The organism is Polynucleobacter necessarius (genome assembly GCF_900095205.1).
Lineage (GTDB): Bacteria > Pseudomonadota > Gammaproteobacteria > Burkholderiales > Burkholderiaceae > Polynucleobacter > Polynucleobacter necessarius_E.
The window spans coordinates 402,300-1,318,083 of record NZ_LT606951.1 but is presented as its reverse complement, the minus strand read 5'-3'; the positions used below and the strand labels follow the sequence as shown (position 1 = coordinate 1,318,083).

954 protein-coding genes, 23 tRNA genes, 3 other RNA genes, 199 pseudogenes and 3 riboswitches (2 of these 1182 only partly in view) are annotated in these 915,784 nt (G+C 44.7%); of the genes and pseudogenes, 520 read left to right on the top strand and 659 right to left on the bottom strand.

The features are described from left to right. On the bottom strand, positions 1-448 hold the 5' portion of the coding sequence (locus DXE37_RS07220; protein WP_114637038.1) for an enoyl-CoA hydratase/isomerase family protein. 332 nt of this gene lie to the left of the window's left edge; the window shows 448 of its 780 coding nt (coding positions 1-448); it begins with the start codon at positions 446-448; the stop codon falls past the left edge of the window. Between the two features lie 94 nt (positions 449-542). On the opposite strand from DXE37_RS07220, the gene DXE37_RS14375 reads away from it, so the two are divergent. The 11 genes from DXE37_RS14375 (at position 543) to DXE37_RS12710 (ending at position 6,360) form a co-directional block, all read left to right on the top strand. Further along, entirely contained in the window at positions 543-701 is a 159-nt protein-coding gene (locus tag DXE37_RS14375) for a DUF5993 family protein (RefSeq protein WP_415066886.1), read from the top strand. A 6-nt stretch (positions 702-707) separates the two neighbouring features. Beyond that, positions 708-1,271 (top strand): disulfide bond formation protein B, encoded by a 564-nt coding sequence (locus DXE37_RS07215; protein WP_114637566.1) that lies wholly within the window; start codon positions 708-710, stop codon positions 1,269-1,271. A gap of 38 nt (positions 1,272-1,309) precedes the next feature. Further along, positions 1,310-1,705, top strand: coding sequence for a Bug family tripartite tricarboxylate transporter substrate binding protein (locus DXE37_RS13570; RefSeq protein WP_269460309.1), 396 nt, complete (start codon positions 1,310-1,312; stop codon positions 1,703-1,705). Beyond that, positions 1,660-2,229, top strand: a complete 570-nt coding sequence (locus tag DXE37_RS13565) for a tripartite tricarboxylate transporter substrate-binding protein (RefSeq protein ID WP_269460308.1) — start codon at positions 1,660-1,662, stop codon at positions 2,227-2,229. Before DXE37_RS13570 ends, DXE37_RS13565 begins: the two co-directional genes overlap by 46 nt. Positions 2,230-2,481: 252 nt before the next feature. Then, positions 2,482-2,973, top strand: a complete 492-nt coding sequence (locus tag DXE37_RS11595; protein WP_197713151.1) for a COG3014 family protein — start codon at positions 2,482-2,484, stop codon at positions 2,971-2,973. Continuing rightward, entirely contained in the window at positions 2,952-3,410 is a 459-nt protein-coding gene (locus tag DXE37_RS11590; protein WP_197713150.1) for a COG3014 family protein, read from the top strand. Before DXE37_RS11595 ends, DXE37_RS11590 begins: the two co-directional genes overlap by 22 nt. Beyond that, positions 3,389-4,153 (top strand): COG3014 family protein, encoded by a 765-nt coding sequence (locus DXE37_RS11585; protein WP_197713149.1) that lies wholly within the window; start codon positions 3,389-3,391, stop codon positions 4,151-4,153. Before DXE37_RS11590 ends, DXE37_RS11585 begins: the two co-directional genes overlap by 22 nt. 88 nt (positions 4,154-4,241) lie before the next feature. Beyond that, complete coding sequence (locus tag DXE37_RS07200) at positions 4,242-4,577, top strand: YcfL family protein (protein ID WP_231971229.1); 336 nt, start codon at positions 4,242-4,244, stop codon at positions 4,575-4,577. A gap of 64 nt (positions 4,578-4,641) precedes the next feature. Then, positions 4,642-5,232: a penicillin-binding protein activator LpoB gene (gene lpoB, locus DXE37_RS07195; RefSeq protein ID WP_114637036.1), complete on the top strand. Its 591-nt coding sequence runs from the start codon at positions 4,642-4,644 to the stop codon at positions 5,230-5,232. Between the two features lie 68 nt (positions 5,233-5,300). Then, positions 5,301-5,753: a hypothetical protein gene (locus DXE37_RS12715; protein WP_231971228.1), complete on the top strand. Its 453-nt coding sequence runs from the start codon at positions 5,301-5,303 to the stop codon at positions 5,751-5,753. A 31-nt stretch (positions 5,754-5,784) separates the two neighbouring features. Then, positions 5,785-6,360, top strand: coding sequence for a hypothetical protein (locus DXE37_RS12710; RefSeq protein WP_231971227.1), 576 nt, complete (start codon positions 5,785-5,787; stop codon positions 6,358-6,360). Between the two features lie 36 nt (positions 6,361-6,396). On the opposite strand, the pseudogene DXE37_RS07185 reads toward DXE37_RS12710, so the two are convergent. The 5 genes and pseudogenes from DXE37_RS07185 to trxA all read right to left on the bottom strand — a co-directional run bounded on the left by DXE37_RS07185 (position 6,397) and on the right by trxA (position 12,009). Further along, a pseudogene (locus DXE37_RS07185) lies at positions 6,397-7,722 on the bottom strand (MATE family efflux transporter). A 78-nt stretch (positions 7,723-7,800) separates the two neighbouring features. Continuing rightward, positions 7,801-9,519, bottom strand: coding sequence for an ArnT family glycosyltransferase (locus DXE37_RS07180; protein ID WP_114637035.1), 1,719 nt, complete (start codon positions 9,517-9,519; stop codon positions 7,801-7,803). A gap of 89 nt (positions 9,520-9,608) precedes the next feature. Further along, on the bottom strand, positions 9,609-9,956 hold the full coding sequence (locus DXE37_RS07175) for a type B 50S ribosomal protein L31 (protein WP_114637034.1): 348 nt from the start codon (positions 9,954-9,956) through the stop codon (positions 9,609-9,611). Between the two features lie 193 nt (positions 9,957-10,149). Beyond that, positions 10,150-11,412 carry a transcription termination factor Rho gene (gene rho, locus DXE37_RS07170; RefSeq protein WP_114637033.1) on the bottom strand — a complete coding sequence of 421 codons (1,263 nt, stop codon included), beginning with the start codon at positions 11,410-11,412 and terminating at the stop codon, positions 10,150-10,152. Positions 11,413-11,682: 270 nt separating this feature from the next. Further along, positions 11,683-12,009: a thioredoxin TrxA gene (trxA, locus tag DXE37_RS07165; protein WP_114637032.1), complete on the bottom strand. Its 327-nt coding sequence runs from the start codon at positions 12,007-12,009 to the stop codon at positions 11,683-11,685. Between the two features lie 132 nt (positions 12,010-12,141). Between trxA and DXE37_RS07160 the strand changes: the two genes are divergently transcribed. The 4 genes and pseudogenes from DXE37_RS07160 to DXE37_RS07145 all read left to right on the top strand — a co-directional run bounded on the left by DXE37_RS07160 (position 12,142) and on the right by DXE37_RS07145 (position 20,158). Next, on the top strand, positions 12,142-15,132 hold the full coding sequence (locus DXE37_RS07160; RefSeq protein ID WP_114637031.1) for a PD-(D/E)XK nuclease family protein: 2,991 nt from the start codon (positions 12,142-12,144) through the stop codon (positions 15,130-15,132). Beyond that, positions 15,132-18,656, top strand: coding sequence for a UvrD-helicase domain-containing protein (locus tag DXE37_RS07155; protein ID WP_114637030.1), 3,525 nt, complete (start codon positions 15,132-15,134; stop codon positions 18,654-18,656). The genes DXE37_RS07160 and DXE37_RS07155 overlap by 1 nt, the downstream gene beginning before the upstream one ends. Positions 18,657-18,782: 126 nt before the next feature. Continuing rightward, positions 18,783-19,610 (top strand): tetratricopeptide repeat protein, encoded by an 828-nt coding sequence (locus tag DXE37_RS07150; protein WP_231971226.1) that lies wholly within the window; start codon positions 18,783-18,785, stop codon positions 19,608-19,610. Between the two features lie 42 nt (positions 19,611-19,652). Then, a pseudogene (locus DXE37_RS07145) lies at positions 19,653-20,158 on the top strand (DUF1993 domain-containing protein). Between the two features lie 257 nt (positions 20,159-20,415). On the opposite strand, the gene DXE37_RS07140 reads toward DXE37_RS07145, so the two are convergent. From DXE37_RS07140 to DXE37_RS07135, 3 genes and pseudogenes are all read right to left on the bottom strand, one after another. After that, positions 20,416-21,030, bottom strand: coding sequence for a tripartite tricarboxylate transporter substrate binding protein (locus DXE37_RS07140; RefSeq protein ID WP_269460307.1), 615 nt, complete (start codon positions 21,028-21,030; stop codon positions 20,416-20,418). Beyond that, on the bottom strand, positions 20,981-21,391 hold the full coding sequence (locus tag DXE37_RS13560) for a type 2 periplasmic-binding domain-containing protein (protein ID WP_269460306.1): 411 nt from the start codon (positions 21,389-21,391) through the stop codon (positions 20,981-20,983). The genes DXE37_RS07140 and DXE37_RS13560 overlap by 50 nt, the downstream gene beginning before the upstream one ends. After that, positions 21,388-22,456 (bottom strand): annotated as a pseudogene (locus DXE37_RS07135) (tartrate dehydrogenase). Before DXE37_RS07135 ends, DXE37_RS13560 begins: the two are co-directional and overlap by 4 nt. Before the next feature lie 205 nt (positions 22,457-22,661). Between DXE37_RS07135 and DXE37_RS07130 the strand changes: the two are divergent. The 5 genes from DXE37_RS07130 (at position 22,662) to DXE37_RS10975 (ending at position 24,755) form a co-directional block, all read left to right on the top strand. Then, a complete protein-coding gene (locus DXE37_RS07130) occupies positions 22,662-23,162 on the top strand; it encodes a LexA family protein (protein ID WP_114637029.1) in 501 nt (166 codons plus the stop codon). Positions 23,163-23,165: 3 nt separating this feature from the next. Continuing rightward, positions 23,166-23,741, top strand: a complete 576-nt coding sequence (locus DXE37_RS11580; RefSeq protein ID WP_197713148.1) for a Y-family DNA polymerase — start codon at positions 23,166-23,168, stop codon at positions 23,739-23,741. A gap of 16 nt (positions 23,742-23,757) precedes the next feature. After that, a complete protein-coding gene (locus DXE37_RS11575) occupies positions 23,758-24,327 on the top strand; it encodes a DinB/UmuC family translesion DNA polymerase (protein WP_197713147.1) in 570 nt (189 codons plus the stop codon). After that, positions 24,327-24,485 carry a DUF4113 domain-containing protein gene (locus DXE37_RS11570; protein ID WP_231971374.1) on the top strand — a complete coding sequence of 53 codons (159 nt, stop codon included), beginning with the start codon at positions 24,327-24,329 and terminating at the stop codon, positions 24,483-24,485. The genes DXE37_RS11575 and DXE37_RS11570 overlap by 1 nt, the downstream gene beginning before the upstream one ends. Before the next feature lie 126 nt (positions 24,486-24,611). Continuing rightward, positions 24,612-24,755, top strand: a complete 144-nt coding sequence (locus DXE37_RS10975; RefSeq protein WP_174221035.1) for a hypothetical protein — start codon at positions 24,612-24,614, stop codon at positions 24,753-24,755. Between the two features lie 95 nt (positions 24,756-24,850). Here DXE37_RS10975 and DXE37_RS07120 read toward each other — a convergent pair whose 3' ends face one another. Together DXE37_RS07120 and DXE37_RS12705 are read right to left on the bottom strand one after the other, a co-directional pair. Further along, positions 24,851-25,138, bottom strand: a complete 288-nt coding sequence (locus DXE37_RS07120; RefSeq protein WP_114637028.1) for an XRE family transcriptional regulator — start codon at positions 25,136-25,138, stop codon at positions 24,851-24,853. Continuing rightward, positions 25,135-25,254, bottom strand: coding sequence for a type II toxin-antitoxin system RelE/ParE family toxin (locus tag DXE37_RS12705; protein ID WP_231971373.1), 120 nt, complete (start codon positions 25,252-25,254; stop codon positions 25,135-25,137). The genes DXE37_RS07120 and DXE37_RS12705 overlap by 4 nt, the downstream gene beginning before the upstream one ends. A 365-nt stretch (positions 25,255-25,619) precedes the next feature. On the opposite strand from DXE37_RS12705, the gene DXE37_RS07110 reads away from it, so the two are divergent. The 6 genes from DXE37_RS07110 (at position 25,620) to DXE37_RS07090 (ending at position 28,256) form a co-directional block, all read left to right on the top strand. Continuing rightward, positions 25,620-26,162 (top strand): TIGR00645 family protein, encoded by a 543-nt coding sequence (locus DXE37_RS07110; protein ID WP_114637027.1) that lies wholly within the window; start codon positions 25,620-25,622, stop codon positions 26,160-26,162. Between the two features lie 164 nt (positions 26,163-26,326). Beyond that, positions 26,327-26,497, top strand: coding sequence for a YkgJ family cysteine cluster protein (locus DXE37_RS07105; protein WP_114637026.1), 171 nt, complete (start codon positions 26,327-26,329; stop codon positions 26,495-26,497). Between the two features lie 116 nt (positions 26,498-26,613). Continuing rightward, the gene (locus DXE37_RS07100) at positions 26,614-27,516 is read left to right on the top strand and encodes a thiamine pyrophosphate-binding protein (RefSeq protein WP_114637025.1); all 903 of its coding nucleotides are present in this window, start codon (positions 26,614-26,616) and stop codon (positions 27,514-27,516) included. Positions 27,517-27,581: 65 nt separating this feature from the next. After that, entirely contained in the window at positions 27,582-27,890 is a 309-nt protein-coding gene (locus DXE37_RS10840; protein WP_162786110.1) for a hypothetical protein, read from the top strand. Then, entirely contained in the window at positions 27,871-27,936 is a 66-nt protein-coding gene (locus DXE37_RS14370; RefSeq protein ID WP_415067134.1) for a hypothetical protein, read from the top strand. Before DXE37_RS10840 ends, DXE37_RS14370 begins: the two co-directional genes overlap by 20 nt. Continuing rightward, positions 27,936-28,256 carry a hypothetical protein gene (locus DXE37_RS07090; RefSeq protein WP_114637023.1) on the top strand — a complete coding sequence of 107 codons (321 nt, stop codon included), beginning with the start codon at positions 27,936-27,938 and terminating at the stop codon, positions 28,254-28,256. The genes DXE37_RS14370 and DXE37_RS07090 overlap by 1 nt, the downstream gene beginning before the upstream one ends. A 42-nt stretch (positions 28,257-28,298) precedes the next feature. Here DXE37_RS07090 and DXE37_RS07085 read toward each other — a convergent pair whose 3' ends face one another. Continuing rightward, the gene (locus tag DXE37_RS07085) at positions 28,299-28,958 is read right to left on the bottom strand and encodes a putative quorum-sensing-regulated virulence factor (RefSeq protein WP_114637022.1); all 660 of its coding nucleotides are present in this window, start codon (positions 28,956-28,958) and stop codon (positions 28,299-28,301) included. A gap of 189 nt (positions 28,959-29,147) precedes the next feature. Here DXE37_RS07085 and DXE37_RS11565 point away from each other — a divergent pair, with 189 nt between their 5' ends. The 3 genes from DXE37_RS11565 to DXE37_RS07080 are packed head-to-tail and all read left to right on the top strand — an operon-like array spanning position 29,148 to position 30,596. Next, positions 29,148-29,441, top strand: a complete 294-nt coding sequence (locus DXE37_RS11565; RefSeq protein ID WP_197713145.1) for a hypothetical protein — start codon at positions 29,148-29,150, stop codon at positions 29,439-29,441. Then, complete coding sequence (locus DXE37_RS14365) at positions 29,416-29,652, top strand: DUF1254 domain-containing protein (protein WP_197713144.1); 237 nt, start codon at positions 29,416-29,418, stop codon at positions 29,650-29,652. Before DXE37_RS11565 ends, DXE37_RS14365 begins: the two co-directional genes overlap by 26 nt. Continuing rightward, complete coding sequence (locus DXE37_RS07080) at positions 29,565-30,596, top strand: DUF1214 domain-containing protein (protein WP_197713143.1); 1,032 nt, start codon at positions 29,565-29,567, stop codon at positions 30,594-30,596. The genes DXE37_RS14365 and DXE37_RS07080 overlap by 88 nt, the downstream gene beginning before the upstream one ends. On the opposite strand, the gene DXE37_RS07075 is transcribed toward DXE37_RS07080, so the two are convergent. Further along, a complete protein-coding gene (locus DXE37_RS07075) occupies positions 30,593-30,943 on the bottom strand; it encodes a hypothetical protein (protein ID WP_162786221.1) in 351 nt (116 codons plus the stop codon). The genes DXE37_RS07080 and DXE37_RS07075 overlap by 4 nt on opposite strands. 849 nt (positions 30,944-31,792) lie before the next feature. Between DXE37_RS07075 and DXE37_RS07065 the strand changes: the two genes are divergently transcribed. The 8 genes and pseudogenes from DXE37_RS07065 to DXE37_RS07025 all read left to right on the top strand — a co-directional run bounded on the left by DXE37_RS07065 (position 31,793) and on the right by DXE37_RS07025 (position 36,211). After that, a complete protein-coding gene (locus DXE37_RS07065; RefSeq protein ID WP_231971225.1) occupies positions 31,793-32,011 on the top strand; it encodes a CapA family protein in 219 nt (72 codons plus the stop codon). Beyond that, positions 31,983-32,630 (top strand): annotated as a pseudogene (locus tag DXE37_RS14360) (CapA family protein). Before DXE37_RS07065 ends, DXE37_RS14360 begins: the two are co-directional and overlap by 29 nt. 323 nt (positions 32,631-32,953) lie before the next feature. Continuing rightward, the gene (locus DXE37_RS07045) at positions 32,954-33,265 is read left to right on the top strand and encodes a hypothetical protein (protein ID WP_231971224.1); all 312 of its coding nucleotides are present in this window, start codon (positions 32,954-32,956) and stop codon (positions 33,263-33,265) included. Between the two features lie 33 nt (positions 33,266-33,298). Further along, on the top strand, positions 33,299-33,469 hold the full coding sequence (locus DXE37_RS10835; protein ID WP_162786217.1) for a hypothetical protein: 171 nt from the start codon (positions 33,299-33,301) through the stop codon (positions 33,467-33,469). A 78-nt stretch (positions 33,470-33,547) separates the two neighbouring features. Then, positions 33,548-34,057 carry a hypothetical protein gene (locus tag DXE37_RS07040; protein WP_114637014.1) on the top strand — a complete coding sequence of 170 codons (510 nt, stop codon included), beginning with the start codon at positions 33,548-33,550 and terminating at the stop codon, positions 34,055-34,057. A 114-nt stretch (positions 34,058-34,171) separates the two neighbouring features. Continuing rightward, positions 34,172-34,693 (top strand): spermidine synthase, encoded by a 522-nt coding sequence (locus DXE37_RS07035; RefSeq protein WP_114637013.1) that lies wholly within the window; start codon positions 34,172-34,174, stop codon positions 34,691-34,693. Positions 34,694-34,992: 299 nt separating this feature from the next. Beyond that, positions 34,993-35,346, top strand: a complete 354-nt coding sequence (locus DXE37_RS07030; RefSeq protein ID WP_114637012.1) for a hypothetical protein — start codon at positions 34,993-34,995, stop codon at positions 35,344-35,346. A 457-nt stretch (positions 35,347-35,803) separates the two neighbouring features. Next, positions 35,804-36,211 (top strand): surface-adhesin E family protein, encoded by a 408-nt coding sequence (locus tag DXE37_RS07025; RefSeq protein ID WP_231971223.1) that lies wholly within the window; start codon positions 35,804-35,806, stop codon positions 36,209-36,211. Between the two features lie 114 nt (positions 36,212-36,325). On the opposite strand, the gene ffs is transcribed toward DXE37_RS07025, so the two are convergent. Further along, positions 36,326-36,424: signal recognition particle sRNA small type (ffs, locus tag DXE37_RS07020), an RNA gene on the bottom strand. A gap of 32 nt (positions 36,425-36,456) precedes the next feature. Between ffs and dnaX the strand changes: the two genes are divergently transcribed. From dnaX to DXE37_RS06950, 19 genes and pseudogenes are all read left to right on the top strand, one after another. Continuing rightward, the gene (dnaX, locus tag DXE37_RS07015) at positions 36,457-38,187 is read left to right on the top strand and encodes a DNA polymerase III subunit gamma/tau (RefSeq protein ID WP_114637564.1); all 1,731 of its coding nucleotides are present in this window, start codon (positions 36,457-36,459) and stop codon (positions 38,185-38,187) included. A gap of 67 nt (positions 38,188-38,254) precedes the next feature. After that, a complete protein-coding gene (locus tag DXE37_RS07010; RefSeq protein ID WP_114637010.1) occupies positions 38,255-38,578 on the top strand; it encodes a YbaB/EbfC family nucleoid-associated protein in 324 nt (107 codons plus the stop codon). A 30-nt stretch (positions 38,579-38,608) separates the two neighbouring features. After that, on the top strand, positions 38,609-39,223 hold the full coding sequence (gene recR, locus DXE37_RS07005; protein ID WP_114637009.1) for a recombination mediator RecR: 615 nt from the start codon (positions 38,609-38,611) through the stop codon (positions 39,221-39,223). A gap of 1 nt (position 39,224) precedes the next feature. Continuing rightward, positions 39,225-39,440 (top strand): TA system antitoxin ParD family protein, encoded by a 216-nt coding sequence (locus DXE37_RS07000; RefSeq protein ID WP_114637008.1) that lies wholly within the window; start codon positions 39,225-39,227, stop codon positions 39,438-39,440. A gap of 243 nt (positions 39,441-39,683) precedes the next feature. After that, positions 39,684-39,917, top strand: a complete 234-nt coding sequence (locus tag DXE37_RS11555) for a hypothetical protein (RefSeq protein WP_197713142.1) — start codon at positions 39,684-39,686, stop codon at positions 39,915-39,917. A gap of 6 nt (positions 39,918-39,923) precedes the next feature. Then, on the top strand, positions 39,924-40,484 hold the full coding sequence (locus DXE37_RS06995; RefSeq protein WP_197713141.1) for a hypothetical protein: 561 nt from the start codon (positions 39,924-39,926) through the stop codon (positions 40,482-40,484). Between the two features lie 13 nt (positions 40,485-40,497). Beyond that, positions 40,498-40,701: a TolC family protein gene (locus tag DXE37_RS11550; protein WP_197713140.1), complete on the top strand. Its 204-nt coding sequence runs from the start codon at positions 40,498-40,500 to the stop codon at positions 40,699-40,701. A 7-nt stretch (positions 40,702-40,708) separates the two neighbouring features. Further along, a complete protein-coding gene (locus DXE37_RS11545) occupies positions 40,709-40,864 on the top strand; it encodes a hypothetical protein (protein ID WP_197713139.1) in 156 nt (51 codons plus the stop codon). Between the two features lie 9 nt (positions 40,865-40,873). Then, a complete protein-coding gene (locus DXE37_RS11540) occupies positions 40,874-41,077 on the top strand; it encodes a hypothetical protein (RefSeq protein ID WP_197713138.1) in 204 nt (67 codons plus the stop codon). Further along, a complete protein-coding gene (locus DXE37_RS06985; RefSeq protein ID WP_231971221.1) occupies positions 41,062-42,147 on the top strand; it encodes an efflux RND transporter periplasmic adaptor subunit in 1,086 nt (361 codons plus the stop codon). Before DXE37_RS11540 ends, DXE37_RS06985 begins: the two co-directional genes overlap by 16 nt. Then, positions 42,148-42,537, top strand: a complete 390-nt coding sequence (locus DXE37_RS13555) for an efflux RND transporter permease subunit (protein ID WP_269460305.1) — start codon at positions 42,148-42,150, stop codon at positions 42,535-42,537. A gap of 28 nt (positions 42,538-42,565) precedes the next feature. Continuing rightward, positions 42,566-43,837, top strand: a complete 1,272-nt coding sequence (locus DXE37_RS13550) for an efflux RND transporter permease subunit (protein WP_269460304.1) — start codon at positions 42,566-42,568, stop codon at positions 43,835-43,837. Next, positions 43,725-45,227 (top strand): annotated as a pseudogene (locus tag DXE37_RS13545) (efflux RND transporter permease subunit); the annotation flags it as partial. The gene DXE37_RS13550 and the pseudogene DXE37_RS13545, both read left to right, overlap by 113 nt. Positions 45,228-45,258: 31 nt before the next feature. After that, positions 45,259-46,047, top strand: a complete 789-nt coding sequence (gene surE / locus DXE37_RS06975; protein ID WP_114637007.1) for a 5'/3'-nucleotidase SurE — start codon at positions 45,259-45,261, stop codon at positions 46,045-46,047. Positions 46,048-46,076: 29 nt separating this feature from the next. Continuing rightward, a pseudogene (locus DXE37_RS06970) lies at positions 46,077-46,704 on the top strand (protein-L-isoaspartate(D-aspartate) O-methyltransferase); the annotation flags it as partial. Between the two features lie 34 nt (positions 46,705-46,738). Beyond that, the gene (locus DXE37_RS06965; protein ID WP_114637006.1) at positions 46,739-47,497 is read left to right on the top strand and encodes a peptidoglycan DD-metalloendopeptidase family protein; all 759 of its coding nucleotides are present in this window, start codon (positions 46,739-46,741) and stop codon (positions 47,495-47,497) included. A 53-nt stretch (positions 47,498-47,550) separates the two neighbouring features. Continuing rightward, positions 47,551-48,101 (top strand): annotated as a pseudogene (locus DXE37_RS06960) (3'-5' exonuclease); the annotation flags it as partial. After that, positions 48,094-49,532 (top strand): annotated as a pseudogene (rlmD, locus tag DXE37_RS06955) (23S rRNA (uracil(1939)-C(5))-methyltransferase RlmD). The pseudogenes DXE37_RS06960 and rlmD, both read left to right, overlap by 8 nt. Before the next feature lie 319 nt (positions 49,533-49,851). After that, a complete protein-coding gene (locus DXE37_RS06950) occupies positions 49,852-50,205 on the top strand; it encodes a hypothetical protein (protein WP_114637005.1) in 354 nt (117 codons plus the stop codon). 160 nt (positions 50,206-50,365) lie between these two features. On the opposite strand, the gene DXE37_RS06945 is transcribed toward DXE37_RS06950, so the two are convergent. Then, positions 50,366-51,067: a Bax inhibitor-1 family protein gene (locus DXE37_RS06945; RefSeq protein WP_114637004.1), complete on the bottom strand. Its 702-nt coding sequence runs from the start codon at positions 51,065-51,067 to the stop codon at positions 50,366-50,368. 277 nt (positions 51,068-51,344) lie between these two features. Here DXE37_RS06945 and ndk point away from each other — a divergent pair, with 277 nt between their 5' ends. The 18 genes and pseudogenes from ndk (at position 51,345) to DXE37_RS06850 (ending at position 70,999) form a co-directional block, all read left to right on the top strand. Further along, entirely contained in the window at positions 51,345-51,770 is a 426-nt protein-coding gene (ndk, locus tag DXE37_RS06940; RefSeq protein ID WP_114637003.1) for a nucleoside-diphosphate kinase, read from the top strand. Positions 51,771-51,800: 30 nt separating this feature from the next. Further along, a complete protein-coding gene (rlmN, locus tag DXE37_RS06935) occupies positions 51,801-53,033 on the top strand; it encodes a dual-specificity RNA methyltransferase RlmN (RefSeq protein ID WP_269460303.1) in 1,233 nt (410 codons plus the stop codon). 12 nt (positions 53,034-53,045) lie between these two features. Beyond that, positions 53,046-54,314: a flavodoxin-dependent (E)-4-hydroxy-3-methylbut-2-enyl-diphosphate synthase gene (gene ispG, locus DXE37_RS06930; RefSeq protein WP_114637002.1), complete on the top strand. Its 1,269-nt coding sequence runs from the start codon at positions 53,046-53,048 to the stop codon at positions 54,312-54,314. Positions 54,315-54,361: 47 nt separating this feature from the next. After that, the gene (gene hisS, locus DXE37_RS06925) at positions 54,362-55,702 is read left to right on the top strand and encodes a histidine--tRNA ligase (RefSeq protein WP_114637562.1); all 1,341 of its coding nucleotides are present in this window, start codon (positions 54,362-54,364) and stop codon (positions 55,700-55,702) included. Positions 55,703-55,750: 48 nt separating this feature from the next. Continuing rightward, positions 55,751-56,410 (top strand): YfgM family protein, encoded by a 660-nt coding sequence (locus DXE37_RS06920; RefSeq protein ID WP_114637001.1) that lies wholly within the window; start codon positions 55,751-55,753, stop codon positions 56,408-56,410. Then, on the top strand, positions 56,410-57,555 hold the full coding sequence (gene bamB / locus DXE37_RS06915; protein ID WP_114637000.1) for an outer membrane protein assembly factor BamB: 1,146 nt from the start codon (positions 56,410-56,412) through the stop codon (positions 57,553-57,555). Before DXE37_RS06920 ends, bamB begins: the two co-directional genes overlap by 1 nt. Next, the gene (gene der / locus DXE37_RS06910) at positions 57,552-58,916 is read left to right on the top strand and encodes a ribosome biogenesis GTPase Der (RefSeq protein ID WP_114636999.1); all 1,365 of its coding nucleotides are present in this window, start codon (positions 57,552-57,554) and stop codon (positions 58,914-58,916) included. Before bamB ends, der begins: the two co-directional genes overlap by 4 nt. A 203-nt stretch (positions 58,917-59,119) precedes the next feature. Beyond that, positions 59,120-59,362, top strand: a complete 243-nt coding sequence (gene hfq / locus DXE37_RS06905) for an RNA chaperone Hfq (protein ID WP_114636998.1) — start codon at positions 59,120-59,122, stop codon at positions 59,360-59,362. Between the two features lie 70 nt (positions 59,363-59,432). Next, positions 59,433-60,601 (top strand): annotated as a pseudogene (hflX, locus tag DXE37_RS06900) (GTPase HflX). Then, the gene (hflK, locus tag DXE37_RS06895; RefSeq protein WP_114636997.1) at positions 60,591-62,114 is read left to right on the top strand and encodes an FtsH protease activity modulator HflK; all 1,524 of its coding nucleotides are present in this window, start codon (positions 60,591-60,593) and stop codon (positions 62,112-62,114) included. The pseudogene hflX and the gene hflK overlap by 11 nt, the downstream one beginning before the upstream one ends. Further along, positions 62,114-62,983: a protease modulator HflC gene (gene hflC, locus DXE37_RS06890; RefSeq protein WP_114636996.1), complete on the top strand. Its 870-nt coding sequence runs from the start codon at positions 62,114-62,116 to the stop codon at positions 62,981-62,983. The genes hflK and hflC overlap by 1 nt, the downstream gene beginning before the upstream one ends. A 20-nt stretch (positions 62,984-63,003) precedes the next feature. Further along, positions 63,004-64,167, top strand: a complete 1,164-nt coding sequence (locus DXE37_RS06885; RefSeq protein WP_114636995.1) for an ATP phosphoribosyltransferase regulatory subunit — start codon at positions 63,004-63,006, stop codon at positions 64,165-64,167. 60 nt (positions 64,168-64,227) lie between these two features. Beyond that, entirely contained in the window at positions 64,228-65,568 is a 1,341-nt protein-coding gene (locus DXE37_RS06880; RefSeq protein ID WP_114636994.1) for an adenylosuccinate synthase, read from the top strand. Between the two features lie 66 nt (positions 65,569-65,634). Further along, complete coding sequence (locus DXE37_RS06875) at positions 65,635-67,848, top strand: malate synthase G (protein ID WP_114636993.1); 2,214 nt, start codon at positions 65,635-65,637, stop codon at positions 67,846-67,848. Positions 67,849-67,928: 80 nt separating this feature from the next. Continuing rightward, positions 67,929-68,426, top strand: a complete 498-nt coding sequence (locus DXE37_RS06870; protein ID WP_114636992.1) for a hypothetical protein — start codon at positions 67,929-67,931, stop codon at positions 68,424-68,426. Positions 68,427-69,021: 595 nt separating this feature from the next. Beyond that, entirely contained in the window at positions 69,022-70,173 is a 1,152-nt protein-coding gene (locus DXE37_RS06860) for an MFS transporter (protein ID WP_231971220.1), read from the top strand. Next, positions 70,125-70,421, top strand: coding sequence for a dienelactone hydrolase family protein (locus DXE37_RS06855; RefSeq protein ID WP_197713136.1), 297 nt, complete (start codon positions 70,125-70,127; stop codon positions 70,419-70,421). The genes DXE37_RS06860 and DXE37_RS06855 overlap by 49 nt, the downstream gene beginning before the upstream one ends. Positions 70,422-70,498: 77 nt before the next feature. Continuing rightward, positions 70,499-70,999: a hypothetical protein gene (locus DXE37_RS06850; protein ID WP_114636991.1), complete on the top strand. Its 501-nt coding sequence runs from the start codon at positions 70,499-70,501 to the stop codon at positions 70,997-70,999. Here the strand turns inward: DXE37_RS06850 and DXE37_RS06845 are convergent. Next, a complete protein-coding gene (locus tag DXE37_RS06845; protein WP_231971219.1) occupies positions 70,985-71,245 on the bottom strand; it encodes a hypothetical protein in 261 nt (86 codons plus the stop codon). The two genes, DXE37_RS06850 and DXE37_RS06845, sit on opposite strands and share 15 nt — an antisense overlap. 41 nt (positions 71,246-71,286) lie before the next feature. Beyond that, positions 71,287-72,270: an APC family permease gene (locus DXE37_RS06840; RefSeq protein WP_231971218.1), complete on the bottom strand. Its 984-nt coding sequence runs from the start codon at positions 72,268-72,270 to the stop codon at positions 71,287-71,289. Positions 72,271-72,551: 281 nt separating this feature from the next. On the opposite strand from DXE37_RS06840, the gene DXE37_RS06835 reads away from it, so the two are divergent. The 5 genes from DXE37_RS06835 (at position 72,552) to DXE37_RS12695 (ending at position 75,686) form a co-directional block, all read left to right on the top strand. Then, positions 72,552-72,809 carry a hypothetical protein gene (locus DXE37_RS06835; RefSeq protein ID WP_162786215.1) on the top strand — a complete coding sequence of 86 codons (258 nt, stop codon included), beginning with the start codon at positions 72,552-72,554 and terminating at the stop codon, positions 72,807-72,809. Further along, on the top strand, positions 72,809-73,279 hold the full coding sequence (locus tag DXE37_RS06830) for an amidohydrolase family protein (protein ID WP_114636987.1): 471 nt from the start codon (positions 72,809-72,811) through the stop codon (positions 73,277-73,279). Before DXE37_RS06835 ends, DXE37_RS06830 begins: the two co-directional genes overlap by 1 nt. Continuing rightward, a complete protein-coding gene (locus DXE37_RS06825; RefSeq protein ID WP_231971217.1) occupies positions 73,230-74,246 on the top strand; it encodes an amidohydrolase in 1,017 nt (338 codons plus the stop codon). Before DXE37_RS06830 ends, DXE37_RS06825 begins: the two co-directional genes overlap by 50 nt. Before the next feature lie 563 nt (positions 74,247-74,809). Next, positions 74,810-75,082 (top strand): hypothetical protein, encoded by a 273-nt coding sequence (locus DXE37_RS12700; RefSeq protein WP_231971216.1) that lies wholly within the window; start codon positions 74,810-74,812, stop codon positions 75,080-75,082. A 49-nt stretch (positions 75,083-75,131) separates the two neighbouring features. Continuing rightward, a complete protein-coding gene (locus DXE37_RS12695; RefSeq protein ID WP_231971215.1) occupies positions 75,132-75,686 on the top strand; it encodes an amidohydrolase family protein in 555 nt (184 codons plus the stop codon). A gap of 513 nt (positions 75,687-76,199) precedes the next feature. Here the strand turns inward: DXE37_RS12695 and DXE37_RS06815 are convergent. Next, positions 76,200-76,286 (bottom strand) — tRNA-Leu (locus DXE37_RS06815). A 147-nt stretch (positions 76,287-76,433) separates the two neighbouring features. On the opposite strand from DXE37_RS06815, the gene rnr reads away from it, so the two are divergent. The 6 genes from rnr (at position 76,434) to DXE37_RS06790 (ending at position 82,069) form a co-directional block, all read left to right on the top strand. Further along, positions 76,434-78,821 (top strand): ribonuclease R, encoded by a 2,388-nt coding sequence (gene rnr, locus DXE37_RS06810; RefSeq protein WP_114636985.1) that lies wholly within the window; start codon positions 76,434-76,436, stop codon positions 78,819-78,821. A gap of 21 nt (positions 78,822-78,842) precedes the next feature. Beyond that, positions 78,843-79,610 (top strand): 23S rRNA (guanosine(2251)-2'-O)-methyltransferase RlmB, encoded by a 768-nt coding sequence (rlmB, locus tag DXE37_RS06805; protein WP_415066861.1) that lies wholly within the window; start codon positions 78,843-78,845, stop codon positions 79,608-79,610. 15 nt (positions 79,611-79,625) lie between these two features. Next, positions 79,626-79,811, top strand: coding sequence for a YgaP family membrane protein (locus DXE37_RS06800; RefSeq protein WP_114636983.1), 186 nt, complete (start codon positions 79,626-79,628; stop codon positions 79,809-79,811). A gap of 221 nt (positions 79,812-80,032) precedes the next feature. Continuing rightward, positions 80,033-80,833 carry a hypothetical protein gene (locus tag DXE37_RS06795; RefSeq protein WP_162786214.1) on the top strand — a complete coding sequence of 267 codons (801 nt, stop codon included), beginning with the start codon at positions 80,033-80,035 and terminating at the stop codon, positions 80,831-80,833. Between the two features lie 406 nt (positions 80,834-81,239). Further along, positions 81,240-81,575 (top strand): linear amide C-N hydrolase, encoded by a 336-nt coding sequence (locus DXE37_RS13540; protein WP_269460302.1) that lies wholly within the window; start codon positions 81,240-81,242, stop codon positions 81,573-81,575. Beyond that, positions 81,551-82,069: a linear amide C-N hydrolase gene (locus DXE37_RS06790; RefSeq protein WP_269460301.1), complete on the top strand. Its 519-nt coding sequence runs from the start codon at positions 81,551-81,553 to the stop codon at positions 82,067-82,069. The genes DXE37_RS13540 and DXE37_RS06790 overlap by 25 nt, the downstream gene beginning before the upstream one ends. Positions 82,070-82,282: 213 nt before the next feature. Here the strand turns inward: DXE37_RS06790 and tal are convergent. Beyond that, positions 82,283-83,262, bottom strand: a pseudogene (gene tal / locus DXE37_RS06785) (transaldolase). Between the two features lie 98 nt (positions 83,263-83,360). On the opposite strand from tal, the gene rpiA reads away from it, so the two are divergent. After that, complete coding sequence (rpiA, locus tag DXE37_RS06780) at positions 83,361-84,071, top strand: ribose-5-phosphate isomerase RpiA (protein WP_114636981.1); 711 nt, start codon at positions 83,361-83,363, stop codon at positions 84,069-84,071. A 234-nt stretch (positions 84,072-84,305) separates the two neighbouring features. Here rpiA and DXE37_RS06775 read toward each other — a convergent pair whose 3' ends face one another. After that, a complete protein-coding gene (locus DXE37_RS06775; RefSeq protein WP_114636980.1) occupies positions 84,306-84,581 on the bottom strand; it encodes an oxidative damage protection protein in 276 nt (91 codons plus the stop codon). A gap of 33 nt (positions 84,582-84,614) precedes the next feature. After that, positions 84,615-85,979: an amino-acid N-acetyltransferase gene (argA, locus tag DXE37_RS06770; protein ID WP_114636979.1), complete on the bottom strand. Its 1,365-nt coding sequence runs from the start codon at positions 85,977-85,979 to the stop codon at positions 84,615-84,617. A 65-nt stretch (positions 85,980-86,044) separates the two neighbouring features. Here argA and hrpA point away from each other — a divergent pair, with 65 nt between their 5' ends. From hrpA to DXE37_RS06695, 20 genes and pseudogenes are all read left to right on the top strand, one after another. Beyond that, on the top strand, positions 86,045-90,049 hold the full coding sequence (gene hrpA / locus DXE37_RS06765; protein ID WP_197713223.1) for an ATP-dependent RNA helicase HrpA: 4,005 nt from the start codon (positions 86,045-86,047) through the stop codon (positions 90,047-90,049). Between the two features lie 123 nt (positions 90,050-90,172). Beyond that, positions 90,173-91,045 (top strand): annotated as a pseudogene (locus DXE37_RS06760) (YVTN family beta-propeller repeat protein). After that, positions 91,036-91,278: a polysaccharide deacetylase family protein gene (locus DXE37_RS13535; protein WP_331852138.1), complete on the top strand. Its 243-nt coding sequence runs from the start codon at positions 91,036-91,038 to the stop codon at positions 91,276-91,278. The pseudogene DXE37_RS06760 and the gene DXE37_RS13535 overlap by 10 nt, the downstream one beginning before the upstream one ends. Continuing rightward, complete coding sequence (locus tag DXE37_RS12690; protein ID WP_231971214.1) at positions 91,239-91,439, top strand: hypothetical protein; 201 nt, start codon at positions 91,239-91,241, stop codon at positions 91,437-91,439. Before DXE37_RS13535 ends, DXE37_RS12690 begins: the two co-directional genes overlap by 40 nt. Continuing rightward, positions 91,423-91,833, top strand: a complete 411-nt coding sequence (locus DXE37_RS12685; protein ID WP_231971213.1) for a polysaccharide deacetylase family protein — start codon at positions 91,423-91,425, stop codon at positions 91,831-91,833. Before DXE37_RS12690 ends, DXE37_RS12685 begins: the two co-directional genes overlap by 17 nt. A gap of 174 nt (positions 91,834-92,007) precedes the next feature. Beyond that, positions 92,008-92,811, top strand: coding sequence for a sterol desaturase family protein (locus DXE37_RS06750; RefSeq protein ID WP_231971212.1), 804 nt, complete (start codon positions 92,008-92,010; stop codon positions 92,809-92,811). 27 nt (positions 92,812-92,838) lie between these two features. Then, the gene (locus tag DXE37_RS06745) at positions 92,839-93,711 is read left to right on the top strand and encodes an EI24 domain-containing protein (protein WP_114636977.1); all 873 of its coding nucleotides are present in this window, start codon (positions 92,839-92,841) and stop codon (positions 93,709-93,711) included. A 114-nt stretch (positions 93,712-93,825) separates the two neighbouring features. Beyond that, positions 93,826-94,565: pseudogene (locus DXE37_RS06740) on the top strand (competence/damage-inducible protein A). A gap of 206 nt (positions 94,566-94,771) precedes the next feature. Next, positions 94,772-96,187: a type I glutamate--ammonia ligase gene (gene glnA / locus DXE37_RS06735; protein WP_114636976.1), complete on the top strand. Its 1,416-nt coding sequence runs from the start codon at positions 94,772-94,774 to the stop codon at positions 96,185-96,187. Positions 96,188-96,278: 91 nt separating this feature from the next. Further along, positions 96,279-97,343 (top strand): annotated as a pseudogene (glnL, locus tag DXE37_RS06730) (nitrogen regulation protein NR(II)). Further along, positions 97,340-98,794, top strand: coding sequence for a nitrogen regulation protein NR(I) (gene ntrC, locus DXE37_RS06725; RefSeq protein ID WP_114636975.1), 1,455 nt, complete (start codon positions 97,340-97,342; stop codon positions 98,792-98,794). Before glnL ends, ntrC begins: the two are co-directional and overlap by 4 nt. Further along, a complete protein-coding gene (xth, locus tag DXE37_RS06720; RefSeq protein ID WP_114636974.1) occupies positions 98,787-99,635 on the top strand; it encodes an exodeoxyribonuclease III in 849 nt (282 codons plus the stop codon). The genes ntrC and xth overlap by 8 nt, the downstream gene beginning before the upstream one ends. Positions 99,636-99,822: 187 nt before the next feature. Further along, on the top strand, positions 99,823-100,671 hold the full coding sequence (locus DXE37_RS12680; RefSeq protein ID WP_231971211.1) for a lipase family protein: 849 nt from the start codon (positions 99,823-99,825) through the stop codon (positions 100,669-100,671). Between the two features lie 151 nt (positions 100,672-100,822). Beyond that, positions 100,823-101,098 carry a lipase family protein gene (locus DXE37_RS12675; RefSeq protein WP_231971210.1) on the top strand — a complete coding sequence of 92 codons (276 nt, stop codon included), beginning with the start codon at positions 100,823-100,825 and terminating at the stop codon, positions 101,096-101,098. A gap of 194 nt (positions 101,099-101,292) precedes the next feature. Beyond that, entirely contained in the window at positions 101,293-101,847 is a 555-nt protein-coding gene (locus tag DXE37_RS11535) for a thiamine pyrophosphate-binding protein (protein ID WP_197713222.1), read from the top strand. Then, positions 101,832-102,143 (top strand): hypothetical protein, encoded by a 312-nt coding sequence (locus DXE37_RS11530; RefSeq protein WP_197713135.1) that lies wholly within the window; start codon positions 101,832-101,834, stop codon positions 102,141-102,143. The genes DXE37_RS11535 and DXE37_RS11530 overlap by 16 nt, the downstream gene beginning before the upstream one ends. Before the next feature lie 181 nt (positions 102,144-102,324). Next, positions 102,325-102,816: a thiamine pyrophosphate-dependent enzyme gene (locus DXE37_RS11525; protein ID WP_197713134.1), complete on the top strand. Its 492-nt coding sequence runs from the start codon at positions 102,325-102,327 to the stop codon at positions 102,814-102,816. Continuing rightward, positions 102,816-103,292, top strand: coding sequence for a twin-arginine translocation signal domain-containing protein (locus DXE37_RS06705; RefSeq protein WP_114636973.1), 477 nt, complete (start codon positions 102,816-102,818; stop codon positions 103,290-103,292). The genes DXE37_RS11525 and DXE37_RS06705 overlap by 1 nt, the downstream gene beginning before the upstream one ends. Positions 103,293-103,301: 9 nt before the next feature. After that, positions 103,302-103,586 (top strand): hypothetical protein, encoded by a 285-nt coding sequence (locus tag DXE37_RS06700; protein WP_114636972.1) that lies wholly within the window; start codon positions 103,302-103,304, stop codon positions 103,584-103,586. A 75-nt stretch (positions 103,587-103,661) separates the two neighbouring features. Beyond that, a complete protein-coding gene (locus DXE37_RS06695) occupies positions 103,662-103,925 on the top strand; it encodes a hypothetical protein (protein WP_114636971.1) in 264 nt (87 codons plus the stop codon). A gap of 39 nt (positions 103,926-103,964) precedes the next feature. On the opposite strand, the gene DXE37_RS06690 is transcribed toward DXE37_RS06695, so the two are convergent. From DXE37_RS06690 to DXE37_RS06670, 5 genes and pseudogenes are all read right to left on the bottom strand, one after another. After that, positions 103,965-106,091, bottom strand: a complete 2,127-nt coding sequence (locus DXE37_RS06690; protein ID WP_114636970.1) for a M3 family metallopeptidase — start codon at positions 106,089-106,091, stop codon at positions 103,965-103,967. A 51-nt stretch (positions 106,092-106,142) separates the two neighbouring features. After that, entirely contained in the window at positions 106,143-106,997 is an 855-nt protein-coding gene (gene folD / locus DXE37_RS06685; RefSeq protein ID WP_114636969.1) for a bifunctional methylenetetrahydrofolate dehydrogenase/methenyltetrahydrofolate cyclohydrolase FolD, read from the bottom strand. Between the two features lie 15 nt (positions 106,998-107,012). Continuing rightward, positions 107,013-107,662 (bottom strand): annotated as a pseudogene (locus DXE37_RS06680) (response regulator transcription factor). Between the two features lies 1 nt (position 107,663). Beyond that, positions 107,664-108,365, bottom strand: coding sequence for an ATP-binding protein (locus DXE37_RS06675; RefSeq protein ID WP_162786212.1), 702 nt, complete (start codon positions 108,363-108,365; stop codon positions 107,664-107,666). Then, positions 108,349-108,534 (bottom strand): hypothetical protein, encoded by a 186-nt coding sequence (locus tag DXE37_RS06670; RefSeq protein ID WP_162786211.1) that lies wholly within the window; start codon positions 108,532-108,534, stop codon positions 108,349-108,351. The genes DXE37_RS06675 and DXE37_RS06670 overlap by 17 nt, the downstream gene beginning before the upstream one ends. A gap of 765 nt (positions 108,535-109,299) precedes the next feature. Between DXE37_RS06670 and aceE the strand changes: the two genes are divergently transcribed. The 3 genes from aceE to lpdA (DXE37_RS06655) are packed head-to-tail and all read left to right on the top strand — an operon-like array spanning position 109,300 to position 115,098. Further along, entirely contained in the window at positions 109,300-111,996 is a 2,697-nt protein-coding gene (gene aceE, locus DXE37_RS06665; RefSeq protein ID WP_114637560.1) for a pyruvate dehydrogenase (acetyl-transferring), homodimeric type, read from the top strand. A 15-nt stretch (positions 111,997-112,011) separates the two neighbouring features. Continuing rightward, a complete protein-coding gene (aceF, locus tag DXE37_RS06660) occupies positions 112,012-113,310 on the top strand; it encodes a dihydrolipoyllysine-residue acetyltransferase (protein ID WP_114636966.1) in 1,299 nt (432 codons plus the stop codon). A gap of 9 nt (positions 113,311-113,319) precedes the next feature. Continuing rightward, a complete protein-coding gene (gene lpdA, locus DXE37_RS06655; RefSeq protein ID WP_114636965.1) occupies positions 113,320-115,098 on the top strand; it encodes a dihydrolipoyl dehydrogenase in 1,779 nt (592 codons plus the stop codon). A 111-nt stretch (positions 115,099-115,209) separates the two neighbouring features. On the opposite strand, the pseudogene DXE37_RS06650 reads toward lpdA (DXE37_RS06655), so the two are convergent. Beyond that, positions 115,210-115,511, bottom strand: a pseudogene (locus DXE37_RS06650) (phasin family protein); the annotation flags it as partial. A gap of 197 nt (positions 115,512-115,708) precedes the next feature. Between DXE37_RS06650 and DXE37_RS14355 the strand changes: the two are divergent. Both DXE37_RS14355 and DXE37_RS06640 read left to right on the top strand, forming a co-directional pair. Next, a pseudogene (locus tag DXE37_RS14355) lies at positions 115,709-116,601 on the top strand (DMT family transporter). Positions 116,602-116,722: 121 nt separating this feature from the next. Continuing rightward, the gene (locus DXE37_RS06640) at positions 116,723-117,742 is read left to right on the top strand and encodes a serine hydrolase (protein WP_114636964.1); all 1,020 of its coding nucleotides are present in this window, start codon (positions 116,723-116,725) and stop codon (positions 117,740-117,742) included. Between the two features lie 2 nt (positions 117,743-117,744). Here DXE37_RS06640 and DXE37_RS06635 read toward each other — a convergent pair whose 3' ends face one another. The 16 genes and pseudogenes from DXE37_RS06635 to DXE37_RS06575 all read right to left on the bottom strand — a co-directional run bounded on the left by DXE37_RS06635 (position 117,745) and on the right by DXE37_RS06575 (position 128,873). Beyond that, positions 117,745-118,563, bottom strand: coding sequence for an IclR family transcriptional regulator (locus DXE37_RS06635; RefSeq protein ID WP_114636963.1), 819 nt, complete (start codon positions 118,561-118,563; stop codon positions 117,745-117,747). Between the two features lie 90 nt (positions 118,564-118,653). Further along, a complete protein-coding gene (locus tag DXE37_RS06630) occupies positions 118,654-119,688 on the bottom strand; it encodes a quinone-dependent dihydroorotate dehydrogenase (protein WP_114636962.1) in 1,035 nt (344 codons plus the stop codon). A 9-nt stretch (positions 119,689-119,697) separates the two neighbouring features. Next, the gene (locus DXE37_RS06625) at positions 119,698-120,444 is read right to left on the bottom strand and encodes an arginyltransferase (protein ID WP_114636961.1); all 747 of its coding nucleotides are present in this window, start codon (positions 120,442-120,444) and stop codon (positions 119,698-119,700) included. Between the two features lie 54 nt (positions 120,445-120,498). Continuing rightward, entirely contained in the window at positions 120,499-121,179 is a 681-nt protein-coding gene (gene aat / locus DXE37_RS06620) for a leucyl/phenylalanyl-tRNA--protein transferase (RefSeq protein ID WP_114636960.1), read from the bottom strand. 9 nt (positions 121,180-121,188) lie between these two features. Then, positions 121,189-121,749: an NUDIX hydrolase gene (locus DXE37_RS06615; protein WP_114636959.1), complete on the bottom strand. Its 561-nt coding sequence runs from the start codon at positions 121,747-121,749 to the stop codon at positions 121,189-121,191. 9 nt (positions 121,750-121,758) lie between these two features. Continuing rightward, the gene (locus DXE37_RS14350; RefSeq protein ID WP_197713221.1) at positions 121,759-122,028 is read right to left on the bottom strand and encodes an aminotransferase class IV; all 270 of its coding nucleotides are present in this window, start codon (positions 122,026-122,028) and stop codon (positions 121,759-121,761) included. Positions 122,029-122,071: 43 nt separating this feature from the next. After that, positions 122,072-122,275, bottom strand: coding sequence for a hypothetical protein (locus tag DXE37_RS11515; RefSeq protein WP_197713133.1), 204 nt, complete (start codon positions 122,273-122,275; stop codon positions 122,072-122,074). A gap of 134 nt (positions 122,276-122,409) precedes the next feature. Beyond that, positions 122,410-123,222, bottom strand: a complete 813-nt coding sequence (locus tag DXE37_RS11510) for a chorismate-binding protein (protein WP_197713132.1) — start codon at positions 123,220-123,222, stop codon at positions 122,410-122,412. Positions 123,223-123,246: 24 nt separating this feature from the next. Continuing rightward, a complete protein-coding gene (locus DXE37_RS06605; protein ID WP_114636958.1) occupies positions 123,247-123,822 on the bottom strand; it encodes a peptidylprolyl isomerase in 576 nt (191 codons plus the stop codon). An 84-nt stretch (positions 123,823-123,906) separates the two neighbouring features. Continuing rightward, the gene (locus DXE37_RS06600) at positions 123,907-124,434 is read right to left on the bottom strand and encodes a DsbA family protein (protein WP_269460354.1); all 528 of its coding nucleotides are present in this window, start codon (positions 124,432-124,434) and stop codon (positions 123,907-123,909) included. A 136-nt stretch (positions 124,435-124,570) separates the two neighbouring features. Then, positions 124,571-125,849 (bottom strand): annotated as a pseudogene (locus tag DXE37_RS06595) (replication-associated recombination protein A). Positions 125,850-125,888: 39 nt separating this feature from the next. Continuing rightward, positions 125,889-126,059: a hypothetical protein gene (locus DXE37_RS11505; protein ID WP_197713130.1), complete on the bottom strand. Its 171-nt coding sequence runs from the start codon at positions 126,057-126,059 to the stop codon at positions 125,889-125,891. A gap of 139 nt (positions 126,060-126,198) precedes the next feature. Continuing rightward, positions 126,199-126,378 carry a DUF3429 domain-containing protein gene (locus tag DXE37_RS11500; RefSeq protein WP_197713129.1) on the bottom strand — a complete coding sequence of 60 codons (180 nt, stop codon included), beginning with the start codon at positions 126,376-126,378 and terminating at the stop codon, positions 126,199-126,201. Between the two features lie 27 nt (positions 126,379-126,405). Further along, complete coding sequence (locus tag DXE37_RS06585; RefSeq protein ID WP_114636957.1) at positions 126,406-127,260, bottom strand: 3-hydroxybutyryl-CoA dehydrogenase; 855 nt, start codon at positions 127,258-127,260, stop codon at positions 126,406-126,408. 1 nt (position 127,261) lies between these two features. After that, positions 127,262-127,655 (bottom strand): annotated as a pseudogene (locus DXE37_RS06580) (hypothetical protein). 17 nt (positions 127,656-127,672) lie between these two features. After that, positions 127,673-128,873, bottom strand: a pseudogene (locus DXE37_RS06575) (pyridoxal phosphate-dependent aminotransferase). An 85-nt stretch (positions 128,874-128,958) separates the two neighbouring features. Between DXE37_RS06575 and yaaA the strand changes: the two are divergent. Further along, the gene (yaaA, locus tag DXE37_RS06570; RefSeq protein WP_114636956.1) at positions 128,959-129,735 is read left to right on the top strand and encodes a peroxide stress protein YaaA; all 777 of its coding nucleotides are present in this window, start codon (positions 128,959-128,961) and stop codon (positions 129,733-129,735) included. Continuing rightward, positions 129,735-130,946 (top strand): DUF2863 family protein, encoded by a 1,212-nt coding sequence (locus DXE37_RS06565; protein ID WP_114636955.1) that lies wholly within the window; start codon positions 129,735-129,737, stop codon positions 130,944-130,946. The genes yaaA and DXE37_RS06565 overlap by 1 nt, the downstream gene beginning before the upstream one ends. Before the next feature lie 95 nt (positions 130,947-131,041). Here the strand turns inward: DXE37_RS06565 and DXE37_RS06560 are convergent, their stop codons facing one another. Both DXE37_RS06560 and DXE37_RS06555 read right to left on the bottom strand, forming a co-directional pair. Continuing rightward, positions 131,042-131,353, bottom strand: coding sequence for a hypothetical protein (locus DXE37_RS06560; protein ID WP_231971208.1), 312 nt, complete (start codon positions 131,351-131,353; stop codon positions 131,042-131,044). Between the two features lie 81 nt (positions 131,354-131,434). Beyond that, on the bottom strand, positions 131,435-132,424 hold the full coding sequence (locus DXE37_RS06555) for a malate dehydrogenase (protein ID WP_114636954.1): 990 nt from the start codon (positions 132,422-132,424) through the stop codon (positions 131,435-131,437). A gap of 295 nt (positions 132,425-132,719) precedes the next feature. Between DXE37_RS06555 and DXE37_RS14050 the strand changes: the two genes are divergently transcribed. The 26 genes and pseudogenes from DXE37_RS14050 to DXE37_RS06435 all read left to right on the top strand — a co-directional run bounded on the left by DXE37_RS14050 (position 132,720) and on the right by DXE37_RS06435 (position 155,164). After that, positions 132,720-132,959: a GntR family transcriptional regulator gene (locus DXE37_RS14050; protein WP_331852133.1), complete on the top strand. Its 240-nt coding sequence runs from the start codon at positions 132,720-132,722 to the stop codon at positions 132,957-132,959. Beyond that, on the top strand, positions 132,925-133,314 hold the full coding sequence (locus tag DXE37_RS14045) for a GntR family transcriptional regulator (RefSeq protein ID WP_331852132.1): 390 nt from the start codon (positions 132,925-132,927) through the stop codon (positions 133,312-133,314). Before DXE37_RS14050 ends, DXE37_RS14045 begins: the two co-directional genes overlap by 35 nt. Before the next feature lie 147 nt (positions 133,315-133,461). Further along, positions 133,462-133,884 (top strand): succinate dehydrogenase, cytochrome b556 subunit, encoded by a 423-nt coding sequence (sdhC, locus tag DXE37_RS06545; RefSeq protein WP_114636953.1) that lies wholly within the window; start codon positions 133,462-133,464, stop codon positions 133,882-133,884. A 24-nt stretch (positions 133,885-133,908) separates the two neighbouring features. After that, on the top strand, positions 133,909-134,274 hold the full coding sequence (gene sdhD, locus DXE37_RS06540; protein WP_114636952.1) for a succinate dehydrogenase, hydrophobic membrane anchor protein: 366 nt from the start codon (positions 133,909-133,911) through the stop codon (positions 134,272-134,274). A gap of 3 nt (positions 134,275-134,277) precedes the next feature. Next, on the top strand, positions 134,278-136,056 hold the full coding sequence (gene sdhA, locus DXE37_RS06535; protein WP_114636951.1) for a succinate dehydrogenase flavoprotein subunit: 1,779 nt from the start codon (positions 134,278-134,280) through the stop codon (positions 136,054-136,056). A gap of 17 nt (positions 136,057-136,073) precedes the next feature. Next, entirely contained in the window at positions 136,074-136,778 is a 705-nt protein-coding gene (locus DXE37_RS06530) for a succinate dehydrogenase iron-sulfur subunit (RefSeq protein ID WP_114636950.1), read from the top strand. Continuing rightward, positions 136,775-137,044, top strand: coding sequence for a succinate dehydrogenase assembly factor 2 (locus tag DXE37_RS06525; RefSeq protein ID WP_114636949.1), 270 nt, complete (start codon positions 136,775-136,777; stop codon positions 137,042-137,044). The genes DXE37_RS06530 and DXE37_RS06525 overlap by 4 nt, the downstream gene beginning before the upstream one ends. An 83-nt stretch (positions 137,045-137,127) precedes the next feature. Beyond that, positions 137,128-138,441 (top strand): citrate synthase, encoded by a 1,314-nt coding sequence (gltA, locus tag DXE37_RS06520; RefSeq protein WP_114636948.1) that lies wholly within the window; start codon positions 137,128-137,130, stop codon positions 138,439-138,441. An 18-nt stretch (positions 138,442-138,459) separates the two neighbouring features. Continuing rightward, positions 138,460-139,869, top strand: coding sequence for a 3-isopropylmalate dehydratase large subunit (leuC, locus tag DXE37_RS06515; protein ID WP_114636947.1), 1,410 nt, complete (start codon positions 138,460-138,462; stop codon positions 139,867-139,869). A gap of 30 nt (positions 139,870-139,899) precedes the next feature. Further along, positions 139,900-140,085, top strand: coding sequence for a hypothetical protein (locus DXE37_RS06510; protein ID WP_114636946.1), 186 nt, complete (start codon positions 139,900-139,902; stop codon positions 140,083-140,085). 23 nt (positions 140,086-140,108) lie between these two features. After that, complete coding sequence (gene leuD, locus DXE37_RS06505) at positions 140,109-140,756, top strand: 3-isopropylmalate dehydratase small subunit (protein WP_114636945.1); 648 nt, start codon at positions 140,109-140,111, stop codon at positions 140,754-140,756. Positions 140,757-140,779: 23 nt separating this feature from the next. Further along, positions 140,780-141,850: a 3-isopropylmalate dehydrogenase gene (leuB, locus tag DXE37_RS06500; RefSeq protein WP_114636944.1), complete on the top strand. Its 1,071-nt coding sequence runs from the start codon at positions 140,780-140,782 to the stop codon at positions 141,848-141,850. A 78-nt stretch (positions 141,851-141,928) separates the two neighbouring features. After that, complete coding sequence (gene asd, locus DXE37_RS06495) at positions 141,929-143,086, top strand: aspartate-semialdehyde dehydrogenase (RefSeq protein WP_114637558.1); 1,158 nt, start codon at positions 141,929-141,931, stop codon at positions 143,084-143,086. 34 nt (positions 143,087-143,120) lie between these two features. Beyond that, positions 143,121-144,506 carry a FimV/HubP family polar landmark protein gene (locus tag DXE37_RS06490; protein ID WP_231971207.1) on the top strand — a complete coding sequence of 462 codons (1,386 nt, stop codon included), beginning with the start codon at positions 143,121-143,123 and terminating at the stop codon, positions 144,504-144,506. Positions 144,507-144,508: 2 nt separating this feature from the next. After that, positions 144,509-145,339 (top strand): tRNA pseudouridine(38-40) synthase TruA, encoded by an 831-nt coding sequence (gene truA, locus DXE37_RS06485; protein WP_114636942.1) that lies wholly within the window; start codon positions 144,509-144,511, stop codon positions 145,337-145,339. A 26-nt stretch (positions 145,340-145,365) separates the two neighbouring features. After that, positions 145,366-146,043: a phosphoribosylanthranilate isomerase gene (locus DXE37_RS06480; protein ID WP_114636941.1), complete on the top strand. Its 678-nt coding sequence runs from the start codon at positions 145,366-145,368 to the stop codon at positions 146,041-146,043. Between the two features lie 30 nt (positions 146,044-146,073). Continuing rightward, a complete protein-coding gene (trpB, locus tag DXE37_RS06475) occupies positions 146,074-147,267 on the top strand; it encodes a tryptophan synthase subunit beta (protein ID WP_114636940.1) in 1,194 nt (397 codons plus the stop codon). A gap of 22 nt (positions 147,268-147,289) precedes the next feature. Then, positions 147,290-148,087, top strand: coding sequence for a tryptophan synthase subunit alpha (trpA, locus tag DXE37_RS06470; protein ID WP_114636939.1), 798 nt, complete (start codon positions 147,290-147,292; stop codon positions 148,085-148,087). Positions 148,088-148,092: 5 nt separating this feature from the next. Further along, positions 148,093-148,980: an acetyl-CoA carboxylase, carboxyltransferase subunit beta gene (accD, locus tag DXE37_RS06465; RefSeq protein ID WP_114636938.1), complete on the top strand. Its 888-nt coding sequence runs from the start codon at positions 148,093-148,095 to the stop codon at positions 148,978-148,980. Positions 148,981-148,984: 4 nt separating this feature from the next. Beyond that, a complete protein-coding gene (gene folC / locus DXE37_RS06460; RefSeq protein WP_174221034.1) occupies positions 148,985-150,310 on the top strand; it encodes a bifunctional tetrahydrofolate synthase/dihydrofolate synthase in 1,326 nt (441 codons plus the stop codon). A gap of 3 nt (positions 150,311-150,313) precedes the next feature. After that, the gene (locus tag DXE37_RS06455) at positions 150,314-151,144 is read left to right on the top strand and encodes an SPOR domain-containing protein (RefSeq protein WP_114636937.1); all 831 of its coding nucleotides are present in this window, start codon (positions 150,314-150,316) and stop codon (positions 151,142-151,144) included. Next, positions 151,144-151,710 carry a CvpA family protein gene (locus DXE37_RS06450; RefSeq protein WP_114636936.1) on the top strand — a complete coding sequence of 189 codons (567 nt, stop codon included), beginning with the start codon at positions 151,144-151,146 and terminating at the stop codon, positions 151,708-151,710. Before DXE37_RS06455 ends, DXE37_RS06450 begins: the two co-directional genes overlap by 1 nt. Positions 151,711-151,714: 4 nt before the next feature. Next, positions 151,715-153,253, top strand: coding sequence for an amidophosphoribosyltransferase (gene purF / locus DXE37_RS06445; RefSeq protein ID WP_114636935.1), 1,539 nt, complete (start codon positions 151,715-151,717; stop codon positions 153,251-153,253). 60 nt (positions 153,254-153,313) lie between these two features. Beyond that, positions 153,314-154,524: pseudogene (locus DXE37_RS06440) on the top strand (O-succinylhomoserine sulfhydrylase). Next, a complete protein-coding gene (locus tag DXE37_RS12670; protein ID WP_231971206.1) occupies positions 154,508-154,735 on the top strand; it encodes a hypothetical protein in 228 nt (75 codons plus the stop codon). The pseudogene DXE37_RS06440 and the gene DXE37_RS12670 overlap by 17 nt, the downstream one beginning before the upstream one ends. Next, complete coding sequence (locus tag DXE37_RS06435) at positions 154,736-155,164, top strand: class I SAM-dependent methyltransferase (protein ID WP_231971205.1); 429 nt, start codon at positions 154,736-154,738, stop codon at positions 155,162-155,164. It abuts the gene before it with no gap. A 117-nt stretch (positions 155,165-155,281) separates the two neighbouring features. On the opposite strand, the gene DXE37_RS11495 is transcribed toward DXE37_RS06435, so the two are convergent. From DXE37_RS11495 to DXE37_RS06420, 3 genes are read right to left on the bottom strand one after another with little or no spacing between them, the layout of a single operon-like run. Beyond that, on the bottom strand, positions 155,282-155,899 hold the full coding sequence (locus tag DXE37_RS11495) for an ABC transporter ATP-binding protein (protein WP_331852166.1): 618 nt from the start codon (positions 155,897-155,899) through the stop codon (positions 155,282-155,284). Positions 155,900-155,925: 26 nt separating this feature from the next. Then, positions 155,926-156,225 (bottom strand): P-loop NTPase family protein, encoded by a 300-nt coding sequence (locus DXE37_RS11490; RefSeq protein ID WP_114636933.1) that lies wholly within the window; start codon positions 156,223-156,225, stop codon positions 155,926-155,928. Between the two features lie 56 nt (positions 156,226-156,281). Further along, complete coding sequence (locus DXE37_RS06420) at positions 156,282-156,938, bottom strand: molybdate ABC transporter permease subunit (RefSeq protein ID WP_114636932.1); 657 nt, start codon at positions 156,936-156,938, stop codon at positions 156,282-156,284. Between the two features lie 114 nt (positions 156,939-157,052). Between DXE37_RS06420 and DXE37_RS06415 the strand changes: the two genes are divergently transcribed. The 24 genes and pseudogenes from DXE37_RS06415 (at position 157,053) to DXE37_RS06325 (ending at position 170,594) form a co-directional block, all read left to right on the top strand. Continuing rightward, positions 157,053-157,388, top strand: coding sequence for an ArsR/SmtB family transcription factor (locus tag DXE37_RS06415; protein WP_114636931.1), 336 nt, complete (start codon positions 157,053-157,055; stop codon positions 157,386-157,388). Between the two features lie 35 nt (positions 157,389-157,423). Next, a pseudogene (soxC, locus tag DXE37_RS06410) lies at positions 157,424-158,822 on the top strand (sulfite dehydrogenase). Further along, positions 158,815-159,009: a hypothetical protein gene (locus tag DXE37_RS12665; protein ID WP_231971203.1), complete on the top strand. Its 195-nt coding sequence runs from the start codon at positions 158,815-158,817 to the stop codon at positions 159,007-159,009. The pseudogene soxC and the gene DXE37_RS12665 overlap by 8 nt, the downstream one beginning before the upstream one ends. Positions 159,010-159,020: 11 nt before the next feature. Further along, positions 159,021-159,623: a c-type cytochrome gene (locus DXE37_RS12660; RefSeq protein WP_231971202.1), complete on the top strand. Its 603-nt coding sequence runs from the start codon at positions 159,021-159,023 to the stop codon at positions 159,621-159,623. 338 nt (positions 159,624-159,961) lie between these two features. Continuing rightward, the gene (gene soxY / locus DXE37_RS06400; protein WP_114636930.1) at positions 159,962-160,414 is read left to right on the top strand and encodes a thiosulfate oxidation carrier protein SoxY; all 453 of its coding nucleotides are present in this window, start codon (positions 159,962-159,964) and stop codon (positions 160,412-160,414) included. Between the two features lie 56 nt (positions 160,415-160,470). Continuing rightward, positions 160,471-160,779, top strand: coding sequence for a thiosulfate oxidation carrier complex protein SoxZ (gene soxZ, locus DXE37_RS06395; protein ID WP_114636929.1), 309 nt, complete (start codon positions 160,471-160,473; stop codon positions 160,777-160,779). A gap of 170 nt (positions 160,780-160,949) precedes the next feature. Beyond that, positions 160,950-161,285 (top strand): hypothetical protein, encoded by a 336-nt coding sequence (locus DXE37_RS14040; RefSeq protein WP_331852131.1) that lies wholly within the window; start codon positions 160,950-160,952, stop codon positions 161,283-161,285. Positions 161,286-161,311: 26 nt separating this feature from the next. Further along, positions 161,312-161,500 carry a hypothetical protein gene (locus tag DXE37_RS14035; protein ID WP_331852130.1) on the top strand — a complete coding sequence of 63 codons (189 nt, stop codon included), beginning with the start codon at positions 161,312-161,314 and terminating at the stop codon, positions 161,498-161,500. 3 nt (positions 161,501-161,503) lie between these two features. Continuing rightward, the gene (locus DXE37_RS14030; RefSeq protein WP_331852129.1) at positions 161,504-161,647 is read left to right on the top strand and encodes a hypothetical protein; all 144 of its coding nucleotides are present in this window, start codon (positions 161,504-161,506) and stop codon (positions 161,645-161,647) included. Positions 161,648-161,666: 19 nt separating this feature from the next. Then, on the top strand, positions 161,667-161,915 hold the full coding sequence (locus DXE37_RS12655; protein WP_231971201.1) for a hypothetical protein: 249 nt from the start codon (positions 161,667-161,669) through the stop codon (positions 161,913-161,915). Positions 161,916-161,924: 9 nt separating this feature from the next. Beyond that, complete coding sequence (gene soxX / locus DXE37_RS12650; protein WP_231971200.1) at positions 161,925-162,305, top strand: sulfur oxidation c-type cytochrome SoxX; 381 nt, start codon at positions 161,925-161,927, stop codon at positions 162,303-162,305. 47 nt (positions 162,306-162,352) lie between these two features. Next, positions 162,353-164,025 (top strand): annotated as a pseudogene (gene soxB, locus DXE37_RS06380) (thiosulfohydrolase SoxB). Between the two features lie 99 nt (positions 164,026-164,124). Then, entirely contained in the window at positions 164,125-164,259 is a 135-nt protein-coding gene (locus DXE37_RS12645; RefSeq protein WP_331852128.1) for a hypothetical protein, read from the top strand. A 59-nt stretch (positions 164,260-164,318) separates the two neighbouring features. Then, on the top strand, positions 164,319-164,570 hold the full coding sequence (locus DXE37_RS12640) for a hypothetical protein (protein ID WP_231971198.1): 252 nt from the start codon (positions 164,319-164,321) through the stop codon (positions 164,568-164,570). Beyond that, on the top strand, positions 164,567-165,211 hold the full coding sequence (locus DXE37_RS06370; protein WP_231971197.1) for an MBL fold metallo-hydrolase: 645 nt from the start codon (positions 164,567-164,569) through the stop codon (positions 165,209-165,211). The genes DXE37_RS12640 and DXE37_RS06370 overlap by 4 nt, the downstream gene beginning before the upstream one ends. Before the next feature lie 58 nt (positions 165,212-165,269). Beyond that, positions 165,270-165,587, top strand: a complete 318-nt coding sequence (locus DXE37_RS06365) for a hypothetical protein (RefSeq protein WP_114636928.1) — start codon at positions 165,270-165,272, stop codon at positions 165,585-165,587. Positions 165,588-165,606: 19 nt separating this feature from the next. Continuing rightward, positions 165,607-166,728 carry a YeeE/YedE family protein gene (locus DXE37_RS06360; RefSeq protein ID WP_114636927.1) on the top strand — a complete coding sequence of 374 codons (1,122 nt, stop codon included), beginning with the start codon at positions 165,607-165,609 and terminating at the stop codon, positions 166,726-166,728. A 23-nt stretch (positions 166,729-166,751) separates the two neighbouring features. Then, a pseudogene (locus DXE37_RS06355) lies at positions 166,752-167,178 on the top strand (YeeE/YedE family protein). A gap of 12 nt (positions 167,179-167,190) precedes the next feature. Continuing rightward, positions 167,191-167,648, top strand: a pseudogene (locus DXE37_RS06350) (DUF6691 family protein). Between the two features lie 43 nt (positions 167,649-167,691). Continuing rightward, positions 167,692-168,036, top strand: a complete 345-nt coding sequence (locus tag DXE37_RS06345) for a protein tyrosine phosphatase family protein (RefSeq protein ID WP_114636926.1) — start codon at positions 167,692-167,694, stop codon at positions 168,034-168,036. Positions 168,037-168,054: 18 nt separating this feature from the next. Beyond that, positions 168,055-168,474: an acyl-CoA thioesterase gene (locus tag DXE37_RS06340; protein ID WP_114636925.1), complete on the top strand. Its 420-nt coding sequence runs from the start codon at positions 168,055-168,057 to the stop codon at positions 168,472-168,474. Positions 168,475-168,480: 6 nt separating this feature from the next. Then, positions 168,481-169,554 (top strand): tRNA 2-selenouridine(34) synthase MnmH, encoded by a 1,074-nt coding sequence (gene mnmH, locus DXE37_RS06335; RefSeq protein ID WP_114636924.1) that lies wholly within the window; start codon positions 168,481-168,483, stop codon positions 169,552-169,554. Positions 169,555-169,687: 133 nt separating this feature from the next. Next, positions 169,688-170,353, top strand: coding sequence for a 3-oxoacyl-ACP synthase III family protein (locus DXE37_RS06330; RefSeq protein WP_114636923.1), 666 nt, complete (start codon positions 169,688-169,690; stop codon positions 170,351-170,353). 13 nt (positions 170,354-170,366) lie between these two features. Then, a complete protein-coding gene (locus tag DXE37_RS06325; protein WP_114636922.1) occupies positions 170,367-170,594 on the top strand; it encodes a 3-oxoacyl-[acyl-carrier-protein] synthase III C-terminal domain-containing protein in 228 nt (75 codons plus the stop codon). An 84-nt stretch (positions 170,595-170,678) separates the two neighbouring features. On the opposite strand, the pseudogene DXE37_RS06320 reads toward DXE37_RS06325, so the two are convergent. Beyond that, positions 170,679-171,860: pseudogene (locus DXE37_RS06320) on the bottom strand (acyl-CoA dehydrogenase). A 104-nt stretch (positions 171,861-171,964) separates the two neighbouring features. Here DXE37_RS06320 and DXE37_RS06315 point away from each other — a divergent pair. Together DXE37_RS06315 and DXE37_RS06310 are read left to right on the top strand one after the other, a co-directional pair. Beyond that, positions 171,965-172,677: pseudogene (locus DXE37_RS06315) on the top strand (queuosine precursor transporter). A gap of 106 nt (positions 172,678-172,783) precedes the next feature. Continuing rightward, positions 172,784-174,380: pseudogene (locus DXE37_RS06310) on the top strand (ABC-F family ATPase). 45 nt (positions 174,381-174,425) lie between these two features. On the opposite strand, the pseudogene DXE37_RS14025 reads toward DXE37_RS06310, so the two are convergent. The 4 genes and pseudogenes from DXE37_RS14025 to DXE37_RS06290 all read right to left on the bottom strand — a co-directional run bounded on the left by DXE37_RS14025 (position 174,426) and on the right by DXE37_RS06290 (position 178,008). After that, a pseudogene (locus DXE37_RS14025) lies at positions 174,426-174,698 on the bottom strand (DUF1289 domain-containing protein). Further along, positions 174,695-175,868: pseudogene (locus DXE37_RS06300) on the bottom strand (GNAT family N-acetyltransferase). Before DXE37_RS06300 ends, DXE37_RS14025 begins: the two co-directional pseudogenes overlap by 4 nt. A gap of 2 nt (positions 175,869-175,870) precedes the next feature. Beyond that, a pseudogene (gene gloA / locus DXE37_RS06295) lies at positions 175,871-176,261 on the bottom strand (lactoylglutathione lyase). A 76-nt stretch (positions 176,262-176,337) separates the two neighbouring features. Then, positions 176,338-178,008 (bottom strand): electron transfer flavoprotein-ubiquinone oxidoreductase, encoded by a 1,671-nt coding sequence (locus DXE37_RS06290; protein ID WP_114636921.1) that lies wholly within the window; start codon positions 178,006-178,008, stop codon positions 176,338-176,340. Between the two features lie 158 nt (positions 178,009-178,166). On the opposite strand from DXE37_RS06290, the pseudogene DXE37_RS06285 reads away from it, so the two are divergent. The 17 genes and pseudogenes from DXE37_RS06285 to DXE37_RS06200 all read left to right on the top strand — a co-directional run bounded on the left by DXE37_RS06285 (position 178,167) and on the right by DXE37_RS06200 (position 193,611). Next, positions 178,167-178,869 (top strand): annotated as a pseudogene (locus DXE37_RS06285) (CoA transferase subunit A). 33 nt (positions 178,870-178,902) lie between these two features. Beyond that, positions 178,903-179,571: a CoA transferase subunit B gene (locus tag DXE37_RS06280; RefSeq protein WP_114636920.1), complete on the top strand. Its 669-nt coding sequence runs from the start codon at positions 178,903-178,905 to the stop codon at positions 179,569-179,571. Positions 179,572-179,643: 72 nt separating this feature from the next. Beyond that, positions 179,644-181,362, top strand: a complete 1,719-nt coding sequence (locus DXE37_RS14020) for an alpha/beta fold hydrolase (RefSeq protein ID WP_331852126.1) — start codon at positions 179,644-179,646, stop codon at positions 181,360-181,362. Between the two features lie 115 nt (positions 181,363-181,477). Further along, on the top strand, positions 181,478-183,505 hold the full coding sequence (locus DXE37_RS06270) for a RelA/SpoT family protein (protein ID WP_114636919.1): 2,028 nt from the start codon (positions 181,478-181,480) through the stop codon (positions 183,503-183,505). Between the two features lie 18 nt (positions 183,506-183,523). Beyond that, positions 183,524-183,600, top strand: a tRNA-Val gene (locus tag DXE37_RS06265). 125 nt (positions 183,601-183,725) lie between these two features. After that, positions 183,726-185,648 (top strand): threonine--tRNA ligase, encoded by a 1,923-nt coding sequence (thrS, locus tag DXE37_RS06260; protein ID WP_114637556.1) that lies wholly within the window; start codon positions 183,726-183,728, stop codon positions 185,646-185,648. A 33-nt stretch (positions 185,649-185,681) separates the two neighbouring features. After that, positions 185,682-186,215, top strand: a complete 534-nt coding sequence (gene infC, locus DXE37_RS06255) for a translation initiation factor IF-3 (protein WP_415067130.1) — start codon at positions 185,682-185,684, stop codon at positions 186,213-186,215. Positions 186,216-186,344: 129 nt separating this feature from the next. Further along, the gene (rpmI, locus tag DXE37_RS06250; protein WP_011902674.1) at positions 186,345-186,542 is read left to right on the top strand and encodes a 50S ribosomal protein L35; all 198 of its coding nucleotides are present in this window, start codon (positions 186,345-186,347) and stop codon (positions 186,540-186,542) included. Positions 186,543-186,567: 25 nt separating this feature from the next. Further along, positions 186,568-186,933: a 50S ribosomal protein L20 gene (gene rplT, locus DXE37_RS06245; RefSeq protein ID WP_114636917.1), complete on the top strand. Its 366-nt coding sequence runs from the start codon at positions 186,568-186,570 to the stop codon at positions 186,931-186,933. Positions 186,934-186,959: 26 nt separating this feature from the next. Then, positions 186,960-188,006 (top strand): phenylalanine--tRNA ligase subunit alpha, encoded by a 1,047-nt coding sequence (gene pheS, locus DXE37_RS06240; protein ID WP_114636916.1) that lies wholly within the window; start codon positions 186,960-186,962, stop codon positions 188,004-188,006. 32 nt (positions 188,007-188,038) lie between these two features. Continuing rightward, the gene (pheT, locus tag DXE37_RS06235) at positions 188,039-190,495 is read left to right on the top strand and encodes a phenylalanine--tRNA ligase subunit beta (protein ID WP_114636915.1); all 2,457 of its coding nucleotides are present in this window, start codon (positions 188,039-188,041) and stop codon (positions 190,493-190,495) included. Positions 190,496-190,544: 49 nt separating this feature from the next. Beyond that, entirely contained in the window at positions 190,545-190,868 is a 324-nt protein-coding gene (locus DXE37_RS06230) for an integration host factor subunit alpha (RefSeq protein ID WP_114636914.1), read from the top strand. Next, positions 190,846-191,139: pseudogene (locus tag DXE37_RS06225) on the top strand (MerR family transcriptional regulator); the annotation flags it as partial. The gene DXE37_RS06230 and the pseudogene DXE37_RS06225, both read left to right, overlap by 23 nt. An 84-nt stretch (positions 191,140-191,223) precedes the next feature. Next, positions 191,224-191,300 (top strand) — tRNA-Pro (locus DXE37_RS06220). Between the two features lie 1,040 nt (positions 191,301-192,340). After that, on the top strand, positions 192,341-192,691 hold the full coding sequence (locus DXE37_RS06210; RefSeq protein WP_114636912.1) for a hypothetical protein: 351 nt from the start codon (positions 192,341-192,343) through the stop codon (positions 192,689-192,691). 71 nt (positions 192,692-192,762) lie between these two features. Beyond that, positions 192,763-193,176 carry a PaaI family thioesterase gene (locus tag DXE37_RS06205; RefSeq protein WP_114636911.1) on the top strand — a complete coding sequence of 138 codons (414 nt, stop codon included), beginning with the start codon at positions 192,763-192,765 and terminating at the stop codon, positions 193,174-193,176. Positions 193,177-193,365: 189 nt separating this feature from the next. Next, positions 193,366-193,611: an H-NS histone family protein gene (locus DXE37_RS06200; RefSeq protein WP_114636910.1), complete on the top strand. Its 246-nt coding sequence runs from the start codon at positions 193,366-193,368 to the stop codon at positions 193,609-193,611. A 76-nt stretch (positions 193,612-193,687) separates the two neighbouring features. Here DXE37_RS06200 and DXE37_RS11485 read toward each other — a convergent pair whose 3' ends face one another. Both DXE37_RS11485 and DXE37_RS11480 read right to left on the bottom strand, forming a co-directional pair. Next, positions 193,688-193,972 (bottom strand): hypothetical protein, encoded by a 285-nt coding sequence (locus DXE37_RS11485; protein ID WP_197713128.1) that lies wholly within the window; start codon positions 193,970-193,972, stop codon positions 193,688-193,690. Between the two features lie 58 nt (positions 193,973-194,030). Next, on the bottom strand, positions 194,031-194,198 hold the full coding sequence (locus DXE37_RS11480) for a hypothetical protein (protein WP_197713127.1): 168 nt from the start codon (positions 194,196-194,198) through the stop codon (positions 194,031-194,033). 492 nt (positions 194,199-194,690) lie between these two features. Between DXE37_RS11480 and DXE37_RS06190 the strand changes: the two genes are divergently transcribed. The 9 genes from DXE37_RS06190 (at position 194,691) to bamC (ending at position 206,104) form a co-directional block, all read left to right on the top strand. Continuing rightward, on the top strand, positions 194,691-197,546 hold the full coding sequence (locus DXE37_RS06190; protein WP_114636909.1) for a 2-oxoglutarate dehydrogenase E1 component: 2,856 nt from the start codon (positions 194,691-194,693) through the stop codon (positions 197,544-197,546). A 44-nt stretch (positions 197,547-197,590) separates the two neighbouring features. Continuing rightward, positions 197,591-198,793 carry a 2-oxoglutarate dehydrogenase complex dihydrolipoyllysine-residue succinyltransferase gene (odhB, locus tag DXE37_RS06185; RefSeq protein ID WP_114636908.1) on the top strand — a complete coding sequence of 401 codons (1,203 nt, stop codon included), beginning with the start codon at positions 197,591-197,593 and terminating at the stop codon, positions 198,791-198,793. 12 nt (positions 198,794-198,805) lie between these two features. Continuing rightward, positions 198,806-200,242 carry a dihydrolipoyl dehydrogenase gene (gene lpdA / locus DXE37_RS06180; RefSeq protein ID WP_114636907.1) on the top strand — a complete coding sequence of 479 codons (1,437 nt, stop codon included), beginning with the start codon at positions 198,806-198,808 and terminating at the stop codon, positions 200,240-200,242. After that, positions 200,243-201,346 (top strand): cell division protein ZapE, encoded by a 1,104-nt coding sequence (gene zapE / locus DXE37_RS06175; protein ID WP_114636906.1) that lies wholly within the window; start codon positions 200,243-200,245, stop codon positions 201,344-201,346. It abuts the gene before it with no gap. Between the two features lie 9 nt (positions 201,347-201,355). Continuing rightward, positions 201,356-202,207 carry a 3',5'-nucleoside bisphosphate phosphatase gene (locus DXE37_RS06170; protein ID WP_114636905.1) on the top strand — a complete coding sequence of 284 codons (852 nt, stop codon included), beginning with the start codon at positions 201,356-201,358 and terminating at the stop codon, positions 202,205-202,207. Positions 202,208-202,236: 29 nt separating this feature from the next. Continuing rightward, entirely contained in the window at positions 202,237-203,439 is a 1,203-nt protein-coding gene (locus DXE37_RS06165) for a tryptophan--tRNA ligase (protein ID WP_114636904.1), read from the top strand. A 130-nt stretch (positions 203,440-203,569) separates the two neighbouring features. Next, positions 203,570-203,851, top strand: a complete 282-nt coding sequence (locus DXE37_RS14010; protein ID WP_331852125.1) for a methyltransferase domain-containing protein — start codon at positions 203,570-203,572, stop codon at positions 203,849-203,851. 235 nt (positions 203,852-204,086) lie between these two features. Then, positions 204,087-204,959, top strand: a complete 873-nt coding sequence (dapA, locus tag DXE37_RS06155) for a 4-hydroxy-tetrahydrodipicolinate synthase (RefSeq protein WP_114637555.1) — start codon at positions 204,087-204,089, stop codon at positions 204,957-204,959. Positions 204,960-204,973: 14 nt separating this feature from the next. Next, entirely contained in the window at positions 204,974-206,104 is a 1,131-nt protein-coding gene (gene bamC, locus DXE37_RS06150; protein WP_231971195.1) for an outer membrane protein assembly factor BamC, read from the top strand. Between the two features lie 21 nt (positions 206,105-206,125). Here the strand turns inward: bamC and DXE37_RS10825 are convergent, their stop codons facing one another. The 3 genes from DXE37_RS10825 to DXE37_RS12615 form a co-directional block, all read right to left on the bottom strand. Next, the gene (locus DXE37_RS10825; protein ID WP_162786109.1) at positions 206,126-206,266 is read right to left on the bottom strand and encodes a hypothetical protein; all 141 of its coding nucleotides are present in this window, start codon (positions 206,264-206,266) and stop codon (positions 206,126-206,128) included. 143 nt (positions 206,267-206,409) lie between these two features. Then, positions 206,410-206,697: a hypothetical protein gene (locus DXE37_RS12620; protein ID WP_231971194.1), complete on the bottom strand. Its 288-nt coding sequence runs from the start codon at positions 206,695-206,697 to the stop codon at positions 206,410-206,412. Positions 206,698-206,731: 34 nt separating this feature from the next. Beyond that, a complete protein-coding gene (locus DXE37_RS12615) occupies positions 206,732-207,319 on the bottom strand; it encodes a cupin domain-containing protein (protein WP_231971193.1) in 588 nt (195 codons plus the stop codon). 344 nt (positions 207,320-207,663) lie between these two features. Between DXE37_RS12615 and DXE37_RS06140 the strand changes: the two are divergent. Next, positions 207,664-208,207 (top strand): annotated as a pseudogene (locus DXE37_RS06140) (FKBP-type peptidyl-prolyl cis-trans isomerase). A gap of 102 nt (positions 208,208-208,309) precedes the next feature. Here DXE37_RS06140 and cysE read toward each other — a convergent pair. Together cysE and DXE37_RS06130 are read right to left on the bottom strand one after the other, a co-directional pair. Beyond that, positions 208,310-209,072, bottom strand: a pseudogene (cysE, locus tag DXE37_RS06135) (serine O-acetyltransferase). A gap of 23 nt (positions 209,073-209,095) precedes the next feature. Further along, positions 209,096-209,848, bottom strand: a complete 753-nt coding sequence (locus DXE37_RS06130; RefSeq protein WP_114636902.1) for an RNA methyltransferase — start codon at positions 209,846-209,848, stop codon at positions 209,096-209,098. A gap of 166 nt (positions 209,849-210,014) precedes the next feature. On the opposite strand from DXE37_RS06130, the gene DXE37_RS06125 reads away from it, so the two are divergent. Next, complete coding sequence (locus tag DXE37_RS06125; protein WP_114636901.1) at positions 210,015-210,803, top strand: inositol monophosphatase family protein; 789 nt, start codon at positions 210,015-210,017, stop codon at positions 210,801-210,803. Positions 210,804-210,836: 33 nt separating this feature from the next. Here the strand turns inward: DXE37_RS06125 and DXE37_RS06120 are convergent, their stop codons facing one another. From DXE37_RS06120 to DXE37_RS06110, 3 genes and pseudogenes are all read right to left on the bottom strand, one after another. Then, on the bottom strand, positions 210,837-211,643 hold the full coding sequence (locus DXE37_RS06120; RefSeq protein ID WP_231971369.1) for a UDP-2,3-diacylglucosamine diphosphatase: 807 nt from the start codon (positions 211,641-211,643) through the stop codon (positions 210,837-210,839). Continuing rightward, positions 211,629-212,116: pseudogene (locus DXE37_RS06115) on the bottom strand (peptidylprolyl isomerase); the annotation flags it as partial. The gene DXE37_RS06120 and the pseudogene DXE37_RS06115, both read right to left, overlap by 15 nt. Further along, complete coding sequence (locus DXE37_RS06110) at positions 212,091-212,972, bottom strand: tetratricopeptide repeat protein (protein WP_231971192.1); 882 nt, start codon at positions 212,970-212,972, stop codon at positions 212,091-212,093. The gene DXE37_RS06110 and the pseudogene DXE37_RS06115, both read right to left, overlap by 26 nt. Positions 212,973-213,061: 89 nt before the next feature. Between DXE37_RS06110 and cysS the strand changes: the two genes are divergently transcribed. From cysS to DXE37_RS06070, 9 genes are all read left to right on the top strand, one after another. Then, a complete protein-coding gene (gene cysS / locus DXE37_RS06105) occupies positions 213,062-214,486 on the top strand; it encodes a cysteine--tRNA ligase (protein WP_114636899.1) in 1,425 nt (474 codons plus the stop codon). Further along, the gene (locus tag DXE37_RS06100; RefSeq protein ID WP_197713126.1) at positions 214,486-215,187 is read left to right on the top strand and encodes a DNA-3-methyladenine glycosylase family protein; all 702 of its coding nucleotides are present in this window, start codon (positions 214,486-214,488) and stop codon (positions 215,185-215,187) included. Before cysS ends, DXE37_RS06100 begins: the two co-directional genes overlap by 1 nt. A 9-nt stretch (positions 215,188-215,196) precedes the next feature. Further along, positions 215,197-216,168 (top strand): acetyl-CoA carboxylase carboxyltransferase subunit alpha, encoded by a 972-nt coding sequence (locus tag DXE37_RS06095; RefSeq protein ID WP_114636898.1) that lies wholly within the window; start codon positions 215,197-215,199, stop codon positions 216,166-216,168. Beyond that, complete coding sequence (gene tilS / locus DXE37_RS06090; protein WP_114636897.1) at positions 216,134-217,447, top strand: tRNA lysidine(34) synthetase TilS; 1,314 nt, start codon at positions 216,134-216,136, stop codon at positions 217,445-217,447. The genes DXE37_RS06095 and tilS overlap by 35 nt, the downstream gene beginning before the upstream one ends. Before the next feature lie 62 nt (positions 217,448-217,509). After that, on the top strand, positions 217,510-218,763 hold the full coding sequence (locus DXE37_RS06085) for an aspartate kinase (RefSeq protein WP_114636896.1): 1,254 nt from the start codon (positions 217,510-217,512) through the stop codon (positions 218,761-218,763). A 75-nt stretch (positions 218,764-218,838) separates the two neighbouring features. Further along, a tRNA-Ser gene (locus DXE37_RS06080) sits at positions 218,839-218,933 on the top strand. 221 nt (positions 218,934-219,154) lie between these two features. Continuing rightward, positions 219,155-219,328: a hypothetical protein gene (locus tag DXE37_RS10820; RefSeq protein ID WP_162786210.1), complete on the top strand. Its 174-nt coding sequence runs from the start codon at positions 219,155-219,157 to the stop codon at positions 219,326-219,328. A gap of 3 nt (positions 219,329-219,331) precedes the next feature. Further along, a complete protein-coding gene (locus DXE37_RS06075; protein WP_114636895.1) occupies positions 219,332-220,114 on the top strand; it encodes a PAS domain-containing protein in 783 nt (260 codons plus the stop codon). Between the two features lie 162 nt (positions 220,115-220,276). Continuing rightward, the gene (locus DXE37_RS06070) at positions 220,277-221,098 is read left to right on the top strand and encodes an HD-GYP domain-containing protein (protein ID WP_114636894.1); all 822 of its coding nucleotides are present in this window, start codon (positions 220,277-220,279) and stop codon (positions 221,096-221,098) included. Positions 221,099-221,853: 755 nt separating this feature from the next. Here the strand turns inward: DXE37_RS06070 and DXE37_RS06065 are convergent. From DXE37_RS06065 to DXE37_RS06045, 5 pseudogenes are all read right to left on the bottom strand, one after another. Beyond that, positions 221,854-222,674, bottom strand: a pseudogene (locus DXE37_RS06065) (SDR family NAD(P)-dependent oxidoreductase). 11 nt (positions 222,675-222,685) lie between these two features. Beyond that, a pseudogene (locus DXE37_RS06060) lies at positions 222,686-223,433 on the bottom strand (SDR family oxidoreductase). Positions 223,434-223,435: 2 nt separating this feature from the next. Beyond that, positions 223,436-224,165: pseudogene (locus DXE37_RS06055) on the bottom strand (citryl-CoA lyase). A gap of 52 nt (positions 224,166-224,217) precedes the next feature. Continuing rightward, a pseudogene (locus DXE37_RS06050) lies at positions 224,218-225,718 on the bottom strand (class I adenylate-forming enzyme family protein). A 47-nt stretch (positions 225,719-225,765) separates the two neighbouring features. Then, positions 225,766-226,759 (bottom strand): annotated as a pseudogene (locus DXE37_RS06045) (tripartite tricarboxylate transporter substrate binding protein). A 402-nt stretch (positions 226,760-227,161) separates the two neighbouring features. Between DXE37_RS06045 and DXE37_RS06035 the strand changes: the two are divergent. Genes DXE37_RS06035 through DXE37_RS06015 form a run of 5 tightly spaced genes read left to right on the top strand, consistent with a single transcriptional unit; the run spans position 227,162 to position 228,990 of the window. Continuing rightward, positions 227,162-227,461 carry a hypothetical protein gene (locus tag DXE37_RS06035; RefSeq protein WP_114636892.1) on the top strand — a complete coding sequence of 100 codons (300 nt, stop codon included), beginning with the start codon at positions 227,162-227,164 and terminating at the stop codon, positions 227,459-227,461. Positions 227,462-227,482: 21 nt separating this feature from the next. Next, the gene (locus DXE37_RS06030; protein WP_114636891.1) at positions 227,483-227,983 is read left to right on the top strand and encodes a Smr/MutS family protein; all 501 of its coding nucleotides are present in this window, start codon (positions 227,483-227,485) and stop codon (positions 227,981-227,983) included. 12 nt (positions 227,984-227,995) lie between these two features. After that, positions 227,996-228,337 carry an ElaB/YgaM/YqjD family protein gene (locus tag DXE37_RS06025; RefSeq protein WP_114636890.1) on the top strand — a complete coding sequence of 114 codons (342 nt, stop codon included), beginning with the start codon at positions 227,996-227,998 and terminating at the stop codon, positions 228,335-228,337. A gap of 6 nt (positions 228,338-228,343) precedes the next feature. Further along, complete coding sequence (locus DXE37_RS06020) at positions 228,344-228,712, top strand: phage holin family protein (RefSeq protein ID WP_114636889.1); 369 nt, start codon at positions 228,344-228,346, stop codon at positions 228,710-228,712. Further along, positions 228,709-228,990, top strand: a complete 282-nt coding sequence (locus DXE37_RS06015) for a YqjK family protein (protein WP_114636888.1) — start codon at positions 228,709-228,711, stop codon at positions 228,988-228,990. Before DXE37_RS06020 ends, DXE37_RS06015 begins: the two co-directional genes overlap by 4 nt. An 11-nt stretch (positions 228,991-229,001) precedes the next feature. Here DXE37_RS06015 and DXE37_RS06010 read toward each other — a convergent pair whose 3' ends face one another. After that, positions 229,002-229,520 carry an adenine phosphoribosyltransferase gene (locus DXE37_RS06010; RefSeq protein WP_114636887.1) on the bottom strand — a complete coding sequence of 173 codons (519 nt, stop codon included), beginning with the start codon at positions 229,518-229,520 and terminating at the stop codon, positions 229,002-229,004. A gap of 11 nt (positions 229,521-229,531) precedes the next feature. Between DXE37_RS06010 and DXE37_RS06005 the strand changes: the two genes are divergently transcribed. Further along, positions 229,532-229,903, top strand: a complete 372-nt coding sequence (locus DXE37_RS06005; protein ID WP_231971191.1) for a phosphorylase family protein — start codon at positions 229,532-229,534, stop codon at positions 229,901-229,903. A 9-nt stretch (positions 229,904-229,912) separates the two neighbouring features. Next, positions 229,913-230,092: a phosphorylase family protein gene (locus DXE37_RS12610; RefSeq protein WP_269460299.1), complete on the top strand. Its 180-nt coding sequence runs from the start codon at positions 229,913-229,915 to the stop codon at positions 230,090-230,092. Between the two features lies 1 nt (position 230,093). On the opposite strand, the gene DXE37_RS06000 is transcribed toward DXE37_RS12610, so the two are convergent. Then, positions 230,094-230,276, bottom strand: coding sequence for a DUF2147 domain-containing protein (locus tag DXE37_RS06000; protein WP_162786208.1), 183 nt, complete (start codon positions 230,274-230,276; stop codon positions 230,094-230,096). A 5-nt stretch (positions 230,277-230,281) separates the two neighbouring features. Continuing rightward, on the bottom strand, positions 230,282-230,554 hold the full coding sequence (locus tag DXE37_RS05995) for a DUF2147 domain-containing protein (RefSeq protein ID WP_114636885.1): 273 nt from the start codon (positions 230,552-230,554) through the stop codon (positions 230,282-230,284). A gap of 291 nt (positions 230,555-230,845) precedes the next feature. Here DXE37_RS05995 and DXE37_RS05990 point away from each other — a divergent pair. Further along, positions 230,846-232,516: pseudogene (locus DXE37_RS05990) on the top strand (AMP-binding protein). A gap of 11 nt (positions 232,517-232,527) precedes the next feature. Here the strand turns inward: DXE37_RS05990 and DXE37_RS05985 are convergent. From DXE37_RS05985 to DXE37_RS05965, 5 genes and pseudogenes are all read right to left on the bottom strand, one after another. Then, positions 232,528-234,272: pseudogene (locus DXE37_RS05985) on the bottom strand (IlvD/Edd family dehydratase). A 359-nt stretch (positions 234,273-234,631) separates the two neighbouring features. Beyond that, a complete protein-coding gene (locus tag DXE37_RS11475) occupies positions 234,632-235,018 on the bottom strand; it encodes a transporter (protein WP_197713125.1) in 387 nt (128 codons plus the stop codon). A 226-nt stretch (positions 235,019-235,244) separates the two neighbouring features. Then, positions 235,245-235,592 (bottom strand): hypothetical protein, encoded by a 348-nt coding sequence (locus tag DXE37_RS12605; RefSeq protein ID WP_231971190.1) that lies wholly within the window; start codon positions 235,590-235,592, stop codon positions 235,245-235,247. A 206-nt stretch (positions 235,593-235,798) separates the two neighbouring features. Beyond that, positions 235,799-237,103 (bottom strand): peptidase U32 family protein, encoded by a 1,305-nt coding sequence (locus DXE37_RS05970; protein ID WP_114637552.1) that lies wholly within the window; start codon positions 237,101-237,103, stop codon positions 235,799-235,801. 167 nt (positions 237,104-237,270) lie between these two features. Next, positions 237,271-237,582, bottom strand: coding sequence for an EF-hand domain-containing protein (locus DXE37_RS05965; protein WP_114636884.1), 312 nt, complete (start codon positions 237,580-237,582; stop codon positions 237,271-237,273). Between the two features lie 560 nt (positions 237,583-238,142). Between DXE37_RS05965 and DXE37_RS05960 the strand changes: the two genes are divergently transcribed. Next, complete coding sequence (locus DXE37_RS05960) at positions 238,143-239,168, top strand: DUF2252 domain-containing protein (RefSeq protein ID WP_269460298.1); 1,026 nt, start codon at positions 238,143-238,145, stop codon at positions 239,166-239,168. After that, complete coding sequence (locus DXE37_RS13530; RefSeq protein ID WP_197713122.1) at positions 239,165-239,320, top strand: DUF2252 family protein; 156 nt, start codon at positions 239,165-239,167, stop codon at positions 239,318-239,320. The genes DXE37_RS05960 and DXE37_RS13530 overlap by 4 nt, the downstream gene beginning before the upstream one ends. Before the next feature lie 72 nt (positions 239,321-239,392). Here the strand turns inward: DXE37_RS13530 and DXE37_RS05955 are convergent. After that, a tRNA-Asn gene (locus DXE37_RS05955) sits at positions 239,393-239,468 on the bottom strand. A 21-nt stretch (positions 239,469-239,489) separates the two neighbouring features. Here DXE37_RS05955 and DXE37_RS14005 point away from each other — a divergent pair. Both DXE37_RS14005 and DXE37_RS14000 read left to right on the top strand, forming a co-directional pair. Next, a complete protein-coding gene (locus DXE37_RS14005; RefSeq protein WP_331852124.1) occupies positions 239,490-239,960 on the top strand; it encodes a bifunctional hydroxymethylpyrimidine kinase/phosphomethylpyrimidine kinase in 471 nt (156 codons plus the stop codon). After that, positions 239,935-240,366: a bifunctional hydroxymethylpyrimidine kinase/phosphomethylpyrimidine kinase gene (locus DXE37_RS14000; RefSeq protein ID WP_331852123.1), complete on the top strand. Its 432-nt coding sequence runs from the start codon at positions 239,935-239,937 to the stop codon at positions 240,364-240,366. The genes DXE37_RS14005 and DXE37_RS14000 overlap by 26 nt, the downstream gene beginning before the upstream one ends. A gap of 11 nt (positions 240,367-240,377) precedes the next feature. Here the strand turns inward: DXE37_RS14000 and thiE are convergent, their stop codons facing one another. The 10 genes and pseudogenes from thiE to DXE37_RS14345 all read right to left on the bottom strand — a co-directional run bounded on the left by thiE (position 240,378) and on the right by DXE37_RS14345 (position 249,067). Further along, the gene (gene thiE, locus DXE37_RS05945; protein ID WP_197713121.1) at positions 240,378-241,004 is read right to left on the bottom strand and encodes a thiamine phosphate synthase; all 627 of its coding nucleotides are present in this window, start codon (positions 241,002-241,004) and stop codon (positions 240,378-240,380) included. A 51-nt stretch (positions 241,005-241,055) separates the two neighbouring features. Next, a complete protein-coding gene (locus DXE37_RS11460; RefSeq protein WP_197713120.1) occupies positions 241,056-241,304 on the bottom strand; it encodes a hypothetical protein in 249 nt (82 codons plus the stop codon). A gap of 29 nt (positions 241,305-241,333) precedes the next feature. Next, positions 241,334-242,140: pseudogene (locus DXE37_RS05940) on the bottom strand (thiazole synthase). A gap of 222 nt (positions 242,141-242,362) precedes the next feature. Then, on the bottom strand, positions 242,363-243,499 hold the full coding sequence (locus tag DXE37_RS05930) for an FAD-dependent oxidoreductase (RefSeq protein ID WP_114636883.1): 1,137 nt from the start codon (positions 243,497-243,499) through the stop codon (positions 242,363-242,365). 13 nt (positions 243,500-243,512) lie between these two features. After that, positions 243,513-245,437, bottom strand: a pseudogene (thiC, locus tag DXE37_RS05925) (phosphomethylpyrimidine synthase ThiC). A gap of 37 nt (positions 245,438-245,474) precedes the next feature. Then, positions 245,475-245,585, bottom strand: a riboswitch (TPP riboswitch). Positions 245,586-245,661: 76 nt separating this feature from the next. After that, positions 245,662-246,495, bottom strand: a complete 834-nt coding sequence (locus DXE37_RS05920; RefSeq protein ID WP_114636882.1) for an NUDIX hydrolase — start codon at positions 246,493-246,495, stop codon at positions 245,662-245,664. A gap of 228 nt (positions 246,496-246,723) precedes the next feature. Continuing rightward, positions 246,724-246,798, bottom strand: a tRNA-Arg gene (locus tag DXE37_RS05915). Positions 246,799-246,997: 199 nt separating this feature from the next. Then, positions 246,998-247,844 (bottom strand): annotated as a pseudogene (locus DXE37_RS05910) (MFS transporter). A gap of 55 nt (positions 247,845-247,899) precedes the next feature. Continuing rightward, positions 247,900-248,895 (bottom strand): annotated as a pseudogene (locus DXE37_RS05905) (CaiB/BaiF CoA transferase family protein); the annotation flags it as partial. 4 nt (positions 248,896-248,899) lie between these two features. Beyond that, on the bottom strand, positions 248,900-249,067 hold the full coding sequence (locus DXE37_RS14345) for a CoA transferase (protein ID WP_415066814.1): 168 nt from the start codon (positions 249,065-249,067) through the stop codon (positions 248,900-248,902). Positions 249,068-249,146: 79 nt separating this feature from the next. On the opposite strand from DXE37_RS14345, the gene DXE37_RS05900 reads away from it, so the two are divergent. Together DXE37_RS05900 and parC are read left to right on the top strand one after the other, a co-directional pair. Next, positions 249,147-251,135 (top strand): DNA topoisomerase IV subunit B, encoded by a 1,989-nt coding sequence (locus tag DXE37_RS05900; protein ID WP_114636881.1) that lies wholly within the window; start codon positions 249,147-249,149, stop codon positions 251,133-251,135. A 143-nt stretch (positions 251,136-251,278) separates the two neighbouring features. Beyond that, positions 251,279-253,576 (top strand): DNA topoisomerase IV subunit A, encoded by a 2,298-nt coding sequence (gene parC / locus DXE37_RS05895; RefSeq protein WP_114637551.1) that lies wholly within the window; start codon positions 251,279-251,281, stop codon positions 253,574-253,576. Between the two features lie 4 nt (positions 253,577-253,580). On the opposite strand, the gene DXE37_RS12600 is transcribed toward parC, so the two are convergent. Continuing rightward, positions 253,581-253,892 carry an XdhC family protein gene (locus DXE37_RS12600; RefSeq protein ID WP_231971189.1) on the bottom strand — a complete coding sequence of 104 codons (312 nt, stop codon included), beginning with the start codon at positions 253,890-253,892 and terminating at the stop codon, positions 253,581-253,583. Then, on the bottom strand, positions 253,856-254,503 hold the full coding sequence (locus DXE37_RS05890; RefSeq protein ID WP_231971188.1) for an XdhC family protein: 648 nt from the start codon (positions 254,501-254,503) through the stop codon (positions 253,856-253,858). The genes DXE37_RS12600 and DXE37_RS05890 overlap by 37 nt, the downstream gene beginning before the upstream one ends. Positions 254,504-254,856: 353 nt before the next feature. On the opposite strand from DXE37_RS05890, the gene DXE37_RS11455 reads away from it, so the two are divergent. After that, positions 254,857-255,252 (top strand): nucleotidyltransferase family protein, encoded by a 396-nt coding sequence (locus DXE37_RS11455; protein WP_197713119.1) that lies wholly within the window; start codon positions 254,857-254,859, stop codon positions 255,250-255,252. 8 nt (positions 255,253-255,260) lie between these two features. Here the strand turns inward: DXE37_RS11455 and DXE37_RS05880 are convergent, their stop codons facing one another. From DXE37_RS05880 to DXE37_RS05870, 3 genes and pseudogenes are all read right to left on the bottom strand, one after another. Next, complete coding sequence (locus tag DXE37_RS05880; RefSeq protein WP_114636880.1) at positions 255,261-255,719, bottom strand: RidA family protein; 459 nt, start codon at positions 255,717-255,719, stop codon at positions 255,261-255,263. 110 nt (positions 255,720-255,829) lie between these two features. Further along, positions 255,830-257,007 (bottom strand): annotated as a pseudogene (locus tag DXE37_RS05875) (vWA domain-containing protein). 27 nt (positions 257,008-257,034) lie between these two features. Continuing rightward, positions 257,035-257,903 (bottom strand): annotated as a pseudogene (locus DXE37_RS05870) (AAA family ATPase). A gap of 196 nt (positions 257,904-258,099) precedes the next feature. Here DXE37_RS05870 and DXE37_RS05865 point away from each other — a divergent pair. Both DXE37_RS05865 and DXE37_RS12595 read left to right on the top strand, forming a co-directional pair. Further along, positions 258,100-258,438, top strand: a pseudogene (locus tag DXE37_RS05865) (c-type cytochrome). 179 nt (positions 258,439-258,617) lie between these two features. Beyond that, a complete protein-coding gene (locus DXE37_RS12595; RefSeq protein ID WP_231971187.1) occupies positions 258,618-258,824 on the top strand; it encodes a c-type cytochrome in 207 nt (68 codons plus the stop codon). A 76-nt stretch (positions 258,825-258,900) separates the two neighbouring features. Here DXE37_RS12595 and DXE37_RS05855 read toward each other — a convergent pair whose 3' ends face one another. After that, positions 258,901-259,476 (bottom strand): GntR family transcriptional regulator, encoded by a 576-nt coding sequence (locus tag DXE37_RS05855; protein WP_231971366.1) that lies wholly within the window; start codon positions 259,474-259,476, stop codon positions 258,901-258,903. Between the two features lie 157 nt (positions 259,477-259,633). Here DXE37_RS05855 and DXE37_RS05850 point away from each other — a divergent pair. The 8 genes and pseudogenes from DXE37_RS05850 to DXE37_RS05815 all read left to right on the top strand — a co-directional run bounded on the left by DXE37_RS05850 (position 259,634) and on the right by DXE37_RS05815 (position 268,457). Then, positions 259,634-261,534 (top strand): annotated as a pseudogene (locus DXE37_RS05850) (methylmalonyl-CoA mutase). 14 nt (positions 261,535-261,548) lie between these two features. After that, positions 261,549-262,577, top strand: a pseudogene (gene meaB, locus DXE37_RS05845) (methylmalonyl Co-A mutase-associated GTPase MeaB). Positions 262,578-262,587: 10 nt separating this feature from the next. After that, positions 262,588-264,122: pseudogene (locus DXE37_RS05840) on the top strand (acyl-CoA carboxylase subunit beta). Between the two features lie 27 nt (positions 264,123-264,149). Further along, a pseudogene (accC, locus tag DXE37_RS05835) lies at positions 264,150-266,178 on the top strand (acetyl-CoA carboxylase biotin carboxylase subunit). 8 nt (positions 266,179-266,186) lie between these two features. Next, positions 266,187-266,663 (top strand): annotated as a pseudogene (locus DXE37_RS05830) (VOC family protein). 33 nt (positions 266,664-266,696) lie between these two features. Then, positions 266,697-267,413 carry a tRNA (adenosine(37)-N6)-threonylcarbamoyltransferase complex dimerization subunit type 1 TsaB gene (gene tsaB / locus DXE37_RS05825; protein WP_114636879.1) on the top strand — a complete coding sequence of 239 codons (717 nt, stop codon included), beginning with the start codon at positions 266,697-266,699 and terminating at the stop codon, positions 267,411-267,413. Beyond that, complete coding sequence (gene rimI, locus DXE37_RS05820; RefSeq protein WP_114636878.1) at positions 267,406-267,936, top strand: ribosomal protein S18-alanine N-acetyltransferase; 531 nt, start codon at positions 267,406-267,408, stop codon at positions 267,934-267,936. The genes tsaB and rimI overlap by 8 nt, the downstream gene beginning before the upstream one ends. Then, positions 267,933-268,457 (top strand): uracil-DNA glycosylase family protein, encoded by a 525-nt coding sequence (locus DXE37_RS05815; RefSeq protein ID WP_114636877.1) that lies wholly within the window; start codon positions 267,933-267,935, stop codon positions 268,455-268,457. The genes rimI and DXE37_RS05815 overlap by 4 nt, the downstream gene beginning before the upstream one ends. A 14-nt stretch (positions 268,458-268,471) precedes the next feature. Here DXE37_RS05815 and lplT read toward each other — a convergent pair whose 3' ends face one another. Then, a complete protein-coding gene (lplT, locus tag DXE37_RS05810) occupies positions 268,472-269,791 on the bottom strand; it encodes a lysophospholipid transporter LplT (RefSeq protein WP_114636876.1) in 1,320 nt (439 codons plus the stop codon). A 74-nt stretch (positions 269,792-269,865) separates the two neighbouring features. Here lplT and alr point away from each other — a divergent pair, with 74 nt between their 5' ends. Then, entirely contained in the window at positions 269,866-270,957 is a 1,092-nt protein-coding gene (gene alr / locus DXE37_RS05805; RefSeq protein ID WP_114637550.1) for an alanine racemase, read from the top strand. A 112-nt stretch (positions 270,958-271,069) separates the two neighbouring features. Here alr and DXE37_RS05800 read toward each other — a convergent pair whose 3' ends face one another. After that, on the bottom strand, positions 271,070-271,957 hold the full coding sequence (locus DXE37_RS05800; protein ID WP_114636875.1) for an outer membrane protein assembly factor BamD: 888 nt from the start codon (positions 271,955-271,957) through the stop codon (positions 271,070-271,072). Positions 271,958-271,979: 22 nt separating this feature from the next. On the opposite strand from DXE37_RS05800, the gene DXE37_RS05795 reads away from it, so the two are divergent. From DXE37_RS05795 to DXE37_RS05765, 8 genes and pseudogenes are all read left to right on the top strand, one after another. After that, positions 271,980-273,020, top strand: coding sequence for an RluA family pseudouridine synthase (locus DXE37_RS05795; RefSeq protein WP_197713118.1), 1,041 nt, complete (start codon positions 271,980-271,982; stop codon positions 273,018-273,020). 67 nt (positions 273,021-273,087) lie between these two features. Further along, a pseudogene (locus tag DXE37_RS13995) lies at positions 273,088-273,246 on the top strand (laccase domain-containing protein); the annotation flags it as partial. Positions 273,247-273,319: 73 nt separating this feature from the next. After that, complete coding sequence (locus DXE37_RS13990) at positions 273,320-273,772, top strand: purine nucleoside phosphorylase YfiH/LACC1 family protein (protein WP_331852122.1); 453 nt, start codon at positions 273,320-273,322, stop codon at positions 273,770-273,772. Positions 273,773-273,887: 115 nt separating this feature from the next. After that, positions 273,888-275,519: pseudogene (phaC, locus tag DXE37_RS05785) on the top strand (class I poly(R)-hydroxyalkanoic acid synthase). A gap of 32 nt (positions 275,520-275,551) precedes the next feature. Further along, positions 275,552-276,283, top strand: a pseudogene (locus tag DXE37_RS05780) (3-ketoacyl-ACP reductase). A 117-nt stretch (positions 276,284-276,400) separates the two neighbouring features. After that, positions 276,401-276,961 carry a polyhydroxyalkanoate synthesis repressor PhaR gene (phaR, locus tag DXE37_RS05775; RefSeq protein WP_114636874.1) on the top strand — a complete coding sequence of 187 codons (561 nt, stop codon included), beginning with the start codon at positions 276,401-276,403 and terminating at the stop codon, positions 276,959-276,961. Between the two features lie 2 nt (positions 276,962-276,963). Beyond that, positions 276,964-278,321: pseudogene (gene rimO, locus DXE37_RS05770) on the top strand (30S ribosomal protein S12 methylthiotransferase RimO). A gap of 70 nt (positions 278,322-278,391) precedes the next feature. Continuing rightward, positions 278,392-279,577: pseudogene (locus DXE37_RS05765) on the top strand (acetyl-CoA C-acyltransferase family protein). 35 nt (positions 279,578-279,612) lie between these two features. Here the strand turns inward: DXE37_RS05765 and serB are convergent. Both serB and mfd read right to left on the bottom strand, forming a co-directional pair. After that, positions 279,613-280,503, bottom strand: coding sequence for a phosphoserine phosphatase SerB (gene serB, locus DXE37_RS05760; RefSeq protein WP_114636873.1), 891 nt, complete (start codon positions 280,501-280,503; stop codon positions 279,613-279,615). Between the two features lie 21 nt (positions 280,504-280,524). After that, positions 280,525-284,067 carry a transcription-repair coupling factor gene (gene mfd / locus DXE37_RS05755; RefSeq protein WP_114636872.1) on the bottom strand — a complete coding sequence of 1,181 codons (3,543 nt, stop codon included), beginning with the start codon at positions 284,065-284,067 and terminating at the stop codon, positions 280,525-280,527. Between the two features lie 23 nt (positions 284,068-284,090). Here mfd and ispD point away from each other — a divergent pair, with 23 nt between their 5' ends. The 9 genes from ispD to DXE37_RS05710 all read left to right on the top strand — a co-directional run bounded on the left by ispD (position 284,091) and on the right by DXE37_RS05710 (position 293,349). Beyond that, entirely contained in the window at positions 284,091-284,840 is a 750-nt protein-coding gene (ispD, locus tag DXE37_RS05750; RefSeq protein ID WP_114637548.1) for a 2-C-methyl-D-erythritol 4-phosphate cytidylyltransferase, read from the top strand. Between the two features lie 9 nt (positions 284,841-284,849). Then, a complete protein-coding gene (gene ispF, locus DXE37_RS05745; protein WP_114636871.1) occupies positions 284,850-285,353 on the top strand; it encodes a 2-C-methyl-D-erythritol 2,4-cyclodiphosphate synthase in 504 nt (167 codons plus the stop codon). A gap of 78 nt (positions 285,354-285,431) precedes the next feature. Beyond that, positions 285,432-285,518 (top strand) — tRNA-Leu (locus DXE37_RS05740). Positions 285,519-285,575: 57 nt separating this feature from the next. Then, on the top strand, positions 285,576-286,913 hold the full coding sequence (gene tig / locus DXE37_RS05735; RefSeq protein WP_114636870.1) for a trigger factor: 1,338 nt from the start codon (positions 285,576-285,578) through the stop codon (positions 286,911-286,913). 30 nt (positions 286,914-286,943) lie between these two features. Continuing rightward, positions 286,944-287,573, top strand: a complete 630-nt coding sequence (gene clpP, locus DXE37_RS05730; RefSeq protein WP_114636869.1) for an ATP-dependent Clp endopeptidase proteolytic subunit ClpP — start codon at positions 286,944-286,946, stop codon at positions 287,571-287,573. Between the two features lie 28 nt (positions 287,574-287,601). Beyond that, positions 287,602-288,963: an ATP-dependent Clp protease ATP-binding subunit ClpX gene (gene clpX / locus DXE37_RS05725; protein ID WP_114636868.1), complete on the top strand. Its 1,362-nt coding sequence runs from the start codon at positions 287,602-287,604 to the stop codon at positions 288,961-288,963. A 191-nt stretch (positions 288,964-289,154) separates the two neighbouring features. Continuing rightward, entirely contained in the window at positions 289,155-291,587 is a 2,433-nt protein-coding gene (gene lon / locus DXE37_RS05720; RefSeq protein ID WP_114636867.1) for an endopeptidase La, read from the top strand. 106 nt (positions 291,588-291,693) lie between these two features. Further along, positions 291,694-291,769, top strand: a tRNA-Val gene (locus DXE37_RS05715). Between the two features lie 113 nt (positions 291,770-291,882). Continuing rightward, the gene (locus DXE37_RS05710) at positions 291,883-293,349 is read left to right on the top strand and encodes a SurA N-terminal domain-containing protein (RefSeq protein WP_114636866.1); all 1,467 of its coding nucleotides are present in this window, start codon (positions 291,883-291,885) and stop codon (positions 293,347-293,349) included. 139 nt (positions 293,350-293,488) lie between these two features. Here the strand turns inward: DXE37_RS05710 and DXE37_RS12585 are convergent, their stop codons facing one another. Next, positions 293,489-293,806 (bottom strand): SGNH/GDSL hydrolase family protein, encoded by a 318-nt coding sequence (locus DXE37_RS12585; RefSeq protein WP_231971185.1) that lies wholly within the window; start codon positions 293,804-293,806, stop codon positions 293,489-293,491. Next, entirely contained in the window at positions 293,697-294,017 is a 321-nt protein-coding gene (locus DXE37_RS13985; RefSeq protein ID WP_331852165.1) for an SGNH/GDSL hydrolase family protein, read from the bottom strand. Before DXE37_RS13985 ends, DXE37_RS12585 begins: the two co-directional genes overlap by 110 nt. A 14-nt stretch (positions 294,018-294,031) precedes the next feature. Here DXE37_RS13985 and DXE37_RS12575 point away from each other — a divergent pair. From DXE37_RS12575 to DXE37_RS05690, 3 genes and pseudogenes are all read left to right on the top strand, one after another. After that, positions 294,032-294,708: pseudogene (locus tag DXE37_RS12575) on the top strand (ABC transporter ATP-binding protein). 21 nt (positions 294,709-294,729) lie between these two features. Then, positions 294,730-298,764, top strand: a complete 4,035-nt coding sequence (purL, locus tag DXE37_RS05695) for a phosphoribosylformylglycinamidine synthase (protein ID WP_114636865.1) — start codon at positions 294,730-294,732, stop codon at positions 298,762-298,764. A 1-nt stretch (position 298,765) separates the two neighbouring features. Then, on the top strand, positions 298,766-299,539 hold the full coding sequence (locus DXE37_RS05690; RefSeq protein ID WP_231971184.1) for a spermine/spermidine synthase domain-containing protein: 774 nt from the start codon (positions 298,766-298,768) through the stop codon (positions 299,537-299,539). Between the two features lie 87 nt (positions 299,540-299,626). Here DXE37_RS05690 and DXE37_RS05685 read toward each other — a convergent pair whose 3' ends face one another. Then, positions 299,627-302,212, bottom strand: coding sequence for a bifunctional aconitate hydratase 2/2-methylisocitrate dehydratase (locus DXE37_RS05685; protein WP_114636864.1), 2,586 nt, complete (start codon positions 302,210-302,212; stop codon positions 299,627-299,629). A 207-nt stretch (positions 302,213-302,419) separates the two neighbouring features. Further along, a complete protein-coding gene (locus DXE37_RS05680; RefSeq protein WP_114636863.1) occupies positions 302,420-302,608 on the bottom strand; it encodes a superinfection immunity protein in 189 nt (62 codons plus the stop codon). A 108-nt stretch (positions 302,609-302,716) separates the two neighbouring features. Between DXE37_RS05680 and DXE37_RS05675 the strand changes: the two genes are divergently transcribed. Genes DXE37_RS05675 through ftsB form a run of 4 tightly spaced genes read left to right on the top strand, consistent with a single transcriptional unit; the run spans position 302,717 to position 306,896 of the window. Next, positions 302,717-304,378 carry a CTP synthase gene (locus tag DXE37_RS05675; RefSeq protein WP_114636862.1) on the top strand — a complete coding sequence of 554 codons (1,662 nt, stop codon included), beginning with the start codon at positions 302,717-302,719 and terminating at the stop codon, positions 304,376-304,378. Positions 304,379-304,387: 9 nt separating this feature from the next. Beyond that, entirely contained in the window at positions 304,388-305,251 is an 864-nt protein-coding gene (gene kdsA / locus DXE37_RS05670; RefSeq protein ID WP_114636861.1) for a 3-deoxy-8-phosphooctulonate synthase, read from the top strand. Between the two features lie 41 nt (positions 305,252-305,292). Continuing rightward, on the top strand, positions 305,293-306,579 hold the full coding sequence (gene eno / locus DXE37_RS05665; RefSeq protein ID WP_114636860.1) for a phosphopyruvate hydratase: 1,287 nt from the start codon (positions 305,293-305,295) through the stop codon (positions 306,577-306,579). A gap of 11 nt (positions 306,580-306,590) precedes the next feature. Then, entirely contained in the window at positions 306,591-306,896 is a 306-nt protein-coding gene (ftsB, locus tag DXE37_RS05660) for a cell division protein FtsB (protein ID WP_114636859.1), read from the top strand. Between the two features lie 4 nt (positions 306,897-306,900). Here ftsB and DXE37_RS13525 read toward each other — a convergent pair whose 3' ends face one another. Together DXE37_RS13525 and DXE37_RS13520 are read right to left on the bottom strand one after the other, a co-directional pair. Further along, positions 306,901-307,176: an Hsp33 family molecular chaperone HslO gene (locus DXE37_RS13525; protein ID WP_269460353.1), complete on the bottom strand. Its 276-nt coding sequence runs from the start codon at positions 307,174-307,176 to the stop codon at positions 306,901-306,903. Between the two features lie 94 nt (positions 307,177-307,270). After that, the gene (locus tag DXE37_RS13520; protein WP_269460297.1) at positions 307,271-307,597 is read right to left on the bottom strand and encodes an Hsp33 family molecular chaperone HslO; all 327 of its coding nucleotides are present in this window, start codon (positions 307,595-307,597) and stop codon (positions 307,271-307,273) included. A 321-nt stretch (positions 307,598-307,918) separates the two neighbouring features. On the opposite strand from DXE37_RS13520, the gene gltX reads away from it, so the two are divergent. The 4 genes from gltX to DXE37_RS05635 all read left to right on the top strand — a co-directional run bounded on the left by gltX (position 307,919) and on the right by DXE37_RS05635 (position 309,706). Next, a complete protein-coding gene (gene gltX / locus DXE37_RS05650; RefSeq protein ID WP_114636858.1) occupies positions 307,919-309,316 on the top strand; it encodes a glutamate--tRNA ligase in 1,398 nt (465 codons plus the stop codon). Between the two features lie 78 nt (positions 309,317-309,394). Continuing rightward, a tRNA-Ala gene (locus DXE37_RS05645) sits at positions 309,395-309,470 on the top strand. A gap of 32 nt (positions 309,471-309,502) precedes the next feature. Then, positions 309,503-309,578 (top strand) — tRNA-Glu (locus DXE37_RS05640). A 51-nt stretch (positions 309,579-309,629) separates the two neighbouring features. Further along, positions 309,630-309,706, top strand: a tRNA-Asp gene (locus tag DXE37_RS05635). A 36-nt stretch (positions 309,707-309,742) separates the two neighbouring features. Here DXE37_RS05635 and DXE37_RS13510 read toward each other — a convergent pair. The 3 genes and pseudogenes from DXE37_RS13510 to DXE37_RS10810 all read right to left on the bottom strand — a co-directional run bounded on the left by DXE37_RS13510 (position 309,743) and on the right by DXE37_RS10810 (position 310,674). Then, on the bottom strand, positions 309,743-309,985 hold the full coding sequence (locus DXE37_RS13510) for a sterol desaturase family protein (protein ID WP_269460296.1): 243 nt from the start codon (positions 309,983-309,985) through the stop codon (positions 309,743-309,745). Continuing rightward, positions 309,937-310,176 (bottom strand): annotated as a pseudogene (locus tag DXE37_RS14340) (sterol desaturase family protein); the annotation flags it as partial. The gene DXE37_RS13510 and the pseudogene DXE37_RS14340, both read right to left, overlap by 49 nt. Before the next feature lie 333 nt (positions 310,177-310,509). Next, entirely contained in the window at positions 310,510-310,674 is a 165-nt protein-coding gene (locus DXE37_RS10810) for a hypothetical protein (RefSeq protein ID WP_162786207.1), read from the bottom strand. Between the two features lie 1,085 nt (positions 310,675-311,759). Here DXE37_RS10810 and DXE37_RS05615 point away from each other — a divergent pair. From DXE37_RS05615 to DXE37_RS13505, 4 genes and pseudogenes are all read left to right on the top strand, one after another. Continuing rightward, complete coding sequence (locus DXE37_RS05615) at positions 311,760-311,996, top strand: acyl carrier protein (RefSeq protein WP_114636854.1); 237 nt, start codon at positions 311,760-311,762, stop codon at positions 311,994-311,996. A 6-nt stretch (positions 311,997-312,002) separates the two neighbouring features. Then, positions 312,003-312,629 carry a beta-ketoacyl synthase N-terminal-like domain-containing protein gene (locus DXE37_RS05610; protein ID WP_231971183.1) on the top strand — a complete coding sequence of 209 codons (627 nt, stop codon included), beginning with the start codon at positions 312,003-312,005 and terminating at the stop codon, positions 312,627-312,629. Beyond that, on the top strand, positions 312,518-312,784 hold the full coding sequence (locus tag DXE37_RS14335; RefSeq protein WP_415067126.1) for a beta-ketoacyl synthase N-terminal-like domain-containing protein: 267 nt from the start codon (positions 312,518-312,520) through the stop codon (positions 312,782-312,784). Before DXE37_RS05610 ends, DXE37_RS14335 begins: the two co-directional genes overlap by 112 nt. Next, positions 312,774-313,217 (top strand): annotated as a pseudogene (locus DXE37_RS13505) (hypothetical protein). Before DXE37_RS14335 ends, DXE37_RS13505 begins: the two are co-directional and overlap by 11 nt. A 38-nt stretch (positions 313,218-313,255) precedes the next feature. Here DXE37_RS13505 and DXE37_RS10805 read toward each other — a convergent pair. The 3 genes from DXE37_RS10805 to DXE37_RS11445 all read right to left on the bottom strand — a co-directional run bounded on the left by DXE37_RS10805 (position 313,256) and on the right by DXE37_RS11445 (position 314,228). After that, positions 313,256-313,474 carry a hypothetical protein gene (locus DXE37_RS10805; protein WP_162786206.1) on the bottom strand — a complete coding sequence of 73 codons (219 nt, stop codon included), beginning with the start codon at positions 313,472-313,474 and terminating at the stop codon, positions 313,256-313,258. Positions 313,475-313,730: 256 nt separating this feature from the next. Next, positions 313,731-314,072 (bottom strand): hypothetical protein, encoded by a 342-nt coding sequence (locus DXE37_RS11450; RefSeq protein ID WP_197713117.1) that lies wholly within the window; start codon positions 314,070-314,072, stop codon positions 313,731-313,733. Positions 314,073-314,087: 15 nt separating this feature from the next. Then, positions 314,088-314,228: a hypothetical protein gene (locus DXE37_RS11445; RefSeq protein WP_197713116.1), complete on the bottom strand. Its 141-nt coding sequence runs from the start codon at positions 314,226-314,228 to the stop codon at positions 314,088-314,090. A 165-nt stretch (positions 314,229-314,393) separates the two neighbouring features. On the opposite strand from DXE37_RS11445, the gene DXE37_RS05585 reads away from it, so the two are divergent. Together DXE37_RS05585 and DXE37_RS05580 are read left to right on the top strand one after the other, a co-directional pair. Next, positions 314,394-314,981: a YqiA/YcfP family alpha/beta fold hydrolase gene (locus tag DXE37_RS05585; RefSeq protein WP_114636849.1), complete on the top strand. Its 588-nt coding sequence runs from the start codon at positions 314,394-314,396 to the stop codon at positions 314,979-314,981. 81 nt (positions 314,982-315,062) lie between these two features. After that, positions 315,063-315,632: an HNH endonuclease gene (locus DXE37_RS05580; RefSeq protein WP_415066799.1), complete on the top strand. Its 570-nt coding sequence runs from the start codon at positions 315,063-315,065 to the stop codon at positions 315,630-315,632. Between the two features lie 1,012 nt (positions 315,633-316,644). On the opposite strand, the gene DXE37_RS11440 is transcribed toward DXE37_RS05580, so the two are convergent. From DXE37_RS11440 to DXE37_RS12560, 7 genes are all read right to left on the bottom strand, one after another. Continuing rightward, on the bottom strand, positions 316,645-316,791 hold the full coding sequence (locus DXE37_RS11440) for a hypothetical protein (protein ID WP_197713115.1): 147 nt from the start codon (positions 316,789-316,791) through the stop codon (positions 316,645-316,647). A gap of 338 nt (positions 316,792-317,129) precedes the next feature. Beyond that, complete coding sequence (locus DXE37_RS05565) at positions 317,130-317,837, bottom strand: ankyrin repeat domain-containing protein (RefSeq protein ID WP_114637545.1); 708 nt, start codon at positions 317,835-317,837, stop codon at positions 317,130-317,132. Beyond that, entirely contained in the window at positions 317,837-318,625 is a 789-nt protein-coding gene (locus DXE37_RS05560; RefSeq protein ID WP_114636847.1) for a TatD family hydrolase, read from the bottom strand. The genes DXE37_RS05565 and DXE37_RS05560 overlap by 1 nt, the downstream gene beginning before the upstream one ends. A gap of 32 nt (positions 318,626-318,657) precedes the next feature. Further along, the gene (locus tag DXE37_RS05555; RefSeq protein WP_114637544.1) at positions 318,658-319,782 is read right to left on the bottom strand and encodes a DNA polymerase III subunit delta'; all 1,125 of its coding nucleotides are present in this window, start codon (positions 319,780-319,782) and stop codon (positions 318,658-318,660) included. Positions 319,783-319,794: 12 nt separating this feature from the next. Continuing rightward, a complete protein-coding gene (gene tmk, locus DXE37_RS05550; protein WP_114636846.1) occupies positions 319,795-320,433 on the bottom strand; it encodes a dTMP kinase in 639 nt (212 codons plus the stop codon). A 7-nt stretch (positions 320,434-320,440) separates the two neighbouring features. Then, positions 320,441-320,794: an endolytic transglycosylase MltG gene (mltG, locus tag DXE37_RS12565; protein WP_231971181.1), complete on the bottom strand. Its 354-nt coding sequence runs from the start codon at positions 320,792-320,794 to the stop codon at positions 320,441-320,443. A 313-nt stretch (positions 320,795-321,107) separates the two neighbouring features. After that, entirely contained in the window at positions 321,108-321,425 is a 318-nt protein-coding gene (locus DXE37_RS12560; RefSeq protein WP_231971180.1) for an MltG/YceG/YrrL family protein, read from the bottom strand. Between the two features lie 232 nt (positions 321,426-321,657). On the opposite strand from DXE37_RS12560, the gene ygfZ reads away from it, so the two are divergent. Then, positions 321,658-322,545, top strand: coding sequence for a CAF17-like 4Fe-4S cluster assembly/insertion protein YgfZ (gene ygfZ, locus DXE37_RS05540; protein ID WP_231971179.1), 888 nt, complete (start codon positions 321,658-321,660; stop codon positions 322,543-322,545). Between the two features lie 7 nt (positions 322,546-322,552). Then, positions 322,553-323,410 carry an NRDE family protein gene (locus DXE37_RS05535; protein ID WP_114636844.1) on the top strand — a complete coding sequence of 286 codons (858 nt, stop codon included), beginning with the start codon at positions 322,553-322,555 and terminating at the stop codon, positions 323,408-323,410. 5 nt (positions 323,411-323,415) lie between these two features. Here the strand turns inward: DXE37_RS05535 and DXE37_RS05530 are convergent, their stop codons facing one another. Then, positions 323,416-323,739, bottom strand: a complete 324-nt coding sequence (locus DXE37_RS05530) for a PaaI family thioesterase (protein WP_231971178.1) — start codon at positions 323,737-323,739, stop codon at positions 323,416-323,418. 214 nt (positions 323,740-323,953) lie between these two features. Between DXE37_RS05530 and DXE37_RS05525 the strand changes: the two genes are divergently transcribed. The 6 genes from DXE37_RS05525 to DXE37_RS05505 all read left to right on the top strand — a co-directional run bounded on the left by DXE37_RS05525 (position 323,954) and on the right by DXE37_RS05505 (position 327,568). Further along, positions 323,954-325,003 carry a protein adenylyltransferase SelO family protein gene (locus DXE37_RS05525; protein ID WP_231971177.1) on the top strand — a complete coding sequence of 350 codons (1,050 nt, stop codon included), beginning with the start codon at positions 323,954-323,956 and terminating at the stop codon, positions 325,001-325,003. Between the two features lie 105 nt (positions 325,004-325,108). Then, entirely contained in the window at positions 325,109-325,417 is a 309-nt protein-coding gene (locus DXE37_RS12555) for a protein adenylyltransferase SelO family protein (protein WP_231971176.1), read from the top strand. 37 nt (positions 325,418-325,454) lie between these two features. Beyond that, positions 325,455-325,868, top strand: a complete 414-nt coding sequence (gene msrB, locus DXE37_RS05520) for a peptide-methionine (R)-S-oxide reductase MsrB (RefSeq protein ID WP_114636843.1) — start codon at positions 325,455-325,457, stop codon at positions 325,866-325,868. 22 nt (positions 325,869-325,890) lie between these two features. Beyond that, positions 325,891-326,439 carry a septation protein A gene (locus tag DXE37_RS05515; protein WP_114636842.1) on the top strand — a complete coding sequence of 183 codons (549 nt, stop codon included), beginning with the start codon at positions 325,891-325,893 and terminating at the stop codon, positions 326,437-326,439. After that, the gene (locus DXE37_RS05510; protein ID WP_114636841.1) at positions 326,436-326,723 is read left to right on the top strand and encodes a BolA family protein; all 288 of its coding nucleotides are present in this window, start codon (positions 326,436-326,438) and stop codon (positions 326,721-326,723) included. The genes DXE37_RS05515 and DXE37_RS05510 overlap by 4 nt, the downstream gene beginning before the upstream one ends. Before the next feature lie 50 nt (positions 326,724-326,773). Beyond that, the gene (locus DXE37_RS05505; protein ID WP_114636840.1) at positions 326,774-327,568 is read left to right on the top strand and encodes a peptidylprolyl isomerase; all 795 of its coding nucleotides are present in this window, start codon (positions 326,774-326,776) and stop codon (positions 327,566-327,568) included. 47 nt (positions 327,569-327,615) lie between these two features. Here DXE37_RS05505 and DXE37_RS12550 read toward each other — a convergent pair whose 3' ends face one another. The 5 genes and pseudogenes from DXE37_RS12550 to DXE37_RS12540 form a co-directional block, all read right to left on the bottom strand. Then, a complete protein-coding gene (locus DXE37_RS12550) occupies positions 327,616-328,170 on the bottom strand; it encodes an MFS transporter (protein WP_231971175.1) in 555 nt (184 codons plus the stop codon). Between the two features lie 238 nt (positions 328,171-328,408). Then, complete coding sequence (locus DXE37_RS12545) at positions 328,409-328,681, bottom strand: MFS transporter (RefSeq protein WP_231971174.1); 273 nt, start codon at positions 328,679-328,681, stop codon at positions 328,409-328,411. A 72-nt stretch (positions 328,682-328,753) separates the two neighbouring features. Then, a complete protein-coding gene (gene aroC, locus DXE37_RS05495) occupies positions 328,754-329,869 on the bottom strand; it encodes a chorismate synthase (protein WP_114636839.1) in 1,116 nt (371 codons plus the stop codon). Positions 329,870-329,912: 43 nt separating this feature from the next. Continuing rightward, positions 329,913-330,368, bottom strand: coding sequence for a CBS domain-containing protein (locus tag DXE37_RS05490; RefSeq protein WP_114636838.1), 456 nt, complete (start codon positions 330,366-330,368; stop codon positions 329,913-329,915). Positions 330,369-330,447: 79 nt separating this feature from the next. After that, positions 330,448-331,285, bottom strand: a pseudogene (locus tag DXE37_RS12540) (YhjD/YihY/BrkB family envelope integrity protein). A gap of 22 nt (positions 331,286-331,307) precedes the next feature. Between DXE37_RS12540 and wrbA the strand changes: the two are divergent. The 4 genes from wrbA to ppk2 (DXE37_RS05455) all read left to right on the top strand — a co-directional run bounded on the left by wrbA (position 331,308) and on the right by ppk2 (DXE37_RS05455) (position 335,270). Further along, on the top strand, positions 331,308-331,922 hold the full coding sequence (gene wrbA / locus DXE37_RS05480; protein ID WP_114637543.1) for an NAD(P)H:quinone oxidoreductase: 615 nt from the start codon (positions 331,308-331,310) through the stop codon (positions 331,920-331,922). Between the two features lie 9 nt (positions 331,923-331,931). Then, entirely contained in the window at positions 331,932-332,321 is a 390-nt protein-coding gene (locus DXE37_RS05475) for a DUF2069 domain-containing protein (RefSeq protein ID WP_114637542.1), read from the top strand. Next, the gene (locus DXE37_RS05470) at positions 332,318-333,736 is read left to right on the top strand and encodes an FAD-binding oxidoreductase (protein WP_114636837.1); all 1,419 of its coding nucleotides are present in this window, start codon (positions 332,318-332,320) and stop codon (positions 333,734-333,736) included. The genes DXE37_RS05475 and DXE37_RS05470 overlap by 4 nt, the downstream gene beginning before the upstream one ends. A gap of 760 nt (positions 333,737-334,496) precedes the next feature. Continuing rightward, on the top strand, positions 334,497-335,270 hold the full coding sequence (gene ppk2, locus DXE37_RS05455; protein ID WP_114636835.1) for a polyphosphate kinase 2: 774 nt from the start codon (positions 334,497-334,499) through the stop codon (positions 335,268-335,270). 2 nt (positions 335,271-335,272) lie between these two features. On the opposite strand, the pseudogene DXE37_RS05450 reads toward ppk2 (DXE37_RS05455), so the two are convergent. The 4 genes and pseudogenes from DXE37_RS05450 to DXE37_RS13495 all read right to left on the bottom strand — a co-directional run bounded on the left by DXE37_RS05450 (position 335,273) and on the right by DXE37_RS13495 (position 337,123). Continuing rightward, positions 335,273-336,170, bottom strand: a pseudogene (locus DXE37_RS05450) (alpha/beta fold hydrolase). A gap of 60 nt (positions 336,171-336,230) precedes the next feature. Then, a complete protein-coding gene (locus tag DXE37_RS05445; RefSeq protein WP_114636834.1) occupies positions 336,231-336,494 on the bottom strand; it encodes an EF-hand domain-containing protein in 264 nt (87 codons plus the stop codon). Positions 336,495-336,503: 9 nt separating this feature from the next. After that, complete coding sequence (locus tag DXE37_RS13500) at positions 336,504-336,749, bottom strand: hypothetical protein (protein ID WP_269460351.1); 246 nt, start codon at positions 336,747-336,749, stop codon at positions 336,504-336,506. Positions 336,750-336,805: 56 nt separating this feature from the next. Continuing rightward, complete coding sequence (locus DXE37_RS13495; protein ID WP_197713112.1) at positions 336,806-337,123, bottom strand: DUF3313 family protein; 318 nt, start codon at positions 337,121-337,123, stop codon at positions 336,806-336,808. A 190-nt stretch (positions 337,124-337,313) separates the two neighbouring features. On the opposite strand from DXE37_RS13495, the gene DXE37_RS13490 reads away from it, so the two are divergent. After that, complete coding sequence (locus DXE37_RS13490) at positions 337,314-337,448, top strand: hypothetical protein (RefSeq protein ID WP_269460295.1); 135 nt, start codon at positions 337,314-337,316, stop codon at positions 337,446-337,448. 327 nt (positions 337,449-337,775) lie between these two features. Here DXE37_RS13490 and DXE37_RS05435 read toward each other — a convergent pair. Both DXE37_RS05435 and DXE37_RS05430 read right to left on the bottom strand, forming a co-directional pair. Beyond that, a tRNA-Arg gene (locus DXE37_RS05435) sits at positions 337,776-337,852 on the bottom strand. Positions 337,853-337,897: 45 nt separating this feature from the next. Then, positions 337,898-337,974: transfer RNA gene (locus DXE37_RS05430), tRNA-Pro, on the bottom strand. 550 nt (positions 337,975-338,524) lie between these two features. Between DXE37_RS05430 and DXE37_RS11410 the strand changes: the two genes are divergently transcribed. The 4 genes from DXE37_RS11410 to DXE37_RS12530 all read left to right on the top strand — a co-directional run bounded on the left by DXE37_RS11410 (position 338,525) and on the right by DXE37_RS12530 (position 340,305). Continuing rightward, positions 338,525-338,854 (top strand): TonB-dependent receptor plug domain-containing protein, encoded by a 330-nt coding sequence (locus DXE37_RS11410; protein WP_231971173.1) that lies wholly within the window; start codon positions 338,525-338,527, stop codon positions 338,852-338,854. Positions 338,855-338,932: 78 nt separating this feature from the next. After that, a complete protein-coding gene (locus DXE37_RS11405; RefSeq protein WP_231971172.1) occupies positions 338,933-339,154 on the top strand; it encodes a hypothetical protein in 222 nt (73 codons plus the stop codon). 140 nt (positions 339,155-339,294) lie between these two features. Further along, entirely contained in the window at positions 339,295-339,705 is a 411-nt protein-coding gene (locus tag DXE37_RS11400) for a hypothetical protein (protein ID WP_197713109.1), read from the top strand. A gap of 30 nt (positions 339,706-339,735) precedes the next feature. Continuing rightward, the gene (locus DXE37_RS12530) at positions 339,736-340,305 is read left to right on the top strand and encodes a TonB-dependent receptor domain-containing protein (protein WP_197713108.1); all 570 of its coding nucleotides are present in this window, start codon (positions 339,736-339,738) and stop codon (positions 340,303-340,305) included. Positions 340,306-340,574: 269 nt separating this feature from the next. Here the strand turns inward: DXE37_RS12530 and DXE37_RS05420 are convergent, their stop codons facing one another. The 5 genes and pseudogenes from DXE37_RS05420 to DXE37_RS05400 all read right to left on the bottom strand — a co-directional run bounded on the left by DXE37_RS05420 (position 340,575) and on the right by DXE37_RS05400 (position 343,925). Further along, positions 340,575-341,099, bottom strand: coding sequence for a chromate transporter (locus DXE37_RS05420; RefSeq protein ID WP_114636833.1), 525 nt, complete (start codon positions 341,097-341,099; stop codon positions 340,575-340,577). Beyond that, on the bottom strand, positions 341,096-341,668 hold the full coding sequence (locus DXE37_RS05415; RefSeq protein WP_114636832.1) for a chromate transporter: 573 nt from the start codon (positions 341,666-341,668) through the stop codon (positions 341,096-341,098). Before DXE37_RS05415 ends, DXE37_RS05420 begins: the two co-directional genes overlap by 4 nt. Positions 341,669-341,674: 6 nt before the next feature. Further along, positions 341,675-341,986, bottom strand: coding sequence for a hypothetical protein (locus DXE37_RS05410; RefSeq protein ID WP_114636831.1), 312 nt, complete (start codon positions 341,984-341,986; stop codon positions 341,675-341,677). Between the two features lie 175 nt (positions 341,987-342,161). After that, positions 342,162-343,047, bottom strand: a pseudogene (gene ppk2 / locus DXE37_RS05405) (polyphosphate kinase 2). A gap of 92 nt (positions 343,048-343,139) precedes the next feature. After that, entirely contained in the window at positions 343,140-343,925 is a 786-nt protein-coding gene (locus DXE37_RS05400; RefSeq protein ID WP_231971171.1) for a lysophospholipid acyltransferase family protein, read from the bottom strand. Positions 343,926-344,034: 109 nt separating this feature from the next. Between DXE37_RS05400 and DXE37_RS05395 the strand changes: the two are divergent. From DXE37_RS05395 to DXE37_RS05380, 4 genes and pseudogenes are all read left to right on the top strand, one after another. Further along, positions 344,035-344,843 (top strand): annotated as a pseudogene (locus tag DXE37_RS05395) (UDP-2,3-diacylglucosamine diphosphatase); the annotation flags it as partial. After that, positions 344,840-345,803, top strand: a pseudogene (locus DXE37_RS05390) (glycosyltransferase family 4 protein). The pseudogenes DXE37_RS05395 and DXE37_RS05390, both read left to right, overlap by 4 nt. An 11-nt stretch (positions 345,804-345,814) precedes the next feature. Then, positions 345,815-346,219 (top strand): diacylglycerol kinase, encoded by a 405-nt coding sequence (locus DXE37_RS05385; RefSeq protein WP_114636830.1) that lies wholly within the window; start codon positions 345,815-345,817, stop codon positions 346,217-346,219. A 215-nt stretch (positions 346,220-346,434) separates the two neighbouring features. After that, positions 346,435-347,143, top strand: a pseudogene (locus DXE37_RS05380) (GNAT family N-acetyltransferase). Positions 347,144-347,165: 22 nt separating this feature from the next. Here the strand turns inward: DXE37_RS05380 and DXE37_RS05375 are convergent. From DXE37_RS05375 to DXE37_RS05315, 14 genes and pseudogenes are all read right to left on the bottom strand, one after another. Beyond that, positions 347,166-348,241 (bottom strand): annotated as a pseudogene (locus DXE37_RS05375) (Ppx/GppA phosphatase family protein); the annotation flags it as partial. 99 nt (positions 348,242-348,340) lie between these two features. After that, on the bottom strand, positions 348,341-348,472 hold the full coding sequence (locus DXE37_RS14330) for a hypothetical protein (protein ID WP_415066786.1): 132 nt from the start codon (positions 348,470-348,472) through the stop codon (positions 348,341-348,343). A gap of 98 nt (positions 348,473-348,570) precedes the next feature. After that, the gene (locus DXE37_RS14325; RefSeq protein WP_415066784.1) at positions 348,571-348,672 is read right to left on the bottom strand and encodes a GDCCVxC domain-containing (seleno)protein; all 102 of its coding nucleotides are present in this window, start codon (positions 348,670-348,672) and stop codon (positions 348,571-348,573) included. Between the two features lie 283 nt (positions 348,673-348,955). Next, the gene (locus tag DXE37_RS05365; RefSeq protein ID WP_231971170.1) at positions 348,956-349,720 is read right to left on the bottom strand and encodes a phosphate regulon sensor protein PhoR; all 765 of its coding nucleotides are present in this window, start codon (positions 349,718-349,720) and stop codon (positions 348,956-348,958) included. 64 nt (positions 349,721-349,784) lie between these two features. Then, positions 349,785-350,498, bottom strand: a pseudogene (phoB, locus tag DXE37_RS05360) (phosphate regulon transcriptional regulator PhoB). Positions 350,499-350,515: 17 nt separating this feature from the next. Then, positions 350,516-351,224: pseudogene (gene phoU / locus DXE37_RS05355) on the bottom strand (phosphate signaling complex protein PhoU). 13 nt (positions 351,225-351,237) lie between these two features. Then, positions 351,238-352,042 (bottom strand): annotated as a pseudogene (locus DXE37_RS05350) (phosphate ABC transporter ATP-binding protein). An 8-nt stretch (positions 352,043-352,050) separates the two neighbouring features. Further along, positions 352,051-352,917 (bottom strand): annotated as a pseudogene (gene pstA / locus DXE37_RS05345) (phosphate ABC transporter permease PstA). Beyond that, positions 352,914-353,906, bottom strand: a pseudogene (gene pstC, locus DXE37_RS05340) (phosphate ABC transporter permease subunit PstC). Before pstC ends, pstA begins: the two co-directional pseudogenes overlap by 4 nt. Positions 353,907-353,993: 87 nt before the next feature. After that, positions 353,994-354,458, bottom strand: a pseudogene (locus DXE37_RS05335) (type 2 periplasmic-binding domain-containing protein); the annotation flags it as partial. 272 nt (positions 354,459-354,730) lie between these two features. Further along, a complete protein-coding gene (gene glmM, locus DXE37_RS05330) occupies positions 354,731-356,074 on the bottom strand; it encodes a phosphoglucosamine mutase (RefSeq protein ID WP_114636829.1) in 1,344 nt (447 codons plus the stop codon). A gap of 133 nt (positions 356,075-356,207) precedes the next feature. Next, on the bottom strand, positions 356,208-356,765 hold the full coding sequence (locus DXE37_RS05325) for a dihydropteroate synthase (RefSeq protein WP_197713107.1): 558 nt from the start codon (positions 356,763-356,765) through the stop codon (positions 356,208-356,210). Positions 356,766-356,788: 23 nt separating this feature from the next. After that, the gene (gene ftsH / locus DXE37_RS05320) at positions 356,789-358,669 is read right to left on the bottom strand and encodes an ATP-dependent zinc metalloprotease FtsH (RefSeq protein ID WP_197713106.1); all 1,881 of its coding nucleotides are present in this window, start codon (positions 358,667-358,669) and stop codon (positions 356,789-356,791) included. A gap of 143 nt (positions 358,670-358,812) precedes the next feature. After that, a complete protein-coding gene (locus DXE37_RS05315; RefSeq protein WP_114636827.1) occupies positions 358,813-359,487 on the bottom strand; it encodes an RlmE family RNA methyltransferase in 675 nt (224 codons plus the stop codon). 126 nt (positions 359,488-359,613) lie between these two features. On the opposite strand from DXE37_RS05315, the gene DXE37_RS12525 reads away from it, so the two are divergent. Further along, a complete protein-coding gene (locus DXE37_RS12525) occupies positions 359,614-359,832 on the top strand; it encodes a YhbY family RNA-binding protein (protein WP_415066780.1) in 219 nt (72 codons plus the stop codon). 442 nt (positions 359,833-360,274) lie between these two features. Here DXE37_RS12525 and DXE37_RS05305 read toward each other — a convergent pair whose 3' ends face one another. From DXE37_RS05305 to gloB, 7 genes and pseudogenes are all read right to left on the bottom strand, one after another. Continuing rightward, positions 360,275-360,739, bottom strand: coding sequence for a DUF4149 domain-containing protein (locus DXE37_RS05305; RefSeq protein WP_114636826.1), 465 nt, complete (start codon positions 360,737-360,739; stop codon positions 360,275-360,277). A gap of 7 nt (positions 360,740-360,746) precedes the next feature. Then, positions 360,747-361,223, bottom strand: coding sequence for a transcription elongation factor GreA (greA, locus tag DXE37_RS05300; protein ID WP_114636825.1), 477 nt, complete (start codon positions 361,221-361,223; stop codon positions 360,747-360,749). 58 nt (positions 361,224-361,281) lie between these two features. Then, positions 361,282-364,548, bottom strand: a complete 3,267-nt coding sequence (gene carB, locus DXE37_RS05295) for a carbamoyl-phosphate synthase large subunit (protein WP_114636824.1) — start codon at positions 364,546-364,548, stop codon at positions 361,282-361,284. After that, positions 364,548-365,735, bottom strand: a complete 1,188-nt coding sequence (carA, locus tag DXE37_RS05290) for a glutamine-hydrolyzing carbamoyl-phosphate synthase small subunit (RefSeq protein ID WP_114637540.1) — start codon at positions 365,733-365,735, stop codon at positions 364,548-364,550. Before carA ends, carB begins: the two co-directional genes overlap by 1 nt. A 259-nt stretch (positions 365,736-365,994) precedes the next feature. After that, positions 365,995-367,867: pseudogene (locus DXE37_RS05285) on the bottom strand (propionate--CoA ligase); the annotation flags it as partial. 35 nt (positions 367,868-367,902) lie between these two features. Continuing rightward, the gene (locus DXE37_RS05280; RefSeq protein WP_114636823.1) at positions 367,903-369,342 is read right to left on the bottom strand and encodes a transglycosylase SLT domain-containing protein; all 1,440 of its coding nucleotides are present in this window, start codon (positions 369,340-369,342) and stop codon (positions 367,903-367,905) included. Then, a complete protein-coding gene (gene gloB / locus DXE37_RS05275) occupies positions 369,342-370,151 on the bottom strand; it encodes a hydroxyacylglutathione hydrolase (protein WP_114636822.1) in 810 nt (269 codons plus the stop codon). Before gloB ends, DXE37_RS05280 begins: the two co-directional genes overlap by 1 nt. Before the next feature lie 99 nt (positions 370,152-370,250). Here gloB and DXE37_RS05270 point away from each other — a divergent pair, with 99 nt between their 5' ends. The 6 genes and pseudogenes from DXE37_RS05270 to dnaQ all read left to right on the top strand — a co-directional run bounded on the left by DXE37_RS05270 (position 370,251) and on the right by dnaQ (position 376,326). After that, positions 370,251-370,976, top strand: coding sequence for a class I SAM-dependent methyltransferase (locus DXE37_RS05270; RefSeq protein WP_231971169.1), 726 nt, complete (start codon positions 370,251-370,253; stop codon positions 370,974-370,976). Between the two features lie 4 nt (positions 370,977-370,980). Next, complete coding sequence (gene rnhA, locus DXE37_RS05265; RefSeq protein WP_114636821.1) at positions 370,981-371,433, top strand: ribonuclease HI; 453 nt, start codon at positions 370,981-370,983, stop codon at positions 371,431-371,433. Positions 371,434-371,740: 307 nt separating this feature from the next. After that, positions 371,741-372,034: an efflux RND transporter periplasmic adaptor subunit gene (locus DXE37_RS11385; protein WP_231971168.1), complete on the top strand. Its 294-nt coding sequence runs from the start codon at positions 371,741-371,743 to the stop codon at positions 372,032-372,034. Positions 372,035-372,310: 276 nt separating this feature from the next. After that, entirely contained in the window at positions 372,311-372,526 is a 216-nt protein-coding gene (locus tag DXE37_RS11380) for a hypothetical protein (RefSeq protein WP_197713104.1), read from the top strand. Beyond that, a pseudogene (locus DXE37_RS05255) lies at positions 372,523-375,616 on the top strand (efflux RND transporter permease subunit). The gene DXE37_RS11380 and the pseudogene DXE37_RS05255 overlap by 4 nt, the downstream one beginning before the upstream one ends. After that, a complete protein-coding gene (gene dnaQ / locus DXE37_RS05250; RefSeq protein ID WP_114636820.1) occupies positions 375,616-376,326 on the top strand; it encodes a DNA polymerase III subunit epsilon in 711 nt (236 codons plus the stop codon). Before DXE37_RS05255 ends, dnaQ begins: the two are co-directional and overlap by 1 nt. A 93-nt stretch (positions 376,327-376,419) precedes the next feature. Here dnaQ and DXE37_RS05245 read toward each other — a convergent pair. Together DXE37_RS05245 and DXE37_RS05240 are read right to left on the bottom strand one after the other, a co-directional pair. After that, positions 376,420-377,038, bottom strand: a pseudogene (locus tag DXE37_RS05245) (isocitrate/isopropylmalate family dehydrogenase); the annotation flags it as partial. A 40-nt stretch (positions 377,039-377,078) separates the two neighbouring features. Further along, positions 377,079-377,750: a SprT family zinc-dependent metalloprotease gene (locus tag DXE37_RS05240; RefSeq protein ID WP_197713103.1), complete on the bottom strand. Its 672-nt coding sequence runs from the start codon at positions 377,748-377,750 to the stop codon at positions 377,079-377,081. A gap of 79 nt (positions 377,751-377,829) precedes the next feature. On the opposite strand from DXE37_RS05240, the gene DXE37_RS10800 reads away from it, so the two are divergent. The 4 genes and pseudogenes from DXE37_RS10800 (at position 377,830) to DXE37_RS10795 (ending at position 379,025) form a co-directional block, all read left to right on the top strand. Further along, entirely contained in the window at positions 377,830-377,967 is a 138-nt protein-coding gene (locus DXE37_RS10800) for a hypothetical protein (RefSeq protein WP_162786205.1), read from the top strand. Positions 377,968-377,986: 19 nt separating this feature from the next. Continuing rightward, a pseudogene (locus tag DXE37_RS13485) lies at positions 377,987-378,400 on the top strand (amidase family protein); the annotation flags it as partial. Further along, the gene (locus DXE37_RS13480; protein WP_162786204.1) at positions 378,388-378,735 is read left to right on the top strand and encodes a hypothetical protein; all 348 of its coding nucleotides are present in this window, start codon (positions 378,388-378,390) and stop codon (positions 378,733-378,735) included. The pseudogene DXE37_RS13485 and the gene DXE37_RS13480, both read left to right, overlap by 13 nt. Continuing rightward, on the top strand, positions 378,720-379,025 hold the full coding sequence (locus tag DXE37_RS10795; RefSeq protein ID WP_162786203.1) for a hypothetical protein: 306 nt from the start codon (positions 378,720-378,722) through the stop codon (positions 379,023-379,025). The genes DXE37_RS13480 and DXE37_RS10795 overlap by 16 nt, the downstream gene beginning before the upstream one ends. 125 nt (positions 379,026-379,150) lie before the next feature. Here DXE37_RS10795 and DXE37_RS05220 read toward each other — a convergent pair. Both DXE37_RS05220 and DXE37_RS05215 read right to left on the bottom strand, forming a co-directional pair. After that, positions 379,151-380,127 (bottom strand): annotated as a pseudogene (locus tag DXE37_RS05220) (Bug family tripartite tricarboxylate transporter substrate binding protein). 29 nt (positions 380,128-380,156) lie between these two features. Beyond that, positions 380,157-381,279 (bottom strand): annotated as a pseudogene (locus DXE37_RS05215) (NADH:flavin oxidoreductase/NADH oxidase). Positions 381,280-381,440: 161 nt separating this feature from the next. Here DXE37_RS05215 and DXE37_RS05210 point away from each other — a divergent pair. After that, a pseudogene (locus tag DXE37_RS05210) lies at positions 381,441-382,971 on the top strand (CoA-acylating methylmalonate-semialdehyde dehydrogenase). Between the two features lie 206 nt (positions 382,972-383,177). Here DXE37_RS05210 and DXE37_RS11375 read toward each other — a convergent pair. From DXE37_RS11375 to rpsO, 30 genes and pseudogenes are all read right to left on the bottom strand, one after another. Further along, positions 383,178-383,423 (bottom strand): ABC transporter permease subunit, encoded by a 246-nt coding sequence (locus DXE37_RS11375; RefSeq protein WP_269460350.1) that lies wholly within the window; start codon positions 383,421-383,423, stop codon positions 383,178-383,180. Further along, positions 383,407-383,562, bottom strand: a pseudogene (locus DXE37_RS14320) (ABC transporter permease subunit); the annotation flags it as partial. The pseudogene DXE37_RS14320 and the gene DXE37_RS11375, both read right to left, overlap by 17 nt. A 147-nt stretch (positions 383,563-383,709) precedes the next feature. Continuing rightward, positions 383,710-383,871, bottom strand: a complete 162-nt coding sequence (locus tag DXE37_RS10790) for a hypothetical protein (protein ID WP_162786202.1) — start codon at positions 383,869-383,871, stop codon at positions 383,710-383,712. Beyond that, positions 383,868-384,342: pseudogene (locus tag DXE37_RS14315) on the bottom strand (ATP-binding cassette domain-containing protein). Before DXE37_RS14315 ends, DXE37_RS10790 begins: the two are co-directional and overlap by 4 nt. A 151-nt stretch (positions 384,343-384,493) precedes the next feature. Continuing rightward, positions 384,494-384,907 carry an ABC transporter permease subunit gene (locus tag DXE37_RS05190; RefSeq protein ID WP_197713102.1) on the bottom strand — a complete coding sequence of 138 codons (414 nt, stop codon included), beginning with the start codon at positions 384,905-384,907 and terminating at the stop codon, positions 384,494-384,496. A 140-nt stretch (positions 384,908-385,047) separates the two neighbouring features. Continuing rightward, positions 385,048-385,374, bottom strand: coding sequence for a type 2 periplasmic-binding domain-containing protein (locus DXE37_RS11365; RefSeq protein ID WP_197713101.1), 327 nt, complete (start codon positions 385,372-385,374; stop codon positions 385,048-385,050). Further along, positions 385,341-385,586 (bottom strand): substrate-binding periplasmic protein, encoded by a 246-nt coding sequence (locus tag DXE37_RS14310; RefSeq protein ID WP_197713100.1) that lies wholly within the window; start codon positions 385,584-385,586, stop codon positions 385,341-385,343. Before DXE37_RS14310 ends, DXE37_RS11365 begins: the two co-directional genes overlap by 34 nt. Further along, a complete protein-coding gene (locus DXE37_RS11355; RefSeq protein ID WP_197713099.1) occupies positions 385,583-385,801 on the bottom strand; it encodes a hypothetical protein in 219 nt (72 codons plus the stop codon). Before DXE37_RS11355 ends, DXE37_RS14310 begins: the two co-directional genes overlap by 4 nt. An 84-nt stretch (positions 385,802-385,885) precedes the next feature. Further along, positions 385,886-386,371: a DUF1178 family protein gene (locus tag DXE37_RS05180; protein ID WP_114636814.1), complete on the bottom strand. Its 486-nt coding sequence runs from the start codon at positions 386,369-386,371 to the stop codon at positions 385,886-385,888. Between the two features lie 65 nt (positions 386,372-386,436). Continuing rightward, a pseudogene (locus DXE37_RS05175) lies at positions 386,437-387,043 on the bottom strand (NUDIX domain-containing protein). A 122-nt stretch (positions 387,044-387,165) separates the two neighbouring features. Beyond that, positions 387,166-388,668 carry an NADH-quinone oxidoreductase subunit NuoN gene (nuoN, locus tag DXE37_RS05170; RefSeq protein WP_114636813.1) on the bottom strand — a complete coding sequence of 501 codons (1,503 nt, stop codon included), beginning with the start codon at positions 388,666-388,668 and terminating at the stop codon, positions 387,166-387,168. 10 nt (positions 388,669-388,678) lie between these two features. Next, positions 388,679-390,145 carry an NADH-quinone oxidoreductase subunit M gene (locus tag DXE37_RS05165; RefSeq protein WP_114636812.1) on the bottom strand — a complete coding sequence of 489 codons (1,467 nt, stop codon included), beginning with the start codon at positions 390,143-390,145 and terminating at the stop codon, positions 388,679-388,681. Between the two features lie 24 nt (positions 390,146-390,169). Then, complete coding sequence (gene nuoL / locus DXE37_RS05160) at positions 390,170-392,227, bottom strand: NADH-quinone oxidoreductase subunit L (RefSeq protein ID WP_114636811.1); 2,058 nt, start codon at positions 392,225-392,227, stop codon at positions 390,170-390,172. Between the two features lie 2 nt (positions 392,228-392,229). After that, entirely contained in the window at positions 392,230-392,538 is a 309-nt protein-coding gene (nuoK, locus tag DXE37_RS05155) for an NADH-quinone oxidoreductase subunit NuoK (protein WP_114636810.1), read from the bottom strand. After that, entirely contained in the window at positions 392,535-393,182 is a 648-nt protein-coding gene (locus DXE37_RS05150) for an NADH-quinone oxidoreductase subunit J (protein ID WP_114636809.1), read from the bottom strand. The genes nuoK and DXE37_RS05150 overlap by 4 nt, the downstream gene beginning before the upstream one ends. A 20-nt stretch (positions 393,183-393,202) precedes the next feature. Further along, the gene (gene nuoI, locus DXE37_RS05145) at positions 393,203-393,694 is read right to left on the bottom strand and encodes an NADH-quinone oxidoreductase subunit NuoI (protein WP_114636808.1); all 492 of its coding nucleotides are present in this window, start codon (positions 393,692-393,694) and stop codon (positions 393,203-393,205) included. Positions 393,695-393,705: 11 nt separating this feature from the next. Then, entirely contained in the window at positions 393,706-394,779 is a 1,074-nt protein-coding gene (gene nuoH / locus DXE37_RS05140) for an NADH-quinone oxidoreductase subunit NuoH (protein ID WP_114636807.1), read from the bottom strand. A gap of 8 nt (positions 394,780-394,787) precedes the next feature. Then, on the bottom strand, positions 394,788-397,106 hold the full coding sequence (gene nuoG, locus DXE37_RS05135) for an NADH-quinone oxidoreductase subunit NuoG (RefSeq protein WP_114637537.1): 2,319 nt from the start codon (positions 397,104-397,106) through the stop codon (positions 394,788-394,790). Positions 397,107-397,138: 32 nt separating this feature from the next. Continuing rightward, positions 397,139-398,437, bottom strand: a complete 1,299-nt coding sequence (nuoF, locus tag DXE37_RS05130) for an NADH-quinone oxidoreductase subunit NuoF (protein ID WP_114636806.1) — start codon at positions 398,435-398,437, stop codon at positions 397,139-397,141. Further along, a complete protein-coding gene (nuoE, locus tag DXE37_RS05125; protein WP_114636805.1) occupies positions 398,434-398,937 on the bottom strand; it encodes an NADH-quinone oxidoreductase subunit NuoE in 504 nt (167 codons plus the stop codon). The genes nuoF and nuoE overlap by 4 nt, the downstream gene beginning before the upstream one ends. A 23-nt stretch (positions 398,938-398,960) precedes the next feature. Continuing rightward, the gene (locus DXE37_RS05120; protein ID WP_114636804.1) at positions 398,961-400,214 is read right to left on the bottom strand and encodes an NADH-quinone oxidoreductase subunit D; all 1,254 of its coding nucleotides are present in this window, start codon (positions 400,212-400,214) and stop codon (positions 398,961-398,963) included. A 3-nt stretch (positions 400,215-400,217) separates the two neighbouring features. Next, positions 400,218-400,817 carry an NADH-quinone oxidoreductase subunit C gene (locus DXE37_RS05115; RefSeq protein ID WP_114636803.1) on the bottom strand — a complete coding sequence of 200 codons (600 nt, stop codon included), beginning with the start codon at positions 400,815-400,817 and terminating at the stop codon, positions 400,218-400,220. Positions 400,818-400,820: 3 nt separating this feature from the next. Then, positions 400,821-401,303 (bottom strand): NuoB/complex I 20 kDa subunit family protein, encoded by a 483-nt coding sequence (locus tag DXE37_RS05110; protein ID WP_011902891.1) that lies wholly within the window; start codon positions 401,301-401,303, stop codon positions 400,821-400,823. A gap of 5 nt (positions 401,304-401,308) precedes the next feature. Next, entirely contained in the window at positions 401,309-401,668 is a 360-nt protein-coding gene (locus tag DXE37_RS05105) for an NADH-quinone oxidoreductase subunit A (RefSeq protein WP_012357790.1), read from the bottom strand. Between the two features lie 103 nt (positions 401,669-401,771). Then, a tRNA-Leu gene (locus DXE37_RS05100) sits at positions 401,772-401,856 on the bottom strand. An 85-nt stretch (positions 401,857-401,941) separates the two neighbouring features. After that, on the bottom strand, positions 401,942-402,286 hold the full coding sequence (gene secG / locus DXE37_RS05095; RefSeq protein WP_114636802.1) for a preprotein translocase subunit SecG: 345 nt from the start codon (positions 402,284-402,286) through the stop codon (positions 401,942-401,944). Between the two features lie 22 nt (positions 402,287-402,308). Next, positions 402,309-403,067 (bottom strand): triose-phosphate isomerase, encoded by a 759-nt coding sequence (gene tpiA / locus DXE37_RS05090; protein WP_114636801.1) that lies wholly within the window; start codon positions 403,065-403,067, stop codon positions 402,309-402,311. 17 nt (positions 403,068-403,084) lie between these two features. Then, positions 403,085-404,082: pseudogene (locus tag DXE37_RS05085) on the bottom strand (NAD(P)H-quinone oxidoreductase). A gap of 24 nt (positions 404,083-404,106) precedes the next feature. Continuing rightward, positions 404,107-406,275, bottom strand: a complete 2,169-nt coding sequence (gene pnp, locus DXE37_RS05080) for a polyribonucleotide nucleotidyltransferase (RefSeq protein WP_114636800.1) — start codon at positions 406,273-406,275, stop codon at positions 404,107-404,109. A 267-nt stretch (positions 406,276-406,542) separates the two neighbouring features. Next, positions 406,543-406,812, bottom strand: a complete 270-nt coding sequence (gene rpsO, locus DXE37_RS05075) for a 30S ribosomal protein S15 (protein WP_114637536.1) — start codon at positions 406,810-406,812, stop codon at positions 406,543-406,545. Positions 406,813-407,024: 212 nt separating this feature from the next. Here rpsO and DXE37_RS05070 point away from each other — a divergent pair, with 212 nt between their 5' ends. Further along, a complete protein-coding gene (locus DXE37_RS05070) occupies positions 407,025-407,345 on the top strand; it encodes a lipid-binding SYLF domain-containing protein (RefSeq protein WP_197713098.1) in 321 nt (106 codons plus the stop codon). A gap of 111 nt (positions 407,346-407,456) precedes the next feature. Here DXE37_RS05070 and DXE37_RS05065 read toward each other — a convergent pair whose 3' ends face one another. From DXE37_RS05065 to DXE37_RS05040, 6 genes are all read right to left on the bottom strand, one after another. Then, positions 407,457-409,004 (bottom strand): 2-isopropylmalate synthase, encoded by a 1,548-nt coding sequence (locus DXE37_RS05065; protein ID WP_114636799.1) that lies wholly within the window; start codon positions 409,002-409,004, stop codon positions 407,457-407,459. A gap of 224 nt (positions 409,005-409,228) precedes the next feature. Further along, on the bottom strand, positions 409,229-410,092 hold the full coding sequence (gene pssA / locus DXE37_RS05060) for a CDP-diacylglycerol--serine O-phosphatidyltransferase (protein WP_114636798.1): 864 nt from the start codon (positions 410,090-410,092) through the stop codon (positions 409,229-409,231). A gap of 28 nt (positions 410,093-410,120) precedes the next feature. Continuing rightward, positions 410,121-410,768, bottom strand: coding sequence for a phosphatidylserine decarboxylase (locus tag DXE37_RS05055; RefSeq protein WP_114636797.1), 648 nt, complete (start codon positions 410,766-410,768; stop codon positions 410,121-410,123). A gap of 42 nt (positions 410,769-410,810) precedes the next feature. Next, positions 410,811-411,827: a ketol-acid reductoisomerase gene (gene ilvC, locus DXE37_RS05050; RefSeq protein WP_114636796.1), complete on the bottom strand. Its 1,017-nt coding sequence runs from the start codon at positions 411,825-411,827 to the stop codon at positions 410,811-410,813. A 50-nt stretch (positions 411,828-411,877) separates the two neighbouring features. Then, positions 411,878-412,369: an acetolactate synthase small subunit gene (gene ilvN, locus DXE37_RS05045; RefSeq protein WP_114636795.1), complete on the bottom strand. Its 492-nt coding sequence runs from the start codon at positions 412,367-412,369 to the stop codon at positions 411,878-411,880. Continuing rightward, the gene (locus DXE37_RS05040) at positions 412,369-414,156 is read right to left on the bottom strand and encodes an acetolactate synthase 3 catalytic subunit (protein ID WP_114636794.1); all 1,788 of its coding nucleotides are present in this window, start codon (positions 414,154-414,156) and stop codon (positions 412,369-412,371) included. Before DXE37_RS05040 ends, ilvN begins: the two co-directional genes overlap by 1 nt. 191 nt (positions 414,157-414,347) lie before the next feature. On the opposite strand from DXE37_RS05040, the pseudogene DXE37_RS05035 reads away from it, so the two are divergent. The 5 genes and pseudogenes from DXE37_RS05035 to DXE37_RS05015 all read left to right on the top strand — a co-directional run bounded on the left by DXE37_RS05035 (position 414,348) and on the right by DXE37_RS05015 (position 416,556). After that, positions 414,348-414,952: pseudogene (locus tag DXE37_RS05035) on the top strand (RNA polymerase sigma factor). 50 nt (positions 414,953-415,002) lie between these two features. Then, the gene (locus DXE37_RS14305; protein WP_415067122.1) at positions 415,003-415,218 is read left to right on the top strand and encodes a hypothetical protein; all 216 of its coding nucleotides are present in this window, start codon (positions 415,003-415,005) and stop codon (positions 415,216-415,218) included. Then, on the top strand, positions 415,181-415,372 hold the full coding sequence (locus DXE37_RS13475) for a DUF3619 family protein (protein ID WP_269460294.1): 192 nt from the start codon (positions 415,181-415,183) through the stop codon (positions 415,370-415,372). The genes DXE37_RS14305 and DXE37_RS13475 overlap by 38 nt, the downstream gene beginning before the upstream one ends. A 289-nt stretch (positions 415,373-415,661) precedes the next feature. Further along, positions 415,662-416,021 carry a DUF3106 domain-containing protein gene (locus DXE37_RS11350; RefSeq protein ID WP_197713097.1) on the top strand — a complete coding sequence of 120 codons (360 nt, stop codon included), beginning with the start codon at positions 415,662-415,664 and terminating at the stop codon, positions 416,019-416,021. Then, positions 416,008-416,556 (top strand): RDD family protein, encoded by a 549-nt coding sequence (locus DXE37_RS05015; RefSeq protein WP_114636791.1) that lies wholly within the window; start codon positions 416,008-416,010, stop codon positions 416,554-416,556. Before DXE37_RS11350 ends, DXE37_RS05015 begins: the two co-directional genes overlap by 14 nt. Here the strand turns inward: DXE37_RS05015 and DXE37_RS11345 are convergent. The 12 genes and pseudogenes from DXE37_RS11345 to DXE37_RS04975 form a co-directional block, all read right to left on the bottom strand. Further along, positions 416,542-417,117 carry an FtsX-like permease family protein gene (locus tag DXE37_RS11345; protein ID WP_197713096.1) on the bottom strand — a complete coding sequence of 192 codons (576 nt, stop codon included), beginning with the start codon at positions 417,115-417,117 and terminating at the stop codon, positions 416,542-416,544. The genes DXE37_RS05015 and DXE37_RS11345 overlap by 15 nt on opposite strands. An 11-nt stretch (positions 417,118-417,128) precedes the next feature. After that, positions 417,129-417,773: an ABC transporter permease family protein gene (locus tag DXE37_RS11340; protein WP_197713095.1), complete on the bottom strand. Its 645-nt coding sequence runs from the start codon at positions 417,771-417,773 to the stop codon at positions 417,129-417,131. Then, positions 417,757-418,986 (bottom strand): ABC transporter permease, encoded by a 1,230-nt coding sequence (locus DXE37_RS11335; RefSeq protein WP_231971167.1) that lies wholly within the window; start codon positions 418,984-418,986, stop codon positions 417,757-417,759. Before DXE37_RS11335 ends, DXE37_RS11340 begins: the two co-directional genes overlap by 17 nt. A gap of 41 nt (positions 418,987-419,027) precedes the next feature. Then, positions 419,028-419,812 (bottom strand): annotated as a pseudogene (locus DXE37_RS05005) (SDR family oxidoreductase). Between the two features lie 30 nt (positions 419,813-419,842). Then, positions 419,843-420,740, bottom strand: a pseudogene (locus DXE37_RS05000) (tripartite tricarboxylate transporter substrate binding protein BugE); the annotation flags it as partial. 114 nt (positions 420,741-420,854) lie between these two features. Then, the gene (locus DXE37_RS12510) at positions 420,855-421,190 is read right to left on the bottom strand and encodes a hypothetical protein (protein ID WP_231971166.1); all 336 of its coding nucleotides are present in this window, start codon (positions 421,188-421,190) and stop codon (positions 420,855-420,857) included. Positions 421,191-421,491: 301 nt separating this feature from the next. Further along, positions 421,492-422,121, bottom strand: coding sequence for an MlaD/PqiB family protein (locus tag DXE37_RS04990; RefSeq protein ID WP_197713091.1), 630 nt, complete (start codon positions 422,119-422,121; stop codon positions 421,492-421,494). Between the two features lie 11 nt (positions 422,122-422,132). After that, positions 422,133-422,249: an MlaD family protein gene (locus DXE37_RS11325; RefSeq protein WP_197713090.1), complete on the bottom strand. Its 117-nt coding sequence runs from the start codon at positions 422,247-422,249 to the stop codon at positions 422,133-422,135. A gap of 12 nt (positions 422,250-422,261) precedes the next feature. Continuing rightward, complete coding sequence (locus DXE37_RS11320) at positions 422,262-422,405, bottom strand: hypothetical protein (RefSeq protein ID WP_197713089.1); 144 nt, start codon at positions 422,403-422,405, stop codon at positions 422,262-422,264. Beyond that, complete coding sequence (locus tag DXE37_RS04985) at positions 422,402-423,178, bottom strand: ABC transporter ATP-binding protein (RefSeq protein ID WP_114636790.1); 777 nt, start codon at positions 423,176-423,178, stop codon at positions 422,402-422,404. Before DXE37_RS04985 ends, DXE37_RS11320 begins: the two co-directional genes overlap by 4 nt. Then, positions 423,178-423,945 (bottom strand): annotated as a pseudogene (locus DXE37_RS12505) (MlaE family ABC transporter permease). Before DXE37_RS12505 ends, DXE37_RS04985 begins: the two are co-directional and overlap by 1 nt. 498 nt (positions 423,946-424,443) lie before the next feature. Further along, positions 424,444-424,520, bottom strand: a tRNA-Arg gene (locus DXE37_RS04975). An 18-nt stretch (positions 424,521-424,538) separates the two neighbouring features. On the opposite strand from DXE37_RS04975, the gene greB reads away from it, so the two are divergent. Further along, positions 424,539-425,039 carry a transcription elongation factor GreB gene (gene greB, locus DXE37_RS04970; protein ID WP_114636789.1) on the top strand — a complete coding sequence of 167 codons (501 nt, stop codon included), beginning with the start codon at positions 424,539-424,541 and terminating at the stop codon, positions 425,037-425,039. A gap of 4 nt (positions 425,040-425,043) precedes the next feature. On the opposite strand, the gene DXE37_RS04965 is transcribed toward greB, so the two are convergent. Genes DXE37_RS04965 through DXE37_RS04950 form a run of 4 tightly spaced genes read right to left on the bottom strand, consistent with a single transcriptional unit; the run spans position 425,044 to position 429,257 of the window. After that, positions 425,044-427,434, bottom strand: a complete 2,391-nt coding sequence (locus tag DXE37_RS04965; RefSeq protein ID WP_114636788.1) for a RelA/SpoT family protein — start codon at positions 427,432-427,434, stop codon at positions 425,044-425,046. Positions 427,435-427,449: 15 nt separating this feature from the next. Continuing rightward, entirely contained in the window at positions 427,450-427,653 is a 204-nt protein-coding gene (rpoZ, locus tag DXE37_RS04960) for a DNA-directed RNA polymerase subunit omega (protein ID WP_011902918.1), read from the bottom strand. Positions 427,654-427,697: 44 nt separating this feature from the next. Continuing rightward, positions 427,698-428,336, bottom strand: a complete 639-nt coding sequence (gene gmk / locus DXE37_RS04955) for a guanylate kinase (protein ID WP_114636787.1) — start codon at positions 428,334-428,336, stop codon at positions 427,698-427,700. 12 nt (positions 428,337-428,348) lie between these two features. Continuing rightward, on the bottom strand, positions 428,349-429,257 hold the full coding sequence (locus DXE37_RS04950; protein ID WP_231971165.1) for a YicC/YloC family endoribonuclease: 909 nt from the start codon (positions 429,255-429,257) through the stop codon (positions 428,349-428,351). A gap of 89 nt (positions 429,258-429,346) precedes the next feature. Between DXE37_RS04950 and rph the strand changes: the two genes are divergently transcribed. The 3 genes from rph to hemW are packed head-to-tail and all read left to right on the top strand — an operon-like array spanning position 429,347 to position 431,869. Then, positions 429,347-430,087 (top strand): ribonuclease PH, encoded by a 741-nt coding sequence (gene rph, locus DXE37_RS04945; protein WP_114636786.1) that lies wholly within the window; start codon positions 429,347-429,349, stop codon positions 430,085-430,087. A gap of 11 nt (positions 430,088-430,098) precedes the next feature. Beyond that, positions 430,099-430,704: an RdgB/HAM1 family non-canonical purine NTP pyrophosphatase gene (gene rdgB, locus DXE37_RS04940; protein WP_114636785.1), complete on the top strand. Its 606-nt coding sequence runs from the start codon at positions 430,099-430,101 to the stop codon at positions 430,702-430,704. Beyond that, a complete protein-coding gene (gene hemW / locus DXE37_RS04935; protein ID WP_114636784.1) occupies positions 430,682-431,869 on the top strand; it encodes a radical SAM family heme chaperone HemW in 1,188 nt (395 codons plus the stop codon). The genes rdgB and hemW overlap by 23 nt, the downstream gene beginning before the upstream one ends. Positions 431,870-431,880: 11 nt before the next feature. On the opposite strand, the gene DXE37_RS04930 is transcribed toward hemW, so the two are convergent. The 5 genes from DXE37_RS04930 to DXE37_RS04915 are packed head-to-tail and all read right to left on the bottom strand — an operon-like array spanning position 431,881 to position 433,677. Then, positions 431,881-432,501 carry an enoyl-CoA hydratase-related protein gene (locus DXE37_RS04930; RefSeq protein ID WP_231971164.1) on the bottom strand — a complete coding sequence of 207 codons (621 nt, stop codon included), beginning with the start codon at positions 432,499-432,501 and terminating at the stop codon, positions 431,881-431,883. A gap of 9 nt (positions 432,502-432,510) precedes the next feature. Then, on the bottom strand, positions 432,511-432,681 hold the full coding sequence (locus DXE37_RS12500; RefSeq protein ID WP_231971163.1) for a hypothetical protein: 171 nt from the start codon (positions 432,679-432,681) through the stop codon (positions 432,511-432,513). Positions 432,682-432,688: 7 nt separating this feature from the next. Beyond that, entirely contained in the window at positions 432,689-432,889 is a 201-nt protein-coding gene (locus DXE37_RS04925; protein ID WP_114636783.1) for a hypothetical protein, read from the bottom strand. A gap of 4 nt (positions 432,890-432,893) precedes the next feature. Then, positions 432,894-433,157 (bottom strand): tripartite tricarboxylate transporter substrate-binding protein, encoded by a 264-nt coding sequence (locus DXE37_RS04920; RefSeq protein ID WP_114636782.1) that lies wholly within the window; start codon positions 433,155-433,157, stop codon positions 432,894-432,896. After that, a complete protein-coding gene (locus DXE37_RS04915) occupies positions 433,126-433,677 on the bottom strand; it encodes a Bug family tripartite tricarboxylate transporter substrate binding protein (RefSeq protein WP_114636781.1) in 552 nt (183 codons plus the stop codon). Before DXE37_RS04915 ends, DXE37_RS04920 begins: the two co-directional genes overlap by 32 nt. A gap of 243 nt (positions 433,678-433,920) precedes the next feature. Here DXE37_RS04915 and DXE37_RS13465 point away from each other — a divergent pair. The 3 genes and pseudogenes from DXE37_RS13465 to trpR all read left to right on the top strand — a co-directional run. After that, positions 433,921-434,174, top strand: a pseudogene (locus DXE37_RS13465) (CoA transferase); the annotation flags it as partial. Positions 434,175-434,212: 38 nt separating this feature from the next. Then, positions 434,213-434,986 (top strand): annotated as a pseudogene (locus DXE37_RS04910) (CaiB/BaiF CoA transferase family protein). Positions 434,987-435,070: 84 nt separating this feature from the next. Further along, positions 435,071-435,355: a trp operon repressor gene (gene trpR, locus DXE37_RS04905; RefSeq protein WP_114636780.1), complete on the top strand. Its 285-nt coding sequence runs from the start codon at positions 435,071-435,073 to the stop codon at positions 435,353-435,355. A gap of 1 nt (position 435,356) precedes the next feature. Here trpR and DXE37_RS11305 read toward each other — a convergent pair whose 3' ends face one another. The 11 genes and pseudogenes from DXE37_RS11305 to DXE37_RS11270 form a co-directional block, all read right to left on the bottom strand. Further along, positions 435,357-435,527: a hypothetical protein gene (locus tag DXE37_RS11305; RefSeq protein WP_197713086.1), complete on the bottom strand. Its 171-nt coding sequence runs from the start codon at positions 435,525-435,527 to the stop codon at positions 435,357-435,359. 96 nt (positions 435,528-435,623) lie between these two features. After that, positions 435,624-435,926, bottom strand: a complete 303-nt coding sequence (locus DXE37_RS11300) for a flavodoxin family protein (protein ID WP_197713085.1) — start codon at positions 435,924-435,926, stop codon at positions 435,624-435,626. 103 nt (positions 435,927-436,029) lie between these two features. Beyond that, a pseudogene (locus DXE37_RS04895) lies at positions 436,030-436,613 on the bottom strand (anthranilate synthase component II). Continuing rightward, positions 436,598-436,723, bottom strand: coding sequence for a hypothetical protein (locus DXE37_RS14300; protein ID WP_197713083.1), 126 nt, complete (start codon positions 436,721-436,723; stop codon positions 436,598-436,600). The pseudogene DXE37_RS04895 and the gene DXE37_RS14300 overlap by 16 nt, the downstream one beginning before the upstream one ends. Before the next feature lie 32 nt (positions 436,724-436,755). Beyond that, positions 436,756-437,445 (bottom strand): chorismate-binding protein, encoded by a 690-nt coding sequence (locus tag DXE37_RS11285; protein WP_269460348.1) that lies wholly within the window; start codon positions 437,443-437,445, stop codon positions 436,756-436,758. A gap of 260 nt (positions 437,446-437,705) precedes the next feature. Then, positions 437,706-438,068: a hypothetical protein gene (locus DXE37_RS04885; protein WP_114636779.1), complete on the bottom strand. Its 363-nt coding sequence runs from the start codon at positions 438,066-438,068 to the stop codon at positions 437,706-437,708. Between the two features lie 166 nt (positions 438,069-438,234). Further along, positions 438,235-439,977 (bottom strand): alkyl/aryl-sulfatase, encoded by a 1,743-nt coding sequence (locus DXE37_RS04880; RefSeq protein ID WP_231971160.1) that lies wholly within the window; start codon positions 439,975-439,977, stop codon positions 438,235-438,237. Positions 439,978-440,066: 89 nt separating this feature from the next. Continuing rightward, a complete protein-coding gene (locus tag DXE37_RS12495; RefSeq protein WP_231971159.1) occupies positions 440,067-440,345 on the bottom strand; it encodes a hypothetical protein in 279 nt (92 codons plus the stop codon). Between the two features lie 120 nt (positions 440,346-440,465). Next, a complete protein-coding gene (locus tag DXE37_RS11280) occupies positions 440,466-440,759 on the bottom strand; it encodes an ATP-binding protein (RefSeq protein WP_231971363.1) in 294 nt (97 codons plus the stop codon). A gap of 15 nt (positions 440,760-440,774) precedes the next feature. Next, positions 440,775-441,422, bottom strand: coding sequence for a histidine kinase dimerization/phospho-acceptor domain-containing protein (locus DXE37_RS11275; RefSeq protein ID WP_197713081.1), 648 nt, complete (start codon positions 441,420-441,422; stop codon positions 440,775-440,777). Between the two features lie 22 nt (positions 441,423-441,444). Next, complete coding sequence (locus tag DXE37_RS11270) at positions 441,445-441,897, bottom strand: hypothetical protein (RefSeq protein WP_197713080.1); 453 nt, start codon at positions 441,895-441,897, stop codon at positions 441,445-441,447. A 46-nt stretch (positions 441,898-441,943) separates the two neighbouring features. Here DXE37_RS11270 and DXE37_RS12490 point away from each other — a divergent pair, with 46 nt between their 5' ends. From DXE37_RS12490 to DXE37_RS12480, 3 genes are all read left to right on the top strand, one after another. Beyond that, complete coding sequence (locus DXE37_RS12490; protein ID WP_231971158.1) at positions 441,944-442,168, top strand: hypothetical protein; 225 nt, start codon at positions 441,944-441,946, stop codon at positions 442,166-442,168. Positions 442,169-442,233: 65 nt separating this feature from the next. Further along, positions 442,234-442,515: a hypothetical protein gene (locus DXE37_RS12485; protein ID WP_231971157.1), complete on the top strand. Its 282-nt coding sequence runs from the start codon at positions 442,234-442,236 to the stop codon at positions 442,513-442,515. Beyond that, positions 442,508-442,885: a hypothetical protein gene (locus DXE37_RS12480; protein ID WP_231971156.1), complete on the top strand. Its 378-nt coding sequence runs from the start codon at positions 442,508-442,510 to the stop codon at positions 442,883-442,885. The genes DXE37_RS12485 and DXE37_RS12480 overlap by 8 nt, the downstream gene beginning before the upstream one ends. Positions 442,886-442,953: 68 nt before the next feature. Here DXE37_RS12480 and DXE37_RS04865 read toward each other — a convergent pair. Next, positions 442,954-444,035 (bottom strand): annotated as a pseudogene (locus DXE37_RS04865) (rhodanese-like domain-containing protein). A 56-nt stretch (positions 444,036-444,091) separates the two neighbouring features. Next, on the bottom strand, positions 444,092-444,550 hold the full coding sequence (locus tag DXE37_RS04860; RefSeq protein WP_231971103.1) for a YqhA family protein: 459 nt from the start codon (positions 444,548-444,550) through the stop codon (positions 444,092-444,094). A 310-nt stretch (positions 444,551-444,860) separates the two neighbouring features. On the opposite strand from DXE37_RS04860, the gene DXE37_RS04855 reads away from it, so the two are divergent. Both DXE37_RS04855 and DXE37_RS14295 read left to right on the top strand, forming a co-directional pair. After that, complete coding sequence (locus DXE37_RS04855) at positions 444,861-445,082, top strand: lysozyme inhibitor LprI family protein (protein ID WP_114636778.1); 222 nt, start codon at positions 444,861-444,863, stop codon at positions 445,080-445,082. Beyond that, positions 445,033-445,284: a lysozyme inhibitor LprI family protein gene (locus DXE37_RS14295; RefSeq protein ID WP_114636777.1), complete on the top strand. Its 252-nt coding sequence runs from the start codon at positions 445,033-445,035 to the stop codon at positions 445,282-445,284. The genes DXE37_RS04855 and DXE37_RS14295 overlap by 50 nt, the downstream gene beginning before the upstream one ends. Before the next feature lie 137 nt (positions 445,285-445,421). On the opposite strand, the gene DXE37_RS04845 is transcribed toward DXE37_RS14295, so the two are convergent. Both DXE37_RS04845 and DXE37_RS04840 read right to left on the bottom strand, forming a co-directional pair. Further along, positions 445,422-445,508 (bottom strand) — tRNA-Ser (locus DXE37_RS04845). Between the two features lie 35 nt (positions 445,509-445,543). Next, a pseudogene (locus DXE37_RS04840) lies at positions 445,544-446,682 on the bottom strand (NAD(P)/FAD-dependent oxidoreductase). 99 nt (positions 446,683-446,781) lie between these two features. Here DXE37_RS04840 and pgi point away from each other — a divergent pair. The 4 genes and pseudogenes from pgi (at position 446,782) to DXE37_RS04815 (ending at position 451,447) form a co-directional block, all read left to right on the top strand. Continuing rightward, positions 446,782-448,275 carry a glucose-6-phosphate isomerase gene (pgi, locus tag DXE37_RS04835; protein WP_114636776.1) on the top strand — a complete coding sequence of 498 codons (1,494 nt, stop codon included), beginning with the start codon at positions 446,782-446,784 and terminating at the stop codon, positions 448,273-448,275. Between the two features lie 46 nt (positions 448,276-448,321). Next, a complete protein-coding gene (locus tag DXE37_RS04830; protein ID WP_114636775.1) occupies positions 448,322-449,707 on the top strand; it encodes a phosphomannomutase/phosphoglucomutase in 1,386 nt (461 codons plus the stop codon). A 1-nt stretch (position 449,708) separates the two neighbouring features. Further along, a pseudogene (locus DXE37_RS04820) lies at positions 449,709-450,839 on the top strand (ABC transporter substrate-binding protein). Beyond that, positions 450,794-451,447: a trimeric intracellular cation channel family protein gene (locus tag DXE37_RS04815; RefSeq protein WP_331852164.1), complete on the top strand. Its 654-nt coding sequence runs from the start codon at positions 450,794-450,796 to the stop codon at positions 451,445-451,447. Before DXE37_RS04820 ends, DXE37_RS04815 begins: the two are co-directional and overlap by 46 nt. Before the next feature lies 1 nt (position 451,448). Here the strand turns inward: DXE37_RS04815 and DXE37_RS04810 are convergent, their stop codons facing one another. From DXE37_RS04810 to DXE37_RS04595, 50 genes and pseudogenes are all read right to left on the bottom strand, one after another. After that, a complete protein-coding gene (locus DXE37_RS04810; protein WP_114636771.1) occupies positions 451,449-452,342 on the bottom strand; it encodes a Crp/Fnr family transcriptional regulator in 894 nt (297 codons plus the stop codon). Between the two features lie 7 nt (positions 452,343-452,349). Further along, on the bottom strand, positions 452,350-452,892 hold the full coding sequence (locus DXE37_RS04805; RefSeq protein ID WP_162786199.1) for a mechanosensitive ion channel domain-containing protein: 543 nt from the start codon (positions 452,890-452,892) through the stop codon (positions 452,350-452,352). Then, positions 452,889-453,116, bottom strand: a complete 228-nt coding sequence (locus DXE37_RS12475; protein ID WP_231971101.1) for a lysozyme family protein — start codon at positions 453,114-453,116, stop codon at positions 452,889-452,891. Before DXE37_RS12475 ends, DXE37_RS04805 begins: the two co-directional genes overlap by 4 nt. A gap of 16 nt (positions 453,117-453,132) precedes the next feature. Beyond that, entirely contained in the window at positions 453,133-453,486 is a 354-nt protein-coding gene (locus tag DXE37_RS12470) for a transglycosylase SLT domain-containing protein (protein ID WP_231971099.1), read from the bottom strand. A 31-nt stretch (positions 453,487-453,517) separates the two neighbouring features. Next, on the bottom strand, positions 453,518-454,099 hold the full coding sequence (locus DXE37_RS04795) for a type II secretion system F family protein (protein ID WP_162786198.1): 582 nt from the start codon (positions 454,097-454,099) through the stop codon (positions 453,518-453,520). Next, on the bottom strand, positions 454,092-454,436 hold the full coding sequence (locus tag DXE37_RS04790; RefSeq protein WP_114636768.1) for a type II secretion system F family protein: 345 nt from the start codon (positions 454,434-454,436) through the stop codon (positions 454,092-454,094). The genes DXE37_RS04795 and DXE37_RS04790 overlap by 8 nt, the downstream gene beginning before the upstream one ends. A gap of 164 nt (positions 454,437-454,600) precedes the next feature. Next, positions 454,601-454,762: a hypothetical protein gene (locus tag DXE37_RS10780; RefSeq protein WP_162786197.1), complete on the bottom strand. Its 162-nt coding sequence runs from the start codon at positions 454,760-454,762 to the stop codon at positions 454,601-454,603. Beyond that, positions 454,734-455,939, bottom strand: a pseudogene (locus DXE37_RS04775) (GspE/PulE family protein). Before DXE37_RS04775 ends, DXE37_RS10780 begins: the two are co-directional and overlap by 29 nt. 156 nt (positions 455,940-456,095) lie before the next feature. Further along, positions 456,096-456,596 (bottom strand): GspE/PulE family protein, encoded by a 501-nt coding sequence (locus DXE37_RS04770; protein ID WP_114636764.1) that lies wholly within the window; start codon positions 456,594-456,596, stop codon positions 456,096-456,098. A 2-nt stretch (positions 456,597-456,598) separates the two neighbouring features. Next, the gene (locus DXE37_RS04765) at positions 456,599-457,066 is read right to left on the bottom strand and encodes a hypothetical protein (protein WP_162786196.1); all 468 of its coding nucleotides are present in this window, start codon (positions 457,064-457,066) and stop codon (positions 456,599-456,601) included. Further along, positions 457,032-457,412, bottom strand: coding sequence for a hypothetical protein (locus DXE37_RS04760; RefSeq protein WP_415067118.1), 381 nt, complete (start codon positions 457,410-457,412; stop codon positions 457,032-457,034). Before DXE37_RS04760 ends, DXE37_RS04765 begins: the two co-directional genes overlap by 35 nt. Then, on the bottom strand, positions 457,382-458,104 hold the full coding sequence (locus DXE37_RS04755; protein WP_231971094.1) for a secretin and TonB N-terminal domain-containing protein: 723 nt from the start codon (positions 458,102-458,104) through the stop codon (positions 457,382-457,384). Before DXE37_RS04755 ends, DXE37_RS04760 begins: the two co-directional genes overlap by 31 nt. Positions 458,105-458,166: 62 nt before the next feature. Continuing rightward, positions 458,167-458,361 (bottom strand): hypothetical protein, encoded by a 195-nt coding sequence (locus DXE37_RS10775; RefSeq protein ID WP_162786195.1) that lies wholly within the window; start codon positions 458,359-458,361, stop codon positions 458,167-458,169. Between the two features lie 16 nt (positions 458,362-458,377). Next, on the bottom strand, positions 458,378-458,620 hold the full coding sequence (locus DXE37_RS04750) for a hypothetical protein (protein WP_114636760.1): 243 nt from the start codon (positions 458,618-458,620) through the stop codon (positions 458,378-458,380). Positions 458,621-458,677: 57 nt separating this feature from the next. Then, the gene (locus DXE37_RS04745; protein ID WP_114636759.1) at positions 458,678-459,403 is read right to left on the bottom strand and encodes a hypothetical protein; all 726 of its coding nucleotides are present in this window, start codon (positions 459,401-459,403) and stop codon (positions 458,678-458,680) included. Positions 459,404-459,457: 54 nt separating this feature from the next. Next, positions 459,458-459,835, bottom strand: a complete 378-nt coding sequence (locus tag DXE37_RS04740; protein ID WP_114636758.1) for a PilN domain-containing protein — start codon at positions 459,833-459,835, stop codon at positions 459,458-459,460. 204 nt (positions 459,836-460,039) lie between these two features. After that, positions 460,040-460,666, bottom strand: coding sequence for a type IV pilus biogenesis protein PilM (gene pilM / locus DXE37_RS04735; protein WP_162786194.1), 627 nt, complete (start codon positions 460,664-460,666; stop codon positions 460,040-460,042). Continuing rightward, positions 460,653-460,853, bottom strand: a complete 201-nt coding sequence (locus DXE37_RS10770) for a hypothetical protein (RefSeq protein ID WP_162786193.1) — start codon at positions 460,851-460,853, stop codon at positions 460,653-460,655. The genes pilM and DXE37_RS10770 overlap by 14 nt, the downstream gene beginning before the upstream one ends. Before the next feature lie 274 nt (positions 460,854-461,127). After that, complete coding sequence (locus tag DXE37_RS12465; RefSeq protein WP_231971092.1) at positions 461,128-461,505, bottom strand: hypothetical protein; 378 nt, start codon at positions 461,503-461,505, stop codon at positions 461,128-461,130. 452 nt (positions 461,506-461,957) lie between these two features. Then, on the bottom strand, positions 461,958-462,215 hold the full coding sequence (locus DXE37_RS04730; RefSeq protein ID WP_162786192.1) for a hypothetical protein: 258 nt from the start codon (positions 462,213-462,215) through the stop codon (positions 461,958-461,960). Positions 462,216-462,241: 26 nt separating this feature from the next. Continuing rightward, positions 462,242-462,589: a PilC/PilY family type IV pilus protein gene (locus DXE37_RS13460; protein ID WP_162786191.1), complete on the bottom strand. Its 348-nt coding sequence runs from the start codon at positions 462,587-462,589 to the stop codon at positions 462,242-462,244. A 5-nt stretch (positions 462,590-462,594) separates the two neighbouring features. Then, the gene (locus DXE37_RS13455; protein ID WP_114636754.1) at positions 462,595-463,029 is read right to left on the bottom strand and encodes a PilC/PilY family type IV pilus protein; all 435 of its coding nucleotides are present in this window, start codon (positions 463,027-463,029) and stop codon (positions 462,595-462,597) included. A gap of 24 nt (positions 463,030-463,053) precedes the next feature. Then, positions 463,054-464,442 carry a hypothetical protein gene (locus tag DXE37_RS04715; RefSeq protein WP_114636753.1) on the bottom strand — a complete coding sequence of 463 codons (1,389 nt, stop codon included), beginning with the start codon at positions 464,440-464,442 and terminating at the stop codon, positions 463,054-463,056. Positions 464,443-464,445: 3 nt separating this feature from the next. Continuing rightward, a complete protein-coding gene (locus DXE37_RS04710) occupies positions 464,446-465,054 on the bottom strand; it encodes a PilX N-terminal domain-containing pilus assembly protein (protein ID WP_114636752.1) in 609 nt (202 codons plus the stop codon). A 237-nt stretch (positions 465,055-465,291) separates the two neighbouring features. Continuing rightward, entirely contained in the window at positions 465,292-465,735 is a 444-nt protein-coding gene (locus DXE37_RS04705; RefSeq protein ID WP_114636751.1) for a PilW family protein, read from the bottom strand. Positions 465,736-465,805: 70 nt separating this feature from the next. Continuing rightward, the gene (locus tag DXE37_RS04700) at positions 465,806-466,192 is read right to left on the bottom strand and encodes a type IV pilus modification PilV family protein (protein ID WP_114636750.1); all 387 of its coding nucleotides are present in this window, start codon (positions 466,190-466,192) and stop codon (positions 465,806-465,808) included. Beyond that, on the bottom strand, positions 466,192-466,752 hold the full coding sequence (locus DXE37_RS04695; RefSeq protein ID WP_114636749.1) for a pilus assembly FimT family protein: 561 nt from the start codon (positions 466,750-466,752) through the stop codon (positions 466,192-466,194). Before DXE37_RS04695 ends, DXE37_RS04700 begins: the two co-directional genes overlap by 1 nt. Next, positions 466,749-466,961: a hypothetical protein gene (locus DXE37_RS12455; protein WP_231971091.1), complete on the bottom strand. Its 213-nt coding sequence runs from the start codon at positions 466,959-466,961 to the stop codon at positions 466,749-466,751. Before DXE37_RS12455 ends, DXE37_RS04695 begins: the two co-directional genes overlap by 4 nt. Beyond that, on the bottom strand, positions 466,961-467,173 hold the full coding sequence (locus DXE37_RS13450; protein WP_269460292.1) for an ATPase, T2SS/T4P/T4SS family: 213 nt from the start codon (positions 467,171-467,173) through the stop codon (positions 466,961-466,963). The genes DXE37_RS12455 and DXE37_RS13450 overlap by 1 nt, the downstream gene beginning before the upstream one ends. Beyond that, the gene (locus DXE37_RS13445; RefSeq protein WP_269460291.1) at positions 467,142-467,327 is read right to left on the bottom strand and encodes an ATPase, T2SS/T4P/T4SS family; all 186 of its coding nucleotides are present in this window, start codon (positions 467,325-467,327) and stop codon (positions 467,142-467,144) included. The genes DXE37_RS13450 and DXE37_RS13445 overlap by 32 nt, the downstream gene beginning before the upstream one ends. A 5-nt stretch (positions 467,328-467,332) precedes the next feature. Then, positions 467,333-467,752, bottom strand: a complete 420-nt coding sequence (locus DXE37_RS11260) for a hypothetical protein (RefSeq protein WP_197713079.1) — start codon at positions 467,750-467,752, stop codon at positions 467,333-467,335. A gap of 28 nt (positions 467,753-467,780) precedes the next feature. Further along, complete coding sequence (locus tag DXE37_RS04685; protein ID WP_114636748.1) at positions 467,781-468,662, bottom strand: prepilin peptidase; 882 nt, start codon at positions 468,660-468,662, stop codon at positions 467,781-467,783. A 20-nt stretch (positions 468,663-468,682) separates the two neighbouring features. After that, positions 468,683-469,129, bottom strand: coding sequence for a hypothetical protein (locus DXE37_RS04680; RefSeq protein ID WP_114636747.1), 447 nt, complete (start codon positions 469,127-469,129; stop codon positions 468,683-468,685). Between the two features lie 54 nt (positions 469,130-469,183). Further along, on the bottom strand, positions 469,184-469,420 hold the full coding sequence (locus DXE37_RS04675; protein ID WP_231971088.1) for a hypothetical protein: 237 nt from the start codon (positions 469,418-469,420) through the stop codon (positions 469,184-469,186). A 409-nt stretch (positions 469,421-469,829) separates the two neighbouring features. Further along, positions 469,830-470,957 carry a FecR family protein gene (locus tag DXE37_RS04670; RefSeq protein WP_114636745.1) on the bottom strand — a complete coding sequence of 376 codons (1,128 nt, stop codon included), beginning with the start codon at positions 470,955-470,957 and terminating at the stop codon, positions 469,830-469,832. Positions 470,958-470,989: 32 nt separating this feature from the next. Further along, entirely contained in the window at positions 470,990-471,442 is a 453-nt protein-coding gene (locus DXE37_RS04665) for a hypothetical protein (protein WP_162786190.1), read from the bottom strand. After that, on the bottom strand, positions 471,394-471,810 hold the full coding sequence (locus DXE37_RS04660) for a tetratricopeptide repeat protein (protein ID WP_162786189.1): 417 nt from the start codon (positions 471,808-471,810) through the stop codon (positions 471,394-471,396). The genes DXE37_RS04665 and DXE37_RS04660 overlap by 49 nt, the downstream gene beginning before the upstream one ends. Positions 471,811-471,929: 119 nt before the next feature. Beyond that, positions 471,930-472,859 (bottom strand): hypothetical protein, encoded by a 930-nt coding sequence (locus tag DXE37_RS04655; RefSeq protein WP_231971087.1) that lies wholly within the window; start codon positions 472,857-472,859, stop codon positions 471,930-471,932. Further along, positions 472,856-473,107: a hypothetical protein gene (locus DXE37_RS04650; protein WP_114636741.1), complete on the bottom strand. Its 252-nt coding sequence runs from the start codon at positions 473,105-473,107 to the stop codon at positions 472,856-472,858. Before DXE37_RS04650 ends, DXE37_RS04655 begins: the two co-directional genes overlap by 4 nt. Continuing rightward, on the bottom strand, positions 473,107-473,514 hold the full coding sequence (locus DXE37_RS12445) for a hypothetical protein (protein WP_231971085.1): 408 nt from the start codon (positions 473,512-473,514) through the stop codon (positions 473,107-473,109). Before DXE37_RS12445 ends, DXE37_RS04650 begins: the two co-directional genes overlap by 1 nt. Positions 473,515-473,647: 133 nt before the next feature. Then, positions 473,648-473,989, bottom strand: coding sequence for a hypothetical protein (locus DXE37_RS04640; protein ID WP_162786186.1), 342 nt, complete (start codon positions 473,987-473,989; stop codon positions 473,648-473,650). Further along, on the bottom strand, positions 473,952-474,227 hold the full coding sequence (locus DXE37_RS04635; RefSeq protein ID WP_114636738.1) for a hypothetical protein: 276 nt from the start codon (positions 474,225-474,227) through the stop codon (positions 473,952-473,954). Before DXE37_RS04635 ends, DXE37_RS04640 begins: the two co-directional genes overlap by 38 nt. Positions 474,228-474,399: 172 nt before the next feature. Next, positions 474,400-474,561 carry a helix-turn-helix domain-containing protein gene (locus DXE37_RS14290; protein ID WP_415067116.1) on the bottom strand — a complete coding sequence of 54 codons (162 nt, stop codon included), beginning with the start codon at positions 474,559-474,561 and terminating at the stop codon, positions 474,400-474,402. 45 nt (positions 474,562-474,606) lie between these two features. Beyond that, the gene (locus DXE37_RS04625) at positions 474,607-474,855 is read right to left on the bottom strand and encodes a hypothetical protein (protein ID WP_114636736.1); all 249 of its coding nucleotides are present in this window, start codon (positions 474,853-474,855) and stop codon (positions 474,607-474,609) included. Next, a complete protein-coding gene (locus DXE37_RS04620; protein WP_114636735.1) occupies positions 474,836-475,813 on the bottom strand; it encodes an HlyD family efflux transporter periplasmic adaptor subunit in 978 nt (325 codons plus the stop codon). The genes DXE37_RS04625 and DXE37_RS04620 overlap by 20 nt, the downstream gene beginning before the upstream one ends. A gap of 39 nt (positions 475,814-475,852) precedes the next feature. Continuing rightward, positions 475,853-476,134 (bottom strand): hypothetical protein, encoded by a 282-nt coding sequence (locus DXE37_RS04615; protein ID WP_231971083.1) that lies wholly within the window; start codon positions 476,132-476,134, stop codon positions 475,853-475,855. Between the two features lie 255 nt (positions 476,135-476,389). After that, a complete protein-coding gene (locus DXE37_RS04605) occupies positions 476,390-478,288 on the bottom strand; it encodes an ABC transporter transmembrane domain-containing protein (RefSeq protein WP_114636732.1) in 1,899 nt (632 codons plus the stop codon). Positions 478,289-478,474: 186 nt separating this feature from the next. After that, entirely contained in the window at positions 478,475-479,368 is an 894-nt protein-coding gene (locus tag DXE37_RS04600; RefSeq protein WP_162786184.1) for a TolC family protein, read from the bottom strand. An 83-nt stretch (positions 479,369-479,451) separates the two neighbouring features. Then, positions 479,452-479,745, bottom strand: a complete 294-nt coding sequence (locus tag DXE37_RS10765; RefSeq protein ID WP_162786183.1) for a TolC family protein — start codon at positions 479,743-479,745, stop codon at positions 479,452-479,454. Next, positions 479,669-479,932 carry a TolC family protein gene (locus DXE37_RS04595; protein ID WP_114636730.1) on the bottom strand — a complete coding sequence of 88 codons (264 nt, stop codon included), beginning with the start codon at positions 479,930-479,932 and terminating at the stop codon, positions 479,669-479,671. The genes DXE37_RS10765 and DXE37_RS04595 overlap by 77 nt, the downstream gene beginning before the upstream one ends. 499 nt (positions 479,933-480,431) lie before the next feature. Here DXE37_RS04595 and DXE37_RS12440 point away from each other — a divergent pair, with 499 nt between their 5' ends. The 4 genes from DXE37_RS12440 to DXE37_RS12425 are packed head-to-tail and all read left to right on the top strand — an operon-like array spanning position 480,432 to position 482,059. Continuing rightward, complete coding sequence (locus DXE37_RS12440) at positions 480,432-480,866, top strand: hypothetical protein (protein WP_231971410.1); 435 nt, start codon at positions 480,432-480,434, stop codon at positions 480,864-480,866. After that, complete coding sequence (locus DXE37_RS12435; protein ID WP_231971360.1) at positions 480,758-481,045, top strand: GAF domain-containing protein; 288 nt, start codon at positions 480,758-480,760, stop codon at positions 481,043-481,045. Before DXE37_RS12440 ends, DXE37_RS12435 begins: the two co-directional genes overlap by 109 nt. Beyond that, positions 481,020-481,550 carry an HD-GYP domain-containing protein gene (locus DXE37_RS12430; protein WP_231971081.1) on the top strand — a complete coding sequence of 177 codons (531 nt, stop codon included), beginning with the start codon at positions 481,020-481,022 and terminating at the stop codon, positions 481,548-481,550. The genes DXE37_RS12435 and DXE37_RS12430 overlap by 26 nt, the downstream gene beginning before the upstream one ends. Positions 481,551-481,561: 11 nt before the next feature. After that, a complete protein-coding gene (locus DXE37_RS12425) occupies positions 481,562-482,059 on the top strand; it encodes an HD-GYP domain-containing protein (protein WP_331852163.1) in 498 nt (165 codons plus the stop codon). Positions 482,060-482,108: 49 nt separating this feature from the next. Here the strand turns inward: DXE37_RS12425 and DXE37_RS04585 are convergent, their stop codons facing one another. From DXE37_RS04585 to DXE37_RS10760, 5 genes are all read right to left on the bottom strand, one after another. Continuing rightward, positions 482,109-483,329: an adenylate/guanylate cyclase domain-containing protein gene (locus DXE37_RS04585; protein ID WP_114636729.1), complete on the bottom strand. Its 1,221-nt coding sequence runs from the start codon at positions 483,327-483,329 to the stop codon at positions 482,109-482,111. After that, entirely contained in the window at positions 483,319-483,567 is a 249-nt protein-coding gene (locus DXE37_RS04580) for a MerR family transcriptional regulator (protein ID WP_114636728.1), read from the bottom strand. Before DXE37_RS04580 ends, DXE37_RS04585 begins: the two co-directional genes overlap by 11 nt. A 279-nt stretch (positions 483,568-483,846) precedes the next feature. Then, entirely contained in the window at positions 483,847-485,025 is a 1,179-nt protein-coding gene (locus DXE37_RS04575; RefSeq protein ID WP_114636727.1) for a putative bifunctional diguanylate cyclase/phosphodiesterase, read from the bottom strand. 55 nt (positions 485,026-485,080) lie between these two features. After that, entirely contained in the window at positions 485,081-486,331 is a 1,251-nt protein-coding gene (locus tag DXE37_RS04570) for a PAS domain S-box protein (protein WP_231971077.1), read from the bottom strand. After that, entirely contained in the window at positions 486,240-486,665 is a 426-nt protein-coding gene (locus DXE37_RS10760) for a hypothetical protein (RefSeq protein ID WP_162786181.1), read from the bottom strand. The genes DXE37_RS04570 and DXE37_RS10760 overlap by 92 nt, the downstream gene beginning before the upstream one ends. Before the next feature lie 305 nt (positions 486,666-486,970). Here DXE37_RS10760 and nadA point away from each other — a divergent pair, with 305 nt between their 5' ends. Together nadA and nadC are read left to right on the top strand one after the other, a co-directional pair. After that, positions 486,971-488,098, top strand: a complete 1,128-nt coding sequence (nadA, locus tag DXE37_RS04565; protein ID WP_114637535.1) for a quinolinate synthase NadA — start codon at positions 486,971-486,973, stop codon at positions 488,096-488,098. Between the two features lie 27 nt (positions 488,099-488,125). Next, a complete protein-coding gene (gene nadC / locus DXE37_RS04560; RefSeq protein ID WP_114636725.1) occupies positions 488,126-488,983 on the top strand; it encodes a carboxylating nicotinate-nucleotide diphosphorylase in 858 nt (285 codons plus the stop codon). A gap of 20 nt (positions 488,984-489,003) precedes the next feature. Here the strand turns inward: nadC and nadB are convergent, their stop codons facing one another. The 9 genes and pseudogenes from nadB to DXE37_RS04515 form a co-directional block, all read right to left on the bottom strand. Beyond that, positions 489,004-490,659: an L-aspartate oxidase gene (gene nadB, locus DXE37_RS04555; protein WP_114636724.1), complete on the bottom strand. Its 1,656-nt coding sequence runs from the start codon at positions 490,657-490,659 to the stop codon at positions 489,004-489,006. Between the two features lie 101 nt (positions 490,660-490,760). Next, positions 490,761-493,659 (bottom strand): annotated as a pseudogene (gene fdhF / locus DXE37_RS04550) (formate dehydrogenase subunit alpha). Between the two features lie 40 nt (positions 493,660-493,699). Beyond that, positions 493,700-495,500, bottom strand: a pseudogene (locus DXE37_RS04545) (NAD(P)H-dependent oxidoreductase subunit E). Positions 495,501-495,675: 175 nt separating this feature from the next. Further along, the gene (locus tag DXE37_RS04540) at positions 495,676-495,879 is read right to left on the bottom strand and encodes a hypothetical protein (RefSeq protein WP_114636723.1); all 204 of its coding nucleotides are present in this window, start codon (positions 495,877-495,879) and stop codon (positions 495,676-495,678) included. Between the two features lie 120 nt (positions 495,880-495,999). Continuing rightward, positions 496,000-496,464 carry a hypothetical protein gene (locus tag DXE37_RS04535; RefSeq protein WP_114636722.1) on the bottom strand — a complete coding sequence of 155 codons (465 nt, stop codon included), beginning with the start codon at positions 496,462-496,464 and terminating at the stop codon, positions 496,000-496,002. A 4-nt stretch (positions 496,465-496,468) separates the two neighbouring features. Next, on the bottom strand, positions 496,469-497,005 hold the full coding sequence (locus DXE37_RS04530; protein WP_114636721.1) for a DUF748 domain-containing protein: 537 nt from the start codon (positions 497,003-497,005) through the stop codon (positions 496,469-496,471). A 380-nt stretch (positions 497,006-497,385) separates the two neighbouring features. After that, complete coding sequence (locus DXE37_RS04525; RefSeq protein ID WP_114636720.1) at positions 497,386-497,577, bottom strand: hypothetical protein; 192 nt, start codon at positions 497,575-497,577, stop codon at positions 497,386-497,388. 170 nt (positions 497,578-497,747) lie between these two features. Then, on the bottom strand, positions 497,748-497,996 hold the full coding sequence (locus tag DXE37_RS04520; RefSeq protein WP_114636719.1) for a GAF domain-containing protein: 249 nt from the start codon (positions 497,994-497,996) through the stop codon (positions 497,748-497,750). A gap of 195 nt (positions 497,997-498,191) precedes the next feature. Next, positions 498,192-498,392, bottom strand: a complete 201-nt coding sequence (locus DXE37_RS04515) for a hypothetical protein (RefSeq protein ID WP_114636718.1) — start codon at positions 498,390-498,392, stop codon at positions 498,192-498,194. Between the two features lie 138 nt (positions 498,393-498,530). Between DXE37_RS04515 and DXE37_RS04510 the strand changes: the two genes are divergently transcribed. Then, positions 498,531-498,719, top strand: coding sequence for a hypothetical protein (locus DXE37_RS04510; protein WP_114636717.1), 189 nt, complete (start codon positions 498,531-498,533; stop codon positions 498,717-498,719). Between the two features lie 271 nt (positions 498,720-498,990). On the opposite strand, the gene DXE37_RS04505 is transcribed toward DXE37_RS04510, so the two are convergent. From DXE37_RS04505 to acs, 3 genes are all read right to left on the bottom strand, one after another. Beyond that, the gene (locus DXE37_RS04505) at positions 498,991-500,055 is read right to left on the bottom strand and encodes a glycosyltransferase family 2 protein (RefSeq protein WP_231971076.1); all 1,065 of its coding nucleotides are present in this window, start codon (positions 500,053-500,055) and stop codon (positions 498,991-498,993) included. Positions 500,056-500,245: 190 nt separating this feature from the next. Continuing rightward, positions 500,246-500,336: transfer RNA gene (locus DXE37_RS04500), tRNA-Ser, on the bottom strand. A 58-nt stretch (positions 500,337-500,394) separates the two neighbouring features. After that, positions 500,395-502,368 (bottom strand): acetate--CoA ligase, encoded by a 1,974-nt coding sequence (gene acs / locus DXE37_RS04495; protein WP_114636716.1) that lies wholly within the window; start codon positions 502,366-502,368, stop codon positions 500,395-500,397. A gap of 188 nt (positions 502,369-502,556) precedes the next feature. Here acs and DXE37_RS04490 point away from each other — a divergent pair, with 188 nt between their 5' ends. From DXE37_RS04490 to DXE37_RS04470, 7 genes and pseudogenes are all read left to right on the top strand, one after another. After that, positions 502,557-504,104 (top strand): fumarate hydratase, encoded by a 1,548-nt coding sequence (locus tag DXE37_RS04490; RefSeq protein ID WP_114636715.1) that lies wholly within the window; start codon positions 502,557-502,559, stop codon positions 504,102-504,104. 3 nt (positions 504,105-504,107) lie between these two features. Next, positions 504,108-504,908, top strand: a complete 801-nt coding sequence (gene murI, locus DXE37_RS04485) for a glutamate racemase (RefSeq protein ID WP_114636714.1) — start codon at positions 504,108-504,110, stop codon at positions 504,906-504,908. Continuing rightward, positions 504,905-505,237, top strand: coding sequence for a hypothetical protein (locus DXE37_RS12420; protein WP_231971075.1), 333 nt, complete (start codon positions 504,905-504,907; stop codon positions 505,235-505,237). The genes murI and DXE37_RS12420 overlap by 4 nt, the downstream gene beginning before the upstream one ends. A 169-nt stretch (positions 505,238-505,406) precedes the next feature. Further along, positions 505,407-505,532, top strand: a complete 126-nt coding sequence (locus DXE37_RS12415; RefSeq protein ID WP_231971074.1) for an energy transducer TonB — start codon at positions 505,407-505,409, stop codon at positions 505,530-505,532. A 173-nt stretch (positions 505,533-505,705) separates the two neighbouring features. Continuing rightward, the gene (locus DXE37_RS13980) at positions 505,706-506,143 is read left to right on the top strand and encodes a MotA/TolQ/ExbB proton channel family protein (protein ID WP_331852121.1); all 438 of its coding nucleotides are present in this window, start codon (positions 505,706-505,708) and stop codon (positions 506,141-506,143) included. Continuing rightward, a complete protein-coding gene (locus DXE37_RS13975; RefSeq protein ID WP_331852120.1) occupies positions 506,140-506,295 on the top strand; it encodes a hypothetical protein in 156 nt (51 codons plus the stop codon). Before DXE37_RS13980 ends, DXE37_RS13975 begins: the two co-directional genes overlap by 4 nt. A 2-nt stretch (positions 506,296-506,297) precedes the next feature. Continuing rightward, a pseudogene (locus DXE37_RS04470) lies at positions 506,298-506,710 on the top strand (ExbD/TolR family protein). A 3-nt stretch (positions 506,711-506,713) separates the two neighbouring features. Here the strand turns inward: DXE37_RS04470 and DXE37_RS04465 are convergent. The 8 genes and pseudogenes from DXE37_RS04465 to DXE37_RS04425 form a co-directional block, all read right to left on the bottom strand. Then, entirely contained in the window at positions 506,714-507,166 is a 453-nt protein-coding gene (locus tag DXE37_RS04465; RefSeq protein WP_231971073.1) for a hypothetical protein, read from the bottom strand. 86 nt (positions 507,167-507,252) lie between these two features. Next, positions 507,253-507,927, bottom strand: a complete 675-nt coding sequence (locus DXE37_RS04460) for an EAL domain-containing protein (protein ID WP_162786179.1) — start codon at positions 507,925-507,927, stop codon at positions 507,253-507,255. A gap of 71 nt (positions 507,928-507,998) precedes the next feature. Then, positions 507,999-508,502, bottom strand: a pseudogene (locus DXE37_RS04455) (diguanylate cyclase domain-containing protein). Between the two features lie 34 nt (positions 508,503-508,536). Beyond that, the gene (locus DXE37_RS04445; protein ID WP_231971072.1) at positions 508,537-508,881 is read right to left on the bottom strand and encodes a PAS domain S-box protein; all 345 of its coding nucleotides are present in this window, start codon (positions 508,879-508,881) and stop codon (positions 508,537-508,539) included. A 2-nt stretch (positions 508,882-508,883) separates the two neighbouring features. Continuing rightward, positions 508,884-509,078, bottom strand: coding sequence for a hypothetical protein (locus DXE37_RS04440; RefSeq protein WP_114636709.1), 195 nt, complete (start codon positions 509,076-509,078; stop codon positions 508,884-508,886). Between the two features lie 70 nt (positions 509,079-509,148). After that, positions 509,149-509,412: pseudogene (locus DXE37_RS04435) on the bottom strand (FIST C-terminal domain-containing protein); the annotation flags it as partial. 73 nt (positions 509,413-509,485) lie between these two features. Next, a complete protein-coding gene (locus DXE37_RS04430; protein WP_114636707.1) occupies positions 509,486-510,052 on the bottom strand; it encodes an FIST signal transduction protein in 567 nt (188 codons plus the stop codon). Between the two features lie 247 nt (positions 510,053-510,299). Then, positions 510,300-510,388: transfer RNA gene (locus DXE37_RS04425), tRNA-Leu, on the bottom strand. Positions 510,389-510,762: 374 nt separating this feature from the next. On the opposite strand from DXE37_RS04425, the gene DXE37_RS12410 reads away from it, so the two are divergent. The 5 genes from DXE37_RS12410 to DXE37_RS04415 all read left to right on the top strand — a co-directional run bounded on the left by DXE37_RS12410 (position 510,763) and on the right by DXE37_RS04415 (position 513,483). After that, a complete protein-coding gene (locus DXE37_RS12410) occupies positions 510,763-511,065 on the top strand; it encodes a penicillin acylase family protein (RefSeq protein ID WP_231971071.1) in 303 nt (100 codons plus the stop codon). A 16-nt stretch (positions 511,066-511,081) separates the two neighbouring features. After that, positions 511,082-511,759 (top strand): penicillin acylase family protein, encoded by a 678-nt coding sequence (locus tag DXE37_RS12405; RefSeq protein ID WP_231971069.1) that lies wholly within the window; start codon positions 511,082-511,084, stop codon positions 511,757-511,759. Between the two features lie 137 nt (positions 511,760-511,896). Further along, positions 511,897-512,745 carry a penicillin acylase family protein gene (locus DXE37_RS12400; RefSeq protein WP_269460290.1) on the top strand — a complete coding sequence of 283 codons (849 nt, stop codon included), beginning with the start codon at positions 511,897-511,899 and terminating at the stop codon, positions 512,743-512,745. A gap of 14 nt (positions 512,746-512,759) precedes the next feature. Continuing rightward, positions 512,760-512,987, top strand: coding sequence for a penicillin acylase family protein (locus tag DXE37_RS13440; RefSeq protein WP_269460289.1), 228 nt, complete (start codon positions 512,760-512,762; stop codon positions 512,985-512,987). A 91-nt stretch (positions 512,988-513,078) separates the two neighbouring features. Continuing rightward, positions 513,079-513,483 (top strand): surface-adhesin E family protein, encoded by a 405-nt coding sequence (locus tag DXE37_RS04415; protein ID WP_114636706.1) that lies wholly within the window; start codon positions 513,079-513,081, stop codon positions 513,481-513,483. 95 nt (positions 513,484-513,578) lie between these two features. On the opposite strand, the gene DXE37_RS04410 is transcribed toward DXE37_RS04415, so the two are convergent. Further along, complete coding sequence (locus DXE37_RS04410) at positions 513,579-513,899, bottom strand: hypothetical protein (protein WP_114636705.1); 321 nt, start codon at positions 513,897-513,899, stop codon at positions 513,579-513,581. Positions 513,900-513,925: 26 nt separating this feature from the next. Between DXE37_RS04410 and purU the strand changes: the two are divergent. Next, positions 513,926-514,780: pseudogene (gene purU / locus DXE37_RS04405) on the top strand (formyltetrahydrofolate deformylase). Positions 514,781-514,913: 133 nt separating this feature from the next. On the opposite strand, the gene soxA reads toward purU, so the two are convergent. From soxA to DXE37_RS04375, 9 genes and pseudogenes are all read right to left on the bottom strand, one after another. Further along, complete coding sequence (gene soxA, locus DXE37_RS04400; protein WP_231971068.1) at positions 514,914-515,564, bottom strand: sulfur oxidation c-type cytochrome SoxA; 651 nt, start codon at positions 515,562-515,564, stop codon at positions 514,914-514,916. Next, a complete protein-coding gene (locus DXE37_RS04395) occupies positions 515,561-515,890 on the bottom strand; it encodes a thiosulfate oxidation carrier complex protein SoxZ (RefSeq protein WP_114636704.1) in 330 nt (109 codons plus the stop codon). The genes soxA and DXE37_RS04395 overlap by 4 nt, the downstream gene beginning before the upstream one ends. Beyond that, positions 515,887-515,997: a hypothetical protein gene (locus tag DXE37_RS14285; RefSeq protein ID WP_415066729.1), complete on the bottom strand. Its 111-nt coding sequence runs from the start codon at positions 515,995-515,997 to the stop codon at positions 515,887-515,889. Before DXE37_RS14285 ends, DXE37_RS04395 begins: the two co-directional genes overlap by 4 nt. After that, the gene (locus DXE37_RS04390; protein WP_269460288.1) at positions 515,990-516,382 is read right to left on the bottom strand and encodes a thiosulfate oxidation carrier protein SoxY; all 393 of its coding nucleotides are present in this window, start codon (positions 516,380-516,382) and stop codon (positions 515,990-515,992) included. The genes DXE37_RS14285 and DXE37_RS04390 overlap by 8 nt, the downstream gene beginning before the upstream one ends. After that, entirely contained in the window at positions 516,372-516,650 is a 279-nt protein-coding gene (locus DXE37_RS04385) for a cytochrome c family protein (protein WP_197713078.1), read from the bottom strand. Before DXE37_RS04385 ends, DXE37_RS04390 begins: the two co-directional genes overlap by 11 nt. Before the next feature lie 195 nt (positions 516,651-516,845). Continuing rightward, on the bottom strand, positions 516,846-518,135 hold the full coding sequence (locus DXE37_RS12395; protein WP_231971067.1) for a molybdopterin cofactor-binding domain-containing protein: 1,290 nt from the start codon (positions 518,133-518,135) through the stop codon (positions 516,846-516,848). Positions 518,136-518,167: 32 nt separating this feature from the next. Then, entirely contained in the window at positions 518,168-518,713 is a 546-nt protein-coding gene (locus tag DXE37_RS12390; RefSeq protein ID WP_231971066.1) for a hypothetical protein, read from the bottom strand. Further along, complete coding sequence (locus tag DXE37_RS12385) at positions 518,668-518,859, bottom strand: hypothetical protein (RefSeq protein WP_231971065.1); 192 nt, start codon at positions 518,857-518,859, stop codon at positions 518,668-518,670. The genes DXE37_RS12390 and DXE37_RS12385 overlap by 46 nt, the downstream gene beginning before the upstream one ends. Positions 518,860-519,005: 146 nt before the next feature. Continuing rightward, a pseudogene (locus tag DXE37_RS04375) lies at positions 519,006-519,454 on the bottom strand ((2Fe-2S)-binding protein). Between the two features lie 126 nt (positions 519,455-519,580). On the opposite strand from DXE37_RS04375, the gene DXE37_RS04370 reads away from it, so the two are divergent. From DXE37_RS04370 to DXE37_RS04335, 8 genes and pseudogenes are all read left to right on the top strand, one after another. Continuing rightward, positions 519,581-519,931, top strand: a complete 351-nt coding sequence (locus DXE37_RS04370; protein WP_114636702.1) for a CidA/LrgA family protein — start codon at positions 519,581-519,583, stop codon at positions 519,929-519,931. Continuing rightward, positions 519,924-520,652, top strand: a pseudogene (locus DXE37_RS04365) (LrgB family protein). Before DXE37_RS04370 ends, DXE37_RS04365 begins: the two are co-directional and overlap by 8 nt. Before the next feature lie 117 nt (positions 520,653-520,769). Beyond that, positions 520,770-521,342 carry a M20/M25/M40 family metallo-hydrolase gene (locus DXE37_RS04360; protein WP_162786177.1) on the top strand — a complete coding sequence of 191 codons (573 nt, stop codon included), beginning with the start codon at positions 520,770-520,772 and terminating at the stop codon, positions 521,340-521,342. Further along, positions 521,335-521,694: a peptidase dimerization domain-containing protein gene (locus DXE37_RS04355; protein ID WP_114636700.1), complete on the top strand. Its 360-nt coding sequence runs from the start codon at positions 521,335-521,337 to the stop codon at positions 521,692-521,694. Before DXE37_RS04360 ends, DXE37_RS04355 begins: the two co-directional genes overlap by 8 nt. A 192-nt stretch (positions 521,695-521,886) precedes the next feature. Next, positions 521,887-523,225 (top strand): annotated as a pseudogene (aptA, locus tag DXE37_RS04350) (omega-aminotransferase AptA). Between the two features lie 2 nt (positions 523,226-523,227). Then, positions 523,228-524,493, top strand: a pseudogene (locus DXE37_RS04345) (Zn-dependent hydrolase). Positions 524,494-524,507: 14 nt separating this feature from the next. Further along, a pseudogene (locus tag DXE37_RS04340) lies at positions 524,508-526,080 on the top strand (M81 family metallopeptidase). Next, the gene (locus DXE37_RS04335; RefSeq protein WP_231971061.1) at positions 526,050-526,676 is read left to right on the top strand and encodes a LysE family translocator; all 627 of its coding nucleotides are present in this window, start codon (positions 526,050-526,052) and stop codon (positions 526,674-526,676) included. Before DXE37_RS04340 ends, DXE37_RS04335 begins: the two are co-directional and overlap by 31 nt. On the opposite strand, the pseudogene DXE37_RS04330 reads toward DXE37_RS04335, so the two are convergent. The 3 pseudogenes from DXE37_RS04330 to DXE37_RS12380 all read right to left on the bottom strand — a co-directional run. Beyond that, positions 526,665-527,649, bottom strand: a pseudogene (locus DXE37_RS04330) (ABC transporter ATP-binding protein). The gene DXE37_RS04335 and the pseudogene DXE37_RS04330 overlap by 12 nt on opposite strands. Positions 527,650-527,689: 40 nt before the next feature. Further along, positions 527,690-528,649 (bottom strand): annotated as a pseudogene (locus tag DXE37_RS04325) (ABC transporter ATP-binding protein). A gap of 3 nt (positions 528,650-528,652) precedes the next feature. Then, a pseudogene (locus DXE37_RS12380) lies at positions 528,653-529,151 on the bottom strand (ABC transporter permease); the annotation flags it as partial. A 117-nt stretch (positions 529,152-529,268) separates the two neighbouring features. Here DXE37_RS12380 and DXE37_RS04315 point away from each other — a divergent pair. Next, positions 529,269-530,855: pseudogene (locus DXE37_RS04315) on the top strand (gamma-glutamyltransferase family protein). A gap of 1 nt (position 530,856) precedes the next feature. Here DXE37_RS04315 and DXE37_RS13435 read toward each other — a convergent pair. The 8 genes from DXE37_RS13435 to DXE37_RS04275 all read right to left on the bottom strand — a co-directional run bounded on the left by DXE37_RS13435 (position 530,857) and on the right by DXE37_RS04275 (position 536,868). Beyond that, on the bottom strand, positions 530,857-532,191 hold the full coding sequence (locus tag DXE37_RS13435; protein WP_114636699.1) for an ATP-dependent DNA helicase: 1,335 nt from the start codon (positions 532,189-532,191) through the stop codon (positions 530,857-530,859). Between the two features lie 163 nt (positions 532,192-532,354). Next, positions 532,355-532,786 (bottom strand): SUMF1/EgtB/PvdO family nonheme iron enzyme, encoded by a 432-nt coding sequence (locus tag DXE37_RS04305; RefSeq protein WP_114636698.1) that lies wholly within the window; start codon positions 532,784-532,786, stop codon positions 532,355-532,357. A 252-nt stretch (positions 532,787-533,038) separates the two neighbouring features. After that, positions 533,039-533,114: transfer RNA gene (locus DXE37_RS04300), tRNA-His, on the bottom strand. Positions 533,115-533,185: 71 nt separating this feature from the next. Next, positions 533,186-534,253, bottom strand: a complete 1,068-nt coding sequence (gene dusA / locus DXE37_RS04295) for a tRNA dihydrouridine(20/20a) synthase DusA (protein WP_231971059.1) — start codon at positions 534,251-534,253, stop codon at positions 533,186-533,188. Between the two features lie 96 nt (positions 534,254-534,349). Then, positions 534,350-535,516 carry a DUF1501 domain-containing protein gene (locus DXE37_RS04290; RefSeq protein WP_114636697.1) on the bottom strand — a complete coding sequence of 389 codons (1,167 nt, stop codon included), beginning with the start codon at positions 535,514-535,516 and terminating at the stop codon, positions 534,350-534,352. A 142-nt stretch (positions 535,517-535,658) separates the two neighbouring features. Next, complete coding sequence (locus tag DXE37_RS04285) at positions 535,659-536,096, bottom strand: DUF1800 family protein (protein ID WP_162786175.1); 438 nt, start codon at positions 536,094-536,096, stop codon at positions 535,659-535,661. 158 nt (positions 536,097-536,254) lie between these two features. Further along, positions 536,255-536,518, bottom strand: coding sequence for a hypothetical protein (locus DXE37_RS04280; RefSeq protein ID WP_114636695.1), 264 nt, complete (start codon positions 536,516-536,518; stop codon positions 536,255-536,257). Positions 536,519-536,535: 17 nt separating this feature from the next. Further along, positions 536,536-536,868: a translational machinery protein gene (locus DXE37_RS04275; protein ID WP_231971058.1), complete on the bottom strand. Its 333-nt coding sequence runs from the start codon at positions 536,866-536,868 to the stop codon at positions 536,536-536,538. Positions 536,869-537,066: 198 nt separating this feature from the next. Here DXE37_RS04275 and DXE37_RS04270 point away from each other — a divergent pair, with 198 nt between their 5' ends. Beyond that, a complete protein-coding gene (locus DXE37_RS04270) occupies positions 537,067-538,701 on the top strand; it encodes an FMN-binding glutamate synthase family protein (RefSeq protein ID WP_114636693.1) in 1,635 nt (544 codons plus the stop codon). A gap of 218 nt (positions 538,702-538,919) precedes the next feature. Here DXE37_RS04270 and DXE37_RS12365 read toward each other — a convergent pair whose 3' ends face one another. Next, positions 538,920-539,429 (bottom strand): pseudouridine synthase, encoded by a 510-nt coding sequence (locus DXE37_RS12365; protein ID WP_231971056.1) that lies wholly within the window; start codon positions 539,427-539,429, stop codon positions 538,920-538,922. A 359-nt stretch (positions 539,430-539,788) separates the two neighbouring features. After that, positions 539,789-539,980, bottom strand: a complete 192-nt coding sequence (locus DXE37_RS04260) for a hypothetical protein (RefSeq protein WP_114636692.1) — start codon at positions 539,978-539,980, stop codon at positions 539,789-539,791. 202 nt (positions 539,981-540,182) lie between these two features. Here DXE37_RS04260 and DXE37_RS14280 point away from each other — a divergent pair, with 202 nt between their 5' ends. The 10 genes and pseudogenes from DXE37_RS14280 to DXE37_RS13960 all read left to right on the top strand — a co-directional run bounded on the left by DXE37_RS14280 (position 540,183) and on the right by DXE37_RS13960 (position 547,150). After that, on the top strand, positions 540,183-540,473 hold the full coding sequence (locus DXE37_RS14280; RefSeq protein WP_415066722.1) for a transglutaminase N-terminal domain-containing protein: 291 nt from the start codon (positions 540,183-540,185) through the stop codon (positions 540,471-540,473). Between the two features lie 58 nt (positions 540,474-540,531). Then, positions 540,532-543,104: pseudogene (locus tag DXE37_RS04255) on the top strand (transglutaminase family protein). Continuing rightward, a pseudogene (locus DXE37_RS14275) lies at positions 543,073-543,368 on the top strand (transglutaminase family protein). Before DXE37_RS04255 ends, DXE37_RS14275 begins: the two co-directional pseudogenes overlap by 32 nt. Continuing rightward, entirely contained in the window at positions 543,319-543,519 is a 201-nt protein-coding gene (locus DXE37_RS14270) for a transglutaminase family protein (protein WP_415066720.1), read from the top strand. The pseudogene DXE37_RS14275 and the gene DXE37_RS14270 overlap by 50 nt, the downstream one beginning before the upstream one ends. 11 nt (positions 543,520-543,530) lie before the next feature. Further along, positions 543,531-543,788, top strand: a complete 258-nt coding sequence (locus DXE37_RS12360; protein ID WP_231971054.1) for a hypothetical protein — start codon at positions 543,531-543,533, stop codon at positions 543,786-543,788. 31 nt (positions 543,789-543,819) lie between these two features. Then, positions 543,820-544,997: pseudogene (locus tag DXE37_RS14265) on the top strand (circularly permuted type 2 ATP-grasp protein). 16 nt (positions 544,998-545,013) lie between these two features. Beyond that, entirely contained in the window at positions 545,014-545,502 is a 489-nt protein-coding gene (locus DXE37_RS13430) for an alpha-E domain-containing protein (protein WP_269460287.1), read from the top strand. Next, complete coding sequence (locus DXE37_RS13425; protein ID WP_269460286.1) at positions 545,450-546,148, top strand: alpha-E domain-containing protein; 699 nt, start codon at positions 545,450-545,452, stop codon at positions 546,146-546,148. The genes DXE37_RS13430 and DXE37_RS13425 overlap by 53 nt, the downstream gene beginning before the upstream one ends. A 7-nt stretch (positions 546,149-546,155) precedes the next feature. Continuing rightward, complete coding sequence (locus DXE37_RS04245; protein WP_331852117.1) at positions 546,156-546,914, top strand: transglutaminase family protein; 759 nt, start codon at positions 546,156-546,158, stop codon at positions 546,912-546,914. 47 nt (positions 546,915-546,961) lie between these two features. Further along, positions 546,962-547,150, top strand: a complete 189-nt coding sequence (locus DXE37_RS13960; RefSeq protein WP_331852116.1) for a hypothetical protein — start codon at positions 546,962-546,964, stop codon at positions 547,148-547,150. On the opposite strand, the pseudogene DXE37_RS13415 reads toward DXE37_RS13960, so the two are convergent. From DXE37_RS13415 to scpB, 10 genes and pseudogenes are all read right to left on the bottom strand, one after another. Further along, a pseudogene (locus DXE37_RS13415) lies at positions 547,147-548,135 on the bottom strand (tripartite tricarboxylate transporter substrate-binding protein). The gene DXE37_RS13960 and the pseudogene DXE37_RS13415 overlap by 4 nt on opposite strands. Positions 548,136-548,236: 101 nt before the next feature. Beyond that, a pseudogene (locus tag DXE37_RS04235) lies at positions 548,237-550,584 on the bottom strand (Tex family protein). Between the two features lie 92 nt (positions 550,585-550,676). Further along, positions 550,677-552,494 carry a translational GTPase TypA gene (gene typA / locus DXE37_RS04230; RefSeq protein WP_114636691.1) on the bottom strand — a complete coding sequence of 606 codons (1,818 nt, stop codon included), beginning with the start codon at positions 552,492-552,494 and terminating at the stop codon, positions 550,677-550,679. A 37-nt stretch (positions 552,495-552,531) separates the two neighbouring features. Next, complete coding sequence (gene truB, locus DXE37_RS04225) at positions 552,532-553,443, bottom strand: tRNA pseudouridine(55) synthase TruB (protein WP_114636690.1); 912 nt, start codon at positions 553,441-553,443, stop codon at positions 552,532-552,534. A 5-nt stretch (positions 553,444-553,448) separates the two neighbouring features. Next, positions 553,449-553,817, bottom strand: a complete 369-nt coding sequence (gene rbfA / locus DXE37_RS04220) for a 30S ribosome-binding factor RbfA (RefSeq protein WP_114636689.1) — start codon at positions 553,815-553,817, stop codon at positions 553,449-553,451. Positions 553,818-553,822: 5 nt separating this feature from the next. Continuing rightward, a complete protein-coding gene (gene infB / locus DXE37_RS04215) occupies positions 553,823-556,582 on the bottom strand; it encodes a translation initiation factor IF-2 (protein WP_114636688.1) in 2,760 nt (919 codons plus the stop codon). Positions 556,583-556,595: 13 nt separating this feature from the next. Further along, positions 556,596-558,077: a transcription termination factor NusA gene (nusA, locus tag DXE37_RS04210; RefSeq protein WP_114636687.1), complete on the bottom strand. Its 1,482-nt coding sequence runs from the start codon at positions 558,075-558,077 to the stop codon at positions 556,596-556,598. Continuing rightward, on the bottom strand, positions 558,074-558,565 hold the full coding sequence (rimP, locus tag DXE37_RS04205; protein ID WP_114636686.1) for a ribosome maturation factor RimP: 492 nt from the start codon (positions 558,563-558,565) through the stop codon (positions 558,074-558,076). Before rimP ends, nusA begins: the two co-directional genes overlap by 4 nt. A gap of 172 nt (positions 558,566-558,737) precedes the next feature. Next, positions 558,738-560,462 carry a pseudouridine synthase gene (locus tag DXE37_RS04200; protein WP_114636685.1) on the bottom strand — a complete coding sequence of 575 codons (1,725 nt, stop codon included), beginning with the start codon at positions 560,460-560,462 and terminating at the stop codon, positions 558,738-558,740. Positions 560,463-560,468: 6 nt separating this feature from the next. Further along, entirely contained in the window at positions 560,469-561,218 is a 750-nt protein-coding gene (scpB, locus tag DXE37_RS04195; RefSeq protein ID WP_415066714.1) for an SMC-Scp complex subunit ScpB, read from the bottom strand. Positions 561,219-561,512: 294 nt separating this feature from the next. On the opposite strand from scpB, the pseudogene DXE37_RS14260 reads away from it, so the two are divergent. Further along, positions 561,513-562,311: pseudogene (locus DXE37_RS14260) on the top strand (patatin-like phospholipase family protein). Between the two features lie 35 nt (positions 562,312-562,346). On the opposite strand, the gene DXE37_RS04185 reads toward DXE37_RS14260, so the two are convergent. The 5 genes from DXE37_RS04185 to DXE37_RS04165 all read right to left on the bottom strand — a co-directional run bounded on the left by DXE37_RS04185 (position 562,347) and on the right by DXE37_RS04165 (position 568,724). Beyond that, positions 562,347-562,949, bottom strand: coding sequence for a C40 family peptidase (locus tag DXE37_RS04185; RefSeq protein WP_415066712.1), 603 nt, complete (start codon positions 562,947-562,949; stop codon positions 562,347-562,349). Between the two features lie 174 nt (positions 562,950-563,123). Further along, positions 563,124-564,761 (bottom strand): ABC transporter ATP-binding protein, encoded by a 1,638-nt coding sequence (locus DXE37_RS04180; RefSeq protein WP_114636683.1) that lies wholly within the window; start codon positions 564,759-564,761, stop codon positions 563,124-563,126. Next, positions 564,758-565,783, bottom strand: coding sequence for an ABC transporter permease (locus tag DXE37_RS04175; protein ID WP_114636682.1), 1,026 nt, complete (start codon positions 565,781-565,783; stop codon positions 564,758-564,760). Before DXE37_RS04175 ends, DXE37_RS04180 begins: the two co-directional genes overlap by 4 nt. Then, complete coding sequence (locus tag DXE37_RS04170) at positions 565,780-566,844, bottom strand: microcin C ABC transporter permease YejB (RefSeq protein ID WP_174221032.1); 1,065 nt, start codon at positions 566,842-566,844, stop codon at positions 565,780-565,782. The genes DXE37_RS04175 and DXE37_RS04170 overlap by 4 nt, the downstream gene beginning before the upstream one ends. A gap of 11 nt (positions 566,845-566,855) precedes the next feature. Further along, a complete protein-coding gene (locus tag DXE37_RS04165; RefSeq protein WP_114636680.1) occupies positions 566,856-568,724 on the bottom strand; it encodes an extracellular solute-binding protein in 1,869 nt (622 codons plus the stop codon). Positions 568,725-568,774: 50 nt separating this feature from the next. Here DXE37_RS04165 and fabI point away from each other — a divergent pair, with 50 nt between their 5' ends. The 9 genes and pseudogenes from fabI to DXE37_RS04135 all read left to right on the top strand — a co-directional run bounded on the left by fabI (position 568,775) and on the right by DXE37_RS04135 (position 575,102). Further along, positions 568,775-569,560 carry an enoyl-ACP reductase FabI gene (gene fabI / locus DXE37_RS04160; RefSeq protein WP_114636679.1) on the top strand — a complete coding sequence of 262 codons (786 nt, stop codon included), beginning with the start codon at positions 568,775-568,777 and terminating at the stop codon, positions 569,558-569,560. Further along, positions 569,557-570,884: pseudogene (chrA, locus tag DXE37_RS13410) on the top strand (chromate efflux transporter). Before fabI ends, chrA begins: the two are co-directional and overlap by 4 nt. A gap of 22 nt (positions 570,885-570,906) precedes the next feature. Then, a pseudogene (locus tag DXE37_RS04150) lies at positions 570,907-571,792 on the top strand (HTD2 family dehydratase). Between the two features lie 8 nt (positions 571,793-571,800). Beyond that, positions 571,801-572,019, top strand: a complete 219-nt coding sequence (locus DXE37_RS12335; protein ID WP_231971052.1) for an MmgE/PrpD family protein — start codon at positions 571,801-571,803, stop codon at positions 572,017-572,019. Further along, a complete protein-coding gene (locus tag DXE37_RS12330; RefSeq protein ID WP_231971051.1) occupies positions 571,985-572,722 on the top strand; it encodes an MmgE/PrpD family protein in 738 nt (245 codons plus the stop codon). Before DXE37_RS12335 ends, DXE37_RS12330 begins: the two co-directional genes overlap by 35 nt. Positions 572,723-572,727: 5 nt before the next feature. Next, positions 572,728-573,189: pseudogene (locus tag DXE37_RS12325) on the top strand (hypothetical protein). A gap of 13 nt (positions 573,190-573,202) precedes the next feature. Further along, on the top strand, positions 573,203-573,439 hold the full coding sequence (locus DXE37_RS11245) for an aldolase/citrate lyase family protein (RefSeq protein ID WP_197713075.1): 237 nt from the start codon (positions 573,203-573,205) through the stop codon (positions 573,437-573,439). 53 nt (positions 573,440-573,492) lie between these two features. After that, the gene (locus DXE37_RS11240) at positions 573,493-573,939 is read left to right on the top strand and encodes an HpcH/HpaI aldolase/citrate lyase family protein (RefSeq protein ID WP_197713074.1); all 447 of its coding nucleotides are present in this window, start codon (positions 573,493-573,495) and stop codon (positions 573,937-573,939) included. 185 nt (positions 573,940-574,124) lie between these two features. Next, a pseudogene (locus tag DXE37_RS04135) lies at positions 574,125-575,102 on the top strand (tripartite tricarboxylate transporter substrate-binding protein). A gap of 60 nt (positions 575,103-575,162) precedes the next feature. Here the strand turns inward: DXE37_RS04135 and DXE37_RS04130 are convergent. Genes DXE37_RS04130 through DXE37_RS04120 form a run of 3 tightly spaced genes read right to left on the bottom strand, consistent with a single transcriptional unit; the run spans position 575,163 to position 578,733 of the window. Then, positions 575,163-575,777, bottom strand: coding sequence for a hypothetical protein (locus DXE37_RS04130; RefSeq protein WP_114636678.1), 615 nt, complete (start codon positions 575,775-575,777; stop codon positions 575,163-575,165). Then, entirely contained in the window at positions 575,774-577,015 is a 1,242-nt protein-coding gene (locus DXE37_RS04125) for a sialidase family protein (protein WP_114636677.1), read from the bottom strand. Before DXE37_RS04125 ends, DXE37_RS04130 begins: the two co-directional genes overlap by 4 nt. Further along, positions 577,012-578,733 (bottom strand): ArnT family glycosyltransferase, encoded by a 1,722-nt coding sequence (locus DXE37_RS04120; RefSeq protein WP_114636676.1) that lies wholly within the window; start codon positions 578,731-578,733, stop codon positions 577,012-577,014. The genes DXE37_RS04125 and DXE37_RS04120 overlap by 4 nt, the downstream gene beginning before the upstream one ends. Positions 578,734-578,952: 219 nt before the next feature. Between DXE37_RS04120 and DXE37_RS04115 the strand changes: the two genes are divergently transcribed. The 3 genes from DXE37_RS04115 to DXE37_RS04105 all read left to right on the top strand — a co-directional run bounded on the left by DXE37_RS04115 (position 578,953) and on the right by DXE37_RS04105 (position 581,102). Then, entirely contained in the window at positions 578,953-579,255 is a 303-nt protein-coding gene (locus DXE37_RS04115) for a c-type cytochrome (RefSeq protein WP_231971049.1), read from the top strand. 11 nt (positions 579,256-579,266) lie between these two features. After that, positions 579,267-580,541: an NAD(P)/FAD-dependent oxidoreductase gene (locus DXE37_RS04110; protein WP_114636674.1), complete on the top strand. Its 1,275-nt coding sequence runs from the start codon at positions 579,267-579,269 to the stop codon at positions 580,539-580,541. 108 nt (positions 580,542-580,649) lie between these two features. Beyond that, positions 580,650-581,102, top strand: coding sequence for a phosphate-starvation-inducible protein PsiE (locus DXE37_RS04105; protein WP_114636673.1), 453 nt, complete (start codon positions 580,650-580,652; stop codon positions 581,100-581,102). 52 nt (positions 581,103-581,154) lie between these two features. Here DXE37_RS04105 and DXE37_RS11235 read toward each other — a convergent pair whose 3' ends face one another. From DXE37_RS11235 to DXE37_RS11225, 3 genes are all read right to left on the bottom strand, one after another. Further along, a complete protein-coding gene (locus DXE37_RS11235) occupies positions 581,155-581,541 on the bottom strand; it encodes a hypothetical protein (protein ID WP_197713073.1) in 387 nt (128 codons plus the stop codon). Next, on the bottom strand, positions 581,534-582,022 hold the full coding sequence (locus DXE37_RS11230; protein WP_197713072.1) for a type 2 periplasmic-binding domain-containing protein: 489 nt from the start codon (positions 582,020-582,022) through the stop codon (positions 581,534-581,536). The genes DXE37_RS11235 and DXE37_RS11230 overlap by 8 nt, the downstream gene beginning before the upstream one ends. 81 nt (positions 582,023-582,103) lie before the next feature. Further along, positions 582,104-582,325, bottom strand: a complete 222-nt coding sequence (locus DXE37_RS11225; protein ID WP_231971048.1) for a hypothetical protein — start codon at positions 582,323-582,325, stop codon at positions 582,104-582,106. 286 nt (positions 582,326-582,611) lie between these two features. Here DXE37_RS11225 and DXE37_RS04095 point away from each other — a divergent pair. The 4 genes and pseudogenes from DXE37_RS04095 (at position 582,612) to DXE37_RS04080 (ending at position 586,310) form a co-directional block, all read left to right on the top strand. After that, positions 582,612-583,315, top strand: a pseudogene (locus DXE37_RS04095) (pirin family protein). Positions 583,316-583,366: 51 nt separating this feature from the next. After that, positions 583,367-584,920 (top strand): annotated as a pseudogene (locus DXE37_RS13950) (UxaA family hydrolase). Between the two features lie 61 nt (positions 584,921-584,981). After that, positions 584,982-585,969, top strand: a pseudogene (locus DXE37_RS04085) (DnaJ C-terminal domain-containing protein). 5 nt (positions 585,970-585,974) lie between these two features. After that, positions 585,975-586,310, top strand: coding sequence for a chaperone modulator CbpM (locus DXE37_RS04080; RefSeq protein ID WP_114637531.1), 336 nt, complete (start codon positions 585,975-585,977; stop codon positions 586,308-586,310). Here the strand turns inward: DXE37_RS04080 and DXE37_RS04075 are convergent. Continuing rightward, a pseudogene (locus DXE37_RS04075) lies at positions 586,307-588,225 on the bottom strand (ATP-binding cassette domain-containing protein). The gene DXE37_RS04080 and the pseudogene DXE37_RS04075 overlap by 4 nt on opposite strands. 197 nt (positions 588,226-588,422) lie before the next feature. Between DXE37_RS04075 and DXE37_RS04070 the strand changes: the two are divergent. Further along, positions 588,423-588,884 (top strand): ATP-binding protein, encoded by a 462-nt coding sequence (locus DXE37_RS04070; protein ID WP_331852114.1) that lies wholly within the window; start codon positions 588,423-588,425, stop codon positions 588,882-588,884. Positions 588,885-588,947: 63 nt separating this feature from the next. On the opposite strand, the gene DXE37_RS04065 is transcribed toward DXE37_RS04070, so the two are convergent. The 3 genes and pseudogenes from DXE37_RS04065 to DXE37_RS04055 form a co-directional block, all read right to left on the bottom strand. Continuing rightward, entirely contained in the window at positions 588,948-589,571 is a 624-nt protein-coding gene (locus DXE37_RS04065; protein ID WP_174221031.1) for an OmpW/AlkL family protein, read from the bottom strand. A gap of 168 nt (positions 589,572-589,739) precedes the next feature. Further along, positions 589,740-591,157: pseudogene (gene hemN / locus DXE37_RS04060) on the bottom strand (oxygen-independent coproporphyrinogen III oxidase). 17 nt (positions 591,158-591,174) lie between these two features. Beyond that, positions 591,175-592,366, bottom strand: a pseudogene (locus tag DXE37_RS04055) (NAD(P)/FAD-dependent oxidoreductase); the annotation flags it as partial. A gap of 61 nt (positions 592,367-592,427) precedes the next feature. On the opposite strand from DXE37_RS04055, the gene DXE37_RS04050 reads away from it, so the two are divergent. Further along, on the top strand, positions 592,428-592,973 hold the full coding sequence (locus DXE37_RS04050; protein WP_114636672.1) for a YaeQ family protein: 546 nt from the start codon (positions 592,428-592,430) through the stop codon (positions 592,971-592,973). A 19-nt stretch (positions 592,974-592,992) separates the two neighbouring features. Then, positions 592,993-593,421, top strand: coding sequence for a putative toxin-antitoxin system toxin component, PIN family (locus DXE37_RS04045; RefSeq protein WP_231971047.1), 429 nt, complete (start codon positions 592,993-592,995; stop codon positions 593,419-593,421). Between the two features lie 8 nt (positions 593,422-593,429). Here the strand turns inward: DXE37_RS04045 and DXE37_RS04040 are convergent. Further along, positions 593,430-594,433, bottom strand: a pseudogene (locus DXE37_RS04040) (LLM class flavin-dependent oxidoreductase). Between the two features lie 29 nt (positions 594,434-594,462). Between DXE37_RS04040 and DXE37_RS04035 the strand changes: the two are divergent. From DXE37_RS04035 to DXE37_RS04025, 3 genes are read left to right on the top strand one after another with little or no spacing between them, the layout of a single operon-like run. Beyond that, positions 594,463-594,669, top strand: coding sequence for a hypothetical protein (locus tag DXE37_RS04035; protein ID WP_114636671.1), 207 nt, complete (start codon positions 594,463-594,465; stop codon positions 594,667-594,669). A 31-nt stretch (positions 594,670-594,700) separates the two neighbouring features. Further along, positions 594,701-594,898, top strand: coding sequence for a SlyX family protein (locus tag DXE37_RS04030; RefSeq protein ID WP_114636670.1), 198 nt, complete (start codon positions 594,701-594,703; stop codon positions 594,896-594,898). Positions 594,899-594,954: 56 nt separating this feature from the next. Beyond that, positions 594,955-595,302, top strand: coding sequence for a phage holin family protein (locus DXE37_RS04025; protein WP_114636669.1), 348 nt, complete (start codon positions 594,955-594,957; stop codon positions 595,300-595,302). Positions 595,303-595,316: 14 nt separating this feature from the next. Here DXE37_RS04025 and DXE37_RS04020 read toward each other — a convergent pair whose 3' ends face one another. Continuing rightward, positions 595,317-595,622: a hypothetical protein gene (locus tag DXE37_RS04020; protein ID WP_114636668.1), complete on the bottom strand. Its 306-nt coding sequence runs from the start codon at positions 595,620-595,622 to the stop codon at positions 595,317-595,319. A gap of 59 nt (positions 595,623-595,681) precedes the next feature. Next, positions 595,682-597,052 carry an AsmA family protein gene (locus DXE37_RS04015; protein ID WP_114636667.1) on the bottom strand — a complete coding sequence of 457 codons (1,371 nt, stop codon included), beginning with the start codon at positions 597,050-597,052 and terminating at the stop codon, positions 595,682-595,684. Positions 597,053-597,191: 139 nt separating this feature from the next. Between DXE37_RS04015 and DXE37_RS04010 the strand changes: the two genes are divergently transcribed. Beyond that, the gene (locus DXE37_RS04010; protein ID WP_114636666.1) at positions 597,192-597,536 is read left to right on the top strand and encodes a zinc ribbon domain-containing protein YjdM; all 345 of its coding nucleotides are present in this window, start codon (positions 597,192-597,194) and stop codon (positions 597,534-597,536) included. Positions 597,537-597,575: 39 nt separating this feature from the next. Here the strand turns inward: DXE37_RS04010 and DXE37_RS04005 are convergent, their stop codons facing one another. Beyond that, a complete protein-coding gene (locus DXE37_RS04005) occupies positions 597,576-597,791 on the bottom strand; it encodes a YdcH family protein (RefSeq protein ID WP_114636665.1) in 216 nt (71 codons plus the stop codon). 220 nt (positions 597,792-598,011) lie between these two features. Continuing rightward, complete coding sequence (locus DXE37_RS12320) at positions 598,012-598,239, bottom strand: hypothetical protein (RefSeq protein WP_162786174.1); 228 nt, start codon at positions 598,237-598,239, stop codon at positions 598,012-598,014. A 151-nt stretch (positions 598,240-598,390) separates the two neighbouring features. On the opposite strand from DXE37_RS12320, the gene DXE37_RS12315 reads away from it, so the two are divergent. Beyond that, on the top strand, positions 598,391-598,663 hold the full coding sequence (locus DXE37_RS12315; RefSeq protein WP_162786173.1) for a hypothetical protein: 273 nt from the start codon (positions 598,391-598,393) through the stop codon (positions 598,661-598,663). A gap of 22 nt (positions 598,664-598,685) precedes the next feature. Continuing rightward, positions 598,686-598,838: a hypothetical protein gene (locus DXE37_RS12310; RefSeq protein WP_162786172.1), complete on the top strand. Its 153-nt coding sequence runs from the start codon at positions 598,686-598,688 to the stop codon at positions 598,836-598,838. A 24-nt stretch (positions 598,839-598,862) separates the two neighbouring features. Here the strand turns inward: DXE37_RS12310 and DXE37_RS03995 are convergent, their stop codons facing one another. Further along, on the bottom strand, positions 598,863-599,126 hold the full coding sequence (locus tag DXE37_RS03995) for a hypothetical protein (RefSeq protein WP_114636664.1): 264 nt from the start codon (positions 599,124-599,126) through the stop codon (positions 598,863-598,865). A gap of 115 nt (positions 599,127-599,241) precedes the next feature. Here DXE37_RS03995 and DXE37_RS03990 point away from each other — a divergent pair, with 115 nt between their 5' ends. Further along, positions 599,242-599,580 carry a YcgJ family protein gene (locus tag DXE37_RS03990; RefSeq protein ID WP_114636663.1) on the top strand — a complete coding sequence of 113 codons (339 nt, stop codon included), beginning with the start codon at positions 599,242-599,244 and terminating at the stop codon, positions 599,578-599,580. A gap of 66 nt (positions 599,581-599,646) precedes the next feature. On the opposite strand, the gene DXE37_RS03985 is transcribed toward DXE37_RS03990, so the two are convergent. From DXE37_RS03985 to DXE37_RS03940, 10 genes are all read right to left on the bottom strand, one after another. Continuing rightward, positions 599,647-600,162: a mechanosensitive ion channel family protein gene (locus DXE37_RS03985; RefSeq protein ID WP_231971357.1), complete on the bottom strand. Its 516-nt coding sequence runs from the start codon at positions 600,160-600,162 to the stop codon at positions 599,647-599,649. A 130-nt stretch (positions 600,163-600,292) separates the two neighbouring features. Further along, entirely contained in the window at positions 600,293-600,562 is a 270-nt protein-coding gene (locus DXE37_RS03980; RefSeq protein ID WP_162786170.1) for a hypothetical protein, read from the bottom strand. 68 nt (positions 600,563-600,630) lie between these two features. Beyond that, complete coding sequence (locus DXE37_RS10740; RefSeq protein WP_162786169.1) at positions 600,631-600,774, bottom strand: hypothetical protein; 144 nt, start codon at positions 600,772-600,774, stop codon at positions 600,631-600,633. A gap of 18 nt (positions 600,775-600,792) precedes the next feature. Then, a complete protein-coding gene (locus DXE37_RS03975; RefSeq protein WP_231971046.1) occupies positions 600,793-601,239 on the bottom strand; it encodes a hypothetical protein in 447 nt (148 codons plus the stop codon). Positions 601,240-601,289: 50 nt separating this feature from the next. Beyond that, positions 601,290-601,838 carry a hypothetical protein gene (locus DXE37_RS03970; RefSeq protein ID WP_114636659.1) on the bottom strand — a complete coding sequence of 183 codons (549 nt, stop codon included), beginning with the start codon at positions 601,836-601,838 and terminating at the stop codon, positions 601,290-601,292. A 170-nt stretch (positions 601,839-602,008) separates the two neighbouring features. Further along, a complete protein-coding gene (locus tag DXE37_RS03965; RefSeq protein ID WP_269460279.1) occupies positions 602,009-602,593 on the bottom strand; it encodes a DUF6134 family protein in 585 nt (194 codons plus the stop codon). 64 nt (positions 602,594-602,657) lie between these two features. After that, complete coding sequence (locus tag DXE37_RS03955) at positions 602,658-603,605, bottom strand: autotransporter outer membrane beta-barrel domain-containing protein (protein WP_114636656.1); 948 nt, start codon at positions 603,603-603,605, stop codon at positions 602,658-602,660. Next, positions 603,602-604,144, bottom strand: a complete 543-nt coding sequence (locus DXE37_RS03950; protein ID WP_114636655.1) for a hypothetical protein — start codon at positions 604,142-604,144, stop codon at positions 603,602-603,604. Before DXE37_RS03950 ends, DXE37_RS03955 begins: the two co-directional genes overlap by 4 nt. Before the next feature lie 209 nt (positions 604,145-604,353). Then, the gene (locus DXE37_RS03945; protein ID WP_114636654.1) at positions 604,354-604,977 is read right to left on the bottom strand and encodes a hypothetical protein; all 624 of its coding nucleotides are present in this window, start codon (positions 604,975-604,977) and stop codon (positions 604,354-604,356) included. 188 nt (positions 604,978-605,165) lie between these two features. After that, positions 605,166-605,378, bottom strand: a complete 213-nt coding sequence (locus DXE37_RS03940) for a hypothetical protein (protein WP_114636653.1) — start codon at positions 605,376-605,378, stop codon at positions 605,166-605,168. 50 nt (positions 605,379-605,428) lie between these two features. On the opposite strand from DXE37_RS03940, the gene DXE37_RS03935 reads away from it, so the two are divergent. Together DXE37_RS03935 and DXE37_RS03930 are read left to right on the top strand one after the other, a co-directional pair. Beyond that, positions 605,429-606,013 (top strand): TetR/AcrR family transcriptional regulator, encoded by a 585-nt coding sequence (locus DXE37_RS03935; protein WP_114636652.1) that lies wholly within the window; start codon positions 605,429-605,431, stop codon positions 606,011-606,013. A 64-nt stretch (positions 606,014-606,077) separates the two neighbouring features. After that, positions 606,078-606,620: a hypothetical protein gene (locus DXE37_RS03930; protein WP_162786167.1), complete on the top strand. Its 543-nt coding sequence runs from the start codon at positions 606,078-606,080 to the stop codon at positions 606,618-606,620. A gap of 35 nt (positions 606,621-606,655) precedes the next feature. Here the strand turns inward: DXE37_RS03930 and DXE37_RS03925 are convergent, their stop codons facing one another. The 5 genes and pseudogenes from DXE37_RS03925 to DXE37_RS13935 all read right to left on the bottom strand — a co-directional run bounded on the left by DXE37_RS03925 (position 606,656) and on the right by DXE37_RS13935 (position 609,688). Continuing rightward, positions 606,656-606,976: a helix-turn-helix domain-containing protein gene (locus DXE37_RS03925; RefSeq protein ID WP_114636650.1), complete on the bottom strand. Its 321-nt coding sequence runs from the start codon at positions 606,974-606,976 to the stop codon at positions 606,656-606,658. Between the two features lie 161 nt (positions 606,977-607,137). Further along, a pseudogene (locus tag DXE37_RS03920) lies at positions 607,138-608,792 on the bottom strand (gamma-glutamyltransferase family protein). A 7-nt stretch (positions 608,793-608,799) separates the two neighbouring features. Beyond that, the gene (locus DXE37_RS13945; protein ID WP_331852113.1) at positions 608,800-609,084 is read right to left on the bottom strand and encodes a tripartite tricarboxylate transporter substrate-binding protein; all 285 of its coding nucleotides are present in this window, start codon (positions 609,082-609,084) and stop codon (positions 608,800-608,802) included. Next, complete coding sequence (locus DXE37_RS13940) at positions 609,059-609,313, bottom strand: tripartite tricarboxylate transporter substrate-binding protein (protein WP_331852112.1); 255 nt, start codon at positions 609,311-609,313, stop codon at positions 609,059-609,061. The genes DXE37_RS13945 and DXE37_RS13940 overlap by 26 nt, the downstream gene beginning before the upstream one ends. Continuing rightward, positions 609,279-609,688: pseudogene (locus DXE37_RS13935) on the bottom strand (Bug family tripartite tricarboxylate transporter substrate binding protein). Before DXE37_RS13935 ends, DXE37_RS13940 begins: the two are co-directional and overlap by 35 nt. Before the next feature lie 167 nt (positions 609,689-609,855). Between DXE37_RS13935 and DXE37_RS14255 the strand changes: the two are divergent. The 3 genes and pseudogenes from DXE37_RS14255 (at position 609,856) to DXE37_RS03890 (ending at position 613,278) form a co-directional block, all read left to right on the top strand. Further along, positions 609,856-610,146, top strand: coding sequence for a VOC family protein (locus DXE37_RS14255; protein WP_114636649.1), 291 nt, complete (start codon positions 609,856-609,858; stop codon positions 610,144-610,146). A 461-nt stretch (positions 610,147-610,607) separates the two neighbouring features. Next, a pseudogene (locus DXE37_RS12305) lies at positions 610,608-611,536 on the top strand (tripartite tricarboxylate transporter substrate binding protein). A gap of 43 nt (positions 611,537-611,579) precedes the next feature. After that, positions 611,580-613,278 (top strand): annotated as a pseudogene (locus DXE37_RS03890) (thiamine pyrophosphate-binding protein). A 120-nt stretch (positions 613,279-613,398) separates the two neighbouring features. On the opposite strand, the gene DXE37_RS03885 reads toward DXE37_RS03890, so the two are convergent. From DXE37_RS03885 to DXE37_RS03840, 11 genes and pseudogenes are all read right to left on the bottom strand, one after another. After that, on the bottom strand, positions 613,399-614,175 hold the full coding sequence (locus DXE37_RS03885; RefSeq protein ID WP_231971045.1) for an NAD(P)-dependent oxidoreductase: 777 nt from the start codon (positions 614,173-614,175) through the stop codon (positions 613,399-613,401). Between the two features lie 296 nt (positions 614,176-614,471). Next, a pseudogene (locus DXE37_RS03880) lies at positions 614,472-615,469 on the bottom strand (lipase family protein). After that, positions 615,406-615,768 carry a hypothetical protein gene (locus tag DXE37_RS12300; RefSeq protein WP_231971044.1) on the bottom strand — a complete coding sequence of 121 codons (363 nt, stop codon included), beginning with the start codon at positions 615,766-615,768 and terminating at the stop codon, positions 615,406-615,408. The pseudogene DXE37_RS03880 and the gene DXE37_RS12300 overlap by 64 nt, the downstream one beginning before the upstream one ends. Positions 615,769-616,202: 434 nt before the next feature. After that, positions 616,203-616,406 carry a hypothetical protein gene (locus DXE37_RS03875; protein WP_114636646.1) on the bottom strand — a complete coding sequence of 68 codons (204 nt, stop codon included), beginning with the start codon at positions 616,404-616,406 and terminating at the stop codon, positions 616,203-616,205. A 113-nt stretch (positions 616,407-616,519) separates the two neighbouring features. Beyond that, on the bottom strand, positions 616,520-617,110 hold the full coding sequence (locus DXE37_RS03870; RefSeq protein ID WP_162786166.1) for a carboxylesterase family protein: 591 nt from the start codon (positions 617,108-617,110) through the stop codon (positions 616,520-616,522). Further along, positions 617,079-617,474 (bottom strand): carboxylesterase family protein, encoded by a 396-nt coding sequence (locus tag DXE37_RS13380; protein WP_114636644.1) that lies wholly within the window; start codon positions 617,472-617,474, stop codon positions 617,079-617,081. Before DXE37_RS13380 ends, DXE37_RS03870 begins: the two co-directional genes overlap by 32 nt. A 53-nt stretch (positions 617,475-617,527) precedes the next feature. Then, positions 617,528-617,617, bottom strand: a tRNA-Ser gene (locus DXE37_RS03860). A gap of 54 nt (positions 617,618-617,671) precedes the next feature. Further along, positions 617,672-618,076, bottom strand: coding sequence for a hypothetical protein (locus DXE37_RS03855; RefSeq protein ID WP_114636643.1), 405 nt, complete (start codon positions 618,074-618,076; stop codon positions 617,672-617,674). A 33-nt stretch (positions 618,077-618,109) separates the two neighbouring features. Continuing rightward, positions 618,110-619,420, bottom strand: a complete 1,311-nt coding sequence (serS, locus tag DXE37_RS03850; RefSeq protein ID WP_114636642.1) for a serine--tRNA ligase — start codon at positions 619,418-619,420, stop codon at positions 618,110-618,112. A 41-nt stretch (positions 619,421-619,461) separates the two neighbouring features. Next, the gene (locus DXE37_RS03845; RefSeq protein WP_114636641.1) at positions 619,462-620,145 is read right to left on the bottom strand and encodes an outer membrane lipoprotein carrier protein LolA; all 684 of its coding nucleotides are present in this window, start codon (positions 620,143-620,145) and stop codon (positions 619,462-619,464) included. A 6-nt stretch (positions 620,146-620,151) separates the two neighbouring features. Beyond that, on the bottom strand, positions 620,152-622,464 hold the full coding sequence (locus DXE37_RS03840) for a DNA translocase FtsK (RefSeq protein ID WP_114636640.1): 2,313 nt from the start codon (positions 622,462-622,464) through the stop codon (positions 620,152-620,154). A 39-nt stretch (positions 622,465-622,503) separates the two neighbouring features. On the opposite strand from DXE37_RS03840, the gene trxB reads away from it, so the two are divergent. Continuing rightward, positions 622,504-623,460: a thioredoxin-disulfide reductase gene (gene trxB, locus DXE37_RS03835; protein WP_114636639.1), complete on the top strand. Its 957-nt coding sequence runs from the start codon at positions 622,504-622,506 to the stop codon at positions 623,458-623,460. 97 nt (positions 623,461-623,557) lie between these two features. On the opposite strand, the pseudogene DXE37_RS03830 reads toward trxB, so the two are convergent. After that, positions 623,558-625,522: pseudogene (locus DXE37_RS03830) on the bottom strand (sodium-translocating pyrophosphatase). 284 nt (positions 625,523-625,806) lie between these two features. Between DXE37_RS03830 and ppa the strand changes: the two are divergent. The 3 genes from ppa to DXE37_RS03815 all read left to right on the top strand — a co-directional run bounded on the left by ppa (position 625,807) and on the right by DXE37_RS03815 (position 628,408). Then, complete coding sequence (ppa, locus tag DXE37_RS03825) at positions 625,807-626,343, top strand: inorganic diphosphatase (RefSeq protein ID WP_114636638.1); 537 nt, start codon at positions 625,807-625,809, stop codon at positions 626,341-626,343. A 35-nt stretch (positions 626,344-626,378) separates the two neighbouring features. Beyond that, positions 626,379-627,998, top strand: coding sequence for an NAD+ synthase (locus tag DXE37_RS03820; protein ID WP_114636637.1), 1,620 nt, complete (start codon positions 626,379-626,381; stop codon positions 627,996-627,998). Positions 627,999-628,069: 71 nt separating this feature from the next. After that, entirely contained in the window at positions 628,070-628,408 is a 339-nt protein-coding gene (locus tag DXE37_RS03815) for a P-II family nitrogen regulator (RefSeq protein WP_114636636.1), read from the top strand. Positions 628,409-628,433: 25 nt separating this feature from the next. Here DXE37_RS03815 and DXE37_RS03810 read toward each other — a convergent pair whose 3' ends face one another. The 3 genes from DXE37_RS03810 to DXE37_RS11215 all read right to left on the bottom strand — a co-directional run bounded on the left by DXE37_RS03810 (position 628,434) and on the right by DXE37_RS11215 (position 630,177). Then, on the bottom strand, positions 628,434-629,462 hold the full coding sequence (locus DXE37_RS03810; protein WP_162786165.1) for a helix-turn-helix domain-containing protein: 1,029 nt from the start codon (positions 629,460-629,462) through the stop codon (positions 628,434-628,436). A gap of 78 nt (positions 629,463-629,540) precedes the next feature. Then, positions 629,541-629,789, bottom strand: a complete 249-nt coding sequence (locus DXE37_RS11220; RefSeq protein ID WP_197713070.1) for a response regulator transcription factor — start codon at positions 629,787-629,789, stop codon at positions 629,541-629,543. A 175-nt stretch (positions 629,790-629,964) separates the two neighbouring features. Then, on the bottom strand, positions 629,965-630,177 hold the full coding sequence (locus tag DXE37_RS11215) for a response regulator (protein ID WP_197713069.1): 213 nt from the start codon (positions 630,175-630,177) through the stop codon (positions 629,965-629,967). Positions 630,178-630,402: 225 nt separating this feature from the next. Between DXE37_RS11215 and ilvD the strand changes: the two genes are divergently transcribed. Continuing rightward, positions 630,403-632,094: a dihydroxy-acid dehydratase gene (ilvD, locus tag DXE37_RS03795; RefSeq protein WP_114636633.1), complete on the top strand. Its 1,692-nt coding sequence runs from the start codon at positions 630,403-630,405 to the stop codon at positions 632,092-632,094. A 78-nt stretch (positions 632,095-632,172) separates the two neighbouring features. On the opposite strand, the gene DXE37_RS03790 is transcribed toward ilvD, so the two are convergent. The 17 genes and pseudogenes from DXE37_RS03790 to DXE37_RS03705 form a co-directional block, all read right to left on the bottom strand. After that, positions 632,173-632,643, bottom strand: coding sequence for a copper chaperone PCu(A)C (locus DXE37_RS03790; RefSeq protein ID WP_114636632.1), 471 nt, complete (start codon positions 632,641-632,643; stop codon positions 632,173-632,175). A 39-nt stretch (positions 632,644-632,682) separates the two neighbouring features. Continuing rightward, entirely contained in the window at positions 632,683-633,162 is a 480-nt protein-coding gene (locus DXE37_RS03785) for a TlpA family protein disulfide reductase (protein ID WP_114636631.1), read from the bottom strand. After that, entirely contained in the window at positions 633,159-633,488 is a 330-nt protein-coding gene (locus DXE37_RS03780) for a sialidase family protein (protein ID WP_114636630.1), read from the bottom strand. Before DXE37_RS03780 ends, DXE37_RS03785 begins: the two co-directional genes overlap by 4 nt. Before the next feature lie 27 nt (positions 633,489-633,515). After that, on the bottom strand, positions 633,516-634,121 hold the full coding sequence (locus tag DXE37_RS03775; RefSeq protein ID WP_162786164.1) for a sialidase family protein: 606 nt from the start codon (positions 634,119-634,121) through the stop codon (positions 633,516-633,518). Further along, positions 634,108-634,362 carry a hypothetical protein gene (locus DXE37_RS03770; protein ID WP_114636628.1) on the bottom strand — a complete coding sequence of 85 codons (255 nt, stop codon included), beginning with the start codon at positions 634,360-634,362 and terminating at the stop codon, positions 634,108-634,110. Before DXE37_RS03770 ends, DXE37_RS03775 begins: the two co-directional genes overlap by 14 nt. A gap of 45 nt (positions 634,363-634,407) precedes the next feature. Then, a complete protein-coding gene (locus DXE37_RS13930; RefSeq protein ID WP_114636627.1) occupies positions 634,408-634,617 on the bottom strand; it encodes a TonB-dependent receptor in 210 nt (69 codons plus the stop codon). 18 nt (positions 634,618-634,635) lie between these two features. Continuing rightward, positions 634,636-635,514 carry a TonB-dependent receptor domain-containing protein gene (locus tag DXE37_RS03760; protein WP_162786163.1) on the bottom strand — a complete coding sequence of 293 codons (879 nt, stop codon included), beginning with the start codon at positions 635,512-635,514 and terminating at the stop codon, positions 634,636-634,638. 495 nt (positions 635,515-636,009) lie between these two features. Next, a complete protein-coding gene (locus DXE37_RS03755) occupies positions 636,010-636,600 on the bottom strand; it encodes a TonB-dependent receptor (protein WP_114636625.1) in 591 nt (196 codons plus the stop codon). Positions 636,601-636,681: 81 nt separating this feature from the next. Beyond that, positions 636,682-637,053, bottom strand: coding sequence for a DUF2946 domain-containing protein (locus DXE37_RS03750; RefSeq protein ID WP_114636624.1), 372 nt, complete (start codon positions 637,051-637,053; stop codon positions 636,682-636,684). Between the two features lie 99 nt (positions 637,054-637,152). Continuing rightward, positions 637,153-638,113: pseudogene (locus tag DXE37_RS13375) on the bottom strand (tripartite tricarboxylate transporter permease). Between the two features lie 347 nt (positions 638,114-638,460). Further along, complete coding sequence (locus DXE37_RS13925) at positions 638,461-638,721, bottom strand: hypothetical protein (RefSeq protein ID WP_197713068.1); 261 nt, start codon at positions 638,719-638,721, stop codon at positions 638,461-638,463. After that, a complete protein-coding gene (locus DXE37_RS03735) occupies positions 638,691-638,996 on the bottom strand; it encodes an adenylate/guanylate cyclase domain-containing protein (protein WP_162786162.1) in 306 nt (101 codons plus the stop codon). The genes DXE37_RS13925 and DXE37_RS03735 overlap by 31 nt, the downstream gene beginning before the upstream one ends. Before the next feature lie 178 nt (positions 638,997-639,174). Further along, positions 639,175-639,546, bottom strand: coding sequence for a hypothetical protein (locus tag DXE37_RS03730; RefSeq protein WP_162786161.1), 372 nt, complete (start codon positions 639,544-639,546; stop codon positions 639,175-639,177). A gap of 95 nt (positions 639,547-639,641) precedes the next feature. Further along, on the bottom strand, positions 639,642-640,262 hold the full coding sequence (locus DXE37_RS03725; protein ID WP_162786160.1) for a PDC sensor domain-containing protein: 621 nt from the start codon (positions 640,260-640,262) through the stop codon (positions 639,642-639,644). A gap of 353 nt (positions 640,263-640,615) precedes the next feature. Beyond that, a tRNA-Thr gene (locus DXE37_RS03715) sits at positions 640,616-640,691 on the bottom strand. A 15-nt stretch (positions 640,692-640,706) separates the two neighbouring features. After that, positions 640,707-641,175, bottom strand: a pseudogene (locus tag DXE37_RS03710) (cyanophycin metabolism-associated DUF1854 family protein). Beyond that, positions 641,172-641,783 (bottom strand): annotated as a pseudogene (locus DXE37_RS03705) (ATP-binding cassette domain-containing protein); the annotation flags it as partial. The pseudogenes DXE37_RS03710 and DXE37_RS03705, both read right to left, overlap by 4 nt. On the opposite strand from DXE37_RS03705, the pseudogene DXE37_RS03700 reads away from it, so the two are divergent. Together DXE37_RS03700 and cphA are read left to right on the top strand one after the other, a co-directional pair. Next, positions 641,768-643,495 (top strand): annotated as a pseudogene (locus tag DXE37_RS03700) (ATP-binding protein); the annotation flags it as partial. The pseudogenes DXE37_RS03705 and DXE37_RS03700 sit on opposite strands and share 16 nt — an antisense overlap. Next, positions 643,496-646,065: pseudogene (cphA, locus tag DXE37_RS03695) on the top strand (cyanophycin synthetase). It abuts the pseudogene before it with no gap. Positions 646,066-646,163: 98 nt separating this feature from the next. On the opposite strand, the gene DXE37_RS03690 reads toward cphA, so the two are convergent. From DXE37_RS03690 to DXE37_RS03675, 3 genes are all read right to left on the bottom strand, one after another. Next, a complete protein-coding gene (locus DXE37_RS03690; protein ID WP_114636619.1) occupies positions 646,164-647,144 on the bottom strand; it encodes a class 1 fructose-bisphosphatase in 981 nt (326 codons plus the stop codon). Between the two features lie 87 nt (positions 647,145-647,231). Then, entirely contained in the window at positions 647,232-649,841 is a 2,610-nt protein-coding gene (gene pepN / locus DXE37_RS03685) for an aminopeptidase N (RefSeq protein ID WP_114636618.1), read from the bottom strand. Positions 649,842-650,203: 362 nt separating this feature from the next. Continuing rightward, positions 650,204-650,959, bottom strand: coding sequence for a tRNA threonylcarbamoyladenosine dehydratase (locus DXE37_RS03675; protein WP_114636617.1), 756 nt, complete (start codon positions 650,957-650,959; stop codon positions 650,204-650,206). Between the two features lie 24 nt (positions 650,960-650,983). Between DXE37_RS03675 and pdxH the strand changes: the two are divergent. Next, a pseudogene (gene pdxH / locus DXE37_RS03670) lies at positions 650,984-651,621 on the top strand (pyridoxamine 5'-phosphate oxidase). A gap of 14 nt (positions 651,622-651,635) precedes the next feature. Here pdxH and msrA read toward each other — a convergent pair. Next, positions 651,636-652,210: pseudogene (gene msrA / locus DXE37_RS03665) on the bottom strand (peptide-methionine (S)-S-oxide reductase MsrA). A gap of 50 nt (positions 652,211-652,260) precedes the next feature. Here msrA and DXE37_RS11205 point away from each other — a divergent pair. Then, positions 652,261-652,961, top strand: a pseudogene (locus DXE37_RS11205) (aldehyde dehydrogenase family protein). Further along, positions 652,958-653,599: an aldehyde dehydrogenase family protein gene (locus DXE37_RS11195; protein WP_197713212.1), complete on the top strand. Its 642-nt coding sequence runs from the start codon at positions 652,958-652,960 to the stop codon at positions 653,597-653,599. The pseudogene DXE37_RS11205 and the gene DXE37_RS11195 overlap by 4 nt, the downstream one beginning before the upstream one ends. 7 nt (positions 653,600-653,606) lie before the next feature. Here the strand turns inward: DXE37_RS11195 and leuE are convergent, their stop codons facing one another. Next, positions 653,607-654,287 carry a leucine efflux protein LeuE gene (leuE, locus tag DXE37_RS03655; RefSeq protein WP_114636616.1) on the bottom strand — a complete coding sequence of 227 codons (681 nt, stop codon included), beginning with the start codon at positions 654,285-654,287 and terminating at the stop codon, positions 653,607-653,609. Between the two features lie 253 nt (positions 654,288-654,540). Between leuE and DXE37_RS03650 the strand changes: the two genes are divergently transcribed. Together DXE37_RS03650 and DXE37_RS03645 are read left to right on the top strand one after the other, a co-directional pair. Beyond that, the gene (locus DXE37_RS03650) at positions 654,541-655,917 is read left to right on the top strand and encodes a DEAD/DEAH box helicase (protein ID WP_114636615.1); all 1,377 of its coding nucleotides are present in this window, start codon (positions 654,541-654,543) and stop codon (positions 655,915-655,917) included. Between the two features lie 2 nt (positions 655,918-655,919). After that, positions 655,920-656,492: a chorismate--pyruvate lyase family protein gene (locus DXE37_RS03645; protein ID WP_114636614.1), complete on the top strand. Its 573-nt coding sequence runs from the start codon at positions 655,920-655,922 to the stop codon at positions 656,490-656,492. 37 nt (positions 656,493-656,529) lie between these two features. On the opposite strand, the gene DXE37_RS03640 is transcribed toward DXE37_RS03645, so the two are convergent. Both DXE37_RS03640 and hemC read right to left on the bottom strand, forming a co-directional pair. Continuing rightward, complete coding sequence (locus DXE37_RS03640) at positions 656,530-657,354, bottom strand: uroporphyrinogen-III synthase (RefSeq protein WP_114636613.1); 825 nt, start codon at positions 657,352-657,354, stop codon at positions 656,530-656,532. A gap of 13 nt (positions 657,355-657,367) precedes the next feature. Then, a complete protein-coding gene (gene hemC / locus DXE37_RS03635; RefSeq protein WP_114636612.1) occupies positions 657,368-658,345 on the bottom strand; it encodes a hydroxymethylbilane synthase in 978 nt (325 codons plus the stop codon). Positions 658,346-658,388: 43 nt separating this feature from the next. On the opposite strand from hemC, the gene argH reads away from it, so the two are divergent. The 4 genes and pseudogenes from argH (at position 658,389) to DXE37_RS03620 (ending at position 661,901) form a co-directional block, all read left to right on the top strand. Continuing rightward, the gene (gene argH / locus DXE37_RS03630) at positions 658,389-659,807 is read left to right on the top strand and encodes an argininosuccinate lyase (RefSeq protein WP_114637528.1); all 1,419 of its coding nucleotides are present in this window, start codon (positions 658,389-658,391) and stop codon (positions 659,805-659,807) included. Positions 659,808-659,885: 78 nt separating this feature from the next. Next, entirely contained in the window at positions 659,886-660,365 is a 480-nt protein-coding gene (locus tag DXE37_RS03625) for a TRAP transporter small permease subunit (protein ID WP_114636611.1), read from the top strand. Next, positions 660,362-660,760 (top strand): TRAP transporter large permease subunit, encoded by a 399-nt coding sequence (locus DXE37_RS12275; protein WP_231971041.1) that lies wholly within the window; start codon positions 660,362-660,364, stop codon positions 660,758-660,760. Before DXE37_RS03625 ends, DXE37_RS12275 begins: the two co-directional genes overlap by 4 nt. Continuing rightward, positions 660,669-661,901 (top strand): annotated as a pseudogene (locus DXE37_RS03620) (TRAP transporter large permease subunit). The gene DXE37_RS12275 and the pseudogene DXE37_RS03620 overlap by 92 nt, the downstream one beginning before the upstream one ends. Positions 661,902-661,951: 50 nt before the next feature. Here DXE37_RS03620 and DXE37_RS03615 read toward each other — a convergent pair. The 7 genes and pseudogenes from DXE37_RS03615 to DXE37_RS13905 form a co-directional block, all read right to left on the bottom strand. After that, positions 661,952-664,219, bottom strand: a complete 2,268-nt coding sequence (locus DXE37_RS03615; RefSeq protein WP_114637527.1) for an arginine/lysine/ornithine decarboxylase — start codon at positions 664,217-664,219, stop codon at positions 661,952-661,954. Between the two features lie 373 nt (positions 664,220-664,592). After that, the gene (locus tag DXE37_RS03610; RefSeq protein WP_269460345.1) at positions 664,593-664,895 is read right to left on the bottom strand and encodes a potassium channel family protein; all 303 of its coding nucleotides are present in this window, start codon (positions 664,893-664,895) and stop codon (positions 664,593-664,595) included. Between the two features lie 196 nt (positions 664,896-665,091). After that, positions 665,092-665,658 carry a dCTP deaminase gene (gene dcd / locus DXE37_RS03605; protein WP_114636609.1) on the bottom strand — a complete coding sequence of 189 codons (567 nt, stop codon included), beginning with the start codon at positions 665,656-665,658 and terminating at the stop codon, positions 665,092-665,094. Between the two features lie 41 nt (positions 665,659-665,699). Next, a complete protein-coding gene (locus DXE37_RS13920; protein WP_331852111.1) occupies positions 665,700-665,858 on the bottom strand; it encodes a formate dehydrogenase accessory sulfurtransferase FdhD in 159 nt (52 codons plus the stop codon). Between the two features lie 97 nt (positions 665,859-665,955). Next, positions 665,956-666,162, bottom strand: a pseudogene (locus DXE37_RS13915) (formate dehydrogenase accessory sulfurtransferase FdhD); the annotation flags it as partial. Continuing rightward, the gene (locus DXE37_RS13910) at positions 666,111-666,386 is read right to left on the bottom strand and encodes a formate dehydrogenase accessory sulfurtransferase FdhD (RefSeq protein WP_331852161.1); all 276 of its coding nucleotides are present in this window, start codon (positions 666,384-666,386) and stop codon (positions 666,111-666,113) included. The gene DXE37_RS13910 and the pseudogene DXE37_RS13915, both read right to left, overlap by 52 nt. Before the next feature lie 8 nt (positions 666,387-666,394). After that, positions 666,395-666,535: a hypothetical protein gene (locus DXE37_RS13905; protein WP_331852110.1), complete on the bottom strand. Its 141-nt coding sequence runs from the start codon at positions 666,533-666,535 to the stop codon at positions 666,395-666,397. 154 nt (positions 666,536-666,689) lie between these two features. On the opposite strand from DXE37_RS13905, the gene metG reads away from it, so the two are divergent. The 4 genes from metG to panC all read left to right on the top strand — a co-directional run bounded on the left by metG (position 666,690) and on the right by panC (position 670,386). Further along, the gene (metG, locus tag DXE37_RS03595; protein WP_114636608.1) at positions 666,690-668,360 is read left to right on the top strand and encodes a methionine--tRNA ligase; all 1,671 of its coding nucleotides are present in this window, start codon (positions 666,690-666,692) and stop codon (positions 668,358-668,360) included. Between the two features lie 103 nt (positions 668,361-668,463). Then, entirely contained in the window at positions 668,464-668,652 is a 189-nt protein-coding gene (locus DXE37_RS03590; RefSeq protein WP_114636607.1) for a DUF3460 family protein, read from the top strand. Beyond that, positions 668,645-669,535 carry a segregation and condensation protein A gene (locus DXE37_RS03585; protein ID WP_114636606.1) on the top strand — a complete coding sequence of 297 codons (891 nt, stop codon included), beginning with the start codon at positions 668,645-668,647 and terminating at the stop codon, positions 669,533-669,535. Before DXE37_RS03590 ends, DXE37_RS03585 begins: the two co-directional genes overlap by 8 nt. Then, positions 669,532-670,386 carry a pantoate--beta-alanine ligase gene (gene panC / locus DXE37_RS03580; protein WP_114636605.1) on the top strand — a complete coding sequence of 285 codons (855 nt, stop codon included), beginning with the start codon at positions 669,532-669,534 and terminating at the stop codon, positions 670,384-670,386. The genes DXE37_RS03585 and panC overlap by 4 nt, the downstream gene beginning before the upstream one ends. Positions 670,387-670,399: 13 nt before the next feature. Here panC and DXE37_RS10730 read toward each other — a convergent pair whose 3' ends face one another. The 11 genes from DXE37_RS10730 to DXE37_RS03535 all read right to left on the bottom strand — a co-directional run bounded on the left by DXE37_RS10730 (position 670,400) and on the right by DXE37_RS03535 (position 675,354). Then, on the bottom strand, positions 670,400-670,537 hold the full coding sequence (locus DXE37_RS10730) for a hypothetical protein (protein WP_162786159.1): 138 nt from the start codon (positions 670,535-670,537) through the stop codon (positions 670,400-670,402). 5 nt (positions 670,538-670,542) lie between these two features. After that, positions 670,543-670,980, bottom strand: coding sequence for an autotransporter domain-containing protein (locus DXE37_RS03575; RefSeq protein WP_162786158.1), 438 nt, complete (start codon positions 670,978-670,980; stop codon positions 670,543-670,545). Further along, positions 670,944-671,429, bottom strand: coding sequence for a hypothetical protein (locus DXE37_RS03570; RefSeq protein ID WP_231971039.1), 486 nt, complete (start codon positions 671,427-671,429; stop codon positions 670,944-670,946). The genes DXE37_RS03575 and DXE37_RS03570 overlap by 37 nt, the downstream gene beginning before the upstream one ends. Continuing rightward, the gene (locus DXE37_RS03565; RefSeq protein ID WP_114636602.1) at positions 671,386-671,943 is read right to left on the bottom strand and encodes an autotransporter-associated beta strand repeat-containing protein; all 558 of its coding nucleotides are present in this window, start codon (positions 671,941-671,943) and stop codon (positions 671,386-671,388) included. Before DXE37_RS03565 ends, DXE37_RS03570 begins: the two co-directional genes overlap by 44 nt. Before the next feature lie 342 nt (positions 671,944-672,285). After that, positions 672,286-672,723 (bottom strand): hypothetical protein, encoded by a 438-nt coding sequence (locus DXE37_RS03560; RefSeq protein ID WP_114636601.1) that lies wholly within the window; start codon positions 672,721-672,723, stop codon positions 672,286-672,288. A gap of 14 nt (positions 672,724-672,737) precedes the next feature. Beyond that, positions 672,738-673,028, bottom strand: a complete 291-nt coding sequence (locus tag DXE37_RS03555; protein WP_114636600.1) for a hypothetical protein — start codon at positions 673,026-673,028, stop codon at positions 672,738-672,740. A gap of 153 nt (positions 673,029-673,181) precedes the next feature. Then, complete coding sequence (locus tag DXE37_RS03550; RefSeq protein ID WP_114636599.1) at positions 673,182-673,838, bottom strand: hypothetical protein; 657 nt, start codon at positions 673,836-673,838, stop codon at positions 673,182-673,184. Between the two features lie 38 nt (positions 673,839-673,876). Continuing rightward, a complete protein-coding gene (locus tag DXE37_RS03545) occupies positions 673,877-674,422 on the bottom strand; it encodes a TAXI family TRAP transporter solute-binding subunit (protein WP_162786155.1) in 546 nt (181 codons plus the stop codon). A 70-nt stretch (positions 674,423-674,492) separates the two neighbouring features. After that, positions 674,493-674,783 carry a hypothetical protein gene (locus DXE37_RS03540; protein ID WP_114636597.1) on the bottom strand — a complete coding sequence of 97 codons (291 nt, stop codon included), beginning with the start codon at positions 674,781-674,783 and terminating at the stop codon, positions 674,493-674,495. Between the two features lie 15 nt (positions 674,784-674,798). Continuing rightward, on the bottom strand, positions 674,799-674,969 hold the full coding sequence (locus DXE37_RS10725; protein ID WP_162786153.1) for a hypothetical protein: 171 nt from the start codon (positions 674,967-674,969) through the stop codon (positions 674,799-674,801). Between the two features lie 52 nt (positions 674,970-675,021). Beyond that, positions 675,022-675,354: a TAXI family TRAP transporter solute-binding subunit gene (locus DXE37_RS03535; RefSeq protein WP_114636596.1), complete on the bottom strand. Its 333-nt coding sequence runs from the start codon at positions 675,352-675,354 to the stop codon at positions 675,022-675,024. A 350-nt stretch (positions 675,355-675,704) separates the two neighbouring features. Between DXE37_RS03535 and DXE37_RS12270 the strand changes: the two genes are divergently transcribed. The 7 genes from DXE37_RS12270 (at position 675,705) to DXE37_RS03495 (ending at position 680,528) form a co-directional block, all read left to right on the top strand. Further along, a complete protein-coding gene (locus DXE37_RS12270) occupies positions 675,705-675,899 on the top strand; it encodes a hypothetical protein (RefSeq protein WP_114636594.1) in 195 nt (64 codons plus the stop codon). Between the two features lie 139 nt (positions 675,900-676,038). Next, positions 676,039-676,494 carry a hypothetical protein gene (locus tag DXE37_RS03520; RefSeq protein WP_114636593.1) on the top strand — a complete coding sequence of 152 codons (456 nt, stop codon included), beginning with the start codon at positions 676,039-676,041 and terminating at the stop codon, positions 676,492-676,494. Further along, positions 676,485-676,802, top strand: coding sequence for a hypothetical protein (locus DXE37_RS12265; protein WP_114636592.1), 318 nt, complete (start codon positions 676,485-676,487; stop codon positions 676,800-676,802). The genes DXE37_RS03520 and DXE37_RS12265 overlap by 10 nt, the downstream gene beginning before the upstream one ends. A 78-nt stretch (positions 676,803-676,880) precedes the next feature. Next, the gene (locus DXE37_RS03510; RefSeq protein WP_162786151.1) at positions 676,881-678,029 is read left to right on the top strand and encodes an ABC transporter substrate binding protein; all 1,149 of its coding nucleotides are present in this window, start codon (positions 676,881-676,883) and stop codon (positions 678,027-678,029) included. A 69-nt stretch (positions 678,030-678,098) separates the two neighbouring features. Continuing rightward, complete coding sequence (locus tag DXE37_RS03505) at positions 678,099-678,830, top strand: hypothetical protein (protein WP_114636590.1); 732 nt, start codon at positions 678,099-678,101, stop codon at positions 678,828-678,830. A gap of 4 nt (positions 678,831-678,834) precedes the next feature. After that, positions 678,835-679,647 carry an MFS transporter gene (locus tag DXE37_RS03500; protein WP_114636589.1) on the top strand — a complete coding sequence of 271 codons (813 nt, stop codon included), beginning with the start codon at positions 678,835-678,837 and terminating at the stop codon, positions 679,645-679,647. Between the two features lie 17 nt (positions 679,648-679,664). Next, positions 679,665-680,528: an MFS transporter gene (locus DXE37_RS03495; protein WP_231971038.1), complete on the top strand. Its 864-nt coding sequence runs from the start codon at positions 679,665-679,667 to the stop codon at positions 680,526-680,528. A 48-nt stretch (positions 680,529-680,576) separates the two neighbouring features. On the opposite strand, the gene DXE37_RS03490 is transcribed toward DXE37_RS03495, so the two are convergent. The 5 genes and pseudogenes from DXE37_RS03490 to DXE37_RS03475 all read right to left on the bottom strand — a co-directional run bounded on the left by DXE37_RS03490 (position 680,577) and on the right by DXE37_RS03475 (position 685,348). Continuing rightward, positions 680,577-681,227 (bottom strand): methionyl-tRNA formyltransferase, encoded by a 651-nt coding sequence (locus DXE37_RS03490; RefSeq protein ID WP_231971036.1) that lies wholly within the window; start codon positions 681,225-681,227, stop codon positions 680,577-680,579. Between the two features lie 85 nt (positions 681,228-681,312). Further along, positions 681,313-681,471, bottom strand: coding sequence for a hypothetical protein (locus DXE37_RS12260; RefSeq protein WP_231971035.1), 159 nt, complete (start codon positions 681,469-681,471; stop codon positions 681,313-681,315). 1 nt (position 681,472) lies between these two features. Further along, a pseudogene (frc, locus tag DXE37_RS03485) lies at positions 681,473-682,726 on the bottom strand (formyl-CoA transferase). An 88-nt stretch (positions 682,727-682,814) separates the two neighbouring features. Beyond that, a pseudogene (gene oxc / locus DXE37_RS03480) lies at positions 682,815-684,533 on the bottom strand (oxalyl-CoA decarboxylase). Positions 684,534-684,729: 196 nt separating this feature from the next. Further along, positions 684,730-685,348: pseudogene (locus DXE37_RS03475) on the bottom strand (Crp/Fnr family transcriptional regulator). An 80-nt stretch (positions 685,349-685,428) separates the two neighbouring features. Continuing rightward, positions 685,429-685,645: riboswitch (cobalamin riboswitch) on the top strand. Between the two features lie 133 nt (positions 685,646-685,778). Here DXE37_RS03475 and DXE37_RS03470 point away from each other — a divergent pair. From DXE37_RS03470 to DXE37_RS03445, 7 genes and pseudogenes are all read left to right on the top strand, one after another. After that, positions 685,779-686,111 (top strand): hypothetical protein, encoded by a 333-nt coding sequence (locus tag DXE37_RS03470; protein ID WP_114636587.1) that lies wholly within the window; start codon positions 685,779-685,781, stop codon positions 686,109-686,111. 8 nt (positions 686,112-686,119) lie between these two features. Next, positions 686,120-686,188 (top strand): annotated as a pseudogene (locus DXE37_RS12255) (hypothetical protein); the annotation flags it as partial. 57 nt (positions 686,189-686,245) lie between these two features. Then, positions 686,246-687,211, top strand: coding sequence for a TonB-dependent receptor (locus DXE37_RS03465; RefSeq protein WP_231971034.1), 966 nt, complete (start codon positions 686,246-686,248; stop codon positions 687,209-687,211). A gap of 90 nt (positions 687,212-687,301) precedes the next feature. Continuing rightward, on the top strand, positions 687,302-687,652 hold the full coding sequence (locus DXE37_RS03460; RefSeq protein WP_162786150.1) for a hypothetical protein: 351 nt from the start codon (positions 687,302-687,304) through the stop codon (positions 687,650-687,652). Positions 687,653-688,103: 451 nt separating this feature from the next. Further along, positions 688,104-688,298, top strand: a complete 195-nt coding sequence (locus tag DXE37_RS14250) for a hypothetical protein (protein ID WP_415066674.1) — start codon at positions 688,104-688,106, stop codon at positions 688,296-688,298. 294 nt (positions 688,299-688,592) lie between these two features. Beyond that, positions 688,593-688,811, top strand: a non-coding RNA gene (ssrS, locus tag DXE37_RS03450) — 6S RNA. Continuing rightward, positions 688,812-689,633, top strand: a pseudogene (locus tag DXE37_RS03445) (sulfite exporter TauE/SafE family protein). On the opposite strand, the pseudogene DXE37_RS03440 reads toward DXE37_RS03445, so the two are convergent. From DXE37_RS03440 to DXE37_RS03400, 9 genes and pseudogenes are all read right to left on the bottom strand, one after another. Further along, a pseudogene (locus DXE37_RS03440) lies at positions 689,634-691,156 on the bottom strand (malonate--CoA ligase). It abuts the pseudogene before it with no gap. Positions 691,157-691,196: 40 nt separating this feature from the next. After that, positions 691,197-692,181 (bottom strand): annotated as a pseudogene (locus DXE37_RS03435) (Bug family tripartite tricarboxylate transporter substrate binding protein). Between the two features lie 162 nt (positions 692,182-692,343). Then, positions 692,344-693,672, bottom strand: a complete 1,329-nt coding sequence (locus DXE37_RS03430) for a malonyl-CoA decarboxylase domain-containing protein (protein ID WP_114636584.1) — start codon at positions 693,670-693,672, stop codon at positions 692,344-692,346. Positions 693,673-693,936: 264 nt separating this feature from the next. Continuing rightward, the gene (locus tag DXE37_RS13370) at positions 693,937-694,224 is read right to left on the bottom strand and encodes a LysR substrate-binding domain-containing protein (RefSeq protein WP_162786148.1); all 288 of its coding nucleotides are present in this window, start codon (positions 694,222-694,224) and stop codon (positions 693,937-693,939) included. 10 nt (positions 694,225-694,234) lie between these two features. After that, positions 694,235-694,528, bottom strand: a complete 294-nt coding sequence (locus DXE37_RS13365; protein ID WP_114636582.1) for a LysR substrate-binding domain-containing protein — start codon at positions 694,526-694,528, stop codon at positions 694,235-694,237. 41 nt (positions 694,529-694,569) lie between these two features. Then, a complete protein-coding gene (locus tag DXE37_RS14245; protein ID WP_114636581.1) occupies positions 694,570-694,713 on the bottom strand; it encodes a helix-turn-helix domain-containing protein in 144 nt (47 codons plus the stop codon). A gap of 8 nt (positions 694,714-694,721) precedes the next feature. Then, complete coding sequence (gene lgt / locus DXE37_RS03410) at positions 694,722-695,510, bottom strand: prolipoprotein diacylglyceryl transferase (protein ID WP_114636580.1); 789 nt, start codon at positions 695,508-695,510, stop codon at positions 694,722-694,724. A gap of 5 nt (positions 695,511-695,515) precedes the next feature. Beyond that, positions 695,516-695,980, bottom strand: a complete 465-nt coding sequence (locus tag DXE37_RS03405) for a DNA polymerase III subunit chi (RefSeq protein WP_114636579.1) — start codon at positions 695,978-695,980, stop codon at positions 695,516-695,518. 48 nt (positions 695,981-696,028) lie between these two features. Further along, entirely contained in the window at positions 696,029-697,636 is a 1,608-nt protein-coding gene (locus tag DXE37_RS03400) for a leucyl aminopeptidase (RefSeq protein ID WP_415067109.1), read from the bottom strand. A gap of 166 nt (positions 697,637-697,802) precedes the next feature. Between DXE37_RS03400 and lptF the strand changes: the two genes are divergently transcribed. From lptF to DXE37_RS03385, 3 genes are all read left to right on the top strand, one after another. Further along, positions 697,803-698,918 carry an LPS export ABC transporter permease LptF gene (gene lptF, locus DXE37_RS03395; protein ID WP_114636577.1) on the top strand — a complete coding sequence of 372 codons (1,116 nt, stop codon included), beginning with the start codon at positions 697,803-697,805 and terminating at the stop codon, positions 698,916-698,918. After that, entirely contained in the window at positions 698,915-700,069 is a 1,155-nt protein-coding gene (lptG, locus tag DXE37_RS03390) for an LPS export ABC transporter permease LptG (protein ID WP_114636576.1), read from the top strand. Before lptF ends, lptG begins: the two co-directional genes overlap by 4 nt. Positions 700,070-700,130: 61 nt before the next feature. Further along, the gene (locus DXE37_RS03385; protein WP_114636575.1) at positions 700,131-701,072 is read left to right on the top strand and encodes a CysB family HTH-type transcriptional regulator; all 942 of its coding nucleotides are present in this window, start codon (positions 700,131-700,133) and stop codon (positions 701,070-701,072) included. A 37-nt stretch (positions 701,073-701,109) separates the two neighbouring features. Here DXE37_RS03385 and DXE37_RS03380 read toward each other — a convergent pair. Beyond that, positions 701,110-701,194: transfer RNA gene (locus tag DXE37_RS03380), tRNA-Leu, on the bottom strand. Between the two features lie 149 nt (positions 701,195-701,343). On the opposite strand from DXE37_RS03380, the gene DXE37_RS03375 reads away from it, so the two are divergent. The 9 genes and pseudogenes from DXE37_RS03375 (at position 701,344) to DXE37_RS14480 (ending at position 707,914) form a co-directional block, all read left to right on the top strand. Further along, on the top strand, positions 701,344-702,063 hold the full coding sequence (locus tag DXE37_RS03375) for a YebC/PmpR family DNA-binding transcriptional regulator (protein ID WP_114636574.1): 720 nt from the start codon (positions 701,344-701,346) through the stop codon (positions 702,061-702,063). Between the two features lie 56 nt (positions 702,064-702,119). Then, a complete protein-coding gene (purD, locus tag DXE37_RS03370) occupies positions 702,120-703,397 on the top strand; it encodes a phosphoribosylamine--glycine ligase (RefSeq protein WP_114636573.1) in 1,278 nt (425 codons plus the stop codon). A 44-nt stretch (positions 703,398-703,441) separates the two neighbouring features. Beyond that, positions 703,442-704,353 (top strand): oxygen-dependent coproporphyrinogen oxidase, encoded by a 912-nt coding sequence (hemF, locus tag DXE37_RS03365; protein ID WP_114637526.1) that lies wholly within the window; start codon positions 703,442-703,444, stop codon positions 704,351-704,353. 10 nt (positions 704,354-704,363) lie between these two features. Then, complete coding sequence (gene nadD, locus DXE37_RS03360; RefSeq protein ID WP_114636572.1) at positions 704,364-705,062, top strand: nicotinate (nicotinamide) nucleotide adenylyltransferase; 699 nt, start codon at positions 704,364-704,366, stop codon at positions 705,060-705,062. A gap of 37 nt (positions 705,063-705,099) precedes the next feature. After that, a complete protein-coding gene (rsfS, locus tag DXE37_RS03355; RefSeq protein WP_231971032.1) occupies positions 705,100-705,462 on the top strand; it encodes a ribosome silencing factor in 363 nt (120 codons plus the stop codon). A 51-nt stretch (positions 705,463-705,513) separates the two neighbouring features. Further along, a pseudogene (gene rlmH, locus DXE37_RS03350) lies at positions 705,514-705,960 on the top strand (23S rRNA (pseudouridine(1915)-N(3))-methyltransferase RlmH). A gap of 4 nt (positions 705,961-705,964) precedes the next feature. Further along, positions 705,965-706,541 (top strand): annotated as a pseudogene (locus DXE37_RS03345) (Maf family protein). Positions 706,542-706,728: 187 nt separating this feature from the next. Beyond that, on the top strand, positions 706,729-707,478 hold the full coding sequence (locus DXE37_RS14485; RefSeq protein WP_462803979.1) for a ribonuclease E/G: 750 nt from the start codon (positions 706,729-706,731) through the stop codon (positions 707,476-707,478). Next, positions 707,444-707,914: a ribonuclease E/G gene (locus DXE37_RS14480; RefSeq protein ID WP_462803978.1), complete on the top strand. Its 471-nt coding sequence runs from the start codon at positions 707,444-707,446 to the stop codon at positions 707,912-707,914. The genes DXE37_RS14485 and DXE37_RS14480 overlap by 35 nt, the downstream gene beginning before the upstream one ends. Positions 707,915-708,063: 149 nt before the next feature. On the opposite strand, the gene msbA is transcribed toward DXE37_RS14480, so the two are convergent. Beyond that, positions 708,064-709,827 carry a lipid A export permease/ATP-binding protein MsbA gene (msbA, locus tag DXE37_RS03335; RefSeq protein ID WP_114637525.1) on the bottom strand — a complete coding sequence of 588 codons (1,764 nt, stop codon included), beginning with the start codon at positions 709,825-709,827 and terminating at the stop codon, positions 708,064-708,066. Positions 709,828-709,837: 10 nt separating this feature from the next. Here msbA and DXE37_RS03330 point away from each other — a divergent pair, with 10 nt between their 5' ends. From DXE37_RS03330 to DXE37_RS03320, 3 genes are read left to right on the top strand one after another with little or no spacing between them, the layout of a single operon-like run. Then, positions 709,838-710,596 (top strand): glycosyltransferase family 2 protein, encoded by a 759-nt coding sequence (locus DXE37_RS03330; RefSeq protein WP_114636571.1) that lies wholly within the window; start codon positions 709,838-709,840, stop codon positions 710,594-710,596. Beyond that, on the top strand, positions 710,597-711,376 hold the full coding sequence (locus DXE37_RS03325) for a glycosyltransferase family 2 protein (RefSeq protein ID WP_114636570.1): 780 nt from the start codon (positions 710,597-710,599) through the stop codon (positions 711,374-711,376). Positions 711,377-711,390: 14 nt separating this feature from the next. Next, positions 711,391-712,551 (top strand): glycosyltransferase family 9 protein, encoded by a 1,161-nt coding sequence (locus tag DXE37_RS03320; RefSeq protein WP_114636569.1) that lies wholly within the window; start codon positions 711,391-711,393, stop codon positions 712,549-712,551. Between the two features lie 23 nt (positions 712,552-712,574). Here the strand turns inward: DXE37_RS03320 and dnaE are convergent, their stop codons facing one another. Next, positions 712,575-716,195: a DNA polymerase III subunit alpha gene (dnaE, locus tag DXE37_RS03315; RefSeq protein ID WP_114636568.1), complete on the bottom strand. Its 3,621-nt coding sequence runs from the start codon at positions 716,193-716,195 to the stop codon at positions 712,575-712,577. 133 nt (positions 716,196-716,328) lie between these two features. Between dnaE and DXE37_RS12235 the strand changes: the two are divergent. After that, positions 716,329-716,991 (top strand): annotated as a pseudogene (locus tag DXE37_RS12235) (glutamate--tRNA ligase family protein); the annotation flags it as partial. A gap of 164 nt (positions 716,992-717,155) precedes the next feature. On the opposite strand, the gene DXE37_RS03305 reads toward DXE37_RS12235, so the two are convergent. The 3 genes and pseudogenes from DXE37_RS03305 to DXE37_RS03295 form a co-directional block, all read right to left on the bottom strand. Further along, complete coding sequence (locus DXE37_RS03305) at positions 717,156-718,604, bottom strand: DEAD/DEAH box helicase (protein WP_114636567.1); 1,449 nt, start codon at positions 718,602-718,604, stop codon at positions 717,156-717,158. A 6-nt stretch (positions 718,605-718,610) separates the two neighbouring features. Beyond that, the gene (locus DXE37_RS03300; protein ID WP_114636566.1) at positions 718,611-719,018 is read right to left on the bottom strand and encodes a GlcG/HbpS family heme-binding protein; all 408 of its coding nucleotides are present in this window, start codon (positions 719,016-719,018) and stop codon (positions 718,611-718,613) included. Positions 719,019-719,210: 192 nt separating this feature from the next. Then, positions 719,211-720,338 (bottom strand): annotated as a pseudogene (locus DXE37_RS03295) (pyridoxal-phosphate-dependent aminotransferase family protein). Positions 720,339-720,541: 203 nt separating this feature from the next. Here DXE37_RS03295 and DXE37_RS03290 point away from each other — a divergent pair. Together DXE37_RS03290 and DXE37_RS03285 are read left to right on the top strand one after the other, a co-directional pair. Further along, positions 720,542-721,231: a GntR family transcriptional regulator gene (locus DXE37_RS03290; protein WP_114636565.1), complete on the top strand. Its 690-nt coding sequence runs from the start codon at positions 720,542-720,544 to the stop codon at positions 721,229-721,231. 79 nt (positions 721,232-721,310) lie between these two features. Then, positions 721,311-724,312: pseudogene (locus DXE37_RS03285) on the top strand (FAD-binding and (Fe-S)-binding domain-containing protein). 17 nt (positions 724,313-724,329) lie between these two features. Here DXE37_RS03285 and DXE37_RS03280 read toward each other — a convergent pair. From DXE37_RS03280 to queG, 3 genes are all read right to left on the bottom strand, one after another. After that, positions 724,330-724,617, bottom strand: coding sequence for an AzlD domain-containing protein (locus tag DXE37_RS03280; protein WP_231971030.1), 288 nt, complete (start codon positions 724,615-724,617; stop codon positions 724,330-724,332). A gap of 73 nt (positions 724,618-724,690) precedes the next feature. Beyond that, positions 724,691-725,476 (bottom strand): AzlC family ABC transporter permease, encoded by a 786-nt coding sequence (locus tag DXE37_RS03275; RefSeq protein ID WP_114636564.1) that lies wholly within the window; start codon positions 725,474-725,476, stop codon positions 724,691-724,693. Positions 725,477-725,509: 33 nt separating this feature from the next. Then, complete coding sequence (gene queG, locus DXE37_RS03270) at positions 725,510-726,610, bottom strand: tRNA epoxyqueuosine(34) reductase QueG (protein ID WP_114636563.1); 1,101 nt, start codon at positions 726,608-726,610, stop codon at positions 725,510-725,512. Positions 726,611-726,653: 43 nt separating this feature from the next. Here queG and tsaE point away from each other — a divergent pair, with 43 nt between their 5' ends. From tsaE to DXE37_RS03255, 3 genes are all read left to right on the top strand, one after another. Then, a complete protein-coding gene (tsaE, locus tag DXE37_RS03265) occupies positions 726,654-727,193 on the top strand; it encodes a tRNA (adenosine(37)-N6)-threonylcarbamoyltransferase complex ATPase subunit type 1 TsaE (RefSeq protein WP_114636562.1) in 540 nt (179 codons plus the stop codon). A gap of 2 nt (positions 727,194-727,195) precedes the next feature. After that, the gene (locus DXE37_RS03260; RefSeq protein ID WP_114636561.1) at positions 727,196-728,542 is read left to right on the top strand and encodes an N-acetylmuramoyl-L-alanine amidase; all 1,347 of its coding nucleotides are present in this window, start codon (positions 727,196-727,198) and stop codon (positions 728,540-728,542) included. A gap of 86 nt (positions 728,543-728,628) precedes the next feature. Further along, positions 728,629-728,704, top strand: a tRNA-Lys gene (locus DXE37_RS03255). Positions 728,705-729,010: 306 nt separating this feature from the next. On the opposite strand, the gene infA is transcribed toward DXE37_RS03255, so the two are convergent. From infA to DXE37_RS03235, 4 genes and pseudogenes are all read right to left on the bottom strand, one after another. Then, positions 729,011-729,271 (bottom strand): translation initiation factor IF-1, encoded by a 261-nt coding sequence (gene infA / locus DXE37_RS03250; RefSeq protein WP_114636560.1) that lies wholly within the window; start codon positions 729,269-729,271, stop codon positions 729,011-729,013. Between the two features lie 85 nt (positions 729,272-729,356). Continuing rightward, positions 729,357-729,560 carry a cold-shock protein gene (locus DXE37_RS03245; protein ID WP_114636559.1) on the bottom strand — a complete coding sequence of 68 codons (204 nt, stop codon included), beginning with the start codon at positions 729,558-729,560 and terminating at the stop codon, positions 729,357-729,359. A 330-nt stretch (positions 729,561-729,890) separates the two neighbouring features. Further along, a pseudogene (locus DXE37_RS03240) lies at positions 729,891-731,378 on the bottom strand (fumarate hydratase). Further along, positions 731,378-731,851, bottom strand: a pseudogene (locus DXE37_RS03235) (CaiB/BaiF CoA transferase family protein); the annotation flags it as partial. The pseudogenes DXE37_RS03240 and DXE37_RS03235, both read right to left, overlap by 1 nt. A 110-nt stretch (positions 731,852-731,961) precedes the next feature. Between DXE37_RS03235 and DXE37_RS13900 the strand changes: the two are divergent. Together DXE37_RS13900 and DXE37_RS03230 are read left to right on the top strand one after the other, a co-directional pair. Then, entirely contained in the window at positions 731,962-732,228 is a 267-nt protein-coding gene (locus DXE37_RS13900; protein ID WP_331852109.1) for a helix-turn-helix domain-containing protein, read from the top strand. After that, positions 732,158-732,868, top strand: coding sequence for a LysR substrate-binding domain-containing protein (locus DXE37_RS03230; RefSeq protein WP_331852108.1), 711 nt, complete (start codon positions 732,158-732,160; stop codon positions 732,866-732,868). Before DXE37_RS13900 ends, DXE37_RS03230 begins: the two co-directional genes overlap by 71 nt. 57 nt (positions 732,869-732,925) lie before the next feature. Here DXE37_RS03230 and DXE37_RS14235 read toward each other — a convergent pair whose 3' ends face one another. The 4 genes from DXE37_RS14235 to DXE37_RS13360 all read right to left on the bottom strand — a co-directional run bounded on the left by DXE37_RS14235 (position 732,926) and on the right by DXE37_RS13360 (position 734,377). After that, positions 732,926-733,114: a DUF1214 domain-containing protein gene (locus DXE37_RS14235; RefSeq protein WP_415066663.1), complete on the bottom strand. Its 189-nt coding sequence runs from the start codon at positions 733,112-733,114 to the stop codon at positions 732,926-732,928. 96 nt (positions 733,115-733,210) lie between these two features. Then, entirely contained in the window at positions 733,211-733,327 is a 117-nt protein-coding gene (locus DXE37_RS12230; protein WP_231971028.1) for a DUF1214 domain-containing protein, read from the bottom strand. A gap of 56 nt (positions 733,328-733,383) precedes the next feature. Continuing rightward, positions 733,384-734,250, bottom strand: coding sequence for a DUF1254 domain-containing protein (locus DXE37_RS11185; RefSeq protein ID WP_197713064.1), 867 nt, complete (start codon positions 734,248-734,250; stop codon positions 733,384-733,386). A 1-nt stretch (position 734,251) separates the two neighbouring features. After that, a complete protein-coding gene (locus tag DXE37_RS13360) occupies positions 734,252-734,377 on the bottom strand; it encodes a hypothetical protein (RefSeq protein WP_269460278.1) in 126 nt (41 codons plus the stop codon). Positions 734,378-734,537: 160 nt separating this feature from the next. Here DXE37_RS13360 and DXE37_RS03220 point away from each other — a divergent pair. After that, positions 734,538-734,964, top strand: a pseudogene (locus tag DXE37_RS03220) (PAS domain-containing protein). A 17-nt stretch (positions 734,965-734,981) separates the two neighbouring features. On the opposite strand, the pseudogene mmsB reads toward DXE37_RS03220, so the two are convergent. After that, positions 734,982-735,876: pseudogene (mmsB, locus tag DXE37_RS03215) on the bottom strand (3-hydroxyisobutyrate dehydrogenase). Positions 735,877-736,021: 145 nt separating this feature from the next. On the opposite strand from mmsB, the gene DXE37_RS03210 reads away from it, so the two are divergent. Continuing rightward, complete coding sequence (locus tag DXE37_RS03210) at positions 736,022-736,330, top strand: hypothetical protein (protein WP_162786147.1); 309 nt, start codon at positions 736,022-736,024, stop codon at positions 736,328-736,330. Beyond that, positions 736,327-736,581 (top strand): GNAT family N-acetyltransferase, encoded by a 255-nt coding sequence (locus DXE37_RS03205; protein WP_162786146.1) that lies wholly within the window; start codon positions 736,327-736,329, stop codon positions 736,579-736,581. Before DXE37_RS03210 ends, DXE37_RS03205 begins: the two co-directional genes overlap by 4 nt. Before the next feature lie 74 nt (positions 736,582-736,655). Here DXE37_RS03205 and DXE37_RS03200 read toward each other — a convergent pair whose 3' ends face one another. The 5 genes and pseudogenes from DXE37_RS03200 to DXE37_RS12225 form a co-directional block, all read right to left on the bottom strand. Beyond that, positions 736,656-737,915, bottom strand: a complete 1,260-nt coding sequence (locus DXE37_RS03200; RefSeq protein ID WP_114636556.1) for a D-amino acid dehydrogenase — start codon at positions 737,913-737,915, stop codon at positions 736,656-736,658. 150 nt (positions 737,916-738,065) lie between these two features. Next, a riboswitch (glycine riboswitch) is annotated at positions 738,066-738,152 on the bottom strand. 14 nt (positions 738,153-738,166) lie between these two features. Then, positions 738,167-739,335, bottom strand: a pseudogene (locus DXE37_RS03195) (M20 aminoacylase family protein). Between the two features lie 12 nt (positions 739,336-739,347). Beyond that, positions 739,348-739,713, bottom strand: coding sequence for a tripartite tricarboxylate transporter substrate-binding protein (locus DXE37_RS13355; RefSeq protein ID WP_269460277.1), 366 nt, complete (start codon positions 739,711-739,713; stop codon positions 739,348-739,350). Between the two features lie 17 nt (positions 739,714-739,730). Beyond that, positions 739,731-740,066: a tripartite tricarboxylate transporter substrate-binding protein gene (locus tag DXE37_RS13350; protein ID WP_269460343.1), complete on the bottom strand. Its 336-nt coding sequence runs from the start codon at positions 740,064-740,066 to the stop codon at positions 739,731-739,733. A gap of 22 nt (positions 740,067-740,088) precedes the next feature. Then, complete coding sequence (locus DXE37_RS12225) at positions 740,089-740,244, bottom strand: hypothetical protein (protein WP_231971027.1); 156 nt, start codon at positions 740,242-740,244, stop codon at positions 740,089-740,091. Between the two features lie 202 nt (positions 740,245-740,446). Between DXE37_RS12225 and DXE37_RS03185 the strand changes: the two genes are divergently transcribed. Then, positions 740,447-741,343 carry a LysR family transcriptional regulator gene (locus DXE37_RS03185; protein ID WP_114636555.1) on the top strand — a complete coding sequence of 299 codons (897 nt, stop codon included), beginning with the start codon at positions 740,447-740,449 and terminating at the stop codon, positions 741,341-741,343. 56 nt (positions 741,344-741,399) lie between these two features. Here the strand turns inward: DXE37_RS03185 and DXE37_RS12220 are convergent, their stop codons facing one another. The 17 genes and pseudogenes from DXE37_RS12220 to DXE37_RS03110 form a co-directional block, all read right to left on the bottom strand. Then, the gene (locus DXE37_RS12220; RefSeq protein WP_231971026.1) at positions 741,400-741,540 is read right to left on the bottom strand and encodes a hypothetical protein; all 141 of its coding nucleotides are present in this window, start codon (positions 741,538-741,540) and stop codon (positions 741,400-741,402) included. Positions 741,541-741,554: 14 nt separating this feature from the next. Further along, the gene (locus DXE37_RS03180) at positions 741,555-742,628 is read right to left on the bottom strand and encodes a porin (RefSeq protein WP_231971020.1); all 1,074 of its coding nucleotides are present in this window, start codon (positions 742,626-742,628) and stop codon (positions 741,555-741,557) included. Between the two features lie 191 nt (positions 742,629-742,819). Continuing rightward, positions 742,820-743,026 (bottom strand): type 2 periplasmic-binding domain-containing protein, encoded by a 207-nt coding sequence (locus tag DXE37_RS03175; RefSeq protein WP_114636554.1) that lies wholly within the window; start codon positions 743,024-743,026, stop codon positions 742,820-742,822. Positions 743,027-743,038: 12 nt separating this feature from the next. Further along, positions 743,039-743,725, bottom strand: coding sequence for an MFS transporter (locus DXE37_RS03170; RefSeq protein WP_114637524.1), 687 nt, complete (start codon positions 743,723-743,725; stop codon positions 743,039-743,041). A gap of 220 nt (positions 743,726-743,945) precedes the next feature. Further along, positions 743,946-744,428, bottom strand: a complete 483-nt coding sequence (locus DXE37_RS03165) for an alpha/beta fold hydrolase (protein ID WP_231971019.1) — start codon at positions 744,426-744,428, stop codon at positions 743,946-743,948. A 112-nt stretch (positions 744,429-744,540) separates the two neighbouring features. Further along, positions 744,541-745,749 (bottom strand): 3-oxoadipyl-CoA thiolase, encoded by a 1,209-nt coding sequence (pcaF, locus tag DXE37_RS03160; protein WP_269460276.1) that lies wholly within the window; start codon positions 745,747-745,749, stop codon positions 744,541-744,543. 3 nt (positions 745,750-745,752) lie between these two features. Continuing rightward, positions 745,753-746,397: a 3-oxoacid CoA-transferase subunit B gene (locus tag DXE37_RS03155; RefSeq protein WP_114637522.1), complete on the bottom strand. Its 645-nt coding sequence runs from the start codon at positions 746,395-746,397 to the stop codon at positions 745,753-745,755. A gap of 13 nt (positions 746,398-746,410) precedes the next feature. After that, positions 746,411-747,068: pseudogene (locus DXE37_RS03150) on the bottom strand (3-oxoacid CoA-transferase subunit A). After that, a complete protein-coding gene (locus DXE37_RS13345; RefSeq protein ID WP_269460275.1) occupies positions 747,061-747,324 on the bottom strand; it encodes a benzoate/H(+) symporter BenE family transporter in 264 nt (87 codons plus the stop codon). Before DXE37_RS13345 ends, DXE37_RS03150 begins: the two are co-directional and overlap by 8 nt. Positions 747,325-747,355: 31 nt before the next feature. Then, on the bottom strand, positions 747,356-748,054 hold the full coding sequence (locus DXE37_RS03145; RefSeq protein ID WP_269460274.1) for a benzoate/H(+) symporter BenE family transporter: 699 nt from the start codon (positions 748,052-748,054) through the stop codon (positions 747,356-747,358). Between the two features lie 76 nt (positions 748,055-748,130). Next, positions 748,131-748,909, bottom strand: a pseudogene (locus tag DXE37_RS12215) (1,6-dihydroxycyclohexa-2,4-diene-1-carboxylate dehydrogenase). Further along, positions 748,909-749,932: pseudogene (gene benC / locus DXE37_RS03135) on the bottom strand (benzoate 1,2-dioxygenase electron transfer component BenC). The pseudogenes DXE37_RS12215 and benC overlap by 1 nt, the downstream one beginning before the upstream one ends. 18 nt (positions 749,933-749,950) lie before the next feature. Next, the gene (gene benB, locus DXE37_RS03130) at positions 749,951-750,442 is read right to left on the bottom strand and encodes a benzoate 1,2-dioxygenase small subunit (RefSeq protein ID WP_114636553.1); all 492 of its coding nucleotides are present in this window, start codon (positions 750,440-750,442) and stop codon (positions 749,951-749,953) included. Further along, positions 750,439-751,809 carry a benzoate 1,2-dioxygenase large subunit gene (benA, locus tag DXE37_RS03125; RefSeq protein ID WP_114636552.1) on the bottom strand — a complete coding sequence of 457 codons (1,371 nt, stop codon included), beginning with the start codon at positions 751,807-751,809 and terminating at the stop codon, positions 750,439-750,441. Before benA ends, benB begins: the two co-directional genes overlap by 4 nt. 46 nt (positions 751,810-751,855) lie before the next feature. Then, positions 751,856-752,776: pseudogene (catA, locus tag DXE37_RS03120) on the bottom strand (catechol 1,2-dioxygenase). Positions 752,777-752,843: 67 nt separating this feature from the next. After that, positions 752,844-753,135, bottom strand: a pseudogene (gene catC / locus DXE37_RS03115) (muconolactone Delta-isomerase). A 12-nt stretch (positions 753,136-753,147) separates the two neighbouring features. Continuing rightward, positions 753,148-754,313: pseudogene (locus tag DXE37_RS03110) on the bottom strand (muconate/chloromuconate family cycloisomerase). A gap of 100 nt (positions 754,314-754,413) precedes the next feature. Between DXE37_RS03110 and DXE37_RS03105 the strand changes: the two are divergent. Beyond that, positions 754,414-755,327 (top strand): annotated as a pseudogene (locus DXE37_RS03105) (LysR family transcriptional regulator). Positions 755,328-755,370: 43 nt separating this feature from the next. Here DXE37_RS03105 and DXE37_RS03100 read toward each other — a convergent pair. From DXE37_RS03100 to DXE37_RS03055, 13 genes and pseudogenes are all read right to left on the bottom strand, one after another. After that, positions 755,371-755,658 (bottom strand): P-II family nitrogen regulator, encoded by a 288-nt coding sequence (locus tag DXE37_RS03100; RefSeq protein WP_197713063.1) that lies wholly within the window; start codon positions 755,656-755,658, stop codon positions 755,371-755,373. After that, a complete protein-coding gene (locus DXE37_RS13340) occupies positions 755,655-755,891 on the bottom strand; it encodes an efflux RND transporter permease subunit (RefSeq protein ID WP_269460273.1) in 237 nt (78 codons plus the stop codon). Before DXE37_RS13340 ends, DXE37_RS03100 begins: the two co-directional genes overlap by 4 nt. Next, complete coding sequence (locus DXE37_RS13335; protein WP_269460272.1) at positions 755,851-756,864, bottom strand: efflux RND transporter permease subunit; 1,014 nt, start codon at positions 756,862-756,864, stop codon at positions 755,851-755,853. The genes DXE37_RS13340 and DXE37_RS13335 overlap by 41 nt, the downstream gene beginning before the upstream one ends. Further along, positions 756,845-758,239, bottom strand: a pseudogene (locus DXE37_RS13330) (efflux RND transporter permease subunit). The gene DXE37_RS13335 and the pseudogene DXE37_RS13330 overlap by 20 nt, the downstream one beginning before the upstream one ends. 86 nt (positions 758,240-758,325) lie before the next feature. Beyond that, a pseudogene (locus DXE37_RS03090) lies at positions 758,326-759,132 on the bottom strand (efflux RND transporter periplasmic adaptor subunit); the annotation flags it as partial. A 15-nt stretch (positions 759,133-759,147) separates the two neighbouring features. Next, positions 759,148-759,468, bottom strand: coding sequence for a biotin/lipoyl-binding protein (locus tag DXE37_RS03085; protein ID WP_162786145.1), 321 nt, complete (start codon positions 759,466-759,468; stop codon positions 759,148-759,150). A gap of 33 nt (positions 759,469-759,501) precedes the next feature. Beyond that, positions 759,502-759,708: a hypothetical protein gene (locus DXE37_RS03080; protein ID WP_114636549.1), complete on the bottom strand. Its 207-nt coding sequence runs from the start codon at positions 759,706-759,708 to the stop codon at positions 759,502-759,504. After that, positions 759,705-760,472, bottom strand: coding sequence for a TolC family protein (locus DXE37_RS03075; protein ID WP_114636548.1), 768 nt, complete (start codon positions 760,470-760,472; stop codon positions 759,705-759,707). The genes DXE37_RS03080 and DXE37_RS03075 overlap by 4 nt, the downstream gene beginning before the upstream one ends. Positions 760,473-760,479: 7 nt before the next feature. Continuing rightward, complete coding sequence (locus tag DXE37_RS03070) at positions 760,480-760,974, bottom strand: TolC family protein (protein ID WP_162786144.1); 495 nt, start codon at positions 760,972-760,974, stop codon at positions 760,480-760,482. Between the two features lie 407 nt (positions 760,975-761,381). Then, positions 761,382-761,603 (bottom strand): hypothetical protein, encoded by a 222-nt coding sequence (locus DXE37_RS03065; RefSeq protein WP_114636546.1) that lies wholly within the window; start codon positions 761,601-761,603, stop codon positions 761,382-761,384. A 159-nt stretch (positions 761,604-761,762) separates the two neighbouring features. After that, positions 761,763-761,993 (bottom strand): annotated as a pseudogene (locus DXE37_RS03060) (universal stress protein); the annotation flags it as partial. Between the two features lie 78 nt (positions 761,994-762,071). After that, positions 762,072-762,269 carry a hypothetical protein gene (locus DXE37_RS10710; protein ID WP_162786143.1) on the bottom strand — a complete coding sequence of 66 codons (198 nt, stop codon included), beginning with the start codon at positions 762,267-762,269 and terminating at the stop codon, positions 762,072-762,074. Next, positions 762,241-763,029, bottom strand: a complete 789-nt coding sequence (locus tag DXE37_RS03055; RefSeq protein WP_114636544.1) for a TerC family protein — start codon at positions 763,027-763,029, stop codon at positions 762,241-762,243. The genes DXE37_RS10710 and DXE37_RS03055 overlap by 29 nt, the downstream gene beginning before the upstream one ends. A gap of 131 nt (positions 763,030-763,160) precedes the next feature. On the opposite strand from DXE37_RS03055, the gene DXE37_RS12210 reads away from it, so the two are divergent. From DXE37_RS12210 to DXE37_RS03045, 3 genes are all read left to right on the top strand, one after another. Further along, on the top strand, positions 763,161-763,571 hold the full coding sequence (locus DXE37_RS12210; RefSeq protein WP_231971015.1) for a LysR family transcriptional regulator: 411 nt from the start codon (positions 763,161-763,163) through the stop codon (positions 763,569-763,571). A gap of 70 nt (positions 763,572-763,641) precedes the next feature. Further along, complete coding sequence (locus tag DXE37_RS12205) at positions 763,642-764,043, top strand: LysR substrate-binding domain-containing protein (protein ID WP_231971014.1); 402 nt, start codon at positions 763,642-763,644, stop codon at positions 764,041-764,043. A 65-nt stretch (positions 764,044-764,108) separates the two neighbouring features. Next, a complete protein-coding gene (locus tag DXE37_RS03045; protein WP_114636543.1) occupies positions 764,109-765,077 on the top strand; it encodes a sodium-dependent bicarbonate transport family permease in 969 nt (322 codons plus the stop codon). Positions 765,078-765,110: 33 nt separating this feature from the next. Here the strand turns inward: DXE37_RS03045 and DXE37_RS03040 are convergent, their stop codons facing one another. Together DXE37_RS03040 and DXE37_RS03035 are read right to left on the bottom strand one after the other, a co-directional pair. Continuing rightward, entirely contained in the window at positions 765,111-765,440 is a 330-nt protein-coding gene (locus tag DXE37_RS03040; protein ID WP_114636542.1) for a DMT family transporter, read from the bottom strand. A 140-nt stretch (positions 765,441-765,580) separates the two neighbouring features. Continuing rightward, entirely contained in the window at positions 765,581-766,093 is a 513-nt protein-coding gene (locus tag DXE37_RS03035; RefSeq protein ID WP_197713062.1) for a glutathione S-transferase N-terminal domain-containing protein, read from the bottom strand. A gap of 257 nt (positions 766,094-766,350) precedes the next feature. Between DXE37_RS03035 and DXE37_RS13895 the strand changes: the two genes are divergently transcribed. The 5 genes and pseudogenes from DXE37_RS13895 to DXE37_RS03010 all read left to right on the top strand — a co-directional run bounded on the left by DXE37_RS13895 (position 766,351) and on the right by DXE37_RS03010 (position 768,652). Then, positions 766,351-766,644, top strand: coding sequence for a hypothetical protein (locus DXE37_RS13895; protein WP_331852107.1), 294 nt, complete (start codon positions 766,351-766,353; stop codon positions 766,642-766,644). Further along, positions 766,635-766,934 carry a hypothetical protein gene (locus DXE37_RS03025; RefSeq protein ID WP_114636540.1) on the top strand — a complete coding sequence of 100 codons (300 nt, stop codon included), beginning with the start codon at positions 766,635-766,637 and terminating at the stop codon, positions 766,932-766,934. Before DXE37_RS13895 ends, DXE37_RS03025 begins: the two co-directional genes overlap by 10 nt. A 172-nt stretch (positions 766,935-767,106) precedes the next feature. Then, positions 767,107-768,227, top strand: a pseudogene (locus DXE37_RS03015) (DUF3300 domain-containing protein). Between the two features lie 62 nt (positions 768,228-768,289). Beyond that, positions 768,290-768,442 (top strand): hypothetical protein, encoded by a 153-nt coding sequence (locus DXE37_RS12200; protein WP_231971012.1) that lies wholly within the window; start codon positions 768,290-768,292, stop codon positions 768,440-768,442. A gap of 3 nt (positions 768,443-768,445) precedes the next feature. After that, entirely contained in the window at positions 768,446-768,652 is a 207-nt protein-coding gene (locus tag DXE37_RS03010) for a Rap1a/Tai family immunity protein (protein ID WP_114636537.1), read from the top strand. A 71-nt stretch (positions 768,653-768,723) separates the two neighbouring features. Here the strand turns inward: DXE37_RS03010 and DXE37_RS03005 are convergent, their stop codons facing one another. From DXE37_RS03005 to DXE37_RS14225, 6 genes and pseudogenes are all read right to left on the bottom strand, one after another. Further along, positions 768,724-769,023, bottom strand: coding sequence for a hypothetical protein (locus DXE37_RS03005; RefSeq protein WP_114636536.1), 300 nt, complete (start codon positions 769,021-769,023; stop codon positions 768,724-768,726). Between the two features lie 25 nt (positions 769,024-769,048). After that, entirely contained in the window at positions 769,049-769,276 is a 228-nt protein-coding gene (locus DXE37_RS03000; protein WP_114636535.1) for a DUF2256 domain-containing protein, read from the bottom strand. A gap of 155 nt (positions 769,277-769,431) precedes the next feature. Next, positions 769,432-770,648 (bottom strand): annotated as a pseudogene (locus DXE37_RS02995) (cryptochrome/photolyase family protein). Further along, the gene (locus DXE37_RS13325) at positions 770,624-770,773 is read right to left on the bottom strand and encodes a hypothetical protein (protein WP_269460271.1); all 150 of its coding nucleotides are present in this window, start codon (positions 770,771-770,773) and stop codon (positions 770,624-770,626) included. The pseudogene DXE37_RS02995 and the gene DXE37_RS13325 overlap by 25 nt, the downstream one beginning before the upstream one ends. A gap of 44 nt (positions 770,774-770,817) precedes the next feature. Further along, positions 770,818-770,892: pseudogene (locus DXE37_RS14230) on the bottom strand (TIGR03643 family protein); the annotation flags it as partial. A gap of 28 nt (positions 770,893-770,920) precedes the next feature. After that, positions 770,921-771,088: a TIGR03643 family protein gene (locus DXE37_RS14225; protein WP_231971008.1), complete on the bottom strand. Its 168-nt coding sequence runs from the start codon at positions 771,086-771,088 to the stop codon at positions 770,921-770,923. 75 nt (positions 771,089-771,163) lie between these two features. On the opposite strand from DXE37_RS14225, the gene DXE37_RS02985 reads away from it, so the two are divergent. Then, positions 771,164-771,514 carry an HNH endonuclease gene (locus DXE37_RS02985; RefSeq protein ID WP_174221029.1) on the top strand — a complete coding sequence of 117 codons (351 nt, stop codon included), beginning with the start codon at positions 771,164-771,166 and terminating at the stop codon, positions 771,512-771,514. A gap of 803 nt (positions 771,515-772,317) precedes the next feature. Here DXE37_RS02985 and DXE37_RS02975 read toward each other — a convergent pair. Next, positions 772,318-772,545: a hypothetical protein gene (locus DXE37_RS02975; protein ID WP_114636533.1), complete on the bottom strand. Its 228-nt coding sequence runs from the start codon at positions 772,543-772,545 to the stop codon at positions 772,318-772,320. A gap of 84 nt (positions 772,546-772,629) precedes the next feature. Next, positions 772,630-773,856 (bottom strand): dicarboxylate/amino acid:cation symporter, encoded by a 1,227-nt coding sequence (locus tag DXE37_RS02970; protein ID WP_114636532.1) that lies wholly within the window; start codon positions 773,854-773,856, stop codon positions 772,630-772,632. 182 nt (positions 773,857-774,038) lie between these two features. Here DXE37_RS02970 and DXE37_RS02965 point away from each other — a divergent pair, with 182 nt between their 5' ends. Both DXE37_RS02965 and DXE37_RS02960 read left to right on the top strand, forming a co-directional pair. Then, complete coding sequence (locus DXE37_RS02965) at positions 774,039-774,554, top strand: hypothetical protein (RefSeq protein WP_231971007.1); 516 nt, start codon at positions 774,039-774,041, stop codon at positions 774,552-774,554. An 88-nt stretch (positions 774,555-774,642) separates the two neighbouring features. Continuing rightward, positions 774,643-775,305: an alpha/beta hydrolase gene (locus DXE37_RS02960; protein ID WP_114636530.1), complete on the top strand. Its 663-nt coding sequence runs from the start codon at positions 774,643-774,645 to the stop codon at positions 775,303-775,305. A gap of 26 nt (positions 775,306-775,331) precedes the next feature. Here DXE37_RS02960 and DXE37_RS11180 read toward each other — a convergent pair whose 3' ends face one another. The 4 genes and pseudogenes from DXE37_RS11180 to pmbA form a co-directional block, all read right to left on the bottom strand. Continuing rightward, entirely contained in the window at positions 775,332-775,799 is a 468-nt protein-coding gene (locus tag DXE37_RS11180) for a sulfite exporter TauE/SafE family protein (protein ID WP_231971352.1), read from the bottom strand. A 32-nt stretch (positions 775,800-775,831) separates the two neighbouring features. Next, the gene (locus tag DXE37_RS11175; protein WP_197713060.1) at positions 775,832-776,095 is read right to left on the bottom strand and encodes a hypothetical protein; all 264 of its coding nucleotides are present in this window, start codon (positions 776,093-776,095) and stop codon (positions 775,832-775,834) included. 165 nt (positions 776,096-776,260) lie between these two features. Then, positions 776,261-777,347: pseudogene (locus tag DXE37_RS02950) on the bottom strand (TRAP transporter substrate-binding protein). A gap of 33 nt (positions 777,348-777,380) precedes the next feature. Then, the gene (gene pmbA / locus DXE37_RS02945) at positions 777,381-778,682 is read right to left on the bottom strand and encodes a metalloprotease PmbA (RefSeq protein ID WP_415067105.1); all 1,302 of its coding nucleotides are present in this window, start codon (positions 778,680-778,682) and stop codon (positions 777,381-777,383) included. Between the two features lie 71 nt (positions 778,683-778,753). On the opposite strand from pmbA, the pseudogene mog reads away from it, so the two are divergent. Further along, positions 778,754-779,377: pseudogene (mog, locus tag DXE37_RS02940) on the top strand (molybdopterin adenylyltransferase). Between the two features lie 44 nt (positions 779,378-779,421). Here mog and orn read toward each other — a convergent pair. Beyond that, positions 779,422-780,009 carry an oligoribonuclease gene (orn, locus tag DXE37_RS02935; RefSeq protein ID WP_114636528.1) on the bottom strand — a complete coding sequence of 196 codons (588 nt, stop codon included), beginning with the start codon at positions 780,007-780,009 and terminating at the stop codon, positions 779,422-779,424. A gap of 15 nt (positions 780,010-780,024) precedes the next feature. Here orn and DXE37_RS02930 point away from each other — a divergent pair, with 15 nt between their 5' ends. Continuing rightward, positions 780,025-781,278 (top strand): M48 family metallopeptidase, encoded by a 1,254-nt coding sequence (locus DXE37_RS02930; protein WP_114637520.1) that lies wholly within the window; start codon positions 780,025-780,027, stop codon positions 781,276-781,278. A gap of 2 nt (positions 781,279-781,280) precedes the next feature. Further along, positions 781,281-782,294 (top strand): ribosome small subunit-dependent GTPase A, encoded by a 1,014-nt coding sequence (gene rsgA / locus DXE37_RS02925; RefSeq protein WP_114636527.1) that lies wholly within the window; start codon positions 781,281-781,283, stop codon positions 782,292-782,294. On the opposite strand, the gene DXE37_RS02920 is transcribed toward rsgA, so the two are convergent. From DXE37_RS02920 to rpsP, 6 genes are all read right to left on the bottom strand, one after another. After that, on the bottom strand, positions 782,239-783,198 hold the full coding sequence (locus DXE37_RS02920; RefSeq protein WP_114636526.1) for a CobD/CbiB family protein: 960 nt from the start codon (positions 783,196-783,198) through the stop codon (positions 782,239-782,241). The two genes, rsgA and DXE37_RS02920, sit on opposite strands and share 56 nt — an antisense overlap. After that, a complete protein-coding gene (locus DXE37_RS12190; RefSeq protein ID WP_231971006.1) occupies positions 783,195-783,539 on the bottom strand; it encodes an NUDIX hydrolase in 345 nt (114 codons plus the stop codon). Before DXE37_RS12190 ends, DXE37_RS02920 begins: the two co-directional genes overlap by 4 nt. Positions 783,540-784,006: 467 nt before the next feature. Continuing rightward, entirely contained in the window at positions 784,007-784,402 is a 396-nt protein-coding gene (gene rplS, locus DXE37_RS02910) for a 50S ribosomal protein L19 (protein WP_114636525.1), read from the bottom strand. 133 nt (positions 784,403-784,535) lie between these two features. Further along, complete coding sequence (trmD, locus tag DXE37_RS02905; RefSeq protein ID WP_114636524.1) at positions 784,536-785,282, bottom strand: tRNA (guanosine(37)-N1)-methyltransferase TrmD; 747 nt, start codon at positions 785,280-785,282, stop codon at positions 784,536-784,538. A 35-nt stretch (positions 785,283-785,317) separates the two neighbouring features. Continuing rightward, on the bottom strand, positions 785,318-785,884 hold the full coding sequence (rimM, locus tag DXE37_RS02900; protein ID WP_114636523.1) for a ribosome maturation factor RimM: 567 nt from the start codon (positions 785,882-785,884) through the stop codon (positions 785,318-785,320). A 92-nt stretch (positions 785,885-785,976) separates the two neighbouring features. Next, positions 785,977-786,222, bottom strand: a complete 246-nt coding sequence (gene rpsP, locus DXE37_RS02895) for a 30S ribosomal protein S16 (protein ID WP_114636522.1) — start codon at positions 786,220-786,222, stop codon at positions 785,977-785,979. A 223-nt stretch (positions 786,223-786,445) separates the two neighbouring features. Between rpsP and DXE37_RS02890 the strand changes: the two genes are divergently transcribed. Further along, positions 786,446-786,970, top strand: coding sequence for an META domain-containing protein (locus DXE37_RS02890; protein ID WP_114636521.1), 525 nt, complete (start codon positions 786,446-786,448; stop codon positions 786,968-786,970). Between the two features lie 26 nt (positions 786,971-786,996). Further along, entirely contained in the window at positions 786,997-787,443 is a 447-nt protein-coding gene (locus tag DXE37_RS02885) for a hypothetical protein (protein ID WP_114636520.1), read from the top strand. 63 nt (positions 787,444-787,506) lie between these two features. Here DXE37_RS02885 and DXE37_RS02880 read toward each other — a convergent pair. The 5 genes and pseudogenes from DXE37_RS02880 to DXE37_RS02860 form a co-directional block, all read right to left on the bottom strand. Beyond that, a pseudogene (locus tag DXE37_RS02880) lies at positions 787,507-789,303 on the bottom strand (acyl-CoA dehydrogenase). A 70-nt stretch (positions 789,304-789,373) separates the two neighbouring features. Continuing rightward, positions 789,374-790,309, bottom strand: coding sequence for an electron transfer flavoprotein subunit alpha/FixB family protein (locus DXE37_RS02875; RefSeq protein WP_114636519.1), 936 nt, complete (start codon positions 790,307-790,309; stop codon positions 789,374-789,376). After that, positions 790,310-791,065, bottom strand: coding sequence for an electron transfer flavoprotein subunit beta/FixA family protein (locus DXE37_RS02870; RefSeq protein ID WP_114636518.1), 756 nt, complete (start codon positions 791,063-791,065; stop codon positions 790,310-790,312). 55 nt (positions 791,066-791,120) lie between these two features. Next, positions 791,121-792,788, bottom strand: a pseudogene (locus DXE37_RS02865) (acyl-CoA synthetase). Positions 792,789-792,832: 44 nt separating this feature from the next. Next, positions 792,833-793,754: pseudogene (locus DXE37_RS02860) on the bottom strand (histone deacetylase family protein). Positions 793,755-793,837: 83 nt separating this feature from the next. Between DXE37_RS02860 and DXE37_RS02855 the strand changes: the two are divergent. Then, positions 793,838-795,091 (top strand): lytic murein transglycosylase, encoded by a 1,254-nt coding sequence (locus tag DXE37_RS02855; protein ID WP_114636517.1) that lies wholly within the window; start codon positions 793,838-793,840, stop codon positions 795,089-795,091. 13 nt (positions 795,092-795,104) lie between these two features. Here the strand turns inward: DXE37_RS02855 and cysM are convergent, their stop codons facing one another. The 15 genes and pseudogenes from cysM to gyrA all read right to left on the bottom strand — a co-directional run bounded on the left by cysM (position 795,105) and on the right by gyrA (position 812,451). After that, complete coding sequence (cysM, locus tag DXE37_RS02850; RefSeq protein ID WP_114636516.1) at positions 795,105-796,019, bottom strand: cysteine synthase CysM; 915 nt, start codon at positions 796,017-796,019, stop codon at positions 795,105-795,107. Between the two features lie 25 nt (positions 796,020-796,044). Continuing rightward, the gene (locus DXE37_RS02845) at positions 796,045-796,485 is read right to left on the bottom strand and encodes a ComEA family DNA-binding protein (protein ID WP_231971002.1); all 441 of its coding nucleotides are present in this window, start codon (positions 796,483-796,485) and stop codon (positions 796,045-796,047) included. Positions 796,486-796,574: 89 nt separating this feature from the next. Continuing rightward, entirely contained in the window at positions 796,575-797,594 is a 1,020-nt protein-coding gene (rfaD, locus tag DXE37_RS02840) for an ADP-glyceromanno-heptose 6-epimerase (protein WP_114636515.1), read from the bottom strand. After that, positions 797,591-798,520, bottom strand: coding sequence for a D-glycero-beta-D-manno-heptose-7-phosphate kinase (rfaE1, locus tag DXE37_RS02835; RefSeq protein ID WP_114636514.1), 930 nt, complete (start codon positions 798,518-798,520; stop codon positions 797,591-797,593). The genes rfaD and rfaE1 overlap by 4 nt, the downstream gene beginning before the upstream one ends. Before the next feature lie 32 nt (positions 798,521-798,552). After that, positions 798,553-799,917 carry a UDP-glucose dehydrogenase family protein gene (locus DXE37_RS02830; RefSeq protein WP_114636513.1) on the bottom strand — a complete coding sequence of 455 codons (1,365 nt, stop codon included), beginning with the start codon at positions 799,915-799,917 and terminating at the stop codon, positions 798,553-798,555. 64 nt (positions 799,918-799,981) lie between these two features. After that, positions 799,982-801,193, bottom strand: a complete 1,212-nt coding sequence (gene lapB / locus DXE37_RS02825) for a lipopolysaccharide assembly protein LapB (protein WP_114636512.1) — start codon at positions 801,191-801,193, stop codon at positions 799,982-799,984. A gap of 69 nt (positions 801,194-801,262) precedes the next feature. Then, positions 801,263-801,601: pseudogene (locus tag DXE37_RS02820) on the bottom strand (integration host factor subunit beta); the annotation flags it as partial. A 52-nt stretch (positions 801,602-801,653) separates the two neighbouring features. Continuing rightward, positions 801,654-803,327 carry a 30S ribosomal protein S1 gene (rpsA, locus tag DXE37_RS02815; protein ID WP_114636510.1) on the bottom strand — a complete coding sequence of 558 codons (1,674 nt, stop codon included), beginning with the start codon at positions 803,325-803,327 and terminating at the stop codon, positions 801,654-801,656. A 136-nt stretch (positions 803,328-803,463) separates the two neighbouring features. Then, entirely contained in the window at positions 803,464-804,126 is a 663-nt protein-coding gene (cmk, locus tag DXE37_RS02810) for a (d)CMP kinase (RefSeq protein ID WP_114636509.1), read from the bottom strand. A gap of 4 nt (positions 804,127-804,130) precedes the next feature. Then, positions 804,131-805,459 carry a 3-phosphoshikimate 1-carboxyvinyltransferase gene (gene aroA / locus DXE37_RS02805; protein ID WP_114636508.1) on the bottom strand — a complete coding sequence of 443 codons (1,329 nt, stop codon included), beginning with the start codon at positions 805,457-805,459 and terminating at the stop codon, positions 804,131-804,133. Next, complete coding sequence (locus DXE37_RS02800) at positions 805,459-806,340, bottom strand: prephenate dehydrogenase (protein ID WP_114636507.1); 882 nt, start codon at positions 806,338-806,340, stop codon at positions 805,459-805,461. The genes aroA and DXE37_RS02800 overlap by 1 nt, the downstream gene beginning before the upstream one ends. 15 nt (positions 806,341-806,355) lie before the next feature. After that, positions 806,356-807,480, bottom strand: a complete 1,125-nt coding sequence (gene hisC, locus DXE37_RS02795) for a histidinol-phosphate transaminase (RefSeq protein ID WP_114636506.1) — start codon at positions 807,478-807,480, stop codon at positions 806,356-806,358. 53 nt (positions 807,481-807,533) lie between these two features. Then, positions 807,534-808,613: a prephenate dehydratase gene (gene pheA / locus DXE37_RS02790; RefSeq protein ID WP_114636505.1), complete on the bottom strand. Its 1,080-nt coding sequence runs from the start codon at positions 808,611-808,613 to the stop codon at positions 807,534-807,536. Next, positions 808,613-809,710: a 3-phosphoserine/phosphohydroxythreonine transaminase gene (gene serC, locus DXE37_RS02785; RefSeq protein WP_114636504.1), complete on the bottom strand. Its 1,098-nt coding sequence runs from the start codon at positions 809,708-809,710 to the stop codon at positions 808,613-808,615. Before serC ends, pheA begins: the two co-directional genes overlap by 1 nt. A 26-nt stretch (positions 809,711-809,736) precedes the next feature. Beyond that, entirely contained in the window at positions 809,737-812,451 is a 2,715-nt protein-coding gene (gene gyrA / locus DXE37_RS02780) for a DNA gyrase subunit A (protein ID WP_114636503.1), read from the bottom strand. A gap of 154 nt (positions 812,452-812,605) precedes the next feature. Between gyrA and ompA the strand changes: the two genes are divergently transcribed. The 4 genes from ompA (at position 812,606) to ssrA (ending at position 815,077) form a co-directional block, all read left to right on the top strand. After that, positions 812,606-813,175 (top strand): outer membrane protein OmpA, encoded by a 570-nt coding sequence (gene ompA / locus DXE37_RS02775; protein ID WP_114636502.1) that lies wholly within the window; start codon positions 812,606-812,608, stop codon positions 813,173-813,175. 101 nt (positions 813,176-813,276) lie between these two features. Beyond that, positions 813,277-813,966, top strand: a complete 690-nt coding sequence (gene ubiG, locus DXE37_RS02770) for a bifunctional 2-polyprenyl-6-hydroxyphenol methylase/3-demethylubiquinol 3-O-methyltransferase UbiG (protein ID WP_114636501.1) — start codon at positions 813,277-813,279, stop codon at positions 813,964-813,966. 7 nt (positions 813,967-813,973) lie between these two features. Beyond that, complete coding sequence (locus DXE37_RS02765) at positions 813,974-814,654, top strand: HAD family hydrolase (RefSeq protein WP_114637519.1); 681 nt, start codon at positions 813,974-813,976, stop codon at positions 814,652-814,654. A gap of 64 nt (positions 814,655-814,718) precedes the next feature. Continuing rightward, positions 814,719-815,077, top strand: a transfer-messenger RNA (tmRNA) gene (gene ssrA / locus DXE37_RS02760). Between the two features lie 153 nt (positions 815,078-815,230). Here the strand turns inward: ssrA and DXE37_RS14220 are convergent. From DXE37_RS14220 to DXE37_RS13305, 10 genes and pseudogenes are all read right to left on the bottom strand, one after another. Then, a complete protein-coding gene (locus DXE37_RS14220) occupies positions 815,231-815,461 on the bottom strand; it encodes an O-linked N-acetylglucosamine transferase family protein (protein ID WP_415066633.1) in 231 nt (76 codons plus the stop codon). Then, positions 815,451-815,744: pseudogene (locus DXE37_RS11165) on the bottom strand (O-linked N-acetylglucosamine transferase family protein); the annotation flags it as partial. The gene DXE37_RS14220 and the pseudogene DXE37_RS11165, both read right to left, overlap by 11 nt. Positions 815,745-815,851: 107 nt before the next feature. Next, on the bottom strand, positions 815,852-816,871 hold the full coding sequence (locus DXE37_RS11160) for an O-linked N-acetylglucosamine transferase family protein (RefSeq protein ID WP_231970996.1): 1,020 nt from the start codon (positions 816,869-816,871) through the stop codon (positions 815,852-815,854). Between the two features lie 9 nt (positions 816,872-816,880). Then, the gene (locus tag DXE37_RS02740) at positions 816,881-817,066 is read right to left on the bottom strand and encodes a tetratricopeptide repeat protein (RefSeq protein WP_114636500.1); all 186 of its coding nucleotides are present in this window, start codon (positions 817,064-817,066) and stop codon (positions 816,881-816,883) included. Positions 817,067-817,102: 36 nt separating this feature from the next. Continuing rightward, positions 817,103-818,273 (bottom strand): annotated as a pseudogene (locus tag DXE37_RS02735) (methyltransferase). Beyond that, positions 818,274-819,131, bottom strand: a pseudogene (locus DXE37_RS14215) (pirin family protein). 21 nt (positions 819,132-819,152) lie between these two features. Further along, on the bottom strand, positions 819,153-819,704 hold the full coding sequence (locus DXE37_RS02725; protein ID WP_114636499.1) for a carboxymuconolactone decarboxylase family protein: 552 nt from the start codon (positions 819,702-819,704) through the stop codon (positions 819,153-819,155). Positions 819,705-819,729: 25 nt separating this feature from the next. After that, positions 819,730-820,134 (bottom strand): annotated as a pseudogene (locus DXE37_RS13315) (tripartite tricarboxylate transporter substrate-binding protein). Positions 820,135-820,247: 113 nt separating this feature from the next. After that, positions 820,248-820,406, bottom strand: a complete 159-nt coding sequence (locus DXE37_RS13310; RefSeq protein ID WP_269460270.1) for a tripartite tricarboxylate transporter substrate-binding protein — start codon at positions 820,404-820,406, stop codon at positions 820,248-820,250. Further along, a complete protein-coding gene (locus tag DXE37_RS13305; RefSeq protein ID WP_269460269.1) occupies positions 820,403-820,516 on the bottom strand; it encodes a tripartite tricarboxylate transporter substrate-binding protein in 114 nt (37 codons plus the stop codon). Before DXE37_RS13305 ends, DXE37_RS13310 begins: the two co-directional genes overlap by 4 nt. Positions 820,517-820,829: 313 nt before the next feature. On the opposite strand from DXE37_RS13305, the gene DXE37_RS02715 reads away from it, so the two are divergent. The 4 genes and pseudogenes from DXE37_RS02715 to DXE37_RS02705 all read left to right on the top strand — a co-directional run bounded on the left by DXE37_RS02715 (position 820,830) and on the right by DXE37_RS02705 (position 824,121). After that, positions 820,830-821,606 (top strand): sulfurtransferase, encoded by a 777-nt coding sequence (locus DXE37_RS02715; protein ID WP_114636498.1) that lies wholly within the window; start codon positions 820,830-820,832, stop codon positions 821,604-821,606. Between the two features lie 73 nt (positions 821,607-821,679). Beyond that, positions 821,680-821,988, top strand: coding sequence for a hypothetical protein (locus DXE37_RS12185; protein ID WP_231970994.1), 309 nt, complete (start codon positions 821,680-821,682; stop codon positions 821,986-821,988). Continuing rightward, the gene (locus DXE37_RS02710; RefSeq protein ID WP_231970987.1) at positions 821,985-822,686 is read left to right on the top strand and encodes a Bug family tripartite tricarboxylate transporter substrate binding protein; all 702 of its coding nucleotides are present in this window, start codon (positions 821,985-821,987) and stop codon (positions 822,684-822,686) included. The genes DXE37_RS12185 and DXE37_RS02710 overlap by 4 nt, the downstream gene beginning before the upstream one ends. Before the next feature lie 56 nt (positions 822,687-822,742). Then, positions 822,743-824,121 (top strand): annotated as a pseudogene (locus DXE37_RS02705) (MmgE/PrpD family protein). A 117-nt stretch (positions 824,122-824,238) separates the two neighbouring features. Here the strand turns inward: DXE37_RS02705 and DXE37_RS12180 are convergent. Then, the gene (locus DXE37_RS12180; RefSeq protein ID WP_231971409.1) at positions 824,239-824,544 is read right to left on the bottom strand and encodes a hypothetical protein; all 306 of its coding nucleotides are present in this window, start codon (positions 824,542-824,544) and stop codon (positions 824,239-824,241) included. Here DXE37_RS12180 and DXE37_RS13300 point away from each other — a divergent pair. The 5 genes and pseudogenes from DXE37_RS13300 to DXE37_RS12170 all read left to right on the top strand — a co-directional run. Then, positions 824,498-824,593: pseudogene (locus tag DXE37_RS13300) on the top strand (hypothetical protein); the annotation flags it as partial. The gene DXE37_RS12180 and the pseudogene DXE37_RS13300 overlap by 47 nt on opposite strands. A 113-nt stretch (positions 824,594-824,706) precedes the next feature. Next, positions 824,707-825,126 carry an NAD(P)-dependent oxidoreductase gene (locus DXE37_RS13295; RefSeq protein WP_269460268.1) on the top strand — a complete coding sequence of 140 codons (420 nt, stop codon included), beginning with the start codon at positions 824,707-824,709 and terminating at the stop codon, positions 825,124-825,126. A 118-nt stretch (positions 825,127-825,244) separates the two neighbouring features. Beyond that, a pseudogene (locus tag DXE37_RS02695) lies at positions 825,245-825,685 on the top strand (chromate transporter); the annotation flags it as partial. Beyond that, positions 825,685-826,206: a chromate transporter gene (locus tag DXE37_RS02690; protein ID WP_114636497.1), complete on the top strand. Its 522-nt coding sequence runs from the start codon at positions 825,685-825,687 to the stop codon at positions 826,204-826,206. The pseudogene DXE37_RS02695 and the gene DXE37_RS02690, both read left to right, overlap by 1 nt. A 305-nt stretch (positions 826,207-826,511) precedes the next feature. Beyond that, positions 826,512-827,015, top strand: coding sequence for a Bug family tripartite tricarboxylate transporter substrate binding protein (locus tag DXE37_RS12170; RefSeq protein WP_231970986.1), 504 nt, complete (start codon positions 826,512-826,514; stop codon positions 827,013-827,015). Between the two features lie 234 nt (positions 827,016-827,249). Here DXE37_RS12170 and crcB read toward each other — a convergent pair whose 3' ends face one another. The 4 genes from crcB to DXE37_RS10705 form a co-directional block, all read right to left on the bottom strand. Next, positions 827,250-827,624, bottom strand: coding sequence for a fluoride efflux transporter CrcB (gene crcB, locus DXE37_RS02680; protein WP_114636496.1), 375 nt, complete (start codon positions 827,622-827,624; stop codon positions 827,250-827,252). A gap of 241 nt (positions 827,625-827,865) precedes the next feature. Then, positions 827,866-828,117 (bottom strand): DODA-type extradiol aromatic ring-opening family dioxygenase, encoded by a 252-nt coding sequence (locus tag DXE37_RS12160; RefSeq protein ID WP_231970983.1) that lies wholly within the window; start codon positions 828,115-828,117, stop codon positions 827,866-827,868. Between the two features lie 312 nt (positions 828,118-828,429). Then, a complete protein-coding gene (locus tag DXE37_RS10930; protein WP_174221028.1) occupies positions 828,430-828,567 on the bottom strand; it encodes a hypothetical protein in 138 nt (45 codons plus the stop codon). 44 nt (positions 828,568-828,611) lie between these two features. After that, positions 828,612-828,782, bottom strand: coding sequence for a hypothetical protein (locus DXE37_RS10705; protein WP_162786140.1), 171 nt, complete (start codon positions 828,780-828,782; stop codon positions 828,612-828,614). A 28-nt stretch (positions 828,783-828,810) separates the two neighbouring features. Between DXE37_RS10705 and DXE37_RS02670 the strand changes: the two genes are divergently transcribed. Both DXE37_RS02670 and DXE37_RS02665 read left to right on the top strand, forming a co-directional pair. Further along, positions 828,811-829,473 (top strand): site-2 protease family protein, encoded by a 663-nt coding sequence (locus DXE37_RS02670; RefSeq protein ID WP_114637518.1) that lies wholly within the window; start codon positions 828,811-828,813, stop codon positions 829,471-829,473. Positions 829,474-829,537: 64 nt separating this feature from the next. Continuing rightward, positions 829,538-829,990 (top strand): c-type cytochrome, encoded by a 453-nt coding sequence (locus DXE37_RS02665; RefSeq protein ID WP_114636495.1) that lies wholly within the window; start codon positions 829,538-829,540, stop codon positions 829,988-829,990. A 16-nt stretch (positions 829,991-830,006) separates the two neighbouring features. Here the strand turns inward: DXE37_RS02665 and DXE37_RS02660 are convergent, their stop codons facing one another. Further along, positions 830,007-830,687 carry a cytochrome b/b6 domain-containing protein gene (locus DXE37_RS02660; protein WP_114636494.1) on the bottom strand — a complete coding sequence of 227 codons (681 nt, stop codon included), beginning with the start codon at positions 830,685-830,687 and terminating at the stop codon, positions 830,007-830,009. 258 nt (positions 830,688-830,945) lie between these two features. Here DXE37_RS02660 and DXE37_RS14210 point away from each other — a divergent pair, with 258 nt between their 5' ends. From DXE37_RS14210 to DXE37_RS12150, 3 genes are read left to right on the top strand one after another with little or no spacing between them, the layout of a single operon-like run. Next, positions 830,946-831,452, top strand: coding sequence for an MFS transporter (locus DXE37_RS14210; protein WP_415067103.1), 507 nt, complete (start codon positions 830,946-830,948; stop codon positions 831,450-831,452). Continuing rightward, entirely contained in the window at positions 831,403-831,525 is a 123-nt protein-coding gene (locus tag DXE37_RS13285) for a hypothetical protein (RefSeq protein WP_269460266.1), read from the top strand. Before DXE37_RS14210 ends, DXE37_RS13285 begins: the two co-directional genes overlap by 50 nt. Beyond that, positions 831,522-831,941, top strand: a complete 420-nt coding sequence (locus tag DXE37_RS12150; RefSeq protein WP_231970981.1) for an MFS transporter — start codon at positions 831,522-831,524, stop codon at positions 831,939-831,941. The genes DXE37_RS13285 and DXE37_RS12150 overlap by 4 nt, the downstream gene beginning before the upstream one ends. 100 nt (positions 831,942-832,041) lie before the next feature. On the opposite strand, the gene DXE37_RS02650 is transcribed toward DXE37_RS12150, so the two are convergent. Further along, positions 832,042-832,926, bottom strand: a complete 885-nt coding sequence (locus DXE37_RS02650) for a 3-hydroxyacyl-CoA dehydrogenase family protein (RefSeq protein WP_114636493.1) — start codon at positions 832,924-832,926, stop codon at positions 832,042-832,044. An 84-nt stretch (positions 832,927-833,010) separates the two neighbouring features. Between DXE37_RS02650 and DXE37_RS13280 the strand changes: the two genes are divergently transcribed. From DXE37_RS13280 to DXE37_RS02630, 7 genes are all read left to right on the top strand, one after another. Next, positions 833,011-833,133, top strand: a complete 123-nt coding sequence (locus DXE37_RS13280; protein WP_269460265.1) for a hypothetical protein — start codon at positions 833,011-833,013, stop codon at positions 833,131-833,133. Beyond that, the gene (locus tag DXE37_RS11155) at positions 833,111-833,491 is read left to right on the top strand and encodes a Rossmann-fold NAD(P)-binding domain-containing protein (protein ID WP_197713056.1); all 381 of its coding nucleotides are present in this window, start codon (positions 833,111-833,113) and stop codon (positions 833,489-833,491) included. Before DXE37_RS13280 ends, DXE37_RS11155 begins: the two co-directional genes overlap by 23 nt. Before the next feature lie 142 nt (positions 833,492-833,633). Then, entirely contained in the window at positions 833,634-833,942 is a 309-nt protein-coding gene (locus DXE37_RS11150) for an NAD(P)-dependent oxidoreductase (protein WP_197713055.1), read from the top strand. A 12-nt stretch (positions 833,943-833,954) separates the two neighbouring features. Beyond that, a complete protein-coding gene (locus DXE37_RS02640) occupies positions 833,955-834,644 on the top strand; it encodes a dihydrodipicolinate synthase family protein (RefSeq protein WP_269460264.1) in 690 nt (229 codons plus the stop codon). Continuing rightward, on the top strand, positions 834,622-834,882 hold the full coding sequence (locus DXE37_RS13275) for a hypothetical protein (RefSeq protein ID WP_269460263.1): 261 nt from the start codon (positions 834,622-834,624) through the stop codon (positions 834,880-834,882). The genes DXE37_RS02640 and DXE37_RS13275 overlap by 23 nt, the downstream gene beginning before the upstream one ends. Before the next feature lie 31 nt (positions 834,883-834,913). After that, on the top strand, positions 834,914-835,864 hold the full coding sequence (locus DXE37_RS02635) for a TAXI family TRAP transporter solute-binding subunit (RefSeq protein WP_114636492.1): 951 nt from the start codon (positions 834,914-834,916) through the stop codon (positions 835,862-835,864). Between the two features lie 83 nt (positions 835,865-835,947). Further along, positions 835,948-837,960 carry a TRAP transporter permease gene (locus DXE37_RS02630; RefSeq protein WP_114636491.1) on the top strand — a complete coding sequence of 671 codons (2,013 nt, stop codon included), beginning with the start codon at positions 835,948-835,950 and terminating at the stop codon, positions 837,958-837,960. A 110-nt stretch (positions 837,961-838,070) separates the two neighbouring features. Here DXE37_RS02630 and DXE37_RS13270 read toward each other — a convergent pair. Further along, positions 838,071-839,205 (bottom strand): annotated as a pseudogene (locus DXE37_RS13270) (mandelate racemase/muconate lactonizing enzyme family protein). 105 nt (positions 839,206-839,310) lie between these two features. Here DXE37_RS13270 and DXE37_RS11145 point away from each other — a divergent pair. From DXE37_RS11145 to DXE37_RS02615, 3 genes are read left to right on the top strand one after another with little or no spacing between them, the layout of a single operon-like run. Beyond that, entirely contained in the window at positions 839,311-839,862 is a 552-nt protein-coding gene (locus DXE37_RS11145; RefSeq protein ID WP_197713054.1) for a 3-hydroxyacyl-CoA dehydrogenase family protein, read from the top strand. Between the two features lie 15 nt (positions 839,863-839,877). Further along, on the top strand, positions 839,878-840,234 hold the full coding sequence (locus DXE37_RS11140) for a 3-hydroxyacyl-CoA dehydrogenase family protein (protein WP_197713053.1): 357 nt from the start codon (positions 839,878-839,880) through the stop codon (positions 840,232-840,234). 32 nt (positions 840,235-840,266) lie between these two features. Beyond that, the gene (locus DXE37_RS02615; RefSeq protein ID WP_197713052.1) at positions 840,267-841,736 is read left to right on the top strand and encodes a M23 family metallopeptidase; all 1,470 of its coding nucleotides are present in this window, start codon (positions 840,267-840,269) and stop codon (positions 841,734-841,736) included. A gap of 92 nt (positions 841,737-841,828) precedes the next feature. Here the strand turns inward: DXE37_RS02615 and DXE37_RS02610 are convergent, their stop codons facing one another. After that, on the bottom strand, positions 841,829-842,131 hold the full coding sequence (locus DXE37_RS02610; protein WP_269460262.1) for a universal stress protein: 303 nt from the start codon (positions 842,129-842,131) through the stop codon (positions 841,829-841,831). Then, entirely contained in the window at positions 842,023-842,262 is a 240-nt protein-coding gene (locus DXE37_RS13265; RefSeq protein ID WP_269460261.1) for a universal stress protein, read from the bottom strand. Before DXE37_RS13265 ends, DXE37_RS02610 begins: the two co-directional genes overlap by 109 nt. Positions 842,263-842,342: 80 nt before the next feature. Here DXE37_RS13265 and DXE37_RS12130 point away from each other — a divergent pair, with 80 nt between their 5' ends. The 3 genes from DXE37_RS12130 to DXE37_RS02600 are packed head-to-tail and all read left to right on the top strand — an operon-like array spanning position 842,343 to position 844,394. After that, entirely contained in the window at positions 842,343-842,534 is a 192-nt protein-coding gene (locus DXE37_RS12130) for a DUF2177 family protein (protein ID WP_231970975.1), read from the top strand. Continuing rightward, on the top strand, positions 842,477-842,746 hold the full coding sequence (locus DXE37_RS02605; RefSeq protein WP_231970974.1) for a DUF2177 family protein: 270 nt from the start codon (positions 842,477-842,479) through the stop codon (positions 842,744-842,746). Before DXE37_RS12130 ends, DXE37_RS02605 begins: the two co-directional genes overlap by 58 nt. A gap of 22 nt (positions 842,747-842,768) precedes the next feature. Beyond that, a complete protein-coding gene (locus DXE37_RS02600) occupies positions 842,769-844,394 on the top strand; it encodes a SulP family inorganic anion transporter (RefSeq protein WP_114637517.1) in 1,626 nt (541 codons plus the stop codon). On the opposite strand, the gene DXE37_RS02595 is transcribed toward DXE37_RS02600, so the two are convergent. Continuing rightward, entirely contained in the window at positions 844,391-845,110 is a 720-nt protein-coding gene (locus tag DXE37_RS02595) for a sulfite exporter TauE/SafE family protein (RefSeq protein ID WP_114636489.1), read from the bottom strand. The two genes, DXE37_RS02600 and DXE37_RS02595, sit on opposite strands and share 4 nt — an antisense overlap. 76 nt (positions 845,111-845,186) lie before the next feature. Between DXE37_RS02595 and fnr the strand changes: the two genes are divergently transcribed. Next, positions 845,187-845,933 (top strand): fumarate/nitrate reduction transcriptional regulator Fnr, encoded by a 747-nt coding sequence (gene fnr / locus DXE37_RS02590; RefSeq protein ID WP_114636488.1) that lies wholly within the window; start codon positions 845,187-845,189, stop codon positions 845,931-845,933. Positions 845,934-845,957: 24 nt separating this feature from the next. Here fnr and DXE37_RS02585 read toward each other — a convergent pair whose 3' ends face one another. The 11 genes from DXE37_RS02585 to DXE37_RS11130 all read right to left on the bottom strand — a co-directional run bounded on the left by DXE37_RS02585 (position 845,958) and on the right by DXE37_RS11130 (position 855,157). Further along, complete coding sequence (locus DXE37_RS02585) at positions 845,958-846,218, bottom strand: hypothetical protein (RefSeq protein WP_114636487.1); 261 nt, start codon at positions 846,216-846,218, stop codon at positions 845,958-845,960. After that, positions 846,215-846,418 (bottom strand): FixH family protein, encoded by a 204-nt coding sequence (locus tag DXE37_RS02580; RefSeq protein ID WP_114637516.1) that lies wholly within the window; start codon positions 846,416-846,418, stop codon positions 846,215-846,217. Before DXE37_RS02580 ends, DXE37_RS02585 begins: the two co-directional genes overlap by 4 nt. Positions 846,419-846,445: 27 nt before the next feature. After that, on the bottom strand, positions 846,446-847,903 hold the full coding sequence (gene ccoG / locus DXE37_RS02575) for a cytochrome c oxidase accessory protein CcoG (RefSeq protein ID WP_114636486.1): 1,458 nt from the start codon (positions 847,901-847,903) through the stop codon (positions 846,446-846,448). Positions 847,904-847,915: 12 nt separating this feature from the next. Further along, positions 847,916-848,842 (bottom strand): cytochrome-c oxidase, cbb3-type subunit III, encoded by a 927-nt coding sequence (ccoP, locus tag DXE37_RS02570; protein WP_114636485.1) that lies wholly within the window; start codon positions 848,840-848,842, stop codon positions 847,916-847,918. Continuing rightward, positions 848,839-849,006, bottom strand: a complete 168-nt coding sequence (locus DXE37_RS02565) for a cbb3-type cytochrome oxidase subunit 3 (protein WP_114636484.1) — start codon at positions 849,004-849,006, stop codon at positions 848,839-848,841. Before DXE37_RS02565 ends, ccoP begins: the two co-directional genes overlap by 4 nt. Positions 849,007-849,026: 20 nt before the next feature. Continuing rightward, a complete protein-coding gene (ccoO, locus tag DXE37_RS02560; protein WP_114636483.1) occupies positions 849,027-849,671 on the bottom strand; it encodes a cytochrome-c oxidase, cbb3-type subunit II in 645 nt (214 codons plus the stop codon). 10 nt (positions 849,672-849,681) lie between these two features. Further along, positions 849,682-851,124: a cytochrome-c oxidase, cbb3-type subunit I gene (ccoN, locus tag DXE37_RS02555; protein WP_114637515.1), complete on the bottom strand. Its 1,443-nt coding sequence runs from the start codon at positions 851,122-851,124 to the stop codon at positions 849,682-849,684. Positions 851,125-851,309: 185 nt separating this feature from the next. Continuing rightward, complete coding sequence (gene ccoS / locus DXE37_RS02550; RefSeq protein ID WP_114636482.1) at positions 851,310-851,471, bottom strand: cbb3-type cytochrome oxidase assembly protein CcoS; 162 nt, start codon at positions 851,469-851,471, stop codon at positions 851,310-851,312. A 9-nt stretch (positions 851,472-851,480) separates the two neighbouring features. Then, positions 851,481-853,910 (bottom strand): heavy metal translocating P-type ATPase, encoded by a 2,430-nt coding sequence (locus DXE37_RS02545; RefSeq protein ID WP_114636481.1) that lies wholly within the window; start codon positions 853,908-853,910, stop codon positions 851,481-851,483. Between the two features lie 8 nt (positions 853,911-853,918). Then, the gene (locus tag DXE37_RS11135) at positions 853,919-854,440 is read right to left on the bottom strand and encodes a hypothetical protein (protein ID WP_197713051.1); all 522 of its coding nucleotides are present in this window, start codon (positions 854,438-854,440) and stop codon (positions 853,919-853,921) included. A 150-nt stretch (positions 854,441-854,590) separates the two neighbouring features. Beyond that, positions 854,591-855,157 (bottom strand): MFS transporter, encoded by a 567-nt coding sequence (locus tag DXE37_RS11130; protein WP_197713050.1) that lies wholly within the window; start codon positions 855,155-855,157, stop codon positions 854,591-854,593. 85 nt (positions 855,158-855,242) lie between these two features. Here DXE37_RS11130 and DXE37_RS12125 point away from each other — a divergent pair, with 85 nt between their 5' ends. Genes DXE37_RS12125 through DXE37_RS12115 form a run of 3 tightly spaced genes read left to right on the top strand, consistent with a single transcriptional unit; the run spans position 855,243 to position 856,237 of the window. Continuing rightward, positions 855,243-855,473 carry a hypothetical protein gene (locus DXE37_RS12125; protein ID WP_231970968.1) on the top strand — a complete coding sequence of 77 codons (231 nt, stop codon included), beginning with the start codon at positions 855,243-855,245 and terminating at the stop codon, positions 855,471-855,473. Beyond that, positions 855,445-855,981: a Bug family tripartite tricarboxylate transporter substrate binding protein gene (locus DXE37_RS12120; protein ID WP_231970966.1), complete on the top strand. Its 537-nt coding sequence runs from the start codon at positions 855,445-855,447 to the stop codon at positions 855,979-855,981. The genes DXE37_RS12125 and DXE37_RS12120 overlap by 29 nt, the downstream gene beginning before the upstream one ends. Continuing rightward, on the top strand, positions 855,905-856,237 hold the full coding sequence (locus DXE37_RS12115) for a Bug family tripartite tricarboxylate transporter substrate binding protein (RefSeq protein WP_331852160.1): 333 nt from the start codon (positions 855,905-855,907) through the stop codon (positions 856,235-856,237). The genes DXE37_RS12120 and DXE37_RS12115 overlap by 77 nt, the downstream gene beginning before the upstream one ends. A gap of 13 nt (positions 856,238-856,250) precedes the next feature. Here the strand turns inward: DXE37_RS12115 and DXE37_RS02530 are convergent, their stop codons facing one another. The 8 genes and pseudogenes from DXE37_RS02530 to DXE37_RS12090 form a co-directional block, all read right to left on the bottom strand. Continuing rightward, positions 856,251-856,577 carry an AtuA-related protein gene (locus tag DXE37_RS02530; protein ID WP_114636480.1) on the bottom strand — a complete coding sequence of 109 codons (327 nt, stop codon included), beginning with the start codon at positions 856,575-856,577 and terminating at the stop codon, positions 856,251-856,253. A 6-nt stretch (positions 856,578-856,583) separates the two neighbouring features. Then, entirely contained in the window at positions 856,584-857,876 is a 1,293-nt protein-coding gene (locus tag DXE37_RS02525) for an acyclic terpene utilization AtuA family protein (protein ID WP_331852104.1), read from the bottom strand. 86 nt (positions 857,877-857,962) lie between these two features. Beyond that, positions 857,963-858,717: pseudogene (locus DXE37_RS02520) on the bottom strand (2OG-Fe dioxygenase family protein). 171 nt (positions 858,718-858,888) lie between these two features. Further along, positions 858,889-859,128 carry a tripartite tricarboxylate transporter substrate-binding protein gene (locus DXE37_RS12110; RefSeq protein WP_231970965.1) on the bottom strand — a complete coding sequence of 80 codons (240 nt, stop codon included), beginning with the start codon at positions 859,126-859,128 and terminating at the stop codon, positions 858,889-858,891. Further along, a complete protein-coding gene (locus DXE37_RS12105; RefSeq protein ID WP_231970964.1) occupies positions 859,094-859,549 on the bottom strand; it encodes a tripartite tricarboxylate transporter substrate-binding protein in 456 nt (151 codons plus the stop codon). The genes DXE37_RS12110 and DXE37_RS12105 overlap by 35 nt, the downstream gene beginning before the upstream one ends. A gap of 193 nt (positions 859,550-859,742) precedes the next feature. Next, positions 859,743-859,958 carry a hypothetical protein gene (locus DXE37_RS12100; protein WP_231970963.1) on the bottom strand — a complete coding sequence of 72 codons (216 nt, stop codon included), beginning with the start codon at positions 859,956-859,958 and terminating at the stop codon, positions 859,743-859,745. Between the two features lie 412 nt (positions 859,959-860,370). After that, positions 860,371-860,628: a TAXI family TRAP transporter solute-binding subunit gene (locus DXE37_RS12095; RefSeq protein ID WP_231970961.1), complete on the bottom strand. Its 258-nt coding sequence runs from the start codon at positions 860,626-860,628 to the stop codon at positions 860,371-860,373. Positions 860,629-860,644: 16 nt separating this feature from the next. Further along, positions 860,645-861,040, bottom strand: a complete 396-nt coding sequence (locus DXE37_RS12090; RefSeq protein WP_231970959.1) for a TAXI family TRAP transporter solute-binding subunit — start codon at positions 861,038-861,040, stop codon at positions 860,645-860,647. A 211-nt stretch (positions 861,041-861,251) separates the two neighbouring features. Between DXE37_RS12090 and DXE37_RS02505 the strand changes: the two genes are divergently transcribed. Then, positions 861,252-861,920, top strand: a complete 669-nt coding sequence (locus DXE37_RS02505) for an SDR family oxidoreductase (protein WP_231970957.1) — start codon at positions 861,252-861,254, stop codon at positions 861,918-861,920. A gap of 2 nt (positions 861,921-861,922) precedes the next feature. Here the strand turns inward: DXE37_RS02505 and ccmI are convergent, their stop codons facing one another. From ccmI to DXE37_RS02385, 29 genes and pseudogenes are all read right to left on the bottom strand, one after another. After that, complete coding sequence (ccmI, locus tag DXE37_RS02500; protein ID WP_114636479.1) at positions 861,923-863,122, bottom strand: c-type cytochrome biogenesis protein CcmI; 1,200 nt, start codon at positions 863,120-863,122, stop codon at positions 861,923-861,925. After that, positions 863,119-863,589, bottom strand: a complete 471-nt coding sequence (locus tag DXE37_RS02495; RefSeq protein WP_114636478.1) for a cytochrome c-type biogenesis protein — start codon at positions 863,587-863,589, stop codon at positions 863,119-863,121. The genes ccmI and DXE37_RS02495 overlap by 4 nt, the downstream gene beginning before the upstream one ends. Beyond that, entirely contained in the window at positions 863,586-864,116 is a 531-nt protein-coding gene (locus tag DXE37_RS02490; RefSeq protein WP_114636477.1) for a DsbE family thiol:disulfide interchange protein, read from the bottom strand. Before DXE37_RS02490 ends, DXE37_RS02495 begins: the two co-directional genes overlap by 4 nt. Next, positions 864,113-866,032: a heme lyase CcmF/NrfE family subunit gene (locus tag DXE37_RS02485; protein ID WP_114636476.1), complete on the bottom strand. Its 1,920-nt coding sequence runs from the start codon at positions 866,030-866,032 to the stop codon at positions 864,113-864,115. Before DXE37_RS02485 ends, DXE37_RS02490 begins: the two co-directional genes overlap by 4 nt. Further along, the gene (ccmE, locus tag DXE37_RS02480; protein ID WP_114636475.1) at positions 866,029-866,463 is read right to left on the bottom strand and encodes a cytochrome c maturation protein CcmE; all 435 of its coding nucleotides are present in this window, start codon (positions 866,461-866,463) and stop codon (positions 866,029-866,031) included. Before ccmE ends, DXE37_RS02485 begins: the two co-directional genes overlap by 4 nt. Continuing rightward, a complete protein-coding gene (gene ccmD, locus DXE37_RS02475) occupies positions 866,460-866,648 on the bottom strand; it encodes a heme exporter protein CcmD (RefSeq protein WP_114636474.1) in 189 nt (62 codons plus the stop codon). Before ccmD ends, ccmE begins: the two co-directional genes overlap by 4 nt. Beyond that, complete coding sequence (locus DXE37_RS02470; RefSeq protein WP_114636473.1) at positions 866,648-867,418, bottom strand: heme ABC transporter permease; 771 nt, start codon at positions 867,416-867,418, stop codon at positions 866,648-866,650. The genes ccmD and DXE37_RS02470 overlap by 1 nt, the downstream gene beginning before the upstream one ends. Continuing rightward, the gene (gene ccmB, locus DXE37_RS02465; RefSeq protein WP_114636472.1) at positions 867,415-868,080 is read right to left on the bottom strand and encodes a heme exporter protein CcmB; all 666 of its coding nucleotides are present in this window, start codon (positions 868,078-868,080) and stop codon (positions 867,415-867,417) included. Before ccmB ends, DXE37_RS02470 begins: the two co-directional genes overlap by 4 nt. Next, on the bottom strand, positions 868,077-868,724 hold the full coding sequence (gene ccmA / locus DXE37_RS02460; RefSeq protein WP_197713049.1) for a cytochrome c biogenesis heme-transporting ATPase CcmA: 648 nt from the start codon (positions 868,722-868,724) through the stop codon (positions 868,077-868,079). The genes ccmB and ccmA overlap by 4 nt, the downstream gene beginning before the upstream one ends. Before the next feature lie 194 nt (positions 868,725-868,918). Then, positions 868,919-869,071: a YceI family protein gene (locus DXE37_RS13875; protein WP_331852103.1), complete on the bottom strand. Its 153-nt coding sequence runs from the start codon at positions 869,069-869,071 to the stop codon at positions 868,919-868,921. Further along, positions 869,011-869,319: pseudogene (locus DXE37_RS13870) on the bottom strand (YceI family protein); the annotation flags it as partial. The gene DXE37_RS13875 and the pseudogene DXE37_RS13870, both read right to left, overlap by 61 nt. A 47-nt stretch (positions 869,320-869,366) precedes the next feature. Beyond that, a complete protein-coding gene (locus DXE37_RS13865) occupies positions 869,367-869,492 on the bottom strand; it encodes a hypothetical protein (RefSeq protein ID WP_331852102.1) in 126 nt (41 codons plus the stop codon). A gap of 46 nt (positions 869,493-869,538) precedes the next feature. Beyond that, positions 869,539-870,126, bottom strand: coding sequence for a YceI family protein (locus DXE37_RS02450; RefSeq protein ID WP_114636471.1), 588 nt, complete (start codon positions 870,124-870,126; stop codon positions 869,539-869,541). Then, complete coding sequence (locus tag DXE37_RS02445; RefSeq protein WP_174221027.1) at positions 870,116-870,664, bottom strand: cytochrome b; 549 nt, start codon at positions 870,662-870,664, stop codon at positions 870,116-870,118. The genes DXE37_RS02450 and DXE37_RS02445 overlap by 11 nt, the downstream gene beginning before the upstream one ends. After that, the gene (locus DXE37_RS02440) at positions 870,664-871,218 is read right to left on the bottom strand and encodes a flavodoxin family protein (protein WP_114636470.1); all 555 of its coding nucleotides are present in this window, start codon (positions 871,216-871,218) and stop codon (positions 870,664-870,666) included. The genes DXE37_RS02445 and DXE37_RS02440 overlap by 1 nt, the downstream gene beginning before the upstream one ends. A 25-nt stretch (positions 871,219-871,243) precedes the next feature. Further along, the gene (locus DXE37_RS02435) at positions 871,244-871,660 is read right to left on the bottom strand and encodes a MarR family winged helix-turn-helix transcriptional regulator (RefSeq protein ID WP_114636469.1); all 417 of its coding nucleotides are present in this window, start codon (positions 871,658-871,660) and stop codon (positions 871,244-871,246) included. Between the two features lie 4 nt (positions 871,661-871,664). After that, positions 871,665-872,732 (bottom strand): Bug family tripartite tricarboxylate transporter substrate binding protein, encoded by a 1,068-nt coding sequence (locus DXE37_RS02430; RefSeq protein ID WP_162786139.1) that lies wholly within the window; start codon positions 872,730-872,732, stop codon positions 871,665-871,667. A gap of 40 nt (positions 872,733-872,772) precedes the next feature. After that, on the bottom strand, positions 872,773-873,279 hold the full coding sequence (locus DXE37_RS02425) for a type 2 periplasmic-binding domain-containing protein (RefSeq protein ID WP_114636467.1): 507 nt from the start codon (positions 873,277-873,279) through the stop codon (positions 872,773-872,775). A 265-nt stretch (positions 873,280-873,544) separates the two neighbouring features. Further along, positions 873,545-874,222: a metal-dependent hydrolase gene (locus DXE37_RS02420; protein ID WP_231970956.1), complete on the bottom strand. Its 678-nt coding sequence runs from the start codon at positions 874,220-874,222 to the stop codon at positions 873,545-873,547. Continuing rightward, a complete protein-coding gene (locus DXE37_RS12085) occupies positions 874,215-874,400 on the bottom strand; it encodes a hypothetical protein (RefSeq protein ID WP_231970954.1) in 186 nt (61 codons plus the stop codon). Before DXE37_RS12085 ends, DXE37_RS02420 begins: the two co-directional genes overlap by 8 nt. A gap of 100 nt (positions 874,401-874,500) precedes the next feature. Next, complete coding sequence (locus DXE37_RS02415; RefSeq protein WP_197713048.1) at positions 874,501-874,776, bottom strand: hypothetical protein; 276 nt, start codon at positions 874,774-874,776, stop codon at positions 874,501-874,503. A 219-nt stretch (positions 874,777-874,995) separates the two neighbouring features. Further along, positions 874,996-875,373, bottom strand: coding sequence for a zinc-binding dehydrogenase (locus DXE37_RS14205; RefSeq protein WP_415066605.1), 378 nt, complete (start codon positions 875,371-875,373; stop codon positions 874,996-874,998). Positions 875,374-875,393: 20 nt separating this feature from the next. Then, positions 875,394-875,807, bottom strand: coding sequence for an alcohol dehydrogenase catalytic domain-containing protein (locus DXE37_RS14200; protein WP_415066603.1), 414 nt, complete (start codon positions 875,805-875,807; stop codon positions 875,394-875,396). Further along, entirely contained in the window at positions 875,808-875,984 is a 177-nt protein-coding gene (locus DXE37_RS14195) for a hypothetical protein (protein ID WP_415066601.1), read from the bottom strand. A 25-nt stretch (positions 875,985-876,009) separates the two neighbouring features. Further along, positions 876,010-876,444 carry a DUF2452 domain-containing protein gene (locus DXE37_RS02405; RefSeq protein ID WP_114636466.1) on the bottom strand — a complete coding sequence of 145 codons (435 nt, stop codon included), beginning with the start codon at positions 876,442-876,444 and terminating at the stop codon, positions 876,010-876,012. Positions 876,445-876,480: 36 nt separating this feature from the next. Then, positions 876,481-876,771: pseudogene (locus DXE37_RS12080) on the bottom strand (superoxide dismutase family protein); the annotation flags it as partial. A 313-nt stretch (positions 876,772-877,084) separates the two neighbouring features. Beyond that, complete coding sequence (locus DXE37_RS02395; RefSeq protein ID WP_114636465.1) at positions 877,085-877,633, bottom strand: DUF3833 domain-containing protein; 549 nt, start codon at positions 877,631-877,633, stop codon at positions 877,085-877,087. A gap of 3 nt (positions 877,634-877,636) precedes the next feature. Further along, positions 877,637-877,981: a chalcone isomerase family protein gene (locus DXE37_RS11125; protein ID WP_197713047.1), complete on the bottom strand. Its 345-nt coding sequence runs from the start codon at positions 877,979-877,981 to the stop codon at positions 877,637-877,639. Positions 877,982-878,183: 202 nt separating this feature from the next. After that, positions 878,184-878,588, bottom strand: coding sequence for a thiol-disulfide oxidoreductase DCC family protein (locus tag DXE37_RS02385; RefSeq protein WP_114636464.1), 405 nt, complete (start codon positions 878,586-878,588; stop codon positions 878,184-878,186). Between the two features lie 61 nt (positions 878,589-878,649). On the opposite strand from DXE37_RS02385, the gene DXE37_RS02380 reads away from it, so the two are divergent. Then, positions 878,650-879,024, top strand: a complete 375-nt coding sequence (locus DXE37_RS02380) for a DUF2237 family protein (RefSeq protein WP_114637512.1) — start codon at positions 878,650-878,652, stop codon at positions 879,022-879,024. Next, positions 879,021-879,922: pseudogene (locus DXE37_RS02375) on the top strand (histone deacetylase family protein). Before DXE37_RS02380 ends, DXE37_RS02375 begins: the two are co-directional and overlap by 4 nt. 27 nt (positions 879,923-879,949) lie before the next feature. Here the strand turns inward: DXE37_RS02375 and DXE37_RS02370 are convergent. From DXE37_RS02370 to DXE37_RS02360, 3 genes are all read right to left on the bottom strand, one after another. Continuing rightward, positions 879,950-880,501: a phasin family protein gene (locus DXE37_RS02370; RefSeq protein ID WP_114636463.1), complete on the bottom strand. Its 552-nt coding sequence runs from the start codon at positions 880,499-880,501 to the stop codon at positions 879,950-879,952. Between the two features lie 150 nt (positions 880,502-880,651). Next, complete coding sequence (locus tag DXE37_RS02365; RefSeq protein ID WP_231970952.1) at positions 880,652-881,170, bottom strand: lipid-binding SYLF domain-containing protein; 519 nt, start codon at positions 881,168-881,170, stop codon at positions 880,652-880,654. Positions 881,171-881,289: 119 nt separating this feature from the next. Further along, complete coding sequence (locus DXE37_RS02360; RefSeq protein WP_114636462.1) at positions 881,290-881,475, bottom strand: hypothetical protein; 186 nt, start codon at positions 881,473-881,475, stop codon at positions 881,290-881,292. 136 nt (positions 881,476-881,611) lie between these two features. Here DXE37_RS02360 and DXE37_RS02355 point away from each other — a divergent pair, with 136 nt between their 5' ends. Then, positions 881,612-882,088: a DUF1345 domain-containing protein gene (locus tag DXE37_RS02355; protein WP_114636461.1), complete on the top strand. Its 477-nt coding sequence runs from the start codon at positions 881,612-881,614 to the stop codon at positions 882,086-882,088. A gap of 37 nt (positions 882,089-882,125) precedes the next feature. Then, positions 882,126-882,284: a DUF1345 domain-containing protein gene (locus tag DXE37_RS02350; RefSeq protein WP_415067100.1), complete on the top strand. Its 159-nt coding sequence runs from the start codon at positions 882,126-882,128 to the stop codon at positions 882,282-882,284. Between the two features lie 85 nt (positions 882,285-882,369). On the opposite strand, the gene DXE37_RS02345 is transcribed toward DXE37_RS02350, so the two are convergent. The 26 genes from DXE37_RS02345 to DXE37_RS13250 all read right to left on the bottom strand — a co-directional run bounded on the left by DXE37_RS02345 (position 882,370) and on the right by DXE37_RS13250 (position 894,372). After that, entirely contained in the window at positions 882,370-882,549 is a 180-nt protein-coding gene (locus DXE37_RS02345) for an amidohydrolase family protein (protein WP_231970950.1), read from the bottom strand. Continuing rightward, positions 882,536-883,225 (bottom strand): amidohydrolase family protein, encoded by a 690-nt coding sequence (locus DXE37_RS02340; RefSeq protein ID WP_162786137.1) that lies wholly within the window; start codon positions 883,223-883,225, stop codon positions 882,536-882,538. The genes DXE37_RS02345 and DXE37_RS02340 overlap by 14 nt, the downstream gene beginning before the upstream one ends. Continuing rightward, positions 883,182-883,412, bottom strand: coding sequence for a hypothetical protein (locus tag DXE37_RS10700; RefSeq protein WP_162786136.1), 231 nt, complete (start codon positions 883,410-883,412; stop codon positions 883,182-883,184). Before DXE37_RS10700 ends, DXE37_RS02340 begins: the two co-directional genes overlap by 44 nt. Next, the gene (locus DXE37_RS02335) at positions 883,413-884,030 is read right to left on the bottom strand and encodes an amidohydrolase family protein (RefSeq protein ID WP_162786135.1); all 618 of its coding nucleotides are present in this window, start codon (positions 884,028-884,030) and stop codon (positions 883,413-883,415) included. 14 nt (positions 884,031-884,044) lie between these two features. Then, positions 884,045-884,167: a hypothetical protein gene (locus tag DXE37_RS13260; RefSeq protein ID WP_269460260.1), complete on the bottom strand. Its 123-nt coding sequence runs from the start codon at positions 884,165-884,167 to the stop codon at positions 884,045-884,047. 140 nt (positions 884,168-884,307) lie between these two features. Further along, positions 884,308-884,673: an amidohydrolase family protein gene (locus DXE37_RS02330; RefSeq protein WP_162786134.1), complete on the bottom strand. Its 366-nt coding sequence runs from the start codon at positions 884,671-884,673 to the stop codon at positions 884,308-884,310. After that, entirely contained in the window at positions 884,648-884,950 is a 303-nt protein-coding gene (locus DXE37_RS02325) for an amidohydrolase family protein (protein ID WP_114636455.1), read from the bottom strand. Before DXE37_RS02325 ends, DXE37_RS02330 begins: the two co-directional genes overlap by 26 nt. Positions 884,951-885,089: 139 nt before the next feature. Then, on the bottom strand, positions 885,090-885,305 hold the full coding sequence (locus DXE37_RS13255; RefSeq protein WP_114636454.1) for an Ntn hydrolase family protein: 216 nt from the start codon (positions 885,303-885,305) through the stop codon (positions 885,090-885,092). After that, a complete protein-coding gene (locus DXE37_RS02315) occupies positions 885,302-886,069 on the bottom strand; it encodes a linear amide C-N hydrolase (protein WP_114636453.1) in 768 nt (255 codons plus the stop codon). The genes DXE37_RS13255 and DXE37_RS02315 overlap by 4 nt, the downstream gene beginning before the upstream one ends. A gap of 69 nt (positions 886,070-886,138) precedes the next feature. After that, positions 886,139-886,822 carry a response regulator transcription factor gene (locus DXE37_RS02310; protein ID WP_114636452.1) on the bottom strand — a complete coding sequence of 228 codons (684 nt, stop codon included), beginning with the start codon at positions 886,820-886,822 and terminating at the stop codon, positions 886,139-886,141. A 135-nt stretch (positions 886,823-886,957) separates the two neighbouring features. Then, positions 886,958-887,917 carry a sensor histidine kinase gene (locus tag DXE37_RS02305; protein ID WP_162786133.1) on the bottom strand — a complete coding sequence of 320 codons (960 nt, stop codon included), beginning with the start codon at positions 887,915-887,917 and terminating at the stop codon, positions 886,958-886,960. 38 nt (positions 887,918-887,955) lie between these two features. Further along, positions 887,956-888,648, bottom strand: a complete 693-nt coding sequence (locus DXE37_RS02300; RefSeq protein ID WP_162786132.1) for a 7TMR-DISMED2 domain-containing protein — start codon at positions 888,646-888,648, stop codon at positions 887,956-887,958. Positions 888,649-888,744: 96 nt separating this feature from the next. Further along, positions 888,745-889,026 carry a hypothetical protein gene (locus DXE37_RS02295; protein ID WP_114636449.1) on the bottom strand — a complete coding sequence of 94 codons (282 nt, stop codon included), beginning with the start codon at positions 889,024-889,026 and terminating at the stop codon, positions 888,745-888,747. Continuing rightward, entirely contained in the window at positions 889,016-889,318 is a 303-nt protein-coding gene (locus DXE37_RS02290) for a hypothetical protein (protein WP_114636448.1), read from the bottom strand. Before DXE37_RS02290 ends, DXE37_RS02295 begins: the two co-directional genes overlap by 11 nt. Before the next feature lie 109 nt (positions 889,319-889,427). Then, a complete protein-coding gene (locus DXE37_RS02285) occupies positions 889,428-889,619 on the bottom strand; it encodes a hypothetical protein (RefSeq protein WP_114636447.1) in 192 nt (63 codons plus the stop codon). A 19-nt stretch (positions 889,620-889,638) separates the two neighbouring features. After that, positions 889,639-890,064 (bottom strand): hypothetical protein, encoded by a 426-nt coding sequence (locus DXE37_RS02280; protein WP_162786131.1) that lies wholly within the window; start codon positions 890,062-890,064, stop codon positions 889,639-889,641. After that, positions 890,057-890,446, bottom strand: a complete 390-nt coding sequence (locus DXE37_RS02275) for a hypothetical protein (protein WP_162786130.1) — start codon at positions 890,444-890,446, stop codon at positions 890,057-890,059. Before DXE37_RS02275 ends, DXE37_RS02280 begins: the two co-directional genes overlap by 8 nt. A 25-nt stretch (positions 890,447-890,471) precedes the next feature. Further along, on the bottom strand, positions 890,472-890,798 hold the full coding sequence (locus tag DXE37_RS02270) for a hypothetical protein (protein WP_162786129.1): 327 nt from the start codon (positions 890,796-890,798) through the stop codon (positions 890,472-890,474). 307 nt (positions 890,799-891,105) lie between these two features. Further along, a complete protein-coding gene (locus DXE37_RS02265; protein ID WP_114636443.1) occupies positions 891,106-891,414 on the bottom strand; it encodes a hypothetical protein in 309 nt (102 codons plus the stop codon). Then, positions 891,415-891,909 carry a hypothetical protein gene (locus tag DXE37_RS02260; RefSeq protein WP_114636442.1) on the bottom strand — a complete coding sequence of 165 codons (495 nt, stop codon included), beginning with the start codon at positions 891,907-891,909 and terminating at the stop codon, positions 891,415-891,417. An 11-nt stretch (positions 891,910-891,920) separates the two neighbouring features. Further along, the gene (locus DXE37_RS02255) at positions 891,921-892,850 is read right to left on the bottom strand and encodes a hypothetical protein (protein WP_231970949.1); all 930 of its coding nucleotides are present in this window, start codon (positions 892,848-892,850) and stop codon (positions 891,921-891,923) included. Positions 892,851-892,873: 23 nt separating this feature from the next. Beyond that, a complete protein-coding gene (locus tag DXE37_RS12075; protein ID WP_231970948.1) occupies positions 892,874-893,164 on the bottom strand; it encodes a patatin-like phospholipase family protein in 291 nt (96 codons plus the stop codon). Beyond that, positions 893,118-893,369: a hypothetical protein gene (locus DXE37_RS12070; RefSeq protein ID WP_231970946.1), complete on the bottom strand. Its 252-nt coding sequence runs from the start codon at positions 893,367-893,369 to the stop codon at positions 893,118-893,120. Before DXE37_RS12070 ends, DXE37_RS12075 begins: the two co-directional genes overlap by 47 nt. 98 nt (positions 893,370-893,467) lie before the next feature. Continuing rightward, a complete protein-coding gene (locus DXE37_RS12065; protein ID WP_231970943.1) occupies positions 893,468-893,623 on the bottom strand; it encodes a COG4315 family predicted lipoprotein in 156 nt (51 codons plus the stop codon). 11 nt (positions 893,624-893,634) lie between these two features. Continuing rightward, on the bottom strand, positions 893,635-893,865 hold the full coding sequence (locus tag DXE37_RS12060) for a COG4315 family predicted lipoprotein (RefSeq protein WP_231970941.1): 231 nt from the start codon (positions 893,863-893,865) through the stop codon (positions 893,635-893,637). A gap of 27 nt (positions 893,866-893,892) precedes the next feature. Further along, the gene (locus DXE37_RS13250; protein ID WP_114636441.1) at positions 893,893-894,372 is read right to left on the bottom strand and encodes an OmpA/MotB family protein; all 480 of its coding nucleotides are present in this window, start codon (positions 894,370-894,372) and stop codon (positions 893,893-893,895) included. Positions 894,373-894,733: 361 nt separating this feature from the next. Here DXE37_RS13250 and ahpC point away from each other — a divergent pair, with 361 nt between their 5' ends. Both ahpC and ahpF read left to right on the top strand, forming a co-directional pair. Then, positions 894,734-895,297, top strand: coding sequence for an alkyl hydroperoxide reductase subunit C (ahpC, locus tag DXE37_RS02240; protein WP_114636440.1), 564 nt, complete (start codon positions 894,734-894,736; stop codon positions 895,295-895,297). Between the two features lie 95 nt (positions 895,298-895,392). Then, a pseudogene (gene ahpF, locus DXE37_RS02235) lies at positions 895,393-896,963 on the top strand (alkyl hydroperoxide reductase subunit F). 181 nt (positions 896,964-897,144) lie between these two features. Here ahpF and DXE37_RS13860 read toward each other — a convergent pair. Then, the gene (locus DXE37_RS13860; RefSeq protein ID WP_331852101.1) at positions 897,145-897,387 is read right to left on the bottom strand and encodes a DUF1622 domain-containing protein; all 243 of its coding nucleotides are present in this window, start codon (positions 897,385-897,387) and stop codon (positions 897,145-897,147) included. A gap of 150 nt (positions 897,388-897,537) precedes the next feature. On the opposite strand from DXE37_RS13860, the pseudogene DXE37_RS02225 reads away from it, so the two are divergent. The 4 genes and pseudogenes from DXE37_RS02225 to DXE37_RS02210 all read left to right on the top strand — a co-directional run bounded on the left by DXE37_RS02225 (position 897,538) and on the right by DXE37_RS02210 (position 900,069). Continuing rightward, positions 897,538-898,171, top strand: a pseudogene (locus DXE37_RS02225) (NAD(P)H-dependent oxidoreductase). A gap of 91 nt (positions 898,172-898,262) precedes the next feature. Then, positions 898,263-898,973 (top strand): amidohydrolase family protein, encoded by a 711-nt coding sequence (locus tag DXE37_RS02220; protein ID WP_114636439.1) that lies wholly within the window; start codon positions 898,263-898,265, stop codon positions 898,971-898,973. Positions 898,974-899,333: 360 nt separating this feature from the next. Next, positions 899,334-899,639, top strand: a complete 306-nt coding sequence (locus DXE37_RS02215; RefSeq protein WP_114636438.1) for a hypothetical protein — start codon at positions 899,334-899,336, stop codon at positions 899,637-899,639. A 124-nt stretch (positions 899,640-899,763) separates the two neighbouring features. Continuing rightward, positions 899,764-900,069, top strand: coding sequence for an amidohydrolase family protein (locus tag DXE37_RS02210; RefSeq protein ID WP_114636437.1), 306 nt, complete (start codon positions 899,764-899,766; stop codon positions 900,067-900,069). A 71-nt stretch (positions 900,070-900,140) separates the two neighbouring features. Here DXE37_RS02210 and DXE37_RS12050 read toward each other — a convergent pair whose 3' ends face one another. From DXE37_RS12050 to DXE37_RS02155, 12 genes and pseudogenes are all read right to left on the bottom strand, one after another. Continuing rightward, a complete protein-coding gene (locus DXE37_RS12050) occupies positions 900,141-900,371 on the bottom strand; it encodes a hypothetical protein (RefSeq protein WP_231970939.1) in 231 nt (76 codons plus the stop codon). 28 nt (positions 900,372-900,399) lie between these two features. Further along, positions 900,400-900,714: a phasin family protein gene (locus DXE37_RS12045; RefSeq protein ID WP_231970938.1), complete on the bottom strand. Its 315-nt coding sequence runs from the start codon at positions 900,712-900,714 to the stop codon at positions 900,400-900,402. A 255-nt stretch (positions 900,715-900,969) separates the two neighbouring features. Then, entirely contained in the window at positions 900,970-901,197 is a 228-nt protein-coding gene (locus DXE37_RS14190) for an alpha/beta fold hydrolase (RefSeq protein WP_415066587.1), read from the bottom strand. Further along, positions 901,161-901,439: a hypothetical protein gene (locus DXE37_RS02195; protein WP_114636435.1), complete on the bottom strand. Its 279-nt coding sequence runs from the start codon at positions 901,437-901,439 to the stop codon at positions 901,161-901,163. The genes DXE37_RS14190 and DXE37_RS02195 overlap by 37 nt, the downstream gene beginning before the upstream one ends. Beyond that, positions 901,417-901,683: an alpha/beta fold hydrolase gene (locus DXE37_RS02190; RefSeq protein WP_162786128.1), complete on the bottom strand. Its 267-nt coding sequence runs from the start codon at positions 901,681-901,683 to the stop codon at positions 901,417-901,419. The genes DXE37_RS02195 and DXE37_RS02190 overlap by 23 nt, the downstream gene beginning before the upstream one ends. A 201-nt stretch (positions 901,684-901,884) precedes the next feature. Continuing rightward, positions 901,885-902,580 carry a nitroreductase gene (locus DXE37_RS02185; protein WP_114636433.1) on the bottom strand — a complete coding sequence of 232 codons (696 nt, stop codon included), beginning with the start codon at positions 902,578-902,580 and terminating at the stop codon, positions 901,885-901,887. A 16-nt stretch (positions 902,581-902,596) separates the two neighbouring features. Next, a pseudogene (locus tag DXE37_RS02180) lies at positions 902,597-903,059 on the bottom strand (OsmC domain/YcaO domain-containing protein); the annotation flags it as partial. A gap of 308 nt (positions 903,060-903,367) precedes the next feature. Next, positions 903,368-904,755: pseudogene (locus DXE37_RS02175) on the bottom strand (FAD-binding oxidoreductase). Positions 904,756-904,891: 136 nt separating this feature from the next. Then, positions 904,892-905,593, bottom strand: a pseudogene (budA, locus tag DXE37_RS12035) (acetolactate decarboxylase). Positions 905,594-905,660: 67 nt separating this feature from the next. Further along, positions 905,661-906,221, bottom strand: a complete 561-nt coding sequence (locus tag DXE37_RS12030) for a hypothetical protein (protein ID WP_231970937.1) — start codon at positions 906,219-906,221, stop codon at positions 905,661-905,663. A gap of 31 nt (positions 906,222-906,252) precedes the next feature. Continuing rightward, the gene (locus tag DXE37_RS12025) at positions 906,253-907,059 is read right to left on the bottom strand and encodes an exonuclease domain-containing protein (RefSeq protein WP_231970935.1); all 807 of its coding nucleotides are present in this window, start codon (positions 907,057-907,059) and stop codon (positions 906,253-906,255) included. Positions 907,060-907,189: 130 nt separating this feature from the next. Continuing rightward, complete coding sequence (locus DXE37_RS02155) at positions 907,190-907,663, bottom strand: RrF2 family transcriptional regulator (RefSeq protein WP_114636430.1); 474 nt, start codon at positions 907,661-907,663, stop codon at positions 907,190-907,192. A 34-nt stretch (positions 907,664-907,697) separates the two neighbouring features. Between DXE37_RS02155 and DXE37_RS02150 the strand changes: the two genes are divergently transcribed. After that, the gene (locus tag DXE37_RS02150) at positions 907,698-908,243 is read left to right on the top strand and encodes a DUF4149 domain-containing protein (RefSeq protein ID WP_114636429.1); all 546 of its coding nucleotides are present in this window, start codon (positions 907,698-907,700) and stop codon (positions 908,241-908,243) included. Here DXE37_RS02150 and DXE37_RS02145 read toward each other — a convergent pair. After that, entirely contained in the window at positions 908,235-908,663 is a 429-nt protein-coding gene (locus DXE37_RS02145; protein WP_114637511.1) for a DUF2244 domain-containing protein, read from the bottom strand. The two genes, DXE37_RS02150 and DXE37_RS02145, sit on opposite strands and share 9 nt — an antisense overlap. 314 nt (positions 908,664-908,977) lie before the next feature. Between DXE37_RS02145 and DXE37_RS02135 the strand changes: the two genes are divergently transcribed. Beyond that, a complete protein-coding gene (locus tag DXE37_RS02135) occupies positions 908,978-909,589 on the top strand; it encodes an LON peptidase substrate-binding domain-containing protein (protein ID WP_114636427.1) in 612 nt (203 codons plus the stop codon). A gap of 37 nt (positions 909,590-909,626) precedes the next feature. After that, entirely contained in the window at positions 909,627-910,487 is an 861-nt protein-coding gene (locus tag DXE37_RS02130; RefSeq protein ID WP_114636426.1) for an oxygenase MpaB family protein, read from the top strand. 5 nt (positions 910,488-910,492) lie between these two features. Here DXE37_RS02130 and DXE37_RS02125 read toward each other — a convergent pair whose 3' ends face one another. Continuing rightward, positions 910,493-910,684 (bottom strand): hypothetical protein, encoded by a 192-nt coding sequence (locus tag DXE37_RS02125; RefSeq protein WP_114636425.1) that lies wholly within the window; start codon positions 910,682-910,684, stop codon positions 910,493-910,495. 146 nt (positions 910,685-910,830) lie between these two features. Here DXE37_RS02125 and DXE37_RS13855 point away from each other — a divergent pair, with 146 nt between their 5' ends. The 3 genes from DXE37_RS13855 to DXE37_RS02115 all read left to right on the top strand — a co-directional run bounded on the left by DXE37_RS13855 (position 910,831) and on the right by DXE37_RS02115 (position 912,682). Beyond that, a complete protein-coding gene (locus DXE37_RS13855) occupies positions 910,831-911,037 on the top strand; it encodes a hypothetical protein (RefSeq protein ID WP_331852099.1) in 207 nt (68 codons plus the stop codon). Then, entirely contained in the window at positions 911,025-911,390 is a 366-nt protein-coding gene (locus DXE37_RS13850; protein ID WP_331852098.1) for an SDR family NAD(P)-dependent oxidoreductase, read from the top strand. Before DXE37_RS13855 ends, DXE37_RS13850 begins: the two co-directional genes overlap by 13 nt. 161 nt (positions 911,391-911,551) lie before the next feature. Continuing rightward, positions 911,552-912,682, top strand: a complete 1,131-nt coding sequence (locus DXE37_RS02115) for a DUF3095 family protein (protein ID WP_162786126.1) — start codon at positions 911,552-911,554, stop codon at positions 912,680-912,682. 25 nt (positions 912,683-912,707) lie between these two features. Here the strand turns inward: DXE37_RS02115 and DXE37_RS02110 are convergent, their stop codons facing one another. The 7 genes and pseudogenes from DXE37_RS02110 to DXE37_RS13235 all read right to left on the bottom strand — a co-directional run. Continuing rightward, positions 912,708-913,166: a cupin domain-containing protein gene (locus DXE37_RS02110; RefSeq protein WP_462803981.1), complete on the bottom strand. Its 459-nt coding sequence runs from the start codon at positions 913,164-913,166 to the stop codon at positions 912,708-912,710. Between the two features lie 270 nt (positions 913,167-913,436). After that, positions 913,437-914,216 (bottom strand): annotated as a pseudogene (gene otnI / locus DXE37_RS02105) (2-oxo-tetronate isomerase). A 198-nt stretch (positions 914,217-914,414) separates the two neighbouring features. Then, on the bottom strand, positions 914,415-914,795 hold the full coding sequence (locus DXE37_RS02100; RefSeq protein ID WP_114636423.1) for a hypothetical protein: 381 nt from the start codon (positions 914,793-914,795) through the stop codon (positions 914,415-914,417). A 158-nt stretch (positions 914,796-914,953) separates the two neighbouring features. Then, entirely contained in the window at positions 914,954-915,274 is a 321-nt protein-coding gene (locus DXE37_RS02095) for an acetoacetate decarboxylase family protein (RefSeq protein ID WP_269460259.1), read from the bottom strand. Then, positions 915,187-915,405 (bottom strand): acetoacetate decarboxylase family protein, encoded by a 219-nt coding sequence (locus DXE37_RS13245; protein WP_269460258.1) that lies wholly within the window; start codon positions 915,403-915,405, stop codon positions 915,187-915,189. The genes DXE37_RS02095 and DXE37_RS13245 overlap by 88 nt, the downstream gene beginning before the upstream one ends. Before the next feature lie 4 nt (positions 915,406-915,409). After that, positions 915,410-915,535 (bottom strand): acetoacetate decarboxylase family protein, encoded by a 126-nt coding sequence (locus tag DXE37_RS13240; RefSeq protein WP_269460257.1) that lies wholly within the window; start codon positions 915,533-915,535, stop codon positions 915,410-915,412. 91 nt (positions 915,536-915,626) lie between these two features. Continuing rightward, on the bottom strand, positions 915,627-915,784 hold the final stretch of the coding sequence (locus tag DXE37_RS13235) for a linear amide C-N hydrolase (RefSeq protein WP_197713046.1). The gene runs 256 nt beyond the window's last position; only the last 158 of its 414 coding nucleotides appear in the window; the start codon falls outside the window, past its right edge — the gene reads right to left on this strand; it ends in the stop codon at positions 915,627-915,629.

Here is a 915,784-nt window from a genome sequence, read left to right as displayed (position 1 = left end):
ACAGATTGCTGGGAGATAAACAGTTGCCCAATGTCTTCGCAACTGGAATGCCGAAGCGCGCTTCAATCGTAGAGATTCGAAAATCACAGGCAGTTGCCATTAATAATCCACTGCCTACCGCTAAGCCTTCAATCATTGCTATTGTTGGCATGAGAAGTTGTTGGAGTGAGGCAAAAATCTGATCGACAGCCACTTCATATGCCTCATCTTTTTGAAGATCAACGAACTGTTGAATATCGCTGCCAGAAACAAATGCCTTATCTCCAGCTCCTCGAAAAATCACTACGCGAATATCTATATTTTTCGCAAGCGCATCACAAATGATTTTGAGCTCTTCGTACATTGGCCAAGTCAAAGCATTGCGTGCCGCTGGGTTATTGAAAGTAACCCATGCCAAATTTCCTGTGATCTCAAGATCTAAGCATGGCGGGGTAGATTTAGTGCTCATAAGTGCATTCTAAACAAAAGGCCTAAAGACCTTACAAGCTCTGAATTAACAGAATTCATCTCGCGCCAAGAGTGTCCTGCGCTAAAATTCTGTCATGTATATGTTTCTACCATTTCTGATGGCTTTTATCGGACTTGTTTTAGTCTGGTTTGAGAAGCGCCTTGCAGGCTTGATAGTTTTAGCAATCACAGTTGGTACCCTGATGCTTTGGTTCCGTGCGCATGCAACATCTCACCTCAATATCAGCCTGTAAGTGATTGTGAGTAGAAACTCTTTTCCCTCTTTAGCGGCGCTGGGCAATCAGCTTGCATTGTTGGCGATCATTGGCATGCTTTCCTATGCCTTCTTTGATCAATTTTATTTTGGTGAGCTTCCTTGCCCCTTGTGCTTAATGCAACGCATGGGCTTTGTGATCATTGGCTTTGCTTTAGTCCTGAATATTCGTTGCGGTGCGCACTCGGCTCATTATGGTTGGGGAATCATTGGTGGCTTAGTTGGAATGATGGTTTCCCTTCGCCAAGTGTTCTTGCACATCCTCCCTGGTGATAAAGGATTTGGTAAAACATTTTTAGAGCTCCATTTTTGTACTTGGGCTTATGTAGGGTATACCGGTCTCTTGGTAGGGCTGGCAGTTCTATTAATGCTCCCCAATCGCGATGTGCGTTCACGCTCATGGTTTGCAAATACGCTGATCATTCTTTTTATTCTCTTGGTTTTAGGCAAGCTGATTTCTACCTTGTTGGAATGTGGCATTGGGCCTTGTGCTGATGACCCTGTGAAGTATGAGGGCTGGCTCTGGCTGCGCTCTCGTTTTGGCATTTAAAATGTAGACCGCTTGGTCCACTTCTCAATTGAAAGAGTATGCAATTCTTAAGAGTGCTTAAGCGCTATTTGGCTGTTCTGATTCTATGGTCGCTGGGACTTTCTGTATGCGCCCAAGAGATCTCATCAAAAAATAACTCTCCTTGGCCAAAACAATCTATACGCATCATCGTCACCTTCACTCCTGGAGGTGCGCCTGATATTTTGGCTCGTGTGTTGGCAGAGAGTTGGCAGCAAAATTTAGGTGTACCAGTGTTAGTGGAAAACCGACCTGGGTACGGTGGCAATATTGGCGCAGACCTCGTTGCTAAGAGTGAACCGGATGGCTACACCTTATTGATTGGTACGGGGTTGGTATTCATGCGATTAATGGCGCGCTCTATGAAAAGATGTCGTTTGATCCTGTCAAAGACTTCACACCTATCAGTTTTTTAGCAAGCACGCCGAATGTGCTGATCGTCAATAAGAAACTAGGGGTTAATAATCTGCATGAACTCATTGAGTTAGCAAAAGCAAAACCGAATGAGCTGACTTTTGGTTCATCTGGTATTGGCACTTCATTGCATATGTCTGGTGAATTGTTTAAAGAAATAGTAGGAGTACAAATTCGCCATATTCCCTATAAAGGTCGTGCGCAATCTTTGCCCGATCTTCTGAGTGGTCGAATCTCTATGCTGTTTGATAATCTTTCTTCTTCTTTGGTTTTGATTAAAGCGGGGGAAGTACAGGCACTAGGGGTCACTACACTCAAACGCTCGCAAGCCGCCCCTGAAATACCCGCTTTGGCTGAACAAGGGTTAACGGGATTTGAGGCAGTCTCGTGGTTCTCTTTGATGGCGCCAGCCAATCTACCACCCTCTATCCAAAAGCATTTAAATCAGATGGTTCGGCAAACCTTGAGCAATCCAGACGTTAAATCACGTCTTTTAGCGGGCGGTCTAGAGCCAGCCCCAGGGTAGCCCTAGGGATCTCTCACGGCTGATTGCTTCAGAGGCGAATAAATGGGGTAGGGTGGTAAAACAATCAGGGGCAAAATTAGAGCAATAAATGAGATGAATGTGGAATTTCTTTGTCAGCCTCGTCCTATATACAAGCGTTATAGGTATTAGAACTAAATAAAAAACCTTCTTGGAGCTCAGTCGGGTAAATAATCCCTTTGTATTCGCTTGAAAGCACCAATCATTTCCTCTCTAGTCACTCAGACTCGCAGATTGCCTAAATTTTCAGCATTTGATTTCTCTCCATTTGCTGCGACATTGGCTGTATGTTTATTGGCGGGTTATGCAACCCAAACCCAACAAGTGCGGATGAACGAATCTAAGGAGCAGTTTAAAAACGGTGATTTGCAGAATACTGTAGCGACTATTCAGGGGGTTTTTAAGGATAAAAATACGCTCTATTACATGGAGTTAGGTGAAGTGCAGCACTTACAAGGTCCTGCGCAGATTCCGAGTTGCACTCAAAATCTATTGGCTGCTGATCAATTGGTTGAGCAGTGGGAGGTCAGTACGAGCGATAGACTTAAGCGTTCAGCATCCAATATGAGCTCTTATATTTTATCAGAAGGTCTCAGTAGTAATTACGATCCTAAACCGTATGAAGTGAGTTTTTTGAGTCAAACCTTAGCGCTGAATCATCTTGCGCAAGGTCGCTGGAATGACGCTATGGTGGAAGCCAAAAAATGGCGCAGCGTGAAAAAGTGATTGAGGCGTTGATTCAAAGCAAGGTGGTTGCAGTCTCAAAGGCTGAGCAGGATCAACAATCCAATCCTAATACTCGGAACGTGACTAGCCGTATTGAAAATATCAATGGCTATTCTGTCAATTTGTTGGATGATGAAGAAACGCGAAGTCTCAAGAATACTTATCAAAATCCCGCAGCCTATTACTTGTCGGGCTTTATCCATGAATCACAAGGGGAGACTAGCTTAGCTGCGCCTGGATATCGGTTGGCTATTGAGTTGCGTCCACAGGTCGATTTTTTTAAAACCAGCATTACTAAGTTAGATTCAAATATCGCCAATCGCGACAAAAAATCGTTTGCCGATACTTTGGTCGTGATTGATACAGAGGCTACACCCCTAAAATTATTCCTTATCAAATTAGCCAGTCTGTTCCTATGGGTGGTAATTCAAAATTAATTACACTCACCTTCCCGGTGATTGATAGATCTACTGAACGTTATAGACCATCATTCGTACAATTGGGTGACAAGGTCGCTAATCCCGAATTGGTTGCCAATCTGGATGCGGTGGCTCGAAAAAATCTCCGCGACGAAATGCCTGCTTATGTTTTAAGAGCTACATCGCGTGCACTAGTTTCTCTAGCTGCACAATATGCTGCAGATCAAGCGGCGCAGCAAGCCGCTAATAGACGCGGTCAGAACAATCAAAACAATAGCGCTGCACTGATAGGTGCGATTGCTGGAATGATTGCTAGTTATGGCCTTCAAGCGATTAATGTGACCGATGTACGTCACTGGTCAACTTTGCCGGCGCAGACGTATATGGCCAGAATGGGTTTGCCAATTGGACCGAATGTGTTGAGGTACACATTACCATCTGGAGTTACCGCTGCTCAAACGGTCAATCTTGTGGGTGGCTATAACGTAGTCTATATCCGCATGTTCAGAAATAAAGCTACCGTTCTGACATCGAATGATCCGGCCGCTCTCCCACCTAAAGCGCCAGCCATTATTCCTCCCGTTGCTACCACTCCAGTCATTGTTGCGCCAGCCCCAGTAAATCTGCCTGCTGATGTGCCTGTAACAGTGCCTATAGCAGCGCCAATACTCAAAACGGAATCTGCGTCCGTACCGATTCCTGCATCTAACCCAGTTTCTAACCCCAACAACACGCTGCTAGCGGTAATATGGAAGGCGTGAGTTCTTATGAACCGCCCAGCCTGCTCAATAGCCTGCAGCAGCTTTTTAATTAGGAAGATCTAAATGAAAAAAATACCTTGCAATCCTTTTGACGACACTAGCTTTAGTAGCTTGTAGCTCTACGCCTTCCATCAAGGATATGGCGGTGCGTATGGGAGACACGGACAGCATTCAAATTATGGATATGCGCAGTATCATTGTGCGCAATGGGGTGTTGACCGCTCAAGTCACTATTCAAAATGACAGCAAATCAAATTTAGTTTCTTATCGATTTAGATGGCTTGGTAAAAATGGCATGACAGTAACAGACGAAGAGGCTTGGAAGCCTGTGACCGTAGGTAAAGGCCAGTCGACCGTTATTATGGGTATAGCCCCTACGCCTGATGCTACCGACTTTCGTTTCAAGTTAAATCAATACAAGTAATTTATAGATAACTTCACGCAACCTATAAGTAATTGCTAGTTAAAAGACATTAGGACCGATCAAAATGAATATGAACTCTAAATTTCTCTATTTAACAGCCATCCTATTATCCGTAGCAGCACTTACTGCATGCTCTGGGCCGCAGGTTCGATATGGTGATGCGAAGGCAGTTGAGACTGTGAACGCCGATTGTAGGTCTACTGATCTGCAGATGATTGCAGAGTCTATGACGAGATCACTTCTACAGACGAAAGCGATCTCTGGCAGCAAAGATGCGTCGATTGTGACGCTCGCGGATGTAAAGAATAAGACCTCTGAATATATTGATACCCGCGTCATTACGGATAAGATTCGTACGCAACTCATGAAGAGCGGCCAAGTGCGATTTGCAGTCAGCGTTTCTGAAATGCAAAATCAAACAGATGAGCTAAAACGCCAGAATCAGTCTGGGCTTTACAAGAACAGCACTATTGCCAAGACCGGCAATATGCAAGGAGCCCAATATCGTATTGAGGGATCTATTGCATCAATCGTAAAAAATACCAAAGATGTAAAAGATGTTTACTACGTCTTTAACTTGAACCTCATTAATAACGAGGCTGGTTTGCTCGAGTGGGCCGATGAAAAAGAGATTCGTAAAACGGCTACTCGCTAATACGATGCAATTCACTGTTAGATACAGCAAATGATTGAGAGTAATTCACTGTTAGATACAGCAAATGATTGAGAGTAATTCATGAAAAAAACTTTTTAGTTTATGCAAGCGCAGGTTTAGTCGCATTAGCCGGTTGCGCCTCTAAGCCTCCTGCACCAGTAGTCAAGCCTACTGTGATTGGTCAAGTTCCAGCTGATTCACCAAAGAATCCTGTGATCAATGCTGAAGCGCTGAAATCAGAATCGAAGTCGATTGCGGTAACCGATATTTACTTTAAAAAAGAGGGTAAGAACCTCACTTATATCGAAGAAACCAGAACGACGACTGACAACAGCATTACTTCTACGCTCACTCCTAAGACAATTGAGGTAGATGCCGATAAGGCCAATGCCTCTGCATTGACTGGTGGCCCAAATTCTTCTGTGTTCCCTGTAAAGTTCACGGATCTTTCAGACCCGAAGGCAACCAGCCCAGGTACAGCAGTCCCAGCCACACCGGCCAGCAGAAGTAGCGCCAAGTAATAGCTCTACAACTGCAAATACCCAAAGCAGCATGAAGAAATCGGGTTACCAAAGTAACAATGAGTATGGTGAGCTGCGCTATCTGGCAAACCCCATCCGTGGTCTGCTGATTAAATCAGGTTATAAAGTTGTGCACGCTAAGTCTAGTGTGGCAACGCCTAATCAAGGTGATGAATACTTTGATATCGTCAAGCGCATTAAGGCAGGTGATTTTGGTGATGCTAACTATGTTCTATATGGCGTACTGACCGAAATCTCTAGTATCGATAATGTTGATGAAATCCCCGGAACAAAATCGACTGCGCAACAAGTGTCACTAGAAGTGACTGTGGATTTCCATATAGTTGATACCAAGACCACGCAAATTGTGGCTTCCTTTATTGCTTCTGGCGAAGGCAAAGAGGTCAGAATCGCTGGCAAAGACAATAACTTTAAGCCAAGTACGGCGAAGTTGATGAAGTTAGCTTCTTTGGATCTAGCTGAAGATGTGCGCAAGCATTTAGCAGACCAGAATTTCATTACCAATCATCCTGGATCCGCTGGTCAGGCGCGTAATCTCAAAAGACGCTTGGATAATGATACTACTACTTTGAAGGTGTATAAGTAAAAAGTAAGTAGTGCGGTCGTTGGTAAAGCAGGTTTTCTAGGCTTCTACTGGCGGATGCGTTTTCTCATAGCGCTCCGCCGTTCTTCTAAACAGATAAAGTAAAAAGCAGGCTGCTAATCCTAAGCTCAGGCTGTTACCTGCCCAAAATCCATTGGCGCCTTGTAAGAAGGTCGGTGTATTGCCAAATACATTAAAGCCCATGAGGTAGCCGCCACCAAGTCCAACGCCCCATAGTGAACCAGCATAAATCACCATCGGCCAAAAAGCGATGTGGTAGGCACGCAAAATAAACGCCGCTGTGACTTGTAGGGCATCAAAGATTTGATAGAAGGCGATAAATAAAATAGTGGCATTGAGAAGGCTTTGACTTCAGTAGGCGGATCATATAAATCTAATAATTGCATTCTGAAAGTCCATACTGCGATACCAATCGTGATGCAAAGTCCGGTAGTAAAAAAGACCGACGACCAACCTATCTCTTCAGCACGCTCTGGTTTATTGGCGCCAATCGATTGTGATACTAAGGGCATAGTGGCAATCGAAAGGGAGAGGGGCACCATATAAATGATGGCTCCCATATTGGCAACAATTTGGTGGCCTGCTAATGCGGTAGTTCCTAGACGCACAATAAAGAGTGACATAAATGTGAATGAGGTCACTTCAATGAGGTAGCTAAAGCCGATAGGTGTTCCAAGCCTGAGCAAGGTCCAAATGCGATGCCAGTCAGGCATGCTAAAGCGTGCAAAGATCTTAAATGGTCTATAAAAGCGATCAAATAAGACAAAGCCCAGAGTCATTAATAGCCATGACCAATTAATGATGACGGTAGCCATTGCACAACCCCTGGGCCACCCATGCCTTCAAAGCCTAAACCACCATAGATAAATAACAAGTTGAGGGGCAATTCGAGGGCTAAGCCAATAATTTGTACAACAGTAATCATGGTAGGGCGTGATACGGCGTTATGTTATGAAGTGCCATTAAGACACGCATTCCCATACTTGCTAGCAAACCTAATGCTAAGGTACCGAGATAGAGCTTTGCCTTATCTTCAATAACCACATTGACCTGTGAGATAGTCAATAGATGGTCTGCGTTGAGTAAGACAAAGCAACCCAGTACGGTGAGTCCCAATGCTAGCCAGGTTGCTTGGCGTACTTCCTCGCCGATTTCTGAAAAACGCTTCGCCCCAAAGAGTTGACCTGCAATTGGTACGAGGGCAGAGATCACACCTGTTAGACCAACATACACACTGATAAAAATTGCGGAAGCCATTGCTAGTGCAGCTAAATCATCGGCTGAGTAGCGTGCTGTCATCGCGGTATCTAGGACGCCAAAAGCAATCCCTGCGAGCTGACCAATGAGTAAAGGGCCTGCTTAGAGTTTTAATAGAGAGGGAATATCCTCGCGTAGACGCGATAGCTTAAAGTGCAGCACGATTTATTTTGGAATGACTTCATAAAGGCGTAAGCGTTCGTCGTGGTCAGCTGCGCGGCGATCTTCCCAAAGCAGGGTGAGCTTCTTGTTATTTAATTGCGCGAATGCCTTTGCCTCAAATTGGCTATGAGTGAGCATCCATGGGCAGTTCGGGTCATCGCGTAACTTCAGCTTAGTAAAGTATTCAAAAGATGCTAGCTGCGCAAAACCTAAGCTACTTGTATCGATGCAACCGCCACCAGATGGAATCACCTGAACTAAACGAGCCGAAACATGACGATAGGTTTTGGCATAGTTAATGGTGGGTAGCCAAAGAGTCATCAAGAGAACCCACATCAATGTGGTGCCAGATGCAGAAATAATCAGACAACGCCAAATTTCTTTGGGTGCACGAGAAGTTCTCCAGCGCACAACAGCGAGCCACACTCCTGTAATAGCGAGGGCTATGATAAAGGCTAAGACATTGAATTGACTTTCAAAACCAGGGAGTAGCCGGGCAATATTAGCTGCACTAGTTTCTGGGTAGCCTGTCACTTTAGCTAGCCAAATAATCCAAACGGCTAGAGCAACGAGTGTGAAGCTAAACATCGCGAACCAATCAATGAAGCTAATGACACTGCGCTTGAGGACTGGTAAGCTAAATGCAGCCACAATGGAAAGGCTAGGAATCAAAATCATTAAATCATGTTCGTTTGCTTCAAGGCGGAACAAAACATAAATGAAGCTTCCAATAAATAAGCTCATTGGAATGCAAAGATGCGGTGCGCGCCATGCGCCGGAATCTGTATTACGTCCCCAGTGCGCCAAGGAGACGATAGCTAATGGCCAAACTGGCCAAGCGTAAGCCCAGAAGTTCGCGCTTAAAAACCTTAGCGACTCAAGTGAAGGAGTTGCGCACATCTCTGGCATATTGCGCCAGCCTTCTTCAGCAATGTGTCGCCAGTGCACAGGAAGATCTGCCAAATACCAAACAATGGGCCAGATTGCAAAATCGATTAAACCTAAAACAGTGCTTGTGAGTGTCCAACGAAAGCGTAATTTAGCATTGCTAGTGATGACGGCAATGATGGTCGAAGAGACGATGATGAGACTGAGCGTGAGGTTGCTTGAGAGTGCAACAATGGCGATGCCAAGTCCCGTCCAGAGACCGCCTTGCCATGGTTTATCTAAACCGCGCACAGCGCCATACAACACAATACTGATGCCCATCAGCTGTGCCATCATCGGCGTTGTCTCATGAGCACGTTGAGCTAAACCAACGCATGCTAAGAAAATGAGTAGCGCGCCATCGGCTAAGGTCATGCCATAGCTCTTCATATCTGGTTGACCACCAACAGCGAGAGCCATTGGTTGGACTTCACGACAACGTCCCAATAAATAGGTGGCGTACCAAATGGCTAAAGCAGCAGAGAAGAAGCAGATTGCCGCATATAAGCGGGCTGCATTGGTGGCGCCAATGAACGGACCAAACCATTCGATGAGAGTAGCTCCCATCCAATAGGGCAGAGGCGTTCCAAGAGAAATGTCGCGACCGGTTAAGTGCGGAACTACCCAATCAATGGAGTTGCCGCGAAAGAATGACCACATGCCACCAAAGCCGATTGCATCTTCGTTCTTCCAAGGGTCCCGAAAGAACAAACCTGCAAAACCATAAACCAAAGTCAGCGCAAAAATAATAATGCGGGGAATGGATTTAGTGGTGGCGGCGGTAAGTTTGACCATGGATGAAGTTCAAAATAATCAAGGCAGCAAACGCTGCCTTGATTATTTTGCAGAGTAGGTATTTCACATACCCTGCGAATAGAAGTGGATTAAGCCTTCTTCTTAGCTGTTTTTTCAGCAGCTTTAGCTTCTGCAGCAGCAGCTTTTTTCTCAGCTGTTTTAGCAGCGCCATCACCGGTAGCTTTAGCAACCGCTTTAGTACCGAACTTCTGACGGAATTTCTCAACACGACCAGCGGTATCCATAATTTTTTGGGTACCAGTGTAGAAAGGGTGTGATTCAGATGAAGTCTCGATCTTGGCTAATGGATATTCATTGCCATCTTCCCACTTGATTGTCTCTTTAGTAGACATAGTGGAGCGAGTCTTGAAGCTGAAGTTATTAGAAACGTCTACAAAGACGATTTCACGATATTCGGGGTGAATGCCAGGTTTCATGTTGAGTCCTATGAGCGGGTAGCCGTTTGAGCCAAATTGACTTAAATACTTTCCCAGGTTTTAAAAGCAAGTTGTTAATGGTGCAGCAAAGGCGAAATTATGCCATGAAATCAACAACAAAGCGCTGTTTAGGTGTGCAAAAGGGGCTAAAACAGCCCCTTTTATCTTTAAATAGCCCCTAAGGGCATCTAAATTAGCCTCCGCGACGCATCAAGTCGAAGAATTCACCATTATTTTTGGTGGATTTGAGCTTATCGACAATGAAGTTCATCGCCTCGATATCGTCCATATCGGCCAACAATTTACGCAATACCCAGATCTTCTGGAGGTTCTCAGCTTTAACCAAGAGTTCTTCACGACGGGTGCCAGACTTATTGAGGTTGATCGATGGGTAGACACGACGTTCAGCCAAGCGACGCTCGAGATGAACTTCCATGTTGCCAGTACCTTTGAACTCTTCATAGATGAGGTCATCCATACGGCTACCGGTTTCAATCAGGGCGGTGGCGATGATGGTTAATGAGCCACCTTCTTCAATATTACGTGCCGCACCAAAGAAACGTTTTGGACGTTGTAGCGCATTCGCATCCACACCACCAGAAAGTACTTTGCCTGATGAAGGCACTACGGTGTTGTATGCGCGAGCAAGACGAGTAATGGAGTCCAACAAGATGATGACATCTTTGCCCATCTCGACTAAACGTTTTGCTTTTTCAATCACCATCTCAGCAACTTGTACGTGACGAACTGCAGGTTCATCGAAAGTGGAGGCGACCACTTCACCACGTACTGAGCGTTGCATTTCAGTTACTTCTTCAGGGCGCTCGTCGACGAGCAACACAATCAGAATGGCTTCAGGATTGTTTGTGGCAATTGCATGAGCAATGTGCTGCATTATCACGGTCTTACCGGATTTTGGAGAAGCTACGATCAACCCGCGTTGGCCGTAGCCAATTGGCGAGATCATATCGATAATACGACCGGTTAAATTCTCTTCAGCCTTGATATCACGCTCTAAGCTAATTACACGGTTCGGGTGTAATGGCGTTAAGTTTTCGAACATGATGCGGTTCTTGAGGGCTTCTGGAGCCAAACCGTTGATCTTGTCTACCTTTACCAATGCAAAGTAACGCTCACCATCTTTAGGGGTGCGTACTTCGCCTTCAACGCTATCGCCTGTATGTAAATTAAAGCGGCGGATCTGCGCTGGAGAAATGTATATGTCATCAGGTGAAGCTATGTATGAGGCTTCAGGAGAACGCAAGAAACCAAAGCCATCTGGCAATACTTCCAAGGTGCCGTCACCGAAAACGGTTTCACCAGCCTTCGCACGTTTTTTCAGAATGGCAAACATCAATTCTTGTTTGCGCATCCGTTGAGTGTTTTCAATCTCCAAGCTAGCTGCCATTTCAAGCAGAGCGGATACGTGAAGGCCTTTGAGTTCAGTTAATTGCATGTGGTTCTCGGGTGTAAATAAAAGGAAAAATCAGAATGGTTTGAATTTGATTTGAGGTATCGCTGTCTTGAGATCAGACAAACAGATGTGAAAAACGAAATTTAGGATGTTTGCTAAAAGAAGGGGGAGGTAAATTGCTGGAAATGAGCGCTTTAGAGAAGGCGCTGAACTGCTGCTGGATGTAATACTACACTAAAAACGGGGTCTGACAAGCAAGGAACATCAGTAAAAACCACAGGCTCACCCAGTGAACCCATGGTCTGAGACTATTTATAGATGACTATCAATAAACGCAGTCAACTGAGATTTGGCCAAAGCGCCTACTTTTTGAGCAGCAACAGTGCCGCTCTTAAATAGGATCAGCGTAGGAATGCCACGAATATTGAACTGGGCAGGAACGCCTTGGTTCTCATCCACATTCATTTTGGCAATTTGCAATTTGTCGCCGTACTCACCAGAGAGTTCCTCTAGGATTGGACCAATCATTTTGCAAGGACCACACCATTCAGCCCAGAAGTCGAGGAGAACTGGTTTATTAGACTTGAGGACGTCTTGTTCGAAAGAGGCGTCAGTTACATATTTAATGCCGGCACTCATGAAAATTCCTTATTTAAACTTATTTAGCGAGTTATTTAATTATGGCGTTACAGCGCTTATATTAGCAATAGGCGGAATGTTCTGCTCAAAATTGAAAATTTTCTGTAAAAACCAAATAAAAGACTTTGCTTAATGCAGCAGCCATTTCCTATTTATTCTGCTCAAAAACAAGTGCAATCATGGGCCATTACGCCCGATGCTAGTGCGCTTGAGCAGTTAGCAGAAGGAATTTGGAATTGTGCACTGCAAACTAAACAACGCCCCCTTGTGGTGCTGAGTACCGCAGGCCCTCTAATTGGTGTGCGGGCGGCGCTGGAAAAGTATCGTCCCGACAATCTAGACCCAAGTATTGCCTTTTTGCCACAAGTGATTAGTTTTACTGATTGGCTGGAAGCTGCACCAGGTGCATGGAAGTTCCCAAAAAAACAAAGTGACTTAGAGCGTTGGATTTCTGTTTATGTGAATTTACGTAAACATCCCAAACTAAAGACATGGTTTAAAGCGGAGAGTGAATCGGGCGCGTGGGGTTTAGCTAAATTCGTCATCGATGCCTGCGACATTTTGTCTGAAGCAATCATTCCGCAACTGCACGATCAGTTAAATCTTTTAATAAGAAGTGGTTCAGTTGATGTCGAAGTATGGGGTAAAAAAATAGAAGAGGTTTTGGAGCAAACGATTGCGCTTGCTTATCCCGAACTCTCGAGAAAAGTTGTTGACCAAGAATCCGAAGTCTTGCTTGCCTTCTGGCGTTATTTAAGTAGCGTTGAAGATCCAGTCTTTCGCAAGCAATTTGCTATGGCTGCTCACTTAGAAGCAGTGAAGGCAAGTCAACAGAATGCCAGACCATTGATATGGGTGCAGACAGCAGATCCTAAGTTAATTGATCGAGAGGTGATGGGGGCTTATCTCTGTGACTATGTTCAGTACGCTCGGGTAGTTGAGGTGACTTTAGATTGGCAATCCGCTGCCTTGTGGTCCGAAGCGCTTACGGGAGAAAACGCCGCAGGGGATTTAGTGGAGTTAAGTGAACTACAAGCGCAACAACTTAAAGCCAATATTGAATCAGCACCCTATGAAAACTGGCATTTGATTTCAGCAAGACGTTTTGAGGAGTTGGCGTGGGCAGCAACTACAGCAATTGAGGGGCACTTGATTGACGGCAAGAAAAATATTGCCCTGGTTGCACAAGATCGTCTGGCAGCCAGAAGAGTCAGGGCCCTGTTAACGCGCCTAGGGCCTGCCTTAAAGATTCGTGATGAAACAGGTTGGAAATTAGATACAACGCGCGCAGCGGCGGCTCTCAATAGTTGGTTGGAGTTGATTCGTGCTCCTAAAGAGGGGCCCACTGCCAGTGCTTTATTGGAGTTTTTACAAAACCCTTTCTTAGATATACCGAGTTGTATTCAGAGGGACCCCGAGATATGTATCGGGTTGGTGGCACAACTCGAAGATATTTTGATCGCTAGTCAAGCAAAGTCTGGCTGGGAAACTTTTTATATGGCGATGGAGCGCGCCAACGCCTATGCCGCTAATCGGGATACAGCGCCAAATGAAGCTTTATTAAAGCTCCTGCAATTTGTTCGCGAGCGTCACCATGCTTGGCAAGAGCTAAAGCTCGATTGCTGCAACGCCTATGTGCTCTTACAACAAAATCTCCAAGATACTGGAATGGCTCAGGCGTTAGAGAGGGATGCAGCCGGCAAGCAATTATTGAAAGTAATCAGCGCCTTTGATCTGAGTGCTACGCAATTCCAAAAAGTGGCGATGCATCTTCCAGAATGGATCAGCTTAATTAAATCCGTCATGGAAGAGGCCTCATATGAGGAAGCGGGTAAAGAGGCTCAAGCTACTTTAAGTATCTTGCCCTTGAGTTCAACCCGCTTAAGATCCTTTGACGCGGTCGTGGTAGTGGGGTGTGACGAACAACAATTACCGGCATTTTCTGAGTCCCCATTGTTTTTCTCAGATGCGCTCAATCGATTGCTCAAAGCCTCGACGATGACCGCTCAGTATGTGCAGCAGGCGCGTGATTTTTCACAGCTATTAGTTTCCTATGCAAGCGTCGATTTGTTATGGCAGAGTAAAAGTAAGAGTGGTGAACCACTGCGCCCATCCGCATGGATTCAACGCCTGCAAGCCCATTTGCCTAAATGGAAAGTGGAGAGTGCTCAGCCAAATATATTTGAAGGCATGGCAAGACCCATACAAAAGGCGGCGACTACTTTAGATCGAGATCTCTCTTTGCCATTGTCTATGAGCCCGAGTGCTTATAAGGCTTTAAGAGATTGCCCTTATAAATACTATGTGCGCAGCATATTGGGCTTACGCGAAGCAAAAGAATTTGACGATGGTTTTGATGCCTCCTTAGCTGGCCAATCATTACACGCATTGTTGGGCAAGTTTTATCAAGCCCTCAAGACTGAAGAGCAAAAAGCAGATAGTCAAATTCATCAAAATACTGCGGCTCGCCGTGTATGGATGGAAGAGCAGTTAAATGCCATCTCTGAAAAAGAATTCAAACGCCTCATTGAAGGGGACGGCAGAGTGCTAGGTACTTTGCGAGATTGGCAAAAACAGATCCCTAGTTTTGTCGATTGGCAATTGCAAAGAGAAGCGCAAGGTTGGCGTTATCACAATGCAGAACACAAAGTGGGGTTTGATCTGCACTTTGTTAGTCCTGATGGTGAAGACAGGGTCATTCGCATCGAAGGAAGAGCGGATCGCTTTGATATTAATATCCAGTCAGAACACCAAGCTGAGGTGATTGATTACAAAAATCAGTCGATGACCAAGATGAAAAAGCGTGCGGAACATCTTTTAGACGATCCACAATTATTAATTTATGCACGCGCGGCTAATGAAAACCCTCAAGCCGCACATCTGCAGGATTACCAAGTAGAGCGAGCACAATGGGTTTCTTTGAAACTTGACGTTAAGCGAGATAAAAAATTACTGAGATCTTTAGAGGTAGAGGATATTGCCGAGTTGATGCCAGAATTTTCAGAGCAGTTAACTGAGGATGTGCAAAAGCTGTGGTCAGGTAAGGAGCTCACCGCATTTGCACCTGATGGAGTGTGTAAATACTGCGAGGCAAGAGGTATTTGCAGGAAGGGGATGTGGTGATGCAAAAATTTGACAATGCCATTGCTTGTGACCCAAATCAATCCATTATTGTTTCTGCTTGCGCCGGTAGTGGTAAAACTTGGCTTTTGGTTGCGCGCATGATTCGCTTGCTCTTGGCGGGCGCTAAGCCTCACGAAATCCTAGCGCTCACCTTTACTCGTAAAGCTGCGCAGGAGATGCGTGATCGCCTTTATGGACTATTACAAGAGTTCTCTACTGCTGATGACCAAACGCTTACACAAGAATTAGAAAAACGTGGACTTACCAATGCACAGGCTCGTCAATTACTTCCACAGGCGAGATCTTTGTATCTCAAAGTCTTGGCGAGCCCTCAAGTTATTGTGATTGATACCTTTCATGGCTGGTTTGGTAGGTTACTCAATGCCGCGCCGATCTCTGCGGAAGTGCAGCCCGGTTTTAGCCTGCGAGAAGACGGTAAAAGGTTATTAGAGGAGTGTCTAGATGATTGGTGGGGTGATCTGCCTGCAGATTTGAAGGCCCATTATGACGTTCTTTTAAAGCAATTAGGTGCAAGTAATACGCAACAGTTTTTGATGGGCAATTATGGCTTGATGAAACAGCGTGGTGCATGGACTTTCTTTGCGCAGGCTTGCAAAGAAAAGGGAATAACACCAATTGAGCATCTGAAGCAATTCTTGCCCAAGCTCAACATGGAGAATCCTTTACACCGAATGTGGAATGCACCCAAGGCAAGAGCCGATTTGGAATTTCTGATTCGATGTTTTGCGCATAGCAGTACTCAAGAAAAGGATTTGTTGCCCCGATTGGTTTCTGCTTTGGAATGCATGCAACGCGGAGGCGATGTATTGGAGGTCGCGCCAATTCTGCAACTCGTATTCTTAAATAGTGATGGCGATCCTCGATCTAATAACAATAAGGCTCTAAGCGCAGTAAAAACCTATTTGAAGAACGAAGGATTGACCCATCTAGAGTCTGAACATATTGCTTACAAGCAGGATTGGGCCCAAGCATTTGTCGAGTACTTAGATTGGCAATCCGAAAGAATGGTGTATGAACTCAATCAAGCTTGGTTTGCTATGAGTGAGCGCATGATGAATCATGTTGCTGCTAGCAAAGAAGCGATGCGTGTTCGCGATTTTGATGATTTAGAAATCGGTGTGAGTAAGTTGATGGCCGATTCTGCCAATGCAGCGTATTTGCAGGCTCGTTTGGATGCTAAATATAGACATATCCTCATAGATGAATTCCAGGATACCAACCCTTTGCAATGGCAAATTTTGCGCTCATGGTTTGAAGGTTATGGCGAAGATCAAAGCAAGCCTAGTGTGTTTATTGTGGGTGACCCCAAGCAATCGATTTATCGCTTTAGGAGAGCTGATCCCCGTTTATTTGCCAGCGCTAAAGAGTTTCTAAAAGAACAGATGGGGGCTGTGGATCTTCAGCAAAACACTACCTGTCGTAATGCCCCTAAAATTAATGCAGCTGTCAATGCGACATTTGATCGCGCACAATTACCGCCAACGTATGAGGTTAATGAGCAAGCAACCCTATGGGAGCCTTTAGCAAAGGGCTTGCCAGAGCAAGCGTATGCCAGAGAAGGCGAAGCTGCGCTCTTGCCCTTGATCCTTTATAAAGAGGAGTTGGCCCCCAGGGTTGGCAATGCATTTGATGCACCTATCACCGATGTCAATCAAACCATAGGTGATACGCAAAGGTATATTGAAGGTCAACAAATCAGTAGGTTGATTCATGAGGTGATGGCAAGCCATCAAGTGATGGATGGGCAAGATGGGCGTATGGTCTGGCGACCTGCCAGAGAAAGCGATTTCCTATTGCTGGTAAAACGCCGTAAATATTTACCGCAGTTTGAGAGGGCTCTACGTGAAGCAGATCTGGCTTATGACAGCACCAGACTCGGTGGCTTACTTAATACTCTTGAGATCGATGACATGATTGCATTGCTCACGGTATTGCTGTCGCCACGCCATGACTTACCTTTGGCGCAAGTATTGAGAAGTCCTATTTTTGGTTTTACTGAACAGCAAATGCAGAACCTAGCGATTGCTAAAGCAAGCGTCCCATATCGTTCATGGTGGGATACCTTGCAAGATAGCCAAGACGTAGTTGTGCAAAAGGTAGCGCGTTTCTTAGAGCATTGGAGGGTGTTGGCTGAACGTCTGCCAATGCACGATCTGCTCGATCAAATCTATCAAGAAAGTAATTTACGTTTTCAGTATGCAATGAGTGCCCAGCCTCTGGCGCGCGCACAGGTAGTGGCTAATTTAGATGCCTTCTTGGAGTTATCGCTCAATCAGGATGGTGGCCGGTATCCAAGCTTGAGTCGCTTTATCGATGAGATCAACGCCATGCGTCGAGGTGATGATGACGAAACTCCAGATGAGGGTGATGTAGAGATTGAAGTCGAAGTGGAGTTGGCAGAGATAGATGAAGATAGTGAGATGTCGGAAGAGGATAAACATAAGCGCGTCCGACTGATGACAATCCATGGCGCCAAAGGCCTAGAGTCACCTTTCGTGATTATTTTGGATGCCAATCATACGGTTGGCGCTTCTGATCACTCAGGAGTGCTCTTAGACTGGTCACCAAATGATCGCAGCCCTTCACATCTGTCGATGTATACCAAGTCCAGCCTCACCCCTCCTCGAAGCAAGATTCGTGAGGATGAGGAACTCATTAGTCAAAATGAAAACTGGAATCTACTCTACGTTGCTATGACGCGGGCCAAACAAGGCCTCTGGATAAGCGGTGTAGCAAAAGAGCCCACTGCAAATAATCCAACGGGCATTGATCCAAAATCTTGGTACGCACGCGCTCAATTTGGTCAATTACCTGCGATAGAGATTGCGGATGAAGATTCAGGTGAGGTCGCTAAAACAACGAGTGCCAGTGCTGCAGGTGGAGCAGCAAATCAAACTATTGGCGATATATTTAGCATTGAAGATTTTCAGGTTCGCTGGGAGCAGGCTAAACGAGATCAGCAGCAGCAATTGTTAGATATTGAGGCTGGTAATACGATAAAAGGAGTTGAGACTGAGCAAGAAAAAATGTCCGATCCAGAAATCTTGGAAGAGGGCACACATTTTCACAAGTTACTCGAGTTCCTAACGCTAGACTCAAACAAGATTCAAACAACATCTATGCCTAGCGAGCAAGAGCTCATGAACTGGCTTGGCGTAGATCAGGCGCATGCCCAGAAAGTCATTGAGCGGACAAAGATAGTTCTAGCATCGGCAGAACTCAGTCCCTACCTGACTTCAGGACAATGGATCGCCGCTTGGAATGAGCTTGATATTGTTAGTAAAGAGGGCAAGAGTTTCCGCGTGGATCGTTTGGTTGAGTTAGATGATCATTTGGCTATTCTTGATTACAAGCTCACGATTCCGGAGGTGGGGTCTGAGAAGTATGAAAAATACCGTGTGCAACTCAAAAACTATCAAGCTGAACTAGACCGAATCCGCAAAGATAAGCCCAATAAGACTTATTTGATCTCGTCTACAGGCAAGATTCATGAGGTGAAGTAGTTGCACCCCTAAATCCCCTTCAAATGCCCTTGAATTCGCTATATAAGCCCCCATGTATTTAGGGAATAACAAAAATACCTAAACTAGCGATAATAAAAATTGCAGTGAAATGTCCTACAAGGAGTCATGATGAAAGTGCATCAATTACAAAAGTTATTAGTTGGTCTATTTGCTAGCGCACTATTGCTTAGTAGCAATCTCGCTTTAGCGGAGGCCACTTTGCCTGAGGTTTCTCAGGCGATTCAATCTGGTCAGTTGGCCAAAGCGGACGCCATGATGAAAGAGGTATTACAAAACCATCCTAATAGTGCTAAAGCACATTACATTGCGTCTGAGCTCTACATCAGAGAGGGCAAGATCGATGCGGCTCGTCAAGCATTTGTACAAGCAGAAAATCTAGCGCCTGGTTTACCTTTTGCACAACCAGAGTCAGTACAATGTTTGAAAGCAGAGTTACGTACAGGAACTGTGCCAACTTCAGCTAGTACGAGCACAGGCGCAAGCTCAATCTTCGGTAGTCCAGTATTTTGGATTCTGATTGCTATCTTGGTGGCTGGCATTGCGTTCTTCATGAGAAAGCGTCAACTACCTGTGCAGGTCTACAACGCACCTACAGCAAATGGCCCTTATCCTGGCGGTCCCGGTGCTCCTGGAGCGCCTGGTGCTTATCTTCCTGGATATCCTGGTGCACCTGTAGGCGGTGGCTTGATGGGTAGTTTGGCGACTGGCGCAGCGCTTGGTGCTGGCATGGTGGCAGGTCAAGCTTTGGCAAGTCATCTCATGGGTGGTGGTCAACACAACAATCCCGGAAACGTGAACAACGACTTTAATCAAGTTGGCGGTCCAGCGCCTGATGCTCCCAACTTTGGTGTCAATGATGCGAGCTCTTGGGACGATGGTGGTTCGAGCTCTTGGGATGATAGCGGTGGCGGCGATTTTATGAGCGATGTTTAATCACCTCAATTAATAACTCAATATAAGAAAGTAAGAGTCTTTATGGCGCTAAGCATGTACCAAACATCTATTCCGCAGTTCACCAAGATGCTGACCAATTTGGCAAGTATTTTGCAAAAGGGCGAAGCGTTTGCCAAAGTCAAGAGCATTGAAGAAAGTGTGTTGGTCAATGCTCGCCTAGCGCCAGATATGTTTCCGCTCACCAAGCAAATACAAAGCGCTTGTGATCAGGTCAAAAACGGTATGGCCCGTTTGGCTGGCATTGAGTCACCAAAGTTTAACGATAACGAAGAAACCTTTGCCCAATTACAAGAGCGGATCGCTAAAACGATTGCCTTTGCTAATAGCATTACGGCCTGCGCAGGCCCGATGGTAGCGAGACAAAAGAGATCAAGTTCTCGATCAGAGAGTGGAACTTTGAGTTTGTGGGCGATCAATATTTACTCACTTGGATCAACCCGAACTTTTACTTTCATGTGACAACGGCATACAACATCTTGCGCCACAATGGTGTTGAAATTGGGAAGACGGATTACCTAGGGGGTTAAACTACCTCTATGGAATATATTGCTGACATCGTGGAGACCTGTGAACCCTTGGATTTTTAGGGCGAGCGTTTACTACTTATCAGATGTATTGCTAGATGACCCTGCAATCCTCGCTTTTGTATTTTGCTAAGCCAGAAACGCCAAACAGCGCAGTCAACAGCCCCCTCCAACAAAAAACCACCGCATGCGGTGGTTTTTCATTTGCAGCTTCAGAAAAAATCAAATCAACAATGAACGATGAACGATAGATAATAGCCTTACTTAATCATTCCAGCGTTCTTCGCATCATCCATTGCTTGAGCCGTTTTTTCTTTCATGAATGCAGGCATTTTTGCTAAGGGGACATCGACCAAAATAAAGCCAGCATCTTCTAGTTTTTTCTTGGTCTCAGGATCAGCATTGAGCTGTGCAAAATAATCTGACATTTTTTGCTGTAGCACTAGTGGAGTGCTCTTTGGTACAGCAACGCCACGATAGGCTCTGTCTACCCAGTTCAGCCCAAGTTCTTTAAAGGTGGGCACGTCTGGCAGAGCAGGGTTGCGTTTCTCAGTAGCAATCGCTAGCGTGCGCACTTTACCTTTTTGTTGAATCGCTAATGGCAGATAACCCATGGCGCCATCCACGTGCATTCCGATGAGTATAGCAATTAAATCGCCCGTGCCTTTAAAAGGTACGTAATTGATTTTGACGCCGCCCGCTAGCTTATTCAGACGTTCTACTGCCATATGGTTGGCAGAGAACTGTGCTGAACCAGCTAAAGACATCTTGCCAGGCTCTTTTTTAGCGGCAGCAATAAATTCTTGATAGGTCTTGTAAGGGCTATCAGCAGAGACCATCAAGGCATCGGGAGCGAAGTGATAGTAGTAGAGCATTGATGTCTTCAGTCTTGTGCTGAATACCTTCTTGAAGTGGCTGCAAGATGGTGTGCGGAATATTGACGCCCACCACGGTTGTGCCATCGGCAGGATAAGTGCTGAGTGCGCTCCATACTAAAGCGCCGCCAGCACCAGCGCGATTGATTACAACCATCGGCTGCTTAAACTTCTTCGCAGAAATATCTGCTTGATAGCGCGTCACTAAATCAGATTCACCAGCCGCAGGAAAAGGGATGATGTACTGAATCGTTTTATCTGGAAAGGGTTGTGCATGCACGCCTGATAACAGGCCGACAGAAATCAAGCACGCGCTTAGTAAGACCTTGAGCAAAGTACTTAGTAATGTAAATGGCTTCATTTGGAGATCTCCTCAATGACTGCATTGGTAATGTCACTCATCATGGCTGTACCGCCTAAATCCCAAGTGTGTAGTTTTGGATTGGCGGTGACTTTTTCAGTGGCTGCCATTAACTTGGCTGCCAAAGTTTTTTCGCCTAAGAAGTTGAGCATCATCACGGCTGACCAGAAAGTGCCAATCGAGTTGGCGAGCACTTTGCCCATGATGTCAAAAGCAGACCCGTGGATTGGTTCAAACATTGATGGGTAGCGACACTCTGGATCTAAGTTGGCAGTAGGTGTGCGATGCTGAGGCTACCTGCTAGCGCTGCTGCTAGGTCACTCAGTACATCGGCGTGTAAGTTGGTAGCCACAATAGTGTCTAAAGCTTCTGGGCGATTGACCATGCGTGCAGTCGCGGCGTCTACCAACTCTTTATTCCAAGTGACATCCGGAAAGTCTTTAGCAACGATGTTGGCGATTTCATCCCACATCACCATGCCGTGACGCTGCGCATTGGATTTGGTGATTACAGTGAGGTGTTTGCGAGGGCGTGACTGCGCTAGTTTGAAAGCAAAGCGCTGTACACGCTCTACGCCAACGCGCGTCATGATGCTCATATCGGATGCCACTTCAATCGGGTGGCCTTGATGTACTCTACCGCCTACGCCAGAGTACTCACCTTCAGAGTTCTCACGCACGATGACCCAATCTAGCTGACCGGGCTTGCAATTGCGCAGTGGGGTTTCAATACCAGGAAGAATGCGCGTAGGGCGCACGTTTGCGTACTGATCAAAGCCTTGGCAGATTTTGAGACGCAAGCCCCATAAGGTAATGTGATCGGCAATATCGGGGTCGCCAGCAGAGCCAAACAAGATGGCGTCTTTAGAGCGTAAAGGCTCAAGACCATCGTCGGGCATCATGATGCCGTGCTTACGGTAGTAGTCGCCACCCCAATCAAAGTGCTCAAACTCAAAAGTCACTTCAGGATGTTTTTACTTAAGGCGTTTAAGACCTTCTCGCACTCAGAAATCACTTCTTTGCCAATTCCATCGCCTGGAACGGACGCAATCTTGTACGTCTTCATATGTCTCCTACTGTTCTTTTTATCTGAGTTACTTAATGAGTAACTTCTAAGATCATTATGCAATTGCTTGACCCCTAACGCGAGCAGGGTGAATTTGGGGTTTATGGCTAGAAAAACAGCTCCATCAGGGTACTCATAGCCCCAAAACAACAAAACAGCCTTATTTTTGCGGTTTTTATATACTGTATAAACATACAGTATATTAATGACTATGACACAGGCAATGAACCCCGCAAAAGTAACCCTCAGCCAAGCGCCACAAGCCTTGGCATGTCATTTTGCCGCCTATGAGCTCAAGCTTCTGAGTCACCGGATTTCAGCTGGATTTCCGAGTCCAGCGGCAGATTACGCCGAGGGCGGCCTCGATTTGAGTCATTACCTCGTCCAGAACAAACCAGCCACCTTCATGTTCACCGTGAAGGGCGATTCAATGCTGGGCGCCGGAATTTGTGATGGGGATAAGGTGGCGGTCGATAAGGCGCTCAAACCAAAGCATAAAGATATTGTGGTGGCCGTCGTCAATGATGAATACACCATCAAGCGCCTCTATCAATCACGTGGTCGCATTGAGCTCCAACCAGAGAACCCTAACTATCAACCCATTACTTTTAGTGAAGGTAGTGAGTTACAAATCTGGGGTGTAGTAGTTGGGGTGGTGCGTAAGTACAGCAATACCAGCACTCGATATAATAAAAAAGGAAAGTGAGACATGAGCGCATCACTTACTCCAAACTCCACAAACTCACTTTTTGCACTCGTAGACGTGAATAATTTCTACGTCTCTTGTGGGCGCGTATTCCAGCCAAAGTTGGAAGCTATGCCGATGGTGGTGCTCTCTAATAACGATGGTTGTGCTGTAGCGCGCAGCGCTAAAGTCAAGGCGCTGGGCGTGAAGATGGGAACGCCTTGGTTTCAGATGAAGGACTTAGCAAAAAAGCACGGCATTCAGGCTTACTCATCCAACTACACCTTATATGGTGATATGAGTAGCCGGGTAGTGCAAGTACTCAGAAATTTCACGCCTAATCTGGAGGTCTATAGTATTGATGAGAGTTTCTTGCAAATCGAGACGGTCTTAAAGCAATACCCAGACACCATTGAGTTGGATCAGCAGATTAAACAACAAGTGAAAGACACTACCGGTCTGCCAGTGTGCGTTGGTATTGGCGCTAGTAAGACCTTAGCCAGGCTAGCCAATCACTTGGCTAAGAAGCATAAGCAGTTTGCTGGCGTGTGTGATGTCAACGCGATGGCCAAGGCAGAGCTCTATCAGTGGATAGATTGAGACCGATGTTAGTGAGGTGTGGGGTGTTGGCAAGCAAATTGCCAAGAAACTCAAGGCCCAGAACATCCACAGCGTATTTGATCTCTTGCAAGCCTCGCCACAGGCGATGCGCCAGCAGTTTGGCGTAGTCATGGAGCGTCTTTGCTATGAGTTGCGTGGCACATCTTGCTTGCAGTTAGAAGAAGTGGCGCCAGCCAAACAGCAAATCATTGCTTCTCGTAGTTTTGGCAAGTTGGTTACCAATCAAGCAGAGCTTGCTCAATCAGTAGCAACCCATGTGGCCAGAGCGGCTGAGAGGTTAAGAAGTCAAAACAGCACAACGGGCGCACTTACTGTATTTATTCAAACAAATCCATTTAAGCAAAACGAGCCACAGCACCATCAAAGCGTCACGATTCCATTGGCAGATCCAACTGATAACACGCTGACCTTAACCAACGCCGCGCTCGCAGGTTTGAAGCAAATCTATCAAGCTCGCTTTCGTTATAAGAAAGCCGGTGTCATTCTCAATCTAATTAGCGATAAGCCTACTGCGCAGCAATCTTTGTTTGAAAACATTGAGACGAAGGGCAGTCAGCGCACTTGATGAAAGCGGTAGATGAGATCAACACTCGCTTTGGTAACGCAGTCATTCGGTCTGCAGCTGCAGGCACTAATGGTGCTAAGCAAGAGTGGCAGATGCGTTCGAATAATCGCTCACCAAACTACACCACCAAGTGGGATGAACTGCCGGTGGCAAGGTAAAAAACATGAAATTCATCAATAAAAAAGCAACATTTTTCACTAGCTCATTTCGTGAGCTTTTGACCCCGTAATCTGAACACATAGCAGCAAATTAACAGTGAATCACAGCAAAAGAGGAGAAGACAAATGAACACATTAAGCAACCTGATGAACAACTTCAACGGCATCTCATTGGCAGCCATCATGATTTTGTCCTATTGCGCCGTGTTGAAAAACACCAAGCGTCATGAAAGCGAAACAAAGCGTGTGTTTAATCGCAAGCATCAATAAAGCACTGATTAAGCAAACAACATTCAGTAGCAGTAAAAAACGCAGTACGCAGAGGGGGAATAAGGAAATCACGGATTCCTTATTCCTTTGCTCTTTTAGGCGGCCTTTAATTCAAACTTGATACTTTTGCCAAGAGCGGTTGCCGCACTCGCTAGGGTAATCAATGTCAGACTGGTATCGCTTTCATCAAGTAATCGATTTAGGGCTGCCCGACTGGTATGCATTTTTTTAGCCATAGAAGTTTTAGTGAGTTTTTGTTTTTCCATCTCACGTTCAATTTGCCAGGCAATAATGCGTTTGACAGCGATAGTAGTGGAGTGTTCAAGCAGAGACTCTTCTCTTAAGAATCCATCAAAACTGCTGCCAATATGTTTTCTCTTCATGTAGTTCTCCTCAACTGCTTCACTCTATGTTTTGCTAAATCCAAATCAGGTTTTGGCGTCTTCTGTTGTTTCTTTATGAAGGCATGAATCAATATCATCGAATTACCGTCGAGCAGAAAAAGAATTCTGGCAATACCTTCGCTGAGTCTGCTGCGTATTTCCCAAATTCTCCATCAATATGTCTCACTAGTGGCATCTCTAGAGGCCATCCAAATTGAATCGTTTTGATATCCTCACCTATCAGTTTCTTATCCTTAGAAGTTAGGGATTGGAGCCATTGCCGAACGGGCTCCTTATTCGTTCCTGTTGCAAAAAAAGTACACATCTAGGATTGGGATATTTATTCCCATAACGTATCAATAATGATACACATATTAGAAATTACTGAATTGTCTGTAGGGCTGTTCGTATTGAGGTGTTTTCAATTCCCCTAAGTTTGCTAAGCTTACTCAGACTTATAAAAGTGGTTAATATTTCCCTTATGACTGAAGACAAACAAACTTACTTAGAAAAAAAAATGCGCCCCTTACCGCGCTGGATATTTATGTCCCGCTGGTTACAGGCACCCTTATATCTTGGCTTAATCGTCGCCCAAGGCGTCTATGTATGGCAGTTTTGGGTAGAGCTCGTTCATCTCATTGAGATGATGGCAAATAAGAGCATGACCGAAACGGCTTTGATGTTGATTGTTTTGGGATTGATTGATGTCGTCATGATCTCCAATTTATTAGTCATGGTGATCGTGGGCGGGTGGGAAACATTTGTTTCGCGCTTAGAGCTAGAAAATCATCCGGATCAGCCTGAGTGGCTTTCGCACGTGAATGCAGGCGTGTTGAAAGTCAAATTAGCAACAGCCATTATTGGAATTTCATCGATCCATTTACTCAAGACTTTTATTAATGCTGCATCGTATGATGAAAAAATACTGATGTGGCAAACCTTTATTCACATCACATTTGTATTGTCTGCATTAGCCATTGCCTATACCGAGAAAATCGTGACTGCCGCTCATAAGCATCATTAAGTGCAGGCATTGAGAAGCTCAGAAGTAAGTGATGAGTAAAAATCCCTGTTTTGAATGTGGCACGTGCTGCCAGTATTTCCGGGTGAGTTTTTACCAAGGAGAAGTTGAGGGCAATGGAGTGGGTACGGTCCCTGCAGAACTGACCACAAAGCTTGACTGACCACATGGTTTGTATGAAGGGCACAGAGAAGGGCGGGTCGCCTTGTGTTGTCTTACGCTATACGTCAGAAGAGGGTTGTCGCTGCACAATCTACGAACAGCGCTCTAGCACCTGCAGAGACTTTAATGTTCTCAATGAAGATGGAACGCCCAACCCCGATTGCCAGAAGTTATAACAAATTGCGAAGTCTAGACCTCCTAGGAAGCTACCGACCTCATAGCCCTATAAACCGTCATACATTCCAGTATATGATTTACTTCATTTCATTCTGATTGTGCAAAGAGGTTTTCAATGTCTGAACAAGCGATGACCACTATCCCTGAGTACCTAATCCGTCGTTTTCATGAACTTAATGTTGATGAGGGATTTGGAATTGTTGGTGATTTTGCGTTAAAGCTGTTCGATCGCTTAACCCATCACGGATTTCCGATGTTGGTCACCGCTGCTGACGAGCAAGGCGCGGCATTTGCTGCAGAATCCTACGCCAGAATTCGGGGGTTTGGTGTATGTGGCGTCACGTATTCGGTGGGTGGTTTGAAGTTGGTAAATGCAACAGTAGGCGCTTGGGCTGAAAGCGTGCCTCTTTTAGTACTTAGTGGTGCACCCGGAGCAGCAGAGAGAAAAGGTGATCCCTTGTTACACCACAAGGTAAAAAACTTCGATACGCAACTCGAAATCTATAAAGACCTCACGATTGCACAGGCAGTCTTATTCAATCCGCTTACAATTGCGCAAGATATTGATCGGGTTTTAGGAGAGATGATTGTTAATCAACGTCCTGGTTATATTGAGATTCCGCGCGACATGGTGGATATGCCAATTGTCGATAATCCAGAGCCCTTGGTAATACCAAGTCCTAAGGTGGATCAGCAACGTTTAGCGCTGGCGGTCAAAGACGCACTGGCATTGCTTGAAGGTGAGGGTGATGCAGTGGCACTTGCTGGCGTGATGGCAGTTAGGCGTGGCCCTAGAGGCCCTGATTTATTAGCGTTCGCAGAAAACTTCAACGTGCCTATGGCAACAACTTCACTATCCAAGGGAGTTATTCCAGAAACCCGTCCTTTATCCATCGGTGTGTATATGGGGGCGGTCAGCCCTCCGTCAGTTGTTGAGCAAGTGGAGCGGGCTAAGCCTCTGATTTCTTTTGGTGTGCTCTATGCCGATTTGGTGATGGGGGCTTTACTGATCACTTAGAGAGAGGTCAAATTATCAAGTGTGCTGATACTTATGTAAATATTGGCTTTCGTACATATCAAGACGTGCCACTCCAAGCATTCTTACCAGCATTAAGCAAAGTGGCTACTGCAGATGGTTATAAAGAAAATGGTCCGGAAGTCGTTCACAGTCAACCCACATTTACACCAGCAGTTGGTCAAGCGTTAGGCGTTGAGCGCATTATGGATTGTCTAGCACCATTTTTAAATGATCAGTGGCGTTTGATTGTGGATCCGGGTGACAGCCTCTTCGCCTCCATTGAACTGCCAGCACAATCGCTTACTTTAGCTAGTGCCTACTTATGCCACGATGGGGTACGCGGTACCTGCAGCATTGGGCGCAGGGCGTGCTGATCCGTCACGTCATTCGCTAGTCTTGGTGGGAGATGGCGCATTTTAATGACCGGATTTGAAGCCGTGGCCGCACCATTTCATGATGTGCATCCGATTATTGTGGTGCTTGATAACCGCGGCTATGGAATCCAAAGACCCATGATTGATGGACCGTTCCACGATCTTCCTGCCTTAAAGGCAGAGCTACTTCCTCAAGCCTTTGGTGTCGGCAAAGGCTATTTATGCGAAACTGAGGATCAATTGCAATCTGCACTAGAGGCAGCAACAGCAGTCAATGAGCTGTGCATTATTCGGGCATGCGTGCCTTCTGGACAATACAGCCCTGGTTTACTGCGCTTAACTTCTGCCTTAAAAACTCGTGTGTAAGATCCATCAGAATTTCTCCGCTAGGTCTTAACTCAGCGCTGGTTATTTCGCTTCGAGTGCTTTACGCAAGTAGCTAGACACATTGTCTTGGCGTAGCATCCATTGTTTGTAGTCAGTCGGCATTTGGCTAATGAGTTCGCCTTTGTGCTTGCCGTAAGGCATGATCGTTGGAATCCTAGCTTTCTCGGACATTTCCCAGAGAGCATCTAAGGACACTGGTTGCAACTTTTCAATAATCTTGCCAACAATCTTGGAGCAAATCCATACGTCTGCTAAAGCACTATGGGCATTGCGTAGTTGCTCACGAGCAGTATTGCGTTCAAAGTAATAGAGAAGGGCACTCTGAGTATGGCTATCTAAGTCGGGCCAAAGACTGCGAGCTAGCGCTAAAGTGCAAATACGTTTTACTTCAGGACTACCAATGGCCACCCAGTCAAAATCGATGTTATGACCGATGAGGTATTTGGTGCCAGCCGGCAATCTAAATGAGCTACTAGCAGGGCAATTGACGAGTTCCTCATCCATGATGTGGTGAGTTGCTAGTGCGCCCAAGCTGATGGGCTTTCCTGGGTTGTAGCGTTGCACCCAAGGATTGCTTACTTCGAATGGATGAAGAGAGGTGACATCAAGAGAGGCCGCCTCAATGATGACAGTATCGTTTTTATCAGTTGCTTCTACATCGAAAATAATGGCTTGGGACATAAGAGTTTCAGTGGAATTGAATAGGGATATTGTGCCTTGTATTGGATAGAAAAGGTGGCAAAGCTTATGCCCCAATATGAAGTCATGCCCATGCTATTATTTTTTTAATTTATTGCTTGCTGATGAACTTGTTATTTAAAGTGCTAGCAAAGACACCAACCTAAAACCAACTGATTTGGAATTGAGTACATGAAATCTCGAATTGCCGCCCCCTTCTTCATGCTTGCACTGTTAACAGCTAGTCATTCGTATGCTCAACAAATACCTATTCCGGTAAAGCCTGATCAAGTGCCAGGACCAGTGCAAGGCCTCAGTATGAGCAAGGAGTACGTTCAAACAATCGGACGCCTTGCATACATCTGGGGCTATCCCTTGGTGAATATGTACGCACGCCGACTAGCAATGCAAGAAGTTCCCGCGGCTGGACTTTCTGGAGGGGATTGTTCCGGTAGCTCCCGTGGGGCACGTAGCTATACTGATTAACTATATTCAGCCTCAAGAAAACTTTGTAGCCTGCCCAAATCAGGCTGTAGTTTATGGTGCAGGTTTTGCAGTATTAGATAAAGAGCTAGTCGTTTTTCAGGTACCAGACTTTGGAGATCGTTTTTGGATTTACGCTCTATATATGACGGTCGCACAGATGAGTTTGCTCAAATCGGTAAGCAGTATGGGACTAAGCCTGGCTTTTACATGATGGTTGGTCCCAATTGGCAGGGCGCGGTACCAGCAGGCATTAATGCAGTAGTCCGCTCATCAACCAATCTGACTTTTTCCATTCCAAGAATATTTAAAGAGGACTCTGAACAAGATACGCAGGCAGTTTTGCCGTATTTAAAACAAGTGATGTTTTATCCGCTCAGTCAGTTTGACGGAAAAATGAAATCAACTGATTGGACAAAATTGCCTACATACCCAGCTGCAAAAAGTGATGGCTCAGAAGTGGTGTGGGTTCATCCTGAGAAATTTTATGAGCAGCTACAAGCGGTCATAAAAATCACCCCGCCACTTCCTGGTGAAGAAGTGCTGTATAAAACCATTCAATCGGTATTGGATGCAGCAAGCAAAGATGCCTCTATTCAGAAAATGCTGACAGATACTTTTGTGGCTGCCAATAAGGAGCTGGTAGGCCCCTTATTCGCTTGGCAGAACAATGGTGTTGCCGTTGGTAATGGCTGGAGATCGACTCCTAATGGCGCACAGTGGGGCACTGACTATCTCAGTCGTTTAGCAACCGCCAAATCCAATATTTTTGAAAATACGCCAAACGAAACAAAATATTTTTATAGAGACCTTGACGCAAAAGGTCAGCAGCTCTTCGGTAAAAATGCCGTGAGCATTACTTTTCCTAAAGACCAGTTACCTCCGGTAAAAGGTTTTTGGTCAATCACCCTATATAACGATAAACACTTCTTTTATCCCAATGCTTTTAAGCAATACTCATTGGGAACTAAAAATAAGAATATGAAATACAACGAAGATGGTTCACTGACTTTGTACTTTGGCGCCAAATCACCGGGCAAAGAGCGAGAAAGTAATTGGTTGCCAGCGCCAGATGGGAAGCATTCTCTTTACATCCGCACATATTGGGCTGATGAATCTGTCTTAAGTGGCAAGTGGATGCCACCCAATCTCAATTAGGAGATAGTTAAAGACTGGCTAATCATTTCTAGGGCTTCTGCGGCAGTTTTGACCTGCGTACCACTACCGGACTTGCCAATGACAAGGTGGTTATCTTTGTGAATATAGATATGAAGGTAAAGTTCGTTCTTTTCATAGCCGATCGCAATTTGTAATATAGGTTCGTTACTAGCGCGATCATATATTTCGGTAAAGCTAGTGAAATCAAATTCATCAGGGTGTTGATTAGCTAGTTCGCGAATCTGATTACTAATACCCTCTACCAATTTGCAATATTCGTCATGAAACGATGGGTTGGAGTGTCTGAGCTCCTCTATAGCAATCGCATGTAATGTACTGTTCGCCATAGATTACTTCAGTATTTCCATATGAACGAGCGCTTCCAGTTCTTCAAGAGGCCCATAGTCTTCAATACCTGCCAGCGTTAGTGCTTCTTCTTTGAAGTTTTCAAGATTCGGATGAAAACCCTCTCCCCACCCAATTCGACAATATAGGTCCATAGCACACGATTGCGCTGGTTCTTGCGGAAGATATCGACTATTCGTTTCATAGCAGGTTCCTATGAAAACCCACTATACGCTCAGATGCAAAAACTCGTTCTAATTTTTATAATGCACTGCGTCATAAAGCATAAGACTTATAAAAGGTAGAGGATTGGGCGATAAAGCGCTTAGTGTTGATGAAATGTCTACATAATCAACTCATTATAAAAATTAGCAAATTATGGCAAAGCATGGGTTTTGTACATTTCTAGTATTCCTTGAGGCCATTTTTAGCTGCCGAGCAGCTTTTGTCGTGCAGATTATTTGTGAGACGGATGTTAGAAATACTCAAGGCTAACTATTTGTTCAGTTCACAAATGATACTTATAGTTTCTCAAAAGTCGACTTGCCGAGTGGATTTAGATTAGCAGGGCAGTATTTGCCTGATATTAATAAATTGAAACTCTATGTCTACAATTTTTCAAAAGAGCGATATGTGCTCATGAATGCTCAAGAATACGAAGTTAGCCCTAAGACGTGCACACAAAGTTTTGGTAAGCACTGGTTTTATGGTGGGGCTTATGAGCGAGAGCTGTTTTTCCAGTGCCGCTTAGATTGCAATTAAGGATGCCACATTTGCTAAAGCGGTTGGCTTTATGGACAGCTCTGACAATACTAAGCCTGAATGCAATAGCTAAAACCACAAATATCAAAATGATATTTGTGGGCGACATCGTGCTTAATGACTTACCAGGTAAACATATTAAGGCAGATAATGATCCATTTAAAAGCTTTATTCCAGTATTTCGGCAGGCGGATTTAGTGGTTGGTAATTTGGAGTGTGTAGTCGGGACAACTGGTAAGGCTGAAGACAAGCCATTTGTATTGAGGGCAAACCCAAGAAGTGTTGCCCATAATCAAAAAATACTTTAGCGCTGTTTCATTAGCTAACAACCATACTGGTGATTATGGTTCACAGGCCATCGCTAACATGATCGATCTATTAGACGTGGCAAAGATCAAGTACTTCGGTGCTGGTAAAGAGATCCGCTCTGCTCATGAGCCTATTATTTTTTGAGAGCAATGGTAAGCGCATTGCTGTTGTAGGGTTTGACATCTTCTTGCCGAGAAGTTTTGAGGCGTTGGACGACCGACCCCGGGTACTGCATGGGGCGAAAAAGACTACATCGCTGCTGATATTAAAAGAGCTAAAGGTATTTATCGGGCTGACGTAGTGATTGCATATCCGCATTGGGGATGGGAGGGCGACAAAATAGCCTCTTCAAATCAAGTCCAGTTAGCGCGCTTCATGATCGATAGTGGGGCAGATGCAGTAGTTGGTGGTCATCCTCATGTAACGCAAAATATTGAGAGTTATCGAGGCAAGCCTATCTTTTATAGTCTGGGCAATTTTGTATTTGATGGTTTTGATACGGTGGATACGATGACTGGATGGGCTCTTGAGATGTTAATTGACCAAGATGCCAAAATAACCTGGCAGATTTATGAAGCAAAGTTAGATAAAAACGGAATTCCTAAGATATGGGGGTAATTCATCCTCCAGTGATAATTACTAAAGATATTGAACATGAAATATAATTTGCGCCTGTTATTCCATTATGGTTTGACCATATTCTTGAGTGCATTTTTGTTATTTCAAGTTCAGCCATTAATTGGCAAGATGATCCTGCCCTGGTTTGGTGGCTCTGCTTCGGTCTGGACAATCTGTATGTTGTTCTTTCAGGCAGTTCTCTTATTTGGTTATGTCTATTCTCATTGGATAGTTAAAGCTTTAAGTCCATATAAGCAAAGCATGCTTCACATTTCATGGTTATGCATCAGTCTTTTTTTGCTGCCCATTACAGCTAGTCAGCATTGGAAGCCAGCCGGGAGCGAAATCCTACCCTGCAGATTCTGGGTTTGCTTTTGGTATCCATTGGTTTACCTTACTTTGTTCTCTCTACAACAGGACCCTTGATCCAAGCATGGTTTGTGCGTGAGAAGACGGGTGGCATTCCTTATCGTTTATTTGCGCTCTCTAATTTTGGCTCTATGCTGGCTTTACTAGCTTACCCGATCGCATTTGAGCCATTTTTACCTACGATGTGGCAATCCTATTGCTTGGTCGGTGCTGTATGGCTTCTTCGTCATGTCTTGCGGAATGCTGGCTTGGCGCAATCGCCATAGTCAGAGTTTAATAACAGAGCAAGAGCAGGGGGTGTGTCGCCTCCAAAAGCAAAGCAATTATTGATTTGGGCAATCTTGGCAGCTTGCCCATCTATTTTGATGGTGGCTGATACGAGTTTTCTAACAGAGAATATTGCCCCCCATACCCATGCTCTGGGTAGCGCCACTCGCGTTATATCTGCTGTCATTCATTATCCGTTTTGAAAGAGATGGCTGGTATCAACGCAAACTATTTTACCTTTACTCGTTCTCTCATTATTTGCATTGGCCTATTTACCCACCATGGGCCTCAATGATTTGCCGATATTTGTAGCAATGGGCATCAATCTCACTGCATTCTTTGTAGTGTGTATGGTGTGTCATGGTGAGTTGTCCGCGCAGCAGCCACATTCACAATACCTCACCACTTACTGTTTAATGCTTGCAGTTGGTGGAGTGGCAGGCGGCTTCTTTGTTGGAGTCATTGCACCGTATTGGTTTAATGAAAACTTTGAGTTATCTATTGGTATTTTGCTCACAGGCTTCATTTCTGCCGCAGTGGTTATTAGCACGACCCCATTTAAAAATACGTTTTGGAAGACGAGCACTATATTTAGCGTTACGGGTTTTTTAGTCTTGATCGGCGTAATTCGTATAGCGGATCACTATGCTGCTCTACATGGCTCAGAATTAAGTCTTCGTAATTTTTATGGAACGCTCAAGGTTTACCAGAGCGCTGACGGTGCTATAAGACGATGCAACATGGACAGATCAGCCATGGCAGGCAATACACCTCTCTTAATAGGCAATTAGAGCCCACTACGTATTACATAGAAGAAAGCTATTCTGATTAAAGAAGCATCTTCCAAATCAATTAAAGTAGGGGTAGTCGGTCTAGGCGTTGGAACCCTAGCTGGCTATGGAAGAGTGGGCGACACATTTAGGTTCTATGAAATCAATCCACAAGTGATCGACGTAGCTCAGCAAAAATTTACTTTTCTATCCAAAACCTCTGCGAACGTAGAAATTGTATTGGGTGATGCACGTTTGCAATTGGAGTATGAGCCGAATCAGAAATTTGATGTCTTGGTAATCGATGCTTTCTCGGGCGATTCAGCACCGATTCATTTACTTACTCAAGAGGCATTTACTCAGTACTTTCGACATCTTAAAAAAGATGGTGTCCTAGCACTACACATCACCAATCGCTTTTTGGACCTAAAGCCAGTAGTAAAGGCTGCTGCTGATCAACTTGGCGTAGAAGTTAGGATACTAAGTTACGTAGTCCCAGAAGCTGAAGAAGGCTTTAGATCGCATTGGGTATTGATGTCTAGCGGCAAGGACTATTTTCAGAATGCAAACTTAGCGAATGCCCAATTAATTAAAGCGCAAAAGAATTTCAAGCCATGGAAAGATGATTACAGTAGTTTGATATCCATCATGTATTAATCTATTTCTTTTGCTGGCGTATGAATAAGTTTGTGGGCCCACTAAATGCCAAGATGAACGCTATGCAAAACCGCATCTCTTAACTTGAAGAAGTGTTAAAAAATAAAAAAACTGAATTATTCAATTTCCGATGTACAAAGTATTAAGCGGTTAGTAAAGCCTTATACATACCAATTTTGGGTAATATCTTTTTTAATTTAATCCCTGCTTGCCATAAACTATATTTAGATTGCATCTCAATCCATAGCTGAGAATCATTTCCAAGAAAGGCTTCCGGAAAATCAAAAAAAGAGTTCAACATGACAAAACTTATATTGATTACTTGTTTGGTATTGTTAAGTGCATCTGTAGGGGCACAGGTACGACGAGCGCTTCCTTATGGTGTGGACGGATACTACACTGATGGTTCCGGTTGCATGACGCAAAGCGCACCAAGCAGTGATGGTAGCGATAGCTCCAATGGACAGAACACCCAATCCTCTTCTGATAGCGACGATGATGACGATGATGATGGCAGCCCTGATGGCTCAAATGGACAAGCTACTCAACCTTCGTCTGTTGGTGATTGCGTATATAACACCTATGGGTCAGGCGGCAATGTAATTCGGACCGCACCACGTGCTGCTGAAGCTTTGGGTACCTATAGACGCTAAGCGGATAAAATTTTTATCAAATTGCTTTTGAGGGTAATAGGCAATGAACTACACCCAATTCATCCCCAATCTCTATTCAATCCATTCTGATCCGTCTACGCTGAAACCTTCTCTTTATTAATGACTCAGGAGGGGATGGGCTTTGCGAGTATCTATTGAGTGTTGTCATAAGCAACTGCAGTTATTCAAGATCCAGTTAGACGCAAGAACTGTCCTGGTATTGATCATTATTTGGATCATTTGGGGAATTCTGCGGATTCTGAAGGTCTTCTAAAGCAAAGCTTCTTTTCAGTAGGGCTCTGATGGCCCTGAAAGCTAAAACTCCCCATTTGCTGAAGCTTTCCCTAAGGATTTACCTGAATGTAGATCCAGCCCTTACAAATTACAGTAATGTATTGGTAATGAGATGCAAAAATAGATGCATTACTTCCAATTTTCAATGTGGCGAGATGGCTTTATGAACAAGATTTTGGCTGGGTTACTTATTCTGATTTTTCAGTTAGTGGGTATGCAATCCGCATATGCCTTTTTGCAGGAGGTTCCTGGTTATGTAGGCAATGGCTCTTTGTTCGTAGAGACTGCTTCTATTGTCAGAAATGGAAACTCCGCAACCTTAATCTATGTAGAGAACTTTGAGCAGCCCCAAGCCTATGGCGCCATCACTTATCGATCCAAAGCTACTCAAATTCGTATCAATTGCACCGAAAAGAGAGTGTTTGCGCTTAAAGAAGATTTTTATTCTCTTAGAAGTATGCGTGGGGATTTATTAGGATCGTTTCCGTTAAATGATGAATTTGGTTCAACTCCAGAGGAAGGAAGTTGGAATTTCAATCTCGTCAATATTGGCTGTAACTTTGCCCTGTAGTGGAATTGTCAAAAGGATTGAGTGGTAGGCGAAGTAGTGATGTGACACACCTTACTGACACAAATCTCTGCTGGCAAAATAAATACCAAACCAAACAAAGACTTATAAAGAAGGGTGGATGAGCTAAACCCCCGGCACTGGCAGAAATTGGGTTTGGCTGCTTCGTTCCCGACCTGACCAGATTATCCAACCCACCATGCGGGGAGGCCCATCCAATTCCATTTTAGCTTGTTAGAATGGATGACATGACAGCTTTGGCATTAGCCCGTTCGTGGCGCCCTAAAACATTCTCCGAATTAGTCGGCCAAGACCATGTGGTCAAGGCATTAACCCATGCTTTGGATCAAGGTCGTTTGCACCATGCTTGGCTCTTTACAGGTACCCGTGGGGTAGGTAAGACGACGATTGCCCGCATTATGGCAAAAGCCCTCAATTGCACCGGAACTGATGGTTCTGGCAAGATGACTTCAGAGCCTTGTGGCAAATGTCCTGCCTGTGTGGAAATCGATGCCGGACGCTTTGTGGACTACATCGAGATGGATGCGGCGAGTAATCGTGGAGTAGACGATATTGCCGCCCTCCTAGAAAAAGCAGCTTACGCACCGAGTAATGGCCGTTATAAGGTCTACATGATTGACGAGGTGCACATGCTCACCAATCATGCGTTTAATGCCATGCTCAAAACGCTGGAAGAGCCTCCAGAGCACGTCAAATTTATTCTGGCTACAACGGAGCCACAAAAGATTCCGATCACCATTTTGTCGCGTTGCTTGCAGTTCAATCTCAAGCAAATGCCAGTACCGCTTATTGTTGAGCACTTAGAAAAAGTACTCGCCGCAGAAAAAGTACTCGCCGCAGAAAAAGTCGAATACGAAGTTAATGCTTTACGCGTTTTAGCTAAAGCAGCCCAAGGATCGATGCGCGATGCTTTATCGCTGACAGATCAGGCAATTGCTTATGCTGCTGGCAAGGTCACAGAAGATTCAGTGCGCGGCATGCTCGGCACCTTGGATGATGCGTATCTCATTCGGATTCTGGATTGCCTGATTGCTAAAGATGGCGCAAGCCTCTTGGCCGTTGCTAATGAAATGGGTGAGCGCAGTATGTCTTTCTCATTAGCATTGCAAGACCTCTCCAGCTTGCTACAAAAGATTGCAGCGGCCCAAGTCGTGCCAGAGTCCGTTTTAGAGGATTGGCCAGAAGCAGGGGAGATTCATCGCTTGGCAGGACAACTCACTAAAGAAGAAGCGCAACTTTTTTATCAAATCACTATTACCAGCCGTCCAGATTTATCGCTTGCACCAGATGAGCAAACTGGCTTTGCTATGACACTCTTGCGCATGTTGGCCTTTCGTCCAGGTCTAGGTATTGTTGGTGGCAGTGATGGAGGCGGTGGAGGTGGTTCTGCACCCGCACCTTCAGCGCCACCCGTCAATACTGCACGTCTAGCAGCGCCTGCATCTGTGGCCGTAAGAGCCTCTGCGCCGGCTGCTAAATCTGTACCAGCAACACCAGCAGCGCCGCCAGCGGTAGCCTCTTCTCAGTCTGTTGTTCCTGCAGCCTCCGCGCCTGCCTCTGCAGGTAATTCTGCGCAGCGTCCTGATTGGCATGCATTGATGCGTCAGTTGCCAGTTAAGGGGTTAGTGCAACAGTTGGCGTTTCAGACAGAATTACAAGATTGGAATGATTCGGTTACTGGTGTGCGTGCAACCGTGGTGACACCAATGCCGCAGTTAGCTTCTGAAGTATCTGTGGCGCGTTTGGCTGACGCACTTACTGCTCACTTCGGTAAGCCAGTCAAAGTCTTAATCGAAAAGGGTCAAGTAGAAGGTAAGACGGTTGCTAAGGTCGATGCGCAGATTCATCAAGAGAAGAGAATGAACGCAGAGCAAATGATTGCGGCTGATCCGTTTATTCAGCAATTAGAAAAAGAGTTTGGCGCCAAAGTGGTCGGTGGTTCAGTGAAACCGCTGTAACGTGGTGACTCTCAAACAGCCCATTTAATAAAATTGATTAATTCATAAGTACTAAGGAAATAAAGCGATGATGAAAGGTGGACTTGCTGGCCTCATGAAACAGGCTCAGCAGATGCAAGAGAAGATGAAAGTGGCGCAGGAGCAATTGACTGCGTTAGAGGTGACTGGTCAAGCAGCTGGTGGCTTAGTCAAAGTTACTATCTCTGGCAAATACGAACTCAAGCGCGTACAGATTGATCCAGGTGCCATGGACGATCGTGAGATGTTGGAAGATTTGATTGTGACTGCCTATGCCGAAGCATTTAAACACGTAGAGACTGCCAGTGCGCAATTGATGTCGGGCGCGACTGCTGGCATGCCAATGCCTCCAGGCTTTAAGTTGCCTTTCTAATTGAAGTTCTTTACTTTTTAGTTCATTTAAATGGCACGCATAGAAGCACCTCAAGACGCGCTCGGTCGATTGATCGAGGCCTTGCGCGTGCTACCTGGAGTAGGCCCTAAGTCTGCTCAGCGCATGGCCTTCTATTTATTGCAACACGATCGCAATGGTGCAGCAGTGCTTGCGCAATCATTAGGTGAAGCAGTAGAAACAGTAGGGCACTGCACACGTTGCAATACGTTTTCTGAAACGCAGATTTGCAGCACATGCTCGGACGGTCGTCGTGATCCTTCTTTGCTCTGCATTGTAGAAACACCGGCTGACCAAGTGATGGTGGAGCAGACTTTAAGTTTCAAGGGCAATTACTTTGTGTTAATGGGTCGTCTCTCGCCACTGGATGGCATGGGCCCCAATGAAATTGGTTTTGATCGCTTGCTCAATCGTATTGAGACTCCTGATACTGGTGTGCCCATTCGGGAAGTAGTGCTAGCTACCAATTTCACTAGTGAAGGTGAGGCTACCGCTCATTACATTGGTGAAGTGCTAAAAGCCAAAGGCATCAAGGTTACTCGGATTGCAAGAGGCATTCCGGTGGGCGGCGAGCTAGAGTATGTTGATGCTGGGACTTTGGCTAGAGCCTTAATGGATCGACGCTGAAATGCCCAGTCTTGTTAAGCTCTCAAAGGCTCTCGTTAAGAGTGCGCAACTTGCCTCAGTGGAAACAAATAGAACTCTCTCTGAGCAAATCGAGTATTGGGCTCGTTTAGGTAAGGCCTCGGAAGAAAACCCAGATCTCACTGTGCTTTTTCTTCAGGATATTTTGGCTAGCCAAGCAGACCTAGCCCTTAATAATTTAAGTAAATTTCGTTTCTGACGACCTTAATCTATAAGCTTTAACTTTGAGGTGAATTGTTTTGGGGGTACATATGTAGCCTCGTCTATACGCAATCCTCCGCAGATCTGTCATTTACGCGACATAAAAGCTAGGTAAATTGCTCCTTTTTGGGGATAATTCGGTCTGCACCACCCTTGGGCTTCAATCTCAAGCTGTGTTTGCCCAGTTTTCCTATCGGCGTGTTGCTTTTGCTTTGCATCGGCATCCCATCAGAAATTGTGAATGACCCGCAAGATTTATCTACTCCTCCTGTTAAGCATTGTTTGCACATTTTTCGGAGCAACTGCGTTCGCGCAGAAGGCGGGGTCAGGCTCTGACCAAATCGCTAGTTTTGCCGAAGCTATTAATGGTTTGCCAACCGAGGGTGAGATTCTGGGTTTGCCGGTCAATATCCACGGTCAAACTACTTATATCAATCAGAGATATAACAACTTCACCTCTAGCTATTCCGATTAGAATAGCATGTCGTCTTTGAAGTCGATGAGCTACACCTGGTCGGGCACATTATTTTTTGGTGCACGCATAGCGCCGGATACCGATATTTATTTCAACCCAGAAGTGATTTCTGGTGTGCCATTTTCTGGCTTGACTGGTCTAGGTGATTTTTCCAACGGTGAAGCAACTAAAGCCAATGGTGCGCAAGCGAAGTTTTATTCTGCTCGTGCATTCTTACGTCAGACCTTTAATCAAGAAGGTGATAAAGTCGTACTCGAAAATGAGGCTAATCAAATCACACAATCCGTGAGCAGCAATCGCGTAATGGTGACTGCTGGTCAATTTTCTACTTTAGATATTTTTGACGATAGTCGTTACGCAAAAGATCCTCGTATTCAGTTCATGAACTGGGGCAATATGACCTACTTGGCCTACGACTATGCAGCCGATGCGCGTGGCTACAGCACTGGCTTAGCGGGCGAATGGTATCTCGATAACTGGGTTTTACGAGCATCACGCATGCTAGCCCCCAAGAACCCAAACGGTCGAGACTTGAATTGGTGCGCTGTTTTACCAGTTCGAACTTGATCTGATTATTCCTTTGTACTTCTTCACTAAAGAAAAGTATGGGGTAGAACAAGCCCAACGCAACCAAGCGGCAGCAGAAGCGGGGAACATTTCAAATCGCCAGCAAATTGTGTTGGCTGTGAATACTGCCTATGCAGCGTTTGAGCAAGCCAAGAATCAAACCCAGTTTCTGAAAAAGAGCGTCAGGTACCACAGGCAGATGCTGTCTATAAGGTAAGGTAGGTTTGACTCAGTGCTCAAATAATGGCCAAGGCTTTAATGATTTATTGACTGCGCAAACGCAATTGCGTAACTTAGAGATTGCTCTCGCCCAAGCTGAGAGTAATTTGCCGCAGGCGCAAGCAGTATTAATGGTTTCAGCGGGCAAAGAACCCTTTTAAGGAGCAGTTTTGATCAACAAAATTCTTTCGTTTCTGAAGAGCCTCACTGAAAAGGCAAAGCCGATTTTGCATAAAGGTGTGCATCATGGTGCCCATCATGCCAAAGTTGCTGCTGTTGGTTTAGCTGGCTTGTATTGGAATTTATCACCAGAAAATCGTTACCGCGTGCGTCTCGCCGCATTTGCATTTGCTATTTTGTGTCGCTCGGTATAGTGGTGGGGCGCGTGACCAATGTAAATCGTAACGTGAAGATTGAAGCTTCCGATAAAGCGTTAAAAGTAGAGTCGACTGGTGTGCTCGAATTAAAGTTACCAGGCGTAAAACTCAATCCTGAGATTTATGTATTTCAGACAGCCGAAAAAAGTGCAAGCACCTGTCAATATCAAAATACCAGGACGTTGGCCTTCAATGCAGAAAAATCTAAAGTACTTTCAGCTCGTGCGCCTGGACGGGTAGAGCGTATTTACGCCTTCGATGGTGCTCAAGTTGAGATAGGTTCGCCGATAGTAGAACTTTATAGCCCTGAGTTTCTCTCTGCACAACAAGAGTATTTGCTCTCATCTAAGACTGCTCAAGTTCTGGAGTCCAGTAAAACGATGAGTGATTTATTGGGCGATGCTCGAATCACTCAACAAGCAGCAGCCAACCGCATGAGAAATTTGGGTGCTAGTGATGGTGATATTAAGAGTATTGAATCTACTGGTAAAACTACCAGCAATTTGATTATGCGATCTCCCTTAAAGGGGGTTGTGGTCAAACGCAATGTGGAGCCAGGCTCTGCAGTCAATGCTGGTGACGTCATTACGACTTTAGCTGATCCCAAACATCTTTGGTTCTTGGGTAATGTATTTGAACAAGATTTTCGGATGATTAAACAGGGTCAAAAAATGATTCTGACTCTAGAGGCTTATCCCGATAAAGAGTTTGTTGCCTACGCTAACTACATTGCACCGATGATTGATCCGCAGACTCGCGCTTTGTTGATTCGTGCTGATGTGGAGAATATGGATGATCTGTTGCGCCCAGATATGTACGCCTCTGGTTTACTGACGACAGGCACAGCAGATGCCGTAGTTGTGCCGCAATCAGCGATTATGCGTGTTCGTGAGAATCGTTACGCCATTATTAAGGTTGGCCCAGAAACGTATCGTCGTGTACCGGTCAAAGGTTACGACCTTAATGGTAAGAGTTTTGCGATTACCGAAGGTGTAGAGCAGGGTTGGCAAATCTTGGCCGAAGGCTCGGTGTTGTTAAACGATCGCTTTGCCAAGCAGGAGGACTAAGTGAGCGTTTTCACCTCCTTTATTCGAGGGGTAATCGAGAAGCGCGTATTAGTGATTTTTGCTTCGATTGTGTTGCTCGGGCTTGGCATGCTCAGTTTGAGTAAATTACCTATTCAGCCATACCCAGGTGTTGCTCCATTAACCATTCAAGCGATTTCACAATGGCCCGGTAGAAGTACAACGGAGGTTGAGCAGCAGGTCACCATTCCAGTAGAGAATGCTTTGGCTGGTATTCCAGGATTGCAGGCATTCCGCTCAGTGTCTTTAGTTGGTTTATCGGTTGTTACTCTGAAATTTAATGACACGGCTGATCCGTTTAAAGCACGTCAAGTTTTCATTAGTAATTTATCGAATATGAGCTTTCCTCCTGGAGTCACACCCAAGCATTAGCCCAGACTCTGATGCTACTGGCGAGATCATGCGTTATGAGGTGCGTTCAGACTACGCAAACTCCACCTTATTAAAGACTTTGCAAAACTATGAGATTTACAAAGAGCTTAAGCAAACCCCAGGCGTAGCAGACGTATCTTCTTTTGGTGGCAAGGTTCGTCAATATCAAGTAATTGTCAGCCCAGAAAGCTTGCAAGCTAAAGGCGTATCGGTTAATCAACTGATTTTGGCTTTAACCAATGCCAACAGCAATACCGGTGGCGGCTTGCTGCCTAGTGGTGAGCAACAGTTTGTGGTGCGTGGCGTTGGCTTGCTCAAGAATATCGATGATATTAAGCAGGTGGTGATCACCATTAATAATGGCGTTCCCATTCGGAGCGGTGATGTCGCCAGAGTTGAGATTGGTAATGCTCCTCGCCTAGGGATGTTCCAGTTCAATGACAATCCAGATTCTGTAGAGGGTATTGTCTACTTGCGGCGTGGTGAGAACGCGACCGAAGTGTTAGCCCGAGTTCGCAATACAATTGAAAACATCAACAAACATGTCTTGCCACCTGGTATTGAAGTTAAGCCATTCTATGATCGTCAAGTACCGTTAGATATCACTATTGGTACTGTGAAGCACACCTTGTTCTTCGGTATCTCTTTGGTTTTAGCGGTGCTGTTCTTTTTCTTAGGAAAAATTCGTGCGACTGCCGTGGTAGCTGCAGTCATTCCATTGGCGCTCTGTGTTTCATTTATTCAGATGCATTTGTGGAGCGTGCCGGCCAACTTGATTTCCTTGGGCGCGATTGACTTCGGTGTGATTGTGGATTCAGCAGTGATTTTGACTGAGAATGTCATGCGTCACTTGGAAGAGGGTGGTAAGCGTCTTAATCAAAACATCATCATGGCTACCAGTGAAGTGCAACGCGCTATGATCTATTCCACAGGCATCATTATTGTGGCCTATTCACCATTGTTCTTTATGGGTGGCGTAGAAGGCATCATCTTTAAGCCAATGGCATTTACGATAGGCTTTGCTTTGATCGCTGCAATGGTCTTGAGTCTCACTTTCTTGCCGGCGATGATTTCATTAGTGTTTGGCGAGAACTTGCACCACACGCCACCTTCATTTATTACCAATGATTTTGGATGGCTACAAGCCTTTGCTCAGAGGTTGGATGGATCGTCCACTTACTGTTTTCTCAGTTGCGGTATTTGTGCTCGGATTAACTCTGTTGAGTATGACCCGTTTGGGCACCGCCTTCTTGCCAATCTTAGAAGAAAACAATATTTGGTTGCGGGTGACGCTACCTAATACGGTGGATTTAGATTATTCAGTTAAGGTTGCTAATCAGTTACGCGAAACTTTTATGGCTCAACCAGAGATTAAAAAAGTTGCTGAACAGATTGGTCGCCCTGATGATGGTACTGACTCCACTGGAGTCTTTAACCAAGAATATGGCCTTTATCTGAAGAGTCCAGACAAGATGCCTAGTGACTCTTCGAAGAAGGATCTCATTGCCCACTTAGAGGCTGAGCTCAATAAGATTCCTGGTATTGCCTACAGCTTCTCCCAATACATTTAAGATAACGTCAATGAGGCCTTATTGGGCGTGAAGGGCGAGAACTCCGTCAAGATTTACGGGGCCGACCTTGATGTTCTGGATCAAAAAGCCCATGAAGTGATTGATCAACTCAAGCAGGTGAGAGGCGTTGCTGATGAGGGCATTCTGAAAGAGCTTGGTCAACCAACACTCAATATTCAGATTGATCGTGAAAAATCAGCGCGTTACGGCATTAACGTCAACGATATTCAAACCGTGGTTGCTAATGCTATTGGCGGTGCAGCTGTTACGAATTTGCTCGAAGATGAAAAAACCTTTGGCATTGCCATTCGTTTAAATGAAGGTAGTCGCAATGATGTAGCAGACATTGGCCATTTATTGGTTGATGCTCCCGATGGCACCAAAATACCTTTATCCATGGTTGCTACAGTGCGCTTAACGGATGGTCCTTTTTTTATCTATCGTGAAGCAGGTAAACGATATATTGCGATTAAATTCAGTGTCCGTAATCGCGACTTAGGTAGCGTCGTAGAGGATGCACAGTTCTTGGTAGAAAAGAATGTTACCTTGCCACCTAACTATTCGATTAGCCGGGATGGTCAGTTCAATCAAATGAAGCAAGCACAGAAGAAGCTAATGTTGATTGTGCCGCTAGCCTTGATGGGGATCTTCCTCTTGCTCGTGAGTGCGTTTGGCAACTTCCGTGATGCGTTCATTGTGATGATTAATGTGCCATTTGCTGCTATTGGTGGCGTAATTGCCTTGCACTTGGCAGGGGAAACATTAAGTATCTCAGCCTTCTTTGGCTTCTTATCGCTCTTTGGTATTGCGATTCAGGATGGCGTGATTTTGATTTCCTTTATTAATAAGACGGCTGCTACCGAGCACGGACAAATGAAAGACATCATGGTCGAAGGCGCCTCCTTGCGTGTACGTCCAGTGCTGATGACTGCAGCGCTTTCTGGTTTAGGTCTCTTGCCTGCAGCTTTATCTCACTCGATTAGTTCAGAGGCGCAACGTCTTTTGGCCCTCGTGATCGTGGGCGGTATGGTGACGACTACTGTTTTGACTCTCTTAGTGCTACCAGTGATTTATGGTTGGTTTAGAGGTCGTGCTTTAACCCCTGCAAGCAATATTTAATCGATAGTTCAAAAGAGAGAATTGATACGCCATGAGTGATCGTCAACCCCATATCTTGGTATCGAATGACGATGGCTATTTGGCCCCTGGCTTATTGGCTTTGGTTGAAGCGGTACGTCCTTTAGGTCGTATTACGGTGATTGCGCCAGAGCAAAATCACAGCGGGGCCTCGAATTCACTCACACTATCTAGACCACTGTCGATTCATCGAGTGGCAGGTGGCGAGCGTGATGGTTTCTTTTTTATCAATGGCACGCCAACTGATTGTGTGCACGTTGCCATGACAGGTTTTTTAGATGAGAAGCCTGATCTAGTGATTTCTGGTATCAATCAAGGCGAGAACATGGGTGAAGATACTCTGTACTCCGGTACTGTTGCCGCTGCGGTAGAAGGTGTGATGTTTGGTGTTCCTGGCATTGCATTTTCACAAATCGATCGCGGCTGGAATCGTATTGAAGATGCCGCTAAAGCAGCGCATGATGTCGTGGCACAAATGTTAGTTTCTGCCTTGGCGCGTACTGAAGGTACCGCGACATTGCTGAATGTCAATATTCCCAATCGTCCTTATGCAGATCTTTACCGCTGGCGCGTGACGCGCTTAGGCAATCGTCATCACTCTCACCCAGTGGTAGTACAAGACAGCCCACGTGGCGAGAAGATTTACTGGATTGGCACTGCGGGTGATGTCAAAGAAGGTTCAGAAGGCACAGACTTTCATGCGATTGCAGAAGGGTGTATTTCGATTACCCCAATGCAATTAGATTTAACGCACCATGCTCGTTTGGCAGCCATGCGTGCCAACGATTGGGATCGCGGTTGAAAGCGCCCACAGAACGTTTCACAGCCTATCGGCAAGCATTAGCAGCAAAAGTACATGCTGGAGGTGTGAAGCACGGCAAAACCTTAGAGGCAATTGCTACTGTTCCTCGCCATGCATTTATGGATGCAGGTTTGCATGCCCAGGCTTATGAAGACACGGCATTGCCCAATTGGACATGAACAAACGATTTTTAAGCCATCTGTAGTGGCGCGCATGATCGAATTACTCCATAAACCTAAACACAAGCTCGGTAAGGTTTTGGAGATTGGTACTGGCTGTGGTTATCAAGCAGCAGTGCTGAGCCTGTTGGCAGAAGAGGTCTACTCAATTGAGCGGATTCGTCCATTGCATGACATGGCTAGAGCCAAGTTGCGTCCTTTTCGGATTAATAACCTGCGTTTGATTTATGGTGATGGCATCTTGGGGTTACCTCAAGCTGCCCCATTTGATGGAATCATCTTGGCCGCAGCTGGTTTGGGTATTCCGCGGATGCCCTGCTAGATCAATTGGCGATAGGTGGGCGCTTAGTTGCCTCCAGTTGCCAAAAATGACAAAGAGCAACAGCTCGTTATGGTTGAAAGAATGAGCTCTCAGCGCTACCAAAGGACAGTGCTGGACGGGGTCTTTTTTGTCCCCTTACAATCAGGGGTAGTATGAACTTTATGAATACCCCTATTCAGAACCTAATTTGATGCCACACACTTTAGCTAAACGTTTCTTGATTGCACTTCTCTCCGCATCTTTGATGTTGCTGGTGGGGTGCTCTACACCGCGTACTAAACCAGCTGGCGTAACTAATCGTACAGCTAGTGTTGTAAAGCCAACACCTGCTGGTTACTATCGGGTGAAAAAGGGGGATACCTTAGCGCGTATCGCCTTAGATAATGGTCAAGCGCCCCGAGACGTAGTGCAGTGGAATAAAGCATCAAATCCGAGCTTCAATCCGAATGTTATTGAAGTCGGCGACTTAATTTTGATTAAGCCTCCAGCAAGAAGTAAACCTGCCAAAGTGGCTGAGAAGACACCTAGTGATAAGCCTGTTACACCATCAGCAACAACCCCTGAGCCAGCCAAGACTGAGGTTGTGGCAGAGCCAGGTATTCGTTTGTCCTGGCCTGCTAAAGGCAAGGTCACTGGTGAATTTAGCGAAAGTAATAAAGGTATCGATATTGCAGGCAAAGTAGGCGAGCCCGTTCTGGCAGCTTCTGATGGCAAAGTCGTTTATGCCGGTAATAGTTTGCGTGGTTATGGCAATCTCGTGATCGTTAAACATGACAATACTTACCTCACTGCATATGCTCACAACAGCAAGCTGTTAGTCAAAGAGGGTGATGCCGTACGCAAAGGGCAGAGAATTGCTGAGATGGGTGATACAGATACCACTTCACCTAAGTTACATTTTGAACTTCGTGTCAACGGTAAACCAGTCAATCCAACGCCATACTTGTAATAGTGTTGTTGTAAGCACGTATGGCTACTGTTCTCGTATTTGATATTGAAACCATTCCGGACTTCTTCGATTTGGTTGAAAAATATACGCCACAACTAGTTTCCTGGAACGGCAGTGGCTTTGATTTGCCAGTGTTGCACTATCGCGCTCTAGCAAATCATGTGCAAGCTCCACGCTATTGGGAAATGGGCGAGAGCCAAGATTCTGATAGCCGTGAATTTAAGTGGAATAACTACATCAGTCGATATCACATGCGTCATCTGGATGTGATGGATCTTCTAGCAAAATTTAATGGACGAGCAATGCTCCATTAGATGGCTTAGCCAAGTTCTGTGGCTTTCCTGGCAAGATGGGGATGGATGGTAGCCAAGTATGGCCCTCGTATCTTGATGGCAAGATTAATGACATTCGTCGTTACTGCGAAACCGATGTGGTGAACACCTATCTGATGTATTGCCGCTTTCAATTACTACGCGGTGGTTTTTCTCTTGAAGAGTATCAAGAAGAAATTGAATTTGTTAAAGCGTATTTAGAAAAAGAAGCTAAAGAGCCTAACGGCGCGCAGTGGCAAGAATATCTTCAAGGTTTTGCACCAGATGCGTAGAGGGGATAAGCCAGTCAATATTGAAGTGGCTGAGCCAATTAAAGTTGAAGCCTTGGATCTAGATGCGCAAGGCATCGCTCGCTTAACCCCCAACGCAGAAGAAGTAGAGCAAAGCCAAAGCGGTAAAGTGATCTTCATCAAAGGTGCACTTCCCACAGAGACAGTCACCTACACCATCACTAGTGATAAAGCCCGTTTTAGTAAAGCCAAAGTACGCGAGATATTGAAGCTCGCTGTGTTTAGAGCGGAGCCAAAATGCAAAGCTTTTGGAGTTTGTGGCGGTTGCACCATGCAGCACTTAGACATTCGGGCTCAAGTGGCCATGAAGCAGCGTGTTTTAGAGGACGACTTGCAGCATATCGTCAAAGTAACGCCAGAAGAAATTTTGCGACCCATGGGCGGTCCAACCTGGGGGGAATATCAACACCGTGCGCGTTTAAGTGCCGTCAATCGCTCTATTAAAAAAGGTACCGTATTAATTGGATTTCATGAAGGCAAGAGCGGTTATGTGGCGGACATGCTCGCCTGCGAAAGCTTGCCAAAGCATGTGTCTGATTTACTTCCACAGATGCGTAAATTGGTGATGGGCTTATCTATCGTTGATCGTATGCCGCAAATTGAAATTGCCGTTGGTGAGCCAGAGGATGCTCAGTCAGATGATCCTCAAAAACGAAGCCAGTCACTGCTTTGGTATTTCGTAATCTCCAGCCTTTAACCAAAGAAGACGAGAAGCTCTTACGCGATTTTGCAGATCAACATCAAGTGTGGATTTGGCTTCAACCCAAGGGTATTGAAACAGTAGCGCCTTTTTATCCCGAGACAGGCAAGCTTTGCTATCGCTTGCCCGAATTTGAAATCGAGATGCTATTTAAACCAGCTGATTTCACGCAGGTGAATCACATGATGAATCGAGCTTTAGTGAGTAGGGCGATTCGCTTGCTAGAAGTGCATGCAACTGATCGTGTGCTCGATTTATTTTGTGGCATTGGTAACTTCACATTACCCCTGGCCCGCAAAGCAAAACAAGTTCTGGGTATCGAGGGTTTAGAAAGTCTTACAACAAGGGCAAAAGCAAATGCCATTCACAATGGCTTGGTTGATAAAGCGAGCTTTATGCAAAGCGACTTGTTTGAGGTAATCACAGAGACAATCGCATCTTGGGGAAAGGCAGAGCGCTGGTTGATGGATCCACCACGTGAAGGTGCGATGGAGATTTGTAAAGCCCTTGCGCAATTGTATTTACAGCAAAGCAGCTTGCTCCCACAGCGTATTGTGTATGTCTCCTGTAACCCCAAAACATTGGCCCGAGATGTCGAAATCCTATGCCATCAGGCGGGCTACACATTGAGCAGTGCAGGGATCATCAGTATGTTCCCGCATACCTCTCATGTCGAATCCATGGCGGTATTTGATCGCCTGGCCACTCCTTAAGCCTCTGATTTAGCTTCCTTTTTTAGATTTACGCCCTTAATTTGGGCATTTAGCCTATTTACGGTGCAATTCTCCTAAATTTATGTCTTATAGAAGAGTAGATTGGAATCGTGCAGTGATGTATTGCTGTTAACGATGTCAGGATCACTGGAGAGCATCATGAGAGCCTCAGATAGTTTTGCGATCTTATTGGTATTGATGGCACTGTCTTATGCAATAAGCATGTTTGTCGCGAATTAACCAAATAAGTCGCTAGTACTAGCTCGGTTGTATGATAAAAACGGTTGTAAGTTTTTTAATTTCACACAAAGGTATTTTTATGAAATCAATTATTGGGCTGGCGCTTGCTCTAGGGATGTGTACCTTCGTAAATGCCCAAGGCATTCCTACGTTGGCAAAAGTCTATGCTGGCAATACCGCTGAAACTTTGATTAATGCCTCCAAGAAAAATCCCAAGACACAAACTCAAAATGTGCCGGCTACCTTAACGATCACCAAGCAAGATGGTCCTCATGTTGAATTTACTTATCAAAACCCTCAGTACAAAGCTTACGAAATCAGCACTATCTCGTCTGATGGAAAGAAATTGCAAATAGCCTATAAGGGTGGAGCGGGCATCTATGAAATTAGCGGAAATAGGTTGGCAGGTTGCGGTTCCGGGGCGAGTGAATGAAGGGCCATTTGGTCAATGGATCAATACCTATTACGTTTGGTGTGATGATCTAACGGCTAAGTAATGTAAAAGACGGCTAATAAAAAAGGCGCCCGCAGGCGCCTTCTGAGAACATCCCACTCGAGTTTCAGAGTGCTGTGGAATGCATTAACCTCTGAAGTTAATTTCTGTTTCCACCAACAATACCCAATAGTGCGAGTAGGTTAGTGAATACGTTGTACACATCTAAGTAGATAGCCAGAGTAGCCATGATGTAGTTGGTCTCACCGCCATTGATCACGCGCTGTACATCCACCAGGATGAAAGCGGAGAAGATGGCAATTGCCAAAACCATGACAGTTAACATCAAAGCAGGCAACTGCAACCAGATGTTTGCCAGTGAGGCAACAATCAAGAGTAGCACACCAACCATCAACCATTTACCCATACCAGCAAAATCGCTCTTGCTGACAGTAGCAATGGTAGCCATGATTGCAAAGATTGCTGCTGTGCCACCAAAGGACAACATGATGAGCGTGGCGCCATTGCTATAGCTATTCAGCGTGAAACCCACTAAGCGAGACATCATGATGCCCATGAAGAAGGTAAAGCCTAGGAGTAGCAGAACACCAACCCCAGAGTCTTTATTCTTTTCGATGGCCCAGAAGAAACCAAAGGCTACTGCCATAAAAACCATAAAGCCAATAAATGGGCTACCGGCGAACAGGTTTAGACCCATGGCAACTCCTAGCCAGGCTCCAATGACTGTTGGAACCATCGATAGAGCTAATAGGGCATAAGTGTTGCGTAGCACGCGGTTGCGTACCTGGACATTGCTAATTGAGCCAGTTTGGCCAAAGCCGTAAGAGTTCAGATCACCCATATATTGACTCCTTCTTTTTCATAGTTATTACAAGAGCCCATGAAGAGCTGTTGCCATTAAGTATAGACAAAATGCTCAAATTTCAAGCCCCCCCCTGAAAAGACCTACAAATTGAGGGCTTATTCCCTGTAAATTCAATGGCTTAGCCCTACTTATATAGGGGTAAATACGGTCAAGCAATGTATAATTCGGGGGTCGTTGAGTTAGGCTGGGGCGGTTTGCCCTGATTTAGAGTTTAAGCCAACAAATACCTTTGAAATCACTATTGGAGTCTTGCATGACAATTGAACGCACCCTTTCTATTATCAAACCTGATGCTGTCGCAAAAAACGTGATCGGCAAAATCTATGACCGTTTTGAATCTGCTGGTTTGAAAATCGTTGCTTCCAGAATGACGCATTTGTCACAGAATGAAGCTGAGCAGTTTTATGGCGTTCACAAAGATCGTCCTTTCTTCAAAGACTTAGTGAGCTTCATGATTTCTGGTCCTGTCATGATTCAGGTTTTAGAAGGCGAAGGCGCTATTGCTAAGAATCGTGATTTGATGGGCGCTACTGATCCTAAGAAGGCAGACAAAGGCACTATCCGTGCTGACTTTGCTGACAGCATTGATGCAAATGCTGTACACGGTTCTGATGCTCCTGAAACAGCTGCTGTGGAAGTTGCTTTCTTCTTCCCTGGCATGAATGCTTTCAATCGTTAATCAGTACCTATTTATCTATAAGTAGGCGCATTGACCTCCCCGCGCGTAAATCTCTTAGATTTTGACGCTGACCAAATGGCGGCGTATGTCGCGGGGTTGAATGAAAAGCCCTTTAGGGCCAAACAACTCATGCAGTGGATACATCAACGTGGTGTATCGGACATTAATGACATGAGTGATTTAGCAAAAAGCTTTAGAGCAACTTTGCTAGGCAAAGCAGAAGTACTTTCTCTTCCTATTATTAAAGATGAGCACGCGCTCGATGGCACCCGCAAGTGGTTGCTGGACGTGGGTGCTGGCAATGCTGTGGAGTCCGTATTTATTCCTGAGGATGATCGAGGTGCCTTGTGCATCTCTTCTCAGGCAGGTTGTGCGGTTAATTGCCGCTTTTGCTCTACTGGACATCAAGGTTTCTCACGTAATCTCACTCTCGGTGAAATCATCGGGCAACTTTGGTTTGCAGAACATCTTTTGCGTAATGATCCGCAAGCAGTTCGCAGAATTGAAAAATACCCCACCCCTGGTTGGGAACATACGGGTCGTGTCATCTCTAACGTAGTGATGATGGGCATGGGCGAACCATTACTCAATTATGACAATGTAGTCTCAGCGTTGCGTTTAATGTTGGACGATAGGGCGTATGGTTTATCGCGTCGTCGCGTAACTGTTTCAACATCTGGCGTTGTGCCAATGATTGATCGTTTAGCGCAGGACTGCCCAGTTGCGCTGGCGGTTTCATTACATGCACCCAATGATGTATTGCGTGATCAATTAGTACCCCTCAATCAAAAGTATCCACTACGTGAATTACTCGACGCGTGCGAGCGTTACTTGCCATTCGCCCCAAGAGATTTCTTAACCTTTGAATATTGCATGCTCGATGGCGTGAATGATTCCGATATTCAGGCTAAAGAATTAGTGCGCTTATTAAAAAACATCAAGTGCAAAATTAATCTGATTCCTTTCAATCCTTTCCCAGAGTCAGGCTTAAAGCGCTCGTCAGCGCAGCGCGTAAACACCTTTGCTGGCATTTTGTTGGATGCCGGTATGGTGGCTACTGTACGCAAGACGCGCGGTGATGATATTGCTGCGGCTTGTGGTCAGTTGGCCGGAGATGTTGTAGACCGTACTCGTGTGCGCGAACGCGCTGTCCATAATGCTGAGATCGAACTCACCGAGGTGGAGTCTGATGATGACTCAGAGGATGAGTTCAATGAGCAGTCTAAAGAGCATCCTATTGAATGGCTCAAAAAGTTAAAGTAAAGACTCATCTAGATGAACTCCAATAATTTATTGCCACCGTTACCGCTGGGACCATCGCTCAAAAGAATGACGCGTCAAGCAACCGTCGCTTGGAAAACCAATGTCATTACTGTAGGGGGCGATGCTCCAGTCCGTGTGCAGTCAATGACCAATACTGACACTGCAGATGCAGTGGGTACTGCCATTCAGGTAAAAGAATTAGCCCGTGCAGGCTCCGAGATGGTTCGCATTACAGTGAATACTCCTGAAGCTGCTGCTGCCGTTCCTTATATTCGTGAGCAGCTAGATGAGATGGATATCTTGGTTCCGTTGATTGGCGACTTTCATTACAACGGCCACACTTTATTAAATGATTTTCCAGAGTGCGCTAAAGCGCTTTCTAAGTACCGCATTAATCCCGGTAACGTGGGTAAGGGCGCTAAACGTGACCCCCAATTTGCCCAAATGATTAAAGCAGCTTGCAAATACGATAAGCCTATTCGCATCGGCGTGAACTGGGGTAGCCTAGACCAAGACTTATTGGCATCCATTATGGATAGCAATGTAGCGCTAGCAGTACCAAAAACTGCCCAAGAAGTCATGATTGAGGCATTAATTCAGTCTGCATTGCAGTCCGCAGAAAAGGCTGTAGAACTGGGCATGAACCCAGATCAAATTTTGTTATCTTGCAAAGTAAGCAACGTGCAAGATTTAGTCGCCGTGTATCGTGATCTTTCCCGCCGTTCAGATTACCCACTGCATTTGGGATTAACTGAAGCAGGTATGGGAAGTAAAGGAATTGTGTCTTCTACTGCTGCAATGGGTATCTTGCTGCAAGAGGGGATTGGCGACACCATTCGCGTTTCCTTGACGTCTGATCCAGGTGCGCCTCGTGAAAACGAAGTTATCGTTGCTCAAGAGATACTGCAAACGATGGGCCTGCGCAACTTCACACCGATGGTGATTGCCTGTCCAGGTTGCGGTAGAACGACTAGTACAACATTCCAAGAGTTGGCTGCCAACATTCAGTCTTATTTACGTCAACAAATGCCTGTTTGGAAGAAAACCCATCCTGGCGTTGAGAATATGAATGTCGCTGTCATGGGTTGCATCGTGAATGGCCCAGGTGAAAGCAAACATGCCAATATTGGTATTTCTTTACCAGGAACAGGCGAAACTCCTGCAGCGCCAGTGTTTGTGGATGGTGTTAAGGTAAAAACCTTACGCGGTGAGAAAATTGCTGAAGAGTTTCAGGTGATTGTTGACGAGTACGTTAAACAACATTACGCAGCCAAGGTTTAAACAGAACTAAGTAATAAGAAAAGCAATTGCAAAACAATAATAAAAAAATGACTGATCAAAGCAAAGAGCCCAAAGCACCAGTGGCGCAATCCAAAGTGCAGAAAATCAATGGCGTGCGCGGCATGAATGATTTGCTGCCAGTGGATGCTGCGCAGTGGGCCCATATTGAGCATGTCTTGCGCGACCTCACGCGTGCTTATGGATATGAGTTTTTGAGAACGCCGATTGTTGAGGCCACTGCAGTATTTCAGCGCGGTATCGGGGAAGTGACTGACATCGTTGAAAAAGAGATGTATTCCTTTGAGGATCGCTTAAACGGTGAACAACTCACCTTACGCCCTGAGGGCACTGCAGCATTGGTGCGTTCTGTTATTGAAAATAATTTACTGTACGAAGGACCTAAGCGTCTTTGGTATACCGGACCGATGTTTCGTCATGAGCGCCCACAACGCGGTCGGTATCGTCAATTTCACCAGTTTGGTATCGAGGCACTCGGTTTTGCTGGCCCTGATATCGATGCAGAAATTATTCTCATGGGCCAACGCTTATGGGATGAGCTCGGTTTAAAGGGTGTGCGTTTAGAGATTAATTCTTTGGGTCAAGCCCCAGAGCGCGCTCAGCATCGTGCTGCTCTCGTAACTTATTTTGAACAACATCAAGACCAATTAGATGAAGATTCAAAACGTGGCTTGATGAGCAATCCTTTGCGTATCTTGGATTCAAAAAATCCTGAGATGCAAGCATTGATTGAAGGTGCGCCAAAGTTATTAGATTTTTTGGACGAGGAGTCACTCCAGCATTTCAATGCCTTACAAGATATTCTCAAAGTCAATAACATTCCCTGCAAAATTAATCCTCGTTTAGTGCGCGGCCTGGACTATTACAACCTCACAGTATTTGAGTGGGTGACAGAGGAGTTGGGTGCTCAAGGAACGATTGCTGGTGGTGGTCGTTATGACCCTTTAATTGAGCGTATGGGTGGTAGAGCTGCTCCAGCGTGTGGTTGGGCAATGGGAATGGAACGTGTTCTCGAGTTGATGAAAGTGTCTGGATCCCTTCCAGAGGCTCAATCACTCTGCGATATATTTGTTTTACATCAGGGTGGTGAGACTTTGACAACGGCAATGATTATTGCCGAGCGCTTACGCAGTGCCGGTATTGATACCATCCTTTTCTGCCCTCCAGATGGTCAATCTGCAAGCTTTAAATCCCAAATGAAGAAGGCAGATGCTAGTGGGGCAGCCTTTGCGGTCATTATTGGACCGGATGAATTGGCTAAGAATGAGGCGCAACTCAAGGATTTGCGTGGCACAGGCGAGCAGAAGGCTGTTCCCTTAGATGGTGTCCTAGAAGCTGCAATTGACGCCTTAGTAGGCGCCTCCGAATAGAATTAGCCTAATACATTAATAATTACTCATAAATCAGTTTGGATTGATATGCCTTTAGATCTAGAAGAACAAGAACAGTTAGACCAATTCAAAGCGTTTTGGCAAAAGTATCGCAATCTCATTACTGGGGTAGTGACAGCAGCTTTATTTGCTTATGCAGCCTATAGCGGCTATCAATGGTGGCGTAATAGCCAGGCTTTAGAAGCATCCAAGTTGTATGAAACGATGATGAGTGCTATTGCCAAGGGTGACAAGGATCAAACTTTGAGAGCGGCAGATGATCTGCAAAAGGATTTTAAGCGCACCCCATATTCCGCGATGGCTAGTTTGGTAGCTGCTCGCATTGCTGCTGATGCGGGAGAAAGTGCAAAAGCTTTAGATTATTTACGCTGGGCTGCTAAGAATGCATCCAATGATGGTTACCTCGCATTAGCAAAACTACGTTTGGTTTCTTTATTGGTTGAGCAGGGCAGTGAAAAAGATTTCGCTGAAGCCGATCAAATCCTTAATGAAAAATCCATCATTGGTTTTGAAGCACTCTGGCTTGAGCGTCGTGGCGACTGGTATTTAGCTCAAAAGAAAAATGAGCAAGCTAAGCAAAGTTATCAAGATGCCTGGAAAAAATTAGACCAAGCAAAAGAATTTCCGGAAGAGGCGCGTCGTCTCTTGAAGGTTAAATTAGATGCTGTTGGAGGAGTTGCTCAGTGATGACAAGACAGATGAAGCGATTAAGCGCGGCCTTAGTATTGGGTTCCATAGTCATTGCTTTAGCTGCATGCGGCGGTAATGCAAGGGTTAAGAAGCCTGCTGAATTAGTAGCAGTTACAAACCAATTTGATTTGCAGCCAGTTTGGTCCACTAGCGTTGGTTCATCAGAGTCTTTTAATTTTCATCCCATTGTTGCTGGCGATGCAGTCTACGCTGCTTCCCATAGCGGCAATCTAGCAAAGATTGATTTGGCAACTGGCAATAAAGTCTGGTCAGTTTCTGTTCCGGAGCGTTTAGCGATTGGCCCAGGATCTGATGGCAGAACTACTGTTGCTGTGAGTACCAAGGGTATGGTCTATGCCTATGATGATACGGGCAAGAAAATTTGGAACGTCAGTGTGGGCAGTGAAGTATTGAGTGAGCCAGTAGTTGCGGCGGGCATAGTCGTAGTGCGTGCACTCGATAATCGTTTCATTGGTCTGGATGCTACTACTGGTGCGCGTAAGTGGACTTATCAGCGCCAGCAGTCTGCTCTGTCGTTGCGAGTGGGTTACGGCATGTTAGCAATTGGTAATGAGGTAATCGTTACCGGATTCACGGGCGGACGTTTTGGCATAATTGCCATTGCCAATGGCGGCTTAATTTGGGAGACCCCAGTGTCCTTTCCAAAAGGCTTTTCAGAAATTGAGCGCTTGAACGACGTCACCGCAAAGCCAAGCATGGAAGGTGAAATCATCTGCGCGGTTTCTTATCAAGGACGCATTGGTTGCGGTCAAGCACGTACCGGTAATCTATTGTGGTTTAAAGATTATTCAAGCTATACCGGAACTGCGCAAAGTTCAGAAATGGTTTTCTCTGCTAACGAAAAATCCTATGTCACTGCCTTTGCAACAAAAGATGGTACTCAGGTTTGGGAAAACACGCAATTGACTTATCGCGATGTGGGTGAACCACTCACAGTAGGTCGAGTATTGTTGCTTGGTGATGCTCAAGGCTATATCCATGCATTTTCACAGGCGAACGGCGAGCTCGTAGCGCGTATTCGTCATGACAGTAGTCCAATCTCGGCTGCCCCCATTGCGGTAGGTGACCTCATCTTGGTTCAGTCTCAAGGTGGAAAACTAGCGGCGTACAGTCCAAAATGAATCCAGTCATCACCATCGTCGGCCGTCCTAATGTTGGAAAGTCGACACTCTTTAATCGCTTAACGCGTTCACGCGATGCATTGGTGGCTGATTTTTCAGGCCTAACCAGAGATCGACATTATGGCAAAGGCCGCATTGGCGAACGCGCATTTATTTGCGTAGATACCGGCGGCTTTGAACCTGTTGCTAAGACTGGCATTGTTGCTGAAATGGCAAATCAAACGAAGCAAGCTGTTGCTGAGTCTGACATTGTCATTTTCTTAGTGGATGGTCGCCTTGGCATGGCGCCACAGGATCGAGTGATTGCGGATTTCTTGCGTAAGACGGGAAGACCAGTTATTTTGGCTGTCAATAAAACTGAAGGCATGCAAGCGGGCGTAGTGACTGCAGACTTTCATGAGCTTGGTTTGGGTGAGCCTTTTCCGATTTCATCAGCACATGGCGATGGAGTGCGCGGCTTAATTGATGACGCATTAGATTCGCTGGGCATTGCTGAGCCAGACGAAGATGAGTTAGCGAACGATCCTAATCGGCCGATGAAGATTGCGGTAGTAGGGCGACCTAACGTCGGTAAATCTACATTGATCAATAAGTTGATCGGTGAAGAGCGCGTCATTGCCTTTGATATGCCAGGAACCACGCGTGATGCCATTGAAGTTCCATTTGAGCGCAATGGCAAACCTTACATCTTGGTAGATACTGCTGGTCTTCGCCGTCGTGGAAAAGTATTTGAAGCGATCGAGAAATTCTCAGTAGTAAAAACATTGCAAGCGATTGCAGACTGCAATATAGTGATCTTGGTGTTAGATGCTCAGCAAGATATTTCTGAGCAAGATGCTCATATCGCTGGATTTATTGTTGAAGCAGGCCGTGCATTAGTGGTGGCAGTCAACAAGTGGGATGGTATTGATGCCTACGTTAAAGAACGTGCGCGCTTAGAGATTGCTCAAAAGTTACGCTTTTTGGATTTTGCGAATGTTCACCCTATCTCGGCGAAGAAGGGTACGGGTTTAAAAGAGTTATTTAAGGATGTGGACGCAGCCTATGCTGCTGCAATGGCAAAACTGCCTACCCCACGCTTAACTCGTATCTTGCAAGAGGCAATCGAGCATCAGCAACCAAAACGGGTGGGTATGGGCCGTCCAAAATTACGTTATGCACACCAAGGGGGCATGAACCCCCCAATTGTGGTGATTCATGGGACATCCTTAAGTGGGGTGACTGATAGCTATAAGAGATACTTAGAAGGCCGTTTTAGAGACGTCTTTAAATTACGTGGCACACCTTTACGTATTCAGATGAATACTGCAAAGAACCCCTATGTCGATGCAGATAAGGGTAAAAAAGGCAAAAAACGTTAATTTAGGCTAAGCTTTCATGCGAAGGCTGAGATGGGCTTGATTTTTCTAAAAATCAGCCCAATATAGGGTGTTCAGAAAGTGGGTTTTTCTCAGTCATTGGAAGTGAACAGTATTGAGTTAGTAATCGGTAGTGAAAATTGGAATTTAATTAAAAAAGCAAGACTCCCAAAAAAGTAGTTAACAAAAGATAAATAAGGGGCAGTATGAATAACAACAAAATTCAATTACTTCAGGATCCATTCCTTAATGCTTTACGCAAAGAGTATGTTCCTGTTTCGATCTATTTAGTGAATGGTATTAAGTTGCAAGGCAATATTGAATCCTTCGATCAATATATTGTCCTCTTACGTAATACCGTGACACAGATGGTTTACAAACATGCAATCTCCACGATCGTTCCTGCTCGTGCGATTGATTTCCGTTTAGAAGAAGCTGGCTCTGTATAAAACTGGAGTTGATGCTGCTCGCGCTGTTCTAGTGGGAGTAGATACAGGGCGCGAGGATTTTGCGGATAGCATGGCCGAACTCAGCCTACTGGCTGATAGTGCCGGCTCCATACCTGCAGCTAGCGTGATAGCTCGCAAGGGCAGGACTGACCCTGCTTTATTTATTGGCTCGGGTAAGGCTAATGAGCTCAAGCGAGTAATGGAAGAACAAGGCGCAGAACTGGCTATCTTCAATCATCCGTTTTCTCCGACCCAGCAGCGTAATTTAGAGCGCCATATTGGCTTTCATGTGGTGGACCGCACGGGTTTGATCTTGGATATCTTTAGTCAAAGAGCCCAAAGTCACATTGGTAAAACTCAGGTTGAGCTGGCTCAAGTACGCTACCGAATGTCTCGTTTGGTTAGGGCTTGGAGTCACTTAGAACGTCAGCGTGGCGGTATTGGTGTGCGAGGTGGTTCTGGTGAACCCCAGATGGAGTTGGACCGCCCGGATGTTGGCGACCAAAGCAAAGCGCTTAGAAAAAAACGAATTAGAAAAACTGCAACGTTAGCAAAGAACCCAAAGACGGGCGCGGAATCGTAAAGATGTGTTTTCAGTCTCTTTGGTTGGATATACCAAAGCTGGTAAATCGACCCTGTTTAATGCCCTAACTACGGCGGGGACTTATGCAGCAGATCAGCTATTTGCCACCCTAGATGCGACCTCCAGAAAGGTTCACTTGGAAGGGGTTGGCTCAATCGTGGTTTTCGATACCGTTGGATTTATACGAGATTTACCCCACCAGTTGGTCGTGGCCTTTAGGGCCACTTTGGACGAAACCATCCCATGCTGACCTGATTTTGCATGTAATAGACGCTTGTAGCCCCGTCGCAAGAGAGCAAAAGGCGGAAGTGGAGGCGGTTTTAGAGGAAATTGGGGTAGATGACATTCCCAGAATTGAGGTCATGAATAAGATCGACCAAATGCCTCAAACCTTTACTTGTGGCGCGGCATTAGAGCGGGATAACCAGGGTTTTCCAAGCCAGGTTTTCCTGTCAGCCAAGATGGGCTTGGGCCTTGATTTACTTCGTTCAGCCCTGGCCGAATGCTCCCAAATGACTGATAGAATGAGGGTCGAGCACAACCGTGCCAAGAAGTTATTGGCCCCGGATGAGTTTTTAGAGCCTTTACCCGAACGACCAGATACTTCTGAATTTAATCCGATTTCCAACCGAAGCTACTTTTCTAATGATGCGTAAATTTCTCGATCTGTTTTCGGTCAATGATCCAGGTTGGGGCAATAGCCACAATTCTGGCGGATCTAAAGATGCCAAAGATGGGCAGGGAGATCAGCAAGCTCCAAAAGCGGAACCAGACACCAATAAACCGGTAGAAACGCAGTCAGGCAATCGTCCACCAGTTCAGCCAACTAAGCCTGATGGACCTCCTCCTGGCTTGGATGAACTATGGCGTGATTTCAACGACAGAATCGCTGGCATCTTTGGAGGCAATAAAAAACCGGGTGCAACGGGTTCTTCCACAAACAAGCCAAGCAGCACAGATATTCCTCCGCCATCGCAACGTGGTAATGGAGGCAATGGTGGTGGAAGCGGCGGCTTTAGCGCCCCTAACCTCAAGTTCAGTAACCCATTTGGTTCTAAAGCAAGCTTCCTCATTGCAGGCGCCGCGGTCTTTTTCATGTGGGTGTGCAGTGGCTTCTTCATTATTCAAGAAGGTCAAGCGGGCGTTATCCTGACGTTTGGAAAATATGACTACACCGCAAAGCCTGGTATTAACTGGCACATGCCGTGGCCGATTCAGTCTGAAGAGACGGTGAATTTATCTGGCGTACGCTCAGTAGAGGTAGGGCGCCCTGTGTTGATCAAGGCAACCAATCAAAAAGACTCCTCCATGTTGACTGAGGATGAAAACATTATTGATGTGCGTTTTGCCGTGCAGTACCGCCTTAAAGCTCCAACAGATTATTTATTCAATAATCGCGATCCGGATATGGCTGTTGTGCAAGCAGCGGAGACTGTAGTTCGTGAAATTGTTGCGCGCAGCAAAATGGATACCGTGTTGTATGAGGGTCGTGAAAAGATTGGTATTAATTTAGCAAATTCCATTCAGAAGATTTTGGACAGCTATAAAACCGGTATTTATGTGACTAGTGTGACCGTGCAAAATGTGCAGCCACCAGAACAAGTGCAAGCAGCCTTTGATGATGCAGTCAAAGCAGGTCAAGACCAAGAGCGTTTAAAGAGTGAAGGACAGGCTTATGCCAACGATATTATTCCGCGCGCTAAAGGTACTGCAGCCCGTCTTATTCAAGAGGCTGAAGGCTATAAAGCGCGCGTGGTAGCAACTGCAGAAGGTGATGCAACACGTTTCAAACAAATTTTGGTTGAGTATTCCAAAGCACCTCAAGTAACACGTGATCGAATGTACATCGATAGCATGCGTGAAATGTATAATAACGTCACGAAGATCTTGGTGGACACCACGAAGAGTAATAGTCTTTTATATCTTCCTTTGGATAAGATCGTTGCACAGGTGAGTGCTGAAAGTGCTCAAGCAGCCAATACACAATCCAATCCATCGGGAGCTGCTACTCCAACAGGTAGCGTAACAGTGGGTGGAGCTACTGGAACTAACACTACAAGTACCTCTAGCGCCTCTTCAGGATCAACCTCCGCGCCGCAAGTACCTGCAGCGAATAATTCATTGGATAAACGAGATGGTTTCCGCAGTCGTGATCGGGAGGCCAGATAATGAACGCTAACCGCTTAATTGCAGCAGTCATTGGTTTTATTGCGCTGATATATATTCTGTCGTCCAGTATTTTTGTTGTAGACCAACGTAAGTTTGCCGTTGTGTTTTCTTTTGGCCAAATTGTGCGTGTGATTGAAAACCCCGGCATTCAGATGAAGTTTCCTGCGCCATTTGAAAGTGTGCGCTTTTTTGATCGCCGCATTCTCACGATTGATAATCCAGAAGCAGAGCGCTTTATTACTGCTGAGAAGAAAAATCTCTTGGTAGATTCTTATGTGAAATGGCGCATTGTTGATCCGCGTAAGTTCTTTATCAGCTTTAAGGGTGATGAGCGTTTGGCGCAAGATCGTTTAACCCAACTGGTTCGCTCAGCCTTAAATGAAGAATTCACTAAACGTACTGTTCGTGAATTGATCTCGGACCAGCGCGAAGAAGTGATGCAAGGTATCCGCAAGAAGGTAGCTGACGATGTATCCGATATTGGCGTTGAAATCGTTGATGTGCGCACGAAGCGTGTTGATCTTCTCGCTGAGATCAGCGACTCGGTCTATCGTCGCATGGAAGCAGAGCGTAAGCGGGTGGCTAATGAGCTTCGTTCAACAGGTGCAGCTGAATCTGACAAGATTCGTGCCAATGCAGAACGTCAACGCGACACAATCTTGGCTGAAGCCTATCGGGACGCCCAAAAAATTAAGGGCGCGGGCGATGCTAAAGCAACTGCGCTCTATGCAGAGGCTTTTGGGCGCGATCCTCAATTTGCTCAGTTCTATCAAAGCTTAGAAGCTTATAGAAATTCGTTCAAGGATAAGAAGGATGTCATGGTGGTTGAGCCTAATGGCGAGTTCTTCAAGTTCCTGCATAAAAAATAAGAAAGCGCATAGTTCACATCATGAATCGTTGGCTACTTCCTGAAGACGTTGCAGATGTATTGCCTGCTGAAGCTCGCAAGGTAGAGTCTTTGCGTCGCGCTATTTTGGATTTATACCAATCGTATGGTTACGAGCTGGTCACGCCCCCCATATTGGAGTTCTTAGATTCTTTATTGACGGGCACTGGCTCAGATCTCAATCTACAAACCTTTAAGTTGGTAGATCAACTCTCTGGTCGAATATTGGGCTTGCGTGCAGATATCACGCCGCAAGTAGCTCGAATTGATGCTCACTTGTTAAATCGTGCAGGTGTCACGCGCCTTTGCTATGCCGATTCTGTTGCTCACGCTCGCACCCCTGTTGGTAGTTCGGCGCGTGAAGAGCTGCAGCTTGGCGCAGAAATTTATGGATGCGCTACTTGGGAAGCCGATCTGGAGGCAATTACCTTATTGCTCAAGACGCTCTCTATTGCTGGTATGAAGAAGGTCTATCTAGATCTCTCGCACGCTGGCATTTTGGCGGGCATCCTAGATGGTCAAAACCTTAATAAAGAAACGATCGAATCTTTGTACGGTTTATTACAAAGCAAGGACCGTCCTCGCTTAAGTCAATGGGCCACTTGCTTGCCGCCAACAGTTGCTAATGCGCTAGTGGCGTTGACTGAACTCAACGGTCCCTGCGCTGAAGTATTGGCAAAAGCTAAAAATAGCTTGCCTAAGCATTTCATGATTGATCAGGCGATTGCGGATCTTGAGCGTTTGGTGGCAGCAGCAGCCAAATTGTCTGTGAATTTAGAGTTGAGCATCGATTTAGCTGATTTACGCGGGTACCAATATCATAGTGGCGTGATGTTTGCGGCTTATGTTAATCAGTTGCCTCAGCCTATTGCAAGAGGTGGCCGCTATGACCATGTTGGTCAAGCCTTTGGGCGTCCACGTCCTGCAACAGGTTTCTCATTAGATCTATTAACCCTCGCACATTTATCTCCAATCAATGTGCAACAACTGGCTATTTTGGCGCCTTGGATTGAGGACGCTACGTTAGACCAGGCGATCATAAAGTTGCGTGATTCGGGTGAGGTAGTAATACAGGTTCCGAAGGGCGAGAACGTAGAGTCTGCCATTTACGAATGCGATCGAGAATTGGTGAAGCAGGGTAACTCTTGGGAAGTAAAGAAAAAGTAGGGCAGTACATTAAAGCAGTGAACAGTTAAATCATTGTGCCATTATTTTTTGGATTTCATTATGTCTTCAAAGCAGCAAGCTAAAGGTCGTAACGTAGTTGTCATTGGCACCCAGTGGGGTGATGAAGGCAAAGGTAAGGTGGTGGATTGGTTAACTGATCACGCGCAAGCGGTGGTTCGTTTCCAGGGTGGTCATAATGCTGGCCATACTTTGATCATCGGCGACAAGAAGACGATTCTGCGTTTGATTCCCTCTGGGATCATGCATAAAAATGTAATCTGCTATATCGGCAACGGTGTAGTGCTTTCACCTGAAGCGCTCTTTAAAGAGATTGGTGAGTTAGAGGCTGCTGGTTTAGATGTGCAATCGTGCCTCAAAATTTCTGAAGCAACTACATTGATTCTGCCTTATCACGTAGCCATTGATCATGCGCGCGAGAAGAAGCGTGGCGAAGCGAAGATTGGTACGACTGGCCGCGGAATTGGGCCTGCATATGAAGATAAAGTTGCTCGTCGCGCCTTACGCGTACAAGATTTGTTCTACCCAGAAAAATTTGCAGAGCAGTTGCGTGAAAACTTGGAATACCACAATTTCATGCTGACGAATTACTATGGTGCAGAGCCTGTGAATTATGAAAAGACTCTTGCTGAAGCGATGTCTTATGCAGAACGACTCAAGCCGATGGTGGTGGACGTTTCTAGTGCTTTATATGCTGCCGAACAAGCCGGTCAAAATCTACTATTTGAAGGTGCGCAAGGTACCTTGCTAGATATCGATCATGGCACCTATCCTTATGTCACTTCTAGTAACTGCGTAGCTGGTAACGCTGCCGCAGGTTCTGGAGTGGGCCCCGAGTCTTTGCAATACATCTTAGGTATTACTAAAGCGTATTGCACCCGTGTTGGCGCTGGTCCTTTCCCAAGCGAACTCTATGACCATGACAATCCTGAAAAGCAAGACCCGATTGGCGTGCGTTTGGCTGAAGTGGGTAAAGAGTTTGGTTCTGTCACAGGACGTCCACGTCGCACTGGTTGGTTGGACGCCGCTGCCTTGAATCGCTCAATTCAGATCAATGGCTTGTCTGGTTTATGCATTACTAAATTAGACGTATTAGATAGCTTGGAAACCATCCGCTTATGCGTGGGTTACACATTAGACGGTAAGAAATTAGATGTATTACCATGCGGCGCAGAATCTGTTGCCCGCTGCCAACCAATTTATGAGGATTTCCCGGGCTGGAAGGGCACTACCTTCGGCATTCGCGAGTGGGATCAGTTGCCAATTGAAGCGCAGAACTTCTTGCGCCGTATCGAGGAAGTCGCCGGCAAGCCGATTGCCATGGTTTCCACTGGCCCAGAACGTGATGAAACCATCCTCCTTCAGTATCCTTTTCAGGATTGATGGAAAATATTTGGATTCGTAATTAACTAAGCCTTTTTATTAACTTTTGTTCAAGAAAATATCAACATGACTGCGCGCACAACCTGCAATAGCCTTCAAGTGGCCACCCCTTTATATCGCTTTATTGAAGATAAAGTTCTTCCAGGTACAGGCATTAAGAGTGTTGATTTTTGGAAAGGTTTTGATGAGATCGTCAAAGACTTAACTCCAAAAAATGATGCATTGCTTGCAAAGCGTGATCGCATTCAATTGGATTTAGATAAATGGCACCAAGCGAACCCAGGCCCAATCGCAGATATGCCTGCATACCGTAAGTTCTTAAAAGAGATTGGTTGCTTAGATGAAGTGCCAGGAAAAATTACTGCTACCACCAAGAATGTAGATGATGAATTAGCGCTACAAGCTGGACCTCAATTAGTGGTGCCAGTTCTGAACGCTCGCTATGCATTAAATGCTGCTAATGCGCGTTGGGGCTCCTTATATGATGCTTTATATGGTACCGATGTTCTTTCTGAAGAAGATGGTGCCATCAAGACTGGTGCATACAATCCGATTCGTGGCGCAAAAGTAGTTGCTTATGCTCGCAATTTCTTGGATCAATCAGCACCTTTGGCAATAGGATCCCATCGTGATTCAGTTGCTTATACCGTGGACGGTAATAAGCTTGTAGTGCAATTAAAAGATGACAGCAGTACAGGTTTGGTCGATGAGAAGCAATTCGTGGGCTATCAAGGTGAGGCTGCTGCGCCAAGCTCTATCTTGTTGCGCAATAACGGTATTCACATTGATATCGAAATTAATAAAAACAAAACTATTGGCGCTAGCGATCCTGCCGGAATTAATGACGTTGTATTAGAGGCAGCACTCTCTACGATTTTGGACTTGGAAGATTCGATCGCTGCAGTTGATGGCGACGACAAAGTGCTTGCATATGAAAACTGGCTTGGTATTTTGAAGGGCACCTTGGTTGAGGAAGTGAAGAAGGGCGACAAAACAATTACTCGCACTCTCAATCCAGACCGTAAATACAAAGCCGGCATCGGTGCGGTTGATGCAAAAGACGGTATTGTTACTTTGCATGGTCGCTCACTCTTGTTCCTCCGTAACGTTGGACACTTGATGACTAATCCAGCCATCATTACTGGTGAAGGCAAAGAGATTTATGAAGGCATTTTGGATGCAGTAGTTACAGTATTGATTGCTTTATATGACATTAATCGTCCGGCAAGCCAAGCAATCGGCAACACACGCAAGGGCTCTGTTTATATCGTTAAGCCAAAAATGCATAGTCCTGAAGAAGTTGCTTTTGCAGGTGAACTCTTTGGTCGTGTAGAAAAATTGCTCGGCTTACCAGCAGATACTGTGAAGCTAGGCATCATGGATGAAGAGCGTCGCATGAGTGCCAACATCAAAGCAGCGATCGCCGCGGCGGGCGCACGTGTTGCGTTTATTAATACTGGATTCTTGGATCGCACTGGCGATGAAATGCACACAGCCATGTATGCCGGTCCAATGATGCGTAAAGGCGATATGAAAACCAGTAAGTGGTTATCTGCCTATGAGCGTCGTAACGTGTTTGCAGGCTTGGATTGTGGTCTGCGTGGTCGCGCTCAAATTGGTAAGGGAATGTGGGCAATGCCTGACATGATGAAAGCCATGGTTGAGCAAAAGATTGTTCATCCAAAAGCAGGTGCCAACACTGCTTGGGTTCCTTCCCCTACTGCAGCTACATTGCATGCCTTGCATTACCACCAAGTCAATGTTGCTGAACTCCAAAAAGAGATGGAAAAGCTCGACACTGCTGCAGAAGCTGAAGCGTTGATTAATGATTTGTTGACTATTCCGGTAGTTGAAAAAGCAAACTGGTCCAAAGAAGAAATTCAGCAAGAGTTAGACAACAATTGCCAAGGTATCTTGGGTTATGTGGTGCGTTGGATTGATCAAGGCGTTGGTTGCTCCAAGGTGCCAGATATTCATAACGTCAGCTTGATGGAAGACCGTGCAACATTGCGTATTTCTAGTCAGCATATTGCTAACTGGTTACTCAATGGCATTGTGACTGCAGATCAAGTAAACGAGACTTTGCAGCGCATGGCTAAGGTGGTGGATGGTCAGAATGCTGGCGATCCTTTATACAAGCCGATGATGCCAAATTACCAAGACTCGTATGCTTATAAAGCAGCTAGTGACTTGATCTTCAAAGGTCTTGAGCAGCCAAATGGCTATACCGAGCCACTACTGCATGCATGGCGTTTAGAAGTCAAGAAAGCCAACGCATAATCAGTAACTAAATCTGGCTTGCAGTCTGATAAAATGGATTTGCCTAAAAAGCAAATCCATTTTTTATTACTCCCTTTTATATGTTCGGCTTTCTAAACCCCTTCGCTAAAGTACATACTAGCTTTCCATTTCAGTTCAATGATGGTGGCAGGGCGGATGCTGGTTTTAAAGGTGGTGCAGGCGATTGTATGGTGAGGTCCATTGCGATTGCTGCAAATTTACCTTATATGCAAGTCTATGAGGATCTCAGACTCGCCAATGAAACTTATGCCCAACTCAGAAATGATCGTCTAGCTAAAAGATTGAATGCAAAGGGCTCGTCTCCGCGAAACGGTAATCACCGCAATGTATTCCATGATTATATTTTGGGTCTTGGCTTTAACTGGGTGCCAACGATGAAGGTAGGAGCAGGATGTCAAGTGCATTTGCGGCCAAATGAACTTCCCAATGGCATATTGATTGCCAAAGTATCAAAGCATGTTTGCGCTATTATGGATGGCGTCATTCACGATACGCATGATCCATCAAGAGGTGGAAATCGGTGCGTCTATGGCTACTACATCAAGAGACAGCGCTAGGATTTTTCTGATGGTGTTTGAGGTTCCAGGCTGCTTTATAATCGCTAGTCATGGTAATCATGACCGATGTGGTCCATGCTATTGAGAACAATCTTGAGAAGGAGATAAAGAAGGCAAGACTTTTCCAGCCTGTCGGAAGGATAGCTTGCACAAATCCCACCGTGGGTGTAACAGCTCCTCACACGAACATCATGGCGTCTATGCCATTGTCAATTAAATTGAGTGAAGTCATAAAGATGGTCCAGATGATAATTTCCGAAATATGGACTAATGCGATAAAGAAGAAGGACGCATAAAAGTGGAAAAATACGCGGTTATATTGTCTGCTCTTGATATTTTGATTGGTCAATCTCTCAAAGCGCATGATGATGAAATTGATCTAGCCGCCATGAAAAAAGTACCAGGATAAGACCTAAAATCCCATACAGAATGTCTCTGATCAGCGGGAGAAGGGGGATGCCAGCTAGAGTGGCATTGGCTGATAAATTCATTGGTAATCGACATAGATTTGACTGGATCTTAAAGGGTGTTGGATGAGCAAATATCTTCATCAGGGTTGACAATGTCATATTGACTAGCCCAAGTAAAGCTGCCCTTGAATAACATCTCACATGCCATTGAAACCAAGAAGCGAGAGCGCTTTTTCTTGTTTTCTCTAGCGGGAATTCGATTTACCCACATCTTAGATTTCATGATCATGATGCCTTTGGGGCCTGATTTTATTCGGGTACTCAATATCAATACGCATCAATTTGGCCTATTACTTTCTTCTTACACTTTTGCAGCTGTTGCAGCCGGAATTTTGGCTACTTATTATGTAGATCGCTTTGAGCGCAGGCAGCTCCTGTTGACTTTATATGCATGCTTCATTATTGCGACTCTTGCCTGCGGCTTTGCGCTCAATTACGAATTACTCTTTATTGCCCGAGCCTTTGCTGGCGCATTTGGTGGCATCTTAGGTTCATTGGTACAAACAATTGTGGCTGACGCCATTCCGTTTGAGCGAAGAGGGAAGGCATTAGGAACAGTGATGGCTGCATTTTCAGTTTCAACCGTTGCTGGCGTGCCATTAGGGCTATTTTTAGCAAACCATATTCCATCCTTAGGATGGCGGGCGCCGTTCTTTTTTATTGCCATCATCTCAGCACTCATTCTGTATTTAGGCTACCTCAATATTCCAAAGATAGCGGGGCACCTAAATCACGTCCATGAAGGTAGTCGATTGAGTCAAATCGCTCGGATACTGACGGCTCGTCAGAATATCAAGGCCTTTATTTTTATGGGCTTCATTATGATTACCGGTTTCTCGGTGATTCCTTATATAGCGCTGTACCTCACATCGAACGTCGGTATTAGTAACTCCTATATCTCATTAATCTATTTGTGTGGTGGCATCGCTACGCTGATGAGCTCTCGCTTTATCGGGCACATGTCAGATCAGCATGGCAAGGTGAAGGTTTTTAGAATTTTGGCAATTGCTAGTTTGGTGCCTTTGCTGGTGACCACCAATTTACCGGTCACTCCTTTATGGCTGGTGCTAATTAATTCAACGGCATTTTTTATCCTCGTTTCAGGGAGAATGATTCCAGCCATGGCCATGGTGAGTCAGGTGGTGGAAAGCAAGATTCGCGGAACCTTTATGAGCTTAATTGGCTCGATGCAAATGCTTTCTTCTGGAATAGCCTCAGTATTAGCGGGATGGGTGGTGCCCTCACCATTCTTGCAGCATGCAATGTCCCAGAGTTAGATGGATCGATTGTTTGGTGCGGTAACCCACCGTTAGAGTATGTCAATGCATCTGCCATCACGAAGCCTATGCTTGGGCACTGGGCTACCCATGATGAATTTTTTCCAATCGCTGGTGTAGACCAGTTAGAAGCAAAGCTCAAAGAAGCGGGCGTCAATTACGAATTTCATCGCTATGACACCAAACATGCTTTTGCCAATCCCAAGTCCGATGTACGTGGGCTTGCCTCCCTTGAGGTACAACGCTGAAGCGGCTCAGCTTGCCTGGGACCGTACATTGAGCTTTTTACAAAAATACATTAACAATTAGTCCTTTTTGAATCACCATGTACTTATTTGCTGAAAATCTCGCCGTCGAAATTTCTACTTATTACCGAAACCTAGCCTTAGGTCATGGCGTGGTTCCCAAGGTATTTACCTTAGTCGATGGTGAGGGCGACCAATACCTCTTTTTTATCGATGATTTGCCGATGGAAAATGAGGAAGAGAAAAATCAGTTTCTTGCCTATATTGTTCAAGAGCATGAAGCTGTTTGTTATGCTCGGGGAACTTTAGTTATCGTTGAAAAAAATCAACAGTATATTGAGTTTGCAGTAATAGATCGTGATGATGCGGATGCGATTGTTTGCTTAGCCGAGCTCACAAGAGATATGGAAGATAAACCCATTGGCTTAAGTGAATTTGACAAAACCTTGGTCAAAAAGAGCACCATTATTTTTGGACATCTTTTTGAGAAGATTCAATTGTCTGATAGCAAGATGGAAGATTTTGAAAGTCTGTGGCTAGAAATGAAATCTAAAATCCTACATCGCTCAATGGGGCTTTAATTTATTTCTAAAGTAATTGCGGGCGATTGCTTCTACAGCAAAAGATCCGATAAGAGCGCTGACTAAGGCAATTGCACTTCCTGGTGCGGTCTCCTCGATGACGTTAGTAAATAAAGTGATAAACAAGCTGAGGTTGATGATAATAGCCGCCCAAAGTGGCCAGAGTTTGGCACCAGTTTGCTTGCGCACTCGAATGTGTCCATAAGTTACCGCGGCATACACCAATAAAAAGGCAAGGCTAGCCATTTTCCCAATGACATTTAGCGGAAAGGCTATTACCAAAATAATCACAATAAACGCTGATGCTGCCAAGGCTCGCATCTCAGTTTTAAAACGGAACCGCCTAGAGCTTCAGAGATTGAGCCCTTCTTTGCCATATCAGCAGCGATATTAGATGCTGCAAAAATGGTAGCGTTTAAAGCGGCAGCGCAAGCCAAGAGAGCGGATGTGCCAATGACGATAAAACCTGTTTTACCAGCAACGATTTGCGCAGCATCCGCTAGGACATGGCCGCTATATTTCACTATTTGTGCCTGCGAAAGAAGGAGTATGACTGCTAGCTGACTAGTACATAGGCTTGTTACCATAATGAGCGCAGAGAACATGGCTAAAGGTAGTTCTTTTTGCGGCTCTTGCATGGCATTGGAAGAATTTGTTACTACGCCAAAACCTTGATAGTTGATATGGAGGATGCCTGTAGCAATAGCAATACCATTGATAGACCAACTGGATATTTCAAAGTTCTGAATATTCGCTACATGAATGCCTTCGGCAGAAAAGAGTAGCAGGGCAATAGTCACAAAACCAATGGCAAGTGATTCTGCGGTGCCAACAATATCGGTGCCTAATAAATTTACCCCTGCGCAAAGAATGACAATTCCTACGCCAACCATTTTTACCTCTAAAGCGGATAAAGATCCACCTAGCAAGGTATTGGTGTATTCCGCAAAGCCAGCGGCATAAAGTGCAGCTGCAATGAAGTAGGCAATGTATTGAAAAATATTGAGGCCGCCAGAGATGACTCCTGGTCCAAAGCTCATGACTGTAAATGTCGCAGGCCCTCCGCTGCTTGGAAAAGTAGCGCCTAGTTTGGCATAGGAGTAGACCGAAAATGAAGCGGCAATAGCACCCAGTAAAAAAGCCAAAGGAATATGGGTGTCTGCATGTGAACTAGCAGTCCCTAATAGGGAGAAGAGACCGGCACCCATCATGCCCCCAATACCTAGGACCGTTGCTGAAAAAAGGCTAATGCCTTTACTTTTGTTGCTCAAGTTTTTGAGTAAGGCCTGATTCAATGGGGTGATTAATCTTCATACGGTTAAAGCAAGAATTTATAGGGGTGCCTCATATTAAAGCCATATGAGAGTCAAGGTTATTTAGCCCCAAGATGGGGCAATAGCATGGGGAGGGTAATCGAGGCTTTGGTCGATTTTCAGAGGGTTTTCCAGACCCGCAATTGGCTATAGAAAGTGACACGAATTTCATACATGGGCGGCATAATTTCTGAGCATTGATAACCAACAACTACCAATCATTACCTACAAGGACTCTTGTGAATAAATTTAAATGCAATGTGATTGCAAAATCTATTTCAACTTTAGTGATGTGTTCTGTTCCGCTTTTCGCTTCAGCAGAAATTCAAATTCTCAAGGCTTCCACCATCATTACGATAGATGATAAGAATCCGCGCGCAGAAGCAATTGCTTTTGATACCGCCACTAAAAAAATTACTGCTGTCGGTTCTCTCAAAGATGTTCAAGCATCAGCACCAAACGCAAAAGTAAAAGACTTGGATACTACAGCATTTTAATGCCTGGTTTTATTGATTCGCATAATCACCCAATTCTTTCCGGAGTCTCTACCCAAGCACCGGCATATTGGGTTGCTCCGTATGTAGGTTATAAAACTTGGGCAGATGTACAAGCAAAGATTTTGCAAGCAGATAAAGAAGCAAAACCCGGGGTGCCGCTGGTATTTAACGGCGTTGATCGCATGTTGCAACAGGCGCCAACGCCAACTAGAGATATTTTAGATAAATTAACCCCGAGCGGTCGTCCGATTATTGTGATTGATAACTCAGGCCATATCGTGTACTTCAACTCAGGAACCATCAAAGCATTGGGCTGGAAGGACGGTAAGCCACCTGCTGATCCAGTAGGTGGTAGTTTTGGTTGCAATCCTGATGGCACATCAAATGGTTTGGCGAATGAGGTAGCCGCTGAAATGGCAGTTGCCGGTCCAATTTTATTCCGAAGGCCATTCCAAACCCATTGCTTCTAGCGCGGAGTGGTACGCCCTGATGGCGAAAAATGGCATTACTGCAACATCTGAGCATGCCTATAGCACCAATCAGTACAAGGCTTATGCAGCACTAACTTCTGTGCCCGACAGCCCTTTAAGAATGCACGTGTATCACATGGCTGTGGATTCTGATGCCGGCGTTAAAGTGACTTGGCCTGATCCGAGTATGGTTCGTAAAAATGGTATCAAGCTCTGGGCTGATGGCAGTCCATGGGTCGGAAATGTGGCGCTGAGCTTCCCATACTTAGAAAATCAACGCACTAAGGATGCGCAGATGATTATTGGGCTATTGGGCGAGAAGGGCATGAACTACACTCGTCTGCAGTTGGACAGGCTGTTAGATAAGTTTGCGCCGATGGGTTATCAAATGGCATTCCACTACAATGGTGACGTAGGCTTTGATGTGGTGTTGGATGCTTATGAGTACGCTCTGAATAAATATAAATTGATCGGTACTGATCATCGCTGGCGTGTTGAGCACTTGGGTGCTGCTCGTGGAGATCAATTCCAGCGAGCAAAACGTTTGGGCGTAACCGTTTCATTAGCGCCATTCCAATGCATCTATTGGGGAGACTTGTTAGACGGTACGATGTTTACGCCTGAACTCGGCTCACAATGGCAGCGTGTTAATGATGCCTTCAAGGCTGATATCCATCCATCTTTCCACAATGATGGCTCCGTATCTCCTCCAGATACATTGAGAAACATTCAGCACATGGTGACTTGTACTACTGACTCTGGCAAGGTGTATGGCGCTAATCAGGCGGTAACGATGGAGCAGACACTCAAAGCTTCCACTATCAATGGCGCTTATCAACTCAAGCGTGATAAAGAAATTGGATCTCTTGAAGTAGGTAAGTATGTTGACTTGGTAGAACTCTCTGCAGACCTCACAACTGTTAATCCGAATGAGATCAAAGAAAAGGTCAAAATTCAAGGTACATAGCCTGGTGGTAAGAAAATTGATGTCGCTAAGTTCATCAACGAAATTAAAGCGATTGATCCTAAAGAGCGCAAAGGGCTTGCAGGATCTGCTATGCAAAACGTGCATAGTCATTAAACAGCATTAATAGGTATTAAAAAGAAAGCCCTGCCTTCGGGCGGTTTTTCTTTGCTCCTAACTAATTCCATGGGATTAGTTCCGCGCAATGAAGCTCCTATGGTCAGTTATTTGGCCTCTGTAGAAATCTAAGCCATCTTAGAGACCGAAAAGGGCCTGGTTAGATGGGGTTGCAATTTATCTTTAAAAGCAATTATTAGTTGTGTATATTAAACATGTCTCAGAGTTTACATACTGCATTCTGTGTCGAATCTAATAAGTAAATAAATTAATAATTTCTTGAAAAATATGACAACGACTATCAAACATTTTATAGCTTCATGCGCTTTATTTAGTGCCGTTTCCACATTAGCGCAGCCTGCAGCGCAAATTTCAGCGACTCTGTATGAAATGTCCGCGTTTTTGACGGAACCTCAGAGAAGCTCACAGCACCGACCAATGTTTTGGTTGTGAATAATCTCATTAAAACGATTTCTTCTCAATCGATTCCAATCCTCGCAGGTACAAAGGCAGCCGTGATCGCTGGTGGTGGCCGTACTTTAATGCCAGGTCTAAGCGATGCTCATACTCATATTTGGCTCACTCCAAATATGGATGAAATTTTGAAAGGTGATGTTAAGCAATTGAATGCAGCAGCCTATGCAACGGCAAAAAGCATGCTGATAAATGGCTGGACCACTGTGAGAGATATGGCTGGACCAGTATTTTCAGATCAAGAGTGATATTGATGCGGGTAAGGCTACTGGTCCACGTATTTATCTAAGCGGCACCATGATCACCCAAACATCAGGTCATGGCGATTTCAGTGCACCAGAGGCTTTGCCAAGAAGTTTAGGTGGACCCCTATCTATTGGTGAGCAGCTTCGTATCTCTTCTGTAGTTGATGGCAGGGCACAGGTATTAACAGCAACCCGTTTCAACTTACGTAATGGCGCAACCCAAATCAAGTTAGCTACCAGCGGCGGCGTTTCCTCGCCTGCAGCTACGCCTACAGTTCATGAATTCACTTCCGACGAAATTAAGGCGGCAGTAGAAGCGGCATCTGATTTTGGTACTTATGTTTCTGTACATGCCTATAACATTGAGTCAGCTCGCCGCTCTGTTGAGGCAGGCGTTAAAGTCATTGAGCATGGTCAGCTACTAGATGAGGCAACCGTTAAGTATCTAAAAAATAAGAATGTTTGGTTGAGTACCCAAAACTTTGAGGAATTCAGTGCGCCATACACCTCATTTCAAATCCATAAAGAACATCAAGTAGTTATGGGTGAGGGTAATGTATTTAAAATGGGCGTCACAAAACAACGTCAAATTAGCTTGAGGTACTGATTTCTTCTTCCAGCCCGATGGCGTAGTTCAAAACATTCAGTTATCTAAAATGAAAAAATGGATGACACCAGCAAGAGCGCTCAAGATGGTAACGCATGATAATGCTCAGCTATTTGCATTGTCAGGCCCGCGTAATCCTTATATAGAAGGTAAGTTGGAAGTAGTGAAAGAAGAGGAGCTTACGCAGACTTGCTCTTGGTGGATGGCGATCAACAGTAAATTTAGAAATCGTTGCTGATCCTGTTAAAAACTTTCGCGTCATTATGAAAGATGGCAAGATCTATAAAAATACTTTGTAGTTTAAGAAACATGTCATAAAAGAAAGGCCCGCTAAGGCGGGTTTTTTATACCAATTGCTTTTGGGTCGTAAGCGTCCTACCTGCCTCATGAGAATTTGGGGGTTGTGTTTTGAGAAACCACCCCCATATGTGTCTTATGTATTTTTTGTAAAAAGGCCAGTTTTCTTTATGTTGGCCTTGTAGCAACTGGCGCAGAGCGCTCTTAGGCCTTGTTTGGTGCCCAGGAAGGGACTCGAACCCTCACCCCTTACGATTGCCAGCACCTGAAGCTGGTGCGTCTACCAATTTCGCCAACCTGGGCAGGCCTTTGTTATAGATGGATGGGCATTTCTGGGTCTTTTACACCCTAATTTGGCTTTTTCGTATCAGACTCGGTGGTTTGATACAGTAGTCTTATTCATAACAAAAATAGATATATGGATAGGGCATGTATTGCCGAAGGAATTAAATGCGTAAAGCAAAAGACTTGATGCCTCGTGAGGCTGATCGTTTAGGTACGGTTCAAGGGCATCGAGATGGATTTGGATTTGTTATACCCGATGATGGTGGCGAAGATATTTTTCTCTCAGAACAAGAAATGTCGCGCGTCATGCATGGCGATCGCGTCAATGTTCGGGTTTTAGGAACAGATCGCCGAGGCCGACCAGAATGCCAAATTGTTGAAGTGGTTTTACATGCCAACAAGGTCGTTATCGGCCGCCTCTTAAATGAAAACGGTGTCTTGATTGTTGCACCCGAAGATAAGCGCATCGGTCATGATATTTTGATTCCGCCTAAAGGACAAGGCAACGCCAAATTAGGGCAGGTTGTCAGTGTTGAGATTATTGACTATCCAGATAGTTATCGCCAAGCTGTGGGTCGGGTAGTAGAGGTATTGGGTGAGATCGATGATCCTGGTATGGAGATCGAAATCGCTGTACGTAAGTACGGTGTGCCACACGAGTTTTCAGCTGCTGCCATCAAGGAAGCTACTGCATTACCCGATACTGTGCAGCAATCTGACTTAGAAGGTCGGGTTGATTTACGAGACGTTCCTTTGGTCACTATTGATGGTGCAGACGCACGCGACTTTGATGATGCGGTGTACTGTGAGCCGGTCATGTATGGCAAAACAAAAGCTTGGCGTTTAATTGTTGCGATTGCAGACGTGTCTCATTACGTCAAGCCAGGCCAACCGTTGGATGACGAAGGTTTATTGCGCGCCACTTCAGTCTATTTCCCGAGACGGGTAGTTCCAATGTTGCCTGAGAAGATTTCAAACGGACTATGCTCGCTTAACCCTGGAGTAGATCGCCTGTGTATGGTGTGTGACTCTGTGGTGGATAACAACGGTATTGTTTTGGCCTACCAGTTTTACCCTGCAGTGATGCACTCAGCACAGCATTTTACTTACGATACTGTTTGGGAGATTCTTGCTAATAGTAAAGGTCCTGAAGCTACACGCTTTGCACAGTTCCGTCCGCTACTGACTAATCTGTACTCTCTTTATAAGATTTTGCTGGCTGCTCGCGAGAAGCGTGGTGCGATTGAGTTCGAAACCACTGAAACGCAAATCATCAGTAATGAACTTGGCAAGATCCTGCGTATTGAGCCACAGATTCGGAATGATGCGCATCGCTTAATTGAAGAGTGCATGTTGACGGCGAACGTTTGCGCTGCAGATTTCATTGATAAAAACAAACATCTCAGCCTCTATCGCGTGCATGGTGAGCCATCTGAAGAAAAATTAGTGACGCTTCGTCAAGTTCTCAGAACTTCAGGATTGTCTTTAGGGGGCGGTGAGAAACCAAAGCCACGCGATTTTGCAAAATTGATTCGTGAGATTAAAGATCGTCCTGACGCTAATATGTTGCAGTCAGTAGTTTTGCGTGCCATGCAGCAGGCGATGTATCAGCCGGATAATGAAGGCCACTTCGGCTTAGCTTACCCAGCGTATTCTCATTTCACCAGCCCAATTCGTCGCTATCCAGATTTGCTGACTCATCGAGTAATTAAATCGATTCTGGCTAAAAAGCCTTATGTGCCGGTATTGCCACCGAAGGTACCTCTTAATTTGACTTTGCCCCGTAAAGGCAAAGGCCGTGAGAATGCCGTTAATGCTAAAAAATCGCAAAGCGATGCTAAGGCCGGGGCGGCTAAAGGTGCCAAGCCACCAAAGGGAGCTAATGCTGCATTACCCATTTGGGGTCAGTTAGGCGTTCATTGCTCATCTAATGAACGGCGTGCAGATGAAGCGTCGTGTGATGTAGAGGCATGGCTGAAGTGTTATTATATGCGTGACCATTTAGGGCAAGAATATGCCGGCACAGTTACTGGTGTAGCTAATTTTGGTTTATTTATTCAGCTAGAGAACCTATTCGTAGAGGGTATGGTTCACGTTACTGAACTGGGCGGAGATTACTTCCAGTTTGATGAAGCACGCCAAGAGTTGCGTGGAGGAGAGCGCACTGGTATTCGTTATCGCTTAGGTGATCGTGTTTATGTATTAGTCAGCCGTGTCGACTTGGATGCACGTAAGATTGAATTTAGTCTAGTCAAATCCGTTGGTGCGGAACCAGGCAGCCCTTCGAATCGCCGTCAGTTAATCCTAGCAGCTGATACAGGTAGACCGAATAAAAAGGCGGCCTCCAAAAGAAGTAGGCCTGACAACAAGGTTCCGCAAAAACCGAGCGGAATTAATGTCAATACTGCGAAATCTGCTGGTACATTGGGTGCCAATCAGTCAAAGAGTAAAGCGAGTCGTAAGAATGGCAAATCCAGTAAACCTGGAAGATCTGTCGGTAAGCCGGCAGGTACTAAACCACCAGTGCGCAGCACTAAAGCTCGCCGTAAATAAAGATTGAGTTAGATAGATAAGATGAAGCAAATATTAGTCGGATTTCATGCAGTTCAAGCGCGTTTGCGCGTTGATCCAGATAGCCTAAAGTCTGTGTACTTTGACCCAAGTCGTCGCGATAGGCGTATGGGGGATTTTTTAAAGCAAGCAGAAGAAATCTTAGGTGAACGTTTGCATGCTGCAGATGTTGAGCGTCTTCATAAGTTGACTGGGCATGACCGCCATCAGGGTGTAGTTGCCTTGGCAGAAAAAATGACCATTGCTCGCACCATTACTGAAGTAGTTGAGGACGTAGAGGGTGCTCAAGAGAAGCCCTTATTTCTGATGTTAGATGGTGTGACTGATCCGCATAACTTTGGAGCTTGCCTGCGTGTGGCAGATGGAGCCGGAGTGGATGCCGTGGTAATTCCTAAAGATCGTTCTGCTTCGATTAACGCTACTGTAAGTAAAGTTTCCAGTGGTGCATCGGAAGTCATGCCGGTGATCACAGTGACCAATCTCGTGCGCAGCATGAAAGAAATGCAAGAGGCAGGTGTTTGGCTGATTGGTACCGATGATGAGGCCACCAAGTCTATTTATGACATTGATCTCACAGGTTCCATTGGTATCGTGATGGGTGCTGAGGGCGATGGCATGCGTCGCCTCACAAAAGAAAACTGTGATGAGTTGGTACGCATTCCGATGCAAGGCGTTGTCTCGAGTTTGAATGTTTCAGTTGCAAGTGGCGTATGCTTATATGAGGCATTAAGACAGCGCCTGGCTCATGCCACTAACAAAGCTGCCAAGTAAAACAAGGAGCTTCATATGAAATGCAATATTGGACACACTGATCGCGTATTGCGAATGACTGTTGGCGTCACGCTGATGGGTCTAGCTGGATTCGGTATTACTGGCCCATGGACTTGGATTGGTGTAGTACCTTTGTTAACTGGCGTGATTGGTAATTGCCCAGCCTATTCCATTTTAGGTATTAATACACCCAAAAAATAAGCACTAATTCTGTTGTTTAAATTCTGGCTAGAGCCGTCCTTTGGGGCGGCTTTTTCATAAGTCTGTTCCGGTAAATCGGAAATACGATGATTCTAGGTAATATCCGCCTCTTTCTGAGAATTTTTGGAGGTATTTATGCTTTATAGTCAAATTTTTCAAATTACAGTCACTGCCTCATGAAAACATTGATCACCATAAGTAGCAGTCTAATACTTGGGCTTTTGCTTGCCAGTACTGCAATAGCTCAAGATGTTCCAGCACGTGCCGGAACACTTGCAGTGATGGAATCGGGAAAGCTACCCCCTAAAGACGTGGATAAAGTCGATGTGGCTAAAAAATTAGCTAATCCATTCGCTAATATGATTTCAGCGCCACTGCAGTATCAATTCAGTCGTGGCGCAGGTTTAAATCAGGCGGGCACTGAACAATCTTTATTATTCCAACCAGTTGCCCCATTTGATGTAGGCGGCGGAGATATGTTTATTGTTCGTCCAATCCTCTCTGCTGTGAGGGAGGTCAGTGTTCAAGGCGCGAATGGACAGGTGTATTCAGGATACGGAATTTCTGGCGTTACTTTGGAGTCCTTTTATGCGCCAGACACAAAGTCATCTTGGATTTGGGGTATCGGACCTTTTGCGCAATCCCCATCAGGCAATAGCGGAAAATTTGGTTCTCAACAAACAGGCGCTGGTGTTGCTGCGGTAGTGTTGAATCGACATGGGCCTTGGACTTATGGTTTGATGGGGTATCAGTCATGGAATGTGGGCGGTAATCCAGCCTTCGGTACACAAAACAATTTATTTGGACAACCCTTTGTTGCCTACACCACTAAAGACGCATGGACTTTTGGTGCCAATATGCAAGCCCAATACAACTACGATGCTCATGGCACGGTAAATCCTTTATATGTTGGAGTCTCTAAAGTGGAAGTGATAGGCGGCGTTCCAATTTCGTTTGGCGGCAGGCCCCGTTTATTACGTCACTTCTTCAATGCCAGGCCCTCCCTCAGGTTGGGGTGGTAGGGCAACCATGACGGTGGTCTTTTTTAAAGTAGCGCTGACAAAAAAGACCCGCCTAGACGGATCTTTTCGGGCAAATAGCAATTCTTACCCCTAATTGCCAAAATATTGACGAAAGCCCACCCTCTGGGGTGGCATTTTTCATTCAGCAAGAGGTATTCAGTGGGCGCATAAATATAGTAACAATATCTGCTCTAGTATCTTCAGCTTAATCACCAAGGTCTATATACATGAAAAAAATCAAATCCTTAGCAAGCCTACTAGTAGCTAGCTCGCTTGTTTTCTCATCTGTAGGAAATACATTTGCCTGTACAGCCCTAATGGTTGCAGATGCGAATGGCAACGGCTATTATGGTCGAACTATGGAGCTTCCTTATACGTTGCCAATCCCGTCTAACCTAAAACCTATATGCCTGCTGCAACTAAAGTGGAGTCTATAACTCCCTCTGGAGCTCAAGGGAAGGTATTTAGCACTAAATACGCTATTTTGGCCATGACTGGAAACTTGGTTGGTGGCGCAAAGCTTTCTTTGTTGTTAGATGGAATGAATGATCAAGGTTTAAGCTTCTCAGCAAATGCCATGATTCCATCGTCTGCACCTCCTGTAGGCAATGACCCAACAAAAATCTTGTCTGTGAACGATTTTGGTACATGGATTTTGGGTAATCATAAAACGGTAGCTGAAGTTAAAGCTTCTATGCAGAGCCATAACACCGAGTTTTGGTTACCGAAAACAGCTTTTTAGGTAACTTAGCATTACCATTGCATTTTGCAATTTTTGATAAAGCGGGTAACGGCATAGTTATTGAATTTGTGAATAACAAAAAGAATATCTATGACAATCCTGTCAATGCCATGACGAATTCGCCAGAGTTTCCTTGGCATCTCACTAATCTGAATAATTACACCCAAGACAATGTCAATAAAAATACTGGTCAACTTGGAAAGTTAAAGCTTCAGACTGCAAATGCAGGTATAGCTCTGACTGCCTTGCCATCATCACAAACTGCTACAGGCCGTTTTGTAAAAGCTGCGTTTTATTCGAATTATGTTCAAAAAGGAAAAACGCCCGATGAACAAATCAACTTACTGGCGCACATTATGAATAACTTTGATAGACCGAATGAGCTCACGGTAGATCCTGCTGGTTCAGCTGGCGATGGCGGTAAAGCAAAGGCTACCTCTAGCGAGGTCACTCAATGGACCACCATGGGCAATCTATCTGGAAATCGTCTTTAAGTCAATCAATGCCATAAATTGGGCAATGATTGATATGAATAAGTTAAAGAATGTCACCCAAATAAAATCTGTATCAACTTATTCTGTTGATAAAGCAGGTGCTGATGCATTTAATTTATTTTATTAATCGGAATTAATAGATTCCTTTATTAAAAAACCACCTTCGGGTGGTTTTTTAATGCCATATCTTTGTGAATATCTGTAGAGCTTTAATTAGTTCGCTAACAACGCCTCTAACTTCTCGGTATCAATACAGAAGTTCCGAATGCCTTCGGCTAATTTCTCTGTGGCCATTGCATCATTATTAAGTTGCAAGCGGAAACTGGATTCATCTAACTTTAATGGCATAATGCCTTCTGACTCTAATGCAGCTTGAGCATTGCTAGCATTTAGCTTTTTCTCACTAGAAGCATTGCTGCTTTGTAATTCAGCTAGGAGTTCAGGGCTAATCGTGAGTAGATCTACACCTGCTAACTCCAATATCTGGTTGGTATTGTGAAAGCTCGCTCCCATGATTTCAGTGGGGATGCCAAAGTGCTTGTAGTAATGAAATATTCTCTTCACTGAAGTGACGCCAGGATCATTTGCGCTGCCATTACTTGCATCATTCCAATTAGCGCCAAGCTTTGCTTTGTACCAATCCGTGATACGTCCCACAAATGGAGAGATGAGTTTAGCGTTTGCTGCACCACAGGCCGCAGCTTGGACGAGCGAGAAGAGCAGAGTCATATTGCAATGAATGCCTTCTGACTTTAATTGTTTGGCGGCAGCAATGCCTTCCCATGTTCCAGCTAACTTAATTAAAATCCGCTTGCGATCAATTCCGTGGGACTCGTACAAGGCGATTAAATGTTTTGCCTTTGGCTACTGTCGCTTTAGTGTCAAAAGAGAGTCTGGCATCTACTTCGGTGGAAACACGACCTGGAACTATTTTCAGAATTTCTAGGCCAAATGCCACCAAGATGTAGTTCACCAAATCGGTCGGGCTCATGCCAGGATGCGCTTCCTTTACAGACCGTACTAAATCTTGGTAATTACTTTGCTGAAGCTGCCTTCAGAATCAAAGATGGGTTCGTGGTGGCATCCTGAGGCTGAAAGACTTGCATGCGCTCAAAATCGCCGGTATCGGCGACCACGGTGGCGAGTTTCTTGGGTTGCTCGAGTTGACTGAATGTCGAAGGGGTACTGTTCATGGGCTTGCTAAGTGCTCTAAAGAGGTTTTTTCGTGAATATCATATGATAGATGGAATAATTACTCCGTTCCAGTAAAGGCATTTGATTTGATAGGTATATGAATCAAGATCAATTGAAGCAGATGGTAGGTGAAGCAGCTAGAGATGAAGTGCTAAAACTGCCTGCCGGTCAGATTTTGGGTATTGGCGCTGGATCCACGGCCAATTGCTTTATTGATGCACTAGCACTCCATAAGGATCATTTTGCTGGAACTATCTCCAGCTCTAACGCAACGACTGAGCGCTTGCTTAAACATGGCTTTAAGGTTCTTAACCCCAATGATGTTCAAGGTCTGCCTGCCTATGTAGATGGTGCTGATGAAATCGATCCCGCGGGGCACATGATTAAGGGCGGCGGCGGGGCACTTACGCGAGAAAAAATTATTGCCTCTATGGCAAAGCAATTTATTTGTATTTGTGACTCTTCTAAACAAGTGCCGGTACTAGGTAACTTTGCCCTCCCAGTGGAAATTATTCCGCTCTCATGCGGGGTAGTCACGCGAGAATTAGAGAAACTTGGTGATAAGGTCACTTTGCGCGCTGCAAAAAATACCCGCGCTGATTTAGATCAGACTCCTAGTGAGCCTTTTGTAACCGATAACGGTGGTTGGATCTTAGATATTGCTGGCTTGAAGATTGCTGATCCCATCAGCATGGAAGCGCAGATTAATCAAATTGCAGGCGTGATTACGGTTGGACTATTTGCTAAAGAAAAGGCCAATATTTTGTTGGTCAGCAATGCTGCAGGCGTTGAGCGTATCGCATTCTAATTAGTGGTTTAGGCATTAAAAAACCCGACGGGGTATGCCCATCGGGTTGTTTGCCATGGTATGCATGGCTCAGGCACTCGGAAGAATTTAGGTTCCTTAGCCTATAAGCGCATAGATGCACTTATTTTTAGTGGCTTGCGCCAATGTGTGGAGCACTATGACTGCCTCACCACGGCTTCATCCTATGCCTGTCTTTTTTGCTTGTCAACCAGCAAAATCAAGATTAAAAAATATTTATTCTGCTGGGGGTGGCACAAAGCCCTGGGCTGTATCAGCGCCGCCTTCAAAGAAGTACTTTTCTACTTGCTTGAGGAGGTATTGGCGTGCGCGCGGGTCTGCCATATTGAGGCGGTTTTCATTGATAAGCATAGTTTGTTGCTTTAACCATCCTGCCCAAGCCTCTTTAGAAACTTGATTCCAAATCTTTTTGCCTAATTCGCCTGGTAATGGAGCGAAATCCATTCCTTCGGCTTCTTTATTTAGTTTGATGCATTGAACCATGCGTGCCATCTGTAATGCCTTTCGTATATTACTAATGTGTCTTTATAGATCTTTAGTTAAAACCATGGACTTACGATCCCAGTTATAAATTTGTTTTCTTTCTTCGGGCAAGTCTTCCACCGTCGCCCGTTTAAAGCCACGTTTTAGGAACCAATGTTCAGTTCTCGTGGTGAGAACAAATAATTTTTTAATGCCTTCTTGTTTAGCGCGCATTTCGATACGCTTGAGAAGGCGCTCACCATCGCCTGATCCCTGAACGTCCGGATCGACGGCAAGACAAGCTAGCTCCCCAACTCCATTCGGGAAAGGAAAGAGGGCTGCGCATCCAAAGAGTACGCGATCATGCTCAATCACTGAGAAGCGTTGGATATCACGTTCGATTACGTCTTGACCGCGTGCTGCCAGAATGCCCTCTTCTTCAAGAGGCATCGTTAATTGCAGAATGCCACCAACATCATCTTGATAGGCTTCGCGTAAGTTCTCGATATCTGATGAGGCGAGCATCATGCCAATACCATCATGGGTAAAGAGCTCCTCTAAGAGCGCACCATCTTGATTGTATGGTAAGAAGTGAACACGGCTTACACCAGCATGAATCGCTCTACCAGAGATATTGAGAAGGCTCTTCATGCCGACATCCATATCTTTGTTTTGCGCTACATATTCTTGTAGCTGTGGCATAGATAATTCTGTGATGAAGTCACCTTCAGTATCTTTAAGACCAGCATAAGGACTTAAGAAAATCAACTTATCAGCTTTTAGCGCGGCAGCAGTAGAGACAGCCACATCTTCATATGCAAGATTGAATGCTTGACCTGTAGGAGAAAAACCTAAAGGAGAGAGCAAAACGATTTTGTTGCTATCTAAGGACTCTCTGATGGATCCTGAGTCGACCTTACGTACTAATCCAGTATGAATGTAGTCAATGCCTTCAACGACTCCTACTGGCATTGCTGTGACAAAATTTCCAGAAATCACCGAGATGCGTGAACCTGCCATTGGAGTATTCGGTAAGCCACGACTAAATGCCGCCTCAATATCTAGACGAAGTTCACCAGCAGCTTCTTTAACGCACTCCAGTGCTGCTGCATCGGTAATGCGATAACTGTGTATGGCACTTTTACCGAACTTGCTCTTGATTTTACGGAGCATGAGCTGCTCTTCGATCTGAGGGCGAATGCCGTGAACCAGCACAATCCGCATACCCATGGCATGCAACATTGCGATATCTTCGATGAGATTTTCTAGGCCGATTTCTTGAACGAGTTCGCCCGCAAAAGCAATGACAAAGGTCTTTTCACGGAAGCTGTGAATGTAGGGCGCAACATCGCGCAACCACCCTACGAAAGGGAAGTTGGAGGTAGATTCTTCGGCGCTTGAGGCCTGATTCGGTGCATTTGTTGGCATAGTGAGAAAATTATAGGGTGCAAGAGTCTATAAACCAACAAAAACCCAAAGCATTGCCTCAGCCTGTGCCTGCTTCCAACACCTCGCGTAGGCTGGAAATTCGCTTTCCGGAAGAATTACCTGTCTCTGGTCAGCGTCAACTGATCAAGGATGCCTTGCAGAGTCATCAGGTGGTGATTGTTTGCGGAGAGACTGGTTCAGGTAAGACCACCCAATTGCCGAAGATCTGTTTGGACCTTGGCCGAGGCTCTATCAATGGTGGCAGGCTGATTGGCCATACACAGCCACGCCGAATTGCAGCAACTGCCACTGCCAAAAGAATCGCCCAAGAGCTGGGATCCCCCATTGGGCAAGATGTAGGTTACCAAGTGCGCTTTGTGGACAAAACAGGCAAGACTACCTCCATTAAGTTAATGACCGATGGCATCCTGTTGGCTGAGACCCAACGGGACCCCCAGTTAAAGGCTTACGACACACTCATCATTGACGAAGCGCATGAACGTAGTCTCAATATTGACTTCTTACTAGGTTACTTGCGCCAACTACTCCCTAAGCGTCCAGACCTAAAGCTCATCATCACTTCAGCAACTATTGATGCACAACGCTTTGCAGAACACTTTGCAATCAATGGCAAAGTGGCCCCAGTCATTGAGGTCAGCGGTCGATTGTTCCCGGTGGAGCAGCGATACGCGCCGCTAGAGCCAGACGCAAAGCCAGATGGCAAGAAAGAATCTAAGACCGCTAAAGAAATTCCGGATGCGGTGACTGAAGAGATTGCCAATTTATGGCGCGAAGGTGCTGCAGGTGTTGGTGATGTATTGGTGTTTCTGCCGGGTGAACGTGAGATACGTGATTGTGCAGAAGCATTGCGTAAAGATCATGTATTGCAGCAACGCTTTCATCCTGAGATTCTGAGTCTCTTTGCACGGCAATCCGTTGCAGAACAAGAAAGAGTGTTTAGCCCGGGCAATGGCCGCCGTATTATTTTGACAACTAACGTTGCTGAAACCTCATTAACCGTTCCCAATATTCGTTACGTCATTGATAGTGGCTTGGCCCGTGTCAAACGCTACTCCTATCGAAATAAGGTTGAGCAGCTTCAAATAGAGCCGATATCTCAAGCAGCTGCTAATCAACGAGCAGGCCGTTGTGGTCGTGTGTCGGATGGTATTTGTGTGCGCTTATATAGCGAGCAAGATTATCAAGGGCGTCCTAAATTTACCGATCCTGAGATATTGCGTAGTTCACTAGCAGCAGTGCTCCTGCGGATGAGCTCATTGCGTCTGCCAAAAATTCAGTATTTTCCATTTATTGATAAACCCTTGGGAAGGGCTATTGCCGATGGAGTCCAGCTCCTAGATGAGTTGGGTGCGATTGAGTTTGATGAGGCGGAGCCAGCGGATGGTAAAGATATCAATAACAGTTTTAAGCTCACCAGCATTGGCAGGCAGTTAGCAGACTTACCGCTAGATCCGCGCATTGGCAGAATGCTATTAGCTGCCAAAGAGCAGAATGCCCTCAAAGAAATTACCATTATCGCTTCAGCATTAGCTACTCAAGATCCGCGAGATCGACCCATGGATCAGTCTGCCGCAGCAGATCAAGCGCACTTACAGTTTGCAGATGAGCGTTCTGAGTTTTTGAGCTTCGTCAAACTTTGGAATTGGTATCAAGACGCTTTGCAACATAAGCATAGCAACCGTCAGCTTGAAAATTTGTGTAAAAGTAAATTTCTTTCACCACGCCGCTTGCGCGAGTGGCGTGATGTTCATGGTCAATTACATACGATGTTGGGAGAGAGGGGATGGAAAGAGAATGGTTTGGCTGCAACCTATAAGCAAGTTCACCTTTCTTTGCTAACTGGCCTTCTAGGTTATGTGGCCAAAAAAGAAGAGGATGAAAAATCCCAAGATCGTAATAGTAAGACCGGGGGGTATGTTGGTGCACGAGGGATTCGCCCATTCATTTGGCCTGGATCGACGATTGGCAAAAAGGCGGGTGCTTGGATTTTGGCTGGAGAGTTGCAGGAAACCAATCGCATGTATGCGCGCACCATTGCCAAAATTGAACCCCAGTGGGTAGAGTGGGTTGCAGCACATCGTCTGATGAAGTCCTTGAGCGATCCATTCTGGGATAACCGTCAGGGTGAAGTGATGGCCTTTGAGCGTGGCACTTTGTATGGCTTGCCAATTTATCATGGCCGCCGCGTGCGCTATGAGCCACACAATCCAGATGAAGCAAGAGAGCTGTTCATTCGTCAAGCATTGGTGCAGGAAGAAATGTTCGGACGCATGGATACCCCAGCGCTTCAACGGGAGACCGAAGCAGATGCAAGAAAGAAATACTCCAACGTATTTGGCTTCTTCTGGCATAACCGTCGTCTAATTAAAGAAATCGAAGCCTTAGAACAGCGTTCTCGTCGGCCAGATGTATTAGTAGACGATGATTTGCTGTTTGCTTTTTATGAGTCGCGTATTCCTAAAGGAGTGTGCAGTCGCGAGAGTTTGAAGGCTTGGTTATTGAAAGAGAGAGGGCAAGAAGCAGAGCTCGATGGTCAACTTCGTCTAGCTAAAGCGGACTTAATGCGACATGAAGCCGCAGGTATCACTGTTGATCGTTATCCCAAAACCATGTTGGTGGGTGGTGCGCAACTTAGCCTGACGTATCACTTTGAGCCTGGAAGCCCAAAGGATGGAGTCACGTTAGTAGTCCCTTTGACTCAACTAAATCAAGTGGATGGCCGTCGTTGTGAATGGTTAGTCCCTGGTATGTGTGAAGAGAAAGTCTTGCTTTTGCTGAAATCTCTTCCACAAAAATTGCGTCGACATTGTGTGCCATTGCCAGACTATGCCAAGTCTTTTCTAGAGCGACAGCTGGATGCGAAACAGTTTGGCGTAGGTGATTTTTTAGATAGCTTAATTGGCGATATCCGCAAAGAACGCGGTCTAGAAATCAAACGGACGGATGTTAGACCGGAATCCTTGCCATTGCACTCATCGATGAACTTTCGTCTGATTGACGAGCATGGCCGTCAGCTTGAAGTAGAACGAAATTTGGCCCGCTTACGCTCAGAGTATGGTGAAACTGCTCGCAATGCTTTCCAGGCTATTGCTCAAGAAACTGCACAGGTGGAGTTGGGGGTAGAGATCGTCTCTAAATTGAGCGATAAGAAACCTTCCGAAGGCGGTGCCCGCATGGTAGAGCAGGGCGGTTATCGAACATGGGAGTTTGGCGAGCTACCTGAGACATTAGAAATTCAGAAGGGAAATAAAACCTTATTTAGTTACCCAGCATTAGTGGACCGTGTCGATTACTGCGATCTTGAGATTTTTGATGATCTGTTAGAAGCTCGCAAACAGCATGCTCTCGGATTACGACGTTTATTCGCATTAAGTAACAAAGACACGTTAAAGGCATTGCAAAAACAATTGCCTGGCATCCGTGAATTAGGTTTGCTATTTATTAATGTAGGGTCAGTAGATGGTTTGATAGAGCAGATCCTTCATCTGGCGCTAGAGCGAGCATTCATGTCTGAGGCGCTACCAGTCAATGCAGAACAATTTGCAGAGCGCCTACAAGCCGGCAAACCAAGATTGGCCCTCATTGCGCAAGAAATTTCACGTCATGCCTTAAATGCATTGCAAGCCCACGCAGATTTGCAGAAAAAGATCGCTAGTGCAAAGGTGGCATCACCCAGTGCCTATGCTGATATTCAAACTCAAATGCAGGGCTTAATATTTCCTAAATTTGTGGCTGAAATTCCGTACGCTCAATTAGTTCACGTGCCGCGCTATTTAAAAGCGATCGCCATGCGGATTGATAAATTACGATCGAACCCAAGTCGCGATGCGCAATGTCAAAAAGACTGGGAATCGGTTGCTCGACCGTGGCAAAAGCTGCTACAGGGAAGCAAGGGATCTGCTTCCTATGCAATGACAGAGGATCCTGCATTAAGCGATTTTCGCTGGCAACTTGAGGAGTTGAGGGTCGCTTTATATGCTCAGGAGCTTAAAACTCCAACCCCGATGTCCTTAAGGCGCCTAGAAAAGGTTTTAGCTAGCTTGCGCTAGGTCAAATTCACGGTCATATCTATTGGATTTGAAGGCCTATTGGATCATCCTGATTACTTACAATATAGCTACGCATACATTTATTGAAAACGGAGGTTTTCGCACGCTAGCGACCTCCGCAGTATTGGCACTTCTGTTATTAAATCATCGCGTCAAGTCATTAAAACCATTCCTGTTGGAAAAGAGCCGCATCACTTGATGATGACGCCGGATCAGAAAACGCTGTTGATTGCAAATGCCGCAGGCAATGATGTTGTCCTAATGAATCCTACTACTGGAGAATTAACTGGCAGAATTCCAAACATCATCGATCCTTATCAAATTGGATACTCACCGAATCACAAATGGTTTGTGGCCAACGGCAATCGTTTAGATCGCGTGGATATTTATGCTGCTGATGGCGCGAATCTAAAATTGGCGAAGACGGTGAAGTTGGCGAAGACGCCAAGTCATATTGCCTTTACCTCTGATAGCAAAATCGCATTTATTACTTTGCAAGATTCCAGTGAATCAGCAGCGATCGATCTAGAAACACAAAATGTTTTATGAGTCATGCCAACTGGAAAAGTGCCTGCTGGTTTGTGGATGACTCCTGGCGATCAATATCTTTTAGTTGGTATTACTGTGGCGATGACTATGTGCAGATCATTGATTGGAAGACTCGTAAAGAGGTCAAACGTATCCCTACTGGCAAGGGCCGCCCACAACTTCCGTCCCTTGGGTGACAAGAAGCATGTCTTCATCAGCAATCGAATTGCCTCCACTATTAGCCTGATTAATATGCAAACCCTTGAAAAGGTCGGCAATATTATAGGCCTTCCTGCTGGTCCTGATGACATGGAGATCACTCCAGATGGCAAAACCATGTGGGTGACTTTTCGTTTCTCCAAAAAAGTGGGCGTCATTGATATCCCAACGATGAAATTGGTAACGGCCATTCCGGTTGGTAAATCACCTCATGGTGTGTTCTTTACTCCAAGGGCTGGATGGGAATAACAATCGCGATGGGTCATCACTTATTTGCATGTTTTGCAGCCGCGCTTTTGCTCGGCTGTTTTTCATTGGGCAGTATTGCTCAGGCTGCGGAATGTAAAAAGAAGGTTTATCTCACTTTTGATACAGGAAACACGTCTGTAGCAGAGAAGGTTGCAGAGATTTTGAGGCGACAAAATGTGAAAGCCACTTTTTCTTGGCTAATGAGAAAACCTTTCGTGGCGATTTTTCCTTAGATGACTCCTGGAAAGCCTATTGGCAGGAACGCGTTAAAGAAGGCCATCACTTTGGTAGTCATACATACGACCATACTTACTTTGTTAAAGATGGTCCAAAGGGTGAGGTATTTGAAAAGCCTCAATTTGGCCCCAAAGCAGGGGATGACACTTTTATATAACGAAGCAGCCATGTGCAAAGAAATCCGCAGGGTAGACCAGCGTTTTCAAGAGTTAACTGACCAAGGATTGCAAAGAATTTGGCGCGCTCCTGGTGGCAAAATTTCTCCAACCTTAATTCGGATGGGGGATATGTGTGGCTATCAACACATAGGCTGGGCCTCTGCCGGTTTCTTGGGGGATGAGCTAAATTCCGATAAACACCCCAATAGCCATCTTTTGGATAAGGCTAGCCGTACTATTGCCGATGGGGATATCACCATGGTCCATTTGGGTGCCTGGTCTAGAAAAGATCCTTGGGCACCTGCTGTTCTTGAGCAACTCATCGTGAACTTCAAGGGCCGCGGGTTCTGCTTTGGTCTGCTACCCAAAGATTCTGCAATTGCGTCAAAATAAGGCATGGATTTATCGACTATCACCTCTTCGATTTCAAGTGCTTACGGCAGTATTCAGGAGTTTCTTTTTTCTCAGATTGTGGGTCCGATTCTTTATCAATTTGATTTAATGTCCTGAGCTGAAGACGTATTTGATGGCATCGATTGGTTCTTATTTGGTTGCATACAGGTTTTCTTGATCTTTTTTGTCGTAAGAACTTGGGAGCGAATAGCTCCCGCAGAAAAACAAGAGCGTTTTGCAAAATCAAGCAGGGCAGATGTGTTCTACACCCTGTTCCATCGCCTAGGAATTTTTCATGGCATCTTATTTATCTTGTTATCAGGATTCTTTTTTGAGATCGACTCCATACTGCATGATTTTCGTTTTGCCAGACTGAATGTGGAGTCTTGGTGGCCTGGAGTAACTTCAGTCCCTGCTATTAGCTTCTTGATCTACCTCATTCTCTTAGACTTTGTGGATTATCTTTATCACCGTGCTTCACATACGTTTAACTGGTGGTGGCAATTGCACGCTTTGCACCACAGTCAAACTGTCATGACGGCTTGGTCGGATAACCGTAATCACGTCTTAGATGACATCATGCGCGCTGTATTCATGGCCTTCTTTGCGCTGTTATTTGGAGTATCGCCCGGTCAATTCATTGCCTTGGTTGCCTTAAGCCAATTTATTCAAAGTTGGCAGCATGCCAATATCAAAATTGATTTAGGTGCAGCACGATATTTCCTGATTTCGCCGATGTATCATCGCATGCATCATGCAGTGGGGTATGGGCACGAGGCGAAGGGCAAGCCGGGAGTGTTAGGAGGCGGTTGCAATTTTGGCATTTTGTTTCCATGGTGGGACATGTTATTTAGAACAACCATCTTCCCAAAAGAGGTCTATCCTACGGGGGTAAGAAATTTATCGGTTTCGCAAAATATCCTTACTCAACAATGGCAAGGCTTAGTGCAGGCTGTTAAAGAATTAAAGCCTAAGTAGATTCAATCTAAAGGCATTAGGAGTGGTATGGTCGGATTACAGCAAGTATTTAAATCATTTGGTATGGCTCTAGTTGGGACTATGCATCCTCGCATGCTATGGCTGGGCTTAAGACCATTTTTAATCGTGTCGATTTTGTGGGGGTGTCTCATTTGGCTTATTTGGACACCAGCACTTGAAGTTCTCAGTATTTTTCTAACGACATCGATCTTTACCAGTTGGATACAAGAAGGTTTGATTTGGGCTGGCTTTGAAAATGCTAGGGCATGGATTGCTCCGCTATTTTTTGTGATGCTCATCATTCCACTCATCACGATTAGCTTATTAGTCTTTATTGCTTTTTCAACAGTCCCAGCAATTGTGAAGATTGCATGCAAGCAATCTCAATTCCAAGATCTAGAGTGCAAGCGGGGTGGAGGCATCTTTGGAAGCTTAATTTATAGCTTATGGTCTGCGTTGCTGTGTCTGGTCTTGGTGATGCTGACTTTGCCAGTTTGGTGGGTACCTCCATTGGTGGCTGTTTTGCCGCCATTGCTATGGGGTTGGCTAACGATGCGTCTTATGTCATATGACGTACTGGCAAAACATGCTAGCCCTGAAGAGCGCGATCAGCTCATTGAAAAATACCGTTGGCCATTACTTTGCATGGGTATTGCATCTGGAATGCTTGGTGCGGTACCGACTTTCTTTTGGGCTACATCAGCGTTAGCCTTGGTCTTGTTTCCGATTGTTAGCTTTGTGGCGCTTTGGGTCTATTCCCTCATCTTTGTGTTTGCAGCGCTTTGGTTTAGCTACTTCTTATTAGATGCGCTAAAGCAATTGAGGGAAGAGGAATTAGACAAGGCGCTAACAGTGCAATCGCGTGTGGTTGATATGGAACTTCCCTATCAGGGTCAATGAGATGGTTGATATGATGAAAAAAGTAGAAGTCGAAGAGACAAAAAAGAACAGCGCCGTTTCGGTTTAATTGTGATTGGCGATGAGATTTTGTCTGGTCGGCGACAAGATAAGCATATGAGTAAGCTCATTGAATTGCCCAATGAGCGCGGACTGAGTCTAGCTTGGGCAAAGTATGTTGCTGATGACCCCGAGCAAATACTGCCACCCTAAAGAAAGTTTTGCTAGTGGAGATGTGGTGTTTAGTACAGGCGGTATTGGTGCGACACCAGATGATCACACTCGTCAATGCGCGGCGCTTGCATTGGGAACGAAAACAGAATTGTATCCGACAGCGCAAGAATTGATTGCTGGCCGCAATCAATCGATGGCTGAGGGCGATCCAATTAAGTCTGATTTAAATACTCCTGAAAACCAGCACCGCTTCAAGATGGGCGAGTTTCCCATCGGCAGTGAAATCATTCCAAATCCGTATAACCAAATCCCAGGCTTTCGGATCCGTGAGCACCACTTTGTTCCTGGCTTCCCAGTAATGGCTGCCCCGATGATGGTTTGGTGTTTGGATACGCATTACAAAGATTTATTTCATCAAGAAAATTGGGCGGAACAGAGTTTTATCGTGCCTAAAGGAATTGAGTCCACTTTGACGCCACTAATGGAGCGCATTGAGGCCAGCTTTCCCGGGGTGAAGGTCTTTAGCCTACCCTCTGTTGGCGGATCCCGCCAAGGGCGGCGTCTATGCTCAACGCCATATCGAATTGGGCATCAAAGGCAATGCCAACCTGCTGGATAGTGCCTGGATTGCTTTAAGAACGGGCACGCAAGAGCTGGGCTACGAAATTCACGATATCAGCTAGTCTGCTAGGCACTAAAAAGGTGCAAATCGGTTTTTTTAGGCTATATGCGTGGTAATTGAGCGCTTTTTAATAGTGCGATAATAAGGGTTCCCATTTGTTTGCTTCAGTAAATTACATACATCCATTAGGCATGTTTGGTGCCTGGAATAAACAAGGGTGTATGCCTTAAGTTTTAATTCCGAATTTAGTTAACAGGGGAGATTTGCATGACGAAGACCGTCGCTGATGTGATGAAGTTGGTTAAAGAGAAAGAATGTATTTTTGTTGATTTTCGCTTTGTAGATACAAAGGGTAAAGAGCAACACACGACAGTTCCTATCTCTGCTTTTGACGAAGACAAATTTGAGAGTGGTCATGCATTTGACGGCTCATCAATTGCTGGTTGGAAGGGTATTGAAGCATCAGACATGTTGCTCAAACCAGACCCAACAGCTGCTTACATCGATCCTTTCTATGAAGAGCCAACATTGGTTCTGACATGCGACGTTATCGAGCCAGCAGACGGCAAAGGTTACGACCGTGATCCACGTTCTATCGCTAAACGCGCTGAAGCGTATTTGAAGAGCACAGGCTTAGGCGATGCTGCTTACTTTGGTCCAGAGCCAGAATTCTTTATTTTTGACGGCGTTCGTTGGGGTGCCGATATGCAGGGTTGCTTCGTGAAAATTGATTCCGAAGAAGCTCCATGGTCATCTAGTGCTGAAATTGAAGGAGGTAATACTGGTCACCGTCCAGGCAAAAAAGGCGGTTACCTCCCAGTTGCTCCTGTAGACACATTCCAAGATATGCGTTCTGAAATGTGCTTGATTCTTGAATCATTGGGCATTCCAGTTGAAGTTCATCACCATGAGGTTGCTGGTCAAGGCCAAAACGAATTGGGTACAAAGTTCAGCACATTGGTACAGCGCGCTGACTGGACTATCTGGCAGAAATACGTTATTCAAAACGTAGCACATGCTTATGGCAAGACAGCAACATTTATGCCTAAGCCAGTTGTTGGCGATAACGGTTCTGGTATGCACGTTCACCAATCTGTTTGGAAGAATGGCGAGAACTTATTTGCTGGTAATGGTTATGCTGGTTTGTCAGAGTTTGCTCTGTTCTACATCGGCGGCATCATTAAGCACGCTAAGGCATTGAACGCGATTACTAACCCAGGTACAAACTCATACAAGCGTTTGGTTCCAGGTTTTGAGGCCCCGGTTAAATTGGCTTACTCAGCACGTAACCGTTCTGCTTCTATCCGTATTCCACACGTTCCAAGTCCTAAGGGCCGTCGTATTGAGACTCGTTTCCCAGATCCATTGGCTAACCCATACTTGGCATTCTCTGCCTTGTTGATGGCTGGTTTGGACGGCGTGCAAAACAAGATTCAACCAGGTGAAGCTGCTGACAAGAACTTGTATAACTTGCCTCCAGAAGAAGACGCAAAGATCCCAACCGTTTGCGCCAGCTTGAAAGAAGCATTGGATGCATTGAAGAAAGATCACGAGTTCTTGACTCGCGGTGGAGTATTCACTGAATCTATGATCGATGCATATATCAATTTGAAGATGGAAGATGTCACACGTTTCCGTATGACAACCCATCCAATCGAATTTGATATGTACTACTCCCTGTAAGCGAAGGAGAGAACTTGAGCGCAGGTCTGTTGCGCAATTCGTTTAAGGGAGCAGCTTCGGCTGCTCCTTTTTTCCGACATTGCTTGATCAGATGCCCAATGCCATCGTGGTATTTGCGGCTGAGAACCAACAACAATTGGTATATGTGAATCCAGCTACTGAGTTCAGCATTGGATCTTTCACGTAAATCACTTGAGGGTCAATCTGTGCACAATTTATTTGGCGATAACGAAGCATTAAGTTCGATAATTTTCGAAGTGAAGCAAGGGCATGTGTCAGCCCAACGTCAAGAAATGATGTTGCATTCGATGCCTAGCAGTATTCATCAAGAGACTATTCCGGCACATGTGGTTGTGGCGGCCTTGGAAGATCCAGCTCTCATCATGATGGAGTGGTTTCCTATCGATCAACAGTTGCGTAGTGAGCGAGATGAACGCGTAACGCAGCAAGTTGAAGCAAATAAACAGTTGATGCGCAATTTAGCGCATGAGATTAAAAATCCATTAGGTGGTATTCGTGGGGCAGCTCAATTACTCGAGTTTGAGCTGCCAGAAAAAGGATTGCGAGAATATACGCAAGTCATTATTAAAGAATCTGATCGCCTGCAAACATTGGTAGATCGCCTGTTGGCACCTCATCGCAAAGCACATGTGATGGAATCCTTTAATGTGCATGAAGCCCTTGAGCGTGTGCGTAGTTTAGTACTAGCTGAGTTTCCAAAAGGTCTGCGCGCATTATTCGCAATTACGATACGAGCTTGCCCTGATTTGCTTGGGGATCGAGAGCAGTTGATTCAGGCAACTCTCAATATTGTTCACAACGCAGCCCAAGCGCTGACTGAAGAGATTCGTACTGGAGTAGCGCAAATAGAGTTAAAGACTCGGGTAGCGCGTTCGGTCACGATTGCTAAACATCGCTATAAATTAGCGATGGATCTGCACGTGATTGATAACGGTCCTGGTATTCCAGAAGAAATTATTGAGCGCATCTTCTTTCTCTTGGTATCGGGGGTGGGGAGGGTGGTGGTGGGCTTGGGCTCACCTTAGCGCAAACTTTTGTTCAACAGCATCAGGGATTTATTACTTGTAATAGTCGCCCTGGACGTACTAACTTTCATATTCAAATTCCATACCGTAGGCAGGAGAAAGCATCATGAAACCAATTTGGATCGTAGATGACGATCAATCTATTCGTTGGGTCCTCGAAAAAGCTTTATCGCGCGAAAATATTCCGCATAAGAGCTTTTCTAATCCCAATGACGTTCTCAATGCTCTTGAAAAAGAAACCCCTCAGGTTTTGATTTCTGATATTCGCATGCCACGCGGTAATGGTTTAGATCTATTGCAACATGTGAAGGCAAGCCATCCGCAATTACCAGTCATCATCATGACAGCACATTCAGACTTGGATTCTGCAGTCTCCTCATTTCAAGGCGGTGCTTTTGAATACCTTACAAAACCGTTCGACGTGGAAAAGGCAGTTGAGTTAATTCATCGTGCGGTAGAGCAAGGCATCCGCAATGAATCTGGCAAAAAAGAATTGACCGCATGGAGACAAGATGCGACTGAGATTATTGGTCATCAAGCACCAGCAATGCAAGAGATTTTCCGTGCGATAGGTCGTTTGGCGCAATCCAATGTTACCGTTCTCATCACTGGTGAATCTGGTACAGGCAAAGAATTGGTGGCCCATGCGTTACACAAACACAGTCCTTGCGCTAAAGGCCCATTTATCTCATTGAGCACCTCTGCTGTACCTAAAGATTTTCTGGAATCGGAATTATTTGGCCATGAACGTAGTGCTTTTCCAGGTGCGCAGACCTTGCGTCGCGGACGTTTTGAGCAAGCAGATGGCGGAACTCTATTTTTAGGTGAGGTGGGAGATCTGCCGTTTGACCTTCAAACCCGTTTATTAAGAGTGTTGTCTGATGGTCATTTTTATCGCATCGGCGGTCAAGATCCTATTAAGGCTAATGTTCGCATCATTGCTTCAACCCATCAAAATTTGGAAGCCAGGGTAGCTGCAGGGCTTTTCCGCGAAGATCTATTGCATCGTTTGAATGTCATACGTTTGCGCATGCCTTCCTTGCGTGAGCGCACAGAAGATATTCCGATGTTGGCAAGGCGCTTTATGCTGAGCTGCGCTAAATCTTTGGGTGTTGAGCCTAAAAAACTTTCAGATGAGGTGCTAAAAGAAATCAGTACGATGCCTTTTCCTGGAAATGTTCGTCAATTAGAGAACTTATGTCATTGGCTAACAGTCATGATATCTGCCAATATTATTGGTGTGAACGACCTTCCTGCAGATATCGTAGCTCAGGCTAATGAGCAGCCTATCGTGCTTCAAGGAGAGTCTGCACCAAATTCTGCTAGCGTTATTAAAGTAGCCTCAGGCGATTGGGAGAGTGGTTTAGGGCGTCTTGCCGTAAAGATGTTGCAGGATAGTGATAAGGAAGTGTTTGATGCTCTTACTGCACGCTTTGAAAAAGCGGTGTTACAGGCTGCTCTCGAAGTCACTCGGGGTAGAAGAGTGGAGACTGCCCAGCGTCTGGGGATTGGTCGCAACACTATCACTCGAAAGTTGCAAGAGTTAGGAATCGATGACTGATTCAGTTCGAATAGCAGCGTGGAATGTGAATTCTCTCAAGGTTCGCCTTCCGCAAGTATTGCGCTGGTTACAGGATCAGGAAAAAAAGCAACAACCCATCGATGCACTTTGCTTGCAGGAGTTGAAGCTGACTGATGATAAGTATCCTCATAAAGAATTAGAGGATGCTGGTTATCTGAATTTAGCTGCGGGACAAAAAACCTATAACGGGGTTGCGATCATTCTGCGTAAAGCTGCTTTGGCGCCAATTGCGACCGATGTTGAAACAGCGTTTCTAAAGCCCATCAGAAATATTCCGAATCACGCCGATGATCAGCAACGAATACTTGCGGCCACAGTATGTTTTGCTGGTACTCAACCCATGAGATTGATATCGGCGTATTTCCCTAATGGTCAATCGCCAGATAGCGATAAATTCCAATACAAGTTGAGTTGGTTAACCGCATTACAAACTTGGTTAGCGGAAGAGTTGCAACAAAATTCACGACTAGCACTCTTAGGCGACTTTAATATAGCCCCAGCTGATGAGGATGTGCATGATCCCAAAGCTTGGGTGGGTCAGAACCTTGTTTCTCCGCCAGAGCGCGAAGTATTTCAAGAGTTGATTCAGCTTGGATTGAATGATTCCTTCAGAATGTTTGAACAAGCACCCAAGACATTTAGTTGGTGGGACTACCGCATGATGGGTTTCAGAAGAAATGCTGGCATGCGTATTGACCACATTCTATTAAGCGCAGCACTCAAAGAAAAATGTAGCACTAGCATAGTGGATAAAGAGCCTAGAACATGGGAGCAGCCATCCGACCATGCTCCAGTGATTGCGACGATAAAAAAGTCTTAACTTGGTCTTCCAATGCTCTGGTTGAGCTGACAAGAAGGTTGATAAGGTTGGTAGATCGACCAGACTGCATAAGGCCATAACCAGTTAAGGAGTTTGTTATATTAATTGCAAATTCTCTTTTTAAAATTATTGGCACCTTTTTTAATCCTCCTTTATTACCTATGCAAAAATAACACGTTTTTATGCTTTGGCACTTGGTGCAGTACTCAGTATTCTTTCATCGGTTGTTTATGCGGATCCACCAATGCAAGCTTTTTATGCTGCCGTTATGAAAAGGACACCAGAGGGTAAGTTAGGGCAGGTTATCAAGCAAGAATCCATAGCAACCTCGGTGAATGGTGCGCAGGCTTGGAAGATTGCCTATATCTCTTCTGCTATCTCAGGACGTAAAACTATTTCAACTGGTCTCGTGGTTACGCCTGTAGGACCAGCTCCAGCGGGTGGTCGTCCTGTAATGAGTTGGGCGCACGGCACAACAGGCTCAGCGCAAAATTGTGGCCCATCCCAAGTCACTGATCCCGCAGTGCCCCTGAATGAGTATTTTTTGGTGGGTGGTAATTGCTGGACGGACTACGGACTTCCAGCTGTTGAAGAATTTATTAAGGAAGGTTATGCATTGGTAGTCACTGATTACCAAGGTTTGGGCAGTGGTGGTAGACATCAATATAGTGTGGCCGCGACGAATGGCATGGATACACTCAATGCTGCGCGTGCAGCAGTCTCCATGAAAGAAACAGGCGCTAATAAAAAGACTCTGGTTTATGGTTGGTCTCAGGGTGGCGGAGCAGCAATTGCTTTAGCGGGTATGCCCGAGTACATCAAGCAGAATGGTACTGTAGCGGATAATCTTGATATTGTTGGTTTTGTTGCCTTGGCTCCTCAAGATATTTCCATGCTTGCGCCAGCCGGCAAGCTGGATCAGGCTGCTGCTGATAAATACTTTCAGGGCTCGCAAAAGATGTTTTTAGATAACGTCTTTAATTTCACTCATGCGACGATGCATTACTGGGGAACGCAAGCTGTTTTCCTGATCTGAAGTTAGCCGACATCTTTACAGATGAAGGTGTAAAAGTAGCCAATGAGATATATAGCAATAAATGTATGCATGCTGCTAGCGATACATTCAACTTCAACTATGGCTTAAGTTATGCGGCTTTATTAAAGCAAACTCCTGTTAATACAGTTGCGTGGGCGCAAGCAATGCAAAAGGCGGCGTGCCTGTAGTAAAACCCGTTGCGCCGGTGCAAATTTACTTTGGATCAAAAGATACTGCTGTTCCACCAGTAATGCATAAGCTTTATCAAGATCAAATATGCAAGTTAGGCGGTAGCGTAGGAAGAATGCAGTTGCCTGGAGAACAATCCCACTTTACGACCCCCACAACATCTAAGCCTTTTTATTTAGCTTGGGTTAAGGATCGAGTGGCTGGCAAGCCGTTAGCCAATGCATGTCCAAAGGATTAGATTGAATTTATCAAATAAATGGGAGTGTTTATGGCCAACGCCAATATCACGGTTGCAGAATATGTGCTCAATCGCTTGGCTGATTTGGGGATTGATCGAGTATTTGGTGTTCCTTGGAGATCATTCTTTTCCATTTGATGATGCTATTGAAGCATGCGATCGGCTTCAATGGATTGTTTGCGCTAATGAGTTAAATTGCAGCTTATGCCGCAGATGGGTATGCCCGGATTAATGGCGCACCCATTTTATCGGCTACATATGGTGTGGGTGAGCTAAGTGCCATCAATGGCGTAATGGGTGCAAAGTCTCAGCGCTTACCAGTTTTTCATATTGTTGGCGCGCCAAGTACCCAAATTCAGAGGCAGAATCTTATTACGCATCACACTTTAGGGGATGGTGTTTATAACAATTTTCGATCTCTGTTGGAGGCAGCTTGTTGTGTGTCCGCCTATTTGACGCCAGATAAGGCAATCGAAGAGATGGAGCGAGTTATTAGAGAAGCGTTGCGTTTAAGTGCACCTGCCTGCATTACTGTGCCGATGGACCTGGGCAAAATGCCTATTATTGGTAAGTCAATAAAAGGCTCACCTCTTGCTGAGATCACGAGGGCCCGAAGTGACCCAGCTTCCTTGGAGGCTGCTATAGAGTTTGTCTTGGAGAAAATAAAAGCCGCCAATAGGGTTATTGCTTTGCCAACTCAGTTTGCTGCTAATTTTGGCGCCCTAGAAGGCGTGTGCAACAGTTGTTAAATCAATCCAACATTCCATACGCTACAACGCCGATGGATAAGGCGGTAATTTCTGAGGCGCATCCTAGTTTCCTGGGAATATACAACGGCATGAGTTCTAGTCCGGCTAGTTTAAAAGCAACTGTTGAGAGTGCTGATTTGGTATTGGATATTGGTGGCGTGGTGTTTGAAGACTTCAACACGACATTTTGGGCGGACAACATTGCTCAATCTAAGCTACTTACTTTGGGGGATCAATTTGTCAGAATGGGTAATATTTTGCTGGTGTTATGTTGTGTGACATCCTTGACGGCTTAACCCAGAAAGTGAGTGCTCAAGTCGGCTCTCCCATAAAAGGCCAGCAAGCACAAATGCCTCTGGTAGGGTTGCCAAGCGATCCCACATCTTCAGAGAATTTTATCCACGCTTACAAAAAATACTGAAAACAGGTGATGTATTAGTTGTAGAGACAGGTACCTGCATCATACATACCACACCCATGTGGCTACCTGATGGTGTTGGCTTTCAAACCCAGACATTATGGGGATCTATTGGTTGGGCAACACCTGCTGCTGAAGGTATATGTATGGCTAATAAAAAAGGACGAACGATATTAATAACTGGAGATGGATCTCATCAATTAACAGCCAATGAGATTGGGGTTATGAGGTGTTACGGTATCAAGCCTATTATTTTTGTTTTGAATAATTCCATTTTTGGGGTTGAAAATGTTCTTAGCGAGATAGGGCCGTCGTATGATGAATTAGCGAAGTGGAATTACGCTCAAATTCCAGGGGCGATGGGATGTGAGTCCTGGTTTTCTAGTCGAGTAAGCACGGTAGCTGAGTTAGATGCAGCGATTGAAAAAGCGAATACTTTCGATGGCGCATCTTATGTTGAGGTAATGATTCCCGCATCAGAAAGTCAGCCATTACCTTTGAGTATACAAAACCAGGTTTATAAAACGAATACCCCAGTAAAAGGAGAGTAATGACCCAATCCGATCGCCGACATTTTCTGAAAACCTCTGCTGTAGGTGTTGCTGCCGTAGCTACGAGCACGCAGTCTTTTGCGCATTCACCACCCTTATCCAAAAAGACGATAGACGAAGTTCGAGCACTAGATGTACAAGAGATTCAGAAAACTACTTCCGCTTGGAATGATGGCCTAGCTCACCCAATCTCTTACAAAAATCCTCCAGGCAAAGGAAAGGATAGGGCGATTGTTTTAGGCGGCGGTTCCAAATACATGAGCTCATTTCTAGTGGGCTACTTTCATGCGATGCTAACCAACGGTATTGATCTGCGCTTAGCTGATATCGTAGTTGGTACATCTGCCGGTGCGGTGTTAGGAAGTGCGCTATTGGGTAGTCGCTTGGATCTATTCTCAGCAGAATTTAATTTATTGGCTGACTATCCCAAGATCATGGCAAAGTTGGTGCCAACAAAAAAATTCTCTCCTAGCTAAGAGCGTGTCATGAAAATGGGGTTGAATGCTAAAGATGGAAATCCAGATACCATTCAAGCGATTGGTCATGCTGCAATGGCTGCAAAATCAATACCATCTGAAAAGTTTCAAGCCAATATCAAAGTTTTCTTAGGTGATATGAAAAATATCCCGCAAAAGATGTATATCACCACAATTGATTGTTATACCGCTGAGCGTTTGGTGATTTCTCCAGATTCTGGGGTGGGGGTGATTGATGCGTGTGCGGCTAGTGCTTCAGCGCCTGGCGTCACTCTGGCCCAACCTCTGGGTTAAGGATCGAGTCTGCAGGCTGGCAGCATTGGATCAACTGCCCATTGCGATATTGTTGCGGGGTCTAGGCGAGCATTAGTGGTTGCCTTGGCAGATACGATTGCGGCGCAAGAAAAGGAAGGTCTACGCTTGAATCATCTGCCAAATACAATATTGCAAGAAGTAAAGGATCTAGAGGCTGCTGGTACAAAGACCAAGTTGGTAGTTGTTGGCATGCTCCCTGGTAGAAAAACGATGAGTGTTGTAGACCCAGAAAAAATCATGGAGCCAGCTATTCGGTATGGGTATGAGCGAGGCATGCAAGACCTTCCAGAGATGAAGCATTTTTGGATGTCTTCCTAAATTAACAAAGGCCCTTAAAAAGGGCCTTTGATTTTTGTTCTAAGCCAAACCCCCATGTCTTAGCAAAGCATCAATACTAGGCTCTTTACCTCTAAACGCTTTAAAGGATTCTGCTGCTGGACGACTGCCGCCAACTTCTAAAATCTCTTCGCGATAACGTGCACCCGTTTTTTCATCCAGTACGCTGCCAGTAAGTTTTGCAGCCTCTTCAAAGGCGGAGTAGACGTCAGCAGAAAGAACTTCTGCCCATTTGTAGCTGTAATAGCCAGCTGCATAATCACCTGCAAAGATATGACTAAAGGTATTGATCCAGCGGGAGATGGCTGGCTGCGGGATAACGTTAAATTGATCGGCAATTGCTCTGGAGAGATCAAGTACTGCTTGACCTTTCGCATTCTTGGTATCAAAGCTGGCATGCAAGCGCCAGTCTGTTAATGATATCACAATCTGACGTAAAGTCATGTAACCATTCTGGAAATTCTTGGCAGCCAAAATCTTGTCAAATAATTCCCTGGGGAGAGGTTTTCCTGTCTCGGCATGCGCAGTCATTTTTTCTAAGACTTCCCATTCCCAGCAGAAGTTTTCCATAAACTGGCTTGGCAATTCAACCGCATCCCATTCAACCCCATTAATTCCTGAAACGCCTAGTGCGCTCACTTGCGTTAAGAGATGATGAAGGCCGTGGCCACTTTCATGGAAAAGGGTAATCACGTCATCATGGGTAATGGTGGGTTGTCGCAACACGCCATCAACTTTGACGGGTGGCGCAAAGTTACATACCAAATACGCCACTGGAATTTGAATCTCACCATTTGGCAATACTCTGCGACCGCGCGTGTCAGCCATCCAAGCACCACCACGCTTTCCTGGGCGAGCATAAGGATCCAAATAGAAGTAAGCCACGATATTACCCTTGGCATTCTTTACAGAGAACGATTGCACATCAGCATGCCAAGTCGGAAGATCTGCGGATTCAATCTTTACGCCAAAGAGGGTTTGAATGACTTGGAAGAGGCCGTCTAAAACTTTAGGGAGCGGGAAGTATTGCTTGAGCTCATTCTCGGAAAAGGAGTAACGCTCTTGCTTGAGTCTTTCAGAAACAAAGGCAACATCCCAAGGCTCTAGTCCATCAGTAATAGACAATTCAGATTTAGCAAACTCTGAGAGTTCTTGCCAATCTTTAAGAGCGAATGGTTTTGCTTTCTTGGCAAAGTTAGTCAAGAAAGAATCCACTTCCTCAACGCTGCTAGCCATCTTAGGAGCTAAGCTTAAAGCGGCGTAGTTTTTGAATCCCAGCATTCGCGCCTCTTCATCGCGTAGTCTTAGTTGCTCAAGCATATTGAGTGTGTTATCCCACTCCAGTTTTCCTTTGGCATACTCTGGGGCTAATTCTGAAGCGCGAGTAACGTAGGCCTCATACATTAAGCGACGCAATGCTCGGTTCTCCGAGTACTGCATGACTGGGTAACAAGAGGGGAAGTGCAGGGTAAATGCCCAGCCCTGTAGATTTTTTTGCTCCGCGGTATCAGCAGCCGCAGCAATTGCATCCTCAGGTATTCCGACTAGCTCAGTCTTATCTGTAACGAGATGAACAAAGCTGTCGGTAGCATCCAAGACATGATCGGAGAAGGCTTTGCCTAATACTGCTTGCTCATCTTGAATTTGAGAAAAGCGCGGTTTATCTGAGTCACTTAGTTCTGCACCCCCTAATCGAAAATCTCGCAAGGAATTTTCAATCACTTTTTTCTGGGCTGAACTCAGTTTTGCAAAGTCAGCAGATTTGCTCAGTTCCTTAAATTTTTTGTATAAATCTAAATTCTGACCAAGACTGGAGAAGAAGGCGGTAACCTTGGGCAGCATTTCACCATAAGCAGCACGTAGTTCGGGTGTGTCAGCAACGCTATTGAGATGAGAAATCACTCCCCAGGACCTACCAAAAAATTCCGTAGCATCCTCTAGTGGTTCAGCCAATGCATTCCAAGTGGATGGTGTACTTGGATTCACTGCTACCTCGACGGCGTCCTGAGCATGCTTGAGTAAATACTCAATCGCGGGCGCAATATGTTCTGGCTTGACCTCTGAATAAGCGGCGATACCGCGACCAAAAGTCAGCAGGGGATTATTCTGTAATTCTGTAGGGAGGGTATTGGAAAGAGATTTAGTCATCCCTCCAGTTTAATGGACTGGGAGCAATTTTGCCAAGTCCCAGTCAAATCCTTAATGCTTGGCAGCCTTTTCAGCAGCTTCTAAGGTGTTCATTAGGAGCATAGTGATGGTCACCGGGCCAACTCCACCTGGGACCGGGGTGATCCAGCCAGCGACATACTTGGCAGCATCAAAGTCGACATCACCGCAAAGTTTGCCATCGGGCAGGCGGTTGATGCCTACGTCAATCACTGCAGCGCCATTTTTGACCATGTCATCGGAGATCATTTTGGGCTTGCCTGTTGCCACGACCAAAATATCAGCATCTTTTGTATGGTGAGCTAAGTCTCGAGTTTTACTATTACAGATAGTGACGGTTGCGCCAGCTTGCAAGAGAAGCATTGCCATTGGTTTGCCCACAATATTGGAAGCGCCGACAATAACAGCACGAGCACCACGAATTGGGTAGTCAATGCTCTCAAGGATTTTCATGCAGCCGTAAGGTGTACAAGGTTTGAACTCGGGCTGACCAACCATGAGGGCGCCTGCATTGGCAACGTGAAAGCCATCAACATCCTTTTCAGGTGCGATTGCTTCTAGAACGCGCTCAGAAGCAATGTGTTCTGGCAATGGTAGTTGCACCAAGATCCCATGAATCGCTGGGTCAGCATTGAGAGTGGCAATACGAGCCAGCAATTCTCCCTCGCCAAGTTCGGCGGAGTAGCGCTCTAAGACGGAGTGAAAACCAACGTCTTCACAAGCTTTCACTTTATTACGCGCATAGACTTGGCTAGCTGGATCGTCTCCAACCACAATGACTGCTAACCCAGGTCGGGTACCTTTAGCAGTCACAATGGCGCCACGGGCAGCGATCTCGGTGCGTAATTTCTTAGAAAGGGCGTTTCCGTCTAATAATTGAGCTGGCATTGATAAATTCAGTGATTAATTAGGCTGTGGGTCTGATAAGGCTAAGCGCAGGAGATCGGCCGCTGTATTCACGTTGAGCTTTTCCATGATGTTGGCGCGGTGCGCTTCTACAGTTTTAATAGAGATGCCAAGATCATCAGCAATTTGTTTATTTAAGCGGCCCCGGCAACAATTCGTTCCAACACTTGACGCTCGCGACCAATTAACTTGCTGAATAAACCTTGGGTAATTTTTCTTTGGCTTGCTTGCAAGTAAACAACGCGAGCTTTAGCAAGCATGCGATCTACTAATCCGCATAGAGCATTCTCTTTAAAAGGCTTTTCAATGAAATCGACTGCACTACGCTTCATTGTGGAAACTGCCATCGAGACATCGCCGTGACCAGTGATAAAGGCGACAGGCATGGGTAGATTTTCGCTAGTGAGGCGTTCTTGTAATTCAAGACCAGACATGCCCGGCATACGCACATCTAAAATTACGCATGAGATGGTGGATTTATCGGTACTTTGTAAGGACTGTAAAAAACGTTCAGCGCTTGCATGGCAACGAACAACATAGCCATTACTCTCAAGAAGCCAGGTGAGCGAATCTCTTACCGCTTCATCATCATCTACCACATAGACAACTTCGGCTTGATTGGGTTTTGCTGTAGCGCTTAAGTTCATATCAGTTCTCGCAAGATAAAGCTTTAAATTTGGTGTTAATTATCGACCTTAGATTCTGGCGATTCCTAAGGGTAAGAGTATTGTAAAGGTGCAGCCAGCCAGCTTGGTCTGTTCTGAGTCCGTCACGTTCGTGGCCCAAAGCCTGCCATGGCGAGACTCGATATAGAGCGGCAAATATTGAGTCCCATACCCATACCATCGGATTTTGTACTAAAAAACGGCTCTCAAACGTCCACTCTAGCACGCTTTCAGGGATTCCTCCGCCCGTATCGGTAACCTGGATTCTGAGCATTACTGGAAAGATGCTGGTATCGAGATCTGCGTTTATTTTCACGGCTGGTGCTGACCAGCGAGAAGAGAGGGGGTATGCCTCCCGTACGCTATCTAGGGCATTTTTTAGAAGATTCACAATGACTTGCAAGATTAAAGCCGGATCTAAATTGACTACTGGCAGATTTTCTGCGATATGAGAAGCGATGCTGAGGCGATGGCGGTGCGCCTCAATCTCCACTAATCCAACAGCGTCGTTAATGATTTCAGTGATGCAAGAAGCTTTGCGTTGCGGTTCACTGCGTTTTACAAAACCCCGAATGCGTTGAATGATGGTGGCCCGGCGCGATGCGCCTGTTCCGAGGCTTCTAAAGCCGGCAAAATTTCTTTGGTTAGCACTGGATCGAGATTGCCGTCTAGGCGCTTGTGGCAACCCCCATACAGTAATTGGAGATAGCAGAGAGTGGTTGATTTAACTCATGCGCTAGAGAGGATGCCATTTCACCCATCGTAGTAAGACGACTAGTGAATTGCATGCGCTCTTGTTGTTGGAGCGCTAAATCATCTGCTTCTTTGCGGGTAGTGATATAGTAGTTGTGCAAGATGGCCATCTACCCACGGAATAAAACGTCGTCTCACTTCGAACCATTTGTTGCTGCCATCGCTCAATTGCACTTCTTCTGATTCAGACTCTTGATATAAGATTTAAATGAATCAGTTGATTATTTTGGGTTCTACTAACCCAGTCTGTTTTTTCACTTTCAACAGGGGCTATCCACTGCTTCTGATTTTGTGCGTTGAGCCAAACAATTCTGACAATTTCATGATTGTTAAGAACAATATCTTCCGCTTGTTCCCGAGCAATCTGCCTTAACTTGATCTGATCTTCACTAGCGGCTACTTCTCGATTGATTGTGGTTAAGGCTTCTAGGTTATTTACGAAGCGCGCTTGAATTCTTTGCTTGGCAAAGGAGAGAGTTCTCTAAACAAGGCGGCTTCTTGTTGATTCTTTTCTTGAAGATGCAGCGTCCCTAAAATAATGCCCATGACTGCCGTGAAGAGAACAATTGTAGTAAGCGGTGGGGTGTAAACCAGCCTAAATCCGCGAATTTTGCGGAACCATCTAAAGGGGCTGAGAGGACTAAGCTAGCAAAGGGCGTTAATTTCATGAATATCAATCATTTTGCCCTCTATTTGGCGCATTGGAAATCGATTTTGAGCTTGTTTTTAAAGTCTTATTTGCAGTGCAATAAAATCCCACATAATGATAAATATTATCATTATGTAGAAAATTGCTTGTTTACACCCACATACCTTCCTAGAATGTTGCCTATAGAGTTGATGACAAATTTTAATGGGGACAAATGATGGCAGCAGTTCCAGATCAAGTGTTAGGTAAACAGAATGCCCAGGATGCCGATCCGGGGGAGACTCAGGAATGGTTACAAGCGCTCGATGGCGTCATTCATAACGAAGGTCCTGAAAGAGCTGCCTATCTGATTGATCAACAAATTTCTCATGCACGCGTTAATGGCGTAGTGCAACCATTCCATGCTGAAACGCCTTACATCAACACGATTCCAGTGGAGAATCAGGCGCGTTTACCGGGTGACCAGAATGTTGAGCATCGCATTCGTTCATACACCCGCTGGAATGCCATGGCGATGGTTCTGCGCGCCAATAAAGATACCAACGTTGGTGGACATATTTCATCTTTTCAGTCAGCTGCAACTTTATATGACGTTGGCTTCAATCATTTCTGGCACGCACCATCGCCAGAGCACGATGGCGACTTGATATTTGTGCAAGGGCACTCTGCACCAGGTGTGTATGCGCGAGCATATATGTTGGGGCGTCTTGAGGACACCCAGTTAGATAACTTCCGTCAAGAGGTTGGAGGTAAAGGGATTTCTAGCTATCCGCATCCATGGTTGATGCCTGATTTCTGGCAGTTCCCAACGGTTTCTATGGGTCTTGGTCCTATCATGGCGATTTACCAAGCCCGCTTTATGAAGTATTTAACAGACCGTGGCTTTATTCAGGAACAAGGTCGAAAAGTTTGGGCCTTCTTAGGCGACGGCGAAACCGACGAACCAGAGTCATTGGGTGCCATTGGTATGGCTGGTCGCGAGAAACTGGATAACTTGATTTTTGTTATCAACTGTAACTTGCAACGATTGGATGGGCCGGTACGTGGTAACGGAAAAATTATTCAAGAGCTAGAAAGCGAATTCCGCGGCGCTGGCTGGAATGTGATCAAAGTAGTTTGGGGTGGCCAATGGGATGCCCTTTTTGCGCGTGATAAAAAAGGCATCTTGATGCAACGCCTTGGCGAAATCGTTGACGGCCAATATCAGACGATGAAGTCTAAGAATGGTGCTTATGTTCGCGAGATTGTTTTCAACACCCCTGAATTAAAAGCCTTAGTGAGTGACTGGAGTGATGATGAGATTTGGCAATTAAACCGCGGCGGTCATGATCCGCACAAGGTTTTTGCAGCATTCCACGCAGCAGTCAATCATAAAGATCAACCAACAGTCATCTTGGCACACACCATTAAAGGTTACGGTATGGGTGGATCGGGTGAGGCGATGAACATTGCTCACCAAGCTAAGAAGATGAATGCTGATGACGTGCGTCGATTCCGTGGTCGTTTTGAGATTCCGGTTAAGGATGATCAGCTGGAAGAAATGCCTTTAGTGAAATTTGCAGATGGTAGCCCTGAACTTGAATATATGAAGGCGCGTCGCAATGAATTGGGCGGCTACTTACCTCAGCGTCGCATGAAGGCCGAGAGCTTGCCTGTTCCAGCCTTAGATGTTTTTGCTCCATTGCTGGAAGCTACTACCGAAGGCCGAGAGATTTCTACCACAATGGCATTTGTGCGCATGCTCAATACAGTGGTGCGCGATAAGGTTTTGGGTAAGCGGGTGGTTCCGATTGTTCCAGATGAGTCTCGTACCTTTGGTATGGAAGGGATGTTCCGTCAACTAGGTATTTGGAATCAGTTGGGTCAGTTATATACGCCAGAAGATCATGATCAATTGATGTTCTACAAAGAGGATAAGACTGGTCAGATTCTGCAAGAAGGTATTAACGAAGCCGGTGGTATGTGCGACTGGATCGCTGCTGCAACCTCTTACTCTACGCATGGCGTACCGATGTTGCCTTTCTATATTTTCTACTCCATGTTTGGTTTCCAACGTATTGGTGACTTAGCTTGGGCAGCAGGAGATATGCGTAGCCGTGGCTTCTTGCTCGGTGGTACGGCTGGTAGAACGACCTTGAACGGTGAGGGCTTGCAACACGAAGATGGTCATAGCCATCTCTGGAGCGGTGCGGTTCCTAACTGCATCAGCTACGACCCAACATTCTCCTTTGAATTGGCGGTAGTGATTCAGGATGGTATGCGTCGTATGTTGGAAGTTCAGGAAGACGTCTACTACTACATTACCTTGATGAATGAGAACTATGCTCATCCCGCAATGCCTAAGGGTGCTGAGCAAGACATTATTAAAGGGATGTATAAGCTTAAGTCAGTTGGCGATGACAATGCAAAACTCCGCGTTCAGCTATTGGGTTCAGGAACTATCTTCCGTGAAGTGATTGAAGCTGCTGAACTCCTCCATAAAGACTGGGGCGTTGCTTCTGACCTATGGGGTTGCCCAAGCTTTACTGAGCTTGGTCGTGATTGGACTGCGGTGCACCGTAGCAATTTATTGAATCCAACTGCTACACCAGTTCTCTCTCATGTTGAGAAGTGTCTGAAAGATACTGCTGGTCCTGTGATTGCTGCAACCGACTATGTCCGCTTATTTGCTGAACAAATTCGTCCGGCTATTCAGCATATGGGTCGTCGCTATGAAGTCTTGGGAACCGATGGATTTGGTCGTTCTGATACCCGTGAAAAACTCCGTGACTTCTTTGAGGTTGATCGTCGTTGGGTTGTATTGACAGCATTGAGATCATTGGTGGATTCTGGTCAGCTTGATCGTTCTAAGTTAGCCGAAGCAATTCAGAAATATGGAATTGATACCACTAAACCAAATCCAATGACGGTTTGATAAGAGAAAAAGAATATGAGTCAAATAATTGAAATCATAGTCCCGGACATTGGCGATTACAAAGATGTTCCAGTCATTGAAGTTTTGGTGAAAGTAGGCGATACTGTTGAAAAAGGACAATCACTGGTTGTTCTCGAATCTGATAAAGCCACCATGGATGTTCCATCATCACACTCTGGTGTGGTGAAGGAAGTCAAAGTTAAGGTTGGTGACAACCTCTCTGAAGGCTCCGTGGTTGTGGTCATGGAAGGTGGGGTATCTGGTGCACCTGCATCCGTACCTGTGGCTGCTCCTGCTGTATCAGCTGCTCCAGCAGCAAAGACAGTTGAACCTCCGATTTCCAGAGCACCGGCACCACCTCCTATTAGCAATACACCGCCTGCAGTAGATGCAGCAGTGAGCCATGCAAGTCCATCGGTGCGGAAGTTTGCACGCGAACTTGGTGTGACGATTGGTCAAGTCAAGGGCTCAGGTCCTAAAGGTCGCATTACTCAAGAAGATGTGCAAGCATTTGTAAAGGCGGCAATGAGTGGTGGTGCCGGCAGTCCTGCTGCTGCTTCTAGTGGCGGTAGCTTGGGTGGTCTCAATTTGATTCCATGGCCAAAAGTGGATTTCACAAAGTTTGGTGAAATTGAACGTCAACCATTGAATCGTATCAAGAAACTCACAGCGGCCAATTTGGGTCGTAACTGGGTCATGATCCCAGCGGTGACGTATCACGAGGATGCTGATATTACGGACTTAGAAGCTTTCCGTGTGCTGACTAATAAAGAGAATGAGAAGAAGGGCGTCAAGATTACGATGCTCGCTTTCTTAATGAAAGCCGCAGCGGCTGCTCTGAAGAAGTATCCAGAATTTAATAGCTCCTTAGATGGTGACGATTTGATATTGAAGAAGTATTTCAATATTGGATTTGCAGCTGATACTCCAACCGGACTCGTGGTGCCAGTGATTAAAGATGCTGATAAAAAAGGTATCTTTGAGTTGGCTAAGGAAACTTCAGATCTTGCAGCTCTTGCTCGTGATGGGAAGTTAAAACCGGATCAAATGCAAGGTGCTAGCTTTACGATTTCTTCATTGGGTGGTATTGGTGGAACGTATTTCTCACCGATCATGAATGCACCTGAAGTTGCTATCTTAGGTGTGAGCAAAGCAGCTATGAAACCAGTCTGGGATGGTAAGCAATTTGTACCTCGCTTGATTTGCCCGCTATCGCTCTCCGCTGATCATCGCGTGATTGATGGTGCCCTAGCGACACGTTTTAATGTGTACATCGCTCAGCTTTTAGCCGACTTCCGTCGCGCTAGTCTGTAAGGGAGGTCTATGGCTAAGCAAACGATCCTTGTTCCAGATATTGGCGACTACTCCGATGTGCCAGTGATTGAGGTGCTGGTTAAAGTTGGAGATGTAATTGAAAAAGAGCAGCCTTTGTTGGTGCTCGAATCAGATAAGGCAACCATAGAGGTGCCTGCAGATGCTGCTGGCACAGTGACTAGTATTGCAGTTAAGTTGGGCGATAAGGTTAGTAAAGGTTCTTTGATTCTGGAGATAGAAGCAAGCGCAGCTGCGCCAGTTGCTAAGGCGGCTCCAGCACCACTAGCTGCAGCCCCAGCTTCATCTATACCACCCCCTGCTCCTGTAGCAGGGCAGCACAAGGGTAAAGTGGATCACGAGTGCGAGATGTTGGTGCTTGGCGCCGGTCCTGGTGGTTATAGTGCCGCATTCCGTAGCGCAGACCTTGGTATGAGTACCGTTCTAGTAGAGCGCTATCCAACTTTAGGTGGGGTCTGCTTGAACGTAGGTTGTATTCCATCAAAAGCTTTGCTACACACTACTTCAGTCATGGATGAAGTGAAAACAATGGCCAAGCATGGCATCACTTTTGGTGCTCCAAAGATCGAGATCGATCAATTACGCGGATACAAAGAATCTGTCATGGCTAAGTTAACTGGCGGCCTCGCTGGGATGGCAAAGGCTCGTAAGGTAAAAGTAGTTCGTGGTCTTGGAAAATTCCTAGATGCAAATCATGTTGAAGTTGAATTAACCGAAGGCACTGGCCAGGATTTGACTGGGAAAAAAGAAGTAGTGCGCTTTCAGAAGGCGATTATTGCCGCTGGCAGTCAGCCGGTGAAATTGCCATTCTTGCCAGAAGATCCTCGGATTGTGGATAGTGCGGGAGCCTTGTTGCTCAAGAGTATTCCAAAACGTATGCTAGTGATTGGCGGCGGCATCATTGGTCTAGAGATGGCTACGGTCTATAGCACGCTCGGATCACGGATTGATATTGCAGAGATGATGGATGGTCTCATGGCTGGTGCTGATCGTGACTTAGAAAAAGTCTGGGAAAAGTTCAATGCCGGACGTTTTGAGAAAGTCATGCTCAAGACACGTGCCGCCAACGCAGAAGTAAAGCCAGATGGCATTCAAGTGACCTTTGAAGGTGAGAATGCACCTGCGGAGCTGCAAACTTATGATTTGGTATTGGTTGCAGTAGGCCGCACTCCAAATGGTAAGAAGATTGATGCAGGTAAGGCTGGTGTACAGGTGGATGAAAGCGGTTTTATTCCCGTTGATAAACAGATGCGCACCAATGTTCTTAATATTTTTGCCATTGGCGACTTGGTGGGTCAACCAATGCTGGCGCATAAAGCAGTACACGAAGGACATGTGGCCGCTGAAGCTGCTGCTGGTGAAAAATCTTACTTCGATGCGAAACAAATCCCATCAGTTGCTTACACTGATCCAGAGGTAGCGTGGACTGGTTTGACTGAAGAACAGTGCAAAGTACAAGGCATCGCTTATGAGAAGGGTTTATTCCCATGGGCTGCTAGTGGACGTGCAATTGCTAATGGACGGGATGAAGGTTTCACTAAACTCATTTTTGATGCCACTACCCATCGCATTATTGGTGGCGGTATTGTAGGGACGCGCGCCGGTGATTTAATCGGTGAAGTGTGCCTCGCAATTGAAATGGGTGCTGATGCGGTTGATATTGGTAAAACGATACATCCTCATCCAACACTTGGCGAGTCAGTGGGTCTTGCTGCTGAAGCAGCGCATGGTCACTGTACAGATTTGCCACCAGTGAAAAAGAAATTATAAACAACGAGGAGGGTATAAAAGCCCTCTGAAGTTTTAGTGAGGACTAAAGAAAAAGCCCAGATGATTCGGGGCTTTTTTATGCAGGGGTATTGTAAAAAATTACATTACTTCTTCTTGCTCAGCCAACTTAGTAAAACTGTTTTGAGTTTCGTGGGCCAATTCATAAAGATGGCGACTGTAAGCCATAATTTTTTCTGCCATTGGCTGAACAGTTTCAGCTTGGTGGGCGAGTAATTGTTGAATGTCTTTTACTTCTAATGCTTTTTTAGCGCTATTCATACTATCGCTTAAGCTTTGCTTAGCAATAGGCATATTCAGTTCAACCAATTTTTCAATGCTTGATTGGTTAATCCACTCAAGGTCTCTAAGTTGGCTTTTTGTGCAGCTGCGAGTTGTTCAGGAGTTAAGTTCATTTCAATCTCTTTCCGTTTAGTTTGTCTCGAATTTGTCTTTGGGCTTACATCTAATGTACCCCCCTTCGCTAAATTATAGAACATATGTTGCAACGCAACATATGTTCTATAGCTTCTGTAAAGTGGGTAGGCTTCAGAAAAGAGCTTAAAATCACAGGTTAATTTAAAAAATTCTCAATATTTTCAGTAAGTTACTAATGAAGCTAACGCTCGATAAAGCTATTGCACCCATTTTTGTTCTCATTTGGAGTACTGGTTTTGTGATCGCTCGTTTAGCAATGCCTTATGTAGAGCCGGCAACCTTCTTATTTTGGCGCTTTTCAGGTGTTTTAGTGGCGATGACAGTTCTAAGCCTAGTTTGAAAATTACTTGGCCCAACTGGCCGCAAATCAAGCATATTGCGGTTGCTGGGATGTTGATGCAGTTTGGTTACTTACTCGGCGTGTGGTTTGCAGTCAGGCTAGGGATGGGGGCGGGCTTGGCTGCCATCATTGTGGGATTACAACCTATTGTGACTGCCTGTAGTTCGCCGCCTGGATCTCTGAAAAAGTGACGCCGCGAAAATGGATTGGTTTGGCATTTGGTTTTGCAGGGGTTGCCTTGGTAGTGACTGAAAAGATTGGTTTTGACCATATTCCTCTCGTAAGTTACATATTGGCATTTATCGCACTGCTTTCTATTACGTTTGGCACGCTTTATCAAAAGAAATACTGCCCTGTATTCGATTTACGTGCTGGATTATCCATTCTGTTTGGCGTTTCTGCAGTGCTTTGTTTTGTGTGCATGTATTTGTTTGAGTCAGGAGAGATGGTTTGGAACGCCTCGGTTGTTGGTGCATTGTTATGGGCGATCTTTCCTCTATCGATTGGATCAATCAGTTTGTTATTTATGATGATTCGTGTAAAGGTGCGGCTACTAAAGTGACGAGCTTGCTCTACTTAACACCACCGACTACTGCTTTAATGGCTTGGCTACTGTTTTTGATGAGCCGTTCACGCTCATGATGGCTCTTGGCCTCTGTTTAACGATGACGGGCGTAGTGTTGGCCAGTGCGCGTCAAACGAACACGGTTGCAACCATTGCGGAGTAGTTGAGCATTAGGCGATATGTTGTCAGTGGGATAAATTTTCATGATGGCGCGAATAAATCGCTGAAGCCTCAGGAAATTAATTATCATTCCGTATGTTGAATGTTTTGGAAGGTGTTCTGGGATGCGTTTGAATCGAATTTGGCTCTTTGTTTCGGTAGTATTTTTTGCTGTTGGTGCTGTGGTGAATGCTTCTGCTATCGCTGCCAGCAAAGATAAGCAAACAGCTAAAGCAACTACCAAAGCGGTAGTGGCAAAAACAAACGTTAAGGTAGCTAAGAAGCCCAAATCCGTGCGCGTGACAGTAACGCGTTCAGCTGAACCTGTTGTGCCTGCTAGACCATCTCTAGCTACTGCTCTGGGTTTGCGTGGTCAGCATGATGAACTCAGTCTGAAATCAAGCGTAGCGATGGTAGTTAATCAAGATACTAAGGAAGTGTATTTTGAAAAGAACCCTTCAGTCAGTTTGCCGATTGCCTCCATTGCTAAGCTCATGACTGCGATGGTAGTCCTAGACTCTAAGTTACCTATGGATGAAACCGTCGTCATTAATGCTGACGATGCGCATATATATCGGCATTCTCGATTGGCTGAAGGAACTGCGCTGACTAGAGAAGAGGCATTGCTACTGGCGCTGATGTCCTCTGAGAACCGCGCCGCATATACCCTTGGCAGAAATTATCCAGGTGGTATTCCGGCATTTGTAGATGCCATGAATCGCAAAGCAAGAGACCTTGGTATGGACCATTCTCGTTTTGCTGACCCCACTGGTCTGATGAGTGAAAACGTTGCCACTGCTGAAGATTTGACTCGCATGTTAAATGCGGCCTATCAATACAAAATGATTCGTGAGTTTTCTACATGGCCAGATCTGACAATGGTAATTGCTAAGCGTCCACAAAGGTTTTTAAATACCAATCGTTTGGTGCGCTCTGGTGATATGAACATTGGACTGCAAAAAACGGGCTTTATTAATGCTGCTGGCAAATGCTTGGTGATGCAAGCGCGAGTGAATAACACGCCATTGTTGCTGGTCTTCTTGGATTCAGTGGGGACGCAATCGCGTTTTGCTGATGCTGTAAGAGTTCGTGACTGGTATGAGCGTATGCCTTCTGGGGCACAGCCAATTCGTCGCTTGATGTAAGGCTAGGCGATCGTGCCTGGCTCGGAGGATTTGGGTTTAAAGCCCATTCCTTTGGATATTTGCAAAGCAGTTTCTTGTAGGGCGCGAAGCCAGTCCGCCTGAATGCGATCAGTTGGGGCGCTCAATGAAAGGCCTGCCACCAATTTTCCGGTGTCATCCAGAATGGCTGCAGCCAAACAACTAACACCGAGCTTTAACTCTTCATCATCGCGGGCGCTACCCACTTTGCGAACCTGATTGAGTTCAGTTTCTAGCTTGCCTAATTCAGTAATGCTGTTACGAGTGTGCCCTGATAAGCCAGTGCGGGTTACATAAGCGCGTACTTGACTTAGATCATCACTCGCTAGAAAAAGTTTCCCAACCGAGGTGAGATGCAATGGTGCGCGAACGATCTGCATGCCAGAGCGTTCGCTATAGGCACGATCTACATACACAATCTCATCGCCCTGACGGACGGAGAGATTGACGGTTTCGCCGGTCAACTTATGCAAGGTGCGCATAGGCAGTTGAGCAGCTTCACGTACCGATAAACGCGCTTTAACGAGGTTGCCAAGTTCAAGGAGTTTTAGGCCGAGACGATAAGTACCGCCGTCGCCACGCTCAACGAGCCTGCAGGCAACCATGTCATTCAAAATGCGATGAGCAGTAGAAAGGTGCAAACCAGTCATTTCTGCTAAGTTCTTCAGACTGCTGGATTCTTCTTGTTCAGCAAGGGCGTCCAACAGATTCATCATGCGCTCGACTACCTGAATGGCAGTTTTGCCAACCTCGCCAGTTGCTTTAGGTGTTTTGATGACTTTGTCGGTGCTCATAGCTTGCATTGTAGCGATTTCATGTGAAATTGCATATTATGAAATCTGATTTTACAAAATCAACAACAAAAAGCACGCAGCAATTTGAGGGGAGGATTGCTAGGCTTGTCTAAGGGCGCGGGCACACTCATTGATCAGGTCTGGTCCGCTGTAAATTAAGCCACTATAGAGTTGCACTAAGCTGGCCCCATCCATGATCTTTTCTCTGGCATCGGCGCCCGTCAGAATGCCACCTACGCCAATGATGGGCAGTTGATCTCCCACCCTAGCTTTTAAGGCCTTAATCACCCTATTAGAAGCCTCTCTTACTGGAGCGCCTGATAATCCACCGGCTTCACTAGAGTGTTCCATTCCTTGTGCTGCTTCACGCGAGATAGTGGTATTCGTTGCAATAACAGCATCCATGCCAAACTCGAGCATCAGATCTGCAATTAAATGAATATCGTCATGATCTAAGTCCGGCGCAATTTTCAGAAACAGCGGTTTGCGGACTCCGTGACGGTCAGATAAAGACTTTCTTTCTTGATCTAGGCTGCCTAGTAGTTCACGAAGCATTTCTTCGCCATGTAAGTCGCGAAGATTTTTAGTGTTTGGCGAGGAAATATTAACGGTGATGTAGCTGGCAATCTCATAGACTGCTTCCATCGCAAAGATGTAATCCTTTGAGGCTTCCTCAATAGGGGTGCTGGCAGTTTTACCAATGTTTAAACCAAGTACACCGCCGCTTTGCCAAAACTGGGATTGGCGAACTCGATTGACACATGCTTCGACACCATCATTATTAAAACCCATGCGATTGATAAGCGCTTGCGCCTGAGGAAGGCGAAACATTCGCGGCTTTGGATTTCCAGGCTGTGGGCGAGGTGTGACAGTACCAATTTCTAAAAAGCCAAAACCTAGTGCAGCAAGTGCGTCAATATGTTTGCCATCTTTATCTAACCCGGCAGCAAGCCCGACAGGATTTGGAAACTCAATTCCGCAGAGTGTATGTGGATCTTGAATAGGCTTGCTCACCATGTGATCCAATAATCCCCAGCGTTGAGCACGGTCCAAATTGGTGAGGGTGAGGTGATGTGCCTTTTCTGGGTCTAGACAAAAAAGCCAAGGGCGCAAAAGGGAGTAGCTATCGATCATAGATAGATATTATGGCTCAGAGAGCGTTTGCCAATGATCGTCAATCAAACCTTCCATAGGCTGATATTTCACCTTGTACGACATCTTCTCGCTTTCCTTGATGTAGTAACCAAGGTAAAGGTAAGGTAAGCCTAAAACACGCGCTTGTTCGATCTGCCAAAGAATGCTGTAGTTGCCAAAGCCGGCGCTTGGATTGGAAGTGTCGTAAAAGGTGTACACAGATGAGATACCTTGCTCCAAAATATCTATCATGCTGACCATCCGTAGGCGACCAGGGTGAGGGTCGTGTGGTCCGTCCCGAAACTCCACAATACGGGAGTTCACCCGACTTTGTAATAAGAACTGCATATACTGGTCTTGATCATCACTATCCATATCGCCACCGGCATGTCGTTCTGTCTGGTAGCGTTGGTAGAGTTGGTAGTGCTCTTCTTGGTAACCCAGATGGAGCATAGATGCTTCTAGTCCCGCATGCTTTTTTTGTGCACGTCGCTGACTGCGTGTCGGCGTAAATTGATTAACGAGGATGCGTGTAGCAATACAGGCCCTGCATTCATAGCAATAGGGGCGATAGGTGTATAAACCACTTCGTCTAAAACCTGCATTTAATAAATCGTTATATACGTCCGCATGTATCAGATGAGATGGCGTAGCCACTTGTGAGCGAGCTGTTTTATTGGGTAGGTAGCTACAAGCATAAGGGGCGGTTGCATAAAACTGCAGTGCGGTTAGAGAAAGTTCTTTGAGTTGAGTCATAACCAGTATTGCAAGATTGTTTTATTAAAATCCCAAGGATTGCTCAATCTTAGTTTAATTTAAGGATATTTGCAGTTGCTCTAAAAAAGCTTGACGGGTGATTGGAGCGACTCCTAAGGAGAGAAGGTGCGCGGTTTCTTGCTGGCAGTCAATCATGGAGATCTCGTTTTGTAGGCACCAGGCACTCAGAGCAGCCAAGGCAATTTTGGAGGCATTGGTTTTGCGGCTAAACATAGACTCGCCAAAGACCATCCCTCCAAAAGCAACGCAATATAAGCCCCCAGTCATTTGCCCATCTTCTATAACAGCAATACTATGGGCATTGCCACGCTCATGCAGATCGGCATAAGCATCCATAATTTCGTGAGTAATCCACGTGCCATCTTGATCCTTGCGATTACTGGTAGCACATGAGCGAATCACTGCACCAAAATCTGCATCTACTGCTATTTGAGAGTTTGTATTTTGACAAAAGAGGCGAATCATTTTTCGCAATGAATCGCTACATTTAAATGCAGATGGTTTTAATACCATCCTAGGGTCTGGCGACCACCAGAGGACAGGTTGATTTTCTGAATACCAAGGAAAAATTCCGGATTGGTATGCGCGGGCGAGTTGCCCAGGGTAGATGCGTTCACTCACTGCAATGAGGCCGGGTACGCTAGGATCGGGGTCTGTCTCGATGAGAGGGTTTGGAAAAGGGTTGTGAGGCCCTAGCCAAGCAATCTGCCCCATATTGACCTCTTAAGTTCTTTCTGAAGGCAGGATGTCACGACTGCGTACATGAAATTGTGTATTCGAATCCAAAAGACCTGCAGCGCGGTCTGCAAAAAACCATTCAAGGGTTTGTTTGACTGTTGGAAAAGCCAATTCACTCCAAGGGATCTCATGTTCATAAAAGAGAGCTACTTCTAAGCTTTCTTCGCCCGCAGAAAACTCCGCCGCTGTCATGGTGGCTAAATAAAACAAATGCACTTGCTCGGCGTGTGGAACATTGAGCAAAGAATAGAGGGGGCCGATTTCCACAATTGCACCGGCTTCCTCAAGCGTTTCTCGCGCAGCTCCATGGCCAGTGCTTTCGCCCAATTCCATAAAACCAGCAGGTAAGGTCCAAAAACTATGACGGGGTTCAATAGCTCGACGACACAAAAGCACTTGCTTGCCATATACCGGAATGCTGCCAACTACGTTACGTGGATTTTGATAATGAATGCTGCCACAGGCTTCGCAGACATGGCGCTCACGAGAATCATCTACCGGAATTTTGATGGTGAGTGGGGAGGCGCAGTTGGGGCAATACTTCATTCTGACTTTCTAAAAGCAGGCTTTAATGGCCACGCATAGGGCATTGCTAAGGATAATCTCTTCTACAGTGGAAATGTCATGAATACTCAGGTCAGCTTCACGGGCATTCAGTTGGGGGTTGTTCAGCAAAGCTGCGCGCATTACGCCAGGCAATAGACCGGCTGAAACTGGAGGCGTAAGCCAATCAGCGCTACCTTGAGGTTTAATAAAAATGCTAGTTCTACCGCCCTCGGTAACGAAACCTTTTTCATTGACGAATATCGCATTAAAACCACCCAGTTGCTCAGCTTTCTACCATGCTTGGTCATAAAGAAGTCGGTTGCTAATTTTGTGGCTTAGTAAGGGCATTGCCGGAGAACATGCTGACTTCGCCCGCTAGGATATCTTTGGCCCAGAATATTTTCACTTCATTGTTTATTGGCTCGAGTATTCCTGTTGTAACGGAGAGCTCGCCTTGAGGAGAGAGGTCTAGTCGTAAACGATAGGAAAGTGAATGATCCAGTGATTGACATGAACTCGTAATCATATTTACAGCCACTGTAAGGTCAAACCTAATATTGAAGACAGCGGCAGAAGCGCTAATTAATGCGCTGCAGATGATCATTTAATCGCTGCGGCATGCCTTTGACTATAGCAATAGTTTCAAACAGGCCAATACCGCTAGGAAAGCTCCATGAGAAAAGCTGACTTAATGCGACATTCTTGCCATTCCTGCTTCGCATCTGAGTCATTCGTAATTCCGGCGCCTACACCCAGTGTGAACTGCGATGTATGTGAGTGATGATCTCGAGTAACTTCAACAGCGCGAATGGGGACGCTAAAGGCAAAATTGCCGCTTGGATCAAGCCAGCCCAATGCGCCACAGTAATAACCGCGATCCTCTGACTCAAGTTTTCGAATGATTTCCATGCCGCGTTTCTTAGGTGCGCCCGTAACAGAGCCACAGGGAAACACGGCATTCAAAATATCAAAGAGGGTGGTTTCAGGTTTGATTTGACCTTGTACAGTCGATGTCATTTGTAAGACATTGCCATGACGTGCAACTTCAAATAAATGAGGAACGGAAACGGTACCAGGTAAAGAGATGCGACTAAGATCATTGCGAAGCAAGTCAACGATCATCACATTCTCAGCTTGATTTTTTGGATCATCGGAGAGGGTGCTAGCAATAGCTGATAAGGCGCTAGCAGTGCCCTTCATAGGCATGGCTCTTAAGGTATCACCCTCGCGTGCGATAAAAAGCTCTGGGGACTGCGATAAAAGATAATGATGTGCGTGCTCTATAGCAAAGGCAGTGACAACAAATTCACCTCTAGCTAGTGCAGTCGATATCTCTTGCAGACAATGTTGAGCCGTCGCTAAATCTTCTTCTCTATTACCACTTGGAAGAATGCACCAATAGTACAGAGGATTTTCGTAAAGACGACTAGTCGGTGAAGCCGCGGTGCTTTGTGCATCGTCGAGCAGAATCATCGCGGCTTACCAGGTACTTTTAAATTACTTCAGGATTGTTGCTGATTCAATGGTGACAGTCTTAGAAGGTACATCGGCTAGTCTGCCCATACGCGGCGCTGGAGCAACCATCGTTGGCACTTTGCGAATCGCATCAATTGTTTGTGTGCCAGAGATGACTTTTCCAAATACGGTATAGCCATTACCCATCGAATTTGGATAGTCCAAAGCAGCATTGTCATTCACGTTAATGAAAAACTGAGAGGTGGCAGAATCTGGATCGGATGTACGAGCCATCGCAATGGTGTAGCGATTATTCTTTAAACCGTTTTGCGCTTCAGATACTACAGGTGGATCGGTTGGCTTTTGGTTGAGGTCTGGCGTGAAGCCGCCACCCTGAATCATGAAGCCATCAATCACGCGATGGAAAATAGTGCCGTTATAAAAACCACTTTTTACATAGTTTAAAAAGTTAGCTGAAGTCTTCGGTGCTTTGACATCATCCAGCTCTACTACGAAATTACCCATCGTCGTTTTAAATTCAACTTTAGGTCCTGCCATCGCAGATTGGCTTGCTAAAAAACCGACCGCTAAAATAAGGCTGGCAAAAAACTGATGCATAAGAACTCCTTAATTGATTAAAAACATGATCTTTTGAAGATTGTATTGCCCAATACTGCTGATGAGGTATTTTGGTTGATCTGTTTAGAGTAGACCATTTGGAACATTGGCGGCATAGGCATAGGAAGCCTCTTCAAACATCTGGGGCCTGGCTAGATAATCTAGGGTCCAATCTATAGTGTCGAGCCCCCAAAAGCAGTGTTGTTTGACGATCAGCGCTGGCACTCCAAATGCGCCGTCCTCTCTAGCTTGCTTGGTATTGGCAATGAGCAGAGCTTTGATATCAGGGCTATCAGGCTTGGGGGTATCTGCTGGCAAACCTAAGTAAGCGCAAAAATCTGGCCAAGAAAGATTGGGGTCTTTGCCTTCAATCCAAACATAATCGAAGGCTCGCTCAACCATGGCCCAGTCAGCATTTTGTTGAGCCAAGAGTCGCTGTGGAGTCACTGTCAAAAAGGGATGATGCTCGGGAAAACGAATCGGAATACCCAGTTTCTCGGCTTGCCAAACGCAAAACTGATAAGTATGTGGATGTTTAGCTGCCACTTCTCCTGGTCCTACGTTTTCTGAGGCCCTCAACAGTCCTCCCAAAAGAACGGGCACGGGCTTGATATTGAGTTTGCTCTCTAAGCGATGTCTTTATTTAACGTAAATGTAGACAAAGGGCGAAATAATGTCGTAATAAAAAGTAGCTGCAATCTTAGAATCCATGTCTCTCATCCGTTATAGGTATTTTTTATTTCTTTAATCACTTCTTTTTGTACTCTGCGTCCAACTGGCGTAAGAAAGCCATCTTTTCTTTAATCTGCGACTCAAGACCACGCTCGACTGGTTCGTACCAATGCGGATCTTTCATGCCTTCCGGTAGATAGGTTTCACCAGTAGCGTAGCCATGAGGTTCGTCATGAGCATAGCGATATTCTTTGCCATGACCTAACTCTTGCATGAGTTTGGTGGGAGCATTGCGTAAATGATTGGGTACTGGTTTAGATTGATCTTTTGCTACATAAGCACGAGCAGCATTAAAGGCGTTGTAGCTAGCATTACTCTTAGAGGCGACCGCCAAATAAACCACCGCTTGTCCAAGGGCCGGTTCACCTTCGGGGGAGCCCAGTCTCTCATAAGTCTGCGCTGCATCATTTGCCAATTGCATTGCCCTTGGGTCTGCTAGCCCAATGTCTTCCCAGGCCATGCGAATAATCCGTCTGGCAAGATAGCGGGGGTCAACGCCACCATCTAGCATGCGGCAAAACCAATACAAGGCAGCGTCAAGGATTTGACCCTCTTACTGACTTGTGTAATGCAGAAATTTGATCGTAAAAATGATCGCCACCTTTATCAAAACGCCTTGATTGGGCGCTCAGTGCATTTTCTATAAATTGCTGGTTTACCAATTCGACTTTGGCGCTTGGCGTGAGCACTGCATTGCGTACTTGTTCCACCAGATTCAATAGGTGACGAGCATCACCATCTGCATTGGATATGAGAGTAACGATTGCTGCAGGCTCAAATTGCACTTCAGGCATTGCATGTTGATGGGCGCGATCAAATAGTATGCGTAGTTCATCGGACGTAAGAAATTTCAGTACATAAACTTGAGCGCGCGATAAAAGTGCAGAGTTCACTTCAAATGATGGGTTCTCAGTGGTGGCACCAATAAAAGTGAATAAACCAACTCCACATGAGGCAACAAGGCATCTTGCTGGCTTTTATTAAAGCGATGAATTTCATCGACAAACAAAATGGTTTGCTTGCTATATTGGGCCATGCTTTGTTGGGCTTGCTCAATCGCCTCCCGAATTTCTTTAACACCTGCTAATACGGCGGAGATGGCAATAAATTCACGATCAAATGCTTTTGCTGAGAGGCGCGCTAATGTAGTCTTACCAACCCCTGGAGGACCCCATAAAATCATTGAGTGTGGTTTGCCAGAAGCAAAAGCAAGATTTAGTGGCTTACCGCTCGCGAGTAAATGAGTCTGCCCAATCACCTCATGAATTGCTTTTGGGTCTTAGCGCTTCCGCCAGTGGTGGCGGTGGAGTGCTGTCAAAAGGCTGCTCATTGCATCATGCTTGAATAAACATAATGACTAAAGGTGCCCAAGCTAAGCATGCAGCAGCTACATAGGTCAAACGATTGCGCATGGTCATGAATGCAGAACGAGCGGCATCATCCGCAAAATAATATTGATAGGTATTCTGATCAATGTTACGTTGAATAATTAAAGTAGAAGCCAATATGAGTAGGCCTACCGGTATGTAAATTATGCAGCGCTAACCAAGTTACGAGGGCTGGGATCACACCCTAAATCCAAGCATTTCGATCTTCCCAACGGTCTCCTGTAGGTGCCTTACCTAATAGATGTAAGTTGGCTCCCTAATGCAATGCACCCATAAACGAAGTAATGACAGCGCCATAGCCCGCTAAGGATTTTGCGCTTAAATAATTGATAGGTGTTGGTGCGAGCTGCACCATTAATGCCAGCCCCACAAAAGGAATGAGACCGGCATATCCCAGTTTGCGTACTAAAGGTGGAATAGGATTCACGGTTGTCATGCTCAAGTTAACAAAAGAGCATTCAAGTTATTTGTCATAGGTATAGACGCCGCGACCGGTTTTGCGGCCAAGATAACCAGCCGCAACCATTTCACTAAGTAGTGGGCAGGGGCGATATTTTGAGTCACTAAAGTTCTCAAAATACACTTCCATCACTGCTAAGCAGGTATCGAGTCCGATTAAATCTGCCAAAGCCAGTGGGCCAATTGGTTGATTACATCCGAGCTTCATGCCAGCGTCAATATCCTCAGGACTCGCAAGTCCTTCAGATAAAACAAAGAAGGCCTCATTAATCATCGGAAGCAAAATGCGATTCACCACAAAACCAGGTGAATTCTTTGCCGTGATGGGTTCTTTGCCAACACGCTTAGCCATCTCAATAATGGCAGCGTGTGTTGCATCGCTAGTTTGTAAGCCACGAATCACCTCTACTAATGCTATGAGGGAAGGTGGGTTGAAGAAGTGCATACCAATAAAGCGCGCTGGATTGGAATCTAGTGTGGCCAGTTTAGTAATCGATAGAGAGGAAGTATTGGTAGCGATGATGGTGTCTTTGCTGACAATTTCATCAACCTGCTTCAGTATCTTTTCTTTAATGGCTTGATTTTCAGTAGCAGCTTCAATGACCAAACCCAAGCCTTTGAAATCGGCATAAGAAGTGCTGCCTTGAATACGCTTGAGGGCTGCATCTTTTGCTTCAACAGTAAGGGTTTCTTTTTTAACGAGGCGATCCAGACTTTTGCTAATTTGTTCCAGACCGCGTTGAACAGCTGCTTCATTAATATCAACCATCACTACATCTAGACCTGCCACTGCGCAAACTTGCGCAATACCATTGCCCATGGTGCCTGCGCCGATAACGCTCACTGATTGAATACTCATCTTATTTCCTCTTCTGATACTGTGTTGAACCAAATAACTGCTCTCTTGTCTTGTCATCATGCAAGGGCTTGCGTAATGCTGTTAATACTTCGCAACCACGCTGAACCGCAGGTCGCGCACCAATCTTTTCAAACCATTGTTTGAAGTGCGGATACTCATTTATGCCAATACCTTGATGGTCCATTTGGGTCGACGATGGCGGGTATTTTGTTGTTAGGGCTAATCTTCAGGAAGTCTGGTGCAAATTGATCCCCGGCACCAATATCAATTGGGTGGGCAATCCAATCGCGATTTAAACGATATCCACATTCCTCTAGCATGATGTGGACTTTATGGCCATTTGGAGTTGGCCAACTGTATACATCAATTACTTGATTCGATTTCTGTTTAGTCATTTTTCTTTTTGCTCTATCTATACTGTTTGTAAGCGTTGCAATGCTTTAGTCAATGTCTCTTCTTGTTTTGCGAAACAAAAGCGAATCACTCCAGACTCAGTAGATTTTTCATAAAAAGCTGAGACTGGAATTGCGGCAACCCCAACTTCTGTTGTAAGCCATTTACAAAAATCAGCCTCATTTAATTTGGCCTGAGGAATACCTAAAGACGAGTAATCAACGCACTGAAAATAGGTACCTGGCGTGGGAAGTAATTTAAATTTTGTTTTACTTAAGCCTGTTTTAAAAAAATCTCGCTTCGCTTGGTAAAAAGCGGGTAGCTTCAAATAATGTTCAGCTTCGGATAAATAATTTGCGATGCCATATTGCATGGGTGTATTGACGGTAAATACATTGAACTGATGCACCTTACGAAATTCTTTTGTGAGTGCTTCAGGGGTGGCAACATAGCCTACTTTCCAGCCAGTAACGTGGTAGGTCTTGCCAAAACTTGAAATAAGAAAACTTCTAGCAGCTAACTCGGGGTGCGAAGCAACGCTGTGATGCTGGGCGCCGTCGTAGACCATATGCTCGTATACCTCATCACTCAGAACCAAGATGACAGTGTTGCGCAACAGGTCTGCGAGGCGATCTAAATCCGCCTTCTCCCAAACCATGCCAGTAGGATTGTGTGGACTATTGATAATAATGAGGCGTGTTTTTAGGTTGATTGCATTTGCCAATACTTCCCAAGGAATTTCATATGAGCTCACTTGACCAGATTCATTGCGTTTTACTTCTAATGAAATTCCAATCGTTTTGCCGCCAGCTAAATCAATTGCAGGACGATAGCTATCGTAAGCTGGCTCGATAGTGATGACTTCATCCCCGGGGCTAACGCAGGCAAAGATGCTGGTGAGAATTCCTTGCGTACCGCCAGCAGTGATCGTAATCTCCATATCGGGATCGTAGTAGCGGTGGCCATATAAGCTTTGAATCTTCTTGCTGATGCCATTACGAAGTTCGGAAATCCCAATCATGGGGGAGGTATTGATTGCGATCCGTCAACATCGCTTCATTGACGTTATTAATTAACTTTCGATCGCAGGGAAAATCTGGAAATCCTTGTCCCAGATTGATGGCGTCGTGTTCCGTAGCTAGCGCAGACATTACCGTAAAGATCGTAGTCCCAACTTTTGGTAAGCGGCTTGGAAAAGAGGGTGTTGCTGGAGTGATCATGAGCGATGGAGGCGGTAAAAGGTCTTTTGGGGCGGAGATGTCCGGTAGTCGCTAGAATGGTAAAAATACATAGACAAATTGTGCCATGCTGATCGTTCTTTCACCCGCTAAATCGTTGGATTACAAGACCCCTGTGAAGGTCAAGGCGCCAACTTTGCCCGAGTTTGTCTCAGAATCTGCCAAGTTAATTGCTGATCTCAAGAAATTGGCCCCGCAAGATGTTGCTAAGCTGATGGGGTTATCAGATCAATTGGCTGCTCTGAATGTGGGTCAATATCGGGATTGGTCAAAGAAATTTACTGACGAAAATAGTAAGCCAGCGATTTATGCCTTTGACGGTGGCGTTTATGATGGTTTTGACGTCAAGACGCTGAATTCTAAATCGCTAGAATTTGCCCAAAATCATATTCGCATTTTGTCGGGCCTTTACGGCGCGCTCAGACCCTTGGATTTGATGCAGGCCTACCGCCTAGAGATGGGCACTGCTTTTCAGAATGCTCGAGGCAAAGACCTCTATGCTTTTTGGGGGAGTCGAGTGACGAAATCAATCAAAGAAGTTTTGGAGCAGCAGAAGAAACCCGTTCTCTTGAATTTGACCTCCGAGGAGTATTTCAAGGTGCTTCAGCCCGAAGAGTTGGATTGCCCAGTGATTTCACCTGTATTTCAGGATGCGAAGGATGGTAAATACAAAATCATTTCTTTTTACGCAAAGCGAGCTCGCGGCTTGATGGCTCGTTTTGTTGTTGAGAATCGCATTACCGACCCGGCAGATTTAAAGGGTTTTAATTTAGATGGATATAAATACTGTGCTGCAGAGTCTAAAGAGAATAAGCCTGTACTTAGAAGGGCAGAAAGAAAATAATGGCCGTTCATCGCACTAAAGCATCTCAACGTAACTCTCCAGAAGTGGAAAAGCTGGTGGCAGATGCCATTTCTTTGGCTGCCTCAGGGAGTCAAATTGAAGATCGTTTTTGGGAAGAGCGCCTTAATGTTCGTCTGATGCGTTTGCTCAAAAGTCAAAATCAAAATGTGATTGATGCTGCTTTAGATCAAACTTTTCGGATTAATACGGTTGCATTTGAAGTCCTGGCAGATAGTGCTGAAACGCTAGCTGAGTCATTGAGGGTTAAGCACGAGGGGCAGGAGTGGGATGTATTGTTGTTGGCAATGCCTATTGTTGCGCACACTCGATATCAGATTCCTTCTGGGCCATTGCCTGCAAATATGATTGAAGCAACTGTGCAGGCTTTACAGACTGCAATTGCATCAACCGATACACGCTTAGCCATTGTTCCTTGGCTTTACAGCATCGATCAAATGCCACAATCGCATTGCCAAACTCGCATATTGACTGAGGCTTTGGCGAGCGCTGCTATATCTGGCAAAGACGTCGAGTTAGAGTTGCGTGACATGTCAGAGACCATTGCTGTTTTAGCAGACCCCCGTTTCATCATTGCTGCCTTGAGTGCGCCTAGTGGCGCACCAATTTTCCGTTGGCAGACTGAACCACCGGCTCGACAAGAGCGTGGCGTCAGTTTGATTGATTGGCAAAATGCAATGCAAGAGCCAATAGCCTCCTTATTGCCCGGTTGTGAGTTTGAGTTGTTATTACCCGAGGCGTATTTCACGAACTGTCGTTTGGCTGATAAACATGTGCGACCCTTGAGCATTTGTGCAGCAGTCAATTTCCTAGAAAGTACGCTTGGAATATTGCCTGCTGGCCTGTCTTGTGTAGTTGGGGCCTTCGGCGAGGAACAGGCGGATGAGTACCGGATTTCTTTTAGCGCAAAAGGATCATCGGAAGTAATGTATGGCGTGATTTGGCCGTTATATGACCGTGAGAGCGTTGCAAGTGATGCTTTGAATGATCTATCGGATGATGAAAGTCCAATTAAAAAGATCTGCGATGCCTTGTATGATGCAGGCGTTGAAGATGTTTTCCGACACGCAATGTTATTTGATCCGGAGCTATGTGATGATTGTGGGGCGCCTTTATTTCCAGATCGCTCAGGTGAAGCAGTGCATGCAGAAATGTCAGAGGATGCGCCTTCACAGCAGCCATTATTTCATTAGGCAATGTATTGATTTGTAAAATAAACTGCTGCTAAAGCTTAATAACAAAAAAGCCGAGATATTCTCAGCTTTTTTGATTGATGCAGTATGAAAAATTAATTCTGCACAAATGGCTCTGCACCGGCAAACAAGTGTGGTAACTTACCAAATTTCATTTCTGCTGTTTGGCAGAAATCAGCAAGACGCACACCCGCTTTAATGTTAAATAACATAGCTTTGTTACCCAACACAACTAGGTCATAACCAGAGTTAGGATTTTTATAACGCAAACTACCTGGCAGAGAAGTTTGGCGATCCAAATCATAACTTCTAGATTCCCAAGTTAAGCGAATTTTTTCAGTGGTGCCTGAAGTTTTGAGCCGTTTGCTTTCGCTGCAGCTCCAAGTGAACTCTTCAATGGCGCTCACATTTGCTGAGCTAATAAGACCAGCAAGTAAGACGCTTACAGTGAGAAGATTTTTTTTTATGTGCAAATTTTCCTAAGAGGATTAAGAGAGCAGGTGCTTAACGCCAGCCTGTTCTTCAAGCAATTCATTCAATGTACGAGTCATGCGCTCACGAGAGAATTCATCGAGCTCTAAACCTTCGATCATCTTGTATTCGCCATTTTCACATGCTACCGGGAAGCCATAGATTACCTCAGCAGGGATGTCATATTCACCTTTAGAAGGAATACCCATAGTGACCCATTTACCATTGGTACCAAGCACCCAATCATGGATATGATCGATTGCAGCATTCGCTGCAGATGCTGCTGAAGACAAACCGCGCGCTTCAATAATTGCTGCGCCACGTTTACCAACAGTAGGAATGAAAATATCTTTGTTCCACGATGCATCGTTGATAGCGTCTTTCACTGACTTGCCATCAATTGTTGCAAAGCGATAGTCTGGATACATTGTTGGGCTATGGTTACCCCAAACAACTAATTTCTCAATATCAGCAACTGACTTGTTCAATTTGTTCGCCAATTGTGAGAGCGCGCGGTTGTGATCGAGACGCAACATAGCTGTGAAGTTCTTCGCAGGAATATCAGGTGCAGATTTCATGGCGATGTAAGCGTTAGTGTTTGCTGGGTTACCAACCACCAATACTTTTACAGTCTTCTTAGCAACGGCATTCAAGGCTTTACCTTGTGCTATGAAAATTTGTGCGTTAGCTGAGAGCAAATCTTTACGCTCCATGCCAGGACCACGTGGACGTGCACCAACCAAGAGGGCTACGTCGATATCTTTGAACGCTGTCACTGGATCGGAGTGAGCTGTCATGCCGGCCAAGAGTGGGAAAGCACAGTCTTCGAGCTCCATCATCACGCCAGTCAACGCTTTTTGAGCCTTTTCATCAGGAATCTCAAGCAATTGCAGAATTACGGGCTGATCCTTGCCCAAAAGGTCGCCATTGGCGATACGGAATAAAAGGGAATATCCGATTTGACCGGCTGCGCCGGTTACAGCGACACGCATTGGGGCTTTTGCCATTGCTTATAACTCCAGAGGAAGGTTAATTAAACGAAAACTTTTCTATTATCCATTCAAGTGTAGGGACTTTAGCTTTACACTGTCAATGATGTCTTATATAAGACTAAAATTACCTTGAATTTTATCCAATTGACACGGTCTGGAGATAATTTGTCAAATTTGACTTTGCCTGTAGCCTCATTTAGCCCTCTGTACGAACAGATTAAGGCGATGATTTTGGCTAGTTTGCAAGCCTCTGAGTGGCTTCCTGGGGAGGCTGTTCCTAGCGAAATGGAACTTTGCGGCCCATTATGCGGTGAGCCAAGGCACTGTTCGCAAGGCCATTGATGAGTTGGCAGCACAAAACTTGCTAGTCCGTCGGCAAGGTAAGGGTACTTTTGTAGTCACCCATCAAGAAGATGGCTGGCAATATCGTTTTTTACGTTTAGCGCCTGATTCCGGCGAAAAGTTCCATCTGGTTAATCAATTTTTGTCCTGCGAAAAAACCGAAGCATCAGCCTATGAAGCTAATTTGCTTAAATCTAAAGGCAGGTGACCCTCTCATTCACATTGATCGTGTTCAGAGTTTTGCTGGCAAACCGATTGTTTATGAAGAGATTTTCCTGCCAGGTGCTCGATTTAAAGATCTCGACTTGGACGCTCTGAATAATTGGCATGGCCCTGTATATGCCTTTTATGAAAGCCAGTTTGCGACTCATATGGTGCGGGCTGAGGAGAAGATTAAGGCAGTATCTGCTGACGAAACCCTGGCCAAGCATTTGCATTTGCAGGTTGGGGCGCCACTCCTTTCAGTTGAGCGGGCGGCCTTTACCTACGGGAATAAACCAGTAGAAATTCGGCATGCAAGATACGACACTTCTGAACAGCATTATGAAAACAAATTGAACTAAGTAAATTGACTGAGCTTATCCGTTAAAACCCCTACTTAACCCCTATAAACCCGTAAAAATCCCCACCACCTCTCTAAGGTTTCCTATAGAATATGTTGCGATACAACAAAACCACACTGAACCTCCACCTAAAGATAGAGATTACCCATGGTTGATTCACAGCAAAACGTTAAAAAAGACAGACCGGTTTATCGAAATATTGGTCTTGCCCAATTGATCAAGTGCCGCCTTCCTTGGGCCGGTAAGGCATCAATTCTTCATCGCATCAGCGGAGCAGTGATGTTCCTCTTGTTGCCATTCATCTTGTATCTCTTTGATCAGAGCCTTGCTTCTGAATTGAGTTACCAAAAATTCCAGGCCTTTACTACGGGCAATATCTTGGTAAAACTGATTTGTCTTGGTTTGATCTGGTGTTTCTTGCACCACTTCTGTGCTGGTATCCGCTACCTCTTGCTCGATTTAGAAATCGGCGTGGAGAGGTCTGAAGCGAATCGTTCTGCCATTGTTGTGCTGTTCCTAGGCTTAGCTTTGACTGCAGTAGTCGGTCTCAAAATGTTCGGCTTGTACTAAGCACTAACTATTTAAGGAAATTTCATGCCTATTTATCAAATTGGACCAAAGCGCTTAGTAGTAGGTGCGCATTACGGCCTTAAAGAGTGGATCATCCAGCGCGTTACTGCGATTGTGATGGTGGTATTTACCGTTGTTTTGTTAGTTGACTACTGCATTACTGGCAGCGCTACCTACGAAGGTTGGTCGGGATTGTTTAGCGGTCAAGTGATGAAGTTGCTCACACTGTTGGCTTTCATTAGTTTGTTCTATCACGCTTGGATTGGCGTTCGTGACATCTGGATGGATTACATCAAGCCTGTCAGCATTCGTTTGACGCTCCAAGTGTTAACTGTCTTGTATCTCGTAGCCTGTGCGGCTTATGCTGTGCAAATTTTGTGGAAAGTGTAATCGATGACTGCAATTAAAAAATCATTGCCACGCCGCCGTTTTGATGCGGTGATTGTTGGTGCGGGTGGTTCCGGAATGCGTGCTTCTTTGCAATTAGCTGAGGCCGGATTGAATGTTGCGGTACTGACTAAGGTGTTCCCAACACGTTCGCACACAGTTGCTGCGCAAGGTGGTATCGGCGCTTCTTTAGGCAACATGAGTGAAGACAATTGGCACTATCATTTTTACGACACTATCAAAGGATCCGACTGGTTAGGTGACCAAGACGTGATCGAACTTATGTGTCGCGAAGCTCCAAAAGTTGTTTATGAGTTAGAGCATTTTGGTATGCCGTTTGACCGCAATCCTGAAGGCACGATTTATCAGCGTCCATTCGGTGGCCATACTGCAAACTATGGCGAGAAGCCAGTGCAACGTGCTTGCGCTGCTGCTGACCGTACTGGCCACGCGATGTTGCATACTTTGTATCAACGTAACGTACGTGCAAAAACCAATTTCTTTGTTGAGTGGCTTGCACTAGATTTGATCCGTGACGATAAAGGCGATGTAGTTGGTGTAACCGCTCTCGAAATGGAAACCGGACAAGTCTACATCTTGGAAGCCAAGATTGTGATGTTGGCAACTGGTGGTGCAGGTCGTATTTGGGATACATCTACCAACGCACTTATTAATACCGGTGACGGTATGGGCCTTGCAGCCCGCGCAGACATTCCATTGGAAGACATGGAGTTCTGGCAATTCCATCCAACTGGCGTAGCCGGTGCGGGCGTGTTGTTGACAGAAGGTTGCCGCGGTGAAGGCGGTGTCTTGCGTAATAAAGATGGTGAGCGTTTCATGGAGCGCTATGCACCAACTTTGAAAGATTTGGCTCCACGTGATTTCGTATCTCGCTCTATGGACCAAGAGATTAAAGAAGGGCGTGGTTGTGGTCCTAATGGTGACTATGTTGTGCTCGATTTGACGCACATTGGTGCCGATACCATCATGAAGCGTTTGCCTTCTGTATATGAAATCGGTATTAACTTTGCTAACGTTGACGTGACTAAAGAGCCGATTCCAGTTGTGCCAACCATTCACTATCAGATGGGCGGCATTCCTACCAACATCAATGGTCAAGTTGTTGTGCCTGCAAATGGCATCAATAATGAAATCGTGAATGGCTTGTATGCCATCGGCGAGTGCTCATGCGCATCAGTGCACGGTGCAAATCGTTTAGGCACGAACTCATTGCTTGACCTCTTGGTGTTCGGTCGTGCAGCTGGTAATCACATTGTTGGTCTTGACCTTAAGAATCGTGAATTCAAGCCATTGCCCGCAAATGCTGGTGAGCAAACATTGGAGCGTATTGCGAAGTTGGATAACTCCACTTCTGGCGAATACGCACAAGACGTTGCAAATGACATTCGCAAATGCATGCAGAAATACGCTGGTGTATTCCGCAATCAAGAGTTGATGGACGAAGGTGTTCGTCAAATGGCTAAATTGACAGAGCGCGCTAAGCACTTATGGGTTAAAGATAAATCCGAAATTTTCAATACAGCCCGTATTGAAGCTTTGGAAGTTGCTAACTTAGTTGAGACTGCAAACGCAACTATGATTTCTGCGGCGGCTCGTAAAGAAAGTCGTGGAGCTCACTCACATGATGACCATCCTCATCGTGATGATGAGAACTGGATGAAGCACACGCTTTGGTATAGCGAGGGCAATCAGCTTGCTTACAAGCCAGTTATTTTGAAGCCTTTAACAGTTGAGTCCTTCCCACCTAAAGAACGTACTTTCTAAGCGAAGAGAAATAGAAAATGAGTGATATCCGTATATTCGAAATTTACCGCTACGACCCAGATGTCGATGCAGCTCCACGCATGGAACGCTATGAGTTAGAACTCACTGGTGAGCGTATGTTGTTGGACGCTTTGATTTCTTTGAAAAAGCAAGACGAAACGATTTCTTACCGTCGCTCATGCCGTGAAGGTGTATGCGGTTCAGATGCAATGAACATCAATGGTAAAAATGGTTTGGCTTGTTTGACTAATATGTTGACTTTGCCTAAGGTTATCATATTGCGGCCATTGCCTGGCTTGCCAGTTGTGCGCGATTTGATAGTCGACATGACTTTGTTCTTCAAGCAATATTTGTCTATTAAGCCTTACTTGGTAAACGACAATCCATCTCCTGAGAAAGAGCGTCTCCAGAGTCCTGAAGAGCGCGAAGAGTTGAATGGTTTGTATGAGTGCATCTTATGTGCTTCATGCTCAACTTCATGCCCATCTTTCTGGTGGAACCCAGATAAGTTCGTTGGTCCAGCTGGTTTGCTGCAGGCGTATCGCTTTATTGCTGACAGTCGTGACGAAGAAACGAATTTGCGTTTGGATAACTTAGAGGATCCATACCGCTTATTCCGTTGCCATACCATCATGAATTGCGTGGATGTGTGTCCTAAGCACTTAAATCCTACGAAGGCAATTGGCAAGATCAAGGAGTTGATGGTACGCAGGGCAGTATGACCCTCAGCAATGCAGAGCTATATCGTTTAAAGAGTGATGCTCGCAGGGGTTTGCTGGAGAACGATTTAATTCTGCAACGTTTCTTTGAGCGTTATGGCTCTCAGTTAAGCGTAGAAGATGGAAAAGTATTAAGCCAGTTATTGGTCTTAGATGACAATGACCTGATGGATTTATTAATTGGTCGCAAAGATTCTGTGGCAAGTTTGGAGAAAGAGATGCAAGAAAACTCTTTCAAGACAGTTTTACAAAGGTTGAGAGAGAAGTAATTCAACTTTTTGGTGCAGTAGTTGTAAGAGCATGTGATCGAATAGTGTATTAATCATAATTTTTGAATGACTAAGGATTAGAAATGATTGAATCGGACATCAAGGCAAAACTCTCGTTTTCGGATGGAACACCAGATATTGATCTGCCAATTTATAAAGGGACAGTGGGTCCTGACGTAATTGACATTCGCAAGCTCTATGGTCAGACTGGTAAGTTCACTTACGATTCCGGCTTCCTTTCTACTGCGTCATGCAATAGCAAAATTACTTATATCGATGGCGATAAAGGTGAGTTGCTCTATCGTGGTTACCCAATCGAAGATTTGGCAAACAACGGCGACTTCTTGGAAGTTTGCTATCTCTTGATTAATGGTGAATTGCCTAACGCAAAAGAGAAAAAAGAATTCGACGAAATGGTTATGCACCACACGATGGTTCATGAGCAAATGCAATTCTTCTTGCGTGGCTTCCGCCGCGATGCGCATCCAATGTCTGTATTGACAGGCTTGGTTGGTGCAATGGCTGCGTTCTACCATGATGAGATTGATTACAGTCAGCCTAAAGCACGTGAAGTAGCGCAAATTCGTTTGATTGCAAAGATGCCAACCTTAGTCGCGATGGCTTATAAGTATTCAGTAGGACAACCATTTATCTATCCAGATAACTCTTTGTCCTATACGGCTAACTTCATGCGCATGATGTTTGCAACGCCATGCGAAGAGTACAAAGTAAATCCAGTATTGGTACGCGCTTTGGATCGCATCTTCACATTGCATGCTGATCATGAGCAAAATGCTTCTACATCAACAGTACGCTTGTGCGGCTCTTCAGGCACCAATCCATTTGCAGCGATTTCTGCTGGTATTGCTTGCCTCTGGGGTCCAGCACACGGTGGTGCGAACGAAGCTTGCTTGCAGATGTTGAACGAGATTCAAGCTCAAGGTGGTGTAGATAAGATTCATGAATTCATTGCCCAAGTAAAAGGCAAGAACTCAAGCGTTCGCTTGATGGGCTTTGGTCACCGCGTTTACAAGAACTTCGACCCACGTGCTAAGTTAATGCGTGAGACATGCTATGAAGTATTGAATGAATTAGGTCTCCAAGATGATCCATTATTCAAGTTGGCAATGACTCTTGAGAAGATTGCTTTGGAAGATGATTATTTCGTTAGCCGTAAGCTTTATCCAAACGTAGACTTCTACTCAGGTATCGTGCAACGTGCATTGGGTATTCCAACAGAGATGTTTACCTGTATTTTTGCTTTGGCAAGAACAGTAGGTTGGATTGCGCAGTGGGAAGAAATGATTACTGATCCTGAGTACAAGATTGGACGTCCGCGTCAGTTGTACGTTGGCGAAACTTCCCGCAAGGTTCCAAATATTACAGTTCGTAAATAAGGTTTTATAAGGTCACTCATGTCTCGTACGCTTTATGACAAATTGTGGGATGACCACGTTGTTTACTCTGAAGAGGATGGCACAGCCACGATATATATTGATCGTCAGTTGCTTCATGAGGTAACTAGTCCTCAGGCGTTTGAAGGTTTAAATTTGGCTGGCCGTCCGGTTTGGCGTATCTCTGCTAATTTGGCAGTATCCGATCACAACGTTCCAACAACGGACCGTTCTGAAGGTATTACAGATCTGATTTCCAAGTTACAAGTAGATACCTTAGATCAAAACTGTGATGCTTTCGGTATAACGCAATACAAGATGAACGACACCCGTCAGGGTATTGTTCACGTCATTGGACCAGAGCAGGGCGCTACCTTGCCTGGTATGACCGTGGTCTGTGGTGATTCCCATACCAGTACGCATGGCGCATTTGGTGCATTAGCATTTGGTATTGGAACGTCCGAAGTGGAGCATGTATTAGCTACACAAACTTTGCTCATGAAAAAGAGTAAGAACATGCTGGTGCGGGTTAACGGTCGTTTGCAGCCTGGTTCTACCGCAAAAGATATCGTACTCGCAGTCATCGGCAAAATTGGTACTGCTGGCGGAACTGGTTATACCATTGAGTTTGCTGGTGAAGCCATTCGCAACCTTTCAATGGAAGGTCGCATGACTCTTTGCAATATGGCGATTGAGGCTGGCGCACGCGCTGGTTTAGTGGCTGTAGACGAAACAACCATTGAATATATTCAGGGTCGTCCGTACGCGCCGAAGGGCCCTACAATGTTGCAAGCTTTGCAATACTGGAGAACTTTGCATTCGGATGCTGATGCCAAATTTGATGCAGTCGTTGAGTTGCGTGCAGAAGAAATTGCTCCACAAGTTACCTGGGGTACTTCACCCGAGATGGTGCTGGCTATTAGCGAGCGTGTACCTGACCCAGAAAAAGAACGCGATCCAAACAAGCGCTCAGCAATGGAGCGTGCTTTGGAGTACATGAATCTTGTACCGAATACTCCATTAAGTAGTATCTCGATAGATAAGGTATTTATTGGTTCTTGCACCAATAGTCGTATTGAAGATATGCGCGCCGCCGCTAAAGTGGTTGACCGCTTGGGCAAGAAGGTTGCCGCTAATGTGAAATTGGCATTAGTTGTTCCGGGATCTGGTTTGGTAAAAGCGCAAGCAGAGCGTGAAGGTTTAGATCGCATATTTAAGGCGGCTGGTTTTGAATGGCGCGAACCAGGTTGTTCCATGTGTTTAGCTATGAATGCTGATCGCTTGGAGCCGGGAGAGCGCTGCGCTTCAACCTCTAATCGTAACTTTGAGGGTCGTCAAGGTAATGGTGGGCGCACCCATTTAGTAAGTCCTGCGATGGCTGCTGCTGCCGCTATTGAAGGCCACTTTGTTGACGTTCGTAAGATTTCATAAAGGCAATCAACATGAAATTTTCTTCTCTCTTTGATCTCTAAACTAGCAATTGTGGGCGTGACTGGATTGATGATTTCCGCTTGCAGCAGCACAATGGAAAGTGTCGGTAAAGATTTGCAGAACATGGGAACGTCCATGGGTGGCTCAAGCAATACCCAGCAAAACAATCAATCTCAAACAAAGGGTAAAGATGTAGTTGTTACCCCTGTGAAGTAATTAATTAGAGTTAACATCGAATCATGGAAAAATTTACGGTATACAAAGGCTTAGTAGCTCCGCTTAATCGCGAGAACGTGGATACCGACGCTATCATCCCAAAGCAGTTTTTAAAATCCATCAAGAAGACTGGATTTGGTCAAAATCTGTTTGATGAATGGCGTTACCTTGATCATGGTGAACCAGGCCGGGATTGCAGCACTCGCCCCCTTAATCCCGACTTTGTTCTTAACCAGCCTCGTTATAAGGGCGCTGGAATTTTATTGGCACGCAAAAACTTTGGGTGCGGCAGTTCACGTGAACATGCACCATGGGCTCTCGATCAGTATGGTTTCAGAGCAGTGATTGCTCCCAGCTTTGCCGACATTTTCTATAACAATTGCTTCAAAAATGGTGTTTTACCCATTGTTTTGACAGAAATGCAGGTTGACCATCTTTTTAATGAAACCCAAGCATTTACTGGCTATCAATTAACGATTGACTTAGATGCTCAGCAAGTAATTACCCCAGATGGCACTGCTTATAGCTTTGACGTTGCCCCTTTTAGAAAATACTGCCTACTGAACGGCTTAGACGATATTGGCTTAACCCTGCAACATGCAGATAAAATTAAGGCTTATGAAGCTGAGCGCATTTTGAAGATGCCTTGGCTTGCAACTCAATTGCCGTAATTTTGTTGATTTAAAGGCCTTTCATGAAAATTGCAGTTCTCCCGGGCGATGGTATCGGCCCGGAAATCGTTGCTCAAGCCGTTCGAGTGCTCCAAGCACTGGGCCCTAAGTTTGATTTAGAAGAGGCTCCAGTAGGTGGCGTTGCGTACGATATCGCAGGTCATCCCTTACCACCTGCAACTTTAGAGTTGGCTGAAAAGGCTGATGCAATTTTATTTGGTTCGGTTGGTGATTGGAAATACGATACGCTTGCACGCGAACTTCGCCCCGAGCAAGCGATTCTCGGTTTACGTAAACATTTAGAGCTGTTCGCAAACTTCAGACCCGCTATTTGCTATCCAGAACTTACAGGAGCGTCTAGTCTTAAGCCTGAAATTATTGGTGGCTTAGATATATTGATCGTGCGCGAATTAAACGGCGACATTTACTTTGGTCAACCAAGAGGTAATCGTGAATCAGAGCATGCATTATTTAAAGGTGCTCGTGAATGTTTTGACACCATGCACTACAGCGAACCAGAAGTAGAGCGCATTGGACACGTTGCATTCGATGCGGCTCGTAAGCGTAATAAAAAAGTGTGTAGCGTTGATAAAGCAAACGTTTTGGAAACCTCACAACTTTGGCGCGAAGTGATGATTGAAGTTGCTAAAGATTATCCAGATGTTGAGTTAACGCATATGTATGTAGATAACGCAGCAATGCAATTGGTAAAGGCGCCGAAGGCATTTGATGTGGTTGTGACTGGAAATTTATTTGGCGATATTCTGTCCGATGAAGCCGCTATGTTGACTGGTTCCATTGGTATGCTGCCATCAGCCTCATTGGATAAGAATAATAAGGGCTTGTATGAGCCTAGCCATGGCTCTGCGCCGGATATTGCTGGTAAAGGTATCGCCAATCCATTGGCAATCATTTTATCTGCTGCAATGATGTTGCGTTATTCCTTGGGGATGACGGCGGAAGCAGATCGTATTGAAAAAGCAGTGCAGAAAGTATTGGCAAAAGGTTTACGCACGGCCGATATTTATACCGAGGGCACGCAAAAAGTGTCTACGGTGCAGATGGGTGATGCCGTAGTTGCAGCACTCTCATAAATAGAAATTTATTTTTTAAAAATAGTAGTTACAAAAGTATTTAAATAGGCAATCAAATTCACTAGATAGTTAATGATCATGGCAAATACAAAAACACCTTTGGTTGGTTTAGTCGGCTGGCGCGGTATGGTTGGCAGCGTTCTCATGGAGAGAATGTTGGCTGAGAAGGACTTCGATTTTATCGAGCCTGTATTTTTTAGCACAAGTCAAGCTGGCGGCGAAGTGCCTTTGCTGAATGGGCAAAAAGTAACCAAGAGTGAAAGTGCCTTGCAAGATGCGAATGATATCAGGGCACTGTCCCGTTGCGACATTATCTTGACTTGCCAAGGTGGTGACTATACAAATGATATTTTCCCTAAGCTGCGCGCGGCGGGATGGAATGGTCATTGGATTGATGCGGCTAGTGCATTGCGTATGAAAGATGATGCAGTATTGGTTTTGGATCCAGTGAAGCGCTCTGTAATAGATAAAGCGCTAGCAGCAGGCGGCAAAAATTGGATCGGCGCCAATTGCACTGTGAGCTTGATGATGATGGCTATGGGCGGCTTAGTTAAAGCTGACATGGTTGAGTGGATTAGCGCCATGACTTACCAGGCAGCCTCTGGTGCTGGCGCTCAAAATATGCGTGAATTGCTGCTCCAGATGGGGGCATTGCGTGATAGCGTCGCAACTGAGTTAGCAGATCCATCTTCATGGATATTGGATATTGATCGCAAAGTGACCGAGACTTTGCGTTCTGCTGATTTTCCGAAAAAGAATTTTCGCAACACAGCCTTAGCTGGTAGCTTGATTCCTTGGATCGACGTGCCAGTTGAGAATGGTCAGACCAAAGAAGAGTGGAAGGGTGGCGCTGAGTTCAATAAGATCTTAGGTCGTCCAGCGTTTCGTACGGCAGGAAGTATTCCAATCGATGGTCTATGCGTTCGCGTTGGCGCGATGCGTTGCCATTCACAGGGCTTGACTGTCAAATTGAAAAAAGACATTCCTCTTCAAGAGATTGAAGCCATTTTGGCGGCAGATAATCAGTGGGTCAAAGTGGTTCCAAACGACCGCGAAACTACTGAGCGCGATTTATCACCTGCGGCTGTAAGCGGTACTTTAACTGTGCCTATTGGACGCTTGCACAAACTGGCAATGGGCCCAGAATATTTAGGCGCATTCACAGTTGGCGATCAATTATTGTGGGGTGCTGCTGAGCCGTTGCGCCGTATGTTGCGTATTTTGCTTGAGAAGTAATTTATCCCTTATGTTTTGTAATAGCCGGCTAGGTTTGATAAAGCTGCTTAGCTTTATTTTGCTTGGCTGGTCAACTTTGGCTGGCGCCCTTACTTTGGGTGCCCCTCAGTTGCAATCACGTTCTGGTGAGCCACTACGTATAGAGATTCCTATTCGGGTGAATACGGATGAGCAGAGTGCTTTATCGAGCCTGACGGTCAAGATTCCAAACAAAGCAAGCTATAAGCGCTTGGGTATTCCACCAAAAATATTGGAACTCAATCCTCAGGCGATGGTGTATCGCAATCGCCAAGAGAAGTTAATGGCCTTGGTGGAAACGGTCAATCCTGTTCCGCTTTCAGATGATCCATTTTTGGATATCTTGGTTAATCTGAATTGGGCTAGTGGTAGCTTAACTAAAACCTTTATCCTATTGCTTGGTGATGTACAAAAGGTAACTGTAAAGCCGGGTCAAACTTTGTCAGAGATTGCCGCAGTCATGGTGCCACAGTTAGCTGGTGCAACTTTAGATCAAACGATGATGGCTTTATATAAGGCCAATCCAGGTGCTTTTGCCAGTGGCAGTATTAATCGTTTGGCTGCGGGTGCTGAATTAAATAAGCTTAGTCAGGCGCTATTGCGTTCTATTAGCCCTGTAGAGGCCAATCAGTTTGTAGTAGATGCAAACGAGCAATGGCGTCAAGAGCGTGGCGAAAAAGATGCAGGGACTAGTGGGGGCAAGTCAGACAGCACTAAGTCGAATGATATTGCTGCAAAGGATCGTCTCAAGATTGGGTCTAGTGCTGAGGGTAATGAGCAGGAACGACGTTACACAGAAGAGTTAGTTGCTCAAGAGAAAATGTTAGAGCAAACCAAAGCACGCGTAGCTGAACTTGAAAAAAATATTGCCGCTTTGCAAAAGCTCTTGGATAAGTCCAAAGAGAAAAAAGCGGTAGAGAGCAACTTTGGTTTGGGTGGCTTTGGTCCAGCCATTCTGGCAATCGCATTAATCATTTTGACTGGGTTGTTGTGGGGCTTAGCCCGCAATGCGCGCCGTTCAGGAGCGCCCAATTTTACCACTTCAACGCATGTCGATACAAAAGATCAGCATGTATCTAAAGATGAGAAGCCTGCCGCAGGCTCTCATTTTGAAATGCCTGCTCGTGCCAAAGCTTTGTTTGAAGGGATTGATCTTGACCTTTCAAAACCGAATAAAGAGTTCGCATCTGCAGCGAATGCCCTTGCATTAAATCCGCTAGCCGACACTTTGCGCGTCAAGCTCAACCTAGCCCGTGCTTACATTACCATTGAAGACTTTTCTGCTGCTAAAAAGTCGATTGAAGAAGTGCTACAGGTGAGTAATTCTGTTGATCCAGCAATCACGATATTGAAGCTTGAAGCGCAGAGCTTATTGGCGGAAATCTCGCATCGCAATACCTAAACATGCGTATAGCCCTTGGCCTCCAATATGATGGCAGCCCTTATTCTGGCTGGCAAACTCAGGTTAATCACAACACAGTGCAGGATGAATTAGAAAAAGCCATTTCTGCTTTTGTTGGTGAGCAAGCTTGTGCAGAGCTCCCCATTCATACGATTACCGCAGGAAGAACCGATGCTGGTGTGCATGCGCTAGGTCAAGTAGTTCACTTTGATACGAATGTGGAGCGCGAGGACTTTTCTTGGGTAAGGGGGGTGAACTCATTTTTGCCGCCATCGATTGTGGTGAATTGGGCAAAGCCAGTTTCCGATGATTTCAGTGCACGTTTTTCCGCTTACGAGCGCGAATATATCTATGCGCTTCAGGTGGGTCCTTGTCGTTCGCCGATGTCTCATTCCCGTGCGGGTTATTTAATGCTGCCGCCAAACCAATGGCTTGATATTGATGCCATGAAAAAATCAGCCGAGTGTTTAATTGGTGAGCATGATTTCAGTTCATTCAGATCGTCAGAATGCCAGAGCAAAACCCCGATAAAAACGATTTATTCCATTGAGATTTTTGCCGAACAGCCATGGTTGTATTTCAAAATCCAAGGGAATGCTTTTTTGCATCACATGATTCGTAATGTGGTCGGATATTTTTTGCAAATTGGTCAGGGTAGGCAAAAGCCAGAGTGGATGGGCGAGGTATTGACTGCAAAGAACAGGCAAATTGCTGCGCCGACTTTTATGGCAGATGGTCTCTATTTGGCCAAAATTCAATATCCAGAAGCATTTTCTATTCCAGCGCCTTGGCTCGAAAACTCTTGGTTACCTGCTAAGGTTACCGGGAAATAACTGACCCAAGGCCTTATCATTCATCTATGGGCTTACTGACATACTCTTCAGGCCGTACTAGGGTCAAAATCTGCGGTTTAAGAACGTCTGCCGATATCGATTCGGCCGTTTCTGCAGGTGTGGATGCTGTTGGCTTCGTTTTCTATCCGCCTAGCGTACGGGCTGTAAGCCCCAATATCGCTGCTCAGCTAATCTCGAAGCTGCCGGCAGGGGTAGATGCCGTGGGATTGGTTGTAAACGCAACAGACGAGCAATTCGCTGCCATTAGAGCTGCCGCTTCAATCACTTTATGGCAATTTCATGGGGATGAGACCCCAGAACGGTGTGTCGAGCTTGCCGCAGGCGAACCTTGGATGAAAGCAGCTCGGGTAGGCGAGGGCTTCGCATTTGGTAATTTTTCCATACAATATGGGCATGCAAACGCTTTTCTGCTGGATACTCTCGTTAAGGGATATGGTGGCGGAGGCGTTCCTTTTGATTGGCAAGGAATTCCACAGACATGGGTAAGCGAAAACGCGCCTCGGGTCGTTTTGAGTGGTGGATTGAACACGCACAACGTGGGCGAGGCGATTGCTCGTCTGCATCCTTGCGCGGTTGACGTCAGTAGTGGCGTAGAAAGCAGCAGGGGTGTGAAAGATCCTGCGCTCATGGCTCAATTTGTTCAAGCGGTGCGCGCAGCTGATGCGAAATCATTATCCCAATAATTTGCTGTAAATAATTCTTAAGAGGTAGCTATGTACGACAAGCCAGATGCACGCGGACACTTTGGTCCCTATGGTGGCGTGTTTGTTTCTGAGACATTAATGTATGCATTAGACGAGCTCAAAGAGGCGTACGCAAAATATCAGCACGATCCAGAGTTTATTGAAGAGTTTCATTACGAGCTCAAACACTTTGTTGGTAGACCTTCGCCTGTGTATTACGCTAAGCGTTGGAGTGAAATGCTGGGTGGTGCCCAGATTTATTTAAAGCGTGAAGATTTAAATCACACAGGCGCGCACAAAATTAACAATGTGATTGGTCAAGCGATGTTGGCTAAGCGTATGGGTAAACCTCGCATCATTGCCGAGACTGGGGCAGGGCAGCACGGTGTTGCTACCGCCACCATTTGTGCACGCTTTGGTTTGGATTGCACTGTGTATCAGGGTTCGGTGGACGTTGCACGTCAAGCGCAAAGCGTGTTCCGCATGAAATTACTTGGTGCCAAAGTGGTTCCTGTTGAGTCTGGCACCAAAACCTTAAAAGATGCGCTCAATGAGGTGATGCGTGATTGGGTAACCAATGTAGACAATACTTTCTACATCATCGGCACAGTTGCCGGCCCACATCCTTATCCAATGATGGTGCGCGATTTCCAAAGCGTGATCGGTGAAGAGTGCAAGGTGCAGATGCCAGAGATGACTGGTCGCCAACCAGACTTTGTTTTAGCTTGCGTTGGTGGTGGCTCTAATGCGATGGGCATTTTCTACCCCTATATTGATTTTCCTGAAGTGAAATTGGTTGGCGTAGAAGCTGCCGGACATGGTTTAGGAAGCGGTTTGCATTCAGCTGCATTGTGCATAGGTAAGCCTGGTGTATTGCATGGCAATCGCACTTACTTATTGCAAGATGAAAATGGCCAAATCTCTGAAACACACTCTGTTTCTGCCGGTATGGACTACCCAGGTGTTGGGCCTGAGCATGCCTGGTTAAAAGACTCTGGCCGTGCAGACTACGTCGCGATTACTGATGAAGAAGCACTGCAAGCATTCCATGATTGCTGCCGTATTGAAGGCATTATTCCAGCGCTGGAATCTTCTCATGCCATTGCATATGCCTGCAAACTAGCAAAGACATTGCCAAAGGACAAAACTATTTTGGTAAATCTCTCTGGTCGCGGAGATAAAGATATGCATACTGTTGCCCAAGCAACCGGGTCAGAAGGTTAAGAAATATATTTAAGAAATACTTATGTCAAAAATTACTGCGCTCTTTAAAGAACTAAAAGCCTCAGGTAAAAAAGGATTGATTCCTTTTATTACTGCAGGGGATCCAGATCCAAAGCTGACCGTTGAGTTGATGCATGCCCTAGTGCGTGGTGGTTCAAGTGTGATTGAGTTGGGTGTGCCATTTTCTGATCCGATGGCAGATGGTCCTGTGATTCAGAGATCTTCAGAGCGCGCCTTAACTCAGGGCGTTACTTTGCACAGCTGTTTAGAGATGGTCAAAGAATTTCGTCAAAAAGATGCTCATACTCCAGTTGTATTAATGGGTTACGCAAATCCAGTTGAACAGATGGGAGCAGAGCGGTTTGCTACCGAAGCAAAAGCTGCTGGAGTTGATGGCGTTTTAGTGGTCGACTACCCGCCAGAGGAGTGTGTAGATTTTGCAGCTCGCATGCGCGTTGCTGGTATTGACCCTATTTTCTTGCTGGCGCCAACTTCTTCTCATGAACGCATTAAAGAGGCCGCCAAAATAGCTTCTGGTTATATCTATTACGTTTCTATGCGGGGGGTTACTGGAGCATCCCACCTTAACACCCAAGATGTAGCCAGCATCATCCCCAAAATTCGCGAAGAGACCGAAATTCCAATTGCAGTAGGTTTTGGAATTAGCGATGCCGCTAGTGCCAAGGCGGTATCGGCAAGTGCCGATGCAGTCGTTATTGGCAGCCGAATTATGCGTCTTTTAGAGGATGCACCCCCAGGTCAGGCAGTACAATCACTGGGAACCTTCATTCGTGAGATTCGCGACGCATTGGATAGTTAAAACTAATGAGCTGGATAGATAAATTACTCTCACCCCAAATTCAACATACTGATCCTGCAAATCGCAAATCAGTACCAGAGGGATTGTGGGTTAAGTGCCCAGGTTGTGAAACGGTTCTCTACAGCGCCGACATCGAAGCCAATTTATCGGTGTGCCTAAAATGCAGTCATCACATGCGTATCGGTGCGCGTTTGCGCTTAGATAGTTTGCTCGATGAAAAAGGTCGCTACGAGATTGGTGCTGATATTTATCCAATCGATCCACTCAAATTCAAAGATTCCAAAAAATACCCAGACCGCATTAAAGAAGCAAACGATGCTTCTGGTGAATCTGAAGCCTTGATTGTGATGGGTGGCAAGATTGAAACGATTCCTGTAGTAGTCGCTTGTTTTGAATTTCAATACATGGGTGGCTCGATGGGTTCTGTAGTGGGTGAGCGTTTTGCCCGTGGTGCTCAAGAAGCTATTGATAAAAAGTGCGCTTTCATTTGTGTAACTGCCACTGGTGGTGCACGTATGCAAGAGGGCTTGTTGTCACTTTTTCAAATGGCCAAAACAAATTCAATGTTGACCTTGCTGTCAAAAAAAGGCCTGCCTTATATCAGCGTTCTCACCGATCCAACCATGGGCGGTATCTCTGCTAGTTTTGCATTTATGGGTGATGTAGTCATGGCAGAGCCAAAGGCCTTAATCGGCTTTGCTGGTCCTCGCGTCATTGAGCAAACAGTACGTGAAAAGTTACCTGAAGGCTTTCAGCGGTCCGAGTTCCTCATGCAAAAGGGCGGCGTTGACATGGTTGTTGATCGTCGCCAAATGCGCGGTGAAATCGCTCGCTTGCTAGCTTTATTGCAAAAGCTTCCTGAGCCTGCGATAGCGGGTAGCTCAGCTCTTTAAGCGCTTGAGCTCAGCACACCAAGCCCCCATTCTATTTCCCAGCCTAGAGGCTTGGCTCAGCCACCTTGAAACTGCTTACCCTGTCGGTATCGATATGGGTCTTGAGCGTATTAATCGAGTAAAGGCTGCACTAGATCTTCATTTTGATTGTCCAGTGATTACTGTTGCCGGTACAAATGGTAAAGGCTCTACTTGTGCATTTTTGGAGAGCATTCTCTTGGCTTCGGGTTATCGAGTTGGTTGCCATACGTCTCCACACTTGCTTAAATTTAATGAACGTGCGCGCATCAACGGAGAGGATGTTAATGACAATCTTTTGCTTGAACATTTTGCGGCAGTTGAAAAAGCACGCGTCAGTTTGGTGGATGCACCGACATTAACGTATTTTGAATTCACCACTTTGGCCATCATGCATTTGTTTGCTAAATCCAATCTAGACGCCGTTGTCTTAGAGGTGGGAATGGGTGGTCGTTTGGATGCCGTCAATATTGTGGATGCTGATTGCGCGATCGTGACTAGCATTGATATTGATCATGCAGATTTCTTGGGTGGGACACGCGAGGCCATTGGCCTTGAAAAAGCAGGCATCTTCCGTCCAGGACATATTGCTGTCTGCGGCGATCCAGTACCGCCTCAATCATTAATTGATTACGCTGAAAAACTCGGGTGCGACCTTTGGTTACAAGGGCGTGACTATAACTTTCAAGGCGATAAACAGCAGTGGGGCTGGGTAGGGCGCAAAAAACGCTTTAGCGGTCTTGGCTACCCTGCGTTACGGGGTGCCAATCAGATTCTGAATGCTTCTGCTGTAGTGGTTGCTTTAATGGCGCTTCATCAACGCTTACCAGTGAGTGCTCAGGATATCCGGAATGGCTTTGCATTGGTTGAGTTACCAGGTCGTTTCCAAATTTTGCCAGGCCAGCCTACAGTTGTCTTGGATGTTGCCCATAACCCACATGCTGCTGCAACTTTGGCTCAGGGTCTCGATAAGATGGGTTATCACCCCTACACCTATGCCATTTTTGGTGCGATGGCTGATAAGGACATTGAGGGCGTGATTAAACCCCTTCTAAATATCGTGGATTTCTGGTTTTGTACCGATTTATCCACCCCGAGAGCTGCGAGTGCCAAGGTTTTGGCTGAGAAGCTTGAATCCATGGGTGTTAAGCCTAAAAACGGGGCAGATGGTGGCATTGAGTGCTTCGAAGATCCTGCTGCAGCGTATCAAAAAGTGCTTTCAAAGGCGGGTGAGGGTGATAGAATTGTGACCTTCGGATCTTTCTATACCGTTGCAGGCGTAATGACTTACCGAAACAAGCAGGCCCACTGATCCATGATTCGTTTACCGAGCTTTTTTAAGCGAAAAACCCAGTCTTCTGATGACCTTGAATTAGGTTTAAGGGGTGGCCGCACCGTCAAAAGGGCTGCACTACGTAGCTTGCAGCGTTCGGTTGAGGCGGAAGAGCTGACCCTAACAGAAGACCCAGAACAACAAAGAGCGCGTCATCGCCTTATTGGTGCTGCAGTACTTGTGTTGATTGCTGTAATTGGCTTACCTCGCATTTTGGACAATAGACTGAAGTTATCCCCAAACGATATAGCTGTCAATATTGTGACTAGCTTGCCGATACCAGGCGCTGAAACAAAGCCTGAGATAAAAGCAGAGCCCAAGCCTGAAGCCAAGCCAAAGTCAGATACCCTAGCAGAGGCTCCAAAGGTAGCGACGCCTACACCCGAGGTAAAGGCTGACGTGAAGCTAGAAACCAAACCCGCAGCTCCTGCTGCGAGTAAGTCAACTACATTAGGGTTGGCTGTAGGCGAAGAGGTGGTTGCTAATGCAAATACCAAGCCGAAAGTGGATGATGCCTCTAAGACTGCTGTAGTCAATAATTCAGGATCAAGCAATACTGCCACTAGTGGTTTAGGCAAATATGTAATCCAAATTGGCGCATTTGCATCTGAAGAACGTGCCAAGGGTTGGATTGCAAAGTTGAAGGATCAAAAGATTCCTTATTACGTTACGAATAAGCCAGGTGCTGACGGGGTTAAGTTGTATGTACTGCGTGCTGGGCCATATACCGACAAAGATCTTGCAGAGGCAGCAGAAAAGAAAATTAAGGCAATGGGTCTTTCGCCCAAGTTGGTCGAATCCGGTAAGCAGTAATGGAATACTTATCCACCCTCAAACTAACATCGGTGGATTACTTCACCCTAGTCGTGCTTTTGATTTCAGCTTTAGTGGGCATTTCAAGAGGATTGTTTAAAGAGTTATTGGCTTTGGTATTTTGGTTTGCAGCATCTTGGGTTGCATACCATTACAGTAATTATTTATCTACTGAGTGGCTTTCAACATTTCATTTGGATGAAATGTTGAGTCTAGGCATTAGCTTCATTATTTTATTTATATTGACTCTCATTATCTGTGGCTTGGTTGGTGGCGCAGCGCAAAAAATTATCTCGTCAGTAGGATTAAATCTAGCTGACCGTTTTTTGGGTTTAACGTTTGGCCTTGTTCGCGGTGGCTTGATTGTTGTTGTGCTTGCTACTTTGGCTGTGCTTACGCCAATCCCTCAAAGTATGGCTTGGCAGAATGCAATCACTAGACCAGCAATCGATATGGCAACAGGTTTAATCAAAAGTTGGCTTCCCGCCGATTGGGCTAAACAATTGAATGATGCATTACCAAAAGTTACCCCAACCATTAGTCCTAAAATAACAATAGGAATCTAGAGATATGTGTGGCGTCGTCGGAACAATTTCTCACTCACCAGTGAACCAACTCCTCTATGATGCTTTGTTGCTCTTGCAACATCGCGGTCAAGATGCTGCAGGCATCGCAACTATGAATGGCAATTCATTCACGATGCATAAAGCCAATGGCTTGGTTAGAGACGTATTTAGAACGCGGAATATGCGCAGCTTGGTTGGTAACGCTGGTATCGGTCAGGTACGCTATCCAACTGCTGGTTCAGCAAGTAACGAAGAGGAAGCACAACCGTTTTATGTGAGCGCTCCTTACGGCATTATCTTGGCGCATAACGGCAACCTCACAAACGCACCAAGCTTGCGTGTAGAGATGGCTTATCGTGATCGTCGCCATATTAATACTAGCTCCGACACAGAGGTTTTATTAAATGTATTAGCCGATGAGCTTCAAAAAGAAACCAATAGCGCTGCTCTTGATGAGGGCGCGATGTTTAACGCGGTAACTGGCGTCACTAGTCGCGTTAAAGGCTCTTACGCTGTAGTCTCCTTGATTGCTGGATATGGCTTACTAGCATTCCGTGATCAGTACGGTATTCGCCCTCTGTGCATAGGTCGCATCGATACCCCTCAGGGTCCTGAATGGATGATTGCCTCCGAATCTGTAGCGCTAGAAGGCTTAGGATTTACATTTGTACGAGATGTTCATCCTGGTGAAGCAATTTATATTGATCTAGATGGAAATTTCTATTCACGTCAGTGTGTACCAAATGCTGTCCTTACGCCTTGTATTTTTGAATACGTTTACATGGCAAGACCAGACTCAACGATTGATGGAGTGACCGTCTATAACGTTCGTATGCGAATGGGTGACTATCTTGCTGAGAAGATCCGTAAAGAAACGAACGTAGCAGAAATTGATGTTGTGATGCCAATCCCAGATTCTAGTCGTCCTGCAGCAATGCAAGTGGCAAAGAATTTAGGCGTGGACTATCGAGAGGGTTTTTTCAAGAATCGTTATATTGGTCGCACCTTTATCATGCCAGGGCAGGCTGTGCGTAAGAAGTCAGTGCGTCAGAAATTAAATGCCATGCGAATTGAATTTAAAGACAAGACCGTGCTGATTGTGGATGATTCTATTGTTCGTGGAACTACTTCATTTGAAATTGTGCAGATGGCTCGCGAGTCTGGTGCTAAAAAAGTAATTTTTGCATCTGCTGCGCCTCCAGTGCGCTTCCCGAATGTATACGGTATTGATATGCCTACTCGCAGTGAATTAGTGGCCTATGGTCGCACTGATGAAGAAATCAATAAGATGATCGGCGCAGATCAACTGATCTACCAAAGCGTTGAGGACATGAAACAAGCCGTAAGAGATATCAACCCTGATATTCAGAACTTTGAAGCTTCTTGTTTTGATGGTAATTACATTACTGGCGATATTACGGAATCCTATTTAGATGCATTAGAGGCTGCCAGAAATACCTCGGCAGCAAAGGCAGACCGTCAAAAGGATGCCAGCGACTTTGCCCGATCCCAACTCCATTTGCATTTAGCCACCGAAGACTAAAAAGCGACAGGAATTTGCCTTGAAAAAGGCAAATCCGCAATTCGGTGTCAAAATAGCAGGATGAAGAGCAAATCCATACGTCAAAAACCAGATTTTTCTAAGCTTGCGCTCGAGACTTAGGCTGTCCGAGTCGGTTACTCGTCGAACTGCTGAATATCAGGAGCATTCTGAGGCAATATTTCTGACCTCCAGTTTTTGTTTTGATAGTGCAGAGTTGGCTGCTGATGGCTTTGCGCACGCTGATCAGGGCTTTATTTATTCTTGCTTTACCAACCCAACAGTCAGTATGTTTCAGGATCGTCTGGCTGCCTTAGAGGGTGGAGAAGCCTGTATGGCGACCGTTTCCTGGCATGTCAGCCATTCTCACAATGGCGATGGCTCACCTGCAAGCGGGTGACCATGTCGTCTGTTCTCGCTCAGTGTTTGGCGCAACGATTCAGTTGTTTACTAACATCTTGGGACGCTTTGGCATTACAACAACCTACGCTGACTTGTCTGACACCAAGTCATGGCAAGCTGCTGTCCAGCCTAATACCAAACTCTTTTATTTAGAAACACCTTCTAATCCATTAACGGAGATTGCTGAAATTAAAGCGATTTCGAAGATTGCTAAAAAAGCGGGCACCTTATTTGCTGTTGATAACTGCTTCTGTACCCCAGCTTTGCAAAAACCATTATCTCTAGGTGCTGATGTCGTGATTCACTCGGCAACAAAATATTTAGATGGCCAAGGTAGGGTAGTTGGCGGTGCAATTGTGGGTAGCAATGATTTCATTATGGGAAAGGTATTTCCCTATGTGCGCACAGCAGGCCCGACGCTTTCCGCGTTTAATGCTTGGGTATTTCTCAAGGGTCTAGAGACGCTGGAGCTTCGCATGAAGCAACAGAGTCAAAATGCGTTGGCTCTTGCTCAGTGGCTAGAAAAGCAATCTGGAGTCGAGCAGGTTTATCACCCAGGCCTTAAATCACACTCTCAACATGCTTTGGCAATGCGCCAGCAAAAAGAGGGTGGAGCGATTGTGTCATTCACTCTAAAAGGCGGCAAGAAAGCGGCTTTCAAGTTAATTAATCAAACGAAGCTTTGCTCGATCACGGCAAACTTGGGCGATACGCGTACGACTATTACGCATCCAGCAACTACCACGCATTGCCGAGTAACCCCAGAGGCTCGTAAAGCTGCTGCCATCTCTGATGGCTTGGTGCGAATTGCAGTTGGATTAGAAAATATCAACGATTTAAAGAATGACCTCGTCGGTGGACTCAAAAAATAAGCAAGTGCATCAGGATAAGCCCATGGGATTTTCTGATGCCACGCAGTTTTGGAACGAACGCTTTAATAAGGATGAGTTCACCTTTGGAAAAGAGCCAAATGAGTATCTGGTCGAAAAATCACAACAATATCTAAAGCCAAAAGATAAAGTACTTTGCGTTGCTGATGGCGAAGGTCGAAACGGAGGGTGGCTTGCCAAGCAAGGTATGTAAGTGATTGGTTTTGATGCCTCTGATGTTGCCTTGGCCAAAGCGAAGCAGTTTGCCAAAGACAACCATGTCGAAGTTGAGTATTCTTTCTCAGATACAGATAGTTATGCTTGGCCCGAGAATACTTACGATGCAGTAATTGCTATTTTCATTCAGTTCGCAGATCCAGCGATGCGTGCCAGAATCTTTGAGCAGACACATAAAGCATTAAAGCCAGGCGGCATCTTTATTTTGCAAGGCTACACACCAAAGCAGTTGGAATATAAAACCAGTGGCCCTTCGCTAATTGAGCATCTCTACACAGAAGAATTGATCAGAAATCTCGCGAAAGAGTTTCAGATACTAGAACTAGTTAGTTACGAGAAGGAGTTGTCTGAAGGCCCAAGACATACTGGTATGTCTGCTTTGCTTGGTTTGGTAGCTAGAAAATAATTTCTGCTTAGTTTGTAAAGCGACGAGGGTCATTGATAGGGCGTAAGGGCATGATATGAATCTTGCTGCTATCAATTTCAAGATGGGTGATTTTGCCTACCTCTAAACCAAGGCGTTTTACCTCTGCAGCAGAGGCCCCCAAGTAATGCTATGTCCGCCATCTACAGTACGAAGTTGAATCACGGCTATTTGACCCAAGGTGCTAATTTGCTCTACTGATGCCTCAAGAGAATTAGCTTGTGAATCTGCGCGAAGGCTTAAACCTTCGGCGGGGACAACCCAGGCAACCGCTGTGTTCATTGGAATCTTGCCTTTATCCACAACATTAAAAATGCATTGACTGCCATTCCATGATAGTTTTCCGGCAGCAAATACGCCTTCAAACTTATTGCTTATCCCTACTAGTTCTGCAACACGCGAGTTTCTCGGTCTCTCGAATAACACTTGGGGTGGGTCGGTTTGTAAGCCAACCCCTTGATCAATTACCGTGATGCGATCAGTTAGTAAATCGGCTTCACGCAAATCATGCGTTACTAAAAGAACTGGAATATTTAAATCTTTGCGAAGTTCAGCCAGAGTCTTGTAGAGGTTCTGGCGTGTTGGTGCATCAATAGCCGAAAATGGCTCATCAAGAAGTAGTATTTTGGGGGATCTGGCTAACGCTCTAGCCAGTGCTACGCGTTGTTGTTGACCTCCCGATAGTTGATTTGGCATGCGATTAGCAAGTTCAGCAATTCCTATACGTTCAAGCCATTGTTGGGCTAGTGCTTTGCGCTCGCTAAAATTACCAATGCTGTTGTGCAGGGGGATGCAAAAACATTATCTAGGGCTGATAAGCGCGGAAATAGGGCGTATTGCTGAAATAAAAATCCACATGAGCGACCGGCGGGATTGAGTGAGGTGGTATTGCCATTTACCTTATTGGCCTCAAACCATAATTCACCATCACACTCTATTCTGCCGATTTCAGCATTGTTTAGGCCGGCAATCGTCCTGAGGGCAGTTGTTTTTGCCGCTCCCAGATGGTCCCAACTAGAGCGTGTAGTTCCCCGGAAATGCATTCAATGTTCAATTGCAATGGGATTAGGATTGGTTTGGGAGATCTTTACTTTTAGCATTAGCTACGCCACTCCCTGTTGTGAGAAGAGTTGCGTCCGAAGACTCCATAGGAGAGTGCAATGGCAATGAGTGAGATTCCTAAAAGCATCATAGACAGTAATCCTGCGCCGGAGGTATCGAAGCTTTGTACCTTGTCATAAATAGCGATCGATACAGTTTTAGTTTCGCCAGGAATGGCGCCGCGCCAACCATGAGAACAACACCAAATTCTCCGAGAGTTGTGCGCAAATGTTAGTACTGCGGCGCTTGTTATGCCCCTCCAAGCAAGTGGCAGCTCAATTAATCGAAAGATTTGCCATTGAGATAAACCGCTTATCTGAGCCGCCTCTCGTATGTCGGGATGAATTGCTTCAAATGCGCGTTGAATTGGTTGTATGGTGAAGGGTAAATTCACAACTAGGGAGGCAATCAGGATGCCCGTGAAAGAAAAGGCCAAGGGGATGCCAAAAACACTTTTTCCGCCCAATCCTACTAAAAGGTAGTAACCCAAGACGGTAGGAGGGAGTACCAATGGGAGGGCTAGGAGGGCCCCAATCCAAGACCTGCCTTTACCCATGTTTTGGAGTGTATGCGCAACCCAGATCCCAAATGGCAATATCAGGACCAAGGTCCATAGAGCCAGCTTTAATGAGAGAAGAAGCGCTTCAATGTCCATAAATCGATTGTATCGTTAGAAGCCATCAGGGTAATTTGCTATATAAATAAATTCGGATGCAATAGGCATTAAATATGCATTAATACGTATATAAAATCTCGAAAATTCAAAAATATGAAATCAAAAGTAGCAAAGGCTACAAAGAATTTGTCTCCAAAACAGATGGAGAAAGTCTTCTCTCAAGTTGCGGCGTATTTTAATGTGCTCTCAGAGCCAGCGCGGTTGCGCATTATGTATGCAGTATGTAGTGGAGAGAAGTCTGTCTCTGAGGTTGTTGCGTTATGTGGTTCGAGTCAGGCAAATGTTTCGAGGCATTTATTGGCCTTGCATAAGGCTGGAATATTGCTCCGGCGTAAAGAGGGTGTAACGGTTTATTACTCGATTGCAGATAGTGCAACAGTAGAGATGTGTCAGACAGTCTGCGCAAAGATTGCTGAAGGTATCCACTAATTGCGACATTAAATCACTTGTTAAGTTGAGGTCAAATGAGTAAGAAGCAAATTGAATTGTGCGCAAAGGATATCTCTGCAGTTGAGAAGCCTGCAAACAGGGCGCGCCTTGTAAAGGCTCCAGAGCACTTTATTTCTCAGGAATTGATTGCCGATATTAATGCTAATGGTCTTGACGAAAGTCGTCTGGGCTTTTTGCGTAAAGGCTTTCTCTCCGCTGCAGCTGGACTTGCCGCGCCAATAGCTTTTGCAGCAGGTAAAGGGGACCCAGCTATTTTGGAGAAGCAAGAATGGCAAACCACTTTAGGTAAAAACGTTGCCACCATGCCTTATGGCGTTCCATCGATTTACGAATCTAATTTAATTCGCCGTGAATCCCCTGGATTAACGCGCGTATCTGTGCAGCTGTGCAGCTTCCGTTGCGTCTACTCCATTATAAGGTTTGTTTGGAACCATCACTCCAAACGGTTTGCACTTTGAACGTTATCACCAGGGTTGGTACAACCTCAATCCCGAAACCCATCGCTTGATGGTGAATGGCGTGGTTAAAAATGCCCGTGTATTTACGATGAATGACTTGATGAGATTGCCTTCGGTTTCTCGCACACACTTTATTGAGTGCGGCGCAAACACTGGTTTGGAGTGGGGCAATGTAGCGGCACCAACAGTTCAGTACACCCATGGCATGTTGTCTTGCTGTGAATTCACTGGTGTACCCCTCAAAGTTTTGTTTGAAGAGTGCGGCGCAGATTTGAAAAAAGGTAAGTTTCTGCTCGCCGAAGGTGGGGATGGCTCAGGCATGACTCGCACCATCAATTTAGAAAGTTGCTTGGACGATACGATTGTTGCTTAGAGTATGAATGGTGAAATGCTGCGTCCAGAAAACGGTTTCCCATTACGTTTAGTAGTTTCAGGCGTCCAGGGTGTTAGCTGGGTAAAGTGGTTGCGCCGTCTAGAAGTTGGCGATATGCCTTGGAATGCCAAAGATGAGGCAGTTCATTACATTGAGCTCATGCCCGATGGTATGCATCGTCAATATGCATTGATTCAAGAGTGTAAATCTGTGATTACTACGCCTTCAGGCGGCCAACAATTGCTAGATAAAGGTTTTTATAACGTTAGTGGTATGGCTTGGTCAGGTCGCGGCAAGATTAAGCGCGTTGATGTCTCGTTTGATGGCGGTAATAACTGGCGCACTGCACGCTTAGAGACACCAATTCTTACTAAATCGATTACTCGATTCAATATTGATTGGGTGTGGGACGGGTCGCCAGCAATATTGCAATCTAGAGCGATAGATGACACTGGTTATATACAGCCATCGATTAAGGTTTTACGAGATTTACGTGGTAATCGTTCCATCTATCACAACAACGCAATTCAGGCATGGAAGTTAGATTCAAATGGCGAGGTGAGCAATGTACAAGTTGGATAAATTATTTGCTTGCGTAACTGTTACAGGCTTAGCTGCCTTATCAATTCAATTTGCTTATGCGCAAAGTACTCAGGGGTCTGTAAAGTTTCCTGGTATTGGGCGTAATGCCACTCCTGCTGAGGTTATTGCTTGGGATATTGGTGTGCGCCCTGACTTAAAGGCCTACCCAAAGGATCTGGCTCGGTAGAGCAGGGTCAAGTGATTTGGGAGTCAAAATGCGCAAGTTGCCACGGTGTCTTTGGTGAATCTAATGAAATTTTTACTCCGATCGCTGGTGGCACAACTACTGATGACATAAAGACTGGAAAAGTTGCTTCTTTGGCTGATCGCAAACAACCTCAGCGTACCACCTTGATGAAAGTTCCCACCGTTTCTACTTTGTGGGATTACATCTATCGTGCCATGCTGTGGAATGCTCCACGTTCTTTAACGCCGGACGATACTTATGCTCTAGTGGCATTTATTTTGAGCCTAGGCGAAATTATTCCAGATGATTTTGTACTGAGTGACGCCAATATTGCCGATGTGCAAAGAAAGATGCCTAACCGAAATGGTATGACACGCAATCATGGTTTCTGGAGTGTTAATGGGAAACCAGATGTAAATGGTTCATCTTGTATGACTAATTGCGTGAAGTTTGTGCAAATTGGCTCTACTCTTCCGGATTTTGCGAGAAATGCTCATGGCAATATTGCTGAGCAAAATCGATTGTATGGGCCTTATCGCGGATCAGACTCTACCAAGCCCCCAATTGCTAAGCTTCCCGGGGTCATTGGGAGAGGGTCTAGCTCACGCTGCTGATACTCATGCAGCTATGACAAAAGGTCCCGCGGCTCTATTTAAGAGTGAGAATTGTTCTGCATGCCATGCACCTAACGCTAAATTGGTAGGCCCCCCATCGCTGATATTGCAGCGAAATATAAGGGGCAGAGTGGGGCGCAAGAAAAGCTCATGGCTAAGGTCAAAAATGGGGGCTCCAGGGGTATGGGGGCGATCCCTATGCCACCTCAGTCGCAGTTATCAGATGAGGACAGGGCGACTCTGGTGCGCTGGGGTCCTTACTGGACAATAGTTTTGCAGAAGGTTTTTTGAAATACCGCTATATTTGACACTAAGAGTAGATTATTAAAGGAGTTTTTATGAATCAGCAGCGACGCAGTTTATTGAAATATTCAGCCGTTTTTGGCTTGATGGCTTCTGCGGGACTTATCGGCGTAGCCCAAGCACAAGAGTGGAATAAAGCTGCTTTTGAAGGTAAGAGTCTTGATGATGTTTTCAAAATTCTTGGCGCAGGTAGCCCAGATAAATCTGGTGCAGTGACTTTGAATGCTCCTGATATTGCAGAAAATGGCGCGGTAGTTCCAGTTGGAATTACTACTACCCTCAAAGCAGAACAAATGGCAATCTTGGTTGTGAAAAATCCAAGCTCTTTAGCTGCTCAGTTCTTTATTCCGGCTGGCACAGAGCCATTTGTTACTACCCGTATCAAGATAGGCCAAACATCCAATGTGTATGGCTTGGTAAAAGCGGATGGCAAATGGAGTATGGCCGTTAAGGAAGTGAAAGTAACTTTAGGTGGCTGCGGCGGTTAATTGCTCACCAACTAAACCAATGCCATAAATTAATTACTAGATTACAAGAGGAAAACATGGCTGATCCAATGCGCGTTAGAGCTGCTGAGAACGGTGGAATTGTGGATGTAAAGATTTTGATGAAGCACGATATGGAGTCTGGTCAGCGCAAAGACGCTGCTGGTAAAACGATTCCCGCTTGGTTCATCAGCACAATCAATGTCAAAGCAAACGGTAAAGATGTTTTGAATGGCCAGTTTGGTCCAGCGGTTTCCAGGGATCCATTCTTGAACTTCAAATATAAGGGTGCTAAGGGCGACAAGATTGTTGTGAGTTGGGCAGATAGTAAGGGCGATAAGCGTACTGACGAAGCAACTGCTTCTTAATTGTCTTATTCAATCAATCTGTACTATCTCGTCGGTTTCGAAAGGGTTGCAAATGCAGCGTAAATTTACATTAGGGCTAGCCTCAGGAATGATGGCTGCTTTATTAACAGTCTCATCGTCCTGCATCAGCGCAAAATAGTGCGACAGACGATATTGCAAAATATCGCGAGATGATTGCTGATGGCAACCCTTCAGAGTTGTATGAAGCAGCCGGCGAGGAATTGTGGAAAAAGCCCGCTGAACCTAAGAATGCCACTTTAGAAAAGTGTGATTTAGGTTTAGGGCCAGGTGTGGTGAAGGGTGCTGCAGCTCAGTTGCCACGCTATTTCAAAGACACTAATAAGGTTCAGGATCTCGAATCCCGTTTAATGACCTGTATGCAGAAGTTGCAAGGTCGCGATCCGCAAGAGATGATTGATGCTCCGTTTCAAAAGGGGACCAAGAAAGACATGGAAGCGATTGTTGCTTACGTCGTCACCTTATCGAAGGGTGAAAAATTCACGTAAGCACAGCACATCCTAAAGAGAAGGAAATGTATGGGCTTGGTAAGCGCGCATTCTTTTTTCAGGGTGGTCCGATGGATTTCTCCTGTGCTTCTTGCCATGCCGAAAACGGCAAGCGAATTCGTCTGCAAGACTTGCCGAATCTGACTGATCAAAAGGGCGCTGCTATGGGGTGGGGTTACTGGCTTGCCTATCGCGTATCCAGTGGTCAGTTCTAGACAATGCAGCAACGCTTAAACGATTGCTATCGTCAGCAGCCTTTTCCATTCCCTATCTATGGATCTGATGTCACGATTGCTTTGTCTATGTATATGGCTAAGAGTGCAAATGGTGGCACAGTGGAAACTCCTGGATTAAAGCGTTAAAAGACAAGAGATAGAGATCATGAAAATTACCCACATCAAAAAACTCTTAATAGTTTTTGGATTCCTTCTAGCTACAAGCCTAATTCAGAATGCTGCAGTGGCACAGCAAAAGAATGATCCTAAGTTCAACAAAATGATGGCCGATAGCTTTAGGGCTGAGGGCATTGCAGGGCTCGATCGTATACAACAGGATGAAACCCAAAAGTTTTGCTCTGATCCTGTGTTTGCTAATAGCAAGCAGGGCGAAAAAATGCGAGACAAGATTTAGAAAATCAATATGGATAGTATTAAGCAGCCGTCCGATGGTAAGTACATCGGTGATTGGAAGAAGGGTGAAGCGATTGCGCAGAGCGGTCGTGGCGCTACTTGGACTGATAAGGCTGATACTGTTGTTGGTGGTGGTTGCTACAACTGTCACCAGATTGATCCTAAAGAAATATCTTATGGGAATATCGGCCCATCATTAACCGGCTACGGAAAGTTGCGTGGCTATTCTCAGGAAGTAGTGACTTATACATGGAATCGTATTAATAATTCCAAGGCATACAACGCATGTAGCAATAGGCCAAGATTTGCGCACTTCAAACTCTTAAATGAGCAACAGATACAGGATGTCATGGCATTGCTGCTTGATCCTGCTTCACCAGTGAATAAATAAGAAGTCAAAAAACAGGCCGACAGGCCTGTTTTTATAAGGGGAAATATATGTCTTTAAGTCGTCGTGATTTTTTGCAGGCCTTGGCTATTGCATCTGCGGGCGGCATGAGTTTGCAGTCTAATTTTGCAAGCGCTCAGGCTACAGCGCAAAAGTTTTATGACTTACCTAAATTTGGTAATGTAAATTTCCTGCGCTTTACGGATTGTCATGCGCAACTCCTGCCAATTTTCTTCCGCGAACCTAATGTCAATCTTGGCATTGGTGCGCAAGGGGGCAAAACTCCTCATTTGGTGGGTGAATATTTCTTAAAGGCCAATGGGATCGCTCCCAGGTGCACGTGATGTTCATGCTTTTACATACTTAGATTACGTGGCAGCTGCGCAGAACTACGGTAGGATGGGCGGTTTTGCTCATATGGCCGCATTAAAATTAAGCAGATGAAAGCCAATCGTCCAGGAGCTTTGCTGTTGGATGGTGGTGATACCTGGCAGGGCTCGGGTACCGCCCTGTGGACTAATGGCCAAGATATGGTTGATGCGGCACTTGCTTTGGGTGTTGATGTAATGACGCCTCATTGGGAAATGACGCTTAGTGAAAAGCGTGTGATGGAAGTCGTCAATGGTGATTTCAAGGGGAAAGTTTCCTTCATTGCGCAAAATATTAAGACTTCTGACTTTGGCGATATGGTCTTTAACCCCTATGTCATGAAAGTGCAGAATGGTATTCAGGTCGCCATCATCGGGCAAGCCTTCCCATACACGCCGATTGCAAATCCTCGTTACTTCACCCCAGATTGGACATTTGGTATTCAAGAAGAGAATATGCAAAAGACTATTGATGAGGTTAGATCTAAAGGCGCCAAAGTAGTGGTGCTCTTATCTCACAATGGTATGGAGTAGATTTGAAGATGGCGTCCCGTGTGCGGGGTTTAGATGCAATCTTAGGCGGCCATACGCATGATGGTGTGCCTATACCAGTGAAGGTAAAGAATGCTGGTGGCATTACGCTTGTTACCAATGCTGGCTCCAATAGTAAGCTCTTGGGTGTATTGGATTTCGATGTGAAGGGTGGAAAACCTGTTGATTTCCGCTACAAGCTATTCCCAATATTCTCTAATATGATTCCGGCAGATCCAACCATGAGCAAGTTGATCACAAAAGTCAGAGCTCCGTATGGAATCCAAGCTTAATGAGAAGTTGGCAACTACAGAGGGCCTCTTATATCGCCGCGGTAACTTTAATGATAGCTTTGACCAACTCATCCTAGACGGTTTGATGGCACAAAAAATGCGGAGATCGCATTCTCGCCAGGCTTTCGTTGGGGAACCAGTCTTTTGCCAGGTCAGGCGATTACTCGCGAAAATCTTTTGGATCAAACTGCGATTACCTATCCTTACACAACCGTTACTAATATGAGTGGAGAGACTATCAAAACCATTTTGGAGGACGTAGCGGACAATCTATTTAATCCTGACCCGTATTACCAGCAGGGCGGCGATATGGTACGTGTTGGTGGAATGCAATACACGATTGATCCAGCCCAAACCGCTGGTAAGCGAATTACCGATATGCGTTTGAACGGCAAGCCGATTGAGGCGAGCAAAACCTACAAAGTAGCTGGCTGGGGGCCCTGTTAGCGAAGAGACTAAGATGCGGGTGGTGAAGCAATTTGGGATGTGATGGAGCGACACTTGCGTGACGTCAAAGTTGACGCATGCTAATGGTGTTGATTTGCTAATGGAAGGTGCTTAGGATCAAAAAACAATACTGAGTATGCACCATTAGTTGGAGCATTAAAATCACGAGGTGTGAAGTTTGAGGTGTGCGAAATCATATTAAAAAATCGTAACTTGAAAAAAGATCAATTTACATTGGATACTGATTTCACGCCATCAGGCGTGGTCCGTGTGGCGGACTTGCAATATAAAGATGGTTTTGCCTACATTAAGCCTTAATAAAATCTCTATGAATGGTTTTAAAGCTCTAATAGGGATCCTTATTCTTTTTGGGGTCTGTGTTTGCTCAGGTAAAGCCTGTAGATGTGGTTCAGTTAAAGCCCGTTCAAGTTGCGCCTCATACCTATTTTGTTCAAGGCTTTTCTGAGATGGGAAGTAGTGCTAACCAAAATTTTATTTCTAACGCTGGTTTTGTTGTTACTCCAACAGGGGTAGTTGTGGTGGATGCTTTAGGCTCACCTATTCTTGCGCAAAAATTAATTGCGGAAATCAAAAAATTACCTCGCAGAAAGTTGTCGCAGTCATTGTGAGTCATTACCATGCCGATCATGTTTATGGTTTGCAAGAGTTTAAAAAAATTGGCGCGAAAATTTATGCGCAGGGTGAGGGAAGAAACTATCTTTCCTCTGAAACTGCAAAGCAACGCTTAATTGCATCCAGAATTGACTTTGCTCCTTGGGTTAATGAGGGCACAAGATTGATTTCTGCTGACGTATGGATTGAGCAAAAATCGAAGCTCTCGTTTGGCGGCGTTGATTTTTTTATCAGCAGAGTTGGTCCTGCCCACGCTCCAGAAGATTTGATGGTGTATGTACCATCTGAAAAGGTTTTGTTTGCTGGAGACTTAGTTTTTAGGGGTCGAATTCCATTTGTAGGCAATGCAGATAGCAAGGGGTGGTTGGCAGCTTTAGATGGGATTGAGAAATTGAATCCCACCGTCGTCATTCCAGGTCATGGAAATTATTCGGTTAAGCCGATCGAAGATATTGCATTTACAAGGGAATATCTCCAATATTTGCGGCAATCTATGTCCAAGGCTGCAATCAATCTTGATCCATTTGATGACGCATACCAACAGGCTGATTGGTCGGAATATGAGGGTATGCCGTTGTTTAAGGCCGCTAACCGCATGAATGCCTATAACGTCTATCTGTCTATTCAGACGGAATAAGGCATTTAAAGCAGTTGGGCTTTAAAATAGCGGATTAATTCTAAATCCTTGATTTGTAATGAAAATGACTTTTCTTCGAAGTGTTGCTGCAGTCTCATTTGGCGCGTTGATCGCCGTACCTGCATACGCCACTCCGGATTTGGCTAATGGCAAAGCGATTGATAAACAAAAATGCTATGCATGTCATGCCAAGAAAAGTGGATTTGGAAATGGCGACATGATTTACACCCGCTCTGACGGCAAAGTGAAATCCATGGCGGATTTAAAAAAAATGGTTGCCCTCTGCAATACCGAGTTGCGTCTAGATTTATTTCCTGAGGATGAAGTAGACGTTACCGCTTTTTTGAATCAGCAGTTTTATAAATTTAAACCTTAATTTTTAAGATATAGTTACCGTGGATGTTGTTGATATTAGCTCATTAAGCAAGTCAATTCTTTGGGCAACATTTGCTATTACCTTCTTGCTTGGTGCAGTTATGCAAAAGACTGGATTCTGTAGCATGGGTGCAGTATCCGATGTCTTCATCATGTCAAGTTGGGATCGTTTAAGACAATGGTTCTTGGCAATTGGTGTGGCAATGATTGGTTTTGCCTTGATGTCTTATTTTGGTTTGATTGACCCACTAAAGAGTTTTTATACCTCCAGTAAATTTCTGTGGCTTTCTACCATTGTAGGTAGCGTATTGTTTGGCTTTGGTATGGTTTTAGCATCAGGGTGTGGGAGCAAAACATTAATACGAATCGGTGGCGGAAATTTAAAGTCGATCATTGTATTTATGGTCTTAGGTTTAACGGCGTATATGACTATGCGAGGTTTCTTGGGGGTCATTCGCATCAATACGCTCGATACCTTTTTTATAGTGTTTAATACGCCGCAAGATTTGCCGAGCCTGTTGAGCGGTCCGCTCGGTATGTCTCGCCCAACGCTTCATTTATTTCTGGGGCTCATCATCGGGTTGGCATTCGTTACCTTTGCTTTGGCCAATAAAGCCTTTTGGACCGTTGAAAATTTAATCGCTGGCGTCGCTGTTGGGCTGGCGATTTGTGCTGTATGGTGGGTGTCTGGCAATTTGGGATGTGTTGCTGAGGATCCCAATACTTTGGAAGAGGTATTTTTGGTTACCAATTCCGGACGTATGGAAAGCCTATCCTTTGTAGCGCCTTATGCATACTCATTAGACTGGCTAATGATGTACAGCGATACCTCTAAAGTACTCACGGTTGGTATTGTGGCTGTTTTAGGGATGATTCTAGGGCCTGCATTAGTTTCAGTATTGACCAGAACATTTCGCTGGGAATCGTTTCGTAATTCTGAAGACACTGCCAATCATCTGGTAGGGGCTGCTTTAATGGGTTTTGGTGGTGTCACTGCTTTAGGTTGTACAGTGGGACAAGGCCTAAGTGGCGTCTCTACGTTAGCTATTGGTTCGCTTCTTGCCTTGCCTGGATTTATCTTCGGCGCGTATTTAGGATTGCGCTATTTGCAATTGCGTCTTGCTCCTAACCCTTGCAGCTAATTTTCATATTCCGGAAATAAATAATGCAAATTGATTGGATATCTTTTACCCCAGTCCCATCCATACTCGGTGGAATGATTCTGGGTGTTGCTGCAGCGCTCTATGTTTTATTGCATGGTCGCATTCTCGGTATCAGTGGCATTGTTTCTGGCTTATTGCATCCTAAAGAGGGTGATTCTGCATGGCGAGCGTGTTTGGTTTTGGGGTTGATTACTTCACCATTTCTGGCTGCTTTATTTTTTGGGATATTTCCAATTGTTGAGGTTGATGCATTGGTTTGCCATTGTGATCGCCGGTCTTCTAGTTAGTTTTGGCGCTCAATATGGTTCTGGCTGTACAAGTGGGCATGGTATCTGCAGACTCTCTCGTTTATCGCCTCGATCACTTGTTGCCACGTTATCTTTTATGACCGCAGGCTTTTTGACAGTCTTTGTTCTGCGCCATTTTTAATTGGAGTCTGAGATGAGAAAGCATTTTGGTCTCTTGAGTCAGTACGCTATTGGTGTGTTATTTGGCTGGGGCTTAATCATCTTCGGCATGAGCAATCCCCAGAAGATATTGGGGTTCTTGGATTTAGCCGGCCTTTGGGATCCATCATTATTGTTTGTGATGGTAGGTGCAGTCATAGTTGGTCTTGGCGTTTTTATGTTGTCAGCAAAAGAACTGAAGCCTTTTTTGGTGGTGCTTTGCACATTCCTGCTCGCAGGGACATCACGAAGCCGCTCATAGTGGGTAGCCTTATATTTGGAGCGGGCTGGGGAATTGCTGGCTTTTGCCCTGGTCCAGCCCTTGTAGCACTGGGAGTTGGACATCTAAAAGCATTGGTATTTGTGATTGCGATGCTCGCTGGCAGGGAAGTTTGCGAGCGATTCTTTTCAGCCCATAAAAGGAAGCCCCGGCTCAAGGCTGAAGAAGGCTGATTTAGAATCATTCTGTTCTGTATTAATTAATTTAGAGGGTCTTATGAGTCTTCCTATTTCTTGTCACAACGCTCGGTTTGGCACCTTGGGTCAGATTGATTCCAGCCATTTGGCTGAAATTGCTAAGCAGGGCTATAAGAGTGTGATCAACAATCGTCCTGATGGTGAGGGTGGTCCTGATCAGCCTACTAATGCATCTATTCAGGCTGAAGCAGAAAAACTGGGCTTGAATTATGTTTACTTGCCAGTTGTACCGGGAGCATTTACTCCGGCACAAGTTCAAGAAATGGCTCGCCTCTTAAAAACATTGCCTGGTCCCATTTTAGCGTTTTGTCGTTCTGGCGCACGTTCAACAAATTTATATCATCTTGCATTGCAACTTGGTTAATAGAGTGTCCGCTTAAGTATGCGCATCGTTATCCCCGAGGAAAGAAAGCTAGTTCATGAGATGATCATGCCTATTCGTTGGGGTGATATGGATGCATATGGCCATGTAAACAATACGGTTTACTTTCGCTATATGGAGCAAGCTCGTTGCGAATGGATTACTACAATGGGCTACGAGGTCGCTCCCGGTCGCGAATCGATGTTGATGTTAAATGGCTTCTGTAATTTTTATCAACAACTCTCATTCCCGGGCGAGTTGATCCTAAAAACATCCATTGGTGCCATCGGCAGAACCAGCTTGGACGTCTATACCAGTATGGCATTGACCATATCTCCTGACGTCGAGGCTGCTATGGGTGGTGCGACGATGGTTTGGGTGGATCTCACTACGAATAAATCAGCCCCATGGCCTGAGCATGTTTTAGAGAAGTTGCGCTAGTACATCGTGCAACCCAGCAATCCTCACATCCTAAGATCCGAACAATTTTTAGCTGAGTTGGATCAGTTTGATCTAATTATTGATGTCAGATCTCCTGCGGAGTTTGCATTGGATCATATTCCAGGCGCAGTAAATTACCCTGTTTTAAATAATGAAGAACGCGCAAGAATTGGGACGCTGTATAAACAAGAATCTCCTTTTGTAGCCAAAAAACTCGGCGCAGCCTTAGTATCAAAAAATATAGCTACGCATATTGAGAACCATTTATTAGATTTACCCCGAGAATGGCGCCCTTTAATTTATTGCTGGCGTGGAAGCGAGAGAAGCGGCGCATTTACTCACATTCTCAATCGTATTGGCTGGAAGGCTAAACAACTTGAGGGTGGTTATCAAGGCTTTCGTCGAACAGTCATCGATGGGTTGGAGCAGTTTGCCAATCAGTTTTCTTTTCAAGTGATTTGTGGCATGACCGGTAGCGGTAAGACAAGAGTATTGCAGGAGATTGGGGGTTTAGGTGCCCAGATTCTGGATTTAGAGGGGTTGACTGTTCATCGGGGCTCTGTTTTAGGAAATGAGCCGAATATTGATCAGCCATCTCAAAAGGGTTTTGAAACCGCCTTATGGAATGCCCTGAGATCGCTTGATCCTACAAAACCAGTATTTGTAGAGTCTGAAAGTAAGAAGGTTGGCGGGTTGCATGTGCCCGATGCCCTGATGGAAAAAATTCGTAATGGTGCATGTATCGAATTGAGATCTAGTACTCAAACCCGAGTCTCATGGTTAATTCGTGAATACCATCACTTCTTATCGGATACCGATAATTTCAAACACAAATTAGCGTTACTAACTGCCCATTATGGAAAAGTGCAGATTGGTAAATGGAATGAAGCGATAGATGCAGGTCAATTTCCGGAGCTTGTTGAAGAATTACTTGTCAAACATTACGACCCATCATATCAAGCATCTATTGAGCGTAATTTTCCCCAATATCAAGCAGAAAATTTTGTGCAATTAGAAAATGATAGTGATAACGCTTTTGCTAACGTGGCCAAGGCGATTCTAAATATGAAAGCGTGTTAATAAATGAATTCATATTCTGACCATCATCGCGGCCATGTAGTCGTTGGTATAGCGGGTTTTGGAACCTATACACCAGCTGCCTCAGGTCAGTGCAGAGGGGCTTGCAAAACAGGCCAATATACTTGTAGAGAGGTTGACAGAAGGAATTGGGTTTACGCATATTCATAAAGCAAATGATGATGAACATCCATTTTCCATGGGTTTAGCAGCCGCAAGAGATGCTCTTCAAGATGCTGGCATTGGTGGTGCAGATGTGGACTTGGTCATTTTTGTGTCAGCCGGAGATTATGACTATCGATTTTGGTGTCCCTCAAGCGCTGTTGTTCGTGAGTTGGGTTGTCACCATGCCTACTCATTTGAAGTGCGCAATGGATGCGCTGGGGGAAACTTGGCATGCAATATTGCTATGGGACTAATGGATCGCGATTCATCAGTAAAGACTGCGCTGATTATTTGCGCAGATACTTTATCAAGAGTGATTTCTCCAGAGATTCCAGAATGTCATCCTTTGCTTTATTTTGGTGATGGTGCTGCTGCAGTGGTGCTCAAAAGAAATCACCCGTGCTATCAGTTGCTAAGCTTTGCGGAACATACAGATGGGGAATTGGGGGACTTGCTCCGCGTTGATGCTGGCGGTACACGCCATCCCATCAACGAAAACTTTAACGATTGGTCAAAAACTTTTTCAAAGGTCGATGCTGCTGCATTCGCCAACCTGATAGATAAGGTCTACTTGAAAGAATATCTAGCAGTCATTAAAAGGCCCTCGATCGTTCAGGACATTCAGTCTCTGAAATAGAGTTCTCATCCTCATGAACCAAGTCAAAAATTCCCTGCGTGCGCACATTATGGATGACATTGGAATGCCTCAAGATCATACCTATGTCGCTATGGATGAATTTGGGCATATCGGTCCAGCAGATGCCTTTTTTACGATGACAAAAGCACATCGTAAAGGATTGTTGCCAGAGAGTAAGTTAGCAATATTAGCGTTAAGCGGCTTAGGATTTTCTTGGGCAGCCAGCATTATTCGTTGCTAGTACGCAAGTAATCTCGCCATAAAAATGTCCGAATATAAAAATGCCCCGTAATGACCGGGCATTTTTATTGACCAACAAGCTGATTTAGCTAAACGCCTGAATACCAGTTTGTGCACGACCTAGAATTAGAGCGTGAATATCGTGAGTGCCTTCATAGGTATTCACAACTTCTAAGTTCAACATATGCCGAACAACGCCATATTCATCCGAGATGCCGTTTGCTGCCATGCATATCACGTGCCATGCGGGCAATGTCTAAAGATTTTCCGCAGGAATTATGCCTCATGATGGATGTAATTTCAGGAGCGGCAATGCCTTCGTCCTTCATGCGACCCAAACGCAGGCAGCCCTGAAGTCCTAAAGTAATTTCAGTTTGCATATCCGCCAATTTCTTTTGAATTAACTGATTAGCTGCGAGTGGCTTACCAAATTGTTTGCGATCCATAGTGTATTGGCGGGGCAGCATACCAACACCATTCGGCAGCACCAAGCGCACCCCAGGCAATGGCCATAGCGTGCTGAGTTCAGGCAGGTAAAGGGACCTTTTAAACCCTTAATTTCTGGAAATTCATTTTCTTGGGGAACAAACACCTCATCCATTACGATTTCGCCGGTAATGGAAGCGTGCAATCCCATCTTGCCACTGATTTTCGGGGCGCTCAATCCTTTCATTCCCTTTTCAAGGATGTAGCCACGGATGATGCCTTCATCATTTTTTGCCCACACTACAAAAACATCTGCAATCGGTGAGTTTGAAATCCACATCTTCGAGCCGGTTAAAGAAAAGCCACCAGGGACTTTTTTGGCGCGAGTAATCATGCCGCCAGCATCCGATCCGTAATTTGGTTCTGTTAATCCAAAGCAACCTATCCATTCGCCACTGGCCAATTTGGGCAGGTACTTTTGTTTTTGCGCTTCACTACCAAATTCATTAATCGGCACCATTACCAATGATGATTGGACACTCATCATGGAGCGGTAATCCGAATCAACGCGCTCGATTTCACGAGCAATCAAACCATATGAAACATAGTTCAAGTTAGCTCCACCGTACCGCTCCGGAATCGTGACGCCCAAGAGACCCAACTCTCCCGTTTTACGGAAGATGGCTGGATCGGTAGTCTCATTGCGATAAGCATCATGAACGCGTGGCATGAGGCATCCCTGAGCATATTCTGCTGCTGCATCTTTCACCATCCGCTCCTCTTCGGAGAGTTGGGTGTCGAGAAGAAGGGAGTCTGCCCAGTTAAAAGTAGCTTTGCTCATTGCCTTGCCATCCTATATACGGTTTTGTCTATATTTTTGCCTGCATCCGACGAAGTTCCAAGAATGCAGAGATTCTTCATTCTATTATCCATTTTTCTGAGCTTATGGACTGTCCTAGACCTCACCATCGCTACTACGATCTCATCTTGACTGCTTTTGTGGTGATTTTGGTGTGTTTGAACTTTATTGGTGCTGGAAAAGCGGCTGTAGTTGACTTGCCGTATTTGGGAAGCGTGCCATTTGGCGGCGGAATCTTATTTTTCCCAATTGCTTATTTCTTTGGCGACATCCTTACAGAAGTTTATGGTTATGCCTATGATCGAAGAGCAGTTTGGGCTGGCTTTGCTGCTCTTGCATTCGCTGCGATCATGGCTCAGATTGTGATTGCCTTGCCTGTAGCTCCTGGCGCATATATGGCTAACTATCAACATGGCTTAGAAACAGTTTTTAGAAATTCTTGGCGTATTGCATTGGCCTCCATGTTTGCATTTTGGTGTGGAAGTTTCGCCAACAGTTATGTTTTGGGGAAGATGAAAATTTGGACCCAGGGGCGCTTTCTGTGGATGCGTACGATTGGTTCAACTGCGGTTGGCGAGTTAGTTGACTCTTCCTTTTTCTATGTTTTGGCCTTTTATGGCATTTGGCCCACCGAAGAAGTGCTTTAGGTGGGCGCTCGCGCAGTACGTACTTCAAGAGCTCATGGGAGGTTCTGGCAACCCCAATGACCTATTGGGTCGTGAACTTCCTCAAGCGTAAAGAAAATGAGGATTTCTACGATATTCATACGAATTTCACCCCATTTAGGGTTAAAGTCTAAGCGAGGGATTAGCTTCCCGCCAATAAAGATCTCTAAGCCGTTAAAATAACGGTCTTTGCCCCAATTCGGGGGTGACTATTGAATTTCAGAAAGCTAGAAAAAATCCGTGCTGTCAGCATCTAATATCACTATGCAGTTTGGGGCAAAACCCCTGGTTGAAAATATTTCCGTGAAGTTTGGCGGTGGCAATCGCTATGGCTTGATTGGCGCAAACGGTTGCGGTAAATCAACCTTCATGAAAATATTGGGTGGCGAATTTGAGCCAACCAGCGGCAACGTGGGTTTGGATCCCGGTGTTCGTTTGGGTAAGTTACGTCAAGATCAATTTGCTTACGAAGATGTGCGAGTACTCGACGTAGTCATGATGGGTCATGAGGAGATGTGGAAAGCTGCAGCAGAGCGCGATGCCATTTACGCTAATCCAGATGCTACTGATGAAGACTACATGAAGGCCGCTGAGCTTGAAGGCAAGTATGCTGAATACGGCGGCTACACTGCAGAGGCAAAAGCAGAGGTGAATTGTTGTTGGGTATTGGTATTCCAATCGAGCAACATAATGGGCCAATGAGTAATGTAGCGCCAGGTTGGAAGTTGCGCGTATTGCTTGCGCAAGCATTGTTTTCTGATCCAGATGTGTTGTTATTAGATGAGCCAACTAACAAGTTGGATATTCACTCTATTCATTGGCTTGAAGATATCCTCAATCAAATTAAGAGCACCATCGTCATTATTTCCCACGATCGTCACTTCCTCAATGAAGTTTGTACGCACATGGCCGATATGGACTATGGAACCTTGAAGGTTTATCCAGGAAGCTACGACTCCTATATGTTGGCATCAGTTCAGGCCCGCACACAGCAGCTTAGCAATAATGTGAAAGCCAAAGAAAAAATTGCTGAATTAGCTGCTTTCGTAGCCCGCTTTCTCCGCAAATGCTTCTAAAGCGCGTCAAGCTACTTCATGTCAGAGGCAGTTAGAGAAAATTGAAATTGTTGAAGTAAAGCCTTCTTCACGTCAAAACCCTTTTATTCGTTTTGATACCGAGAAAAAACTTCACAATATGGCGGTTGAATGTAATGCGTTGACTAAAGCCTATGACCGTACTATCTTTAAAAACTTTAAGTTAGGCGTACGAGCTGGCGAAAAGATTGCCATTATTGGTCAAAACGGCGCTGGTAAGACAACCTTACTGAAAACCATTTTTGAGCAAACGTTTTGAGGGTATTGCTGCTGATAGTGGTGATGTGAAGTGGGCTGAGAACGCCAATGTTGGTGTTATGCCGCAAGACAATACCGAGATGTTTGCCAAAGATGAATTACTCATGGATTGGATGAACGACTGGCGCAATACTGGCGACGATGATCAAGTCATACGCGGCACGTTGGGCCGCTTATTGTTCTCGGGCGATGACATTGGAAAGTCTGTAAAAGTTCTTTCAGGTGGCGAGAAGAGCAGGATGATTTGGGGCAAACTGATGCTTCAAAAATATAACGTTCTTGCCATGGATGAGCCGACCAATCACATGGACATGGAATCGATTGAAAGTTTGCAAATTGCGCTTGAGAAGTTTGACGACACATTGATATTTGTTTCTCATGACCGTGAGTTTGTATCTGCTTTAGCTAACCGCATCTTAGAAATGAAAATGGATGGCATCGTTGTGGATTACTCAGGAACCTACGAAGAATATTTACGTAGCTAAGCCTTAGAAGGCTAAGTAGGTAGTAAGTAATGAAGAAATAAGCCCTTAAATGGGCTTATTTTCTTTGGTTTGACGCTGAAAACGAGATGCAGTACCTTCTTCGCGAATACGTTTCCATACCAAGTCTTTTTCTTCTTGTGAGAAGAAACCCAGTTACTGACTTCATTTAGGGTACCGACCACAACCCTGACAGATCTCATCGTAGAGGGTGGTGCATACGCCAATGCAAGGGGAGTCTGACGCATCGTCTCCAGTTGATAGAGGGTGGGAGCCATCTTGTAAGGCCAGCTTAGAGTCATCGTTACTTCCAGAATTCATGGCTGTACTTTAGACGATTTCAAGGGACTGTGCTCAGAGAGCTCATCAACATAGGCACCAATGCCTTGATGTTCCCGGCCCAAGAAGTGTTGGACTGCTCTAGCAAACTGAGGATCAGCAACGTAATGGGCTGATTTGAATAGTCTTTGGTAAGAAGCCTCGTTGCCATCTTGTACTCCCCCTGAGCGCTGCTTTCAAAGGTTTGAATATGGTTATTAATGTAGTATTCAATCGCTTGGTAATAAGCAGTTTCAAAATGAAGACACGGTATATGTTCAATGGCGCCCCAGTATCTGTCATAAGCCTTAGATCCTATAGGGTCAACCACCAGCAATGATGCTGCGATCGGGGTGTCATTGCGTTCCGCAATAATCAGATGAAGGTTCTCGGGCATACGCTTTACCCATAGCTTAAAAAATGCCTTATTCAAATAGGGACTTGAATGATGTTCAAGATAGGTATTTGCATAGCAACGATAAAAAATTCCCAATCTGAATCAGTGGAAGATATCCCTGAAACGTGTCTAAAGTGTATGGATTCGCGGGCCACTTGCTCACGCTCACGTCGAATATTTTTTCGGCGTTTCATTGTTAGGGCGGATAAAAAGTGTTCGAAATTTTGAAACTCTTCGTTATGCCAATGAAACTGCACTGAGTCTCGCAACATAAAACCTTGATTCTTTAGCTCAATCGCATCTGTCGAGTGGGGAAACAAAACATGCGCTGAAGATAAACTATTTTGAATAACGATACTTTTTAATTGATTAATGATTTTTGTTCGAACAATGTTGATGTCTACCTGTTGAGCGCTTAAGATGCGTGAGCCCTGCACGGGGGTGAAGGGAATGGCACAAAGTGCCTTTGGAAAATATTGCATTCCCTGTTGTTCATAGGCCTGCGCCCATGACCAGTCAAATACAAATTCTCCGTATGAGTGTTGTTTGATGTATAGGGGTAATGCGCCAACTAATTGCCCGTCATCTCGCACACCCAGGTGAGCTACTTGCCACCCAGTATTGCCACCAACACAGCCAGTTTCTTCTAGGGCGCTGAGAAACTCATGTCGTAGAAAAGGCCCTGCATCTAAAGGAAGTAGAGCATTCCATTGATTGGAGAGGACATCGCTGATGCGATCTAGGATTTCAAAATGAAGATAGTCGGGCTCAGCCATGATTAGCGCTGAATAAGCTCTATTTTGTAACCATCAGGATCGGTAACAAATGCAATCACGGTATCGCCGCCAGCAACTGGGCCAGCCCATCACGGGTGACATTGCCGCCGGCAGCCTTGATGTTGGCGCAAGCGGCATAGGCATCTGGAACGCCGATGGCGATATGCCCATAGGCAGTCCCCGTCTCATAGAAATGTACGCCATGGTTATAGGTAAGCTCAATTTCGGCTTTTGACCATTAGCATTGCCTTTTCCATAGGCCACAAAGGCCAGAGAATATTTTTGCTCAGGGCGCTCGGTAGTGCGTAGCAAATTCATTCCCAAAACTTTGGTGTAGAAGTTGATGGAGCGATTGAGATCGCCAACTCTGAGCATGGTGTGAAAGATCATCATGTAGATAAATATAACGCTATTTAATTATTTTTGTTTTGAATGAAAAAACCCCGACAGATGACCGGGGTTGGTTTGGCTACATGGCAGCATAGTTTGGTCCGCCACCACCTTCTGGGGTTATCCAAACAATGTTTTGGCTTGGGTCTTTGATGTCACAAGTTTTGCAATGCACGCAGTTTTGCGAATTGATTTGCAAGCGGGGCTTGCCATCAGATTCAACATACTCATATACACCAGCAGGGCAGTAGCGTTGCTCTGGACCCGCATAGGTTTTTAAGTTGAGATCTACTGGAATCGAATCATCCTTCAGTGTTAAATGTATGGGTTGATTCTCTGCGTGATTGGTATTGGAGATAAATGCTGACGAGAGGCGATCAAATGTCAGTTTGCCATCTGGCTTAGGATAGTCAATCGGCCGATGTTGAGCCGCAGGCTCTAGGCATTCATGATCAGCATGTTTTAAATGCACCGTCCAAGGCATATTGCCGCCGAGAACTTTTTGCTCCAAACCTACCATTAAGGTGCCGAGGTAGAGTCCTTTTGACATCCAATATTTAAAGTTGCGCGCTTGATTCAGTTCAGTATATAGCCAACTATTTTGGAATGCAGTTGGGTAGGCTGACAATACATCGGCAGAACGATTTTCATTAATGGCTGCAACAGCAGCTTCAGCAGCAAGCATGCCCGTCTTAATAGCTGCATGGTTACCTTTGATGCGCGAAGCATTCAGAAAGCCAGCATCGCAACCAATTAAAGCTCCACCAGGAAATACGGTTTGCGGAAGGCTATTTAAACCGCCAGCTGTTAACGCACGTGCGCCGTAGACAATGCGCTTGCCACCTTCAAAGGTTTCACGAATTTTGGGATGCAATTTATAGCGCTGAAATTCTTCAAATGGAGAGAGGTATGGATTCTTATAAGAAAGGCCAACCACTAAACCAACAGCCGCTTTGTTATCACCCAAGTGATAGAGGAAAGAGCCGCCATAGGTATCACTCTCCAGTGGCCATCCAGCAGTATGAACGACCAAACCTGGCTTACTCTTCGATGGCTCAATTTCCCAAAGCTCTTTAATGCCAATACCATAGCTTTGCGGATCTGCGTCTTTATCTAGAGCGAACTTCGCAATAAGTTGTTTACCAAGATGCCCACGTGCACCTTCAGCAAAAAGAGTGTACTTGCCGCGCAATTCCATACCGAGCTGAAACTGATCGGTTGGATTACCTTCTTTGTTTAAGCCCATTGATCCGGTGATCACGCCAGAAACTGCACCTTGTTCGTTATACAAAATATCTGCAGCGGGGAAGCCTGGAAAAATTTCAACACCAAGATTTTCAGCTTGTTGTCCAAGCCAGCGAGTGACGTTAGCAAGGCTGACAATATAGTTCCCTTCATTCTTAAAGCAATGCGGCAACATCCAGTTAGGAACTTGGTAAGAGTTATCAGTTGTTAAGAATAAAAATTGATCTTCGGTAACTGGGGTATCGAGCGGGGCGCCTAACTCTTTCCAGTCGGGAAAAAGTTCGGTGAGTGCTTTTGGATCCATGACGGCGCCAGAAAGAATATGAGCGCCTATTTCTGAGCCTTTCTCAAGTACACATACGCTGAGCTCTTTTCCAGAGTCGTTTGCCAATTGCTTAGCTTTGATAGCGGCAGATAAGCCAGCGGGACCACCTCCAACAATGACGAGGTCATAGTCCATAGAGTCTCTAGGCCCAAATTGCTCTAGCAGTTCTGCAGCATTCATACGTTTTCTCCGAAAATTCTTAAAAATGGGGCATTTAAGCCCTAATAGCTTAGTTCTATCTGCAAAAAAACCCATTTAGTGCCAAGGGGGCCTTCTAAAGCGGTCTGAGGCGTTATGATTGCCTTTTTACCCATTTTGGCAATATTAGGACAAAAGTTATGAATAAAACTTACCCATCGGCAGTCGATGCCTTGCGGGACATCTTAAAAGACGGACAAAAATTGGCTGTCGGTGGGTTTTGGCCTCTGCGGCATTCCCGAGACTTTGATCCAGGCGGTGAAAGATTTAGGCGCTCAGAATTTAACCGCAATTGCCAATAATGCTGGTGTAGACGGCTTTGGCTTAGGTTTGCTACTCAATTCGCGTCAAGTGAAGAAGACGGTTGCTTCCTATGTCGGCGAAAACAAAGAGTTTGAGCACCAATACCTCGCTGGAGAATTGGAGTTGGAATTTACTCCACAAGGAACTTTGGCTGAAAAATTGCGTGCAGGCGGTTGTGGTATTCCAGCTTTTTATACAAAGACAGGCGTGGATACTTTGGTAGCTGAAGGCAAAGAGGAAAAAGAGTTTGATGGTGAGAGATACATCATGGAGCGTTCAATCATTTCTGACATCTCTTTAGTGAAGGCGTAGAAAGCAGATAAGTCAGGAAACTTGGTGTACCGTTACACAGCACGAAACTTCAATCCAGTGGTGGCTATGGCTGGCAAGATTACTGTCGCTGAAGTGGAAGAGATTGTTGAGAATGGTCAATTAGATCCCGATCAGATTCATATGCCTGGTATTTATGTTCACCGCTTGGTGATTAATAAAAACCCAGAGAAGCGCATTGAGCAACGTACCTTGACACCAAACGCTTAATTACCCAGAACAGAATAATTTAGAGAGATAGATATGGCTTGGACTAGAGATGAAATGGCAGCGCGTGCTGCTAAAGAACTAAAAGACGGTTACTACGTAAACTTAGGGATCGGTATGCCTACCCTAGTGGCCAATCACGTACCAAAAGATATGGAAGTGTGGCTCCAGTCAGAAAATGGTTTATTGGGCATTGGCCCCTTTCCGACTGAAGAGACCATTGATGCAGATTTAATTAATGCTGGAAAACAAACGGTAATTACTTTACCTGGGTCCTCCATTTTTTCTTCTGCAGATTCCTTTGGAATGATTCGCGGTGGCAAAATTAATATTGCGATTTTGGGTGCTATGCAGGTAAGTGAGCACGGCGATTTGGCTAACTGGATGATTCCAGGAAAAATGGTCAAAGGTATGGGCGGTGCAATGGACTTGGTGGCTGGAGTGAAACATGTCGTTGTCTTGATGGAGCACGTTGCCAAAAAGAAAGACGGTACAGAAGAGCTCAAGATTCTGCCTAAATGCACCTTGCCATTAACTGGTGTGGGTGTGATTAGCCAAATCATTACTGATCTATGTGTTTTGGACATCATTCGTGCTGGTTTGACCTTGATTGAATTAGCTCCTGGTGTCACGAAAGAGGAGGTCATTGCCAAAACGGGTGCCCCGGCTGGATACAACAGGTTTCTAATTCGTTTTACTGTTTAATGGAATAATGGGTTCACCATGTCGGGTTCCCATCATTTCCATTCGAAACCAATAAATTCTCAGAACCAATCTGTGGTTGATCCCTCCTTGCACGCGCATAAAAAGGGGGATGCCCAACATTCCCATAGCAAGCAGGTTTCCAATCAAAATCTGTTCTTGATTGCCCTGGTTTTAACGCTAGGTTTTTCTGGAGTTGAAGGCGCTGCAGCCTATTTCGCCAATTCGTTAGCTTTGATTTCTGATGCCGGTCATATGGTTACCGATGCGGCAGCATTAGGCCTTGCTCTGTTAGCGCAAATCATTTCACGTCGTCCGCCATCCCCAAAACACTCGTTTGGATTTGGGCGCGCTGAAGCGCTTGCAGCTTTTGTTAATAGCATTGTGATGCTTGGTTTAGTAGTTTGGATTGTGATTGAGGCAATTAGTCGTTTCTATGCTCCACACAAAGTAGATGGGTTAACAGTGACGGTAGTTGCTGCCATCGGATTGGTAATGAACATCATCGTTGCATGGGTGCTATCATGTGATAAAAAGAGCGTGAATACTCGTGCTGCTCTAGTGCATGTGATGGGTGATTTGCTCGGATCAGTCGCAGCTTTAGTTGCTGGCGTGGTAATTCAGTTAACTGGTTGGATGCCAATCGATGCGATTCTCTCTATTCTGGTTTCGCTCCTCATTCTGAAGTCTACGATCTCCATTCTTCACGAGTCATATCACTTTCTCATGGAAGGCGTTCCCTTGCACATTGATTACTTGCAAGTGGGTGCCGATTTAAGAAATGTTCCAGGCGTTCTTGCAGTACATGATTTACATGTTTGGGAAATGACCCCTAGTTTTCCTGCATTGATTGGTCATATTGAGATTGTCAATATGCAAGAGTGGCCAGAGATCATGTCTAAGATTAATGCGATGTTATTGAGTAAACATGAACTTGATCATGTTACTTTGCAACCCGAAGAGGTGGGTGAAGATCACGATCATGAGCATGATGACCGTCATGAGATTCACAATGAATCTCAGGCCGCAAATGTTTTTCATGACGGCGAAACTTTTTATGTGGACTGCTCTAGTGGCGATGAAAAACATCGTATGGCATATCACGCCTGGGGAAATCCCAGCAACAAGGTATTGTTGTGTGTACATGGCCTCACCAGACGCGGCAGTGACTTTAAGACCCTAGCTGAAGCAATGTGCAAAGACTATTACGTTGTATGTCCTGATGTCGTGGGAAGGGGCGACTCTGATTGCTTATCCAACCCAATGATGTATGCCGTACCTCAGTACGTTGCAGATATTGCGACTTTGGTTCAGAAGTTGGGTGTATCGCAAGTGGATTGGTTTGGCACATCTATGGGAGGGTTGATCGGCATGGTTTATGCATCAATGCCAAATTCGCCCATACGCCGAATGCTGATTAATGATGTAGGTCCCCGAATTGAGCTTGAAGTAATTAAGCGTTTGGGTTCATACGTAGATCAGCTATTCGCTTTTGCCGATCGTGGTGACGCATTGACTCGTCTCAATGAAATTTGCGCAAGCTTTGGAGAGCATACACCGCAGGAGTGGGGGTCTACAAGGACCCAATGCTTGTTCAAAAGGAAGGTAAATGGATCATGCATTACGACCCAGATATCTCAGTACCATTTGCCTCGGTTAATCCAATTATGGCTAAAGCAGGTGAAATGGCAATGTGGCATGCGTTCAAACAAATACGCATCCCGATGCTTATTATGCGCGGTGGCGACTCCGATCTTTTATCTGCGGCTACTATTGCTGAAATGTGCAAGGTGAATCTTTATGCACGCAGCATTGAGATTCCAAATTTGGGTCATGCCCCAGCATTTGTAAAACAAGAACAAATTGCTTTAGCAAAAGAGTTCTTTGGCTAACTGCGACCTCATTGCCAATGGCAAATGCTTCTCTACAATCAGAAAAAGTAACGTTATTTCAGGATGCTTGGTATGGTGAGCCAGAAGAGCAGCACGCAAATGGCGTTTTAAAAATACTGCAGTCGCTCAATCTAGATGAGGCCACCTTAACTGCCGCAAGCAATATTGCTCGCACCCATGGCAAAGAAGCGCTCATTAAGCTTATTGACGAAGAGCCGGCCAAGTTGCTGATTGGTTATCGTGGTTTGCGTCAAGCGCAAGCCAAACTGGTTCGTGACGATGGTGGGCTAAGTGTTACAGGCCAGGAAGAAAGGCTGCGCAAAATGCTATGGGCATTTGGAGATGATTTGCGAGTGGTATTAATTTACCTCGCATCCCGTTTGCAAACTCTGCGCTGGGTGACTCAAGAGAAGATCGAGATGCCTACAGCTTGGGCGCAAGAGATTCTCAATATCGACGCTTCTTTGGCTAATCGTTTAGGTATATGGCAAATGAAGTGGGAAATGGAGGATCTAGCCTTTCGCACTTTATCGCCCCAGACTTATCGCGATATAGCCAAGATGTTGGATGCGAAACGCATCGAACGCCAATCTTTCATCGATCAAATTGTCTTGCAACTTGAGGAAGAATTAAAAACTTCTCATATTGAAGGCGAGGTTCTTGGTCGGCCTAAGCATATCTATAGCATCTGGAAAAAGATGCAGGGTAAGTCGTTGGATTTCGCAAACCTTTATGACGTGAGGGCATTTCGTGTTTTGGTGGAGGATGTTAAGTCCTGCTATGCCGTTTTAGGTATTGTCCATAACGTATGGCAGCCTGTTCCTCGGGAGTTCGACGATTACATTGCAAGACCTAAACCCAACGGCTATCAATCTTTGCATACGGTTGTTATGAATGATGACGGTGTCGCATTTGAGATTCAAGTTCGAACTCGGGACATGCATCAGCAGGCCGAGTATGGTTTAGCTGCACATTGGCGGTATAAGGAGGGTGCTTATGTGGGTGTGGCCACGCCTCCAAGCTCTACTAAAGCCAATAAGCCTAATGTTCACCATCAGCCTGGAACCCATAGCGCGGAAGTGGCGTATGAGAGACAAATTGCATGGGCCCGACAACTGATTTCTTGGAAAGAGGATGCTTGGGAGCAACTCAAACATCATGAAATTGATGATCATATTTATGTGCTTACTCCGTTGGGGAAGGTGATCTCGCTAGAGAAAGGCTCAACGCCAATCGATTTTGCTTACGCTGTGCATAGTAATCTCGGCCATCGTTGTAGAGGTGCCCGTGTAGACGGCGCAATGGTTCCCTTAGAAACTGCCCTCAAGAATGGTCAGACTGTTGAGATTATTGCTGTTAAACATGGCGGCCCATCTCGTGATTGGATTAGTCCAGATAAGCACTATTTGCGTTCTCAAAGAGCGCGTCAACGAGTACGCGCGTGGTTTAATGCGCTTGACGATGAAGAGGGTGGTCAGGCTAGCAAGCCAGTAGAAGCAAAAGTTGAGGTAAATGCAGAAGCCAAAGTTGCCACGCCTGAAATTATTTTGCGGAACAGTAGTCGCAAGACCGGTCAGAGTGGTGATGTATTGGTTGTTGGGGTAGATTCGCTGCTCACCCAGTTGGCACGTTGCTGCCGACCCGTACCTCCAGATGCGATCGCAGGTTTTGTGACGCAAGGCAGGGGCGTTTCTATTCATCGTCGTTCCTGCAAGACATTTAGAGGTTTATTGGAGAGAGCTCCGGAGCGCGTCATTCAAACCGCTTGGACGGCTGCTGCTGAGGATCCCGTTCAAAATCCAGAGCAAAAACGGGTGTTCCCCGCGGATTTAGTAGTTGCTGGCTTGGATCGCCCAGAGCTCATGCGTGAGCTCTTTGAAATTCTCACGAGGCAGGGTGTCCATGTTATCGGTCTACGCAAATCGGCAAAAAAAGGCCTTGCTCAGATACTTCTAACGGTTGAGGTGAAGGATTCTGATGTCTTACGTGTGGTGCAAAACAGCTTAGAAGAGGTGAAAGGGGTCACCCAAGTGCGCCGCCGGTGATAAACTCTATAGCTGTATAGGCTCGTAGCTCAGCTGGTTAGAGCACCACCTTGACATGGTGGGGGTCGTTGGTTCGAGTCCAGTCGAGCCTACCAACGAATAAGCCCCAAAAAAGACCTTCATTAGGAGGTCTAAAGAGGCGCGAATGCCGCAAAGCTACCGCGCTTTCTTTTTGGGAAAGATGTCATAAATGAAGTTCAGTGAAGAAGATGGGGTCATCATGCCTATAGTTACTCTGCCAGATGGATCAAAACGTGGGTTTGATGCACCAGTTCGCATCGCGGATGTTGCACAAAGCATTGGTAGCGGACTTGCAAAAGCTGCGCTAGGCGGAATCGTAGATGGCAAGATGGTTGACACGAGCTTTGTGATTGATAAAGATAGTCAGCTAGCCATCATTACTGACAAGAGCCCTGAAGCGTTGGAGATTGTGCGTCACTCCACGGCGCATTTATTGGCGTATGCCGTAAAAGAATTATTTCCAGAAGCGCAAGTGACGATTGGTCCAGTGATTGAGAATGGTTTTTACTATGACTTCTTTTATCACCGTCCATTTACACCGGATGATTTGGCAGCTCTCGAAAAGAAAATGACTGAGCTCGCAAAAAAAGATGAGCCTGTAACACGTACCGTTATGTCTCGTGATGAGGCTGTTGAGTTTTTCAAGAAGCAAGGTGAAAACTACAAAGCAGAACTTATTGCGAGTATTCCACAGAGTGAAGATGTGTCTTTATATGCTGAAGGCAAGTTCACAGATTTATGCCGTGGTCCACACGCGCCTTCAACCGGAAAACTCAAAGTATTTAAGCTGATGAAGCTGGCTGGTGCTTACTGGCGTGGTGATAGCAAAAATGAGATGTTGCAGCGTATTTATGGCACAGCTTGGTTGCGCAAGGAAGATCAAGATGCGTACATACACATGCTGGAAGAGTCCGAGAAACGTGATCATCGTTGTCTTGGTAAACAGCTTGATTTATTTCATTTTCAAGAAGAGGCGCCAGGTTTAATTTTCTGGCATCCAAAAGGCTGGTCAATTTGGCAAGAAGTTGAGCAATACATGCGTCGTGTGTATCAACAAGAAGGCTACCAAGAGGTAAAGGCACCACAAATTTTGGATCGTGGGCTGTGGGAAAAATCTGGCCACTGGGAAAACTATAAAGAAAATATGTTTACGACTGAGTCGGAGAATCGTGCTTATGCTTTAAAGCCGATGAATTGTCCTGGCCACGTGCAAATTTATAACTCTGGCTTGCATAGCTATCGTGAATTGCCATTGCGCTTTGGTGAGTTTGGCCAATGCCATCGCAATGAGCCATCAGGCGCATTACACGGCTTGATGCGTGTGCGAGGTTTCACGCAAGATGATGGTCATATTTTCTGTACCGAAGATCAGATTCAATCTGAAGTTGCTGCATTTGATAAAGCCGTGCGCGCTGTATATCAAGATTTTGGCTTTACCGAGGTTGCCGTGAAGTTGGCCTTGCGACCAGCTAAGCGTGTTGGTGATGATGCGATTTGGGATAAAGCTGAAGAAGCGCTGCGTGGCGCACTAAAGGCCTCAGGCCAAGAATGGGAAGAATTACCAGGCGAGGGTGCCTTTTATGGTCCCAAGATTGAATATCACCTCAAAGACTCTATTGGTCGTACTTGGCAGTGCGGAACGATTCAGGTGGATTTCTCGATGCCAGCGCGTTTAGGCGCGGAATACGTAGCCAAAGACAATAGCCGCAAAACTCCTGTCATGCTCCATAGGGCGATTGTGGGCTCTTTAGAGCGTTTTATTGGTATTTTGATTGAAAATCATGCTGGAAACATGCCTGTTTGGCTGGCTCCGACCCAGGCTGTAGTCCTTAATATCTCCGGAAATTCTGCTGCATATGCACAACAAGTGCAGCAATTGCTGAAAAAACAAGGGTTTAGAGTCGAATCTGATTTGCGGAACGAGAAAATTACGTATAAAATACGCGAGCACGCATTACAGAAGATCTCATTTTTACTAGTTGTAGGTGATAAAGAATCTGAAAGTAATACGGTGGCCGTTCGTGCCCGTGGCGGAGTGGATTTGGGTGTAATGCCTATTGATGCCTTCGTTGCCCGACTCCAGCAGGATATATCCCAGAAAGTTGGACCCGAGCCTAGCTAGGGTTAGAACGGTTTTTATTGTTTTTTTAAAGGAATTAAGAAGATCGCTACTGAAAAATTGCAGCGCATTAACCGGGAAATTACTGCTCCTGAAGTGCGTTTGATTGGAATTGATGGAGAGCCCATCGGTGTAGTTAAGTTGAGTGAAGCCTTGGCTGCGGCAGAAGAGAAAGAAACCGATTTGGTGGAAATTGCTCCGACGGCTGTGCCGCCTGTAGTCCGTATCATGGACTTCGGCAAATTCAAATACCAAGAAGCTAAGCGGATGCATGAAGCAAAGCTAAAGCAAAAGGTCATTCAGGTTAAGGAAGTGAAATTCCGTCCTGGTACTGATGATGGTGACTACGGTGTAAAGCTACGCAATCTAATCCGCTTTTTGGAAGATGGCGATAAGACAAAGATTACGTTGCGGTTTCGGGGTCGTGAAATGGCCCACCAAGAAATCGGAGCGAGAATGTTGGAGCGTTTGAAGTTAGACCTACAAGAGTTTGGTCAAGTTGAACAGTTTCCAAAAATGGAGGGTCGTCAGATGGTGATGGTATTGGCCCCCATTTGTAAGGCTAAGTAATCAGGTTCTACCTGATTCTTATGTAGGGGGAGGCGCTGAAAGGCGCCGGTAGTTTGAAGTGCTTCTGGGTACAGGAAGAGTAACCGTCGGTTACCACCTATGTTGCACAAGTAATTGAAGGGGTGCTTTATGCCCAAGATGAAGAGCAAGAGTAGCGCTAAAAAGCGCTTCACGGTTCGCGCAGGCGGAACGATTAAACGAGGCCAGGCTTTCAAACGCCACATCCTCACCAAGAAGACCACAAAGAATAAGCGTCACCTCCGTGGTTCCACAGAAGTTGCGAAAGCAGACGTTAAGTCAATTCGCTCCATGCTTCCATACGCTTAACCTCAGACTAGATTAGGAGAATTCAATGCCAAGAGTCAAACGTGGGGTTACAGCAAGAGCCCGTCATAAGAAAATCACCGATGCTGCTACAGGTTACCGTGGCCGTCGTAAGAACATATTCCGTATTGCTAAGCAAGCGGTTATGCGTGCTGGTCAATATGCATATCGTGACCGTCGCAACAAGAAACGTGTATTCCGCGCTTTGTGGATTGCTCGTATCAACGCGGCAGTTCGTCAGCATGACATGACCTATAGCGTATTCATGAATGGTATGAAGAAAGCTGCGATCGAACTCGACCGCAAAGTGCTTTCTGATATGACCATTGCTGACAAAGTGGCTTTCGCTGCTTTGGTTACTCGGATCAAATCCGTAGTAAACGCTGCAGCTTAATTCTTAGTTTTCTAAACTAAGCTGCAATGGTTTCTCTCGACCACATTGTCGAGGATGCTAAACGTGATTTCCTCGGAGCTGCCGATGCGGCAGCTCTTGAGGACGCGAAAGCCAAGTATCTCGGTAAGTCAGCTGTTCTCACTGAGCGTTTAAAAGCACTTGGTGGAATGTCGTCCGATGAACGCAAGAGTGCTGGCGCCCAAATTAATCAAATCAAAACTCAGGTAGAAGCTGCATTACAAGAGCGTCGTCAGGCTTTGGCTGATGCTGTGTTGATGCAACGTCTTGCAGCGGAGTCTATCGATGTTTCCTTGCCTGGCCGTGGCCAAGCTGTTGGTAGCCTGCATCCCGTGATGCGCACCTGGGAACGTATTGAAGAGATCTTCCGCTCCATTGGTTTTGAAGCAGCAGATGGCCCTGAAATTGAAACCGATTGGTTTAATTTCACCGCCTTAAATAGTCCAGAAAATCATCCAGCCCGCTCAATGCAGGATACGTTTTATATCGATGGCAAAGATTCCTATGAGAAGCCTTTGTTATTGCGCACGCATACCAGCTCCATTCAGGTTCGTTATGCGAGCGAGCATGTAAAGAAATACGCAAACGCTGATGTAATGCCGCCAATCAAAATGATTGCGCCGGGCAGAACCTATCGTGTCGATAGCGATGCAACCCATTCACCGATGTTCCATCAGGTTGAGGGCTTATGGATTGCGGAATCTATTTCTTTCGCTGATCTCAAAGGCGTTTACACCGATTTCTTGAGAACCTTTTTTGAAACGAATGAATTACAAGTTCGTTTCCGTCCATCGTATTTCCCATTTACAGAGCCATCAGCTGAGATTGATATGGCCTTTGGTAGTGGCAAGCTTGCCGGTCGTTGGCTAGAGATCTCCGGAGCAGGACAGGTTCATCCGAACGTGTTGCGCAATATGGGTATTGACCCAGAGCGCTATACCGGTTTTGCCTTTGGTTCTGGTTTAGAGCGTTTAACGATGTTGCGTTATGGCGTTGATGATTTACGGCTCTTCTTTGAAAACGATCTTCGTTTCTTAGCGCAGTTCCCTGCATAACAAATCAGCATTACAAATTTATATAGAGCGCTATGCAATTTTCTGAATCTTGGCTTCGTCAGTATGTAAACCCATCTCTTGATAGCGATGCGCTTGGTCATGCAATGACCATGGTGGGTTTAGAGGTTGAAGAACAACATTCAGTAGCTCCTGCATTTACTAAGATTGTGATCGCCCAGATTCTGTCTGCTGAGCAACATCCTGATGCAGACCGCTTACGTGTTTGTAAAGTAGATGCCGGTACTGGTCAGGAATTACAAATCGTATGCGGTGCGCCCAATGCCCGTGCTGGTATCAAAATTCCGTGCGCTATGGTTGGTGCTGAATTGCCTGCATCAGAGGCGGGTGGCAAACCCTTCATGATTAAGGTAGGTAAGTTACGCGGCGTTGAAAGCCAGGGAATGCTGTGCTCTGGTCGCGAGCTTGGCCTTGGTGATGATCATGAAGGTATTCTGGAATTACCAGCAGATGCTCCAGTCGGAAAAGATATTCGCGAATACCTCGATTTAGATGATCAAATCTTTGTTATTAAGTTAACTCCAAATAAAGCGGATTGCCTCTCATTAATGGGAATGGCGCGCGAAGTTTCTGCGATTACTGGCGCTGCACTATGCGTGCCTAAGTGGACTCCACCATCTGTATCAATAGATGACAAGCGCAAAGTAACTGTGGAGAGCAAAGAGCTTTGCGGTCGTTTTGCTGGTCGCGTGATTCGCGGTGTAAATCCACAAGCAAAAACACCTGAATGGATCGCGCAGCGTTTGACTCGTGCAGGCCAAAGAAGTATTTCTGCGTTGGTGGATCTTTCTAACTATGTTATATTGGAAATGGGCCAGCCTATCCACGTATTTGATATTGATAAGTTGAATGGCGATATCACCGTTCGTTGGGCTAAAGCAGGCGAAACCCTCGAGCTATTAAATGGTCAAACGGTAACCTTGCAGGGGCCAGATTCTGCGGGAAAATTACAAGATGCTGGTGTAGTTGCTGACCAGAATGGTTCGGTAGCCCTTGCAGGCATTATGGGTGGCAACCATTGCGCTGTGTCTGATGACACTAAGAATATTTATGTTGAAGCCGCTTACTGGCTGCCTTCTGCAATTCAGGGGCGTGCTCGTCGCTTTAATTTCAGTACGGATGCAGCTCATCGATTTGAGCGTGGAGTGGATCCTCAAAATACTGTTCATTGCTTAGAGTATTTAAGCGCTTTGATTATCGAAATATGTGGTGGTCAAGCGGGTCCCGTAGATGATCAGGTTTTAAACGTACCTGAGCGTAAGCCCGTCAAAATGCGTTTGGCTAGAGCGGAAAAAGTGATTGGTATTCCGTTGACCAACGAAATTGTTGCAGACGTATTTAAGCGCCTCGGTTTCGAATTCAAGCAAGAGGGCGATGCGTTTATCGTAAATCCTCCAAGCTATCGATTTGATATTGAGATCGAGGAAGATTTAATTGAAGAAGTCGCACGGATGTACGGCTTTGAAAATATTCCCGATCAGCTGCCAGTAGCTTCATTAAAAATGAGTGCTAAAGCGGAGGCAAAGCGGGGTATTCATTTAATTCGTCAGCGTTTAGCTTTGCAAGGCTATCAAGAGGCGGTGAATTTTAGCTTTACAGATCTTGAAAGCGAAAAACGTCTTACCGGTGCCACTGAAAAAGATATCATTGCAGTGCTAAATCCCATTGCCAGCCAATATGGCGTGATGCGCAGTACATTGTGGGGTGGCTTGCTAGGAAACCTCAAGGCCAATCTGAATCGTGGGGCAGGGCGTGTGCGTCTGTTTGAGACTGGTCGCGTCTTTAAGCGTGATATTAACGCTCAAGAAGAGGCTGGTAAGGTGGCTGGTTTTTATCAGCCTCAAAAAATTGGCGGTTTGGTCTATGGTTCATCCTTTCCCGAGCAATGGGCCAGCCCTACTAGAGCGGTAGACTTCTTTGATGTAAAGGGTGATCTTGAGCGCGTTCTCGATCCACTGCTTTTCGTAACAGAAGCTGCGCAACATCCTGCTTTACATCCAGGTCGATCGGCGCAAGTCTTCTTAAAATCTGAAAAAAATACTATTGCCATTGGTTGGGTTGGTGAATTTCATCCTGGTTTGCAACAAGCATATGAATTGCCACAGGCTCCAGTTCTGTTTGAGTTAGATTTAGATCCGATTCGTGAACTTGGTTTGCCGGTGCCAGAGGAGTTAAGTAAATTTCCTGCAGTTCAACGCGATTTAGCGCTAGTCGTGAAGCAGAGCGTTCCCGCGCAAACATTGTTAGATGCAATGAGCGCAAGCAAACAGAATTTTGTGCGCAAGATTGAGCTATTTGATGAGTTCAAGCCAAAGGCTGGATCTAGCAGTATGGCTGAGAATGAGAAAAGCTTGGCTTTTAGAGTAACGCTGTTAAATCCTCAAGAAACATTGCAGGACCCTCAAATAGATGCAGTAATGGCCGCTTTATTAAGTGCTGTTGAAAAAAAGTGCGCAGCTCGCTTGCGCTAGGTTTAGTATTAGATATAAATCAAATAAATAGTTACAAAAGAGACTGGCGATGACTAAATTGATTTCCAATGACACTGTTACAAAAAATGAGCTTTCTGAAGCGCTGTTTGATCAGGTGGGCCTGAACAAGCGTGAGGCAAAAGATATGATTGATGCATTCTTTGATCGCATTGGTCAATCGCTTGAAGCGGGTGTGGAAGTCAAGATTTCTGGTTTTGGCAACTTTCAGTTGCGCAATAAATCGGCTCGTCTTGGCCGAAATCCAAAGACAGGTCAGATGATTCCGATTGCCGCTAGACGTGTTGTTACTTTTCACGCAAGTCAAAAGCTTAAAGATGTAGTGGAGTCACATGCTCGAGAAAACCGAGTTTGATGCTAGCTCAGTACTTCTGAGCTCTCAACTTCCCCCAATACCTGCTAAACGCTACTTCACCATTGGCGAAGTAGCCGATCTTTGTGGTGTCCGTTCGCACGTTCTGCGCTATTGGGAGCAAGAGTTTTCTCAGCTAAGCCCCCAAAAACACCGGGCTAACCGTCGTTACTATCAACACCACGAAGTAGTTTTGATCAGAAAAATTCGCTCGCTTCTGTATGAAGAGGGTTTTACGATCAGCGGCGCGCGCAATCGCCTTGAAGAGGCTCGTGGAGACCTACGGCTTCGCGAAGAGCTGCAAGCGCAGTCCTGCAGATTCTCTCTAAATAGTTACTGCTACAATTTCGTTTTTCGTCGGGGCGTAGCGCAGCCTGGTAGCGTACATGCATGGGGTGCATGTGGTCGGAGGTTCAAATCCTCTCGCCCCGACCAATTTAAATTAAGTTCTATTTCAGAATTCTTTTCTTTGCCTCGCTGCCTTCTTCATATGTCAGCAAAACAGCATAAGGTTCAATAATTTCGACAGTCTTTAAGGGGCTTTTCTCCGATGGGTATTATTTCAACCCTGAGACTCAGTTGCTTAGCCTCTAAAACAACTACTCCTCTAAGGTGCTCCACCTCCTCAATAACAAATGGGCTCAAGCCTGGGGACAGAAGTTTTCGGATTAATGAAAGCATAATATATTCATTATGCAGTATCTCTATTCAACCAATATATCTAAAAAGTAAGTAAATACCCTTATGGGAGTCTACCCATAAGGTTTACTTTCCTCGTAACGAGCGAAAGCATTTGGCTGAAAATTTAACGAAATAAAGGATTGCAAACGTTCCTAGCAGATTCCCGACGAACATAAGGCAAAGTTCGTAGATGCCGTGCGGGAGGTGCGCATACTGAAAATAGAGGATGCGAAAGGTGCCGTTGATCAGTGCACTCAGGGATGATAGCCAAAAGATGCTGATTGGAGAAAGGCCATTTAATTCTGTAGAAAAATTAAAGAGTTTTTTCCATAATTGACAAGCAATAAAAGGAGCTAGTCCATATAGAGTTGCAAGGACGAGAACCGTCTCGATAGGAAACCCCCTATAAAAATATCCTCTAATGCCATATGCAATGGCAACTCCCAATGCGCCAGCCCAGCCAAAAATCATCACCGCAATTAAGCGATAACCAGCTGGGATATAAAACCAGTAGATGAAATCATTAGTCTTGAAAAAAGCAAAATACTCTCTATTAATGTAATCAAAAATGAACCAAACTATTGCGACTCCAATAATTGAACAGAGGAAATAAACTAGGTTGAACATTATTTGACTGACGACAATATATTTATTGGATTTATAAGCTTTTAAGCTTAACTGTTTTTGTGGATTTTTGCTATTAAGGGCGTACTATGAACACTGATAAAATCTGGTTTCAACACAAAAGTAGCTAAACCTATTAAATGTAACGGGCAATAAATAAGGCAAGATTGATGAAAAGTCATTTTGAAGAGACATTTTTTAGATTTCAGCGTTTGGTGATGGTTGCTAAGCAGTTGCCATCTTTTCCTCGGCTAGATGCTATTGAGGAGAAGTTGCTATTGATAGTTGGTTTTGCCTACCAAAATAAAACACCTCTATTAGTTGGAGAGCTGCTTTTTAAACCTGAGGTTGCCTCTCAGGCCACAATTCATGGACGTTTAGCCATGCCGCATGGTAAGCAGCTGATTAAGTGGTATTCCGATATTGATGGTCGTAAGAAATATGTCATTCCTACTGCTAAAGCAAGCGCCTATTTTTCACAAATTGGCGAGTGCGTGTCTAGGGCCGCCGCTGAAAAATAAGCAATACTAGACTGGCTTTAAAACAAATTCATTCCTTGAGCAAACTAAATATCTATTGATAAGCTAATTTCATGTCCTTCATTTCAGAACACACATCCTATTTTGGACTCAAGATTCCATTTTTAGCCCATTTAGGCGTAGTTCCTGAGCACGCAAAAGATGGTAAGTCTCGCATCAGCTTGGAAATTAAGCCGGAATATGAGAATAGTTTTGGTATAGCTCATGGAGGCGTCATCATGACCTTACTGGATTTTGCTATGGGGGCAGCAGCTAGAAGCACTACCGACATTCCTTTGGGTGCCATGACTATTGATATGATGGTCAGTTTCTTACGTCCTAGCATTGGCAAAATCGTGGTTGAGGGAAGTATTCTGAAGCCTGGTAAAACGATTAACTATTGCGAGGCTATCGTTTTGAATGAAGCTGGTGAAATTACTGCTAAGTCTAGCGGCACATTTATGCTCAGAAAATCTAAGACACCTTAAGTAAATATAGTATTTATAATGATAATAATTTTAGGGTAATATTCCGAATATATGTTGCTTGATTAGTTAATTTATATATAACAATGGTGTGTTATTGATTCTACAATAACCTTATAAATAAACCATTATTCGGAGAGATAAAATAATACGTCTTCTTATAAAGAGCTTTTAGCTCAACAACGTGAGCAGTTGGATAAACAGATTAAAGAAGCAATTGCCCTTGAAAAGGCGGATGGCATTGCTAAGGCAAAAGCGATTATTGAGCGGTACAACCTCACTGCTGGTGATTTATTCAGTCGAAAAGCTGGTGTTAAAAGCGCTGGTGCTAAGGTTGCCCCTAAGTACCGCGATCCATCCACTAGTGAAACTTGGACGGGCCGTGGAAAGGCTCCTAAGTGGATTGAGGGTAGAGATCGCAGTAGCTATTTGATATAAGCTATTGATTTAAATAGATTTTAAAAAAGGCCGCAATTTAGCGGCCTTTTGCATTAATACATCACACCCACCATATTTAGGCGCATTTTCTAGCAAGAGCTTCTACGAAGAGGGGTTCAAGCAGCTCATGTCTGCTGCCGTATGACCAGTCTTCCGCAGATTCTGGATTAGTTGCTGGATAGCCAATAATGAGTGGGTTTTGTTCAATTAGGCCGTTTTCTAGCTCCTTTTGGATACTTTCGCTAAAGGGATGATTGCCACCTGAATTCTCATCGGCAAGTGCAACTACTCCTGGATGAAGCTTAATAAAACCTTCATCTACCAATATAGGTATACGCTGTGTGTCCTTGTTTTTACTCAAATAATGAATTAAATGCACTTGCTCGACCGGCGGTATTAGGGCGTCCAAGAAAATCAAATCAGGGGCAATAAGACACAGCTTTCATTAGATCTTCTAGGCTATCTACTGCCATCTCCATATCCACCTTCAATTGCCAGTCTGCAATTGATTCTAGAAGTTCATGACCATTTTCAGACCTACGAAATATCACCATCGCTACACAGTTTTGGGTAGTTTTTTGTCGCATTGCTCTTTTTCTGCGCTGTAACTGCTGTTCTAGGGAGCTAGCTAATATGCGCCTATGACCGCCCGCGGGTTTTCCAAGCGATTAATTTTCCTAATTCAACCATTTTTTGGACGGTCCCTAAAGATACTTGCAAAATCTTGGTGCTTTGCCGTATGCTGAGATATTCCATTTCTGGGGTAATTGCTTTCATATTTCCCTTAATTTCATTTATCTGTTTGAAGATTTAGAGAATAAAAATCAAAATCATTTGAATCTGTCGGTAATGCTTTAAACCAAGGTAGGAAAGTTCTTATTAATTCCCCCCAAATAGGTGGATACCCCAAATTCCCGCAAAATCAGGGAAAGCCCTTTATATATCAATGGTCATTCGTGTTAAATTACTGTGTCGTAGTGCCAGTATTTGCACAGATCAATTCGTGAGACGGTACAGCCGTTAAGCGGATGGTTATAACCACAGTTTTTATTCGGGAGGCCCGATGAAAGGTGAGCATCATGATGCAGGACCAAAGAGATAATTCGTATCTCTTCGGCGGAAACGCCCCCTACGTAGAGGAACTCTACGAGTCCTACTTGCACGATCCGGCTTCAGTAGCTGATCATTGGCGAGATTATTTCGATAACGTGAAACAGATTCCAGCAGTTGACGGTTCATCTCGAACTGACATCGCACACGGACCCATTGTTGCTTCATTTGCTGAGCGCGCAAAGCGGGGCCCAATCAGAACCATTTCTGATTCGGCTGACTCAGAAATGGAGCGTAAGCGCGTTGCTGTTCAGCAGTTAATTGCCGCGTATCGCAACGTCGGCAATCGCTGGGCAAACTTAGATCCATTAAAGCGTACGGAACGCCAGGATATTCCTGAGCTAGATCCCGCTTTCTATGGCTTTACTGATGGCGATATGGATATCGTCTTCAATACCAGTAATACATTTTTTGGTAGAAATGAAATGTCCTTGCGCGATTTGCTGCAGGCATTGCGTGAAACATATTGCGGCACGATTGGTGTCGAGTTCATGTTTATCGCTGACCAGAAGATTAAGAAGTGGTGGCAAGAAAAATTAGAATCCATTCGTTCAACTCCACAGTTCAATGTGGAAGAGAAGCGTCAGATTTTGGATCGCGTAACTGCGGCTGAAGGTCTGGAGCGTTACCTCCAGGCTAAGTATGTTGGTCAAAAGCGCTTTTCTCTTGAGGGTGGCGAGAGTTTCATCGCCTGTATGGACGAATTAATTCGTGACTCAGGTAATAAAGGTATTCAAGAGATCGTCATTGGTATGGCACACCGCGGTCGTCTTAATGTATTGGTAAACACATTGGGCAAAATGCCCAAGGACTTGTTCGCTGAGTTTGAACACAAAGACCCAGAAACATTGCCTGCAGGTGATGTGAAGTATCACCAGGGTTTCATAAGCGATATTTCTACCCCTGGCGGTCCAGTTCACTTGTCATTGGCATTTAACCCATCGCATCTTGAAATCGTAAATCCAGTGGTTGAGGGTTCTGCGCGTGCGCGTATGGAGCGTCGTGGCGATATGTTGGGCGAGCAAGTGATGCCCGTGTTGGTGCACGGCGATGCAGCGATTGCTGGTCAGGGTGTCATGCAAGAAACATTGGCGATGTCAGAAGTTCGTGGTTATTCCACTGGCGGAACTATGCACATCGTAATTAATAACCAAATTGGTTTCACCACCTCAGATCCGCGCGACTTACGTTCAAGCTTGTATTGCACGGACATCATGAAGATTGTGGATGCCCCTGTATTACACGTCAATGGTGATGATCCTGAAGCTGTAGTGCTGGCGACTAAGTTAGCCGTTGAGTTCCGCATGAAGTTTCATAAAGATGTTGCGGTTGATATCATCTGTTTCCGTAAATTGGGTCACAACGAGCAAGACACGCCTGCAATGACTCAGCCTTTGATGTACAAGATCATTGCTGCGCATCCTGGTACACGTAAGCTCTATGCAGACAAGTTAGAAACTCAAGGTGTATTGCCTGCTGGTACTGGCGACCTCATGGTTAAAGAGTACCGTGCTGCAATGGATGAAGGTAAACAAACTTCCGATCCAGTATTGAGCAACTTCAAAGGTAAGTTTGCAGTTGATTGGTCACCATTCTTGAATAAGAAGTGGACTGATGAAGCGGATACAGCAATTCCATTGACAGAGTGGAAACGCTTGGCCGAGAAAATTTCCACCATTCCAGAGGGCTTCAAAGCACATCCATTGGTTGCTAAGGTTTATAACGACCGCGCTGCGATGGGTAAGGGTGAAGTCAATATTGACTGGGGCATGGGTGAGCACATGGCTTTCGCATCTTTGGTTGCGAGTGGCTATCCAGTTCGTTTGTCTGGTGAAGATAGCGGACGGGGCACATTTACTCACCGTCATGCGGTATTGCATGAGCAAAACCGTGAGAAATGGGATACTGGCGCATACATTGCGCTTCAGCACGTTACTAAAGATCAGGCGTCGTTTGTGGTGATTGACTCGATTCTTTCTGAAGAGGCTGTGCTTGGTTTTGAATACGGCTATGCCGCAGCTGAACCAAACACCTTAACCATTTGGGAGGCTCAGTTCGGCGACTTCGCTAACGGCGCACAAGTAGTTATTGACCAGTTCATTGCCTCGGGTGAAGTGAAGTGGGGTCGTGCTAATGGCTTGGTCTTGATGTTGCCGCATGGTTATGAAGGTCAAGGCCCAGAACATTCTTCTGCACGTCTTGAGCGTTTCATGCAGTTGTGTGCTGATACCAATATGCAAGTGATTCAACCGACAACTGCAGCACAGATTTTCCATGTGTTGCGTCGTCAAATGATTCGTCAGTTCCGCAAGCCGCTGATCTTGATGACTCCAAAATCATTACTGCGTAATAAAGAAGCCGCTTCACCTTTATCCGAATTTACTAAAGGTGGTTTCCAGACTGTTATTGGTGAGCGTGATGACTCTATCAACGCTAAACAAGTCACTCGTTTGGTAATGTGTTCCGGTAAAGTCTATTACGACTTGGTTAAGCAACGCGCTGAGAAGAAGATTGGTGACGTCGCGATTATTCGCTTAGAGCAGTTGTATCCATTCCCGCATAAAGCATTAACTGCTGAGTTGAAGAAGTATCCAAAGCTAGAAGAAGTTGTATGGTGTCAGGATGAGCCACAAAACCAAGGTGCTTGGTTCTTCGTGCAACACAATATCTTGGAAAATATGTCTGATGGTATGAAGCTGGGTTATGCAGGCCGTCCTGCATCAGCATCTCCAGCTTGTGGTTATGCCCATCTTCACCAAGAACAGCAGAAGTCTTTACTTAATGCGGCATTTGCCAAATTAAAAGGTTACGTGATCACGAAATAATCGTCTTCATAACTCAACATATATATAAATCAATAGGATTAATCATGGCTATTTTCGAAGTTAAAGTTCCCCAACTCTCTGAGTCAGTTGCTGAAGCAACTTTGTTGCAATGGAAAAAGAAAGTTGGCGACGCCGTTGGTCAAGATGAGATCTTGATCGAAATCGAAACAGATAAAGTGGTTCTCGAAGTTCCAGCCCCATCGGCTGGCATATTGACAGAAATCGTTGTCGCTGATGGTGGCACTGTTGTTGCTGAGCAATTAATTGCAAAGATTGATAGTATTGCTGTTGCAGCTGCCGCTCCTGCAGCCGCTGCGCCTGCTCTAGCTCCAGCTGCCGCACCTGTAGCAGCTCCAGCACCTGCTGCTAAAGCCGGTGCAGCTGCTGCTCCTTCTGCTGCAAAAATTCTTGCTGAGAAAAATATCGATGTCGGTCAAGCTGCTGGCTCTGGTCGTGATGGCCGCATCACTAAAGGCGACGCATTAAATGTTTCAGCTGGTGGCGCTAAGTCTGCTGCGTTACCAAGCGCACCGATTCCTACTGGCGATCGTCCTGAAGAGCGTGTACCAATGAGTCGTTTACGTGCTCGTATTGCTGAGCGCTTGCTGGAGTCTCAAGCAAACAACGCTATCTTGACTACATTCAATGAAGTCAATATGGGTCCAGTAATTGCCTTGCGTAACAAGTACAAAGATCAGTTTGAGAAGACTCATGGCGTGAAATTAGGTTTCATGTCTTTCTTTGTTAAAGCAGCAACACATGCTTTGAAGAAATTCTCATTACTCAACGCTTCTGTTGATGGCAATGATATTGTTTACCATGGTTACTTTGATATTGGTATCGCTGTAAGTTCACCACGTGGCTTGGTAGTTCCTATTCTCCGTAATGTTGATCAAATGAATTTGGCTGATATTGAGAAGAAGATTGCCGAGTTTGGTGTTAAAGCTCGCGAAGGTAAGCTGTCAATTGAAGAGTTGACTGGCGGTACATTCTCTATCTCTAACGGTGGTGTATTTGGTTCTATGCTTTCTACTCCAATCATCAACCCACCACAATCTGCTATTTTGGGTATCCACGCTACTAAAGACCGCGCTGTTGTTGAAAACGGTCAAGTAGTGGTACGTCCAATTAACTATTTAGCATTGTCATACGATCACCGCATCATTGACGGACGTGAGGCTGTGCTCGGCTTGGTTGCTATGAAGGATGCCTTAGAAGATCCTTCACGTCTCCTCCTTGATTTGTAAGAAGGAAAGAACATGAGCCAAGCTTTTGATGTATTCGTAATTGGTGGTGGCCCTGGTGGTTACATCGCCGCAATTCGTGCAGCGCAACTCGGTTTTAAAGTTGCCTGCGCTGAATCTAATGCATACGACGATCCTAAGGGTGAGCCACGTTTGGGCGGCACATGCTTGAACGTTGGATGTATTCCTTCCAAGGCCTTATTAGCTTCTTCTGAAGAGTTCGAGAAGATTAGCCATCACGCCGCTGATCATGGAATTAAAGTAGGTGCTGTGAGCATCGACTCTAAAAAGATGATCGCACGTAAAGATGACATCGTTACTAAGATGACTAGCGGTATTCAGTATTTGTTCCGCAAGAACAAAGTGACCTTATTAAAAGGTCATGCGTCTTTTGAAGGTAAGGGCGCCGACGGTTATCAAGTCAAGATTGATGGCAAAGATAAAGAAACTGTTACAGCAAAGAACGTCATCATTGCAACAGGATCTAAAGCTCGTCATCTCCCAGGTATTGCTGTTGATAACGTGTTGATCTGCGATAACGAAGGCGCTCTCAAATTTGACACTGCACCTAAGAAGTTGGGTGTAATCGGAGCCGGCGTTATTGGTTTGGAATTAGGCTCTGTATGGCGTCGTCTTGGTGCTGAAGTGACTGTGCTTGAAGCAATGCCTTCATTCTTGGCTGCTTGCGACCTAGGTATTGCTAAAGAGGCGCAAAAGCTCTTTGCTAAGCAAGGCTTGAGCATCAATACCGGCGTAAAAATTGGCGATGTAAAAGCCGACAAAAAAGGTGTAGTAGTGAATTACACCGATAGCGCTGGTAAGGCTGCTAAGTTGGAATGCGATCGTTTAATTGTTTCTGTTGGCCGAGTACCAAACACGGATAAATTGGGTTTAGACAAGATTGGCCTCAAAGTGGATGAGCGTGGTTTCATTCCAATTGATGACCATACCTGTGCAACTTCAGCGCCTGGCGTATATGCGGTTGGTGACGTAGTGCGCGGCCCAATGTTGGCTCATAAAGCAGAAGATGAAGGTGTTCTTGTTGCTGAAGTCATCGCCGGTCAAAAACCACATATTGATTACAACTGTATTCCTTGGGTTATTTACACCGATCCAGAGATTGCTTGGGTTGGTAAAACCGAACAGGCGCTCAAAGAGGCTGGCGTTGCTTATAAAGTGGGTCAGTTCCCATTTGCGGCTAATGGTCGCGCTTTGGGTATGGGTCGTGCCGATGGTTTCATCAAGGTATTGGCAGATACAAAGACCGATGAGATTCTTGGCGTACACATCATTGGTGCGAATGCATCCGACCTCATTGCTGAGGCTGCAGTTGCAATGGAATTTAAAGCAGCAGCAGAAGATATTGCTCGTATCTGTCATGCACATCCAAGTTTGTCAGAAGTGATGCGTGAAGCAGCATTGGCGACAGACTCGCGTGCATTAAATATATAATTGAAAACCATTGAGTTTTACCAACAAGAGTTAGAAGCGCGCGGGTATCAAAGCGATCCCGCGCAGCTTCGTGCTGTTGAGCGTTTACAAAAATGTGAAAACGAATGGATTGCTTACAAAGAAATCCGCAGCAATAATTTCAAAAAGAAACTCTTTAAACCAGCTCTCCCGCGCGGACTTTATCTATGGGGAGGGGTAGGTCGGGGCAAATCTTTCTTGATGGACTGCTTTTATGCAGCCTCCCCATTAGAAAAGAAAATTCGTATTCATTTTCATGAATTTATGCGGGAAGTTCATCGTGAATTGCATGAGCTTTCTGGCTTATCAGATCCTTTGGATGAACTTTCCAAGAGGATCGCTAATCGCTATCGCTTAATTTGCTTTGATGAATTTCATATTAACGATATCGCTGATGCCATGATCCTTTATCGCTTGTTAAGTGCGCTCTTTGCTGATCGCGTGCAATTCGTGATGACATCAAACTATCGTCCAGACCAGCTCTATCCTAATGGCTTACATCGCGATAGATTATTGCCGGCAATTAAATTACTTGAAGAAAAATTAGATGTTCTTAATGTGGATGCCGGTAATGACTACCGTCGCGTACAAATGGCACAAGTTGAGGCATATCTCACTCCAGTGAATGCAGATACTCAGGCTACTTTGGGTCAAATGTTTCAAACATTAATTGGCAATCAAAAGGAAACTCGTAATCCTGTCCTCAATATTGAATCTCGTGAGCTTCGTCCTCTGCATATGGCAGATGGCGTGGTGTGGTTTGATTTCAAAACCCTTTGTTGTGGTCCTCGATCACAAAATGACTACTTGGAAATCGCCAATCAGTTCCATACGGTGATTCTCTCAGGGGTGCCTTATATGCCTCCGAGAATGACTAATGAGGCACGGCGTTTTATCTGGTTAATTGACGTTTTATATGACCATAAGATCAAGTTAATCATGTCTGCTGAGGTTCCAGCCTCCGATTTGTATACCGAGGGTCAAATTGCCGCAGAATTCTCTAGAACCGTGTCACGCTTGATTGAGATGCAGTCGCGCGACTACCTAGATGCACCGCGCCGAGTAATTGATACCAGCTTGACCTAAAATAGGGAAATGAGTAGCTTTTCACCCCTTAATGTCGACTTGCATTGCCATTCAGTGATTTCTGACGGTACCTTAACGCCTGAAGAATTGGCTGAGCGAGCCAAAGAAAATGGAGTTCATTTATGGGCCTTGACCGACCATGATGAATTGGGTGGTCAACAGCGCGCTCGAGAAGCAGCTAGCGCATTAAAAATAGATTATCTTGCTGGGGTAGAAATCTCTGTTACCTGGATGGGCGGGACTATTCACATTGTTGGACTTGGAATAGATGCCAATCATTTGGGAATTATCGAGGGCTTGCGTCGCACGCGTGAAGGCCGAGGCAATCGCGCTCATCTCATGGCGGAACAATTGCTCAAAGTAGGTATCCCTGGCGCTTACGAAGGCGCACTCCATTTTGCCGGCAACCATGATTTGATATCTAGAACTCACTTTGCGCGCTTTTTAGTGGAGCAGGGTGTTTGTAAAGATACAGAGCATGTATTTAAAAATTATTTGATTGAAGGTAAGCCGGGATACGTTCCTCATCAGTGGGCTAGCCTAGATGATGCCGTTAAATGGATTAAGGCGGCCGGTGGCGTTGCTGTGATTGCTCATCCTGGTCGTTATAGTAGGCTTAATGCAATGCAAATGGATGAGTTGTATAAACACTTTAAAGATCTTGGCGGTCTGGCGATCGAGGTGATTACCGGTAGTCATAGTCCGGATCAATATGAAACTTTCGCAAAGATAGCTCAGCAATACGGATTCTTGGCTTCTCATGGTTCAGATTTTCATGATCCGAACGAAAGTCATGTGGATTTGGGTAACTTGCCACATTTACCAGACCATCTCACGCCTGTGTGGTCTGTCTTCCATTAAACAATTAATTACATAGAAAAAGAATACAGATGTTTGCTGAACGCGTTCTCTCTGGCATGCGCCCAACTGGTAACTTGCACTTAGGTCATTACCATGGTGTATTAAAAAACTGGGTTCGCTTGCAGTCCGAATACCCTTGTTTCTTTTTTGTAGCAGATTGGCATGCATTGACTACCCACTACGAAACACCTGATGTGATTGAGCAATCCGTATGGGATATGGTGATAGATTGGTTAGCAACTGGGGTTGATCCAAACCAAGCAACCTTGTTTATTCAAAGTAAAGTTCCTGAGCATGCTGAACTCTTTTTATTGCTCTCCATGGGAACCCCGTTGGGATGGCTCGAGCGGGTGCCAACTTATAAGGATCAAACTGAAAAGCTGAAGGAAAAAGATCTTCAGACCTATGGCTTCTTAGGTTATCCATTACTTCAGGCCGCAGATATTTTGATTTATCGTGCGCAGTTTGTGCCAGTTGGTGAAGATCAAGTGCCACATGTGGAGATGACTCGTGAAGTAGCACGACGCTTTAATTATTTATATGGTCGCGAACCAGGCTTTGAAGAAAAAGCATTAGAAGCAGTCAAGAAATTGGGTAGCAAGCGCGCCAAGATGTACGCAGAGTTGCGCGTGGCTTTTCAGGAGCGCGGTGATGATGAGGCTTTAGAGCAAGCTAAAGCGTTGCTGCAGGAAGCGCAAAGCTTATCCATGGCCGATCGTGAAAGACTCTTTGGCTTCTTAGAAGGGGCGCGAAAAATTATTCTTCCTGAGCCACAAGCATTGCTGACTACCGCATCACGCATGCCAGGAATAGATGGCCAAAAAATGTCGAAGTCTTATGGAAATACGATTAGTATTCGTGAAAATCCAGAGGACGTGATTAAAAAAATTCGGACCATGCCTACAGAGCCTGCGCGGGTTCGCAGAACGGATGCTGGTGATCCGGCTCGTTGTCCTGTTTGGCAGTTGCATATCGTCTATTCCAATGAAGAAACTAAGCAATGGGTAGATAAGGGTTGTAAATCAGCTGGTATTGGTTGCTTAGAATGTAAGCAACCAGTGATCGACGCTATTCTGGCAGAGCAGCAACCCATGTTTGAGCGCGCACAGAAGTACTTAGATGATCCAAGCTTGTTACGCTCCATCATCGCTGATGGTTGCGATAAGGCCCGCAAGGTAGCCCAAGAAACCATGCGTGAGGTCCGTGAGTCAATGGGTCTTGCCTACGATTAAGGAATCATTTTGTCTGTAGCGCATGATGCAATTCAGAATGCCTCTTCTTGGGTGAGACGATTTGCACCTCTCATACCAAAGGAGGGTGGTTCTTGATCTTGCGTGTGGCTCTGGCAGGCACTCTCTGCTTTTGGCAGACCTAGGCCATCAGGTGCTAGCAATAGATCAAGATATTGAGACAGTAAATGCCCTAAGTAATCCATTCATCAGCTCAAGGAGTTTTAATCTTGAAAGTGATGAATGGCCTCTCTTGAATGGTGAATTTGCCGCTATTGTGGTGACAAATTACCTATATCGTCCCTATATTGATGAACTCCCCAAAATGCTCCAAAAGGACGGAATTCTGATATACGAAACCTTTGCCCAAGGTAATGGGGATTTTGGCAAACCCTCAAACCCAAATTCCTCTTAAATCCCGGGGAATTGCTTGCTTTCGCCTCTCGCCATGACCTCAAAGTGCTTGCATTTGAGGATATTTATGTGGATCAGCCCAAACCAGCTATGGTTCAGTGCCTGTGCGCCGCAAAAGGTGGGCTAAAACAGCGCATTCCGTTACAATTTCAGGGTTAAGACAGCTAAAAATTGGTGCATATTCGGTGACAAATACAGCTCATTCCAAAGGTAGTAAAAAGCCCATCGCTGGCAGCATGCCGGCTATCGTTACGCCGATGTTTGAGGATGGCAGTTTGGATTACGCTAGTTTGCGTTCTCTTTTGGATTGGCATGTATCCGAGGGCGCTGATGGAATTGTGATTGTAGGAACCAGCGGCGAATCCCCAACGGTCTCAGTAGAAGAGCATTGTGAGCTCATTCGTGTAACGGTTGAGCAGATTGCTGGAAGGATTCCAGTGATTGCGGGCACCGGCGGTAACTCTACGATTGAGGCCATTGAGCTAACTCAGTTTGCTAAAAAAGTGGGTGCTGATGCAAGCTTGCAAGTAGTTCCTTATTACAACAAACCAACACAAGAAGGCATGTTCGCGCACTTTAAAAAGATTGCGGAGTCAGTGGATTTGCCAGTAATTTTGTACAATGTACCAGGTAGAACGGTTGCTGATTTGGCTGGCGATACTGTCGTGCGTTTAGCTGGAGTACCGGGCATCATTGGAATTAAAGAGGCGACGGGTAGCTTAGAGCGTGGGACTTTATTGATTAATGATCTGAAGCGCGCTGGCCACGAAAATTTTTCTGTCTTCTCTGGTGATGACTTAACGGCCGCCATGTTGATGTTGATGGGTGGCAAAGGAAATATTTCAGTTACTGCAAATATTGCCCCACGCTTAATGCGTGAGCTATGTGTAGCGGCTATGTCGGACGATGTAAAAAGAACTCGTGAAATTCAATATCAATTAATTGCAGTACACAAGGCGATGTTTACAGAGGCAAATCCGATTCCGGTGAAATGGGCTCTTCATGAAATGGGCAAGATTACTGCAGGTATTCGTTTGCCATTAACACCCCTAAGTAATTCCTTGCGTGAGCCCCTCAGGGCAGCGTTAAAACAGGCCAACTTATTATGATGAATTTGCTTCAATTGTCTCGTCGATATTTATCGATTCTGACTTTGGTTTTTGGTATCGCTCTTGCTCTAACGGCATGTAAATCGGTTGCCACCAATGACACTGTTGACTATAAGAGTGCGGGCGCTGTGCGCGGCCCCAATTTGGCTTATCCTCCCGATTTAATTACTGCGCAGGCTGACCGTCGTTACATCGTGCAGGATGGGACGGCCACTATGTCTGAATATAATGCCACTGCTAAGAAATCAGCGCAGATGAGAAGTAATGTCATGACGGGTATTCCTGGTATGCGTATCGCTCGTGATGGTGAGCGCCGTTGGTTGGTTGTTGAAAAGCCAGCACCGGAGTTGTACCCACAGGTGAAAGATTTTTGGCAGGAGAATGGTTTCTTGCTGGTAGTAGATTCGCCATCGACTGGCATTATGGAAACTGATTGGGCCGAGAATCGCGCAAAGATTGCCCAAGACTGGATTCGCTCAACTCTCAATAAGGTGCTAGATTCAATTGTCGATACTGGTGAGCGTGATAAATATAAAACCCGTCTAGAGACTACTAAACCTAATGAGACTGAAATTTACATTACCCAAAAGGGTGCTTTAGAAAAGTGCGCATCCGACACTACCGGCAACTGCTTGTACACCATTTGGACGCCGCGGCCTAATGATCCAGAACTTGAGGCGGTATTTTTAGCTCGTCTGATGGAGCGCTTGGGCATGACTCAAGAACAAGCTAAAGCAATGGTTGCTGCTCCGTTGGGACCCAAGACTCCTAAAGCCAAGCTTATTGAAGATGGACCTAATAAAGCTCATATCGATTTGTCGGTTGGATTTGATCGCTCATGGCGTGATGTTGGTTTAGCGCTTGATCGTTCTAACTTTACAGTTGAAGACCGTAATCGATCAAACGGAATTTACTTCGTTCGTTATGTCAATCCAAAAGATGTGGGTGACACTAAGGGCTTTTTCTCTAACTTGTTTAGCAGCAAAGATGACTCAAGTTTGAAGGCGAAGAAATACCAAGTAATTTTAAAGAATACTGGCGAAAATTCTGTTAGCGTTTATGTACAGGATACCGAAGGAAGACCTGAAAATACACCTGCTGGATTACAGCTATTAACCATCTTAATGGAGCAGCTATCTAGATAAGTTAGATGCTCATGAAGAAGATTACTTCTTAGCGTCAGCAGCAGGAGCTTCAGCAGGTTTTGTTTCTTCTTTTTGCCGCAAGCGGCCAAGGCGATTGCCAACATTGCAACGAGTACGAGTGACTTCTTCATTTGTAAATTCCTTTAAAAAAATTAACAACAATTACCGGTAATTGTTTTCTGGAATAACCAAGGGATTAACCCTAGGTATTTTCCATTGATCGTTATATCCATCTCTTCATTCAGTCTTGAAAAACCAGCCAGCCGGCTAAATAAGCCTCAAAAAGTGTCGAATTTTCAAGGTTTTTAAGATTGCTGGCCCCAAGTTGCTTTTTGGGCCGATAGGGTCTGCCGTGCTCTGAAGATATCAGGAAGTTGTTCCTTGCTCATATTTTCCCCGTTGCAATAGATTTGCTTTCCAAGGCTCAGAATGCGTGTCTGTGGGTGGGGAACCAGCATCCTTGTTTTTAAGATATTTTCAAACTCCACTGGACTGGACTGTGGTTCTGGAGGGTTAAAGATCGCCTGTTGTTTTGGCTCTGAAAGATACGCAGAAATACCTGGTAGAAAGCCGTCGATACGGTCTAACTTCAAGTCTTTGAGTTTTGAGCTGAGTTGTTTGATGAGTTCAGCAGGTAACTGCCCAGCGAAATGCGTTGCCCCTTGTTTGGGGTCGGCAAACTTCTTCTCGAGTGCGGGGAATATCTTCTAGAGATTCGGCAAGACGCCATAAACCTTCTTGAAGTAATTCTTTAAAGCTAGGAGAATGAAATCCAATGGACCATGTTTGGCAGCCTGCGTCTAGCGCAATACCATCATGTGCTACATGGGGAGGCAAGTACAGCATATCGCCGGGTTCAAGAACCCATTCTTGCTCGGGATTAAAGTTCTGTAAAATCTTTAGCGAAAGCTTGGGGTTTAGGCTCAGATCCTGTTGCTCGGAAATCTTCCAGCGTCTTCTGCCAGACATCTGGATTAAGAAAACATCATAAGAATCAAAGTGAGGTCCAACACCACCCCCGACGCCTGCAATACTCACCATCAAATCATCAAGTCGCGCATCTGGAATAAACCGAAACCGGGAGAGTATTTTTGCGGCAGCTGGGTGGTGTGCTTCCATCCCTTGAAAAAGCATTGTCCAATGAGGTTTATTAATGGCAGGAATTGTCTTTTGAGAAAAAGGGCCGCTTGTAAGGCTCCAAGGTTTGGATTTCACAAGCCGTGATTCCACCTCTTCTCTCAATGCAAATTTTTAAGTAATTCCTTGCTGGAAATGGGGCTGTCCAACAGTTCTCCTTGCTGGATAGAGAGCTTAAAAGCGGGAATGGCCCCCGCGCACGAGTAGGGGCTTTTTATGCCAATAACGCGCCATGAACTGATCTGGCTAATACCGCCAAACAAGGCCCAGGGCTCATCTAAAGGGAGCTTTATAGGGGCTTGTGGTGGTTGGATAGGGTGTGCTCAAGTAAAATGAGGTCATAAAATAAAAGATAAGCGCTTTTTAGAAACCGATTAAAAACAAATGTTCGATAAATTCCGCATGAAGATTAAAAAAATACCATCGTATCCCTTCGCTATAAGTTAACCGATGCGCAAAATAATGTCATCGAAGAACCTGATCCTCCGATGGTATACCTGCATGGTGGTTACGAAGGCACTTTCCCAAAGATCGAAACTTTACTAGATGTCAGGATATCGGCTATGAGGCCACTATTCAGTTGGAGCCTAACGAGGCCTTTGGAGAGTATGACCCCCAGAGCTTTTAAAGATTGAGCCACTCGAAGTCGGTATGCAATTTGAGGGTGTGCCCGATGCAGAGGAGGATGCTAGCGCTGATGATGAGCCCTTGATCCATATGGTGACCGATGTTGCTGATAATCAAGTGGTATTAGACGGCAATCATCCTTTGGCGGGTATGGCGTTGCGTTTTTGGGTCCAGGTGGAGGACGTTCGTGCCGCTACAGAGGATGAGATTGAAAACCGTCATCCAGAAGGTGGTAAAAGTTTTTCCTTTGGCATGCCCAATGACGATGGTGATGATGAGGATGGATTTCCAGGCAACTCAATTGATACAGGTGATGCAGGACCGCGCACGCTGCATTAAGTAAAAAACTTTAATTAAGTCGAAGCAAAACTTAAAACTAAAAAGGAATAGCACGAGCTATTCCTTTTTGTTTTTATGTGCTTAGTTATTCACTATATCCCACTATTCCTTTAGCCATTCTTTAATGGCATCCAGATCTCGCTTGGTATCGCTAGAGCCTTCATCGGGGCTAGCTGGGGTATTGCTTAGCTTAGCCAAGGCTTTCTCTAAAGCAGCAATTTTGGCTTCTTGTTCGATGGTTGCATCGATTAAGCCTTTAAGGGCCATCGATACAGGATCATCGACATTTGGTGTAACGCCGTAAGCTGAAAAGTATTCTTTGGTTTTGCTATCAGCACTTTGTGGCAAGTTTGGGTGCAAGATGCGGGCGGGGATGCCAACAGCAGTTGCACCTGCAGGAATTTCTTTCAGAACTACTGCATTGGAGCCAACACGAGCACCGTCGCCTACGGTAAATCCGCCGAGGACCTTAGCACCTACACTCACTACTACTCCCTTGCCGAGAGTGGGGTGACGTTTAATGCCTTTGTAAAGAGAAGTACCACCTAAGGTAACGCCTTGATAAATGGTGCAGTCATCACCAATTTCTGTGGTTTCGCCAATGACGATTCCAAGACCATGATCTAAGAAGACTCTGCGACCTATCTTTGCCCCGGGATGAATTTCAATGCCTGTCAAAAAATGCGCAAACATGGAGAGCAAGCGAGCGATCCATTTGAGACCGAGGTTCCACAGAAAATGGGAGACGCGATGTAACCCAAACTGCATGAAGACCTTGATAGCAAGTGATAACCTCGAGGCGATTTCTAGTTGCAGGATCCCTGGCAATAATGGAGTCGACTTGGTCAAAGATGGAATTAGACATATTTTGATTTTAACGGGATGCGTCTATTTTCTCAGGAGCATCTGCTTGGCAATGCCCCGCAAGAGGTCAATCTCCTCCTTGTGGAGGCGACTGCGAGCAAAGAGAGCTTGAATACGGGGCATCAGTTTTTTAGGGTTAGATGGGTCTAAATAGCCAATTGCCTCTAGACCTTGACGCCAATGCTCTAGCATGGCAGATATCACTGCAGGGTCTGCAAAATCAGCCATGTTTTCTCGATTGGGCGGTGTATTTTGCGTCCCCAATTGCTGGCTAAGCGTAGTTCTGAGGGTGTATGCGCACACCATGAGTGCCTGAGCTAAATTTAGCGAAGGATAGACAGGATTGGCTTCCAACCAAACTCTGTGGGTGCACATAGATAGGTGCTCATTATCAAGCCCCGTTCTTTCGGGTCCAAAGAGAAGTGCAACCTTCCTATTTTGATTGACTGTCTCAGCGATTAATGAGCGGGCATCTTCCCAATTGAGGGCGGGAGGGCCAAATTCTCGATCTCGGCTTGTTAAGCCCAGCACCAGGGAGCAACCCTCGGTTGCTGACGTTAAGGATCCTTCTTCGGTTGAGTTCTCCAAAATATCTGCCGCACCGCTTGCTAGAGCGATTGCTTCGACATTTGAGGCTATTCCTTTAGTCTTGGGGTTGATGAGTTGTAAGTCGCTAAAGCCCATGGTTTTAAGGGCGCGTGCCGCTGATCCTACGTTTCCAGGGTTACTGGTTTCTACTAAAACCCAGCGAATTAATTTAGATTGATCGATATTCATTAATACGCAAAGGGATAGGCAGTTTGGGATGTGTAAAAGGTTGGTAATGGGGTGGTTAATGCTAATCGTTTAGAATCAAACTGTTAGCTTCGTATTGTCATGCAATTTACCCTAATTTGTTGGCATTACAAGGAGCTTGTTCTTGTTTAATTTGTCCATCAATACTATGCATCCCATGTTAAATGTGGCCGTAAAGGCCGCCCGTCGTGCTGGAACCGTTATCAACCGCGCCTCTTTGAATTTAGAGCGCCTCCAGGTTGACCGTAAGCAATATAATGATCTTGTAACCGAGGTGGACAAAGCAGCAGAAGCGGCCATCATTGAAACGCTCAGCGAAGCCTATCCAACCCATGGATTTTTGGCTGAAGAGACGGGCGAGCGCAATGCTGATGCAGAAAGCGTGTGGATCATTGATCCTTTAGATGGCACAACCAATTTCATCCATGGATTTCCTCAATACGCAGTGTCTATTGCTCTTTCTGTCAATGGTGTGATCCAACAGGCCGTAGTTTATGACCCAACTCGCGATGAGTTGTTTATTGCTACTCGTGGTGCTGGTGCGTATTTGGATCGTCGGCGTTTGCGTGTCGCCACCCAAGATCGTTTAGCAAATGCCCTATTGGGTACCGGTTTTCCTTATCGTGAAGATCAGGACTTGGAAAAATATTTAAAGATTTTTGGTGACATGACTCGTCAATGTGCAGGCTTACGTCGTCCTGGTGCTGCATCCTTGGATTTGGCGTATGTCGCTGCCGGTCGCTACGACGGATTCTTTGAGAGCGATCTAAAGCCCTGGGATATGGCCGCGGGTGCCTTGTTGATTACAGAAGCAGGCGGCTTGATTGGCAACTATCGTGGTGAAGAGGGTTATCTCAAGAGCGGTGAAGTCATGGCAGCAAACCCTCGTATCTTTGCTCAGATGGTGCAGACGCTATCTAAATATTCAGTTCGTTAATTGGCTTGTCAATTAACGAGGCATCCGATCTGATTAGTGCTTAATCAGATCGAAGTAACGAGCTCCATCACTATCAATCAGTAAAGCGCTTGCTCTAGGGCGTCCGCTTTCTGGGTGATCAAGGTCCCAGTCAGACAAAACCCAGCGTTGCCAATGTTGCGTATCTAAAGATTCCTCATGATGCGCTGGCAAATGAGTGTGTCCATGAATCAATCGATCACCCGACTGATCTTTTAAAACAATGGAACATGCAGAGCGAGTGACATCCATTTTATGGTGGTCAGTTGCTGGCAGTTGTTGATATTGATTATGGCTATTACTCCGTAGATGCTGTGTTACACCTTGACGCCAATGCAGGGGTAAGCTCAAAAAGATTTTTTGTATCCAGGGCTTTCTGACCCAGTTACGAAATACTTGATAACCCACATCCGCAGTGCATAAAGCATCGCCATGAGCCAATACCCACTTTTGCTCGGCAATCTCTACAGTTGAAGGATCGCGTAGCAGTGTCATGCCAGTTTTTTTAATAAAGCTTGGTCCGATTAAAAAATCTCGGTTGCCATGAAGGTAATAAGTTTTTACCTTGGTAGAGAGGTTGGCAATCGCACGTTGTACTTCTTGTTGGAAAGGTGAGTGCATTGATGCATCATCGCCTACCCAATACTCAAATAGGTCGCCCAAAATAAATACAGCCTCGACTGTAGGCGCCTCTTTTTCGCAGAAGTCAAAAAAACGTTGCGCCGTCAAGGGCATTGACGGCGTCAGATGTAAGTCTGATATGAGCAGTGCGCTCGAGTATTGCGGAATCATTCCCCGAGAACGGGTGGCCTTCTCAATCACGACATCTTCGGCAGGAACATCTTGATGAAATCCAGAGCTACCCCAATCTTCACTTTGCGGATTGCATCAACGACATCCATACCGTCTGTTACCTTGCCGAAAACTGCATAACCCCAACCTTGGGCATTTGGTGCAGTGTGATTTAAAAAATCATTGTCATTCACATTGATAAAGAATTGTGCGGTAGCAGAGTGTAGGTCGCTAGTGCGAGCCATGGCTACTGTGTATCGATCATTCTTGAGACCATTATTGGCTTCATTCTCAATTTGAGCACCAGTAGATTTCTGTTTCATTCCAGCAGTCATGCCGCCATCCTGAATCATGAAGTTATCAATGACGCGATGGAAAATCGTGCCATCGCAATGCCCACTTTTTACGTATTGCAAAAAGTTTACAACGCTTTTAGGTGCCTTGACTGCGTCTAGATCGAGGGTGATGTCACCCTTATTAGTTTTTAAGAGTACTTTCGTCATTGTTAGATTTACTTTTTAAAGGGTTGGTGGATAGATTATTGCTTGGTGTTGAATCAGTAATGTTGGTTGGCATAGGCGGATTTTTGGCTGGCGTCTTTAATACTTCTAAAAGGGCCTTGGCACGATTTGAATATTGACGTTGATTCAGTCGAGCGTTTTTAGTCGCATCCTCATACGCTTTTGCACCCAGGCGAACGTAAATCTCTCCTAAATTTGCAGAGGCTATGGCATAAGTGGGGCGGAGTTTTAATGCAAGCTCCAAATAATCTCTCGCCTCAATCCATCGCCCTTGGTTGGCGGTAATTGCAGCAAGATTGTTATACGCCTCAGGCAGTTCTGGGAACTGCTGGGTAATTTCAATCAATGTTTTTTTAGCTTGGTCAAATTGACGCATCTCAATCTGCAAGCGTGCTTTTACAAAACGTAACTGCACATTACGCGGATTCTTTTTGAGCTCCACATTAATTTGGGTGATCGCATCTGGATACTTGCGTGCCTTGATGAGCTTTTCCACATCCGATGGCACAGCATTCTTGGTAACAGGGTTAGGCTCAATGATGAGGAAAGAGAAAAACGGCACGCCAACTGTCTCTGATAACTCAGGATTGAGGGGGTCATTTCCCATATCTGCGGAAAGTCTAGGTGGGTCAATAGGGTTGTAACCACCTAAATAGGGCTGAGGACTTGTCTGTGTCGACTTTATCTCTTGGGCGTTTAATGACTGAATTTCGCTATCCGCACGCTGCTGGGCAGGGGTGCTACACCCCGTCATCAAGGCCAGCACTGCTAAAGCCGTCAAGGCTGGAGCAAGGGCAGAATGAAGGGCAGGGCGTGGCTCTAGGGGGCTGTAGGACATAGGGGATAGGGTGTGAAACAGGCTCATTCGATATACTCAGCGCTCAGTCTAACAAATTGGCGCTACTTGTGCCCCACCTTTATAGCCCTATGCTGCAAATCTATAACACTTTAAGCCGTTCAAAACAGGTATTTAAGCCCATCGAGCCAGGCAGGGTGAAGATGTACGTCTGCGGTATGACAGTGTATGACTTTTGCCATATTGGTCACGCCCGGGTCATGATTGTGTTTGACATGGTGGTGCGCTGGCTCAGAGCTAGTGGGTATGAAGTGCTTTATGCCCGCAATATCACCGATATTGATGACAAGATTATTAACCGTGCTGTAGAAAATGGTGAACCTATTTCTGCATTAACTAATCGTTTTATCGCTGCCATGCACGCTGACTCCGATGAGTTGGGTTTAATGCACCCAGACCAAGAGCCGCGCGCGACTGAATTCATTGGGCAGATGCAGGGCATGATCGGCAAACTCATTGAAAAAGAATTGGCGTATCAAGCCAATGATGGTGATGTCAATTTTGCTGTTCGTTTATTGCCACGCTATGGGCAGCTATCAGGCAAAACCTTGGATGAATTAAATGCTGGTGAGCGGGTTGCAGTTGGTGATGGTAAGCGTGATCCTTTGGATTTTGTCTTATGGAAAAGCGCTAAGGCAGAAGAGCCAGCCGATACTCGCTGGAATTCTCCATGGGGTGAAGGTCGCCCTGGATGGCATATCGAATGTTCGGCAATGTCATGTGATTTATTAGGCGAACACTTTGATATTCATGGTGGCGGTGCTGACTTGCAATTCCCGCACCATGAAAATGAAATTGCTCAAAGCGAAGGCGCTTTGTATGGCAAAGATCGCAAAGACAATGATGCGCCATTTGTGAATTACTGGATGCACAATGGGCACATTCGGGTCAATGAAGAGAAGATGTCTAAATCCTTAGGGAACTTCTTTTTAATCCGCGATGTGCTGAAAAGTTTTGACCCTGAAGTAATCCGCTTCTTTATGCTGAAGGCGCATTACCGTAGCCCCATTAATTACAGCGATGCGCAATTATTAGAAGAGGCTCGCTCTGGATTGGTGCGCCTGTATACGGCCTTATCACAAGCCCCGAAGGCTCAGGAATCCACGCTTGACCCGAATAATCCTTGGGCGAAACGTTTTGCGGATGCGATGAATGATGATTTCAATACGCCGGAAGCGATAACAGTCCTATTTGATCTGGCTAGTGAAGTCAATCGCGCACAGGGCGATGAAAAGCAATTGCTTGCCAATACGATGAAAGCACTTGGCCTATCTTTAAATTTCTTACAACGGGACCCAATCGAATTTTTACAAGCAGGCTCCAAAGACCAAGATGGTTTAAGCGTTGATGATATTGAAGAACAAATTTCAGCGCGAATTGCCGCTAAGCAAGCAAAAGATTTTGCCAAGGCAGATCAGATTCGTAAAACCTTGCTAGAGCAGGGTATTGTTTTAGAAGATAAATCAGGCGGCACAACAGAATGGCGTAGAGCTTAATGGCGGTAGTAAAAAATAAAACAGAACCAGCAGCTAAGGTACAAAAAGCAGAAATTGCTGTAGATTCTGTGGTGCAAGAGATTGCCCCAGAATATTGGGAGCAAGCTTGCCGAGAATTAATGAAGCAAGACCGTATTTTAAAAAAACTGATTCCAAGATATGGCTCTGGATTTTTAGTGACACGTGGTGACCCATTCAATACTTTGGCTAGAGCAATTGTTGGTCAACAAATTTCAGTGGCGGCTGCACAATTAGCGTGGAATAGAGTGGTTGCCGCCAGTAAAAAGAAGGTTAACCCTAAAAATATCCTAGCCCTTAGCGTTGAGGAATTGCGTGCTGCCGGTTTGTCTGGCCGTAAAGTTGAATACATTCAGGATTTAGCAGATCACTTTGATTCTGGTCGTCTTCACGCTAATCAGTGGAAAGACATGGATGACGAGAGTGTCATTAAAGAATTAAGTGCAATTCGGGGTATTGGACGCTGGACCGCCGAAATGTTCCTCATCTTTAATATGGTTCGCCCTAATATTCTTCCATTGGACGATGTTGGTCTAATTAAGGCTATTTCCCTCAATTACTTCAGTGGAGAGCCTGTCAGCCGCCATGAAGCCCGTGAAGTGGCAGCAAATTGGGCCCCCTGGCGTACAGTTGCCACCTGGTATATGTGGAGAAGTATCGACCCAATCCCAGTTGAATATTAAAATCAGACTATGAAAACGACTTTCCTGGGTTTTGAGCAGCAAATCGCCGAATTAGAGTCAAAGATTGAAGAGTTGCGTTTTGTGCAAGATGAATCATCGGTGGATATTTCCGATGAGATAAAAACGCTTTCCGAGAAAAGTCAGCAACTGACTAAAGACGTATATGCCAACCTTACTCCTTGGCAGATCTCTCAAGTAGCGCGTCATCCGCAGCGTCCTTACACATTGGACTATGTTGGCGCCTTATTTACTGATTTTCATGAGCTACATGGCGATCGCACCTTTGCTGATGATCAATCAATTATTGGCGGCCTTGCTCGTTTTGAAGATCAACCATGCATGGTTATTGGTCATCAAAAGGGTCGAGATACTAAAGAGCGCGCTCTCAGAAACTTTGGTATGAGTCGTCCTGAGGGATATCGAAAAGCAATGCGCTTGATGCGTCTTGCTGAAAAGTTCGGTATTCCAGTCTTTACTTTTGTTGATACTCCAGGTGCATTCCCTGGCATTGCTGCTGAAGAGCGTAATCAGTCTGAGGCGATTGGTCGCAACCTTTATGTACAAGCAGAATTAGAAGTACCTATCATCGCTACGATTATTGGTGAAGGTGGTTCTGGTGGTGCTTTAGCAATTGCAATGGGTGACGTGGTATTGATGTTGCAAAACTCCACTTACTCAGTGATCTCGCCTGAAGGATGCGCCTCTATTCTTTGGAAGACAGCAGACAAGGCGCCAGAGGCAGCTGAACAGCTCGGCTTAACCGCTCAACGTCTTAAAGCGCTAGGCTTGATTGACAAGAGTGTTGCTGAACCTATTGGTGGCGCACACCGCGACTACAGCACGATGATGAGCAATATGCGTAAAGCCCTTGCTGAGTCCTTAAAAACTTTTGATGGCATGAAAGTAGATGCATTGCTGGAGCGTCGTCATGAGCGTTTGATGAGTTATGGCAAGTTCAAGGAAATCACTGCAAAGTCTTAAGCCAGGAAAACGAATTGCGGTTGCCCTTAGTGGCGGCCTCGATTCGGTTGTATTGCTCGATACCGTTTGCAGAGCGCAAGCAAAAAAACAAGCGCAAAGCAATTATCAAATTTATGCCTTCCATGTCCACCATGGCTTGCAAAAACAAGCGGATAATTGGCTGATTTTTTGCGAGCATCTTGCAAAAAAGTACAAGATTCATTTTGATTTTCGTCTACTCCATTTGAGTGATCCCAGAGATCAAGGCAATGTAGAGGCTCGAGCAAGAGCAGGTCGTTATGAAGCACTTGCTGATCTTTGTGAAGAATATGGCCTTGAAGATTTGTTCTTGGCACATCATCAAAACGATCAAGCAGAAACAGTCTTACTGCAACTTCTTAGGGGTTCTGGTATCGCGGGTTTATCTGGCATGCCACAAAGCCGAGATATTCAAATCAATCAACACCGCATTACTCTTTGGAGACCGCTTTTAAATCAAGGCAGACAAGAGCTTGAGTTTTACGCTAAAGAGCATAAGCTTGAATGGATTGAAGATCCAAGTAATCAAGATGTCAAATACCGTCGCAATGCACTGCGCAAGAAAATCATCCCAGCCCTGGAGCAGATTCAACCTGAGGCCTTGGCTAATATGGCGCGTAGCGCAGACTTGCTTGGGGAAGCTCAGATATTACTCAATCGTTTAGCAAAGCAAGATGGTAAAAATATTCTCAATAAGGATCAGTTAAAAGTAGTGCCACTACTAGCTTTGGCTCAAAATGATCTGCCAGCAGCAAATAACCTCTTAAGGTACTGGCTGCACACTCAGCAATTAGCGATGCCATCGCAAGAGCGTTTGCAAGCTTGGTGGCGTGACTTAGTCATGGTTAAAGCTGGTGCCCAATTGGAGTGGCTGCATGATGAGCGCAAAATTTGTTTATGGCGCGGCGTTCTACAAATAGCTACCAAAGAAGAGGGGCAATGGTCTCTCAAAATTTTGCCCCCCGATTCCAGGCAATTAGGTCTGCCAGCTGACTGGGTCAAAAATGCCCAAGAAAACAAACAAATTCACCTCAAGGAGAGGATTGGCTCTGAAAAGATTCAAATTAAGCCAAATAGTCCTCGCAAAATCCTCAAAAACCTGTATCAGGAGGCCGATATCCCGCCTTGGGAGCGTCACGCACCCTTGCTGTATGTCCATAACGAATTGATCGCTGTGGCCAGGATAGGGATTAGCTATCCACATCTCGTTTCTAAGGGTAGACGAGTAGTGCCGGAATGGATACAAAACCCTGTAAAATAAGCCCTTTTTAGAACCCTCAGGGAGTTATATCCCTGTAATAGACAGTTAAATAGACGGTTTTTATGGCTCTTATCGTTCATAAATATGGTGGCACCTCAATGGGCTCAACAGAGCGCATTGCCAATGTTGCTAAACGCGTTGCCAAGTGGATGCGTGCTGGTCACCAAGTAGTGGTAGTGCCTTCGGCTATGTCCGGCGAGACTAATCGCTTGCTTGACCTAGCAAAGGAAATCAATCCGGAAGCAAATCCACGTGAGCTTGATCAAATTGCCTCAACTGGTGAGCAGGTCAGCTCTGGTTTATTGGCATTAGCTTTGATGCGTGAGGGCATTGATGCTGTGAGCTATGCCGGTTGGCAGGTGACGGTTCATACCGACTCATCCTTTACCAAAGCTCGCATCAAGAGCATTGATGACCAAAAGATTTTGAAAGATCTGAATGCTGGTCGTGCAGTAGTAGTGACAGGCTTTCAGGGTGTAGATCCTGAAGGCAACATCACCACATTAGGCCGCGGCGGCTCTGATACCTCAGCAGTAGCGATGGCAGCTGCCCTTAAGGCGGATGAGTGTTTGATCTATACCGATGTGGATGGTGTCTACACGACGGATCCACGCGTTTGTGAAGATGCACGTCGCTTAGACAAGATTACTTTTGAAGAGATGCTAGAAATGGCTGGCTTAGGTTCAAAGGTATTGCAGATTCGCTCAGTTGAGTTTGCAGGTAAGTACAAAGTTAAAACACGGGTGTTGTCTTCATTGACAGGCCCATTAATGCCTTTAGACCAAGAGATGAAGTCAGGCACCTTGATTACATTTGAAGAGGACAGCACTATGGAAGCCGCAGTTATTTCCGGCATCGCCTTTGCGCATGATGAAGCGAAGCTTACCGTTCTTGGAGCTCCTGATCGCCCAGGTATTGCATATCAAATTTTGGGCCCCATTGCGGATGCCAATATTGATGTGGATATCATCATTCAGAATCAATCTGTTGAAGGCAAGACTGACTTTACCTTTACAGTGCCACGCGCTGACTACCAAAAAGCGCTGGATATTCTCAAGGGCACAGTTCAACAAGCACACATTGAAGCAAAAGAAATCTCTGGTGATCCAAAGGTTTCTAAAGTTTCAGTGGTTGGCGTAGGCATGCGTTCCCACGTTGGTATTGCGAGCAAGATGTTCCGTACTTTGTCAGAAGAGGGTATCAATATCTTGATGATCTCCACTAGCGAAATCAAGATCTCAGTCGTGATTGATGAGAAGTACATGGAATTGGCGGTACGTGCCTTGCATAAGGCGTTTGAATTGGATCAGAAGTAAAAACGCTTCAAAATTGCAGTAAAACCCGAGTAAGACAGTAATCCGTTAAACTGTGGGTCGTTGTAGAAGTAGTAAGGAGACGTGGCCGAGCTGGTCGAAGGCACTCCCCTGCTAAGGGAGCATCGGGGCTAAAACTCTGATCGGAGGTTCGAATCCTCTCGTCTCCGCCAAAATATTTGGCACATCGCAAGATGGACCGTAGTACCCAGATGAGCCCCCAACCGCGGGGCTTTTCTTTTGTCAAAATGGTGCGAGAATGCTTTATAGGTCTTAAAAATAGATAATTTGCTTTAGTCTGCGAATTAAGCAAGATAGCTTTTGAATTCATCTTTTTGATTAAGATTATTTGAGAAGGTTAGTTACATGATGTTTGGCATAAAAGGATATTTCCATGTATAGATCAGAAATTCTTCAAAACGAAGAGCGTAGGCTTTCCGCTCTAGAGGCAATGGAAATTTTAGATACCACTCCCGATGAGCAGTTGGACTTCATCACAAAAATAGTCAAAGAAAAATTTAATGTGCCAATCGTGCTCATCAGCCTGGTTGATAGAAAGCGTCAATAGTTTATGTCCAAGCAGGGTTTGGATGTTAGTGAAACCCCAAGAGATGCTTCCTTTTGCAGTCATGCCATCTTGCACGAAGGAATTTTTGTCGTTAACAATGCTATTGAAGACTCTCTCTTTAAAAGTAATCCACTGGTATTAGGTCCGCCAAATATTCGTTTTTATGCTGGTGTACCCTTAACAAGTCCTGATGGTTATCGGATTGGCACGATGTGTATCATCGATACCAAGGCAAGAAGATTATCATCGGATGAAGAATCTGACTTGATCGGTTTTGCACAAATAGCCCAAGAACTCATTAGCAAAAGAGGGCCTCAGCATCACCTTGAAACATTGCTTGATCAGGCAATGGAGGGTCTATTTGAAATTAATCCAGAACATAGTTTCATCTATATCAATGAATTTGGTGCCAACCTTTTGGGCTATGAGAAGGAAGAGTTGCTGGGCAAAAGATTGGATTCAATTTTTCCTTCAAAGAGGTACGACGGTAGTCCGTATTTGTTAACTAACTTCGTAGATAAGATTGCAGCATCCAATACGCCGATTAGTCGGGACGAGGAGAGCCTGGTTAAAAAGGACGGGCAAACTATTAGTGCAACATGTAACTTTTTCCCAGTTTTTAGAGCGGGTAAAGTCGTCAATATCTTAATGTCGTTCCGGGACAACTTTGAGAGGGATGCTTTGCGTGCTGAAGTTCAGTGGCAACGTGAGAGTATCGACAAGATTCTAGATACAAGGATCTCCGTCCTAGGATTGCGCGGCACCAGAAAAAGATCGCAAAATTAAGCCTATATATCTGAACGAGTCATAAAAGCACTGCGACAATGAGTCCTCAGTGCTGAGTAAAGCTTTGCATCCCTCATAGAATGAGAGACTGTGTCTATTAGAAAAGTTAGCCATGATTGATATACCTTCATAGGCACTACTTATTAGGGGTGATGGAGTTCAATGAAATACAGCCCAATTAAAAGGCTTAATTTTGTCTTGATAGCCAGCATCTGTGTTGGCGAAGCCTTAATTATGTTTGTATTACCATCTTTTGGGCGCTTATCAACTATAGCCGTCGTCATACTAGACGTCGCATTGCTCATTCTGATTATTATCCCGCTGGTGAGGTGGATAGTCATTCGACCCATGAAAAACTATATTCATGAAATAGAGTCTGCTCATCACACTATAGCGGCTCAAAAAGAGCAATTGCTAACCACCTTAAATGCTTTGGCTAAGGCTAAAGATAACGATACCGGCGATCATATTTTGCGCACCCAGAAATACGTCGAAATATTGGCTAAATGTCTACAGCATATGGGTTGCTATCCGGATGTACTGACTGACCACTATATTAAAACTTTGGTTAAAGTTGCGCCTTTGCATGATTTGGGAAAAGTAGGTATCCCAGACCATATTCTAAATAAGCAAGGACGCTTTACCGATGAAGAGAGGACTTTAATGAATAGTCATCCGATGATTGGCGAATCCATCTTGACCGCATCCCAGCCGGATGAAATTAATGGTGCGCTGATTTCTATGGCGATTAAGGTAGCGGGTTCACATCATGAGAGGTGGGACGGCAAGGGCTACCCAAGAAAGATCTCTGGCCAGGATATTCCTATTGAGGCCCGAATTATGTCAGTAGCCGATGTTTTTGATGCGCTCGTCAGCGATCGACCTTACAAAAAGGGGTGGCCTATAGAGGATGTTCTATCAGGAAGTTGTCAACAAAAGCGGCTCAGCTTTCGATCCTATGGTTATAGATGCATTTATCGCTGAGCGTCATGCATTTGAGGCGATAGCTAAAAATTCTTAACTGTGTCTCTAAGGCTTAAATGACTCCGCTTTAGCACAGCTTAAATCGACTTCCTGCAATAGGATTACAAAAAAATATAGGGGCTGTATAGCCCCTATATTGTTAATATAGTGGGATGCTAGCGTGATCCTACGATAGCCTGCATATATCCTTGAATATATTGAGGCGGCACAAAAAGATCGGTCTTGACACCAGTCTTGGAAGAGACGGTGATAATGAAGCCCCTTCTTAGCACGATCTTTTAGGGAAGGCCTCAGTCAATTGAATGGAGAGCAATTCTCTGAATATGCAACCCCCGCCGATCGCCACAAGCCCCGACTTCTCTATCAACCACCTTAAAGTTAGTGGAAGGTGTTCCTTCTAGTGTGGCAGATTCGTAAAAACGCCATTGCGAAAAGTAGGTCAGTTGTGCGAGAAGTTCATAAGTCTTAGTACCTTGAGCAGATTAATTTGCTTTTAGGCTAAACATTTCGTAGGTGTTGTCGGCATCCATCGTATTGATTGGAGGGCCTTGAAATGTTTTTCCACCGTTTGAGGTGGGGGTGATGGACATCGTTAATCTCCCAGCCACTAATTTTTTTATCATTCTGATTGCAGGCAAGTAGGCCAGCGCTGACAGTAAGCAGTAAAGCAATGCGATAGATGATTCGAAACATAAATAACTCTCTAGAATCGTCGAATCATACTATCCCTTGAGGTAGAGCTTGAATTCTATGGATTATGCGTATTTTCCTGTCAAGCCACCGTCTACCACCAGCTCGGTACCGGTAATATAGGAAGCGGCATTAGATACCAGAAATGCGCAAGCATGAGCTATATTCCATGCGCTTCCAGAGTGGCCCATGGGCACTTGGCGATCACGAGCTGCACGTGCATCATCCAGGCTATTTTCAGAAAACATTTTGGCTACAGTATTGGCAATTCTGGGGGTGTCTATTAACCCTGAGACTACCGTATTGGCTCGAATGCCTGTGCCTGCATATTGCTCCTGGGCAATCATTCGTGTAAATTGAGTATTGACTGCTTTAGTGACGCTATAGGCGAGGTGGGGATAGCCTAGATAACGCATCCCCCAGCGACCAAAGAGATGGCGATGATATTACCTGTCTTGCGTGCTACCATTTCTGGAAGGACTTCTTGGGCGGTTAATAGGAGGCTGCGAACATTGATTTTATGAATACGTTCAAAATCATCCGCACTAGTTTCCATGGGTCCACCAACTTTACCAACATCAACATTGTGATGCAGAACATCAATTGGCCCAAATCGTTCCCTTGCCTCCCTAAATAGTCTTTGTACGTTCGCTTCTTCTGCGACATCGCCGACGAAAGTCTGGGCTATACCACCTTCATTCAAGATGATGCGAGTGGTTTCTTCTGCGGATGATGAATCGCGATCAACTACGCAAATTTTTTCGCCTAAACGGGCAAAGGTGACGCAAGATGCTCTGCCAATACTCCATCCTGGACCAGCAGAGCCGCCTCCAGAAACAAAGATGACACGATCAGTAAGATCGGCGGGTAATCCAGGGGGTGGGATTTGACGCTCATTTATTGATTCAATCCAACCGTCATCCCACCACAAACATAGACTACTTGTCCTGTAGTAAAGCCTGTGCGCTGATCAAGTAGAGAGGCAACGAGGTGAGCCACTTCCTCTGGCTGTCCAATTCGACCGAGTGACACACTATCAAGGATACGTTGAGTTGCTGGAGCATCTGGCGGGTTTGCGCTTTTTTGAAAAAGTTCGGTTGCAATCGGTCCTGGGCCAATTGCGTTCACGGTTATTCCATTTGCTGCGAGCTCTAGAGCTAGAGTGCGAGTGAGTCCTAGTAATCCAGCTTTGGTGGTCGCATAGGACAATGCGCTCTTCTTTGCCCAAAGCAGCACGACTAGAAATATTAACGATGCGATCAAAATGGGCGGCTTTCATTGCCGGGAGTACGGCTTGGGCACAAATAATAGCAGCAGCAATATTCACATTCATTGCTGCATGTAAATCCTCTAAGCTTGTGTTCTCAATATTGGCGGGGCGGACGATGCCTGCATTATTGACTAAGCGGGTGATGGTGTGCGAATGATTAATCTTTGCTAGCGCTGTTCGCAAAGCCTTCTCATCAGAAATACCTACTTGATAAAAGCTTTCATGTGCAGCGATCTTTGCTGGGGATTCTTTATCTATATTAATGACGTGCATGCCATCAGCAATAAGCCGTTCTGTAATTGCGCGACCAATTCCTCTGCTCGCGTCAGTCACTAAAGTACATTCTCTAGACAATGAAACTCCCTGTAGGCTCATCATTAGCCAATCTTGTTGGCGCCATCGCGACAAATAGCATGCTCAACAGTATCCCAAATGAAGCGACCTGAAGGACTTTGTTGTTCTTCAACTATTGTATATGCGCTACTAAGCCAGCTGAGCGAGAAATAACTGCAAAGCCTCGCATGACAGCAGTGGGAATGCTAATCTCACCGAGAAGTGCTGCAACTGCTCCAGTAGCATTAATAGTGATGGGGCGCGACCAGCAACCTCATCAACCGCCTTAGACAAAGTTTCTAGTGCACGAATATGGTCACCTTTCAGATCTTTTTCTGAGCGTCCCATATCTAGTAGCTTATAGGCTCGTGGATCAACGGGTTTGTGAAGATGATGACCAAAACCGGGAACAGCGCCTTTAATATCTTTGTAATGCCGAGCGATCAGAAGTGCTTCTGCAGATTGATCTTTGGCGGCAATGATGCGATCAAGCAGGGCGGAGCAGTTTTCCATGGTCCCGATAAAGGAACTTCCAACAGCAAGTAAGCCTGCAGAGACCGCACCCTGTAGATTCTCGGGTGCACTCATATAGATGAGGCGAGTAGCAATTGCACTAGGTGTCAGGCCATGCTCCATCAATACGATTGGCACCACATCAGTGATGCGTATATTTACAGGCCTAGGTTCGCGACCCAGGATTTGCATCAACATGACTTCAGTAAATGTTTTTTTACCCATTAAATCCTCTACGAGATCGGCATCACGGTAATGCAGACTAGTAACAGGTGTTTTTTAGCAGTCATTTTTTTACAGTTCCAAATTAAATCTAAATGGATTTATGCAGTTGTTCAATAACTGCGCTCTTTAGTAGTTTGCCGACATTAGAGCGGGGCAAGCTTTTATAGAAATGAATATGTTTAGGAGTTTGTACTGGTCCTAAAAGATTGCGAACAAACGCAATGAGTTCTGCTTCCTCTATATTCTGTCCTGGATGCAGTTGCACTGCAGCCTGCACAGTTTCACCCCATTTCTCATCTGGTAATTCAAACACAAGACATTCATGAACTGCAGGATGCTGACTGAGTGCATTTTCAACATCCACCGGATATACATTGAAGCCACCAGTAATGACAATATCCTTTAGACGGTTCTTGAGATACAGAAACCCTCGCGCATCAATTAAGCCGCGATCGCCAGTATGTAGCCAGCCATCAATGATGGTTTCAGTCGTCTTTTCTGGTAAGCGCCAATACCCATTCATCAGTAAATCACCGCGAGCAACGACTTCGCCGATTTCACCGCTAGGTAGAATTTTGCCCTCAGGCGACATGATCGCTACATCGCTAAACCAAGTAGGCCTGCCAACTGACGCCCAGTTGTTTGGATCATCAAAGTCTTCAGGTTGCATTGCTGTCAAAATTTGTGGGGCTTCAGTTTGGCCGTAGGTAGTGCCTAAGACCGGCCCAAAGAAATCACGTACCTTGCGGACCTGCTCTGGAGGCATTGGAGCACCACTATAAATCAGTCTGCGTAATTTTGGAAAATCTTCTCTTGATGCATTAGGTAATGCCATGAGCATGTACACCAAGGTGGGCGGCATAAAACAGACGGTGCCACGGCGTTCGCGAAAGGCATTTCCGACTACTTCCGCACCAGCGTCATCTAGAATGACATGACATCCACCCTGAGCCAATATGGGAACGATATAAGTAGATGTCCCATGATAGGTGCCGCGACAACATACCGCTCATGCTCATCAAACCCCAAAACATGTATCTGGTTACTGATATTGGCCATTCATGCACGATAGGGTTGCATGACGCCTTTGGGTCTGTGGTGCCTCCAGTAAATTTAATCGCTTGAATGGCATCTAAAGGCAATTCAAATGTGGGTTGGTGGTATCTTCATATAAGTGGATGATGTCATCCATACTGCGCGCTGCCGCATCAGAATCAGCCCCCGTATAAATCCAAGCACCTGGAGCGCCTTTGAGTAATTCCTGATTCGCTTTGTCCAAAATCACAATTGTGGGTTCGGTAACATTGATAATTCGCTGAATTTCAGGATGAGTACTCTTGGGATTGAGGGGAATCCACACCTTGCCACAAGCTAAGATGGCTAACAATGCAGTAATGTGATCAGCGCTATTGCCTGCACAAATAGCCACTCGACTCTGAAGATTGGGGTCAAGCGCTGCCAGACCAGTGGCAAGCACTCTAACTCGATTTGCTAGAGTGGCGTAGTGAATGGGGTCGCTTGGTGTATCCAATCGCAATGCGATCAGGCCAGCGCTGAACAGCCCTCCAGAAAAAATCAATAGGAAACATATAAGTTAACTTTTAGTTAAGCTGATTATTTGAAGCGAGAAATGAAACTATTCAGCCTTAGCGCCTGATTCTTTAACCACCTCACGCCAACGTTTTACTTCGGCAGCCTCAAATGCAGCCATCTTTTCTGGGGTTCCTGGCTCAGGGGTGGCAGCCAGCTCTTGAAGGCGTTGGCGAACTTCAGGGGAGTTCAGAGCCTTATTCAAAGCAGTATTTAGTTGTTTGATGATCAGTTTTGGGGTCCCCCGGCTGGAGCAACGAGTGCGAACCATGACTGTACGTCAAAACCAGGATAGCCTGATTCTGCAATAGTGGGGATATCTGGAAGATAAGGTGAACGTTGAGCGCCCGTAATAGCGATAGGGCGAAGTTTTCCGCTCTGGATATGTGGCAGCGCTGAGGGTGCATTATCAAATATTGACTCTACTTGTCCACCAGTAAGTCAGTTACTGCTGGGGTGCTCCCCTTGCAAGGGATATGCAGCATTTAAACTTTGGATTGCATCTTAAACATTTCACCAGAGAGGTGGATGGATGAGCCGCTACCTGAGGAGGCAAAGGTTACGCCGTCCTTTGAATCTTTGGCATAACGTACATATTCAGCAACCGTCTTCATGGGAATACTTGGATTAACAACCAAAATATTCGGAATTTTTGCAATCATGCCTATAGGTTCAAAATCTTTGATGGGGTCATAACTAAGCTTGGGATAAAGACTCGCGTTAATAGTGTTAGCAATAAAAAATGCATACAGGGTATAGCCATCAGCGGGCGAGCGGGCTACGATCTCTGCTTCCACGTTGCTGTTAGCACCAGGGCGATTTTCAACAACAATAGATTGACCCAATGTGCTACTTATGTTCACAGAAATAAGCCGTGTTAATACATCAGTGGCGTCTCCAGCAGAATAGCCAACAATGATCTTGATTGGCTTGGTGAGCCACGTAGCAGTGGTTTGTGCATTCGCGGAAATTGACGCTGAAGTAATTAGGGCGGCAAAAAGGCTTATCAAACCTTTTTTGGCTGTGAAATGTAAAGACATGTATCTCCTTCAATTTGTAGAGAGCTCAGCGAAGTTCTTTTTCGCGCTCAATTCTTTATTTATTCAGTATTTATAACATCAAAAAGCCCATTCCGGTTCTTTGTGACCCCTCCCTGAATTCCCATTCACGCATAAGCCAAATATTCAATTAACTAGGTATAAATACCCATGTAACTAAACTTCACAACTTCTGATGTATAGTAATGAGACTGGGAGATGAAATGAAGAGACAGATACCAAAAACACATCAAGCCTTGGAATGGGTGGGGAAGGGTATGACCGCAGCTCAAGCTGCAAGAAAGATGGAGATTTCAGAATCCAGCGTATATGCAGCCCTCAGAAAGACGAGGGCTAAGGAGGTGGGTTGTTGTCCAACATGTGGTCACAAAATAAGGAGCTAAGATGAAAAAGACTCTATTAGCAGCTGTATCAATATCTGTTGCTGCGTTTGCGTATGCAAATACTCAAGTGTCAGATTCTTCTGAATTGATCAATCAGCAATGTAAGTTGTCAGCTGAAGCTGTATCCACTTTGAAGAGCTTACGTTATGGGAATACATCTATTCGTAAGGATGTCTCCACATTGATTAATGCAAGCCTGAAGACTCCAGAAAACCGTGATCTTGCTCAAAAGACATTGAATTTAATGGTGGACGATAAAACCCTTGACGCAGGCAGTTTAGAGGGAAAATATTGTTCATAAACTTCTGGCTATTGAAATCAAGTGACACAACAAGCTGAGTGTCCTGATTGTGGAAATCCGCGGCTACTGTTTAATCAGTGCCCGCATTGCGGTTCTGAAAATTTACCTATTTTAGGTACTGATACAGTCGAGTTCAATATTAAGCAAGATGGGCCTTATGTGGAGGAGGCCTTAGAACGTCTTACTGATTATTTACGTAAGTCCCTGGAATTAGGTATCAAGGCAGTCATTGTGGTTCATGGCTATGGCTCTAGGGGTGAGGGTGGACGGATCAAATGGGCTATACATGATGCGCTTGAAAATAATTGTTATTCAGATCGTGTGGATGAATATCATTTTGGTGAAGATGTAGCTTTTGGCAGCGAGGCCTACCATGTCTTGTTGAGGAGACGTCCAGGATTAAAGCGATACCTTAGGCGTTTTAAAGAAGGTAATGCTGGCATTACCTTCTTATTGCTGGGCGCACTCATGTTAGAAGTGCTTAGAATAGGCATACACATTAATAAGCGCTTTATCAATTAGGAGTTAATCTTTATGACCACTAAGAAATTGGATCATTCGGAAATGCATCTAGACAAGCCAGCCGGCGCAGAACAACTCATTGGAGAATTCAAGTCTTTGATGGCGGATGCCGAGGCTTTAATTAAGGCTACGGAAGATCATCCTGGTGATGCAATTAGTTCTATTCGCAACAAGGCTCTTGAGTCATTGGCTGGCGCCAAAGAAAGTCTCTCAAGCGTCGAGGGTAAGGTATTAGATAAAGCAAAGGTAGCTGCAGAAGGCGCAGATGATTTTGTTCATCGTAATCCCTGGGAGGCGGTTGGCGTAGCTGCAGGCTTAGGATTGCTCATTGGCCTATTTATTGGGCGTCGCTAAGTCATCATGTCACAAGAAAATTTACTTTCCTCTATTAAAGGCCTTGCTTCAACGGGAGCGTCGATTGCACAAACGCGTTTGGAATTACTATCGATTGATGTGCAAATTGCTAGAGCCAAATTTATCAGTCTGCTGGTGATGATCGTTAGCGCCTTATTCTTTTTATTTTTTGGTTTAGTCATGCTGGCCCTTCTAATTGTGATCTATAGCTGGGAGGCTGATCGAATGCTTGCTCTAGGTTTATTAACCGCAGCATTTTTATCTATCGGTTTGATTTTTGCCTTTCTCATTGCCCAATCTCTTCGCAATATGCCTAAATTATTTGAAGCTTCAATAGCAGAGTTAAGCAAAGATCGCGAGGCACTTTCTAAATGAGCGTCAAGTTAAAAGCCCTAGAAGCCCATCGTCACGAGCTGCAGACCCAGTCGCGCAAAGAGAGGCAGGAATTTGCAGAACACTTTGAAGCATGGGAAAAACCACTATCTTGGGCAGATAAGGGAATAGATGCAATACATTTTCTTAAAAATAACCCCATCCTTTGGAGTAGCGCATTTGCAGCGCTAGCGCATTACAAGCCAAAACTTGCTAGTAAAGCACTGGCGGTAGGTTGGGGCGCCATGAAGATTTTGAAGACGGCTAAAAAGTTGGTATAGAAATTCAGCATCTAGCTTTTCAATACAGATTGATGGCTAAGATTGTTTTTACTGAGTAGTTGATTGCCATTTAGAAAGGTAATTTCCAACAGAGTGATGGCGCCACACACTTCAAAGCCTGCACTGCGTAGCAACTTATCAGCAGCAATTAAGGTCCCGCCGGTTGCTAAAACATCATCTAGGAGTAAAACTCTAGCGGCTTTAGGTAGGGTAGATTCTTGAATTTCCAAAGCATTGCTACCGTATTCCAGTCCGTAGGCCTCGCGGCGACTGGCTAAAGGAAGTTTATTGGGCTTTCTGGCTAGGGCCAATCCTTTATGTGAATGATGAGCTAGAGCGGAGCCAAAGATAAAGCCACGTGACTCAATACCCACAATATGGGTGTAATCAAACTGCTGGGCTAATTCATCAAGCTGGTGAATTGCCTCTTTAAAGGCTGCTGGATTGGCTAATAAAGGAGAGATATCCCTAAAGAGAATGCCTGGTTTTGGAAAATCCGGAGCTCCGGGTAGATAATCTAATAAATTCATGGCCAACCATTATGAAAACTGAACTACTCATTATTACCGCATTAGAGTCCGAGCTCAAGCGAGAGACTGTGCCTAGTGGGGCAGAGATAGTGTATTCGGGGATTGGCAAAATCAATGCAGCAGTAACATCCTTAAAAGCGATTCATCAATTCAGCCCAAGGCTAATACTGAACTTTGGTGCTGCTGGAAAAATAAACCCAGAAGTAGATGGCCTCTTAGAGATTGGCAGAGTCATTCAGCGCGATATGGATGCGGAACCATTGGCGCCTCGAGGTAGTACACTATTCTGCATTCGTCCAACGGAGCATCTGTCCAGTGGAAAATTCATATGTGGTTCTGGCGATAGTTTTGTAACAGCCCAAGATCCCTGGCTTCAGAGTTAAGGAGTGGATGTGGTTGACATGGAATTATTTGCCATTGCGGCAGTTGCTCATGAGTATCAAATTCCTTGGCACTCATTTAAATACATTACCGACGATGCCAATGAGAGCTCAGGAGCTGATTGGCAATCCAAGGTCCATCATGGACAGGAGCTGTTCCTACAAAAGATTACTGAAATTCTTCGAACCTAAGCTATTGTTCGACTTTGTGCCAAACCTGAGTCCTACCAAGCAATGGAACGTCGATATAGCCACGAACATCCATTTTTTTGCCATCTTCAGTAACGATTTTGACTCGATAAACTTCACCTTCTTCTGGATCTAGAATTTTACCGTCTGACCAAGTGCCTAGCTTATCACGCTTGAGTTCGGTCATAATTTTCATTCCAATGATGGGGGCTTATCTTTACGCTCATCTTTGCATAGGTTGCAGTACACCAGTGGCTTTTCATTTGGTTTTTGAAATGTTTTAACAATCGTTCCCTCAAGCGCACCATTCACTTGTTCAATTTTGATTAATGAAGCGGCTTCGTTTGTTTTGTCATCAATCGTTTTCCAAACACCAATTGCCGGATCTGAAGATTGGGCAAAAACATTTCCAGCGAAGAGTAAAAGGAAGGCTGAAAGAAATGTAATCGAGTATTTGGTAAGCATATGCCCCTCAATATATGAATATCCGAAATCTCTGTCTTGAGGTTTTGGTGGCTTAAATTATGCTTTATTGGCGCCAAAACGGAAAATCTCCACTATTAAATACTGCTTACCCCCAGGGATAGTAGGCTAGATAAATATATCCAATTAATTCATTGTCCAAAAACAAGGCTAAATGGCTAAAGAGCCAAAGGGAGCATCACTTTAGATTTAATCCTATGCAGTGTTTAGAATTAGCTTTTAGATTTATAAATCTAGTTATAAATGATAAGAAAGCGAGACCGAGGCTATCTTATGGTTAATCCAACTAAACCTTGGTTGAAAAACTATCCTGACGGTGTAGCTCATGATATTGGCGTTTTGCCCAATTCTTCTTTGTCTCAGTTTCTAGAGGAATGTTTTAGTCGTTTTGGCAATCGCAAAGCTGTAGAGTCCATGGGGAAGTTTTTCTCATATCGTGATCTTGAAGACTCTCTCAAGACTTTGCTAGTTATCTTCAGACCTTGTATTTGGAGAAGGGTGCACGCATTGCATTGATGTATCCAAATGTGATTGAGTATGTTGTAGCTATGATCTGGGTGTTGCGCGCTGGTTATGTTGTGGTCAATATCAACCCTCTTTATACTGCGCGTGAATTAGAGGATCAATTGCGTGATAGCGCCGCTTCAGTCTTGGTTGTGATGGAAAATTTTGCGGCGATCTACCAGCAGATACCTAGCTTGCCAAATATGAAGCAGGTGATTGTCAGTAGCCCAGGTGAACTTCTTAGTGTAAAGGGTTTAATCGTCAATTGGGTAGCGCACAATATTAAGAAAATGATTGCACCATGGAGTTTCCAGCATATTGCTTTTAAAGAGGCGCTTCAGATTGGTAGAGGATCTGTTTTTCAACGGCCCGAAATTGGTCTCGATGACATCGCTTTTTTGCAGTACACAGGAGGAACTACTGGCATTTCAAAAGGTGCAGTCTTGTTGCATCGTAATATTCTTTCGAATATTGCTCAAATAGAAGCTTGGCTTAATCCTGGCTTAAAACGACAGCCTAATGAACAACTAGTTTTTTTATGCGCCTTGCCTCTAACGCATATATTTGCTCTGACCGCATGCGCATTCCTTGGAATTGCTAAAGGCGGATTATTAATCTTGGTCGCTAATCCAAGAGACATCGCTGATTTTATCAAAATGCTGATGAAGCATCCAAAAATCAATATTTTTCCTGGGGTGAACACCTTGTTTCACGCTTTAATTCATCACCCAAAATTTAAGCAAGTGAGACTCCCTAATTTATTAGTCACCATTGGTGGGGGGTGGCTGTTCATAAAAAACCGCAGACCATTGGCAGGCGCTTACAGGAGTGCCGATTGCTCAAGGTTATGGCCTCTCAGAAACTTCACCGGTAGTTTGTGTCAACAGTCCTTTGGAGAGGCGCTTTACAGGCCATATTGGTTCGCCCGTTCCTGGAACAGATGTCGTGATTTTGGATGATGACGAAGTAGAGTTGCCTAATGGCATGGCAGGAGAGATTTGTATTAAAGGCCCACAAGTGATGGCGGGGTACTGGAATAAACCTGAGGAAACCAGTCATTGCATGACGGCTGATGGCTACTTCAAATCTGGTGATATTGGGTTAATTACGTCTGAAGGCTTTATTCAAATTGTGGATCGTAAAAAAGATATGATCGTAGTGGCAGGATTTAAGGTATTTCCAAATGATGTAGAAGATGTTTTAGTGCAAATGCCAGGAATACAAGAATGCGCTGTCATTGGTGCGCCTCATCGCAAATTGGATGAAATAGTTAAGGTCTATGTTGTGAGATCAAATCACCACATTACCGAAGCTGCAGTCCTTCAGCATTCCAAGGAGCATCTCACTAGCTATAAGCGCCCAAGAAAAGTGATTTTTGTAGACGACTTGCCTAAATCCAATGTCGGGAAAATATTGCGTCGAGAGCTCAGAAATCTTTGAGCGAAGATATTCTAAGAACGCGGTGTTTTACCAACCATTTTCGCGGCCCTTAGGAAATCAAAGTCTACACCTTGATCTTGCTTGTGTAACGGTATCCAAGAAAAGCTTCTTATAGCCGCGCTCAGCCGTAGGTGAAGTAATTGGATTGTCTTTCATGCGTTGAACCAGTTCTTCATCGGAAATTAATAAACTAATTTCACGATTCTTTACGCTCAAACGAATACGATCACCATTACGTACTTGCGCCAATGGCCCCCCAATAGCGGACTCTGGAGTAACGTGCAACACAATCGTCCCAAAGGCGGTACCACTCATGCGTCCATCCGAGATGCGCACGATATCTTTGACTCCGGCGCCGGGCTAGTTTCATAGGAATTGGGATATAGCCAGCTTCTGGCATACCTGGGGCACCTTTAGGCCCTATATTCTTGAGAACCAAAATATCTTCGGCGGTGACATCCAAATCTGGGCTATCAATACGATTGGCTAAATCAGCCGCATCTTCAAAAACAACGGCACGACCTTCATGTTCCATCAGTTTTTCATTGGTAGCTGATTGCTTAATAATGGCGCCACCGGGAGCTAGATTGCCATGTAAAACTGCAATACTGTCGCGTGGATAAATTGGCCTATCAAATGGGCGCACCACATCTTGCTGAAAACTCGGTGGAGCAGCCTCAATTTCTTCGCCAAGCGTTCTTGCCGCTGACAGTCATTGCATTGAGCTTTAATAAGGGCTTTAGTTCGTGCAACAGAGTGGTCATACCACCTGCATCATGAAAGTTTTCCATGTAGTGATCTCCAGATGGCTTTAAATCTACCAATACGGGTGTCTCATCACCCATTTTATCGAGGGCGTTTAAGTCAATCTCTAAGCCCATACGACCAGCAATAGCCGCTAAATGCACAATGGGTCGAGCCATCAATCGCGAGCAAAACTCGCATAGCGTTCTCAAAGGCATCGGCTGTTAACGCCTTATTAATTGTTAAACCTTCTTTAGCCATCTTGACTGCACAAGTATCAGTTTCTTCTGCAATACTGTATGCGATCTGCCGTTAACTGCTGGAGGTGTAGCCCCACCAGGCACTGTCACATGCCAAGCGCTTCAGAGATGCAGGCCATAGTGCTAGCTGTACCCATTACTGAACAAGTGCCAACACTGGCTACTAGTTGATCGTTAACCTCGTCTTTTTCAATTTCATCAATCTCGCCCGCACGAAATTTGCCCCAGTAACGACGGCAGTCAGTGCACGCACCAACACGCTCATTACGATGAGATTCGGTCAACATCGAGCCGGTAATTAGCTGTATGGCTGGTAAGCCTGCTGAAGCGGCGCCCATCATTTGTGCTGGCACTGTTTTATCGCAACCACCAATCATGACCACTGCATCCATCGGTTGTGCGCGCAACATCTCTTCTGTGTCCATCGACATTAGGTTGCGCAAGTACATGCTGGTTGGTGCGGCAAAACTCTCATGTATTGAAATGGTGGGAAATTCCATTGGCAAGCCACCCGCGAGCATCACGCCACGTTTTACTGCTTCAAGCAATTGCGGCATATTGCCATGACAGGGGTTGTATGCACTACCAGTATTAATAATGCCTATGACAGGGCGATCAAGAGCGCTATTGGTATATCCGGCACCTATAATAAATGCTTTGCGCAAAAATAAAGAGAATCCTTTATCACCATAGCTAGTCAAGCCTTTTCGCAAACCGCTTTCTGTGGGGTCTTTTTTTGGTTTATTGCTCATGTATGTCTCGTGTCTTTTTGATTGTTCTTGCGCTGTACAAATGAATTAGTAAAACGGCTTTAAGTCCATCGTATCTACGGAATAGCCTATCTACCTAGAGTCCGCCACCCCATCGTCGATACTGCCAGGAAAGAGTTATAGCATCATAGCTATTATTGGTGCGAGAGTAGACTCCCTTGCTGCCAGTTAAGCGAATAGCATTTTGTTTATTAACTGGATAAGACAAGGTGCTGACAAATCGCCAATTTTCCTCAGTACTATTATTTGCTACACTATCGGTAAATGCTTGTCCTCCCATGTAATAGGTGGCATCAGCAGAAATCCAGGCGCTATTTTGAAAGTAGTAAATGGCATGACCTTCAGTCGAATAGATTGGGTTTTGCGAAAGGGTGTTGTTGCCCATAAAGCTCGTATTCTTGGTATACGATCGTCGCCATTCCGGCAAACTCTAAGCGCCAGGCGCCAATGGCTTGGGATGCCCCTATACCGGGCTTGATTAATGAACGATTGCCACCTACATTGACTATTTGTTCGTTGTTGTATTTGCCCCAAGGAATTGAAGCTGCGACACCGGCTCCAATAATCAGATCCTGCTTGTAGAGTTTAAATTCCTCTTCAGAAAGTGCAGGAGCGCCATATAGATTGGCAGAAAACTTGATCACAGGATCCGATAAACCCTCAGCAGAAGCATTGAGATTTTGTAGCCCCAAGTTTTTAGTGGTTGAGAGCTCGGAATAAGGTAACAAAACAGATACCCTTCCAGACTGCCCAGCGACATCGATAATACGGGTAAAACTCAGTGATTCTGAGGTTAAATGATATGAGGCCGCTATTTGCGTTGGCGATTCCACCAGTTAAAAAATTAAAGCCGATGGGTGCATTGGAATAAGCGCGAGCTTCAATTTCCTGGCCATATGCTTGATGACTAAGAAGTCCCAGCAAGCAAAGCCAAAAAATTTTCACGTAGAACAATTATTTTTTGGAACCAAATAGGATTGCAAGTGTGGCAGTGTTACCTAGGGCAATATTGACGCCTATGAAAATTAAATAAGGCCACACTATCAGCCAATATAGGATCCCCATGGCAAAGACGCGCAATGGGTCGGATTGACCAAATGAGCCCATGGAGGCGATAAATTCTTTGCCATTAATAAGACCATGTAAATCAGCTTCCAGATAGTTCAAAGCTAGCACCACCAAAATATAAACTAGCGACTCAAGAAATAGAGAGCGAACTATCCCATGCTTTTTGTTTACTTTAATAGGATAGGCTGCCTGCGTAATTAATAGGAATTTTGCTGAAATGCCCGCTTTAATCAAAGCAAAACCAAATAAAGATAGAGGGAAGGGGCGCTCATCAAGCGCAGTGGCCGCAAAGAATGTAATGGAGCAGAATCACACACCAAAGTAGAGCGTTAGTGAAAACGCTTTCTTCATCTCTTCTTTAAACTTTTGCTTTAGACTGAGAGCTTCCGGATGTGTTGGGTTATTGGTCATTAAGTCGATCGTGTAATGGGTTTGAATGTTTATTCGCCGCAAGAAGAACAGGCGCTTTCTTCTGCTTTTGCTGGATCTTGGGTATATCGTGCAATAAACGCATGCTTGCTTTTGAGGGGCAGCTCTAGCCAGACAAAGTGACCCGATCCTGGGGCTACGTCAATAAGTTTATCACTCATATTCCACATTTTTTCAAGCACTAAGTCTTGATTACCATGGGGTTCAATAATTTCAAGCCTGTCGCCAACTGAGAATCGGTTCTTGACGTCCACCTTCACACGACCGGTAGCGGAATCAATGTCCAATGTTTCTCCAACATAAAGACTTCTACCAGAAAGCGAGTGTCCGCGCATATACAGTTGGTACTCTTTATCGTGATGACGCTCATAAAAGCCATCGGTATAACCACGATTCGCCAATCCCTCTAAATTCCCGAGCAGGGTGGTATTAAAAGGCTTCCCTTGTACGGCATCATTGATCGCAGATCGGTAGGCTTGAACAGTTCGTGATACGTAATAAGGTGATTTGGTTCTTCCCTCTATCTTAAAAGAGTCGACCCCCATCTTAGTAAGGCGCTCAATATGCTCAATGGCTCTGAGATCTTTTGAGTTCATGATGTATGTGCCATGCTCATCTTCTTCCATAGGCATGAGATCATCAGGTCGGCGCGCTTCTTGAAGAAGAACAACATCACCACTAGTATTTTGTTGTCCAGGTTTTACTTTGTAATCCCAGCGACAGGCATTAGTACAAGCACCTTGGTTGGAGTCGCGGTGAGACATATAGCCTGACAATAAGCATCGCCCCGAATACGCAATACAAAGTGCGCCATGAACAAACACTTCTAGCTCCATCTCTGGACAATCTTGACGAACCTCTTCAATTTCATCAAAAGAAAGTTCGCGAGATAAAATGACGCGGCTAATGCCAACCGAGTGCCAAAACTTTGCAGAAGCGCCGTTAACAGTATTTGCTTGAACCGATAAATGAATTGGTATATCAGGCCAAGCTTCACGCGCCATCATGATGAGACCAGGGTCGGACATGATGAGAGCATCTGGTCCGAGCGCAACAACTGATGACATATCTTTGATATAGGTGCGTGTTTTTGCACCATGGGGCAATAAATTAGAAACCAAATAAAACTTTTTACCCATATCATGGGCGATATCAATTCCTTGCTTGAGAACTTCTATCTTGCCAAAGTCATTATTGCGAACCCGTAGGGAATAACGAGGTTGTCCGGCATAAATAGCATCCGCACCGAAGTCAAAAGCGGCGCGAAGCATGTTGAGGTTGCCGGCAGGCGCCAAAAGTTCAGGAATTTTAGTCATAGCCTCCATTTTAGTGTGCTTTAGGCTAATTTGCTTTTCGATGCTTTGATCGCTAAATCGGCATATATCTAGGGCAGAAATGAGATTTTGAGCCTTTTGCCTAAAATAAAATCCCCATTCTGCTTGAGATATGGGGATTCTAAAAAATTGAGAAAGGCTTGAAAGATTTACCAGATGATCCAATAACCAGAATCCCATTCAGCTTGGGTAATGTAGCCGTTGTTATCTTTATCTAAGATGGTGAATTCTTGCTCGGTCATGCCAGCTTTAATTGCCTCTGCTTTGCTAATTTTTTGGTCTTTATCGCTATCTAAGGGCGCAATGGAATTGTTTTGTGATCTATAGACATCTAGCTCGGTGATACTAATTTCCCCGTTTTTATCTTTATCAATTTTTATAAAAACAGCTTGAGGCATACCAGCTTTAAGGGCTTCCTCTTTAGTTATTTTCTTATCATTGTTTGGATCAAGCTTTGACAAAGAGGTGATTCTAGGAGCGGTTGTTTGGGCGTATCCAACGGGCGGGAATCAAAACTGCTGCTGCAACGATGAAATTGATTGGCTCCGCTATGAGGTCTCCTAATGTATTAATAATGACCCAATAAAAATAAAAGTTTTGTAAATTTTTAGTGGGCTTGATCTTGCTTCCCAAACTATACCTGATCAGGCTGCAGGAGTTAAGTGGTGGTGCAGCGCAATATTTATAAAGATAGATAGGCAAAGCCCCCTGATTTTGGCTGACTACCTCAATTGAATGCAGTGTATTTAGATGCAGGGAAACGGGCAGAATCTAGCATTAATATGCTGCTGATATGACATTTTTTCGTTTAAATGCAAAAATCGAACGATGAAACAACCAAAAAAATCTAATGATGCAATCCTGACTCGTGCGTTTAGCATGGCGATTGGTAAGAGTTTACGAAAAACCCACCCATTAGAAGCGCATCAGCTAGTTAAGTCACGCCTTAAGGGCTTTAGCTCGAATTTAATTTTAGAAAAATCAAATGAGGATCGGCTATTAGATCTAATTCCCATTCGTTATGGACGCATGTTGGTCAGTCCATTTATTAAGGGGTTCTGCTGTGCTGATGGCGGACGATTTATCAAGGACGCTAAATACCGACCTATATGTTCAGGCTTGTGGAGATTGCCATTTATTAAATTTTGGCGCCTATGCAACACCAGAAAGAAAATTAGTTTTTGATATTAATGATTTTGATGAAACCTTACCCGCCCCTTGGGAGTGGGATGTTAAGCGTTTAGCAACAAGCTTTGTGGTCGCTGGACAAGATAACCAAATTGATACTGAAGTTGCGCGCCTTGTTGCTAAAGCATGTGTACGTTCTTATCGCGAGAATCTTCGTAAGTACTCAAAGTTAAGTCCATTAGAGCTTTGGTATAAGCAATTGGATTTAGCTAAATTTGCTCAGAAAGCGCCCACCAAGAAGGCAAAACTGTATCGAGAGGAATTAATCAAGCGTGCCGAAAGCAGGGTGGCTGAATACTTATTTCCTAAAATCACAACAGAGGTCGATGGAAAAAAGAGATTAATTGATCAGCTCCCCTTGATATTCCATCAGAATGAAGATTTCGAGGCGCAAGCAAAGCAGGTAATATCGGATTATCGGGAGTTCTTGCGCGACGACCGCAAAATCTTAATGGATCGCTACCAGTTGGAGGATATCGCTGTAAAAGTGGAGGGTATTGGTAGTGTTGGAGCACGTTGCTTTGTAGCTCTATTTATGACGAGCAATGATGAGCCGCTGTTACTGCAAGTTAAAGAGGCTCGCCCATCCGTGCTCGAGCCCTATGCAGGCAAGAGTAATTATGAGAAGCATGGTCAGCGCGTCGTATTTGGACAACGCTTAACTCAATTTTCTTCCGATATATTTTTGGGTTGGGCAAGGGGGCCTAAAGGTAGAGACTTTTATGTACGTCAATTGCGAGATATGAAGGTATCTTTTACATTTGATGAGGTAACGCCCCTAAGGCTCAAGAACTACGCTAAGTATTGCGGGCAAGCCTTAGCCCGATCTCATGCGAAGTCGGGTAATGCGGGGCCATGATTTCTGGATACCTTGGTAAATCAGGCGTATTTGATGAGGCTGTTAGTCGATTTGCTGTGGAATATGCCAAACAAAATGAAAAAGACTATAAGCAATTACTAGAGGCTGTTCGAAAAGGCAGTATCAAAGCTATTTCTCAAACAGATTTATAGGTTGATTGGCGAGCTGAGTGCTGGAAAGTAAAAAGCCTTCAGGGCTATTAACTCTGAAGGCTTCTACTTATTTGGCTCCTCGACCTGGGCTCGAACCAGGGACCTACGGATTAACAGTCCGGCGCTCTACCGACTGAGCTATCGAGGAATAAGCCGATATTATAGCAAGATGAAATCACTTCTTCCCACTTCTGTGCAGATCCCCAAAGTACTGATTATTGCTGGGTCAGATAGTGGCGGTGGGGCTGGGCTACAAGCTGATCTCAAGGTTGTTACAGCCTTGGGTGGCTACGGCATGTCCGTGATTATGGCGATAATTGCTCAAAGTACCTTGGGTGTGACGCGTATTCAGGACGTTGATTTGGATATTGTTGAGGCCCAGATTGACGCTGTTTTGATCGATATCGGGGTGGATATTGTCAAAATTGGGATGCTCGCAAATCCAGAAATCGTTCGAATAGTTGCTAAATCCCTGCGCCGCCACGGTGTAAAATGTATCGTTCTTGACCCTGTATTGCGTGCTACCTCGGGCGCGAGCTTGGGGGGTGACGATACTGCCCAAGCCATGATTTCAGAATTATTTCAAATGGCATCGCTGATTACGCCAAATTTAGATGAGACCCTTGCTTCTTGGGCGTGACATTGCGGGTCCAAATGACTTTAAATTGGTTGCAGAAGAATTACTAGAGATGGGGCCGCAGGCAGTGTTGATTAAAGGTGGTCACCTAGATAGTACGCATACTCAAATTACTGATTACCTCATGTGGCGCAGTATTGAAGATGGTCTTGAGATCGTTCAGTCAAAAGAATTTAAGCACTATCGCGTCAACACTGTGAACGCGCATGGCACTGGCTATTCTTTGGCATCAGCAATAGCTACCTATCTCGCAGATGGTCATGATCTTGCTCATTCTGTTGCAAAGGCAATTGCTTATGTCGAAGCTGGGTTGGAAGCTGGTCGCTTTCTAAGCATTGGTTCAGGTCCGAGACCTTTATGGCATATGCATGACTTTTATCCAACTGCCTTGCTTGACGAAAAAGACTAACACTAGTCGTCTTAAGCCTGCATTAATTCTTGCAGATGTTTAACGGCTGCATGCGGATCTTTGGCTTGTGTAATTGTTCTTACAACAGCCACTGAGCCAACACCACTTTTTGAAACTGCATGTATGCTGTCCTGGTCAATGCCACCAATTGCCACCAAGGGATAGTGACTCATGAGCTTTGCATATTGATACAGACGCCCCAGACCTTGTGGTGCAGTTGGCATCTTCTTTAGGTTCGTTGGAAAAACAGCGCCCATTGCAATGCAGCTTGGGCAAAAGCGATCGGCATACGCAAGTTCTGCATAGCCATGAGTACTGAGTCCAAGTCTTAGACCTGCTGACCGAATTTCATCAAGATCTGCAAGCTCCATATCCTCTTGACCTAAATGCACGCCATAAGCGCCTGCATCAATGGCTTCTCGCCAATAATCATTAATAAAGAGTAAGATCTTGCTGTCTTTTACTGCCGCAACGGATTCTTTAATTTGTTTTCTGATTTTGGCTTTATCTTCAGATTTAAATCGTAGTTGTACGGTTGGAATCTCTGCCTCGACCATACGTTTGACCCAATCAGCATCGGGCATCACGCCATACAAGCCTAAGCGCTTAGGGCACTCAGCAAACGCATTGGGATTCATATTCCGAGTCCAGGGCAATAGATCAAAATGCTCGGGCCGGCCTCGGCCGCTTTAATGGATTAAAGCCCCATCTTGCAAAGTCATTCGGGACCAAGGTTTGCCCAATACTCTTGCATCCGATTCAATAAAGCCCATCTCGATACTGGCTAAAGCACCAGCTAATTCGTAATGGTCTACCGCAGTTTCATTGTCTATTTGCGGCGGCGGTGAGTTCAGGCTAAATATCGGCATGGGGATGCATAAATCCTCGTTGCGATGGGCAGTAACAATTTGATCGGCTAGGTCACGTATTAGGCTCATGTGCTCAGTGTGCTTAACTTAGAGCAACACTACGATTGGTACCAAAAAGGAGTGCTTGCTTGAGCAGATTCTTGAGGCTTCATGGCGCCAGATAAATAAGCGGAACGACCAGCATCCACCACCATAGCAAATGCTTTAGCCATGATGACTGGATCCTCTGCGAGTGCTACAGCAGTATTTAAGATACACCATCAAACCCCCACTCCATGACAGTGCAAGCATGTGGTGGCAGCCCTAAGCCGGCATCTACCAAGAGTGGAACTTGAAGGCGATCACGCAATAATTTCATGGCATAGGGATTTAATGGACCTTGACCAGTGCCTATAGGCGCCGCCCACGGCATAACCGCTTGTGGCAGCCAACATCCACAAGCCGTTGACACAAAATTAAATCCTCGGTGCAATAGGGTAAAACTTTAAAGCCATCTTTGATCAAGATCTCAGCTGTTTGAACCAAGCGCAAGACATCTGGTTGTAAGGTGTAGTCATCACCGATCAGCTCTAGCTTGATCCAGTCTCTGATTCAAATACTTCACGTGCCATTTGTGCCGTAGCGATGACCTCTTGGGGGCTATGACATCCAGCTGTATTGGGTAAAACGGGTACTGCCATCTTTTTGAGTAAATCCCAAAAACCGCTGTGGGCATCGACAGTAGAGCTGCCTTGACGACGCAGGTTCACCGTAATCATCCCGGGGTTGGCTACCTGTACTGCATTCTCTAGGACTTAAGGTGATGGGTAACGTGACGTCCCTAACAGCAATCGACTTGCAAAGCTCTCGCCATATAACACCAGCGTATCTGCGTTGTTGAGTTTGTTAGGAAGAGGTGCGTTCATTTCTATTTATCTTTATCTCAACCGCTGGTAACGGGAGCAATAATTTCAATCTGATCATTCTCATTCAAGACAAACTCAGCATGTTTGTCTTGGGAACAAAATGGAGACTTACAGCAACAGTATAAGGCGGTTTGGCATCTATATTAATGCAAGCGCATCGCTAATTATGCTTTGATTAGGTAACTCATATTCCACTTGATTGACGATTACACGCATATTGCCTCAACTTCTGAATTGCTTTTGTGTGACACTCAAACCTAATTCCAAGGCAGTATTGCTTGCCCCATGCTCCAAAAGTTGTAAGGTGCAATCTAATACTGCTGGTGTAATCATAAAACCATGGCGATATAAGCCATTGACCAGAATCAAATCTGCCAACCCTTTATTTCGTTGAGTGCGAATTTCAGGCAGATTATTTTTTAGGGTAGGGCGGCACTGAGTTGCCATCTCTAAAATATGTGCTTCAGCAAAGCCGCTATGCACGGTATACACCGCGCTAAGAAGCTCCATGGCAGAACGCACACTCATTTCTGAAAGATCGTCAGATTCAATTTCTGTAGCACCTATAACATAAATATCATTTTCTTTTGGTGCTATGTAAATTGGGTAACGCGGATGTATTAGGCGGGTGGGGCGGCAAAGTTTCACTTCCGGAGCATAGAGGCGCACAACTTCACCACGCACACCTCGTAATGTATTAGAGGTGTCATTAGATGACCAAAACTCTTTAGCACCCGTACCACGGCAATCAATCACTGCTTTGTATTTCGATGTTGTACGTAATTCTTGTGGGCTGATGTCGGTATGCCAGCGACAGTTGACGTTTAAGATCTCTAACTCTTTAGCAAGGGCGCCCAATAATTGTCGATTATCTAACTGTCCCTCATTAGGTAAATAAAGGGCTTGATTAAAACGATCTGCAACACCAGGCTCTATCTCGCGCAAAGCATCATTGTTTAACTGCTGCGGCACACTCAAAGCATGATTACTGCGGCAGTTCTTTTCTAAATGTGCGGCAAATCGCTCAGCCTCACTTGTATCTTGTCGATGCCAAAGAATTAGCGTGCCATTTTTCTGAAAATAAACAGGACTTGCTAAACAAGCGATGATCTCTTCCCAGCGAGGCAAGCTATACAAACCCATCCTCACAACAGAATCTTCAATGATAGCAGATTCTGCGAGAGGAGCCAACATTGCTGCAGCAATACGCGCTGCAGCATGGGTGCCATCAGGATCACCTTTATCAAATAGTTCAACTTGAGCGCCACTCTTGGCTAGCGCAACTGCTAGTAAGCGACCCATTAGGCTGCCTCCAGCAATAGCGTACTTGCTTTTAGAGAGGTTCAAGTGAGTTGCCATCGCATTAAAATGATTACTGATAAATCTCACTACCGCGTTTACGGAACTCTGCAGACATCTCTTCCATGCCTTTAGATATGCATCTGCAACTTCAGCAATTGGAATGACCTTAGATTTCGGATTTCCATCTGCATCTAAAGTTGCAGCGTAGTCGCGCACTTCTTGTGTAATCTTCATTGAGCAGAACTTTGGACCGCACATTGAGCAGAAGTGAGCAATCTTGGCGCTTTCAGCTAGCAGTGTTGCATCGTGATATTCGCGTGCACGCTCAGGATCTAAGCCGAGATTGAACTGATCTTCCCAGCGGAATTCAAAACGGGCTTTAGACAGGGCATTGTCACGTACTTGTGCGGGCCTGGTAAGCCTTTGGCTAAGGCTGCTCCATGGGCAGCGATCTTATAAGTAATGATGCCTTCGCGGACATCTTCTTTGCCAGGCAAGCCCAAATGTTCTTTTGGTGTGACATAACAAAGCATGGCGGTGCCATACCAACCAATTTGCGCAGCACCAATACTGCTGGTGATGTGATCGTAGCCAGGGGCAATATCTGTAATCAATGGTCCTAGTGTATAGAAGGGTGCTTCTAAGCAATGCTTGAGCTCTTCTGTCTGTTCTCTTTAATGCGTTGCATTGGCACGTGACCAGGACCTTCAATCATGACTTGCACATCGTGTTTCCATGCCTTAGCAGTGAGTTCACCGAACTGTGCAGCATCATTCGAATCGGCGATACGGCCAGGGCGTAAACCATCACCAAGACTAAATGACACGTCATAGGCTTTCATGATTTCGCAAATCTCATCAAACTTGGTGTAAAGGAAGTTTTCTTTATGATGCGCTAAACACCATTTAGCCATGATCGAGCCACCGCGAGAAACAATTCCGGTAATGCGATCAGCTGTCAGCGGTACGTAGCGTAGCAATACACCAGCATGAATCGTGAAGTAATCAACACCTTGCTCTGCTTGTTCGACCAAGGTATCACGGAACATTTCTCATGTGAGATCTTCAGCAATTCCGCCAGTTTTATCTAACGCTTGATAGATTGGAACTGTGCCAATAGGTACAGGCGAATTGCGAATAATCCATTCCCGTGTTTTATGGATGTGTTTGCCAGTAGAGAGATCCATGATGGTATCTGCACCCCGGCGAATAGACCACACCATCTTTTCTACTTCTTCATTAATTGAGGAAGTGACAGCAGAATTACCCAAGTTGCCGTTAATCTTCATGCGGAAGTTACGCCCAATGATCATGGGTTCTAACTCTGGGTGATTAATATTGGCCGGAATAATTGCACGGCCCGCAGCGATCTCAGAGCGAACAAATTCACCGGTGACGATCTCTGGAAGGTTGGCACCATAACCTTTGCCGGGATATTGTTTCAAAAGCCGCTTGTAAGCGGGATCTTTTCTTAGTTGCTCTAAGCCCATCGATTCACGTAGAGCAACGTATTCTATTTCAGGTGTAATGATTCCCTTGCGGGCGTAATACATCTGACTAACGTTTTGTCCAGTTTTGGCGACACGTGGGGCGCTAATGTGGGCAAAGCGTAAATCTTGTGTTGCCTCATCTTTGGACCGTGCAACTCCGTAATCAGAACTAGGGCCAGCCAATTGCACGGTATCGTTACGTTCCGCAATCCAAGTGTCACGTAACCTTGGTAAACCTTTCTCAAGATTGATGACTACATCAAGATCACTATAGGGTCTGAGGTGTCATAGACGGGAATTGGTGGGTTTGACAGCAATTCTTCGCCTACCCTGGTAGGTAGTTGCTCAATCATTCGAATCGGTGCCTTGATATCAGGACGTGATCCTTGAAGGTAAGTTTTAGTTGAAGCTAGATAGGCAAATTTTTGCCCAAAGTCTCGCTCCAAACTTTTTAGACTGGGAATCTCGTGTTTAACGTTTTTGCTTGAGGCTTTGCCTGTGCTCATGTCCATCACCTAACTGTTTTAGATGGACGAAATCGGGTGTCGGTCTGATGTAACTCCCCACGCCAGCATTACCTGGATCGGGTTATAGGGTCTTTCTCAGCGCCTCTAATTTAAAACTTCCCATTGGAGGGCACCCCTGTTTCATCCTTAAATCAGATTTAACCACGAATTGATGTCTTACGGCATGACGGCAGTCAAGCGAGGCAGAATGATTGGCTATAAGCCTATTTATTGCGTCGCAATATGAAATCTGCCGTTACAAAAGCAGCATCAGAGGTAAATTCATCGGTCAAGATTCGTGCTGCGGCCTCTAGAACGGAAATTTCAATAAAACCACTCACTTCACCGTCATGATTGGTGGGGACAAAGTTATCAGCTAATTCCAAATCATAAATAAAAAGTTGCTCGTCATGAAAACCTCGACCAACAATTGGGCGGCGCATGTGAATCCGTCCCACTGGTTCAATCTGGTCGGCTATTTGTTCGGGTACCCCAGCTTCTTCCCAGAGTTCACGTCGTGCACAAACCCAAGGTGTTTCATCAGCCGAGATGCCTCCAGCAGCCAGGTTATCCAACTTGCCAGGATCAGTGGGCTTGGTTTCACTACGCCTGCCTAACCAAATCATATTATTTTTGGTGTAGCCATTAATGTGTGTCGCCATGCTACGAAAGCCAAATGTGCGAAAAGCCGCACGCTCTAGACGAAAGTATTTGTGACCATTTTGATCAACCCAGGCGAAGTCTTCATTACGCCACCCAGGAATGAATCCACCCATTCGCATGCGTTCTGCCAATTGATAAAGGCTGGAAGATAATTCTCTGGGTTTACCTGATTGAATAGTGAGCCTCTCGTTGCCCATGGCAATCAGAGGAATAGATTGCTTGAGTAGGGATTCGTGGAGGTAGCAGGTAAATTCTGGGTTCAGATAACCAATTGCTTGATCTCCAGCAATCCCCCGCGATAAATAGATTGGCATAAAGTCCGCTGGAGCAGAGCGCGCAGAATTCTGCAGCATTTTCTCTAGGGCGGCAATCGTACTGGTCGAGAGGCTGGTCATGATCCCAAGTGTAAGGGAACTTAGTCAGAATTGCTCTTTGTCATTTTATTTGCTTAACACAATATTGCATCAGCATTGGAAACATTTTATATATGCAAGTGCACAATATTTGAATAAAGGCTCTGCATAGAATTTAAGCAAGCTAGCTCATCCTATACAAATCTATGACTTACGGAAACTTTTATGGATTTATCCACAATATCTGTGGATAAGTATTTATTGTAGGTTTGGTCCCGCCGACAGGAATCGAACCTGTATCCCACGCTTAGGAGGCATGTGCACTATCCATTGTGCTACGGCGAGAGTTGACTAAAAACAAAGAGGTTTGAAACGAATTTTAAGCAAAAGAGAATGACACTTTTTTGTTCACCATCTACAGAGGGCCCAAACTTGATTTGTGACTGCTACCATCATATCGGGCGCAAAGTAAGCTGAGAAAACCAATAACAAGCCAAACAAAATAAAACCATAAAAAATAATTTTCCAAACAATCTTTTTATTACTAAGCATTGGCTGCTCTCTGTATTGCTCGTTCTTTGACTGGAAGATTGACTAGGAAAGCAAATACACCTAAGCCAATCGCAATTTTCCAAACAATGAAATAGGATCCTGTTAAGTCGGACAAATGACCACCAAGGAATGCGCCACAAAAACTACCCAATTGATGAGAGAAAAATACTAAACCAGAAAGCGAAAGCTAGGATTACTTATCGCTTCTTTTAATGCCTGCTTGATGGTTTGATCCCCAAAGTTATGTGAGTGTGCGAAATTTTTCTCACGTAACAAAAAAGCTGTTGGGAATCATTAAGCTTGCCATGAGCGCCAGCATGAGAAGTGCGTCTTGAGCACCAAATGCGCTCAATAATCCTTGCTCAGCAGGAATCATTAAAAACTGACCAAACGATCCAGCAGCAGCTGCAATGCCCATTGCCCAGACTCGTTTATCGGCTGGCACGTTGCGACCAAGGATGCCGTATACCACGCTATAAGTAGTAGCGGTTTGTGCAAGACCAATTAGCAATCCGCCAGCCAAGGTGAAGTTCATGACGTCGGTGGAGACTGCCATACCCGCCAGTCCAAGGGCGTACAACACTCCGCAGCGACCATAATTTTGAATGCGCCATAACGATCGGCTAAAGCGCCAGTAATGGGTTGTACTGCGTCCCAGATCAGATTTTGGAGTGCTATGGTTAGTGCAAATGTTTCTCGACCCAACCATTTGCCGAGGTGATCGGAAGGTTAAAAAGTCCAAAGCCATGGCGGATACCCATGGACATAGTGACCATGAACCCTCCAAAAATGAGGACTTGCTTCATGGTGGGTCCAGCTGACGGTGTGCTATAGCTCATGAGGTTCAGATGATTCCCTTATTGCGCAACTGTTCAATGGCCTTGTCGTCAAGTTTTAGTCGTTCATGCAAGACTTCTGCAGTATGTTGACCAAGGGTGGTGGAGCCATTCTGACCTCTGTGGGTGTTTTTGACAAACGCATGGGGCTTGCGACTAATTTCATCGTGCCAGCAGTGGGGTGTGAAACATCAATCTGCACATTGCGATGAATGACTTGTTCGTTTTCAAAGACTTCTTTGAAATTATTGATAGGGCCACATGGCACATTGGCTTGTTCAAGCAGTGCAATCCACTCTGCTTTGCTTTTTTCCGAGTCATTTGCTCTAACAAAGGGATGAGTTGTTTCCGATGCTCTACGCGCAAGGGGTTGGAGGCAAATAGCGGATTTTCGGCAAGATGTGCTTCACTACCTGCTGTCACAAAATGGCGAAATTGACCGTCATTACCGGCGCCAACAATCGTCCAGCCGTCAGAAGTGGGGAAGGTTTGATAGGGGACAATAATCGGAGAGGCATTACCCCAGCGCTTTGGCACCTCGCCAGAGGTGAGATAAGCGCTTGATACATTTGCCATCACGGCAACTTGTGTATCAAGTAGCGACATATCGATGTACTGACCTTCGCCCGTCTTGTCGCGATGAACAATCGCCGCCAAGATGGCAGTACTGGCGTACATCCCAGTAAAAATATCAGCAAGCAACACCCGCCTTTTGAGGGCTTGCGCCTTCGAAATCTTGGGCTTCACCGGTAACACTCATAAAGCCACCCATGCCCTGAATAATGAAATCATAGCCAGGGCGGTGAGCATAGGGTCCAGTTTGGCCAAAACCAGTGATGGAGCAGTAAATCAAATTGAGCTTGATCTTTTTGAGGCTTTCATAGTCCAGGCCATATTTAGAAAGGTCTCCAACTTTGTAGTTTTCAATCACCACATCTGATTCTGCAGCTAACTGGCGAATCAATTCTTGACCATCAGGCTTGGAAATATCTACTGTAATCGAGCGTTTATTGCGGTTGATGCAAATAAAATAGGCAGATTCGCGAGTGTCATGACCATCAGCATCTTTGGCAAAAGGAGGCCCCCAATGACGGGTATCGTCTCCAGCGCCAGGCCTTTACCACTTTAATGACGTCTGCGCCTAAACCCGCTAGATTTTGAGCGCACCATGGACCTGCCAAGACTCGGCTGAGGTCTAAAACACGAATATGACTTAAGGCTCCCATCCCCCGATTTTGGCATGGATGATGGGGGAATTCTCGAAAAATTCGGTCAGGACCTCAGACATGACTACAATTTGCGCGCATGGCTACCCGTAAAACTTCCGAATACAGTGAATCGTCGATTCAGGTCCTTAAGGGGCTAGAACCAGTCCGTCAGCGGCCTGGAATGTACACCCGTACTGACAATCCTCTCCATATTATTCAAGAGGTGCTAGATAACGCATCTGACGAGGCTTTGGGTGGATTTGGCAAACAAATCATTGTCACAACGCATACCGATGGTAGTGTCAGCGTTGAAGATGATGGTCGTGGTATTCCGGTGGGGATGCATCCCACTGAGAAGCTACCGGTAGTCGAGATTGTGTTTACCCAGTTACATGCTGGCGGTAAGTTTGAGAAAGGCACTGGTGGTGCCTATGCATTCTCAGGTGGTTTGCATGGCGTAGGCGTTTCTGTCACTAATGCTTTATCTAAGAGATTAGAAGTGACTGTTTGGCGTGATGGCCAAATGTCCACCTTAACTTTTGCTGATGGCAAGGTTATTGAGAAGTTGAAATCAATGCCATCCTCAAAAGACGATAAGTCTCATGGCACTCGCGTGCGTGCTTGGCCTGATGGTAAGTATTTTGATAGCTCAGTCATTCCGATGACTGAACTCATTCGTTTGTTGCGTTCTAAGGCGGTGTTATTGCCTGGTGTGAAGGTAACGCTGATTCAAGAGAAAATGGGTGATACCCAGACTTGGCAATATGCACAAGGATTGCGCGGCTATTTAAATGAAGCTATTGCTCAAGCGGGTCATGGCACAGAAGTCATTCCTCCTTTCGAGGGTGAGCAACATGCCACTGGCTCTGGCGATGATGATTCATTTGCTGAGGGTGAGGGTGCTGCGTGGGTAGTTTGCTGGACCGAAGATGGTGCCCCAGTGCGCGAGAGTTATGTGAACTTAATTCCTACCCCTGCAGGCGGTACGCATGAAAGTGGTTTACGTGAAGGTCTTTTTAATGCCGTAAAAGGTTTTATAGAAATACATGCATTGCAACCGAAAGGCGTGAAGTTGATGCCTGAAGACGTATTTGCAAGGGCTTCATTTATTTTGTCTGCCAAAGTATTGGATCCGCAATTCCAAGGGCAGATTAAAGAGCGCCTCAATTCACGTGATGCAGTGCGCCTAGTGTCTGGTTATGTGAAATCCGCTCTTGAGCTTTGGTTAAACCAACACGTGGATTATGGTCGTAAGTTAGCTGACCTGGTAATCAAGCAGGCCCAAGCAAGAACTCGCGCAGGTCAAAAAGTTGAGAAGAAAAAGTCTTCTGGTGTTGCAGTTCTTCCGGGTAAGCTCACTGATTGTGAGAGTCAAGATATTGGTATGAATGAAATCTTCCTCGTTGAGGGTGATTCTGCTGGCGGCTCTGCAAAAATGGGTCGCAATAAAGAATATCAAGCTATCTTGCCATTGCGCGGCAAGGTATTAAATACTTGGGAAGCTGAGCGCGATCGCTTGTTTGCTAATAATGAAGTTCATGATATCGCTGTAGCGATTGGCGTTGATCCACATGGTCCAAACGACAATCCCGATCTATCTAATTTGCGTTACGGCAAGGTTTGCATACTTTCTGATGCGGACGTCGATGGTGCACATATTCAGGTTTTGCTGCTAACGCTGTTCTACAAACATTTCCCTAAATTGATTGAATTGGGGCACATCCATATTTCTAGGCCGCCGCTATTTAGGGTTGATGCACCTGCGCGTGGCAAGAAGCCGGCACAAAAAATATATGCCCTAGACGCCAATGAACTTCAGGCCATTGAGGATAAATTGCGCAAGGATGGCGTGAAAGAATCCGCATGGCAGATTTCTCGCTTCAAAGGCTTGGGAGAGATGAGTGCTGAGCAGTTGTGGGATACCACATTAAATCCAGATACACGTCGATTATTGCCTGTGACTTTGGGTGCTTGGACTGAAGATGAGACATTTAAAACCATGGATATGTTGATGGGTAAATCAGAATCTGGAGCTCGTCGCGATTGGCTTGAATGGCGCGGCAATGAAGTAGAGGCGGATATCTAATGACAACTAAAAAAACTCCTGGAAAAAATGCTCCAGCCGATCAAGCAGATTTGTTCTCCAACCCCATTGAAATGGATATCGTCGAGGTTGACGAGAGTCCAGCAGCTTCCTCAGGTGGCGGATCGGGTAATCATGACCCAAAGATGGTTGACCTAAATGAGGATGGTAAAGATAGCTTAACGCTTGCGGTATATGCTGAACGTGCTTATTTAGATTACGCCATTAGCGTTGTTAAAGGCCGCGCGTTACCAGATGTGGCAGATTGTCAAAAGCCTGTGCACCGCCGTATTTTGTTCTCAATGAGTGAGATGGGCTTACGTGCAGATGCTAAGCCAGTGAAGAGTGCTCGTGTGGTGGGTGATGTGCTTGGTAAGTTTCATCCCCATGGCGATCAATCAGCATATGACGCCTTAGTGCGCTTGGCGCAAAGTTTCTCATTGCGCTATCCATTGATCGATGGTCAAGGCAACTTTGGTTCACGCGACGGTGATGGCGCAGCGGCAATGCGATATACCGAAGCTCGTCTAACCAAGATTGCAAGCCTACTTTTGAGTGAAATCGATGAAGGAACAGTTGATTTCGCGCTAAACTATGACGGCTCATTCCAGGAGCCTAAACTTCTGCCAGCGCGCCTCCCATTTGTCTTGCTCAACGGGGCCTCTGGTATTGCTGTGGGTATGGCAACTGAAATTCCTTCGCATAATTTGCGTGAGGTTGCTAGTGCTGCCGTGGCTCTAATGAAGTCTCCTAAGATGACTACTTCAGAGTTGTTGGAAATTATGCCTGGACCCGATTACCCAGGTGGTGGACAGATTATTTCTTCTGCTGCAGAAATTGCGCAGATTTATGAAGCAGGGCGCGGCAGCATTAAAGTACGCGCGCGATGGTCCGTTGAAGAATTGGCTCGTGGCCAATGGCAAATAGTTGTAAATGAGCTTCCTCCCGCGACCTCCTCTCAACGTGTTCTTCAAGAGATTGAAGAACTCACTAACCCGAAGGTAAAGGTTGGAAAAAAGACCTTGACTCCCGAACAAAATAATCTCAAGTCGACTATTTTGAATGTGCTTGATGGTGTTCGTGATGAATCCAGTAAAGATGCTGCAGTACGTTTGGTATTTGAGCCAAAGAGTAAAAATATTGATATCAATGAGTTCGTTAACCTATTGCTAGCGCATACCTCATTGGAATCCAATGCACCAATGAACTTGGTGATGATTGGCAATGATGGCCGTCCACGCCAAAAAGGCTTAAAAGAAATTCTTTCGGAATGGATTGCATTTAGAGTTGCAACTGTTACGCGCAGAACACAACACCGCCTAGGCAAAGTCAAAGACCGCATGCATATTTTGGAAGGGCGCTTAACCGTTCTTCTCAATATAGACAAGGTCATCAAGATTATTCGTAATAGCGATGAACCTAAAGCGGATTTGATTAAAGAGTTCAAATTAAGCGATCGTCAGGCAGAAGATATTCTGGATATTCGCTTGCGTCAGTTAGCTCGTCTGGAAGGTATCAAGGTTGAGCAAGAGCTTAAGGAGCTTAAATCTGAGCGTGATGACTTAGAAGGTTTATTGCAAAGTGATATCGTCTTGCGCAAACGCATCATCAAGGAAATTGAATCCGACATGAAGGATTTTGGTGATGATCGTCGTACCCTGATTCAGGAAGACAAGAGGGCTGTTGCCGAAACAAAAGTAATTGATGAGCCAGTGACAGTCATCGTTTCGCAAAAAGGTTGGGTGCGGGTTCGTCAAGGACACGAGCATGATGCAACTCAATTTAGCTTCAAAGCTGGAGATGCGCTATATGCCACCTTTGAGGTTAGAACAGTTGATGTCATTCAAGGCTTTGGTAGTGATGGTCGCGTTTATACCGTACCTGTTAGCGAGTTACCGGGCGCCCGTGGTGACGGTTCGCCATTAACTAGCTTTGTAAATCTAGCAGCAGGCTCGCAAATGGTTGCTTACTATGCTGGTCAAGCTGATGATTTAGTGCTTCTTTCCACCAAAGCAGGCTATGGTTTCCTTGCGAATGTAGCTGATATGACTACGCGCAATAAGGCCGGTAAATCATTCTTGAGCATGGATGCCAAGGTGCCGGGCGATGCGCCATTGGGTGCTGCGAAGGTAAAAGTAGGCATGAAGCAAGTTGCCTGCTTATCTGAAGCCTCTAAGTTATTGGTTTTCCCTCTGGATGAGCTTAAGCGTCTGCCTACTGGCGGCAAAGGTGTCATCTTGATGGGTTTAGACGATAAAGAGTTCTTGGCGTCTGTTATTGCAGTAGGTCCTGATGGCGCTAGCTATTCAGGCGCAGGACGCGCTGGAAAGCCCACTGAACTCAATCTAGATGCAAAAACATTGAAGTTGTTTGCGGGTAACCGTGCACGTAAAGGCCATTTTGTTGAGCCGCGCCTCAAAGATGGCAAATTAAAAGCAAATTAAAGCGTTAAGTTTTTTTCGGAATACTCCCGCCATATTTCACGGCAATCACTTCTGCCAGAATCGAAACAGCGATTTCTGGTGGGGTGAGGGCGCCGATGAATAACCCAACTGGGCCATGTAATTTATCAACCTGTTCCTGAGTGGCATCAAACTCTAACAAACGTTCTTTGCGTTTCTGGGTATTTTTTCTACTCTCTAATGCGCCAACATAAAAGGCGAGTGATTTCAGCGCCTCCATTAAAGCCATGTCATCGAACTTAGGATCGTGTGTGAGAGCAACTACTGCCGTATGGGAGTCAACGCCGATTTCGAGCAATACATCTCGTCAGGCATTCCTTTTACAAAAGTGATGTCTGTGCGATCGAGTCCTTCTGCATATTCTTCACGCGGATCGATCACGATCACCTCGAAATCAGAGGCCAAAGCAAAATCGGCTGTGTAAAGGGAAAGTTGTCCCGCCCCAATAATGACCATACGCCAGCGAGGACCGTAAGTGGTTTGCATTTCTCGTTCAGTGCATACAAACTCATCATTTCGATTGCCAGCAGTCAATATTGAAAGCCCAGAAGCTAAATTTACAGACCGTCGGGTAATTTGATGCGAGGAAATATTCTCAAGCAGTTTTTCTAAGATGACCAATTCCGGTTTTGGCTCCACTAATAGGCGAAGGGTGCCTCCACAAGGCAATCCAAATCGTGCCGCCTCTTGTTGAGTTACTCCATAAATCACCATTTCAGGGATGTTGCGAGTCAAGGTTTCAGTTTGCACTCGGCGAATGAGGTCATCTTCTACGCAGCCTCCCGAGACCGACCCTGCCACCTGACCGTCTGCACGAATCGCAAGCCAGGAGCCTACTGGACGAGGCGCTGAACCCCATGTTTGTGAACCACGGTAGCAATGGCTACTGATTGGCCTGATTGGAGCCATTCAACGGCAGATTTGAGGACGCTTAAATCGGTGCTATTCATGCTGTATCTTGTTTTATGAATTATTTTATCGATATATGTTTATTATCACCCTAATGTCTGTAACCAGTGAATCTCACCAAAGTGCCCCATTGCGCCTAGCCATCTTGATATTGGCTGCAGGCGAGGGGGTCGCTTGGGCGGTTACCTCAAGGCTTTATTGAAAAAGAGCGGACATACTTTACTAAAACGCTTTCTTCATGCCATCCAAAGACTCTCTCCTGTCGAGACTTTACTTGTTACCGGTTTTTACGCAGACAAAATCGAAGCAGAAATTAAACCGCTAAGGCTGGCTTTCAAATTCCAATAGCCTGGGTGCTAAATCACAATCCTGAAAAGGGACAAGCATCCTCTGTACGCTTGGGTATCGTGTCGCTAAAGAGTGACTATGATGTTTTATTAATTGCGTTATGCGATCAGCCCGATATTGGCGCTGAAGAAATTGAGTCTTTGCTAGAGCAATTTAAACATCGTGCTAGAAACCAAGAAATTGTGCTGCCTATCGTCAATGGCCAACGAGGCAACCCCGTATTATTTTCAAGAGGGGTGATTAATCGGATATTAGAAATTCCTGAGATGGTATGTCGACCCTATATGGACCAACACCCAGAGCTAGTACAGGTATTAGTAACAAGCAATGAAGCATATGTGCTGGATGTCGATACCTTGAACGACATCCAGAAATTCGGTCTTGATCCTATTGAGACTTAATTGACTACTTAAATTTCTGCGATTAATTCAATCTCAACACATGCGCCTAGGGGTATTTGGGCCACACCAAATGCGCTACGTGCATGCTTGCCAGCATCACCAAATACTTCGAAGAGTAGTTCAGAGCAACCGTTAACCACTAAATGTTGTTCTGTATAGCCATCAGTTGAGTTCACTAGACCCATAACTTTAACGATACGCTTGACCTTATCCAAAGAGCCTAAGTGATTTTGTAATGTGGATATCAAATCGATTGCAATTGAGCGAGCCGCGGTTTTGCCTGTCTCTGTATCCATATCCTTGCCCAGTTTTCCAATCCAAGGTTTGCCATCACGTTTAGCAATATGACCAGATAGAAAAACAGTATTACCACTAGTGATTGCCATAACATAGGCTGCGGCTGCTTGTCCCGGTGGCGGCAGATCAATTCCAAGTGCATTAAGACGTTCGCTAATAGATGTGCTCATGATATATATAGGTGGTTTGTATTAAAAGTTTAAGAAACAAAAAGAAACAAAAAGAAATAAAAAGAAATAAAAAGCTCGAAGAAGAAAATGCGAATCCGAATACCTAAATCTTACTTCGAAAGCTGACGCATGGCATTTTCAAGTCCATTTAGAGTCACTGGATACATGCGGTCTTTCACGAGGTTTTGCATGATGTCAATTGATTGGCGATATTGCCAGATTGATTCAGGTTCTGGATTGAGCCATGCAAAGTGTGGAAAGTGGTCTATGAGTCGATTGATCCAAACAGCGCCCGCTTCTTTATTGTTATATTCGACAGATCCATTGGGGCTTAATATTTCATATGGAGACATCGTCGCATCCCCAACAAAAATCAGCTTGTAATTTGGCCCATATTTGTTGATGATGTCTTGAGTGAGGGTAACTTAGTCACGCCTGCGACGATTACTCTGCCATAAGTTTTCATAAACGCAGTTATGAAAGTAATAATGCTCTAGATGTTTAAATTCAGCCTTAGCAGCAGAGAATAATTCTGCAATACGTTGAATATGATCATCCATCGATCCTCCAACATCCATCAACAGCAATACCTTTACTTGATTATGACGTTTTCGGGTCGCATTTGTATATCGAGCATGCCAGCATTGGCAGCGGTGGAATGGATAGTCTTATCTAAATCGAGTTCGAGTGCGATCCCTCACGAGCAAATCGACGTAGGCGACGCCATGCCCTTTAATGTTGCGAGTTCCTAAGGCTAAGTCGCTGCCATAGTCCTTAAACTCTCTTGCTTCCCAAACTTTGATAGCAGTTCTATTGTCAGCACTTTCACCGCCAATACGAATGCCCCCTGGGTGATAGCCACTATGGCCAAATGGTGAAGAGCCGCCAGCACCGATCCACTTATTACCACCCCCATGCCCACTCCTTTTGTTCTTTTAGGAGCTCTTCGAGACGCTTTTGAAGGGCCTCGGGACCGCCTAATTTTTTAAGCGCCGCTTTTTCTTCCTCAGTTAAAACGCGTTGAAGTTTTTTCTCAAGCCAATCGAGCGGTATGTCTGGTGAGAGTGCGATGATTTTTCAACCCCATTAAAGTAGCCTCTCCAAAGACCTGATCAAAACGATCAAAGTGCCGCTCATCTTTCATCAATGTCATGCGAGACAGTTGGTAAAACTCATCGATAGAAGGGTTGATGACACCTGATTTCAACGCCTCCAAGAGAGTTAAAAACTCCCTTACTGAAACAGGCACTTTTGCCTCTTTCAGATTGAGGAAGAATTGAATCAGCATAGCTAAATAAAGTTTCTAGTGATCGAGTTAGCGATGATTGCGATTCATCATCACGAGACGTTCAAATGAATGGATATCTTGCTCATTTTTTAAGAGGGCACCGTGGAGTGGTGGCACGACAATCTTTTCATCATTGCTATATAAAGCCTCCATTGGGATATCCTCTGCTAATAAAAGCTTGAGCCAGTCAATGAGTTCCGATGTGCTTGGCTTCTTCTTTAGACCTGGTAATGAACGTATTTGGTAGAAGGACTTCAGTGCCACATCCAGAAGATCTTGTTTGATATTGGGGTGGTGAACATCAACGATGTTTTGCATGGTATCGGCATCAGGGAAGGTGATGTAATGAAAAAAGCAACGCCTTAAAAATGCATCTGGCAATTTTTTTTCGTTGTTTGAGGTGATGATGACCAAAGGGCGCTGCTTTGCTTTTATCAGTTCGCGGGTTTCATAAACGTAAAACTCCATACGATCAATCTCACGCAGCAAGTCATTCGGAAATTCGATAGCTGCCTTATCGATTTCATCAATCAATAACACTGTAGGTTCATCTGCTTCAAAGGATTGCCAAAGAATTCCTTTAACAATGTAGTTGCGAATGTCTTTGACCTTTTCATCACCTAATTGCGAATCTCTCAAGCGACTAACAGCATCTTATTCATACAATCCCTGCTGAGCTTTAGTAGTGGATTTGATATGCCGCTGTAAGAGCGGCATGTTGAGGGCGGCCGCCACTTCTTCGGCAAGCATAGTTTTCCCGGTGCCTGGCTCACCCTTAATGAGCAGGGGTCTCTGGAGCGCTATTGCGGCATTAACAGCCAGCTTTAGTCGTCTGTGGCGACATAACTCTGGCTACCAGCAAAGCGATTGTGGGATGCGGAAGTGGTTTTACTCATGTGCTTGCCTAAATAAGTGCAGGGGATAAGCGTTCAAGTATAGGTAAATGAGGCAAATCTTTCAGTATTTCTACTGATTTTGGCCTTCAAAATGGCGAGAAGGGCGTCTGTCCGCTATAATATGCTCTTCCCAAATTGATCTAAATCAAACTCATTAATACTGATTTCTATGAAAAAACTCTCCATTCTTCCTTAACTGGCCGTGACTACAGCTTTAGTTTTTGCTGGCTCTGTTGCCTCAGCCTGATGAAGTTAAAGGTAATGCTGCTGCAGGTAACGGCAGGGTTTGGCTTTGTGTTGGTTGTCATTCAATTCCTGACTATCGTGCTGATTACCCATTGGTTTATAAGGTACCTATGTTGGCTGGCCAAAATGCCGCTTATATTGCTAGCGCATTAACCGCATACAAGAAGGGTGAACGAAAGCATCCAACCTGCGTTCTATTGCTGCAAGCCTTTCTGACCAAGATATGGTCGATAACAGCGAGTACTATGCTGCGCAGACTGCCAGCCCACCTAACAACCCATTGAAGTGATTCATTGATCAAGATACATAGAGATATTTTTATGAAATTCGCACTTATTACTGCAGCTTTGCTTTCCAGCATTGGTTTGGTTAACGTAGCTAACGCTGCCAGCATTGATAAAGGTCAGGCATTGGTAGAAGAAGGCTAACTGTGCTTCTTGCCACGGTGCTGGTCTGAATGCCCCCATATTGCCTGTTTATCCTAAATTAGCAGGTCAATACTCTGATTACTTGTACTACGCTCTCAAGGCTTACAAGGTAGGTAACGGCAATGCCCAATACGGTCGTAATAATGCAATTATGGGATCGCAAGTTCAAAATTTCAGCGATGCTGATATGCAAGATATTGCGGCTTACATTGCGTCATTACCAGGGAATTTTGTTATTAAGAAGTAACGCTTGCTAGCTTAGTTACTTATAAAAAGGCTTAGAATATTCTTCTAAGCCTTTATTTTTTATAGGTTTTATGTATTTATCGCAGGGCCTCTAAACCCCTTGCCAAATGCTCCCGCATCGCGGTTTCTGCAGCCTTTTCGTCTCTTTTCAAAAGCGCCCTGAGAATTTCTCGATGTTCAACTAGTGAGCTTTGTAGTCTTCCCGTACTGGTAAGCGAGTCTCTACGATGCAGTTTTAGCACTTTCCGCAGGTCGGCAATCACGCCATTCATCCAACGATTTCCCGCAATTTCTTGTATTAATTCATGAAATTTGCCATTAATTTCAAAAAATTGTTCAAGATCACGATCAGCCGCCGTTTTTTCTAGTCTATGGTGAAGGTGATCAAGAAGATTTAATTCGGCCTCTGTGGCCTTGGATGCTGTTTCCTTGGCGGCTTGACCCTCAAGCAGGGAGAGGATAGTAAAAATTTGCTCCAAATCTTTTCTTACTACTTCAGTCACATAGGCGCCGCGTCTCATCTTGATAGTTACTAGACCCTCGGACGCTAAAACTTTGATAGCTTCACGCATAGGGGTACGACTTATGCCAAATTGATCTGCAAGTGACTGTTCATCAAGCCAACTACCGGGCGCTAGTTGCTTGCTAAATATTTATTCCCGAAGTCTATCGGCAACATCTTCATACAGAGGTCTATTATTCAGTTTTGTATTCATAATTATGAATACATTATGTAGACAAATCCAAAATTGTCAAGCAGAATGTAAGGATATTTCGATGCAATGCAACAAAAATTAACCAGGAGTTTTTGTGAGTTCTATAGAAAACAATTCATGGCCATCATTTCCTGAGGCAAATCTTGATGCTTGGAAAAAGTCGGCCCAGAAATCAGCCCCTCAAGGTGATGTAGATTCTTTGGGTTGGAAAACACCTGATGGTATTCATCTCAAGGCTTTGTACACATCATCGGATATTGAAGGTCTCAATTACACCGATACGCTTCCCGGATTTGAACCATTTGTACGTGGACCTCAAGCGACGATGTACTCCGTACGTCCTTGGACTATTTGTCAGTATGCTGGATTTTCAACAGCGGAAGAATCAAACGCGTTCTATCGCAAAGCTTTGGATGCAGGTGGTCAAGGTGTATCGGTTGCTTTTGACTTAGCAACGCACCGAGGATATGACTCGGATCATCGGCGACATTATCGAGTACACAGCTAAACATATGCCGAAGTTCAACTCGATTTCGATTTCGGGTTGTCATATGCAAGAAGCTGGCGCCAATCAAGTATTGGAATTGGCTTTCACTTTGGCTGACGGTAAAGAATATGTAAAGACAGCTCTTGCCAAGGGATTAGACGTTGATGGTTTCGCTGGTCGCTTATCTTTCTTCTTTGCCATTGGTATGAACTTCTATTTAGAAGTAGCTAAATTGCGTGCTGCGAGATTGTTGTGGTGGCGCATCATGAAATCTTTTGAGCCAAAGAACCTAAAATCATTGATGTTGCGTACGCATTGTCAAACCTCTGGTTGGTCTTTGACAGAGCAAGATCCATATAACAACGTAGTGAGAACGACTGTTGAGGCAATGGCTGCAGTATTTGGTGGCACACAGTCATTGCATACCAATTCATTGGATGAAGCAATTGCCCTTCCTTCTGAGTTCTCAAGCCGCATTGCTCGCAATACTTAGTTGATTCTTCAAGAAGAGACGCATATTCCAAACGTGATCGATCCATGGGCCGGTTCTTATATGATGGAGAATCTGACTCAAGAAATGGCTGATAAGGCTTGGGAAATCATCCAAGAAGTAGAGGCTATGGGCGGCATGACCAAGGCAGTTGAAAGCGGTTGGGCCAAGCTCAAGATTGAGGCAGCCGCCGCTGAAAAGCAAGCCAAGATTGACTCAGGTTCAGATGTGATCGTTGGTGTCAACAAATATAAGCTTGGTAAAGAAGATTTGGTTGACGTATTGATGATCGATAACGATAAGATCCGTGAAGGCCAGGTTGCGCGTCTAAAAGATATCAAAGAAAAACGCGATACCCAAAAAGTACAAGCTGCATTGGAGGCTTTAACTAAGGCTGCTGAAGATAGCTCTGGAAACTTATTGGAATTATCTGTTAATGCTATTCGTTTACGCGCAACAGTGGGCGAAGTTTCTGATGCATTAGAAAAAGTTTACGGGCGCCATCGCGCCGATACTCAAAAGGTGACTGGTGTGTATGCAGCTGCTTATGATTCAGCCGAAGGCTGGGCAAAACTCCAAACGGAAATTGCTGACTTTGCCAAAGATTTTGGACGTCGTCCACATGTGATGATTGCCAAGTTAGATCAAGATGGTCATGACCGTGGTGCAAAAGTGGTTGCGACTGCTTACGCTGACTTGGGTTTTGACGTTGATATCGGACATTTGTTCCAAACGCCAGAAGAGTGTGCTCGCCAGGGCGATTGAAAATGACGTGCATGCTTTAGGCGTTTCAACCTTAGCAGCAGGTCATAAGACTTTGGTACCAGCCATCATTGCTGAATTGAAGAAGCAAGGTTCAGATGACATTATTGTTTTCGTTGGCGGCGTGATTCCAAGACAAGATTATGAATTTCTTTATGAGGTAGGTGTAAAAGGAATCTACGGGCCTGGTACCCCAATTCCAGCGTCGGCCAAGGATGTGCTTGAGCAAATCCGTAAATCTGTTAAACCAGCTTAATACGGGCTATAGGCATGCTTGAAGCTGCTGACCAAGCCTTAGTGAATGATCTTACTGGTGCGCCATCGCTAAAACAGCGTCGCGCATTGGCAAAGATCATCACTTTGCTTGAATCGACTCGCTTAGATCATCGTCATCGTGCCGATGATGTGCTCAATACTTTGTTACCTAAAACCGGTAAATCATTCCGTTTGGGTATCTCAGGTGTGCCCGGTGTTGGTAAATCTACCTTGATTGAGTCTCTTGGCCTGTGCTTGATTGAGAAAGGCCACCGAGTGGCGGTGTTAGCAATTGACCCCTCGTCTAGTTTGTCTGGCGGGTCAATTCTTGGTGATAAAACACGCATGGAGCGTTTATCGGTTCTGGAGAACGCTTTCATTCGCCCCAGCCCTTCTTCATGCACATTGGGCGGCGTAGCTGAGAAGACGCGTGAAGCCATGCTGGTTTGCTGAGGCCGCTGGTTTTGACGTCATCATCGTAGAGACAGTAGGGGTGGGGCAGAGTGAAATTGCCGTTGTAGGTATGACAGACATGTTTGTACTCTTACAACTGCCAAATGCGGGTGATGATCTGCAGGCTATCAAAAAGGGTGTGATGGAGATTGCGGATCTGATTGTGATTAATAAAGTAGATATTGATCCTGATGTTGCTATGCGCGCGCAACTTTTTATTACTAGCTCTCTGCGTCTGTTGGGTTTTCAGGGCAATCCTGATCACGCCTCTCACGATAAAGAATTTTGGCATCCCCAAGTGATGATTTTAAGTGCATTAGAGGGTAAAGGCGTTCCTGAGCTTTGGGAAAAAGTTTCTCATTTCGATAAATTACAAAAGGCAAATGGGAAATTTGATGCTCGTCGTCAACAACAAGCTGGCTCATGGATGTGGGACCGCATCGATGCTGGATATTAAAGAACGCATTTCGTAGCAACGAAGTGGTACAAGCGCTTCTACCAAGTTTAGTGGCACAGGTAAACCAAGGGACTATGGCAGCTTCAGTAGCCGCAAGGCGCTTACTGGAGTCCATGGGGCATGAATTTTTCTAAGGAGTAGGAAATGAAGGAAATCATTCAACAACTGGAAGCGAAGCGTGAGCTCGCCCGATTGGGTGGCGGGCAAAAACGCATTCAAGCTCAGCATGCTAAGGGCAAATTAACAGCTCGTGAGCGTATTGAGCTCTTGCTCGATGTGGCACATTCGAAGAGTGGGATATGTTCGTGGAACATCGTTGCCATGACTTTGGCATGGGCGATCAAATAGTTCCTGGCGACGGTGTTGTGAACCGGTTATGGAATGATTAATGGCCGCTTAGTATTTGTGTTTTCATAAGACTTCACCGTCTTAGGCGGATCCTTATCAGAAGCGCATACTGAAAAGATTTGCAAGATCATGGATCAAGCGCTCAAAGTGGGTGCTCCTGTCATTGGCTTAAATGACTCTGGTGGTGCACGTATTCAGGAAGGTGTTGCATCGCTGGGTGGCTATGCAGAGATTTTCCAGCGGAATGTGACTGCGTCCGGTGTCATTCCTCAGATCTCATTGATTATGGGGCCTTCAGCAGGTGGCGCAGTGTATTCACCTGCATTGACGGATTTTATCTTCATGGTCAAAGATAGTTCGTACATGTTTGTAACGGGCCCTGAAGTAGTGAAGACTGTTACGCACGAAGATGTTACAGCTGAAGAATTGGGTGGTGCAGTAACTCACTCAACGGTATCAGGCGTATGTGACTTAGCTTTTGATAACGATGTAGATGCAATCATGATGTTGCGTCGCTTCTTTAACTACTTGCCCCCTTCTAATCGCGAAAAACCACCTTTGATCAAAGGGGCTAATCGTACTGAAGAGCCTGATTTCTCTCTGGATACATTAGTTCCGTCTAATCCAAATCAACCTTATGATATGAAAGAGTTGATTGAAAAGATTGTCGATGACGGTGAGTTCTTTGAATTGCAACCTGATTATGCTAAAAATATTGTGATCGGCTTTGCCCGCATGGAAGGTCGCTCTATTGGTATTGTTGCTAATCAACCTTTAGTACTAGCTGGTTGTTTGGATATCAAAGCATCAATTAAAGCAGCACGCTTTGTACGCTTCTGTGATGCCTTTAATATTCCGGTAGTGACTTCGGTTGACGTCCCAGGATTTATGCCTGGTACCGCTCAAGAATACGGCGGCATCATTAAGCATGGCGCTAAATTACTCTACGGCTTACGCTGATTGCACTGTTCCGAAGGTAACCCTCATCACCCGCAAAGCGTACGGTGGTGCTTATGACGTGATGGCTTCCAAGCATTTACGTGGCGATGTGAACTTTGCATGGCCTTCAGCAGAGATTGCTGTGATGGGTCCCAAAGGGTGCTGTTGAAATTATTTTCCGTGAAGAGAAATCAGATCCAGAAAAAATTACTGCACGTGAAGCCGAATACAAAGCCAAGTTTGCGAATCCTTTTGTGGCTGGTCGTCGTGGCTATATAGATGATGTCATTCTTCCGCACGAAACACGCAAATGTATTGCTCGTTCACTAGCAATACTGAAAGACAAAGATTTAAAAAATCCTGCGCGTAAACACGGCAATATTCCTCTGTAAAGGCGCTGACAAATTATGACTACGAAAATGTTTAAGAAAATTTTGATTGCTAACCGCGGTGAGATTGCTTGCCATGTCATGTCCACTGCCAAGAAGATGGGCATCAAGACTGTTGCCGTTTATTCTGAGGCGGATAAAGAGGCGCGCCCATGTTCAGCTTGCTGATGAGGCTGTGTGCATTGGACCTACGCCTTCCCGCGAGTCCTATTTGGTAATGGATCGGATTATTCAAGCATGTAAAGACACTGGCGCTGAAGCAGTCCATCCTGGTTATGGTTTCTTGTCTGAAAACGAGCAATTTGCCAAACGTTGTGAAGAAGAGGGGATCGTCTTCATTGGACCTAAGCACCAATCTATTGCAGCAATGGGTGACAAGATTGCCTCTAAGAAGCTTGCATTAGAGGCAAAGGTTAATACCATTCCGGGTTACAACGAGGCAATTGATACCAACGAAGAGGCGGTGAAGATTGCTCAGGGAATCGGTTACCCGGTCATGATTAAAGCTTCTGCAGGTGGTGGCGGTAAGGGCTTGCGGGTTGCATTTAATGATAAAGAAGCAGCTGAAGGTTTTGCAGCTTGTAAAACTGAAGCAATGAATAGCTTTGGTGATGATCGTATTTTTATTGAAAAGTTTGTTGAAGGGCCGCGCCATATTGAAATTCAGGTTCTAGGTGACTCTCATGGCAATGTGGTTTATCTCAATGAGCGTGATTGCTCTATTCAACGTCGCCATCAAAAGGTGATTGAAGAGGCGCCTTCGCCATTTATTGATCCTGCCACTCGTAAGGCAATGGGTGAGCAAGCAGTTACCTTGGCTAAAGCGGTGAACTATCAATCCGCTGGCACGGTTGAGTTTGTAGTGGGTAAAGATAAGTCGTTCTACTTCCTCGAGATGAATACCCGATTGCAGGTTGAGCATCCAGTCACCGAAAGCATTACCGGTCTTGATTTAGTTGAACAAATGATTCGTGTGGCTGCAGGCGAGAAGCTAGCATTCAAACAGGAAGATGTGAAATTGGATGGATGGTCAATGGAGTGCCGTATTAATGTGGATGACCCATTCCGTAACTTCTTACCTTCAACAGGCCGTCTTGTTAAATACCGCCCACCAGAGTCAGTGAATGGCGTACGTGTGGATACTGGCGTCTACGAGGGTGGAGAAATTCCGATGTTCTATGACTCGATGATTGCAAAATTGATCGTGCATGGCAAGGATCGTGCAGAGGCTATAGAGAAGATGCGCGCTGCGTTGAATGACTTTGTTATTCGTGGAATTCATTCCAACATCCCATTTCAGGCAGCTTTACTTCAGCATCCAAGATTTGTAAATGGTGACTTTACGACAGGCTTTATTGCTGAAGAGTACCCAGAAGGCTTTAAAAAGGATTCTGTACAGCCTGCTGATCCTAAACGTTTGGCAGCCTTAGCCGCATTTATGCGTTATCGCTATCTCCAACATATCCAAATGATTGATGGTCAATTGGCTGGCCATAAAATGATTATTGACAAGAAATTTGTTATAGTCACTGGCAAAAAAACGGGCTCAATGAACGATCCGTACGAGGTACCTATTCGCGTTGAATTAAAGGATGGCATTTACTCTGTCTACATTGATGAGGCTGATGGCGTTAGTCGATATGACATCGTTAGCAATTGGAGACCAGGTCAAATTTGCTTGAATGCCACTATCAATGGTACGTATAAAGTTACGGCGCAAGTTGAGCGCCGCGGGGGTGAGGTATGTTTTAGTTCTGGACGGTGTGCATTACGAGTGCATGGTTTTGAGCCCATTAGGAGCAGAACTACAACGCCGCATGCCCGTCAAGCTTCCGCCTGATACTTCTAAATTGGTAATGTCTCCTATGCCTGGTCTTCTCACAAAGATAGCTGTTAAGGTGGGCTAGGCGGTTACTACCGGTCAGAAATTAGCATCGATTGAAGCAATGAAAATGGAGAATACTCTGTCTGCAATGCAAAAGACGGTGTAGTTGCTGAAATCTGTGCCCAAGAGGGCGACAGCTTGGCTGTTGATCAATTGATCATTCGCTTCGAATAATAAGGTTAATGACTATAAGCTCTAAGCCATTCAAAATTTTAGGTATTCAGCAAATCGCCATTGGTGGCGAGAACAAGGATCGACTCAAGAAGTTATGGGTCGATATGCTGGGGTTTGAATACAAAAGCACATTTGTTTCTGAGCGTGAAAACGTAAATGAGGATATTTGTGCAATTGGTTCTGGTGCGCATGAGATTGAGGTTGATCTCTCATGCAACCTTTTGATATTGAAAAGAAGCCGGCTGTTCATTAAACGCCTCTAAATCACATTGGTTTATGGGTGGATGATTTGCCGAAAGCTGTTGAATGGCTCTCCGCTAATGGCTTACGCTTTGCTCCAGGGGGGCATACGTAAGGGGGCGGCAGGTTATAACATTACTTTTGTTCACCCTAAAGGGAATGATGGGTTTCCGACTAGTGGCGAAGGCGTCTTGATTGAGTTGGTTCAGACCCCTCCAGAGGTTATTGCTGGATTAAGTTCATAATTTGGTTTTGTAAATCACCAAACAGGTCTTCAATTGGCAAACATATTAGCCATCGACACCTCTTCTGCATGGTGTTCGGTGGCTTTATCTTTAGGCGATCAACCGCCTTCACTTAAGCATGAGGCTGTATCAGCGGGCGCAAGCCAGTTGCTATTGCCTTGGGTTGACTCGCTATTAGGCGATGCTAAGGTATCTTTAAAAGGGCTCGATGCAATTGCTGTTTGTATTGGTCCTGGCGCATTTACTGGAGTCAGGTTAGGGGTCGCAGCAGTTCAAGGTTTGGCTATCTCATATGACATACCGGTAATACCAGTTTGTAGTTTGGATTCTATTGCCGCACAATTAACACAGACTGAGTTATTTAAAAGTCTTTGTCCACAATGCTTTGTTATTGCCATTGATGCGCGAATGGAAGAGATTTACTGGGCAACTTATGAAACACAACCCAATCAACTGCCGAAACGGGTAAGCCCGATCCTTCTTTCCAGACCGGAGGATATTGACTTGGCAGGAGTGCAATTGTTGGCTGGTAGCGCTGTAAATGTATATCGCGATCGTTTGCCAAAATTTAATGGCTCGTTAGATGGAGATATTTCAATTTCTGCTTTGGTGGGGGTCTTGGAGTGTGCGGAGCAGGCTTTACAGGAAGGTCTCGTTATGAATGTGAGGCAGTTAGAGCCACTATATGTCCGCAATAAAGTTGTCTTAACTACTGCTGAGCGTATTGAGAGGAATTTAAATAATGGCTGATCACTTGGAGTCGGGGAGCGAGGCTGAACTTTCATTTCTACCGATGCAACCAGCAGACTTGGATGAGGTTTTAAAAATTGAATCAGTCTCACATATTCACCCATGGACTAAAGGAAATTTTTCTGATTCTTTAGCCGCTGGACATTGGGCTTATTGTGTTCGCCCCCAGATTGATCAAGTGGTTACTGGTTCGTATTTGGACCCTAAGACTCTCTGGGCTTACTGCATCTTATTCCCTGCTGTAGATGAATTACATCTTTTAAATATAACTGTTTCGCCGAAATTATGCAAGCTTGGAATTGGTAAGCGAATGATGTCTGCCATTGAAGGTGTTTCGGCCCAACAAAAAATTCCTCGCATCATCTTGGAGGTTCGTCCTACCAATATACCTGCGGTCACCCTTTATCAAACACTGGGATATGAACAAATAGACATGCGCAAGAACTACTATCCTGTTAATTCTGAGACTGGTCAGCGTGAAGATGCTCTAGTAATGGCGAAATCGATTAAGCTTGAGTCATGACAAGTACGCATTCAATTTATCTAAAGGAAATGGGCATTACCCAATGGACATCTCGGGATGGGTCTGAACCCGTCGCAGAGAAGGTGTCCGCCTCCAGCACATCTACCGCCACCAGTGATGAGCAATTAACATCAAGCATTTCACAGGGGATTTGGTGGTTTTTTGGTAATGAGCCACAAGGTGATGCGCAACTTCTGTTTCAGAATATGATTCGCGTTCTTGGGCTCGCTAAAAATCAATGGGCCTGGAAAAATCCAGATGAGGAATTAAGCAAATTAACCTGTTCTGATACGCCCATTGTGGCTATTGCTCTTGGTGGTTCTGTTGTTCAGAAAATTACTGGTGAGAGAGAGTCATTAGCGCAATTACGGGAAACTATTTTGGCTATCAATACTGGTAATGATGAAGAGATTCCAGTGATTGTTTCATTTGACTTGAATCAGGTTCTGACTAAACCCAAAGACAAAGCTATGCTTTGGCAAGGTCTTTTATTAGCAAGGTCAGTATTGCAAAACAGCTGATGAACTTCAGCAGCTTAGTGCTTGTGTTCACCGATCAGATGCATGGAGTCATATTCCGCTTGGTTCCGTGCATGGCGCTTGATCACAAGCCACATGATAAGGCTGACGGTTACACCAAAACCAATGATCACGATTTGAATGGGTAGGTCCAGCCAGATCAATAGTGAGTAGATCATCAACATGATCAAAACAGAAATATTTTCATTGAAGTTCTGAACGGCGATAGAGTGACCTGCAGACATGAGTACGTGTCCGCGATGCTGAAGTAATGCATTCATTGGCACCACAAAATAGCCCGCTAACCAACCCACCAAAATTAATAAGAAATAAGCTGGTAGCAGGTTAAGAGAGACTTGAAACTTGCCAATAGTGAAAATGCTGGTGTCAGGAAGAAGATCTGAGTTATAGACTGCCATGACACAAACAACGAAGCCCATGGCAATGCCGTAGGGCAGAACATTTAATGACTTGCGCAAAGGAATGCGCCACGCAGCATAGACCGCACCACCAGCTACACCTACGGCCGATATGGCTTGCAAAATAGCGCCCTGAGAAAGGTTCATGTGCAAAGCTACTTGCGCCCACTTAATCATAATAAATTGTAGAGTTGCGCCAGCGCCCCAAAATAAGGTGGTCACCGCTAAGGAAATTTGACCTAAGCGATCATCCCAAAGTGTTTTAAAGCAAATGGCAAAGTCTTTTGCTAACTCAATAGGATTGGTTTTTTGAGACACATAGCGCGCACCCGTATCCGGGATCTTGAGGTTAATCAAAGCCGCAACAACATAAATCATCATGATGATGAGAATTGCGGATTTTGCTGGCGTATCGATCCCCGTATTAAAGGATGGCATATCGATAGATAAAAGGGTCTGGTAGACTGAGCTGCTGATTAAAACGCCGCCCAAAACTGTTCCCAAAATAATCGAACCAACAGTTAATCCCTCAATCCAGCCGTTAGCAGCAACTAATTTTTCAGGGGGTAATAGTTCGGTCAGTATTCCGTATTTGGCAGGCGAGTAGGCTGCTGCACCTAAACCAACAATGGCATAAGACATTAGCGGGTGACTGCCAAATAGCATCGCCACACATCCAATAAACTTAATCGTATTCGTAATAAACATGACATTTCCCTTGGGGCGAGAGTCTGTAAAGGCCCCGACAAAGGCTGCCAAGAAAACATAGGACAATACAAAGAACAATTTGAGCAAAGGCGTCATCCAGGCCGGAGCTTGGAGCTGGGCCAAGAGGGCGATAGCCGCAATTAGGAGAGCATTATCAGCAAGCGATGAAAAAAATTGCGCCGCCATAATGATGTAAAAGCTACAGTTCATTCGTACAATCTAGTCATTGATACAATTAAAACATGAAAGGTAAGCTGAACATGGGTGAATCTGCTAACGGCCTGATTAATAGGCCAATTTTGGCATCGATTCACACTGCCGCCTTCCAGCATAATTTAAACCGAGTTCGGGAATTGGCGCCAGAGTCGAAGATTTGGTCGGTTATTAAGGCTCGCGCGTACGGGCACAGCCTTGATGCTGCTTTTAAGGGTCTTTCCTCTACGGATGGCTTCGCTTTGTTGGATATTCAAGATGCATCCTGGTTCAGAGACCATGGCTGGAAAGGTCGAATATTGCTTTTGGAGGGCTTTTTCCATGAAAATGAGCTTGCCCTTGCCGAAAGCTTGGCTTGCGACCTAGTAGTTCACTGCGAGGCCCAAGTAGATTGGCTTGAGCGATTCAAATCGCAAAATCACGCCCGATTTAATGTTTTTTTAAAAATGAATACGGGCATGAATCGTTTGGGGTTCAAGCCACAAGACTATCGCACCGCATTTCATCGTTTGCATGTAGCGGGCTACCGCATGCATCACATGACCCATTTTGCCAATGCTGATCAAGTAGATCAATCACCGTCGGTTGGCAGTCAGCAGGATGTATTTAATGAAACTATCGAAGGGCTAGAGGGTGCAACTTCGCTCGCAAACTCTGCAGCCATCTTATGGCACCGTAACACCTTGGGAGACTGGGTGCGTCCTGGCATTATGCTTTACGGTGTTTCACCAACGGGGCTATATGCCAACATTGAGCATGCCAATCTTCAGGCTGTGATGCATCTTCATAGCGAAATTATTGATATTCAAGAGCTTCAAAAGGGTGATCGTGTTGGCTATGGTGGTCGTTTTGAGGCGCCTGAGGATATGCGAATTGGGATTGTGGCGTGTGGTTATGCTGATGGTTACCCTCGTCATGCCAAAGATGGGACGCCAGTTTGGGTTGCCAATGGCGACGAGGGAGTAATTTGTCCATTAGTTGGCAAAGTGTCCATGGACATGTTGGCCATTGATTTACGCAATGCCACGATGGCAACTATTGGTAGCGTAGTTCAGTTATGGGGTGATAAAGTTCCCGTGGATGAAGTAGCTCAAATGAGTAATACGATTGGATATGAGCTACTTTGCGCGGTTGCCCCTAGAGTACCGGTGGCCATCAAATAATGAATACCTCATGCTGAAGCTGTGGGTCTCTAATGTCCAAAGGGCTGACGAATAAAAAATCCTCCATCATGGAGGATTTTTTATTGCTGAAGCATTTGTTAATGCTACTGGATTACTTGTTCCAGAACTGCCACCATCTGCGCTCTTTTTTAACGCGTTGACCAGTGACCATCATTTCGCTATCAGGGAAGTTCAATTTAAATACTCGTGCTGCATCGTTCCTAAGATCAACCATGCCTAATTTTTCATAAGATTTGGTGAGAATATAAAGAGCCTCTTTAACTGCAGGTGCACGATCGTAATCTCGTATAACTAATTGAGCTCGATTAGCAGCAGCTAAATAGGCGCCACGCTGATAGTAGTAACGTGCAACGATCACATCTGCTTCCGCAAGCGAGTTGACGATGTAGCGCATACGATCTAACGCATCGGGAGCATACTTACTATTAGGAAAGCGCTCTACAACCACTTTAAAAGATTCAAAAGCTTCCTTAGCCGCCTTAGGGTCTCGTTCACTGAGATCTTGTCCGGTGAATTTGCCTAACCAACCTAGGTCGTCATTAAAAGTAATAAGGCCTTTTAGATAGTAGGCGTAATCTAAACTCTGGCTTCCTTGATGTAACTTAATGAAGCGGTCAATTGCAACAAGTGCTTGAGTTTGTTCCTGAGCTTTCCAATAGCAGTAGGCAGCATTAATTTGCGCCTGTTGAGAGTAAGATCCAAATGGAAAGCGCGCCTCTAACTTGTCAAAGTATTTACCGCATTTTGCAAAGTCAGCATCGTTTAATTTGTCAGTAGCTTCTGAGTAAAGCTTTGCTTCAGACCAAATATCGGCATCATCTTTGTTGCCATCGCTACCTGCGCAACCACTTACTAGCAACAGCGTTGCTAGTAATGCCAAAATCAAGGCCGAAGAGAGGTATTTAATAAAGGTCACTTTATTTTCTGTAGAAGAATCCCCAGCAAGCCTTAAACTGGCGTCTGATATTACGTCGGACATAAAACTGAAAGGCTCTTTAAGCGTGGCATTGCCGCAAACTCCTGAATCGAATCCCATTGATTATATCGATGATGAGGATTTCATCTCCCTCGAAATTCCTCTGGAAATGGCTGGTGAGCGCTTAGACAAGGTGCTAGCAGGGTCTTTGCCTAATTTTTCTCGAAATCGACTGAAGTCTTGGGTGGAGGCTGGAGCAGTTATGGTGGATGGAAAGGTTACAAAAGCCCGTTATTTGCTAAGAGGGGGGGAGAGTATCAAGGTTTTTCCTCAGGAAATGCCTGAGCAATTTGCCTTTAGCCCAGAAGATATTGAGCTAGATGTGGTCTATGAGGATGATGCCATTATTGTCATCAATAAACCGCCTGGTTTGGTAGTCCACCCCGCAGCTGGTAACTGGTCCGGAACATTGCTCAACGGACTCTTATTTCGCTTTCCTGAGTTAAAACTCCTTCCAAGGGCCGGAATTGTTCATCGTCTAGATAAAGACACCTCTGGATTGATGGTGGTAGCTAGAACATCACAGGCGCAAACCTCCTTAGTCCGTCAACTTCAAGATAGAACGGTAGGTCGTCGTTACCTAGCTTGGGTTTGGGGTGATCCACCCAGTCAAGGAAAAGTATTAGCTTCAGTAGGACGTGATCAGCGGGATCGGCTGAAGATGGCGGCTGGAAGTCCGCAAGGAAAGCCTGCTGCAACCTTATTTAGACGTTTAGCCAAAGGTTTGGTTGGAGAGTCACCTGTAGCACTTCTCGAATGTCGTCTCGAAACGGGTCGTACGCATCAAATTCGAGTGCATTTGGAGTCGCTGGGATACCCCTTAGTCGGGGATCCGGTTTACAAGAAAAAAACACCTGGAGCAGCAAAGCAACTGTCCTTTCATCGTCAAGCATTACATGCATTTGCTTTAAGCCTTCAGCATCCTGAAAAAAATGAATTGATGACTTGGTTTAGGCTTCCCCCACATGATCTATTGGAACTATTGCTTCTACTTGGGATAAGTGAAGAGATTCTTCCGCAGGAGGCAACGGTAATTGCTTCTATTGAGAAAGAATCACAATCGTGAGTTTTTTCTTGCCAAGTGGCCAGCACACTCCTCAGTTCACACCTTGATAAGTACCCGATCGGGTGGGGTGAGTAATGCACCTTTTGACTCTCTGAATCTGGGTGATCACGTGGGTGATTCGATTGAGAATGTTCAAACCAATAGAGCAATATTTGCCAGTACTCTGCCTACTGAACCGCTTTGGTTAAAGCAAATCCACAGCACTGAAGTCAGCACTCCTCAGAGTCGTCAATCAATTCGTGATGAAGTGATTACGGCAGATGCCTCAGTGACCAATCAGCCGGGGGGTATTGGTTGTGATGACTGCGGATTGTTTGCCTGTGTTGTTCACCAATTCATGCGGAACCGTTGTAGGTGTGGCTCATGCCGGCTGGAGGGGTCTTTGCGCAAGAATACTGGAAAACACTGTTGCCGAGTTACTCAATATTTCAGGTGATGTAGCAAGTAATGTGATGGCTTGGTTAGGGCCGACAATCGGCCCTGATAAGTTTGATGTAGGTCAGGATGTAGTGAGCGCCTTTGAAGATGCTGGCATGTCACTGCCTGAGAATGCTTTTCAATCAATTCCCAATAAAAAAGGGAAATATTTAGCTGATATCTATCTGCTTGCTGAGGCTCGTCTTGAGGCTTGCGGTGTAAAAGCTATTTTTGATGGTGAGTTTTGCACGGTTAAAGATGCTGCGCGTTTTTTCTCTTATCGTCGTGATGGCGAAACAGGAAGATTTGCGTCTGCCATCTGGATTTCAAAATAACCCTTACGAAAATCATACGGGTTACTACTAGCTTATTGATTGGGCTAGGGTTATTGCGTATAACTCTAAAAGGCTTAAGGGTTGAGAATGTATTTAATTAATTGAAGAGATTACTATGTTTGCAGGCATGAATACTGGTGCAACGCCATCTTTGGCGCCGCACCATATGGCACTAATTCCACCAGAGCGCTTATCCGAAATTCAAAAAGAATATTTCACGGAGTTGGCGCATATTGCCACCAATCCTGAGGCGATTGAAGTTAAGGGTCGTCGTTTTGCTGGAAAGGCATGGCACCCTTCATGGAGCAAGGTAATCGCTGCGACCTATCTGCTCAATTCAAAGCATTTAATGGCTTTGGCTAAGGCAGTTGAAACGGATGAAAAGTCGAAACAGAAAATTCTGTTTACAACTGAGCAGACGATTGATGCCCTGTCACCATCAAACTTTATTGCGACCAACCCAGAGGTTTTAGAAAGCATTATTAGCACTTAGGGACAATCTATTCAAAAGGGGGTTGTGAACCTTTTGGGGGACATGAAAAAAGGCAAGGTATCTTAAACAGATGAATCTGCTTTTGAGGTTGGCAAAAATATCGCCACCACTGAAGGTCATGTGGTATTTCGTAATGACTTGTTTGAATTAATTCAATACACGCCCTTAACAGAACAGGTGTTTGAGTGTCCTTACTTAATGGCGCCACCTTGCATCAACAAATATTACATATTAGATTTACAGCCTGATAACTCGGTTGTGCGCCACATGGTCAGTCAAGGCCACACTATTTTTAGTGTCTTGGAAAAATCCAGACGCATCTATGGCTGAGGTGAGCTGGGATGATTACGTCGGTAAAGGCGTGATCAAGGCGATTGATGTTGTCAAAGAGATTGGTAACACTAAGCAAATTAACATCTTGGGATTCTGTGTTGGCGGCACCTTAACAACTTCTGCCTTAGCTGTGCTGGCGGTCCGTGATGAGCATCCTGCTGCTAGTTTGACTCTCTTTACAACCTTGTTGGACTTCACTAATACCGGCATTCTCGATGTCTTTATTGATGAAGGCATGGTTGAGATGCGAGAGAATACCATTGGCGGTAAAGGTGGCAAGTACGGAATGATGTCGGGATTGGGTTTGGGTAATACCTTCTCATTCTTGCGGCCAAATGATTTGGTGTGGAATTATGTAGTTGAGAATTACCTTAAGGGCAATTCACCGCCTCCATTTGACTTGCTGTATTGGAACGGTGACTCTACCAATCTTCCTGGTGCCATGTACTGTTGGTACTTGCGTCATACCTATTTGCAAAATGATTTGGTTAAGCCAGGTAACGTCACAATATGTGGTGAGAAGATTGATCTTGGCAAAATTAAATGTCCCGCTTATCTTTACGCTTCACAAGAAGATCATATTGTTTCATGGCAATCTGCCTACGAGTCAACCCATATCTTGAAGGGCAAGAATCGTTTTGTTCTAGGAGCATCTGGTCATATTGCAGGCGTGATTAATCCGCCAGTAAAAAATAAACGCTACTACTTTGAAAATAACAAGATTGCTCCAACTGCACATGAGTGGTTAGAAGGCGCAAAACAGATTCCTGGAAGTTGGTGGCCCGACTATACGAAATGGCTTGAGCAATATGCTGGCAAGCAAAAACCTGCTTGCAAAACTTTTGGTAATGCCAAGTATAAAAAATGGAAGCAGCGCCGGGTGTGTATGTAAAAGAAAAAGCAACACCTGAACTCAAATAACAATTAACAAAGCTTTTAAAAAGGGGAAAGTAATGTCTCAAAAAGTCGCATATGTAACTGGTGGTATTGGTACCGCTATTTGTTAACGTCTTGCTAAAGATGGCTTTAAGGTCATTGCTGGCTGCGGTCCTAATTCACCTCGCAAAGATCGTTGGATCGCAGAGCAAAAGGCTCTTGGATATGATTTCATCGCCTCAGAAGGTAACGTTTCTGACTGGGATAGCGCAGTTGCCGCTTTTGAGAAGGTGAAAGCTGAAGTAGGTCGCGTTGATGTGTTGGTTAACAATGCCGGTATTACGCGTGATAGCGTTTTCCGCAAAATGACACCAGATGCATGGAAAGCGGTGATTGATACCAACCTGAATTCTTTATTTAACGTAACGAAGCAAGTTATTGACGGAATGGTTGATAACAACTGGGGTCGCATCATCAACATCTCTTCTGTAAATGGCCAAAAAGGTCAATTTGGTCAAGCCAACTATTCAACTGCTAAGGCGGGTTTACATGGTTTTACTATGGCTTTAGCACAAGAGGTGGCAACTAAAGGCGTTACTGTGAATACAGTTTCTCCTGGTTATATCGGTACAGATATGGTGAAGGCTATTCGCGAAGATGTTTTAGAGAAGATTGTTTCCGGGGTTCCTGTGAAGCGTTTAGGAACTCCTGATGAGATTGCCTCTATTTGCTGTTGGATTGCCTCAGAAGATGGCGGCTATGCAACTGGCGCAGACTTTTCGCTAAACGGCGGTATTCATACTGGTTAATATTGCGCTGCAGCAATATTGCAGTATTTGCAGCACGCAACACAGTGTATTTACCTTTGGGTCAAACTAGGGCTAAACTACACTGATGTTGCGATGCAGTAAAGAGTAAGGAAAAACATGGTAACCCGCACAAAACGAGCTGGCGAAGATCGGCTCATCAAGAAGTACCCCAACCGTCGTCTTTACGATACCCAGACAAGTGCCTACGTCACCTTGTCAGATATCAAAAGCTTGGTGATGGCAAATGAGGTATTCAAAGTTGTTGATGCTAAAACTAAAGAAGATTTAACACGCAATATATTGCTACAAATAATTCTTGAAGAAGAGGCTGGCGGAGCGCCAGTATTCTCATCACAAATGCTGTCCCAAATCATTCGCTTTTATGGAAATTCCATGCGAGGTTTGATGGGAAATTATCTAGAAAAGACTATGCAATCTTTTGTGGATATACACAATAAACTTGGCGATCAAACCAAAGGTCTCAGTGCTGGAAGTACCCCTGAGGCCTGGTCTCAAATGATGAATCTGCAAAACCCATTGATGCAGGGATTAATGGGTAACTACATGGAGCAAAGCAAAGATCTCTTCATTAAGATGCAAGAGCAAATGCAGGGTTCACAAAATATTTTTGGAAACTTTCCATTTACTTCTCCGCCCAATAAAGCCGAAAAAGAATAATTGTGGCTGGAAAAATTGGTTTTGTCTCCTTAGGATGCCCTAAGGTATTGGTAGATTCTGAGTTAATCCTCACGCAATTGAGCGCCGAAGGGTATGAAACTGCCAAGGATTATTCCGGCGCTGATCTAGTGGTCGTGAATACCTGCGGTTTTATAGATTCCGCTGTAGAGGAGAGTCTGTCAGCGATTGGTGAAGCCTTAGCTGAAAACGGTAAAGTAATCGTAACGGGCTGCCTCGGTGTCAGAAAAAATGCGGATGGTAGTGATCTCCTAGCATTCACCCTAAAGTACTTGCGGTTACAGGCCCGCATGCTACCGACGAGGTAATGCAGGCAATCCATTTGCATTTACCAAAACCCCATGATCCTTTCACAGATTTAGTTCCGCCGACAGGTGTAAAGCTCACTCCGAAACATTACGCCTATTTGAAAATCAGTGAAGGCTGTAATCATCGCTGTACTTTTTGCATTATTCCTAGTTTGCGCGGAGATTTAGTTTCTTGGCCCATAGGCGAAGTGTTGCTTGAGGCAAAGCGTTTATTTGAGTCGGGCGTCAAAGAGCTGTTGGTGGTCTCTCAAGATACCAGTGCTTATGGCGTTGATATTCAATATCGCACAGGCTTTTGGGATGGAAAACCAGTAAAAACTAAAATGTTTGATTTGGTAAATGCCTTAAATTAAATTGCACGTGAACATCAGGTTTGGGTGAGATTACATTATGCTTATCTCTATCCTCATGTAGATGATGTTTTGCTTTTAATGGCCGAATTCTCCGAGCATGGTTATGGTATTTTACCTTACCTCGATATTCCATTGCAACACGCTCATCCTGATGTGCTCAAGCGCATGAAACGCCCAGCGATTGGCGAGAAAAATGTTGAGCGCATTTTGGGGTTTAGCGTCAAGCCTATCTAAACCTCGTAATTCGCAGCACCTTTATTGCCGGTTTTCCTGGCGAGACTGAAGAGGAGTTTGAGTATCTCCTTAACTTTTTAGATGAGGCTCAAATTGACCGTGTGGGATGTTTTGCATATTCGCCAGTTGAGGGCGCTACTGCCAATTTATTAGACAACCCAGTTCCGGATCAAATTCGTGAAGAACGTCGTGCAAAGTTCATGGTAAAAGCAGAGGCCATCTCTGTCGAAAGGCTTGCCAAAAAAATAGGCAAACGAATTCAGGTCATCATTGATCGTGTGGATGAATCCGGTGGAATTGGCAGAACTATTGGTGATGCTCCCGAAATTGATGGTCTGGTGCGGGTTTTACCGCCCAGCAAGCCTCTAAACGTTATCTTGCAGGTGGAAATTATTCGAGTGTCGGTCCTAAGACTCCCAAGGGCATGACCTAATAGCCGAAACTTGACTAATGTATTAAAAATGATGGTTGAATTATTAATTTAGCCCACTTTTTGGGCTTAGATAAGGGGATTAATATGAGTCGTGATGTCGTTGTCTTAAATGCAGTACGTTCCGCAATCGGTACCTTTAATGGCTCTCTCAGTAGTTTTGAGCCATCAGAACTTGGCGGTATTGTGATGAAAGAGGCGGTGGCTCGTTCTGGTGTGGATCCAGCCTTAATTAATTACGTTACCGTGGGTAAAACACTATTCCTACTGATAGTCGTTATGCCTATGTTGCGCGCGTTGCGTCGATCCAAGCTGGCTTGCCAATGGAATCAGTGGCAATGGCGTTAAATCGCTTATGCAGTTCTGGCTTGCAAGCAATCGTAACGACTGCACAGCAAATCATGCTGGGTGATTGTGATTATGGTATTGGCGGCGGCGTTGGGTGATGTCTCGCGGTATGTATGGCTCTCCAGAAATGCGCAGCGGCGCTCGTATGGGCGATACCAAGATGCTTGATTTGATGGTTGCTGTGTTAACAGACCCATTTGGCGTTGGTCATATGGGAGTTACCGCAGAAAACCTCGTAGAAAAATGGAAGCTCACACGCGATGAGCAAGATGCGCTTGCGGTTGAATCTCATCGCCGTGCTGCGAATGCGATTAAAGAGGGTCGCTTTAAATCTCAAATCGTTCCAATCACCATTAAAACTCGTAAGGGTGAAGTGGCGTTTGATACCGATGAGCATGTGAAACCAGATACCACGATGGAAACACTCGCCAAGATGAAGGCAGTTTTCAAAAAAGAGGGCGGCTCAGTAACCGCTGGTAATGCATCAGGTATTAATGATGGTGCTGCATTCTTTGTTTTGGCTGATGCTGAAACCGTCAAGAAAGCTGGTCATAAGCCTATCGCTTGTTTGGTATCTTATGCGATTGCGGGTATCCCTAACTACATCATGGGAGAAGGACCAATTCCTGCGACCAAGATTGCCCTTGAGCGTGCTGGTCTGAAATTGGATCAAATTGACGTGATTGAGTCTAATGAAGCTTTTGCGGCTCAAGCGCTCGCGGTGACTAAAGGCTTGGGATTAGATCCTACTAAAACCAACGTAAATGGCGGTGCAATCGCTTTGGGTCACCCAATCGGTTGTTCAGGTGCCGCAATTGCTACTAAGGCAATTCACGAATTACCTCGTGTTCAAGGTAAATATGCGTTGGTAACAATGTGTATTGGTGGTGGTCAAGGTATTGCGACTATTTTCGAGTGCCTGTAACCACACAGAATTACCAAAGATCTCTTAGGTAAATCTTAAGAGATCAGCAGTAAGGCAGCATCTAAGCCGACATGGTCAAAAGCCGCGTCGGCTTTTTCTTTGACAACGGGCTTAGCTTTGTATGCAATGCTAATCCCCGAGCCATTCATCATGATCAAATCATTAGCACCGTCACCCATGGTGATGGACTTAGCTTTGGTACAACCCAGACGTTCGCAGGCTGCATCCAAATGCTTAGCCTTAGCGACACCATCCACGATATCGCCAAGAACCTTACCGGTTAGCTTGCCGTCAATAATCTCCAACGTATTGGCTTGCGTTTGCTTAAATCCCATTTGCTGGCGCAATTTTTCAGTAAAGAAAGTAAAGCCTCCAGATACTAAAAGGGTGTATAGACCTCGTTCATTGGCGCCCGTTAAAAGTTCAACTGCTCCAGGGTTTGGTTTTAAACGTTTGCGATAGACAGATTCAAGGGCGTCAGCATGAACACCCTCAAGCAAGGAAACTCGCCGTCTTAGACTTTCTTGGAAGTCTTTAATTTCACCGCGCATCGTGGCTTCCGTAATTTCAACTACTGCTGACTTCTTTCCTGTGAAATCCGCTATCTCATCTATACATTCGATATTAATAAGGGTGGAATCCATATCCATAGCCAATACACGAATATTTTGGGGGGCTAAATCAGAACGCAAGAAACAGAGATCAGAGCTAAATTTAGCTGCAATACTTCTCAGCGCTTCTCTTTGCAAAGCCTCTAAATGGTGACTGCTTTCCCAGCGTGCGCTGTAGTAAATTCCGTTAAAAATTTGATCGTCAAGCGTGTGCAAACTAACGCCCAAAAGATGCGCGTGATTTTTTAGTTCAAAAACGAACTTTTCTGCAATGGGTTCTCTAGATAGAGCAACGATAGTCTGATGGTTGGCCATAGATTGAATAATAGTGGATGCCTAGCTTACCTTGGCGCTATTAAGAACGGCTGATTCATTTAAGCGACGCAGGACTTGCCGAATGGCATCAAGTCGTTGCTCTAATTTCTCAAATTCACGCTCTTTTTGCGGTAGTACTTTGAGTTTATCTTGGCTGTTTAACTGAATAAATTTAGATGACTGAATCAATTGAATGATCTTCATGGGATCAATTGGTGGATTAGGAATAAATTGAATCTGAATTGATGCAGGGGTGGCATCAATCTTTTTGATACCAAACTCTGCCATTTCTAAGCGCAAGCGATGGGTTTCATAAAAAGATTTAACTTGATCTGGTAGATCACCAAAACGGTCAACCAATTCTTCTCGCAATCCCATTAATTCTGAGAAATCATTGGTGCCAGCAAAGCGTTTATACAAAGACAGGCGCTCATGCACATCTGGGCAGTAGTCTTCGGGAAGTAAGGCGGGAACTCCTAAATTCACATCTGTCGTTGCCTGCAAAGGAGAAAGTAAATCAGGCTTTTTGCTACTTCGTAAAGATTTTACTGCGCGATTGAGCATTTCGGCATACAACTGAAAACCGATTTCATGTATTTCTCCAGATTGCTTATCGCCTAATACTTCACCAGCGCCACGGATCTCAAGGTCATGCATAGCCAAATAGAATCCTGAGCCTAACTCTTCCATTGCTTGAATGGCGTTTAAACGTAACTGAGCTTGTTTACTTAAAGCCTCAGGATCTGGAACTAGGAGATAAGCATAGGCTTGGTGGTGTGATCTTCCAACGCGTCCGCGAAGTTGGTGTAATTGAGCTAAACCAAACTTATCAGCGCGGTGCATGATGATGGTATTGGCAGTGGGTACATCAATGCCGGTTTCAATAATAGTGGTACATAAAAGGATATTGGTGCGCTGAGTAACAAATTCACGCATCACAGACTCTAATTCACGCTCGTGCATTTGGCCATGCACTACGCTAATTCGTGCTTCTGGAATGAGTTCTTGTAGGGCATGCTTGCGATTCTCAATCGTCTCTACTTCGTTATGTAAAAAGTAGACCTGACCACCACGTTTAATTTCTCGTAATACTGCTTCTCTAATTACTCCATCACCTTCGCGACGGACAAAGGTTTTAATCGCTAGACGTTTTTGTGGAGCGGTAGCGATAATGGAAAACTCGCGTAGACCTTCCATGGCCATGCCTAAGGTACGAGGTATCGGAGTGGCGGTTAGGGTCAGAATGTCTACCTCGGCACGAAGAGCCTTGAGGGCATCTTTTTGACGAACACCAAAGCGGTGCTCTTCATCCACAATGACCAAGCCCAAATTGGCAAATTGCGTTTCCTTGGATAGTAATTTGTGCGTGCCAATAATGATGTCTGCTTCACCTTTGGCGATAGCTTCTAAGGCGGTATTAATTTCTTTGTTTGTTTTAAAGCGGGATAGTTCGACTATCCGCACGGGCCAGTTTGCAAAGCGATCTTTCCAGGTGGCGACATGTTGTTCAGCGAGTAGGGTGGTAGGCGCTAGGATAGCCACTTGTTTCCCGCCCATCACCGCAACAAAGCTTGCCCTGAGAGCAACCTCAGTCTTACCAAAGCCAACATCGCCGCATACCAAGCGATCCATCGGCGTGCCGCTAGTCATATCACCAATCACTGCGGAGATCGCGTTCGCTTGATCGGGAGTTTCCTCAAATCCAAAGCTCTCAGCAAATGCGGCATAGTCATGCGCTGAGAATTCAAAGGCATGGCCTTTGCGAATTGCTCTAGCGGCATAAAGACCTAAGAGTTCTGCTGCGGTATCGTGAATCTGTTGTGCCGCCTTACGCTTAGCTTTATCCCACTGACCAGACCCTAATTGATGAAGAGGGGCTGAGTCTGGATCCGATCCCGCGTAGCGAGTAACCATTTGTAATTGTTGAACAGGGACATATAAAGTGGCTTGACCCGCATATTGCAGATGTAAAAATTCTTCAAAGATGGGCGCTTCTTTAGGGGGTGCTAAATTTAATATCACTAAGCCCTGATAGCGACCAATTCCATGTTCTGCATGAACTACCGGATCCCCAATCTTGAGTTCTGAAAGATCCTTAAACAACATATCGGGATCGGCATTCTCAGATCCTTTGCCCTTACGTCGTTGTCTGGCTGTAGATGTAAAGAGCTCAGCCTCGGTAATGACCAGCAAGTTCTCGGCCGGCCATAAAAAACCATTAAAGAGTGGAGCGGTAACTAGACCAAAATATGAACCACTTTTTACAAAGTCGGCGATGCTTTCAAAGCCCTCAGGCTTTAAGGGATAAAGCGGCTTGCCATCCTGCCCTGATACAGAGTTATTTTCTTCTAGGAGTTGTCGAATAGATTCTTTTCGACCAGCGCTATCGCTACAAATGAGAATTCTGAATTTTTCTTGGGAAACCAAACTCCTTAAACGTGACAGTGGATCATTGTCCCTGCGATGAACGGCTAAATCTGGAACGGGATGAAATTGAGGGTTTTCGGTAGCGTTTTTCTCAAGTGATATGCGGGCATATGGTTTAGATGTGGAGAAGAACTCATCAACATCTAAAAATAAATCTTTAGGCGGAAGAATCGGTCTATCAAGATCGTGCTTGAAAAACTCATAACGAGAAAGCGTATCTTTCCAAAAGCCTCGAATCGTTTCTTCTATATCCCCTATGCTTACTAACCAAACTGGACCCCCGGAGCGTGGGAAGTAGTCAAAGACATTTGACTGTTCTTCAAAAAAGAGTGGCAAGTAAGATTCAATGCCCGCACTGGGAATACCTAGATTAGCATCCTTATATATTGAACAACGAGTGGGATCACCCTCAAAAACCTCACGCCAACGACCTCTAAAGGCGGTTCTTGAAGCATCATCAAATGGGAATTCGTGGCCAGGAAGAAGGCGAACTTCTTTTACGGGGTAGAGACTGCGTTGGGTATCGGGATCAAATGCTCTAATTTGCTCAATTTCATCGCCAAATAAATCAAGTCGATAAGGAAGGCTAGACCCCATAGGAAATAGATCTATCAGTCCACCGCGAATACTATATTCACCAGGGCGCATTACAGCACTTACTGGATCGTAACCAGCTTGTTGAAGTTGTAACTTGAGTGCTGCCTCATTGAGCTTATCGCCTTGCCTGAAGAAAAATGTATGGCCCGATAAGAAGTTCGGTGGGCCCAAGCGTTGCAGTGCGGTTGTGATGGGGACCAAAACAATGCCACAACTACCATTCAGCAATTCGTAAAGAGTTGCTAAACGTTCGGAGACTAAATCCTGATGAGGGGAGAAATGGTCATAGGGAAGAATCTCCCAATCAGGCAACAATCGCACTTTTAGCTGTGGCGCAAATGCAAGAATTTCTTCCAGAAGGCGTTGGGCCTCTTGCGCTTGTGCGCAAAAAATCACCATAACGGAATAATCATTGCGATAGCGAAGGGCAGTTTGAGCCAGTAAGGCAGCGTCAGCTGACCCAACCAAGCCTGAAAAGGTAAAGCGCTGCCCAGCCCGGGGTGCGGGTATGAGGGGTGCTAGATTTAATGCATCAGACATCTTCGCTTATTATAGAATCAGGTATGAGTTCTGGAAACCATTCAAACAAGAAATGTCATGCGCTTTTGCCAACCGCGGGTACGGGTTCCCGTCTTGGTGGTGAGTTACCCAAGCAGTTTCAAGAGCTAGCTGGCAAACCCATGCTTTTTTATGCGCTAGAGGCCTTTCTTAAATCTCCGCGGATACAGTCGATCTGGATTGGGGTAAGCCCAGGTTTTATTGATAACCCTATTTTGAAGGCTGTCCCCAGCGTCGATAAAGACGTTCATTTTTTACCTACGGGTGGCCCAACAAGACAAGAGACTGTACGAAATACTCTAGCCGCTATGCTGAAGGCGGGTATTGCTGAAGATGATTGGATTTTGGTTCATGATGCGGCACGGCCTAGAATAACACCCACATTAATTGAGAAGTTAATTAACTCAGTGGAGAACTCCAATGCTGGCGGTATTTTGGCCGTACCCCTTGCAGACACCTTAAAGCAAGCAGACCTTGATTCTGTTGTCTCTGGAAATATTCCGCATTCAGAGAGAACCATTCCACGCGAACATCTTTGGCTAGCCCAAACGCCACAAATGTTTGGATTAAAGCAGTTGCATGATGCTCTTGAAAACGCTATCCGTCTTGAAGCGGACGTGACGGATGAGGCCAGTGCAATTGAGTTGATTGGCGCCAAGCCATTATTGATTGAAGGCGCAACTCGCAACTTCAAGGTTACCCATCCAGCAGATTGGGAATTAATGCAATTGCTGCTAAGCGCAGATACCAAATAAAGATTAAATATGACCCAAAGCAACGTTCACATTCCGCAATTTCGCATTGGCCAAGGTTACGATGTGCATGCATTGGTTGCAGACAGAAAGCTTATTCTGGGTGGAGTCCATGTTCCTTATGAAAAAGGTTTGTTGGGTCACTCAGATGCAGATGCTTTGCTTCATGCTCTAACAGATGCCTTATTAGGGGCGGCTGGATTAAATGATATTGGCCAGTTATTTCCAGATACGGATCCCCAATTTAAAGATATGGATAGCCGTATTTTGCTCAGAGCGGCCCTGCAAAAAGTGCAGGCAGCAGGATTTCATATCGGCAATGTCGATGCCACGATCATTTGTCAAAAGCCAAAACTAGCTGAATTTTTGCCCGAAATGGTCAGAAATATTGCCGCTGATTTGGCTGTTACCCCCAGCCACGTCAATCTCAAGGCCAAAACAAATGAATCTTTAGGTCACCTGGGTAGGGGTGAGGGTGTTGCCGTTCATGCGGTTGCTTCGCTCTACAAGGCCTAAATGAACCTCTAAAACCACAGGCATTGTAGAATTACAGTCTTTAGAGTGAAGTTTAAGCTTGGTAGTTTGCGGATGTTCGCGAGGATGGCGAAATTGGTAGACGCACCAGGTTTAGGTCCTGACGCCAGAAATGGTGTGGGGGTTCGAGTCCCCCTCCTCGCACCACAAGATTGCTACTTGGCTTGAACTTCACATTTCCAGATCTTCATTTAAGAGACGAGAATCGCTGTGCAGATAGAAAATTTAGGTTCACTAGACCGCAAAATGACTTTGGAATTCGCCCGTGCCGATTTGGCAAAAGCGCGTGAAGCCCGCTTGGCAAAGGTTGGTAAGACCATGAAAATGGCTGGCTTTCGTCCAGGCAAGGTTCCAAAGAACCTCGTTGAAAAACAACATGGTATGCAAGTGGACTTTGAGCTCCAGTTTGATAAAGCTGCCGAACTCTTTTATGAGCAAGCCCAAAAAGAAGGTGTGGCTTTAGCTGGTCAACCTCGCCTTGAGCCTAAGAGTGAGCTCGACGCTGACAAGATTGTCTTTGATGCCTTTTTTGAAGTATTGCCAGAAGTAAAAATTGGTGACTTTAGTGCTGCTGAAATTACTAAGTACTCCACGGATATTGGCGAACCAGAAATTGATCGTGCTTTAGATGTATTGCGCAAACAGCAAGCTCATTACCATCCACGTGGTGAAGCTGGTGCTCACGGTGACGGTGGCGCAGATACTGCAGCACAAAATGGCGACCAAGTTGTTATTGACTTTGTTGGCGAAATTAATGGCGTGGAGTTTGCTGGCGGCAAAGCAGAAAACTTTGAATTCGTTTTAGGTGAAGGCCGCATGCTCCCTGAGTTTGAGGCGGCGACCTTGGGACTTAAGGCGGGTGAGAGTAAATCCTTCCCATTAAGCTTTCCGGATGACTACCATGGTAAAAATGTAGCTGGTAAGACGGCTGAGTTTACTATTACAGTCAAATCAGTTAATTGGCCTCATTTACCCGCCAGTGACGATGCATTTGCATTGTCACTGGGTGTTACTGAGGGCGGCGTTGCAAAAATGCGCGCTGAAGTGAAAGAGAATTTAGACCGCGAAGTAAAGCGTCGCATTACTTCATTATTGAAAAATGATGTCATGGATAAGCTCAATGAGTTGTGCGAGCTGGATGTTCCTAAATCATTGGTTGCTTCCGAACAAGAGCGCCTTGTTGAAACTGCCCGCCAAGATTTGATGCAGCGCGGTGTGCCAAATGCAAAAGATGCACCAATCCCAGCAGAGATTTTTGCTAAGCAAGCGACTAAGCGCGTTCGTCTTGGCTTGATCTTGAGTGAGCTTGTTAAGAAGCAAAACTTGGCAGCCACTGCAGATCAAATTAAGGCTGAAATTGATGAGCAAGCCGCCACTTACGAAGATCCAAAGGAAGTTGTTCGTTGGTTCTACAGTAATCCTAGTCGCTTGAAAGACATCGAGAATCTCGTCCTTGAAGATAACGTCATCAAATATTTCACATCCCAAGCTAAAGTAAGCGATAAGGCTGTGACATTTGAAGAGCTTAGCAAGCTAAACTAAGTCATCCATTTGCCCACAAGAGGTTTCGAAATGATCCACAACCATTCTCAGTCAGAAAATCTAGAACCAAAAGGCTTAGGCTTGGTTCCAGTGGTGATTGAAACCTCTGGTCGGGGAGAGCGTGCTTACGATATTTATTCCAGATTATTGCGTGAGCGTGTCGTCTTTTTGATTGGTGAAGTAAACGACCAAACTGCCAATTTAGTGATTGCTCAGCTTTTGTTTCTTGAGAGCGAAAATCCAGATAAAGAAATTTCTCTGTATATCAACTCTCCAGGCGGTTCTGTATCGGCTGGCTTAGCTATTTATGACACCATGCAATTTATTAAGCCGCACGTGAGTACTTTGTGTATGGGCATAGCTGCAAGTATGGGTGCGTTCTTGTTATGTGCTGGTGAAAAGGGTAAGCGCTATGCCTTGCCTAACTCACGCGTGATGATTCATCAGCCTTTGGGTGGTGCTCGTGGCCAAGCTTCTGATATTGAGATTCAAGCCCGTGAGATTTTATATTTGCGTGAACGTTTAAATAAAATTTTGGCTGATCGTACCGGACAATCAATCGAAACGATTGCCAAGGATACCGATCGCGATAACTTTATGTCAGCAGAACAGGCTCGTGATTATGGCTTGATAGATAAAGTTATTGAGAAGCGTCCTTAATACTTAATAGACATTTACAGAGTTCATTTTGAGCGATACCAACACAACAAATACTCCAGATAAAGTTCTGTATTGCTCTTTTTGCGGAAAGAACCAGCATGAAGTAAAGAAATTAATTGCAGGACCATCTGTATTTATCTGTGATGAATGCATCGATCTGTGCACTGACATCATTCAAGAAGAAATTTCAAAACTTCCTAAAGAAGAGGGGGATGAGTCTTTGCCTACCCCGCATCAAATCCGTGAAAATTTAGACCAATATGTGATTGGTCAGAATCATGCAAAGAAAACTTTGGCAGTGGCTGTATACAACCACTACAAGCGTTTGCAATATTTGCCAAAGCCAAAAAAAGAAAAGCTGGATAAAGATGGTAAGCCGGTAGAGGGTGCGGATAAGAAAGAATCTAAGCTTCCTGCCAAAGCTATGGTTGATGGCGTTGAATTGGCCAAGAGCAATATTTTATTAATTGGTCCGACTGGCTCAGGCAAAACTTTACTAGCGCAAACCTTAGCTCGCATGTTAGATGTGCCATTTGTCATGGCTGATGCTACTACGCTAACTGAGGCTGGATATGTTGGCGAAGACGTAGAAAACATTATTCAAAAATTATTGCAAGCATGTGATTACAACGTAGAAAAAGCGCAACGCGGCATTGTCTATATTGATGAGATCGATAAGATCTCTCGTAAGTCAGATAATCCATCCATTACCCGCGATGTATCAGGTGAGGGCGTTCAACAGGCGCTGTTAAAGCTAGTTGAAGGCACTATGGCTTCAGTGCCACCTCAAGGTGGACGCAAGCATCCTAACCAAGATTTTTTACAAGTTGATACAACGAACATTCTGTTTATTTGTGGTGGCGCATTTGACGGGCTTGAAAAAGTCATTCAACAGCGTACAGCTAAAACAGGCATTGGCTTTAATGCAACCGTACCAGGAAAAGATGATCGTGGTGTCAGCGATCTATTGATAGAAATTGAACCAGAGGATTTGATTAAGTTTGGCTTGATTCCAGAGTTAATTGGTCGCTTGCCGGTTGTGGCGACATTGGTCCAACTGGATGAAGAGGCATTGATACAGATTCTGACTGAGCCTAAAAATGCTTTGGTTAAGCAGTATCAAGCCCTTCTCACAATGGAGGGTTCTGAACTTGAGGTGCGTCGGGAAGCTCTTTCTGCCATTGCCAAGAAAGCAATTGCTCGTAAAACAGGTGCTCGCGGCCTCAGATCAATTCTTGAGGGCTCTCTAATGGATGTGATGTATGACCTCCCTTCCATCAAGAATGTGCAGAAAGTCGTCATAGATGAAAATAGTATTGCCGAGGGTGGTAAACCACTTTTGGTCTATAAACAGGATGCCGAGCAGGCGGAATTGAGCAAAAAAGCTTAAATTCCTAGGGTTTTCGCTATTTTTGTGGCATTTTTGCCCCATTTTTGTCTTTTTACCCCTTGTTTTTCTCTAAAGGCTACCCATATAGGTAGTATCCTACTCATGAATAAAGTCTGTATTTAGTGTTTATTGATTGAATTTTCACTAATGAAGACCTTTTGAGGTTTGTTTACTTTGGAGGATTTGCCCCCATGCCTGGCCACTTATTACTACCCTCTGAACCTATTCAACTACCTTTACTCCCCTTAAGGGATGTAGTTGTATTTCCTCATATGGTGATTCCGTTGTTCGTAGGTCGCCCAAAATCCATTAAAGCTCTTGAGGCGGCAATGGAGACGGGTAAAAATGTTCTTTTAGTTGCCCAGAAGACGGCTGCTAAAGATGAGCCCGTCATCGAAGACCTCTATGAGGTTGGTTGTATCGCCAATATTCTGCAAATGCTCAAATTGCCTGATGGCATTGTCAAAGTGCTTGTTGAAGGCGTGCAGCGTGCAGAAGTCAGTCAAATTGAAGATAGCCTTGGCTACTCCAATTGCGAAGCCACGCCTACCGCCATTAACGTGATTGATGCTCATGAGACTGAGGCCCTCCGTCGCGCGATCATGGCTCAATTTGATCAATATGTAAAACTCAACAAGAAAGTGCCCCAGGAGATTCTCTCTTCGTTGGGAGGGATAGATGATCCAAGTCGTTTAGTGGACACTATATGCGCGCATCTTCCGGTCAAGTTGGAGCAAAAGCAACGTCTACTTGAAATGACTGATGTAGTTCAACGTTTAGAAAGCTTGTTGGCTGACCTTGAGAGTGAGATTGACATACTGCAAGTTGAAAAGCGTATTCGTGGTCGCGTGAAGCGCCAGATAGAAAAGAGTCAGCGCGAGCATTACCTCAATGAGCAGGTCAAAGCAATTCAAAAGGAGCTTGGCGAGGGTGAAGAGGGTGCTGATCTTGAGGAGTTTGAGAAGCGCATCAAAGCAGCACGCATGCCAAAAGAAGCTCTGAAAAAGGCTGAATCAGAACTGAAGAAACTAAAATTAATGTCTCCAATGTCTGCTGAAGCTACAGTCATTCGTAATTTCATTGATACCTTGGTTAATCTTCCTTGGAAGAAGAAAACAAAGATTAACAATGATCTTGCTAATGCAGAAAAGGTTTTAGACGAAGACCATTACGGCCTTGATAAGGTCAAAGAGCGTATCTTGGAGTACCTCGCAGTTCAGCAACGCGTTGATCGTGTGAAGGCTCCTATACTTTGTTTGGTTGGCCCCCCTGGTGTTGGTAAGACCTCTTTAGGTCAATCCATTGCACGCGCTACCAATAGAAAGTTTGTGCGTATGGCATTAGGCGGCGTTCGTGATGAATCTGAAATTCGTGGTCATCGTAGAACCTATATTGGCTCTATGCCTGGCAAGATTCTCACTAGCCTTACAAAGGTAGGTGTGCGCAATCCTTTGTTCCTGCTTGATGAAGTGGACAAGATGGGTATGGACTTCCGTGGAGATCCAGCTAGCGCTTTGCTTGAGGTTTTAGATCCAGAGCAAAATCACACCTTCCAAGATCATTATGTTGAGGTGGATTTTGATTTGTCCGATGTCATGTTTGTGGCAACCTCAAATTCTTTGAATATCCCCGGCCCTTTATTGGACCGTCTTGAGATCATTCGTTTGGCTGGTTATACCGAAGATGAAAAAACGAGTATTGCCGTCAATTATTTGATCCCAAAACAAATCAAAAATAATGGCCTCAAAAAGGATGAACTAAAAATAGAAGACAGCGCTGTACGCAACATTATTCGCTACTACACGCGTGAGGCTGGTGTCCGGTCTTTAGAGCGCGAAATTAGCAAGATTTGCCGTAAGGTTGTCAAACTCCTCCTTTTGAAGAAAGAGGCGGCACCAGTGGTTGTTAATGCCGATAACTTAGAGAAGTTCTTATCGGTTCGCATGTACGACTTTGGTTTAGCGGGAAAAGAGAATCAAGTCGGTCAAGTGACTGGTTTGGCGTGGACCGAAGTAGGCGGTGATTTGCTCACTATCGAAGCGGCTGTAATGCCTGGTAAAGGCGTGATTACTCGTACCGGTTCTATCGGTGATGTAATGAAAGAGTCTGTTGAAGCAGCTCGTACCGTGGTGCGCTCCAGAGCAAAACGACTCGGTATTACTGATGAATCTTTTGAAAAGAAAGACATTCATATTCACTTCCCAGACGGAGCAACCCCTAAGGATGGTCCATCGGCTGGTATTGCCATTACTACAGCTTTGGTTTCAGTGTTTACTGGAATACCGATTCGCTCTGATGTTGCTATGACTGGTGAGATCACGCTTCGCGGCGAAGTCTTGCCAATTGGCGGGCTAAAGGAGAAGTTGCTAGCCGCTCATCGCGGTGGAATTAAATTGGCCTTGATCCCGGAAGAGAACGTTAAGGGTTTGATTGATATTCCAGACAATGTAAAAAATGCCATTGAGATTATTCCTGTTCGTTGGATTGACAAGGTTTTGGAGTTGGCGCTAGAGCGCATGTCTGAAGCATTGCTTGATCCTACGCCTGAGGAGCTTGCAAAAAAGGCAGCAGAAGCAAGTAAAGCAAGCGAAAATGGCGCATCGGCAGATATCCTTAAGCACTGAAATTAGAGCGATTTTCACTAAACCCGCCTGCGCAAATATGTCGGGTTTAGTGGAATTCTCACTCTAAATTCACGCTTAGGTTACAATCTCGCTTGTAATATTTTTGGGGCGCTTAGCTCAGTTGGTAGAGCGTCTGCCTTACACGCAGAATGTCGGGAGTTCGAGCCTCTCAGCGCCCACCAAATTATTATATGTAGTTTCATACTTAAAAGCCTGCTCAGGCATTTCAATACCCTACTCCTTCACCCCTAGTGTACACTCGTGGTATTGATAATTTTTACTAGCGAACTTTTACATGTTTGATACCGTTCGTAAGCACCAACGCATTTTACAGTTTGTTTTAATGTCTTTAATCGTGCCATCTTTTGCATTCTTTGGAATTTCAAGCTATTCCAGCTTTTTGGATAAAGAGACAGACCTTGTAAAGGTGAGTGGCAAGCCGATTACCGCTCAAGAGGTAGATTCGGCTGCTAAAAGACAAGCAGAGCGTGTTGGAGGAAATTCGCAACTCGCGCAAAGCCTTCAATTTAGGCAAGCTATCTTGAACGAATTATTACAGCAACGCATTGTTGGATTTGCCGTCAATAATTTACATCTACAGGTGGGTAAGGAGGCTTTAATTAAAAGCCTGCAAAATATCCCGCAGATTCGCACCCTCTATAAGCCGGATGGTAGCTTTGATGATGCACGCTTTAAACAGCTCTTGGCTGGTGGTGGTTTGAATGAAGAACAGTACTATGCCAGCCAGGCTTATGACTTAAAAATCGGGCAACTCGTAAATTCAGTTGCTCGCACTGAAATCGTTACCCCTAAATTATCTGACATTGTTTCGACCTTATATGAAACAGAGCGTCAAGTTCAGGCGCTTTCATTTGATGCCAAGGATTACTTATCAAAAGTGAATCCATCACAAGAAGATCTTCAGTCTTTCTTCTATATGGCTGATGCGAAACTATTCGAAAGTCCAGAATATGTCGATGTTGAATATATTGTTTTGAAAGCTGATCCCAAAGAGGATGCCAAGGTATTTAGTGAAAAGGCAGATCAATTTGTCAATATTACTTATGACCAATCAGATAGCTTGAAGCCTGCTGCAGATAAATTGAAGTTGAGTGTACAAACTCAGAAAGGCGTAACTCGTTCTGGAGTAACTGGGACATCAAAAGATCACCCACTAGCCAATCCAAAAGTAGTGCAATCTTTATTCGGTGATGAGGCAGTTAAAAACAAGCGCAATATTGAGGCCATTCAAACAACCCCAGGCGTTTTTGTTTCTGCACGTGTCGTGACTTTTCATCCTGCCCAAACATTGCCTTTTAATGAGGTAGCAGCTGAGGTAAAGCGTCAAGTTAGCCAGTGTATGGCCGAGAAGTTGGCGGCTGCCGCAGCTGCTAAACGTTATGCGTCTCTTAAAAAGGATCCTAAAAATGCTGCTGGCTTTGCTAGGCCTATTTGGATTTCGCGTAATAAGCCTGGCAATTTAGTGGGTGGGGCGCTTGATAGTGTGATGTCTATCAACCCAGATAAATTCCCGGCATTAGTATCAATACAAAATCCTGGGGTTGGTACCATTTTGTATCGTGTTGACCAAGTTCGTCAGCCTACAGGTGTTGATGCAAAAGCGCACAAGGTACAAGCTCAACAAATTCAAGTTCTGGCTGCGCAATCGGAATTTGCGGGATTCATGGCTTACTGGCGGGATATCGCTGGTGTAAAGGTTATTAATCCCCTTAAAGTAGCCTCATCAGGTAGTGGTAGTTAAATGTTATTTGCTTTTGAGTAGTGTTTGAAATGGGGCCATAGAGCGCCCCATACGTTTTTAAAAAGGGTAGCCCTCTGAGCTTTTCATTTGGATGCATGCGGTCAGCTTGAAATAAATTAGCATCAGCCGGCAACCCCTTTCAAAAAGAAGGGTAGAAGCTCAATTTGCTCTTGACGCGCGATTTTTTTGGATACATGTCTCGGAATTGTTGCGTGTATTCTTGTCCATAGTTAGGTGGAATCTGCATTCCAAATAAAAGTACCTTTGCCCCAGATTTTTTGCTCATTTGAATCATCTGGCGTAAATTATTTTCTGATTCCTGAATGGATAATCCACGCAATGCATCGTTAGCACCAAGCTTTAATAGAACAATGCCAGGTTTTTTGATCCAACAGCTTCTGCAAGCGAGTAAGATCTCCTGCGCTGGTTTCACCGCTAATACTGGCGTTAAATACAATCCAGGTACTACCTTGTTTTTTTAGCTCATCCTCTAGTAGTCTGACCCAGCCAGCACCTCTTGCTAGTCCGTATTCAGCTGAAAGGCTATCACCCATTACGAGAATGGCTGGCTTAGGTTGCGAATGTGTACCAAAAGAAATTAACAGGCAAAATAGGGTGAGCGTAATTCTTGCAATTGCAATATTCTTGCTTAAGAAGTCCAATCCCATTTTTTGATTCATTTATGAGTATTCCAACAAAGGTAGTGAGCGCGAATCATCTAGGTAAACAAGTTTTATCGAGTGATGGAATGCTAACCATTTTGCACGACATTAGCTTTGATGTCTTTGCAGGAGAGAGCGTTGCAATTACGGGCGCATCAGGATCGGGGAAGAGCACCTTGTTGGGTATATTGGCTGGTTTAGATGAAGCCAACGTCAGGACATGTGGATTTAGTCTCTCAAAATCTAAACCAGTTGGACGAGGATGGGCGCGCCAGGTTAAGGGGGTAAAAGGTTGGGTTTGTATTTCAATCTTTTCAATTACCTTCTCACTTAACTGCGCTGGAAAATGTCATGCTTCCGGCTGAGCTCAACGGCCTAAAATGGCTAAAGAAAATGCCCTTATTTGCCTGGAGCAGGTGGGTTTAAGTGAGCGCGCCAATCATTTCCCCAAGACCCTTATCTGGCGAGAGCAGCAGCGTGTAGCCCTTGCTAGGGCCTTCATCATGAAGCCTGTGCCGTCCTATTTGCAGATGAGCCTACCGGTAGCCTTGACGAAACTAGTGGAAATCGGGTGATTGAGCTCCTTTTTGAGCTAAATCTGGCCAATCATTTAACACTCATTCTGGTTACTCATGATCAGGGCTTAGCAGATCGGTGTCAGCGCCAGCTTCATCTCCAGGGCGGACATTTGGTATAGGCAAAACCTTATAATCTAGGGGTGTCTTTTTATCACTTTTTGCCAGGCGCTGATGCGCTTTCCCCCTTCCGCCAACAGCGACTTCTCGCTAATTTAGCGTCTCAAGGGGTTGATCTTGAGTCTATAGAGGCTCAATACCTACATTTCATATGGTCGGGTTCTAAGCTTAACCCCTCCAACCAAGAAGTCATGGCCAGTCTTTTGACTTATGGTCAACCATTTACTTCCAAAATAAACCCTGGCAAGTCTTGGTTTGGCGGCGGTAAGCCAGAAAATCAAGGTGCGATTGTTATTCCCAGATTTGGAACTGTATCTCCATGGGCTAGCAAGGCCACTGATATAGCTCGCCAATGTGGATTGGATGTATTGCGCTTTGAGCGCGGTGTGCAATTTTCATGGAAAAACAAAAAAGCGCTGACTCCAGAGCAGAAACAATTAGTACTGGCTGCTGTACATGACAGGATGACAGAGACGGTGGTTGACTCAACCGAAGCAGCGAATGCTTTGTACCAATCTCTGGAAGACAAGCCATTAACCCGAATACCTGTTATGTCAGAGGGAAGGGCGGCACTCGATAAAGCTAACCAAGAGTTGGGACTCGCCTTATCTGATGATGAGGTGGCTTATTTTGTAGAAAACTTTATTCGTCTTAAACGCAATCCATCCGATGTAGAGTTGATTATGTTTGCACAGGCGAACAGCGAACATTGTCGTCATAAGATCTTTAATTCTAGTTGGACAATTGATGGCGATGATCAAGAGCGATCTTTATTCGCCATGATTCGCAATACTCATCAACTACAGCCTAAGGGCACAATAGTTGCCTATTCAGATAACTCTGCTGTGATGGTTGGTTGCGAAGCGGAGACTTGGGTTCCTCAAGGTGCGGATCACCGCTATGAAAAAGATACGCGTTTAGTGCACACCTTAATGAAAGTGGAGACTCATAATCACCCAACGGCGATTGCTCCTTTCCCTGGTGCATCAACAGGCGCTGGTGGCGAGATCCGTGATGAGGGTGCAACTGGTATTGGTGGTCGTCCAAAGGCCGGTCTTACTGGTTTTTCAGTATCTAATTTAAATATTCCTGGTACTGATCTACCATGGGAGATTGAAAAATATGGCAAACCAGAGCAGATAGCGACACCTTTGCAAATCATGATTGATGGACCGCTTGGTGGCGCCGCCTTTAATAATGAATTTGGTAGGCCAATTTTGGGTGGGTACTTCCGGGTCTTTGAGCAAACCTTAGCTGGCACCCGCCGCGGCTATCACAAGCCCATCATGATTGCCGGTGGTATTGGAAGCATTGATTCCATTCATACTGAGAAGAAAGCTATTCAATCAGGTCATTTATTAATTCAACTTGGTGGCCCAGGAATGCGTATTGGAATGGGCGGGGCAACTGGTAGCTCCGTTACAACTGGTACAAATACAGCTGATCTCGATTTTGATTCAGTGCAACGTGGTAATCCAGAAATGGAGCGTAGGGCTCAAGAGGTGATTAATGCCTGCCGTGCACTTGGTGATCAAAATCCGATTGTCTCTATACATGATGTAGGAGCCGGCGGTTTATCTAACGCCTTCCCTGAGCTTGCTGATGGCGCAGGTCTTGGTGCTGCATTTAAACTTCGCAGTGTTCCACTCGAAGAGAGTGGGATGAGTCCTGCGGAAATTTGGTGCAATGAATCACAAGAGCGTTATGTGTTGGCGATTGATGCAAAGGACTTGGATCTATTTAAATCTTTCTGTGAACGCGAGCGTTGTCCATTCGCTGTAGTTGGTAAAGCCACTTCAGAGCGTCAATTAAAGTTAAGTGATGCCAAACAAGCTCCTGGTACAGATGCAGCATCACCGATTGATATGCCAATGGAAGTTTTACTAGGCAAGCCTCCAAAGATGCATCGCAATGTTGAGCGTGTAGCTCAAGAGTTTCAAGAGTTGGATGTTACTGACGTTGATTTAGCACAGTCTATTGCCTGGGTGCTTCAGCAACCTACTGTTGCAAGCAAATCATTCTTAATCACGATTGGCGATAGAACGGTTGGTGGGCTTAACGCACGCGATCAATTCGTTGGCCCTTGGCAAGTCCCTGTGGCCGACTGTGCAGTAACTATGATGGATTACAAGGGTTATCGTGGTGAAGCCATGTCGATGGGAGAAAGAACGCCGTTGGCAGTGATTGATGCACCAGCTGCTGCACGCATGGCTGTGGGCGAGGCCATAACCAATCTGTTAGCTGCCGACATTATCGGTCTCGATGGCGTAAAACTTTCAGCAAACTGGATGGCAGCATGTGGAGCTCCCGGAGAAGACGCTAAGTTGTACGACTCTGTAAAAGCAGTTGGTATGGAGTTGTGCCCAGCACTTGGAATTTCTATTCCGGTTGGTAAAGATTCTTTATCTATGGCCACGAGTTGGCAAGATGGTAGCGAAGCTAAAAAAGTAGTTGCGCCAGTTTCTTTGATAATTTCTGCGTTTGCATCGGTGCAAGATGTTCGTAAAACACTAACACCGCTACTGCAATTAAAGGATCAAGCTGGGTCTTCAATAGAGACTGAACTCATACTCATTGATTTAGGTCGCGGCAAAAATCGCATGGCTGGAAGTATCTTGGCTCAGGTTCTTGATCAATCTGGAAAATTAGCCCCAAATATTGACCATCCTGAAGACCTCAAAGCATTAGCTAGCGCAATCATTGATCTGCGCAATGAGGGTAAATTGTTGGCCTATCATGATCGTTCGGATGGTGGTTTGCTGGCTTGTATTGCTGAAATGGCCTTTGCATCTCACTGTGGAGTATCCATTAATGTCGATATGATCGCCGTGGATGTGAGTCAAAAGCCTGATTATGGTGATGCTAAGAATTGGGCTCAACAAGTTTCTGGTCGTCGACATGAGCAGACCATGCGTGCTTTATTTAATGAAGAACTTGGGGTCGTCATTCAGGTTCACAAAGATGATCGCGATTTCGTATTTGGGGTGCTCAGAAAATTAGGTTTGAGTGCTTACAGTCATGTTGTTGGCAAACCCAATACCAATGGCCGTATTGAGATCTGGCGTGATGCTAAAAATATTTTTGCAGAGCCTCGTGAGGTGCTGCAAAAAATGTGGACTAATACGAGTAATCAAATTGCACGCCTACGAGACAATCCCGCATGTGCGGATAGCGAATTCTCCCTCCTGGATAATGTCTCAGATCCGGGTATGTGCCCTAAACTGACATTTAATGTGTCTGATGATATTGCAGCACCTTACATTGCTAAAAATGTACGTCCTAAGGTAGCCATTTTGCGTGAGCAGGGTGTTAACTCCCATGTTGAAATGGCCTATTCGGTGAATTGGGCTGGGTTTGATAGCTACGACGTTCACATGTCGGATTTGCTGAGTGGTAAAGCAAAGCTAGAGGACTTCAGAGGTTTAATCGCTTGCGGTGGCTTTAGTTATGGCGATGTCTTGGGTGCTGGCGAGGGGTGGGCTAAAACAATTTTATTTAATCAACAGCTTCGCGACCAATTTTCCTCGTTCTTTAATCGCCAAGACAGTTTTGCATTAGGTGTTTGTAACGGTTGCCAAATGATGAGTAACCTCTCCGGAATCATTCCTGGTGCAGAGGCTTGGCCGAAATTTACTCGAAATCAATCTGAGCAATATGAGGCTCGTTTAGTGATGGCTGAAGTAATGTCCTCTCCATCAATCTTTACTCAAGGTATGGAAGGTAGCCAAATCCCGATTGCCATTGCGCATGGCGAAGGATTTGCCAACTTTAGCCAACAAGGGAGCCTAGAGCAGATTCAAAAGCAGGGATTAGCATCATTTCGCTTTGTGGATCATCAAGGCAACCCATCCGAAGTCTACCCAATGAATCCGAATGGTTCAACAGGCGGTTTGACTGGAGTTACAACGCCGGATGGTCGCTTCATGGTTATGATGCCGCATCCAGAGCGTGTATTTAGAGCTGTGCAAATGAGTTGGTGTCCTCCTGAATGGCTTACTCCAGATGGTGCTAGCCCATGGTTGCGCCTGTTCCGCAACGCTCGTTGTTGGGCTAATTAAGTTGTCTTCAACGCTGATGATGGAGCCTGTTACCTTTTCCGAAAGTGGTGGGGTTCGATACCTACATTTTGGAACTGAATTAATTCAGGGTGCTATGCGCATCCGCGATCCCGATGAGATTTATCTCGAGTACAACCAACAAATGATGGCATGGTTACTCTTCCTTGAGACAAAACCGGGCATGCAAGTTGCCCAACAGGGCTTAGGAACTGGCGCATTGACAAAGTTTCAACATCGTTATTGCCCAGCTGTAAAAACTACGGTTGTTGAGCTAAATCCCGCGGTGATTGTTTCCGCGCGATCCATGTTTTTTATACCCGATGATGATCGTAAGCTTGAAACCTTGCAAACAGATGCAAAGCTATTTGTTCAGAATAAAAAGTATCGTGAGCAGTTTGATGCAGTTCAGGTTGATTTATATGATGCGATTTGTGATGGGCCTGCGGCGAGCTCCTTGGATTTTTACAAAGGTTGTTTCAATATCCTTAAGAGTCCTGGCGTAATAACTGTCAATCTCTTTTCAAGACACAAAAGCTTTGAGTTGAATCTAAAAAATATCTGTGAAGCATTTGATAATCGAGTGCTTTTATTTCCAGAATCTCATGATTGCAATGTCGTAGCAATTGCCTTTAAAGGACCGAGGTTAGAGGCCGAGTGGAAAGATGTGTCCAAACGCGCAAAACTCATTTTAGAGAAGACCGGTTTACCAACTAATAAATGGGTTTCTGGTATTAGCCGCGAAAACGCGCGACAAGAATCTAAGCTCTCTATTTAAAAAAAATAAATTGAAGTAAACAAAAAAGGCGATCAAATGATCACCTTTTTATTTCCCAACCTTCTTAGGGGCCGAGGTAATTGTCAATTAAACCGTTACAGTATCTGCAACATCGCTAAATGACTTGAGTTTATCAAAACTCATATACTTGTAAACATCCCCAGCTTTAGCATCGAGTGCCTTCACTTGCTCTAAGTACTCTGCTGGAGTAGGTAGACGACCCAAGAGAGCGGCAACAGAAGCTAATTCAGCAGAAGCCAGGTACACACGAGTGTCTATACCCAAGCGGTTCGGGAAGTTCCGTGTAGAGGTTGATACAGCAGTAGATCCTTTGCGAATTTGTGCTTGGTTACCCATACAGAGCGAGCAACCTGGGCTTTCCATACGCGCACCTGCTGCGCCTAACATGCCATAGTAGCCTTCTTCCATTAATACCATGGCATCCATCTTGGTTGGAGGGGCCACCCATAAACGTGTTGGCATATCTTTCTTACCTTGCAACACTTGGCCTGCAGCACGGAAGTGACCAATATTAGTCATGCAAGAGCCAATGAATACTTCATCAATCTTGTCACCAGCCACTTCAGATAATACTTTCACATCATCTGGGTCGTTAGGGCAAGCAAGGATAGGTTCTTTGATCTCATCAATATTAATTTCAATGATCTCTGCATAGTCAGCATTCTCATCCGCTTTGAGGAGTTGTGGATTTGCAATCCAAGCTTCCATCGCTTTGATACGACGTCCAAGGGTGCGCTTATCTTCATAACCATTGGCAATCATCCACTTCATCAAAGTAATGTTAGATTGCATGTATTCAATAATCGGCTCTTTATTCAGATGAACTGTACAACCACCAGCAGAGCGCTCGGCTGAAGCATCTGACAATTCAAATGCTTGCTCAACTTTGAGATCAGGCAAACCTTCGATTTCTAAAATGCGACCAGAGAAAATATTCTTCTTGCCTTGCTTTTCAACTGTGAGCAAACCTTTTTTGATTGCATACAAAGGAATGGCATTAACCAAGTCACGCAATGTAATGCCAGGTTGCATCTTGCCTTTGAAGCGAACCAATACAGATTCCGGCATATCCAATGGCATGACGCCAGTGGCTGCTGCGAAAGCAACCAAGCCAGAGCCCGCAGGGAAAGAAATGCCAATTGGGAAACGCGTGTGACTATCGCCACCGGTACCACAGGTATCTGGGAGGAGCAATCGGTTCAACCAGCTGTGGATCACGCCATCACCTGGACGCAACGCAACACCACCACGATTGGTCATAAATGGCGGCAACTCATGTTGAGTGCGAATGTCTACAGGTTTTGGATATGCTGAGGTGTGGCAGAAGGATTGCATTACGAGATCAGAAGAGAAGCCTAGGCATGCCAAGTCTTTCAACTCATCACGAGTCATAGGGCCGGTTGTATCTTGGGAGCCAACGGTAGTCATATGTGGCTCACAATATGTGCCAGGACGCACGCCTTGGCCTTCTGGTAAGCCGCATGCGCGACCAACCATCTTTTGAGCCAAGCTAAAGCCTTTTTTGTTATCCACTGAATTTACTGGTAAACGGAATTCTGTAGATGCCGGTAAACCAAGGGCTGCGCGAGCTTTAGCTGTCAAGCCGCGACCAATGATCAAAGGAATGCGACCACCAGCACGAACTTCATCCAAAATCACGGGCGACTTCAACGAAAAGCTAGTGATTTCAGTACCATTTTTAAATACTTTGCCTTCGTATGGGCGAAGTTCTATTTCGTCACCCATATTCATTTGAGATACATCTAATTTGATAGGCAATGCGCCTGAATCTTCCATCGTATTAAAGAAGATTGGGGCAATATTGCCGCCCAGACAAACACCACCGAAGCGCTTGTTTGGAACGAAAGGAATGTCTTGACCTGTCCACCAGAGCACGGAGTTCGTAGCGGATTTACGTGAAGAACCCGTACCAACCACGTCACCAACGTAAGCGATTTGATTTCCCTTTTTCTGGAGGGCCTCGATTTGTTTCATTGGGCCACGAACACCAGACTCATCTGGCTCTATGCCTGGACGTGGGTTCTTGAGCATGATCGTTGCATGCAATGGAATGTCTGGACGACTCCACGCATCTGGAGCTGGAGAAAGGTCGTCGGTATTGGTTTCACCAGTTACTTTGAAAACAGTAAGCTTCATGCTCTCTGGAACTGCAGGTCGACTCGTAAACCACTCTGCATCAGCCCAGCTTTGCATTACCGCTTTAGCATTTGCATTGCCTTTTTTAGCCAACTCTTGAACGTCATTGAAATAGTCAAACATTAAGAGCGTTTTCTTCAGTGCTTCAGCAGCCGCTGCACCACACTCGGCGTCTGCTAATAGTTCCACTAATAGCTTGATGTTGTAACCACCAAGCATTGTGCCCAACAACTCTGTCGCACGAATGCGAGAAATTAAAGGTGACTTTTCCGTGCCTTTAGCGATGGAATCCAAAAATTCAGCCTTTACTTTGGCTGCCTCATCAACACCAGCAGGAACACGATTTGTAATTAACTCAACGAGCTCGGCTTCTTTACCGGCTGGAGGATTTTTTAATAATTTAACTAATTCAGCTGTTTGATCTTTAGTCAAAGGCAGGGCTGGAATTCCGAGGGCTGCGCGTTCGGCAACTTGGGCGTTATAGGCTTCTAACATTGTGTTTCCTATGAGGTAAAAGTAGTCAATAGAAAGGCCAAAAGGGAATTTTCTCCCGATTAGGGTAATATAGTTGCTTATTTAAGTCTTATATAAGAGTTTAAACAGCCAAATTGAGCGAAAAAAGGCAAAATTTAGAAAATATTAGGGTTTTTCCGAAAGCCTAGTCGCAGAAAGCGAGGGCTTTCTTGGGAGTATTTTTAATCGCTAGAGAACTTGTTCGTCCTTCATTGCCCATACCAAGGCAACCACCCAACCAATTAAAGACCAGCCCAGGAAAAGATTGAGAGCAAATATACCGCCTGAATTTGCCCGTTTTTTATTAAATGCAATGGCAAATGGCAGGAAGTAAAAGAACGAGAGGAGGGTTAAAAGTACGGCAAAAAGAAGGCGCATAAGAGAAAAAGAGACGTATTTATCAAGCAGGCTTCCATATTACCGATTTTCATTTTTGATTAGGGGTTCTCTATCGTTATAATTACTTTTTCCAACAGAGCTTAAGCGATGACCAAATACGTTTTTGTCACTGGTGGTGTGGTTTCTTCTTTAGGGAAAGGAATCGCAGCTGCCTCGCTTGCCGCGATTCTTGAATCCCGCGGCCTGAAAGTCACCCTCCTAAAATTAGATCCTTATATCAACGTTGACCCAGGGACTATGAGTCCGCTTCAACATGGCGAGGTTTTCGTAACAGAAGATGGCGCAGAGACCGACTTAGATCTTGGTCACTATGAGCGCTTCGTGTCAGCGAAGATGCGCAAAAGTAATAACTTCACTACCGGACAGATATATGAATCTGCCATTAGCAAAGAACGGCGAGGCGAGTACCTTGGAAAAACTGTTCAAGTTATTCCACACATTACCAATGAAATTCAAGCTTTTGTAGAGCGTGGCGCCAGAGCCAGCCACAATGGTAAGGCCGATGTTGCAATTTGCGAGATCGGTGGCACTGTTGGTGATATTGAATCACTCCCATTTTTAGAAGCCGCAAGGCAGATGAGTTTGCGCTTACCCTTGCATGATTGCGCCTTTGTTCACCTTACTCTAGTGCCTTACATCAATAGCGCGGGTGAGTTAAAAACTAAACCAACTCAGCATTCTGTTCAAAAACTCCGTGGAATTGGCATCATGCCAACCGTATTGCTCTGTCGTGCGGATCGTCTAATTCCAGAAGATGAACGAGCCAAAATTTCACTATTCTCCAATGTTCGGGAAGAGGCAGTCATTTCGGTTTGGGATGTAGATACCATCTATAAGATTCCAGAAATGCTACATGCTCAAGGGATGGACGATTTAATCTGTCGCGAGTTGGGTTTGAATGCTAAACCTGCCGATCTTTCTATTTGGGCACATTTGGTTTATGAAATGGCTAACCCACAACATGAAGTAACCATTGGCATGGTCGGTAAATACGTAGAGTTGACAGAGGCATACAAGTCCCTCATTGAAGCCCTTCGTCATGCGGGTATTCATACGCATACTCGTGTCAATATCAACTATATCGACTCCGAGGATATCGAAAAAGATGGTATCGATTGTTTGCGCAATCTAGATGCGGTTTTGGTGCCAGGCGGGTTTGGAAAACGAGGTGCCGAAGGCAAGATTGCTGCAATTCGTTATGCACGAGAAAACAACGTCCCTTATTTGGGCATTTGCTTAGGTATGCAATTGGCTGTTATTGAATTTGCGCGTCACGTTGCCAATCTTACTAAAGCAAATAGTACTGAATTTGATCCACAAAGTGAGCAACCAGTTGTCGCTCTGACAACTGAATGGTTGGATAGAGAAGGACGCGTTGAAAAGCGTACCAACGATTCTGATTTGGGCGGAACTATGCGACTCGGTTCACAACGATGCCCAGTAAAACTAGGAACATTGGCTCATCGCATTTATGGATCTGAGGTGAATGAACGTCATCGACATCGTTATGAGGTTAATAACACCTATGTGCCTCAATTGGAGAAGTCAGGTTTAATCATCTCCGCTAGAACGCCAAATGAAGAATTGCCGGAAATGATAGAGTTACCAACATTCATCCATCCTTGGTTCTTTGGGGTGCAATTTCATCCTGAATTTACCTCAACACCTCGCGATGGACACCCATTGTTCTCTGCTTTCATTAGCGCAGCACTAGAACATAAAAAAACTGCTGAAAAGCAGGCTGTGTAAAGGACGTCTATGAGCGCATTTAAGTTATGTGGTTTTGACGTTGGTTTAGACCAGCGCTTTTTCTTGATTGCGGGTCCGTGTGTCATTGAGTCTGAGCAATCTGCTATTGATATCGCAGGTCAATTAAAGGAAATCACTTCAGCCCTGAAGATTCCGTTTATTTATAAGTCCTCATTTGATAAGGCAAATCGCTCTTCTGGCACTTCTTTTCGCGGCCTAGGAAGGGATAAGGGCTTAGAGATTTTGGCTAAAGTGAAAAAGCAGGTTGGTGTTGCTATATTGACCGATGTTCATGATATAAGCGAAATCGCTTCTGTGGCCAGTGTGGTTGATGTATTACAGACCCCAGCATTTCTTTGCAGGCAAACTGATTTCATTCGCGCGTGTGCTCAGAGTGGTAAGCCGGTGAATTTTAAGAAGGGTCAATTTCTTTCTCCGCACGAGATGTTGAATGTGATTGATAAGGTTCGCGCTGCTGCTGCGGAAAAAAATCTTCCTGACCAATTTATGGTTTGTGAGCGCGGTGCTTCGTTTGGTTACAACAACCTTGTTTCAGACATGCGTAGTCTGGCCATTTTGCGTGAATCCAAAGCACCCGTTGTCTTTGATGCGACCCATTCAGTTCAATTGCCGGGCGGGCAGGGAAATGCTAGTGGAGGGCAAAGAGAATTCGTTCCGGTATTAGCTCGTGCTGCTGTAGCTGTTGGGATTAGCGGCCTTTTTATGGAGACGCATCCCGATCCCGCAAAGGCCTTATCAGACGGACCTAATGCTGTGCCACTAGACCGTATGAAAGATTTGCTTGAGTCATTGGTTGCGGTCGACAGCGTGATTAAATCAAGCGATACATTTTTAGAAGATAGCTTTAAGTAATTTAATTCAACTCATTTCAAATTGTTTTAAGGAGAAGGTGCATGAGCGCCATTGTTGACATCATCGGTAGAGAAGTTTTGGATTCCCGCGGCAACCCAACGGTTGAGTGCGATGTTTTGCTAGAGTCAGGCGTTATGGGTCGTGCAGCTGTGCCATCTGGTGCATCTACAGGATCACGTGAAGCAATTGAATTGCGTGATGGTGATAAATCGCGCTACCTAGGCAAAGGCGTTCTTAAAGCAGTTCAAAACATCAATATTGAAATTGCTGAATCTATCTTGGGATTAGATGCAAGCGAACAGGCTTTTTTAGACCGCACTCTCATTGAATTAGATGGCACCCATAACAAAGCACGCTTGGGTGCCAATGCAACTTTAGCTGTATCGATGGCTGTTGCTAGAGCAGCTGCTGAAGAGGCAGGTTTGCCTTTGTACCGTTACTTTGGCGGTTCGGGTGGCATGCAATTACCAGTACCGATGATGAATATTGTTAATGGCGGTGCACATGCCAACAACAGCTTAGATATTCAAGAATTTATGGTGATGCCAGTGGGGGCCGAAAATTTCCGTGACGCGTTATGCTGTGGCGCTGAAATTTTCCATGAACTCAAGAAAATTCTAGGCTCGCAAGGTATGCCAACTACGGTCGGTGATGAAGGTGGTTTTGCTCCTAACTTTAAGAGCAATCATGAGTGCTTACAGACCATCATGAAGGCAATTGAAGGTGCGGGCTATCAAGCTGGCGAAGATGTTTTATTGGCCCTCGATTCCGCTGCAAGCGAATTCTACAAGGATGGTAAATATCATTTATCTGGTGAAGGCTTGCAATTAAGCTCAAGTGAGTTCTCTGACTATCTTGGTAATCTAGCTGATCAATTTCCGATCGTATCGATTGAAGATGGAATGCACGAAAGTGATTGGGATGGCTGGGCCGATATTACAAATAAGCTAGGTAAAAAAATTCAGTTGGTTGGTGATGATCTCTTCGTGACCAATACTCGAATTCTCAAAGAAGGAATTGAAAAGGGCATTGCCAACTCAATCTTGATTAAGATTAATCAGATTGGGACGCTCACTGAAACTTTCGCAGCAATTGAAATGGCTAAGCGGGCCAATTACACGGCCGTCATTTCCCATCGATCTGGTGAGACTGAAGACAGCGCTATTGCGGATATTGCTGTTGGAACCAATGCGGGTCAGATTAAGACTGGCTCCTTATCTCGCTCCGACCGAATTGCTAAGTACAACCAACTCTTACGAATTGAAGAAGATTTGGGTGATGTGGCAACTTATCCAGGCAAATCTGTTTTTTATAACCTAAAGCGTTAATCATTTAGATTATGCGAATCGTCATCTACTCTATGCTGGTATTGCTAATTGCAATCCAGTACCCACTTTGGTTGGGTAAGAGTGGATGGCTGAAGGTTTATGAGATGGAGCGCCAGGTAGAACTTCGGAAGGCAAAGAATAGCCTCTTGGCACTGCGTAATGCAAAATTATCTGGCGACGTTAAAGACCTGAAGGATGGTACCCGCGCTATCGAAGAACGGGCACGCGTAGAACATGGCTTAATCAAGGATGGTGAATATTTTGTCCAAATTTTGCCTATAGATAAAACGTCAGACTCCCAAGCTACTAAACAGTAAATATTTAATGTCCGCTTGATGGTGGACGGGTAGCATCGCTTAATAGATTTGTTTTAAACACTTGTACGCAATCAACTGCATCAAATCGATAAGGTTTTGCACAAAAATCACAAACAGTTTCGACTGCTCCTTGTTCAGCAAGGATACTTTGCACTTCTTCTTCACCCAGCATACGCAAAGTATCCGCTACCTTATTGCGTGAGCAACGACAGGAGAAGCAAATAGGGTGGGCAGGAAAGCTTCGAACACCATTAGACTCTTCTAAAAAAGGCGCCTTAATATAGTCTCAGGCGGTAGTGTTAACAATTCTTCATTAGTAATAGTTTCTCCAAGCGTCTGAATACGTGACCAGCCCTCTGCGGCGGTCTGAGGGTCTAGATGGGCATGCCCATCTGATTTGGTAGCCGTTGTAGTAATAAGCCCCCAACATGTGTATCGCTCGAAGCTAACCAAATACGTGTATCTAACTGCTCTGAATATAGAGCAATTGCTTCTGCTGCACTGCTCACAGGCTTCACCACAGCACCTTGATGATCTTGCAGTGCCACTATGCCTTGATACGGGGCTTGACCAGGCTCCCTATCAGCGGGATCAAGGGTGATGACCAACCTACCGCTTTGAGAAACATCAAGCAGATCCGCAAGTATCGCGTCAGGGCTAATTTCTGAAGGGTCAACTGAAAGTTTGACCGTAGCCCGCATTGACAAATCGGATTTGCATTCCACTACCAGTAGTTAAATAGGACCCTTGCTCTGCGCTTGAATAATCAGGGCTCCATCAAACCTTAAGCTTGCACTCAACAGGGTAGCTGCCCCCACACAAAATCTCCTAAAATTCGTCGTACGGCAGGGGGGGGTTCGTTCCGACGCTCTAAAACGGCCTGCCAAGCGCTACCAATTGAGACAACTTCTCCGCGAACTGGAGCTCCATCGCACATAAATACAAGTAATTCATTCATAACCAAAGTATCCACTTTTTTCATGTTTTAGTCATTTCAAGGCTGACCTGAGATAATCTTAATTATGCAAATTCGTACACGCTTCGCCCCTAGTCCCACGGGCTTTATCCATTTGGGAAATCTTCGCAGCGCCCTCTATCCATGGGCTTTTGCACGCCACAATAAGGGTGACTTCATCCTCCGAATAGAGGATACTGATCTGGAGCGCTCCACACAGGAGGCGGTTGATGTCATTATTGAAGGAATGTCGTGGCTAGGTCTAGATTTAGACGAAGGGCCTATTTATCAGATGCAACGCATTGATCGATATCGCGAGGTCATTAAGCAAATGCTTGATTCTGGTTTGGCTTATCCATGCTTTATGAGTGAGGATGAACTCAATCGTCTACGTGATCAGCAAATGGCGAATAAAGAAAAGCCCCGTTACAACGGCTTGTGGAGGCCTGAGCCTGGCAAAACATTGCCGCCCATCCCTCAAGGTGTAAATCCAGTGATTCGGTTTAAGAATCCAATTGGTGGGTCTGTAATTTGGAATGATGCCGTGAAAGGTCAAATAGAAATCAGCAATGATGAGTTGGATGATTTGGTGATTGCTAGGCCGGATGGAACTCCTACCTACAACTTCTGTGTGGTTGTAGATGATCTCGATATGAAAATCACCCATGTTATTAGAGGCGATGATCATGTCAATAACACGCCAAGACAAATTAATATCATGCAAGCCCTGAGGGGAACGCCCCCTATATATGCCCATTTACCAACAGTTTTAAACGATGCTAGTGAGAAAATGAGTAAACGTAATGGGGCTATGAGCGTCAGAGATTATCAAAAAGCAGGATACCTTCCAGAAGCTATTCTGAATTATCTTGCTCGTTTAGGTTGGTCTCATGGTGATGCTGAAGTATTTACCAAAGAGCAATTTGTAGATTGGTTTGATTTGGAGAGTTTAGGTCGTTCACCAGCACAACATAACCCAGAAAAACTACTTTGGTTAAACCATCAATATATACAAAATGCAGACCCAGTTCAGTTGGCGTTAGCCACTAAACCATTTGCTCATGAACTTGGCATTGATACAGAGCGTGGTCCAGATTTTGTTCAGGTTGTAGCTTTATTGAAAGACCGCGCTAATACCTTGATTGAAATTGCTGAAGGGGCAAAGCTTTTCTATTTGCCGGCACCCAATTTGAGTGCTGAGCAGATAAAGGAAAATATTCCTGAGGCCATTGTGCCGGCATTAAAAGATTTGGTTGATGCAGTCTCCGTGGCAGAGTCATCCAAAGCTACTTATGCTGCAATTTTCAAGGACTTATTGGCCAAACATCAAATCAAAATGCCAGCCTTGGCAATGCCTGTTAGATACGCATTATTTGCTACTACGCGAACCCCAGCAATAGACTCGGTGTTGGTGGTCTTGGGCAAAGAGGAGGTTATCAGCAGGCTCTCCAAGGCAATCCTGTAGAGAATTTGTGCACCCGCACAAAAATAGGATAAAATCCTGGATTGTTTTAAGTGTCTTGTAGTTTTATAGCGAGATTTAGGGGGTATAGCTCAGCTGGGAGAGCGCTTGCATGGCATGCAAGAGGTCAGCGGTTCGATCCCGCTTATCTCCACCAAGCATTTAAAATAGCCGTAAGTTGTAGTCTAGGTCCCCATCGTCTAGAGGCCTAGGACATCACCCTTTCACGGTGAGTACGGGGGTTCGAATCCCCCTGGGGACGCCAGTTTCTTCTGGTAGTTGTAAAGCTGTATGATGTTGTTTTCTCGATGTATTTGGAGCGGTAGTTCAGTTGGTTAGAATGTCGGCCTGTCACGCCGAGGGTCGCGGGTTCGAGTCCCGTCCGTTCCGCCAAGACAAATAAAAAGCCCCCATAACTTGGGGGCTTTTTTATTCAACCCGCTTACAGGCGAGCATGTCGCTTATTTGATTCTCTTTTTCAGGGACAAAACCACACTCCACTTCGCGATCTGAATTTTCATAGGTGCCAAAAATTAAGTCCCATACTGGTAGCCCATAGTTATTGCTATGACGATCGCGTTCGTGATGTATTCGATGCATTTCTGAGCGAACTATTAAGTAGCCTAGCCAGTGAGGCGTGCGCATGTTGGTGTGTTCCCAATACTCAAACACGGATACTCATAAAGTAGCCCAAGCTGCAGATTCAATATTGAGCCCAATAGTCCATAGCAAACTAAATTGATTATCAGCAAGTTGGCCCCGAAGTCTGAAGGGTGGGCATACAAGGCAGTAACTGCTTGTAATTTATGGGTGCTGTGATGAACTTGGTGAAATACTTTCCAGACAAAATTACTATGGTGACGATAGCGATGCCATCAGTAGACAAAAAGTGATTAAAAAATAAGCAGCAAGCCCACTAATCCAGTTGGGTAGGGAGTTCCGGTACTTTGATGGGGCGCTTGATTCATTGATATAGGGGCAATAATAAAACCTACTAAAGCGGTGGTAATCAACCCAAGTTCTGCATAGATGAATAGTCTCAAGCACCAAGATCCATCAGCTTGGTATTGATAAAGGGGGTGCATTCTCTCCCAAAAGCCGAGCGCCAGCAATATAAGCGGTGAGATGATGTAAAGGAGAATTGGATTCAATTCATTGGTCCCAAATACCCATTAAGGAGAAATGCCCGTATTGCTTTAGATGCTATCGTCAATTCGATTCAGGTTACGTAAAAATCGTTGCAATTCTGGAGCTAGGACTTTTTCTTCTGCGGGTGTAGGCTGGATTTTCTCATATATTAAGTCTAAAAAACTTTGGGTTTCTGCAGTAACTGTTTCTCGCTCATTATCTACAGTAATCATGTGATAGCTCAAGATCGACGAGCTCACAGATGATAGATTTTCGATGACGTGCTTGCACAACTTATTGTCCTCATGCATATGCCGGAGGGACGTATATAGCCCTCTAACAGCAGAAGTATCTTGACTGGAGAGCACTCTTTTGATGTATGCTCTGATTTGGTGATTTTTAATGCCAAAAGGGTCTTTTCCTTATGCTTGAAATGATCCCCAAGCCCTAGCGCCATTCCTAAAGGTATGAGGGGGTATGATACCATGGGGCGGCCCAACCATTGTATTTGAGGGTAGTGGAAAGGGCTAACACACCTAGAGTTCTGCTGCAACAGCCAAAGCCAGCGTTGAGCCAAGAGATATTCCGCCGAGGCTTATTGGCAAGGACTCAGTCTCCTGGAGTGCTCTGACGTGATTTACCGCTTCATTGACCCAGTACTTCCAGTTACTAGCATTACCCCCAAAGCTATAACCCTCAATGCTTGGGGCGCTAACCCGATATCCTGCAGATGTAAGTTGAGAGCTTAAAAAATTAAATTCAAGTGGCGATGTGATGAAAGGCCATGAAAAAGCACGACCATCGGTTTGATATCATTACTCTGTAAAAGGTCATCCATGACCATCAATTGTAGACCCATTAGAGACAGCAGGCATGCTTATTAGAAACGCCAAAAATTGGTCATCGCATAGCACGTTGAATGTGTTTGCATGGTCGTGCACATCATTTGTATTTGTAGTGATAACTTTCATGATGTTCAATTTGGGTAGTGATTTTTATGGTGCGTATTCCTATAAATTTTATTTTATAGTTGCAACTTTTTTGGCTATCGTCCGGCAACTATTTTATTATTTTTACTAGTATTTTTGCTAATTACTTCTTTGTACGTCCATTCGGTGAATTTATTTTCTCTACCAATAACATAGAGCGTTATTTGCTAAATCTATTTTTTGGTAGTGTTGCGTTGCAATCATTTTGATTGAGCTTGTACAAAGAGAGCGCTTCAAATTTAAATTGTTGTTACTTGTTTCAGAGCCTCGATATTTAATATTGTTACAAAGGGATAACCAGCTTTTGCAGGAACTTAAGAGAAAACATCATGTCTAATACCCTTAATACACTTATTGAGCTGGTTTCACAAAAGTTCGACAAGAATATTGATGAACTAGGTCCGGAGACCACTTTAGAAAGTCTTGGCATTGACTCGCCGGGAAAAATTGAGCTGATTTTTGATCTCGAGGATCACTTTAAGGTTCGCATTCCAAATGAAGATGCAAAAGTAGATACCCTGGGTGAGGTTGCTGCTTTGCTTGATGCTGCAAAGCCTATTAATTGATTACAGGTGGCGAACGTAGGGTTGTTATTACAGGCCTTTGGCGCAGTTTCAGGGCTTGGTGTTGGTACTCAAGCACAGTTTCAAAAGGCGGTAGATTGCTCTTCAGGTATTACTACTTTTACCAAATCAACCGCGATACCAGTAGATCTTCCATGTGCATCACTCATCAAAGAAGATCTTTCATTTAATTTAGATGCAAATTCGCTGAGTATGTTTGATCGAACTGCTCACTTGTCATGGTTGGCAGCAAATGAAGCTTTGCAGCAATCAGGATTAAATGAATTAAACGATCTAGGTTTAGACCGAAGCGGTATTTTCTGGGGAACTGGTTTTGGTGGCTCTAATACCCTCGATAGTGCTTATCAAGAAATTTTTCTAAATGGTAAGCAACGTGCTCGTCCCTTTACTATTATTGGTGTTATGGCCAATGGTTCTGCTGGATTACTGGCTATTCAAACGGGCTTTAAAGGCCCATCGATGGGGGACCTACTCAACGGCATGCGCCTCATCAAGCCCATGCCATTGGAGAGGCTTTTAGAAGTATTAAATATGGTTTTTGCGATAGGGCAATTGCTGGCGGCGGAACAGAATCTCTTTTTAATGCTGGCCCAATTAAAGCGTGGGAGACTCTAAGAACCTTGGCCACCCCTGATGAAGATAATATTGCAGGCTCCTGCAAGCCTTTTTCTAAAAACAGGACTGGTTTTGTTTTGGGGGAGGATACTGCAGCCTTAGTCTTGGAGTCCTTAGAAAGCGCATCTAAAAAGAGGCGCCAATATTCTTGGTAAAACTATTGGTTATGGCGCCACTACGGATGCCCTTCATATCACCAGGCCTGATTCATTAGGTCAGACTAAAGCAATGTTAGCCTGCATGGCAGAGGCAAGAATTAACCTCAATCAAGTTGTTTACATTAATGCGCATGGAACTGCCACGGGTGTAGGTGATGTAGCAGAGACAAATTCAAATTAAGACGGCCTTTGGGTTAGATGCTGCTAAAGTACTTTAATAAGTTCGACTGAGGCTATTCATGGCCATACTCTTGGCGCAGCTGGTGCGTTAGAGTTGGTTATCACAATTCAAGCATTAGAAAATAACATTGCGCCTGGCACTGCATATTTAGAAATTCCGGATCCGGAATGCGATTTAAATTATTTGCCGCTTGAATCTATTGATATGGCTATGCCTGTAGCGATAAGTAACTCATTTGCATTTGGCTGATCTAGCGCATCGATCTTGGTCTCAAAAGTTCCATAAACTCAAAATAGCTTTACGAATTTCTTTGTCATTTCATAATGCCACAGAACACCAACAGTAATTCCGGTGAGCAAAACTTCGCTATCGCTTATAAAAGTATGAAGGTTATCGGACGCATAAGAATCGGATATAAAGTTAGTCAGTATCTCAGAGATCACTAGAGAAGCCGTAAACGCCAAACGATAGTGTTTTAAGTAGGGGGATAACTCATCAAAAGACAAATAGCGATGATTCCTCAGTAGCAATAGGCAGCTAAAGGAGTTTACTAGCCAAAAAATAATTATTAGCGCACTCAGGTGAAACGGGGCAGTCAAGTAATACAGCGCCGATGCTGTCACCTGAAGTGCTAATAATATTTGAATCAAGATATAAGTTACTTCTTCGGCGTGGTAATGGAAGCAGCCATAGCGTTGTAGTAAATGATCTTGACTTGTTCGCCTACATTAACGTCAGCAAGCAAAGCGGGGCTTTTTACAGTCACTGTCGTGATTTTTCCACTTGGTCCTTTACTGAAACTAGTTTTTTCTCACGGTTCACCTCAACAATATCTGCGATGATAGTCGTTTGGTTTGAGATTTTTTCAGCAAGCTTCTCATCGGCTTTTGATTTTGTAACGGTATTAGTTTCTACCTTAGAGCGAATGCCATCACTTTTGGTTTTGATCAAATCAATAGCTACCGCTAACTCATAATTCACATTTACACGATCGCCTTTTTTGATCTGCGCAAAATTAGTAATTTCCGGCCCAGCAACGAATTTGGATTCTCCATCTTTATTCTTAAAGGCAATGGTGCGAGTCTTTTTATCTACCTTAACCACTTCACCTTCATAAAACTAATAGCGATTGTCTGTGACAGCTGCGTCAATAACAACTGGCTTAGCTGCACCTGCTGCCAGTGCTTGGGCATAAACAGCTGTAGACCCAGCAAAAATGGTTGCAACAATCATCGCAATTTGTGCATATTTTGTATTCATAATTTTCCTTGTATATAAATGCTGTCAATAATAATCTTAGCCCACTTTTATCACTTTAAGCTTAATTGGCTTATTAATAGTATCCAAGAATTTCTTTTGATAAGATCATGCGTAGAGGCTACAGCTCCCTTAGGGAAGTGGTCCAAACACTGAGTCAGCTAAATAATGACAACTACATTAATCGTTTATCTTCACGGCTTTCGTTCATCACCGCGCTCTAGCAAAGCGATCATTACCGGAGATGCTATTCAAAAGATGTCATCAGGAGAATATCATTTCGAATGGTATTGTCCGCAGTTGTTAGCTTCTCCTAAGGCTAGCATGCAGATGGTTGAGAAACATATTCAAGAATCTAAATATGATCAACTCATTGTGCTTGGATCATCCCTGGGTGGATATTATGCAAATTATCTTGCTGAGAAATATAGCTGCAAAGCAGTCATTCTGAATCCGGCGGTAAGGGCGCCTAGAGAATTGGCCGCTCATGTTGGGATGCTGACTTCATACGACACAAACGAGCCTTATGACTTTCGTCCAGAGCATATTAATGAATTAACAGCGCTTCAAGTAGAAAGGATTAGCAATCCTACTCGTTACTTTCTTATTGCGGCAAAGGGTGATGAGTTGCTTGATTGGCGTGAGATGGTTGATTTTTATCGGGGAGCCCAGCAGTTGGTTCTTGAGGGGAGCGATCACGGTATTGCGGATTACCCAGAGCATTTGCCCCAGATCCTCAAGTTCATTTCCGAATAGTGGATTGATTGACTCACACTAATTCTGTAAGATTATCCTTATGATATCCCCATGCTTGTGGGTGTCTAGAAAGGAGAGTTTGTGCTGAGCATCTTGAAATTAGACGCTGGTGGAATTCCCCAGGGCTGGGTTAACGCTGAAGAAGCCACTAAACAATATGCCGATAGCAGTGTTTTGTGGACTCTAGGTGATCCTATCCTCCAGATGCGTGGTGGTATTTCTCGTGCTACTGGTACGCAATCCATTATTGAACTTCACTCCATTATTGCCGTGAATGGTAGCTCGAAAATTAATCTTTTTGATGTCGTACCCGTCATTACAAAACATAAACTTTACAAACGTGATCGTGGTTTGTGTGCTTATTGCGGCGATGTAGTTCATGAAAACCAGGCGGAAGCTGAGCACATCATCCCCAATAGCCGAGGCGGTAAATATAGTTGGATGAACTTGGTTATATCTTGCAGGCCGTGTAACCAGCGAAAGGGGAATCGCACCCCTGAGCAGGCAGGTATGGGCGTGTTATATACGCCATATCTTCCAAGTCTTTATGAGGATATGATACTTAAGGGTCGAAATATATTAGCCGATCAGATGGATTTTCTTGCTGCTAATCTCCCTAAAAATAGTCGCCTTCTAGAGAGGCAACTCTGAGTCTGACGTTGTGGCAGCGTATTTTTCCAAATACGCCTAGATTAAAATCCCTACGAATTATTCTGATTGCCTTAGCGATTTCAGTTGTAGGCCATTTCATATTGTTTTTGGGCATACCGCTACTTTCATTTGGTATTTCTCAACCCATTCCTGAAGACCTCATCATCAAGACTGAGCTGAAGTTGGAGCCTCCCAAAAAATTCAGGTTGCAAAAACAAATAAGAAAAGGATTATTAAAGAAAAACAATTCGCAGGAGAAAGTCTAGGTCCGATTGCTGATGAAGTTGGTCAGCAGGGCGGCCTAAATAATCAAACTGGTGTTGCATTTAAATTACCCGAGTCTGGGATCATTTATTACGATTCTTATGTGGATGGCCAAAAGTATCAGACTGGCGAAATAGATTGGATTAATGATGGTAATAGCTATCGGCTTTATGTGAATATTCCATACGCACTTATTGGCCCATTTGTTTTTGAATCTAGGGGAATCGGTAGATGCTTATGGAATTGCTCCGACTATTTATTGGTCACAAAGAGGTGCTAAGAGCCGCCTCGCTATTCTAGATTTAATCGCAATGAAAAAAGGGGGAGGGGCAGATGTTCTTTTCTGAGAAGCCCGACTTCCACTCCAAGGGAACCCAGGATCGCCTTAGTCTCATATTTCAACTGGCGTCATTGTTATAAATGGGGATAGCAAAATAGATGAGGCTGGAAGCATTCACGGCATACCCGTTGTTGACTACAACACGCTAGAAATATGGCAATTTAAGAGTTATGGCGAGACAGTATCCGAGGACATACCAAGTCTTGGGAGGACAGTAAATCGTCATTACGCTTTAAATGCAACGTGAAAATGACCCTTTAAGCGCCCAAGGTAGACTTATGGCTTGCAAAAGATCTTGAGTGGCTTCCTAGGCGAATTCGCTCACAGGAATCAAGTGGAAGGGTTCTAGAACTCGTTTTTATAAGCAAAAAAGTCCCATTCTTCCCATCAGCGCTAAATTAGAGCCCCTTAATTCCCAGTGCTTGAGTTTGAGCCATTGCTGGAGTGACCCAGTAAGGCACCCATCATGGTGTACAGAGCTGCGCCGGACATAGAAACTGCAAAAATGCCTGAAAAGGAAATAATGATGGGCAAAATGCGCCATTGATTTCGCAAAAATGGAAAGCGATGACCAACATGATTGCAATGAAATAGGATAAAAAACTTGCACCCACAATTCGTCGTCTTGTCATCACTCTGTCAATAGCATGGAATGCACCAGCAATCCCCAAGACCGTAGCGGCGTGAACAGCCAACATAAGGCATGCGATTACCACTATGCCCCAGATTTGACTACTCCCCATTATCTGCATTGATCTCACTAAACAATGTAGTAATGCTAGGTCTAGGTAGGTCAGTATTTTTAAAAAGGGTTAAACATAGTTGGGGAATTGGTAGTTAGATAACAAATATATCTTATTTGACATAATAATGATTATACGCAATTAAGGTTATTATGGCTTAGGCTGACCGAGTTCTTTTGGACCCTCATATGGTTTTTTATATAGTTTTTGCCAGCGTGAGCTTAATCCTTCTGCTATCCAAGGCTTCTCATAAATTATGGCTATATCAATCGCAGTAAATCCATTGTTATTACGAAGCTGCAGATCTGCGCCCTTATCTAATAGAAGTTTGATTAATTCTTCGTTTCCTGCATGAACGGCCATCATTAATGGAGTTGTGTTTCCAGGGCTTTGAGAATCTATAACTGCTCCATTGGCAATAAGATATTTGGCTACATCCAGCTGACCTTTAGAGCTTGCATAATGCAATGGAGCCCATCCAATATGGTCAATTTTGGCCTTTCTTTGTTCAACCAGCATCTTTACAACCGGCAAATTTCCCTCAATCGAGGCAATCATCAGCGGCGTTTCACCATATTTATTGGATAAATCAACGTCAGTAGACTTATTGCTTATCAGGTAGCTAATGACATCATCGGATTTATCCTTTAGCGCCAAGTTAAGCATAGGATCGCCCTTTGGATCGGTCGTATTAGGGCTAACGCCTTTGGAAATCAATGCTTTAACGGTGGAAATATCGTTAAATTTTGCGGCCTTGGTAAAGTCCGTAATTTGATCTTCGGTTTGAGCAATTGCATTGCTATATATGTAGAAGCATAAAACAGAAATAACCGAATAAATATTAAAGTTGATTCTCATTAACATTCTCTATCTATATGAAAACATTGATAAAAGTTATCTGAAGTATGTTTTGCTAACTCTTCAATTGAAGTGTTCTTCAAAAGTGCAATAAATTCACCTACTTTTGATACCCATGCAGGTTCATTGAGTTTTCCGCGATAAGGAATTGGGGGTAGGTACGGGGAGTCTGTCTCAATCAGCATGCGATCTAGAGGTACTTTTTGGCAAGTTTCTTGCAGTTCTTTCGCGCTCTTGAATGTCACAATTCCTGAAAATGAGATGAAAAAACCCATATCCATCGCCGCCCTTGCAACCTCATAAGACTCAGTAAAGCAGTGCATTACGCCACCAATGGTCTGAGCGCCCTCCTCTTTGAGGATTTTGATGGTGTCTACGGATGCTGAACGAGTATGGATGATTAAAGGCTTTTTAGAGACAATGGCCGCTCTAATGTGGGTTCTAAAACGTTCACGTTGCCACTCCATGGACTCGTAACTACGATCCCCCATACGATAGTAATCAAGACCTGTCTCACCGATTGCAATGATTTTAGGATGCTGGAGGGCGGTCTGAACTAAAAAGTCATATGTGGGCTCAGGAGCGTCCTCATAGTCCGGATGAACACCTACCGAGGCATAAAGATTAATGTGATCTTGAGCTAGCTTAAGAACATTAGGAAAATCTGGTAAGTCCACTGAGACACACAATGCATGGCTTACTTTGGCTAGGCGCATATTTTCCAAAACCTCAGGTAGTCGAGATTGGAACTCTGGAAAGTCTAGGTGGCAATGGGAGTCTATGAACATGACCTCCCTATTTTAGTCTGCCTTACGCCGCTCTAATCCTTAAAGATTAGCTGGTATTGGGAAAGTAGTGCTTCTATCTGAATTCTATTGGCCAATGGATGATTTTCATGGCGACGGGCATTGATGAGGGATTGCCAAAATTGCAGCATTTTTGAGGTTCTCGCCATATCCGAGAGTCCGCGTAGTGTCGTCAAGTGCTTAGGATAATAGCGTGGCTCACCACCCTGCTTAACCGATTGCAAATCAGAGACCCAGCGTTGCATAATGGCCAATAAAAATCCATAACGTGCTTTATGAATTTTTTCTGCTGTTTCAAGCCAATTAATCCTATCCCCTTGGGCCATTGACTGTAGCAAATGACGTGAAGCCAAAATTGAGATTGTTAATTCATCTTTGTAGTGTCGCGCGATAAGCGAGTCCAGTACCGAGAAGGGAGCGCCTCCTTGCTCGTCATAAATCGCTTCGGCATCATTGGTATTAATTGCCATCCCATCAACAGCGGACAATTGTATTTTTAACCAAGCTAAGCCTTGATCACGATCTGGCCGAGGGGCAGTTAAGAGTCTGCACCGCGATCTGATCGTGGGTAAAACCCGATCAACTCGATCTGCAATCAAGATAAAAATAGTATTCGACGGAGGCTCTTCGAGAGACTTCAGTAATGTGTTCGCCGAATCTGAGCGCAACATTTCGAGTGGATAAATTAATATCACGCGATTGCCGCCCCGATGCGATCCGATTGCCAGGTTTTCAATCGCTTGGCGTGTTTCTTCTATTGAAATATTTTTCTTTTCTTTTCTCTCGCTAGATTCACTATCACCGTCCTCTCGAGCGGGCTTTCCTTTTTTTGTTGGTTCATCGCTTTGATATTCAGCGTGGGGCAAGAGTTTTCGATGTGTTTCGGGAACAAGAGCAATAAAGTCAGGATGATTGCCGGAGTTAAACCAATTACAAGCTTCACATTGATTGCAAGGCCTCAGGATAAGGCTAGAGTTTTCACAAAGCAGTGCCCTAGCCAATTCAACTGAAAAAGCAGACTTACCGATACCGGATTGACCATGCAACAAAATCGCATTGGGAAATTTCTGAAAATCTAAACTATCCCACAAGGGCTTAAGCCAAGGCGCTATATGGGCTCCTTGTTCTAGATCATGCATTGCTTCATTCACTTAAATTGTTATCTCAATGGATTTCAAGCCGTTCCAAATGGCTTCAGGGGTTTGCGTGGCATCGACTAAATGGAAGCGATTCGGATCTTCTTTGGCTCGGCGCAAATATTCTTGACGAACCCTTTCAAAAAAGTCTAAATCCATCTTTTCAAACTTATCGGGCGCTCGAACCTTGGAGCGACGGGCTTCAGCAACTTCACCAGGAAGATCAAACAAGATTGTTAGATTGGGTTGCAATAGAGATCCATCTGTGCGTCCTTGAACCCAGCGCTCTAAATCATCTAATTTATTTAAACTTAAGCCTCTTCCTCCGCCTTGATAGGCAAAACTGGCATCGGTAAAACGGTCTGAAATAATGATCTTGCTAGATTGAAGTGCAGGCTCTATTACCTGCGCAATATGCTCTTTGCGTGCTGCAAACATCAGCAATACTTCAGTCTCTAAATTCATTGGGGTATCTAAGAGTAGTTTGCGTAATTGCTCGCCAAGAGTTGTCCCGCCAGGTTCTCGTGTCATCATCACTTCACGATTGGGGAAGCGTTCTTGCATAAGAGCACGAAAAGCATCTATATGGGTACTTTTACCTGCACCGTCGATCCCTTCGAAGCTAATGAAATATCCTGAGTGTGCTGAGTTCATATGCAAATCAATTTAATTGGAGGGCTTTGTTAGGCGCAATCTTACGTTGATATCGATCTACGGCAGATTCATGCTCTTTTAGAGTTTCAGAAAAGTGACTATTTCCATCCCCTTTAGCTACGAAGAATAGGGCCTTGCTCTTGGCGGGATGTGCTGCAGCTAGGATGGACTCCTTGCTGGGCATTGCTATTGGGGTGGGTGGCAATCCTTTATGCATATAGGTATTGTAGGCAGTGTCTTTACGTAAATCTGCTTTTCTTAGATTCCCATCAAATTTGGGCTCTATTCCATAAATAACGGTGGGATCGGTTTGCAGTGGCATTCCCTTATTAAGTCGGTTGATAAAGACTGCAGAGAGCATTTCTCTGTCGCTCAGTTTCCCTGTTTCTTTTCAACTATGGATGCCAAAATTAAGAGCTCGTAGAGGCCATTTTAAGAGGCAAGTCCTGCTGTCTTTGTTCCCAGCTTTGCGAGAGCTGTTTTTTTATACCCGAGGCAGCTCTCCGATAAATATCTAGATCCAACTCATCAGGATCGAATACATAGGTATCTGGAAGAAAAATTCCTTCATCGCTGGGATAGCTCAATTTTAGAAGGGTAATTAGCTCTCTATTGCTCCATCCCCCCTTGGTTTGATGGATAAGGGCTGGGTGTGAGTCTATAAACGCCTTTAGCTACCAAATTGTCATGCCTGGGATAATGGCTATGCTTTCTTTAACGCGATCGCCACGGGCGATCTGTAGCAGTACTTTTCCAAGGCTGGCGCCATTTGGAAATAAATAAGTTCCCGGCTTCAGTTTTGAGGCCACAAATAAAGTTCTAGTTCCAATTTGTATAGTCACCGAATTCACTGATATGCCTTGTTGGCGAAGTTGCTCTGCAATGCTCGAAAGACTTGAGTGAGGGTTAATTTTTGCCCTATAAGCAGACCCACCCTCAACATTGGGGCGATCGGGAACTACTGGCAATATGAAAATACCACCATAAAGCAATCCAAGTGTGGCTATAAAAAAGGCAAGCCAGGGTTTGAATTTTCCATTCGGAGTTTTTTCTTTACAAAAAGGGTTCTTCCCTGAATTTTTCTGCTCATCAGGCTATGATAAAAGGGTCATGACCAATACCCCCCAAACCGTGCAAAACTACTTGAATAACCCTGCCCTGCTCCCCTGTTATTTGGATCAATGGAGTGTAATTTCGGTGGAAGGAACGGACGCTTCAGCCTTTTTGCAAAACCAATTAACCAATTCAGTACTAGGGCTTACTCCAACTCTAGCTGAGCAACAGGCTTATGGCTACTCTGCTGCCCGTCTAGTAGGTTATTGCAATCCCAAAGGAAGATTGCTGGCAAGTGCTTGGATTGGTCTTTTTCCATCCGCAACTGATGACCGTTTTATTTTATTTATTTCAAAAGACATTGCTGCCAGCACCGCTAAACGTTTGGCTATGTATGTCTTGCGCTCAAAAGTGAAGGTCATAGATCTCTCTGCGAAATGGGCTGTCCATGGGTTGTATGGTTCAGTAAACCAAATTTCAGATACTAAAAGAAATGCCAATGAAGTTGCCTTGCGCTTGCCAGATGTTTTGATTGATGGGCAATCTGTCGCGCGCCTTCTGATGGCTGGACCAAAGGATGACTTTATTAAGGGGCAGGATTCCGGCGAGATACTGAATGTGTGGAACGAGCTAGAAGTGCTGAGCGCAATTCCACGCATTGTTCTAGCAACTCAAGAAGCATTTGTTCCTCAAATGATTAATTTTGAATCTGTTGCTGGTGTTGATTTTAAAAAAGGTTGCTACCCAGGTCAGGAAATTGTTGCGCGCAGTCAATATCGTGGAGCAATTAAACGAAGGCTGCAGCTAGCTCACGTTGATGGTGCATCATTGGATGAAGGTCTAGTTACTCCTGGTGCTGAACTTTTTCATGATCAAGATCCAACCCAACCGGCCGGAATAGTAGTTTTATCGGCATGGCGGTCTAGTGAACAAAATCGAATGGATTTGCAGATTGAATGCAAGCTTGAAGCACTTGAGAATGGTGAAATTCATATTGGTAGCGTCACAGGACCTGTGTTAAAAACAGATGCATTGCCTTACCCTTTACTGGAAATTTAACCCCCTTATGTGTCTCATCTTATTCGCATGGAATTCTCACCCCGACTACTCTTTAGTGGTAGCGGCGAATCGTGACGAGTTTTATGAGCGTGATACAGAGGGTGTTACTTGGTGGTCAGAGCATCCTCATGTCTTGGCGGGAAGAGATCGTGCTGATGCACTTGGAAGTCCGGGTACATGGCTTGGTTTTACCAAGACTGGAAAATTTGCAGCCCTCACAAATGTACGTGCTCCTAGTGAAAAAAATCCTGACGCGAGAACACGCGGCGAACTTTCTTTAATGTACTTAACAAGCAAGGATAACCCTAGTCAATTTATCGAAGGAAATGCAAAACGATTTCAGCAGTACAACGGTTTTAATTTGTTGATAGCAAATTTGAGTGGTCCTGCGAATGCTGAGATGCATTGGGTAAGCAATCGTATGCTAATGGGGCAAAGTCTGCGTCCGCGCAAAATATTTCCACAAAAAGCGCTTGAGCCCGGGGTCTATGGTCTATCTAATGCCATGCTAGATACCCCCTGGCCAAAAGTAAACCATCGTGTAGCAGCTTTTGCGCAGGCATTGGCCATGGATCAAGGGCAGCTTAAAAATGCGGATCAGTATCTAAAGCTTTTATCTGACACGCACTACGCTAGCGATCATGAGTTACCAAATACTGGTGTTAGTAAGGACTGGGAGAAAGCACTTTCCCCTGCATTTGTTAAGACTCCAAATTATGGGACCCGCTCCAGTACAGTACTCAGAGTTCGAAAAGACGGTCAATTTGAATTAGTTGAGCGCCGCTTTGATGCCTCTGGAACTGTTGGTCATAATGTTGTTACTGGTGCACTGAGCTCAGCATCTGACTCTAATTTATCTGTGTAGAGGTATTAAAGTCGGCTATCGTCGTTGATTACCCGCTCACCATCTGCATTGCGAGTTGCTAGACGCTTTAGGTATTTAAAAGTCCCGGTTGCCATACAGCAAATTTCACCTTGATCGTTATATAATTTAGCCTCACAAAATGCCATTGTGGTTGTTCTCCGAACTGTATCAGTCTTCACCCGGAGTACGCCAGTAGCGGCTTGCATAAAATTATTTTTCATTTCAATCGTCACAACACTGCGGTCACCTGGATCACCAGAGCGAGCTGCCACAGCCATCGCTACATCCATCAGTGTTAAGAGAGAACACCACCATGTGCCACTTCCCATGTATTGTTGTGCTCTAGTTTCAAGGCTAGCAAAATCTCACCTTTGCCCATCCCGGTACTTAAACAACGAACCCCAAGAAGCTTTAAAAAAGGAACATTTAATTCCTCGCCTAGATTGGCTAGTTGAGTCTGTGGATTAATTTGTACTTGTTATATTCATAAGAAGATTTTAGAGGGATGTACGCAATTTTGGAAATACTCCTAGAATAGACTTCATGGCTTTTACTTTAACTGGCGACGATGTTTGCCAATCCACCTTGCCGACCTCAATACCTGATCCTTGCTGGGTTGCCTTTTCACCTTCGGCCGCCAAATTAGTCAATATTCCACTTAATGAGAATAATTTTCCTCTTGATCAGTCTTGGTTACCTGTTTTGGCGGGTAATGAGTTAAGCACATCAAAGCATCAATTCTCAAATCCAATCGCCACTGTCTACAGCGGTCATCAATTTGGTGTTTGGGCTGGACAGCTTGGTGACGGTCGCGCCATATTGTTAGGTGATATTGCTGGACAGGAATTGCAGCTTAAAGGGGCGGGTAAAACTCAATTTTCACGCATGGGTGATGGCCGTGCTGTACTCCGATCCTCTATTAGAGAATTTCTCTGTAGCGAGGCAATGTATGCACTGGGTATTCCAACCACTAGGGCGTTATCGATAGTTGGTTCTGATTTACCAGTCAGAAGAGAGACCATGGAGACTGCTGCAGTTTGTGCTCGCCTAGCCCCAAGCTTTATTCGGGTTGGCCACTTCGAGCATTTTGCCTCCTTGCAAAATATTGAACGCCTAAAAGAGCTTGCTGATTCTCTGATGCAACAGCACTATCCCGATTGTCTTGATGTTGACAATCCCTATTTGGTTTTATTCAAGGCTATATGTGAGCGCAATGCAAAGTTAGTTGCACAATGGCAAGCGGTCAGTTTCTGTCATGGAGTACTTAATAGCGACAACATTAGCGTGCTTGGCTTGACAATGGATTACGGCCCTTATGGATTTTTGGATCAATTTCAAATCGATCACATTTGCAATCATAGTGATCGGGGTGGCAGATACGCCTATCATCGACAACCGCAGATCATGCATTGGAATATGGCGTGTCTTGCTAGTGCAATGATTCCATTGGTAGAGCTTCAATCTGGGGAGGCAGCGCAAAACCTTTTGCGCGAGGTTCTAGAAGAGTTTCCGGTCATTTATGCGCAAACCTGGCAAGATTTATTTAGAAAAAAGTTGGGCTTTTTGTATCCCATGAAGGTGATGTCGCTCTGATCGAAAGGCTTTTGCAGATGATGCATGAGTCTAGGGTTGATTTTACGAAATTCTTTCGAAATCTTGGTAAGGTCGAAATGACGATGCACCCTTCACAAATCATCCTTGAAGGATGATTTTATCAATCGAGAAGAAATTGAACGATGGTTTAGTGATTACATTGCCCGCTTAAGAAATGAATCGATTGTTGGTTTGCAGCGTCAAGAAATGATGAATCTAGTGAATCCAAAATATGTTTTACGAAATCATTTAGCGCAAATTGCTATTGAAAAGGCGCAGAATAAAGATTTTTCTGAGGTAGAAAAACTTCTCAATATATTAAGTAAGCCATATGCCGAGCAGAGTGAGTACGAATCTTATGCAACTTCACCGCCTGATAATTTTCCCTCGGTAGAGGTTAGCTGTTCATCGTAACTCTTCGTAAAAAGCAAATCATCCTCTTAGAACATTTATGAAAAAAACTGACCAAGAATATAGGCAACTACTCAGTGATGTTGAGTACCGCGTTACACGCGAAGCTGCTACTGAACGTCCATTTACTGGCAAGTACTGGGATCACTGGGATCGAGGTAGTTACAAATGCATTTGTTGCGAAACCCCCCTCTTTTTATCGGAAACCAAATTTGATGCGGGTTGCGGGTGGCCCAGTTATAACGCCCCCGAAGCGCCGGCATCCATAAAAGAAGTACGTGATACCAGTCATGGCATGATCCGCACTGAAGTGCGTTGCGCCAACTGTGATGCGCATTTAGGGCACGTATTTGACGATGGTCCCATGCCTACTGGGCTTCGCTATTGCATTAACTCCGCTTCATTGACCTTTGAGCCTAGTAAAAATGCGGTCCCTATAAAAGATCTCGAATAAAAAATTACTGGATAATTCGTAAATGAAATTTTTATTTGACCTCTTCCCCATCATCCTCTTTTTTATAGCCTTCAAATTTGGTGATACTTACACTGCCACCATTGTTGCAATGGTTGCGACCATAGGACAAATACTGTGGGTCTATTACCGCCATCGCAAGATAGATGCGATGCAATGGGTTAGCTTGGTGATGATTCTTGTCTTTGGCAGCCTAACTATATTTTTACATGACAAAACATTTATTCAGTTAAAGCCAACTGCCCTTTATTGGCTATTTTCTGGAGCACTATTTATTAGCGCTCAATTTTTTCAAAAAAATTGGATTCAGGTCTTAATCGGTAAACAAGTCACGCTAAAGGCTAATTCTGCTCACTCCATTTGGCATCGATTAAATATGGCTTGGGCTGCCTTCTTCTTTTTAATGGGCGCACTCAATCTGTATATTGCATTTGAGTACTCCGAAGAAACATGGGTTAACTTTAAGTTATTCGGTAGCACCGGCCTTCTCCTGGTTTTTGTCATTATTCAGGGTATTTGGCTATCCCGTCATATGGAGCATCCAAGCGAATGAATACCAACAATGAGCTTCGTATTGCGGCATTTGATAGTGATTTAAGAAAAGTCTTTCAGGTCCACACTCTGAAAATTGAAGATGAAAGCCATCTTCATGCAGGTCATGCTGGGGCAGCAAGCGGTGGTGGCCACTTTAGGCTGGAAATTGTTGCGCCAGAATTTAAGGGTTTAAACCTAGTAGCGCGTCATAGAGCCATATATTCAGCTCTAGATCGCCATATCCCTAAAGAAATCCATGCGCTAACCATCTCCGCCCTTTCTCCAGATGAGGTTGCTGGATAAAGCCACCTTAAAATAGATTTGTTTCCTTTAAATTTAATTATTCGATACCCATGATCAACACACGACAACTATTTACCATTGGCCTTCTTGGCGCCGCACTTATATCTAGCCATGCTTTTGCCCAAAATGCGGTAATTGTGAATGGCAAATCCATTCCGAAAGCCCAATTGGATAAGTTAGTACAACGCTCTGGTCAGCCTAATACCCCTCAGGTTCATGACCGAGCTCGAGAAATGTTAGTAACACGTGAATTAGTTTTGCAAGAGGCAGATAAGCGTGGCGTGACTCAAAAAGAAGCAGTGCGCGAACAACTAGAGCAGGCTCGAGCGGGAGTATTGGTTGCTGCTGTGTTTGAAGACTTCATTGAGAAAGAAGGCGTTGCTGAAGCTGATTTACAGGCAGCATATAAGTCGGTTAAGGCGCAGTTTACTGGCAAGGAATACCACGTTGAGCATATTTTGGTGGAAAAAGAAGCTGGCGCTAAAGCTATCACGGCTCAATTAAAGGCTGGAGCTAATTTTGAAGAAATTGCAAAAGCGAAATCGCTTGATCCTGGTTCAGCCAAAAATGGTGGTGATCTGGGTTGGGTAACCGAAAAAGCATTGGTTCCCGAGTTTTCAAAAGCAATGGTGCAACTTAAAAACGGTCAGATTACAGATAAACCAGTTAAATCTCAGTTTGGTTGGCACATCATCAAGATGGTAGATTCACGCGATGTCAAAGCACCAAGTATGGAAGAAATGAAAGATCAATTGAAGCAAATGATCATGGCTGACAAGAACTGGCAAAAGGCGAAGTTCTCAGAAATGATGCAAAAACTTCGTGCTAAAGCAAAAATTCAATAAGATTGCTTACCTGGCAGGATAGCGGCGCGGCCTAAGTTTTTGGATGGCTATTCCTGCCAGTCCGCATGCAAATGCGGACATGACAAAGACATCTCTTGGGCTGGGGATGCTTCCCATATCCATCCGGCGAATAAGCCTCCTAGGGTTCCACCAAGTCCATATGAAATCAGTTGCCATGAGGGCTTGGCCCCTCTGTAATGGTCCCGTAAATCAACGTTGAAGTAGTTTGGTGGCAGCAGCGCGCTATGGTGTGCTGCAAAGTGCCCGCATGCATTAATTGCGCCACAATTAAGATTGACGTTATGGGCAAAAAAGGCAATCAGGACAAAACGGATCACACCGATTCCAAAAGCAGCCTGCAAAATGACTTCCGCATCAAGTCTACTCAAAACCTTGCTTTGAAAATAGAAGAAAACTACTTCTGCAAAAACTCCTAGCGCCCAAAAAAGACCAATCTGAAATTTGTTGTAACCCAGGTCAGCTAGATATAAAGAATAAAAAACATACAAAGAGGCATGGGCAAAGATCATAAAAAAGCCAGAGACTAAAAACCAACGTACATCCGGATTAAATAAAACTACTAATAACTCTCCTTTTACCATTTTGCGATGCTCCATCTTGGGCTCGTGCAGACAAAAGGTTATCAGGGCTAATGCTCCCAAAACTTACTGTACCTACTATCGGATAGAGTTCGATAGTCTTTCGTTGGAATAGCTCCCCAGCAAGGAGAACCATGGCAATAAAGCCGATAGACCCCCCAAGACGCAGGCGACCCATAACGTTTATCAAACGAGTTATCTTTGTATGAAGCATGAATGGTTGCTGATTCACCAAGAGGCATCAAGCTGCTGAGAATGGTGTGTAGAACAAACATCCATATAAAAAAGCTGATGTAGCTTTGCAAAAAAAGATACATAAAAAAATGATGGCGGCTAGGCATGCACAAAAACGAATAATGCCAATTCGATTTGAGAGGTAGTCTGACAGCCATCCCCATGAGAAAGGTCCAACAATTCGGGTGATCTGCACCATGGACATGAGTGCAGCAATTTCTATAACGCTAAAGCCGCGATCCAAAAAGAATAAGCTTGCATATGGAGACACAAGTCCCACATAAGCAAAATATAAAAAGAAAAAGGACCCGAATGCCCAGCGCGAAGCGAAGGCGTCATTTAATAAGCCAAATTAGTCGCGGTAGGGGCCCGGTTGCGATGCTAGAATAGAAGCCGCAGGCGAAGATACGTCAGCACACTGTGCGCGATAACGTAACGCATGATCCATTAATACGAGTGCTAGCATTGCTTCCGCAATTGGTGTTGCCCGAATACCAACACAAGGATCATGGCGCCCTTTCGTTTGCACGGTAATTGGGTTTCCGTCTAAGTCTACAGACTGCTTTGGACTCATAATGCTAGAGGTCGGTTTGATGGCAATAGAGATGCGTAAATCTTGGCCGCTACTAATCCCGCCTAAAGTGCCGCCAGAATTATTGGTAGCAAATCCGCCAGGATGAAGTTCATCACCATGTTCACTGCCGCGTTGGGAAACTGATTTAAAGCCGGCACCAATTTCAACACCTTTTACCGCATTGATGCCCATCATGGCATGCGCAATATCTGCATCAAGCTTGTCAAATAAAGGCTCACCTAGTCCAGTTGGAACATTGCGGGCACGAACCTCTATGCGCGCTCCACAAGAGTCCCCTGCCTTGCGAAGTTCATCCATGTAACTTTCGAGTTCAGGAATGATTTCAGCATTGGCAGCGAAAAATGGATTGCTGCCAATATGTGAAATATCCTTGAATGGAATTTCTTTTTCACCTAATTGGCTCATGTAGCCATAAAACTCGGTGCCATACTTTTCACGCAACCACTTTTTGGCAATAGCTGCAGCAGCAACAACGGGAGCAGTCAAGCGTGCGGATGAGCGACCGCCTCCGCGGGGATCGCGAATGCCATACTTTTGCTGATAGGCATAGTCAGCGTGACCAGGGCGAAAAGTTTGCAAGATATCGCCGTAGTCTTGACTTCGCTGATCAGTATTTCGAATCAACAGCGCAATAGGTGTACCCGTAGTTTTGCCCTCAAAAACGCCTGAGAGAATTTCAACCCTATCCTCTTCCTTGCGTTGAGTTACATGGCGTGAGATGCCTGGTTTGCGGCGATCCAAATCGAATTGAATATCGGATTCCGACAAACTCATTCCTGGAGGGCAGCCATCAACAACGGCCCCAATTGCAGGACCATGAGATTCACCAAAGGTGGTAACAGTAAAAAAAAGGCCTAAAGTATTTCCTGACATAACCACATTATGTCATTTGTAGGAAAAATACGGCTAGAACAACTTAGGAAGCAGCCTTTTCGGTATCTTCGGGCCAATCTCTAATATAGGCTTTTAACATGGTGTTCTCAAAATCTTGGGCCTCGACCACCGATTTCGCCACGTCGTAGAAAGAAATCACACCCATCAACATCTTTTGATCAACCACGGGTAAATAACGAGCATGATCAACCAACATCATGCGACGGACTTCATCAATTTCAGTTTCCATATTGCAAGTTAATGGCTTTTGATTCATCACCGAGCTGACTTGAAGACCCTCAAGCTTGCCATGGTGTTTAGCCAAAGCAGCAATCACTTCGCGGAAGGTCAGAATGCCCACCAACTTGTCGTATTCCATAACCACCAAAGAACCGATATCGTGCTCGCTCATGACAAGCACTGCTGTTTGCAGAGCGGTATCAGGGGCTACAGTAAAAAGGGTGCCCCCTTTAACGCGTAATATGTCACGAACTTTCATTTGGTCTCCGAAAAGCAAAACATTTATTCCCTCAATATAGACTTAAGCCCTCTTTGAATCAAGGGTTTAGAGGCGACTTTTAGTAACGAATAACCCTAATGAGACCATTCCGGATATTAGGTAAGTTGGCTACTAGAACGGCTCCAGCTAGGGTTATCCACCAAGTTAGGTAGATCCAAACAAGACCTAAGGGAAAGATGGCAAAGGCGCCATAGACTGTTTTATAGAAAGCGGTGTGGCTCAGAAAAATTGCAAAGCCAAACTTCATCAGCTCAAATAAATGTAAGCGCCTGTAAAAGCATCTCTCCAGGTGACCTTGGCATAAGGCAGAATCTTATAAACAACTGCATATACCCCAATTGCGAGCAATATGGGCGCAAATGTGGCTACTAAACGGAACCCAAGTGAGACAGCTTTGATCCACCCTTCCGAAGCACTAAATAAAACCCCGCTTAAATAGATGCCAACACCCAGAAGCAATGGCCCTAAAAAGGTCGCAGCCCCATAAATTAGCGCTTTTTTAGGATTGGCCTCTTTAGCTCTACTTTGAAAATATGATTGAACGCATCCTCGATGACGGCCAATGTCATGATTGTTGTTACCAATAAGCCAAGCAAACCTAAATACGTTAGACTCCGTGCTTGAGCAGAAAACTGATCCAAATAAATAAAAACTTGTTGATTTAGGCTGCCCGGCATGTAGGTTTCAAGTAACCAAGTTCTAAATACATTTTTTACTTGTATGACACTTGGTAGATAACCGATCAGAATGGTCGCCACAGTAACCATCGGTATGATGGATAAAGTGGTCGTAAATGAGAGGCTTGCGGCGATTTGCTTCAAATTTTGGTCGCGATTGCGCTCCCAGATCTCTTTGCCTAGGGAGAGCCATAATTGAGGATTACGAATAATGCGCATCGCTTTATCATAAGAGATGAATATGAGCCAACACGATATTTTAGTTTTGTACTACTCCCGTTATGGTGCAACCAAGGATTTAGCACGACTGATTGCTGAAGGAATCGAGAGTGTTCCCGGGGTAAACGCCCGCCTCCGAACTGTTCCAGCCGTTTCAACAGTTTGCGAGGCTGCCGAAGCAACGGTTCCTCAAGGAGGCGCGCCTTATGTCGAATATTCGGATTTACAAGAATGTGTCGGCTTGGCTCTTGGGTCGCCCACACGTTTTGGCAATATGGCTGCGCCGATGAAATACTTTTGGGATGGCAGTTCATCAGAATGGATGAATGGAGCCTTGATTGGTAAACCGGCGTGTGTTTTTACTAGCACCGGGAGTATGCATGGTGGTCAAGAAAGCACACTCTTAACCATGATGATCCCTCTCTTTCACCATGGCATGATGCTGATGGGTATTCCTTATAGCGAGCCAAATTTAATGGCTTCTAGCACTGGTGGAAGTCCATATGGCGTGACGCACCTTGCTCATGCTGATGGACGTGCCCCAATTAGTCCTGAAGAACAACGTCTAGCGAAGGCCCAAGGAAAGAGACTTGCGCTAACTGCCTTAATGCTCCATAACAATAAAGAAAAGCATTAATTGCTCAACATGATTAAAAAAATTCTTGAAAAAAATCCTTATCAACTTTTAGCTACTGCAGCATTTGTGGGTTTATTTATTATCTGCGTTTGCTGGGAATGGTTTATCTCGCCACTAAGGCCAGGCGGTTCCTGGCTAATTTTAAAAGGGATACCACTACTATTTGCCATCCCAGGATTATGGAAAGGTAAGGTTTACACCATGCAATGGGCTTCCATGTTGATACTGCTATATATCACTGAAGGATTAGTTCGCATTCTAGAAACAGGCGCTAATTTTTGGCTTGCTCTTCTCGAGACTATGCTTGCAACCATTGGATTTATCTGTTTATTGATTTACTTGAAGCCGATAAAAAAAGAAGCAAAACTGTTAAAGAAACAGCGCGAAGCTCAGCAATGACTAACTCATTCATTAACGAAATAAAGAATATTCTTGATCAGAAATACGTTCTGATTGAGGAAGTAGATAAGGCACCCTATCAAACTGATTGGCGTAAGCGTTTTACTGGCAAAGCTCAAGCGGTAGTGCTTCCAGGTGCGAGTGATGAAGTTGCTCAGATCGTAAAACTATGTGCGGCGAACAACGTATCTATCGTTCCACAGGGTGGCCACACTGGCTTTTGTGGTGGTGCCACTCCCGACAACATTGGCAACCAAATCATCATGAACTTTAAGCGCATGAATCAGATAAGGGAAATCGATGTTGCCAATCAAACCATAACGCTTGAAGCCGGTTGTATTTTGCAAGCTGTACAAGAAGAAGCAGCTAATTATGGCTTTCTATTCCCACTCAGTCTTGGTGCCGAGGGAAGCTGCATGATTGGTGGCAACTTGGCAACCAATGCTGGTGGAACTAACGTATTGCGCTATGGCAATGCACGCGATTTGTGTTTGGGTCTCGAAGTTGTCACTGCTAGTGGTGATATTTGGGATGGCATGAAAGACTTGCGCAAAGATAACACTGGCTACGATCTGAGGGATTTGTTTGTTGGATCTGAGGGCACCCTGGGAATCATTACTGCTGCAGTCATGAAGCTTTACCCCCTGCCCATATCGCAATGGACCACCTTAGTTGCTACCGATAACATTGCCTCTACGATAGCGCTCCTCAATTTATTCCAAAAAAGAGCAACGTCATTGCTCACGGGTTTTGAGATGATGACGCAAGAGTCTTTGGATTTGAATGAAAAACACTTTCCGCAGATGGCCAACCCGCTTCAAGGTAACCTGCCTTATACAGTTTTAATTGAGCTGTCTGATCACGAAAGTGAGACTCATGTAAGGCAATTATTGGAGACTATCCTGGAGGAGGCTTTTGAGGCGCAGCTCATTAGTGACGCCGTGATCGCTAGCAATCTAAGTCAAGCAAATACATTTTGGCAGATGCGTGAACACATTACCCTTGCGCAAGCCGAAGAAGGCGCGAACCTGAAGCATGACATCACCATCCCCCTATCTTTCCTTGATTCCTTTATCAGTGAAACAGATCAATTAATGAGGGAAAGATTCCCTGGGGTCAGAATCATCAATTTTGGCCATTTGGGCGATGGAAACTTGCATTACAACATTGCCCCACCCCTTGGCATCGACCCTAGATTTTTTAACGAAACGAATGAAAAACCCATTCGTGAGCTGGTTTATGGGCAGGTTGAGCGATGCAAAGGCTCCATTTCCGCAGAGCATGGGGTTGGACAGCTCAAATTGGATGGATTAAGGGCTCACAAGGGTGAAGTCGCCCACGAACTCATGAAGACTCTTAAAAGAGCTCTAGACCCTCAAAATATCCTAAATCCCAATAAAGTTGTCTCCATATAGGTAAAAAGTCAGTTTTTTAATAAATATTTACTAAATATTTTGTAATTCGTGTCATCTCGCCCTCTTTTCCATACACTGTATGCTCATGGAGGTAGCAAATATGTCAACAAGACTTAAACATTGGGCCCGCGCAATTCAACAGATCGACTTGTCCAAAAGGACTCCTGAAGTCGCTATTGGTTACTTGGATAGCAAATATCATGATATTGCTTGGCGTTACATCCGCATCTTAGACTTTGAGCGCACTATCAGTTTCATGGCCAGCAATAACTTCCACCCAGAATAATATTAAGAAACCCTAAGTAATTGATTTATTTGAGGTTTTGGGATTTGTTAATCGATTGCTCCTGATGGGCTGATTTGTGCCATATCTGTTCCATAAAGCCTAAAAACATTATCTCGTTCTTAGGACCATCTTTTTAATTTCCCATCCTCATGGCGATTAATTTTTGAATGTTGCTGTAATGAAGAGCCATTTTTTTGATCAGTTTTTTCGAATGAATTGCAAAAAGCATTCAAAGAAAAATCCATCGAATGTGTCATAAACGCTTGTATCAGAAGCCATTAAATCGTAGCACCAAAGGATTGAAATTTAATTAATAATTAAGGAATTGCCATGAGCCAAAAGAAACTGATCAAAGATCTTTTTAAAAAACTAGATAAGCTTGAGGCAGACAGAGAGAAGCTCATTGATAAACTCACAAAGGCTTTGGAGAAATTAGAGAAAAACAGGCCGCTAAAAAAGCCCCTCCCGTAAGCAATGAGTAAGAAGGTAAAAATAAAGGATCACGAGAAAAGTTACGAGGAAGAGCTCAGGCTTTTACAAATTGAGCTCGTAAAGCTCCAGCGTCAAATTATTACTGGCAATCTGCGACTTCTGGTGATTATGGAAGGTCGAGATACCGCAGGAAAAGATGGCACAATCAAGCGCATAGTTGAGCATCTCAGTCCTCGTGAAACTCATGTTGTTGCATTAGGAAAACCTTCTTCACGCGAAGAGGGTGAATGGTATTTTCAGCGCTACATCGCTGAATTACCAACCGCCGGAGAATTTGTTGTCTTCAATCGGAGTTGGTACAACCGTGCTGGCATAGAAAAAGTCATGGGTTTCTGTACAGATGCCCAATACATGACGTCTGTGAATAAGCTTGAAGTTTTATTGATTGATTCGGGGATTCAGATCATTAAATACTATTTAGACATCGATAAGAAAGAGCAAGCTGCACGTCTTGAGAGTAGAAAAACTGACCCCCTTAAGCAATGGAAGATAAACCCAATTGATGAGCAGGCGCAAAAGGATTGGAAGGCCTATAGTAAAGCACGCGATGCAATGCTTCTAAAGACCAGCTCTACTTTAGCCCCTTGGACAGTAATCAACGCAAACAACAAGAAACTTACTCATCTCAACCTCATTCAGGATTTATTGTCTAGAGTAAGCTATCCAGGCAAGGATAGAAAACTATTACGCGCTCAACCGGACATCGTTATGCCATGTCCTCTCTTGGGCAAAAAACCACCTAAGCTTGCATCCTAGATTTAGTATTTAAAAAATTCCTGGGCTTCTTTAAGAAGGTCTCCTGGAAGTTCCTCTGGGATATAGTGTCCACATGGTACCGCCCCGGTAACATCTTTAGCAACTGCTCTCCAGTCATCCAACGGCTTAAAGCATTGGTTGACTAAGCCATGCTCGCCCCATAAAACTCGAAGAGGCATTTGTAGCTTTTCACCAGAAACTCTATCAGCACGATCATGAACTAAATCAATCGTAGCTGCAGCACGATAGTCCTCACACATGGCATGCATGCCGATTGGATTGCCCACACCTGCTAAATATTCCGCCCATTTCTCCGCTGAAAAAATTCCTGTGCCCGCATGACGACCCATATGATTTTTTAGCCAATACTCTGGGTTTGCGCCAATCATCGTTTCGGGAACGGGCTGGGGCTGAATGAGGAAAAACCAATGCCAGTAACCCTTGACAAATGCCATGGTCGTATTCTCATACATGGTTAATGTAGGTGAGATATCGAGCACCATTATGCGCAAAACGCTTTCTGGAAAGTCCATTGCTAATCAATGAGATACCCCTACCGCCCCGATCATGTCCGAGTAAGAAAAATTATTCATGTCCTAAGGAAGACTGCATCAAGGCATGTTGATCAGCAGCCATAGACCTTTTGGAGTAGCTTGAGTGGTCAGGCTTGCCATGCGGTTTGGATGATGCACCATAGCCACGAAGATCAGCCGCAACCACTGTATATATCTTCGCTAATTCAGGAGCAATTTGCTGCCAAATGGCTTTAGTTTGTGGAAACCCATGAAGCAACAATAAAGCGGGTCCCGATCCACCAACTAGACATGCAATTTCTATAGGCTCATCAGCAGAATCAACGGTAATCTGTTTTTCTTCAAATCCAGGAAAAATAATAGACATAAGAGACCTCAAAAAAAGAGTCTCCTCGGAGACTCTATACAGATATAAGTTATTTAAAAGTTACCGATTAGCCATTGCCTGAATTTCAGCAACCGTCACATAGCCCTTGTTTCTGGAATCAATGGCACTAAAGTGATCATAGATTCGAGGCATGCAACCTTTAGCTTCAGCTTGTGTTAATTTGCCGTCGTGATTGACATCGCATTTAGCAAACCGCTCCACTATCTCCCGATTGCGTGATGTCTCATCAGCAAAAGAAGTTAGCGGAGCTGCAAGCAGGAAGAAAGATGCTAGTAAAAAACTTTTAGGGATGCATGCCTTCATTTTTTGCTTTTACTTGCCTGTAGGTGTTGGATTGGAAGATGTTTCCATAGCTACACGCACAACCTTTTTGGCCATGGCAATAAAGGAATCAGATGATCCAGAAGCAGTTCTAAAAGACTCACCCTGCATCGTTACCAAACCTTCGTCTAAGAGTTGTTTTGATTGGCTATCAGTAATCTTGCTTTCAATTAACAATGCGGGAGTTTTGGAATTAACGCCGCCAGCATAAGCAGCCGCATTCATTGCCAAGCCAATCGGTGTGAAATTCCATGGCTGTAAGCTGTCGGCCGAGCTTTCAGCCCCGGTAATACCTACGGATACTCAGCTACGTCTGGGCCGGGCTGTGTGACGATACGAATATTGCCACGATTGTTCACAGCCTCAACCATCGAAGCTTGTAGTACTACTTTTGCTTTATTGATGACATCGGCACTAACTTCTCTAGTAGCATTTTGATTTAGATAGATTGGATCCAAGATCAACGCGGTATAGTTGCCGGGATTTACTCCTGAAATGCGATATCTCCATACGCGCGTATCGGATTCACTGGTAGCGGTAGGAATTAATAAATTGTAGTCAGGGCAGGAATCCTGATCTCGGCATAGATTGGGTGGCCAACTTTGGGGCATTGCTACATGCAGCTAGTACTAGTGCTGTAGTTTATGGAGGCAAACACTAGGGATAATTTATTCACATACATTCCGATCGGAGTTGGTTAATTAAGTGCTACTAGTTTTTACTGAATCATCATACTTACTTTGAAATTAATCTGCTGCCGGACAAGGAAGTGTTCCGCCGGGCTTTTTGTGAATTTGGGGCTTGCAGTCAGCAGAAACTGAAGATGCTGGAGTCGTGGCTGCAGAGCTATTTGAAGGTGCCTTAGGGTCAGCTTGTTTAGAGGTTGAAGCTACATCAGGTGTGATTGCGCTGATGGAGAAGATGAATTGCTTGTAACAACGTTAGATTTGGCGGGTGCCAGACCAACTGAAGCATAAAAAACTTTGTCTGATCCAGGGCACGGCATTAGGGAGCCTGTTTTAGGGTTAACAACATCTTTGCATTGAGGGTTTGCTTCAAGGCGTGCTTCTAACTTAGCGACGGAACATGCAGACATCGCCAAGACTGCAACAATCAAGATAAATGGCTTAAAAGTAATCATTGAGCCATTCTAAGGCAAAGTGTGAATTGATAAATCACCTGCTGCCACTCAATGGGGCAATGATGATTTAGCTGCCCGAAGTAAGCTCTAGCAAGCAGAGTGAGGATATTGGATAGAGGAGGTGGCCTGCCCAGCAGGAGTCGAACCTGCGACCTACGGCTTAGAAGGCCGTCGCTCTATCCAGCTGAGCTATGGGCAGATAAACGCTGAGTTTGTAACTAGTTTAAGAACTCAATAGAGAAAGTGGTCGGAGTACAAGGATTCGAACCTTGGACCCCCTGCTCCCAAAGCAGGTGCGCTACCAGGCTGCGCTACACTCCGACGGAATTGACATTCTACACCAAGAGCGCCTTTGTAGGCAAATCCTGTAAGATTCGTGTCATGGTTGCCTATTTTTCTAGCAAATTCACAAAGCATTTTCAGTCTGCAATTGCAGTCTTTTTTTGCTCATTTTTTGCTTGCTTGGCACCCACTGGGTTGGACTTTCTCATGGCATTTCGCATGCAAATCCGCAAAACCAGTCCATAAAAAAATATACAGCGACAACCCCAGAAAAAAGTTTTGACCATAGTTCAAATATCTGTCATCTATTAGATTCGTTAACCTTGGCCGGATGCATTCCAAGCTCGAATACCAATCTCGCCTATCTACAAATTTGTGCGCATGGAAAGTTTCAACATGCGCCCCATTCATTCCCTCAAATTAGTCTTGCGTCTTATCAATCGCGAGCACCCCCTACTCTCATCCTTTAAAACTTTCCGCTTACGAGCGCTTTCTTGTTTTAACTAATCGTCACCAGATTGACGTGTTTGGATGAATATGAATTACTGGCTTTACCCCGCACAATATTTTTATAGGCCTTTTAGCTTTTTTGCTAGCCACATCCCCTGTCTACGCACAAACTCAGGCACAGTCAATGCCAGAATTAGAGGTGACTGGAGTGCGTGAAGGTGGAGATGGATTTCTATCACCAAATAAAGTTCTTGCTGGCGATGAACTTCAAAATAAACTTTCAGGAACTTTGGGGGCAACATTAGCAAATGAATTAGGTGTCTCAGCAACTGGTTATGGTGCAGGCGGCGCTTCAAGGCCAGTAATACGTGGCTTGGAGGGCGCACGTGTTCAGATATTGCAGAATGGATTATCTGTTGGGAATGTCTTTAGCATCTCCCCTGACCATGCCGTAGCAAGTCCGATATAAAATGCGCATCAGATAGAAATCTTACGAGGCGCATCTGCACTCTTATATGGATCTGGTTCAAGCGGTGGTTTAGTGAATGTGGCGAATGATCGTATTGTTACTAGCATGCCAGATACCATTTCTGGCGCCTTAAATACAAGCTATGAAACTGTCAATCAAGGTAAGACGGCTAATATTGAACTCGATACACTCGCCGGACCCTTAGCGCTCCACTTTGATTCAGCTATCAGCAACTCAAATAACTACCGAATACTAGGCTTTGCCGAACAGGGGTGGACCAAATGCAAATTGGGCCATTAATCCTGGAGAGCCCGTAAATACTCCCTATAGCGGTAAGCTTCCCTTTTCTTTCAGCAACCAGAATAGTTTGGGCTTAGGCGCTAGTTATATTCGCTCAGATGGATATACTGGCGCCTCTTTAGAACGTATGAACCATAACTATGGCATTCCTGCCGTTGAGGGGTGGATTTATTCAGCAATCCCAAAATCGCTATGATTTTGCTCATCAAACAATTGATCCTTTTGATGGCTTTTCTTCGGTCAAGATCAATGCAGCCAATACCAATTATCAGCACACTGAATTTGCAAATAATGGAGTAGCTTCAACACAATGGAATAATATTGCAACTGAAGCGCGTATTGAATTAGCGCATAAAGAGCTATTTGGATCCAAAGGAATATTAGGATTTCAGGTAACCGGGTCAACTCTCAATGCAACCGACTTATCCACCAATAGTTATGCCGTTGTCCCTCAAGCGAAATCAAATTCCAGCGCTCTCTTTTGGGTTGAAGAAGGTCGTTACGGTCCTATGAAAACCAGCCTAGGAGCTCGTTACAACTACCTTACTTAGAATCCAAATTCAGGAACACAATTTCCCAGCGTGGATAGCCAACAATTTGTACCAACATCGTATAGTCCGCCTGGCTTACAAAGCCGCCAATTTAATCTGATGTCTTATTCAGCAGGTGGTTTGCTAGATATTGCTAAGGGATATGGTCTTGGGTTGACCTATACCGTTTCACAGAGAGCTCCTTCAGCTCAAGAGCTCTACTCCTATGGGCCGCATGACTCTACTGCGACATTTGATATTGGTAATGCTAATTTAAGTACGGAAACCTCACATAACCTAGAGCTCAGTTTTCAGAAAACGCTGGGCTTAGTTCGTAGTAAAGCCAGCATTTATCAAAATCAATTTAATAACTATATCTATGGATACTATACGGGCGCCTATAGTGAGGCTAATCAAAATTTCTCAGTTGTACAAGCATCACAAGCCAATGCCACTATACGAGGTGTTGAGGCTGATTTAAGTTACAACTGGAATCAAACTGGATTAGGGGGTCGTTTATTTGGTGACGCCTTCCAAGGTACATTTAATGCCGGCGGAAATCTTCCGCTTCAACCTGCTCCTCGCTTGGGGGCTGAATTTATTTATCAGCGTAATGGTTAGTTAACTGGTGCAACCTATGTATATAGCTTTCAACAAAACAAACTTGCCAGCTGGGAAATCGGACCAACACCAAGCTATAACCTCTTAAATGCCAACCTATCTTATACGGAGCGTATAGGAAGAGTGAATTGGACTGGGTATTTGATGCTAAAGAACTTGTTAAACGAGGAAATACGTTACGCTACCTCACCAATGGCAGTACGCTTATATGCACCTCAACCCGGAAGAAGTCTAATGGTTGGAGTCAGAGCAGCTTTTTAAAAAAGCAATTAAAAGTATGTGAGCAGCAGAAAGCCCAGCAATCCTGACCCCAGCATTACAAAAACAGGAGTTATTTTTGTACGCAAAATGAGGCACAAGGAAAATAATGCTAAACCAGCGGTGATTGGGCTGACGACAGAGGATTTGGCTACGGCATAAACGCCAGAGGCCATTAACCCAATCGAAATGGGCTCCAAGGCATTCTGAATGCTGCGTCGCCAAGGACTTTCACCAAAGCGATTCCATATGCGCCCCACATAGAGGCACAAAATACTAGATGGCAAAAAGAAGGAAAGCAAAACAACGCCTGCCCCAAGAATTCCGGCCACTTGAAATCCAATGACTAGGACCATCAGCATATTGGGGCCTGGGGCCACCTGGCCGATACTGTAAATATGAACAAATCGAAGATGATCAATGCCAAATTGATGCGCTAATAAAGTTTGCATTTCAGGCAAAACAGCTGTGCCTCCCCCTACAGCCAATAAAGAAAGCAAGCCAAAAGTCAGGGCCAAAGAAATCAATTGGGTCATTGACTGCCTCTAGGCCTATAAACATAGATAGCAATTGGAGCCATGATTAACAAGACAATTGGCAAGCTAAATTTGGCAATACTCATCAACACAAAGGTGATCAAAATAATTGCTAATGATTTCAGATGTTTCCACTGATCATCACCAATGCGATAGGTAATTGCGGCCAGTAAGCCACAGGCTGCTGCAGCTATACTTGCCAAAATATGGTTGGCTAGAGGATGATCGGTATTGGTGGTGTATGCAATTCCTATTACCAGCACAAATAAAGCGCCCGGCAGTATTAAGCCCATCGTGGCTATAAAAGCACCGAGAGCTCCTCGTAAATGATCACCAGCAAGCACTGCTAAATTGACAGAATTTAAGCCAGGCATTGTTTGGCTAATGGCTAAATATCCCATAAAATCATCAGATGAAAGCCATTTACGCTTCTCTACTAACAAAATGCGCTCGTAGGCAATAATCCCTCCGCCAAAGCTGACGGCTCCAATAATCAGAAACTGCACAAACAAATCAATCAAGCTAGTTTGTGCGGGTGATGAAGATTGATTTTCTAAGACATCACTCATTCGGGCTTACCGTAAACAAGGGCGGTTTTTGGTGCTGCCAATTTCTAACCAGTCAGCTAGTTCTATTTGTAAGTTCTTAAAGAATTTATCGGTACGTTTATGTGCTTTACTTTCAGATCGATTATGGTCGCTTACACGATAAGAAAAAGCAAGTTCCCCCACAATTGGATCGCCCACGCTCTTCATCCAGATCGCAATTTCGCAATGCGCTTGGACACCATCGCCAAAGGCTAAATTACCTAAAGGAAGGCATGCTTCTAAGATTTTATTGGTGCTGCCGCCAACAATGCGCAAAGGAAGTTTTTGATCAAAGGACAATTTGGTAAGTCCAGGGAAAAATTTAACGACACTACTTAATTTACGGTCAAATACCCGATACGGCGATCAAGCCCGTTTGGTTTAATTAAAGGCTTAAATTCTCGATTGGTGATCGATGGATGAAGTTTCATGAAATTCCCTCTGATTAATGAGAGATTATCACCAACCGGAGAACTTAGTAAATTTCTGGAACGTACGTCTCAGGTGGGAGAGGTCCACGGAGATAGTCAGGGTTGTGAACCCGAGCAGGAAGCGTGATTACAGGGTGTTTAATTTCTTTATAAGGTATCTGGCTTAACAAGTGAGCCATGCAGTTTAGGCGAGCTTTTTTCTTATCATTAGCTGCAACCACCCACCAAGGAGCCTCAGGAATATGAGTCTTTTTCAGCATTGTTTCTTTAGCCTTGGTATAGGCCCCCATAAACGTCTAGCCTCTAGATCCATGGGGCTCAATTTCCACTGTTTCAATGGGTCATGAATGCGCATCATAAAACGGTTGTACTGTTCATCATCTGAGATTGAAAACCAGTACTTAATTAAGATGATTCCCGATCGAACCATCATGCGCTCTAAAAATCAGGAACAGTTCTTAAAAACTCTTTGTATTCTTCGTTGGTGCAAAAACCCATCACCTTTTCAACGCCTGCACGGTTATACCAACTGCGGTCGAATAAAACGATCTCCCCACCTGCCGGAAGATGTGAAATGTATCTTTGAAAATACCATTCTGTTTTTTCGCGCTCGTTAGGAGCCGGGAGTGCCACTACTTTGCAAACGCGGGGATTTAAGCGCTGAGTAATGCGTTTAATTGCACCCCCCTTGCCCGCAGAATCACGACCTTCAAACAATACAGCAACCTTCATCTTGTTTTTTACAACCCAGTCCTGCAACTTAACTAGCTCACCCTGAAGTCTGAAAAGTTCTTTGAAGTAGATATTGCGTGGAATTTCAGATCCACTAGCTCCATCAGGAGAAAGGCGGTCATCATCAAGCTCCATTTCTAGCTCTTCGTCCATGCTATCAAGAATTTCTTCTTGAGCACGTCTATACCACTCCGCCATGGGCTTTATATTTTTTGCTCATGCAATTTAAAATCCGACAATATTTTGACTAGTTTACGCCTTAAATGATGACATTTTTATTACAAAGTCGCTTATAGGGTGTTTAACAGGATTTTGCTAACTTGCGCCTGGCTATGTACTGCTAGCCACTTACGATCGCTAGGATGGTTTGAGCCAGAGGCTGCAGATGGTAAAAACGTGAGTTGAACGATGAGATTTCGATGTTTGAGAATATTGCCCATAGACTCTAATAAACCCATATCTCCTACAAAAGCGGCTACCTCAGATCTTTTCCCTGTTTCCTTTGAAATATATCGAATTGCTAAGGAATATACGGGCATATGAGCTATTACTGCTGCCTCAAATAGGTTGGGCTTAAATGGATGCACAGCGCCACCTAGGGTCGACGCGGTGCCCTCTGGAAAGATGCAAATTGATTCCGTTTTTAAGACCTCACTCATCCCATTAACCACCTGCTGAGCATGACGAGAACTTGCGCGATTGATAAAAACAGTCCCAAGCTGCATTGCCATCCAGCCAAAAATTGGCCAAGATAGGACTTCTGATTTGGCCACAAACCGAATGGGGTTAGATGCGTTGACTGCATGGATATCTATCCATGAAATGTGATTGGCCGCTAAAAGATAGGGCTTATCTTTTAAGACTGAATGATTTACGACTAACAGTTCAATTCCAAAAATAAGCAATAAACGCTTCGACCATTTTTGGATATAGAGGTGTTTTTTATTGATATCGATATGGGGGAAAATTAAAAGAAGAAGCCACAGACCGTACAAAATATGCAGCAAGATTAAAAGCCACAATCCCATTTTAATCAATACAGGGGTTTGCTTTTGAGTAATTTGAGCCTTATCCATTCGTAAACAATATAAATCAATTAAAACAAATAATCTTCGTCATCAAACTGACTTAAAAGTGTCATCACACCTACACAGACGATGGGCTTAATACTGTTTCATGATGCATTACAGAGCCATCTGGGTTTCTAATGTACACCTAGGAACAACAGGGTGTCAGGCTAACTACCTTCTCGATTTTCTCAAACATAACGAAGCGGATAAGTTTATCTAGTTGGTGACATCATTGATGGATGGTGCCTTAAGAAATCATTTTACTGGCCTCAAGCCCATAATGACGTAGTTCAAAAGCTTTTGCGCAAAGCAAGAAAAGGTGCTGAAGTAATCTATGTTCCTGGCAACCATGATGAAAGTGCCCGTCAGTTCTTTGGCCTCTCCTTTGGGGATGTAAAGGTTGTAGAAGAAGTCATTCACACCACATTAGATGGAAGAAAGCTATGGGTAACCCATGGTGATCTATTTGATGGCGTAATGCAATACGCGAAATGGTTAGCCTATGTTGGAGATACCCTGTATTCATTCATCCTCTATGTAAACCGCTACTTCAATATGTTGCGCGTAAGGATGGGCTTGCAATATTGGTCTCTATCTCAGTATTTAAAACACCAAGTTAAGAATGCGGTGAGCTACATTGCTGACTTTGAACACATTATGGCAAGGGAAGCGCGTCTTCGTGGTTGTGATGGAGTGGTCTGTGGCCATATTCACAAAGCTGAAATTCGTGAAATCGACGGACTGCTCTACTGCAATGATGGTGATTGGGTCGAAAGCCTTACCGCCTTAGTTGAAACATATGCTGGTGAACTCAAAATTGTTCATTGGACACAAATCAAAGACGAACCAATTGAGGCGCCCGAACTTACTTTCCAACCCGCTATTGAATCACTTGTTAAAGAGGCTGTGCTAGGAAAATCATGATCATCACTGATGCTTGGGATCCGCAAGTAAATGGAGTTGTAAGAACTCTGAAGCAGACTCGTGCAGAGTTAATTGCCATGAGTCATCAGGTTGAGTTAATTACCCCTAATGGATTTAAATCCATCCCGTGCCCGACTTATCCTGATATTGCTTTATCTTTATTTCCAGGCAAAGAAGTTTCCAGAAGAATTAAAGAATTTACGCCAGATGCGATGCACATTGCTACAGAAGGTTCCCTAGGCTTATCGGCACGTTCATATGCCGTTAAAAACAAACTCCCCTTCTCTACCGCCTATCACACTCGTTTTCCAGAATATGTAAAAGCTCGAACCGGTATTCCATTGGCAATTACTTATGCCTTTATTCGATAGTTCCATGGACCTTCAATGGCTGTAATGGCTCCAATCTAGAGGTATAGATCTTGATATTTTTAAAATTCAAGAGTCGAAAGCCTTAAATACAGCTCATCCCATATTTTTATATGTTGGACGTGTCGCAGTTGAAAAAAACATTAACGCCTTTTTAGAAATCGATTTGCCTGGATCTAAATGGGTTGTAGGTGATGGTCCTGCTATGGCTGGTATCAAAGACAAATATCCTGAAGTCAATTATCTTGGCGTTCTTCAGCAGCATGAATTAGCGAAAGTCTACGCAGCAGCTGATGTGTTTGTATTTCCAAACAAGACCGATACCTTCGGATTAGTTCTGTTAGAAGCGATGGCATGCGGTACACCTGTGGCGGCCTGCCCAGTGACCGGCCCTATTAATGTGCTAGGAACCTCAAATGCAGGCGCCATGGATGAGGACTTACGAGTTGCTTGCATACAAGCCTTAAAAATTCCTCGAGAAGTAGCTCATGCACATGTGGAAAAGTTCTCATGGCGTGCGGCATCCGAGCAGTTTGTTAATCACCTCAAGCCAGTACCCACCACTGAAGTTCATGTGACTGCATTGGCTTAATTGGAGCTCTTTTGAATACTAAGTACCACATCGACCAAAACCTCCATAAGGGGAATCGTGGTTTAACTAGAGCCTGGCATGCTGCCAAGAATTCTTGGTGCGGACTAGTTTATGCATTTTTAGAAGAGAGTGCCTTTAGGCAAGAACTCACTTTATGCGCTTTATTGGCCCCTATTGCATTCTTTTTGCCAATTAGCCATTTCGAAAAAGCAGTGCTCACTTCATTACTGATCTTGGTATTGGTTGTAGAGCTCCTCAATTCTAATGTTGAGGCTGCAATTGATCGCATCTCCTTTGAGCATCATGACCTATCAAAGCGGGCAAAGGATTTTGGCTCGGCTGCTGTGATGTTAGCTCTTTTAATTACATTGTTGCTCTGGGGTTCTGTTTGCGTACCCATTGTCTTAAACATGTAATAAATCATCCCTAAGATCGGAAATATCAAGTTAAGGACAACTATGTCAGACATTCCAAACCCAATTGCTGCATTTGAGACTTTCTCCCCGAAGAAAGTGAAAAAGTTAAAGTCAAGCAAAGGCGATGCTTTAAAAAAGTTATCAAAAAAATAACCAAAAAACTTTTTGGAAAGAAATTTGCCACGAAATCACGTGCAGAGTTAAATGCACCAGATATTGCTCCTACTGCCCCAACTCTTGCAAAAGCCAAAAGACCAGCATTTCAGATTCGGCGGGCAACTAGTCCTAGCGAAGTAAAAGAAGCGCAACGTTTACGCTATAAAGTATTTGCTCAAGAGATGGGCGCAAACCTGCCTAAAAATGCAGAGTCCTTAGGCGTCGATGAGTTTGATGCATATTGCGATCATCTGCTCATAAGAGACCAAGATACCCTAAAGGTAGTTGATGCCTATCGGGTTCTGAGTTTGATCTATCCAAGCTTAATCATCTGCGTCCAAAGCTGGTAGAGTTAGGAAGATCATGTGTGCACCAAGACTATCGCTCGGGTGCAGTCATTATGGCTCTGTGAAGTGGTTTAGCTCAGTATATGCAAAAGAATGGCTAGGAAATCATGTTGAGTTGCGCAAGCATTCCAATGGCCGATGGTGGCCACTACGCGGCCAGTCTTTACAACTCATTAGGTAATGATCAAATGGCGCCAACAGAATTTCATGCTTTCCCACGTTTACCACTGCCGTTAGAGAAGTTAAACGGCGGCCTGGATGTAAGACCCTCCCCCATTGATTAAGGGGTTACCTTAAGTTGGGAGCAAAAATATGTAGCGCCCCTGCCTGGGATCCGGATTTCAACACTGCTGATTTATTGACCATGCTACGATTGTCAGAAATCAATCCACGCTACGCTAAACATTTCCTAGGAATGTAATCACTCTAGATGGTCCTGGAGATTATTTCAGGCTGACTTGATAAGAGCGGCCCATTCTTTCCCATTCGGTCGCTTCTTTCGTGAGGCTAAATTCAGTTAATGGGTGCTCTGCAGCCCACTCCTTAGAGAGGCTCACTAAATAGGAGCCATCATGCTCAGGTACCTTCACCTTAGGAAGATCAGTATCACTTCTTCCGCGGCAAAGTACTTGCGCTAAGCGTAAACAAAACAGCATACGCCAATCATGAAATCCCTGATTACTAGCTAGCTTACCAAGTTTACCGGTGTGCCCTATGAGAAGTGCCGCCAGTCTGGCTTGGTCATTTTTAGAGAAGCCTGGCATATCTGCATTACCTGCAATGTACGCAGAGTGTTTGTGATAACCATTATGAGAAATAGACAAACCAATTTCATGTAAGTTAGCTGCCCACTGCAATAAAGCTACGTTATCAGCGCGACTTTCTGATTCAGGTTTAGGCAGATGCTTCAAGAATTCAGCAGCAAGTTTGCCAACGCGATTTGCCTGCTCTCTATCAACCGCATATTTTTGCATAAATTGTTCAACAGTGACATAACGTATATCGTGGTGCTGTGAGCGTCCCAGGAGGTCATAAAGAACACCGGTTCGTAGAGCAGCATCCGTCACCTCCATTGCTTCGATACCAAGTTCGTCAAAGACAGCAAGCATGATAGCTAGGCCACCTGGCCAAACAGTGCGTCTATCGTCTTTTAGCCCGATTAACTCCACTTGATTTACGTGTTCGTATTTCAATAGATGCTTTTTGAGAGCCTTCAGCCCCTCTCTAGTAATGAGGCCGCTAGAGGCATTCACTCTACCCATTGTTAGACCGTCACCAAGGCCATTTAGGTCATTTGCACCTATCAATTCAGCTAATGCCCTAGCGGTGTACCTGATGAGCCTGTGGCTTGCTTCCAGCCGCTTTTGAGAGGCCCCCTGAGATAAAACCTGAATCTCACGTCTAGCGGCTAATTCAGCCTCCTTAAAGGCATGCGCATCATGGGAAAGAAACGCATGCTATGTGAGACACAACCGATATAAAGACTCTCCATCAGTTTAGGTTCATAGCCCTTGCCTATACGCATTCAAACCACGTTGGTAGGCGTCGTTCCCTAGCAATTTACTTTCTGTCAGGCCGCCAGCCAATCTGACTGATTCCCGAAGGGTATCAATCGGTCTTAATCGGGGGGCTCCCCTGAGGGAGTATTTACGGCCTGAGCAACCAGCATACGGAAGCTGTTGGAGCCTAAATCTACGGCGGCAACTAGATCTTCCGAATGAGAAGTGATGTCAACTGGTTGAGAGGCCAAAATGTTCCCTAATATGTATACACAGTGCGAATATGTCCATTTTATGAAAAATCCATGACATATTGATGAATACACAGCCCTACCTCTAAAACAAGGACCTAAGCGGCTAGGTTTTGTTCTGCACTAGAGCAGTCGATGTCTCCAAAACTGCAGTAGATGCAACAGTCCCCAGATTTTGGTTTCAAAATATTATTGTACACCGATAAAGATGCATAGAGGAGCCTAGAGGCACTGGCAGGCTCTTAGTGGTCTGGCAATAAGGGCAAGTAAGGTTGTATATCGATCTGCAATTGATGTATTCACAATTGGGATCTTGAACTGTATTTATTACAAGAATATGTCAAATGATTTAGGTGTCAGTCAGTGGTACTTGGACTCCAAAACGCTTGATTGACATACTCTTGATTTGCAATTTTTTCGATCAATTGATCCATTGCAACACCATCAACAGCAGATGTGGTTAAGACAGCCTGAATTTCTACATCATCTGCGCTTGGACATCATCATGTCAAAATACTGAGACTGCTGCTCTTTTGTCAGGTCCAAGGACTGAATGGTTTCCAGAAATCCCATTAAGACAGTAATTGGTGTTCGCATTTCATGTGATACATTTGCCACAAAGTCTCGACGCATAGTATCGGCTTTTTGCAGGTCCATGATATCTTGAATGAGTAATAAATGCCTTTTTTGACTAAATGGAAAAGCTTGCAGCATTAAGCTCAAATTACTATCCGGACCCATCCTCTCCAAAAGCAAAGGATCGTCAAAATTCCTCTTATTTAGGTATTGAATAAATTCCGGTCTTCGAATTAAGAAATTAATACGCTGCATGACATCACGCTTAAAGATAAGACCAAAGAAATGTTCAGCAATTTCATTGCACCATTCAATTTGATCATTTTCATCTAGCATCACAATCCCATTTGGTGAGGCTTGGAACGCAGCAATAAAGTGATCATGCTGCTCTTCAATGGATCGTATCTTTTGCTTAAGGTTACGAACAAGGCGTTGCAATCTAAAAAATACTTCTTCCCAAAAACCACTTGGCAAAGGCATTTTTTCTACTGAGTCAGCGAGTACAAATTTTCTTAGTCGAGCTAAATTGATATAGGAGTACACCAAAGGAACTGCCAAAATGATGATTCCAACGCTAATGGCCCACTCAACACCCCAGTTAGCAAGTGTGATGAAGGCTGCGATAAAGGCTAGGCAGACAATAAAGGAAAAACGAGAAAGCGCCGGGATCATAAGGCAATATTAGAACATCTTGAGAATTACCTAAAAAATGAACAAAAAATCGTTAAAAAGGCATCTAAGTTTCTGTTGAAGTCTTGGTAATACGGTACCCGCTTCCACGGACAGTCTCCATGAAACGATCACATTCAAATGGAGCCAAAGCCTGCCTTAAGCGCTTAATGTGAACGTCTACAGTACGCTCTTCTATATAAACTTCGTTCCCCCAAACTTTGTCCAATAAGCTGGATCGAGAATGAACCCTTTCTGGATTTGCCATAAAGTATTGCAGGAGACGAAATTCTGTTGGTCCCAAGGAAATAGATCTTGACTCAATTTCGGCCATACAGCCAATACGCGATGTGAACTAGAGTCTAATTACAGTGGCCCAACCGATAATGGCCCAATATCATCCGCAGGAGTTTGGCGAAGAAGCATAGCCCTTACCCGCGGCCACTAGTTCCTTGGATGAAAATGGCTTGGTAACGTAATCATCAGCCCCAGAATCCAAGCCCAGAATTTTGTCGGACTCCTCGCTTTTTGCAGTGAGCATCAAAATGGGCGATGATTTGGTCCGCTCATTCAGTCGCAATTCTTTTGCAAATTGCACTCCAGATTTACCTGGTAGCATCCAATCTAGTATTAAAAGGCTGGGTAAACGATCTTTCATCATATTTAATGCGAGATCAGTTTGCATTGCTTTTTCTACTTCATAGCCGGCATGAGTGAGATTAATAGCAATCAGCTCAGCTATTGATGGCTCATCTTCAACTATCAGTATGCGGTGAGTCATAGGGAATATTGAATGGTTTATTTATTGGCTTCGCGAACTAAGTCTTCGTGTGGAATATGGCGTACGTCAGAACCTTTGGCAATATAAATCACGAATTCAGCAATGTTCTTTGCGTGATCGCCAATGCGTTCTATTGCTTTGGCAATAGTTAACATATCTAGCCCTATGCTTATCGTATGTGGATCCACTGACATATAAGAAATGAGTTTGCGCACAAAACCTCTAAATTCTTCGTCAATTTGGCGATCCTCCGCAACAACTTCTGCAGCCGCAGTGGTATCTAGTCTTGCAAATGCATCTAAACTTCGACGCAATAAATTAATGACCATTTGACCCGAAAGACGAATTTCTGCAACGTTAATCTTGTAGGGAACATTAGAGTGTCGATGATGCGCTTGGTGCGCTTGGCTATAACGCTCTGCCTCATCGGCCTGCGCGCTCAAGATTGGTAATGACCTTAGAAACAGCCATAACAAGCCTTAAATCTTTTGCAGTAGGTTGACGTCTGGCAATAAGCTCAGTACAAGCGAGATCAATTTGAATCTCTAAATCATTTACTAGCTTTTCATTCTCAATGACTATATTGCAAGTATCCGTATCCATTGATGTAAAGGCCCGCATAGCTGTTGAAATCTGTGACTCAACTAAACCACCCATTTCTAGCAAACGACTAGAGAGTGAATTTAAATCTGTATCAAATTGTGATGAAAGGTGTTTATCTGGCATTTAATCTCTCCAATTAACCGAAGCGGCCGGTAATATAGTCTTCTGTTTCTTTGCGTTTAGGCTTAATGAAGATCTCATCAGTCTTGCCGTACTCAATAAAACTTCCGAGGTACATATAGGTAGGGTAATCCGATACGCGGGCCGCTTGTTGCATATTGTGTGTCACGATTGCAATGGTGTACTCATGCTTTAGTTCATTGATCAATTCTTCAATCTTTTGCCCGTGGAAATTGGATCTAAAGCCGATATAGGCCCATCTAGAAGAATAACTGATGGCTTCACGGCAACGCCACAAGCAATACAGAGGCGTTGCTGCAGAGATAAACCACTTTGATTTAATTTATCCTTAGCCTCGTTCCATAAGGCTGCTTTGTTAAGAGCCCACTCGACCCACTCATCCATTTTTGAGCGGGAAAGTTTTTCATAAAGTCGCACACCGAATGCGATATTTTTATAGATAGACATTGGGAATGGCGTAGGCTTTTGAAATACCATACCAATACGTGAACGCAGTAAATTTAAATCTTGTCCAGGGGCTAAAATATTTTGGCCGTAGAAGTTAATTTCACCTTCGGCACGTTGTCCTGGATACAAGTCATACATACGGTTCAATGTTCTGAGAAGAGTAGACTTTCCGCAGCCTGATGGGCCAATGAATGCAGTTACCTTACCCTGTTCAATATCAAGATTAATTTTCTTTAGAAAAAATTGAGATTTCTAACTTCAAGCGCATTGATTGCCTGCCCTGATTGTTGATTTGTTGAATCCACTCTACCCCCTTGACTATCAATCTGATTTAAGTCAAACATTGTTTTCATATTACTCATCATCCCTGCACCTTTTCACGGAATACCACACGTGCCAAAATATTCAAACCGAGAACGGCAAAGATAATAAGAAGAGCGCCACCCCATGCAAGCTCAACCCAATTGTCATATGGGCTCATTGCGAACTGGAAAATGACCGCTGGCAAATTTGCCATTGGTGCATTCATATTGGTTGAGAAAAATTGATTATTCAATGCGGTAAATAGCAAAGGCGCTGTCTCACCGCTAACGCGAGCCAAAGCTAGCAAAATACCAGTCATTACACCGCTTTGAGCAGCCCTCAGAGTGATCATGAAGGCGACTTTCCATTTTGGTGTGCCAATGCATATGCTGCTTCACGTAAGCTACCAGGAGCTAAGCGCAATATGTTCTCGGTAGTTCTAACCACCACGGGGATAGCAATTAAGGCTAAAGCAATGGTGCCTGCCCAGCCTGAAAAGTGCTTAGCTTAAGCTACTACAAATGCATATACAAACAAACCAATCACAATAGATGGAGCAGATAACATGATGTTGGTAACAAAGCGGGTGACTGCTGCAACGCGACTGCGATCGCCATATTCTGAAAGATACAACCCTGCTAGAACTCCTATCGGCGTACTGATCAAGGCGCAACTGCCCGCTAACAAAAGGCTGCCTACAATCGCGTTCGCGAGTCCACCACCCTCAGACCCCGGGGCAGGAGTACTGTGAGTAAAAAGATTCAAGTCAATCGCTGAAAAACCCTTGTTATAGCAAGGCACCCAAAATCCAAAACAAAAAAATCATACCAATAAGCATTGCACCCATCGATAGAGTTAAACCAATTTTGTTTGCACGCTTTCGTTTGGCAAAAATTGCCTGGTCTGTATTGGACGTATTGTTCATGTTTTCAATCCTTGCTTCTTCTCCATGCTGTTTAGCATCCATTTAGCGCATGCTAGAACAATAAAGGTAATAATGAAAAGCGCTAAACCAAGGGCGAATAATGAAGAAAGGTGATTACCCGCTTCTGCTTCTCCAAACTCGTTAGCAAGGGTTGATGCAATCGATGTGCCTGGGGAAAATAAAGAAGCTGAAAGGCGATGCGCATTACCAATCACAAAAGTTACAGCCATGGTTTCACCAAGCGCCCTACCTAACCCTAGCATTATCCCCTCAATCACACCTGCTTTGGTATATGGAAGTACAATATTCTTGACAACTTCCCAAGTTGTACAGCCAATGCCATAGGCGGATTCCTTGAGAACTGGTGGAACGATTTCAAACACATCTCGCATGACAGAGGCAATAAATGGAAGAATCATCATTGCCAAGATTAATCCGGCGCAAAGAGAATGCCAACACCATTAAAAGCGCCTGAGAATAGAATTCCTAATCCTGGGATTTGACTCAGAGTAGAGGCTAGAACGGGTTGAATGTACCCAGCAAAAAGGGGTGCAAAAATAAATAGACCAAACATACCGTAAATAATTGATGGTACAGCCGCCAATAGTTCGACAGCAGTACCAAGCGGTCTGCGCAATGGACCAGGACAAAGCTCTGTTAAAAATACAGCGATACCGAAGCCTTAAGGGGGTACTGCGATTAGCAATGCAATAAAGGAGGTAACTAAGGTGCCGTAGATGGCAATCAAACCACCAAACTCACCATTAACAACGTCCCACTCTTGCGAAAAGAAGAAGGCTAGGGCCGAAGTTTTGTAACGCAGGCCACGCATTCATGATTAAAGAAACTAGAATGCCTAACAATGCGATCAAAACTGATAAGGCAAAGAACTGTGTAATTCCATGGAACAAGAAATCTTGAACTCGCTGTAATTTAGCAATTTTCAGAGCCTGTGGCGTAGGTGCTGAATGAGACTGAGTGGTATCCATTGAGATAGGCTTATTAAATATTGAAACAGTCCCACAATACTGTGGAGCTGTTCATTAAAGAATGTTTTTGATTAGAAATACCAAACCTTATTTAGTTACTACTTTAGAAAATACATTCTTGCGAATGAAATCAGTCGTAGCATCCAGCACTGGAACGTAATCCAACTCTTCGGCCATTTTCTTGCCATCTTTGAATGCGAAATCAAAGAATTTAATTACCTCAGCAGCGTTGGCTTTGTTTTCAGGATTCTTGTAAATCAAGATGAATGATGCGCCAGTAATAGGCTATGATTTAGTACCCGATGCATTAGTAATAAAAGTACCCATACTAGGAATCTTTGCCCAATCAGTACCAGCGGCAGTAGCTGCAAAAGTTAGGTCATCTGGAGCTACAAAATTACCGTCTTTGTTTTTCAAAGAAATATAAGTCATTTTGTTTTTCTTCGTATAGGCATACTCAACATAACCTACTGAATTCTTAACACGCGTTACGTTAGCAGCAACACCTTCATTACCTTTTCCGCCAACTGTAGAAGCTGCTGGCCACTTTGCATAAATTGGGTACGGGAATGTGGCGCCAGCGCCTGTCATATCTACTGCAAATGCTGAAGGAGCAAGTGAAATAGCGCTAATAACTAGTGCCTTTTTTAAGAAAGATTTCATTTAATCGGTCCTTAACTATATTGAACGCAAATTGCGATATATGAAAGATACGATTTAACTATGACGGTTTAATAACATCAATGTCATAAATTAAATAATTCAATATAAACAATGGCTTACAAATTATTCGGTAGAAAAAATCTATTTGTATTTCGAATTTTTTAGGCTGTGGGAATGAGTTCGGCAATGCTCTTAGCTGCGCTCATCGCAACATTACCATCCTTAGTCTCAACCATTATTCTGAGCAAGGGCTCAGTGCCGGATGCTCTGATTAGCACCCTACCTATATCCTGTAGATTAGATTGCACTTTAGCAATTTGATTATTTAGCGCTTGATCTAACTTCCAGTCGTAGCCGGGTTTAAATTTCACATTTAAAAGCACCTGAGGGAAGAAGGTTACTTTCTCAAGCAATTGAGCAAGGCTCATTTTGTTTTGACTCATAGCAGCCAAAACCTGTAATGCTGCAATGGTGCCATCTCCAGTGGAATGTTGGTCTAAGCAAAGTAAATGTCCAGAACCCTCTCCCCCAATTAGCCACCCTTTTTGCTTAAGCATTTCCAGGACATAACGATCGCCGACATTGGCACGTTCAAATCCAATTCCTAAATCCTTAATAGCATTTTCAACTGCAAGATTGGTCATAAGCGTACCAACAGCGCCACCGATAGCTTGTTTTTTATCCAATCTATCTTTTACAAGTACGTATAACAGTTCATCTCCATTAAACAAGCGGCCTGAGGCGTCAACCATTTGGAGGCGATCGGCATCTCCGTCTAAGGCAATACCTATATCGGCAGTCTCCTCTTTTACCTTAGCAATGAGAGCCTGTGGAGCTGTGGCACCACATCCATCATTAATATTTCGTCCATCTGGATTAACGCCAATGGAAACCACTTCTGCACCCAATTCATGGAATACATGGGGAGCGATATGATAGGCAGCTCCATTAGCGCAGTCGACCACGATTTTTAATCCCTTGAGATTCAGACCCCCGGGGAAAGTAGACTTACAAAACTCAATATAGCGACCTGCAGCATCATCCAAGCGAAATGCCTTACCCAACTCTTTTGAGCTAACACAACCCATGGGTTTTTCTAATTGAGCCTCAATGGCCAACTCAAAATCATCAGAAAACTTATCGCCGTTGGCCGAAAAAAACTTAATACCGTTATCTTGATAAGGATTATGTGAAGCTGAAATAACCAAACCTGCAGATAATCGTAAGGTTTTCGTTAGATAGGCAACCCCTGGGGTCGGAATGGGGCCGCAGAGCATTACATCAACACCAGCAGCAGCAAAGCCAGCCTCAAGTGCTGCTTCCAATAAATAACCGGAAACCCGAGTATCTTTACCAATTAAAACCTGACAGCGCTCACCCGGTTTGCTATCTTTTGTTAACACCTTGCCTGCGGCATAACCTAGACGAGTCATGAATTCTGGAACAATGGGGAATTTCCCCACTTCGCCACGAATGCCATCAGTACCAAAGTATTGTTTTTTCATGGATGTGATTATAAAACCTAGACCCATTAGGGTTCCGCTTTATTTATTTTGCCAAGAATTTACTGCTTCCCATAGCTTTAAAGCATCAACAGTTTCAGCGACATCGTGGACGCGAATGATCTTGGTGCCACGATCAGCAGCCATGATGGCCGCTGCAACACTTAGGCGCCACACGCTCATTTGTATCCTTTCTAGTGACCTTGCCGATCATCGATTTTCTAGAAATCCCGGCTAAAACTGGATAACCTAATTGTGAGAAGACATCAAAATGAGCCAACATACTGAGATTGTGTTCAAGACTCTTGCCAAAGCCAAACCCCGGGTCGATTGCAATACGGCTTGAATGAGCGCCCTTGCAGATAAGATGAGTTGCCTGTTCTTTTAAGAATAAAGATACATCTGCAATAACATCTTGATACCCTGGATTGAATTGCATTGTGAGCGGGTCTCGTTGCATGTGCATTAAAACAATGCTGCATTCTTTGCTATCTAGAACGCCATCAACTGCACCCTCTTGCCTGAGAGCCCAAATATCATTTACACAATCAACGCCAGCAAACAAAGCTTGACGCATTGTTTCGGCTTTGTATGTATCAATGGATAAAGGTACGCCACAATTTTTTAATCCCTCAAAAAGAAAACGCCCACAACGCCAAATTGTGGGCAGATCAATCAAGCCTTGGTTTAGCATAAAAGACCGAAACTCATTAGCGATTAAGCGGTAGCAGGAGTATTACCAGTAGCAGGACCAGGTTGTGCAGCCGAATTACCAAACTGGGTTGCTGGAGGTGGCTTTGGCGAACGAGGTGGACGACCTTCCATAATGTCATTGATCTGCTCTGCATCAAGGGTTTCCCATTCAAGCAAAGCTGCAACCATGGCCTCAACCTTGTCGCGATTCTGTTCCAAGATTGATCTTGCTAATGCATATTGACTATCAATCAAGGTACGAATTTCAGCATCAACTTTTTGTTGAGTCAATTCAGAAACTGTCTTAGTACTATTGCGGCCAAAAATACTTTCTGATTCAGTATCAACATAAACCATCGTACCCAAACTATCACTCATACCGTAACGAGTAACCATATCTCGAGCCATCTTAGTGGCGCGCTCAAAATCATTCGATGCACCAGTGCTCATCGATTGCAAGAAAACTTCTTCTGCAGCACGACCGCCAAATAAGATGGCTAACTCCTCCAGCATGCGATCTTTGTACAGATTCACACGATCAAACTCTGGCAATTGCCAAGTCACACCCAAAGCCATGCCACGGGGCATGATGGTGACTTTATGAACAGGATCAGCCTTAGGAAGCACTTTAGCGACAACAGCATGACCTGACTCATGATAGGCAGTATTGCGACGTTCTTCTTCGCGCATTACAGCGGACTTACGCTCAGGACCCATATAGATCTTATCTTTGGCATCTTCAAAGTCTTTCATGTCAACGGAACGCTTGTTGCGACGTGTTGCAAATAGTGCAGCCTCATTCACTAGGTTCGCAAGATCAGCACCAGAGAAACCAGGCGTTCCGCGGGCCAAGACGGCGGCATTGACATCAGGATCAATTGGAACCTTGCGCATATGCACTTGCAAAATCTGCTCACGCCCACGAATATCAGGTAAACCAACATGTACTTGACGATCAAAACGACCAGGGCGCAATAAAGCTTTATCCAATACGTCTGAACGGTTCGTAGCAGCCACTACGATTACTCCGCTATTACTCTCGAATCCATCCATCTCAACCAACATTTGGTTGAGGGTTTGTTCGCGCTCATCATTACCACCGCCCATACCAGCACCACGATGGCGACCTACAGCATCAATCTCATCAATAAAAATGATGCAAGGAGAATTTTTCTTGGCGTTTTCAAACATATCACGCACACGTGATGCACCAACACCGACAAACATTTCTACGAAATCAGAACCGGAAATCGAGAAGAAAGGAACTTTTGCTTCACCTGCAATCGCACGGGCCAACAAGGTCTTACCTGTACCAGGAGGACCCACTAGCAACACACCGTGCGGAATACGGCCACCGAGTTTTTGAAATTTTTGTGGATCCTTTAAAAAATCTACTAACTCAAAAACTTCTTCCTTAGCTTCATCGCAACCAGCGACATCTGCAAAAGTAACTGTGTTGCTATTTTCATCAATGAGACGCGCTTTTGATTTTCCGAATGAGAATGCTCCGCCTTTGCCGCCACCTTGCATTTGGCGCATCATGAAAAACCAGAAACCAATAATAAGAAGTGTTGGTCCTAAATAGTACAAAGCAGAAGTGAGCATGTTGGGTTCGTCTTCTGCTTTACCAGAAACTTGAACACCATACTTCATCAAATCACCCACCATCCAAATATCTCCAGGAGAAATCAGAGAATATTTATTGCCATCCACAGGGGTAACAGTAAGGTTAGTGCGACCCTGGACATCTACACGCTTGATTTTTCCAGCCTTGGCATCATCCATGAATTGAGAATAGGTGACCTGAGTTTGCTCCTTCGGCTTATCAAATTGCTTGAATACCGTAAAAAGCACCAGGCCCACAATGAGCCACACACCGATTTTTTGGAACATATTACTGTTCAAAATGAGTCCTTTTCTGGATTAATCCAGGAGTTAAAGCGAATCGCTACCTAAGTATTTGATTCTACTACCAGCCTTTTTCAAGGGCTAATGACATATTTATTTAAAAAGCCCTATAAAATGGGGCTATTTGAGGTAATTCAACTCTATTTAGGGGGTTTTAGATTTCTACCCAATAGAAATCTCTCTGAAGATCGTGCTCGAGAAGCCTTGGGTTTTCGAGATGCAACTGTTTTAAAGACCTTTTTAAAGGATTCCACGATTTGGCTATAACCACTGCCGTTAAAGCATTTGATTAGTAAAGCTCCCTCAGGCTTAAGGTGTGCAACAGCAAAATCTAGGGCAATTTCAGCCAAAAAAGCCATCCTTGCCGCATCGGCTACACCAAACCCCGATAAATTAGGCGCCATATCAGAGAGAACCAAATCCACCTTACCTTCGGCATCCTCAGGTAAAAGTGCTTCAAGGGCGGTAAGCCCCTCTTCTTCACGAAAGTCACCCTGAATAAAGCTCACATCTGCAATATCTTCCATAGGCAAAATATCTATAGCAATGATTTGCCCATCCGGCTTGCCAGACTCAATCTTTGGATTACTTTTACCAAGCTCCGTTAAGCGATTACGGGCGTATTGCGACCAACTTCCAGGGGCGCTCCCGAGATCAATAATAGTCATCCCTGCTTTGATAAGGTGATCTTGCTCGTCTATTTCACTCAGTTTATAAACTGCTCTAGCGCGATAGCCCTCTTTTTGAGCCATTTTTACGTAAGGATCAGTTAAGTGATCCTGAAGCCAACTTTTATTAAATTTATTCTTTGCCAAAACTTACCCACTTTCGCCTTCCATTTTCCTAGTTTCTGCCACCTAAAGCAAAAGGAATTATGGAAAAACCCTCTAAATTCAGCCTAAAGAGCGAATTCTGGCATTGAATGCTCTATCATCAAGCCCATGACTGCACTAACAATTACCGCCGCGCAACGTAAATCTCTAAAAGCTGATGCCCATGACTTAAGTCCTGTGGTGATGATTGGCGGCGGGGATGGATTAACACCAGCTGTAATCAAAGAAGCCAAATTGGCAATTAAACATCACGGTTTAATCAAAATCCGAGTTTTTGGAGATGATCGAGAGGCACGCATCGCAATCTATGATGAACTTTGTGATTAATTAGATGCTGCACCTGTGCAGCACATTGGCAAGTTATTAATTCTTTGGAAACCTAAAGATGCAGTTGACGAAGCGCTTAGCAATCTAGGCCGCTCCAGCAAACAGACTAAAAAATCGTTACAAGCACCAAGGACAAAGCGTCAACCCAATCGAGCACCTACTAAAGCGGGGTATACGCACCAGTACTTCCGAAAGATCCGATATCGCCGATCTATCTGCATCTAACGCCCCTCCATTTGCATGCGCTGCCGCCGTCAAATCTTCTACACCTAGGAAAAGAGTATTACGTTCAGAAGCAACTGAGTCAAGAATCGGCTGGTCTTCTCCCGGCTATAGAAAAGCTGCTGCTGCACCAGCGCCTATAAAAAAACGCAAGGTCAAAATGAGCGGCACCAAGAAAAAATCTTTGGGCTATTAAATTTCAAGAAATGGAAAAACGCTGCTAGTCGGCGTTTTTTGTTGTCCGCCAGACTAGGAAAAGTCCAAGCAATGTTTGAATCATAAACACTATGCTTGAGACTGAATGAAGGCGATTAAACAATTCTGAATTGCTTGTTTCACGAACAGATAGCCCTAAAGATAGCGCTTGATCTCTAAGAGCATTCATCCAGGGAATCAGAATAAATGCAGCAGCTAATGTGCATGACAACATCGCAAGCAAGATCCAGCGAGTAAGGCGATATTGAGTTTTCTTTTGACTTACAAAATAATTGGCTGCCACCATCAATAAAGCGCTGATAAAGACGCCAAAATATGCAGTAAATTTAAAAAGGCTTGCCGCTACTATGCCGGCTACCTGTCTATCTCCTAGGCTTGAAAAGAGAACAGGAACAACCAGAAACCCAATGATGGTGAAGCTACCAACCCAGAGGCAAGAAGTCAGGCTAAAAAGTCTCTGGGCATACATGGGCAGATTAGATATAACGTACTGCTAATATCTCCACTTCGCGATTACCGCCAGGAGCCTGAACGGCAACTACATCACCCTCTTCCTTACTAATTAAAGCGCGAGCAATATGCGAGCTGATGGAAATTTTATTCAAGGCAATATCAGCCTCATCGTCACCTACGATTTGATAAGTGAACTTTGTGCCATCCTCAAGATCTTCGAGTTCAACGGTGGCGCCAAAAACGACGCGTCCAGATACATCAAGCGATGCTGGATCAATAATTTGAGCAGCAGAAAGTTTGCCCTCTAATTCTTGAATGCGACCCTCAATAAAACCTTGTTTTTCTTTTGCTGCATCATACTCAGCATTCTCGGAGAGGTCGCCTTGAGCTCGAGCCTCAGAAATGGCATTGATGACAGCAGGACGCTCAACATGCTTTAGGCGGTGCAACTTTTCTTTAAGAAGCTCTGCACCGCGCTTGGTAATCGGAATTGTGCTCATGCAACTAACCTAACTTAAATTCTTGCGCAAAATTACGCTTGTAAAAGCTAATTTTAGATTAAATAAGCGTCCGATGTAAATTTTGCAAGGAATAAACCTCAAGCGACTCCAGTTTTCCATTTTGCGAAGCCAGTAATCCGTCCATTATCGCGCGGGCTGCACTAATCGTTGTGTAATAAGTAACACCATTGGCTTGAGCACTCGTGCGAATCGATCTAGAGTCGGCAATGGCAGTACGAGTTTCATCAACGGTAGTAAAGACCAAGGAAATCTCACCGTTCTTAATAAAATCGACGATATGAGGACGGCCATCCTTCACCTTGTTAACTACTCTCACAGGCAAACCGGCTGCCTCAATTGCAGCCGCCGTGCCTTTAGTGGCCACCATTGGGAAGCCTAATTGATGGAGCAACTTGGCTACTTCAAGCGCTTTTGGCTTATCGCTGTCTTTAACGGTCAAAAGCACAGTACCGCTCTTAGGCAACTTAATGCCTGCGCCTAATTGCGATTTAAATAATGCTTCACCAAAGGTCTTACCTACTCCCATGACTTCACCAGTAGAGCGCATCTCGGGTCCGAGAATCGGATCAATGCCTGGGAATTTATTAAATGGGAATACTGCTTCTTTAACTGAGAAATATGCTGGTTTAACTTCTGCCTGAATACCCTGCTGCGCTAATGTTTGACCAATCATACAACGTGCAGCAATCTTCGCCAACTGCAAACCAGTTGCTTTAGATACAAAAGGAACAGTACGAGAAGCGCGAGGATTTACCTCAAGAACATAGATAACATCTTTGTCATCTACATTTTGAATAGCAAATTGGACATTCATCAAGCCAACTACATTCAAGCCTTTAGCCATGGCAGCAGTTTGATGCTTGATCTCTTCAACCGTTGACTCAGATAAAGAGTATGGGGGTAATGAACAAGCAGAATCGCCAGAGTGAACTCCAGCCTGCTCTATATGCTCCATAACGCCGCCAATAAATACAGTAGCGCCATCACTGATGCAATCTACGTCACATTCAATCGCATCATTTAGGAAGCGATCAAGAAGTACGGGAGAGTCGTGCGAGACCTTAACAGCCTCACGCATATATCGCTCCAGGTCGCGACCATCATGAACAATTTCCATCGCACGACCACCTAAAACATAGGAAGGACGAACTACCAATGGATAACCAATTTCTTCAGCGAGCTTAAGGGCTTCCTCTTCAGTGCGAGCTGTGCGGTTCGGCGGTTGGCGCAAACCAAGATCTTGCAGTAATTTTTGAAAGCGTTCTCTGTCCTCAGCGGCATCAATCATGTCTGGGGACGTACCAATAATCGGCACACCATTACGCTCTAGATCTAAAGCCAATTTCAATGGTGTTTGTCCACCATACTGAACAATTACACCTTTTGGCTTCTCTTTGGCGACAATCTCCAAAACATCTTCTAGAGTTAGCGGCTCAAAATACAAGCGATCAGAAGTGTCGTAGTAATCAGTAGAAATAGTCTCGGGATTACAGTTGACCATAATGGTTTCATAACCATCATCACGCATTGCTAAGGCAGCATGTACGCAACAATAATCAAACTCAATACCTTGGCCAATACGATTGGGTCCACCGCCTAGCACCATAATCTTTTCTTTATTGGTAGGCTGTGACTCACATTCACCATGCTCTGCTTCGTAGGTGGAATATAAGTAGGCGGTATTGGTTGAAAACTCAGCAGCGCAAGTATCAACCCGCTTATACACTGGAACTACTTTTAAGCGATGGCGTGCTGCGCGAACAGAGGCGGCATCAATCCCGAGCAATTTTGCTAGGCGACGATCTGAGAAACCTTTTTGTTTCACGAAACGCAACTCCGGCGCAGAAAGACTATCGATTTTGCGCTGCTTAAGCTCTGTCTCAATGGCAATGAGCTCTTCAATCTGCTCTAAGAACCAGGGGTCGACTTTAGTCTCATTGTAGATTTCATCAATACCCATACCCATTCGGAATGCGTCCGCCAAATACCAAATACGATCCGGGCCGGGCTCATTGATTTCATTGATGATGTCATCTAAATCTGTAGATACTTCATCCAGACCGTCAACACCAACCTCTAAACCGCGAAGTGCTTTTTGGAAAGATTCTTGAAAGGTACGGCCAATCGCCATTACCTCACCTACTGACTTCATTTGAGTTGTTAAACGAGAATCGGCTTGTGGGAATTTTTCGAAGGCAAAACGAGGTATCTTGGTAACAACATAGTCAATTGATGGCTCGAAAGAAGCTGGCGTAGCACCACCGGTAATGTCATTCTTTAATTCATCTAAGGTATACCCGACAGCTAATTTAGCGGCTATCTTGGCAATTGGAAAGCCTGTGGCCTTAGAGGCAAGAGCAGATGAACGTGATACTCGTGGATTCATTTCAATCACGATCATGCGTCCATCTACTAGGTTGATGGAAAACTGCACGTTTGAACCACCAGTATCTACACCAATTTCACGAAGCACTGCGATGGATGCGTTACGCATCAACTGATACTCTTTATCTGTCAAAGTTTGAGCAGGCGCAACAGTAATGGAATCGCCTGTATGCACGCCCATTGGATCAAGGTTTTCAATCGAGCAAACAATGATGCAGTTGTCATTGCGATCCCGCACCACTTCCATCTCAAATTCTTTCCAACCGAGGAGAGATTCTTCAATCAAAAGCTCGCGAGTAGGTGATAAATCGAGACCGCGCTTACAAATTTCTTCAAATTCCTCACGGTTGTAGGCTATACCACCGCCAAATCCACCCATGGTGAAAGATGGACGAATAACCACCGGAAATCCAGAACTGCCCGTTTCTTTTTGAATCCGCTGCTGAACCTCATGGGCCTCATCCATTGAATGGGCAATACCAGACTTAGCAGAACCCAGACCAATCTTGGTCATAGCATCTTTAAATTTTTGGCGGTCTTCAGCTTTATCAATCGCTTCAGGCGAGGCTCCGATCAGTTCGCAACCGTATTTCTCAAGCACACCATGACGATGGAGATCCAAAGCACAATTTAGTGCAGTTTGACCGCCCATCGTAGGCAAAATAGCATCTGGTTTTTCAGTAGCGATAATGCGCTCTACTACTTCCCAAGTAATTGGTTCAATATAGGTTACATTGGCCATCTCAGGGTCGGTCATGATGGTCGCAGGATTGCTGTTTACCAAAATAACTTTGTAACCTTCGTCACGCAAGGCTTTACAAGCCTGTGCACCTGAATAGTCAAATTCGCAGGCTTGTCCAATCACGATCGGACCTGCACCAATGATTAAGATACTCTGAATGTCGCTACGCTTAGGCATTATTTGCCCTCCTTCTTGCTGGCAGCATTCATTAGCTCCACAAAACGATCAAATAAATAGGCAATGTCATAAGGACCAGGAGAGGCCTCAGGATGTCCTTGGAAGCAAAGAGCAGGCTTATCTTTCCAAGCCATTCCTTGCAATGATCCATCAAACAAAGATACATGAGTGACATGAATATTGTCAGGCAATGTATTGGCATCAACAGCGAAACCATGATTCTGAGAAGTAATCGCTACACGACTAGTATCTAAATCCTTCACTGGATGATTGGCACCATGGTGACCAAATTTCATCTTCAATGTTTTAGCGCCAGCAGCCAGACCCATAATTTGATGGCCCAAACAGATGCCAAAGGTCGGGATACCTTTTTCAATAATCTCCTTTGCAGCAGCAATAGCGTAATCACAAGGACCAGGATCACCAGGACCATTCGAGAAAAATACGCCGTCTGGATTCATGGCCAATACTTCTGCTGCACTTGTTTGTGCAGGGACAACTGTCAATTGACAGCCCCGCTCAGTAAGCATCCGAAGAATGTTGCGTTTCACACCAAAGTCATAAGCAACTACTTTTTTAATGGGTTTGCTTGTGTCTAAGGATCTGTATGCTGGCTTGCCGTCAGGGCCGTGCAGATCCCACTCAGCTTCACGCCACTCGTATGGCTTTTGTGTAGTGACAACCTTAGCAAGATCTAGACCAGCCATTCCAGGAAATGCCTTGGCTAACTCAAGAGTCTTTTTGCCCAATGCCTCATGATCATCACCTACTTTGCCAGCAACAATGGCACCGGATTGGGCGCCCTTATCGCGAAGAATTCTGGTGAGCTTGCGAGTATCGATCCCTGCAATGCCTAAAACACCAGCTTTCGTGAGGTAGTCATCCAGCGAGCCCTCAGAACGAAAATTAGAAACACGTTTAGGCAAATCTTTGATCACTAAGCCAGCGGCATGAATTTGATCAGATTCTGCGTCTTGGCTATTAACACCGACATTTCCAATATGAGGATAGGTCAAGGTGACTATCTGACGGGAATAGCTAGGGTCAGTAATGATTTCCTGATAACCAGTCAATGCAGTGTTAAAAACGACTTCGCCGGTAGTTTCGCCAGGAGCGCCAATACTGAATCCGGGAAATAAGGTGCCGTCGGCAAGAGCCAACACGGCGGGGGAAAAAGAAGGAAGCAAGGGTGACAAATCATCTCCAGTCCCTGCTCCATCCGACGCTCAAAACCCCCAAAAAGACCAGCCCGGGGATGTATTTGCGGGAGGTGAGTGTCTTTAAGCGCTAGGGTATTTATTAAGTTTCGAACTCCGTAATCATACCATTTTTACTCGTAAACCCTTGAATACCCTATCAAATGAAGTCCTAAAAGGAAAAACTCCCCCAGTGGTTGGGCTGGAGGAGCAATTTATTCAAAGTTACTAGTTTTAAGGCTTTAGCGCTTTGCTCAATGATGGTCTTAATTTGAGCTAAAACAGTCTGGTCATCCATCGTACTGATGTCTCCCGGATTACGACCTTCAGCAACAGCCTGAAGGGCACGACGCACGATCTTGCCAGAACGTGTCTTTGGCAAAGCGGTGACCACGTATACCCATCCAGGACGAGCAATTGCACCAAGGGTACTATCAACGGTCTTCATGCATTCTGCTTCAAGTGTTGCTGTATTAGAAGCCTCTTTAGGAATTACAAAAGCAATTGCAGCTTGGCCTTTGAGTTTGTCCTCAATACCGACAACAGCAACCTCTGAAATATTTGGGTGACTAGAAATACTCTCCTCAATTTCACGAGTGCCTAGGCGGTGACCCGATACGTTAATCACGTCATCAGTCAGTACGCCTGAGGATAAAGAAGTAACCGTCTTTATCTTTAATACCCCAGTCAAAGGTGGAATAAATTAATTTGCCGGGAATGGTTTCCCAGTAAGTGCTAATAAAGCGCTTGTCATCACCCCAAACCGTTTGCATACAACCTGGAGGAAGTGGGCCTTCAATTGCAATCACGCCTTTTTGATCCGGACCTAGCTCCTCAGAAGTGGCGTCATCAAGCAATTTCATGTTGTAACCAAATGATGGAACCCCCGGAGATCCAAACTTATGAGGCATCACTTCGACACTACGTTGAATAGCAAGCATTGGCCAGCCAGTTTCAGTCTGCCAATAGTTATCGACGATTGGCTTTTTAATAGCATCATGAATCCAACTAGCGGTTGGTTCATCTAAAGGCTCACCCGCCAAGAACAAAGCACGCAATTTTGAAAGGTCGTACTTCGTTAAGAATGCAGGATCTTGTTTCTTAAGCACTCAAACTGCTGTCGGTGCAGAGAACATCACTGAAACCTTGTATTTTTCAACGAGCTCCCACCAAATACCTGCGTCTAGGCGCAATGGCGTACCTTCGTACATGATGGTGGCCATACCATTAAGCAATGGTCCATAAATGATGTAGCTATGGCCAACGGCCCAACCAATGTCAGAGGTAGTGAACATGGTTTCACCAGCTTTGCCACAGAAGATGTGGTTCATGGTGGACATTAGTGCAACTGCATAGCCGCCAGATCGCACTGTACCCCTTTTGGTTTCCCAGTAGTGCCTGAGGCATAGAGAATGTAAGAAGGATGAGTAGCGTCAACCTACTCAACTGGCACTACATCGTTCAAATGTTTTTGACGCTCAGCTGCGCAATCCAAATCACGACCAGCTACCGTTGTGAATTCTGTTAAGCCACGATTCACGATTAATACTTTTTCTGGCTTGTACTCGGCAAGCGTAATGGCTTCATCTAGCAATGGCTTATATGGAACCGCTTTACCACCACGAGCACCAGCTTCAGCTGTAACAATAAGCTTTGGCTTCGCATCGTCGATCCGAGATGCCAAACTATATGAAGCAAAACCACCGAACACAACAGAGTGAATTGCGCCAACACGAGCGCACGCCAACATGGCGAAACAGGCTTCAGCAATCATCGGCATATAGATCAAGTACACGATCTCCTTTTTATATGCCGTTAGCTTTGTAAATTACTGCCATACGATTCACTTCTTCGTATAACTCTTTAAATGTGTAGGCTTTTTCTTGATTAGTTTCTGTTGAAACGGCAACCAAAGCGATTTGGTCAGGACGATCTTTTAAATGACGATCTACCGCGTTGTAGCAAAGATTAGTTAATCCGCCTTCAAACCACTTTGTAAATGGGGGGTTGTCGTAATTAAGCACCTTATCAAATGGTTTTTCCCAATGGATTAACTGTGCTTGCTCACCCCAAAATCCATCTGGGTCTTTAATTGAGCGTTCGTGGTGTGCTTTATAGGACATGGTCAACCTGATTTCTTTTAAAAAAGTTACTGGAATTACTGACTTTTGCTCGTCCCTCTACTACCCTTATTGCTACTCTGGACGGCAGAACTACCATTTTTCGCAAATTTTGCAAGTCCTGTCGATACGGATTTATGCTGAGACGCAGCATTTTTTTTATCAGAAGAATTACCCTTAGAAACCCCCTTTTCAGAGGATTTGCTTGTACTCGGTGCTGAACATTTAACCATATTGGCGCCCTTGCTTCCTTTTGCGGGTTTTGGGCACTTTGGCGTTGGTGGAGCTGGTTTTTCTAGACTTAAGCTAGCATTTTCAGCCATGGCAGTCGACACATCTTCGGGGCGTCGACTCGTTTTTGGAATCAAAACGGTTGAACCTGCGCGGATGCGCATTCCTTTAGGGATGTTATTAACCTCCCTAAGAGTATCTACAGCCACACTCAAAGTTTTGGCTGCCTGATCAACGCTTTCAGTTTTACTTACCTGAACAGCCGTCCAAGAAGATAAGGGTTTGGTGTATTGCTTCAGATTGTCTTGGAAAATTTCGGCATGTCCAAACGGCAGCAAGATTTGCTGATTGGCATTGCTCAAAATCACTGGCTTATTAAATGATGGATTCAGGCTATGAAATTCGTCTTCTGGGATTTCAGCTAACTTAATAACTAACGCAACGTCAATATCGCTGCCGACGTCCAAAGCAACAAAGTATGGGTGATTTTCAAGTTCCGGCAAGACTATCCCATAAGCCTTTGGATCCAACACAATTTGACGATAAGCCATCAACTTAGGGACATAGTTACGAGTCTCGCGCGGTAAAGTAAGGCTCTCATAATCAGTTGCTAAGCCTGCAGCTGCATTGCGTTTTTGGGCTTTGGAAATATTACCGGCACCCCAGTTATAAGCCGCTAAAGCCAATTCCCAGCTGCCAAACTGGTTGTATAAACGCTGCAAATAATCCAAAGCAGCATCGGTTGATTGCAAGACATCACGACGTTCATCCCTAAAAATATTTTGGGTGAGTCGAAAATCTTTACCTGTAGCCGGCATGAATTGCCATAGCCCCACTGCTTTTGCGCTTGATTTAGCATTCGTGACGAAAGCACTTTCAACAAATGGCAGAAGCGCAATTTCTGTTGGCATGTTCCGTGCGTTGACTTCTTGAACGATATAGAACAGATAGCGGGAGGAGCGCGCCATAGATCGATGAACGTAATCTGGGCGAGCACTTAGCCAGCGCACCTGTTCGATCTCTAATGGATTATTCATTGGCTCCATCTGAAATCCATCCCGAATACGTAGCCACAAGTTATCTGATGGCGCGTAGACTTTGCTTACGCTCTGATTTTTGAGATTAACTCGAGTAGCCTTAGAGGATTTCGGATTAGCTTTCGTTGGCGTATCAGAAGACCAATCTCCAGTACTTGCACATCCACTCAAAAGGGCAGCAATAACCACTGCTGCATACAGCATACGCATCAGAAACGATCTTTCCAGGCGCGTATCACTGCTAAGACATGCGCCGGTGTAGGCAATTCTGTTTGACCTGAAATCTCTTTAGCCATCGCAATGACTTCTGGTTGATCACATCGCATAAAAGGGTTTACTTGAAGCTCTTGTCCTATGGTCGTTGGTAGAGTTGGTCTACCCCGCTCCCTGAGTAACTTGGCTTCTTCCGCCCAAGACAGAAGATTTGGGTTATTAGGCTCGGCAGCTAATGCAAAGCGAATATTGGATAAGGTGTACTCATGTGTGCAGTAAACCAAGGTATTTTTTGGTAATAATGCAAATTTACCCAGGGACTGTGACATTTGTGTCGGCGTACCCTCAAATAGGCGGCCACATCCTGATGCAAATAAAGTGTCTCCACAGAAAAGCATTGGCTCAACTACATTGGCTTGCATATTTGCAAAGTAAACAATGTGACTTAAGGTATGCCCAGGAACTTCGAAAACTTTAAGGCTAATGCGAGGAGCGACTATTTCAATTTTGTCATCCTGCATCGCAATCACTGTACGACCTGGAATGTTATCCCCTGCCGGGCCATAGACAGGTATGTCAGCACCTAAAACTTGTTTTAAATTCTGAATACCGCCGGTGTGGTCTGCATGATGGTGGGTGATTAAAATTCCCTTGAGAGACAAATTATTTTCCCTCAAAAATTCTAGCGTTGGCACAGAGTCGCCTGGATCTACCACTAAAGCAGAGCTGCCATCGTGAATGCACCAGATATAGTTATCATCAAAAGCCGGTATGGGCCAAACTTGCAATAAAGTATTCTTATCCATATGCCGATGATACCAACCCCACCCATCCCCTCTCAGATGCCCGCACCCCCCTGGAGCTCATGGGAGAAATGGCTGCAATCGCCTCCTGGGCGCTATGTTTTGGCTTGGGAACAGGGCTGTTTTGATCAAATAGTTGCCGATGTGTTTGGTTTTCATGCGGTTCAAATTGGGTTCCCCCAATTGAATACATTGAATGAAAACCGCATGCCATTGCAGGCCCTCCTCATACATTCCAATGACAATCGTAGTCACGCAGCCCGTTTTAACTGGCATCTCATTCAAGGGGATAGCGCAGAACTGCCTTTTGCTAGCGAAAGTTTAGATTTAATTGTCTTGCCACACGTTTTAGAGTTCGCCACAGACCCCCATCAAATATTACGAGAAGTAGATCGGGTCTTGAGGCCTGAGGGGCGCCTGATTATTTCTGGCTTTAATCCCGCAAGCTTATGGGGCGCTCGACAGTATCTGAGTAGATTGATTGGAACCCCCTACCTCCCAAGAGATGGCCAATTTATCAGCCTGATTCGCATCAAAGACTGGCTAGAACTTCTGAACTTTTCATTGGATCGAGGACATTTTGGATGTTACAAGTTCCCGCTTCAAGGTGAGTCCGTCATGAGGAAAATGAACTTCCTTGAAAAAATGGGCAATCGCTGGTGGCCAATATTTGGCGCAGTCTTTTTAGTTTCTGCCATTAAACGCCAACAGGGAATGCGGATGGTTAGCGCGGCTACACTAGCTAGAATTCCGGCAATCAAGCAATTGAACCCCGCAACTGAACGAAGCAACCTCCAAAAACAACTGAAGCACAGCAATTCAGATTAAATTTATGCCCCATTCCAAACAGCCCCACATAGTTATTTATACCGATGGCGCCTGCAAAGGTAATCCGGGCCCTGGCGGCTGGGGTGCAGTACTTCGCTCGGGAGGTCTTGAAAAGCATATTCATGGCGGCGAAAAACTGACGACAAATAACCGAATGGAAATCTGCGCAGTGATTTTTGCCTTAAAAGCATTAAAACAGCGTAGTACCGTAGAACTCTGGACAGATTCTCAATACGTCCAAAAAGGGGTTACCGAATGGTTGGAAGGCTGGAAAAAGAGAGGCTGGAAAACGGCCAGCAAAGACCCAGTAAAAAATGCAGACCTATGGCAAGAACTGGATTCTCTTCTCCCAGACCATGAAATATCGTGGCATTGGGTGCGGGGACATAATGGACACCCTGGAAATAAGCTGGCAGATCAACTTGCCAATAAAGGGGCAGAGGAATTTTTACCCTAAGGATCAGGTTGCCTTATGAGCACCGATTTGGCCATCTTATGAGAGAATGATTCTGCTTCAAAAGGCCTAAAACAGTAAAAAACCTATATAAATCCTAGAAAAGAGACTGCGTCAAAAATAGAATCCTCATTCGACAAGGCGCTCGCCGAGCTTGTGCAATTCAAAAATGCTATCAAAGCCAGCTTATGTTCGCTTTGGCAAAAGCAGTCGCCCAGATTTGATGCGCTAAAGCGATTGGACTATCTGACCGTTAAATCGTTTGTTGTTCGATTTAAATGGCGAATCTTGTTATTGCTGATACTGCTGTATGTTAGGCGCCAAGGAGTTGGTTGCAAAAAACTTTATCTCCCAGGCGGGTTTAGAGACCAGCCTTGCAAATGCCAAGTCGGCACAAGCTGCGGCTAGAGCCGCTGAGGTCCAGTTATCGTTTGACTACATTCGCTCCCCCATTGACGGTCGAGCAGGCATTGTCAATGTCTTTCCTGGATCACTTGTACAAGCCAGCAATATTGTTTCAACTGCAACTAGCTCTACCGCCACTTCAAGTGTTGGCTCAATGGTCACCATTACTCAATTGAACCCTATTATGTTCAATTTGTGATTCCAGAGAAAGATATTCCCATCATGCTAGAAAACCAGCTTGATGGAGAAGCAATGACCGTCAAGGTGATGGTGGGCGAAAGCGGGAAAAAACCTATGAAGGAAAAGTCTTAGTGATCGATAACCAAGTAGACCCTTCTATTGCAGCTGTGCGTGTTAAAGCGCAGATTCCAAATGACGATAGAACCCTCCTGCCCGGCCCCGTTTGCTCGAGTGTCTCTAGTAGCGAATACGTTAAAAAATGCCCTAGCAGTCCCATCTCAAGCAGTCATTATTAATGCCCGCGGCAAGATGGTATTATGTGATCGATAAAGACGGTAAAGCAGTTTCTAAGCCGATTAAAGTTATTTATGAATACCAAGGATTAACTGTTGTCACAGGCATTGAATCTGGTGACCGTGTGGTGTTTGAAGGCAAGCAAAACTTGCGTCCAGGAAGTAAGGTTCGAGAAGCCAAAAATCCGACCTCATCTTCATCTACTGAGAAAAAATGACGCTCTCTGAGTTATGTATTCGGCGACCCGTAATGACGGTGTTGCTTTCTATAGCCACTGTCATAGCAGGAACTGTTGCTTATCTCAAAATTCCTGTTGCGGCTTTACCTAGCTTTAACTCACCAGTCATATCTGTAAGCGCTTCTTTGCCAGGCGCTTCACCAGAGAACATGGCATCTGCGGTTGCGTTGCCACTCGAAAAAGAATTTTCTACTATCGACGGTATTAACGTTATTAGTTCAATAAATTCATTGGGTAGCACTAGCATTACCCTTGAATTTAATAACGATAGAGATATTGATAAGGCGGCAGTTGATGTTCAGGCAGCATTGTTACGTGCACAGAAACGTCTGCCAATCGAAATGACCGTACCTCCGTCACATCGAAAAATTAATCCTTCTGATGCTCCGGTTTTGGTAGTGCGCATGAGCTCACCCTCTATCAGCCTCTCGGACATTAACCAGTACGCAGAAAATCTCGTTTCACCAAACCTATCAACCATTAGTGGTGTTGCACAAGTTCTGGTGTATGGTGCCAAGCGCTATGCCGTTCGTGTTCGAGTTCACCCTGATGCATTAGCCAATCGCAACCTTACTATTGATAATGTTGCCATTGCAGTGAATAAAGCAAACTTAAATAGTCCCGTTGGCGTACTGGATGGTCCTCGGCAGGCAATTACTATTTATGCGAATCCTCAATTAGTCAGACCTGAAGAATTTGCTAATTTAATTGTGAGCCAGAAGAATGGCTTGCCGATTTACTTAAAAGATGTTGCTGAGGTAATTGAAAGTTATGAGGATGTCAAAACTCTAGCCAGCTCCAATGGAGAGCGCTCTATTGCAGTTGCTGTTTTAAGGCAACCTGGGGCCAACACTGTTGAGGTAGTGAAAGCCGTTAAACAATTGCTACCGCAGCTACAAAAACAAATGCCTGAGTCGATCAGGCTGCAGCTTTTAAATGACCGCTCTCTTTCTATTATCGAAGCAATCCATGACGTCAATCTCACCTTAGCTTTAACGGTGTTGCTAGTGATACTGGTAATCTTTTTATTCTTGAAGCATATTTCGGCAACCATTATTCCATCGATTAGCCTACCTATTTCACTAATTGGTGCTTTTTTCTTGCCTTACTTTATGGGATGCAGTCTCGACAACATTTCCCTTCTGGGTATTACGTTGGCGGTTGGGTTGGTGGTGGATGATGCAATTGTCGTGCTCGAAAACATCATGCGTTATGTTGAGCAAGGCATGGATCCATTAAAAGCCTCGCTCAAAGGTAGTAAAGAAGTTGGCTTTACCATCATCTCCATCTCTTTGGTAGCAGTTTTTATTCCGCTCTTTTTTATGGCCGGTCCAATAGGCTTGCTCTTTAGAGAATTTGCGGTAGTTGTTTCACTATCTATTTTGGTATCTGCTGTTGTTTCCTTGACTGTAGTGCCGATGCTCTGTAGCCGTTTTCTACCAAAGCCAGGACAACATGCAAAAGAGTATGCAATCAATAAAAACTCGATCGCCTATTTTTGATTGGATGCTTAAAACCTATATTCATTATTTGGATTTAGCACTAAAGAATCGCAAGATTGTCTTATGGGGTGCTTTATCCACTTTTGTTATTACGGTGGTACTTTTTGTCAACAGCCCGAAAGGCTTCTTCCCCGAGGAAGATATTGGCCAAATTTTGGCCACCACAGAAGCTTCTGAAGATATATCTTTTAGAGCTATGCTGGCATTACAGGATCAAGCAGCCGAGTTGGTTAATACAGATCCCAATGTGGCGAGCTCTATTTCAGTGATTGGCGGCGGTGCTAGCTCAGGCTACAACACGGGTCGAATCTTTATCATTCTCAAACCCAAAAGTGATCGCGCCAAAATGGCAAAGATTATGGAAGGCTTGCGCACGAAGTTCAAAGACATTCCAGGCCTTCAAGTGTATATGCGGCCTGTCCAGAATTTGCAACTTGGGGGCAAAAGCAGTAAGAGTCGCCATCAATTTACTCTTCAGAGCGTAGGCTTTGAAGGGGTAAATGAATGGGCAGATAAGCTCATGCAAAAAATGCGTGCTGACCCCATATTCAGGGATGTCACCAGCGATTCGCAAATGAAGGGTCTAAATGTCAAAATCAATATCGATCGAGAAAAGGCTGCAAGTGCCGGCGTCAATATTGCCGATATTCGTACCGCGCTCTATTCTGCCTTTGGCGAGAAACAGGTATCCACAATTTATACACCGGTTAATACTTACTATGTCATTTTAGAAGCTGCTGTTGAAGACCGTCAGTATGAAGCTGATCTTAATAAAATCTTTGTGCGGGGTCGCGCTACCGATAAGCTGATTCCACTATCAAGTCTAGCTAGTTTTACGCGTACTGTTGGACCAACAGCGGTAAATCATCAAGGTCAAATTCCTGCCGTAACCCTTTCCTTCAATTTAGCTCCGGATGTTTTCTTGGGCGATGCTACAAAACAAATTGAAGAATTTACTAAAGCTATAGACCTCCCTTCGTCCATCATTACGAGTTATGGTGGAGATGCCGCTGTATTTAAAAGCAATCAATCTGGTCAGTTGATATTGATTTTCTCCGCCCTTGGGGTGATCTACATCTTGCTAGGCGTTTTATATGAGAGTTATATTCATCCGCTGACCATTTTGGCTGGCTTACCCTCTGCAGCAATTGGCGCAATCTTGGCATTACGCATATTTGGATTTAAACTAACTAACATCGTCTCTATTGGAATCCTGTTGCTCATAGGTATTGTAAAAAAGAATGCCATCTTGATGATTGACTTTGCTCTAGATGCACAACGCAATCAAGGGATGACTCCAGAAAAGGCGATTCGAGAAGCCTGTATCTTGCGTTTCCGCCCTATTATGATGACGACTTTCGCAGCTCTTATGGGCGCCCTTCCCATTGCATTTGGCTTAGGAGCTGGTGCTGAACTTCGCCAACCTCTAGGTATTAGCGTTGCTGGCGGTCTGATTTTTTCTCAATTCGCAACACTCATCATCACGCCGGTGATTTATCTTTACCTTGACAAATTTGCTGGTAATGGCCCAATGGATATTCCAGCTTCCGTCCTAGAAGGAACCTAATGCGTCAAGTCATTCTCGATACCGAAACAACAGGCTTAAACCCAGCCACCGGAGATCGAATTATTGAGATTGGTTGCGTGGAAATGGTTAGGCGTCGCCTCACCGATAGAACCTTTCATTACTACATCAATCCAGAGCGCGATATTGATGCAGGGGCATTTGCGGTTCATGGCCTTTCAAGAGAATTCTTATCCGATAAACCCATCTTCGCTAATATTATTGAGCAACTAATAGAGTTTGTGGATGGCGCTGAAGTCGTGATTCATAACGCAGCCTTCGACTTAGGATTTTTGGATAATGAATTCGCTTTATTGAAGCGTCCGCCATTCCGCAATCTTGCATCGAAGATTACCGATACGCTATTAGATGCTCGCCAAATGTTCCCTGGCAAGCGAAATTCTTTGGATGCTTTATGTGAACGTTTTTCGATTAGCAATAAACACCGTACTTTGCATAGCGCGTTATTGGATGCTCAATTACTTGCTGAAGTCTATGTAGCGATGACGAGAGGTCAAGAGGATCTCTCCATTGATCTAATTGATTACACCGTTGGTACCGACTCAACTGGTCATAGTAAAACCTTGCCACAGAATTTAAAAATTCTATCTGCCAGTGCTGACGATTTACTGTCTCATGAAAAAATTCTGGCAGAAATTGCGAAAGCAAGTAAAAAGGACCCCGTTTGGAGTTCCTTAAGTACCGCAAACTAGACTTCATTAGATTACTGCAGCAATCGCCTTACCTAGATTATCTGTTCTTACATCAGTAAATTTCTTTGACATTGCCTCAACACGTTCATCCTAATATGGCATTGTGATAGCAATACCGTTGGACTTGGTTGCTGATGTCAAATGCTTTTTTGGACGACTTTTCGCCAAATCAAAAGCGTACTGCAAAATTCGATCGACTCCCTGTCTAATGAAAATTGATTCCTGAATCACAAATTCACGATCAGTATCGGGAAACATTTTTCCGCCGACACTGGAATATTCACCTTCGGTATTTTCACGAACAACAAAGAAGTCAATATCGCCTGGCTTGCGATTAGCCAGAGGGCACGGGACACCAGGCAATAAGCGGACTGGGCGTAGATTGACGTACTGGTCAAAGCCTCCACGGAACTGAATCAAACTTCCCCACAAAGATACATGGTCTGGAAGAATATCTGGCATGCTAACAGCGCCAAAGAAGATGGCATCGTACTTTCATCAGAGTATCAAATCAATCATCGGGCATCATCTTGCCGTGCTTGAGATAGCAATCACATCTAGCAAAATCAAAATGATCAAACTGCATGCCGATATTAAATTTTCTGTTCGCAGCCTCAAGTGCACGAACACCTTCAGGCATTACCTCTTTACCAATACCATCTCCTGGAATAACGGTAATTTTTGGGTTCTTAAAAATCTTTTTGGTGTTCATAAATAGTCTGTCTCGTATTATTTTGAATTAAATCGAAATTTTACAAATGTCTAGCTAATAGCGCGGCGAATTTCATCGGGGGGTTTTTGCCACCCTTTTCAATTGATTTGCCGTCATAGTCAGACGTGCTCTCGATAGTCTCTGGAACCGCCTCAAGCATCCGAATATTATCTTTAGGGCAGATTGGGGCGCCATAACTGGCCCACTTTTTTAGCAGCGTGACTTCATAACCACATTGCCCACACTTTGCCTTGCTTCGACTTGCATTGCTAGGCCTTGGAGGCGGAAAAACAATCGCCTGATGGGGATAAGGGCCCAGTTCTTGGCTAATCATCATCAGTTTGACAGTGAGCTCTTCAGTAGCATGCGCCATTCTGGCGGGACCCTCTAGCCCCACCGTTTGAGCAATTCCTTTGAAATCCTCGCCATGACCACTAAAACAATCATCTACGGCATGACAGAGCTCATGGACCAAAATATCCAAAAGCTGAACAGGCTCGTCCAACTTTGGAGAGATAAAGATCTCATTGACACCGCCTCCTGAGCGCTCACGTGGCCAACATTGACCCAAAGTCGTTCGGGGGCTACTAGAGGCTGGAAAACCACAAGAAACTCTTACGGGAGGTATTGCGTAGCCAGCCTTTGAAAATACAGGCTCTAAGTGCCGAACTGCGTCTTCTAACCATGCTTCACGTACAGTATGTTGCTTCATTTTCTTACTTATTTTCAATCAAATTTCTCGGACTTAAATCTTAAATTGCGACCATACGCCACATAAGTAGAATGGTGAAATGAAAGATCTAGAAAGCCTCAGCGCCACACAAGCCATTAAAGCACTCGCCAAAAGAAAGATAAAGGCGACCAATCTATTGCTCTCCTGCCTCGACCGCATAGGTCAAAAAGAAAGCATCGTGAAGGCTTGGGGCTAGCCTAGGCAAAGAAAATGCCCTCTCTAGAGCTAGAGCCCTAGATAAAGGCGCTTTTCAGGGCATATTGCATGGGCTTCCGATCGGGGTAAAGGATCTATATGACACCTACGATCTACCCACTTCCTACGGGTCACCTATTTATGCAAATCATTACCCAAGTGCTGATGCAGTCTCTATAGCCCTGATGCGTCAAGCTGGAGGCATCATTCTTGGAAAAACAGTCACTACAGAATTTGCCACCTTCAAAAGCGGCATCACTTCTAACCCCCACCATCCTAAACATACGCCCGGCGAATCTTCTAGTGGTTCTGCAGCCGCTATTGCAGACTTTATGGTGCCCCCTAGCTACGGGCAGCTAAACAGCTGGCTCAATTATTCGACCAGCATCCTTTTAGCGGCATCGTTGGCTTTAAACCAAGCTTGGGTAAAGTAAGTATCGCTGGTATTAAAAGCCTTTCCATTACCCTTGATACCATGGGATGCTTCGGCAGAACCATCGAAGATGTTGGTTTAGGCGTTGCCGCAATGAGCGGTGATCATCGCCTTGCAAAAATTGAGACTTTGCAGAATAAACCCCGCATTGGTATCTGCAAAACATCCAATTGGTCGCTTGCGCACAAGGAAACAGCAACTGCACTTGCTGTTGCACGTCACGCAGCTGAAGCAATCTCCAAAGGAGTTGTTGGAGACCAAAAATTACCAAGGCTTGTGATGGACTTGCCCAAGCACAATCTCGCATCATGCTCTCTGAGATGTCTCGAAGTCTAGCGTTCGAGCATATTCACTACCCTAAGAAACTAAGTCCACAGCTCAGTAGACAAATGTGCGAAGGCGCAGAAATTACCTACGAACAATATGCCAAAGATTTGCAATTTACCAATAAGGCAAGAGCATCTGTTGCAGAATTATTTAGCAATGAGATCGACATCTTGATTGCTCCTAGCGCTATTGGCGAAGCCCCAAACATCAAGGATGGTACGGGAGATCCCATTTTTTGTAGAGGATGGGACTCTCTTAGGTTTGCCATGCATCAACCTGAATATGGGCTTTGGCCCTAATGGTTTACCGGTAGGCATACAGCTCATAGCGGGCCCAGGGAAAGATCATTTCTTACTCAGTGCTGCGAGAGCTTTTGCGCTTGCATTACCTGATCCCGTTTTGCGAGATCAGGCATAAAATTTACTTAATCGAGTGTAATGTTTGCAGCCTTAATGGCTTTACCCCAGCAAGGAATTTCTTTCTTCAGTAGCGCGTCGGTTTGCGCTGGATTGAGATAGCGCAGCTCTACTCCCACAGCATCTGAGCGCTCTTTAATTTCTGGCATGGCCAAACTCTGTTTTACTGAATTGGTCAACTTAGTGATGATGGGCGCAGGCGTGCCAGCAGGTGCATACAAAGCAACCCATGATTCCAATTGAAATGAGGGAAGACCAGCTTCAGCGGTAGTCGGCACGTTTGGCATACCAGGGTGACGGTTTTTACCAGTAACCACCAATCCCTTAAGCTTGTCACTTTGAACGTGCTGCATTACTGATGGAGGCGTACTGATAAATACTTGCGCTGCTTGCCCTGCTAAAACATTCTGAATCGCAGGACCAGAACCTTTATAAGGTACGTGAACCATATCTACACCGGTGGTCTGCTTAAAAATTTCTGTACCAATATGGGATACCGAGCCATTTCCTTGTGAGGCGTAATTTAACTCGCCAGGGTTAGCCTTCGCATAAGCAATCAGCTCCTTAAGATTGTTTACCGGCACGGAGAGATGAACAGCAATCACATTAGTAGAAACCGTTAACAAGGCTACAGGGGAAAAATCCTTAATAGGATCCCCAAGGTAATTTTTCAAATAAAGCGGGGTTGCCAACGTGATAACCGGAATATGAAATCAGCAAGGTGTAACCATCTGACTTTGCTTTAGCAACATACTGATAGGCGGTATTACCGCTCGCGCCTGGCTTGTTAGACTATGACTGGCTGATCAATCACCCGTGTTAAAGGCTCGCTTAATAGGCGCGCAGAGGTATCAACAAGTCCACCTGGAGGATTTGGCACAACCAAGGTAATCGGCCTATCCGGAAATGACTGTGCAGATGCAAATCCCACCAAGCCGACGCTTAATACCGCCAACACGTTACCTATCACTCTATTTTTATTCATCGTTGTCTCCAGATTTTTATTATTGAGGCTTATCTTTGCCCAATTTTTACGCTACCAAATACTGCTTGTGCTTCACGTGGCAAGCAGCGCCAATAACGCTCATTAGCTGTTACCGTTCCATCCAAAGCCGCAGCAGCTTCCCAAGCCCAACGTGGTTTATATAAAAAGGCTCTTGCCAAAGCAATTAAATCTGCATTACCCGCCTGCAAAATATCTTCGGCTTGCTGAGGGTCTGTAATTAAACCGACCGTCATGGTTGGCAAGCCTGACTCATCCTTAACAATTTTTGCAAACAGCACTTGATAGTTTGAACCAATAGCAATCTTTTGCTTTGGCGAAATACCTCCTGAGGAAATGTGAACAAAATCACATCCCATAGGTTTGAGTTTTTTAGCAAATTCTGCAGTCTCTTGAGGTGTCCACCCTCCTTCAATCCAATCACTAGCCGATATGCGGACGCCAAGCACGCCTTGATAAGCTGCTCTTACAGCTGCAAACAACTCTAAAGGAAAGCGAATTCTGTTTTCAAAAGATCCACCATATTCATCGGTGCGTTGATTTGCAATAGGCGATAGAAATTGATGCAAAAGATACCCATGAGCACCATGCAGTTCTATACCATCAACACCAACACGATCAGCGCGCTTTGCCGACGAAACAAAGTCTTCAATCAGTTGTTTCAACTCTTGCTTGCTTAATTCGTGGGGTAGACGCTCTCCTTCAAGCTGAGGTATTGCAGAGGGTGCCAAGGTCTCCCACCCACCCTTATCCTGAGCAAGCAATTGTCCGCCATCCCATAGAGTGGCGCTAGAGGTCTTACGCCCAGCATGAGCTAGTTGAATAAAAACCGGAGTTGCTGGGGCTAAGGCCCGCGCACGAGTCAGCTTGTCTTTGAGCGCTGCCTCGGTACGGTCATCCCCACAAACCAAGACAGGCAGGAGTAATTCTGGCCTCTGGATTGACCCCAGTAGCCTCAATGATGAAGAGCGCTGCCCCACTATTGAGTAAATTTCCCCAATGCATTAGATGCCAGTCTGTAGCTTCGCCGTTATTGGCCGAGTATTGACACATTGGGGCTACAACGATACGGTTGGCCAGCTCTAGAGGTCCACGCGGGGAATGAAGGGTGTAACTGGAGAATAAAAGACTCATGGATTGCCTTAAAAAGCCTAAAAATAGGTCAAAAATACGAAAATAGTCATAAAGCGATAGAATACTTAAAAAGCAGAATAAACGAGACAGAGAAGTTATGCAGGCCATCCAGCCAGGCGACTTTTTTACCCAAAACTTTAAATTACTCACCACAAGAGACTATGAACGCACCTCAAGCCTTTGAATTAAAAGAAGATATTGGCCACTATGTTGGCGGTAATGTGGTCAACCCAAAAGATGGTCGCTTCGCCGACGTGCACAATCCAACAAAAGGAATCGTTGCTCGTCGTGTTGCGCTTGCCAGCCGCAAAGAAGTTGATGCTGCAGTGGCAGTTACTCAAAAAGCATTTGAGACCTGAAGTCAAACAAGCCCGTTGCGTCGTGCGCGCATTCTCTTTAAGTACCTTGAGCTATTAAATGCCAATCGCGATGAATTAGCTGCCATTATTACCGCTGAACACGGCAAAGTATTTACTGATGCTCAAGGTGAAGTAACCCGTGGCATTGAAATTGTTGAGTTTGCAACAGGTATCCCAGAGTTACTCAAAGGCGACTATACAGAGCAAGTTTCTACAGATATTGGTAAACTGGGTCATGCGCCAACCCTTAGGAGTGGTAGCCGGTATTACTCCTTTTAACTTCCCAGTAATGGTGCCAATGTGGATGTTCCCAATGGCCATCGCTTGTGGCAATACCTTTATTTTGAAGCCAAGCCCAACAGATCCATCTGCATCCTTATTTATGGCCAAACTCCTTAAGGAAGCAGGATTACCAGATGGAGTATTCAACGTTATCCAAGGCGATAAAGAGGCAGTTGATGCATTGATTGAGAACCCCGATATCAAAGCAGTAAATTTTGTAGGTTCAACTCCAATTGCTAACTATACTTACGAGCGTTGCGCCCACTTTGGTAAGCGCTCCCAAGCATTGGGTGGCGCAAAGAATCATATGGTCATCATGCCGCCTGATGCCGATATTGATAAAGCCATTGATGCACTCGTAGGAGAGCCGCATATGGCTCTGCTGGCGAGCGCTGTATGGCGATTTCTGTAGCTGTATTGGTTGGTGATGTTGCAGATAAGATCATGCTTAAATTGATTGAATGTACCAAAACTCTCAAAGTTAAAATGGTATGGAGAGCTTGATGCCGAAACGGGCCCTATTGTCACTAAGGCAGCTCTTGAGCGCATTACTGGCTATATCGATAGAGCGGGTGTAGCTTTCGGCGCAAAGTTGCTTGTAGATGGTCGTGGACTGAAAGTTCCTGGCAACGAAAATGGCTTCTTTATTGGGGGGACCTTATTTGATAACGTCACTCCAGATATGAAGATTTATCTAGAAGAAATCTTTGGACCAGTTCTATCCTGCTTACGTGTTGCTAATTTTACAGACGCTTTAAACCTTGTAAATTCATGTGAGTTTGGCAATGGCGTAGCTTGCTTTACAAGCGATGGCAATATTTCCCGTGAATTTGCTCGCCGCGTTCAAGTTGGCATGGTGGGTATTAATGTACCTATTCCCGTGCCAATGGCTTGGCATGGATTTGGTGGTTGAAAAAAATCGATCTTTGGCGATATGCATGCATACGGCAAGGAAGGTGTCCGCTTCTATACCAAGCAAAAGAGCGTGATGCAGCGCTGGCCTGAAAGCATTGCTAAAGGGGCAGAGTTTGTTATGCCGACATCCAAATAATTTAGCAAGATCTTTACTAAACAAAATAGCGATCCGAAGATCGCTATTTTTTTGCCTAATACAAATAAAGACTAAGCTGGAATAAAGCAGCGCCGCTCGATTGCACGTACGTACAAGACGACGATAGAAACGAGAGCTAAATATACTAAGGCTGCTACTAAATATGCTTTAAAGAATTGGAAATTGGCTGCGGCTAATTCTTGAATTTATGCGAAAAATTCGGTGTACTGGATTAAGAAAGCGACAGAACTATCTTTTAAATTTGCAATTACTTGATTGGTTAGCGCTGGAATAGATAAGCGCATCACTTGTGGCAAAGTAATCAGGCAAAATATTTGCAAAGGTGCAAATCCTTGAGCGCTAGCAGCCTCTAGTTGTGTCTTGTCTAAACCGTTATAAGCAGTCTTCATATAGGCTGCGTTATAGGCAGCAACATTAAAGGCAAAGCCAATAAAAGGCTACTGTAAATGGAGATAAACGAATACCCCACTGCGGCAAGCCGTAGTACATTAAAAATAACAAAACAATCAGAGGCATCCCAATAAAGAAGGGGATGTATCCATTAATACATTTGCGTACGACGCCATATTTACTAAGAGTGAGATAAAAAAACTGCTACGCCCAAGACCAGTCCAGAAATACTAATGAGGCCGGCGAGCTCAATTGTCTTTAGCAAGCCAGCCAAGATTAATGGCATCTGCTCCGAAAGATCTCTCGCAAAGGAAGGCCAGGTGCTCATCAAACCTTTTCCTCGCTTCCAAAGAATGCTTGAATCTCTGGATCTGGATGTTTAGCAAGCATAGCAATACGATCATTTGCGCGAATAACGCCACGATCTAAGAACATCGCCGTATCGGATATATTGCGGGCCAAATTTAAATCATGGGTCACGCAAATCATAGAAATGCCCTCTCGCTATGCAAGCGATTAATTAAATCAGCTACATCTCTCGACATGACTGGATCTAAAGCTGAAGTGGGCTCATCCATTACAAGCACTGCGGGGTCCATCGCCAAGGCACGAGCAATTGCAACTCGTTGCTTCTGACTCCAGACAACTGAGAAGGATACTTGTCTTGATGTGAGGCCATATCCAAATGAGAGGGCTCTAAGAGCGCCCTCTCATTGGCCTCAGACTTACCCATGCCATGCAGTTCTCGCAAACCAAGTGAAACGTTATTTAGTGCTGTGAGATGACTATAGAGAGCAAATTGTTGAAACACAAATCCAATCTGCTTACGCAATTCTCGGACATTGACGTTAGAGTCAAGCACTTCGTTGCCTCTAAAGACAATTGACCCAGAGGTGGGCGCTCAACCAAGCGATTTAAACAACGCAACAGAGTAGATTTACCTGAGCCAGAGGCTCCCATTAATACCCTAACATCGCCCTCATTTAAATCCAGGTTGATATTAGATAAAATGGTTTGACCATCAAACTCTTTAACGAGATCTCGAACTTGTATTAACGCCACGCGTCATCCTCTCAGAAAAAAATTGAATGTGTGAATTTGAGTAGTGACATCATGCAGGATTAATCCTTGGAATTTGAAAGCGTTTACTCAAAATCTGTACGCCAAACAGGCAGATTCGATAAATGACGAAATACAAAACACCAACTGCAAGATAAATTTCTACACCTCGCAAGGTGGTAGATGTCAGGGTCATCGCCTGCTTCGTGATTTCTGGAATTCCAACGGTATAGGCAAATGGGGAGAATTTAAGGATTGAGGTAAACTCATTCACCATGCCGGGGGCAGAAAATCGCAGCATCTGAGGCAGCTCGATATACCAAAGCACCTGAATGCGACTCATACCCATGGCCTGCGCCGCAAGCACCTCTGATGGATCTACCGAATTAAATGCGCCCCGAAATACCTCAGCTAAAAGTGAGAATAGGAAGATGAAGTCGACGAAGGCTAGCGAGCACCAAACCAACCGCTAGCCCCGTTAAAGAACAAACGAGCGTAACAATAACTGTATAAGAAGCCCCTTGCCATAACAGAGCAAGAATATCCAAGAAAGTCACAGAAGATATACCTTCTTATACTAATGTATGTTACAGATACCGAATTAACTTACTTCATCCATTTATCAAGGATAGCCTTAATTTTTTCAGGGCCAAGTTCGTTGAGGTACTTATCAAAATCATCGCGCAATTTTGAACCTTTGGCAAAAGCGAACCCTAATTTATCAAATCCCTTAAAGACATAGCTACTCTGAATTGGGAGATTGAGTTTATTTTCATAATTCAGAAATACTGGCTCTTCGATGAATGCTAAATCTAGGTTTCCATTTTGCAAATCGGTGATAACTTCTGCGTATGAAGGATAGAGCTTTACCTTACTTAATGAGTAGTAACCTTTTGGCTCTAATTCATTCTTAATAAGGTCGTCGTATGCCATACCACGAGGATAACCAATCGAGTATTTTTTAACTGATTTAAATCGGTGATCTCAATATTTTTCTTCTTCATGCTTACAAGATGCCAAGCGTTGTCATAGTAAGGCTGAGAAAAATCCATTACCTCTTTACGTTTATCGGTGATAGATATTCCAGAGAAAGCAACGTCTGGCTTGACCGCTAGACACTGCCACGAGCATACCTGCCCAGTCATACGGAAGCAACCTTGAAAGTGCAAGCGCGAGACTGGCAATAGCCTTGAAAAATATCCATATCTACACCAACAATCTGACCTTTATCGTCAAACAACATTGGAGGAGAGGCTGGCGATACTGCCACCTTAATTTCTTTGGATTCAGGAGACTTAGAGCATGCCAGAATAGATAGCACTAGAATGGCGGTAGTCAAAACCAGAAATAAGCGTTTCATAGGTGATATTCCTATGATGTTGAGTTGTTTTCAGCCCAAAAATGGGCTCCCAAGCAAGTATAGGGGATTTAGGGGCAAGCTTTACTACTGAAGAGTATTTTTCAAGGCAGGAATCATGGGCATCGACAGCACATCAATCCCCTCCTCCCTCAAGGCCTCAGCTTCATCTAGGGTTGTCTGACCCCGAATGCTTCTCTCAGGAAATTCTTTGTAGTGAATTTTTCTAGCCTCATCAGCAAACGACTCACCGACATCCTCCGCTCGACCCATCAGCTCTCGCATTCCCTTTAAGAATGCAGCTTGAACTTGGGCTTCTAGCTGAGAATGATCACTACCGGTAAGCGCCACGACTCCCCCCGTCAAGCTTTCTGATTCAAGCCTTGGAGACGTCATTTCAGTTGAGCTGGACTTAGCGATGTGCGGGGCTGATGGCATACGGGTTATCTCCGTACTGTCACATACTGGACACGCCAAAATGCCTTTATCTTGCTGCGCAAGACAATCCTCTTCAGAGGCAAACCATCCTTCAAAGCGATGATCTAAGGGGCAGGCTAAGTTATAAACTTTCATAGAACGTATATAAGGGCAAAAGTGATAAATTCAACACCTCCATTTTAAACGGGTTTGGATATGGTCTATTCGATTGGAGTAGCCTTCACCAGTCCCCGGCGATATCGGTCAAGCCAGTAAGCTGAAATAGTCGTTTTCACATCAGTAATCTCATCAACCTCAACCCCATGCTATTAACTGCTCTAGAGGCGCAGCGAATACATCCAGAAATTCTTCTTCATCAAGATGGCTTTTGCCTGGGACCAAATCTTCTGCCAAGTAGATATCAATGAACTCGGTTGAGCACGATATGACTGGATGAATTCGCCTTATAAAACTCCATTTATTTGCCCTATAACCCGCGTCTCCTCCTCCAGTTCTCGTTGAGCACAAATCAAATGCTCTTCGTTGGGATCTAATTTTCCAGCAGGAATTTCAATACAAGTTTTTGCTATTGGGTAGCGATATTGACGCTCTAAGAGCACCCTACCATCGTTCAATATGGCGACTATAGCTTATACTGCGCCAGGGATGCGTTAAATATTCACGGATAGCCTCCTGACCATCGGGCATAGCCACTGTATCCCGCTTCATTTTTAGGAATATACCGCCATAAATGTCCTCTCCAGAGACGCGCTCCTCGCGCAGGTGATCATCACCAATTGGTAAATCTTCAAATGATTTTTCAAACATGAATATCGCTCAATTATTTAGTAAGAGTAAATAAGAAATCTTATAGAAATAAGATGTCAGTTTGGTTGCTTCTAAAACAATAAAGGCCCCTTTCGGAGCCTTTAGATAGCATTTAATGTCTGTTATGAACCAAGCAAAGTCCGACGCATAGCATCCAAGCAAAGACCCATTAAGCCTGCAGGAACTATGCCAATGACCAATACCAAAATACTATTCAGACTCAATATGCCTTTGGCAAAACCAGAGCCTGTTACGGTAATTTCATGCTCTGGCTCGTCAAAGTACATCACCTTTACCACTCTCAGGTAATAAAAAGCGCCAATCAAGGAAGCCATGACCGCGATTACCGCAAGGAAAGTGTGCTCAGAATCTACCAAAGCCTCTAATACGCCTAACTTAGCTGAAAATCCAACTGTTGGCGGAATACCTGCCAAAGAGAACATCATTACTAAGCCAATAAATGCAAACCAAGGATGCTTTTTATTGAGGCCTTTTAGGCCATCCAGGGTTTCGCAATCATAACCTTTGCGAGATAACACCATCAATAAACCGAAAGTACCCAATGTAGTTAATACATAGGTAATTGCGTAGAACATTGCAGCGCTAAATGCGTGGTCATCAAATACGGACAACATGCCTAATAGTACAAAACCCATTTGTGCAGTCGCAGAATAAGCAAGCATGCGCTTAATATTGGTTTGTGCGATGGCAGTTACGTTTCCAACCACTAGCGATAACACAGCCAATAAAACCAACATGGGTTGCCAGTCACCCAACAATGGTAACAAGGTGTTCACTAGCAAACGGAATAACAAAGCAAAGGCTGCTAACTTGGGTGCTGCAGCGATCATCAGAGTCACAGCAGTAGGTGCACCTTGATAGACATCAGGCACCCACATATGAAATGGCACTACACCCAACTTAAATGCCAAGCCAGCAACAATAAATACCAAACCAAAAGCCATGACTAAATGGTTAACGCGAGGATCAGCTACAGTTTTAAATATTTCAATTAGATCTAATGAGCCAGTTACCCCATAAAGCATGGACATGCCGTATAGCAAGAAACCAGAGGCTAAAGCACCCAAGATAAAGTATTTAATACCAGCTTCTACACTCTTTTCGCTATTGTGTCGCATTGCAACCAAGGCATAAGTTGGCAAAGCCATCAATTCAAGCCCAAGGTAAAGCGTTAGTAGATTTGCGCTGGAGATCAGCACAAACTGACCAAGCAAGGCGAGCAAAGCTAAGACGATAAAATCCGGACGGAATAAAGCACGATCCATCAAATATTGTTTGGAATAAATCAAGCTCACTAATACCGCTATGCATGAGCATATCTTCAATAAATTAGAAAATGGATCCTCCGACTGGAATAATCCATTCATCGCCACTAGCGCAGGGTCACCCATACGCCCAACAAATGCAAATACCAGGTATACCAACAAGATAATCGTGAAGAAATAAACAAAACTAACTCCACGTGGTGTATGGAAAACATTTTGCTCCACACCCGGGGTTGATACAACTCTCTCAGGAACATAAACACTTACAACCAACAGTAGGCAGGTTGCAATGAGTAAAACAAGTTCCGGCAGGATGGCGTATAGGTCGAATGCTTGCATTTGCGCTTACTCAGAGTTTGCTAACAGCAACATGCTGCAGCAGATTAATTACGGCTGGATGAATGATGTCGGTAAATGGCTTTGGATAAACACCCATGCCAATTACGCAGACGCTGAGAACTGCCATCATGAAATATTCACGACCGTTCAGGTCTTTCAATTCCTCAACATGAGTATTATTAATGGATCCAAAAAATACTCGCTTAACCATCCACAAGGAATATGCTGCACCAAGAATTAAAGCGGTTGAAGCTAAGATGCCAATAACAAAGTCGTAATCTACGGCAGCCAAAATTACCATAAATTCACCAACAAATCCTGAGGTAGCCGGCAATCCGCAGTTGGCCATTGCCATCAATACTGCAAACGCAGTAAAGGCGGGCATACGATGTACCACGCCGCCGTAATCTGCAATTTGACGAGTATGCATACGGTCATAAAGCACGCCAATAGAAAGGAACATCGCACCTGCTACAAAGCCGTGCGAAATCATTTGCACAATGCCACCTTCTATGCCCAATGGACTAAAGAGGAAGAATCCTAGGGTCACAAAACCCATATGAGCTACAGAGGAGTAAGCAACGAGCTTTTTCATGTCCTTTTGGACTAAAGCCACTGCTCCAACATAAATCACGGCCACCAATGAGAGGAAGATGACAAATGGGCCTAAATATTGACTTGCGTCAGGCGCTATTGGGAGCGAGAAACGTAAGAAACCATAGGCACCGAGTTTCAACATAATGGCAGCCAACACTACTGAGCCGCCAGTTGGCGCTTCAACGTGCACGTCAGGCAACCAAGTATGCAACGGCCACATTGGTACCTTAACTGCAAATGCCATAAAGAATGCAGCAAATAATAAGATTTGCTCCACGATATCCAAGCGCGCATTTTGCCAAGCCAAGATATCAAAGGTATTGGTAACGTTATACAAATACAGCATGGCCACTAAAGTTAATAAGGAGCCTAGCAAGGTATATAAAAAGAATTTGAAGGCTGCATAAATTCGGTTATGCCCGCCCCATACACCAATAATAATGTACATTGGAATGAGCGTTGCCTCAAAAAATACATAAAACAGTAATGCATCAAGCGCACTAAATACACCGATCATCAACCCAGATAGGATCATGAATGAGGCCATGTATTGAGATACCTTGGTATCAATCACTTCCCAAGCAGCAATTACCACAATGATGTTGATAAAAGCAGTAAGTACGATGAACCAAACGGAGATGCCGTCTATACCTAAGTAATAGTTAATGTCGTAACGCGGTATCCAACTCAGTTTTTCTACAAACTGCATGCCAGGGTTGGCTATATCAAATTGCAGTACCAAAGGTAAAGTGGCAATAAAGCCGAGGACAGCACCAAATAGGGCTAACCAGCGAACTCCAGCAGTTGGCTTTTCAGACCCATAAAACAAAATAATGAGTCCAAAGACAATTGGGATCCAGATGGCGTAAGAAAGAATCATAGTGGCTACTTAAGTAACAAAGGCCTAACGAACAAAAGGCAGGTAAGCGTACAAAACCCAGGCTAACAAAAACGCTAATCCAGCAATCATTGCAAAGGCATAGTGATATAGGTAACCGGATTGCAAATGGCGAATAACTCCAGCAAAGCGTCCTACTGCATACGCGCTGCCGTTAACAAAGAATCCATCGATGACTTTTTGATCACCGCGATGCCACAAGAAACCGCCAATCCAAATAAGCCCTTTGGCAAATACAGCCTGATTGATTTCATCAAGATAGTATTTGTTATCAAAGAGTTTTTTAATGGGCGCAAACGCTTCTGCAACTTTTTCGGGCAACTTAGGAGCCCATAGATACCCAATGGCTGCAGTTAGCACCCCAAGAACTACCAACAGCAATACTGGTGATGTGAATGCATGTATTGCCATAGCAACTGAACCATGGAACTCTTCAGCCAACTCTTTCATAACTGGGTGGCGTGCTAAATCAATGAAGATAGAGTCGCCAAAATATGTGCCAAACAATAATGGTGTGATTGTGTAAAAACCAATAATCACGGATGGAATCGCCAAGAGAATAAGTGGCAATGTAACCACTAGTGGAGACTCATGTGGTTTCTCACCTGGAGCCAATCCATGGTGCGCATAATCGTCGCCCTGCTCTGCATGCTCATGGTGATCATGCGCATGTGCATCTAAATGGCCCCAACGGGCTTTGCCATGAAAGACGTAAAAATACAAACGGAATGAATACAAAGCAGTTACAAATACACTTGCCATCACAGCAAAGTAGGCAAAGCCAGATCCCGGAATATGGCTTGCAGCAACCGCTCCAATAATCGAATCTTTTGAATAAAAACCAGAGAAAAATGGCGTACCAATCAGCGCTAAATTACCCAATAACATCATCAAGCAAGTAATTGGCATGTATTTCCATAATCCACCCATCTTACGCATATCTTGTTCGTGGTGCATACCTAGAATGACGCTACCTGCAGCAAGGAACAATAATGCTTTAAAGAACGCATGCGTCATTAAATGGAAGATGGCCACTGGATACGCTGAGACCCCTAGAGCAACTGTCATGTATCCGAGTTGGGACAAAGTTGAATAAGCAACAACACGCTTGATATCGTTTTGCACAATGCCAAGAAAGCCCATGAAAAGTGCTGTGATTGAGCCAATTACCAAAATGAAACTCCGTGCATTATCTAATAGCTCAAACAATGGAGACATACGTGTCACCATAAAAATACCAGCGGTAACCATGGTTGCAGCGTGAATTAATGCTGAGATAGGTGTTGGACCTTCCATGGAGTCAGGCAACCAAACATGCAATGGGAACTGAGCTGACTTGCCCATAGCACCAATAAATAGGCAAATGCATGCAACGGTCATCAAGCTCCAATTAGTGCCCGGAAGGGTTTGAGCGGCCAATGCAGAATTCTGAGAAAAAATGACGTCGTATTGCATGGAACCTGTGCTAGCCAGTAGGATTCCAATACCTAAGATGAATCCAAAGTCACCAACACGATTGACCAAAAAGGCCTTCATATTGGCAAAGACAGCAGACTGTCGCTCAAAGTAAAAGCCAATCAATAAATAAGAGACGACACCTACTGCTTCCCAGCCAAAAAAGAGTTGAAGCAAGTTATTACTCATTACCAACATCAGCATGGCAAAGGTAAACAGTGAAATATAGGAGAAGAAACGGTTGTAACCTTCTTCGCCCTGCATATAACCAATCGTATAAATGTGAACCATCAGCGATACAAAAGTCACGACACACATCATGGTGGACGTAAGAGGATCTATTAAGAAACCAATATCTAAATTGAACTCACCTAACTGCATCCAGCGGTAAACGGTTCCATTGAAATAGAAGCCGTCCATTACCTGGACCAGGACACTACATGACAAAACAAATGCAATAGTTACACCCAAAATGGTGACAAACTGGCTAGCGCCTTGGCCTATACGATTGCCGCCTAATCTAGTACCAAAAAAACCAGCAATCATTGAGCCGACTAAAGGCGCCAAAGGAATGGCGCAGAGTACAGGAATATTTAATGTCAATTGCATGACTAGCCCTTTAGGTGGTCAAGGTCTTCGGCATTAATGGTGTCAACCTTGCGGAAGAGGACAACCAAGATCGCCAAACCAATGGCTGCTTCAGCAGCTGCCACAGTCAAAATAAAGAATACGAATACCTGACCAACCATATCTCCCAAGTAATGAGAGAAGGCAACAAAGTTCATGTTTACCGCAAGCAGCATCAATTCAATTGCCATTAACAATACGATGACATTCTTACGATTTAAGAAGATTCCAATAACACTTGTTGCAAATAATATTGCGCCAAGTACTAAGTAATGAGCAAGAGTGATATTTATTTCTTTTCTCCTCTTGCATCTTGTTTTGCAGCTATATCTGAACTCATTTTCACAATACGCATACGATCAGCAGCAATAACATTAACTTGTTCGTGAATATTTTGCGACTTGGAGTCTTTTCTATTACGTAAGGTCAAGGCAACAGCAGCAATAATTGCCACCAAAAGGATGACGCCAGCGACCTCAAATGCGTAGACGTAGTCTACAAAAATCAACATACCTAAAGCTTGAGTATTGTTTGCCATCATTTCTTCTGGCATGGGCTGGACAGGAGCATTTGTGCCAATAAAGCTACGAATAATCACAATAGATAACTCTAAGACGACTACAGCACCCATCAAAAAGGCAACCGGTAAAAACTTTTTAAAGTCACAGCGCAAATGCTCTAAATCCAAATCCAACATCATCACTACAAAGAGGAATAGCACCATTACAGCGCCAACATAAACCAAAATTAGAGCCAAGCTCAAGAACTCTGCCTTTAACAGCATCCAAAGACCAGATGCACAGAAGAAAGCTAATACCAGAAATAGTGCTGCATGAACTGGATTGCGGGCTGTAATCACATGTAAAGCAGAAATCCCTAGCAAGCCAGCGAAGCCGTAAAAGAAGACAGCAAATAATGTAGATGGATCGAATGTCATATTAGTTAAACTCGATTCGATTAACGGTAAGGTGCATCAATTGCACAGTTAGCAGCAATATCTTTTTCATACTTATCACCAACAGCCAAAAGCATTTCTTTAGTGAAATACAAATCGCCGCGCTTATCGCCAAAGTATTCAAAAATATTAGTCTCAACAATCGCATCGACTGGACAAGCTTCTTCACAAAAGCCACAGAAAATACACTTAGTTAAATCAATGTCGTAACGGCTTGTGCGACGAGTGCCATCATCACGCTCAGCGGTTTCAATATTGATTGCATAAGCTGGGCAAACAGCTTCGCAGAGCTTACAACCAATGCAACGCTCTTCGCCGTTTTCATAACGACGCAGCGCATGTAGTCCACGAAAGCGATTAGACAATGGCGTCTTTTCGTCCGGATATTGAACAGTAATCTTGGGTTTAAAGAGATAACGACCGGTAATTGACATACCAGTCAAGATGTCTTTGAGCATCAAGCTATCTAGGAATTGGGAAATTTTCTTAAACATGATTGATCAACTTATTTCCAAATATTCCATGGTGACACCACCCATGCGCCGATAACAACCATCCAGAATGCCGAGATGGGAATAAAAATTTTCCAGCCCAAACGCATAATTTGGTCATAGCGATAACGCGGCAATGTTGCGCGCAACCAAATTACACAAGAAAGCAAAAAGAAAGTTTTGCCAAATAACCAGAAAAATCCTGGGATATCACGCAAGATAGGCAAATCAACAATTGGTAGCCATCCACCTAAGAACATAATGGATGCAACTGCTGCAATCAAAATCATGTTTGCATATTCAGCCAAGAAGAACATCGCAAAAAACATTCCTGAATACTCAACCATATGGCCTGCAACAATCTCCGATTCACCCTCGACCACGTCAAATGGATGACGATTCGTTTCAGCAACACCAGAGATGAAATAGATCAAGAACATTGGTAGCAATGGCAACCAATTCCAAGAAAGGAAGTTTAAGCCGATGCTAGCAAAGTAGCCCTGCTCTTGAGAGGCAACGATCGTGCTCAAATTCAAAGAGCCTGATGTCAGCAAAACGGTGACGAGCGCAAAACCCATTGCAATTTCATAAGAAATCATTTGAGCTGATGCACGCATGGCACCCAAGAATGGATATTTAGAGTTTGAAGACCAACCAGCCAAAATGACACCATAGACACCAATAGATGAGATCGCCATGATGTAAAGAAGACCAGCATTAACGTCTGCAAGAACCATCTTTGCTTGAAAAGGAATAACGGCCCATGCAGCAAACGCAGGCATGATGACCATGATTGGTGCGATAAAGTAAAGTACCTTGCTCGCTTGGGCTGGAGAAATAATCTCCTTCATCAAGAGTTTTAATGCGTCTGCGATTGGCTGTAGTAAACCAAGTGGGCCTACATGATTTGGTCCAAGGCGGATGTGCATCCAACCAATGAGCTTTCTTTCCCAGAGTGTTAAGTAGGCCACACAACTAAACATTGGCAATACGATAATGACGATGCGCACCAATGCCCAAACCAATGGCCACAAAGAACCAAATATAGCTTCACCTTGGGTGGTAACGAGGTTCAAGAAATTATCCATCTCTTACCTTATGCCTTACTAACAGTTACTGGACCAAACATTGATCCTAATTTCGCACTAGCCATAGTACCAGCAGATATTCTGACGGCACCTGGCGCTAGATTTGCCTCTAATGATGCTGGCATATCAACAGATTGGTTATCTTGGGTAACCCGCACTGCATCACCCTCACTCAAACCTAATTCAGTGAATGTTTTTTGACTTAAACCAACTTGATTTCCACGCTTTGCATCACGGGTAAGTTGTAGGGCAGATGAACGACGAACAATTTGGTCGCCAGCGTAGATATTGACGTCAGACAAACGCTCGAGACCATTCAATGGAGCTAAATTTCCATTAGCAATAGTCGTACGACATACTTGATTGTCCAAGCGAGTGCAGTAACTCTCGTCCAAAGCTTCACCTAAGACTTCTTCAGGCATATTAAATAAGAAACCATCTAATCCCAACAGGCCACCGAGAACACGTAACACCTTCCATCCAGGACGTGAATCGCCAAGAGGCTTAACTGCGGGTTGTACTGTTTGGGCTCTACCCTCAAGATTTACAAATGTGGATACTGTTTCTGTAAATGGAGTAATCGGCAAGATAACGTCTGCAACTTCTAATAAATCGGCAGATTTATAGGCGCTCAATGCAATCACAGTGTTGGCATTCGCCAAAGCTACTCTAGCCTGTTTTGGGTTAGGCAAATCAGAATCCGGCTCAATATTCATTAAGATCACTGCGCGACGATCGCCCGAAAGTACAGAATCAATACCAACGCCGTTAGCCTTAACTAATGATGCACCTACCGCATTACCGCCCACGGGCAAGAAGCCTAATGTTGCGCCAGTCTGCTCAGCAATAAATTGCGCCATAACTTGCAAATCAGATGCATGATGATGCGATATTGCAGCAGAACCAAGTAAAACAGCGGAAGCCTGACCTGAGAGCAGACTATCAGCAATCTTTTGTGCCGCTGGTGACACCGGCAAGTTAAAAGTCCCAACTGGGGCGCTAACTGACTTCGCTTTAGCAACAGCAAGTGCAACTTCAGTTAGTGCATTAAGCCAAGCGCTTGGTGCAACTGAAATACCATTGCTAGCAATTAACCAATCATCGCCACCGGCATCAATACGCAATACTTGCAAACCACCACGTTTGCTTGCAGTGCGGATACGGGCTGCCAAGACTGGCTGATCCTTACGCAGGAAGCTACCGATAATCAAAGCACGATCAAGCTCACCAACCTTAGCAATCGGCATGCCCAACCAAGGTGCGCTGGCAGAAGCGTTTACATCTGTTTGGCGCAAACGTGTATCTACTTGATTGGAGCCTAAACTGCGAACCATCTTTTGCAGAAGATGTAATTCTTCCGTGCTAGAAATAGGATGAGCTAAGGTGCCAATAGACTCCGGCCCACTTTCTGATGCGATTGTTTTAAGTGAATGCGCAACGTAATCTAATGCAGACTGCCAATCAGTTTCTAGCCATTGGCCACCCTGCTTCACCATAGGTGTAGTTACGCGGTCCGCACTATTTAATCCTTCATAAGAGAAGCGATCACGATCGCTAATCCAACATTCATTAATTGCCTCATTCTCGAGAGCAACTACACGCATGACTTTATTGGCTTTAGTCTGAACGGTAGTATTTGAACCCAAACTGTCGTGCGGGCTTACTGAACGCTTACGACCTAATTCCCAAGTACGCGCAGCATAGCGGAAAGGCTTGCTAGTCAATGCGCCAACTGGGCACAAATCAATCATATTTCCAGATAACTCTGAGTCTACAGTTTGACCAACGAAGGTGGTGATCTCTGAATGCTCACCACGGTTAATCATTCCTAACTCCATTACGCCGGCAACTTCTTGACCAAAGCGCACACAACGAGTGCAGTGAATACAACGGGTCATCTCTTGCATAGAAATCAATGGACCAACATTCTTATGGAATACGACTCGCTTCTCTTCATCGTAACGAGAGTTGGACTTACCGTAACCCACAGCTAAATCTTGTAGCTGACACTCTCCACCTTGATCGCATATTGGGCAATCCAATGGATGGTTAATTAACAAGAACTCCATTACAGAACGTTGAGCTTCAACTGCTTTAGCAGAATGTGTAAACACCTTCATGCCTTGAGTTACCGGAGTAGCACAAGCAGGCAGAGGCTTAGGCGCTTTTTCTACCTCAACTAAACACATACGACAGTTAGCAGCGATGGATAATTTCTTGTGATAGCAGAAGTGAGGGACGTAGGTGCCAAGCTTATTCGCGGCATGCATCACCATCGAACCTTGCGGAACCTCTACTGCCTTACCATCTAATTCGATTTCTACCATGCTCACTTTTAGATATCCCGTGCTCTAGATCTTTATAAAGGTTTCGCAGAGTCTAAGCAGCGCTTATGTTCTACGTGATACGCAAACTCATCCATGTAATGCTTCAACATGCCACGTACGGGCATAGCAGCTGCATCACCTAACGCGCAAATCGTACGACCTTGAATATTGGCTGCTACATCATTTAGCAGATCCATATCCTCTGGACGTCCCTCACCATGCTCAATACGGTGAACAATGCGCCATAACCAACCAATACCTTCACGACATGGAGTGCATTGACCGCATGATTCTTCGTGATAGAAGTAAGACAGACGCTCTAATGCGCGAACCATACAACGCGTTTCATTCATCACAATCACAGCACCGGACCCCAACATGGAGCCTGCTTTAGCAATGCTGTCATAATCCATCGTTAGATCCATCATTTGTGCGCCAGGCACAACAGGCGATGAAGATCCGCCAGGAATAACTGCTTTCAAGGCTTTACCATCACGCATATCGCCAGCAAGCTTTAATAGCTCTGCAAATGGCGTACCCAATGGGATCTCATAATTTCCAGGATGAACTACATCACCAGAAATTGAGAATATCTTTGTGCCACCATTATTAGGCTTGCCAAGATCTAGATAAGCCTGTCCGCCAATTGCCAAGATAAATGGCACCGCAGCAAATGTTTCGGTATTGTTAATAGTTGTCGGTTTGCCGTACAAACCAAAACTTGCAGGAAATGGAGGCTTGAAGCGTGGCTGGCCTTTCTTTCCCTCTAAAGACTCAAGCAATGCAGTCTCTTCACCACATATATATGCGCCCCAACCTGGAGCGGCATGCAGCTGGAATGAGAAATCACTTCCTAGAATTTTATCGCCTAAATAGCCAGCTGCGCGAGCCTCTTCAAGAGCCTCTTCAAAACGTGAATACACTTCCCAAATTTCACCGTGGATATAGTTGTATCCAGTAGAGATGCCCATGGTGTATGCACCAATGATCATTCCCTCAATCAAGGCATGCGGGTTGTAACGCATGATGTCGCGGTCTTTAAAAGTACCTGGCTCACCTTCATCACTATTACAAACCAAATATTTTTGACCAGGAAATTGACGTGGCATAAAGCTCCACTTCAAACCTGTTGGAAATCCTGCGCCTCCACGGCCACGTAATGAGGATGCTTTTAATTCTGCAATGATGGAATCTGGTGCAACTTTATCGTTAATCAAACGACGTAATTGCTGATAGCCGCCACGGCTTTCGTAATCTTTTAAACGCCAGTTTTCACCATTCAATCCAGCAAGAATTAAAGGCTTGATATGGCGATCGTGCAGGCTGGTCATGCTGCTTTCCCTTCTGCACGGAGTTCATTTAACAAAGCATCAATCTTTTCTTTGCTCATAAAACTACATATGCGCTTGTCATTCACCAACATCACCGGTGAGTCACCGCACGCACCCATGCACTCACCCTCTTTTAGGGTAAAGGTACCGCATGGAGTGGTTTCGTTGTAGCCAATCCCAAGCGCTTCTTTTAAATAGGTTGCAGCTGTCTCACCATGGGTTAATTGACATGGCAAATTAGTACAGATTACCAATTTGTATTTACCAATTTTTTTGGTGTTGTACATGTTGTAGAAAGTAGCTATTTCATCAACAGCAATACTCGGCATCTCTAAAATTTGTGCAATGGTTTCGATCACCTCTGGGGAAACCCAGCCCACCTCTGTTTGCGCTGCGATCAAACAAGCCATCACTGCAGACTGTTTATGCTCTGGTGGGTACTTGGCGATATTGCGATGAATATCAGCTAAGGTCTTTTCGGATAGTTGAAGAGTAGTCATTAAATATTCCTTGGCACGCTGAATTAGCGGTCAATCTCCCCGAACACAATATCTTGGGTACCAATAATGGTTACCGCATCGGCCAACATATGCCCACGAGACATCTCATCCATTGCGGAAAGATGTACAAAACCAGGGGCGCGAATCTTCATGCGATAAGGCTTATTAGCACCATCTGAAATTAAGTAGATTCCAAACTCGCCCTTAGGATGTTCAACAGCTGAGTAAGCCTCACCATCAGGGACGTGAATGCCTTCAGTAAAGAGTTTGAAATGGTGAATCAATTCTTCCATATTGGTTTTCATATCGACGCGCTTCGGCGGAGAAACCTTATGGTTATCACTCATCACAGAACCTGGATTAGCCTTCAACCATGCTACGCACTGTTTAATGATGCGATTGGATTGACGCATCTCTTCCATGCGTACTAAATAGCGGTCGTAAGAATCTCCATTCATACCAACTGGAATATCAAAATCTAAACAGTCATAGACTTCGTAGGGTTGTTTCTTGCGCAAATCCCACTCGATACCAGAACCACGCAACATTGGGCCAGTAAAGCCAAGTTGTAATGCGCGCTCAGGAGTAACAATGCCGATATTGACTAGTCGCTGTTTCCAAATACGGTTATCCGTCAAGAGATTGCAATACTCATCAACATTGGCGTCAAAGCCATTCGTAAATTGCTCAATGAAGTCCAACAAAGTTCCACTTCGGTTTTCATTCAAACGCTTGATAGCGGATGCACTGCGAATTTTGTTCTTCGTGTACTGAGCCATTTGATCTGGCAAGTCACGATAGACGCCTCCTGGACGATAGTAAGCTGCGTGCATACGTGCACCAGATACTGCTTCATACATATCAAAAATATCTTCACGATCACGGAAGGCGTATAAAAAGACTGCCATTGCGCCAACGTCTAGCCCATGACAACCAATCCAGAGTAAATGATTCAATAGACGTGTTAACTCGTCATACATCACACGAATATATTGAGCACGCAAAGGAACATCAACCTGTAGTAACTTTTCAATAGCTAATACATAAGCATGTTCGTTAGACATCATTGAAACGTAATCCAAACGATCCATATAGGGAACGTTTTGAATCCAAGTACGTGTTTCAGCTAATTTTTCTGTCGCGCGGTGCAATAAACCAATATGGGGATCAGCGCGTTGAATCACTTCACCGTCGAGCTCAAGCACTAAGCGCAATACGCCGTGCGCAGCAGGATGCTGAGGACCAAAATTGAGGGTGTAATTCTTAATTTGAGCCATGACTTAAACCGGTCCTCCATACTGCTCTTCACGAACAATGCGTGGAGTAATTTCTCGAGCCTCAATCGTGACAGGCTGATAAACCACACGCTTCAACTCTGGGTCATAGCGCATTTCTACATTGCCACTGATCGGGAAATCTTTTCTAAATGGATGGCCAATAAAGCCGTAATCAGTCAGAATACGACGTAAACCATCATGACCTTCAAACAAGATGCCATAGAGGTCAAATGCTTCACGCTCGAACCAGTTAGCTGAATTCCATACTGGTGTAATTGATGCTACTAAAGGATAGCTATCGTCTGGTGCAAATACGCGTACACGCAGGCGCCAGTTGTGCTCAAGTGATAGCAGGTGACTCACAACACCAAAACGCTGACCACTCCAGGCGCCATCGCGGAAATCTTGATAGTCAACACCGCAGAGATCAATCAATTGCTCAAAGGCGAGCAATGGGTCATCACGCAATAGTATGGCTGACTCAAAATAGTTGTCTACATTGACAACAATGGTAACTTCACCCAGCGCAACTTCAATCGATTGAGCGCGCTTACCTAAAACTTTTTCTAAATTAGCGGCTAATTGAATTAGACGATCTGACATGATTTAAGCCTTCCTCGCAATAGTGCTGGTGCGGGCGATCTTGGATTGCAACTGAATGATTCCATAGATCAACGCCTCTGCAGTAGGAGGACAGCCAGGAACATAAATATCCACTGGCACAATACGATCACAACCGCGAACTACTGAATAAGAGTTATGGTAGTAGCCGCCACCATTCGCACATGAGCCCATTGAAATCACCCAGCGCGGCTCAGGCATTTGGTCATAAACCTTCCGCAAGGCAGGAGCCATTTTGTTGCACAAGGTACCAGCCACAATCATTAAATCTGATTGACGTGGTGATGGGCGGAAAACGACGCCAAAACGATCTAAGTCATAACGGGATGCGCCTGCATGCATCATCTCAACCGCGCAGCATGCAAGTCCGAAAGTCATGGGCCACAGGGAACCATTACGCGTCCAGTTAATCAACTGATCCGCAGTAGTAGTAACAAATCCTTCTTTGAGAACGCCTTCTAATGCCATATCTATCACTCCCAGTCGAGAGCGCCCTTTTTCCAGATATATACAAATCCCACAATGAATTCCAAGAGGAAAATCACCATAGAGGCGTAGCCAAGCCATCCGATGTCACGTAACGCCACACCCCATGGGAATAGGAATGCAGTTTCTAGGTCAAAAAGGATGAAGAGAATAGCAATTAGGTAGTAGCGCACGTCGAACTTCATACGCGCATCTTCGAAAGCTTCAAAACCGCACTCATAGGGAGACAGTTTTTCAGCGTCTGGCTTCGAAGGAGCCAAAATTTTTCCGAGGAACATGGGGACTAATCCCACCCCAATACCTACGAGGATGAAAAGCAGAACAGGAAAGTAATTAGCGAGATTCAAAATAGCCCTGTTTATCTAGTAATTCCTAAAAGCAGCAAATTATTAATTATTCCACTACATAAAGTATTGATTTAGAGCAAAAACCCTTAGCAATACTACTTTTTGGTGCCGACGGCGAGACTCGAACTCGCACAGCCTAAGCCACTACCCCCTCAAGATAGCGTGTCTACCAATTTCACCACGTCGGCATCTTGCAAAACCCATCAATTCTACTGCATTGCACAAGTGCACTACCCCAAAATCTGGGCAAAAAAACTGTAAAAACCTACTGTTTTACTTAGGAACTGCTGGTTTAGCCGGATCTTGTGCCGGCACTACAGGCGCAGCAGGAGTCACAACAGGTGCAACCGTCCCAGAAAGCACGCCAGGACTAACTTCTTTCTTATTGCCAATCCAAGTAATGCCAAGCGTGCAAACAAAGAAAACAGCAGCAAAAATAGCAGTTGCATGAGATAGAAAGTTAGCAGAACCACTAGCACCAAAGAGGCTGCCCGATGCTCCAGAACCAAAAGCAGCGCCCATGTCAGCACCCTTACCTTGCTGCAATAAAACCAAAAGAATCACAGCTAGGGCTGAAATTACCTGCAACACGATCAATAAAGTCTTAAACCATTCCACGGCTTATCTCCAAATAAAAAATCTATGCCTGGCAAATGGCTAAAAAGTCTTGAGGATTCAATGAAGCACCCCCAACCAATCCCCCATCAATATCAGGCATGGCAAATAATTCAACGGCATTGTCAGGCTTGACACTGCCGCCATACAAAATCCCTACATGAGAAGCTACATCCTCATTAAATTCAGCTAATTGCAGACGAATAGCGCGATGCATGTCTTGAGCTACTTGGGCACTAGCAACCTTACCAGTTCCAATCGCCCATACTGGCTCGTAAGCAATCAAACAATCCGCAAGTCGGTCTTGCAGTACACTCACTTGCTTTGCAATCTGAGCACAAACAATTTTTTCCGCTCTACCTGAATTTCTTTCATCTGCAGTTTCACCAACGCAAATTACTGGAGTCATACCGTTATCCAACACCTGAAGGGCTTTTGCAGCAACCGCTTCATCAACCTCTTGATGCATTTGTCGACGCTCAGAATGACCAACAATGACATAGGTGCATCCTACCTCTTTCAACATTGAAGCAGCGACCTCGCCGGTATAGGCGCCTGAGCTATGAGCCGAGGCATCTTGTGCACCTAGACTTAAAAATACCAAAGAATGTTCAGCAATCAAATTGGCACATTGCTGCAAGAAAGGAAACGGTGGGCATACCGCATATTTACGACCTGATGGCATCCCGCTCTCCATGCCACGTGCAACGGATTTAATCCAGTCTTGATTACTTGCAAGACTGCCATTCATTTTCCAGTTGCCGATAACGATGAGTGGTCGCATAGGTATTTATAAAATTTCTATACGGTTAAAACGATTTTGCCCACATGCTCAGATGACCCCATTAATGCGTGTGCATCAGCCGCCTGATCAAGCGTAAATGTTTTATAAATGACCGGTTTGAGTTTGCCGGCATTAAGTAAAGGCCAAACATGCTCAAAGAGTTGTTAGTAATTTGCTTCTTAAATGAGACTGGACGAGGACGTAGGGTTGAACCAGCAATCGTCAAACGTCGACGCAAAATCTGATTTGTACTTACTTCCGCTTTTGAGCCGCCTTGAATAGTGATGATCACGATGTGGCCGTCATCTGCTAAACAATCAATTTCTTTTTGGACATAAGCACCAGTAACCATATCCAGCACAACATTAACGCCTTTATCATCGGTTGCCTTCTTGATCTCTTCAACGAAATCTTGCGTCTTGTAATTAATTGCAAGATCAGCGCCCAAAGCAACACAAGCGGTGCACTTTTCATCAGTGCCGGCCGTTACAAGCACTTTGTGACCCAATGCCTTAGCAATCAAAATGGCAGTGACTCCGATTCCGCTAGAGCCACCTTGAACCAATAATGTTTCGCCTTCAGATAATTCACCTCGCATGAAAACGCTGCTCCACACAGTATAGAAAGTTTCCGGCAAGGCAGCCGCTTCTTGATCACTAAAGCCGCTTGGGTAAGGTAAGCACTGAGCAATGGGGGCGGTACACAATTCTGCGTATCCTCCGCCCTGAACCAAGGCACATACTTTATCTCCAAACTTTAGGCCAAATAGATTATCCGCATGGGATAAATCACCACCAACAATTTCGCCAGCCGTTTCAAGACCAGGAATATCTGATGCGCCCGCTGGCACTGGATAGTGACCTTTACGTTGCAAAACGTCAGGACGATTAATTCCAGCTGCTAAAACCTTAATCAAAATTTCACCTGATCCAACAGCTGGAGCTGCTGGATCAGGGCGATTGCTTGGCACCAGCATTTCTGGAGCGCCAAATTCTTTGATTTCAATTACGCGCATATATATTCCTGCCCATTGCTTTACTTAAACAGATTCGCCAGAAGTCGGCACCGCTTCAGCAGCAACTTTTGTAGCGCCCGCTAAAGGAGCAATTGTGCCACCCTCATCCGCCATAGCGGCTTTGAGTGACAAACGTAAACGACCACGCTCATCTGCAGCCAATAACTTCACGCGAACTATTTGGCCTTCTGCTAAATAATCTTTCACTTCTTTTACACGCTCACTAGAGATTTCAGAGATGTGCAAAAGACCGTCTTTTCCAGGGAGAATGTTTACTAAAGCACCGAATTCGAGCAATTTCACAACCGGACCTTCATAGATCTTGCCTACTTCAGTTTCTGCTGTAATACCTTCAATGCGCGCTTTAGCTTCAGCCTTACCTTCGGCGGAAGTAGAAGCAATCGTTACAGTGCCATCATCTTTAATATCGATGCTGCAACCTGTTTCTTTGGTTAGCGCTTGAATAGTTGCGCCGCCCTTACCAATCACTTCACGAATCTTGTCCGGATGGATCTTGAAAGAAACCATGCGTGGAGCATGAGCTGACAATTCCGCACGGACCGAACCCATCGCTTCTTGCATTTTGCTCAAGATATGTAAGCGGCCTTCTTTAGCTTGCGCTAAAGCAACTTGCATAATTTCTTTAGTAATGCCTTGAACCTTGATGTCCATCTGGAGTGCGGTAATGCCGTTAGCAGTACCCGCTACTTTGAAGTCCATGTCGCCTAAGTGATCTTCATCACCTAAGATATCGGTCAATACAGCAAAACGATTGCCATCTAGGATTAAGCCCATGGCAACACCAGCTACGTGCGCTTTAACTGGAACACCGGCATCCATCATTGCTAAACAGCCACCGCAAACAGAAGCCATTGAAGATGAACCATTAGATTCAGTAATTTCTGAAACTACGCGAATGCTGTAAGCAAAGTCTTCAGCGCTTGGCAATACTGGAATTAATGCACGCTTAGCTAGACGGCCATGACCGATTTCGCGACGCTTTGGGCTACCTACACGGCCAGTTTCGCCAGTAGCAAATGGAGGCATGTTGTAGTGAAACATGAAGCGATCGCGGTATTCACCTTCTAGCGCATCAATAATTTGTTCGTCACGTGCAGTGCCCAATGTAGCAACAACCAACGCTTGAGTTTCACCGCGAGTAAACAATGCAGAACCGTGTGTACGCGGTAATACTCCGTTACGAATCTCAATTGGACGAACAGTACGTGTATCACGACCATCAATACGTGGCTCACCGTTCAAAATTTGGCTACGAACAATCTTCGCCTCAATTTCAAACATGATGTCGCTAATAGCAACGGCATCAACATCACCCTCTTCAGATAACTTAGCCAATACTTCTTTAGAAATTTCTTTGAGCTTGTCTGAACGAGCACCCTTTTGGCGAATCTGATAAGCCTCACGCAATGGCGCTTCAGCCAATGCAGTTACCTTAGCGATAAATGGCTCATCTTTTGGTGCAGCAGTCCAATCCCACTCTGGTTTGCCAGCTTCACGAACTAAATCATTAATAGCGTTGATCGCTGTTTGCGTTTGGTCATGACCGTATACAACAGCACCTAGCATTACTTCTTCAGATAATTGATTGGCTTCTGATTCAACCATCAACACAGCAGCCTGAGTACCGGCAACGATTAAATCGAGCTCGCTAGTAGCTTGCTCTGTACGAGTTGGGTTCAAAAGGTATTGGCCGTTTGCGTAACCAACACGTGCAGCACCCACTGGACCAGCAAAAGGAATGCCTGAAACTGCCAAAGCTGCAGAAGCTGCGATCAATGCAGGAATATCAGACGGAACGTCAGGGTTGATCGACAACACATGCACCACTACTTGAACTTCGTTCAAGAAACCCTCTGGGAATAAAGGACGCAATGGGCGGTCAATCAGGCGGGAGATCAAAGTCTCACCCTCAGATGGACGACCTTCGCGACGGAAGAAGCCACCAGGGATCTTGCCTGCAGCGTATGTCTTCTCTAAGTAATCCACTGTGAGCGGGAAAAATGATTGGCCTGGCTTTGCAGACTTAGAAGCAACTACTGTACCCATTACTACTGTGTCGTCTACGTTAACGATTATAGCACCACCAGCTTGACGAGCAATCTCGCCTGTTTCCATAGTTACCTGATGATTGCCCCATTGAAAACTCTTTACTGCCTTTTTAAACATAATCATTCTGATCTTCTCCAAATTGTTCACGCAAAACTCACATGAGCATTGCGCTTGTCGTGGGATAAAACAGTGTCATGACAACACTGGAGCGATTTAGGATCACAAGGGATGCCCTTCCAGGGAGACTCTGAACTACACTCAGAAACCCATTGGAATGACACAATCCCCTACACAAATGATCTTGAAGCGCCCAAAAAACATGCCATCTGCTTAAGGCTAATTCTATAAAGAAACAATCCTAAGATAGATGGCATTGCATACCGATAAGAATTACTTACGGAGACCTAATTTCTCGATCAATGCGCGATAGCGGTCCAAACCTTTACCCTTGAGGTAACCCAAAAGGCGACGGCGACGTGAAACCATCTTCAACAAACCACGACGGCTGTGATGATCTTTAGCGTTAGCCTTGAAATGGGGAGTTAATTCATTGATACGTGCTGTGAGCAAAGAAACCTGAACTTCAGGACTGCCCGTATCGTTTGCGCTGCGCGCGTTTTCTTTGACGATTTCCGCCGTTTTAATATCAGCAACTGCCATTTTTAATACTCCTAACTTGCGAACACGTGAGCTTTCACCCAATTTGTGTTGTGCGATTAACAAAAAACAAAAAAGCTTTATAAATCAAGGCCATCGAATTGTATCAGAGCTAAGAGTCATATGGAGAAGAATCAATAAAGAGCCAATATCCTGTATTATCTGTTTTACAAGACTTTAAATAATTTCCATTTATAAACAACAACTTACAATATATGCCCTTAATTTTTCGCTCAATCATCATCACTCTTTTACTCGGATTTAACCTACTCCAACCGGCCTTTGCACAGTTTGGCAACTTTTTTGGGGATAGCAAAAGCGTTGACGAACAACGCCAAGAAATCCTAACCAAGAATCAAGCCACTTTGAAACAGCGCTATGAAGTGCAGCCAAAAGCCAGAGAGCTCGTTGAGAGATCAGCGGGTTATGCAACGTTCAGCAACTTTGGCATGAAAATCTTGATCGCTGGTGGTGGAACCGGAAGTGGCGTAGTTATCGACAAAGCTAGCAAGAAGCCCATATACCAGGAGTCCTGATGTATCAACTAACAGACTCAGGCCTTGCCGCTGAAATCACCCGCAAAGGCACTAAGTACTATAAAAATACCGAATTAAATAAATAATATCTAATGTGAATGGCTCTCGAAATTAGGGAGTCATTTGCGCATTGAGCTTAGTCTGACTAGGGTCGTGTAATTTATTCAACGCTGACAAATACGCTTTTGCTGATGCTGCAACGATGTCTGGGTCTGTACCAACACCATTCACAATTCGCCCATCTTTCGCTAAACGCACAGCCACCTCACCTTGAGACTGCGTGCCGGAAGTAATGGCATTCACCGAATACAGCAATTGCTCCGCACCACTCTTAGCTATCTCTTCGATAGCATTCAAGCTAGCATCAACTGGTCCATTACCTTCAGCCTCTGAGCTTATTTCTTTATCACCTATCCGAAAGGTGACACGTGACTTAGGACGTTCACCAGTTTCAGAATGCTGACTTAATGAAATAAATTTATAGTGCTCACCCTCTTCAGCAGCGGCTAAATCAGACATGATGGCAATAATATCCTCATCAAAAATCTCTGACTTTTGATCTGCCAGTGCTTTAAATCGAGCAAATGCCTCATTTAAATCAGCCTCAGCTTCAACAGCAATACCCAACTCTTGCAATCTTTGTTTAAAGGCGTTACGCCCAGATAATTTACCCAATACGATTTTGTTTGCCGACCAACCTACATCTTCAGCACGCATGATTTCGTAGGTATCACGGTTTTTTAAGATGCCGTCTTGATGTATTCCAGAAGTGTGAGCAAAAGCATTTGCACCAACTACTGCTTTATTGGGTTGAACAACAAAACCGGTAATTTGTGAAACGAATTTAGATGCAGGAACAATTTGGGTAGCATCAATACCGCACACCATATCAAAATAATCCTTACGGGTGCGCAAAGACATCACAATTTCTTCTAATGCAGTGTTGCCAGCTCGTTCACCCAAGCCGTTGATCGTGCATTCAATTTGACGGGCGCCACCAATTTTTACACCAGCCAAAGAGTTTGCAACAGCCATTCCTAAATCATTATGGCAATGCACAGACCAAATAGCCTTATCTGAATTGGGCACTCTAGTACGCAAGGTTTTAATAAACTCACCATACAACTCTGGAGTGGCATAGCCCACGGTATCGGGGATATTGATAGTAGAGACACCTTCATTAATAACTGCTTCAACCACTCTGCACAAGAAATCCATTTCTGAACGATAGCCATCTTCCGCGGAGAACTCGATATCTGACGCCAAGTTACGCGCAAAACAAATAGAGCGTTTAGCTTGCTCCAACACCTCTTCTGGAGACATCCGTAATTTCACGGCCATATGCAAAGGACTTGTTGCCAAGAAAGCATGGATACGTTTCGCTTTAGCGGACTGCAATGCATCGGCTGCACGAGTAATATCCTTATCATTTGCACGAGCCAACGAGCAGACGATTGAATCCTTAACTACAGCAGCAACAGCGGAAATAGCCTGAAAGTCACCTTCAGAACTAGCAGCAAAACCCGCCTCGATAACATCAACCTTAAGACGCTCTAATTGACGCGCAATACGAACTTTTTCGTCCTTGGTCATCGATGCGCCAGGCGATTGTTCGCCATCACGTAAGGTGGTGTCAAAAATGATTACTTTGTCGCTCATTACTACTCTCCAGTTTTAAATACTGCTGAACTTATATCTAGAAAAACTTATAAAACAAAAACCCCAGCAATTAACTGGGGCTGGTATGTGGCGGCTAATGAATCTTTATCTCATTAACTCAGGCCTTACCCGTCCCAAGCTTTAGGCTTAGTGCTAGCAGAAGAGGGCTGGTTAAAGTAACAAAATTGATCAACATGGATTAAATATACCCCAAAAATGGCAGTTTAGCTAAATCGTTTACCACTAAATTTTTCCCAAGCCCAAATAACGTAGCCAGAAATTGAGTACACCACGAATAGACCAAATAGAGTTAAAGGAGGATTTGAAGAAATCAAGACAAAAGTAAGGATCATTAGAACCATGACCCCAAATGGCACGCGATAACGAACGTCCAAGGCTTTGCCACTATAAAAACGGGCATTAGATACCATTGTTAGTCCAGCATAGACCGCAATAAAAAATGTTACCCAGGGGATAGCTGTATCTCGCACAGGTAGCTTATTGTCATCTGCCAGCCAGATAAAACCAGCCATTAAGGCGCCAGCAGCAGGACTAGGCAAACCTTGAAAAAACTTTTTATCGACAACACCCGTATTGACATTAAAACGCGCTAATCGCAGAGCCGCTCCCGCACAATAGGTAAATGCAGCTAACCAGCCCCACTTACCTAAATCTTTTAAGGCCCACTCATAAGCTACTAACGCAGGTGCAACCCCAAATGAAACCATATCGGCCAGCGAATCATACTGCTCGCCAAATGTACTCTGAGTATTCGTCATGCGAGCTACGCGACCATCCATGCCATCGAGCACCATCGACGCAAAAATAGCGATCGCCGCAACCTCAAACTGGTGGTTCATGGCATTCACAATTGCATAGAAGCCACAAAATAATGCTGCAGTAGTAAATGCATTGGGGAGTAGATAGATGCCCTTACTACGCAAGCGAGGCTTTTGCGGATGCAGCTCCTCTACTTCGTAATCAACTCCATCACCTAATTCTTCGACCCACTGGTCTTCAGATGTTGGCTTACGGATCTGCGCAAGTCGACTGCGATCGATGCGACCACGACGGCGAAATGTAGTCAAAGAATGTCCCAGTGAATATTATTTTGAATTAGTCTAAACCAGGCAAACGCGCCAAGGCTGTATTTGTTGCAAATACTTTATCACCAACGCTAACCAATGGCTCAGCAGTCAACGGTAAATATACATCCACTCTTGAACCAAAAAGTATGAATCCATATCGCTCACCTGCTTTGAGGCGATCGCCAACATGGATATAGCAAAGAATACGGCGCGCAATCAAACCTGCAACCTGAACTAGCGTTACCAACTGTCCATTAGCATCAATTACTACGGCATTACGTTCGTTTTCTGTAGATGCCTTGTCTAAATCTGCATTCACAAATTTACCTGGGAAATATTGGATTTCTTTGACCAAACCATTGACTGCGCTACGGTTGGAATGAACATTAAATACGTTCATGAATACGCTAATTTTTAGCGCCTCGCGTCCCGCATATGGATCGTTAGCAACTTCCACAACCACAATTCGACCATCAGCTGGAGAAAGAATAAAGTCGCGACCTAGAGCGGGTATGCGCTGAGGGTCACGAAAAAACTGCAGAACAAAGATAAAGATAATCCAGAGAGGCCATGACCATGCAATACCACCCAAGTAGTGGACAAGTAAAGTCACCACCCCCACTAACGCCAAATAGGGCCAACCTTCTTTCGCAATAATAGGGTGTGGATACATCATCTTTGTTCTGAGCCTTTTAATTAACTACTATTAGTTTGATGCTTAGTTCTTAGTTTGATCCACTAACTTGTTCTTAGCAATCCAAGGCATCATGGCACGCAACTTAGCACCAACCACTTCGATGTCATGTTCTGCATTCAAACGCCGTCGCGAGATCAATGTTGGAGCACCTGCCTTATTTTCAAGGATGAAGCTCTTCGCGTATTCACCAGTTTGAATGTCTTTCAAGCACTGACGCATTGCATTCTTTGTGTCTTCTGTAACAACACGTGGGCCAGCCACATACTCACCATATTCAGCATTATTAGAGATGGAGTAGTTCATATTAGCAATGCCGCCTTCGTAGATCAAGTCAACGATCAACTTGAGCTCATGTAAACACTCGAAGTAAGCCATCTCAGGAGCGTAACCAGCCTCAACCAAAGTCTCAAAACCAGCCTTAATAAGTTCAACAGCACCACCACAAAGAACAGCTTGCTCACCGAACAAGTCAGTTTCAGTTTCTTCACGGAAGTTGGTTTCGATGATGCCGGCACGACCACCGCCGTTTGCAGTTGCGTATGACAATGCAACATCGCGCGCTGAACCAGATTTGTCTTGGTAAACAGCGATCAAATGAGGAGCACCACCACCTTGAGCATAAGTACCACGCACTGTGTGGCCAGGCGCCTTCGGAGCGATCATGATCACGTCCAAATCTGCTCGTGGCTGAACTTGACCATAATGAACGTTAAAGCCATGGGCAAAAGCCAATGCGGCGCCCTGCTTGATATTGCCATGCACTGCTTTGTTGTATACGTCAGCGATTTGCTCATCAGGCAACAACATCATAACTACGTCTGCATCTTTAACTGCTTCGCCAACTTCTTTAACTGTCAAACCAGCATTCGCTGCCTTGCTCCAGGAAGCGCCATCTTTACGCAAACCAACAGTAACGTTAACACCAGAATCTTTAAGGTTCAATGCGTGTGCGTGACCTTGTGAACCATAACCAATGATGGTGACTTTCTTGCCCTTAATGAGGGACAAATCAGCGTCTTTATCGTAAAAAACTTTCATGCTCTTTCCTTGTATTGAAAATGTAAGTAATGCAGTAATGAGTTAAAAAATTAGACCTTGAGGATGCGCTCGCCACGTCCAATCCCAGAACCGCCCGAACGGACAGTCTCCAGGATTGAGGCGCGATCAATCGAATCAATAAAGGCATCCAGTTTGGCACCATCACCAGTTAACTCGATGGTGTAGCTCTTATCAGTCACATCAATGATGCGGCCGCGGAAGATATCGGTAGTACGCTTCAATTCTTCACGTTCTTTGCCCACAGCTCGCACTTTAATCATCATGAGCTCACGCTCAATATGCGGCCCTTCGCTCAAATCAAAGACTTTTACGACTTCTACTAAGCGGTTCAAGTGTTTTGTGATTTGCTCAATAACATCATCAGAACCAAAGGTAACGATCGTCATGCGAGAAAGGGATGGATCTTCAGTAGGAGCAACACTTAAAGTATCAATATTGTAACCACGGGCAGAAAAAAGACCTACAACTCGGGACAATGCACCCGGCTCGTTCTCAATTAGTACAGCAATAATATGACGCATTAAAGATCCTCGCTACCCAAAAGCATTTCAGTAATTCCCTTGCCCGCTTGAACCATCGGCCAAACGTTTTCTTCCGGGTCGGTCTGGAAATCCATAAATACAGTGCGATCTTTTAGGCGGATCGCCTCTCTGAGAGCACCTTCGACATCCGATTTCTTTTCTATCCGCATACCAACGTGACCATACGCTTCTGTCAACTTCACAAAGTCAGGCAATGAATCCATGTATGAGCTGGAATAGCGTTTGTTATAAGTGAGTTCTTGCCACTGACGAACCATTCCTAAGTAGCGATTGTTTAATGACACAATCTTTACAGGAGTATCGTATTGCTTGCAGGTTGATAACTCTTGAATGCACATCTGAATAGAGCCTTCACCAGTGATGGTGAAAACATCCTGCTCTGGAAATGCCTTCTTGATACCCATGGCATATGGCAAACCAACGCCCATCGTGCCAAGACCGCCAGAGTTAATCCAACGGCGAGGCTTATCGAACTTGTAGAACTGAGCTGCCCACATTTGGTGTTGCCCTACATCAGAACAAATAAAAGCATCACCACCAGTAAGCTCCCACAGCTTTTGAACAACATACTGTGGCTTCACAATTTGCGAAGCTTCGTCGTACTTCAAGCAATCTTTTTTACGCCACTCATTAATCTGATCCCACCATGCGGCAACTTTGTCACCATTCTTGCGAGGACCCGATGCTTTAAGTTGCGTGGTTATTTCAACCAAAACTTCTTTAAGATTGCCAACGATGGGCACATCTACTTTTACACGCTTGGAAATTACCGATGGATCAATATCAATATGAATGATCTTGCGTGGATGACTTGCAAAGTGTGATGTATTTCCGATCACACGGTCATCAAAACGTGCACCAATCGCAATCAACACATCACTGTGTTGCATCGCCATATTTGCTTCATAAGTTCCGTGCATTCCGAGCATGCCTAGGAACTGTGGACTTGTGCCTGGAAAGCCGCCCAAACCCATTAAAGTATTGGTAACGGGATAACCTAAAAGGTCAGCAAACTCTTTTAATTCTGGAGCAGCATCAGAAAGAATAACGCCACCACCGGTGTAGATGTATGGACGTTCTGCCTCCTGCAGTAATGCGACTGCCTTACGAATCTGACCGCTATGCCCTTTCAATACTGGATTGTATGAACGCATCTCGAGACTCTCTGGATATACAAAGGGGCCTTTAGCTGCTGAAACATCTTTCGGAATATCAATCAATACTGGGCCAGGGCGACCGGTCTGAGCGATATGAAACACTTTTTTCAATACCAATGGAAGGTCTTTGACATCCTTTACAAGGAAGTTGTGTTTCACAACTGGGCGGGTAATGCCAACTGTATCGGCCTCTTGAAAGGCATCTTCACCGATTGCATATGTCGGTACATTTCCGCTGATGATGACCATTGGAATGGAATCGGTATAAGCAGCAGCAATACCAGTTACAGCATTCGTTACGCCAGGACCAGATGTGACTAGTGCAACTCCAACCTTACCAGTTGCACGCGCATAGCCATCGGCTGCATGAACCGCTGCTTGTTCATGGCGAACCAAAATATGTTCAAACTTGTCTTGCTTAAAAATCTCGTCATAAATAAAGAGAACTGAACCGCCCGGGTAACCCCAAACATATTCAACACCCTCTTTGTGCAATGCCTGCACGAGCATTTCTGCGCCAATCATTTCTGGAGGCGCAATTTCGTTATTTGTATTTACTGAGTCTTTAATAGCTTTAGAAGCTAAAAATTCGGCGCTGCTTGTATTCATTTTCTTTCGTCCTTTGCAATTTTCGGCAAAAAATTGTTTGGTCTGTTCTGTCTCCTGCTTTTGGCCTGAGTTCGAACGGCGCTGCTACCGGAAAAAACCACTTCGAATGAGATTCTAGGTAGTAAGCCCTATATTCTATAGCAATCCCCTAAAATGGCTTAATTCCTACTGATTCAGGTCTAATCCATTGCATGGCATCAGCCCAAGAACTATCTGACTTTCTGAGTAGCGTCGAGCAGCGTGCGTTTAAGCAGACGGTATACGCCGTGCGCGACGATGATGCGGCGTTAGATATTGTTCAGGATGCCATGATCAAATTAACTGAAAAGTATGGGGATCGACCTGCTGCCGAGCTTCCTCTGGTATTCACCCGAATTTTGCAAAATCGAATACACGACTGGTTTAGAAGGCAAAAGGTTAGAAATACTTGGGTGACCCTGTTTTCTAATATGGGGAAAAGGGTGAAGAAGGCGATGATTTTGACCCTTTGGAGTCCCTATCAGCTCCGGATGACAGCGAAATACACCAAGATGGTGCTCAAAAACTTGAAAAAAATCAGCTTTTACAAGCTTTGGAGTCAGAAATATCTAAATTACCTGTACGTCAACAAGAAGCCTTCCTCATGCGTTGTTGGGATGAGCTAAATATTACTGAGACGGCCCAGGCGATGAGTTGTAGCGAAGGTAGCGTCAAAACCCATTGTTCTAGGGCCACCCAAACATTAGCTAAAGCATTGAAATTAAAAGGAATTACGCTGTGGAACACTTTGATGACTAATTTACCGAGACCCAAGTAGACCAATTTGGTCAGGCTAGTGCTGCCCTACTTCGTCAAAGTACCCAGCACATTCCTCAGCAGATCAAGGATCGCCTGTATGCAACCCGCATGAAAGCGATCGCCGCAAGAAAGCCTGAAAAAGTACGCATTCAAAAGCAAGTTTTGGCAGGAACCCGCTCGCAACTGGACTTCTGGTTCAAATGGAATATAGGATACCGTTGGTTGGATTGCTCCTCTTATCGCCCTTGTGTTTGGCCTTATCGGTATTGCGCAATGGCAAGATGATTCGCGAATTAACGATATCGCAGAGGTTGATGCAGCATTGCTTTCCGATGATGTACCTCCTGATGCTTACGCAGATAACGGATTTATGGCGTTTCTTAAAAACGGCCCTCTCTCCGAATCCGATAGCTCCACTGATCCAGTTCAAAGCAACTAAATAAAGTTCGTTTGATGCCGCGGACTACTAGAACGCACATTGCTATCAGCCTTACGCTGATAGTAGCTTGCTACACATCTCATTTATCACCAGCGTATTCTCAACCAGCGCCTACGGCTGCCCATGGCAAATCTACCGCCATACCTGAAAAGAAACCTGATGGGACATGGGAAAGTCTTAAACCCGTGCAACAAAAAATTCTGGCCCCACTAGAAAGCGATTGGGACTACATGCTGCCTGATAGTCGTAAAAATGGATTCAGGTCGCCAATATCTACCCCAAAATGAGGTTGCAAGACCAAGAACGCCTTCAATCTCGGATGACGGGTTGGTCAAATCTTTCGCAAAAAGATCATCGTATTGCGCGCGAAAACTATCTGAGTAGTCTTAAGTTCCCGGCCGAGAAAAAAGCTGAGGCTTGGAGTGCATATCAAAAATTGAGCGATGAACAAAAGAAAAAATTAGCCAAGATGGAGGTTAAGAAAAAGCCGAACGCTATAATGCTCCAACACTCCAGCAACATGCCATTAAGCAAAAGACTACCCCTACACCACCAGCCCCAAGACCTAGAGCCACTCCTGTGGAACCAACGCCTCCAGCTTCATCTAGCGCAGAGTCTCAATAAAGTATTAGCTTATGACGCCTGCTGAGCTCAATGTATTACCTTCGCCCAAATTTTGGCGCAGAGTGTCTTGCTGCCTCTACGAACAATTGGTCTTATTAGGTGTAATCGCACTTACTTTCCTAGTTCCCAATCTAATGCTTGGGATTCTGTTTGGTGCTGCCTTACCAAGTTGGCTTACTTTTCTATATCTCTATGCAGTTTTAGGCATTTACTTTGTTTGGTATTGGACAAAATCTGGCCAAACACTTGCAATGCAAACCTGGCGTGTTCAAATGATCGGTTGCGACGGATATCAGCCCACTAAAAAGCAGGCCTGCTGGCGATATATTTATGGCTCTCTTTGGCTAATACCCTGCGTCATCTTGCAATGGGCTTTTCATTTGGAGAAGTGGCAAATCATTGAAATGCTCTTTACGGTGGCACTATTTATTTGGCCGTTAAGCATTCATTTGGATCGACGAAACTCTTTATATCGACAAAGTCTGCCAGATCGATTTTCTGGAACTCGCTTAGTAGAGCTACCTAAAAAATCTAGCAACACTTTCCTAAGCTTCACGTAAACATTCAATTGCAGTAGCTTTTTGAATTCGTTTCTGAAAGCGATAGCCAGACGCAAAGCAGGCAATAACTCCAAAAGAAATACCCATCAATACTGCCTCACCAAAGGCATTAAATTGAATTTCCATTACATAACGTCCTAAAGCCCAAGCCGCAAATCCAGCCGCTAGGCCAGACAACATCCCTGTTATTACACCAATCATCAACAACTCAAGGTTAGCAATATTTCCTAGCGTATGTCGTGAAGCACCCAATGCCTTTAGTAAAGCGGTATTTCTAGAGCGCTCCTCTTGTGTGGCGGCAAGGGCCGACATCAAAACCAAAATGGCAGCAGTAATCGTAAACATCAAAAGCAAGCCTAATGCTGAGGAGAGTTTATTGAGAATGCCCTGAATTTGTTGCAAAGAAGCAGAAACATCCACAATCGTAATATTGGGATAAGTCTGGCTTAACTGAAAATCCAATATATCCTTCTTGGGTGGTTGGAAGTATGAAGTAATCCAAGACTGCGGTAATGAGTTCAATTGGGCGGCAGGCATAATGACAAAAAAGTTAACGCGCATAGACCCCCAATCTAGTTTTCGCAAAGAAGTAATCGGGGCGGTGATTTTTCCCCAGCAACTTCAAACGTTAATAAATCACCCATCTTTAATTTCAGGGTTTTGGCTATGCCTGTTTCCATCGAAATTTGGGGTGCGTCACCTTCAATCCATTTCCCAGAGAGAATTTGATTGCCTTCTGGCAATCGATCGGAATATGACAAATTAAACTCTCGATCTACTAAGCGTCTTGCATTCTCATCAGCATAATTATTGGGAGTAACTTCATTACCATTGATTTCAATTAAACGTCCCCGCACCATTGGAAAGAATTGGGGGGTTGAAACACCCGCATCGACTAGTGATTGTATAAGCCCCTGCTTTTGGTTGTCTTGAACATTGATCATGAAACGATTAGGTGCATCACTAGGGATATTGCCTTGCCATGCACTCAAGAAATCAGCCCGCAATAAAAGAATTAACAGCAAAGACATCAGCGCTATACCTAGGGCCGTAATTTGAATAATGACCAAGCCTGTTCTTCGGCCTTGGGAGAGTATTACAAAGCCCAATGCAAAACGCTGGGTACGTATGCTAGTGAGGAGTTTTAATAGCAACCATGAAACAGAAGCAAAAATGATGATTGCTCCAGCAAAACTAAGGCTAGTCCATAGAGCCAATTTCCCAATCGCGAGCCCCCGCAATCATGCTTAATACAATCGCTGTACCTAAACCGCAGATAGCAGTCCAAAGGGTGGATATATCGAGGTCATCGAATTCTTTTCTGATTAGTCTGATTAGGGAAACTTTGACTAATTTAAAAATAGCTGGGCCAACAAAACCAAAGAGCAAACACCACGACACCAATACACTCCATAAAACAGGCCAAAACGATACTTGCGGCAAATCAGACATCACTAGATTGTCCAACAGAAGGGTTAATATGTGTTGTCCAAGGTACCCCAACAATGCCCCCAAAAGTGCTGCAATAAGTCCCAAGGCTAAAAGTGTGATTCCCTCTCTTTTTAAGATGGTCACTGAACTAGCCCCTAAGCATTTAAGGACAGCGCAAGCATCAGCTTGTTTGCGGGTATAGCGGTGTGCTGACAATGCTATTGCCACCGCAGCAACCATTGCCGTTAACAGTGCAATTAAAGATAAAAATCGATCAGATCGCTCCAGCGTTTTGCGCATCATTGGTTGGGCATTTTCTAAAGCCTCAATGCGCACACCTTTAATTGCCCCAGCCTCAATAAATTGATTAGCCCATACTTCATAAGACTTTATTTGCTTATCTGAACCTACGAGAAGTAGTCGATAAGTGACTCTGCTTCCTAGACCAATCAGACCAGTTGATTCCAAATCAGCTATGGACATCATCACCCGAGGGGCAAAATTCATAAACCCCGCCCTACGATCTAGTTCTTGCTCCAAAATTCCGCCAATCACAAACGTTTTTTGGCCAAGCTTAATCTCATCACCCTCTTTGGCAAACAAACTCGCTAGCATTGCGGGATCCACCCAAACAGAGCCTTGCTGCGGTCCTGAGGTAAGTATTTGGCCCTGTGCGCTAGTCTGTACGCGCAATGCTCCACGCAAAGGATAATGAGCGCTTACCGCTTTGAGTGATGCTAATTTGCTATGTGAAGCGACGGTAGCCATGCTTGGGAAAACTACCGTTTGGGCTATTTGCAGATGACTGCTTTGCGCTTCTTCTAAAAACCGAGCTGGCAATGGCTGATCAGAGGCAATTAATAAATCAGATACTAAAAGTTGTCGAGCATCCAATGCAAATGCCCTCTGCATCCGATCCGCTAGAAAACTAACGCTAGATAGCGCAGAAATTGAAAGGGTTAAAGCAACAAATAGCCAAGCGAGCTCTCTCGAGCGCAAATCCCGCCTAATTAACCCAAAGAAACGAAAAATATTCTGAATCAAATTGCCTGAATTTGTCCGCCATCAACCCTCATGACGGCACCGGTAATAAAGGAAGCGTTTTGACTGGCTAAAAAAGCTGCTGTATCCTCATGTTCCTGAGGATCACTGCATCTTTCCATGGGGATTTGTTTCAAGCTATCCTTAACAACATCCTCATAAGAAATACCTTCACGTTTAGCACGGGCCTCATCAACTGCCTTAGGCGATCAGTAGCCACCCTTCCAGGCATGATGATATTCACCGTAACACCCCTCTGCTGCCACTTCCGCCGCAAGCGTCTTGGACCACGCCAAGAGTGCGGCACGCAATGTATTGGAGACAGCCAATTTTGATAGGAGCAATAGCACCAGATGTAGTGCTAGTAATAATGCGGCCCCATCTTCGTTGACGCATTCCAGGCAAAACGCGATCGGTAATGGCAATCAGCGAAATCACCATATCGTTAAAACTTTTTTGCCACAATGCGGGGTCTTGTCCAACTGCCGTTGTCGGAGGCAGACCGCCAGTATTGTTAATCAAAATACAATGGGTCCGAGCTCTTTTTCTACTTTTGAGACCAAACTATCAATCACTGATAAGTCGGTCAAATCCCAATTGAGCGCAATAGCTCTTCCACCCGCCGCCTCGATTAATCTAATCGATTGTTGCAAGCCATCTTCATTGCGACCAGTTACAGCAACGTTGACACCCTCTCTCGCCAAAGATACGGCCATCTCGCCTGCCCCAATCCACGGCTAGAAGCCAAGACCAAGGCAACCTTCCCCTGTATTCCTAAATTCATTTGATCTCCAACAACTTATATTTATATTTTTTAATCAAGCTGCAGTTTTTGCTTGGCAACAACCTCTTTATAGACGGTGTATTCCGCCTTAATTTCTTTTGCAAAGGCTTCAGAACCATTTACATTAATAATTGAACCGATATCTTCAATTCTTTTCTTCACGGCAGGGTCGGAAAACCACCTTTTTGAAGAGCCACATTGTATTTTTCGACAACATCTTTTAGTATACCAGCAGGCCCTAATAATCCATAGTAAGCCATACGATTGACAAGCGCTAAACCCACTTCAGCAAAAGTGGGGACATTAGGTAATTGGGCTAAGCGTTTTGGAGCAGCAGCAACGATTGGGACTAACTTGCCATCTTTTATAAACGGCAATGAAGATGGCAAGTTATCAAAAATCATAGATACTTGGCCTCCCACCGTATCTGCCAAAGCGGGACCAGCGCCACGATAAGGGATATGAACAATGAATACGCCAGTCAAACTCTTAAAGAGCTCGGTTTGCAGATGACCAATCCCACCAGTGCCAGAGCTTGAGTAGGAATATTTGCCAGGACTTTCTTTCAAAACCTGCATAAACGTTTTAAAATCCTTTGCTGGGAAGGATGGATTAACAGCGATGATGTTGGGAGTAGCTGCAATATTACTAATTGCAGTGATCAGTGACTGGGTCATATCCAATCTTCGGGTTAATAGCAGGATTAGCAGCCGTTGTGGATACGGTAGCCATACCAATGGTGTAACCATCTTTAGGAGCACGCATGACCTCTAGGGCACTAATGGAGCCTCTACCCACCCGCTTTGTTTTCAACGATTACTGGCTGAGCTAATTGGCGACCCAAAGCGTCGCCTACCGCTCGGGCAATGATGTCGGTACTTCCACCGGGTGCAAATGGGACAATTAAGTGAATTGGCTTCGCCGGAAAGTTTTAAGCATGAATATTTCCAAAGCTCGCAAGAGCCAGCGGCGCAAAAGTAGCTGCACATGCGACTCTCTTCAGAGCGACTTGAGATAAATACAATTTCATCGAATTACTGTCCTAGTGGTTTAGGCAAACTTCCAGCATATTGATAAAGTTGCGCCTCATATACTCCTTGAAGATTTCTGACAGCGCTTCTTGTTGACCTAATATCACAGCTTCAGGTGTATTGTCTTTGAGAGCCACACGCTTGGTGTAGCGATTTGCACCAATCAAGGGATTGCCATTCTTACCTCCGTACTCCACTGAAAGGAAAAACTCAACACTAACAACCGCCTCAGGTTTTGTTCGGTAATCGCCATAGAATTCATTGACTGGTGCCTGCAGGGTATAACAAGAAAAGAGGCTATTGCTGTCACCAACCGCTGCAGAAAAATATTGGCTTTGTTTAACCATTGACGCTCAGCGCTACCAATCATCTCTGAAGGAATCGTTGCATACACGTTGTAGAAGTCTTTCTCATACCGCGTATCGCCTAAGCGATAAACCAAAGATTTAGTATCGAATGGCGGTGCCACTGTAACAGAAGCAACCTTAAGCCAAAAATCTGTACGAGGCTTCAGAGGTGCGCCTGTTCGCTCAGGCATTACCACCCAACTCGTTGGCGTAACTGGGGCACGGGTTGGCAAAGAACAAGCTGTCAATAAACCAGCGGTGGCACATAAAAGTAAAAAGTTAATCATTTATTTGCTCCTGGCTAGCCTTGGGTACCATTCATGGGAAGAGTAATCTTCGCAGGTGGCTCGCCCCAGATTAGGCTCGATGGTGACTGGCTAGCGATACGACTTAATTCATTTAACTGTTCGCTAGTTTGTTTTAAGTTCTCGATCGTGTAATGCGTATCTCCCTGCATGCTGGTAATCGTCTGCCGCAGAGAAACAATGGCCCCAACCAATTCACGCATTAAGACATTTAATTCGTCTTTATCAGTCACTTTATTAATACGAGTCAATATCACATTCAACTGCTTCACTGAATCAATGAAGCCCTCATTACCCTTGCCATCTCCAGCCATTACAGTATTCAGATTATTAAGCAATGTATCTATTTTTTTCTGAGTACCATCGACATTCATATCATTCAGAGCGCCGATGAGTTTTTGAATGCCGGAGATGATTTCATCAGCCTGATTTGGCATTGAAGGGATAACTGGGTAATCCGGCTCCCACGAATACGGCAGTATCTGCGTATCAGCTGTGCTAGAGACAAAATCAAACTCAATGTAATTCACGCCCGTAATACCCATCGATTTCACACGAGCACGCAAATGGTTTCTCACAAATTCATTAATTTGGTCGGCATTTACTTTATCGCCAAAAATTTGCATCCTGCCTACGATTACTGACGACGATCATGAAACGGAATATCACTTTCGTAAATATCGCCTGATAAACCAATCGTCGTTACTTGACCAATATTGATGCCACGGAAGCGTACAGCAGCTCCGGCATTCAACCCTGTAACCGATTACTTGATATACGTTTCAACCATAAAAGATTTTTGGAAGATTTTTCCACCACCAAATATGAGAATCACAGCAATCAGCCCGCCAATTGCTGCGAGCACAAATACGCCTAAGCGGAAATAATTGGGATTTGAATTATTACTCATGCTGCGTCCTTGTTCATAATGCGATTGAAGAATTGATGAACCCGTTGATCTTTGCTGGTATCACGTAAAACTTTAGGGTCACCCTCAGCGATGATGCCCTTTGCGCCTTTATCCAACATAATGACTTTGTCGGCAATAGCGTAAATACTGGCAAGCTCATGCGAAACAATGACAAAAGTGATGCCTAAATTCTTTGATAAATCCAAAATAGTGCTATCGAGATCGGCAGATGTAATAGGATCTAAGCCTGCAGAAGGCTCATCTAAAAATAATATTTTTGGATCCAGAGCCATTGCCCTGGCAATCGCTGCACGTTTTTGCATGCCACCGCTAATTTCACTAGGCATATAGTTCTCATAAGGTAAGAACCCCACTAAATCCAATTTGCAACGGGCTAGCAGGTCCATTTGCGGCTGGGTCAACTGCGTATATTCCTGCATGAACAAAGTCACGTTATCTAGCAAATTCATGGAGCCAAATAATGCCCCTTGCTGATACATCACACCAAAGCTTGTCATGATCTTCTGGCGCTCTGCACCAAGCGCAGTGGTGATATTCTGCCCCTCAATAAGCACATCGCCTGATAGCGGCTGATAAAGCCCAAATAGATTTTTTAATAGACTAGACTTGCCGCAACCAGAGCCGCCTAAAATCACAAAAATTTCACCGTAATTCACGTTGAAATTAAGATTCTGCATAAGAACATTTGAGCCGTAACCCACAGTGAGGTTTTGAACTTCAATCGCGTATTGGGATTTTGCGGGCGTATTCATCAGAAACCTGTCTTATAGGAAATGAAGGCAAAAATTCCGTCGACCATCACGATTAAAACAATGCTGCTCACTACAGCGCATGTTGCTGAAATACCCACTGCTGCCGCACCATTACCAGTCTGCATACCCCGCAAACATCCAACCGCTGATACGACAACACCAAACAGCGTTGCCTTGATTAATCCTAAACCAATATCCTCAATATCTACCGCTGAAAGCATGCCGTTATAAAAATTAACGAACGGTATACCGTAAATCAGCATCGTCAACATCGAAGAAAAAATACTGACGATATCGGCATACAAGGTCAAAATAGGCGCAACTAAGATGCCTACCAGAACGCGTGGTACAACTAAAAACCGTATGGGGCTTAGACCACCAGATACCAATGCATCAACCTCACTATTGACGGTCATAGTTCCGATTTCTGCTGCAAACGCAGCAGATGAACGTCCTGTTAACAAAATAGCGGTAATTAAAGGCCCCATTTCTCACACAATTCCCAAAGCAGCCAGAGGTCCGACAAAGGAGACCGCTCCAAACTGCTGCATACCGATAGCTGCCTGGAAAGATAAGATGACGCCAATCAAAAAAGCGATTAGACCAACAATAGGTAAAGCAGCAATCCCCGCCTCTACCGCCGCATTCACAAAGTCACCCCAACGCACTTGTTTAGGATGCCGAAGAGACCAAAATAAATCCGACGCCAAATGACCTGTAAATGTAATTAAACCAACAGCATCATCAATTAAGTCTTGGAAGGCCATTCCAGCGCTAACCACAAAATTCCTTTTGGGTTTTTGTACTGGAACTGGAAATAAATTACTGATCGGATTGAATTCATTGAGCAATGGCTCATAACGAGAGTCCAAGCCAACAAGGTCAAACTTTGCACCCGATGATGTTTGCGCCTCTTCAACCTCTATCAAAAATGCAATACCGGCACCATCTAAACAAGTGACGTTTGATGCATCAAAAGTTAGAGACTTGCTTTTTCCGTCCCCTTATTTGAGCCATGCCTCCTGAGCATCTCGAATTTGAATCCAAACACCGCCCAAGGAATAAACATTGATATTGCCGCTAGCAAGCACTTTGGCATTATTGGCGTCGGGGGGCCTGTGACCAAACCGCCACTGGGGCGTTAGAAACAGCGGAAATGGCTTCAGAATTGCTCATAGACGAACTATAAGGTATCTATGTGAAAGTTATATAAAGCCTCAAAAAAAGAAAATGGCCTAATTTTCAAACTAGGTCCTCATATCAGGTGGTGCGGCTGGCAGGAATTGAACCCACGACCCCTTGGTTCGTAGCCAAGTACTCTATCCAGCTGAGCTACAGCCGCAACAGCCATAATTATGCCATGGAAGAGAAGAACTACATCACACCCGCAGGTCATGAGCGCATCAAATCAGAGCTCCTACAGCTCCTAAACCTTGATAGACCAGAGGTTGTCAAGGTTGTTCACTGGGCTGCCAGCAATGGCGACAGGTCGGAAAATGGGGACTACATTTATGGGAAAAAGCGCCTGCGGGAGATAGATAGACGGATTCGGTTTCTCAATAAACGCCTCGAATTTGCGGTTGTGGTTGATAACTCCGCAAGAAAATCCGGGGAAAATGACGCCGAACAGGTATTTTTTGGTGCCACTGTGACCTACTCGCCCTTAGAGGGTCCTGAAACTGACAAAAAAACCGTGATCACCATTGTTGGTGTTGATGAAGTGGACTTAAATAAAGGGCACGTCAGTTGGGTGTCGCCCGTAGCCAAGGCTCTCATAAAGTCCCGCATAGGCGATTGTGTATTTATACAAACCCCCAGTGGCCCTGCCGAAATCGAAATCTTAGATGTTCAATACTTGTAAAAAACTAAATTGCGCGAGTACGGGTCACTCTCATTACGTCGGGATTAGCGCGTAGACTGCGCATGACTTTAGAAAGATGTAAACGATCGTAGACCTGAATCGTAAAACGAATAGTGACTGAATCTTCTTTGTATCGATCTTCCATGGATACATTCATGATGTTGGAGTCAGCTGCAGTGACGCTACTTGCCACCCTAGCTAATACACCCTTACCTTGGCGCGTATCGATTGCTAAATCTAACTCAAACTCACGATTGAGCTCCTTACCCCACTCAACTTCAACCCATTTATCACTATCCTTCGAGAGCATTCGCAAAGCAATGGGGCAATCATTGGTGTGAACTTGTGGCCCTTCTCCCTTACCGAGATAGCCAATAATATTGTCGCCTGGAATGGGGTGACAACAAATTTGAAAGTGAATTGAATTGCCCTCACGACTATCAACCAATATAGCCTGTCGTTGATGATGGTGGGTTACGTCTTGATGAGGCGCGACCCAATCGGCAGCACCGAGACGCATCTGTTCAGACCCACCCTCATCATCAATTAAGATTTTGATGCGTATTGCCAACTCTTGGGGTGAACGTCTACCTAAGGCAATATTGACACACGCTTCTTCACGGGTTTTATCTCCCGTCCAATGCATCAATTTTTCCCATATCTCTGGACTGAGCAAGGCAGCATCAACGCCCTGTTGACGTAAAGCGTTCGCTAATAGACGCTCACCTAACTGCAGTGATTCTGAGTAATGTTTTGTTTTCAATGAATGACGAATGGAAGCGCGTGCTTTACCAGTACGCACAAATGCCAGCCATCCTGGGTTTGGCTGAGAGTTTGCAGAAGTAATTACTTCAACAATATCGCTATTTTTTAACTCACTACGTAAAGGTAGTTGCAAACCATTAATTTTGACCGCTACACAAGTATTATCAAGATCACTATGAATAGAATACGCAAAATCTAAAGCAGTCGCGCCTCTTGGCAATGCTCTTATCTGTCCTGTAGGGGTAAAGACATAGACAGCATCTGGGAACAAATCAATCTTGACGTGCTCTAAAAACTCCTGAGAATCACCACTACTATCTTGGATATCAATCAAGGACTGTAGCCATTGATGAGCGCGATTTTGTACCTCACTCATGTCTGGCGAGCCGTCTTTATATGCCCAGTGAGCAGCAACGCCAGCTTCCGCAACAGCATGCATATCTACTGTACGAATCTGAAACTCAACCGGAACCCCTGAAGGACCCAAGAGAGTCGTGTGTAAGGATTGATATCCGTTTAATTTTGGTATAGCTATGTAATCCTTAAACTTACCGGGCATTGGCTTATACAAAGAATGCAAAATACCAAGTGCGCGATAGCATTCATCAATTGAATGGACGGTTACCCTGAAAGCATAAACATCAAGCACTTGTGAAAAACTTAAATGCTTAGAACGCATCTTGTTGTAAATACTAAAGAGCGTTTTTTCACGACCACGAAGATCCACCTCTAAATTGGCTTTTGCAAAAACCATGCGGGAGGCCTGCAAAATCTTCTCAACCATTTCCTTGCGATTACCACGCGCCCGCTTGACCGCGCCTTCAATCACACGGAAACGCATTGGCACGAAATAGCGGAAACTGAGATCCTGCAGATCTCGATAAATCACATTCAAGCCAAGCCGGTGGGCAATAGGAGCGTAAATTTCTATCGTCTCTGCTGCTACCCGACGACGCTTCTCCATCGGCACAGCATCTAGAGTGCGCATATTATGCGTACGATCTGCTAGCTTTACCAAAATAACGCGTACATCACGCGCCATCGCCATAAACATCTTACGAAAGCTTTCTGCTTGGGCTTCTGCATGACTCTGGAACTCCAATTTATCGAGCTTAGTAAGTCCTTCAACTAGCTCTGCTACCTTGCTGCCGAACTTTTCTACCAAGTCGGATTTGGTGCAGCCAGTATCCTCAATCACATCATGCAGCAAGGCCGCCATAATGGATGGTGCATCCAAACGCCACGTAGCACATAACTCAGCTACCGCAACTGGATGGGTAATGTAAGGTTCGCCGCTGTGGCGATATTGACCTAGATGAGCAGCATCAGAAAACTGAAATGCTTTTTTGATTTGTGCTACTTCTTCAGGCTTTAGATATGAAAGTTTGGATAGTAAACCCTCAATTGATACAACCTGATGCTTGAGGGGTAAGTTGGGGGCCGAGGTTGGCCCAAATAAATGACGACTCGATTGCGCCAATAAGCTCGCAATGATAGATTTTTTACCGCCCTGAGATGAGTCAGACTTAATGTCCAACAATTGCGCCTGAGCTGAGTCAAGCGAAGCATCTTTAGACGAGATGCTTCCTACTTTATCCGATGTTTTGACTGTTCCTAAAGGAAGCTCCACACCGGAATCCCTGAATTAGAGTGGTACTTTGGTCAACATGTCACGGTCAGTTACGCCAGCAGCAACTTCACGCAATGCAACTACGGTTGCTTTATCTCTGGACTCAACACGTGGGGAGTGACCTTGAACCAGTTGGCGCGCACGATAAGTGGCAGCCAAAACCAATTCAAAACGATTTGGGATAGTTTTAAGACAATCTTCTACAGTAATACGGGCCATCCTGAACTCACTTAATTTAGCTTCAATACCTATAGGATAACTGATTAGACACCCAGACACTTCAAAAGCGCAGGGTTTTTGGCCATACTAGGTCCAGAACGCAGTCGGCTGGAGGCCAAAATATGCTTCAAATCCACCAAAGCCTGCTCGAAAGAATCATTCACCACAATATAGTCAGCTTCCTGAGCATGCTGCAACTCTATGTGTGCGGCCGCCAAACGGCGCTGGATGGTTGCTTCATCATCCTGCCCTCGCTTACGTAAGCGCTCTTCCAATGCCTCGATCGACGGCGGGAAGATAAAAATCCATTGCGCTGAAGGCGCTAATTTCCGAATCTGCTGTGCGCCCTGCCAATCGATCTCCAACATGACATCACTACTAGCCTTCATCTGCGACTCAATCCAAGGTCTTGATGTGCCATAAAAATGACCATGAACTTCAGCCCACTCTAAGAAATGTCCATCATCTCGCTCTTGTAAAAAATCTTCTTTTGCTAAAAAGCGATAGTCTTTTCCATTTACCTCACCAGGTCTCGGAGCGCGGGTTGTAGTAGATAAAGACAGCATTAACCCTGCATCATCTTTCAGCAAGGCATTCACCAAAGATGACTTACCTGCACCGGATGGCGCAACAATCATCAACATACTTCCTTGGTAAGATGGCGTCAAATTAGGGTTCGTCATAATGATTCTGAGTTATTCAAGATTTTGAACTTGCTCGCGCATTTGTTCAATAAAAAGCTTTAGCTCTAATGCTGCTTGAGTGCATTCCTCTGACACTGACTTCGAGCTGAGCGTGTTTGCTTCGCGATTGAGCTCTTGCATTAGAAAATCCAATCGCTTACCGACCGGCCCCTTGCCTGCAAGCGCTGAATCAACTGCTTGTAAATGGGTTTTTAAACGCGCGAACTCTTCAGCTACATCAATTCGAACCGCATACAAGACAATCTCTTGACGAATGCGCTCCATCAATTCTGTACCAGCTTTTGCTTGCTCTTGAGCAGCTAAAGCCTCTGCCAGACGTTCGGTCAATTTTTCTTGATACTGGGCTACATATTCTGGGACCTTGGGCTCGATCAAACTGACAACGCCACGCATTTTGCCGGTGATGCTAGTCAGGATGCCTACCAACGCCTTTCCCTCTGCGTAACGACTTTCCATGAGCGCAGATAAGGCAGCACGCCCAGCCTCAACCGTAACTGTGATCCAGCCATCTTCTTCACCACGAGGCTCGGAAACAACGCCTGGCCAACGAAGAACTTCAGAAATACTCAGTTCTTGAGCCTTAGGAAATGTTTCTTGAGCTTTTTCTTGTAGGGTATAAAGCGCATCAAGACAATCTCGATTGATGGCGCCTAGGGCATGGGGATTGCTTTTTGCAGCTCCAGCAGCTGCGCTATTCACCCGCCAAGCAGCCCGAAACTCTACTTTCCCGCGAGATAAGCTCTGCGAAGCCATTTCTCGCAAGGCAGGCTCAGCTCCACGACACTCGTCTGGAAGACGAAAACCCAAATCCAGAAAGCGGCTATTTACTGCCCGACATTCCACCTGCAGATCAGCAACTACACCCGCCCCCCAAAGGGACTTGGCGAGAAGCGCTGCCATAACCAGTCATGCTCGATATCATATGAACATTGTAGATTCTTTATTGACGCACAGACCAAATACAGCACAAACCTTTAGGACCCCCTTTTATGAGCGCTACCAACTCCGCCAAAATTACACGCCCAAGTGGACGTCAGCCCCAAGATTTACGTCCTGTGACAATTTCTCGCGCCTTTACCAAGCATGCGGAAGGTTCTGTATTGATTGCCTTTGGTGATACGAAGGTGCTTTGTACTGCAAGCATTCTAGATAAAGTACCCCCTCATAAAAAGGGTTCTGGCGAGGGATGGGTTACTGCTGAATACGGTATGCTGCCCCGCTCAACTCATACTCGTAGCGATCGGGAAGCTGCTCGCGGCAAACAATCTGGACGCACACAAGAGATTCAACGTCTCATCGGGCGTGCTATGCGCAGCGTCTTTGATTTAAAAGTTCTTGGTGAAAGAACTATTCACCTGGATTGCGATGTTTTACAAGCAGATGGAGGTACACGAACTGCCTCCATCACCGGTGCTTACGTTGCAGCCCGTGATGCTGTTAACCAACTTCTGCAAAGTGGCGCCCTCACCAAAGATCCAATCATAGATAGTGTTGCGGCTATCTCCGTAGGCATCTATCAAGGAACGCCAGCCCTAGATTTGGACTATCCAGAAGATTCTTCGTGCGATACGGACATGAATGTGGTGATGACGGGTAAAGGCGGGATGATTGAAGTACAAGGCACCGCTGAAGGCGCTACATTTTCTAGAGTCGAACTCAATGCCCTCTTAGATCTAGCTGAGCAAGGTATACGAGACTTAACCCAATTGCAAATAGATTCATTGAAGTAAGCATTCAGGCCATGCAAAAAATCGTTTTAGCATCCAATAATGCTGGCAAGGTAAGAGAATTCCAGGCGCTTTTAGCGCCCCTAGATTTTCAGGTAATCCCTCAAGGTGAATTGGGCATTCCATCTGCCGAGGAACCTCACCATACTTTTATTGAAAATGCACTGGCTAAGGCGCGTCATGCCAGCGCTGCAAGTAACTTACCAGCACTAGCCGATGATTCGGGAATCTGTGCCCATGCTTTAAATGGTCAACCAGGTGTTTTCTCGGCTCGTTATGCGGGGACATCTGGCGATGACTCTGCTAACAACCAAAAATTAATTCGGGAGCTCAGTGACAAAACGAATCGTGGTGCACATTATGTTTGCGCCCTAGTATTTGTAAGCAGCCCAAACGATCCTGAACCTATCGTTGTGCAAACCCGATGGTATGGTGAGATTATTGATCAAGCTCAGGGATCAAATGGATTTGGCTATGACCCTCACTTCTTTTTGCCTGAACAAAACCTGACAGCAGCTCAATTAGATCCTGCTGTGAAAAATTTAATCAGCCATCGAGGTCAAACATTACGTGAACTCATTACACAGTTGAAATCTCGTGCTGAACTCAAGCCCCAATAAGGTATCTTTGACCGCATTGCCTCCTCTGGCTTTGTATATCCATTTTCCTTGGTGTGAAAAGAAATGTCCCTACTGTGATTTCAACTCCCATCAAATTAAAGAGAGGGTTAGCAAGGGAGGGTTTGATGAGCAGCGCTATATCAATGCACTGATTGCTGACCTAGAAACTGAATTGCCCAATGTTTGGGGGCGACAAGTCCACAGTATTTTTATTGGCGGTGGCACTCCTAGCCTGCTCTCTGCTGAGGGCATGGATCAACTGCTTTGTGCCATCCGTGCTCGGGTGAACCTCGAACCGGATACTGAAATTACGATGGAGGCAAACCCAGGGTCTATCGAGGCTGATAAGTTTGCCGGCTTTGCAAAAGCAGGGATTAATAGAGTGTCAATTGGAGTTCAGAGCTTTCAAGATGAACAACTCAAAGCTTTAGGCCGCATCCATAATGGTGATGAAGCTAAGCGCGCCATTGAAATAGCAATGAAGCATTTCAAATCCGTAAACTTAGATTTGATGTATGGCCTACCCAAACAAACCCTTAAGGCAGCTAAAGCAGATGTTGAAACTGCACTGTCATTTAAAACGCCGCACTTGTCGTTTTACAACCTCACGCTTGAACCAAATACCTATTTCGCGAACTTCCCACCGCAACTACCAAGCGATGATGAAGTGGATGCGATCTTTGAACAGAATTTAGATCTTCTTACCAAGGCGGGTTATCAACGCTATGAAGTATCTGCTTATGCAAAGAAAAATCAAGAGTGCAAACACAATCTCAACTACTGGCGCTTTGGTGATTACATCGGCATCGGTGCAGGGGCCCACGGTAAGATTTCCTTTCCTGACAAAATTACCCGTCAAGTAAGAGAGCGACATCCTGAATCGTATATGCAGGCAATGGAAACTAAAGATAACGCCTTAATTGAATCGAGAGAAATTCCTGCTAAGGATCTTCCTTTTGAATTCATGCTCAATGCACTAAGACTCACCAATGGAGTAGCAACCAACACCTTTAGCGAGAGAACTGGCTTGCCTTTAAGTGCAATAAGCCAAGGCCTGTTAGAAGCAAGTAAAAAACAATTATTAGATGAAAATCCCAGTCAATTAAAAGTTACTCCGCTAGGACTACGCTACCTCAATAACCTACAAGAGATATTTTTAGACTAAAGGCTGAAAATTCACTGCCCTGTCCAGGTAGGCGACTCACCTTTCAAAAAAGAAGCCGCTCCATTTTTAAAGTCGGAACTTCCATAAGTTTGTTTAATCAAATCATCACATGCAGGCAGATTATTTTTTATCAGCCTTGCCATCACTAGCTTGCTTGATTTTTGCGTCATTGGCGCCAGCTTAGAAAGTCGCCGTGCGAGAATATGAGCCTCGCGACCTAGATGCTCCTGCTCATGAATTGCAAAGATATAACCCTGGGGCATTAACTCTTCCGCAGGAATCATTTCTGCGAGCAAAAGCATACGCTTCACAAAATTGATATTTAGGTGCGCTACAAGCCAAGCAATGTTGGCGGCCGATAAGCAATTACCTAGAGTTTTAGCAATCGGCACACCAAATTTTGCACCCGGCGCGGCCAATCGAAAATCACAGCAACTAGCGATCGCTAATCCACCACCTACCGCCATGCCATCAATTACTGCGACTGTAGGAATAGGTAAGGCTGCCAAAGGAGGGGTGAAGTAACTATCAATCGCCTCTTCGTATCGAACCCCATCGCTACCATCTTGAAAATTTGCAAATTGGGCAATATCACTACCAGACACAAATGATTTGCCACCCGCACCGCGCAAGATAGCTACTCACACAGTTGGATTGGTGGCTAAATCCTCACAAATCGACTTTAAGCTTTGATGCATGTCAACAGTCATTGCATTACGTGCAACTACATGATCAAAGGTAATGTGGGCAACACCCTCCAATTTCTCTAAAGAAACTTGAGCAACATTCCCCACTTTTGCATGATCACCCATGAAAATCTTATTCAGCTTTGATATTTAAGCTTTTCACTAAACGCTGATACTTTACAAGTTCACCCAGCCAAAAATAGATTAAACGCTGCAGGCGTTGCGGGACCCTCAGGCTGCAAACCTCTTGGGCATCTAATGTCTCCTTAATCTGTGGATCTGCCATGGCAGCCTTAACGGCTTGGTCAATCTTATTGACTACTGCGGGATCCAATCCTTTAAGGACCCATTACAGAGTACCAATTAGTTACATCAAAACCGATGATACCGACCTCATTAAAGGTTGGAACAGTCGGTAGGATAGATAACCGTTTGGGGGTTGAGATTGCTAAAGCCTTGAGACTGCCGTCTTTAATCTGCTGCAAGTTGGGCGGCAAGGCATCAAAATTCATCGTAATCTGCCCGCCAAGAAGATCAATGATGGCCTGACTGCTGTCCTTGGAACGTGATTCAACTGAATGCCGGCAATCTTTGTGAACAATGCCCCGCTAGGTGTTGAGTGCTACCTATTCCAGAAGAGCCGTATGTCATCTGCCCAGGATTGGCTTTAGCCAGCGAGATCAATTGAGCAACAGAGTTCATGGGCAATGAAGCCTTGACTACCAATACATTGGGCACATAACCCAAGTAAGTGATTGGCGTGAAATCCGTTGCGGGATTATAAGGAACGTTAGTTAAAACAAATGGTGCAATCGCATTAGAGTTCGAATAACCTACTAGCAAGGTGTAGCCGTCTGGATTGGCTTTGGCAATCTGATCAGCAGCAATGGTGCCGGCTGCGCCGGATTTATTTTCCACAATCACGCTTTGACCCAGCATCTCACCCATCTTGGGTGCAATGGCTCGAGCAACAATATCGGTTCCACCACCAGGTGCAAAATCTACTACCAGACGTATAGGTTTATTTGGATAGACTTGCTGACCTACTGCCATAGATGAACTTGTTGCCAAGGCAATCGCAAGCAAGCTGCGCACTGCCCATTGGGGTGTTTTAACCAACATAAGATCTCCAATATTATTTTAGTTGTGTTTCATACTATAACAAGGTAATTCTAAACATATAAAAATAATTGAGACAATGACTGACGAAAACACCCATAAACAACGCTTTGGATGGCACGCCTGCACGGTCATCCAAACCGCTACCCCTCTCCGGTGTGCGCGTTCTTGACGTGAGTCAAGTCATGGCAGGGGCCCTACTGTTGCATGCTCTTGGCTGACTTGGGGGCAGATGTCATCAAACTCGTGGGGCCATGGGCTTCAAGATGAAGGGTTCAGATAGCATGGGCTTTCTGAACATGAACCGAAATAAACGCAGTCTTACCTTAAATCTCAAAACCGAAGCTGGCAAAAAGGTATTTTTTGAGCTTGTGAAGACAGCAGATATCCTGGTTGAGAACTACCGTCCTGGCGTAATGAAAAAATTAGGTATTGATTACCCCTCATTGCAGGCAATTAATCCAGGTTTGGTCTACGCCAGCATTTCAGGGTTTGGTTAAACCGGTCCTTGGGGGCTGATCGACCAGGTTTTGATCTCATGGCTCAAGCCATGTCAGGTGTCATGAGCGCTACTGGATACCCCGATGGCCCTCCTGTTAAAGCTGGCGTTCCGGTAGCTGATATTGGTTGTGCACTATTTGCAGCCTATGGCATCTTGTCGGCCTATATTGGCAAGACTAAAACTGGCGAAGGGCAATTTATCGATGCCTCACTCTTTGATTCTGCACTGGCCTTCTCTATCTGGGATACCGCTCAGTACTTACTGGGGAGCCAGCGTGGAGCCCTGCAAACTTGGCACCGCTAATCATATGAGCGCCCCCTATCAAGCCATGAAATCCTCAGATGGTTATTTTGTGATGGGGCCACCAATCAAAAGCTATGGAAATTACTTTGCGACAAGATTGATCGCCCCGAATTATTTGACGACAACCGCTTTAAAACAAACCCCCTGCGCCTTGCAAACAGATCGGAGCTAGCAACAGAACTAAAAAAGATCTTTGTTACCAAAACAAGTGATGAATGGGTCGACATACTACTTACTGCAGGCATTCCAGCGGGTCCAATTAATACCTACCCTGAGGCATTTGACAGTGAGCACGGTCGCCATCGCAAAATGCGCATGGAAATTGATCATCCTATCGAGGGGAAGGTGCCTAATATTGGCTTTGCCGTCAAAATGAATGGCACACCTCAAAAGGTATATCGCCATCCTCCATTATTAGGCGAACATACAAGCGAACTTCTTGCAGAACTTGGCATTACTGGTGAAGAACTAAAGTCTATTGAGGCTGGCGGCGCTTTTACACCTTAAATCAAAAAGTATTATTGTTTGCAAATATGGCATAAGTTTAAAATTTATGTCATCGCATGCCACTAGAAAGATCGGAGCATATTCATGAATAAATCCAAGGCCAGTCAGGCCTTAATAAAAATGCTTTGCGATATTGAGAATCCTAATGAAATGCGATTCTTTCTAGATCAAATATTAACCGCTGGAGAAATCAACGATCTTCTTGATAGGATTAGGATATACCATATTCTTTCCTGTACTGAGACTCCTCAAAGGGAGTGCGCCAAATCTCTTAACGTGAGCATCTCTAAAGTAACCAGAGGATCAGCAAATTTACGAAAACCTAAATCCAAAGAATATTGGAGATCAAAATTTGATGATCCAAATTGAATTAACCATGGGAAGCACGAAATCGTTGGTGAACGTCATGCATTCTCTCAATCGTTTGGTCTAAGGCCTCCAAAGCTTCAGCGTTATCCAAAACCCCTCCCAACATTCCCAAAAAAAGTGCCGGGAATCCTGACCCCGCCACAATCATCTTGTTAAGCATAATATTTAACATGATCTGTGAATATACGGCTGTGTGCCCATACCTCCTGCCAACAACAACGATGGCAGCAATTTTATCTTTTAGAGGCCGATCGAGTGGGCGCAAATATCAATAGCCAACCCTTTCTAGAAATGCCTGAAATTTACTGTTTGTGCCAAACGCATGCATGACTGGCATATAAATTCCATCGGCAGATTGCATATCAGCAAGAATACTTGGCATATCGTCAGAAACTTTGCATGGAGAACATTGGCATGCGTTATCAGCATCACAGAATTCAATATGCATATCAGCCAAATGAATGAATCTTCCATTTAGGCCCTTACTTGCAAATTTATCCTGCAATACCGAGCAAATATGATTACTTAAGCCGCTTTTTCGTGACGATCCAACTAATACACAAATCCTCATAGCAATGACTCCATTTAAAAACTACATTTAATGAGTCCGCTATTATTTGGATGCTATAGGAATTCCACTACCAGAGAAATCATAAAAGCTTGCAAAACATTAGCTAGTTATGAAGATATGTATTCATAAAATTCTGTAGGATTTGAATTCCAAAATCAGTACCAATACTCTCCGGATGAAACTGTATACCTTCAATTTTTAATGCCTTATGCCCATTACATAGCCATCATCCTGAGATCTGGCAGTGATAGCAATTTCCTCAGGAAGGTTCTTATCTGAAACAACGATAGAGTGGTATCGCATCGCCACAAGCGTGCTATCAGAAAAGGATGTAAAGCATCCGCAACCATCGTAAGAAATATCGCTTGTTTTTCCATGCATTAGATTTTTAGCATATTCAATTTGACAGCCGTATTGAAGGCCAATAGCTTGATGCCCTAAGCAAACCCCCAAAACTGGCATTCGGCCGGCATTCAATCTCAATAAATTTCCATAGCCAGAGTCTGTGGGATGTCCAGGGCCTGGACCAAGCAAGAGAAAATCGCCTGAAGACTTCTCTACTGTTTGTACTAGTTGAATATCATCTTTGCGATATAGGTCCACCTCACATCCAATTGCCTGTAAATAACTTACCAGAATATGTACAAAGCTATCATAGGCATCCACAACAATTACACGACGTGGCATGAAATTTCCTCATTAGTAATAGCTTTAAATACTGACCCCATCTTATGCAAGGTTTCGATATATTCGCTTTCAACCTTAGAGTCGGAAACTATGCCAGCGGATGCACGCAATGTGAAAACCTGATTGCGTTTTATTGCAGTTCTTATGCTGTATTAATGTAGTTACATCCCAAACCAATGATGCCCAAGGCCCCTGCATAAAGCCCCTTCCCGCTATCTTCAATATTTGCGATCAGCTCAATTGCTCTAATTTTTGGAGTACCTGTCATAGTTCCCGCAGGAAATGAGGCTTGAATGACACCATACTTATCGATGCCTTCTCGCGCCAACAATTTTGCTGTTGAAATCATGTGATAAACGTGGGAATACTCTTCAATTGACATCAATTCAGATGCTCTGAGACTTTTGGGTACGGAAACTTTACATAAGTCATTTCGACACAAATCAACCAACATCATGTGCTCCGCAATTTCTTTGGGGTTTACACTAAATTCTTTTGCAACATCATCCTTAGTGGGTGTTACGAATTTCCCAAGTATCCCAGCAATGGGTCTCATCATGACATCTTGATCTCTCATGTAAAGGAATAATTCAGGGCTAGCGCCAATCACCTCAAAATTGCCCAAATTAAATAAATACATATAAGGAGATGGGCTCAAAAGTCTTAGTCTTGCATATACGTTAACTGCAGCTGCTTCTGATTGAATAGAAATTTTTTGACCAATTTGAATTTGATAAACATCGCCAACCTGCACATGTTCTAGCGCAACTTTTGCTTTTTTTAGATAGTCGTCCTTAAGAGTTTCCCTGCTAACTGAAAAGCCTGAATTGATAAACGTCTCAGGAGGCGTATCCCTTAGCGATAGACAGGACTTGATTTCATTAAAGCTAATGCATTTAGCACCACTAAACTCATACTCATGAAGTAATACTCGATCGTCTTCAAGCTCAATATATGTAGAATAGCGTGTTAAGCAGATATCTGAAACATATACCCTGTATATAGCCAGAAATATCCTCTATGAAATAGATGGCGTTGTAAGAAAATGCTCCGAAAGCTAGCACACCCTTTTCAACCATCTTAAATTCAATATCAAGTGTTCTTAAAAAAATCCCAAATTGCTTTTCGACAAGTAAGCCGATAACTCAATACCCCCGCGCTTGGTTCAAGCAAAAATTCACCCTTGAATATCAACTGAAGTTTTTCAAGTAACTGCTGATTTCCTGAGATACGAACGATATCGTCGATAACATCGATTTTGAACACTGGGTTAATCCCAATTAGCGAAACCTTCGTATCTATTGACTCAGGCCCCAAAGATTCAAACAGGAATAATTGCCTACTGTCGAATTTCTCTAATAAATTTAAATAGACGCCAAATGCGGTAGAACGAAGTCCCGAGAATGGATTTGCACCTTCTATTTCAACTAGAATCACTTTTTTTAATATTTGCATTGATATAACGTTACAACAATACAATAATCTTAAAAATAAATCAACTCAAAGGTGGATATTAAGGATATGTAATAGATGAAAAGATAGAAGGAAATCAGTTAGCCATCATGGCTAAAGCTGCGATCCACAGGAATGCCCATTTAAGACCGCAACTAAATCAAGAAAACTATTCCCCTGCTGTTATGGCTATCTCTTGAGCTGCAAACGGATCTTTGGCTGAGCTTGGCACCGGCTTTGCAGCAGCTTTAGCCTTGGTTCCAGGCATGAGCTCAAAGTCAGGCGTAAAGACTGTCAAGGTACTGCGAAGTTGATCAAATACTTTGCGATCACCGTCAAACTTCACCTTTCCGGCAGCGAGCAATTTATCAAAAGTTGTTTGCGCTCCCATAACTTGTTCAAGATCACTACGATTTAAAGTTACAGTTAAATTCGAATTTTTCACTTGCTGACCTTTGATATTTGTCAGCGCAGAGTTGCTCATTTCAATAACAAACTTCTCGCCATTATCTGGTGCTGATAGATTGGTGACGAAATTCATACCTACTGCTTTTTTACTATCCATACTGATCGCAAGTGCATTTAACCAAAGTTCAGTAGTCATTCCCTTGATCATGTCAGGACCATTGGATTTTGGTGATGCGCCTGAAGGCATGCCATGACGCAGTTCATAGGCAGCCCCCAAGAAACTGTTGCGCATACTAGGGCTTTCTTTTTGATAACCGATCTGCTCAAAAATATCGGCGAGCAAATCTTTGGTAGCAGTATTACTGGGTTGTGCATACACCAATTTATTCACAATCTCCATCGCCTCACGATACTTGCCCTGCTTGTATAACTCTTTACCCTTAGCCAGAATCTTGGCAGAACCTCCCATCATCTCCACATAAAGTGGTGCAGAGTCCTTTAGAGATAAAGGCGCAAGGGTTGCTGGATTGGCGTCCCAATAGCCCAGATAGCGGTTAATCACAGCACGGCTGTTGTGCTCTTCAGATCCATGATAACTATGGGCTGCCCATTGCTTCTTCAGACTCTCGGGCTGCTTATAAACGTTCTGAATTTCATTAATGGTGACTCCATTATTGGCCAAATGAAGCACCTCGTTATGTAAGTGTGCATAGCTATCTCGTTGAGTGCGCATCACTTCTTGAATACGTTCATTACCCCAGCGCGGCCATGTATGCGAAGCAAACATAACCTCACTCTCGGCACCATAACGATATAAAGCATTATTGATGTTTTTGGACCAAGCCAAAGAGTCGCGAACTAAAGCGCCACGTAGAGTATAAATATTATGGATCGTGCCCGTAATGTTTTCTGCAGCCCAAAAAGCCTTAAATTGCGGGAAACAGGTATTCATCTCCGCCGGTGCTTCAGTACCAGGAGTATTTTGGAGCTCCATCTCAACACCATCTATAGTTATTTTTTCATATAGCTGATTAATGTAAACATTTGGCTCTATCAAACCCAAATTACCAGCAGCGGTATTTTTACCAATGGATTGGTCAACATGTCCGAATGGGCTACGTGGCAATAGAACACCATACTGAAAATACATTCTACGAGTCATGGCATTACCCGCATAAACGTTTTCGGCAATCGCATGATCCACAAAGCCAACTGGCGCAATAATTTTTGCCTTGCCGCTTTTTACATCTGCCTCATCTACAACTCCTCGCACTCCGCCAAAATGGTCCCCATGAGAGTGGGAATAAACAACTGCAACTACTGGGTGCTTGCCTAATTTCTCATTTACCAACTCGAGGGCCGCACGACGAGCAGTTTCTTTGGCAGTTAATGGATCAAACACAATCCAACCCGTGCTCGTCTTCACAAAGCTGATATTGGCCAGATCAAAACCTCGCACTTGATAAATTTTTTCTGGTACTACCTCGTACAATCCATAGCCCATATTTAATATGGCTTGACGTTGTAACGATGGGTGAACACTATCAAAGTCCTTGCCTTACAACAAAAATTCATAGCTACCCATATCCCAAGCTATATTTCCAGCATCCGCCATGATGGTTTTATAAGCCGGTGCAGCAATGAAACCTTTTTTGATTCTTCGAAATCTCGCTTATCTTCAAAAGGAAGTGTTTTGCGGAGCCCATTTTGCAGTTCTACCGTATAACTTGAAGGCATCTTTCCTTTGGAGTCAAAGTGTTTGCCTTGCATGGCGCCTGGATCTGCCACCACTCCACCACCGCTAGCGGCGATTGTCAGACCAGCGGATGTCAATGAAATGAAAAGGGCTAATTTTTTAAAATTGGGTTTCATTGTGGACATCCTAAAAAATGAAAAGTACTATTGATTTATATATCTAATGATATGACTCGTTACCATCGTGGCAATTAGCTGTAGAGCTAATACTTTTACATAGACAAATATAGGCCTAACTTATGGCGCAGGCAAATTAACGACAAATTTAGCGCCACCACCCTCATTTTCCTCGAATCGGATACTGCCTCCATGACGAGTCACAATGTGTTTACAGAGCCATAGACCTAAACCCATTCCCGTATGTTTAGTACCCGTCAGAAGCTCAAACAATTGGGTTTGATTTTCTTTTGATATCCCATCAGCATTATCTGCTACCGACAACTCTACACAGGCAGGTAATTTTCTTGCAACAATCATGAGGTACTTGGGAGAATGGGTGGTAACTGCTAAGGCCTGAATAGCATTATTCACCAAATTAAGTAGCGCTTATTGAATCTCGCTGGTGTTTGCCTGAATGGTTAATTCTGAGTCAACTTGCAAAATCATTTGAATATTTTGCGCGGCGATCTCAGGTCTTGTGATGTTTATGACGACATCTAGCAATTCACCCAAGTCAACATTAGAGCAAGCAAGCTCTATCTCTAAGAATATCGCCCGTAAGGAGCGAATGATATTCGCCGCTCGTTCATTGTCCGAAAGCAAAGTTTCCAATATTTCCTTTTGAAGGGCTGGACTAAGCCCACCATCCAAAAGCTTTTTTTGCATAAATTGAATATTTAGGCTTGAAGCGCCCAATGGTTGATTTAACTCATGTGCAATAGAGGCGGATAAAGCACCAGTACTAGCAGTTTTATTGGCTCTTAATAGAGAGCCAATAGGGGTCTCACGTTCTTGCAGTAAAGCCTTAATTTCTTTGTTTTCGGTTCGAGACTGCGCATTGGCAAGTGTAATTTGTTTAGCCCAATAACCACCAATTGCAATATATGAAAGCGTATTCATTACCAACTGTGCAATCGTAAATAAGATTAGTATTTGCGGAATTTGTTCGACTTGTCGAATCGTAAATGTAGAGACAATCAGAATGGCTAAACGACCTAGAGCAAAAAATAATTCGGCTGAACTAGCATATTGCATGTATAAAAGCTGGCTTGATGGCTTACTCACCCTCTTTTGACAAATCTCTGAAATTTGCCATGTGTAAAAAACTCGCCAAGATGCACATGAAGGCTGTGCGTACTTCATAGCTTCCAGCATTACGCATCCATTCAAAAATAATCGCAAAAATAATAATCGAGATTGAGAAACTGATCTTCATAAATCGCGAAATGGGATGGTTCAGGGATTTACAAAATAAGGCCTGAAGTACAGCCGCTACAAAAAATAATGTGTTTGCAACAGTGAAATTAAATTCTGGCTTTAATATGTCATCGATGACGATAATGCCCGCACCAAAAATGATCAAACCAAGAACACTTATCAACAAGGAGCTCATCCAGTGTCGACTGGGCTTTACTGAATTTTTAGATCGATAGTAGTGATTAATACCAAAAAATAAGCCCATTTGGATAATGGCTAGAATGAAAAAATATAAGGCAATAAGCAACTTCATAGTTCTATCGTACTTCGACCGCACTCATTCTTTAACATCTTTCCACATGTATTGTCGACAAATTCGCTCTCATTTCCTTTTGATTGGCTTAATGCTATTTAACCCAAGCGTTACCCAAGCACAATCGGCGCTTTATAACGCCGCCAATAATTATCTGAAGAAAAGAGCGGACGCCTTTATGACAATTACGGGTTATTCATTAACGCCTGATGTCACAGCTGGCTCATTATCGATTCGTAATAATGATGGCGCCATTCTGATTTACAGATGATCTCCCTAGGCAGTGGCAATCGAATAAGTGCAGGCTTTCCACTTTATCTCGAGGGAACCCTGGCAGTGAATAGATACAACCCAACATTTTCCGATGGCATTGGAAACAGCTCAATTACCATACCAGTCCATTGGAATAGTATTACTAGGACAGGCGGCATTGGATGGGACTTCCCTATTACAAATGAATTGCGATTTAGACCAATTGCCAACGTCATGCTGGGTCACCTTGAAAGCGACCTATCTATCGCTTCCCGTGTCTTACAAAATCGCACTGGGGTGGATATGCAATTCTTAAACGGTGGCCGCATGAGCTCATATGGGCTTGGGCGGCTCCGTGATGATTGATTATGAAAACTATCAACCTGATCAGGAAATCGATATTGAGCTTAGATATACCAATATTCCGGTTAGAACATTTGACTCCTCTACAGCAGCACAAGATTCAGCAGATTCACAAAGTGTCGCCCTTTGGGCTCGCAGCAGAATTCCCACTCCAATTACGTTGTTATATCGACCATTAAGAGCTGTTTTTGAATTAGCCCACACCGAGTTTTTGGGTGATCTGCGCGAAGCATTGGGATTTGATTCTCTGTCTTCCATTGGTACTGGCATTGAGCTTGATAGAAGCGCCTCTGATTTAATTTTTAGTAGGCTACGCGTTGTATTTCGCTATCAATTTGGTCAAAACGTACATGGAATTTCTATTGTGGTTTAGCCGCTAGCTTTTAATTTAGAGAAATGCCGATTTTGTAGAGCTATAACAGTCACAAAATCCTAAATTTCTTACTCGTCAGATAGTGTCGAGTAAATCGGCAAACGCTCTGCGTTCCAGCGCAACATGCCGCCCAATAGGTTGGCTACTTTCTGAAAGCCTGCTTTTTCTAGTTTCATCGCTGCTTGAGCTGAACGAGCACCCGATCGACAAACAGCAATGGTTGAAAGAGACTTATCTAAATCTTTGCCTTTTTCAAGCAACTCTGCGAGCGGCATCAATTTCGACCCTTGAATATGCCCTAACACACCAACATACTCATCTGTCTCACGCACATCAATAATCTGAACTCCAACCAAATGCTCTTCCAGCCAATGGGGCTGCACTTCATAAAAACCTGCATAAGTCAGCGTTAAGGGTGCCCACTCATGCATTTTGAATGCTTGAGCTGCCTCTGGAACTTCCCCGCACTTTAAATTTGCGGGTACAGCAATATCGATTTTACTGGGATGTGCCAAGCCTAAGTTATTCATATACCCAGTAAAGTCACCAACACTGACATTATTCCCTAGCCGAGGATTAAATTGCTTTTCCTCGTGCACAGTAGATACGGTTGCACCTTTATAGTCATGAGCTGGATACAGCAGGCAATCATTCGGCAGCGTAAATATTTTTTTATGGACTGATTCAAACATATTTGCAGAACTACCCTGCTGAAAGTCTGTACGCCCACAACCACGAATTAATAAACAATCACCTGTAATGCCATGGATTGATCATCTAGAACAAAGGTGGAACATCCGTTTGTATGTCCAGGCGTTGAAAGAATTCTTAGAAAACGATCTCCAAATTGCACTGTGTATCCGCCATCATCAAACAAGATATCGCCACCTATAGCTCCTGAGCGCTTTGAAACCGCAATCTTGCAATGAAGGAGTTGTCGCAATAAAGATGCTCCAGTGACATGATCCGCATGGACATGAGTATCTACCACCCATCGCAAATGAAGATCAAGCTCATGAATCAGGGCCACATCTCCAGACACTTGCTCAAAAACTGGGTCAATCAATATCGCATCACGACTGATCGAGTCGCCAAGGAGATAGGTATAGGTAGAGGATGGGGAGTCAAATAACTGACGAAAAATGAGCATAATGCCTTTTATCTAAGTTGAGAATTTGACTGCCAATCAAAACTAGGACTTTAACCCTATTTATGGTGAACCATTACTCGCTCGGACAATGCAAATAGCACTCCAGTGGTAACGAAAACTAAGTGGATACCAATCATCCAGCCAAGGTCATCCTTGTTGGTAGTGGAAATTTCTAAAAAGGCTGCAAGTAAATTAATGCCAGACAAGGCAACAATAGATCCGATCAGTTTCAGCTTCAGACCAGCAAAATCTACCTTACCCATCCAAGTAGGTCTATCAGCACTATCCTTGGCGGCACCAATAATAGAAACAAAATTTTCATAGCCAGAAAAAATGATCAGTATTAGCAAGTTTACCAAGAGTATTTTATCAACAAGACCTAAAACGCTAGTTAAAAATTCTGCCTCGGATGCACTCCAAAAGCTCGCGCCGAAGTGTATAAATTCTTGCAAAAACTTACAGCTAATATAACGAGCGCAAGAACTAAAAATACATAAAAAATGGCCAATATCCATCGACTATTAAATATTAACTTTTCTAAGTTTTTTCTATGAGTTCAGAGTGATCTGGACGACCGGTGTTTGGCGCTTGACTCATTGACTATGTCCTTATTTGTAGAATTTTAAATATATCAGTATTTTTAACCTAATTTTATAAGTAAATCAGCTATTTAGGACGCCTAATCTCAAGAGGTCTATATTGCTGAATATAGGTATAGTTTATATAAACCCATCAGTCGACCTTATTGGACTTTTGCAGCGATAACCTTTACTTAAATAGGTAATAAACGATGCTTAAAAAGCTATTTTATTCAGCGCAATCCTCATGACATCTTCTTTAGGAATGGCGCAACAACTTGCTTCTTTGAATTCCCCCTCTAAGGATGAGTGCCATCGAAAAGACTCAACTGTTGAGATTCAAGCATGTGATTCCCAGAGATATCAATATGCTGACAAACAATTGAATGTGATTTATTCTGCTGCTATCAAAAACCTTGATGAAGACAGAAAAGCAAAGCTTCGTGACTCCCCAAAGAGAGTGGATTAAATTTCGTGATGCAAATTTTGCTCTTGTGCTCTCTTTAAATAATGATGCCGGCTCATATGGTGGAATTGTCTTTGGTAATTACAAGGCAAACTTTGTCGCCAATAGAGTGAAAGAGCTTGTCAATATATTTACACAGCCCTCTGGAAACATGCCCGATTGGTGGCCTGCATCAGCTCCCACATGGCGACAATTAAAAAAATAATCTAATTTGCATTGTTAGCCTAGAAACCAATTAATGGAGAATTACTTACTCTGATAGTTTTGCAATGAAAAGGTGTGAGGCAAATAGAATATGTTGGGCTCATTGAGCCATATCTCAGAATTTGAGATATAGATGGCGGAAAGAGGTGAGATTCGAACTCACGGAGGACTTTCATCCTCGCCAGTTTTCAAGACTGGTGCATTCAACCGCTCTGCCACTCTTCCTTATACATACATTGCGGATGTATTTAAGGGTCAGATTATAAAGAACTTTTGATTTGCCTCTCTAAATGCTTGGCAATAGCAAGGCTAGAGGTCAATCCGGGGGACTCAAAACCGTAAAGATTGTAAAGACCATGCAATCCATGGGTTTCAGGCCCATTGAAGCAAAAGTCGCCTGCCGGAGCGGTGGAGGGAACGATCTTAGCCCTCACTCCCGAGTAATCAGGTTGTAGTGTCCCATCCCTTTAATCCTGGCCAATAGCGTCTTACAGCCTCATAAAAGCCCTCGCCTCGCCTTGGATTGACCGTGTAATCAATTTGCTCTTCTCGATCGATATCCAACCATTCCACATCAGGTCCAAACTTGGCTTGACCCCCCATATCCAAGGTCAAATGAACACCTAAACCACCAGGCTCTGGTATGGGGTAAATGAGGTGTGCAAAAGGGGATTTACCTGCTAAAGAAAAGTAATTGCCTTTAGCAAAATAGGCCTGGGGAATAAACTTTTTGCAAGGTGTTGGATTTGGTTGACAACCGCAGGAGCACTCATAACCTGCGCAATTAATGAGTAACCTTGTCTCTATCCTCATGGCATCTGCACCGCCAATCTCCAACTCAAAACCATGTTGAGCATTCGCACTGATTGGCTTAGCGCTAATTAAGGGGGATTGATATGCCACCATTCCGCCAGCGTCCTCAAAACCGCCCAAGAGAAAAAGCATGAATCCATAACTATCTACTACCCCTGTGGTTGCTGACAAAATTGCAGCGACGCATTTCAAGCTTAGGCTCTAAATGAATAGCTTCATCGCCCGACATTAACTTGATCCCAGGAACGCCATTATTTTGTGCCTTAAACAAAATGGCATTGAGGTCATGAACCTGTGACTCATCAGCAGCAACAATCAGCTTTCCATAGGCCTGGGTCGCAACTTGATAGCTGCGGCAATATTCATAGAGGAGACGATTGCCTTCGACACAGAGTTTGGCTTTCAGTGAATCCTTGGGGTAATAAATACCCGCATGAATAACTTCGCTGTTACATGCGCTACTCACCGTACCAAAAGCGTTCTCGCGCTCGAGCAATATAGTGTCTCGGCCTTGAAGCGCCATTTCTCTGGCAACCGCTAGGCCAATTACACCAGCGCCAACGACTACACAATCTACCCGCCCCATTTATTAGTCCTCAGGCATTATTTATATTCAAATGTCATCAAACCGTAACATTTTCAATGATTTAGTGGGTTTAGGGACAGTTCTTGATAAAATCTATATATGTCTTCAAAACCCCCTGTACAGAAACTTCATTCCATATTTTGCGCCCAGGATATCGTTCTTGATACTGCTTATCAGGGCATCGATAGCAAGAACTGGAAATCCCTCTTTCGCCAAGCTAGGGAAGCGAATTTGGAGCAATTTATTGAGGATCTTTTTGCTGGCAAGCCAGTTAATAATTCAGAAAATCGCCCCGCACTACATTCAGCACTCAGAAACCTAGATAAAAAGCCGGTAATGGTTAACGGCAAAGATGTAATGCCTGAGGTAGCTGAAGTTTGGCGACGCATTGAGGGCTTGTGCAATAAATGGATTGGAGTTACCGATGTGATTCACATAGGCATCGGTGGATCAGATTTTGGACCTCACCTTGCCATTGAAGCACTTGCTCATGTACCCGATATTGATAGTCGCGGTATGCGCATGCACTTTCTTGCCAATATCGATACAGCAGAATTAAATCGGATTTTGCAGCGCGCTCATCCCAATAGCACCCGCATCATCATTGTTTCAAAGTCGTTTACCACGCTTGAAACTACCATGAACGCCAAAGCAGTCATGAAATGGCTTAAAGACAACGGACGCAACGATGTTCAGGTCTCACAGGCATTATTTGCAGTTACGGCCAATGTCCCTATGGCTCAAGAATTTGGTATTGCAAAGGACAATATTTACCCCTTTTGGGATTGGGTGGGAGGTCGCTACTCTGTATGGTCAGCGGTAGGATTACCAATTGCCCTGCAATATGGCTTTGATACCTTCAAAGAATTTTTGGCTGGCGCCCAATCCATGGATCAGCACTTTAAGTCGGCATCTATAGAAGAGAATTTTCCAGTAATCATGGCGCTATGTCTGCTTTACCAACAAAAGAAACATCATATTAAGTCTTATGCAGTCATTCCGTATGCAGATGCATTGAACTGGTTTCCAAAATGGTTGCAGCAGTTAGATATGGAAAGCAATGGCAAGAGCGTAGATCGAGATGGCATGCCAGTGAAGTTTTCTTGTCCAGTTGTTTTTGGTAGCTCAGGCAGTAATGCGCAACATTCTTATTTTCAACTATTGCACCAAGGCCTTGAAATTATTCCGATTGATTTCATAGCGATTCGTGAACCTATGAGCCATCTATCTGAAGCCAAATCGCATCACCGCATTTTGCTCTCAAACTGCTTAGCTCAAGCACAAGCTTTGGCAAATGGTAAGAAAACAGAAAACCCAAATAACACCTACCCAGGCAAACGCCCAAGTAATTTATTGATTCTTCCTAAACTCAATGCCTTTTACCTTGGCGCCTTACTAGCTCTATATGAGAATCGCACTGCTGCATTAGGCGCATTGTGGAATATCAATAGTTTTGATCAGCCTGGTGTGGAATTAGGAAAAGTTCTGGCTAAACCGATTGAAGCAGCCCTCAACAAAGGTTTAGTAGTTGAGGCTGATGCAAATATAGACGCCATTACTGCTCAACGTATTAACCTTTTTATTAAACCCTAGCTCATAGCGCTAACATCATCTTCAGAAGTTAGCTAAAGGAATACTCATGCAATTGTCCTCCTCAATATTTAAAGCGTACGATATCCGAGGAATCATTGATGAGACCCTAGACCCCTCTATCGCTAAATTGATTGGTCAAGCTTTTGGTACAGAAATGCGCGAGTTGGACGAAACAAACATCGTGATTGGTCGTGACGGACGTCTCTCTGGCCCCAGCTTAATTGAGGCATTGACCGAAGGCTTATTAAATACCGGCATCAACGTTATTGACTTAGGGATGGTCGCAACACCCATGGTCTACTTTGCGGCAAACCAAATCATTGATGGCAAAAAACCTCAATCTGGCATCATGATTACAGGTAGCCATAACCCCCCTAATTACAACGGCTTCAAAATGGTTCTGGGTGGCGCCGTAATTTATGGCGATCAAATTCAGGCATTACGCAAACGTATTGAAGCCAAAAAATTTGCTGCTGGACAAGGCACCAGAAGTAGCTTTGACGTTTTCCCAATGTACTTAGAGCGTATCGTAGGCGACGTGAAGTTGGCTTGCCCAATCAAGATTGCTGTTGATTGCGGCAATGGTGTTGGTGGGGCATTCGCTGGCAAGCTATTTAGAGCCTTAGGTTGTGAAGTGGAGGAACTCTTTTGCGAAGTTGATGGAAAGTTCCCAAATCACCACCCCGATCCCGCTCATTTAGAGAACCTTCAAGATCTCATCCAGAATCTTCAAACTACTGGTAATGAATTAGGCCTCGCTTTTGATGGAGATGCCGATCGCTTAGGCGTGGTGACGAAAGATGGTCAAGTTATTTTTCCAGACCGCCAAATGATGCTCTTTGCTAAAGATGTTCTCTCTCGCAATCCAGGCGCTCAAATTATCTATGACGTGAAATGCAGTCGTAACCTAGCCACTTGGGTAAAGCAACATGGTGGCGAGCCAGTGATGTGGAAGACGGGTCACTCTTTAGTCAAAGCCAAACTGAAAGAAACTGGCGCGCCATTGGCTGGTGAGATGAGCGGTCATATTTTCTTTAAAGATCGCTGGTTTGGATTTGATGATGGTCTTTATACAGGCGCACGTTTGCTAGAGATTCTTTCGAATGAGAAAGATCCCAATCAAACCCTCAATAGCTTACCAAATGCCACCTGTACGCCTGAGTTACAACTCCCTTGCTCTGAGGGTGAGCCCTTCGCAATACTTGAAACTATGAAGAAAAATGCAGTCTTCCCCAGTTCTGAGTCCATCAATACCATTGATGGCATTCGAGTCGAATACTCAGATGGCTTCGGTCTAGCACGACCCTCAAACACCACTCCGGTGGTTGTCATGCGCTTTGAGGCCGATAGCGAAGCGGCAATACAGCGCATCCAGTCAGAATTTAAAACAGCCTTATTAAACGCAAAGCCGGACGCAAAACTGCCTTATTAAGATGAAGATTCCATCAAAATTTGCCAAGGTTTTTCTATGGCCTTTATTGATATTGCTAGCGACTTTTCCTCCGCTATCTACTAGCGCGCCAAAAGAATCAATCTCAGACCCTCTCCGTGTCCAACTAGCATGGACCCATCAAAGTCAGTTTGCCGGTTTCTATATTGCGCAAGTACGCAAGCACTTTGAGAACGCAGGTTTACACGTCACCCTCATTGAAGGCGGTTCTGGCATTAACCCGATAATTGAACTTCAACAAGGTAAGGCTGATATTGCGGTTTCTTGACTTGGAAACGCCTGGAGTCACTCCACCGAAGGGAAAAATGTCACCAACGTGGCACAGATTTTTTCAGGCTCATCTCTCTCGGTAGTGTGCAGGATCAGCGCGGGAGTTTTTACTCCAAAAGATATGCCTGGAAAAAAAATTGGAGTTTGGAATTTGGGTGACGAAACAGTCGTCAAAGAAATGTTGGGTCAACTAAATATTCCTCAAAATTCTGTAGAAATTATTCAGCAATCCCCTAACGGACAAGACCTGATCGATGGAAAAGTAGCATGCGCCACTGCGATGAGCTACAACGAGCATTGGCAAATCTTAGATAAAGGCATCCCCTCTACCGATTTGATTGTCATCAACCCTGAAATGTTTGGCATACCACATATAGAAGATGGCTTATATGTCATGACTGACCGACTTAGCTCATCCATTTTTCGGGAACAACTCGTCAAACTGACTAAGGCGCTGAGAACCGGCTGGGTCGAAGCTAGAATTGCCCCCACTCTGGCCGTTGAAACTGTGGTGCGTATAGCCCCCAAGCTCAGCAAAGATCATCAGCAGCACATGTTGGAATCCGTGCTTGGAGTTATTCCATCAAATCCAGATCAATTTGGATTATTTGATTTGGGTCGCTATAAATCTGAAGTGAATCGCCTATTTTCACCAGGAAGATTAAACCCAACGCCCGAGCGCATATGGACATATGACATTTGGAATGAACTGAAGAAAGAAGATAAAAATACAACCCCACTAGCTCAGGCTACCAAGTTTTACGTCTCAAGTACAACGAGTATGCTGGCCTTTAAGATATTGGTCTATTTTGGCGTATTTACTTATGCTTTATTGGGTGCTTAGAAGCTATCAACCGAGGCTACGACCTTTGGGGCCGATTAATTCTTGCCTTCTTATCTGGAGTTGGCGGTGGCACATTGAGGGATCTGTTAATTGGCGAGGATAGGCTGCCTTTTTACTATGTAAAAGATTTAACTTATCCGCTGGGCATCCTTATTGTTGTATTAATTACCTCTCCAATTGTCGCCCTAAACCAAGATTCACATCAAAGCGAAATATTTAAGAAGACCAAAAAATATGCCGATATTCTTGGATTTACTGCGCTAGCCATTACTGGCGCAGCCATTTCGATTTCATCTAGCTTGCCATGGTTCTGGGCCCTAATATGTGCGGCATTAACTTGCGCTGGTGGCGGCATGCTCCGAGATATTGTTGTGAACCAAGAACCAAGCACCTTTAAAGGCATGATTTATGAGGAGGTGGCTGTTGTAGGTGCATTTTGCTTGGTGATTGGATTAATGATTGCCAATCACTTTGAATACACGCCAATACCCGTTTACCTCAGCCTGATATTTAGCATCATCCTCATCATTTGTCTTCGACTTGCGATTTATAAATATCATTTGCGCTATCCAAAAATACTAGGCGGGACTCACTCAGATAGTCACTAGGCTAAGCCTTTCCAAAGAATTTCAAAATCTTAGAAACAAGCGAGGTCTTTACTTGATCAGCCATGGCTTCTTGAGCCGATTGACTGAGTGTTTTTTGTCTATGAGCCGTTCTTTCCGCTAGAAGTGTAGAGATACGCTCTACTAATAGCGGATTATTAGACAGTATGGGGGCTAATTCTTCTTTTGTAATTTCAATTAAATGCGTGCTTAAGCTCGCATAAACGTTTGCCGATCTCGGCTCGCCCGTGAGCAAAGACATTTCGCCCAGGCAATCGCCGGGCCAGAGATGTGCCAAAGTAATTTTTTCACCCTTCTCGTTATGCGCCGTGACTTCTAAACTACCTTCTGCAATGATGTACATGCTATCGGCAAAATCACCCTGCTGAATAACCTGTTGGCCAGGGTTGAAATGTAAGGATTTAGTATTTTTACTAAGCCCCATTACCTCTCGTTCATCCAAAACTCGCAGAATGCCAAATGGATAGACATTGAGCAGTGATGAAAAATGACTAGTATGCAAAGAATCCACATTTTGCACAACCATCGAGGAATCAAAGGAAATTCCAGAGCTCTTTAAGAAACGTAGTGCATTTTTTAATATGAAATGTTTAGGCTCATCAAAATGACTATCAGCGCTGCATTCAAATCGTATCTTATAAGTGACGCTACCAATCAACACTTGAGAAACATAACAACTATGCCAGCCATTAAATTGTGGATGAGCTTTTCCAACATATTGCATGGCAGAATTTAAGACTTCCAATACACGATCAGAGTTATATTGCGAATCCACTGGGATAGTGACTTCTCGAATCGGCTGACGATCCTGTTGGGATAAATTTACAAAATTAATCCCAACAGGATCGATTATTGGTAATTCGATACTTTGCGCCATCTAGATTTTACAGCGTGACATAGCGACGATCCATTTCAATCACTCTTGCTATCAGAGTTGCGCTATTTTCTGGATACTCAATCACATCACCGATTGCCACTAGATGACCTGTTTGCAAGGTAATGCTTGCAATCACATCGACGATCATATCTCTGAATGCATAACCAATGGCCAAACCCAAAGCGCCTGATGCAGCCAAAAGAGTGCTAATTGACTGATCAAATAAAAGTATGAAGCCCAATAAACCGATCAATGCGTAGATCAGGATGGAACCAGCTTCAACAACGATGACAGGAATCTGCCCTTGCTTTTTTCGTACATTAAAACGCTTAATAGAAAACCTAAAGAGCTGGTCAAGCGTGAAGCCTAACAACAAAAACTGACTGGCCGCCAATAAATCAACCAGCTCAGGCAGCTTCTCAAGAGATAAATGGGTGGGTATCCATCCCCACGGCGTACCGAGAGCGTTATTTACCCATATTGCCAAAGCAATATTAAGGCCAATGAGAAGCCAAATTACCGTTTTAGATTTTGAGGAAAAAGTTTTCAACTTTGCACCTCTGAATAACAGTATTTAGCACGCCAAATAGCAGTGACCCTATCGGGGTATAGCTCCTCCCCAAGACTTCCGTTATACCTAGCAAGACCCCGTGATAAGTTTTGATTTTCGATATCAAGGTAATGTTTTAGGATGATGCACCCGTATCGAAGATTGGTTCTCACATCAAATAAAGAATCACGCGCATCACCAATGAGATCTTTACAAAAAGGCATCACCTGCATTAGGCCGCTAGCCGCCTACATGAGAAATCGCAAAACGATTAAAGCCGCTCTCTACCTCAATTAAAGCCAATACAAGGTCAGGATCAAGGCTATATCTAGTGGCTTCGTAATGAACCATGCGTAACCACTGTTGCCTGGTTTCCTCATTTGGAATGCGCTTGGCCAAGTTTTTGGATTGATAACTAATCCAATCCACCGCCTGCTTAGCAGAACGAAAGGAGCTGATAGAGCCTACTTCTGAGGTTAAGGACTGCCTCAACTCATAACGATTTGCCAAAGAAATATCTTCGTACTTTTGAGAGGCTGCATACACATGACATTGCGCACTGAATACTGCAAGAACGCAAAAGCTTAAAGCCAATTTTCTGAACGATGATAATTTCATCATTAGATCAATCTGTAACAATCTGCCCCATCTTGAAGATGGGCAAATACATAGCTACCAAAATAAAGCCAATCACTCCACCTAAGAAGCAAATCATGATTGGCTCCATCATTTGGGACATCTTATCCATTGAGGCATCAAATTCTTCCTCGTAGTAAGCGCTAATGGTATCTAGCATCTCGCTCATATTGCCAGTCTGCTCACCTACCGAAACCAACTGTGAGAATGCAATTGGGAACACTTTAATTTTTGCAAGCAATTGAGACAATGGCTCACCAGAAAATACTCCTCGTTTAGCAGCTTGAATGCCATCTTTAATGACCTCGTTTTTACTGGATTCAGCTGTAATATCCAAAGCTTCAATGACTGGAACGCCAGCATTAGTCAGGTTTCCATAAACCATGGCTACTTGCGCTACGTTTGAATGAAGAGCCATGTCACCAATTAACGGAAGACGCAAAATCAAAGCATGCCACTTTCGACGGATGGCTAAATTTCGCTTCAAGATCATCCTAAACCCAATAAAACTACCGAATATTGCTGCAGCAAGCAACCCGCCACCCAAGGGATCGCGCAAAAAGTTACTCATATTGACAATCATGAGTGTGGGGGGCAGGCAATTGCGAACCCATACTTCCAAACATCTTGGCAAATACCGGAACTACGAAAATCATCATGATGGCTAATACGATCGTTGCTACAGTCAACAATATGCAGGGATAAAGTAATGCTGACTGAATACTTTTGCGTATTTTGATTGTTTTTCGAATGCTCAAGACCAATTTATCTAAGAAGATATCTAAACTTCCGCTCAACTCACCTGCACGCACTAGATTGATATAAATAGAATCAAAAACATCAGGGTGCTTACCAAAAGCCTTGGATAAACTGGATCCAGCTTCAACGTCTTGATAGATCTCATTGATGGTTTTTTCAGCAAAGGGTCGTCAACCTGATCGCGCACCATTTCCAATGAAGGAAGGATCGCCAAACCAGAACGTAACATGGTCGCTATCTTCTTGGTGGCAATCATAATTTTGTCGAGCTTAACTTTTCTTGGAATGCTGAATTTAAAACTGATCTTTTTGGATTAAACAGTCTCTTTTTTCTCAGTCTCCCACCCCTTCTTATCAAGGTGAGTGATGATGCCATCTTCTTTTGGTTTGAATGCTGCCTCATCCCGCGTCAATGCGGTGATAGTCCCATTTAAATATTGGGTATTTTTAATGCCCTTCCAAATAAAATCTGGCATATATCAGCGCTATTAATGGAACACAAGATTGCGACGATACTCGTCGGAACGTTAAACGTCCATCACGCATCATTTCACGTCCAATTTCTTGGATATTACGGAACCCATCATCGGCAGCGATACTTTGCAGCTCAGTTGCAGCAGCATTATCAATAATGGCAGCGCGAAGCTTGTCGCTAATTTTTAAGACCTCATAAATACCCTGACGCCCTTTGTAACCAGTGTGATTACACTTCTCACAACCTTTGCCGTAGTAAAACTTAATCGAGGATGCCTCCTCCGCACTAAATCCAATGTCCATTAGGCTTAGCCTGATGATCGCCTAAATGCTCTTCTCTGCAATGGGTGCAAATTTTTCTGACGGCCGCTGTGCAATGACTAAAGTAAGAGCCGCTCCGATCAAATAACCTGGAATGCCCATGTTCACAAGACGAACGATGGTGCTGATAGCATCGTTTGCATGCAAGGTTGAAAGCACCAAATGGCCAGTCAGCGACGCTTTGATGGAGATATCTGCAGTATCTTTATTACGAATCTCACCTACCAAAATGACTTCAGGACCTTGGCGCAAAAAGGATCGTAAGGCCTGAGAAAAAGTCAGTCCAATATCATCTCTAATCTGAACCTGACCAATGCTCTCTACCGTAAATTCCACAGGATCTTCTGCTGTGAGGATATTAATGTCGGGTTTATTGAGTCGACGTAAAGCTCCATAAAGAGTGGTGGATTTACCTGAGCCGGTTGGGCCAGTTACTAAGACCATGCCTTGCGAAGCATCTATAACAGAGGTCACATCTTTGTATTCTTTTTCTGGGAAGCCCAATCTATCAAGATCAAATGAAACACCCTCTCGATCCAAGATACGCATAACAATGCGCTCACCATAGACCGTCGGAAGAACAGATACACGCAGATCTATATCGCGATTATTGGGAAGGGAAGTGACTATTGCGCCATCTTGAGGCAAACACCTTTCAGAAATATCCAGAGAAGCCATAATCTTGACGCGCGTTGTAATGGCCGAATAATTAGCAAACAGAAAATCTTTGTACTGTAACATTTCTTGCAAGACACCATCGATACGAAGTCGCAAAGTAGCGCAATCTTTGTAAAGTTCGATATGGATATCACTCGCATCCTTATTAACCGTATCAAAAATCATTGCCTTGACAAACAAAATAATCTGTCCGCCCTGATCATCGCTTTGGGCGGTAGGAGCGACAGCTTTATTTTTAGAAACTACAGCATCAGGAGTTGCAGTTTTATCGGCAAAGAGCAAGCCAGACTTCTTCTTGGTTTTTAGGCCGTCATTTAGCGCAATAGCAGTAGAGTTTTAACTTCCGCTTACCGGAGAGCTCAAGCGGAAATCTGTTGTGTCTTTAGCAGGAATTTTAGCTTTGACTGTATGAAGAAATTTCTCCATTTCGATTGGAGATACCACCGTTGCAATAATCTTTTTTCCTGTAATGAGCTTTGCGCTCGAAGTGCCTCTTAAGGCACTAGGCTCAGAGATAGCTACCTTTATCTCCGAGTCGCTCATGGCGAAGAGGATAAGGCGGTTATCCAAGACATAATTTCGCAGAATAACATCTACGAAGTGAGCTGCAATATTCTCAATAACAGGTTCAGGCGTCAAATCTAAATCCAAGTAATTGGAAAGACTTTCTTTAACGCTTTGATCACTTACAAATTTGGAATTAACCAGAATTTCATAAAGATGTCGGCCACTTTGACGACTCTCAAGTTCGGACTGCTTGTAATCAAGGGGGTTGACTAGACCGCGGTCTAGAGTAAACCGCGCCATTTCTTGCGATACATCTACTGTTGCAATCATTGCTAGTTGAGAACCTTAGGCGCTATAAAAACTAACAATTGGGTTTTGTTATCAACCTTCTTGTTGTATCTAAACAGAGCTCCCAAATATGGGATGTCTCCAAGTAGAGGTACCTTGATAGTTTTGTTTTCCTGAGTGTTGTCATAGATACCACCAATCACTGCGATAGTGCCATCCTTAATTAACAACTTACTTCTCACCTCTCGTTTATTGATCGATGGAGGCGAAGTAGTGTAATTTGGGGAATCTTTATTGACAACCATATTCAAATACAAGTTCCCATCCCCTACAACGCTTGGGGTAACGGTCAATTTGAGCGCCGCATCTTTAAATTCATAGATAATCTGATTGGTACCAACGCCCGGAACTGGGTATGGAATTTGGACGCCATCGATCACAACCGCTTCCTCGTTATCCATCGTAAAGACGTGCGGATTAGAAATAATCTTGAGCAGATCTAACTGCTCCAAGGCGGTTAACCTCAACTTTCAAGGCATTCGAAGTGGTCTGGTAAAGGTAGCCCAGACCAAAGGGGTTCGCCAAACCAGTCACTGGTTGATTGAATATGGAGCCAGTATCGGTTCCTAAGTTGAGTGCGCCTGGGTTACTGTTGATGCCATTGACATCGCCAGTAGAGCTTCGCCCGGTATTGCCCGTTGCACTGTTGGTATAGGCACCGAGCCTCACGCCCAACTCACGCTGCCAATCATCCGTTGCTTCAACGATGAATGCTTCGATCAACACTTCTTGCGTACGAATATCCAATTTAGAGATGAGTCTTGCTGCTAACTCCATCTCACTCTTGGTGCCTTTAATACTGACTGAGTTAATACGCTCATCAGTTGTAATTTCAATAATGCCGCCCGTGGACGGGCTGCGATTGCTCTCCGCCTGGTGGCTGTACCACCAAAAATAGCCTCTAACTGTGCCTTAACACGAGCGGGCCTGGTGTAATACAAGCGGAATATTTCGGTGTGCTGGGTGCTAACAATCCGTCTAGCCGCAATTTGTTTGCTGACTTCTTCTAAGCGTTTACGTTCGAATTCATCGCGGGCTAAGACAGTTTCTGGCTTTTGAATACGGATAATCCCAGCATCACTGTCAACGCTCTTGGATAAACCTTTAATGCGGAGAATGTTGTCTAAAGCTTTATCCCAAGGCACATTGGTAATCTTGACGGTAACCGTACCCTCTACTTCATCGCCAACTAAGATGTTTACACCGGATACCTGAGTCATCGCTTGTGCAAGCTCTCGAATATCGACATCCACAAAATTTAAGGTGACGTTAAAGGACTTCCATTTACCATCTTCAGACCGCTGTGACTCGTTGATGAAATTACGTCTCTGAGAATCTAATTCTGCATTCGGCTTCTTATCAATCTTTGGGCCAATTTCTAAAGTCTTTTGTGTTTTTGGCGCAAGATCGTTCATGATCTGCTGAGGATCTAAGCCCATCTTATCGCGCATTTGCGCATCTGATGGAGGCGGCATAGAACCATCAGACATACATGCTGATAATCCTAAAACTGCAAGCAATGCTATATAAGTCGCTACAGATCTGAGCGCAATCATCTTGCACCTCCAGACTTAGCGCCCTCTGCAGGGAATTGTCCAGATTGAGACTGCAAATACAGTCGAATCTTACCGTTGGGCTGACGCAAAATAATTCCATCCATATCTATATCAGCGATAACACCGCCCTGATTTCCTAAACGATCACCTACCCTCACTACAAAACTCTCTCTAAAATCCGTCCGAATCATTGCTGCCTTGGAAGCATTAGAAACAACTACACCTATTAATTACATAAGACTGAGGGTCAGCCATCAACAAAGGAGAATAACGGGGATCACGACCCCCTTCAATCATTCCACTAGAGGATTTAGAAAATGGATCACGATCATTCAGGCGATCACCCTCTGTTGGCGGAGGATCAACTAGCACTACTTGTTCATTCTTTAAAAGGCCCTTACCTGTATCAGATTTCGTAGCTGCATGAGCGCTACTCACTAATTGGGTCAAAGCGAGATCAAGGCTACGCTGAAATAGCGGAGTACTTGAAACTTTAGTTTGTAGCTTTTAAGGCAAACGATAGGTGGATAGCTGAGACTTGACTTGAACCAAGCCAGGAGTATTTTCGCTGACCAAGATGATTTGCTCTTTATCTATATTCACCGTCTTCTCAAAACCAGCCAACAATTTGCGATAACGCATATAACGGTTGTAATTCTCCGTTAGCTCAACTTTAAGCTTGATACGGTAAAACAATGGGGTCACATTGGCAGCGGCATTGGCATTTGGATTGGGTGCGACATTAGGCGCAACAGGAGGTGTATTAGGGGCACCAGGGGTAGCAGGCTGACCTGGGGGCATTGTTCTGCCACCAGCGTAAATAGCCTCCTCTTCATCAGTAGAGAGCGCGCTAATGACCAAGCCTTGCGAACTCGCCATTTGACTGAGGTGTTGATACATATCCTCAAGCTCAGATTCAACACTAAATAAGCGATTGAGCTCTAAATAGTTCATTTCCGCCTGAAGCAACTCTTCTTGCGCACGCTTGTTGGCTACATCTAAGTATTTAAGCTTGGCTTCCATCTCAGGAATAGCGGCAACTTTTTGTGCAATCTGCTCTCGCTCTGCCAAATAAGGGAAGAAAACAAAGACAATGTAAGCAACAAACAATAAGGCGGCCAATCCACCCCATAGAATCATCTTGGCTTGAGGGCCTTTGAGAGATGAATTTCTATTGAGCGCTCTCTTAAGAAGTGCGCCGAGATCGAGATTTTTAAGTTCAGAAAGGTTCATTTTATGGTCGTTGCGGCGGTGTCTTAGCTAAATTAGGGGCTGGGGCATCCAGCTTCAGTACGCACTTAATCTGAAACTGTTTGTATCCACCAACTGCGTTACGACTTCCGCTCGCTTGAGCGTTTGTGGAGCATTACTAATGGCCATAGTACTTAAGGACGCATGTGAAATCATTGGCAATCCCTGTAAACGATCCACCAAGTTGACGATCACTTGATCGCTGACCGCATCGCCCTTGATATTCAAAGTGCTTGGATTCTCAAATGTGAGGTCCGTAAACCAAACTCCGCCAGGTACTACCCCATTAACTGCGTTTAATAGAGCATAGGAAGTGACTTGATTCGACTTCAACTCACTGCTAGCTTGCAACATTTGGCTGTAACGTGATTTTTGCGCTGTCAGCTTAGTCAGAATGGATTCTTTTAATTTCACATCCTCCTCTAAGGTGAATTGCCTTTTAAAACTGAGGATCTGCAGTGCCAGAAGAGAATAATTGATTCAGAAGCGTGAAGATGATGAACGGTACTAGGGCTGCGCCCGTTGCTCTAATACCTATCTTAGATAGTATTTTTTCTTTTCCGCCTGTTTAACGCGATCTTTGTTTGGCAACAAGTTAACGCTATTAATCCCAGCAACCTACTTGTAGTAACCAAAGATATCCACTTTTCTAGTTGCCAAGCCAATGGCCGAACTAAATACAGAACTATTCTTCTCAGACACAGTTTTATCTTGCAGGTTAGCAGGTATAACTAAATCTAACAAAGGATTGAAAAGTTCAACGCGATAGCCATCGAGACAATTTCTCAACTGGATCAATAATTCAGCTGTATCGGATATTGGAGAAACAAGTAATACTTTTTCAATCAGGTTAGAACCCACTTTTGTTTCGTAAGCACGAAATGTTTGACGAATTTGTTCTGATAAACGGTCATATAAACGATCGCCCGCCTCACCAGGAGGTACGCCATTCTCAATGAGCGCCCTATCGGTTTCAGAGACATAAACATCATAGATAAACGGAGCATCATCCGTAATGATCAATACATAGTTTTCATGAGGGTCGACCTCAATTAATGCCGTTGTTTTTTGTGACCGCAATTGCTGGGTCTTGAGTGCATTTCGAATCGCAAAACAACGTACATCAACCACAACGGGATTTAGGCCTGCTTTAGTGGCGATTTGAACATAGTGATTAATCTCTGAAAGCTTGGAGGCGACAAACAACAGCTCCATCGTATTTTTAGATGCATTACGACGACTCACTTGCCAAAAGATGGAGTACTCTTCCAAGCTTTTCAGCAAGTTGAATAATGTTGCTCCACAAACTGTCGTATTCGATCGCACTTTCGATTTCTTCATCGCTCATTAACGGCAAAGTGACGGTGCGAATAATTGCGCTAGTAATTGGAATTAAAATAGCTGCATTCGGCGCCTCTAACTTTGCGCTCAATAATGAGCTCTTTTAACTTATTGACATACAACTCTTGATTTGCTTGAATGTCTGCTAGGCCAGCAGTTTCACCGATATATTTAGAACCAATTTTTTCCAACATCCATTTGCCGTTATCTTCAGATAACTAAGCAACTCGGATGAAATTTGGCGTGATATCTACCCCACTGACGTCCTCCTGCTTTACGGAGCACTTACTCAGCAGATCAATAAAGTACCGTAGCAGGGGTTGGAAGGGGTTATTCATTCAGCAGCCAAAAATTCTCAAAATATGTCAAAAGTATATAAAAAATGTCATAGTGCTTAATATACCTTTTTCCCGACAGGACTTATATTTCACGGGGGATTTTTGATTTCTGCAGACCTGATAAACTAAGCTTGGAGAGCTACTTGTTGAGGTAGTTCCGGGCTTCACAGTACCAATACCAACATATACATTTCCTCGCCCGTCCACCACTGGGGCTGTAGCTAACCCGTTTCCAAGAGTTGCTGAATTACCGCCCGCCTGACAGCTGTCAGCGACCTCAATTAAGCGACTGGTTCCATATAAAGGGCACGCCAAATCCTCCGGTTGGTAAGCAACAAAATAGACTTTTCCATTAGAAACCGCTGCCCGTCCAATGATTTTCTGGCAATCCGCTGCTGCGTTCACCCCAATTTTTGCATAAGCATCAGCATACCACGAGTTGTTGACTGAGCATTCACATTAGTGAAAGTACTTACAGTCTGGTTTGTCTGGGTGAGTGTAGTAAACGGAAAGTCGGGATCCATCACCCCAAAAATACGATTATTAATAGTTGGCACCCTGCGTTGTAACCTAATCTGGTCTCCAGAACCGAAGTAGTTAAATAAACGGTTCACTGAAGCGCCCAAGGCATTTGTACCCGTAGCACCGTGGATCCCAACTGGTTATAGGCCAGCCGGTCATTCGCCAAGGTAGCCTCTGATCTAAAAAGGACTCATACAAGGTAAACAGTCCGCTATGCGCATCAGATAAGCTCTGTTTGCTGAGGTTGTATTTCCAGAACTTTCCTTGCAAATCCGTGAAATAAACCAAGCCACCATGGTAATTAGCCAATGAAGTTCCATCGCCAGTTATCACAGTTAAATGAGCTGTAACGCCATTGGGAATATTGGAGGCACTATCACTCGCCACAGGGGTGACAGCCAATACATGCCCCCAGTAGAGGTGATAACAGATGAGCCTGTAGCATCGCAAGATGCGGTGGATTTCGAGCTATCTGGCTCTAGGTCTAGAACATAAACATATGAACCATAAGAACTTGCCGCCGTCGAACCAGTTGATGAAGCACCACCGGCAAAACCACCGCCAAAAGCAGCCACCCATCGCTGAGTGTTCATTCCCACCGCATAAGGCAACAACATGATTACTGGTCTTGACCAAGCCCCCCCAATTTTGAGTAGTCAAAATTGGTACAACTCGAGTTATAGGCAAATGTCGATTTTTTGCCGCTCGCATCCCAATAATTGATCACCTTATTTGAGGTGTCATTATTAATAGTGAATAAATGAGCTGGAGCATCTGGATTGGTGATATCAAGGGCGTAGTAACCATTGCCGCCCCAACCTAACCCGCCCATCAGTACCGTTTTCCAGGCGCCCTGCCCAGAAAAATAGACATCTTTGACGGTGATCGGACCATCAACGCTAAAAATACTGTTACTGGTGCCCGAACCTGAATTAAGACCTTTGGTGCCAGTCTCGTTTCTCAGCATTGGAATCACGGAGGGCGGAATAAATGCCCAGCGCTCATTAAATCTGTATCAAAGGCATGCAACATGCCATCATTGACGCCCACATATAACTGAGATCTGCGTGCCGAATTGTCATCGATAAAAGTGGAGTAATTATTCTGGAATCGGTAATAGGCCTCAGATTTACCAAAAGTAGTTACATCAAAACTCCATGGTGCATTAGGCACCCCAACTAGCACCATCTCTGAATGATAGGTATCACCCAATACTGAAGTGTGCACTACAGTAGTGGCAGAGCTATCCTCCCAAGAAGAATTCAGGCCTCTAGTGAAATTTATTAAATCCTGAGTAACCGTTGCATTTGAAGTAGCTGGGCAGTTGTACATCAAACTTTCAAGCTTGCCGCTATTTGCCAAGGTGACATTGTTATAAGAATTATCGAGCGGTAATCCAGACGACATACAGATCTGGTCATACCCTACTGTCTATATCGATCTACCGCCCCCTGAATAAGAATTGGCGCTAGCGGTTCTAGTCAACAATTTTGACTGAGCAGATGCTGAGGGCGTATTAGACGTTAACGCTCCACTAGCGTTTACATCATAGCGATTAATTTCGCCGATCCATTGCTTGTCTTTTTGATATTTGAATAGCGCTTGATAGATAGCGCCATCTCCAATCACGGGCGGCGCAAATGTTTGCCAAACATCTTGTCGAGTACTGCTTCCAGCAGGAAGCGAGGCCGTTTTGGTGGGCAAGGTTGGCGCTACTGCTAAGCCGCTAACACCTTTAAAACCAAATCCAAAAGCTATGGTTGGGTAGTTAGGATCATAGCCTAGCGAATAAACACCAGCACCCACAGTTGTTAGCGCATTAGTAACCTCTGCTTTCGACGCCCCGGCGCCGTAATAAATATAAAAGATGGCAGATTCATTGCATAGTAGATCGCCAAATTGGAATGTAAATGAAGCACCTAAATTGGTAGTCTTATTATTGACGGTTCCACCAATGCCTGCATAGTCCATGTGCGTATTAGCCAATACCGGCAAAGGAGTGGCTAGACATGCAACAGATGGATCCGGAGTAATGGAGTAGTGAAATCCGCCGTTATCACATGCATCAAAAACCTTCGGCGTATAAGCGCTTGCATAGGATGAAGCAGCGCCCACCATATCGGTATAAACCGTAGTCAGATTATTGAGCATATCCCAGTCCATAATGCGCCTATATCGGACATCATTCAATGTTCCACCAGAGATATTGGTAATAGTAACGAGCGCTTGAAAGAGATTAGGGTTTTGTGGGTCCACTAGTTGGCCCGTAAATGTGAGTAACCTCAAGAAGCGGAGTTTTGTTGGATCGGCCGGATCGCTTATCCACACGGTTGATTTAATACTGGTAGAGTCCACCACAAAACTTTTTACTGTAATGTTGCTTGAGATACCACCCGCGTCTACAGATGCATAACCCGAGATCACTTTATTGGTGATGGGTAAAACGCCGCTGGCACCCCATCCCTCCCACTTACTTTCTGAGGAGATTCCATCGTACCAACCAGCGGCATAGTTTGTACCGCCCCCAGAAATCGACCTTCCCCCGCCCCATTTATAAGCGGTTCCAACAGAGCCTGGTGGGCTGGAATTTAAGGTGTTCGCATTATTGGCTACTGTTCCAGAGCCGGTTGGTGTATTGAGGTGCCCTGCAGGATTGACGCCCAACGCAATGGTTTGATTTGCGACAGTAGCGCTGTTATGAATAATTCCATATATCGGGAACCCCTGCGCAAGAGATAACGAACACAGAGGAAGTATATTCACCAAAACAAATGAGAGGTTGATGAACTTAGATTGAAGTTTTGAAATTAACTTACTCATAATTTACGAGGTGTATTGCACCACCGCCTCCAATGCTGACCGGCCTGAATTAGATTGCCAAAATTGGGTGTTAATTGCGCCCCCAGTTAAAGGAACGTTGTAATTTCCTAATGCAGCAATCTTGACTGTGTAGGTAAATGTAGAAGCCCCATAGCCATTGCTTACACCAACTTCTGTACCAACACCCAATGAAGCAGTGCTTGCAAGTTTCTGAACAATGCAAGATGAGTAACTTGCCCTACCTGCTCTATCTTTAAATTTCGCACTTCTTGAATCGGCTTGCCCTTGCGGAATCGTATCTGCTAAGACAGTCTTGCCGCTCAGAGGGCCGCCAGTGGCAGCTAAATCATAGGCGGCTCCAACCCCATTAATCCAAGACCTTCCTGCAGAGGTAGAAAACCACTCAATCGCATTATCGAAACAGGTTTCACCGGCCTCGATCGAAATCAGTTTATTCGCAACAGCTGAAACCAGGTCTGATTGCATCGAGGCTAAATAAGAGATTCCCGCACCCATCACCATCAACACCAAAAGTAGAATCAGCGTCACTACCAGCGCAATGCCTGATTGCTCCGGCAATGAGCCCGAGAGCTTGGCTTGAGAAGTTTTCACCTTAAGGCACCAGGGAGACATTTTTTGCCCTTGTAATCACAGTGAAAGTTTTAGAGACGATGCGGGTCATGCCTTCTATTTTGCGCGGCGACTGCACTAATAAATATGCTTGGATAGTTTGATATTGACCATTAAAAGTACCACTAGACTTGGCGTTTAATCCTTGCACGGCAAAGGTAGTGACCCAATCAAGAATGGGCCCACCTAAGGATCCTCCATAGACTGGAGTTGAGCTAGCTAAGTCACAAAATGATGCAGGATTAGTACACCTTCGCCATTCACGCAACAATCGATTTCTAGTGGTGCCACTGCGGGAGTATAGGGACTTAAGTAATAACGAATTAATGCCCAATATAGCGCACCAGAACTATCGTAATCATCGTAGACAAAAATAATATTGCCTGGATTTGACGAGACGATATTGATGGCCTGATTGCCGGACATAACATTGGTATCGTTGTAGTCAAGGTACCCAGCCATACGCACATCAGCTTTAAATAAATCAATTGCTCTTAGAGCATTCCTGTCGACTTCAGTCTGCGCTGTAAGCACCTGATGTTGTTGTGAGAAAAAAGAATATCCAGCATAAGTCCCCGCAATCACAATTGAGGAGACAGCCAAAGCTACAAGCAACTCGACTAAGGTATAGCCCAACTCTAGAGAATGAGAAGTCTGCTTCATAACTGTCTCAACTTACGAGTGAAATAACTACTAATCGTGCCGCCGTTAGTAACCAAGCTCACATTCACAATCAGGCCCGTACCATCATTGCTGACATCTCTACCTGTCTGATTTCAAGGCCCGAAGTAGTATTGAGCGCCCCAATGTTTGCATTTAAATCATTGCACCAAAGCTGACGAGTGTCGTTAGTAGGATAGGAGCAAGTTGCTAAACTTCCCGAGTATTGTGAAGGCGTAACAAACGGATTTAAAATATCGGCACGCGACCGCATTCCCTCAGCGGCAATCGTTTCAATAATGCGATCTGCCATCAGATTGAGATACATTCTTTTTTCTGACTCAGCAATCACCTGTTGGGCCACGCCAAAAAAGAAGTACAAGCCACTAAAGCCTAAAGTAAAAATCACCATGGCCTCTACCAAGATAAAGCCTTTGGAGTGATTGTGAGATGGGAGCATTAGTCTTGTTCGATCCATAAGCCAGTAGACTGCTGCCATTTATACTTCTGCACAAAACCAGTAGCTTGATTCACCAACACCCGATATGCCCCATAAGCAGCACGATCACCATTGCAGTTTATCTCAACATCAATTGCACTTCCGCTACCCTCCACGCCGGCTAAACCATTCGTCGTGAAGATGCCCCTGCCTGAAGTACAAATGGCACTCACTACTGAAGAGCTACCAGACAGAATATTAAAGTTAGCATCTTTAACAAGCGGGTTCTCAACGATATTACTAGTGAAGTTTGCTGATACAGCAGAAGCCGAAGATTGTGGAAACGTAGAGATTTGATAAGTCAGCTTAGTTGGAGAGTTGCATATCAACAGACCAGTGCCATTAATGGTTCGAACGCGTGTTTTTAAGAAATCAATATTCGATAGCAAGGCTGCGTAATCGGACTCTAAAGACCGTTTACCGCGCCAGTCACCAATCGAAGGAGATACAAAGGCTCCAACGATCATCAAAATCGCTACTACAACAATAATTTCTAAAAAACTAACGCCCCGTTCGTTCATGTGGCCTCAATTTGCCCAGACTGCACTAACTGTTGTAAAAAGGATTCCATCGTGATCATGCCCTCGCCGCGAACCATTTGCATGACACTAGGAATTTGAAACACTTTGTTTTCACGAATCAAATTGCGTACCGCAGGATTACAAGTCATCACCTCAAAGGCACCAATACGACCTGGGGCATCTTTGCGCTTCAGAAGTCGTTGGGTCATTACCAAGCGCAGGGATTGAGATAGCTGCGCGCCCTCACCTGGTCTTGTTGCTGCGGCGGAAAGACGTCGATGATCCGGTTAATCGTATTTGGCGCGCCACTCGTATGCAAAGTGCCAAACACCAAATGTCCTGTCTCAGCAGCAGTAAGCGCCAATTGAATAGTCTCTAGATCGCGTAACTCACCTACCCAAGATAACGTCTGGATCTTCACGTAAAGAGGCGCGTAATGCGGAAGAAAAAGATAAGGTATCTCTTTTCACCTCACATTGGGATACAACGCATTTTTGGTTTTGATGAATAAACTCAATCGGATCTTCAATCGTGATGATATGTTCATGACGAGTACGGTTAATTCGATCAATCATCGCCGCTAATGTAGTGGACTTACCGGAACCCGTTGGACCAGTGACCAAAATAAGCCCATTCTCAAGCCCATCACATCCCTAGCTACTGGCGGCAAACCAAGCACATCAAAGGCAGGAATTTGGGTTTCGATCTTGCGCATCACCGCAACCAAGCCGCGTGAGGTTTTAAAGAGGTTCACCCTGAAACGGACATCACCAGCCTCGACAGCCGGGTCAGCGTCGAGATGTTGCATGAAATCAATTTGCTGTTCTTTAGTAAGTTGCTGCTCGATAAATTCTTTCATTTCCGCCTGAGTCAAAATGTCCTCAGGAAAGGTCTGAATGATGCCATCTACCCGAATAGACACAGGCTCATTCTCATGGAAATGGAGATCCGATAATTTATGTGAGGCCACATATTTCAGCGCCTTTTCTAATATGCCCATATTCAGATCCTTGTCCTTTTAATATTTTTTAATAGCTAAACCAGTTAGGCGTACCGCACAACAAAATGTAGCCTCCCGCCAAAATGAGAAATGGCCCAAAAGGAAGCATTCTCTCTAGAGTGAGTTTTTCTTTTCGCAACAACATGACAACAGTAATTGTCAGCAAAGCAATGACGCTAGCAATGGCCAAAATAGGCATGATTGCAGCAAATCCGAACCAAGCACCGAAGACGGCCAGTAATTTAAAGTCACCACCGCCAAAACCGTCTCGCTTTCGAAGTAAGCGATACAGATAATTCACTGTCCAGGGCAATAGATAACCTCCACATGCACCGAGTACTGATTCAATAGGATCAACGGAAGTCAGATTGAAGACGCCCCCAATCAAACCCAATGCAAGCGCACTATAGGTAAGGTAATTTGGCAAGTAGTGCGTCTCAAGGTCAATAAAAAAGAGCGCGATCAATAAAGCCAAAAAGAGGCAATACAAGGGTGTTGCCCAACTCAATTGAAATTGAGTGTAGATCCATGCAAAACCAAGACCCGTAAACAGCTCTACTAAAAAATAACGAATGGAAATAGGAGCTGAGCAATAGCGACACCTCCCTTTTAGGCGCAACCAAGAGATCAGAGGGATATTGTCAGACCAAGGAATCGGCTGGTTACAGCAAGGCGTCATAGAACCGGGATGAATAAGACACTGTAAATTGGCGGCAATACTTTGCTGCTTTGTATGGCCTAGATAAGCGCCTTCATCCACATTTTCATCATCGCCAAATAATGCCCTCGGTAGACGATGAATCACCACATTCAAAAAACTACCGACAATCAAACCGAATAACAAAGCATACCAAAAGCCGATCTGCCCTAGTGCTAATAGGTGCTGAGGTGTATTGAAGGTATCAGCCATATTATTTGAGCACTCTAAAATTAGAATCCCGTCTTCACATTCTGTTGATTAATCGAATAAGTAATGGAGGAGTCACTGCGTGACTGAGCAAATGCAACATAATCATTGGAATTAGCTCCGGTACAAGCCCCGCCAGATCCTACGGTACCAGCGGTAATGTAGAAATAAACATTACTAGCACCAACTACTATTGGACCAGTGGTAGGGGTTGTAGAGCCTAAGAGATATTGATTGATGCTTGAACTCTGATCGCCAGTCCCAGAGGTAACGTAATAGCAATAATTCTCAGCAAAATAATTTTTTTCCATGAGATAAATGCTTTTGAGTGTATTTTGAGCATCTGCATTTTTTGCCGCACGAATATTACCGGAATACATGGGAACACCTACGGCCGCCAAAATTGCAATGATGGCAATCGTAATCAACAACTCCATGAGTTGTTCTGGATTGGAATTTGCTTCAGCCATGGCGATCTCTCATTGAAAAGAATGAGGCCCAAAAGCCCTGTTTACGCCTACACTTTAAGCTGTTATGAGATATGCAACAATGAAATGAAATCCCTCATTAGCTGGCATAGCAATCAAATTACCATCGTTATAGTCCGCGACAATCACATTACCATTTGCCCAGCGACCCCAAGAAACAATGCCCGCTAAATTACCGCCATCTAATTTGTTGCGCAGACCCAATTGAAAAGAGAACAGGAACGCTTGTTCCACTGACAACATATCCCGATGGAAGATTAATCTGTGTGACATAAGTATTAATTCCAGATCCGGCAGTTGCGATTGAATTTAAACCAGTAGCGTTAGCAGGATTTGGTGGTGATGGAATAGTCAGTGGATTTAAATCAATAGAAACATTATGTGGTGGCAGACAATCCGATTGGATTGGGCCAGTAGGCCAAACCTCTGCCTTCTGCAAGTAAAAGGCAAAACTACCCGTGAGAGCGGGGATATCCCATCACCCTTCGGCTTGTTATAGAGCTGAGATTCATAGGGGGCAAACGGCGAAATACCTGTTACTAAATAAGGTGATGGATTAATGACCATACCCATTAACAGTAGCAACGGAGAGCTCGGCATAGCTACTTGCTGATCTGCGCCCTTTGCAGGAGGATCGACTGCAACTGCAAGTGAAGGTATATCAGTAGTATTTCCTTTACCTTTAGGTTTGGCAGATTTCTGACCAGCTAAATGGATCGGGCAAAAAATTAGGCGGTTGGGTTAAACGCTTAGCTTGTGAATTGTCATCAGCGACATAAGCGAATTGATCCACGCCCAATGACTCAGTGCCTGCTTTATTTTTGATGGTTATCTGCCCTTCAAATACACCAGCATAAAGACCATCCTTTACAGGAGTCTTGTCGAGATTCAAGCAATTACCATCACAGTAGTTCAGGTTGTAGCCTGCACCGCGGATACCTACAGTAGCGACAACTGCATTGACCTGAAGATTGTCTTTATTTTCACGGCCAATAGGGCCTGTTACAGCGCGCACACCACCCTTTACCAAACTCAGGTTGGCCTTTTCTGATCCATCAGATCTACCGTTGAACTTGTATTCGTTAATCTTAAATTCTGTTTGAGCTCGTAATGCAATGATAGCAACGTCACTCATACGAATTTGTGCATTACTAGCAACGCCCGTAATAACGGAGTCACCAGATAGAACAGCCGTGCCTTTAGGCGCAGGAATGGTTTGGCCATTACGAGCAATCTTGACATCACCAATTGACATTAATAAACGCCCTGCTTCGGCATTATTTTGCGCATATGCATTCGTAAGCAGAGATGAAATCACGACTATTACTAATACTAATGCAAAGCATTTTGCTGCTTTTGAGAATCGTGAAAAGAATGGGTACATAAATAATTGACCCTGTAGATACGACATCAGTTTGAACTCCAATCGTAGCGCAGTTTTAATGCGCCTGTCCATTGCTGATATGAATACAGGGGCAAATTTAGAGGTATTGTTATAAAAAGTGCCCTCTAATCGTGCGCTTAACTCTTTAGTCAACTTATATTGCAATACGGCATTACCAGAAAGTAAATTATCGCTACGTCCAGCTTGATAAACGATATCGGGTGCCTGATAGTTGCTTCGCGCATAACCAATACTCAAGGTCACGCCCCACTTATCGGTAGGAACCATGCTTAACTGGACAGTACCGCCACCAATGTGACGAGCAAGATCGGGTCTATTAGAAGTATTAATTTGACTAGCGTAATTTGCGCCGACATCAACCACTGGTTTCCAGCGCGTGGTTGGAAATGCCTTGCGATAACCCAACAGTACCTACATTCAACGTGGAATCATATGCACTATATTGAGAGCCATAGTTCATACGAGTACTGCCACCGCCGAGCAATATGGACTGCGTTTCTTTTAATTGACGAACATACTCTGCTCCCACCACCAGTATTTGGTACGGGAACTTGATCGAGCTTTGCTAAGCTGCCAAAGGCAACTAATAAGTTTGGGCCGTCTGCATACTTAACACCAGTTGTTGCATTCGTTACATCTAAGTTATATCCACTAATTTGAGAATAGCGCTGCTGACTAGTATTTACATTTACAAAGCCGCTGACATTATTATCAATTGGAACTACTGCATTAACGCCTACGCTATCGTAGGTAAACACAGAATGTTGTGGCAATGCCGTTGGTGACAAAAAGACTGAGCCCCAGTAAGGCAAAATAATGTTATTGATAGCGGCTGCGGTATTTACGTTACTGTTGTAGCCAATTCCTGGCTCAATGTAAGCCCCATACACTGGCTTATACTGCCCCTCTTTTTTTTAATAGCATCAAGATAAATAGCAATGGTTGAGAGAACTCCGGCAGGAGGTTGACGTTTCTTTACCTCTTCAAATTCTTCTTTTGCTCTTTGATATTCACCTAAAGAAAAATATGCGCGAGCCAACTCTAGACGTACTAAATCGTTATTCGGATCCACCAGCAACACGCGCTCTAGAGAAAGTACCCCTAAAGAAACTCTCCCTGAATCTACCGCGGCAACACCATAGTAGTAATCAAACAAAGTTTCACCCATGAGTTCTGGACGTTGGTTATCCAATTCATATGCTTCTTTTGCTTTGCCTTTTTCAATCAAGACTTTCATTTCATCCGGCACTGCTGCCATCGAAAAATTTGCGCAGGTACAAAGCAAGACCAAACAGGTCATCTGCAAGAAATCTCGCAGTTTAAGACCTAGCGATCTTTTGTGAAATGGAATGAAAAAATTGGACACGCTTTAATTACTTAGTTTAGGTAAGGGTCTTTTAATACATTCTTATAACGCTGAATAAAGACAGTATGCAGTTGATCAAACTCTGCGCAGCGCGATGCCACCTTGAGAGTACATCGATGTAACTCATCTTTATCCATATGATAAGGGCCTATCATTTCTTGAAACAATTGAGCACGTTGGGCTAAATAGCCTGAATCAAATCCACTCAATCCGTAGAAGACGATTTCCTCGCCGCTTAGACGATAAACACCTTTATATTCATGTTGCTGCATGGCTAAGAATAAATCAGGTGGTAGACCCCTATCTGCAAAATAGGCAGGTAGTGTTTTCTCAAAGGTTTCAAGTTGCCGCCTTGCAGCAGGGTCATTTTTGATATCAATTTCTTTTAGTATTTGTCCATTATTGTCGCTAACGGTGATGCGCCCCCGATGAATGCCAATGGTATAAGCTGGTGCAGCACGAACTACACCGCTAGCAAGAACCAATATGCATGCGCTAGCGCATTGTCCGGTAACGAAAGTATGTGCATTTGCTTTGCGCAATAAGCGCCCCATTTCCATAGCAGCCACTCCATCACCACCCGCAGAATCCAGTAAGACAATCAAGCCCGCGGGGATGGGGTTGCCATTTACTTTGGGTAAAGCTTGCCTTAATGAAGCTAAAGTATTTTTAGATATAGGACCACGTATTCCAACCACTACAGCTCGATCACCCTTCTCATCAATAAGAGGATTCGATGGAACTGTAGATGCCGCTGGAGATGTGCTGATTAAACCTTTGCTGAATTCCGCCTGCAAGGAATAAGAGTAAGCGAATGTACCAAATGCTAACGTTGAATCATTTTTGGCATGAGCAAAATTTACTAAAGACAGCCCTGATAAAGCAAACATACCCAAACTAAGGGTAAATTGATAAAAATATTTTGTCACTCTAGCGCTCATGATGTGGCTATACCTAGGGGTATTGCATCCGATTGACGAACAGCATCAATCGTATTGGAGTCCCTAAAATCAAAACCACCATCCACGTTAGGAACGATGAGGCCGAAACTGGTCAACTCATGTATTGCAGCCTGAGCTTTGTGATGAGATTCACATTCTTGGGCAATTGAAGTCGCTAGAGAAATCTGCGGATTATTCGCTGCACTAATTAAGATGGTGCGTGCAGTATCAGATAGGCTGTTTAACATCACCTGGAAATCAACCTGAATTCCTTTTGGGAATACAGTACCTTCTGGCTGCGCCATCGTAAAAGTACGAGAAAAGGGTTGCTCGGTAGGTCGTGATCCCAATAAACGTGCGCAGGTTTGCCGGTTTGCGGCAGATTTGCGGCCACAACAATGATTGACCGAGCTGCGAGCAAATCAATTCCTGAATCACCTAACAACATCTTGAATGAATCTAATGTTTTAAATCTGTAGAGCTCCACCATCAATGGAGCAAACTGTGCAATTTGAGCTAACAATCCAGCAATTCTCTCCCCTGCGGTACTGTGTACTTTTTTCTCTTCCAACCCAAGTGAATCAAAGAAAACTTCGATTTGCCTAGAATAGCTAGCAAGCAAACGATCGCGACGATTATTATTCGGCGCCCTCAAGCGCAACAACTGAATGCTTTTGAGTGGGCAAAGTTACCCATCGTATCCATTAGAGAACTCGCAGCGATTGGGGGCCGGGATTCAATCGCAAGCCATTGCGCAGCCCCTTCTTGCACATTCTCACAAATTCTATTCATGAAGGGTAGGCCCCACCCCACTGTAAGCTACAGTCCGCTAGAGCGGATGAGCTAGGCCCAATCGCGCAAACCTCACCAACTTGACGCAGCTCAATAGCTTTACCTCCCTCGCGAGTGCGAATATCCAGCCAGGGCAAAGAATTTAGTGATAATTTTTTGGTTAAATAATCGGAGATAGGTCGATGCAGGATTTTTGAGTGTTGAGCCGGCATTACTGCTTTACGATATGCATCAGCTACATAAAGACTATCCACCCCCTCCTCAACCAATTCTGGATGAGAGGCAACACCAATACCAAGATCAATCTTGCCAGTCAACGAAGAAGGTTTTTTCTGCATAACGCTTCATCCATTCAGACATGAATTGAGCAAAATACGCAGCCCTATCAGCATCATCCAAATGAGCCTTAGGGTGACCAAACCAGGCCACTAAACTTCCATCAGGAGAAATAGAAAGTCTTCCATCCAAACTATCAAGCAATAATTCGGCTTGTTTTTGTAAATCTGCCAGAAAATGATTTCGGATTGAAGTGGATTCGAAGCTATTTACATTAGCAACAAAATCAGGAAGCGCCAAACTGACAGCAGATATTAAGCACCACTGATAACGTTCGCCTTTTTTGGATCCCGAGCCACTCTTTTAAGCTAGCGCCTTATGAATACCTGATTCTGCTTGATGACCATTACTCGCTTTCAGCAACCGTTCTGCAACAACAGCCGCCTTTGCGCGACTCACAACACCGAGCTTTTTAAACAATAAAATGCTGCTTAACCGTTCCTTGTTCAATCGCTAAGTCTGCTGCAATTTCTTTATTACTTTTACCTTCGGCCAACAGCCCAAGAATTTGCTGTTGGCGTTCAGATAAAGATAGGCTTTTATCAGGGCTATTTTTAAGGTGGCCATGATTGATTTCTAAAACGCCTATAGAGAAAGAATTAAATACACTCTCAAGTTTCTAGCGCTCACGCATACCTTGTTTAAAGGCTACAAATATTGGTCGCAGCACGTAACGAAGAACTGATTGATGGTCTGTCACGATATCTGCCTGAACTGTAATACCAGGATCAATCGTCTTATCTTCGTTGCTGCTTACAAAAGTTTGAGGCAAGCTAACAATAACCTTGAAGAAAGGCTGCTGCTTCTCATCTAAGGCGCTGTAAGAAGAAACCATCGAAACGGTGCCGTTAATCGTGCCATAGCGCATGAAGTCCGAAGGTGCCAATCTTCAGACGAGCTGCCTGTCCTTTTTTCACGAATCCAATGTCAGTTGGAGAAACACGCACTTCTGCATGCGTCTTGCCATCCAATGGAACGACATTCATCAAAGTTGCACCAGGAGGAACTACACCACCAATCGTACGGAATTTGAGGTCCTGCACTACCCCATCAACTGGAGACAGAACATCTACACGATCTAAGCGGTCACGTAATTTAGTGAGTTGTTCTTCAGTCTGTGCGAGTTCAGATGAAGAATTATTTAAATCATCCATATTAGTACGGCGGTAACGCAAAAGCTCTGCTTGCGCTTGGCTTAAATTTCGTTGCGCATCTAGGGCCGCGACACGAGTTGCCAGCTTTTCCTTTGCTAGATCGCTACGAATAGAACTGACTTCGCCCAAAATTTTGATTTCATTTTGTAATTGATTAATTTGATCTTTTGATGTCTTTAGGGCGAATTCCTGCTCTTTCACCATATCGCCATACTCCGCAGGGATCTTCGAAAAATCTGCTGGGCGATCGCTTAAAAGAGAGCGTAAACGCTCTACCCTAGCGTACAAGCCCCAATACTTGGCCGACAAAGTCTGATATTCAGCGCCAGCTTCAGTTGAATTCAACCGCATGAGTACCTGGCCTTCGGTTACTGACTGACCGTCCACAACGTCAATGGTTGCAATACGACCGCCATCAACGTGTTGAATAATCTTCACCGCCTGAATCGGCATGATTTGACCAGGCGCCACAGCCACTACATCTAACGTAGCAAATAGAGACCACAAAAAGAAAATGCCGATCGCATAGCAAGCTAACTTTACAGTCGTGCGCATATACGCAGGCGGGGCTGCTTCTTCAAGCAAGATTGCTTTGGCAACATAGTTGTCAGTGCGCCCACCCAAAATTATCTTCGCTTGATCTTCAGAATTGGTATCTGGTTGCGTACTCATAAGGTCAACTCGTTTTGTGATTAATTAATTAAAACTGCATTACGCAGAAGTAGACTGCTTCAAAAGGACGTCAGGGGGCCCTGCTGCTCTAAGGTAACCCTTGTCTAAAACTAATAAAGTGTCAGCTAAGCGAATATGACTTGGGCGATGGCTAATGAATATTACGGTTGCCTTGCCTTTAAGGGCTTGCAGAGTTTCCATAAACTTCTGATCGCCCTCATCATCCAAGCCTGCACCAGGCTCATCAAAGAGCATGATAGGAGCACGTGTTAAGTAGGCTCGAGCCAATATTAGATTTATATGGGGAAGTGAAATACTCACTCTTGGCAATTGGTTGATAGTTTGCTGGTAGATCTTGAGATGAGACCATCCCCATCTTTTCAGATGAAGCACTATTGATCTCGCGAATAGTACTGACCTTACTAGGCTCAATATCTAATAAATGTCCCTCATGCAAGAACATCGTCCGATTTGCCAAACGCAGGAAAGATGGTCTTTGTGAAACGATTACTAAAGTTACCTTACCTCGGATGGTCTCTAAGAATCTTAAGAAGACCGCGTCCCCTTCGAAATCCATTACAGAGGTGGCATCGTCAAACTAATATTAGGCTGGTTAGAGAGCGCTCTTACGATGGCGATTCGTTGACGATATCCTGGCGGCAATGAATCAGCAGCCATATCACCCACAATCGAATCCCAGCCACGAGGCATCTTAGAAACAAAGTCGCCTAAACCTAATGTTTTAGCTGTATTGAGTGCTCGTTCAACTCTAGCAGGATCAAATACGCTCGCGTTATCTAATAAAGAGCCCTCAAACATCACCGCCTTTTGCGGGAGATAGGCAACTTTTTCGGTAATGAGGTTGATATCGATCTCTTCAATAGATTGAGCATCAATAGAAATTACACCTGAATTAGGCGTTAGGATCCCGGCCATGAGCTGCAATAGAGTGCTGCGTCCAGAGCCACTGTCTCCTTTGATAACCAAACATTCTCCAGGAGCAACATCAAAAGAGAGGTCAGTGAATAAATTGGTTTTTAAGCCAGGGAAACCATAGGTGACGTTTTCAAACTTTAGACCAGCTGGTTTAAGTGGGCGCTCAACTGCAATTGGCATTAAATCCATCGAACGAGGCTCTACCACCAAACCTGGCTGCTTCAAGATCGTTGCTAATTCATCCCTCAAGACTTCATCCTGCTGATACTTGGCCCACATGCCACCCAATCTTTGGAGAGGAGACAAAGAGCGCATGCCCAACAAAATACAAGCAGCTAACTCACCATTTGTTAAATGCCCCGCAATAACCAACCAAGCGCCAAGAGCCACTGCCATCATGTTCATCAATGGTGAAAAAATAGCGCCAATACCAGAGGACATGTCTAAGGCATAAGTCACCTTGGACATAATTCGCGCACAACCCTCTTGAAGACGCTCATATCTGCGGAGCATCAATGACTCCATAGTCATTGACTTAAGCGTATGGACATTACCCAGCGTTTCATTTAAGAAATTTGCCCGCCTAAGGTCCGCTTGTTTTTGCTCCTTAATTAACTCTGGATCATTGCGTCCATTTCTCCAGGTAATAAAAATAAACACGCAATAGCCAGTAAACAATAAAAGGCCAACCCACGGGCTAAGGATAAAAACAATGAACACGTACAACAAGGTAAACGGTAAATCCATCAACTGTTGAAACGTTTGTCCTGAATAGTGGTATTTAAGTGTGGAAACTGATTTAAAGCCATCCATCACAGCGCCTGTGCCCTTGCGCTCAAACTCATGCAATGGCTCGGCTAAGGTTCTTTCAGCCACTGCAATTAATGCGCGATGTTCAAAACGCGCAGAGATCCATACAGTAGTAAATGAACGCAGCGCACGAATAATCGATTCAACCGCTACAGCAAGGCCTACTGCCACCGTTACAATTCCTAAAGTATCTAATGACTGATTGGGCAAAATACGGTCATATAACTGCAACATTAACAATGGAAATGCCAAGGCTAATAAGTTAATGACAATACTTGCGGCAATGATCGTAGTGCGCTCAGCATCTAATGGAGAAAGCAGTCCCACTACTCGTTGAGCATCAGTTGGATGACACATCTGCTTCAAACGAATGATCAGGTTATGAATATCATAAGTAAAAGTAGCCCACTCCCTATTACATACATTCTTAAACTGACGATACTGCGTGAGAAATAGTGGCGCCCAATAAGTAGGATTTAATTTAGCAATCAAAATCTTTGATTGCTCCTTTGCCAGACTAACCGCGTCACTTGAATGACCTTTAATCTCTCCACGAGAGCCCCAAATCTTACGCTGCACTGCCAGCACATCATTCTTTACGACTTGATAAAGGGCTGTACCTGCACGCAACAAAAAGTCGTAGATATAACCTAATGCGCCCAAAAGATTACCTAAAAGCTGCACCAGCTTTTCATATAGATCTTTTAGGGATTGAATAAATTTATTCATAACTCAAGAAACCTTTTCAATTCCGCTCTAGGGTTTTGTTGCATAATTGGCATCGGCATTGCCTGTGGCGTATTGGGAGCCGTATCACCAGAAATTGCTGCAGGCGCTTTAGGAGGCGGGCGGAGATCAAAATCCACTCCAGGAGACTGCAGAGGACTTTGATTGAGCGATGGGCCTACACCGCCCTTAGCCCCCCTTCTTCTCGTAAGCAGGTTGACCAGCAGCATTTACACCCACCGCTGTCTTCTTAGCAAAAACAGAATCAACCTTCTCTTGTTGCTCGACCCAGCGTGCATCAGCCTTTGGAAGACGTCCACCACCTAGGCAGGGATCGTTATCCAATGTGGTACCGCCACCGATTGCTTTGAAAAGATCGACAGAAGCTCGTAGTTGGTCATTACGAGCAGCGATGGCAGAGTCTTCAGCTATGAGAACAGTACGTTGAATTTCATAAAGCTGCACATAATCCATGCCACCTCTTTCAACCACCTTAGCACTCATCTCTGCAAGACGTTGCGCACGAACGCGAGAGTCATTTAAAGCATCGTATTGCTTAGCCGTCAAATTCACACCAGACAAACTATCCTCTACGTCACGTAAAGACGATAGGACTGCATTTGCGTAAGCCTTTAATAGCTCTACATTCTTTGCGCTTGCAACTTGTATTTCTGCACGCCTCTTACCGCCATCAAATACATTTTGTAAAATATTGGCTATGATATTGTAGAACAAGCTTTGAGGCATTGTTAATTGAGATAACAGGAAAGAACCATAACCAGCGCCACCCGTCAGTGCAAAGGTAGGCAATAAATTGGCCCGAGCAGCATACAAGTCAGCCTTTGCAGCCTCCAATGCAGCCTCCGCTCTTCTGACATCGGGACGACGACAGAGCAAATCAGATGGCAAGCCTGGAGAAACAACAGGGATCTTAATTTTTTCAATCGAACGTGCTTGCAACTTCAATGTAGAAGGAGTTCTACCAACTAGGGCTGCTAGACGATTGAAGGCACGTTCTCGTTGCAGTTTTAAAGCAGTAACAGAAGCTTCGGTATTGGTTTGCAAAATCAACTGTTGTGACAAATCAATAATCGTGGCATCACCACGATCTACCCGTTTTTGCAGACCTTTGCCAACAGTGCGGATGGCTTCTAAGTTGCGCTCACCTACAGAGCAACACGCTCATCCAATGATGTCACCAAGAAATAGGTTGTAGCAGTGTCACCAACCAGGCTCAAGGCAACTGCTTGTCGGTTGTACTCACTGGCCAACACTTGCGAGAATACAGATTGCGTATTAAAGCCTTTTCTCCCCCAGAGGTCGACCTCATAGTTGGCTAGAAAACCAACCTGCCATACAGGTTGGCTATACCACTGTGAGGTGCTAGATGCATATCCAGGGCCGAGGGCAGGAGCTTGATTGCGGTAGGGACCCGCCAACATCGATTGTTGGCGATTCATTTGCCTTAACTACATCAGCCTGTGCTCGAGTTTGGGCAACCCTAGCAACGGCAACACGCAAGTCGTAGTTGTTCGTTAGAGCGGCATCAATCAGACCATCGAGCTCTTCACTCTCAAAGTCTTGCCGCCAAAGCTCTTTTAGGGCGTGGCAATTGCTGTTCAACAGCGCACGAAATGCATCAGACATCCAATCCACCGAACATATTCAGGTCCATCAGGCGCATCACCACTCCTTCGTAATTGGAGTGGTGCATCCTGCAAATACCAATGCAGCGCAAGCAACGGCGAGAGGTAAACGGGCAAAACGCAACCGAGGCACAACACGGCGGCTAGGTCGAGTCACAGCGTAACTTTGGTTATATGTAAAGAAATGAGAAAAATAAGCTTAAATTTTGTAAATAAAATCAATATGCATTATGAATCAAGGCTCTAGCTAAATAGCCCTGAAACAGCAAAAATGTCTTTCATAATATGAAAAATATTGCTTTTTAGCACTCTTTTTAGCATTTCCCCCTACGAAATGGCGCCAACAGAAAAAGGCAACAGAGAAATCGAATAACTTGATGAAAATGAGCAAAATCTGGGCTTTTGTTCATAATGAACAATTAATTGAAATACGAATGCTTTCTAATAAGAAAACACCAAAAAAATTGACCCCTGAATGTTTCGCAAAATAATCAAAGACCATGACTGAACATATTGACAAAAAACTGATGTCGCACCTGTTGCAAATTGGAGCACCTCTCAGTAGCGAGAAAGACATCGACCAACTTTTGGAAAATATTTTGCAATCAGCCATGGAGATGACCTATGCTGATGGTGGCTCCGTTTATCGCATTACAGAAGAAAAAACTCTGAAGTTTGAGATTTTGCATACCAAGAGCAAAGGCGCACACCTTGGCGGCAAAAGCCCAATTCCTGCAAACCTTTCACCCCTTGCCTTTTATAAAGAGGATGGCAGCCCCGAATTATCTCGAGTAGTTTGTGCTACGCAGTCCATAAAAACCAAACCATCAATATCGCCGATGCCTACGATTCCACGGAGTTTGATTTTTCAGGTACAAAAAAGTTTGACAGCGCAAATCAATATCGCTCGCAATCTTTCCTCACCATCCCCATGAAAAACCATGAGTCGGAAATTATTGGCGTGATGCAATTAATTAATGCCAGCGATCCCGAAACTGGCAAGATCATTCCCTTTTCTAAAACCAATCAAGAAATTGTTGCGGCCCTGGCATCCCAAGCCGCTGTCGCCATTAACCAATCGCTTATTAATGAACCGATTAGAAGAGCTGTTTGAGTCTTTTATTAGTCTGATTAATCACGCGATCGACGATAAATCACCCTATACCAGCGGTCACTGCAACCGTGTGCCAGAGTTAACCTTAATGCTTGCCGATGCGGTGAATCGTTGTAAGGCAGGCCCACTTGCAGAATTTAATATGACCGAAGCCGATCGCAAAGAATTAAAAATTGCTGGTCTGCTACACGACTGCGGAAAAATTACCACTCCGGTTCACGTAGTGGATAAAGCAACCAAGCTTGAAAAAATATTTGACCGTATTACTCTTGTTAAAACAAGGGCTGGACAGGTTTTACAAAACTTTGATCTTGAGGTTGCCAGAGGCCATCTTTCCGCTGAACAAGCCGCTGAAAGAAAAGCTCAATTGATTGATGACTATGCATTTATTGAGCGCTGCAATGTCGGTGGCGAATTCATGAAAGATGCTGATATTGAACGAGTAAAAAATATTGCAACTCTCTACCAATGGCGTGATATAGAAGGCAATGTCGTGCTTTTTTAAACGATGAAGAGATCAAGAACCTTACGATTCGTGCGGGCACTTTAAATGATGAAGAACGCCAAATTATTAATCACCATATTGATTTAACGATCAGCATGTTAGAGCAATTGCCATGGCCAAAACACCTGAAAAATGTGACCGAGTATGTAGGTGGACCCCATGAAAAGATGGATGGCAAAGGCTATCCTAAAGGCCTCACTAGAGAGCAGATGTCGGCACCAGCAAGATGTATGGGTATTGCAGATATTTTTGAAGCCCTCACCGCCCATGATCGCCCATACAAAAAAGGCAAAACACTGAGCGAATCTTTAGAGATATTAGGCAAAATAAAACTGGGTGCCCACGTTGATCCTGATTTATTTGACGTCTTTATCTGGGAAAAGGTCTATGAAGAATATGCCCAGAAATTTTTAGACCCTAAACAGGTTGACGAAGTAGACGTCACCAAAATTCCTGGCTACAACCCTCCTCCTGAAAACTATCAACAGGTCAAGGGTTTAAATCCTTAATAGGTTTTTGAAAATGTTTGGGTACGGCAGTACTGCTAGTACTATTGCCTTAGTACTGTCTGGTCGTAGTGACTCTACGAATCTCTGTCACCGCTAATTGGGCGATATCTCGTAATTTATCCAGCTTACCATCATTGAGATCAACCAATAATTCAACTTGGGCATAAGACGAAAGCATAAATCGATCACCATTCTCGACGCTGCGATGCATTACGCCAAACTCCACTCGACTACGCTCATCACTCGTCAGGCGTGAGACTAAATTTTTAGTCGCCCAAATACTGCCATGACGCGCAAAATCACTCAATCTTGAGGCGCGATTAATAGTATCGCCTAGTACAGCAAATTCAACATGGTTCGCTGATTGGAAACTACCAAGCCACTCCTGCCCTTCATGTAGACCAATGTTCAACTGCAACTCATTTAACCAATTTTTACGCAATTGCCAATCCGCACTAATCTTTCGCATCGCATGATGAAGTTCGTCAGCACAAGCAATGGCATTAAACAAGTAATTGGTTTCTGGCTGAGGGAAAAAATAGTAAACCACCCCGTCACCAGCATGTTTGCCATGGGTGCCCGTGTACTTGCGCAAAATCGGGCTCATGGTCGACCAAATCTGATTAATCAACTCAAAGTATTCATCTGGAGGCAATTCAGAGCATATGCGGACGGAGTTTTGCAGATCCGCAACGAGAACTGCCAATGGTGTCATCACCGGTAGACGCTTGCTGAGCAAACTTTGAATCACCTGATCGCGCTTACCCAAGAACGCGAGCAAACCATCTTCTCGATCCTCAAATGCCGTATGAATAACCAAGATTCCCTCGCGGAAATACACTGCATACACCCTGTACAGCATCGGCAAGCAGTTTGGACCAGTACGAATCAAGTCCAACTCAGTAATTGCAGATGAAGGTTGTTGTTCCTGCGACTTTGTCTGAAATTTCAAATCTACAAATAAATCCATTAAATCAGGATCAGCAGACATGACCACCTTGGTCAGAGAATCTTTCCCCATCCTCGCGCTGGCTAAGTGCAACTGTAAATTTGCTAAGGCACGTTGATCGCTGAGGCTAAGTTTTGATTCAGGACGCGAGAACAACTCAAAAAGGGTTCTCTCAGAACTTTGTGCAGGAGGAGTGGTAAAACAAAATAATTCGGTTCGTGCCGCTTCACTCAACCAGGTAAGCTCAAGGTTGTAGTTGAGCATGTAAGCTGGTTGCTCTAAACGATCCAAAGAAAGCATCATTCCAGAACTAGACTGCATGGTCTGTTTTTTGGGGGGGCGCAGAAGCGGTTTTACGAAATGCGGGCGCTTTTACTGCAGCAACTTGGACAGATTCAGCACTGCGAACAGGCTCTAAGTCATCACCAAAATCACCCACACCCAGCAGCGCGTCGGTAGAGGCTAACTCTTGGGCGATTAAATTCATGGAAAGGCCTTTGGCCTTTAACGCTTGAACTGTCTGAATGCGATCAACTGCATCATCAGGGAAGTAACCCAATAAGCGAGCCGCCCCCCAGCCGTATCACCAGCTGGGCAGAATGCCTAGCTGTATGTAGTTATTGAGAGTCGCTCTGGAGATGCCAGTTTGCTCCAGCAGCTCCTTACTTGAAATCATTTAGTCAGGTGTCCAATCATTTTTTCAATTCCCAAGCCAAAAAACGGAGGCCGGGGGATCATTTATACAGCCATACAAATGATTTAGACACGTAAATCTACAAAAACTATCTAATTTGTTGCAATTGGACAATAATTTAGACAGCTGTTTAGGAGTTAACTACTAGAAAATCTCCAGTAACTTCATAAAGTCCTCTTCGGGGACGGAGCGACTAAACAAATACCCCTGCCCTAATGCACAACCCACATCCAAGAGGGCCTGACGCTGCTCTTCAGTTTCGACACCTTCAGCAATCGTATATAAGCCAAGACCTGCACCCATAGTGCCCATGGCTCGCACCAAAGCTTCATCAGACTTGCTATGAGTGATTTGTCGTGTAAAGGAGAAATCGATCTTCAAATAGTTGAAATTGAAGTTTCTCAAAGCAGAAAGTGAGGAATAACCAGTTCCAAAGTTATCAATTGCGAACTTAAAGCCCACTTTGTGTAGCAAGGCAATCTTCTGCGCAACACGAGCGTTTTGATTCATCATCGTGTGCTCCGTCACCTCAAGAATAATCTGGCTACTGGATAAGCCGCGCTCTTGCAGGTAATCAATCCAATCTAGAGCGGAATGTTTATTTGAGTTGAATTGACTGCCAGAAACGTTAATGCCAATGCTGATGTCTTTATTGGCACTCGGCAAGTCCTGCAAGAACTGACAGACTTGCTTAAATACCCAATCGCCAATTTCAATAATCAAACCAGAATCTTCTGCAACCTCAATAAAGTTCACAGGCAAACTGAGTTGGCCATTTTCTTTCTTCCAACGCAATAGCGCCTCGGCGTGCAATATTTTCCCCGCGGCCAAGTCCACGATGGGCTGATAGTGCAAATAGAACTGATTATTTTTCAATGCATTTCTGAGTTCTGAGATCACCCGCATCTTTTGGTCGGCAACCTCTTGCAAGGATTGGGTGAAATAATGAAAACCATTTCTGCCCTGAGTCTTGACGGCATACATAGCCTGATCGGCCTTCATTAATAAGCCTTTGGTGCTTGTAGCATCTTGCGAGTAAAAAGCAATTCCTATTGATGCGGATACATGAAAAACCTTACCCTCAATTTCAATCGGCTCAGCAAGTCGATCTGTAATACTCATAAGCACTTTATCCAAATTCCTTGGATGCTCCAGATCATTCAAAATAATAGTGAATTCATCACCACCAATGCGGGCCACGGTATCGGACCCTCTTACCTCAGCCTTGAAGCGCTCTGACACTCGTCGCAATATCTCATCACCCACATCATGACCCGAGGTGTCGTTAATGTCTTTAAAGTGATCCAAATCAACGAACAACAATGCGCGAAATTATTCTTACTGCGATCTGAACGCTTAATGGACTCGTCTACACGATCTAAAAATAAACGGCGGTTTGGTAGCCCCCAGTTAGAGAATCATAATTGGCCTGACGCGTAATAATTTCACGATATTTTTTCTGATCAGATACTTGAGATATCAGACCAACTTGTTGACGAATATTTCCTCTGTCATCTAATGCAGAGAAAAGCGATAAGAAGCCTAAGTAATTCGTGCCATCGCTACATTTAATGCCAACCTGCCCCTCCCAATGACCAACGGAGTCTAAAGCGGGCAATAAATCAGAGTAGGTACTGGCATTATCCACCTTTGCCAGAAGAGACTGTAGGTTGAGGCCAGCAATTTGATTTTTACTATAGCCCGTAATCCCTTTGAATACATCATTGACTAATATGAATTCATTTTGAGGGTTGGTGATGAACACAGCTTCCCCAATTGCCTGATAAACCGAAGAAGTGCTCTTTAATAAATCTTCATTTTTCTTTCTATCGGTTAAATCAATTCCATAAATTGCAAATTTATCCCCTGCACTCACTGAGCCCCAGCTAATGTATTTTTTCTCACCGTTTTTACACACAATCCAGGACTCAACTGGAACCATCGGAGTGTGCAGATGTCTCGCCTCATGAACGCGCTCATCCCATAACCGCTCAATCTCTTGTCGATATGCTGGATCGGGATATGCAAGGCTCCACCAATCATCACTTCTCTCTAAGTCACTGGCGGTATAGCCAGTTAAATTAGTATAAGCATCGTTTACCAAACCCATCGACCGCTTATCAACATCCAAAATTGCCATAGATACCGGAATACGCTCAACAATTTCTTTAAAGCGCCCTTCAGCTTTGACTAAATCTAGGTTTTTAGCTTGATTATTTTCAATCAGCAAGCTGATCATTAGACTCAAGAAACATACCAAACTCAGAAATACCCAAATACTAATTGGCGATGGGTCATTCATCATGCTGTGATTAAAAAAGCCATGACCATCGTAGGCGCCCAAGATAGACTGCACCACTGTCAATGCCAGTACCAGCATGGCTCCGTGACGTCCATATCTCAGCGCAGCAATCAACAATATGGGAAGAATCAAATACCCTCGATTTTCAAAGTTCAACGCTTCAAACTGAGTATTCAACCAACCAAATAAGACGCCCTGCCCAAACAAAAACACTAGGCCAAAGAAGGTGATCACCTCATATAACTTCGGCGTCTTTAGCCAGTCCTTTGGAAATCTTCTCCACACCAGCAGAACGGGAGTAAAGAATGCAGCACCAAAAAAAATCACCAATAAACCATGTATAAAAGACCGATTGAAACTGTCCGGGCTCGGCACGGCCTGATTGGTAAATGATGGTGGCGTCGATTAGACCGCTGGACAAACCCAAAATGGTAGAAACCAAAATGAGGGAGGCAATATCCACCAATGAAGATAAGTTGCGATTAAATGGGAACACCTTAGACAGCAAATAGGCAGAAAGAATGCAGCTCGAAGCACTGCCTAATGCCAACATCAAGGCGGTAAATAACCCAAAACCACCAAACATTTCTCCGACTACTGCAGCAACAAAAACATAAGGCCAGTAGGAAATGCCAAAATTTAGGAGTAGCGCTAGGACCAATGCCAGCAGGAACCCAAATCAGACTAGCGCCAGAATCTCCAGCAAAATTTCGCAGAATATAGCCCGCTATATAGGCGTACAAGACTGACCAAATCAGAACCTGTAAAGTTCTTAAAGATTTAAACTCGGGAGATTGAAAGAGTGTTTTAAGGAAGTTCATCTATAATTAAAATCTGGATTCCGAGTCTGTGCTTACAGTACTCCAACACCCCCTAAAGGCATTTCCAGAAATGCCCTACTTTGCTGCAAAACCAATAAAACCAAGCCCCAAAGCCTCAGGGTTGCTTATCGGGTTAAGATTCAGCATGATTGCATCGTCCTCCACCCCCATTCAATTTGATTACCCCCAGCAAGACTCGACTGGCCTAACCTGTACAGCTCAAGCTTGGGCTAAAACCCCACTGCCTCTAACAGCCTTGGAAAAGCCCCAAGTCCTAAAGAAAATCAAGACATTGTTGCTTGAAAAAAATGCCGCATTAGTTGCCCACTATTATGTAAACGCAGACATTCAGGATCTAGCTCTGGAAACTGGTGGGTGCGTTGCTGACTCCCTCGAAATGGCCCGCTTTGGAAAAAATCATCCTGCAAAAAACTTGATTGTTGCTGGCGTCAGCTTTATGGGCGAGACCGCAAAAATACTAAGCCCTGAAAAGCGGGTATTTATGCCAGACTTAGATGCGACTTGCTCTCTAGATCTAGGTTGCAATGCCGCAGACTTTGCTACTTTTCGAGCAGCACACCCCGACCGGATGGTAATAGTCTATGCCAACACTAGTGCAGCCGTAAAAGCACAAGCCGATTGGATGGTGACGAGCTCCTGTGCCTTAGCCATTGTTCACCAACTCAAAGTAGAAGGTAAGAAGATCTTATGGGCCCCTGACCGGCATTTGGGTCGCTATATACAGGAGCAAACTGGGACGGATATGTTGCTTTGGAATGGCGTCTGCATTGTTCACGATGAGTTCAAGGCAATAGAGCTAGAAATCCTAAAGGCACAGCATCCAAACGCCATGATCTTGGTGCATCCAGAGTCCCCGCAAGCTGTGGTGAACCTTGCTGATGTGGTGGGCTCGACTTCTGCCATGATCAAGGCCGTAGTTGAGGGTAGCGCAACCGAATATATCGTGGCAACAGATAATGGCATCTTGCATCGCATGCGGCAACTTGCCCCAAGTAAAACATTAATTGAAGCCCCGACCGCTGGTAATAGTGCGACTTGTAAAAGTTGTGCGCATTGTCCTTGGATGGCCATGAATGGACTCGCAGGCATTCTCAATTGCTTGGAAAATGATTTTGGTGAGGTCTTCGTTGACGAGACCATTCGTTCACAAGCTTTAGGATGTATCGACCGCATGCTGGACTTTACAAAAAACCATCCTGACCTGCTTGCTAAGGCACAGCATGGCTTTGTCAAAAATATTGGCTCAGCCTAATCTACAAAAGCAGATAAGAAATATCCTATGTTTGAATTCAATGAAACCTTAGAGCAAGCCCGTCAACGCAATATTCATGATGCACTTCTAGAGGATATTGGCACTGGCGATTGGACTGCAATGCTAGTGCCAAAAAAAAATGTTCAAGCGCAACTCATTATTCGCCAAGCGGCCGTTCTATGCGGTGTTGACTGGTTCGAAGGCACCCTTAAGAAACTAGACCCTCAGGCAAAGATTATTTGGCATTACATTGAAGGTGACATGATGAAGCCTGATACTACCGTGTGTGATATCCAGGTAGATTCTCAAGTCCTTCTCTCGGCAGAGCGCACCTGTATTAACTTTTTGCAAACGCTCTCTTGGACAGCTACTATTACCCGTCAACATGTAGATGCCATAGCGGGTGCTAGCCCAAACCCTAAGGGATGCGCAGTATTGGATACACGCAAGACTCTCCCTGGCTTAAGACAAGCTCAGAAATATGCAGTGCGAGTTGGGTCTGGACAAAATCAACGTTTAGCTTTGTGGCATGGAATTCTCATTAAAGAAAATCATATTGCTGCTGCAGGAAGTGTTTCTGCCGCCTTAAAGAATGCTCTGGCTCTGAACGCTGGAGTAGATATTCAGATCGAAGTAGAAAATTTTCATGAACTGGAAGAAGCTTTAGCAGCTGGCGCCAAAAGCATTTTGATTGATAACTTCAATGCTGATCAAATGAAGCAGGCAGTAGCATTTACTGCAGGCCGCGCACTATTAGAGGCATCGGGGGGCATTAATCTGGATCAAATGCGCGCCATTGCGGCTACTGGAGTAGATCGAATTTCCCTTGGAAAATTAACAAAAGATGTGAATGCTGTCGATTTCTCAATGAGAATTCTTGGATAAAACGTTCAATCTTTAGATCTCTAAGCCTCTTGAGGGGTGTCTACACCCTCCGCTTGCGGCGTCAAAATAGTTGGATAAGAAACAGCCCAAGCGCCCGGATAATCGCGACTGTAATGCAAACCTCTACTTTCACGACGCATTAATGCCGAACGCACAATGAGTTCCGCACATTCCAGCAGATTTCTTAACTCAATTAGATCGCGTGTTACTTTAAAGTTGGCGTAATACTCTTGCACTTCGTAACGCAGCAATTTAATACGATGTAATGCGCGCTCGAGTCTGCGATTGGTCCGTACGATACCTACATAATTCCACATCAACGACCGCAACTCATCCCAGTTATGCGCAATGACAACCTGCTCATCCGCATCTTCAACCTGACTTTCATCCCACAAAGGTAGAGAATGAATGACTGGAGTTTTGAGTGAGGATATATCTTCAGCCGCCGCTTTGCCAATCACGATACACTCTAATAATGAGTTACTTGCCAAACGATTAGCGCCATGTAAACCGGTATGGGTTGCCTCACCGACAGCATACAGGCCCGGCAAATCGGTGCGTCCCTTTAGATCCGTTACCACACCTCCACAGGTGTAATGTGCAGCAGGCACAACCGGAATAGCCTCCTTAGTAATATCCAAACCCAGACTGAGGCAACGCGCGTAGATCATTGGAAAGTGCTCTTTAATAACCGCTTCGCCAAGGTGAGTGGCATCTAAATGCACGTAGTCCAATCCATGCTTTTTCATTTCAAAGTCGATGGCGCGCGCCACAATATCACGTGGTGCTAGTTCATGACGATCGTCATGCTCCGGCATAAAGCGCGTACCATCTGGCAGCTTTAATAGACCGCCCTCACCCCGCATTGCTTCTGTAATTAAGAAGGTACGATCACTCGGGTGATATAAGCAGGTCGGATGAAACTGAATAAATTCCATATTGCCAACTCGACACCCTGCACGCCAAGCTATCGCGATTCCATCACCAGTAGCAGTGTCAGGATTGCTGGTGTAACGATAGACCTTACCCACACCACCAGTAGCAAGAACAACCGACTTCGCCTGAATGGTTTCAACCTTGTTCTTTTTAATGTCTAAGGCATACACGCCATAACATCGATTGGGCTTACCACGTTGGGCCTTAGCATCCAATTGGCGATTAGTAATGAGATCCAGCGCAATCCAATGCTCCAAGATTTGAATGTTCTTGTGTGATCTAGCTTTATCCAGCAATACCTCATGGATTGCTTTACCAGTGGCATCTGCCGCATGGGCAATCCGGCGATGACTATGGCCACCCTCACGAGCCAGGTGAAGACCCATGGGACCAGCCTCATCCTCAGTAAAAGGTACACCTTGCTCAACCAACCAACGAATTGCTTCAGCACTTTCTTCCGCTATGTAGCGGGCTGTAGATTCAACCACCAGACCTGCACCAGCATCCAAGGTATCGGTCACATGAGAATCGATACTGTCATGCTCCTTATCAACTACCCCCACAATGCCACCCTGTGCCCAAGCTGTAGCTGCCTCACCTAGGCCACGTTTAGCCATCAAGATTACCGGCTGAGTCTCGGCCATATGCAAAGCGACCGTTAAGCCCGCTAAGCCAGCCCCAATGATGAGAACTGGTAAGTCCGCTTTTGCTTGTGCTGGTGTAGGTATTGAACTGACCATGAATCAGTCATTCTAAAGGGCAAATGAAAATGATGAGATCTATGCAAAAAGACCCCTTTAAGGGGCCTTTCTATTGACTACATTTGCATCCGGATCGAGATTTAGATATTTGCCATTACCTTTGGCCCGTTAGGAGCATTGGTGCCATAGCCCATCACCTCTGCAGCCTGACCCGCCTTTAGCCAACCTAACCGCTCAGTACTTAAATTCTGGAATCTTGCCAAATGGATCTAAGGCAGGGTTAGTGATCAAGTTAGCAGCGGCCTCATAGAGTATGCAAATGGAATAAAGATCACACCCCTTGGCGTGCCATCGTCCTTTCGGACATGAATGCCAACCTCACCACGACGGGACTGGACAGCAATGACATCACCAGCAGAGACACCTAGCTGAGTCATATCTTCTCCATTCATCGATACCGTAGCCATTGGCTCAATCGCATCCAGTACGGGTGCTCTTCGAGTCATGCTACCTGTATGCCAATGCTCTAGCTGACGTCCCGTGATGAGGACAAATGGATATTCAGAATCAGGGCGCTCATTCGCGGGAATAATACCTGCTGGAACGAGTTTTACTTTGCCATCAGGGGTAGCAAACTGATCATCAAATACGATAGGTCGACCGGGATCCTCTAATGAGAGACATGGGTATGTCACGCTAAATTCTTTTTCAAGCCGCTCCCATGTAATACCCTTAATCGCACCATGTATAGCCTGACGCATCTCGTCATAAACCTCGGCAACACCCGCATCCGGACCTTGATAATTCCAGTTCAAACCCATGCGTTTAGCAATTTCCTGAATAATCCACAAATCTGCTTTTGCATCTCCAGGAGGTTCAATCGCTTTCTTGCCCATTTGCACCATGGGTCAGTATTACTTGCGGCTCCAACCTTCTCAGGCCAAGCGCTTGCCGGTAATACGACGTCTGCAAGCAGTGCAGTTGCAGTCATAAAGATATCCTGAACTACTAAATGCTCCAAGGAAGCCAAAGCATGTCGAGCGTGATTCAAATCAGGATCGCTCATAGCTGGATTTTCACCCTCAACATACATTCCGCGAATCTTGTCAGGATCGCTATCTGGTGCAGCGATCTTATGCATGATTTCAACTATGGTGTAGCCGGGCTTTTTATCGAGCGGCGTATTCCACAGAACTTTTCAAACCAAGCATGGGCTTCTGGATTATCAACACGCTGGTAATTTGGGAACATCATCGGAATCAAGCCAGCATCACTCGCGTCCTGCACATTATTTTGACCACGCAGCGGATGCAATCCTGAGCCTGGCTTACCAATTTGGCCAGTGATACTCACCAAAGCAATCAGACAGCGAGCATTGTCAGTGCCATGAACGTGTTGGCTAACGCCCATTCCCCATAAAATCATTGCAGACTTAGCAGTAGCAAATTCACGGGCAACTTCGCGCAAAGTCTCAGAAGGAATACCACAAATCGAGGCCATTGCTTCAGGGCTGTAACCCTTAATGTTTTCTTTTAAGGCATCAAAGTTGTTAGCACGATGCTGAATAAAGTCTTTATCGGCTAAACCCTCTTCGATGATGGTGTAGATCATCGCATTGAGCATCGCCACGTCTGTATCAGGTTTAAATTGCATCGTACGCCATGCATGCTTACTGATATCAGTCATGCGAGGATCACAGAGCACAATCTTTGCGCCGCGCTTGGCCGCATTCTTAAACCAGGTAGCAGCTACAGGATGGTTTGCAGTAGGGTTTGAGCCAATCAACATGATCAAGCTGGAATGCTCTACATCGTTCACTTGATTACTCACCGCACCAGAGCCCACACCCTCTAATAAGGCTGCCACAGAGGAGGCATGACAAAGTCGCGTGCAGTGGTCTACGTTATTACTTCCAAAGCCAGTACGAACTAGTTTTTGGAATAAATAAGCCTCTTTCATTGCTGCCTTTTGCAGAACCAAAGCCAGCCAGCACTTTTAAGCCATGCTGATCTTTTAATTTCTTTAGTCCGCCACCAGCAATATCCAACGCCTCTTCCCAAGTAGCTTCGCGGAAAATGTGAGACCAGTCTTGCTTACCCTTAAGCATAGATTCGTCTTTTGGTACGCCAGATTTACGAATCAATGGTTTAGTTAAGCGCTGTGGGTTATGGATGTAATCCATACCAAAACGGTCCTTAACGCAGAGACGATTGTGATTGGCCGGACCATCACGACCTTCAACACTCACAATCTTTTCATCTTTGACGTTATATGTAATTTGACAACCTACTCCGCAGAACGGACAAACAGAATCAACCTTGCGGTCGACTGTTTGCGATCCAATTAAACCCTTCGGCATAAGAGCGCCTGTTGGGCATGCTTATACGCATTCGCCGCAGGCTACACAAGTGCTATCGCCCATAGGATCATTGAAATCAAATACGATCTCACTATGTGCTCCGCGCATAGCGTAACCAATGACATCATTGACTTGCTCTTCACGGCAAGCACGAACGCAACGATTACATTGAATGCAAGCGCCTAAGTTGACAGCCATCGCTGGATGAGAAATATCGCTTGATACCGCTTCTCGACGTAAAGTTTTTAACTCAGGGCGCACTGTTACATCCAAACGAGCGGCCCAAGTACTGAGTTCGCCTGTTGGTTCTTCTGCTCTTCCTCTTTGCTATCACCAACCCACTTAAAGCCCTCATCAGGCATATGAGAGAGCAACATCTCCAGCACAAGCTTTTGACTCTTGATGGCACGTTCACTGTTGGCTTTTACTTCCATGCCAGGTGTAGCATTTCTACAGCAACTAGGAGCTAAAGTACGCTCACCATTAATTTCTACTACGCATGCACGGCAATTTCCATCTGGACGGTAGCCATCTTTAAAACAGAGATGCGGAATACCAATACCATGGCGTTTTGTAGCCTTAAGTATTGTTTCGCCTTTATACGAAATGATGGTTTGACCGTCAAGCTTGAACTCAACAATTTTTAATTCAAGTTCTTTAGGATTAGTTGGTGCGTTCATATCTGTCTCGTTCTTCCCTGATCTTTTTTAGGTGACTTCCTTATGCAACTTCTTGAGGGAAATATTTATGAATACAGCGAATTGGGTTTGGCGCAGCCTGACCTAAGCCGCAAATAGAGGCATCGACCATCACAGTCGCTAAATCCTCAAGTGTGGTCTGATCCCATGATTGGGCTTGCATCGACTTGGCGGCCTTACCGGTACCAACGCGGCATGGGGTGCATTGACCACAACTTTCATGCTCGAAAAAATGCATCGCATTTAAAGCCATATCACGCGCTTTGTCTTGATCGCTAAATACCATTACCGCACAGCAGAACCAATGAAACAACCATAGGGCTGCAAAGTATCAAAGTCGAGTGGAATGTCATTCATTGTGGCCGGTAAGATTCCGCCAGATGCACCGCCAGGTAAGTAACCATAGAACTGATGACCTTCTTGCATACCGCCACAATACTCATCAATCAATTCTTGAATAGTGATACCCGCAGGTGCTAATTTAGCGCCTGGTTTTTTACGCGCCCACTGACACTAAAGCTTCGCAAACCTTTGCGATCATGGCGACCATAAGAGCTAAACCATTCTGGCCCACGTTGAATGATGTCTCGCACCCAATAGAGAGTTTCAAAGTTATGCTCGAGTGTGGGTCTACCAAATAAACCGACTTGCGCAATATAAGGTGGACGCATCCGTGGTTCACCGCGCTTGCCTTCAATACTCTCAATCATGGCAGATTCTTCGCCACAGATATAAGCTCCTGCGCCACGACGTAATTCAATCTTAGGAATCGGAAATGGCGGATTTGCTTGGAGTTTTGCTAGCTCTTTTTCTAGCAGCTCACGGCACCCGTTGATACTCATCTCGCAAATAAATATAACAAGCCTCAATACCGACAACATTAGCCGCAATTAATAGCCCCTCTAAAAATCGATGTGGATCACGCTCTGTAAGTACGGTCTTTAAATGTTCCCGGCTCACCTTCATCGATGTTCACTGCCATCAACTTAAGAGCTGTCTAGTCTTTCACAATGCGCCATTTGCGACCTGCTGGGAAACCAGCACCGCCTAAGCCTCGGAGCCCTGAGCTTTCCATGGCCTTGATAATGCTTTCAGCACCTCTAGCGCCGTCATGGATTTCTTTGGCCAAGGCGTAACCACCTTGCGCACGATATGCTTCATACTCAACATAGTCTGGGGATAGAGCTTGATTTTGCCCTTACGGGGAGACACCCTGCTCCGCCAACGACGCAGGATCAAAGTTAGCGTCATCTTTTGCTAGAGGCTGAGTAGTGAGTTTGTTATTCACTGCTGCCTGAACTTTGTCAGTGGTAGCAAAAAGTACGGAGTACTGGCACTACTGCAACCGGAGCCTGCTCACAACGGCCGACACAAGGCGCTACAATAACTTTGATGTTGGGGTTGCCCAATACGGTAGGAAGTTTTGATAAAAGGTTTTGCGCGCCAGCCAGTTCACATGTAGTATCATCACACACTCTGATCGTGATATCCGCCACAGGATCATTGCCGCGAACTACTTCAAAGTGATGATAAAAGGTAGCGACCTCATACACCTCTGCCATTGACAAATTCATTTCTTTTGCAAGCGCGACGAAATGACGATCATGTAATGCGCGGTATTCATCGTTGAGCTTATGTAGATTTTCAATCAACAAATCACGGCGATGCGGCGCACTTCCAATGAGTTGGCGAACCTCAGCAACTGAGGTATCATCTGGTTGTCGACCTTTTAACTTGCTCTTGCGACGAATAGTCTCCCTGAGATCATCAGCAGTAGCAACTGCAACCGCCTTAACTTCTCCGGAAGGTTTTGGGTGATTCATAGTTTTTAGTCTCCAATTTTTTTGTTGTTTTCAATACACGCAGCAGCGCAGCTCTTTTGGAGCAAATACGCAAAAACACACATGATTTTGGGTTATTTCAATCCCCAAGTCCTTGACGGCGCTCAAGGGATTAAAACTAGGGTAAACCCTAGTCTAAAGCACCGATGGGGATGGTCTATCGCCAGGCGGGAGTTGAATAGTCTAGTTTGCGTTCGTACACACGGGCTTTGTAACAATCTTGGTAGCCTTTGCTACCAATCTGCCAGCCAATAGAGGTGCAGTCATCTTGCGCTGCAGATTCAATAGAGCCACAGGCCGAGAGACCCATGGTCACCATCAAGGTGGAAATGAGGGCAAAAGGAATATTTATTAACTTCATAAACGCAGTCTACTTGATTTTGATTTCAACATCGAGGGGGAGCTCCCTCCTTGCTGGCATCCACCGTCTTTACATCCCCTAACAAAATCCGATCCTTCAAGCTGGGATCACCTTTAACCATCATGTCATAGGCAATTTTGGCTCGATTTTTGCCAACTCTTTTAATTCGGCCTCGCTAACCTCTATCGCCGCAATTAATTCGTTATGTAATTGCTCATTGCCCGCCTCACCATCTGGAAGCATAACCAAGCGCTGACTCAATTTAATTCGACCAACATACTGAGCATAGGCCCCTAAGCCAAACCGAACTCTCGGATCAGAGAGACTGGGTACTGGCACTGGCTCACCTGGATTTAACTTGAAACCAGCATCTTTCAAAATGGCGGTGTCAGCCCTCACCCGAGCTAATTCTTGCTTATCTTGAACGGGATCATAAGTTCCATTGATTTGAAGATTGGCATTTGGGCGTTTCTCAAGATAAGCGCCAAACTTTTCCAAGTTGTCTTGATCTTGGGGCAAGAATACGGCTTCCCCTAAAACGGCATTGACCCCTTCATTGCCACTAATACCAACTAATGCAGCCAATGCTCTAAATGGCGCAGTAGCAATATTCGTTAATCACATTACTAATGGCCTGCCAAACCAATCCAGATGCACTGAACTCAGGCGAGCCTACATTTCCGGCGATCTTAATCGTGACATCAATCGTATCGTCGGAATCCTCTAGCAAAGCAATAGCCAAACCTAATGGTAATTTTTTGCCTTTAAAGTCTGGAACCTCATCACCTAACTTCACTTGCTTGATGATGATTTGATTGCTTCCGTTGAGATCGTCATCTTTTGAGCGGTAATTTAAATTCAGACTTAGCCGACCTCCCACGATTTGATATCCAGCAAATGTCATCACGGCAGGATTAAAAGCAGTTAGCGGAAGATTGCGGAAATTTACGGCAACGTCATGATTACAACGAGGGTCATCAAAGGATGCTCGGCCTTTCGCTCTCAGGCTACCTGTGCCCGCCACAACACCATCAGCTGCCACAGTCGCAGATCGATCGGGCATATTACTGACGCCAAGTAAGGTGGCATTAAATTTTTTAATGTCGACCTTTAAGTTAGGCTTCATAGCTAAGTCACTAAAAAACACTTCACCATTTTTTAAATTGATTGAGGGATATTAAGAGCGAATGGTGCTTTCTGTTTGGGCGGACTGATCGGCGCTGTAGTAGCTCCATCGGCAGCAGCAGGCGAGGAAAATAATCTTCTGAAATTGGAGGAGCCCTCTTCATTAATTTCAAACTGAAGGTTTGGTTAATCAACAATACATTCATCTACTATCAAGCTCCTACCTTTTGCAGAATCTGTCTTGACCATTTGAAACTCGAAATTTCGGAAATCAGCCGACTTCCCAGGCAATGAGTGGCGACTTTTTACCGTTCTCTGTAATCACTAAGTCTGCCCATTGCGCACTTCCAGAGATGACGTTGCCCTCACCCCCCGCCTTAATCAAGAGATTGGCGTTGTGATTTGTCCACTCATCCCCGTCAGCTCTTTATTTGCGGGCAATAAAAGGATAAAGGGTACTGTTGCTAACTGATGAATTTCTAGCTTGCCTTCTAAAAGCTGAGAAGTTGTATTAAATGTCCAATGGGAGAGGATGTCACCTTCATCGAGCTTGACGTTGATCTGCGCCCCCAATATTCCAGGCTCAGGCCTTATCTAAGCCACCTGATAAGGCCACATGCTGAAATGCCAGTGTTTTATTGATCCCAGGAATGACAGTTTGCAAGCTACCTAAACTAAAGCTGTATTGACCTCGGACACCAGTAACGACTCCATTTTTATCGTAGTTAGCGACATCTAATAGTTCAATAGAAAAAGGCTTTAACTCCTTTTTCGTGTATTTGATCGTCTAATTTGTGCTGACGGTCAATGGCTCTTAATCCAAATCCGATTTCTTTGGCGAGACTTTCAAATAACAAGACTTCATCTGGTCCAAAAGCATGGGGCTCTTTGGAGTAAATTAAAAGCGATCCAAAAGGCATTTCACTATCTTGTATCGGACAACCTAAAGCGAAGTTGAACGGATTCCAAATGAACGCGCCAGCTCCTTCCATGAAGTAAATCCAACGTCTTCTTCAGTATCAACCACTACGCATGGCTTGCTACTACGAATCGAGGTGCCTGCTGGACCCATACTACTTACATTTTGATCGGACCACAACTAACAGCAATGTTATCTATCGACATAAGCAAGTGCTGATCCCGCTCCGCCAGCCACACTGACAGTCTTATTCTCATCATGCTCCGCTTTACCAACCCAAGCCAACACATAAGGGCCTTGGAGCGGCAATGGCACCGCAGACCTCCTGAATGAGCAGGTCTTGAGAGTCTGCTCGCGCTAAAGCAGCAGCTGCTTCTGATAATGCAGATAAGGCCCAGCCATGTTTATCAATAGCGATTTTTGCTGCAACTTCTACTGCATCTACTGTATTTATTATTTTTGAAGGCATCGGTTCATTATCCTTCGAATAGCCAACTTCTCACTGCGTAATAAAAAATAATCATTGAAATGAAGCTCTTATTTATTAAGAGTATATATTGCTTGCAAGTGGCAGATTATCAAATGGTAAGACTATCCAGGAAATGCTATGCAAGAAGATATCGAAAAGATTTATGCCAAGTTAGTCAACCTGGAAACCGAGATCCAAAACTTACGCGAAGGCTATATCATTATCAGCGAGCGCTACACGGTGGCCATCTCCAGCCTGAAGTCTCTTACCGCTAGTGCATTAGAAGCAGCAAAGCGCGCTGCAGTGGCAGCAAAAAATCACTATTAGCGGCGCGTAAATCCGCATTAGCAGCCAAGCTGGCCGCTACCGAATCAGTAGTTGAAGCAGCAGAAGCGGCAGCCCATAGAATTGCAATGCCCTTCATTTCGTACCCCACGATTTTCTAAGGCTGAGTAATTCTGAAAAATATCCGTATACACACGCTGGCTGCAAAATAAGTCCATAGGCAAGCACGTAGAATAAAAACCCTAATCTATTCTGTCGAATCTTCAAGCGCTCTTCTAAGAACACGGCCCTTCCAATACGATACATTTGCCAGTTAAGCAAAAATGCCATCGGCAAAAGAGAGAGTCATAGGTCCCACTATCGAAAACTTTCCAAAGCAAGCCAGAATCAGCCCAGGAATAAAACCAAAGGTATACGCGATATCCATCAATGGGAACATGGTGTTCCACCAGATATATAAAGTAGTTAGCCTTGGCTTAAATAAAATCATCGGGCATTCTTTAAATGCCTCCATTAAGCCGCGAGACCATCTTCGCCTTTGTTTTATAAATTGCTCTAGCATATTTGGGCAATTCGTAAAGGCCATCGCGTCTTGAGCGTATCCCACCCTATATCCCGCCGATAGGAACTTCCAGGTCAACACGATGTCTTCGCCCACTTTTTCAGGCCATCCACCCATTTCAACCAAAGCCTTGCGATCATATAAAGAGAATGCGCCTTGGGCGACTAAAGTCCCACCATGAAACAAAGACTGAATTCGTTTAACGGTTCCGATGCCTAAAAAATAATCCCACTCCTGTGCTTTAGTAATCCAATTTTCTCTGGAGTTCCGAATTAGTATGCTTCCTGCTACAGCCCTGGTATCTAAGGGGTCAGCCCAATAGCGACTCACTAAGTTTTTGATGCCATCACGATGAAGGTAGCAATCCGCATCAACAGAGATGACGATATCCGTTTTACATTTCTCAAGACCAAGATTGAGTGCTGCTGCTTTTCCACCATTATGTTGAAGATAGATTAGCTCCAAGTTTGGATGCTTCTTTTCAATTTCTCTCACTACATCAACAGTAAGGTCATAAGAGCCATCACTTATCAAAATAATGCGCATTGGTGATGAATAACTCTGATTAAAAAGACTGGTCAGTGTTGAGGTAATAGCAAATATCTCGTTGTATGCTGCTATGAGAACAGAAACTGGCGGATATCTTTGATCATCAAGTTCAGGCGGGCGAACATCAAATACATTCGCCATAAAGACAAACGCATTCATAAAGCCGGGGACAATCGCAATAAAGGTGATTAAGAAATAGGCTGGAACTACTCCTATTTCGTTACTAAGCTCTGAGTACCATGGGCTGGGAATACCAAAAAGAAACACCCATCCATGACAAAGAAAAAAGCAGGGATACTACAAATTTGGCCTTAGTAGCGAGGTACAGAAAAGCCTTAGGTAAATTATTGACCTCTTAGGATAACTCTTACTTCAGCTATAACGACTCATAGCAAGTTATTTGAAAATAATAAAAAAGTCCTTGCAACCTAATGGCTTACAAGAACTCTGAACTACTTGGCGGAAGGGGCGGGATTCGAACCCGCGGTAGGCTATTAACCTACGCACGCTTTCCAGGCGTGTGACTTAAACCGCTCATCCACCCTTCCGGAACCAGTAATTGTACGATTGCCGAAAGGGTTTGCCCCAAAAGCGATTAAAACGGACTTATAGAGACTCTTTGAGTTGATCCAAAATCGCTGGATTTTCCAAAGTCGAGGTGTCCTGAGTCACTTCTTCACCTTTAGCAATCACGCGTAGCAAGCGACGCATGATCTTGCCAGAGCGAGTTTTCGGTAAGTTATCACCAAACCGCACGTCCTTAGGTTTAGCAATCGGGCCGATCTCTTTGCCTACCCAGTTACGTAGCTCGGTAGCAACCTTCTTCGCCTCTTCACCTGTTGGGCGTCCACCCTTCAGAACCACGAATACGCAAATAGCTTCACCAGTCAGATCATCGGGACGACCTACTACTGCAGCTTCTGCAACTAATGGGTTGGCAACTAAGCAAGATTCAATTTCCATGGTTCCCATGCGGTGACCAGAAACGTTTAACACGTCATCGATACGACCGGTGATGGTGAAGTAGCCAGTATCTTTGTTTCGGATTGCGCCGTCACCAGCAAGATACAAAGTGCCACCCAATTCATCTGGGAAATAAGACTTCACAAAACGATCTGGATCATTCCAAATGGTACGAATCATTGAAGGCCATGGACGCTTCACAACCAAGATACCACCTTGGCCATTTGGCACGTCTGCACCAGCTTCATCAACGATCGCCGCCTGAATACCGGGCAATGGCAATGTGCATGAACCAGGGATCATTGGGGTGGCGCCTGGCAATGGTGAAATCATATGACCACCCGTTTCGGTTTGCCAGAAAGTATCTGCGATTGGGCAACGTGAGCCGCCAACATTTTCGTAGTACCACATCCATGCTTCTGGATTAATTGGCTCACCTACTGAACCCAAGAGACGTAGTGAGGACAAGTCATAGCTCTTTGGATGTACTGATTCATCATTGCTGGAAGCTTTGATCAAAGAACGAATGGCAGTTGGTGCTGTATAGAAAATCGTTGCCTTGTGCTTTTGGATCACGTCCCAGAAACGGCCCGCATTTGGGAAGGTTGGTACACCCTCAAACACAATCTCAGTGGCGTCAACTGCTAGCGGGCCATAAGTAATATAAGAGTGACCCGTTACCCAACCAATGTCCGCAGTACACCAGAACACATCGTTAGGTTTAATGTCAAATGTCCACTTCATAGTGAGAATGGCCCACAAGAGATAGCCACCAGTCGAGTGTTGTACACCCTTTGGCTTACCAGTTGAACCGGATGTGTACAGAATAAACAATGGGTGCTCAGCGCTTACCCACTCTGGCTCGCAAGCAGTAGCTTCATTAGCCACAATCTCTTGCATCCAAACGTCACGGCCTGGCTGCATAGTGATGTCAGTACCAGTACGCTTGCTCACGATCACATGCTTCACCTTGAGGCATTCGCCAGTAGAAAGCGCTTCATCGCAGATTGCCTTGAGTGGCAATGCTTTACCGCCACGGAACTGGCCGTCAGCAGTAATCACAGCAACTGCACCAACGTCCATAATGCGATCACGCAATGCTTGAGCAGAGAAACCACCAAACACAACTGAGTGAATCGCGCCGATACGAGCACAGGCTTGCATGGCAACAATACCTTCAATGGTCATTGCCATATAAATAATGACGCTGTCACCAGACTTAACGCCCATTTTGCGAAGCGCGTTTGCCATTTTGCAAACACGCTCGAGCATCTCTTTATAAGTTACCTTAGTAACCGTGCCGTTATCTGCTTCAAAAATGATGGCAGTCTTATCGCCTAAGCCAGCTTCAACTTGACGGTCTAAACAGTTATAAGAAGCATTGGTTGTGCCATCTTCGAACCACTTGTAGAAAGGCGCTTTAGATTCATCTAAAACTTTAGTAAATGGCTTCTTCCAATAGATGTTCTCTTTAGCAAGACGACCCCAGAAACCATCGTAATCTGCATTAGCTTCAGCACAAAGCTTGTTATAGGCGTCCATGCCTGGAATTGCCGCACCCTTTACAAAGTCTGCAGGCGGGTTAAATATGCGGTTTTCTTGCTTTAATGATTCCATGCTTCACAGCCCTCTATCAAATAATCAATAATCTAAAATCCAACTACAAGTGCGAGAAAATGTCGCAGAATGACAGGTTTACACCCTCAAGACCTTAGAAGATAAGTGAAAACACTTGGGATTTGCTCTATGGCAAACCCTTAAAATAGGAGAAACCTTACTAATAATATGGAAATAACCGTAAAACCATGACAAATATCAAACAAAACGACCTGATTCAAAGCGTTGCGGATGCCTTTCAATTCATCTCTTACTACCACCCCAAGGACTTTATTACCGCCATGGGCAAGGCTTATGAGCTAGAACAGGGTCATGGCGCCAAGGATGCCATTGCTCAAATTCTGACCAATAGCCGGATGTGTGCCGAAGGCCGTCGCCCACTTTGCCAAGATACGGGCATTGCAGTGGTGTTTCTCAAAATTGGTATGAATGTGCAATGGCCTGATGCCACGATGAGCGTCACGGATATGGTCAACGAAGGTGTGCGCCGCGCTTACCTTAATCCCGACAATATATTGCGCGCCTCTGTATTAGCCGATCCCGCTGGTAAACGTAAAAACACCGGCGATAACACTCCTGCCGTGATCCATTATGAAATCGTTCCCGGCGATGATGTTGAAGTCATTTGCGCTGCCAAGGGTGGCGGCTCCGAAAACAAAGCCAAAATGGTGATGCTCAATCCATCCGATTCGATCGTGGACTGGGTTCTCAAAACAGTACCGACTATGGGTGCTGGTTGGTGCCCTCCTGGCATTCTCGGCATTGGTATTGGTGGCACCCCTGAAAAAGCCATGTTGATGGCAAAAGAGTCCTTGATGGGTCCAGTAGACATTCAGGAATTAATTGCTCGTGGAGCAAAGACTCGCGCTGAAGAGTTGCGTCTAGAGATCTATGACAAAGTAAACAAACTGGGTATTGGTGCACAAGGTCTTGGCGGTCTTGCAACCGTCTTGGATATCAAAATCATGGAATACCCAACGCACGCAGCCTCATTACCAGTTGCCATGATTCCTAACTGTGCTGCCACACGTCATGTGCATTTCCATTTACATGGTGACGGTCCTGCAAAATTAGAGGCTCCTTCCCTCTCTGATTGGCCGGACGTTACTTGGACTCCAGGCGTTCAGAAATCCAAGCGCATCAATTTAGATACCCTGACCGCAGAAGAAGTGACCAGTTGGAAACCAGGCGAGACCCTTTTGTTAAACGGTAAGATTTTGACTGGTCGCGATGCCGCCCATAAACGTATTCAGGGCATGCTCGCCAAAGGCGAAGAATTGCCAGTAAGCTTTAAGAATCGTGTGATTTATTACGTAGGTCCTGTAGATCCAGTGCGCGATGAAGTTGTCGGTCCTGCAGGTCCAACTACATCAACCCGTATGGATAAGTTCACAGAAATGATGCTTTCGAAAACTGGTTTGATCTCCATGATTGGCAAAGCTGAGCGTGGACCTGAAGCAATTGAGGCTATCAAGAAACATAAATCAGCCTATTTAATGGCTGTTGGTGGAGCCGCTTATTTAGTGTCCAAAGCAATCCAAACCTCTAAAGTGGTTGGCTTTGCAGATTTAGGCATGGAAGCTATTTATGAGTTCGATGTAAAAGATATGCCCGTTACTGTTGCTGTAAATTCAGAGGGTGTCTCTATGCATCATGAAGGGCCACGTGATTGGCAAGCTAAGATTGCTGGAATCCCCCGGTCAAGATTGCCTAATTCATCAGCGGTAACTGAGTAAGCATTGGCACTCATTGGGGTATTTGATTCTGGCGTTGGAGGCTTGTCCATTTTGGATGAGGCTCTGCGCCAGCTTCCCCAGCACGACTATATCTATCTCGCCGATTCAGCAAACGCTCCTTATGGAGAAAAATCGAGCGATTGGATCGCTGCGCGCAGTCTTGTCTTATGCAGGCATTTGGCAAGCAAAGGCTGTGATGCAATTGTGGTTGCTTGCAATACTGCAACGGCTGAAGCTATTCAACAAATACGAAGTGAGCTCGCTATTCCGATTATTGGTGTTGAGCCTGGAATTAAGCCAGCCTCAATGCAATCGCAAAATCATATCGTGGGTGTGCTCGCTACTGAAGCCACTCTAAAGAGTGACAAATTTAACGCTTTGCTAGCTACCTTACCCAAGGATTGCCAGTTCATTAAGCAAGCTGGTGTAGGGCTAGTGCCCTTAATAGAATCCGGCAAAGCTGATAGCACAGAAACCCTAGAGCTATTAGCCAATCACCTTGAGCCCATTCAAATCGCTGGGGCAGATACCTTAGTGCTTGGCTGCACTCATTTTCCATTTTTAAGAAAAGCAATCCGTAAATTACTTGGTGAATCGATTACGCTGATCGATACCAGCGATGCAGTAGTCAGACAACTCAAGAGGCAACTTGAAGCGCTTCATCATCAGACTCCCATCAAGAATTGCGGGGCAGTTGTATTGGTGAGTAGTAAGAATGCAGACACTCTTTTGTCGAGCGCACAAGATTTAATGTCTACGGATTTAGATCAACATACAGCACGCGCGTTAGGTGATGTGCAATGAGCGCGCTTCTTAAAAAATTAGACGCCCATCTTCCGTTCAATAAATCCGAACGCATCATTATTTGTATCGTTGTATTACTGCATGCACTACCTGCCTTGGAGTTTTTACACTTGAGCTCCAAGCCAACTCCCCTAGACGAGGAGCGTGTGCCGGTGAATTTTGTAAATCCACAGACAGTGAACAAGCCTCAGCAACCCCCTGCCGCCACTCCACCCAAACCAAAGGAAGAGAAAAAGGTAGCAAAAGAAAAGCCTGCTGAAAAACCAAGCCCCAACCGAACTCCGCAAGTACAGCAAACACCACCAGCACAGAACCCAGCCGCAAAATAAATTAGAATCCCAGCCGCAAAATGCCGCTGTAGCGCCTGCAACCAGCGGTGGTGCTAGCGGAACCCCGATTCAGACTGACATTGGTAAACTCGTAGTTGTCTATCAACCAGATGCCGATGCTTACTACCCTTCATTTTCAAAACGCTCTGGGGAGCAAGGTACGGTTGTCGTGCGATTAATTATTGATGAAACTGGTAGCGTCGAAGATGTGGCCTTATTGCAGTCAAGCACTTTTCCACGATTTGATCGCGCCGCCACTGAAATCGGCAAACGCTATCGCTTTAAACTTTTTTAGTAAATGGCTCACCCCAAAAAATTTCGACCAATCTTTTAATCAAATTTAACCTCAAGAATTAATCATTATGAATACTCCATTTGGCATAGCAACTCTCTGGCTTGAGGGCGACCTGATTACGCGATTTGTAGCAATTGCCCTACTCATCTGCTCGATCGTCACATGGGTTGATTTTGCTGACAAGGTTTTGGGATTTACGCAATCTTCGCAAGCTGAAACCTAAGCTCGAGCAATTCTGGCGTGCCACCTCATTTGATCAAGGATTACAGGTATTTAGCAATCACGCATCCAATCCTTATTACCAAATTGCTAAATCGGCAACTAAGGCGTCAGCCCATCATCAAAATCAATCTACCGATCATCGCGAGTTACTTCAAACCCTAAACTATTCAGAGTGGATGGCTCGAAGTGTTAAAAATAGTATTGATGGTATCGCCGCCGGTCTTCAGAAAGGTTTAACCTTCTTGGGATCAACAGGTGCTACCTCACCATTTATTGGCCTCTTTGGAACTGTATGGGGCATCTATCACACCCTCATCTCGATTAGTAGTTCAGAGGTAGCACACAGATTGATCAGGTTGCTGGTCCGATTGGCGAAGTACTCATCATGACTGCTTTGGGTTTAGCGGTCGCTATCCCAGCAGTGCTTGGCTTCAACACTATTAATCGCGCAAATAAATTATTTGTTGCCGACCTCAATCGTTTTGGTAATGACCTACTCGCCTACTTTGTCACTGGTGCCCGTGTGAATTCTGGGGAATAACCATGTCTTTTCATATTCAAGACGACCAAAACGACGATAGCATCATGGCGGAAATTAACATGACGCCGATGGTAGACGTCATGTTAGTGTTATTGATTATTTTCATCATCACTCTGCCAGTGATTCAACAGGCTGTAAAGGTTGAACTACCGAAAGCTAATAGCGTTCGCAACGAAGTAAAGCCAGAGTCAGTGCAACTCTCAATTGACGCCAATGGTCAAATATTTTGGAATAGCACCGCCATTGATTTAAAACTTTTGATGGCTATGCTGAGAAAGCGGCTCAAAAAGATCCTCAACCAGAGATCAATCTACGCGCTGATAAATCTGTGAAGTATGAATATGTTGCCCAAGTCCTTGCCGCATCTCGCCGCGCGGGCTTGACCAAACTGGGCTTTGTGACTGAACCCAATTAATATTTAGTTTGCCTTAGCGGGTAGGCAAGCTTCTTCACTTGCCTGAGTTCCATTACCGAGATGGCTTCCTAAGATTCCACCTTGAATAGTCTCTACCTTTTTTAACTTCCCAGTAGTTTGATTAAGTGTAATGAGGGTTGAGACTGTACCCGCGGGATAAGAAACACCACTCAGTAATTCTGGCTCAAACTGAGCATCTATCAATATGACAATGTTGGGGGGAGCAAACCGAATAGCTTTCACCGCTTGAGTTCCACTACCGTCAGAACGGTCTAAATCCCTACCATCAAGAAAGACCTTTGCTTTCGCTGATTTGCTGGCGGGCACCAGCTTCATTTCATACTCTTCGATAAAGTCTTTTTCTACCCGCTTACATTCAAATACCAATACTTCGTTTGCCAACAAGGTTTGATGAAAAGCAAACAGAGTGACTATTGTTAGTAAGCGAAGTTTCATTAATGATGTGCTACAAAAACTATGAATGATTAATTGACTCAGATTGGGAACATCCTTCCCTAGCGACGCAAAGACAAACAGTCCAACTATTGAAGTGTACTAATTAATGCTAGAAAATTCTCTTCACTCAATGGCTTTCCGTAGAGATAACCCTGATAGAAAGAGCAACCCTCGGACAAAAGGTAATCTCGTTGCTCGATGGTTTCAACCCCTTCCGCAACAACATCTAACTTCAAGGTTTGAGCCAAAGAGAGTATCGAACGGATAATCGCTCGATCACCCTCATCCCACGCAATATCAAGCACAAAGCTCTTATCGATTTTGAGTTCATCTAGTGGTAAGCGCTTTAAATAGCTCAAGGATGAATATCCAGTACCAAAGTCATCCATAGAAAACTTCACGCCTAGATCTCTCAACACGTTCATGGTGGAAATAACAGAATCCACATCTTCAAGCAATAGACTCTCAGTCAATTCCAACTTTAAGAGTTTTGGATTAATGCGAGCGTCGCTCACGGCGGCTTTCACCATATCGACAAAATTTTCTGTTCTAAATTGTTTGGCGCTAATATTGACTGACAGTGCCAAATCCTTAGTACTGTCATTTTCCGACCAGCGCTTCAATTGGGCGCATGCCCCCTTTAGAGCCCACTCGCCAATGGAAGTGATGAGTCCCACCTCTTCGGCAACAGGAATAAAAACATCGGGCGGAATAACTTCTAAATCTAGCGGACTCCAACGCAGTAAAGCCTCTGCACCCACCACTCATCCATTTTTATCAACTTGGGGTTGATACATCAAGCTCAATTCCCTTATCCATGGCTCGCTTCAAGCTAGCCTTCCATAGTTATTTTTTCGGTGAACTGAATATGCGCAGTATCATCAAAGGATGGCGTTCCTACCCGCTGCCTTTGATTGATAGAGCGCGCCAAGTCGGCTTGTTTTAGCAACTCATTAGTGCCTTGAGTTTTATCTGAAAACAAAGTGATGCCGATACTGGCAGTCATTGTATGGAGAATTCCATTCAAATTCACTGGCTCAGAAATACTTTTGTGTAACTTTTCTGCAATCAGGTTAAGGGCATGCATTGCATTTTCAGCATTAGATCCCAAATCAGGAATGAGGACAATGAATTCATCGCCCCCAAGTCTCGTTGCGGTATCCATTTCACGTAAGTTGCTTCGCAAGCTTTGTGCCATGGCCATCAACACTTAATCACCCCTGTCATGACCGCGAGTGTCATTGATAGATTTGAAGCGATCAATGTCAATGATGAGGATTGCTCCGTATACATGGTTGCGAGTTGCAGCAATCCTCGTCTGATTTAATCGATCCAATAAGAGACGTCGATTGGGTAAATTCGTCAAAGGATCATAGTAGGCAAGCTCTAAGATCCTGCGTTCGGCTTTCTGGGGTCGCTAGCATTGAAATAAATACCAATATAGTGAGTGTGAGTGCCACCGAGGCCTTTAACCGCTGAAATGGAAAGCCAAACTGGCAGGGTTCGCTCCTCCTTGTTTCTATTCCAAACGCCACCTTTTCCAGGAACCCCTCAGTTACCACTGCCTCCCATAAATTACGGTAAAAGGCTTCATCATGATATTCAGGGGATTTAAAAAGTGAAGTATTTTTTCCAACCAATTCATCAGCAGAGTAGCCAGAAATTTTTTCAAATGCAGAATTCACGCGCAATATATTGCCACGCTGGTCCGTCACAATCATGCCGTCACACTAGATTGAAAAGCAGCCGAAGCAATTCGTAGCTCTTCTTCTGCATGCTTTCTGGAGGTAATGTCTTCAGAGAAAATAATTAAGCCACCAACTTTGCCATCGGCATTCATGGAAGGTATTTCAGGAAAATTCCTTAGTTGACGCTTTAAGAGGCGATGTTGGGCACCCATCTCATGACTCATTAAAGATTCTTCTTATTCCGAAAGCAAGGTGAGAGTCGTAGTCTGATTATGTAAGGCGCAAACAGCAGGCTCAAAGGGGGCAAATCTCACCATAGGAATAAAAGCCGAATATGGTTGTCTTTGTACCCAAGATGGCTTGAATTGCCTCGATTTCCTCGCCGGCGATTTGATCCATGACGAGGCGTCTTCCCACGCGACTCACTACCAAACAGAGAGGCTCATTTTTACTAGCATCATGGTGAAGAGTTTGGGTAAGACCCGCAGAAGCATCAATTAATGAATCGATATCCGTCTTCATGAGCTTACATACACTTCCTTGCGGGACATCTCCAGCAAAATTTAACTCTGCTCTTCCCTGTTAATACCCAATAACGTCCGAACATAAGAGCTTCCAGATACCCCATCCGTTATGGATAGCAGAAAACGCAACCGCTACCTGGAAGGTCTTTGGATAACTCCCCTAAATATTTGGTATAGACCTCTAGAGCAGGTCGGTGATCAATCTCATAAACGACATTTTCAACAGATCGAGTAACTCTACGCTCTGGACCAAACTCTCGCCAACCCATAGAAAATCCATAAGTGACATTGAGGTCACCATAAAACCCGACTAATGCCACTTGATGCTGCTGCACTGGACCATTCACCATTACCCATGAACTATGAAAGCGATCAGCATCTCCAGCCAATCCACCGGTAACAGGAACACCGGGAACATTTAACCTTCTAGTCTGCTCTGAACCGCTAATGGATAAGCCGTCAGAGAGTGCAAATAAATGTTTCGGTTTAGGCTCTGCAAACGCATTGGCTAAACGTGTCACTGCCGAGTCCACGTCTGCCTTGTCTTCTATCAGGGCACTTTTTACTAAGACGCGTGTTGCTGAAAAAGAAATAGCCGACAAAATGATGTCTTGATCGGAAACATGATCGCCGCAAATATTTCCAGAAGATGAGCAGCCTATGATTTCCGCAATAGGGAAAAGGCTCTAATTTCCTCATAACATTGGGGATCATGAAAAAAGGGGTGCTCAGCACAAACAAAAACCAAGTTGACGCTGGGGTCGGTGAATAGGTGACTATCCCACCCTTTGATTCAGTCCAGCGATAGGTCTCTACATGCATTGTTCTATTTTATACAACGAAAGTGGTTTAAACGCCATATGTTGTATCCCTATAGAGGGACCCGAATTATTCGGCAAGCGCGAAATAAGGGAATAAGAATGGTGCCCGAGGCCGGAATCGAACCGGCACGACTTTTTTGAGTCGGCAGATTTTAAATCTGCTGTGTCTACCGATTTCACCACTCGGGCTCGCACAAACAAATAAAGCCGTGCTAAATAAATCAAGACAAGCGAAATTTTAGCACGCAAGCACCCCATACACCCCTAGAGCCCTCCCCACCCTACCGCCCAAGGCTTGTCCCCCTAAAGCAACTAAAATATTCTGATGAAAACGCCAAGAAATCGAACCGGGGTAAGCAAGCTATTGGAGGGTCTGCTTTTGGGTATTTTTACTGAGTATCTTGGCAGCCATAGCGTTAGGCCTTACCTACATGTATTTCGCCCAATCCAATATTTCTGGCAAGCGAATAATTAAAAGTTTAGGTGAATCAGTCGTCATCACATTTGACGAGACCGACATTCCCCATATCAAAGCAAAAAGTTAGGCAGATGCATACTTTGCCTTGGGCTATCTTCATGCTACCGAGCGTTCTTGGCAAATGAAAATGAATCGCCGCATTGCTAGCGGACGACTTTCTGAAATCCTAGGCAATGACACAGTCAAGATTGATCCGTTTGTACGCACGCTTGGCATTAAACGCGCCGCTGAAGAACGTCAATTCGATCGCTATCCAGTTTCGGCTAAACGCCTACTGCAAGCTTATGCTGATGGGGTAAATGCTGGTAATTCACAATTAGGATGGGCTTTGCCGGTTGAATATTTTTTAACTGGCTCTAAACCTTGGGCACTGGTCACCGACCGATAGCGTCGCCTGGATGCTCATGATGGCTTATGACCTTGGAGGCAATTGGCAAAGAGAATTGCAAAGACTTGAGTTATCCAAGTTTCTCACCACAAAGCAAGTCTGGGAGATGTATCCACCTTATGGCACAGATGAGCCAGTCAGCAATGTAGATTTTGCAAAAATGTATCGAGAGATGAGCGTCTTCCCTTCTTCACCCAAGCCTGTAGAAGGCAAACCACAAAACTTGCCGGCTACTGAACTAGGTAAACTGATGCAAATGGGAGGTAATAATGGCATCGGATCGAATAATTGGGCTCTCAGCGGCAAACTCACTACCACTGGGAAGCCTTTACTAGCGAATGATCCCCATTTAGGACTTTCTGTGCCTGCCATTTGGTACTTCGCCCATCTAGAGGCGCCAGATTTAAATGCAATGGGCGGAACGCTTCCTGGAATTCCAGCAGTAGTGTTGGGTAGAACAGATAAATTTGCCTGGAGCTTTGCCAATACCGGACCCGATGTTCAGGATTTATACATAGAACAAATCGATGCAAAAAATCCCGGGATGCACAGAGGGCCAGATGGCCCCCTGCCCTTTAAGGTACGACAAGAAATCATTGACATCAAAGGTTCGCCATCATTTACTTTTTTGGTAAAAAAACGCATCATGGTCCAGTCATTTCAGATTCTTATGCACGAGCCAAGCGAGCTATAGATACCGATCGGTATGCGCTAGCTTTGCGTTAGACCGCACTAGACATAGAGAATCAATCTGTTGCTGGTCTATTAGAGATTAATCGCTCGGAAGACCTGACTGAATTTAAATAGGCGATTCGAAAAAATTACGCGCCCATGCAAAATGTGGTGATGGCAGATATGGATGGCAACATTGCTTTTCAAGCTGCAGGTGTAGCCCCCAAAAGAATCTTGCATCAGGGCTTATATGGGGTAGCTCCAACACCTGGCTGGGATAGGCAATACGACTGGAATGGCTACGTGCCTTTTGAACAGCTACCGTCGAGCAACAATCCTGAGCAAGGCTGGTTGGCAACTGCAAATCAAAAAATCATCGCAGCAAATGATCCTAACCCCCTGACGGGAGCCTGGGACTTACCTGCTCGTTACGACCGTATAGTAGAGCTCATCAAGGCAAAAAATATACACTCCGTCGATGATATGAAAAAAATGCAAGGCGATACTTTATCCCTCGCCTCAACGCCTCTATTGGAGCTATTCAAGGCGAGTCAATCAACTCATCCTCTAGCATCTCAGGCCATGGAGATGATGAAAAACTTTGAGGGAGACATGAAAGTATCTAGTTCTGGTGCACTTATTTTCAATGCATGGGCTGATCAATTAACGCGCAATCTTTTTTCAAGATTGGGTTATTTATTTTCCGATAATTATGGCGTACGTAATTACCGAGCCCCACTCTTGCTCCAGATAAAAAATCCGAATAGCCCTTGGTGCGATGATCCTAAAACGCAAGCCGTGGAATCGTGTCAGGACTCGTCAAACAAAGCCCTTGATAAAGCCCTGGACTACCTCAGTAAAGAATATGGAAATGACCCAAACACTTGGGCTTGGGGCAAGGCGCATATCGCCATTTTGGAACACCGCCCCTTTAGCAAAGTTCCCCTCATTGGCGGCTTATTTAATATTAAGACCCCCTTCCGAGCGACAGCTTTTCTATCAACGTAGGCAGATTAGAACTTTTGCAATCTAAGAACCCGTACAAGACCTTACAAGCCCCGAGCTTACATACCGTATACGATCTTTCCGACCTGGAAAATTCTTTCTTTATCTATCAAACAGGCCAATCCGGCTGGATACAAAGTAAGTTTTATCGCAATATGAATGTTCTTTGGGCTAATAATGAATATCTTCCTTTAAAAATGAAGCCTGAAAAGGTTAATCGGCAGCTTGAATTAATCAATAAGTAGAACTCAGCAAAATAGATAAAAATTTCAATCTATTTGCTGATGGTTGGTAAAATAGAAGTGTTTTGAAACGCAATCTCTAGAGGCTATTCGCATGAAAAAAATTTCTCTTCTCTTGGCATTAAGCGCAACACTTTTTGGCTCAAATAATGCATTTGCAGAATGGCAAGAAATTGGCCAAAACGATCAATCTTCTGTTTTTGTAGATACTGATACGCTTCAAACTCAGGGCAATTTGGCACAAATCATGTCTATGCTCAACTTTAAAAAACCTGGTTTAGACCCACAAAGCAAAGAGAATGTGAATTCTATTGTTGGTCTCAATGAATACGATTGCAGCACTGGAAAATATCGCCCCATTGAATTCAAAGTATTCACTGAAACTCGTGGCAGAGGCAAAGTGGTCGTTGACCAAAAAACTCCTGATAGCGTATTTGTATCCATCCCAAATGGTGCATGGGCTGCGGGAGTATTCAATGTTGCGTGTCGCACCAAATAAAAAAGTCTTCTGGTTGTAAAGACTGTTTTTTATTCAGCCACCCACCCTCATTTCTCTTGGCATACTCACCGGGTGTGCCGCACCATTGGCTGTATTTAGCAGTTCGAGCACAGCCCCGCAGCAAGTAGTGTTGGTGCAGTTGCTGTAGCCAACCCTGCTACATCTATCAGCTTAGCCTCTACCGCCACAACCAGAAAATCTCCTTTGGAGCATGCTGCCTCAGCGGCCACAAAAAAAGAATGTAGTTTCTTTAATGTCATTAACTCAAAACCCATTTGCATCGAAATAGTAATGCCGCCCATTACTGACAAAAGCGAACCTCTATTGGGGTCAGCAGATAAAGAGATGGGCTCCATCAAGTAATAACCATCAAAAGCTTTATGCCCTTTAAGGCCATAACAGTCTAAAATTGACACTTGTAAGCAATATTTTGGTGATTTAAATGTCCGCGGAAAATTACTACCTCACTCTCACTTGTCCAAACAAACCAGGCATTGTTGCTACCGTTTCCACGTACATCTATGAAGCTGGCGGTGATATTGAAGAGGCACAGCAATTTGATGACAAGGCCTCTAAACGTTTTTATGCGCGTCAGCTTCAGCTGACCTGCTCAGGCCAATACCTTGCGGGCTGGTTTTCTAGAGATTGCCAAACGCTTTGATCGCACCTGGGAGTTACGCGCAGTAAAGGATCTCAAACGAGTATTAATCATGGCCTCTAAATTAGATCATTGCTTGGTAGATCTTCTTTATCGTTGGCGCATTGGCGAGCTACCCATGATTATTTGTGGAATTGTCTCCAATCATCCTCGTGACGTCTATGCCAGCATCGACTTTGCCGATATTCCTTTTTATCATTTACCTGTTACCCCTGATACCAAACCCGCTCAAGAGGCTAGATTGCTAGAGATCATCGCTGAATCCAAGGTGGATATGGTGATCTTGGCACGCTACATGCAAATTTTGTCTGATGACTTATCTTCCAAGCTTTCTGGGCGATGCGTCAACGTACGCCACTCATTTTTGCCTAGCTTTAAAGGCGCAAAACCATATCATCAGGCTCATGCTCTCGCGGCATCAAACTTATTGGTGCTACAGCCCACTTTGTTACTAGCGATTTAGATGAGGGTCCAATTATTGCGCAAGACGTTACTCGCGTAACCCATGGCGACACACCAGATGATTTAGTACGTAAGGGTCGCGACTTAGAGCGAACTGTACTTTCTAGAGCCTTACGTTATTACCTGCATGATCGCGTCCTTATCAACGGAGCAACTTCGGTAGTCTTCTCGGATTAAAGAGCAATAAAGTCAAATTAAGGTCTAACCCCTGGGGACTCCAAGGGTAGACCTCTAGCGCGCCACATCAGAAAGAGCTCCAGCTGAGCCATCTCTGGCGAACCATATTCAAATTGTTGTGCTCTGACTCCGCTCATACAATTACGCAACCGCCTTTGTAATGCTCCCAGTGTTTGCCACTCCAGGCGATAAATTGGATAGGCATTAGGATGGCCTTAAGGATAAGGCTGCCTCCTAACTTTAAGCCCGCTCTATCTTCATGACATTGTGCGCAAGATAAATTGAGTTGTCCCATGCGCTCATTAAATATACGTCGGTCTTTTTGCAAGCATGGTCCATTTACTGAGCTTTGAGTGATAGCGATAGGTAAGCCTTTTGACTGAAAGGCAATAAAACTTGTTAGCGCCAAAAGATCCTTGCTCTCATAGGCTAAGGCAGGAGCAGATTGGGCATTGACGCGACATTGATTAATTTGACCTTCTAGAGTCTGCAACTTACCGTTTATCACCTTTGGGAATTGCGTGGCTACACCACGCATCGATTTTTTGGCATCAGCATGACAGGTGCTGCAGGATTTATTTTGTGGCCCCAACTTTTGCTGCCACAGCGCTTCCCCATCACCAACCCAAAACATCGCGGGATTTAATAATGGATCGTCTTGCATCGCTTTATTCTCAGCAGACATCAACTCATAGCTTGATTGCTGGGTAGGACCAGCTACCGCAATGGAGAGGCTACAGATTAAATAGGCAGTTCCTAGATATAGGAAGGCTCGTCTTTTCACGAAACAGAAATACTAGCCTGGTTGACTGCTTCATAGCCATTATCCCCAACCCACCTAAACCCAAGCGTGCCGGACTCCACTGCCACAGCATTGAAAATGATTAAAGGGTTGGCTCCAATGCCTGAGAATAAATCAGCTTTAAATACTTCTACAGAGTTGTAGTTACAGGTAAAGGCTCGAATGATGTCACGCGGAATAAGCTTGCCATCTTCTGTATAGCGAAAGCCCGAGTCCATATCATGCTGTGCGATAGCTCGAATCTCGATAATGGAATCTTTTTTTGCCGTTGCAGGCATGGTGATGGAAGTACGAGAAGCTTTACTCATACTAACTCCGTACAGGCTGAAAGGGTCACCAAGGTTTCTGCTGAGCCCTGCCAAAAACTACCATTACTCATTTGAGCAATGGCCCATACTATCTGACTATCAGCCAAGCGAACTCGAGTAGTGATATTTGCTGTGCCAGATCGTGGAGTCAGGTAAGCGGTAAAAAATATTAGGCAAGGGATTGCCCTCTGCGATGACATGAATCGCCTTGACATAATCATTCGCAGTCATTGGACTATCCACACTCACTTTCAACACCACTAAATTGCCGTTCTCAACTGGCGGTGGAATAACCAGATTAACGCGACCCTCTTGCACTTTCGCTCCGCCAGTAATTTTTTTGATTGCTTCTACGGCGTCTTCTTTTTTAGCAAAGGCTGCGATTGGGTTAAAGCAAAAACCTAAAGCCAAAAACCCAAGCCCACGGACCTGTTTAAACCAGTCTCGACGGTGAGTTTGAATCATTTTTTTCATCTCTTTTTCAATCGCCATTTTGAGCATTCAAAGTCAATAAGAAAGCTATTACATCTTCAATCTCTTGGCCGCTTAATATAGTTTGCCCTACAAATTTGGGTGCAACCCGATTTAAATGGCTGGTTTGGTAATAGGCTGGCATGATAGTTTGAGAGTTAAAGTGTGCTGCGTTCACAATGCGCGCCCTCAATTGAGGCGCATCTAAGCGAGCAACGCTGGCTTTTAATTCACGCGCTAAATTACCCTGAAATCGCTCTTCTGGAAATGGTCCGCTATGACACAACAAACATAATCCAGTCTGACGACTAACGACAATTGCCCTGCCGCGAGTTGGATTACCTGGTTCAGCAGAGAGGGATTCAACAATTGAACCCCCTGAATTACCTGAGCATTTCCAGCATTAAGCGAGAAGATTGCCAGCAATAAAAATGCTACAGCAACCTTCTTTCTCATTGGTAGAAATTATGCGGAAAGCCAGTTCTTATACCAACTTGATGCCGCTATTTTTCAGGGGTACCGTGCGCAAACGCTTGCTTGTTGCTCGATAGAATGCATTCAAAACAGCTGGTGCAGCTACCCCGCAATCGTTGGGCTCTCCAACCCCACCCCAATCTTTACCGCCACCTTGAACGATGATGGTTTCCACTGGAGGCATCTGATAAAGACGAATAGAGTTAAAGGTGTCAAAGTTCTTCTGAACTACGGCGCCATTTTCAATCGTAATTTCCTCTTCGAATAAAGCTGATAGACCGTAAACAAAAGAACCGGAAACTTGGCGTGCAACTTGCGCAGGATTTACAACATAACCAGGATCAGTTGCAGCAACAATACGATGAATCTTCACTTCATTGCCATTTTTAACCGAAATCTCGCAAGCCGCGGCAACGTAGCCTCCAAAAGAGCGTATTTGCGCTACTCCACGATATACACCAGATGCAGCCGGCTTGGTCCAACCGATACCATCGGCCACTGCATTCAACACCGCAATGGCTCGCGGATACTCTGCCATATGCTTGCGACGAAACTCCCCCGCATCTACACCAGTAGCCTCAGCCAATTCATCCATGAACGTTTCAACAAAGATTGCATTTTGGTTTACATTCACACCGCGCCAAAAACCGGGAGGCACATGAGTATTGCGCATGGCGTGATCAATATTTAAATTCGGGAAACTATAAGTAATACCGTGCTCACCAGTTGGGTCAACACCCTGAAATGCCAACGGATCTTTGCCCTTAAATGACGCCACAACTGCTGGACGAACTGCAGCCAAAATGGACTGACCAGATAGACGCATATTGACGCCAGTAACATTTTTCTTGTCGTCAATAGCAGCGCTCATCTTGCACATCATGACTGGATGGTAACGACCCTGCGTCATACCTTCTTCACGAGTCCAAATTAACTTGATCGGAGTCCCAGGCATCTGCTTAGCAATATTGACTACCTGTGTTGTGTAATCCTGGAAAGCGCCACGATGCCCAAAGCCACCACCAAGATTAACTTTATAGACATTGCACTTATCCGCAGGAAGTCCTGACGCTTCAATCACTGCGGCCAAAGACGCTTCGCCATCTTGTGTTGGCACCCAAGCTTCATAAGTAGCTTCAATCGTTTTAGATGCAGAAGAAAAAGCAGCCTTTACATCACCATTGGTATTGTGAACAAAGGTATCGTTCGCATTTAAACCTTCTTCTAACATCTTTTTAATTGAAGCACTTGAGACGTTAGCGTTCGCGCCATCATCCCAAGTGATGCTGACTTGGTCCATGGCAGTTTTTGCTTGCCAAAAGGTTTCTGCAACTACACCGCTCCAGCAGAATTCCCAACTGGAACCACCTTCTTAACGCCTTTCATACTCAATGCTTTAGTGGCATCGTAGCTCGACACTTTACCGCCAAATACAGGAGACTGCTTAATATTAGCGACCAACATGCCTGGCATCTTCAAGTCAATGGCATAAACTTGTCTACCCGTTACTTTGTCAGCTACTCCGTCAATACGATCAACTGATTTGCCAATCAACTTCCATTCTTTTGGATCTTTTAATGGCGGATCTTTGGGCACCTCTAGCTGTGATGCAGCTACCGATACTTTACCGAAGGTAGTTTTTTTACCGGTAAGCGTGTGGGTAATCACACTATTTTCAGCAACACACTCTGACGCAGGAACATTCCATTGATTTGCAGCAGCTTGAATGAGCATCATACGTGCGGAAGCGTCGCCCTTACGAACATATAACTCAGATGTCCGAATACCGCGACTACCGCCGGTGGAGTAGCTACCCCATACCTTGCTACGCCTTAAGTTCTCAGCAGGAGACGGATAGTCATAAAAAACTTTTTCCAATCGCACTGCGATTCTTCGGCAACCAATTGCGCTAAACCGGTAATGGTTCCCTGCCCCATTTCTGAGCGGACGACACGGATGATCACATCATCATTCGGCTTTACAACAACCCATACTCCAATCTCAGGGGTCGCTAGTGGCGTCATGGCAGTAGTACCAGTACCGATTGCAGCGTTTGCTGTAGATAATTAGAGCGAGGTCAAAGCCAATAGCCAAACCAGTAGCAATAGCACTAGAGTCAATAACAAAATGACGGCGGGAGGTATTTGTTTTCATAGTCATCGTTATCTTCTTAAGCCTTGCTAGCAGCATGAATCGCTACGCGCACTTGTTGGAAAGTGCCACAACGGCAAATATTGGTGATGGATTCATCAATTTGCGCATCGGTAGACTTCGGATTATTTCTCAGTAACGCTGTAGTGGCCATCACCATCCCAGATTGACAGTAGCCACACTGAGGCACTTGATTGTCAACCCAAGCTTTTTGCACTTTGGAGAGCTGACCGCTTTTTTCGAGACTTTCAATCGTCTCGATTTTTTAACCCGCCACTGCGGATACAGGCAATGCACAGCTGCGCGTAGCCTGTCCGTTCAATAGAACAGTCATGCACCACACTGACCGACTCCATAGCCATACTTAGTTCCAGTGAGACCCACTTGTTCACGGATTACCCAAAGTAATGGGGTTTCTGGATCAACATCCACCTTGTATTTTTTGCCATTGACATTTAACTCAGCCATGTGTGCTCTCCTATTCAGTCATTTATTCTTTTAGGATCTAATTAACCCTATTTATAATGTGATCATATTAACCAAGAATTTACTTATTGCAATGCAACATAAATCAAGGCACTGTAAGATCAAAACATAATTTACGGGCTAGTACAAATCCTTCTTTTTCAGAGGAGCCTCGGCGAGCTGGCCTCTAAATTCATTTTGCCTACCCTACCAGGACCTGTGATCGGCCTGATTCTCATGGTGTTATGGCTCGTTTTGCGCAAAGGCATTAATACTGAGTTAGCCATGGTTGCCGATGGATTTAGCCAATACCTTGGACTCCTCTTTGTTCCGGCAGCAGTCGGGGTGGTCTTATTTCTATCGCAGCTTAAGGCAAATGCATTGGCAATAATTAGCGCCCTCATTGGTAGCGTCATTCTTACCATTGCCTCTAGTGCATTGGTTGCGCGCTTCTTGAGTCAGAAAGCACCTCATGAGTGAGAAGCACTCGATTGTTGAGATTTGGGTCTATCTTTCTGGGAGCCCACTATTTGCCCTATTCATTACTCTTGCAGCCTATCAAATCGGCCTTAGCATCTATAAATCGACTCGGCAAAACCCATTAGCCAATCCTGTAGCGATAGCGATTCTCATTGTTGCGACCACGATTCAGTTGATTGAGATGCCTTATTCAACCTATTTTGAAGGCGCTCAATTCATTCACTTTCTTCTAGGGTCGGCAACAGTGTCTCTTGCAATCCCTATCTATCGAGGTCTTAGCAGCCTAAAAGGCAGATCTCTTCCACTGATAGCCTCACTATGTACTGGTGGTCTCGTATCGATTATTAGTGCAGTAGGTATTGCTACCCTTCTAGGTGCAGATGCGAGCATCACTGGAGCGATGTATCCAAAATCTGTGACGGCACCGATAGCCATGGGTATTGCTGAGCGCATCGGCGTGTCACCTACACTAGCTGCAATTTTTGCAGTCGGCACCGGCATATTAGGCGCCATCCTTGCGCCTTTTATTCTGAATGCCTTAAAAATGAAAGCTTGGTGACAAAGAGGTTTTGCCATTGGAATCGGCGCTCATGGCATAGGTACTTCACGCGCATTTAGCATTTATCCTGAAGCAGGAACCTATGCCAGTCTGGCAATGGGCATGAATGGCGTTGTAAGCGCGGTAGCCATTCCGGTGCTCTACCATCTATTGAATAAGTGAATTACCATACATTAACCATAAGAGACAAAATACAAGCACCAAATAAATATTCCAGATCCAGTCAAATTAACTCAAGAATTAATCCGTTTTAATACGATTAACCCCCAGGAAATGAAGATGAGTTATGCAACTATCCAACCGGATTGTTGGAGTCGGCGAACTTTGAGTGCCTCAACGTGGACTTTGCCCCAAGACGCAGAAGCATTGTCGCGCGCATACCAGGAGCCCCCCAACACCACGAACATTTGCTTTACAGGGCATGTAGATGTAGTTCCATTGGGTGATCGCCCATGGGATCATGATCCTTTCTCAGGCGTCATTCAGGATGGCAAATTATTTGGACGTGGCTCTAGTGATATGAAAAGTGGTATTGCCGCTTTTATCGTAGCAGCAATGAAAACAGCCAATTTAGCTCAGGGCAAAAACGGCATCAGCATGATTATTACTGCTGGTGAGGAAACCGGTTGTGAGGGCGCCTTCTATATTGCCCAACAAAAAGAAGTAATTGATTTTATTGGCAAGGTTGGTTACTTTGTCGTTGCAGAACCAACTGCTAATGAACCAATCACATTGGTCACAAAGGTGCTTATTGACTCCGCGCTAAGGCTGAGGGTATTACTGCTCATGGCTCTATGCCTGAACGGGGTGATAACGCTTTTACAAACTTGCCAAAGGTGCCCTACTGCTTGAGAAATTTCAGTTTGACACTCCACCTCATGACCTTATGGGCCAAGGCACATTGAATATAGGTACAGCTAAAGCAGGATTAAATATTAATTCTGTTCCCGACGCCGCTGAAATGACCTTAGATATTCGCTCCGTACCGGGACAAAGCCATCAGCATATTTTTGGCTGCCTTTGCAAAACACTCGACCCAAACATTAAGCTAGAAACCATCATGGATGTTGAGGGAATCTATACCCCGCCAGATCATCCATGGATTCAAACAGTCTATGCTTTTTGCGAAGAAATTAATGGCGTAAAGGCTCTGCTCCAAAATCCATCTCTTACTTTACGGATGCATCTGCTCTCAAAGGTTTGATTGGGGAGCCCCAACTGTAGTGCTTGGACCTGGACAACCAGAAATGGCGCATCAAACCAATGAATTTTGCTTTACCGACAAAATTACCCAAGCTACAGCCTTATTTAAAAAGCTTATCATAGATTGGCAGAACAATAATTCACATTAAAAGGCAGATGCAAAATGAAAATTGAGAACACTCCATTCAAGGAAATGGACGCCGATACTTATGTAGCTAACATGGATGCCTATTGGCTTCCGTATACGCCCAATCGCTACTTTAAAAATAAACCCAAAATTATGGTTGCGGCCAAAGGGATTTATTACACCGATGACCATGGTCGTAAATTATTCGATAGCGCATCCGGACTATGGACCTCTCCTTTAGGTCATGGTGATCCACGCATTATTGATGCCATTCAAAAGCAATATCACAAGATGGATTATGTTCCCGCCTTTCAAATGGCAGGACCAGAAACGTTTCGTCTAGCAGAAAGGATCGTCAAGAGTACGCCCCTCCTGGTTTAAATAAAGTATTTTTTGTTAACTCGGGCTCAGAGGCAGTCGACACTTCTCTGAAGATTGCACTTGCTTATCATCGTGCGAAAGGCGAAGCAAGTCGTACTCGCTTTATCGGCAGAGAGCGTGCGTATCATGGTGGATGCGTAGGCGGAATCTCAGTCGGCGGGGAATCCCAACAAACCGCAAATCATTTGTGGCTCCATGATGATGCCGGGAGTAGACCACCTTCCCCATACATTAAATTTGTCACAAATGGCTTTCTCAAAAGGAATGCCAACTTGGGGCGCTCATTTAGCAGATGAATTAGAGCGTATTGTTTTGTTGCATGATGCTAGTAATATTGCAGCCGTCATTCTCGAGGCCCGTTCAAGGGTCTACTGGTGTGATCGTGCCACCAGTTAGTTACTTGCAAAAAATTCGAGAAATTTGTGACAAACATGGCATCCTGCTCATTTTTGATGAGGGCATTACAGGCTTTGGACGTTTAGCTTCCAATTTTGGCGCGGATCGTTTTGGGGTCAAACCCGACATGATCGCGTTTGCAAAAACAATTACGAATGGCGTTATCCCGATGGGTGGCGTCATTGCTCGTGAAGATATTTACAACACCATTGTTGGGGCTGGCGGCCAAGAGCAGGTGATTGAGTTTTTCCATGGATTTACTTACTCAGGACATCCAATTGCTACAGCAGCTGCACATGCCTGCCTAGACATTTTTGAGTCCGATGGCATCATAGAAAAGACCAAGGTATTGGAAAAGGTATTTGAGGACGGCGTTCATTCATACAAAGGAATGCCAGGCATATTAGATATTCGCAACTGTGGCTTAGCAGCAGTTATTGATTTAGAGCCGATTGCTGGAAAACCAGGTCTGCGGGGTATGCAAGTTCTTGAAAGCTGTATTGAGAATGGCATCCTAGTTCAAATTACTGGGGACACCATTGCAATGGGCCCTCCATTTGTAGCCACACCAACTGAGCTTGAATCCTTTATTGACACCTTTGGCAAAGTTCTAAAGAAGGCTTTCTGATTTTGGTAAGCAATCGCGTTGCGCACTTTGATGAACAACTTCGTGTTCGTAGCGAACGACTCTACTCCTCTCTATTAGAGCTGGCTCAAATTGGGGCCACTCCTAAAGGAGGAGTTTGTCGACGCCCTGACTGATCTTGATAAGCAAGGCCGTCAATGGGTCATTAATAAAGCGTTAAGTCTTGGTCTCACTGTAGTGACCGACCAAATTGGCAACACCTTCATGCGCCGCGAGGGCAAGAACCCTAACCTGCCACCCATCATGACAGGCAGTCATATAGACACCCAACCAACTGGCGGTAAATACGATGGTAATTACGGCGTACTGGCAGGCCTAGAAGTCATTGAAACTCTTAATGATCATCAAATTGAAACTGAAGCGCCCATTGAAGTTGTGTTCTGGACCAATGAAGAAGGTTCACGGTTTACCCCAGTCATGATGGGATCTGGAGTTTTTTCTGGGGCCATTAGCCAAGAACTAGCTTATGCAGCCAAAGATATCGATGGTAAAAATGTTAAAGACGAGCCTTACTCGCATTGGTTTTTTAGGTACACAGAAACCTGGTGACCATCCCTGCGGCGCTTATTTTGAAGCGCACATCGAGCAAGGACCCATACTGGAATATCAAGACAAGATCATTGGTGTAGTTCCAGCGGTGATGGGTCTGCGTTGGTTTGATTGCACCGTCCACGGTTTTGAAGCACATGCCGGCCCAACTCCCATGGAGATTCGGGTTGATGCTCTACAAAATTCCCTAAGCATTATGCAAAAAGTAGTTGATGTCGCCAATCAATATGCTCCGCATGGAAGAGGCACAGTGGGTATGGTGCAAGTATTTCCGAATAACAGAAACGTCATCCCAGGGCGAGTACAGTTCTCGATTGATATCCGCCATATAGACGCCGCTATATTAAATCAGATGACTGCTAAAGCTTAAAGAATGTATTGAGGCAATCGCTACTAATAATTCAATCAAGATCGACTTACAAGAAGTATCTTATTTCCCTCCGTGCAATTTTGATGAGGGATGTATCCAAACTATCCGTAAAGCAGCCCAAGATTTAGGATATTCCCAAATGGATGCGGTTTCTGGAGCTGGGCATGATGCCATTTATATGAAAAGCCTTGCTCCAACCGGAATGATTTTCATCCCTTGTAAGGATGGAGTTAGTCACAATGAAATTGAAGATGCAAAAGCTGATCATTTGGAGGCTGGTGCAAATGTTCTTCTCCAATCCATTCTGGCTTATGCCAAACGATCTAAATAAATAACTGACTTGAGATGACTGATAAAAAAATTGGTGGCAAATGGGTAATTGCACGCTTTCAGCACGAAACCAATACCTTCACACCCATCCCCACTCCCTTAGAAGCCTTTAATCCCCTCTGGGGTGCAGATGCCTATAAAGATCAAGAAAATGCCAGGACTGCAATGGGTGCATTTATTGCTATCGCCAAGCAGGAGGCCGTTGAAATTATTACCCCCGTTTGTGCATTCTCCAATCCAAGCGGTACAGTCTGTGCAAAAGCCTATGATCGCATTTGCGATAGCATCGTCGCGGCAGTAGAGCAAGGATGCGATGCAATCCTCTTGGATCTACATGGAGCAATGGTCTCTGAACGCGTCGTTGATGGTGAAGGTAACTTGCTGCGAAGAATTAAATCGGTTGCTCCCAATACTCCAAGTGGCACTCGATTTACACGGTAACGTGACGCCAGCCATGATTGACAACAGCGATGTCATGGTGAGTTTCAAAACCTATCCGCATATTGATATCTATGAAACTGGCTTACATGCGGGTAATTTATTGCGTGATTCTCTCAAAGGGGATGTCAAACCCTTGTTGGTTTACCGGCAAATCCCCCTGCTTTCTCATACCCTGAGAAGCAATACCAACGAAGGCGCAATGAAAGCTGTAGTGGATACAGCTATTGTCATGGAATCCAAACCCGGCATTTTAGGCATCTCTATTATGGCGGGCTTTAGTTTGGCGGACTTTAAGGATGCAGGCGTGTCAGTCATCGTGGTTGCCGATGCAAGCAATCCTTCTTTCATTGCTACAGCAAATGAATTAGCGGATAAACTAGAAGCCATGATTTTGACTCAAGCAGATGGATTCATATACGAAAGTACGCCACTGGAACTCTCTTTACAAAGAGCTGCTGAGATGGCCAAGTTTCCCGGAGATGGTCCAGTGTTACTGCTTGACCATAGTGATAATGTGATGTCAGGCGGCTCTTGTGATACGACTGACATATTAGAGTCTGCATTGAACTATGGCTTAAGTAATATTGCTGCAGGCCCTATAGCCGATCCATCAACAGTGCAAAAACTCATTGCTATCGGCAAGGATAAAGAGGTAACCATTGAACTTGGAAATAAGTCTGGCTGGACTTATCGAGGCGTAACAAAACATCCCTTCAAATTGACTGGATCTGTAAAAGTGATCAGCGATGGCAAGGTCAAAGTAACTGACCCGATCTTTAATGGATCGATCTTAAAGATGGGGCCTAGTGTTCTATTCCAAACTCCAAACGCTGAGATTGTTATCAGCTCCGAACGTGTAGAGCCATACGATATTGCAGTGATGACCGTTCTAGGCATCGACTTAGCCAGCAAGTCCTATGTATTGCTCAAGTCTCGCATGTATTGTCGACCTGCATTCTTTCCGCTAAGCAAGGGCTATGTAGAGTGCGACTCGGATCAGGGTGGCCCCACTAGTTCAAATTACGCTTGGTTTGATATCAAGCGCATTAGACGCCCAATCTTTCCTCTGAATAACATGACTGCCCTCATAGCAGTCATCACAATCCTGATATCCCGATGGCCTCTATTTTTACCGCTCAAGAGCTGATTGCGCTCATCATCTTTTGCGCTGCCATGAGCTTTTCTCCTGGTCCCAATACGATGCTGACAACTGCTATCGCTGCAAACGAGGGATTTCGTTGCGCCATACCTTTTACCCTATCGGTGCCATTTGGCTGGTTATTCATTATGTTGGCATGCGGCTTTGGCCTTGGGGCGTTGGTGACGGAAATACCTAGCCTGCGGATTGCTATTAAATTACTTGGCTGTGCATATTTAATTTGGCTTGCTTTTAAACTATGTCAAAGTAAGAAGTTGCAAGAAATTGATTCCGCACGTCTTAATATGACCTTTTTAAAGGGTGTAGCGCTTCAGTTTTTAAATATTAAGGTGTGGTTGTTAGCGATTACGGCGACGGGCTCTTGGATTCTATACTCCAGTGGACAGCCTAGCTCCAATCCAAGCGCAAGACTCGTATTCGCTTGTGTAATAGTGATGCTCTTCGCATTTACCAGCAATCTAACTTATGCAATCGCAGGCTCTCTTTTCAGAGAATGGCTTGGGACTGGCCGACGACTAGTAATTTTTAACTACTTACTAGCCTTTTTATTGGTAGTTACTGCTCTTTGGACTTTAAGTATTTAACTTAAAGTGGCACGCCACAAAATGACCAGGAAAAACTTCCTCTAAGCGAGGCTCCTCCACTTTGCAACGCTCTTTGGCATAGATGCAGCGCGTATGAAAATGGTACCCACTAGGGCGATTGATGTGGCTTGGGATATCTCCACCCAAGACAATTTGTTTACGCTGCTTGGTAGGATCTGGAATAGGTACTGCCGATAACAATGCCTCAGTATAAGGATGGGATAGACGGCTAAACAACTCTGCGGTTTCTGCCAACTCGACAATACGACCTAAATACATTACTGCAATTCTGTGGCTGATATGCTTCACCACCGCTAGATCATGCGCAATGAATAAATAAGACACGCCAATTTCTTTTTGAAGATCGCCCAATAAGTTAATAACCTGCGCTTGAACGGAAACATCCAATGCTGAAACGGGCTCATCACACATAATCAACTTTGGCCTGACTGATAAGGCGCAAGCGATACCTAAGCGCTGCCTCTAGCCACCAGAAAACTCATGGGGATAACGCAACATTTGATCAGGACGAAGCCCCACCAATGCGAATAGATCACTTACGCGTTCACGACCTTCAGCCTGCGTTAGTTTCTCAAAATTTCGCCAAGGGCTCTGAAACAATATCAGCGGCGCGCATGCGGGGATTTAAAGAGGAATAAGGGTCTTGGAAAACCGCCTGTATCTCTTTACGAAATGGGCGCATTTCAGCACGAGAAAGCTGATCAATACGCTCTCCGTTCCAGATAATTTCGCCTGCAGTAGGATCCATTAAGCGCAGAATTGTTCGGCCAACAGTCGATTTGCCACAACCGCTCTCCCCTACCAAGCCTAATGTCTCGCCTTCATGGATAGAAAAACTGACCCCATCAACAGCATAAACATGGCCTGTTACCCTGCCCAACATCCCCTTGCGAATGGGATAGTGCTTACACAAGTTCTTTAGCTCTAAGAGCACTTTTTTACTCTTACTCATGTTTAGCCTCTACTGCTGAGACTGGATTCCAGCATGCTGCTCAGTGATCATTGCCATAATTTTTTAGATCGGGAGATTCCAGAGGGCAACGCTCAGTAGCTGATGAGCAACGCGGCGCAAAAGCGCATCCGCGAATCTCGGTCTTCATTGAAGGAACCATGCCAGGAATCTCTACCAGACGTTTAGAGCTCTCATCATCTAAACGTGGCATTGAATTTAAAAGTCCCAATGTATAGGAATGCAATGGATTGGCGAATAAATCAAAAACACTCGCCTCTTCCACCTTTCGTCCAGCATACATCACCACTACGCGTTGCGCCATTTCAGCAACAACCCCGAGGTCATGGGTAATTAAAATAATGGCTGCACGAGTACGATCTCGCAACTCACGCATGAGGTTCAAAATCTGTGCCTGAATAGTAACGTCCAAAGCAGTAGTCGGTTCATCCGCAATCAATATCTCGGGATCGCAGGCTAATGCCATGGCAATCATGATTCGTTGCCGCATGCCACCAGAAAGCTGATGAGGATATTCATCAATGCGTCTATCTGGCTCAGGAATATTAACGAGCCTTAATAATTCTAATATTCGAGTGCGCGCCTCATCTTTAGTGCAATGGCGATGAAGCTCAAGCACTTCGCTAATTTGTCTACCGATAGTCAACACTGGGTTTAGTGAAGCCATGGGCTCCTGAAAGATCATGGAGATCTTATCCCCACGAATATCTCACATCTCTGCATCCGAGAGCGACAACAGGTCTTTGCCATGAAAAAGAATTGAGCCTGAAACAATTTTTCCTGATGGCGAAGGAATGAGTCGTAACAAAGATAAGGATGTGACGCTCTTACCGCAGCCCGATTCTCCAACAATTGCCAGTGTTTCACCTTGGGAAACTGAAAATGAAACGCCATCTACTGAGCGCACTACACCATCACGCGTATAAAATTAAGTACGCAGATCTTTCACTTCTAAAATTGATTTTGCAGTGTTTTGAGTCATTGCTTACATCCTCCTAGAAAGTCGAGGATCTAATGCATCACGCAAACCATCACCCAAGTAATTTACAGCCAACACTGTTGCTGAGAGAAAAATGGATGGAAATAAAATCAGGTAACCGGCAATCTGGAACAAGGTTCTAGATTCAGCCATGATGTTTCCCCAACTCGGAATATTAGCTGGTGTTCCAGCGCCAATAAACGACAGAATCGCTTCGGGTAATCATTGCAGAGGCGCAAATATACGTTGCCTGCACTAGCAATGGCGCAGCAATATTGGGCAAAATATGGCGCACTAAAGTTTTTGGCAATGGAGTACAAGATGCAGCGGCGGCCTCGACATAGGGCTAACCTAATACAAGACTGCGCACTAAGCGTACTACCCGTGGAACCTCTGCCAGAGTAATGGCAATGATGACGTTTTCAATACTAGCCTTAGTTAATGCCATCAAGGCTATTGCAAGCAGGATTGAGGGAACGGACATTAATCCATCCATAATTCGCAAACTCCGAAAAATTAACTGAGATTACGATCGCTGAACAAGCTAAGTGGGCAAAGATTGTGAAGGCCTCCAATATCAAGATTAATTAATTACTATTTTTATTAAAAAGAAGACTTCTCTATGTTGATTTCCCCTCCATTTGGTGATGGCCGCGCTCCAGTTCTGGCTAGAAATACAGTTGCAAGTTCTCAACCATTGGCTACTCAAGCCGGAATAGAAGTCCTTCAATATGGCGGCAATGCTGTTGACGCTGCACTCGCTACAGCTATCACGCTGACTGTAGTTGAACCTACGATGAATGGCTTGGGTGGAAATGGCTTTGCAATTCTTTGGGATGGGGAAAAACTCCATGGCTTAAATGCCTCTGGTCGCGCCCCAGCAGCATGGGCCCCAGATTATTTTTCTGGCAAGTCTTCCATGGATTTAATTGGTTGGAATACCGTCACTATTCCTGGCATGGTGGTTGGATGGGTTGAACTCTCCAGAAAGTTCGGCAAATTGCCTTTTGCTCAATTATTTAAACGCGCAATTGATTATGCTGAAAATGGTTTCCTAGTATCCCCTGTCATAGCACGCCAATGGCGCAAGGCCATTCCGATTCTGAAAAATCAACCGGGTTTTTCTGATTCATTTTTAATTGACGGTAAAGCTCCTCAAGCAGGTCAAATCTGGAAGTACCCAGCGCAGGCTAAGACGCTAAAAGAGATTGCTGCTACTGAAGGTGTATCTTTTTACACAGGATCACTAGCGAAAAGCATGGTGGAGTTTTCTCAAGCCACCGGTGGTTGCTTCACTATGCAAGATTTTGCTGATAACCAATCAGAATGGGTTGAACCGCTTGCGTTTGATTACGGGGATTACACTCTCCATGAAATTCCACCCAATGGCGCTCAGGAATTGCGGCGCAAATAGCATTGGGAATTTTGCAAGCAGCAAATGTGAAGCAATACCCAGCTAATTCTGCACAACGAATCCATTTACAGATAGAAGAGCTATGCGCATGGCATTTGCAGATGCCTACACGTACGTATCTGATGCAAGCTCGATGAAAATGCCCCCAGACTCTCTTTTGAATCGGAAATATTTAGCCCATCGCGCAGCAATGATTGATCACCAAAAAGCTGGCAGTTATTGCCCAGGGGATCCTCACTCGGGAGGCACGGTCTATCTCTGCGCCGCAGATGAATCGAGCATGATGATTTCTTATATTCAATCTAATTTCAAAGGCTTTGGTTCTGGAGTTGTTGCTCCCGGCGGAATTGCTTTTCATAACCGAGGCATGAGCTTTAGATTAGAAGGGGGCCATACCAATCGAGTTGCTCCAGGTAAGCGCCCTTTTCACACCATTCTTCCCGCATTCCTTACTAAAGATAGTAAGCCGGTCATGGCATTTGGTGTGATGAGTGGAAATATGCAGCCCCAAGGCCATATTTAGTTTGTGATGCGTTTTATAGATAAGTGCTTGAACCCTCCTCTGATGCGCCGCGTTGGCGTATTGATGATTTAGGAAAACTCACAGTTGAAGCCTCAATGCCGGCGAGCGTTGTAGAAGGATTGAGAGCCCTGGATCACGAGGTGGCCGTACAACCTGTAAGTAGCCTAGATTTTAGTAGCGCGCAAGCAATTGCTAAATTAAATGATGACGCCAACTCAGCATATATTGCGGGTAGCGATCATCGCAGGGACGGCTTGGCTGCTGGTTTCTGAGTTAAGAATTGCTATTTGGCAGGCAGTTGATATAAAAGCGCTTGATCTCTTGATCGCAACTCACCTCCCTGGGCTCAATCGGTCGTTGTAGCGAAATGCCTTCGATTGTTTTACACCTACTAAGGGCAACATATACCTGTCCTGAAGCAAATGCGCCTGATGAAAGATCGATCTTCACTTTATCAAGTGTCTTTCCTTGGCTCTTATGAATAGTGACTGCCCAAGCAAGCATTAAGGGAATCTGCACATAGGTACCGATGATGCTGGGAGAAATTTTTCCCGACATCATGTCGTGATCATAACGATAAGACTCCCACTGATGACCCACCACTTCAACTGTATTAGCATAAGGGCCGTTTTGCACCATCACCTTTACCTTGTCTGGCAACAGCTCGCGGACAACGCCGATCGTGCCATTCACCCAGCGCTTAGGAAAACCTGGATCAGTTGCCGTAAACATGACTTTGGCACCAACCTTTAGCACCAAATTATTCGGCGAAGGTAAATTGCATTCATCAATATTAAATTTACCTGTCATTTTACCAACGTAGACCTTACCCTCGGTATCAATAGCACGCAGTCCTGCGCCGTTGATTTGATCTGCTCGTGCGTTAGTCGTTGTCAGAGTAATAGTCTGCTCGTCAGCTGCGGCACCCTGTTGATAACATTGCGCATTCAGAATATCAATGGCTTCATCCACGTCGTGATTAATGCGAATTCGATTGAGCAGACTCGCAAAGCGCTCATCCTTTTGACGAAATATTTTGGAAAGCTCCACCCTCGTGACCTCTTTACGATGAAGAGCCATTGCGCAAAAGAAATACGGGCCTTCATATCCGCGATCAGATAGAACCTGCATATCTGAACTAGAAACCACGGGAGGCAATTGAAATAAGTCCCCAACAAACATCACCTGAATACCACCAAAGGGTTTGCCCTTTTGAGGTCCATTCTCACGTAAGAATAAATCCATGGCGTCGACTACATCTGCGCGAACCATGGATATCTCATCAATGATCAACAATCGAATATCTTTGTAGAGGCGCTTATCTCGTAGTGGCTTGATATCCTCCTCAGGAAAGATTAAGCGCGGTGGCAAACGAAAAAAAGAATGGATCGTTACTCCTTTTACTTGCAATGCTGCTACACCTGTAGGCGCAACTACTACGACATTGCCCGGAATAGTTTCTCGGAGATAGCCAATTAAAGTGGTTTTACCTGTACCCGCTTTACCGCTAACGAAAATATAAGGATCGTGACGCTCAATAGCCTCGATAACCGCCTGATAGTCAGGGGTGATTTCTATTTCAGAAGAATCTACAACGGGACTAGTCATTCCCTATTGTTTCACACGGCATCTGCAACACGTCGAAATCCGATATAAACCACAGCGATATCACCGGGCTTAGACTCCACATCTGACTCCTGCTGACGTTCAGGGCCATACCACCAATGAGGCAACTACGGGTGATATATCCACCATTACGCTCAGTGGCAGTCTATTCCCAGACATTACCACCCATGTCATGCATACCATTCGCGCCCGGCCTAGTACTTCCAGTCATCACATGACCTGTACCTCGATTCAAAGCACCTGCTGGAGCCAAACCCTTGTAGTCACCACAACCCACTAAGGCAGTGCGAAACAGTTGGAGTGCTGTCACCAGGATAGGGGTAAGCGGCTGACCCTGCACATATCCCACTGGAGGCTTTACTCTTTGCTCTAAGAATGCGGCATTAGTCCACTCAGCATCTATTGGTAAACGCTTTCCGAAATAACGACAGATTGACTCAGCCTCTTTTTGATTTAAATGTACCGCTGGCTCACCATCTTGAGCAGGCACTCCGTAAGGGGTCCGCCAAGTCCAGCCAGGCTTTTGTACAAATCCGGACTCATATGACAAATCCACCACCTTTCTTTTCAGCAGCACTCACAAAACCTGTTGAGGCGGCAAATGCTTTGACATCAGCAATGTTCATCTTGGTTTGATCCCAGATAAATGACCAATCTGTACCTTTGGAATAGATGAACTAGGTGCGCCCTGACTCGGAGCAGGTCGGAGCATAAAAAATAGAGCGATCACACTAAGAACTAAACCAAAAAGAATTTGGTAGATATCAAATTTTTCACTTTGATTGCTCCAATAAAAAAGTCCCTTAAAGGAGCTTTTTAATAATTATTTTGGGGCGAACGACGGGGCTCGAACCCGCGACAACCAGAATCACAATCTGGGACTCTACCAACTGAGCTACGTCCGCCATTGTAGAGGTGACATTATAGCTTTTTGCTCAAAAACCTGTCAAAAACACACTTCTAGGCGCCCTCGATGTCAAAAGCAGCCCAATCCCCCAAGGGTTAAGCTGGCGTTTAGGAAAAAATCAGCGATTGCTGCTTTACTTTGAACCTTGGCCAAAGCATGGTGATCTGAGAGGCGTTGGCGCCAATATCGAGCCCCCGCCCTACCGTGAGCCAGACCCAATATATGCCTTGTAAAAGCACCAATATAAAAAGGTTTTTTCTTAGCCTGACATTCATCAAACCAAGCTTGGACTTGCTTTACTAAAGCAATTTGAATGCGTTGCCATTCTGTTTCGCTAAAAAGATAGCCTGCCGCTTCACCGCTGGTATTAATCAAGTCATCCCAACCCAAAAGCATGGCTGGAAAATGATAAGCGGCTCTTCCCACCATAAAACCATCAAATTGATCCCAATGACCTGCAATTTGTTCATTGGTTTCAAGACCGCCATTGAGAAGTACTTTTAAATTGGGGAATTGCTTCTGCGCATCCAATCTTAGTTTGGCTGCAACCTCATAATGCAATGGTGGTTTACTGCGATTCTCTTTGGGTGATAGCCCCTTCAGCACAGCGTTACGCGCATGAATAGTAACTTGACCTGCTCCAGCATCCGCAACCGCAAGAATAAAATGGAGTGCAAATTGGTAATCTGATTCAGAGTTTGACGCATCCATAGAATCCAAACCAAGACGATGCTTTACTGATATCGGAATATCCACTGCGCTTTTCATTGACCTGACGCAGTCGGCAACTAAAGCTGGTTCCGCCATTAAGCAAGCACCAAACGCACCACGCTGCACCCTCTCAGAAGGACATCCGCAATTTAGATCGATTTCATCGTAGCCCCATTGCTGGGCCAACTCAGCAGCCTTTGCTAAATCTGCTGGCTCTGATCCCCCTAACTGAAGTACGACGGGATGTTGATCTTGTGAGAAATCTAAGTGACGAGGAACATCACCATGAATCAAGGCGCCTGTAGTTACCATCTCGGTATAGAGAACGACCTCTTTCGTTAGAGTGCGATGAAATGATCGGCAATGACGATCTGTCCATTCCATCATGGGAGCAACGGCTAATCTCTTCTTGCTTTTAGTTTCCACGGGCACTTCATTTGAATGATTAATTACCGCATTTTAGTTTGTTTTGTAGCTTACTAATTCGTCTCAAACCTTGTGATACTTAAACATTGCTGATAATCAGTTGTCACCGCCAAATCTACGCCCCTGTCTAGCACTCTTGTACTTAAGCCAGGCCATTGCCCTAATGACTGACCCACCTGGAATGTGACTCCCCATGATTAAACCCAATGAGCCATGATCGTGATCAGTCCCGTTACTATGGTTACTACGTAAGCGTCTTCCAAATTCCGTCATTACCGCCAATGTATAAGGCTGATTTTTACCCTCCATGTCTTGGGCGAATGCTGCCAAACTATTGCTCAGGTTTTTGATTTGTCCATTCATTCTTCCTGGTTGATTTTCATGGGTGTCCCAACCAGACTGATCTACCCATGCATATTGCAGACCTACATTAGCATCTATCAATCTAACAACAGACCGCAAGCCAACGCCTGGATCTGCGTTAGGGTAAGGAATTTTTCCTGAACTATCATACGACAATGCTTTTCCATTGCCCCTTCCGAGAGTTTGATTAATGAAATCTAAATTACTGAGGTGATCTTTAATCCATGGTGATGCAATTGAATTTCCATCGGCATTACATAATGCGCTAAGCGCATTGAATCCATTCACTCCATTTGGCAATGCAATGCCTCCCTGAATATCTCTAACTGCGATCGCTCGATGAGCGCCCTGCATAGATCTTGGTGAATTATTGTTGCCTGCAAATAATGGGATGGAATTTGCTGCCTGAAAGCGAGTTTTGTCAACAACTTGTCTAGCCATCCAGCCCAAGTCGTCAGGCAGGGAGTTCAAAGATTTAACACCCCTCTCCATTATTTCTTGTGCCTCAAAGTGAGAGCGGGTCTCATCAGTAATTCCTAAAGCATTCCACACTATCAACTTTCGGTCCATAAAAAGACTTGCTAGTGGTGATGCTTCAGGGTGCCAATAAAAGGTAGCATTTTCTGATTCAACTTTTCCGCTGCTAGCCTCAATTGTAAATCGCATTTCAGGCGGTCTTGCGGCGATGAAATTTTCATCATTAAGTGGCGACAACATAGCCAATCCATCAGCCCCTCCACGCAAAAAGACGACAATAAATGGATGTGACATCCGTGGTGCCATCAATACGCCATTCGATTTTTTTTGAACCTGCGCGGATCCAAGGTCACTAATGCCGGCAATAGAACTAGCAATACCAATCTTTAAAAAATCTCGCCGATTCAGATAATCAAAATTCATGCTCGCTCTCCAGCAGAAAAATCTGGATCAATTGCCTCAGTTTGGAAGGATGGTGCGCAAGCCAAATATCCCACCATTTTTCTTGCCAACTTAATATCGCTTAGGCGCTCAGAGCCCTCCAGTTTTGCGAGCGCAGGAGTGCTTAGGTTAGTCGAGAACTTTTGTTATTGAGGTAATACAACATGCATGGGTGGGTGGAAGTAACCTCTAAAAATTGCCGAAAATTACCAAAAGCAAATTTTCGAATGACCTGATTTTCCCAATGAGGCAAAAAGGCCCCAACATTTTGATCGTATCCATAAACCGAGAAATGATCCCTCCAAAAACCAATCCACTCCTCTTCCCAGTAACCTTTTGACTGGATTACTCTTAATAGTGTGGCAGCCTGAATTTCTTTTCTCGGACGAGATCTTTCTGGAGGCGGAATCAGCTCATCCTTACCTGTATATTGAAACAAGGTAGGAATACTAGCGTTTAATAAACTAAGCGGCTTTAGCTCATCGACAGCAGGATATTCTCTACCATCTCTGAGCTTTCCTGCGACATAGCGCTCTCGGAGAAGCACTTGACTTAAATCCACATTCAATTGCAGTGCCTTTAGCTAGCTGACGTTAAAAAACAATCAATCGTGGTGAATGAGCTTCTCAAATCCTAACTCCAATTACCCACCAAAACAAGATCGCCAATAAAAAGAAACCCCATCATTTCTGATGAGGGCTCTGTGTTAAATCATTGTTATTAACGGTGCTTAGCTAACTTTGCCTCTAACTCAACAGCAAGGTCCAATACGCCCATGTAACCAGACTTCAAATGATTTGGCAGGTCAGGATCACCAACCATTGCCCCCAATATTTCAACGAGACTAAAGATGATTCCCTTGGCAGCTCCAACTGCAATCGTATTATTTTCTACCGCTTCGTCAATATGGTTGACTGCATCCAAGAAATAATCGTGGCTCGGCAACCCATCTGGCCCTAAGGCTTCTTTAATTTCTTTGCTCACAATAAGCCTCCTATCTATTACAGCATCTGATCCACTTTATAGAAAAACTTGCGTGCATAAGCAAGAATTTCTTTATCACTTGGGTGATCAACAGTTTCTACACCAACAATTTTTTCAGCAATTTGCCCATCATGATGATGGGCACGCTTAATAAGTTCCAGCTTTGCAGATCCAGGACCCAAGATCAAGATTTCTTTTGATTCTTTTACCGCCTGAATTACGGAGTGCAGATACTTGGAATCTAGAGCCAGTTTTCCGCTGCCCACTTCTCCACCCTTGTGATGTAAATGAGAATGTGTAGTTTTGCTTTTAATGACTTCGGCTTCACTAGCATCAGCACTCAAAAACATGACATGAGCCTTTTGATGGTCGATCCAAATAACTGCATGATTTAATGACGTATTAATCCCCATTATTAATAATGACTACTTTGTTAAGAATACTCCTCCCTAGCAAAGGAGGCTTTAGCAAGCTTGATTTAAGTCAAATTGATCCATTGAGTATTAAATTCGTATACTGAGCCAATCCACATTCAGCTTACTAAGCCTATGTCTCCTAATAAGTACTTCCCTATTCGATATATTCCTTTTGGCCTTTGTGTCATAGGCACAACTCTAAGCTACACAGTTTTAGATGATCAGCCAAAGGCTGGGCGATTCTTATTGTTATTTGGCTTTCTTACCTTAGTTGGTATTTACGACCTTCTTCAAACCAAAACATCCATCCTTCGCAACTACCCTGTTATCGGTCATTTACGATTCATGCTGGAATTTATTCGTCCTGAAATTCGACAATACTTTATTGAGGGCGATAACGATGAGGCGCCTTTTTCAAAGGAGCAGCGTACCTTGGTATATTCCCGCGCCAAGGCAGTTCCAGACGAAATTCCATTTGGCACAACCCTAGATGTGATGGCGCCAGGGTATCAATGGATAAATCAATCATTAGCACCCACACATCTACCTAGTCATGACTTTCGTATTGAGATAGGCAGTAAAGACTGCAAACAACAATATTCAGCAAGTATTTTTAATATCTCCGCAATGAGCTTTGGCTCGCTCAGCGCCAACGCCATCCTGGCTTTAAATCTGGGTGCCAAAAAAGGTGGATTTGCTCACGATACGGGCGAAGGATCGATTTCTAAATATCACCGCATTCATGGTGGAGATTTAATTTGGGAAATTGGCTCCGGTTATTTCGGCTGTCGTAATTCAGATGGCAGTTTTAACGCCGAAAAATATACTCAGAATGCTTTAGATCCGCAAGTAAAAATGATTGAGCTTAAATTAAGCCAAGGAGCTAAGCCAGGACATGGCGGGATCTTGCCTGGTTCTAAAGTGACAGCGGAGATTGCTGCCGCCCGGGGCGTTAAGGAGGGTGAGGTCTGTATTTCCCCAGCTTTTCATAACGCCTTCTCAACCCCACTTGAATTGCTCTACTTTTTGAAGAAGTTGCGGGATCTTGCTGATGGAAAACCTGTCGGATTTAAATTCTGCGTTGGCCATCCATGGGAGTGGTTTGGAATTGTCAAAGCCATGCTAGAAACAGGCGTCTATCCAGACTTTATCGTGGTGGACGGCTCCGAAGGCGGCACCGGTGCTTCCCCCGTTGAATTCACAAACCATGTGGGAACCCCTTTACAGGAAGGCTTACGCTTGGTTCACAATACGTTGATGGGCGTCAATTTGCGCGATCAAATTAAGATTGGCTGTGCCGGAAAAATCATTAGCGCATTTGATATGGCAGTTGCTTTTGCTCTTGGAGCAGATTGGTGTAATAGTGCTCGAGGATTTATGTTCTCCATTGGTTGCATCCAAGCCCAAACCTGTAATACCGGAAACTGTCCTACTGGAGTGACAACTCAAAATGCATTGCGCCAGAAAGCTTTAGTGGTTTCCAATAAAGCTGAGCGCGTTTATAACTTTCACAACGAAACACTGAGGACGCTAAAAGAATTAGTTGAGGCCGCAGGCTTAAACCACCCCGGTGAAATTGATGCACCTCATATCATTCGTCGCATCAACCAACACGAAGTTCGTTTGTTATCTACCCTCTTACCGGAGATGCCTGCAGGCCTTTTACTGGAAGCAGAGCATATTGACCCTAGCCTGAATTTACCAAAGGTATTTGAACTTTATTGGCGCCGCTCTCAGGCACAAAGCTTCAAGATACTGCCAATCTAATCTTTAAATTTCAAAACTCAAGGCTAGGCGGCTATTAAAAAACCTAGATTCACCAGTAATAGGATCTAATGAAGGCAATCTCTTTAGCCAGTAATTGCAATGGCTTAGTGAAATCTAAGTCATATTCTTGATAGGGAGTAAGAACTGGGTAAATCTGATCATTCTTAATTGGAATTCCCAATGAGTTCAGGTGACATCGTAGTTGGTGTTTTTTGCCACTACCCAGGCGTTAAACGATATTTACCCCAATCCTCACCAACCCCGACAAGCTCAATGAAGGTATCTGAGTTAGGATCTCCTTCCACCTCTTTCATCTGCAGGAAATGCTCGGATTCCTTTAAACGACTGCAATAAGTCAGCGGTAATTTTTCTACCAGCTCTTTTCTGTAGGGTGCAATAGCTTCGTAGACTTTTTCTACCGCCCTATCTCTAAATAAGTTTTGATACTGCGCACGCTCCGTGGGATTGATAGAAAAAATCACAAGCCCAGCAGTGTTACGATCGATCCGATGTATTGGGCTTAAGGTCGCTATGCCAGTCTTTTTCTTAAGTCGATTAAGTAGTGTTTGGTGCAAGTAAAGTCCAGATGGCGTTGCTGGCAAAAAATGAGATTTATCTGCAACCAAAATATGGCTATCTTGATAAAGAATCTCTTCTTCAAAAGGAATTTCTGGCTCGCGCTCTAGCGCCTGAAATATAACAAGTGAGATCAGGTCGGTAGGCGTCATTAGCTGATAGAGACTGGCCATTTCTGTCCATTACAAGACCCTCGTCGAAGCGCTTGACCCACTTGCTGGTCTCAATATGAGGAAATTGAGCAATAAAAAACATCAACAAGTTTGCATGAGTTTGGTCGGCAGGCAAAAAGACCTACGAGGCAGAAACTCCTTCTGAGTTAATTTGCATAACCATCAAACCCCATACATTGGAGTCTGCTATTTTAAGCTGATCTTTTTTCTACTTAGCTTGACCAAAGACTGGACTAAGCTTTTCTAGAAAGCGGGGATTAAAGTAAGTATGTGCTGGTAATTCTTTTGCTTTTGACTAGCGTAGTCACTAGTTAATTAAGCTGCTATCAAGATATCGCCTATCTCCATTTTTTCCACCAGATAAAGGGCAAAAGATAAACGGGCTCACCTGCTTCTTGCAAAATCTCAAGAGCACCATCATTCGTTTTGTTTGCTTGATATTTACCGGGGTTTAAAGGCTTGCAACCTTTATCGGTACCGTCATTGCAGCGCATACGAACGATAATATTCCGGGTGACATAAACGTACATAATTCCTCCTAAAAGGTATGTCCAAATAACTTCAGCTTTTGCACTTTCATTGGGCTTAGCTATAACTTATTCCTTCTAAGCCACCTTAAAGCTCCCAAATGCACGTTTTTTGACCTCAAAATACCCTTTTTGGACGTTTGATTTGCTTACGCATTATATTTGTGCGCCGCAATACGGTGCGAATAATCCTAACTTCTAGACTTTGGCTTATGTCTATACACGCCGCCCTGCACCTCATTGCCGAAGCCATATTCCTTCTTATTCATTAAAAGTTGAGCCCGAGGATCACTTCATCAACTGGCAACAAGATCCATTTGCAAACTATCAAGCTCGCTTAGTGTTTCCTGAAAAAACAACGCGCTTTAAGGTGACTGTTGATTTGGTTACGGAAATGGCGGTTTATAACCCCTTCGACTTCTTTCTAGAACCAGATGCAGAAAACTATCCATTCACTTACAGCTATGGTCTTAAAAAGAGTTGCGCCCTTACTTAGGGAAAAAACGTACCGATGGGTTAAATAAATATTTCAAAACGGTAGATATCGCAGAAAAATGCGCACGATCGATTTTTTGGTTGCCCTAAACCAAAAAATTCATCACGATATTGATTACACCATTCGCATGGAACCTGGAGTGCAAACTCCAGAAGAGACTCTAAAGATACGAAGTGACTCATGCCGTGACTCAGCGTGGCTGATGGTTAATCTACTCCGCCTTTGTGGACTAGCATCACGCTTTGTATCGGGCTATCTCATACAGCTAAAGCCAGATGTGAAAGCATTGGATGGCCCAAGCGGCACCGAAGTTGACTTCACGGATCTACATACCTGGTGTGAAGTGTATTTACCTGGCGCAGGATGGATTGGCCTAGATCCCACCTCTGGACTCTTTGCTGGTGAGGGGCATATTCCAGTTGCCTGTACTCCAGAACCTTCGGGAGCGGCGCCTATTGAAGGTGGCGTTGATGAATGTGAAGTGAAGTTCTCTCACAGCATGGAAGTCACTCGCATCTATGAAGCACCGCGAGTAACCAAACTTTATACAGAGGAACAGTGGCAGGCCATTGTGGATCTTGGCCACAAGGTTGACGAACAACTTGTTGCCGGCGACGTTAGATTAACAATGGGTGGTGAACCTACTTTTGTATCCGTGAATGGTCGCGACGAACGCGAATGGAATGTGGATGCACTCGGTCCAACCAAACGAGGGTATGCAACGGATTTAGTAGAAAGACTACGCAAAGAATATGGCGATGGAGGCTTTTTACATTTTGGCCAAGGAAAGTGGTATCCAGGCGAACAACTCCCTCGCTGGGCTCTATCAATCTACTGGAGGGCTGATGGGCAGCCCATTTGGAAAAATCCTAACTTGTTTGCGGATGAGCGAAAGTCTGCTAACTACACCAGTAAAGATGCCGAAAAATTTGTCTACACACTCTCAAAAAAATTGGGGTTAGCAAATAAATTTATTAAGCTCGCTTATGAAGATGTGTTTTATTACCTCTGGCGTGAATCCAAATTCCCAGTCAATGTTGATCCATTTAAGCCTAATTTGGATGATGAGATGGAACGTACCCGCCTAAAGGGGGTGTTTACTCAAAAACTGGATTCTGTCATTGGATATGTCCTCCCCATTGAAGCAGATCAAGGACAAAATTACTTTGATACCAACTGGAAAACTGGTCCTTGGCTATATAGAGATGATCGCCTCTATCTTCTACCAGGCGATTCGCCCATGGGCTACCGCTTACCTCTAGATTCCCTCCCTTGGACAAGTAAGGCTGATTACCCCTACTTGATTGAACAAGATCCCTTTGCACCAAGACCAGCGCTGAGTACACATTCATCGGTCGTTCATCAACAAAGGCCAAGTAAGAATGAATTCCCAAGCGCCGGCAAGACAACAAATACCAACAAAACTATTTGGAGCCAGTCACAGGAAGTGAAGCATCCACAGCGCCAAAATCTGCAGCATAGATCACTAGAACAGCAATGTGCGTTGAGACCTCGGGACCCAATGCGCTCAAATGGCCCTAAAGCAGAAAACGAACATGGCGGTAAGTCTGGTGTGCTTTATGTATTTATGCCCCCACTTGCCCGTCTAGAGGACTATCTCAATTTATTAAATGCAGTGGAAGCAACTACAGAAGAATTGAAGTTCCAAATCGTTTTAGAGGGATACCCTCCACCTCGTGATCCAAGGTTAAAGCTTTTACAAGTAACACCTGACCCAGGTGTCATCGAGGTGAATATTCATCCCGCACACAACTGGGATGAATTGGTTGCACATACTGAGTTCTTATATCAAGCCGCTTTTGAAGCTCGCCTCTCGGCAGAAAAGTTTATGGCTGATGGTCGTCATACTGGTACAGGTGGAGGCAACCATTTTGTCATGGGTGGCGCTACGCCGATTGATAGCCCCTTCTTACGTAGGCCCGAGCTGCTGGCAAGTTTAATTTTGTATTGGCACAACCATCCAAGCCTTAGCTACTTATTTAGTGGCATGTTCATTGGTCCAACTAGCCAAGCACCTCGAGTTGATGAAGCTCGCAATGACCAAGTCTACGAATTAGAAATTGCTCTCAAAGAAATTCGGGAGAATCGAAAGAAGTATGGTCAGAGCATGCCACCATGGCTAGTTGACAGAACCCTGCGCAATATTTTGATTGACGTCACCGGCAATACACACCGCAGTGAATTTTGTATCGACAAATGTACCCCCCTGACAGTCAAACAGGCAGGCTTGGTTTATTAAAGTTGCGGGCTTTTGAAATGCCACCGCACGCTCAAATGAGTATTGTTCAACAATTATTAATTCGGGCGTTAATAGCGCACCCCTGGGATGAACCTTATAATGCCCCAATGACTCGCTGGGACACTGAACTTCATGATCGTTGCCTCTTGCCCACTTTCATCAAGATGGATTTTGATGATGTAATTGAAGAAATGCAAAAACATGGTTACGACTTTAAACCTGAATGGTTTGCGCCTCGCCTAGAGTTCCGCTTCCCATTGATTGGTCAAGTTCAGGCGATGGGTACAGAGATCACTTTGCGTAATGCTTTAGAGCCCTGGCATGTGATGGGTGAAGAAAATGCCGCAGGTGGCACTGGCTCGCTATGTTGATTCATCTTTAGAGCGTATTGAAGTCCGCGTAACCGGACTAAACCAAAGCCGATACACCATTACCTGTAATGGCGAGCCTTTACCTCTTCAACCTACAGGCGTTGCTGGCACTCGTTACAAGGCCTGGAATCCGCCGTCAGCCTGCATCCCAGTATTGGCATCCATGTCCCACTCATATTTGATGTGATTGATACTTGGATGAAACGCTCAGTAGGTGGTTGTCAATATCACGTCGCCCCACCCGGGCGGTCGCAATTACGATAACTTCCCTATCAATGCTTACGAGGCTGAAAGTAGACGTCTCTCACGCTTTTTCCGTATGGGTCATACCCCAGGAACTATTGAGGACATTCAGGCGAATATTGATCTGCCGGGCAGTAGGGAATTCCCGTTTACGCTAGATATGCGGCGATGAGACAATAGCTTGTGGAACCTTCTCAAGCCAACCCATTAAAAGCTACAGCCAATCCTTCTCTTGCAGAAGAAATTGCTCGCCTTTCTCCTAAGGCGGGCATGGGTCACTTCGATGAGTTACGCGGCAACTCAAATTCTTTGTTGCCCCAGTGGAAAACATTTTTCAATGCTCTTGGCACATCAGGATTAAGCGATCTCGATCAGCGCACCCAAGAACTCAATAGGCAAATTCGAGATAACGGAATTACCTATAAACGTCTATGCAGATGAATTTGGTCCTCAGCGGCCATGCTCTGTAGATTTGTTCCCGCTCATCATTAGCCCAGAATCTTGGCAAGAAATTCAAGCTGGAGTATTGCAACGAGCCAAATTATTAGAAGCCATCATGGCCGATATTTATGGATCTCAAAATTTACTAAAAGAAGGGTTTATTCCGCCTGCCTTAATTCATGGACACCCAGGATATTTACGATCCATGCATGGTGTAAAACTCAACAGCAATAAGCATCTGTATATTATGGCTTTTGACTTAGCTAGAGCACCTAATGGCTCATGGTCAGTGTTATTGCAGCGGACTCAAGCCCCTTCTAGCTTAGGTTGCTTGTTAGAAAACCGCAATCTAATTGCGAGGCAGTTTCCGCAAGCTTATGAGCAAATGCATATCGCCCCCTTAGCGAATGCTTATAGAGGGCTGATAGATGCCTTAAAGCTTGAGAGCCCAGCAGGTATGAACGCCCCATTGCTCTTCTCACTCCTGGACCATATAACGAAACCTATTTCGAGCATGCTTATTTGGCTCGCTATCTTGGATTGACCTTGGTAGAGGGAGGAGATTTAACAGTTCGCGATCAGCGTTTGTTCTTAAAAACCGTTCGCGGATTAGAGCCTGTTCATATCCTTCTAAAGCGTTTAGATGATGAGTTCTTAGACCCACTTGAGCTTCGCTCTGATTCCACACTGGGAATACCAGGATTATTACAGGCCATCCGAGCAGGCAATGTCATATTGGCGAACGCACCAGGATCAGCTTTTTTAGAATTCCCTGCTTTGCTAGGCTTCTTACCCGCAATTAGTGAAAGATTGCTGAATGAAAAAATTCAGCTTCCAGCAATGGATACTTGGTGGTGCGGAGAACGTACCGCTTTAGAGGCTGCCATCCCAAATTTAAGTCATAGCGCTATCAAGCCTACCTACCCTCCTAATTCGGGTCACCAAAGATATGAGTCTGTTTTAGGTGGTGAATTAAGCCAAGCTCAATTGGATGAATGGGTTGGACGCATTACTCGTCAGCCAGATGAGCACACCGTTCAAACCTATATCCCTTTAGCTCAGATGCCGACCTGGCTCAATGCATTTAACCTCAATGACCCAAGCTTAATTGAGCCCCATTCTTATATGTTGCGTGTATTTGCACTAAGCGATGGTCCCAATAGTTGGCAGGTCTTGCCGGGGGTCTCTTGCGCGAATTGCAGACGCTAACTCTGGTATTGCTTCTATGCAAAGAGGGGGTAGTAGTGCAGATGTGTGGGTGCAAAATACTCCATCTACTCAAGACCAGGGACAACAGAAACATCAGTCCATACAAACCCCTGAAAAGTTAATCCGCAAACGCTTGGTTACCAGCAGAGCTGCGGAAAATTTGTATTGGTTTGGCCGCTATACGGAGCGGAGTGAAAATATTCTGCGTTTAGCCAAACTGTATCTTGAAAAAATTAATAGCGAATATACCCCCTCTCGCCCACTTTGGACATGGCTAGAAAATCTCTGTCACTTCTATGGGCTTGTTCCTGAGGGTGTACCAAGTAACTTTGATCAAGAAGATACTCGTCATCGTATATTTGAGCGCACTTTAATTCATTCACTCAATGCAAGTGAAAATGTGACCAGCATTGGGTTTAACCTCAATGCAATGAAGCCGTACCGCCTCCAATGTGAGAGAGCGTTTATCCACAGAGCAATGGAGCACCATCAATCATTGCATTGAACAATTTCAAGCCGATTGTCATAAAGCCAATATGTTTCAGGACTTCTCCTCATCCTTGGCCATTGATGCCTTAAATGGTGCAAGCAGTTGTTTAGCTGCCATCACCGGCGCCCAAACCGATCGAATGACGCGCGATGATGGCTGGCAACTGCTTTCAATTGGCAGGCATATAGAAAGACTTGCTTTTCTAACGACTATTTTAGATTCAGCGATTCTTGCTGGGCTTCTGAATAATCCGAATGGGGATAGCTCGGGCTATATTGCCCTACTAAATTTATTTGATAGCACAATCATATTCCATGCACAGCATCAACAAAGTCGAGAAATGGCGCCTTTAGTGAGCTTATTGGTTATGGATGATGAAAACCCTCGCTCACTTGCGTGGGCAAGCAAGGCTCTTCGGGCGCGACTTTATAAGCTTGCAGGTACCGAACGAGATAAACCAAATGAACTAACTCGTAGCGTCATCAACATGCTAGATTATGACCTCTACGATTTATCCAGCACAGATAACTCTGGCAATTTCTCAAATCTCAGAAATTGTTTACGCAACTGCTCCCAATCAGCTTGGAACGTATCAGATGAAATTAGCGCGCGCTATTTCAATTTGATTCACTCCAACGAATACAGCATTCAAATGCAATAAGCACATCATGCTACTTGAGATCACCCACGATACCCATTATGCATACGACCCCAATGTCGAGATTGCCCAGCATTTTGCCCACCTTAAACCTGCAGATACCGAAACACAGAAAGTCCTCAATTCTGAAATTTCTGTTGATCCTAGGCCTGCATGGAGTGAGGAAAATAAAGATAGCTACGGCAATGTATGCACTTTCTTTTCCTTACAAAGTAGGCATAATGAATCGTTAATTACCGCAAAGTCATTAATAGAAACTTCTAGTATTGATTACGGGCCAAAACCTCTAGATACCCCTGCCTGGGAATTGGTACGAGAATATTTTCGCTATCACTCGAATACCAAGTGGGACGCTGCTTCAGAATTTCTATTTACTTCATCTTTCATTACCTTGCGCCCTGAGTTCGCAGAATTTGCCCGTGCAAACTTTACCTCTGGGCGACCCCTCTTGGATGCCGCAATTGATTTGATGAAGCACATTTATAGCGAGTTTCATTATGTCAGCAAGAGTACAGATATTGGAACTCCAGCATTAGAAGCGCTAAAGAAGAGACAAGGTATATGCCAGGACTTTGCACATATTCTGATCGCTTCTTTGCGTAGCATTGGTTTGCCTGCAAAATATATCAGCGGATATATTCTTACCAATCCACCCCCGGGCCAAGCAAGGCTTATTGGTGGCGATGCCTCGCATGCCTGGGTGTCTGTTTATGTGCCTACCCTAGATGAAAATGGACAGCTCTATCCGAAGGCATTTGATGTGACCTAGATCCTACTAATAATCGCTGGGGCTACGGCACCCCAGGCGAGGACTATGTGCATCTAGCCCAAGGACGTGACTACTCAGACGTGTCGCCGATACGCGGAGTGATTCATGGCGGCAGACCATACACTCGATGTAGCGGTCACAGCGCTTCCTATCAATTCTTAGTATTTGATCTTGCTGAAATAGAAAAACCGCCCGGAGGCGGTCTTTATCTATCAGCAATTTTTTCTTTTTATTAATCTGCGTAGATGCCTGCAGATTTAATAATTGGAGTCCACAAATCAATCTGTGTCTTCAGATGTTTTTTCAAACCCTCAGGCGTTACGTTAGCTTGTGAGGGAATTTCTACACCCAACTCAGCCATGTGTTGCTTATACAGTGGGTCTTGAATAGCCCCTTGTAAAGCCTTGGCCAATTTATCCATTTCTGGCTTAGGTGTTCCCTTTGGAGCATAAACGCCATGCCAAACCTTTACTTCAAAGTTCTTTAAGCCCCTGCTCATTAAGGTAGGAATTTTATCGAAGGCTTTGATACGTTGCGTGGTTGTTATGCCACAAGAGGCTTAACAGCATTGGTTGCCAACTGACCTGAAAGATTGGTTGTCTGGTCACACATTAACTGAACTTGACCACCAATCAAATCTGTCAAAGCTGGTGCAGTGCCTTTATAGGGAATAGTCGTCAAATCTAATTGAATGCGGCTCATAACGAGCAAGCCACATAAATGACTAGCAGATCCTACACCAGCATTAGCATAAGCAATCTTGCTGACGTTTGCTTTCATGTACGGGAGGAGTTCTTGATAGTTCTTAGGTGGCAAATCTTTATTACCAACTAATAACATTGGCACGTCAGCAACCTGACCCACATACTCATAGTCATTTAATGGATCAAAGCCCAGGTTCTTATATAAAGCTGGGGCAGTAGACATGCCAATATGATGAATCAGTAATGTATACCCATCATTCTTGGAATTAATCACTCGCTTAGCAGCAATTGTTCCACCAGCGCCAGGGCTGTTATCCACAATCACTTGACCCTTGAGTTGTTTACCCATGGCCAGAGCTAGCTCACGCGCTACTTTGTCAGTTGGCCCACCAGCAGAAAATGGCACTACTAAGGTAATTGGGCGATCCTCAGAAAAATCTGCAGCTTTGACAGCAGAAATGCTGACACCGAATGCACACAGCATAATTGCTGCAATGCGGAAAATTGATTGAGACATTTTCACAGGATTCCGAGCCTTTCGTGATTAAACAAGTGAAACGATAGTTTAGAGAATTTGCGCCATAAATGTTACAAATTCCAAAAATAACCTGCTATTTTTTATAGCCTACTAAATGCGGCAGCCATTGCATTATTCACTGGAGGCGCTGAATGTCTTGCCTCTTAAGGCTTTCTAGCATCCGATGTTAGACTCTCTAGGATTTTTTTGCTCAGCTTTAGACCCTGGCCTTGGGCGCCTCATCAGTTAAACGCATAGTTAACGCTATACGCTTACGCTTTTCATCGATCTCCAATACTTTCACCTTCACTACTTGTCCGGCTTTCACAACGGTATGAGAGTCCTTCACAAAGGTATTTGATAGAGCTGAAATATGCACCAAACCATCCTGACGAACGCCGATATCAACAAATGCGCCAACGGCCGCTACGTTTGTAACAACGCCCTCAAGAATCATATCTGTTTTCAGGTCGCTGATTTTTTCTACGCCTTCTTTAAATGTAGCAGTGGTAAATTCTGGACGCGGATCACGTCCGGGTTTCTCTAACTCTTTAATAATGTCAGTAACAGTGGGTAAACCGAATTGACTGTCGACATACTTTTCTGGCGCGAGTGATTTAAGTAAGCCCGCATCCCCAATCACCTCTTTCACCCCTTTTTTAATGTCCTTCAAAATCTTCTCAACCAAAGGATAGGACTCAGGATGAACCGCAGGTGCATCTAATGGATCATCCCCATTCATGATGCGCAAAAAGCCAACAGCTTGTTCATATGTTTTATCACCCAAACGCGGCACACTCTTTAACTCTGTTCTGGATTTAAATGCACCCTTACTATCTCGGTAGGCGACGAGATACCCTCAGCCACAGTCGAACTGAGTCCTGATACCCTAGCTAACAAGGGCGCAGAGGCAGCATTTACATCGACACCAACAGCGTTCACGCAATCCTCTGCCACCGCGCGACAAGAGACTTCGCCAATTGCGTTTGCATCACGTCATGCTGGTACTGACCGACGCCAATCGACTTAGGATCAATCTTCACCAACTCCGCTAATAGATCTTGCAATCTTCTCGCAATAGAAACTGCGCCTCGTAAGGAGACATCCATTCCTGGCAACTCTTTTGAGACATATTCCGAAGCAGAATAAACAGAAGCGCCCGCTTCTGAAACAACGATCTTAGTAAGCTGAAGCTCCAGCTTTGCTTTAATAAGATCCTGCGCTAATTTATCGGTTTCACGAGAGGCGGTACCGTTACCAATCGATATCAAAGTTGCATGATGTTTCTCGGCCAATTTGGCTAAAGCAAACAATGAACCAGCCCAATCATTTTTGGGTTGATGAGGATAAATCACATCGGTGTCGACTACTTTGCCAGTCGCATCCACCACTGCCACTTTGACTCCTGTACGCATACCTGGATCCAGACCAATGGTAACTCTGGGGTCCTGCTGGAGCAGCCAATAAAAGGTCCTTAAGATTGCGTGCAAAGACATTATTCGCCTCAGTTTCTGAGCGCTCACGCATAGCAGTCATCAACTCTAACTCAAGGTGTAGGGAACACTTAACGCGCCATGTCCAGCGTACGGTGTCGGCTAACCATGCATCAGCAGGATGGCCTTCATTTTTAATCTTGAAATGCTTGGCGATGCGGTTTTCACATGGATTATGTGGGGCATCACATTTAGGCTTTTCTTCTTCACTATCTAAACGCAGGACAACCATCAATATCTGCTCGCGCCCCCTAAATAAAGCTAAGGCACGGTGAGAAGGAATGGCTTTAATTGGTTCTGAGTAATCAAAGTAATCGGCGAACTTTTCACCCTCTTGCTCCTTGCCGGCAATTACTTTGGATTCAACCACTCCATGATCTTGCAAGCATTCCCGCAAAGACCGAACCAAAGTTGCATCTTCAGCAAAGCGCTCCATCAAGATCTGACGAGCACCTTCCAGAGCAGCCTTAGTATCAGGAACACCAGCATTATCTGTGCCATCCACCTGAAATGCCTCTTTGAGATATTTGACGGCCTCTACTTCGGGATCGAGATTGAGATTATTGAGCAAGTCATTTGCTAGCGGCTCTAATCCAGCCTCCAACGCGATTTGCGCTTTGGTTCTACGCTTTGGCTTGTAAGGAAGGTAGAGATCCTCTAGGCGAGTCTTATTCTCTGCCAACATAATTGCCCTTGAGCAAGTCTGGCGTCATCTTGCCCTGCTCTTCTATTGAAGTAACAATGGTTTTACAACGGTCTTCTAATTCTCGGAGGTAGCTAAGGCGCTCTTCTAACAAGCGTAACTGTGCATCATCCAAACCCCCAGCGACTTCTTTACGATAGCGCGCAATAAAGGGTACGGTTGCACCCTCATCCATCAGGGCTATTGCAGCGGCTACTTGAGCAGGTTTAGCAGAAAGTTCTTGAGCAAGTCGTTGTTCAATAGATGGCAGCATAAAGTTAGGGATTTACTTATATTTTAGAGTTTTGATTTCAATGAAGAACAAAAGCCACCCGGAGGTGACTTTTGGTTTGTAACTTGAGTTACTTACTCGCGTGAAGCTTTTTTACGCTCTTGCTCTTTGAGATAGCGCTTGCGTATACGAATACTCTTTGGAGTTACTTCAACCAACTCATCATCATCAATAAACTCAACCGCGTATTCTAAGTTCATAGCAATTGGAGTAACCAAGCGAACTGCTTCGTCAGTACCAGATGCGCGAACGTTGGTTAATTGCTTGCCCTTAATTGGGTTCACAACTAAGTCGTTATCGCGGCTATGAATACCAATAACCATACCTTCATACAAAGGATCGCCAGGACTTACAAACATGCGGCCTCGGTCTTGCAACTTCCATAATGCGTAAGCTACTGCCTCACCATCATCTTGACTAATCAATACGCCGTTATGGCGCTCACCCAAGATACCATCTTTAGCTGGCGCATAAGAATCAAACGTGTGACTCATCAAACCATTACCGCGAGTCATGGTCATGAAATCTCCTTGGAAGCCGATCAGGCCACGCGCAGGAATACGATACTCAAGACGTGTGCGACCTTTGCCATCGCTCACCATATCAAGTAATTCACCCTTACGCTTACCCAAATCCTCCATGACGGCGCCTTGAGTTGTATCTTCCACGTCAACTGTTAAATTCTCGTACGGCTCCATCTTCACACCATCTTCCTCGTGGAAAACAACGCGTGGACGAGAAACTGCTAATTCATAACCTTCACGACGCATAGTTTCTACCAAAATAGTCAAATGCAATTCGCCACGACCAGACACTTCAAACACTGTGTCATCGTCAGTTTCTTTTACACGCAAAGCCATATTCGACTTTAGTTCGCGGTCAAGACGTTCACGAATCTGGCGGCTAGTAACAAACTTGCCTTCACGACCAGCCAACGGGCTAGTGTTCACCATGAAGTTCATGGTTAAAGTAGGCTCATCAATCTTGAGCATTGGCAATGCCTCAGGAACGTCTGGAGCACAGATCGTTGTACCAATCGCTAAATCTTCAATGCCGTTTACCAATACGATGTCGCCAGCTTGTGCTTCGTCAACGATTTCGCGCTCTAAGCCACGGAACTTCAATACCTGGTTAATGCGGCCTTTACGTTGAACGCCATCAGGGCCATCCATAAACATAACGTCCATCAAAGGCTTCACAGTTCCGCAATTTACACGACCTACGCCGATCTTACCGACGTAAGTGCTGTATTCAATCGAGGTAATTTGTAATTGCAATGGCCCTTCTGGATTGTCGTCACGAACTGGCACGTGCTTCAACACTGTGTCAAACAATGGGCGCATATCGCCTTCACGTACATCGTCGGTCAAATCTGCATAACCGTTCAAGCCAGATGCATACACCACAGGGAAGTCCAGCTGCTCTTCAGTAGCGCCTAATTTGTCAAACAACTCAAAGGTTGCATTGATTACGTAATCGGTACGTGTGCCTGGGCGGTCAACCTTGTTAATCACCACAATTGGCTTCAGACCTAAAGCCAGGGCCTTCTTGGTCACGAAGCGGGTTTGTGGCATTGGGCCTTCAACCGCGTCAACCAAAAGCAAAACACCGTCAACCATCGAGAGCACACGCTCTACTTCACCGCCGAAGTCAGCATGTCCTGGGGTGTCGACAATATTGATATGAGTGCCGTCATACTCCACCGCACAGTTTTTGGACAAAATAGTAATGCCGCGCTCTTTTTCCAAGTCATTTGAATCCATGACGCGTTCGGTTATTTTTTCATTGGAGCGGAATGTGCCAGATTGGCGTAAGAGTTGGTCAACCAAAGTGGTTTTACCGTGGTCAACGTGGGCGATGATGGCAATGTTACGAAGTGCGCGTTTAGTCATGTGAAGCTTCTAAAGTTAAAGGTAAGTAAAGGGTTAATTAATGAGCCTGCGAAATCACGCGCTTAGGATGTAAAACCCCAGAACGCCAATCGGCAGTGCCTATAAAGTTGTGAGGAGCAGCTGTAGCACGATAAATACGCACTAAAGCTTCAACGGATGGTAAGTTGAGTGGAACTCGTTGCCCCATCTCCAAACGCTTTGCTTGCTGCTCATCAACCGTGAGGTGAGGTAACGTTTGTAAGAGCGCGTCAACCGGCAAAATATAGTTAGCGCTATTTTGCAAACCACTTTGAATGGATTCAATCGTAAAGGACTGCTCTAGATTGAGGTGCCCCACTTCAGTACGTCGCAGCCCCACGAGGTGAGCGCCGCATCCAAGAGCATTGCCTAAATCTTCTGCCAAAACACGAATATAAGTTCCCTTGCTACAGCTAACTTCTAAAGAAGCTTCTGGCCAAGTAACATCAGTCCAGCAAATAGAATGAATCGTGATATCACGTGGAGCACGTTCTAATTCAACACCAGCACGAGCATACTCATACAATGGCTTACCGTCGCGCTTAAGCGCAGAATACATTGGAGGTACTTGTGAAATTGCACCAGTAAATTTTGGAAGCAAGGCCTCTAATGCAAGTTGAATTTCAGCATCGGATGTAAATGCTGGTAGAGGTAATTCTTCAATGGTGACACCTTCTGCATCACCAGTATCAGTACGCGATCCAAATCTCACGCGCGCAATATAAGTTTTGTTAGCCTCAAGCAAGTCTTGCGAATACTTGGTTGCCTCACCTAAGCAGATTGGCAATAATCCAGTGGCCATAGGATCTAGAGTTCCGGTATGACCAGCCTTATCTGCGTTGAAAGCACGTTTAACAGCAGTTACTGCACCCTGCGAGCTCATCCCAGCAGGTTTATCAAGAAGCACTACGCCGTCAATTCGTATAGACATGAGAATTACTTAGTCTCGTCTTTGTGATCGCTCTCTACAGCCTGGTCGATCAATCGAAACATTTCTATGCCGTGCTCAACTGAGCTGTCATAGTGAAAATGCAAAGTAGGAACAGTGTGAATATGCAAACGCTTAAACAATAGTGAATGTAAATAACCTGCTTTTTCCTGAAGCGCCTTTAAAGCATGTTCAGGTTCTGCACCCAAAACAGTAAAGAACACCTTAGCATGAGCTAAATCGGGAGTGAGCTCGATACTTTGCAAAGTAATCAAGCCCAAACTCGGACTACGTAATTCACGAGGGATAAGCTCGGCTAGGTCTCGCTGAATTTGATCGGCAAGCCTCTGGTTACGATGCGGACTAGTCTTGTGCATATCGATTAGAGTGAACGAGCAACTTCAGTGACTTCGAACACTTCAAGCTGATCGCCTTCTTTGATGTCGTTATAACCTTTTAATGACAAACCACACTCAACACCGGCACGAACTTCTTTAGCGTCATCTTTAAAGCGCTTAAGGGAATCCAACTCACCAGTCCAAATAACGACGTTGTCACGCAAGAGGCGAACACTAGATGTGCGCTTAACGATACCGTCCACTACCAAGCAACCTGCAATGGCGCCAACTTTAGACACCAAGAAGACTTGACGAATCTCTACAAGGCCAGTGATCTCCTCTTTCTTATCTGGAGTCAACATACCGCTCAGAGCTAATTTCACTTCATCAACCGCGTTATAAATAATGTTGTGATATCGGATATCAACACCATTTTTCTCGGCCAACTCTCGTGCTGCTGCAGCAGCACGAGAGTTAAAGCCAATCACGACTGCTTTAGATGCAACCGCTAAGTTCACATCAGTTTCAGTAATGCCACCTACAGCAGCATGAACGATCTGAACCTTCACTTCTGGTGTAGAGAGTTTCATGAGCGACTGAGATAATGCCTCTTGAGAGCCTTGTACGTCTGCCTTGATAATCAGTGGCAACAATTTAGCTTCAATTGCTCCCTCACCCATGTTTTCCATCATGGTTTCAAGCTTGACTGCTTGCCGTTTAGCAAGCTTCACATCGCGGAACTTGCGTTGGCGGAACAAAGCGATTTCACGTGCTTTACGCTCATCAGGAACAACTTGTACTGCCTCACCAGCTGCAGGTACTTCTGATAAACCTTGAATCTCTACAGGTATAGATGGGCCAGCTTCATTACAAGGCTTACCGTTCTCGTCCATCATGGCGCGCACGCGTCCAAATGTAGAGCCAGCCAACAACATATCACCACGCTTAAGCGTGCCAGACTGAACCAATACAGTGGCAACTGGTCCCTTACCTTTATCCAAACGGGCTTCAATCACTAAACCTTGAGCAGGAGCATCTTTCGGTGCTTTCAATTCCAAGATTTCAGCTTGCAAGAGAACGTTCTCTAGCAAAGCATCGATGCCTTCGCCAGTTTTGGCTGATACAGGAATAAATGGAACATCGCCACCGTACTCTTCTGGAACTACTTGCTCTGCAACCAACTCGGTTTTAACGCGCTCAGAATTGGCTTCTAGTTTATCAATCTTGTTAATAGCAACCACCAAAGGCACTCCGCCTGCTACTGCATGGTGAATCGCTTCTTTAGTTTGCGGCATCACACCGTCATCGGCAGCTACAACCAAAATAACAATATCAGTTGCCTTAGCACCACGAGCACGCATTGCCGTAAAGGCTTCGTGACCTGGGGTATCTAAGAAAGTAATCATGCCGCGTGGAGTTTCTACGTGGTATGCGCCAATATGCTGAGTAATGCCACCAGCTTCACCAGTCGCCACCTTTGCAGCACGAATCTTATCGAGCAAAGAAGTTTTACCGTGATCAACGTGTCCCATAACAGTAACAACTGGAGGACGTGGCAACAACTCCGCATCATGTCCATCGGTACCCAAATCTAAATCTGGATCATCCAATTTCGCGGCATGCGCCTTATGGCCCATTTCTTCCACGATGATCATCGCAGTATCTTGATCAAGCACTTGATTAATGGTAACCATTTGGCCCATACCCATCAACAACTTGATCACTTCTGCACTCTTGACTGCCATTGCATGAGCTAACTCAGCAACAGTAATTGTTTCTGGCACATGAACATCACGCACTACAGGCTCAATAGGTACTTGGAAGTTCGTATCCACGTTCACTTCAGCAATTTGGCGTTGCTTCTTGCGACCGCCACCTGAACGCCAACCACCAACACCGCCTGATGAATCGCCACGAGTCTTTAATCCGCCAGGTTTCTTAGCGCCTTCTTCTTGCCATGTAGATGATGTTTCAGAAGACTTAATGGTTTTGCCACCAACTTTAACAACTGCTTTCTTCTTGTCATCGGCGCCCTCAACTTTTGCAGGTTTATGCAAGGTGCCTTTTTTCGCTTCTTCAGCTGCAATCTTACTCGGCGCTTTTAGAACGCGAGCGGGAGCGCTCATCATGTCGCGAATGGCTAAAGCTTCTGCTTCGGCAGCTGCACGACGCACACGAATATCTGCTAACTCTTTTTCTTTGCTTGCAGCCAACTCTTTAGCTGTCTTATCAGCCACTGCTTTTTTATCTGCGGCAGCCGCTGCGGCGGCAGGAGCCTCATCTACTGGAGCCTCTTCTTTAGCAACTACAGGAGCAGCAACCTCCTTTTGACGCGCCTCTTCAGCCGCCTTCATTTCAGCCTCTTGGCGAGCTAACAATTCAGCTTGACGAGTAGCTTCAGCTGCGCGCTTTTCCAGCTCTTGTTCAGAAATAATTGGCTTGGCAGGTGCAGCCGGAGCTACTTCTTTAACTGGCGCAACTGGAGTTTCCTCAGAAGCCTTATCGCCTGCCTTAACGAGCACACGCTTTTTCCGAACCTCAACTTGCACAGTGCGCATGCGACCAGCAGAATCTGCTTGACGAATTTCTGAACTCTCTCGCTTGATCAAAGTGATCTTCTTGCGAGCGCCAGTATCAGCACTACCATGCGCTTTCTGCAAATGCTCGAGTAGGATTGTTTTATCTTTTTCGGTAATGCTATCGTCCTCAGAACCTTTTTCGATACCGGCCGCCTTCAACTGCTCCAAGAGGTCTGGCGCGGTACGTTTTAATTCTTTAGCGAGTACTTTTACTATTGTTGCCATGCACTACTTCCTCTCATGAAGTAAACCAATGTTCGCGCGCTTTCATGATGAGCGTTTTCGCAGTTTCTTCGTCAATTTGTGTCGCCTCAACCAGCTCATCAACAGCTAGTTCAGCAAGGTCGTCACGGGTATGAATTTGATTGTCAGCAAGCTTAGCAATCAGTTCTGTTGTCATGTCTTCTAAAGAGCGCAAGTCTTGGGAAACTTCACCAACGCGCTCTTCTTTAGCCAATTCCATCGTCAACAAGAAATCACGAGCGCGGGTACGCAACTCATTCACAGTGTCTTCGTCGAAAGAATCAATCTCTAACATTTCAGACAATGGCACATAAGCCACTTCTTCCAATGTATTGAAACCTTCTTCAATCAAGATGTCAGCTACTTCTTGATCCACATCTAATTTATCCATAAACAACTGGCGTACTGAGGATGCTTCTTTTTCTGTTTTCTCTGCAGATTCTTCAGGGGTCATGATGTTAATTTGCCAACCAGTCAAATCGCTAGCCAAACGAACGTTTTGTCCGCTACGACCAATCGCGATAGCCAAGTTCTCTTCATCAACTACTACGTCCATTGCATGACGCTCTTCGTCAACTACGATAGAAGACACTTGAGCAGGAGCTAAAGCACCGATCACAAACTGGGCTGGATCTTCAGACCACAACACGATATCAACCGCTTCACCAGCAACTTCATTGCGAACCGCAGTAACGCGTGTGCCACGTACACCAACGCAAGTGCCGATTGGGTCAATACGCATATCGTAAGTAATCACAGCAATTTTTGCGCGGATACCAGGATCACGAGCAGCGCCTTTAATCTCGAGCAAACCTTGCTTCATTTCTGGAACTCCATTCTCGAACAACTTGATCAAAAAATCTGGGCAGGTACGTGAGAGTTCAACTTGAGGTCCACGAGCTTCACGATCAACCTTGAGAATGTAGGCGCGCACGCGGTCACCTGAACGTAAATTCTCTTTTGGAATCATTTGATCGCGGCGGAGTAATGCTTCAACACGGCCTGATTCAATGATGAGACCATTCTTATCAGCACGCTTGACGGTACCAGTCATGACTTTTTCGCCACGCTCTAGGTAGTCATTCAAAATTTGTTCGCGCTCAGCATCACGAATACGTTGCAAGATCACTTGCTTAGCAGCTTGCGCACCAATACGGCCAAATGCCAAAGACTCAATCTGCTCTTCAATGTATTCACCAACTTCCATATCAGGGAACTGTTCTTGAGCTTCGAATTGCAAAATCTCTTTATCTGGCTCTTGCAGACCTGCTTCGTTAGGAACTACCAGCCAGCGACGGAAGGTTTCATATTCACCGCTTTCGCGATCAATCGAAACACGAATATCCACAGCTTCTGTTGCATAGCGTTTTTTGGTTGCAGAGGCCAAAGCCATCTCCAACGCTTCAAACACAATTGCTTGATCGACGTTCTTTTCACGCGCTAGGGCGTTTGCCAACATGAGAACTTCTCGGCTCATGACTTTCTTCCTTTGAAATCAATAACAGGGACCAACCGAGTCTTATCGACCTCGGCTAAAGAGAACTCCAATTGAGAGGGCTGACCATCAGCACCCTCAAATACCAAACCAAACTTTGCATCGGGTGAATTCAACTCACCACTCAACAAACCCTGCAACTCACCACGAAAATTTTTGCGATTACCAACAGCAACGCGCAATTTCAAATCCACTTGCATTCCAGCAAAGCGCTCAAAATCTGCAGCACTTTTCACTGGACGATCCAGACCTGGAGATGAAATCTCCAAACGCTCATAAGGAATGTTTTCAACTGGCAAGGTATAGCTCAATTGGTGGCTAACCTTCTCGCAGTCCAAAACGGTAATCATCCGTTCGTAATCTGGGTTTTCTATCGTGACGCGCAGCAAACCTCCGGCTTCACGCTCAATATCGACTAGCGTGTAACCCAAGTTTTCTACCTCCGCAGAAATAACCTGCTGATCCTTCACGTCACCCCTTCATACCAAAATGGCAAAAAAAATGGGCTTCAAAGCCCATATTCTCGAAATTCAGAACAGGCCGACTTACGTTGATCGCAACATCAGTCGGTAACAACACTTCACAGCAAAATCTTGCTGTAAGATCGGAATTATAGCCTATTTAGCAGAAAACTGATACAAATCAGAAGCTTTTGCCCGGATTGCGGGGCTTTCTTGGACCTTTATTAAAGGGTTTGCGCCCTTTTGGTACGCTGCGTTTAGGTCCATTTCCAGGAGTCTGAGGGTTGCCGTTTACAAAAGCAGACTGACCATGGTGAACTTTGCCGCCTTTACTGCGGCTTTGACCCTGACCACCTTGTCCAGGTCTTCCGCCTTGAGTGCGCCCACGAAATGGTCCGCGCCCTTCTCCAGAATCACCCCCCCCCGGTTTTCCGCCCCTACCTTGATGAGTTAGGCCGTTATGGCCGCTGGCAAGGGTTAAGGCGTCGCGGGAACCCCAATAAGAAACCGAGGTTTGCATAGGATCAGGCTGGAAATCACCATCAGACTGGTGTCGATCACGGTTATTTGGATTCGGGTTACGTGCTTTATCTGAGGCTTGGGGCACCTTTAAACCAGCAGACTTCATCAAGTTATAGATGCCGCCTGCCTCAACTTCCTCCCACTTCCCCCGTCTTAAACGTGGAGGCAACAAGAAAATGCCATAACGAGTACGAATCAATCGAGAAACGGTATGCCCTACAGCCTCAAACATGCGACGCACTTCACGATTACGCCCTTCGGTTAAAGCAACGTGATACCAGCGATTAGCGCCATCACCGCCACCCATTGCAAGGCGAAGGAATTTAGCTTGGCCGTCATCGAGCGTAATACCGCTCTTTAATTGCGAAGTATTTTCTTGACTCAACTCACCCAAAATACGGACAGCATATTCGCGCTCAACTCCATAACGGGGATGCATCAAGCGATTTGCTAACTCACCAGAGGTTGTAAATAGCAACAGCCCTTCGGTATTAAAATCTAAGCGGCCTACAGCGATCCAACGTCCCTGACGTGGCTTAGGCAAACGATCAAATACTGTTGGACGACCTTCAGGATCAGACTGGCTGACGATTTCACCGGCTGGCTTGTGATACAAAATAACGCGTGGTGGTTTTGTCTGAATCTTACGATGGACAGGCTTACCGTTAATACGAACTTGATCGGCTGGTCCAATGCGTTGACCAATATGAGCAGGAAGTCCATTCACGGAAACGCGCCCCTGAATAATCAGGTCTTCCATGTCGCGACGCGAACCCATACCAACGTCAGCTAATACCTTATGCAACTTAACAGTGTCTTCATCATCAGCATCGAGACCATCAAGATCTGACCACACTTCATCACGCAAACTCAAAGGCAAATCATCTACATTTGCAAATTGCAAACTGCTCACTTCATCTTCTGTGGGAGCATCTGGATCTTCATCTTCACGCGAACGTTGCGCACGCTGTGCACGGCGCTCTGCGCCTGTTTGATGAGAGATCTCACTCTCATTTAGACCATCAGGATTTTTAACTTCCTCAACTTCAGGCGCATCTAAGGCAGCATCAAACTCTCCGGACACAACAGAAGCAAACAAGGCTTCGCTTTCAGCTGGGTTAGGCGCTAACTTGGAGGATTGATTATGGTTACCTTCGCGTGGGCCAGTAACATCGCCACCCTTGCGGCGTGGCCGATCCTTATTGAACAGACGCTTCTTGTTAAATGAATGTTTGTCCGTACCTTGACGACGTGGACGGCGCTCGCCGCTCTGCCCACCTTCAGACTTCGAACCCTCTACATTTGATGGCATCGTATCTGAATTGGAAGGAGTTGCCGATGGATTTACTACCGGAGATGAATCGTTTTCGTTAGGGCTTGTCATTAATTATTATTTTGTTTTGTCTGGATTGTCTTCAGACTCAGGGATAACTTCTTCTGTCGCTTCTTCGGTAACTTCAATCACTGTTTCTTCTAAAGTCACTTCGGTTATTTCTAATTCTTCAGTTTCTACTTCTACCGCTTGCTCTTCATGCTCATTGACTTCCTTGGCATCAGCATCAATCTCCATTACAGCCTGCCCTAATTGCTCTGCTGCTGCCATAGGTGCCGCATCCTCTAGGATGGGCAAGCTTTGTAAATTCGTTAGGCTGAGATCATCCAAAAATTGCTTCGTGGTTGCATATAAACCTGGTCGGCCAATCGTTTCTTTGTGACCAATGACTTCAACCCAACCGCGATCTTCTAATTGCTTCATCACATTGCTACTGACTGCGACACCACGAATTTCTTCAATCTCACCACGTGTGACTGGCTGACGGTAGGCAATAATCGCTAGAGTCTCCATCACAGCACGTGAATACTTTGGTGGCTTTTCTGGAGTTAAGCGATCCAAGTACTCGCGCATAGACAGACGGCTTTGAAAACGCCAACCGGTGGCAATATGTACCAGCTCCATGCCCTTGTTATCCCAAGCGCGCTGCAATTCAACCAATGCCTCGTCTATATCGGCCGTAGTGATGTCTTCCACAAATAAACGAGATATATCAGCAACGGTGAGTGGCTCCTGCGCGCATAGGAGGGCTGTTTCAATTACGCGCTTATTGTGATCGTCCATAAAAGTTGGGTTACCAGGACTCAACCTGATTAGGCTTTAATAAATGTATTTCAGTAATGGGTTTTGGTGTTCTCAAGCTACTTTGGATATTTCATCTCATCAGTTCTTATTGGGATATGTCCGAGCTGATACGAAATCCTTTTCGTTCACCTTGCGCTCATTATAAGGTAGGCTCAATACAATAAGTATAAGAATTCTCCAAAACCCCCTTTCTTAACCGCAAATACCCCTGATTCCATGGAACGGCGTCGACTTCTCAGCCTAGGAATTGGCCTTGGCGCCTTACTTGGGGGTGCAAGCCTGAGTTCTTGCAGTCTCATGGGCAGCAAAAAACCAGTAGTTGGTCTAGTTCTTGGCGCTGGAGCTGCGCGTGGCTTTGCTCACATCGGCGTTATTAAAACTTTAGAAGCTCAAGGTATCAGACCCGATATTGTTGTTGGCAGTAGTGCAGGTAGCGTCATTGCTGCTTTACTCGCGTCCGGCGCAACAGGAAACGACCTCAACAGGCTAGCTTTGAACTTAGATGAGGCCACCATTGCCGACTGGGGACTTCCTTTTGCCGGTAAGTTTGGAGGGTTGATCAAGGGTGATGCCCTGCAAAACATGGTGAATCGCGAAGTGCAGAACAAATCCATCGAGCAAATGCGCATTCCACTGGGCATTGTTGCTATCGAATTGCAATCCGGTAAAGGAGTTTTATTTCGTACCGGGAAACACCGGCTTAGCGATTCGCGCATCGTGCAGCGTTCCTGGCGTATTTCAGCCAGCAGTCATTAGCGGCAAAGAATATGTTGATGTGGCGGATTGGTCGCGCCCGTCCCAGTAAGCTATGCAAGGCAAATGGGGGCAAACACTCGTAATTGCAGTCAATATCTCATCTGAACCTGTTCATCAAGATGCCAGTGTGGCACCTTAGGCATCTTACAACAGACCATATCCATCATGCAGCGAAGCATTAATCAGTACGAATTAAAGAGTGCCGATATCGTCATTCAACCGCACCTTAAGTAGATGAGTAGTAGCGATTTTAAATCCAGAAATGCCGCCATTCTTGCAGGTGAAGTGGCAGACTCAAGAGCAAATGAGTCTCATTAAAGAAAAGCTCAGAGGCCAATAGTCATCGGGCAGAAAAGCCCACAATGAATTGCCTGATTAAAGACTGCGTGACTTACGTTTGAGATTTTTTACTTCGTTTAGGAGTTCTTGACGCTCTGGGTCATTGAAATTGTCGCTACCATCTAAACGTCGGGCTCCATCAAAACGCTTATCCCAATACAAACTACCAAGATCATCAACTCGCACATTCGTGCCCTTTGAAGGGGAATGAATAAACTTGTTATCACCCACATAGATGCCTACATGAGAAAAAGTGAGGCGCATCGTATTAAAAAACACGAGATCGCCCGGCTGTAACTCTTCGCGGGTAATTGGCTTACCAACACGACTCATCTGCGTAGATTTACGTGGCAATAAAAAACCCAGCTTATCTTTAAATACATAACCCACAAAACTACTGCCATCTAAACCGGATTGGGGTAATTCTACATCCCAACGATAGCGAACACCAATCACTTCCATCGCGCGGTTGATTAACTCTTCTGACTTTCCAGTTACGGTATCCGCCAAACGATCCGAAACACGAACGACATAAGACTTACTCGCTTGGAACATACTTTCCTTGGGGACAACCGTTTCCACAGATGCGTCTATCGTTGCATCAGCAGCAATAGCAGAGCTGGAAACCAGAGCGAACAAGCTCAGGCCTAAAATTTTTGAAAGCTTCAGTGACATCGAATCAGTTTAACAAAGAACCCTTAATTTACCAAGCATTCAGCTTACTCATAAGTCTTTGTTTATAAAGTTAATTTTGCATTAAATGAGGGCATATGCACCAATTTAGACCAACAACGCATTATTTAATAAGCACCCTTAAGTCAACTCAGCGGCTGCAAAAAGCTCCTTGGTATACGTTTGGCGTGGGTGCTTGATGAGAGTTTCGGTGTCGCCAAACTCAATCACCCTACCCTCCTTCAGCACCATTACCTCATGTGACATTGCTCTGATCACTGCCAAATCATGACTAATCATCAGATAGGCTAAGTTGTATTTTTTCTGTAGCTCAGTCAGCAAAGCGAGAACCTGCTTTTGAATCGAGACATCCAATGCGGAAGTAGGTTCATCTAAAACCAAAATTTGTGGGCGCAAAATGAGTGCGCGCGCAATCGCAATCCTTTGGCGCTGTCCTCCAGAAAATTCATGCGGGTAACGTAGCAGAGCCGATCGATCTATTCCCACTTCTTTCAGCATCTCGATTACACGCGTCTCACGTTCAGAAGCTGACAGCTTAGAAAAATGAACATCTAAGCCCTCAGAGACAATTTGCAATACATTCATCCGAGGCGATAGCGATCCAAAAGGATCTTGAAAGATCACTTGCAAACTCGAGCGCATGGTGCGGCGTTCTACTGGCTTCAATTTTTGCCAGTCATTACCAAGAACATCCACGTCGCCAGTCACCTCTGCTGCAGAGTCCCCCAATAAACCCAGTACCGCCATACCCAAGGTGGTCTTACCAGATCCAGACTCACCAATAACACCAATCGTTTGACCTTGCTTTAACGCAAAGCTGACCTTTTTCAAAACTTTATGTGATGGTGCTTTTTTAAACCATGAACTAGATTCTGAGCTGGGGTATGCAACTGATAACTCTTCTGTTTCTAGCAACACGGGGGCCAAAGGCATTAATGGCGCTATTGCACGAACGGGTTCACTATTGACCAATGCGCGAGTGTATGGATCTTCAGGATGTTGAAATATTTGCTTCGTTGATCCCGCCTCCATTAAATTGCCCTGATTTAAAACGGCAACGCGTTGCGCGAAATGCTTCACTAGATTGAGGTCATGGGTGATCAAAAGAATTCCCATGCCACCGTCATTTTTAGATTCTTCCTGCAGCTCTTTCAGTAGATCCAAAATCTGCAAACGTAAACTAACATCTAATGCTGTAGTAGGCTCGTCCGCTATCAGCAATCTTGGCTTACATGCCAAAGCCATGGCAATCATGGCGCGCTGCCTTTGTCCGCCAGATAGCTGATGTGGGTAAGCATGAAAACGCCGCTCAGGTTCGGGAATGCCAGTCTTTCTCAGCAAATCAATGGCAGCATCCATTGCACTAGCCTTAGAGATCAGGGGCTCATAGCTTTGCACTGCTTCGATAATTTGATTGCCGATCGTAAACAAGGGATTTAAAGCCGTCATGGGCTCCTGAAACACCATGGCAATTTCACGTCCTCGAATCTCGCGAATATCTTCTATGGGCAGAGATAGTAAATCTACTGTGCCTTTTCCATCCTTAGCATTCCACAGAATCTTGCCAGTCACTTTGGCGCCCTCGGGCTCTAGCCGCAATGGAGCGAGAGCAGTTAAGGTCTTACCTGAGCCCGATTCACCCACCAGGGCAACCCGTTCACCAATTCCGATTTCTAAATCAAGATGCTTAACGGCAAACTTTTCTCGGCGCCCTGCTCCGAAAGAAATACAAAGGTCTTCATAGCGCAGCAAGCTCATGGTCGACCCCCGCTCATCAACCCAGCCTTGCGCGAGTCAAATGCATTACGTAATGCTTCGCCCATAAAGGTTAACAAAAGCAAGGTGGCGACCAAGACCACGAAAGTCGATAGCGAAATCCACCAAGCATCAAGATTGCTTTTCCCCTGAGAAAGCAACTCTCCCAAACTCGGTGTTCCAGGAGGAACACCCAAGCCTAAAAAGTCTAGGCTGGTTAAAGACAAAATCGCAGCACTCATACGAAACGGCAAAAAGGTAATTACTGGAGTCAAGCTATTGGGAAGAATGTGACGCCACATGATTTGCACATTGGTCAATCCTAGCGCCCTTGCTGCACGCACATATTCGAGAGCGCGGTTACGGAAAAATTCCGCACGAACGTAATCAGATAAACCCATCCAACCAAAAGCGGCCAACAAGATAATCAAGAGGGAAACGCTAGGGTTAAAGATGGAGGCAAAAATAATGAGTAAATACAACTCTGGCATCGCCGACCAGATCTCAATCAAGCGTTGCGAGATCAAATCGAATTTGCCGCCAAAAAAGCCCATGAGAGATCCGGTGATGATTCCTACGCTTACTCCCACGATCGTAAGCGCCAATCCAAAGAGAATCGATAAACGAAAGCCGTAAATGAGACGCGCTAAGACATCACGCCCGCGATCATCCGTGCCCAACCAGTTCTCCCAAGAGGGTGGCGCAGGATTAGGCACCTTAGAAAAGTAATTTAGTGTTTCATAGCTATAGTGAATTGGCGGATAAATAGCCCAATTACCATTGCTAGTAATATTTTGGCGAATATCTGGATCTAAAAAATCTGTAGGCGTCGCAAAGTCTCCACCAAAAACCGTCTCAGGCTGACTCTTCACAATAGAGAAATAGAAGCGCCCTTCATAGCGAACAACCAAAGGCTTATCGTTTGCAATCAACTCGGCGCACATCGATAGGCCGAACAGTACAGCGAAGATCCATAGGCTGACATAGCCCATGCGATTATTTTTAAAACGCAGCCAGCGATTCATGAACCGCCTCCCACACCAAACTGAATGCGTGGATCTACATAGACGTAGCAAAGATCAGAAATTAACTTCGTAAACAAGCCGATTAAGGTAAATAAATATAGGGTACCGAACACTACTGGATAGTCACGACGCATCACTGACTCATAAGAGAGCAAGCCAAGGCCATCTAGAGAAAATAACGTTTCGATTAACAAAGAGCCAGTAAAGAAGGCGCCAATAAATGCTGCTGGAAAACCAGTCACTAGCGGCAATAATGCATTGCGGAAAACATGCTTCCACAATATCTGTTTCTCAGTAAGTCCTTTTGCGCGTGCAGTCAAGACATATTGCTTGCGAATCTCTTCTAAGAAAGAATTCTTGGTAAGCATTGTGACCACAGCAAAACTACCTAGAACGGATGCTGTAATCGGAAGGACTAAATGCCACAAATAATCCATCACCTTACCCATCAAACTCAAATCGCTCCAGTTGTCCGAAGTGAGTCCTCGTAGCGGAAATATTTGTAAAAAATTACCGCCACCAAAAACTACCAACAACAAGACACCCAATACAAATCCAGGGATGGCATAGCCAACCAAAATCATGCTGCTGGTAATTGCATCAAAACGAGAGCCATCTCGAACAGCTTTAGCAATCCCCAATGGAATGGAAACTAAATAGGTAATAAAGAAGGTCCATAGACCAATACTGATTGACACAGGTAGCTTAGAAACCACTAAACGCCAAACACTTTCATGTTGGTAGTAACTTTGTCCCAGATCAAAACGTGCAAAACGCCCCAACATCATGAAATAGCGCTCCAGTGGAGGCTTATCAAATCCATATAGTGCTTTAACCTCTTCTAAGCGTTGCGCATCAACACCTTGACGACCACGATAGGTTGATCCCGCACCAGAAGACTCTGACCCTCCAGTGGCTGCATTACCCTTCCCTTTGAGCTCAAGAACCATTTGCTCTACTGGCCCGCCCGGAACAAATTGCACAACCGCAAAGGCGAGCGTAAGCACTCCGATAATGGTGGGAATCATTAAGAGCAACCGTTTAAAAATATAAGCGCGCATTTGACCTTGCATTATTTAGCCTCCTCTTTCCACCAGTTTTGCATGATCCACAACTCGGCAGAGTAATACAAGGGCGGCTCTGGATATCGCATCTCATGACGGAAGGCGACACGATGCGTTGGGTTATACCATTGAGGAACCACGTAATAACTATTCCACAAAACGCGATCCAGAGCTCTTGTGGCAGTTCTGAGCTGTTCACGATTTTGTGCTTTCGTTATCTCATCAATCAAGGCGTCTACCACTGGAGATTGCACGCCAATGGCATTGTCTGAGCCTTTCTCTTTAGCAGCCTCACTACCAAATCGATCCCAGAGTTCATTGCCTGGGTTTTGAGAATCCTGAAAACGAACCGTAGTCATATCAAAGTCATATTCATTCATGCGCTTTTGATGCAGGGCAAAGTCACTCGTCCGAATATCTACGTGCACACCCAATTTTTCTAAATTGCGTACATAAGCAGAAATCACCCTCAGAAAGAATCCGCCATCTTCCACAATCTCAAACCGAAATGGCTCACCTTTTTCATTACGTAAGGCTCCGTCCCGATATTGCCAGCCAGCATGCATCAGCAGTTCACGTGCTTTCTTTAAATTCTGACGTAGGCTACCGGGAGGGGTGGTAGAGGGTGCTGCAGGCATTGGACCAAAAACAGCGTCGGGGACCCACTGTGGATATTTCGCCTTTAGAGGCTTAAGCAATTTCAATTCAGCCTCGGTTGGCTTGCGTGGCCCGTCAAAGTTTGCACTTAAATCACTGTTTGTGAAATAACTATTGATACGGCTGTACTGATCAAAAAATATTTGCCGATTAAGCCATTCAAAATCCAACGCATAACCCAATGCTTCGCGAACTCGCACATCTTTAAAGATCGATCGACGCACATTCATCGCAAAGCCCTGCATTCCAGCACCGTTGTGATTTAAAAATGCTTTCTTTAGCAAAATTCCTTTGTCAAACTTTGAACCGACGTATCCTTTCGCCCAGATCTTGGCACGATACTCAACTAGTGCATCAAACTCCCCTGCCTTAAAGGCTTCTAGTCTCACAGCGTAATCGCTATATAACTTATATAGAACACGATCAAAGTTATAAAAACCAACGCGAATGTTTAAAGGCTTACCAAGATGATCTGCCCAGTACTGGGGATTTCTTTTATAGGTAATTGATTTGCCCGCTTTAAAAGATTCAATTAAATAGGGACCGCTACCGATAGGAGGCTCAAAGGCAAGCTTCTCAAATGGGATCATGGATCCATCTGGCTTCTTACCCCAATTACGCGAGAAAACAGGAAACGTTCCAGCCAATATCGGGAGCTCAGCATTGTCATTTTTAAAGTCAAAGCGAATAGATCTTTCGGATAAAACTACAGCTTCTTTAATGTCGGCGAAGGTGGTTTTATAACGAGGATGCGCTTTCCCGCTCATTAAGGTATCAAAGCTGTACTTAACATCGGCCGCCAACACTGGGCTACTATCTGAAAATTTAGCCTCAGGGCGTATGCGAAATGTCACTGACTTACGATCTTTTGCTACTTGAATATCATCAGCCAATAGCCCATAAATACTAGAAACCTCATCCGCACTTCCCTCTGCAAGAGATTCAAACATGAGATCAATGCCTGGAGCGGTAATTCCTCGGAGGGTAAATGGATTGAATTTATCAAAGCTAGTTCTTTGCCCTGGGTTTGGTAAAACTAAGGTTCCACCCCTGGGAGCATTGGGATTCACATAATCAAAATGGGCAAATCCGTCGGGATACTTAGGCATTCCGTATTGCGCTATACCTTGGCCGGCCTGGGCTGCATTGACTCCAAGCCCCAGCAGCAGAGTTAGGATCAATAAATGGGCAATGTGGTGAATGGGTTTTAAGCTAGGCATATATGCAACAATTGTAGACAGCTAATCATATTTGAAGCAAAGGACACAACATGGGCTTTCTTATTGGCAAAAAAATTCTTATTACCGGCCTACTCTCAAATCGCTCTATAGCATATGGGATTGCCAAGGCTTGTCACCGTGAAGGGGCTGAACTAGCCTTTACCTACGTGGGCGAGCGCTTCAAAGATCGGATTGTGGATTTTGCTAAAGAATTCAATACTGACCTGATTTTTGACTGTGATGTGGGTAGCGACGAGCAAATCAGCGCGCTTTTTAAGGATTTAGCCAAAACTTGGCCTCAATTTGATGGTTTTGTGCATGCTATTGGTTTTGCCCCACGCGAAGCAATTGCCGGAGACTTTTTAGAAGGTCTTTCACGTGAAGGCTTCAAAATAGCGCATGACATCTCGGCGTATAGCTTCCCAGCGATGGCTAAAGAAGCATTTCCAATGTTGCGTGACAAATCCTCATTGCTGACGCTGACCTATTTGGGCTCAATGAAGAATGTTCCCAACTACAACACGATGGGTTTAGCAAAAGCTTCCTTAGAAGCCTCAGTACGCTACCTTGCAGGCTCAGTAGGCCCTAAAGGGATGCGTGCGAATGGAATTTCTGCTGGCCCCATCAAAACTTTAGCGGCATCAGGTATTAAAGGCTTTAGCAAGATTTTGGAGGCGGTTGAACAAACTGCTCCCTTACGTCGTAACGTCACGATTGATGATGTAGGTAATACTGCAGCATTTTTATTGTCCGACCTAGCAAATGGTATTACTGCTGAAATCATCTATGTAGATAACGGCTTTAGCCAAGTAGTTGGCGGAATGGACGAGGTTTGAGTATTCCACTACGCGAGGCCTTAAAGTTTTGGGCCAAGCTAGGCTTCATTAGTTTTGGTGGGCCTGCAGGACAAATTGCCGTTCTTCACCAAGAGTTAGTTGAAAAGCGTCGCTGGATTTCTGAGCGGCGCTTTTACATGCCCTCAACTATTGCATGCTATTACCTGGGCCTGAAGCACAACAGTTGGTTGCCTAGATTGGCTGGCTCATGCATCGTAGCTAGGGCGGCATTCTGGCTGGAAGTCTTTTTGTTCTGCCCTCTTTATTAATTTTGATAGGTTTGTCTTGGGTTTATCTCACCTTTGGACAAGTACCCTGGATAGCCGCTATTTTTTTTGGCATCAAGCCTGCGGTGACTGCAATCGTGTTGCATGCTGCAGTGCGCATTGAAAAACGCACCATTCACAATCAAGCGCTTCAATGGATTGCACTGGGATCATTTCTAGCGATCTTCATCTTGAACGTAGCCTTTTCGATCATCGTAGCTATCGCTGCTGCGATTGGCTACTGGGGTGGTAAGCGTTATCCAGAAAATTTTCAGCAAGGTAGCGGACATGGATCCAATGAAGTGAAAAAATATGGCGATGCCATCATTGATGATCACACCCCAACCCCTGAGCACGCAAAATTTTCTTATCAAAAAACTATTCGTCATAGCCTCGTCGCTCTCTTTTACTGGCTATTGCCAATAGGCGGGTTGATCACCATTTTTGGCTGGAAGACGCTCTACCCTCGACTGGCTTGGTTCTTTACGAAGGCCGCGCTGCTCACCTTTGGTGGCGCCTATGCGGTACTACCTTATGTTTATCAGGGTGCTGTTGAGCACTTCCATTGGCTGAGCGCCAATCAAATGATTGATGGCTTGGCCCTTGGAGAAACTACTCCTGGACCGCTCATTATGGTGGTGGCCTTTGTTGGATATCTGGCGGAGCATATTCAACACTTGATTGGCAACAGCAATCCGTTTTGGTTTGGTGTGATTGGTGCCTGCGTCGCCACTTGGTTTACTTTCTTGCCGTCCTTCTTTTTTATCTTAGTTGGCGGCCCCTTGATTGAATCGACCCATGGCAAACTGAGTTTTACCGCCCCCTCCTCACCGCTATTACCACTGCTGTAGTAGGTGTGATTGCTAATCTGGGCTTATTTTTTGCTTACCATGTGTTTTTGCCAAAGGGTTTCGGGGGTCAGTCTCTTGGATATCGATTCTGATCTGCACCTTGGCGGGTTTAGCTTTGTTTAAGTTTCAAAAAGCGTCCTTTCCGTCATTGGTGGGTCTGCTTTAGCTGGACTTCTCTTTTATTACACCTCTGTTTTGCTAGGGTGAGTTTTCTAGCAAGATTGGCATAATGGAACTTATGCGAATCGAACCTCAAACCATTACCCACCTTCAAGAATGGCTTGGTAAAACCGAGTCTCTTCAAGACACTGTGACAGCAGCTCCTGTGCGCGCTCTATCGGCAACTTTGGATCGCGATGATCCAGCGCCCAGCATTGGAACTTTCTTGCCAGAGCTTTGGCATTGGCCTTACTTTCTGCCGCATGCGCGTGGATCTGAAATTGGTCCTGATGGTCATCCGAAACGCGGTGGCTTTCTACCCCCTGTTCCATTGCCACGTCGGATGTGGGCAGGTAGCAAAATTGAATGGCTAAACCCCCTCGCGGTGGGTGATGAGATAGAGCGTGTTTCTACAATTGAATCGGTTACCCATAAAGCAGGTCGCACCGGTGATTTGATTTTCGTCTTAGTCAATCACCAGATCTCCAACCAAAATGGTCTTGCCATTATTGAAGAACATGACATCGTGTATCGAGATGCTCCTGGTCCTGACGATAAGCCAGTTGCCCCTACTCCAGCTCCTACTGATGCACAGTGGAGCAAAACCATCACGCCGGATGATGTTCTGCTATTTCGCTATTCAGCCCTGACGTTCAATGGGCACCGCATTCACTACGATCGCAAATATGTGACTGAAGTGGAGGGCCTACCCAGGTTTAATTGTGCATGGGCCGTTAATTGCTACTTTGTTAGTGGATCTTGTGCGTCAAAGCATTCCTGGGTGCAGGCTCAAACGGTTTGAGTTCCGCGCGATTCGCCCCACCTTTGATATCAATGTCTTCAAAGTCAGCGCTAAACCCGACCTTGAAGTGGATCCTACTGGAAAAACCATTTCTATTTGGGCTCAAGACCATGAAGGCTGGCTCACTATGCAGGCTACTGCCATACTAGCCTAAAGATAAAGATGATAACTTCACCACACCTCTCTCGCGAACTAGCAAGCTTTGCCGCCAATCTTTGTGTTGAAGATATTCCAGGCGAAGTGATGAACCGAGCAGAAGATTTGTTGGTTGATTGGTTTGGTTCAGCAATCGCCGGAAAAGGATCGCGTCCTGTAGAGTTAATTACGCAATTCGCTTTCAATATGGGTGGCTTTTGCTTCGACTCATGCTGGCCCATCTGAAGTTTTGATTTCTCGCAAAACCTCTAGCCCTTTTTTGGCGGCAATGGCTAATGCCGCGGCATCACATGTTGCTGAACAAGATGACGTTCACAATGGTTCAGTTTTTCATCCCGCAACAGTTGTCTTTCCTCCGGCACTATCTTGTGCTCAGGCGATTGGCGCTTCTGGAGAAGATCTCTTGGTAGCTGCGGTTGCAGGATATGAAGTGGACATCCGTGTTGGTAAATTTTTAGGTCGTTCTCACTACAAGGTATTTCACACTACTGGTACTGCTGGCACTTTAGCGGCCGCTGCTGCTGTTGGCCGTCTTCTCAAACTAAACCCCGAGCAAATGCTAAATGCCTTTGGTTCTGCTGGCACTCAATCAGCGGGTCTTTGGGAGTTTCTTCGAGATGCTGCTGATTCTAAGCAACTGCATACCGCCCATGCGGCGTCTACTGGCTTAATGTCCGCCCTATCTTGCAAACACTCTGGATTTACTGGCGCACAGCACATTTTGGAAGGCAAGCAAGGCTTGGCAGCAGGCATGACTAGCGATAGCGATCCAAGCAAACTGGTTGATCGCCTAGGCGCTCGCTGGGCCTTAGCAGAAACTAGCTTTAAATATTACGCATCGTGCAGACATACCCACCCAGCAGCCGATGCCTTATTGCAAGTGATATTGGCAAACCAGCTCTTGCACCGAGCGATATTGCAAAAGTAGAGACTATGGTTCACCAAGGAGCAATTGATGTTTTGGGTCCAGCCACAGATCCAGCAACCGTGCATCAATCTAAATTCTCGATGGGAACGGTGTTGGCCTTAGTAGCGCATTACCAATTTGCAGGCTTACAAGAATTTGATGCCCATTTTCATGATGTTGAAATTTGCAACTTCCGTGATCGAGTCACCTATGGAGCTAGATCCCGAAGTCGATAGCGCCCATCCTCAACGCTGGATCGGAAAGGTTCGAGTACGTTTGAGAACAATGGGCAAATTCTGGATGGTCGAGTAGATGAGCCTAAGGGCGATCCTGGCAATACCCTTTCACGTGCAGAAATTACCGATAAAGCAATACGTCTTGCTGCCTACAGCGGTGGCGCCACCCCAGAAGAGATGAGTAACGCCATTGAACTCTTGTGGAATATTCGTAAACAAGCCAAGATAGGCTTCTTACTCCCATCTTCATAATTTACCCACTTATATGAACCCACTCGATCCACCTCTTGGCTTTAGCACCAACTTTTTATTCGTACCAGGTACCCGCCCGAAACGCTTTATCAAAGCCTTGGATAGCGGTGTTAGTGGGGTTGTCTTAGACCTAGAGGATGCGGTAGCTGAAGAAGACAAAGACCTTGCACGAAGCGCCATTCGCAATGCATGGCCTAGCTTTACCCCTGAACAAAAGAAGCGCTTAACCATCAACCAACTCACCTGGTAGTAAGTTTTATGCAGCCGATTTAATACTCGCGCAAGAGCTTCAAGTAGCCTTGCTTGCTCATTCCAAAAAGTGAGTCTTTAGATCAAATTAATGGCGCAACGATGATCCTGCCTAATACAGCTATCATCCCCATGATTGAAACCGCAGTTGGTTTAGATAAATTAAAAGAAATTGCAAACTCCAATCAGGTCATTCACCTTGCTTTAGGAAATCTAGATCTACAAGCCGATCTAGGCTTGGTGTGCGATCGCCAAGAAACAGAATTACAAACAGCGCGTTATCAAATTATTTTAGCATCCCGCCTTGCCCAGATTGCCCCTCCTATTGACGGGGTTACACCTTCTACCGAAGACATTGAACGAATTACCGATGATGCTGAACGTGCAAAGCGCATGGGATTTGGTGGCAAACTCTGCATTCATCCAAAACAAGTCAAGATTGTCAGCAAAGCATTCACCCCGACTGATGAGGAGTTGGCTTGGGCAAAGCCGGGTCATTGAAGCTGATAAAGCTTCTAAAGGTGGCGCCGTGAAATTAGATGGCCGCATGATTGATCGACCGGTTGTTTTATTAGCTCAAAGAACCCTTGCAATTACTGGTAAACACTAGGGTCTTTAAAAGCAAAAAAGTTTTAAAACTGGCAAAATTGGTTCACATAATAAAAAAATATGGAGACCAAATAAAAATGAAGAAATTCTTATTTTCTGGGATTGCGTTGGCACTGACAGCCGGTTCATTTTTAAGTACTAACGCTCTCGCCCAAAAAGACTGGCCAACTAAATCAATTACCTTAGTAGTTCCTTTTGCAGCTGGTGGCCCAACGGATTCAGTGGCACGACTCATTGCAGTTCCCATGGGTCAATATCTTGGCCAAACCGTTGTCGTTGAAAACGTCAACGGTGCTGGGGGAACTATTGCTAGTACTAAAGTTGCTCGTGCAGCACCAGATGGCTACACAATCTATTTGCATCATATGGGCATGCAACTGCAAATGCTCTGTATGACAAGCTTCCCTATGATCCTTTGATGAACTTTGATTACATCGGTCAAGTTGCTGATGTTCCAATGGTGCTCTTAGGCAAAAAGGACTTACCAGCCAATAACTTTAAAGAACTCGAAGCATATACAATGGCTCAAAAGTTACTATGGCCAATGCAGGACCTGGTGCAGTCTCACAACTGTGCGGACTATTATTTCAGAGTCGCATGGGCGTAAAACTCACCAATATTCCTTATAAAGGAACTGGCCCTGCGCTAACAGACTTATTGGGCGGCCAAGTCAATCTTCTTTGCGATCAAACTACCCAGACCATTCCTTATATTAAGGATGGACGTGTAAAAGCCTTTGGTGCAATCACTTTAAAACGCTTGCCTGCAATTCCAAATGTTCCTACCTTGGATGAACAGGGGCTCAAAGGATTTTTGAAGTCAAAGTTTGGCACGGTATGTACACACCGAAAGGTGTTCCAAAGCCCATCTTGGATAAGTTAAATGCTGCAGTAAAGACTGCACTCAATACCCCTGATGTGAAAAAGCGCTTAGAGGATGCCAATATTGATATTGTCTCTCCAGATGAGATCACTCCTAATGGTCTGAAGTCACATCTTGAAACTGAAATCAACAAATGGGGCCCGATTATTCGTAAGTCTAATATTCCAGACTAAGAACGAACTTCTGATAAACAAAAAGCCAGCATCTGCTGGCTTTTTTCTTTCACCTGTTATTTAGCCCGGTCTAAACAAATATCCTGAACGTGCTTTATTTTTGCGCCTGCCATAAAGCATGCTAATGAGGTCAACGTAAATCCAAATTACCAAAAGAGGATCGAGCAAATAATCCCAAAGATTGCTTGATTCATGCCAATGTACGGACCAAGCAATGATGGCGATTGCAATAATCCAAACGCCTTTTGTCCAACTTGCTAAAGCGCAGATCAAAGCAAAGGCAATAACCGAAAATAAGAAAATGATGGAGCCGTAGCCCCAGGCATAAGGATCAATCATCCCTAAGCCTAAGGCGAATGGATAGAATCCTATGGCAATCAACGCAATGGCCAACTTACAAGCAATTGGCAGTGGTTTACTGCCCGGCAAAAGAGAGCTCCAGAGCAATAAAGTCAGCACGATACTCAAATCACCAGTAACGCCACGAATATAGGCGACTAAAGGCAACTCCAAACCTAATGGCCAAAACAAAATATTGCCTATCAAGAGTACTAAAAATATTTTCACGAACGATGGCAAGATCTTTGGTGAAATCTTCTGTATGAGCCATACAAAAATAACCGCGGATGAAATGGATAACTCAATTAAGGGAAAGATTTGCATGAAGTTGTTCATTGCAACACCTCCTTGCTAGATGCCTCTGCTTCAACTGAAAACGCTTTACTATAGGCTTGCTTTAGCCAAGCATCTGAGAAATAACGATGACGAATCTTTTTACGATCCCAGGTGCAAACCAAATGCACTCCACCGCCATCAACAGAGAGCAAATAAGGGTATGAGAATTCTTTACGCTGGATTTCAGGGGCGGCCTCATCATCCTCAAGCAACTCAATGGTGCGCCATTGCTCAGATTTTCCATCGTTCATCATCAAAGCTAATCGATAACGCCCTATTTCAATATTATTTAATACCAAGATGCGAGCACCTGAATTTAATACGAGACCAGCGATAGCAGAGTTGGGATTGGCGATAGTTAAATCTGGTGCCTGCAACCATGCTTGACCTGAGTTTTGCGTAATACTGACGGGAATTTGTTTTGGTAACCCACTACTACGAGTTTGCCGAAAATACGCGCTAGCATCTTGAGCATCATTCACGAATACCAAGGGCTGAATGGCACTCCGCCCAGAGCTCATGCGACGTTTATCAATGACCTGCCCAGCATCCACCCTCAAGAATTCCCCAAAGCGCCCTATCCACTCATGATAAGCAGGTATTCCCAATAATCCATCATTGAATTGAATGGGGGGAGATTTCACTAAAGTACTTAAATTTAATAATGGCGAACTGATTAATCTCTGCGGTTTGCTCCATGTCAAACCCTCATCATTAGAAGTCACTACAGATATAGAACTACCAGCCCACCCCCCAATAGAAACTGTCACAAAGAATAATTGCAATCTTCCATCGGCTAATCGACTAGGGACGGGATTACCCAGTTTAGCGATATAGCGAGAAAGACCTTTTTCGGCGCTAATACGATCCATTACAACAGTTGGCGCACTCCAGTTACCAGACCTAGTGTCATATACAGAACTATAAATCGCCACATCCGCAGCACCCTCGCGACTACCAGCAAACCAAAATGCGCGGACAGCACCATCTTTTAAAGCGGTCAATGATGCTGCATGAACTGAAGGAGCGCCTGTATCCGGCAACCAATTTGATTGCGATGCGGGTACGTTAACTTTCATTGCGCTTTTATTCTTTGGCGTCACATCATCAATTGCGCCATCATCAACTTGCTCTACTGACGCAATCGCAAAGGGCGCCCAAACAGGACGGCTATCAATGTGCAAAAAGCCAATCACCGCAGCAAGAAACAAAAAACAAATGGCAATCACACGGCTCATCTACAAACATCCTTAGTATTAAATAAATCTGACTTAGCAGCAGCGGTTGAAATCAGGTATTCATTGACGAATAGGTGCTTGCTGATATGCCCTAACAACATCTCCTGAATTTCTTCATTGGAATGCCGCGCCTTCATCTCCATTCTTTTGCCAACAATCTGACAAGATTCACAGAGTACTGGCTGAGAGCCGAGGGGCACATGCACTGCCACCAAAGGATAGGCAGCAGTCAAGCCATTAACATTGCTAGCATCTTTTGCCAAATAACCATGAAGATTGCTTCCTGGCAATAACAAACGATATTCTTCATCTTTAGCTCGATAGTCACAGGGTATCCATACGTCTTTATTTTTTAACTGAGCGATGGTTTCTGAAGAATAACGACCCAACTGCGCCTCCAAGGGAGCAAGACTACCATTTAAAGTGCAATAAACCAGAAAACAGGCCCCCAAAGCAATGATCTTTGTGAGGTCACGCCTCAACAGCCCAAGTAATACTAGCGACAAACTCACCGCCACAAGAATCCAATGGCCATATGTATATGCCCATACATCCCCATCACCAATAAACTGAGTGAGTTGTAGATTGGCTCCTATCCACAGAATCAATGAAAGCACCACCAACTGCAGCAACAAAACAATTCGGAAACCCCACAATGGCAGTCTGTCCCAATAGATAGCAATCAGCACTGCAAATGCAGGCATCGCCGGGAGAAGGTAGCGACCTGAACGTTGACTTGGCAAACTAAACACTATCAAAAATGCAATGATCCAAAGACATAAGAGCGTCTCTTCTATAGTAAAGAAGCGACGTGCTCGCCAGCACCACATCAAACAAGAAATCAGGACAAAACTAAATAAACCAGCATTAGCAATCGTTGTGAGAATCAATAGCCAAATACAGTCACCACCGCGTACTAAATCCAGTAAATAGCTAGACTGCCTAGCAGCAAACTTGCCAGCATTCTCCCCGAGCACAAACTCTTTCCAAACTGCAACGGGATTTGGATCCAAGGCAAACCATAGAGCAAAAATACCTAAGGAGAGCACGGCAACAAAAACCAACTTATACAGATCTCGAATAGCTACTTGCGCGACACTCCAATTTCGCCAACGCCAGAAATATAGACCCAAAGCAAACGAGGCAGGAACAATATAGGCAAATGATTTTGCAAATAAGGCGAGGCCAAAACAGATACCCGCCAACAAAGGAAAAAAGAATTTTGATTCAAAGGCTGCCCTACCCCAGTACAACAATGCCAAGAAAGGAAGGGAAACCCAAAACACTTCGGGAGGGTCCGCTAAGAATGGTCGACCATAGCGATAAGTAGAAAAGAAAGAAAGCCAGACTAATGCGGCCAATATTCCAGTTTTCCGATTTCCACTAAAGCGACTCACGGCTAAAAATAAGAAGAATGCGGTTAATGCGGTGTACAAAACACTTGGCCAGCGCAAATTTGCCAGAGTCCAGTCAGTCGCCCAATGAGTACTAACAATACCTTGCCAAAAAATCAGTGGGGGTTTTGTATTTTTAATGCCATCCATTTCAGATTGAAGCGGCAACCAATGACCCGCATCAGCCGTCATACGCACAATATGCATATAAGGGTATTCATCACCGTTTTTAGGCGCAAATCGACTATCTAAGCCATAGAGATAGGCAAATACACTTAAAAGCAGGATTAATAAGACTGAACGGTAAGAAAATGAAGCTCTCATACCGGTAGTTTATAGGACTTATAGGAAATTCTAGGAATTCTGATATTGCCGATATTTTTTCGAATGAGCTTATGTGAAAAAATGAATCTGAAATTAACTTCACTATTCAGAGACTTCTTGTTTAAGATGCTATTTAGTTAACAAAAAGCCAATTACCCAGCTTTAATCTGATTGGAGAAAGACTTCATGCGAGCAAGCTATATAAGACCCGCAATCCTATTGTCTATTTACCTAGGCATTAGCCATACAGGTGGCATTGCATTTGCGCAAAATAATGACGCAAGCAACTTATATAAACGCGGCCTTGCTGCCACATGCGCCAACTGTCACGGTACCGATGGTAAGGGCGTTGTAGATGGTGGGATGCCATTAATTAATAACCTGACTAGCGAACAAATGTTGGCTCAGCTCAAGGCGTTTAAGTCTGGTGTGCGCGAAGGAACCATCATGCCTCAGCTAGCCAAAGGCTATTCTGATGAGCAACTTGAAACTATCGCCAATCAACTTGGCAAGAAACAATAAGGGAGCACATGATGGATCGTCGACATTTCATTGGAAATAGTGTAGCTGCTCTTGGTTTATTGGCTGGCTTTTCAGGTCAAGCACGAGCAAATTTACAAAAAGCGGAAATTCTAGTTATTGGCGGAGGATATGGTGGCGCTACTGCGGCAAAATATTTACGACTATTCTCGAATAACACCGCCAAAGTAACACTGATCGAACCTAACCCTACTTTTATTTCATGCCCTCTCTCGAATTTAGTCGTAGGAGGATCGCGCACATTATCTGAACTGACCAGCTCCTATGACAATTTGAGCAAACGTCATGGTATCAAGATCATTCAAGATAGCGTGACCAGCATGGATCCAGATAAGAAGACTGTCAAACTCGCCCCTGGAAAAACCTTACGCTACGACAAGGCGCTTGTTTCTCCAGGCGTTACATTGATGATGAATAGCATTGAAGGTCTAGCGCAAGCTAATCAAGCAGGCGTCACTTTGCAAGCTTGGAAAGCCGGCCCAGAGACAACTACCTTACAAAAACAACTGGCCGCCATGCGCGATGGTGGAACTTTTGCCATTAGCATTCCAGAGGCGCCTTATCGCTGCCCTCCAGGACCTTACGAACGCGCCTGCCAAGTTGCGAACTATCTCAAACAAAATAAGCCGAAGTCGAAAGTTTTGATATTAGATGCCAATCAAGATGTAACCTCAAAAGGTGCACTCTTTAAAAAAGTATGGGCTGAACAATACCCTGGAATGATTGAATATCTTCCAAAATACAATGTGACAGCAGTAGATGCAAAAACAAAAACCATCAAATTTGAAGTGCAGGACGATATCAAGGCGGATGTTTTAAATCTATTACCCGCTATGAGCGCCGGAGAAATTGCCGTCAAAACTGGACTCGCTAATTCAAATGGTCGCTGGGTTAATGTGAATTACATTAACTTTGAGTCCACTGCTCAGAAAGATATTCACGTCCTAGGCGACTCCATTCAAGTTGCACCCGCCATGCCCAAATCAGGGCACATAGCCAATCAACATGCAAAAGTCGCGGCAGCCGCGATCGTGGCAGAACTGAGCGGCTGGGCTGTTAATTCTGCCCCAGTTCTCACAAATACCTGCTATAGCTTTGTTAATAACAGGGAAGTAATACACGTGGCAAGCGTTCATCAGTACAACGCAGCAGAAAAAACTTTCAAGCCTGTACCAGACTCAGGCGGATTATCGCCGGTACCCTCTACTCTAGAAGGTGTATACGCCTGGGGATGGGCTCACAATATTTGGGCAGACAGCTTGGGCTGACCTAAGTCAACACTTTAAAAAAGAGGCTTCATCGCCTCTTTTTTTGTTTACATAGCCCGATAGATACCTATACTGAGTCAAACATAATCAGATGGAGGCGCATTTATCATGAACCCTACTTCACCCAAAGATGCGTCTAAGTTAGAAGATGCTATTGAAAGATGGACTGTTCCGATTGGAAATTTACTTGTTTCCCTATTTCATCGGATCGCACTTTTTGGAATCGGCGCCGCAACTGTTTGGTCAGCCGCTGTTGCCTTTTTAGGAATGGTGAGCAAGGGATCCGCTTCAATTGAAGATCTGCTGCTGCTATTTATATATCTAGAAATTGGCGCAATGGTCGGTATTTATTTCAAGACCAATCATATGCCCGTTCGCTTTTTGATTTATGTCGCGATCACTGCAGTTACCCGCCTCATTATTGACTTAGTAAATACTAAACATGAAGCAGACATGGCCATTCTCTTGATGGGACTAACCATTCTTATCTTAGCTCTAGCAAATGCGGTAGTGCGCTACGCTTCATTTAAGTTTCCAAGCAGAAGCGGAGATAACGAGTAAATCTCTACGTCTCCGGATGAAGATCTGCGGCGTCTTTAAAAGCAGGCGCTCCTCAATTTAGGCAATTTCGCACATAATCAATGCTCGTGCGCAAGGCGTAGTACTCATTAGACAAACTCTTAGGAACCTTAATCCTAAGAGCCTGATACTTGAGTAAATCCAATTTCTTTAAATAATCATCCCTGAGTTCAGGATGAAAATCTAACAGCCATTCCTCTTCATACAATTTCAAAGTAACGTAGAGACGATTAATTTTATTTTGCATCCGCTTGATTCGGTAGCTTGGTAACGCCAAAAGGACTGGATAAGTAATAGCAAAAAATGGCAGCAAAATAAAAATAAGGCGATTAATAGACTCAGCCATCCAAAACGGCATATATGCCGATAACAAGGGATAGTGATTTTTTTCGTAATGAATTACAATAGGGCCATCAGGCAAGACCGAATCCTTCCTTAAATGCAGGAAACTCTCCACGCTTGGAGGAGAATGAACCCCTGCCATTGATCTCACGAGCAGCCTCTAAAAATAAGAACTGAATAGCGGGATGCATTCGATCATCTACCAAAATATTAGTCGTGGTAGATAAAAGCTTCATATCCTGTGACGGAAAATTCCTCCTGAGATTGAATGCACCTTCTGGCACGTTCAATATATGCATGTACGGAATTAATTTGACATACGCTTCCGCACGCTTGAAGGTAACTAAATTAATGCTAGGGTCATGGAGCAGGTCCTGTACAGTGAGCCCTTCATATCCATCCACGATAAAAGAAGCAGCATCGATATTTCCTTCTTTTAAGGCCTGAGCTGCTTCCTTTCCAGGCAAATAAACAAAATGAGGGGTATTGGCAAATCCCGAGACCTCTAGAATGCGCATTGCTTGCTCATATGTACCTCTTCCCTTGACACCAAGAGGCATCGTTTTTGAGGTAATGTTTTTGAAATTCTTTTGCTCTTGCTCGTAATCCGTATTTTTAAATTCAGGGCCACGATAAAAGAATCATACTGGCTCATAATCAATTGCACCCAGTGAAAGTATTCCCGACGCTTCTTTTGCATGCGCTACTCCAGCCTGCACAAATGCTGCTTGCACTGGATCCTTGCGATCAGCCAAGCGATCTAAATTTTCCTGAGCCCCCCAATGTGGGAACCAATTCCAATGTGACCCCTTTTTTGGCAAAAAACTCAACATACTTTTTTCCCAGCGCTTGATATGATCCACCGGGAGATCCTGTAGCTAACATCACATGTCTGGGAGGTGGGGGATCGGCGTACCCACCAAAGCCCCATGAGAATAAATAATAAGAAGATCAGAATCGGCCAGGTTTCATGTAAAAACTGAGTAAAGTTGCTCCACCCCTCTTGAAGACTCTCCGTGAGACCCAAAAGCGTGTCTTGAACATCTTGTTTAAAACTTCCCATACAAACCCAATCTGCAAATTTCTTCAAAGCTAATGATAATGTGCTTATTCTGACTCCTTCAACAAGTCTTTAGGCGCCCTAAAACCATGATCACTCTCAGAAAATCCCAAGATAAAGGCTATGCAGACCACGGCTAGCTTAAAAACTTCCATTCTTTCTCATTCGCCCACTATCATGACCCCCGTTTTATGGGATGGGGCAACCTACGGGTTATTAACGAAGATCGTGTAGCTGCTGGTATGGGCTTTGGAAAGCATGGCCATCGCAACATGGAAATTATTAGCTATGTTCTTTCCGGCGAGTTAGCACATGAAGATAGCATGGGCAATATCAAAGGAATTTCACCCGGCGATGTTCAGCGCATAAGTGCTGGCAGTGGAGTAACTCATAGCGAATTTAATCATGCCAAAGATCAAACGACTCGCTTTTTACAAATCTGGATTGAACCGAATGTCTTGGATATAAAACCAAGCTATGAACAACAAACCGTTCCAGCGTCAGAAAAGAATGGTCGCTTACGTCTCATCGCCTCTTCCAGCGGAGGCAATGGTGCCGTCAAGATTCATGCGGATGCTAAGGTCTATGCAGACACTTTTAACGGCTCGCAATCTGCAAGTATGGCACTCGATATCCAAGGCGCAAAGCCTATGTTCACCTTATTCGCGGAACGTTGACCATCAATGGTCAAACGATGACTGGTGGTGACGCCATCTTTATTGAAGATGAATCAATACTAAATATTAGCAATGGCATTGACGCAGAGGTTCTCATCTTTGATCTCAGTCATTAATTTTTGCCCCACTTTGAACTACGATGGGCATTTCACGCTAAAAAGATCATCATGATTGAAACCTCCGGAAAACAATTGGCTGGTCCCATTATTCGCTTGCATCCTCACGGCAATATTGTTGTAGCTAGAGTAGATGTAGCTATTGGCACGGAAGTCCCTAGCGAGAACTTCACGAGCCGTAGTCAGACACCCGCTGGTTACAAAATCGCTGCTAAGAAAATTTCCAAAGGCGATCCAATACTGAAGCACAACGTCACCGTCGGGTTTGCAAATACCGATATCGAAGCCGGTACCGATGGTACATAGCCACAATACGGAGTTTCGAGAATTTGATCGTGATTATGCTTACGCTAGTGAATATCAATCTACCCTACTTCTACCGGAGGATGAGCGTGCAAGTTTCCAGGGCTATGTCAGATCAAATGGAAAGGTGGGCACGCGCAATTTCATTGGCATACTTTCTACGGTCAATTGCTCTGCAACCGTAGTGAATAAAATTGCCGATTGGTTCACGCCTGAACAACTAAAAGAGTTTCCCAATGTAGATGGCGTAGTGGCATTTAGTCACGATATTGGCTGCGGCATGGAAATGAGTGGCGCACCAATGGAATTGCTGCGTAGAACGATGGCGGGTTATGCACGCCACCCCAATCTTCTCGCTGCCGCTCTTATTGTGGGGTTAGGGTGCGAGCGCAATCAACTCAGAGGTTTAATGGAACAAGAGGAACTTACTGCAGGACAAATCTGCATACCTTCATCATGCAAGAATCTGGCGGCACTCGTAAAACTATTGAAGCTGGCATCGAAGCAATCAAAGCGCTTCTCCCAGAAGCCAACAAAGCAAAACGTCAAACGATGTCTCTGCAAGTCATTTATGTGTTGGCCTGCAATGCGGTGGTTCGGATGGGTTTTCGTCCATTACAGCTAATCCTGCATTAGGTGCAGCAATTGATATCTTGACACGCTATGGTGGCACCGGAATTCTTTCCGAGACACCAGAGATTTATGGTGTTGAGCACACTCTTACCCGTCGAGCGGTCAGCCAGGAAGTGGGCGAAAAGCTGATCAAGCGTATTCGCTGGTGGAAAGACGAATATTCAGTGGGCCGTAATGTTCAAATTAATGGTCAAGTCAGCCCCGGCAATCAAATTGGTGGATTGGCAAATATCTTTGAAAAATCTCTAGGCTTCTCCATGAAGGGGGGTACCGGCCCCCTAATGGAGGTTTATAAATACGCAGAACCTGTTACAGCAAAAGGTTTTGTATTTATGGATACCTCGGGCTTTGATCCCGTCTCAGCTACTGGACAGATTGCTGGAGGCGCCAATCCTCATTGCCTTCACTACCGGCCGTGGCTCCATGTTCGGCTCCAAGCCAGCACCTTGCATTAAGTTAGCTACCAATACCCCCATGTATGAGCGCCTAACTGAAGATATGGATATCAACTGTGGCGAGATTTTAGATGGCACAGTCTCCGTTCAAGAAATGGGCTAAAGAATATTTGAGCTGTTTCTTCGCACCGCCTCGGGAGAACCCTCCAAAAGCGAACTTCTGGGACTTGGGGATTATGAATTTGTCCCCTGGCAAATTGGTGTGATGAGCTAAGAGGACTGTAGAATTAATCCTATTAGCTTAATTTAGACTGAAACAACACTGAAACAGGCTTATGAAATTTAGGGATTACTACGAAACACTTGGCGTTGCTCGTGGCGCAACTGAAGCTGAAATTAAGTCGGCCTATCGAAAGCTCGCGCGTAAATACCATCCTGATGTGAATAAGGAGGCTGGTGCCGAAGAGAAATTCAAACAAATCGGTGTGAAGCGTATGCTGTATTAAAAGACACAGAAAAACGCGCGACCTATGATCGTTTTGGTGAAAACTGGAAAAATGGTCAAGACTTTACTCCCCCACCCAATTGGAATGAAGGCTTTGAATGTTCTGATGCGGGCTTTGGTGGTGGACACCCAAGTTACGGTGGCGGTTTTGAGGGTGATCAGAGTGAATTTTTTGAACCCCTCTTTGGCCGAGGAAAACATCGCCAAAAGGGGGTCATGGGAGTCACAGTCGTCAGGGCATGAATTTCAAGGGGCAAGATCACCACGCGAAAATTTTGATTGATCTTGCTGATGCCTATAACGGCGCTAAGCGCACCATATCTCTGCATATGCCCATGCAAGATGCGAGCGGTCACGTCTATAGCACCCAAGAACGCAAGTTAGACGTCAGCATCCCAAAAGGGATTAAAGCTGGACAAAATCTCCGCCTCTCCGGTCAAGGTGGCCCTGGTATTGGCGAAGGTCCTGCTGGCGACCTCTGTCTAGAAATTGATTTTCATCCAAGCCCGATCTATCGCGTAGAGGGAAAAGATGTATTCATCGACATTCCGTTGGCGCCATGGGAAGCAGCATTAGGTGCAGCCGTGAACGTACCCACCCCTGCTGGTAGCACCTTAAAGTTAAAAAGTCCAGCAGGAACAGTAGCCGGACGAAAAATGCGACTGGAAGGCAAAGGCATTCCAAGCGCTGAACCAGGGGATTTGTATGTGGTTCCGACTATCTCGTTGCCGCCAGCCAAAACGGATGCACAAAAAGAAGCCTATCAAACCTTTGCAAAGGCTTTTGATTTTAATCCTAGAACTCACTTGAAGGGATGATGAACATGACACAAACAAATATCACCTGGATTGAAGGTGCTATTGTGGAGAATGAGGTTCATATGACTATTGTTGAACTGTCTCATGCCTCGCGAACACCAGAAGATTTGATTATGCGTTGGGTGTCTGAGGGCGTGTTAAGCCCAGTTGGCTCATCACCTCAAGATTGGCGCTTTGGAGGCGATTCTTTGAAGAGAGCTAAAACTGCTGCTCACCTGACGCATGATTTAGAGTTAAATGTGCCAGGCGCAGCATTAGCATTGGATTTACTTGATGAAATCGCCAACTACGTGCTCACTTACCCCGCGAAGGCTAGCGCATTAAAGCAGTCAATCATCTAGGATTCTGAGCGACTCAAAAGCTGCTCCCAACGCTGTAGCTTTTGATCTAAATTCGCAGTAATTTCGCTCAGACGCGCTTGCATACTGGCCGCCAACTCTGGCTCATTTTTATATAGATCTGGATTGCTCATAGCAATGCCAATATCTGCCTGCTCAGTTTCCAAAGTCTCAATCTGCAAAAGCAATACCTCTAACTCTTGGCGCTCTTTACCGTTCAATTTTTGAACGCTGCTTTTGACTATTGGCTTTGTTTCTACTTTAGGCTCAGCCTTTACCTCAGCTTTTGCCACCGCTTTGGGATTGGCATTAGCCGCACGAATTTTGTCTGAGCGCGCCTTCTGAATTTTCCAATCTTCATAGCCGCCCTCATACTCCCGCCAGAAACCATCGCCCTCATTCGCAATGATGCTAGTGCCCACATTGTCTAAGAAATAACGATCATGACTTACCAAAAAGACAGTGCCTTTGTAATCTTGCAGCAACTGTTCAAGTAAATTGAGAGTGTCAATATCCAAGTCATTTGTTGGCTCATCTAACACTAAGACATTGGCTGGTCTGGCAAATAAGGCGGGCCAGGAGCAAGCGATTACCTTCACCACCGGACAAAGTGCTTACAGGAGAATTGGTTCTCTCAGGTGCGAATAAGAAATCACTTAAATAACTTTTGACATGCTTTTTATTGCCACTGATTTCGATCCATTCGCTACCAGGGCTAATGTAATCTTCTAGCGAAGCATTGAGATCCAAGCCTTCGCGCATCTGATCAAAGTAAGCAACCTCTATGCGAGTACCTATTCTTGCTGTGCCAGAGTCTAGCGCGATCGTACCAAGAATTAATTTCAAAAGAGTAGTCTTGCCGGCGCCATTAGGACCCAACAAGCCGACCTTGTCACCTCGTAATATCGTTGCAGTGAAATCAGTCACAATCGGACGGTCATATGTTTTGCTGACATTTTGAAGATCAGCCACAATCTTGCCGCTACGATCCCCGGCAGATACCGCTAATTTCACCTGTCCCATGGCATCTCTGCGCTCGGCGCGGCTACTGCGCAGCTTTTCTAAACGCGCAATTCGTGTGCAACACTTCGAGTCCGTCGAGCCTCGACTCCTTTATGAATCCAAACCTCCTCTTGCGCCAATAACTTATCCGCACGCGCATTAGCCAAAGACTCGGAATTTAACTCTTGCTCTTTTAGCACTTCATATTGTGTAAAGTTTCCAGGGTAGCTCCTTAAAATTCCACGATCGAGCTCCACAATTTGCGTACAGACGTTATCCAAGAACGCGCGGTCATGGGTAATTAAGATGACTGATCCTTGATATTCTTTAAGCAGTTCCTCCAACCAGGCAATGGAATCTAAATCTAAGTGATTGGTTGGTTCATCAAGCAAGAGTACATCCGGCATTTCTACCAATGCACGCGCCAATGCAACCCGTTTTTTGTACCGCCAGAAAGAGTATTGATCTTGAGATCCACATCTAAATGCAAGCGATCCAAGGCTTCATGAACTCGCCGCTCCCAATTCCAGCCGCTCAGAGCCTCTAATTGAGACTGCACTTCATCCAATCGGTGATGTGATGCATCATCCCATTCTCCAATGCTTAGAGCTTCGTATTCCTCACGCAAGGCCTTCGCCTGCGCAACACCCTTTGACACAGCATCAAAAACGGCTTCTTCAGCTTCGAATATTGGCTCCTGAGGTACATATGCAATCTGCAGCCCCTGCTGGTATTGCAATAGCCCATCATCCATTTTTTCTATACCGGCCAATATCTTCAACAGTGAAGATTTGCCAGTGCCATTTCGGCCAATTAAGCCAACACGCTCACCAGATTCCAGTGAAAAAGCGGCGTTTGCAAGGAGCTCAACGTGGCCAAAAGCCAGTTTTGCATCAGTAAGTACGATTAAAGCCATGGCGACATTATCGTCACTTCGACAAAAGGGAAGTAAATTCTGAGAATTTCTGCGAGACTACAGATATGGTCTGCAAATTAACCCCCCTCTGCACCCCGTCTGATACTCTTTGCAGGTCATGCAGGCACGGGGAAGTCAACCTTGGCAAAAAGGGCTTTACCACTGATTATTGAAAAAACAGGGGAAGATTTTTCTTTTTGGACAAGGACACGGCTTATGGCGCTTTTAGTACTCATGTCATGGAACTGACAACCCAGAACCCTAATGATCGTGATAGCCCCTACTGCCTAGAGAATCTTCGTGATTGGGAATATCAAGGTTTAATAGATATCGCTAGAGAAAATTTGCTTCTAGGGGTAAACGTCATTTTAGTGGGTCCTTTCTCTAGAGAAATTCAGAGCGGCAGGATGTTTGATCCGCAAGCACTTGGCATTCCCGCTCAAACTAGTATTCAAATTGCTTGGATTGCTCTTCAAGCAGATGAAGCCAAAGGATGCATGGCAAAAAGAGCTGATCCGCGAGACGATTGGAAGCTTACCCATTGGGAGCAATACATCACACGCAGAATTGAACCGCCAATCCACCCTGCATTACATCGATTTGATAACTTGGCGTTTAATGAAACCGACTTCGAAGATCTGATTGACCAGTTGCTTTAATAAAGGAAGATAAAAAAATAGGGCTCCTGAAGAGCCCTACCCCAAGATCCAAGAACTGAAATCTTAGAACTTATAAGTCACACCAACGGCTGGCATCCATGGGTTTAAGGTTAATTTACCAATGTTTGTTCCACCAGCAACCAACTGCACGTTTGTAGCAATTATTGCGTATTTAATATCCACGTTTAAACCCCAGTTCTTATCAAGCATGTAGTCCATGCCAATTTGACCAACAACACCAAAACTTGATGGCTCTACCTGAACTGGGAGAGTAAAGTTTTGACGATTACCAAAGATAGTGTAATTAACACCAACGCCTACATATGGTTTAAATGCACCTAAATCCGTGAAGTGATACTGAGCCAATAATGAAGGTGGCAATGCAGTAATCTTGCCAACATTCTGACCGCCAAGAGCAGTAATATTTACTTGTTGCGGCCAAGTTAATATCAACTCAGCTGCAATATTTTTAGTGAAGAAATAGGAAACGTCAAATTCAGGAATCCATTGATTTTTTGCTTTGACGTTGAGATCAGCAACGGTACCCGTCTGACCATTCTGCCATAGAAGATCAACGGCTCGTACGCGCACCATCCAAGGATTCTTCTCTGCAGCTTGTGCTTGAGCGGCGATTGGGGCTAGTGATGCTACAGCAGCCATTGCTGCTACGAGTGACTTAATACACATGATGGTTTCCCTTTTTGTTATCAATTTCAATAGAACCGTTTTCGAATTGACACACTAAGAGAAATTTGATGTAAATCAAATGAGCAGCGCTTAGGAATTTTTTATTTACTAAAAAGCAACACGGTTTTGAACATTGTTTGATCTAGATCAAATGCCCTAGGTTTAACCCTAAAGAACTTTAGAGTAAGTACCTTTTGCCTGAGACTCTCTAAGATGACGATCGAAGGTCATAGCCACCCTTCTTGCTAAAAGACGCCCTTTAATCGGGACCTTCATAGTGACATCTTCCCAACTCAAAAGACCGGCCACTTCAAGATGTTTTAATTCTTCTAATTCAACCTTAAAGTAGCGGGAAAAATCTATTTAATGAGAAACTGAAAATGCTTTGGTATCCAAAGCAAATTGACACATTAACTCTCCAATTAACTCGCGGCGCAAAAGATCATCTTGATCAAGACGCAAACCTCTCAGAACAGGGAGATGTCCTTTATCTAAAGCAGCGTAATACTCATCTAATGTGCGAACATTTTGAGAGTAACAATCATCCACTTTGCCGATAGATGAAATTCCAAACGCTAATAGATCACACTCGGCTTGAGTTGAATAACCTTGGAAGTTCCGATGCAACTTCCCTTCCTTTTGGGTAATCGCCAATTCATCATCAGGCTTAGCAAAATGGTCCATACCAATAAAGACATATCCAGCGTCACCTAGGCGAGCAATAGTATTGGAAAGAATATCCAACTTATCTGCGGCAACTGGCAAGTCTGCTTCAGCTATACGGCGTTGTGGCTTAAAGATATGTGGTAGGTGCGCATAGTTGTAGACCGATAAGCGATCAGAGCTCATTGCTAACACTGCATCAACGGTTTCTTTAAAAGTCTGAGGAGTTTGTTTTGGCAGGCCATAAATTAAATCCACGCTGCGGGATTTAAAGCCATACTTTCTTGACCAATCCATTACTGCTTGAGTCTCTTCAATCGTTTGTACACGATGGACCGCTTCTTGTACCGCTAAATTAAAATCCTGCACACCCAAACTAATCCGGTTAAAACCGAGATCAGCTAAGAGCGCAATATCTTGCTCAGTCACCCGTCTTGGATCAATTTCGATTGAATATTCGCCATTGGGCAACAACTCAAAATGCTCCCGTGTGTGATGCATCAACTCAATCATCTCTTCATGAGATAAAAAGGTAGGCGTCCCACCACCCCAATGTAATTGAGTTATCGGGATTTTTTTCTGAACGCCCATAGCATGGGTAACCATGGCCATTTCTTTGGCAAGATACTTAATATATTTGGCACTACGTCCATGATCTTTTGTAATGATCTTGTTGCAACCGCAGTAATAGCAAATATTGGGACAAAACGGTAAATGAAAATAAAGTGATAGAGGCTCATGCGCCTTGGCAACACGCTTGAGCGCCCCTAGATAGTCTGCTTTTCAGAAAAGTCACCATGAAAACGATCCGCGCTAGGGTAAGAGGTATAACGTGGTCCGTTAATGTCAAACTTTTTCAGCAGTTCTGGATGAAATAACACTTCCTTTTCTGCGATAGCTGAAGAATTTGCAGAGGCATTCATAGAGACGTAATTGATCTTTATTTTGAGAGGTGGTCAAGAGCTACAGCTTCTGCTACTTCAATCCCATCAACACCCGCCGATAAGATACCGCCCGCATAACCAGCGCCATCACCCGCAGGGTAAAGGCCCTTAATATTCAAGCTCTGAAAGTTTTGGCCACGGGTAATGCCACAAAGGCGATGACGTTCTAGTCTCGACACCCGTTAGCACTGCATCCTTCATCGAAAAGCCCTTGATTTGCTTTTCAAATGCGGGTAGCGCTTCGCGAATGGCCTCTATGGCATAAGCAAGTAAAGCTTGTGCCAAATCAGTCAAGTGAACGCCTGGTTTTTATAGGAGGGCAACACACTTCCAAATTCAGTTGATGGTCTGCCCTCAATAAAGTCTCCGACCAGTTGACCTGGTGCTTCATATGCACCACCACCAAGCTCAAAAGCTTTTGACTCCAACTGACGCTGAAACTCAATGCCAGCAAGTGGTCTACCTGGATAGTCCTCAGGAGTAATGCCAACAACAATGCCCGCATTCGCATTACGCTCATTACGAGAGTATTGACTCATGCCATTGGTTACCACTCGATTGGGCTCTGAAGCTGCGGGCTACCACCGTTCCTCCAGGACACATGCAAAAACTATAAACAGCACGGCCGTTCTTAGCGTGGTGCACCAACTTGTAATCTGCAGCGCCAATCAATTCATTGCCCGCATGCGGACCTAAGCGCGCCCTATCAATCAAAGATTGAGGATGCTCAATACGAAAGCCCATCGAGAATGGCTTTGCCTCCATATATACGCCAGCATCATGCAGGGCTTTAAAGGTATCGCGAGCGCTATGTCCTAAAGCCAAAATGACATGGTTAGCAGGCAGGTCTGGCTGTCCTTCAATCTTGACGCCAACGATTTGCTGGTTCTCAATATCAAAACCAATGACTTTTTGTGAAAAACGAATCTTGCCACCAAGATCAATAATTTCTTGGCGCATCTTTTCAACTACGCCCACTAGGCGGAAAGTACCAATATGGGGCTTAGCCACATAGGTGATTTCTTCTGAAGCACCAGCCTTAACAAACTCATTAATCACTTTACGACCATAGAATTTCGGATCTTTAATTTGGCTATATAACTTGCCATCCGAGAATGTACCGGCCCCACCCTCCCCAAATTGCACATTAGATTCAGGACTCAATACATTTTTACGCCATAAGCCAAATAATACTGGTTATAAGCCATTCTGAGCCTAGAAGTCTGTTCATAAAGGCGATAATACGGATATGGCTCTACGCGCAACTATCCACAAAGCCGACCTTCATGTCGCAGATTCAGACCGCCATTACTATGGCAGTCACTCTTTAACCATTGCTAGGCATCCCTCAGAAACTGATGAGCGGATGATGGTCAGAATCATCGCCTTTGCATTACAAGCCTATGAAGACCTTGTCTTTACCAAAGGCTTGAGCGATACCGATGAGCCTGATTTATGGATTAAGGGTCTGACAGATGCGATTAAGCTTTGGATCGAAATTGGGCAACCTGATGAGCGCCGCATCCTCAAAGCATGCGGTAGATCAGATCAAGTCATGGTTTACTGCTATGGTGGCCAGACTAGCAAAATCTGGTGGGACGGTATCGCCAATAAGTTAAGCCGCGCTCGTAACCTCCAGGTGGCTTCCATTCCCGCAGATCAAGCTAATGAACTCAATAAGCTCGTAGAACGCAGTATGGTGATTCACGTCAATATTCAAGATGGTGAAGTTTATGTTTCATCTGATAAGGTCCAAGTGACCATCACTCCAGAAATTTGGCGCGCTAATCAGTAATGCATTGCCAATAGAGAATATGTCTGAAAGAGTGTCAACCGTTATCTTGGATACCAATGTCTTACTAGATATTTTTGTATTTAATGACTTCAGAGCAATTCATCTCAAACAAAGATTAATTGATGGCCAGATTGATACATTAGCTACCCCAAAAACTATGGAAGAGTTTGCTGATGTCATCAGTCGCCCACTCTTTTGTCTGGAGCAAGCCTCCCAAGAAAATATCTTGCAACAGTGGCGCAACTTAAGAAGACCAATAGCCGACGAAGCCCTGATGAATGCACCATGGCATTGTCAAGATCCAGATGATCAAGTCTTTCTTAATCTTGCCTATACAGCTAAACCTTGTTTATTAATCAGCAAGGACAATGAAGTCCTTAAGCTTGCCAATCAAGCCGCTAAGGAAAGCGTCATTATCACCTCCGATTACAACGCGATTACCGAGTAGTAAGTCACTTAAAGGCTTTGAGCAGCCTGAGCAGCAATCTCAAATGATTTGAGGCGCGCTTGATGATCAAAAATCTGACCAGTAAAAAAGATTTCATTTGCGCCAGTGCGATCTAACCAAGCTCGCATTCCTTTTTGAATCGTCTCTAAAGAGCCCACCAAAGAACATTGCAGGGTGTGTGCTGCCGCCGCTTGCTCATGGGGCTCACAAAACTCATCCATATCAACAATTGGAGGCGGTAGTTGCCCACGAGTATTGCGACGCATCCTCATCACATTTTGCTGAAGCGTAGTAAATAAATGTTGTGCCTCTTCATCCGTATCAGCCGCCACTATATTCATTACAAATGCAGAATAAGGCGTTGCTTGCTAGGTAGACGGCTTAAAGAGTTCGCGACAAATCGTCATTGCTTCCAATAGCTGGTCTGGGGCAAAGTGTGAGGCAAAGGCATAAGGCAAACCAAAGTGCGCAGCCAATTGGGCACCATAATAGACTCGATCCCAAAATCCAAATGGGCACACTGGTATTTGCCCCTGGAACGGCTTTGACAGACTGCCCCTCTTGAATTGGCCCAAAGTAGTATTGAAGTTCACGAACATCCTGAGGGAAGCGGTCATCACTGCCCAGGAGATCACGCCTTAAGGCACGAGCCGTCATTTGATCGGTTCCAGGGGCTCTGCCTAAACCCAACTCAATGCGACCAGGATATAGAGACTCTAGGGTATCAAATTGTTCTGCGATCACGAGTGGAGCATGATTGGGAAGCATGATGCCGCCAGAGCCTAATTTGATGCGAGATGTACCTGCCGCTAGGTAACCAAGCAATACCGCCGTTGCAGAACTGGCATTACCCGTCATATTGTGATGCTCGGCTATCCAGTAACGGGTGTAGCCCCATCTTTCAGCAAGCTGGGTGGGCCACATCCAAGGAGTTACGTAGCGCATCACCAGCAGCAAATCCCTGTGGAATCGGAGATATATCTAGAATGGAGTACGGGATGGAATTGGCCATCACCAAATCATACCTAGAAAGTACGTTTTATGAGCAAACCGAAAATGGCTGATCCTGATGATGGCATTTTTAAGCCCGGCAACAAACTCAGACACATTAAGACAGGCGGCTTTTATAAAGTGGTTTTTCTTGCTAATGTGGAAGCTACCTTAAAGCCTGCCTATGTCTATGAATCCATGCAATCCCATGATTTTTGGATAAGGCCTAAATTAGAGATGGAAGATGGGCGTTTTTGAGCTCGTCTCTGAATAAGAGAGTGAATGAAATATGTCCGATGAACGAATTACCAATCTAGAAATTAAGTTGAGTTTCACGGAAGACTTGATTGAGAAGCTAAATGAAACTGTCTACAAACAGCAGCAGCAAATCGAGTTTCTCTACCGCGAACTCAAAGCCGTGAAAGAGCAGGCCAGTAGCAGCGGGGACGGCGGTAGCTTGAAAGATGAAATTCCTCCCCACTATTAATCAACTGCTAATATATTCACACGACTAAGCCCTTCATCAATTAAAAAGGAAAATCCATGAGTAACTTAACGCTGTTTCTAGTCCAGTGGGGCTTAACTTCTTTATCCCTATGGGTTGCAAGCTATATCTTTAGTGGTCTGCGTTTTGCAGATGGAGGCTCGCTCCTCATTGCCGCCCTACTTCTTGGTTTTGCTAATGCGATTGTTAAACCATTACTGATTCTTTTCACATTGCCATTAACAGTGGTGACGATGGGGCTCTTTTTGCTGGTGATTAATGCAATGGTGCTCATGCTTGTTTCTGCTGTAGTGAGTGGTTTTACGATTTCCAGTTTCTGGACCGCATTTTTTGCCAGCATCTTTATTTCGTTATTCAGCCTCTTTGTCAGCGGCTCGGTGTTCTAAACTCTTTTTCTAGCTTACTTATTTGCTGGGTATATATCAGACCAAGGATGTAGCGCCGCTTTACAGGGCTGTGACTTGGTCGCTATTGACTTAGCATTCTCTGCGGCAATACTGATATCGCCAGTTAAGAATCCTAATCCGATAGAAACGGCGCTATTTACCACCCCCGCTTTATTGACCCCAGTGCTTGGGTTTTGTAGTGTGCCCTCAATCTTGACTAGACCAGCCAAATCCAAACCGGTTGTCAGACCAGACTTTTCTCTTGGATTAATGGTGAGGTTTAAGACCTCAGTACCCAGATTAATCGTGCCCGATAGCACAACATCTAAACGATCTGTTTCAACTCCAACTGAATTCTGAATGTTGACTAACCCACTATTTACAGGCAGATAAGCGACAGCACCACATTCCAGATCATTTTGATTTTGGTTTTCTTGTACAAAGAATTGATCGCATTTAATAAGGCAATGACGAAGTCACCGCCCTTATTTAAAAACTGCGTATCCACAGTCCCCTTCCCCACTGAAAGCTGAACCACTCCATTTGCCCGACTGACCAATTGGTGCAGACTTAAACCACTTCCCTTAAGATTCCAAGCCAATTGAGTTTCGCCGCCAGAAACACTTGAACTAGAGCCAGTGCTAGCCAAGAGTTGCTCCACGCTAAATCCTTTAGCGAGTCCTTTTGAAAATATTTTAGGTGAAGGTGCATTCAGGTCTGCAATGGAAAACTGCACATTTGCACTCCCCTTACCAACATTGAAACTTAAATCATTTGCATCGATTCTATTTTTCTTAAATTGTAAGGTGGTCTTGAAGTTAGTAAACGGTGCCTGACCTGGCAATTCGAGCTGATCAATATTGATATTAACTATGCCATCTGCTACGGGCAATACATTAAAGGGGAGCGCTTCGTCAGAGAAGAAATACTTTTCCTGAGATTGAGGAGATGCCACAGCACTAAACTTTCCAGCTGAGCCAGCTACGAGAGCTGACCCTGCTAATGGGGCTAAATCAAATGATTTTGAATTTAGATTAATTTGAAATTGCGGTAGTTTTTGGAGTTGCTTATCAATGACGCCGGTAATTGCTAACAACTTCCCATTGAGGGTGAGGCCTAAATCTAAGTCGACTTTTACCGGGGACTGATTCCAATCTCGAATAGCGTTGCGCAGCAAACTGGTCTTACCCTTTAGGCCTAGCGTGTAATTAGCATACTTCAAGTCCATCAAAATATTAGAGCTGCCATCACTAATGCCAATAGCCAACTTAGGAATCTGGATGACTTTGGTTTTCTGACTAGCATCTTGATAATTGATCTGAGTATCAACAATATCAATGGCGCTATAGGAAACAAACATGGCGCTGCTGTTAGTGTCCCCAGATGAAGTTGGCTCCCTAGCTTTTCCAGGCTCTGTTGAGGGTGGAGTCAGATTCCAGTTACCATCGCCAGCCTGATTGGTTTGCAGATTCATTTGCAAACCAAGCAAACCAATTCTGCCAATTTCTATACTTCCTTTTAAAAGCGGCATTAATCTGACATCTAACTCTATTTGTTTCAGCGTCAACATATTGGTATTGCTGGCCCATGTAGCGTTGCTCAACGAAACTTGCTCAGCCTTAACGCTAATTGTGGGAAAGACGCTGAGACTTACTGGACCAGCAATCGCCAACTCGCGTCCAGTTGCCTCCTTAACCGAAGAGCTCAATAGCTTGGTCAATTGCGTGGGATTAACAAAGGAAGCCCGCATACCATGCTCCTAAACCTATTGCGGCAAGAATTGCCAGAAAAACAATGGGGGTAATTTTGAGGGCTTTGTTCACCAGGTCATTCTATAGCGAGTCATGATACACAGCGCCAGTCTATTTACCCTGGACTAAAATAAGTCCATGAATACCGATAATTTACCGAAGTGCCCTGCTTGTCAGGAAGATATGGCCTATCCCGATGGGGAAAATTTTATTTGCGGCCAGTGCGGCCACGAGTCGCCCATGGCTGCAGCCACTGAAAAAGTTGAGGCTGGACTCATCGTGAAAGATGCCAACGGCAATCTATTGGCAGATGGCGATACGATAACCCTGATCAAGGACCTTAAGGTTAAAGGGGCATCAACCACCCTAAAGGTTGGCACCAAAATTAAAGGTATGCGCCCAGTCTCAGGCAATCATGAAGTGGACTGCAAAACAGAAGCAGGCAATATGCTGCTCAAAGCCTGCTTTTTGAAAAAAGCCTAGATTAATTACTCAGCTAGGCTTTTTTCTTGCCTAATATAGCTAGGCGCTTGCCTTCTTGAGGACTGCGTAGATCTGATCCTTGAGAAGCAACTTTTCCTTTTTCAAAGTCTCAATTTCTTCGGGGATGCTTGGCTCAGAATGCGCCTCCATTCTTTGAATCTTTTGATCCAAATTATTGTGCTTATCAAACAAATGAGAAAAATGACGATCCGAAGTTTTTAGTTTAGTGATGAGTTCGCGATATTCAGGAAACATAGATTCTCTTCATATTTAGGTTATACAAAACTACTCGGATTCAGTTTAGCAACCCTGCATTACAAGAACAATGGTTAGGTTGATTTTTTTATTCAACCCCTCCCCTTGTAATCCGCAGGAAAAACCCCATATTGGAATAGCTATTTCTTTATAGAAATTGCAGTAATACCAGTATGTGTATTGTGCACAATAACTACCAAAGAAGGGTAATAAACCATGGCTACAAAGAAGTCTCCAGCAAAAAAGAAAGTAGCGACCAAGGTGGTAAAAAAGCCCCTGCAAAAAAAGCTGTCAAAAAGGTTGCAAGCAAAAAGACAGTGAAAAAGGTAGTGAAAAAAACCGCAGCGAAGAAAGCTCCTGCGAAGAAACCAGTAGCTAAAAAAGTAGTTACGAAGAAGCCAGTAGCTAAAAAAGTTGCAAAGAAAGCTACAAAATAAACATCGCCCAAAGCTCCCAAAGTAGACCAATACGGTCTCGAGCAGGACGATGAGTTTTATGGTCTCTACTTTGCCAAGTCCACTAAAAAGGGATTGGTAGAGGTAAAGCCCTGCACCTTTTCACTGATGTATTGGTGGAAAGGATTGCTTGGCTATCCTGACATGATTGAGATCTCCAAAGGAAGCAACACTGCCATGTTGCAGTTTGAGTCTACTTTTGGTGGGGGCGATTCTGGTGAGACTGAATTAACCGAACATGATGTTTTGGATATTGATCACATCATTGAGGTGGATGAGGAAGAGATGCTGATCTCTCTACTCCTATGTGCCTATTCCGGTTCCAGAAAAATTAATTGGAGCCTTAGGGCTTTCTATCCTCAATATCAACCCGGAAACTCGTTATGGCAGCCTAGAGCTCTGCTCTACCGAAAATGAAGAAGGCGAAACAGAGCACTTCTTGCGTTATCGTGCCACCACCTATTTACGCGGGATCAAATCCGGCAAAGTAGAGGCCATTGAGAGCATGGTTACCAATGGTTCTGAGTTCTTTGGTCTTGCTTTAGATGCAATGTGCGTCAATAAGTCAATTAAGAAGTGGTTATTGAGCTAATCCAAGCTATTACCACTAAATGAGCTATCTGCACGCGTAGATGTAAGTAATCGGAAAACGGTCATTGACCGTTTTCCGGCTTTCCAGAATCATCACGGTTCGTTTTCCCAGCTTTTTACATTCTTCTAGCGCTACTTCCTGCGCTTCATTCTCCTTCGCATCCTTAGGCGCATGAACGCCTATCGTTCCATCCGATTGCTGATAAACGCCAAATTTACTTACCGACGTTGAACACGCAGTGAGACCGATGAGTACTCCAATAAGAAGTGCTTTATTTGATGCTTTCATGATGGTTCACTATTCCTTTGTTGTTACAAACTCTACCGCAAATCAGTTGGCAATGATATGTAATACTGTTACCAGTATATTGATAACATGACACTCTTTTAAAAGGAGCCTCCCGATGAAAATCACCTACAAATCTAGCTTCGTGATTGGAGCCCTATTGATTAGTCTATGCCAGTCAATATATGCTCAATCAAAGCCTAATAGCGCAATCACCTTTCCAAAGCCAGGTGGAGTGATCTGTGACAAGAAGAGTGGTTTTTGTGCAGACGATCAAGGGGTATCCGTAGCCATTACAGAGATGGAACTCGGATCTCAGGCAGCCAAGAATCTCATGAATCAAATCAACCAAGTTGGTCTGAAAGATTTTGACGCAACCAGCTTCACGATGTCAGGCGGCTTACATTGCGAAACTAAACAAAAAAATGTTTTACCAGTAAAAATGGTAATACTGTAGATACCCATGTAACCAAAGCATTGTTTGGTAAATAAGCCTCTTTAAATATTTACCAAGAAAAACCGCCTAGTTGGCGGTTTCTTTTTTAAGCATCCGTATATTAGCTCGCTGGTGGAGCTTGCACCACAATTCCAACTTCTTTAGCACTGCAATTTGCAAATCATTTTGCGCTTGTGCTCCGACCTCAATGGCACCAACCCAAGCCAAGAGCATATAGTTCTGCGAGCTATCATCAAAACCTTTAAAGATCACCTGTGGTGCAGGAGCCTTGATAATCTCAGGAACAGACTCAGCTGCTTCCTGTATTAACTGAATCACCTTCTCCGGACTTGAGCCGGCGTTGACGGTGATGGCGATGTCATAACGGCGGCGGCGGTCTGAGCGAGTCCAGTTCATCACTTCTTTAGAAACCAACTCACCATTTGGGACAAGAATTTCCGCTCCCTGACGCGTTCTCACAGTCGATGAACGAATACCAATGCGGGTTACTGTTCCAGACTGACTACCCCACTCAATGACATCGCCCACGCCTACGGGTCTCTCAATAATTAAGATCAATCCCGATACAAAGTTATTTACCACGTTTTGCAAGCCAAAACCAATGCCCACCGCTGAGTGCCGCCTGCGACTAAAGTTACTTTGCTCATGTCTAAACCTAGCGCTCCCATTGACAATACAATACCCACGATCACCATGATCCAGCGCGTAATTGTTACGATTGCAAATTTGCTACCAGGGCGCGCATTGAAAGTCTGGGCATCAGTTCAGAGTTCAAGACAAAGCTAGTCACATTGGTGATGACGTAGGCAGCGACAATGACAACCAGCGCGCTCACGACGGCGTGAGCATCTATGGAGATGCTGCCGATTTTGAAAGTAGATGCCATGAAGCGTTGTAATGCGGCAGTTAAAAACGGTGCCAAATCTAAGACCCCTACTGACACCATCAATATACCCCATATAGTGGCGATGACTAAGCTCAAGCGAATTGATCTTAGTAAGTCGGGGTCTTTATTACGCGCGCAATTTAGCCAACTCAATATTGGACTGCCTAAAAGAGAGCCAATACGCAACCAAAGCAAGCCAAGGAAGTAGCACCATATACCATGGCAATATCGAGGATGCCACCTACGTCAAGACGCAAAATACTCAATGGCCCTTTAAATCCAATAACAGCACCGATAATAGTCAACAATGACATCAAGCCAATCAGTCAGGCAACAAAACGAATGAGGCTTGGATTTGATTTTGGAATTGCCTTTATTAGGTAACCATTCTTTAGATCAGACATAAATGCAAAAGCAATGAATAAAGACTGAATAATTAACAAGACACGATCAATCACATTGCCGTCTTCGACAAAGTGACGTATCGAAATAAACACCGTAGATATCGCAATACCATATAGCGTCAATGGAATGGGTCTAGCTAAAGCTCGATCTAATAATCGTGCAGCGGGGATTGGAGCGATTAACACCAAGACTTCGTAAAAAAGTGCAGGCGGATTAGGGGATAACCAACCCAAGGCCATCAATAAAATCAGTAAGCAGGCGGAATATGGACGACCATATGCAGCCTGGACTGGTAAAACAGCCTTGTGAACACCTAGCCTAAAGATAAAAAAGTTAAATATAAAACTGACAATTGAAAATGTCAGCAAGAATGCCAAATGTTGATTAGCGTAAGCTGACAACAACTTCCATACAGAATTCAATTCTTGCCATTGCCACCCCTTGGTGAGTTATCTAATGCCCAAATGGGTTGCTTCTCTAGCGTTAAGTACTCTATATGCTGATTCACCAAGACATTAGCAATCTTCTGTTGGGCCGCATTACTAATTTCCTGCAGAAAAATCGCTTGGCTCAAAGTTAAGAACATTTCATTACGAACATATTGTAGTAAGGAGCTTGTGTTCTCCAACCTTTGCACAATCGATTTGGCGCTCTGAATAATAGAAGGTGGAACTTTCTGGGTATCAAGCCACTTAATGCGGGCTTCCCACTTACCCATATCTGTATGAATAGCAGAATTATCAGACTGAATCTGCAGTGAGATCCCCTCTAGTTGCGTCACTACTGTAGTAATTCGATGCTGCAGATCAGTAAGCTGTTGATTTAAATATTGCGGATTAAGATTACTAGGCTTGTCATCGATGTTGACTACCAATGCATCCAAATCCGACTTGAGATATTCCAGCTCCTTCGATAACTCTTTATTGCGATCTGCCTTATTTAATCTAGAAAGTACGCTACGTTGCAATTCTTCAGTAACAATCGCATCAGTAACCGCCTCACTTAATTTGATTGGCTCCGGCGCCTTGATATCGGACTTAGTCGCCTCTTGCGGCGTGGCCGCTTGAGCATAGAATGCCTCCCAATAAAAGGAGGGAAACAGAGAATGCAGCGAATTAAGTACGCAATGCCAAGATACTAGTTTCCAGGTGATTTCTTATAAACAACGGTATTACCGTTGCGAGTTAATTCCCCTACCAAGAGAAAATCTCCCTCGTATGTGAATTTACCCTGAAATCCGTCACCTGTTAACTCAATCGAGCCATCTGGCAATTTCTTACTGGTGGTTTTGAGTAATTTGCCCTGAGAAACATCTATCACCACAGGATGTCTTGGTGCATCAGCAACCCAATAACTAGCTAAAGTCACTGCGTCGAATGGAGCCACCTCCTCTTGGTCACCAACCTTGAAGACAAAACCTTGGGGACTGATCTGTCCTGTCATATCAACCTCTTTGCCATTCATTTGCGTCTTGGCATTGAGCTTTGAGAGATGTGGAGTCTTGGTCCACCACTCGGTTGAGCGATGCTTTTCGGTAAAGGCGGTAATCATCATAACCTTGACATCGATTTCACGCGTATGGTCCAACCGAATCAACTCACCATCGGGGCACCACTTTGAGCTGATGTACCCCAACCTTATCGCCCTTGTAAAAGATGTCGTACTTAAATTTAGCCCCCTCGGGCGGGAGGGAATCCTTAAGATCAAGAGCGAATGCTGCACCTAAATAAATGAACCAGACACAAACCAATAAGACCAATTTTGAAAAGATCTTTTTCATGAATAATTAAAACTTCAACCTTAACTCAGCACCACCACCATATTCTTGACCATGAGTATTAAATGAGGCTACGGCACCAATACGACCCGATAACTCTTTTGTGATGGCGCCTTGTAAACCCACTCCAATTTGCTGACTAATTGGTCCCATATTAGCGCCTACATAAGCTTGCGGCGCCAAAGGTAAGTTAGTGTATGTAGCCGTTACTGAATGGGCAGCATTGCTATTGGCGAACCAGTCGTAGCCAAATTTATAGAAGGTAACAAGAGATAAAGGATCCTTCACCCCCTTTACTAAAGGCACCACCAGATCAAGGCCAGCAAAAGAAACGGTTGAATAAGAAGTAGCAGAGGCAATTGCGACATTAAAATCGCCACCACCAGTTTCCGTTACTCCCTTAGTCCAAAACTGTGCATAAGACTGCCCCGCAAATGGTACCAAGGTAAATGAGTCATTAATCACACAATCTTTTGATAGTTTAGCTGCAGCGTAGATACCATTACTTCCATAGTTATCAGATCCATTGCCGCCAGTAAAACCAGCAACAGATGGCAAGCTACGCGAAGAGCTGTTAGAACTGTAAACATAGCCGCCAGCGCCAGATAACTTTAGGTTATCAGCAAAGTAATAAGAGCCATAGCCGCCTAAGTAGTAGCTAGTTGAGTTAAAACTTTGTACTACCGTTTGACTATTAGCCATATCGGAATAACCCACACCACCAAATACTCCATAGCTTTTTTGACTGTCGCGATGCAAGTCTCCGCCAATAATCACATCAACCAAGTTATAACCAAAGCTTGCGAGGTTGCTATAGCTATTAACATTGCCATGGGAACCACCAATATCTCCCCATAAATAGCGGCCATCATCGAGTTGCACTCGATTAGCGGTATTAGTGCCCTTGCCCGCTGGTGAATCAATGCGATCGAGAACAGTATTGCTAACGGCATTCATATCTGCTCCAAGCGTATTGTGCGGTTTGATGAGTAACCTTCTGCATTTGACTGTAAGCCTATTTGAGCAGCTTGGGCAGCAGTGGCAACAGACAAGACATTAGTTGTAAATGTCTGGCCGTCAGCTAATACAGGATTAGCAGCACTTGGGTTAGATGCTACGGCGTTATAGGCAGTGACAATATCCTTATTTAGGGTGGTAGCAGAACTAGAGTTAGAGGTATAATTGTAGTTTGTGTTGGATGCAGACGCCAGACTAGAGGTGTTTAAGGTCCAAACAGAATTATTTGTGGACGAGAGAATCCACCTAGTAGTGACATATCCGCCAGTTATCAGTCCTGATGTAATGGCTAAATTATTTAACAAAATTCCACTTAACACGTTTGTAAATGCGGCATTACCAGCTGGCAGACTGGATCTAGTTGTATCAATTCCAAAGTTGGTGGTACCAGTTGGGGTATATGCAGTCAACCCACCATAATTATTGGGGCCATTAATAATGATGTTGTAATTGGTTGGAAGATTTCCTTGAATAAACAAATTATTTTGGGCGTTATTAAGCGTCCTGATTGTTCCCGTATTGTTAATATCTACCCCACTTTCACCATAAATTCCGCTCGTAGATGTTCCTACTGCTGCAGTATTGGTGATGGTGTTAATAGTTCCGCCATTGGCGATGGCATAACTAGCAGTAGGGCCGACGCTATCTGTGCCAACACTATGTATGCTGCCACTATTGGTAACACTTCCTATGGTTCCGCTGATGTTATAGATGGCATTACTATTACTAGAGCCGTTTGCGGCAATGGTGCCGCATTGGAGATATTATTAATTGTTCCACCCTGGTTAACAATGCCGTAAAAACCAGTGATACTGCCGGTATTGATAATTGTTCCAATTGTTGAACCAGTCCCAGCGTTAGTAATTCCTCGACTAGTCCCACTAATAACACCGGTATTAGTCAAAGATGAAATTGTTCCACCAGAAGCGTTATAAATTCCAGAGCCACCCACGCTTGTGCTAGAGATATTTCTATTGTTGGTTAGCGATGTAATTACACCACCGTAATTAAAAATAGCATCGGCACTATTACTACTAACAACGCCACTACTTGCAATACTCAAAGACGGTACGCTTCCAGCACTAGTAACCTCGACAGCTGAAACCGTAGAAGGTGACGGAAGGGAAGAGACTGTACCGCTAATATCAATATTCGTAGTGGTCGAATTAATTAGCAGCGCAGAACAACTGGCTGAGCCCGGACTCGAATTGCTCGCACAGGCCGCAGCATAAACACTAGATATGCCTCCTGCTAGAAAGGTCGTTAAGCCGCCTGCAAAAAAAATGATCTTGATTTGATTTTTTAGATTCATGATGTGTGTTTTTTATTTAATCGTTCTTGTACATATGGACTGTTCCGCCGCATGCGGAAAAACATTGACGGTATGACTCATCACAATTCCAGTAGTTGGGATTAGCTGAGCAGTATTGCGCATTTGGGTGACACTTCTTCACATCATCATGGCTTTGTGCTCTATTGACGCAAGCCTGATAGTTGAAATTATTTTGTTGCTGGCAATACATCATTTTGAGCTTGCGTTTGAGCGCCGCTATAGCAAACATTTTTGGTGTTCATGCACTGCACAGCGCAAGTTTTGCCAGATTCTGTTGGGGGTGCTGTGTATTCATAGCGATAGGTGGTGCATGAGGCTAAACCAATGATCGCCACAATGCCGATAAGAAATCGTTGAATATTCTTCATTTTTGTTAACATGTTATCAAATGTACCTATAATTATTACATAGACATCAGTTGTAAATAACTATGAATAAGAACCAAACCCAACCAAAAAGCGATAAAGCTCAAGAACGGCTATTGATCGTGGTCAAAATTGCCCATAGGCTCTTTGCTAGTCGTGGCTATGAAGATGTAGGAATTCGTGAAATTGCTAAAGAAGCAGGCATCAGCCCAATACAGGTGTACCGCTTAGGGGTTGATAAGCACGACTTATTGGCCGAAGTGATCTTGCTGGTAAATCAGAAAATGATTGAAGGCATCCAGCCTTTTACTGGCTCATCACAGATCAGTGCGCTGAACTTTATTGAGGGCTATCTTTTAGATCTTTATAAACAGGATATTGAAATCAAAAGCATTCGCCAGGAAGGCGCTGCGTTTGGCTGGAAGTGGTCAGAAAAATATGAAGCATTGATCATTGACCAGTTAATGCAAATATTAAAACCAATTGCCGATGCGTTAGCTCATGATAAATACGACGAAATTGATGCGCGTTGCTATGCAATCTGGTCTTTATATTATGCGGGCTATAGAAACGCTGTGATGAATAACGCAGATGCACAGGTTTGTCTGGATGCCATTCAACCTAGTCTTGCTATTTGCCTCAAGCGTTAATATGAAACTACGCATTGCTCTCTATTTGCTCATTTGTTTAGGACTAAACAGAGGAATGAATGCATTGGCACAGCCAAACCAATATGGCACCCCGACCCAATTTAGCAAAGCATCAGCCCCCTTCTCAACCACCCTGTCATACCAAGGACTCACTTTTGACATCCAAAGTGCCAACAAAGATATTGATAACTCGATCACACTAACGACCAAGGGTTTGCAAAGAGAGAATTTACCTATCAAAGAAAATATTGATGGCAAGGTGACAGGTGCAGAAATCGCTGACCTCAATGGCGAAGGATTTCCGGAGGTCTATATTTACATCAACGCCAACGATGCTAACGCCAAAGGAATCTTGCTAGCTTATGCTTCTAACAAGAATATTTCTATCACGCCAATCCACCTTCCCGCAATCACAGATGATCCCAAAATGGCGCTTGGCTATATGGGTCATGATGAATTTGCTGTAGTTGAAAACGCCTTAGAGAGAAGATTTCGGATTGATGGCAAGGTAAGCAAGGATAAATACTCGTATCGTCAAATCCAATACAAACTCAAGGCTGGTGAAGCTAAGTGGTTGCTGGTGAGAACGCGAGCAACAGATTTCTGATGGATTGCTTTACTAAATCAAATAATTCTTGCCAATCACATTCTTTTGCCGATGTCCTGCAGAAATTTCATACCCTTTTTGGTAGTAAAAAGGTATTTCACGCGAGCATCATTTTTGCAGTGATTAATTCCTAATAGTTCCTTATCGATCAAAATTTTCATACTCTTATGGATTGTTGCGGGAGAGGCAATATCACCCATCTCCAATAGTTCTTTAACCTTGATCTTAGCACCGTCTATAGTTGCAGATGAAATGAGAAGCAAAGTATCCCACTCGTGCGCATTAAGAGCGTGCTTGAACTGAACATCTCCTACAAATTTAGCAAATTCAATATATTTCTTTGCTAGCGCCGACATGAAGACCCTTTATATTTTTTCAACTTCAATCATCTACTTTTGTAGAGCACATTGAGCGTTATCAAGAACGCTATGTACGAATATTACAAGGGTTTTTTTGAATAGCAAATTATCCTAAAGCGGAACAAATTTAATTGTTTTATTTATAACTTTATGGTGGATTAATACACTACTGCTTGCCCATCACGACGGGGATCGCTAGCAGCGACATAGCCATCTGCGGGATTGTCAGACAGTTTCCATATAAATTGCCCTGCATCAAAATCCATATAAGGATCATCTATTTTCTTTAATACATGCCCCAAGGAAGATAAGCCTTGAACCGTATCGGCGTTCATGCTTGCTTCTACATCCAAACTAAAGTCACGATTTACCTTCCAGCGAGGAGCATCACAAGCGGCCTGAGGTTGCTGACGATAAGAAAGCATTCTTAAAATAGTTTGGAGATGGCCTTGGGGTTGCATATCGCCACCCATGACACCAAAACTCATTTGCGGAACGCTAATATTCCCCTCCTTGCGCATTAAGAAGGCAGGAATAATAGTATAGAAAGGACGCTTGCCCCCAGCTACCACATTGGCAGATTTGGGATCCATCGAAAAACCAAATCCACGATTTTGCATACTTATTCCCCAATCAGGAACAGCTACCCCCGAACCAAATCCCATGTAATTACTTTGTATAAAAGAGATCATGCGACCTTGTTCATCGGTAGCAGTCAAATAGACGGTCCCACCCGATTGAGGCATTCCAAAATTAAAGTGTGTAGCTTTGCGCGGGTTTATTAATTTGGCGCGTTTAGATAAGTAGGCCGGATCAAGCATTTGCTCAGGTGTCACTGCCATTGAATGTGGATCGGCAACATATTGATACACATCTGCGAATGCCAATTTCCTTGCTTCAATTTGGAGATGCTGACTCTCAACCCCATCCACTGGCAAACTGGCAAGGTCAAAGTTTTGCAAAATACCAAGAGCAATCAACACTCCTATGCCTTGACCATTAGGTGGAATTTCATGCATGGAGTAAATCTTTCCATCTGCACCTCGAATATCTTGAGAAATTGTTCCGACCCAGTCTGGCTTATAACTAGCGAGATCGCGCTCAGTCATCGAGCCCCCATGAGTTTTTGCATGCACAGCAATCTCTTGGGCAATCTCTCCTTCATAAAACTCACGAATTCCAGAGCGAGCAATCTTGTTGAGGGTTTTGGCAGCCGAAGGAAAACGAAATATCTCTCCAATTTCTTGGTGCACGTCCATGTGGCATGAAAACCTGTGCAAAACCTGGTTGCTGCTGCTCCAGCTCAGGAATAGCGGCGTTCCACTTATGGGCCACCACCGGTGCCATGGCATAGCCCTTTTCAGCGATCTCAATTGCAGGTTGCAATAAATCACCTAACGGTAAAGATCCAAAACGTCTATGCAACTCTTCCCATCCCGCTTAGGGCACCAGGCACTGTGACCGAATCCCAGCCTCGTTTTGGCCTATCTGCCAATCCGTTGCTATCAACACCATATTTATTCGAGAAATATTCTGGACTCCAGGTTTGTGGAGCTACGCCAGAAACATTCAGTCCATGCAACTCCTTACCATCCCATACGATCGCAAAACAATCACTTCCTAACCCATTTAAGACTGGCTCCACAATCATTAATGCCGCAGCTGCTGCAATAGCAGCATCAATCGCATTACCACCTTGATGAATGATCTTGAGGCCTGCTTGAGCGGCAAAAGGATGGGAGGTTGAGACGACATTACGCCCCATTACTGGCACCCGAATACTTGGGTACAGGTTATTCCAATTAAATTTCATGAAGAGATTATTCCGCGTTAATTTGTGCTTGTTTAATTAAGTTACTCCAGCGCACCCGCTCTTTTGCGACCATCGTTGCAAATTTATCTGGAGTACCAGGCAAAGGCTCAGCATCAATCTGTGCAAAGCGCTCAACCACATCAGGAGATACGATGACCTTATTTAAGGCTACATTTAGCTTTGCCACGATATCAGGAGCTAAGTTTCTCGGCCCAAATAAACCAAACCAAGTACTAGACTCAAATTGCCCTAAGCCATATTCTTTGTCAGCCTCGGCAACCGTGGGGGACATCGGGCAACAAAGTGGAGCGTTTGGTCCCACCCACTGCTAAAGCATTGAGCTTGCCATCCTTGACAGGCTGAAGGCCAGCAACCATGACATCAAATAGGACGTGGACCTTGCCAGATACTAGGTCCGGTAAAGCTAAGGCGGAGTCCTTGTAGGGAGCATGGGTCATGTCGAGACCTGCTTGGGCTTTAAGTGCCTCAACATTCAGTTGAATTACCGTGCCATTTACCACTGGAAGCGAAGTTTAATTCCCCTGGATGCGCTTTTGCATAGAGGATGAGATCCTTTAACGTTTTAATAGGTAATGTTTTTGTCACCATCAAAAGCGAAGGCGATGCTACCGCTCCACCTATTGGAGTGAAATCAGTTACCGCATCATATGGCAGTTTTTATTAAAGCTAGGTGCAACTGAATGCGTGCTACTACTAGTAAACAGAATCGTATAACCGTCTGGATTAGCACGAGCCACTAAAGCAGCGCCTATGGTGCCACCAGCGCCGGGATGATTATCAACAACTAGCGCCTGGCCTAAACTAGTAGACAGTTTTTGCGCCGCTATTCGCGCAAGGGCATCTGTTGCCCCGCCGGGTGGAAACGACACAATCATCGCAATAGTCTTGCTGGGGTAATCGCGAACAGAGGGAGTTTGCGCAACAGCGTTACCCAAGCATAAACATGCAGCTGATATTTCTTCGGATTCGCAGCATTCTCTTTGGTCTCCTATATATCTAATATCGTATATGATATTTTTTTGAAAATTCTATTTGATTCTCTGTGACCCATACTCAAGAATACCCTTTTGACCATTTGGTAATCATTGACAGAGATCAACTTCACAAACTTGGTCGAAAATTTTTATCCCAAGGGTTTCAATTAACCCCACTCGCTCACCATAATCTAGGCTCCATTAACCAGCTCATCATGCTAGATAGCAGCTATATTGAGCTACTGGAGTGGGAGTCTGGTAAACCGCTACAAAGAGCCGAAATAGCTAATCAGCCCCTTGGACTCGATGCCCTAGTATTTAGACAAACAATGCTGAAAAGACTTATCAGGATCTTCTAGAAAACGGCTTTTCTGTAAATCCTATTCAAGACCTCAGTCGTGAATCTGAATACATGGGTAAATCAGTATTGGTCCAATTTAAAATAGTACGCTTTTCAGTGCAGCCTATCCCAGGAATCAGGATCTACTTTTGCGAACACCTGACGCCAGATTATGTATGGCAAGAGCAATGGCTAAAACACCAGAATCAATTGGGTCATCTGCAAAGCATTACGATTGCAAGCCCCAATGTTCTTGACAGCACAAAAGTGTTGAGTCGACTACTCAATCTAGAAAAAAGCACCTCATCGCGAATGATGAGTCCGCCCAACTTCAGCTCCCAAATATTCAATTCAATATACAAAAGTTGGAAGATCTCAATCAGTCTCAAGTACTCAGCGCACAAGTCAGCAAAACCTCACTAGATCCTGTAGACTTCATTATCAATAGCCAGTATTTTCAAAATCTCTAGCAACCAATCTATGAAAATCACACTCAATATCATTTCAAAACTACTCCTCTCAGGTTTGGCCTTATGCGCCCTATCCAATCAAGGTTATGCTCAAACCGATAAATCGCTTACCTTGGTCGTACCATTCCCGCCCGGTGGTAGTACTGACATCACGGCACGTACTATTCAATCCAAGCTATCAGAGCGTATTGGTAGACCGGTTGTCATTGAAAATCGCAAGCCAAATTGCCACTCAATACGTAGCTCGCTCTGCACCTGATGGCAATACCCTATTAATTAGTTTTGATAATCACTCCATCAATCCAATAGTCAAACCCAAGCTTCCTTATGACACTTTCAAAGATTTTGCGGGCGTAAGTCTATTAGTTCGCTTTCCCTTAGTGATTGCTGCTAACCCATCTGTACCCGGAAATAATCTTGCAGAATTTATTGCGGCTGTAAAAAAAGAATCCGGGTTTTTATAGTTATGCGTCCACCGGCATGGGTTCGCTAAACCAGCTCGCAATGGAAGACATCAAACGTAAAGCCGGTATCTTTGCCTTGCATGTACCTTTATAGTGGTGGCGATCCTGCGATTGCTGCTGTCGTTGGCAATACTGCTAGCATGACCTTGCTTAGCTATGCAGCACTTAAGGGTCAAATTCAGGCAGACAAACTCAAGGCGCTAGCCGTAACTGGAGCGCAACGCTTACCAAGAGTTGCCAAAGGTACCCCACCATAGCTGAATCTGGATACCCTGGATTTGAAGCCTATTCATGGATAGGAGCATTTGCTCCAGCTGACACCCCTGCTCCAATCGTGAAAAAACTGACTGCTGATTTTCAGGCAGTACTCAGTGATCCTGAGATCAAAACCAAACTCACACAAGGGGGATTTGATGTTCAAGCAAGTGATGGCCCTACATTAGACAAGCATGTGAGACGTGATCATGACCGTTAGCAGCAATTTATAAAAAATACTCAATTGAATTTAGAAGATTAATATGGCCGACAAAATCAATGGCGCAGAGGCTCTTGTACGCATGCTTCAAGAATATGATGTTAAACATATTTTTGGGTTATGCGGCGACACCAGCCTGCCATTCTATGATGCGCTTGCAAGACTTGATCACGGCATGCAACACATTCTCACCAGAGATGAGCGCAGTGCAGGATATATAGCAGACGCGTATGCGCGTGTAACGCATAAAGTTGGTGTTTGTGAAGGACCTAGGGTGGTGGCGCAACCTATTTATTACCTGGCCTAGTTGAGGCCAATGAATCCTCCATTCCTGTTTTAGGCATTACCTCTGATGTACCCGTCACCTCCCGCGGCAAGTTTCCTTTGACTGAATTAGATCAACAGGCTCTATATAAGCCGCTTACCAAGTGGAATACAACAGTTGATTTAGCAGAGCAAATTCCATCTGCAGTGCGAACCGCATTCAGAGCAATGACCACCGGAAAACCTGGAAGTGCTCATATTTGCCTTCCCCATGACGTGCAAAAACATCCCGTGTCGACCAGTGATATTTGGGGACAGAAGGAGCACTCTAGCTACCCCTCTCAGCGATACGTAGCAAACGATCACGATATTGAAATGGCAACGAGGCTAATCTTGGGCGCCAAATTTCCCGTAATCGTATGCGGTGGTGGCATCATTAATTCAGGCGCGGAACAGGTGCTTCAAAATATCGCCGAGCTACTGAATATTCCGGTTTGCACTACCGTCAGCGGTCAAGGCAGTTTGGCTGGCACCCATCCATTAAATGCCGGTGTTGTAGGAGCCAATGGTGGCGTGATGGCAACTCGAGAAGTCATCAATAGCGCTGACCTGGTCTTCTTTATGGCCTGTCGTGCCGGATCGACTACCACTGAAAATTGGCGCTTTCCTAATAAAATAATTCCGATCATCCACTTAGATGTTGATCCAGATACTATTGGCGCAAACTATCCCATCGCAGCAAGCCTAGTGGGTGATGCTAAATTAACACTTGAGAAACTGCTCACTGAATTAAAGGCAAATATTCAGAATCGAGTGACGGATTATGTAGATGGGCTAACCAGTAGTCGCCAAAACGAAAACGCTCAAATTTGAGCTTTTCCTCAAGCTAGCCACTAGCAATGAATCGCCCATCCTTCCAGAAAGGATTGTGCTCACCCTAAATAAGCTTCTTCCAAAAGATGCTATTGTTTGTGCGGACCCAGGCACCCCATGCCCCTATTTCTCCGCTTATTTTCAAAGCGATGTATCTGGCAGACACTTTATAACCAACCGAGCACATGGTGCCCTCGGCTTTGCGATGTCAGCAGCCATTGGTGCTGCCATTGGTAGACCACAATCCAAATGTGTCGCCTGTGATGGGGGATGGTAGCTTTGGCTTCACAGTTGGCGAATTAGAAACAATCACTCGCTACAAGTTACCCATTCTGATGATTGTGATATCTAACGCGGTTTATGGGTGGATTAAGGCAAGCCAAAAATCGGGATACGATCAACGTTATTACTCCGTTGACTTTAATCGTACCAATCACGCTAAAGTTGCTGAGGCTTATGGTGTGCGCTCTTGGACAGTTGAGGATCCACAAAAATTAGAGGCAACTCTTAAAGCGGCTATCGAATGTGGTGAACCCACGTTGGTGGATATTATTTCTCAACCACTGCAAGACGCAGCTGCGCCAGTAAGCCAATGGATGGAATAAAAAAAGATTTCCTAAGAAAAAGCCACTCAAATGAGTGGCTTTTTTATTAAGTAGAATCCGTTGCTTTAGTGAAATATGCAGAGATATTTCACCCTGCTCAAATCGAAGCGTGAAAATTACTTATGCAGCGTATTTTTTATAGAGTACTTGCGTACCATTTTTTGAGCATCCCTCAGCCACCAACCCCTCATAGAGTTTTTTAGCCAAATCTAAAGCGGGCAAATCTAATTTCGCATTCTGAGCCTCCTCTAATGCGATGCCCAAATCTTTTAAGAAGTGTTCTACATAAAAACCTGGTGTAAAATCACCAACAATCATCCTGGCGCCCAGATTAAGCAACTGAAATCCAGATGCGGCGCCACCACCAATGGACTCCATTGCCGTCTCAGGATTGAGACCCACTGATTTTGCGTATCCTAGACCTTCGCTCACGCCCATAATGGTTCCGGCAATCACAATCTGATTACACATCTTAGTGTGCTGACCAGCTCCAGGACCACCTTGCAAAACAACATTAGAGCCCATGATTTTCAAAATCGGTAGAACTGCATCAGAGTCTGACTGTTTCCCGCCTACCATGATGGAGAGCTTGGCATTACGAGCACCAACATTACCACCCGATACAGGTGCATCCAGTCCATGACAACCGCGTTTTTCTGCTTCTTCCGCAATTCTCTTAGCCAGTGAGGGGCTGGAGGTCGTCATATCAATTAAATAAGCATTCTTAGCTCGATCCAAGATCTTGCCAGCTCCAAAATATACCTCTTCCACATCGGTTGGATAACCAACCATGGTGATGATGACATCGGACGCTGCTACAAGATCGCCAATCGTGTCAAACCGCTGAGCGCCTTTAGCAACCAAATCATCTATTTTTGCTTTTGAGCGATTAAACACATTTAATGGATGGCCAGCAGCCAATATAAATGACCGGCCATGTTTGACCCATGATGCCCGGACCAATAAAACCTATACGTTGCTTTACGCTCATGCCCAATCTCTTATCTAAAGAATCAAAGATTGGAATCTTATCCTAATAATAGGATCTCCTGTTTTCGCTTGTAAATATGAATACCAATAAACCCCCCAAAGGGGGTGTAGACCCCTTCGACACAGAAAGCCAATGCTCACCACAAAACGCCCAAAAGAAAAACCGCCCGAAGGCGGCTTTCTATTAAAAAGTATTACCTCTACTAGCTTTGAGGGCAAGCATTTGCCAATGGCTTGCCTGCTACCCTGTCCTTAATCCATTGCAAGTAATATTGCTGCGATACCGGAGGAGTTGTGTAGTGATCCTGCGCTCCAGGCAACTGCATTCTTCCCACGTTGCCTCCCAACTTACACATTTGATCTTGATAAGCCTTATGCATTGGTGGAGGAACAGTAATATCTGCAGTGCCAAAATAAATTTGCACAGGCGCCACCGGCTTTACTTGAGCAACACTTCCTTTCACAAACGCTTCAGACCAAGCCAAAGTATTGCTAGGAGTTTGCTTAACGAGGTTCATGAAGGTAGTTTTGTAGTTGTAATTCAAGATATCAGCAGTTGCATGCATACATTTGTTATCTAAAACCTCATTAACCGCTTTAACGCCTTTATCAGTGAGGATGTCGGATAACTTTAGATTAGGAAATGCAGCTTGACTTCCCCAATAGCCCATGACGGCATGTGAAAAATTAAAGACGCCGTTTGAAAATTCTTTAAGAGTCCCTGCAAAATACTCGTCCGCTTGGGCTTGAGTAATTTTTTCCTTTGGTACTGCTGCGGCCAAATCCAATGGAGCTAACGCAACAAATCCAAGCACATCTAGGTCATCGAACACAGTCCCCTTTTGCTTAATATATTCAGGCATGCTCGCCGCAGCAATAGTAGCGCCGCCTCCTTGAGACCAGCCATATATACAAGCGTCTTTTTATTTGCCCCAGCATCCTTCATGGAACCTGCCGCACGAATAGCATTAATGGCATCCATGCCGTTCGTGGCAAAAACTCCATATTGGTGCCTCCCACCACTACCCAAGCCTTGGTAATCTGTAGCAGCAATTACATACCCTTCTTTAATCCACTCATCTATGGAAAGAATACCGTAATCCGTCCAAGAATTTCCACCAACTAAAAAATATTGATTCAGAGGAACAACTGGAGAGAAGGACCGCAGTTTTGTGCAGTACCAGTCGTTCCATGAGCCCAACTCATCACAGGACGACCGCCTGCAGGTGTTGGGCCTGTAGGTGCAACTACCATACCAGTTACAACGGTCTTTCTACCCGAGATATCCGAGGAAATATAAGCAACCCTCCATGCTTGCGCCCCCTTTACAGAAGCGACAATTTTTTCCTGTTTTACTACCTGCCCCAACTTACCTTCTGGGGTCAGTTTCGCAACAGCAGCATAAAAAGGTGGCATAGGCGGATCAGCATATATGGCAGAAGAGAGAATGCTGATGATAGTGCCGAGCACTAAAACTGAAAGGTAGCTTAATTTTCTCATTGTTTAGATTATTGGTTAAGGGTTTAAAGGCTCTAATTAATACAACAATTTTATTAAATCACTCAGGGGTATAGAGTTTTTTCAAATGAAGCAGCTGATAGTCAACTCGATCCTTCAGCATGCCAGTGATTGTCTCGCCCTTTTCGGAAAAGCTTCTCATGACATCATCCTTGAGATTGTAGATTGGCCAAGTGGCTTGACCAGGTACATTTGGATTTCCAGTCTTAGCAAACTACGCCCAACTAGCAGACCTTCTTTCAGACATCGCAATATCTTGTGGATCATTTTTATCAGTGATTGGATACATATATCCTGGCCATATACCGCCCTTCTTATTTTCAGCAATGGCATTCTCAATTCGAGCACAACGATTTGCTGATGATTCAGGTGCCTTAGGGGCTTGATTGGTGAATGCGTTACTTCCAAATACAAAACTAATCTCGAACGCATGGGGAACCCCCAGGATAAGCCGGACGAATATTCTTAGTTAAGTAATCAAAATAATAAGCGTATCCAGGTGCAACACCATTCATACTATCCGCTAAGAATTTAGTACTCGCACGAAACAACATATTGGCCATCAAATCAGCTGATACAGCGCACTTTTCAGGGATATTGCTATACAGCTGATTAACCATCTTTGGATCCTCCTTGAACGCTTTTGCAAGAGCATCTAGAGGAGGCTGATTAAAAGTAAAGAGGCTGGCGCACCCCAGGAGTCAGTACCGATCATGAAAGGCACCTTTGCCTGCTAGCCCGAAGCAAACAGAGGAACAGGGTCACCATTGAGAATCTGGCCGTCAATCATAGATCCACCAAACTCCCCAGCTTTTTGTTCAGCTGCGGTGAGTACCAACTTTTGGGTAGGCAAGCTTCTCAACTCTTTTAAAGACTTTGCCCCGAGGGTTAGCATATACTTCTGTGCAATCTCGGTAGCCGGAGCCAAGCCCAGACGCTTCTCAGTTACACCTCGTATAGGGCTTTGCTGTGCACTTTCAGCAATCGCCCTATGAAATAAACCTCTTGCTGCATCCGACACCATCAACCAAGTGACACTTCGTGCACCCGCAGATTCACTAAAAATAGTCACGTTGTTTGGATTGCCCCCAAAAGCTGCAATATTGCGCTTGACCCACTTGAGTACCGCAATTTGGTCCATCGTGCCATAGTTACCCACTGGCTCGTCTTTAGCTTTAGCCTCTGCAACTAACCCTTTGCTTGCAAAAAATCCGATGGAGCCCAAGCGATAATCGAAGGTAACTACGATGACGCCATTCTTAATTAAGTTAATGGGCGCATAGAGCGGATCTCTAGCGCCATCCATCTGCAAAAGCACCACCATGAATCCACACCATAACTGGTAGATCCTTTCCAGGATTCTGAGGTGTGAATACATTGAGCTTTAGACAATCTTCATTACCCGGTAATCCAGGGCCTTTATTTTCGTTTTTCAGATTTGGTTGCGGGCAAGAATCACCAAATTTAGATGCGTCACGGGTCCCACTCCATGAAGCCGCTGGCTGTGGTGGGCGCCAACGCAAATCACCAACTGGTGACGCTGCGTATGGAATACCTTTGAATACATTCATGTTGTATTCAGTGGAGCCCTGAAGTAGACCTGTTTCAACCTTTGCAATGGGCTTATCTGGATTGGCAAAGCAAGAGATCGCAAACAGTAAGAGTAAGAATAAAAAGGCTTTTTTCATTTTCAATAGAGCGCAAATTAAAAAGTTATTGATCGTGACTAATTTTATTAAGCTGGCGGAGAGGGAGGGATTCGAACCCTCGGTAGGTTTGACTCTACGCCTGATTTCGAGTCAGGTACATTCGACCACTCTGCCACCTCTCCGATATACACAGAATAAAACCTAAATGGCAATCCCGCTTAAAACCTGATGATTCTTTACTCGCAGACGCCCGTCATGAGAAGTCCGCCAGAAAAGAATCCAAAAGGCTTCTTACCTCCAGATGCAAATTCTTCAATGCTGAGGTAATCAACAAAAGCGCCGTTCTTACCTTCTGACTTTTGAATCCAGACAACTTTATAAGAATTGCCCTTGCTTCCTGAGGCTAATACTTTTGGATTTTTCAAGGAATCCATCACATCCCCGATTACTTCTCCGGTTCTCTTGACTACTGCAAATTCTTGACCCACTCTTGGGCTATCCTTAGCCAAAGAGAGCTCGCCATTGCTTTTAATGTATGCATCACTTAATACCTCACAGCGATAAGTTTTCTCATTGGCCAAAACGGTGTGAGATATTAACAGCGAGAAAATAAAGATTAAAACCTCTGAGCACTTAGTCATCTTAGTAATTATCTGAGTGATTGCTTGTCTAAGTTAAATTGGTTTAAGCAACTCTAAACCACCTAAATAAGGCTGTAGTGCTTTAGGAATTGCAATGCTGCCGTCTACTTGCTGCTTGTTCTCTATGAGTGCCACTAAAGCCCTCCCTACCGCAAGCCCGGATCCATTTAGAGTGTGGACCAATTCTGGCTTACCTTGTCCCGATTTAAATCTGGCTTGCATGCGTCTTGCTTGGAAGTCGCCCATGCTTGAACATGAACTAATTTCTCTATAAGCACTTTGTGATGGAGCCCATACTTCTAGGTCATATGTCTTAGTGCTCCCAAAGCCCATGTCACCCGTGCAAAGTAACACCTTTCTATAAGGCAATTCGAGTAACTCTAAAATTCGTTCAGCATGGCCAGTCAGATCCTCAAGTGCTTGCATAGAATGCTCTGGTTTAGTGATTTGCACCAACTCTACTTTATCGAACTGATGCTGACGAATCATGCCACGCACATCGCGACCATAACTTCCTGCTTCAGATCGGAAGCATGGGGTGTGTGCGACAAATTTCATTGGCAAGTGATCAGCATTGACGATTTCGTCGCGAACCAGATTGGTTACTGGAACTTCTGCAGTGGGGATAAGGTAGAAGTTTTCTGTTTTCGCCTCCCCGCCTTCGCCTTCCCCGCCCATTTGACGTGGAACTTTAAATAAGTCTTCCTCAAACTTTGGTAACTGACCTGTGCCACGCATCGAGGCAGCATTGACCATGTATGGCGCATACACTTCTTGATAATCATGTTGTGTAGCATGCGTATCAATCATGAACTGGGCTAAGGCGCGGTGCAATCTCGCAATCGGCCCTTTAAGAACAACAAAGCGCGAGCCGCTAATCTTGGCGGCGACCTCAAAATCAAGGCCCAATGGACCACCTAAATCGACGTGATCTTTAATCTCAAAATCAAAAATGGGTTGCTCACCCCAACGCTTCACTTCTTTATTTTCCGTCTCATCTTTTCCGGTAGGAACTGATTCGTCAGGAAGATTGGGAATACCCATTAAGAAATCCGATATTTTTGCCTGCAGGACTGCCAAGCGTGATGCACCAGATTCCATATCGATGTTTACTTGAGCAACTTCTACCATCTCGACAGAAACGCCTTCACCTTTGCCTTTTTTCATACCAATCGCTTTAGACAATTGATTGCGTTTAGCTTGCAATTCTTCGGTACGTGTCTGTAAAGATTTACGCTCAGATTCAAGGGCATTGAATTTATCAACATCAAGCTGAAATTTACGAGTAGCTAAACGTGCAGCAACTGCAGCGATATCTTTACGGAGTAATTGCGGATCAATCATATATTGCTCTGGTTGGTTGGGTCTAGTTCGATATTCAGGCTCTAGTTTAAGCGCAAGACTTCTGCTCCGGCCGGTGGGGTAAAAGTGAAGCGATTAGCGGGTAAATTAACGTTTAATTGGATCTTGTCTAGAGTCGCCAGTACCACGCCTCCCAAGCCATCCGTTAATTCCAGCGCCTTAGGTAAGCCATTAACCATGCCAATAGAAATCTTTGTATAAGGCAGATCATTCTGATTTTTGGCGCCTGAATCTTTTTTAGGAACGAGAGATACCCATCTCATACCTAAACGTTCATCGCCTTCTATTAAATCAAAGTGCTGATCTAGGGATGTTTCGCCAAATAATATCGCTGCGGGCGTTGAGGCCAATGCCTGCCCTGCAGGACGAAAGGTTGCTTGGTTTAAATCTTTATCCCAGAGAATTAATTGCTTACCATCCGCAATCAGTTTTTGCCCGTAAGGTTTTTGTGTTTCCCAGATAAATCGACCCGGACGCTGAAATACAAAGTGACCTTGGGTTTGACGAATAACTTTCAAGCCTTTGTCTTGTGGCTCACCAGCCTTTGGTGCGCGCAATTGCTGTTGTACAAAATCTCCCTCTGCCGTTTTGGAGTTGCGCACAAATTGACGCAATTGCTCTGCGCCACTTTCAGTTTGCGAAAAAGCTATTCCTGAAAAAAGGATATTCGTAATAATGGCAAATACTGCAATAAGAAATTTTGACATGAAACCTTACTCAGATGGACGATGCAAAATCTCGCGATTGCCGCCATTACCCATCTTTGATACGAGACCTGCTTTTTCCATATCTTCCAAAAGGCGTGCTGCGCGGTTATAACCAATACGCAAGTGACGCTGTACCAACGAGATCGATGGGCGTTTGTTTTCTAAAATAATAGCAACCGCTTGATCGTAAAGCAGATCGGCTTCACCACCGCCTTCGCCAGTCAACGCATCGACATTGGATTCATCAGCGCCTTCAAGCACACTATCAATATAGTTGGCTTCGCCTTTTTCTTTAAGCCACTCGACGACGCGATACACTTCATCGTCGGATACAAACGCACCGTGTACTCGTACCGGCAAACCAGTACCTGGCGCCATGTACAACATATCACCCATACCAAGCAAAGCTTCCGCGCCCTGCTGATCCAAAATTGTTCGGCTATCTATCTTGCTACTGACTTGGAATGAAATGCGGGTTGGTACGTTTGCTTTAATCAAGCCAGTAATAACATCCACGCTTGGACGTTGTGTAGCTAACACCAGATGAATACCGGCTGCTCGCGCCTTTTGAGCAATACGAGCGATCAACTCTTCAATCTTCTTGCCAGAGACCATCATCAAGTCAGCCAACTCATCGATCACAATCACAATCACTGGCGCTTTATAGATTGGCTCTGGATCATCTGGCGTTAAGCTAAATGGGTTAGTGAGCTTCTCACCCTTTTCTTCTGCTTCAAGAATTTTCTTATTAAAGCCAGCGAGATTACGAACACCAAACTTGCTCATAAGTTTGTAACGGCGTTCCATCTCATTCACAGCCCAATTCAGAGCGTTATAAGCCTGCTTCATGTCGGTCACAACAGGGCAAAGCAAATGCGGAATCTTGTCGTAGATTGCCATCTCCAGCATCTTCGGATCAATCATGATCAAGCGTACTTCATCAGGCTTAGCCTTAAATAGGAGCGAGAGGATCATGGCATTGATGCCCACCGACTTACCTGCACCAGTAGTACCGGCAACTAAACAGTGAGGCATTTTTGCTAAGTCGGCAACCATTGGGCTGCCAGATATATCTTTACCTAAAGCCAGAGTAAGTAATGAATGGTTATCGTTATATACCTGTGAAGTCAGAATCTCAGACAAGTAAACCGACTGCCGTGTGGGGTTTGGTAACTCCAAAGCCATACAAGTCTTGCCGGGGATCGTTTCCACAACGCGCATGCTGACCACACCAAGTGAACGCGCTAAATCGCGCGAGAGGTTCACAATTTGACTACCCTTCACACCCACTGCGGGATCGATTTCGTAGCGAGTAACCACTGGACCAGGGTATGCAGCAATCACAGTTACTTGAACATTAAATTCCGCTAACTTGCGCTCAATTAAACGAGAAGTAAATTCCAACACTTCAGCAGAGATGGTTTCTTTTGCCTCTGGTACTGGATCTAGCAATGCCAATGGTGGCAATTCTGAATCGGGGATATCTACAAATAATGGTTGTTGTTTCTCGCGCTCTACCCTCGCACTCTTTGGAATCTCTGCAGGTGCACGCACAATTTGCACTGGAGCTGCCACTTTCACCCGACCACGGAGCTCTTCAACAAACTCTTCTCGCTCTTCAGCGGCAACTTCACCCAATTTACGATCTTCTTCGCTATCGCGACGCTCACGCAAACGGTGAAAAGTTACCTCCAAGAAACGCCCTACTTTTTCTGCAACATCCAACCAAGAAAAATGAAGAAATAAAGAGAGTCCGGCGCAAAGACCAAAAAGTAAAACCAAAGTAGAGCCGGTAAACCCAAGGGACATTTGCAGTAGATTGCCAATGAGCTCTCCTAAAATGCCTCCAGGAGGCCTAGGAAGCTCCCAGGACAATGAATGCATGCGGATGGACTCAAGACCCATACTGCAAGCCAAAGTCAGTCCAAAGCCCAGCCAACGAACTAATAGCGAATCTAGCTTAGCCTCTGGGTCAACTGGCAGTGGGATGCTCCAAAGCGCGCGCCAACCATGTAAGACACGGCGTCCAAAGAGCGCTACCCACCAAAAGGCAGAAACTCCGAAGATATAGAACATTAAATCGGCTAAATAGGCCCCAAAACGCCCCCCTAAATTCCTGGGAGTCTCAAAACTAGCATGGGACCAGGCAGGATCAGCCTTGGAGTAACTGAGCAAAATAGCAAATAATCCCAGGCAGAGTCCCAAGGAGATGAACCAGCGAGCCTCCATTAAAAGACGGGGCATTCGGCCCTGCCCGCCATTTTCAGGGGTCTGGGGGCTCAAAGGAGCCTTGGACTTCGGATATGCGGTTCTTGCCATGTTCTACCGATTGTAAACAAGCAAATCTATAATTTGGATATGACTACAAATACCCCAAAACACTCCAAAGTTCTTATCCTCGGATCTGGCCCTGCAGGCTATACCGCCGCTGTTTATGCCGCACGTGCCAATTTGAAGCCCACTCTTATCACTGGCTTAGCTCAAGGCGGTCAATTAATGACCACCACAGACGTTGAAAACTGGCCTGCCGATGCTAATGGCGTTCAAGGACCAGAGCTCATGGATCGCTTTTTGAAGCATGCTGAACGCTTCAATACAGAGATCCTTTTTGACCACATTCATACGGCAGCTCTTCAAGAGAAGCCAATTCGCTTAGTTGGCGATTCTGGAACCTACACCTGCGATGCGTTGATTATCTGCACAGGAGCTTCCGCTCAATACATTGGCTTACCCAGTGAAGAAGCATTCATGGGTCGCGGCGTTTCTGGTTGCGCAACATGCGATGGCTTCTTCTATCGCAATCAAGATGTGTGCGTAGTTGGCGGTGGTAATGCTGCTGTTGAAGAAGCGCTTTACCTCACTGGCATCGCTAAAAAAGTCACTGTCATTCATCGTCGCGACAAATTCCGCGCCGAACCAATCCTGAACGATCGTCTCATGGCAAAAGTTGCCGAAGGCAAAGTAGAGCTGAAGTTGAACGCAACTCTTGATGAAGTTCTTGGTGATGAAAAAGGTGTAACTGGTGTGCACATTAAGAAACAAGATGGCAGCACTGAGGATATTGCAGTGACTGGTGCCTTTATCGCAATTGGTCACAAACCCAACACCGAACTCTTTGTTGGCCAACTCGATATGAACAATGGCTACATCAAAACTCATTCAGGGCTTGAAGGCAATGCTACTGCCACCAATATTGCTGGCGTCTTTGCAGCTGGAGATGTGCAAGACTATATCTACCGCCAAGCTATTACCAGCGCAGGCACGGGCTGTATGGCTGCTTTAGATGCACAGCGCTACTTAGAAACGTTGGATTGATAATCTTAAACCCGGCCAATAAAAAACGCCTAGCAGTGCTAGGCGTTTTTGTTAGGTACTGCTTCTTGCAATGGATTGCTTTTGTTTCTTCAATCTCTTAACGTGAGATCACTGGTAACAATGGCACGATGAGCAAAGCCACGATGTTAATGATCTTAATCAGCGGGTTTACTGCAGGGCCTGCAGTATTTTTGTAGGGATCACCTACAGTATCACCAGTTACTGCAGCTTTATGCGCTTCAGAACCTTTGCCACCAAAGTTACCTTCCTCAATGTATTTTTTTGCATTGTCCCAAGCGCCACCACCGGTACACATTGAGATAGCCACGAATAAGCCAGTCACAATCGTACCCATCAGCAAGCCGCCCAATGCGGCCGGTCCTAACAAAAGACCTACAACGATTGGTGCCACTACTGGCAATAGAGAAGGAATGATCATTTCTTTAATGGCTGCTGAAGTCAGCATGTCTACAGCTTTACCGTACTCGGGCTTAGAAGCCCCCTCCATAATTCCTGGGATATCACGGAACTGGCGGCGCACCTCTTCCACCACTGCGCCAGCACAACGACCAACCGCTTCCATGGCCATCGCACCAAACAAGTAAGGAATCATGCCGCCAATAAAGAGGCCAATGATCACGATGTGGTTAGACAAGTCAAAAGACACTTGCTGACCAATGCTCTCTAATGCGTGGGTGTAGTCAGCAAAAAGTACGAGTGATGCCAAACCAGCAGAGCCAATCGCATATCCCTTAGTAACCGCTTTTGTAGTATTGCCAACTGCATCCAATGGATCAGTAATATCACGGACAGATTGTGGCAAACCGGCCATCTCGGCAATACCACCAGCGTTATCGGTAATCGGGCCATAGGCATCTAAGGCCACCACAATACCTGCCATGATGGAGAGCATCGCTGTAGCAGCGATCACAATACCATACAAACCAGCCAACCAATATGCTGCATAAATTGCCGCACAAACAAAGAGCACTGGATATGCAGTGGACTTCATGGAGATACCAAGACCAGCAATGATGTTAGTGCCATGCCCTTTAGTTGAAGCTTCAGCGATATGCTGCACTGGCTTAAATTGCGTACCAGTGTAGTACTCGGTAATCCATACCAAGCCAGCAGTCAGCAATAAGCCGACTATAGTTGAACCAAATAAACGCCGCTAGCTTCCAGGAATACCCAAAGCATCATCTGGCATGATCAAGTTGGTTACAAAATAGAAAGCGATGAGAGACAACACGCCAGCAATGATCAGTCCCTTATATAAGGCAGGCATCACATTTTTCATACCAGGAGTTGCTTTAACAAATGAGCAACCGACGATAGAAGCAATGATGGAGACACCACCAAGTACTAATGGATAAATGATTGCAGATACTGGAGCACCAGTCACCATTAGAGAACCCAATACCATGGTAGCAATCAAAGTGACTGCGTAGGTCTCAAACAAGTCAGCGGCCATACCTGCACAGTCACCAACGTTATCGCCAACGTTATCTGCAATCACCGCAGGATTACGTGGATCGTCCCCCGGGATGCCAGCCTCAACCTTACCTACCAAGTCAGCACCAACGTCTGCACCCTTAGTGAATATTCCGCCACCCAAACGAGCAAAGATAGAAATCAAGGATGAACCAAATGCCAAGCCAATAAGCGGATGCAATACAGAAGAGAGATCCTGTCCTGCGCCGATAGAGACCAGGAACATGAAGAACAAGCCGACACCCAAAAGACCTAGTCCTACTACCAACATACCGGTAATTGCACCGCCCTTAAATGCCACATTTAGTGCTTCATTCATGCCTTTGGTTGCCGCCTCAGCTGTACGCACATTAGCGCGCACAGAAACATTCATGCCAATAAAACCACAGGCACCTGAGAGAATCGCACCAATGACAAAACCAATCGCAGTCGCAAAGTCCAAAAAGAGAGCCCTCAAAATGGTCAAAACCACCTCAACTATGGCAATCGTTTTATATTGGCGCGACAAATAGGCTGCCGCACCCTGCTGAATGGCCTCAGCAATTTCTTGCATCTTGGCATTGCCCATACTTTATCTCAAGATCCAGCCGCGCATCATAAAACCGTAAATCACGGCCAGGACACCGCACGCCAAGGCAAAATACAAGCCTAAAGTGACATTACTCATGCTTGAACTCCCTAAAGTTAATCATTTGTTAATCTTTATTGTTTTGCATAACCCGCACTTAGGTAGACCCGATTTCCGAAAACCTTAAACTATGGTGTCTTTAAGCTGTATCAGTATGTAACAGAATCGCCTCTGTGCCCCCTTAATAGGATCAGGGTATTTACTAATCATTATTTGGAGTATTTATGAGTCTCGACAAAGTCAAGCCAGGTAAACAGATCCCTGAAAGCTTCAACGTCATTATTGAAATCCCAATGAATGCTGATCCGGTGAAGTACGAAGTGGATAAAGAGTCTGGCGCAATTTTCGTTGACCGTTTTATGGGTACTGCAATGCACTATCCATGTAACTATGGCTACATCAACAAAACCATCGCCGGTGATGGAGATCCAGTTGACGTTCTCGTAATTACTCCTTTCCCATTGATTCCTGGTGTTGTGGTGAGCTGCCGTGCTATCGGTGTACTACAAATGGAAGATGAAGGCGGGCAAGACGCTAAATTGTTAGCCGTACCTGAAGACAAAATTTTGCCTATCTATACGCACTGGCAAAAACCGGAAGACATGAACCCATTGCGTTTAAATCAAATCCAACACTTCTTCGAGCACTACAAAGATCTCGAAAAAGGTAAATGGGTAAAAGTTAAAGGTTGGGGTGGCGTTGCTGATGCTCATAAAGAAATTCTTGAAGGCATCGAGCGTTACAACAATGAGAATAAATAATCTTTAAATTGATTGATAAGGTTTTGTGATTCGGAGTGAGCGCGCAAAAAATTGCCCTGGCACAAATCAACCCTTCACTGGGTGACTTGGCAGGTAACGCACAACTCATTCACAAAGCCGCTTTAGAAGCGTTTAATCAAGGCGCTAAGCTCGTAGTAACCCCCGAACTTTCGCTAACTGGATATCCCCCAGAAGATTTATTACTCCGCCCTGCTTTTATTGCGGCAGCGCAAGGGCAACTTGAACTCCTGACACAGGAGTTAGCCCAGTACCCTGGCCTTACGGTAATCATAGGTCATCCCAACAAAACATCCGCTGGTCTGCAAAACTATGCATCCGTTTTACGAAACGGCAAAGTGATTGCGGTCTATGCAAAACAAGAATTGCCCAATCATGAAGTATTTGATGAGGTACGTTATTTTGTTCCTGGTAACCAAGCATGCGTATTTGAATGCGACGGTATTTGTTACGGATTAATTCTTTGTGAAGATGCTTGGCATGCAGGGCCCGCTAAACAAGCACACGCCTCCGGCGCTCAAGTACTGCTAGTTCCAAATGCTTCTCCGTATCACCTCAAAAAAGAAGCTCTGCGCATAGAAGTGCTACGTGGGCACATTACACAAACCCATATGCCATTGGTCTACGTGAACGCAGTTGGCAGTCAAGACGAATTGGTTTTTGATGGCGGCTCATTTGCGCTCGACAGTCATGGGCAAGTAGTCATGGCCATGCCTCAGTTTGAAACCTGCTTGGGTCTCGTAGCTGTGTCAAATGCCGGTGAACTGGAAAAAGGTTTCATTTCTCCGCCTCAATCCGTTGAGGCGCAAGCGTATCAAGCCCTGGTTCTAGGTGTACGTGACTATGTGAGCAAAAATCGCTTTCCCGGTGTCATTATTGGTTTATCGGGCGGCGTGGATTCTGCCTTGGTGCTGGCCATTGCTGTAGATGCCTTGAGCGCAGATAAGGTGCGTGCAGTCATGATGGCTTCACGCTACACAGCAGATATCTCTTGGATTGATGCTCGCGAGATGGCTCAGAATCTAGGAGTTCAATACGACGAAATTCCAATCAGCGGCCCAGTAGATGCTTTAGAGCAATCATTAGCCGAGCAGTTCAAAGGTTTGAAGGTTGATGCGACCGAAGAAAATATTCAAGCGCGCGTTCGTGGCACCCTGCTGATGGCTCTATCTAATAAAACCGGGAGGCTGGTTTTAACCACAGGAAATAAGAGTGAGATGGCGGTTGGATATTGCACGCTCTATGGAGATATGGCCGGCGGCTTTGCGGTGATTAAGGATATTACCAAGACTTTGGTATATCGCTTATGCGCATATCGCAATAGTATTGCACCAACTATTCCGGAGCGGATTTTGACTCGTGCGCCTTCAGCTGAATTACGCCCTGATCAGAAGGATCAAGATAGCCTACCGTCCTACGAAGTTTTGGATGGCATCGTTGAGCGCTATATGGAACAAAACCAATCGATTGCAGACATCATTGCTGCAGGCTTTAATGTTGAGAGCGTGGAAAAGGTCACGCGCCTGATCAAGCTAAACGAATACAAACGCCGGCAGGCACCGCCAGGGGTTCGCGTCACTACTCGGGCCTTTGGCCGCGACTGGCGCTATCCAATTACTTCGCAATTTAGGGCCTAGTACCTGTGACCGCCCGATTTTAGGCCGGTTATTCCACTTCTGGGTATGATTATATCATTAGGGGAGATTAAATGAAATTAATTACATCCATCATAAAGCCGTTCAAACTTGATGAAGTTCGTGAATCTTTAGCCGAAACCGGCGTTACTGGTCTTACCGTAACTGAAGTAAAAGGTTTTGGACGTCAAAAAGGCCATACTGAACTTTATCGTGGCGCTGAATACGTAGTCGATTTTTTACCAAAGGTAAAAGTTGAGGCTGTGGTTTCTGACGACCGTGTCGAAACTGCAATCGAGGCGATTACTAAAGCTGCGCGTACTGGAAAAATTGGTGACGGAAAGATTTTTGTTACGACTGTTGAGCAGGTCATTCGTATTCGTACTGGCGAAACTGATAACGCAGCGGTTTAATTGCCCCAACGAGCCCTTAGGAGCATCAACGCGCCTGAGACTCCGTTGAACCTGATGGAGCCACTGGCTGAATAATTTCAGCCGGCTCCAAAATAATTGTCTTATTGCTTGTATTGCCGAGGCGAACTTTGGCGCCCTGATAGTACAAATCCACTTGATTTAAGCCACCAGTTAAAATCTTCAATGGAGGTTTACCAAAAACGCTCACACCCATGCCTGGTTCCAGTGCTTTGTTTTGAGTTTTTCCAGAGCCGTCCACAACACAAACAGTTTGAGCAGTTTTTGCTTGTACGTAAACCATATCGCCGGCCTTTTTAGGAGTATCAGGTTTGTAATTAATTGGGGTGACATCTGCGGAAGGGCACTCAACCGAAGCAACTGCTGGAACTGACTCTGCAACTGCAGCAGGCGTAATAACTGACTTAGTCTCTGGTACTGGCTTCGCAGGGGCGGCAGCTGAGGCTGGCTCAGGAGCCGCTTCTTGAATAACAACTATTTCTTCTTTAACTGGCTCAGGGAAAAATAAGGGGCGTAAGTTCACAACAGAAAAAATCAAGGCAGCGCCAATTGCCAAGAGTAAAAAGATTTTCTTTTGAAGGTTTTGCGGAGATTGTGACTCACGCTTATTTTGGTTGCCAATTTTTGATGGGCCAGCAGATACACGTTTGTGTTCATTCAATACCTCAACCGCTACCTTGGCTGCCTGCACGACTTCAGATGCTTTATCAGTGTTTAATTTTTTCCCTGCCGCAGAAGTCTTTGCCACATCCTGCAAGCCGTCCTCTGCAACTGATTTTTTGGCGGGTAGATCAACTTCACTTAAATCAAATACATCTTCTTCCTTGAGCTTCAGTAAGCCAGCCACCTTTTTAGCGGCGGTTACTTTTACTTGAGCGCCATAAAAACTACTGCTCTCACCATTTTCAATCTGCTCAATTTGCCGAACAGACAAACATGTCATTCCAGATAAATCCTTCGTGCTTAAACCCAGAGCCTCTCTGGCCTTTGTAAATTCCTCTTTTCGAATTTCTGGGAGCTTGACTGGCTTATTCACTGCGGAGCATCTTTCTAGTATTAAACTAATTAACGAGATATTAATACCAAAGTGGGATAAGCAACTAGTAGGAATCTACTAGGAGTAAAAATTTAAAGGGTGCTTCTCAAGGTCAGACTCTAAGTACTTTTTAACCAAGCTCTGAAGTGAATCGACATGCATCTTATCCATTACCCGAGCCTTGTGAACTTTGATTGTGGCATCGGTGGTCCCCAACTTCACCGCAATATCCTTATTCAAAAGGCCTTTCACAAGCCAGCTACACACCTCGCGCTCCCGAGGTGTTAGGCTCTCGTAGTCCTTTTTTGCCTCTACATCCAGTGACACTCTCTTTATAACTGCCGTCGATCAAACTCAATTGCATCGGCGACCGCTTTTAAAAGCTCTTCCAAGTTAAATGGTTTAAATAAAAAGTCCAACGCACCCTTCTTTAGACCCCGAACTATTTGATGGGGGGTGGCTTTGGCCGCTGATAAACACGATGGGGTCTTCCACCCTAATTTCAATAGTTTTTTTGTAAATCCAGACCCGTCAAATTAGGCATCTGCATATCCAAGAGAATGACTGCCGGAGATACTGGTATAGATTTCTCCAAAAAAACAGCGGCAGAAGCGTAATCCTCTACAAGATAGCCTAATTCCCGCAACATTCTTGTCAGCGAGATACGCATGGACTCATCGTCATCAATCAGATATATATGGCCGACTTTAGTCATTGAAATCAAAAGAAAAAATGGAGAAGATTAAATGTGCTCTAGCCCCTTTTACTAAGCTATTGGCTTTAAAGCTAATATACAAAGGTCTGGTGAATAAAGCCCTATTAATATTGCAATGCAACAAAATAGAGCCTATCTACAGGCTTTATTCCAAAGACAGCAAGACAAGCCACTATCACGGCACAATAGAGCCTTTCGAAACAAACATTTACTGGAGTAATAAGCATGAAACGCCTTAATGAACGCTCGCGCATGGTAACCGAAGGGGTCGCTCGCGCACCTAATCGTTCGATGTACTACGCAATGGGCTACGAAGAAAATGATTTCCAAAAGCCAATGGTCGGCGTTGCTAACGGTCACTCCACTATTACTCCATGCAATAGCGGCTTACAGAAATTAGTAGATGCTGCAGTAGAAGCTCTCGAAGCGGCTGGCGCAAAAGCGCAAGTATTTGGTACGCCAACCGTATCTGATGGTATTGGTATGGGCACTGAGGGCATGAAGTATTCTCTTGTCTCACGTGAAGTCATTGCTGACAGCATTGAAGTTTGTGTCAACGGTCTTTGGCAAGATGGCGTAGTAGTTATTGGCGGCTGCGATAAAAATATGCCTGGTGGCATGATGGCTTTGGCCCACACCAACGTTCCTGGCATCTATGTATACGGCGGCACGATTAAGCCAGGCCATTACAAAGGCAAGGAACTGAACATTGTTTCCGCATTTGAAGCCGTTGGTGAATTTACATCTGGCCGATTAAGCGAAGAAGATTTGAAGGGTGTAGAACAGCACGCCTGCCCTGGTAGCGGCTCTTGTGGCGGCATGTACACTGCGAACACGATGAGTTCTTCGTTTGAGGCTTTGGGCATGAGCTTGCCCTACTCTTCCACGATGGCTAACGTTGATGCTGAAAAAGTAGCAAGCGCTGCCGAATCAGCGCGCGTCCTAGTTGAAGCTGTAAAAAATAATCTACGCCCACGCGACATCATTACAAAAAAATCCATTGAGAACGCTGTAAGCGTCATCATGGCTGTTGGTGGCTCTACCAATGCTGTATTGCATTTCTTGGCAATTACGAGCGCAGCTGAAATTGATTGGACGATTGACGATTTTGAGCGTATCCGTAAACGCGTTCCAGTGATTGTAGATATGAAACCATCAGGCACTTACTTGGCTACTGACTTACATCAAGCCGGCGGCATTCCTCAAGTGATGAAGATTTTGCTCGACGGTGGATCGCTTCATGGCGATTGCATGACCATCACCGGTAAAACCATTGCCGAAGTATTAAAAGATGTTCCATCAGTGCCACGCGCTGATCAAAAAGTGATTCGCACTTTAGATAATCCTTTATACAAACAAGGTCACCTAGCAATCCTTAAAGGCAATATTTCTCCTGAAGGCTGTGTAGCCAAAATTACGGGCTTCAAAAATCCATCGATTACTGGCCCAGCCCGCGTATTTGATTCGGAAGATGACGCGATGGCAGCCATCATGGCGCAGAAGATTAAAGATGGTGACGTTGTGATCATTCGCTATGAAGGCCCTAAAGGCGGTCCTGGTATGCGCGAAATGCTCGCCCCAACCTCCGCCCTTGTAGGTCAAGGCCTAGGCGAGTCAGTTGGCCTCATTACCGATGGTCGCTTCTCCGGCGGCACTTGGGGCATGGTAGTTGGTCATGTTGCTCCTGAAGCTTATGTCGGCGGCACAATCGCCCTTATCAATGAAGGCGACTCCGTAACGATCGATGCACATAAGTTACTCATTCAACTCAACGTAGACGAAGCAGAAATTGCTAAACGTCGTGCGGCATGGAAGCAACCTAAGCCACGCTATACCCGCGGCTTACTTGCTAAATATGCAAGCTTAGCAAGTAGCGCCAGCAAAGGTGCGGTGACTGATTTGGATTTAAAAATCTAGATTGAATAACCCAACTAAAAAGCCCCTAAGTAAAACTAGGGGCTTTTTTATTACTTCGGTAGTTAGCTCATTTGATTCTTAGTGCTTCATCGCACCCATTGCATTGACTGGCATCTTGACCTCTACCTCGCCAGCTTTAGCAAACTTCAGTTTCACTGGCACAGTTTCACCAGCAGTTAAGGGGGCTTTAATGTTCATGAACATTAAATGTAATCCACCTGGCTTCAACTCAACAGACCCGCCCGCTGGTACAGGAATATCTTTTAACTGATGCATTTTCATGACATTACCTTCCATTGCCATTTCGTGCAATTGCACTTCACCAGCAACGGGTGAGCTAGCTGAGATTAATTGATCAGCAGCGCCTGGGTTCTGAATTTTCATAAACCCACCAGCCACTTGTTGACCAGGAGCAGTTGCGCGGGTATAGGCATTTTCAATTTTGATGGTATTGGTGGTAACCGTTTTTGTGATACCCTGCGCACATACCCCACCAAATAAGGTTAATCCTACAACAACCAAAAGCACTTTCAATAACTTTGTTTTCATATATACATTCTCCAAGTAAGTATTCGATGATTTCGTTAGCTAGGATTTAATAATCAAAGCATTTTGCAATTTCTGAAAATCTACCAAACCCGTTTTACGAGTGGCATTACCGCTTTTGTCAATCATGATCGTTGTAGGGGTCTCCCCATGCCACTGCGGATCAATCTCATACCTTAAGCGCTCATCAAATGGAGCGACAACATAGTAATTATTTGCCTTATCTAATCCAGTCTTACTCAACATTTTTTTGATGGAATCCACAGAAACATCATCAACCTGAATAAAAACGACTTTTGCATTTGGATTATTTTTTACAAAATGACCCCATTGCGGCATTTCCTTAATACAGGCACAAGTGACTCCCCAAAAATGAATGGCTATTGGCGCGCCATTAGCTGCCTTAGTAATAGATTTCCAGTCCCCAGTTCGATAAGGCTTTAGAGAAGCATTTTCTGCAAGCGCTGATCCTCCAAGGGATAAGAAGACACTTGCGAGGAGAGTTAACCAATGCTGCTTCATTGCTTTTGCCCAATATTAATTAATTGATATCCGTCATCATGCGTTAACCAAGAGAGAAAAACTTCGTTGCCGCGTGATAGCAACAGAGGATGGTCGCTGTAACCTACTGTGCTAGCTAGAATTTTAGGCGTAGCCCAGGTCTTGCCATCATCCCTAGATTCTTTAAGGTAAACGGATGATTTCTGGCCATCAAATTCTTTCCATACCAACCAAACCTGCTGTCCCAATGACATGAGGTATGGCCTAGATACATTAACCCCTTCGGTGCCTACACGAATAGGTTGTGAATATGTAAGGCCTTGGTTGCTGGAATTAGCATAAAACACTCCCGAGCGTTTACTGCCCTGGGTATATCAAGCCACATGGAATTTACCTGATTCAGAGACTGCAATAGATGGCCCATGATGGGGGCAAGCATCCGTCTTCCAATTATCATCAGCCACCTTGCGTATTGGGTCAGCACCAGTCGTTGATATCACTTGGCTCGCCTGATCCCGAATTCCATCAGAAAAGATTGCTCTATACACCACTACAGCATTGCCTTGTGGATCAAGACTGCCTCCGATACGACAGCACTCACAATTAGCCTCATTAGCTATACGCTCTGGTTCAAATGTTTTTCCACCATCCCGGGAGAATGAGTAAGCAATAGATCCACCTAAACGCTTCCCACCACCCTGCTTTGCAGCAGCAACTAAACGTTTATCAATCCAAGAAATAAAAATTGACTCATCCGGCTTAATCAATACTGAAGGAAAGCGTTGACTAGAGCCGTCATTTACTAGGGATACCGGAGGAGTGAAAGTTTTACCACCGTCATTAGAACGAGTGGTGTTAATTTGCGCGTTCCAGTTGGCATCTTTAAAAAACGCATAAGCCAGAAAAATATTGCCTTGCTTGTCAGCCACCATTTGTGGACGAGCATCTGCGCCCGAATCTAATGACTTACCGCTCAGCAATTTGGACCGTAGGTGAGAATGTCTTTCCAAGGTCGGTAGACTGGGCAATTGATACGACGCCACTGGCGGTCCATGACAGCAACAAATTGCCATCAGGAGTAAAAAATGGAGTGGCGGCATTCGCACACTCTAGGCCAGCGCCCTGACAGGTATTTTTAGGCTTTGAGCCCATCATTGATGAATGATCCATTTGCATTTGCGCATGCGCACCAAAACTCAGCACCTCATTAGGGGAGCGCACTGAGCAAGAGCGGACGGCTCAAAGAGCGAATGAATTGATGTGCCATTAGAAGATGATACATGCACCCACAGAAATTGCTTGTGGCATACCCAATACATAGCTGGAGCTATTGCTACCAGTTCCAAATGTAATGTATTGACGATTAAACAAATTCACTGCAGATGCATAAACAGTAGTGTTTTTAGTTACTTCATAGTTAGCACGCAAACCAACAACTGCATAAGATGCTACAGGTAAGGTATTAGAGGTGTTCATCCAAGAACTTCCCACGTATCAAACAGCAGCAATCAAGCTAGCTTGAGGAACAGGGTAATAAATGATGCCACCGCCTAAGATATTTTGGGGAACACCGCCAACTTGTTTATTAATAGGGTCGCTAGTAGCACTCATGGTTAACTTAGTACTAGTGAAGGCGTAGTTTACATCGGTTGCCCACTGCGAGTTGATGTCATGATGAAACTGAAACTCAATACCTTGACTCAAGAGGTTTTGATTGTTGGTGTAATAGCTGATGCTCGTAGAGTTACATATTCCTACGTTGCCTGTACCCGCCAAGGGATTACCTGTTACACCACACAAGCTTTTTGCTAATACTATGTCGGTAGCACTTCTTAATGAGAGGCTATATGTAGCAACCGCATTTTGAATGTAGTTATTAAATGCGGTTAACTGCGCAAAGCCCCCTTTCCAGCGATAGTCTGTACCTACCTCATAACCTGTCATTGTTTCTGGAGTAAGGTTTAGGTTAGCAAAGCTATAGCCAGTGGAGGAACCATAGGAGCGCAAGGTATTGTTCATACCTGGAGCGTGAAAAGCCTGATAAGCAGCAGAACGCAAATCCCAGTCTTTAGTCAACTTATACAACAAACCTAATGTAGGGCTAAATTGGGTTTTACTTTGATTGGGGACATTTTGATAAACGGGATTTATCCCATTGGGTCCAGCATTGTAGTTGGTGGGAGTTTGGCTATTCCATTGGTCTATTCGTGCTGCCAAAGTTGTTTCTAATGGAAATGCTTCGGCCTTAGCTTTCAACTGCCCCATTAACCCATAGAATGTTTGCTGCCCCTGAGCATAGCTCACCGCGGATGATGTGCCGTTATTGTTCAAGTTATTCGTTTGATTTGATCCTGCAATATTTCGGGCGTCCACACCCACTACATATTGATCAATAAGTCTTTTACCTCTTGGGTAAATTGAGCAGAGGCCCCAACCGCACTATACGGATCCTTGTAGTTAGCATTGATATATGGAGTATTGGCTGGGATATTGTTTAATCTACTAGTAGTAGTCGTAGAGCCATTTTGCTTATTAAAGCCCGTGTTTTCTAGAAGAAATTAACATCCACTTTTGACTTATCATCTAAGCGAGTTGTTGTACCTCCAGCTACATCAGTCTCTTGCATGATATTGGTTGCAAAGGCATAGCCTGATGAAAGATCCGACATGGTGTGATAACCCGCACGGAAGAATCCGCTGGTATCTTAAGTGACTTTAAAGTAGCCCTTGCATACGGAAGTTAGAGTTATACGAGGCTGAATCGCCCTGTCCATTCTTAATGCTATTAGCAGCAGCCGGTGAAATTGTTGCTATATTTTGATAACCATTGGTATTGAAGTAGTCGGCCGAGAACCGCAATTGAAGATTTTCAGAGGCGATGAAGATCTTTTGAAGCGGCTACGTTGCCAGTGCCGAATGCACCAAAGCTCGCAGATATCTCTTGCTGACTATTGACTGGTGTTTTGGTCTTGATATTAATCACACCACCCCTGCCGTAGTTACCCCATAGACTAGAAACACCGCCGCGGATAAATTCCACGGAATCAATTGAGGACATCGGAACCAAGTTCCACTGCATTGTTCCATAAAAAGCATCATTCGCTGGCACGCCATCAATCAAAACTAACGTTCTGGCATTTCCAAGGCCCCGCACGTGAATACTTTGCCCCATCGGATCCTTTTGATAGTAAGGCGTATCATTCAAAATCATACCTGGAACATTCTTTAATACTTGATCAATCGTTTGATCGGGCGCTACTTCTAGAGCCTCTTTAGTGAGAACCGTGGTGTTGAGAGGAATCTCATCTAATGGCGTTCCTGAACGGGTTGCGCTCACCACTACATCACCCAACTTTTGGTTGTAATCTGGCGGTGGCGCAATTTGTGCTTGCGCATTAATTAATGTAGACCCAAAAAGTATGCCAATGCATACGCTAATTTTCTTTTGCTGAAACAACATTTACCGCTCCACCGTTTAATACGACAACGCATTACTTGATTCGTTGCTAACTACATAGCTAGGCTATGCCCTAATATTGAATTAGGCTTTTACTGGTGGAGCTGCTGCAGGTGGTGTTACCCAAACGGCGAGTGGTTTAGGCGATTGATAAAAAAGTCTTGGAAGTAGCGCAAAAGAGTCTGGCGCTGCAAATGTAAGAGTGGTATTAAATACTGGGGTAATGCTGTTTTGAGCAACACAGTAAGGACAAAGCTGAATTTGATCAGCCACTTCTAAATCATCGCCCTGGACAGCAATTTGCATTTTGCTGCCATCAACAGAACAAATCTCCATCGCAAAATCTTCTCCATGCTTTGCAAGCGATACCGCCTGAGAAACTGCTGGCGCAAGCGCACTCATTGCGATTGCAAATGCAGCAACCCAGTGAATGAGGCGGTTTTTATGGAAATTCATGATGATTGAATTTTATCGGAAATTTCTTTTCGGCATGAAAAAAGGGGCTGACGCCCCTTTTCCCTTTGAAATCGCCAGTTCCCTAGCGTGTTTCACTATTTAAGCTGCAGACACCTTTTTCTTACCTACAAACTTGCCAATCAATGGCCAGAACAGCAGTAGCAAAGCAAGGGATGTAATACCGCCAACCAATGGGTTAGAGAAGAAAATATCTAAGCTTCCCTGTGAGAACAGCATGGATTGACGGAAAGAGTCTTCCGCAGGGTCACCCAATACCAAGGCCAAGACCATTGGAGCTATCAGGTAATCAAGTTTCTTGAAGATATATCCAACCACACCGAAGCCCAACATCAACCATACGTCAAACATGGCGTTGTGAACAGTGTATGCACCCACCGCACAAATAGCAATGATGACAGGTGCAATGATTGAGAATGGAATTCTTAAGATAGAAGCAAACAGTGGCACGCAAGTTAAAATAACAAACAAGCCAATCACGGCGATCAAGAAGTCAAAACCGCGCATTAACTCTGGATTGCCGAAAGTCAAACGCAATTGACCTGTAACAGTATCCATACCCACTGTTGCCAAAGCAAAACCAAGCGTCATGGCGGAAATCGTTTTGAATGGCGAACCTTTATTCATGCCGACAAAGCTACAGAAGGTCAGCAAGTAGACCGAGAAGAACTCTGGCGGACCGAATTGGAGTGCAAACTTCGCTACCCAATGGCGCCAAGAAAGTCATCATCACGATTGCGCAAAGAAAGCGCCCACAAATGAAGACGTGAATGCAGCAGTAAGGCCTCACCAGCCTTGCCATTACGCGCCATTGGATAACCATCAAAGGTTGTAGCAACAGACCACGGTTCACCTGGAATATTAAACAGAACGGATGTAATCGCCCCGCCAAACAATGCACCCCAATAATACAGGAAAGCATAATGATCGCGGAAGTTGGCGGCATTGTGAAAGTCAATGGCAACAGAATCGCAATTCCATTTGCACCACCCAAGCCTGGCAACACACCGATGATTACACCGAGCGTTACACCAACAAGCATCAACAAACGTTTCTGTTTTCTTTTTCTTATTCACAACTGCAGCTTGATACAAGGTAACCGCGCTAGAGAGCATGATGATCAAGCTGATGTAGAAAGGGAAATAACCAGCCTCCGGACCATCAACACCCCAGCTAGCACCTAACTTAATGCTGCCAACCATTATTGTTAGGCCTACAGCAAGAAACAAGAGGGCGGTAATGATATCCATTGCCCTGACGCTAATTACTGAGTCTTGATTTGTATTGTTTGTATGTTCATACATATTTTTAATTTTTATAAAAGTTAATTAATGCACTTACTTAAAAAATAGGACCCCCTACTGGAGGTCCTATTTTATTTACCAAAAATTACTTAGCTAAGAATCCTGCTTCACCCATCAACTGCTTGTGCAAAGCTTCATTCAAAGTAAGCCAGTTTCTAAATTCTTTACCTGTCATGAATGTCTGATTGAATGCTCCATCAGCCATAAACTTTTTCCACTCTGGTGTAGCGCGCACTTTAACAGTAATTAAGTCAATTGGACGAACCCAAAGACACTCACCCGCATCCTTAAATACGGCATGACTGATAGCAATATCTATGCCAAATTCCTTATTGATACCTTCCAAGCGAGATGCAATATTGACGCCATCTCCCCATAAACGGTGTAACTCAAACGCTCTTCAGAGCCGATATTCCCTGCCAGCACAGCATCTGTATTAATGCCGATACGCACAACCAATAGTGGCTTGCCTTCTTGAATCAACTCTTGATTGAGTTTGACCATTCGCCTCTTGGTTTTGATGGCAGCAACTGCCGAGTGACAGGCATGGTGCGGGTTTAGGGCGGGCGCACCCCAAAAAGCCATGACTGAAATCGCCAATAAATTTATCGGCCGTGCCACCCTCTTCCTTGATGGCTTATGTCATCAGTTTGAGATAAGAAGAAATGCGCGCGCGAGTAACTCACGAGAAGGCGTTACCTCTGATAACGATGAAAAGGCCTTAAGATCAGAAAAGAGGATTATCAGATACCTACCCTCACCACTAATTTCAATGCCAGTATCCGACTTCAGCAAGTCGCTAACCAAATCCCCTCGGTATATAGGCTGTAAAAGCGGCAATCGTCTTTTGCAAACGACTCAAGGCGAGATTCAGAATGGAAATTTCTCTAATATGGGAATTCACATAAGAAAATTGATGCAAATTAAATTCACGAATATTGTCAGCCTCTTTAGCAAGCAATCTAATAGGTCGCGAAATAGCACGACTAAGCAATAAACTAATTGGGATCATGAGTAATAACAAAATTATTCCAACCAAGATCAACTTATGCTTAAGTGCAATTGCATCTGCAAGTAACTCATTCTCAGGAACTGCGCTAATGAACAAAAGGCGTCCCTCACCCCCTGCTGAAAATGGATAAAAATTAACATCCCAGCTATTTCCATCCACATCGCCTAATTTTGTGAATTGGGGTAAGTCGCTTTTATTGCCTGAAATCTGATAAAGAGCGTCAAGAATAGGTAAATTAAATTGATTAAGTCGTTTTAACTGAATCTGGTTTCCATTAGATCCAGATTCATCCACCAGAGATGTCGATCCACTTGAAGCAATAACAAACCCCTGATCATCAACAATTGCCATCCCTGCATTGGGGTTGGCTTTTGTTCCGCAAGATTTTTACCAAGGGCATCTAGCTCAATATCAATTGTAACAACAGCCTGACGATTTTCGGCTTGCTTCGCAATAGTAACACCGGCACGATGGTTAGCAAAAAATAAATACGGTGGGGTCGTAATGACATTTGAAGTTTTAACCGCCTCCTGAAACCAAGGTCGCTGACGTGGAAAATACTTTTTTGGATACTCCGCCTGAGGATCTACCTTTAATTCCCGCAATCCTGAATCTAAAAAAATATAGCTTCCCTGCAATGCTGACCCAACATGCTCGATGCTTTGAATCATGAAACTTGTTTCTGCTGGAGCACTGTATTTATTGCGATCTCCTTCTGAGCGTATAGGGCGTAGTAGGAAAAAATCTCCGTTGGAATAACCAACATAAACTGCGGCTATGGCACTGTAGTTAGAGAGCATTTCTTTAAATAATCCAACTCTTTTTAACCGAGCGCCAAGGGTATTTGCTTCAGTAATTGCAGAATTTGCTAGCAACCTGACCCCCACTTCGGAGAGGGATCTATGAGCCCACGAAAATTCGAGACCATCTGCTGAGCTAATCGATTGGATTTTTCTTGGGCACCTTTACGCAAAATCTCCTCTAAAGCCAGGTGAGAAATAATGCTAATAGTGCCGCCAACAATCAAAATCAGCAGCAAAAATAAGGATGAAATGTGAAGATTTAGCGAGAAATGTTTTTTCATCAGGATTCAGCGAGCAAAAAAGCCTTATTTAAAATTTCAGCCAAAAGTAATTTCACCTATTGCGAAAAATGACATCATTGCGAGTGCAAATTATTTTCTCAAGAACAAAGCTTGCCATAAGTCCTAGAAAATGGGGGAAATAATTGGTGCCGCTTGCCGGAATCGAACTGGCGACCTTTTCATTACGAATGAACTGCTCTACCAGCTGAGCTAAAGCGGCAATTTCGTAGTAATTCTAGCGGAATCGATCTAAGAGTTTTTTGCTGACTTTGTCCAGCTGGGTGGAGTCTTTGATCAAAAACTGCAATCCATTCGAGTCGGCAATCAGCAATGTATTGCCAGCGATTCTGCGAATATCTTCTTCGCCCTTGAGTCGAGTTCGGGTTGGGCCTCGATCGATTTCAATATCCCAAATGCTTGGCGTAGCAAAGGTAGATGCCTTAGTAATTTTTTCAATGATGGGCATGAACTCTCGTTCTGCTAACTCTTCCTCAATTAAATCTAACTCCGCTTCAGAAATCGCTGCCACGTTCGGAAACCAGCAAAGCTCCTTACCGGACTGATTCATGATGCCAATACCAGCAACCTGGCGCAGTAATTGGGAACGCTCTCACCGGATGTACACCCACATGGCGCTCACCATTACTATCAATAAAAACAAGGCGGCCTAGCGCATCACGCTCAAGCTGATGAGTCTTACTCATACCCCACCCCCGATTTTCTTAGCGGCTTCTTCCAACAACTCTTCTTGTTGCTCTTCCAAGCTTTCGCCGATAGCACCACCTTCAACCAACTCTGCAGCATGACGCAACTGCGCCTGATACAAGGTGTAATAAGCACCCTGAGCTTCCATCAATTGATCGTGGTGTGAGCCAATCTCGACGATCTCGCCTTTATCTAAAACAACCAAGCGATCCGCTTTCTTTAGCGTAGATAGACGATGCGCAATAGCAATCGTAGTACGCCCCTTAACCAAGTTATCAAGCGCTCGCTGGATTTCTTTTTCAGTCGTGGTATCCACAGAAGATGTGGCTTCATCCAAAATCAAGATGCTTGGATTAATTAGTAAGGCTCGTGCGATTGAAATCCGTTGACGCTCACCACCTGACAATGATTGACCACGTTCTCCAACTAGCGAGTCATAACCCAGAGGTAAACGCAGAATGAATTCATGAGCATGTGCTGCACGGGCAGCTTCAATGATCTCTTCACGACTAGCGTCTGGTTTGCCATAAGCAATATTTTCAGCAATCGCGCCAAAGAATAAAAATGGTTCTTGCAGTACCAAGCCAATGCGCTTTCGATAATCTGCGTGAACTTGGTGATGACTTATTGCTTGGACCTAGCACTGCTTGCATCGTCAATGCAGCGGAAGAGCGTGGCATTCCATCCATTCGATTATCCGAAGGCAACCTAGTTCAATTAGGTTACGGCGCTAAACAGCGTCGCATCTGAACAGCAGAAACTGATCAGACTAGCGCTATCGCCGAAACTATTTCAAAGGATAAAGACTTAACCAAGAGCTTATTACGTAGCGCAGGAGTCCCCACCCCGGAAGGTAGAACGGTTACCAGCCCAGATGATGCTTGGGAGGCAGCGCAAGATATTGGTCTTCCAGTGGTAGTTAAACCAATTGATGGCAATCATGGACGTGGCGTCTTCATCAATCTCTATACCCAACAAGAAATTGAATCTGCCTATGCAGTTGCTATAGACGAAGGTAGCGAGGTTTTAGTAGAGCGGCATATTGTTGGTGATGAACATCGTTTGCTGGTAGTTGGCAATAAGGTGGTGGCATCCGCAAAAGGGGAAACCGTTTGGGTTACGGGTGATGGCAAACATACCGTCCATGAACTCATTCAGATTCAGATTAACTCTGACCCACGTCGTGGTACTGCCGAAGAACACCCTCTTAATCCAGCACGAATTGATTCCGCAGTAGAGCTTGAATTAGCTCGTCAAAAATTAACGGGCGAAAGCATTCCGGAACTTGACCATAAAGTCCTGATTCAAAGCAATGGCAACGTTGCGTTTGATGTTACAGATTTAGTTCACCCTGACGTAGCTAGTCAAGTTGCTTTAGCAGCCCGCGTAGTTGGACTAGAAATTGCAGGCATTGATTTGGTGGCGCAGGATATTAGCAAGCCTTTAGCCGATCAAAATGCTGCTATTGTCGAAGTCAATGCTGGTCTTAGCTTATTGATGCACTTTAAGCCAGCAAGCGGCAAACCTCAGCCCGTTGGTAAAGAAATTGCTAATCACCTCTTTCCTCCAGGTTCGGATTTCCGCATCCCAGTAGTTGGTGTTTGTGGTGAACGTGGCAAAACACCTGTCGCTGAAATGATTGCTCATTTCTTGCGCCTGACCAATGTTTATGTTGGCCTCTCTAGTAGTAAAGGCCTATTCTTCGATAACCGCGCCATTCCAAATTGCCGCTCATCCAATTGGGAAAATGCCCGCCGCACACTTCTCAACCGCGCAGTCGAAGCAGCCGTGATTGAAAATAATCATCTATCCATGTTGATTGAAGGATTGGCTTACGATCGTTGTCAGGTTGGCGTTGTGCTTAATGTTGATCCACAAGCTAACTTTCCCCAATATGCGATTTATGACGAAGACCAAGTCTTTAGCGTTGTGCGCACTCAAGTAGATGTAGTGCTTCCAACTGGAGTTGCTGTTCTGAATGCCGATGATCCAATGTGCGTACAAATGGCAGAACTCTGCGATGGTAAAGTCATCTTCTTTAGCGAAAATCCAGATTCTGAAATCATCAAAGGTCACTTGTTAAATAATGGCCGCGCAGTGTTAATTGGCAAACAACAAATTACTTTGAAGTCAGGCAAGCTGGATCAGAAATCTATTCCAGTTCCTCGTCACTCAGAGGCTAATAGCACTTCTCCTTGGAAGACTATGAATTTAGGCGCCGCAATTGCTGCGGCCTGGGCTTTAGATATTCCGTTTAATGTGATCGAAGCAGGTGTAGAAACTTTTGTGCCTGATGTCGCCACTGCTACAGGGACTTAATTGGAAATTACCCGTATTCGCATGTTACGCGGCCCAAATTTATGGAGCGTCATACCGCCTTAGAAACGATTGCTTCTTGTGACGAATCAGAACGTTCGATCGAATCTATTCCCCAATTTGAAACGAAGATTCGTGAACGCTTTCCACAACTAGGTAGCATGCGTCGTGGCAGCCACAATGAAGTGCTCTCTCTTGCACACGCCTTGGAGCATGCTGCACTAGGTCTTCAAGCTCAAGCAGGTTGTCCAGTTACCTTTAGTCGGACCGTTCAAACGGTTGATATTGGGGTCTATCAAGTCGTTGTTGAATACACCGAAGAAGTTGTAGGCCGTATGGCTTTTGACTTTGCTTTTGCTTTAATGCAGGCGACTCTGAATGATGCGCCATTTGATCTTGCTGCTGCCTTATCTGAATTAGAGGCACTCTATAAAGATGTCCGCCTAGGACCAAGTACTGGCTCTATCGTGGATGCCGCGGTACAACGCAATATCCCCTATCGCCGTATGACTGAGGAGCATGGTTCAGTTCGGCTGGGGAAGCAAGCAAAAAAGAATTCAGGCGGCTGAGACTAGCGATACCAGCGCGATTGCAGAGGCTATTGCTCAGGACAAAGAGCTCACAAAAAATCTACTAGCGGCGGCTGGCGTATCCGTACCAATTGGTGAAGTAGTAACAACAACTGCTGCTGCTTGGCGTGCCGCACAAAAAATTGGTGGCCCAATTGTTTTGAAACCAAAAGATGGCAACCAAGGTAAAGGCGTTGTTGCGAATATCCAAACCGAAGAGGAAGTGCGTGCTGGTTTTATCGTGACGCAAGCTTTTGGTCGAGAAACTATTGTTGAGCGCTATTTACCTGGAGCCGATTATCGACTGCTGGTCGTTGGCAACCGCCTCTCTGCTGCTGCACGTCGTGAGCCAGCCCAGGTGGTTGGCGACAGCAAACATACAGTTGCCGAACTCGTTGAAAAAGAAAATCAGAATCCTTTACGTGGCAATGGTCATGCAACAGCTCTCACCAAAATCCGTTTTGATGATATCGCCCTTGCCCACTTAGCAAGTAGCGGCTTATCACCTCAATATGTACCTAAAACCGGTGAACGTGTTTTGCTGCGTAACAATGCCAACCTCAGCACTGGTGACACTGCTACCAATGTAACAGATGATGTACATCCAGATGTTGCAGCAAGCGCAGTTGCAGCAGCTCAGATGATTGGCTTGAATATTGCAGGCGTAGACATTCTTTGCGAATCGATCTACAAACCTCTAGAGCAGCAAGGCGGTGGCATTGTTGAAGTCAATGCAGCACCCCGGTTTGCGTATGCATCTGAAGCCGTCCTACGGCAAGGGTCGCCCAGTAGGTGAAGACATCATCAATATGATGTTCCCGTTAGGTGAAGATGGACACATTCCTGTGGTGGCCGTGACTGGTACCAACGGTAAAACTACCACTGTACGACTCATCTCTCATTTATTAAATGAAACTGGTCTGCGTGTTGGCATGACAGGTACCGATGGTGTTTATATTAATCATCGCTTGATTGATACCGGTGGTTGCAGTGGGCCAAAGAGTGCGCGTAATGTATTAATGCATCCCGATGTGGATGCTGCTGTTCTAGAAACAGCTCGTGGTGGTTTGTTACGTGAAGGCTTAGGCTTTGATCGTTGTGAAGTCGCTGTAGTGACCAATATTGGCGAAGGTGATCACCTAGGACCCAATTACATCACCAGCGTTGAAGATCTAGCTGTGCTGAAGCGTGTCATTGTGCAAAACGTAGCTCCTACTGGTGCGGCCGTACTCAATGCTGCTGACCCGATGGTTGCCAAGATGGGTGACAAATGCTCCGGCCGAGTGATTTTCTTTGCCCAAAATCAACATCATCCCGTCATTACTGCACACCGCGCTAAAAATAAGAAAGTTATTTACTTTGACGGCACCTATATTGTTGCGTCCCAGGGCTCGCGTGTTATGTACCGCTTCCCTGTCAGTGAAATTCCGCTGACACAGAATGGTGTACTCGGCTTTCAGATTGAAAATGCAATAGCGGCTATTGGTGCCGCATGGGCCCTAGGTCTTGATGCTGAAAAAATTGCGCCGCGGCCTTAACAGTTTTGAGAGTGCTCCTAATTCTGTACCGGGGCGCTTTAATCAATTTCAACACAATGGTGCTACGGTGATCGCTGATTATGGTCACAATCCGGATGCGATGCGAGCCCTTACAAGTGCCGTTGAAGCGATGAAACCCAAGAAGAGTCATGTGGTCATCAGCGGTGCAGGCGATCGTCGTGATGAGGATATTCGTGACCTCACTCGCATACTTGGAAATTCATTTGACAATGTCATTCTCTATCAAGACGCCTGCCAACGTGGGCGTGAAGACGGCGAAGTCCTCAGGCTTCTGCAAGAAGGCTTAGTAGGCGCCACTAAGGCAAAGCAAGTGCAGGAGATTCATGGAGAATTCAAGGCAATTGATACCGCCTTAAATGACCTTTCTGCTGGCGATATCTGCCTCATCCTAATTGACCAAGTTGAAGAATCCCTTGCCTACCTTAAAGAAAAAGTAAGGCCTTAAATTAAGCTGTTTTCTTGATGATGCTCCTGCTTGATCATGTGGGGCAATAAAAAACCCAATCGTGTGATTGGGTTTTTTGCTTTTGAAGTGAGATTCACTTACGAGTGATAGTGCTGAATACGGTCAATCTCTTCTTTAGAGCCCAGCATTACAGAAACCCGTTCATGTAAGTCTGTAGGCTGTAAATCCATGATGAGCTCTGTGCCATTCGTGGATGCACCACCGGCCTGCTCCACCAAGAAACTCATTGGATTGGCTTCATACATCAAGCGCAACTTACCAGGCTTATGTGGCTCACGTTGATCCCAAGGGTACATAAAGACTCCACCGCGAGATAACACACGGTGCACATCTGCCACCATAGAGGCGATCCAGCGCATATTAAAGTCTTTATCGCGGACACCACTTACACCTGCGAGACATTCCTCTACATAGCGACGCACTGGATCAGCCCAGTGGCGCATGTTAGACATATTGATCGCAAACTCTTTAGTCGAATGCGCAATCTTTACAGAATCTTTGATCAATAAGAACTCGCCTGTGACTTTATTTAAGGTAAACATCACTACACCATCACCTAAAGTCAAAGCCATCGTAGTTTGCGGACCATACACCACATAACCAGCAGCAACTTGATGACGTCCAGATAATAGAAAGTCTGAGGTTTGTAGAGGTGCATTTGGATCTTGCTTCTGAAGAACTGAAAAAATAGTCCCGATGGAAACATTCACATCAATATTAAATGAGCCATCGAGTGGATCGAACAAGAGCAAATAATCGCCTGTACCTTGAACCGGAACTGGGAGCTCCATTTCCTCGGAGGCCAAGCCTGCGAGCGATTTACAATCCTTTACACCCTCGATTAGCAAGTCATTAGCAATGATGTCGAGCTTTTGCTGAACTTCACCCTGCACATTACCAGTGCCCGCCGAACCGAGCAAACCAATCAATGCGCCTTGCGCCACTTCATGACTGAGGGTTGAGCAAGTATTCACCACTGCGGTAAGTAAATCCTGCAATCCTGCAGGTATATCGGCACCTGCAGGCTTAGCGGATGCCAAATATTGCTTGAAATTCATATGCGTACTTGAGGACAAAGGTATTTCTCCAGTTTTTGCCAAAGCGATCTGTTAATTGGACTCTATTTTGCCTTATTATTTCAGGAACTAGTTACCCAGCGCCTTTCCAATCACTTCCCTCACATCAGAAGAGAGTGTTTGGTACGTTGAAACCCGCTCTAAGGCCACTTTCATACGATCTTGATAAGGCTGAGCAAATAAACGCCAGCGATCCAATGCTCTTGCTAGGCGGGCAGCCACCTGAGGGTTAATAGGGTCTAGTGCTAGAACGCTATCCGCCCAAAACTCATAGCCACTACCATCAGCCTGATGAAAGCTCGCTGGATTATTGGCGCAGAAGGAATGAATCACGCTACGTACGCGGTTTGGGTTATTTAACTTAAAGGCAGGGTGTTCACGTAATTTTCTGACCTCCACAAGAGTAGATTCCAGTCCATCTACTGGCGGACGACTAGCTTGCAAGCCGAACCACTTATCAATCACCAATGCATCATTTGCAAAGCGATTATGGAAATCGATCAAACAATCCTTTGCCGCTTTCGCACCATGAACAACCAATGCAGATAATGCGGCATATCGATCCGTCATATTGTCGGCAATATGGTATTGATTTGCTGCCATAGGCGCCCAAATACTCGGCGCTGCATCTAACAGCATACTCAAGGCTAGATTTTTCAGTGCGCGTTTACCTGCATCAACACCATCTGACTTGAAGGGTCCTGGCGTTTGCATTTGTTGATACAAAGCCGCCCACTCCAGTTGAAGTTGTTTAGCTATTTCTCTACGGAAAGCGCGACGCGCATTAAATATTTGCTGAGGATCAACGCTGGCGCATTGCTCATACAAATAAGAATCTGCTGGCAATGTTAAAGCGAGTTCTTTAAAGGCTGGATCCAGTTCGGGGTCAAGCAAGAGATTGCGATACGCTTCAATCAACTCAGCATCTGGCAAGCGATTATTAAGAATCATTTGCATTGCTAACTTTTGACCAGCCTCCCAGCGATTGAAAGCATCGTCATCGCTGGAGAATAAAGCTAAAAGATCAGCCTCACTTTGCTCGAAATCCAAATTAATCGGTGCTGAGAAATTTCGATTAATTGAAAGTACTGGACGATCTGGAATATTGTCAAAAGTCCATGTTTGAGTGACTTGAGTAAGTTCGAGCAATTGTTCTGACTGATCATTTGACCGAGTAAGTAGACGAATCTTCAGCGGAATATAGAAAGGTTTTTTCTCTGGTTGGCCAGGGCTTGGCACACAGCTTTGAGTTAAGGTCAATTGATACTGTTTTTTTACGGCATCGTAGTGCTCTTGTACATGGACACGTGGTGTACCCGCTTGGCTATACCAATTCTTAAACTCGTTTAGATCTTTTCCATTGGCATCTGCCATGGCAGCCAAGAAATCATCACAAGTAACCGCCTGACCATCGTGGCGCTGGAAGTACAAATCCATCCCCTTCCGAAATCCATCTTTACCCAAGAGGGTTTGATACATCCGGACAATCTCGGAGCCCTTCTCATATACAGTAACCGTATAGAAATTATTGATCTCCTGATACTCGTCAGGACGAATTGGATGGGCCATCGGACCCGCATCTTCTGGGAATTGCAATTGACGCAGTAATCGAACATCCTCAATTCGTTTTACGGCTCTACCCGATTCGCTACCCATTTGGTCAGCAGAGAACTCTTGGTCTCTGAATACAGTCAAACCTTCTTTTAGTGATAATTGAAACCAGTCCTGACAAGTGACTCGATTACCCGTCCAGTTATGGAAGTATTCATGGGCAACAACACTTTCAATATTGGCGAAGTCTGCATCTGTAGCCGTTTCTGGTTGCGCAAAAACAAATTTGGTATTGAAAATATTTAAACCCTTATTCTCCATCGCTCCCATATTGAAATCACTGACGGCAACGATCATGAATCGCTCTAAATCTAACTCCAAACCAAAACGCTTCTCATCCCAATGAATTGAAGCAATGAGGGAATCCATTGCATGACGCGTTTTCTTGAGGTCGTGTGGTTCAACCCAAATCTGCAATAGCTTCTTGGCCCCACTGCTGATCGTAATGGTTTCTTCAATGCATTTCAACTTGCCTGCGACTAATGCAAATAAATAGGATGGTTTTGGAAACGGATCTACCCAAGTAGCGCTATGCCAGCCATTAGGAAGTTTTTCAGCGCTAAGTAAATTGCCATTGGAAAGCAAGACTGGACACTCCTCTTCACGCGCACGCAATGTCACCGTATAGCGCGCCATGACGTCTGGACGATCGAGGAAGTAAGTAATCTTCCTGAAACCCTCTGCCTCACACTGAGTAAAGAAGTTTCCGTTGGAAACATACAAACCCATCAAGGTAGTATTTTTCTCTGGAACACAAATGCAAATCATTTCTACGACAAATTTTTCTCTGCCCTCATTAGGCAAGGAATGTATCGTGAGCGTCTCAGGCGTTAATTCAAAATGACGATGGGCTTGACCATTAATTCTCAAACTCACAAACTCGAGTTCGTGTCCGACCAATTCCAAGGGCGCCCCTGGCTCAAAACTTTTACTCGGTATAACCTCGATCCGACTTTTAACAATGGTGCGAGCAGGATCTAAAGCAATATCTAGTTCAACTTGATCAAAGGTATAGACGGGAGGACGGTATGCGAGCCGGTGAAAGCTCTGAGGAAGATCGGTTTTCATCCCCTTATTTTAAGTCTTGGCCAGCAGAGCTGTGGATCCGCTAATTTAAGCCCAAATAAGGGTGCCCAAACCAATCGCAATAAAGGTAATGGCTGCCACTAAATGTACCCACTTTATTGGCACGCGCTTCGTGAATTTCTGGCGGAGCAAAGTCTATGGAGTACTGACTGCGAACACTAGAGGAAAGAAATTACTAAAGTAACTAATTAGATAAAAATATGCGGCTCAAAAGAGGAGTGTCTTCTAAACTCAAGGTAGAAGTGCAGACAAATTATTTCTGACTGCAAAAGAATCAGTAATTTCCTACAGGGAATCCCCCTAAGGATTAATAGAGGCTTTACTGATTTGAATTGTAAATAGAATTACTCTTGGTCTTGACCAATCAAATTAAGGATCTCGGCAGCAGCAGCCAATCCACAAGCAGCTGTCACCATTACCGTTGAACCGTAACCAGAGCAAGCCAATCCTCCAGTAGATGCACCAGCGCGAGGCTCATGAGAGTATACGGCTCGTATACCAATTTTATGTTTCAGATTTCTGGAAAAACCATGATCTTGTCGCAGACCTTGGCGTACCTTTGCCAATAATGCGTCTTGTTCGGTACGAGATAAATCATCACAACGAACGGACGTAGGATCGGTCTTTCCACCAGCAGCACCACACATCACTAAAGAACGAGTATTTTTTCGCGCCCAAACCGAAAGTGCAATTTTGGTTTGCACGGAATCCATGGCATCCAAAATATATGCTCCAGCAGGAATAAATTGATCTAAATTTTCTGGCTCCAAAAAATCATCATAAGCAGTCAAATGAATTTCAGGATTAATCTGCAAAATACGCTGAGTCATGGCTTCGACTTTTGCTTTGCCATACTGCCCCTCAAGCGCATGCAGTTGTCGATTGGTATTACTCTCTGCAATGTGATCGAAATCAATTAAAATAAGATGACCTATGCCAGTACGAGCCAAGGCCTCTGCTGCCCAAGAGCCAACACCCCCCAGACCCACCACTACAACGGATGCATTTAAAAATCGCTCGCGCAGCTCAGGACCATAGAGTCGTGAGACACCACCAAAACGCCTGTTTTCTATGCTTCCTTCTGCCTTGTCTTCTGCCATAGCTTCTCTTTATATACTGAATAAATGAACTCCATTGCTCAACTGCGTAAAAACTATACCTTTGGTCAGCTCTCAGAAACTGAGGTACCTCACGATCCCCTGCAGCTTTTCCAGCTCTGGTTTGACCAAGCCATCAAGGCAGAGTGCCCAGAACCCAACTCAATGACCTTAGCAACCGCTGATCAGGCCGGAAATCCTTCAGCTCGTATTGTCTTACTAAAAGGGGCTGATCAAAACGGCTTTACCTTTTTTACAAACTACGAGAGTCAAAAAGGACGTGATTTAGCTATACGTCCACAGGCTGCTCTACTCTTTCATTGGCATGAGTTAGAACGACAGGTCAGGATACAGGGTGTTGTAGAGCGGGTTAGCGCTGCTGAAAGTGATGAGTATTTTCATTCTCGCCCAGCAGCATCCAGAATTGGTGCATGGGCCTCTCCACAAAGCGCTGCTATTCCTAATCGTGAATTCTTAGAGGAAGCAGAAAAACGCTTTAAGGAAGAGTTTGGCGATGCCCCCACCCACGTCCTAAGCATTGGGGTGGTTACCGCTTACGGCCTACAGAAATTGAATCCTGGCAAGGTCGTCCATCTAGACTGCACGATCGCATGCATTACAAACTAGGGAGATCTGAGTGGCGAATTAATCGCCTAGCCCCGTAATCTTTTTTAAAGTTTCAAAGATATTGCTGCGCTATCAGCGATTTAAATTTCGCCCTGAATTTGGCAAGCTTCGGCGCCACTACTGCCATGCAATACCCTTGATAGGGATGTTGCTGAAAATAATTCTGATGGTAGTCTTCTGCCGGGTAAATAGCTGGCGCAACATCAATTTGTGTAACTACTGGGCTTGAGTAAATTTTTGAATTTTCAAGCTCCCTTACCACCTCATTTGCAATCTTGGTTTGATCATCGCTATGGGTAAAAATTACAGAGCGATATTGTGTGCCGTGGTCATTACCTTGGTAGTTCAAAGTCGTAGGATCGTGAATGACGAAAAAGATTTCCAATAAATCTCGAAAAGAGATGGCTTTTGGATCAAAAAGGATATCGACAATTTCTGCATGCCCTGTTGTGCCTGTGCAGACTGCCTCATAAGTAGGATTCGGTCTTGGGCCTCCGGCATATACCCAGAAACCACTGACTTAACCCCTGAAATCTGCTGATATACCGCTTCAAGGCACCAAAAACAGCCTCCGCCTAAAGTAGCCCGCTCTGTAAGGGGTGCATTTTTATCTAAATTTGTTTCCATGACTTTATCCTAATGCCTTATTTTAAATGCCTGCCAACTATTAATCAACCATGAATCGCTTCACCATCCAGCTTGACGAAATCAAAGCGGCCTATGCTGCAGAACCAAACCCCACTCTCGAAATGAGCAAAGCGCTCATAGCTGATTTTGGCATACGCCATCCGGTTGAGACGCGTTTAGCAGAATGTCAAATGATCTATCAGGCATGTCAATATACCCGCAAGCATCTCAAGAAATGGATGAAGCCTGAACAAAAGGATGTTCCATTTCATTTGGGCGCTTCTCAGGCTTGGGTCGAAAGTCAGTCTCTTGGTGTGGTGGGCATACTCAGCTCCTGGAACTATCCCGTGCAGTTGGCCCTCATTCCAGCCATTGCAGCACTTGCCGCAGGTAATCGCGTTTGGTTAAAACCATCCGAACGAAGCTCTCGTACCTCTGGATTCATCGCTGGATTGATTCAAGAATATTTCCACCCAACAGGGTTTTGTGTCACCACTGGTGGACCTGAAGTTGCTGAACAATTTGCATTGCTACCATTTGATCATCTCTTTTTTACAGGTTCAGGCTCTATTGGTAAAAAGTTATGCGCGCCGTGGCTGAGAACCTTACCCCAGTAACACTAGAGTTAGGTGGAGCTACACCGGTCATCATTGATAGGAGCGCCAAGCTAAAAGATGCCGCTTCCTCAGTTACTTACGGCAAGCTACTGAATGGTGGTCAAACGTATATTGCCCAGACTATGTCCTCATAGAAGCAGGTCAGCAAGATGAGTTTATTCAGGAATTACAAAGTGCAGCCCAAATGCAATTCAGTAACCCAGAAGAACTAACTGGTCCTATTGATGAAAAGCAGTTGCAATACTGGCAACACCTAGTGGATGATGCGCTTGATCGTGGCGCAAAAGTCATTCCCTTACTCAATAATCCAGGAGCGGGCGCTAGACCATTCGAGCCACTTGCATTAATCAATGTTCCACCTGAAGCGCGCGTTCTGCATGAAGAAATTTTTGGCCCTATTTTGCCTATTGTCACTATTGCCAATACTGCGGCAGCTATTGCTTATGTGAACAGTAAACCTAAGCCATTGGCCTTATATTGGTTTGGTAAGGACAAAAAGAATATGAAGCAGGTTTTAAATGAAACCCGCTCAGGCGGCGTCACAATCAATGACACACTTTTACATATCGCCATTGAGCATTTACCGTTTGGTGGAGTGGGAGCTAGTGGTATGGGCAGTTATCACGGTAAAGCAGGTTTTGATACCTTCAGCCATCAAAAGTCAATTTTTGAGGTGCGTGGTCTCTTTGGGCTCAATCTCTTTAACGGGACTCAAATAGCACGCCCTCCGTATGGGAAAAAGATAGCTTGGTTAATACGCTATTTAAAGTAGCAAGCATTCAAGCAAACAGCAGTCGACCAGCAAAGCCAATAAACAATACTCCCGCTAGCATCCATAGCGCTGCTGCTAAGCGGAGTTGTCGCAGAAAAAATTTCAGGAAAAATTGTCCCACACAGATCAAACTGGCCAAATAAGCCATACTCAAAAACTGTAAAACGATCGCAAGATAGAAAAAGGTGTGCGCAGGACGCTCAAAGTCTGGACGAATGAACTGCGAGAAAAAAGCAATAAAGAACAAGATTGCTTTGGGATTGGTTAATGAGAGCGTAAGCGCAGCAACCAATGGGTGTAATTGCATTACCCTGGTTTGTAAGGCTCCGTCAGACTCTTCATCAAGAACTTGATTCCATCGCCTGATTCCATTGCGACATAATCCCCAACCCATCCAAGCTAAATAGAGCGCTCCTGTAGTGCGGACAATCTTAAATAACACTGGGGATGAGAGTAGGAGCGAGGCAGCGCCCAAAGCAACTGCAGCCATCAAGATGGAGTCGCCTATAAAAATTCCAATGGCACCCCAAACACCAAAGCGCCATCCCTTTTGCGTGGTGATAGTTAAAACGTACAGTGAGTTAGGCCCTGGGAACAAAATAGTAAAAATAGTTCCCAAAAGATAAGTTGGAAAATCAATGATCCCAGCATGATCGGGTGAAAAGAAATTGAAAGTAAGCCACTCCATTACTTCATCATATAATTAACTCGAGAAAACCCTTGTAATCCGCGTGCTTAAACTGTCATAATGAGAGGCTTTTTAAGCAATTTGGTTCATCGCCCCCCAGCTCTATTTCAGCGTATCGTTTAGAAGTCATAAACACCGAAGTTACAAAACGCGCTGCCGCTTGTCTGATGGTCGATGCCTTTGACCATCGCATCCTATAAAAAACCATGGATGCAACATACGGAGACATCCCTTAAAGGAGATGTGTAATAGCATGACTTTTTCTAAAGAAACTAAACAAGAGTCGAAAGACTCAAAGAGCGCTGGAAATGAATTCCAGAATTTTGCCCTAGCGGCATCACTCCTTAAAAACGTTGCTGAACTGGGATTTACCCAAGCTACCGAAGTGCAAGCACAGGTTATTCCTGCAGCTTTAGCAGGCGGTGACTTATTGGTCAGCAGCCAAACTGGTAGCGGTAAAACCGCAGCCTTTTTATTACCCCTAATTAATCAACTGATTGAAAGTAACCCGAACAGTTCACCAGTTCCAGGCCGCGCACAACCTAAAGTGTTAGTACTCTGCCCTACTCGCGAATTAGCTCAGCAGGTTGCCGCCGATGCAGTGAACTTAGTTCGCGGTATGAAAGGTATCCGTATTGCCACCGTTATGGGTGGCATGCCTTACAGAAAACAAATCCAAGCATTGAAAGGTGCATTGTTAGTTGTTGCAACTCCAGGTCGTTTGCTCGACTTGTGCGATAGCAAAGCAATTCGCTTAGATGATGTTAAACAGCTCGTGATTGACGAAGCTGATCGCATGCTCGACATGGGATTTGCTGAAGATCTCGAAGCAATTGATAAGCGTTGCTCTGGTCGCGACCAAACCTTGATGTTCTCTGCAACTTTTTCACCAAAGATTATGTCTTTAGCAAATGAGTTGACTACAGATGCTAGGCGTATTGAACTTGCTCATGCAGGTGAAAAACACGCTAACATTGTGCAGAAGTTGCACTGGGCTGACAGCATGTCACACAAGCACAAATTGCTTGAGCACATTTTGGCTGATGCCTCTTTGGATCAAGCAGTAGTGTTTGCTAGCACTCAAGTTGAAAGCGAAAAGATTGCCGACACCTTGCGTGCTAATGGCTACGAAGCTACTGCACTTCATGGTGCAATGCCTCAAGCCGTGCGTATGCGCCGCCTCGAGTCTTTGCGTAAAGGTCACACCAAGATTTTGGTTGCAACCGACGTAGCTGCTCGCGGTATCGATGTCCCACGCATTAATCACGTGATTAACTTTGGCTTACCAATGAAACCAGAAGACTATACGCACCGCATTGGTCGTACAGGTCGTGCAGGTCGTAATGGTGTGGCAATCACTTTGGTTGAACATCGTGATCGCGCCAAGATCCGTAATATTGAGCGCTTTACACAGCAAGATATCGTCGCTTCAGTCATCGCTGGTTTAGAGCCACAAGCTAAACCAAGCTTTGGCGGTGGTGGTTCTGGCGGCGATAATGCTGGTAGTGGTCACTCAGGTGATTCACGTCCCGCTCGCTCGGCTGATTCACGTCCAGCACGCCCGGCAGGCGGTCCACGCTTTGCGAAACCAAAGTCCGGCGGCCAACGTCGTAACTTTAGCGGTAGCTAAAAATGATTCACCGTAATCGTCTCCGTTCTGCATGGAATCGAGTCGGTTCCGGTGAAATCCATCGGGCGCTACGCGAGTGGCAACCCTGGTTGAGCGATACCGGTTCTCTCACCCAAAAGATTGAGGCTGTCATTGGGCAAAAACTAGAAGTGCAAGTTTTGCGTGACTACCCTCAATCACTGAATAGCGACGAAAGTCATTATTTTCATTTCCAACTCAGACGTTGCAGAGTTCGCGAAGTGCTACTTTGTTCCAATGGAATTCCATTGGTAATGGCGCATAGTGTCATTCCTACATTTAGCTCAAGCGGAAGTAATCATGCCATCCTGCGCCTTGGCACTAAGCCTTTAGGCGCAGTCTTATTTAGCAAAGTTCGTAAACACTCAAAAGCAAAACCGCCTCGTGATATTGCTCGCTTGGATAAAAGCAGTGAATTATGGAAAAAATGCGCCAAGCAGTTGAATGGTTTAAGCTCGCCTTTATGGGCACGACGCACCCTTTATCGCTTAAAAGGACACCCCATTTTGGTTAACGAAATTTTCTTGCCTGAACTTCTAAAGGCTGCGAAGTTTTAGTTCTTTCTTCATTCTTTTTTAGCTCTTCGTTTTACTTTTAAAGCGTTAGCCAAGCTAAGGTCGACTTCACTAGAGCCTCGTCGCCCGGCTTACTAGTAAAAATTTCACTGAATCCAATGAACTCTGCTGCATCGGCTATGTTGTGATGTGGGCATAGCGCACAAGCGCTATTGAGATTTTGAGTAAATTGATCTTTGAATACTTCGCCAAGATAGCGGACTGCCTCAGAGGATGTCAGCAACCAAAGTGACTTGCTCAAATCGATGTCTCGGATCGCCTGCCAAGCAGAATGCTCAATATCTAGAGGTACTCGACTATAGGTAGAAATGGCGTCAACCTTAGCGCCCGCCTTTTTTAGTGTGTCAGCCAACCAATCACGGCCACCCTCACCCTTAAAGATCACTACTTTTTTATTCTCCCAATCCCAATGAAGTGATTGGAGTTCTTGCCACAAGCCCTCTGAATCCCAGTTTTCATTACTCTCAGGAAGGATGATCGGTGTCGGCATCCGCTCTAATCCAATGCCATGATTTTTAAGGGCTTGATGACTGCTTCCCCCCATCACACCAATCGGGATAATCTTTTTTGCAAGGTCTTGCCAGTCTCGCTCTAATAAACGCATCACACTCTCGATAGCATTTGGGCTTACGAAAATGGCAAGATCTACTTGATTCAAGACGGCGACAATTTGCTCCGCCAATGCCTCGTCAGTCTTTGGAACAATCGTTAACAAGGGCAGAGACAGGACCTCTGGGAAACTACGTTTTGCTACACCACTTTCTTCTATCGCAATAGTAAGCACCTCAATCAATTGACGAGCCTGACCACTTGGCCTAGTAACAATGATGGTTTTAGTGCTCATGAGGGATAACTACTTAATTATTATCTTGCTTAGGTAGGGTTGGAATTAAGTCTGCCGCACCCTGGGACAGCAAGTCCCGTGCCACTAAAAGCCCTAGAGCCTCGGCATCTTCAACCGAATTGACTTGAGCACTTCCATTCGCTAGGCAAATTGCTTTGCCATCAGTGCTAGCAACAAAGGAACAAATGCTCATTTGATTCTGATCCCATACTGCATGTGCAGCCAATGAGACCTCGCAAGATCCACCCAGTTGACGCGACACCATTCGTTCAGCAGAGACTGCAAATAATGTAGGTAAGTCATTTAATGGGGAAAGCCACTGTTTGATATCGGGATGCTTACTCAATGTTTCAATTCCTAAAGCACCCTGACCAGCAGCTGGCGTATACGGGTCGTAAGGCAGGAATGCGCGGATGCGAGACTCTAGACCTAAGCGCTTTAAGCCAGCAGCAGCCAGAATAATGGCCTGATACCCCCCTCGATCCAACTTACCCATGCGAGTATCCAAGTTACCTCTTAGTGGCTGGATGATCAGGTGAGGAAACTTTGCACGCAGAACTGACTCGCGGCGCAGACTAGATGTGCCGACTATTGCGCCGACAGGCAGATCCTCGAGACTGGCATAATCATTGGAGACAAATGCGTCTCTTGCATCTTCTCTAGTCATGACGCAAGCCAGATCAAAACCCTCCGGCATCACCATAGGCACGTCTTTTAAAGAATGCACCGCCAAATCTGCGCGACCATCCTCAAGAGCCGTCTCGAGCTCTTTCACAAAAAGCCCTTTTCCACCCGCTTTAGAAAGGACTCTATCCAAAATCTGGTCCCCATGGGTAGTCATTCCCAAAATCTGCACATCGCAGTCGGGATAGAGCTTTTTAAGGCAATCCCGGACATGCTCAGCCTGCCACATAGCGAGGCGACTTTCACGGGAGGCAATTACGAGGCGCTTTGGGGCAGCCGAGGATGAAGAATTCAGGGTTTGGGACATAACATTTAAAATAATCAAAGACCTACACCAATATACTGTGCTTATGAGCTCATCAAAAAATTCCTTAGCCAACAAAACCCAAGCTTGGTCAGCGCGTTTTGCCGAACCCGTCGACGAACTTGTTCAGCGCTATACCGCCTCCATTGGGTTTGATCAACGTTTTGCCATGGTCGATATCGCCGGCTCTCTAGCCCATGCGGAAATGCTGGCCACCCAAAAAATCATCAGTCCTCAAGATTTAGCAGACATTCAAAGGGGAATGGCGCAAATTAAGAGTGAAATTGAATCCGGTGAATTTAACTGGCAATTAGCGCTCGAAGATGTTCACCTCAATATTGAGGCCCGACTCACAGCACTGGTTGGGGATGCCGGTAAGCGTTTGCATACTAGTCGCTCTCGTAATGACCAAGTGGCAACAGATTTACGTCTTTGGTTACGTGGCAGCGTAGATGACATTGCTATCACCCTGAGGTCTTTACGTGGAGCACTTTTAGATTTGGCAGAAAAACATGCTGCCACCATCATGCCAGGTCATACCCATTTGCAAGTTGCACAACCGATTACTTTTGGCCACCATTTGATGGCTTACTACGAGATGTTTAGTCGTGATGCAAGTCGCTTAGCAGACTTGCGTGCACGCTTTAATCGTTTGCCCTTAGGTGCTGCAGCATTAGCAGGAACTACCTACCCCATTGATCGTGAGCAGGTTGCTAAGGCTCTTGGCTTTGATGGTATCTGCAATAACTCTCTTGACGCTGTATCAGATCGAGATTTTGCAATTGAGTTCTGCGCCTTTGCTTCTATCTTGATGATGCATGTATCCCGTCTATCAGAAGAGCTGATTTTATGGCTCAGCCCCTGCTTTGGCTTTATCGATCTGCCTGATCGCTTCTGCACCGGCAGCTCCATCATGCCGCAGAAGAAAAATCCCGATGTTCCAGAATTAGCCCGCGGTAAAACTGGTAGGGTTTATGGTGACCTGATTTCTTTATTGACACTGATGAAGGGACAACCACTTGCCTACAATAAAGATAACCAAGAGGATAAAGAGCCTTTATTTGATGCAGTCGATACCGTGCAAGATACCTTACGTATTTTTGCTGACATGGTGCCTCATATAGAAGTGAAAGCTGATGTCATGAAAGCTGCTGCAGAGGAAGGCTTTGCTACCGCAACTGACCTCGCTGACTACCTAGTTAAAAAAGGTTTAGTCTTCCGCGATGCACATGAAGCAGTTGCTCATGCCGTAAAGGCCTGTGTGGGCAGAAACTGCATGTTGACTGATCTAAGTCTTTCTGAATTGCGCTTTGCTTGTGGTCTAGACAACCGTCCTGAACTCATGAGTGATGATGTTTTTGCTTTGCTTACCGTTGATGGTTCTGTCCAGTCACGCCAACATGCCGGTGGCACTGCTCCAACACAAGTACTGTCAGCTATTAAACGAGGTCGTGCAAATCTTTAAACCACATGGGATTTTGGATCTAAGCTCTCTGCCGGCATTGATCGAGTAAACCAGGTTTTAGGCAAGGCTGCCAGCATTATGATTTTGCTGTCTTGCGTAGTATCGGCAATTAACGCACTGCTCAGATATGGCCCAGACATCAGCAACAACTGGCCACTTGAGCTTCAGTGGTACCTTTTTGCTGCTGCTGTGATGCTAGGATCTGCATATACTCTTAAACGCAATGAGCATGTTCGTGTCGATATTATCTACTCGCACCTCACCGATCGAAGACGTCTTTGGGTTGATCTCCTCGGCCTCATCTTCTTTTTAATGCCAGCATGCATATTATTTGCTTGGTTTTCTTGGACGTCTCTGTTTTATCCATCATGGATCATCATGGAGCATTCACTGAACTCAGGCGGACTGGCGCGCTATCCCATTAAATTTGTAGTGCCTTTCGGGTTCTTCATGCTAAGCCTGCAAGGTCTTTCTGAAATCATCAAACGTATCGGCGCTCTCAACGGTGAAATGACTTTGCCTGCTGAATACCTGCAATACGAGAAGCCTATCCAATGATTCCATTAGAGTGGATGCCGCCTTTGATGTTTGGCGGACTAATTGTCTTTATGCTGGTTGGCTTTCCAGTCGCTTTTTCGTTGATGGCTGCAGGTCTATTTTTTGCAATCATTGCTATTAGCGAAGGTTTTTTTGGTGTGCCATTTTTGCAAGCTATTCCCCAGCGAATTTTTGGTGGCGTACTTGCTAACGATCTCCTTCTAGCCATCCCCTTCTTCACTTTTATGGGGGCAATTCTTGAACGCTGCGGCTTAGCAGAAGAAATGCTCGATTCAATGGGACAACTCTTTGAACGCGTTCGGGGTGGCTTGGGCTACTCCGTCATCATTGGTGGGATTCATCCTAGGTGCAATTACGGGCACTGTGGCAGCTCAGGTGATTGCCTATGGCGATGATCTCGCTACCGGGTATGGCGGTTACGGCTATAACATGCGCTACGCTACGGGCGTTTTAGCAGCCTCAGGAACCATTACACAATTAGCGCCGTCCTCTTTGGTGCTGATTGTTTTGGCTGACCAACTAAAGACCCAAAGCAGTAGCGCGGATGTGGGTAGCATGTATCTGGGCGCCGTGGGGGCCATCTTTGCTGCAAATCGCTCTATTTACGCTCTACACTTTTGTCTTAAGTTGTCTGCGACCAGATTACTTGCCACCAGCACCCCTAAGCGAGCTCACACTGCGAGGTTGAGCGCTATGGAAAAATGTCTCATGGGGATCATTCCCTCAGCCGTGCTCATTTTCCTAGTTCTAGGCACCATCATGACGGGCATTGCAACCCCAACGGAATCTGGTGCGATGGGAGCAATGGGGGCCGCTTGTACTAGCCTGGTTAAGAAGGTCAAAAATTCCTAATCTAAAAAGATTAGTGCAAGAAGCCTATCAAAACACGATGCGCATTACTGCCATGGTTGTCTTCATCCTGATTGGATCTACCTGCTTTTCAGTGGTTTTCCAAGGTATGGATGGTGGGTTTTTTGGGTGGAAGAACTTTTTTCCAATCTTCCAGGCGGTTGGATCAGCTTTTTGATTGTTGTGAATTTATTCGTTTTCTTCTTGGCCTTCTTTCTAGACTTTTTTGAGATCGCATTCATTGTGGTTCCAATGTTGGCTCCAGTGGCCGTCAAATTACTTTCCCCTGTGCCACTTTGACTCAATGAACGGCAATCCTCAGGCAGCCAGCTGGTGCCGCCCTTAGTATGGTTTGGGGTAATGCTCTGTGTGAATATGCAAACTTCATTCATGCATCCGCCATTTGGCTTTGCTCTCTTTTACCTTAGGGGTGTGGCACCCAAAGAAGTCAAGAGTAGCGATATTTACTGGGGCGCACTACCTTGGGTTGGGTTGCAGTTAATCATGGTAGTATTGGTAATGGCCTTCCCTGCGCTGGTAATGACTTTGCTAGACAAGCCTGCTGCAGTGGCTGAGAGCCAAGACTTTAATTTCACAGATGGAGATACCAATAAATCAGACTCACCTTCAAGCAAGGTTGATGAAGATGCACCCGTTACTTTTCAATTAGATAAGCCGGTTAAATAAAAAAATGCTCTGCAATTGCAGAGCACTTTTCAGAAGCTACTTTTAAATCATTAGAGCGTAATATCGCGCTCCTGTCTAACGCAATCGACATAGTACTCGCTACGACCATCCATACTGGTTTTGACAAGACCATGAATATCCGTTTCAAATCCAGGAAACTTTTCATTGAAATCTCTGGCAAAGTAGAGGTAATCAATGATGCGCTTGTTAAAGCGCTCTCCAGGAATCAGAAGCGGAATACCCGGAGGGTATGGCGTAACCAGCATCGCGGTTACGCGACCTTCCAATTGATCTAGCGGCACACGATCCACTTCTTTATGCGCCATCTTTGCCCATGCCTCTGAAGGCATCATGGCTGGAACCATATCTGAGGTATACATCTCAGTAGTCATGCGCGCTACATCACGACTCTTATAGAACTCATGAATTTGCTGACAAATATCTTTGAGGCCGACGCGCTCATAACGTGGATGCTTGGCAACAAACTCGGGTAGCACTTTCCATAAAGGTGCATTTTTATCAAAGTGATCTTTGAACTGTTGCAATTCAGTCACGAGCGTATTCCAGCGACCTTTGGTAATGCCGATGGTAAACATAATGAAGAAGGAGTACAAACCACACTTCTCCACGATAACGCCATGCTCAGCCAAATACTTAGTCACAATGCTGGCCGGAATGCCCATAGACCCAAAGTTACCCTCGATATCCAATCCAGGGGTAACAACCGTTGCCTTAATCGGATCCAATATATTGAAGTCTTTAGCGAGCTTGCCAAAATCATGCCAAGCTGCAGATGGTTCTAAGATCCAATCTGAGCGCTCACCAATACCCTCATCCGCTAAATGATCTGGACCCCAAACTTTAAACCACCAATCAGCCCCAAACTTGTCATCCACCTCGCGCATTGCGCGACGAAAGTCCATGGCTTCCGCGATCGATTCTTCAACTAAGGTAGTGCCACCGGGAGACTCCATCATGGCCGCAGATACGTCACATGAGGCAATAATTGCGTACTGTGGACTCGTTGAGGTATGCATTAAATACGCCTCGTTGAAGCAATCACGATCGAGCTTCGTATCTTCAGCATCCTGAACCAATACTTGTGAAGCTTGCGACAACCCGGCCAATAACTTATGAGTTGACTGAGTCGCAAACATCAAACTCTTTTTGGTGCGCTTACGGTCTGAACCAATTGCATGCATATCCTTATAGAAAGGATGGAAGGCAGCATGTGGCAACCAAGCCTCATCAAAATGCAATGAGTCGACCTTACCATCCAACATCTCTTTAATCATCTCAACGTTGTAGACAATGCCGTCATAAGTGCTTTGAGTCAAAGTCATGACGCGTGGCACAACATTCTTATCCTTAATGAACGGATTAGCATCAATTTTCTTCTTGATATTTTTCCACTCAAACTCTTCTTTGGGGATGGGACCAATAATGCCCAGGTGATTACGTGTAGGCATCAAGAAAATAGGGATCGCACCCATCATCGTGATCGAATGAATGACCGACTTATGGCAGTTTCGATCAACTAAGACAACATCGCCCGGAGCAACCGTAGAGTGCCAAACAATCTTGTTAGATGTGGATGTGCCATTAGTCACAAAGAACAAATGATCGGCATTAAAAATACGGGCAGCATTACGTTCACTCTGCAACACCGGGCCAGTGTGATCTAGGAGCTGACCTAATTCTTCAACTGCATTGCAAACATCAGCGCGAAGCATATTCTCACCGAAGAATTGATGGAACATTCGCCCCACTGGACTCTTTAAAAAGGCAACTCCACCAGAGTGCCCTGGACAATGCCAAGAATAGGATCCTTCTGATGCGTAGTTAGTTAATGCACGGAAGAATGGGGGTGCCAAAGAATCCAAATAGACTTTAGCTTCACGAATAATATGTCGTGCGACAAACTCTGGAGTGTCTTCATTCATATGAATAAAGCCGTGCAACTCACGCAAGATGTCATTAGGCATATGTCGAGATGTGCGAGTCTCGCCATACAAGAAAATAGGAATGTCTTCATTACGCTTACGTACCTCAGTAATGAAAGCACGCAAATTATTCAGCGCAGGCAGGTCATGATCTTCCGAATCAGAATCAAATTCTTCATCATCAATCGACACAATGAAGGTTGAGGCACGAGATGCCTGTTGCGCAAAGGATGTAAGGTCGCCGTAACTGGTTAAACCAATGACCTCCATACTCTCATTTTCAATTGCCTCAGCGAGGTCACAAATTCCAGACCCCGAAATATTTTCGGAGCGGAATTCTTCATCAATGATGATGATTGGGAAACGAAATTTCATAACTACCCCTCTATCTACTAAGTTATCCGATGAATTCGGAATCCACTTATCAAAATTGGTTAGATCAATCAAACGATCGCCGTCTGGCAATGCTGTGACTATATCGACGAATGACGCATTTTGCTGCACATCTTTAGGCAGGTATACATGGCGAGCGTAGACCTGATTCGCTAGGCTCTCATGATAGCAGTAAAGGTAATGAGCAAATGCCATTGACGCTCAATCGCAGACTTTCCTATGTACTCTTTTAAAGCGCTTGTCTCATCGATACTACGCATTGCAGTCCAGGTTAAAGAGAACACTGGGCTCTCTGAACGATGCAAAGACAGTTCAACCGAACGGCGCTAACGTTCACCCTCAGCCATCATACTCTCTACAATCTACCACGGTCGCATCTGAGCCTCAACAATATGAGAGCTACGATCGTTAGCAACTCGAAATTTAAATGTTTGCACGCCATCATGACTTCCAACCACCGCCACTTTTTAGAGAAGCGCACGCCCGCAGTAGGCCTCGTAAATCGTGCAAAGGCTAAACCGGTAGTCAAAGCTGAATAAACAATCCCAAAGAACGCTTCAACGGTGACAATCGCGTTGGGCCAACTACCAATAGGCGTCATACGCCCATAACCAATAGTAGCCATGGTTTGAACGCTAAAGAAAAAAGTGTCCAGCAGAGAGCCTGGCTGAGCGCGTGTAATAGCACCATCTCCACAAGCTAAGTAAGCTAGTCCAACTCGTACCTAAGAGCCAATGATAAAAATTATTCTCTGGGCGCGCTACCTCTGAGCGCGTCAGCGTAGCGCGATATTCATCTAAGTTAATCCGCGCAGGACGGCGACTGAAATGGAATTTACGCACTGCCGTAATGGCTTAGGTCTTCGGCAGGGTAACGCCCCGCTGACCTTGATACTTACCACCGCGATCCTTATAGGACGTGCCACAAATTTCATCGCTCTCAAAGAAGAGTACTTGTGCACAACCTTCACCAGCATAAATCTTGGCAGGTAATGGTGTGGTATTTGAAAACTCTAGAGTGACATAACCCTCCCACTCTGGCTCGAAAGGTGTAACATTCACAATAATTCCGCAACGAGCATAAGTACTCTTGCCAACGCAGATAGTTAATACACTGCGCGGAATCTTGAAGTACTCAACCGTCCGTGCTAAAGCAAATGAATTTGGAGGAATGATACAAACATCACCCTTGAAATCCACAAAAGATTGTTCATCGAAATTCTTTGGATCAACAATGGTGCTGTTGATGTTAGTAAAGATCTTAAATTCATCTGCGCAACGAATGTCATAGCCATAGCTTGAGGTGCCATAACTAACGATTTTGTTGCCGGCAGCATCTTGGCGAATTTGCCCCGGTTCAAATGGGCTGATCATGCCTTGCTCGCCCATGCGGCGGATCCAGTGGTCTGATTTAACAGTCATGGGCGAATTATAAAACCTTCGACCTTAACCTGCCCATGAAATTATTGGAATTTTTGGCTAAAAACGACCCTCTTGGGAGCGTTATAGATCTCGAAGTATTTTCCGGAACTCTGGAAGAGGATGGTGAGATTGGTATTGCGAGCCAACTCCAAGCCCATCAAGGTAACCCCCGAACGGGTCAAAAGGAAAAGGATGCCCATCTGAGCTCCCTTTATAACCATCTCCGAGGTCAAGACATCCAGCAGTAAAGAAAATCAATTCCTTACCGGGTTTATCGGCTAACCACATCAGCCCAGAGATCGAGTCAACTGCATTGTGCCGACCCACGTCTTCAATAAAATGCAGAAGACGGACCCCATCATTGCCATCCCGTTCAAAGACATGCGCAAGCATGTACTGAGCCAGATTTTTGTATATCGTGTCATGCTGACGAATAGAGTCAATCAGAGCAACTATGGCCTCTTGAGAAAGCAATGGCCCCTCAGAAAGTTGGATCTCAGCCATTTCTTCAATGAGGCCGCCAAACATGGTTCCCTGCCCGCGCATCCTGTGGTCACCACCCTTTTACTGGTCAGAGCGTCAATATCTACGGTACTGCGGCGGGTTTTGACGGCTGCAGAGTCGGTCTCCCAATCCGCCTGAATGCTTTCTATATTATCAGGAGACTCTACGAGTCGCTGATTGCGTAAATAACCTAAAACTAGAGCTTCCGGGGCGCTACCCAGCATCATCAGCGTTACGACCTCACGCTTATCCATAAAGGGCGCTCCCCTGGAATGTGGGTAGTTTTTAGGCGCCCCAACTCATCCATGACCTCCACCTCATGCACCAAGGGCACGGAAGCGCAAGACATCTGAATGGTTGGTTTTACTGCCATAAATTGCTCTCTAAGGTCTGATCCAACGGAAGTTTACGGTATTTTTATTGGAACTTCCCAGGGCTTTACTTTAACCGCAGACTAAAATCACTGCATATGCCAGCATGATTGTGGGCTGTACTAATCCAACCTTTTTATTTAAGTCCGTATTAACATGAGCAGTTCCCAACGCCGCCTTCTTGTTACTTCCGCCCTACCATATGCAAATGGTCAAATTCATATCGGCCATTTGGTCGAATATGTACAAACGGATATTTGGGTTCGTTTTCAGCGTATGCGCGGCCATGAAGTCCATTATGTTGGAGCTGATGACACACACGGTACCCCGATCATGTTACGGGCCGAAAAAGAAGGTCTAACCCCCAAAGAGTTAATCGCCAATGTTTGGAAAGAGCATAAGCGTGATTTCGATAACTTCCTCATTTCATTTGATAACTACTACACCACCGATAGCCCTGAGAATGAAAAGCTAGCACAAAGTATTTATCTCAAACTCCGGGATGCAGGTTTGATTGAAAAGCGTGCGATTGAGCAAGCTTATGATCCAGTGAAAGAAATGTTTTTACCGGATCGTTTTATCAAAGGCGAGTGCCCCAAGTGTGGCGCCAAAGATCAATATGGTGACAACTGTGAAAAATGTGGTGCAACGTATTTACCTACCGATCTGAAAAATCCATTCTCAGTAGTCAGTGGTGCAACTCCCATTAAAAAGATTTCTGATCATTACTTCTTTAAGCTATCTGATCCGCGTTGTGAAGAGTTCTTACGTGATTGGACACAGGTAAAAACCCCTCTACAGCCTGAGGCTCGAAATAAGATGAAAGAGTGGGTTGGTCAGCCCGGTGAGAGCAAGCTAGGTGACTGGAATATCTCCCGCGATGCCCCATATTTCGGCTTTGAAATCCCTGACGCACCAGGTAAATACTTCTATGTCTGGCTTGATGCTCCGATTGGTTACTACACCAGTTTTCTCAATTACTGCCAAGCTAAGGGCATTAATTTTGATGAATGGGTTAAGCCAGACACAACAACTGAACAATACCATTTCATCGGCAAAGATATTCTCTATTTCCACACATTATTTTGGCCGGCTACTTTGCGGTTTGCCGGCTACCGCACACCTACCAATGTTTTTGCGCACGGCTTTTTAACTGTTGATGGCGAGAAAATGAGCAAATCACGTGGTACGTTGATTTCAGCAAACAGCGTGATTGAGCGCAGCTTTAATCCAGAATGGTTCCGCTATTACTTTGCAACCAAACTCAATAACAGCATGGAAGATTTGGATTTAAATCTTCAAGACTTTGTTGCCCGCGTTAATAGTGATTTATTGGGTAAGTACATCAATATTGCTAGTCGTAGCGCTGGGTTCCTGGTCAAACGTTTTGATGGCATTGTTTCTGACGAAGCAATGAGCAATCCATTACTGAAAGAAATTGCTGCAGCAAGTGAAAAAATTGCCGAGCTTTATGAAGGTCGCGAATATGCCAAAGCCCTTCGTACTGTGATGGAGCTTGCTGACAAAGTAAATGGTTTTGTAGACGAAAACAAGCCTTGGGAAATTGCTAAGGACCCAGAACGCGCAGCAGATTTGCAGCGTGTTTGCAGTGTCACCCTTGAAGCATTCCGGATGCTCAGTCTGTATCTAAAACCAGTTATCCCTCAAGTTGCTGCTGGAGTAGAGCAATTTTTATCCTTAGAACCCTTATCTTGGAGCAATATCACCACTCCACTCTCTAGCAAGACCCCCATTAAGGCTTATAAGCACCTGATGACCCGTGTGGAAGCCCCACAAATTGAGGCTTTGCTGGCTGCAAACTTGTAAAAAGCCCCCTAAAAAGCACCTATAATGGCGGTTGTAGTCCATAAGTGACTTTTCGAGTTAATTTCATAAGTTATTGAATCTATTGAGTATTTTAGGAAATTTCATGGCAAGATATCAATCTGAATTCACCCAGTTCTTAAGCGAACTCAAAACCGAGAAACCACACCTCGAGGCAGAGCAGCAAGCTGGTCGCGCCCTCCTTTGGGATAAAGAACCATTGAGCGTTGAAGACCAGCGTCGCGCTAAAGCTGCAAAATTGAAGCAACGCGCCTACGTTTATTCGAATGACTAATTCAGGCAATTCGTCTGTATCTGAGCCAAGCGCTCAGCCTTTATCAGATTTGTTAGATAGCACCCCATCAGTTACGGATGGTATGTCTGAAGCGTTCGCCAAGCTTTATGGCGAACTGCTTTTTAAGCTTCCTACCGATTTATACATCCCACCAGATGCATTGGAAGTTTTTCTTGAGGCATTTGAAGGTCCATTAGACCTTCTACTTTACTTGATTCGTAAGCAAAATTTTAATGTTTTAGATATTCCTATGGCGCAGGTTACTCAACAGTACCTGAGCTACATCGATCAAATTCGCCATCACAATCTCGAGCTAGCAGCCGAGTATTTGCTCATGGCAGCCATGCTGATTGAAATTAAGTCGCGCATGCTCTTGCCAATGAAGAAGGCAGACAGCGAAGAGGAAGTAGAAGATCCGCGCGCAGAATTAGTACGGCGCCTTTTAGAGTATGAGCGCATGAAGCTAGCCGCTCAAGAGCTTGATCAAATCCCACAACAGGATCGTGACTTCCAAGTGGCACATGGCTTTGTAGATACAACCGTTGCCATTACTTGGCCAGAAGTCAATGTAGATGATCTGCAAATGGCGTGGCGCGATGTTTTACATCGTGCCAAACTCAATCAGCATCACACCATTACCCGCGAAGAATTATCCGTCAGAGACTTTATGACCCGCATTCTGCGTCGCTTGCAAAGCACTCGCTTCGTAGAATTTGGTGAACTATTTGAGGATGCGATTAAATCTGGCAAAGGTGTTGTTCCAGTAGTTATCGTGAACTTTATTGCGATGCTGGAACTCTCACGCGAGGCCTTAGTGGAGATTACCCAGGCTGAACCTTATGCGCCGATTTACGTGCACCTTGCGTACATCCCTGTTGCATGAAAATCATTAGCGATATCCAAGAATTGCGTGACCGCTTATGTGGTCAGAATCGTGCTGCATTCGTTCCAACCATGGGGGCAAACCTTCATGAAGGTCACTTATCGCTCATGCGTCTTGCTAGACAGCGCGGTGATCCAGTAGTCGCTAGCATCTTTTTTAATCGCTTGCAGTTCGGGCCTAATGAAGGTTTCGATAACTATCCTCGTACGATGCAGGCCGATATTGATAAGTTTGAAAAAGAAGGTGTCTACATCTTGTTTGCACCTACAGAACGAGATCTTTATCCGCAACCACAAGAATATCGAGTAGATCCGCCACAACAACTAAGCGACATTCTTGAGGGTGAGTTTCGTCCTGGATTCTTCAAAGGGGTTTGTACGGTTGTACTTAAACTCTTTTCATGTGTGCAACCAAAGGTTGCCGTATTTGGGAAAAAAGATTATCAACAGCTGATGATTATTCGTCAGATGGCTAAGCAATTTGCCTTACCAGTTGAGATTATTCCTGGCGAATCGATTCGCGCGGAAGATGGGCTTGCTCTCTCCTACCGTAACAGCTATCTCTCTGTCGAAGAGCGTGCGGAAGCACCCGAGCTGCAAAAAGTGCTCAAAGAAGTACGTGAGCGCGTTCTACAACTCCATGAACGTAACCACCAATCGATTATGGAAATTGAGAAGGCAGCAATTGCTGCTCTTGCTGGACGTGGCTGGGAACCAGATTACATCGCCATTCGCCAGCAAAGTGATTTGGCGCCTGCATCTAATGAGCAATTACAAGCAGGCGAACCACTAGTGATTCTGACAGCCGCCAAGCTAGGCAATACTCGCCTAATTGACAACCTCGAGATTTAATTTCTCTCTTATCTTAATAACCGATCGTGTAGGTTGCCAGTGCAGTAGTGGTGTTCGTAGCAATAAATGGTTGCTGTTGCCAAAGCACATTGAAGCCTAAACGCTCACGTTTATTGATGTCATAGTACAAACCAGCGGAAGCAGTTGCCATACTATTCACATTGCCAGGCATGGGGCTACACTAAAACTTCCCAAGCCAATAATGAAACTTGTCACTTGGTAGTTACTCATAGAGTATTTCAGATTCTGTTGAATACCAATAGATGCCGTTCCAGTCAGATTCTCAGATAAACCAACGCGAAAACCAAGACCGCCGATTGCGGAGAAAGTGTTTTGCGTTAAAGAATTGTATGAAAGTGGCAAGATCACGTTGGCATTGCTAGCCTCTGTGTAGCCACCAGTATTGACGCGGGTGTAGCGAAGACCAATGCAAGGAACAACCGAGAATGAATCCGTTACCGGATGGTGGTAGTTCGTAGTGAGTTGATAGCCCTGACCATTAAATGAGGTTGACCCAGAGCCAGCCTCAGTATTTGATAAGAGTTGGCGGGTAATGCTTAGGGCGCTACTTGAAGCGACTCCAGAGGCTTGCACCCCCACCCTGTTTCATCGGGGTTCATATGCCATTTAGCAAAGAGCCCCCACATTAGACTGTTGTTAGTTTGACTAAAACCAGAAGGAGCCGCAACACTAATCGTTTGATCAGCAAACGCTCCTATACGGAAATTGGGTGAAGGCTTATACCCCAGCACTACCAAACCAGCCTGTTGATTGGCTGATGGTGATGGCCCTGAATAGGTATAGCGCCCACCAACACTCACGCAGATATTGTTCTTATCATAGACGCGGCAGTCATACATCAAAGCCGCTTGATATGCCGCAACTTGTTGGTTATAGATACTGGCCAAGCCAGAGGCATTTATCTGAACAGAGCTAACTGTGTTCACGTTATCAACCTCGAAATACTCTGAATTGAAATATAAAAATACTTCGTTAGCGTCATATCCCAAACGATACTTGGATGCCGATCCTTCGAAATCCATTCGTGAAATTAGAAAATGTACCAGTCCTGCCTGATTGGGCATTGATCAGCGTATAATGACCAGCGGCGTAGTGACCAAGAGCTGCATTCACATAAAGAGTACCCCCTAAAGTAGCGCTGCCTGCGATTAACAACTTCACATTGTCGCTAGTGGTGACCCCCATCTTCAGTGTGTCTGTACCAGACTGGACATAGTTTCCAGCCAAATTAGTATTGGAGGTTTTGAGCAAAATATCGAAAGTGCCGTTATTGGTCACTAAGCTCGAGTTAGCAAGCAATCCTGCATCCGTTAAAGCGATAGTGCCCCCACTATTGATAAGGGTAGCCCCGGCGTAGGTATTGACAGCCGACAACGTGAGTACGCCAGAACCAAGCATGGATATACCACCGGTTCCAGCAATTACCCCTGAATAACATCCGTTGCCACCATCAGTAAATGCGATGGTTCCATTATTAGTTAAGCTAGTTGTACCATTTGTTGTTGAACCTGGGATGGCTAATGCATCGCCCTGCAAAGTTGCACCAGCGCTAATAGAAGTGTGCTACCAGCAAAGTTGCTTGTCCCCCTACAAGGCCAATGTGCCGCCCTGCACGCTTACATTACTAATTTAGAAATAGCATTCAGTGGGTTGGAAAGGGTCCAACCTGCCAGAGTCTAATTTATTTAAGGTCTGAAAATTAGGGGTGGCATTACCAAATGTGCTTGAGCCTGTACCGGCAAGCTGCAAAGTATTATTGCCACCGCCACCATTGATAGATCCAATTATGGATGAGCCCGAATAAAGCGTAGCGTTATTGGTGCCATTAGCTAGAGACAGGCTCCCTAAAACAGAGCCCCAGAGTTATTGAAATTTACACTACCGTTCGAAGATGTGCCGACAGCCTGACCCGCCTGTATCTGCTTGAATAACACCACCTACAAGGTTATTAACTGTATTCGTCGAGCCCGCACCAGTTGAGTTTTGAAACCAAATAGCGGTACCAGTTAAGGATTTAATTGTGCCTGAGTTATTGATGACGTTACCAGTACCCGTAGGATTAATGGCCTCTGATGATGTAACATTACCCGCCGCATATACGGTTGCCTCACTGTTAATAGTCACGGTATTGTTTGAATTAAATTCAATAGTGTTATTATCGGCATTAATTGAGGGAACGCCTGTTCCACCGGTGGCATAGTTAACTACTGTTGCACCCGTACCGATGAGAAGAGTGCCGCCATTTCGAAAATAAATTGCTGAATTATCTACAGCTGCGCCACTATTCGGCGCAGACACTGTTGCATTGCTAACCAATTGAAATATTGGCGTTATCTAGCAAATTGATTGTGGGCTGTATTGGGGCCAAATATTGCTGAATTAAGACCAATCGTTATAGCTGGATCAGTTGTTATCTGCACACCATTTTGTGTTGGTGCGCCATTAGCTACGCCTGTAGTAGCGCCAATACGACCAGCAAATGTTGGGCCCGCAATGTTACAAGGGACAGATCCAGAAACCGCACCTGTTAATGCGTCAACTATACAAGTTTGAGCACTCACTACAGGCGCTAACAAAAATAGGGCGCCTAATATAAATAAGCGAGATGCAATGATTTTCATGGGATATATATAAATTGCCATTTAAGGGACAATAATTATACTTAATACATATAGTTCCCCGAAACCTCATGATCATACTAGTAGACATATACCAGTACCAATAAGGGGTGCGACCTCAATTCTTCGAGACTTATACAGCTCGTGCAGATTACGCTAAGCCCCCTTATCACTCCATTTCAGCACCTTCCTGATGTGATCACGAATGGTGTACAGGCGGTGATAAAAGGCAACAGGCATATCAAAATGCCCGAGTAGAGCGCTAGCCTTCTCGTCTAGTTGCGTTAACTTTTCATCAAATGCAGACCGATCAATCTTGCCCAGAAATAGCTCGCGCTCCAGCGCATGAAGTTTTTTATACAGCTCATCAATTTGTCGATTGATGATAACCCATTGGTAGGCTGGATAAATACTCAATAAGGGATATGCAATCGCAGCTGTAGAGACCAACAAAAATATCATTTTCTCAACAAAGCTTGCTAACCAAAATGGCAAGTAATGCTGCAAAAAAGGTTTTCCACTTTTGTAATACGTCTCAGCAGTAGAACTCAAAGGCAAATCAACGTCTTTGTCGGCAGGAAACTCATTTTCATCACTAATGAGCGAGGGAGACTCATGTATGGTATCTATTACACCCATCATGAGATAAATCAGAGCTGAGTGGATATCCTTGCGGGTGGCAATCGTAACAGTCGTCGCCATTACCTTCATGCTAGTGGCGGGCTTAGAAGTAGCTAGGTCAACCGTAGCAAATGGTAATGAAATCACCGTGAAGGATCTTAAATTGCGGTGAATACCTTCAGACTGAGACATGTTCATAACCTTCAATGCTGGGTTATTAAAAATATCTTTTAGAACAGAATTCTCTGGCGGAGCAAGAAAACTAAAGCATCTAAATTAGCCGCAAGCAAGCCTTTAACAGCCGACCCTACATCCTGGTCTTCAAATGTTACATTCGATGAATCAAGACCTGCAGACTTTAATAGTTTTTTCGCAATACGCTGGCTAGCATCTTGTTTAGTGCCTATAGCAATTCGCTTTCCTTTGAGTTGACTAAGCTGATCAACCTCTCCAATTCCGGCTCGATAAACAATCCAAATAGGGTCATAAAAAATACTCCCTAAAGAATAAAGATCGGGAGACTCTTTTGAGTTAGTGATGCCACCCTGCAAGATACCGAAATCAATATTTTTCGATGGGTCATTTAGTAAGGCTAGGTTTTCAAGAACTCCGGAAGTCTCGATAATCTCGGCCTTTACGCCACCCTTCTTCTGCAACTCTTTGGCGTACGACTCAGCAAGCTCATAAAAATAGCTCCCCTTAGGTCCAGCGGCTATGACTATATTGGTCTTGGGAAACAAGTAATACGTCGACACCCCAATTAAACATGTCAGCAAAAGGAATATAGCTGCTATGACAATAGCTACATTGCGTCGCCCTATTCGCGTGTGTAAGGAAAGCTGAAAATCAATCATAAAGTGCTTTCTTTTCTTTCGATTGATTAACAAGAATATTGAGAACGTTGAGCAAATTACCGTAGGACTCTTTTGCACCTTTAGGTACCCACGTGTTCAGAATCACATCATTGATTTCATTTGCCTTTTCAATACAAACATTAATTTCTTTTAAGGTCTTTGCGTCATTGTACTCGCGGTTTAAATCAAAGAGCCCAGAATACAAATGACTTGCATGCATCTCGAAAATGGTTTTCCGGTAGCCAGGAATCAATTGGAATAACGGATAAATGATTGCAAACATGGTTACTAATGTGAACTAGGCTACATCCAAAAAGCTGGCGAGCCAATGTGATAACTCTTGTTTAAGTGATGGAGGCCCCTTCTCATAAAACTTCACTGCTACATCGCTGCGAGGGACGCCTTTTTCCGTAAATACTGGAAATCCGCCAGCTGGATAATCAAAGACAATTTCTTTGCTTTGATTCATATCGCGACTGGCCTTCTAATAAAAGGTACTAAATATCTGGATGGAGCGTTTTTCAGCCATGATCGGTAGTAGCCACAGCAATCATCTTTGTATCCTGCTTGGGCTCCAAGGGGCTCAATGAATAGGCACCCATTGGTAGCGTAACAATATCAACGCTTTTTAACTGAAGATTAAGGGCTTCCGAAATCGGAAAACTGAGAACATTTACCCTGGGGTCCGCTAAAAGTGCTTTGACATTTAAAGAGTCATAGCCCGCTATTAGAAACATGCCGTCAATCTTATTTATCTTTAGGGCCTCTACAGATTCCTTGGGACTCAAAGTATCAACCATCGTAAATGGTGGATACTCTAAATGGCCTGATATTTTCAGCAAATTATCAGCCATATACCGCGTGCCGCTTCCAAAACTGATTTACCGAGATCCGCTTATCTTTGAATAACTGAAACACATGAGAACTAGTAAATTCAGGGCCGGTATAAAAGTACCAAAATGCCTGATAACCCACACTTCCCAAAGAGACTAGCCCTTCTGTATCACCAACTGGAAGCCCGGACTGTGTCAGGGCGACATCTACCTTCTTTTGCTTAAGTAACTCCAAACTATCTAGTGTGCCCTTAAAGGGAATCAGCTCGACCTTAATCCCCTCTTTTTCTAGGGCTTTTTGAAAATTGAGAACTTCAACCTCTAGCGAAGAATTAGGTTGCCCCTTGAGATGCGTATTTCACTAGGCGGCAATGGTTTTAGAAACTGCAAAAGCAGAAAAATGCCAATTACAACGGCAATTGCCACATACCACTGATAACGAAAGAACGGCCCTAGAGCGTGGAACTCATCTTTGGCACTTTGAACGAAATAGCCCTCAACATCAGGATAATCATGGTGCTTATGTTTGTGACTCATTCAAGATCTTTCTAAAAGTAAAACAATAATTTCTTCGGACATGCTGTACATTATGAATTGAGATGTTTTTGGCACTTTTGCATGAAAAAATGCTTTTTTGTCATCATTAAACGCAAGATTACTAAAATGAAGTTACCAATTACTTGGCCAGAGGGCTTATAAACAATCATGGCCCATTCGCTCCCAACATCACCAAATAATATAAGGGTTAGCACTGATATCCTGGATACCCATCCGATCCTAGAGGGGCGCGAGGTGACCTCGAAGGTGGATGGAAAGATCTCTCATTGCAGCATCAAGGCTCTTGGCATGGATGACATTGATGCAGTACTTAATGTGCAAGATGAAACCGTCCGCAATATCCAAGACTCATCCATTTTTTACTACCCAGACTCTCGCGAGGTTTTTGAGGTATCACTTGGTAATGAGGGTTTAATTATTGGTAGCCTTGTTAACGACCGTCTTGTTGCTTTTAGGTCAATCTGGTTTCCGGGCTTACGTCCTGAAAATTTAGGGCGTGATATTGTGGTATGCAAGACCCCAAACAATTATCTCAAGCTGCCCATCTCGAGCGTGCATGCGTTCTGCCTGAGTTTACTGGCAATCGTCTGCAGATGCGCATAACTAAGCATGCCATTAAGTTAGCAAAACAAAATAGTAGCTTTCGCTATCTTTTTTCAACAGTTGCGCCGACAAATTATGCAAGCATGCAAGATAAATTCTCAGCAGATATGCTTATTTTGAAACTCGTGAAAAAATATGAGGATTACCATCGCTATATATTTTTCCAAGACATCATCAACCCCATTCTGCTAGACGTAAAAAATCACTCGTCACTAGTCTTTACTGAGGGACATGATATTGAATCTCAATTAAATCTCCTGGAACCACACGGAACCATGGCTAGGCTGCCTACAGCAAAAAAGCAATGAGTCAATGCAAGGTGGGGTATGCAAAAATTGAATGTGCACTATTTTAAATTTTTGTTAAGGGCATCCGCCCTAACAGTCTTGATTTGGATTAGATTAATTCAGGGTCCACTCGTTTCCCAATCCTACGCCCAAGCAACTGCCTCATCTAATTTAAGTCCCGTTACCACTGCGTCAGGCACCCCTTGGCGCATTTCTTATATTGAATCACGCCCTTTTGCCAACTACGCCGCCACCTTAGCCAATGTGATAACCGCGTTGCATCGTATGGGCTGGATCAAATCAATTGAGGGACTTCCTTACACAAAAGGTCAGATAGACTCACAAATCATCTGGGATTGGTTGGCGCAAAAGAAGGATGAGCCTTATTTGAAGTTTAATGAAGATGGCTTTTATACCTTCGATAAACTGAAAAACACAGAATATGATGCGCATGCGCAGCAAATTACTCAGAAAATTAATCAATCTAAAAATAGTGATTTGGTCTTAATCTTAGGTACCGATTCGGCAAAAGAAATTATGAAGCACGGCCTCAAAGTGCTGGCTGTATCGATGTCCACTAGCAATGCCTTTCAAGCAGGCATCGTTAAGGGCGCAGAATTTTCAGGGGACGACCTAGTTTGGGCCCACATGGACCCTTATCGCTATAAACGTCAAGTTGATATTTTCTACGATATTTTTAAATTCAAAACATTGGGCATCGTGGTGGATGGTGATGTAGCTGGTCGCAGCTTTGCCGCAATTGACAATGTCCTAGAAGTAGCCAAACAATGCGACTTTCAGGTCGTTATTGAAAACGTTGCGCAACCAGAAAAATACGGCAAAAACCAAAAACAATTTGCGATCGATATGGAAGCCGCCAATGCACGCTTAACCACTAAAGCGGATGCGGTATACGTTGGTCTTTTTATAGGCAGCGACCCAAAACAACCTCCAAAAACACTATCTCCTTTAGTAAGCAAAAAAATTCCAGCATTTGCTCAGCAGGCAAACGATGTGAATAACGGCGCACTCATGAGTTTGGCACGTCAAAACTTTTCTGGCGTTGGAAATTTTGGAGCTAAAGCGATCATCCGAATATTGAAAGGTGAGCTTCCCAGCAAAATTTCTCAGATTTACGAAAATAGCCCTAACATCATTATTAATCTTGATGTAGCAAAAGAAATTGGCTATCGCCCACAATTTGAACTATTACTTGGCGCTGACCAAACTGTTAGGCCCCCTAAATGAAACAATCCTTCTCCGAATGGAAGAAAACCCTGCAGAGTATGCGCTTATATGTAGCAATCTTGGCCTTCGATGCTGATTGTCATGGTGCTCTCACTTACCGGCTTTCTGAATATAGGCTCGTTTCAAAAAAGTTATATTGATTCTCTAGTGTCTTCCTATGGCGTAACCGGTAGCGAAGCACGTAGAACCATTGAATACTCAGTCAAGTACCACAAGCCCCTGAATAACTTTGCAGGCATGGGTGACATCCTATCTAACGTTAAGAAACAGGCTCCGACGGTTGAAAACGTTTTTGTCATGTTGCCAAATGGCGACACTCTTTATGACATTTCAGGGCCCACTGATGTTGAAGCGCTCCCACAAAAGATGCTGTCGAAGATTAATTTTTCCGACCCAAAGAAGAAAAATAATCTGTCGTGGTTTTTGTCGGACGATCAATACCACGCTTTGATTCCACTAAAGAATACAAATCAAGAATGGATTGGAACGATTGATATTGTCTTTAATGAAGCAAGCGTTTCGGAAAAGATCACTACCTATATAAACGATACCATCAAGATTATGATGTCGATCACCATCGCCACTATTTTATGTATTGTTGTAGCCATTTATCGGATCAACCTTTTCTTAAAAAATGATCAACTAAATAAACGCGGGCTTTTGATAGCTATGACGCTTATCTTGTCAACTGCGCAAGCCTCGTTTGGAGTGCTAAACGTTGTTACTTTTCGCTCCGCCTACTATGAGGTAGTCAATAACAACCTCAATCTTGCTGCAGATATGATTAACAAGCGAATTTGATAAGGTGGTAGGCTTCAGATTTACTTACGAGGAACTTGATGGTGTAGATGATTGGCTAAAGAACTTGGTTGAGCCCGTAAAAGAAATTCAATCCGTTAACCTCACCAGTCCCAGTGGAAAAATCTTGTTTTCTTCGCTTACGACTCCCAAAATTGAGTCTGCGAGTGAAGCGCAAAAGCAAACTATCCAAACAAGCCCAGAAAATATACCTGAGGTCTCAAGAACACTTCTAAAGGATGGTAATGATTCAGCAGCAAAGCTAACCATTACAGCATCCAAAAGTTATGTAGATCAAAAAATCTTTGCGCTAGCACTGGATGCAGTGACGATGTTTATTACATCCATCTTCTTCCTCATTGAAATGCTGGTATTTATTATCATCGTTCTATCTAATAAGGTGACAATATCTAATTGGGATGAAGCTGAAAAGACTAATCCTACCCATGCTCATGGAATAACCGAAAAGCAAGAGTCCACAATAGTAATCGGCCAACATGAGAATTGCGTGCGTGTTTTAGCATTCCTGCTGCTCTTATGTAGCTATATGTCAATTTCCTTCATACCTCTTCTGATGAAGGAAATTTATAGGCCGCTCTGGGGTATGTCATTTAATGTAATTGTGGACTTACCAATCGCCTCAGAAATGTTTGGCGCCTTTTTATCATCACTGATGGCGGGATACTTTATTGATTGTTACGGCTGGAGACCGGTATTTATTTATGGCTTTATCCTCCTGTCGATTAGCACCTTACTCTCAGCGCTTACAGATGAGATGACGCCGTCAACTTCATTGGCATTCGTTGTTTTGTTGGTATAGGCTATGGAGCCGCTTGGATGGGGTTGCGGGGCTTAGTAGCAACAGGAAAATCAAGTCACGAACGGACTCATGGCTTCTCCATACTCAATGCAGGAATTTTTGCGGGTATGAATTGCGGTGCTGTTATTGGAGCTCTCTTAGCTCAACGGATTGGCTTCTCCTATGTCATGATTTTGGCTTCACTCATGATTACCGTGGCTTTGCCATTTACTTTTTTGCTTACGGTAAATTCCAAACCAACCATCACAGGTAATGACAAGCTTACTTTGGCAGGACTACGGGATTTCTTTCTTCATAAAGATACTTTCTTTTTCTTTTTATTAATTACGATTCCATCGGCAATTACTACATCATTCTTAACTTATTTTTTTCCGGTCTTTTCGAGCTCCTTAGATGTAAATCAAGGCGATATTGGCAGAGGGTTTCTGCTTTATGGGATTTGCATGGTCTTCATTGGACCACTTCTCATGAAATTTTTCGCTCATAAAAAAGTTAATGCCAAGCACCTTATGTTGGCATCCTGCCTAGTCGGAGTGCTGTCACTTACAACCTTTTGGTCGTTCCCCACTTTTGTTGGAGCATTAATAGCGATAGTAATCTTAGGTATTTCAGATTCAGTGGGTCTGGTTTCGCAAAATGGCTATTTCATGTCTATCCCGGCCACAGAGAAAATAGGGCACAGTAACGCTCTGAGTTTTTATAGTGCAATGAAGAAGGCTGGACAATTCTCTGGACCTGCCGTTTTCGGGGTTGCCGTATCTCTAGGCACTTTAGTGGGGGTAGGACTAATTGCTAGCACCTACCTCATAACCACTATAAGCTTTGGACTCATATCGAATAAGGCAAGGCGAGAGGCTAAGCTATTCAATGATCTGGACTAGCAAGCGAATTAAAGCGCGAAAGACTGCCCCACTTCTAGTTTCAGCTCTTTAGCCAACTCTGCACCAGACACTTTGCCTGCAAGCACCCTTAGCTTTGAGGACTTCAATTTGTCCGCCATGGCAGGTGACAAAGAATGAATCCAAAGTAATCTGAGTAATCTCACCAGGCTTCCCTTTAACTGCGCCAAAGGTAGCTGCTACATGTTTATGGCAATCGTATATCTGCACCTTTTGCTCGCCAAACTTAGTCCAAGCACCTGGGGCTGGATTACACGCACGAATGATGTTGTAGCCCTGGCTAATATGACTTGCCCAATGAATCTGTGCAGCATTTGCATCAAACCAACCTTCATAATTTGCATTTGATTCATCTTGAACTAATTCTTGATGCTTGCCAGCAACCACTAGGTCAGCAGCTTCCATAAGCGCTTTAATACCAATTGGAAAAAAATGGTCAAAGTAAATCCTGCCAAGCGTATCGTTAGGACCAATCGATACTTCCTTTTGCAAAATCACTTCACCCTCATCCAAGCCATCAGACGGACGGAAGATTGTTAGGCCTGTTTTCTCTTCAACCAATGCAATTGCCCAGTTAATGGCGCTTGGTCCACGATATTTAGGTAACAAGGATGGGTGATATTGAATCGTTCCGTGCTTTGGAATCTTCACTAGCTCCTGGGGCCACAAACTGAATGACATAAACCATCACACAGATGTCTGCATTGCTATCAATCATGGCTTGAGCGGCCTCAGGATCCTTCAAAGAAGGGAATTTGCAAGGGGGTTAAGCCTCTCTTGTTGCAGCTTCTTTTAATACCTCGGGCTTACTTGATTTGGGATTATCGGGCGGACAAAAGACAGCTACTACCTCATCACCACGATCTAAAAAAGCCTCTAGAGCAGTCTTGCCAAAATCCGCACTCCCAATCAAAGCAACCCACATCTTAGATCACCTTATCATGGCGCAATGAAATTAATTCATCAGTGGAGTAACCCAACTCATGAAGAATCTCATCGGTATGCTCGCCAAGCAATGGTGAGCGAGTCACATCTGTCGGACTATCTGACATCTTGATTGGATTGCCCACAGTTAAATACTTGCCACGAATTGGATGATCCACTTCAACAATCGAACCACTCTTACGTAAGTCTGGCGAAGCAGCCAATTCTTTCATGGAAAGCACTGGTGCACATGGAATATCGAACTTGCGGAGGATATCCACTGCTTCGTATTTGGTTTTGTCTTTGAGCCAATCTTCAATGGTTGCGAAGATGTCTCAAAAATCTTATCTTGACGAGCTTCAGCAGTCATGTACGCTGGATCAGTTGCCCACTCTGGTTTGCCAAAAGCTTTAGTAATTGGCTCCCAAGCGTGTCCCTGAATAGTGAAGTAGATATAGGCGTTTGGATCTGTTTCCCAACCCTTACACTTCAATACCCAACCTAGCTGACCGCCACCACCAGCGTTACCACCGCGTGGAACTACATCAGTGAATGAACCGTGTGGGTACTGTGGATACTCTTCTAAGTAGCCAACTTTGTCCAAACGTTGTTGATCGCGCAACTTGACACGGCACAAATTCAAAACAGCATCTTGCATTGAGCAAGAAACTTTTTGACCGCGACCAGTCTTCTCACGCTGCATCAATGCAGTCAAAATACCAATTGCCAAATGCATACCAGTATTGGAGTCACCCAAAGCTGCAGCAGAAACGGTAGGAGGACCATCCCAGAAACCAGTAGTAGAAGCTGCACCACCAGCACACTGAGCAACGTTCTCATACACTTTTAAATCTTCGTATGAGTGGCCATCGCTGAAGCCTTTTACTGAAGCCATAATCATTTTTGGATTCAATTCTTGAATACGTTTCCAAGAGAAACCCATGCAATCCAAAGCGTCTGGACCAAAGTTTTCAACCATCACGTCAGAAGTCTTGATCATCTTCTCCAAAACTTCTTTACCTTCTTGAGTCTTGGTATCCAATGTCAAAAAACGCTTGTTACCGTTCAACATAGTGAAGTACAAAGCATCCGCCGCCTGGAATATCACGCAATTGACTACGGGTTATGTCGCCAGCACCTGGACATTCTACCTTGATTACGTCAGCGCCATACCATGCTAACAATTGAGTACATGCTGGACCAGTCTGTACGTGTGTGAAGTCAATAATACGAATGCCATCTAATAGTTTAGTCATGTTTGTTTCTCCTTAAGTCTTTTTTGTTTGCTTCTTAATTTAGTCTAAAAATATTAACTTTTTATTACCGTTTTTAAATTTCTAAATCTTATTTTTTAGCAGCTGCCGTGGATGGATTTAAGTTTGTTAAACGTCCACTTTCAGTACCTGCTGTTTTATCAATAACAGCATTGATGAGGGCTGGTTTACCGGCAGCAATTGCTTCTGTTAACGCTACTTCTAATTCTGCTGGAGTTGTTACGTAGTAACCAACACCACCAAATGCTTCAATCATCTTGTCATAACGAGCGTCTTTAACGAATACAGTCGGTGCAACATCAGCGCCCGCCTGTTGGATTTACGTCGGTGCCGCGGTATACGCCGTTGTTATTGAATACAACAGTAGTAATTGGCAAGTTGTAACGGCAAACAGTTTCGAGCTCCATACCGCTAAAACCAAACGCGCTGTCACCCTCTACCGCTACTGTTGGCAAACCACTAGTTACAGCAACACCAATGGCCGTAGCCCATGCCGATACCCATAATGCCCCAAGTACCCAGAATCAAAACGTTTACGTGGCTTATAACATATCAACGATTGCACGGCAATAGTCGAGTGTGTTGGCGCCTTCGTTTACCAAATTGACATCTGGATTTTTCTTGATCACGTCACGAATCACGCGTAATGCACCATGGAAGTTCATTGGATTAGCTTCTTTAGCCAATGTCTCGGCCATCTTGGCAGTGTTCTTATCTTTCTTCTCAGTAATGGCAGCAATCCATTCAGCGCTTGGCTTTGGAACAGCGGCAATACTCTTTAAGAGCTCACCAACGCATGAGCCGATATCACCAATCAATGGAGCAGCAATTTGTACGTTGCTATCCACTTCATTCGCTTGGATATCAATTTGAATAAATTTCTTCGGATCCTTACCCCAAGTCTCACCTTTACCATGTGCAAGCAACCAGTTCAAGCGCGCGCCAACCAATAACACTGCATCAGCTTCAGCCAATACAAAACAAAAGAACGCGCAGCAGATGCAGATTGCGGATGATTATCTGGCAACAAACCTTTAGCCATAGACATTGGCAAGTATGGAATTCCAGACTTTTCAATCAAGTCACGAATGGCTTGATCAGCTTGCGCATATGCAGCACCTTTGCCCAAGAGAATCAATAGACGCTTTGCGCCCTTGAGCACTTCAAGCGCACGTTCAACTGTATCAGCTGCTGGGATTTGACGTGGAACAGGATCGATTACCTTGAAAATAGATTTCTTCGTTTCTTCAACTGGCATTGTTTGGCTCAGCAACTGTGCTGGTAAGTCTAAATACACGCCACCTGGACGACCAGAAACAGCAGCACGAATGGCCGCGAGCAAAGCCAATGCCGATACTTCAATGTGATTAATACGATACGCAGCTTTGCAATATGGCTTTGCTGCGTTGAGTTGATCCATTTCTTCGTAATCACCCTGTTGCAAGTCAACGATTTCACGCTCGCTTGAACCAGAGATCAAGATCATTGGGAAGCAATTGACGGTTGCATTGGCTAGCGCTGTTAAACCATTCAAGAAGCCAGGGGCAGATACTGTCATACAGATACCAGGCTTTTGAGTCATGTAGCCAGCTATTGCTGCAGCATTACCAGCATGCTACTCGTGACGGAATCCGATAAAACACATTCCTTCAGCTTGCGCCAAGCGGCATAAGTCTGTAATTAGAATACCAACTAGACCGAAAATAGTATTGAGGTCATTTGCCTTCAAGGCGTCAATGACAAAATGGAAGCCATCTGTTAGTTGTGTGTTTTGGTTGTCTGTTGTCATAGAAGTTTTTTAATTGCGTATCTACCCTCAATGGGTTATTGCAATGTAGCTTTCGCTAACGTCTCCAATTTAGTTATAAATCGCACAACGGGTATTTATCCCGTTTAGGCTGAAGTGAATATTAGGCTTGGGGAGGGCTTCATCATTGACTTCGGTCAATTTCCCCCTAATTCCTGTAATTACAGAAAATACAAACTTAAATAAAAAGCTCTTTGTGCTTTGTTTTGAGGCGATTTAAAGTCTCAGGTAATAAATTGAGGTAGGCAGCCAACTCCTTTTTGGGGAGAAGCTCAAACAAATCCTCATATTTACGCAAGAATCGCTCTACTCAACCTGGGGCGTCTAACATATGCAAGGTAATGGTATGGGCCATGATTTCACTCATCAGGCACATCACCTCGAACTCGAAACTCTCCTTCAGAGGCTTATGTAGTTCAAGAAATTCCGCCCACTTCTTGAGAGGCCTCCTAGCCACCTGGGCCTTAGTCACACAAGCAATACTGTATGGAGCGGCAGTTTTTAAACGCCCTGCAGCATAGCTAGTTTCAATATCTTTCTCGATGGCAAAACGCAGAATCATTTCTTTAGCATCAGCGCTAGAAACAATGCGCTTTAGGATGCCATCCAACACGAAGCACTGCTCCATCTGGTGATCACCTTGGTGCAGCAAGATTTCTGATTTTTTAGATCGGCAATTTCTAAATGGCGTTCTAAGTCAGCCATTGCCGCCGGATCCAAGCTTTTTAAGACTAAGAGTTTTGGCTCAGTTGCAAACGAATCAGGATTTTTTCGGGGTGCTTATCTAATGCTGTCATGAATCCTTAGTCCTAGACCCACTATTGTAGGCTTTTTGCCCCTTTAAGCTCGTTTTATGGCATAGATCAAGACAAATCAGCTAAAATGGCGGAGTCGTGGTGCTTTATTGCAGTGCAATAAAGTTAAACGAGAAACACTAAACGGGTGCTGCCCCCGCAACGGTAGGTAAGTGCATCTTTTATTCGTTATTAAAGACGTCAGGAATCTGATCAAGTCACTGTGCGCGTCAATCACATGGGAAAGGCCAGATTCTGATATTTACTAGCCCGGATACCGGCCAAGACAGGTGGAATTTTGCGGACGGGGATCTTCGCGCGCCAATAAAAACGCTTTTTGCGCCTCATTGACGCCTGAACTCCTGTACGGGAAATTCTGTTCGACCCAGCTAACGGGGAAGTTAGCTGGGCACTCGATAACAGAAGGCTAGTCATGAATCAGCAGTTCAAACCAAGGCAAATCGCTCAGATTTGCACCACCCTCGCTTTGCTCAACCACTCTCTTTTTGCATATGCACAAAGCTCACCAACAACCGTCATCGTTACTGGCTCGCGTTTTGAGGAAAACCTGAATCAGGTACCCGCGAATGTAAACGTCATAACGCGCGAAGAAATAGAAAACTCTAGCTCCAACACCATTCCTCAAGTGTTATCGCAGATTGGTGGCTTAAGAGTGAGTGGCTTAAATTCTAGCGCTCTCAATCTAGATGCTTCAGTAGATATGGGGGCTTTGGGCCGACGGGTAATAGCACAACTGCTGTATTAGTTGATGGCATCAGAATTAATCCTATTGACTCGGGAAACGTTGATTGGTCAACCATTCCTATTGATTCAATTGAGCGTATTGAAATACTTCAAGGCGGCGCTAGCGTTCAGTATGGCAATGGTGCTGTCGGTGGCGTGATCAATATCATTACCAACGGAGGGAAAAAGAATATCAACCAAGTTTCTGCAAGTTATGGAACTTGGGGCACCTCGATCAACAATGCTATTTTCAGAAATACCATTGATAAAACCACCCTTCAGCTCAGTGCGAACACCTCCAATACCAATGGTTGGAGACCAAACACTGCTGCGAATGCCTATTCTATCGATGCAAAGATTTCACAAGATTTAGGTGGGCATGATCGCTTTTTTGTAGATGTCTTCTATGGCTGCTATACCAACTCTCAATTGGCGAGTGCGGTAGTGGGTTTGGTTGGCTCAGGTAACCCTTTATCTGTCAGTCCACAAAATGCAGGAAATAACTACACCACAAACAATACTGGCTTTCGCCAAGGACTCACCAAAACTTTTAATGAAAACTATGTATTTGAGTTAGATGCTTCATATAGCAATAAGACCTCTTTTTATTACACGCCTCAAGCTGATTACTTTGCCCTTCCAGACTATGGTTATGCAGGCAGTGCAATGAACGATAAATTAGTTGGCTGGCAACTTGCGCTATCTCCGCGCCTAAAAGCAAACCTTGGTCCTATAGGAACAACCATCATCGGGTACGACTTTTCCAAAGCAGATCAATCTGGTAGTAATAGCTATTCATCTCTATCTCAAGGAATTATTCGGGCGAATCAGTACGATTCAATTAACAATACCTATGGCATCTATTACGGCAATCTCACAAGTGATTCACAAAGCGCAACACAAATTAATAACTCTGTTTACCTAATTCAAAAAGTTCCATTAGGCAAAGCATTAGAAGCAAGTGGAGGATATCGTCGCCAGGTACAACAAGCATCTACCACCAACACTTCGATCTATGCATCCAATGGAACAGTAAATAACTCCCAACAATTTGCTGCCAATGCAGGGGACGTTGCCTTAAATGCAAATTATCTTCCTGGACAGCGAGTGTACGTAAAGTGAAATCAGTCTTTTAGATTCCCGAACATTGATGAATATTGGGGATTAGGGTTTAGCCCTGACGGAGCTTACCAAACTGTTTTTAATGGGATATTGCAACCCCAAACCACTCAAACTTATGAAATGGGTGGTAGTTGGTCAGCCTGGAATTCAAAAATTACTTCATCCATTTTTAAATCCATGACACAAAACGAGATTAGCTATAACCCTTCTACAGGTTACAACTACAACTCGATCTATCAAACCAATCGGGGCGGAATTTTGTTTGACATTTCACCCAATCTATCCCCATCGTTCTTTATTGGCGCGGGGGAGGTAAATACCAAAAATCATATTATGCAAATGGTTCCTATTCTGGAAATGCTATCCCCATCGTCCCTGACACCTTACTCAACGCTAGAGCAAATTATCTTATTACTAGCAATTGGACTGTTGGTGGTGTAGTTAATTACGTAAGCAATCAACATTACGACACTGGACCAAATAATTACAGCGCAACCCCGACCATGCCCGCTTATGTCATTGGAGATATCTATACCTCCTACAAATTCAAAGGGATTGAGGGCCGACTTACCGTGAAGAACGTGGGTAATGCGCAGTATTCAAGCTACGGTGGAGTGAGCTCGTTCTTAGGAAGATACTTTTATTACCCTAGCGAACCCAGATCGGTTTTTGCCTCTCTCAAATACAGCTTTAACTAGCCTTAGCATTGTTTACTTGCCAGTTTTGGATCATTAATCTATCTTTAAGGATCTAGACTGGCAGTCTAGCGCCTAGGCTTGGCCTGAGGCTACAATGCCAATATGAGCGATCAAACTTCCCTACCCCGGATTCTGAAGCGTCAGGCGTAAATGCCCTTAGCGCTTCGATCGAGCGTTTGTTGGGCAAAATTTCCTTGATTCAGGATACAGTAAAAAATCTTACACAAGATCGTGTGCTGCAAGGAAACAAAATTGAGGGTGCACAAAAACGTATTCAGCATATTTTGAGTCGTTTACCAGAACAAAGTGATGGTCGCCAACTCAATCTATTAGGTGAAGCTGTTGCACCAAATAACCCAGAGGATAACAATGAGCCAACAACGCATTGAAGTAAGCATCGCTGGTCAAAAAATTACCTTAGCTACCAGCGCTGAACACGAGCCTTTATTACGTGCAGTGTGTGTTGGTAGATGAACAGATTCAACTTGCTATTAATGGCGGCAACCGAAGTATTGAACGTGCTAGCATGATGGCAGCTCTCAAAATTGCTGGTGACCTCATTACACTGCAAAAAAAATCAATCTCAGCAAAGCGCCTCCTCCAATGTCAGCACCGATGAAGTGGCTCGCCTTCAAGGTGAAATTCAGGCATTAGAAAAACAAGTGGATGAGTTACTGCAAACCCTTTCCCTGCCTGGTTCGCCAAGGCCAATAGTTCCTTGAACCGATGCGCAAGCGTCCGGAACGATCTTTACCTTGTGGGCGTGAGCGTTTTGATAGATCACAGTACCAACTTAGACTTGGTTACTCCCTGAACTACTTAATGCACCCGAAGCAGAGTAGCCGTTCCACCTTGAACCTTAGGGTTCAGGATGACGGCCTAGCGGCTAAGGCGGGGAATTCATGTTGCTAAGCGACATTGCCATGTTGATGCTCTGCGGGAGCATCTCTGGATTTCTAGCAGGTCTATTGGAAATAGGTGGAGGCATGATTCTGGTGCCCTTCATGATTTTAGTTTTTAATCATCTCCACTTTGATCAAAGCGTGATTGTGCATATGGCCATTGCAACACTGGTATGGCTACCATCTTATTCACCACTACCTCTGCAATCTAGGCTCACCACAAGCATGGCTCAATTGATTGGAAATTAGTTGCCTCATTAAGTCCCGGACTCGTCATAGGTAACCTAATCGGAGGCAGCAAAATATTTGAATCCCTAAACACCTCTTGGTTTTCACTATTTTTTGCCGTATTTATTGTTTACACATCTATCCAGATGCTGCTGAACAAAAAACCGAAAGCAGGCAGAGACCTTCCGAGCCCCTTAGGTTTATTTGGGTTTGGCTCATTTGCCGGCACTCTATCTAGCTTGGTAGGCGCGGGTGGTGCATTCATTACCGTGCCCTTTATGCTTTGGTGCAATGTGAAGCCTCATGTAGGCAATGGCGAGTTCCTCCGGACTAAGTTTTCCGATAGCTGCGGCCGCTACAGTTGGATATATGTACGGTAGTTGGGGACACCCCAACCTTCCTTCTGGGTCATTAGGGTTTGTCTATTTGCCCGCAGTCATTTGCATAGCAACGGTCAGTATATTTACAGCACCCCTGGGCGCAAAAATGGCACGAAAGTTAAACGTAGCTCAACTCAAACGTATTTTTGGAGTGATGTTGCTAATGCTTGCGGCCTTCATGTTCAATGAAAGCCGCAAAGCATTCGGACTTTAATTAGCCAGTAAATTGTTGACGCAAAATATTCTTTTGCACTTTGCCCATTGCATTACGAGGTAAATCCGAGACGATTTCTACACGCTTTGGAATTTTAAAATTCGCAATCTGCGTTTTTAAAGTGGCGATCATTGACTCTGCATTTAACTTCGCTCCAGCCTTAGGTACAACTACCGCCATGACTGCCTCACCAAAATCAGGATGAGGAATACCGATCACAGCACTTTCATCAACGCCATCCATATCATCGATAAAGCTTTCGATTTCCTTTGGATAGACGTTGTAACCGCCTGAAATAATTAAATCCTTGCTACGACCAACGATGCACAAGTAATTATTGGGCACCTTACCGCCATTGGCGTCGCCACCCCAGCGACCAACGTCGCCAGTCTTAAACCAACCATCTTTGGTAAATTCCTCGGCAGTCTTCTCAGGCATTCTCCAGTAGCCCTTAAATATATTTGGACCCCTCACCTGAATACCACCAATTTCATTTACTTTGCAAAGCTTGTTGTCCTCATTCACCACCCTAACCTGCACTCCAGGCAAAGGTAGGCCAACAGAGCCTCCTACACGCTTTCCTTTATATGGATTGGAAACCAGCATGACGGTTTCACTCATGCCATAGCGCTCAAGGATAGGCTGCCCAATCACATCGATGAATGTATTAAATGTTTCTGTAAGTAATGGCGCAAAACCAGAAACAAATAAGCGCATATTTCTCACAACTTCTTTTGTAAAGCCTTTATCAGCTAACAAGCGCACATAAAAAGTTGGAACACCCATCATGACAGTGAACTGAGGCATATGCTTGATGAGTTACGCCGTATCAAGACGCGGCAACCAAATCATTTTGCTGCCATTTATCAAGGCACCGTGAGCTGCTACAAATAAACCATGCACATGGAAGATAGGTAAGGCATGCAGTAAAACATCGCCCTTTTTCCAGCCCCAAAACTTTTGCAATACTTGCGCATTGCTTCCCAAGTTTTTATGCGTCAGCATCGCACCTTTGCTGCGACCAGTAGTACCAGAAGTGTACAAAATTGCCGCAGGATCATCGTCTTTAGCCGCAACGGTTTTAAATTTAGTACTCAAACCCCCAGCACGCTCTAGTAAAGTGCCAGTACGATTCTCATCTAAAGTGAAGACATGTTTAGTGCCAGCCTTAGAAGCAACCTTGGATACCCAAGGAAGGTTTTTGCTGCTACAAACTACCACCGCAGGCTCTGTATTTTCGAGAAAGTATTGAATTTCGGCGGCCTGATAGGCGGTATTGAGAGGTAAGTACACATAACCTGCGTGAATAGTTGCTAGATACAAAAAAGCGCTTCTGGCGACTTTTCGACCTGAACAGCAACTCTTGAACCTTTTGGCAACTTCAAACTAGCAAGTAAATTTGCAAGCTTTGCAGTTGCACCTTCTAGATCACCCCAAGAATAATAAAGACCATCATGCGTCTCGATTGCACAAGCTTTTTTATCCTTTGGAAAACCTTTTTCCAATAGAGAATATAAATTCATTCGAACCTCAAATCCTAGGGGTAATGTTTATTAAAAATTATTAATCTAATTTAGCGCCAGAAGCCTTAGCAACTGCAGCCCAACGTTTGATATCGGCACTCACAAACTTACCGAATGCTGGTCCAGATAAATTAGGTGTTTCAGAACCATTGTTATTCCAAATGGTTTTTAGCTCAGGCGTATTAATTGCTTTTTGAACTTCAACAATCATACGATCTACGATAGGTTGAGGAGCGCCCTTTGGCGCAAACAATCCATACTATGTAGATACTTCATAACCCACTAGACCAGACTCTGCAGCAGTTGGTACATCCGGAAATCCAGGAGCGCGCTTTTGAGATGCTACAGCGATAGCAACGATAGAGCCATTTTTAATTTGCGCTGCGGATGAACCCAAGCCATCAAATTCAATATCCACTTGGCCTGCAATTAAATCTTGCATAGCTGGGCCTACGCCGCGATAAGGAATATGGGTAATAAAGGTTTTCGTCAACATCTTAAATTGCTCAGCAGCCAAATGATGTGAAGATCCATTTCCTGCACTAGCGTAGTTGAACTTGCCAGGATTCTTTTTGAGGAGCTCAATAAATTCTTTGAGGTTTTTAACCTGAACATTTTTTGGGTTAACCGCGATTACCTGGGGCGGATTGGCGACCATAGCTACTGGAATGAAACTCTTCTCAATATCGTAATCCAAGTTTGGGTACATTGCAGGAACAATTGCATGGTGAGCCGCACCCATAAAGAAAGTGTATCCATCTAGTGCAGCTTTAGCAGCAATGGAAGCGCCTAATGTACCGCCAGCCCCACCATGGTTATCAATCACAATTTGTTTTCCCAACTGCTTAGTGCGTTAAACAGCCAACGGTCTAGCGAAGGCATCTGTTCCACCCCCCTGCCAGAAATGGCACAACCACTGTAATCAGCTTATTAGGCCATTCTTGAGCGCAAACTAGCAACGGTGTCGCGCAAATTAGAAAAAGCGCTTTTTTGATCGTTGCCGAAAAGCTTGATGGTTTAAACATTGTTGTCTCCTTCACTTGCCATTATTGATGGCTATATCCGTTATTAAAACTGCTTAATTGTCACCATACTACTCTCTGGATCTTATTGCCCAGTTCATTCATGCAACCCCAAGGTGAATCTCTTTGGATTCTGTCTTAGAGCGTCTCCTCCTCAATTCTTTTCTAGGGAGCCCTCAACTTCCCTACCGCTCTTGAATAATCAATCTGACCTTGAGTGAATCGCTCATGGTTTTCCTCAACTGCAGAAAGATCATATAAGTAGTTCACCATCAATGCAGCAGATTGCCTTAAGCCCTTACGAGAAAGGCCTCCTGCCCAATTAATTTGATGTAATTTGGCACCGTTACCGAGATGAAATTTGACACCGTTACCGAGATGAAATTTGGCAACTGGATTACCGTTGCGACCAGCTGACCCTAAGCCCAAGTAGATACTTGCGAGACTTAACAAAGCAGCTTTTTCTTTTTCAGTGGCATTATCAGGATGCCATCCAGCACTCAAGCGCTCAGTCCATGAACGATTTGCTAAGCCCAGCGTTTCTAGCGCCTGCTCGCGTGCCGCCCGAATAGCAGGTTTTAATTGCACGCCCGATTTTTCCCCGTCAATATCCGCGCCAGCAGCAACCCAATCTATGAATCCAGGGATAGGCGATAAGGTGACAAAAGTCTTCAGACCTGGGAACTCAGCATGCAACTGCTCGGCAACTCGTTTAATTAAGAGGTTACCCATCGAGACACCACGCAAACCAGGCTCACAGTTACTAATGGAATAGAAAGTCGCCACTTTGTACTGAGAAGTTTGATGAACTGTCTCAGCCTTTTTGTCTACTAAAGGCGTAATAACCGATGGAATCTCAGGCAAAAGTGCAACCTCAACGAAAATGAGGGGCTCATTAGGAAGTTGTGGACGAAAGAATGCAAAGCATCTACGATCTGGTTGCAGACGACGGCGCAAGTCATCCCATCCATCGATCGCATGCACTGCCTCATGCTGAATTAACTTCTCTAGAACTTCAGCTGGAAACTTCCAATCAACACGATGCATCTTTAGGAATCCGGGATTAAACCAAGAAGACAAAAGATGTCGTAAGTCAAAATCCACTGCAGTTAACTCGGGTTGCTTATCAAGCAACTGAAGTAGATCCCGTCGCATACCTACTAAGGCAACAGTTCCATTGGTGGCACGGTTGAGGCGACGAAATAATTCTTGCCTGGGAGGTTCTGTAACGCGCTGTAATTTAATGTAGTTACGGGCGCTCGCTTCTGCTGAAAAATTTTGAGCAGCAGCCATTACTGCAGTTGCATCAGGACTTAACTTTTCGAATAAGAAGGTAAAAAACTTAATATGTTGATCTTCAGAAAGTTTGCGATAGTTATTAATCACATCATCAGCCATACTGACGGCATTCGACTCACCACGCTCAGAAATGAGTCGAGTGACCGCGCCTGTAACGCGGGAAAAGTAACGCGCTTTTGCTAACTTTTCGAGCATATATTTTTTCTCAAAGAATTTCTCCCAAAGAGGGATATCGGGTACTAATGTATGGCTGAGAAGCCCCCAATCAATTAATAGAAATGCAATTTCATTAATCTAAGGTTAACTAATATTGCTAAAGATTTGGGTATATCAGAGATTATTGCGATGCAACATACGGGCTTCAGCCGCTAAAGCCAATATATTGGAATTGGATTCATTAGCCTGAAGATACATCAGGGCAATATTTTGCGTGACCTGATGGGTAATAAAGGGGTAAATTCAATGGCATCGCCCATTAATGCTCTCACACGACCTGGCAAGAGGGTTCTCCCAAGATCTCCAGAGACCATATTCATCAGAGAGAAGATATCCCCCCACCTTCATCACAACATGAGGCTTGAATCCGGCTAACTGAAAGGCCTCATAAAAACCTGATCTCGTGGCAAAACCATCTTGTAGGGTGAGAAATTTTTCGCCCTCATAGTCAGACAAATCTACATGTGCTTGAGCGGGCTTAGTTGCTTTAGAAGAGGCCAAAAACAACTGGTCTTCAAATAATGGGACCACTTGTACGCCTTCAGGAAGATTTTTCGAGAGCACAGCAAATCACTACCGCGTCCACGCTTCCCTCAGCCAGCCTTTTCATTAAATCCTCGTTCGACCCAAGATATAAATCGATATTCAAATCAGGTCTACGGATTTTGGTTCCCATAATCATGCGGGGAATAATATTGGCAGTTAAGGAGTACATGGACCCCAAACGAATTTGCCCGCTTTCCACTCCTGCTTTTGCCCTAGTCTTTTTTAAAACACGGTCAAGGTCTGCTAATAAATCCGTACTTGCCTCAGCTAAATAAGTTGCTGAAGGCAAAGCCTTTAGCTGACGTCCATCTTTTACAAAAAGTGGACACCCTACCCAGACTCAAGGGAATGCAATGCCTTATGTATGCTCACTGAGCTTAAGTGCAACTCTTCAGCGGTTTTAGAAAAACTTCCCGTCCTCACAAACGAACAGAGGATTTCCAACTTCTGTAGAGTGAGCTCATCATTCAACATAAAAATGGTCAGACACTTTTAGATTTAAAAGTAGTCATGAGATAGGCACCAAAAACCATCATTGGTATACATAGCCATTGACCCATCGACAAGCCCAGCCCAAGGAGACCTAAGAAGGCATCTGGTTCACGAGCATATTCAGCTAAGAAGCGGCAGACTCCATAACCCAACAAGAAGAATCCAGACACTTGGCCAACGCGCCTTGGTCTACCTGCATAGACCCATAAAGCAAGCCCAAGGAAGATGCCTTCGTCAAACAGTTGATAAATCTGTGAAGGATGTCGTGGAATAGAATCAACCATTGGAAAAATCATCGCCCATGGAAGATCGGTCGGCCTACCCCATAACTCACCATTAATAAAGTTACCAAGGCGACCAAAAGCTAAACCGAAAGGTACTAATGGGGCAACTAAATCACTCACCACAAAAAAGGTAGTCTTGCGCTTTTTCGCAAACCAGTAAAGCGTAACTAACACACCCAGTAAGCCCCCATGAAAGGACATGCCACCTTCCCAGATCTTAAAAATACTCATGGGATGAGATAAATAAAATCCAGGCATGTAAAACAGGGTGTAACCCAGGCGCCCACCAAGAACTACGCCAAGCACACCAGCAAACAGTAAATCCTCTAAGTCTTTATAGGTCCATCCCAAGGCTTGATACCGTGGAGTTTTTATTCGCAAACGCCCTAAGAGTAAGAACTGAGCAAAAGCCATTAAATACATCAAGCCATACCAGTGAATGGCAAAAGATCCGATACGAATCGCAGCTGGATCAAACTGAGGATGAATCAACATGAATATTAACTTTTAGATTGGTAAAAGTTGTTTAATTCGTGCCCCAACTCTCGATAAGCTTTATAACGTTCGCGACCAGCCAAACGCTCTGCCTCATTCACTGTTACTACCTCAACTATTCTAGGAAATCTTTCAACCAAGGCCGGAACATTCGCAGGCATGCGCATTCCCAAATGAATTAAGATATCAGCATGAGGAACACTATTGAGCGCAGGAGAAACAAAGTCATCTGTCAAAACGATTGGTGTTTCTGCAGCAGCTTCATCCTCTATAAAACAGTGTGGCAAAAAATCAGTATTACTAAATGCCCAAAGGAGTTCATTGAGCTTTTGAAGATCAGCCCTCTCTCCAACCATCACAATATTCCGCACCGGTTGGCCTTCAAGCGTAGAACTCCAAATCTTGCGGGTTAAACGACAAGCGTATTCCAGCTTATCCGCAACATTGCTATGAAAATCGATTCGGGCCATTCAGTATTTATCCGGAGAGCTTAGTATGAGATTCTTGTTATTAGCTGATCACTTCCGCTCAAGCAAGAAATTAACCAAGAGTGGTACTGGACGTCCAGTTGAACCCTTGGCAGCACCACTCTTCCATGCAGTTCCAGCGATATCCAAATGCGCCCACTTATATTTTTCAGTAAAGCGCGATAAGAAACAGGCTGCTGTCACACTCCCAGCTGGGCGGCCGCCAATATTGGCAACATCCGCAAAATTGGATTTGAGTTGATCGTGATAAGCCGCATCCAAAGGCAAACGCCAAACGGTATCTAAAGAAGCGTGCCCCGCCTTCGTGAGCTCGCTAACTAAAGTTTCATCTTCTGAAAATAGTCCGCTATGAACATGTCCAAGGGCAATGACGCAAGCACCAGTTAAGGTTGCAATATCAATCACTGCTGCTGGCTTAAAGCGCTCCACATACGTAAGCGCATCACAAAGAATGAGGCGACCCTCTGCATCCGTATTGAGAATCTCAATAGTTTGCCCCGACATACTCTTCACAATATCACCTGGACGTGTTGCCTGCCCTGATGGCATGTTCTCGCAGGTTGGTATAACTCCGATAACATTCTTCTTGAGCTTCATTAATGAAACTGAATACATCGTACCAATCACAGACGCAGCGCCACACATGTCGTATTTCATTTCATCCATGGCTTCGCCGGGCTTTAAAGAGATGCCGCCTGTATCAAAGGTAATTCCTTTGCCAACCAAAACGATTGGAGCCTCACCGACCTTGCCGCCTTGATGGCACATCACGATAAATTGGGGTGGTGTTGCAGAGCCCTTGGCAACAGAAAGGAATGAGCCCATGCCCAAAGCTTCAATCTGCTTGAGACCTAACACCTCAACTTTTAGACCAGTCTTCTTACTTAAACCCTGCGCAGTTTTACCCAAATAGGTTGGAGTGCAAATATTAGGTGGGAGGTTACCAAGATCTTTAGCAAGATGCATTCCTTCCACCATCGCTACGCCTTGATCCACCGCAGCCTTGAGCTCTTTAGCGCAACCCTCATTACCCGCAAACACCAAATGTTTGAAAGTGTCCGCCTTATCTTTGGCCTTAAATTTCATGGCAGCAGGCTGACGTACACCAAAACGATATGCTTGATCACCCGCATATTGAATGGTTAGGCGCACCTCTTCCGCAATAAAGTCGGCCTTATGAGAAAGCGCAAAACTGGGGGTATACCAAACCGCAGCTTCAATCGACCCGCCGCTGAGTACTTTTAATGCTGCTCGAGCTACCTTGGAATAAGTACTTAAGCTACGATCACTAGCAAGATGAACATCACCCAAGCTCACTAGCAATACTCGCTTTACCTTAACCCCATTTGTAGACCAAGATTTTTCTGCGCGCAGTAAACATACCGTAGCTTGCTTAGAATCCAAATCTCCAACAATATTGGCGTGATTTACCGATTCACCTAGAGCTTGGTCTAATTCGCGCAGAAATCCTGCTTTGGCATTAGTACCTTTTGCGGCAGAAAACCCATCGAAATCCACTTTGGAGTAGCCCAAAATCAAACAGTCGGTGTTTTGACCAAGCAAGGTCTTAAGACTGGATTTCAGGAGTTTTGGACTCTGAAGGTCAGCTTGGGGGAAAATCTTAGTACTAAATTGAATTGTCATAATCTATTACGGTATTTTGGTCGGTTCAAAAGGGAGGTAATTTGTTAACTTGAGACGTTTATCCATTATCCTCCGACATGAGATCAACATCCCCTAACAGCAGCAATATAAGCCATTTGTAGCCACCCATAACCCCGCAAATCCCGACCCTTAAATTCCCATGATTTTTAAACAGGCCCTTCGCCGCGAACTCAGTTTTACGACTGGCGGGGTCTTTTTGGTCTTAGTTACCATCATGGTCACCACCTTGGTGATTCGAATTCTAGGTTACGCTGCTAACGGTACAGTCAACCCAGAAGACGCGCTGGTATTAATAGCCTTAGCAACTCTAGGCTATCTTGCAGTTCTTCTAACAGTTTCTCTCTTTGTCGCCACCCTGATTGTTTTGGTTCGTTGGTACAAAGATTCAGAAATGATCGTATGGTTTGCAAGCGGATTAAGTGTGACGAATCTCATCCGCCCTATTTTGCAATTTGCCACCCCGCTAATCATTGTCATCGCTTTGCTAGCCCTTTTTGTCTGGCCTTGGGCCAATCGCGAATCGACTCTCATTAGTCAACGTTTTCAGCAACGTGATGACGTATCCATGGTGAGTGCCGGCCAATTTAAAGAGTCCGCAAAGGCAGAGAGAGTATTTTTTATTGAAGAGCTAGATGTTGAAAAGAGCGAAGTAAAAAATATCTTCGTAGCTGATCAAAAAAATGGTCGTCTTAGCATCGCAGTTTCCTCCACGGGCTTTATTCAAAACTCTGAAGGTGGCGAGAAATCGGTCGTCCTACACAATGGCCGAAGATATGAAGGGCAGCCTACCCAGCCTGATTTTAGGATTTTAGAATTCAATGAATACAGCACAAAAATCCGCAGCAAAAATGCCTTAGCACCAGCACCGCGTGATCGAGAAAAAACTATTCAGGAACTGCTGAATGACCCGTCTCCTGCTGCACTAAATCCCAATCGAGCTGAGTTACTTTGGCGTATCGGACTGCCTTTGATGGCTTTAGTCTTAGTCCTGATTGCCATACCTCTTGCCTACGTTAACCCGCGCCTGGGTAATTACACGGCAATGTTTTATGCAGTCTTGATTTACTTGATTTATAGCAACCTGCTTAACCTGACTCAGAATTTTGTTTCGCAAGGCAAGGTCAGTGTTTTTGTCGCAATTTGGCCAATACATTTACTCGCCCTATTCATTGCAACCATGTTAATTCGGAATCGCATTAATCCATCCTTAAAGTGGTGGCATCGTCAGCTACCCGCTTCTTTGGCAAGTAAATGAAGTTGCTCTTTCCCTTCATCTACGAACGTTACCTAGCAAAGCAGATTTATGCTGCTTTTGGCTTCATTTTGTTTGCTCTTGTGGCTCTATTTTTGTTCTTCGATATTCTGAGCGAGCTGGGATCCGTACAAGGCGCTTATACGCTTCCCTTAGCATTACTTCATGTACTCTTAAAAGCACCTAGCCGCATTTCGGAAATTATTCCGATTGCCGGTTTAATAGGCAGTATCTATGTATTTGCAATGCTCGCCAGCCAGTCTGAATTCACTATTCTTTGTATCGCCGGCTTAGATGTAAAACGAGGCCTCATCACCCTCACCAAAATCTCACTTCCTTTGATTGTTCTTACGCTCATCATGAGCGAATGGGTTGGACCATACGCCGAAGCTAAGTCCGATCAGATTCGCATGAAAGCAATGGGATCCGCATATTCATCCCAGTTTAGAACGGGTGTTTGGGTAAGAGATCGTTTACGCGATGAAGATGGCAGCGGCCCTGTGCGACCTGGTGTTCGTTATGTCAACGTAGGCAAGGTTGATAAAGATAATGAAATTCACAATATCCGGATGTATGAATTTAATGACGCCTACCATCTTTTATCGATTCGAAGCGCTGAAGCAGGGAAGTTTGATGAAACAGGTATTTGGATTTTAAATGATGTTACTGAAACTCGCTTTAAAGAAACAAAACAATCGGACCCGCTAAATCCCGTATTTAGCGCACGCACTTTTACACATCCTATTTTGACGCTCGAGTCTGAAGTTACCCCACAAATTTTGAATGTGCTCTTGATTAGCCCTGAAAAAATGTCAATTGTGAGTTTAGGTCGCTTTATTTCTCATTTGCGCGATAACAAGCAAGATGCGCAACGCCACTCCATTGCCTTTTGGAAAAAGGTGATTTACCCATTTACTATTTTTGTGATGCTTACCTTGGCACTACCATTCGCCTATTTAAAAGTACGCGCAGGTAGTGTAGGTATCAAAGTATTTGGGGGAATCATGTTGGGCATGAGCTTCCAGCTATTCAATTCCCTCTTTTCTAATGTGGGACTCTTGGGATCTTGGCCGGCTCTTTTGACCGCCTTAACGCCGCCATTGATCTATTTCTTACTAGCCCTCATTGGCCTGCGTTGGGTTTCTAAGGCTTAATACCCAAAAATCATTTAGAATTTGATTCCTATATCTTTGTTGATATATAGATAGGAATCTTATGAATCTTCATCAATTCCGTTTCGTACGGGAAGCCGTTAGGCAAAATTTCAACTTAACGACCGTCGCAAAGGCACTATTTACCTCTCAGCCAGGAGTATCTAAAGCAATCATTGAGCTGGAAGATGAGCTAGGGGTAGAAATCTTTCGTCGTCATGGAAAGCGTATTCGCTCCCTTACAGAGCCTGGCAAACGCATTTTGAGCTCCATTGAGCGCATCTTAGATGAGGTCGAAACCCTCAAAAGAGTTGGCAAAGATTTTGCCAGTCAAGATCAAGGTAGTTTTGTGATCGCCACAACTCACACGCAAGCACGTTACGCACTCCCTAAGGTGCTAACCGAATTTACCAAACGATTTCCAAAGGTAAAAGTCAGTATCCAGCAAGGTAGTCCCAGACAAATTGCGGAATTATTGACGCATGATCGCGCGGATATTGCAATTGCCACAGAAGGCATCGCCAATACTCCTGGGGTGCTTGCTTTACCCGGTTATCAATGGCAACACGTGCTGATGGTGCCATTAAGCCACCCCCTTCTGAATCAAGCCACGCTTACCTTAGAAGAGATCGCCAAGTATCCAATCATCACCTATGACAAAGCATTTGCAGGTCGTAGCAAAATTGATGCGGCCTTTGCACAAAGAAACATTACGCCAGACATTATTTTGGAAGCTATTGATGCTGACGTCATTAAAACTTATGTAGAGACCGGTATGGGTATCGGCATTGTTGCTGGTCATGCATATGACCCTGATCGAGATCGCAATCTCAAAGTGATACCAGCAGGTCATTTATTCGGAAACAATGTTACCCATCTTGGTTTTAAACAAGGAGCGTACTTGCGCTCATTTGTATATACATTTATTGAACTCTTCTCTCCCACGCTCACCAAGAAAATTGTTGAGCAAGCCATGTCGAGCGAGGCAGACACTTACGAGATTTAAATTATTTGGGAATGATCAAAGACTGACAAGTCTTTGATGGTGCCTCGGGGCGGACTCGAACCGCCACGCCTTGCGGCACCGGATTTTGAGTCCGGCACGTCTACCAATTCCATCACCGAGGCAGGTGTTTACAGTGGAAAATCTGCTTAAGATACTGAGATACTGCTAAAACATGAGAGTGTAACAAAAAATGTGTTGTTACCCCCTACCTTGGGCATAGAACCCCTTAAAATGAGGGCTTCTAGCCAAATTATTAAAAGGAATTACCCGTATGGCCGGCCATTCGAAATGGGCCAATATTCAGCACCGCAAAGGTCGTCAGGACGAAAAACGCGGCAAGATTTGGACCAAACTCATCAAAGAAATTACTGTAGCCGCCAAACTGGGCGGGGGCGATATTGCGACTAACCCGCGATTACGCCTGGCTATTGATAAAGCCAAAGACTCTAATATGCCCAACGATAACGTTCAAAGAGCGATTCAGCGCGGCACCGGATCTCTTGAGGGGGTAAACTATGAAGAAATTCGTTATGAAGGTTATGGCATCAATGGCGCTGCCATTATTGTTGATTGCTTGACAGATAACCGCACCCGCACCGTTGCAGAGGTACGCCACGCATTTAATAAAAATGGCGGCAATATGGGGACCGAGGGTTCCGTTGCCTTCTTGTTTAAGCACTGCGGTCAAATGTTATTTGCTCCAGGCACCAGCGAAGATCAACTCATGGAGGTAGCCTTAGATGCTGGCGCAGAAGATGTGATTACGCATGATGATGGATCCCTGGAGGTCTTATCCCCTGTACCTGATTTTTCAAAAGTTCAAAATGCCATTAGCAAGGCAGGTCTCAAACCTGAGCTGGCTACTGTTACCATGCGCCCTGAGACTGAAATCACCCTTAAGGGTGAGCAGGCAGAAAGTACGCAGAAGCTGCTTGATGCATTAGAGAATTTGGATGATGTACAGGAAGTATTTACAAACGCTGCTCTTTAAATTTACTTACATTACTTTTAATTTCCCACTCATCACTACACTACTGATAGCTTGTTATGAAAATTTTATTGATCGGATCTGGCGGACGTGAACACGCTTTAGCCTGGAAATTAGCGCAATCGTCTCAAGTACAAAAAGTCTATGTTGCGCCTGGTAATGGCGGGACTGCTACCGCAAAGCAAGCTGCCGCGGGCATTGAAAACTTACCGATTACTGGATTACAAGCGTTGGCTGATTTTGCCAAGCGTGAAAAAATTCACCTCACAGTAGTTGGCCCTGAGGCCCCACTCGCTGCTGGCATCGTCGATGTATTCCGCAACAACGGTCTGCGTATTTTTGGACCTACGCAATTAGCAGCCCAACTGGAGTCTTCCAAAGATTTCTCTAAGGCTTTTATGAAGCGGCATGGCATTCCCACTGTTGATTATCAAACCTTCTCGAATGCACTTGAGGCACATGCTTATATTGACTCAAAAGGTGCGCCGATTGTAATTAAAGCTGATGGTCTTGCTGCTGGCAAAGGTGTGGTGGTTGCCATAAGCCTTGAAGAAGCGCATGTTGCTGTTGACATGATGCTCGCTGACAACAAATTAGGTAACGCAGGCGCTAGAGTAGTGATTGAAGAATTTCTCACAGGCGAAGAGGCTAGCTTTATTGTTTTAGTGGATGGCAAAAATGTTCTTGCTTTGGCAACAAGTCAAGATCACAAACGTTTACTAGATGCAGATCAAGGTCCTAATACTGGCGGTATGGGTGCCTACTCACCTGCTCCAGTAGTGACACCTGAAATCCATGCGCGCGCATTACGTGAAGTCATCATGCCAACAGTGAAAGGCATGCAATCTGACGGCATCCCTTATACAGGCTTCTTATATGCCGGTCTCATGATTGCCCCAGATGGGAAGATCAAAACTTTAGAATTTAACTGTCGCATGGGTGACCCTGAAACACAGCCCATCATGGCACGTTTACGCAGCGATCTTGTCAATGCCTTAGACCATGCTGTAGATGGCAAGCTGAATGAAGTGGAATTGGAGTGGGATCGCCGCACTGCACTAGGTGTCGTTCTTGCAGCCCATCACTATCCTGATACCCCTCGTGCTGGAGATGAGATTACTGGCATACCAGCTGATACCGAAGACCAAATCACTTTCCACGCTGGCACCAAGCTACAAGATGGCAAACTAGTAACATCTGGCGGTCGGGTGATGTGTATTGTTGGTTTGGCGGACACTGTTCGTGGCGCACAACAAAAGGCATACGAAGCAATCAATCAAATTCAGTTTGACGGCATGCAATATCGTAAAGATATTGGTTACCGCGCAATCAAGTAAATCCTCATAAAGTCAAAGCTTCCTTGTCAGATAAATTTACTCAAATCGATATCGCCGCCTTAAAAGATTATTTTTTAGGCCTACAAGATCGCATCACAAGTGCGATGAGCGCATTAGATGGCAAAGTCTTTATCGTGGATGAATGGCATAAGCCTGAAGATAGCAAACTCAAAGGATATGGTCGCACCTGCATTTCGGATGGTGGCAATATTCTAGAAAAGGGTGGCGTAGGCTTCTCCCACGTTCGTGGCGATCAAATGCCCCCCTCAGCATCACATCATCGCCCAGAAGTGGCGGGACGAAGTTTTGAAGCAATGGGTGTGTCTTTGGTATTTCATCCAAACAACCCCAAGGTTCCCACCACCCATATGAACGTCCGCTGCTTTATCGCTCAAGCACCAGGCAAGGAGCCAGTTTGGTGGTTTGGGGGCGGCTTTGATCTTACCCCGTATTATGGCGTCGATGAAGACTGCAAACACTTTCATCAAACCGCTAAAAATGCATTAGATCCTTTTGGTGAGGAGCTTTATCCACGCTTCAAAAAATGGTGCGATGAATATTTTTACCTAAAGCATCGCGAAGAACCGCGCGGTATTGGGGGGATTTTCTTCGACGACTTTAATGAGCTCGGCTTTGAGCAAAGTTTTGCCATGACTCGCGCAGTGGGTAACGCCTTCATTGACGCTTATCCACCGATTGTGGAACGGCGTTATCAGGATAGCTTTACCTCGGCAGAAAAATCTTTTCAAGAATACCGACGTGGTCGATATGTAGAGTACAATCTCATTTTTGATCGAGGAACCATCTTTGGGCTGCACTCTGGCGGTCGCACAGAATCCATTCTGATGTCGATGCCGCCAGTGGTTCAATGGCGGTACAACTGGCACCCAGAGCCCGGCACACCAGAGGCCAAACTCTATGATTATTATTTGAAGCCGCGTGATTGGCTAGCTTGAGCATCCGTCATTGAGCACCATTAAAAAAATTGGCATTCTTGGGGGCACCTTTGATCCTCCTCATGTTGGCCATCTTCGCTTGGCCACCCATTTTGCGAAATTATTAAAGCTTGACGCCTTATTGCTCATCCCTAGTGGCGAACCTTGGCAAAAAGGGAGCGGAATTACACCTGCTGAAACGCGCTTACAACTAACAGAGGCTGCTGGCATTGATTTGGCTCGTGCATTTTTATATCTAAAGATTCCAACACAAGCAGGAATTGATCGGATCGAAATTGATCGTGCTAGACCGAGTTACGCAATCGACACTGTTAAGGCGTTACGCGAGCGTTTTGGCTCCAGTGCCAGCCTCAATTGGCTCATGGGGGTAGATTCTTTAGTGGCGCTACCGAATTGGAATTCTTGGGAAAAACTCAGTCAGTACGTCAATTTTGCTGTAGCGAATAGACCTCGCCATGATTTAAAACAAAAAATGAACCCTGAGGTCCACCAATTTTTAGAAGATCACCAAACCATGCAGGCCGCCGCCCTTGAAAATAGCCCTGCAGGCCTCATATACATCGATAAAAGCCTCAATGTTGACCTATCCTCTACCGAACTGAGGGGGCAGCTGAAGTCATCCTCAAGAAGCTCTATAGCTTCTAAGAAAATCCCCACCCATACCCTAGAAATCATTACAAAACTGGGCTTGTATCAGCAATCAAGTTAAGATCACCCTAAATCTAAAAAATTATTGCCGAGAAAATATGGACTTACGTAAATTACAACGCGTCGTGATTGATGCCCTAGAAGATGTGAAAGCACAGGACATCCGCGTTTACGACACCACTAAATTAAGCGAATTGTTTGATCGCGTGGTGATCGCCACTGGCTCAAGCAATCGTCAAACACGGTCTTTGGCAATGTCAGTCAAAGAGGAGGTGAATGCCAAAGGTGGAGAAGTCATCTCTATCGAAGGCTTGGAAACTGGCGAGTGGGTATTGGTAGATTGTGGCGATATCGTCGTACATATTTTGCAACCCATACTCCGCTCTTACTATCAGCTTGAAGGTATGTGGGGCGCCAAGCCAGTACGCGTGAAGTTAGCGGGTAGCAAAAGGGCTTGCTAAAGCCAGCGAATCTGAAGACAACGAAGAATAACTTCAGCACAAGCCGCATCGATGCGCCTCACCATTGTTTCAGTTGGCCATAAGATGCCCGATTGGGGGGTTGCTACGGCAACTCATGACTACATCAAACGAATGCTTGCGGATTGCAGCATCGAAATCAAAGAGATCAAGCCTGATCTCACTCCCGCTAAAGAAGCAGTCAAAATATCGGCCGCCATCCCCAAGGGATCTAGAATCATCGCATTAGATGAGCGCGGAAAAGACCAAATTACTTAAAATCTAGCAACTCAACTCGCTAGCTGGCGCCAAGAGGATTTTGATATTACTTTTTTAATCGGTGGCGCCGATGACTTGGATTCCAGCTTAAAAACTAGTGCGCAAGCCATGTGGCGCCTCTCTAGTCTGACATTTCCACACGCAATGGCAGAGTCTTATTGGTAGAGCAGCTGTATCGAGCCTGGACTATTCTGCAGGGGCCACCCCTACTATCGCGAGTAATCCCTTGTACTCTTACGTTTACCTTGCCTCACAAAGCCCTCGTCGCCAAAAACTCTTAAAACAAATCGGCGTACGCTTTGAAATGCTCTTGCCTAATTCAGGCGAGGATAGCGAAAGCATTGAAGCCCCTCTTCCTCAAGAAAAAGCGCGCATCTATGTAGAGCAAGTTACCTTAGCTAAGAGCGCTGCTGCTCTTACTAGATGGCAAAAGAGCGGCTTGCCATGGGCACCTATTCTCTGTGCCGATACTACGGTTAGCCTACCCAATAGCCCTGACGGTGAAATTCTGGGCAAACCAATTGATGCAGTAGATGCAGAACGCATTCTGATTATGCTCAGTGGCAAATTACACGAAGTATTAACAGCAGTGGCACTAACTATGAATCCAAATGAAAGCCCCATACTGCTTGTGCAAATATCTAAAGTTCAATTTGCAGACTTATCTCCCGATCAAATACAAGCCTATATTGCGAGTGACGAGCCCTTTGGCAAAGCCGGGGGCTTATGGTATTCAAGGCCTAGGGGGTACTTTGATTCCATCCATTCAGGGAAGCTATAGCGGTATCATGGGCTTACCTTGAAACTCAAAATTTACTAGAAATTGCTGGTCTGGCTCGCGTATGAATGAAGAAATACTAATCAACATCACACCTCAAGAAACCCGAGTTGCATTAATTCAGCAAGGCGCTATTCAAGAGTTGCAAATCGAACGTACGCGGCATTGTTGGCAATATCTACTTAGCTAAAGTAGTGCGTGTATTGCCAGGCATGCAATCTGCTTTTATTGAGATTGGTCTAGAGCGTACTGCTTTTATGCACGTTGCTGACATTACTCAAAACAACCCTCAAGCTCAAATTGAAAAATTATTATTTGAGGGTCAAACTCTTTTAGTGCAGGTCTTAAAGGATCCGCTGGGGACTAAGGGTGCTCGCCTCACCACCCAACTCAGCATAGCTGGACACAATTTAGTCTACCTACCCCCTGCGGACGGTGGATACAGCCACAGAAAAATATATTGGTGTCCTCAGCGCATCGATCAACCTGAAGAGCGTGAAACTATTAAAGCTCGTTTGGCAAGTCTTATGGCGCCAGACGAAAAAGGCGGCATTATCGTCCGAGCTAGCGCTCAAAATGCATCCGATACGGAGCTACAGCACGACATGCTCTACCTTCGCACCACTTGGGAAAACATTCATGCGGCAATAAAACACAACGCAGCTCCCACCCTACTCTATCAAGACCTTAGTCTGGCAGAGCGGGTTTTGCGTGATGTTGCTGGTAAACAAACCAGCCAGATCCGAGTGGACTCCAACAAGAATTTTGAAAAACTCAAAGCATTCACCACTGTCTACATGCCCAATTTACTGTACAAGCTGACATTACACAGAGGTGAGCGGGCGCTATTTGATTTATTTGATGTAGATGCTGAGATTAATAAAGCACTTGGTCGACGCGTAGACCTCAAGTCAGGCGGACTACCTCATGATCGATCAAACAGAGTCTATGACAACCATTGATGTAAACACTGGCAGAGCTATGTGGGCGCACGCAATCTGGATGACACTGTCTTTAAAACTAACCTTGAAGCAGCTCAGGCGATCGCTAGACAACTTCGGACTTCGCAATCTCGGCGGGATCATTATTATTGATTTTATCGACATGATTAGCAAGGATCATCAAGAATCTGTATTGCATGCGCTTAAACGTAATCTTGAGAGAGATCATGCGCGCACTTCTGTCAGCGATTTTTCTTCCTTAGGCTTAGTGGAGATGACACGCAAACGCACCCGTGAGTCATTGGCCCACATTACCTGTGAACCCTGTGCTACCTGCCTTGGAAAAGGTGAGGTTAAAACAGCGCAAACGGTTTGCTATGAAATTCTGCGGGAAATTGTTCGAGAACATCACCAATTCAATCCTCGTGAATTTAGAATTGTTGCAGCCCCAATGTGATTGACCTATTCCTCGAAGAAGAAAATCAATTTTTGGCACAGCTAGGTGATTTCATTGGAAAACCAATCACCCTTTAAGCCGAGGGCAGTTTCCGCCAAGAGCAATACGACATCGTTCTGAGTTAATTTTTCTGATTGCGTTTAATTCTATTAGGCGTTTGAGAATTGAATGCGATGCAGATTCGCATAGAGTCCATCTTGCTTAATGAGATCTTCGTGAGAACCATTCTCAATAATTTTGCCGTGTTCTAAAACTACAATTCTGTCAGCATGCTCGATAGTGGATAAGCGATGTGCAATCACTAATGTGGTTCTATTGGCCATGAGTTTTTCTAGAGCCTCTTGAACTTGTCGTTCAGACTCTGAATCTAAAGCTGATGTTGCCTCGTCAAGAATCAAAATGGGGACATCTTTGTAAATAGCGCGAGCGATTGCTAAACGTTGGCGCTGACCACCTGATAAGCGATTACCGTTATCACCTATTAGAGAGTCAATGCCCTCTGGTAACTCTTTAATGAGTGCGCTCAAATTGGCAGCCTCTAAAGCTTCCATTACACGACCCCGATCGATACCTGCTTGACTGTTTGCGCCATAGGCTATATTCGCAGCAATCGTATCGTTAAATAGAATGACGTCTTGACTTACAAATGCGATTTGTCGACGCACATCAGACAACACAATATCCTCTAAAGGAATGCCATCTAGGTAAATATGACCACTGGTAGGCTTGTAGAATCTTGGTAATAAGTTGACGAGCGTAGATTTTCCGCCACCAGAAGGACCAACAAATGCAACCACTTCTCCTGGATTAATGGTGAGATTTATATTGCTAAGAGCATCTTTTCGATCACCTTCTTGCTCATATGAAAATCCAACATCCTCAAAACGAATGCCACCTTTAGTTTTATCAAGCGACTTCATATTCTGCTTGCGATCTTCATCCTCTTCGAAAGGTTGATCCATTAGTCCAAATATCATTTCTGCAGCAGTTAAGCCGCGTTGAAGCGGCTGATTAATATCTGCTAAGTGCTTCAGCGGAGAGATCACCAGCATCATTGCTGTAATAAATGCAGCAAATGCCCCAACAGTCGTGCCTTCCGTGGCGGACTGCATCAACGCAATCACCAGCACTACTGATAAAGCCATGGAGGCTATCAACTGAGTTATTGGCTGATTCAGTCCACCAGCCACTGCAGATTTGAGTGCAAATTGGCGCAAACGTTCTGCCTTTTCCTTAAAGCGGTTCATCTCATAATCTTCTGCGCCGTGAACTTTGACAATTTTGTAACCAGCAGCAGCCTCTTCCACAATGTAGGCAAGCTCACTAGTCAGCGTTTGTTGCTCTCTATTAAGCACTCTCAAGCGACGATTAATTTTGCTCATGATGAATGCAATCACAGGAAAAATAATCAGAACCACTAAGGTTAACTGCCAGTTAAGGTAAATTAAGTAACCAATTAGCCCAACAACTGTTAGTGAATCTCTTACCAAGCTAATTAACATTCCACCCATGATCGAGAGGACATTGTTGACCTCAAAGACAACTGCATTAATCAAATTGGATGCAGAATTCTTTTGAAAAAAGGTTGTGCTAGCGTGCAAGAGCGTTTGAAACATTTGCTCACGTAGCTTTAGCAGTACGGAATTGATCACCCTCGTCAGCAGGTAGTTCGATAAAAACTGGGCCAAACTACGGACCAATGCCAAACCCACCAAAAAGACGGGCACTTGCCACAGCTTGCTATTGAGTTGCTCCGTAAATCCGCGATCCAATAATGGCTTCAGGAGAGCTGGAATCGAGGTTTCGGTGCCAGCAACTAATGCCATGGCTAAAAGCGACCCAATAATCAAGCCAATATGGGGCCTAAGATAGGTAATTAAGCGATTTAGGGCAATTCGGTCTTGAGCATTCATATAATGAATTATGCCCGCCTTATCAGTCATACTCATCACCCGCAATGAAGAGGCCAATTTGGACGATTGTCTGACCTCCTTGGAAGGTATTGCCCAACAGATAGTGGTAGTCGATACGAATAGCTCTGATCGCACCCTGGAAATAGCCAAAAACTATGAGGCTACCATTTCCCAGCCCTCAGATTGGCCTGGTTTTGGGCCCCAAAAGAACCGCGCCCTAGATCTAGCAACTGGCGAGTGGGTTTTATCTTTGGACGCCGATGAACGCTTAACCCCTGCCCTGCGCTCAGAAATATTGACAGCGATTCACCATAGCGCCCACATCGACTGCTTTGCAATACCAAGACTATCCTGGTACTGCGGTCGTTTTATTCGCCATTCAGGCTGGAGTCCGGACTATGTAGACCGTCTCTTTAAGCGCGGCTCCGCTCGTTTTTCTGATGATTTAGTTCATGAACGACTTATCCCCAATGCTAAGGTCGCCAAACTAGAAAATCCCCTGCTGCACTACAGTTTTATGAACTACTCTCAAGTCCTTCAAAAACTGGATCGCTACTCCAACGCCTCAGCAGAACAAGCATTTGCCAAAGGCAAATCGAGTGGCCCAATCAAAGCTGTCCTTCATGGAGTTTGGGCATTTTTTAGAACTTATATTCTGCGAGCTGGATTTTTGGATGGTCCCCAAGGTTTTGCTCTAGCAATCTCCAATGGTCAAGGGACTTATTACCGCTATATCAAGCTGTGGCATTTGAGGTCGGGAAGCGGGTAAATGATTTCGATATTGTTGGCTACTTATAACTGGCCACAAGCACTAAAGCTCTGCCTTGAGTCACTGGCTGACCAAACCGATCACAATTTTGAAATCATCATTGCCGATGACGGCTCCACTGAGAGCACAAAACAAGTCATTGAGGCAATGAAAGCTTCTCTTCCAATTGCCATCACCCACCTCTGGCAAGAGGATGACGGTTTTAGAAAGACCAGAATACTCAATCAAACGATAGCCGCCGCCCATGGGAACTACCTCGTTTTTCTGGATGGTGATTGCATCGTCCAGCCGGACTTTGTTGCTAGGCATCGTGAATTAGCGCAAAAGGGCTACTTAGTTACCGGCAGTAGAGTCCTGCTGGATGAAAACCTCACACAGGAATTGCTCGCTTGGCCAAAATGGGACTTCGCACGCTTTTGCTCAAACCTCATCAGTAAGCGCATTAGTGGTGGCATTAATAAGTACTGGCCTCTTAAGATAAAACTGGGTAACGGCTCTTGGCGCGACTATCAAAAATTTGTTTGGCGCCGTATTAAAGGCTGCAATATGGCCTGCTGGAAAGCCGATGCCGAAGCCATCAATGGCTTTGATGAAACCATGACAGGCTGGGGTCATGAGGATGCTGATTTTGTGTTTCGTTTGCAACATCATCACATCAAACGGAAATCAGGCTCTTGGTCTACCGAGGTGCTTCACTTATTTCATAAAATACATGATCAAAGCAATGCTGCCGAGAATGCTCGTCGCGTGCGTGAGAAGATTCTAGCTAAGGCACTCTAAGCATTCTCTCTTTTATGACCACTTACTCCAAACTCAAACCGAAAAAGGTGCTCTTTATTGCTACCAGGCAAATCGGTGACGTATTGGTAACTACACCGCTTATCAACAAAGCTAGGGAGCTCTGGCCGAATGCCGAATTTCATTTTTTAGGGTACCGCGGTAAGCTAGAAATGCTCTATGGCAACCCTGATATTGCTGAAGTGATTGAAACATCCGATAGGCCTGGCTTTAAAGAGTACTTCAGTCTCTTTAATCGACTGTTTCAACGTTATGACTTGGCTGTTGTTACGCAACCAAGCGATCGAGCCTACCTCTATGGTCTAGTAGCCGCTTTTAGAAGGGTTGGCGTACTTGGCGGACATCCTCAAGGAAAAGATGCTGAGGATAATCACAAGCGCAGCAAAAGTGAGAAACAAAATGCGTGGAAGAAGCTAATCTGCATGCACACAGTCGATGTAGATTACTTTAAACAGCATGTTATTGTCGAAAAACTACGTCTACTGGAATGCTTTTTTAAAAACTCAGCTGAACTTTTTAGCAAACCAATCTCTGTGACCCTTCCCGCTGGCGAGCCCTTATCACCTGCCATTGTCAACGAACTCAAACAGCCCTTCGTAGTGGTGCACCCTGGACCACTCACTGCTTACAAACGTTGGCCGCTGGCCTATTGGCAAGAGTTAATTACCTGGTTGGTAAAACAAGGCTTTCAGGTGGCATTGAGTGCTTCTCCTGCCAAGCAGGATGTACAACTTAATCATGACATCATTTCCCTATTAGACGATGATTGCAAAAAACAGGTCATTAATGCCGCTGGTAAGTTAACCATTCCTCAAGCAGGCACCTTGATTCGCAATGCAGTTTTATATATCGGAGTAGACACTTCTATTACCCATTTAGCTACGGCCTGTAATACGCCCACGATTACTCTACTTGGGGCCACTCCACCAACCAACTTTGGTCCATGGCCCAATGGCTTTAGAGGTGAGCAACCCTACCATTTGCGCGCCCGAACCCAAACTATTGGAAATGTCACTATCTTGCAAGGGCCTGGTGAATGCGTGCCCTGCCGCAAAGCGGGTTGTTTAGATAAAGCAGATAGTTACAGCGAATGTTTAGACTTACTTGAACCTCAGCAAGTGATAGCGGCGATTGAGAAAGTCTTGCCAACCCAATAAACAAAGTACTGGAAAATGGAGGTTTAGTGGTACTGAACCTGCGCTGGGTCTTTTTGCTTAGAGGCCAAAATTTGATTAAGACTATGCAAACAAGCATCGTCAGGATAAATACGTAGCTCTTCTGGGAATTGCATCAGACAGGCGCCGCCACTAGTAGTTACTGCGGCAGTTAATATCAAACCCTTCATGCCCTCATTAGAACCCGGAGTTGGTGAAGTAGGGGCGCCCAACTTGGGATCTCTAGTGCGATTCGCCATTAAGTAAGGATTAATTTGACTCCGAAGCATCTTGACGTCAATGGCATCATCGATACAAACATGGACATTGCGAGCAAAGCGCATGCGCGCTCCAGTAATACCCATTACCGCCTCAGACACGATACGCACACCGCCAGAAAACTTATCGGGCGTCACATTTACCTTAGCAATTAAAAGCTCATCTTCTTTTAACCAAGATCGGTTAAGTTCATACACTTCGCTATACAAAGTTACTTCAAGAGCGGCCGTACCGTCATCAATCGTCGCAATCATCATACGACCGCGTTGTCCAGTTAACATCCGAGCGGAGGTAATAATGCCCGCAATGAGCTGATCCTTTCCTTCAGTCACTTTAGCTAAAGGTTGACGGATGAAGTGAGATGTCTCATCACGATAAGCATCAAACATATGACCCGTTAAGCAGAGGCCTAGAGCTGTCTTTTCTTCTTGCAAACGTTTTTTTTCAGACCAAACTGGCTCGCGTACTAGCTCTGGAAGGTGGCGATTTTCTTCACCAGCAACTTCAAATAAGCTCATTTGATGTATAGATGCCTCAGCTTGTTCAGCAGCTTCAATAGCCCTCGCTAATGATGCGAGCAAGGTCGAACGAATGTCATATAAGTTCCCGCCAGCCGATACAGAGTCGCGATAAAGACTATCAAAAGCACCTGCACGCATTAAAGCTTCAATGGCACGACGATTCACTTGGCGCCGATCCACACGAGCGCAGAAATCAAATAAATCCTTAAATGGGCCACCAGTTTCACGTGCCTTCACAATCGACTCAATAGCAGCTTCACCGGTACCGCGCACAGCACCTAAGCCATAACGAATATGACTAATCGGCGAATCTGATGAGGCGTCGGGCGCACGTAATGGGGTGAACTCATAAACCCCTGTATTGATATCGGGCGAAAACACACGAATATTATTCGCCAAGCAGTCGTCATACAGAATCTTCACCTTATCGGTGTCATCCATGGCGAGCGACAAGTTGGCTGCCATAAATTCAGCAGGGTAATATGCTTTTAACCAAGCAGTTTGATAGGCTAAGAGTGCGTATGCGGCTGCATGAGATTTATTAAATCCGTAGCCTGCAAAACGCTCCATCAAATCATAAATTTCATTCGCTTTAGCTTCAGTAATACCGCCTGCTTTGGCACCATCACTAAAGATCTTGCGATGTTGGGCCATTTCTTTTGGCTTCTTCTTACCCATCGCACGACGCAACATATCAGCGCCACCGAGAGAATAGCCGCCAATCATTTGGGCCATCTGCATGACCTGCTCTTGGTAGACCATAATGCCGTAGGTCTCACGTAGAACAGGTTCAATACGAGGATCTGGATACTCTACTTTTTGACGACCATGCTTACGTTCAATAAAGTCCGGGATCAAATCCATTGGACCTGGGCGGTATAAAGCCACCAAAGCAATAATGTCTTCAAAGCGGTCTGGCTTCACCTCACGTAGCATGCCTTGCATACCACGGCTTTCTAGCTGGAACACAGCAACGGTATTAGCGCGCTTTAGTACATCAAATGCTTTTTCATCATCTAGCGGAATCTCGCCGATATTCCAGTCTTTACGATCAGCGTGCAAAGCTTTAATCCAGCGCTCCGCCGCTGCCAAGATAGTGAGGGTTGTCAAGCCTAGGAAGTCGAATTTCACTAAACCAATGGCTTCTACGTCATCCTTATCAAACTGACTGATGACAGAACTACTATCCTGATCTTTGCTTTCCTGGGTATATAAAGGACAAAAATCAGTCAGGCGCCCTGGTGCAATCAACACACCGCCCGCATGCATGCCCACGTTACGAGTCATACCTTCTAGCTGTTGTGCCAATGAAAGCAATTGACGCACTTCATCTTCATTCTTCTCGCGTTCGGCTAATTGCTTTTCTTCCTTCTTCGCCATCTCAATCGTCATGTACTGACCTGGCTTATTTGGAACTAGCTTCGCAATGCCATCAACGAAGTTATAGCCCTGCTCAAGCACACGACCAACGTCACGAATCGCCGCTCTCGCGGCCATCGTTCCAAAAGTCGCAATCTGACTGACGGCATCTTTGCCGTACTTATCCTTCACGTACTGAATTACGCGGTCGCGACTGTGCTGGCAGAAGTCGATATCAAAGTCAGGCATGGATACCCGCTCTGGATTTAAGAAGCGCTCAAAGAGCAAGTTGTAACGCAAGGGATCCAAATCGGTAATACCGAGCGAGTACGCCACTAAAGAACCTGTACCAGATCCACGACCAGGGCCAACTGGTACTCCATTATTTTTAGCCCAGTTAATGAAGTCCGCCACAATTAAGAAGTAACCTGGGAAACCCATTTGAGAAATGGTCTTAACCTCAAATACCAAACGCTCGTGATAACGCGCCATTTCTTTTTTACGCTCTTCTGGATCAGGGAAGTTACGCAACATATGGCGCTCTAAACCGACTTCAGATTGGGCAAGCAAATACTCATCCAAGGTAATACCTGGGGGCGTTGGAAAATCTGGCAAACGGGGCTGACCTAAGACCAAGGATAAATTGCAACGCTTCGCAATTTCAACAGAGTTTGCTAATGCCACTGGCAAATCAGCAAAACGTTTTTCCATTTCTTCTTGAGATAAGAAGTATTGTTCTTCATTGAATTTTTTAGCGCGCCGGGGATTGCCTAATAATTCCCCCTCAGCAATACAAACCCGAGCTTCGTGTGCTGTGAAATCACTTTTCTGCATAAACTGAACTGGATGGGTTGCAACTACAGGCAAATCTAATTCACTAGCAAGATGGCAGGCAAGTTGTAGTTGCTTCTCATCCTGAGGATTACCACCACGCTGAACTTCCAAATAGAAGGACTGAGGAAAAAGTTTTTCGTAACGACTAGCAACCAACTTGGCCTGCTCTTCTTGACCAGCCAATAATGCTGCCCCAACCTCACCCATGCGCGCACCAGAGAGCGCAATTAATCCATAAGATAGGGTGCTGCGCTTAGCCGCCTTATCTTCCGCCTTAGCTGCAGGCTCACTAAACCACGCTGAATCCACTTCAGCACGGCCACGAGATTGATTATCTAAGGAGGCCCTACTGAGCAACTCACACAAATTGAGATAGCCGGAATGGTTTTGGACCAAGAGCAGTAGGCGATGAGGTTGATCTGGATCTTGAGGATTGCTCACCCAAACATCTGCACCCGCTATGGGTTTAATACCACCTGACCGAGCGGCCGTGTAAAAACGCACTAAGCCAAATAAATTACTCAAATCCGTAATGGCTAAGGCGCCCATTTCATCTTTGACCGCGGCCGCAACCGCATCATCTATGCGCACGACTCCATCCGTAATTGAAAACTCGGAATGGATGCGAAGATGTACAAAACGAGGTGAAGCCATGAGATGATTTTAGCTGTGTCCCAACTCAAAAACCCCTCATCTCCACCTGACGGCTATATCGCGAGCGTTTGCCCCTTGCCCACCGGTCCGCTGCATGCTGGATCGCTGGTTGCAGCTCTAGGAAGCTGGCTAGATGCCCGTAAAAATGGGGGGGGTAAATGGGCTCCTTAGAATGGAAGATTTAGACGCCCCACGCTGTATCCCGGAGACGAGTCGGATTATTCAATCCCAGCTACTTGCCTGCGGCCTTACTTGGGACGAGGATATTAGCTATCAATCACAACGAAATAAGGCCTATCAAGGGGCTTTAGAGCGCTTAAATGGTCTGGAATGCCTCTATCCCTGCACCTGCTCCAGACAGACGATAGCCAATGCCTTAGCTAAGCTTGGAATCGACACTCCCCGTAATCAAGAAATGATCTACCCAGGCACCTGTCGACCCAAAAGACTAACAAACTACTCCATGGATCACTTCTCAGGCACGAAACAAGCATGGAGATTAGCGCTACCCCATGATTGCCAGATTGAATTTATGGATTTAGCGCTAGGCCTTCAAAGCCAAAACCTCAAAGAAGTAGGTGATTTTGTGCTCCTTAGAAGAGATCATCTTTTTACTTACCAACTTGCTGTTGTCGTGGATGATGCCGAACAAGGAATTACTCATATCGTGCGTGGGCAAGATTTACTCAGTAATACGGCTCGGCAAATTTATTTGCAAAACCTATTGGGATACCAAACACCCCAGTATCGGCACTTACCTTTGGTGCTAGATGAGCATGGTGAAAAACTAAGCAAGCAGACTTTAGCAACGCAAATTCAAACCCAAGACAAACATCATGCGCTAGAGGAATTACGTAAAGCAGCAAAACATTTGGGCTTGAGTGAATTACCTGGCGGTGAGAACATCACCATTGCAGAATGGCTTCTGTCAGCCCACTCATGCCTGGAAAAGCTAAAAAATTATTTCTTTTTAAAGCCACCCAATAGGGCACCAACTGCGGGCTTTGCTGGAGTGATACCCACTTTTTTCTCTTCAGTTTTTGCCGCCTCTGCAGTCGAAGCAGATAGTGCACCTGGCTCATAAGGCGTATAAAAGAATGGATCTGACATCTCGTTAGGTGTGCCGCTAGATTCACCGGATGATGAACGAGTTGGAGATGCAGCTCCTTCAGGTAAAGGCTTCACATCTAACTTACGCTTCATCAATTTTTCGATATCGTCGAGCAAACGCTTTTCGCTGGCATCCACTAATGCAATGGCATCGCCTTTACTACCGGCACGACCAGTCCGTCCAATGCGATGAATAAAATCTTCAGCGTTGTAAGGCAGTTCGTGATTAATCACACAAGGCATATCTAGAATATCCAGACCACGAGCAGCGACGTCTGTTGCCACCAGAGCTTCGATTACACCAGACTTAAATGCATCTAAGGTTAAAGTGCGCTCACCTTGACTCTTATCGCCATGGATCGCGCCCGCTTTAATGCCATCGCGCTCTAACGCAAGAGACAATTTGGCGCATCCTAAACGGCTATTAGTAAAAATAATGCATTGGCGTGATAAACCAGCACGTGTTCGTGCCTCCAAGACTCTCACAATCGCGCGTTGCTTATCGGCAGAAGAAACCATATGCACAACTTGCTTTACGGTATCTGCAGCAGCATTTTGACGAGTCACCTCAACCGTTACCGGAGTGCGCAAATAACTTTGCGCCAGCTTCTTGATTTCTGGTGAGAAAGTTGCTGAGAACAACAGGGTCTGTCTTTGCGCGGGAATCAAATTAATAATGCGTTGCAAGTCAGGCAAGAAACCCATATCTAACATGCGATCGGCTTCATCCAATACCAAGATCTCTACCTGCGAGAGATTGGCGACTTTAGAACCAATGTGATCAAGTAAGCGCCCTGGGGTAGCAATCAGCATTTCTACGCCATTGCGCAGAATAGCCGCTTGCTCTTTCATATCAACGCCACCATAAACAACAGCAGCTCTTAAATCGGTATGCTTTGAATAACTAGCCGCATTCTCGGCAACCTGTACGGCCAACTCGCGGGTTGGAGTAAGAACAAGCGCACGAATAAGATGACGTGCGGGTGATGCGCTGTTACTAGCATGGCGCAATATTTTTTGAATGATCGGCAATACAAAGGCAGCAGTCTTGCCAGTACCCGTTTGCGCCGCCCCCATCAAATCACTTCCTGCTAAAACATGCGGAATCGATTGCGCCTGAATCGGAGTGGGAATGGTATAGCCCTGTTCAAGAACCGCTTTTTGAATTTGCGGATCTAAACCAAAGTCAGCAAACGTGATGGTTGATGCTGGGGCAGCAGTAATAGCACTGGTATCGCTAAGGTTGGCAGAGTCACCAACCCTTGAAGAAGGATGTATTTCAGTAGCAGTATTTGTCAAGGTAACTTACAGGATGGCCGCAATGCCGGCCTTAGCGGTTTCGGCATCCTCGGTCGATTTAACGCCGGAAACGCCGACTGCGCCGATGGTAAACCCATTTACCTCGATATTGACCCCACCTTCCAACATGCCCGAAATATGTGGGGCAGATAAGAATGAAGTACGGCCATTGTTAATAATTTCTTCGTAAACACGACTTTCGCGCTTACCCATAGCTGCGGTGCGCGCCTTCTCCTGCGCAATATATGCAGACACAGGAGCGCAACCATCACGACGAATCAAGCCCAGCATATGGCCACCATCATCACAAACAGCAATCGTTACTGCCCAATTATTTTTGGCAGCATGTTGATCGGCGGCATTCAAAATCTTTTGAACATCAGCTTGAGTGAAGTAAGGTTTAGTTGCAGTCATATTTAATCTTTCTGTCTCGAATATGGTGTATTTGTTTCATGCACTTCTATATAAGCACTTGAATTATAAGGGGTGTAGCCTGATTTGTAATCGATAATCCAACCCCACCCCATCCTAAAATGCTCTAAGCGCTTCTTATTTAAGGAACTCTTGGGCCGCAACGACCCCGCTAGCCTTAGGTTTGTAGCCAATTTAACCCAAGCTCATCTCTACCCCGCTCAAGGCAGCCATTAGGCTCAGCTCGTTGCAATCGCCTAAATGGCCAATGCGGAAGGCCTTGCCTTTAATCTTGCCTAAACCAGTTCCTAAGGAGAGATTAAATTTCTCAAAGCATGCTTACGCAGTACATCCGCATCCATGTCTTCTGGTGTGGCAATACATGTCAGCACGGGTGAATAAGAATCCGGGTCTTGGCATTGAATCTCAAGACCCCACGCATTGACCGCTGCACGACATGCGTCAGCCAAACGTTAGTGACGAGCAAAAATCGTATCCAAACCTTCAGCTATCATCATGTCCATTGCTTCATGCAACCCGTACATTAAATTAGTGCTGGGAGCGGTAGGCCAGTAGCCTGTTTTGTTGGACTCTAGAATCTCATCCCATGCCCAGTAAGACTTTGAAAATGTATTGTGCTTACTCGCTTCAATTGCTCTAGGTGATAAGGCGTTAAATCCAATACCTGGTGGCAACATCAACCCTTTTTGTGACCCAGAAATGGTGACATCCGCACCCCATTTATCATGCTCATAATCTGCTGAACCCAAGCCAGATCGCTGTCTACCAGCAATAGAGCTGGATGCTTCAGAGAATCAATCGCCTTGCGAACTGCTGCAATGTTCGAAGTCACTCCGGTTGAAGTTTCGTTATGCACCACACAAACTGCTTTAATTTCATGGCTAGTGTCTTGACGTAAACGCTCTTCAATCACCGCAGCGTCAACACCCCAACGCCAAGTATCTTGGCCTGCTTTACCAACGACCTCAACATCTAAGCCAAGGCGTTTTGCAAGTGCACGCCACAAATTAGCAAACTGCCCTGTTTCGTAGAGCAGCACTTTGTCGCCAGGATTGAGAACATTGACCAAGAGGCGCCTTCCCATGCACCAGTACCAGAAGCGGAATAAATAATGACAGGTTGCTCAGTCTTAAAAATCTTTTTAATACCTTCTAAAACCTTCAGACCAAACGCACCAAACTCTGGTCCGCGATGATCAATGGTTTGATAGCTAATGGAGCGTAATACGCGCGGAGGAACAGGGCTTGGACCAGGAATATGTAAAAAATGGCGTCCTGATGCGTGGCTATCAAGTTTCAACATGCTTTGTCTCGCTTATGGTGTGTTTATAGGTTGATTCAGGTGCTAGTGTATGACAATTTTCCATAAATTTCCATTTTGTATACAAATTATTTAAATAAAGACATAAAATAAATCAATATTTAAGGTATTTAAAGCTGTATTTATGCCTTCTGATGGTTTATTCCCGTTTTTGTATACAAATTTGTAGGTCAAGGAATTGATGCATGACAAACTTAGAGCAAACCCATTCTCAGAATTTGCATGAAGCAATTTATGAGAAATTGAGAACACTCTTGGCTGAAGGAAAGATTGCTCCTGGAAGCAGGCTTAATGAACGTGAATTAGCCGAAAGCCTCAGCGTCTCACGTACCCCGATTCGGGAAGCGATCCGTCGCTTGGCTGCTGAAGGTTTAGTTGAGCTCATAGCTAATCGCGGAGCAATTGCAGTTCAACTCCGTCTAGAAGACGTAATGCATACCTTTGATGTGATCGCAGACCTAGAAGGTTTTTCTGGCGAGCTGGCAGCCAAGAATATTAGCGATGCCGCTCTCTCTGAATTAGAAGCTCTTCAATATGAAATGGTGGCGTCATATGCTCGCCGTGATCTATCGAGTTACTACAAACTCAATTTACGTATCCATCACCTCATTAATCAAGCTGCAAATAATCCAGTTCTATCTAAGATTTTTACTCAGGTGAATGCGCGTATTGAAGCTTTGCGTTTTCGCTCCAATCAAGATGGCGTCAAGTGGGAAAAGGCTGTAGAGGAACATCAAGAGATGCTCGATACTCTCAAGGCACGTGACAGTTTTCGTATGCGCAAGATCATGATTCAACACGTCAGAAACAAGCGAGATGTTGTAGCCCAACTACTTCAAGCAGAAACCAATCACGAGACTGCTCAACATGAATAAACCACTAGACCTCAAAGAACTCATAATCGACTAAGCTAGCTTAGCAAAGCGTCTTCGCCAAGAAACTTCTGGCGAAGTCATGACCGATAGCGCTAGTCGCGGTCGCTATGCAACCGATGCCTCGATTTATCAAGCGATGCCAGTGGCTGTTTTTGTGCCAAAGAGTGCGCAAGATATTGCTACCGCTATCCAAATTGCCGCAGAGTTAGGTGTGCCCGTGCTTCCACGTGGAGGTGGCACAAGTCAGTGCGGTCAAACTACAGGCGCCGCACTAGTCATTGATAACACTAAATACTTCAGAAATATTTTGGAACTCAATCTGGATAAAAGCTATGTTGAGGTAGACCCGGATCTCGTTCTTGATCATCTCAATGGTTCACTAAAGCAACATCGTCTTTGGTATCCCGTGGACGTATCTACTGCTGGACAAGCAACAATTGGAGGCATGGCAGGAAACAATTCTTGCGGCAGCCGCTCTATCGCTTACGGCAATATGGTGCATAACGTATTGGGAATAGATGCGTGGTTGGCTAATGGCCAAGTAGCCCAATTTGGTAATTACGCTAACAGCGCTGGTGTAGCTAAAGAATTAGGTGACTTTGTAAAAAACTTAGCGACTTCTCTGCAACCAGAAATCGAAGCAAAGTTTCCAAAAGTATTAAGACGCGTTGCCGGCTACAACCTCGATATCTTTCATCCGCAGAGTGAACTTCCTTACACCCAGGATGGCAGCGTCAATTTAGCGCATCTCTTGGTTGGTAGCGAAGGCACTCTTGGCTACTTCAAGTCACTCAAGCTCAAGCTTGCACCTTTGCCGCAACACAAAGTTCTGGGCATCGTGAACTTTGCTAGTTTTTATAAAGCGATGGATAGTGTTCAACATATCGTAAAACTGGGACCCACTGCAGTGGAACTGGTGGATCGCACCATGATTGATTTAGCACGCAGCAATCCAAGTTTTAAGAAAACGATCGAAACCGCTTTGATTGATCACACAGCACAAACACCTGAAGCAATTTTGCTGGTGGAGTTTTCGGGTGAAGCACACGCCCCATTACTTGAAAAGCTTAAGCCCTACAAGAGCTCATGAGTGATTTAGGATTACCCGGCTCTGTGGTTCTGATGCCAGACGCAGCTCTGCAAAAGAATTTATGGGAAGTACGCAAAGCTGGTCTCAATATCATGATGAGCCTCAAAGGTGATGGCAAGCCAGTGAGCTTTATTGAGGACTGTGCTGTGTCCTTAGAAAGCCTAGCAGATTACACCCAAGCGCTAACCGACGTGTTCTCTAAATATGGGTCGGGGCACTTGGTATGCCCATGCATCCGTTGGAACATTACATGTGCGCCCTATTTTGAACATGCGTAGAGACGGTGCCCAGAAAATGCGTGCAGTTGCTGAAAAAGCATCTGCATTAGTTCGCAAATATAAAGGTGCCTATAGCGGCGAGCACGGCGATGGCCTTTGTAGAGGTGAATGGATCTCTTGGCAGTTTGGTCCCAAGATCACAGAAGCGCTTGCTGAAATTAAATACGCTTTTGATCCTAAAGGATTATTTAATCAAGGCAAGATTATCGATCCACCCAAGATGGATGATGCAAGTAACTTTCGATTTCCTCCGAGCTATAAAGTCATTCCGCTACAACCTGCATTGGATTGGTCTGCTTAGAATGTACAAAATGATCCTGTCACAGTAGAAACTACAGCACCTGGTACTGGCGGTGATCCAGCGATGGGCTTGGCCAAAGCAGTGGAGATGTGTAATAACAATGGTCACTGCCGAAAGTTTGACGCAGAAGTCATGTGCCCCAGCTATCGCGTGACTCGCGATGAAAAACACCTCACCCGTGGAAGAGCCAACACACTACGTCTAGCCCTATCCAATCAATTAGATCTAAAAAGCGGTGCGTCAGTAGATTCATCTCCATTGGCAAGCGATGCGGTCAAAGAGGTGATAGAATTGTGCATTAGTTGCAAAGCCTGCCGCCGTGAGTGCCCCACTGGCGTAGATATGGCCAAGATGAAGATTGAGTTCTTATCAGCATATAAGAAACGAGCTGGCCATTCTTTACGTGATTTTGCGGTTGCTTATTTACCGAAATACGCAGCCCTCATTAGTGATATCACTTTTCTGCCCGCACTACTGAACTTGCGCAACCAGATTAAACCCGTTGCTAAATTTCAAGAGTGGGTGGTGGGAATTTCTGCGCAAAGAAGTTTGCCCATTTAGAAGAGTAAGAGCTTTTGGAATCAACCAATATCAGATGCCTATCAATTTTCTCCAGAGCAATTAGCAAATAATGCTGATGGCAAGGGAGTAGTTCTACTAGCGGATACTTTTAACGCCTACTTTGAAGATGAGAATCTCATAGCTGCTTTGAAAGTTCTTAAGGTTGCTGGCTATCGCGTTCACATTCCGTACAAGAGCAATAACAAGCAAGCACAACAGGCTGGCATAACAGTCAGCACATGCTCTAAAGAGTTTTGCTGTGGCAGAACCTATCTGGCAGCAGGTATGGTCGATAAAGCAAAAAATACCCTCGGCGAACTAGTTGATCGCTTGGCACCCTATGCCGAAAAGAATATCCCCATCATTGGTTTAGAGCCCTCCTGCTTGTTTACTTTGAAAGATGAAGCCTTGGTCATGGGCTTTGGTGAACGCGCAGTGACAGTCTCAAAGCAAGCGCAACTTTTGGAAGAGTTTTTAGCAAGCGAAGTGAAAGCGGGCAAACTCAATCTTAAGCTGAACAGCACAATGAAGCCCGTACTTTTTCATGGACATTGCCATCAAAAATCATTTGCGGCCGTTACTCCCGCAATGGAGTTACTGAAGTTAATTCCTAATGCAGATCCTAAGTTAATCGAGTCTTCTTGCTGTGGCATGGCTGGTAGCTTTGGATATGAAGCAGAGCATATTGACGTATCAAAGCAAATGGCCGAAGCAAGCCTTCTACCTAGCATCCGTAAATCACCAGATGCCTGGATAGTGGCCGATGGCACCAGTTGTGTCGCCATCAGGTTGCCGATGGCACTCAAAGAGAGGCTGTGCATATCGCCAGAATTTTGGCAGCACATCTGTAACAAAGCAGTTTCTGGCGTTAACGAATGATGCCGTAACCCACCATCAGCAATGTTCCAGTCAATAAGGCTGGAACCAAACGCTTGGTGGGTTTAGAAACCATCACACCGATAGCTAAGCCGCAGATCAAGATCCGAATCCATAAAGGCACTGTAGCCATCAAGCCCAAAGGCATCACAATCAGTCGCACCGTTAAAGCAGCAACCATGGCATAAGTCACGGCCGCTAACCAGCGAAAGATTTCACTTTCTTGATTAATGCTTTGAGATAGAAACACCCCGATTGCACGACAGAAGTAGGTTCCCAAGCATGCGCGCCTACCAAGGCAATCCATAACCCCCAGCCAGAAAGCGCATTGGCCATGCTATCGAATGCACTCATCAACTGATCACTCCAGCTTTCCGACGCAAGAACTTACGATCAATCAAGTAAGCCAAGGTTCCCGCTACCAAGCCCACCGTTAATAAGCTGGTATCACGATCGAGCACAAAGAAAATGGGACCAAAAATACAACCTAAGAAAATGGCAATCCGATTAATCCAGGGTTTTACTTCTGTAAAGGTCAACAAGAAAAATAATGGATTAATAAATACCAAACCAAGAGTAATCGGGGCTGGAACCATGCCAGCTAAGTAGTAACCCAAAATAGTTCCTGGAATGGAGATCAACCAACACAACAATCCTAGGCCAACAAAGCAGCTTAAGCGATGCTTAATTTCTGTTGCATGAAACTCACGCATCGAGATAGCCCATGCAGTCATCGCTAGTAGGTGCACAGAAGCATAAAGACTACGATTGCGATCCCTTTGATGAAACTGCGAGAATAAAGTCACCGTCATCGTAATGAAACGGGTTGATGTCAACGTCACTGCTAAGGCAATTGCAAATACGGATGAACCAGTGATGGCCATTTCTAGTAAGACAACCTGACCTGGCAAGGCGAACATAAAGAAAGATGTAAAGGTAGTGAACCAAACATCGAAGCCATTGGTTTTGCCCATTGCACCAAATCCCACCATACCAGCAAAAAGTACCATAGCAGGCGCTCCTGCAGCATCCCGAATGCCTGACCAGAATGCATGTCTTGGATCTTTGAAGCGTTGTGCTGCAGACTCTTCTAGCGCGATTTCACTAGGATCAATATAGGGCTGGTCTGCTGATGACATATCTAGATTGTAAGAGCTTAAATGGGTTCTTGCTTAATGGGGAGTCGCTAGCGCCCATTCAATGTGTCCAGCAACCAACGTATCTGCACTCGAAAGTGCGTCCATGAGCGTTGCACGAATTGCCGCTTTATCCACTTCATTTACTTGAGCGCTAGCTAGCGCATTACCCATCGCTACGGCTAAGTTACGCCGCCATCTGCTATACCCAATTCTGCAAATCGCACTGCCCTCATGACGCTGCTCAAAGTCTGATTCAGACCAAGTCCAAAGCTGCAGAAGTGATGACCCTCCCAAACCATGACGCTCTGCAAAGTCAGGCATTTGCGACCTTTTGGCAAACTTATTCCAAGGGCATATCAATTGACAATCATCACAGCCATACGCGCGATTGCCCATTGCCCTCCTCAATTCCACTGGAATTGCTACGGGGTTTTCAATGGTGAGATAGGAGATGCATCGCCGTGCATCCAATTGATATGGAGCTGTAATGGCTTGCGTTGGGCAGACATCAATGCAAGAAGTACACGTACCGCAATGCTCTTCCTGCTCTTGATCAATTGGCAGTGGGACATCAATCAAAATCTCACCTAAGAAAAAGGTGGAGCCCGATTCTCGATTTAACAACAAGGTGTGTTTGCCACGCCAACCTAATCCTGCTTTACGCGCTAACTCCACCTCCATCAATGGGGCAGAGTCAGTAAATACGCGATAACCAAATGGGCCGATTTTTGCTTTAATGACTTTGGCAAACTCTTGTAAACGACTGCGAAGAACCTTATGGTAATCGCGCCCACGGGCATACATTGAGATTACGCCTTGAGTAGGTTCTTCGAGTCTCTGCCACTCTACATCGAAATTCGTTTCAGGTGGCAGGTAATTCATAGAAACACAAATGACTCGAACCGTACCAGGCACTAGCAGCTCTGGATTAGAGCGCAAATCAGCATGGCGCTGCATGTATTCCATATGGCCATGGCGCCCTTCTGACAGCCACTTGCTAAGATGATCCGTAGCAGATCCTAAATACGTATCAGTGATCCTAAGTCCATCGAACCCTAAATGCGCAGACTGCTCCCCCAGCCACTCACGAAGGCTTGAGTCATCTAAAGACTGAAGGTTGGCAGATAAAGGCATAGGGAATACAGAATGTAGCGCAATAATTGAATAAACTAAGGAAATGACTGGAAATCAAACGCCGCAGACATCTCCAAAGGCATCTCTCAAGCAACATTGTAGGCAAGAAGCGGAAACCGCGAAACTTGCCAGTGCACTTGCCGCCAGTCTTGAGAAACTGTTTAGTCAAAACCCTCAAGCCCACCCCAATATCTCACTAGAAGGAGATTTAGGAGCAGGCAAAACTATCTTTGCCAGATATTTGATACAGAGCATGGGGCATGAGGGTCGGGTGAAGAGTCCTACCTACACATTGTGTGAGCCCTACCCTATCCAGAAAAATAATCTGTCATTCACGGCACATCATTTTGATCTTTACCGCATGCGCGACCCCCTTGAGTGGCAAGAAGCTGGATTTGCAGAGCATTTTGATGTGCCGGGCTTTTGTTTGATTGAGTGGCCAGAGAAAGCTGAAGGCACCTTACCTGCATTTGATATTCAGATTCAACTAAAAGCGGGTGCTGATGAGAATGAACGCTTTATCACGCTTAATGCCCTATCTGAACAAGGCAATATTGTTATTAATAGTATTCATGTCAACTAGAGATGAGCGCTCAAAAAGTTAACCACTCTAGAAGACAGCATCTAAAAGCTTCAGCAAAGCTCTTAGGCTTTGTACTTCTTCTAGGTGAAGTCGATATTGCTTGGGGTGCCAAGATCCTTGACGTACGTGTATGGCCCTCAGAGGACTACACACGCGTTACTTTGGAATCGGATACACCCCTACCGATCACCCAACAGATTCTGACCAATCCAGATAGGCTGGTAGTTGACGTTCAAGGACTTGAGCTTAACCCCACACTCAAAGATTTAGTCGCGAAAGTAAAACCCAATGACCCCTATATCTCTCAAGTACGGGTCGGACAGCTTCAGCCAGGAGTTGTGCGCTTAGTGTTCGATTTAAAAGAACCGATCAAGCCACAACTATTTACGCTAGATCCAATTGGTGAGTACAACTACCGCATGGTATTTGACCTCTATCCAACAACACCGCCAGACCCATTAATAGCTTTAGTCAGAAGTAGCGCCAAGAAAGAAAGCGCCCTGGAAAAATCCAATGAAGAGATCGATCTCATTGCGCAATTTGCCACTAAGAAAGAAAAAGAGTTGGCAAAGACTCCGGCAGCACCAGTGGCTCAAGCCATTCCAGAAATTAAAGGGCCTCCTGCAACTGCTAAATACAAGCGTTTAATTACCATCGCCATCGACCCGGGCCATGGAGGGGAAGATCCTGGAGCGATTGGTGCAGCCGGGTCTCGAGAAAAGAATGTCGTACTCGCAATCGCTAAGCGCCTGAAAGACAAAATTGAGAATGAAGCTTATATGCGCCCCTTCTTGACTAGAGATGGCGATTACTTTGTTCCTCTACATGTGAGAGTACAAAAAGCAAGGCGAGTAGAGGCCGATTTGTTTGTTTCGATTCATGCAGATGCATTTATTGAAAGAAATGCTAGAGGTGCTTCAGTGTTTGCCTTGTCTCAGATGGGGGCTAGTAGCACCACAGCACGCTGGATGGCCAACAAAGAAAACGCATCCGATCTGATCGGTGGCATCAACATCAAGACGCAAGATCGTCAGGTTGCAAACCTGCTTCTCGATATGTCCACTACCGCCCAGATTAAAGATTCGCTACAGGCGGGGAACTCCATCCTGAAGCAAATCGGTGGTTTTGCAGCGCTTCATAAACCTAAGGTAGAACAAGCGAGTTTTGCCGTTTTGAAGGCCCCAGACATCCCCTCCATTCTGGTTGAGACCGCGTTTATCAGCAATCCACAAGAAGAGGCACGCTTAAACGACGATAGCTATCAGGATCGAATTGCCAAGGCCATTTTGCGTGGAATTAATGATTATTTTTCCAAAAATCCACCCGTTGCCCGTCGGGTAAACTCCTAGGAACTTGTAAGCACAAGGGCTGATGGGCAGACTCAGCAAGCCTAGGGAGGCTCAACAAACTTCTTGCTACAATTTACGGCTTAACTGGGTCGGTAGCTCAGTCGGTAGAGCAGCGGACTTTTAATCCGTTGGTCGCGAGTTCGAATCTCGCCCGACCCACCAGCTATACAAAAGCCTCTAGAGAAATCTAGGGGCTTTTTCTTTTAGTTTCGTGGAATGCGTAGAGACTGTTCTGAACAATACGGAACTGAATGTATGTTTCAAGTGGGGATGCTAGGCGCTGGGTGACCATGAGCGACTCACAGGTGTCGTGTTTCTAGACGCTTGAAGTGATTTATTGGATAAACCGATAAAATAAAACCGCCCGAAGGTGGTTTTATTATTTCTTGGTTGCCCGGGGCAGTATCGACAAGCGCTTAAGATTCTTTGCAAATATTAATTTAACTTACGGTTTTAATCTTCAATCTATCAATATCGTCTCTTCGGCGCACCAGCAAAAGATTGCTTGTTCTCAATATGTCTAAATGTAATACGGCCTTTACTTAAGTCATAGGGAGAGACCTCCAAAGAAACCTTATCTCCCGCCAATATACGGATGTGATTTTTTTTGACTCTTCCTGCTGTATAGGCAATAAGCTTATGGCCATTGTCTAAAGTAATCCGATAACGAGAATCTGGCAGAATTTCATCAACAAGACCTTCCATTTCAAGCAACTCTTCTTTTGCCATTTAACATCCTTTATGAAAATAAAAAGCCCAGTCATGCTGGGCTTTAGGCCAGGCAAATAATTTCCGCCTGGCATTTGCTTCTAATTTAAACAGGTTGAATATTGGATGCTAACTTGCCTTTAGGGCCAGTAGTAATATCAAAAGTCACCGCTTGACCTTCAGCTAATGATTTAAATCCGTTGCTATTAATTGCTGAAAAATGGGCAAATAAATCTTCACCGCCGAGTTCAGGGGTAATAAAACCAAAATCTTTAGCGTCGTTAAACCATTTCACAATTCCGTTTGCCATATCTGATTATTCCTTAAAAAAAGGCTGCGCCCAAATGAGGCGAAAGTCAAAAATGGCGAGGGAGATGCTAAAAAGAACTATCGCAGAACTGCGGTATTAATTACTAGTACAACAACACTATTAGCTTGAAAATCGCTACGTGCATTTTACTCTACTTTGTCAGCAAAAGATTACTTACAAAGAAATCGCCTTTATAGCGGCTATAGGGTCAGGTAATAGTGCTTTGGCAATCCGTTGCTCGTGAGTTCGAATCTCGCCCGACCCACCAGTTATACAAAAGCGTCCTTCGGGTGGCTTTTTCTTTATGTCAATTACCAAGTACCTCGCTGCCTATATTGGTGAGATCTGAAATGCCTTATGAATTGAATTTCCTTGTGAGTCTACAGCCACAATGACTGGGAAGTCTCTCAGCTCAAACTCATGAATCGCTTCCATACCTAGATCTTCAAATGCAATAACTTCTGAGTGTGTGATTGTCTTAGAAAGCATATAGGCGGCCCCACCAACTGCTGCCAAATAGATTAATTGATGTTTTTTAATAGAAACTATTGCCTCTGGGTCCTCGCTCTGCTTTGCCGATCATTCCCAATAAACCTGTTTTAGCGAGCAGCATCTCAAAAAATTTATCCATACGTGTTGCTGTAGTAGGGCCAGCTGGACCAACGGCTTCACCCTTGATTGCATCTACCGGCCCAACATAATATACAAATCGACCATCAAGAGAGATAGGCAGCGGCTCGCCTTTTACCAATAAATCAACTAAGCGCTTATAGGGCTGCATCTCTTGCGGTTAATATTTTTCCGGAAAGCAATAAGGTCTGCCCTACTTTCCAACCTTTAATATCTTCCTTATTTAGAGCGTCAACATTCACCTTAATGGCGGAGTTCAAATGAAAGCTATCTGGAATACCTTCCCAAGCATCAAGCGGTGGTTGCTCAAACCTTGCTGGACCAGCACCATCCAAATTAAAACGCACATAACGATTAGCAGCACAATTAGGAACAATCGCAACAGGAATCGTAGCTGCATGGCATGGCAAGGTAGCAACCTTCACATCCAAAACTGTTGCAAGACCTCCAAGTCCTTGAGCGCCAATCTGCAACGCATTAATGCGATCAAAAAGCTCTAAACGTAATTTCTCTTCTGAATTTTGAGCGCCTTTGGCGCGCAAGAGATCTATGTCAATAGGTGTGAATAAGGACTTTTTAGCAAGTAAGGTGCCTGCTCTGGACCAGCGCCAATCCCAACACCAAGAACTCCTGGTGGGCACCAGCCGGCACCCATAACTGGCAACTGCTCAATTACCCAATCGACAACACTATCACTGGGATTCAAAGTTGTAAACATCCCCACCTCCACCTTTAGCAACAACCAAAACCTCCAAGAGGTCGCCTTCAGTTACCTCGCAAAATGACTGACCCGGAGTGTTGTCTTTAGTATTTTTTCTTGCACCCAATGGATCGTCAATTGTTGTAGCTCGCAAGGGATTATCTGGGTTGGTATAGGCACTTCTTGTTGCCTCGTCAATTAAGGCCTGCAATGACAGTAGTGGGTGTGCATCTCGTCGATAGAATTGGACTTCTGCGCCAAGCTTCATAAAAACTTGAGCAGTTCCAGTATCTTGACAGATTGGTCGATGACCCAAAAGACTCATTCGACTATTAACTAGCAACTGCAGCATCGTAGACTTTGCTGCAGGATTTAACTCTGACTCATAAGAGCATCTTAATGCCTTTACATAATCAACTGGATGCGTGTACAAACTGTAACGCATCGGCCATGCTAATAACTAGGTCTTCCTGGGCTATCTTTCTCATACCCGCCCTGTGGCCTCAGCAGTTAAATGGCGTAAACCTCCCATGGCCTCAGCAACTACTCCAAAACCTGGCTTATCTCTATAGGGACCTGTTTGGCCATAGCCACTGATTCTGAGAACAATTAACTTTGGATTGATTTCAAGTAATGCTTGAGGATTCAGACCCTACCCTTCTAATGTTCCAGGGCGAAAGTTCTCAATTAATACATCCGCCTCTTTCAGCAAAGTTCTGACGATGTCTTGCGCCTCCGCCTCTCTTAAATCCAAAAAAAGAAAACGCTTGTTGCGTGACTGAACTTGCCACCACACGGATGTACCATCTTTGAGCAGCCGCCACTTACGTAAGGCATCGCCCACCCTAGGCGGCTCAATCTTAATCACATCAGCACCAAAATCAGCCAATGTTTTTGCGGCAAATGGTCCAGCAATTAATTGCCCCATTTCAACAACTTTAAATTTTGCTAGCGGCTCCATCACTTTCCCTGAAATAATTTTTACTAAAGTTACACCCCTCATTAGACTTGAAAATTGCTTTTTAGAGGCATATCCTTCTCATTTTGCGAAGGATTGGGTAGAATTGACCTATGAAAACCCTCCTAAACCCCGCCGGAGTTGACTTTGTTACCCTCAAGCTATTTTGCTCGATCGTCCAATCCGGCAGCATTACTAAGGGGGCAAACGAATGTAACCTAGCCCTATCAGCAGCTAGTAGGCGGATTTCTGAATTTGAAGAAACAGTAGGCGTAGCGCTTACTCGACCGCTCAGTAAAAGGCGTTACCTTGACTCATGCTGGTCACGCCGTGATGCAACATGCATTAATACTATTTCAAGGCTTCGAACAATTAAGTAATGAGCTCAGTGAATACTCAAAGGGCGTCAAAGGGCATATCAGACTTTGGGCCAATATGTCTGCGTTAACTGAATTTCTACCATCAGCACTAGCTAGTTTTTTAAAAGATAACCCTGAAATACAAGTAGAGGTTGAAGAGCAATTAAGTGGCGATATCGTCAGGGCGCTGATGGATGGAATTGCAGATATCGGTGTATTTGCTGAAGGTCCAATTACCACTGGATTGGAAACCCAAATCATGGGTAGCGATCAACTCGTGATTGCCTGTAGCAAAGCCCATGATCTCAGCAAAAGAAAAAATATTACTTTCAATGAATGTCTTGAATACGATTTTGTAAGCCTTAATAAAGGAAGCTCCTTGCTCGAGCTCACTTCAAGATGCGCCGAGAAATTAGGCAAACAAATGCGATTGAGAATCCAGGTAAGAAGTTACGATGCAATGTGCCAAATGATTGCAGTCAATCTAGGTATTGGCGTGTTGCCATTACAAGCTTGCGCTGCGCAAATTAAAGCATTGGGTCTCAAGGTCATTCACCTAGAGGATGCATGGGCAAAAAGAAACTTGTTGGTTGCTATCAAAGCAAATACCCATCAATCTCCTGCAACCGCATTGTTAAGCCAACATTTACTGGGTCGATAAAACAGAAACCCCCATCGCTATGGATGGGGGCCGTGATTCAAACAGATTAAAACAAGACTACTTAACTAAAGTAACTCCTGGGGGACCCCAACTTCCACTTCCTGGCGGAAGAATGGATGGGGCTTCCACCTTTGGCCAATAGAGCCTCATCACGAGATAAGGATTTCCATCTGGCGCTGGTAACCAATTCGACTCTTTTGCTTTTCCTGGGGAATCTTTTTGAATACAGATAGTCCAAACTGCCATCAGCATTCTTTTTCATAGAGGACAACATCGACGAATTAATCAAATATCGATTGATGGGGTTCTCTATCAACAACTGTGACTTGCCGTCATACATTGTTACTGACAAAAAGCATTTACAGGGGGCAGCTGACCTTTAGCAAAGGTAATGGTGTATTGATGCGCACTGGTATCCAACATTTCACCTGCTGCAGTCACACGAGTGGCTGGATACACCGCCTATCAGCATCATTGCCATAAATTCCCGCTTTGGCAGCTGCTGCACGTAAGAGTCAATTACCGCTGTAGAAAGAACGATCACCAAATACCGAGCCCACATTCCACCCGTTAATATTTTTGATGCCCTCCTCCAAGAATTTGGCAATCTTAATATCGCCTTCTTGCATACCTTGAGTGGCCGCAGCCTTCAGTTCATCTGGCAAATCTTTGTATGAGAAGGTTTTATTCACATCAACACCAATCTTGGCCAATTTGTTGCGAATATCTTGGTCCTCAGTACTTGCTGGGACAAATAGCAGTGCCGCATCCAAGTACTCATAAAAATTTGTCTTGATGCCTGCAGTACTGACTGGAGGAAATTCTACTTTTTGCGCTTCTGGTGGCGCATCCTGCTTCAGGAAAGCTGAAAGCGTTTGAACCTTATACCCAGTCTGAACTTTTTCAACATTTTTCATGTCGTTTGCATTAAATAACTGGGTACGGAAAATAGTTAATCCATATGGGGTGCTCGATTGAAATACTTTCTTGATGCCGGCAGGAGTTTCATCCTTCCACTCGGGACCAACCACCAAATAATTTCCAGCCTCAAAACCGGTCGCGCGACTGCCCATATAACCGTAGTTATAAAGATTGCCATCGATCAGTTGCACAGAGTAATAGCGGTTCTTTGGTACAGCGGACACCGATATGACCACTGGCTCAGTACGTAAATCCAACCAAGCCATTGAGTAAGGTGTGTCGCTATTCTGGCTAACAATAGAGGTGTCTTTATAAGTAAAGACACGATGCTCATTATTAATCGTATTAAATGGTGCCTTGTATTGCCCTGAATCCTTATCCAACACATACTCATTCATCACTACGTAATTCATGACTAAGGGCAATCCGTAAATATAGGCCTCTTGTGCAATTGCTCTCACCTCATCCCGCAGATGGATATGGGGAAGCAGCCTGCTTTGGCGCTGGAGGAGGCTCAGACTTCCCGCAACCCCCTAGAATCATGACTGATGCCACCATAATTGCAGCTAAACGTCCAATATTCATCATTCTTCTCCAAAGTTAACCATTATTATAAGGATATTAGCGAATAGTGGGCTTATGCAAGCATTGAAGCATCTTTATATGCACTTGATAACTACTTTTATCCAATTTTCGAGATACTGGAACACAATTTGGACGCATCAGTTTTCCATAAAGCAAAAAAGGCATTGCAATGAATATTAATTTTTCCGAACTAGTTCAATCCCTAGGCGACGCAGTCGTCACTTCAGATGGGAAGGGAATCATTATTTATTGGAATCCCGCAGCAGAACGTATTTTTGGATTCAGCGGCCGAAGCTCTTGGCTCCAGCATGGATCTCATCGTGCCAGAACGACTGCGTCAACGTCACAATGAAGGCTAAGAGCGCTCCATGCAAACGGGTACCACTCGCTATGGAGACAAACTCTTAACAGTGCCCGCCTTGCATAAGTCAGGCAAACCCCTCTCCATCGCGTTTACTGTATCAATGATTTTTGACGATAAGCAGCAACCTATTGCTGTTGCAGCAGTCATTCGAGATGACACTGAAAGATTCAATAAGCAAAGAGCCTTGAAAAAACGAACTGCAGAACTAGAAGGACAGGTTCAATAAATTGACGTGATCAGGAATCATTCACTCTGATGTAGACGAATGATTGCCGAAAAATCTAGCTTACCACCGCTGCCTTGTGAGCTAAACATTTGATAGAGCTGCTGAGCGACTGCTCCTAGCACTACTGGTTGTTTAGCAAACTTTGCTGCCTCAGTTGCCAAACCCAAATCTTTCAGCATTAAATCGACTCCAAAGCCGCCGGTATAACCCCCAGAAGCTGGAGCAGTTTCGACAACACCAGGATAGGGGTTATAAATTTCAAAGCTCCAACATCTTCCACTAGAAGTATTAATGATTCCAGCTAGGACCTTAGGGTCCATTCCCAAAGAAACCCCCAGAGACATTGCTTCGGCTGTAGCAATCATCGATATACCCAAGAAGCATGTTGTTGGCCACTTTAGCAACTTGACCATTTCCAGAGTCGCCACAATGCACAATATTTTTTCCCATATTGGATAGCAATGGTTGCACCCTATCAAAATTTACTCTACTGTCACCAACCATAAAGGTTAGTGTTCCCGCTTCAGCCCCGCCAGCACCACCGGATACTGGCGCATCTAACATGGGATTGCCTTGATCGTTAGCTACCTTAGCAACCTCTCTTGCTGCTTGGGGGTCGATAGTTGAACAATCGATCAATATGACGCCCTTGGTTACTGCTTCAAGAATTCCATCTTCATTGAGATAGACCGATTTCACATGCTGACTCGCTGGCAGCATGGTGATGATGATTTCTACATTTGTTGAGCTAGCAATCTCTGCTACAGACTTGACCACGTGCGCGCCTGCCTCGCGCAATTGAGTAAGCGCATCTTCGGACAAATCAAAAACTGTTAAATCATGACCAGCTTTGATTAAATTGCGAGCCATTGGCGCACCTATGTTTCCCAAGCCAATAAATCCTATTTTCATTCTTGTTTCCATGCACTAGTTATAAGTAATATTACTTCAAAGGAATGAAGCGGTAAGGCGACCACTCAAGAGGACAGATTCATCAAATAGACATATGATGAGCCGAAAATCAACCCATTCTCATCATTAACTCTTAATAGGTAAAATGGCACACAGTCCTATGCTTGATACCCCAGAAACCTTCCATGCAATCGGTGACGGGTTTGAGTATGGCATTAGACCAATCCAAAAAAGCGATAAACAAAAGCTGATAAACCCATTTAATCACCTCTCCCCAGAAAATCGATACCTTCGTTTTGCGCACGCGATATCTGAGCTACCAGATGAATATCTAGAGGATGTTATTGAGCTTGATTACCAAAAGGAAATGGCTTTAGCAACCTTCATCAAACCCAATACAAAAGATGAGGAATTATTGGCATTGCTCGGTACGTATGCCAAGGAGACACTTTGATTTGCGAATTTTCGCTAACAGTGAGCGATGCCTTCGCTTCGCATGGGGTCGGAACCACGCTAATGCGTCACTTGATTGAGTCTGCCCAAAAGCAAGGACTATCAGAGATAGTTGGCTACATACTCAATAACAACCATAACATGCTTCACTTAATGAAAGATTTGGGATTCGAAACCAATCAGTTTCTGGAAGATGCGGAATTCAAAAAAGTTACTTTGGAGCTTCAGAAAGTTGCGCAAAGCAAAACCTAAAAAGCCCTTGGTTTTATTCAAGGGCTTTTTATTGCAACACAAGCTCTCAGTTTTCGATCAATCTCAATAGGCCATTATGAAAATTTTAAGCTAGCTGACGAATTAGCTTTTTTAGCTGTTTCACCATACTGAATGACATCACCAATCATTTCAGCAGTACAGGCAGATAAAGTCCATCCTAGATGGCCATGGCCAGCGTTGTAATACACATTGGGCTTACTACCCCTGCCAACTTTTGGCATCATTGTAGGCATCATTGGACGCAAACCTGCCCAAGGAACTACCGAGCGAGTGCTGACTTCGGGGAAGCATTGATTAACCCAATCAACTAATGGCTTGATACGATCGGCACGAATATCACGATTGATGCCATTAAATTCTGCAGTACCAGCAACACGGAATCGATCCACCCCAAGACGACTAGTAACGAGCTTAGTTTCGTCATCTAGAAGGCTCACATTAGGGGCGCCCTCTTGGCTAGCCTTATCTATCAAATTCACTGTAATGGAATAGCCCTTAACCGGATAGACATTGACACGATCACCCAACTGAGCTGCAAGATCGCGACTTCCAACACCAGCGCAAACGACAACATTATCAAAAACGAGTTGGCTTGCTTGCCCATCCTTACTCAGCGTTAAGTTCACACGATTACCATCTGACTGAACAGCAAGCACCTCATGCTCATAAATAGCTTTAACGCCTAATTTAGCAGCAGCTTCTGATAGTCCAAAAGTAAATTTATGAATATCCCCCGTCGAATCGCTCTCCGTGTAATAACCACCATAATATTTACCAGCGAGAGTATGTTCGATCTCTTTCATCTCTTGCGGAGTCACAGCAGTACGTCCTAACCCACCTTCAGCTAGCATTTTGGAAACCTTACCAGCGTGCTCAAAACCCGCCTGATCACGGTAGATATGCAAGATGCCTTCACGCTTTAAGTCAAAATCGATGCCCTCTTGCTTTGCCCAAGCAAATAGATGCTTCCTGGCTTCAATTGCCATATGTGCAGTCTGAACCGTGTTGCTCTTATAGTTAGGAATCGATGCAATGAATTCCGCAAACCATGAGAACTTATGCCAGTCAGGTTTTAGGTTAATCAATAAAGGAGCATCTTTTTTAAATACCCACTTCATGCCCTTCATGATTGTTGACCAGTGATTCCAAACCTCTGCATTGGAAGCAGATAGCTGACCACCATTAGCAAAGGATGTTTCCATGCCAGCATAACGATGACGCTCGATGAGAGTGACGTCATAGCCACGCTTAACCAAAACATAAGCTGTTGTGACACCTGTGATGCCACCACCAATAATTACAAATGATTTCATATTGAGATCCAAAAAACGTCAAGGGTTTCCCATTGCAAATGCACAAGGGGTCCCCTCTGTTCTGGACCTGAGAGATTCGCAAGCATCAGATACTTACTTGCTCCTTCGGTGTTATTGAGTGACGAAGACTCAATATCTCTTCAGAGTTTAAAAATCATTTCGGTTCTTTTGCCTGAGAGTTTCCGGGGCGATTGCTCCTTCGGCGCTGTAAAAAACAGTCTCTCCCGAGAATGATTTACATAATTTTAATGCTAAACCTTTAAGTACTGCCCAACCAATTCGCACCAGAATGTAGCACCAATAGCTATATTCCCATCATTAAAATAATAGGCTGGGTTATGCACCATGCACCTACCGGGAGTATCTCCATTACCAATAAAGAGGTAAGAGCCGGGAATCTTCTCCAGCATAAATGCAAAATCTTCGCTACCAGATAGTGCAGGGCCTTGACGTGTAATTGCTGCTTGGCCAAAAAAGTCAGCCGCAACATTTCTTGCAAACTCAGTTTCTGCAGGAGAATTTACCAACACTGTATAACCCTTTCGCCAATTGATGTTGGCGGGTTAAGCCGAAACTTTCAGCCTGCGCTTTCACCAGATCTTTAATTCTTCTCTCAAGATCAAGTCTTACCTGCGGATCTAACGCACGATACTTAACTCTAATTTTGCCACTCCTGGAATGACATTATTGGCATGGCCTGCATTAAATGCGCCCACTGTAATCACTGCAGATTGTTGTGGATCTACATTTCTAGAGACAATAGTTTGTAATGCCATCACAATCGAAGATGCTGCAACAATGGGATCAGAAGCCTTATGCGGCAATCTTCCACGTCCACCCACGCCGCTTATCTCAATGGATGCATAGTCACTAGATGGACATGGCTGGCCCCTCTCGAAATACAAGATGACCCACTGGGTAACCTAGCATATTATGTATTGCAAATATAGAATCGCATGGAAAGCGCTCAAACAAGCCATCCGCCATCATCTGTAGGGCTCCACCACCCTCTTCAGCAGGTTGAAATATTAAATTCACCGTACCTAAAAAATTTCTCTTGGCTGCCAATTCTTTCGCGGCAGCTAGCAACATGGCAGTATGACCATCGTGACCGCATGCATGCATCACGCCATGATTACAGCTTGACCGCTTCCACCCCGCTCGCCTCATGGATTGGCAACGCATCCATATCAGCTCGTAAACCAATAGACATCTCACCAGTACCATTTTTTAAGACGCCTACAACGCCAGTATCACCAATACCCTCATGAACCTCATAACCCCAAGATTTCAGCTTTTCTGCCACTACCGAAGCCGTTCTATGCTCCTCAAAAGCCAGCTCTGGATGCTGATGAATATCTCTCCTCAAAGAAATAAACTCATCAACCTCAATCAAAGCCAATTCACTAGTTTGATTCATTTATTAACCTATTTATTGGGGCTGAAGGTTAATGGATTTTGCGATAGCTCTAAATTGGGCAGTGCCGTCACCATATACCTTGCTTAACTCATTCAAACTCAATGGTTTAGCAATCAATAAGCTAATGGCATCAAGATCAGATTTTACCGTTGGATCTTCAAGCACTTCGGCTATGGCTTTGTTCAGGGTTTGTACGATGGGCTCGGAAGTATCTTTTTTGACAAAATATCCTGTCCATATGGAATACGTAAACCCTTTTAAGCCCTTACTCTCTGAGATAGCGGGATACTCTTTTACGCTATCTAGGCGCTTAGCATTGAGCATCGCGAGCAACTTAATTCTGTCTTGCTTTGCCAACTCATCATGAGACTTTACCATATGGCGCCAAGAAAAAATCAATCTGACCGCCGATGAGATCCTGCAGTGCAGGGCCACGCACCTTTATAAGGGACGTGGGTCATAGGGATCTTTGTTTCTTTTGAGAGCTGCTCGCCCAAAAGATGATAGAAAGAGCCAGGGCCTACGCTTGCATACGAGAGGGGCTTACCATCTTGAGCCGCCTTTTTTGCATATGCTAAAAAAGAATCTATATCTACTAGCATATCACTTCTAACTAAGAATGCAATTTGTGCAGATCCAATCATTTGCACCAAGCGGAAATCTTCGCTTTTAAACTTAATTGCTGAATTTGCCAGTAGCCCTAAGATCAACTCATTGGGAGATCCCTGCATAACCAAATATCCATCTGCTGGGCTATTGAGAACCTTTTTGGGCGGCAATTCCACCGCTAGCACCGCCAATATTTTCAACAATGACAGCCTCCCCCAATTTCTTAGAAAGTGCCGGGCTAACAATGCGCACGATCACATCCGATACACCACCAGCTGGATATGGCACGACCAAACTCACCAGTTTATTAGGATAAGTCTAAGCAATGGCTACTGAAGCAACTGTCAAAGAACAGAAAACTGAGGATAAGAACCTAAACAACTTCATCTTGAGACCTTTTAGATTGAATATAGGAACCATTCTAGATATCGCTATATGTAATGTCTAATGCATTCTGATACCATTTAATATAATTTAATGTAATAGCTAATGGGGTGGTTATATGACGCTGACACAATTAAGACATATGAGCGAGCTTGCAAAGACTGGTTCGTTTATTAAATCCTCCGAAAACCTATTCGTTACACAACCAGCCCTTAGTAGAAGCATTAAATCTCTTGAGGATGAACTCGGGGCAAAGTTGTTTGATCGCCAAGGAAGACACACTTCCTTAACCGCATTTGGCGAAGAGATTTTGCGACGCTCGCAAATCCTGCTTGACCTTGCAAAAGATATTAAAGAAACCAACAGGAACTTCAAGAACGGCTTGAGCGGACAAATTAGGATAGGAATGGGCTCTGGCCCAGGAACCCTTTTAATGACTGAACTTCTCAAGCATATTGCCGTGAAATATCCTCATCTTCACATAGAAATAGCTAGAGGCAAAATAGGCATGCTGATTGAATCATTGCGCGCAAGAAAGTTGGATGCTCTGATTATCAATGCAAGATCCATGAAGCCATCCCAAGATCTGAAGATGGAAATCATCCATGAAACCCCTGGAGCATTTATGGTTCGCAAAGGTCATCCCCTGAGAAAGCTCAAAAAGATAACTATTGACGACCTCAGAAAATATCCTATTGCCTCAACAGCACCGAGCGAAGAGACGGAGAAAACCATTATTGATCGTTATGGGAAAGATGCAAATCTTGAAAACCTAGTCAACATTAAGTGTAGCGAGATTTCTAGCTTGGTCGAAGTGGCTCAACAGAGCAATACTGTTCTGCTTGCTATTCGCAAATCAGCACTAGAGCTAGAAGAAATTACACTCACCCCCCAGCTCAATGCAACTGCAATATTTGGATTTGTAACGATAGAAAATAGAACTGAGTCCCCACTTCTACGCCACGTAAGAGACTTTGTTGAAAAAAATCTCAATGAGCCCATTCAATCTAAATAAAAAAACCCGCCAAAATGGCGAGCTAAACTTTAAATACTGGAGATTGAATATTTATTTTAGAAAGTGTGGCGAACACCAACTGCGTAATTGCTGATGGCAGCATTTACAGAGACACTGGTAGCAGCTCCAGCGTAAGCATTTCCTGTAGATACTATAGTTTGCCCATACATTGCATATAAATTAGTACGCTTGCTCAACCAGTAATTTGAACCTAACTGAAAGCCATTAAAGTTAGCAGTAGGTGATCTAGGCCCCATTTCTGTGATCGACCCAAGCCTGCAGAAGCCCATCCTTCGCTAGTTGGAGTAATAAGTCCTCTTACACCCACCTGCTCTGCAGAACGGCCTAGATAATAATTTGGCGAAAGGCTAGAAGTTGCTTTTCTGGTTAAGTACTGTGCATAAGCCTTTAAGATTCCAGAATCATATGTGCCGGCAATATACAACTGGTTATCTTTGACGTTTAATGCATTGCCAGTAGCATTAGGTAATGTACCTGTATTTGCAGTGGCATTAGTCCAAGCAGCAGAATCTGTGATTGATGTTATCGCTGTGGTTTGTTGTTTTAATGCTTGATAAGCTGCTGTGATGTAGAACTTTTGATATGTATAGTCTACTGCTAATCCCCAACCATTCGCATTGATATTGCCACCCGTTACCGTAGTAGGCGTAGTCGTTTGGGACTGATTTTTATTATTTATGGCATAAATACCGCTTGCGGTAAATCCATAAAAATTATCTATTTTGAATGATAAGGTATTGGCAGTACGTGCAGTAAAACCAATCGCAGTTGAGCTAGCGCTTGTACTACCAACGCCCTGGGTACTTGCATAGATGAGATTGCCGGTAATATTGTTTAGGTTACCAGGATCAGTTACTAAAGCCGCCTTAAATATCGGTGTATATTGCAAACCTAGCGCACCTTCACCAATGCCATTTTTCCTTAAACCCAAAAATGTTTGACGGTTAAAAAAGCCAGTATTTGCAGCGCCCGATACAATTGAGTCTTGAGGATATAACTGCACCTCTACAGTAAAGAATGCTGAAGCGCCCCCTCCTAAATCTTCCAAACCCTTGAAACCTAATCTACTTGAGCTTTCAGCATTTTGACCGATAAGGCTCACAGTGTTTTTTGATTGGGCACCATTGCTAGCTACAGTTGCAGATCGCACGTTACCGCCTACATAACCAGTATCTAATATTCCATATATGGTGACGCTTGATTGCGCCTGAGCTAAGTTACCCATCAATAGTGATGCGGTGGCTGCAAATACTAATTTTTTCATTTCTTAAATTCCTTTATTTCTATAAAAATAGGGTTGATTGTTTTGTGTGTTTTTTAGGGTGCTTTAAACTCAATATTTCTGAATGTAGCTAGTCTAGGGAAGCACATTTATGATGTCCAATGCATTCTTATGACTATTTACATAATTAAAAGTAATAGTTTTGATCAATATCGCCCGTGAAATATTCGTTACTAGTCAGGCTTGATGTTGTTCGTTGCGATAACCCTCCCCCAACGTTCCATTTCTTTATTGAGGTAAACCGCAAGCTCTTCAGGGCTGGAGCCTATAGGCTCAGCACCAATCGCCTCAAACTTTTTCTTTATTTCTGGAATAGCCAAACTCGCAACTAAAGATGCATTGAGTTTTTTAATGATTGGCTTTGGGGTATTTGCAGTCATAAATACTGCAAACTATGAGGTGACGTCATACCCAGGCAAGCCGGATTCAGCAATCGTAGGTACACCAGGGCAGAGATTTCGATTGGATTTAATTAAGAATCCAGGAGATTCTGGCAGGAAACGCAGAATAATCGGCAGTAAAAGGAAAGGAATAATGGCAACGAAGAAAACGGATGGCCATCCATATGTAGGAATTAAAAAGATACCTACACCAGCTGACAACATTCCACCTACTGAATAGCCACTAAACATAACAGTAACTAAGAGGCTACGAATTTTCTTAGGGGAATATTCAGTCATTAAAGCAACTACGTTAGGCATCACACCGCCGATTCCCAGGCCCGCAATAAATCTGCAGACTCCAAATTGCGTGAAATTTTCTGCAAAGCCATTGATAAAGGTGAAAACGCTAAATAAAGTGACGCACATGGCAATGGTTTTCTTTCTACCTATCTTGTCTGACAGAGGTCCAAAAAACATAGCACCAAACATCATGCCAAATAACGCATAACTACCAAGCGTCCCCGCCTGCATTGGTGAAAGTTGCCACTCTGCCATCAGTTTTGGTAAGACAACGCCATAAATAACGAGATCGTAACCATCAAAAACAATGATCAGACCACACCAAAATAGTAGACCCCAGTGAAATTTACTAAATTTCGCTTCGTCTATTAACTTATGCACATCAATTTGACTCATGATCTTATATCTCCAATTCTTTTTTGGTTGGTTTGCAAAAAATTGCTTTATTGCAAAATTAAATTCAGTCTCAGCTTCAATATTTGAAATATGAGACGCAGTTATTACTAATAGGTCGGCATTTACAATTCTTTCCTGCATAAACTTGGCATCATCTGTTGTTGTTACCGGGTCTTTTGCGCCGCTAATAATGAGTGTGGGGATATTAATTTTTGCAATATCACTTCTTAAATCCTCTCCAGCTAGAGCCTCGCAACAACTGGCGTAACCTTTCGGAACTCATATTCTTTAAATTCACTAGCAACTCATTTACTGCCCCAGGGCAGGAACCGAAGAATTCTGGGGTGAACCATCTTGATGGGGCAGAATCTGCGATAGCATTCAGGCCTTCTTTTCTAGCAAGTGCAGCGCGTTCGTTCCACGCTTGCTCAGTACCAATTTTTGGCGCTGTATTGGCAATGACTAATCCTTCAAGTCGTTTGGGTGCATTAACCGCAAGCCATTGCCCAATCAAACCGCCCATAGAAATGCCACAATAGAAAGCTTTATCAATGCCGAGATAATTCAACAGCTCCAAAACATCCTGACCTAGCTGCGCTATGGTGTAAGGACCCTGTGGCGCAGTAGTTAAACCATATCCCCGAGTGTCATATCGAATAATGTAGAAGTCTCTTCTTAATATCTCAAGTTGACCATCCCACATAGAATGATCGGTTCCTAATGAATTAGAAAAATGATTGCTGGCTTATGGGGATCACCATCCGTTAGATAAAAAACATCAATCCCGTTAATGTGCGCAATACTCATTACCGCTCCTAAACTCGCTCAATAATTAATGCAATACCTTGACCTACACCTATACACATAGTGCAAAGGGCGTATTTGCCTTTAGTACGAATTAACTGATACATCGCTGTTGTTACTAAGCGCGCGCTCGATGCTCCTAAAGGGTGTCCTAAAGAAATTGCACCGCCGTTTGGATTAACATGTCCGGCGTTGTCTGGAAGACCAAGATCACGAGTCACTGCTAGTACTTGCGCTGCGAATGCCGCATTCAATTCAATGACATCCATCTGACTTAGCTTTAAACCAGCTTTCTGCAAAACTTTCTTGACCGCAGGAGATGGGTCAAACCCCATAATTCTTGGGGCTACACTAGCTGCAGCAACTGCAATAACACATGCTTTCGGGGTTAATGAATGCTGTTTAATACCAGCTTCTGAGGCCATGAGTAATGCACAAACCCCGTCATTTACACCCGATGCATTACCTGCAGTAACTGTTCCACCCTGCTTCACAATGCTTTTAAGTGAAGCCAACGTTTCTAAAGTGGTTAACCTTGGATGCTCATCTTTTGAAAATACGACCGGATCACCTTTCTTCTGAGGAATGGTTATCGGAATAATTTCGTCATCAAATATTTCTGATGCCTGTGCCTTTGCAGTACGCTGTTGACTAGTAAAAGCAAATAAATCTTGATCGGCACGAGAAATCCTAAAGTCTTCTGCAACGTTTTCTGCTGTCTCGGGCATTGAATCGACACCATACTGAGCTTTCATTAGCGGATTGATAAAGCGCCAACCAACGGTTGTGTCCTCAATCTTGGCCGATCTTGAATATGCAGAATCGGCTTTACCCATTACAAACGGGGCACGAGACATGCTCTCAACACCACCGGCAATCATCAAGTGATTTCCACCTCCCTTAATTGCATTGGCAGCTATTCCAATCGCATCAAGGCTAGATCCGCATAATCGATTGACTGTAGATCCGGGAACCTCTACTGGTAAACGCGCAAGCAAAGAAGCCATTCTTGCGACATTTCTGTTGTTCTCGCCTGCTTGGTTGGCACAACCAAGAATGACATCATCTAATGCTGCCCAATCAACAATATTGCGCATCATCAAAGCTTGAATTGGCAATGCAGCTAAGTCATCAGCCCTCAAACCTGCAAGGCTTCCACCATACCTACCAAATGGCGTACGAACGGCATCACATATATAGGCATTTTCTATTTTCTTCATGACTTATTCCTTGCTTAATGGGGCATCAGTAAGTGACTGAAGCTCTTCAAAGCTCAGGCCATCAACCATTTCTTTGACCAACAACCCATTTGGAGTCACATCAATTACTGCTAAATCGGTATAAATTCGACTCACACATTTCATACCCGTGAGCGGATAAGAACAGCTCTTTACAATCTTGGGTTCACCGTTTTTGGTGACATGTTCCATAGTGACAAAGACGTTCTTGGCACCAATAGCTAAATCCATGGCGCCGCCAACAGCTGGGATCGCATCAGGAGAACCGGTATGCCAGTTTGCGAGGTCACCATTTTCAGCAACCTGAAACGCACCTAATACACAAATATCTAAATGACCGCCGCGCATCATGGTGAATGAATCGCCATGATGAAAATACGATCCACCGTCTAGCAAGGTAATAAATTCTTTACCTGCATTAATCAGATTAGAGTCCTCACTACCCTTCTCAGGTGCAGGCCCCATTCCTAAAACGCCGTTCTCGCTTTGTAAAAATATTTCTTTATTGACGTCTAGGTGATTAGCAATTTTGGTTGGAAGACCAATACCCAAATTCACATAAGAACCTTCAGGGATGTCTTGAGCAACTCTTTGCACAATTTGCTCTCTAGTTAAGCGTTGATATGCCATTTCTAATTTTTCCTTAAACTGCAACCACATGCTTAACAAAAATTCCTAGATAATCACACACTCGGGATCTAATGCGCCTAGAGGAACTATTTCATTTACCTGGGCAATCGTGCACTTTGAAGCAGTGGCCATGATTGGGCCAAAGTTACGAGCGCTTTTGCGATAAATTAAATTACCCCAGCGGTCACCCTTAAAGGCTTTAATCAAAGCAAAATCGGCATAAATCGGATATTCAAGAACGTAGCCTTTGCCATTAATGACCTTGCTTTCCTTACCTTCAGCGAGCAGCGTTCCATATCCAGTAGGTGTATAAATTGCACCCAAGCCAGCGCCAACAGCTTGTATACGTGCCGCTAAGTTTCCCTGTGGAACCAGTTCTAGTTCAATTTTTTCGCGTAGTAAAGCTTATCGAACTCATATGAGTCGGCCTGCCTTGGAAAAGAGCAAATAATCTTCTTGACCTGACCGGCTTTTAGCAATGCCGCAAGTCCGTGGTCTCCATTGCCAGCATTGTTGTTAACTACAGTCAATTCTTTTGCACCATGGTCAATTAAGGCATTAATCAGTTCAGCTGGTTGACCAGCCGTTCCAAAGCCACCAATCATGACTGTTGAACCATCTTCAATTTTCTTTATCGCATCAAAAATTGATGCTGATGTTTTATCAATCATTTTCCTGTTTACTCTTTAATTTCAATAAATCTTTATCAAAAACAACGTATGCAATAGAGCCGATCACAATCCCCCAAAACGCTGATCCTAATCCTAAAAAGCTCATCCCAGAAGCGGTGGCTAAAAGTGTGATTGCGGAAGCTTCCCGATGCTCAGGCTCTTCTAGCGTGCTCATCAGATTGGAAACAATGGCTCCAAACAGTGCTAAGCCGACTAGAAGCGAGATCAGCTCTTTTGGAAGGCCAGTAAAAATCAAGACAATGGAGCTCTGGCTAGGATGCCGCCAATCAAAAAGAAGATTCCACTAAAATGCCGGCAACATAGCGCTTATTAGGGTCCTCATTCGCTTCTTTACCAGCGCATAGAGCAGCTGTAATAGCGGCTGTTGTAGTAGTAATGCCGCCGAAAAAAGCTGTCACCAAAGACATAAAGCTTGTAAAGGTAATGATTGGCTTAGCGGAGACGTGATAGTTAGAGAGCTTTAGGATAGCCATGCCTGGCAAGTATTGGCCTGTTAGGCTAACCAGTACTAACGGGATTGCAAAACTAAATGTCGATTCCCAACTCCACACCGGCGCAATAAATATTGGATGTGCTAATGACAGATTGAAGCTGTTTGGGTTTACTTCACCCATTTGATACGCGAGTCCGATGCCTGAGAACAGAACAATCAAGATTGCATATTTCGGCATCAATCTTTTGAGTACTAGATAAATACTAATCATCGAGAGTGCCAGAACAGGCATTGTTGATACAGATTTAAATATATTGACGCCAAACTGAAAAAGAATTCCCGACATCATTCCAGCAGCAATTCCTTTGGGTATATGTTTTATTAGCTTGTCAAAAGTACCTGCGATACCAATTAAAAGGATGATCGAAGCCGCAGTAATATAAGAAGAAATTGCCTCATTAACCGACATATGCGGGAACAAAGTAATGAGAAGCGCAGCCCCGGGTGCAGACCAAGCTGTAATGGTGGGCATTTTGTACTTCCAGCTGAGGTACATCCCAGAGATACCCCCTCCAAACGATACAGCCCATACCTAGGAGGAAAGGATTTCATTTGAGATTTGGGCCAGAGATGCAGCCTGAAAAAATATCAACATCGGTCCTGCATAGGAAAAGAATAGCTCTAACCTGCTCATCGATCGTGCCGTACCGATGCATCAAACTTGAATCGATCGTCTGATCGATGATTCCTTGATACCAAACTTCTTCTTATTTGGATAATTTATTCTTATTTCGAGGGATCTTTCTTGGCGGAGCTTCAGTCCCACCAGTAACAACCGCATTAAAACGAATGCCATCTTTGGCATGCTCAAACGCCAAACTAGCCGTCATTGCATTCACGCCACCCTTAGCGGCGGCATAAGGAATACGATGAAATGCTGCGGGTTGCAATAAAAGAAATGTTCACAACAACACCATGTTGTTGCTTAATCATGACGGGCAGAACAGCCCTGCAACACCACAGGGTTGGAAATAATGAACGGCGAATCTCCGCTTCTATTTGATCTTCATCATAATTCTCATAAGGCTTAGCCTAAATAGTGCCGCCTACATTATTGATAATAATGTCGATCTTTTTAAATGCCTTTACCGCCCTCAGAAATTAATTGTTTAGCGCCTGCATAGGTTTCTAGATCTACCTTGACGGTTAAAGACTTTGCCTTTAATTTCGCAATCTTTTTAGCAACATCATCAATCAAATCTGATCGATCGGCTAACACAACCTTAGCCCCTTCTTTTGCCAAGGCGATTGCAACGCCTTCACCAATTCCCTGGGCTGCCCCAGTGACAATAGCTACTTTATTTTTGAATCTCTGTGCTTGAGCCATCATGCACCTACAGCACTTGGAGAAAATTTTTCAAATAGGAAATTAGCCGGAGTAACACCTGCGCCTGCTAGCCAATTCCTAACTGCATCCACCATTGCTACCGGGCCACACAAATAAACATCAACATCGCCCTGATTTAACCACTCATTTTCAATGTGTTCTGTGACATATCCCTTGCGATCATGACCGCTCTCAGCAGAAGCAACCACAGTCCGATATTCAAAACCAGGCAATTTGATCTTCATGGCCTCAAGCTGATCTAGAGCGACCAAATCCATATCATTTGTCACACTAAAAACCATCTTGATTGGATGATCAGGTCCCGATACAGCCAAATACTCCAGCATCGATAAAAATGGTGCAATGCCAGTGCCGCCGGCTAAAAATAAAACAGGTCGCTTGATTTCGCGAAGATAGAAACTGCCATTTGGGCCAGCAAAAGAAATTGACTCTCCTGGTTTAGCAATGTCAGACAAATAACTGCTCATCCGCCCATTTGGCACATTACGCACCACAAATGAGGCAACTTGCGCGCCAGGACCAGAGCTGAACGAATATGCTCTCGTTAAATCTGTACCTGGAATTTGTACATTGACGTACTGGCCAGGCAAAAAAGTTAATGAGCTTGGATCGTCTAATTCAATTGAAAAGCTAATCGTTGAATCAGAAAGTTTTTCAACTTTAGCAAGTTTGCCCGGAAATGAAGAGGAGCCAGTCTTGCATGCGGCAGAAGATGCAGGGATCTTTTACTACACAGTCAGACTTTGGTTTCATCTGACATGCCAAAATCTGGCGCTGCGCAGCTTCTTCTGGAGTAAGCGCATCTTCAATATAGCTTGATTCTGGTAAATCATAGTCACCAGATTCACATAAACCGCGGCAGGTGCCACAAGCGCTATCTCTACAATCGAGCGAAATGTTGACCTTCTGACGATATGCAGCATCAGAAAGTTTTTCATTTTCGTTGCAGGTGATGAAACGGGTCACCCCATCTTCAAACTGTAGTGCAATGTTGTAGCTCATAGCGTTCTGCCGTTTAGATTAAATGTGATAGATATCAATTACTTGACTGATGTAATCATTCTTGAGAGCTACGTACTTATTTAAGATTTTTGGCTTGTCGCCAGAAAAATCGATTACATAACGAGACATACCAAAGTAGCTGTAATTGGTTTTGTAACGATGACTCAAGGTGTGCCAGTTGAAACGTACGGTGCAAATATCACCATCACGTTTTTCTAATTCCACATTAGTAACGTTGTGACAAGTTCTGGTATCTGGCATGGTCGCGCTTGAGCGTTCAGTCTTGATACGGAATACTCGATCTTCAAGGCCTTGGCGATTTGGGTAATAAATCAAAGAAATTTCTTCTTGTGGATTAGTTACCAACTCATCGTTATCGTCCCAAAAGAGCATCCAAAACTCTGCATCTGGGCTGTAGCATTCAAGCCATTCATCCCACTGCTCATCATCAAGCAAGCGGCTTTCGTAATACAAATACGCGTTGATATCTAAAATGGAGATTGTTTTCATGCGTTCACCTGCTCTTGCTCAACTGCTTTTTTCATTGTTTCGAGCCAATAGCGGTGCTGCACTGTATACAGGCCCTCGTCTTCTGTTTTCAAGCCGCTCAATACAGGCTTCAATCCAATCTCTTTAGCGGCATCATCTGCACCTTCAATCCAATGCTCTGAACCTCGGCACATATCGTTCCATTCAATATTCTTTGCAGCAAAACCTTCTTGGCACGCTCTAAATTCTTCCAAGTCATCTGGAGTGGCCATACCGCTGACGTTAAAGAAGTCTTCGTATTGACGAATTCTTCTAGAGCGGGCTTCTGCTGATTCTCCCTTTGGAGCGATGCAATAAATAGTGACTTCAGTTTTATCAACAGCTAAAGGACGTAATAAGCGAATTTGCGATCCAAACTGATCCATCAAATACACGTTTGGATAAAGACATAAATTTCTAGAGCGCTCAATCATCCAATCAGCGATAGGTTTTCCGAACTTGTCTGAAAATTCTTGATGTCTTGGGAAATTAGGGCGATCTTCTGGACTTGCCCATTTGGTCCACAACAGCATATGGCCGTGGTCAAATGAATAGAATCCACCACCCTGCTTGCCCCACTTGCCAGCATCCATTGCCTTGATATTGTCTTCGCGAATCGCTTCTTGTTCTTTACGATGATTAGTCGTTGCAGCGTAATTCCAGTGAACTGCTGAGACGTGATATCCGTCTGCGCCATTTTCTGCCTGGAGCTTCCAATTGCCATTAAAGGTATAGGTTGAGGCACCTTTTAACACCTCAAGTTCATCAACTGATTGATCCACAATCATGTCAATAATTTTGGCTGCTTCACCTAAGAAATCTTTCAAAGGCGCAACATCATCATTCAAGCTACCAAATAAGAATTCACGATAACTTTCAAACTTAGGCACCTTTTTAAGGTCGTGAGAACCTTCTTTATTAAAGCATTCTGGATAATCGGTCTCTTCTGGATCTTTAGCCTTCAGTAACTTTCCGCTGTTATTAAATGTCCAGCCGTGGAATGGACAAGTGAAAGTCGCTTTATTGCCGCGCTTACGACGGCATAACTGGGCACCACGATGGCTACAAGCATTCATCATTGCGTTCAACTCATCTTGACGATTGCGTGAGATGAAGATAGGTTGACTGCCAATATAAGTAGAGTAGCGATCATTAATATTGGGAATCTGGCTTTCATGCGCCAAATAAATCCAATTTCCCTCAAAGATATGCTTCATCTCTAATTCGAATAGGTCTTTATCAGTAAAAGCACTGCGGTGAAGACGGTAATCGCCCTTCTCTTTATCTTCAATCAAAAATTCATCAAGACTTTTGAGTTTTGGACTGTTATCTACATGAATTGGAATCATTTTTTATCCTTTTATGAACGGGGGGTGCAAGCACCCCTCATTCAAATTAAGCAGCGAAGTGAGCTCTATCAACAATTCCTGCAGCAGCTCCAGGCTTCTCAACTACCAAATGGAGATCAAAATCAATGGATACATAAGGTTTATTTAAGCCTTTTGCTTTGATTGCTTCTGGATCTGTTACACGAACTAGCGGTGGAATCAAACCTTCGCGACTAGCAAAAGCGAAGTCATCCCAGAGATACTTATCACCATCAATATTGATTTGAGTGGTTAACTTTCTATGACCAGGCGCTGTTACAAAGTAGTGCACGTGCGCTGGACGCTGACCATGGCGACCCAAAAGACTTAACAATTTATGGGTGGAACCATCTGGAGGGCATCCATAACCACATGGCACGATGCTATGAATGGCATAATGACCATTTTCATCGGTAATGATGGTGCGGCGCAAATTATAAGGAGGTTGAGTTTTGTCAAAGAATGAATAGCCACCCAATGTATTGGCTTGCCACATTTCTACCTTTGCATTAGCTAATGGCTTACCATCCGCGCCATAAACTGTGCCCTGCATAAACAGTGGGTCCGCTTTATCTACCTCAGAGCCATCATCCATGCGAGCAAGGCCCTTGGACTCTGGTGCGCCAGCAACATACAAAGGTCATTCAATTGTGCGAGGAGTGCCCACCTACCAAGTCCGCCTTCTCATCCGCCTCATCAGCACGTATATCTAAGAAGCGCTCTAAACCAATACCAGGAGCCAAGAGGCCTAATTCATTACGAGCACCAGCTTCTGAAAAATACTCCAAACCCTTCCAAAACTCTGTTGGAGTAATGTCTAAGTCTTCAATCGCCTTACATAAATCCCCAACCAAGCGAAGTGTAATCGCCTGAACACGTGGATTTGCAGGAGAATCGGCTGCGTCTACGATCCATTCTTTTGCTAATTTTCAATATCTGTATGTTTCATTTTTTGTCCTTACTAATTAATTTGATTTAATAAATTTCAATGCTGTGGATTAAGTGTTTTCAATGAATTAACTGTCATCCTCCCTTACGGAAGATGGATGTCTGCACAATGGCATTACTTCAATTTGCATATATGGAAAAAAGTGGCAGTGTAGAAATAGCCGTATGTAGCTCATCAACACTTGCTACATCAAAAATGCTGATATTTGCGTACTGACCAGCGATGCGCCATAAGTGACACCACTTTCCAGATGACTGCAACCCTTGGGCAATTTCTTTCTCTTTAGCCTTTAGGGCAGTGGCTTCCGCTTCCGACATATCTGGCGGCAAATTAATATTCATACGTACGTGAAATAACATGCTGTCTCCTCTTTAGGCGCTAATCAAATCAACTTGGTCAGATTGACCCTGTTGACGTTTTAAATAATTGATTTTTTCCATATCCAGCTGAATGCCTAGACCAGGTCCTGTCGGAACTTGCAAGCTGAAGTCTTTGTAGACCAATGGCTCAACTAAGATTTCTTCAGTAAGTAGCAATGGTCCAAATAGCTCTGTGCCAAATGAAAGATCATGGAATGTAGAAAATACGTAGGCAGAGGCTGCGGTGCCCACAGCGCCTTCAAGCATGGTTCCACCGTATAAGCTGATACCAGAAAGCTCTGCGATCGTCGCAACTTGTAGCGCTGGAAATAGTCCGCCTGATTGATTAATCTTCACAGCAAAGACATCTGCTGCAAATTTATTTGCAAGTTCTAATGCATCACTTGGCCCATGCAAAGCCTCATCAGCCATGATGGCAACATCAAATTGATTTGTGAGACGAGCCATACTTGCTTTATGTATTGCCTTGACTGGCTGCTCAATTAAATCAATGCCGCCTGCCTGTAATGCTGCAATTCCCTTTACCGCATTCAACTTGCTCCAAGCCTGATTCACATCTACACGAACGCTAATATCATCACCAAGAGCTTTTTTAATTGCCAATACATGCTCTACGTCAGCCTGTACTGAACGTAATCCAATTTTGAGTTTGAAAATGTTGTGACGGCGAAGTGAAATCATCTTCTCCGCTTCAACAATATCTTTTTCGGTATTGCCCCTAGCCAAAGTCCATGCCACTGGCAACTGGTCTCGAACTCGGCCACCAAGCAATTCGCTTACCGGTACACCAAGGCGCTTACCGGTACACCAAGGCGCTTACCCTGGGCATCTAGTAAAGCTGTTTCAATTGCACATTTCGCAAATTAATTACCTTGAATGGTTGTACGAAGCTTATACACAACCTTGGCAACCTGATCGGCCTTCATGCCGATAATGAGCGGAGCAAAATAAGTGTCAATATTGGTCTTGATACTTTCAGGACTCTCTTCTCCGTAATTCAGCCCACCAATAGTAGTGGCCTCGCCCCAACCCTCAATTCCATCCGCGCAGCGGATGCGCACCAAAACCAGTGCTTGAGAATTCATCGTGGCCACAGATAGCTTGTGGGGGCGGATGGTTGGCACATCAACTATTAGGGTTTCTACTGACTTAATCATATCTATTTCGTATAGTTTTCGGATAAATGAACTCTAATCAGTCCTTTTTAACTAGTCCAAGACTGATTTGGTATCCTTTCGATACTTAAAAGGTATATATATGGAATTAAGGCATCTACGCTACTTTGTCGCCGTTGCAGAGGAAAAAATTTCACTAGAGCAGCGGAAAGACTCTTCATTGCTCAGCCACCACTGAGTAGACAAATCCAACAATTAGAGGAAGAGCTTGGTGTAACGCTGTTTGTCAGGAACTCTCGCCCACTCAAGTTGACGGATGCGGGTAATTTTTTCTACGAGCATGCAAGGCAAGTATTGGCGAGAACAGGTGAACTTAAAGCGATGACGCAAAGAGTTGGCAACATTAATCGTGTATTAAATGTCGGGTTTGTTGCATCAACTTTGTACGGAAAATTGCCGAAGATTATTCGCAAATATCGCGCGAAATTTAATTCGATTGAATTGCGTATGTATGAGATGACCACCATGGAACAACTCAAAGCACTCAAGGATGGAAAAATTGATATTGGCTTTGGACACGTTCGACATGAAGATGCGAACATCAGAAGAATTGTTCTAAGAGAGGAGAAATTAATTGCTGCCGTACCCTTTGAGCACCCGCTCTCAAAGCCCACCAAACCGATTAATTTAAAAGATTCGTCTGAAGAAACCTTAATTGTCTTTCCGAAAAATCCACGCCCTAGTTTTGCCGACCAAGTTCTCAACGGATTTAAGGAAAGAGATGTTCACCCAAAGAAAATCATTGAGGTTAGAGAATTACAAATTGCCATTGGCTTAGTGGCTGCAGGTGAAGGGGTATCCATCGCACCGCTCAGTCTTCAAGACATGAAAAGGGATGATGTCGTCTACCTAGAACTTAATGAAAAACATGCCTACTCGCCAATCATTATGAGCACAAGGTCTATGGATAAATCAGAGGAGATCAAAGCAATGCTTGATCTCATATATTGCATCTACGATGAAGAAGGAATTAGCTATAGTCGCGAAGAGTTATAAGTTATTGCTTTTTTATGCAGATGATTTTGCAATAAAGAATGCTCTAGGGACTAGCGTACACCACACCATCACCCATTTGTCCTGTCTGACAGATTGACACGATCTTATCCATGAGTGCAGGAGCGATTTCAGCATTACAGACAATTTCTATGCGAACTTTCGCCGAATAGTCAGTCAGCTCATCTTTAATATTGGCTTTACCTAATTTTGACGGTGCACTACAACCCTCAACCTTACTCACCGTCATTCCCGGAAAGCCCGGGGTCTCTATTAAAACTGTTCTGAGAGCAGGCAATTTATTTGGGCGAATCACCGCCTTAACTTCCATCATGCTTCCACCTCTTTCTCTTCAAACCATCTATACAAGACTGGTAATACCAATAGGGCTAGAGCCGTTGATGTAACCAGCCCCGCGATCACAACCGCAGCTAGCGGACGGAGTAACCTCGGATCCGGGGCTGCCCCTGAGAACAACATGGGTACGAGAGCGAGCATTGCTACTGAAGCCGTCATCATGACAGGCCTAAAGCGATGTCCGCAACCATGAAGCAATGCATCCTCCATGCGGTAGCCATCCCTCACGCAGTTGTTTGATAAATGAAATCAGAACCACTCCATTGAGAACGGCGATACCCCATAAATTAATAAATCCTACCGCTGCAGGAACCGAAAGATATTCGCCCGTAATAAATAATCCAAATACCCCACCAATAGAGGCAAATGGCAGAACTAGAATAATGAGACCTGCTAAACGGATCGACTTAAACAACATAAACAATAAGAAAAAGATTGCCAAGACAGTTAAAGGAATAATGATCATGAGGCGTGCCATAGCTCTTTGCATATTTTCAAGCTGGCCACCCCATTGCAATGTATAGCCTTGGGGCAGTTCAACATTCTTTGCAATTAACTCCTGCGCCTCTTTTACAAAGCCACCCAAGTCCCGCCCCTCCGCATTCACCCCAACAACTAAACGCCGCCTACCTGACTCACGTGAAATTTGCGCAGGACCTTCAATCACAGTAATTTCTGCCAAGTCCCGCATCAACACCTGCGCCCCATCAGGCGAATGAAGAATAATGTTTTCAATTGCATCAACATTATTTCTGTATGAACTTGGGTACCGCAGAACCAATGGGAAACGTCTCTCTCCCTCATAGATAGTGCTAGCCTGCTTGCCACCTATAGCTGTTTCAATGACTTCATTGACATCAGCGACATTAATTCCGTATCGAGCAATAGCATCACGATCGATCTTGATATTAAGATAATTTTGTCCAGAGGCTTGCTCAATCCGCAAGTCATTACTTCCCTTCATCTTGCTTAAAACCTGTCTAATTTGCGAACCTAGTTTTTGCAACTCAGCTAAATCCTCGCCAAAGATTTTGACTGCCACTCGAGAGCGCACGCTCGAAACCATTTTATCAACACGGGCAGCAATCGGCTGAGAAATTGCCAGTTCAATTCCGGGCAAGGTTTTTAATTTCTCACGAATTTGCTGAGCAATCTCTTCTTGACTAGAAGCTCTGTCCCCCAAAGGTTTTAAGCGTTACGATGGGGTCGGACTCATTAGGTTGACCAGGGTCTGCGGGGGATTCCCCTTTGCCCAGCCTAGAGACAGCCATTTCTACGCCCGGAATAGTCATGATCCGTTTAATAGCCTCAAACTCCAATTTAATGGATTCATCCAAAGAAATATTCGGAGCACGCACGATCACCGGAGTAATAGATCCTTCTTGCATTACCGGTATAAATGCCTTACCTAACATAACAAACCCAACCAAGCTAACACCCAATGCGATGAGGGATCTCTTCACGACCAATTTGGGATTTGCCAAACTCCAATGCAATCAACGCTCATAGGGAGCACGTAATTTTTTAACGACCTTGGTATCGTCTTCACTGCCGCCCTTCAAAATATAAGAACACAAGACCGGCGATAAGGTAAAGGACAAGATCAACGAGATGGTTAAGGCAATAGCAATGGTAATAGCCATTGGGGCAAACATCTTACCCTCCATACCTTCTAGAGAGAGCAAAGGCATGAAGACCAAAATGATGATGCCACCACCAAATAGCACTGGTTTGCCAACTTCAGATGCCGCCTCAAGAATGATGCGGTTCTTCGATTCTCCCGCCTTCAGGCGCTCACCTAGTTTTGCAAATGTATTCTCTACTACCACTACTGAGCTATCCACCATGATGCCAATTGCAATTACAAGACCCCCTAAGGACATCAAGTTAGCCGAAATGCCATAGCGATTCATAACTAAAAATGTCAGTAGCGGCGTGAGTAATAGAGTAGCTACAACAATGAGCGATGAGCGCACATCACCCAAAAACAAGAACAATAAGATGATGCCCAGAATGACGCCTTCAATCAAAACCTTTGCCACATTAAACATTGCGGCATTCACAAGATCAGTACGGTCATAGAACGGCACTATCTGCAGGCCATCAGGCAATAACTTTCCTTCGTTGATTTCTGCAACTTTTAGCTTGATACGATTGACGACTTCTCGTGCGTGACCACCACGAATCATCTAAATGATTCCGGCAACGCTTTCCGCATCACCATTCTTGATGGCGGCGCCTTGTCTAATACCGCTTCCTATTGTGACTTCTGCTACGTTTTTCACATATACCGGAATACCTTTTACTTCCTTCAAAATGATCTTGCCAATATCTTCTGGCTTATTAATCAATCCTAGTCCGCGAATGAGATATCGCTCTGCATAACTAGGTAGTTGACCTCCTCCTGAATTAGCGTTATTCCAAACAAGAGCTTGATAGACCTTATGCAAACTAATTTGATAATGTCGCAGACGCTCTGAATTCACTAGTACCTGATACTCTCTTGCGTAACCACCCTGAGTATTGATTTCAGCAACCCCAGGTATAGAACGCAACATGGGACGCACAATCCAATCTTGCGCTGCGCCGCCGGTCTGGGAGCTCATCTACAGAGAGAGCTCGCGATGACGATCTGAGGGATGGTCTAGAGTGTATTGGTATTCTCACCCAAGCAACCACCGCTCAGTTGACGTTTACGCTCAGTGTTTAAATGGTATGCTGCGCCTTCTGTAGCAATTTCTTGCCCCTCCTTTAATCCGGAAATAACAGGGCAACAACCTCTTCCTTCAGGACCAAGCTTGACGGGAACCATGCGATATAGACCATCATCCAATCTAATGAATAGATGATCATGATTGTCTTCTCGCACCACAGCACCAACTGGCACAACTAATTTTTCCATTGGCTGGCTTTCGATGAGCATCGTCGCCAACATACCGAGCTTAATTTGCCCATCTTTATTAGGCAATTCCATGCGCACTACTACAGTACGAGTTTGGAGATTCACGATTGAATCAACGTGAGCAATAACACCCTCAATCTCCTGATTACGTAGCGCAGGAATACTCAGGGATGCCTTTTGGCCTTTACGAATGAGATAGGAGTTACTTTCGGGAACCTCCGAAATAGCCCATAAAGCACTCAGATCAGCAACAGTAAATAATGCATCTGCAGGCTGCACAACCTGCCCCTTATTAATCTTGCACTCAACAATCTCGCCTGGAATGGTGGCAATCACGTTGTTAATAGATTCAATCAAGCCAGATTTAGCCAGTCGGTCAATACTTGCTTGATCCATTCCCTGCACTCGTAGCTGATCATTGTCCGCACGAAACTCCGCCTTAGCACTGCTGGATTCAGCCTCCCGTTTTTGTAACTCTGCCAATGCAATCACATCTTCTTTGTAGAGAATTTTTGCTCGATTGGCTACTTGGTCTGCTAACTGACTTGCACTCTTCGCTTTTAATTAAGTAAGCCAATTGAGATTGAGTAAGCTCCGCATAGAGGTGATTTTGGCCAATACATCCCCCTGCTTCACCATCTGACCAGGGACAGCCAAAATATCGGAGACACGCCCAGTGACATTGGCACCATTTCGCGAGAGAAATAGCTCATTAAAGTCAATTCTTCCAGAGGCACGTAATTCCTCAACAAATGGAGATACTTGTGCTTTTCCATCTGCAATCATCTTGTGCAAATCAGTATTGACAACTACCACATTGGAATCTTGCGCTGACTTGATGGCAGGACTTCGATCAAATGCATTGAAGTAATTTAAGGTAATCACAAGGGCCGCAAACCAAGGTAAATAAAACAAACCTCATTTTAACCAATTAGGGGTAGCATCATAACGTCCAGCAATGGATGGGGCCCGACTAGAAATCCAACCATGAGCACTCTGATAGAGGTTGTTTTGGGTTTGTACGACTTGCCCTAAATATTCTTTAACGTGAAGCTTAGCCAAACTCAGCAAGGAAACCACTCGTGGCTTCAGCTTCGCCATGAAACCTGTAAATTCTTGCTTCATTGCATTCCACTTTCTATCTTTGCAAGCCATTCAGGACTTGCTCTTAACCTTTGAATCTCCGTAACCACAGAAGCTAAATCAAAACGTGCTTTGATTAAGTCATTCCTAGCTGCACGAAAAGTTCTTTGTGCATCTAAATATTCCAGCATGCCACGCTCACCATATCGATAAGACACTTCTGCAATGCGTTGCGCAGCTGCAGCAAGCTGGACAACCTCTTGGTCTAATACTTTCACCTGGTAGGTTGCCATTTGATATAGCTTGTAAGCTGTTTCGAGTTGCTGCTCTAAGCTTTGGCTTTGTGCATTTAATTGGTTTTTAGCTTTTGATGCATTAGCCTCTGCCTCTGCAATTTGACCACCCTTAAAATCCCATATCGGAATACTAATTTGTAAGCCATATAGTCGATCAGTAAAATTAGGATCGTTATATTGAGAGGCTTTAATAGCCAAACGGGGTAATCGATTATTTTTCTCAAAGCTCAATTTTGATTCGCTGGCTTCCACATCAGCCTTGGCCTTTTGTAATTCAGGGCTTTGTGACTGAATTTCAGCTAACAAAATATTTAACGGGGGCAGAGCTTCTATTTTTGGCTGTTCAGCTACAACTGAAAACTGCGGAGGTAATGAGTGACCCGCAACTTGGCGCAATTGACTACGAGCCTGTTCAACCCTGAGTTTTCCTGACTCCGCTGCTATTTGAGCATTTAAAAACTCCGTCTGCGATCGAATTAAATCAAAACGTGCCGTCTTCTCCGACGTCATACCTAACCTACATCCGATCTCGAATTTGCTTGGTTAAGCTCAAATCCTCTTCAGAAGCTTTTGCTTCGGCCTCACGGCGCATTAATTCATAAAAACGCTGTGCTTGAACTTTTGAAATCGTTTCCACCTCAAAGGCGACACGGGTTGCCTCAGCTGAACGATAGTTCGCTTCAGCTGCGTTCACTCTAGGAAAGCGGGTGTAAGGCATATCCAAAAGTTGAGTCACCGACCATGAGGAGACGTTACCCACAGTGAGCGGTCCAGTGACGGAGCGCTGTTGACCAGTACCGATTTCAAATTCTGGATTGGGAATTGCACGTGCCGTGGAAAGTTGACCTTTAATCGCTTTAGATTGAGCACGCGCAGCTAATGCTTGAGGACTTGATTCAAGCGTAATGGAAATCAGCTCATTGATGGTGTAGGGTTTTTGAGATTGCGCAAATACATTGGTAGCAATACCACTACCGATCGTAACTAGCGCTAACCAGCGATGCAACTTCATGTGCATTGAGTTTAAATGTGTTAAGTCCAGATTATCCCAATATTTAAAACAAAATAAAAACTTACCTCCCCAATTTAGGGCGGATAAGCAAAAACCAATGCCTGAATGAGGGGATCTGTGTAAAGTAATCAAATTGACCATTTATTTAAAAATTTAAATGGTCTTGCCCTAACTGATTACCCATATACCGGACTGGATAGTCGTAATGACGATATATGGGACCCATTGCTGGGCAGGCTACTCCCCGTTTATTAATCTAGTTAGATCATGGTTATGTTTTATTGAAGAATTTCATGTCAAGCATGAACTTGTCTTGATAATCTCCCATACTTTTGAGCCTTGTGAAAAATCTTTTGCACATGCTTATAAACCTTTTCTAAGCCCATATCAAGAGCAGTTCTCTTATCTCATGCGGTCACACTGACCTCAATCTGCCGATGATCAAATGTTTGAAACTCAATCAAACAATTTTGATTGCATGCTGTATTGGAATGAGGAACCAATGAATACCTCACTTTAATCTTCCGCACCAACCAGAAGAGACGCTTGAGTGAGCACTTCACGCGATTCTCGGTAAACGTCTTTAACTCTGGTTCATCTAATTCTTTAGGGTCTAAGATGACATCCATATTTACTCTCCTTTTTAGAACATCTTAGGATCAATATAGAAGGATTATTATTCTTAATAAAGCAGATATTAATTGAAATTAATTCAGTAATTTACTGAATATTAGGATAAAAAAATGCCCTCTGATTGAGGGCGCGTAAGAGAACCACAGGATGTAAAACTAATCGATAACAGCTGCCAAAAGAGCGGTTACAGCGCCAATCGCAGGGATACCCCAGCGCTCCAATGTTGATACAGACTCCCCAGTAACTACCTCTACCGGAATATCGCTGATTTCGAGTAATTTGGCTGTTGTTGAATTCTCAAATAAACGGCTCAGGGTATTTTTCTTTGACGTACCAAGCACAATGCGATCGCATCCTAGACGGTGCGCCTTATCTCGTATGGCCTCGCCTTTGTCCCCCTACCAAACAAGAGAAAGAGAAGCTGACTCCTGACTTTTCCAAAAAGTCTGCGGCATCTTTAGCAGCTAATTTTGCGCGCTCGGATTGCCAGTCGCTAATGATATTTTTACTAAAGAATTTTCCAATGTGTCGATATACGGCAGGCTGAACATTGCATAAGTGGTAATGGACGCCACACTACCTTTTCCATAAACATTCAGAGCATGCTTTAAGGCCATTAAAGGATTACTGGATTCATTGACCGGCACAAGAATTTGAGTCATTTGCTTTATCTCCTACATGATTAAACTGCTGGTTAGACAACATATCTGAGGCCATCGGCTTCGCAGAGACAATCGCCAAGGTCTCCTCATGCGCCAATCTGCTCTTCACAAACCCGCCAAATAGAACGCCTAGAACAACAATGGCTTGGAGGGCATATTCCAATGCTGGGCTTTGGAAGATTTGCAAGTCCCGCACTACTGGTTCACCAATCATCATCTTGGCTGCAGTCCATGCAAGCACTCCAGCACCCAAGTAAGTAATAGATGGGAATCGCTCTACTAGCTTCAGAGTTTGGGCTGAACCCCAAATGACGACTGGAATACTGATTAACAAACCTAAAACTACCAACACATAACTTCCATGAGAAGCACCAGCAACTGCCAAGACGTTATCTAGACCCATCACTGCATCAGCAATCACAATCGTCTTCATTGCTCCCCAAAAACTGGTGGAAGCATGATCATGATTGCCACCGCCCTCTTTTTCAGGAGTTAAAAACTTGTAAGCACTCCAGATCAACAGCAAGCCACCGATTAACATTAAACTTGGGATCTTCAGCAAATACACCACGGCCAATGTCATTGCACTTCTTACTGCAATCGCACCGACTGCGCCCAAAACAATGGCTTTCTTTTGAAGATGGGACGGCAAATTTCTTGCGGCCATCGCAATCACAATGGCATTGTCACCAGCCAAAACCAAATCAATAACGACAATCGCAAGTAATGCCGAAAAAAACTCAGGGCTAAATAGTTCCAATTGATCAACCTCTACTTATCTTTGTTAATGGGAAATCATGAATGACATGACTTTCTGTGGGGCTACTTTAGGCGTATTTGTGCTTAGCTAAAAGCAGATATATATTGATATTAATTTCGAAAAAACTGAATATGACTAACTCCTACAACTATCGTCATCTTTACTATTTCTGGGTAGTCGCCAAAGAAGGTAGCATGTCTAAGGCGGCTGACAGGCTAGATATGGCAATTCAAACTATCAGCTCTCAAGTGCATGAATTAGAAAAGTCACTTGGCTATATGCTCTTCAAACCCGCTGGACGGGGGATTGCACTAACGGAATCAGGCTTTGCCGCTCTAGGAATTGCTGATCAGGTCTTCTCGATTGGAGAGAGACTCCCAGAAGCTGTGCGTGATGCCGCTAAATCTCCAAAGATAAAAATTACTATAGGTGTTTCGGATTGGCCTCCCAAAGCTAGTGACAAGACAATTACTAGAGCCAATTCTGAAACAACAAGGACGTGCAACTCATTGTTCACGAGGGTGAGTTTGATGATTTACTAGCAGACCTAGCCTTGCACCGCCTTGACATCATTCTGGCTGACCCGACCCGCACCCAATAATAAAAATCTCCATGTATAATAGCGAAGTCTTAACCAAGACAACCATTGCCTGGTACGCACCGAAGCAACTCTTGAAAAAAGTAAAGGGAACGATTCCAGAATGTCTTAACGCACTCCCCATCCTAATACCAACAACACACTCTACGGTGCGTCAATTAATTGACCAGTGGCTAGTTAAACATGACATCACACCTAATATTGTAGGAGAATTTGAAGATAGTGCTTTACTCAAAACCTTTGCTACCAGTGGACTTGGAATCTTTCCTGCTGGAAAGCTTATTGAGAAAGACCTGAAGGATACATACGGTATTGAGTTATTGGGAAACTGTAACGGAATTTATGAATACTTTTATGCCATTCGCCATGACAAAAAGATTCAACACCCCTTAGTCCAAGCAATCATTCAGCAGTAATCACTTTATAAACTTAAAAAGAGTGTGGGTAAGAATAATTTACCAGCAACGCATAGAATGGATTTATGACTAATTTCCTAGATCCCGCCATTCTGTTTTTTATCTTTGGGGTATTTGCCGGATCGGTCAAGTCCAACCTTGAAATTCCACCGCAAATTTCTCGGTTTTTATCGCTCTATTTGTTGATGGCTCTTGGTCTTAAGGGTGGCTTTGCGCTGCATAAGTCTGGGTTTACAAATGAGATTGCCCTCTCTCTGGGATTGGCCGTATTTTTAGCCATCATTATTCCCATCATTGCTTATTCAATCCTAAGAAAAAAATTGAGCGCATTTGACGCCGCTGCTATTGCAGCAACATATGGATCAGTTAGCGCAGTAACCTTTATCACTGCGACTCAATATTTAGATCAATTCAGCATTGCCTATGGTGGTCATATGGCGGCGGCAATGGCGCTTATGGAATCACCAGCCATCATTCTTGCCATCGTATTAGCCAATAAGGCAAGAGCCACAATGCAGTCTGACCCCCTAGTTAAACACCAGCCGGCTGGCATTGGAAAAATATTGCATGAGTCCTTTACTGATGGGGCCCAGCTTCTTTTGCTAGGATCGATGTTAGTAGCTCTAGTAAGCGGCGATGCTGGACAGAAGTTGATGGCCCCTTTTTCTATTGATCTATTTAAAGGGATGCTCTCTTTCTTCCTGCTCGATATGGGATTGATGGCAGCCAGGAACTTCAGTGGCTTAAAGGGCAAGCCGCCTATTGCTCTGCTATATGCCATTGGCTCGCCCCTTTCACACGCATTATTAGCTTTAATGCTTTGCAAATTAATCGGGCTGCCCTTAGGTAACACCATTTTGTTAATGGTACTAGCATCAAGCGCATCCTATATTGCTGTGCCTGCAGCGCTTCGCCATGCCCTTCCTGAAGTCAATCCAGCTCTCTATATGGGAATGTCTCTGGGAATTACATTTCCATTCAACATCATTTTCGGCATACCGCTTTACACCATGATTGCCACAAAATTCCTGTAACCCATCATGGGACGCATCTAGGTAGCAGCCGGATTAATGCGCTACTGAACTTAAAAAAAGATTAATGACAATGGCGCCTGCAATGATGAGGCCAATACCAACTAAAGCACCAGCGTCTAATTTTTGCCCAAGCCACAACCATCCAATAATTGCGACTAGTGATATTCCGGCGCCTGACCACACGGCATAAGTAATAGCCAGGGGAATGTCATTCAGAATTCTGGATAAAGCAAAGAAGGATAATCCGTATCCCAACAGCGTAATGGCTGTGGGGATTATCCTAGTGAAGCCCTCGGTATGCCTTAACGCTGTAGTTGCAATCACCTCCGTGATAATTGCAAAACCTAATATTACCCAAGCCATGATGATTCCTTTATTTGAAAATATTTATAGCAACGCTTCCAGGATCAATCTTTCCAAACTGGATGCTTGACCATAACCGCTTGAAATAACTGGGACTCTAAATGCTGATTCAACCATTGTTTAGTAGCAACAAAGGGTAATTACTCAAATCTGATTGGATCCACTTTTGAAAATTGCCGGATAAATGGGAATATGGCTGCATCTACCCATGACATCTTGTTTTGTAGTAAGTACTTAGAAGAACGCAAAGTATCTTCAATTGGCTCAAGCATGAGTTTGCATGCACGAAGCAATATTTCCTCTTGCTGAAGATCGGGATGTCTTTCGGGATATTTATATTGATCCAATAGAACCTTAAATGGCCCATCATTTTTCTCAATCCAAACTTGAGCAATAGATTCATCAATATCATCCCAGCCCTCTGGATCAGATTGCTCCAAGGCCCAGCGCATAATATCAATGCTTTGCTCAAGAACTAAATCCTTCAGACAGAGTACCGGAACCGTTCCCTTTGGAGATAGTTGGAGCATGGACTGAGGCTTGTTGCGCAATTCAATCTCTCGATGCTCTACCTCAATACCCGCATACTGCAATGCCAAACGTGCACGCATAGCATAGGGGCAGCGTCTATAAGAATACAAAATTGACATCATGCGTAATTAATTAGTCTCGAGGTGATCCAATGCATACTATACGAAAATTCATCATCAGATAAACCCTCATGAAGCATTCTGCTTTTCTATTTCTTATTTTTTGGTTTAGCCAAAACATCTTTGCAGCCTCCCCTGCAGTGGCTTCGCGTATCCTGCGAATCGACGGGATCATTACGGCAAATACCCTTAATCAAATTGAACGGAATTTATCTGGCTGGACAAATCAGGATCCCATTCCTGGTGGGCTAATCGTATTAATGAATAGCCCAGGAGGTGATGGCCAAGCAGCGATGAAGGTCGGACGATTATTACGTCGTGAAAGCGCGCAGATATTTGTTATCGGTCAATGCGAAAGTGCTTGCGTATTTATTCTGACGAGTGGCGTAGTTCGGGCAGCGAATAGCGGCACAGTTGGTGTTCATGCCGGAAGATTGACCCTTACAAATCGTAACGGTGAAATCCTCAAAGAAATTGAATCGTCACAAAGTCTTACTAACTCATTAGTGGCTTTAATAGTGAAGCTCATCAATATTTATCAGCAATGGGTATAAAAAATGGTTTGATTGATGTCATGCTCGCACATCAAACTAAACAGACTTACAAACTAACTGACTCTGAAATGTTGCAGTTTGGAGTGACTGGATTCAATAACGAATATTTACGTAAACGTGGGGCTTTATTTGAAAGCCTCCCCGCACCCGAAAAAATTAATCGCATTGAACTATACAGACGTGCCCTCTCCGTTCCAATGTATTGCAGCAAACAATCCGCCAATAACGATGCCTTTTTAGAGTGCTATAAAACCGTCTTATTTGGGCAAAAACCTAAAACCCGCCTTTAAATGCCTGCATCTCCAGTTTCTATAAATCCTCAGTCATTCCTTCTAAATTGAGTAGAATATTTTCTCTATTCATTCAGAAGGACATTTCTAATGTTGGCACCCAAAAAAACAGGGAATTCCCTCCCGATTACTAGCTGGATTACTGGTCACCGCGCTTAGCTTGCCAGCGGTTGTGCCAGTGTCTTACGCTCAAAATAGCGGGCAAGCTCAGGCAAGCAAGCAATCCCAAGCGCAATTAGAAGCGCTGGTTGCACCAATTGCTCTATATCCAGTTCCATTAGTCTCACAAGTCCTGATGGCTTCTACCTACCCTCTTAGGTTGCCGAAGCCTCGAACTGGATTAAGTCCAACAGCAACCTCAAAGGTGATGCTTTAAGCAATGCATTGCAGCAACAAAACTGGGATCCTAGCGTGAAGTCTTTGACTTCCTTCCCTCCTGTGCTGGAGATGATGGGCTCCCAATTAAGCTGGACTCAAAATTTAGGCAATGCCGTACTAGCTCAACAATCCGATACGATGGCAGCGATTCAGGCATTACGTGCTAAAGCAAAGGCATCAGGCGCCCTGCAATCCAATGCGCAGCAAACAGTCACTACTCAGGGATTTGGATCGAGTGAAACCATCGTTATTCAACCCGCCAATCCACAAGTCGTTTATGTACCTTCCTATAACCCAAGCGTGGTCTATGGTGCATGGCCATATCCTGCATACCCACCCGCCGCTTACTATCCTCCAGGATATATAGCGGGTACAGCCTTACTTTCATTCGGAGTTGGCATGGCAGTTGGTGTAGCACTATGGGGTGGTTGCCACTGGGGTGGTGGTTGGGGTGGTGGCGGAGGCTCACTGACCGTCAACAACACCTTTAATAATTTCAATCGCACGACCAATAACAATTGGAACGGGGGTTCACGTAGCGGAACAAGCAACTGGCAAGCTGATGCACAGCGTCGTAATGCCAATATGGGTGGGGGCAGCAACCTCAATCGCGATGCTGAACGCGATCAACTCCGCCAAAACATGCAACGCAATGGCCTCAATGGCGATGATCGCGGCAATTATGGAAATCGTGACGGCAATCGTAATGGCGGTGATCGCAGTTTTGGACAAAACGATCGCTCTGGCAGCCGCGATTTAAATAATCGCAGCGGTGGAGACAGACAAAGCAATTTCAGAAATGATTCCAGCGGCTTTGGTGATGCGCGTGGTGCCAAATTCAACGGCGGGCGGCGATCGGTTCGGTGGTGGTGCCCGCTCTGGCGGCGAACACTTTGGTGGCGGCGGTGGCTTTAGAGGCAGACGCTAAGAAAACCCTATTTCTCATTCACGAATAAAATAATTACGAAAGATTAAGCATGAAAAAGCAAATTCTATTAATGGCATTAAGCACCCTAGTTTTAGGATTTTCAACTGGTTCCCATGCAGCAAATATGATCAGCACTCAAGAACTATTACAGGATTGCAAAGGTACAAACGGCACTTTTATTACTTGCGAGATTTATGGCTAAGCAGTGTATGACACCTATTTGGTTACTCGCCGTCCTAAAACAGCCCCTGAATTCATTTGCGTAAATCAACCAGCGCCAACACGCAAAGAAATTATTCAGGAGTACGTTAACTGGGCAGAAGCAAATTCCAAATATGCTACTGAGCCAGCAGCAGATACTATTCTTCGGTTTTTAGCTGGCAGATTCCCGTGCGGAAAAACTACTAAGTAATTGAAATAGCAATCACATATAAGGCCACTTCTCGGTGGCCTTATTTTTTAGAGTGATCTAGATTTTTTAACTTAGTAGTTCACTCTTTGCCAGCCACTAGGGCAAGCTTGCATTTGAGGATAGTAGAGTCCGTTTTCAGGGCAAAAAGGCTGTTTGAGGCGTGTAATAGTAAGGTGCAGGCCTGTTATATGCATTAGCAACAGCAACGCCAGCAACTGCCCCCACAGCAAACGGAACCCAACCGCCACGCCACCCACCACATGACCCCCATATCCACCATAGCCGCCACGCCAACCACCATGCGCGCTAGTGGATGAAGCCACCCCTACAAGCATGGCGTCTGCAAGCAGGCTAACCAGTATCTTTTTCATGCAGACCTCCTAGTCTTAAAGGATTTCAGCGCTTTCTTACATAACGGATCAGCTTTTGGGGAGGTTGACAGGATTTGATGAAAATACTTTTTCGGTGCTCACTAGGAAGGTTTTTACTCCTGCACGTATCCGAGCAATATTTAACGGATTCCCAATTTTTAGCCCAGGACTTTCGCCAAGTCATTTCTTTTTTGCACACAACACAGATCTTAATTGGTAAAAAACTTTTATTACCCTTAAATGTATTTTTCACATCAACTCCTCAAAGTACATCAAGGTCATTCAGAAGTTTTTTGCATGCACCACAATCTCTTTTTGATCTTCGTCACTAATTCTCTTGAGGTTTGCTGTCATCAATCGTGTTCTTGGGCTAGATTCAAATTGCTCACGGTGCTTAATCAGGAAATTCTAATATAAGGTAGTGATGGGGCATACCTCTTTGCCATAACGAACGTCAGGCTTATATTTACAAGAGTTGCAATAGTTACTCATACGTTTAATGTATGCACCACTAGCAATATAGGGCTTGCTCGTAAATCTGCCACCATTTGCAAATAGGGCCATACCCGCAGTATTAGGCAACTCAACCCATTCAATTGCATCTACATAAATTGCCAAATACCATTCACAAACTGCCTGTGGCAATATCTCCGCCAAGAGCGCAAAGTTACCAGTCACCATTAAACGCTGAATATGATGAGCATAGCCATATTTCAATGTTTGACCAATCGCATCCTGCATGCAGGACATGTTCGTATGGCCAGTCCAATACCATCTTGGTAATGGGCGGTCATGCTTGTAATAGTTATCTTCAGCCATCTGCGGCATATCGAGGAAATACATCCCTCGAACAAACTCACGCCATCCCAATATTTGTCGAATAAATCTCTCTACCGTGGAAAGATCTAAGGAATATTTTTTCCAAGCCACTAAAACAGCATCTACAACCTCGCGAGGATTCAGCAATTTCAGATTCAAGGAACTTGAAAGTATGGAGTGCCAACCAAACGGAGTATCAGTCCACATAGCATCTTGATAAACGCCAAAATTTCTCAAACGATATTCGACAAAATAATCCAGTGCTTTGAGGGCTTGCTCACGACTAACAGGCCAATGAAAGGACTCTAGTGAACCAGGGTAATCTGGATAAGTCTTGGAAACAAAATCTAACACCTCTTGGGTAATTTCGTCTGTCTCAAAATACATTGGGGCATCAATGATTCCGGGACCCTTTTTAGGGTAAGGCTTGCGATTATCTTGATCAAAGTTCCACTGACCACCTACAGGCTCGCCATTACTCCCTATCAAAATCTGATGCGTCTTGCGCATTAAGCGATAAAAGTATTCCAGCCTAAATTCTTTTTTATTGGCAGCCCACTCAACAAATTCTTTACGTAAACAATAAAAATGTTCATCTTTAAGCATTTCCAATCGATACCAAGTTCTTTTGACAAGGCTTCAATCGACTGCTTTAAGCGCCACTCTCCAGGTTCGATGCAAACTAAGCACTTTATATTTCGTCGCAAAATTTGCTCTTTGAGCGCCTCCACAATCGATAACGGAGAGTTTTTGATATAGGTAAGCGGGTACTCAAGCTTTTCTAGCTCACTCGCAAAGTGGCGCATAGCCGATAGAAATAATGCAATTTTGGCTTTATGAGACCAGAGACGTATTGGGCCTCATTGGCAGACTCAACCATCATGATTTCATCTTTTTGCGGATCAAATCCTTTCAAAGCTGAGGAACGCAAATCGAGCTGATCTCCTAAGATCAGAATAAAGCGCTCAGGATGTTTCATTTATTTTTATATTGACTTGGGCAATAAGCCCGAGATACATCATCGCTTCGCAAGGCAACATGCTTTGTAGCTCTTCCGGTAACCTTTTTTCGCCATAGCTCAAAATGAACTGCGCTTAAGCTCTCTTCTCATGATGGCAATTACTTGAGGCTCGCCCAGTCCAAAGTTTTTCTCAATCGCATCAAATGGTGTTCGATCCTCCCAAGCCATCTCAATGAGGCGAGATAAATCGGGTTCAGCAAGATTTTTGGGGGTTAACTTTGGCACCCTGCAAGTTTAAGACTTATTCAATAAACTAGCTTGAGACCACTCTATTCCCTCAAGGCAAATCTCAATCTATTTATGATTGGCAAAATTCGCCAAAAACTGATTACTTTGCATCCACCAGTCAATCGACAGGCCGCTAAATGGATTTGCCCTATTTGTGATCGACCCATTCCTGATTCACAGAAGGATGCCCATCACCTTATCCCCAAGTCTAAGGGTGGAAAAATTACCGAATATCTTCACCGGATTTGCCACAAGCAAATTCATGCTCTTTTCACCGAAACGGAATTGGCAAACCAATATCACCATGCCGAAATCTTGAGAGAGCATCCTGAGATGAGGAAATTTATTCGATGGGTAGCATCAAAACCGGATGCGTTTTATGAGAAAACCCGCAAGAGCTCTCGATTAAAGTCGGCTAAATAAACTTCTGAAATTTTTCTAATCTCTAGATGAATCTGCACCGCTTAAGTGCAATAAATGGTCAATAGAGCTTTGAAATAGCTTTCCTGCCTGCCATTTTAGCGACTTATTTGGGCGGCCCCTCTAAAACCCCTCTTTGGTGCACGCAACTACGAAGTTGTGCAAATGGAAAAGCGCTTCTAATAATTGAAACTTAATATAAGCCATGCGTACCAAAATTACAAAGAGCTTGGTATTACCAGCCCAAATACTCGAGACCGAAAATATTCCGGAAGCCCTATTTCCTGAGGGAGACTATCTTGCCAACCTGACGCCAGATGGAAAAATTGAGGTGATTAACACCAAGAGAATTAAGGCGCTTTTTTCCTTCTTCCAATTTAGAGAGAGTAACCCGAGGGGAATTTATTGTGTTGGAAGCCTAAATTTGGCTTTCAGTGATCCAAATCCAAACTCTCAACTACCGTCTTTAGCGCCACAACTGACTCAAAGGATTTTGAATTAATCCCTTGAAGATCAACATCCTCCCAATTGAACTCCAAAGAGAAATGGGCAGACTCGACAATCAGCTCATAACTTGAGGAGGCCTTATTAATTGATGTACTTGTATCCTCGCTAACCGGAACTCTCAGCGATTCAATGGCAGCAACTAAGGTGGCTTACCTCATTCCTGGTGAGGTCTCTAGTGTGAAACACATCATCAGTCCGCTTGATCGAAATCTTAGAAACTTCATCGATCGTCACTTCATACTGATTTAGCCCTAGATCCATCCAAACCGTCAATTCCAAAGCAATTGGATATGTTGTCATTAGCCCACCTCGTCGACATGGAGTTCATCAAAATGCTCTTTGCGTGGTTTCAGCTTTACCTCTAATTGGGTCCATTTACTCTGATGAATTCGATAAGAGCAGTCTTCCGCATGATTTTCTAGCAAGCCAAAAATGATAGTGGTGGGAATCTTGCAGTGAAGGCATCGATAGGCATGCTGATGTTCTTCGATTTTTTCTTGTGGGTAGTCGATATAAAACGGCTTCATTACAACCCTCTCCATCTAGATCAAGTGATGAAAAAACAATATACACCCGAGAATGCCATCAAGAGAACCAATTAAGGACATTTACTAACTCTCTAGCTCACCTTCCCACTTCGATATGACAGCTGTAGCCAGACCATTACCCAACACATTGGTTGCGGAACGTGCCATATCCAAGAAATGATCAACTCCAAAAATCAATAAAACGCCGGCTTCCGGCAGGTTGAATTGAGACAAAGTCGCAGCAATCACTACCAGTGAGGCGCGGGGAACTCCTGCAATTCCTTTAGAGGTAATCATTAAAACCAATAACATTAAGAGTTGCTGACTTAACTCCATTTGCACGCCATACACCTGAGCAATAAAGATTGCAGCAAATGTGCAATACATCATCGAACCATCTAAATTAAATGAATAGCCCACTGGCAAAACAAAAGAGGCAATTTTATTTTTGCAGCCAAAACGCTCCACCCTTTCTAAAGTCATTGGATACGCAGCTTCGGAACTTGCGGTAGTAAATGCAAGCAAAGCCGGCTCACGCAGCATTTTTACCAAGCGCCAAGTGCGATTTTTAAGAACTAGTGAACTGATCAAAATAATGACTACCCAAAGCGTGGCAATGGCCGCGTAAAAGCTCAACATAAATTTGCCGTAGGTGATCAATATGCTGATACCGTTCTCAGCAATCACAGATGACACCGCAGAAAACACCGCAACTGGAGCTAGTTTCATGACTGCAGTAGTGATCTTTAGCATGATGTGCGACAGCATATCTAAGTTACGAATGAACTCGTCAGCGCGCTCACCCATACCGGCGGCACCAACGCCAAAGAAGACAGCAAACACAACGATCTGCAAGATTTCATTTTTAGCCATGGCATCAAAGATGCTGATGGGGAAAATATGCCTTACGAACTCAGAAAGATTGAGGCCAGCTTTATTTAAACCCGTACTTGCTGCAACCTCTGGCAGGGTTAACTCCACTCCAATGCCGGGTTGCAAGATATTGACCATCACCAGACCCAACAATAGAGACACAAAAGACATGGAGATAAACCATGCAAAGGTCTTTAAACCCACTCGACCAATAGTCGAGGCATCGCCCATTTTGGCAATACCAACTACTAGAGTGGCAAATACCAATGGCGCAATAATCATTTTGATCAAGCGCAGAAAGACATCCGCCAAGATGGAGATTAAATCACATACTGATGGAAAAGTGGATCCCGCACCATACAGATTTACAAGGTATCCAACCATGACCCCCAAGACCATCGCCCCCAATATCAAGTTCGTTAGTTTTTTAGAGTTCATGCAGGGCCTATAAAAAATGGGATGGAATGAGAGATTCTACCCAGTTATTCAGCCCTCCTAGTGAAAGTGCCGATGGGCTTTATCGCCATTTTGGTTAGACTGAGTCATTCATTTACCCCAGGGGTCAGAGACAATATGATGTGGCTTGGTCTAGCAGTGGTGATTTTTTTGGGAGCGCTGTATTGCAGCCCCCTCGCGCTTTTACACAAGCGCCATTAACCTGGCTTGGCCCAGACGCCATCCTCTTTCTTGTTATTGCCTGGAATATCTCGCCAACCCTACCGGGTCAGGCCACCGGAAAGTTTTATGGCGCCTCTTTGCTAACCGCAATGTTTGGCCCTGCAATTGCGCTCTCTATTCTTTTTCCAGTGGCATTCCTTGGTGTCTATGTCATCCAGGGAAATTCTGCAGAAGCCTCACAGCACTACCTCATGGTGTGCGTCCTACCCACGATATTTGCTTACCTATCCATTCAGATCATTCAGCGCTTTATTCCAAAACACCTATTCGTTCTCATTCTTGGAAATGGATATGTAGCAGCCTTTATAAGCGTTATTTTGTCGGGAGCATTCTTACTACTCATTCAATTGGCGGTTAGAGCAACTAGCCAACTCGATTTTGAAGGATGGCGCTTGGCCTCATTATTATTGCCTTTATGGAAGGCTCCTTATCAGAAATGCTCTTGGCGACACTCCTGATATTTAGACCCCAATGGGTATCAACCTATAACGAAGAAGCTTATATGAGCCGATAATCTTGACTCAACCTACTATAAAGAAGATTGCTATGCTCCCATGCATTGAATTAGAAACGAATCCAAATCCAACTGCAGCAGTAATTTGGCTACACGGCCTTGGTGCTGACGGCAATGATTTCGTGCCCATTATTCCAGAGTTAAACCTGACAGGATGTCCCGGCATTCGCTTTATATTTCCAAGTGCGCCAAGCATGCCTGTCACCGTCAATGGGGGCTATGTCATGCCCGCCTGGTACGACATCATCGGCAGAAACCTAATGGACCAAGAGGATGTTTTAGGCATTCAGAAATCTGCCGCCTCAATTGTCGAGCTAATCAATAAAGAAGCCAATCGTGGCATTGCCTACGACAAGATTGTCTTGGCAGGATTTTCACAAGGGTGTGCAATGGCTTTACATATTGGCTTGCGCTTCCCCCACCAACTTGCCGGCATTATTGCCCTCTCTGGCTATTTACCCCTTGCGATGATGGCGAATACCGAAAAATATTCTGCCAATGCAAAGATACCCATTTTTATGGCTCATGGCACCTCTGATCCAGTGGTCACTATTGATCGCGCACAAGCGTCTTATGCATTGCTAGAAAAAATGGGGCACCCCGTAGAGTGGAATGAGTATCCTATGGAGCATTCTGTAAATCACGAAGAGCTTGTGGATATATCTCGTTTTTTAAAAGAAGTACTAATCGCTTGATAAAGATTACATCAGTCCGCCTGCTATTAATTAATGCTCGCAACTAACAAAAAGAATCTCACGGTTCGGTAGTACCACTTCATCGAGATTCTTTTGGCGATGTAAAAGCCAGAGTAAACCCCAGCAGGAACACAAGGCAATAAGATCATTGACGTTGCAAATTGCTTGTAATTCAATAGATCAAGATAAGCATAAGGACCTAGCTTTCCAAAATTGATCATGGTGAAAAAGACACCTAAGGTAGATGTATAGACCATAGGCAGTAATTTTCCCCTCAACATGTATACCATAATGGGAGGCCCGCCAATATGGGCAACAAATGAGGTGAATCCTGAAAAACCCATAATGCGCCCAAGCCAAGGGTAAGACTTAGTTTCCTTCAGATCCATATGTGACATAGCCAGATTCTGAATCAAAAACAGTAGCGTAAAAATACCAATCGATAGCGTTAATATCTTAGGCGTAATTGCAGTAAAGAAAATCATTCCCAGCAAAAGTCCAAGAATTGCGGGTGGAGTGATCAACTTCAGAATGCGCCAATCAGCATTGCGTATAAAAATCGACGCATACTTACCAAATCAATCGCAATGAGGAGTGGCAATAAGATAGCCAATGCTTCATTAATGCTAGATTGACTGGCCATTAAAGGCAGAGAAAGAATGCCGAGCCCAGCCCCAAATCCACTTTTAGAAACACCAACAATGAAAACACTCAATACCGCGCATATAAAAAAGTTAAAGAATGCGCGTGAAAAGATTGGATTAAATGGAGATACAAGTGGATCAAACATTCAGCGATCTTACCAAGCAATGAAGAAATAAGTAGGCGACAAACCGATAAAGTCTATTGCAAGCCATCCCAATATCTTTTTTGGTAGCGATGACCTATGCCTCATGGACTATTTTTCCAATAAAAAGGGCCCCACATAGGGCCCCTTGATTCAGAATTTGTATTCTCAAAGTTTCTTATTAAAGCTGTATTGAGCAAAAGCTTGTTCAGCCACATTAAACCATTGGGCTTCCATGTTTCTAAAGGCGCGATAGTCATCAAAAATCTTTTTAAACTGCGGGTTCTTTGCAGACTCCTCAGCATAGGTATCTTGGCTAGCTTTAAAGCAGGCGTCCATCACGGAAGTATTAAATTTACGCAGCACTGCGCCATTTTGAATAAGGCGCTGCAACGCAGGAGGATTAAGCGCGTCATATTTAGCGCACATATCTGTATACGCCTCAAAACAAGTAGCTTCCCATGCGGCCTGATAAGAAGGAGGCAGTGATTCCCATTGCTTTTTATTGACTAAAAATGAAAGGCCAGCTGCGCCTTCTCAAAAGGCGGGATAGTAATAATTTTTTGCAACCTTGGCTAGACCCAACTTCTCATCGTCATAAGGTCCAACGAATTCTGCTGCATCAATTGCCCCTTTTTTCAAGAGCAGAATAAATCTCTCCAGCAGGAAGCTGTTGCGGCACAACACCTAACTTAGCTAGCACCTGACCCGCGCAAATCCAGCGATACGAAATTTCAAACCCCTGAAATCCTCTGGTGATTTGATTTCCTTACGAAACCAGCCGCCCATTTGCGTACCAGTTTGACCGCCCAAGAGGTTGACGATGTTATAGCTCGCATACAGTTCGCGCATTAATTTCATGCCATTACCATGGAGCATCCAGGCAGATTGTTGACGTGCAGTCAGCCAGAATGGCGCAGCCGTATCAAAAATAAACGCACTATTTTTCTAAGATAGTAGTAGCTTGCAGTATGACCACACTCTACCGTACCGTTTTGCACAGCATCTAATACCTGAAGTGCTGGGACTACTTCTCCAGCAGCAAAGACTTTGACATTAAATTTGCCATCCGTAGCCTTGCGCAGGGAATTAGCAAATACCTCAGGAGTGCCAAATAAGGTATCCAATGATTTGGGGGAACTTGAAACAAGTCGCCAATTCAGGGTTGGTAGGCTTTGTGCAATCGATGGTGCCGCTATAACTGCAGCACTTGCGCCAATAGTCTCGCTTTCTTTAAAAATGAACGTCTTTGCATCTCACCATCCCCCTTAAAACCATTAGTAGGCTTTTATTTTCCGCCAATCGTCATTGAGCCAAGCAGTATTGAGCCCGTTTCTTTTGTACCGCGTATTAATGTATCACTACCAATCAATTGAATATCCATAAGCATGTCGCGTAAATTACCAGCAATGGTTACCTCTTCCACTGGGTATTGAATTTCTCCATTCTCAACCCAGTATCCAAACGCTCCGCGAGAGTAATCCCCCGTTACGTAATTCACTCCTTGACCCATTAACTCAGTTACCAATAATCCAGTGCCCATCTCTTTCAATAAAGCGGATAAGCCGCCCTTTGGCGTTTTCTTACTTTGCAATGTCAGGTGATGAGACCCGCCAGCGTTACCAGTAGTTTTCATACCTAGCTTGCGAGCAGAGTAAGTAGATAAAAAATAACCTTCCAGTATTCCCTTATCCACCACCGTTCTTGCAAAAGTTTTCACACCCTCTTCATCGAATGGTGCGCTTCCTGTCATAGACTTGAGATGTGGGTTTTCAAACAAGCTGACGTGTTTTGGTAAAACCTGCTTACCCAAACTGTCTAGCAAAAAGCTAGAACGGCGATATAAAGCTCCGCCCGAGACCGCTTGCACTAAACCTCCCAACAAACCTGCTGCTAAAGGAGCTTCGAAAATGACGGGGCAACGGCGCGTAGTCAAAGATCTTGCTTTTAAACGTGATAGAGCTCGTTGGGCAGCATATTTACCTATAGCAGAAGGATCCGCCAACTCTTCTGGAATACGAGAACTGGAATACCAATCATCACGTTGCATACGCGCACTCTTACCGCCCTCACTTGCAATTGGTGCGCAAGAAATATAGTGGCGAGAAAAAGGATACCCACCCATAAATCCATTAGAAGTTCCCATCATGAAATGCGCATGATGCGCAGAGACAGATGCGCCATCGCTATTCTGAATTTGTTTGCTCACAGCAAATGCGGAGCCTTCAGCAATGCGTGCAATTTGTACCGCATGTGCTGCATCGATATTCCAGGGATGAAACAAATCTAAATCCAAAGGATTTTTTTCTAAAAGCTCTGCTTCTGCAGGACCAGCACAAAGATCTTCTGCTGTGTGTTGGGCGATGTGATAGGCAGCATCAACAGTTGCCTTTAATGACTCTTTAGAAAAATCACTGGTACTAGCATTACCGCGGTGGTGGCCCAAAAATAAGGTAACCCCTACCTGCTTATCTAAACTTTGTTCAATCGTCTCTACTTCACCTTTACGAACCGTAACGGAGAGACCTTGGCCTTCGGAAACTTCTGCCACAGCATCTGAGGCACCCTTTTTTTTGGCCTCTTTAAGCATGAAATCGATGATTTCTTGAAACTGGTGAGATGTGTATGTAAACATACCCTAATAATAACTAGAATGGAAACATGAAGCATACAGAAGCCCTAAAGCGTAATAGCCCTAATGAAATCAAAATTGGCCTGATTTCGGTATCCGATCGCGCCAGCAAAGGCGTCTACCAAGACGAAGGTATTCCCGCCTTACAAAGCTGGCTCCAAAAAGCCATTAGTAACCCCTGCGTCTTTCACGAAAGACTCATTGCTTGATGAATCTGAAATCATCTGCGAGACGATTGTAGAGCTGGTGGATGAGTTAGGTTGCGACCTAGTGCTTACTACAGGCGGCACAGGCCCTTCTAGAAGAGACGTAACACCGAGGCTACCCGTGACGCCGAGACACGTGAAATGCCTGGTTTTGGCGAGCAAATGTGTCAAATTAGCCTAAATTTTGTACCTACCGCGATCCTGTCTAGACAAACCGCTGTCCTCAGAGAAATTGAGGATCATGCAGCTCTAGTGATCAATTTGCCCGGACAACCCAAAGCCATTGCTGAGACTTTAGAAGGCCTTAAGGACGCAGATGGAAAATTGCTAGTTCCAGGCATCTTTGCTGCAGTACCCTACTGCATTGACTTGATTGGCGGCCCTTATATTGAGACCGATGAAGCAATCATTAAAGCCTTTAGACCCAAGAGCGCAATTAAAAAATAATCAGGTTTGAATCTATAAAAAGGTCTGCAATGCAGACCTTTTTTCTACTGTGGCAGAGGCACAATAAATTTTTCACGGTAATACTTAAGCTCTTCTATAGATTCCTCAATATCAGCCAAAGCTGTGTGAGCTTGTTTCTTTGTAAAACCTTTCACCAATTCAGGGTGCCAGCGCTTGCAAAGCTCCTTCAAGGTAGATACATCAATGTTTCGATAATGAAAATAGGCTTCTAGCTTGGGCATATATTTCGCCATAAAACGTCTATCTTGTCCGATCGTATTTCCGCACATTGGCGCAATGCCAGCCTTAATGTATTTTTTCAGAAACGCAATACATTCCGCCTCAACCGCTTGCTCATCTGAAGTGGATGCTTTCACCTTATCAATTAAGCCTGAGCGACCATGTGTACCGTTATTCCATGCATCCATTGCATCTAAAACGGCATCGTCTTGATGCACCACCCAAACCGGGGCTGTAGCGATAGTATTGAGATGGGCATCAGTAACAATAATGGCGATTTCTAGAATCCGCTCCTTTTCGGGATCTAGCCCAGACATCTCCATATCCACCCAAATAAGGTGTTCATTGGCTGGCGCCACCTTGGTTACTGCTGTGTTAGTTTGCTCGCTCATATCTATAATGATCTCATGACATTCACAATTGTTTTCTTAATCGCTTTTATTGCCAGCTTTGGCTTACGCCACTGGCTCTCCCAACGTCAAATTCGGTATGTTGCTCAACATCGCGACTCCGTTCCAGCAGAATTCGCTGAAAAGGTAACCCCTGCAGAGCATCAAAAAGCGGCTGATTACACCATCGCAAAATTAAAACTAGGTATTTTAGAAAATGGGGTCAGCGCCATCATTTTAATTGGCTTCACTTTATTGAGTGGCTTACAGATCCTCAACATGACGTTACTGCAATTATTGGGGGAAGGGATTGCCCAACAAATCGCCTTACTTGTTTCGATAGTAATCATCTCAGGAGTGATTGATACTCCTTTCTCTTGGTATAAACAGTTCCACTTGGAAGAGCGCTTTGGTTTTAATCGTATGGGGAAAAAGCTATTCTTCTCAGATATGTTTAAAAGTATGTCCGTTGGTGGCGCCATCGGAATCCCGCTGCTATGGGTCATTTTGACTTTAATGGCTAAAGCAGGAGACTTATGGTGGTTGTGGGCTTGGGTGGTTTTGACGGTCTTTAGCCTATTGATGCAGTGGATCTTCCCCACCTTTATCGCTCCGCTCTTTAATAAATTTCAAGCTCTAGAAGATGGCCCATTAAAAACACAAATTGAAGCACTGCTTGCCCGTTGTGATTTTGCGAGGCAGGGATTGTTTGTGATGAACGGTAGTAAACGGAGTGCGCATGGAAACGCCTTTTTTGCTGGCATGGGAAAAGCGAAGCGCATTGTATTTTTTGATACCTTAATTGAAAAACTAAATCCTGGTGAAGTAGAAGCGGTACTGGCCCATGAACTCGGCCACTTTAAATGCAAGCATATTCGTAAGCGCCTACTGGTCTCATTTGCCTTGAGTTTTGGCACGTTTGCCCTCTTAGGATGGGTTAGCACCAAGGCTTGGTTTTACACGGATTTAGGTGTCATGCCTAATCTCAATGGCTACAACGGTGGTCTTGCTTTAGCTCTGTTTATGTTGGTCTCGCCTGTGTTTAGCTTTTTCTTCACCCCGCTTTCAAGCATCGCATCTCGTAAACATGAATATGAGGCTGATGGCTTTGCTGCAGAAAAATCTTCAGCCAAAGACTTAATTACTGCGTTAGTCAAACTTTATCAAGACAATGCTTCAACACTGACGCCCGATCCCATCTATACCGCTTTCTATAGCTCACATCCACCAGCACCTTTACGCATTACCAACTTGAAGCGATTTAGCACCTAACGATGGAACAATTTCATGCGCTTCTCATTGCTTCCTACGGAAGGCATTATTTGGCGCAGCGTTTAATTGCAGATACAAAGGGTCTCGAAACACCCGATGGACCACTGATTCAAGTAAGCACGCCTGCCAAGCAACACGTCGGGGCTGTGGGCGATCGCATGTTTCTAGAAATGACCTCGGCCGACCAAGCCCGCATTATTCAGATTGAGCCCCGAGAAAATCTTCTGTATCGCTCTGATGCTTTTAAGAGCAAGCTGATTGCATCTAATGTTGATCAAATCCTAGTAGTGCTCGCTACACAACCCGCTTTCTCGCCTGACCTCTTGGGTAGAGCGGTTGTAGCTGCAGAAGCCAATCAGATTGGTCTACATATCTTGCTCAATAAATGCGATCTCAAAGATAACTTGGCGCATGCACGCAAGATCATTGAACTGTATGCACGCATGGGATATCCAGTAAGCAAGGTATCTGCAAAGTTTGATCCCACTTCTATTAATGCGCTTCGCCCTGCACTTCAAGGTAAAGTTTCCGTCTTTGTAGGTCAATCTGGCATGGGAAAATCCAGCCTATTAAATGCGTGGATCCCAAATGCTGCAGCACTCACTCAAGAATATTCTGTGCGATTGGATACTGGCAAACACACCACGACAGCATGCCGTTACTTTGAGTTACCAGAAGCATGGGGCAGAGATGAAACAGGTAAACTAGGAGCACTCATTGACTCTCCTGGCTTTCAAGAATTTGGTTTAGCACACATGTCCGTGAGCGAATTACAGCACGCTTTTAGAGAATTTAAAGACCTTCTAGGGAAGTGCCGCTTTCATAATTGCGCACATCTCTTAGAGCCAGACTGTGCGGTACGAGAAGCGGTTGAGAGAAATGAAATAGCGCCAGAAAGATTGACGCTATTTAGACAACTACACTCTGATTCAAAAACAGCAGATGTGCAAATTCAGGGAATTAGCCAAGCCGAAGAGCGATGGTCAGCATTAGCAACAAAGCCATCCAAGCGATAACTAAGCGCCACACTAGCCCTACTGCAGAGCGCATCGTCCGCTCAGTGGGCTCAAGGCCTACTTCATATACCACTGGCTCACCAGCCTCAGCCATACGCAGAGCTTCATCGCTGTCAGGTTCACTCATCGGCTCACCTAGACGAACGCCTAAGGCACCGCTACCCGCAGCCAAAATCACTGCCGATAAAGAGTCCGACCATTTTTGCGTCAAATAACGCCAGCCGTATACAGCACCCTCAAAGTTTCCGACGATCGCAAAGCCCATTGCTGTGATGCGTGCAGGAACCCAATCTAATACGTAGAAAAAATGGCGAGCGGACTCACTCAAGTTCATGTCACCGCGCTCAGACCAACGCCGTGCAGCGATATCTGCTAATCGGTAAAGCACTACACCTGCCGGACCCATTGGCATCATGAACCAAAACAATACGCCAAATACATGGTGATGCGAACCAATAATGGCACGCTCGAGCGCCAAGGAAATCACTTCGGTTTCAGAAAGATCAGAAGTATCTAACTCAGGATCGTACCACTCACCCAAGGCAGCTCGTGCCGCCGGCAAATCATGCGCTTCAATCGCTTCATGCACGGCAGTAAAGGAATGACTAAATTGACGGAAACCAAAAAACAAATACGCAATAACGATATTCCAGATAAAACCCAGAATTGGGTAAGTCACCATACATGTGACATACACAATAAATACCAAAAAGGTTGGAAGAATGAATGCGACTAAACAGGCCATTCGAGCACCAACCGGGCTTGCACCCTCTTCTGTTTTGCCGCCGAACTCTCCAGCCACCCAATCTAACCAGCGGGCGCAAGCGCGTGCAATCCAATGACTCGAAGTTACTGGACGATATTGCTCAGCAATGAGGGCGAAGAGAATAGAAAAGAAAGTCATACTTTTAATAAATGATAAAGGTTGCGCAACATTCCCGCAGTAGCACCCCGAATAAAGCGGTTCTCATAAGGTATTGAATAAAAACGACGTCCACCCTGCTCACTTTGCCACAATCTGACTTGATGATTTGCAGGGTCTAACAAAAAACGGAGTGGCACCTCAAACACATCAGCCACTTCAAACTCATCCAAGACATATTCTGCCTGAGCTTGTACCAATCCTACTACTAGTGTGACGCTGTAACCAGAAACAGTCAAATATTGAGGTAACTGGCCAACAATCTCCACTCTTACTAGGATCCAGCCCAATTTCCTCTCTACTTTCTCGTAAAGCAGTGTCATTTTGGCTTTGATCCTCAGGGTCCATGCGACCGACCCCCAGGAAAGCTAATTTGACCAGCATGATCATGCAAATGATTTGTTCTTTGCGTAAGTAGTACCGATAAGCCATCTTCTTTTAGGGCCAAAGGAATCAATACTGCTGCTTTGGTAACCTTTCCAGCCGCCTGGCGCTTGGCAATAATATTTGCAGCGATGACATGACGATTTTCATCAGTAATATTTCAGGTTGCCATTGCGGCGAAGATTGTAGGCGAGCCTTTAAACTACTTGGCTCCAAAAATTCGCTCACAACTATTTTCTCGCCGGCGCAAGTCTGATGAATGGGTATCGCCTCCGCATTAAATCCCGGAGGCGCGGCAACATTAATTGCATAGTCTTCTGGGCTCGAGGTCTTGGGCATTGTCATATTCTAAGGCAACAAAAAAGGCGAGACCTAGGCCGCCTTTCTGTTTGCATCAAAGCAGCGATTACTCAGCAGCTACAGCAGCTGTTGGCTTAACACGTGCCTGAAGCTTTTCTTTAATACGTGCTGACTTACCTGAACGATCACGCAAGTAATACAACTTAGCACGACGTACATCACCGCGACGCTTCACTTCAACGCTAGCGATTAATGGTGAATATGTTTGGAAAGTCCGCTCAACGCCTTCACCGGAAGAAATTTTACGCACGATAAAGCTGGAATTGAGTCCGCGATTACGCTTAGCAATCACAACGCCTTCAAAGGCTTGGGTACGCTTACGTGTACCTTCAACAACGTTTACGCTAACAACAACAGTATCGCCAGGAGCGAAGCTAGGCAGTACTTTGTTAGCACTTAAGCGAGCAATTTCTTCTTGCTCAATTTTTGCAATTAAATTCATTTTTAATCCTTAAACATCGTATTAGCGTTTAATCCCGAGACCAAAGCCAACGGACCTAATAGAGGATGCAGTTAAAACAATTTCACTAAACCAAAAACCAAACCACCTTTTCACTACTGCACACTAAAAGTATTTACAGAGAGCGAAGAAATTGTTCATCTTCTCGAGTTAGCAACCCTTTGGCTCTAGCCGATTCAATTAAGTCCGGCCTTAACCTGAACGTCAGCTCTAAAGACTTCTGCCGACGCCAATCCGCTATTTTAGCGTGATGTCCGCCTAAAAGCACGTCTGGCACAGATAAATTTTCATATATTTCTGGGCGAGTGTAGTGGGGGTAGTCTAAAAGACCATTCATAAAGCTATCTTGCGCAGCAGATTCACCGTCTCCAAGCGCCCCAGGAATCAACCTGATGACCGCATCTATCATCGCCATAGCAGGAATTTCACCGCCAGAAAGCACAAAATCCCCAATAGAAAGCTGTAAATCAACGTTTCGATCAATAAAACGCTGGTCAACCGCTTCATATCGACCACAAATGAAGCTTAAATTGCCATAATTGATGATATTTATCGCTATCTTCTGAGAAAAACGCTCTCCTTGGGGTGCTAATAAGCAAATGGGTCCACTTTTGATGCCCGCCGCCTGATGGGCAGCCTGAATTCCGGCAACCGTATCCTCCAGAGGCTTAGCCATCATGACCATGCCTGGGCCACCACCATAAGCGCGATCATCCACTGTTTTACGAGGGTCTGAGCAAAAATCTCGCGGATTCCATAGATGAACGCTCGCCAGAGATTGTTGGCCTGCGCGACCTGTAATACCCCATTGCGTTAGCGCTGAGAACATTTCTGGAAATAAGGTCACAACGTCAAAGCGCATATCAGTAGCTATTTTTGAAATTTATCTCTAAATGATTATTGCCAGTCAGACTGCCAATCAAGGGTAATCGTTTTATTTGGTAAGTCGACCTTTTGGACAACCTCTTTGACAAATGGCACCAAATATTTCATTTCTTTAGTCTCGGGTATGCCAATTGCAATGACACCATGCGCACTATTCTCAGTAATATCAACAACTTCACCAAGAACCTCGTCTTGCAGATTGACCGCCTTACATCCGATGAGATCAACCCAGTAATAAGAATCGCTATCTGCCTTTGGGAATGCGTCGCGAGCCACCAATATCCTTGCACCTTTTAATGCAAGAGCTTGATCGCGATCACTGATGCCCTCAAGTGACATCACAACGTTGCCGCTGTGCATCTTGGCACTCTTTACTTTATATTCCGTCAATGAGACTTGCTCTGTGGACACAGAAACGCCGACATCCCTACGTGGGATAAGAGATAACCAAACTGATTTAGAAGAGAGAAGTGCTACAGGCTCTGAAGAGTGAGGTCTAACTTTGACCTGGCCCTGCAAACCTTGCGCCTCAGATATAGCGCCGAGTTCAATCAAATCATTCGGGGAAGGTGCGCTCATGAGTAAAACACCTTATTTTCCTGAAATAAAACAACTAAACATCTTGTCACTAAAAACTCCACCGCATCGATGAAGCTTTTAGCAATGAGATATTAAACAGCTAGATTATTTTTAATCAAACGAACTACTGTTGGGGAGATTTGCGCACCAACACCAGCCCAGTAAATCAAACGATCTTGAGCAATGCGCATTGCTTGCTCAGTGGCCACTGCTTGTGGGTTGAAATAACCAATACGCTCGATAAAGTTCGAGTCACGACGGTTGCACTTATCAGTAGCAACGATGCTGTAAAAAGGGCGCTTCTTAGAACCGCCGCGTGCCAGTCGAATGACGACCATACTTATTCCTTAAAATCTAAAATGAAAACAGGTTGATTACAATCCAATGAAATTTCTACAAAATCTTGGGCTCCAGCCCACCAAACAAAAGATACGGTAGAGTGGAAAACCTCATATTCTAGACGAAAACCCCTACTTCTTCCACCTATTTAAGCAAGCAAGACAGTAGAACAGAATACCCTATTGGATAAAAAATACATTAAAAACAATAACTTAGATAAATATGATCCATCAATACAAGCCCTTAAAGCCCACCAGTTTGCCTTTAAAAAAGCTATTTATGGCTGTTTCTTGCCTGGGTATTGGACTTTTTGCTGGATGCGCTAATGTCATACCGTCATGCGGAGCCAAAATAAGCCCGCCAAGTAGTGAGTTAAAAAACACTAAATGGGAGCTTACTCGCTGGAATTTACCACCCAATAACAATGGCGAAGTACGCACACGCCAAATTCCAAAGGGTGATGCGAGCAATCCGATACAAATTATTTTTGATGCCACTGGTCAACGTGTCAGTGGATCAACAGGTTGCAATCGCTTTACTGCCTCCCTAGACGAAGACTCTCGCGGATTTTCTCTTAAGCAAATTGCAAGCACCAAAATGGCTTGTAGTCCACAGCGCATGGAATTAGAAAATGATTTTCTATACGAATTAAATGACTATCGCAGCATTGTGCGCAATGGTGATCAATTGCTCATGGTTGGCACTGATCGTGAAGTGTTAAGTTTTACGCAAAAGCCTAATAATTAAAGGCCTTCCAATCCTCAGAAAGATTCATGAAAAAATCTAAACTCCTTTTTTGCGCACTTGGATTGCTATTTCCTGGTAGTGGCCTGAATTGCTTTTACCTGCAAGGGTTTAAGTCTTTTTGGGCATGGATTCAATTGTTCGCTTTGATAGGTGGCGCAGTAGGTTGGATCATTTTAAAAGACGCTCATTTTCATTCTGCGCCAGGATGGGTATTGATTACGTTTGAATTTATAGCAATTGAAGCAAGCTGGCTAACCACCATTGCTTTTGGGCTCCGTTTAGATGAAAAATGGGATGCTCAATTTAATCCTGGAATTGAAGAACATCGACGTACTCGCTCGGGTTGGTTAGAAATCTTAACTGTCATCTTCTCACTAGTCTTTGGTGCTGGTGTGATGATGACTTTTCTAGCCGTCTCATTTGAGCAATTCTTTATTTCACAAATCCATGAAGCAAAAAAGCTATCCCAATAATTGCAGATAGCTTTTCTGTTGAAAGAGCCGCTCTATGGAGCGGTTTTTTATTTTCTCTTTTGCTTAGAACTGCTCAACCTCTAATGCATTAGTAGAGTGTCCGCTCTCGATAATTGAAGTTGCAAGCGCTTGAGCTTGGGGCATGAGATTCTCAGCAAAGAAACGCGCTGTTGCAATCTTTGCATCATAGAATTTTGGATCTCCATCACGCAAACGCTTAGCGGCTAAAAGCGCTCTGGCCATTTGCCAGCCACCCAATACCAAACCGGATAAACGCAGATAGGCAAAGCTACCAGCATAGACCGCCTTGATATCTGTCTTTGCATTAGCAACAATATAAGCGACTGCCTGATCAAATGCGGCGCGCGCTAAAGTCAACTGCTCCAAAACAGCTTTAGCGTCCGCACTACCGCTCGCCGCTAAATCTTTTTCAGTTTCCGCAATTTTTTGCGACAACTCTTTTGCAATCGCTCCGCCATCACGCACTGTTTTTCTACCAACTAAGTCGTTTGCCTGAATTGCTGTCGTGCCTTCATAAATCGTCAAGATATGTGCATCGCGGTAATGCTATGCTGCCCCTGTTTCTTCAATGAAACCCATGCCGCCATGCACTTGAACACCCAAGCTAGCAACTTCGATCGACATCTCAGTAGAGAAGCCCTTTACGATAGGGACTAAGAATTCATAAATAGCTTGATTAGCCTTACTCACCGCCTCATCAGGAGCGGCATGCTGCGCATCGTACGCAGCAGCAGCATAGTAAGCAAGCGCATGCGATGCTTCGGTATATGCACGCATTGTCATTAACATACGCTTCACATCTGGCTGATGAATAATTGTCACAGGGCCAGGCGATCCAGCTAGGTCGCGACTTTGTACGCGATCTTTAGCATATCGAACTGCTTTTTGATAGGCACGCTCTGCTACTGCAACTCCTTGCATACCTACCGCAAAACGAGCTGCATTCATCATGACAAACATGTATTCAAGGCCGCGATTTTCTTCGCCAACCAGATAGCCTACAGCGCCACCATGATCACCAAATTGCAGAACTGCAGTCGGGCTCGCTTTAATACCCAACTTATGCTCAATAGGAGACACAATGCACATCATTGCGCTCGCCTAATGAACCATCTTCTTTAACCAAGAACCTTAGGCACTACAAATAAAGAGATGCCCTTAACTCCCTCAGGCGCATCCGGAGTTCTTGCTAACACTAAATGGATAATATTTTTAGCCATATCGTGCTCACCATAGGTGATATAAATTTTGGTGCCAAATATCTTATAAGCACCATCGCCCTCTGGAACTGCACGTGCGCGAACCATCGACAAGTCAGAACCCGCCTGTGGTTCAGTTATGCACATCGAACCCGTCCACTCACCCGAAATCATCTGGGGTACAAAACGCTCTTTTAGTTCTGCGCTAGCTGCAGTGAGCAGCACTTCAATTGCGCTATCAGTCAGCATTGGGCACAGAGCAAACGAAAGACTGGCTGAGTGCACCATTTCAAAACAAACAGTTGCAATTAATTTTGGCAAACCTTGTCCACCAAACTCAGCCAGGTGAATCACTCCTTGACACCCTGCTGCTGCATATTGCTCGAAAGCACTCTTAAAACCAGGAGCGGTAGTTACGACCCCATCTTTTAAAGAGCTTGGGCTCTGATCACCAGTCCGGTTCAGTGGGGCAACAACAGCTTGATTAAATTTTGCAGATTCTTCTAGAACTGCAGGCGCTAAATCAACATCAGCACCTGCTTCAGCATAGGAAGGATAAGGATAGGCAACGACATCCGCTAGACCAGCTAATTCATTCATTACAAACAAACATGTCTTTGACTGGGGCTACGTATGGCATTACAACTCCTCTTTATTCGAACTGAATAACTACATAAATTATTTGGTGACACTGAACGCTTCAATACTTTTTAACCCAGGGCCTTTGTGAGCTCAGGAATAGCAGTATTTAAATCCGCAACGAGTCCATAATCGGCAACACTAAAAATAGGCGCCTCTGGATCTTTATTGATCGCAACGATCACTTTAGAGTCCTTCATTCCCGCCAAATGCTGAATAGCACCGGAGATGCCCACAGCGATATAAAGCTGAGGAGCCACAATCTTGCCAGTCTGGCCTACCTGGTAATCATTTGGAACGTAACCTGCATCTACCGCTGCGCGAGACGCACCCAAGGCAGCACCTAACTTATCGGCTAGTGGCGCAATCAGTTCTTGATACTTTTCACCAGACCCTAAGCCACGACCACCAGAGACGATGATCTTAGCGGCAGTGAGTTCTGGGCGATCTGATTTAGTCAGTTCACGCCCTACAAAAGATGATTGAGTCATGCTATCTGCAGCAGCAGCTTTTTCGATAGCAGCAGAACCACCATTAGCAGCAACAGGATCAAAGCCTGTCGTACGAACGGTAATCACCTTTACAGGGTCTGAAGATTGCACAATGGCAATGGCATTACCTGCGTAGATCGGACGCTCAAATGTATCGGCACTAACTACTTTGGTAATGTCAGATAACTGAGCAACATCCAATTTAGCGGCTACGCGTGGCAAGACATTTTTGCCATTGGCAGTGGCTGGTGCGAGGATGTGACTATAGCCGTTGGCAATGGAAAGAATTTGAGCTGCCAAAGGCTCAGCCAACTGATCTGCTAAATTTGCCGCATCAATTTGAATTACTTTACGAACGCCAGCAATTTGAGCAGCGGCTTGAACAGCGGCATCAGCACTACTCCCAGCAATAAGAATATCCACCTCTGGAGAGCATTGCAAGGCTGCGGCCACCGAATTAAGCGTAGCTGCTTTTAAAGATTGATTATCGTGTTCTGCAATAACGAGTGCGGCCATTTAAATCACCTTCGCTTCATTTTTAAGTTTTTCTACAAGAGCTGCGACATCAGCAACCATGACACCGGCAGAGCGCTTAGGTGGCTCTTCTACTTTGATTGTTTTGAGACGCGGAGCAATGTCGACGCCCAAATCTTCAGGCTTGACAATATCAATCACTTTTTTCTTGGCCTTCATGATGTTAGGCAAAGTGACATAACGGGGTTCATTAAGACGCAAGTCAGTCGTAATAACAGCAGGCAATGTCAGTGCAATAGTTTCCAATCCACCATCCACTTCACGAGTCACGGTAGCTTTACCGTCAGCAACTACCACTTTAGAAGCAAAGGTTGCCTGTGGGATATCCATCAGGCTAGCAAGCATCTGACCGGTTTGATTGCTATCGTCGTCAATAGCTTGCTTACCAAGAATAATAATTTGCGCTTGCTCTTTTTCGGAGAGTGCCTTGAGAATCTTCGCTACTGCCAAAGGTTGTAAATCAACATCAGAAGCTGTTTCTACCAAAATGGCACGATCAGCTCCAATCGCTAAAGCGGTACGCAGAGTTTCTTGGCATTGGGTCGCGCCAGCAGTCATCACCACCACTTCCGTTGCTACACCAGCCTCTTTTAAACGAACCGTTTCTTCGACGGCGATTTCATCAAAAGGGTTCATACTCATTTTGACATTTGCTAGATCTACACCTGAGTTATCAGATTTGACCCGAATTTTGACGTTATAATCTACAACGCGTTTTACGGCTACTAAGATTTTCATTTGGAATTCTCAATAATGGTTAACGATCTATTTTATCCGCCTTGTAGCTCAAGCTTTAGACATCAATAGCGGCGGCCGATCCAGCCTGTTTGCGCAATTCAAACTTTTGAATTTTGCCTGTAGAGGTCTTGGGAAGCTCGCAGAACACAATAGCCCTAGGAACCTTAAAGCCCGCTAAATGTTGCTTACAGTGGGCAATAATCTCTTCAGCAGTAACCTCTGCTCCTGACTTAATTTCCAGAAAGGCGCAGGGGGTTTCGCCCCACTTCGGGTCGGGCTTAGCGCGACGACTGCGGCAGCATTCACAGCAGGATGGCGATAAAGAACATCTTCAATCTCTACGGAAGAGATATTCTCCCCGCCAGAGATGATGATGTCTTTACTGCGATCTTTCATCTTCACATAGCCATCAGGATTCATCACAGCCAAATCGCCTGAATGGAACCAGCCCCCCTTCAAAGGCTTCTTTAGTTGCTTTTTCGTTTTTAGATAACCTTTCATAGCGATATTGCCCTTGAACATAATTTCGCCCATGGTTTCACCGTCAGCCGGCACTGGCTTCATCGTTTTTCTGGATCCAGAACTGCGATTGCTTGTTGCATGTGATAACGCACGCCTTGACGAGCATTTAAACGAGCACGCTCACCAATATCTAAATCATTCCACTCTCATCTTGTTTGACGCAAACAGACGCCGGACCATAAACCTCTGTGAGTCCATAAACGTGAGTTAAGTCAAAGCCTAACTTTTCCATACCTTCGGTAATTGATGCGGGTGGTGCAGCGCGCCTGCGATCAAACCTTTCACGCCTGCAGGCACACCAGCCTTTAATTCGTCCGGAGCATTCACCAATAGGTTATGCACGATTGGGGCAGCACAATAATGCGTTACGCCATGCTCTTTAATCGCCGCAAAAATATGTTGTGCATCAACACGACGCAAACAAACATTCACGCCTGCTCGCGCAGCAATCGTCCATGGGAAACACCAACCATTGCAATGGAACATCGGGAGCGTCCATAAATACACTGGATGCTTATTGATATCCCAAGTCCAACACATTAGAAACAGCATTAATTGCGGCGCCACGATGGTGATAAACCACTCCCTTTGGATTGCCAGTAGTTCCCAGACGTGTAATTCAAGCAAATTGCTTGCCATTCATCTGCGGGTACTTGCCATGCAAACTTGGGATCACCTTCAGCTAGTAATTGCTCATAGGTTAGCTTTCCTAGTTTTTCTCCAGGCACTTCAAATTCTTTTTCTTCAACATCGATGACTAAAAAGTCACGGCCAGAATCTTTTTTCGCAATCTCAAGAGCTTTTTTCATTACCCCAGAAAACTCTGGGTCAACAATCACTACCTTAGCCTCACCATGATTGAGCATAAATGCCACCGATTCGGCATCTAAGCGAGTATTTCAGAGCATTCAAAACCGCCCCCCCCTGCCATAGGAATACCAAAGTGCGCCTCAACCATCGGTGGAGTATTTGGCAGCATCACCGCTACCGTATCCCCTAAACCTATGCCATATTTTTGCAAAGCGCTAGCTAAGCGACGGCAACGCTCATATGTTTGCATCCAAGTCTGACATAAATTCCCATGGATAATGGCCGTTTTGTTAGGGTAAATTTCGGCTGAGCGCTCTAAAAATAAGAGCGGAGTAATGGGGGTGTAGTTGGCTGGGTTGCGATCCAAACCTTGTTCATAAATATTTGCCATCTTTTGCTTTCGATTTCAGTTTTTACTCAATTGCATTTAATATATTAAATATCGGCTAATGCCTTAATGTGAGCCACCACGCTGCGGCCTAAAGCCGAAAGATTGTAACCACCCTCCAAGCAACTCACGATGCGGCCTTGTGCATAGTCATTAGCGATCACTTTTAAACGATTGGTAATCCAAGCATAATCATCCTCTACCAGCCCCATCTGACCTAAATCATCTTCCCGATGCGCATCAAAGCCTGCAGAAATAATAATGAGTTCTGGCTCAAAATTCTGCAAAGCAGGCATCCACCTTTCCTCCACAATCGAACGTACTACATCACCGCAAATCGCCGCAGGCAAGGGGACATTCACCATATTGCTAGCATGATCCAAACCGCTATAGGGATAAAAAGGGTGCTGAAAGAAACTGCACATCAAGACATTAGGATCGTTGAAAAATGCCGCCTCCGTGCCGTTGCCATGATGAACGTCAAAATCAATAATGGCGACTCGCTCAATACCATAGGTTTCCATCGCATAACGCGCTGCAATAGCGACGTTATCAAATAAACAAAAGCCCATAGAGCGGGTCGGCTCAGCATGGTGACCTTGGTGGTCTTACCGCACAAAAAACATTCTCCACCTCCCCTTTCATCACTGCATCTACACCTGCAATGGCAGCACCAGCAGCGCAAAGAGATACCCTATAAGTATGGGGATTCATAATGGTGTCACCATCGAACATGAAGTACCCGCTCTCCGGAGCTCGCTCCTTTACAAAAGAAACATGGTCCGGACTATGAACTAACTCAAGCTGATCCTCGGTTGCCAACGGCGCATCCAAATGATGCAAAAAGCGATCAACACCACTTCGAATTAATTGATCATTAATCGCCTGAATTCGTTCGGGACACTCTGGATGATGGCTTCCCATCTCATGTTTCAGAAAGTCTGGATGAGTTATGTATCCTGTTGTCATTACTCAAAATCCTCAATAGCAAATTTGTAATTTTTATAATCTAATAAAACGTGCTTAATTCCCAAAAACCCACCGCCTTCCGCATGAGCTTTCGCGTCTCCCACCTATTGTTTGCAATCACACTGATTGGATGCACCAGCACCCCAACTCAGCCAACTCAAACTCAGCAACCCATCGTAAACCAGACCAATGATTCAGTCTCGGAGGCTTACTTTAGCCAAAACCTCAACGAGCTATTGAGCCAGGTTTCCCAAAATCAAGAAATCCCTCTCCCAAGCCTAGAATCGGGCTTTTCAGATGCTAAAACGATTCCATCGATTCGGAAATTGGTATTACCCCCATCGGGCACTTTTAAAAAGAATTGGCTAGCCTACCGAAAACGCTTCATCGAACCGGTTCGACTAAAAGCTGGCAAAGCCTTTTGGGAGCAAAATCAGGCCTTTTTGAGTCAAATTGAGCAAGACTCGGGCGTGCCCGCTGAAATTATTGTGGCCATTATTGGGATTGAGACGATCTATGGCCGGCAAACTGGTAATTTCAGGGTTAAAGATGTTTTATCCACCCTTGCCTTTAGTTACCCAGAAACGCCCAATAAATTAGCCCGAGAGCAGTTATTTAAGGATCAACTCAAGGACCTGATCCTCATGTGTTGGGCTGAGGCAGGCGGCAGGCTGCCCTCTAAATACAGCACTCAGGGAGTCAATGCCACTCGCTTTAATGCCTGCTTAAACCAAAATAGCTCATATGCTGGCGCCATTGGGCTGCCCCAATTTATGCCCAGCAGCATTCGAAGTTTCGCAGTAGATGGTGATGGAGACGGTCAAATCGATCTCAGACAAAGCCCCAAAGACGCTATTGCAAGCGTTGCTAACTTTATGAAGAAACATGGCTGGCAACCTGGGATGCCCATTTCTTTTCCAGTTCAAGCAAATGGCATCAATGCTGCAAAAGAATTGGCCAATGGTGAACCTCAATTGAAATTCACTGTTCAAGAACTTATTGATAAGGGCATTTTAACCAAGAAACAGGGTGACCTTCAAAGTGGCGGAGTAGAACCTCAGAGCAAAGCCTTCATCGTCGACTTGCCCTACCCTGATAAAGAAGGTATGGACCAAGTGCAATATTTTGTTGGGTTAAATAACTTCCTGACGATCGTTCAATACAACCGCAGTTACTTTTATGCGCAAAGTGTTGCTGAGTTTGCTGAAGCTTTAGGGTATAAAAATCAAAGTGTAGTACCCGTTGATACTCCGATGAAAACTAACTATAGCAAAACGAGTACCGAAAAATCAAAGTCTAAGAAGACTCACTCTAAGAAAAATGGGAAGCCTAGTTGATCCTTGCTAAAGCTTAAGCAGGAAAAACTCCTGTCGATAGATAGCGGTCACCACGGTCACATACTACAAAAACAATAGTAGCATTTTCAACTTGACGCGCTATTCTGAGGGCCGCCACCAAGGCTCCTCCAGCTGAAATGCCACAGAATATGCCTTCTTCAACCGCCATACGACGAGTCATTTCTTCTGCATCCGCCTGAGAAACATATTCAACGCGATCCACCTTATCGCCCTGATAAATTTTTGGTAGATATTCTGGCGCCCATTTACGAATTCCAGGAATTTGGGAGCCTTCTTCAGGCTGGACCCCAACGATCTGTATCTCGGGATTCATCGACTTGAGAAAAGTGGATACGCCAGTGATCGTTCCTGTCGTCCCCATAGCGGAAACAAGATGAGTAATCTGCCCATCCGTATCACGCCAAATTTCAGGCCCAGTAGTTTCTATGTGCGCTCTAGGGTTATCAGGGTTAGCAAATTGATCGAGCAATTTGCCCCGCCCCTCTTTTTGGAGCTGCAGGGCGTAATCTCTTGCAAACTCCATGCCCCCTGAAGCGTCCGTCAAGATTAATTCGGCCCCATAAGCGGCCATGCTTTGACGTCGCTCAATGCTTTGATTTTCAGGCATGACTAAAATCATTTTGTAGCCAAGCATGACTGCTGTCATCGCCAACGCAATTCCCGTATTGCCACTCGTCGCTTCAATCAACGTATCACCAGGTTTAATTTCGCCACATTCTTGGGCTCGAGAAATCATCGACAGCGCAGGTCGGTCCTTAACCGACCCGGCTGGATTGTTTCCTTCTAACTTACCCAAAATCACGTTATTGCGATTTTCATTTTCTAGACCAGGAATACGCTGCAATCGTACTAAAGGCGTATTGCCTACTGTCTGGGAAATAGTAAGGTAGGAGGAAGGTGTGCTCATAAAACCATTTTAGCCATAAGCCACTTCATACACGCAAGGGCTTAATTTCGGCGACTTGTTCCCGTACGCTCCGGCTGATTGCGAGCACTCTAGTCTGATGACGAGAACTGCGTCGGCTAGAAGCCGCGCCCTCTTTTTTAGTACGTCTATTTGGCTCCCGAAAGGAACTCGGCGCCTCAATAGTTAGACCGTTATCCACCATTTTCTCGACAGATTTCATCCCTATGCCACGCACTCGTTTTTGCAAATCATTGGCATCCTGAAAATGCCCGCCATCTAATCGTTCCGCAATAATTGTCTTTGCTTTTGAGGATCCAATATCTTTGATGCTTTCCAGCTCAGTTTGAGTGACCATATTGACATTAATGGGGGTAGCATACACCGCTCCAGAACCAGAAACATATAACGTCACAGCTACAGCTTTTAGTAAATTCTGCGCACTACCTAAAATTAAATATTGAGTCATCTACTCTCCTATGTAAATAAAAAAAATCCATGGACACAAAGTGCGCGTGGATCGTTTACAACGAGGAGATATTTGTTACGTTGACTGACTTACACGGGGTTAGCTAAGAAACCAGAATTAGCCTCTAACCACTCTATATATCTGCCTACACCCTGCTCAACATTTAGGAAGGGTTCTGTGTATCCAGCAGCCCTCAGTTTAGTAAGGTCGGCTTGTGTAAAGCACTGGTATTTTCCTCTGAGCGCATCCGGAAAAGGAATGTACTCAATGGTTTTTTCTTTTGCCAATTCGACTAGGCTAACTGATTGTGCTTTATCTAACTTACGCATTGCGTTGACAACCGCATGAGCTACATCATTAAAAGGTTGCGCGCGACCGCTACCCAGATTAAAAATGCCGCTGATTTCTGGGTGATCTAGAAAATATAGGTTGACCTTCACCACATCTTCAACAGACACAAAATCACGACTTTGCTCGCCAGGGCCATAGCCACCGTACTCACCAAATAGCTTTACATAACCATTGGCTTTGTATTGATGATATTGATGAAACGCGACTGAGGCCATACGCCCTTTATGTGACTCACGAGGCCCATAGACATTGAAATAACGAAAACCAACTACTTGTGCAGTATTTGCATTTTCAGCGAAGCGCTTACGCATCACCTGATCAAATAAAAATTTAGAGTACCCGTAAATATTGAGAGGTTTCTCATGTTCACGACTTTCTACAAAAACATCAGAGCCACCATAGGTAGCTGCAGAGGAAGCGTAGAGAAGTTGCACTTTTTGCTCTGTACAAATATCGAGCAAATCCATGGTGTAGCGATAGTTATTCGCCATCATGAAAATACCATCAGTCTCCATCGTATCAGAGCATGCGCCCTCATGAAAAACTACCTTAATCTTGCCGAGGCGACCACTTCTAAATGCATCTAAAAACTCATCTTTATCGAGATAATCGACGATATCAAGATCCGCTAGATTACGGTACTTATCTGCAGGACGTAGATCGTCGACCGCAATAATATTTTTCTCTCCCCGAGCGTTGAGGGCTTGAACGATATTGGCACCAATAAATCCAGCCGTGCCAGTTACGATAATAGTCACTGTAATTCCTCTGAAGTAACGGTTGCAGTTCCAAGCTTACCAACGACGATGCCACCAGCACGGTTTGCAAGTGCCATAGCCCTCTCTAACGGCCATTTAGCAGCTAGTGCCACGGCAAGCGTTGCAATCACCGTATCGCCGGCACCAGAAACATCAAAGGCTTCACGTGCCTGCGCTTTGACATGACTCATTCCTGCGTCGGTATACAGACTCATACCCTCTTCAGAACGAGTTAATAGTAGAGCTTCTAGATCAAGGGATTTTCTGAGTTCTTGAGCCTTATTAGTTAAGCCCTCTTCGCTACTCCACTTACCAACTACTTGACGTAACTCACTACGATTCGGGGTTAAAACAGTGGCGCCGCGATATTTTTCGTAATCCTCGCCCTTAGGATCAACCAAGATCATTTTATTTTGGGCTCTAGCTTGCTCGATCATATGAGCCACTTGACCTAAAGCACCCTTGCCGTAATCAGACAGAATCACCACATCTGCATCACCAACCAATTTTTCGAAACGCTCTAATTTATGGGCTAGCGCCTTTTCACTAGGAGCCTCTTCAAAGTCCAAACGAATTAACTGTTGCTGACGGGCAATCACGCGCAGCTTCACAATCGTTGGCACATCTGCATCAATTTCTAACTGGCTATCAACGCCACCGGCTTTTAACAACTCAACCACACGTTTACCAGACTCATCATTACCAACAATACCTAAGATAGTAGTGTTGGCCTTCAGCGCAGCAACGTTACGGGCAACGTTGGCTGCTCCGCCCAAACGCTCATCAATCTTACCTACTTGCACAACCGGAACGGGCGCCTCAGGAGAAATACGATTGGTATCACCAAACCAATAGCGATCCAGCATGACATCCCCCACTACTAGTAAGCGAGTTTTGGAGAACTGTTCTGGGTTGGCTTTTTCCATGTAAGTATTTTCTATTACTTTTTTAATCTTCTTTAATTATGTCGTCCAATGCCATAGTACTCAACGCCTAATTCTTGCATAGAGGCTGGCTCATATAGATTGCGTCCATCAAAAATGATGGGGCGAGTCAGTTTTTGCATCAGCAGATCAAAGTCAGGACTTCTAAAAACCTTCCACTCAGTCACTATTACCAAGGAATCAGCATCGTTTAGAGCGGACATCGGATCATCGGTCATTGATACTTGCTTAAGACCTTCAGGATTGTTCCTAAAATCTATTTCCAATGCATGCTTAGCCTCTGGCATGGCAACTGGGTCATATGCCACTACTTTTGCGCCACGCTTTACCAGCTCAGCAATAATGACTCTACTAGGCGCTTCACGCATATCGTCTGTATTGGGTTTAAATGCTAAACCCCACAGAGCAAACTTCATACCCTTCAGATCTTTACCAAAGCGCTTTTCGATCTTCTCTACCAAGATATATTTTTGCAACTCATTGACAGCTTCGACGGCATCAAGGATTTTGAGATCGCGACCATGCTCTTTAGCGGTCTTTGATAACGCTGACACATCTTTTGGGAAACATGAGCCGCCATAGCCTGTACCTGAATATAGAAAGCCGTAACCAATCCGACTATCTGATCCAATACCTTGACGAACCGCTTCAATATCCGCACCTACTAAGTCCGCCAAATTGGCCAACTCATTCATAAAGGAGATGCGCGTAGCTAACATCGCATTAGCAGCATATTTTGTTATCTCCGCACTTTTCACATCCATGTAATAGGTACGCTCATGGTGGCGGTTAAATGGTGCATAAAGTTTTCGCATTTGCTCTTTGGCACGTAAACCAGCAGGGGTACTTTCTGTACCGATCACAATACGGTCAGGACGCATGAAGTCTTCTACCGCAGCACCTTCTTTCAGAAACTCAGGGTTAGAGACAACCGAACACAATTCTGCAGATAGACCTCTTTTTTCCAGCTCCTCGGTAATGGCGTCAGAGACTTTATCTGCAGTGCCTACTGGTACGGTTGACTTATCAACGATGACCTTGGGGGTGGTCATATAGCGACCGATATTTCGAGCTGCTGCGACAACATACTGCAAATCTGCGGAGCCATCTTCATCTGGAGGAGTGCCTACCGCAATGAACTGTATGTCGCCATGAGCAACAGAGGCAGCAATATCAGTGGAGAACTGAAGTCTGCCAGCCGCTCTATTACGCTCGATCATTTCTTTTAGGCCGGGTTCATAAATCGGCACGCCGCCAGCGTTAAGAATCTCAATCTTTTTAGGATCAACGTCTACGCAAAATACATTATTACCTTGCTCAGCAAAACAAGCTCCTGTAACGAGACCGACATAACCGCTGCCAATGATGGTGACTTTCAATGATTCTCCAAAAAGTTTTTAGTGCTACCGACATTAAACATAAAAATCATGACTCTTTAATTAATTACATCGAAGGACCGCTAGGAGCAGACCCCTCGCTACGTCGTGGTGAATATGCCTCCCAGCGATTACATCCTGGACATTGCCAATAGAATCTTCGCGCCCTAAAGCCACAATTACCACAAGTGTAACGAGCCAAGCTAGTAGTACGCTGCCGCAATAGACTCAAGATAGATTGCAATTCCATGAGTCTTTCTGGATTGGCGCTACCTTCTTCTAAGGCCAAACGGGTTTCGGCTAACTTAGATAAAGCACTCAAACTTGGAGAATGCTGCATTACTTCGAACAACATGGCATTTGCTGCCTGAGGTCCTCGAATTTTCATAATCTGCTTGTGAACAACATCCAAGAGCTCACCTGAAGCTTGAGTCTTGAGCAAATCACAAAGGCGATCAAGTCCTTCATTTTCTTTAGCTAAAGCGGTATGAGCCACCATCCACCGATCAGCTAATAAATGCATATAAGCAGGATGAGAGGCTGCAACCAAACTCCAAACCTCGATTGCTTGGGCTGGGCGCTCTACCGCCATTAAATAATCACCCTGCAAAATTAAAGCGCGAGCATGATTAGGAACAGCCTGCAACGCCCTTGCTATCGATTGCTCTGCATCACCTAGATCCTTGCGACGCAATGCATCTTGCCCCAATTCACAATGGAATTGGGCAATCTTAGTATGGTATGATTTCCCTTGCAGACTTTCAAGCTCGGTAGCAGCGATGATGGCTTTTTTCCAATCTCGTTCTACTTGATACGTCTCCAAAAGACTTTCTTTTGCAGGCACAGCAAACTTGCCATCACCAACGCGATTGAGAGAGGCTTCAGCTCTATCAAGTAAGCCTGCACGCAAGAAATCACGCCCCAGTTCATAGGCAGCATGATCACGATCACGCGGCTTTAAATCATCCCGATTAGCAAGGTGCTGATGAACTTTAATGGCGCGCTCAGTCTCACCACGACGACGGAATAAATTACCCAGAGAAAAATGCAATTCGATGGTTTCTGGATCTAATTGGGCAATCTTCACTAGAGTTTCAATTGCTTGATCAGGTTGCTCGTTTAATAAGAGGCTTAAACCTTTAAAGGTTGAGCGCTGCTGTCGCATGCGCTCCCGCTCATCCATGCGATTTTCAAGACGTAAATCCCAACGCGAGGCCAGCCACCCTATGCCAAACATGACTGACAGAAGCAATAACCAAGACGTGGCTATCTGAATCATAGCGCGCTGAATTTAAATAAAAAAATGGCCGCCCGAATGGACCACTGAGGTTTAGCCTGAATCTTAGGCACCAGAACCCTCTTTGGGGCCCGCCTGCTTTAAAGGATTGTAATCCACTCGCTCACGCAACTCTTTACCAGGCTTAAAGTGCGGAACGCGTTTTTCTGGAATTAAGACCTTCTCGCCAGACTTTGGATTGCGACCAGTACGCGCAGGACGATAGTGAAGTACAAAGCTTCCCACGCCGCGTAATTCGATTCGCTTGCCCTCTGCCAAGGCATGAGTCATGGTATCCAGCAAAGTTTTTACTGCCAACTCAACATCCTTAGGTAAAAGCTGCGGAAATTGTTCCGCGAGGCTCTCCACGAATTCGGAGCGGGTAATAGCTTGTTGCTCTTGATCTGTCATGATCTATCAATAAAAAATCGCCACCCTCCTAATGGAGAACAGCGATATTGATTTAGCCTTGATTATCCAATTTTGCTTTTAACAAAGCACCCAAATTGGTAGTGCCAGACTGCGCATCACCTTGGAGCTTGCTCATTGCATCTTGTTGATCAGAGCTGTCTTTTGCCTTGATTGAAAGATTGATAACGCGTGACTTGCGATCAATATTAATGATCATTGCAGTAACGCTATCACCCTCTTTCAATACATTGCGTGCATCTTCAACACGATCTGTTGAGATCTCAGAAGCGCGCAAGTAAGCTTCAACTTCATCAGCCAAGTGAATTGTTGCACCCTTAGCATCAACCGCCTTCACAGTACCAGTAACTAGAGCACCTTTGTCGTTAACGGATGTGTAGTTATTGAAAGGGTCGCCAGACAATTGCTTGATACCGAGAGAGATACGCTCTTTCTCAACATCAATTGCCAATACAGTGGCTTCAACTTCATCACCTTTCTTGTATTTCTTAACAGCTTCTTCGCCTGGCTCATTCCACGAGAGGTCGGAGAGGTGAACTAAACCGTCGATACCGCCAGGCAAACCAATGAACACGCCAAAGTCGGTAATAGACTTGATCGCGCCAGACAACTTGTCGCCTTTTCGCTGTGAACGTGCAAACTCTTCCCATGGATTTGCTTTGCACTGCTTGATGCCTAAGCTAATACGACGCTTGTCTTCATCAATATCGAGAACCATTACTTCAACTTCGGTACCCAATGCAGTTGCTTTACTTGGAGCAACATTTTTATTAGTCCAATCCATTTCAGAAACGTGTACCAAACCTTCGATACCAGATTCGATTTCAACGAATGCACCGTAGTCAGTCAAATCAGTTACTTTGCCGAATAAACGAGTATTCGGTGGGTAACGACGAGCGATGCCAACCCATGGATCATCACCAAGCTGCTTCACGCCGAGTGAAACACGGTTCTTCTCTTGGTCGAATTTCAAAATCTTAGCGGTAACTTCTTGACCAACAGTCAACATCTCGCTTGGGTGACGCACACGACGCCATGCCAAGTCAGTAATGTGCAAGAGGCCATCGATACCACCGAGGTCAACGAATGCGCCGTAATCAGTGATGTTCTTAACGAGGCCAGTAACCACTGCACCTCCTTTAAGGTTAGACATCAACTTAGCGCGCTCTTCACCTTGGCTAGCTTCAACCACTGCACGACGTGACAACACTACGTTGTTACGCTTACGGTCGAGCTTGATAACCTTGAACTCCATCGTCTTACCTTCGTAAGGGCTGGTGTCTTTGATTGGGCGTGTATCAACGAGTGATCCAGGCAAGAATGTGCGGATACCGTTAACCATGACAGTCAAGCCGCCTTTAACCTTACCAGTAACGGTACCGGTAACGATCTCAGCTTGCTCGAGCGCTTTTTCCAAATTCATCCATGAAGCTAAGCGTTTTGCTTTATCACGGGAAAGGATGGTGTCGCCATAGCCGTTCTCAAGAGCGTCGATAGCAACAGAAACGAAATCGCCAGGAGCTACTTCAATCTCGCCAGCGTCGTTATGGAATTCTTCAACAGGAATAAACGCTTCAGACTTTAAGCCGGCGTTAACAACGACGAAGTTATGGTCGATGCGAAGAACTTCAGCCGAAATAACTTGGCCGGTCTTCATATTCGAACGGGTTAATGATTCTTCAAATAATTCTGCAAATGATTCAGACATGTGTATTCACTTTGTGCCGCCAGAAGGCCTGACGGGTTAGGTTAAAAAGCCCTAAAGAAACACGCTTATGAAATGATCGCGTTGTGGAGTTTCTTAAGACACCAAAACTACTACCTACAGCCAACTACATACAAAACTAAGTCATTGAAGATTGATACCAATCTAAAACTGTCTTAACGGCTTGTTCAATCGATAAATCTGATGTTTCAAGCACTTTTGCACCATCTGCAACCAACAAGGGTGCGGCGCCTCGACTACTGTCTCTAGCATCGCGCTCCTGCAAATCTTGCAGCAAGTCCTCAAGTTTAGCAGAAATTCCCTTAGCTATCAATTGCTTATAGCGACGCTCGGCTCTAGCTGCAGCAGTTGCAGTCAAGAAAACCTTCAAAACCGCATCTGGAAAGATGACACTGGCCATATCCCTGCCATCAGCCACCAAACCTGGAGATTGGCGAAAACTACGTTGCAGCCCCACCAAAGCAGACCGCACCTCTGGATGAACAGCTAAAGCAGAAGCTCTCAAACCGATGCTTTCTGTACGAATAGCCTCAGTAACGTCGTCGCCATTGAGAAAAATTAGATTATTTTTGAATGAAATCAATAGCTTAGGAACTAAAAGGCCTAACTCTGAGCCATTTTTGACGTCTACGCCCTGTTTCTCGCTAGCCAAAGCAACTAAGCGATAAAGCGCTCCGCTATCCAAATAATGAAATCCCAACTTTTCTGCCACCAAGGAGGCAACCGTACCCTTACCTGAAGCGGTGGGTCCGTCAATTGTAATAACTAGAAAAGGGCCCATGAACTTAGTTCACTACCTTGGAAAATTCTGTGAAGTAGGTTGGAAAAGTTTTAGCCACGCAGTTGGGATCGTTGATCTTGAGTGCATTCGGACCAAACGCAGCAAGTGAAAAACACATCGCCATACGATGATCATCGTAAGTATCAATACCTTCGCTCGGCGACTTCCAGTCATTTGGTGAGGCGGGAGCTTGAACAACAATGTAATCGGCACCCTCTTCCACGATTGCGCCAACTTTTTTTAACTCTTTTGCCATCGCTGCAATGCGATCAGTTTCTTTCACACGCCAACTAGCTATATTGTTTAAGCGGGTTGGTCCATCAGCAAACAACGCTGCAACTGCAAGCGTCATTGCTGCATCTGGAATTTCAGTGCAATCAAGCGTGATGCCATTGAGTTTTCCATTTGCATTTTTCACGCCAGACACTTCAATCCAATCCTCACCAGCGGAAATATTGGCGCCCATTAAAGCAAGAGCATCAGCAAATGCGACATCCCCTTGAATACTGTCGTTACCAACACCTAGAACCTTTACTGGGCCCCTGCCGATAGCTCCAAGAGCCAAGAAATATGATGCAGATGAAGCATCGCCCTCTACCGATAGCTGACCTGGACTCTTGTAAACAGCATCAGATGTTTTTGCAGGAATAATGAACGATTGCATATCAGGACATGCGACGTTCACGCCAAAACGGGCCATTAATTTCAAAGTGATATCGATATAAGGACGAGAAATCGACTCGCCTATCACTTCAATGCGGATAGGATCGGTTGCCACTAAAGGTAATGCCATGAGTAATGCAGTTAAAAATTGGCTTGATACATCTCCGCGTACTTTAACTACATTCTGAATTTGAATATCCGCCGCTAATATTTTGATCGGTGGGTAGCCTTCTTGTAATTCGTATTCAATCTTCGCCCCCACTTGGCGAAATCCATCAACCAAGTCTCGTATCGGTCTTTCGTGCATACGTGCCACGCCGGATAAACGGTAATTACCACCCTGCATTGCTAAAGCGGCAGTTAATGGGCGCATCGCAGTGCCAGCATTGCCCAAAAAGAGGTCAGCCTCTTGAACTGGAAATTTGCCACCGCAGCCCTCAACTACGCAGACTTGATTGAGTTGATCAGTAACCGTTAATCCGAGTTGACACAAAGCATTGCGCATCACTTGCGTATCGTCTGCATCTAGCAAATTTTTTAACGTTGTGGTTCCCGATGAGAGTGCTGCCAATAAAAGTACGCGATTTGAAATACTTTTGGAGCCCGGCAACACAATGGAACCATGTGCGCGTTTCAGCGGTCCAACTCTGACATCTGGTAAACCGCCCATCAAAGCACATCCAAATCTTGACGTGCCTTACTGGCCTTATTGAATAATTTTTCTAATCCAACGCCATCGCTTTCGGCAATCAACTTACGCATATGATTGACGATCAAAAGGTATTGATCGAGCTCTTTCAAAATAGCCGTGCGATTTCCCAAACAAATATCACGCCACATTTCAGGACTAGAGGCAGCGATACGTGTGAAGTCCTTAAAGCCAGCACCAACATAACTCAACTTTTGATCTGCATCTTCTGAGTTCACTACGCTAGCCATCAAGGCATAAGACAGGATATGTGGCAAGTGAGATACAGCAGCATAGATCGCATCGTGCTCTACGCTACCGATCTTTTTTACTACCGATCCTACGGATTCCCAAAACCCAGTAATCAAAGTTGTATCTTCAGGAGAGTTTTCTTGTAAGGGACAAATAATAGTTTGCTTACCTTGAAATAAATCTGACTTAGCAGCACTTGCACCATATTGTGCACCGCCTGCAATCGGATGCGCCGGCACAAATTGGCACGCTTTTTTGCCCAGCACTTCTTTTGCAGCCAAAATCACATCGCCCTTAGTGCTGCCCGCATCTGTGATCATGGTGCGCGACTCAAGATGAGGCTCCATCACTTCAAATGCAGCGCGCATTTGCGCAACCGGCACGCAAAGGACAATCACATCAGATTGTTTGGCAGCCTCAACCAAATCCACAACCGTATCAATCGCCCCCATCTTCTGCGCTTGATCTAAATTTTCTTTACTGCGTCCGACGCCTAAAACTCTATTAACAACACCAGCCTGTTTAAGCGCTAAACCCAAGGAGGCACCAATCAAGCCAACCCCTACGATGATGACAGTGCCGTAATTACTTGCGGGATTAATAATAGTCATCAACAATCTGCTAGCTTATTGTTGATTAAGGACTGCTTTTAACGCATCAATAAATGCCGCATTTTCTTCTGGCAAGCCAATTGAAATACGTAGCCATTGTGGCAAGCCATAATTACCGACAGGACGAACAATAATGCCGCGCTTAAGCAACTCTAGGTTAATGCGTACGCCCGCTTGATCATCATCACCAACCTTAACCAACACAAAGTTGCCAGCGGAAGGTAAGTACCTCAAACCCAATTCATCGAAAGCCTGTGTTAGTTGCTCGTAGCCAGCGCGATTCAACTCAAACCCTTGTTGTAAGAATTCTTGATCTTGAAATGCCGCAATCGCTGCTACTTGAGCAAGACTATTCACGTTAAATGGTTGACGTATACGGTTAAGCAAATCTGTGAGATGGGGCTGGGCAATACCATACCCAATACGCAAACCAGCCAAGCCATAAGCCTTTGAGAAGCTACGCGACAAAATCATATTAGGAAAACGCTTTACCCATGCAATGGCATCGTATCGTTGCTCTGGGGAAAGGTATTCGTTATAGGCTTCATCAAGGACAACCACCACATTGGATGGCACTGCCACTAAAAAATCCTCAATCTCTTTGGCAGTCAAATAACTTCCAGTTGGATTATTTGGGTTAGCCACAAACACGAGCTTAGCTTTATCACCAGATGCTTTAATTGCATTTACCATCGCTGGTAAGTCATGACCATAAGCATCGGTTGCGGCAACTTCAACTGCTTTAGCACCAATAGCCTGAGTAGCGAGCGGATAAACAGCAAAAGCATGATTAGAAAAAATCACTTCATCGCCTGCCTGCGCGGCAGCACGGGCGGCTAATTCTAGGATGTCGTTACTGCCATTACCCAAGGTTATCCAATCAGTTGGAACCCCTAAGCGTGCTGCAAGTACATTTTTAAGCTCAAATCCATTGGAGTCCGGATAACGACCCAAATCACTAGCCGCTCTAAGCATGGCGTCTTGCGCAGACTTTGGCATCCCCAAAGGATTTTCATTGGAAGCCAGTTTCACAATCTTGCTTTCATCCAAACCATACTCACGCGCTACTTCGCTAATTGGTCGACCACCAACATAGGGGGCAATTGCGTGAATATGTTTTAAGCCAATCTTTGATGTCATTCGAACTTTTACTAAATATATTTTTTAATTGATCTTTTTAATCTTTTGCCAACTTAAGCAGAGTGGGGATAAGAACCTAAATTCTTATAGAAAGCAGCAACCCCTTTTAACTCCTCAAGTGCTTTCACCACCTTCTCATCATCTGCATGACCAGCGATATCGATATAAAAGTGATATTCCCAAGTTCCTTTGCGTGCAGGGCGGGATTCAAAGCGATTCATTGACACCCCATGCTTAGCTAGGGGTGCTAATAAACGGTAGACCGCACCTGGCTGGTTATCAACCAAGAGTACCAAAGAAGTTTGATCTTTTCCGGTTGATTGACAAGCATAGTTTCCTACTACGACAAAACGGGTTCGATTATGAGCATCATCCTGAATCTGCGCAGCAACAGCTTGCAAGCCATATACTTCTTGCGCAGGATTCCCTGCAATTGCAGCCAAAGTAGCATCCTCAGCAGCTAAACGTGCCGCTTCTGCATTGCTACTTACGGCTTGACGCTTTAATTGGGGGGCATACGTACTTAGCCATTGCTGGCACTGTGCTAGTGCCTGGGCATGAGCACAGACTGTTGTGACCCCATCCAAATTACCGCTCTTCGTTAACAAATGATGACGAATCGGCAGAACCACTTCGCCACTAATGCGCATGGACGAGTCTAATAACAAATCTAATGTGCGTGAGATAGCGCCCTCGCTGGAGTTCTCAACCGGAACAACGCCAAATTGCGCCGCCCCTTTCTCCACCACTTCAAACACTTCATCCAAACTTGCGCATGGCAAGCCAGCTATCGAATGGCCAAAATAGGTTTGTGCCGCTTGCTCAGAAAATGTTCCTACTGGACCAAGGTAAGCAATCGTTTGATGCGCCTCTAAGGCCCTGCATGCTGACATCACTTCACGCCAGATTGCAGCAATGCCATCGGGCAACAATGGGCCTTGATTGATTTCTTGAAGACGCGCTACAACTTGGCGCTCGCGCTCTGGACGAAAGACTGGAGAAGCAAATCCACCTTTGACATGACCAACCTCTTGCGCCGCTCTGGCGCGTTGCGTTAGTAAATCAAGAATCTGTGCATCCAATGCATCAATTTTTTCCCGCAAAGGAGCTAGGCGCTGTTCTTCAGTACTCATTAAACCCGCCTTTCAAAGTCGCGCATGAATTCAACCAAGGCTTTTACACCTTCAATTGGCATTGCGTTATAGATGCTGGCACGTATACCGCCAGCAGCCTTATGACCACGTAAAGCCACTAAGCCTGTCGCATTCGATTGCGCCAAAAACTCTGCGTTCAGACTCTCGTCCTTGAGGAAAAAAGTGACGTTCATGCGTGAGCGATATTCCTTAGCAACACGATTCTCATACAAGCTACTTTGATCTAAAAAGTTGTAGAATAAATCAGCTTTTTCTTGATTGCGATGTTCAATCACTTTCACGCCGCCTTGCTTCAACAACCACTTAAAGACCAAGCCAGCCATATAGATTGAAAACGTTGGCGGGGTATTAATCATGGATTGGGTATTGGATTGCACAGACCAATCCCAGATCGTGGGAGTGATACCCATACTATTGCCAATTAAATCTTTGCGAACGATCACTATCGTTACACCTGATGGACCAATATTTTTTTGTGCACCACCAAACCATACTGCGCACTTAGTAACATCCATTTCTTTGGAAAGGATATTGCTAGAAATATCTGCAACCAATGGAATGTTGCCGACATCTGGCACATCCGGAAATTCCACGCCGCCAATGGTTTCATTAGCACAGTAATGCACATAAGCTGCATCGCTTGATAACTGCCACGAAGACCTTGCTGGAATCGTATTAAATTTTTCAGCAGAAGAAGAGGCTGCTAAGTTTGCTACACCATACTTCTGGGCCTCTTTAAATGACTTTTCTGACCAAACACCAGTAACGATAAAATCAGCCCTAGGGCCATTCTTTGCCAAGGGCATCAGATTCATGGGAATGGCAGCATTTTGACCAAGGCCACCGCCCTGCAAAAGCAAAATTTCGTAGGAGTCAGGAATATTCATCAAGGTACGAAGGTCTTGAATAACCTCTTCATACACTTCCATGAATTCTTTACTACGATGACTGATTTCCATCACGCTAGTACCGAGACCACGCCAATTCAACATCTCATCAGCAACTTGCTTCAATACCTCTTCAGGTAAGGTAGCGGGTCCCGCAGCAAAATTAAAAATGCGGCGGTCAAAAGTCATAAGGTGCTCTAGTTAAAGAGTGGCGCTTAAGCGTCACCTGCCGTATTGTCATTCGAGTCGGTTGCTGGATCTGCAGATACACCGCCTTCTTCTGCATCATCAACATCACCCTCATCATTAGAATCACTCTCAGCAATACGCTGTAAGCCTGATAAGCGAGTTCCCTCATCTACGTTAATCAAAGTGACACCTTGAGTAGCGCGACCCATCTCCTGAATTTCTGAAACACGGGTGCGTACCAGGACCCCACCAGTAGTGATCAACATAATTTGATCTTCTGGTGATACTAGTGCTGCAGCAACTACCTTGCCATTACGCTCGGAAGTTTGGATGGCGATCATACCTTTAGTGCCACGACCATGACGTGTGTATTCGGTAATCGGAGTACGTTTGCCGTAACCATTTTCTGTCACAGTTAACACGCTACTTGGAATAACAATGCCACTCGTATCTACAACAACAGCTTCAGCACCTTCTGCTGCTTCAGCAGGCGCAACCAACATGGCGATTACTTGATGACCGTCACCTAAGTTCATACCGCGCACACCGCGTGCAGTACGACCCATCGGTCGAACATCATTCTCATCAAAGCGCACTGCTTTACCAGCATCAGAGAACAGCATGACATCGTGCTGACCATCGGTAATCGCCGCACCAACCAAGAAGTCGCTCTCATTTAGATCGACAGCAATAATGCCGGCTTTACGTGGGTTAGAGAAATCAGACAAGCGCGTCTTTTTCACAGTTCCCAAGCTAGTAGCCATAAATACATACTGGTCGTCTTGATAACCCTTAATAGGCAGAATCACTGTGATCTTCTCGCCTTCAATCAGCGGGAACATGTTGACGATTGGTTTACCGCGTGAGGTACGACTACCTTGTGGCACTTCCCAAACTTTAAGCCAATACATACGGCCACGATCGGAAAAGCACAAAATCGTGTCATGTGTATTTGCTACGAATAAAGTGTCAATCCAATCTTCATCTTTTGTAGCTACCGCTTGCTTGCCACGACCACCACGTTTTTGCGCGCGGTATTCACTCAGTGGCTGACTCTTCATATAACCAGTATGTGAAAGTGTCACCACCATATCTTGCGGTGTAATCAAATCTTCAGTGAAGAGCTCGGTTGCATTCATTTCAATAAATGAACGACGACCGCTATCACCACCAGCAACCCCAAATTCAGCCTGCACTTCCTTCAACTCAGATTCAATGACTTGAGTGACACGTTCTGGCTTGGCTAATAAATCAAGCAAGTCAGAAATTTCTGCCATGACTTCTTTGTATTCGTTAACAATCTTGTCCTGCTCAAGACCAGTCAGACGTTGCAAGCGCATCTGCAAAATCTCTTGTGCTTGACTATCTGAGAGACGATATAAACCTGTTGTTTGCATGCCGTACTCAGGCAACAAGCCTTCTGGACGATAAGCGTTGCGGCCACCTGGAGTATCCGTCTCAGCTCGCGCTAACATCTCACGCACCATGGATGAGTCCCATGCTTTACCCATCAACTCTTGCTTCGCAATCATTGGATTTGCCGCAGCTTTAATGAGTGCAATGAACTCATCAATGTTTGCCAATGCAACTGCCAAACCTTCTAAGACATGACCACGATCACGTGCTTTACGTAGTTCAAAAATCGTACGACGTGTAACCACTTCACGACGATGCTGCAAGAAGTACTCGAGCATTTGCTTCAAGTTCAACAAGCGTGGTTGGTTATCCACCAATGCCACCATGTTCATACCAAAGTTATCTTGTAACTGAGTACTCTTATACAAATTATTGAGAACGACTTCCGGCACTTCACCACGCTTCAATTCAATAACAACGCGCATACCGGACTTATCTGATTCGTCACGCAAATCAGAAATACCTTCTACTTTTTTCTCATTCACCAACTCGGCAATGCGCTCAAGCAGGTTCTTTTTATTTACCTGGTATGGCAACTCATCAACGATGATGGCCTGACGCGCACCCTTATCCAAGCCTTCAAAGTGAGTCTTAGCTCGCATAACCACGCGATCACGACCAGTTCGATAGCCCTCGCGAACCCCTTGAACGCCATAAATAATGCCGGCGGTCGGGAAATCTGGTGCCGGAATGATCTCAATGAGCTCATCAATCGTGCATTCTGGGTTGTGTAGTACGTGTAAACAGGCTGTAACGACCTCGTCCAGGTTATGGGGAGGAATATTGGTGGCCATGCCTACAGCAATGCCAGAACTGCCATTTATGAGCAAATTAGGCACTTTGGCAGGCAGAATCAGCGGTTCTTTCTCGCTACCGTCGTAATTTGGCCCAAAATCGACCGTTTCCTTGTCTAAATCAGCCAAAAGCTCATGTGCGATCTTGCGGAGGCGGATCTCGGTGTATCGCATTGCAGCAGCGTTATCACCGTCTACGGAGCCAAAGTTACCCTGCCCGTCAACCAGCATATAGCGCAGAGAGAAGTCTTGAGCCATACGAACGATCGTGTCATAGACCGCAGAATCGCCATGCGGGTGGTATTTACCGATTACATCGCCAACTATACGGGCAGATTTTTTGTAAGCTCGGTTCCAATCGTTGTTTAATTCATACATCGCGAATAAGACCCGACGATGAACCGGTTTGAGGCCATCACGCACATCTGGCAGGGCTCTGCCGACGATGACGCTCATTGCGTAGTCCAAATAGGACCGCCGCATTTCGTCTTCGAGGGATATTGGTAATGTTTCTTTAGCGGCTTGTTCCATCTAGAAATAATATCATTTTGATGACAGGTGAGCCCTATGCTAAGATTCTGTCAGTTTGTACGAAATTGAGATGTGTCGCTTTGCAGTTTTTGCATCAAGGTAGGGCGAATTTAAGTTTGACTTTAATTAAAAAAGAGATTTTTGAGGACTAAAAATGAACAAAACCCTAAGAGTGTTGCTCGCTTCTGTTATTGCCGTTTCTGCTTCTGCAGCGATGGCTTCTGATAACTGGCAAAACGGCGATGGCGCCCTAAACTGGAAAAACGGCGACGGCACATTATGCTGGCGTGATAACAACTGGACACCTGCTACAGCTGCTAAAGGTTGTGACGGTGCTTTAGTTCCTGCTGCTCCTGCTGGCGTTAGCCAAAGCAAGATCACATTGCAAGCTGACACACTCTATGACTTCGATAAAGCTACATTGAAGCCAGAAGGTAAAACTACTTTGGACAAGATCGCTGCTGATTTGAGCAAGATCAAGTTGGAAGTAATTATTGCTGTTGGTAACACTGACAGCATCGGTACAGATGCATACAACATGACCCTCGGTCAGCGTCGTGCACAATCTGTTAAGGCATACTTGGTAAGCAAGGGTGTTGACGGTAGCCGTATCTACGCAGAATCTAAAGGCAAGAGCAATCCAGTTGCATCAAACGCAACTCCTGAAGGCCGCGCTAAGAACCGCCGTACTGACATCGAAGTTGTTGGTACAGCTGCTAAGTAATTCACTTTACTTGTAAAAAAGCCCGCTTGAAGCGGGCTTTTTTATTTCCGCTATATTCATAAACTTCACCCTTTCAATAACTTTGCCAATAGCCAATTCATATGAACGTCGATCAGTCAGAAATTGCCAAATTTAGCGCCCTAGCCCATCGCTGGTGGGATCCGAATAGCGAATTTAAGCCCTTACATGCTATTAATCCCTTAAGACTTGACTGGATTAAAACTTTCGTAAATTTAGAAGGTAAAAAAGTCGTTGATATTGGCTGCGGTGGCGGCATCCTTGCTGAATCCATATCTCAATTTGGAGCTGATACCACTGGTATCGACTTATCTGAAAAGGCGCTCAAGATTGCGGAATTACATGCCTTAGAAGTCGGCGTACACCTCACCTATCGCTCGATCTCAGCAGAATCCCTCGCTGATAAAGAGCCAGAGCAATACAACGTAGTCACTTGCATGGAAATGCTTGAGCATGTGCCTGACCCTGCTTCGGTAGTGCGTGCCTGTGCCAAGCTCTGCAAACCTGGTGGCACACTTTTTTTCAGCACATTAAATCGCAGCCCAAAGTCCTACTTATTTGCCATTATTGGCGCTGAATACATACTAAAACTGCTGCCTAAAGGCACTCACGAATACGCTAAATTTATTAAACCATCTGAACTTGTTGCATTCACACGACATGCAGGCTTGGAGATGCTAGCCATGAAAGGTTTAACCTACAACCCGCTTACTCAGGTATACAGACTTAGTGATGACGTGGATGTAAATTACATGATTGCAGTACGAAAGTAATCTAAAAGTGAGCGATCTTTCCAGCCCATATGCGGGTATCTTTTTTGATTTAGATGGCACCTTGGCAGATACAGCACCAGATTTGGTAGCGGCTACCAATCAATTGCTGGTCGCGCGCAATCTCGTACCTAAACCTTATGAATTTCTACGTCCCTATGCCTCTGCTGGTGCACGAGGATTACTCGAGGGTGCTTTCGGAATTAACCCCGAGCATGCCGACTTTATACCCCTGCGCGATGAGTTTTTCAGTAACTACGAAAAAGCATTGCTAGTAGAAAGTAAATTATTTGATGATATGCATCATCTACTCGACGCAATGGATGAAGCCAAGCTCCCATGGGGCATTGTGACCAATAAAAGTCACCGCTTCACCAATCCTTTGGTGGAGTTAATGGGCTTGAGTCATCGTTCTGCTTCAACCGTATCAGGTGACACCACGCCATACTCAAAACCACATCCCGAACCTATCTTGCATGCCGCTAGGGTGGCGAATATTGATCCCACAAAATCACTGTATGTTGGCGATGACATTCGAGATGTAATTGCAGGCAAAGCAGCTGAAATGAAGACTGTAGCAGCAGCCTATGGGTACTGTGGCTGTAAAGAGGCTCCAGAGGCCTGGGGAGCTGATTTCGTGATCTATAGCCCCCTCGACTTAATGCAAATCATCTTTCCCAACAGGGGATAAATCAAAAGATATCGAGCAATTTAAAGTCAGCGGCTTTAAAATGGAGGTCTTATGCATGAACTCCGGGGTCGACATGGTTTCGACGTGGATTACAAAGCATCAAGGGCATACCGAGGACCCGTTATCTCGTAAATCAATGGGAATGTAATAACTGCTAACGACGAACGTTACGCACTAGCCGCTTAATTGCGGTTGCCCCTGAACTGATTCTCTCTTGGGTCAGGTAGCGCAAGCTACACCAGGGTCATATACAAGAGATAAGACTATTTTGTGTCACGAAGAATAGTACGAAAACCTAGTGAATCGTCAGCGAAGAACGTGTCAATCCGTGCTTGACTGATTAAATTAAATGATATGACTAAGTATGTAGAACTTGTTGTAGAGGATTTGCGGACGCGGGTTCGATTCCCGCCGACTCCACCATATCAGTAAAGATAAGCTCCTCATTTGGGAGCTTTTTCTTTTCCTAACCTTGCATCTTTAATCTGCGAAAAAGATAGTGTCAATCCAAACGGCTGTGGCACCGCAGTGATGCACTACCGCATTAAGGTGTATCTATGAAAAGATGATCAGGCTCTAAGTTTTCCTGATAACGCTCATACATTTTTTGTATAAATGCTCTAGGTTTTTTGCAAACAACTGTGTATTAAATAAAGGCTTCTCAAGACGATTGATTTGCAACTTATGATTGATTGCTTGCAACCTATCGGGATTATGAGCAAGCCCAATTGCTAGCTCCTCATATTCTTTCGCAGAATGAGTAATCAGCTCAGGTAATCCTATTGCACTCAACAAACTAGCGGCCACACCTTCCTGGAAAGGTGTCGCCAATACAAGTTAAGACTGGTACTCCAGCCCACAATGCATCACTGGCGGTAGTGTGCGCGTTATATGGAAGAGTATCCAAGAAAAGATCGGCATGACAATGACGTGCCAAATGCTCTGGCAGTGGCAAGCGAGCAGCAAAAATAATTCGGTCGGGTGACACCCCTCTCTTTTGTGCCTCAACCTTAAGGTTATTGGCAGCAAAAATATTATCCTCAATTAACCAAAGCACGCTTCCATCAACAGCTTTCAGAATTCTCATCCAGCTATCAAAAGTTTACGGGGTAATCTTGTAGTTATTATTGAAACAACAATATACAAAACCATTTTCGGGCAAACCTAACTCTGATCTTGAAAGCTGTCTGTCAGAGATCATGCGTTTTGAATCATTTGCTTGATAGCTATTAGGCATGTAAGCAATTTTTCAACGTAAAACTCACGACTTTCTGGAGGAACAACAATCGGATCTGCAGTGAGGTAATCCATATAGGGAGCGCCTAAGGTTCCAGGAAACCCCAGAAAATTTACTTGTATTGGCGCAGGATAGAGAGCAAATACATTGGGACGCGCTGCACCAAAATATCCATTTAAATTAATCAAAATATCAATATTAAGTTTTTTGATCAAGCCTGCTACAGCCTGATCAGGCATCAGGCTTATATCAATCATTTCTTTAAAAGCCTTTTCCATCCCACTTCGTAGCACTCCCTGATCATTCCATCCGTTATCTAAAGCATAAATTTCAAATTCTTCATTGTCATGAGATTCGTATACACCAGTTATTAATACTGAAGTAGCCTGATCTCTAAATTCTCCACATAAATAAGCCACTCTTATTTTTTCACTACGCGGTCTATGCATATCGGAGTGATCTTTATTCATAGGATAGCGTTCATTAGCGAAAATTTTTGCCGCTAACAAAAGATCGCCTTCAGAGCATGAGATTCCCTGAAAGCCAAATGGCTCAACCACTTTTACACCATTTCTTAATTCTCTTTGAATGTGTTGATAAAGACCTTCAGGGTCTACCCAATCGCAAATCAACATCTTGTAATGCAGAATAATTCCAAGTAAAAATGGCTCTGTAGGTCTAAGTTTATAGGCCATGACATAAGCGTTCAAAGCTTCTTCATAGCGCTTTAATTCTCCAAAAATTTTTCCCTTATTAAACCAACCTTCCATCAAGTCTGGCTTAAGTGTGACGGCCTTTTCATAACAGACTAAAGCCTCTTCTCTTTTTCTAAGGTTATCCAGGCTTCTACCGTAATTAAGCCAAATATCTTGATTGGTAGGATCCAGATTGGCTGCCTGCTGATGATGCTCCAGAGCTTCCGCATTTCTTTGCAATGAAGAGAAGGCTTTCTTTTGCCAAATTAAAGTGCAACAATGCATCCTGAGGAGTCAGGAGGAGGCAATCTTGAAAAAATTGGAGAGCCCCTCATTGGGGCGCCCCTGCATGCCACATACCACCCCCATCAGATGCATAGCATCAGGATGATTAGGCGTGGACTGAATGATCCCCCTTAAAAGAGACTCCGCCCTTGGCAGATCATGTGCTTGCAAAGCAACCAAGACTTGTGTGAGCATGCTGAATTCTTCAGGTTTAAATTGTCAATTTTAGGATCATTTCAGACGTAATCGCCATAGCGAGGTTAACTCCCGTGATCTTGCGAAATGGAGTGGGTCATTAACATCAAATACTTTCTGATGCTCTGGTTTTGTATCGTGGCGGCCAACCACTATGAGCCCAGCTTCTTCAACCCACGCTAACAATTCTTCTCGACTCCGTAAACCAAGATATTCCGCAAGATCCGACAAAATAAGCCACCCTTCGCCATCTGGGAGAAGATGGCTCTTTAAGTCATGCAAAAAACCTTTCAGCATTCGGCTATCTGGGTCATATATGGCATGCTCTAGTGATGAACTTGGTCTGGCTGGTATCCACGGTGGATTACAAACAATTAACGCTGCTTTACCCTCTGGAAATAAATTCTTCTTTTGTATTTCAATGTAGTCAGCCAAATTCAAACAAGTGATATTTTCTTGCGCACAGGCAATCGCACGATCATCTAAATCAGTCGCAATAATTTCTTGAATCCTCGCATTGCTAATACCACTGCTAATGCTCCGGTTCCCGTACCTACATCAAATGCAACCGAGTATTGCTTTATTGCTGCTGGAAGTGGCGTCCTTAAGACGAGCTCGACATATTCACCGCGAATTGGTGAGAACACTCCATAATGAGGATATATACGAATCTCCTCATTATCCCTAGCTAGAATAGGCACGCCTTTCTTGCGCCACTCATGGGCACTAATCACACCAAGCAATTCACAAGGAGATAACGTAGGATTCAGACTGCACGCCATAGGCCTCTAGACAAGCCTGGGCCACGTCAGGAGCGCGTCTTAAAGAGATACTATGGTCAAGCGTTGATTGGAATCAACACCATCCCCAAGATACGGGCACGCTGCGATTGAGCAAGGCGATGAAGATTGAATGTGTCAAATGGACTCCTGGATTTTTCTTTTGCAACTCTATCGGCTCTCGTGGATTTCTTGGAGGGCTTATCTACTCTGCGCACTAAGGCCTGTAAGAGTTGCCGTGCATTCTGAAAGTCGCCCTTATAAAGCATTGCAGTGCCTTCACAAGCTAGGCGATAAGCAATATCCGCAGTCAGAGCATCGTCAACGAGCTGAATCTTTTTATGAGATGCAATACCATTTTCAGAATGCCAATTAGCACTGTGGACTTGATCACCATCCTTCCATTGAAGGGTTGTTGATTGATTCACCTAGGAAACCACAAAACGATTATTTTGATAATCATCAATTGCTTGTTCAATCTCAGCACGCGTATTCATAACAAAAGGGCCATATTGAACGATGGGTTCGTGAAGAGGTAAAGCTACTAGAACAATAAATTGTGCACCGGTAGGCCCTGCTTTCGCCTTTAGGCGATCACCATCGCCAAGAACAATGGCAGCCTGTTTTGGAACCGACTGCATAGGGCCACCAATTTCCAATTCACCCTCGTAAACATAAACAAATGCATTAAGCTCTTTTGTAATGCGGTGATCAAACTCTCCATCAGCTGGCAAGTAGACATCCAAAAAATAATGGTGCAGTAATAATACCTTGAATTGGGCCTTGAATTTCATTGCCATTTTGGCTGTATGTGGCCCGCGATCACCTTAACCGAACCGCCATTTTCTAAAACAATCTTGGGAATATCTTCTACTTGGATATCTTTATAACCCGCAGCCTTCATCTTTTCCTTGGCAGGCAGATTAATCCACAGTTGAAAGCCGCGCATAGCACCGCTCACCTGCTGAGGCATCTCAGAATGAATAATGCCGCGCCCTGCCGTCGTCCATTGTACGCCACCGGTCTTTAGATGCCCTTGGTTACCTAAATGGTCTTCATGCAACATGTGCCCCTCCAGCATGTAGGTCACCGTCTCAAAACCCCGATGTGGATGAGCTGGAAAACCTGCTACATAGTCATTCGGGTCATTAGAAGAAAATTCGTCCAACATTAAAGAAGGATCTAACCTAACTTGATTCTGCCCGCCTAGGACTGCGACGCAACTTTACGCCTGCGCCATCAGAAGTGGCGATACCAGGAATAATCGTTTGGATATTGCGGATCATATTGGTGGAAATCTTATCCCTTTAGGCTGGAGGGTGCTCTTCAGGATGAACATCCAATGCAATTAAAAAACGGGACACCATGTTGTAAGCGGCAATCACCGTCACTAACTCTACCGTATCAGTACTTCCCAAAGCCTTTTGCAAACGCTTCATTAACTCTGGATCTACTTTGATATTGCGCGTCATTTGAAGGGTGAGTTCAGCATCATCATTCTCTACTGGGGAATACAAGTCTTTTGGAAAATTTGACTGCCCGATCAAGCGTAAGCCTTGTACCTGCTCTTCAGAGCCGCCCGCCTTTTTAAAGGGAGGGGCATAGTGAAAGAATTCGTACTCGGCACCATTCAATACTGCAACCCCGCACATGGCTAACTCACGTAGTTTTGGATCCAAAGAAAGATTGTTTCGAATCTCTCCAATGAAATGGTTCCAACCCTCTGTAATCGGAACGCTATGCAAAAGCATACGATCTAAATTAATGAACTGACCACCACGTCTCTCACGTATAGCGGCTACTAATTCTGCTGGCTCAGCCAAATCCATTGGCTGATACGGAATTAAACGTTCTGACATAGATGCCTTTTATAAATGCTTCTTACTAAGCGGTTTCTTTAATGTTGTTTTCAATGAAGAACTTGCCCCAGATCCCAATTTGCTTACCAATAAAGTCTTGAGCGGCAGCAGGAGTTCCACCAACAATTTGGATGCCTTGCGCTTTAAACTTTTCAGCTACTGCTGGTGATTTCAAAGCTTTATTCAAAGCCTTGTTCATAGAATCCACGATCGCTGGAGGAGTTTTGCCTGGGGCCAATACCGCCACCAGGCTGGAGCACTAAAGCCCGGAAAAGCCACTCTCAGAAATCGTTGGCACATTAGGCAGTGAAGGTGAACGCTTAGCGGTAGTGATCACCAAAGGAATAACGCCACCGCTATCAATATGAGGCTTCACCAAAAATTCTGAACCGACTGCCAATTCAACTTGACCCCCCAGAGCATCTTGCATCAAAGGGCCTCCACCGCGATAAGGGATATATATGGTTCCAATCAAAGCCAGCTTGTTTTGCCAGGCGAGCCATTGCTAAGTGGCCCAAACTACCAATACCAATCGAACCATAACTATTTACCCGTCTTAGAGAGATCGACTAACTGCTTAAAACTAGTAATACCAGATTTCTTACTGGCAACCAAAACCATTGGTGATGTACCAACCAAAATCACAGGCGCGATATCTTTAATAGAGTCATAGGGAAGCTTATCTTTTAGGCTGGGATTCACGCCATATGGGTATCAAAGACGACTGCAAAGGTGTAGCCATCAGGATCGGATCGGGTCATTGCTGAAGTGCCTATCACACCGGAAGCGCCACCAACGTTTTCAACAATCACGTTTTGCTTTAACTCAGCCTGTAATGCGGGAGCTAAAACCCATGCGACTTGATCAACTGAGCCACCCGGCGAAAATACTGCTATCAGGCGAATAGATTTTTGGGTAGGCTAAGTCCCAGTTCCTGCTATTTGTGCCAGCACAAACCCACTTAGCCCTAAGGCCAAAAATATGCCTAATATGATGTTTTTAAAGGCTCTTTTGGCCGATTTTGTTAAGTCCAACATGGGGTTGTCTCCTATCAATAAAACCTCAAGGTTAACACCCCCGCAGCCTATTTGCTCGATAATGCGGTTGTAGCCAAGTGAGAGAAAAATGAAGTCGATCCTGAATATTGCCGCCTATTTATTTGTCAGCCTAGATGACTTACCGGTGTTACGCGCCAAGATGCTAGATGAATGTCATGCTCGCCAACTCAAAGGCACCATCCTATTGACTGGCGAAGGTATCAATATGTTCTTAGCAGGTAAAACGGATGAACTGCGCGGATTTTTAGATTGGTTGCGCACAGACCCTCGGTTTGCACCACTCACCGCAAAAGAGAGTTGGTCAGAAGATCAGCCTTTCAAAAAAATGTTGATTAAGCTGAAAAATGAAATCATCCGCATGAATCACCCAGCCATTCGCCCAGAAGAAGGTCGCGCAAATTTCATTAGTCCTAAGAAATTACAAGAATGGTTGGATCGTGGAACTGATGATCTTGGTCGTCAGGTCGTCATGATAGATATTCGCAACGCGTTTGAAGTTGACTATGGCACATTTGAGAATGCTTTGCATTTCAATATCGAAAAATTCACTGAGTTTCCTGCGGCAATTTCTGCGCACAAAGAAGAACTAGTAGATAAAACACTGGTTAGTTTCTGCACTGGTGGTATTCGCTGCGAAAAATCTGGTCTTTACATGCGTGAGATTGGTATGGAGCACAGCTACCAACTTGAGGGTGGAATACTAAAATATTTTGAAGAGGTTGGTTCTGCGCATTATCAAGGTAGCTGCTTTGTCTTTGATGAGCGTGAGGCGCTAGAACCCAATCTCGACTCAATACCAGTGGAGCGCTCCATTCGGAAAAAGCTTAAAGCCAGCATGACCTAAGAGTTTGGGGGTCATCAATAGTAGAAGTACTAAGCTGTAAAAATAACAAATAACAATAAATCGGACTCGAGACATGTCTAAATCTACTCATCGGCAAAAGCCGATTTTTTTACCATTCTTTCTGTTTATATTTTTGGGATTGATAGCCCACTTCAATGTGCAGGCACAAAGCACTGCTCCAACGTATCCGGTTAAGCCCATCAAACTGATAGCGCCAGTGGCCGCTGGAGGTGGTTTAGATAATATTGCGCGTGCGGTTGCAGAAAAGCTTTCTCGCTCGATCGGTCAAACAGTCGTTGTAGAAAATATGGGTGGCGGTGTGGCGGTGCCATTGCCTCTCAAGCAACTGCTAAAGCGCCGGCTGATGGCTACACCCTCATGATTGCCTATGTGGGTACTCATGGAACCAATCCTGCGGTACGTAAATTACCTTATGACGCCATCAAGGATTTCACGCCAATTGGGATGATTGGAGCAACACCTAACGTCCTCATCATTAATCCTGATTTACCAATTAAGAACTTTAAAGAGTTTGTGGATTACGCAAAAAAGAACCCAGCTAAGTTAAGTTATGGCTCAGCTGGTCCTGGCACCCTTACCCACCTTGGCATGGAGCAACTCAAGTTAGCCGCTGGAATATTTATGGTGCATGTTCCCTATCGCGGTGTAGGTCCTGCATATACCAATCTATTGGCGGGCCAAACCCAAGCCATGTTCCCCACTCTGTTTGCCGCACTTCCCTACATCAATACCAACCGAGTGCGTGGCTTAGGAATCACTGGATCTAAGCGTAGTTCGGCCGCACCCAATATTCCGACCTTTAAAGAATTGGGTTACAACGGATTTGATGGCCAGCAATGGTATGGTTTAGTAGGTCCTGCTAACTTACCGCCAGCTATCGTAGCAAAACTCAATGCAGAATTAAATAAGGTTCTCGCTTTGCCAGACTTCTCAGAAAAGATGACGAGCGAAGCAATGACATTAATGCCCATGACACCCGCTCAATTTACTAATTACATCAAAGAAGATATTGCACGCTGGGCAAAAGTTGCCAAAGATCGCAATATTGAAATTGAATAAATTGTTCATTATTTATCCATCTACAAATTAACGACATCAATCATAGGAAATCTAATATGTCACACGCCATTGCCGCTGCAGCCGATCTAAATGCCCCGTCAGTTACTAAAATTTTGGCAGAGTTTGTTAATACGCACCCAAGTCAAGGCTGGACACCAGAAGTGGAGCACGAAGCACATCGCACTTTTTTAAATTGGCTTGGTTGCGCTATCGGCGCTGCTAATCATGAAAGCGTTGAATCTTCATTAGCCGCTATTCGTGAATTTCAACCAGCACCACAGGCAAGTATCTTGGGTCGCAAAGACAAAGTAGACATGGGCGGTGCTGCTTTGATTAATGGCATTAGCTCGCATACCTTTGACTTTGATGACACTCATCTCAAAACCGTAATCCATCCAGCTGGTCCTATTGCCTCAGCCATTCTCGCTCTTGGCGAACATATGAACGCAAATGGTCGTCAAATGATTGATTCTTTAATTCTCGGAATTGATGTCGCATGCCGAGTAGGCAACGCGATGTACCCAGACCATTACCATCGCGGCTGGCACATCACAGGATCTACTGGCATGCTTGGTTCTGTTGCTGCATGCTCTCGCTTAATGGGTCTTGATCTTCAAAAAACAACGATGGCTTTGGGTATTGCAGCGTCTCAACCTGTAGGTATGCGCGAACAATTCGGCGCTATGACAAATCCATTTCATCCAGGTGGCGCAGCACGCGCAGGACAACACTTTCAGCGCTACTAGCAAAGCATGGCTTTACAGCAAGCCCTAAAGCGCTAGAAGCTGGTCGCGGTTATATGCAAACCGTTTCACAACAAAGTGTGATTGGACCGAGATCGACCGAGCCCTTGGAAAGTCTTTTGAGATATCCCTCAACACATACAAGCCCTTTGCTTGTGGCATCGTAATCCATCCAGCTATTGATGCTTGTGCACAATTACGCGCCCAAGGAGTCAAAACAGAAGATGTCGAACGCATTGAATTACGTGTACATCCATTGGTATTGGAATTAACTGGCAAGAAAACTCCTAAGGATAGACTCGAAGGGAAGTTCAGCGTTTATCACGGCTGTGCCGTAGGTTTAATGTTTGGCCAAGCCGGTGAAGGGGAATATGCTGACGATATCGTGAACCGCCCTGACGTTGTTGCTTTGCGCGCTAAAGTGAATGCAACCACTGAGACACCTCTATTAGCGAAGCTTCCGTGGATGTCAAAGCCTATTTAAAGGACGGCAAAGAAGTTCATATTTTCGTGAAGAATGCAATTGGCTCTGTAGAAAACCCAATGAGCGATGCCAACTTAGAACAACAGTTCACCAGCTTAGCTGAACCAATTATTGGCGCTAAAAAACTCGTCAACTCATTTCAGCTCTTTGGAAACTGGGGCAAGCACCCGACCTCAAACAAATTCTAAGCCTTTGCACTCCTGACTAATCTTTACTGAAAGCTTTCCCTTTATGGCCTCATTACCTAACATCGTTGTGCTTGGAGATTACGAACGTGCGCTGCGTAGATTTTCCGATTGGGATAAGTTAGACTAACAAGCGAATCTCACCATACATCATGAGCCCTTGCGAGATGAGGCCCTCTATATGAGGCTGTAAAGGATGCCGATGCTATAGCCATCGTCAGGGATCGATCTCCGTTTAACGAGGCGATGATCGCTCGCTTACCTAAACTCAAGTTTTTAATGTTTACTGGTGAACGCAACGGCACCCTGGAAGCATCTGCTTTAGTTTCCAGAAATATTCCGATGGCGTGCACGCCCGGTGGACCCTCTAAAGAAACTACCGCAGAACTCACATGGGCTTTGATTCTAGGTGCGTCTAAACGAATCATAGAAGAAAACAAACTCATCTCCTCTGGAGGTTGGCGAGATGCAATGTCTCTATTGCCGATGCTCTCTGGTGAGCGCTTGGGGATTATGGGTCTTGGTGCCATAGGGAGCCGAGTTGGCGCGCGTTGGAGCCGCATTTGGCATGGAAGTAGTAGCTTGGAGCCCACGCATGACCCCAGAACGTGCTGCTGCTGAAAACGCTACAGCGTGTTAGCCTAGAAGAGCTTCTCAAAACCTCCAAAGTTGTCACCATGCACTTAGTGGCTGGGCCAGAAACAAAAGGATTAATCAGCGCAGATCAATTAGCCCTCATGCGTCCTGACTCTATCCTAGTCAACACTTCACGAGCTGCACTCATTAACATGCCCGATCTTCAGAAAGATCTTGCCGAAGGTAGACCTGGGCAAGCCGCAGTCGATGTCTTTGATATTGAACCACTCCCTGAAAATGACGCCCTGCGCAATACTCCAAACTTATTAGTCACACCTCATCTTGGGTTTATCGCCGAACCCATTTTTGAAACTTTCTCAAAAGGTATTACAGAGACTTTGGAAGCGTGGCTAGAAAACAGACCTTTGCCACACCCTTTTAAACCTCAATAATTTTTTGCACCAAACTGCATCCGTGAATAACCTGACACCTACACAACTGTTTATTAGCTTTAGCAAGATTGGAATGTCGGGTTTTGGTGGCGTACTTCCGTGAGCGAGAAGAACCTTAGTAGAGCGAGACAAAATCCTTAGCTCTGAAGAATTTAGCGCCATCCTCGGAATTTGCCAAATTGTTCCTGGGCCAAATATTGTGAACCTAGCAGTTTGTGTCGGCTCACGCTTTGCAGGAGCAAGGGGTGCTATTGCAGCAGTCCTTGGCCTAACACTCGGACCCATTGCCATTGTGTTGATATTGGCTATGCTCTATCAACACTACAGTTATCTAGATACAGTAAAAGGACTCTTACGAGGCATCCCTGTAGTAGGTGTGGGTCTCATTGCATCTACGGGTTTCAAGATGCTACGCGTTGAGTTCCGCTTTCCGCTAATGCTTCTGGTAGTTGCCATCACCTTTTGCGCTATAACGTACTTTCATCTTGGATTGAGGTGGGTAGTACTTGCAGTTTTACCATTAGCGCTTTTCTTAGCGCGCAAGAAAGCACTTCGTTAATGAGTATGCTTTTAAGCATCTTCCTTAAGCTATCAGCCTTTTCGCTAGTGGCGTTTGGTGGCGTAAATGCATTACTGCCAGAATTATTAAACTTAGCGGTCTATCAAGAGCGCTGGATTAATCTGCAAACATTCTCAGATTACTTTGCTATCGCTCAAGCAGCACCAGGACCTAACTTTATGACGGTCACTTTATTAGGCTGGCATATTTTTGGAGTATTAGGAGCATTTCTTGCAACGCTAGCCATAGCGTGGCCTTCCTCTATCCTTAGTTACTTCTTACAAAGACTTATCTTAGGCATCAAGGATCCGATCACCAAGAAGTCTATTCAATATGCCGCAGCTGCTTTAGCGATTGGCCTTGTACTTGCTTCAGCATGGCAAATTGCCATTCAAATTAATCACAGCGCAACCGCCTATGTCTTGACCCTAGCTACTATCGGCTTTACATTGTTTACACGTTGGCACCCGCTTTGTCTCATTGCAATTGGAGGTTTATTGGGTGCACTCGGAATCATCTAATCGCCTTACGGAGCACCACAAAATACATATGCGACTTTTTCAAAACTTCTCCATTTGCTTAATCAGCCTGCTATTCATATTTAGCAACGGATCTTTAGCGCAAAGCAACTACCAAATAAGCCCATTAATTTCATCGTGCCATACGGTGCCGGGGGCAGCGCTGATTCTAGAAGTCGGCAAATTACTCAAAAGATGAGTGTCATTCTTAAACAACCCATCGTTGTCGATAACAAACCTGGGGCAGGCGGCAATATATTGGTACAGAAGCCATTGTTCGAGCTGCGCCAGATGGATACACCATCGGCATGGGTAACTTTGCACCAATGGCTGTTAATAAAACTCTCTTTGGTAATTTGCGCTATGACCCCGAGACAGATCTCACTCCAATCATATTGATTGAAAAAGGTCCTCTAGTTTTAGTAGTCAACCCCAATTCCCCATATAAGAATGTTCAAGATATTGTTGCAGCAGCAAAAGCAAAGCCAGGGGTATTAACTTTTTCTTCAGGAGGGATCGGGGGCAGCCATCAACTTTCTGCCGAACTTTTTGAGCTAAATGCAGGCATCCAAATGATTCATGTTCCTTATAAGAGTGGGTCTGCCGCCTTAACCGATCTCATAGCTGGCAATGTGGATCTCATGTTTGATCAGATGTACTCTGCAGCACCAAGCATTAAGGCTGATAAAATTCGCCCTCTGGCTATTACCAGCAAGAAGCGCTCGCCTTTATTGCCTAATGTGCCGAGCTTTGTAGAGCTAGGTTACCCAAAAGTTGAAGTCCTCAAATTGGCAAGGCTTGATTGCGCCTAAAGCGATTATTGATAAATTAAATACGGCTGCCACAATGAGGCTCTCAAAGATCTCTCAATTGAGAGAGCTGATGCTGTCACAGGGTAATGAGATTGGTGGAGGAAGTCCCTCTGAATTTGCCGCTCTCATTAAATCTGAAGCGGCCAAATGGAGTGGTGTTGTAAAAACAGCGAACATTAAACCAGAATAAAGAAATAGATACAGAATGACATTAGGGGCTTAGAGCCCCTAATTTTATTTGAGCGCTTGGTAGTAAGTCAGAATACCCAAGAAAGTGAGCGCAAGTGAGCCGATGAGGTGCAACAACGCTGTACCTAAGGCCCAAGTAAGCTCCCCCCCCTTTTGTATTAGGTTTACTACTTCAGCAGAGAAACTTGAGAAGGTGGTTAAGCCTCCGAGAAAACCTGTGATGACAAAGAGCCTCCACTCGGGAGAGAAGTTGGGATTGTTACTAAAGAAGGCAATTGCGATTCCAATCAGATAGCCACCCACTAAAAAGGTTCCCATTGGGACAACTGAAGCGATACCGACAGTTAAAAAATTAAATCCAGCTCTCAGCAAGGCGCCCAAGCCTGCGCCAAAGAAAATAGCAAAGATAGATACCCACATAGTCTGCTCTTTATTGAATGGAAAAACCCAGCATGCTAATTGAACTCATCTCAATTCCATCGACAAAAATTTTGGCATGTTCCCCCTCTTGCTGTAAAGCTAGGGTATATAAAGCAGGCCAGTAGTGTTCTGCAGTTGGTATCGAAAGATAGGCGGCGTCACCATAGCGCTCCCAATCAATTACAAGATCATGATGATTTACATGGATTTCAGAAGCAAAAAACTCATTGAAGTCTTTTGCCTAAGGATATGGCTCTGCGCCATCTTGCCAATGAATAGTACGCAAGTTATGAACAATATTGCCACTAGAAAGAATCAAAATATTTTCATCTCGCAAAGGACGAAGTTGTTTAGCTAACTCGTAGTGTTCACGAGCAGACATTGATCCATCCAAACTTAATTGCACTACAGGTACATCAGCATTGGGATACATATACTTCAGAACCGACCAAGCGCCATGATCAATGCCCCATTCATTTTCTTCGAGCACCACGGGAACGCGCCTCAACAACTCTTAAACGCGATCAGCCAAAGCAGGACTTCCTGGCGCTGGATATTAAATATCAAATAAGGCCTGGGGGAAACCACCAAAATCGTGAATAGTTTTTGGTTTTGCCATTGCAGTAACCCAAGTTCCTCGAGTTACCCAATGCGCAGAAATCACCAAGATAGCGTCAGGACGCTTTAATGATTTTCCGAGAGCCGACCCCCCAAGCCTCAGTGTAGCGGTTGGGCTCTATGGCATACATCGGACTGCCATGGCCAGCGAATACTGCAGGTTGGCGTGGCTAGTCATTAATACCGATTAACCGAATACGTAACCTGTATGTGCCGCAACCAATGCAAACAAAATAGCCAAGCTAGTAGCGGCTGCTAACATCACAATCAACGTAATGATCTTTTTGTTGATCTCTTCTTTAGATTCGTTATGCCATTCGTTCATGCTAAATCCTCTGTAAACACATTAATCAATAGTATAATTATCCACTATCGCCCGCGACCCCGGCCCTTACGGATCATGCCTTTTCCCTCGCCAAAGCCTGCCTGAGGCCTTCCTGCTGGGCCAGAAGGCCCTTTTGGGACGGGTGGACGTGCTGGCGGCTTCGCTACTACCGCTTTTACTGGAGTTTTTGAATCGGGTTTCTTTTCGTCTGTCACTTTGAGCTCCTATGGATATCATATTGCCATGATTGCTGACTATTCTATCCAAGCCGTCGCCATTAATGCGATTCCCTTGATTTTTGCCATCACCATCCACGAAGCAGCCCATGGATATGCGGCCCGCAAATCTGGGGATAACACCGCCTATATGCTCGGTCGGGTCAGCCTAAACCCTGCCAAACACATCGATCCCGTGGGAACAATCTTGATTCCTCTAGTCTTATTGCTCACTGGGTCCCCTTTTTTAGTGGGATATGCCAAGCCAGTACCGGTGAATTTTGAACGCCTCAGAAACCCTAGGATTGACTCCATTTGGGTCGCCTTAGCGGGTCCGGGTTCTAACTTCGTCCAGGCCTTAATCTGGCTCATCCTCTTAATCGTGCTTGTGGGTCTGGGAGTGAATGAGAAGTTTTTAATCTCGATGTCTCAAGCAGGAATTACCTGGAATCTGGGTTTATTGGTATTCAACCTCTTTCCACTTCCTCCATTAGATGGCGGCCGAGTTCTTTCAAGCTTGTTGCCAGCTCGTCAATCAATAGCGCTTGGACGACTCGAGCCATGGGGATTCTTCATCGTCCTTGGCCTGGTATTTACCGGAATAATTGGCAGCCTCTGGATGACGCCTCTAATGAGCTTCTTTGAATGGCTCATCCTATTATTGACTACCCCCCTGAGAATGATTTTTTAACCAAAAATAACGAATCTGGGATATGCTGAATCAACTCAGCACACCTGATTAACGGAGAACCATCATGAAACTACAAAAATTAATCCTTGCAACTACCGCATCCGTTTTGGCGATAGGTACAGGCGTTGCATTTGCACAATTTCAAAAACCGGAAGATGCAATTAAATATCGTCAAAGTGCTTTTACTGTAATGGCTAACTCATTTGGAAAAATTGGCGCCGTTGTCAAAGGCGAAGCACCTTACAATAAAGATGAGGTTGCCAAAAATGCCGCTGTCGTTGCCATGATTTCCACATTGCCTTGGCAAGCTTTTGGTCCTGGCACCAAAGGTGGCAAAGCTCAGGCAGACACTTGGTCCGATAACGCTAAGTTCAAAGCCGCTGCTGACAAGATGCAATTAGCTGTAGCCAATCTCAATACCGCAGCACAGTCTGGTGATCTCGAGAATATTAAGAAAGCTTTTGGCGCAGCAGGCGCAACCTGTAAAGGCTGCCATGACGACTTCAAGAAGAAGTAATTTATATTGTCTGTGCTTACTTACTGCTAAAGTAACCCACGGTCACCGCAATCACACTTAAGAGTAGCAGAGCAAAACTACGCTGCAGCACTCCATCCTTGGAGTCACGACTCAAATCAGTAGGCAAGTATTGGGCCTCCTCGCTTGAGGCGATTTCCTTATCGCCACTGATCATCGGCTTGATTAGATTTTCGCCCTTGAATTTCTTGTAATACCAAATCGCTCCAATATGAATAGCAATGAGGACGTAGATCACCACTTGATTACCTTCATGCATCTCCGATAAAAATGAGACTACCGTGCCAGACACATATTTCGCTAGCGGTCCCTGAAAAGCGATTTCGTCATCCACAAATAAACCTGTCGTTACTTGCACGCATAAAGCAAACAGCAATGCAAACACCGACAGCGCACCCAATGGGTTATGCCCAAGGACACGAGGTGATTTACCGCGGAGATAATTCAGAATTGCTTCTTGATTGGGAAAGAAAGAGGTAAATCGCGCATGTGTAGAGCCGACAAAGCCCCAGATGATTCTGAAGATCAATAAAGTCAAAACGCTGTAGCCAAAATAGGCGTGCCACTGAATGGCATTCCCACCAATATTGACGCTAATAAAACTTCCAATAATGCAAAGCACCAATAACCAGTGGAATAAACGGATTGGCAAATCCCAGACACGAATAATCTTCTTCATCCCTTAAGGATAATCCTCTTCTCCTCTAAAATGGATGGAATTCATGAATCCTGGCAAAGCTTTTAGAACCCTATTGCTCTATCGCATTGGCGCGACGCTGAGCTACCAAATTACGATGGTAGCGGTAGGCTGACATCTATATGAGATTACCAATAGCGTAGTTTCTCTTGGGTTGATTGGGCTTGCAGAACTGGTGCCCTACTTTGCGCTTGCTCTTTATTCCGGTCATGCAGTTGTGATCACTATTCTCGCAAGTGGATTGCTGCAATTGCCTGCCTCATTCATATTGCCGTAGCCTTATTTTTGACGGCGATTGCGCTAGACTGGCTTTCTCCCCCGGTACCACTGATCTTCACCGCAGTAGCCTTTATCGGCATTGGTCGTGCCTTATTGAGACTCTCTTATCAAGCGCTTTTCGGACAAATCATACCAAGGGATCAGCTACCCCGTTATACGACCTATGCTTCATCTGCCTTTCAAATTTGTGTCGTAGCGGGGCCAAGGCTTGGGCGGATTCATGATCGGCTTAGCAGGCCTAGAGTGGACCTACCTACTCGCTGCCTTATGTGGCGCAGTGGGTTTGGAATCACCTTCATTACTGCTGTACAAGAAAAAAGTAGCGGCTTACCAAATTACTTTCTGAAAAGTTTTTTAGAAGGCTTTCATTACGTCAAAAAACATGAACTAATTTTAGGGATCATGGCGCTTGATATGTTTGCCGTTCTCTTTGGGTGGTGCAGTAGCTATTCTTCCAGCCTTTGTTAAAGAAGTGCTTGATGCTGCTGGCCCTGAGACTCTGGGCATTTTGCGTGCCGCGCCTGCAGCAGGGGCGCTGTGATTACAGGCATTTATTTAGCTCGCCGCCCGATCCTGACTGATTCAGGCAAACATTTACTCATCTCAGTTGCTGGATTTGGCGTGACTATGATTGTCTTTGGAATCTCTAGTAATTTATGGCTCTGCGCTTTCTTTCTATTTGCATCCGGTTGTTTTGATTCTGTATCTGTCGTCATTCGTGGCAGCATCATGCAACTGACGACTCCAGATCATATGCGCGGCAGAATCAGCGCCATTAATGGCATCTTTATCGGCTCATCGAATGAATTAGGCGCTCTTGAATCCGGCATTGCAACTAGCTTAATGGGTCTAGTGCCGTCTATTGTCTTTGGCGGAATCGCGACGATTGCCGTCGTATTGATTACGCATCGTCTTGCTCCACACCTTAGCAAATTGCATTTAAAAGATATTTCTTAAATCTTGTCTGTTTTAAGGGGTTAACGCTTTACCCCTTTTGTCACTATTTAATTTCCGGCAAATCTTTCTGAATAATTTTTAGCCCTGCACGCAATGCTTCTTAGTAGCGCTCGCGTTCCGCTTTGATCGATTCAGCGGTCCAAGTAAAAAATCCTTCGCCAGTTTTCATACCAAATTTACCGCTAGCGATTCGATCACTTAGACATTTCGCTATCGTCGGTGAATTATTTAATGTAGGGTAAATAGTTGCGCCGCCAGCGCCGTGCACTTCTAAGCCAGCATGATCACGTTGCATTGCTGGACCGGCCGCTATATACCGAAAACCAAAACCAAAGCGCACCGCCTTATCAATATCTTCCGGCGTGCATATGCCCGCATCCACCATCGCAAAAGCCTCACGTGATAGTGCGTGCTGCAAGCGATTAGCCAGAAATCCAGGGAGATCTTTTTTAACGGTAACTGGCACCATGCCACATGCCGTCATCAGACGCGAAAGACTTTCACCAACCATCGGTGAAGTCTTTTCACCATAAACGACCTCTACACAAGGCACTAAATGGGCGGGCATGAAGAAATGCAAACCAATCATTCTGGCTGCTGTTTTTAAGCCGCTTGCAATCTGACTAATTGGGAAACTGGTACTGTTGCTAGCCAATACTGCTTCAGGTTTTGCATACCTCTCCAACTTCGCAAATAACTCTCGTTTGATATCTAAGCGCTCAGGAACGCACTCAATCACCAAATCAATGTCAGACCAATCTACTTCTTCGAGCGTGCCCGCAACACTGAGAAGATGAACACGGTGCTCATAACCGAGTTCGGCCATCGTATTGGCAAAATAATCTGGCAACAGCGCGCGTCGTTCTGTAGTTGGCTCGACCACCTGTACCGCACAGCCCCCTCGAGCACATACAGCCGCAACATCAGCACCCATAGTGCCGCCACCAACAATGACCACCTTCGTTTCGGCTGGGGTGAATAACATGAATTTCTCCTAAAGGGGTACGGACTTTTTCTTAAAAATCCTCATACAATGGGGTCATTATTCCAATAAAAAGGATAGTGAGACATGATCCCCGTCAATTCGGTGTTACAGGTCGGCCATTTCCCTGAAATTATGCAGGCGGAGATTGATCGCCGCCTTATGCCTACTCGCCATTTAGATATTCATGCAACCAGCTCCGACTGGTAATTTTCAGGCAATTTTGATTCGCTCCAACCTTAAACTTCCAGAAGAGCTCGTTAGACAAGTCCCAAGTGTTCGGATGATCGCTACTTGTGGAGTCGGCTACGACAATCTCCCTTTGGCTTACCTAAAAGAACAGGGCATTCAGGCTAGTAATACTCCAGGTGTTCTAAACGATGCCGTATGCGAGCTCGCTATAGGCATGATGCTCGCCCTATTGCGAAAACTCCCTGAGGCGCAGGAATACGTAAAAAGCACCGCTTGGTCAAGGCGCCCTTCAAGAGCTCACAACCACCTTGGCAGGAAAACGCGTTGGCGTCGTAGGTATGGGGCCGTATCGGGCAAGATCTCGCAAGACGTTTAAAACCCTTTAAGGTAGACATTGCCTATTCGGGACCTCATAAAAATCCTTACCCTACACCCACCATCAAAATGTTCAGAATTTAGCCAAGGCGTGTGATGTCATATTTTAGCATGCCCAGCTAACCCCGGAGACCAACAAACTAGTGAATAGTGAAGTTTTAGATGCATTAGGACCCACTGGTTATCTCATCAATATTGCACGAGGTAGCGTTGTAGATGAAAACGCCCTTTTAGATGCACTGCAACATAAAAAAATTGCTGGTGCAGGTTTAGATGTCTTTGAAAACGAACCCAATCTAAACCCCGCCTTTTTAGATCTTGATAATGTATTGTTAACACCCTATATTGGCAATGCTACCTCGGAAACACGGATAGTTATGACCAACTTAGCTGTAGATAATTTAGAAGCCTTCTTTAAACAACAACCACTTCCATCAGAAGTAAATAACTAAAACGGAGCCAGCATGACGATTTCTCTGCACCCTTCCACCTTACCTGCGGTGTTATCACCTGTACTCACACCATTTAAGGCAGATGGCAGCCCAGACGCTCCAAAACTTTTAAAACAATGTCAATGGTTAGAGGTTAACGGTATTGGCCAAGCAATCTTTGATACGAATTCTGAGGCAAACTCTATGTCTGCTCCACAAAAAATGAATACCTTAACGGCGTTAATTGAAGGTGGACTCAATCCAGAGCACATGATGCCTGGCACCGGCGCCACCTCTATTGATGCAACCGTTAATATGACTCGTCATGCCGTCAATCACAAATGTGCAGGCGCACTCATGTTGCCGCCTTTCTATTACAAGGATGTTTCTGATGATGGCTTATTTGCATATTTTTCTGAAGTCATTCAAAAAGTAGGCAGCGCTGCACTACAGATTTACATCTATAACATTCCACCAGTTACTAAAATTAATTTAAGCCTGTCATTACTTGAGCGCTTAACAAAAGAATATCCAAAGACTGTTGTGGGGATGAAAGATAGCTCTGGCGACTGGTCCTGCACCAAATCTGTTATTAAATTACTGGCGCCAGCAGGTTTCCGTGTTTATGCAGGTAGCGAAGTATTCTTAATGCGCGGCCCTGCGTGCTGGCGGTGTGGGCTGTATTTCAGCTACTGCCAATGTGAACCCAAAGGCTATCGCTGATCTTGCTGCACATTGGAGGGAATCCAATGCTGATGATCGTCAAGCAGGCTTAGATCAAGTACGTAGTGTTTTTGCAAAATATCAAATGATTGCCGGCATGAAAACAGCAGTCGCACATTACAGCAAAGATCCAGAATGGCTCAGAGCTCGCCCACCACTTATGCAGTTAAGTGCTGAGCAACAAGCTCAACTGCTCAGCGAGTTGCAGGCAATTAACTTCAGCATGCCTGGCCTGTAATATAAAAATAAATAGTCAATAGGAGACAACAATGAAACTACCGAAAGTCATTGCCTTATCACTGAGCCTTATTTGTGGAGGTGTGAGCGCGCAAAATATCTCAATAGCTACGGGCGGAACTGGTGGTGTTTACTACCCTATGGGTGGTGGACTGGCCTCTGTACTCTCTAGCAAAGTTCCCGGTATATCTGCAACAGCCGAAGTAACTGGTGGCTCAGTAGATAACTTAAATCTCATTGGCACAGGAAAGCCTTATGTGGGCTTTTCAATGGCTGATGCCGCTAAAAACGCTCAGGTTGGCGAAGGCAAGTTCACTGGCAAAAAAGTAGATTTACGCACTCTAGTTGTTCTTTATCCAAACCTCATGCATGTTGTAACAGTCGATTCCACTGGTATCAAAACCATGAAAGATTTAAAGGGTAAACGCGTTAGTACTGGAGCACCTGGTAGCGCAACGGAGGTAATGGCATTTCGCTTGCTAGAGGCAGCAGACCTAGATAAGGATAAGGACGTCAAGCGTGAACGACTCAGCGTAGCTGAATCAGTGAATGCAGTCAAAGATCGTAAGATAGATGCATTTTTCTGGGTGGGCGGCCTACCGACTGCAGCTGTAACCGACTTAGCGAACAGCCCAGGCATGAAAATTGTCATGGTGGATACATCCGATGAGGTGCCCATCATGAATAAGAAATATGGCAATTTATATTTCACAGCCGTCATTCCAAAAGCGATGTATAGCGGCATGGCAAAGGATAATAAGGTTGCTGCTGTTGCCAATATATTGGTTGTTAATGCCAATATGCCAGATGATCAAGCTTATAAGATTGTAAAAACCATGTTTGATAACAAGATCGATCTAGTTCGCACACATCAGGAATACATGAATGTCAGCCTCGAAAACCAAAAGGCAAAATCAACCCCAGTTGATTTCCATCCTGGCGCACTAAAGTACTTCAAAGAAAAGAACTTTAAAGTTAATTAAGCTTCAAATCAAATAAAGGGGTGAGTTAATCTCACCCCTTTAGCATTTAAGTGGTACATAAATATAAAAATAGAGGTTGAGACATGAATCAAAACGCTATCGATAACAAAACCCAAGAAAAATTAGACGCCTTCATTAAGCAGGAAGAAGGTGACTCTAACGACTACAAAGGTCTATTAGCTAAATTCATCACTCTAGTTGCAGTAGGCATGTCTTTATTTCATTTATATGCTGCTTACTTACTTGTCCCTACTCAGCAACTTCGTGTTATCCACGTAGCCTTAGTACTTTTTCTGGTTTTCTTAAGCTTTCCGATAGCAGCACGTTTTAAAAATCGTCTGATGTTTTGGGATGTACTCTTTGCCCTAGGTTCCGTGGGTATTGCTTATTACATTCTGACTGGTGGCGATGATTTCATGGACAGAAATACTGCGCCCAATCCTACTGATGTCATCATTGGCATTGGCTTAATCCTATTAATTCTCGAAAGCGTTCGCAGAACGAATGGCATGGTATTGGTTACGGTTACCGTCCTGTTCTTACTCTATGCCTTGTTTGGGAATTACTTACCAGCGCCTTGGACCCATAAAGGTTATGGCCTTGATCGTTTAGTGGGCTATATGTACATGACCCTTGAAGGAATTTATGGGACGGCTGTGGATGTCTCTGCAACCCTGATTATTCTGTTCACTATTTTTGGTGCCTTCCTGCAATTTACGGGCGCTGGTAAATTCTTTATTGATTTTTCTTTTGCAGCTATGGGCGGAAAATCCTCCGGAGTTGGCAGAACGATTGTGATGTCTTCGTTTCTACTAGGCGGCCCATCTGGTTCAGGCGTTGCTACAACAGTTACTGTTGGCTCGGTCGCAGCCCCAATGCTAGATAAAGTGGGTTACGAAAAAAATGCTGCTGGCGGACTATTAGCCGCAGGTGGATTAGGTGCCATCATTTCACCTCCAGTGCTAGGTGCGGCTGCTTTTTTGATTGCTGACTTTTTAAAGATCTCCTATTTAGATGTGTTATTGATGGCAACCATCCCAACGATTCTTTTTTATCTTGGCTTGTTTGTCATGGTAGAAATTGATGTTCGTAAATATGGCATGAAGAGCATTCAGTTCTCATCAGCTGAAACAGCGTGGCAACTCACAAAAAAATATTGGTTCCATTTTTTCTCCCTTATTTCTATTGTTGTATTTATGTTGATGGGATTCTCTCCTGTCATGTCGGTTTTTTGGGCAACCGTTGTTTCCGCCCTCTCGAGCATGCTCCGGGAAGATACCGCCATCATTCCTTGGGCATGGTTTAAAGGTAAAGAACCTCTCCTCGAAGGGCTTTACAACTCGAACCTGACAAAAGCTCTTGCCTCAGGGTCAACCGGTGCCTTGGCTATCGCAGCAACCTGTGCTGGAGCTGGCCTTATCGTAGGAACAGTCACATTAACCGGTCTTGGTCTGAAATTTAGCTCTATCGTGATTCAGTATGCAGGTGGCTCACTCTTACTCACGACTATCTTTACCGCGCTAGTTGTTTGGGTAGTTGGTCTTGCCGTTCCCGTTACTGCCTCATACATTATTTGCGCAGTAATTGCAGCGCCTGCACTCATCAATCTTGGTGTACCTGCTTTTGCTGCCCATATGTTCATCTTCTATTACGCAGTGCTCTCTGAAGTATCGCCACCGACAGCGCTCTCACCATTTGCTGCAGCAGCCATTTGCAAAGGCAATCCCTATAAGACTACTTTGCAAGCCTGGAAGTACGTTGCCCCGGCCATTTTGGCGCCATTTATGTTTGTTTTGAATAAGTCTGGGGTGAGCTTACTGCTCATGGGATCTACTACTGCATTAGAGCAGGCCGACTGGATGCAAATTGCCTGGGTTTCTTTTACAGCAGTGATTGGAATCATCTGTCTTGCGGGCGGTCTACAAGGCTGGTTTATTGAAAAAACGAAGCTCTATGAGCGCGTCATCATGGTGATATCCGGCGTTGCGCTGGCTTACCCGTCCACTGAAGCAGATTGGGTTGGATTTGTTGGTTTTGGATTGGTTCTCGTAATCCAAACTATCACTCATTTCAAACTCAACCCAAGAACTTCATAAAGGAAATGATCTCTGCACGACGATGATTCAATCTCGCGTGTAATAAAGCCCGCTAATGCGGGCTTTATTACTTCAACGCCAAAGATGATGGATGAGTTTAATCATTCTGTTTAAGAGATCTTGCTCCAAGCAGTTTTACCTGCGTATTTCTTCACAGCCGCTTCATCAAACTCAAATCCCAAACCAGGTGTTTTATGCAGAATCAAGTCGCCATTTTTAAAGGTGAGTTGTTTATTGATTAATCTACGGAAATTAAGTGCCTGATCATCCAAAAAGAACTCAACAAAGCGTGCATTCGGGGTGGCGGCGACTAATGGCGCATGCAAGTCGTGCATCCAATGCGGGCCAGACTGTCACGCCTTTTAAATCTGCATAAGCAGAAATTCTTCTCCATTCGGTAATACCTCCACAAACTGCAGCATCTGACTGCAGAATAGCGGCACCACCAGAATTTATGAGCTCCCTAAATCGCCAACGCCCAGCCTCCATCTCACCAGTGGCAACATTTATTTTGGTTTGACGCGCCAATGCCGCGTGCAAAGCAATTGCGTCGGGCGAGAAAGGCTCTTCAATCCAATAAGGGTTATAAGCTTCAAAACGTCTTACATATTCAAGAGCGGTTGGCAAAAATCACGCCAAGCATTATTCGCATCTAAGGTAAGCAATACATCCTCGCCAATGGCTTTACGAGCAGCTTTAACACGGGCCTCCTCCTCGGATGGGGACAAGGCCCTACTTTCATCTTGACCGCTTTAAAACCTTGCTTAACGTAAGACTCCATTTCTTTGCCTAGCTTGGCGGGGGTCTTACCATCCAAATAGTAACCACCACTGGCATAAACAGGGACACGATCATCTACTACCGAACCTAAATATTGATGGAGAGGTAGATTGACTGAACGCGCATTTAAGTCCCAAAGAGCTGTATCTAATATAGAAATGCCACGCATGACCGCGCCCGCACGTCCCTGCAAGATAGACTCGTTATACATCTTCATCCAAAGACCTTCACTACGATGGCTATTTTGACCAATGAGTTTTGGGGCTAGTATTGCTCTACAGCAACCTTAGCAATATCACCACCAGCGCTACCGACATAACAAAAACCGATACCCTCAACACCATCCTTACTGCGAACTTTCACTAAACAGCAATGACGCTCAGAAACTGTACGTGTAAAAAATGAAGTGACTTTGTCCAGCGGCACCGCTACTGAGGAAACTTGAATAGATTCGATAATCGGCATCTAAACTCCTTAATCAAAAAATGATTGTATCGAGAATTTAATTTGCCGACAGGAGTGCGAATAGGGAATAATCCATTCATTCTATTCAGAGTGTACGGATCAAATATGAGTAAAGTGGTGGTCATCGGAACAGGAACCATGGGTAGCGGAATAGCTGCTGGTTTTATAGCTAGCGGCACGGATACCGTCATCTTCGGTCGTACTACAGAGAAGGCTTTAGTTTGCGTGGATGATATTCGGTCATACGCAGATTCGATTAATCCTAAGCGGTCTCGAACCAATCCTCAAATACAGAGTGGATATTTTGAGTCTTGGGAAGACTGGGCTGGCGTAGATTTAGTGATTAAGACGGTATCGGAGCAATTGGATCTTAAAAAGAAAATTTTTGCTGATCTTGACCAGCGTATACCCCCGTATATTCCAATAGGCAGCAATAGCTCAGGCTTCCTTAGCGATATTGCTAAGGACCTAGCAACAGCACATCGCATGTTTAATACCCACTACTTTATGCCTGCGCATATCGTGCCACTAGTAGAAATTGTTGTCGGAGAGCACCCAGATCTCGCTCTTGCAGAAAAGCTATGTGAGTTTTATCGCACACATAACATGAAGCCAGTGCTTGTTAAAAAAGATATTCCTGGATTTTTAGCGAACTGAATTCAACATGCATTGATGCGCGAAGCTCTCTCCCTTATTGAGGAAGGCATTGCTACCCCCGATGACATTGATACTGTCGTGCGTTACAGCTTTGGTTTTCGCTATGCCGCTGTTGGACCGATGACCCAGAAAGAAATTTCGGGCTGGGAAGGAATGACCTTAGCCGCAGAATTGATATACCCCTCCTTATCCAACGTCACTAAACCGCCCAGTTGTGTAACGAATTTGGTTAAAAGTGGCAAAACTGGCATTGTCAAAGGTGCCGGATTTAGAACATGGACAGCCGATGAAGCAGCCATAACGAAGCATAATTACGAACAAAGATTAAAAGCAGCTTTTGAAGTTTTGAAAATAGCGCCCGATAAAAACTAAATTCAATTTGCTGCAGCACGGCAAATTTATTCGTGTGTACGCTCACATTATTAGATAATCCTAGGGTGAACAAAAAAGCATCTTTTAGCTCCTGGTTTATCAAGGGAGTAATCATTTTCTCTGGCTGCGCCTTCCTTAGCTCAACTCCGGGCCTGACTTATGCGGCTCAAGCCCAAGGTTCCGATCAAGCTCGCAAGAAGGTGACTGTCCAAACCTCCAAACAACTTGGCTTTAGGGATAAGTCCGCAGGGCCAGACTCAAAAATCAGCAGCATGAGCTTGAATCCTTCCTTATTTCAGCGCAAAGCCCCTGATAAACTCATGCTAGATAGCGACGCAAATTTAGATTACCGCGTTGCGCAAGGCTGCCTAAGACGCAGCTTCAACGAAGACAATTTACCAGAGAGCATTGGGATTATTAACCGTCAGTTTTCTGAATTCTTTAAGACCCAAACCAAAACATTTTTTGATCGCATGCGCGGTGACTGCATTCCTTATGCAGTTACTTTTGGCAGTCGCAATCGCTTTGATTCTTTAAGCATCATGAATGGCCCAATCCAAGACAGCAAGACTGAGGTATGGACATTTACCCCTTCAGCAGTTGGTGGATTTTTAATTCAACAAGACTATCTAAGAGATGAGTCTAAGCGCTTGACTGAAATTCGCATTCCTTTAAGGGATGTCTTGTACGACCCACGAAAAGTCAGCGACCAACTTCCGGTTGAGCTAGTTTGGGAATTGAACTCATTAATAAAGCAAATTTATCCAGAAAAAAATAACTCGCTTGAAAATACTAACAGCGTTGTACGCTTGATTGTGGACTTTGGTGATCGGGAAAATTGGGCTCAAATCTGGGCGGTAGAAATTATTGATCCCGCCACTAAAGAGGTTTTTGCAAATGCTTTTTGGCTGGAACGTAGTGGTATTCCTGGAGGTTTTTTTACAGGGACAGGCGAATCCCTTGAGCGCTCTTTCTGGACCAATCCATTGAGTTATAGGCGGATATCCAGGGGTGTTGGAATGGTACGGGCAGGCAACAGCAAGCGAAGTAAAGCCCCTGCATCTGTAGCTAAGGCGTCTGCACCGGATACTAAACAACGTTATCGCGCCCACATGGGCATTGACTATTCCGCACCTATTGGGACACCTGTCTTTAGTGTTGCCAATGGCAAAGTAGCGCATATCGGTTATAGCGGCGCATTTGGTAACTTGATTGTTCTAGAGCATCCTGGAAGCTACCATACCTACTACGCTCACTTAAATAGCTACAACGTTGAACTCGAATTAGGCAATGAGGTGCGAAGAGGGTTAGAAATTGGTTACGTAGGGTCGACCGGCCGATCGACTGGACCTCATCTTCATTTCGAATTAAGAAAAAATGGCGTCTATGTTGATCCTTACGGATCTCGAACCCAACTGGATTTATGGTCTATGCGCGACAACGAAAGTGGTCAGCTAACCAGGGAAATACTGTTGCTAGGAAGCCCCATAAAACAAAATTAAGTTACTAAGTTTTACGCAAGCAAGTGATGTGGGTTGCTAAAAATAAAAAGGGTCCGAGTGGACCCTTTGTGCTAAATGCTAAGAGGTTTATCCTAAACCAACACTGGCAAAGTTGAATGCACGATGACTTCATGTGTTTCGCTACCCAACAAAATACCTTTGATACCTGTGCGTTTATGAGACGCCATTACGATCATATCTACTTTAGCTTTTTTGGCACCCTGCAAAATTCCTTCGGATAAATTGCTGTTGGCGATATGAAGGCTTTTAGGGTTGATGTCAGCGCCTAATGCAGTCGCAGCTTTTTCAAATACATCCTTTGCATATGCATCACACACTTTTGAATGCTCTTTTTCAGAGGTGCCATAACCCATCGTACTATCCGAATAAACCATGGGGGCAATGGATTAGATACATACACCAGCGTAACCGCCGCGCCATCAGACTTGGCTAATGCAGCCACTTTTTTCAAGGACTTTTTGCTGACATCCGAACCATCTACTGGCACCAATAAATACTTAAACATATACACTCCCCTTAAGTTGAACTACTAATCTGATCTTTGCATCATAATGCTTATTATTGGCTTATAAAAAGGCATCTTAATTGTTCAAGAATTTAGCTATCTACCTCTCGTTTTTAGTTGCATTAATTGCCATCGATTTAATTTGGCTTTTGGGTATCGCTAAAAACCTTTATCGCAACGAGATGGGCGATCTGATGGCTTACCGAGCCGAAACTTGCTTGCAAGGCTCGCTTTTTACCTTCTCTATGCGCTTGGAGCGTGTATTTTCGTAATAGTTCCCGCCCTATCAAAACAGTCCTGGATATATGCGCTGCAATATGGCGCCCTATTTGGGCTGTTTTGCTACATGACTTATGACCTCACCAATCTAGCAGTAGTCAGAAATTTTCCAGTGCAATTAGCCTTTGTAGATATTGCCTGGGGCAGTTTCGTGACGGCCTTATGTGCTGGATTTGCTTACTGGGTTGGCAATCGAATCTCTTAAGCCGCCCAAATTATTCCCCCTCATGTTTTTCCGCCCTCAACTACTAGACTCATTTGCCGGCTATAACCGCACTCTTTTTACAAAAGATGTTTTAGCTGGGCTAACGGTTGGAGTGGTGACACTGCCATTAGCACTGGTTTTTACAATTGCTAGTGGACTCAAACTAGAAGCCGGCATATTTACAGCAATCATTGCTGGTGGACTTATTTCCTTACTAGGCGGTAGTCGCGTTCAAATCGGTGGCCCAGCTGGCGCATTTATCGTCATTGTCTATGGCATCGTAGAGCGATACGGGGTTCCGAATCTTCTCCTAGCTACCGCGATGTCGGGCGTATTTTTATTTCTGATGGGATTGTTTCGCCTAGGAACGCTTGTGCGTTTCATTCCCATTGCAGTCATTGTTGGCTTTACCAATGGCATTGCTTTTCTAATCGGCCTATCCCAGATCAAAGACTTTTTTGGTCTACGCATTGAAAAAATGCCTACCCAATTTTTTCAGTCTATCCTCACCCTATACCAAGCAGCGGATACCTTTAATCCAGTTGCATTAAGCCTAGCCTGTGGAAGTCTGACTTTATTGATTCTGTGGAAACTATTTCAGAGTCGATTGGGGTGGTTAGCGCATTTGCCAGGAACCGTGATCACAATGGTGCTTGCCACCATCATTACCAGTATTTTTAATTTACCCGTAGATACCATTGGCACTCGCTTTGGCGGAATTTCGTCAAGCCTACCCTCGTTCGAGTGGATTCCCATCAGCTGGGGTAATGCCCAATACATGGTCGCGCCGGCATTAACCCTAGCGCTTTTAGGTGCGATTGAATCCTTACTCTGTGCACGCATTGCCGATGGCTTAATTCATGATCGTCATGAATCCAATCAAGAGCTAATGGCTCAGGGCATCGCGAATTTCACCATTCCATTTTTTGGAGGGATGCCAGCAACAGGTACGATTGCTCGCACGGTTACCAACGTAGAGAGCGGCGCCTCCACCCCAATCTCTGGACTCATTCATGCCTTAACCCTGCTAATTATTGTGCTGTTTGCTGCACCACTTGCTAAAAACATTCCTCTTGCTAGCCTGGCTGCAATCTTGATGTATGTCGCTTGGAATATGGGTGAATGGAGAAAATTTATTGAACTTAAACAATTCCGTCTACCGTACCGAATCACCATCCTGAGCGTCTTTTTCCTCACCGTCATCTTGGATCTCACTATTGCAGTGGAAGTTGGTTTGCTACTAGCCTTTATTACCTTTATTTACCGCATATCCAGCCTATCGCGTTGTGAAACCGCTCTAGCAATAGATTACCCTAGACTTAACAATCAAGAAGGAAAAATTGATGCCTATCGTATTCATGGGGCTATATTTTTTGGGGCAGTCAAGTTACTCGAAAAAATTGAGGCGAATTTACCAACACACACACTCTTGCTGGATTTAAAAAATGTGATTTACATCGATACCTCTGGTATGGATACGCTTATGGAGCTTGCGCATCTTTGCAAACTGCGCAACGTCAAACTCATCATCTGCGGGTTAGCGCATCAACCACTTGAAATGGCCGAACGTAGTGATTTTTTTTCTACGCTACCGCCAGACTCTTTCTATCCAGATCTCATCTCCGGCATAGAGGCGGCAACCGCTTAAGAAATACAGAGTCCACCTTTTAATAAGGCCTCAGGCAAAGTCCAGGCACGATACAAACCAAAACTGCCCGCAACAATAAGCAGAGACACTGCTAAATATCGCACCCAAAGATACTGACCAAACTGAGCCAGTGCCGCAGAAAATTTTGAGATCAATAACAGATTAGGTAATGTGCCCAAACCAAATGCCAGCATGAGCGCAGCGCCTGATAAAACATCGCCTGATAAAAAAGCAAGTGGTAATACGCTATAAACCAGGCCACAGGGCACCAAACCCCAAAGCATTCCACTAAACCAACGCGCTGGCCCGCTAGCGGCACTACCAAGATATTTAGCCCAATAAGTGGCAATTTTTGCGCTAAGCCATTTTCCACCCGGCAAACTCTCCGACTTACCAGATCTATACAAACGAATACCCATCAAAATGAGCATCAAAGCTGTCAGTACAAATAAAGGGCGTTGGATTGGAATCAGGTTTTGTTGCCAAACCACCACCCCAACTGACGCTGCAATAGCCCCTAATAAAACATAGGTAGTGATGCGACCTAAATGCATGACCAATTGCAGGCGAAAAAGCTCTGATTTGGACCTCAGAGGGGCCTTAGAGGCGACCGGGCGCTCAATAGCAGCCGCTATCCCTCCGCACATGAGAGCGCAGTGCCATCCGCTAATGAGAGATCCTAGAAAAATTGCTAAAAGCAGACTGGAAGTCAGCATGAATTTCGTGAAAAATAAGTGAAATCGATGATTTTCATATTAATAGAATAAACTGCTCGTATAGATCCACTCAAATATGAATTACAAGCCCACCGATACCCCCACCAGTAAATGCTCAGTATGCGTTCTGGGTCAGTTTTGTCTACCAGTGGGGCTCAACAGTAGCGAAGTTTCCAAAATTGACTCTCTAGTCAAAGAACGCGTTCATCTCCAAAAAGGAGAAAACCTCTACCGCCATGGCGATCCGCTAAGTTCGGTCTATAGCGTTCGCTTCGGCACCCTTAAAACAGAATTCTGCCTTCAAGATGGAAGGCAGCAGGTAATTGGCTTTCATCTACCAGGAGAAATCTTAGGGCTCGATGGAATTGGTGATGGTCACTACCACTCGGATGCGATCGCGCTTGAAGAAAGTGAAGTCTGCATTATTCGTTATGAAGCATTTGAAGATTTAGCCCGTCAAATACCGGTCCTTCAAAACCAGTTTTACAAAATTATGAGTCGCGAACTGACTCAGGATCAACGCCATTTGCTTTCACTTGGTACGATGCGCGCAGAAGAAAAATTGGCAGCTTTTTTATTAAGCCTTTCGCAGCGCCTAGCAGCCCGTGGCTACCTCAACAATGAATTTGACTTACGTATGAGTCGCAATGACATTGGTAGCTATCTAGGCATCCAAATTGAAACTGTGAGTCGCATGCTTTCACGCTTCGCAGAATCAGGTCTGATTCAAATTAAGCAGCGTCATATCAAGCTAATCGATATGAATGGTCTTTATGAACTAGCGGGCATCCCAAACCCAGATCGTCTCATGGGTTTGCGCTAGCCCTGAGTTTCCAATGAAACAGGTTTAAATTAAGCCCCGATTGACTTCTTTGCCTTCTGGCGCCTCAATACCAGGCAGTATGTAAGCAGTTAATGCGCTAGACACTGCACAGAAGATCCAAATCGCAAAAAATCCAATGGTGTAAATACCTTCATCAGAAATCTCTGGGTGATGACCAAAGAACAATAAGTCTTGCGGATGTATCACCGTAAATAGCAAGCCCTCTGCCATGCCGGCCACCAAAAAGGATGGCCACAAGATCCAGATCAGCAAGCGGTACTTCATTTTGGAGCCTGCGCATCTTTTAGTTGTTCAACTTTTAAACCTTGCTTCATCACACCATCACGTAATAGTTTATCAGCATGCAAGTTGATCGCCAAATAAATAGTAATGATGCAACCAGTCATCGTAACAGCAGGACCGCTTATTAACAACCAAGGCCAAAGCTGTTTGAACCAAGGTTTATTCATCTGTTGTTCTGTCATATACATCCTCTCTCCATTGCCGTTGGCTTAACGGGGAATAATAAAAGTGGATTTCTCATTGCGGGTTCTAATTACTTCCTTATCTCCCACGCCCTCTTGCGCACTCACATCAAAATAAATTGGGTAATTCCCAGATGCATTTTGACCAATATTAGTGCTCACTTTAACTGGCAGCAATTGATTGCTAGCTGGTGCAACATTAATTTCGTAGATCTCTTTACCTTGTGAATTTAAGATCCTCAAATCATCAAGGCCGGTAGCTATTACTCGGACTTTCATTGGGTTCTCAGAAGCATTCATAATTTGAATGCGGTAAATATTTTCAATCCGTACTCCATCTACTTCGCGAGCTAATGCGCCACGATCGCGCATAACATCGACCCTGAGGGGATTTCGAGTAGCAAGGGAGACCAAGAAAGCACAGGTAAGTACGGTAATAAAGGCCGTGTAAATCAACACACGGGGGCGCAAAATATGGCGGATCGCACTCTGATTGGATTCCTTATCCTCAATGGCGCGCTCTGTCGTATAACGAATCAAGCCCTTGGGGTAATTCACCTTTTCCATCACCTGGTTACAAGCATCAATACAAGCGCCACAGCCGATGCACATGTATTGCAATCCATCTCGAATATCTATTCCTGTAGGACAAACTTGAACACAGATGCTGCAATCTACGCAATCCCCTAGACCTAGCGCCGCAGGATCAGCGGATTTACTACGACTTCCCCTAGGTTCTCCGCGCACCTTGTCATAAGTCACCAGGAAAGTATCTTTATCTACCATCACGCTTTGAAAGCGCGCATATGGACACATGTATTTGCAAACTTGCTCACGCATAAATCCAGCGTTACCCCAAGTGGCAAAGCTATAAAAGCAAAGCCAGAAGGTTTGCCATGGCCCAAGAGAAAGATGTAATAAAGATTCGCCTAGGGTTTCAATTGGCGTGAAATAGCCAATGAACGTAAAACCTGTCCAAAAAGCAATTAAAAGCCACAGAAAATGCTTGGTGATCTTGAGGCGCCATTTACGAAAACCCCAAGGCCACTCCTCTCCGTCGAGGCGAATACGTGCAAAACGGTCGCCCTCAATCTTACGCTCGATCCACATGAATATTTCTGTATACACCGTCTGTGGGCAAGCGTAGCCACAAAACAAACGTCCAGCTACTGCCGTAAAGAGAAATAGTGCTAATGCGGAGAGAATTAATAAAAGCGTTAGATAGATCACGTCTTGTGGCCACAGCACTAAACCAAAGATATAAAACTTACGCTGAATTAAATCAAAGAGGACTGCTTGACGATCATTCCAACTCAGCCAAGGTAATCCATAAAACAGTAATTGAGTTGCAAAAACAAGAATAAAACGCCAACGGGCAAAGAGCCCCGATACTGAGCGTGGGTAAATTTTTCGCCGGACCTCGTAAAGAGATTCCTCAATAACCTCTATCAGAACAGGTTTCCCACCCGGCAAAATATCTGACACTAATGACTTAGCTTACTTAGCTTCAGTTGGTTGCTTATTATTCGATAAGCCCCAAACATATGCGGTTAACAACTGAATCTTTTCAGGACTGAGCACTTTGTCTTGAGCAGGCATCTGAGCCATACGACCTTTGGTGATCGTTTCAACAATAGTTGCTTCAGAAGAGCCATACAACAAAATCTTATCAGTCAAATTCGGCGCGCCTAAAGCAATATTACCTTTGCCTTCAGGACCATGACATGCGACGCAATTAGCTTTAAATACTTCGGCACCTAGAGCTGCTTTGGAGTCATCTACCGGTAAGCCAGAGAGGCTGCGTACATAGTTAGCTACATCCACAATTTGCCTACTATCTAATTGCGGGAATGGAGGCATTACACCAGCGCGGCCATTAACAATAGACGCTTTGATATTTTCAGGTGAGCCACCATAAAGCCAATCACCATCAGTTAAATTCGGGAAACCTTTTGCACCACCAGCATCTAAACCGTGGCACTGTGCACAAGAATTCAAGAAAAGACGCTGACCCATTTCACGTGCTTTTGGATCTGCAGCAATTTGTTGGACATCCATTTGAACGTATTTTGCGTATACAGGCTTCAACTCATCATTAGCAGTTGTCATGGACTTCATGAGAGCACCGTCAGTGCTGTAACCCAAAACGCCAGGATAAGCACCTAGTCCAGGGTATAGGACCAAATAAACCAAAGCAAAGATGCATGAAAGCAAGAACATCCACATCCACCAACGTGGCAGTGGGTTATTTAACTCACGCAAATCACCATCCCACACGTGACCAGTATCGTCTACCTGACCATCCGGCTTGAGCGTGACCTTAGTCTTGCGTTGTGAAAATAATAACCAGATGCACCAAAAAATACCGACCAATGTTGCTAAGGCGATATAGGCACTCCAACCGGCACCAAGAAAGTCACTCATGATTTATCCTTACTGAATTCATCGGGAAGATCGAACGGAAGTTCGGCGGATTCTTGATTGGCAGATTGTCTTTTTAAAGACCAAGCCCACCAAACGATTCCAATAAAAAATACCAAGCCAAGCACGGTAGAAATTGCTGAGAGGTAGGGCGCGATATTTTGCATAATTTCTCAGTTTCCAAGGATTACTTGGCAACTACCTCATCAATAATGATGTATCTACGATTTACGCCCAAGCCCTGAAGATAAGCAATCAAAGCATCTTCTTCAGTCTTACCTTCCAACTCTTTAGGCGCGTTCGCAATTTGTTCGTCAGTGTATGGCACACCTAAGCGACGCATGGCGACCATATGAGAAGCAATGGTATCAGCCACAGGCTTTTGCAAATACGGATACGCTGGCATATTGGACTCAGGCACCACATCACGCGGATTACGCAAGTGAATCCGATGCCAGTCATCTGAATAGCGTCCGCCTACACGAGCTAAATCTGGACCTGTACGCTTACTACCCCATAGGAATGGGTGATCAAATACAGACTCGCCAGCTAATGAGTAAGGACCGTAACGCTCAACCTCTGAGCGTAGTGTACGAATCTGCTGCGAATGGCAACCTAAGCAACCTTCACGTTGATAGATATCGCGGCCCGCTAAACGCAAAACGGAATAAGGCTCAACACCAGGACTTGGTTCGGTTGTGGAGTGTTGGAAAAACAAAGGAACGATCTGCACCAAGCCGGCAATCGAAATTGCCGCAATGATAGCGATGATCAACCAACCAACATTACGCTCAAGCGTTTCGTGGGAGAAAAATCGACGTTGTTCTGACATGTTCTTATCCTTAATGAGCTGCTACAGACGCTTGTGGAATTGCAGCGTCAATGAATTTTTTACCAATCACAGTTTTGTAGACGTTATAAGCCATCACAAACATGCCGCTTAAGTAACACAGGCCGCCTAACAAACGAATGACATAGAAGGGATAAGTTGCTTTAACAGACTCTACGAAGCTGTAAGTCAAAGTTCCGTCTGGCTCGAATGCTCTCCACATTAAACCTTGCATTACCCCTGCAATCCACATTGCAGCGATGTAAATCACCACACCGATCGTAGCGATCCAGAAATGCAATTCGATTAACTTGGTGCTGTACATATCCTTTTGACCCACTAAACGCGGAATCAGGTAGTACAAGGAGCCGATCGTAATCATCGCAACCCAACCTAACGCGCCCGAGTGAACGTGACCAATAGTCCAATCCGTGTAGTGGGACAAGCTATTTACGGTCTTGATAGACATCATGGAACCTTCGAATGTAGACATACCGTAGAAGGACAAAGCCACTACCAAGAATTTCAAGAGCGGGTCACGACGTAACTTGTACCATGCGCCAGATAAAGTCATGATGCCGTTGATCATGCCGCCCCATGACGGCGCCAACAAGATCAAGGAGAACACCATACCCAAGGACTGAGTCCAATCAGGTAAAGAGGTGTGTTGTAAGTGATGAGGACCCGCCCACATATACGTAAAGTTCAAAGCCCAGAAGTGAACAATGGACAAACGATAAGAGTAAATTGGACGTTCAGCCTGTTTTGGAATGAAGTAGTACATCATGCCCAAGAAGCTCGTGGTCAAGAAGAAGCCTACTGCGTTATGGCCATACCACCACTGAATCATCGCATCTTGCGCACCAGCATATGCCGAGTAAGACTTGAAGAGACTTGCTGGCATCTCGATGTTATTGACGATGTGCAATACCGCAATCGTCAAAATGTAAGCGCCGAAGAACCAATTGGAAACATAAATATGCTTTATCTTACGTTTAATTACAGTACCGAAGAAGACAATTGCGTAAGCAACCCAAACAACAGTGATCAATAAGTCAATTGGCCACTCAAGTTCGGCATACTCTTTTGAGGTTGTAATGCCCAAAGGAAGGGTAATGGCTGCAGAAACAATGATCGCTTGCCAACCCCAGAAGGTAAATGCCGCCAACTTGTCACAGAAGAGACGCACCTGACACGTGCGCTGCACAATGTAATAGGACGTTGCGAATAAGGCAGATCCACCAAAAGCAAAAATCACTGCATTGGTGTGCAAAGGACGCAGACGCCCATAGCTCAACCAAGGAATGTTAAAAGTGATTTCAGGCCAGATGAGCTGGGCTGCGAGGATGACCCCCACGAGCATGCCAACAATTCCCCAGAGCACAGTAACAATGGCAAATTGGCTGATAACCTTGTAATTGAAGGTATCTTGATTACTCCCCACGGTAAGTCCCATGGTTTCTCCTTTTTTGCGACCAAACAACGACATAATCCAAACAGACCGGATTGATTATCAAAGTAAGGTTGTAAAGGGAGTTTGATCTATATCAAAAAGGGTGGGGCAAATTCAGAGGATCCTCGTAAGAAACACCCCTCTTTTCTAAAACCCACTATTTATATATTTATTTTTGAGAGTGTTCACTAACTTTTTGAGGGTTTAGGAGCATCATCATCCATCAATATTGCGTGACCAGGGCCATCTAAATCGTTAAATTGACCACTCTTGATAGACCACCGTAAAACCCAAACCAATAGTCCAACTAGAACCAAGGACAAAGGGATGAGGAGAAAAAGGCTTTCCATCCCTATAGTCTAAGCTTTTCGTAACCGCCAGGCGTTTAAAGTCACGGCAAGTGATGACAGTGACATGCCTATGCCGGCAACCCATGGATTGACCCAGCCCATCATAGCGGCCGGAATAGCAAGCAAGTTATAGATTAAAGCCCACAATAAATTTTCTTTAATAATGGTTTGAGTTTTATCGGCTAGCAATAGAGTTTTGGCTAATGAATCTAAAGATACGGCAGTCAAAATTGCATCAGCCCCTGCAGCCGCCAAAGGTGCACCCGCGCCAACTGCGATAGAGATATCAGCACGTGCAAGCAAAGGAGCATCATTAACACCATCGCCAATTGCCCAAACAAAACGCTTCTCTTTTTGTAAGCGCTCAATGTAATCGTATTTATCTTCAGGTGTACAACCTCCTTGATAATTTTCGATACTAACATGATGGGCCCACCATGCAACGGTAGCGCGATCATCTCCAGAAACTAGATGTACTTTTATATTCCTAGATTTCACAACATTTAAAAATTTCTCTAGTCCTGGTCTCGGCGTATCCAAGAAAATAAAGCTGGCTATCAAACCTTGTGAATCTGCTAAATGAACTTGACCGTATTGCCCTAATTGAACGCCCTGTTCAATTCCTAGCCACGAAGCACTTCCTAAGCGATAGGCGCCAGAACTTAAACCTTTGCCTAGCTGATTCATTACTGGGTCGCTCATTAAAGGTAAGGTTATATTTTCTGCTTGAGCAGCACGCATCAAGGAAAGTGCCAACGGATGTCTTTGACCCGCTTCTAGTGCTGCAGCTAAAGCCAAGGCGTCCTCACGTCGATAGCCAGCGCGCAGGTTGTTGATCTCCTGAAGTTCGGGTCGGCCCATGGTTAATGTGCCTGTTTTATCCAACACTAAATCAGTTGCCTTCACTAAGCCTTCCATCACATGACCACGTACGATAAGTAAGCCTAATTTAGTAACGGCGCCTTGTGCTGCTGCCATAGCGGTTGGCACGGCTAGCGATAAAGCGCAAGGACAACTCGCCACCAAAACAGATACTAAAACAGTCCATGCCCGACTTGGATCGAAATACAACCAAATTGCTGATGAAGCAAGTGCACTAAATAACAAGAAGCCAACAAAATAAGCGGTCCATTTTTCCGCAAGACTCACCATGACTGGCTTAGCAATTAATGCTTGATCTAATAAGGATGCGATGCCCGCAATCCTAGTGGATTGACCGACTGCATCAATTCTCATAAACAAAGGATTGAGAATGTTATGAGTTCCCGCATACAAACGATCACCAATTTTTTTCTCCACTGGTTTAGCTTCGCCAGTCAATAAAGACTCATCTAGAGTGCTAGCATTTTCGATGAGGATGCCATCGGCGGGAACCACTTCTCCAGGAGAAACTCGCAATACTTCACCCGGGTTGCAATTCACAACTGGAACAACTTCAATCTGTTGTGAGCTTGGGTAATTCATTGCACGCTCACAAGTTGCGGGTAATTGTTTTGCCAAAGCCTCAGCACCACCTTGAGCATCTTGCCTTGCGAGCAACTCCACATATCTAGCTGCCAATATGAAGGCCACAAACATTGTGATGGAGTCAAAATAGCTATGACCAGAACCTCTGATTAAATTTATAGTTCCAGCAATAAATGCCAATGCAAGAGCTAGAGCAATCGGGGCATCCATACCCAGCATATGGGATTTCCGAAACGACTGCACACTGCGCCAAGCAGCTTGAAATATGGGTCCTGCTGAATACACCATCACTGGAACAGTTAAAACCCAACTACTCCACCCCATCAACAATTCAAACTCGGGGGTGATATCAGCGCCGGCATACGTTGGCCATGCATACATCATGACTTGCATCATGCCTAACATGGCTACACCTAGTCTCATGAGCAATTTGCGTCGCTCTAACTTTGCTTTATCTAAAGATAATGAGGACTCAAATGGCCAAGCCTCATAACCAATGCGTTCGATTTCAAAAAGCAATCTTGCTAAGCTGGCTTCCTCTGGCGAAAAATGCACAATCACTTTTTGAGTCACGTAATTAATTTGCGCCTCCTTTACACCAGCCATGCGGCGCAAATGTTGCTCACATAACCAAACGCATGCTGCGCAGCGAATTTTCTCTAGACGTAAAGTGGTTTCAAGGCACCCCTCTTCTCCATAGGGACGCGTAAAGCGACCACGCAGTGAAGGATCATCATAAGGCTTCAGCTTTTCTGGGATCTCATTACTGATGAGATAGGCTTCTGGCTTTTCTCCAGACTGTAATCGTCTAGCATAAAAAACCTCTAAGCCCTCACCATGAATGGTTTGTGCAATTGCCATGCATCCCGGACAGCAAAATGCACGACGCTGACCGCCCAGCTCCGCTTCAATCAAGTCACTCGAAAGGATTGGACTGGAACAGTGGTAGCAAAGGAGGGTCTGTTGTTTCATCTGATGACTTATGTGCGTACTGCACTACCCCAACCTTTTCGGCGTTCGTACATCACGAAGAAAACGCCCCACATTACTACAACGATGTATGCACACACCCAAGCTACTTGGGAAGTTCGTGAACCAGATATATCTAGAACAAATCCAAAAATAGCGGGGCCTAGTAAACCACCCCCAAAACCCATTAAGGAATGCAATCCCATTGCAGCGCCCTTAATATTTTCCTGCGCACTAATCACCAATCCCGCAGTTAAGGTTGCGGAATCAGTCGTGATAAAAATTGCATGTCCGATTGCTAAAGCAACAATGAGCCACCATGAATGCCCTGTGGAACTAGCCAACGTAATGCCCATTACAGCACTGGTCATCATCACAATACAAGCCCACTTTTGACGACCTACCCGTAATGCAATTTCATTACCTAAAATAGACGAAGGTACGCCAAAGAAATTAATGACTCCTGCCAAAGTAGTGGCGGCCAAAAAGAATGTTTCTCCAGAAGCGACTACACAGAAAGCAAAGAAAGCCACAATCCAACCTCTAGAAGCAAATAGCTCTAAAGAGTGGGCGGTGTATCCAAAAATAAAGCCAGAGGTATTTTTATCTTGTAAAACCAGTTTCCACTTATCGACCGGAAAGATGTCGTGCAGACGAATATTGATTGGCCCCTTCCACTTCTCTCATACTCTAGGGCAGGAATCAACAACAACACAATCAGAAAGGCGCTGAAGGGGCCTAAAGCAAATCACACCAAATACATAGTGCCAGCCAAGGGCACTCAGAATCCAGTCAGAACACAAATAAGAAAAGCCTGTCCCAATACCAAAGAAAGCGGTGTAAAAAGCAATGTGCCGAGTTAACTCCCCTGACTGAATGCGATCAGACAAAATCTTAAGGCCCGGCATATAGGTGCCCGCAAGACCAGCGCCATTGAGGGCCATAAAAAACAGTGCCGTCCAAAAGTTATAAGCCAACAAGCTCATACCTAAAAGACCGCAAGTAGCTGTAATACCGCCAATCAAATACACCTTGCGCGCATCAACACGATCCGTCAGAGCCGTAGCTAAGGGCACCACAAGCATGTAACCAAAGAAAAATGCGCTAGCAATGAGACCTGACTGCAAATTACTGAGATGCCATTCTTCTTGGAACGTAGTCAATACAACGGCGCAACAAGCAAAACCTAATAAAGCACAGGTTTGTGCCATCAGCATCAAAAGGGTATAGCCAGCCGAACGTAAGCGCATAAATAGTCAGTAGAAACGTGGGCTTATTCTACTCGCCTAGAACACCACAGACCCGCTACACTATAAGAAACAAAATGGAGACATAATGAAAAACAAACCATTTTCAGGGCGTCTAGCGCAATTCTGCGCCTTCCTCATATTGGGAACAAGCAGCGCACTAGCGCTAGCGGATGATTCATACCCTTCAAAACCTATTAAAGCGATTGTTCCATTTGCCCCAGGAAGCGCAACTGATCAAATTGGGCGCGCTTTTGCAGCGAAGATGGCTAAGTCCTTAGGGCAAGCCCGTGGTCATAGAGAATCGGCCCGGAGCTAACGGATTGATCGGCGCAGACTTGGTCGCGAAATCACCAGCAGATAGCTATACCTTGTTATTCGGAACCAATAGCACCAATGCTGCGCTCAAAAGTCTTGTAAAAAATCTTTCGTACAACCAAGATACTGCTTTTACACTCATTGGGTATTTTGGATCAATCCCTCTCATTGTTGCCATCAACAATGATGTGCCCGCAAAATCTCTCAATGGATTTGTTGCTCTAGCAAAAGCAGATCCTGGAAAAATGACTTTTGCCTATGCAAGTACATCGCAACGTGTTTCGTCAGAAATGTTTGCAAACGTTGCTGGCATCAAAATGACTGGCGTTTCCTATAAGAGCGGGCCTAATGCCATGACTGATCTGATTGGTGGACAGGTCAATATGTTTACTGCCGACTTTGCAGTGACATTGCCGCAAGTTCAAGTTCAGGCTGGGCAAGATTCGCGGTCTCGCAGTAACCTCACTGAAACGCTCTCCAGCCATTCCGGAGCCACCCACCGTGAATGAAGCACTGGGCATTAAAGGTTACGAACTAATCGCTTTCTTTGCCGCCTTTGGACCCGCCGGCATGCCAAAAGATGCCGTGAACAAGCTGAACAAAGCAATTAATGATGCAGCTAAATCAAAAGAGTTGGTTGATCGCTTTTCTGCCATGGGTTTTGAAACTCAACCTGGCACACCTGAAGTCCTTGGACAGAAAATTAAACTAGAAACGACCAAATGGGCCAAAGCCATTAAAGAAGCGGGGATGGAGCCCGAGTAAAAGCCTAAGTGAATTAGCTTTTTTCCATATTGATTTCCATCGCCAAGAGCCGATAAGAAAGGCTCTTGCCATGGGAATCTAGATTGAGTGATAAGTTCACTCCGCCATCCAGCACATCATCAATCACAAAATTCAAAGCCATAAGATTTGGTAACTCATAACGAACAACAGCACCAGGATTCCGAAAACCAAAATGGGCTTTCACCCTCTCTGGCGTCAACTCTTTTAACAAAAGAGGAAAATCTTCAGGGCGATAAGCGATCACGCTGATATTGGACCGATTCCCTTTGTCGCCCGTTCTGGCATGAGCCAATTGATATAAAGGAGCTGCTTTTCTCATAGTTAACTATTGGCCCTTATAGAACCCAAAGGATGCTCTCACCAATTCTCTCGGAACAAAGCAGACCAATGTATTTAAACGAGGTTTTAGGCTGATACGCACGCCACCACCGCTTGCGGGTCCACAGGTATACAGTGCAGTCACCTCTTTGCATACTTGACTCACCTTATTTTTGTCTTGATGAGCAGCGGCTACCCGCATACGAATATCAGCAAACCCATTTTGAGAGGTAAATTGTGGGCCGCCGCCAGCATCGCTCGCAAAGGCGCTAGAGGAGCCGATAAAATCGATACGTAAATCCAGGTCGCCTAGACGCTCTCGAATAATCTGAGCAGCCAATTGCGCTCGCTCATATGCGTTAAATCCTGCATAAGATATTTCAGCCTCGGCTAACCAGCCTCCATCAATACATACATTGGCCTTTAAGTTTTCAGGTCTTGAGTGACCCTGGACGCCAGTAACCTGCACTCTATCTCCTCCCAAATCTGTAATCTGCGTTTGTGTAATACCGGCAATCACATCTGGAGTTAAATACTGAGCTGGATCATGAAGTTCGTATAAAAGCTGCTCTGTTACGGTCATACGATTGACCAAACCACCACTTCCAATAGGTTTGGTAATACAAATTGTGCCTTGGGCATCAAACTCGACAATTGGAAAACCAAGGCTTGCCAAGCCGGGAACATCTTTCATGCCTGGATCAGCAAAATAGCCACCTGTAACTTGAGCCCCGCACTCTAATAAATGTCCAGCCATAGTGGCTGCGCCTAGAAAAGCCCAATCATTCCAATCTTTTTTGAAATGCGCCATCAAAGGCCCAACGGTTAATGCTGGATCAGCAACACGTCCAGTGACAACGACTTGGGCACCAGCCATCAAAGCATCAGCAATTTCTTGAGCTCCTAAATAGACATTTGTGCTCACTAGCTTACTTTGATTTAAGGTTTTTCTATCCTCAGTTGAGAGCAAGTTTTCTAACTGGGGACGAAAGTCTTGTGCAGATATATCATCGCCCCGAACAATAGCGATCCGAATATCTGGCAAACCTTTTTCTTTTGCAATTACAGAAATTAATCTTGCTGCGCCTTCTGGATTAGCGGCACCAAAATTGCCAACGATGGGTATTTGACCTTTTATGCAATCTACTAAAATTGGCTCCAGCATTGCTGATAACAAGGATTCATAACCCAACTCAGAATTCTGTTGCCGCTCTAACTGAGCAAGTGCTAACGTTCTTTCTGCAAGACTCTCAAAAATAAGGCAACTAGTCCTCCCACCCTGTCTCAATAATTCGTCCACTAAAGGTTTAGCTACGTCTGTTCAATCACCCGAAAATCCAGCAGCACAAACAACACGATAGATCTCTGTCACTTCAAAAAGACCTACTACTGACTACGGTTAGGAGAATCTTGAAAGCCATTCGAGCGATAAGTTAGCCCCAAGGTATCGCGATACCCGTACTTCGCTAAGGGCTGAATAGGTGTAGATTCATGAATCATGCGTTAATCATTCATGAGCAATAAAGACCAGGGCTGCGAAAGAGTAAAACGCAAGCCTGTAGATCCAGAGGCATCAAATATTCTGGTTTCGCCACCCTTGATTTCTACGCGATCAAGCAAGAAGACTGCAACAAAATCAACGCCATCTCGGTGAGCGCGCCTCAGGCGTGGGTCGCCCAATCCCATCGGTAGTATCAATCCGAAACTGATACGCTTCGACAAACCAAGTGTTGACGGGCTTTAAACCATTCAAAAGATGAGCGAGCCCCAGCAATACCGATTGCCAAGCTGGATTGTTTAATAACTCACTCTGAATAGGCTCAAACCAACGCTCAATACCACCATAAAGCGCGTTGTAATCAAGTGACGCCAATGCGCTCGGTGCGGAGAACCACAGTGAGTTCATCACCTTTGATTTGATAGCTTACATGACGGCGAAAACGATATCGCCCACCATCCTTTAAATAAGGATCGCGTGGTAGACCATCCCAAAACCCAGATAAGTCCTGAAGGCTAGATAAGGCAACCTTGCTGATTTTTGCAATAGTTTCAGCTAACACCACAACAAAGCCATCATCACGCAAAGCTTGATCAATCTGCTTAAGAGGGGTTAGTGGAGGCGCGAGGCCAGCAGTTGTCATTAATGTATTTTAGGTCAAGTAAAAAATTAGCGCTCAGTTAGACTTATTTAATCCAATTGAACACCAGATGCTTTAACAATTTTTACCCATTTTGCTAATTTATCTTTCAGTAAAGCGCCCAGCTTCGTGGTCGGTACGGGCGTCAGATCAAGCCCCTGAGCAATTAACTTTTCACGTACCTCCGGCTTTAGACATCGTCTTATCCATTGCTACCTGAATTTTCTTCACAACTTCACTATTCACGCCGATGGGGGCGAAGATAGCTACCCATACCTCACCTACGCAGTCAGGATAAGTCTCCGCAATTGTTGGAATTTCTGGGGCTGCACTAGATCGCTTCGCAGAGCTAATGGCAATTGCCTGAAATTTTCCAGTCTTAATGTAATTGAGAACAGATGGCAGACTGGGCAAATGCTAAAAGCACTTGGCCACCCAGCACATCATTGATAGCTGGTGCAACGCCTTTATAGGGAATATGTTGCATCTCAATGCCAGCACTAACATTGAGCATAGCCCCTAATAAATGACTAATGGTGCCATTTCCAGCCGAGGCATATGACAACTCGCCTGGCTTCTTTTTTGCTGCCGCTACAACATCGGCCAAAGTTTTATAAGGCGAACCGGGGGGCGATACCAACACGTATGGCGTAGCACCGATGTAATAAAGCGGCACAAAATCATTAACTGGATCAAAACCAGGATTCTTATATAAAGCAGGATTGATTGCCTGAGCACTATTGATGGTAAGTAATAAGGTATAGCCATCTTTCGCTGCACGGGCATCACTTTGCGTGCCAATATTTCCGCCGGCACCGGGTCTATTCTCAACCACCACCGATGCGCCAATCGATTCACCGAATGCAGGCGTAACGAGACGCGCAACAATGTCATTAGTACCCCCTTGCTGCCTGAGGCACTATCAACGATATTGGTTTACTTGGATAAGCTTGCGCATAAACTACAGAGGACATGACTATGCCCAAGAGGAACAATAGTTCTTGCAATCTTTTAAACATGATGTCTCCTTAGTGAACTAATTTTAAGCGTCCACGTACCTGATCTACGTGTACCTTCAGGTCATAGAGTTCTTTGGCATCCAGCATCGAGACATTGATATTGCTAACCCGTCTTTCGATTGCCTCAAAATCTTTGAAACTCTTTTCTTTTAATGCAGAATTATGCGCATTCTTCTCAATCCATTTAAGCTCCTCATAAACTCGCGCCAGCTTGAGTCGTAACAAGAAATGCTTAGTTGATTAGGTAAATAATGGGATCAAAATTACCAACAGTGGGATCACAATCTTCACGAAGCGACCTGCCCATACCGCAGTCCAAAAAACGGTAGGTGACGATGCAAGAATGATGGCCCGTCTTTAAGATATATTTCCGCATCAGTATGCAAGGGGAAGTCTAACCCAATATTAGACGGGAATTCACCAACTTTTTGCAAGCGCGAGTAAGGCTTTAAAATATCGTAAAAAGCGCTGAGCAAGAGGGAAACTAATGCAGGACTAACATTTTCCGCGCTACCAGGGTTGCAGTTGCAGCCATTACCTGAATATCCTGATGCGGTTGATCAAGCTGAATGCTCAACAAGCCCCTAGGAACTGTAACCTTAGATAAATAGCTGAAATTTCTGGTGTAGGCATCTGCCTAATCAAAATTCATCAAACGAACGCCTGGAATGGTATAAAACTTTTTCAAAATAGGCGCCTCAGCAGCCGCCACTACAAACACAGCATCTAACTCACCACTTTTAAGCTTAGCAATCGCCTCGTTCGGATTTAACTTCTGCGCACTGATATCTTGGTCAGTAATTCCACTCGCTTCTAATAAATCCTTAGTGAGCGCTAAAGTACTGCTTCCTTCATTTCCTATAGAAACACGCTTCCCTTTTAACTGGTTCAGCAACTTTAATTGACCGCCCTCACCTTTTAAAGACCCCCTCGCGATACCAAACCCAAATGGGTTCGTAAAACATTCCAGCAATAGAGATCAATTGAGGGTATTGGGTAAGGTTAGCCACTCTACCCTGCACCATCGCAAAATCAACTCCAGATTTAGGGTCGCTCAATAAGGCAAGGTTATCTATGGTTCCACCAGTGGATTTTATTTTGAGATTTACCGATTCTTTAGCCACCTCAACCTTTAGGCGCTCTCCAAACTGGTAGTAGAGACCAGATGGAAAACCGGTAGCCATTTCAATTGTCTTTGGCGGCGGAGGAATCAAAATCCACAAAACACCAATAAGCAAAATTAGTAGTGCAAAAAAAGCTCCAACCAGAGCCACAGGGTTATACATTTGTCTTTGGATGAAATTCATTGCAGTCTCAATTGTTTTTTGCATTATGCCCCGACCCTGATCACTAGAAAAAGATTTCAAACCGGTCAAATATTTCGGGATAAGATGATGGTTTTTAGCTTAAAAGACCATTATGAGTTCATCAAAATCTAAGGTAGCCCTTGTAACGGGAAGCAGGAACCGGGATTGGCAAAGCAGCTGCCAAAGCCCTTCTTAAAGGGGGCTATATCAAGTGGTCTTAACGGGTCGCAATCTTGAAAGGCTCGAAAAGGCTATACAAGATATTGGTGGCAATCAAAGTAACTGCCTTGCAGTTTCTTGTGACGTAGGCAATCCAAGTGAGGTTAAAAAACTGTTCGCAGCGCTAAAGGAAAAATTTGGACGAATTGATGTGCTATTCAATAACGCTGGCATGGGTGCGCCTGCAATCCCTATGGAGGAACTCACTTACGAACAATGGATGAATGTTGTGAATGCGAATCTGTGTGGTGCGTTTTTGTGCTCTCAAGAAGCTATTCGAATGATGAAGGCTCAATCCCCACAGGGCGGCAGAGAATTATTAACAACGGCTCCATTTCCGCTCATGCACCGCGCCCGCTGTCAAACCCCTTATACCACTACTAAGCATGCTATTAGTGGCTTAACGAAAACCATTGCATTAGACGGACGACCTTTCAATATTGCCTGCGGTCAAATTGATATTGGCAATGCTGCCACTGAAATGACTGAACATATGGCTGCTGGAATTTTGCAGGCAGATCAATCTATCAAAGTAGAGCCACGCATGGATGTTGATCATGTAGGAGAGGCTGTGCTCCATATGGCACAGCTTCCACTCGACAGCAATATTCTCTCGATGATCGTCATGGCAACTAATATGCCTTTCGTTGGTAGAGGCTAAATTTACTGGCGCACTTGGTCAACTAGCAGGAGAACGTTACTAGCGCCAACTTGAATAGTTTTTGGGGAGGAAATTAGGTCACCTGTCTCCGCCTTGGCCATACCAGTTTTAGAAATACGCACCTCTATAGTGACCTCAGACAATTGAGAGAGCGGCACGTTAGGATTCATTGATAGAGAATCATTCAAAACAAAGCTCATTGGGAAATTAGCTGCAGCTACCTTTAAAACGGCGATTGGCATACGCTCTCCAGGTTTACGAACAATGACCAGCACAATATCTTCTGACTGAACTTTAGATTTTAGGGCTGGAGATAACTCAATCTTGCCGCTAATGCTTTTTCCACTTGCAACTACTGGCTTTGAAGGTGTAAGTCCACCCTTAGATCGCGCTTGAGAAATAGAACCCTGAATAGCGCGTGCTTCATCTGTATTAGGGGGCAATTGTTGTGCTAGCTTTTCCCAAGTCTGAACAGCTGCTTTATAGTTCCCAGCGTTATAGTCTGCGGTTCCAGAAAACCAAAGTGCCATCAGGCTATTAGGGTCCAGCTTGAGAGCCTGTTTAACCAATTGGAGCGGCTTTCCAGCAAAACTACCATTCGCATTTGTAGCCAACACATCAGCGTAATCGGCTAATAATTGCGGGTCAGTATCCATATAGTCCCCGGCTAGTGCATAAGCTTTAGCAGCATCTTCATTGCGGCCCAAAATTCGATAAGAGCGCGCTAGCATTGCCCAGCCTTTTAAATTGCCAGGATCTTTTTCCATCTTCGCGGCAAATTCAGCCACCATCTTCTCGACATTCTCTTGCGTAAGAGGTGCCTCAGAATTCCTTTGGGCTACACGAACTACATCACCTAATGAAAAATAGAGAACAGAAGATAACAGCACAATAAAGAGGCAAAGCCCAACTGCCGTTTTCTTTGCAGACCCGGCTACCTCTTGGTCATCTTCCTCGACAGTATCCTGAAACAGTCTTTGACGCATTTCTGCATGCGCAATTTCATAATCTGTAGCAGTAATAACACCTGATTGGTGCTCGGCCTCTAACTTATCAAGCTCTTCACGGTAAATGGCGGCATTCATCTGACGACGCGATATCGCCTCTTTTTTTGCTGGAAAAATAAAAGGGCGCAGGAGTAACAACAACACCAGAACCAAAAACAGAAAAGCAGCTATCAAGAAGCTAGTCACTGAATTCATCCTTCTTTCTTATCTGCTGAATTTAATAATGCCTCGATTTTTCGATTATCAGCTTCAGTAAGCGCAATGTTAGGGACACTGCTATTTCTGCGTCGCAAATATGTCAATAAGCCGACGATACCAATACCAAGAATTACAAATGGGCCAATCCAAAGCAACCAAGTAATTGGCTTGACCGGCGGGCGATAGAGCACGAAATCGCCATAGCGCTCAACCATAAATGAGCGAATTTGCTCATCGCTCTTACCCTCTTTAATCAGTATCCGAATCTCTCGACGAAGATCATTTGCTAAATCAGATCTTGAACCAGCCAAAGATTCATTCTGACAAACCAAGCAACGCATTTCCTCAGAAATACTAATCAAACGCTGTTCAGTGACTGGGTCATCTGCTAAGGGAGCGGCGTCCTTAGCAATCACATTACCCATACAAAATACGCAAATGAGGAGGAGAAAAAACCGTTTCATGATTTTTTAAGCTTACTCAATATCGGATAAAATTTTTGATTCAATAAATCCATTGTTAGCGGCCCAATATGCTTAAAACGAATGATTCCAGACTGATCAATGATGTAGGTCTCAGGCACTCCATACACTCCATAGTCAATACCTATACGACCATTGCCATCAAAGGCAGAGAGTACATAGGGGTTACCTTGTTTTGCCAGCATCGCTAAGGCATCTTCACGCTTATCTTTGTAGTCCAAACCAATGACTGGGGCCACTTGAGACTTAGCCAACTCAACCAATACAGGATGCTCTTCGCGACAGGCAACACACCAAGAAGCCCAAACATTCAAAATCCATACCTGCCCCTTCATACTCGCAGGAGAAAAAGCTTTATTCGAGTCTGCCAGCTGAGCGACTTCAAATGCAGGTGCTGCTTTATTAATTAATGGTGAAGGCACTTCATGGGGATCGCGGTTGAGGCCTATAGCCAAAAATACGACAAGACCTAAAAACAATCCCAGCAGAATGAGAAATTTTGCTTTCATGAGAATTTGCTCTTCAACTTCAGTCGATAACGCTTATCCGACATAGCTAATACGCCACCTAAAGCCATTAATAAGCAACCACCCCAAATCCAATCAACAAATGGCTTGTAGTAGACACGCACTGCCCATGATTGGTCACCCAATTCTTCACCCAATGAAACATAAATATCGCGAGTCAATCCAGCATCAATAGCTGCCTCAGTCATTGGCATCGTAGAAGAAAAGTAACTTCTCTTTTCGGGATAGAGGCTGATTGATGTACCTCCATCTTTTGATAATAAGAATGGGCCACGCATCGCTTGGTAATTTGGACCACGCGCAGCATTAACACCCTGAAGTTGAATTTGATAACCCCCCACTGTCACCGTATCGCCAGCTGCCATGCGTACATCTTTTTCTTCTTGATAAGCACCTACCATCGTGACGCCAATCACAAATACGGCTATGCCTAAATGCGCTACCTGCATCCCAATAAAAGAACGTGTGGGTTTTCCTACCTTAGCCTGACGAATGATTTGCATGCAACCCGATGCAATGACCCAAAAAGCCAGCATGAAGCCCATTCCAGCAAGCCAGGTAAATTGCCCCATGATCATAGGAATCGCCACTCCTGCGACAACAGCAATAGCCCCCGCAACCCATAAACGTTTAACAATGGTCAATAAGTTGCTTTGTTTCCAGCTTACCCACGGACCAATACCCATTAACACCAGCAAGGGGGTCATAATTGGAACGAACACACTATTGAAGTAAGGGGGCCCAACAGAAATCTTGCCTAAATATAAGGCGTCTATCAATAGCGGATACAAGGTGCCGAGCAATACTGAGCCCGCAGACACCACTAAAAATACATTACCAAGCAAGATAAAAGTTTCTCTTGAACTCAGACTAAATTTTCCACCCATAGTGCTCTTAGGGGCTCGCCATGCATAGAGCAAAAGTGATGAGCCCACCACCAGCGATAAGAAAATCAAAATAAATATGCCACGCCTTGGGTCAGTAGCAAAAGCATGTACAGATGTTAAGACGCCAGAGCGAACTAAAAAGGTTCCCAGCAAGGAAAGAGAGAATGCAGTGATTGCCAATAGCAGAGTCCAACTTTTAAAGCCACCGCGTTTTTCTGTCACGGCCAATGAGTGCAACAAAGCAGTTCCAACGAGCCAAGGAATAAAAGAGACATTCTCAACAGGGTCCCAGAACCACCAACCACCCCAACCTAATTCGTAATACGCCCACCATGATCCCAAAGCGATTCCAAGTGTCAGGAAAACCCAAGCAGCTGTAGTCCAAGGTCGTGACCAACGCGCCCATGCTGCATCTAACCTACCAGACAGCAATGAGGCAATGGCAAAAGCAAAAGCAACTGAGAAGCCCACATAACCCATGTACAACATCGGTGGATGAAACACCAAACCAGGATCTTGCAATAGTGGATTTAAAGAGCGCCCATCTTGAGCAGCTGGCAATAAACGCTCAAACGGGTTTGAGGTAGTTAAAACAAATAGCAATAAACCGCTAGTGACTAAACCTAAAACGCCAATCACTCTAGCAACCATGAAATCATCTAAAGCTTTAGATAGCTGAGCAACCAAAATTGTCCAGGTGGCTAGCAAAAAGATCCATAACAAAAGTGATCCTTCATGACCGCCCCATACCGCTCCAAGCCGATAAATAACAGGAAGTTGCGAATTCGAGTGCTCAGCAACATAGAGCACTGAAAAATCATTGATGTAAAAACTCCAAGCCAAAATAACAAAGGCAATAGCAAGTAATAAGAAAACGGTTTGCGCTGATGGTCTTGCTAACGACAACCAATCACGTCGGCCAAAGTGCGCGCCTAACAAAGGTAAAACCCCTTGAATGACTGCAACACATAGCGCCAACACTAAAGCGTAATGCCCAAACTCAGAAATCATTTATTTGTTCCATTTTTTTGAGCTTGATCCAGAGCATGCTTTGCTTCAGGAGGCGTATAGTTTTCATCGTGCTTAGCCAATACTTCGCTGGCCACGAATTCTCCATTTGAACCCATGCGTCCTTGAATTACAGCGCCCTTACCTTCTTTAAATAAATCAGGAAGTATCCCGGTGTAAGCCACTGGAATATCTTTAACCAGATCGGTAATCACAAGGTGCACGGTTAAACCATCACGCTTCAAGGAGCCATCTTTAACCATACCGCCAATTCTAAAAGTCTGACCCTGGGGTGCTTTACCAGCTACCACTTCGCTTGGAGTAACGTACAAGGCAATATTGCTATTCAAAGCATTCAGAATTAACAGCGCAGCGATTCCAATCACTGCCAGTGCTGCAACAATCAAGATTGCGCATTTATATCTAGGCTTCAATTACTAATCTCTTTATCAAACTGTTCAGCTAACTGCTCTTGCTTTAGCCTATGCACGATTGCTTTAAAGCGAGCACGTACAAGCAGGGGTTCCAATATCAAAACGAGAGCACAAACGCCAAAACTGCTCCACACATATAGTGCGTAGCCACCCATGGCAAAAAACTCAGCAAGGCTACTCCACATTAAATCTTCACCTCGTTTGATTGTCTCACCCAATCAGCATGGGCCTCACGCTCCAAAATAATTACCCTCACTCGCATTAAGGCGACCGCAATGGAGTACATCCAAAAACATAAAGCCATCAATAACATTCCCCAAAGCATGGTTTGAGCCATAGCTGGGGCCTTAGTCAAAGAGACTGAAGCGCCTTGATGTAAAGTATTCCACCATTTCACCGAGAAATAAATGATCGGCACATTGACGACACCCACCAAAGCCAAAATGGCGCTTGCCCGATCTGCTCGTCGAGGATCATCAATAGAGGCTCGCAAAGCGATAAACCCCAAATAGAGAAACAACAGAATCAACTCTGAAGTGAGGCGAGCATCCCAAACCCACCAAGCACCCCACATAGGCTTACCCCAGAATGCGCCAGTCCATAACGATAAAAAAGCCATCCAAGCGCCAATTGGGGCTAGCGCTTTAGCCATCATTGCTGATAAACGAGTATTAAAAACGAGACCCAAACCTGCCCATGCAGCCATTACAAGGTAGATGAACATCGACATCCACGAGGCTGGCACATGAATAAAAATAATGCGATAGCCTTGACCTTGAACCGCATCTACTGGCGCCACAAAAAAGCTTACCCAAAGACCCGCGGCACCGAAAATCAAAGCCAAAATCCAGAAAAAAGGAGTCAGCTTACCCGCCACAGGATAGAAGGTGCTCGGGCTTGATAACTTAAACCAGTTAATCAAGCGATGATCAGAAAAATTATCTACAGAACTCATTCAATTGCAATCTTTACGGCAGCACTACTTACCCAAGGAACAAATGCTAAAGCCAAAATCAATAATGCGCCTAGCAAAGAAAAGTGACCAGATGTATCTAGCCCCACACTATTAGCATAGACGGCTCCAGCGCCAAAAATTAATACAGGAATATATAAAGGCAATATCAATAAACTGAGCAACACACTGCCACCCCTAACTCCTAAGGTCAATGCAGCGCCTATAGAACCCAATAAGGATAGCACTGGAGCGCCAATCAGTAAGGTTCCCATCAACACATATAAAGAGCTGGCATCTAAGTCAAACTGAATTCCAATAATAGGCGCCAAAATTACTAAAGGTAGACCGCACACTATCCAGTGAGCCATGATCTTGCCGGTCACTAGAAACACCATCGGTTGCGGAGAGAGGACGAGTTGCTCCAAAGCTCCATCCTGATAATCTGCTGCAAACATCCGATGCAATCCCAATAAAGTCGACAGTAAGGCAGCAACCCAAAGCACTCCTGGTGCAATCTTGCGTAACAAGGTCGCATCTGCACCGATACCCAAAGGGAATAGGCTAGTCACCACTACAAAGAAGAATAAAGCCGTCAGCACCTCACTCTTGCGGCGTGCAACCATGAGCAAATCAGACCGAATAATCGCCAGCAATGCCTTCATAGATCGAGCACCCTTAGATACGGCAGGCTAAGCTCTTGATGGCTAGTGAGCACTACTAAACCACCTCGCTCCACATGTTCAGTAATCAGAGTTTGCAAAACTTGAACTGCATGAATATCGAGCGCATTGAATGGCTCATCCAAAATCCACAGTTTTGCTTGACGTGTCAGCATACGAGCCATTAAGACCCTGCGCTTTTGTCCCGCCGATAAACAACTCACAGGCAAATACTCGCGCCCGCGCAAACCGAAGCGCCAAAGCGCTGCTAGGGCTTTTTCATCCGCTAAATCAATATCATCGATGGCAGCAGAAAGCTTTAAATTTTCAAACGCTGTCAGATCTTCTTTTAAGGCGTCGCGATGACCCAAAAACAAGAGTGTACGATGATAGGCAGCAGAATTCTTACTGATGGATTGGTGATTCCAGAGCACTTCACCACTCTCTGGCTTTGCCAAGCCAGTCAACAGTCTTAATAAGCTTGTTTTGCCAACCCCGTTTTCACCACGAACGTGCAAGCACTCACCAGCAGAAATCGATAAATACAAATCTGCAAATAGCCGCCTCTCTCCCCGCACGCAGGCAAGTCCACGAGCCTCGAGCACTAAAGGCGCATGATTGTAAGAGTAAGAAGTAGTGGCTGTCATGAGGGGCTATGGCTTGAATCAAACCACCACTGGCATTGTCCAAGAGCCCATCAGAGTTGTCAAACAAGCAATAGTGAAATTTAGGAAATAAATCCTTTCAATTCAATTACTTATGAAATTATAAACCGAAACGCCTAGGAACAAAAAACCACCCGCAGGTGGCTTTTTGCATCGGCAAAGCTTAAACAAAGGATTTAGTCCTTTTTAGCCGCTTCAATAGCGATCAAGATCGTCACATCATCACCAACATTGGGAGCATATTTACCCATATTAAATTCGGTGCGCTTCACTTTAGTTTTTGCATTTGCGCCACAGTAATCCACGCCAGACATTGGGTGTTTTTGCAATCAAAATTACTGATTTCCAAGGTAACGGGCTTGCTTACCCCCTTCAAAGTCAAAATGCCTTTTAAAGCAACTGGCTTGTCGCCCTTAAAAATCATGTCATTTGATTGAAAGCTTGCAGCTGGAAACTGTGTAGTAGATAAAAAATCTTCACTTTGGATATGGCTATTAAATAAAGTAGACCCAGTATCAACCGATTTTGTATCAATCGTAATATCTGCACTTCCTTTTTTTGCAGCTAGATCAATTGTTACAGTACCAGTAACTGTATCGAAGCGACTTGTCTGATTCGAAAAGCCTAAATGGTTGTATTTTCAAACTGGGCAAAAGTATGGTTTGCATCAGCGGTATAAGTGACTGGTACGGCAAAAGCTGAGCTTAGGCCTATTAAAGTAAATAAAGCGATGAGTAATTTTGATTTCATGTAACTCTCCAAGTTAAAAATTGAATGCTTCGATTAATTAATAAAACTATTTTTGATTGAGGACTAAGTGAACGCTAACTGGCACCTCGTTTGCTACAGCCGAGGTATCAGCCCAATTCCCAGCGCCTAAACCGAAATTCAACCTCAGCACCTGAAAGCTTGCATCGAAAACCATCTGCTTACCTTGTGGCTGATACTTAACGGAAATTAAGAGGGGCACTGTCTTGCCTTTAATGGTTAAAGTTCCGCGGACCTCAATACTATTTGGGCCAACCACTTTTACAGAGTCGGTCGCAAAGTTGGCGGTAGGAAAGAGTTTTGCGCTAAACCAGTCCTTGCCTTTAGCTTCCTCTTGCAACTCCTCACCACCAGCATTAAAACTAGACACATCAATCGCTAGAGCGGCCTTTGCTTTTTCGGGCTCATCAGTATTGAATAATACTTTTCCAGAAAACTTTCCAAAACTTCCTGAAATTTTTGAACCCATCAATTTACTTGTAAAAGTAATTTTGCTTTTTGAAGCATCAATGGATGAATACTCAACTGCATGTGCATAGCTAGAAACAGCAATAACTAAAGTGGTCAAAAGGGTTTTAATAACGATCTGAAGGTACGCTAGAGAATTATTTTTCATTAGATGATCCCCCAAATGTCATGCGACTTAATAAACCATCCTTGTCAATGAACTGATGCTTTAATGCTGCCGCGATATGCAAGCCTACTAAGACCATTAATCCATTTGCCATCAACTCGTGCATTTCTTTCAAAAGACGACCCAGCGCTTTGTCCTTATCCACTAAATCTGGCAATTCAAATAGACCAAAATAATTAACGGTATATCCTTTGGCTGAGCTCATTAACCAACCCACTATTGGAATAAGCAACATGAGCAAATACAGCGCAATGTGGGTTAACTGCATCGCTCGCTCCTGCCACGCTGGCATTGCCAACTTAAGCGGGGGCGCTGGATGCGTGACACGCCATAAAATGCGCAAAAGAACCAAAAAGAAGATGGTGACACCCGACCATTTATGCCAACTTAAGCCAGAAATTCTCGCAGGACTGAGAGGCATATCGTCTATCGCAATCGCGATGGACCAAGTTGCAAAGATGAGCAATGCCATCACCCAATGTAGGATGATGGCAATTGAGGTGTATCTCACCTTATTCATTAACCGCGTAATTGCTGGGTAATTTTGGCGATACGCTCACCATATAGACGCGCAGTCTCTAAGTCGCCTGCATTTACTTCATCAGCACTTGCATCAGATGGCGTTTGCATCATGGCACCTGCAAAAGAGCCAACATAATTTACATCATCACGTTTGGCTGATTTTGCGTTTGAAGGCATTAAACCTGTACCAACCCACAATCCTGAATGCTGCATGGCCAATGTAAAGAAATAATGCAAAGTGGAATGCTTATCACCATTCATCGTTGCTGAGTTTGTAAATCCACCAAATACTTTGTCTTTCCATTGCTGAGAGAACCATTGCTTGGAACTCGCATCGGCAAACTTCTTAAACTGCCAACTTACTGTACCCATATAGGTTGGAGAGCCGAAGACGATTGCATCTGCCTCATTTAAGGTTGCCCACTGCTCATCAGTAATATTTCCCTCGGCATCGATTGCTACTAAAGTGCCATTTGCACCTTTGGCGATTGCCTCAGCCTGTTTAACGGTGCGGCCATAACCACTATGAAATACCACGGCTACTTTACTCATGATCTTCTCCTTCTTATTACGTTTGTTATTTAAAAATGTTTTTTAATAATTTGAGCGACTGCTCAAGCTGCTGCAACTCATTAGGCGATAAATTTTTAAATGCCTTATTTAAATACTCCAGGTGCTCTGGAAATACCTTTTCAAATAAGGTCTGCCCTGCTGGTGTAAGTCCAATTAACTGACTACGCGCATCCTCAGCATTAGCCTGACGACCAATCAACCCCTTTGCTTCCAAGCGTTCCAGTACACCTGTGAGCGTCCCTTTAGTAACCAATGTTTTCTCACCCAACTGCTTGCAACTCATGGGTAATTGATTGCCCAAAGTGGCAATCACATCAAACTGAGTCATCGTGAGGCCCAGTGTTTTGATGTGAGACGCCGAATAATGCTCAAATGCCTGATAGGCAGAGACAAGATTGCGCAAGGTTGGTAAGAAGTTCATATGCCTAATATAAAGTACTAGTTAGGACTAGTTTAGTACTAATACGAACTAAATGCAAGGACAGGAAATAAAAACCCCCACAATAAATGTGGGGTTGGCTTATAGGAAAGAAAATGGCCTTATTCGGGCTTAATACCAGCGCTTTTAATGATTTTGCCCCACACGGTACTGACTCTTTCCTCTGAAACGCCCCAAATGCTTCTGGACTCATGAGGTAGTACTTAGCGCCTTCAGCCTCCAACTTCTTTTGAATTGCAGACTGTTGCATGATCTTATTAACCTCATCATGGAGTTTTTTGACAATTGCAGGAGGGGTGCCTGCCGGGGCAAATAATCCAATCCAATTTTTAACATCAAAGCCTGGCAAGGTTTCGCTAATGCTTGGCAATTCCGGCATTGAAGGATCCCTGCTAGCGCCTGTAACTGCGAGCCCTCGCAATTTATCACTCTTCACATAAGGAAGAATAGTAGGCATGGTGGCAAACATCACTTGGGTCTGACCGCCAATTAAATCAGTAATCGCTAAGGCATTGCCCTTGTAGGGAATATGGATCATGTCTACTTTTGTAGTCATTACAAATAACTCTCCCGCCAAATGACTAGCAGCACCAATACCTCCAGATCCGTAAGATACTTTTCCAGGATTTGCTTTTAAGTAAGCGATCAACTCTGAAACATTTTTAATCGGCATGCTTGGATTTACAGCCAATAAACCCTCCGCATCCAACACAAACACTACGGGTACAAAATCTTTCAGCGGATCATAGGGCATATTCTTTACTAAATAGGGATTTACAGCATGAGTCCCAATACTGCCCATGATTAAGGTGTAACCATCTGCAGGCGACTTGGCCACAAAATCAGCCCCAATATTTCCTCCACCACCCGCCTTGTTTTCCACAATGACCGTCTGCCCAAAAGCCTCACTCAATCCCTGAGCGATGATTCTAGAGAATCCATCTGCAATGCCACCCGTGGCAAACGGGAAAATGATTTTAATTTGATGATTGGGATAGTTAGCAGCCTGAGCAAAAATGCCCTGAGATATTAGCAACCCAAATAGGAAGCTCAAAATAAAAAATAATCTTTTTCATCATATTTTCTGCAAATGTTTAACGAAGTGGAGCGACTGACAAACCATGAACTCCGTACTGCTGAATCAACCCACTTACTAAACCACCGCCAATAAATTCTTCTACACAGGCGTTCAAAAATTCAACTGCCTCTACATTTGATTTCTTAGTTGCAATTGCTTGCTGTATACCTGTAAATTGACCATCCAATATCCGCAGGTCCGGAACTTTTTTTGAAAAAGCAACCAAACCTGTTTTCAATCCAGCCAATACATCTAATCGCTCACTAATAAACAGTTCATTACTCGCCTGAAGACCATCCGCATGAACCGAGGTAACATACTTTAAATTGCGTTGCAACCAAAGATCGTAGGCGCTCTTGAAGAATGAGGCGATACGAACTCCCGGTTGATCAACTTGAGTGATATTTTGAATAGGCGAATTGGCAGGCACAAGATAAGCTGCCTCCAGCTCTGTATAGGCATTTGTAAAGGTGGCCTTTTGAGCACGAGCTGGATCAGAGAGCCTACCAAAACAATGCCACACCTTCCGCTCGCTGCAGCCTCGACCACTTCCTCCTGAGTCTCATAGCCCACTAAATCTAGCTTTACTTCTAAAATGGTCTGCTATCGCACAACAAATATCTGGAGCAATTCCAGTTGGCACACCTGATGAGCTGCGCGCCCTGTTACCAATAAAAAATTGCCAAGGTATACGGCAGCATAGAGGGTTCCGTGAGGGGCAAGTTGCGCCCTCACCTCAGGAGTTATTGAATTCAAAATAATAGCTGTGATTAATTGTGGTGAAGCAATTAAAACTGAACTGTCTCACCTTCAGTCATTGGGATGATTTTGATATTACCACCCTTCATCGCAGCCTGGAATTCAGCAAGAGTGCCTTTTGTCATCGGATTAGAGTTGTAATGCATTGGGATAACCATCTTGGGTTTAATCCATGTACGTAAAGCAAATGCTGCATCATCAGGCGCCATTGTGAAATTACCACCAATTGGAACCATGACTAAATCTGGCTTGTAGTGCTCACTGATAAATTTCATATCACTAAATAAACCGGTGTCGCCCATGTGCCAAATTTTGAAACCATTCTCAAGCTCAATGATGTATCCCATTGGTTCACCGGCGGGATGAGACTCCATTTTTTCAGTAGCAGGATTTTTCCACACCAATAATGAAGAATGCTCCGCCTGAACTGCAGTTACGGCAATTCCAGGCACAGGATTAACGCGACCAGTCTTATTAAAGCGGCGACCCAAATCAGCCGGCAGTATTCCTAAGGTGGTCAACGGTGTCACCATATCCGCTGGACCGTACAACTTAATATTGTTTGCCTTAGCCACCGCAGGAGCATCACCAATGTGGTCAACGTGTGCATGCGTAACCAATAGAACATCAATCGGGCCAATTGCAGCTAAATCGGTTTTGTACATTGGGGGCGTTTTAGGTCCGCCAGTAATCCAAGGGTCAGTCAAAATTATCTTTCCTTGGGGAACTTTTAATCCGAAAACCTGCTTGACCAAACCAAAGCGCTTCAGCCTTACCTTGCGCGCCCGCTGTTGTGGCGCTCTGTGCATGACTAATTGGTGAGGTCAACACCAATGATGCTGCGACCAGTAAGCCCAATCCGCCTTTAGTTGAAAAGTTCTTCATTGCTGAGTCTCCTAATTTTTGTAGTAACCAAGAAACTATAGACTAAATTGCACCTTCAGGCTTATGACGCATTGCGTCATTTAACACCTGTTTTGAATTACTATTTCCAAAAAATAGAGATTTTTTGCGAGGAATCTGCTTTGATTGCTAGCAATCTCTTTTGTACTACTCCTTGATAAATGGTATCCAGCACATAGTCGCCAGACTCTAGGTTGATCAGCATATATGGGCCATCTGCTTGAGTATCAAAGATGGTTTGTTTTTTGGAATTCGTGATTTTGATCGCAGCGCCAAATATCCACACACCGCGACCATTTTCAATTTGAGATAGCTCTAGGGTTAAAGGCCACTGCTTGGCCTCTGCAAGAATGGCCAATGCTTCTTCCTTCCCAACGCCGCCTGTAATGTAAGAAATTCCTTGAGAGTGTTGCGTCTCAGGAACCTGAGCAAAGGGTATTGCAACCCATCATGATGAATTGCGCAAAGAAGACTATTTTCAGAAGTGTTTTCACACTTCCATGTTACGACCGATTGGAGCATAAAAAAGCCCCGTAGCTAAGTGATAAGAGGCTTACTTGCTGTGAGGCACAGAAGCTTAAGGCCTCATGACAATCGCACCAAATACTTGACGACCTTCTGCTGCACGATGGGCATCTGCAGCTTGCTCCAAGGAAAACTTGGCACCAATTTGTACCTTGACTTGCCCTTTTGCAATCGCATCAAATACTGCCTTCGCATTTTCCTTTAACAATGCAGCAGTGGCATTGTGTGGGAATACCGAGGGTCTAGTTAAAAATAGACAGCCCTTCTTATTCAGAATTTCTGGTTGAATCTCTGGCGCAGGACCTGATGCAGCTCCAAACAAAGCGACTGTCCCAAAAGGAGCAGCACAATCTAGAGAGCCTAAGAAAGTGGTTTTAGCAACAGAGTCATAGACCACATTGGCTTTTTTACCACCAGTTGCCTTAATCACTTCCTCAACCCAAAATTTGGCTAAGAATAGTCAACAACAGCATCACAACCAGCCTCTTTCGCAGCAGCAAACTTTGCCGGAGAACCTACGATCCCGACTACAAATGCGCCCAAAGCTTTTGCCCAGCCTGCCAAAATTTGACCGACGCCACCAGCAGCTGCATGCACCAGGACAACATCCCCTGCTTTCACTTGATAAGTTTTTTGCACTAGATACTGTGCAGTCATTGCCTTAAAGAAAACAGCGGCTGCAACATCATCAGGAATGTTATCTGGAATAGCTACCAATTTATCTGCTGCAACATTGCGTGCGCTTGCATAGGCACCAATGCCAGCATTCATATATACAACCCGATCGCCAACCTTAAATTCAGTAACGCCCTCACCAACAGCCTCAACCACCCCAGCAGCCTCATGACCAAGACCAGTCGGCATTTATAATGGGTAAACACCAGAGCGCTGATAGACATCAATAAAGTTAAATCCAATCGCAGTTTGACGAATCTGCACTTCACCCTTAGCAGGGGCTGGCAATTCTTTATCAATCAATTTAATTACATCCGCGCTACCTAATTCAGCAAGACTGACCACTCGAGCTTTGTCACATGTCACCTAATTTTTTATATTGAAAAAATAATCATACAGTAAGGGCATCTTCTTCAATGACTGCCCAAGTGCTATCACCTAATTTCTTAACCGCCGTTGCATAAGTCCAGCCATCTGGAATTCCACAACTCCACTCTCTTGGACCATTCTGAATTAATACATTCACGCTATTTCTGCTGTCGTAGTACAGGTGGTAAATTTTTCCATGGATGGGGTTAAAACTAAATTTAGCGCTATGCACCATCTCAGTTGCGTCTAATCTAGCTTGCAATGCTTTCGCTTGTTTCATCAAGACTTCGGCCTGCTCCATAATGCGGTCGTATTCCAGTTTGGCATTCTGGCGCGCAACATTGACAGCCTTGTCTTTTTCTTCAGTTACTTTGATTGATGCAAACACTGGAGCACCCACTTCCATGGGATATTCGATGCCAGCGTGTCTTGCTGGATCGGTGTCTTCGATTCTCATAATTGCCCCAGTGGTCTTCGTCTGATTGCGTGCGTATTACTTGATTAGTCCACAAGCAATGCGGGGACCTGAATTACCCGCAGGCTGAGACTTATAGTCATCTGGATCACGATGCACTACTACAGAGCGACCCACAATTCCTGAGGGACCCGTATTTACGGCAAATTCGTGCAACTTGGCTGTATAGGTTGCATTACCATTTGCATCCGATTTGATATTTGGCAAATCACCGGCATGGTTCATACCGCTGTTGGGCATACCGTGTGCTTTTGTTTCTGGATTGAAATGGCCGCCAGCACTAGTTGCATCTGGAGCTGAGCAGTCCCCTTTTTCGTGAACATGAAACCCTTGCTCAGCATTTGGCTTGAGACCAGAAAACTTACCATTAAATTAATACGTCGTTACCCTGCCAAACAAATGTCACCTCGCCCTTAGCTTGAGATCCCGAACGAGAATCTAGACTCGATGATGCCTTTTGACCGGTTCCTTGCTCCATAGATTGGGCAAGCCGCTAATGTTGTTAAGCAAGCCACTGAAGCTGCAATTAATGCGTACTTTGATTTTGTATTCATTTGTCTCTCCTTAGTAGGCACTCAATGATGCCTTTCGGGAAAGTGTGACACAAATTTGGCGCTTTTGCTTAGCGCTTGTAGAAACTCAGCGTGACCTCACCCAACTCCACCCCAAACTTACTCATCTTGGCTTTATTCAGCATTACCTTGGGCGTTATTAGGTACATCCAATCATTAAATTGCACGTGATAAATAGTGCCATCTACTGGCAAAGCCAAGGTATACGTCCAATTCAGTGCATTTCCAGCCAGATCCCCCTGAGCCTCTCCTACTACATCATCCGCCTTGCCGCTAAATTTTCCTGGAGATTGCTCGGTCAGCGTCCAGACCCGTTTTTGCTTGGTGCCATCAGAATACTCAAAACTTTCATCTAGGATGCCTACCTTCTTGCCATTCACCAATGTCCAATTTGCTTTAATCAGCACAGTGAAGCGTTTCTTCACCTCACCACTTCGGTCAGTAAAGATGCCATAGGCATCAATAATTCCCAAAAAGTATTCGCTTAAATCTAGAGCAGGCTTCTCATTTGCATACAGAAAAACTTGAGGAGAAGAGCATGAGGTCAATAACAGCCCACAAAGAACCACGCAAAGGGTGCGATAGATATTTAGCTTCATGAATTAACAGGTCTCATTAAAAAGTGGAGGCGGACAAGCCTGACCAAGTAGTTCGGTACGCAATTTAGGAGCGCTAGTTTTAGGATCAAGCCAAATACCAAAAAATGCTTTTGAAAACTCAGAACCTGGAATTTGCGCAATAATCTGCTTACCTTCAAAATAAAAAGTAGTGCCTAACTTAGGGGCATAAATCGCCGTCAATGTTTGCCCTGATTCCACATTGGGCAAGAAAGCCGATAGCTCCCTGCCCCAAAGATTTGCCTGAACATCTGGAACACCGATACGCTTCATCTCCTCAACGCTACGATTAGCTATCGAGATTCCGGAAAATGATTTCTGATAGCGCAAATCAAGCGCAAACTCTGATGAGGATAAGGAACCGTCTCGATAAAAAGAAGCATCGTAAATATGTAGCCCCACCAAGTCAATCGACCACTTCCTTGCAGCTTTGCTGAGCTTAAGTGTGTCGGCAGGTTCAGTGAATCACGTGCAAAGCTCACTGGCATTAATACAGCTAAGAGAGAAATCAATAGAAGAATTCGAATGTGCTTCATTGTGAGGCTGACTTTGATTTCACGAGACGCAATGCTGTTGGGCCCAAAAGACCAGAAATGGCATGCCGATTCTTGGTAAAAAAGAGATAACCTAGTTTCAAGAATGGCTGTAGAGGTTTTCTAGAGAAGATCCAAGCTAGGCGCGGCAAATCGGCACGACGATAAGCCTCAAGAAAAACTGATACACCTTGTATCAATTTGCCACTAGCAAACTGCCCATACATGGCAGCCATTGCAGCCTCACAAGATACCCCCACCTTTTGAGGATCAAACTGCTCTGAATTAATGTCTATAAATTCCAATAGGCTGGCCTGATTACGCCCCGATAAGAAAAGTATCTCTGCCTGGCACAACGGGCAAGCACCATCGTAAAACAAGGTGAGTTTTTCTAATTGAGTCATGGTTCAGCAAGTTTACGGCTTATTCAATAAACTGGCTGACACCCCTATTTTCAAGGTTGCTATGCATAAAGAAATTGCACTAAACGTATTTGGTGAACCCCTTATCCCCTGCTCTTTTGATCCTTTAACTGGATTCTTTCGGGATGGTTGCTGTAAAACCAATGAAGAAGATGTTGGTAGTCACTTAGTTTGCGCCGTCGTTACAGATGCTTTTTTACAATTTAGCCTGCAAAAGGGCAATGACCTGATTACACCAAGACCCGAATATCAATTCCCTGGCTTGATTGCCGGAGATCAATGGTGCCTTTGTATTAATCGCTGGGTAGAAGCTTTCAACGCTGATTGCGCCCCATTGATTAAACTAGAGAGCACCCATATCAAAGCTCTGGAGACAGCGCCTCTCAATATTCTTAAGGAATTCGCGAGCGAAGAGTGAAAGCTTTTTACGCCGATCATTTCGTATTACCCCTTCCTCAGGGTCACCGGTTCCCGATGAAAAAATACTCTCGCTTGCGCGATTTAGTTAGCACGCGTTCTGACATAGAACTACTAGAGGCACCACCAGCAACAGATACTCAGATCTTATATGCCCATGATCCTAGCTATGTAATCAAGGTCATCGAGGGAAAGCCCTCTTCTCAAGAACAGAGAGAAATTGGGTTTCCCTGGAGCGCTCAAATGGTGGAACGCTCGCGTCGCGCTCTGCAGGTGCCACAGTAGCAGCAGCCAAAGTAGCAATGCAGGAAGGTATTTCTGGGAACCTAGCTGGCGGGACACATCATGCTTATCGAGATGCTGGAAGTGGGTTTTGTGTTTTTAACGACTCCGCTATTGCCGCTCGCACTTTACAAAAAGAAATCAGCGCAAACCTAAAGGTCGCAGTGATTGATTTAGATGTTCACCAAGAGAATGGGACAGCATCTATTTTGCAGAATGATGATTCGATATTTACGCTCTCGATTCACGGAGAAAATAACTTCCCTTTTAAGAAAGAAAAAGGTGATCTCGATCTAGGGTTGGCAGATGAGTGTGATGATCAAACCTATTTAAGCTCTTTGAGTCATTGCCTAGATCAACTGGATTCACGCTTTAAGGCGAATTGCCTCATTTTCTTAGCAGGCGCAGACCCCCATGAAGGGGATCGACTGGGAAGACTCAAGATTAGTAAGGATGGAATGCGCCAACGCGATGAGTTGGTATTTCAATATGCCTTGGGCCGACAGCTGCCTATTGCCTTCTTAATGGCAGGCGGTTATGGCAAGGAAATTGAATCCACTATAGATATTCATTTTCAGACCATCAATGTAGCCCTGCGGTTTCAAAAGCAATATTAGCCGTCAGCCCTCTAGGTGCTGAGTTTTTCAGCCCTTCTTTTTTGATGCAGATTTTGGAGTAGTAAGATTGCTCACGTTCTCCACACTCTTCTCAAAATTAGCGAATGAGTCAGCCATAGCTGCGCGAATCAATTCAAAATTCTGCAGAGCAGTATTGAATGAGGTTTTAAATACCGAAACGTATGCCTCACTTCCCGCGGGCGCATTATCAGTAGCATCATTTACAAAATGAATTAAATCCGCTTTAGATTCTTGAATCATCTTTTCAGCAATTTCAGCCAAATCCTGATTGCCACTTTTTAGCACCTGTAGCAACTGATTGTGATACTGAGATATTTCTTTAGCGGCATCTTGCAATACTTCCGCGTGAACATATTCGAAAGCGGATCGAGGGTCTTGAGTTTTCATGAGCTCTGACACCCTCTTCTGAATCAATTCAGCTAATTCTTGAGACGCCTTCTGATTAATTTGCGCAATGGCTTGTGCACTTTCCATCGCAACCCGTCCTGCAGCTCTTGTTGCATCCATGGCTCTTTGTTGCCCTGGCATAGCATTCATATCCAACGGTTTCTTGCTCATATCTACCTTTCAGATGGGTAAGTCATCTATCAATCTACTCCGCTTGAGCAAGGTTTCTATAAAGAAATACCAGTAGATGGACAAAACACCCAAAAGAAACCCCAGTGATCGCTAACTGGGGTGATAGGTCGCCTTTAGTAATAGCTAAATCTAGCCTGAGAAAATCTTACTTATTGCTTGTTGCTTTTTTGGGAGACTATTTAATACAGCAGCATCATTTAGCTTTTGATCCACTAAATACAGGGTGCCTCCATAATTCGCCTGTAAGTCGTAGCCAGAGAGCCCCACTGTATAAAAAGTAATCTCTGGGTTGAATGAACGGATTTCACCACCTGAACCAGCAGAGAAATTGGCATCCACATCAACCCCACCGCGTTGCCCATCAATGGATTTCAATAAAAACTGATCGATTGCGGTAGGTGTCTTGAAAATGACCACTTGATATTGCACCTGGTATCCAGCACCGATACCTTCGCCTGTTTTCAGATCCTGCATAAAAATAGGCTCTTTTCGACGCTTATCAAATAAAACACCCTGACCTCTTGCCAGCACCAGCAAAATAATATTGACATTCGTTGCGTTAAAAACCGCATAACCAGCGGCCTCATCAATTTGCTTTTTAACTGCTGGATTTTGCTTAATCAGTGCATCCAAACCAGTTTTAGCCATAGTTAAAGTGGCCTCACGCTTCTGACTAATCTCCGCCAGGAGTTAGTGGCTTTCCATCGGCTCCTGTCGTCTGACATCCAGTCAGAGAAATCGCCCCAATCAGGACCACGACAACGAGCTTAGAAATAGAGATTAATTTCATCATTTTCCTTTAAATTTTTTCCGAATATACAAAAGGGGTTCAGGCTATCCTGTCGATAGAACGTGTTTGCAAATCCAAGATCATCGATACAGCCGCCTTCAGCCGGCTTAGTGAGCACATAAGCTAAAACACACGCAGCCAATATCAGTAGCGCTCCAGCCACTAAAGTTCAGCTCTTATTGTTTGAACGCACCTTAAAACCCTCTTCTAAATTGGCGTTACCCATATTGTCCACCACAATCCTATCCCTAGATCTGCACAGGGAAAGTCCATCATTTTAAGTGCATACTAGAGTCACTATGAAAGCTTCCCGCTGGACCCAATATTGGCACCATATCGGCGCCACTCCTAGATTACTCATTGTGATAATCGTTGGATTTGGATCTTTTTTATTACTTCCAGCAGGCCCGAACCCAGTATTCCGTTTAGCGATCTCATGGATACTCGCCGGGGTCTTTGCCTTACCTTACATCATGATGTATTTTTCGACCCAAGATCACATGCTGGCGCTATCCACAAAAGAGGATGATGGCGCAGCGATGATTCTATTGGTGACTGTACTTGCATCAGTCGCCAGCTTGGTCACGATTGTGATCATGCTTGCAGACATCAAGGTACTTCCTCTCCATCTTGCCATTCGTCATGTTGGAGTAGTGCTGGCAACCTACATCATTTCTTGGCTGTTTGTTCATACGGCCTTTGCCCTGCATTACGCACATGCCTACTACCAAGAATTAGAAAAATCCAAAGGAAGCGCCCTTATTGTTTGCCTCTAAATTAAGGCCCACCTATGTAGACTTTCTCTATTTCTCCATGGTGATTAACATGACTTGCCAAACTGCTGATGTCAATATTGCCAGTTCCAGAATGCGTTTTTTGGTCATGATTCAGGGTATGACAGGATTTGTATTTAACACCTCGTTACTAGCTTTGGGGATCAATCTCATTTCAGGGGTTGTAGCAATAAATTAATAAAGTTGCGCCTGAAATAACTGCCCTAATGGAAAAGCCAACCGTCAGGTTGGCTTTTCCATTACTTAAATAATCTAGCGATGTATTAATTCAAAGGTCTAGGCTTTTTCGTTTCTAACACAGGAATGACCTTGCCGCCTAAAACTGTTGCATGTACTGCAACATCTTTAATCTTGATTGCAGGAATAGTTTGCGGATCAGCGTCTAATACTGCAAAGTCAGCAAACTTACCAGCTTCAATACTGCCGACCTTATCCTCCAACACCCAATGTATAGGCAGCATTTATGGTAATCATCTTCATCATTGTCTCTGATGAAGGTAAGGCCTCGGCAGGCGCCCAAACTTTGCCATCTTTATACACATCTCGGCGAGTAACTACTGACCAAGCCTCTTGCAATGGGTTGGGAGCGGAAACAGGTGCATCTAAATGAATCGAGGTAACAATGCCATTGCGCACCAACATACCTATTCGTGTGGCGATAGAGGTGCGATCCATGCCTAGTGCTGCGGGGTATTCTAACTTTGCGCGTTCAGAGATATAGGTAATATTGGCGCTTACCACTGCATTTAATGCCTTAATCTTAAAGACCATGGCCGTAGACGGAATACCAAAGTGATTTACCGTAAAGTGGTGATCAAAGCGTGGTTTTGAATCTTGCAATAATTGCAAGGCATTGAGCGTATCTTGATTACCTACGTCACCATTGCTATGTACATGGATTTGAAATCCAGCATCCCACCAAGGCTTCATAGCAGATGAAAATGCTTTCGCATTTGCATAAGCAGATGGACCGCCAATACTGCCATCGATGTAGGCGGGGTTACCCATATGCATTGTCTCAGGCATATATCCCCCATCGCTATAAAACTTCACACCATGGAAAATCAAACGATCGTTATCGTATTTCTTTAAATGCTTCTTCGACGACTTTATCACCATACTTTCCCTTAAATATCTCACCATATACCACTGGAACAACCCAAATTAACCCAGCAGAAGATTTTGAAAAATCTTGAGCCAATTTCAATTCCATATCCACGCCTAGGGAACCAAAAGCCAGATCACCAGAGGTAGTAATTCCTGCCTGCTGCATTAAATCACTCATATAGAGGTAATCACGAGGCATCTAGCTTGGATTCATGATGTCCTTTCCTACAACACCCAGCAGATATTCAGAGGCGGTGACGTCTAGAAACTGTCCATTTAGCTGACCATTTTTATCAACACCAACACCCGGGATGCCTTTGACTTTATCCAAAGTAATGCCGTAATGATTAATAGCGCCGCTGTTGACATACAAGTTTCGTCCAGAGGCATTCCAGATAATGATTGGGTGTGCTGTAGAAACTTGATCAAGCAACTGGCGATCAGGCGCTTTACCCATGGAAGTCTCATCCCAACCCCAAGCCACAAGCATTTGATTAGGATCTTTTATTTGACTTGAATATTTTTTTAGTAATGACATTGCCTCCGTAACATTAGTCACGCCAGGGAAAGCGGCTCCCCAGGGGTTTGGCATCGGCGAGAGGAAAAGCATTGGTTTATTAAATAACAATCCACCAAGCAAGGGATGGGCATGCGGCTCAATGCATCCTGGATAGATGACTTTATTAGCAAAATCTCGATTGATTTGAGTTGGGTATTTATCCGCCCAAGGCTTTAGATCCTCTAAAGATCCTACAGACAAAATACGGCCATCGGCAACCGCTACAGCCGTTGCATTTGGAATAGCGGGATCCATCATGACAATCTTTTTAGCTACAAAACTGTAATGTTGGAGACCTTAGGCGTTGATGGTGGGTCAATTAATTGAACCACTCCAGCAAGGCTAGAAAAGAGTCCAATAATGGTGACGAAAATGACTTTGGATTTGAGATTCATGAATATTCCTAAGATGGATCAATTTTGAACATCATACTAAATGAGGCGGGGTGAACAAACTACTAGTAGCAAGATACTAACAATGAAAACACCCGCCAAAGCGGGTGCACATAGCAATGCAAACTGACTTACAAAATAGATCAATTGAGATTAACTGGCTTGCCATCAACCCAAGCACCCTTCACCTTAATGTTGCGGATTTCTGCAGGGGGAGTCTGACGCGGATTCTTTTCCAGAATAACCAAGTCAGCTTGCTTACCAACCTCTAAGCTACCAACCTTGTCATCAGAAAATGTTTGGCAGGCTGCATCAATGGTAATAGCACGCAAAGCATCATCTACGGTTACCGCTTGATCAGGGCCCAATACCTTTTGTGGTAGCAACTGCCATAAGCGCGTCACTTCCTCGCTCACATAGTTCAAAGGACCGACATTGGAAACTGGTGTATCACTGTGTAAAGTAAATTTACCGCCAGCACGCTTAAAGTCTCCGGCTGGCTGGGTCAATACGCTTAGCACGATCAGCGCCAACAATGTAATTGCTAAATGCAGATCCCCAATAATCTACGTGTCCAATCGTAAAGCTTGGAATAACCCCCAGCTTTGCCGCTTGCTTTACTTGAGATTCATTATTGATCGTGAAATGCTCAATACGTAAACGACGGTCTTGTGGTTTAGCAGAACCAGCCAATAACTTGGTGTAGCTAGCCAAAGTTTGATCAATCGCCTTATCACCATTGGAGTATATAGAAATTTGCCAACCTTGATCAAAGAAGGATTTCATCGAAGCAATCAATTAGAAAACGTTTTATAGGTTGATGTTGATGGAATAGCCCACTGCTTACGCTCTTTGGCATTCCAATCGCAATCCTTCATGCTGAATTTGAAGATATCGCTTCCACCAAAGAATCTTGCATAATAGGTCAGATTTTTTGATCGCCTACAACAGTTTGCTGGGTGTGATCATAAAAATATTTACCCTTTGCATCCGCCTTACCGTCATTGGCAAGACTTATGCCAGGAGGAATATCAAACATATTGATGATGTGCCAAGTAAGCTCAATTCTTGGTAAATCAGCAGCATACTTATCTGCAGCCTGTGAATAGTCAACAGCCCTTAAGAAGCGGCTCTGACTCATAAAGTCGCCTGGGGGAGACCATGCATACCACTACCAGCACTTCTAGGTGTGAAGTTAAGGCCGCCAATTGTCCTAGTTCCAATGTCTACAGGAGATAAATTCAAATAATTTGTGAGATTAATCATCTGCCAATCGAATGGCGGCTCATTAGCCATCGCGCCCATCGGGTTGTCGTAAATATTGAACTGACCCTTTACATATTCAATAATAATGCTCTTACCATTGGTATCGTGGAGGCTGAAATGCATTTTCACAATTTCATTATTCCACTTATCAAACTTTGAATTGTTGACAAAAATCTTGTTCAGTCCTGCCTTGATTTCATCTACGGTAGCGAAGTTACTCAAAATGTAATTCACAACCTGGTATGAAGCAATACTGTTTTTAGCATCAGCTCCCGTTGGATCTTGATACTCAGAGGCAACGGGCAAATACTGCATTCCGCCCATCAAGCCTTTTTCATTCATACCATCGCCAATTAGATCTAAGTCATAGGCATTAAGACCAATGAGAGCATACTTACCATTCCAAGCTAAACCAGAGCCAGCTACACCATCAGGGCCAGTTCCTTTAAATTGATGATTTCTTGGATACAAAGCAATTTTCATCGGCAATTCCATAGCAAATTCAATTGTTCTGGCATATACAAGGCTGCCATCCTTATTTTTTAAAACAAAACTAGTACAGGCATTACTTATAGCTGGCGCAATTGCAAAGGTAGCTATCAACAATGTGCTGAGGGCCTTGGTGAATTTGATTTTCATGGGATCTCCAAATAGATTTGTAACTAGGTAAAAATTTAACAAATCTTTTTAGAGGTTCCTTACAAAACCTTACAAAACGATATGCACATTCACTAATAGTTGATATCCGTTGCCGCGCAGGGCTCGCAATGACTTGTCCACCCCAATTTCAACGAATTTTTTTCGCAACCTAGTAATGCGAACCTCAAATCCAGCTTTAGCAGTCTCATCCACAGGCTCATTGCAGATCTCCAACAACTGGTAATAAGGCAAGTTAGAAGATTGGGGCTCACTCAAAGCTTTAACAATTGCCACTTCTTGCTTGTTGAGGTCTACTGTTTTTGTACCAGTGAGAGTGAGGTTCTTCAGATTTAATTTAACTTCTGGTGCAGCATTCTGCGCACTGATGTGTCTTGAGATACTTCCAACCACAGCAAGCAATTCAATATTAGAAACGGGCTTGGTTAGATATAGGTCTGCCCCTGACTCATAGCCCCTTACCTTGTCCTCTGTTGAAGTGCGAGCGGTAAGCATGACAACCGTAAGATGGGAATTGAGTCTTTTATAACGTTTTGCTATGGCAAAACCGCTCTCGCCCGGCAAATTAACGTCTGCAATTAAAACATCAAAGTGATTTATAGAAAAAATTTCATCCAACTGCTCAGCAGATTCCACTCCCTGTACAAAATATCCAGCCATACAGAGGTCTTGCATTAACAAGGCCCTTAAGTCGTCATTGTCCTCAACAATGGCTATTTTTAGATTGGAATCCATACTGTAAATGTAATTAAATTGTTATTGATGAATAACTTTATCTCACCATTTAATGCATGCGCCAACTCTCGAACAAGGAATAATCCCAATCCTAAACCGCTGATCTTAGCTGCAGAGGAGCTTCTGTAGTACTTATCAAATGCGAGTGCAGGATCGGGGTGCACCCATAGGACCAATCACATTCTGCACGCTAAATTGAAGACGTCTGCTTGAGCTCGAATCAAGAATTTCCAAATCAATATTGATACTCGTTTCTGGTGCTGAATGTTTAATAGCATTTCCGAGAAGATTAGAAGTAATGACATGTACGATATCCCTGTCAGATTCAATCTCAACATCAGCATTTCCCCGAATTAAAAATCTGTTATCAATTCGACTATCAGCAATAATCGAATTGAGTAAGGCTAAAAAATTAAATTGAGATTTGTGAATTTGAAGAACATTTAAACCTAACTGGTCTAGCTGTATGCACTTATCAATAATTGAATCAATATTACTGACCGCTCTATTGGCATAATCCTCAAGATCAGACCCGGCTACCTTCCGATCTACAACTAGCTTTAAGACTGATAAAGGGGTTCTGATCTCATGAGTCAGCATAGACATTAGCTTGCCCTGCTCTTCCCGCCTAATTCTTTCATTTTCAACCTCCTCCTTAAGCGCAGCAGATTTGAGAACTTCATTTTTCAAAATGGTTTTTGCCCGATACTGAAGAATCCAACAAAACAAAAGGCCGCTTAATGCGCTATAAATGAAATTAGAGTAGGTAAACACCTCATTCGACTGAATAACACCCAGCACAGGAAGCACTATGACAACCCACATACCTACATTAAATGTGTAATAGACACGAAGAATATTGATGGGAAGATTAATATTCTTTGCCACTCCATCTGCGCCAGTTCCAAAAAGTGCTGTTACCCAAAATAAAACTGCTATCAATAGAACCAGTGATGCATTGATCTTTAAGGCGAGACCTACGCTACCAATAATCAATAGCCCAATAATAAAAATAGAAGTACAAATGGCTCCATTAAAAAGATATCCAAAAAAACGCCTTATTGAGTACTCTTTAAACAGAAGTTTATTTGCCAAGATTCCAATTAATGAGTAGCTCACCACTATTACGTAAGTCAAGTAATTAAGAATAGATTGATCAACATAGTGATCAAAAAAACACGCGCATATCCCAATAGAAAAATTGCGTGCAAAAATGAAATAAATTGTTGAACCACAAATAGGCCAAGAACTATCTCACGATTAGCAAACCACGCACCCAATAGCCATAAAGCAAGTGAAAAGGTAAACACGGCATAAGCCACAAAAATCAAGCTATTTGTTTGTTCTACACTTAAAAATTCCACAAGTGGCATCACTTGAAAATTAAGGACATAAGTGCGAACTGATTTCACTTTCAAATAAACTTGTCTTTCCCGTTTATCAGCCCCTAAGTTAAAGTTATGATTGAATGCTTCAATATCTGCTTCGGAGACGGGGTATTTAGCACCAGTCATCCTATTCCCTTGAGCAGTCGAGGAATCAAAAAGTTCAATACTTTCAACATAAGCCGGCCTGATTCTTAAGATCAAATCTTTATCAGATGGGCGAATATCTGATCTAATCCAATAGGTTGATGGTCGATAACCTTTTGACAACCACCCTTTATAAGAGATAAATTTTTCCTTTTTGACATCTTGCACATCAAGTGAATTACTCAAGTCTTCAAAATAGGCTTGGCCAAGCAGATAGCTATCGCTAGCGTTGGCACACCCAGTGGTAAGAGCTATAAGCAATAGGAAATTTTGAAAAAGTTCTTCAGTATGCAATGGTGTTTGTATTTAGGATCTCAATAATCATAACGACCATTGGCAATAAAAAACCACTCCGAAGAGTGGTTTTAAATGAATCGAACAGCAATTACTTCAGAATAACCAGAGTTGCTGTTGCACGAGCGCCCCAACCTGATGGACCGCCTGGAGTATTGCTGACGTAATAGATTGGTCCTGCGCCAAAGGAGAATGGCACACCGTCAATGACAAAAACAACTTAGAAACGCCTGCATAAAGAGGATTCGTTGTACGACGTGCGTCATAGTTATATTGCGCCTCCATATTCATCGTGCAAGTCCAAGCTTCCTTATTGGTATAGGCCAACGGTTGACCATACAAATTATTTTGCGTACCATATGCCGGGTTACCGCCCATGTTCTAGGACTGATAAGCCAACAGACCATAAGTCCATGCATGGACCATCACGATTCAGAACCACACCCGTCACACCGGCACCGGTTTGTTGTGAACCAAATTTACCGCTATTACCAGATGGTGATTGCGCATAAGGTCCAATACCCCAAATCCAAGAAGAGTTGGTGTTAGGCGCATAGAACGACTCCAACGTCACACTCGCAATACCGTAACCCGAAAATGAGCGACCTGGCGCATATTGAACGCTGGTTTCTCTCACACCAGCCCCAATCGGACGCACGATAAAATACATCCCCGCCACCCAAGTTAAGTGGAGCAACTGGTTGGAACAAGAGAGTTTGCTCAGAGCCACCTTGATTTAACTACGCCACGACTGATCTCATACTGGAGGGGCACAGAAATCATATTGGCAATTGGGTTAGCCAACTTCTTAGCAATATCAACAGAGTCCACTTCTTTTTTAGATCATCTAATTTGCCAGCTTGTGCTGCAGCAATCGTGCCAGCACGCGCTGGGACTTCTTGCGCAAATGCAGCGTATGAAATAAAACTAGCAACTACAAAAGTAGCTGCAATTTTTATGATGGAATTCATGTTCGGTAGCTCTGAAAAATTAGAAGTTAAATGTAGCCATTACTTGCGGGCCATGGAAGAGACCTTTGAGCAATGTTGTATCGTTGTTGCCGCTCTTGATTTCAAAACCAATAGCGCGATAAGTTAAAGATAAATCTACCATTTTGGTAAGAGCAACACCCACACCAGTTGAAGCTTGCCAAGTCATATGATTAGGACCCCCAGCTGTTCCAACGTCAGCATACAAAGGGACATACCAATTAGAACCCATGATGCGATAGCGACTGTTCACGCCGACAACGCCGTAGGTTGCAGGAGTTGCAGATGAAGCACTAACGCCATAAGGAGTTCCCGCTACTCTCAAATCTAAAGTGGTTGTCAAACTGATCCAACGTACACCGAGCAAAGCATCCACATAGGCATCTTGGTTGTTAAAAGCGGTATAAGTACCCACAAAGTTAAACAATGATGCTTGGGAGAGTACCCTTATCTCCGATTCTGTATATAGGGTCGCCTTTGAAGTTAAAGCCACCGATTTTTTGCACAGTTGCATTAGCAAAATCGGCCATCACACCCCATTTACCGTAATGCACCTCACCAGCAATCATTACGCCTGATTTGAGGTTGTTAATAATTTGGGATGCAGAGATATCAGCATTTTTAGACCCTGGACCACCAGCGCTAACAGTGGTGCCTACAGTAGGAAGCCATCCATAAGGGGAAACTGAAAAACGCCACTCATCTGAGACCTGTGGAATTGGCGAGATAACCTCGTCTGCATGTGCAAAGTTCATGCAAGTTAATGAGGCACAAACCAAAAGAAGTGAGGAGAGGATTTTCTTATTCATAAGAGTGTCGTTAAGGTTAGATTAATTAAAGGTTGGATTGAAGAATGGAATTTTTAGAGGTATCTAAATAATTGTTTAAAGCGCTCACCATAGAAATCGTAGAAGAAGATGCCCAGGCAAAAGAAAATAGACCAGAAAATGCAATAAAGGCAGGAACCAAATGCCAACCGCCAGGCAAGATCGGTGTGAAATTTCCTAAGGTGGCGTAACTACTCGCGCTTAAGCGAATAGCCGAAAACCAATCTGGGGAAACACCAGCAATTATGAGCGCGCTGGCCCAAATGCACATCGAGGCCAATTGTGTCAGCGCCAGCATTTGAATGCAAAGCACAAAGAAAAATATTGCTTTCACTTTCGAAGGACGCTCACTTTATCCAACGTTCGCCCTAAAAAAGAGCATTGTGCCAATGAACCCATAATCATCAATGATCAGCACTAGACTCATAATGAAAAGACCAAATGCAGTCTGAGGGATTGCATTCTGGTAAACAAGTTCAAGAGCGTCGGTTGATGTCATTAGGTTGGGGATCGAATTTGATCAAATAACCCCGAATTATGCCCTTAAATAGGGGTGAAATAAGCAAAACAAATAGCACCTAAATCATTCTTACAATTTCCTACAAGAACTTGTGGAATTGATACAACAGTTGCCATCAAAGCTAGAAGTTGTATGAAATCTTGGCATAACTAGACCAATCATATTGGCGGTAGGTTTGTACTAGTTGCTTACTACCACCTATAGCAAAAACCCAATTTTTATCCAAGCGATGAGTCACCATAGCGTCAATGGGCACAAACCACCCCCCGCCTGCGGAGTTGTAGACCATGCCGTTCTCATCCCAAAACCGCAATATCGTATTCGGAGAGAGTTGAAAGCCCACCGTAGGAAATATCTGAAGGCTTCTTTGTAATGGCGGTGCATGTGGATTAAAGCTTGGATTGTTATTTTTGCTCGCAAAACCATACATTTAACGAATTAAAGGCGACATATCTGTTACATGAAGAATGCTATCGATATCCGGCTTAAAAGACCGCCCTAGTTGAGGTCCAACAGCCCACTGTCCGTTATTGCCAAATGGGAATATAACCCGTGCACCCACTAAAGCGCCAAGAGATTTCAGAAAACTCAGATCTTGCCCCCAGACAGTAATCATCGTGTTGCCAGAGCTGTACTGCCCCGAATTGTTAGACGAAGAAATCGAGTTGAAGTTAGCCACATAAGAAGTATCTAAACGTATGCGTCCGCGCCAATCACCCAATGCCAATGGGTTGTAATACCTTAACTTGAGCGTATTTTGATAATTATCATCGCCATTGTAGTTGTAATAAGCCCAAAACTCCAGCACCTTACTATCCGTTAGCTGCTGCGAGTCATTGTCAAATTTTGAAATGGGCACAAGCAAATCCTCGGCATGAGTTACCGTGACGAAAAGAGCAAACAGAAACGATAAAAGTAATTTCATACAAGAGTTGCTTACTGACTAATGATTTTGGTGTCGCTATTTTTCATAATTTTTTGAATTTCAGGCGATGCCTTGATAATCTTCTTAGCAGCTGCCCTCAAACGATCCACCTCTTCGGGCGCTAGGACGAATGATGTGGGAAGGTTATTAAGGTATTCATACTCAGCCTTATCTTCCAACATATTAAAGGCAACATTCACCACATACAAATCAATATCAGGAGTATTGACAATATTAGCTAGCTCTTGATTTTTATTCGACTTAAACAGCTGCGAGTTACGCAAGGTACGCATGCTATTCCAGCGTGCTTGGGTGTCTAATAAAGACTCGACCTCTTCATAAGAATAATGATCAATGGGCACCCCGGTTGCTTTAATTAGCAACTCAATAGCACCAGGGCCATCCACTTTTTTATTCCAATTGTTTTTTGGAGCAGAAAGGGAGTTGACTACCATCACAACGATCCGCCTGACATTATCAAACTGAGTTTTTTGGCCAGACAAGTTCATTGCCTCCAGCCCCTCCAAGAAATCCAGCATCTCACGTAAAGCCAGATTATCCGCAACACCTCCGTCTACGATGTGGAGATATGGGTTTTCTTTCTGATTGTGATACACGTTCGGATCTTGCATTGCTTTAATTAAACGCGCTGCAGGCCTCGGGGCATTTTTGGCATTCTCAAACTGGGCAAGATATTCTGGTTCAATGAACTTGCATTGATTAGCGTAATTGTTATAGGTCACCGGCGACAAAACAAAAGGCACTGCTGAAGATGAGGCAGCTACACGCGATAAAGGAACGCCAAGTAAATCTGAGCAAAGATAGTCAAAGAAGGTTTGATCAAATGAAAAACCGCCACCGGACGAAATATCCGTTCCGGAGGCAGAAATGAATGGCCCATTGCTCTTCTTAAGATCAGCGTAGGTGGCACCATGGAACAAAATTTCATCGTAGAGCTCTGCCGCTAATTCTGAGCGTCCCCATCCAGTAGACGCGAGACGTATCCAATTAAAAAAGGATTGGCTGCTCTGGCAATTATCTCGCCTTGAACATCGCGCTTTAGAAAATCTGTCTCATAAAAATCAAATAACTTTTCTCCATACAAGCCATATGCAAGCGCAGTAAAACTACCGCCCGATACACCAGTGATGAAATTGACTTGATCAATCGCTCTTACCTTTTTACCGCTACGCTCCACTAACTCCATTTCACGCAATGCTTCTAATACACCATATGGAAGCAGCTCGAGTGCCACCGCCAGAGAAAGCCAATACAACCAAAGTCTCAGGCAACTGGCCACCTTGACCGCTGCACTCCAGAAGCCCGCGATAGCCCGCCTTCAGATCAATCTTATCCAGAGGTGGATTAATTGGTCTACTAGCACAACCTACCATCAGCAAAAGACAGCAAGCCAATGCTATCGATAAGAAGCCGCTTCTTACACGAGGACTTGCCGTCAAAAATGATCTCAAAATTTAGCTCTATGCGGATTAAGGCAAACAGTTTACAAAAAGAAACCACCCGAAGGTGGTTTCATATTCATTGCATTAGCAATAAATTACGGCGTTACAACATGCCATACATTATTGACGTTATCGCCAGTCTTATCGCCAGGATTCTTATCCTTAGCGTAGAAATAAAGTGGCTTACCTTTGTAGGTCAACTGCTTTTGGCCATTATTACGGTTGATAGCAGCAAAATCCCCAGAAAGCATGATGCCTGGCTCTACATATATACAGGAGGCCAATTATCAGCACAAGTGGATACACACTCAGACTTACCTGAGCCAGCCTGATCTTTGTCAAAGGTGTAAATGGTTTTGCCATAGCTGCTTGTCAAAATACCATTCGTTACTTTTACAAAATCTGCTGAAGATATTTTGATATCTGGTGCTGAGCAAGCGGCCAATGACAATGCCACAACTGTTGCCGCACAGATTTTTATTAAATGTTTCATTCTTTATCCTTTTATGTGGGCTATGAATTAATTACCTGGACCAACCAAAGTCACTTCAATACAACGATTTTGTGCACGGCCATCTGGCGTATCGTTAGAAGCTACAGGATTGGATTCGCCCATACCTTGAGCAGAAATCAAGCTTGGGCTTACACCCTTACGAATGAGGAAGTCCCCCACGTTGTCAGCTCTCTTAGAAGATAAGTCGAGGTTAGTTGCAATTCCCTGGCTACGCAAGCCAGCACCAATAGCGACATTATCTGTATATCCTCGTACCACTACTTTAGTATTTTTGAAGCCAGATAAAGTTGGCGCCATTTTTGCCAATACTTGCTCAGCCTGAGAGTTCAAGCGATAGCCACCCTCTGGGAACAAAATTTTGTCACGAATCGTAATACGCAACTCGCCTTGCAATTGACGAATTTCAACCTCATCATCTTGGTAGGCCTGTTGAAGCTGTGTGTAAGCCTGATCCAATTGGTTGTATTTGTTCTGTGTGATACGCATGCACTTAAAAGAGCTAGTGCTGCAATCGATAGGGCAATAAAGCCTTGTTTCATCAATTTCATATTATTTCTCCGTAGAGGGGTAAAGGAAGTCGTATTAATTCTGATTAATACAGGCGCGCACTATAGCCGAAAGAAATGTAATTACCTTTCAAAATCCTACAAAAAACCCAAAAAATCTCCTCAAAAAGCGAAATTTTTACCCTCAGAGCTGCCATAAAAGCCTAAAGAGTCAATTATCTATAAATTCGATTATAAATATCAAATTTATTCATTATACAAATAATAAACAGAGGTTCAAAATTCACTCAGTTGTATTAGCTAACTAAAATATTGATTAACCAAAACAAGGAGCACACAGTATGTCCATCATCAATACCGCAGTTCAACCATTTAAAACCGAAGCTTTCCACAATGGCAAGTTTGTAACCGTCACTGATGAAACCCTCAAGGGTCATTGGTCGGTTCTTATTTTCATGCCAGCAGCTTTTACATTTAACTGCCCTACTGAAATTGAAGACGCAGCGGAGAACTATGCTGAATTCCAAAAGTTAGGCTCTGAAGTGTATATCGTGACAACTGATACTCATTTCTCACACAAGGTTTGGCATGAAACTTCACCTGCAGTAGGAAAAGCAAAGTTCCCACTCGTTGGCGACCCAACACACACCTTGACCAATGCATTCGGCGTTCATATTCCTGAAGCTGGTTTGGCTTTGCGTGGCACATTCATCATCAATCCTGAAGGCATCATTAAGACAGCAGAAATTCATTCAAATGAAATCGCTCGTGATGTTTCAGAAACTTTGCGCAAGTTGAAAGCTGCCCAATACACAGCGGCTCACCCAGGCGAAGTTTGCCCAGCTAAGTGGAAAGAAGGCACAGCAACATTAACCCCTTCTTTAGACCTTGTAGGCAAGATCTAAGTTGAATCCTTAACCCATAGACTCTCTTCGGAGAGTCTATTGGAGAGGAAATCATCCTGCCCAATAGGCTCACCTAAAACACCCAAAGAAACATCATGCTCGATACCAACATCAAAGCTCAATTAAAGGTTTATTTTGAAAAGATCGTTAGTCCTATCGTTTTAACCGCAACTGTAGATGGCGGCGATAGCTCACAACAGATGCTCGAACTTTTAAATGAAGTAGCTGAGCAATCAGAAAAAATCACTGTAAAGACTGATGGCACGAGCGACCACATTCCTAGCTTTACAGTAAGCAAAGTCGACCAGATACCGCGCATTACTTTTGCAGGTTTACCAATGGGTCATGAAATGACTTCCTTCATCTTGGCAATCTTGCAAGCTAGTGGTTATCCAGCAAAAGTAGAGCAGGAAGTAATCGACCGCATTACTAACTTGGATAGCAAGCTCAACTTCCAAACCTTTATTTCTTTGTCATGCCATAACTATCCTGACGTTGTGCAAGCGGGCAGCATTAAACCCGAACGTGACCCATGAGATGGTTGACGGCGCTCTATACCAAAGTCTGGTTGCTCAATATCAGATCATGGCTGTACCAACAGTCATTCTCAATGGCGAGGTATTTGGTCAAGGCCATATGAGTGTAGAAGAAATTGTTGCAAAGCTCGATACTTCAAGTCCCAAGGAAAAGGCCGCGAAGCTTTCCGCTAAAGACCCATTCGATGTATTAGTAATTGGTGGTGGTCCTGCTGGCTCAGCTGCAGCGATTTATGCCGCTCGCAAGGGAATTCGCACTAGCATTGTGTCTGAGCGATTTGGCGGACAAGTGATGGACACGATGGGAATTGAAAACTTCATCTCTGTAAAAGAGACTGAAGGGCCGAAATTGGTTCAAGCACTTGAGCAGCATGTGAAAAGTTACGAAGTAGACATCATGAATTTACAGCGTGCTAATGCACTTCGTAAAACAGCCAATGGCATTGAAGTGGAATTAATCAATGGCGCTGTGCTTACTAGTAAGTCGGTCATTCTGAGTACTGGTGCTTGCTGGAGAGAAATGAACGTTCCTGGCGAACAAGAATATCGTGGCAAAGGGGTTGGCCTATTGCCCCCCATTGCGATGGTCCTTTATTTAAAGGTAAGCGCGTTGCTGTGATTGGTGGTGGTAACTCAGGTGTTGAGGCTGCAATCGACTTGGCTGGCATTGTGAGCCATGTCTCACCTTAATTGAATTTGACAGCAAACTCCACGCAGATGCAGTTTTGCAAAGAAAGTTGGCTAGCTTGCCCAATGTCACCGTTATCTTGAGTGCCCTCACCAAAGAAGTATTAGGTGCAGGTGGCAAGGTAAATGGCTTGCGTTATCAAGACCGCACCAACAATAACGAACATACGATTGAATTAGAAGGTATCTTTGTACAAATTGGCTTATTACCTAATACCGATTGGCTCAAAGGTAGTGTTGAGTTATCTAAGCACGGTGAAGTAGTCATCGATGCCAAAGGTGAGACTTCATTGCCTGGTGTGTTCGCTGCAGGCGATTGCACCACCGTCCCTTACAAGCAAATCATTATTACAATGGGAGAAGGTGCCAAGGCTTCTCTTGCTGCATTTGATTATTTAATTCGCTCATCGGTGACTGAGCCTGAAGAAGCAGTTGCAGCTTAATGAAGAGGCTGTCTCTCAAACAAAAAGGGAGTCTTCGGGCTCCCTTTTAATTCACTGAATACAGGCTTCTACTCTGAACTTCCAGGTCTAGAGCCTGCCAAGGCCAACGACCATCAACCTCCAAAGTCAGAGACCAACTCAAGAAGCAGCGGATTAAGACAATCGCACCCAAAACGCCACGCTAGTGAGGCTGTGGACTGATAGCCACAGTACGAATGACATCCCCCGCTACCAATACCTCAAGACCCAATATGAGAGAGCGAACGATCTGAATACGAAAAGTTTTGTAGGCAATATCTGCCGTCTGCGTAATTAAGCCTTTTGCAAAACCGATCAGACCCCACAAAACACCAAGCGAGACTACGGCTACCCCAAGGGCATCCATGACATCGCTGACACTGCGAATGATTTCAATGAGATTCATAGTCAACCTCAAAAATTGGCAATGTACTATGTTAACTGTTTATTCAGCAAAGCTACGGATAACCCGCTTTGATTGTTCTAAGGCATTTTCACCAGAGTTAAATTACACTAAAACATCTTTTTTGTATTTACAAAACCCAAAGGAATCAGAATGAGCTTGATTGAAAAATTGCAGTGGCGCTATGCAACCAAAAAAATGGATCCCACTAAATCCGTACCACTGGAAAAGGTTAATCAAATATTAGAGGCTATCCGTCTCACCGCAAGCTCAAGCAGTTTACAGCCTTATGAAGTACTAGTGGTCACTAATAAAGCTATTCGAGAAAAGATCAAGGCAATCGCTTGGGACCAAACTCAGATTGTGGATTCTTCTCATTTACTAGTTTTTGCCGCCTGGGACACCTACACCGCGGAGCGCATCAACGATGCATTTGATATGACTGAAAAAATTCGTAACTTCAAGAGTGAGGCTGGTGATATATCGCCAAAAATTACTAAATGGATACCCACCAAGAGATGCAGAAACAAACTATAACCACGCTGCTAAGCAGGTCTACATCGGCTTAGGCACAGCACTAATCGCTGCTGCCTATGAACAAGTGGATTGCACACCCATGGAAAGTTTTAATCCGGTCGCATTAGATGAGATCTTGGGTCTTAAGGCAAAAGGATTGCGTAGTGTCGTGATGCTGCCCTTGGGCTATAGAAATGCAGATGAAGATTGGCTCCTCAATCTTAAGAAAGTACGTCGACCCAAAGAGAGTTTTGTAACTTGGATTGAGTAAGCTTCCTAGCCACTCGTATCAAAAGCCAACCCAGGGTTGGCTTTTTTATTGGCTCATTGCTTAATGAGGGATATATTCAGCATTTGACCGCTTGATTGGTCTATATCAAATTCTAGCTAAACAATCCCGATCAAATAGTTCATTATTGCTTTTGGCGCCCGATAACCAAGAGGTAAGAATCATGCATCGCAATCCTAAAGTTTTGCTTCTCAGTTCAATCGCCATTCTCACAGTCTTTAGCCTATCCGCTCAAGCCAAAGAAATAGCTGATACCGTATTTATCAACGGACAGATAGAGACCCTCAATACCAAGCAGCCCAAAGCAAATGCCGTTGCCATCAAGAATGAAACATTTATTGCTGTTGGTTCGAATCAAAAAATCAAATTATTTATCGGGCCGACAACCAAAATTATCGACCTTCAACAACAATTGGCAGTTCCTGGATTCGTTGATGCTCATACGCACCCTATAAAAACGATTTGGCTAAAAGAAGCATGGGTTGATGCCCGCTTCCCTGACACACCATCAGTAAAGCAAGCATTGCTCAATATTGCCGAACGAGTAAGCAAAACACCAAAGGATCAATGGATCTATGTAGCTGGAGTATCGGCCAGTGAAAATAAGTTTGCTGAAAAGCGCCTTCCTACAAAAGCAGAGCTAGATCAAGTAGCGCCAAATAACCCCGTCATTATGGCAAATGGTGCCCATATGGCCATTGCCAATAATGTGGCTCTTGCAAAAATGGGAATTAAGAAAGGAGTTACCAAACTACGTCATGGTGCTTGGCGTATTAGCCGATAAAGATGGTGAACCCAATGGCGTCATCACAAATGGCACGGGAGATATTCCGGGTAGCCCTTCCCCACAAGAAATTGCTCGTTATTACGCAACCGATATTGCCAAGTTCTGGAACTCCTATGGCTTTACCTCAGTCATAGCAATTACACCAGCTGCTGCAATACCAGCAATGCAAAGTGTACGCTCAGCACTCCCACACCAAATATTCGCTATACCGCCTCGGTATGGGCCGCACCCCATGGCGAAGGAATGCCGAAAGATCTCAGTGTTTTTGAGATGCCCCCAAAAGCGAATCCTGCCTATTATCGTTTTGCAGCCATCAAAGCATAGGTCGATGGTGAGAATGATTGTAGAACGGGCTTTATGTATGAGCCCTATGTTGGCATACAAGATACAGATCCACCTGGCGGCAAGGGTACTTTAGTAACCAATCAAAAGTTAGCCAATCAATTTGCCACTTTAGCCAATCAAAATAAAAAAATCAGTATGTTGCATTGCTCAGGTGATGCTGCAGCGGATATCGAATTAAATGCATACGAATCCATTAGCAAGACTCAATCTAGTAATACCATCAAGCGCATTGAGCACTTTGGCATGTTTCAGTTTACTCCAGAGCAATTAAAACGTAGAGTTGCCCTAAAGAAAAATCATTTCCATCTCTCCTCATAACCCATCTGGTTACTAGAGCTGGTTAATGCTGATTATGAAAATATGGGCACCGCAAGAGCTAAAACGGGCTATCAATTTAAAACCATGATTAATGCTGGCCTAGAACCCTGCTGCAAGTACTGATATGACGGGTATTTATCTTGGCAATATAGATCCGTTTAAAGCGATGTATGCCACGGTCACTAGGCAATCCGATATGGGCATTTTTGAACCTCAAGAGGCCATTACCGTTCGAGATGCTTTAAGAATGTGGACAATTTGGCCAGCTAAAGCGGTTGGCGAGGACAAGATAAAAAGCAGTATTGAAGTGGGTAAATTTACCGACATGACAGTGCTCTCGGATAATATTTTTCAAATCACTAAAGACTCACTAAAGGATGTCAAAGCATCCATGACCGTTGTGGGCGGCAGAGTGGTCTATCAAAAATAACTAGAATCCACTGGCAATGTTCAAATAAAAAGCCACCCGAAGGTGGCTTTTTTTAAAACAGTTAAAACGTATTAAGCAGCTTTGCGGCTTTTTGCAGCTGGCTTAGCAGCAACAAATTGACCTTGAATGTTTGCCAAAGCAGCATCAACACTCTTCTTAAAGTTTGCAAAAGTGTCAGTTGCAGTAGCACGAGCTTGGTCAAACTGTTGGAGTGAAGCTTCAAATGCAGTTTTGAATGCAGAAACATAAGCCTCTGATCCAGCAGGAGCAGACTTAGTAGCTCCAGCAACAAACTTAACCAAATCAGCGCGTGCGTCATCAATAGAAGCGTCAACTTACTTGAGCAACTTCTTTGTTACCGTTACGAACTACTTTGTTTACTTTAGCTTGGTAAGCAGCAGCGTACTTAGCGGCTTCTTGAGCAGCTTCAGGCTGAGCTAATTTAGCCAACTGTTGTGGGTCCTTAATTGCTAATAATTGTGTGCTTGCATCTTGAGCAACAACTAAAGCATCTTTAGCAGCAGCTTGGTTGATTTCAGCTAATTCTTGAGTGCTTTCAACAGCAACTTGTGCCAAATGTTTAGCGTTTTCGATAGCTTTAGCTTGTGCATTAGCAAATTGATCGTTTAATTGGTTTTGAAACATGATTTATCCTAACTATAAGTAATTGTGGGTTTTTTATTGCGATGCACCATTTTAAGAGCCCATTTTTCCAAAGGCAAGATATTTTTGTTGCAAAGCAACATATATTTTTTAAACCTTCATTTCAAGGCTTTAAATGCCGTTTTTCAGGAAATAAGCTATTGATTTCCTGTCTAAAATTCACATGAATTTTCTGAATCATTACAATATTCACAGGTTTTTCCCTGTCTTTTTAGGTGACTAGCTGACTTTAGCGCCTCAAAAAATCACTATATAGATCAACCACCCCTTCTTAGGTTGGTCCAATATCAGCAGATGGGAAGCCTCCGGGAGGCTTTTAGCCCACGATTGGTGAAAACGCTTTTTTAAAGCCGGTAGTCCGGTAACGCTAAAGATGCCATCCTGATCGCCCCACAAAATTAATGTAGGCCCTTGGTAAGAGCGTCCATTCATAAGAACTGCATCATAAAATTCACGATATCCCAAATCTGTTGGTAATAGCGATTGTTCTCTCCATATTCCTTTATCAGGGAAGCACTCACCGTAGGATCAATTTGAGGAGGACGATAGAACAACAGACTCATCTCTAAGTTAAATTGATCTTGATTAACCGGTATAAAAGGATTGATGCCATTAAAGATTGCTTTCTTTAGTTGAGGACTCCATTCAATAATTCCCAATAGCGCACCGATGAATGCAAGTGATTTAATTCGGATATTGAGCGGCATACATAGCTGCAATTGCACCACCCATGGAACTTCCAGCGATATGCAATGAACCTACCTTAATAGAAGTGAGAAATTGATTCAGTTTGGTAACCTGAGATTCCAGTGGATAGACCGAAACCGAGTAGCCAGTACTAGCTCCATAACCAGGCAAATCAGGAACAATCACTTGATAACCTTGATTAGCCAAAGCGCAAGCGAGTTCTATCCATTGCTCCTTTTGCGCAAACAAACCATGTAATAGCAAAATAGGCGATCCTTGACCAACCTGAAGATAACTAATGCTGCCTTCATCTACGGCTATTTTTTAGCAGCCGAGGGGCAACTGGCATTGGTGGTCTGACTATAAGTGACGCCGCCAGAAAGCAATAGCGCCAAACACAGCACATATTTAGCAATAAATCGCATTGAATTCTTTCTTACCAATGATGTGAGATCTTGCAGAAAATTAACTCAACCAAGTAGTAAATTCCTCAGCAGTCACTCGTAGAGTATGAAAGGTGTTGACGATCTCATGTTTGTCTGCGTAGCCTAATGCCATGCCACATACGAGCATTTCATTCTCATTGGCGCCTATGATGGGCAAAATAATTTTTGCATAATCGTTCCAGGCTGCTTGAGGACAAGTATCCAACCCCTCCCCTCTGGCAGCAATCATCAAGTTTTCCAAGAACATTCCATAGTCCAGCATTGAACCTCTTCCCAGCTCTTTATCTATAGTGAAAAAGAAACATACTGGCGCACCAAATGCTTCGAAGTTCTTTCGATGTTGAGCATGCATCTTGTCTTTATCGCCCTTAGTAATTCCAAGTAGGCCATATAAACCCCAGCCATTTTCACGGCGTCTATCAATATAGGGGCTGAACCACTTAGCCGGGTAATACTCATATGCAGGTTGATATTCTTTTGCCAACTCAGGATTGACGTCAATTTGGTCATAAGCTGCACATACTTGTTGGCACAGCTTATGAAGAATATTCCCCTCTAATACATATACCTTCCAAGGTTGCGTATTGGTACCAGATGGCGCGCGCGCAGCTAAATTGAGTAGCTTTAAGATGACCTGCTTTGAAACGGTCTCTTTAGTAAAAGCGCGAACAGACATCCGGGAGGATATTGCTTCAGCTGCGGTTAATGCATTCATTACTGATTCCTTCGCTCTATTTGTTCCTAGCGCTACTCGCTCTAGCTTTATGTAATTTTTTGTAACTGTCGATCAAAACGGTGATGCCTGTCAAGGCCTTCCAATTGCATACTCGTTGGCGTCAACCCATAGAAGCGCACACTACCATCGATTGAACCTAGAACAGCATCTATTCTGGGGTCGCCAAACATCCGGCGAAAATTCTTTTCATAGTCGACCATATCAAGCTCATCATTCAAGCAAATTTCTAGAGCATCGCTAAGAGCTTGGTAAAACAGCTTCCGCTCGACGGTATTGTCGTTGTACTGTAAAAATGCTTCGACCAGTTCCTGCGCCTCTTCAAATTGCTTTAGTGCTAAATGAATTAAGAGCTTTAACTCCATGACTGTAAGCTGCCCCCAGACGGTGTTCTCATCAAATTCGATGCCAATTAATGTTGCAATATCTCCAAACTCATCTAGCTCATTATTATTCAGGCGAATATGTTCAGTAGAAATATTGCGGGTTTCACAATACAGCTTTACAAAATAGGCAGCGCATAAAACAGAGGATGCTAGAAAATAATCAAAGGGGCCTGGCCGCAGAACCATCACCTTTATATCGAATAGGTTGGTCAGCGATCACAGTGAAGCCATCGAACTTAGCCTCAAGGCGAAGCTTATCTAGAAAGTTGACCTTAATTTCCATTGAGAAAGTCCAAATGTGTGCAAAAAGTGAATTGAGCACCATTATCCATCGCAATGTGCATCAAAGTCTGCCCCCTAAGTTCAGCCTTGATGCTGAACCTCTATATTTTGAGAAATTTGCCTAGATTCGGAATGTTCTTTGGATCTAATGCTTTTTTAATGGATCGCATGACCTCAATGGCGCCGGCACCATGCTCATCAACTAAAAAATTGATCTTGTGCATGCCAACGCCATGTTCACTGGTACAGGTTCCACCTAGCTGCAATGCTCGATGGACAATACCCGAATTCAATCTTTCGGCCTCCTCCAGATCGGCAGGATTATTGGGGTCGATGGCTAACAGAACATGGTAATTTCCATCACCCACATGACCAAGAATAAGTGCCTTCAACCATGAGGCATCCAATTCTTGTCTAGTTTCAGAAATGCATTGCGCCAATTTCGAAATAGGGACACAAACATCCGTACTAATACTTCGGCAACCTGGCTGGAGCTGCAAACAAGCAAAATAGGCATTGTGTCTTGCATGCCATAGACGCGCTCTATCTTCTGGACGGGTAGCCCACTCAAAATCAACGCCTCCGTTATTTTTTGCAATTTCTTGGGCAAACTCAGCTTGCTCTTTTAAAGACTGAGAAGACCCAATGAATTCAAAAAATAAGGCGGGCTTTTCAATTAAAGACAAATTGCTATATTGGTTAATCGCTTTGATGGCTAATTCATCCACCAATTCAACCCGCGCTACTGGAATACCAGCCTGAATGACTTCAATGACAGCATTTACAGCTTCGGTAACCGATGCAAAGCTGCAAATAGCCGCAGCAATATCTTCTGAATGTGGATATATTTTTAGTGTGATCTCTGTAATGACTCCAAGCGTCCCCTCGCTTCCGACAAAAAGACGCGTTAAATCATAGCCAGCGGATGACTTTTTAGCCTGCGTACCCGTCTTAATGATTTCTCCTGAAGCCGTCACCACAGTTAAGGCTAATACATTCTCGCGCATGGTCCCATAACGCACCGCGTTGGTATCAGAAGCACGCGTAGCGCACATACCACCCAATGTTGCGTCAGCGCCCCGGATCTACTGGGAAAAAGTAGCCCGTATCTTTTAACTCGGCATTTAATTGCTTGCGACGAACAGCTGGCTGCACGACTGCCAGCATATCTTCTGAATGAATACTTAATACTTGATTCATATTATTGAGGTCAAGGCCAGACCCCTCCATGAATCGGCAATAAATGACCCTCAAGTGAAGTTCCGGCCCCAAATGGAACAATTGGAATCTCATATTGATTGCAAAGCTTTACCAACTCAGCCACCTCTTCAGTAGAGTTAGCAAAAACAACAGCTTGTGGTGACACTGTGGGATAGGAAGACTCATCACGTCCATGATGGTTGAGTACCGCTTGAGCAATACTAAATCGATCTGCGAAGATGCCTTTTATCTCATTGATAAAGGCCTCCGGCAATTGCTGATGATTCATGGGAAGTATTTTCAGGAATTTTTTAGTCTAGGTATACATCAATAGATTTACAGCTTGACCCTGGTTGCAAGCTAGTGCTGCTACTCCTTAGATCAAAACTATTGATAGGATATTGAAAAAATAGGTCTACGCCAAGTCAATGCTCGGCCTTATTTAAATCAGAAGAGTTATCTTTATCTAGGCTGGCATTCAAATACTCGAGGGTATGCGGCAAATCCAAATCCATTTGATCCAAGGGTTGCAACCAAACCGTTGCATCCTCAATTAGGCAATCTAAGAGATGGCCACCATGCTTTTTATCTGAACTTAAAAAATGTAGATGAAATCCGGGCACCGAAATAGAGTGCATGAAATCAGGTGTCCAAAAACCAACTAACTGACCTGAAGTCTTTTCATAGTTAAATTCCTGCTGCTCGCCAGCTACATCCACTAGAGGGCGATAAGCCTCTTGCCTGGGTACAGAGCGAGCGCGAAGCTTGGAAAATGTGCCTTCTACACGAATTGCATAAATGAGGTTGTTTGACAACATTGATTTAGCAATGAATTGCTGCAACTCTTGGTAGGTTCGACCTTTAGAAACGGCAAAGGATTAACTAGGCTTGAAATGAGTAACGCATTCATACGGTGTTCCTATTTTTAAATCAGGAACTAGAGCAGAGCCGTCAGATTTCAGTTGATAGAAAATGCCATCAACCAATACCATTTCACCGTCAAGATCATTAAATGCTCCTAGACCGAAATCACCATGGCCCAGAACCTGCTCAAGCGTCTTATCTTCTCTTAATATGCCTTGCACTAAAGCGTTAACTGGGGATGAAACGTATAGAGTATTAGATATAAGAAATGAAGCTTTATAGGGGTAGTTTAAAAAATATTCAGAAATACTACCCTACATTAATAAATAGCTAGGCAGAAAACTCGATAACCTGTTTTTTATAGGGCCCAGATAAAGCCTTTTTCACAATCTTATAAATATCGATATCGAACTCAGCATCTCCAGACTCAGCCAATTCATAAAGCTCATCTTGATTGATGGCGGTGCCTAAGTAACACCACTTATCAATCACAATCATCTCGCCACCCTCTTCAATAGCAATTGCTCCAGAGTATGGCCATACTTGCACCTTAAAAATGTCCATCACCATTTTTAACTGTAAGTTATGCAATGCTATAGGGGTCAGGCTGAGACAAGCCCCACCGCACTGCTTTACTTGATAGCCGAAGCAAGCCTTACCCTCTATTCGCTTTTCCAAACCTAACAATGCTTCACACAAGCGATGTTTCTTAGCTATAGCTTTTAAATAAGCATGAGCCTCACGTTTGCTATAAAACAATCCATAAAGGTTGTCCTGCAATCCAGGCTCTAAGTGGTGGTGCGTGATTAAGACAGGGGTCAGAACACCAGAGGCGTCTTCAACCAAGCTCCATGCACATAAATCCTTTGATCTGCGTAGCTTGATGTTCATTGAAGGCATACGCTCTTTGATCAATTGAGACTCAAGAATTAATGCCCCCCAACTCTCCAGAGGTCTCGATCCAATCAATGTCACGAGCCTGCAGAGAGAGCTTCATCTCTTTGCGGTGCGTTAGCGCCCCTTGAAAATGCCCCATTGCCCTACTGCGCAGCGAAATACTTTTTCCGATATACAAAGGGGTTTTATTTTCTCCGTAAAAAATGTAGCAACCAGGAGCATCTGGGATGGAGTCTATAAGGTCTTTATCGACATTAGGGGGCAAACTAGGATTACCAATGAGTTGATTTATCACCTCATTTAATCTCTCAGAACCAAACTTTGACTCACAAATCCGCCAAAACTGTAGAAGTAAATCCGCATCACCCAATGCCCGATGCCTAGCGGTGACTTTTAAGCCATGGGTGCTAATGAGGGTATCTAAATTATGGCGCGCTTGATCAGGGAATAGCAGCCTCGAAAGCTTTACGGTACATAAAACTTTCAGCTTAAATTCGATGCCAATCCTTTTAAAGGATGCCTTGATAAATCCGTAATCAAAGCGAGCATTGTGAGCGACAAATATTTTGCCTTCGAGCTCTCTTTTTAACTCCTGCGCAAGATCAGAAAAACAAGGTTGATTCTCAACCATACGCGGAGAAATGCCCGTTAGTCTTTGAATATTTTGTGGAATAAAAGTTTGCGGATTGATTAAACTTTCCCACACATGAATTTCATGATTGTCTAATGTTTTGATTCCGATTTCTGTGATGCGGTCACGCTCGAAGTGTGACCCCGTCGTTTCGATGTCAACAAAGGCTAGCGCAGGGAAGATATTGAGCTTACTATCCACACCATCATTTATTAAAAATTAGTTTATAGGAGCGCTTTGATTGAGATAGTCTGCAAAACTAAAGATGGAGTTTGGACCACGGGGTACTTCTTCCATTCTTTTAAATGGGGCTCTCACTACTTTTTGCATCTCACCTTTTAGTTTTTTCTTGCGGCAACTCTTCTTGAGTTCTCTTAGGCAAGTTAATCTTTCGCTCTGGCGCTACCTGCACTTCGCTAAATCTAGGAATGCAATCTTTGATGGCAGAGGCCGTTGTTACTTGAGAAATACAACCCATCATATAAGTCTCTAGCGATTGATATAGCTCCTTGGCGATATCCGAAACTTCAACTTTTCTTTTTTTGATTGCATTCATCGCCAGCACAATATCTTTAATAGTAATGATGCGGGGATCTTTAGAAAGTTGATAGCCGCCTGTACGTCCCTTTACCCCAATCACCAGACCCGATTCTCTTAATGGGCGCAATAGTAGTTCGATCCAACTAACCGATAAATGCTGTCTTTTAGCTATCTCTGGAGCGGGGACAAGTCGACCATTCATTGAATGGTTGGCGATATCCACCAAGGTGTTCAAAGCTACTTTGACGGCTTTAGTGGCTTCCATAATGTTTTGGCAGAAAAGTTAGCTAGGAGCTAGTATGAAACTGATTCAAACTTTATGCTATACCGCAATAATTAACCCTTATTACCCTATGGTTGAAGTCGCAGAACCCCAATACAAACCCGCTTATCAGCTATTACGCATGCTATCTGGCCTTTTAGCTGGGGGAATGTTAGCCCAAGCAATCAGTTGCTTGGCAGCCTACCTTTTGATCAATGATTCTCAAGCGGCAGGGATGGTGGCACACCTGTTGATACAACATCTCTCCTATTATTTCTTGGGGTGCGCATTCTTGATCTTAAGCTTCGGAAATATATTGATTAAACGCAGTATTTCTTCGCTACGCATTCTGAGAGTGCCCTCGCTCATCCTCGTGCTCGTTACGGTAATAAGCAGCTTTCTATTAATACCGCGTATGGATTACCTGCGAGAAACCGCTTTACTGGATGGAATGCCAGTCATGCTCTCTCCTTTTGCAAACTACTTTCTCATCCTCAATAGCTTGGTAAGCTTATTGCTATTCATCCAACTCATTTCAAGTGTTCTATTAGCATGGCGATTGTGCAATCTTCAATCATCTTAAGTGCAAGCGAACCGCTGATATTAATGGCAACTGCTGCTCTTGTCTTAAAAACTGGCCGAGCTCGACCCGTAAATTAGATTGACTGATATGAAATGTTTTAGCGCCTTCAGTAGGAATTTCTATTTTTGCCCACTGCGTATTAAATTCATAGACAGTCTCTTTATAGCCGATGAATTTTTTGACAATTAGACGCTTGCCATCAATTTCAATCGTCTCGCGATCTAGCGCATGTCTACAGTAGATTAAAAAGCCAACGGTTACTGCGCATAGCTCTATGGCAGTAAAAATTAAAATAACCCAAATTCCAGCCAAGAAGAAACCTATTGCAACCGTCACTGAAAGAGTAACCAGCACAATATAAAACTGAAGCAATTGCTTTGGCGTGAGTGCGCAGTTTCTTTGCATTTGCCAACGCTTCATATTCATCCCTTAACGGCCCAAGAATGATAATAATTTATTGAGTTTTGCTACGTGCCTGGGCTTTTGCCAACTGGTCGACGCTTCTTTTTTGAAAATCGACCATATTGTAGTGGCCCATTTGATAGCAAGCACAATGCTTACCCAGAATCCAACGCGCAAGCTTAATGCGAAGTTTTTGTACCATTTGCCTCTCCTGATATTGAGCTCTAAATGTAATCGCAAATGGTTTTTGGTGCTGACGGCAGTAATCACCTGAGAAATTCACCACAATCCCATCATCAGCAAAAAAAATATAAATCCATTAAATTGAATATATGACTAATTCCGCCTCTTTGACTCGCAAAATACCTCTTTTCCCCTTAGAAACTGTGCTGTTTCCAGATGGTGTCATCGCCCTCAAGATTTTTGAAGCGCGCTACTTAGACATGATCAAACAGTGTCTTCGTGAAAAGACTGAATTTGGTGTAGTGAGTATTATCAAAAATGGGGATTCAGATGATCTAAATCTTCCGGCCACATTCTCCAACATTGGCACCTTAGCTCAAATCGAAGACTTTGATCCGGTGCAGCCTGCCCTATATATGACCAAATCATTTGGCACCCAACGCTTCAGGCTACTGAACAGCAAACAGGAAGCCAATGGGCTTTGGATCGACGAAATTGAGCTTTTAGAAAATGACCCCGTCACCCCCATCCCCAAGGAGCATCAGAAAGCAGCCAAGCTGCTAGATAAAATCATCTCGGCGATTCAAAGCGAGGATCTTTTAGGTGAAGCACCCTTTAAGAAGCCTTTTAAGACTGATGATTGTGGCTGGGTTTCTAATCGCCTTGCAGAACTCCTTCCAATATCACTCGCACAAAAAAATCATTTGCTCTCGCAAACCAATCCAAGAATTCGACTCGATCTCATTACCGAAATCATCTAGGATGATGATTTGAGAAACCTGAAGATACATTGAGACTATGCTCAATGAGTTGATTCGCAAGACTATTCGAGAAATGGTTGGTGGAAGCGGCCCTCCCGTTGCATTCCTTACCCCAAAAGGAGATCGCGGTTTATTTGGGCCTGAATCCATCGCCTGGAAAGTTCATGCGGACTTTATATCGATGATGATAGGTGAAATCAGTTCATTGATTTTGCAGGCACTCCATCCACAAGCCTTAGCTGGAGTATGGGATCACTCTAGTTTTCGAGAAGATCTCAAAGGAAGATTGGGGCGGACTGCATTCTTTATGGCAGCGATCACCTATGGCTCCACAGAGATGGTAAATGGAATCATTCACAAGGTAAATCTAATTCATACCAAAATTACTGGATTTGATGAATTCCAAAAACCGCACTCAGTAACTGATCTGCATTTACTTGCTTGGGTACATCTGACTGAAATTCGTAGCTTTATGAGTGCTTTCGAAGATTACCGAAAAGAAATATTAAGTGCTAAAGATAAAGATCAATACTTTGCAGAAATGAAATCACTTGGCGAAAGAATGGGCGCTAAAGATTTGCCAAGCACTTATGCCGGCACAGATGAGGCTATCAAAGTCTATATTCCTGAGCTTTATTTTGGAGATCGAGCAAAAAGTATTTTAGATTTACTGGAAAACTTTCCTAGTCATTTAAGCGCCAAGCCATTTATTAAGCTCATTAGTCGCGCTGGCTATCTTAATTTGCCTGACTGGGTTTACCCCTTCCTTAATAGACAGGCTCCAAGTTATTTAGAGCGTTTAGCAGTAAGAAAAAGTATTGAGCTCATTGCGATACCCATTCGGGAAGCTCTCAAGGATGGTGTGGCTGCCCACTCGCTTCGCAGGGTATATGGCTAACTGCATCAAGACCGATTGTCTGACTCAGTTTTTGTTGTATCTGCATCTATCCCCTCAATCTTTTTAGCTGCAGAGCCGATATTTAAGCTGGGCGCAGCCATTTTCTCACCATCCCAAACTTGCCCACACCAGCATTCCCCAGCATCATTGATGATGCAAACACCAGAGCCACAGCAACGCTTATCTGGAGCTTTCATAACTAGATCCCCTGTTCATTAGAAATTAAGGCTATTCTAGGGGGTTTTATCAAATCTACACATCGACACGATCAGTAATGAGTTTGCTTCAAAAACCATTTCGCGCCTTGATCATCGGCGCTTCGGGCACCATAGAATCACATTTTGTGAAACTGCTGGAAAGCAATCCATCATGCTCACAAGTGATTGGCATTCACCGTCACTCCAATCCTGCAATTGACTATCATCACCCCGAGACCGTAGAAACCTGCGCCAAAAGTCTTTACTCGGACGGACCCTTTCAGCTCATCATCAATACTATTGGTGTACTACATTCAGAACAATGGATGCCCGAAAAAAATTGGATGATTTAAATCCAGCTCAGTTGGCAGAGATGATCAATATCAACACAATAGGTCCAGCATTAACCATTAGGCACTTCTCAAAACTCCTCGATACACCACATAGTGTAATGGCTACACTTTCAGCCAAGGTGGGAAGTATTAAAGATAATCGTCTAGGAGGATGGTATAGCTACAGAAGCTCTAAAGCCGCCTTAAATATGATCACCAAAACTGCTGCCATTGAATTTGTAAGGACAAAACCCAATATTGCTTTGATAGCCCTTCACCCTGGCACCGTTAACTCAAGCTTTCACAGCCTTTTAGAGGCCAACAAATCGGCCGAGATCCGTTACAGGCCGCTGGAGAAATGTTGTATGTCTTAGAGCATGTCAGCAAAGAAGACTCCGGTAGCTTTCTCTCTTACACAGGCGAGAAGTTACCCTGGTAGTGTGATCTATACCCATTTACCTGTATCGCTACATACATCGCAATCAATTCACTGAGACCCAAACCAGACCTTCCCACCTACAGCATTGTTAAATTTGTGCGCCCAGAATCAGACTTTAATTTCTACTCAGAATTACCAGAACTTTCTGACTTACTGGGTCTGCTAGATCAATCCGCTTTTCAATCGGCACCAAATGATTGGTCTGTTCTCGTAACAGATGTTGAAAACTCAACCCAAGCGATCGAGCAAGGCCTTTATAAAGAGGTAAATATCTTAGGCGCCCCAACCATCATTGCAGTAAGTAATGCTTGTAATGGCGCTTCATTTCCATTTGTATTTGGTGGAGATGGCGCTACCTGCCTAATTCCCAATAGCAAGGTTCAGCACGTTGGATCAGTATTGGCAACCCTACGCAATCACGCCCTATTGCAAATGAGCTTAAAACTATGTATTGGTTTTGTTCCGGTTTCAACCATTCGAGAAAAAGGCGCCGATATCAAGGTAGCCAAACAATCTTTACCAGCAGGATTTAAATTAGCGCACTTTACCGGTGGTAGCTTAGCGCTTGCCGATAAGCTAGTGAAGAAACAAATTGACATTTATGGCTTACCACCACAAAAGAGTCATCAACAAATTGATTTAGCAGGTTTAGAGTGTCGCTGGAACGACGTACCTTCTGCTAATGGGCAAATCATGACACTCATTGTTCGGCCCAAAAAATTCAACCTGAATGAACTCAAACCGCTATTAGACTTACTCAATCGCTTGATGCCTTTATCTAACCCTGTACGCACAGACAATCTACCCATCACCTGGCCACCACAACATTTGGGTGCCGAACTAGCGCTAAAAATTGAGAACTCCTGGTACCGCTGGTGGCGCAAAAAGTGCTTGCTTGGATGGACTTGGCTGCTAAGCAAGATCACGGCAAGTACCGTGAACGACCCTAACTCTACTGCCGGTAAACACTTCCGAGCAGTTGGTATCAATGCTGATCATCTCAAGTTTGACGATTGTTTGCGCACAGTACTCGATGTCAACGAAGGGGAGTCTAAAGAGTTAGAGGCTTTACTACTTCAGTTGTATAGCGAGGGTAAGTTGAATTACGGCATCCATTACAGCGATCGCGCATTAATGACATGCTTTGTTCATTCTCTTGAAAAGCATATTCATTTAATTGATGGAGCAGATGGTGGCTATGCTTATGCAGCGAAAAGATTGATATAAAAGGAACAGTCAGTCAAGGCATTAACTACGCCATAAGATGCCCAGTCTTAACAAAGATAGTGCAACCGTCTTTACTAAAAGGTTGATGCAAACTCATATGCGGACTTCTAATCCATGAGTCCGCTGGGTAACGTCCGTGCTCATCTTCAAACACTCCATCGACAACAAAAATTTCTTCCCCACCATAGTGTTTATGAGGGTTAAAGTAAGTTTGAGGAGCCCAACGAACTAAAGTAGAGCCGCTGCCCTGCCGCATAAGTGGCATAACTGTAAGGCCCGGGACCATACCCTGACACCAATGGGCGGTCTTGGTATTAATGACTTCACGCTCTACCTGATCTGAACCTAAATGGCGCAACTTTACAAATAGAGTGCAACCTGCTTTACTAAATGGGGAATGGGATGAGCCGGGTGGATTCATGATGTATGTACCGGACGGATAACCACCAGTCTCATCACTAAATATCCCATCTAAAACGAATATCTCTTCACCAAATTCATGGGTATGGGCTTTAAATTGTGCCCCAGGTGCATAGCATAGCGGACAATAGAAGTTGCTTTTGCCACCTCATCCCCCTGCCGGTCAAGCATGCGTCTCTCCACTCGCAATTCAGGGCTTGGCACCCAGGACAAGTCATGATGATTGATCACAACTCTTTCGCTGTAATCTGCGTTAATGTTCATCACTTTGACTTTTGGGTATATGAATTACCAAGAATAACAAGCAAACTGATTGCCTGCTGCAAAAGAGAAACTAGTCATTCCTAGCTTTAAACCAGCCTAAACCATCCTCAGTCTTTCCTTTGGGTCGATACTCGCAACCTACCCAACCCTGAAAACCCATCTCATCAAGCAAATTAAATATGTAGGAGTAATTGACTTCACCATCATTAGGCTCATTTCTACTTGGGACGCTTGCTATTTGAATATGCCCAATATCTTTAAAATACTTCCTAAATATCATAACCAAATCACCCTCCATGATTTGAGCGTGATAGAAATCCATCTGCACTTTGACATTAGGCTCACCGCATTCTGAGCTAAGCTCATGGGCCTGGGCCTGTGTATTAAGAAAATACCCAGGCATATCGCGTGTATTGATGGGCTCAAGCAATAAGCCGAGTTTATACTTGGCTAACTCTTGTGCAGCGAACTTCATATTTGCTAAATAAGTTTTACGATGCAAATTTTCATCGGAACCTGCTGGAATCAAACCTGCCATCATATGTAACTGAGGTGTCCCTAGTGCTAAAGCCTATTCAATTGCTGTAGCAACACTAGCGCGAAACTCTTCCTCACGACCAGGTAATGCAGCAATACCTCGCTCGCCCCTCTCCCAATCCCCGGGGGGAAGATTAAAAAGGACATTTTTTAAATTATTTTCTTTGAGTAATTGACTAACTTCAGAAGGTGCATAGTCACAGGGAAATAAAAACTCTACGGCATCAAATCCCGCTTTAGAGGCAGCAGAAAACCGCTCTGTAAATGCATACTCACTAAACATCATAGTTAAATTGGCGGCAAATTTTAGCACGGAAATACCTTTAATTGATTATCGAAATTGAATCTTTTTAAAAGCTTGAGTATTAGGATCAAAAAGCTGGTAACTTAAAAAAGCCACTAACGCTGTATTCATTAGCAGCCTTACTAGAGATTTACTAACATAGTCGCCAATCTGAGACCATCTGATTAACCGAACTAAGGGTAAAGATCGCCCGCCAAAGAGAAGTGCTTATTTCACTTTTTTGAGTTGAGTACAACTCGCACGGTTTTTAGTTGTTAGCACGCTAGCACTACAAAATTCCATCTCGTCATTAACAACATATCCTGTACCAACTCCAACATCACTAGAAAACAATAGCGTTTTCCCATCCTTATGAAACACTCCTGTCACAAGATTTTTTACACCATCTCGCCAAGTTGTCTCACCCTGAAAAGCTGCGCCATCTTGAGTACTAATAATGAACTTGAGTATGGCGGCATCCTTCTTATTAGATAAAACTAAACGGGACTGTTTATCCTCCGTGCCGCTTGAAGCGCTAACAGCAGATACCGCCTCCCAAGTGCCTACAATATTTGGCGCTACTTGTGCACTCGCAAAACTTGAAAACATTACCGCAAAGAGAGTTAGAATTTTTTGTCATCATAGTTAAATCCTTTAGTTAACTTATTCAACTATGTAAATTAGTAAAGCTCAAATTTTTAATAATGCAGGCGTATCAGTATCAGCTTGTTTGGTAAATACCCAACCTTCAACAAACCATAAAACGATCAATCTAACATATAGTCATGAACAACCTCGCCTAGCTCTAGAGTGATATCCACCAAAAAATGCTTCGCAGATAAAACCTCTAAGACCGGCAGTTTCGCAACATCAGCCATGACATGATTAAAAAGCTGGAGATCTGCTGGAGATATCCAAACCTCCTTAACAACAATATTTTTAAGGAAATATCGAAGCAATTCACAAATCCGAGGTGTTCCATCAACATGAGGAATGATCTTCAGAACGTAATTCGGTTTTTTAAGGGCAGCTTCAATATCTGACTTATTAAAGCATGATGTTTGAATCCCATGGTCATGGTGGCGCACAGTACGCTTCCATAATGCAACTTACCGACAATAACCTCACCTTCATGAACCACGCTTGGTTCCGCTTCTTTTTTAGGAAAACCCCAAATTTCACGGCCGCCAGAAATTGGCGTATCGTCATTTAAATACATTGAATTATACATACGATCCGCTCTCGCCATTAAATTGCACTGGAATGACCTGCCCTGATTCCGTGTAATCACCAAACCCAGTTGAATCTGGCATCTTAAATGCACGCTCTCTTACATTCTTGATATTCATAAATTTTCTTTAGGGGGAATTAGTAATGCAAGCAAGATTAAAAATATTTGACGCTCAAAGAAAAACCACCCGGAGGTGGTTTTCTAGAGATTTATTTTAGTAACTCTGCTGTTAGGTCATTTTTAGGAAATGGCAATTTATCAATCTGCCATACTTTGGATTTGCTAGACTTAAATATCTGATTCAGATCAATCTCAATAAAGTTTGTACGATTTGCATAATTCGTAATTTTCATACGATTGTTTTTTA

What these genes read in the sequence shown, in the direction of transcription:
- DXE37_RS12550 (WP_231971175.1), bottom strand. Translation starts at nt 328,170, where the DNA reads ATGGTAAAAGGAGAGTTATTAGTAGTTTTATTTAATCCGGATGTACGT.
- kdsA (WP_114636861.1), top strand. Translation starts at nt 304,388, where the DNA reads ATGAGCGCATTTAAGTTATGTGGTTTTGACGTTGGTTTAGACCAGCGC.
- DXE37_RS06125 (WP_114636901.1), top strand. Translation starts at nt 210,015, where the DNA reads ATGCATCCCATGTTAAATGTGGCCGTAAAGGCCGCCCGTCGTGCTGGA.
- DXE37_RS14245 (WP_114636581.1), bottom strand. Translation starts at nt 694,713, where the DNA reads ATGTTGAATGATGAGCTCACTCTACAGAAGTTGGAAATCCTCTGTTCG.
- DXE37_RS11510 (WP_197713132.1), bottom strand. Translation starts at nt 123,222, where the DNA reads ATGATTCTGCTCGACGATGCACAAAGCACCGCGGCTTCACCGACTAGT.
- DXE37_RS06415 (WP_114636931.1), top strand. Translation starts at nt 157,053, where the DNA reads ATGAAATCAAAAGTAGCAAAGGCTACAAAGAATTTGTCTCCAAAACAG.
- hflC (WP_114636996.1), top strand. Translation starts at nt 62,114, where the DNA reads ATGAACGCTAACCGCTTAATTGCAGCAGTCATTGGTTTTATTGCGCTG.
- DXE37_RS05555 (WP_114637544.1), bottom strand. Translation starts at nt 319,782, where the DNA reads ATGCATGATCTAGAACAAGGAGCCCATATAGCGCCTTGGCTTAAGCCC.
- DXE37_RS06025 (WP_114636890.1), top strand. Translation starts at nt 227,996, where the DNA reads ATGACCACTAAGAAATTGGATCATTCGGAAATGCATCTAGACAAGCCA.
- DXE37_RS02145 (WP_114637511.1), bottom strand. Translation starts at nt 908,663, where the DNA reads ATGAAGCGTTGGCAAATGCAAAGAAACTGCGCACTCACGCCAAAGCAA.
- DXE37_RS04705 (WP_114636751.1), bottom strand. Translation starts at nt 465,735, where the DNA reads ATGAAGCAGACTTCTCATTCTCTAGAGTTGGGCTATACCTTAGTCGAG.
- DXE37_RS12365 (WP_231971056.1), bottom strand. Translation starts at nt 539,429, where the DNA reads ATGACGCCTACCGACCTGATCTCACTTGTTATATTTCAGGCGCTAGAG.
- DXE37_RS03855 (WP_114636643.1), bottom strand. Translation starts at nt 618,076, where the DNA reads ATGACTAAGTGCTCAGAGGTTTTAATCTTTATTTTCTCGCTGTTAATA.
- trpA (WP_114636939.1), top strand. Translation starts at nt 147,290, where the DNA reads ATGTCAAAAATTACTGCGCTCTTTAAAGAACTAAAAGCCTCAGGTAAA.
- DXE37_RS03935 (WP_114636652.1), top strand. Translation starts at nt 605,429, where the DNA reads ATGAATAAGAACCAAACCCAACCAAAAAGCGATAAAGCTCAAGAACGG.
- DXE37_RS03035 (WP_197713062.1), bottom strand. Translation starts at nt 766,093, where the DNA reads ATGATGTCAATTTTGTATTCTTATAGACGCTGCCCCTATGCTATGCGT.
- DXE37_RS02670 (WP_114637518.1), top strand. Translation starts at nt 828,811, where the DNA reads ATGATTGCTGACTATTCTATCCAAGCCGTCGCCATTAATGCGATTCCC.
- DXE37_RS14200 (WP_415066603.1), bottom strand. Translation starts at nt 875,807, where the DNA reads ATGCCGACTGGTCTTGGTCATGAGGCTGCTGGGGTGGTTGAGGCTGTT.
- DXE37_RS12210 (WP_231971015.1), top strand. Translation starts at nt 763,161, where the DNA reads ATGACTAACTCCTACAACTATCGTCATCTTTACTATTTCTGGGTAGTC.
- DXE37_RS14000 (WP_331852123.1), top strand. Translation starts at nt 239,935, where the DNA reads ATGAGACCCTTGCTTCTTGGGCGTGACATTGCGGGTCCAAATGACTTT.
- DXE37_RS02845 (WP_231971002.1), bottom strand. Translation starts at nt 796,485, where the DNA reads ATGACTCAATATTTAATTTTAGGTAGTGCGCAGAATTTACTAAAAGCT.
- DXE37_RS13240 (WP_269460257.1), bottom strand. Translation starts at nt 915,535, where the DNA reads ATGAATATCAAGAATGTAAGAGAGCGTGCATTTAAGATGCCAGATTCA.
- DXE37_RS13280 (WP_269460265.1), top strand. Translation starts at nt 833,011, where the DNA reads ATGATCCCCGTCAATTCGGTGTTACAGGTCGGCCATTTCCCTGAAATT.
- DXE37_RS03245 (WP_114636559.1), bottom strand. Translation starts at nt 729,560, where the DNA reads ATGGCAAACGGAATTGTGAAATGGTTTAACGACGCTAAAGATTTTGGT.
- DXE37_RS02125 (WP_114636425.1), bottom strand. Translation starts at nt 910,684, where the DNA reads ATGAAAGCTCCAGATAAGCGTTGCTGTGGCTCTGGTGTTTGCATCATC.
- ilvD (WP_114636633.1), top strand. Translation starts at nt 630,403, where the DNA reads ATGAAACGCCTTAATGAACGCTCGCGCATGGTAACCGAAGGGGTCGCT.
- DXE37_RS05675 (WP_114636862.1), top strand. Translation starts at nt 302,717, where the DNA reads ATGACCAAATACGTTTTTGTCACTGGTGGTGTGGTTTCTTCTTTAGGG.
- recR (WP_114637009.1), top strand. Translation starts at nt 38,609, where the DNA reads ATGGCACGCATAGAAGCACCTCAAGACGCGCTCGGTCGATTGATCGAG.
- bamB (WP_114637000.1), top strand. Translation starts at nt 56,410, where the DNA reads ATGACAAGACAGATGAAGCGATTAAGCGCGGCCTTAGTATTGGGTTCC.
- purF (WP_114636935.1), top strand. Translation starts at nt 151,715, where the DNA reads ATGTGTGGCGTCGTCGGAACAATTTCTCACTCACCAGTGAACCAACTC.
- DXE37_RS02710 (WP_231970987.1), top strand. Translation starts at nt 821,985, where the DNA reads ATGATTGCCTATGTGGGTACTCATGGAACCAATCCTGCGGTACGTAAA.
- DXE37_RS02100 (WP_114636423.1), bottom strand. Translation starts at nt 914,795, where the DNA reads ATGTTTTCAAGTTTTGCGAGTGCACAAGTAGCGCCAAATATTGTAGGC.
- DXE37_RS04620 (WP_114636735.1), bottom strand. Translation starts at nt 475,813, where the DNA reads ATGAGTACGCAACCAGATACCAATTCTGAAGATCAAGCGAAGATAATT.
- DXE37_RS05815 (WP_114636877.1), top strand. Translation starts at nt 267,933, where the DNA reads ATGACAAGTACGCATTCAATTTATCTAAAGGAAATGGGCATTACCCAA.
- rlmB (WP_415066861.1), top strand. Translation starts at nt 78,843, where the DNA reads ATGAAGCAAATATTAGTCGGATTTCATGCAGTTCAAGCGCGTTTGCGC.
- DXE37_RS06210 (WP_114636912.1), top strand. Translation starts at nt 192,341, where the DNA reads ATGAAAAGTCATTTTGAAGAGACATTTTTTAGATTTCAGCGTTTGGTG.
- DXE37_RS14345 (WP_415066814.1), bottom strand. Translation starts at nt 249,067, where the DNA reads ATGGGAGCCTTAAGTCATATTCGTGTTTTAGACCTCAGCCGAGTCTTG.
- DXE37_RS02690 (WP_114636497.1), top strand. Translation starts at nt 825,685, where the DNA reads ATGAGTATGCTTTTAAGCATCTTCCTTAAGCTATCAGCCTTTTCGCTA.
- DXE37_RS04755 (WP_231971094.1), bottom strand. Translation starts at nt 458,104, where the DNA reads ATGTCTGATGGTTCTATGCCGCCTCCATCAGATGCGCAAATGCGCGAT.
- DXE37_RS13350 (WP_269460343.1), bottom strand. Translation starts at nt 740,066, where the DNA reads ATGCAGGGATCTCCCAATGAGTTGATCTTAGGGCTACTGGCAAATTCA.
- DXE37_RS02660 (WP_114636494.1), bottom strand. Translation starts at nt 830,687, where the DNA reads ATGAAGAAGATTATTCGTGTCTGGGATTTGCCAATCCGTTTATTCCAC.
- DXE37_RS04530 (WP_114636721.1), bottom strand. Translation starts at nt 497,005, where the DNA reads ATGAAGCCTAACTTAAAGGTCGACATTAAAAAATTTAATGCCACCTTA.
- folD (WP_114636969.1), bottom strand. Translation starts at nt 106,997, where the DNA reads ATGCCAGCTCAATTATTAGACGGAAACGCCCTTTCTAAGAAATTACGC.
- DXE37_RS05445 (WP_114636834.1), bottom strand. Translation starts at nt 336,494, where the DNA reads ATGAAGGCATGCATCCCTAAAAGTTTTTTACTAGCATCTTTCTTCCTG.
- DXE37_RS06230 (WP_114636914.1), top strand. Translation starts at nt 190,545, where the DNA reads ATGACTAAATTGATTTCCAATGACACTGTTACAAAAAATGAGCTTTCT.
- DXE37_RS11480 (WP_197713127.1), bottom strand. Translation starts at nt 194,198, where the DNA reads ATGCGACAAAAAACTACCCAAAACTGTGTAGCGATGGTGATATTTCGT.
- DXE37_RS06100 (WP_197713126.1), top strand. Translation starts at nt 214,486, where the DNA reads ATGGCGGTAGTAAAAAATAAAACAGAACCAGCAGCTAAGGTACAAAAA.
- DXE37_RS02350 (WP_415067100.1), top strand. Translation starts at nt 882,126, where the DNA reads ATGGTGATTAACATGACTTGCCAAACTGCTGATGTCAATATTGCCAGT.
- DXE37_RS10795 (WP_162786203.1), top strand. Translation starts at nt 378,720, where the DNA reads ATGTCTCGAAGTCTAGCGTTCGAGCATATTCACTACCCTAAGAAACTA.
- soxX (WP_231971200.1), top strand. Translation starts at nt 161,925, where the DNA reads ATGGATAGTATTAAGCAGCCGTCCGATGGTAAGTACATCGGTGATTGG.
- DXE37_RS03330 (WP_114636571.1), top strand. Translation starts at nt 709,838, where the DNA reads ATGCCCGCCTTATCAGTCATACTCATCACCCGCAATGAAGAGGCCAAT.
- cysM (WP_114636516.1), bottom strand. Translation starts at nt 796,019, where the DNA reads ATGAGCACACCTTCCTCCTACCTTACTATTTCCCAGACAGTAGGCAAT.
- rsfS (WP_231971032.1), top strand. Translation starts at nt 705,100, where the DNA reads ATGGACTTACGTAAATTACAACGCGTCGTGATTGATGCCCTAGAAGAT.
- DXE37_RS06290 (WP_114636921.1), bottom strand. Translation starts at nt 178,008, where the DNA reads ATGAATGCTGCAGAACTGCTAGAGCAATTTGGGCCTAGAGACTCTATG.
- DXE37_RS06270 (WP_114636919.1), top strand. Translation starts at nt 181,478, where the DNA reads ATGGCAAATGCTTCTCTACAATCAGAAAAAGTAACGTTATTTCAGGAT.
- DXE37_RS04010 (WP_114636666.1), top strand. Translation starts at nt 597,192, where the DNA reads ATGAATACCGATAATTTACCGAAGTGCCCTGCTTGTCAGGAAGATATG.
- DXE37_RS11400 (WP_197713109.1), top strand. Translation starts at nt 339,295, where the DNA reads ATGGCATTCCTGCCGTTGAGGGGTGGATTTATTCAGCAATCCCAAAAT.
- mfd (WP_114636872.1), bottom strand. Translation starts at nt 284,067, where the DNA reads ATGTCTGATGCATTAAATCTAGCACCCCTCATACCCGCACCCCGGGCT.
- ispD (WP_114637548.1), top strand. Translation starts at nt 284,091, where the DNA reads ATGAGTTCTGGAAACCATTCAAACAAGAAATGTCATGCGCTTTTGCCA.
- DXE37_RS11355 (WP_197713099.1), bottom strand. Translation starts at nt 385,801, where the DNA reads ATGAAACGCTTATTTCTGGTTTTGACTACCGCCATTCTAGTGCTATCT.
- rpoZ (WP_011902918.1), bottom strand. Translation starts at nt 427,653, where the DNA reads ATGGCCCGTATTACTGTAGAAGATTGTCTTAAAACTATCCCAAATCGT.
- DXE37_RS13265 (WP_269460261.1), bottom strand. Translation starts at nt 842,262, where the DNA reads ATGTTTAAGTATTTATTGGTGCCAGTAGATGGTTCGGATGTCAGCAAA.
- DXE37_RS12510 (WP_231971166.1), bottom strand. Translation starts at nt 421,190, where the DNA reads ATGGTTAAACAAAGCCAATATTTTTCTGCAGCGGTTGGTGACAGCAAT.
- DXE37_RS07040 (WP_114637014.1), top strand. Translation starts at nt 33,548, where the DNA reads ATGGGCCTCAATGATTTGCCGATATTTGTAGCAATGGGCATCAATCTC.
- DXE37_RS03785 (WP_114636631.1), bottom strand. Translation starts at nt 633,162, where the DNA reads ATGAAGCAGCATTGGTTAACTCTCCTCGCAAGTGTCTTCTTATCCCTT.
- cmk (WP_114636509.1), bottom strand. Translation starts at nt 804,126, where the DNA reads ATGGGCCCTTTTCTAGTTATTACAATTGACGGACCCACCGCTTCAGGT.
- DXE37_RS05055 (WP_114636797.1), bottom strand. Translation starts at nt 410,768, where the DNA reads ATGATGTATCCACACCCTATTATTGCGAAAGAAGGTTGGCCCTATTTG.
- gloB (WP_114636822.1), bottom strand. Translation starts at nt 370,151, where the DNA reads ATGGATAAGAATACTTTATTGCAAGTTTGGCCCATACCGGCTTTTGAT.
- DXE37_RS02600 (WP_114637517.1), top strand. Translation starts at nt 842,769, where the DNA reads ATGTTTTTCCGCCCTCAACTACTAGACTCATTTGCCGGCTATAACCGC.
- DXE37_RS03025 (WP_114636540.1), top strand. Translation starts at nt 766,635, where the DNA reads ATGGGTATAAAAAATGGTTTGATTGATGTCATGCTCGCACATCAAACT.
- DXE37_RS03170 (WP_114637524.1), bottom strand. Translation starts at nt 743,725, where the DNA reads ATGAGTCAAATTGATGTGCATAAGTTAATAGACGAAGCGAAATTTAGT.
- DXE37_RS12185 (WP_231970994.1), top strand. Translation starts at nt 821,680, where the DNA reads ATGTCTAAATCTACTCATCGGCAAAAGCCGATTTTTTTACCATTCTTT.
- dnaQ (WP_114636820.1), top strand. Translation starts at nt 375,616, where the DNA reads ATGCGTCAAGTCATTCTCGATACCGAAACAACAGGCTTAAACCCAGCC.
- pgi (WP_114636776.1), top strand. Translation starts at nt 446,782, where the DNA reads ATGTCTTCAAAACCCCCTGTACAGAAACTTCATTCCATATTTTGCGCC.
- DXE37_RS11555 (WP_197713142.1), top strand. Translation starts at nt 39,684, where the DNA reads ATGACCCGCAAGATTTATCTACTCCTCCTGTTAAGCATTGTTTGCACA.
- DXE37_RS02445 (WP_174221027.1), bottom strand. Translation starts at nt 870,664, where the DNA reads ATGAATAAGGTGAGATACACCTCAATTGCCATCATCCTACATTGGGTG.
- ccoP (WP_114636485.1), bottom strand. Translation starts at nt 848,842, where the DNA reads ATGAGTGACTTTCTTGGTGCCGGTTGGAGTGCCTATATCGCCTTAGCA.
- DXE37_RS13975 (WP_331852120.1), top strand. Translation starts at nt 506,140, where the DNA reads ATGACTGCTTTGGGTTTAGCGGTCGCTATCCCAGCAGTGCTTGGCTTC.
- DXE37_RS13910 (WP_331852161.1), bottom strand. Translation starts at nt 666,386, where the DNA reads ATGCTGGGTAGCGCCCCGGAAGCTCTAGTTTTAGGTTATTTACGCAAT.
- DXE37_RS13460 (WP_162786191.1), bottom strand. Translation starts at nt 462,589, where the DNA reads ATGCTGAGAAACGAGACTGGCACCAAAGGTCTTAATTCAGGTTCGGGC.
- nuoL (WP_114636811.1), bottom strand. Translation starts at nt 392,227, where the DNA reads ATGCAATTGACATTAAATATTCCTGTACTCTGCGCCATTCCTTTGGCG.
- DXE37_RS13930 (WP_114636627.1), bottom strand. Translation starts at nt 634,617, where the DNA reads ATGAACACCTCTAATACCTTACCTGTAGCATCTTATGCAGTTGTTGGT.
- DXE37_RS10790 (WP_162786202.1), bottom strand. Translation starts at nt 383,871, where the DNA reads ATGATTTGCGTGACCCATGATTTAAATTTGGCCCGCAATATATCCGAT.
- pnp (WP_114636800.1), bottom strand. Translation starts at nt 406,275, where the DNA reads ATGATTATGTTTAAAAAGGCAGTAAAGAGTTTTCAATGGGGCAATCAT.
- DXE37_RS06855 (WP_197713136.1), top strand. Translation starts at nt 70,125, where the DNA reads ATGGGTGGTGCCCTCACCATTCTTGCAGCATGCAATGTCCCAGAGTTA.
- DXE37_RS03585 (WP_114636606.1), top strand. Translation starts at nt 668,645, where the DNA reads ATGACTAATTCAGGCAATTCGTCTGTATCTGAGCCAAGCGCTCAGCCT.
- DXE37_RS12300 (WP_231971044.1), bottom strand. Translation starts at nt 615,768, where the DNA reads ATGAGAAAATTAAGCTACCTTTCAGTTTTAGTGCTCGGCACTATCATC.
- DXE37_RS02715 (WP_114636498.1), top strand. Translation starts at nt 820,830, where the DNA reads ATGAAGTCGATCCTGAATATTGCCGCCTATTTATTTGTCAGCCTAGAT.
- DXE37_RS11445 (WP_197713116.1), bottom strand. Translation starts at nt 314,228, where the DNA reads ATGAATACAAAATATGCACAAATTGCGATGATTGTTGCAACCATTTTT.
- cysS (WP_114636899.1), top strand. Translation starts at nt 213,062, where the DNA reads ATGCTGCAAATCTATAACACTTTAAGCCGTTCAAAACAGGTATTTAAG.
- DXE37_RS05165 (WP_114636812.1), bottom strand. Translation starts at nt 390,145, where the DNA reads ATGATTCTTTCTTACGCCATCTGGATCCCAATTGTCTTTGGACTCATT.
- DXE37_RS13355 (WP_269460277.1), bottom strand. Translation starts at nt 739,713, where the DNA reads ATGGTAAAGTCTCATGATGAGTTGGCAAAGCAAGACAGAATTAAGTTG.
- DXE37_RS06630 (WP_114636962.1), bottom strand. Translation starts at nt 119,688, where the DNA reads ATGATCGATAGCTACTCCCTTTTGCGCCCTTGGCTTTTTTGTCTAGAC.
- DXE37_RS02800 (WP_114636507.1), bottom strand. Translation starts at nt 806,340, where the DNA reads ATGACTATTATTAATCCCGCAAGTAATTACGGCACTGTCATCATCGTA.
- DXE37_RS06850 (WP_114636991.1), top strand. Translation starts at nt 70,499, where the DNA reads ATGTACTTATTTGCTGAAAATCTCGCCGTCGAAATTTCTACTTATTAC.
- DXE37_RS07110 (WP_114637027.1), top strand. Translation starts at nt 25,620, where the DNA reads ATGACTGAAGACAAACAAACTTACTTAGAAAAAAAAATGCGCCCCTTA.
- DXE37_RS03675 (WP_114636617.1), bottom strand. Translation starts at nt 650,959, where the DNA reads ATGGCAGAAGACAAGGCAGAAGGAAGCATAGAAAACAGGCGTTTTGGT.
- DXE37_RS05150 (WP_114636809.1), bottom strand. Translation starts at nt 393,182, where the DNA reads ATGACATTCGATCCATCTACATTATTTGCTGTCTTCTTTTACGGCTTC.
- DXE37_RS06885 (WP_114636995.1), top strand. Translation starts at nt 63,004, where the DNA reads ATGAATCGTTGGCTACTTCCTGAAGACGTTGCAGATGTATTGCCTGCT.
- ispF (WP_114636871.1), top strand. Translation starts at nt 284,850, where the DNA reads ATGACCCAAAGCAACGTTCACATTCCGCAATTTCGCATTGGCCAAGGT.
- DXE37_RS02740 (WP_114636500.1), bottom strand. Translation starts at nt 817,066, where the DNA reads ATGCTCACACAAGTCTTGGTTGCTTTGCAAGCACATGATCTGCCAAGG.
- DXE37_RS05110 (WP_011902891.1), bottom strand. Translation starts at nt 401,303, where the DNA reads ATGGCATTAGAAGGCGTTCTCAAAGAAGGATTTGTTACTACTACTGCG.
- DXE37_RS02150 (WP_114636429.1), top strand. Translation starts at nt 907,698, where the DNA reads ATGAAACTGATTCAAACTTTATGCTATACCGCAATAATTAACCCTTAT.
- DXE37_RS04130 (WP_114636678.1), bottom strand. Translation starts at nt 575,777, where the DNA reads ATGAACAACTTCATGCAAATCTTTCCCTTAATTGAGTTATCCATTTCA.
- DXE37_RS03520 (WP_114636593.1), top strand. Translation starts at nt 676,039, where the DNA reads ATGGCCCATTCGCTCCCAACATCACCAAATAATATAAGGGTTAGCACT.
- mltG (WP_231971181.1), bottom strand. Translation starts at nt 320,794, where the DNA reads ATGCTCTCTGCAGTCTTTATCAACCGACTTAATAAGGGAATGCCACTG.
- DXE37_RS05585 (WP_114636849.1), top strand. Translation starts at nt 314,394, where the DNA reads ATGACAACTACATTAATCGTTTATCTTCACGGCTTTCGTTCATCACCG.
- DXE37_RS13430 (WP_269460287.1), top strand. Translation starts at nt 545,014, where the DNA reads ATGCAAAGAGGGGGTAGTAGTGCAGATGTGTGGGTGCAAAATACTCCA.
- DXE37_RS04015 (WP_114636667.1), bottom strand. Translation starts at nt 597,052, where the DNA reads ATGCGGGCTTCCTTTGTTAATCCCACGCAATTGACCAAGCTATTGAGC.
- ahpC (WP_114636440.1), top strand. Translation starts at nt 894,734, where the DNA reads ATGTCCATCATCAATACCGCAGTTCAACCATTTAAAACCGAAGCTTTC.
- DXE37_RS12315 (WP_162786173.1), top strand. Translation starts at nt 598,391, where the DNA reads ATGATTGAGATCTCCAAAGGAAGCAACACTGCCATGTTGCAGTTTGAG.
- DXE37_RS02185 (WP_114636433.1), bottom strand. Translation starts at nt 902,580, where the DNA reads ATGAATGCATTAACCGCAGCTGAAGCAATATCCTCCCGGATGTCTGTT.
- DXE37_RS02855 (WP_114636517.1), top strand. Translation starts at nt 793,838, where the DNA reads ATGAGCTTTCGCGTCTCCCACCTATTGTTTGCAATCACACTGATTGGA.
- DXE37_RS03955 (WP_114636656.1), bottom strand. Translation starts at nt 603,605, where the DNA reads ATGAATGCCGTTAGCAATACTGTTCTCGATCGCATTGATTCACCAGCG.
- DXE37_RS04715 (WP_114636753.1), bottom strand. Translation starts at nt 464,442, where the DNA reads ATGAGTAAGTTAATTTCAAAACTTCAATCTAAGTTCATCAACCTCTCA.
- DXE37_RS03925 (WP_114636650.1), bottom strand. Translation starts at nt 606,976, where the DNA reads ATGTCGGCGCTAGCAAAGAAATATATTGAATTTGCTAAATTTGTAGGA.
- pheT (WP_114636915.1), top strand. Translation starts at nt 188,039, where the DNA reads ATGCAATTTTCTGAATCTTGGCTTCGTCAGTATGTAAACCCATCTCTT.
- DXE37_RS06745 (WP_114636977.1), top strand. Translation starts at nt 92,839, where the DNA reads ATGGTCGGATTACAGCAAGTATTTAAATCATTTGGTATGGCTCTAGTT.
- DXE37_RS03375 (WP_114636574.1), top strand. Translation starts at nt 701,344, where the DNA reads ATGGCCGGCCATTCGAAATGGGCCAATATTCAGCACCGCAAAGGTCGT.
- DXE37_RS03300 (WP_114636566.1), bottom strand. Translation starts at nt 719,018, where the DNA reads ATGACTGCAACTAAACCTTACTTCACTCAAGCTGATGTTCAAAAGATT.
- DXE37_RS02215 (WP_114636438.1), top strand. Translation starts at nt 899,334, where the DNA reads ATGTATGAGCCCTATGTTGGCATACAAGATACAGATCCACCTGGCGGC.
- DXE37_RS03495 (WP_231971038.1), top strand. Translation starts at nt 679,665, where the DNA reads ATGGGGTTGCGGGGCTTAGTAGCAACAGGAAAATCAAGTCACGAACGG.
- DXE37_RS02890 (WP_114636521.1), top strand. Translation starts at nt 786,446, where the DNA reads ATGATCCATCAATACAAGCCCTTAAAGCCCACCAGTTTGCCTTTAAAA.
- tilS (WP_114636897.1), top strand. Translation starts at nt 216,134, where the DNA reads ATGGCAAGTTCAAGGAAATCACTGCAAAGTCTTAAGCCAGGAAAACGA.
- DXE37_RS13520 (WP_269460297.1), bottom strand. Translation starts at nt 307,597, where the DNA reads ATGCGGGCTACGGTCAAACTTTCAGTTGACCCTTCAGAAATTAGCCCT.
- DXE37_RS04520 (WP_114636719.1), bottom strand. Translation starts at nt 497,996, where the DNA reads ATGGAAGGAGCTGGCGCGTTCATTTGGAATCCGTTCAACTTCGCTTTA.
- serS (WP_114636642.1), bottom strand. Translation starts at nt 619,420, where the DNA reads ATGATTGATCCGCAATTACTCCGTAAAGATATCGCTGCAGTTGCTGCA.
- DXE37_RS10975 (WP_174221035.1), top strand. Translation starts at nt 24,612, where the DNA reads ATGAACACATTAAGCAACCTGATGAACAACTTCAACGGCATCTCATTG.
- DXE37_RS12270 (WP_114636594.1), top strand. Translation starts at nt 675,705, where the DNA reads ATGGTTTTAGAAACTGCAAAAGCAGAAAAATGCCAATTACAACGGCAA.
- DXE37_RS02595 (WP_114636489.1), bottom strand. Translation starts at nt 845,110, where the DNA reads ATGCTGACTTCCAGTCTGCTTTTAGCAATTTTTCTAGGATCTCTCATT.
- DXE37_RS13895 (WP_331852107.1), top strand. Translation starts at nt 766,351, where the DNA reads ATGAATAGCCCAGGAGGTGATGGCCAAGCAGCGATGAAGGTCGGACGA.
- DXE37_RS06450 (WP_114636936.1), top strand. Translation starts at nt 151,144, where the DNA reads ATGGAATACTTATCCACCCTCAAACTAACATCGGTGGATTACTTCACC.
- DXE37_RS02870 (WP_114636518.1), bottom strand. Translation starts at nt 791,065, where the DNA reads ATGAAAATCTTAGTAGCCGTAAAACGCGTTGTAGATTATAACGTCAAA.
- ilvN (WP_114636795.1), bottom strand. Translation starts at nt 412,369, where the DNA reads ATGCGTCATATTATTGCTGTACTAATTGAGAACGAGCCGGGTGCATTG.
- DXE37_RS05475 (WP_114637542.1), top strand. Translation starts at nt 331,932, where the DNA reads ATGATTAAAAAAATTCTTGAAAAAAATCCTTATCAACTTTTAGCTACT.
- DXE37_RS11230 (WP_197713072.1), bottom strand. Translation starts at nt 582,022, where the DNA reads ATGCCTCTTGGTGTCAAGGGAAGAGGTACATATGAGCAAGCAATGCGC.
- DXE37_RS06455 (WP_114636937.1), top strand. Translation starts at nt 150,314, where the DNA reads ATGATTCGTTTACCGAGCTTTTTTAAGCGAAAAACCCAGTCTTCTGAT.
- DXE37_RS11300 (WP_197713085.1), bottom strand. Translation starts at nt 435,926, where the DNA reads ATGAGGATTTGTGTATTAGTTGGATCGTCACGAAAAAGCGGCTTAAGT.
- DXE37_RS10710 (WP_162786143.1), bottom strand. Translation starts at nt 762,269, where the DNA reads ATGACTCAAATTCTTGTGCCGGTCAATGAATCCAGTAATCCTTTAATG.
- DXE37_RS14035 (WP_331852130.1), top strand. Translation starts at nt 161,312, where the DNA reads ATGTATGGGCTTGGTAAGCGCGCATTCTTTTTTCAGGGTGGTCCGATG.
- truB (WP_114636690.1), bottom strand. Translation starts at nt 553,443, where the DNA reads ATGTCTATACGAATTGACGGCGTAGTGCTTCTTGATAAACCTGCTGGG.
- nadC (WP_114636725.1), top strand. Translation starts at nt 488,126, where the DNA reads ATGTTTGAATTCAATGAAACCTTAGAGCAAGCCCGTCAACGCAATATT.
- DXE37_RS05615 (WP_114636854.1), top strand. Translation starts at nt 311,760, where the DNA reads ATGTCTAATACCCTTAATACACTTATTGAGCTGGTTTCACAAAAGTTC.
- DXE37_RS10725 (WP_162786153.1), bottom strand. Translation starts at nt 674,969, where the DNA reads ATGAATCAAAGCAAAGAAATTGTCTTTGATTATCCAGCTGGCGGATTT.
- DXE37_RS03185 (WP_114636555.1), top strand. Translation starts at nt 740,447, where the DNA reads ATGACGCTGACACAATTAAGACATATGAGCGAGCTTGCAAAGACTGGT.
- DXE37_RS02610 (WP_269460262.1), bottom strand. Translation starts at nt 842,131, where the DNA reads ATGGTTTATTCGGATAGTACGATGGGTTATGGCACCTCTGAAAAAGAG.
- DXE37_RS04005 (WP_114636665.1), bottom strand. Translation starts at nt 597,791, where the DNA reads ATGTTTCCTGAATATCGCGAACTCATCACTAAACTAAAAACTTCGGAT.
- ilvC (WP_114636796.1), bottom strand. Translation starts at nt 411,827, where the DNA reads ATGAAAGTTTTTTACGATAAAGACGCTGATTTGTCCCTCATTAAGGGC.
- benB (WP_114636553.1), bottom strand. Translation starts at nt 750,442, where the DNA reads ATGAAAACAATCTCCATTTTAGATATCAACGCGTATTTGTATTACGAA.
- DXE37_RS03260 (WP_114636561.1), top strand. Translation starts at nt 727,196, where the DNA reads ATGAGCGCTCAAAAAGTTAACCACTCTAGAAGACAGCATCTAAAAGCT.
- DXE37_RS04700 (WP_114636750.1), bottom strand. Translation starts at nt 466,192, where the DNA reads ATGCTCCCATCTCACAATCACTCCAAAGGCTTTATCTTGGTAGAGGCC.
- DXE37_RS06020 (WP_114636889.1), top strand. Translation starts at nt 228,344, where the DNA reads ATGTCACAAGAAAATTTACTTTCCTCTATTAAAGGCCTTGCTTCAACG.
- tsaE (WP_114636562.1), top strand. Translation starts at nt 726,654, where the DNA reads ATGACTGGAAATCAAACGCCGCAGACATCTCCAAAGGCATCTCTCAAG.
- DXE37_RS04605 (WP_114636732.1), bottom strand. Translation starts at nt 478,288, where the DNA reads ATGAATAAATTTATTCAATCCCTAAAAGATCTATATGAAAAGCTGGTG.
- DXE37_RS05560 (WP_114636847.1), bottom strand. Translation starts at nt 318,625, where the DNA reads ATGTTCATAGACTCCCATTGCCACCTAGACTTTCCAGAGTTCCAATCT.
- DXE37_RS14005 (WP_331852124.1), top strand. Translation starts at nt 239,490, where the DNA reads ATGAAATCACTTCTTCCCACTTCTGTGCAGATCCCCAAAGTACTGATT.
- DXE37_RS04650 (WP_114636741.1), bottom strand. Translation starts at nt 473,107, where the DNA reads ATGTTAAACAGCCTATCTGATACTGCACGCACCATCTTAATTAGTGCA.
- DXE37_RS06325 (WP_114636922.1), top strand. Translation starts at nt 170,367, where the DNA reads ATGAACCAAGTCAAAAATTCCCTGCGTGCGCACATTATGGATGACATT.
- DXE37_RS03550 (WP_114636599.1), bottom strand. Translation starts at nt 673,838, where the DNA reads ATGTCTCAGTCTGAAGGTATTCACCGCAATTTAAGATCCTTCACGGTG.
- DXE37_RS03590 (WP_114636607.1), top strand. Translation starts at nt 668,464, where the DNA reads ATGGCAAGATATCAATCTGAATTCACCCAGTTCTTAAGCGAACTCAAA.
- DXE37_RS05710 (WP_114636866.1), top strand. Translation starts at nt 291,883, where the DNA reads ATGTTTGATACCGTTCGTAAGCACCAACGCATTTTACAGTTTGTTTTA.
- DXE37_RS04200 (WP_114636685.1), bottom strand. Translation starts at nt 560,462, where the DNA reads ATGACAAGCCCTAACGAAAACGATTCATCTCCGGTAGTAAATCCATCG.
- rpsA (WP_114636510.1), bottom strand. Translation starts at nt 803,327, where the DNA reads ATGTCTGAATCATTTGCAGAATTATTTGAAGAATCATTAACCCGTTCG.
- DXE37_RS03325 (WP_114636570.1), top strand. Translation starts at nt 710,597, where the DNA reads ATGATTTCGATATTGTTGGCTACTTATAACTGGCCACAAGCACTAAAG.
- DXE37_RS12430 (WP_231971081.1), top strand. Translation starts at nt 481,020, where the DNA reads ATGAACCGATTAGAAGAGCTGTTTGAGTCTTTTATTAGTCTGATTAAT.
- DXE37_RS05070 (WP_197713098.1), top strand. Translation starts at nt 407,025, where the DNA reads ATGCCCTTAATTTTTCGCTCAATCATCATCACTCTTTTACTCGGATTT.
- DXE37_RS02490 (WP_114636477.1), bottom strand. Translation starts at nt 864,116, where the DNA reads ATGAAAGCAAAATTTCTCATTCTGCTGGGATTGTTTTTAGGTCTTGTC.
- rimM (WP_114636523.1), bottom strand. Translation starts at nt 785,884, where the DNA reads ATGAGCGCACCTTCCCCGAATGATTTGATTGAACTCGGCGCTATATCT.
- soxZ (WP_114636929.1), top strand. Translation starts at nt 160,471, where the DNA reads ATGGCTGATCCAATGCGCGTTAGAGCTGCTGAGAACGGTGGAATTGTG.
- DXE37_RS06420 (WP_114636932.1), bottom strand. Translation starts at nt 156,938, where the DNA reads ATGGACATTGAAGCGCTTCTTCTCTCATTAAAGCTGGCTCTATGGACC.
- DXE37_RS13340 (WP_269460273.1), bottom strand. Translation starts at nt 755,891, where the DNA reads ATGGAGGATGCATTGCTTCATGGTTGCGGACATCGCTTTAGGCCTGTC.
- orn (WP_114636528.1), bottom strand. Translation starts at nt 780,009, where the DNA reads ATGAGCGAGCAAACTAACACAGCAGTAACCAAGGTGGCGCCAGCCAAT.
- DXE37_RS13530 (WP_197713122.1), top strand. Translation starts at nt 239,165, where the DNA reads ATGATTTCTGGATACCTTGGTAAATCAGGCGTATTTGATGAGGCTGTT.
- DXE37_RS02365 (WP_231970952.1), bottom strand. Translation starts at nt 881,170, where the DNA reads ATGGCTAAAACTGGTTTGGATGCACTGATTAAGCAAAATCCAGCAGTT.
- DXE37_RS11365 (WP_197713101.1), bottom strand. Translation starts at nt 385,374, where the DNA reads ATGGCATACGACGACCTTATTAAGAATGAATTAGAGCCAAAAGGTTAC.
- DXE37_RS02970 (WP_114636532.1), bottom strand. Translation starts at nt 773,856, where the DNA reads ATGAACTCTAAAAAACTAACGAACTTGATATTGGGGGCGATGGTCTTG.
- lptG (WP_114636576.1), top strand. Translation starts at nt 698,915, where the DNA reads ATGAAGTTGCTCTTTCCCTTCATCTACGAACGTTACCTAGCAAAGCAG.
- DXE37_RS04855 (WP_114636778.1), top strand. Translation starts at nt 444,861, where the DNA reads ATGACATCTTCTTTAGGAATGGCGCAACAACTTGCTTCTTTGAATTCC.
- DXE37_RS06830 (WP_114636987.1), top strand. Translation starts at nt 72,809, where the DNA reads ATGCCTGGTTTTATTGATTCGCATAATCACCCAATTCTTTCCGGAGTC.
- DXE37_RS02440 (WP_114636470.1), bottom strand. Translation starts at nt 871,218, where the DNA reads ATGAGTAAAGTAGCCGTGGTATTTCATAGTGGTTATGGCCGCACCGTT.
- queG (WP_114636563.1), bottom strand. Translation starts at nt 726,610, where the DNA reads ATGCCTTTATCTGCCAACCTTCAGTCTTTAGATGACTCAAGCCTTCGT.
- rplS (WP_114636525.1), bottom strand. Translation starts at nt 784,402, where the DNA reads ATGAATTTAATTGCAAAAATTGAGCAAGAAGAAATTGCTCGCTTAAGT.
- DXE37_RS03535 (WP_114636596.1), bottom strand. Translation starts at nt 675,354, where the DNA reads ATGGCTGATAATTTGCTGAAAATATCAGGCCATTTAGAGTATCCACCA.
- DXE37_RS11130 (WP_197713050.1), bottom strand. Translation starts at nt 855,157, where the DNA reads ATGCGCTTACGTTCGGCTGGCTATACCCTTTTGATGCTGATGGCACAA.
- DXE37_RS11245 (WP_197713075.1), top strand. Translation starts at nt 573,203, where the DNA reads ATGAACCCACTCGATCCACCTCTTGGCTTTAGCACCAACTTTTTATTC.
- DXE37_RS11145 (WP_197713054.1), top strand. Translation starts at nt 839,311, where the DNA reads ATGAGTAAAGTGGTGGTCATCGGAACAGGAACCATGGGTAGCGGAATA.
- DXE37_RS03065 (WP_114636546.1), bottom strand. Translation starts at nt 761,603, where the DNA reads ATGGATGTCATCTTAGACCCTAAAGAATTAGATGAACCAGAGTTAAAG.
- DXE37_RS06170 (WP_114636905.1), top strand. Translation starts at nt 201,356, where the DNA reads ATGAGTAGCTTTTCACCCCTTAATGTCGACTTGCATTGCCATTCAGTG.
- DXE37_RS12060 (WP_231970941.1), bottom strand. Translation starts at nt 893,865, where the DNA reads ATGAAACATTTAATAAAAATCTGTGCGGCAACAGTTGTGGCATTGTCA.
- DXE37_RS03490 (WP_231971036.1), bottom strand. Translation starts at nt 681,227, where the DNA reads ATGTCATTCAGTTTGTGGCCCCAGGAGCTAGTGAAGATTCCAAAGCAC.
- DXE37_RS13245 (WP_269460258.1), bottom strand. Translation starts at nt 915,405, where the DNA reads ATGTATTTAAATGACGATACGCCAATTTCTGGCGGCCGTGAAATTTGG.
- DXE37_RS10765 (WP_162786183.1), bottom strand. Translation starts at nt 479,745, where the DNA reads ATGAATCGCCAACAATCGATGTTGGCGGGTCCCTACCGCAATCAAGCT.
- DXE37_RS03320 (WP_114636569.1), top strand. Translation starts at nt 711,391, where the DNA reads ATGACCACTTACTCCAAACTCAAACCGAAAAAGGTGCTCTTTATTGCT.
- argH (WP_114637528.1), top strand. Translation starts at nt 658,389, where the DNA reads ATGAGCTCATCAAAAAATTCCTTAGCCAACAAAACCCAAGCTTGGTCA.
- DXE37_RS04360 (WP_162786177.1), top strand. Translation starts at nt 520,770, where the DNA reads ATGAGTTATGCAACTATCCAACCGGATTGTTGGAGTCGGCGAACTTTG.
- nuoE (WP_114636805.1), bottom strand. Translation starts at nt 398,937, where the DNA reads ATGACTACTCTTCAACTATCCGAAAAGACCTTAGCTGATATTCATCGC.
- DXE37_RS07120 (WP_114637028.1), bottom strand. Translation starts at nt 25,138, where the DNA reads ATGAAGAGAAAACATATTGGCAGCAGTTTTGATGGATTCTTAAGAGAA.
- DXE37_RS02545 (WP_114636481.1), bottom strand. Translation starts at nt 853,910, where the DNA reads ATGAAACAACAGACCCTCCTTTGCTACCACTGTTCCAGTCCAATCCTT.
- DXE37_RS04490 (WP_114636715.1), top strand. Translation starts at nt 502,557, where the DNA reads ATGACAAATATCAAACAAAACGACCTGATTCAAAGCGTTGCGGATGCC.
- DXE37_RS11155 (WP_197713056.1), top strand. Translation starts at nt 833,111, where the DNA reads ATGCAACCAGCTCCGACTGGTAATTTTCAGGCAATTTTGATTCGCTCC.
- DXE37_RS04695 (WP_114636749.1), bottom strand. Translation starts at nt 466,752, where the DNA reads ATGAACGAACGGGGCGTTAGTTTTTTAGAAATTATTGTTGTAGTAGCG.
- DXE37_RS05305 (WP_114636826.1), bottom strand. Translation starts at nt 360,739, where the DNA reads ATGTATGCCCAGAGACTTTTTAGCCTGACTTCTTGCCTCTGGGTTGGT.
- DXE37_RS04290 (WP_114636697.1), bottom strand. Translation starts at nt 535,516, where the DNA reads ATGAATTTTGATTATCTGAATCGGCGAGATTTTTTAAAGATTGGTATT.
- DXE37_RS04080 (WP_114637531.1), top strand. Translation starts at nt 585,975, where the DNA reads ATGACACAAACAAATATCACCTGGATTGAAGGTGCTATTGTGGAGAAT.
- DXE37_RS06525 (WP_114636949.1), top strand. Translation starts at nt 136,775, where the DNA reads ATGACCCTCAGCAATGCAGAGCTATATCGTTTAAAGAGTGATGCTCGC.
- DXE37_RS04685 (WP_114636748.1), bottom strand. Translation starts at nt 468,662, where the DNA reads ATGGCTGATACCTTCAATACACCTCAGCACCTATTAGCACTAGGGCAG.
- DXE37_RS13360 (WP_269460278.1), bottom strand. Translation starts at nt 734,377, where the DNA reads ATGATGAATATTGGACGTTTAGCTGCAATTATGGTGGCATCAGTCATG.
- DXE37_RS04510 (WP_114636717.1), top strand. Translation starts at nt 498,531, where the DNA reads ATGCAAGAAGATATCGAAAAGATTTATGCCAAGTTAGTCAACCTGGAA.
- DXE37_RS02585 (WP_114636487.1), bottom strand. Translation starts at nt 846,218, where the DNA reads ATGAAGTACCGCTTGCTGATCTGGATCTTGTGGCCATCCTTTTTGGTG.
- ccmI (WP_114636479.1), bottom strand. Translation starts at nt 863,122, where the DNA reads ATGAATTCAGTGACTAGCTTCTTGATAGCTGCTTTTCTGTTTTTGGTT.
- DXE37_RS12045 (WP_231970938.1), bottom strand. Translation starts at nt 900,714, where the DNA reads ATGTTTCAAAACCAATTAAACGATCAATTTGCTAATGCACAAGCTAAA.
- DXE37_RS06700 (WP_114636972.1), top strand. Translation starts at nt 103,302, where the DNA reads ATGAAAATGGGGTTGAATGCTAAAGATGGAAATCCAGATACCATTCAA.
- DXE37_RS04915 (WP_114636781.1), bottom strand. Translation starts at nt 433,677, where the DNA reads ATGTTGGTTAAAACACCCCAATGGGCAGTGCGCAGCTTGCTTGCGATT.
- sdhD (WP_114636952.1), top strand. Translation starts at nt 133,909, where the DNA reads ATGCCTATTTATCAAATTGGACCAAAGCGCTTAGTAGTAGGTGCGCAT.
- DXE37_RS11500 (WP_197713129.1), bottom strand. Translation starts at nt 126,378, where the DNA reads ATGACAACCGTGAATCCTATTCCACCTTTAGTACGCAAACTGGGATAT.
- DXE37_RS03070 (WP_162786144.1), bottom strand. Translation starts at nt 760,974, where the DNA reads ATGAAGTTGCATCGCTGGTTAGCGCTAGTTACGATCGGTAGTGGTATT.
- DXE37_RS12400 (WP_269460290.1), top strand. Translation starts at nt 511,897, where the DNA reads ATGCAAAATGTGGTGATGGCAGATATGGATGGCAACATTGCTTTTCAA.
- DXE37_RS04985 (WP_114636790.1), bottom strand. Translation starts at nt 423,178, where the DNA reads ATGAATACGCCCGCAAAATCCCAATACGCGATTGAAGTTCAAAACCTC.
- aceF (WP_114636966.1), top strand. Translation starts at nt 112,012, where the DNA reads ATGAGTCAAATAATTGAAATCATAGTCCCGGACATTGGCGATTACAAA.
- nusA (WP_114636687.1), bottom strand. Translation starts at nt 558,077, where the DNA reads ATGAGCCGAGAAGTTCTCATGTTGGCAAACGCCCTAGCGCGTGAAAAG.
- DXE37_RS04625 (WP_114636736.1), bottom strand. Translation starts at nt 474,855, where the DNA reads ATGCGCTATGGCACGATTAACGGCACCGTTTCGATGGTTTCTTCTTAC.
- DXE37_RS03290 (WP_114636565.1), top strand. Translation starts at nt 720,542, where the DNA reads ATGACAAACTTAGAGCAAACCCATTCTCAGAATTTGCATGAAGCAATT.
- DXE37_RS03650 (WP_114636615.1), top strand. Translation starts at nt 654,541, where the DNA reads ATGACTTTTTCTAAAGAAACTAAACAAGAGTCGAAAGACTCAAAGAGC.
- DXE37_RS13565 (WP_269460308.1), top strand. Translation starts at nt 1,660, where the DNA reads ATGTCGTTTGATCCTGTCAAAGACTTCACACCTATCAGTTTTTTAGCA.
- DXE37_RS02195 (WP_114636435.1), bottom strand. Translation starts at nt 901,439, where the DNA reads ATGCCGCTCAATATCCGAATTAAATCACTTGCATTCATCGGTGCGCTA.
- DXE37_RS12090 (WP_231970959.1), bottom strand. Translation starts at nt 861,040, where the DNA reads ATGAATTTCATCCAAAGACAAATGTATAACCCTGTGGCTCTGGTTGGA.
- pcaF (WP_269460276.1), bottom strand. Translation starts at nt 745,749, where the DNA reads ATGAAGAAAATAGAAAATGCCTATATATGTGATGCCGTTCGTACGCCA.
- DXE37_RS02630 (WP_114636491.1), top strand. Translation starts at nt 835,948, where the DNA reads ATGAATCAAAACGCTATCGATAACAAAACCCAAGAAAAATTAGACGCC.
- DXE37_RS07065 (WP_231971225.1), top strand. Translation starts at nt 31,793, where the DNA reads ATGATATTTGTGGGCGACATCGTGCTTAATGACTTACCAGGTAAACAT.
- DXE37_RS03385 (WP_114636575.1), top strand. Translation starts at nt 700,131, where the DNA reads ATGAATCTTCATCAATTCCGTTTCGTACGGGAAGCCGTTAGGCAAAAT.
- aroA (WP_114636508.1), bottom strand. Translation starts at nt 805,459, where the DNA reads ATGGGCGGTTTACCAGATGTCAGAGTTGGACCGCTGAAACGCGCACAT.
- DXE37_RS04730 (WP_162786192.1), bottom strand. Translation starts at nt 462,215, where the DNA reads ATGAACACTCAGCGATGGGTGGCTGCTTTTGGCGGTGGTTTTGCCGGT.
- DXE37_RS05415 (WP_114636832.1), bottom strand. Translation starts at nt 341,668, where the DNA reads ATGAGTGATGTCTTAGAAAATCAATCTTCATCACCCGCACAAACTAGC.
- DXE37_RS10700 (WP_162786136.1), bottom strand. Translation starts at nt 883,412, where the DNA reads ATGCCTCGTGATTACCTCTATATGAGTGATTTAATGCAGCAGGCAGGA.
- DXE37_RS06190 (WP_114636909.1), top strand. Translation starts at nt 194,691, where the DNA reads ATGATGCAGGACCAAAGAGATAATTCGTATCTCTTCGGCGGAAACGCC.
- DXE37_RS13945 (WP_331852113.1), bottom strand. Translation starts at nt 609,084, where the DNA reads ATGTCCCCCACGGTTGCCGAGGCTGACAAAGAATATGGCTTAGGGCAA.
- DXE37_RS05960 (WP_269460298.1), top strand. Translation starts at nt 238,143, where the DNA reads ATGGACGCATGTTGGTCAGTCCATTTATTAAGGGGTTCTGCTGTGCTG.
- pmbA (WP_415067105.1), bottom strand. Translation starts at nt 778,682, where the DNA reads ATGCTTAAAGAGGCCAAAAAAAAGGGTGCCTCAGATGCTGTGGCAGAA.
- rimI (WP_114636878.1), top strand. Translation starts at nt 267,406, where the DNA reads ATGGCTGATCACTTGGAGTCGGGGAGCGAGGCTGAACTTTCATTTCTA.
- lpoB (WP_114637036.1), top strand. Translation starts at nt 4,642, where the DNA reads ATGAATATGAACTCTAAATTTCTCTATTTAACAGCCATCCTATTATCC.
- DXE37_RS05920 (WP_114636882.1), bottom strand. Translation starts at nt 246,495, where the DNA reads ATGACCAGCCTCTCGACCAGTACGATTGCCGCCCTAGAGAAAATGCTG.
- DXE37_RS06095 (WP_114636898.1), top strand. Translation starts at nt 215,197, where the DNA reads ATGAAAACGACTTTCCTGGGTTTTGAGCAGCAAATCGCCGAATTAGAG.
- DXE37_RS02435 (WP_114636469.1), bottom strand. Translation starts at nt 871,660, where the DNA reads ATGAACTTCTTACCAACCTTGCGCAATCTTGTCTCTGCCTATCAGGCA.
- DXE37_RS04880 (WP_231971160.1), bottom strand. Translation starts at nt 439,977, where the DNA reads ATGGGCTATGGATTGTACGAGGTAGTACCAGAAAAAATTTATCAAGTG.
- DXE37_RS04335 (WP_231971061.1), top strand. Translation starts at nt 526,050, where the DNA reads ATGGCCTCTATTTTTACCGCTCAAGAGCTGATTGCGCTCATCATCTTT.
- DXE37_RS14295 (WP_114636777.1), top strand. Translation starts at nt 445,033, where the DNA reads ATGAAGACAGAAAAGCAAAGCTTCGTGACTCCCCAAAGAGAGTGGATT.
- serB (WP_114636873.1), bottom strand. Translation starts at nt 280,503, where the DNA reads ATGGCCAACCATCAGACTATCGTTGCTCTATCTAGAGAACCCATTGCA.
- DXE37_RS02960 (WP_114636530.1), top strand. Translation starts at nt 774,643, where the DNA reads ATGCTCCCATGCATTGAATTAGAAACGAATCCAAATCCAACTGCAGCA.
- ccmD (WP_114636474.1), bottom strand. Translation starts at nt 866,648, where the DNA reads ATGTGGAGTAGCCTTGCTGAGTTTTTTGCCATGGGTGGCTACGCACTA.
- ccmB (WP_114636472.1), bottom strand. Translation starts at nt 868,080, where the DNA reads ATGAAGGCATTGCTGGCGATTATTCGGTCTGATTTGCTCATGGTTGCA.
- DXE37_RS12480 (WP_231971156.1), top strand. Translation starts at nt 442,508, where the DNA reads ATGATTGATTATGAAAACTATCAACCTGATCAGGAAATCGATATTGAG.
- DXE37_RS05420 (WP_114636833.1), bottom strand. Translation starts at nt 341,099, where the DNA reads ATGACCCAATTGATTTCTTTGGCCCTGACTTTTGGCTTGCTTTCTTTA.
- DXE37_RS06705 (WP_114636973.1), top strand. Translation starts at nt 102,816, where the DNA reads ATGACCCAATCCGATCGCCGACATTTTCTGAAAACCTCTGCTGTAGGT.
- DXE37_RS02640 (WP_269460264.1), top strand. Translation starts at nt 833,955, where the DNA reads ATGACGATTTCTCTGCACCCTTCCACCTTACCTGCGGTGTTATCACCT.
- hfq (WP_114636998.1), top strand. Translation starts at nt 59,120, where the DNA reads ATGAATAACAACAAAATTCAATTACTTCAGGATCCATTCCTTAATGCT.
- DXE37_RS13560 (WP_269460306.1), bottom strand. Translation starts at nt 21,391, where the DNA reads ATGAAGCCATTTACATTACTAAGTACTTTGCTCAAGGTCTTACTAAGC.
- lplT (WP_114636876.1), bottom strand. Translation starts at nt 269,791, where the DNA reads ATGAACTGTAGCTTTTACATCATTATGGCGGCGCAATTTTTTTCATCG.
- DXE37_RS02495 (WP_114636478.1), bottom strand. Translation starts at nt 863,589, where the DNA reads ATGAAACGGTTTTTTCTCCTCCTCATTTGCGTATTTTGTATGGGTAAT.
- DXE37_RS06340 (WP_114636925.1), top strand. Translation starts at nt 168,055, where the DNA reads ATGCGCATCGTTATCCCCGAGGAAAGAAAGCTAGTTCATGAGATGATC.
- DXE37_RS04105 (WP_114636673.1), top strand. Translation starts at nt 580,650, where the DNA reads ATGAACCCTACTTCACCCAAAGATGCGTCTAAGTTAGAAGATGCTATT.
- DXE37_RS05490 (WP_114636838.1), bottom strand. Translation starts at nt 330,368, where the DNA reads ATGAAAGTTCGTGACATATTACGCGTTAAAGGGGGCACCCTTTTTACT.
- DXE37_RS03625 (WP_114636611.1), top strand. Translation starts at nt 659,886, where the DNA reads ATGATTTTGCTGTCTTGCGTAGTATCGGCAATTAACGCACTGCTCAGA.
- DXE37_RS12265 (WP_114636592.1), top strand. Translation starts at nt 676,485, where the DNA reads ATGCGCATAACTAAGCATGCCATTAAGTTAGCAAAACAAAATAGTAGC.
- DXE37_RS03945 (WP_114636654.1), bottom strand. Translation starts at nt 604,977, where the DNA reads ATGAATCTAAAAAATCAAATCAAGATCATTTTTTTTGCAGGCGGCTTA.
- DXE37_RS02260 (WP_114636442.1), bottom strand. Translation starts at nt 891,909, where the DNA reads ATGAAATTACTTTTATCGTTTCTGTTTGCTCTTTTCGTCACGGTAACT.
- xth (WP_114636974.1), top strand. Translation starts at nt 98,787, where the DNA reads ATGACTGATTCAGTTCGAATAGCAGCGTGGAATGTGAATTCTCTCAAG.
- DXE37_RS13900 (WP_331852109.1), top strand. Translation starts at nt 731,962, where the DNA reads ATGAAAACCCTCCTAAACCCCGCCGGAGTTGACTTTGTTACCCTCAAG.
- DXE37_RS03145 (WP_269460274.1), bottom strand. Translation starts at nt 748,054, where the DNA reads ATGCCCACCATTACAGCTTGGTCTGCACCCGGGGCTGCGCTTCTCATT.
- DXE37_RS11565 (WP_197713145.1), top strand. Translation starts at nt 29,148, where the DNA reads ATGAAATCTCGAATTGCCGCCCCCTTCTTCATGCTTGCACTGTTAACA.
- DXE37_RS06070 (WP_114636894.1), top strand. Translation starts at nt 220,277, where the DNA reads ATGAAATACAGCCCAATTAAAAGGCTTAATTTTGTCTTGATAGCCAGC.
- panC (WP_114636605.1), top strand. Translation starts at nt 669,532, where the DNA reads ATGAAAATCATTAGCGATATCCAAGAATTGCGTGACCGCTTATGTGGT.
- DXE37_RS02210 (WP_114636437.1), top strand. Translation starts at nt 899,764, where the DNA reads ATGACGGGTATTTATCTTGGCAATATAGATCCGTTTAAAGCGATGTAT.
- nuoG (WP_114637537.1), bottom strand. Translation starts at nt 397,106, where the DNA reads ATGGTAGAAATCGAATTAGATGGTAAGGCAGTAGAGGTTCCGCAAGGT.
- DXE37_RS03645 (WP_114636614.1), top strand. Translation starts at nt 655,920, where the DNA reads ATGATTCACCGTAATCGTCTCCGTTCTGCATGGAATCGAGTCGGTTCC.
- DXE37_RS12085 (WP_231970954.1), bottom strand. Translation starts at nt 874,400, where the DNA reads ATGAAGAACTTTTCAACTAAAGGCGGATTGGGCTTACTGGTCGCAGCA.
- DXE37_RS11525 (WP_197713134.1), top strand. Translation starts at nt 102,325, where the DNA reads ATGTGGCTACCTGATGGTGTTGGCTTTCAAACCCAGACATTATGGGGA.
- gltA (WP_114636948.1), top strand. Translation starts at nt 137,128, where the DNA reads ATGATTGAATCGGACATCAAGGCAAAACTCTCGTTTTCGGATGGAACA.
- ispG (WP_114637002.1), top strand. Translation starts at nt 53,046, where the DNA reads ATGAACTCCAATAATTTATTGCCACCGTTACCGCTGGGACCATCGCTC.
- DXE37_RS11585 (WP_197713149.1), top strand. Translation starts at nt 3,389, where the DNA reads ATGGGTGGTAATTCAAAATTAATTACACTCACCTTCCCGGTGATTGAT.
- trxA (WP_114637032.1), bottom strand. Translation starts at nt 12,009, where the DNA reads ATGAGTGCCGGCATTAAATATGTAACTGACGCCTCTTTCGAACAAGAC.
- DXE37_RS13905 (WP_331852110.1), bottom strand. Translation starts at nt 666,535, where the DNA reads ATGGCAGTAAAACCAACCATTCAGATGTCTTGCGCTTCCGTGCCCTTG.
- DXE37_RS05115 (WP_114636803.1), bottom strand. Translation starts at nt 400,817, where the DNA reads ATGTCAGATCGTCTAATTCAATTAGCCGCTAATTTAGAAAAAGTTTTA.
- DXE37_RS02985 (WP_174221029.1), top strand. Translation starts at nt 771,164, where the DNA reads ATGATTGGCAAAATTCGCCAAAAACTGATTACTTTGCATCCACCAGTC.
- DXE37_RS11140 (WP_197713053.1), top strand. Translation starts at nt 839,878, where the DNA reads ATGCGCGAAGCTCTCTCCCTTATTGAGGAAGGCATTGCTACCCCCGAT.
- DXE37_RS05240 (WP_197713103.1), bottom strand. Translation starts at nt 377,750, where the DNA reads ATGAAGCAACATACTGTACGTGAAGCATGGTTAGAAGACGCAGTTCGG.
- DXE37_RS03570 (WP_231971039.1), bottom strand. Translation starts at nt 671,429, where the DNA reads ATGGATTTCGAAGGATCGGCATCCAAGTATCGTTTGGGATATGACGCT.
- DXE37_RS14485 (WP_462803979.1), top strand. Translation starts at nt 706,729, where the DNA reads ATGCAATCTGCTTTTATTGAGATTGGTCTAGAGCGTACTGCTTTTATG.
- DXE37_RS03555 (WP_114636600.1), bottom strand. Translation starts at nt 673,028, where the DNA reads ATGAAAATCATTGCATCTCGCTTATTTATATTAGGCGCCCTATTTTTG.
- typA (WP_114636691.1), bottom strand. Translation starts at nt 552,494, where the DNA reads ATGACTAAACGCGCACTTCGTAACATTGCCATCATCGCCCACGTTGAC.
- tmk (WP_114636846.1), bottom strand. Translation starts at nt 320,433, where the DNA reads ATGAACTCAGCACACTCAGGATATTTCATTAGCTTCGAAGGGATCGAC.
- DXE37_RS13985 (WP_331852165.1), bottom strand. Translation starts at nt 294,017, where the DNA reads ATGGGATTGGACTTCTTAAGCAAGAATATTGCAATTGCAAGAATTACG.
- DXE37_RS05900 (WP_114636881.1), top strand. Translation starts at nt 249,147, where the DNA reads ATGGCTACCCGTAAAACTTCCGAATACAGTGAATCGTCGATTCAGGTC.
- DXE37_RS03155 (WP_114637522.1), bottom strand. Translation starts at nt 746,397, where the DNA reads ATGGCATATCAACGCTTAACTAGAGAGCAAATTGTGCAAAGAGTTGCT.
- DXE37_RS04065 (WP_174221031.1), bottom strand. Translation starts at nt 589,571, where the DNA reads ATGTGTATTAAGTCACTCGTAGCAGCAATGGCTGCTGTAGCATCACTA.
- soxY (WP_114636930.1), top strand. Translation starts at nt 159,962, where the DNA reads ATGAATCAGCAGCGACGCAGTTTATTGAAATATTCAGCCGTTTTTGGC.
- DXE37_RS11160 (WP_231970996.1), bottom strand. Translation starts at nt 816,871, where the DNA reads ATGCATTGTTGCACTTTAATTTGGCAAAAGAAAGCCTTCTCTTCATTG.
- DXE37_RS04440 (WP_114636709.1), bottom strand. Translation starts at nt 509,078, where the DNA reads ATGAGTCATGAGATGGGTGCCCAACATCGCCTCTTAAAGCGTCAACTA.
- DXE37_RS06625 (WP_114636961.1), bottom strand. Translation starts at nt 120,444, where the DNA reads ATGACTCAACTCAAAGAACTTTCTCTAACCGCACTGCAGTTTTATGCA.
- DXE37_RS07010 (WP_114637010.1), top strand. Translation starts at nt 38,255, where the DNA reads ATGATGAAAGGTGGACTTGCTGGCCTCATGAAACAGGCTCAGCAGATG.
- DXE37_RS03750 (WP_114636624.1), bottom strand. Translation starts at nt 637,053, where the DNA reads ATGAATTTCCATAAAAACCGCCTCATTCACTGGGTTGCTGCATTTGCA.
- DXE37_RS06585 (WP_114636957.1), bottom strand. Translation starts at nt 127,260, where the DNA reads ATGAGTATTCAATCAGTGAGCGTTATCGGCGCAGGCACCATGGGCAAT.
- DXE37_RS12420 (WP_231971075.1), top strand. Translation starts at nt 504,905, where the DNA reads ATGAGCGCGCTTCTTAAAAAATTAGACGCCCATCTTCCGTTCAATAAA.
- DXE37_RS03005 (WP_114636536.1), bottom strand. Translation starts at nt 769,023, where the DNA reads ATGAAAAAGATACTGGTTAGCCTGCTTGCAGACGCCATGCTTGTAGGG.
- DXE37_RS11270 (WP_197713080.1), bottom strand. Translation starts at nt 441,897, where the DNA reads ATGAAGTTGCTTATTGCCTTATATTTTTTCATTCTAGCCATTATCCAA.
- lptF (WP_114636577.1), top strand. Translation starts at nt 697,803, where the DNA reads ATGATTTTTAAACAGGCCCTTCGCCGCGAACTCAGTTTTACGACTGGC.
- acs (WP_114636716.1), bottom strand. Translation starts at nt 502,368, where the DNA reads ATGGAATCATTAAAGCAAGAAAACCGCATATTTAACCCGCCTGCAGAC.
- DXE37_RS04465 (WP_231971073.1), bottom strand. Translation starts at nt 507,166, where the DNA reads ATGAAACTTCGCTTACTAACAATAGTCACTCTGTTTGCTTTTCATCAA.
- DXE37_RS11490 (WP_114636933.1), bottom strand. Translation starts at nt 156,225, where the DNA reads ATGCATTTCCGGGGAACTACACGCTCTAGTTGGGACCATCTGGGAGCG.
- DXE37_RS11590 (WP_197713150.1), top strand. Translation starts at nt 2,952, where the DNA reads ATGGCGCAGCGTGAAAAAGTGATTGAGGCGTTGATTCAAAGCAAGGTG.
- DXE37_RS12475 (WP_231971101.1), bottom strand. Translation starts at nt 453,116, where the DNA reads ATGCCTTTTTGTAAAGATCTCATTGGTGATGCGCGTGATTCTTTATTT.
- nadA (WP_114637535.1), top strand. Translation starts at nt 486,971, where the DNA reads ATGATTGCATCGTCCTCCACCCCCATTCAATTTGATTACCCCCAGCAA.
- DXE37_RS05015 (WP_114636791.1), top strand. Translation starts at nt 416,008, where the DNA reads ATGACGCCTGCTGAGCTCAATGTATTACCTTCGCCCAAATTTTGGCGC.
- DXE37_RS02725 (WP_114636499.1), bottom strand. Translation starts at nt 819,704, where the DNA reads ATGTCAGAACGTTTAATTCCGTATCAGCCAATGGATTTGGCTGAGCCA.
- DXE37_RS11385 (WP_231971168.1), top strand. Translation starts at nt 371,741, where the DNA reads ATGTTAGGCGCCAAGGAGTTGGTTGCAAAAAACTTTATCTCCCAGGCG.
- DXE37_RS13435 (WP_114636699.1), bottom strand. Translation starts at nt 532,191, where the DNA reads ATGACTAGTCCCGTTGTAGATTCTTCTGAAATAGAAATCACCCCTGAC.
- ppk2 (WP_114636835.1), top strand. Translation starts at nt 334,497, where the DNA reads ATGAGTAAGAAGGTAAAAATAAAGGATCACGAGAAAAGTTACGAGGAA.
- DXE37_RS06965 (WP_114637006.1), top strand. Translation starts at nt 46,739, where the DNA reads ATGCCACACACTTTAGCTAAACGTTTCTTGATTGCACTTCTCTCCGCA.
- DXE37_RS03175 (WP_114636554.1), bottom strand. Translation starts at nt 743,026, where the DNA reads ATGACTGCAAATACCCCAAAGCCAATCATTAAAAAACTCAATGCATCT.
- DXE37_RS04395 (WP_114636704.1), bottom strand. Translation starts at nt 515,890, where the DNA reads ATGAGTAAAGCTTCTCGTACTTCCATCACCATGCCTGCAACGGCAAAA.
- DXE37_RS11275 (WP_197713081.1), bottom strand. Translation starts at nt 441,422, where the DNA reads ATGCAATATGCTAGTTCAGCCGAATTATTTTTTGCTCTAGGTCGTTTA.
- DXE37_RS04180 (WP_114636683.1), bottom strand. Translation starts at nt 564,761, where the DNA reads ATGAGCTTGCTGCGCTATGAAGACCTTTGTATTTCTTTCGGAGCAGGG.
- rnhA (WP_114636821.1), top strand. Translation starts at nt 370,981, where the DNA reads ATGCCCCATTCCAAACAGCCCCACATAGTTATTTATACCGATGGCGCC.
- DXE37_RS13550 (WP_269460304.1), top strand. Translation starts at nt 42,566, where the DNA reads ATGCGTTATGAGGTGCGTTCAGACTACGCAAACTCCACCTTATTAAAG.
- DXE37_RS12335 (WP_231971052.1), top strand. Translation starts at nt 571,801, where the DNA reads ATGATAACTTCACCACACCTCTCTCGCGAACTAGCAAGCTTTGCCGCC.
- DXE37_RS04595 (WP_114636730.1), bottom strand. Translation starts at nt 479,932, where the DNA reads ATGTCTGATGCATTTCGTGCGCTGTTGAACAGCAATTGCCACGCCCTA.
- DXE37_RS07105 (WP_114637026.1), top strand. Translation starts at nt 26,327, where the DNA reads ATGGTTTGTATGAAGGGCACAGAGAAGGGCGGGTCGCCTTGTGTTGTC.
- ntrC (WP_114636975.1), top strand. Translation starts at nt 97,340, where the DNA reads ATGAAACCAATTTGGATCGTAGATGACGATCAATCTATTCGTTGGGTC.
- lon (WP_114636867.1), top strand. Translation starts at nt 289,155, where the DNA reads ATGCCTGGCCACTTATTACTACCCTCTGAACCTATTCAACTACCTTTA.
- DXE37_RS05365 (WP_231971170.1), bottom strand. Translation starts at nt 349,720, where the DNA reads ATGATCCCGGCGCTTTCTCGTTTTTCCTTTATTGTCTGCCTAGCCTTT.
- DXE37_RS03200 (WP_114636556.1), bottom strand. Translation starts at nt 737,915, where the DNA reads ATGAAATCATTTGTAATTATTGGTGGTGGCATCACAGGTGTCACAACA.
- DXE37_RS13250 (WP_114636441.1), bottom strand. Translation starts at nt 894,372, where the DNA reads ATGCGTATCACACAGAACAAATACAACCAATTGGATCAGGCTTACACA.
- DXE37_RS02130 (WP_114636426.1), top strand. Translation starts at nt 909,627, where the DNA reads ATGCTCAATGAGTTGATTCGCAAGACTATTCGAGAAATGGTTGGTGGA.
- DXE37_RS05280 (WP_114636823.1), bottom strand. Translation starts at nt 369,342, where the DNA reads ATGCGTATGCTGTATGCAGCAGTGGTTATTGCTGCCCTTTTGAGTGGA.
- DXE37_RS12260 (WP_231971035.1), bottom strand. Translation starts at nt 681,471, where the DNA reads ATGTGGGTTGCTTTGATTGGGAGTGCGGATTTTGGCAAGACTGCTCTA.
- accD (WP_114636938.1), top strand. Translation starts at nt 148,093, where the DNA reads ATGAGCTGGATAGATAAATTACTCTCACCCCAAATTCAACATACTGAT.
- DXE37_RS05680 (WP_114636863.1), bottom strand. Translation starts at nt 302,608, where the DNA reads ATGCGCCTTCTTTTTGCCGTACTTTTAACCCTCCTCTCGTTCTTTTAC.
- DXE37_RS03940 (WP_114636653.1), bottom strand. Translation starts at nt 605,378, where the DNA reads ATGTTAACAAAAATGAAGAATATTCAACGATTTCTTATCGGCATTGTG.
- ccoN (WP_114637515.1), bottom strand. Translation starts at nt 851,124, where the DNA reads ATGGGACTTACCGTGGGGAGTAATCAAGATACCTTCAATTACAAGGTT.
- DXE37_RS05470 (WP_114636837.1), top strand. Translation starts at nt 332,318, where the DNA reads ATGACTAACTCATTCATTAACGAAATAAAGAATATTCTTGATCAGAAA.
- DXE37_RS02155 (WP_114636430.1), bottom strand. Translation starts at nt 907,663, where the DNA reads ATGGAAGCCACTAAAGCCGTCAAAGTAGCTTTGAACACCTTGGTGGAT.
- DXE37_RS04585 (WP_114636729.1), bottom strand. Translation starts at nt 483,329, where the DNA reads ATGCAGTCTAGTTCTGGAATGATGCTTTCTTTGGATCGTTTAGAGCAA.
- DXE37_RS06005 (WP_231971191.1), top strand. Translation starts at nt 229,532, where the DNA reads ATGAAAACTGAACTACTCATTATTACCGCATTAGAGTCCGAGCTCAAG.
- tpiA (WP_114636801.1), bottom strand. Translation starts at nt 403,067, where the DNA reads ATGCGACCACTCATCGTTATCGGCAACTGGAAAATGAATGGCAGTCTT.
- DXE37_RS14045 (WP_331852132.1), top strand. Translation starts at nt 132,925, where the DNA reads ATGAAGCTAATTTGCTTAAATCTAAAGGCAGGTGACCCTCTCATTCAC.
- DXE37_RS12125 (WP_231970968.1), top strand. Translation starts at nt 855,243, where the DNA reads ATGAAAAACAAACCATTTTCAGGGCGTCTAGCGCAATTCTGCGCCTTC.
- DXE37_RS02395 (WP_114636465.1), bottom strand. Translation starts at nt 877,633, where the DNA reads ATGAAGCTAAATATCTATCGCACCCTTTGCGTGGTTCTTTGTGGGCTG.
- rsgA (WP_114636527.1), top strand. Translation starts at nt 781,281, where the DNA reads ATGGAACAATTTCATGCGCTTCTCATTGCTTCCTACGGAAGGCATTAT.
- DXE37_RS02380 (WP_114637512.1), top strand. Translation starts at nt 878,650, where the DNA reads ATGCATAAAGAAATTGCACTAAACGTATTTGGTGAACCCCTTATCCCC.
- DXE37_RS13540 (WP_269460302.1), top strand. Translation starts at nt 81,240, where the DNA reads ATGCCTGCTGCAACTAAAGTGGAGTCTATAACTCCCTCTGGAGCTCAA.
- DXE37_RS12180 (WP_231971409.1), bottom strand. Translation starts at nt 824,544, where the DNA reads ATGAGTTTGTTTTCTTCTATGATTCGTTTAGACGCACCTAGAATCAAA.
- DXE37_RS13255 (WP_114636454.1), bottom strand. Translation starts at nt 885,305, where the DNA reads ATGAGTCAGAGCCGCTTCTTAAGGGCTGTTGACTATTCACAGGCTGCA.
- trpB (WP_114636940.1), top strand. Translation starts at nt 146,074, where the DNA reads ATGTACGACAAGCCAGATGCACGCGGACACTTTGGTCCCTATGGTGGC.
- DXE37_RS04810 (WP_114636771.1), bottom strand. Translation starts at nt 452,342, where the DNA reads ATGGCGCAAAGTATCGAATTACCAATAATCGATCCTGTTGGGATTAAT.
- DXE37_RS02275 (WP_162786130.1), bottom strand. Translation starts at nt 890,446, where the DNA reads ATGAATAAGAAAATCCTCTCCTCACTTCTTTTGGTTTGTGCCTCATTA.
- DXE37_RS11515 (WP_197713133.1), bottom strand. Translation starts at nt 122,275, where the DNA reads ATGATTACGAGTTCATGTCAATCACTGGATCATTCACTTTCCTATCGT.
- DXE37_RS05505 (WP_114636840.1), top strand. Translation starts at nt 326,774, where the DNA reads ATGATCAACACACGACAACTATTTACCATTGGCCTTCTTGGCGCCGCA.
- DXE37_RS10800 (WP_162786205.1), top strand. Translation starts at nt 377,830, where the DNA reads ATGAAAGATCTAGAAAGCCTCAGCGCCACACAAGCCATTAAAGCACTC.
- DXE37_RS14375 (WP_415066886.1), top strand. Translation starts at nt 543, where the DNA reads ATGTATATGTTTCTACCATTTCTGATGGCTTTTATCGGACTTGTTTTA.
- DXE37_RS10810 (WP_162786207.1), bottom strand. Translation starts at nt 310,674, where the DNA reads ATGATTACTGTAGATAATGAGCGAGAAACAGTTACTGCAGAAACCCAA.
- DXE37_RS05685 (WP_114636864.1), bottom strand. Translation starts at nt 302,212, where the DNA reads ATGTTAGAAGCCTATAACGCCCAAGTTGCCGAACGCGCAGCCCTCGGA.
- DXE37_RS05880 (WP_114636880.1), bottom strand. Translation starts at nt 255,719, where the DNA reads ATGAGCACATCTATTAGCGAACGTCTTAATGCACTTGGAATTGATCTG.
- carB (WP_114636824.1), bottom strand. Translation starts at nt 364,548, where the DNA reads ATGCCTAAGCGTAGCGACATTCAGAGTATCTTAATCATTGGTGCAGGT.
- DXE37_RS04415 (WP_114636706.1), top strand. Translation starts at nt 513,079, where the DNA reads ATGAAAAAAATTTCTCTTCTCTTGGCATTAAGCGCAACACTTTTTGGC.
- hflK (WP_114636997.1), top strand. Translation starts at nt 60,591, where the DNA reads ATGATGCGTAAATTTCTCGATCTGTTTTCGGTCAATGATCCAGGTTGG.
- DXE37_RS02920 (WP_114636526.1), bottom strand. Translation starts at nt 783,198, where the DNA reads ATGACTTTCTTTTCTATTCTCTTCGCCCTCATTGCTGAGCAATATCGT.
- glnA (WP_114636976.1), top strand. Translation starts at nt 94,772, where the DNA reads ATGACGAAGACCGTCGCTGATGTGATGAAGTTGGTTAAAGAGAAAGAA.
- DXE37_RS07025 (WP_231971223.1), top strand. Translation starts at nt 35,804, where the DNA reads ATGAACAAGATTTTGGCTGGGTTACTTATTCTGATTTTTCAGTTAGTG.
- DXE37_RS07175 (WP_114637034.1), bottom strand. Translation starts at nt 9,956, where the DNA reads ATGAAACCTGGCATTCACCCCGAATATCGTGAAATCGTCTTTGTAGAC.
- DXE37_RS04655 (WP_231971087.1), bottom strand. Translation starts at nt 472,859, where the DNA reads ATGAGCGCTAGAGTGACAAAATATTTTTATCAATTTACCCTTAGTTTG.
- DXE37_RS04990 (WP_197713091.1), bottom strand. Translation starts at nt 422,121, where the DNA reads ATGCAAATTTTTGGCGATAAAGTAAATGCCGACCAAATTAATGAATTT.
- DXE37_RS06775 (WP_114636980.1), bottom strand. Translation starts at nt 84,581, where the DNA reads ATGGCACGCATGGTTCAATGCATCAAACTAAATAAAGAAGCCGAAGGA.
- DXE37_RS14030 (WP_331852129.1), top strand. Translation starts at nt 161,504, where the DNA reads ATGCAGCAACGCTTAAACGATTGCTATCGTCAGCAGCCTTTTCCATTC.
- pheA (WP_114636505.1), bottom strand. Translation starts at nt 808,613, where the DNA reads ATGAGTACTGAAGAACAGCGCCTAGCTCCTTTGCGGGAAAAAATTGAT.
- DXE37_RS04030 (WP_114636670.1), top strand. Translation starts at nt 594,701, where the DNA reads ATGTCCGATGAACGAATTACCAATCTAGAAATTAAGTTGAGTTTCACG.
- ccoO (WP_114636483.1), bottom strand. Translation starts at nt 849,671, where the DNA reads ATGTCAGAACAACGTCGATTTTTCTCCCACGAAACGCTTGAGCGTAAT.
- DXE37_RS06640 (WP_114636964.1), top strand. Translation starts at nt 116,723, where the DNA reads ATGCGTTTGAATCGAATTTGGCTCTTTGTTTCGGTAGTATTTTTTGCT.
- DXE37_RS04675 (WP_231971088.1), bottom strand. Translation starts at nt 469,420, where the DNA reads ATGTCACACAGATTAATCTTCCATCGGGATATGTTGTCAGTGGAACAA.
- DXE37_RS04275 (WP_231971058.1), bottom strand. Translation starts at nt 536,868, where the DNA reads ATGTTTTTGAGTGCTGATGCTAGTGAAGCCGAAGTCATTAAAAGCAAA.
- msbA (WP_114637525.1), bottom strand. Translation starts at nt 709,827, where the DNA reads ATGAATGCTCAAGACCGAATTGCCCTAAATCGCTTAATTACCTATCTT.
- thrS (WP_114637556.1), top strand. Translation starts at nt 183,726, where the DNA reads ATGCCTATAGTTACTCTGCCAGATGGATCAAAACGTGGGTTTGATGCA.
- rpiA (WP_114636981.1), top strand. Translation starts at nt 83,361, where the DNA reads ATGAATCAAGATCAATTGAAGCAGATGGTAGGTGAAGCAGCTAGAGAT.
- DXE37_RS06870 (WP_114636992.1), top strand. Translation starts at nt 67,929, where the DNA reads ATGTTCGGCTTTCTAAACCCCTTCGCTAAAGTACATACTAGCTTTCCA.
- DXE37_RS05040 (WP_114636794.1), bottom strand. Translation starts at nt 414,156, where the DNA reads ATGAATACAAGCAGCGCCGAATTTTTAGCTTCTAAAGCTATTAAAGAC.
- DXE37_RS06480 (WP_114636941.1), top strand. Translation starts at nt 145,366, where the DNA reads ATGGGCTTACTGACATACTCTTCAGGCCGTACTAGGGTCAAAATCTGC.
- DXE37_RS02285 (WP_114636447.1), bottom strand. Translation starts at nt 889,619, where the DNA reads ATGAATTCCATCATAAAAATTGCAGCTACTTTTGTAGTTGCTAGTTTT.
- DXE37_RS02975 (WP_114636533.1), bottom strand. Translation starts at nt 772,545, where the DNA reads ATGAAGCCGTTTTATATCGACTACCCACAAGAAAAAATCGAAGAACAT.
- DXE37_RS02310 (WP_114636452.1), bottom strand. Translation starts at nt 886,822, where the DNA reads ATGGATTCCAATCTAAAAATAGCCATTGTTGAGGACAATGACGACTTA.
- sdhA (WP_114636951.1), top strand. Translation starts at nt 134,278, where the DNA reads ATGACTGCAATTAAAAAATCATTGCCACGCCGCCGTTTTGATGCGGTG.
- DXE37_RS05065 (WP_114636799.1), bottom strand. Translation starts at nt 409,004, where the DNA reads ATGAGCGACAAAGTAATCATTTTTGACACCACCTTACGTGATGGCGAA.
- ndk (WP_114637003.1), top strand. Translation starts at nt 51,345, where the DNA reads ATGACAATTGAACGCACCCTTTCTATTATCAAACCTGATGCTGTCGCA.
- DXE37_RS05565 (WP_114637545.1), bottom strand. Translation starts at nt 317,837, where the DNA reads ATGAGAATCAACTTTAATATTTATTCGGTTATTTCTGTTTTATGCTTC.
- DXE37_RS03990 (WP_114636663.1), top strand. Translation starts at nt 599,242, where the DNA reads ATGAAAATCACCTACAAATCTAGCTTCGTGATTGGAGCCCTATTGATT.
- DXE37_RS07090 (WP_114637023.1), top strand. Translation starts at nt 27,936, where the DNA reads ATGACCGGATTTGAAGCCGTGGCCGCACCATTTCATGATGTGCATCCG.
- rnr (WP_114636985.1), top strand. Translation starts at nt 76,434, where the DNA reads ATGCGTAAAGCAAAAGACTTGATGCCTCGTGAGGCTGATCGTTTAGGT.
- gmk (WP_114636787.1), bottom strand. Translation starts at nt 428,336, where the DNA reads ATGACGAACCCTAATTTGACGCCATCTTACCAAGGAAGTATGTTGATG.
- DXE37_RS05400 (WP_231971171.1), bottom strand. Translation starts at nt 343,925, where the DNA reads ATGGATAAGGCTCAAATTACTCAAAAGCAAACCCCTGTATTGATTAAA.
- DXE37_RS05530 (WP_231971178.1), bottom strand. Translation starts at nt 323,739, where the DNA reads ATGGGAAGTGGCACATGGTGGTGTTCTCTCTTAACACTGATGGATGTA.
- DXE37_RS14235 (WP_415066663.1), bottom strand. Translation starts at nt 733,114, where the DNA reads ATGGCAGTTTGGACTATCTGTATTCAAAAAGATTCCCCAGGAAAAGCA.
- ppa (WP_114636638.1), top strand. Translation starts at nt 625,807, where the DNA reads ATGAGTCTCGACAAAGTCAAGCCAGGTAAACAGATCCCTGAAAGCTTC.
- DXE37_RS13260 (WP_269460260.1), bottom strand. Translation starts at nt 884,167, where the DNA reads ATGAATCTCAAATCCAAAGTCATTTTCGTCACCATTATTGGACTCTTT.
- rfaE1 (WP_114636514.1), bottom strand. Translation starts at nt 798,520, where the DNA reads ATGGAAAAAGCCAACCCAGAACAGTTCTCCAAAACTCGCTTACTAGTA.
- serC (WP_114636504.1), bottom strand. Translation starts at nt 809,710, where the DNA reads ATGACTTTTGACCGCCGCATTTTTAATTTTGCTGCGGGACCCGCTACC.
- DXE37_RS07075 (WP_162786221.1), bottom strand. Translation starts at nt 30,943, where the DNA reads ATGGCGAACAGTACATTACATGCGATTGCTATAGAGGAGCTCAGACAC.
- DXE37_RS02265 (WP_114636443.1), bottom strand. Translation starts at nt 891,414, where the DNA reads ATGTATGGTTTTGCGAGCAAAAATAACAATCCAAGCTTTAATCCACAT.
- dcd (WP_114636609.1), bottom strand. Translation starts at nt 665,658, where the DNA reads ATGACTGTTAAATCAGACCACTGGATCCGCCGCATGGGCGAGCAAGGC.
- DXE37_RS11460 (WP_197713120.1), bottom strand. Translation starts at nt 241,304, where the DNA reads ATGAGCCTAATACGTGACCTAGCCGATCAAATTGTTACTGCCCATCGC.
- DXE37_RS13455 (WP_114636754.1), bottom strand. Translation starts at nt 463,029, where the DNA reads ATGTCGTCTGGATTACCGCTCGATAATTCTTATAACAATGTCACCTTG.
- DXE37_RS06800 (WP_114636983.1), top strand. Translation starts at nt 79,626, where the DNA reads ATGAAATGCAATATTGGACACACTGATCGCGTATTGCGAATGACTGTT.
- DXE37_RS05180 (WP_114636814.1), bottom strand. Translation starts at nt 386,371, where the DNA reads ATGAAAGTTTATAACTTAGCCTGCCCCTTAGATCATCGCTTTGAAGGA.
- DXE37_RS04045 (WP_231971047.1), top strand. Translation starts at nt 592,993, where the DNA reads ATGTCTGAAAGAGTGTCAACCGTTATCTTGGATACCAATGTCTTACTA.
- DXE37_RS05525 (WP_231971177.1), top strand. Translation starts at nt 323,954, where the DNA reads ATGGCTTTTACTTTAACTGGCGACGATGTTTGCCAATCCACCTTGCCG.
- DXE37_RS11305 (WP_197713086.1), bottom strand. Translation starts at nt 435,527, where the DNA reads ATGTTAAATATTATGCTTAACAAGATGATTGTGGCGGGGTCAGGATTC.
- dnaX (WP_114637564.1), top strand. Translation starts at nt 36,457, where the DNA reads ATGACAGCTTTGGCATTAGCCCGTTCGTGGCGCCCTAAAACATTCTCC.
- DXE37_RS07140 (WP_269460307.1), bottom strand. Translation starts at nt 21,030, where the DNA reads ATGCTCTACTACTATCACTTCGCTCCCGATGCCTTGATGGTCTCTGCT.
- dapA (WP_114637555.1), top strand. Translation starts at nt 204,087, where the DNA reads ATGCCGGCTATCGTTACGCCGATGTTTGAGGATGGCAGTTTGGATTAC.
- DXE37_RS03505 (WP_114636590.1), top strand. Translation starts at nt 678,099, where the DNA reads ATGCTGATTGTCATGGTGCTCTCACTTACCGGCTTTCTGAATATAGGC.
- DXE37_RS03815 (WP_114636636.1), top strand. Translation starts at nt 628,070, where the DNA reads ATGAAATTAATTACATCCATCATAAAGCCGTTCAAACTTGATGAAGTT.
- DXE37_RS03430 (WP_114636584.1), bottom strand. Translation starts at nt 693,672, where the DNA reads ATGCTCGAAAAGTTAGCAAAAGCGCGTTACTTTTCCCGCGTTACAGGC.
- DXE37_RS02635 (WP_114636492.1), top strand. Translation starts at nt 834,914, where the DNA reads ATGAAACTACCGAAAGTCATTGCCTTATCACTGAGCCTTATTTGTGGA.
- DXE37_RS03870 (WP_162786166.1), bottom strand. Translation starts at nt 617,110, where the DNA reads ATGGTGGTGCTTTTGCAGATGGATGGCGCTAGAGATCCGCTCTATGCG.
- DXE37_RS07100 (WP_114637025.1), top strand. Translation starts at nt 26,614, where the DNA reads ATGTCTGAACAAGCGATGACCACTATCCCTGAGTACCTAATCCGTCGT.
- DXE37_RS04175 (WP_114636682.1), bottom strand. Translation starts at nt 565,783, where the DNA reads ATGAATCGCTGGCTGCGTTTTAAAAATAATCGCATGGGCTATGTCAGC.
- DXE37_RS12455 (WP_231971091.1), bottom strand. Translation starts at nt 466,961, where the DNA reads ATGACCCAACGACTTCTGAAGCGCAAAGATGCCCCAGGTCGTATTGGT.
- nuoI (WP_114636808.1), bottom strand. Translation starts at nt 393,694, where the DNA reads ATGTTTAAGAAAATTTCCCAATTCCTAGATAGCTTGATGCTCAAAGAC.
- aat (WP_114636960.1), bottom strand. Translation starts at nt 121,179, where the DNA reads ATGGGGCAGATTGCTTGGCTAGGGCCTCACAACCCTTTTCCAAACCCT.
- DXE37_RS13990 (WP_331852122.1), top strand. Translation starts at nt 273,320, where the DNA reads ATGACTGCGGATTGTTTGCCTGTGTTGTTCACCAATTCATGCGGAACC.
- DXE37_RS12395 (WP_231971067.1), bottom strand. Translation starts at nt 518,135, where the DNA reads ATGGACCAAGTCAGCATCACTTGGGATGATGGCGCGAACGCTAACGTC.
- greA (WP_114636825.1), bottom strand. Translation starts at nt 361,223, where the DNA reads ATGAGCACAATTCCGATTACCAAGCGCGGTGCAGAGCTTCTTAAAGAA.
- DXE37_RS02295 (WP_114636449.1), bottom strand. Translation starts at nt 889,026, where the DNA reads ATGGGCGGTAACCCGGCATATGGTACGCAAAATAATTTGTATGGTCAA.
- DXE37_RS03995 (WP_114636664.1), bottom strand. Translation starts at nt 599,126, where the DNA reads ATGAAAGCATCAAATAAAGCACTTCTTATTGGAGTACTCATCGGTCTC.
- DXE37_RS02470 (WP_114636473.1), bottom strand. Translation starts at nt 867,418, where the DNA reads ATGAGTTCTGTAGATAATTTTTCTGATCATCGCTTGATTAACTGGTTT.
- lpdA (WP_114636965.1), top strand. Translation starts at nt 113,320, where the DNA reads ATGGCTAAGCAAACGATCCTTGTTCCAGATATTGGCGACTACTCCGAT.
- DXE37_RS02355 (WP_114636461.1), top strand. Translation starts at nt 881,612, where the DNA reads ATGAAAGCTTCCCGCTGGACCCAATATTGGCACCATATCGGCGCCACT.
- DXE37_RS06635 (WP_114636963.1), bottom strand. Translation starts at nt 118,563, where the DNA reads ATGCAAGCTATGAGCACCGACAAAGTCATCAAAACACCTAAAGCAACT.
- DXE37_RS03845 (WP_114636641.1), bottom strand. Translation starts at nt 620,145, where the DNA reads ATGTCAAAATTTCTTATTGCAGTATTTGCCATTATTACGAATATCCTT.
- gltX (WP_114636858.1), top strand. Translation starts at nt 307,919, where the DNA reads ATGCAAATTCGTACACGCTTCGCCCCTAGTCCCACGGGCTTTATCCAT.
- DXE37_RS03075 (WP_114636548.1), bottom strand. Translation starts at nt 760,472, where the DNA reads ATGACGTCGGAGAAGACGGCACGTTTTGATTTAATTCGATCGCAGACG.
- eno (WP_114636860.1), top strand. Translation starts at nt 305,293, where the DNA reads ATGAGCGCCATTGTTGACATCATCGGTAGAGAAGTTTTGGATTCCCGC.
- trpR (WP_114636780.1), top strand. Translation starts at nt 435,071, where the DNA reads ATGAATAAATCCAAGGCCAGTCAGGCCTTAATAAAAATGCTTTGCGAT.
- DXE37_RS14480 (WP_462803978.1), top strand. Translation starts at nt 707,444, where the DNA reads ATGATCGATCAAACAGAGTCTATGACAACCATTGATGTAAACACTGGC.
- DXE37_RS06880 (WP_114636994.1), top strand. Translation starts at nt 64,228, where the DNA reads ATGTCTTCAAAGCAGCAAGCTAAAGGTCGTAACGTAGTTGTCATTGGC.
- DXE37_RS12385 (WP_231971065.1), bottom strand. Translation starts at nt 518,859, where the DNA reads ATGACGCCACTAGCGACCCCTGAGATTGGAGTATGGGTTGTTGTAAAG.
- DXE37_RS03640 (WP_114636613.1), bottom strand. Translation starts at nt 657,354, where the DNA reads ATGAGCACTAAAACCATCATTGTTACTAGGCCAAGTGGTCAGGCTCGT.
- DXE37_RS12685 (WP_231971213.1), top strand. Translation starts at nt 91,423, where the DNA reads ATGACACTTTTATATAACGAAGCAGCCATGTGCAAAGAAATCCGCAGG.
- rpsO (WP_114637536.1), bottom strand. Translation starts at nt 406,812, where the DNA reads ATGGCAGTTGCTGATATTAAAACGGCGGAAATCGTCAAAGAAAACGCG.
- DXE37_RS06365 (WP_114636928.1), top strand. Translation starts at nt 165,270, where the DNA reads ATGAAAATGACTTTTCTTCGAAGTGTTGCTGCAGTCTCATTTGGCGCG.
- dnaE (WP_114636568.1), bottom strand. Translation starts at nt 716,195, where the DNA reads ATGGCTTCACCTCGTTTTGTACATCTTCGCATCCATTCCGAGTTTTCA.
- ompA (WP_114636502.1), top strand. Translation starts at nt 812,606, where the DNA reads ATGAACAAAACCCTAAGAGTGTTGCTCGCTTCTGTTATTGCCGTTTCT.
- gyrA (WP_114636503.1), bottom strand. Translation starts at nt 812,451, where the DNA reads ATGGAACAAGCCGCTAAAGAAACATTACCAATATCCCTCGAAGACGAA.
- DXE37_RS06165 (WP_114636904.1), top strand. Translation starts at nt 202,237, where the DNA reads ATGTTTGCTGAACGCGTTCTCTCTGGCATGCGCCCAACTGGTAACTTG.
- crcB (WP_114636496.1), bottom strand. Translation starts at nt 827,624, where the DNA reads ATGTGGGTATCTATCTTTGCTATTTTCTTTGGCGCAGGCTTGGGCGCC.
- DXE37_RS02385 (WP_114636464.1), bottom strand. Translation starts at nt 878,588, where the DNA reads ATGACTCAATTAGAAAAACTCACCTTGTTTTACGATGGTGCTTGCCCG.
- DXE37_RS12200 (WP_231971012.1), top strand. Translation starts at nt 768,290, where the DNA reads ATGAAAAAGCAAATTCTATTAATGGCATTAAGCACCCTAGTTTTAGGA.
- DXE37_RS06345 (WP_114636926.1), top strand. Translation starts at nt 167,692, where the DNA reads ATGAGTCTTCCTATTTCTTGTCACAACGCTCGGTTTGGCACCTTGGGT.
- DXE37_RS03100 (WP_197713063.1), bottom strand. Translation starts at nt 755,658, where the DNA reads ATGATGGAAGTTAAGGCGGTGATTCGCCCAAATAAATTGCCTGCTCTC.
- DXE37_RS10820 (WP_162786210.1), top strand. Translation starts at nt 219,155, where the DNA reads ATGTATAGATCAGAAATTCTTCAAAACGAAGAGCGTAGGCTTTCCGCT.
- DXE37_RS14040 (WP_331852131.1), top strand. Translation starts at nt 160,950, where the DNA reads ATGATTGCTGATGGCAACCCTTCAGAGTTGTATGAAGCAGCCGGCGAG.
- DXE37_RS14310 (WP_197713100.1), bottom strand. Translation starts at nt 385,586, where the DNA reads ATGACTGGGCAGGTATGCTCGTGGCAGTGTCTAGCGGTCAAGCCAGAC.
- DXE37_RS03275 (WP_114636564.1), bottom strand. Translation starts at nt 725,476, where the DNA reads ATGTCATCAGCAGACCAGCCCTATATTGATCCTAGTGAAATCGCGCTA.
- thiE (WP_197713121.1), bottom strand. Translation starts at nt 241,004, where the DNA reads ATGAATCCCAATGCGTTTGCTGAGTGCCCTAAGCGCTTAGGCTTGTAT.
- DXE37_RS03690 (WP_114636619.1), bottom strand. Translation starts at nt 647,144, where the DNA reads ATGAATTTCAAGCAATATTTGGCATCCGCTAAGCCTGCAGGTGCCGAT.
- surE (WP_114637007.1), top strand. Translation starts at nt 45,259, where the DNA reads ATGAGTGATCGTCAACCCCATATCTTGGTATCGAATGACGATGGCTAT.
- DXE37_RS12525 (WP_415066780.1), top strand. Translation starts at nt 359,614, where the DNA reads ATGACTGCACTAACAATTACCGCCGCGCAACGTAAATCTCTAAAAGCT.
- DXE37_RS02885 (WP_114636520.1), top strand. Translation starts at nt 786,997, where the DNA reads ATGAAAAAATCTAAACTCCTTTTTTGCGCACTTGGATTGCTATTTCCT.
- DXE37_RS05800 (WP_114636875.1), bottom strand. Translation starts at nt 271,957, where the DNA reads ATGTCCGACGTAATATCAGACGCCAGTTTAAGGCTTGCTGGGGATTCT.
- DXE37_RS03165 (WP_231971019.1), bottom strand. Translation starts at nt 744,428, where the DNA reads ATGTGGGATGGTCAACTTGAGATATTAAGAAGAGACTTCTACATTATT.
- msrB (WP_114636843.1), top strand. Translation starts at nt 325,455, where the DNA reads ATGAAAAAAACTGACCAAGAATATAGGCAACTACTCAGTGATGTTGAG.
- metG (WP_114636608.1), top strand. Translation starts at nt 666,690, where the DNA reads ATGAGCAGTTCCCAACGCCGCCTTCTTGTTACTTCCGCCCTACCATAT.
- leuE (WP_114636616.1), bottom strand. Translation starts at nt 654,287, where the DNA reads ATGGAGTGGCTTACTTTCAATTTCTTTTCACCCGATCATGCTGGGATC.
- DXE37_RS05890 (WP_231971188.1), bottom strand. Translation starts at nt 254,503, where the DNA reads ATGGCTCCAATCAGGCCAATCAGTAGCCATTGCTACCGTGGTTCACAA.
- DXE37_RS02650 (WP_114636493.1), bottom strand. Translation starts at nt 832,926, where the DNA reads ATGTTATTCACCCCAGCCGAAACGAAGGTGGTCATTGTTGGTGGCGGC.
- infA (WP_114636560.1), bottom strand. Translation starts at nt 729,271, where the DNA reads ATGGCAAAAGAAGAGTTGCTTGAAATGGAAGGTCTTGTTGATGAAATT.
- DXE37_RS06000 (WP_162786208.1), bottom strand. Translation starts at nt 230,276, where the DNA reads ATGACCGAACTCAAGCGTGATAAGCTAGGCACTTGGTCAGACGGTAAA.
- DXE37_RS05510 (WP_114636841.1), top strand. Translation starts at nt 326,436, where the DNA reads ATGAATACCAACAATGAGCTTCGTATTGCGGCATTTGATAGTGATTTA.
- DXE37_RS06945 (WP_114637004.1), bottom strand. Translation starts at nt 51,067, where the DNA reads ATGGGTGATCTGAACTCTTACGGCTTTGGCCAAACTGGCTCAATTAGC.
- DXE37_RS13570 (WP_269460309.1), top strand. Translation starts at nt 1,310, where the DNA reads ATGCAATTCTTAAGAGTGCTTAAGCGCTATTTGGCTGTTCTGATTCTA.
- DXE37_RS02450 (WP_114636471.1), bottom strand. Translation starts at nt 870,126, where the DNA reads ATGAAAAATAATTCTCTAGCGTACCTTCAGATCGTTATTAAAACCCTT.
- fnr (WP_114636488.1), top strand. Translation starts at nt 845,187, where the DNA reads ATGAATTACAAGCCCACCGATACCCCCACCAGTAAATGCTCAGTATGC.
- DXE37_RS06690 (WP_114636970.1), bottom strand. Translation starts at nt 106,091, where the DNA reads ATGACTAAATCTCTTTCCAATACCCTCCCTACAGAATTACAGAATAAT.
- DXE37_RS02340 (WP_162786137.1), bottom strand. Translation starts at nt 883,225, where the DNA reads ATGGTGATAAAGTCGTCGAAGAAGCATTTAAAGAAATACGATAACGAT.
- nadB (WP_114636724.1), bottom strand. Translation starts at nt 490,659, where the DNA reads ATGGTCAGTTCAATACCTACACCAGCACAAGCAAAAGCGGACTTACCA.
- DXE37_RS05515 (WP_114636842.1), top strand. Translation starts at nt 325,891, where the DNA reads ATGAAATTTTTATTTGACCTCTTCCCCATCATCCTCTTTTTTATAGCC.
- yaaA (WP_114636956.1), top strand. Translation starts at nt 128,959, where the DNA reads ATGCTGATCGTTCTTTCACCCGCTAAATCGTTGGATTACAAGACCCCT.
- DXE37_RS06035 (WP_114636892.1), top strand. Translation starts at nt 227,162, where the DNA reads ATGAAAAAGACTCTATTAGCAGCTGTATCAATATCTGTTGCTGCGTTT.
- DXE37_RS06280 (WP_114636920.1), top strand. Translation starts at nt 178,903, where the DNA reads ATGGCTTGGACTAGAGATGAAATGGCAGCGCGTGCTGCTAAAGAACTA.
- DXE37_RS11570 (WP_231971374.1), top strand. Translation starts at nt 24,327, where the DNA reads ATGAAAGCGGTAGATGAGATCAACACTCGCTTTGGTAACGCAGTCATT.
- benA (WP_114636552.1), bottom strand. Translation starts at nt 751,809, where the DNA reads ATGATTCCAATTCATGTAGATAACAGTCCAAAACTCAAAAGTCTTGAT.
- DXE37_RS06530 (WP_114636950.1), top strand. Translation starts at nt 136,074, where the DNA reads ATGAGTGATATCCGTATATTCGAAATTTACCGCTACGACCCAGATGTC.
- DXE37_RS04120 (WP_114636676.1), bottom strand. Translation starts at nt 578,733, where the DNA reads ATGAGAGCTTCATTTTCTTACCGTTCAGTCTTATTAATCCTGCTTTTA.
- DXE37_RS05120 (WP_114636804.1), bottom strand. Translation starts at nt 400,214, where the DNA reads ATGGCTCAAATTAAGAATTACACCCTCAATTTTGGTCCTCAGCATCCT.
- DXE37_RS11345 (WP_197713096.1), bottom strand. Translation starts at nt 417,117, where the DNA reads ATGCGCGTTAACTTTTTTGTCATTATGCCTGCCGCCCAATTGAACTCA.
- DXE37_RS13495 (WP_197713112.1), bottom strand. Translation starts at nt 337,123, where the DNA reads ATGCCCCAAAGTTGGCCACCCAATCTATGCCGAGATCAGGATTCCTGC.
- DXE37_RS02290 (WP_114636448.1), bottom strand. Translation starts at nt 889,318, where the DNA reads ATGTATTTTATCGTGCGTCCGATTGGGGCTGGTGTGAGAGAAACCAGC.
- ccoS (WP_114636482.1), bottom strand. Translation starts at nt 851,471, where the DNA reads ATGGAAAGCCTTTTTCTCCTCATCCCTTTGTCCTTGGTTCTAGTTGGA.
- DXE37_RS06110 (WP_231971192.1), bottom strand. Translation starts at nt 212,972, where the DNA reads ATGTCCTACAGCCCCCTAGAGCCACGCCCTGCCCTTCATTCTGCCCTT.
- DXE37_RS06920 (WP_114637001.1), top strand. Translation starts at nt 55,751, where the DNA reads ATGCCTTTAGATCTAGAAGAACAAGAACAGTTAGACCAATTCAAAGCG.
- DXE37_RS03755 (WP_114636625.1), bottom strand. Translation starts at nt 636,600, where the DNA reads ATGTTGTTTCAGCAAAAGAAAATTAGCGTATGCATTGGCATACTTTTT.
- hisC (WP_114636506.1), bottom strand. Translation starts at nt 807,480, where the DNA reads ATGACATCAAAGATTGGCTTAAAACATATTCACGCAATTGCCCCCTAT.
- DXE37_RS02315 (WP_114636453.1), bottom strand. Translation starts at nt 886,069, where the DNA reads ATGAAAATCAAATTCACCAAGGCCCTCAGCACATTGTTGATAGCTACC.
- DXE37_RS03040 (WP_114636542.1), bottom strand. Translation starts at nt 765,440, where the DNA reads ATGGCTTGGGTAATATTAGGTTTTGCAATTATCACGGAGGTGATTGCA.
- DXE37_RS02485 (WP_114636476.1), bottom strand. Translation starts at nt 866,032, where the DNA reads ATGATTTCTGAGTTTGGGCATTACGCTTTAGTGTTGGCGCTATGTGTT.
- DXE37_RS07180 (WP_114637035.1), bottom strand. Translation starts at nt 9,519, where the DNA reads ATGGTCAAACTTACCGCCGCCACCACTAAATCCATTCCCCGCATTATT.
- DXE37_RS02335 (WP_162786135.1), bottom strand. Translation starts at nt 884,030, where the DNA reads ATGATGGATCCCGCTATTCCAAATGCAACGGCTGTAGCGGTTGCCGAT.
- pheS (WP_114636916.1), top strand. Translation starts at nt 186,960, where the DNA reads ATGGTTTCTCTCGACCACATTGTCGAGGATGCTAAACGTGATTTCCTC.
- DXE37_RS11260 (WP_197713079.1), bottom strand. Translation starts at nt 467,752, where the DNA reads ATGGGCATATTAGAAAAGGCGCTGAAATATGTGGCCTCACATAAATTA.
- DXE37_RS06555 (WP_114636954.1), bottom strand. Translation starts at nt 132,424, where the DNA reads ATGGCAAAAGCCCCAATGCGTGTCGCTGTAACCGGCGCAGCCGGTCAA.
- DXE37_RS04540 (WP_114636723.1), bottom strand. Translation starts at nt 495,879, where the DNA reads ATGAAGTTAATAAATATTCCTTTTGCCCTCATTTCCACCTTGATGGTG.
- DXE37_RS06995 (WP_197713141.1), top strand. Translation starts at nt 39,924, where the DNA reads ATGTCGTCTTTGAAGTCGATGAGCTACACCTGGTCGGGCACATTATTT.
- lgt (WP_114636580.1), bottom strand. Translation starts at nt 695,510, where the DNA reads ATGTTGATTCATCCTCAGTTTGATCCAGCTGCGATTCGTATCGGATCT.
- DXE37_RS06010 (WP_114636887.1), bottom strand. Translation starts at nt 229,520, where the DNA reads ATGAATTTATTAGATTATCTACCCGGAGCTCCGGATTTTCCAAAACCA.
- ftsB (WP_114636859.1), top strand. Translation starts at nt 306,591, where the DNA reads ATGCGAATCGTCATCTACTCTATGCTGGTATTGCTAATTGCAATCCAG.
- leuC (WP_114636947.1), top strand. Translation starts at nt 138,460, where the DNA reads ATGTCTCGTACGCTTTATGACAAATTGTGGGATGACCACGTTGTTTAC.
- DXE37_RS03405 (WP_114636579.1), bottom strand. Translation starts at nt 695,980, where the DNA reads ATGGCCCGAATCGATTTTCATAGCAATGTTGCGGATAAGCTGGAATAC.
- DXE37_RS11380 (WP_197713104.1), top strand. Translation starts at nt 372,311, where the DNA reads ATGCCCGCGGCAAGATGGTATTATGTGATCGATAAAGACGGTAAAGCA.
- DXE37_RS04390 (WP_269460288.1), bottom strand. Translation starts at nt 516,382, where the DNA reads ATGGCGATTGAAAAAGAGATGAAAAAAATGATTCAAACTCACCGTCGA.
- DXE37_RS06615 (WP_114636959.1), bottom strand. Translation starts at nt 121,749, where the DNA reads ATGAAGTATTGCCCCAACTGCGCCTCCCCACTCACCATCAAAATTCCG.
- nuoH (WP_114636807.1), bottom strand. Translation starts at nt 394,779, where the DNA reads ATGGATAATTTCTTGAACCTCGTTACCACCCAAGGTGAAGCTATATTT.
- DXE37_RS02580 (WP_114637516.1), bottom strand. Translation starts at nt 846,418, where the DNA reads ATGACAGAACAACAGATGAATAAACCTTGGTTCAAACAGCTTTGGCCT.
- DXE37_RS11175 (WP_197713060.1), bottom strand. Translation starts at nt 776,095, where the DNA reads ATGTTTGATCCACTTGTATCTCCATTTAATCCAATCTTTTCACGCGCA.
- rho (WP_114637033.1), bottom strand. Translation starts at nt 11,412, where the DNA reads ATGCAATTAACTGAACTCAAAGGCCTTCACGTATCCGCTCTGCTTGAA.
- DXE37_RS12495 (WP_231971159.1), bottom strand. Translation starts at nt 440,345, where the DNA reads ATGAAACCCAATTTTAAAAAATTAGCCCTTTTCATTTCATTGACATCC.
- lpdA (WP_114636907.1), top strand. Translation starts at nt 198,806, where the DNA reads ATGAGCCAAGCTTTTGATGTATTCGTAATTGGTGGTGGCCCTGGTGGT.
- DXE37_RS13860 (WP_331852101.1), bottom strand. Translation starts at nt 897,387, where the DNA reads ATGAATCTCATTGAAATCATTCGCAGTGTCAGCGATGTCATGGATGCC.
- glmM (WP_114636829.1), bottom strand. Translation starts at nt 356,074, where the DNA reads ATGAAAAAACAATACTTTGGTACTGATGGCATTCGTGGCGAAGTGGGG.
- DXE37_RS04110 (WP_114636674.1), top strand. Translation starts at nt 579,267, where the DNA reads ATGGATCGTCGACATTTCATTGGAAATAGTGTAGCTGCTCTTGGTTTA.
- DXE37_RS04125 (WP_114636677.1), bottom strand. Translation starts at nt 577,015, where the DNA reads ATGAGCCGTGTGATTGCCATTTGTTTTTTGTTTCTTGCTGCGGTGATT.
- DXE37_RS03875 (WP_114636646.1), bottom strand. Translation starts at nt 616,406, where the DNA reads ATGGTTAATCAGCTGTATAGCAATATCCCTGAAAAGTGCGCTGTATCA.
- DXE37_RS02135 (WP_114636427.1), top strand. Translation starts at nt 908,978, where the DNA reads ATGACTAATTCCGCCTCTTTGACTCGCAAAATACCTCTTTTCCCCTTA.
- nuoN (WP_114636813.1), bottom strand. Translation starts at nt 388,668, where the DNA reads ATGCAAGCATTCGACCTATACGCCATCCTGCCGGAACTTGTTTTACTC.
- DXE37_RS04515 (WP_114636718.1), bottom strand. Translation starts at nt 498,392, where the DNA reads ATGCCTTCAAAAATAATAAATACAGTAGATGCAGTAGAAGTTGCAGCA.
- DXE37_RS11580 (WP_197713148.1), top strand. Translation starts at nt 23,166, where the DNA reads ATGAGCGCATCACTTACTCCAAACTCCACAAACTCACTTTTTGCACTC.
- DXE37_RS05535 (WP_114636844.1), top strand. Translation starts at nt 322,553, where the DNA reads ATGTGTCTCATCTTATTCGCATGGAATTCTCACCCCGACTACTCTTTA.
- DXE37_RS03615 (WP_114637527.1), bottom strand. Translation starts at nt 664,219, where the DNA reads ATGAAATTTCGTTTCCCAATCATCATCATTGATGAAGAATTCCGCTCC.
- DXE37_RS02370 (WP_114636463.1), bottom strand. Translation starts at nt 880,501, where the DNA reads ATGAGCAAGAAACCGTTGGATATGAATGCTATGCCAGGGCAACAAAGA.
- DXE37_RS03840 (WP_114636640.1), bottom strand. Translation starts at nt 622,464, where the DNA reads ATGGCAAGAACCGCATATCCGAAGTCCAAGGCTCCTTTGAGCCCCCAG.
- lapB (WP_114636512.1), bottom strand. Translation starts at nt 801,193, where the DNA reads ATGATTCAGATAGCCACGTCTTGGTTATTGCTTCTGTCAGTCATGTTT.
- DXE37_RS02405 (WP_114636466.1), bottom strand. Translation starts at nt 876,444, where the DNA reads ATGAGAATCGAAGACACCGATCCAGCAAGACACGCTGGCATCGAATAT.
- pepN (WP_114636618.1), bottom strand. Translation starts at nt 649,841, where the DNA reads ATGAAAACCGATCTTCCTCAGAGCTTTCACCGGCTCGCATACCGTCCT.
- DXE37_RS05930 (WP_114636883.1), bottom strand. Translation starts at nt 243,499, where the DNA reads ATGGCAACTCACTTGAACCTCTCTAAAAGCAAGTACGCTATTGCTGGA.
- DXE37_RS12065 (WP_231970943.1), bottom strand. Translation starts at nt 893,623, where the DNA reads ATGCTTTCTGGGGATTTTGCTGCTATCAACCGTAATAATGGCCAAAAG.
- DXE37_RS03210 (WP_162786147.1), top strand. Translation starts at nt 736,022, where the DNA reads ATGGCACACAGTCCTATGCTTGATACCCCAGAAACCTTCCATGCAATC.
- der (WP_114636999.1), top strand. Translation starts at nt 57,552, where the DNA reads ATGAATCCAGTCATCACCATCGTCGGCCGTCCTAATGTTGGAAAGTCG.
- purD (WP_114636573.1), top strand. Translation starts at nt 702,120, where the DNA reads ATGAAAATTTTATTGATCGGATCTGGCGGACGTGAACACGCTTTAGCC.
- DXE37_RS12695 (WP_231971215.1), top strand. Translation starts at nt 75,132, where the DNA reads ATGATCACCCAAACATCAGGTCATGGCGATTTCAGTGCACCAGAGGCT.
- aceE (WP_114637560.1), top strand. Translation starts at nt 109,300, where the DNA reads ATGGCAGCAGTTCCAGATCAAGTGTTAGGTAAACAGAATGCCCAGGAT.
- DXE37_RS03080 (WP_114636549.1), bottom strand. Translation starts at nt 759,708, where the DNA reads ATGAAGCAAGAATTTACAGGTTTCATGGCGAAGCTGAAGCCACGAGTG.
- DXE37_RS12490 (WP_231971158.1), top strand. Translation starts at nt 441,944, where the DNA reads ATGTATTGTCGACAAATTCGCTCTCATTTCCTTTTGATTGGCTTAATG.
- sdhC (WP_114636953.1), top strand. Translation starts at nt 133,462, where the DNA reads ATGGTTGATTCACAGCAAAACGTTAAAAAAGACAGACCGGTTTATCGA.
- DXE37_RS06075 (WP_114636895.1), top strand. Translation starts at nt 219,332, where the DNA reads ATGTCCAAGCAGGGTTTGGATGTTAGTGAAACCCCAAGAGATGCTTCC.
- DXE37_RS07130 (WP_114637029.1), top strand. Translation starts at nt 22,662, where the DNA reads ATGACTATGACACAGGCAATGAACCCCGCAAAAGTAACCCTCAGCCAA.
- DXE37_RS02565 (WP_114636484.1), bottom strand. Translation starts at nt 849,006, where the DNA reads ATGCAAAATATCGCGCCCTACCTCTCAGCAATTTCTACCGTGCTTGGC.
- DXE37_RS12500 (WP_231971163.1), bottom strand. Translation starts at nt 432,681, where the DNA reads ATGGGTGATCATGCAAAAGTGGGGAATGTTGCTCAAGTTTCTTTAGAG.
- DXE37_RS04165 (WP_114636680.1), bottom strand. Translation starts at nt 568,724, where the DNA reads ATGCCTAGCTTAAAACCCATTCACCACATTGCCCATTTATTGATCCTA.
- DXE37_RS10730 (WP_162786159.1), bottom strand. Translation starts at nt 670,537, where the DNA reads ATGGCAACTGCTTCCGCTGGTTTGTACTATGACATCAATAAACGTGAG.
- trxB (WP_114636639.1), top strand. Translation starts at nt 622,504, where the DNA reads ATGACTACAAATACCCCAAAACACTCCAAAGTTCTTATCCTCGGATCT.
- DXE37_RS07150 (WP_231971226.1), top strand. Translation starts at nt 18,783, where the DNA reads ATGATGAAAGTGCATCAATTACAAAAGTTATTAGTTGGTCTATTTGCT.
- DXE37_RS04035 (WP_114636671.1), top strand. Translation starts at nt 594,463, where the DNA reads ATGAGCAAACCGAAAATGGCTGATCCTGATGATGGCATTTTTAAGCCC.
- DXE37_RS12170 (WP_231970986.1), top strand. Translation starts at nt 826,512, where the DNA reads ATGGGTAACTTTGCACCAATGGCTGTTAATAAAACTCTCTTTGGTAAT.
- phaR (WP_114636874.1), top strand. Translation starts at nt 276,401, where the DNA reads ATGGTAACCCGCACAAAACGAGCTGGCGAAGATCGGCTCATCAAGAAG.
- DXE37_RS04270 (WP_114636693.1), top strand. Translation starts at nt 537,067, where the DNA reads ATGTCTCCTAATAAGTACTTCCCTATTCGATATATTCCTTTTGGCCTT.
- DXE37_RS04170 (WP_174221032.1), bottom strand. Translation starts at nt 566,844, where the DNA reads ATGCGCGCTTATATTTTTAAACGGTTGCTCTTAATGATTCCCACCATT.
- nuoF (WP_114636806.1), bottom strand. Translation starts at nt 398,437, where the DNA reads ATGACCAGCCTGCACGATCGCCATATCAAGCCTTTAATTCTTGCTGGA.
- rplT (WP_114636917.1), top strand. Translation starts at nt 186,568, where the DNA reads ATGCCAAGAGTCAAACGTGGGGTTACAGCAAGAGCCCGTCATAAGAAA.
- parC (WP_114637551.1), top strand. Translation starts at nt 251,279, where the DNA reads ATGGTTGACCTAAATGAGGATGGTAAAGATAGCTTAACGCTTGCGGTA.
- DXE37_RS12655 (WP_231971201.1), top strand. Translation starts at nt 161,667, where the DNA reads ATGAAAATTACCCACATCAAAAAACTCTTAATAGTTTTTGGATTCCTT.
- DXE37_RS07155 (WP_114637030.1), top strand. Translation starts at nt 15,132, where the DNA reads ATGCAAAAATTTGACAATGCCATTGCTTGTGACCCAAATCAATCCATT.
- DXE37_RS02530 (WP_114636480.1), bottom strand. Translation starts at nt 856,577, where the DNA reads ATGAGAAAAGCAGCTCCTTTATATCAATTGGCTCATGCCAGAACGGGC.
- DXE37_RS02875 (WP_114636519.1), bottom strand. Translation starts at nt 790,309, where the DNA reads ATGGCCGCACTCGTTATTGCAGAACACGATAATCAATCTTTAAAAGCA.
- DXE37_RS06130 (WP_114636902.1), bottom strand. Translation starts at nt 209,848, where the DNA reads ATGAATATCGATCAATCTAAATTAATTCGCTGGGTTTTAGTAGAAACC.
- DXE37_RS06950 (WP_114637005.1), top strand. Translation starts at nt 49,852, where the DNA reads ATGAAATCAATTATTGGGCTGGCGCTTGCTCTAGGGATGTGTACCTTC.
- leuB (WP_114636944.1), top strand. Translation starts at nt 140,780, where the DNA reads ATGAAAATTGCAGTTCTCCCGGGCGATGGTATCGGCCCGGAAATCGTT.
- DXE37_RS07000 (WP_114637008.1), top strand. Translation starts at nt 39,225, where the DNA reads ATGCCCAGTCTTGTTAAGCTCTCAAAGGCTCTCGTTAAGAGTGCGCAA.
- rbfA (WP_114636689.1), bottom strand. Translation starts at nt 553,817, where the DNA reads ATGCACAAGACTAGTCCGCATCGTAACCAGAGGCTTGCCGATCAAATT.
- clpP (WP_114636869.1), top strand. Translation starts at nt 286,944, where the DNA reads ATGATCCACAACCATTCTCAGTCAGAAAATCTAGAACCAAAAGGCTTA.
- DXE37_RS12205 (WP_231971014.1), top strand. Translation starts at nt 763,642, where the DNA reads ATGTATAATAGCGAAGTCTTAACCAAGACAACCATTGCCTGGTACGCA.
- rpmI (WP_011902674.1), top strand. Translation starts at nt 186,345, where the DNA reads ATGCCCAAGATGAAGAGCAAGAGTAGCGCTAAAAAGCGCTTCACGGTT.
- DXE37_RS03180 (WP_231971020.1), bottom strand. Translation starts at nt 742,628, where the DNA reads ATGAAAAAATTAGTATTTGCAGCCACCGCATCACTATTGATGGGTAAC.
- DXE37_RS04025 (WP_114636669.1), top strand. Translation starts at nt 594,955, where the DNA reads ATGAGTAACTTAACGCTGTTTCTAGTCCAGTGGGGCTTAACTTCTTTA.
- rpsP (WP_114636522.1), bottom strand. Translation starts at nt 786,222, where the DNA reads ATGGTCGTCATTCGACTGGCACGCGGCGGTTCTAAGAAGCGCCCTTTT.
- DXE37_RS11215 (WP_197713069.1), bottom strand. Translation starts at nt 630,177, where the DNA reads ATGACTAAAGTCGGCCATATATATCTGATTGATGACGATGAGTCCATG.
- DXE37_RS13445 (WP_269460291.1), bottom strand. Translation starts at nt 467,327, where the DNA reads ATGATTGATCGAATTAACCGTACTCGTCATGAACATATCATCACGATT.
- odhB (WP_114636908.1), top strand. Translation starts at nt 197,591, where the DNA reads ATGGCTATTTTCGAAGTTAAAGTTCCCCAACTCTCTGAGTCAGTTGCT.
- DXE37_RS02930 (WP_114637520.1), top strand. Translation starts at nt 780,025, where the DNA reads ATGACATTCACAATTGTTTTCTTAATCGCTTTTATTGCCAGCTTTGGC.
- DXE37_RS04830 (WP_114636775.1), top strand. Translation starts at nt 448,322, where the DNA reads ATGCAATTGTCCTCCTCAATATTTAAAGCGTACGATATCCGAGGAATC.
- DXE37_RS12030 (WP_231970937.1), bottom strand. Translation starts at nt 906,221, where the DNA reads ATGAACATCAAGCTACGCAGATCAAAGGATTTATGTGCATGGAGCTTG.
- DXE37_RS07030 (WP_114637012.1), top strand. Translation starts at nt 34,993, where the DNA reads ATGACAAAACTTATATTGATTACTTGTTTGGTATTGTTAAGTGCATCT.
- DXE37_RS04860 (WP_231971103.1), bottom strand. Translation starts at nt 444,550, where the DNA reads ATGGATATTGGCCATTTTTTATGTATTTTTAGTTCTTGCGCTCGTTAT.
- DXE37_RS05970 (WP_114637552.1), bottom strand. Translation starts at nt 237,103, where the DNA reads ATGACTAAAATTCCTGAACTTTTGGCGCCTGCCGGCAACCTCAACATG.
- truA (WP_114636942.1), top strand. Translation starts at nt 144,509, where the DNA reads ATGCGTATAGCCCTTGGCCTCCAATATGATGGCAGCCCTTATTCTGGC.
- trmD (WP_114636524.1), bottom strand. Translation starts at nt 785,282, where the DNA reads ATGCGCTTTGACGTTGTGACCTTATTTCCAGAAATGTTCTCAGCGCTA.
- DXE37_RS10780 (WP_162786197.1), bottom strand. Translation starts at nt 454,762, where the DNA reads ATGCCAGATTTTATTTGGAAGGGCATTAAAAATACCCAATATTTAAAT.
- DXE37_RS06205 (WP_114636911.1), top strand. Translation starts at nt 192,763, where the DNA reads ATGTCCTTCATTTCAGAACACACATCCTATTTTGGACTCAAGATTCCA.
- DXE37_RS12275 (WP_231971041.1), top strand. Translation starts at nt 660,362, where the DNA reads ATGATTCCATTAGAGTGGATGCCGCCTTTGATGTTTGGCGGACTAATT.
- DXE37_RS04245 (WP_331852117.1), top strand. Translation starts at nt 546,156, where the DNA reads ATGCTACTTGAGATCACCCACGATACCCATTATGCATACGACCCCAAT.
- DXE37_RS13865 (WP_331852102.1), bottom strand. Translation starts at nt 869,492, where the DNA reads ATGAAATCAAAATTACTCATCGCTTTATTTACTTTAATAGGCCTAAGC.
- hemC (WP_114636612.1), bottom strand. Translation starts at nt 658,345, where the DNA reads ATGTCCCAAACCCTGAATTCTTCATCCTCGGCTGCCCCAAAGCGCCTC.
- DXE37_RS12710 (WP_231971227.1), top strand. Translation starts at nt 5,785, where the DNA reads ATGAAGAAATCGGGTTACCAAAGTAACAATGAGTATGGTGAGCTGCGC.
- asd (WP_114637558.1), top strand. Translation starts at nt 141,929, where the DNA reads ATGGCAAATACAAAAACACCTTTGGTTGGTTTAGTCGGCTGGCGCGGT.
- DXE37_RS04260 (WP_114636692.1), bottom strand. Translation starts at nt 539,980, where the DNA reads ATGTACGTTTATGTCACCCGGAATATTATCGTTCGTATGCGCTGCAAT.
- DXE37_RS02325 (WP_114636455.1), bottom strand. Translation starts at nt 884,950, where the DNA reads ATGAAATCCTTCTTTGATCAAGGTTGGCAAATTTCTATATACTCCAAT.
- DXE37_RS02665 (WP_114636495.1), top strand. Translation starts at nt 829,538, where the DNA reads ATGAAACTACAAAAATTAATCCTTGCAACTACCGCATCCGTTTTGGCG.
- DXE37_RS03790 (WP_114636632.1), bottom strand. Translation starts at nt 632,643, where the DNA reads ATGAAAACAAAGTTATTGAAAGTGCTTTTGGTTGTTGTAGGATTAACC.
- DXE37_RS13380 (WP_114636644.1), bottom strand. Translation starts at nt 617,474, where the DNA reads ATGAAAAAAGCCTTTTTATTCTTACTCTTACTGTTTGCGATCTCTTGC.
- DXE37_RS13535 (WP_331852138.1), top strand. Translation starts at nt 91,036, where the DNA reads ATGGGAATAACAATCGCGATGGGTCATCACTTATTTGCATGTTTTGCA.
- greB (WP_114636789.1), top strand. Translation starts at nt 424,539, where the DNA reads ATGGAAGAGAAGAACTACATCACACCCGCAGGTCATGAGCGCATCAAA.
- DXE37_RS06845 (WP_231971219.1), bottom strand. Translation starts at nt 71,245, where the DNA reads ATGGCTAGCCTTGCCTTTTTATTGGTGTATGCCGCGGTAACTTATGGA.
- DXE37_RS11320 (WP_197713089.1), bottom strand. Translation starts at nt 422,405, where the DNA reads ATGAGTAATAATTCAAATCCCAATTATTTCCGCTTAGGCGTATTTGTG.
- DXE37_RS04950 (WP_231971165.1), bottom strand. Translation starts at nt 429,257, where the DNA reads ATGGCAGCGCTTCTCGCCAAGTCCCTTTGGGGGGCGGGTGTAGTTGCT.
- argA (WP_114636979.1), bottom strand. Translation starts at nt 85,979, where the DNA reads ATGCCAACAAATGCACCGAATCAGGCCTCAAGCGCCGAAGAATCTACC.
- DXE37_RS12440 (WP_231971410.1), top strand. Translation starts at nt 480,432, where the DNA reads ATGACTGAACATATTGACAAAAAACTGATGTCGCACCTGTTGCAAATT.
- DXE37_RS07085 (WP_114637022.1), bottom strand. Translation starts at nt 28,958, where the DNA reads ATGTCCCAAGCCATTATTTTCGATGTAGAAGCAACTGATAAAAACGAT.
- rdgB (WP_114636785.1), top strand. Translation starts at nt 430,099, where the DNA reads ATGCAAAAAATCGTTTTAGCATCCAATAATGCTGGCAAGGTAAGAGAA.
- DXE37_RS04640 (WP_162786186.1), bottom strand. Translation starts at nt 473,989, where the DNA reads ATGCAGAAAAAACCTTCTTCGTTGACTGGCAAGATTGATCTTGGTATT.
- aroC (WP_114636839.1), bottom strand. Translation starts at nt 329,869, where the DNA reads ATGTCAGGAAATACTTTAGGCCTTTTTTTTACTGTTACCACCTTTGGT.
- DXE37_RS04770 (WP_114636764.1), bottom strand. Translation starts at nt 456,596, where the DNA reads ATGATTGCAACAGTAGATGTATCGCAAGAAATGGCGCGGTTTACTCTA.
- DXE37_RS10775 (WP_162786195.1), bottom strand. Translation starts at nt 458,361, where the DNA reads ATGATTCGGACGGATTTTAGAGAGAGTTTTGTAGTGAGGGTAGGTGAT.
- rph (WP_114636786.1), top strand. Translation starts at nt 429,347, where the DNA reads ATGAGCGCTACCAACTCCGCCAAAATTACACGCCCAAGTGGACGTCAG.
- DXE37_RS04885 (WP_114636779.1), bottom strand. Translation starts at nt 438,068, where the DNA reads ATGCAAATATTAAAAAAAGTGATTCTAGTTGAAATAGAAGGTGCAAAT.
- DXE37_RS04050 (WP_114636672.1), top strand. Translation starts at nt 592,428, where the DNA reads ATGGCTCTACGCGCAACTATCCACAAAGCCGACCTTCATGTCGCAGAT.
- DXE37_RS05995 (WP_114636885.1), bottom strand. Translation starts at nt 230,554, where the DNA reads ATGCTTACCAAATACTCGATTACATTTCTTTCAGCCTTCCTTTTACTC.
- DXE37_RS06605 (WP_114636958.1), bottom strand. Translation starts at nt 123,822, where the DNA reads ATGCATCAGTTTTTTGCCAGCCTTATTTTAGCGGTCGGTTTTTTAGCA.
- DXE37_RS06015 (WP_114636888.1), top strand. Translation starts at nt 228,709, where the DNA reads ATGAGCGTCAAGTTAAAAGCCCTAGAAGCCCATCGTCACGAGCTGCAG.
- DXE37_RS04660 (WP_162786189.1), bottom strand. Translation starts at nt 471,810, where the DNA reads ATGGCAGCAGTGCCGGATGAAATGAAAGTCTTGATTGAAAAAGGCAAA.
- wrbA (WP_114637543.1), top strand. Translation starts at nt 331,308, where the DNA reads ATGAGCCAACACGATATTTTAGTTTTGTACTACTCCCGTTATGGTGCA.
- DXE37_RS07160 (WP_114637031.1), top strand. Translation starts at nt 12,142, where the DNA reads ATGCAGCAGCCATTTCCTATTTATTCTGCTCAAAAACAAGTGCAATCA.
- leuD (WP_114636945.1), top strand. Translation starts at nt 140,109, where the DNA reads ATGGAAAAATTTACGGTATACAAAGGCTTAGTAGCTCCGCTTAATCGC.
- ubiG (WP_114636501.1), top strand. Translation starts at nt 813,277, where the DNA reads ATGAACGTCGATCAGTCAGAAATTGCCAAATTTAGCGCCCTAGCCCAT.
- DXE37_RS04745 (WP_114636759.1), bottom strand. Translation starts at nt 459,403, where the DNA reads ATGAACCTTTCTGAACTTAAAAATCTCGATCTCGGCGCACTTCTTAAG.
- DXE37_RS12190 (WP_231971006.1), bottom strand. Translation starts at nt 783,539, where the DNA reads ATGACACTGCTTTACGAGAAAGTAGAGAGGAAATTGGGCTGGATCCTA.
- DXE37_RS06875 (WP_114636993.1), top strand. Translation starts at nt 65,635, where the DNA reads ATGACTGCGCGCACAACCTGCAATAGCCTTCAAGTGGCCACCCCTTTA.
- DXE37_RS12405 (WP_231971069.1), top strand. Translation starts at nt 511,082, where the DNA reads ATGATGGCTTATGACCTTGGAGGCAATTGGCAAAGAGAATTGCAAAGA.
- DXE37_RS03470 (WP_114636587.1), top strand. Translation starts at nt 685,779, where the DNA reads ATGAATCAGCAGTTCAAACCAAGGCAAATCGCTCAGATTTGCACCACC.
- DXE37_RS03045 (WP_114636543.1), top strand. Translation starts at nt 764,109, where the DNA reads ATGACTAATTTCCTAGATCCCGCCATTCTGTTTTTTATCTTTGGGGTA.
- DXE37_RS06565 (WP_114636955.1), top strand. Translation starts at nt 129,735, where the DNA reads ATGGCCGTTCATCGCACTAAAGCATCTCAACGTAACTCTCCAGAAGTG.
- DXE37_RS10930 (WP_174221028.1), bottom strand. Translation starts at nt 828,567, where the DNA reads ATGAACGAATGGCATAACGAATCTAAAGAAGAGATCAACAAAAAGATC.
- fabI (WP_114636679.1), top strand. Translation starts at nt 568,775, where the DNA reads ATGGGCTTTCTTATTGGCAAAAAAATTCTTATTACCGGCCTACTCTCA.
- DXE37_RS05325 (WP_197713107.1), bottom strand. Translation starts at nt 356,765, where the DNA reads ATGCTAAACCAAGGCTTGATTGATCTGCCCACAATTTGGCGTTGTGGG.
- hisS (WP_114637562.1), top strand. Translation starts at nt 54,362, where the DNA reads ATGACTGATCAAAGCAAAGAGCCCAAAGCACCAGTGGCGCAATCCAAA.
- DXE37_RS04680 (WP_114636747.1), bottom strand. Translation starts at nt 469,129, where the DNA reads ATGGCTGAAGCAAATTCCAATCCAGAACAACTCATGGAGTTGTTGATT.
- infB (WP_114636688.1), bottom strand. Translation starts at nt 556,582, where the DNA reads ATGGCAACAATAGTAAAAGTACTCGCTAAAGAATTAAAACGTACCGCG.
- ccmA (WP_197713049.1), bottom strand. Translation starts at nt 868,724, where the DNA reads ATGACAGCCACTACTTCTTACTCTTACAATCATGCGCCTTTAGTGCTC.
- DXE37_RS03540 (WP_114636597.1), bottom strand. Translation starts at nt 674,783, where the DNA reads ATGTTTGCAATCATTTATCCGTTATTCCAATTGATTCCTGGCTACCGG.
- DXE37_RS06085 (WP_114636896.1), top strand. Translation starts at nt 217,510, where the DNA reads ATGGCTCTTATCGTTCATAAATATGGTGGCACCTCAATGGGCTCAACA.
- DXE37_RS04795 (WP_162786198.1), bottom strand. Translation starts at nt 454,099, where the DNA reads ATGAGTAACTTTTTGCGCGATCCCTTGGGTGGCGGGTTGCTTGCTGCA.
- DXE37_RS13920 (WP_331852111.1), bottom strand. Translation starts at nt 665,858, where the DNA reads ATGGGCATCCTTTTCCTTTTGACCCGTTCGGGGGTTACCTTGATGGGC.